The organism is Clostridium sp. JNZ X4-2 (assembly GCF_054889485.1).
Genome location: NZ_CM142685.1, coordinates 460009 through 1382754 on the forward strand (window position 1 = coordinate 460009; position 922746 = coordinate 1382754).

Sequence of the window (922746 nt, forward strand, 5' to 3'; positions counted from 1 at the left end):
ATTCAAAGCAGGTCATAAGCTGCAGCTCAGCTAAAATTATAAATGGACTTATAGCTTCTGGGATGAAATTTACTATTGCTACAGCCAGATCCTATGAAGCCTCAAAAAATATATTGAAACCCCTTGATTTAAAATTACCGGTGATTTTAAACAATGGAGTATTTGTATATGACCCTGTTTCAGATAAAAATATTGTTGAAAATTATCTGGATAGAAGTTCTGTGAAATTTATTCTGGATTATTATGAATCCAACAATATTTCCCCCTTTGTATCAGCTGTGGATTTAGAGGGAAATAAAAAAATATTTTACAGGGGAGCATCAAATCATGGACAGAAGGTATATGTAAATTCAAGAAGGATACAAAAGGACAAAAGACTGACTTTAGTGGATGATTTTTCATATGCCAAAGATTATAATATAATAAATATTTTTGCAATAGAAAAAAAGGGCTGCCTGGACAGTACTTATAGATTGTTTAAAGAAAGTCTGCATGCCAGCTGTCAATATACCGAAGAAATATATTCCAAAGGATTCTTCTGGCTGGAAGTTACAAATCCCCGGGGGAATAAAAGGCAGGCTGCTGAATTCCTAAAAAAATACCTGAAAATTGATAAGCTGATTTGTTTTGGAGACAATTTGAATGATGAACCTCTTTTTAAAATTGCTCAGGAAAAATATGCGGTAGAAAATGCATATGCACAGTTGAAAAATCTAGCTACGGAGATTATTGGCTCAAATGATGAGGACGGGGTAGCCCAATTCCTTAAAAATCATAATCCATTAAAAAATAATAGACAGCGGCAATAACAGTCACTGTCTATGGTTTTAACTTTATCTCAAGGTAGTATAAGAAATTTTTTTACCTTCTCTGCAGCAGACTTTTATTTTATCTTTATCTATAGTAGTATTTAATTCTACAGGGTATTTCCAAAGATCATAAATGTGTTTCAGAGTTTCTTCCGTGTAAGCTGAATTTAATTCTCTTCCTTCGTAAAGATGATTAAGTACAAGGGTACCATCTTTTTTTGATATCTGATCAACTGTGATATTCGGTATCATGTTGGCACCACAGGTATTGCACAAGGTGTTTCTGATCTCAGTCCATCCGCTGTCATCGGAAATTTCTTTTACAACATAATCATTATTCTTCTTTACATATTGAAATAGATTCATTTCACTGCATAAATCTTCGGTTAAATATCTTCTGATAAAGGATTCATCTCTCTCCATGGATCTTACCTGGAATATTTTATCCGATCCATATCTTTTCTCCAGATCCTGAAACATCTTAAAGCCAAGGTAATATGGATTTATTGTACCCATAAGAGGGGAAATAACATCGTTGTGCCTTTTAATAAACTCCAGGTGAAGGGAAGGCGGAAGGTCCAGCTGATTTAAAATTTTATAGTGCCAGTAACTTGCCCATCCTTCATTCATGATTTTTGTTTCAACCTGTGGTATGAAATATTGGGATTCCCTTCTCACCACGTTTAAAATATTTTTCTGCCACTCTTCCAGTTCACCATGATTTATAATAAAGGCCATAATATCCTCTTTGGATTCCTCTTCCGTTTTTCCCATACCAATGGTTCTATTGAATTGAAACCTTATAGCATGAGCTGCGTTTAAAATTTTTTCAACTTCCTCATATCCTATACTTGGATCATTTACGTATTCCCTTACCATATCCGCATGGTTTTTAAACATTTCAATAGTATAGGCCGCCCTGGTTCCTTCCTTGAACAATCTGTTGTTTTTAAAGAAATCATTATGTCCATATACGTGAGCCATAGTGAGAATCTGAAGCAGCAGTGTATTGTCTTTCATTAAATAGGCAAGACACGGACTTGAGTTTATTACCATCTCGTAAGGAAGTCCTGAAATATTGTATTTGTACAGTGAGTCTGCCTTATCATAGGATTTACCAAAGCTCCAGTGAGGATATCTTGAGGGCATTCCTAAATATGCTTCATAACCTATCATATCCTTGTAATCTACAATTTCAAACTCTTGAGGGTAAAAATCAAGACCTAATTTTTTAGCATCATTTTCTATAATATCACACCAGTTTTTTAAATCCGTATTTGTATATTCCAGGGAAATCACCTTCCTTCCAAATCTTTTTGTAATATTTCTCTAAGGGATTTCCATAGATCTTGTTTTTCATTAATAGTGACTACAGTAAAATTACTTTTACTGATTCCACTTTCAAAAATTTCTTTTATATTGCTGCCGTAGGAACTGGGCATAATTTCAGCATAGCTGAAAAGATTACATATCTCACACAATTCCCTGCCGCACTTTAAAGCCCTTTCATTGTCCTCGCTCCAGTTGTCACCATCACTTACATAGAATGTATAAACATTCCAATAAGCAGGATTATAGTTTTCTTCAATTACTTCCAGGGCTTTTTGCAGTCCGCTTGATATATAAGTTCCCCCGGATTCCACCTTGTGGAAGAACTCATTTTCCGTAACCACTTTGGCAGCAGTGGAGTGTGCAATAAACTTTACTTCCACAGTGCTGTACTTCATTTTTACGAACTGATATAAAACGAAGAAAAAGGATCTTGCTAAAAATTTTCTTGTACTGTCCATGGAACCTGAAGTATCCATTACACAAATAACGGCGGCATTTAATTCCCGTTTTGGCTTCTTTTTTACCCTGAAATATCTCAAATCATCCTGTTTAAAGGGAACTCTTGATCTCATGTCCTTATATTGCTGAATTTGATTTTCAGATAATAATTCATCCTTTGTTAATTCATCTTCTGCTTCTTTTAAATCCCTTTTTATATTTTGCTGTCTCTTGAGCTTTTCAACAACAGTTCTTTTTTTAGCAAGTCTCGGGTTTATTCCATTCTTTTGATAACCTGTTTTTTTAAGTGAATTCTTTGACAGTAAATCGGAAAATTTTTTCTTGTCCATTAAAGGCAGTTCCAGATCCTCCAGAAGATAATTTATAAGATCTTCCAGGGTGATTTCAGTTTCATATATATCTTCTCCTTCTTCATTTCCGGCACCTTTGTTGCCGGTACCTTTTTTGTTTCCAGGGGATTTTCCGATTTTGTCTCCTCTTTTTTGTGAACCGTTGCCGCTTCCAATACCGGAATTATTATCTCCATATATAAACTGATATTCTTTAATACCTTTTATGGGAATCTTGATTTTTTTGTTCTTATTTTGTCCTATAATGCTTTCCTCCGATATTATATCCGCCAGATTATCTTTAATTGATTTTTCCACCAATTGTCTATGACGCCGTCTATCTTCTAAGGATCTATCATGATGTCCGCCAGCATCAGAATCTCTGAAAATAGCCATAAAATCAATCCTTCCACAAATTGTTGGAGGCATATTTCAAAATTACATCACAGCAGTGATCACAATATCCATTTGCTTTCATTTCAGCTACCATGGAATTGTATTTTTCATTCTGATCCTTGTCCCTTACTTTGGATTTGGTTATAATTCTGGACAGCTCTTTTACAGATGTAGTGAGCTTTTTTTCAATAGCTTCTTTAAGAGGCTCATAAGAAGTATAGGCAATTTTTCCGCCGTTTCGTATAATATAAAACATATAGGATGTAACGTCTGTCCTAAATCCTTTTGCAGAGCTTTCTGAAATACCAATGTGTTCCTCTATGGATCTCATAAACACTTCATCTGGCTCCAATTCCTCGCCGGTAGATCCATCTTTGATTTTATTTTTATTTACATAAGCTTCAGCATGATCCAGGTAATTGTCAAACAGACTCTCTGCCTGTTCTTTAAAACTGTGAATAAATGCCTTGGTCACTTCTTTTTCAAGTATTTTGTTGTATTCTTTCCTAATAGAGTCTTTTAAAAATGTCAGATATCTTTTTTTATCATCTTCAGCTATATCCAGATCTTTTACTGCTTTTATCAAGCTTTCCATTACACTTAGCGGATTAATGCAATTATATTCTGAATTGGAAAGTGCATCATCCAGGGCTTTTATAATAAATCTTGTGGAAATTCCAGTCATGCCTTCCCGCATGCCGGCTTCTTCCTTCAATTCCGAAAAGTCAATTTTTTTGGTGCTTCCTTTTTCCACTATATCTTCACCGTTATAGATTTTTAATTTTGTTATAGGATCCACCTTATTGGAAGGGGAAAGCCTTGAAAGAATTGCAAATGTTGCTGCGATTTCAATAGTGTGTGGGGCTATATGTGCATTAAACTGACTTTTACCCAGTATCTTTTTATATATTTTAACTTCTTCATTTAATTCCATGCAGTATGGAACCTCAATTTTTACTATTCTATCCAGTATTGCCTCGTTGGTATGATCGGATTTAAACTTGTTCCACTCTGATTCATTGGAATGGGCTAGAATAATTCCATCAAAATAAATCATTGAGCCCTTTCCTGGAGATGGAACAGATTTTTCCTGGGTAGCTGTGATAATGGTATGAAGGTATTCCACGTCATTCTTAAAAACTTCTATAAATTCCACCAGGCCCCTATTTCCCACATTGAATGCACCATTCAATGAAAATATTCTGGGATCATCCTCAGGATACATATCCATCTTTGATATATCAATGGAACCTGTAAGAACTGATGTGTCCTGATTGTTTGGATCAACCGGAGGTACTACCCCGATACCCTTTCTTGAACGAATGGAAAAGTCATTAGTTACCACAGGAAATCTTTCATATTCTCCCTTATATTCATGTTTTAACCTGTATTTGCAGACGGGACATAGATCTCCTTCAATTTCTACACCTAAAATTTTTTCAAAATCATGCTTAAGATGATTTGGTATCAGGTGAAGCGGTTCTTCTCTCATAGGGCAGCCTTTTAGAGCGTAGATGGGTTCAGAAGTTTCCAGTGCCTTTTTAATTGATTCCACCAGAGACGATTTACCTGCTCCCACAGGACCTACTAAGTAAAGCACCTGCCGTGACTCTTCACCATTCATTGCTGCAGAATGAAAGTAATTAACAAGTTTCATTATTACTTTATCAATTCCAAAAAAATCATCCTTAAAGAAATTATACTTCTTGATTGATTCATTGCCGTATAGTTTTTTAATTCTTGGATTTTCTTCAGGTTTTAACACCTTGTAGCCTTTGTTCATTATGATATTGTACATTCTTTTGTGTGCTAATTTTACCAATTGGGGATTGTCTTTTACGATTTGTAAATATTCCAGAAAAGTACCTTCAAACTCCTGCTTTTTTCTAACTTCTCTATCCTTTTCAATTATTTCTTTAAAATCCATGGTCACCTCTCCTCTTTAATTTATATCTACATACTACGCAAGATGAATAGTTATTATGTATATTAAAATCTTAAGGAATATTAAAAAGGAGTATATTTAAATTTTAGAGTATAAAAGTGTAAATCATTAATGTGATAAAGTATTGTTTATTGCATATTATATTGCTTTACTGAAGTTTTGTCAATGATGCTGCAGGGGCAAATAATTACCCCTGCAGCAGTTATCTGAAACTATTTTCAGCTAACAATAAACTAAAATATTTTAGTGTTTCGATAATTTCATCTGCTTTATTTGGGTCTATATTTCTTATGCTGTATGATATACATTGGGAAATAAAAGCTTTCTTTATTCCTATTATATCATTGTTCTTTTTAAAGTCTTCAGAAATAGACAGCTTTACAATTCTTCTATTATTCTTGGGAATTTCTCTGATCACTATGCCCTGATTAACCAGGCGGTTCACTATGCCTGATACGGTGCTTTTTGTCAGCATCAGATGATTGCTCAATTCATTAAGGGTTATGCCGGGCATTTTATATACGTGGAATATAACTGCAAGCTGGGGTGCCGTAAAGCCGTACTGTTTTGCAAATTCCTGAAATTTGCATTTAAGAACACTGCTTATATTTTTAAAAATCTTGATTATCTCATCTGACTGTTTTGCTATTAATTCTTCATTCTGCTGTAATGGATCCTCCTTCATTTTTTTTCAACTCCCTTTTATTATTTACCTTTTTAGGAATTCTTTTATCTTTCATCATCAAGATCAATATTACAGCAAAAATCACTATAATGGAAGTTACAGCAAGAGCGTATGCCATAGCATCTACAGTGGCTTGTCCTTGAATCATTTTAGTCAGTGAAGATAGTGCCGAGATTTTAGCTGTTCCCTGTGATTGACCATCATACATATATGTTTTTGTCAGTATATTTACAGTACTGTTGGAGGCAGTATTGTAAACATTTATCTGTTCAGACAGCTTTAGATAATTGTAATTGGTTTTTCCCTGTATAATCATGGACATTATAGTTATGCTCACAGAACCCATTATCTGCCTTATGGTGTTGGAAAGGGCAGAAGCTTTTCCTATTAGGTTTCCAGGTACAACATTCATTCCTGCAGTATTAATTGGCATCATGGCAAGTCCAATACCAACGGATCTTATGCATAGGGCAATTATCACTGCTGATTTTGAGGAATTCATGTTGATTAAAGTTGAAAGATAATAAGAGCTTATGCCTAATACTGCAACGCCGGGCACTGCAATTGGCTTTGCACCAAATTTATCAAATAAATTTCCGCTTATGGGCATTAAAATTCCCATTACCAGGGCAGCAGGCAGCATTACAAGGCCTGTGTCCATTGACGTATAACCTTTTATATTTTGCAGGAACAGGGGCAGTACATATACTCCTCCCATAAGTGCCAGTGTCAATACGGAAGTTATGATTTGACTGATACTAAAATCAAATAGTTTAAAAATACGCAGATCCAGCAGGGGATTGGGATGGGTGAGTTCATTCACCACAAACAGCACCAGACTTAAACATCCCAGGGTAAGAAGCATGGGGTATCTAATTTCCCCCCAGTCAATGGAAACCCATTCACCCAGTACGTATAATATACTAACTATGCCTATGGTAGAGGATAAAAAACCTATTATATCAAAGGATTTAAAAGCCATTTTTTTTGAGTCCTTCAATAAAATAGCAGCAAGCACTACCCCTATAATACCGAAGGGAACATTTATATTGAAAATAAGCCTCCAGTCCATTTTTTCAATAATATACCCGCCTAGGGTGGGGCCTATGGAAGGTGCTGCCATAGAGGCTATTCCCCAGATCCCAAGAGCCAGACCTATCTTTTCCCTGGGAAATAGTTCATATATTATGGTCATTCCCACGGGCATTATCATGCCTCCGCCAATGGCTTGAATAATACGGAAACATATCATTGAAGTATTATTCCAGGCGAATCCGCACAACATGGATCCCAGGGTGAACATTGACAATGCGAACATATATATTTTTTTAGAACCAAAGATGTCCTGCAGATATCCGGTTAGGGGTATAATTGCCCCCAGGGCCAGGGTATATGCTGTAAGTATCCATTTTGAATCATCCATGGATACTCCAAAAACAGCCATCATTTTGGGAATGGCAATATTTACTATACTACTGTCCAGTATTGACATAAAGGTACCTATTACTACGACAATTAATGCCAGCCAGCTGTAAATGAGTTCATTATTCTTTTCTTCCATTATACATCACCTCATTACTTGATGTGAATCTTTACAACAGCATTGGTACCTGGAAGTATCTTATTATTGAATTTGTCAAGTGAAATTTTTATGGGTATTCTCTGTACTACCTTTGTAAAAGTACCGCTGGTGGTGGATGGAATGATTGACAGTGCAGATTGAGCTGCCTCTCCCACGGATTTAATTTTACCTGTAAATTTTTTTGAACCATATTCATCTATTGTAATGGTCACCGGCTGCCCGATTTTTATTCTTCCAAGTTTGGTCTCCTCTATGTTGGCAGTTATGTAAAGCTTGTTTGGATCTATAACCGTAGCCAGGGTCTGACCTGGAGACCAGATTTCACCTACAGTTCCCTGTTTTTTGATTATAATACCGCTTATAGGAGATCTTATAAGGGATTCGTCTACACCTGAATCCGGAATATTTGTCATTTCCTGACGGGCCAGTATCTGATTTTTTACAACGCTGTCTCCTTCATCTATATCGAGCTCCAACAATTTCCCGCTGATCTGTGGAGTTACATTTACTAAATCAGCATCTACCCTTGCGTCATCCGTTGAAACATAATAGGTATTTTCATACCAATAATAAAGTCCTATACTTCCAAGGGCAGCTATAATGACTATTAGTATAGATATAATTAATCCTTTCCGTTTTCCTTTCATATTTAAAAGTACCTTCTTTCCTTATTTTTTTAACCCGATTTCTGCAAACATCCCGGGCTTCAGCTGTGGATCTTTATCAGTTAGAGTTACCTTCACCAGGATATCCCTGCTCTCAGAACTCAAATTTGAGTTTATAACAGTTATTTTACCTTTAAATTCTTTATCCGGTATTTCAGACACTTTTACAATAACATCTTGTCCCTCTTTAAGCTGGCTTACAATATCAAGAGGAGCATAGGCATTTACATATAAGTTGCCGGAATTTATTATGGAAAGAAGGGTTACACCGGGAGCCACCATGTCACCTACATTGATATTTCTTGCGTTTACTGTTCCGGAAATGGGTGAAGTTATAATAGAATTGCTGAGAGCTGTCTGTGCGGTTTTCAGGGTAGTTTCAGCCTGATTTACTTGAGCCTTGTAAACATCTATACTGGATTGGGTAGGACCATTATTCAGCATATCCAGCTGCTCCTGGGCAGTCTTATATTGTGCATCTGCAGCGGAAAGCTGCTGTTGTGCAGAATCCAGCTCCTGTTCAGTGGATGCCCCTGCGTTCACTAAAGACTGTATACGATCATAATTTTTTTTAACTGTCTGATAACTTTGAGCTGCATTGTTTACAGCAGTCTGAGCCTCTGCTATTTGTTCCGGTCGTGTGCTGTTCTGGGCATTTGTCAAATTTGCATTTGCAGTATTCACAGCTGCCTGAGCCTGGTCCACCTGTCCCTGCAGATCTTTTGTATCCAGTTTAATGACAATATCTCCTTCACTTACCTTTGAACCTAAGTCAACGGATATTTCAGAAACCTTTGCAGAGATCTTTGATGTTATGTCCGCCTGTTCGTTTGTTGCGATTTTCCCGCCCATGAGAAATTGGTCATTGGCATTTGTCTGAATTTTTTTATTGCTGGAATTGCTTGTACTATTAGTAGAAGAACATCCGCTTAAGAGCATTAGTGCAGTTAGACAAAATAAAATAAATCTTTTCATTTTTACCTCCTTGTAAATATAGTTCGTACAGATATAGTTTGTATAGATATAGTTTGCATGGAAACTATATCTATTATATTACTAATTATTTTCATGTTCAAGCATATTATGACAGTTATTTTTAGTATGATAACTGTGTTTTGGCAAAGGTTTTTAAAATATATGGATAATATGATCCGGGGGACTTGACATGAATTCATATTTTAATTAAAATTAACTAAACAAAGTTTTTGAGTAGGAAATACACTTTAAATTGGTCCCGTGAGGCCAGAAAGAGGTATATTGTGGATAAAATTTTTATTATATTAAAAAAAATAAATAATTGTAGGAAATACGGCAATAAAAAAATTGTTTTCAAAAAAATTTTTTTATTGCCTTTTTTGCTTTCTGCAATAAATAAGTGTATTTTTGCTTGTAAAAATACAGGAGGTAATTTATGAAAGCAAAACTTATATTGGAAAACGGCAATACGTTTCAGGGAGAAGCTTTTGGATATTTGAAGGATAGTATAGGGGAGGTTGTGTTTAACACTGGAATGACAGGTTATGGAGAAATACTTACAGATCCGTCATATTATGGTCAGATAGTAACCATGACCTATCCCCTTATAGGAAATTATGGAGTTGATCTAGGTGATCTGGAATCGGATCTGCCCAAAGTAAAAGGTCTTATTGTAAGGGAAATATGTAATTATTCCAGCAATTTCAAGTCGGAAATGGAACTGGATGACTACCTTAAGATAAACAAGATTATAGGACTTTCCGGAATTGACACCAGGGAGCTTACAAAAGTACTCAGATCCAGGGGTACCATGAAGGGAATCATAACTGAAGAAAATTTGGATTTTGATACTGTAAAAAATACAATTGGATCATTTTCCAATAAAAATGCAGTATCTGAAGTAAGCACCAGGGAAAAATATACAGTGGGAAGCGGCAGGAAAAGTATAGCAGTTCTGGATTTTGGCATTAAAAAGAGCATGATAAAGGCATTTGTAGACAGGCAATGTTGTGTGACGGTATTTCCAGCAGGGACTAAAGCAGAGGATGTGCTGGAAATTGATCCGGATTTGATATTTTTATCAAATGGTCCGGGAGATCCTGGTGATTTGGACTATGAAATAGAAAATATAAAAAAGCTTATAGGCAAGAAACCCATTGTGGGCATATGTCTTGGGCATCAGCTTTTGGCATTGGCCATGGGAGGAACTACGGCAAAACTTAAATTTGGACACAGGGGATGTAATCATCCTGTGAAAGATCTGATAAATGGTAAAGTCAGAATAACATCTCAAAACCATGGATATTATGTAAATAAATTACCTGAAGGTATGGAAGTGACCCATGTAAGCTTAAATGACGGAACCATAGAGGGAATGAAACATAAGAGATTCCCTATATTTTCCGTACAATTTCATCCGGAAGCATGCCCGGGACCGGAGGACAACAGCTATATATTTGATGAATTTATAAAATATGCACTTTAATCAGCTAAAAGTTAATAATGAAGAGTTAATAGTTAATAGTGAGTGAAGAGTTGGTGGAGATTTTCGGCAGAGGCTGAAAATCAACTGAATTTAGAATCTGATACAATTTGTTAAGTTAAAAATCAACCATAACTGCCCATTGAGAACTATCAATTGCGAACTGTGAACTGCAAATTGTGCATTGTCAACTGTGCATTGTGAATTGTGCATTGTCAATTGTAAATTAAAAGGAGGGGCCTTATGCCTTTAAATAAAGATATTAAAAAAGTACTTGTAATAGGATCTGGACCAATAATCATAGGACAGGCAGCTGAATTCGATTATTCTGGAACCCAGGCTTGTGAATCCCTGAGAGAAGAAGGAGTGGAGGTAATACTTGTAAACAGCAATCCTGCTACTATAATGACGGACAGGGAAGTGGCGGACAAAGTTTATATAGAACCGCTTACAGTGGAATTTGTGGAAAAAATCATAGAAAAGGAAGGACCTGACAGCCTTTTGGCCAGTATGGGAGGACAGACAGCTTTGAATCTTGCATTGAAACTGCATGAAAGTGGCATACTTAAAAAATATAATGTGAATATAATAGGTACATCTATAGAATCCATAAAAAAAGGTGAAGACAGGGAATTGTTTAAAGAAACAATGAATAAGATAAACCAGCCTGTAGTGGAAAGTGAAATCATAACTGACGTGGAAAGCGGAAAAAAATTTGCAGCCAGAATAGGATATCCGGTAATAGTCAGGCCTGCCTATACCCTTGGCGGCACCGGCGGGGGAATAGCATATACTGAAGAAGAGCTTGAAACCATACTTGAATCGGGACTTGAACTCAGTTCCATAGGACAGATACTTCTGGAAAGAAGTATAAAAGGATGGAAGGAAATAGAGTATGAGGTAATGAGGGACAGTTCGGGGAACTGTATAACTGTGTGTAATATGGAAAATGTAGATCCCGTTGGAATTCACACCGGTGACAGCATAGTAGTGGCTCCCAGCCAGACATTGTCTGATAAGGAATATCAGATGCTCAGGACTGCTTCAATTGAAATAATAAATGAAGTGGAAATAGAAGGCGGGTGTAATGTACAACTGGCGTTGAATCCTGATTCTCTCCAGTATGCAGTTATAGAAATAAACCCCAGGGTCAGCCGTTCATCCGCTCTTGCTTCCAAGGCTACAGGGTATCCTATTGCGAAAGTGGCAGCCAAAATAGCCCTGGGGTATGATCTGGATGAAATAAAAAATGCAGTTACTGAAAAGACCTATGCATGTTTTGAGCCTTCCCTGGACTACGTGGTAATAAAGATTCCAAAATGGCCTTTTGACAAGTTTGAAAATGCCAAAAGAGAACTTGGTACAAAAATGATGGCTACAGGTGAAATAATGGCCATAGGCAGTAATTTTGAAGCTGCTTTCCTGAAGGGTGTAAGATCCCTTGAACTGGGTGCTTATTCACTGGATTATAAAAAGTTTAAGTCATTTACCATAGAAGAGCTCAAGGACAGGATAAGATATCCTGACGACCAGAGAATATTTGCACTGGCAGAACTTTTAAGGCGAAAATACAAAATGGAAAAACTGGCTGAAATCACTGGCATGGATAAATTTTTCATACACAAGTTCAAGTGGATAATAAATGAAGAGGAAAAATTAAAATCCAGCAGTATAGACAATCTGGATAAGCACTGGCTTGAAATACTTAAAAGGAAGGGATTCTCGGACAAGGGAATGGCAGATATGCTTAAAGTTTCTCCGGACGAAATCTACAGGCTGAGAAGGATATGGAACATAACACCCTCCTATAAAATGGTGGATACTTGTGCAGGTGAATTTGAAGCCCTTTCGCCTTATTATTATTCTACTTATGAAAAATATGATGAAGTTCAGGTCTCATCCAATAAAAAAGTTGTTGTAATAGGTTCAGGTCCAATTAGAATAGGCCAGGGTATAGAATTTGACTATGCTTCCGTACACTGTATAAAAATGCTGGGAAAACTCAATATAGAAACTATTATAATAAACAACAACCCTGAAACTGTAAGTACTGACTTTGATATTTCAGATAAACTCTACTTCGAGCCCATAACGGAAGAAGACGTGCTCAGTATATTGGACAAAGAAAAACCCTATGGAGTCATACTTCAATTTGGGGGAGAAACTGCTATAAAACTGGCAGAATTTTTAAAGGAAAAGGGAATAGTCACATTGGGTACAACGGCGGATCAGATTGACATGGCGGAAGACAGGGAAAAATTTGATTCACTGCTGCAAAGGCTGGATATTCAGAGACCAAAGGGAAAAGGTGTATGGTCTGTGGAAGAGGGAATGCAGGAAGCAGAAAGACTGAAATTCCCGGTACTTGTAAGGCCCTCTTATGTGCTGGGAGGACAGGGCATGGAAATAACTTATGATGAAGATGAGCTCACTTATTATCTGTCCATGGCTTTTCAAAAGGACAGGAAAAATCCCATATTGATAGACAAATATCTTATGGGAAGAGAAATAGAAGTAGATGCCATATGTGATGGTGAGGATGTACTTGTGCCTGGAATTATGGAGCATCTGGAAAGAGCAGGGGTGCATTCCGGAGACAGCATAACCATGTATCCCAGTCAAAATATAAGTGATGACATGAAGAAAAAGATACTGGATTATACTGTAAAATTGGCTTTGGGTATAGGTATAAAAGGTATGATAAACATACAATTTATAGAATATGATAAAAATCTCTATGTAATAGAAGTGAATCCCAGAGCTTCAAGGACAGTTCCATATATAAGCAAGGTCAGCGGGGTTCCAATAGTTGATATTGCCACCAGGGTAATGCTGGGGGAAAAGCTTAAGGATATGGAATATGGAGTTGGAATTTCAAGAGAACCTCATATAGTGGCTGTGAAAGTTCCTGTATTCTCCACACAAAAACTTCCCAATGTGGAAGTTTCCCTGGGACCTGAGATGAGATCCACCGGTGAAGTATTGGGAGTGTCAACTACGCTTTCAGGAGCACTTTATAAAGGATTCATAGCAGCAGATATGTTTTCCAATATGAAAAATCAGGTTATACTTGCTACCATAGGAGATCATGATAAAAATGAATTTCTGCCTATAGCAGAGAAAATTCATAAATTGGGTATTAAATTTATAGCTACTAAAAATACGGCAAAGCTTTTGAGAGATAATCATATTGAAGTTAAAGAAGTCAGAAAGATGAACCAAGAAAGACCTAATATAATAGATGTTATAAAGAATGAAGAAGTGGATTTAGTTATAAATACTCCTACAAAAGGAAATGATTCAACAAGGGATGGGTTTCATATAAGAAGAGCAGCTGTAGAGAGGAATATAGAGGTTATAACTTCTCTGGACACTTTTAGGGCCATGATTAATATAATGGTAAAAAATATGGATAATATAAACCTGGAGGTTTTTTCCGAAAGTGACTATTAGATCAATTTTATATAATTTAGGAGGTTTTTATTGTGAACGCAGTAAAAGAAGGAAAAGCAGATGATATAAAGAAGCTGGTACAAAAGTATTATTCTGAAGTAGTGGAATTGAGAAGGTATTTTCATATCCATCCGGAACTCAGTAAAAAAGAATTTAACACTCAAAAGAAGATTATTGAAGTATTGAGCACTTTAAAAGAACTGAATGTGAGAAAAGCCGGTGGAACTGGTGTTATTGCAGATTTAAAAGGTAAAAAATCCGGTACCGGCAGGACTGGGACTATAGCAATTCGTGCTGATATGGATGCCCTGGCTATAGATGACGAGTGCGATAAACCATACAAGTCCCAGAACAAGGGCGCATGTCATGCCTGTGGACATGATGGACATATGGCCATGCTGCTGGGAGTTGTAAAAATTTTATATGAAATCCGTGATGAAATTCATGGCAGTATAAGATTTATATTTCAGCCAAGTGAAGAAGAGGTGGCTGATGGTTCAGGAGCAGATGCCATTATAAAAGACGGGGGACTGGATGGCGTAGATGCCATTATAGGAGCTCATCTGTGGCAGCCTGTTAAAATGGGAACTGTAGGAATATCAGCCGGTCCTATGATGGGGGCAAGTGATGAATTTGAAATAAGCATTCAGGGAAAAGCAGGACATGCCTCAATGCCTCAGCAGGCAGTGGATTCCATATTAACTGCTTCTGAAATAGTAGTTGCATTGAATACAATTGTTGGAAGAGATATAGATCCAATGAAACAGGCAGTCGTATCTGTAGGTGTCTTTAATTCAGGCCGTGTTTACAATGCCATAGCAGGGGAGGCCATATTGAAGGGAACTATCAGGACTCTGGATGAAGAAGTGCGCAAACAGGTTTTTATACACATCAAAAAAATTGTGGAGCATATAAGTGAAATGACAGGGGCTCATTGCAGGATTAAAAAGAATACATGCACTTATGTAGTTGACAATGATCCTAAAGTTGCCAGTATTGTTTTGGAAGCAGGCAGGGAAATGGTGGGACATAAGGCTCATCCTATACCTCCCTTTATGAGCAGTGAGGACTTTTCCTATTACTTACAAAAGATACCGGGATGTTTCATATTTGTAGGTGTGGGCAACCATGCAAAAGGAATTATCTATCCGCAGCATCATCCCAAATATGATATAGATGAAGATGCCATGGTTTATGGCATGGAAGTCATGAGCAATGCAGCTTTAAAATTGCTGGAAAAATTTTGAACGGGGTCAGACCCCCTGACAAAAAATGTCAGGGGGTCTGACCCCGTACCAAAATTTGGAATAACCTCAGGAAAGTTAAAAGATGGCCTTAAAAATTGATCTTAAAAGATGACCTTGAATGTGGATCCTTCACCTAAAGTACTGGATACGCTTATGTCTCCGTTATGTTCTTCAACTATTGATTTACCAATGGAAAGTCCCAGGCCGAAATTACCGCTGTTGCTCCTGGACCTGGATTTATCCACTTTGTAAAATCTCTCAAAGATTTTTTCTAAATGCTCCGGAGCTATTCCCTCTCCTGTATCCGTTACTGTTATCTCAATCCTGCTTTTTATTTTATACAAGCTTATTTCAATGGATTTTTCAGCAGGAGTATGTTTTATGGCATTGTGAATTAAAATTGCCATAAGCTGTTTGATACGCCCTTCATTTCCTGAAAAAGTTATTCCGGGATCAATATGAGAGGTCAGGTGTATTCCATGTTTTATTGCAACTGCCTCAAAAGGTATTATGGATTGGGCAACTGCAGCACTAAGATCAAAATTGGAAAAGGTCAGTGCTTTTTGTGGGGAATCGGATCTGGCAAGAAACAGGAGATCTTCTATGAGTTTAGTCATTCTACTTGTCTCCAATTTAATATTTCCAAGCCATTTATTCTGACTTTCTATAGTTTCACTGCTGTTTCCCAGAACTATATCCAAATTTGTAGTTATAACTGCCAGGGGCGTACGTAATTCGTGAGAAGCATCTGCCACAAATGCCTGCTGTTTTTGCCATGCATTTATAATTGGCCTCAGGGATATGTTGGCAAGAAACAGGCTTATGATAAATACCATCACCAGGCTTATTACACATATGGTCACTGATATGATGATTAAACGATGCAATACCTCATTGTCGGGGGATTTATCAAGAAAAACTATTATAAAGCCATAACTTTTAGGAACCTTGATATATCTAAGATCAAAGTTTCCGTAGGTTATATTGCCTTTTTCCTTTTTATTTTTAAAAGCTTTTTTCAGTATATCTGCAGAAGCTTTATTGGATAAATTATAATTATTGGACACTTCTAATATATTATCTGACCTATCCACCTTTATAAAGAAACTCTCCGAGGAAGTCATATTTTTATTTGGCGGCTGAATAGGGGGGATGTTTTCCATTTCAGCTGTCTTCATCATGTGAATATAGGAAGAATGGTCAAAACTTTTGTCCATCAATATGTATATTCCTGAAAATATGGTGATGAGCACCAGGCTTGTAAGTATCAAATTGATTAAAACCAGTTCCATTTTTAATTTTTTAAACATGATCAAACCTCTTTTAAACAATAACCAATACCCCGGATTGTTTCAATGATTACATTGCAGTTGAGTTCTCTTAACTTTTTTCGCAGGTAGGAAAAGTATACTTCAATATTATTGTTCATTTCCACATTGGAGTCTATGCCCCATACTCTGTCCAGAATCTGATCCTTGGACAATACCTGATTCTTGTTCCGTGCCAGTAATTCCAGAAGCTGGGATTCCTTTGCAGTAAGTTTTATTTTATTTCCATTGCACTGGATTTCACCCTTCATAGGATCAAAAATTAAAGAGGATAATTTGATATTTTCATCCTGGATGAAGTCCAGGCGCCGCCTGCCAAGGGCTCTTATTCTGGCCAGCAGTTCATCTGTGGAAAAAGGTTTTATTAAATAATCGTCTGCTCCATTATCCAGTCCCTCAACTCTGTTATAAACAGAGTCCATGGCTGTCAGTATTATAACCGGAGTTTGAATTTTATTCTTTCTTATATGTTTTAGGACATCCATACCGTCTTTACCAGGTAACATTCTATCCAATATTATCACATCATATATTTGAGTTTCAGCCATTTCTTCACCGCTGACTCCATCATAGACTGCATCTACGCTGTAGTTGTTCTTCTTGAGAATGTATACAAGAGCATCTGAAAGCATGACCTCGTCTTCAATTAAAAGCAATCTCATAATTTCACCTCTTTATTGATTATAGTATGATTATACGCTATGGATAAGGGATTTTAAAGGTATATGATTCAAACAGGTTGCAGTGTTCAAATTTAATTTACATTTATTGTTGTTTTTTTAAGAGTTTTTTAAGGTTAAAACCTCAAAATTATAATTACATCAAATCCTTAAAAATTTGATATTAAATTGAGGTGAGTGAAATGAAGCAAAATATTATTTATTCCGTGGTGGTACCTTTATATAATGAAGAATTGGTTATTGAAGAAAGTTACAGTAGATTGAAAAAAGTTATGGATACCACCCGGGAAGGCTATGAAATTATATTTATAAATGATGGAAGTTCTGACAAAACCCGTGAAAAAGCAGAAAGGATATGCAATGAAGATGATAATATAAAGCTTGTTAATTTTTCAAGAAATTTCGGGCATCAGCCTGCCATAACTGCCGGCATGAGGGTTTCAGAAGGAAAGGCAGTTATTGTAATAGATGCAGATTTGCAGGATCCTCCTGAAATTATGCTTGAGATGATTGAAAAGTGGAAGGAAGGATATGATGTTGTATACGGAAAAAGGGCCAAAAGAGAGGGAGAGTCTTTTTTTAAGAAATTTACAGCAGGGGCCTTTTACAGAATTTTAAAGAGTATGACAAGTATTGATATACCAGTGGATGCCGGAGATTTTAGGCTTATAGACAGGAAGGTATGTGATGCTTTAAACTCTCTGCCGGAAAAAAACAGGTATGTAAGAGGGCTTGTAAGCTGGATTGGATATAAGCAAACTTATGTGGAATTTGTAAGACATGAAAGATTTGCAGGAGATACTAAGTATCCCTTTAAAAAAATGTTTAAATTGGCTTTTGACGGCATAACTTCATTTTCCTATAAACCTCTTATAATTTCAGGATACTTGGGAGCAGTATCATTTTTCGCAGGAATAGTTCTGATTATAATAAATTTTATAAAATGTATATCTCACGGCATGGATGTGGTAAATTTTCAGCTTGTCATATCTATTGATTTCATTATGTTTGGAATTGTGCTTTCCTGCATGGGCATAGCAGGCCAGTATATAGGTCGTATTTTTGATGAAAGCAGGGGAAGACCCAATTATATTATTGAAAACATAATAAATAGAAGAGGTGATGAGAAGGAAAATGAGTCAGTTGATTAAAAGCATGAATTTTATTTTTAATGGAAGACTTAAATTGCTGAGCCGGTTTTCCGCTACAGGTGTATTGAATACGGTAATAGATTTTGCTGTTTTTACCCTGTGTCAGAGTGCAATTGGATTACATTATACCACAAGTCAGATTATAGGTTACAGCTGTGGAGTTGCAAATAGTTTTGTATTTAATAAAAAATGGACTTTTGAATATAAAAACTCGGATAAAAAATATGTTTATGAACTAATACAATTTATTTTAGTCAATGTTGTATCACTTTTTATAACAGTGCTGCTCATGAAATTTTTAGTAAATAATTTTAATTTTAATATATATGTGTCAAAAATAGTTGTAACACTTGCAGCCCAGGCAATAAATTTTTTATTATACAAATTATGGGTGTTTAATTAAGGAGTGAAATTATGAAAAATATAAAATTTACAAAAGAAAAATTTGGACTATCTGTGGTATTGGTTATATCTGCAATATTGAATTTTGCAAATTTAAGTATAGAAGGATATGGAAACGAATATTATGCAGCTGGTGTAAAAAGCATGCTTATGAATTTTAAGAACTTTTTCTTTGTAGCGTCTGATCCGGGGGGCTTTGTATCTATTGACAAGCCTCCTCTGGGTTTCTGGATACAGACCATATCCGCCAGGATATTTGGATTCAAGGGATGGAGCATATTGCTTCCCCAGGCTCTTGCAGGAGTGATATCCGTTGGACTTTTATATTATATAGTTAAAAGATCCTTTGGAAAAACGGCAGCATTTATTTCAGCGCTGTGTCTTGCAATCACGCCTGTTTTCGTAGCAGCCAGCAGGAACAATACCATAGACAACCTTTTGGTTATGACACTGCTTTTTGCCTGTATGTTTTTGTCCAAGGCCGCAGAAAAGGGAAGATTTAAATATCTTTTAATAAGCCTTGTTCTTGTAGGGGTGGGATTCAATATAAAGATGCTTGAGGCATATATGATAATTCCTGCCATATATATAACATATTTGATTTCTTCGGCTGCACCTGTGAAAAAGAGACTAAAGCATCTTGTTATAAGTACAATTGTGCTTGCTGCAGTATCTCTGTCCTGGGCAGTAGCTGTGGACCTGGTTCCTGCCCAAAACAGACCTTTCGTAGGAAGCAGTACAAATAACACTGTTATGGAGCTTATATTCGGACACAATGGATTGGAAAGGCTCAGCAGCAGCAATGGCGGTATGGGCGGCGGCATGGGAAGAGGAAATGGAAACACCCGGGGAGAAGCAAGAGGAAAATGGCAACAGGGACAAATGAATGGCTTCAAAACTGGAAGCTCTTCTGGAACAAAAAATGCCAACATGAGTGGAAGTAGTAAGGGGTCAGGAATGCCTCAGATGCAGGTCCCTGGAGGAACTGGCGGATCCTCTCAGAAAAATGGAGGAAATTCAGGACAGATGTCTTTTGAAAAGAGAATGGGAGGAACACAAAGAGGAGGCTTCGGCGGACCTGGCGGGGCCAACGGGCTTTCAGGAAATTTTGGAGGTCAGACTACAGCAGGCATTACAAGACTGTTCTCTAAAAATATTTTATCGGATCAGATAGTTTGGTTTTTACCACTATCCATATTGGGATTTATTGCTGCAGCAATAGTGGAAAAACTCAGATTTCCTTTTAATAATAGAAAGAAATTGGATTTAATAATGTGGATCCTCTGGCTTGTTCCGGAATTTATATATTTCAGCTATACTAGGGGTCTGTTTCATCAGTACTATTTGACTATGATGGCTCCTCCAATTGCAGCTTTATCGGGTATAGGCCTTACTTCCATGTGGAAGCTGTACAAAGAAGAAAGCATAAGGAAATGGTTGCTTCTGCCTGTATCCCTTATCTTAGAAGGGCTGCTGGATTTGCTCATGTTATCCTATTTTAACACTACTATACCTGCTGTATTTAAAGGTATAATCACAGCAGCTGCAGTGATGTGTCTTGCTTCTTCTGTGCTGCTGATAATTTACAGGATAATAAAGAGAGAAAGCTTAAATCAAGGCAGAAATATAAATTTTGCCAGGGTGCTTGCCAGTCTTGCTTTTATAGGAATACTGATAACGCCTGCTATTGGATCCTCTGCTGCTGTAACTCATGGTGTAAATGGAAGCATGCCTGCTGCAGGATTGGAACTCCTATCCAGCAGCGGATCCGGCAATGCCGGCATGAGGAGTATGGGAGGAAGCAGCAGACTCAGCAATACAAATGAAAAATTAATAAAATTCCTTGACAGCCATGTTAAAAATGAGAGATATGCTCTTGTGGTCTCCAGCTCCAATACTGGTGCCGGCATGATAATTGAAAGCGGTAAAAGCGTGATGCCTCTTGGTGGATTCTCAGGATCCGATAAAATACTTTCCTTAAGTGAATTCAAGCAGCTTGTTAAAAAAGGCGAAATAAGATATGTGCTTACAGGAGGAATGGGAAGAGATTCAGATGATATAATGAGCTGGGTTGAGAAAAACGGTAAAGCTGTTCCGGAAAACCAGTGGAAGAATACCACATCCGGCAGTCAGGAAAATAGAAACATTCAGGGAAACTTCAATAACGCTCAAATGAATAGTCAAATGGGTAATGGCAACAAAGAATCTAATAATGGCAACAAACAATCTAATGAACTCAATGGAGACGCGAATAAAAATGCAGGCACAAATAAAGATGAAAGCGGAAAAGTTCAGAATTCAGGTCAAAATGGATTTGGAGGAATGGGAATGAATTCCCAGACACTGTATGATTTACAAGGCACTGTAAAATAATGGAAGGGGGGTCAGACCCCGTTCCAAATTTTGGTATGGGGTCTGACCCCATTCCATATATTTCCTGAAAACTGTGTCAGAAATATGCACCCTTGCTGATAAATGAGAGTTGATTCTTTCCTTGATAATGTTATAATTAAGATAAAATCTAATAATAAGTGTAGGTTAATTAAAGGGGAATCAGGTAAAAATCCTGAACTATCCTGTAGCTGTATTAGATGAATTTAAGCAATATGGGCCACTTGAGAAACGGAGAAGGCATACTTAAATAATGAATCTTAAGTCAGAAGACCTGTCTATACTTCGCACCGTTAACTCTACAAGTGATAGAGGGGGCTTGATATTGATGAACTATTTTTACAGTAATATGTATTGATTATAAAAATCCTTTTGACACTTTGTTAAAAGGATTTTTTTATTAAACGGGAGTGATGAAAATGGTACAGCTTATTGGAATAAAGAGTGAATGTAATATTGAAATCAGGCAGAGGTTTTCCATTATAGCTTCAAAGCTGGAAGGTAAATTAAAATGTCTCCATGAATTTCTGGAAAATGTCTTAATATTGAGTACCTGTAATAGAACAGAAATATATATGGAATCAAAATTTTCCAGGGAAGATGTAGTGAATATAGTATTTAAAGGATTGGATTGGGACAGCAGACTTATTCCCTATACTTTTTATGCTGAAGACAGTGAGGCCGTTAAACATTTAATAGAGGTCAGCTGTGGTTTCCATTCAAAAATTCTGGGCGAAGATCAAATTTTAGGACAAATCAAGAATGCATATACTGCAGCGGTAAAAGCTAAAACTATAAAAGGCGGTCTTGAAAGGTTGTTTCAAAATGCCATAGCCTGTGGAAAGGAATTCAAAAGTATCTGTGAGATGTATAAAATACCTGTATCGGTTCCGTCCATAGCGGTAAGGGAGGCATTAAATAAAGGCTGCAGAAAGTATATGATAATTGGTTTCGGGGAAATCGGCAAGCTGGTGCTGAAGTATCTGGAAAGTTCCAATGCAGAAATGGTATATATTGTAGTCCGTGACTTGAATAAGATCAAAAATTTATGCTATGATTACAAATGGGTTAAATTTATAACTTTCAAAGAGAGAAAAAATTATTATAATAAGGTAGACTGTATCATAAGCTGTACTTCTGCACCGCATACAATAATTTCAAAAGAGGATATTCCCTGGAAAAAATTACTTGTATTTGATTTGGCGGTGCCCAGAGATGTTGATACAGGTGTCTCGGATTTGCCTCAGATCCAGCTCTATGATATTGACAGCATAAGCAAGATGGATGAAAGAAATAAAATCATGAGAAAAGAAAAGATGCTGAGATACAAATATATTGTGGATGACTATATAAACAAATTTATGGAATGGCAGGCTTTGGATGAACTTTCACCTGAAATACAAAGGATAAAAAAATATGGTAATGAAATCTGCAATAAAAGAATACAGACTTTTAAGAACAAACGATATACAAAAGACAATGAAGCACTTGTAAGCACAATGATAAACAGCACTGCCAGAGTTTATGTAGACAGGGCAATAGAAGTGCTGAAGGAAGAAAAACTTAAGGGAAGAGAAGATGAGTGTCTGAAAATGATAAATAGAATATTTTTTCCTCCTAGCTGTGATAATGATTTAAAGCGGGATTATAATAGTGATTTACAGCAAAATAAAGAATGGAGATGTAAATAGATGATAAGTGATGATATATTCAATGAATCCAAATTATATATGCCTGGGGGAGTAAACAGCCCTGTCAGGGCATTTAAGGATGTACCCTTAAATCCACCTGTAATAAAAAAGGGAAAGGGAGCTTATATTTATGATGAAGATGGCAATGAGTACATAGATTTTGTATGCTCCTGGGGTCCCATGCTTTTAGGACATTGTGACGAAGATGTGGTAAATGCCATAAAAAACACCTGTGAAAATGCCATATCCTTTGGAGCCAATACTAAAGTTGAATTGGATCTGGCTAAACATATATGCACAACTGTGGACAATGTGGAAATGCTCCGAATGGTAAATTCGGGTACAGAAGCTACCATGAGTGCGGTAAAGCTTGCCAGAGGTTATACGGGAAGGAACAAGATCATAAAATTTGCCGGATGTTATCATGGACACTTTGATGATTTCTTGGTTGATGCAGGATCAGGAGTCATGACTGAAGGAATTCCGGGCAGTGCGGGAGTCCCTGAAGACAGCATAAAAAATACTCTTGTGGCTCAATACAATGACTTGAAAAGTGTAGAAAAGCTTTTTGAAAAACAGGGCAGCAGTATTGCAGCTGTTATAATTGAAGCTGTAGCCGGGAATATGGGTGTAATTCCAGGAGATAAAGACTTTTTAAAGGGCATTAGAAAACTTTGTGATAAAAATGGAAGTCTTCTTATCTTTGATGAAGTCATGAGCGGATTCAGAGTGGCTTACAAGGGTGCTCAAAGTATTTATGGCATAAAGCCCGACATCACTACATTTGCAAAGATCATAGGAGGGGGACTTCCCTGTGGTGCCTATGGCGGCAGAAAAGACATAATGGAGAAACTCTCGCCCCTGGGGCCGGTTTATCAAGCTGGAACTATGTCCGGAAACCCTGTGGTAATGGCGGCAGGACTTGCTACATTAAAAAAACTCCACACACACCCGAAGTATTATGTCCATCTTGAAGAATTAGGTAAAAAATTGGAACAGGGAGTAAAGAATATAGTAAAAAAGAAAAAATTACCTGTTGTAATCAACAGGTGCGGAGCCATGTTTGCACTGTTTTTCACGAAAAATTCAGAGGTTAGAAATTATGAGGACGCTAAAAAATGTGACACAGGTATTTTTGCAAAGTATTTTGAACATATGATAAGTAAGGGTATTTATATTGCACCTTCACAATTTGAAGCTGTATTTTTAAATGTAAAACATACTGATCAGGATATTGATAGATTCCTGGAAGCATTTAATACCTTTGAAATTTAAAAATAGAGGTGGATTTGATTTTTACACAAATCCACCTCTATTTTATCAGGTTGTTTAAACAGACTTTTCCCTTATGCCGGCCAGATAATCCATGAGTTCTTCTTTTAAGTCCTGTCTCTTTAAGGCATAGTGTATGTTTGCCTCTAAAAATCCCAATTTATCCCCGGCATCATATCTTTTCCCATGAAAATTATAAGCATACACGGGTTCTGTTTTTGCAAGGAATTTCAATGCATCAGTCAGCTGTATTTCTCCATTTTTATCCGGTCTGGTTTTGTCAAGAATTTCAAATATCTCTGGGGTTATTATATATCTTCCCAGAATGGCAATATTTGAAGGAGCTTTTTCGATTTTGGGCTTTTCCACCAGATCATTCACTCTGTAAACCAGATTTTCAATTTTTGTTCCGCTTACAATACCATATTTGGGAATCATGCTTTCACTTACAGGCTGCACTCCTAAAATGGATCCATTATATTTATCATAACAATCCATCAATTGTTTAAGACAAGGTATTTTGCTGTCAACTATGTCATCCCCCAACATAACTGCAAAGGGTTTGTCTTCTATAAAACTTTTAGCCAGGCTTATGGCATGACCCAATCCCCGTGGTTCCCTCTGCCTTATATAATATATGTTTACCATGTTGGATATGTTTTGAACCAGCTTCAGCAAAGTCACCTTATTGCTTCTTTCAAGTTCATCTTCCAATTCAACAGATTTATCAAAATGATCTTCAATGGCTCTTTTGTTTTTACCTGTAATTATTAATATTTCCTCAATACCGGAAGATACTGCTTCTTCAACTATATATTGAATAGTGGGTTTATCAACTATGGGCAGCATTTCTTTAGGCTGGGCCTTTGTAGCTGGCAAAAACCTTGTTCCCAGGCCAGCTGCGGGAATTATTGCTTTTTTAATACTCATATTTTAGCTTTAATGGAAAGCCGTGCCCCCATTAAATATTCACTCCTCTCTATGTTGACTGTGTAAGTATATATATTAAGATAAAAAACTTCCTTATTAATAATTTTTGCTTTTTAACCTTAAAAGCCCCTTAAAAAATCCATGCTGAATGTAAACTAAGTTTAAATATTGTGTAATGGTTCATTATTGCCTGAAATAGCATAGGTTTTTCCTTTAAAAGCAATATCCATAAGTATCTTTGCCAGATAAAAAAACAGGATTATATTCAACAGGGAAATCCCATCGGTTATCAGGCTGTGTGAATTGGAATTCATACGCCCCAGAGCTCCAAAGAGTACATGGTAAATGTTGCCGTAGATGGTGATGGTATATCCCAATAACAATGTGAGAAATCTTTTATCCTTTAAATAGATGAAAGCCAAAATGCACAGTGCAGCAGCGGGAAATAAATATCTTTCATGCATTCCAGTAGAAAAAGTAAAAACTCCTGAAATCTGAACAAGTGCACAGGAAAAAGCCATTGTTCTGCTCTTCAACTTGGCGTAGATTATCCATGAAAATAGGGTAATTGCAATAATTGCAGCCATTCCCCAGATCTTATAGCTGAATATGAAAAATATGCTTGAATTCTTTTCATAATTTGCTCCTGTTAAATTAAAAAAATTAAGTCCGTTTACAGAAGCATAAGGATATTCGGATATGGTATTTGAATATAATTTAAAAATCCACAGTATATTCTGATTAAAGGAAAATGGAATTATGATTATCAAAGCTGCTGCAAGAGCTGCAGCTATAGATTTTAATAGAAGCTTCAGGCTCTTTTCACGTACCAGTTCAAAGAGAAGCACGGGGAGGAATATAATCCCCTGAGGTTTCATAAGTACTGAGCAGGTAAACAATATGGAAGAAAAAACAGTTTTCTTTTCCGATAATAATAAAAAGGCAAGTACTACAAACAGCGTAAAAAATGAATCCACCTGTCCCCAAAGGGCAGAATCTATAAAAACAGCAGGATTAAAAATATAAAATGCACTCAGAAAAACACTTATCTCTAAAGGAAGATATTTTCGAGCCAATTTATATATCAAGTAGGCAGTAGCCACATCCGCTATTATGGATGGGAGTTTTAGAAGGAGAGTATAGTATGGACTTACTGAACTTATACTTGCTGTCTTGCCGATTAAAAAAAGCACATATATATAAAGGGGCGGGTAGTCGCTGGATTTAGAATTTATGTAAAACTGAGAAAAACTGTTTGCTGCGGAGGAGGCCCAGCTTTTGAACAAACTTACGTCTCCACCGTAGCCTTCCATAAGGGTGGATAATGTAATTCTCAAGAGCAAACCTATTAAAAGCATTGAAAATATAAGCATCTTAGTATCCTTAGCATCTGTTTTCATATTTTTTCGGATAAAAAAATAATAGAACGTGACACACAGCACGAGAAATACTGCCAGATATACAGTGAGAAATGGTGCAAATTTGTTGTTTGAAGAAACAAATCTATTTTCACCTTTTACTCCAGGCCTTGTCATGTTCCCTCCCTTGTTTTGATTTTGTGTATCACCTGAAGGTGCAGTTAGGTTTCCAGCATTCTTAGTCTGATTTTGTGAATTGCCGCCAGATACTTTCTGATCTCCCCTTGTAAAGTTTCCATTATTTTTGTTTTGACCTTGTGAATTGCTGCCGGATATTTTTCTGTCTCTGCCTGCAAAGCTTCCATTATTTCTTTCACCGGTTGAATTCTGGTTTCTGACCTTATCTCCCGTATTGCCGTTAAACTGATTAAATTGTCTTGTCATATTTTGAGATGGTGTATTGAATTTATAATTTTTTATACTGTAAAGGCATAATAATAAAGATAGAAATACCAGAAAAATTAAAATTATTTTGAATAGACCTTTCTTTGAAAGTATTCTTTCCATGTTGTTCCAAGACCCCTTTCATGAAATTTAGTATAGCTGTATAATCGTTATATATATATTTTCCAGGATGAATCTTAAGATAATCTTAAAAAGAGCAGGATTGTAATTACAATTTTTAACACAAGCTCTTGTATGGACATGGGGGTTGGATAGTTGGATAACTTGGTTTTTAGTTTTAATGTAATAATGCCTATATTTATAGTAATTGCACTGGGATATCTTATAAAAGAATTGGGACTGATAGATGAAAAATTTGTAAGTGCCTCTGTTAAATTTAACTTTAGAGTTGGATTATCCACATTACTTTTTGAAAACATATATGTATCTAAATTGAGTGATATAGTCAATGTTAAGCTTATGTTATTTGTATTTTTGTGTATATCCGGATCTGTAGCAGTACTTTGGATTATTGTTCCAGTATTTATAAAGGATAAAAAGAGAGCTTCTGCCATGATTCATACCATATACAGGGGCAATTTTGTGCTTCTCGGAGTTCCAATGGGTATGTACATGCTTGGAAAACAACACATGGGGCCCATTTCTCTTTTACTTCCCATAGCTATTCCCACCTATAATTTCCTTGCTGTTACGGTTTTGGCAGCCTTTGACGAAAGAGGTGGAAAGGGCGGTATAGGAAGTAGAGTTAAATACACTCTTTTTGGCGTAATAAGGAACCCTTTGATTATAGCATCATTTTTAGGTATAGTCATGCAGCTGTTTTCTTTTAAGCTGCCTTTATTTATGGAAAGGGCAGTTTCTGACGTGGCTTCATTGGGTACGCCCCTGGCCCTTATAACCCTGGGTGCCCAGCTTGAATTTAAGAGTGTGAAACAAAATTTGAAATACTCTGTAATAGCTACAGTGGGAAGACTTATAGTAATTCCTTCTGTAGTGGTGACACTTGCATTTTTACTGGGATTTAGGAAATATGATTTAGGAGCCATATTCATATTGTTTTCTGCACCTTCAGCAGTTTCCTGTTATGTAATGGCCAAGGAAATGAATTCTGATTATAAACTTACAGGTGATGTGGTGATTTTAAGCACATTTTTTTCCGTTTTTACAATATTTATAGGTATATACCTGCTTAAAAGTTTCTCCTTTATTTAGAGTTTGAATATTTTCCCTTTAATATGATATAATTTAGGTTAAGTAGGAGTAAAAGGAGGAGCTTTATGGAAAAGATTGCACTTTTAACGGACTCTGCTTGTGACATAGATTATGAAACCATAAAAAAATATAATATAAGTATTTTACCCTTTAGAATTATATATAAAGACAGGGAATATATAGATAAAATTGAGATTACTCCAAAAGAAGTATACGATAATATGAACATTGAAATTCCCAAGTCCTCCCTGCCCTCAATAGAGGATATGGAAAGGGCTTTTGATAAGCTGGAAAAAGAAAATTATACCCATGTGATAGCCGTGGTAATTTCCAGCGGACTTTCAGGTACATACAATGCACTGAAAATGGTAAGCCGAAGGCATAAAAAATTAGTCACATATATTTATGATTCCAAGTCAACTTCCCTGGGAGAGGGAATTATTTTAAAGGAATGCGGAAATCTCATTGAACAGGGTAGGAGCTTTAGTGAAATTGCAGATTATATACCAAAAATAAAAAGTAAAATGCATTTCCTTTTTGTTTTTGGAACACTGGAATATGCCAGAAAGGGAGGACGTATAGGAAGAATATCCGGAACCATAGGTGAAGTATTGGATATAAAACCCATAGTATATTTTGATGATAATCAAGGGATATGTTTTACCCGTGACAAGGTAAGGGGCAGAAAAAAATCCTTAAGTAAAATGATAGATATAGGCAGGCAGTTTTTGGGCAAATCTCCCTGTGATGTATATATAGTTCATGGCAATGCGCAGGAAGATGCAGAAAATGTTTATAATAGAATTTCCAAATTACACAATGTGGAAAATGCATATATGATAGGACAGATAAGCCCTATAGTAGGAGTTTATTCCGGACCCGGAACCGTGGGAATATGTTATAAAGAAAAATCATGGCCATTGACTTAACAAATGTAAATAGTTATAATTAATAAAACCTAAGTTTTGCAGCAAAAACGAATAAAAAATACCCGTTAGGCCAGTAAACATGCTGGTTAGCGGGTATTCTTTTTTGTCAGAGAATCATAGCGTTATAAATCATTTTTTGGTAGATGCTAAAACTTTTTTTATCTCACCTAAACTTCGTATCTTTTTGGAGTAGTCAATGTTAGAAATAACTCCAATTTCATTTAATATATCATTGAAATAATCAAACATGTAATAATTCTGCTGAACATAGCTGCATTCAGCTTTTGACAAAGTTTCTAGTAGTTTTCCAATACTATATTTGTTTCCTGTTTTCATCTCAAGTATCCTTGCAATCACCAGAGCAACGAAACAGATTAAAAAATGTGCTTCTATATGCCCTTGGGTGGATACAAAAACTGGTCTTGCCTCTAAGTCACTTTTAGTTACTCGGAAAGATTCTTCAATCTTCCATAACCCTCGGTACATATCAATGATTTTATCATCAGATTCTTTATATTCACTAGTTACAATGACATAGTAACCATCCAAAGCTTCTTCTTCCTCTAGTTTGTCCATGTCTAATTTTAGAAGTTGTGTTGGTTTCAAGATTTCTCCAGTTTCTTTATCGAAGTTAATGTTTTTTATATATTTAGCTGCACCATAGGAAGTAACCCTTGTATAAGAACCCGGATTTGAGATTAAGTCCTGTGCTTTTGCAAGTGCGGCAGCACGCTCAGCCTTAGCACGTTTATCATATTTTTCGCTGTAGAATACTACCTGTTTTTCATGTACTACTTTTTTTAATTTTTTTCCGTTAGATGATGTTATCTGAATTGTTCTTGGGTATAATCTAGATTTTCTCTTGTATTCTGTGCCTAGCCATTCATATCCTTCTTTTGCTAATACATACTGTTTTAATTCTTTGTCAGAACCGCGAACAGACATACTGAATACATACCCATCTTTTGTAGGAGTATGAGTCGTATACCAAATGTTGTCGCCAGTAGTCATGCCTTTGTCTGCCACCGTTATTACCCTGCCAAGATTATATTCCTTCTTGATACGTGCAAAATTAGGTCGATAGGTAAGGCAGTCATTAGTGTTTCCTGAAAATAGCTCATAGGTAATGGGAAGCCCTTTGTTGTCTATAAATAACCCCATTTGTACAATTGGATTTGGTCGGTGTTCTTTCGATACTCCCTTTTTTCTGAGGTTGTCCATTTTATCAGTTTCAAAGTAGTAGTTGGTTACATCATAGTAAATAAGACTGGTATCTCTTCCATAGAGTTCTTTGATTTTATTGTTGATCCAAAATTGGAGACTCTCTTTATGCTTGTTAAAAAAGGTAAGGCAACGATAAACATCATCAAGAGAATAGTTATCTTTTTCAAAGAACCAATCTTTATTCTCAAAAGTTTTCTTTTTTGAAGCAGGATTCAAAAGCCTTGAATAAACAAGGAGTTTCATGATTGTATCAGCATCATAATTGTCCTTAGTATGACGTTGTCTGTTGGTAAGGAAAGTGTGTATGCCAAGCTCATGATAAATCTTGCTTAACGCAGTATATCCAAAATTTTTACGCAAGGTAACATCTTGCTCGATTGTATCAGCATCATGAAATACAAAAGTGATTGGAGCTCTTTTACATTTCTTTTCTTCCTTTAATTGTTCAACACGTGCAGAGAAGAAAGAGATTGGATCATCATATTCTTTTTCTAATTCGTCGAGAAATCCTAAAGATTCCACAGTTATCTGCCGGGAACATTTTTTAGTTTTATCATAGTAACTATCTACAATGGATAACCGAATTCTGCCATTGCTAGAAGGAGTCTTTTTTAGGTACATAAACAATCATCTCCACACATATAATACTAATTATATCACAATACTACATAGAGCGCTAGTAAAATATGACGAAAAACGAAAATAAAAATCCCCGAATTCGCCAGTAAAATCAATGAATCCAGGTTAAGTTAAGTAAAAAGTTGCTGCAAAACTGTGGGGAATTATTTTAAAGGAATGCGGAAATCTCATTGAACAGGGTAGGAGCTTTAGTGAAATTGCAGATTATATACCAAAAATAAAAAGTAAAATGCATTTCCTTTTTGTTTTTGGAACACTGGAATATGCCAGAAAGGGAGGACGTATAGGAAGAATATCCGGAACCATAGGTGAAGTATTGGATATAAAACCCATAGTATATTTTGATGATAATCAAGGGATATGTTTTACCCGTGACAAGGTAAGGGGCAGAAAAAAATCCTTAAGTAAAATGATAGATATAGGCAGGCAGTTTTTGGGCAAATCTCCCTGTGATGTATATATAGTTCATGGCAATGCGCAGGAAGATGCAGAAAATGTTTATAATAGAATTTCCAAATTACACAATGTGGAAAATGCATATATGATAGGACAGATAAGCCCTATAGTAGGAGTTTATTCCGGACCCGGAACCGTGGGAATATGTTATAAAGAAAAATCATGGCCATTGACTTAACAAATGTAAATAGTTATAATTAATAAAACAATAAATATAAATCTTGAACTTATCAAGAGAGGTGGAGGGAACAGGCCCTTTGAAACCCGGCAACCAGTACATTGTACAGTGGTGCCAAATCCTGCAGCGGGAGCTGAAAGATGAGAATGTATTTTGTAATTTTAAGTCTGAGGTGTTTCCTCGGACTTTTATTTGTTTACGGATATTTATTTCATTCCTATGCTCAAGCTCCGCCTGAATCCAAGAATCACTTTATTTTTATTGTGGAATCAATTGAAAGGAAGGATGCGTTTGTATGCCTGAATTAAGTAAAAAACTAGTTAATTTCACGGACTCAGTTATAAGAAGAATGACCAGAATATCAAATAAATATGGAGCAATCAATTTATCCCAGGGTTTTCCGGACTTTGATCCGCCTAAAGAAATAAGAGAAGCACTTAAAATAGCAGCGGACAAGGGACCTCATCAATATGCAATTACCTGGGGTGCACAAAACCTGAGAGAGGCCCTTGCGGAAAAACAATCTAAATTTATGGGACTTGATATAGATCCAGAAACTCAGATTGCAGTTACCTGTGGAAGCACGGAAGCAATGATGGCCTCTGTTATGACTGTATGCAATCCCGGAGACAAGGTAATAGTATTTTCTCCTTTTTATGAAAATTATGCGGCAGATGCAATATTAAGCGGAGCACAACCTATATATGTACCACTTTACCCGCCGAATTTTTCTTTTAACAGGGAGGAGCTTGAAAATGCATTTAAGCAAAGGCCAAAGGCCCTTATACTGTGTAATCCATCCAACCCATCGGGGAAGGTGTTTACCTATGGGGAATTGAAATTCATAGCCGGCCTGGCAGAAAAATATGATTCCTTTGTAATAACTGACGAAGTATATGAGCATATTGTAATGGATCCATATAAACATGTTTATTTTGCTTCACTTCCAGGCATGTTCAACAGGACTTTAAGCTGCAGCTCTTTTTCCAAGACTTATTCTATAACCGGATGGCGGATAGGTTATGTCATAGGTGATGAGAGAGTCATAGAAAATGTAAGGAAAGTACATGATTTTCTTACGGTGGGGGCGGCGGCACCGCTTCAGGAAGCAGTTGTAGCAGGACTTAAATTACCCATGGAATACTATGATTGGCTGAAAAATCTGTATACTGAAAAGAGGGACTTGTTTCTTCAGGGATTAAGGGAGGCAGGACTTAAATATGTCAAACCCCAGGGAGCCTATTATGTTCTCATAGATGTTTCAGAGTTTAATGTAAAAGATGATTTGAAGTTCTGTGAGTGGCTTGCAAAAGATGTGGGAATAGGGGCAGTCCCCGGTTCAAGCTTCTTTAAGGAGGACATAAATTATTTAATAAGACTGCATTTTGCAAAAAAAGATGACACCCTTTTAAGGTCTATTGAAAAACTGAAAACACTCAGGGAAAAGGCTGAATTTTATAAAGAGGGATAGGCTGCTTATAATGTACAATTGACAATTGACAATGCACAATGCACAATTCACAATGCACGATGCACAATTTACAATGCATAATTTACAATGCATAATTCACAATTCGCAATGCACAATGTACAATGCATAATTCACAATTCACGATGCACAATTGACAGTGTACAATCACAATGCACGATTCGCAATTCAGAGTTTAAAATACAAGTTTAAAGACAATCCGGGGACAGGTTCCTAATTGTCTTTTTTCTTTAAGCTTATTTTTTAAAATATCTGTTACTTGATGGTACATTGATAAGCTGACTTTAAAATAATATATTAAAGATCGTTGCAATATTATTCTATTTGTTATATATTATATATAACAAATAGAATAGGAGGGCAGTTATGATAATTAAAATAGATTTTGATTCGGAAACACCTATATATGAACAGCTTAAAAGGAGCATTATAGAGGGAATGGCAGATGGAAATCTAAAACCGGGAGAAAGTCTTCCTTCCGTAAGGCAAATGGCAGAGGATATAGGGATAAACTTGCATACTGTAAATAAAACCTATAATATATTAAAGTCTGATGGTTACTTGAATATAGACAGAAGGACAGGAGCTGTTATAAATGAAAACTATCCTGAAAATAGTGAAAAATTTAATGAAAAACTGGTGAATGAATTTACTTACTTACTGGCAGAAGCTTATTTAAGACATAATAAATTAGAAGACATTTTGAAATTATGTTCTAATATATATGAAAAATATGATTTATCAAATAAATAAATATAAAGTAGGTGAGATAGTTATGAAGGAAAATTTATTTTTATGTATATATTTATTTCTAATATTTTTAATAGTGCTTGTAATTAATATATTGACGCCGAATTTTACTAGAAAGGAAATTGTATTTGGTTCCAGAATACCTGAAGATAAAATAAATAGTGTTGAAATAAGACAGATAAAAAGACAGTTTATAAGAAATAATTTAGTAATAGGAATTCCATTTATATTATTATTTAGTTTATTAAATTATGAATTTTTAAATGTAGGTATGATTTTATTTACTGTTTTTACCTTTGTTTTTGTGAATTTTTTAATATATATGATATCCAATAGAGCTGTTAAAAATCTTAAACTACAGTACTCATGGTTTAAAGATAAAAAGCAGGCGTTAGTAATAGACACTGATTACTCCAGAGATAAAGGTAAAACTTTGATATCAGCTTGGTTCTTCTTGATTCCTATATTTATAATTGTGATAAATATAATTTTAGGATATGTAAATTATGCACCTTTACCCCATAAAGTATCCACTCACTGGGATTTATCAGGAAATGTGAATGGCTATCAGATTAAATCAAAATTTTTGATCTGGGAAATGCCTCTTATTCAAATGGCATCTACTGCAGTGTTTTTTATAATATACAAGACAATAGGTTGGTCAAAACAGCAGATAGAAATTTCAAACCCTGAAATTTCTGTAAAAAAGGACAGAAGGTTCAGAAGAATATGGTCAATATACATGGTGATTTTTGCTGTGATAATAAATGTTATCTTTACTATGGGAACCATTCAGATATTTAGAATAGTTAAAATGTCTACCACATTTTTTAATATTGTAATGATAGTTTTTGTAATTTTTACAATTTTAATTACTTTAGTATTGTCCATAAGAATCGGACAGGGAGGCAGCAATATAAAAATGGAGAAGGACAGTTTTCAAAGAGAGGAATCTGGGTTTACAAATAAAGATGATGATGATTTCTGGAAACTGGCAAACACTATATATTATAATCCTGAGGATCCCTCCATATTTGTAGAAAAGAGATTTGGTGTAGGCTGGACAGTAAATGCGGGAAGGCCAGCGGGAATGGCAATATATATAGGTATTATTGTATTTACAATGGTAATTATAGGTATTGCGGTTTTTGCTCAAAGCTGAGAATTGTGAGCTGAAGTTTATCTAGGAGTTTATAGTGAATAATAAATTGTAAATGAAAGTTTCCGGCAGCATCTGAAAATCAACCAAAACTATTAATTCATGACTATAAGCTCCTAATTTTGATTAATCCGTAGCTTGTCCATTGTTAACTGTGAATTGTGCATTGAGAGTTGAGTATAGATGTCAATTATGAACTGTTAATTGCAGCCTGTGTATTTGAGCTGCCAACTGTCAATTGTACATCGCAAATTCTTGTGTTAAAATATTTTTATAGCTTCAAATATCAGCTGTGATATTTGGGCTTTAACATCTGAACTTTGTTATTTGAACTTTAAATATAAGGGGGGAAATTCTGTGATATCTGATAAAATGAAAGAATATGTGTCTAAGAGTTCTGTAATAAGGGCCATGTTTGAGGAAGGGAAGAGGCTGTCTTCGATTTATGGGGAGGAAAATGTATTTGATTTTAGTCTTGGCAATCCCAATGTAAAACCACCCGAATCCATAAAAAAAGCTGTAGCTGAAATATTAAGTGAGGAGCCTCCTAATCTGGTCCATGGATATATGAACAATTCTGGTTATGAAGATGTGAGGGCTGAAATTGCAGAACATATCAACAAAAAATACAATTTGAAATTAACTGAAAATAATTTGATAATGACCTGTGGTGCAGCAGGCGGATTGAATATTATTTTAAAAACCCTTTTAAATCCAGGAGATGAGGTTATTACCTTTTCACCGTTTTTCGGCGAATATGAGAACTATGTAAAAAATTTTGACGGAAAACTTGTAATTGTGCCTTCAGATACGGAAACCTTTGAACCTGATCTAAATAAGCTGGAGGACGAAATAAATTCCAATACTAAAGCTGTAATAATAAATTCACCCAATAATCCCACAGGAGTGGTTTATTCAGAAAAGCTTATTAAAGACTTGTCTGAAGTTTTAAACAGAAAACAACAGCAATTAGGCACCAGCATATATCTGATTTCTGACGAACCCTACAGGGAAATAGCATATGATGGGGTAAAAGTGCCTTATATATTGAATTACTATAGAAATTCATTTGTTGGATATTCTTACAGCAAATCACTTTCTCTTCCCGGAGAGAGAATAGGATATGTAGTATGTAATGGTGATGCAGATGATTTCAACGACATAATGCAGTCTTTAAATGTGGCAAATAGAATTTTGGGATTTGTAAATGCACCTTCACTGTTTCAAAGGGTAATTGCAAAATGTCTGGATTCGGAAGTGAACGTAAATATATACAGGAAAAACAGGGATCTTCTATATAATCACCTTGTTGAAATAGGATTTTCCTGTGTTAAACCTGAAGGGGCATTTTATCTGTTTCCTAAATCACTGATACCGGATGATGCTCTATTTGCAAAAGAAGCAAAGAAATTCAATCTGCTTATAGTTCCAGGCTCTTCTTTCAAGTGTCCAGGCTATTTCAGGCTTTCCTACTGTATTTCATATGACAAAATAAAAAAATCCCTGGATAGTTTCGATAAATTGGCTAAAGAGTACTTGTAAAAAATTGTTAAGGGGTCAGACCCCCTGACAATAAATGTCAGGGGGTCTGACCCCTATCCAAAAAAAGGAGATAATTATTGTGAGTAAACAGGATCAGATTTGTGCTTTTATAAATTGCAATATAATAGATGGTAAGTTTGAAAATGAATTGATAAAAAATGGCGTTATATTAGTGGAAAATTCAGATGAAAACGGCAAAATAAAATGCCTGGGAAATAAAGATGAGGTGAGCATACCTGAAAATTGCAGGATAGTTGACCTGAAAGGCAAATATGTACTTCCGGGGCTTATAAATGCTCATGCCCACCTTTTTGGAAACGGAAATCCTTTTGCAGAGGAGGGGGTGAAGAGAACTCCGGATGAAAATTTGGAATTTATGAAATCAGCTCTTGGAAAACACCTTCTTAAACAGGGAATGAAAAAAAATGCCATGGATGCACTTCATGCAGGAGTGACTACTTTTAGAAGTGTTGGAGATCCTTTTTACTATGACCTGGAAGTAAGGGATGAAATAAAAAGTTCCAGGGAAATTGGACCGGATATGCTTTGTGCAGGTCCCATGATATGCATAACAGGCGGGCATGGATATAAATTTGTGTCTGAGGCCAGTGATTCACCCTGGGAAGGAAGAAAAAAAGTAAGAACTCATATTTATAATGGAACAGATTTGATAAAAATAGCCAGCACGGGAGGAGTTACCGATTCCAAGAAAATAGGAGAAGCAGGAAGGGTGCAGATGACCTATGATGAAATTGCAGCCATATGTGATGAGGCTCATAGGGCAGGCTTACTTGTAGCAAGCCACTGTCAGAGCACCAGAGGACTTAAAGAAGCTCTCAGAGCAGGGGTTGATACTATAGAACACGGCGCTTCCATGGATGATGAAATAATACAGCTTTTTAAACACAATCCTAAATCCTTGAGAGGATACAGTGCTCTCATACCTACCTTTGCAGCTGCAGTTTATGTGTCGGAAATCAGCACGGAATACACTAAATTGGATAATGTGCAGCTTACCAATGGCAGAATTATAAGGGATGAAATGACGGAAGGATTTAAAACAGCCGTTAAAGAAGGAATAAGAGTTGGCCTCGGTACTGATGCAGCCATGCCTTTTGTAACCCACTACGGCACTTGGAGGGAATTGCACCTTCAAGTAAAATATGCTGGAGTTTCAAATGCACAGGCCATATCTTTTGCCACTAAATCAAATTCTGAAATTCTGGGAATTGACAGTGAAGTGGGCACATTGGAACCTGGAAAATTTGCAGATTTTATTGTCCTGGAGGGCAATCCCGCTGAAAATTTGAATTACCTTGAAAATCCAGCTATGGTAGTGAAAAGAGGAAATATTATAGAAAATACCCGAGACTGCATTATACCTGAAGTGGAAAAATTTATAAAGGATATTTAAAATAAGGGTCTGATCCTCTGACAGAAAATGTCAGGGGGTCAGACCCTTAGCTTGTCCAGCTTGTTTTCTTAATAATAGGTAAATACCATTTTTCCGTCTCTTAAAGCAATTGGTTTTGACCACAGCCATTTGTTTGTGGTACTGTCATCAAAATAGTAAAGTGCACCTTTTGTGGGATCGCAGCCGTGAAGTGCATCATAGGCCGCATTTCTTGATTCCTGGGTAGCAGGCTTGTTTATCCATCCGTTTTTCACTGGAGTGAACTGGTAGTATCCGCCTGATTTTTCGTATATCACATCTTTTATAGTGGATGGAAATCTTGAGTCATGGACTCTGTTTAAAACTACGGCAGCCACAGCAGCTTTAGCCCTGTAGGACTCACTTTCGGCTTCTGAATTTACCAGCCTTGAAAGCAGATCCAGGTCACTTTCACTGTAGGGCATTATAGCAGGAGAAGCTGCACTGATGCCTTTAAATACAGAACCTGCAGGTATATTCAGTACCTGGCCTGGGTAAATATGCTTGTCCACGTTAGAATTAGCAGCAGTTAATGCATCAACAGATATATTGAATTTTTTTGCTATCAGGAAAAGTGAGTCATTAGCTTGTACACTATAAGTTTTTGAAGTCACATTTAAAATTTCATTTGGATATATTTCAATTCCGCTTAAATTGTTATCCCGTATTAGTGTATCTGCACTGCTTTTAAATAACACACCTATTTTAAATAGAGAATCACCAGGTTTTACTTTGTAATTTGCTGCGTGAACCTGGGTAAAAGATATGGTACAAAGAGATGCTGCAAAAAACAGTGTACTGATTTTTCTGAAATTCATATTATGTTATCCCCCTTAATTTTGCCTGCGAGGTTAGTTGACGGGTTCGGGATTGGGATACCCCTACTTTTTGGCAAAAAGATTCACCCCTGAATATTATCCCCCGTATTTCATCACTGAAATTTAGGCTTGTCTTGGTTGTCATTTTAACAGTATTTCCAGAAAATATCCATATGGAATTGCTGGGATCCATGGCAGGTGTAACCATAAATCCCGCTATATTGTTAAGCTGGAACCTTAAAGTTTGAACTTACCCAGTGTTTTTGCAATATTCTGTGCCAGCATTGCCAGGCTTTGGGATGAATCAGCTATACCTGTGGAGGCCTTGGTAACTTCTTCAATACTGCTTAGTATTTCCTCGGAGCCGGCAGCAGATTCTTCTGCGGTGGAAGCTGTATTTTCAATGGCTGAACTTATATCCACCATCATTTCCTTCATTCGTTTTGAAGAACTATCAATGTGTTCTGACATGGTGTTCATAAAATCAGCATCCTTTTCATAATAAACTCCGGTTTCCATGAGAAGCTTATAATTGGGCTGTACACTATTTGATATATAATCCAGAATTTCATTGCTGCTGGAAGATAAATTTTTAAAAGCTGCTTCTACAGAAAGTACCATCCTGTTTATGCCTTCTACGGTATTGGAGGATTGTTCCGCCAGTTTTCTTATTTCCTCCGCCACTACTGAAAATCCCTTTCCTGCCTCCCCTGCCCTGGCAGATTCAATAGCTGCATTTAGTGCAAGCAAGTTGGTCTGCTCTGCTATACTTCCGATAGTTTCCGACATTACCTTAACCTGTGAAACTGCGTTCCCGTCCTTTATAGCTTGTATAATTTTATTCCTTTTCTCATTGTATAGGGAATCTCCCTCTTTTATATTTTGTAAGGCTTTTTCTTTTATATTTTTGGCGCGCTCTTTTATTTCTGAAGAGGTGTTGGTTGTTTTACCTGCATCATTCAGAAGGTTTTTCACATTTTGTGCTATTTCCTGGGAAGATGTGGTGATTTTCTGTGTAACGCTGCTTAAATTTTGAGCTCCTTCTGCAATATGTCCTGTGGATTCATTTACAGAATTCATCATGGAGGATATTTCTTCAGTGGATGCAGACAGTTCTTCACTGGAGGCGCTCATTTCTTCTATACTGACATTTATTTCACCGATTAGATTTTTTATATTATTTTTTGCCTGATTTGAATTTGTGGCAATATCTCCTATTTCATCTTTGCTTGTGGCTTTCAGGGAATGGCTCAGGTCGCCCTTGCTTATCAAGTCTGTAAAATGAAGTATTTTATTTATTCTTTTTATAATACCATCAGTGATTTTCTTGCCTAAAACTATGGCTGCAATTATTCCAAGTATTGTTATGATGATTATTGTGTAAAAAGAAGATTTGAATATCTTGTTATTATTGACATATTGAGTTTCAGCTTTTTTATTTGTAATTTTAATCAGCTGTTCAGCACTTTCAGTAAGCTTGTCCCTGTAAGAAGCAGCTTCTTTATTTAAAGTCATGGCATCATCATATTTTCCAACTGACATGAGATTTATTATATTATTGCATATTTTGAGCCAGTCAGCCCTTCGCCTGTTTAATTCAGTTAATTGGGTATTTTCCTCTGTAGTTAAATTTGAATTTTCATATGTATTGATTATACTGCTGTTTTGATTTTGTAATTTTTTCATGGCATCAATTGTTTTTTGAGTATTGTTTTTATCTCTGCTTTCAACTAAATTTATTATTTCCAGACGAAGCTTCATGGAGTTGGCATCGAAGGTGTTCAGGTTTTCTACAGTGATTAGATTATTGTTATGCAATTCACTGGAACCTTTGTTTATTTTGTCCAGGCTCACTATTCCAACAGCACCTACTATAATTATGAACAAAGATGTTGTCAGGAATCCCACCAGAAGCTTTCTTCCTATTTTCAGATTTACAAACCATTTCATATGATTATCCTCCTCTTATCAAATCAATTGTAATTGCAAATGAAGGAAAAGTGCTATTCCCTAATAATAATTTACGCTTACAATATTAATAATAATATCCTGTTATCACAAATTTATCACAAATTACTAAAATTTTTTAATTCAAATAAATATAAAATGTCGAATTATATAATATAAAGTAACATAATCTTATAGCTGCAATATTATGTATTAAGCAGGTTTAGCCTGTCCATTATAGATTGGACCTTTGTTTTTGTATTACATAAAAACAAAGGAGGTGTTATTTTGAAAAATCGATGTATCCGTTCCAGAAAAATTCCAGTAAGCTTGAAGCACTGCAGATATCTGGGGGCGGGTCATAGTGGACAAGTATATCTCATGCCAAATGGAAGGGTGTTAAAAATATTTAACAATTCGCAAAGCTGCAGAAATGAATTTTATATACTGAAGACAGTAGAAAAAAGCGGGTATTTTCCAAAAGCCTATGAATTGGGAAGATATTATATTATAAGAGAATATGTAGGCGGCATGAATGTAGGGGATTATCTGAAAAAATATGGATTAAAGAGGGAATTTGTTATAAAGGTGGTAGATTTGATTGATGCCATGAAGATGATGGGATTTAAGAAATTGGAAATCAGATTCCCCCACTTGTTTGTTCAGGAGGATGGATCCCTTATGCTGATAGATCCTAGAAAAAGTTATGAAGAAAATATACCTTATCCAAAGTCCTTTTTAAGGGCATTAAAAAAAATGGGACTTCTGGAGCAGTTCATGCAGGTACTGGCTGAGGAAAGGCCTGATATGGATTGGGGTGAATATATGGAAACAAAAAAGCAGTCAAGATAGATTAAGCTTTGTATGGTATTGGAAATGATAAATGATAGATTTTCGGCCAGCAGCTGAAAACCTATCATTTTTTGATCTTTATCCTCCAAATTGTTCATTTCGGATTAAAAAAGACTTTTTAATGTTGAAATATTTAGACAAAAATACTAATATACTTGTAAGTAATAAAATTATGAGGTGAGGGTGTAAATATGAAAGTAATTTTTATTGTACCGGCAGCAGACATAAGGAGAAATGCCATATATAGATTTGGGGATAAAATTTATGGACATACCAATTCTATTGTGGGACCTTTGATACTGGGGGGAATATTGAAAAATGCAGGGCATGATGCAGAAGTATATGAGGAGATGTATACAGATCTGGATTTTGATAAATTTGAAGATGCAGATTTAATAATGATTTATACCATGACTTCTTCTTCCGCAAGAGCCTATCATATTGCAGACTACTTTAGAAAGGTAAAACACAAAAAAGTGGTGATAGGAGGCATACATGCTTCCAGTGTGCCCGAGGAGGCCCTGCAGCATGCAGATCAGATTGTGGTGGGAGAAGGGGAAAAAGTAATTGTGGACGTAGTCAATGGAAATATTAAGGATAAAATTGTTTATTCAAAATGTGTAGAGAATTTAGATGAGATACCTTTTCCGGATTACAGCATTTTAAAAACTCCCTGCAAGGCTGCAAATGTCATAACCTCCAGGGGATGTCCTTTTAGCTGCTCATTTTGTACTACATCCAGAATGTTTCATCCTTACAGGAAGAGAACTCCTGAAAATGTCATAGAAGAATTGAAGATGTATAAAAGCCAGGGTTTTAAATATGTAAATTTTGAAGATGACAATTTTACCGCAGACAAAGATAGGGCCAAGGAGATACTCAGGAAGATGATTTCAAATAATCTGGTATTCAAAGAAACATTTTTCTTCGGGCGAACAGATATGGCAAAAGATGAAGAACTGCTTCAGCTGCTTCATGATGCACATTTGAACAGGGTACTCATCGGAATTGAATCCCTGAACCAAAAATCTCTGGACAGCATAAATAAAAAACAAAAAATTACTGATATTGAAGAATGCGGCACAATTCTTGCAAAATATAAAATAAAATTGATAGCAAGTCTGGTATTGGGTTTGGATGATGACAGCATGGAAGATATAGAAAGAGGAGAGAAATTCTGTGAAAAAATAAATGCCTATCAATTTCAACCCTCCATTTTAACTCCTTTCCCTAAAACACCTGTTTATAATCAATATAAAAGAGAAAATCGTATATTTAACAATGATTGGCAGTATTATGATATGATGGTTGTAAATTTCAAGCCTAAAAACATGTCACCCTATGAACTGCAAAGTGAATTTTTTAAAGTGGCAAAATTGTTCTACACCTTTAAATCCTCCTTTAGTATGTTCAAAATTTTCGGATTCGCAGCCTGGATTAGAAGAATTGGATTATGGGCTGCAGTGAAATTCGGGGAAGCTTTTTTCAAGAAAAAATCAAATAAAAGGGATGGAAATATATATAACAAAATAAAAGAAGCATCCATTTAAGAGCTTTTTGTCTCCAGAAAAATATTTTTCTGCAAAAGGGTTTATAGTTAATTAAATTTCTGTAAACCCTTTTTTATTTTTCAAGAGAATATATGTCGGAAAATTCTATGTTTATTTTTTCTACATTGGTTTTGAATAATTCATTGTTTTCAGCGGTATTTTCCTCAACCAGTTCTGCAGGCAGCTCTACGAAAAATTTGCTTCCTTTTCCCTCTGTACTTGTAACACTTATTTTACCATGATGCAGATCCACCAGGGATTTCACCAGATACAGTCCTATGCCGCTTCCTTCACAATCTCTTGAAAGAGAACGGTTTGCCTGACCAAAGCGCTCGAATATAAGCCCCAGCTTGTCTTTTGGAATACCCTTGCCGTCATCTTCTACGGTAATCAATACGGTTTTGTCCCTGTCTTCTACATTTACGTATATGTGCCCTTTGGAGTCCGTATATTTAAAAGCATTGGACAGCAGATTTAATATTATACGCTCCAGTTTGCTGTGATCAAAAGCCATGATTTTTTCTTCTGTATCTGTGTCAAATATCAGTTCTATATCCTTGCTGTTTATATAGGAAGCTACGGATTGGGTGATATCTTCAACCACACTTACTATATTGTCATTTTGCCTGGTTATTTTAATAGCACCTGAATCCAGTCTGGTTATGTCCAGCAGATTGTTTATCAGCCTTATTAACCTGAGGCAGTTCTGCTCCATGGTCCTTAAGTAAAATTTGCATTTATCCATATTTTCATCAGAACATTTATTCAAATATATGCTCATGGTTTGAATAGCCACATATATCACATTGATGGGAGTCTTCAGCTCATGGGACATATTTACGAAAAAGTCTGTTATCAGGGTGTTGAATTCTCTGGTTTCATTCAGCAGTTTTAAGTTTTTTTCTGCAGTGCTTTTTAAGTTTTCCATCTGTTTTTCAGGTGCCAGATCCAGTAGTAAGGTCATTACTGCAGCTCTGCCGTTGTAGACGAAAAATGAAGAAGTATTTCTTACAGATATGATATTGCCCCGGCAGTCCAGTATATTTTCTTCCGTAATTATTTTGGACAGCTTTTTATTTATAATATCGGCATATTTTTTCCTGGAATTCATTATACATTCCCTGGAATAGTATGTACACAATAATTTATCATTCAGCTCCAGGGGGTTTGCATACCCTAAAAGTCTTGCAGCACTTTCATTTGCATATACTATTTTACCTCCTTCATGGACTATGATGGAATTTATGGAGTTTTCAAAAAGCATGTCAAAACATACCTTGTTTTTCAGCAGGGAGGATTCCATATCCTCTCTTTTTACATTTTGTTCCCTCAATTTATGACTGAGCAGATTGAGCCTGGAGTCCTTGCTTTTATTGTTTTCAGCTTCTATGTCCACGTAATATCCCAGCACCCAGGATATGAATATGAATATTCCCACCAGTGTCAGATCCCTTTGAAAATAAATATTTATGCCGTTGACAGTGGGGGCATACAGTAAATCCGCTGTAAGTACGAAAAAGGAGCAGAAAAGTGAAGTTATAATTCCGTATTTGGAGCCGTATTGTATTACAGAGGACAGTATCAAAAGCAAAAACAGGTATTTGTATTCACTTTCATAGGAAGTGGATATATATATGGGTATGGAAATAATCAGGGTGAAAAATAAAGTTTCCATAAGCCAGGATTTTTTAAATACATTTGAGGAACGTTCCAGTTTAGTATTGATTATTATCCAAACTAAAAATATTAAACCTATAATTAATATGAGAAAAGCTGCAGTATATAAGTTAAAATCACCATTTTCTTTTATTTTTAAGTTTGCCCAGTAATTTGGCAGATTAATGTAGATTATAATGGCAATAAAAACTATTATGGCTATTTTTATAATGGACAGCATCACAGATATGTTGTTTGCAATACGTTTCATGGATAAATTCCTCCCAGAATAAATATAAAAAATTCAGGTTAAAAAGTAAAAATTACTAATTTTATAAATCAGTAATTTTTACTATAAGGCGGTTTAAATTTTCTGCTTACTTTCTCAGACATTCAGGTTCTTCTGGCTGATAAGAAAACCAATTACATGCTGAAGCTGAAATTGTAAATGCCATAAGTGTGCATACAAGAGCAGATAAGGTGATGAATACTTTTGATATTTTACCCTTCAATTGAATTACCCCCTTTCCGTTATGTTTTTTAAGATTAAGTCAGCTTTTTTAAAAGCTGCTGTTCCCCTGTCCGTTAAGGTCATGGACTGCCATAGAGTGCCAAGGCTTATGCAGCCTATGATTTTTAAATAATATAATTTGTAACTTGAATTATAAAACAGGCACAATATAATTATGATTATGGAAAATATCACTATTGTCATAATGGAATTTTTTTTAAACATCTTCTTCATGTTCTCGTTTGTAATGGGTTTTTGAATGCTGTCCACGGGAGCTTTTAAAAATACTATTATAAAGGCAGCTGCCATACAGAACAAGCTTATACCCATAACGGCTGAAAATGAAAATATATAAAGAAACCTGTCCACTAAAAGACCGGCTGCAGCAGATACAACGGTGCCGAATATAATGCAGCGATTGGGGGAAGAAGCATGTACACCGCCGGAGTATTTTCTCAATAGGCTTGCCGAAGCGGAAAATATTAAAGCTTCATACAGTACCCCCAGAATAAATCCCACAATCACCACCCATAGTATGGAAAATATGGTCTGAAGCAGATTGACTGCCCCGTATACTATGATCTGCTCTTTTTCCCTGTCTGTATTTAAAATGGTTCTGGCCTTTTTCCCCAGAGAAACTGCCAGCCTTTCAGTTAAGTACATTTTTAATTCTCCTCTTGTTTAATAAGTATTTCATTATCATCAGTATAAAAAACATAATTATTAATGATGGGATTCCCAATAGAGATTTTTTTATAGGCTCCATAGAATTTATATTTATACTAATACCAAATAAATTTAACAAAAACATATTTAAAAATTCGCTTAAGGAAAGCATTAAAAACATAAGTAATGTTGCGTATATAGAAACTATCACTGAAATCCCGATGGTCACCATAACACATATAATTAGAACAATTGTGAGCATAGTATGTACTCCGAAGTATATGGGGAGTTCTCTTAAAAAGAAAATAATTATACTCATTATAGTACTCAAAAATATACATTTTTTAAAATTAAAGGTCTTCCCAGCTATAATGTATATTCCCCAAAGTACTAAAAACATTTCGGGAACACCTCTTAAAAAAAGTTCTATCCAGTTAACCCCCAGCATATCCAAGCCTCACTTTTGTCATTTATTGTTTTGAAATTATTCAACATATATATACATTTTATGCATTTATTTCACATCATTTATATGTAATATTCTACGTAAAAAACAAAATTCCTTCTTTAAAATTAAAAAAATCCTGTATAAAATATATTTATGGAGAATAAAATATTATTTGTATGTATTTGAATGTGATTTTTTTATAATGTATTGTATTATTATGACGAATAAAAACAGGATAAGCAATGATGGAAAAGTCAATATGGATTTTTTAATGGGATCCGCATAAGGGATCCCTCTTATATTAAAGAAACGGAGAAACAGCATATTTAAAGATTCTCCTGATATAAGTACTAACAGCATGAGCAGGGTGCTGTATATGGAGGTTATTAATGGAATGCCCTGAATTATCATGATACTTATGATTGTAACTGTTATAATTATGGTGTGAACACCAAAATATATGGGGAGCTCCCTCACGAGAAAGGAGTACAGTCCCATAATGCTGCTTAAAATTATATAATTTCGTTTTTTAAAAGATAATTCAGCAATCACGTAAATACCCCATATTACCAACAACATTTCAGGAATACATCTTAAAAATATCTCTATCCAATGAAGTTTTAACATAATAAATGTCCTTTCCTATAACTACATTATTTAAATATTTTAGTAAAAAATGTACAAAAATGTACATTTAGTTTACGTTAAAAAATTCTACATAAAAGGTAAAAATCCTGCTTGAAAAATTCTTTAATATATAATTAAAAAAAACATTTTTTCACTGTGGAGAAATACATGTTGTTGATGTATAATTTTATTTAAAACTATTATAACCTATGGGAGATAAATAAAAGTGATCTTGATAAGAAAAGACGTATTTAAATTAGCAGTTCCTATTTTAATGGAACAATTGTTTGTAATGTCCCTGGGCATGGTAAATACCATGATGGCAGGACATATTAATAAAGAGGCAGTTTCCGCCATAGGCATGGTGGATTCAATCAATAATATATTCATTGCTTTTTTTTCAGCTCTGGCAGTAGGTGGAACTGTGGTGGTTGCACAATATGCAGGGAAGAAAAAAATAAGGCGGGCAAATGAAGCAGTGAAGCAGGCACTTTATTCTGCAGTATTGATATCCCTTGCAATTACCAGTATCATGTGGATATTTAGAAAGCAGCTTGTAGGCATCTTATATGGATCCGCAGATGTACAAGTTATAAATTATGCATATACTTATCTGAAAATAACTTTGCTGACCTATCCTCTCATTGCCCTGGATCTTGCAGCCAATGGGGTGCTGAGGGGGGCAGGTGATACTAAAACACCTATGAAAATCACCATGCTTATGAACATTATAAATGTAATTTTGGGCTATTGCCTGATTTATGGAATAAATATAAGAAATCTTCATATCCCAAGCCTGGGAGTAGAAGGGGCCGCCATTGCAATTGCTGCATCAAGGACATTGGGGGCAATTATGGTATCCACCGTATTATTAAGAGGTACAACCATTGTAAAATTGACTAAAATAACTAAATTTAAAGTTGACAGGGAGCTGCTGGAACCCATATTTCATGTGGGAATTCCCGCCAGTGTAGAATCATTTTTATTCAATGGGGGAAAACTTATAACCCAGGTGTTTATTGTAAATATGGGTACTGTGTCCATAGCGGCCAATACTATTACCAACTCCATAGCAAATATGCTTAATATACCTGGAACTGCTCTGGGTATTGCAGCCACTGCATTGGTGGGACAGTATATGGGAAGAAGCGACAGCAGCGGGGCGGAAAATTGCTTATCCTATTTAAATAAGGTATCCACAGTATGTCTTATTGTTTTAGCCCTTCTTTCCATACCTGCTGCAGGAGCTTTATCTTCTCTTTATACTACAAATTTCACAATAATACACTTGTGCGTAAATCTGTTGAGAATAAATGCGCTGTTTATTCCATTGTGGTCTATTGCCTTTGTACTGCCGGCGGGATTAAAGGGAGCAGGAGATGCCAGATATACCATGGTGACATCCATTATAGGAATGTGGGTTTTCAGGATAACCATGGGTTATATACTGGGAATACCTTTAAAAATGGGGGTTATAGGAGTTTGGCTTGGAATGTATACGGATTGGCTTGTAAGAGGTATATTATATTATATCAGGTTTAAAAAGGGAAAATGGAAGAACCTTGTACTTATAAAGAACTGATGGGTTATGCTGAAAGGCAGATAGAAAAAATTTCTTGCAGCAGTATAATGGGAGCCATCAGGAAAATTCCAGATTAAAACAATTAATATCAAAACATTTTAAATCAAGGGCAGTCTCTGAAACTTCAGGGTATATGCCCTTGACTTATCTTGTAAATTAAACTCTAACTTTAATCCATATTGTATTCAAATTCATATTTGAAATAACCGGGAATAGCGATTACTGTAAACTTTATACATAATAAATAATAATTGCAAAAATATTCTTATTATAAGGTTTATTTTTAGGAAAAGAGGTGATATAATTACCTTGAAATATATATTATAAATTTAAGTTATATTTGTAATTATACTCTTATATAATATGCAACAAACCTTTTCATAAAGGCTGAACTTCTGAATCTTAATATTACTTAAATTAATTCTTTAAATTAAGAGATGTTTTTTTCTAAACAGTTCATATAATACAATAATTATCAATATAATTTATATGTAGTGCAGTTTTGTGTAATAAAAATATAATTATTAATGATATGGAAATGGGTGTGAGAATATGAATAGTTTTAGTGAACAGAGTAAAGGCAATTATAATGAATTACAAAAATCTTCTGTATTGGATGTTTTTTGCGATATGACTTTGGAAAAACAAGTTCAAAAGCTTAAAAATGATGTGGAAAAAAATGCTGAACTTTTAAATGAAAGTCAGGAGTTCAATAAAAAAATTACAGAATTCATATCTAATGTTTCTCATGAACTGAAAACCCCTCTGAATGTTATCTTTTCTGCAATACAGGTATTGGGACTGTGCAAGGACTATACAGATAAGGAATACGTAGATAAGCAGGATCGGTATCTGAAAATAATGAAACAAAATTGTTACAGACTCATGAGGCTTATAAACAATTTGCTGGATGTAAGCAAGCTGGATTCAGGTTTTATAAAATTAAATCTTCACAACAGGAATATTGTAAGTGTGGTTGAGGATATTACGTCTTCATTGGTTCCATATATGGAAAGCAAGGGAATCAGCTTGATTTTTGACACCAATGTGGAAGAAAAGATAATAGCTGTGGATTCAGATAAAATAGAGAGAATAATTTTAAATTTACTTTCAAATGCAGTAAAGTTTACCCCTGAAAAAGGTGAAGTATATGTAGTTGTTCAGGATGAAGGAGACAATGTGTATATCACAGTGAAGGATACGGGCATAGGAATACCGGAAGACAAACTTCAGGTTATATTTGAAAGATTTGCTCAGGTGGGCAGGGATTATATAAATGACAGCAAAGGCAGCGGTATAGGTCTTTATCTGGTAAAGTCATTTGTAGAGCTTCATGAGGGTGAAATCAGTGTAAAAAGTACCCTGAGTGAAGGCAGTGAATTTACCATAAGGCTTCCCGCAAGGCTTATAAAGGAAAAGTGTTTTGAAGAAGCAGGCTGTAAAAATAGAAAAGAGCAGATTGGTATGGAATTTCCCGATATGTATTCCAAAATTTAATACTACATTCCACCTTTATAAGTGATATAATATTTTGGTAAAGGCGGGGTGATGGCATGAATGAAATTGGAGGAACCGGATGTGAAATATTGGTTCCCTTTAATGATAGAAAACCGTTGAAAGAAATAGAACATAGTATTACTAAAAGGTACAGGACACATATATGGTCAAAATTTGTAAAGGCCATAAATGAGTACCATCTGGTGGAAGAAGGAGATAAGGTTGCAGTTGCAGTGTCCGGGGGCAAGGACAGCCTGCTTATGGCAAAATTATTTCAAGAGCTTAAAAAGCATTGGAAAGTTGATTTTGGGCTGGAGTTTATTTCCATGGATCCCGGCTATCATAAAAGTATTAAAGAACTTTTAATAAGTAATTGTGATTATTTAAATATTCCCATACATGTTTTTGAATCTGATATTTTTCATGTAGTGGATAATATTGCCAGGGATTATCCCTGTTATATGTGTGCTAAAATGCGAAGAGGGGCACTTTATACTAAAGCTCAGGAGCTTGGATGCAATAAGCTTGCATTAGGACACCATTTTAACGATGTAATAGAAACCACACTTTTAAACATCCTTTATTCCGGAAGTTTTAAAACCATGCTGCCAAAATTGAAAGCTAAAAATTTCAGGAACCTGGAACTCATAAGACCCCTTTATTATGTGGAAGAAGCATATATTCAGCGTTTTATACAAAACAGTGGTATATGGCCTCTTAATTGTGCCTGTATGGTTGCAGCAAAGAAGATCGGCAGCAAGCGCTATGAGATCAAGGACATGATAAAAGAATTGAAAAAGAAGTACAAGGATATAGACAGGTCAATCTTTCATGCAGCTGAAAATGTAAATCTGGACGGTGTGCTGGCCTGGCAGAAAAACGGGAAAAAACATTCTTTCCTGGAATCTTATGATAAATCAAGGGATAATTAGTTAACAGTGCAGGGTGCCATAGTTTCGGCGGATTTTCGGAATTAGCCCGAAATGAAATATTAATTAGCTCCCAACCTTCAGCTTTTTACTGTTAACTGTGAATTATGCATTGTGAATCGTGAATTGTGCATCGTGAATTGTGAATTGTGCATTGTGAATCGTGAATTGTGCATCGTGCATTGAAATAAAAGGGAGTACAAATGATAAGAATATGGGGAAAGATAATTAAAAATAATAAAATAGTAAAAGATAGGGTGGTTGAATTTACAGGCAGCGGGAATTATCAGCAGAATTTAAAAAATTCTATTATAGAACTGTGCAGTGAATTTGATATTGAAAAACCATATTGGCTTCCAGCAAATCTGGATGAGTACAACAGGAGAAGCAAAACCACCTTCACCCAGGATAATTTTATGGATGAATTTCCTTTTGATAAATTTGCCATAGAAGAACTTGATTTGGACAGTGCGAAATAAACAGCAGACAAAATTAAACCAAGTCAATTTATTTCACGTTTGAGTAAAAATCAGTCCGCCGCATCAGCATGAAAAATTACGCTGACACGGCAGCGTTTTTTATGCAAAAAACTATCGCACTAATTTTTTTAGTGCGACAGTCTCCTTTTTATGGATTATCAAATATAGCCACAAATTTTATAGAGTATATATCTGCCAGTTCCCTTGCACTTGAACCTTCGTCTCTTATTATTATATAACTTATTCCTACGTTTTCCAGTATACCCGTTCGGTCCTGGAGAGTTCCGGTACCCAGTAAAAATGTAACTCTTACTCTTTTCCCTATTTGAGTTCTTAAGTAGCCTTGAACATAATTTATGTCCTGCTGTATGGGAGAGCCGGGAGCCATTTCAAAACTAGCAGGTGTCTGAGTAATGTGAGGTGTTTGGGAAGGTGTTTGAGTCTGCCTTGCCTCAGTTGTTTCAGCGGAGGGTGCAGTTTCGGACATTTCAATTTCAGGCATTACTTCCGGAGTCATTGGCATAGTCCTAAAATAGTTAGGATAATTTGAAATCATTAAAATACCTCCATATTATATTGGTTATTTAATAGTTAACACTTAACTGTCCATTTCTTACTGCCAATTGTGCATTGTATTATATTGAAGATCTTCTTCCTGTTTTCTGCTCTTTTATCTTTCAGCTAAGTCTGCGCATAAAGTTCCGTTGGATTATAAAAGCAGTGGTTTAATACTCTTATCTGAAAAGATCCTACACCATTAGAGGGGAATATACCTGGACATGGAGCATAAGGATTAAAGTACCATAGTGAGTAGCCTATGTTAAACAACCTATTCCCTGCCAGTGCCCAATCTGCTATATCATAGTGTATTTGATCAGGAGGAGTGGACCAGACATTTTGGTTATTAATTACACCGTTTATTTCCGTACGCATACAGTCGAATTGACCGGCTTGAAAAAGTATCCGTCTCAAATCTCCCTGGCCTATTCTATGATATTCCCCGTAAGGCACTCTAACCCTGTTCATGATGGTGGTAGCTACAGATCTCATTCCAACGTCTCCCTCTCCCCCGGCCTCGCACTTTACGATTCTAGCCAGCAGTTCTCTATCTGAGAAAGCCATGGATTTTCACCTCACACATTTTACTTACAATATTATTTTATTTATAAAAGTTTAAAAAGTTACAACTATTTGCTATTGTTAAAATATTAAAGCTATGGACATAAGGTGTACAGTAAAGTGATTTTAGGGTCCAAGTAAAGTTTGCCTGTGAGTAATGGCAGGCATTGGATAAAGAAATTCCCATATTCACTGTAAAAAAATTGCCCGCTGTTATATAATAACTATATGAATTGATAATGATTGAAAGAGAGGTAAGTTGATGGTGAACGAAAAAAGATTTTTAAGTCCGGTATTGACTGCATTGGTGTTATCCCTGACACTTGGGGCTGTGACTGTACAAGCACAGACAACCAGTGCAAAAGTAACAAGAATAGGACAGGGAGACAGAATAGGTACTGCGGATCAGGTAGCATTGGATTCATTTAAAAGTGCCCAGAATGTAGTGCTTGTAAATGGATACGGCTATGCAGATGCGGTAAGTGCCACTCCCCTTGCAAAACAGCTGGGTGCCCCAATACTTTTAACTCATGGTGATACTTTGGAATCCCAGGTATCTTCAACCATAACCAGTCTTGGAGCAGCAAAAGTATACATAGTAGGAGGTACAGGAGTTGTATCACAATCCATAGAAGATAATTTAAAATCCAAATATGGAGCAGGACAAGTAGAACGTATAGCTGGAACTACTGATACCACAAGGATGGGTACAAATGCAGCAGTTGCGGAAAAAGTTTTAAGTACAAGCAATCAAAAAACAGCAGTGCTTGTAAATGGACAGGATGGATATGCAGATTCCCTTTCAGTTGCTTCCATTGCAGCCCAAAAAGGATATCCGGTTTTATTTGCAAATAAGACAGAGGTACCGGATGCAGTTAAAAATGTAATAACATCAAAGAGTCTGAGTATACAAGCTGTGGGTGGAAGTACGGTTTTGCCCCAGGCGGTAGTAAGTTCAGTAGGCGGAACTAAAGTCACCAGTGATTCCGATACGGCAAACAGATTTGCTACAAATTTGGCCGTGCTTAAATACTTCCAAAATAATGGCGGATTGGATTTCAGCAATATATATGTAGCAGCTGGAGGAGCAGCAGATGATCAATTCGCAGATGCCCTGGTAGCCTCCGCAGCAGCAGCTAAAACCGGTTCACCTGTTGTGCTTACGGGAGTTGGTGCAGGAGATACTCAGATAGAAAATGCTAATGTTTATATATTATCCAATGCCAGTGATAATTCCAACGTAACAATAGTAGGGGGACCAGCTTCTGTTTCACAGGATATACAGTCAACACTTGAAAATGATGACTTTGAAATTATAGGTGTTGAGTAAAAAAGAGCCATAGGCTCTTTTTTTATATCCATTTTTCATAAACATAGTCATTTGCATGGTAAATGATCATGTTTATTTGGAAATGACTATGTTTAAGATCATGAAAAATGTCAATTAATTATTGTCCATTTTGCATTTCTTCCCTTGCCGGTAACGGTTATTTTATTCTCTTCCCTTAATTTGGATAGAACTCTATTTATAGTTGACTCCCCTACATCTGGACATGCCTTTCTAATATCATCTTTAGTAAATGAACCTATAAAGTGATTTATTGAATTTTCTATTCTGTAGCTTTTACTTCCCCTTGTATTTTTTATATCTCCAACTCTGGCTTCAAATTCTTTGTAAGCAGAAATAATAACTCCCAGTAGATACTCTATCCATGGCAGAAGAGTGTGTTCACCACTGTGCCATTTTTGTGAGGATAAATAGAGAGTATTATAATATTCTTCTTTATTTTTTTCTATTATTTTCTCCAGACTTACAAATCTTCCAACCTCATATCCAAATTTATATAGTAATAATAAGGTTAATAGTCTTGACATTCTGCCATTGCCATCATCAAAGGGGTGAATACATAGAAAATCCAAGATAAAGGCAGCTGTCAAAATTAATGGATCTATTTCATTATTTTTTATACTCTCATTGGTGAAATCACATAGTTCTTCCACAGTGTAAGGAGTTTTAAAAGCACTTACAGGTTTAAACCTTACAAATTTACTGCCATCCGGTAATGTTTCCTGAATGAAGTTATCACTGCTCTTCCAGTGACCGCCTTCTGTGGGAACAAACTTGTATAATTCTCCATGTAATTGAAGAATTACATTAGGTTTTAGTGGAATATGCACTGCAGATGTATGTATTAAGCTTAGTACTTCTTTATAGCCCATTATTTCTCCTTCAGATCTATTTTCCAAATTTATAGGCTTTCCTTTATTTATAATATCATGGAGACGCTTATATTCGATTTTGATGCCCTCAATTTCATTAGATGCCTTGGTGCTTTCTATAATTGCAGCCTTTTTAAGACTTTCTAAAATTTGTGGCGACTGCTGGTTGTATAAATCCTGCTTTCCCTTGTATTCATTAATTTTTCCTATGAGACGCACTATGCGCATTGGAACCTCCATATTTAGGAGCCTATTATTTAAAAACGAATTCATGAACTTATTTTCCTTTCTATATATAATTAAATATATTTTTAATATGTCCATTTTCAATAAACATAGTCATTTACATGCCAAATGATCATGTTTATTTGGAAATGACTATGTTTAAGATCATATTTATTATATAATTGTTTCTCAAAAATGGAAAGAATAATTGACTTATATAGTTGATTTTCGGCTGCGGCGGAAAATCTTCATTCTACCTTCCTTTATATAAGGTATATTTAGATAATTTTTAACAGCAAATTTTCAATTCATTAACAATCTAAAAAAGGATTTTTATAGATTTTGTAGAATAATATATCAAAGGTGCAAGTATAATTAACTAGGTTATTAATAAATAACCATATTTTTAGGAATATATTTCTTGTAAAGCCTTAAATTACTAAGGGTTAAGGTATGGAAAAATTAGAAATGTTGTTGTATAATTGAAATATGACTTGACAGTGCTAATTCATAAATTATTTATCATAATATATAAACTATAGAAATTATGGATTTATTATGTTATAATGGGGAATGAATTATTATAAGCAGAATTAAAAATGTAAATATTAAATTTTTATGAAAGATCATGCTAAATTGTACAGGATTACTAGAATGTACAATTTGTATATGATATAATAAATTCTGTTTCAGAAATGTTGACCAAGCAGTATGGGTTTGAAAAGGATAGGATTACAATAGTACATATAGATGAATGGACATATCTATCACACTTGGAGAGACATTTTAAGAAAGTATATATTTAAAATATATATATATATATAAAAGAATTTTAATTAAAATTCACTTAAATCGAGGAGGGTATTACAATATGAGTAAGAAAAGTACAAAGGCACTTGCAAGTGCTGCACTTATGTCCTTGGTTTTAACTACAGCTTTGTCAGCTGGTCCCGTTAAAGCAGCTCAAGGAAAAATAACAAGAACAAGTGGTGCTACCAGATATGCAACAGCTTCTCAGGTTGCTACAACAAACTGGACAAGTGGCAGTGAAAATGTAGTATTAGTATCAGGAGAAGGTTATGCAGATGCAGTAAGTGCTTCAGCATTAGCCAAGAAATTAAATGCACCAATACTTTTGACTACACCTGACACACTCAGCACAGATGCTCAGACAGCACTTACTACATTAAAACCAAAGAACATATATGTTATTGGTGGAACTGCTTCAATTTCACAGAGTATAAGAGATGGACTTAAAGCAAATTATACTTTGACAGAATTAGGCGGAGCTACAAGATACGAAACTAATGCAGCAGTAGCTGATGAATTGGTTAAATTGGGAGTTGATGCCAGCAATGTTATGGTTGTTGGTGGACAGGGATTCTCAGATGCTCTTTCAGTAGCACCAGTAGCAGCTGCAAAAGGACAGATATTATTATTGGCAAACAATGATCAGACAGCAACTAAACCAGTAATTGATTTTATAAATGCAAACAAATCAAAAGTTACAGTTGTTGGAACTTCAAATGTAATAAATGACACTATCTACAATGCTTTAGGAGCAACTACAAGAGTAGATGGCGGAAACAGCAGATTTGATACAAACTTAAAGGTATTGGCTGCATTCAAAGACAGCTTGAAGACCGATAAATTATATATTGCAAATGCAAGTGCAGCAGATCCAGACAACCTGTATGCAGATGCATTAGTAGCATCAGCTGTAGCTGGAAAATATTCAGCACCACTAGTATTAGTGGACAAAGATGGCACAGATGCAACAAACAGTGCTGTAGCTTATATTAAGGATAATACAACAAAGAGCACTGATTTACAGTTAGTTGGTGGAACTGCAGTTGTTTCACAGGCTACTGAAGATGCAATCAACAAGATTTACAATCCAGATGGACCAGTTACAGGAGATAATACTGTTGCAGAAGTTAACCCTGTAAATCTTAATCAATTCGAAGTAGTATTTAATAGCAATATCGATGAAGATACAGCTGAATTGACAAAGAACTATAAAGTAGCAGGAACAGATTTAAATGATGACAATGCACATGTTGAAAAAATAAATGATAATACTGTAAGAGTTACCCTTGTTAGATCAAAGTTTAATAATATAAATCAGGGTGATGAAAAAACTGTTACAATCAAAAAAGGAATTTTAACTGAAGACAAAACTCAGACAATAGAAAAAGCTGATAAAAAAGTAACATTTAAAGATATTGAGGCTCCAACAATAAAGGATGTTTCTATAAAAGGTAATAATAAGCTTGTAATTGAATTTTCAGAAGCTGTTAATATGAAGGATTTAGATGAAGTCGCTAATTTAGTAGAAATAAATGATTCCAATTTACCGAGCTATGACACAGCTGAGGGATTAAGCGAAATAGAAGAAGGTACTAAAGTTGATTCAGAGGGAAATGTTTGGGCAAATAAAGTTCAATTCTATTTTACTTCAAAACTTAAATCCGGTGAGAATACTATAAAAGTTAAAGATGGCAAAAATGGTGTGTTAGTTGATGCAGCAGGCTTTAACTTCAAGGAAACAGAAGAGACAGTTACAGTGGATGATGTAAGCACTAAACCAGAAGTTCAGAGCATAAAGGCTACTGATAATGGAAAAGTTTATATCAAGTTTGATAGGGCAATGGATTCAAAAACTGTAAAAAATAACAATAATTACAGTATAAATGATAAACCTTTGCCAGACAGTGCTGTAGCAGAACTCGATGATGATGATAAGACGGATAGTACTATAAAAATATCACATCTTGGAGATATATTAAAGGATGATTCAAATATAATTGAATTCCAGGATGGTCTTAAAGACGCTTATGGAAATAAAATTGAAGATGAAACCAGAAAGAGTTTTGACAAGGAAAAAGATGAAACTAAACCTACAGTATTAAGTGCATCAGTAATTGACAATACAACTCTTAGAGTTCAGTTCAGTGAAGATGTTAAATATAATTATGCTACAAATAAGGATAATTATGAACTGAAGGACTCTTCTGATGTTGATGTTATGCATACTGACAAGGATAAGATAGATATTGTAGCATCAAATGGTAAAAGTGATGATACAGATACTTATGATATCAAGTTTGATAATACATCAACTAAACTTGATAGTTCAAAATATACTTTAACTGTTAAAAATGTAGTTGATTTGGCAAATGAGCCAAATAAAATGGATGATCAGACTGTTGATGTAGATGGAGATACTAGTGAATCACCAAGTTTAAATGATATCGAAGCATTCCAGAAAAAGGATTCTACTACTGAAGTAGCTATATACTTTGGAAAGGAAATGGATTCATCATCACTTAGAGATTCATCAAATTATTTTTATGTTGATGGAGATGGAGATCAAGAGGAACTTCCAGAGGATGTTGATATAAAAGTAAGTTCCGATAACAAGAGTGTTGTTTTGGACTTTGACGATGCAAATAAGACAATTAATCCAACTGGAACGGGAGATGATGTTGTAACTAAGATAGGAGTTAAAACAGCTAAAGATGCCAATGGAAATGAAGTTTATGTAGGTGCTTTGACTATAGATTCTTCTTCAGCTACTGGTCCAAAACTTAAAGATGACACATTAAAGCTGTCAAAAGATGGTGATGATGTAACAGCAACATTCCAGCTGGATACTCCGCTTGATAAGAAAGATGCATCTGATTTTGAAATTATATCCGCTAAGGATTCTAATGTAACGCCGATAGTAGCAGACAGTATAGATACTAATTCAAAAGAAGTGAAACTTACTTTTGATGAAGGTGTCAAGGCTGATGCAGTTATGGCATTGGGAACTGATGCTGAAATTAAGGTAATAGGTCAAAAATCAGTGGATATTGCTGGGCGTTCAATTCAGCTCAAAGATAAAGATGGAAATGACATTAGCACACAGCAGGTTTACTATTATGGAATAGCTCCGGAAACTGACAGAGACAACTATACTGCAGATATTACTACAGCAGAAGATGGTACTAAGACAGTTAAAGTAAATGTTAAATTGAAGACACCTGTTGATACAAGTTTGTATGAAGCGTACAAGGATGATTTTGACTTTACTTATGATGGAAGAGATCTCGATGTAAAAGGTGTTGAACTTCAGGGGACTACACTGGTATTTACATTGGATCCAGCAGATACTGATGTACAAAAAGTAGAAGCAAAGGGTACTATTGGAGTAAGTGCTGCTGACACTGGTGATATTGATTTGAGAACTGCAAAAGATGGAGACGGAAAATCTGTTAAATGGGTTCCAACAACTGATGATACTAAGATTAAATATATCACTGTAGAAGATGCAAAATAATTAATTATGTTTATAACAGAGACAAAATAGAAGAGGGGAATTCCCTTCTTCTATTTTTTATACAATAAATTTATATAATGTAAAAATATAATTTAAATGTTATAATTATATTAATATAAAAATATGCACTTTAGGAGTGATCGAATATTGAAAAAGGATTTGAAGGCTTATTTCAGTATAGCTTTTTACACTATTTTGAGTATTGTTTTTATAACAGCGGTATGTAACGTACAAGCGAGAGTTAGTGATGCGCAGTATTCTATTATAAATACTAAATATACTTATAATAATATTTATCCATTTTATAATATGCTGGGTAAGGTACAGGAAAATTCGCTTTTTGGTTTTTTGAATGAAGAAGGTGATGTAGTGGTTCAGCCTGAGTATAATTCAATAGGATCTTTTGTAAATGGTGCAGCTATAGTCAAAAGAGGCAGCAAGTATGGATTTGTAGATGAAAATGGTAAAGTCATTGCAGATACTAAATTTAATGAAGCTTATGATTTTACTGAAGATGGTATAGCTAAAGTGGCTGCAGATAATAAATATGGATTCATAGATAAATATGGGGAATTCATATTACAACCTCAATTTGATATTGCAAATGACTTTGTGAATGGATATGCTGTAGTCAGACAAAACTGGAAGTACGGTTTTGTAGATAGAACAGGGCAATTTATTGTAAAGCCTCAATTTGAAAAAGCCTATGATTTTTCAGAAGGAAAGGCTGCTGTCAAGCTTATTAATGGTGATTGCGGTTTAATAGATAAGAGAGGGGAGTTTACTAAGTTTAATTTTGATCAGATTAGATCACCAAAATTAAATTTAATAGCAGTGGAAAAGGCTAATAAGTGGGGATTAGCTAACTTAAACGGGAACATTATTTTAGAACCAAAATATGATGATTTAGAAATTATAAGTTCTAAATTAATTAGAGTTTCCAATAACCATAAATGGGGAGTTTTGAGAACTGATGGTACTAGATTAATTGATATTGATTGTGAAAGCATAGATTGTTTGAATGATGGATTTATAATATTTAATAGAAATGGAAGATATGGACTTTTAGATGATAGTGGAAATATCATTTCACAGCCTCAATATGAAAAAATAAATAAATTTCAGGAAGGAAAAGCTATTGCAGTAAAAAGTGGAAGGTATGGATTTATAGATAAGTTTGGTAAGTTTACCGATAATTTAGGATTTGACACTATATATTCTTTTTCCAATGGACTTGCTAGGGTGAAGATTGATGATAAATATGGATATATAAATACTCTGGGTAATATAGTTATAAAGACAAAATATAATGATGCTGTTGATTTTAAAGAAGGAATTGCAGAAGTTAAAAATGGAGACTATTGGCAGTATATAGATAGGTTGGGTAATACAATAATTGATGAAAAATTTGATGCTGTTACTGCATTTAATAACGGAATTGCTACTGCTGAAAAAGATGGAGAGTACAGTATAATAAAAAATACGGATATTAAAAATATAGCTGCAAAAATTACTAATGATGAGTTTAAGGTATGGAAGATAAAGTTTAACAGACCGGTTAATGATAAAACTGTATTTGATGATGATGATAGTGTAATAAGTGGTATAGACAAAACTATACAGGATAACATAAAAGTTGTAGATGACAAAGGCAATAGTGTAGAAACTTCTTTTCAATTTGAGAGTCCTGACACAGTTCTGATAAATCCGCCTTATGATGGCTATCAAAAGGGCATTAATTATAGGATTATTGTTTTAAATAATATAAGGGACAAGGGCAAGAATATTTTAAAACCATCTATTACAACTATGGAGTTTTCAGTGAAAAAATAATAAAAGTTATTTTAAAAAACTAGCAGCATATCTTTTAAGATACGCTGCCATATTTTTTATTTTTCTGCAGTTAATATTATGCCGCCTAAATCATCTGAAGTAGGGCTGTATACTGAATAATAATCATCATCGTCATCTTCACTTCTTATGCTCAGCGCAGAAGAATCGGAATTTGCCTGGACTTTGATTTTGTCTCCTACATTTACTGAGTTATTGTCGAATTTGTAGGTTATATTTTTATCGTCTACAATTACAGATGCCACATTCAGTTTTTCTCCCGTGGTTTCATCTGTGAATATGAAGTCATCATTGTAAGACTGTTCTATATCTTTATCAATATTTTGATTGAAAACTAAAGTTGAAGAACTTATATATCCACCTCGTGTACTCCAGGATTTCGTCACGGTTTTTGGTGGAATGAGAAGTGTATCTGAGGCAGTTTGTATTTTACGGCCTGCCACATCTACAGAAGTCCTTCCCGATATATTTACCGTAGTGCTTCTTCCAGAATTATTTATGGTATCAATTTTTTCATCATTTTTAATTCCCGATTTAAATATTAAAATGATGTCGTTACCAGATATTGTTCCAGCATCAGGTGTTTTCCCGGCTACTTTAAAATCACCTATATTTAATATATCAAGAGGAGCAGTTAATGATATTTGAACTTTTATATCATTTCCATCATAAGTTAGCTTTCCTGAGTTGTCTACAAGCTTTGGACCATCCGTGTAACTTGTGCTTATTTTATCTGCAAAATATAAACCGATCATGGTGTTTCCATCGGTATCTGTGACATCAGAAACACCCACACTATTTATATAATCTTCATATTTTTCATTTCCTATGGAATAGGAAGATGGAAATTCCAGAGTTACACTTTTATTGTCTGAATTAGAATATATTTTAGTATCTGATGGAATTTTTTGAGATTTTCCATCTCCAGTTTTTATATAGTAATTTGATGAGTCTTCAATTGAAGATTTATCCATAGTTTTGTTAAAAAACACAACTACAGAATGTTCATCATCTGCTTTTTTTACCTCTGAACTGATAGCAGGGGAGCTGCTTGTGGTATTGCTTATTGTTTTTGTAATTGTATCCATAACATTTGGTGGATCATTTCTGTCAACAATATTTTTAATAGTAAGTGTATACTGGGAGTCTATCAAGCGATTTGGGTCTTTAAATTTTAAATAGTAGGTGTTTCTGTATTCACTGCTTGAAGAACTTGCAGAAATAATATCGTCTATTTTATAGCTTATATCATTCCCCGATGAATCCAATAGCTTGTAATTTGATTCATCTGTAGCATAGCTGTTGTTTACATCTTTGTTGAATTTTACACGGATTGTGTTTTTATCTAAAATGGTAACACTGCTGACTTCTGGTTTTGTAGTGTTATTTCCAACATCAAATGTGAGGTTTGTCTCATTTATATTATTTCCATAAGTATCCCTTATATTATCTCTTATAGTAAGGCTGTTTTCACCATTTTCCAGCATATAATTCAATCCTTTGATTTTAACAACTTTATCATCAGAATCATCTTCAAAACTTATATTGTTTGAACTTACGCTTACAGTAGAATTGTTTATCTTGTAATTACTGTCTTCCAGAGCAGTTTGCTTGTCCATAGGTCTGTTGTAGGTTATATATATTGTATCGTTTCCGTCACTTTTAACACCTGTAACTTCAGGCAAACCAGCTATTGAATCAATGGTGAAGTCCAATGAAGATGATTTTACAGAAAAACCTGCTGCATCATCAAATTTTGTACCTACAGTACCATCTGGTATTGAAAAAGTATTGGTACCAATTGGCAATGTTGTATTGAAATATAATTCAGCTGTATCTGACCACTCCCCTGAATTATTATGAAATTCGGATTCAGATGTATTTAAGCTGTAATTTGATATACTCTGTCTGTTAATTTTCATAGATGATAAACTGCTTTTGTCCATTCGTACCGGTTCTGAAAATTTAACTATTAGTTTATTACCACCTACAGGTGTTACAGATTGAAGGGTAGGTGCAGTGATATCCATGATATCAATTTTCTTCTCAAATTTGGATATGGTATTAGTCAGACTTTTATCAAATATTCCGTCTTTAACGGTGACTTTTACAGTACTGTTTTGCTTAAGTGATTTTGAAAGTGTTATAAGTACTGTTTTTTTATTATCCTGAAGAGAAGCAGATGCTGTGGCAGAAGACAAAGAGTTACCGTCAATTTCATAATTTTTTAAAAGTTCTGCAGTGTCTTTATCAAGCTGTGTATTGAATAAGATCTTAATCTGGTTAAGTCCATTATCGCTTATGGAATTTACTGTAGGATCACCAGTTGGAATAGGAGTTGTACCTTTTATCATATCTATAATCGTATCAGGAACTACACTTTTGCCACCTATAATATTTATATCAGTTGAATTATCTATTTTGCTTTTGATATAATCTATGGCACTGCTTGTGGAGGAAGAATCTTCTGTGTCAACCAGCACCAGATTGGAGGATGATTTTCCTGCGAGGGCAGATGCCACTAATGCATCAGCATAGCCATTGCCGCTGGCATTGGCAACAAATATGCTGTTTCCCTTTAAATCATCTTTGAATTCATTTAATACATTTAAGTTGGTTTCAAATCTATTTGATCCGCCATTTATTCTTTTAACTGCATCTAAAGTATTATATATAGTATCATTGATGGAGTAGCTTGTACCAACTACTGTAACTTTGGAGTTATTGAATTTTATAAAATCCAATACTGATTTCATTGAATCTTGATTATTATTTCCCAATAGAAGAATCTGATTTTTAGCAGCAGCTATCGGAGCTACAGATAGTGCATCAGAAAAACCTTCCCCACTTACCAAAAGCACATTATCTGCCTTCATACCCAGTTCAACTAATTTTTTGGCAACTTCTGTATTTGTTTCATATCGATTGTTTCCTTTTAATTCTATCAGATTATAACTTGATTTTTTTAATTCATCTCTTATTGATTGAGAGATGGAGGCATTTCCGCCTATAATGTATATGTTTTTAGGCTTGAGTTTATCAAGTGCATTTTTGGTATCGGAATTTAACTCTGTTGATGTAGATAAAAGTATCGGGGCATCTAGCTGTTTGGCAAGGACTGAGGCACTTACTGAATCCGCATACCCTTCACCAGATACCAATATTACATTTTCAGGATTTTCCCAGTTTGTAGCTGCAACTTTGGAAGCTGTTGCATATCTATTACTTTCACCTATCCTAGTGACTTGTAGTTCCGAAGCTTTAACCGATGCTGCAGGAAGTGAAGATAAGACTAAGGATATAATTAATCCGCTGCCCATAGCTTTGGTATATTCTTTTTTCATTGTATAAATCCCTCCTATACTTGTTAAAAAAGGTAATATAATAATATTATACTATAAATTTTAAAGCATACGCAATATCTGATAAAAATATGGACATATATGGATATGAGATAATATGTTGTAACCATAGAAATAGTTTTCTACTTATGGTAATATTATTTTATAATTGTTATAATGCAAGGATATATTTTAAGTACCACAAGAATTTAACAAGGGAGGAACATCATGAAAAAAATGAAGTTACTTTTTTTTTCAACATTAATTATAATTTGTTTTCAGACATTTTCCAGTACAGTTTTTGCTCAAGGAAATACTCTGGATATAGATAAAGTATTGGATCAAGCAGTGGAAAATTCCTATGAAGTAAAGACCCAGGGTATATCTCTTCAGAAAGCACAAAATTCATATAAAGATGCTTTGGATAATGCACCTAAAATAAATGATCAGATCAATAAAAGTGATGGAACTATAAGTTATGATGAAAAGTTCAAACTTATACAATCCAGGGATAACACTCCTCAGGAAGCTAAGTATTCCATCTATGAGAATACTAATGAAAAAGAAGTTGCTAAAAAAGAAGTTGTATTTTCAGTATATCAGCAATATACTGCGTTGATGGATGCCAAGGATGAATTGGATACTGAACAAAAAAGGTTGGATAATGCAGGTGCTGATTATAAAAAAGCACAAATACAACTTAATTTGGGTATGATAACACAGAGCAGCTTTACGGCATCAGAATATGCATATTATAGTGAAAATGCTAATTTTAATAAGGCTCAAAGGCAGTATGATATTGAAACTATGAAGTTGAACAAGCTTATAGGGGTACCCCTTGAAACTAAATATGAAACACTTTTAAAGGATAAAATTGCAGAAAATATATACATAAGAGACTATAATGCCTATTTGTCAGATGCACTTAAAAATAGGGCAGAGATATTGAATAGTACAGAGTATATTAATTTAATGAATTATGAATTTAAAATCGTTAAAGCTTTTTATCCAGATACAAGGGATCAGGAATATAAAGTTGGTAAATATTATATAACTTCAGCCCAAACTAATTTAGATATGCAGAAAATAAAAGTATCTTTGGAGGTCAATGATTTATATAATGATTTACAAAATAAGACTAAGCAGCTTGATTCACAGAATGATAGCTTGGACTATGCCAGCCAGGATTATAATAAGGCACTGCAAAAGTATAATTTGGGCTTGATAAGTAAAATAGATTTGGATTCTAAATTAATAGCTTTTGAAAATCAACAAAACAGCCTAAAATCTTTAAAGAGAGATATATGGATGGCGCAAGTAAAACTTGAATATGCTTGTAAAATTGGAGCAGATACTTCAAAACTTGTCAGCCAATAAGTAAATAAAACTATGGAGGTAAATACTTATGAATAAAAAACTTATTTTAATAATTGCCCTTGTAATGTCAGTAGGGATGAGCAGTTCCGTTTTGGCGGATTCTCCCAGTATTTCTGTAGGTACTGCAGTAAATTCGAAAGAAGTGTCAGCAACTTCAGATATAGATACGGGAAACCTTACGTTAAACGATGCTTTAAATAGTTTGGAAAAAAGAAATGTATCAATACAATTGATGGATCAAAAAGTAATTTTGCTGAATAAACAATATGATGATGATCATCAAAATTCAATTGATGTTAGTGAAATGATATATAGTGTAAATAAAAATTCAAATGAGTACATTTCATTAAAAGAGCAAGAATTGATTAAACCACAGCAAAGTGCCCAGGATGTAGAAAATGCAAAACATGACAGGGAAGATGCATTGAAAAATTTGAAATCCAATATGGAAAGACAATATATGAGTGTGGTAAATAATAGGGCTCAGATTACAAATATAAATGCCAGCATTGCCAATGTGGATAAACAAATAGATGTAATGAAAATTAAAATATCCCAGGGGGTAGCTACATCAGATGCACTTCAACAGCTAAATGTCCAGAAAAGTCAGTTGATGGCTTCATTAAACACACCAAAATCTAACATAGAACAATCTATTTTGAATATAAAACAAATGCTAAATTTAGATTTAAATAGTGATTTGGTTTTAGTACCGGCTAAAAAGGATTATGTGAAATTTGATGACAGTAATATAGAGGATAGGATTGATAATTCAGTAAAAAATGATTATGACTTGGTCAAAATTAATAAAAATATAGAATTTGCAAAAATGGATGTGGAGTTAAATACTAAATATGGTACAAATAATACTTCAGGACAGGTTACTTCACAGTTAAACCTTCAGAATTTGACCAATAGCTTAAATGACACAACATTAAATTTGAAGATAAATTTATGGACTTCTTATTATAATATGAAAAACAAGGAGGACAGTGTTACAGCTGAAAAAATCAATTTAGACAATGCCCAGCAAAACTATGACAATGCTCTATCAAAATTTAAATTTGGACAAGTAACTCAGCTTGAAGTTGATTCGTCACAGCTTGCCCTGGAAAAAGAACAGCTTATAGTTCAAAATTTGATAAATGATTATATGGTAACTGTAGAAGAATTTCAAGATCAATTAAAGTAAGATAAGTGTCTCCTGATTAAGGTCATATTTTGAATAACTTTCAATAGAAGAGATACTGGAAATGAATTCTAGTACCTAGGAGAATTATAATATATCAGATAATGGGGAAATATAAAGCAGAGAAAATTTTTTATGTCAGGAGAGGATAAAAATGGATGGATGTTTTGTGAAAAATTCAACGGCGCCGCTAAAAAAGGTACTCATGTGTCCGCCTATCTATGCATATTTGAAGAAAAATGTAAGCGGAGATGACGGAGTTGAAATAGATGATGAACTTTGCATTAGGGAACATGAGGAACTTGTGGATGTGTACAGGTCAAACGGGGTGGAAGTAATTATGATGACTCCGAATCACAAGCTTCATGATCAGGTATTTGCCCGGGATTTTGGTGCCTGTATAAAAGAGGGCTACATTCTTGGAAATTTTAGAATACATGACAGAAAAGGTGAAACAAAATCCTATGAGAAGAAGATGGAGGAGCTTGGAATACCCTGTGTTGCAAAATGCAGCAGCGGTCACTTTGAAGGCGGTGACTTCTGGATGCTGGATGATAAAACCATGGCTATAGGAATCCTGGAGCGCACTGATGAAACCGGTATTGATGAAATAAGGCGGCAGGTAGAAAGGTATGGTTATGAAATGATGCCAGTTAGATCCCCGCAGAAATGCCTGCACTTAGATATGTGTTTCAATATAGTGGCGGAAAAACTTGCTGTAATATGCAGTGAAGTTCTGCCCAGTGATTTTTTAAGTCTGCTGAAGGACAGAAACTTCAAACTTATAGAAGTGGATAAGAAATATTTGCTGGAATGTCACTGCAATCTTCAGGCACTGGGAAATGAAAAAGTAGTGTCCTTTAAGAAGAACAGGGAAGTAAACAATGCTATAAGGTCATACGGAATTGAAGTAATAGAAACCCATACAAGTGAAATGTTTAAACACGGCGGCGGAATACACTGCATGACCTTTCCATTAAGCAGGGGGTAATAAGTACCATGCACCTTGTAGATTTGATCCTGCTCCCGATATTTACGCCACCGATGGTAGAATATGAGGTACCATGCACTTTGCAGATTTGATCCTGCTCCTGATATTTACGCCACTGATGGTAGAATATGAGGTACCATGCACCTTGTAGATTTGATCTTGCTCCCGATATTTACGCCACCGATGGTAGAATATGAGGTACCATGCACCTTGCAGATAGCTGATATGTATGACAGCTTGTTTACCGGTATTGAAAGCCTGATTTGATGAATATAGATGACAGCTGCCTGCCAGTAATTGAAGGCTCAATTTCATATTTAAATTCAGTATTATAAATGTTATAATAAAAAGAACAATATGTTTATGGGTGGTGAAAAGTTTGGATAAGGAAACAAAACAGATGTTTGAGCTTGTTCTGCAAAAGCTGGATAATATGGAAAAGAAGCAGGACAGCATGGAAAAGAAGCAGGATAATATGGAAAAGAAGCAGGATGAAATGTATCTGATTCAGAGATCTTTGGAGGAGAATGTTAAAGTGACAAGGGCGGAACAGGACAAAATCACATACATACTTTCAGATATTCAGGGAAAAGTAACAAAATTAACTGAAAGAGTGGATGAACATGAATCAGTAATTGAGCAGATTAGAGCAATCAAGTGATTTCTGAATTCAGATAGGGCCATCGGGACCCAAGTGATTTCCGGGTTCAGGCAAGTGATATCCATAAGAAATACTTTTTCTAAATGAAACTTAGAAAGCTTGCTTATCCAGTGCCACACCAGGTTATAGTGCTGCTCCGCACTTTATAAAGAGAGGCTGTTGCGGCAATGTCAAATGTTGTGACAATGGCAAATGTAAAATAAAATGATTTCGGTATGAGAAACAGGGCTGCAGTATTTACCTGTCCCCTGTGGGATTTTAGCAATGATCAATAATAGCCAACCGATAAAATAATCTTATTATAAAAAACAGCCCGCTAAAAGGCTGTTTTTGTTTATTAAATTTAAATTTTTTCATTTTTTCTAGGAACTATCAGAAAATCATCAATATATACAGTTTATTTTTAAATATAGTGTTTATACTAAATTATATGGCCGTTGCTTTTGATGGCTGATATTTTTAACACAAAACTATATTTTTTAGACTTTGACTTTCTTTGACCTTTATTGTATTATAATAACTGTAATAAGGAATAAGGGTTGCCAGTACAGAAAGTAACCGGAAATAAAAGAATATAAAATATATTTTGATAGCTTACAAGGAGGTTATGTATTATGTTCGATATGATTCCATTTAGAAGAGATAATTCTTTAAGCAGAGGTGATGAATTTGACAGATTCGTAAAATCCTTTTTCAATAATGACTTTTCACCAGTTGGTATAAATGCTTTTGGTAAAGATTTTAAAGTTGACCTTAAAGAAAATGATAATTCTTACGTAGTAGAAGCAGATCTTCCCGGAGTGAATAAAGATGCTGTAAACTTAAGCTTTGAAAATAACTATTTGACTATATCCGCAAAAAGACAGGATTCCAAAGAAGACAAAAAAGAAGATTTTGTAAGACGTGAAAGAAGCTATGGGGAATTTCAAAGAAGTTTTTACATTGACAACGTAGATGATAAAAATATCAGTGCATCTTTTAAAGATGGAGTTCTGAAGGTAGACCTTCCAAAATCTGAAAAGCACAAAAAAGAAAGTAAAAAGATTGACATTAACTAATATATCACAGCACTGTGATTAATCTCACAGTGCTGTTTTTTTATGTTATAATTAAGTATTATAGGATGCTGAATAAAGTGGCTTGATTAGAAAGTTCATTTTTTATTTCCTTTCATAATAAGTACAAGAGGTGATTTTATGAACAATCAATGGGAAATGATACTTAGGTTAGTTCTTTCAGGAGTACTGGGAGCTTTAATAGGCTTTGAGAGAAGAAGCCATTTCAAAGAGGCAGGGCTTAGAACCCATTTTGTTGTAGCAGTGGGAAGTGCACTTATTATGCTGGTATCTAAATATGGGTTTGCAGATTTGGTAAGTACACCTTCAATTTCACTGGATCCAAGCAGGATAGCTGCCCAGGTTGTAAGCGGAATTGGATTTCTTGGAGCCGGAACTATAATAGTAGAGCATCAATTTGTAAGAGGATTGACCACTGCTGCCGGTTTATGGGCTACTGCCGGTATTGGTATAGCAATCGGTGCAGGCATGTATATTCCCGGTATCAGCGCAACTGTGCTTATACTTATAGGACTTGGCATATTTAATAAACTTCAGAAAAATGTAACTTATTCCATTGGCAAGGCGGATCTCTCTGCAGAAGGAATCAACCCTGCACTGGAAACCTTGAAAACTTCAAAAGTAAAAATATCCAATATACAGGTAAACAGACATCATAATAAAATTGACAAGAACGTGGAAGTAAGGCTTACCTTCAAGATATACAGCAGAAATCAGAACGAAATGAAAAAAATTATGGTAAGTCTTTTAAAAATACCCTATGTAAAAAATGTAGATATAGAATAATATAGCAGTATAATAAAAAAACCATAATAATATTATTAAGACCGGGTATTGTCGGTTATATACCGGTCATATAAAGAAGGTGCAGAGTATATGATTATAAATTGTGATAAATTGTTAAAAGAGCACAAAAGGATAAGAACTAAAAAAACAGCAAAAAGAGTAAACTTTATAGGAATATTTAACAAGGATGTGTACAATATAACAGCTCCTTTTTTAAATAATGGCAGGATTGTAATAGCTGGAAGGGTGGAGTCCAAAATGGGCAGGGACTCCATGGTGCTGTTTTTCGAAAAATATGAGAATGCCTGGTGCCACATAGTGGAATCGCCTATTATGGAACTGGAAGATCCTTTTTTTACCAGAATAGGCAATGAAATAGTAGTAGGGGGCGTGGAAATATTTAATAATATAAACAACCCCTATAATCTCATATGGAGAACTATAATGTATAAGGGAAGAGATATTTTTCACCTCAAACTTTTCTTTGTGGGGCCCGACGGTATGAAGGACTTACGTATAGCTGAACTTAAAGATGGGAGCATAGGTGTTTTGACCCGGCCTCAGGGAGCCAAGGGGGGAAGGGGAAAGATAGGGTTTATAAAGATTAGAAGGCTGAATGATTTGAGTATGGGAGTTATCGAGGATGCCCCTATTTTAAATGACTTTTTAAATGATGATGAGTGGGGTGGAATAAACAGCATATATCCCATTGACAAAGACAATATAGGATTGCTTGGACACATAGCTAAAATGGATGACAATGGAATGAAGCATTATTATTCCATGACTTTTGTACTGGATATGAACTCCATGATTTATAAAGATGTAAAGATAATTGCAGCCAGAGAGGATTTTCTGCCCGGACCAAGCAAGGATGAGAGCCTGTATGATGTTGTATTCAGCGGTGGCCTGGAATTTAAAGATAAAAAAGCAGTTTTATATGCAGGCATAAGTGATATTGAAGCTCAGACTATTGAAATAGATAATCCTTTTTACCAGTATATGAATAAAAAAGGGGAAGTGTAGCCATGGATATAAAAAGGCATGAATCCAACCCTATTATAACCTGTGAAGATGTAAATCCCTCCAATAAGGATTTTAAAATCATAGGCGTATTTAATCCCGGAGCGGCTCGGTACAAAGGGGAGACAATACTTGCCATGAGAGTTGCAGAAAGATTTATGGACAGCGGTAATGATCATATAAGGGTTCCTGTTATGGATACACAAAGCGGCCTTTTGAAAATTTTGAATATAGACAGGGGAGATGCCAGATATGATTTCAGTGATTCCAGGGTAATTAAAGAAAAGGGAAGTCCCCATGATTTTCTCTATCTTACGTCTATGTCCCATATAAGGCTTGCCAGAAGCAAAGACGGAGTGAACTTTAAAATAGACAGCAGACCTTTTATATATCCGGAGAATGAATATGAAAGTTTTGGCATGGAGGATCCAAGGATAACTGAAATAGATGGCAGCTACTATATAACCTACAGCGCAGTATCTCCATATGGTATAGTCACCGGCCTGGCTGTAACTTCCGACTTTAAAAACTGTAAAAGACTTGGCAATATTTTTGGAACGGAAAACAAGGATGTGGTGATTTTCCCGGAAAAAATAAATGGCAGGTATTTTGCCATGAACAGGCCGGTATCAAAAAGTACAGGTGATCCTGTAATATGGATATCGGAATCTGACAATCTTATCTATTGGGGAAACCATAAAGTGCTGGCATGTAATAGAAAAGGTTTCTGGGATTCTAAAAAAATAGGGGCGGGAATACCGCCTATAAAAACGGATGAAGGCTGGCTGGAGCTGTATCATGGGGTAGATGAAAGGGATCATTACAGCATGGGTGCACTTTTGCTTGATATGAACTGCCCCTGGAAAATCATTGCCCGCAGTGAAAAACCCCTTCTTATGCCCCGGGAGGATTATGAAACAGAAGGATTTTTTTCCAATGTGGTTTTTCCCTGTGGTGCTGTAGAAATGCAGGAAAAACTGTATATATATTATGGAATATCAGACAATTCCATAGGACTTGCAGTTACAAGTGTAGAGGATATTTTAAATACACTTGTATAATCAGATGAATATTTATCCTTTTAAGTAAAAGGTAAAGCTATAGTTCTGCTATTATATTTCCTGTTTCAGTAAGATCATATCCGCCGATGCCTGAAAGCTCCTGCTTGAATTTACCAGACTGCAGTATTTCAATTATTGATTTAAAAGGAGGGTTATCCATATCCTCTTTTTTTATCACAAGTTCATATCTTTCTTTTTGGAGGGGTATGAAATCTATATTTTCAACCTGCAGTCCGGTTTTTTCATTTCCAAGCCCCACATCTGCAGCTCCTCTGGCTACGGTGCTTGCTACAGCCAGGTGGGAAAGGCACTCATTATTATAACCCCTTATGTCCCTGCCCTTTATTTTAAGCAGCCTTAAATGTTCATCCAGGAGAATTCTGGTACCGCATCCCTTTTCTCTGTTTATCAAGTTGATATCCGGCCTTTTAAAATCCTCCCAGCCTTGAATATTTTTAGGATTTCCCTTTGCCGCATAAAAACCCTGTATTCGGCAGGCCAGGTGAATTACAACAGTGGGGATACCGGGGATGAGTCTTCTTACAAAAGGTATGTTGTATTCACCGGAGTCCCCATCCCATAAATGGGCGGTAGCCACCTGTACATTCCCCATATAAAGTCCCAGTAATCCATTATAACTTCCCACATAGGAACGGAATATTCTGATTCCCGGCCAGTACATCTCTATATAACGGGATAATATATCAAGAAGTACATCCTGCCCGCAAATTACAAAATCGTTTTCCCTATTATTTCCCGGGTAAAAAATATCTGAAGATGAAAAATTGGGGCTTTGGGGTATGCCGGTATGCTGGTTACCCTTATTTTTTTCTCTGTTTTTATATTCCTCCACATCTTTTGTATCCACTCGGATTTTTTTGCCTACTTTATACCCTTTTAATTCTCCTCTTTTTATCAGCTCATATACTGTATTCTTGGTTATTTTCAGCATATCTGCAACTTCCTGCGGAGTCAGGGCAGTATTTTCTATCACAATGTATCACCTCCATATGATTTTAATAATAATTTTAGTACATATCCTTGAAAAACACAACCGCAGTTGGTTTTTCTCTGCAGCTGTTTTCCCCGATGCTTATTTTCTCTGAGGTGCTTACACTATATGATAAAAGTTGCTTTCCCGGAGGTGCTTTCTCCGGTATTTTTTCTCCACCCCAGGTATCTGCATTATTCAGCATTATATTAAAAGTACAGCTGCTTTCCGGGAGGTGCTTTCTCAGGTATTTTTTCTCCACCCCAGGTGTCTGCATTATTCAGCATTATATTAAAAGTGCAGCTGCTTTCCCGGAGGTGCTTTCTCCGGTATTTTTTCTCCACCCCAGGTGTCTGCATTATTCAGCATTATATTAAAAGTGCAGCTGCTTTCACCCCAGGTGATCAGATTTTACCGAATATAATCACTATGTTAAAATGAATAATAAATATGATTTTTGTTTTCAGCTGGAATTTTTACCATCTGTGAGACTTAGAGGGAGGAAAAAAATATGAAAATAGCAGTTATTTCTGATATACATGGAAATATGGAAGCACTTAGAGAGGCTTTTTCCAACATAGAAAAAAGGAAGGCAGATACCATAGTGTGTCTTGGAGATTTAGTGGGATACGGACCTTATCCCAATGAAGTGGTGGAGTTTGTCAGAGAAAAGCACATATTGAATATATTGGGAAACTATGATGCAGCAGTGCTGGAGAGAAAGTTCAATTATATAAGAAATACCAGGACAAATGAATTTTGCATGCCCTGGACTGCAGGCCAGCTTAAAGAGCAGAATGCAAGCTATTTAAAATCACTTCCGAGAGAGATAAATTTTCAATTTGAAGATAAAAAAGTCTGTTTTGTCCATGGAAGCACCAGATCCATAAATGAATATCTCAAGGAAGATTCAAAAGAAGCTGAAGAAGTTATGGAAGCTTTTACGGGAGATGTTCTGGTATGTGCCCATACGCATATACCTTATGAAAGCAAATATGGCTCCAAAATACTTCTGAATGACGGAAGCATAGGAAAACCCAAAATAGGCAGGCCCAATGGAACTTATATAATTATGGATGTAAAAGATGAAAATGTATATGCTGAAATGATAGAATTCACCTATGATTATGAAAAAACTGCAGCTGCCATGGAGAAAAAGGGTATATTGAAAGCCTGCATTGACAACATAAGAACCGGGATTGAACAGAGGTGAAGTTTCCTGGTGCGTTTGCAGGCAGAGTAAGCACCCGGGGTAAAATGCAGTATTTTACAGGGATTGAATAACTGGGGTTCTGTCAGGGCACTTATAAATATTGCAAGTACCCCGGCAGAATATAATATTTCATTGTACATCAATTTTAAAAACAATTGTACGTTAATTTTGAAACTATTGGTTTAAATTGTTTAAAGCATCTGTGAGCCTTGTATATAAACTGTATATTCCATCATTGTCATTCTGGGTATTTGAAATGCTCTGCATTTCCTGGCTCAGGCTTTCCAATTTTGCAGCCTCGGTTTCTATTTTATCTTCATCCAAAGTATCTATTCCCTCCTCAATAGAATTCAGTATCTCTATACAGCTGTTTGCATAGGTTATGGACTGATTTACAGAATTGATTTGGGTATTTATGCTGTCTATATACTGCGTGTTTAAAGTCTCCAGGCCTTCAGGCACTGACAGCTTGGATACATCATCCCTGAATACCGTCAGATTGTTTTTGTAAGTTGACAAATCGGAACTTCCCTGCTGAAGTGTCTGAATCATCTGATCCAGGTACTGGTGCATTTCATCCACACTGCTGGCAGAGTCCAGATTTGACATTGTACTAGCGGCATCATTATAGGTCTGGTTTAACTCATCCAGGGTATTGGAAGTTTCATTTTCATAGGATTCACAGTAGGTTTTCAAACTGCTTACATAATCTTTTTCGGCTTGCGGCACTGCTGAAGGATCCTTCAGCAGATATTCTACAGGCAAATCTATTGAGTTAATTCCTCCAAGGAGGTATATGTTCTTATATGCCTTTTTGTCTATAAATGTTTTTTGATTTGATATATCACTTCCGTCAGTTAAAATTATAGGTGCGTTCAATTTGGAAGCCAGTGCACTTCCTGAAAGTGCATCAGGAAAATTTGTCCCGTTTGCAAGTACTGCACTGCTTGAAGTCAAATTGAAATAGCTGCATATGTCCAGAGAAGTATCATATCTGGTTTGGCCGCCGACTCTTATTATATTGTCGTCAGTTAAAGATGGAAGCTGGGACTTCAGCTGACTTACAGCTGCAGTGGATACAGAAGCTTGTCCTCCAATTACATATACCTTGGATGGATTTATAGATGAAATCAAGTCACTGGTTTCTGCGGGCAGACTGTCAGTGTTTACCATGAATATAGGGTATCCATTTGATGCAGCTATGCTGGATATGCTCAGTGCATCTGCAAATCCCCATCCGTTTGCCAGTACTATTGGAGTTCCGGCTGAAACTTTAAGTGAGTTGATTATATACTTGTTGGTGTCGAATCTGTTGCTGCCGCCCAGTCTTGTGATATTCTGGTATCCTAATTGTTTGATGTAATTTAAAAGATCCTCGCTTATTGATGAATTTCCGCCCAGCACATAGATGTTCCCTGAAGTACTTAAATGGTTCTTTATATAGTTGAAAGCATCTGAATTATCGTCTATGCTGTCATTTAACAATAGTATGGGAGCATTGTATTTTTTTGAAAGAACACTGCCTCCCAGTGCATCCGGAAAATCTCTTCCGCTTGCAAGTATTATGTTTTGAAGACTTCCGCTTTGAAAACTGGCTGCAATTTTTGCAGATGTTTTGTATCTGTCAGTGCCGGCAAGCCTTGTTACATTATATGTAGTTTTGGCATAAGCTGGAACTGAGGTGCAAAGTAACATAGTCAAACCTACGACTAGTCCTAATATTTTTTTCATTATCCGTATTTCCCCCTTTGGAAAGTATATACCTAAATTTTAGCACAAAAGTGGAAAAAACTATATAAGAAAAACCTGGAATTTGCACTGCTTATTGTGTATAGTCATGCCAAATATTTCAATGCAATCTTTCTAGGTAAATTTTTTATGAACAACATAAGGGTCGGATGTTAAATTGCAATAAATATGATAGAATATAACCTGTAGGTAGGGGTTACCCAAACTTTATTAATCGGTTATACAGGGAGAGATAATTGATGATAGGAAAAATTAAATCACTGGGAATTACTGCAATTGTTATGATGCTGATTATATCTTTTACAGCTTGTTCTTTTGGAAATAAATCTGAACAGAAAAATGGTAATTCCAAAAACACAACTCAGCAGACTTCTGAACAAACTAAAAGGTCTAAAATCACTGAAGATGCAAACAAGACTGCACAGCTTAAGAAGGAAAAGCCCATACTCAATGGGAAAGTATATGTGCAAAACAACAGGGCCATAGCAACCATGGTAATTAAAGAGGGTATCAGTGATAAGGAGGCAAAGAATCTGGCACAAAAATATGCCAGGGATTTAAAAAAGAAGTATAAGAATATGCAGGTTAATGTAATGGCAGTAAGAGACAATAAAAACATAGCAGATATAACTGTAAAGTAAAAGTAAAAGGAAAAGGGAACGTGCCAAAAAATTCATCCAACAATCTAGGCACGTTTCCTTTTATGTTAATTCAATATGGAACTGTTTACTGAACCCTTTTTAAACTTTTTAACTGCTTTAAAAATGCGTTTGATTTTATAAAATCGTTATGATATATTAAGTTAAGATAATCGATAGATATGTATGGATAAATGTGCTATTATAAAGAATTTGGAGGTATAATATGGTTAAAAGAACACAAGATGACAAGAAAAATAACGGTGAAGAATATGTTTCAACTGTTCTTTCACTTTTAGACGAAGAGGAAAATGTAGTTTCGGATGTACAAAAGGAAATCTTTATAGATGAGATAAAGGAACTGCCCCCAATAAAAGAAGGAGAACTCAATGTATCAGGCGTATATGCTTATGATGAGGAAGATAAAGTTGAAGTTAAAGTATATATTAGAAACGGACTTTCATATAATTTGAATCTGCAGAAAATACCTTTTTTAATTGTAAATTCCAAGGGAGAAACTCTGGCATCCCAGACTTTTAATCTTTCCTCCTTAGGACAGCTTCCACCTCATTCTGCAAGGCCTGTAAAACTTTATTTTAAAAAGGAAAATCTTAAAGTTGATAAAATACCGGCAGATGACTGGAAAATTGTTTTAAATGGTGAATTCAATGTAACTTCCAAAGTAAGGCCGAGATATGAAGGACTGCCTGATGAAATAACTGTTGAGGACAAGCTTGTTTTTGATAAATTCCTAAATGAACTGCCGGAAATGAATGAGGGAGAATTCAGTATATCCACTTTCAGCGTAGGGCTTCAGACAAATGGAAATATACTTGTAACAGCAGTTATGAGAAATGCTACAAACAAGCCCATTACCATTAATAAAATGCCTATGACGGTACTTGATAAAAACAGAAGAGCTGTTAAGTCGCAAAATTTTATAATGAAGGATTTTACAGTGAACCCCTACAGGGCAAAGGTATGTAATTTTGCCTTTCCAACGGATGTCCATCCAGAAAATGATCAAGCTTTGGATGGCTGGTCGGTGATCTATAAACTGGTGAACATAAATGGCGGCAAAAATATAAAAAGAGTATAGAGTATTATAAAACTATGAAGTTATTTTAATTTATAAAAAGTGATTTCATAGTTTTTTTATCAATTGTTTCCTGGGTGCGGTGCGGTTTTTTCATAATGGAATGATTACCCTGTCTGAATCTCATAAAAATTTATCCAGAAGTTCAGCATTGATTATTGGGCTGTTTTGAAGAAGTTTTGAAGCATTATCAATGGAAGCCGCTGGGTGAATTTCAAATAACCCCTAAAATAAGTTGGAAAATGAACGAATATAAATAATGAGCAATACTTTTATATAAACTGTTGGAAAATAGTGATTTCAATAGTATAATGTAAATATGTCAAAATTGTAAACATGAAATGGTGTATGACGAATAAAATAAAATACTTGCTCATTTTAGGGCTTTATTAAAATATAATTCTGGAGGGATTACATATGCAAAAAAGTAGTAAAAAGGTTTTATCCGCCTGCAGTGTGGCATCTTTATTGATTGCAGGTACCACACTTCCTACGGCTGGCGTGAAGGCAGCAGACTCATCTGATGCCATAAACAGACTTGGAGGACAAAACAGATATGAGACAGCAGCAAAGGTTGCACAGTCTGGCTGGACTTCATCAGATTATGCCATAGTGGCAAATGGAGAAGGTTATGCAGATGCCCTTTGCGCAATACCCCTTGCAAAAGCTAAAGATGCACCGGTACTTTTGACCACAGGCGACAATTTAAATGAAAATGCTTTAAATGAACTGAAAAGTTTAAATGTGAAACATGTAATTGTAGTTGGTGGAACGGGTGTGGTTTCTGAAAATGCTTTAAATGATATAAAAGCACAGGTTTCTGATGTTCAGAGATTAGGTGGACAAGATAGGTATGAAACTTCTGTAAAAATAGCCCAGGCACTTGCCTCCACATCTGCAAAAGCAGTTGTGGCAAGCGGAGAAGGTTATGCAGATGCACTTTCAGCAGGTCCTGCTGCAGCTATAAATGGAATGCCTATACTTCTTACAAGACAAAACAGTCTTCCAGATGCTGAAGCTGATTATTTGAAAGCAACTCCTCAGATAACTTCAACTTATGTTATAGGGGGAACTATGTCAGTAAGCGATTCCACTGCAAATTCACTTCCATCCCCGAAGAGACTTTCGGGAACTGACAGATATGAGACAAATGTGGCGGTATTAAAGGAATTTGCTTCAGACTTTAATTTTGGCAATATTTATGCAGCGCTTGGCAACGGCCCTACCGGCAATGAATTTGCAGATGCCCTCACAGGCGGAGCACTGGCTGCCAAAAACAAAAACCCTCTTATAATAACAGGATACACTTTAAGTTCTGCAACTTCGGATTTCTTGAAGGACAAGGCAAACTCCAATACCAAACTTACAGTACTAGGGGGAACACTCAATATATCTGATTCACTGGCTGACAGCATAAAGGGATCATTTGGAACAGGAACAACACCAGGCGGCGGTGGTGGCGGAGATACTACTGCAACTAATATTACTGCTACATTGAAGGCTAATGATTCTTATAATGAAATTGTTGACAGTATAAATAACAGCCAGTATTTTAAAATTTTAAAAACTGGGGATACGGGCGATGACGCTAATAATATAAATGTTCAATTAAAGAAGAGTGGAATAAATACTCCTGCTGGTATATTTAAAGATGCTGAAACAAGATATAAAAATAATGACGATACTTGGAACGAACAGCAGATAGAGGACGATGTTGCCAAGCTAAATGATAAGTTAACTATAGTGTATGGTAAAAATATTAAAGTAGGAAAAGCAGAAGTCAGCTTGAGTATCTTCATAGGTGGACTTGGATCAAGGTATATTGATTCTGAGGGCAAGCTTAAATCTGACACCATAATAACTGAAATAAAAACTAAGGGATCCGATTATGCTTATAAAGATTTCAGAGATGATGTTAACAATAAAATAGATTATTATTTTGATAATAATTCATCAGCACCTAAAGATTCAATAACTGTTAAAGTTATGGGACTTACAGTAAACAACATTAAAAAGGGAAGCACGCCTTTATTTGATTCTTCTTCAGCACCGAAAGTTGCTGCAGAAAATTTGGTAAATAAAGTATTATTCCCAGATGGGAATTATGATCTTACTGGAACATACACTATTAATGTAGTTGGCAATAGCTATGTACAAATTAATATTAAAAAATAGACTAAAGTAGAACTAAGACCATAAACACAGAACTCAGGCCAACCCCTGGGTTCTGTTACTAAAGAACAAAGTTCAGAGCACAGAGAACAATTTATGGAAGATTTTTCTAAGAAAAATCTACAAATATAGATTTTCTGAAGCGCAGCAGAAGAAAATCATCCATAACTGTGAAATGTGAACTGTGAAATGTGAATTATGAAATGTGAATTGCGAAATGTGAATTATGAATTGAAAAGAAAGGAGTTACCAATGGAAAAAACAAATAAAATAATTTCAGAGCTCATTGCAGGTCTGTTTGTCATATCATCTTCAATTATTGCACTGCCACAAAAAGCTCTTGCAGATGTACCCAGACTTGGAGGGCAGAGCAGGTATGAAACTTCAGCCAAGGTATCCCAGAGCGGATGGGACACTTCGGAATATGTGGTGCTTGCCAGCGGTGAAAATTATCCAGATGCACTTTGTGCAGCACCTCTGGCCAAAAAATATTCAGCTCCCATACTTTTGACTACAAGCAAAACTTTAAATGGGGATATTAAAAATGAAATAACAAGGCTGAAGGCAAAGCATGTAATAGAAATAGGTGGAACAGCATCCATTTCGGAAGGCATAGACAATGAACTCACATCAATGGGAATTGCCACTGAGAGAATAGGCGGACAGGACAGGTTTGAAACGTCAGTGAAGGTGGCAAAATCACTTGACAATGCTGCCGGTGCAGTTGTAACTTCAGCCTATGGTTTTGCAGATGCTCTTTCCATAGCACCCATAGCTGCAAGTGAAAATATGCCTATACTTTTAACAGGAGCAGATTCTCTGCCTGATGCAGTAAAAAATTATATAAATGAAAATACATCCTCTATAAAAAATTCCTATGTAATTGGAGGAAATGCGGTTATAAGTGACAATATAGTATCAGAGCTTCCTTCGGCTGAAAGGATCAGCGGACAAAACAGGTTTGAAACCAATGTGAAGGTTCTTGATTATTTCAAGGGCAGTATAAAATTTGACAACCTGTATGTGGTGAAAGCAGATGGACCTGATGGAAATGAATTTGCAGATGCACTCTCAGCTTCTGCACTGGCGGCAAAGACTTCTTCACCTTTAGTGCTCACCTATAATTCTGTAAATATTAATATGGAAAATTTCCTCAGGGAAAATGCAGAGAAAGCCAAAGTCACTGCCATAGGCGGTACAATGGCTGTTCCTGAAAGTATTGTAAGTTCTCTGCAAAATGTTTTAAACGGCGGTACACCGCAGAATCCTGGAGCAGGCGGCGGTTCGGGTTCCGATTATGATGTTTTCAGTTCCGTTTTTGGAAAGCTGAAAACCATAGATATTTCAGCTACTTCATCACTTAATGATACTCAAAAAGAAATAATATCGGATACAATAACTTCCATGGGCAAATATCTGTCCGATTCAAGTTATGACTACAGCGGGGATGCAGAAAATATAAAAGCTCTTTATAAGGGACTTTCGGAAAATGAGCAGAGCAAACTGAAAAACGTTATAATCAATTCCGGAGTGACTATTTCAGAAGGTATTGAACTTATGAATAAATTTGGCCTTCAGCTTGAAATATAGGAATTTGCTGTTAACTTTAAATTTACATATAAGTTATCTAAAGATGTGTTATAATAAATAATGTATTTTTGGATAACTTATATGTGTTTTACTTGATTTCATTTTTCAAATTTACATAGTTAAATTAGGGCAGTGACTGATATTGCCCCAATATTTTTAAATTTTGGGAGAAAATATATGAAAAATTCGAAGAGAAGTAAAAAACCGATATTCTTAATTGTGATTGTTGTTTTAATTCTGGCAGCAGCTGCTTTAGCAAAACTTGCCTTCTGGCAGTCTTCCTACAGTCCGCCAAAATATAAATTTTCAGTAGGGTTATTTGACAAGATAATCAAAGCCCAGGATACAGGTGGTACTGCAGAACTTACAAAAGATGAAGTGAATCAGATTATATCACTGTATTTTAAAGAATACAGAGGCGGTGACATTACAGTAAAGGCAGTGGAAGCAGATTTCAGCGGTGATAATATGAAATTTTACATACCTGTGAATTATAAAAATTTCAATGTGCTGCTTACCTCTGAGGGAGGTATTTCCAAGGAAAATGACAATATCAAGTACACTCCTCAGTACTTTAAGGTGGGAAAAATCACTTTGCCGAAATCCTATGTAATGGAGAAATTAAAAAGTAAATTGAAAAATTCGGCAGTTGTTGAGGGGGATTCCATAATGGTCAGCACCAAGGGATTTCCGGTGGGTATTACTGCACTGAGTGTTAAAAATGAGAAGCTTTTAATTACGCTGGAGAAAAGGCAGCTGAATATTGAAGACATACTAAAGGGAAAACTTGATTCTATAAGAGATTTAATAAAAAATTATTCCAGTATAAAGAATTTGAATTTACCTACGAAAACTAATGATGAAAACCAGAAAGCAGCCGGAGAAACCAGTACTGGAAATTCTACTGGTGCTTCAGCTTCAAATACCTCATCGGGGAGCAGTTCTGCCTCAAGTGAGAGGCAGCAGGCACTTGGCAGAGTGATAAGCGGACTTAGTGCGGCCTCGGGATCTGTGAGCACAGGCGGTCAAAAAGCAGTTATATCCCAGATGATGTCCGTGGTGGGAAATATGAAAGATCCTTCATACAATCCTTATTCAGCAGAAGGAAGTGTCAGAGCCATGTATGGAAAATTATCCCCCGGTGAAAAAACACAGCTGAAGGCTGCAGTATTTTCAAATGTGGATGCATCTTCTGCAGGCATACTGGCCAATATGATAGGAAAATAAAGCAATTTTACTAAACCTAGGGAGGAATATTCAAGTGGAAGAAGAAACGACACTGGATCTCAGGGACTTTTATAATATATTGAAAAAGAGAATGAAGATTATAATACTTGTAACAGCAGCTTGTACTTTAATAGCTGGAATTTTGAGCTTTTTTATTATAAGACCCACTTATGAGGCCAGCACCACCATAATAGTAGGCAAGCTTACCAGCAGTGAAAAAAGCAATACTCAATACAATGACGTCATGATGTATCAGAACCTTATAAAAACATATGCACAGATTGCAGGCTCCAATGCTGTACTGGAAAGTGCCTCCAACAAATTGAACGGATCCATTGATCCAGCAAGACTTAAAAAGGTGATCTCCATAACACCCCAGCAGGGTACTCAGATTTTACAAATAACAGGACAGAGCAATGATCCGTCCCAGGCTGTGAAGATGGTAAATGCAGTGAGCAGTTCTTTTATATCTGAATCAAAAAAGGTGTTTCCAACAGGCGGGGATATAAATGTGATGGATAAACCACAATTCCCTGATAATCCTGTAAAGCCAAAAAAAGCACTGAATATGCTTATTGCATTTTTCATAGGGCTTATGGCTTCTGTAGGATTTTCTTTTGTACTTGAATATATGGACAATACCATAAAAACAGAAGAAGACGTAAACAGGCAGCTTGGAATTCCGGTGCTGGGTATAATACCAAAAGGTGAAGTCTAATCAATTCACAGTTTATTGTCTGAAATTTACAATTGTACATTGTGAATTGATAATTGTAAGTTGAACAAGGGTGGTGAGGTCATGATAGATATACACAGCCATATACTTCCAGGTATAGATGACGGTTCAAAATCCATGGAAGAAACTATGGAAATGCTTAAACTGACTGAGGCAGACGGCATAGAAAACATAGTGGCAACCTCTCATTTTTACAGAGGCTATTATGATAACAAGTGGATTGACATAAAAAAGCTTACAGGGAAGGTAAAAGCTGCAGCTAAAAAACAAAATATAACATTGAATATTATTTCAAGCCAGGAGGTAATGCTGGATAATCATACTCTTGAAAGCTATAGGAGCAGTGAAATAGGTTGTATTGAAGGAACATCTTATATGCTGGTGGAACTTCCCATGATGACTATGCCGAAGGATGCCATGAATATAATATATGAACTTGAGATTAAGGGTGTACGTCCTATTCTGGCTCATCCTGAAAGATACAGGTATATTATAGATAATCCATACAAAATAAATGAGTTCCTGGATGAAAAATGTCTGATTCAGATAAACACAGGGAGCATAACAGGTATATTCGGGAAAAAAGTTAAAAATACCGCCAGAATTTTGATAAAGAACGGGGTATGCAGTTTTATAGCCTCGGATGCCCATTCAATCGGCGGAAGATGTCCGGGAATCAGCAGGGCTGTGAAAACAGCTTCTCGCATTGACGACCATATATATGGACGCATAGAGGAGAACTGTGAAAAATTGCTGCAAAATCAAATTATAAATCCATGCAGTGAAAGAATAAAAGGGAAAAAGGGAATTTTCAATTTTCTGAGAATATGATTTAAGATATAGATGGAGTGAAGATAATGGAAAAACCAAATATTGTTACTGTGAAAGATCCCAAGGCTCCTATTGCAGAAGCTTACAGAACTTTGAGAACAAATATTCAATTTTCTTCTTTTGATAAAAAGATACAGTCCATAATGCTTACAAGTTCAGGGCCGGGAGAGGGAAAATCCACTACTTGTGCCAATCTGGCAGTGGTTATGGCGGAAACAGGTGCCAGGACCATACTTGTAGATTGTGATCAGAGAAAACCCAGCCTGCACAAAATATTTTTAACTTCCAATGAAAATGGACTTTCAAATGTGCTGGCAGGAAAAATCGAATTTCAAGAGGCTGTTAAAAAGGATGTAGTGGAAAATCTGGATCTTTTGACTTCCGGAACAAGACCTCCAAATCCATCGGAGCTTCTGGCATCTAAAAAAATGGAAAGTTTTTTACAGGGTTTGAAGGAGAAATATGAATACATAATATTGGACACACCTCCTGTAGTGGCAGTGACGGATGCCCAGCTTCTGTCCCGTTATGTGGATGGCTGTCTTCTTGTGATATCATCTTCACAGGTGGAAAAGGAAGCAGCTGTAAAGGCCAGGGATCTTCTTTCAAAGGTAGGGGCCAATATACTGGGAGCTGTGTTAAATAAGCTGGAAGTAAAGGAAAAGGGGTATTACGGATATTACTACCATTATTATTATGGAGATGACGGCAGTAAAATCAGAAAAAAGAAGAAAAAAAACAATTGAGTCCTGAAAAGGCATGAAGATTTTTAGTATGAGAATCATCTTTGTGCCTTTATTTTTTTGCAAAAAATCTTGCCTGTTTTTTAAAAAGGGCATATATACTGTGTGAAAGGAGCTGATGGATATGGCCGTAAAATCAACAATACTGCAGACTTCAGTGGTATTAAGCTATAAAGACGGTCTGGATGCACAGGGAAAAGAGATAATTAAAAAGCAGAGCTTTTCAAATGTGAAGATAAATGCCTCTGCCCAGGATATCTATGATGTTGCCAGGGAAATAGAAAAACTTCTTGGAAAGACTCTGGATGAACTTGTAAGGCATGATGAAAGCGGTATAACAAACGCTTAAACAATGAACAATTAGCAGTGTACAATGCACCATTGTGGAGGATTTTTTTACAAAAAATCTATAATATAGATTTTATGGAGCACAGCTGAAGAAAACCCTCCTTAACTGTGAATTGCCAATTGTGAACTGCCAAATGTTAATTGTGAATTATGAAATGTGAATTGAAAAAGGGGGTGATTGTTATGTCCAAGTCCCTGGTCATGAATTTTTTAACTGAAGAAGGGAAAAAGACTTCTATAAGAGTTGCCAATGTAAAAGAAAATATAACGGATCTGGAAGTGAAAACTGCCATGGAGGCAATTATTGCAAAAAATATATTCACTTCAAAAAGTGGTGATTTGAAATCTATAGACTCGGCTCATATACTGGAGAGCGAAACTACTGAACTTGAAGTGAAATAAACAGGGATAATAAGATGGATTTGGACTGTATGCTGCTGTCTAAATCCATCTGTTTTGTACAAATTACCCATATAATCACCAAAATCTGAATTTATAATACAATATTTAAGACAAGAAATATATACCTGGCAGAAATAGTTAAATTCAGGAAGACTAATGAAAAATTCACAGGCTGTCAAGTGATTCTTAGGTTTAGGATAAATTTAAGATTAGGGAGAGAATAATATGACTTATAAATTCAAACCCGATGCTTATATGGACAAGCATCCTGATGTTAAAGCCAATACAGACTATGATTCACTGAAAACACTTAAATTGGAAGAACTGCTGATAAAAGCTAAAAGTGGTGATAAAACTGCAGCAGGGGAAATTTGTGAAAGGTTTAATGGAATGATTGTAAATTCCGCCAGATCCTTTTATATAAATGGATATACCATGGAGGACATGATGCAGGAGGGAAGGGTTTCTCTTATAAGGGCCATTCAAAAGTATGACCTGGATTCCAGATATCCATTTGCATCCTATGCTGCAGGTGCCGTTAAAAAGAATTTTTACTGCAAAATAAGGGATAATGTTAAAAAATCAAGCTGCTGCAGTCTTCAGAGTATCAACAGCAAGGGCAATGAACTCATGGATATGATAGCCTCAGAGCAGGATATTGAGGAAGACCTTATAAAAAGGCAGGAGAAGATTAATCTCTGGAAGGCCCTAGGGAAACTTCCCCAAGAAGAGAGGAATATAATAATCTGGTATTATGTACAGGACAGAAGCTTAAAGGAATATGGAATAAAAAAAGGAATATCCTACAGAACAGCAGCTTACAGAAAGAGAAAGGCAATAGAGCATTTGAGAAATATAATGCGGTATGTGTAGATACAAGCAGTATATGTGCAACAATATAATATTCGCACCATGACCAGCCAGCCTGATACGTCCATGTGATGTGGAAGTATTGGGCTGGCTGTGTACATTAAGGATCATTTTCAAATCTCAATTTCTCAAAAAAATATTAATAAATTTAAAAAATGAGATATAAATATTTATATAAAAATTATAGGAAAAAATGTAGTAAAAAGTCGTAACTGTATTGGCATTAATTCATAAAGATTAAAATCTGCAGGAGTTCAATGATTTGCAGGAATACTTTATACAAATGCGGCCATTGCCAATAACAGCGCTCTTTTCCTGAAGAGAGTGATAAGCACTGCTGCGCACCTGGACGAGTTTTTTCAACCCTCAAGTAAGGGTATTTTTTAAGCAAACCTGCCTTAACCTGAGAATCACTGGATATAATATATATGTATTTTGACATATTGCGAGATATTATGGAAATTATGTATTTTCCAGATACCGTATATACAATTTTAAAAATATTTAATCTGAGTATAATTTGTATTTTAAAGAGAATTTATAATATTTTTTCAGGCTAAGGCTGTTTAATATGTAAATTTGTAGAGGGTTGTTCCATAATATTCATAGTGTTATAATGAAAATTGTAACGTTTATGTGAATTTTGTTGGTATAAAAGGTGGGGATATGATGACGGAGTTGGAGGATGAGATTGCTGGAATTTCCACAATGACTGAAATTGAGAATAAAAGTATTGAAATACCAGTGGAGAGTGAAAGCGAAAAGGAAGATCAATACGGCAAAAGCTTTAGTTATTATTTTGTAAAAAGAATGATAGACATCTTCTTTTCACTGGCAGGAATTATTGTATTATCTCCTATTATGATTGTAGTGGCAATTGCAATTAAAATGGATTCAAAAGGTCCGGCAGTATTTTCACAGAAAAGAGTAGGCTTAAATGGAAAACTGTTTAGAATGTATAAATTTAGATCCATGGTTGATGATGCAGAAGATCTTTTGGACAAGCTGAAAGATAGGAATGAAATGACAGGACCTATGTTTAAAATGAAAAAGGATCCGCGTGTTACAAAAGTTGGCAGGCTTATAAGAAAGACAAGCCTTGACGAACTTCCGCAATTATTCAATGTTATCAAAGGAGAAATGTCATTAGTAGGTCCAAGACCTAACCTTCCAAGAGAAATTATAAAATTTACAAGACGTCAGAGAATGAAATTACTGGTTAAACCGGGGCTCACCTGTTACTGGCAGGTAATGGGAAGAAGTAATATTGATTTTGAGGACTGGATGGAACTTGATTTAAAATACATAAAAGAAAGAAGTACAGCAGTTGATTTGAAGCTTATATTTAAAACCTTTAGAGTGTTTTTTGGTGATGATGGAGCTGAATGATATTTTATTAAATTTTAGAGTTTCTGGATTTTTGCAGAGATATTTTAAAACATATAGACAGGATGGTTGTTGATATGCTGTGTGCACTTATAATGGCAGGCGGGAAAGGTGAAAGATTCTGGCCGCTTTCAACAGATGAAAAACCAAAGCAGTTTTTAAAACTGTTAGGTAAAAAAACTATGATTCAAATGACTGTGGAAAGGCTCATGCCGCTCATATCTGCAGACAGAATATTTGTAGTCACTGCAAAGAAGTATGTGAAACTTGTAAAAGAACAGCTTCCATATTTGCCTCAAAATAATGTAATAGTGGAGCCTGTGGGAAGAAATACGGCACCCTGCATAGCACTTTCAGCTTTTTATATAAAGAGACAATATAATGATGCAACTATTGTGGTACTTCCTTCAGATCATCTGATAGTAGACGAAAATAATTTTAGAAGTACCGTAGTATTTGGATATGACTTTATAGAAAAAAACGAGGACGCAATAGTTACTCTGGGAATGAGACCTGACAGACCTGAAACAGGCTATGGGTATATAGAATATATTAATAATTTGAATAGAGATAGTGTTTTAAAAGACGAGGCTGCGGTTACAACAGAGGAAGGTTTCAATGTTTTTAAGGTTGAAAGATTTGTAGAAAAGCCAGATGCAGATACGGCAAAGAGATATGTTAAGAAAGGAAACTTCCTCTGGAACGGAGGAATGTTCCTATGGAAATGCAGTACAATATTAGAACTTACAAAAATATATCTTAGTAATACATACAGCATTTTAAAAGGAATATTTAAGGAAAATAATAAAAACTTCAGAAATTTACTTGAAGAAAAATATCCACAGGTGGACAATATTTCCGTAGATTACGGAATAATGGAAAAGTCTAAGAATATTTATGTTATTCCATCGGATTTTGGGTGGGACGATATAGGAACCTGGCATGCAGTTGAGAGGTACAGGAAAAAGGACTGTAATAATAATATATGTGTAGGTGATATAAAAAGCCTTAGAAGTAACAATAATATTGTGTATTCCAAGGATAAGCCTATTGTAGTGGTAGGGCTTGATGATGTATTTGTGGTGGAAAGCGATGATATTATATTTGTAGGGAAAAAAGAGGACATTGAGAGGATTAAAGAGATAAAGAAAAAAATTAATGACTAAGTAGGTATTATTTATGAATAAATTTAGAATGAAATTTCTTAATACATATATAGATAATGTTACATTTAATGAAGCATTGAGTGAAATAAATAGAATGATTAATACCAAAGGATATCATTATGTTGTTACTCCAAATGTTGATCATATAGTTAAATTAGAGAAAGATAATGAATTTAGAAAAGTATATGAAAATGCAGATTTAATTTTAACTGATGGAAAACCACTTATATGGATATCTAAAATTTTAAAAACTCCAATAAAAGAAAAAATATCAGGTTCAGATTTATTCCCTAAAGTTTGTGAATTAGCTGCTAAAAAACATTATACTGTATTTTTATTAGGAGCAGCACCGGGTGTAGCAAAAAAAGCTGCAGAAAATTTAATAATAAAATATAGAGGACTAGATGTTGTAGGAACTTTTTCACCGGATTATGGTTTTGAAAAAGATCCTAAGAAAATAAATGGAGTAATTGATATAGTAGATAACTGTAAACCAGATATTTTAGCAGTTGGTCTTGGGGCACCTAAGCAGGAAAAGTTCATATGTAAGTATAAAAACATTTTTAAGGTTCCATTATCTTTAGCTATAGGAGCATCCATAGATTTTGAGGCTGGAAATGTGAAAAGAGCACCTAAATGGATGCAAAGGTTTGGATTGGAATGGTTTTATAGATTTTTGAAAGAGCCTAAAAGAATGTTTAAGAGATATTTTGTTGATGATATAAAAGTTATTAAATTGGTATGTAAATATAGAAAATTAATATAAATAAAAATAATATTTAATAGGAGTTTTAAAGTGGAAAAAAGGAAGAATAACATTTTGTACTTTACAAGAACTATGAAATTAGGGGGAACGGAAAAAGTAATTTTACAGTTATGTGAAATCATGAAACCGGAAGTCGATAAAATTGTGGTTTGTTCCTGTGGAGGAGTAAATGTTGAAATGTTAAATAAAATGGGTATTAAGCATTATATTATTCCAGACATTGAAAAGAAAGATATTAAAACTATTCTGTCAGTTTTAAGAACAATATCTAGAATAATAAAAATTGAAAATATCAATATTGTTCATACCCACCACAGGATGGCAGCATTTTATACAAAAATTCTAAGTTTTACCCATAACTTTATTTTCATCCACAACAGTCATAATACTTTTTATAATAAAAAAATACTTACGAAATTTGCTTTGAAAAATGCACATATACTTGCTGTTGGAAATAAAGTTAAAGACAATCTTTGTGATTTTTATAGGATTCCTAAATTACATGTTACAGTTATTCATAATTCTGTAGAATCATTTGAAGGATTTATTCAACCGTTAGGAATATTGCAAAAATACAAAAATCAAGGCTATTTTTTAGTCGGAAATATTGGAAGATTATCTGAACAAAAAGGTATGCAATATTTTATAAAGGCTGTACCGTTAGTATTAAAAGAATGTGAGAAAACAAAATTTTTTATTATAGGTGATGGTGAAGAGAAAGAAAAGATTGAAAGACTCATACACGAACTTCATTTAGAGAATGATATTATTTTACTTGGGTATAGAAATGATGTACAAAATGTTATGAGTCAGTTAGATTTAATTGTTTTAAGTTCTCTTTGGGAGGGATTTCCGCTAACTCCAATAGAAGCTTTTTCAGTAGGAAAGACCATTGTTGCTACGTCAATTGAGGGGACAGATGAAATTATTAATGACGGTGTTAATGGAATCCTAGTAGAGACTAAAAAAAGTAATCAAATTGCAAATGCAATTATTAATATAATTCAAAATCCTAAAAAAAGGAGAATATTAGAAAAGAGTGCTTATGATACTTATATGTTAGAATTTAGTTATGAAGATTTTAAAAAAAAATATCTGAATTATTATAAGTGCTTTAATGATTAATGTTACTATCATTAATTAGATAGGAGACTAAAAATTGATAAGAGTTTTATTTTTTCATAATACAGCACCAAATTATAGGATACCTTTTTTTATAAAAGTATCAGAAAAATTAGATATAAAATTTGTTTTTACAGCGATGTATATTAATAAAAAAATATATGGTAATGATATAGATTATGAAAGCATGAGTAAATTAGATTATTTCATATTGTCTAAAGGAATTAAAGGTTTTGTTGAAATTTACAAGGAAGTTTGCTCCATGAAATTTAATGTTGTTGTAATTCCACCATTAGATTCAATTAATGAATATATAAAAGGTTTATTTATTTTCTGTTTATGTAAATATAAAAGAAAAAAGACAGTTTATTTCTGGGAAAAGTGGGAAGCACCTAAAAATAAACAACCTTTAAAACAACGTTTTAAAAATTGCTTAATGAGAAATACTGCAAAAGTAATTTTTAAAAGAGTAGATATGTGTTTATCCCCTGGAAGAAAGAACCGGGAATATTTTATTAAAGCTGGAGTAAAGAATGAAAATATTAGAGAAATTCACAATTCATCTGAAGTACCAAGATGTGATAGTTTTAATATAAAAAAGAAATTTCTTATACCACAAAATTGTAAAATTATTTTATACTATGGAAGAATAATAAGACAAAAAGGTCTTGATATACTTATTAGAGCGTATAGTCAATTACCTAAAGAAATTAAATTAAATACTTATTTACTTGTTATTGGAGATGGAGATTTTAAATTGGAATGTGAAGTCCTAGCAAATAAATTATGTATAGAAAATATTAAATTTATAGGTTATGTAAATCCTCAATATAGGTACATATACTTTTCACAATGTGATGTGTTCGTTCTCCCAGGATGGTTTTATAAAGGAAAAACCGATGTATGGGGTTTGACGATAAATGAAGCATTACAATGTGGAAAGGTTATTATTTCAACTAATGCTGTAGGAAGTGCATATGAACTTATTAATAATAATAATGGGTTAATGATTGAAGAAAATAACGTTAATTCATTAAAAAGTGCATTGATTAGTTTATATGATAATCCATTAGATCATAAAGCTGTCAAAGAAGCTGCTAAATTATTAAAAAAATATAATTATGAAACAATGGCAAGTGATTTTTACAGGGCAATAATAAAAGTAATTTTTGAGGATTAACCTAATATTACTATTGAACTTAGGGTTTTAGTATAGAAAATATATAAGTAATAATTTTGTCACAATATTGATCAATTTGTGAAGATTAAATAAGATAGTGTAAAGTGAGCTATGAAAAAATAGTTTTAAAAAAATATGCTCGTAATAGTTTAGAAAGTTAAAATTTTTTTTCTAAATAAGGGTTTAGCTGATTTAACCGCCACCCTTGACTGCATCACAAATAAATGCTCTGAAATTGGCACCGACGGCGAAGAAACTTAAAAACAGATAGATTTCATCACCGTCTTGTTTACAGCATTTTAGCATTTATTTGTAACGCCATCAAGGGCAAGCCCGAAGGGTGGCTAAGTTATCCTCCGGCTCAAAAATCTAAAAACAGATAGTAGTTAAGCCACTGAATTTTTCTGCATATTTAGAATGGTTTGTTGACCAAGATAAATAAGAAGCTGCCACTTGGCGGGCATATTGCCTGCATTAGTTAAAATGTCCAGCTCATTTAGTGGTTTCCAGTAATTATAAGGATGAGGACGTAGAAAGTTATAATAGGCAACCCAAAGAGAAACGCCATAAAGAGCACCATTTTCACTTCCATAACCACCAGTAACACGGTAGGAAGACTTGAAGGTGCGGTTAAGCCGTTCTACTACTTGCTTTACCCAACGGAATTCAGTGGATACAGCGTCATCATTAGTAAGTCCAATAACTTGAGTAACATCAAAATCCCAGCCATTCATGAGTTTGCATTGTTGGCTGGCAAGAGGGTAAGCGCTGTAACCATCTGCGATAAGCTTTAGGGCTTTATTAGGAAATTCCTTGAACTTTTCAAAAGCCATACGCATAGCTAGAATACAAGGCCCTACAGCACGAGTATCAGACACTTGGTAGCCAAGAATAGACTTTTTACAAGCATCCATGACAATCCAAACATAGTGTTTTATGCCTTTAACCTTTATATAAGTTTCATCAGCAGAAAGAATTTTAGATGGTTTATAGTCAAAAGTATCCGTAAAAGGTTTAATAACTGCGGCAGCAGTCATAGCATAATTAGCAATCATTGTATGTGAAATCTTTATGCCATGTACTTCTGATAAAGCATGAGCAGTTTGCCTGGTAGATAATTTAAGATTTACGTGATAAGTAAGGCATAATCCCATGATATAGGCATTGAACTTCTTATACTTAAAGTTAATAGCATTTTTAGGAAGTCCATGTAAGTCCATCTTAAAAAAATTTACTGTGAATTCACGATAAATATAGTGAAGCTTGTACTTGTGTTTATCAGCAGCATTTAAGTTTTTAGGCAGTTTAGCAAGGTTACTGAGATAGTAAGAGCACTTTGGATTAACACATTTATGTATGCGAAAATGCTTTCGATCTTTTTTTGACGAAAGAGTTTGTCCACAATAGGGGCACACAAACACTATAGGTTTTGCAGCATAATTGCTTTCGTTGAAATTTTGGCCACAAACCTTACACTGAAACTGACCTCTATTACCGTTGTTATCGTAGATATACTGGTGTGGTGCACCACACTTGGGACATACAATATTTTCAGGGATAGACTTTCCATTGCGTCTTTTTACAGGCTTAATTAGTTTATTATATTTATGTTTATAGTAGGCCAAAAGAAGTTGATAATCTACCTTCTCGAAACGAAGGATTTTAGGGAGTTTATCCACTTTGAATTTTTGATATTCAGGACTATGTGAATCCTCAAAAGCCCACTGCTTAAGAGGAATGTATTTAGCAATAAATAAAAGTAATTGAGAAATTAATTTTAAAAGATATTGATTATATAAGAACAAATAAGTTATAATTGAATCCAAGACAATGACACCCTTTCATGTGATTTTTGTTTGGTTGGATATTCAATTATAACATGAAATTAGGGGGTCATTGTTTTTTTATTTAAAAAAACTCTGTAGCCCTTGGTATATAAAGAAAATTTTAAAAAAATAGTGTAAAAAACTTTACACTAACTTAAATAATGAAATGGAGTATATATGAAAAGTATAACAGTATTTATTGCATCTCTCGGAGGAGGTGGTGCTGAGAATGTATGTAAAAATGTATTAAATTACTTAGCAAAAAATAATATAAAAGTTACATTGGTATTGAATAATTGCAGAAATGAAATTTATCTTAATGATATTGATGATAGAGTTGAGATTAAAGTTTTAAATGCATCTTCTATGAAAAAATTACCCCTAAAAATGATATCATTTATAAAAAATAATAATATTAAAACTGTACTAGTGTTTAGCTATGAAATTTCATTAATATTGTTATTTATTAAAAAACTTTACCATAAAAAGTTTAGAATTTTTAGTAGATGTATTAATACTATCACATATGAGAGAAAATATGAAAAAAATTTTTTTAGAAAATATATAGTGCATACTTTAATTAAGTTTTTTTATCATAATGTTGATTATATAATTGCACAATCAAATAAAATGGCAGAGGATTTGAAAAATAATTATTACGTTAAAGAATCACAAATTACTGTAATTAATAATCCACTATCTCAGCAGTATGAAGAAGAATTAGAATATAATTGGGAAATTAAAAAAGAAAATTACATTTTATTTATTGGACGATTAGAAAAACAAAAAGGAATATATATGTTACTTGATGCTTTTAATATGCTAAAAAATGATAAAATAAAACTTGTTATAGTAGGAGAAGGATCTGAAAAAAATAACATCAAAAAAAAGGTTGAATTATTAGGGTTATCTAATCGAGTGCAATTTATTGATTTTACAAAAAGTACTATTGATTATTATCGCAAGGCAAGGGTAACTGTATTAAGCTCTTATTTTGAGGGATTCCCTAATGTTATTATTGAATCATTAGCTTGTGGTACTCCAGTTGTTTCATATGATTGTCCTTCTGGGCCAAGTGAAATAATACAAAATAAAATAAATGGCTATTTAGTTAAATATTTAGATGTCAATGATTTAGCGAAAAAGATAGATAAATCATTAGTTAGACAATGGCAAACAAAATTAATTAAAAATACTGCTATGAAATATAAATGTGAAGTTATAATGAAAAAATATATAAGAAAAATTTTTGGTAACTAACAAACAAGGAGAAAAAATGTTTACTTTTTTTAATTTACTTTTTGAATTTGTAATATTCAGTAATTGTATATTGAGAATTTTTCCTTATTTCACCTATTTTGACGAGATACTTTTTATATTATTAATGATAATTGTGATTATTAAGATAATGAAAAATTTGAATAGAGAGCTTAAAATTAGAATAAAAGAACTAGTGATAATATTGTCAACTTTCTTCTTAGTTACTATAGGAATTGTTTTTGCATTAAAATCAAAAATTCAGATGAATAAATTTGCAATATTTACAAATGGATTTAATTATATAAAAATATTAGTATGTTTTTTATTAATAATTAGAGCAACTAAAGATATAAATAAGGCTAATTTAATAAAAAAAGTATCAAAGCGTGCGGCAATTTATTTAAATATAATTTTTATATTTATGTGGGTTAATATTTTTTGTCAAAATTCTATTTTTACTACAGGAGAATATAGATATGGCATAAGAGATTACAAGTTCTTATTTACTCACCCAACATATATGGTTGCTTCAATTTGTATTTTGTTGGCAGTAATACAGGCTAGTAACTTAAAGAAGAAACCTCTATTAATTGGAGAGAGTTTATGCATTATAGCTGCTTCGTTAAGAAGTAAGGCATTCCTTTTTATAGTATTTTTTCTACTAATTAATTTATTATTAAAGTATAAAAATAAAATTAGAGTGTGGCATGCAATTGTTATTTTAACCATATTGATTATTGCTATATATAAAAAAGCAAATTTTTATATACAATATGGTTATTTAGCTGCAAGGTCTGCCTTAATTCTTATGGGAATAGATCTAGCAAATAATTATTTTCCATTTGGCATAGGATTTGGTGCATTTTCAGGAAAATATTATACGTCAATTTATAGTTTTTATAATGTTGATCATATTCAGGGTCTAAGTGTAGACCAATACAATTATTCAGGAGATATGTTTTGGCCAGTACTTCTTGGAGAAGTGGGCTATATTGGATTAGCTTTTTATTTGGTAGCATTTATAACAATATTAATGATGACTTTAAAACAATATAAGTATAATAAAAATAGTTATCGTGCGTGTATATATTTAATTGGATATTTGTTAATTGCTAGTGCTGCTGAATCGATACTTGGAGATGTACCGGGTATGATGTATATTATTACTATGAATTTATATTTAGGACAAGCAAGTAATTTGTTTATAAAAAAATAGAAGTTGGTGGAAAACATATCATAATGTTAGTATAAATACAAAATAATAGATCTATTAAAAATATATAATAAAATTAAAAAAATGAAATGTCTACAAAAACATCTAAAAGTTATATGAATGGATATAAGAATACTATTATTGTATTTTATAATGATTCCACAAATTAAGATGGTGATAGGATGATATTTGTCTTGAAACTATATAAATTTCATTAGCAAATAGCTAGCTATAGGTGTTTAAAATTCTCCAAAATTCACATACTAGAAGAAATACAATTTTGGAAATGATGATATGGGTAAAAAGCTTGAAGTTAATACTAAATATGCTTCTTATGATATCTATATAGCCCCTTAATAGAATTGGAGAAAAAGTGTTTAAGATGTAAAATAAGAATAAGGGGTTGAATTGATATGAGAAAATCCAAATATGATGATAGCTTTAAAGAAGAAATTTTAAATGAATGCAGGGAAGTTGGAAATGCTTCTATAGTTGCAAGACACCATGATATCTCAAGAGATACTGTCTATGGATGGGTGAAGGCCAGCAAGAAGAGAGGATCAGTAAGTCCACTTCCAAGAAACAAAGACAGCAGGTTGAAAGAAATTGAAAACAGGCTGAAATCCATAAGTACTGAAAATGATAGATTAAAAAAGATTGTTGCGGATAAAGAACTTGAACTTTCGATTCTAAGGGAACTCAGGAGTAAATCAAACCCCAGGTAACCGACAGGGTTTCTATAGCAAAAAAGTGGATAGATGCTGGATATAAAGCAGCCAGAGTCCTTTACTTTGTCGGTTTATCACAGTCCACTTACTATGAATTTATAAAGAGAGAAGACAAGGGATTAAATAAGAGTGATATCCATAAACCTTCAGGAAGACCAGTTCTAGGTTACTCCTATAACAATATCGGTGAGAAAATATCTGATTACCAGATAAAAAAATGGCTCTGTGATTCAATTTGCGGGGATGGATTTCCCTATGAATATAAGAAAGTAACTGTATGCCTGAGAGAAGAGCACAATCTAACTATAAATTCCAAAAAAGTATACAAGCTTTGCCATGAACTTGATATATTAAGACCTCAGAGAGTTGTTTCACAGAGACACCCAAGGCACCTAGCAAGGAGAGAAAATGTTTCAGCTCCAAATGAGCTGTGGGAAATGGATATAAAATATGGTTATATATACGGACAAGATAAATTTTTCTTTCAGCTGACTATCATAGATGTATTTGATAGAACTGCTGTAGACTATTATTTAGGACTTTCCTGTACTGCTGAAAATGCCTGTAATGTACTTAAAAACAGTCTTGAAAAGCGCGGACTTTCAGGAACTAAAAATCTACCTAAAATTAGGACAGATAACGGTCCACAGTTTATAGCACACAAGTTTGAAGAATTATGTGATGCACTAGAAATTATACACCAGAGAATACCCGTTAAGACTCCAAATATGAATGCACACATAGAATCTTTCCATTCAATTTTAGAAGATGAATGTTACAGCAGGAACGAGTTCCATAGTTTTAAGGAAGCTTATACTTGTATTGGACAATACATGGATTATTATAATACCTGACGTATACACGGCAGTATTAAATATATGGCACCTGTTAAATTTTACGAGGCATGATGTTAGTATAAAAGTGTAGACACAAAGAAATAGATTTACTAAAGATCTATAATAAAATTAAGAAGGGAAAGTGTCTACAAGTGGGAAAAGCATTTAAAAGATATACGGATGAATATAAAAATACTATTGTTGAATTATTTAATAGAGGAAAGACGTATAGTGAACTTAACAGCGAATATGGAATACCTAAAACGACAATGAGGCAGTGGGTGCTTAAGGATAAAAACAAAAAAAATGGTACAGAAGCCAAAGAAGAAAATATCAAGGAAGTTCTCAAAAAAAATGCCATACTCCAGGAAGAAAATGAAATATTAAAAAAAGCTTTATCCATATTCGCAAAGGAAAAATAAAAGATATCTATAAGTTCATTGATGAAAACAAGCATTGTTACTGTAAAAAGATCAAAAAATATTTTGGAATAAAAACCATGTGTAGGGTGTTGGGTATAAGCAGAGCCGCCTATTACAGACATTTAAACAGGAAACCATCCAAGTGGGAACGTGAAGATAAAATTTTAGATAAAATGATATATAAAGAATACAAGGATTCAAAATGCAGGTATGGTGCTGTTAAAATATTAAGACAGCTTATGAAAAAGGGATTTAAACCAAGTTTGAAACGGGTTCAGAGACGGATGAAAAAATTGAGTATAAAATCAATTATAGTAAAAAAGTGGAGGCCATACTGTAGTAATAAGGTCAATGCTGCTGGTAAAGAAAATCTTATTGAGGAAGATTTTTCAGCAGATACAATCAATAAAAAATGGCTTACAGACATAACATACATATATACTTTAAAAGACAGGTGGTGCTACCTGGCATCTGTTTTTGACTGCTGCAGTGCAAAAATAGTTGGATGGCATATTTCAAAGGACATGAATGCTGATACAGCATTAAGAGCTATAAAGAATGCCATAGAAATTCAAAAACCTGATTTTAAATCACTAATACTTCACAGCGATTTAGGCTCACAATATACAAGCAATGTAGTTGAAGAATACCTTAAAAGCAAGGGTATAAAACATTCTTACAGTAAAAAGGGATACCCTTATGACAATGCACCGATGGAATCATTTCATGCTTCACTTAAGAAAGAGGAACCAAGGATGAACAAATATATTGATCTCGAAGATGCAAAGATATCAATATTTGAATATATTGAAGGCTGGTACAACAGGAAAAGAATACACAGCAGGATTGGATATATTACTCCACAGGAATGTGAAGATATTGAAAGAAAGAAATCAGCTGCCTGATAAAAGAATCAATTATAGCAGTTAAATTTTCAATCAGCCTTAAGGATAAATATATTCGATCTAAATATATGTCAAGGACAAGCTGTGAGCTTGCTCTGTATATCCTTGATATATATTTGGATTGAATTAAAATAGTTAAAGGCTATTTGAAAATTAAAATATATTCAGTTCAAAAGTTCAAAAAATGTGTCTACTTTATTGACATAGATCCATGCTCTGAGCTTAATGCAATAGAGCATTTGTGGAAAAACGTACGTACAACTGTTACCCACAATACTCTTTTTGACAAATTTACGGAATTACTAAATTAGGTAGATTCTTATCTTAACTCACTGAAAGAAGATAAAGGGAAGTTGCGTAAATTATGCGCATATATACATTAGCTCTTCCCCCTGCTGGAAGTTAGCTACCTGGTATTGTAAATTATATAGCCAATTATAGATAGGAGAAACTTTAATCATGAATAATATTAAACTAAAAATTCACAAATTAATTTCATATTTATGGCATAAACGTTATATACAAGTTTTTATATCGTCATCTGTATACCTTTCGTTAGTTTATAAAAAAAAGATAGGTAAAAAACTCAACTTGAATGATCCAAAAACCTTTAACGAAAAGCTTCAATGGTTAAAGTTATATAACCATAATCCTTTATATACTAATTTAGTGGATAAGTATGAAGTGCGAAAGTATATAACTCAAACATTAGGAAAAGAATACCTTATTCCATTAATAGGGGTATGGAATGAGTTTGAAGATATTGATTTTTCTAAATTGCCTAATCAGTTTGTACTAAAATGTACTCATGACTCTGGGGGACTTGTAATCTGTAAAGATAAAAACAAATTAAATATTAAAGTAGCTAAAAATAAAATAAATAAGTCTTTAAAAAAAAATTATTATTATGAGTGGAGAGAATGGCCGTATAAGAATGTGAAACCAAGAATTATATGTGAAAAGTATATGGTAGATGAATCCGGCACTGAGCTTAAAGATTATAAATTTATGTGCTTTAATGGTAAACCAAAGGTATTATTTGTTGCAACAGATAGAGGTATTGATACAAGATTTGACTTTTACGATATGAAGTTTCAGCATCTTCAACTTATGCAGCATTATAAAAATGGAGTAAAAAGAATTGTTAAGCCAAAAAGATTTGATGAAATGATTAAGATAGCAACAAAATTGTCACAAAATATTCCTTATGTGCGTGTAGATCTTTATAATGCAAATGATAGAGTTTATTTTGGAGAATTAACTTTTTATCATTTTAGTGGAATGGAAAAGTTTGATCCTGAAAAATATGATGAGATTTTTGGTAGTTGGTTGCAATTACCTAATAAATAATTAAATGAATTTTAAGAAAACATATACTAAATTAATTATTAATTAGACATAAAGTTTTGTTGAATTTAAAGTGTTTGAATTGCATTTAGTTAACATAAGAGGAGAAAAGTATATTGAGAAAAGATAATATTGGAAGTAAATTTTTAAATGCAACTAAATGGTCAACGGTTACAGAAATAGTTGCAAAAATAGTAACTCCTATTACAAATATGGTTTTAGCTAGAATTATATCACCAGAAGCTTTTGGTGTAATAGCTACTGTAACTATGATCATGAGTTTTGCAGATATGTTTGCTGATGCAGGATTTGAAAAGTATTTAGTACAGCATGAATTTAAAAATGAAGATGAAAAGTTTAAAAGTGCCAACGTAGCTTTTTGGACTAATTTTGGAGTATCAATTTTTTTATGGATAGTTATTATAGTATTTCGTAGACAAATTGCGTTATCAGTAGGTAACCCTGGATTAGGAAATGTTATTGCAATTGCATGTGCTCAGTTGTTACTGACATCTTTTTCAAGTATACAAATGGCACTGTATAGACGTGACTTTGATTTTAAAACTCTTTTTTTAGTTCGAATAGTAGGGGTTTGCATACCTTTTGGTATAACAATACCATTAGCTTTCTTAGGACTAAGCTATTGGTCACTTATTATTGGAACTATGGTTATGCAATTTTCAAATGCAATTATATTAACTATTAAATCTGAGTGGAAGCCGTATTTATTTTATAAAATGGAAATATTGAAAAAAATGTTGTCATTTAGTATTTGGTCATTATTAGAAGCCATATCAATTTGGTTCACTACATGGGTGGATGTGTTTATTATTGGGAACTTTTTAAATCCGTATTATTTAGGAATATATAAGACATCAACTACCATGGTAAATGCACTCATGTCAGTAATAACTGCATCAATAGTACCTGCACTGTTTTCAGCATTATCACGTTTACAAGATGATAATGAAAAATTTAACAGTATGTATTTAGCTACACAAAGACTTATTTCTGTTTTTATATTTCCACTTGGTATAGGAGTATATTTATATAGTGATTTAGCCACTAAAATAATGCTAGGAGATAAATGGAAAGGAGCTAGTAATGTAATAGGTGTGTGGGCTTTAACTAGTTCTATAATGATAGTTTTTGGATATTTCAATAGTGAGTTATATAGGGCTAAAGGCAGGCCTAAGTTATCATTTTTAGCTCAGTTATTGCATTTAGTTGTTCTTGTGCCTGTTTGCATAATAAGTTCAAAATATGGATTCTGGTCATTGGTTTATGCAAGAGCTTGGATACGTATGGAGTTTGTATTAGTTCATTTTATTATAATGAAGTTTACGATTAGATTTCCAGTAAATAAAACATTTAAAAATGTTATGCCAACGGCAATTTCAGCATTTGTTATGGGAGCATTGGGTTATTTATTACAAAAAATAAGTAGAAACTTATGGTGGAGCTTTATATCAATTATAATATGCTGTTTATTTTATTTTGCAAATTTATATTTATTCCCTGATATGCGTAAAGATATAAATGGAATAATAGAAAGATTAAAATATAAACTAATGGGAAAGAAGCATACTGAGCCTTGTGATTAATATTAGGTTGAATAATTAAATCTCATGTGTAATTAATAAATATTAAAATTTTTGACTAAAGGAAGGTAATAACTATGTATAAAATAGCGGTAGCAGGTACAGGTTATGTGGGACTTGTAGCAGGTGTATGTTTCGCAGAGGTTGGTCACCAGGTTACCTGTGTGGATATTGATGAAAATAAAATAAAAATGATGGAGCAGGGAGTCTCTCCAATTTATGAGGCGGATTTGGAAGAACTTATGAAGAAAAATTATGCAGAAGGCAGGCTTAATTATACAACTGACTATGAATCCGTTTATAGGGATGCAGATGCCATTTTTATTGGTGTGGGAACTCCCGAACAGCCGGATGGCTCTGCGAATCTCAGCTACATAGCTACAGTTGCAAGACAGATAGCTGAAACTGTAGAAAAGGATTGCCTTGTAGTGGTAAAATCCACAGTACCTGTTGGCACTAATGACAAGGTAGAGCAGTTTATAAAGGATTTTCTGCCCCATGATGGTGAAATATGTGTTGGAAATGGTACAGGCTGTAATAGAAAAATAAGAGTGGAAGTGGCCTCTAATCCTGAATTTTTGGCACAGGGTTCAGCAGTGCATGATACTCTCCATGCAGCAAGAATCATAATAGGCACTGAAAGCAAATGGGCAGAAAAAATACTTATGGATATCTATAAACCTTTTAATCTTCCCATAGTATCTGTCAGCAGAAGGTCTGCTGAAATGATAAAATATGCATCAAATGATTTTCTTGCACTTAAAATATCTTACATGAATGATATTGCCAACCTTTGTGAAAGAGTGGGAGCCAATATTCAGGATGTAGCTAAAGGCATGAGTTTTGATGAGCGCATTGGCAGAAAATTTTTAAATGCAGGAATTGGTTATGGGGGTTCCTGTTTCCCTAAGGATACAAAGGCCCTTGAGCATCTGGCAATACAAAATGGATATGAGCTTAGAACTGTGAAAGCGGCTATTGATGTGAATAAAGCTCAAAAGATTATGTTATATAAAAAAGCCTGCAGACGTCTTATCACTTTTAATGGACTTAAGGTGGCAGTCCTTGGACTTACCTTTAAACCTGGAACGGATGATTTGAGGGAAGCACCTTCACTTGACAATGTACCTTTATTGTTGGAGCATGGAGCTCAGGTTTATGCTTATGATCCTGTAGGCAGAGAAAATTTCAAAAGAAGATTTCCAGAAGGTAAAATTGGACAAGGCATTATAAGATACGTTAAAAATATTGAGGAAGCTTTAAAGGATGCCAATGTATGTTTTATTTTTACTGAATGGGGTGAGATTAAAGCAGTTAAACCTCAAGATTATAAAAAGCTTATGAGGACACCTTTAGTATATGATGGAAGAAATTTATATGATATTGGAGAAATGAGAAGATCAGCAGTAGAGTATTATTCTATCGGAAGGCCATTTGTTAAAATTCCTGAAGTTGTTTCTGAAGCTGCAGTAACAGAAGATTAAGGGTTTTGTTATTTTACAATACTCAAGGAATGAAGACACTTATTTTTAAGGAGGTAAACAATTGAAGTATAGATCTTTAGATACAAATAAAACATATCTTATTACAGGCGCAGCAGGTTTTATTGGATCTTATCTGTCTAAAAAGTTATTGGAAAATGGATGCACTGTAATTGGAATTGACAATATAAATGATTATTATGATGTGAATCTTAAATATGCCAGGTTGGAGAAACTTAATCCCTTTCATAAATTTACTTTTATAAAAGGGGATATTTCAGACAAGTTTATGGTTCTGAAAACATTTAAGGAATATAAACCCCAGGTAGTTGTAAATCTGGCTGCCCAGGCTGGAGTAAGATATTCCATAGAAAATCCCGATGTATATATACAGAGTAATATTGTTGGATTTTTTAATATACTTGAAGCATGCAGATATAACCCTGTAGATCATCTCGTATATGCATCCTCAAGTTCTATATATGGGTCAAATAAAAAAGTACCTTTTGGGGAATCGGATTTTGTAGATCACCCAGTATCTCTTTATGCAGCTACTAAAAAATCCAATGAATTGATGGCCTACACTTACAGTCATTTATACAAAATTCCTTCCACAGGCTTGAGATTTTTCACAGTCTATGGTCCCATGGGAAGACCTGATATGGCTTATTTTGGATTTACCAATAAATATTTTGCAGGGGAACCTATCAAGATATTCAACAATGGTGATTTTGAACATGATTTGTATAGGGATTTTACATACATAGATGATATTGTAGAGGGAATTTCAAGACTTCTTGACAATCCCCCTGAAGGTGAAGAACCCAGCAGGGTTTTCAATATAGGCAATAACAAGCCTCAAAAGTTGATGGTGTTTATAGAAACACTGGAAAAAGCCTTGAGTAATGCACTTGGGGAAAAAGTAGTATTTGATAAAATTTTTGAGCCGATGAAACCAGGTGATGTACCTGTAACCTATGCTTCTACTGAATTGCTTCAAAAGGCTGTGAATTTTAAGCCGTCTACTACTATAGCGGAGGGATTGCAGAAATTCGCTGACTGGTATGTAGAATATTATAAAAAGAAAGATATTTAAATAGAGTACATTAGGTCTTTGGGTATATTAAGTGAAAAGTTTATAAAAAAGTGATATATCTGGAATTGCTTATATGAAATTCATATGGGCCGAGATATAAAAATATCAATTTTTGAATATGTTGGAAGCTGGTATAACAGGAAAAGAATACATAGCCGAATCGAATATACAAAAGAAACTCAGATAAATTTCCAATTAATCTTTGGGCAAAACAATATTAATTCTAAATACATGTCAAGGACAAGCCAAATGATTTGCTCCGTGTATCTCTGATATATATTTAAAATGAATTAAAATAAAATCAGTTTAAAAATCCAAAAAATGTGTCTACATTACTAACACAGATTCTTTTAACATTTAGGCAAAGTTCAGGTGAGATGATTAATGAAATAATGGAAAGATTCTTGTGCCTAATATTTTATTAATCCCTTATTTGTATTCATTTAAGTTCCTGAATGCTAAATAAGGAGGGTAGAAAATGAACAATTTTCAAAGGGGTTCCGAGTGGCGGCGTTGGGACTTACATATTCATACACCTGGAACGGTGAAGAATGATCGATATGAAGGAAACTCCCTATCAGAAAAATGGGACAAGTTCTATGAAGACGTAACTGCATATATAGGTGACAGATGTAATCCATCTAAAAACATAGAAGTTATTGGCATAACTGATTATCTCTCAATTGATAACTATAAAAAAGTGATTGCAGATAAACGATTGCCGAATAGTATTTTTATGATTGTGCCGAATGTCGAAATGCGAGTGCAACCCATAGCAAGTGAATCACCAATTAACATCCATTTCATTTTTAATCCGGTGATAATCGATTCTATTGAAGATAGATTTTTTTCCAAGATCTCATTTAAATACGGATTAACAGATTTTTCTGCTGCACATTCAGAATTAATACGACTGGGAAAGACAATTGACAGTTCACTTAACACTGACAGGGCATATCATAAAGGTATTGAGCAATATGTCCCGTCTTTTGATAAAATACAGGAACTCTTTTCCAGTGATCTTGATTTAAGGAGTAATACTGTTATTTTAGTGTCGAACAGTACAAATGACGGAGTTAGCGGTGCTACTAACCATTCTGGTTATTTTGAAGCTGATAGTTGTAACTCTCAACTGAAAGCATTTAGGCAATCAATCTACAAATTTGTAGATGGTATATTTTCTGCAACACCAAGTGATATTGCTTTCTTTTCTGGGAAAAAAGCAAATTGCCCTGAAAAAGTTGTTATTCAGCAATGTGGCTTATTAAAGCCTTGTCTGCATGGTAGTGATGCTCATACGAACAAAAAAATTTTTGAACCTGATGATCATAAGTATTGCTGGATAAAAGCTGATCCGACATTTAATGGGCTGAAGCAGATCATATATGAACCTGTTGAACGGGTTAAAATATCCGAAACTATGCCGGATTATAAGCAATCATATTATGTTATAGACCATGTTGAATTCAAGGATGATGAATTTCAAACTCAACCCATTTTATTTAGCGATAAGTTAACTTGTGTAATTGGGGGAAAATCAACAGGTAAATCTATTTTACTGCATAATCTTGCAATGTCAATAGACAAAAATCAAGTGCTTGAGAAAGAAAAAATATCCATCACAAGTACGAGAGATGTAAGTAACCTGACAACAGTTTGGGCTGATAAAAAGATTGATGAGGAAAGAAAAATTGTTTATGTTCCACAGACGTATTTAAATAGGCTAAGTGATGATAAGGAGGCAGCGACAGAAATAGATAAAATAATCGAAGAAATCGTTCTTCTGAACGCTGATGCTAATAAAGCACATATGGATATGCTGTCTTCTATTAAAACATATAAAGCAAAGCTTAACAAGGCTATTCTTGACTTACTGGAGACCCATAAGGGACTTGATTTTTTTAATGATCAGAAAAAAGAATTGGGTAATAGATCAGGCATTGAATCGGAAATTTCGAGGTTAAATGAAGAGAAAGAAAAGTTGTCAAAAGAATTGGCAATTTCAGATGAAGAGTTAAAATCGTATGACGATACAGCTGTGCAAATAGAGTTACTAAGTAAACAAATTAGCAATATCACCAGCGAATTAGTGTTCTTAGATGACTATCAATCAGTTGTTGAAAAAAAGAATTTAGATTATCCATTCTCAGACGAAACAAAAGCGGCTATTGATGCAGCCATTATTTCAGCAATTAATTCTGCAGATGCAGTTTGGTCTACTGCTAAAAGGGCTATTGTTAAAAAACTTAGAGAGTATCTTTCTGAAGTAAATAGCAAGCTTTCCAAAGCAAAGGACATAGAGGAATCTCTTAGGCCAAAAGTACAGGGTAATAAAGCTATTGCAGATATTTCGGATAAATTAAAAACAGAAAATGAAAATTATACAAAATTCTTAGCATTAGACAAAAGTATTGAGAAAATGAAGATTAAAGAAAAAAGTATTATTGAAACAATAGTCACGTCCATTGACTTTTTTTATAAGCAGCATGGATCATTTGCTAATGTAGTAAATACTAATACAAAACTATCAAGCAGTGAGTTAGATTTCTCAGTTGATGCTCCATTTAGATGTAAAGCATTTATTGATAAAGTAAGTACTTTATTAAATAATCGTTCTGTGGTATTTAAGCAAGTAATAAGCCCAGATAATTTCGATGCAAGTAACTATACGAAAACTAAAATGACTGAAATCATTGAAAAAATTCTTATAGGTGATTTACAACCGAAAGGTGGAAATACCCAGGAAACGATTTTGCGAGAAATTTTTGGTGATTGGTATAATACTAAATATAATGTTAAAATGGATGGCGATGGAATTGATGTTATGTCGCCAGGTAAAAAAGCTCTCGTTTTGCTTAAACTGCTTATAGATTTAGCGGAAAGCAAATGTCCTATACTTATTGATCAACCGGAGGATGACCTTGACAATCGGTCTGTTTTTAATGATCTTATTCCTTTCATTAAGAAAAAGAAAAAAGACAGGCAAATAATTGTTGTTACTCATAATGCTAATGTGGTATTAGGAGCTGATGCCGAGGAAGTCATTGTGGCCAATCAGCAAGGTAATAACTCAAAGAACAAAGAAAAACGCTTTGAATACAGATCGGGGTCGATAGAAAATGATTTACCTATATATAAAGCAGATGGAGTGACTGTTGATGAAGGAATATTGAATAGTCAAGGTATACAACAGCACATATGTGATATCCTTGAAGGCGGCGAAAAAGCCTTCGAATTGCGAAAACATAAGTATCATATATAAATTGCAAGCCTTATTCAATTACCTGTGGAAAATTGTCATGTTTAAAGGACAAAAGCAAATTTCGTTTTACGCTTACAAATTGTTGCTATTGAATTTTTCCATCAACCCAGTACTATAAAGGAAATTAAGATATATAGACTATAGAAGCTCTGTAACAGTAAAAGGATTCTATTGCAGAGCTTTTTTTATATTTTGATGAAAAAGTCCTTGGACAATTCGGCCCTGATGTTGCTTGTCTGTATGGAAATTATGTTAGTATGAATGTGAAGGAAAAGGAATCCGTAGATCCGGAGTAACCAGGGAATTAAAACACCACTCATATTAAAAAGCTGATATCTGAAAGTTATTCTGTTAAGTATGGCAGTATTTTTTATGGTGAAAAGCTTACAAGTGCAATTGATGATGGACTGGTGAAGCAAATATGTTGAGCCTTATAATATATAAAAATCAAGCTCTCTGAGTTTTCGAGAGCGTACCAATGATAAATAAAGGGGAAATTTATTATGAATGCAGCCAATCAAATGCAGGAACAGTTTACACCACAGAGTATGTCGCTAAGTGAAATTTTCACAGATAAGGATCCTATATATCAGATTCCGGATTATCAGCGCCAATACAGCTGGAAGGATGAGCAGGTAACACAGCTCTGGGATGATATTTATGAAGCTTATCAGAATAACAGAGAAGACAGCTCCGTTGATACCAATTATTTTCTTGGCTCGCTGATAGTTATAGCAAAAGGGAATGGTATTGAAGATATAGTGGACGGGCAGCAGAGAGTAACTACGCTTATGATTTTATTATGCATATTGAGAAGGCTGTATCCTAAAATAAACAGTTCTGTTGATCCTGAGAAAAATCCTAGAGTTGTAAAGATAAAAAAGATAGAAAATTGTATATGTGATTCAAATGATATGAAGAGATTGAGATTGCAGTCTGAACCATCCCATGCCAGTGATTTTGCAGAGCTGATTTTTGAAAGGAATGACTTTTCAGATATAAGAAAACCCAGCAAGAAGGAAATTGAATTGGAAGCCAGAAACAGATATATTAATACTGCATATATTTTTAATAATTATTTGACCAGGTTAGGGAAAGATGAATCGGGAAATTTTGTTAACTATCTTCTTAACCAGGTAAAGTTGATAAAAATAACCTGTTATGATGAAGGGTTTGCAATAAAACTTTTCCAGGTGTTAAATGACAGAGGAATGGATTTATCTGCAGCAGATATAATTAAGGGGTATCTGTTGGCACCCATAAACAGAGATGAACATAAGCATGCTGTATTTATGAATGATTGGACAGTTATAGAACAATGGATTTCTGATATGGACAATGTAAATTTAACTGATATGTTTACCTACTATCAATATTATTTATTGGCAAGCAATCCCAAACATTCTTTGGTTGAAGAACTAAAAAGGCAGTTTAAGAATAAAGATTCCAACAGGGTATTGGCGGATTTTAAAAAATTTGTCAGCGAGTATAAAAATATACATGAATCTTCAGATAAGGTCACAAATAGTTTTTGGTATATACCATGGAGTATTTACTGCCTGACATCACTCATTACAGCCCAGCATGTGAAATATGATGAAATGGGTAGATTGAAAATAGTATTGAGACGGTTTTATTATTTGTGCTTGATATCTGGAAAAACTCTTAACGGCATCAAGCAGACCTGTTTTAATATTATAGCTGCAATAAAAAATAAAGAGAGCATTGAAAACATTGAAAAAATCATAAATGAGAAGCTGAAAAAGGATAATATAATAGGAATTGCCATGGAAAAGTTAAACGGAGAGGTTTACTTTGAAAATTGGATTAAGCCCATTCTTTTATTGGTGGAATATAAGCAGAATGACAGTGATGATGTAAATCTTATAAAGATTGATTCAAAATTGCAGCTGGAGCACATTCTGCCCAGGAACTTTTCAAATGCAAGGGGCTGGGAATATTTTGACCAGGAAGCGGGAAACAAATATTTAAATACTCTTGGAAATATGACATTGCTCAGCGGGAAAAAGAACAGACAGGCACAGGATTTTCCTTTTGATGAAAAGATAAAGGTGTATTCCGGACAAGGAAAGAAAGGCAGTAAATCTGAAGGAATTACTAGTTTTAGAATAACCCAAAAAATTGTAGATGACTATAATTCAGCCAAATATCAAAAATCCTGGAATGAAAAGTCAATAATAGACAGGCATCATTGGCTGATTAATCAAATTAAGGAAATACTTGTAATAGGGTCAGACCCCATAACATTTTTTGGAAATAAACGATAGCTTAAAAGCTATTGCGATTTTTAGTGAAAATTTTTTAAAGGTTAATTAAAATGCACTTTCTCAGGGGTGCGTTTTAATTTTTTGAGTTTTTATCTTTGGCAGTTATAGAAATTTCATTTTCAGTTAACTTGCCAATTGAAGATTTACCCTTGATTACTAATTTATCTTTTAATATGTTCCTAAAATCACCATGGCTGTTAAGCATAATGATGTAATACATATAGATATTACTATAATCGCAGTATCACTCATATTGCCACCTCCCCTGCTGTCAATTAACCGCAATGACTCCTTTGTGAGAGATAAAACCTGGAAGATGGCTATCTCTAAAATATTTATGCTTTCTTAGATATTATAGTATAAATGAAAATTTTAGATTTATTTAAATTAATTATTAACCAGAAATATGTATACTTTTGCACCTACATCTAAAGACAGAAAGCTGATAAAAGAGCTGCTGGAAAATGAGGCCATAAATGAAATAGTTTTGCTCCATTTTATGCAATTGTGGGTTTCTGCTTATATTCTTTAAGTTCTGTATCCAGTGATAAAAATAATGGATGTTTTGGGCTGCCTGTTTTGTTGATTTCAAGGCAGTACAATTTATAGCTTTTCAAAAGGCATAAAACATCAGAAGCTCTATTGCAGAAATCACTGCCATTTCCCCAGCCTGCAATTATTTTATCTGCATTTTTTACAGCTTTTAAAATATATTGGTTATTTTTTATACCCACAGGGTCTGAAACATTTTTCAAGGATTTTGCATCAGTGCATCTGTATGCAAAGAGATTTACTATTTCCAGAGAGCCGAAGTTCCAGTGCTTAGCAAAAGATATACATTTTTTTACTGTAGTGTCATCCTCGAAGGTGTCTGCGGTGCTTGGATTTAACAATATAAAAACTACTTTACCTGAATTTTCATTCCATATCCGTGATAGAGTGTATCTGTATTTCCCTGTGAGGTCTATGAAAGCATATTTCTTCATGTGACAACATCCCCTTTAAATTTTTTATTATACATCATCAAGTTGTATATTCTCCAATAGTGTTAAATAATCCTGCCGTAAACTATCTTCCCGGGATCATGAACAAAATATTTTTATCCACAGTGTGGATTATTATAATTTATTTTGATAAAATGAAGATAATGAATATGTGATTCAATGTATAGGAACTTATGTTCTGGTAAATACTAATAATACAGTAATATATTATTAGGAGGAAGATGATATGCCGGAGGATAGAGTTCATCATGAACACGATGTAGGCTACAAGTATATATTTTCCCACAAGGAAACATTTCTGGAGTTATTGAGGGGATTTGTCAAAAAGGATTGGGTTAACTTGATAAAAAGTGAAGATCTAATGCTTGTAGATAAATCTTATATACTTGAAGATTTCAGTGAGGAAGAATCGGATATTGTATACAAGGTAAATATAGAAGGGCAGGAAGTGATATTTTACATCCTTCTGGAATTCCAATCCAGAGTGGATTACAGGATGCCCATGAGGCTGCTGTTTTATATAGTTGAGATATGGAGAGAGATACTGAAAAATACTTCAAAAGATGACAGGCGCAGAAAGGATTTCAAACTGCCTGCAGTTGTTCCCATGGTGCTTTACAACGGTAAAAATAAATGGACTGCTTACAGGAATTTTAGAGATGTATTAAGCGGCAGTGAGTTGTTTGGTGAAAATATAATAGATTTCAGATATATATTGTTTGATATTTACAGATATGATGAAAGCCAGCTTGAGAGTATGGCTAACATGGTATCTACTGTATTTCTGCTGGACAAGGAAATAAGTAAAGAGGATTTGATGAAGAGGCTCAGACTTACGGCATATGTTCTTAAAAAGATAACCCCTGAGCAATTTGACATACTTAAAATCTGGCTGAAGGGTATAATGAAACCCAGGTTGGACAGGGAATCTAAAATAAGGGTAGAGGAAATATTGAAAAAATCCAGTCAAGGGGAGGTGGATTCTATGGTATCTAATTTAGGTAAGACTATAGACAATATTATAAGAGAGGGAAGAGAAACAGGTTTGGAAGAAGGCAGAAAAGAAGGCAGAAAAGAAGGCAGAAAAGATGGATTACTTCAGGGACTGAAAAAATTATTGGGTATTAAGTTTTCTGATACTTCCTATATGAGTAAAATAGAAGGGATAGAGGATGAAAATACTTTGAACTCTGTATTTGAGGATGCGGTTAAGAGTAATTCCATTGAAGAATTTAAAGAAAAGTTGAGACAGAGAAAACTAAATTAATGTATGGGGTCTGACCCCATACAAAAAACGGAAAATATTTTCAAGCTTCAGTAGATTTCCGTTTAAAACTATTCTCTGAAAATAATGAATAAAATAGATATAAATTATATGTTTATAAATGCCATAACGAGGAATATGTTTTTTTGTATACTAAATATAAAATGAGGTGTTTTAGATGAAACCCAGTGTAGATGATGTTTGGAATTTAATAAGTCAATTGACACCACAAGAAAAAAATAATTTATAATAAGCTGCATGAAGACATAAAGCTTAAACTTAATGATATTTTGAATAATGTAAGTAAAAGGACAGAATCGGAAAAAGTTGATTTTAAAGTAATAAACAAAGAAGTTGAATTAGTGAGAGAAAAAAATCATGCAGAAAATTAGAATAGAAATTTTAATTTAGTTCCAGCTATTCATGAAGATTTAATGGATTATAAGATAGCAAACAATAAACTGTTTGCTAATATTGTGGCTGTTAAATATTTACTTCCATATAAAGATTAACTGGAGGAAAAAACCGGAAAGCAGTACTGTATGGAACGATGTTCGTGGCTATTATTTATCTTGTAATAAATTTCTTGGCAAGTGGAATATTGTCTCAAGGTCAGCTTGCAAAATCTACAGCTCTTTTTGCTGAGTGGATGTTATATAATATAGGCATGTAATTATTTATTTAATTTGAGGTGAAAGTATGGAGTATTTAGTTGTAAAAACCACAAAAACGCAAGAGTTTTTAGATATAACAGACCTTTTGAACAAAATAGGTATCTTCATATGGAAGGCAATTCCCATGCTCATATAAAGGCTTCATTGATGGGTTCGACCTGTAGTGTTATTATTGAAAATGGAAAATTAAAAATGGGAACCTGGCAGGGAATATATTTTTGTGAATTTGATGGCCCAAGAAATAGAAAAGTATATATAAAAATAGTTAGAGATTAATTTGATTTTATATATCTATAATTGTAATCAAAGAAGAAAGAGCTAAGGAGCTACTATTAAATTTAAAATATAAAATTGTGCAATGACAATTTAAAGTATGGAATCATCAGAAATGGTGGTTTTTTTTGTTATTGAAAACTTGTAGTGACCTATTTTTTTAATCATTTTATTATGGGCTCAATATCATCAGGGGTCAATTTAATGGCGTTACTCTGGTTAAGTGTAAATAAAAACTTAATATAGAGTTCCTGTGCATATTATACTGAAATTAAAAAAACTTATGGCGAGTTTTGAAAGAATGAATATAAATTAAAAAGAATGTTGTATTATTATATAAAAATATCCATATATATGAAGGATTTTGCAAAAAAAAATAGAATATATTTCTTAATATATAAAGATGATGATTGGAGGGCAAATTGTGGATGAACATAAATTTTATATAGTAAAAATTGACATAGGAAGTAAACAAAAATATATTTTCAGAAGTAATAGATTGAGGGAAATAATAGGGGCATCAAAAATAATAAAGTTTGTTTCAGAAAAACTTGGTGGTGAAGTACTTAAATATATGCAGCTGAGTGATAAGCATTTTGGCAAAAAAGAAGGTTCAGATAATTTAAATGATGGTCATAAATTGTTTGCAGCAGGTGGGAATTCCATGTATATATTTTCAAGTATTAATAGTGCAAAAAGATTTAATGAAATATTCAGTAAATTTGTTATGGAAAAATTTGATGGACTTGAACTTTTATTAATAATAAAAAAATTTGATATTTATAATGAAAAATTAATTGATATATATGATATCATGGAAAAAAAATTAACTGCAAAAAAAGGCAAACTAAAAAATCAGTTTAAAAGAATAGGCTACGGATTGACGGAATTATGTAAAAGTACTAGAAAACCTGCTGTAGAAATATTCCATGAAAAACAGAATGATGAAAAGTTTTATGCATCAAGAGAATCAAATGATAAATTAGATTTTTTTAGTGTAATATATGAAGAACATAATAAAAATAAAATTGACAGAGAGAAAGGATTTCAGGTTAAATTTGAAGAGAATTTTATCAAAAAGTGCGGACTAAATGATGATTATGATATACCAAATGAATTTAAATTTACGGATAAAATTGATGAGATAGGTGGCAGTTCTGATAAGGGAGGCGGATACATAGGGATAACATGTATAGATGGAAATGGAATGGGGAAAAGGATACAGAGTTTTAATAAAAGATTTGATCATGTGTATAGAGAAAATATTTTTGAAGGAAATATTGAATATATAAAAGAATTTAATAAATTAACTGAAGAAATAACTGTATGTTATGAAAATGTTTTTAAAGAGACAATAGCAGAACTTATAGATAATTATGAAAATTATGCAGAGAGCATAGGATATGAGGGAAAGTCTGTAGATAAACAAGCAAGAAATATAATACCTCTAAGGCCTATAATTTCAGCAGGAGATGATATCACTTTTATAACTAATGGAAAACTATCTGTTGATATAACAAAAAAATTTATTAAAAAAATAACAAGTAGAGAAATCGCATTTGAAAGTGAAGAAAACAAAGAAAAACTGACTGTTGGAGCCGGGGTGGCAATAGTAAAAGAAAAACATCCATTTTTTAGAGCTGTAAAAATAGCTGGTGAATTAGAAGAAAATTCGAAGAAAAAATTAAAAGAAATTAAAAATAAGTATGAAATTCATGGGATTGGCAGTTATGATGCTTCCATAATTGACTGGCAGCTTGATAGAGGAAATGTGATGGGTGATCTTTCGTATATCAGGACTGAAAATTCTTTTGATCTTGATCCAGAAGTGCAGGATAAATTGGCAGGTAGACCATATATAATAGATGAAATTGATTATGAGAACAAAAAAATGTTAAATAAAGAATATAAAAATAATAGTGATAAGCTTGAATATTTAAAACCTACTGTAAACTATAATTTTTATTATTTTGAGAAAATATTGAATGCGATCAAGCAGACAAACAGCAGGAGCAATATAAAGGGATTTTTTAGAGCTATGAATTCAAGTAAAGAAGATTTTAAACTGTTTGCATTAAAATATAATCTTCAAAAAACATTGAATTTTTATAATAATAGTAAATTTGATGTTTATGCTTTGAAGCAGCCAATATATGATGCCATTGATATTATGGATCTGTATACTCATGTGAAAGGAGGAAATAGAGATGATTAGATATCCAATCACTGTAGAATTATTATCGGAGACTATATTTGGAAATGGAGAATCCAAAAATGGCATAGTGAATACAGAAATACTTTTGGATGAAAATGGGTTTCCTTATTTTTTGGGAAAAACTTTTAAAGGAAATATGAGAAATTCTGTGGATAAAATCTTAAAACCATATTATAAAGATGACTTTGAAAACATATCAAATTCACTTTTTGGTGTTGGGAGCATGGAAAAAAGTGGGGAAGGCAAATTGAGATTTACTAACTTTTATTTGCATAAAGATATTGTGGATTTATTTTTAGATTATAGAAATGATAAAAATATTATTATGCCATGTCTGACAGATATAAGATATGCAATTAAAATAAATGACAATGGTGTATCGGAAGATAAATCCTTAAGAGCAGCAAGAGTTTTAAAAAAGGGGTTGGTATTTGTTGGATTCATAGAGAGTGATACAGAATTGGATAAGAGTGAAATTGAATTTATTAATATGGCTGTTAATTCCCTTAAAAATTTAGGAGTGCATAAAAGTAGGGGAAAAGGCAGCGTGAAGCTATCTCTACTGGAAAAACAGGAGGTAGATAACTATGAATATAGAGAATTACATGAAGATGAGTTTGATTATATATTTTATGAGTTGGACTTAAAAGAACCGGTAAAGATAGGAGATAGCCAGGCTAAATATGATTATGAAGAAAGTAAATTTTATATAACGGGTTCCTCTGTTAGGGGAGCTTTACTCAATAGATACAGTTATATGCAGCAGGAAAATGATAAAGATTTTGAAGCTGTTCTTAAAAATGTTGGGTTCTATGATGCATATCCAATATGTACTTATAATAATGAAAAGCATTTTTCATTTCCCACTCCAAATCTATTTAGAATAACAAAAGATAGGGATAAATCCAATGATACTGTATATAAAAAAGAAGAATTTTCTATGGTATTTGATGATGACTTAAATTGTGGTACAAATAGAAAAATTAAAAAACTTAAGAAAGGCGTTTTTTCATTTTATTTAAATAACAGATTATATCAATTTAATGTAAAAAAAGATTTTAGATTTCATCACTCAAGACAAAAAGACAAATCTAATATATTCAGATATGAAGCTATTGCAAAAAATCAAAAATTTTACGGAATAATTGATGTCTCTAACATAGAGAAAAAATTGAAAATGTATATTTACAAGGACATTTCAAAAAATAATATTTTTTATTTAGGAGGATCCAGGACAGGCGGATATGGTAAGGTACTCATATCAAATGTGGAGAACATTAAAGATTTTGACAGACTCAAAGAGAAATTACAATATTTTAACACTACTTACTATAATGATGATAAAAGTTTGTATATCTATTTTTTATCCAGCACAGTTTTAAGAGATAAAAATCATCAGATAACTCAACAATTTGAGAGAGACTATCTAAATAAAAAATTAGATTTAAACCTCAGCCAGCAGGAATATAATGAAATAAGCTATGAAATAGAACCTGCAGTCATCACGGGATTTAATACAAAATGGAAGTCCAGTTTACCACAGGTTTATGGAATTGAAAATGGAAGCACTGTAAAAATCAAATGTGAAAATAAAATAAAAAAAGTAAATATAGATAATTTTGTAAAGGAACAGCATGGTGACAGAAAACAGGATGGTTTTGGTAGAGTTATTATAAACCCTGCTTTTCTGAATATTAAATCAATAGGATATATAGATAATATTGATAATGAAAATCATAATGCTGATAATGAGTATTATAGATATTCAAAAGTTGCTGAGAACAATATTGAAATAATTAAAAATAGAATAGATGAAGTAGTCCTTGATGAACGCATAAAGAAATATATAGCTGACAGTAAAAATAAAATTAGCAGCTTGAATAATACACAAGTGAATAATGTTATATCAACTTTGGATTTAATTTTAAATAGTAAAGGAAATTATTTAGATGAACTCAAGAATTATATTGAAAGACTTAAAATTACAACGGAAAATAATTCTAGAAATAAAGCCAATCAAAGTATGTTAAGTCAAGAAATATTTGATGGATATAATTTAAATTCAATTTGTGGTTTATGTGAAAATAAAGAATCAATAAGGAAGGTTTTAAATAAACTTATTGGGAAGGTAAAAGAAAATGATGTGGAAAGAGTTTTCTTAAATTTAATCAGGGATTCAATTTATTATTCCTTAAAGAAAAAGAATGAGGGTGAAAATAGTGAAGCTCAATAAAATAAAACAATATTTGAGTATTGTAAAAAATATATCGCCTATTAGAATAGGAAATGGAGAAGATGAAGGGAATGGACTGCTCTTAATTGACAAACACGCTGTTATCAGTGGTACAACATTAGCAGGGGCATTTAGAAATTTCTTAAATAATAAGGATAGCTCAATATATGATCTTGTATTTGGTGAAGACGGAGATATATCAAGTATATATTTTTATGATTCTTTTTCTATAGAAGAAATTGACATTAAAGATTTAAAATGTAGAGAACATGTGAAAATTGACTATAAAACTTCATCTTCTTTTGAAAAATGTTTGTTTAATGAATATCATATATTGGAAGGCAAAACTTTTAATCTTACCTTTGAAATAAGGGGATTTGAATTATGTGAAGAAAAGTATACTGAATTGTGCAAGATGCTGGAAGAATTCATAGAACTGCTGTCAGACGGAAGGATAGCCATAGGGAGCAATAAAACCTTTGGCTTTGGAAATTTAAAATCAGTTGACGGATATATATATGAGCATGAATTTGATTTATCGGATAAAATAGAACTTTCCAGATACCTTGAAGCAGAACGTATAGAGAAAGAAAAATTAGAAACCAAGAGGATTGAATACTTTGAAAATAACGAGATAAATGTATGTTTTAAAGCATATTGTGAAGATGGGTTTATTGTTAAGGGAAATTTGGAAAGAAGACCAATGAAAAAAGATGGCAGAGATAGAGATGGCAGAGATAGATCTGTAAGCATGCCTTATTATGAAAAAAGTGGGGAGGATAAAATCTATATAATATCATCCTCTACCATTAAAGGAGTTATAAGAAATTATATTGATAAAATATACAGGACATTAGATGCAGATATGAAAGATATAGAGACTATTTTTGGCAAAAGGGTTAATGATAATAGAGAACTGAAGGATAGGGACAATTTACTTGGAAAAGTTATTTTTCATGATGTAAAAGTTAAGGATTTTAAATTACAGACATACAACAGGATAAAAATTGATAGATTTACAGGAGGTGCCATGGGGGGATCTCTTTTTTTAGAAGATCTGCTGACTGTACCCCGATGCAGCCCTGTTAAATTCAACATAACTGTAAAACAGGGAGACAGGAAAGCACTGGCACTTATATTATTGACTTTGAGGGATATAGGCCTTGGTCATCTTCCTATAGGAAGTGGTTCTAATGTTGGTTATGGACGTTTTAAAGGAACAAGTATAACGGTGAAAGACACTGATTACCAAAAGTATACTGTTACATTCAAAGATAAAGGTGAGTTTGATGGGGATTTGTGCAAGTTTGAACAGATCATTTCAGAGGGATTAAGGTGATGGACATGGAAAATTTATGTTTAAACAAAGAGGAAATAAAAAGTGAAATTTTAAAACATGATTTTGAGTTTGCATGGATAAATACCTATAGTGAATTATATTTAAAAAGAACTGATGATATAACTGACTTTGAATTTCTTGATAATTTGATAGAGGCCAAATTTTTTAATAAAGATGAAGAGATGTCAATCATGGAAAATCAGGAGGAAAGGTTTTCTGTAGTTATATTTAATTCAAAGGGAAATGAAGATTATATAGAAGAAGGGCAAATTTTAAAAAAAGGCAGATCTCCTTTCAGGGATGAAAAAAATGGATTTATCTACAAGCTGATAATTAGACATTATTTGAATTATGATTGTGATGGACAAGCTTATGTTGAATATACGAAACTTTATAATATAAAAGAAGAGAAAGATAAGGTGAAGGAATAATGGAGAATAAATATGCATCGGCTCCATATAATTTTATACCATTTCCAGATAAAGTTGTTTATAGGCATTATATTAAAGAATATATGGATAATTTATGTGAAGACGAGTTAGATGATTTAAAAAACAAATCTATAGATGAGCTGCCCTATCATGATAAGTTTTATAAAAATTTAAAATCCGGACATGTAGATTATATGATAAAAACACAGACACCAATGTTTATAGGTGACGGCAGTGGAAATTTTTTTAAGGTTAATGACACTTACACGATTCCAGGAAGTACTGTAAGGGGAAAAGTGAGAAGTAATGCTGAAATTTTATCCTGGTCATATCCTGAATTTATAGAAGATAAGAGATTATGGTATAGAGGAGCTTTTTCAGATGATGTACTTAAAGAAATATATAGAAAGGTACTATTGCCAGAAAAAAATTCAAAAATAAATGATAATGTTAAAGCTGGATATTTAACTAATGAAAATGGACAGTATAAAATAATCCCTGCCAGAGAAGATAAAAACCATAATACTTTTAGAAGCATCCATGAAGGAGAATTGTGCAGGGAATGCGGCAAAATAAAAAAAGGCAGCGGACTGATATCATTTATGTATTTTTTAAATTATAATGAAAATCCCGAGAAGAATTCATGGAATAAATTTAATAAATTGAAAAATGAGAAAAAGTCTTTAGAAAATGAGTTAAAAAAGAAAATAGGTAATAAAGAAGATAAAGAATTAAATATTAGAATTAATAAAATTGAAAGAGAAAAAAAAGATATACTTAAAAATAGTACAAATAGGTATTATAAGCCATATCATTGTAATATTAAATATAAAATAGATAAGGATAATAAGTTGGAAATCACAGATATAAAAAAATTTGATTATGATGAAAATTATGGTATCCTTATGAATTCCAATAAGATAAAAGGAAGCAATAAGCAAAATCATTATATAATATATGCACCTGATTTAAATGGAAAACCTAAAATCATAGATAAAGATTTAAAAGTCAGTTTTGAAACAAATGTTAGGTATAGCATAAAAAATACACCGGATCAATTTAAATTACCGGATAGAGGGAAAACAATACCTGTTTTTTATGTTCTGGGAAAAAACGATAAAATTGATTCATTTGGATTTACGCCATATTTAAAAATACCTTATGAAAAATCTGTATTGGACGGACTTAAAATAAAACAAGAGTATAAGAATCAAGCCTTAGATTATGTTCAAAGCATATTCGGGTTTGCAAACTTTAGTTATAATGGCAATGATGTTTCATATAAAGTAAAACCCGTACTAGACAAACAACTGTCTGCAAAAGACTATAAGGACAATAATGTTTCATATAAGGGAAGAGTGTACTTTACAAATGCAAAATTATGCAATCAGAAAAGTGCTGTTAATTCAATCCTCAAGAGCCTTATGAACCCTAAGATAAATTCTTTTCAGCTTTATTTACAGCAAAACGAGATAAAAGATGAAGGTTTTCAAATGGATAAATCAACTTATAAGAAAAGATTAAAAAAATACAAAATGAATTTAAAAACTTATAGCGGTGATTTTAATCTCAGGGGTCAAAAATTTTATTGGATAAAAGATAAGCCAGATATTAAAAGTGGCTGCAAAAACAAAGCAGATCCGCAAGAAAATCAATTTGCAGAATTGACTCCTATAGAAAGTGAAGCTGAATTTAAAGGAAGGATTTATTTTGAAAATTTATCCAATGATGAGCTGGGTCTATTGCTGATGTCTATAAAGCCCTTTGAGGAAGCTGTTGAAAATATAGGACAGGGTAAACCATATGGATTTGGAAAAGCTAAATTCAATATATTAGATGTTAAAGCAGTGGATTTTACCAATCGGTTTAAAAAATTCAATTGCAGGGAAGAAGAATATGTAAATTTAGATATTGAAAAATGTAAAAAAGCATTTGAAGATTTTATGAAAAACAGCCTTGGGTGTAAATTGAAAGAAACTTATAGATATAAATGTTTTTGCATAAGTAAGTATAAGAATCAAGTTCCTAAAAATGAAGAAATTGAATATATGGAGTTGAAAGAATTTAAAGATAGAAAAGTATTGCGGGATATGAACTATTATGTAGAAAAAAGCTACGAAGATAATGAAAATGAGTCTGGGGATATTAATATGAATGAATTAGTAAAAAAGTTTGGGAGTAAATTTGGATCTGACAAAGTCAGCAGGATAAAAAATAAATAGCTTGAATGTTAGTTGAAAAATATTTAATGAAATTGGGGGAATAGAAATATGGATATAGATAAAAAAGAAGAGAAAACCATTAAAAAAGTCTATGAAAATTATGAAAATATAGAAAAGTCCTTGGTTAATCAATTGTTATTGGAAACTCCCAATCAACAACTTACAATGGGAATATACAGAGAAAGGGTCTGGAGAGATTTATTTGAAGAAATTGTTCCTAAAAAATTTTGTATAGATCAGGGAATATTTGTTATGGATTCACATGGACATATATCAGATGAAGTGGATCTAGCTATATTTGATGAACAATATACTCCGTATATTTTCAATTATGGTAAGATAAAATTTATTCCCATAGAAGCAGTGGCAGTAGTTATACAATGCAAAAGCAAAGAGTTAAATAGTTCTGTACTTGAAAGATGGATTGAAAGTATAGATAAACTTACCACATCATTGAATTCAGTAGCAAGGGTTATGACAGGAGTAATTGACAACAATATTAAAAACACAAAGCCAAAAAAATCTCAGACTTCAACGAGGCCAATAAAAATATTATGTTGTATTGGAGAAAATGAAAAAATAGGAGAAAAAATAAGAAATATGTTTGATATTTGTCTTTATGTCAGTAAAGAAATGAATTCTTTAAAAAAAATAATTGAATATGAAAATTGGACATATTATCAATGGTATGAAGAATTAAATCATTTTAAATTGGAAAGGTTTGGAGGCGAGTCCGAATTATACAATGAAAACAAAAATACAAGTGGACAGGAAATAGATAAAAAACTTTCTGACATTAAAATCATTGATAATAAAGGAAATGAAAATGTCATACTTTCATTGATATTTCAGCTGAATCAACTTCTTATGCTTATTAATAATCCCATGTTGTTTCCACATGAATCCTATGCTAGAATGTTTAATGAAATTGGAGGAAAATTGGATGAAAAAAATGTTTGAATATTTAGCTTTAGTATTTATTGTATCCAACTTATTCTGTGGACAAGTTGTTTATGCGGATACAAATACTGATAATAAAATAATTGAAAATCAAAACAATATAATGGAAAAGTATCTGAATTTAGAGAGTAAATACAATGCACTTAAAGAAGAATGGTCAGATGAAAAAATTCAGCTTGAAGATAAAAAAAGAAATGTTGATTTAAATATGATTAAAATAATTACAATAATTTCAGGAATTATTGTTCTTGGAGGTGTGTTTGGACCTATTGGGATAAGAAAATATATTATGCACAGAGTTAGTGAAACTGTGGACAAAAGAGTGAAAAGTGAAGTTAAAAAAATAGTGGAGAATTATGAAAAAGAAGTATAAATCAAGAAAAATAAACAATTATGTATTATATCCTTTCAGGAAGATGATAATAAAATGATTGCTCCAATATTGGAAAGATTCAGGAATAAAGAATATGTATATGTAAATAACGATGCCAAAGATCACATAAATAAATTACCTCTAGATTCAAAAAAACCAAAAAAAATTGACGCTGTTATTTTTAATAACATAAATAACAATTTGGATAATCTGGATGAGATACATATAAAAAATATTAAATACACCGTAGAAAAAATGAAGTCAAATAATGATTATTTAGTATATTTAGGGCTAAAAAAAGGAAGGTTTGATCTTGGACAATATAGTGTGGGAATAAAAAACGTGAACTATGCTAACTCGGAGATAACGCTGTATGCCAATTTGATGAATGCATTGAAATATCAGGATGATGTTTTATTAAATAAATGGTAAAATTCGTATTTGAAGTTAAAAGTTTATGGTAAAGAGTGAAAAGTAGCAAGTTCGGAAAGGCCTTCACTATGAGGTCGAACATTAATATAAAGATGGGAAATAGTTTAATAAAAAGGCAGAGCTTTTAGCTCTGTTTTCTATATATTAAACGGAATAGGGTATAGCATTCTGCCAACAGATATGTGATAATTATACTGAACGGTAGTTTGTTTCCGCTTTGCCAGTAATGTCAGCTCTTCGTCACGGAAAAAACTTAACCGGATGCCCTCTTTCCTTTGGGGTTCATGGGAACTAATGGAAAAGTTATTTAACCATGACTCATCACCTATAAAAATATGCACTTATAGATAAGTGTATATTTTGAATAATGTAAGTAAAAGGACAGAATCGAAAAAAGTTGATTTTAAAGTAATAACCAAAGAAGTTGAATTAGTGAGAGAAAAAAATCATGCAGAAAATTAGACTGGTTATAGGGTTATAGATAGCAATATTTTTGTAAGTGCATTTTGAGGAAGTAAGAATGCAAAATTTTTAGTTAAAGAAATTTTTAATGATGAGTATGACTTGATTATAAGTGAAGAACAGCTCAGAGAAATAGATGAGGTATTGAGAAGACCTAAATTTACTAAATATATTCTTACATGGGAGATTAAAGAGCTTATAAGCTTATTATCTTTGAAAATTATTGTCCCGGCAATATATGATAAAATTAATGATTGCAGGGATAAAAAAGATAATATGATATTAGAGGAAGCAGTATACGGAAATGCTGAATATATTATTACAGGTGATGAGGATCTGCTTGTATTAAATCCATATAAGTGGATTAAGATTTATACATTGAAAGAATTCTTAATTCAGATGTATGATTTGTAAAATGTTTTTGGAGATGGTGGCAAATCCCACTCTGTAATTTTGGGGGGACTGATTTAAATACAAAGAAATGGAAATTAATTATGCCTGACAGAGCAGTGCTTATGTGTATGTCATAAATATAGAACGGGGCAGTGACCCTGCTCCATTTTATGCAATTATGAGGTTTTGTTTATATCCTTTAAGTTCCGTATTCAGTGATAAAAATAATGGATGTTTTGGAGTGCCTGTTTTGTTGATTTCAAGGCAATATAATTTATAGTCTTTTAAAAGTGATAAAACCTTAGAAGCTCTATTGCAGAAATCACTCCCATTTCCCCAGGCGGCAATTATTTTATCCGCATTTTCTACAGCTTTTAAAATATAAAGGTCATTTTCCCTGCCTACAGGGTCAGAAATACTTTTCAAGTATTTTGTATCAGTGGATCTGTATGCAAAGAGATTTACTATTTCTAATGAGCCAAAGTTCCAGTGCTTTGCAAAAGAGATGCACTTTCTTACAGTGCTGTCATCTTGAAAAGCATCCGCTGTGCTTGGATTCAACAATATAAAAACCACTCTGCCTAAATTTTCATTCCATACCCGGGATAGGGTGTATCTGTATTTACCCGTAAGATCTATAAAAGCATATTTCTTCATGTGACAACATCTCCCTCTAAAAATTTCTTTATAAATACATATTCTTTAGTAATGTTGAATAATCCTGCTGTAAATCACACTCTCAAAATAATGAACAAAATATTTTTATCCACAGTGTGGATTATTATAATTTATTTTGATAAAATGAAGATAATGAATATGTGCTTCAATGTATAGGAACTTATGTTCTGGTAAATACTAATAATACAGTAATATATTATTAGGAGGAAGATGATATGCCGGAGGATAGAGTTCATCATGAACACGACGTAGGCTACAAGTATATATTTTCCCACAAGGAAACATTTCTGGAGTTGTTGAGGGGATTTGTCAAAAAGGATTGGGTTAACTTGATAAAAAGTGAAGATCTAATGCTTGTAGATAAATCTTATATACTTGAAGATTTCAGTGAGGAAGAATCGGATATTGTATACAAGGTAAATATAGAAGGGCAGGAAGTGATATTTTACATCCTTCTTGAATTCCAATCCAGAGTGGATTACAGGATGCCCATGAGGCTGTTGTTTTATATAGTGGAGATATGGAGAGAGATACTGAAGAATACTTCAAAAGATGACAGGCGCAGAAAGGATTTCAGACTGCCTGCAGTTGTTCCCATGGTACTTTACAATGGTAAAAATAAATGGACTGCTTACAGAAATTTTAGGGATGTATTAAGCGGCAGTGAGTTGTTTGGTGAAAATATAATAGATTTCAGATATATATTGTTTGATATTTACAGATATGATGAAAGCCAGCTTGAGAGTATGGCTAACATGGTATCTACTGTATTTCTGCTGGACAAGGAAATAAGTAAAGAGGATTTGATGAAGAGGCTCAGACTGACGGCATATGTTCTTAAAAAGATAACCCCTGAGCAATTTGACATACTTAAAATCTGGCTGAAGGGTATAATGAAACCCAGGTTGGACAGAGAATCTAAAATAAAGGTAGAACAAATATTGGAAAAATCCAGTCAAGGGGAGGTGGATTCTATGGTATCTAATTTAGGTAAGACTATAGACAATATTATAAGAGAGGGCAGAGAAACAGGTTTGGAAGAAGGTAGAAAAACAGGTTTGGAAGAGGGCAGAAAAGAAGGCAGAAAAGAAGGCAGAAAAGAAGGCAGAAAAGATGGATTACTTCAGGGACTGAAAAAATTATTGGGTATTAAGTTTTCTGATACTTCCTATATGAGTAAAATAGAAGGGATAGAGGATGAAAATACTTTGAACTCTGTATTTGAGGATGCAGTTAAGAGTAATTCCATTGAGGAGTTTAAAGAAAAGTTGAGACAAAGAAAATTGAATTAATGTATGGGGACTGACTCTTATACAAAAAAATGGAAACCATGTATGTCCACCGGGTCTGAAGTTATAAGTAAGAAAGAAGTGATATTTTGGATTTTATAAGTAAAAGTGATATGGAGAAAATCAGGAGTGCAGGTGAAAAGCGAAGAGTGAAACTGCCTGATGGTACATTTGTTCCTGCACTGGGCCAGGGAACCTGGTATCTTGGTGAAAATCCTTCAGCAAGAGAAGGTGAGATCAAAACTCTGAGACTTGGAATAGAACTGGGCATGACCCTTGTAGATACTGCGGAAATGTATGGTGACGGTGCCTCTGAGCTTCTGGTGGGTGAGGCAGTAAGGGGAATTAGAGACAGTATATTTCTGGTTTCAAAAGTATATCCCCACAATGCAGGGTTGAAAAATATATTTACTGCCTGTGAGAACAGTTTGAAAAGGCTTGGCACGGATCATATGGATCTTTATCTTCTTCACTGGAGAGGAAGTGTACCTTTTCAGGAAACTATAGACTGCATGGAAAAGCTTAAAAAGCAGGGGAAGATTTTGAGATGGGGGGTATCCAATCTTGACACAGCCGATATAGAAGAACTTATGTCCTGCAGGGGCAGTGAAAACTGTATGGTCAATCAGGTGCTCTACCATCTGGGTTCACGGGGTATTGAATTTGATCTGCTGCCCTGGCAGAGAAAGCGTAATATTCCAGTTATGGCCTATTGTCCAATAGCCAAAGGCGGAAGGCTGAGAAAAGAGCTGCTGGAAGATGAAATTCTAAATGAAATAGCAGTGAAATATAATGCAAAACCCCTTCAGGTGCTTCTGGCATGGGTTATAAGAGAAAATGATGTAATTGCAATTCCCAAGGCTTCCAGTAAAGAGCATGTTATAGAAAATGCACAAGCTGCATCCGTTATTCTGTCAGAGGAGGATGTGGATAAACTTGACGGGGTATTTCCAAAGCCGGATAAAAAAGTAAGACTTGAGATATTATAACGGAGGCGGTGGGAACTGTCCTCACACATGTTCCGTTAAGGACGGCACCATCAGTCAGTCTTTATTTAGAAATAAAGCTGGCTGATGGTCTTGATTTTTTATAAAGATAAATATATCGCTGGAAAAATTTCATGGCATTTTATATTAGTAATATAAATAAGGGCTGCTTCAAAATTATAGTTTATGGCTTGAGAACTGATAATTTGGAATTTCATATACGAGGCAGCTATTGCAGTATATTAAGGCATTGTATATAGAACTGATGGGGTCGGGATACTGCATTTAGGTATTTTTTTCGTATTATGTCTTGTTTTTCCATGGAAATATTTTTATAATATATATGGATGGAAAATTTAATGAAAAGGTTTGAATTGATATTGACAAAAGAATAAATTCCCCGGGGGAATGACAATGGTTTTTCAGCTGCTGAAGGCTTTTTTACAGTAAGGTTTGACTGAGTTGGATGTTGGAGAAATCACTTGTACAAGCTTTTGATGATTATAGCAGTTGGATTAAATATGGTTGGTGTTGATGGAATTAAGATGGAAGATTGTCTGTCTGCAATTATTGCAGCTCCTGTTTTATGCTGGATGGCAGTGATGATGTGAAATATTAAATTCTATAATGGGTTTTTCCCATTGAATTATTGGAATTATTCCTTTAGGGCAGTTAGGATGTAATGCAGCCAGGGATGAACATTATTTTCTGTCAAATGTTACATATGATATTATATGGGGAGAGGATGAGTGGGTGATATGCAGAAATCAAAGTTGGTTAATAATGCGACCCTGATAGTTATCGCTGGTTTTTCCACTGCTTTTATTTACTTCTGCATCAATTATGCACATATATTTTTGCATAATTCTGAATATTTACTTTATAATTTGTTTTATAATCATATATTCTATGTATTGATAGACCATAAAATTATAATATTTCTTATGGAAATATTATGGATGCTTATCCTATATATAATAGTAAAAAAATATGCCAGGGTGAAGTTTTTTTTTGCCATGACGGTTATTGTACTTAATTTGATTTACATAATATGGAGGATAAAATATACTATACCTACAACCAGCAAAATAGGAATGGTTCTTGGTGTTGCACTTATATTATCAGAATTATTGGGTTTTTTTCAATCCACCATATACAGCATATTATTTTATAAACCCTACAAGCCCAAAGAAATGAAAATGGAGGATTTAAATAGACTTCCAACCATTGATGTGCTTATAATGACCTACAATGAACCTACATATGTTTTAAGGAAAACCATTGCAGGATGTCTGAATATTGAATACCCGGATAATCTGTTGAATATTTATATATGTGATGATGGGCATAGAGATGAAATCGAAAAGCTGGCAGGGTTCTTTAAAATACACTATGTAACAAGAGAAAATAATGATTTCGCAAAAGCGGGTAATATAAATAATGCTTTATCCAATTATTGCAGGGGAGAATTATTTTCCGTACTTGATGCGGACATGATCCCAAAGCCCAATTATTTAAAAAAAATGGTAGGCTATTTTAAAGAAAACAATGTAGGGTTTATCCAGTCACCGCAGGTTTTTTATAATCCGGATCCCTTTCAATACAATTTGAATCTGGATGATAAAATTCCAAATGAACAGGATTTTTTTATGAGAGAAGTACAGGCCGGCAGGGCAAGGTACAATGCACTGTTTCATGTGGGAACGAATGCATTATTTAGCAGAAAGGCTATAGATGATATTGGCGGCATACCTACTGGCAGTATAACTGAAGATATGGCAACGGGAATGCTGCTGCAGGCCAGAGGATATAAATCGGTATTTGTCAATGAAATACTGGCAGTGGGATTATCTGCTGAATATTACAAGGATTTTGCAAAGCAGCGCAAGAGATGGTGCAGGGGAAATATACAGGTGTCAAAAAAGTGGAATCCACTGACTATGAAGGGACTGACCTTTATCCAGAGACTGCTGTATTTTAGTGGAATTTTGTATTGGTATTCAGGTGTATCAAAAATGATCTACATTTTGTGCCCTATAATATATCTTATATTTGGCACTCTTATAATAAAAGCCAGTACAATGCAGCTGCTGCAGTTTTTTGTACCTTCATACGTATCTTATATTTTGATGTTTAAATCACATTCATCCCAATATAGATCTTTAATTCTCAATCATATATATGAATGTGCCACATCTCCATTTTTGGCGTTGGCTTCTTTATCGGAACTTATATTTGCAAGGGAATTGAAGTTTAATGTGACGTTAAAAGGCCACATAAAGAGAAATATCTTTGTGAGCTGGGGTTTGCTGGTGCCTCAGTTGGTATTGTTTATAATGACCATACTGGGATTTGGAATAAGCTTAAATAAAAATTTTGCCGTCAATTCAATAGAACTAAAGGAATCCATAACCATCAACATAATATGGGCGGGCTACAACCTTATTGGAATAGTAATGACAATGCTGCTGTCCCTGGAGAAGCCCAGATATAGAAGCTCGGAAAGGAGAATAGTGGATTGTAAAAGTAGTTTGATTCTTTCAGACTCAACAGCGCTTAATTGTAGGATAAATGATATAAGTGATTCGGGAATAGGAATCAGTATCAACAGCAATAAATTAGGCCATCTTGATGTAGGCGATATCATAAAAATAAAAATAGGTGAAGGTGATGCATTCTGCAGGATATTAAGGTGCCGGGAAAATAATTTTGGATGCAGGTTTATCAACTTATCTAGGGAGCAATATCTTAATATCGTAAAATATGAATTTCACAATGAAAATGGATATTACAGTGTTGAAAAGCAGAGTTTTGCCTACAACAAGCTGGAAGGTAAAGATGATAATAAATTAGAACCCATGGATGATGATATATTCAAAAGTAATGTTGTCACTGCTGCTTTTCCCGGGGTGAGCATTAAAGAAGCACCTGAAGCGAATTATATTGCTGCAAAACCAATTGAAAATGAAGTTATCACAGAAAATCAGAATGACATTAAAACCGGATACTATGCAAACCTGCCGGCAGATGTAATTTTAAAAGATATTGCAAAATTAAATGACACCCAGATTACAATAATAAAAATGTATAAAGAAATTACAGATCTAAAGGAACAATTAAAAAACAATCAGAGAGACTGACAAAAAAATGTAAGGGGGTCAGACCTCCTTACATTTTTTTACATTTGGTTTTTATTTGAACATGAGTCCGTTTATTATCTGTTCTGTAATCATGAGAGCTCCCTTCAGTCCCAGGTGGGTTTTGGGTATAACATCCACATATCCCATGGAGGGAAGAGATATTTCAATTCCGCTGAAGATATGACCCTTCAGTTTAAGCATTGCAATTGTATTTCCATTGGCAAATACCAGTTCGCTTTTCGTATCTAATATATCTGACCCCAAGGTATTTTCAAGGTTGAAGCTTTTCAGCAGCTCCTTTGTCTTTTTTTTGAAAAGACTGCTCTGTTCATTCAGTACTGATGCGCTTTCCAGTATCATTCCGAAATATTTTACAATAAATGAAGTATAGGAATATATTTCTGAAAATGTTCCTTCAACTGCAAAATTCACACCTTTAGGAAGACCGGTGAGGGAATTCACCCTGGATACATTCACATAGGCATCAGCTCTGGATTTTTCGCTTTCTATCATAAATGGGGAAGGATCTTTTCTCATTATTCTGCATATGTCCCGGATGAATTTTTCTGTTGCCTTAAATCCTATGGGCGGTCCATCACATATGTAAAATGGAGTCCCATACATCTTTTCCAGGAGTTTGGCCGTATTATATCCGTATTCAGGGTTCATCACGATATTGAGACTTGCCCCAGGAACATTCTCAAGGCTTTCAAGACTGCATTCCGAGCATAAAAAGCAATTGATTTCAATATGGCACATTTTAAACAGCCTCTTTATTTCTGCTATGTCCCCTCTGTAATTTTTGTGAAATATGGAGAGACCCAAAATATTAACCTTTTCAGTTTTTACTTTGCTTTTCGGAAAACAGAGCTGTTTGAATATTTCCATAGCTGCCGTTTCGAAACCCATGCATATGTTGTCCGAAAATCCGGGAGTTTCAACTGTAATATATCTTTTGTTTTTAATAGTTTGGCTGACTATTTCTTTCAGATCATCACCTATAAGAGACGCTCCGGGAGAATTTATCACCGCAAGCAGATCAAAGGATATGTTGTCACGCAGGAATTCAAGAGCCTCTCCCAGCTTTTCCCTGCTGCCATAGACATAATCCCTGCTGTCCAGATAGGTGCAGGGGACCCTGGGCTGGCCGAAATACCACTTTTCAGGGTAGCTTAAAGGGTCGAATTCAAGCTGGTGTATGCTCTGGCTGTCGGATATGGCGCTGTGGTAAAATTTACATCCTGTGGGACCGTTTATGAGAACCACTGTGCGGTCAATTCCTTCCACAGCAAAAATAAGGCCTGAAAAACTATCTGGTGTAATATTTCTTAAATAATTGTTCATCATTTTTCCACTCCCCCCTTAAATCTAATTTTATCAATTTAGCCCAGCGTGCTGCTAAATTCAAGCCTGAATAAAAACCTGCATCCGGACACATGGGAATAGTATCTGATATATAAGTTCCGTATTCAGATGAAAATTCATAATTTGAAAGTACAATATCCGGACGGTATTTTTTTATATCGGGTTCCCTGTTTTCTCTGTTATAATTTTCCTCTACATTAAAATTTATTCCTAGATTGCTCCTGAAGCCTGAATCCTGAGAAAAATTGAGTATACCAATCTTTACAATTTCAATTCCTATGTCAAGAACGGTTTTTAATATCCAGTCAAGGCTGTGATTGTAGGTAATAATCAGCAGTTTTTTCCCTGCCAGTATGGGCTTTAGTTTTTCTATTTCCCGAATATACAGCTTTTCATTACAGTTTATAATTTTAACAGCTTCATCCTTTTTCCCAAAAAATTCGCCTATGCTTTTCAGCCATTTTTTTGTTTCTTCAAAGCCCACAGGGAAGGGTTCATTTAGAAATTTGCAGTTATATTTACTGATAAAAAAATTTTTAAGGATTTTTCCGGTATAGTCATTGTAAGCAAGAATATTGAGGGATGCCGACAGAAAATTTTCAAGCCTGTCATATGTAGTTTGGCACAGGAAGCGGCAGTTTACACTTATGCCCATATCAGATAAAAAGTTTTCAATCACTTTAAAATTACTGTTTGTGTTTTTGGCAACAACTTTTTCAAACACAATATTAACTGTATAGGGGACAACAGCAGCATCTTTTTTTATAATTCTTTCCGCCAGGGTTGTATAGCACATCAGCATGCCCTGAAGATAATCACCTGCTATATTGCCGTCGGCTTTAATTGTGATAATGGGCATATCATCTTCCTGAAGATATTCCACACTGCTTATATCATCACCTATTATGCCGGCGGGACATGAACTTATTATAATGACTGCCTTTGGTTTTTTTTGCTTTATTTCCTTGATTTTATTGGCGAGGACTTCGGTGCCTCCGAAGATCATTTCCGCCTCCTTCATATTGGTGCATTCCAAATTAGGAGAAATGGAAACAGGCAGCAGGGAACCCCTTTCAAATAGTCCCCGTCTTCCCGGAGAGCTGATGGTCTGGTATGATATATATGCGCAGCTTTTTGGAGAATGGGCAAGAACCACTGCATCTTTTATGTGTATGCTCATAGTTACGGCACCGTTGAAAGCACATCCGTGGAGAGGTTCGCTGCATATAATGCTTTTTGATAAATAACGGTTCGGGTTGGTTACATCTGTTGAATCCTCCCTTTTAAAGCTTTTATCACCTGAAGGTGTAATAATGGAGGAAATGGAAACATGGGTATCTGGGGAACAGGTTTTTTCTGTATTCAGCACAACGTGCTCCAGCATTTCATCGGACAGGGGTTTTGATTCATAAAGTGTGCATCCGGCTATGATTTTTTGTGCCAGATGATTGAATATATGTGTGATGTGGGAGTCTTTAAATTTTTCCGCCAGTGTCATGTTGGACTTTTCAGATAGGGCAAACTCATCGCTTCTCGGAATTCTGGCACATATGGGCAGATCTACAGCTTCCGCAAATCTCTTTATCCTGGTGTCTTCATCATAAATATTTCTCTGGTTATATATGATTCCTGCTATTCGTCTTTCCTTATTGTCGTAGTTTAATACGCCCCGCAGTATATTGTTTGCTGCATATAATGACATATATTCTCCGGATGTCACAAGAAATATGGTGTCTGCATATTCTCTTCGGATTGGCACTGCAAATCCGCCGCATACCACATCACCCAGTACATCATAAAGTATCATATCATAATCATTTTTAATTTTGAAACTGTCAAGAAGCTCAAAAGTTGTAATAATACCTCTTCCTGCACATCCTACGCCTGGGGTGGGGCCTCCTGCCTCAACGCATCCTATATTGCAGAAACCATTAAATAATATATCATCTATTTTATAATTGATTGGATTTGTGCTTCTTATGTAATCAAGTGCCGTTGTGATCTTCTTCCCGTGCATAAGAAGTCTGGTTGAATCATGTTTTGGATCACAGCCGATTTGAAGTATCCTTTTACCTGAAAGAGCAATGCAGGCGGATAAATTTGCAGCAATTGTGGATTTCCCGATTCCACCCTTTCCATATATTGCAATTTGTTTCATTGCATGTCACCTCTTTGTAATTTTTAATAAAAGTGCCCAAAGTGAAAATATATTGTATATTCATATTGCTAATAATAATCTATCATATATGCAGCGGAATTGTAAATACTGCATGAGACCTGTTCCAGAGCAGATGCATGCCGGGAGAATGCAGTATAATATCTGTATGGTACAGGTATATTTCAGGGATACTTATGTGGAAATTACAGTTGTTTCTGATTTTTCTATCATGCTGCGGTGTATGTGTCCGGCAAAGTGGATTATGGTGTCCCCCAGTTCAGGATCTATATGTGTGTCTCCCAGACATGAAAAGCCATGCCAGTATTTTGCAGCACTGTCACCGGCCTCCTGCCCCAGTTTTTTCCCTTTCAGATATTTGGGTATATTGTATAAATTGCCACAGGGAGTTGTGTTTAACACTTCTGTTTTCAATATGCTTCCCTGTTTATCTGCAAAAAGCCTCAATCTGGGTTTTCCTATTTTGAATTCATCTATAAATTTATTTATTATGCTGAATTCACCTTTGCCCAGCGCACAAAAAGGTTTGGGAAAAGAATACTGGATTTTGTATTTTTCACACTCCTGTATGACCTTCTGTTTTACCCATTTTGTAAGCCAGTTTTTGTTTTCAAGAGGAACAATGAGGGCTCTGCTTTTGCTCTGGCTTATGAGTCGCGGAAGTTCCATGAGAATATCTTCATGTATTCCGATGGCAATGGTCAGTTGGTGGGTTTCAAATTTTGGAGGAAGATAATTTAATGGATCATCTAAAAACAGCGGGTATTCATTTGGAAGATGAAAAATTTCTATACTGCTGCTGTTTTTGATTTCAGGTTCCAGGTGATTGTCCATGACGTATTTTAGATTTGGTATGAATTTTTTATTTGCAAATATACCGTCTGTCTTTATACAGGATCCTCTTTGGGAAAATTTTTCACTGCCCCGGGAGCAGATAATTTGAATTTTCATGAAAAGTACCTCCTTTTTAAATATATTTACTTTATTATACAATAATTTTATAAGAAACAGTATGGGCTGAATTCCAGCATGAGAGGTATTTGAAAACAAGATTCTGGCTGCTTGATTGAGAGCAGTTTATATGAGCTTGAAAGTCCTGGGGGAAAAGGTGAAGGAAGCTGTTATCTGGCATCAATTTCTAGTTGATTAGTGAAAGGACAGCTTCACCATCCCATAAAGTTTGTGCAGAAAGTTGAAAAAAGTATATTATTCGTTGTAAAATAAAGCTGTTACAAATGGGGAAAATTAATTGAAAGGATTTAACAGCATGATTCACACAGTTTTATCAACACTAATTCAAGTTATTGTTCCATTGTCCATACCTGTAATTGCAGGAGTACTTCTTGTACGTTTTAAAAATCTAGATACAAAGCATTTAGTAACATTGGTCTTATATTATTTAACTCCGGGAATGATTTTTCAGGCTCTAATCACTGCACAGGTTTCCTGGGGAGATGTTTATAAGACTCTTTCATTTAGCATTGTTAATCTTGCACTCATGTGGGCTGCAGCCAATATATTAGGTAAGGTACTAAAATTATCCTCTCCCAATATTGCAGGGCTTACCCTTGTATCAACCATGACAAACAGTATGAATTATGGTCTGCCGCTTGTTTTGCTTGCTTTTGGAAAGCTGGGATTGGATAAGGCATCTATTTACGTAGTTACTCAAATGATTATTGTAAATACAATTGGCGTTTATTTTGCAGCACGCTCCAGTTTTTCTGTAAAAGATGCAGTAAAATCAGTATTCTCGCTTCCAGCTATTTATGCAGCAGTATTGGCTGTTTTACTGCGTGCTCTTAATCTTGATTTACCCGGTGGTATTGGGAAGGGCATCAGTATGATCAGTCAGGCATATTCTCCCATAGTTCTGGCTATATTGGGGGCTCAAATGGCAGGAGTGAAAAATTCTGATCTGAAGCAGGGAGCCCGGGCAGCATTCTGGTCCGGTATGGTATCAAGGATGGTTCTGTCGCCGGTTATAGCATGTTTTTGTTTATACATACTGAATATAAGAGGAATGCTTTATTCAGTTCTCTTCATTTTAGCATCCATGCCGGTGGCGGTTAATTCCGTCATATTAGCGGAAAAATTCCATGCCTCTCCGGGGATTGTTTCAAAGTGTATTTTATGGACAACCCTTGCGTCCTTTATTCTGCTGCCTATTTTTATTGCACTGGTAAAATAATTACAAAAAATGTCAGGGGGTCTGACCCCGATACAAAAAATGTCAGGGGGTCTGACCCCAATACAAAAAATGGAAATTATTACTCCGGTGTCAGGAGGTCAGGCCCCCTGACAAAAAAATGTATGAACAAGATATTTTTATCCACAGTGTGGATTATTATAATTTATTTTGATAGAATTAAGACGATGACAAAGTTTAAACTTGATGATATCTTGGATAATGCAAGTAAAAGAACAGAACCGGGAAAAATTCCTCTTTAAGTAATAACCAGAGAAGTTGAATTAGTGAGAGAGTTTTTTAATTGAGATGCGGGATTTATAAGGAGTATTTTTATAAAATATATAATGTGATATCCAGGAGGATACAACAGGAGGATACAAAATGATAGGCGTAATTGTTAATACCATGGCTGTTATAGCAGGCAGCACTATAGGATTGTTGTTTAAAAAGGGAATCCCTGATAAAATTATTGATCAGGTTATGATCGGAATAGGCTTATGTACTATTTATATTGGAATATCGGGAACATTAAAGGGCAAAAATACCCTGATACTTATAATTTCCATTGTCATAGGTACTGTCATAGGAACATGGATTGATATTGACAGGAGAATAAATGTCCTGGGGGAGTATATTGAGAAACATTTCAAAAAATCTTCTGACAATGCTGTTTCAGTTGCCGAAGGCTTTGTTACAGCCAGCCTTTTATTTTGTATAGGTGCAATGACTATTGTGGGCTCATTGAACGCAGGCCTTACCGGGGATAATACAATGCTTTTTACAAAATCCGTACTTGATTTGATATCTTCTGTAGTACTTTCTGTAAGCCTTGGTGTAGGTGTATTATTTTCTGCCTCTTTTGTTTTCTTATTTCAGGGTGCCATTGTTTTTCTGGCACAGTTTTTGCAGCCGGTTCTAACTGATTCAGCTATTGCAGAAATTACTTGTACAGGCTCTCTGATGATTATAGCACTTGGATTAAATATAATTGGTGTTGCTAAAATTAAGGTGGCAAATTATTTACCTGCAATTATTGTGACTCCGGTTTTATGCTGGATAGCAACACTGATGAAATAAACTCTGTGCTGAAGGGAACCTGATACCTTGAGGGATCTGCAGGGGTCTGACCCCCTGACAAAAAATGTATGGGGGTCAGACCCCGTTACAAAAAATGGAAGAAACAAAGTATCTGGTTTTGGAATGTGCAAAAACCAGATACTTTTTAACAGCTGAAGTGTATACTTATCATACAAATATTGACTTACAAATATTGACTTAATTTTGATTTTCTGCAGTTGGTCTCACTACATTTTACCTTCCATTTTATTTCTGGCTTTAATGATATCATGTTCTTGAAGTCCTGTAATTTCTTTTATCTCTCCCATGCCTATGCCTTTATCCAGCAGATCCTTGGCCTTTTCCATGGCCTTTTCATGTAATCCTTTATTTTTATGCCATTCCACACTTGTTCCTCCCCTTATAATTTTAATTAACTTTTTATGGACTAAAATTATGGTATAAGCTTATAATTGTTTTATACAGATCCTATTGCAAAATACAGCTATAAAATACAGCTATTTAGAAGCTAATCCAGATGTTCTTCCGATGCAGAACCGAATTTTGCTCTTGAGCTTTCAGCTTGAGGGTCATGATTTATATGCTTCTTTTTAAATTTGCTATCTTCTTTTTTATTGTTGTTGTGGTTTGTTTTATTATGCATAAACATATCTCCTTTCCTAACATAGCTTTTCCTCAGGTTCTGTTTTTATGCTGAAGTATAAATGGAAACCAATTTCATGTAATTATGAGCTTATTCTTATATTTTCTAAGTTAGGCATCCAATGCTGAAAATAAATGATGTTTTGGTTTATCGGTTTTAGTAATTTCAGTGTATACTTAGGGCAGTACAATTTATAGTTTTTCAAAAAAGATAAAATTTTTTATCCACAGTGTGGATTATTACAATTTATTTTGATAGAATGAGGTAAATATAATATATGCAGAAAATAAATAGGGTTGTGGAATTGGAGAGGATATACTGCAATGAAAGAATTTATATGTGAAGTTAATAAGGAGCTTATTGATCTGGGTGCGGTGGAAATGGATAAGACTTTGACACAGTTAATACCTGGAAATAGAGATGAAATCAATGTAAAAATTGATGACGGCAATCTGAAATCTTTTAAAATTGATAGAAGTCAAAATATAATAACAGGCAGGGGCATCAAAACATTTTTTAAAAATATAAAAGATAAAAAAGCAATTGTCTCATATGATGAAAGGGAAAATGAACTGATACTGAAAAATTTAAGGGAAATTAATAAGAAGGATGAAATATTTGGTTTTATTAAAAATTCCTCCGGAGCATATGAAAAGATGGTCCGGTTATCAAAATTTAATTTTGATGATGAAAAATGGAGCCAGATTTATGAACTTGCAAAAGACTTTGCGGTTATTCCTGATTTTGATAGTATCTTATCACAAAACGTTATAAGAGATATGAATTTGTTTGATTATCAAGTAAGGACGGTTAAAGAGGTACTCAAAAAATTCAGAGGAAGGGCACTTCTCTGTGATGAAGTGGGACTGGGAAAAACTATAGAAGCCTGTACTGTCATGATGGAATATGTCATAAGGGGATTTGCAAGAAAAATATTGATACTTGTTCCGCCGTCCCTTGTAGATCAGTGGAGCAATGAATTGAAAAGAAAATTCAATCAGGACTTTATAACCAGTGATGATCCTGAATTTAAAAAAATGGGAGATAAGGCATGGGTATATTACCCCAAAGTTATTTCTTCTATAAATCTGGCAAAGAGGAAGCAAAATAGTCAATGTATTCTAAAGATACATTACGATATGGTAATCGTAGATGAGGCACATCACCTGAAGAACAGAAAAACTGTGGCATGGAATTTTGTAAATAAGCTGGATAAAAACTCCATACTGCTTTTAACGGCAACTCCTATTCAAAATAATCTTGAGGAATTATATAATTTGATAACTTTACTGAAACCTGGTCAATTGAGTACATATTCGGATTTTAAAAAGAACTTTGTCAAATCAGGAGAATTGATGGAACCAAAAAATATCGAAAAATTGAGGACATTGGTGTCCGATGTAATGGTGAGAAATAAGAGAAGTGACGTGGACATAAAATTCACTAAAAGATATGCCGACACCATAGAAGTCAATCTGTCTGCAGTGGAAAAGAAATTCTATAATTTAATAAGTGAATTCGTACGTGATAATTACAATCAGGGCGAAAAAGGTATGTCCAGGTTTACTCTCAAAATAATTCAGGAAGAGCTGGGAAGCAGTGTGTACTGTGTTATTCCAACTCTGGAGAGATTATTGAAAAATGAAAATATTTCTATGGAAAACAGAAAGTGCGTGGAAAACTTTATTGATATTGCAGAAAAAATTGAAACAATGAAGTACGAGGAAAATACCAAGGGTAAAAAGCTTATTGATATAATCAATGGTTTCAATGATAAAATTATAGTATTTACAAAATATAAGACCACAATTAAATTCCTGGAAAAATTATTAAAACAAAAGGGATATAAGACTGCCATATTTTATGGAGGAATGACAAGAAAAGAAAAAGAAAATCAAATTGAATATTTCAGGAAAGAAGCCCGGATTCTTTTAAGTACCGAAGCAGGAGGAGAAGGAAGAAATCTTCAGTTCTGCAATGCCATAATAAATTATGATCTGCCCTGGAATCCTATGGCCATAGAGCAGAGAATAGGAAGAATACATAGAGTAGGACAAAAAAGAGATGTACATATCTTTAATCTTGTGGCTAAGGATACTATAGAATCTTATATATTGTATATATTGGATAAAAAGATAAATATGTTCGAACTTGTAGTTGGTGAAGTTGATATGATATTAGGTGATTTAAATGAAGATGATAATGGATTTGATGATGCAATAATGGACATATGGGCTAATTCACGGGACAAGGATGAACTTGAAAGCAGGATAAGTGAATTGGGGGATAAACTATTGGACAAAAAAAATCAATATACAAAGGTGAAAGATGTGGATGAAAAAATATTTGGGAATTTATTTAAAGCGGGGGAAGATAAATGACAAATTTACAGGTATTTGTCATAAAGTTTTTTAATACATTAGGAGCTGTTGTGGAAGAAGTTGAATATTCCCTTATATATGTTGTCATACCTGATGAATATGAGGGTATATTTGGAAGAACTGAATTGAAATTATGTTTTGATTATGAAGTTTATCTTGAAAACCCGGATTATCAATTTGTTACATTTGGGAGTTTTATTCTGGATAAAATTATAAGTTTAAGCTTTGAATGTTTCAGTACAGGTATAAGGTATGTTTTGGCTGATAACTTAAATGTAACAGAACCTGAGAAAAAGATAAAAGATTTTTTGAATGAAGACAGATACAGTATAGAAATTATTGAACAAAGTAAAGTTATAAATTATTTTACAAAGTATGATTTTAAAGTGAATTATATTTTTGACAATATAATAGAAGATTTTGAAGATGCAGTAATTGATATGAGTAATCTATGTGTTTCAGATAGTTTTTCTGAAAGCTTGAACAATGTATTTTATGATACAAAACCACAATATGATTATCCTGTAAATTGTGATGTAGATTTTTTAGAAGGCTTTAAAAAAGCAGTAGAACAGATAAAGATTATCGGCGGTTCTAAAATGAATGATTTCAGTAATATGCCAATTAAGAATAAGGAAGTAAAGAGAATTAATGAATACTATGAATCATTGAAGATAGAAGCTGAAAAGAGGATGAAAAGGAAAAATTTAAGTCAGGAAAAAATAAATGATTATAAGCATAAAATAAATTTATATGATACTGAAAAAAATAGACAGATTAATGAAATTAAAGACAGATATAATGTGAAATTGGAGGTTGTTTTTCAAAATGCTGTAGTTTATGCAGTACCGGTTATATATTTTAAGTATAATTTAGTTCATAGGAACAGATCGGAGGATCAATACGGGGAATGTTATTTTAATAAATTAACTGAAACCTGGCAGAAGCTAATCAGGAACTGACCCACTGACAAAAAATGTATGGGGGTCAGACCCCATTACATAGCTATTGCCTGGAATTGATTTCTAGATAACAGTTTCAAAAAAAAGTTGACATATATAAACGTTTACTATAAAATAAAAATGAGAGGAAGGTAAAACTTCTTCCAGTACTCCTAACTCATAGGAATGCCGAAAAAGTTAGTTTTAAGGATTTGAATAGTTAAAAGGCATTCTATAGTGTAAACTTATGGCAGTGGAAGATTATCTTTAGTGTAATTTGTTATCGGAAATTGCTGTAGGAAAATATCTAAAAAATATGGGTGAACATGCGGCCTTTGAAAAGTGTTCATAAGGAGAAACAGCAGTTGACAAAATCAGCGGCTTGAAAAATATATGATGTTGAGTATCAGGTATTTGATTGAGTATATTTAAAGATAATGATTGATGTTGACGTTGCTAAAACAGGAATATAGTTGAAGGAGATGGTTGTAGAAAGTTAGAGTTATAACTGTATATGATATATCTTTGAAATTGTATGAGTAGGCCATATAAAATAGTAAAATTTTATGGTACGGCGATGTGTTAAAATAATAAGATTCCATGATACGGAAATACTATGGAGAATAATTAGAAAAAGGTGATAGATATTCAGATAGAATCAAATTGTGCGGATGAGTTGGGAGTTACTTGACCATCAATTAGTGTTTTAAATAAAGCTAATTGGTGGTCTTAATTTTTTTATTGAAGGAAATTGTTGTCTGAAAGTAAGTTCCGGCAGCAGCTATTCAAAAGATACGGGTGCAGAAAATTATTTTCTGCACTCCGGGGAACCTGTTTTATGAGGTATGCTTAAAAGTTGTTAAACTTTTGATTATAGCTTCTTCTTGCTTTTGTGTTATTGTTCCATTACTTACAAGAGTATCAAACTTATGTTTGAAAAATACAGTCAGGTTATCAATGTGCTCTTTTCTGCAGGAAATCAGCAGATTTTGTACGGAAGCCTTTTGCTGTTTATTTATGGTACCCTTATTTACCAGATCATCCAAGCCATTATCAAGAGAACTTCTAAAATTTTTTCCCTGACTTCTAGAAGAAGAAAATACTTTCCTTATGGAAGATTCCTGTTCTTTGGTTATAGTTCCATTTTCAACCAGCCTATTCAATTTATTTTTTGAACACTTGTGATTTTTTTTCATAAATTCACGAAAGTCATCGGATTTTATTAAATCCAGTGCAGCATTTTCCTGCTTTTGAGTTATGACTCCATCCTTTACTAGATTATCAAGACGGGATTTATAATCATGATGTTTATTATTGTTGTTTTTTCCCAATGGGGCTTGACTTACTACAGAGATGTCTTCAGCTGATGAAGCATGAACTGTCATGAAGCTGCTAATATTTAATGACGTCAAAACAGTTAAAAGGGCTGTTATTACTTTAATATTTCTTTTTAACATTTTATTTTCCTCCCGAAATAGATTTATTTATAGTTTGCCGATTTATGTGATAATTATTCGAAAAGAGTAACTGTGACTTGTTTCTTTTACTAATAGTTGAACCAATGGTATTTTATAATAATGAGCAGAAGGGCAAAGCATCTGTTTTTGGGGAAAGGGTTATATTTATTATATCAACCATAGTTTGAAACTAATGATAATAGATTGAATTGAAACGAATAAACAGGTAATATCAAAAATATGTAGAATTTAATAATGTACAGGGAATTTTATTTGGGAAATGTTGATAGAAAAGGCCATAGATGATCTCCTGCAAGACAAAAATGATGATTTTTAGTTTGAACTATTAGTTATTTTTAAAATTGGGGGTAATTAAAATGAATGTTTTTTTAGCAAGGCAGCCCATTCTTGACAAATTAGGAGAAATTTTGGGGTATGAAATTCTGTTTAGAGATAATAATATGGATAATAAATACGAGTTGAATGATGGAGATGAGGCCACTATCAAGGTTATGCAGAATATTTTAATCAATATTGGAATGAATAAAATTGTTGGAAATAAAAGAGCTTTCATAAATTTTACAAACAATATTTTAAAGTCAGATTTATATTCTGTTGTTTCACCAGAAAATGTTGTAATAGAAATTTTAGAAAATATCAAGCCGACAAAAGAGGTTATTAATTCATGCAGAGTTTTAAAGAAAAATAGATTTATACTTGCACTGGATGACTTTGTATTTGATGATTCATATACTGAACTCATCAGACTTGCAGACATTATAAAGGTGGATTTTTTTATCACTAAAGGGAGCGAGAGAAAGCATATAATAAATGTGGTAAAAAATATAAATCCCAATTTAAAATTTCTAGCTGAAAAAGTTGAAACCCTGGAAGAATTTAATGAAGCCGTATCTTTAGGATACTCTTATTTTCAGGGATATTATTTTAGTAAACCCCAGATAATAAAGGGACAAAAGATACCGGGAAATAAGGTTGTCTATATAAATCTTATAAAAGAGTTAAATTCAAGGGAGTTTTCCATGGATAATATTGAAAGTTTAATAAAAAAGGATATTTCACTATCATATGAGATACTAAAATTAATAAATTCAGCAAAGTATTCTTTTAAAAATAAAATTGAATCAATTAAACAGGCTGTGGTCTTATTGGGAGAGAAAGAAATAAAGAAGTGGTTATATTTTATATGTATGAAACCGATATGTAGTGATAAACCGCGAATAATTATGATGGAATCTCTGTTGAGAGCAGAATTTTCAGAGCTTCTGACTAAGAAAACCAAATTGTATAAACATTCATTTAATGCATATCTCACAGGTGTTATGTCTCTTATGGATGTTATTTTACAAAAACCACTATCTGAAATATTAGATGAACTGATGATTCCTGAAGATGTAAAATGTGCATTAGAAGGTAAAAAAGAAAATTATTATAGTAAAATACTTGATATAGTTATTTCATATCAAAAGGGAAAATGGAGGAAAAGTGTATATTTAGCATCCTATATCAATCTTGATGGACAGGATCTGGCAAGCTGTTATATTGAAGCTGTTAGATGGCTGGATGATATAATGAGCAGCTGTAACTTGAGGTAATTTTGGAGATAATAGGTACAGCTGCATTGGAAAGACGAAAGCAGTTACACCTGTTGTTATTGTAGTTATTAAGATAACAGGTACAGCTGCCATGGAAAGGCAATGAGTTTCACCTTTATCTGATGCACTGGCATTTGTATCTTAATAAAGTGATTTGGATTTTCACAGAAATACTATGGATAATAGTTAGAAAAAGGTGATAAAAATTTAAATAAAATTAAATAGTGGAGACGGGCCGTAAATATAAAAAACTGTTGACTTGCTTAAACGGTTACTATATAAGAATATTTTCATATTGTAATGAATTGTAGAAGCAGTTATATTATATTCAGAGGCAGCAATGATTATTAAAGAATTTAAAACAAATAAATAAGAATTGAGAACAAAGGGGGATGTTAAAGTGTTACTACTTAATAAAAGCGATATAAAAAAGGTGTTTAATATGAAAGAGGCTGTTGACGCTGCAAAAGAGGCATTATACACATTTTCAGAAGGTAAAAGCGTGGTGCCCTTGAGAACAAATATCGATGTGCCAAAATATGAAGGCCAGAGTTTGTTCATGCCGGCATATGTGGAGGGACTCCACAGTGTTGGTATCAAGATTGTTTCAGTTTTCCCGAAGAATATTGAAAAAGGCATACCTTCAGTACCGGCTAAAATGATATTGCTTGATGGTAGAACCGGAGATGTAATATGCATCATGGATGGTACTTATCTGACTCAACTCAGGACAGGGGCCACATCTGGGGCAGCAACTGATATATTGTCAAGAAAAGATGCAAAAAATGGTGCGCTGTTTGGAACAGGAGGTCAGGCTGCTTCTCAACTGGAAGCAATGCTTACGGTGAGAGAGCTTGATACTGTAAAGGTGTTTGATATTGATAAAAAAAGGGCTGAAGTTTTTGCTGAAAGGATGAGCAAAGAACTTAACCGGTTTTCTGCAAAAATTATTGCCGCCGAGAGTTCAGATGATGCTGTTAAAGATGCTGATATTATCACTACAGTAACTACTTCCAAAGAGGCTGTTTTTAACGGCAGACTTGTAAAAAAAGGTTCCCATATAAATGGAGTTGGATCATATACCCCTGTTATGGAGGAGCTTGATGAGTATATAGTTCAAAATGCTGATAAGATCTACATGGATTCAAAAAGTGCTGTCCTTTCTGAAAGCGGCGATTTTATAATTCCTATAAAAAAAGGACTTATTGATGAAAGCAAAATCAACGGTGAACTGGGAGAAGTAATCTCCAAGAAAATTGAAGGAAGAACTTCGGAAGATGATATAACTATCTATGAAACCGTTGGAATTGCTGTAATGGATGTGGTCACAGCATATAAAATATATGAAAAGGCACTTAAAGCCAAAATAGGTATAAATGTAGAATTATAAAGGCTGCCGGATTTTTTATGTTGTAAATTTTTCACATACACTTCATGACTATATTGTAAATCATACTAATTTGAATATGCTGCAGTTATTTATCACACAATAATTTAGGAAGGAGCTGCCTTTTGCTGATATTGTAATCTTGAAATTATATTTCAAAAAACACTTGACGTATATCCTAAGTTTTGCAGCAAAAACGAATAAAAAACACCCGTTAGGCCAGTAAACATGCTGGTTAGCGGGTATTCTTTTTTGTCAGAGAATCATAGCGTTATAAATCATTTTTTGGTAGATGCTAAAACTTTTTTTATCTCACCTAAACTTCGTATCTTTTTGGAGTAGTCAATGTTAGAAATAACTCCAATTTCATTTAATATATCATTGAAATAATCAAACATGTAATAATTCTGCTGAACATAGCTGCATTCAGCTTTTGACAAAGTTTCTAGTAGTTTTCCAATACTATATTTGTTTCCTGTTTTCATCTCAAGTATCCTTGCAATCACCAGAGCAACGAAACAGATTAAAAAATGTGCTTCTATATGCCCTTGGGTGGATACAAAAACTGGTCTTGCCTCTAAGTCACTTTTAGTTACTCGGAAAGATTCTTCAATCTTCCATAACCCTCGGTACATATCAATGATTTTATCATCAGATTCTTTATATTCACTAGTTACAATGACATAGTAACCATCCAAAGCTTCTTCTTCCTCTAGTTTGTCCATGTCTAATTTTAGAAGTTGTGTTGGTTTCAAGATTTCTCCAGTTTCTTTATCGAAGTTAATGTTTTTTATATATTTAGCTGCACCATAGGAAGTAGCCCTTGTATAAGAACCCGGATTTGAGATTAAGTCCTGTGCTTTTGCAAGTGCGGCAGCACGCTCAGCCTTAGCACGTTTATCATATTTTTCGCTGTAGAATACTACCTGTTTTTCATGTACTACTTTTTTTAATTTTTTTCCGTTAGATGATGTTATCTGAATTGTTCTTGGGTATAATCTAGATTTTCTCTTGTATTCTGTGCCTAGCCATTCATATCCTTCTTTTGCTAATACATACTGTTTTAATTCTTTGTCAGAACCGCGAACAGACATACTGAATACATACCCATCTTTTGTAGGAGTATGAGTCGTATACCAAATGTTGTCGCCAGTAGTCACGCCTTTGTCTGCCACCGTTATTACCCTGCCAAGATTATATTCCTTCTTGATACGTGCAAAATTAGGTCGATAGGTAAGGCAGTCATTAGTGTTTCCTGAAAATAGCTCATAGGTAATGGGGAGCCCTTTGTTGTCTATAAATAACCCCATTTGTACAATTGGATTTGGTCGGTGTTCTTTCGATACTCCCTTTTTTCTGAGGTTGTCCATTTTATCAGTTTCAAAGTAGTAGTTGGTTACATCATAGTAAATAAGACTGGTATCTCTTCCATAGAGTTCTTTGATTTTATTGTTGATCCAAAATTGGAGACTCTCTTTATGCTTGTTAAAAAAGGTAAGGCAACGATAAACATCATCAAGAGAATAGTTATCTTTTTCAAAGAACCAATCTTTATTCTCAAAAGTTTTCTTTTTTGAAGCAGGATTCAAAAGCCTTGAATAAACAAGGAGTTTCATGATTGTATCAGCATCATAATTGTCCTTAGTATGACGTTGTCTGTTGGTAAGGAAAGTGTGTATGCCAAGCTCATGATAAATCTTGCTTAACGCAGTATATCCAAAATTTTTACGCAAGGTAACATCTTGCTCGATTGTATCAGCATCATGAAATACAAAAGTGATTGGAGCTTTTTTACATTTCTTTTCTTCCTTTAATTGTTCAACACGTGCAGAGAAGAAAGAGATTGGATCATCATATTCTTTTTCTAATTCGTCGAGAAATCCTAAAGATTCCACAGTTATCTGCCGGGAACATTTTTTAGTTTTATCATAGTAACTATCTACAATGGATAATCGAATTCTGCCATTGCTAGAAGGAGTCTTTTTTAGGTACATAAACAATCATCTCCACACATATAATACTAATTATATCACAATACTACATAAAGCGCTAGTAAAATATGACGAAAAACGAAAATAAAAATCCCCGAATTCGCCAGTAAAATCAATGAATCCAGGTTAAGTTAAGTAAAAAGTTGCTGCAAAACTGTGGAAAGATTATAATTATCTTTATTTTCTATATATAGAGTAAAAATAAGAATTTACAAAAAATAAAAAATTATATATAAAGTCTATTTACTTTCGGTAATTACTATGATAATATATAAACATAATATAACTTGCATGCAAGTTGAATACGACTTAAATATAAGTTGTATTCAATAAGCTTTATTATAAAAGGAGATATTAAGATGAATGAAAAGTATGAGGCATGTAATGTACTTCTAACTACCTGCTCTAATTGCAAAAAAGATGAGAATATCTTAATTGTAACTGATCCATCAAGTTTTGAAGTGGCTGATAATATATGGAATTCCATGGGTGAATACACAAATAAGTCTCTTATATTGATGGATGAGCGTACAATGCATGGACAAGATCCTAACAAAGTTGTTGCTGCAGCAATGGCTGAGGCTGATGTCATATTTGGATGTACTAAATTTTCATTATTTCATTCCAAGGCAAGAAGAGATGCTGCTGCTTCTGGTGCAAGGTTTGTTAACATGGCGGATTACAGTGTATCAATGCTGAAAAAAGGAGGCCTTTATTGTGACTTCGAATCAATTGGCAAAATTTGTACACAGGTTGCTCAAAAATTAAAGGGTGGGAAGGTATGTCATATATCTACGGCCAGCGGCAGTGATTTTACATGCAGTATCGCTGGCAGAGCTCCCACTCCTCAATATGCCAGAAGCTTGATGCCTGGAGAATCATCTTCACCTCCCGATATTGAATGTGCTACATGTGCGGTGGAAGGTACTGGAGAAGGTGTTGTCTATATAGATGGAAGTATACCTCATCCAGAACTTGGGCTTATTACTGACAAGATTAAGTTGACTATTAAAAAGGGCTTGATTGTGGATATATCCGGAGGAAGCCAGGCAGAAAAATTAAAGAAAATCATGAAAAAGTTTAACGACCTCAATGTATATAACATAGGGGAAATTGGTATTGGATTAAATTCAATGTGTGAATTGAACGGCAGAATGCTTGAAGATGAGGGATGTGGTGGAACCGTTCATTTCGGATGTGGCGATAACAGAGGATTTGGAGGAGTTGTTCAAAGTGCCTACCATCTGGATATGGTATTCAAAAATCCAACACTGACGGTAGACGGGAAAACTATACTTCAAGAAGGTAAAGTTGTTTAAAATTATTAGTTAAAATAATTACAAAATTTAAAATGAAAGGAAAGTTTATTATGATTGATACAAGTATACAAGAAGGAATACTTTTTAGCGATGAATTGCAGAAGGAAGTCAAAGAAAAATTTTGGCATGTTGATAAAGATCCATTAAGGGAAGGCAGAAGAATATACTTTGATAATGCTGGTGGAGCATTTAGGTTAAAAAGCGTAGTAGAATCTATTGCAAGAATTGATGCAATTCCAGACTGCCCTGAAAGAGCACACGCTACGGCCCTGTATCTTCAAAAGATACAAGCTGATGGTGAAAACGATATAAGAATTATTTTAAATGCAAAGGATGGCAGCCTGCTTACCACTCTTACAGCTTCCCAGGCCATGTTTGAAATGGTGGGAGCCGTTGCTGAAAATGTACCGGGTACAAACATTGTATCTACTGTACTGGAACATCCTTCAGCTTATGATGCAGCATTTTATTATACTAAAAAAACTGGAAAAGAATTTAGACCTGTTAAAACAAACCCTGTTACAGGTGGTGTGGATGTTGATGAAATTGTAAGCAAAATTGACTGTAACACTTGTCTTTTGAGTTTTATGTATGCATCCAACATTTCTGGTGCTATTTTTGATGCCGAAGCTATTATTAAGGCTGCAAGAGCAAAAAAACCGGACCTTTACATCATAATTGATTCGGTTCAGCACGCTCCTCATGGTGTTATTGATGTTGAAAAGCTTAAGGTGGATGGAATGAATTTTGCCCCATACAAGTTTTTTGCCAATAGAGGATCAGGTATTGCATATGTTTCGGACAGGCTTTCAAAGCTGCCTCATCATACACTTCTTGCAAAACCCGAAGGTACCTGGGAGTTAGGATCTCCTGCACCAGCTCAATTTATAGCTATAACCGAAATTGTAAATTATGTATGCTGGCTGGGTGCCAAGTTTATAAATAGCACTGATAGAAGAGAATTATTCGTTGAAGGCATGAACAGAATTAAGATGCACGAAAGAGGTCTTATGAATAGAATGCTTAATGGCAGCGATAAAATTGAGGGTCTTAGAAAAATGAAAGGTGTGGATGTTTACCTTGACTACCTTGATATGACAAAGAGAGATTTTATTATTGCTATGGGAATTAAACGTCTGGGATTTACAGAAGCTGTTAGGGAGTATGAAAAGAGAGGCATTATTGTATATGAAAGAATTAATACAAGCCTATACTCAAAGAGAATGCTTGATTCCTTTGGTATGGAAGGATGCATCAGGGTGTCACCATTGCACTGCAACAGTATAGAAGATATTGATGCATTTTTGGAAACTACAAAAGAATTGGCTTAATATTAAATATTTACGGTATTGTACTCCGTGTGAAATCAACGCAGTTTTTGACTTGAATCCTCTATGTAAATGTTTTCCGAAAAATTTACAGAAAGAAATTGCCATACTTTCCATTGCTCTGTATTGTTCACAGGCATGATTGATAAATAGGGTTATTTCTTTGGAAATTTGTCTCATTAAGTTGATCTGATGGTTTTAATTCAAGTGAATGTTTGAGTATGGCAAAATGGACATTTGTCATACTCAAACCACCAGATTAATACAGGATTGTAATAATAAAAATTAGTATATATTTAGGAGGTCATTTCTGTGAGTATAAAAAGTAGTATAGGTCCTAGAATGGATAGATTACCTACATCAAAATGGTTTTACAAAGTTTTTTGGATGATTGGCTGCGGTCTTTTAATAGATGGTTTTGATAATTATTCTGGGGGCGCAATTCTGGCCCAACTGGTAAAAAACGGATGGTCTAACAACTATCTAAATGCTGCTTTTACGTCTACTACAATGATCGGACTTTTTTTTGGTTCCTTGTTTGCAGGATTTTCGGGAGACCGTTGGGGAAGAAAATTTGCTTATCAGGTAAATCTTCTTATATTTGGTCTGGCTACATTAGTAGCAGCGTTTACTCCCAATATGACTGTATTGATTGGCCTAAGAGGAATAATGGGGTTTGGTCTTGGTGCGGAGCTTGTTGTTGGTTTTGGTACATTTGCTGAATTTGTGCCCGCAAAGACTCGTGGAAAATGGACGTCAACATTATCTCTCTTAGCAAATATTGCACCACCTGTAGCAACTTTAATTGGTTTGTTTGTTATGTCTGCATTGGGACCCCAATATGGCTGGCGTGGAATGTTTGTTATTGGTGGAGTCTGTGCATTGATATTGTGGTATATACGTCATGATTTTCCAGAGTCGCCGCGATGGTATGAATCACGTGGTGATGTGGAAAAAGCAGATGAAATACTTACAGAAGTTGAGAAGCAGATTGAAAGAGAAAAAGGAATTAAACTGCCGCAAGTTGAAGAAACGGAAGAAATAAAATTACATGACGAAGTAAAACAGATTCCCTTTTCAAGTTTGTTTAAAGGTAATTTATTGAAGTGTACAATACTTGGCAGCTGCTTGCTTATTGCTATGAATACAGCAGTGTATAGTATTACTACATGGATTCCAACAATATTTGTTAAATCCGGTATCACTGTTACCAGATCTGTATTTATGACTACAATAATTTTATTTGGTGCTCCATTTGGTGTATTTATTGCATCACGAATAATGGACAAATTTCCCCGCAGGCAGATGGGAGTAGTTCTTTTAATTACAATAGCTGTACTTGGATATATTTATTCATTGCAAAAACAGGAAACTGTAATTATTGTAGTCGGATTCATCTTGATTTCCGTTCTTTACATGTATGTTTGCTTTGCCTGTTCTGTATATGCTCCAGAGTTGTGGCCTACTGAAATACGTCTCAGAGGTTTGGGAGTATGTAATGCAATTGGAAGAGCTGTAACAATTTTTACTCCTTATGGAGTAGCAATGATTATGACAAAGTATGGATCCGTTGCAGTTTTCATAGCAATTGGAGTGATACTCGGCCTGGTGGCATTGGTTATACTTATTTTTGGTATAGAAACAAGACAAAAAACAATTGAGGAAATAGGAAAAGAAGCAATGGATAAAAGTTGTGTTTAGTTATGGCAAGGCTGAAATTAAAAATATGAATTGTTACTGGAATAAAAGAGGTACAGCATGTTTTGCACCTTGAACAAAGCGAAGGGAATGATTATGAAAATGAAAATTGTTGTATTGGATGGTTATACTTTAAATCCTGGAGATATCAGTTGGAGTAATGTGGAGAAATTAGGAAAGCTTAAGGTATATGATCGTACTTCATATGATTCCAGCAAAGAGGATTTAATAATAGAGAGAGTGGGAGATGCTGAAGCAGTATTTACAAACAAAACTCCCATTACAAAAAATGCACTTGAGAAAATGCCCAATTTGAAATTTATAGGTGTGCTGGCAACTGGATTTAATGTTGTAGATGTAGACGCTGCAAAAGAAGCGGGAATAGTTGTAACTAATATACCTACATATGGAACGGATTCAGTATCCCAAATGGCTATAGCACTGCTTCTTGAAATATGTCATCATGTAGGAGAACATAGTAATTCAGTGAAATGCGGTGACTGGACGCATAATCCTGACTGGTGCTACTGGAATTATCCATTGATTGAACTTGCTGGAAAAACTATGGGAATAATAGGCTATGGCAGAATCGGGCAGAGGACAGGAAAAATAGCCCAAGCTCTGGGTATGAAAGTACTTGCTTATGACAAATATAAAAACCAACTTCTTGAAAGTGAAACCATGAAATATGTTGAATTTGATGAACTGATAGCTAAATCGGATGTAATTGCTCTGCACTGCCCGTTATTTGATAGTACTAGAGGTATAATAAACAAAAATTCAATATCAAAAATGAAAGATAATGTAATAATAATTAATAATTCCAGAGGACCTCTCATAGTGGAGGAAGACCTTGCTGAGGCATTGAACAGCGGAAAAGTTAAAGCAGCAGCAGTAGATGTAGTTTCCACAGAGCCTGTAAAGATTGACAATCCACTGCTTAAAGCAAAAAATTGCATTATTACACCTCATATTTCCTGGGCTCCTAAAGAAGCCAGAGAGCGGCTCATGAATATTGCAGTGGAAAATCTGAAACAATTTTTATTAGGTACTCCTGTTAATGTTGTGAATAAATGACTTGACTCTTATTGATGATTTTTTTAATGCATATTGACAATAGTTCAGAATTGTTATATTATAACTTTGCCATGGTATTATCTAAATTTCACTTACATGCAACTTGAATTTTAGACTTATTTTACAATTGTCCGAGTAAACTGCTATATGTTAAGGATGAAATTATAATTGCAAAATTAAATTTGCCATTGGGAAAGGGTTAGTTAAATGGAAACAAATAAAGTTGAAAATAATAATTTAAATAGTTTGACTAAAACTGCATATGAAATAATCAAGAAAAAAATAATAATTGGTGAACTTAAACAGGGAGAGGTAATTAGTATATCTGCCATGAGTAAAAAATTAAATATAAGTAGAACTCCCGTTACCTATGCTTGTCAGAGACTTGAATATGATAAATTTCTGACTATTGTGCCTAAGCAGGGAGTAATTATAAATACTATAACCATAAATGATGCTAGAGAAATATACGAGTTAAGGGCTGCAATTGAAACATATGCTGCTAAACACGTTTTTGCTCATATTGACAAAACTGACATTGACTATTTGGAGAATTCTTATAAAAAGCAAATCCAGGCTGTAGAACAAAATGATCCAAAGCTATTTATGTTAGAAGATATTGATTTTCATAAATACATTCTGAAGAAATATGAAAACTCACATTTCTTTTCTATTATAGATAATCTTTTTGATAGAGCATATTTATTAGGTATTGAATCCTGCAAAAATTCAACAAGACTTAGAAAAAGCCTGGAGGAACATAGAAGAATTGTTGATTGCATAACAAACAATGATAAAGATTGTTTTGTGGAAGAAATAGAACAAAATATCTTAAATGGTTACATCAGTCTTACAAGCGACTATATGATTTAATTGTCAAGATAAATGTGAATTAATTAGTTAAAGATACCTGATTAAGATTATTTATTATTAGGTATCCCTTTTTGTAATTTTAAGAGGTGTGAATATGAGGTACAGGAAATAATTTGCTGTACCTCGGGGAATTTGTTTTATGAAGTATGTTTAAAAGTTGTTAAGCTTTTGATTATAGCTTCCTCTTGCTTTTGTGTTATTGTTCCGTTATTTACAAGAGTATCAAATTTATGTTTGAAAAATACGGTCAGGTTATCAATATGCTCTTTTCTGCAGGAAATCAATAGATTTTGTACGGAAGCCTTTTGATTTTTGTTTATGGTACCCTTATTTACCAGATCATCCAAGCCATTGTCAAAAGAGTTTCTAAAATTTTTCCCCTGCTTTTTAGAAGAAGAGAATACTTTTTTTATGGAGGATTCCTGTTCCTTGGTTATGGTTCCATTTTGAACCAGAGTATTCAATTTATTTTTTGAACACTTGTGATTTTTTTTCATAAATTCTCGAAAGTCGTTGGATTTTATTAAATCCAGTGAAGCATTTTCCTGCTTTTGAGTTATGACTTCATCTCTTACCAGCTTATCAAGATGGGATTTATAATCATGATGTTTATGATTGCTATTTTTTTTCAATGCGGTTTGACTTATTGCGGAGATATCCCCAGCTGATGAAGCATGAACCGTCATGAAACTAATATTTAATGATGTCAAAACAGTTAAAGCAGCTATTATTTTAATATTTCTTTTTAACATTTTATTTTCCTCCCAAAATAGATTTATTTATAGTTTGCCGATTTATGTGGTAATTATTCGCAAAAATTGTTTGAAAGTTGACATGTAGAAACGTTTACCATATAATGAAATCGTAAAGTTATTTAATCACTGATTAGTTTGCAGTTGCACAGCTAGTTGGTGATTTTATTTTAAGCTTTTCTATAGTTTTAACTTAATATGGGGGGGAATGATTGTTAGTATGGATAATGATATATTACTGGTAGCTCCATATGATAAGCTTGAGAGGTTGGTACGGGATATAAAGGATAATATAGATATACCATTTTCTATAATTGAGGGAAATTTTATAGGGAAGAAATGTGAAAATATAAGTGATATATATAAAAGTATTGATCATGGTACAAAGATTATAGTTACAAGGGGCGGAACGGCAGCATATTTAGGAACTAAGATGAATATACCTGTGATAGAAATTCCAGTAACTTCCTTTGATATATTGAGATCTATAAGCAGTGTTACCAATAGAGGTTATAAAAAAATTGCAGTTGTTACTATATCCAATATTATCTACAAAAAGAACTATTTTAATAATATATCGGATATCAATGTTGAATTTGAATCCTGTAATGATGTAGATGAGATTCCAGAGGCAGTGGACAAAATTATAAAAAACAATAAAATTGATGCCCTGATAGGAGATGTTATAGCTGTTTTAGAGGCAAAGAAACACGGCATTTACAGTGAGATACTTGAATCAGGCCAGGAAGCTGTTGTACAGGCACTGAATCAGGCTGTGAGAATGATTCAATATAATATTGAAGAAAAAACCAGGGTAAAAGAAATGGAATCCATATTGAATGTAATAGATGAAGGTGTACTCACAGCGGATAAGGATAATAAAATCAGTGTTTATAATAAATCCGCCCAAAAGATACTGGGAAATCCTCAAAGTGAGGTAATAGGCAATAAAATGCAGGACATCTTTCCGGTTCACTGCTTTGAAAAGATTAAAAAGGGCAGCCCCATTGAACTTGGAAAATTGATAACGTTAGGTGACAGGAGAATTGTTTCCAATATAATAAAAATTCTGGTTGACAACAAAATACAGGGAACTGTGGCAATATTTCAGCAGGTGGATGACATTCAAAAACTGGAATTGAATATAAGAAAAAAGCTCAGTGAAAAAGGACTTGTAGCTAAATATAATTTTGATGATATTATAGGAAAAAGTGATAGTATAATGAAAACTAAAAATTTGGCTTTTAAATTTGCCCGTTCTGAAGGTACTATACTTATAGTTGGTGAAAGTGGTACCGGCAAGGAGTTGTTTGCACACAGCATTCATAATGTGAGCAGAAGAAAGAATGGTCCCTTTGTATCAATAAATTGTGCTTCCCTAAATGAAAATCTGCTTGAAAGTGAGTTGTTCGGGTATGAAGAAGGTGCCTTTACAGGTGCTCTAAAAGGTGGCAAAAAGGGACTTTTTGAAATTGCACATGGAGGAACGTTATTTTTAGATGAGATTGGAGAGATATCTCTTAATTTTCAATCCAGACTTTTAAGAGTACTTCAGGAGAGAGAAATAAGGAGAGTGGGAGCAGACAAGATTATACCCATAGATGTGAGAATAATCTGTGCTACAAATAAAAACTTGAGAGATGAAGTAATCAATAAAAGTTTTAGAGAAGATCTATATTATAGAATAAGTGTGCTGGAACTTAGAATTGATCCATTGAGAAATAGAAAAGAAGATATAATACCATTGGTAATATCCCTTATAAAAAAGGAATGTGCAAATGAAAATAGATGTTTGTACTGGAAAAATGAAAATGTATTTAAGCGCCTGCTGGACTACAGCTGGATAGGAAATGTCAGGGAGTTAAAGAACTTTATTGACAAGCTTGTTATATGCAATGAAGGGGAAGAGATTACGGAGAAGTCATTAATGGAAATTCTAAATTATAATTTTAGGGATAGAGACTGTAACAGGGAGATAAAGATAAGGGTGTCCGATAACTTAAAGGAAATGGAAAGTGATATTATATATAATTTACTGAAAGAATATAACGGAGATAAAGACAGATTATGCAGGAAGCTTAACATGAGTAAAACCACTCTATGGAGAAAATTGAATTTCAGAAATGAAAAATAGATTTCATTTCTGAAATGGAAAAAGATATGTATTGGATAAAGGGAAACCACATTACAAAGGTTTCCCTTTATTTTTGCAGAAATTTTAAAATTGGCATGGATATTGCTGTAAAGATTAGTGTAACATTATTTATAAAAATTATTGTACAAGGAGATGAATGAAGATATGTACAGTGGAATTTTTACACCAATGATAACGGTTTTAGATGAGAACAGAGACATTGATTTTAAAGGTAATGGAGAGCTGATTGACTATCTTGTTGGAGGCGGAGTCAATGGAATTTTGATATTGGGAAGTACAGGAGAATTCTTTAGTATACCTCTGGATAAAAAGAAAAAATTTATCAGCTTTGTGATTGAAAAGGTGAATAAAAGGGTTCCGGTTCTGGTTGGAACAGGTGGAACAGACGTAGATGAAGTAGTTGAACTCACAAAGTTTTGTGAAAAAGAAGGAGCAGACGCAGTAGTCGTTGTCTGTCCATATTATTTTAAACTAGGTGAAGACAGCCTGTATAAGTATTACTCTGAGATTGCAGAGAACACTGATATACCAATTATTATGTACAATTTTCCCGATAGAACCTGTGTCAATATGAGTGCAGAGCTTATATTAAAATTAGCTCTTAAATACAAAAATATCGTGGGAATTAAAGATACTGTGGATAATATGAGTCATACCAGGAAAATAATTCAAGTCGTGAAATTACAGCTGAAAGATTTCATGGTGTTTTCAGGATTTGAAGAATACTTTATCCCAAATTTACTTTCCGGTGGAAATGGATTAATCGGAGGCCTTTCAAATTTTGATCCTGAATTATTTTCGGAGATCTTTAGCGCATACAACAAAGAGGATTTTAAAAGGGTAAAAGTATTGCAGAATAAAATAAATAAATTTATGGGACTGTATGATATTGCACAGCCTTTTATACCTACTATTAAGACAGCAGTATCATTAATTAAAAAGGATATAAAACCGGTGAGCTGCAAACCTCTGGGAACTTTAAATGAGGTACAGGCTGCAAAATTAAAAGAAATTCTTAAAAATGAAATCGATTTTTAGAAAGGAAAATAGCTATGAATGATAATATAAATTCTTTAATTGTGGACAAGAAAGATAATGTGGCTGTAGCTATATCGGAGTTAAAAATTGGGGATACAGCTGTGTACAAGATTGGTGATGAATTGAAAAAAGTTTCTATTATAAACAACATACCTGTCTATCATAAATTTTCAATATCCAATATAGAAAAAGGGGAGGAAATTTATAAATACGGTCAGGTAATAGGAAAAGCCATAAAGGATATAAAAACAGGGGAACATGTGCATTTGCACAATTTTATAAGTATAAGAGAAAATATATAGCAAAATAGTGGACGGGAGGATAAGGTTATGAAATTTATGGGATATAGAAGACCTGATGGAAAAGTCGGAATAAGGAATAAAGTTCTTGTACTTCCTACTTGTGCATGTTCAAGTGAAACCTGCAGGATAGTGGCGGAGCAAGTAGAAGGTGCTGTTAATATAGTTAATCAAAATGGATGTGGTCAGGCCAAAGGTGATTTGGATATCACTGTGAAGGTGCTGGTAGGCCTGGCGGCAAACCCCAATGTGTATGGTACAGTCCTCATAGGACTTGGATGTGAAAATGCCCAGCCTGATGAGGTTTCAAAACTAATAGAAGCTGTGACTAATAAGCCTTTAAAAAAATTGGTTATTCAAGAAGAGGGAGGAACAAGTGCTACTATTGCAAAGGGAATTGAATATGCAAGGAAGATGGCACAGGAAGCATCTGAAATCAAAAGGGAAGAAGCTGACATATCCGAGCTCATAGTTGCAACGGAATGTGGAGGATCTGATCCTACTTCCGGGCTGGCGGCCAATCCGGTTCTTGGTGATATGAGTGACAGGCTTGTGGATTTGGGATCAACCTCAATACTATGTGAAACAACTGAATTCATAGGGGCAGAACATTTACTTGCGGCAAGAGGAGCTACTCCGGAAATTAGTGACGAAATCATATCCATAGTTAAAAGATATGAAAACCATTTGAAGACTGCAGGGGAAAACTTGAGGGAAGGTAATCCTTCACCTGGAAATAAAGCAGGTGGTATAAGTACTATTGAAGAAAAATCATTGGGGTGCATACACAAAGGTGGACATAGACCTATAGTGGAAGTGGTGGATTATGCTGATTTCCCCAGTAAAAAGGGATTGGTCATAATGGATACTCCAGGGTTTGATATAGCATCGGTAACCGGACTTGCAGCTGGCGGATGCCAGATAATAGTGTTTACCACAGGAAGGGGAACTCCTACAGGCAATATAGTATCTCCAGTGTTAAAGGTAACCGGCAATAAATATACTTTTGAAAAGATGAAGGGAAATATAGATTTTAATGCAAGTGAAGTTATATCAGGAGAAAAAACCATAGAACAATTAGGTGAGAATCTGTTAAATGAAGTCATCAAGGTAGCAAATGGGAAAGTTACAAAGGCAGAGGCATTGGGTTTCAATGATACTGCAATAAGCAGGTTGTGTAACTATGTATAGATTGTTTGTATAAATGTTGGATCTTTCATGAAAGGTGCAGGTTTAGACTAAATATGGAAACGTTTATTATATGAGGGGGAGTATAAATGCAAAAAAATGTAAATAAAGTAATACCTAGTGGGCGTTGGCTTCATATAATTCCACCCACAATACTGGTTTATATAGTAGCCTTTATGGATCGTACAAATATAGGCTTTGCAATGGCAGGCGGAATGAGTAAGGATCTAGCTATGACGGCCAGTGTTACAGGCCTTGCTGCGGGAATATTCTTTGTAGGATATCTGTTTTTGCAAGTTCCAGGTGGACAAATAGCTGAAAAGGGAAGTGCCAAGAAATTTATAGCATGTTCAATAATGGCCTGGGGAGGACTTGCAGTTATATCCGGATTTGTTCAAAATGTGCCCCAGCTGCTTGCAATTCGTTTTTTACTGGGAGTTGCCGAAGGCGGTGTGTGGCCCGCAATACTAACTATTATAAGCCACTGGTTTCCAAACGAAGAAAGGGGAAGGGCAAATGCATATTTCATAATGAATGTGCCAATAGCTTCCATAATAACTGGTCCGCTTTCCGGATGGATTATAACTGTATACAGCTGGCGTGCTGTTTTTATAATAGAAGGTATAATATCTCTTGCATTAATATTGGTTTGGCTGCCGCTTATAAGTGACAGGCCTGAAGATGCCAAGTGGATATCTGAAGAGGAAAAAGAGTATATTACACGAAAAATAGAAGAGGAGCAGAAAAATGTAAAAGATAAGGAAGGAACTGCTGTATCTCTTAAAGACATATTTTCCAATATAAATATGTGGAAATTAATTGTAATATATTTTTGTTATCAGACCGGAATATACGGGTTTTCACTCTGGCTTCCGACTTTGATAAAAGAACTTACTAAATCAGGAATGAATGGTGTGGGGTGGCTCTCTACACTGCCTTATATTGGTACCATAGTTGGGCTGTATGTGTTCTCTCATTTATCCGATAAGAGTGGTAATAGAAAACTGCATACTGCACTGCCTTTAATTGGATTTTCCATATGTCTGTTATTGTCAGTTCAAACAAAATCCAGCATATGGCTGTCATTTGCTTTTTTAATTGGCTGCGGTGTATTTCTTCAAGCGGCTTCAAGTGTGTTCTGGACAATACCTCCAATATTGTTTAATGCAGAGATGGCAGGAGGTGCCAGGGGAGTTATAAATGCACTCGGAAATTTGGGAGGTTTTCTGGGGCCGTATATAGTTGGGTGGCTGACTATGAAGTACAGCTCGGGTATAGGAACTTATAGTTTAGTAATAATTTTAGCAATTGGATTTTTAGTAACTGTATCATTGCCAAAAGAAACATCTAAAAGTGAAGGACTGTAATGGTGAAATAAATTGTTTTGAGTTTATATAAAATATCATATAAGTGGGAGATGTAAATATGGAGTCTTTGGATTTAACTAAATTTCCGAAAATAGAATTGCCTAGATTCTTAAAAATAAAACAGAATTTCGAGAAGGACAGAGTTGAAAATGTAGAACTTGAAGTGGCAAATAAAGTAAAACAAAGTATAAAAAATATGGATTTGAAAGGCAAGAAGATTGCAATAGGAGTTGGCAGCCGTGGAGTTGCAAATATTGATAAAATGGCAAAGACAGTTGTGAACTGTCTGAAAGAAGCTGGAGCACAGCCTTTTATTATACCTGCAATGGGAAGCCATGGTGGAGCTACACCAGAGGGACAAGCAGCTATTCTGGCCTCCTATGGTATTACAGAGGAAACCATGGGAGTTAAAGTGGATGGATCTGTAGATGTTGAGCCAATTGGAGAATATGAGCCCGGATTGACTGTTTATGTTGCCAAAAGTGCACTTGAAGCAGACGGGGTAATTATAATTCCAAGAATAAAACCCCACACCTGTTTTAGAGGTAAAGTTGAAAGCGGTGCTTGTAAAATGCTTGTTATAGGTCTTGGCAAACAGCGTGGGGCGGATTCAGTCCACAGCAAGGGATTTGAAAGATTTCATGAATTGATACCCGGAGTTGGATGTATGATAGCTGAAAAAATCAAATTGCTTTTTGCTGTATCAACAGTTGAAAATGCCTATGATGATACCTATAAGATAACCATACTTACAAAAGATGAAATACTTGGACTCAAGAAGGAAGCAGCTCTTCTTGAAGAGAGCAGAAAAAGGATGGCTCAAATACTCATACCAAAATTTGACGTACTTATAATAGGAGAGATAGGTAAAAATATAAGTGGAGATGGACAGGATCCAAATGTAACGGGGTTATATTTTACCAAATGCGCCAGCGGAGGGCCTGAATTTAAAAAATGTGTAATACTGGATGTAACGGATGAATCCCATGGAAACACAAATGGAGTTGGAATGGCTGATGTTACAACTAGAAAATTGTTTGATAAAATAGACTTTATCTCAATGTATACAAATTGTTTTACCAGTACGGAAATAGAACCTGCTAAAATACCTATGGTTGCCGCAAACACTGAGGATGCTGTAAGGATAGCGGCTAAATTATGCAATGGAATACAAAAGAAACAGCATAAGATAGTATGGATTAAAAATACCATGGAGCTGGGAAAAATGTGGGTAAGTGAGCCTCTGCTGGATGAGGTTGAAAAAAATCCTAAATTGGAAATCTTAACTGAACCCCAAGAAATGAAATTTGAAAATGGCGAACCTGTAGATATATGGTAGTAATAGTAACTATACCACAGGCGCATATCTATTTCAAAAAAGAGCAAGACCTTAATATATAGGGCTTTGCTCTTTTTTCAGGTTCTGGGAAAATCCATGAGCAGATAAATTGCAGAGACAACTGGAATTATAATGGTGCTTTATTTTATGATTATGATTTCACCCTTATCTACTGCACTGTAGTGTATATGACCTCCGGTGTGGATTATGGTGTCGCCAAGCTCCGGATCTACCTGTGTATCTCCCAGGCATGAAAGACCGTGCCAGTATTTTGCTGCACTGTCACTTGTGTCTTTTCCCAATTTCTTTTTTTCTAGATATTTAGGTATATTGTACAAATTACCACAGGGGGTTGTAATTAATACTTCTGTATTCAATATGACATTGCCTTTATCCACCGCAACTTTTAATTTGGGTTTTCCAATTTTAAATTCATCTATAAATTTATTTATTGTGCTGGACTTGCCTTTGTCAAGTGCGCAGAAAGGTTTGGAGAAAGCATATTGCAGATTGTATTTTTCACATTCTTCTATGGTCTTTTCTTTCACCCATTTTGTAAGCCAGCTTTTATTTTCCAGAGGAACAAGAAGTGCTCTACTTCCACTGTCACTTATGAATTTTGGAAGCTCCATCAAGATATCTTCATGTATTCCTATGGCTATGCTCAAATCATGTTCATCAAACTTTTCAGGAAGGTATTCCAGTGGATCATCTAAAAATAAAGGATATTCATTTGGAAGCTGAAATACATTCACCACGTTATTTGATTTATTTTGAATATGATTGTTCATCATATATCTAAGATTGGGTATAAATCTTTCATTTGCAAATATTCCATCCGTTTTTATAGAGTTTCCTTTTTGGCAAAATCTTTCTGTGCCCTGGGAACAGATGATTTGAATTTTCACGGCAGTATCCCCCTTTTAAATATGTTGTAGTTATTTTATTATACAACAATATTGACAAAAATTTATCATTGCTATATAGTAGTATTAAATGATACTACTAAGTAGATAAGAGGAATGATTATGGATAGAATATTGGAATTGTTAAAAAACTTTGATTTAACGGATGTTGAAGCAAAGGTTTATATAGAATTATTAAAAAATGGGCCGTCTACAGGTTATGAGATAAGTAAAATATCGGCAGTACCCAGATCCAGGGTATACAATGTACTTTCAAAATTGGTGAAAAACGGATTTGTAGTAGCTTCAAAATCTAAAAATCCTACATATTATAATTGCATATCCGTTGATGAATTTATAAACAACAAAAAATTTGAATATAACTCATTATTTTCAGAAATGTCCAGTGAATTGAAGAAAGTTGAACGATCAAATAATATGGATTACATATGGTATATAAATGGTTATAATAATATATTCAACAAGTGCCGAAATATTTTGAAAAAATCAAAGAAAGAAGTATATGTGCAGTTATGGATGGAGGATGCGCCACAAATACATGCAGAATTAAAAACATTGGATAATAGAGATATTCCACTATTGACGGTGCTGTATAGTAGTGAACACAAATATAAATTGGATTTAAAACTGGTATACAGGCATGGCTTTGAAGATGAAAAACATGCAGAATTGGGCGGAAGATTGATTTCCATTGTTTCGGATGATAAAGAAGTGGTCTTCGGACGCATATTTGATAACGAAGAATCAGAAGTCATATGGACTGAAAATCGTTCTCTTGTATTTTTGGTTAAAGAATATGTAAAACATGATGCTTATTGTCTCAAATTGATTGACTCTGTTGAAAAATCAAATTCCAATAAGTTAAATCAATGTATATCAAAAATATAAGAGATATATTTTAAATTAAATATTATAAAAAGTAAAGGAGACAATTTCATATTGTAATGAATTGTAGAAGCAGTTATATTATATTCAGAGGCAGCAATGATTATTAAAGAATTTAAAACAAATAAATAAATGTTTAATATTAGGGAGGATGTTAAGTTATGTTGTTGCTTAATAAAAGCGATATAAAAAAGGTTTTTAATATGAAAGAGGCTATTGACGCCGCAAAAGAAGCATTATCTATATTTTCAGAAGGTAAAAGCATAGTACCCTTGAGAACCAATATTGATGTACCAAAATATGAAGGTCAGAGTTTATTCATGCCGGCATATGTGGAGGGACTTGACAGTGTTGGTATCAAGATTGTTTCAGTTTTTCCGAAGAATATTGAAAAAGGAATACCTTCAGTACCGGCTAAAATGATATTGCTTGATGGTAAAACCGGAGATGTAATATGTATCATGGATGGTACTTATCTTACTCAACTCAGGACAGGTGCTACATCTGGGGCGGCAACTGATATATTATCAAGAAAAGATGTGAAAAATGGTGCACTGTTTGGAACCGGTGGTCAAGCAGGAGCCCAGCTGGAAGCAATGCTTACGGTGAGAAATCTTCACAAGGTAAAGGTATTTGATATTGATAAAAAAAGAGCTGAAGCTTTTGCTGAAAGGATGAGTAAAGAACTCAGCCGCTTTTCTACAAAAATTGTTGCCGCCGAAAGTTCGGATGATGCTGTTAAAGATGCTGATATTATCACTACAGTAACTACTTCTAAAAAAGCTGTTTTCAATGGAAAACTTGTAAAAAAAGGAACCCATATAAATGGAGTTGGATCATACACTCCTGTTATGGAGGAACTTGATGAATATATAGTTCAAAATGCTGATAAGATTTATATGGATTCAAAAAGTGCTGTTCTTTCTGAAAGTGGTGATTTTATAATCCCTATAAAAAAAGGACTTATTGATGAAAGCAAAGTCAACGGTGAATTGGGAGAAGTAATTTCTAAGAAAATCCAGGGAAGGACTTCAGAAGATGATATAACTATCTATGAAACTGTTGGAATTGCTGTAATGGATGTGGTCACAGCATATAAAATCTATGAAAAGGCACTTAAAGCCAAAATCGGTATAAATGTAGAATTTTAAAGTCCACAAGAGAAATTTGAAGATAATTGTGACGTGGGTAAGGTACGGTAAATAAATGACTTAGCAGGAATTTGATTTCCGACAGCTTGAAATATGAAGGCTGCCGGATTTTTTATGTTGTAGATTTTTCACATATTGAGTATAGGCCGTATTTCTTCCAAAGAACCTGTATGCCTGGTCATAAAAAAGGAACTTGCACTTCAAGATTATATTGTAAATCATACTAATTTAAATATATTGCAGTTATTTATCAGACAGCAATTCAGGAGGAAGTTGCCTTTTGCTGATATTGTAAATTTGAAATAATATTAAAAAAACACTTGACATATATAAAAGCCTAACATAAAATGAAATTAAGAAGAAGATGAAACTTCTTCTAGTACTTCTGAACCAGGGAATGCCAACAAATAAATGGCATTCTGCAGTAAAATTTTATGGCAGTGAAAGATAATTTGATGTAATTTATTATCGGAAATTGCTGTAGGAAAATATTTAAAAAATGTGGGTGGACATGCGGCCTATGATGAGTGTTCATCAGTAAAGGCAGCAGCTGACAAAATCAGCGGCCTGAAAAATATATGATGTTTGATATATTTCAGGGAAATAATAACTGTTGGTGCTGCTGAAAGAATAATATAGTTGAAGGAGATGGTTGTAGAAAGTTAGAACTATAACTGTATATGATATATCTTTGAATATTATATGTATGGGTCATGTAAGGTCATAAAATTTTAATTTTATGGTACGGAGATGTTTTAAAGTAATAGGATTCCATGATACGGAAACGTTATGGATAATGGTTAGAAAAAGGTGATACAAATTCAAATAAAATCAAATAGTGCGGATGGTTCAGTAGTTACTTGACTGCCAATTGGTCTTTGAAATAAAGCTGATTGGCAGTCTTAATTTTTTGTAAATCACAAGCTAAAGTTAATATTTTTCTTTTTATTATGTATGATAATTTGCTATAATTAATCATGAATAAAACATTTCCATCTGTTTTTGATTATTGTTTTACAGTAAATTTATTATATCGAACTAATGAACTGTCATTGTTCTATAAAACATTAGAACTGACAAATCCTGCAAAAGCTTTCTTGAAAATAGAGTTACTTCGATTAAACAAGCTATGGTTTTATTGGGAGAAAATAAGAAAATGGCTGTGCTTAATATGTATTAAACCTATATGTAATGATAAATTCCAGGCAGAATATTTTAATAAATAATATTTGATAAAATTAAGGTGGTTATACTGAAAATGTTAAACAGACAAAAAAATTATCCCATATTTGTACCAGATATTTTAAATAAAATGCGAAAAGCTGAAGATATGGATGAACTGTTGAAATATGAAAATATTTTGATAGCAACTTTTATATCTTCTATAGGTGGGGTTGGAAGTGCGGTAAATTTTATTATTGCCTGTATAAGACACAATAACTTTATTTATACATTTATAATTCCCATATTTATAATGATTGGAAGTGTGATTTTATATTGTATACCAAAAAAACATTTAAGTGAGAGAGTAAAGGTGCATATTATAAATGCAATCTGCATTTTTCTCATATGTGCTTTGATACTTCCATATTATTCACAAATAAATGTTTTGAGCTGGTTTATAATTTTTATAATTATTCTGATTGCTCTTATAAGAACAGAGCCTAACATGCTATACCACGTTATTGCTGTATCAGTTGGAATGTATTTTTTTACTGTATACATGAGTTATAATATTAATGCTGGTTACTACAATGTAATTGAATTTATTCTGCTTATGGTCGTTCTTGCCATAAGTTTTGCAGTAAATAAACTTCATGAGAATCTGACTAAAAGTAAATTCAGGCAGATTTATAAAATAACTGAACAGAATCAGAAAATTTCCATGTTATATGAAGAGATACTTGCTTCCGCAGAAGAATTGAAACAGCAGAATAACGAACTTGAAAAATGCAATGAACAGATTAGAAAAGACAGTGAACACTTGAATTATATAGCAAATTATGACAGCCTGACAGGTCTTCCAAACAGGAAGATGTTCATGGATAAATTGGAACTTGACTGTAAGCTGGGTAAAAGGGATGAAGCTGAATTTGCGGTGGTATTTATTGATCTTGACAATTTTAAAAAGATAAATGATACTATGGGTCATTATGTCGGAGATAAATATCTGTGTAAAGTTTCAAAACGACTGATAAAATTGATTGAAAAAAATGATATTATGGGAAGACTTGGCGGAGATGAATTCGGTCTTGTTGTCCATGAATATCATAATAAAGAGAGCTTGATGAAGTATATTAAAGGTTTGAAAAGGAACTTTGAAAATCACTTTTTGGTAGGAAAATATGAACTTCATTCAAGCGCCAGTTTTGGGATTTCAATATATCCACATGATGGGGAGAATGCCATTGATCTTATAAAAGCAGCGGATACAGCCCTTTACAAGGTAAAAGAATCTGGTAAGAATGATATACGTTTTTTTAACAATGGTATGAAAAGAGAGATTATTTTTAATACATATATGGAAAATTCACTTTTTGGGGCTCTTTACAGGAATGAGTTATATCTGGTATACCAACCGGAATTTCAGACTGATTATAACAGCAGTTTAAATGGATTTGAAGCTCTTTTGAGATGGAAGACCCGGGAAAACAGGGTCATAGGCCCAACCTCCTTTATATCTGTGGCAGAAAAGACTGGAATAATTAATGAGATTGGAGAATGGGTCATCAGGCAGGCCTGTAAAAAGATAAACAAGCTCAAATGCAATTATAACAGGAATTTTTTTATTTCAGTGAATGTGTCGCCCGTTCAGATGAAAAATAAAAGATTTGTAGAAAAGGTTAAATGTATTATAGAAGAGGAAAAAGTTGATCCGCATTTGCTGGAGCTTGAAATAACGGAGTCGGTGTTTATAGGTAATATGAACCAGGCAGTTTCAATGATCAAGCAGCTGAAAAAGATGGGACTTCGTATTGCTCTTGATGATTTTGGCACAGGTTATTCTTCACTGAATTATTTGAGGCAGCTGCCCATTGACACTTTGAAAATAGATAAATCATTTATAGATGCTCTTGACAAGGATGAATGTAAAAAGGAAAAAACTATTGTAAATTCGATTATTTCCCTGATGCATGAGATGAAAATATCCGTAGTATCGGAAGGAGTTGAAACCTCAAGACAATTAAGATATCTGAAACAGGCAGATTGTGACAAGGTGCAGGGATTTTTACTTGCCAGGCCGCTTACGGAAGGGTCCCTGGATGATCTGCTGAAAAGTATATATTCATGAATGCATATAATGTGAATAAATATAAAAAATATAATTCATATATGGAGTATTTTGACTTCAATAGAAGACAGACTGTAAAATTAATACTTGCTGAGATGCATATGCAAGTTGAAAGTGTAATAAAGGTTTATTATGTATGGTTTACTATAATGGATCCAAGAATTCAGATAAAAAATGCTTGCTTTTTAGTATAGACACTTTTTTGTTTAAGTAAAATTGGTTTCAAGAATAAAACTAATCTTATTTTGCTCAAAAGCGCAAATAAAATACAAAAAAGTATTGCATTTATATGAACTTGGCGATAACATTTACATATGAAATAAAAGTTTTAGAATACCTGTAAAGGAATTGAAACTTGTGGTTTTGAAATATACGTATTTTAGAATACCTAGAAGGAATAGCTGCTTTTATTTGGAAGGGGGTTATATTTTTTAAAAAGATATAACTATTATTGTGATTTTGAAATATATGTAAAGCATATTAAAACTGAAAACGTTTTTTGAAATAACATATGTTCAAAACTAACAAAAGGAAGTGAAAATTTATTTATGATAGAGGGTATAATTCAAATAGGAAATTCCATGCTTTCTGATGGCGGAGACATGCTTTGCAGCTTGATTAAAGATGTGCCTTCACAAAACAGAAAGGGAAAGCAGACCCATGTGCTGAAAATTTGTTTCAGTACGCAAAAAAATGAATTTAAATTGGATTGTAAAGAAGAAATTGACAGCTCTACAGCTTTGAAATATGCCTTTATAGGTTCTGCAGATGGCCCCGCATCTCCACAGTGGTTTGTAACCAGCAGTTCATATCTGTATCACATAACTGAAACATTATATAATTTGACAAAAGTGGATTTGGGAAGTGAATTAAATGGAAAGTTAAAGACTATATTCAGCACTTATTATGTAGATCTGGGAGATAAATTCAAACCTAAAAATAGATATATTTTAAATTATAAAAAATATGGAATTGGTGAAGAGGATGTTTTAGAGACATTAGACAAAATTGAAAATGAAGAAACTGAAGAAGATGAAAAACGCAGGTATAAAAATGTAACTTCATCCCTAAAAAAAGTTTATTCTAAGAAGTTTGAAAATTACATAAAAACTGAATTCAATATGAAAAAAGATGAAATAGGTCTTTGTACTATTTTAGTGGATGGAGTACCCTTAAGTGATTTTAAAGAATATAGACAGGCAATTCTAAAAAGCAAGCAGAAAAGCAAAGGCAGTAAAAATGTCAAAGGCTGCTGCAGTATGTGTGGAAGCAGTGAAGATTTAACCTCCGATTTATCCAAAATGAAAATAAAGTACTATACTACAAATCAAATTATATTTGCAAGTGAACTTAAAAGCTATGATAAGAATATGCTTTTATGCAGTGAATGCCTCAATAAACTCATGTCAGGTGAAAATTATATACAAAATAAATTGAATACAAGGCTTGTGGGATTTACAGTTTATTTGATTCCTCATTTTGTATTAGGAAACCCTATGAATAAAAAAGACTTGGACAAGATATCTGAAAGTATTCAGCATTCTTTCAATACAGTGAAAAATTTAAGCGGAGTTGAGGATTTTAAATATGAAATTCAAAACATATCAGATATAAAAAATGAAAAGGTATATTTTTTAATAAACATAGTGTTTTATAAAAAATCAAACCAGGCAACCAAGATTCAAAAGCTGATTAAGGATGTAAATCCATCTGTATTTCAAAAGATTATGACTGTATCCTATGATATGGGTAAATTAAGCAGAAAAATCATGGGGATAAATTATAAACTCAATATAGATCTGCAGACCTTTTATTTCATGACACCTATTCGGCTTAAAAATTCAGAGCCTATGAATTATAGAAAACTTCTTCAAATGTATGATGCTATTTTGACGCAGAGAAGTTTAAAGCTGGATGAATTTATAAAAGGAGTTGTTTCCTGTGCCAAAATTGAATTTTTTGATGAAGCAGGTTACAACATAAATGGAAAATCAGGTATATACAACACAATACTTAAAGCTAATTTCTGTATAAAGTTTTTAAAATATATGGGATGTATAGAGGAGGGAGAAAAGATGGACGTTTCCAATTTAAAAGTTAGAGATGATATGAAGGTTTATATCTTAAACATGGGATATGATGAGCAGCAAAGTGCCATGTTTTTACTTGGATGTCTTATAGGTGAGATAGGAAATGCACAGTATAGAAGAATGGGTGAAGACAGAAAGCCAATTTTAAATAAACTTAATTTTGGCGGTGTTGATAAAAATAAAGTTATAAGGCTTGCCAACGAAGTGTTTAATAAACTTATCCAGGAGAAAATAAGAAAATATAATGAAATTACTTTTTCGGAGTGCAAAAGGCTCATGGATGCCAACAAGGATTTGTGGAAATTGAACAAGCACGAAAATTTGTTTTACATTTTATCTGGATATAGCTATGATACCATGAAAGCAATGTTAAATAAGGGAGGAAAAGAAAATGAACAATAGTGAAATTTTGTATCTGTATGATGCAAAGCTTACAAATCCAAATGGAGATCCTGATGAGGAAAACAGGCCTCGTATGGATTACGAAAGAGATATAAATCTTGTTTCTGATTTGAGAATTAAAAGATACATAAGAGACTACCTGCTGGATAAAGGCTATGAATTATTTGTTTCAAAAGTTGATGATAAAGCTGTAACTGCAGAGGGCAGGATAAAAGAACTTGGCAGCAGTGATGTAGATACAATACTGGGTAAACTTATAGATGTAAGGCTTTTTGGGGCTACTATTCCTGTAAAAAATGACAATAAAAATTTTATAGGACCTGTCCAGTTCAACTGGGGGTATTCTCTCAACAAAGTGGAACTCCTGGAAGCCAGCATAACATCCCATTTTGCTTCAGGAGAAGGAAATAAACAGGGTGCTATAGGGAAAGATTACAGAGTTAAATATTCCTTTATTGCCTTCAGCGGGGTTATAAGCGGCAAAAGGGCAGAGCATACAAAATTGAAGGAAGAAGATGTGGAAGTCCTAGATAAAGCTATGAGATATGCTATACCGGAACTTGCCACAAGGAGCAAAATAGGACAGTATCCAAGGTTATATCTGAGGGTCGAATATAAAGATAATGAAACCATACTTGGAGATCTGAGGGACTATTTAAAATTTTCTTCTGAAGATGAAAGTGTAAGAGATATAAAAGAAGTGACTTTGGATATAACAGAACTTGTGAAATTTTTGAATGAAAACAGTGACAGAATTTCTAAACTGCATTATTTTGCAGATGAAAAGCTGAAACTTGTGCTGAGTGGAAATAAAGTTGATTTCAAGGAGGCATTTGGCGGCTTTTCATTAAATGAAGTAAAGTAGGGTGAAAGATATGGATTTATTGATATTAAAGGTTAAAGGGAAATTTGCACATTTTAGAAAATTTTATACAAATTCATCTTCACTTTCCTATTCCGTGCCTCCAAGGACAACTGTGATAGGTCTGCTGGCAGCTGTTCTGGGTTATGAAAGGGACAGCTATTATGAGCTTTTTTCAAAAGATAAATTTAATGTATCTGTAAAAAAAGACAGCTGTATAAGAAAGGTAATGCAGAGTGTAAATTATATTAAAGCTACAAGTCCTAAAAATATATTTCAGCCTAAAGACCATACCCAGATTCCTGTAGAAATTTTAACTGGAGATGACGGGGTTGGGTATACCATTTATATAAACTGTGCTGACAAAAATTTGATGGATGAATTGGAGCTCAGGGTGAAAGATAATAAATATGTCTATTCTCCATATCTGGGGGCTGCACCTTTTGACTGCAGTTTTCAATTTTGCCGCAGGCTTGATATAGAGCCGGAGAAGAACAGTGAACCAATACGGATATCCACTCCTGTGAATTTAAAATATGTTGTTTCGGGGAGTATAGATATATTTGAAGATGACAATTTGAAACTTCTAAAAGAGAGGATGCCTGTGGAATTTTTAAAGGGCAGGGAAGTGGGAAATATGGCTTCCTATATTTATGATGAAAATGGTCACCCCTTGAAATTGAAACTTAATACTGAATTTATAAAACTTGAAGATGAAAATATATTGTTTATGTAGGAGATGATAGCATGAAATTTTATTCTCATCCTGATAAATTAATTTTAACTCATCTTATGGAAGTCAATGAAATATCCCGGAATTATTGTGATAAAAAATACAGCAAGGCAGAGGAAATACTGAGTTTTACCCATGATTTTGGGAAATACACTACTTTTTTTCAAAGATATATTTTAGGCAAAGATAAAACTAAAAATGCCTTAAATAGCCATGGGTTTATATCTGCGCTGTTCGGGGCATTCATTGCCCTTGATTTTTACAATGATGATATTATGTCTGTGCTCATATACAATTGTATACTTCACCATCATGGAAGCATGCAAAATGTTGATATAAATTTGCCTAAAAATTTTAGAAGGCCAGTAATATATGAAGGTAATCTCAGGAAAAAGGTTGATGACACTTATGAACAGCTAGAAGATATAGAAAAGAACAGGAAATTTATAGCAGAGGATTATAAAAAAATTGGATATGAAAAATATTTTGATGAATTCATAACTCAAAAACCTCTTGAAAAGATCCTGACTAAATTAAAAAAACTGCAATTTAAATTTGAATATGACAATGAAAGCGGGGAAACTTATTTTATAAGTCAGATGCTGTACAGTTCACTTATTGCAGCAGACAAGATCAGCGCTTCAAATACAGATCTTCCAGAAATAAAATCTGCAGATTTTGATATTCTAAACAAAACGAAAAATGAGAAATTTAAAGATAGTGCCGGAGATAAAATAAATTTAATTAGAGCTCAGATATTCAATAGTGTACAGAATCGAATTGAGAATGTTTATAAGGAAAATAGAGTATTTTCTATAACAGCTCCTACGGGAACGGGTAAAACTTACTGCGGATTTTTTGCAGCTTTAAAGCTTCAAAAGCTTTTAGGGGGAAATAGGAAGGTAATATATTCCCTTCCATTTACGTCTATAATAAATCAAAACTATTATTCCATATATTCCCTTTTTGAAAATATACCTGATTTTAAGAATGAAAGCAGTGAGTATATAATAAAGCATCACAGCCTTGCGGATGTTGAATACAGCAGTGAACATGAAAATTATACAAAAGTTAAAGCTGAAATGTTAATAGAAAATTGGAACAGCGGAATAATAATTACAACCTTTGTCCAGCTTCTTGAAACTCTAATAGGAAATAAAAATAGAATGCTTAAGAAATTCAATGCACTGAAGAATTCAATAATTATACTAGATGAGGTACAAGCTATAGATATAAAATACTTGAAACTTGTAGAATTTATTCTCGAGTCTGCCAGCATATATCTTGGCTGCAGGATAATAATGATGACTGCAACTAAGCCTCTCATACTTTCAAATGCATCAGAACTTTTGGAGAACAATAAAAAATATTTTGATATGTTCAATAGAACTTCCATTATTCCAAGGCTTGAACCAATTAAAATAGAAAGTTTTATAGAAGAATTTTATGAAAACATGGAGAACAAGTCCTATCTTATAATATGCAATACCATAGCGCAATCCTTGAAGATTTATAGAGAACTTAAAAATAGCGGCAGAAAAGTGTTGTATTTATCTACTAATATTTTACCCTGCCATAGAAAACAAAGAATAGATGAAGTGACAAAGATGCTGAAGAGGGATGAAAAAATAATACTTATTTCAACCCAGGTTGTAGAAGCAGGTGTGGATTTTGATTTTGATGCTGTGATAAGAGATATAGCACCTATTGATTCCATAATACAGTCGGCAGGCAGGTGTAATAGAAATGGGGAGAAAGAAAATGGAAATGTGTATGTTTACTCCATGGTGGATGACAGCGGTACAGCTTATGGCAACAGGGTTTATGGGAAAACTCTGATAAATATAAGCAGGGAACTTTTACAGGATAGAGAATGTATAGAAGAAAAGGAGTATTTTGAACTTATCGGAGATTATTTTAATGAAGTAGATGAAAATAAAAACCAGGAGGATTCCGAGAAGTTCAAAGAATCAATTATAAAGATGTGTTTTAGTGATAAAGACTACAGCCTGGATAAATTCTCACTTATAAAGGAAAATAGCAATTATATAGATGTGTTTTTTAGAATTAATGATGAAGCTGAAAGAGTATATAATGAACTTTTAAAGGTCTTAAGTATTAAAGATATTGAAGCTAAAAGCGAAAAAATGCTTGAAATAAAAAATAAAGTCAGGGAATATACTCTGTCTATTCCAGTTAAATATGTTGACAGGGTAAATAACAAGGATGATATTATATTGAATTTTCCTCAAAGTGCCTGTGAAGTATATTATGATGATATGACAGGATATAAGAGGGAAAAGGAAGAAGATTTTTTTGTTATGTAGGAGTGGATATTATGGAAGCCAATGGAACCATGCTTTGGTACTACAATGTGTGCAAGCGGGAGGTATGGCTTATGTCCAGAGTCATAGTGCCTGATCAGCAGGATGAAAATATAGACATAGGCCGTTTTATACATGAACGTACATATAAGAGAAACAGCAAGGAAATAAGCTTTGGGAACGTTAAATTCGACGTGCTTTTCAGAACCAAAAATCAGATAACAATTGGGGAGACAAAGAAAACTTCTAAATATGCTGAGGCCTCAAAATGGCAGCTTATGTATTATCTAAATCAGTTAAAAGAAGCCGGAATAGAAGCAAAGGGGGTTTTGCTGTATCCGGAGGAGAAAAAGAGGACAGAAGTAAAGCTGACTGATGAATCCCGGGAATGTCTTCAAAAAATGTGTCTGGATATAGAAAGAATATGTGAACTTAAACGTCCTCCTTCTGCTGAGAAGATACGGTTTTGCAGGAATTGTGCTTATAGAGAATATTGTTATTCATAGGAGGCAGAGATGAAAAAGGATATTTACATTTTTAATGATGGGGATTTAAAGAGAAAAGACAATACCGTGTTTTTTGAAACAGGTGGAAAGAAAAAATATTTGCCCGTGGAGGAACTAAATAATATTTGGGTATTTGGTGAAATTAATTTAAATAAGAAGTTTCTTGATTTTGTATCCCAAAAAGAAATATGTATACATTTTTTTAATTATTATGGATATTATACTGGAACTTTCTACCCAAGAGAGCATTTAAACTCCGGATACGTAATATTAAAACAGGCAGAAAATTATCTTGATTATGAAAAAAGGCTTAAAATAGCCAAGATGATAATAGAAACTGCAGTAGAAAATATAATTGTAATTTTAAAATATTATAACAGCAGGGGCGTGGATGTAGAATCAGAACTTAAAGATATAGCAGAAAAGAAAAAATTTATGGAAAATTGTCAGACCATAGAAGAACTCATGGCAGTTGAGGGCAATATTAGGCAGGAATATTATGGATGTTTTTCAAAGATAATAAAGAATTCGGAATTTGCTTTTAAAGTTAGAAGCAAGCGTCCTCCAAGGGACAAGATAAATGCACTTATCAGCTTTGGAAACTCCATGATGTACACTACTGTTTTAGGAGAAATATACCAAACCCAGCTGGATCCAAGGATAGGATACCTTCACTCCACAAATATGAGGCGTTTTTCACTTAATCTTGATATAGCTGAAATATTCAAACCCATAATAGTGGACAGAACTATCTTCACCATTCTCAACAGGAATGAGCTGACGGAAAAAGATTTTGAATCCGATTTTAATGGTATAATGTTGAATGATAAAGGAAGAAAAAAGTTTATAGAGGAGTATAACAATAAACTTTTAACAACAATAAAACACCCTAAAATAGGAACTACTGTCAGCTATAAACGTATAATAAGGCTTGAATTGTATAAGCTTCAAAAATATATAACTGAAGATGAGCCATATAGTGGTTTTGTTGCGAGGTGGTAATTGGTGTTTGTAATACTTGTCTATGATTTTGGAGAAAAGCGCGTAGGCCGTGCTCTTAAAACATGCAGAAAGTATTTAACCTGGGTTCAAAATTCAGTTTTTGAAGGAGATATAAGCATGGCTAATTTAAAAAATTAAAGTGCCAGCTTTCTGACATCATGGTAAGCAGTGAGGATTCGGTGATAATATATACTTTTAAAAGCACTAAATATTCCAATAGAGAGGTTCTTGGAGTGTCCAAAAATCAACAGGATATATTTTTATAAAATGGCCTGCTTAATTTTCAAAAACATTTTAGGATTATCTTAAGTTTTATGTCGTCGACCCTGAATAGAGTAAAAATTACCGTGGGTCGACAATTTTTATGTTTCCAGTTAATTTGCGGGTTAAGATTGATTTTTGAAACTATTGTAGAAATTTTCTTGGATATTGCAATTTTGAATAAGCTGATGTATGCTTTATTTGATGGGATTTTAGATTACCTATGAGGAATTGAAATCAGGCCAGACAGTGTCTAACGGGGCACAGGCGGTATCTGATTTTAGATTACCTATGAGGAATTGAAATTTTCTTATATCCTGTGTGGGTTTATAATCCAGTTTTTCGATTTTAGATTACCTATGAGGAATTGAAATAGGGGATCTTTATAAAACACTGGTTTCTTTAGTTTCGATTTTAGATTACCTATGAGGAATTGAAATCTGGTAATCCATCAGCAATATTATTCTCCAAATCAGATTTTAGATTACCTATGAGGAATTGAAATCTGAAGAACTAATAAATAATAAGATAGATGAAATGTGATTTTAGATTACCTATGAGGAATTGAAATTTGATATTACAGGAAGTTCTGCATTTAGCGGAAATAGGATTTTAGATTACCTATGAGGAATTGAAATTATAACATGTTTGTAAATTCTCATCGCTCTCATGAGGATTTTAGATTACCTATGAGGAATTGAAATTTAAACGAATATGAGAGAATAATTGTGCTTGCACATGAGATTTTAGATTACCTATGAGGAATTGAAATTTCAAAATATCTTCATGTTCAATGATCCACTTCATAGGATTTTAGATTACCTATGAGGAATTGAAATCCCTTTCAGAACTTTCATTTTTAGGACCCTTATAAGATTTTAGATTACCTATGAGGAATTGAAATTCAAACATGGCCTGTAATTGTGTCAAAGGCCCCTGAAGATTTTAGATTACCTATGAGGAATTGAAATCGAATAATGTAGCAGCCTCCGCACCTGCGCAGCCAGGATTTTAGATTACCTATGAGGAATTGAAATTCAACTCCTGCATTTTCTAAAACAATTAGTCTTCCAAGATTTTAGATTACCTATGAGGAATTGAAATCTATCTCTTTTAGTTCTAAACCATCTTCTTTGTTTTGCGATTTTAGATTACCTATGAGGAATTGAAATAAGCAAAGGATAGTTTGGAATATAATAAACATGAAGATTTTAGATTACCTATGAGGAATTGAAATTTAAATAAGTAATCTGTATCTTCAAGCATTTTCCGCGGATTTTAGATTACCTATGAGGAATTGAAATCAATTGATTTGTCAGACGGTTTAATTTTAATTTCTAGATTTTAGATTACCTATGAGGAATTGAAATTTACTTGCTACTGTAGGTTTTCCCATAGAGAATCTGAGATTTTAGATTACCTATGAGGAATTGAAATTGATTATACCGTAGGCAGTAATAACCCAAGTTCTTCCGATTTTAGATTACCTATGAGGAATTGAAATCTAGAAGCTTTAAGTATGCTTGACAAAGATAAAAAAGATTTTAGATTACCTATGAGGAATTGAAATTTTTTCTGTACCGCCAATTTGCATTGTTCTAGTGTAGGATTTTAGATTACCTATGAGGAATTGAAATTACTTTACCTACTGCAACCACTTCTACACTTGGTGGAGATTTTAGATTACCTATGAGGAATTGAAATCTAAATTCATCTTTCTTTTGAAAAATTCTTATATATGATTTTAGATTACCTATGAGGAATTGAAATAAAAATGAAGAATATGGGCCAAGGCTAGACACAATTAAGATTTTAGATTACCTATGAGGAATTGAAATCAATCTAACGATTATGGTATCTAAAAACGGAACAGAGATTTTAGATTACCTATGAGGAATTGAAATCGAAGAGAGAGTACAGGGCAGCCATTTCACTTCAAGATTTTAGATTACCTATGAGGAATTGAAATTTTAGATTCAGATGATAGCAATAAGAAAGCTGATGGATTTTAGATTACCTATGAGGAATTGAAATAACATTTGTTGCAGTCTTTATCTTCTCTATCACATAGATTTTAGATTACCTATGAGGAATTGAAATCCAACGAGGTCGTTAAAACCTACCTGGTTCTTGAAAGATTTTAGATTACCTATGAGGAATTGAAATTGATTTTAGTACCGTTGGGAGTAGTGGCGATCAAGTGATTTTAGATTACCTATGAGGAATTGAAATAACCTAAAATATTTCCTATACCACCAGCTACACCACCGATTTTAGATTACCTATGAGGAATTGAAATTAGATGATATTGGGATTGATGATATAGCTAATGAGCCGATTTTAGATTACCTATGAGGAATTGAAATCGGTTATAGCTGCTTTTTTATTACAAACTTTTAAAGATTTTAGATTACCTATGAGGAATTGAAATTTTTGAATCCTCCAACATCTAAAAGTACTGATTTTAGATTTTAGATTACCTATGAGGAATTGAAATTCACGTGAAAATATATACGGCATATCCATCCATATTGATTTTAGATTACCTATGAGGAATTGAAATTAATCTGCCAATACAAAGCAGTAATAAGAGTGGTTAGATTTTAGATTACCTATGAGGAATTGAAATATAATTCCTAATAATCAACTCACTATACCTGTGTTCGATTTTAGATTACCTATGAGGAATTGAAATCTCATAATCTTCCTCCTATCTCTTCAACTTCACACGGGATTTTAGATTACCTATGAGGAATTGAAATGCTGGTACAGGAAAAGGCCTCTATGATTGGACATTGGATTTTAGATTACCTATGAGGAATTGAAATTTTAAAATAATACTTTAGAACCGCCTTGGCCCTTGGATTTTAGATTACCTATGAGGAATTGAAATACATAATTCTCATAGGCAACTGTCTTTTTAGGAGTAAAGATTTTAGATTACCTATGAGGAATTGAAATCTTGGTCATGGGATTTAAATATCCACCTTCAATTACAGGATTTTAGATTACCTATGAGAAATTGAAATCAATATAATTGTAATATACATATGGGGGAGAAAGTTGGATTTTAGATTACCTATGAGGAATTGAAATTGTAGAGATTTATGAAGGTGACATAGTGTTAGACGGCAGATTTTAGATTACCTATGAGGAATTGAAATCTGAAATTTCAACATCATCCCAAAATCCATGTTTTGCGATTTTAGATTACCTATGAGGAATTGAAATTTCTTGATATAAAAATAAGGGGGATAAAAATGTATGGATTTTAGATTACCTATGAGGAATTGAAATTTTCTAACCCATATATGATCTCCACCGTGTGCTGTAGATTTTAGATTACCTATGAGGAATTGAAATCGCAAAAAGTTGTTGAGGCATTTACCGGGCCAGATGGATTTTAGATTACCTATGAGGAATTGAAATTACGAAACCCGTGGATACGGCAAAACAGGTACAATCAGATTTTAGATTACCTATGAGGAATTGAAATTTAGTTACCGATTTTGCTAGTGGTCAATATAGCACTGATTTTAGATTACCTATGAGGAATTGAAATTAGATGCAAATATAGGGATGCTACGGGATGGAGATAGGATTTTAGATTACCTATGAGGAATTGAAATTTCAGAGCCATAGAGCCACAATTTAATGACATCATTGATTTTAGATTACCTATGAGGAATTGAAATCTCGACTACCTTCCACACTATAATGTACTAAAATATCGATTTTAGATTACCTATGAGGAATTGAAACTATACCTGACCTAATGAAGTATCTGCCACCATGGTATAGTTTTAGATTACCTATGAGGAATTGAAACCATGGAGATTGCAGAAAAAGCAATTAATAAAGCAAGATTTTAGATTACCTATGAGGAATTGAAACATGTACTGGCCATCATGCTGCAGTGACAGCCAGTATGGTTTTAGAATACCTAGTGAGGAATTGAAATAATGCAGATATGGTAGATGGTAAACATGCGAACGATTGTTTTAGAATACCTAGTGAGGAATTGAAATTCCTACACTCTGGAAGTTTCCTTCATTTCCATTAGCAGTTTTAGAATACCTAGTGAGGAATTGAAATTATAGAACATAGGGATAGTACAAGCTGATGCAGTACAGTTTTAGAATACCTAGTGAGGAATTGAAATGATTTGTCAAGAGCCTTTGCAATAGAAGAAGCTTTGGTTTTAGAATACCTAGTGAGGAATTGAAATAATGAATTGAAAGCCGTTCCTAAAAAAGCTTTAGACAGTTTTAGAATACCTAGTGAGGAATTGAAATTTTCATTTTTAGACGCATTAGGGGGCAAAGATAGTAAGTTTTAGAATACCTAGTGAGGAATTGAAATCGGCATCATCTGTACTGTATTCATTTAAGACCTTAGTTTTAGAATACCTAGTGAGGAATTGAAATAATCCAACCGAATAGCAATTTGTTTATTGGATAGTTGGTTTTAGAATACCTAGTGAGGAATTGAAATCTCATAACCTTGGAAGTATCGGAACTATGGATCTCACGTTTTAGAATACCTAGTGAGGAGTGATGTTAGTATAAAAGTGTAGACACAAAGAAATAGATTTACTAAAGATCTATAATAAAATTAAGAAGGGAAAGTGTCTACAAGTGGGAAAAGCATTTAAAAGATATACGGATGAATATAAAAATACTATTGTTGAATTATTTAATAGAGGAAAGACGTATAGTGAACTTAACAGCGAATATGGAATACCTAAAACGACAATGAGGCAGTGGGTGCTTAAGGATAAAAACAAAAAAAATGGTACAGAAGCCAAAGAAGAAAATATCAAGGAAGTTCTCAAAAAAAATGCCATACTCCAGGAAGAAAATGAAATATTAAAAAAAGCTTTATCCATATTCGCAAAGGAAAAATAAAAGATATCTATAAGTTCATTGATGAAAACAAGCATTGTTACTGTAAAAAGATCAAAAAATATTTTGGAATAAAAACCATGTGTAGGGTGTTGGGTATAAGCAGAGCCGCCTATTACAGACATTTAAACAGGAAACCATCCAAGTGGGAACGTGAAGATAAAATTTTAGATAAAATGATATATAAAGAATACAAGGATTCAAAATGCAGGTATGGTGCTGTTAAAATATTAAGACAGCTTATGAAAAAGGGATTTAAACCAAGTTTGAAACGGGTTCAGAGACGGATGAAAAAATTGAGTATAAAATCAATTATAGTAAAAAAGTGGAGGCCATACTGTAGTAATAAGGTCAATGCTGCTGGTAAAGAAAATCTTATTGAGGAAGATTTTTCAGCAGATACAATCAATAAAAAATGGCTTACAGACATAACATACATATATACTTTAAAAGACAGGTGGTGCTACCTGGCATCTGTTTTTGACTGCTGTAGTGCAAAAATAGTTGGATGGCATATTTCAAAGGACATGAATGCTGATACAGCATTAAGAGCTATAAAGAATGCCATAGAAATTCAAAAACCTGATTTTAAATCACTAATACTTCATAGCGATTTAGGCTCACAATATACAAGCAGTACAGTTGAAGAATACCTTAAAAGCAAAGGTATAAAACATTCTTACAGTAAAAAGGGATATCCTTATGACAATGCACCGATGGAATCATTTCATGCTTCACTTAAGAAAGAGGAACCAAGGATGAACAAATATATTGATTTCGAAGATGCAAAGATATCAATATTTGAATATATTGAAGGCTGGTACAACAGGAAAAGAATACACAGCAGGATTGGATATATTACTCCACAGGAATGTGAAGATATTGAAAGAAAGAAATCAGCTGCCTGATAAAAGAATCAATTACAGCAATTAAATTTTCAATCAGCCTTAAGGATAAATATATTCGATCTAAATATATGTCAAGGACAAGCTGTGGGCTTGCTCTGTATATCCTTGATATATATTTAGATCGAATTAAAATAGTTAAGGGCTATTTGAAAATTAAAATATATTCAGTTCAAAAGTTCAAAAAATGTGTCTACTTTATTGACATAGATCCAGAATTGAAATATGAGATTAACACAATAGGTTGACCGTTCCTACCTCGATTTTAGATTACCTATGAGGAATTGAAATTTAGAGAAACTAGGTCAATGATGAAAGAACAAGGATCTGTTTTAGAATACCTAGTGAGGAATTGAAATGGAGATTAGCTATGGATATAAGAAAGCACATCGGAGTTTTTAGATTACCTAGTGAGGAATTGAAATATAAATAATGGTGTAGAAACTATAGTACATTATCCAGGTTTTTAGATTACCTAGTGAGGAATTGAAACCTGACCAGAGTTTTCTTGTGGCTGTAATGGAGGAAGCGTTTTTAGAATACCTAGTGAGGAATTGAAACCTCCATGGAAGATGCATATAAAAATATTTTCTGATGGTTTTAGGATACCTAGTGAGGAATTGAAATAGTGGAAAGGGCATGGCCTAGAGGTTACACCCTTTCGTTTTAGAATACCTAGTGAAGAATTGAAACACTAAAAAACCATTGCCGAGTGTTGATCGGCATAATCCGTTTTAGAATACCTAGTGAGGAATTGAAACTTAGATATCTCCTTTACTGGCCGTTTCTTTAGTTTAGTTTTAGAATACCTAGTGAGGAATTGAAATTCTGATGTAAGGGAACAACTGCATCCTGCTCCTGTTTTATTTTTAGGATACCTATAAGGAAAAAATAAAATGTTTGAAAGGAACTTAGATGAGAAAACGGTATTATTATAAAGGTGAATCAATGGATATGTTACATACAATGGCATTTAAAGAGATGTACCCTGTTATTTCCTGTATAGTAAAATTACCCTCACCAATCAATGTGAATCGTCTTAAGAAAGCTGTCGAACTTACAAGTGTGAAAATTCCTGAAATTTTATGTCATTACCAGCCTGAGAAAAATCGATGGATTTATTCATCAGAGTCGAATCATACAGTGGTTATCCAATTAGGAGAAAATGATGATCTACTCCAGCAGCCCATTGATTTTCTTAAAGATACCCAGCTTAAGGTTTTTATAAAAAATATACCGGAGCCTATAATTTACATGGTAATGAGCCATATATTCACAGATGGTTCAGGTTTTAAACAATTTCTTTATTTACTGGCTAATAATTATAACCATAAGAGATTAGCATCAAATTTTAATAACCAGCGTTCAAGTGAATCCATTATAAAGACATTACTTAGCAATAATAGAGAATATAAATCAAAGATGGATTTACCTGATCACATTTTGAATGTGCCATTTACAAATGAAGCTTCTACTTTGAAAAAATTTGTTGATTATATTGAGGTTTCAAAAGATAAGTTTTTAAAAATTAACCAAAGAGCTAAAAAATATTGCTTAACTATTAATGATGTGATTATGGCTGCTTATATTATTACTTTATCATAAAAAATAAAACTGACAGAAATATTGCTTCCATGTCCAATTGACTTGAGGTAATTTTCACCTTCTGAATCACTGCGCATTGCTAATTTGACAGGAGAATATGGATTGATAATTTCAGTTGAAAACAATGATGATATTTTTGCTATTGCCCAAAAAATTTATAATCAAATAATGAATTTGAAGAGTAAGAAGATATTTTTACAGTCAATTCCGAAGCTGCAGTCAATTTATCACAAACTGCCCGTTTTCCTTGTCTGCTGGATAATTTCGAAACATTATCATGTTCAGTCAGTTTCCTATACTAATTTTGGTATTATGAATCGGCAATTTTATTTTGAAGACAATACAATTTTACATTGCCTGTTAACAGGGAGCTTTAGAAAAGTTCCACAATTTCAGCTGGCCGTTTCTACATATTCTGGAGTATGTACCTTGAGCTTTTGCATGATAGGAAGTCATCTAAATAAAGAAGAAGGACATGATATAATAAAAAATATAGTTACATTACTGGGAAAATGGAGTCAATAATTAGATAAATAGTACACATTTGCTGGATAATGTTACGACTGCCTATAGGCTGAATCTTAAATAGATGTATTTAAACGAGCACTTGCCATTATTGGATTATCTTTAGTATAATGAACTGTACTCGAATTGATGGAGATGTATAAGTTAGATATAATAAATATATGATGGATACAGGAAATATTGATTTCATCCTAGAAGAGAATCTTAAACTTTTGGGTGCTCATTTTCTTGTAAAAAATTTATATATTTGATTTAACAATTGGAGTTGATAAAGTATGAGATTAAATATAAATATAGGCTTTAATGAGAAGTTAAGCCTGCCTATACATTACAACAATATACTTCAGGCAGTTATATTAAACTGGCTCGGAGATGAAAATTATCAAAAATTTATACATGACTGTGGATATAAGCTGGGAAAAAGAAAATATAAACTGTTTACGTTTTCTAAAATATATGGGAAATTTAAAATAAACAGGGAAAGAAAAACTATAGATTTTTTTGATAATGCACATTTTATTGTTTCATCTCTGGAAAATAAGTTTTTAAGTTATCTAGCATTAAATGTTATAGAAAAGGATAATTTTAAGTTTGGAAATAATATAGTGAAAGTGGATTCGATTGAAACCGTAAATAATAGAATTTCTGATAGAGAAGAAGTTTACACAAAGTCTCCCATAGTTATGTACAGTACTTTTAAAAATTATGCAGGAAATAAAACTTATTATTATAATCCTCTAGAACGTGAATTTAGTGAACTTATAAGAAAAAATTTAATACATAAATATGAAGCTTATTATGACAAGCTGCCTATAAAAGATGATTTTTCTATAAGCCCTCTTAACAGAAAAAAGCTAAAGGAAAGAATAGTCATTTATAAGGATTACGTTATAAAAGGATGGGATGGAGAATTTTTAATTGAAGGTTCGAAGGAACTCATGGATATATCTTATAATGCTGGAATAGGCTCAAAAAATTCTCAAGGATTTGGATGCATTGAGATAAAGAAATGAGCTATTCCCCGGACAATTTATTCCCTGAGATTATGAACAGAGCATAAGTAAATTACTATACGTTAGATTTTCTTATGCTTTATGTAATTATCCTGAAAAAATATCATAGACTTATTTCCCAATCTAATTTATAGATGAAGGCAGTAAAAACCATTAGTTTTCAATGCTTTATGCTGCTTTTTTTATATTGATCCCAGAAAACTAAAAATGCCTGGAAAATTTTTAGGAAAACTCTTTATTTATGGGATTTTAAGTCATATAACCTAAGTTTTGCAGCAAAAACGAATAAAAAATACCCGTTAGGCCAGTAAACATGCTGGTTAGCGGGTATTCTTTTTTGTCAGAGAATCATAGCGTTATAAATCATTTTTTGGTAGATGCTAAAACTTTTTTTATCTCACCTAAACTTCGTATCTTTTTGGAGTAGTCAATGTTAGAAATAACTCCAATTTCATTTAATATATCATTGAAATAATCAAACATGTAATAATTCTGCTGAACATAGCTGCATTCAGCTTTTGACAAAGTTTCTAGTAGTTTTCCAATACTATATTTGTTTCCTGTTTTCATCTCAAGTATCCTTGCAATCACCAGAGCAACGAAACAGATTAAAAAATGTGCTTCTATATGCCCTTGGGTGGATACAAAAACTGGTCTTGCCTCTAAGTCACTTTTAGTTACTCGGAAAGATTCTTCAATCTTCCATAACCCTCGGTACATATCAATGATTTTATCATCAGATTCTTTATATTCACTAGTTACAATGACATAGTAACCATCCAAAGCTTCTTCTTCCTCTAGTTTGTCCATGTCTAATTTTAGAAGTTGTGTTGGTTTCAAGATTTCTCCAGTTTCTTTATCGAAGTTAATGTTTTTTATATATTTAGCTGCACCATAGGAAGTAGTGGATCTATGTCAATAAAGTAGACACATTTTTTGAATTTTTGAACTGAATATATTTTAATTTTCAAATAGCCCTTAACTATTTTAATTCGATCTAAATATATATCAAGGATATACAGAGCAAGCCCACAGCTTGTCCTTGACATATATTTAGATCGAATATATTTATCTTTAAGGCTGATTGAAAATTTAATTGCTGTAATTGATTCTTTTATTAGGCAGCTGATTTCTTTCTTTCAATATCTTCACATTCCTGTGGAGTAATATATCCAATCCTGCTGTGTATTCTTTTCCTGTTGTACCAACTTTCAATATATTCAAATATTGATATCTTTGCATCTTCGAGATCAATATATTTGTTCATCCTTGGTTCCTCTTTCTTAAGTGAAGCATGAAATGATTCCATCGGTGCATTGTCATAAGGGTATCCCTTTTTACTGTAAGAATGTTTTATACCCTTGCTTTTAAGGTATTCTTCAACTACATTGCTTGTATATTGTGAGCCTAAATCGCTGTGAAGTATTAGTGACTTAAAATCAGGTTTTTGAATTTCTATGGCATTCTTTACAGCCTTTAATGCTGTATCAGCATTCATGTCCTTTGAAATATACCATCCAACTATTTTTGCACTGTAACAGTCAAAAACAGATGCCAGGTAACACCACCTGTCTTTTAAAGTATATATGTATGTTATGTCTGTAAGCCATTTTTTATTGATTGTATCTGCTGCAAAATCTTCCTTAATAAGATTTTGTTTACCAGCTGCATTGACCTTATTACTACAATATGGTCTCCACTTTTTTACTATAACTGATTTTATATTCAATTTTTTCATCCGTCTCTGGACCCGTTTCAAACTTGGTTTAAATCCTTTTTTTATAAGCTGTCTTAATATTTTAACCGCACCATACCTGCATTTTGAATCTTTATATTCTTTATATATCATTTTATCTAAAATTTTATCTTCACGTTCCCACTTGGATGGTTTCCTGTTTAAATGTCTGTAATAGGCGGCTCTGCTTATGCCCAATACCCTGCACATGGTTTTTATTCCAAAACATTTTTTGATCTTTTTACAGTAACAATGCTTGTTTTCATCAATGAACTTATAGATATCTTTTATTTTTCCTTTGCGAATATGGATAATGCTTTTTTTAATATTTCATTTTCTTCCTGAAGTATGGCGTTTTTTTTGAGAACTTCTTTGATATTTTCTTTTTTGCCTTCTGTACCATCTTTTTTGTTTTTATCTTTAAGCACCCACTGCCTCATTGTCGTTTTAGGTATTCCATATTCGCTGTTAAGTTCACTATATGTCTTTCCTCTGTTAAATAATTCAACAATAGTATTTTTATATTCATCCGTATATCTTTTAAATGCTTTTCCCACTTGTAGACACTTCCCCTTCTTAATTTTATTATAGATCTTTAGTAAATCTATTTCTTTGTGTCTACACTTTTATACTAACATCATAGCCCTTGTATAAGAACCCGGATTTGAGATTAAGTCCTGTGCTTTTGCAAGTGCGGCAGCACGCTCAGCCTTAGCACGTTTATCATATTTTTCGCTGTAGAATACTACCTGTTTTTCATGTACTACTTTTTTTAATTTTTTTCCGTTAGATGATGTTATCTGAATTGTTCTTGGGTATAATCTAGATTTTCTCTTGTATTCTGTGCCTAGCCATTCATATCCTTCTTTTGCTAATACATACTGTTTTAATTCTTTGTCAGAACCGCGAACAGACATACTGAATACATACCCATCTTTTGTAGGAGTATGAGTCGTATACCAAATGTTGTCGCCAGTAGTCATGCCTTTGTCTGCCACCGTTATTACCCTGCCAAGATTATATTCCTTCTTGATACGTGCAAAATTAGGTCGATAGGTAAGGCAGTCATTAGTGTTTCCTGAAAATAGCTCATAGGTAATGGGGAGCCCTTTGTTGTCTATAAATAACCCCATTTGTACAATTGGATTTGGTCGGTGTTCTTTCGATACTCCCTTTTTTCTGAGGTTGTCCATTTTATCAGTTTCAAAGTAGTAGTTGGTTACATCATAGTAAATAAGACTGGTATCTCTTCCATAGAGTTCTTTGATTTTATTGTTGATCCAAAATTGGAGACTCTCTTTATGCTTGTTAAAAAAGGTAAGGCAACGATAAACATCATCAAGAGAATAGTTATCTTTTTCAAAGAACCAATCTTTATTCTCAAAAGTTTTCTTTTTTGAAGCAGGATTCAAAAGCCTTGAATAAACAAGGAGTTTCATGATTGTATCAGCATCATAATTGTCCTTAGTATGACGTTGTCTGTTGGTAAGGAAAGTGTGTATGCCAAGCTCATGATAAATCTTGCTTAACGCAGTATATCCAAAATTTTTACGCAAGGTAACATCTTGCTCGATTGTATCAGCATCATGAAATACAAAAGTGATTGGAGCTTTTTTACATTTCTTTTCTTCCTTTAATTGTTCAACACGTGCAGAGAAGAAAGAGATTGGATCATCATATTCTTTTTCTAATTCGTCGAGAAATCCTAAAGATTCCACAGTTATCTGCCGGGAACATTTTTTAGTTTTATCATAGTAACTATCTACAATGGATAATCGAATTCTGCCATTGCTAGAAGGAGTCTTTTTTAGGTACATAAACAATCATCTCCACACATATAATACTAATTATATCACAATACTACATAAAGCGCTAGTAAAATATGACGAAAAACGAAAATAAAAATCCCCGAATTCGCCAGTAAAATCAATGAATCCAGGTTAAGTTAAGTAAAAAGTTGCTGCAAAACTGTGGAAGGCAGTAAAAACCATTAGTTTTCAATGCTTTATGCTGCTTTTTTTATATTGATCCCAGAAAACTAAAAATGCCTGGAAAATTTTTAGGAAAACTCTTTATTTATGGGATTTTAAGTCATATAATAAAAATAAAGAATGGCTATTTCACACAGGCTGAACCTTAACATGAGATGTATTTAAATAAAAGTATTGATGGATATACAATACAAGTAAATAATGCTGAACCTTAACATGAGATGTATTTAAATATGCAGAGAACCGAAAGGTAGACCAGGCAGTTGAATGCTGAACCTTAACATGAGATGTATTTAAATTTACATACTTCTTGTATGTTACAGGTCTTACATTAGCTGAACCTTAACATGAGATGTATTTAAATAATTTTAGCCTGTGTGCTCAGCTTTTAACTACCCATGCTGAACCTTAACATGAGATGTATTTAAATATACATTATTCAATATTCAGCCCTCCATTCGCTTGCTGAACCTTAACATGAGATGTATTTAAATAATCAATTGTATTATTTTCCAAAACTGTTGGGCTTGGCTGAACCTTAACATGAGATGTATTTAAATATGGTTTTATTATAAAAAGCCTGGTATTCATCATCGCTGAACCTTAACATGAGATGTATTTAAATTACACCTCTCGTTCAATTCTATTTATATATGTATAGGCTGAACCTTAACATGAGATGTATTTAAATATGGCTGATGCTTTTGCGTATATAAGTAACCACACCGCTGAACCTTAACATGAGATGTATTTAAATATCAAACATTTAAGACCTCCAAGTATAGGAAATTTAGCTGAACCTTAACATGAGATGTATTTAAATTATCCGTGAGGAGCAGGACCACCAGCCCAGCACCCTGCTGAACCTTAACATGAGATGTATTTAAATAACCGTATTAAATAATAAAGATAGTATGAACCTTTTGCTGAACCTTAACATGAGATGTATTTAAATTTGTTGTTCCTGCGTAGTAAGATCTCTATGGTTATTGCTGAACCTTAACATGAGATGTATTTAAATTGGATTTATAGAACATTTTTTGGGGTGCTACAACGCTGAACCTTAACATGAGATGTATTTAAATATGTCTCTTCTAAAGATGGCAATGGCAGTGTTGGTAGCTGAACCTAAACATGAGATGCATTTAAATTAGAGGTTCTCAAAATCATAAGTTTTAGGATAAATGCTGAACCTTAATATGAGATTAGTTAAAAATGTTTTAAAGCTTGTATTAAATTTTTTTATCGTCGACCCTGAATAGAGTAAAAATTACCGGGGGTCGACAATTTTTACGTTTCCAGTTAATTTGCGGTCTGGGATTGGTTTTTGAAATTCTTCAAAAGATTTTCCTGGATATTGCAATTTTGTACGAGCTGATGTATTCTATACTCGATGGGATTTTAGATTACCTATGAGGAATTGAAACATTTCATGTAGTTTGACTTCATCAACTGGAACACCCGAGATTTTAGATTACCTATGAGGAATTGAAACTTAGAAGTCCTATGCCTATAGGAGTTGGTTTTGCAGATTTTAGATTACCTATGAGGAATTGAAACTATTTTTCTGGAATTTTATTAACAATATTAGAGAATGATTTTAGATTACCTATGAGGAATTGAAACTACTGTTCTTGCATTTTTAACACCTGCCTTTTAAGATTTTAGATTACCTATGAGGAATTGAAACTTGCCATAACCTCTCAACCTCTCTTTCAATTTTTTCGATTTTAGATTACCTATGAGGAATTGAAACTTTTTTTTATCTAAAATTAATCTAAATCTATTCAAAAGATTTTAGATTACCTATGAGGAATTGAAACTCATTCCGAATGGACTTGCAGCACCTATAGCCTCTTGATTTTAGATTACCTATGAGGAATTGAAACTTATATTCCGTATCATCATAATCTGAAGGATCTCCCGATTTTAGATTACCTATGAGGAATTGAAACAAGAATGCTAGGAGGTAAGATATGGCTGATAAACTTTAGATTTTAGATTACCTATGAGGAATTGAAACTCAACTCACAAAGGAGAAAATGGATATGTATATGTTTCCGATTTTAGATTACCTATGAGGAATTGAAACATAGGTGCAATAATGAATTTTGAAAAAGTCAAGGACGAGATTTTAGATTACCTATGAGGAATTGAAACTCAAAATCAGCAGATAAAAAAGAAGCTGCATCATCGATTTTAGATTACCTATGAGGAATTGAAACTCTGATGAAGCATATAGTACTTTATGTGTTCCAGGAGATTTTAGATTACCTATGAGGAATTGAAACCTAAATCCTGCTGACTGCTATTCATAAGTGTTTTTTCTGATTTTAGATTACCTATGAGGAATTGAAACCCAGTTTCAATTTGGGCTAGAAGTGAAATATCTCCTTGATTTTAGATTACCTATGAGGAATTGAAACTATGAAGAACCCCGGGAGGGAGAGCTTACCGGATGGAGATTTTAGATTACCTATGAGGAATTGAAACCCAGAAAACTGGTAAGGATATACAAGACCTTACTGATGATTTTAGATTACCTATGAGGAATTGAAACTAGATTATTATGAAGATGATTTAATTAAAGATTTTTGATTTTAGATTACCTATGAGGAATTGAAACTCTCATAAATATGCATTTCATTCTCCCTAAAATTTAGATTTTAGATTACCTATGAGGAATTGAAACTTTTTCTTTATCCATACGAATCCTGCTGTTTTATAGATTTTAGATTACCTATGAGGAATTGAAACTCTGTTCCACAAGTGGATCTGGTTGTCTTGTACCTCGATTTTAGATTACCTATGAGGAATTGAAACAAAATAAACACAGGAAGTTTGAATGACAAGGATTGGGATTTTAGATTACCTATGAGGAATTGAAACCTTGATGGAGCTGTGGCAAATAACAATTTAATATTGGATTTTAGATTACCTATGAGGAATTGAAACCTCGTAATGGTAACTTTTCATACTTTGAAAGTCCTGATTTTAGATTACCTATGAGGAATTGAAACTCCAATAAACATAATTGATATTGTCAATCCACGTATTGATTTTAGATTACCTATGAGGAATTGAAACCTTTCCCAATCACATTCTATATTACAAGGCATTTCTCGATTTTAGATTACCTATGAGGAATTGAAACATAAACGTTTGCAGTTGCTAGAAAGCCAAGTATCTGAGATTTTAGATTACCTATGAGGAATTGAAACTAGGGTGCTGTGTTCTGATAGGGCGGTGATAACCGCGATTTTAGATTACCTATGAGGAATTGAAACTATCCTGTACAATAAAGCTCTCATGGTTTTTCTTAACCGATTTTAGATTACCTATGAGGAATTGAAACTAGAACAAGCTAAGCACTGGAACATGAGCAATAGTGCGATTTTAGATTACCTATGAGGAATTGAAACCTGGAATTGGGAAACAGGGAATGCATATCCAAGAAAAAGATTTTAGATTACCTATGAGGAATTGAAACTGATATACTCAGTGGATTTTGGACATGGCACCGGAGATTTTAGATTACCTATGAGGAATTGAAACAAACTCCCTGTGCTATTGTACTTGTTACATTTTCCATGATTTTAGATTACCTATGAGGAATTGAAACTAAATAACTGGATGCCAGATGAAGAATTTGGACTTGCGATTTTAGATTACCTATGAGGAATTGAAACCTCCTTGGTCGCGGAGGGCGACCGCATATGGGTTTATGATTTTAGATTACCTATGAGGAATTGAAACTAAAATTAGCTTTGGATGATGTTCAGGAAGAATTTGGATTTTAGATTACCTATGAGGAATTGAAACCACCTTTCGGTGCATTGGCGGTCGGATTATATTTAAGATTTTAGATTACCTATGAGGAATTGAAACCCTTAGGATAAGTCCCTAAGCTTACAGGTCTTTCAGTGATTTTAGATTACCTATGAGGAATTGAAACTCATATATCCATCCCGTGTCTTGACATATGGAGCATGATTTTAGATTACCTATGAGGAATTGAAACAATTATCTAAAGCTTTTATAGCGGCATCTTTAGCTTGGATTTTAGATTACCTATGAGGAATTGAAACCAGAGTGCGTTAGATGCGAAAGCTCCTATAGCTTCTCGATTTTAGATTACCTATGAGGAATTGAAACATACTTATATGGGAGGCTAGAGATGGAAAATGAAATGATTTTAGATTACCTATGAGGAATTGAAACTGTACTCAATACCCGATATACGATAAATCTCTGACTGGATTTTAGATTACCTATGAGGAATTGAAACTATATCCAAGTGAAATACCTGACATTTTCGCAAGATGATTTTAGATTACCTATGAGGAATTGAAACTTTTTTAATTCTGTATTTTCTTTTGTAGCTGCATCTAGATTTTAGATTACCTATGAGGAATTGAAACATTTCTCCCTCCACTTGTTCGGGTTCAAAGCAATCTCGATTTTAGATTACCTATGAGGAATTGAAACCCTAGCACTTTATATGCAGGAGCATCTTTACCGCCCAAGATTTTAGATTACCTATGAGGAATTGAAACTTTATTTTCTCTTTCAAAGCGTGCATTTTCCTAAAGATTTTAGATTACCTATGAGGAATTGAAACTCTCTAGATACGTTCTGTGCAATGTTCAAGGCGAAGGATTTTAGATTACCTATGAGGAATTGAAACCAAGTATAGGCTCAATGACCTGCATAAGTGCCCACTGGATTTTAGATTACCTATGAGGAATTGAAACAGTAATATGACGTCATAACGGTATGATGCCTTTTTAAGATTTTAGATTACCTATGAGGAATTGAAACTAAAAAGAACAATGTGAGGCCTGTAACATACCAGAAAGATTTTAGATTACCTATGAGGAATTGAAACCCAAAACCTATAAATTTAGGAATTGCTCCATTTGATGATTTTAGATTACCTATGAGGAATTGAAACTGTGGAGTAGTGATGAAGGTAGAGATTGGAGTCAATGATTTTAGATTACCTATGAGGAATTGAAACAACCGAGAGAGTATGACTTTAAGGACTTAGAAAAGAAGATTTTAGATTACCTATGAGGAATTGAAACTGATAAGGGGCATGAATGCTGCAGTTGTTCATTGTGAGATTTTAGATTACCTATGAGGAATTGAAACCTATTTTTTTATAAGTATCCTTTGTTTTCTCGTAATCGATTTTAGATTACCTATGAGGAATTGAAACCAATCTAACGATTATGGTATCTAAAAACGGAACAGAGATTTTAGATTACCTATGAGGAATTGAAACATTACTACTTCATCCCAGTTTGCTTCATGCCATTCTTGATTTTAGATTACCTATGAGGAATTGAAACTATCTTACATAGGCTGATTCACTGTTTAGCATCTCTAAGATTTTAGATTACCTATGAGGAATTGAAACTTGCGCATTTTGGAGTAATTGCTATGCTCCCAAATGCGATTTTAGATTACCTATGAGGAATTGAAACAAATTTAATTGGCACTTATCTTGCCCGTAACACCCTGATTTTAGATTACCTATGAGGAATTGAAACCTTTAATGTTAAATTTAATAATTTCAGGTATCCGCCAGATTTTAGATTACCTATGAGGAATTGAAACTGCCATATGTAGATTCAACTTATTACAAGAACACCTACGATTTTAGATTACCTATGAGGAATTGAAACTGCAGTCCACAACAAACACGGGCATGAATTAGACATGGGATTTTAGATTACCTATGAGGAATTGAAACATTAATCCTCCTCTATTTTAATATCTTCTCTTAGAGATTTTAGATTACCTATGAGGAATTGAAACTAAGTAACTTCGGTATTGTAATCTCCCCAGTCAAGATTTTAGATTACCTATGAGGAATTGAAACTTCAGTACGTTATAAACATAATCCTCTGCACTCTTTGATTTTAGATTACCTATGAGGAATTGAAACTCCATTAAGTCCACAGCAACTATAATAAATACTATTGATTTTAGATTACCTATGAGGAATTGAAACACTCAAGAACAATATGATAAAATTGCTATCCGAGATGATTTTAGATTACCTATGAGGAATTGAAACTTTCAATTATTATACCGATCAAATTAGGAAACTTTATGATTTTAGATTACCTATGAGGAATTGAAACAAAGATAGTTCTAGTACAAAACCCGAAAATACTAAGGATTTTAGATTACCTATGAGGAATTGAAACAAGAATAAAGGTCTTGTAACTATAACTCAGATTGCGATTTTAGATTACCTATGAGGAATTGAAACAAATTAAATGTAAAAATGGAAAGAAAGTGGTAGCGAAAGATTTTAGATTACCTATGAGGAATTGAAACATCTTTTCATACATGCTAACATGAACCATAATAGTTGATTTTAGATTACCTATGAGGAATTGAAACCAAGAAATTGCAATGTATAAGGATGTAGACTGGAAAGGATTTTAGATTACCTATGAGGAATTGAAACCTCCGAGGGACTTGCACTGACACCGAATGATTTTAAGATTTTAGATTACCTATGAGGAATTGAAACCATGTAAATGTTGTACTAAATCATCTTTATGCATCAGAGATTTTAGATTACCTATGAGGAATTGAAACTTATGATATGTATTTAAAAGCAGGTGAGTAAATGGCGATTTTAGATTACCTATGAGGAATTGAAACTATTGTGTCTTTTCCTTGTAGGTGTCCCATTCCTCAGATTTTAGATTACCTATGAGGAATTGAAACCACAGAGTAAAATCTCCAGCAATGCCTATGGTTTCATGATTTTAGATTACCTATGAGGAATTGAAACCGGGATGAGAGGTGACAGCATAATACATCTATTCTGATTTTAGATTACCTATGAGGAATTGAAACATTTATCCTTGGAACTCAATGTTCCTAAATAAACAAGGATTTTAGATTACCTATGAGGAATTGAAACTCATACATGATGCTCCCATATTCATCGTCATTATCGATTTTAGATTACCTATGAGGAATTGAAACAAAGTACAGACTAATATATAAAAATAACTATATATGATTTTAGATTACCTATGAGGAATTGAAACTGTCTTCACCTCTTTCAGCCATTTGTGCAAGCTTAGATTTTAGATTACCTATGAGGAATTGAAACTTATAATGCAGAGGATTTTAACAGAGTAGAGAACAGATTTTAGATTACCTATGAGGAATTGAAACTCACACCTTGGAAATGGGTCGCAATAGAATAAGGAGGGATTTTAGATTACCTATGAGGAATTGAAACCAAATTAAAAGATTATGTTGCACTTACCTTCTCAAGATTTTAGATTACCTATGAGGAATTGAAACTACTTATAAAGGAGATGTTATGTCTCTCCAGCAGTTCAGATTTTAGATTACCTATGAGGAATTGAAACACTCAAGAACAATATGATAAAATTGCTATCCGAGATTGATTTTAGATTACCTATGAGGAATTGAAACTAGCCAAGTTAACAGACAGACTGAAAGCTATGGATGATTTTAGATTACCTATGAGGAATTGAAACCTTAGAAAAAAGGGGCTTTGCATCTGTAGCAACTTAGATTTTAGATTACCTATGAGGAATTGAAACATATAAAAGATGAAGCAAAATATAAAAAGATGGTATCAGATTTTAGATTACCTATGAGGAATTGAAACCCGTCTGCTTTACTACCATTGCTGTAAACATCATCTGATTTTAGATTACCTATGAGGAATTGAAACTCTGCCTTTCCATATACCTTTGTTTTTGCTCTGCCTGATTTTAGATTACCTATGAGGAATTGAAACTAATGTGACCAGGAAGACATACCTGAACCACATTCACCGATTTTAGATTACCTATGAGGAATTGAAACTTTTCAATCCTATATTAAGATTGAATTGAATTAACGTGATTTTAGATTACCTATGAGGAATTGAAACCCATTCCATTTGGATTTTCCATTTTCTTTAGCCTCTGATTTTAGATTACCTATGAGGAATTGAAACATAGCTGCAGAGAAAGAATGCACACAAGAAGTAGCGATTTTAGATTACCTATGAGGAATTGAAACCTTAATAAATTTTATGGAACAAAAGAGGCAGAAAGAAGATTTTAGATTACCTATGAGGAATTGAAACTTTTTAGGTGAGGTCAATAAAGTTTTAGTTATAGCACCGATTTTAGATTACCTATGAGGAATTGAAACTTGGAAATGAATAAGCCGAAAAAAAATGAAGTTAGTGATTTTAGATTACCTATGAGGAATTGAAACCTCAATTGGTACAAAGTAATTGATATATCGGCTGAGATTTTAGATTACCTATGAGGAATTGAAACAGGAATCTAAAAACTTTTTTTAGGTATGTTGAAGAAAGATTTTAGATTACCTATGAGGAATTGAAACTCTATAGGAGATGATTTTATGAGTAGAAATGATTATGGATTTTAGATTACCTATGAGGAATTGAAACATAAGAGTAGCGGAATGTCATATATACATTCTATAGAGATTTTAGATTACCTATGAGGAATTGAAACTGGGAATAGGCGGAGGAACCTCTGGCGGTAAGATAGGATTTTAGATTACCTATGAGGAATTGAAACCCATCTGTGGTATCTGATACATCCCCTTCACCTATACTAGATTTTAGATTACCTATGAGGAATTGAAACCTTCTTGGGATAATATACTTGCTACCAATCAGCTAAGATTTTAGATTACCTATGAGGAATTGAAACTTTTAAGGCTTTTTCTTAAATCACCAGTTACATCTTTAGATTTTAGATTACCTATGAGGAATTGAAACGAATACCGCCGTCATTGTTCCGTGGAGATATAGCAGGATTTTAGATTACCTATGAGGAATTGAAACTGGGTCCTAATACATTAATGATGATACACCATGCGTGATTTTAGATTACCTATGAGGAATTGAAACCTAAGATGCTTGTAAATAAGCAGGGATCGCAGCTTGGATTTTAGATTACCTATGAGGAATTGAAACATTGAATCAGTTCTCATACCAGTGTTCAGACCTTTAGCGATTTTAGATTACCTATGAGGAATTGAAACAATGCTGAAGAAATAGATCCTAAATTTAATGAGTGCAGATTTTAGATTACCTATGAGGAATTGAAACTCCATACCTTCTTTTTCATGTGCTGCCAACAACACGGATTTTAGATTACCTATGAGGAATTGAAACATTCTTCTGCCGTATAAGTTGATTTAATCATCATGGGATTTTAGATTACCTATGAGGAATTGAAACAATATTTTATCTAAATTCAGTTTTCCATCTACACTTAGATTTTAGATTACCTATGAGGAATTGAAACCATCTAGGAGGTGGAATATTTGAAACAGATTAGTATGATTTTAGATTACCTATGAGGAATTGAAACAAATACATAGAAGCTTTTAATAAGATGGAAGCTTTCATGATTTTAGATTACCTATGAGGAATTGAAACTTTTCTCCGATAGTTCTAAATTTCTATTCTTCAGTTCTGATTTTAGATTACCTATGAGGAATTGAAACTAATTTACAATCTATTCCTCCATTTTTAATTTTCTAAGATTTTAGATTACCTATGAGGAATTGAAACTAGACTATGGCCAACCCATATAAAAATAAGAAAATCAGATTTTAGATTACCTATGAGGAATTGAAACTGACTATTGAAGCTATCGGCGGAATAATATGTGTATGATTTTAGATTACCTATGAGGAATTGAAACTGTGTTAGATAAAGACAGTAGTGCAGACACGCAATACCGATTTTAGATTACCTATGAGGAATTGAAACATTACTAATGCACCATATTCTCTGCAATCTTTTTCCGATTTTAGATTACCTATGAGGAATTGAAACCTATCAAAAGGAAACATATTATCATGTACTTCTGTGATTTTAGATTACCTATGAGGAATTGAAACAAGAAATTACTATAGCTTCAAATTGGCTTAAAAAACGATTTTAGATTACCTATGAGGAATTGAAACTCTGTAGTTACTTTGGTATTTGCATCAGTAACTACGATTTTAGATTACCTATGAGGAATTGAAACCACCTTCATGATCCCCCGGGCAATTTGGAAGTACTGCGATTTTAGATTACCTATGAGGAATTGAAACATCTTTCTTTTAACATTCTATATTCCTCCTTATGCGATTTTAGATTACCTATGAGGAATTGAAACACTTGTATTCCTGTTATAAAGCTGTTCTCCAGCTTAGATTTTAGATTACCTATGAGGAATTGAAACTTTCTCCATTTTTGTGGTACTACCGTCACGAGCTTAGATTTTAGATTACCTATGAGGAATTGAAACAAAGAAAATGATACTGTAGTGCTTATTCAAATAGATGATTTTAGATTACCTATGAGGAATTGAAACATTGAACACTGCGGTAAACTTATAGAAAAATATTTTGGATTTTAGATTACCTATGAGGAATTGAAACTTATAATATAGGCTATAATGCTGCCTTTTGCTAAAGAGATTTTAGATTACCTATGAGGAATTGAAACATATACATGAACCCATTTGAGCATATGATAAATAGTGATTTTAGATTACCTATGAGGAATTGAAACTCATTTTCCCAACTAGAAAGAACCTTCTTGTCAATTGATTTTAGATTACCTATGAGGAATTGAAACTTTGTCCAGTAGAATAAGAACCAACTTTTCTTGTTACGATTTTAGATTACCTATGAGGAATTGAAACTTTTATTTTCAAGTCCATCAATTCTATGATGAGCTGACGATTTTAGATTACCTATGAGGAATTGAAACATTTTTCTTCTATTTCATTTTTAACGCTGAGTTTTCGATTTTAGATTACCTATGAGGAATTGAAACCTGGGAATGGACTCTATGACATTTAAAAGTTGTGCGATTTTAGATTACCTATGAGGAATTGAAACTCTGATTCTGCACCAGATCCTCCTGAAGTAGTCAGGATTTTAGATTACCTATGAGGAATTGAAACTTTAAAAATATGCTCCACGTTTCTGGCCTTAGAACGATTTTAGATTACCTATGAGGAATTGAAACCAAGGATTGGTATAATAAATATGTCAAGGGTAATTCTGATTTTAGATTACCTATGAGGAATTGAAACTCTTCTATATGTTCGATATCCATATCACCATTTCGTAGATTTTAGATTACCTATGAGGAATTGAAACTCCAGATAAATTTATTAAATAAAGAGAGGATGATAGGATTTTAGATTACCTATGAGGAATTGAAACCATTAATAGTTTGTTCCGGCAGTATGCTCATGCTGCCAGATTTTAGATTACCTATGAGGAATTGAAACTTTTTTTCATAAATATTTGTAAAACAATTTGAAGCTTCGATTTTAGATTACCTATGAGGAATTGAAACGTACTACTATTCTTGTTAAATTCAATTAGTTGTTTGATTTTAGATTACCTATGAGGAATTGAAACCAGCTAGAGTTAAATCCTTAGGTATCTCATTAGGAGCGATTTTAGATTACCTATGAGGAATTGAAACTAAGTAATTCCTCTGTTTTCATTGTCACCTTCCTGAAGATTTTAGATTACCTATGAGGAATTGAAACATGCTCTTTTTCCATGGAGTAAGACTTGGAGTAGAAAGATTTTAGATTACCTATGAGGAATTGAAACCTAATTGTTGATGGTCATGTGATGAAGGAGGAAATGGATTTTAGATTACCTATGAGGAATTGAAACTTTTTCACCTGCCTTTATATATTATTAATAAAATAAGGATTTTAGATTACCTATGAGGAATTGAAACCATTTTAGAGTTAAGTCTATAGGATACAACAAAAAAAGATTTTAGATTACCTATGAGGAATTGAAACCCGGGGAAGAGTTGCATGGACACTCTAGAAGGTTTGGATTTTAGATTACCTATGAGGAATTGAAACATATTAAAATCATTCCTTTATATTCGGATTTTATATGATTTTAGATTACCTATGAGGAATTGAAACTCCCTAAGATATAGTTAGATACATTTTTCAATTTAAGATTTTAGATTACCTATGAGGAATTGAAACTTACTAAAATTAATTTGCTTTCAAAATGGAGGGTTTGATTTTAGATTACCTATGAGGAATTGAAACACAGTAAAGATCAACGAAAAAATTTATATAGGAACAGATTTTAGATTACCTATGAGGAATTGAAACAAGGATATAAAAGGGAAAGAATTATATGAAGGTGACGATTTTAGATTACCTATGAGGAATTGAAACAAATATATGTGCAATATAATTTATCATTACTCTGTGATTTTAGATTACCTATGAGGAATTGAAACATACTCACTTGCTAATAAAGGAAATTAAGGAGGATAGATTTTAGATTACCTATGAGGAATTGAAACCCTTACCGTCCTCGATATGATAGTAAGAAAGCCGTGATTTTAGATTACCTATGAGGAATTGAAACAAAAAAATCATCCAGAAATGTATTCCTCTAGGGGCAGATTTTAGATTACCTATGAGGAATTGAAACAGGACAATTGTCCTGGGCAGGTTAGCAATGGTCAAACAGATTTTAGATTACCTATGAGGAATTGAAACATTTGAAGCCTGCCAATAACACCAAATCTATGCCCGATTTTAGATTACCTATGAGGAATTGAAACCACCGTGGGCATTTCTTCTTTATATGAGCCTGTCCTTGATTTTAGATTACCTATGAGGAATTGAAACCCATCCAAGTTTATATATCCTTGCTAGAAAAGTTTGATTTTAGATTACCTATGAGGAATTGAAACCCGCGCTGGATGAAAACTATGACGAGATAGAAACAAGATTTTAGATTACCTATGAGGAATTGAAACTTTCCTTTATCCTGCATGAACTCAAAATCATTCACAGATTTTAGATTACCTATGAGGAATTGAAACCCAGACACGATTTTCGTAACATTGTATACCAGATTTAGATTTTAGATTACCTATGAGGAATTGAAACAAACTAATAACGGAATCGCCTGTGGATGGCATACAAAGATTTTAGATTACCTATGAGGAATTGAAACAGAGATGGAGATAAAGAATTCCTAAAGGAAAAGTTTTGATTTTAGATTACCTATGAGGAATTGAAACAAGCATATCTACAAATATCTAGGAAAGCAATATGGATGATTTTAGATTACCTATGAGGAATTGAAACAAGAAACGGCTAAGTATACTGACGTGAAAAGTGATAGATTTTAGATTACCTATGAGGAATTGAAACGCATTTACACCAGAGACTAGCAGAAAGGGTATAGCGATTTTAGATTACCTATGAGGAATTGAAACCGATTAGCCGAGCCATTACCCACACTCCAACTGAACGATTTTAGATTACCTATGAGGAATTGAAACAAAATACAATAGTTCCCTTCTCCATTAAATCTCTTGGATTTTAGATTACCTATGAGGAATTGAAACTTGTTTTAGCTGTCTTTTTTAAAACCTCTATCTTTGATTTTAGATTACCTATGAGGAATTGAAACTATTACTAAAGACATTTCTACTATAGTAGAAAACAGAGATTTTAGATTACCTATGAGGAATTGAAACTCAGAATAATCATTTACTGATTTTATTCCTTCTATAAGATTTTAGATTACCTATGAGGAATTGAAACTTGCAAAAAGCTTTTATATTAGTACTATAATCGTTAGGATTTTAGATTACCTATGAGGAATTGAAACCATAATTAACAAAATCACTACCTCTTGAGCAAAACTCGATTTTAGATTACCTATGAGGAATTGAAACCCGGCCTGTTCTTCATTATCTTAGGATAAGTTCCCAAGATTTTAGATTACCTATGAGGAATTGAAACTTTTTTGGAATTGTACAGCAATACCTTTACCTAGTGCATGATTTTAGATTACCTATGAGGAATTGAAACCGTGTTGAATAAACCGCATAGGCGCATCCTAATCCAGATTTTAGATTACCTATGAGGAATTGAAACACAGTAAAGATCAACGAAAAAATTTATATAGGAACAGATTTTAGATTACCTATGAGGAATTGAAACTGCCCTTTCCATAACGAAAAGACACCTTCCCTTACAGGATTTTAGATTACCTATGAGGAATTGAAACCCGTCAGTTATGGCATTAGTTAAGCCTTGAATTAAATGATTTTAGATTACCTATGAGGAATTGAAACTCTCTTTCTGCTTTAGACACCTCAGCACTGTGTACCGATTTTAGATTACCTATGAGGAATTGAAACGAAAATCAATGTCGTTTTTATTAATTTTGTTGTCTAGATTTTAGATTACCTATGAGGAATTGAAACGCTTCTTCATTAGATATTCCACAATAAGCACAACTGATTTTAGATTACCTATGAGGAATTGAAACCTTCGACATCCGCTAAATGTCAAATTGATAAAAACAGGATTTTAGATTACCTATGAGGAATTGAAACTGGAACCATCAGCATCAATATAATACTCGTCAAACGATTTTAGATTACCTATGAGGAATTGAAACCATGGACTTGATATTGAATAATCCTGAAGAATCTCAGATTTTAGATTACCTATAAGGAATTGAAACCTGCGTTTCAGAGTGATTAATGTACACAACAAAGAAAGATTTTAGATTACCTATAAGGAATTGAAACCAACACAACTGGGGACTATCTACAGATGGTATAATGATTTTAGATTACCTATAAGGAATTGAAACGTGCAAATAACTACGGCGGCACGCTGATTCTCCATGGATTTTAGATTACCTATAAGGAATTGAAACTAAAATATTTTGGGGATTGGTATGGAAGAGGAAAAAAGATTTTAGATTACCTATAAGGAATTGAAATACTCAGGATGAATTTGGGGAAAAGATAGACCTTACAGATTTTAGGATACCTATTAGGAATTGAAACCTATTTACGGTACTTGGAGCATTATTACCTGATGCGGGATTTTAGGATACCTATGAGGAATTAAAACATAGATAAGATGTTGCAGGCATTACAGATTGTTTGGGTGATTTTAGATTACCTATAAGGAATTAAAACTAAGCAGGTAATTGGAGCAATTATACAATCAGATTATGCTTGGTTTGCTGCTCCAGTTTTCATAGCCTGGAACAACGAATGATAAAGTTTTTTAAGTAGTAGTTCAGCAAGCATAAATGAATTTATTACTATTACGTTATCTAGAACCTTTTATATAAATAAAAATCTAATTAGTCCTAATACGAATTACAATTATAGATATGCGAAGATGATAAATTTGAGATTGGGATGATGGTGCCAAAGAATTAGAGATAGCTTTTTTATTGTGCCTTTATTTTATTGTACTAATATGTTAATATGTTTTCCAAAAGGTACAATTGAAAGGCAGATGAAGTTATGGATACTAAAATAGTTCACAAAAGTGGTAAATCAATTGTAATTATTCACAGTAATGATATATTAATAAAAGATGTTCAATCAACTTTGGATTTTATAGCAACTGTTTCATATGAATCAGAATGTTATAGAATTGCTTTAAATAAAGAAGCTATTACGGAAGATTTTTTTAAATTGAGTACCCACCTTGCTGGAGAAATATTGCAAAAGTTTGTTAATTACAATATAAAATTTGCTGTTATTGGTGATTTTACCTGCTATTCAAGTAAATCGTTGAAAGATTTTATATATGAAAGTAATAAAGGGAATCATATATTTTTGTTGCCAATGAAAATGAAGCAGTAAAAAAATTATCTATTAATTAATAGAAGTTAAATTATTAAGAGTTTTGAACAAATCCAGGGTTCTTTTTTAAAATGAAAAAATTTAAGTGACATATGTAACCGATATTCTAGCCATAGGCGGTGCTCTAGTGGGTGTTATTAACTCTATTTTTAGATTGGTGTCATTTTTAAAGAAAATGGATTTGAATATATTATTTTATTATGATAATTTAACATATTCAAACAATGCATACCACGTCAAATTAAAGAAAAAAAGAAATGTAAATAATGGAGTAAATTGATTTTTACCATGAACTATGCATAGAAATATAAATATAACATTTAACAAGAGTACAGCATTACAAAGAATAGGTATATATTTTTCTAACATTTTAATTCTCTTTTCGTGCATAACCAATACCTTCTTAGTTTTATTTTTATGTTTAACTTTTAGTACAATGTGTTATAATATATTTAGAAGAAGCCGCTACGGCTTTTAGTTAATTGTATCTTTAGTATTTAATTAGGATGTGCTTGGCGAGAGCTCATCTTAATTTTTTAGAATCTGAATTTTTATCATTGTTTATATTGATAAAAAATTCTTTATTACTGTTTTTAGAGCTATTCTTGTATTTGAGAATAGCTTTTTCTTTTGAATGTGCAAGTACAGCAAAAATTCCGAATATAATTATTGCTGTACCACATACTATGCCAGTAATTAAGACCTCAGTATTCATATATGTCACCCCCTCTGCTGTCAGATTAACCGCAGCGGCTCCCTGGGAGAGATAAAATCCCGGAGGGTGACTAACTAAAAAACACTTTATTCTCCTAGTAATCATTATAGCATAAATTTTAACCATGAACCCATATCGACAGGGATTTAGCACTAAAATTCCAGTAAAAATTTTGTTTTTACTGGAGTTGTATTATATTACATTTACTTAAAAGGCTGGTAAATCTGTAGGCCGTCAGGTCATAAAAATAGCTAAATCTACCCTTTTCCCCAGAATCCCAGCAAAAAAATTCCCAGTTTTATTTTGAATTTATACCTTTATAAATAGTGGGTTATTCCAATTATCTTCTATAGTAAATCTTTCATCTTTTATATCTTCTATAACATCTATTTGAAGCATATTCTTCTTTCTAAAACCTTTTATACATCTAAAAAAGTATAATTGCATCAAATTAAATGCTATTATTATAAACATTAGAACTGTCTCTATGCCCGCAGGGCTGTGGAGAAAACAATGATCTACATGCCATTCTGTTTTTAATTGATGAAATACGTTATTTTCAATGTCCCATCTTTTATGCATTATTTTCCACAGCATTTCTGCCGTTGTAAATTTATCTGTTGTTATGATCGATCCTTCTTTAATCATTATTTTATCTCCAGTATGAATTTCTTCCACAAATTTTATAAATCTTACTTTTATATTCTTGTCAGACATTTCAAAATTATCATCTTCCCAAGCCTTAATCTTTGTGTAAATATTTGTACTCTTTTTTACAATCCAGTTTTTATCCGCCTCACGGCACTTAAATAAACCTAATGCGTCTTTTACAATGTGAAGACGTTCATCTTTTACTCTAACTACAGCATTCATCCCTATGGAGAGTACTTCATTTATCCATGCAGATTTACAATACAAAGCATCAGCTATAATGATATCCGCAAAGTGATGATATTCTTCATACAGCTTTTTAATTAAACATCTGCCAGCAGTAATTTCTCCTTCATCTTTACCTGAGCTGTCTTTTTTGGGCTCAAGCATTTCCTGATCTAAAACAGTATGTGGATCAGAACCAACCATTGCACAAACTACTGATCTGTGAAAATAATGCAGTATACCATTTTTATCAACCCTTGTAAAGGCAGTTGTCACAACATTTTTTAACACTGTCAAATAGTTCTACACCATCTATGGCGGCCACCTTCAAACCGTCAATAGTACCATTTCTAAATGCCTTATTTTTTATAGTGGATTTTATTATATGCTCGGTAATATCTTTTAAACCATCAAGATCAAAGTTATTCAAACAGCGTCTAATGGCATCAATACCCGGTATTTTATTTTTTTTAGGCAGAACTTTTTTAAATTTATTCTTTTCAATCCAGTGCTTCAATCTATTAAAACTTCCTATTTGAAGCATGAATGCAAATAATACTACAAAAGTAATTATTGAAATTTTTACTGGAGATTTTACTCTTTTATCTTTCAAGGTATTGATTTTTTTACCTGCATCATATACCCTGTTAATATAAGTGAGTAACTGTTTCAAATAACTTTTGCCCATTTTATCAGCATCCTTTTTTGAAAAATTTCTAGCAAAATAATTATAAAAAGGATGCTTTTATTATGCAAATTTTTTCTATGTAATTTACAGTAAAAATGGGAATCTATTAATTCTACTGCAAATACTCATGAAACTTTATAACCCAAAGGACTATCGTCTTAAAAATTTCCCAAGTGCTAAACTTCTGAAGATTTGCTTGCAGAAGATTCTATTTATCAGAGTAGGCTGAATAGAAGGTTAGGCTTTTATCTTGTGGGAAATGGAAAGAATAATTTTACAACTCCAGTAGAAGAAATGTATAAGGATCTTGAGAATTTTTTCAAAAAACCTATCTTTAGCTGCAAAGCCGTGCAACTGAAGATAACCTTGGAACTTTGTAAACATAAATCCTGGAGAAGATTGGCAGTTACTCTAAATATTACTTTTGATAGGCTGCATAAGATTCTGCAGCGGCTGTTTGGCCGGAAGGATTATCATCTTCATGAATTTTATGTTTATCACAGTAAAAGTTTTTGTAGTAAATTGTCTATAAATGATCCTGCATATAATGAGCATTCGTATAATCCTGTCATAAAATTGATTTGTGATGAAGAGGCCTTTGGGTATCCTGATAATATAACTAGGAAACTTGAAACAGGAATAAAATTAATGGAGTATATTCCAGGGTATAAAAATTTAAAATACAATTATGACTTTGGAGATAACTGGGGCATTATATTGAGGTGGAAAAGGTTGTAGATGACTATAATCTTAATTATCCTGTCTGTGTTGACGGCAAGGGGAAAACTCCACCAGAAGATGTGGGCGGAGACATCGGTTATGAAGAATTTCTTGGAATTTTACGTGATAAAAACAACCCTGAATATGACAATATGTTAACCTGGGGAGCAGCTCAGGGGTATGAAGATTTTGATATTGATTCTATAAATGAAAGGATAAGATATTTATAGGATGTATGCAAATTACGAACATAATAATTCAGCAGTATTTCCGTCAGCTTGAGATATGAAAGCTAATCCATTTTTTATTTTCCAAAAGTACTGATTAGGGAAAAGTTAAATTCAATGTGCCAGGGCGGGAATCAGAATTTCTATATGTAAAAAAACAGGCGGTTTGTGGGTCCAACCAAGATATTACAGTTATCCGCTAATAAATTTTCTATGTGTTCTTTGAACTTTCCGGTTTGTTTTTGAAAAATGGCTTTTGCACAAAAAGTGAAGAAATTTGTCTGAAATGCATATATTATAATTATAATGGCAGGGGGAAGGTGATGGTATGTATGACCAGCTGGTTGATTTAATCAGCTCCTTAGGGTTTCCCATAGCAGTCAGCATATACTTGCTTTTTAACTTCAATACAAAACTTGATACTCTCATAAAGTCTGTGCAGGAAGTTGAAAAAAGTATATCAGCCGTTATAAAACACTGTAAGAAGAAATAGATGAAAGTTTTCCTGGATTGGGGGGCATTTTCTCCAAATTCGGGAAAACCTTTATATTTCTGTAGAATTAGAAACCAGATAAATATTTTATGACTGCAGTGGGGGATCTAACGTGAATGGACCCTTGCGTATCTAATAGACAACATCTTTCTTTTGAATTTTCAGTGGGATTTGCGTATTTTTGTAGAAATTATTATAATTATGGAAGATAAATATTAATATTGTAAAACATGAAAAAGGGATATATATTAAAAAAGTCTGAAGAAAGGAAAGTATTTCAAATGGGAAAATTGAAGCATGTCTCTATAATTGCAATTGGTGTGTTTATAGCATCTCAAATCTATTTTAACTGCCTGGTTAAAGATTTTACTATAGCTTTATCGGTAGTTGTATTTTCGGTATTTCTATATACATATACTGAAATAAATCCTATAGTAACAGCCATAATAGCAGGGATATCTTCTACATTATATAAATCAGTAGCATTTTATTTCAGTAATATGGATATTATGAAAACAGTTGAGGCAACAACACCACAAATGGTATTTTTCATAACTTATGGATGTATGGTCTATTTTTTATATTATAGACGAAAGGGAAAAGACCTTTTGAAATTTACCTTTTTGATATTTTTTTGTGATTTTATTTCAAATATGGTGGAAATAACTATTCGGGCTAAAATAGCTGGTGAAACTGGTAATAGTAATATAATCAAAACCCTGTTGGTAGTAGCTTGCGTAAGAACTTTAATTACATTGATTATATTAATAGCAATGAGATGTTATAAATCATTTCTTGTAAGGGAAGAACACGAGGAACGTTATAGAAAATTAATCCTGCTGACATCTTATTTTAAAAGTGAAATTTATTTTATGAACAAAAATGCTTCTGAGGTAGAAGATGTAATGAAAAAATCATTTTCAGCATATGAGATTGTTTCTAAAAATAATTATCCTGAAGAGCTTAAAAATCTTACTCTTGATATTGCCAAGGATGTTCATGAAATAAAGAAAGACTATATGAGAGTTGTGAAAGGACTGGAAAAAGTATCTGATGAAAAAATATCTGATGAATATATGACTATAAAGGATATTATAGATATTTTGAAAATAGATGCTGAAGATTATATAAATACTATGAATTTACATATAGAACTTGACTTTAAACTTGAAAGTAATTTTTATGTTTCCAAACATTTCTATCTGGTGTCAATTATAAGAAACCTTATTTTTAACTCCATAGAAGCTATAAGCAATAGAAAAAGAGGAGCGATTAAATTAAAAATCAAAGAAGTTAAAGATAAATATATTATCACTATATGTGATGATGGTGCAGGTATAAGTGAAAGTAACTTAAATTTTATATTTAATCCCGGTTTTTCTACTAAGTATGATAAAAATACGGGCAACATCTGTAGAGGTATAGGTCTTACTCTGGTAAAAGACTTGGTTAAGGATGTTTTTAAGGGAAGTATATCCGTAGATTCTAAGGAGAATAAGGGTACAACCTTTACGGTAGAAATACCAATAAGTTCATTTGGGAGGTAAATATTGTGCGTTATTATATTATTGATGATGATGTAAATATTGTTAAAATATTATCCAATTTGCTTGAAGAAAATAAGTCTAATGAAGTAATAGGAAGCTCCAATGATGGAGAAACAGCTCTTAATGAAATACTGATTTTGAATCCGGATATTGTATTGATAGATTTACTTTTACCTAAGCTGGACGGCAACAGTTTAGTAAGAAAAGTAAAGTCGTTAAAGTCTAAAATTAGATTTATTATGATTTCCCAAGTATCGGATGTAAAATTAGTGGAAGACTCCTATAATTCGGGAATTGAATTTTTTATCAGCAAACCTATTAATAAAATTGAAGTAGAAAAAGTTACAAGTAAAGTAGCAGAAAAAATTGAAATTGAAAATATGCTTGATGGTATAAAAAAAGTATTTAAGGATGTTAGCCCTCATAAAAAATCACAAGATAATAATATTAAAAAAATAAAGCATATTTTAGGCAAACTAGGTATGCTGGGTAAAAAGGGAACAAATGATATTATTAAAATTTGTATTTATTTATTGAAAACGGGAAAATCATTTGAAGAATGCAATTTTAACCAGATATGCTCTATGCTTGATGATAATCCGAAAACGGTACAGCAGAGACTAAGAAGAACAATCAAAATAGGGCTAAATAATCTTGCATATATAGAAATGGAAGATTACTACAATGAAGTTTTCCATGATTATTCTGTGAGCATGTTTGACTTTGCAAGTGTTAAGGGAGAAATGGATTATATTAAAGGAAATAATAAAACTGGGGGAAAAGTGATAATAAGTAAGTTTTTTGATGGATTATTATTACAGTGTGAGGAATATTAAAAAAGTAAACAGGGCAAATTGATTAATTATGGCAATTTTTAAATTGTGATTTGCATTTCAACTACGGTTAAGATATTTTTAAAATTTAGAATTTTTAAAAGTATCTTTTTTTGCGTGAAGCATTTTGAAGCAATTTGAAGTATCTTGTATTCAGAGCATTATAATCATTATGTAATTACTATTATTAATTTCTAAATATATTGAAATTAACATTTTTATTATATTTTTAGAGGAGGTTGAATATATGGATCTATTAAGCTTTGCTAGAAAAAAGGATGTAGAATCTATTTTAAACAATAATAAAAACAGCTCTTCACAAAGGTCCATGGGTGCATTTGATGTGACATTAATGAGTATTGGAGCAACAATTGGAACTGGAGTAATGGTTTTAACAGGACTTGTGGCAGCAAGAGATGCAGGTCCGGCTGTAGTATTGTCATTTATTTTTTCCGCAATTGCCTGTACCCTTGTGGCTTTATGCTATACTGAATTTGCATCATCAATTCCATCATCTGGCAGTGCATATTCTTATGTTTATGTATCACTGGGTGAATTTATTGCCCATTTAGTGGGGTGGTCACTCTTTATTGGATACACAGTATGTGCATCAACGGTAGCAGGCGGGTGGTCATCATATTTTAACAGTTTGTTAAATGGACTTGGTATTAAACTGCCGTTTGCTTTTATAAATATTCCAAGTCAGGGAGGTTTGGCAAACCTTCCTGCGATTGTTATAGTATTAGCTATTACCTTTCTTTTATCAAGGGGAACCAGTGAAAGTAAAAAGGTAAATAACCTTTTGGTGTTTATAAAGCTGGGTATTATAGTTTTATTTATAGCCGTAGGAGTATTTTTTGTAAAGCCATCAAGGTGGCATCCATTTATGCCCTTTGGTTTTAAGGGTGTATTTGCAGGTGCAGCATCTGTGTTCCTTGCTTATTCAGGTTTTGATGCTGTTTCAACTTCTGCTGAAGAAGTGAAAAACCCCCAGAAAAATCTACCAATAGGCATTATGGCTTCAATGATAGGATGTACAGTTATATATATAGTAGTTAGTTTGGTATTAACAGGAATTGCTGATTATACTAAGCTTAATGTAGGAGATGCCATGGCTTATGCATTAAATCTTATTGGACAAGGTTGGGCAGCTTCCATACTTTCAGTGGGAGCAGTTTTGGGAATTTTAGCAGTTATCATTGCATATATTTATGGAGGATCACACATATTATTTTCAATGAGTCGTGATGGACTGCTGCCAAAAGCATACTCCAGTTTAAATAAGAAAACAAATGTACCTGTGATTTCAACATGGGCAGTAGGGTGTATAAGCGCTTTGTTGGCTGGCGTTGTGGATATAAAACAACTGGCGGATATTTCAAATATGGTTTTCCTGGCAACATTTTCACTTGTAGCATTGTCTGTAATTATATTCAGAAAAACCCATGGAGATATAAAAAGAAATTTTAGGGTGCCGTTGGTACCAATATTACCTTTGATAGCAATATGCTGTTGTTTGTTTCTTATGTTCAGTTTATCAAAAACAACATGGCTGTATTTTGGCATATGGATTATAGTGGGATCAATTGTTTACTTAACATACTCCCATAAAAACAGTTTGATTTGTAATAGAAACAATTATGAAAACGTAGACAAAAGTGCTGGTGCGTGATTTATATTTGGAAGAAGATACTGTAATATAAATGGACCAAAGAGTTTTAATTATCTAGTCATGTTAATATGTGATGAAGGAAGCTGGCACAGGATTTATAGTGTCAGCTTCTTAATATAGTTTTCATATTTCAATGATTAATCCCGATGCCTTTTTTCTGATGGAGAGCTGAATTTTGATTTTGAACTTTCCACTTGAATTTAATATATTTGCTTAAAATATCATATTGATATGTTCCATTACCAGGGAATTTAAAGGTATGTTATAATAGAAACAGGTAAAGTGAATATGGATAGAGATGAAGCCATAGATTACATATAAAATAAATTAGTGTACAAGTAGGTACACTGTATATTATTGAAAGGAAGGGTATTGTGAAAAGCAAAAAAATTTTTAGGCAAACGGGGGAATATGCTCTTTGCATTATTCTGACTATTGGATTTGCACTTGTATTTAGAAGTTATGTTTTTGCCAGGGCAGATGTAATAGGACCTTCCATGCAGCCAACTTTTAATGATAAAGATGTTATATTCATGGAAAAGATAAGTACTGAAACAGGACATATAAATAGAGGAGAAGTTGTTGTTTTTAATTCAAATGATGAAAATGAGGACAACTATATAAAAAGGGTTATAGGAATAGCTGGAGATAAAATTGAGATAAAGTCGGGAATGGTTTATTTAAATGGAAAAGTTCTTACTGAAAATTATCTTCCCAAGGGAGTTGTCACTGAGCCTAATTCCTCTACAGGGGAATATGTTGTACCTGAGGGATATATTTTTGTACTTGGAGATAACAGGGGAAATAGCACCGACAGTAGAATAATCGGACCTGTAAATTTAAGGGATATTAAGGGACATGTGATTTTAAGGGTGTATCCTTTTAAAAATATACACCATTTTAAATAATATAAAAAAATATTGACTTGATTAAACGTTTACTACATAATGAAATTAATAAGAAGGGTAGACTTTCTTCTTATTAATCCTAACTCAGAAGAGTACTTGGAAAAGTATTTTAAAAAATAAAAAGTTAAGTAAAAAAATGATCATGAATAGTTTATTTATAATAATGTTGAAAAAAGAAGGGATAAATAACTTTTGTAAATGCTCTGAAATATACAGGTAAAGTTTTAGAAGTAAGTTATTTATTGAAAGGTAAGCTAGTAATTAAATCTATCCACTAGAAGTGTATATGAAAAATAAATTTTGTAGTGTAACGCTTGTTAGAAGGTAATTGAAAAAAGGTGATAAATATTCAGATAGAATCAGAGTGCTTGGATGAGTTAGGAATTTCTTAACCACCAATTAGTATAATAGCTAATTGGTGGTTTTAACGTTCCTTAAATTCCCCAGATATACAGGAAATTATTTTCTATATATCAGAGGAATTTATATAATAATGTTTCCATATTGCAATGGATTGTAGAAGCAGTTGTATTATATTCAGAAGTAACAATGCTTATTAAAGAATTTAAAACAAATAAATAAGTATTTAGAACAAAGGAGTATGTTAAAATGTTACTACTTAATAAAAGAGACATAAAAAAGGTGTTTAATATGAAAGATGCTGTTGACGCTGCAAAAGAGGTGAATATTTCGCACCATCGGGTTCATCCGTAAAATTCCGTTTTTCTGTATTTCTTCATAAAAGAAAGTGATATAATAGACATATCAAATTTGAAAGTGGTGTATGTTAATGCTTGCCATAAATGCTCTTGAAATAAGCTCATTTTTCCCTAAAGATTCGTTTATCGTAACTGATATAGAAAACAATGATAATGAAATTCTCATCAAGTTGAAATCCAAAGCTAACAGCTGTGAATGTCCTAGATGTCATACAATATCAAATCATTATCATGGAACGTATATAAGGAAAGTCCAGGATCTTCCTATACTTGGGAAGGGTGTTTTATTGGAGATTACATCTCATGATTATTGCTGCGATAATGAAGACTGTGATGTGGTCACTATCGCTGAGACGTATCATGGATTTCTTAATCCATACAGCCGGAAAACAGAGCGGCTGGAAGATTTTATTTGCACATTAGCACTGGAGACAAGTTGTGAAGGGGCTTCTCGCATATGTAAGTTAATAGGTATTGATATCAGTGGAGATACCATCATTCGTCTTCTAATAAATCGTTATGAGCAGCAGCCTGAATTTGAATACGGATCTGTAATTGGTATAGATGATTTTGCATTCAAGAAGAGACATACATACGGGACAATTATAGTTGACGAAAAAAGTCATCGGCCCATTGACATACTGGATGGTAGGGATGGAAAAAGCTTACGGCAATGGCTGAAAAACAATAAAAAAATTAAGACGATTACAAGGGATAGGGCTAGTGCGTATGCAAAGGTCATCGCCGAAGAACTTCCGGATATAATGCAGGTTGCAGATAGATTTCATTTACATCAAAATCTTCTGGAAGCAATCAAAAAAACCCTTAATCGAGAAGTGCCTGCCACTATTGCCATTCCACATGAAAATGAAACTGTATCCACAGGTTTACGGGAAGAAATTACGGATGACAATAAAAAAAACCATATCTGATGTGGATAACTTTCACTCTTTTCATAACAAACGTTATCAACTTATTCTTCAGATACAAAAATTCAGTCAGGAAGGTTGTAGTGGCCGTGAAATAGCACGGCGATTAGGTATTGGCAGAAATACAGTAAGTAAATATAGAACTGGAGATCCTAAGCTGCTTTATCAATATGGAATCCGCCAAAGCAAGTTAGATGTTTATCGTGACTATATTGTACAATGTCTTAATAATGGTTATAGCAAGAGTAAAACTATAAAATCAATATATGAACAAGGTTATGATGGTGGTATGACAAATGCATTTGATTATCTTAAAAAAATGGAACAGGAATCCGGTAAAAACTTTGAGCCACAACCATATGTGAGAACAAAGACGGAAGCTCTAAAATATAAAACAGGTTCTAATTTGGTAAATACATTTTCATGAGCAATTTTAAGCGGAGAGGACTTCCAGATTCCAAACAGAACAAAAGCTACTTGAAATATTATAATTATAAAAGGCTGTATCGAAACCTTGGTTATGAGACTCCAGCTTGAAATATATAAAATTAATTTACAGAGGTGAGATCAATGAATATACCTTTTTTAACAACTTATATAGGTTCAAGTTGTGAAGATGGAAATCAAAATGAATATGGTTCCATAGTTGAGAAGATTAATATAAAAGATGGTGATAATCCATTTGTAGTTTATCTAATATTTAACATTAATGATAACAATATATATTTTGATGTTAAAGAGCCATATACTGAAGAATCATGTTATAAATATTATTACTTCGGAAATAATTCCTCAGCGGCTGCACAATTTTATATGACTAGGAATACAGAAAGTTTACATTATCTTTTGGGAAGTAGTTTTAGTGATTTATATGGCTGTCTTAATAGATATGATATGGGAAAATGTGAACTAGCTGAATTATTAAAACTTCTTGAGAAAAGAAATTTGATTAAAATTGAAAATAAAAAGGGCCAGGGGAGTGTAAACTTAAATAAGATTAAAGGGTATGAGGACAAAGATATTGTCTTAGAACATAAAAATTTATTTGTTGATAAAAAAAAGATAAGCTTTGATAATTTTGTCAGACAATTTATAGATAATAATAATAGAAGAAATAAATTTGTCATGATTGTTCCTACTATTGTTAAAGGTAAAAATGAAATAATTATTTCACAGCATAAAGATTATTTAAGACTTGTTAAAATTGCCTTAAATCTTGAAGATTATGACACAAAGAAAAAAAATAGTAAAAATAGAATCTGCTATATTTGCGGTAAAAATGGAACAGACGTAAATTCTGGATATTTAGGAAAGCTTAAAAGAGTAAACATAAATAAAGTATTTACTATAACTACTAAAAACTATTCTCAGATAAATAAAAATTTTAGCTATGATGATAATTATTCACTTTGTCAGAATTGTTATAGAAAATTGATGTCTGGTGCCCATATTATAAAGCAAAATTTTGTTGGAAAGCTTGCAGGTGAATTTGCATTTATTTTGCCAGAGGGGATAGTTAGTAATTTTGATTATGAAAAGATTTACAAGCTAAAAAATAAGGTGGATTTACTGTTTAACAGTACAGAAACTAATGATTTCATTAAAACTACTAAGGATTCAAGTGTATTTGATGATGTTAAATTTTATAGCGTTAATTTTATAATATATAGAACAGATGGGAAGTCAATTGATGTAATTGAAACTATAGAAGATGTACCAACACTCAGAATCGAAAAGATAATTCGAGCTTTAAGCAATAATTCACTCAGATATGGAGAAAAAACTAATATTATGCATATAAGTGATGTATATAGAATAATTCCTGTACGTGAAGATAAAAAGCATAATCAGATAAATATTGGACGAGTTTTGGACTTGTATAAATCAATCTTGTGCGGTGAGATAATAGACAGCGAAAATATATATTCATATGCAAATGAAGCTATGGAAAAGGGCTGTAAGCAGCTAGATAAGAAATTAATGGATAATTATAGGAATATGAAATTACAGTATTATAAACGAATTGATTCAAAAGATTATTTTATTCAAAATATCACTATGAAGTATATTGCATTTTTTAAATCATTACAGGAATTGAAATTATTAAATAGAGAAGTTTTTAACGGAGAGGAGAGGGATGAAATGGGTACTATAAATACCATGTCAGATGATGTTAATAAATCGATAAATGAAATTGAAGAATTCTTGTCTTCACAAAAGTTTTCAAATGAGGCGAAAGCATTATTTTATTTAGGTATATTGATTAATAAAATAGCCTATGAGCAGTGGAAACGTGAGCATAAGACCAAACCCATACTTAAGAAAATACAATTTCAGGGCATGAAGTGCTCAGAAATTTATAGATTATATAATGATGTTATTGAAAGATTAAACCAGTATAATGCATTAGACATATTTAATGAAGCGTATATGAATAGATTTCATTTATATTCCGGGGTGTTGGATGAAAAAAATTGGGCATTGAGCGATCAGGCCAATGTGTTTTATATTATGGCGGGATATTCTTATATGGTAGGCAATACAAAAAAACAAAATAAAGAATTAAAGAATAATGAAAGCGGGGAGAATTGATTATGATTATTAGTAGTAACAGTGATTTTTTATTTGGATTTGAGGGAATATTTTCCAACTGTAACGGAGATCCTGATCAAGAAAATAAGCCCAGGATGGATTATGAAACAAATACTTTACTTGTGAGTGATGCAAGAAGGAAAAGAGACATTAGAGATTTTCTTAAAAATAAAGGGTTCTCTATATTTATTGATATGATCGATAATAAGAAGGTTGATATGGATAAAATGTTTGGGTATATTAGAGATAAATGGTTCAATGATGATGATAAAATTCGAAGACTCTTCAGGGAAGATGATGAAGTAAAGAAAGCGTGGGATGCTTTAGGGTATCCTGATAAGGATTTTAAAGAAAGTTATAAAAAAGCAGTGAATGATAAAAAGAAAGAATTGTTAGAATTTAATAATATTTTTTTAACAGAGATAGTCAAAAGAGAATTGATTGATATAAGACTTTTTGGAAGTGCTATGGCAGTTAAAAATGTAAATAAGACATACACAGGACCTATTCAGATGAATTGGGGATACTCGCTTCATCCCGTGGAACTTGTTAAATCTAATAGTATAACTTCAATAATGAATAATGATAATTCTACATTTGGAAATAAATATAAGATATATTATGCCCTTGTAGCTCATTATGGTACAGTAAATAAATACAGTGCAAAGAAGACAGGTATGACAGTTGAAGATCTGGACATATTCAGAAAAGCAATTGTTCAGAGCATCATGGCCAATAAAACGGATAGTAAACAGGGTCAATTTCCATTATTTTATTTTGAAGTAGTATACAAACCTGAATTTGATGGGTATCTTGGAGATTTAAGAAGGTTTATAAAGACAACTTATGATGAAAAAAATAGGCCTATAAGATCATTGAATGATTTAAAAGTAGATTTTGGTGGGCTTTCCAATGTAATTGATCTTTTAAAAAGCAGGGGATATGTAGAGAATGTGGTAGGTTGGATTAACCCAATTGCAGATAAAAGTAATTTTATAAATGTTCCCAAATTTGAAGATGTAGATTTATTATCCCCTATAAAGAACGTGGGTGAGTGATGTTATGAAAATATTTTCTTTTTACTTAAAGGGAAAAATGGCTCATTTCAGAAAATATTATTCAAATTCAACTGCTTTATCCTACTGTATACCTCCGAGAACAACTGTAACAGGAATTATAGCAGGTTTGCTTGGCTATGAAAGGGATACTTATTATCAGGATTTTTCTTTAGATAAATGTGATATTGCAATTGCTATCTGCAGCCCGTTGAAAAAAGTTATGCAGAAATTAAATTATCTTATGATTAAAGGAAAAAACGATTTTAATGGAAGTCAAGAGAATCACAGTCAGACAAATCTTGAGTTTATTGTACCTCAAAATATAAGAGATAATTGCTTATGCTATCAAATATGGGTTCATCATAAAGATGATTTCATAATGAAAAAAATAGTAGACATATGCAGATGCAATGAGCCTATATATTTGAGCAAGGGAATATCCTTGGGATTGGGAACTGCTTTTAATCTTGGATGGATAGAGCCCTGCGGCATTTTTGAGGGGGAGCAGCATGGAGAAGGAATAGAAATGATGAATTCAATTATTCCGATGAATAGAAAACTGGAGTTAATAATTGATGATGAAATAGATGAGCCATTGCAGCTGATTAAGGAAAAAATTCCTGCTGAATTTGATAATAACAGGGAGATAACTCAAAATGGGTTGAACGATGTTTTAGTAAATTTAAATGGTACAGCTGTGAAAGTAAAAATAAACCAGTCTATAGAATTAAACAATGGTACTTCAATTGTATGGATAAATTGATTGGAAGTGATAAAGTGGAATACTATGCTCATTATGATAAAAATAAAGATACAAAACAGTTATTAAATGAACATTTGAAATCTGTTGCTGAATTATCGAAATATCAGATACCTCCAACAGTAAATTTTGATGTCATTTCCAATAGCAAAATGAAAAATCTGTGCTATTGGATAGGATATTTGCATGATATGGGAAAGTATACAAACTATTTTCAGGATTATCTTGTTAAGGGTGAAGATTCCAGGTTTAGGAGTCATGCACCTGTTTCCGCCTGTATAATTTATCTTTTTTTAAAAGATAAAGTTTTAGGTAGCAATAATAATTCAACTGAGGAAGAAATTTTAAAATTTTTATGCTATGTTGTGGTCAGACTTCATCATGAAGCTTTAAAAGTTGACAATAGTTTATTTAGCATCAGTCGTGAAAATAGTGTATGGGATAATTTACTGACTGAAAGAGATAATTTGTTTAAAAATAAAATTCAAATATTAAAAGATAGTAATTTGGAGAACGAAATAAAAGATAAACATTTTGAAATTGAAAAATTAAAGAAAGACAGACTGTTTACCAGAATACCTACTCTTGTAAATCAAGGAAGATTTGAGAAGGATTATTTGTTCTTCTTTATAATATATATTTTTTCCGTATTGATTGATAATGACAAAATAAATTCCTCGCAGATTAATATTGATAAAGTTAAGAGGGTTTCTCCTGACAAAGTTGAAAAATATATAAATTCAAAGCCTGCTAATAGAGGTAAAATTGATTTAAATGATAAAAGAAACAAATCAAGAAAAACAATGATTAATGTAATAAATAATCTTTCAGATACTCAAATAGTCAATACAGGATTTTTCTTTATTACTGCACCAACTGGAATAGGTAAAACCTTGTCATCACTTGAATGTGCGCTTATGCTTCAGAAAAGAATAAGTAAGATTATGAATTATAATCCAAGAATTATATCTGCAATTCCATTTATAAATATTATTGAGCAAAATAAAATAGAATATGAGAATGTTTTTAATGATGAACTTAAACTGATTATTCATCATAGACTTTCAGATTTTTCAAATATCAAAAGTGTAAATAATAAAAATATGTCCCTTGATAAAGCATTGCTTGATGTAGAAGCATGGGATGGAGATGTCATACTTACAACATTTGTACAATTTTTTCAATCCATATTTACAGGTAAAAATAGACCGCTTAAAAAGTTAAATAAAATGTCGGGAAGCATTATAATACTTGATGAAATTCAGGCAGTTCCGGAAAAATATATGCCGCTGATTGGGGCGGTTCTTAAAAAGATGAATCAATATTATGGTACAAAATTCATATTGATGACTGCAACTCAGCCTAAGATTCTCGAATTCAGCAAATTAATTTTAAAGGATGAATTTAAAATTGACAATTCAATTCAATTACTCCATGACTATAAGAATTATTTCCAGAATTTGCATAGAACTAAACTTATTCCTTTATTGGATAAAAAATTGACTAATGATGAATTTGTATCTTTGATGTTTCAAAAATGGGACAATGAAAAATCAGTTTTGATTGTTGTAAATACAATAAAAAGAAGTATAGAAGTATATAATGAATTGAAAGAAAAAATTAAGTATCTTGGAGTAAACACAGAAGTATATTATTTGTCCACCAATATTATTCCACAACAAAGAAAAAAAGTTATTGGTTTACTAAAGGAAAAATTAAAAAGTAAAGTTCCTCTTATTTTGGTATCAACACAAACTATAGAAGCAGGTGTCAATTTGGATTTTGATATGGGGTTTAGAGATTTTGCCCCCATATGTTCAATAATACAAACCGCAGGCAGAATAAATAGGGAAAATGAAAAAACAGAATATTGCCCTTTATATATTGTACAGCTTGAGAATGATAATGACTATGTATACCAATTAATGAATTTGAAATTGACAAAAGGTATTTTAAAAAAATATCCTGAAATTCATGAAGATAAGTATGGTGAATTAACAGAAGAATATTATAATATGGAATTAGACGAGGATGGATTTTATAAGGAATCAAAGACTATATGGAATGAAGGAATATTGAGATTAAATTTTGATGTTATTGAAGAATTTAGGCTGATAGATAAACTAGAAGATGTAGTGGATGTATTCGTTGAAAATGATGCAAAAGCTTCTGAAATTGCAGATGCTTATGAGGCAGTTTTAAAGTCTGGTGACAAAATTGATTATGATTTAAGAATTATTGATATAGATGAAAATTTAGCTATTAGATACAGAAAGCATATAAGTTTTTATGAAAAAAAAGCGCTTCTTAAATTGATTAACGGTAAATTGAGCGATTATATTATACAGGTTAGATTAACAAGAATTAAGGATAATAGACCTATTGAATTTAAGGCAAGAGGTGGAGCTGAATCCAATTTATTTTGGATTTCTAGAGATCAAATTGATCAATATTATGATAAAGATACAGGATATAAAAGTGAAAATAATGATGCATATATTTTTTAAAAGAGGTGTTTTTGTATGGTCAATGGAACCATGCTTTGGTACTACAATGTGTGCAAGCGGGAGGTCTGGCTTATGTCAAGGGCCATAGTGCCTGATCAGCAGAATGAAAATATAGACATAGGCCGTTTTATACATGAACGTACATATAAGAGAAACAGCAAGGAAATCAGCTTCGGAAATGTTAAATTCGACGTGCTTTTCAGATCCAAAAATCAGATAACAATTGGGGAGACAAAGAAAACTTCTAAATATGCTGAGGCCTCAAAATGGCAGCTTATGTATTATCTAAATCAGTTAAAAGAAGCCGGAATAGAAGCAAAGGGGGTTTTGCTGTATCCGGAGGAGAAAAAGAGGACAGAAGTGAACCTGACTGATGAATCCCGGGAATGTCTTCAAAAAATGTGTCTGGATATAGAAAGAATATGTGCACTTAAACGTCCTCCTTCTGCTGGGAAGATAAGGTTTTGCAGGAATTGTGCTTATAGGGAATATTGTTATTCATAGGAGGCAGAGATGAAAAAGGATATTTACATTTTTAATGATGGGGATTTGAAGAGAAAAGACAATACCGTGTATTTTGAAACTGGCGGCAGAAAAAAATATTTGCCCGTGGAGGAGCTAAATAATATTTGGGTATTTGGTGAAATCAATTTAAATAAGAAATTTCTTGATTTTGTATCCCAAAAAGAAATATGTATACATTTTTTTAATTATTATGGATATTATACTGGAACTTTCTACCCAAGGGAGCATTTAAACTCCGGATATGTCATATTGAAGCAGGCTGAAAATTATCTTGATTATGAAAAGAGGCTTAAAATAGCCAGGATGATAATAGAGACTGCAGTGGAAAACATAATTGTGATTTTGAAATATTATAACAGCAGGGGTGTGGATGTAGAATCAGAACTTAAAGATATAGCAGAAAAGAAAAAATTTATGGAAAATTGCCGGACCATAGAAGAACTCATGGCAGTTGAGGGCAATATTAGGCAGGAATATTATGGATGTTTTTCAAAGATAATAAAGAATTCGGAATTTGCTTTTAAAGTTAGAAGCAAGCGTCCTCCAAGGGACAAGATAAATGCACTTATCAGCTTTGGAAACTCCATGATGTATACTACTGTTTTAGGAGGAATATACCAAACCCAGCTGGATCCAAGGATAGGATACCTTCACTCCACAAATATGAGGCGTTTTTCACTTAATCTTGATATAGCTGAAATATTCAAGCCCATAATAGTGGACAGAACTATCTTCACCATTCTCAACAGGAATGAGCTGACGGAAAAAGATTTTGAATCTGATTTTAATGGTATAATGTTGAATGATAAAGGAAGAAAAAAGTTTATAGAGGAGTACAACAATAAACTTTTAACCACAATAAAGCACCCTAAAATAGGAACTGCTGTCAGCTACAAACGTATAATAAGGCTTGAATTGTATAAGCTTCAAAAATATATAACTGAGGATGAACCATATAATGGCTTTGTTGCGAGGTGGTAATTGGTGTTTGTAATACTTGTCTATGATTTTGGAGAAAAGCGCGTAGGCCGCGCTCTTAAAATATGCAGAAAGTATTTAACCTGGGTTCAAAATTCAGTTTTTGAAGGAGATATAAGCATGGCTAATTTAAAGAAATTAAAGTGCCAGCTTTCTGACATCATGGTAAGCAGTGAGGATTCGGTGATAATATATACTTTTAAAAGCACTAAATATTCCAATAGAGAGGTTCTTGGAGTGTCGAAAAATCAACAGGATATATTTTTATAAAATGGCCTGCTTAATTTTCAAAAACATTTTAGGATTATCTTAAGTTTTATGTCGTCGACCCTGAATAGAGTAAAAATTACCGTGGGTCGACAATTTTTATGTTTCCAGTTAATTTGCGGGTTAAGATTGATTTTTGAAACTATTGTAGAAATTTTCTTGGATATTGCAATTTTGAATAAGCTGATGTATGCTTTATTTGATGGGATTTTAGATTACCTATGAGGAATTGAAATGTTTGTACTATAGTTGGCGCCGTATGTACTGTACTTGATTTTAGATTACCTATGAGGAATTGAAATCTATAATTGTTTTGAATTGTATTCCTTGAAATAGTAGATTTTAGATTACCTATGAGGAATTGAAATAGCATTTCAATGTTGTCCTGTGATGTCCTTGGACTGGATTTTAGATTACCTATGAGGAATTGAAATTTTGTGCGGCTGTTCCATCTTGTTTTTTAGAAAAATCAGATTTTAGATTACCTATGAGGAATTGAAATTATTCAAAGGGTATTTTTCTTACACGTCTCCATATGCGATTTTAGATTACCTATGAGGAATTGAAATTTAAAGTTGTAGTTTACTTTAGATCTAATTAAATATAGATTTTAGATTACCTATGAGGAATTGAAATAATCTACATAACATTCAGATATTTTATTCCATCCAGCGATTTTAGATTACCTATGAGGAATTGAAATTGGATATAAGAAAACATATCGGCGATAGAATATATGGATTTTAGATTACCTATGAGGAATTGAAATTTAAGGTAGTCTCTAGTGAGATAAAAAGCTTTATCCGATTTTAGATTACCTATGAGGAATTGAAATCTGGTAAAGTGTGTATAGTCAACTTCTATTAGTATGATTTTAGATTACCTATGAGGAATTGAAATTACAATTTTCTTTTCCATCTATGGTGCCATCTTCAAGATTTTAGATTACCTATGAGGAATTGAAATTATCCTGTGTTGGCTTATAATCTAACTTTTCATTCAGATTTTAGATTACCTATGAGGAATTGAAATAATAATTTGTGCCAATCAAAATGTTCCGCTATATCTGATTTTAGATTACCTATGAGGAATTGAAATCAGTAGGAACCGGAGATAAGTTATGCTCTATTGCGGATTTTAGATTACCTATGAGGAATTGAAATTCGGCGGTGGAGCACAAATAAAAATATGTTGGTGAAGATTTTAGATTACCTATGAGGAATTGAAATTTCACCTCAACCGTTCTATTGTCAAAATCGAAATCATTGATTTTAGATTACCTATGAGGAATTGAAATTAACTATATAAATGCTAATGATAACTCCTCTACAGCGGATTTTAGATTACCTATGAGGAATTGAAATTTTTAGCTCTTGTATGCCAGAGACAGACGAAGATTTGATTTTAGATTACCTATGAGGAATTGAAATGTTGACAGTGAATTTAGATGCGTTGATTTATTGATGGATTTTAGATTACCTATGAGGAATTGAAATCTGTTAGAATCCCATGTAGCATATACACCTTGTATTGATTTTAGATTACCTATGAGGAATTGAAATTGATTTTGGGCATGGAACAGGAGAGGATCGTGGTGGATTTTAGATTACCTATGAGGAATTGAAATAAAAATGTTTTGAGGATATTGATATATAAGGAAGGAGGATTTTAGATTACCTATGAGGAATTGAAATCCAGATAGTTGTTATGACTACAGATATGAAGCCCCGGATTTTAGATTACCTATGAGGAATTGAAATCAGATATAGCAACAAAATATCCTAATCCACAAGATGGGATTTTAGATTACCTATGAGGAATTGAAATCCGCTATCTTGCAAGCTACCCACCAATATGCTCGAAAGATTTTAGATTACCTATGAGGAATTGAAATCCATCAAATCGTATAATTAATTGTGCTCCACCCTTGGCAGATTTTAGATTACCTATGAGGAATTGAAATTAGCACTTTTAGGACAAGTTGTATATAGTTATTATTGATTTTAGATTACCTATGAGGAATTGAAATAAAATATTGAAACTGGAGAAGTAATTAAGCAAGGCGGGATTTTAGATTACCTATGAGGAATTGAAATTATAACCGATCTCCAAGAACTCTTCCAATGTCATTATGATTTTAGATTACCTATGAGGAATTGAAATCTTTGAAATTAGAAACACTGTCAAATCTCTTGAGAGATTTTAGATTACCTATGAGGAATTGAAATCTATAAATGATTACTTTGGAAGCGGAACTAAAGTAGATTTTAGATTACCTATGAGGAATTGAAATACGATCCTATAAAGGGTATAACTGCTCTTGGTAGAGTGATTTTAGATTACCTATGAGGAATTGAAATAATCCTGATGATTTTGCACCTTCTGGTTATGGATTAGGATTTTAGATTACCTATGAGGAATTGAAATCATAGATGGTGTGAACAAGGAAAGAGAAAACCACTCTAGATTTTAGATTACCTATGAGGAATTGAAATATGCTATAAGCTTTAAATATTCATTAGGACATTCTTCGATTTTAGATTACCTATGAGGAATTGAAACTCAAGAATGAGTTTGCAAGGGGCCAAAGCATTTTGAATTTTAGAATACCTATAAGAAATTAAAATGTTCTCTTTATTTTGCAATAAAAAGTCCTGATTGAGATGAGATAAATAGAAAAGTAACGACATGAGATGTATTTAAATTGTATTACTTTGTGGTATTCCCTTTTTTCTTCATAAGTGCCGAACGCTTATTTCTATAGTTAGTTGATAAATAAAGGATAACTTAAAATTATTGAGTTAGAAGATATAATATTTGATATTGCCACTAAAAGAATATGAAAAGAGAAAAACTGAATATAATCTATTACTTGAAAAGGAGCAGAAATGTATAGCTGCATTATATGGGGGGATGGAAGGTTGAAAATTAAAGCATGAATTACTACTAGAATAAAAGTGTATGACAAACAAGCCATCCTCTGATGACTTTTTAAAAACTAAATATTTAGCAAGTTAAGGTTAGGTAGCTGACTTGATTTTATAACCTTGGAACTGTGCCATTAAAATAGCCTGCTCTACTGTGATTTCACGTTCAACAGGGATAATGTCTGACTTTCTATAAAGTTCATTATTATAAGTTTCTTTATTTTTTAACATATTGTATAATGCTGTTAGAAGCATTCTTGCTATTGCAATGATTGACTTCTTATGACCGCGACGTTTCTTTATGCGGAGATAGCGATTGCGGATTTCAGGATGCTTTTCACTTTTTACCACAGAATTAGCACATTGTACTAAAAGTGGTTTGATATAGCATCCGGCTTTGGAAACCCGGACAGATTTTTTCTTCCCTGCACTTTCATTGTTGGTAGGTGTAAGACCCGCCCATGAACATAAGTGTTTCGCCGAAGGAAAAGCCTCCATATTTACTCCAATCTCTGAAATAACAGTGATTGCAGAGAAAGGATTCTTAAATGATGGAGCGGTTAGAATTAGGTCGAGTTCTTGCTGATAGGGACTGGCGAGCGCAAGAATCAGTTTTTCTAACTCTGCTTTCCGGGATTCCAAATTTTCCAAATGACTTTTGATAATTTTTAATTTACCAGCCTGTTGGGGTGTAATATAACCATCAACGGCGAGCTCTAATTCTGGAATTTTATTTTTCATAGAGCCATGAATTAAAGGTTCAATGTCAAAAGAAGTATTTGAAGGATTTTCAAGGATCTTATCTAAAATTCTTATAGAACTTTTACCAAAAGTGTCTGAAACAACATTTCCTAATTGAATATTAGAAACTGTAAGGCAATTTTGGAGACGGTTCTTTTCACTTGACATAAAGCAGGTTAGTTTGTAACGATAGCGCATAAGGTCACGCAGCTGACGGATATCAGCAGGGGGCATAAAGCTACCGGCAACAAGATCATGCTTAAACAGGTCAGCAATCCATTTCGCATCTTTCTTGTCAGTTTTTTTACCACGAATAGCCTTAACGTATTTAGGATGTGCGAGTACAATAGAACAGCCTTTTTCCAAGACGTTGTACACGGGAATCCAGTATTTACCTGTAGATTCCATACATACATCCTTACAATTATTATCAAGCAGCCATTGTAACAGCTCTTTCAAACCACTCGTGTAGGTAGAAAAGCGATGGCTCCTGTAGGTAGTAATACCTTGCTTGTTAGTGGAAGCAATACATGCAACCACAAAAGTTTTGTGGACATCAATTCCACAACAGATTTTATACACGATTTTTAAAGCCATAGGGACTCCTCTCTGAACTAAGAAGTTCTAAAAAATTATAGGGAAAAGTGCATTGACTGACAGCCTGGCATTTAAACGAGATTGTTTAAACAAAGATAAGGTTACGTACTCAAAGGTACACTTATTTGTGCTTGAAGAGGCCGTCTACACATATATAAATACGGTTATCTGACAAGTCAGACAGCCCACTCACCCCCCCGTGATTTGTAGTATACCAAAATCCCTATGGTTTAATAATAAAACAAAAACTCGCTTGAAGCCAAGTATTTTCATTACGTTTTGTGCCTTGAGCGAAGCGAAAGGAATGAGTATATAAATGAATAGACAAGATTTAATAAAAAATGCTGGAGATTTTGTGGAGAATTCCGAAGACAATTATATAACAGAGGAAACAGCTATTTCAGAAAATATTATAGGAATGAAGATTTTTGAAAAACCAATTTTAGCATTTGGAAATGCAGATGACAAGTATTTTTCATTATTGAAACAACCATCAGCTATTGGAAAGCATTTTTTGTCTCCAAAAGAATGGCTTTCATCATGCAGAACTGTTATATCATTTTTTTTGCCCTTTAGTAAAGCTGTTAGGCAGGGAAATGGGGAGAATATGTCATGGCCTTCCGCAGGATGGCTGCATGGGCGTATTGAAGGTCAGAAGTTAGTGAATAAACTTTGTATGCATTTAAAGTCACAACTGGTGAATGAAGGATACAATAGTGTTGTACCTTCTTTAGATAAAAGATTCTGGGCGGTAACATCTGGCAGTAACTCTCACCCGGGACTATCATTTACAAGTAATTGGTCTGAAAGACATGCAGCTTTTGTATGTGGAATGGGTACGTTTGGACTTTCTAAGGGACTTATAACACAAAAGGGTATGGCCGGAAGATTTGGAAGTATTCTCACAGAATTATATTTGCCAGCTGATATTAGAGAATACAAAGATATATATGAATACTGCTTAATGTGCGGTAAATGTATAAAAAATTGTCCAGTTAATGCAATATCCATAAAAAACGGGAAAAACCATAATATATGTTCTGAATTCTTGAATGAGACAGCTGAAAAATACAGACCTAGATATGGTTGTGGGAAATGTCAGATAAATGTACCCTGTGAACATAGAATACCTGATAAGTTAAAAATTCTATAGGAGGATTCATGTGAATATAAACTTTAAATTTAGTAAATTTATTTGTGCAATAATTACATTAATTGCAACACCAATTCATGAACTTGGACATTTGGTAGGATACCAGCTAAGTGGAATACCTGCAAAATTTAATTTTATTTATACAGAATCCATAAATGGTTCAGAAAGTTTATTGGGATGCCTTGGAGGGCCTGTAATTAGTTTATTATTAGCATTAGCTGGGTGCATTATAATTTACATTTTTAAAAATAAAAGAAATGCATATGTTTGGATGTACTTTACTATAACAATGTGTTTCACAAGATTGTTACCTTATTTACTATTAATATTTATTAACAACAAGGAAACGTTTGCTATTAATGATGAAGGTCTTGTTGCAAAGTTTTTAAATGTTCCTGTATGGGGGGTATATGTTTTTTTATTACTGTATTTATTTGTATACTGTTGTTCTTAAAATCAATACATAGGGATTATTTTTTTAAATGCTTTAAATATGCTTTTATATTTTATTTCTTAATAATGATAACATTTCAGATCAAGATTTATTAGAATTAAACTTGAATTTATTTGATGGTATCAGTTTCAGCAATGAAAGTTAATAAGTACAATAGCGGTTGCTTTGTGTTATACGTTACAAAATGGTTGCAGCACATTTCTTTTACAGGTGCATCAATAATATGTTTCTTAATATAAGCTGCAGGGGCCAGGGAAAATGGCAGAGAAATTGTAATAAATCATCTAAAAAATAGAGCCTGGCCTTTGCTTATAATTAAGCTGTAATACCTTTCAGCCCAAACTTAGGTTTCATAAAAGGTATTTTTGTTTTTTGATAAACATTTATATCTCCAGTAACTTTTAAATTCTTTAAGACAAACAATTTGACACCCTGGTATTCGTAAACATCATATAGTTCTTTGTCTGACACTTCCGTTTCAAATAAAACCTTGATTTTAAGAGTTTTGACATTGTTATGGATATTTCCACAGTCACAATCTATTGACGTATTTTTAACACATGCTACAAAACATAAATTTTTGCCTTGAACATAATTCAAAGATTTGTTGTCAATTTTTATCATGATTTATTATCACCCACTTAAATAGTTAATAACTTATTATTTATTTAACAAGCTGAACACTAAAATAGTTATTTCCTATTATATAATACACAATTAATATGTAGATTTTATGAAGATACTTGAGTTTTAGTCTCCAGCTTGTTTCTTTTCTCGGGGATCAAAATGCTATTGAGAGAAGACATTGCTTCTATTTTAATTCAACAGTAAATTTTAATTTATCATTTATTTTATAAAAATCATCTAAAGGGGCAGTACCTATTTTATATTTTTTATTCTCGGAAAGTCCTTTGAAATACATTTCGAAATCATGTTGATTGGAGATGCTTTTCTGAGTGCCAAATCTATTTTCAGGTTCTATGAATTTTCCGTTTTCATCAAATAGTAATAGTCCACCAGCTTGAGTTACAGGAATTTTTCCATGGACAGTGTAAGAAATTTTAAGTGTATCCTTGTCCCATGTCATATTAGTAACTACCAGTTTTCCTAAGCTTCCCTGGGATAATTCAAGTGGCAGCTTGGATATATCATATGTTATTGGATTCATCTTGTAGTTATCATTGTGTTGAAAGGGTATAAATGTTAAATATTTTGTATTACTGTTTATTAAGTTGTTAAAATGTATTTCTCCATCAGTGCTGCTAGAGGAAGCTCCTCTGGCTTTTATTTCATTTCCCTTATCATCTAATAGGAAGTATTGGTATTTTTCAATGGAACCATTGATTTGTATAGATGTGGATATGGGAGAGGTACTTATTTTTTTAATAAATATTTTGTCCTTTCCAAGACTTATGCTTTTGTTTATATTATAAATTTTAGTTTCTTTCTGAATATCCTTTTTGTTAACCTTAAGATTAAACTTCCAGTTGCCTTCTAATTTATCTATAGATTTAACATCCATACTTAAATAAAATATGTTTTTAATATTTTCTCTCATTGTATTTATTTCTAAAACACCATCATATCTTTTGTCATTAATAAACCTGCCTTGTCCTCCATCGCTTCCAATTTTTTTACCATTGATATCAAATTCCATAAAACTCATGATAGAAGTTGTATTTTGATTTTTTAGTACTTCTTCAAATTTTTTATCACTAATAATGGAATATGAAATCCATATTTCATTATTATCACTTACTATTTGATTGATTACAAATTTAATACCTCTGTCATAAGAAGATAAGTTAATGTTGCTGGCATACTTTTCATAATCGGCATAATCCCCCCTGAATACTTCTATGGTTTGGATTATTGAGTTGTGTATATTGGATGCAAATGTTGGCTTTGCTATACTGAAAGAAACTAAACTTATTAATAAAATTGCTGCTGCAATATATTTGCTTTTTATTTTACGTATGTTTAATTTTTTATTAATATTATTTCTAATTCGTTTGGAAGTGGTTTTATCTAATTTAAAATTCCCGATATTATAATCTTCTACTTCTGCATAGTTTAAAAGGCTATAGATAATGTCATTGTCATATTTATTTGTTTTACTCAATTTAATTACCTCCCTACGATTTTTTGCCATTTATTTTTTAGTGCTTTTCTACCTCTGGATAATCTATTGTCAATAGAACTTCTAGGCATATCTAGATGTTTGGCAATATCAACTATATTTTCATTTAAGATATAACGTTTAATAAATATATCTCTATCCATTTCATTCATATTCATTATGATTTTATAAAAAGCAGTCATTTCATCATCTCGAATTATCTTATCCTCTATGCTGCATTCTCTTGTATTTATGTCTTTTCCTAATTCTATGGTTTGTTCATATTTACTAAATTTTCTTAAATAATCAATGGCCTTATATTTAGATACTGCTATGAGCCATCTATTAAATGATGTAATATTAGAATCATATTTGGATATATTTTTCCAGATTCCTATAAAAATGTCACTTACACATTCTTCCACATCTTCTCTGGCAGCAGTACCGCTTAAAGTATCAAGTACAATCTTATAAACTAAATTTAAATATTTAGAATAAATATAATTTAACGCCTCCTGATTTTTACATTTTAATTCATCAATAAAATTATTTTCATCTACCTTCACTTTATCTACCTCCTAAAAAGCCTTTCGTTAAATAAATACGAATATTAAATATATTTCTATCATAAAATAAATATATTTCCAGCTAAGGGGTACAGTCTCCCTTGCTTGGCCGATACTGTAAGAATTAGTTTTTACTAAGCAGCGAATAGGTGTGTTTTATGGAATTATTTTTAGTAATCGGCTTTTAACTTAAAAATACCTCAAATTTTGGCACATATGCCATTTTACTTTACTAGAACGTATGTTCTATAATGATATAAAGTACAGTAAGGGGATGGTTTTATGGATGTATTTGATAAACTTAAAATTCTCACTGATGCGGCAAAATATGATGTGGCATGTACCTCAAGCGGGGTGAACAGAAAGGCTGGGCCTGGCGGCATTGGAAGCTCTGAAGCTTGTGGCATATGCCATAGTTTTTCAGCAGACGGAAGATGTATTTCCCTATTAAAGGTTTTAATGACAAATGTCTGTGATTATGATTGTAAATACTGTGTAAACAGGCATTCAAACGATGTGCAGAGAGCTTCTTTTACACCCCGTGAGCTGGCGGAACTGACCATGAATTTTTATAGGCGCAATTATATTGAAGGCCTTTTTTTAAGCTCTGGTGTGATGAAAAGTCCAGATTACACCTGTGAACAGATGATTGAGGTACTGCAAATTTTAAGGCAGGAATATAAATTTTCAGGATATATTCATGCAAAGGCCATTCCTGGAGCAGACAGTATGCTTATTGATCACCTCGGCATGCTGGCAGACAGAATGAGTGTGAACATCGAACTGCCTTCACAGAACAGTCTGAGGCTTCTGGCACCGGATAAGTCAAAACATTCTATTTTAAAACCCATGGCATATATCAAACACCGTATACAGGAAAATTCCACGGATCTGGTGAAATACAGAAGTACACCTAAATTTGTGCCTGCAGGTCAAAGTACCCAGATGATTGTGGGGGCAACGGGAGACACGGATTTTCAGATTTTGAATTTGACTGAAGGTCTTTACAGAAATTACAGGCTGAAAAGAGTTTTCTTTTCTGCTTATGTCCCGGTTTCCCGAAACTCCCTGCTGCCCCAGGTAAATAGGGAGCCTTTACTTTTAAGGGAACATCGGCTTTACCAGGCAGACTGGCTTATGAGGTATTATGGGTTTAAGGCAGGAGAAATTCTGGATGTGAACCACCAGAGATTTAATCCCTATATAGATCCAAAATGTAATTGGGCATTGAACCACAGGGAATTCTTTCCCATAGATGTGAACTGTGCGTCTTATGGGGATTTATTGAGGGTGCCTGGTATTGGTGTGAGAAGTGCAAAGAGAATTGTAATTGCCCGCCGTAATTTATCATTGAATTTTCACAGCCTTAAAAAGCTGGGTGTTGTGCTTAAGAGAGCCCAGTATTTTGTAGTCTGCAGCGGTAAGGCGGCTGAAAACCTGAATATAAGCAGGGATGCCGTACTCAGAGCTCTCATGTCCAAGGTGGCTGCAGACAGATATTATAGGAATTTTGATTCCAGGTATGACTATGAACAGTTGTCCTTTCTTGATAAGTTGGTATTTGCATAGAAAAGAGGAGGTATAAATGTCCGTAAAATCAGATATTATTTATAAATATGATGGAAGCTTTGAGGGGCTCATGTGCTGTGTCTTTGAAAGTTATTACAAAGGGGAAATTCCCGGGGACATTATTTCACCTCTTCAGCTTCAAACCACCTTTTTTCCCACAAGGGAAATTGAGACGGATTTGCGGAAATCCAGCAGGGTGATCGAATCCATACCTAAAAAGATTGATGTTTCAGCACTGGATTTTATAAAATATGCTTTTTTGACCTGTATGCCCCAAAAAGAGATGTATATATTTTTGTTTCTGAGGAAGGGATACTATTATGGATCACCTGTTATGGAGATGCTGGCGGATGATATAGTAAGCAGGCTTTTTAAAGCTGTAAAATACTTAAAAAGAGAAAGTCACCTTATAAAGGGTTTTCTTAGGTTTTCTGTTTTCAAAGAGAGTCTTGTAGCGCAAATCCAGCCTAAAAATTATGTGCTCCCTCTTATTATGAAACATTTTTGTGAGAGATATCCCGGGGAATATTTTTTCATCTACGATAAAACTCATTATATGGCACTTGTGTATAATACTCATAAACCTGCTATTATACCTGTTGATGATTTACAAATGCCGCAGCCTGATGAAAAGGAGAAGTATTATAGGAAATTATGGACACTTTTTTATAATACTGTGGAAATTAAGCAGAGGAGAAATCTTAAATGCCGTATGTCCAATATGCCCAAACGTTACTGGAAGTATATGACGGAGTTTAGTTCTCAATGAATAATTATTGGGTTCTACAGATGTGTAATTATAGTATGAGATTTTAATATTGGTATAAATGTAATGGCTTCATTTGTTTTATAGATGTACAATTCATAGTATAATGAATTCATATGAATTAGGAGGCGGTGAGATGGATTATAGAATGCTTATTTCAAAAGCTTTTCAGGGAAGAAAAAATGCCTATGCCCCTTATTCCGGATTCAAGGTGGGAGCAGCAGTTCTAACTGAAAATGGAAAAGTATATCCGGGATGTAATATAGAAAATGCTTCATATGGTGCAACCAATTGTGCAGAAAGAACTGCCATATTCAAAGCAGTGTCGGAAGGAGGCAGTAGCATAAGAGCCATTGCCATAGTGGGAGCGGAAAATGACTACACTTATCCCTGCGGCATCTGCAGGCAGGTGATATCAGAATTTGCATCAGAAGATACAGAAATAATCCTGGCCAAAAATGAAAATGAATATATAGTTAAAACCTTAGATGAAATTTTGCCGGGAGCTTTTACTAAAAAAGATTTGAAAAAATAGGGGGATTTGTAATGGATATTGCTAAAATTATTGATCATACTGCTTTAAAGCCGGACACAACAAGGAAACAGATACTTCAGTTAATAGAGGAAGCAAAAAAGTATAAATTTGCATCTGTCTGCATAAATCCCGCATGGGTTAAGCTGGCAGGTGAAAAATTGAAGTACAGCGGAGTTAATGTGTGTACTGTTATAGGATTTCCATTGGGAGCCAATACAACTGGGACAAAGATATTTGAAGCAGCAGATGCAGTTAAAAATGGAGCTTCAGAAGTGGATATGGTTATAAATATAGGTGAACTGAAAGACAAGAATGATGCTTATGTAGAACAGGATATTAGAGCTGTAGTTGAAGCGGTAAAGGGAAAAGCACTGGTAAAGGTAATTATTGAAACCTGTCTTTTAACTAAGGAGGAAAAAGTAAGGGCCTGTAAAGCAGCACAAAGAGCCGGAGCGGATTTTGTAAAGACCTCTACTGGTTTTTCAAAGGCCGGAGCTCTGGAGGAAGATGTCCAATTGATGCGCAAGACAGTGGGCAGTGACATGGGGGTTAAGGCTGCCGGTGGTATTCATACTGAAGAAGAAGTCCTGAAAATGGTTGAAGCCGGAGCGGATCGTATTGGAACAAGTTCTGGAACTTCCATTATGTCTGGAATTTGAAGAGATCACAGAAAAGGTGACATGGGAACTGTATTTTTCCAGAGCTGTTTTGGGGAAATTACAGCATATAGAGGAAGAAAGGGCAAAATATCATCATAGTATTGGCAATATGATTTCAGCGGATATTATCAGGTTAATTGTATAATACTTATGAAGGAAGGTATTCAGATGAGAGCATTTAAAAGAATACATATAGTAGTAATGGATTCCGTGGGCATTGGGGAATCACCGGATTCGAATGAATTTGGTGATTCTGGAGTTAATACATTGGCACATATTGCAGAGAAGAAAAATGGCCTCAATATGCCCAATATGTCAGCACTGGGGCTGTCCAATATTTATAAAATCAAAGGAATAAAAAAAGCTGTCCATCCAAAAGCTTATTTTGCAAAGATGCAGGAAGCTTCCCGTGGAAAAGATACTATGACGGGACACTGGGAAATGATGGGCCTGTATATTGATAAGCCATTTCGTGTTTTCCCGGAGGGTTTTCCACAAGAATTAATTGAAAAAATTCAAGCTTTTTCCCATAGAAAAATCATAGGAAATAAGCCTGCCAGTGGAACGGAAATTATAAAAGAACTTGGAGAAAGACAACTTGAAACAGGGGAACTTATTGTGTACACTTCTGCAGATTCTGTGCTTCAAATTGCCGCCCATGAACAGGTTATACCTCTGGATGAGCTGTATAGAATATGTGGTTACTGCCGCAGTATAACAAGGGATGAGCCCTATAAACTGGGAAGAATTATTGCAAGGCCTTTTACGGGTAAGACATCATTAGAATTTAAAAGAACTTCAAACCGCCATGATTATGCTCTGAAACCCTTTGGAGAAACTGTGATGAATTATCTGCAGAAGGCAGGTCTGGATTGTATTGCCATTGGGAAGATTTCGGATATTTTTGACGGCCAGGGAGTTACAAAGGCAATAAGGACAAAATCCAATATGGATGGTATGGATAAATTCAGTTTATTGCTGGATGAAGAATTTCACGGTATTAGTTTTACAAATCTGGTTGAATTTGATTCTGCTTATGGGCATAGAAGGGATCCAATCGGCTATGGTGATGCCCTGGAGCAATTCGACAGTAGATTACCGGAAGTTTTTGAGAAGCTGGGAGAAGATGATCTATTGATTATTACAGCAGATCACGGAAATGATCCGACTTACAGGGGAACGGATCATACAAGAGAATTTGTCCCGCTAATTGCCTATTCAAAGAGATTTAAATCCGGAGAAGATTTGGGCATACGTAAAACATTTTCCGATATAGGGGCTTCGGTTGCAGATAATTTCAAGGTGAAGATGCCGGAGCATGGGGAAAGTTTTCTAAACAGATTGAAATGAGGGGTAATAAAGATGAGGATGGTAGATATAATTTCAAAAAAAAGAGACGGAGTGGAACTCAGCACAGAAGAAATAAACTTTTTTGTGGAAGGTTACACTGAGGGCACCATCCCTGATTATCAGGCAAGTGCTCTTGCAATGGCCATATATTTTCAAAATATGAATGATCGTGAAATGTCGGATCTTACAATGGCAATGGTGAAGTCCGGAGAAACTGTAGATTTATCCCCAATCAACGGTATAAAGGTGGATAAACATTCCACTGGAGGGGTGGGTGATACCACAACACTTGTACTGGCACCTCTTGTTGCATCACTGGGTATACCTGTGGCTAAAATGTCCGGACGGGGCTTGGGGCATACTGGGGGAACCATAGATAAATTGGAATCTGTCAGCGGATTCCATGTGGAAATTACAAAAGATGAATTTATTAATCTAGTGAACCATGATAAAATTGCCATTATGGCCCAGACAGGTAAATTGACTCCTGCAGACAAGAAATTGTATGCCCTTCGTGATGTAACGGGAACTGTGAATTCAATGCCGCTGATTGCCAGCTCCATTATGAGCAAAAAGATTGCAGCAGGAGCCGATGCCATAGTATTGGATGTCAAAACAGGTGCAGGGGCCTTTATGAAGACAGAGGAAGATGCGGAAAAACTGGCTCGTGCCATGGTTAAGATAGGCAAAAGCACAGGAAGGGATACAGCTGCTATAATTTCGGACATGTCACAGCCCCTGGGATTTGCCATAGGCAATGCACTTGAGGTAAAGGAAGCAATTGATACGTTAAAGGGGAAGGGTCCCCAGGATCTGACAGAGCTTGTCTTGACACTTGGAAGTCATATGGTTCTGATGGCTGAAAAAGCAGGTACTCTGGAGGATGCAAGAAAAAAGCTTATAGAGGCAGTAAAAAGCGGCAGGGCTCTGGATAAATTTAAAGTATTTCTCAAAAATCAAGGGGGAGATTCATCAATTGTGGATAATACGGAGAGATTACCACAGGCAAAATATAAAATTGATGTGCCTGCAGGAAAAAGCGGTGTGGTTTCAGATATTGAGGCAGATGAAATTGGTATGGCTGCCATGCTTCTAGGTGCAGGAAGATCCGAAAAGGGAGATATAATTGATCTTGCTGCAGGCCTTGTAATGCATAAAAAGATTGGGGACAGGGTAAAAGAAGGGGATGCTCTTGTGACAATATATTCAAATCGTAAAGATGTAGAGGATGTAAAAACTAAAATTTACGGAAATATTTCTATCAATAGTGAAGTCAAGAAACCAATATTAATTCATAAAATAATTACAGAATGAGTAACTGTAACATATTAAAAAATTATACAGTGTTGCTTTTATGCCGGTGTAATAAATAGTAGGTAATTGCGAAACTCACTGATAAGAATGAATAAAAGGTAATTAAACACTGCGGAAACACTGCTGGAAACTCAAAAACAAATTTTTCTGATTTAAAATGATTATATTGAAAAAAAGGATACAAGAAATAAGTAAGAAAAATAATCAGAAGGGAATTTGTATGGTTGACATCTGTAATGGGTACAAATGTTATTGCCAATAAAAATTCTATTGCATTTTAAAAACATACTATATAGTATTATGATTGGCATTTGACAATGATCATAAATAGGAATATTATATAAGTGGCAAATGCCAATTATAAGTTTAGGAGATGATTTTATGTCAGAATGTAATTCATGCCCGTCAAATGGGGAATGTGATAAGGATAAGCAAAAATGTATGATTGAAAACAATCCTTTAAACAATGTAAAAAAAATTATTGGTGTTATGAGTGGTAAAGGAGGGGTGGGAAAATCCTCAATTTCTGTTCTTATTGCAAAACGCTTAAAACAACTTGGATATAGTACAGGTGTTTTGGATGCAGACATAACAGGACCAAGTGTTCCAAAACTTATTGGATTAAAAGATAAGAAAGTCAATTCAGATGGAAAGTTGATGTATCCCGTAGAAACTGATGAAGGTATAAAGGTTATGTCTTTAAATTTATTAATGGAAAATGAAAACGATCCCGTTATTTGGAGAGGTCCTATGCTTGGAGGTGTAGTTAAACAATTTTGGACAGATGTACTTTGGAAAGATCTTGATTATCTAGTTATTGATATGCCTCCAGGAACAAGTGACGTTGCATTGACAGTTATGCAGTCCATTCCTATAAATGGAATAGTTATGGTATCTGTTCCTCAGGATCTAGTTTCAATGATAGTTTCAAAAGCTGTAAATATGGCAAGGGCAATTAATATTGATGTTTTAGGGGTTATTGAAAATATGAGTTACATAACTTGCCCGGATTGTGGCAAAAAAATAAAACTCTTTAATGGAGGAAGTACAGAAAGATTTTTGGAAGAAATGAATTTGAAGTTTTTAGGAGAACTTCCTGTCTTAAATAGTATAAGTAATTTATCAGATTCTACATATGAAAATGTAGATGAAGATCTTGAACAAATTTTTTATCCTATTGTTGAAAATATAATAAAAAGCTTGTAAAATTGCAGAAAGCAAAGGACAAAGTTCAAGCGGAGGAGCAGGAAAAACTACCATTGCAACAGCACTATCTGAAATTATCCAAGATGTAAAATGAGAATAATAGCTCTGTATGAGCACTTGAATGTTTGAAGTTAAAGAAAAAAAGGAGATTCATGTAATGAAATAATAGAATAGGCCTATGATGTTTTAAAAGAAGATGTTTGGCAAAAACTCTGTATATTTATTTTAAATGTTATAAATGTAATAGTATAATTGATATGTATAGTCAGAATTTAAATTTTGAGTATCTGGAATTAGATAGAAAAATTGAATAGAAAATGATTTAGAAATATATGGTTTTAGTATTATGTTATAGGATTATGAAGTAAATGCAGGGAGGAATTAAAATGTCAAGGCCAACAAAATTTAGGAAGGTAGAGTTTTTCCCAGAGGATACTTATTTTGTACCTTCTGGAAAACCTAAATGTGAAATCAGTGAAATAGTTTTAAAGGTAGAAGAACTTGAGGCTATGAGACTAAAAGATATTGAAGAATTGAATCAAGAAGAGTGTGCAAAAAAAATGTTGGTATCAAGACAAACTTTTCAAAATATTATAGACAGTGCAAGAAAAAAAATAGCCGTTGCCTTAACTGAAGGGAATGCCATAAGGATAGCCGGAGGAAATTATACCACAAATTATTGTAAATTTAAATGTTTCCATTGTGGTAATATATATGAGATAAAATATGAACAGGATAGATATATTTGTCCTGTTTGTGGTTCTGAAAAAGTTATATGTAATAAAAAGGCAGGCTTTTGTAAAAAATGGTGTAAAGGTACCAATGAAGACAATAACGTTTAATTATTGATAAGTATTTCAAATAATAAGAAAAATGTCATAATGAAGATGGCATATGATAAAAATGGAGGGAAAGTTTATGAAAATCGCAATGCCTAATAACGGAAGTATGGTTAACCAGCATTTTGGTATGAGTCAGAGTTTTGTAATTGTAACTGTTGAGAACAATAAAATTGGAAATGTTGAAGAAGTATCTACAGCTCAATTAGCTCATCAACATGAAGGACTGGCAAATTTACTGGTGAAACATAATGTAGATTTGGTTATAACCGGCGGCATAGGTGGAGGAGCCTTAGCGGGATTGCAGCAATGTGGCCTAAAAGTAATAAAAGGGGCATCAGGAAAATACAGAGATGTTGTTCAAAAATATCTTGATGGAGAATTGGAAGATAAAAATGATATTTGTAATCATCACTGTGAACACTAAATATACAAATATTCAAAAGATATGTATTTAGCACATTTTATTAATATATAAGAAATACAGAAAATAAAATCAGCTGTGCTTTTTAATAATATGCACAGGCTGATTTTATTAATGAATATGGAAGAAAAGGATGAATGGAATATGCAATTATATTTTCCGTCAGATAGGCAAGATTAGTTCATATTGACATATACTTCAACCATATTTATATATTTTTAAATAAACAGGAGGCATTGGAAATGTATATTTCAGATGAGCTTATTGACAAATTTATAAAAGAAGATGTTCCTTACATTGATTTAACCACTTTAATTTTAGGAATTGGCAGACAAAAGGGCAAAATGCAATTTTTTTCAAGAGAAAATGCAGTATTATGTGGTACAGAAGAAGCTGAAAAAATATTCAATAAATTAAATATAGATTTGATAAAAATAAAGCCTTCTGGAAGTTCAGTAAAGAAAAATGAAATTTTCCTTGAAGGCAAAGGAAGTGCAAAAGATTTACATATGGCATGGAAAGTATGCCAAAATATTATTGATTACAGTTCTGGAATTGCTACAAAAACAAAAAAATTAGTTGATAAAGCAGCTAATGTAAATTCAAATATTTCCATTATAACTACCAGAAAAAGTATACCAGGGACAAAAGAACTGGCTATAAAAGCAGTTGTTTCAGGAGGAGGATTCCCTCACAGATTAGGACTATCGGAAACTATATTGATTTTTAAACAACATTTGAATTTTTTAGGAGGCATTCATGAATTAGCTAAAATACTTAAAAAGATTAAATGTAAAGCTTGTGAAAAAAAGGTAATAGCTGAAGTGGATTCATTAGATTGTGCAATTGAACTTTGTAAAAACGGTATTGATGGTATTCAATTTGATAAGGTTCCATGTGATAAATTAATGGAAAATGTAAATATACTTAAAAATATCAACCCGTCCATAGTTGTATTAGCTGCTGGCGGAATTAATGAAAAAAACATTGAGGATTATGCCAAAACAGGGGTTGATGCTATTGTAACTACTTGTGTTTATTATGCAAAGCCCATAGATATAGGATGTAAGATAGAACCATTCTATTAATGAGGAGATAGTATGTATTACTGAAAATGATGCCTGTGGAGTTGATGCAGTGCTTATAAATAATCCATACATAGTTACTATTTGTGCATTTTCCTTTTCTATGATAGCTAGCTGCTGTTGTCATTTTAATGATTGCAAAACTTAGATCCCTTTTTAAGGAACCAGAGATGTTTCTGAATATGTGAGAGTTGGAGATTCTCCCAAATCAAGAAAAAATTTAATTAGCCTGTTGTGATAGTTAAATTCACTAGTACAACAGGTTAATTAATCTTATTTTACACAAGCCTTTTATATTTTCTGCTTTTGCAGCAGGGTTCTTACTACATTGATGTTTTGATTTATTTCTTTTATTTCAGCTTCATATTTATTTACAGTAGCGCCGGGAAGGTGAATACCAGTCTGATGCAGTACAAACCTTCTTTCTTCTTCAACTTCTTCAAGATAGTCTTTGAGTTCTGTAAGCTTTTTTTCAAGTTCTGGCATATTCATCTTTTCAAAATCAGCCATTATAAGCTAACCTCCTATATATTTAGTATTGTCTTTATTAGATAAATAGATTAACATTGGAATCTTCGGCCTGACCTAAATAGTAACCAACGCCGCCTATTTTAACACCATCAATAAGTTCTTCCTTTTTAAGTCCCATGACATCCATGGACATTTGGCATGCTACTATCTCTATGCCATTGTCCAGGGCTGATTTAATTAAATCTTCAAGGGAGGTTACATTTTTATTTTTCATAACCTTTCTTATCATTTTGGCACCTATGCCCATCATGTTCATTTTTGACAGCTTTAATTTTCTGCTGCCTCTTGGCATCATAAATCCGAACATGGAATCCATAAAGCCCTTTTTTGCAGGCACCTTTTCATGTTTCCTTAGTATATTCAATCCCCAGAATGTGAAGAACATGGTAACCTTTTTTCCCATTGAAAGGGCTCCGTTTGCTATGATAAAAGAAGCTATGGCCTTGTCTAGATCACCACTGAATACTACCAGGGTTTTGTTGTCTCTTATAGATGAAGTATTTTGAATGTGATTTTCTACTTTAGTGCTGTTTTTTTTTATAAAAGCAGTGACAGTGCTTTTATCTCTATTTAAATCAACAAGTTCATTGTTGGTTCTTTGACACCATGCTTTTATATCTTCATAAAAGCCGGGGTCAGAAGCGGTTGCTTTAAGAATCTGACCTTCTGTTAAATCATCCATATATGCTTTAACCTGCATAAGTGGACCGGGACAGCAAAGTCCGCAGGCATCAAGACTCTTATCATAGTCCAATTTATCCAAGGCTACCTCTGATTTTACAGTCTGTGTATCCTGGCCTAAAATTTGATTTTGAGAAGTGGGGCTATTTTTATCATGCTTTTTAGGAGTAAAGTTTAAAATCGATAGGCTTTTATATCCACCAGTTATATTTTTAACCTTGTATCCATGTTGGGAAAGTATTTTTGATGCAATATACCCTCTGAGACCAACTTGACAGTATGCAATGATTTCCTTGCTTTTGTCCAATTCTCCAAGTCTTTTTCTTAAGTTGTCCAAAGGTATGTTTAATGCTCCTTCAATGTGACCATTACTGAATTCTATTTCCGAACGTACATCTAGAAGAATGGTGTTTTCTCTATTATAATTTAAAAAGTCTTTTGGAGTAATAACATGGGCTTTCCCGGAAATAACATTTTCAGCTACAAAACCTGCCATGTTTACCGGATCTTTTGCTGAAGAAAATGGCGGTGCATAACACAGTTCCAGTTCTGTTAAATCTGACACCGAGCCGCCAAGTCTTATTGCTGCGGCAATAACATCAATCCTTTTATCAACACCGTCATAACCTATAGCCTGAGCACCTAGAATTTTACCTTTATCAGTAAATATAAGTTTTAGTGATAGAGGAAGGGCACCGGGATAATAAGATGCATGGGAAGATGGATGAATATAAATAACTTTGTAAGATATATTAAGTCTTTTTAAAGTTCTTTCATTATTTCCTGTGCTTGCAGCTGTTAAACCGAAAATTTTAATTATCGCAGTACCTTGTGTGCCTTTATAAGTTGAATTCAAGCCTGCTATATTGTCCGCAGCTATTCTCCCTTGTTTATTTGCCGGCCCAGCCAGAGGTATTGCAGTATTTTGATTGTTGATAAAATCAACCACTTCAACGGCATCTCCCACAGCATAAATATTTTCAATATTTGTTTTCATCCTGCTGTCAACTAGTATATGGCCCCTGGATCCAAGATTTATTGCACTATCTTTTATAAAATTAGTATCAGGACTTACTCCAATTGCCAATACAACTAAATCAGCAGTAATTTTTATATTGCTGTTTAAAATAGCTTCAATATTATGTTCACTATCCTTAAAAGATTTTACTCCATCATTTAATATCAAGTTTATACCATTTTCCTCAAGCTCTTTTTCAGCCATGACTGCCATGTCTGAATCGAAGGGTGTGAGAATATGTGGTGCAGCCTCAACTAAAGTAACATGAAGTCCTTTTTCTTTCAGGTTTTCAGCCATTTCAACACCTACATAGCCGCCGCCAATTACTACAGCACTATTTACTTCACTTTTATCAACGGATGACTTTATATCATCTGTGTCTGGTATATTTCTCAAAGTAAAAATTCTAGTGCTGTTTATACCCTCAATTTTTGGTTTAATGGCTTTCGCACCAGGAGATAATATTAAATAGTCATAACTTTCTTCATAGATTCCACTATTTTTGCTTCTTACTTTAATTATATTTTTGTTGGTATCAATACCTAGAACTTCACTGTTGATTCTTACATTAATGTTAAACCTATCATTCATACTTTCAGGTGTCTGAACCAAAAGCCTTTGTCTTTCTTTAATTGTTCCTCCTATGTAATAAGGCAGTCCGCAATTTGCAAAGGATATATATTCATCTCTTTCAAATATTATTATTTCAGCATTTTCATCCAACCTTCTAAGCCTTGCAGCTGCAGATGCTCCGCCTGCAACTCCGCCCACAACCAATACCTTTTTACTCATGTAAATTCCTCCTCATAATATATAGTGTATATTGCTGATGGCAGTTAAACTTTTCATTTTATATAGAGATTAGAATAGAACTTCAAGTAATTTGATAACTATTGGATTACAAATTTTATAGTTGATTTCAAGACCATTTCGTTCACCTTTTATAATTCCTGCAGTTCTTAACTTTTGTATGTGCTGGGATAATGTGGATTGGGGTATTTCAAGACAATGCTGCATGTTGCTGACATTGCAGGTTCCCTTTTCTAACAATCCTTTAACAATGCACAGCCTAACAGGATGTGCCAGTACTTTGAGAATTTCAGCTTTTTCAGTGTATTTCATAAAATCTTTATCCATAATTCTCCTCTTTCAAAATAGATATATTATTATATCTATATATTACAATATAACGATAAATCTTTCAATAGATTCAATAGGAAAATTCATATATTTTTTTGTATTATAAAGGAGCTGCCTCTAAATTTGTTTTGGGGCAGCTCCAGTTACCTTTTTAGATCTTTTCTGTTTCTAAATTCACTTTTAGGCCTTTCTTTTTATTTCTTTTGCTTAAATAAGTTACAAGTATTGGACAGAGAAATGCTGTAATTACCACAGATGCAGATACCTGTATAGTTGCACTCTGGGCAAATTGAGCCAAAGATGGATCTATAGCTGATATTGCCATAGGGGTAGCTGTAGCAATCCCCGCTGTAGTTCCTATGGCTGCGCCAATAGCCCTCTCACCATGAAATATATAAAGGTTTTGCTTTGTTAGTACAACTTTACAGGGGACTGCCCGTCATGTTATAATGAGAATTATTTTTATAAAGGGGGTCAGTGGAAAGTGTACTCCAGAAAATAAAAGAAAGGACAATAGCGGATCTTATGAAAATATTAAAAAAATTTTTGCAATATTACAAGCCTTATAAATTCCTTTTTTATGCTGATATATTTTGCGCACTTATAGTTTCATTGGTGGATTTGGCATTTCCCTTAATTTTAAATTATCTTTCAAAAAATGTTTTTATAAAAGATAAAGCGGCAATACTTAATTCAATAGTGTATATTGCTGTAATTTTGCTTGCAATTTATGTGGTTAAATATTTCTGCCAGTATTTTATTGCCTCATGGGGACATATTATGGGGGCAAGGATGGAAAATAACATGAGAAAAGACTTGTTTTACCACCTTCAGAAAATGTCTTTTTCTTATTATGATGAAAACAATACAGGGCAGATGATGTCAATACTTGTATCGGATTTGTTTGATATATCGGAACTTGCCCATCATGGACCTGAAAATGTGTTTATATCTGCAGTTAAAATAATAGGTTCTTTTGCAATATTGATGCTTATCAATTATAAAATGACTCTTATACTTCTTGCAGTAACTATAGTGATGGTCGTATTTTCAGTCCATGAAAATAAAAAGATGCAGAGTGTATTTTTTGATAACAGAAAAAAAATGGGAAATATAAATTCCTCTGTTCAGGACAGTCTGCTGGGAATAAGGGTCGTAAAGTCTTTTGCAAATGAAGATATTGAAAGGGATAAATTTGATAGAAACAACAATGCATATCGTGTTTCAAGGGAAAAAAGCTATAAAATAATGGGCAGGTTTATAGCGGGAAATACTTTTTTTGAAGGTCTTTTATATATGGTGATACTTGTTACGGGAGCATTTTTTATAGCAGAGGGCTCCTTGAAAATAACTGATCTTGCCGTTTATGCTTTATATATAAACATATTTATAAACCCAATAGATATACTCATAAATTTTGCAGAACAATTCCAGAAAGGATTTGCCGGATTTAAAAGATTTTTGAATATTGTGGATACCAAACCTGAGATAGTGGATAAAAAGGGTGCCATACTTTTAAAGAATGTAAAGGGAAATATAGAATATAAGAATGTTTCTTTCAGTTACAATGAAAAAAAGAAGGTACTTGATGATGTGAATGTTAAAATAGAAGCTGGCAGGAAAATTGCATTTGTGGGACCTTCAGGAGGAGGAAAGACAACAATTTGTTCACTTCTTCCAAGGTTTTATGATGTTTCATCAGGTTCCGTAATGATAGATGGAGTAGATGTAAGGAATGTTACTCTTGAATCACTGAGAAATTCCATTGGAATAGTACAGCAGGATGTGTATTTGTTCTCTGGAACTTTAAAGGATAATATAAAGTACGGGAAGCCTGAGGCCTCTGATGAAGAAATAATAAGGGCAGCTAAAGAAGCCAATATTCATGATTACATAATGAGCCTTGATGACGGCTATGACACTTATGTGGGAGAAAGAGGGGTCAAGCTTTCCGGCGGTCAGAAACAGAGAATTTCAATTGCCAGGGTATTTCTTGAAAATCCACCTATTTTGATATTGGATGAAGCAACATCTGCACTGGACAATGAAAGTGAAAGCTTCATACAAAAGTCTTTGGAAAAACTTGCCAAGAACAGAACCACCATAGTTATTGCCCATAGGCTGAGTACTATAAGAAATGCAGATGAAATAATAGTTATTGATGATGAAGGAATCGAGGAAAGGGGAAGCCATAGTGAGCTTCTTAAAAAAGGAGGAATTTACTCTTATTATTATAATATGCAGTTTGAGGGTCTGGATATAAGGTAATAAAGGGATTATGCTTTAATCGTCAAAAACTCGTCAAAAATAATTTTATAAGACCTCATTTATTACTTTTTTGGCTTTAATTCTAAGACCACATTTTGCAGCAATCATTGATATAAGATGAAGCTTTTTATTCATTATTTTGCTTAATAAACCCTTGACCTGTCTTTTTGTAAGAGTTGTTTTAACTCAGGCCAAAGTTCTTTTAACAAATGAATTGAAAACTATTATAGATTCAAAGATAGATTCTAAAGTATACAGTATGATATTAAAGATTCTTTTATAATTGCTGAACTTAAGTGAAGAATAATCAGAAGTTTCGCCGCTAAATTCCAGTAAAAATTTCATTTTTACTGGAATTGCTAATCCTTACATTTACTTAAAGGACTGGTAATACCGCAGACCGATAAGTCATGATTATGATAAGTTCATCTTTTATATCTTCAATAAAATCTATTTGAAGTAACCGTTTCTTCCTATTTATCTGAACTATCTTTTTTTGGATTCAGCATTTCTTGCCCCATAATAATATGTGGATCGGATCCTACTACAGCACATACAATGGATGTATGAAAATAATGTTTGGTTCCATTTTTATCATTATACTTTTATCTAGTTTCTTCTTATAGGAAGTTGACACTTTTTAGTTGCTTTAAAGGTAGCAAGATACAGTGCTTTAAAGCAGAGCCGTATCACTTTGGATATACACCTTTCTGTTTATGGATATGCGCTGCTTATACTTTCTATTGTGTAGTATATGTAACCTTGCGTACACCAGTTGAAAACTTGAAAATTGGACTTATGGCATCCCCGTTGACTTTCCAGCTTTTCATGGCATTTGGATAATGTCCCTCCCATTTTCCAGCAATCTTCTCCATAAAATGACGCTCTATTTCCTCAGAAAGTGCATGGTATGTTGTTTTTAAATCATTTGCAAATTCCTTTTTATCTTTATAGGATACATACTTCAATATGTTTCTTATCTGGTGTACTATGCACCTCTGTATTCTGTATTCGGAAATGCTGCTTATATTGATGGAGAAAAGGCTGCAAGAAATACTACAGCCAATATAGATATAGCTACAAAAAAAGATAAGCCTGGTATGGATATAATAGTAAAACCCGGTACTAAAGGTGAGAGTGTACATATACCTGTAATTTTAACACAAGAAGGGTTAAATGATGCTGTGTATAACACTTTTGAAATTGGTGAGGGGTCAGATGTACTTATAGTGGCAGGCTGTGGTATACATAATCCAGGTGAGAAGAAATCCCAGCATGATGGAGTCCATGAATTTTTTGTCAGGAAAGGTGCTCGCATAAAATATGTAGAGAGACATTTTGGAGAAGGCAGTGGGAATGGTGAAAGAGTATTGAATCCTAAAACAATAATAGAAGTTGAAGAAGGAGGATTTGCTGAATTAGAGCTAGTCCAAATAAAAGGAGTAAGCAGTACTAAAAGGGATACAGAAATAAAACTTCATAAAAATGCTAGAGTTGCAGTATCAGAGAGACTTCTTACATATAAAAATCAAGATGCAGAGTCGAAAATAAATGTGGAAATGGTAGGAAGAGATTCTTCTGCACGAATAATTTCTCGTTCTGTAGCACGAGATGAGTCAAAACAACTATTTCATTTAAATATGTCTGGATATGAGAGATGCAGAGGTCATATTCAATGTGATTCCATAATAATGGATGAAGCAAGGGTACAGTCTATACCCAAAATATCAGCATTTCATTCAGATTCACAACTTATACATGAAGCTGCTATAGGAAAAATTGCTAGTGATCAGCTTATAAAACTTATGTCATTAGGACTTTCTGAAAAAGAAGCTGAAGATACTATATTAAAAGGATTTCTTAAATAGTTGAAAGATGTAAAAATAGCATGTTAAAAATGTCCTTTTTTAAAGATATTTTTGACATGCCTTATAATTTCACTGGTTACTATGTAGAGTAATTAATCAATTTTGTTTAACACATCAGCTATAAATTTTTTCTTTCCGATTCTATCCATAACTGCTGAAATTCTTTCACCCTTATTGCCGGTTTGTCTATAATATTCCATAATGGTATCGACAATTGATACTATTTCTTCTTCTTTAAATATTTTTCCAAGTGAGTCTCCAATTCTCATTCCTCTTCCAAATCTGCCACCAACAAATATTTCTGCACCTTTTTCTTTAGCAGTAGCAGCATTACTATTGCATACTCGTACACATTCACCACATTCTACACATAAATTTTTATTATGAACTATTTTTTTATCTACTAACTGTAATGCTTTTTGTCGGCAATTTGTTACGCAAAGTCCGCAGCCAACACAATTATCTGAATTAAATTTAGGTACACATCTTCCCATAACTCCGATATCATTTATATTAGCTTTTCCACAGTTATTAGCACACCCAACTATTCCTATTTTACATTTATGTGGAGTATCAGTTCCAAAGTATTTACGGTCTAATTCCCTGCAAATTGCTTGGGTGTCAATATTGCCATGGAGGCATACAGTTCCCTTACAGGAAATTAAAGGTCTTACTTTTTGGCCTGTACCGCCGTGGCGCAGCCCTAAAACTTTAGCTTCTTGAATTACTTTTTCTGCATCTTCATCCTTGATCCATGGAACTTCAATTTGCAGTCTTGTTGTAAGTCCCGAATACCCTCGTCCATATTTTTCTGCAATTTTATTAATGTTGTTTAACTCTTCTACTGTAAAATTGCCGGCTTTACTTAAAAACCTAACTGAATAATGTTCTTTGTCATTTTGTAATAAAAATCCTAATGCTTTCATTTCTTTTTGTCTTTTTGCATTAACCATAGTGATTATACATCTCCTTTAGAATTATCATTCATTTTTAATAAGTTTGCTATAATAATAAGAAATTCCATATTCTGAATAAGAAATGTCTTTAGGTATTTTCAAAGAAATAACCAGTCAGTATGCTAGCATATTTGACTTGTTATTTTCTTTCAAGTGCCTTACCTTTGTGTTTTATTTAGTAGTATTACTTGTTTTCATAATATCACTTGTGACTAAATAAGGAAATACATATTATGTTATAATAATGATAAATAAGATCTAGTATAAATTTAAGAACTTTTTAGTAGTACTACTGACATTTTTTATTGAATAAAGCGTTAATTAATTATTTGAAGTCAAAAAAGAGCAAAAGAATCCTATGAATCAAAATGACACTTCTCTATACAACGTCCACAATTGTTACATATATTGGTATCTATGCTCAGGATGCCATCCACTACTTTGGCAGCTTTCATGGGGCAAGCGTCTTCTACAGAACACTTTTTACATACATTACAACTGTCTTCATCAAAATTAGCTATTCTTTGTCCTATAATTCCTAGATTATTTAAATTGGGTTTTACACAGTTATTTGGACATCCGCCTACTGCAATTTTAAATTTATGAGGTAGTTTTACATCTACATATCCTTCATAAAACTTTTTATGAATTTCTTCTGATAAAGCGTAAGTATCAATGAGACCATATTGACAGGTTGTTCTTTTACAACTTACTATATCCTGTTGAGTATTTTAAATTCAAATAATGTGAATCTTTAAATATTAAAAATGATATTTAATAAGCTGTAATTTGAGAATTGTTAATTTCTCACTGTATTATGTTTTTTTAATTACCAATAAAAACATATGTTATTGTCAAATGCCAATAACATAACTGAGATATGAGTTTATTTTGGAATATAATTCATGTCTACAGCAAAAGTATAATTGAAGATTTGGAGGGATAGTGATGAAAATAGCAATTTCATCAACAGGAAAAAATGCTGAAGATTTACTTGATAGTAGGTTTGGAAGGTGCAAGTACTTTCAAATTCATGACACTGAAAGTGGAGAAATTAAAGTCATAGAAAACAAAGGTCAAAGTTCAAGTGGAGGAGCAGGTATTGCTGCATCTAATCAATTAATAGATGAGAAAGTAAATGCTATTATTACAGGTAATCTTGGTCCTAATGCATTTGAACTTGTTGAAAAATCAGGAATCAAAGCTTATAAGTGCAGTAGTATAGATATAAACTCAGTTCTTCAGAAGTATAAAAATAATGAACTTGAAGAAATAAAGACTTCTGGTCCAGCACACCATTGAAGAATTTATTAAGTTGGAGATGAGTGTATAGTGAATATAGCAGTACTTAGTGGAAAAGGAGGAACAGGAAAAACTACAGTATCTACTAATCTTGCACTTGCTTTAAAGGTAAACTATGTAGATTGTGATGTAGAAGAACCAAATGGTTTTCTGTTCCTAAAACCTAAAGTAGATATAGTAGAATCGGTGAAAGTAGAATATCCAATAATAGATGCCCGTAAGTGTACTGCCTGTGGTGCTTGTGCAAATGCATGTCAATTTAATGCCCTTGCAAAAGTGAAGGATGATCTTTTTCTTTTTCAAAAGTTGTGTCATGGCTGTGGTGCTTGTGAAATTGTATGTAAATACAATGCTGTAACCTATGGTAAAAGAGAAATAGGGAAAATTGAAAAAGGGACATCAAGAGATATAAAATGCAGTAGAGGAATTTTAAATATAAGTGAACCTATGGCAGTACCTGTTATCAAAGAGTTACTTGAGAATTTGTCAGGAGAAGTTAATTTAATTGATTGTCCACCTGGAACTTCCTGTAATGTAATAAATACTTTAAAATATGCTGATGCTGCAATGCTCGTTACGGAACCTTCAGAGTTTGGGCTTCATGATTTAAAAATGGCTGTAGAACTTGTAAAAATGTATAACATACCTTTTGGTATAGTTATAAATAAAGACGATAAAAAGGACAATATAATAAAAAGATATTGTAAAGAAGAAAAGATTATGTTACTAGGTACTATTGACTATAGTAAGGATACAGCAATACTTTATTCTAAGGGCCAAATATTATATGATGATTTATGCCACAAAGCAATATTTGATAAACTCTCACAGAAGATAAGGGAGGTGTTAGCTTGGAATTAGCAGTTGTAAGTGGAAAAGGTGGAACAGGAAAAACTACTATTGCAACAGCATTAGCTGAAATTGAAAAAGATGTAATAAGGATAGATTGTGATGTAAATGCCCCAAATCTTTACATGTTTTATAAAGGAAAAGATATAGAAAAAAAGGTTTTATAGGTGGGAAAAAAGCGTCTATAAATGAATCTATGTGCAAAAAATGTGGAAAATGTGAAACCGTATGCAAATTTAAAGCTATAACAGACTTTAAAGTAGATTTATTTGAGTGTGAAGGCTGTGGTGCATGTACATTAGTATGTCCTCATAATGCTATAGAATTAAAAGATCAAGATGTAGCAAATACTTTCATTACTGAGTTAGATAAAGGAATAATTTCAAGAGCAGAAATGAAAATAGGGAGTGATGGGTCAGGAAAATTAGTAAGTTATTTAAGAAAAAATGGGAAAAAGTTTAATTATGATAATAAGTTGACTATAATAGATGGATCACCTGGTATTGGATGTCCTGTAATATCGTCTGTAACAGGTAGTGATGCTGTGTTGGTTGTTACTGAACCTACAAAATCAGGTCTTGAAGATTTAATGAGAGTAGTAAATTTGTGTAAACATTTTGAAATTTTTATTATGGTATGTATAAATAAATATGATATAAATGAAGAAATGAGTAAAAGAATAGAAAAATTTATCTTCTTGGAAAATTTAGAGTTAGTAGGCAAAATTCCTTATGATCATACTGTTATGAAGTCCATAAATGAATTAAAACCTATAACTTTTTATAAGGAAAGTATGGCAGAAAAAGCAATTGAAAATATGTGGAATACTATAAAGAGCTTTTTCTAAATTTTTAGCGTTAAGTATAAAATTATCAATTAAAATATAAGGAGGAAATTTAAATGAAAATAGCAATTGCAAGTGATGGAAAGTATGTAAGTGGACATTTTGGACATTGTGAAGGGTTTACAATATATGATGTAGAGAATGGAAAGGCATCCCAGGGACAATTTACTGCAAATCCAGGACATAGACCAGGATATCTTCCCGTGTTTTTAAAAGGTTTAAATGTAAATGTAATTATTGCAGGAGGTATGGGAGAAACGGCACAACAGTTATTTAATGAAAATGAAATTGAGGTAATAGTTGGTGCACAAGGTTTATGTGATGATATGGTACAAAAATATATTAAAGGTGAATTAAAATCAACAGGAAGTATTTGTGAGGAACATAAATACGAAGGACATTGTAACGAATAATTTTAAAGGACGATTTCATGAATAATGATTTAATGTCTTTAAAAAAAATTATAGAAAAAAGAGGATATAAATTTACCACAGGCAGAAGAAAAATATTGGAAGCTATCTTAGATAGTAAGACACATTAAATGTAAAAGAAATATGCAAAAAAGTAAAAGAAAAACATATAGGATTTGCTACAGTGTACAGAGCTTTAAAAATATTTAATGAATTAGGGATAGTAAAAGAAATAAACGTTAATGGAATAAGTTATTATGAAATGAAAATATTCAGTAAAAAACCTCTTCATATGCATTTTAAATGTTTTAATTGTAATAGTATAATTGATATAGATAGTCAAAGTTTAAACTTTGACTATCTAAGATTAAATAAAAAATTAGAAGCAGAAAATGACTTAGAAATATACGATTTAAATATTATGTTTATCCGACGACTACCCACTCTAATACTTCCGCGTACTCTGTGAAAGCTACTATAGCCAAATCGAAAATTTGGGATATCTAATTTTCCCTAAGTGGGAGTAAAGAGTGGCTACGTCCCTGGATAACGAGTTCTAAGCATCAGATGGAGTTTAAAACTCCATCTGATGCCAAGAACTCTGTTTATAGGATTATGTAGTAAATGCAGGAAGGAGTTAAAATGCCAAGACCAACAAAATTCAGAAGAGTAGAGTTTTTTCCGGAAAATACTTATTTTGTACCCTGGGGAAAACGTAAGTGTGAAATCGAGGAAATTGTTTTAAAGGTAGAAGAACTGGAGGCAATGAGGTTAAAGGATATTGAAGAATTAAATCAAGAAGAGTGTGCTCAAAGAATGCAGGTATCTAGGCAAACCTTCCAAAATATCATAGATAGTGCAAGAAAAAAAGTAGCTGTTGCTTTAACAGAAGGAAATGCCATAAGAATAAGTGGTGGAGACTATACTACAACCTATTGCAAATTTAAATGTTTGCATTGTGGCAATGTATATGAGATAAAATATGAACAGGATAGATATGCTTGTCCTGATTGCGGTTCAGAAGAAGTTATATGCAATAAAAAGGCCAAATTTTGTAGAAAATGGTGTACAAATATAAAGAACAATAATAATGATTAATTTGGGGAAAGCTATTTATAAAGGTGTTGAAAATAAGAATAAAAATTCTATGATGAAGGCAGCATATGACAAAAAAATAGAGGGGAAGTTTATAAAAATAGCATTACCTAATAACGGAAATATGGTTAACTAGCATTTTGGTATGAATAAGAGTTTTATAATTGTAACTGTTGAGAACAATAAAATTGGAAATGTTGAAGAAGTACAAGCAGCTCAATTAGCTCATCAACATGAGGGACTTGCAAATTTACTAGTAAAACATAATGTTGATTTAGTAATAGCCGGAGGTATAGGTGGAGGAGCTTTAATGGGGTTACAACAGTGCGGTCTTAAAGTAATAAAAGAGGCATCAGGTGAATACAGAGATGTTGTTCAAAGTTATATTGACGGAAAATTAAAAGATAAAAATGAGTCCTGTAATCATCATTGTGAGCACTAGGCCTGTAATTTTGTTTAAACAGCTAAACATTAAAGGAAATTGATATCATAATTAAAAAATAGTCCACGGTGTTTTTATAATAATAGACATTGGTGGGCTATTTTATTATATTAGATAAATATGAATGTGCTCACTAAAATGAGAGTGTGAATTTTTTTCTATAAATAGCTTCCTATGATAATTATTTTTAAAGTATGAAAGTAGATAAAAACCTTCATATCCATTTTTCAGTAACCTTTTCCGTAAACTGACGCTCTATTTCCTTAGAAAGTGCATGTATGTTGCTCTTAAATCATTTGCAAATTCCTTTTTATCTTTATAGGATACATACTTCAATGTGTTTCTTACCTGGTGTACTATGCACCTCCGTATTCTGTATTCGGAAATGCTGCTGATTTTGATTTTATCATAGAAAGCGATATTTTACAGACTTTTTTCTACAGGCTCTTTTTTAAATTATACAGTATAATTGTATCCCGGGAAACCGGGATTTTGTTTTTTACATACCCGTGATTACTTATTTAGCTTCTATTACTATAGGTTATTATCCAGTTCCTTTATCATGCTTTCAACTTCAGGTATAACATATTTATCTGTTTTTTCTATGATATTACCACTTTTAACTACCATATAGGGGTTTCCTAAGTAATCCAAATTCTCAACAGGATTTCCATCAACTGCGATAAAATCTGCATATTTTCCAGGTTCCAGAGTACCCACTTCTTTATCTATACCTAAAATTTCAGCATTTGATTTAGTTGCAATCATTATAGCTTGTTTATTTGTAGCTCCATATTTAACATCAAGTTTTAATTCCTTCCATGTACCGTAATGAGTTACATAAGGCATTGCAGCATCAGTACCAAGTGCTAATTTAATCCCTTCTTTAAGTGCTGTCTTAAATCCTGAAATCATACGTTTTTCTATGATTTTTCCATTGGCAAGCTGAACATCAGTCAGTTTAGTATATTTTGTACTGAGCCCTGCTATATAGTATATAGTAAGGAAAGTAGGTGTAAGAGAACTATATCCTCTTAAAGAATTAGGATTGTGTTTAAACAGGGATATTACTTCATCGTCCATTTCAGCTCCATGTTCTATAGTATCCACTCCGCCTCTCAGGGCTTCTTTTAATCCCTTGGTGCTTTGACAGTGACTTGCTACAAGATAACCTGCCCTGTGTGCTTCATCACATATAGCGGCAATTTCATCATAGGTCATTTCAGCTCTTCCAGCTTCGCCTATTTTTTTGGAATCGGTGACTCCGCCGGTGTTGGCTATCTTTATTAAATCAGTTCCATTGTATATATGATCTCTGACTTCTTTTCTTCCTTCCCAGGGTGAATCTATAGCTTCGGACACGAATTTATATCCATGGCCTCCTGTTATACATATCATGGGTCCTGCACATAACATTGTAGGTCCAACTTCTGCACTGTTTTTTATTTCGTCTCTGACTTCCAGATCATAATAAAAAGGATCCCCTACACTTCTAAAGGTAGTTACTCCTGCATTAAGTGCTGCCATTGCATTTTTTTTCATGGTTTCTTTAATTAAATATTTTCCCAAAGAAGATTTCATATATTTTAAATTTTCATCGGGAGTTCTCTTTACTTCTTCTGGAGAATTAGGTTTTCCATCTCCAAAAAGATGAACATGGGCATTTATAAGCCCTGGAAGTATATATTTCCCCTTTAAATCTACAATTTTACAATCCTTTGGAACACTAACTTCATTTTTGTTTCCCAGAGATTTTATCTTTCCTATACCATCAGAAATTTCTACTAATATCACACCTTCTTTTATAATGTCATTTTCAAATTTACCATCAATTATATTACAGTTGATAAAAGCACAGATATTGTTTTCCTTGTCCATAAAAATCATCCTTTCTTAGTTACATCCTTGAAACTTATAATATTGTCCAGGATTTTTATAACGACTTATTTATATGATATTTTAACACATTAACTTGCAAAAGTTAAATTTTATTTGAGATAAATAAATTATATATTGGTTTAAACATATTTACGAAACAGCAGCGGCCTTGAAGTAAACCAATAAAATAAAACAGGTGTAGAAAAATTAAGATATTTGTGATAAAATTAACTTATGATTGGTAGTACCATAATACCAGTATTTATGTTTGTTTTATTAAACAGTATATACGATTTTACCGAATTGTAGAAAGGAAGATTTAGTTATGCCAATGATAAAATTACCCTATAATAAAAAAATTGTTGAAATTGAAATCGATAATAAAGACCTGGCTGCAGTACTCGAACCAAAAGCATATAATTGTAAAACGGAACTTACGGAATCTGAAATAGTTGAAAAGTCATTAGACAATCCAATAGGATCCCCCAGGCTGGAAGAACTGGTAAAAAATAAGAACAATATGGTTATAATAAGCAGTGATCATACAAGGCCTGTTCCCAGTAAAATTATAATGCCCATATTGTTAAAAAGAATAAGGAAGGCAAATCCTCATATTGATATAAAGATTTTAATTGCTACAGGGTTTCATAGAGCTACAACTAGAGAGGAGCTCATAGGCAAGTTTGGTGAAGAAATAGTTGAAAATGAAAATATAATAGTCCATGACTCCAGAGATGACAGTCAGCTGGTGAAAATAGCCGCATTTCCTTCCGGGTGGGAACTTGTAATCAATAAAACAGCGGCCGAAACAGAACTTTTGATTGCGGAGGGACTTATAAAATCTCACTTTTTTGCAGGATTTTCAGGAGGAAGAAAAAGCATACTTCCTGGAATATCTTCCGCAAAAACTATTATGTCCAATCATTGCTCTGAATTTATAGCAAGTCCTTATGCCAGAACAGGTAATTTGAAAAATAATCCGGCTCACAGGGATATGCTTTGTGCTGCTGAAAAAGCCGGATTGGCTTTTATAACAAATGTAGTCACAGATAAAGATAAAAAAATTATAAATGCCTTTTCAGGTGATTGTAAGCTTGCCCATGAAGAAGGATGCAGATTTCTTACAAAACTGTCCAGGGTTGACAAAGTTGAAGCAGATATTGTTATTTCAACTAATGGAGGATATCCTCTGGATCAAAATATATATCAGTCTGTTAAAGGGATGGTTGCTGCTGAAGCAACCTGCAGAAAAGGCGGTGTAATCATAATGCTGGCTGCCTGCAATGATGGCCACGGAGGCAGGGGTTTCTACGATAATCTGGCAAATGTGAAATCACCTGAAGAATTTTTGAAAAAGGTTTCTAAAGTTTCCAGAAAAAATACTACACCAGATCAGTGGGAATCTCAAATACTTGCCAGAATACTTAGTAAATTTACTGTAATTATGGTTACGGATATGTGTGATCCTGAAATCATAAAGAATCTTCATATGAAACATGCTTATACTGTTAAAAAAGCCCTTGATATGGCTTATGATATTAAGGGAAAAGATGCAAAAGTTACTGTCATACCTGATGGAGCTGCTGTAATTATAAATTAAATAACATTATATCAATTGCTCCTGGGTTCAAGTGGAATTTGTCCATAGTGATGCGGCAGTGGTTACCCTCAACTTTATGAGGCTGGGGGTATTTGTAATGGCAGCTCTTTGCTTGTTACCATTACTCTCTACTAATTTCTTGATTACGTTACACTTTGCATTCTCATTCATTGTTAAAATTACCTTTTTGATTTTGTCCACCTCATTTCTTATTGGCATGAGGGTATATTCTAACATTATTTTTTATTTATTTGGGACATAATCGCAAATGGTATACTAAGACATTATCACAAATCAATCATAAAGTATTAAAAAATATAAAAAAATCAGTTGACATATTTAAACGTTTACTATATAATAAAATCAAGAAGATAAACTTCTTCTTAGCACTCCTAACTCATGAAAAAGATTGAGAAAAGGGTTTTAGACAGTGAGAAAGTTAGGGCATTAGGTAGTGAACACTTATAGTGTGCAGAAGTAAATATGATAGTATATTGACGGAAGTAAACCTTAGGAAAGTATCTACTGAGAGATGCTGGTGAACATTTCAATTATGAAGGTGTTCATGGTTAGTAGTATTTGATGATATGAACTGCAGGAAATGCAGAAGGTCAATGTTTAATTGAATGCATGATCTAAAAGTTGGTATTTGCAGGTACTATAGCATTTAAAGGTAAGATGGAAGAAAATGTTTGTGAAAGAACAATTGTCAATCAATTGTATGTCTCTTGAAAGTTGAATTTAGGTAAATGCAATAAATTTTTATAATGTACTGTACATTATAAAAAGTAATTGGAAAAGGGTGACGAATATTCAAGTAGAATCAGAGTGTTTAGATGAGTTAGGAGTTGTTTGACCACCAGTTAGTCCTATGTAAATGGGCTAGTTGGTGGTTTTGATTTTGTAAAGAGTATATAAACAAATTCATTTTTCCCTTCATAATATCTCCATAACAATATTGTATTATCTAAATAAATAATATAAGTGAGGAGTATTTATTATGAATTGTCATGGAAGTAATAATATGAACAATAAAAGCGGACACAGTGGAATAAGTCACATAATTATGATGGTTGTTTGCTGTGTTATACCGGTAGTGTTACTATCATCTCTGCCATTTTTAGGATTGACGCCAAGGTTCAAAATTATGCTTGCAGCAGCAGCTCCGTTTATATGTCCTATAATGATGATTTTAATGATACCAATGATGTTTATGCATTCTAAAAAAAGTAAGTGTTGTGATGATAGAGAAGATAATAAAAATGTAAATGTAAAAAGGATTAACAGTTAAGCCCGGGTAAGGCTAGAGGGCATAGGTTCATACAAGGGTTAGAATCTATGCCCGTTTTTATATCATTCTGGATCTTTCACGGTGCCGAATTTATAGCCTATCTTCACCACAGTGAGTATATATTTTGGCTCTTTACTGTTGTATTCTATTTTTTTTCTCAAATTCTTGATATGGGCGTCTATAGTTCTGTCGGAACCTTCAAAATCTATACCATATACATTTCTTATGAGCTGTTCCCTGGATAGAACTTTGCCGTTATTCAAAGCAAGAGCATATAGAATATCAAATTCATTTGGGGTGAGAACTACATATTTTCCTCTTACCTGAACATTTCTTCTTTCATTGTCAATTTTAAGTTTTCCGCCGTCATAAGAAAGTATTGTTGTTTTGTCAGAATTTATTCTTCTAAATAATGCATTTACTCTTGCAGTGAGCTCTCTTGGACTCAAGGGCTTGGGGAGGTATTCATCCGCTCCCAGGGTAAGCCCTTTGATTTTATCACTTAATTCTGCTTTTGCAGTGAGCATAAATATGTGTACGTCCGATACTTCCCTTATAATTTTACATATTTCTTCTCCGTCTATATCCGGCAGCATCAAGTCCAATATGACAAGTTGAAAATTTATCTTATTGAACAGCTTGATTCCGTCATAGCCTCTAGTAAAACAATAAACTCTATAACCTGCTCTTTCAAGGTAGGCTTTAATTACTTCCGATACCTTTATTTCATCTTCAATTATTAAAATATTATTCATTATTATTCTCCTTGTTCTTGTTAAAATATAAAATAAATGACGTTCCTTTGCCAAAAGTGCTTTTGACATCAATTGCAGCGGAATGGAGAGTGAGTATTTTTTTTACAATAGTCAATCCTATGCCATTTCCCTCTGTTTTACGGCGGCTCTTGTCTGCCCTGTACAATCTTTCAAAAATGTAGGGGAGATCCTCCTTCTTTATGCCTATGCCGTTATCTCTGATTTTAACTATAATTTTACTGAGATTTGTATAAAGATCAACCCATACGCTTCCTCCAGACGGGGTGAATTTAATGGCATTGGAGAATAAATTTATAAAAACCTGTTTCAATTCGTCTTCATTTCCCAGTATCTCAAATTTTTTATTTTTTTCTATATTTAGAGAAAAATTGATATTTTTCTCTTTAAAATCGATGGAAAGCTTGCTGCTTATGGAAGTAACAAGTTTATCCAGAGATATGATCTCCATCATATTAAGGTCTGATTTTTCATCTTCAAATTGTTTTAAAATATTTAAATTATTTAGCAGCTTGCCAAATCTTATGACCTCCTGATTCAAATAATTCAAGCGTTCTTCAGTTACAGGAAATATTCCGTCAATCATTGCCTCCAGATTATTTTGTAGAATATTCAGGGGAGTTCTTATTTCGTGGGAGATATCTGAAACAAGCCTTTTTCTGAGGAGCTCCTGCTCTTTTAATATTTTACCCAGGGCATTTATGCTTTTAGTCAGATTGTTTAGTTCTTTTATATTAGTTTTTACATTTGAAGTGGAATCGTACATTCCCCTGGAAAGTTTAACAGAAGTATCGGATACGGATTTAATAGGGGATGAAAATTGTTTTGATATTATTATGCTTATTATGACAGCGATAATTATGGCTGCTATAACGCTTATAATAATATCTCTGTTTATAGACATTTTGAAATCTATATCCTGCTGCGTCAGTAAAATTGGAGAATATTGTCCTATTACTACATAGCCTACAATTTTTCCATTATACTTGATCTTGAAGGAATTTGATGTGTAAATCCCCTTGTTGTTATAGACGTTTTGCATCATCTTGTGGGATTTTTCTTTTATATCGTTGGAATCCATACCCCAGATGGTATTTTTATTGGAATCTAAAAGGGTCAGGCAGTAATTACTCATATAAGCTTCGTGCATTATCTCTTCTCCAGAATTTATAGTCCATTTTTTGTCTCTTTTGTATACCTGTTGAAAATAGTCCACAATTCTGTTGTTTCTGCTTTTCTGAGTGTCCATCATATATTTATTAAAAGTATTGTTTACTGTGAATTTTACATACAGTGCCAGTAATATAACTGAAATAATTGAGCAGAAAATAATTGTAATACCCAATCTCTTTCGAATGCTTTGCAAAAATATCACTCCCAAGGATATAATAATGACCTAATTATATTTTACAGATAATTTGATGTATTTACAATTTTAGTATTCACTGTTAACTCAAAATTAGTTTACCAAATTATTATGTTGATTATATGAAGACTTTAGCGATGATTCATAACATCTTCATAGGAAGTTTATATACTTAATTAAATTGACTTTTGTCCAAATTATAAAAATTATGGGAGGATTGAAGGTGTGAAGAGTAGAAAAGAGAAAATTAAAGTCTTTGATATGATCTGTGTATCCTGTGAACTGCGGGTGGAAAAGGCGGTTAAAAGGTTAAATGGTGTAAGAAATGCTCTGGCCAGCTTTAATGATGAATCTGTAATTGTAGAATACAATCCGGATCTATGTAGTCTGGAAAATATTAAAGAAGCTGTAAAGAAAGCCGGGTATGGTACAGAAAATTCAAATAGATACAAAATAGCCGGCATATTTGTGATTGCAGCCGCAATTATATTGATTGGAAATTCATCCAGCGGTGTTGACATTACTTCCAGGCTTAACGGGACCACATAGTACCTTTATGTAAATCTTTTGCATAGTATAATATCGTAAGAAAATTTTATCGGAGGTTTTTATGTATCCATATATACATCCAGAGATGGAAATGATGCCAATGTGCTGCTATTGCAGAATGAACAGTAGAATTATGAATAGGCCTGTAATGCCACGAAAATACAAATCCATGTTCAGAAATGAGGAACCTGAAGAGAATAGAATGGATAATGAAAGTACAGTATCACCTGTGCAGCATATGCCTGATATGGGACAGGGACAGGAAATGCAAGACATGACGAAAAATATATCAGAGGCAGACAGGGAAAGAATACGAACAGATACTCAAGAGATTGTAAAGATGTTTGAGTGTCATCATCCAGAGTTATTAACCACACTGACAAATTGCAGCATGTCAATAACTCAAGCAAGACAATATTTAAGCAGAGTTGTTAGTATGGCACTTATGTATCATATGATCCACAATAGGTAAAAGCCGTTATAAGATAAATACCCTAAAGAACCCTATAGGTTCTTTGGGATATTTTATTTATGGGGTATAATTAGAAAAAGGAGGTGGATTAACAAGAGGATTCTCTTTTATGACAATAGTTTTAAGTGATAAATTATAAGTTTTGAATAAAAAATACTTTTTATGTTTTATGTTCAATATTTTTAAGTTTAGGCATTATTCCGGAAAAGTGGAAATGATTCCGAGAAATAGAACGATTAAATGTAAGAAATGGATAATAGAGAAGCAGGATAGGTCGTTTTATCCTATGGCATATATATTGCTCATATAAAATTATGTAAAATTCATAATAAAGGAGATAAGCATAATTATGTTAGGGTATAAATTTTTAGGTAGGAATGAACGGGGAAATCTATCTATTTCAAACTGTGATTGTGTTGAACTTGCAAAAAAATATGGAACTCCTCTTTATGTAATGGATGAGGATGAGATTAGAAAAAGATGTAAAAATATAAAGTCAAATCATATGGATAAATATAAAGGATTTGCTGTGTATGCAAGTAAGGCATTCTTAAATAAGGAAATGTGTAGAATAATAGAAAGTGAAAAGTTAGGACTTGATGTGGTGTCAGGAGGGGAACTTTATACTGCACATTCAGTAAATTTTCCTATGGAAAAAATAATTTTTCATGGAAATAATAAATCTTATGAAGAACTTGAAATGGCAGTAGATTACGGAGTGGGAACTATTGCATTGGATAACTTTCTTGAGATAAAAAACCTTGAAAATATTTTAGACAATAGAAATAAAAAAATAAATGTAATCATAAGAATAACTCCGGGAATTGACTGTGATACCAATGAGTATATAAAAACAGGTCAGATAGATTCCAAATTTGGATTTTCATTATGTGATGGAAGTGCCTTGAGAGCTGTGGAAAAGGTTATAAATTGTAATAACTTTATTTTTGAAGGACTTAGTGCACATATAGGATCTCAAATTACTGAAAATGGGGTATATGAAAAGGAAGTAAAGGTGCTTGCCAAATTTGCTAATAACATTGGTAAGGAGTTTAATTGTGAAGTAAAGAAGTTAGATGTAGGTGGAGGGTTTGGAATATTTTATAAAGAAGGTGATAAAAGGCATGATATTTCATATTATACTAACTTAATAAATGAAACTGTTATAAAAGAATTTGAAAAGTACAATATGAAAAAGCCTATGGTGATAATTGAACCGGGAAGATGGATAGTTGGGGAAGCAGGAGTTACATTATATACAGTGGGATCTATAAAAGAAATTAAAGGAATAAGGAAATATGTTAATGTTGATGGCGGCATGACCGATAATCCAAGACAGGCATTATATAAAGCCCAATATAATGCAGTTATTGCGAATAAGAAGGAAAACACTAAAAGAGAGACGGTGACTATAGCGGGAAAGTGTTGTGAGTCAGGAGATATTTTAATAAAAAACACTCAACTTCAGATGGTTAATAGCGGCGACATAGTAGCTATTTTAAGTACAGGGGCATACAATTATTCTATGTCAAGCAATTACAATAGAATAAGGAAACCTGCTGTAGTAATGGTTAAGGATAATTCTGATAGATTGATTTTGAAAAGACAAAGTTATGAAGAAATATTAAGGGATGATATATGAGCATTTAATATTACTGTATAATTTTGCTGATTAATAAAATCGGCATCTTACTAAATTAAAGGAGGTATTAAAATGGCAAATAATGATCAAATTGAAGGGGAAAAGGTGGGTTTTAAAAGAGAACTTGGTTTTCCATCGGCTATAGCAATGGTTGTTGGAAGCATGATTGCCTCAGGTATTTTTATGGCACCTCAAAATTTAGCTACCTGCACTAATCCAAAAACTGCAGTTATAGCTTGGGTAATTACAGGGATTGGATCTATTTTTATTGCAGGTACCTTTGCCAACATGGTGGCCAGAATCCCTAAGACAGGTGGGCCGGTTATATATACGAGGGTTGCCTTTGGTGAGTTTCCATCATTTTTAGTGGGATGGGCTTATTGGATAGGTGCATGGACATCCTTAGGAGCATTGATAAACGGATGTATAAGATATCTTGGCAATATAATTCCTGTGGTTAGTGAAAATAGGGTAATTGCTTTTATTACGGCATCTGTTATCTTATGGATGATAATTTATTTTAACATAAAAGGTATTAAGCAAGCAGGCAGTGTTGTTGTATTTACTACCATATGTAAGCTGATTCCATTGGGAGTTTTTGTAGTAATTGGGCTGTTTCATTTTCATCCGGAGTATTTTAATACTGTATCAAGTGCAAAAGTATCAGGGATTAATACTTTGTCTGCAGCTATTGGAGTTACGCTATGGTCTTTCATGGGATTGGAAATGGGTGTGTTTCCTGCGGAGGAAACTAAAAATGCACCTGTATTCATTAAAAAGGCTACAATCTTTGGGACAATCTTTGTAGCAATTATTTATATACTGATTAGTACTGTTTCATTTGGTGTTATGCCTCAGAATCAGCTTGCGGATTCAAAAGCACCAATAGCTGAGATGCTAAATTTAATGACCGGCGGTAGATGGGGCGGCATATTTATTTCTGTTGGTGTTGTTATTTCAACATTAGGAGCGGCAACAGGATGTGCCATAGTTACGGCGAGATGTTCCTATGCCTGTGCAGTTGACAAGACATTTCCGGCTATTTTTAAGAAGATGAATTTCAGATATGGTACACCGGAAATGTCACTGATTATTGCAGGTATATTGACTAATCTTTTATTAATCCTAAATTACGTAAATGGGTTGAATGCAGCGTATCAATTTATAATGCTGTTATCTACTATGTCTACTTTGCCGGCTTATATTGCAACTGCTGGAGCTGAGATACTAATTTGCAAGAAGTACAACCATAACCTGAGTGTGGGTAATTTTATTGGAAAGTCCATTGCTCCTCTTATAGCTTTTGCTTATACTTGTTATGCTGTTTATGGTTGTGGTCAGGAAGCTGTTTTATGGGGATTTATATTGATGCTTTTGGGTATACCGTTTTATTTGTATGTTAAGATTGATGAAAGAAATAAAACGGGAGTTGACTGTGTGGATAGAAAGTTTTTGGATATGTAATTGTTGAGGAGGTAAGTTATGAATTATGAAGTTATTAGAGAAAAAGTAGGGAAGCTTAAAGGCAAAGTTGGATTTTGCTATAAGGATTTGGACAGTGGAGATAGTTTCGGTGTAAATGAAGGGGAACCTTTTATTGCTGCAAGTATAATTAAAATACCTATTTTGATTGAAGCATACAGGCAATTTAGAGAAAAAATTTTATTTAAGGAAGAACTTGTTGAGATTAAAGAATCCGATAGGGTGCCGTCATGTGGAGCTGTTGCTTATATTCATCCAGGAGCAAAGCTTACGTTGAAAGATCTCTGTGTATTGATGATTGTTTTAAGTGATAATATGGCTGCAAATATTTTAATAAAAAAGCTAAAGATGAGCAACATCAATAATACGATGGAACAGCTTGGAATGAAGAAAACAAAGGTAAGTAGAATTCTATTTGATTCAGATGCTGAAAAAGCCGGTAAGCAGAATTATTTTGCACCTGATGAGATTCTCAAATTGTTTGAAATGATGTGGAAAGGAAGCTTAATTTCCCGTCAGGACAGCGAGGATATGATTAAAATATTTAAGCTTCAGCAGATTAATTATAAGATGCCGTATTTGCTGCCAGAAAATATATGCATTGCACATAAGACGGGAGATGATGAAGGAATTACACATGATGCTGGCATTGTATATGCTAAAAAACCATTTATTCTGTGCTTTGCTTCTAATGAAGCCGATGTTAATGAGATGGATGAATTTATTAGAAAGACCACTAGAGAAATATTTGAACAACATTCTTGATGATAATATGAATTCTATAAGTAAAAGGAAAAAATTTAAGAGGCAAAGAATTTTGATATAAAATAGAAATTATAGAGGTGATATCATGATAAAAAGCTCAAATGAGGAAAACTTGCAGATTGTATGTGGATTAGTTGATGTTACGAAAGTAGATTCTACTCTAGTTGTTGATTTAAAATATGCCAAAAAAGATAATTTTTTAAAAAGAAGTGTCTATCCAGTTGAAAAAGCTGTTCTTCAGCTTGAAGTGGCAAAAAAACTTGCGGAGGCCAATGACGAGTTTCGTAAATATGGATTCACTATAAAAATATGGGATGCTTACAGACCATTTTCGGTTCAAAAGATGATGTGGGAAATCATGCCCAATGATGATTTTATTGCAAATCCTTCCCATGGATCTGTACATAATAGAGGGGCTGCTGTGGATGTAACGCTTGTAGATAAAGCAGGAAGGGAAATGGAAATGCCAAGTAGTTTTGATGATTTTACGGAAAAAGCTTTTATCAATTATAGTGGTGCCACGTCTAAGGCAATTGAAAATAGAGAATTTCTGGCAAAAATTATGATGAAGCACGGATTCACACGTCTTGACAGTGAATGGTGGCATTTTTACGGACCTAATGCATATTGTTATCCTATCAGCAGTGTGAAATTGGAGGAATTTTTATAGATTGGAAAATGAATTTTTAGAAGGAAATACTTCATAACTATTTAAGTCTATATTTATGAAGTATAATTAAAGAAAGGGGGAACTTTGTAGTATAATAAAAAAGGAGGTGGTTTATTGATGAATGAAAATTTATGGAATAAATGCGTGGATTTCCATGGACATAGATGTCCTGGATTAGCTATGGGCTTTAGGGCCTGTGAAGCAGCTTCGGAAAATATGAATATAAATTTTTCTAAAGACGAGGAAATAGTATGTGTTACTGAAAACGATTCCTGCGGAGTCGATGCAGTACAGGTTATGACAGGATGTACTTTAGGAAAGGGTAATTTAATATATAGGGGAACGGGAAAGATGGCTTTTTCATTTTTCAACCGGGAAAATGGAGATAGTATAAGAATCCTGTCAAAACCTTCAAAAATAAGGATGGATAAAGAGGAGAGGCAAAAATACATTTTAGAAGCACCAATAGAAGACATTTTTTATATTAAGAAGCCGGATTTTCAAATACCTAAAACTGCAAGAATTTTTAAAACTGTGACATGCGAAATATGCGGTGAGGGAGTATCTGAAAATAAAATAAGAATGGAGGATGGAAAGAAGGTCTGTCTTGACTGTTTTCATGAATATTCAAGAGGATGGTAATAGTTCCCCCCGAGGTCATGGTAAGATTTTATGGCATTTCGGGGGGAATTTAATTAAGGAAGTGATTTTATGAAACCAAGAATTGCAATTATGAGCTATAATAGGCTTACTAAGTCTATCAAGTTAAATGTGGATAATTACACACTAAAAAAGATGTACATAATAAATTCAAAATTTAAAGATACTGTAAATATTGCAAAAAATTTATGGGATAATGATAAAGTTGATGTATTTGTAAGCGGAAGCAGTAATTTGGAAATGCTCAAATACAATATTCCAGATGCTCCTATTGTAGATATAAAAATTTCAGGTTTTAGTATGATGGAGAATCTTGCTGTGGCAAAGAAAAATTCAAATACCGTGGCTATAGTAACTTACAAAAAGCCTATAGTAGATTTTAATTTACATCAAAATATATTCAGCATTAATATAATACAAAAGTGCTTTAACAATTATGAACAATTAAAAAACATATTATATGAATTTAAAAGCAATGGACTAAATACTGTAATAGGTAGCAGTATAGTGTGCGATATCTGTGATGATATGGAGCTGAACTCAATTTTTATTTATTCTAAATACTCTATAGTAAATGCAATAAGTTATGCTATGCAAATACAACAATCTATTGGCAGCCAGAGATATAAGAACATTCAGTTGAATGCAATACTAAATTATGCATATTCTGGAATTATGGCTACTGATGAAAATAACATTATACAGGTATATAATCCAATGGCTGAAAAGATTATGGGAATATCTAAAGACAATGTAATAGGAAAACCTGTTGACAAGACTATAGAAAATACCAGACTGGATAAAATAATAATTACTAAAAATGAAGAGATAAACCAGATTCAAAGGATAAATGGTCAGACAATTCTTACAAACAGGGTTCCACTTGTAATAGGAGGACAATTTAAAGGAGCAGTGGCTACATTTCAAGATATAAAATCCATACAAAATTCGGAACATAAGGTTAGAAGGGAAATTTACACTAAAGGGCTTGTGGCAAAATACACTTTTGATGATATAAAAGGGAAATCCAGGGCTATAAAAGATTGCATAACTCTGGCTGAAAAATATGCCAGAAGTGATTTTACAGTTCTCATTACAGGTGAATCAGGAACGGGAAAAGAATTGTTTGTCAACAGTATTCATAATGAGAGCAGGCGTAAAAATGAAGCATTTGTTGCAGTGAACTGTGCAGCATTACCGGAAAATCTTCTCGAATCGGAATTGTTTGGATATGAAGAGGGAGCTTTTACAGGAGCAAAAAAAGGAGGAAAAATTGGATTATTTGAATTAGCACATAATGGTACTATATTTCTTGATGAAATAGCTGAAATGCCTAGAAGTCTTCAATCAAGATTTTTGCGGGTAATACAGGAAAAAGAAGTTATGAGAATTGGAAGTGACAAAATAATCCCCATAAATGTAAGAATAATCAGTGCTACTAATAAAAATTTATGGGAGGAAGTGTTAAAAAAGAGCTTCAGAGAGGATCTTTATTATAGATTGAGTGTTCTTGAACTTAATATACCTCCACTTAGGGATAGAAGAAAAGATATACCCGAAATTTCAAGGGAGCTTATAACGAAAAGATTTGGAGATCTTTATAAAAGGTATAGGGATAAGTGGGAGAAGATATTCGAAATACTTATGAGTTATGATTTCTTGGGAAATGTGAGAGAATTAAAAAATGTTTTGAAAAGAATATCTGTATTTATTGAAAATGAAGATGATAATTATTTTAGTGCAGAAGAATTAGTAGATAAGTTATATAAAAAAAGGCAATCTATAAGTGTGGAAAATAAAAATAAAGAGGTTGAATATATTTTAAAGGCCCTTTCTGAGTTTAATGGGAACAGGGAAAAAACTGCTAAAAAGCTCAATATGAGCAGAACCACATTATGGCGTAAGATAAAGGAATATGGGATTTTATAGATGTTAAAACAAGCTGTAGGTAAAATTCCCCCGGGGTGATGGTAAAATTTTGCAACCCCAGGGGAATGTACATTTCGGATTAAAGTTTACGGGCAATTTCATTTAGTCTTTCTGACATTGAGGTAATCTCTTCTATACTTGCCGTGATTTCTTCTGTGGCAGCAGCTTGTTCCTGGCTAGAAGACAGTGAACTTTTACTCTTTTCACTGGACTCCTCAACTCTGCTTTTAATATCATCCGTTAATTTTTTGATTTTAGGTACTGTACTTTTAGCTTGATCTGACAGCTTCCTGATTTCATTTGCAACAACTCCAAAACCACTACCTGCCTGCCCTGCTCTAGCTGCTTCGATGGCGGCATTTAATCCCAGCATTTTTGTCTCATCTGAAATACTTGCTATGAAAGAAGTTATTTCATTTATTTCTTCTGATAATTTTATTACTTTGTTAATGTGGTTGTTAAGCTCCTGTTCATTGGTATGAATCTGTGATGCAGATGATGCCAATTCCTCGATAGCAGAAGATATGCCAGTAATATTCTCTGTAAGATTACCGGACATATCCCTCAAGTTTACTGCAACTTCTTTTGGTGTTATTATAGAAAATGTTCCAACAACTTCATTAGTATCTTCATCAATTAATGGGAAACTCACATTTCTTACAGGAATTCCAAATTTTGAAGCATCCAGTTCCTGTTCTTTTTCTTTTCCCACTTTTATAACTTCACTGCTTAAAAAATCACTTTTAAATTTATCTCCAACTTTTATAGAGGGTATGTCAAATTTTTTTGAAGATTGTATTTTTACAAATTTGTTCAAGTCAGTCAAACATAAAAAGACACCTTCTGGAAACATCTGAGATAACATTGGTGCAAATCCGTTAAAAGCTTCAGCTACAGGGTGTAATCGTGGAAACGCCATGGAAAAAGCACCGACAGCCTTATCAGTTTCATCTATAATTGGAATTGAAATTATTTCTAATCTTGTACCGTAAACAGAGCGTGGAACTTTTTGAGTTAATGTCTTTTTTTCACGAATGGCAGTACGAGTGGTACTATTTTCATCTAATTTTTGACCCGCATAAAATACATTTATATCTAAAGATTTAGAATATTTTACCCATTCCATGGTATCTCCATTTATAATTCCATATATAATTCCTCCAGGTACCAAATCAGCCTGGGTTTCTGATAATTTTTTTAAATCTTCCAATGCATTTACTGAAATCATAATATACTTCTCCTTTTCTACAATCATAATTAAAGAATTTTCCTATTATTTTGTATTAATATTAGTGGAATAAACTTTTTTGCGTAAATTTTTATTTTTGACATTAAATTCAACAAATCATATGATTTATTTAGTACATAATAAATATTTTGTTATATTATTGTTAATATAGATTCCTATTATACTATTAACTATAAATATTTGTAACATTTTTTCAGAAAAATATTATATTATTAAAAAAATATTTTTGAAATGTTTTTTTATGTACATATATTATTAAAAAAATACATTTTTAGATAATTTATGGTATAATAAACTAAACAAAATATTTATTATGTAGCATTTTTATATGGAGGAATTTATGAAAAAACAAACTGATATAAAAATAAAGTACTTTACTCAGCAAGAAATGAAGAAAATTTTTATTGCAATTGAAAGTTGTAAGAATAAACACTCTGATAGGGATATAGCTATTTTCCGAGTAGCCTATAGGTGCGGCTTACGCGCATCTGAAATTGCTATGATAAAATTAGATGATTACAATATATCCAAAGGCGAGCTCTATTGTAAAAGACTAAAGGGAAGTAAAAACAACACAATACGTTTAGATTCCAAGGCAAAACTTGTTTTAGATAAGTATTTAAAGAAATACAATATAACAAATAGTTCTGAAAGCATATTTAAAAGTCAAAAGGGAAATCCTATTTCCAGGCATACTCTTGATTATTTAACAAAAAAATACTGCGATATTGCACAGATAGATGATAAATCAAAATGTCATTTTCATTCTATCAAACATACAACAGCAGTTCATTTGGCCGAATCGGATATGGATATTAAAGAACTTCAATGGTGGCTTGGACATAAATCCGTTTCAAATACGGAAATCTATTTTCAATTTACCACAAAACAGCAGGAAAAAATGTATTTAAAACTTAAAGAGAAAAGTGAGATGGTTTAATGTGGTTAATTTAAGTTAATCGTTGTAAAGATTAACTTAAAAATAATGGGATAACTCAAAGTTTACCCTGAGACATCCCATTTATATTTGTTTTTAGTTTATATCTAAATATTAGTGTACTTTTTTTCAGTTTCTCTTATTTTATTTAATTCAACAATTTCATTGAATTCGGGAAAATCTATCATGTCACTTATCTTCCCTTGAGTTGTACCTGTACTTTTAAGTTCTTGCAGAAGAACTTTAACTGCTTTTGTCATAACATATAAGGCTGAGACAGGATATATAGCTATTGCAAATCCTAAATTCTGAAGTTCTTTAGTGGAAAGTACGGGGGTTTTTCCACCTTCTATCATATTGGCGAGTACAGGAGCCTTTACTAATTTAGGTATTTGTTTTAATTTTTCTATATCAGGAGGTGCCTCAACGAATATGACATCTGCCCCTGCTTCCTTGTATAAGTTTCCTCTTCTTATTGCCTCATCAAATCCTATAGGAGCCAGTGCATCAGTTCTTGCTATGATAACTGTATCTTCATCCTGCCTTGCATCTACCGCTGCTTTTATTTTTGCTACCATTTCTTCAGCAGGTATAACTTGCTTGCCATCCATATGGCCGCATCTTTTCGGCCAGGATTGATCTTCTATTTGAATAGCAGCGGCACCTGCTCTTTCGTATTCTTTAACAGTTCTATACATGTTTAATACATTTCCATATCCAGTATCTGCATCGGCAATTATAGGTATATTTACTGATTCGTTCATATATGCCAGATGTTTTGTCATTTCAGATGAGGAAAGCAGTCCTATATCTGGTGAACCCAAGAGATTGGCTGCAACGCCATAGCCTGTCATGTACACGGAATCAAAGCCAACTTGTTCTACTATTTTTGCAGAGATACTATTAAATGCTCCAGGTGAAACCAGCAATTTTCCTTTTTTTATATAATCCTTTATTACTTTTCCTTTACTTATACTCATAATGATTTCCTCCTAAAAATTTATTGATTTATTTTAAATAAGTCATGTAAAAATTAAGACTTAAATTTCGTCTAAAGATTTTTGCTTTGTTTCTACCCCAAATACAGCAATAATAAATGCGGTAAAAACTAAAAGTATTACAAGAGATGTAAATATAGGTTTAGAACCATAATTATTCAATAAAAAGGCAACTCCATAAGGACTGAATATAGTAGCCAATCTTCCTGCAGCATTTGCAAGACCAGTTCCCCTGAGTCTTATTTTTGTTGGAAACAGTTCAGGTACATATACTGCAAGTCCTACTGTTACAAGTATATATATGGCTACTGTCAATAAGAATCCTAGGATCAATATTGTGGACATATTTTTTTGAAGAGGATACGAATATCCTATAATGCCTGCTAAAATCATGAATAGAACTAAACACCATTTACGACCGTATTTGTCTACAATAAAGCTTCCCATTATTGCACCCAATGGTGCACCAATCATCATTATGGTGGTATAACCCAATGATTTTGAAAGGTTTATGCCGCTTTTTAAAAATAGTGTGGGAGCCCAGGTTATAAAGGTGTATATAAGTGTATTTATGGTTATTAAAGTTATACATCCAACTATTGTTCTTGAAAGTATCTTACCTTTAAACAAATCTGAAAATTTGCCCTGAGTAACGGCAACGTTTTCTTTACTCTGATGCACTTTAGATGTATCTATTGGTGAAAGTTTTATATTTTTATCTTTTTCAATACTTTTTTCAAATATTTCTACAGTCTTTTCTGCATCTTCATATCTTCCTTTTGATTCATACCATCTTGGTGATTCAGGCAGCATTTTTCTCAGATACCAAACTATCAATGAAAATACACCTACAAATACAAACATATATCTCCAACCTATAGTTGGTATAATAATTAAACCCATTAATGCAGAAACAGGTACAGCTATATTGGTTATCAAAGACAGCATGGAAACCCAGCGTCCCCTAACTTTTGCAGGGACAAATTCTCCGAGAAGAGCATATCCTGTAACTATTTCAGCTCCAAGACCTATCCCTATAAAGCATCTGCATACTATCAAAAAACTCATATTTGGAGAAATTGCAGCAACTAAAGATGCACCGCCAAAAATTAAAAGGTCAAGTCTATATACAAATTTACGGCCATATTTGTCTCCAAGAAATCCCGTAAGTAAAGCACCTATTAAAAGTCCTACAAATGATGCTGAAATAAAAGTGGCATTTAAAGTGATGGTTGACCAACCACTTTTTAATAAAGAACTTAATACACTGCTTGCTAGGTATATATCAAAACTGTCTAAGAACATCCCAAGCCCTGTTAAACATAGTATTTTATAATGAATTTTTGATACTGGCAAGCGATCCATTCTTTCAGAAATAAAATGATTATTTGCTGTAAGAGAATTAACATTATCCATTTTATGATTACCCCCTATTTTTAAAATACCTTTTGCACAAAACATATTTTACTTTTCATATAGCAGTATCCATACCAATAATGCAAATGTGTAAAATACATAGATTTTCACATATTTGTTTTATTTATGTTTAAACTTGTTTAAATTTAAATGAAACAAGAATACAACGTAAAATTTTTAAGTTAATTTACAGTCTAAACTAATATGAGCAAACTGCCCAAGAATATTTTCTTCAGTGGTATAGACTAAATCTAATTAGCTATAGGTGAGCTTTTGGTATAGATGTTGCTGAAAATGTAATGAGAGTATTTATAATATAGAAATTAAATGATGTTTGTAAAGAAATTTAAAAACTAAATTAGTAGGAGGAGGTTTTAAAATGAAAAAAACGACTAAATTGAAACAACTTATAAAAAAGGATGAAATATTGATAATTCCAGGTGTATATGATGCACTTGGAGCTAAGATAGGTGAAAATGCTGGATTTAAAGCACTTATAATGGGGGGATACCCTACAGCTGCCAGCCTATTGGGTCAACCAGATGTTGGTTATGTTACAATGACAGAAATGGTTGAAAATGCAAAGCACATTGCTAATTCAGTAGATATTTCTCTATTTGTAGATGGTGATACAGGATATGGGAATGCACTTAGTGTAATGAGAACTGTTAAAGAATTTGAACAAGCAGGTGTCTCGGGAATATTCTTTGAAGATCAGCAATGGCCAAAAAGATGCGGCCACATGGATGGTAAAAAGGTAATATCTATGGAGGAGCATTGCAAAAAAATTGAAGCAGCTGTAAAAGCCAAGGAGGATCCTGATCTGGTGATTGTGGCAAGGACAGATGCCAGAGCTGTTAATGGTTTGGATGATGCAGTAAAAAGGGGAAATGCATATGCAGAAGCAGGTGCAGATTTAATTTTTGTTGAAGCGCCTCAATCTATTGATGAATTAAAGATTATAGCAAAATCCATAAAGGCACCTAAACTGGTTAATGTGGTTGAGCATGGAAGGACTCCATCTTTAACAGCAGAAGAATATCATGATATGGGATTTGATGTTGTGATTTTCCCACTGTCCAGTATTTATACTGTGTCTAAGGCATTGCTAGGTTTATTTAAGGAGTTAAAAGAAAAGGGTACCACCAGAGACATTGAAAAAGACATGATTTCTTTTAATGAATTTAATAAGTTAATTGGATTACCTAAGTATAGAAAATTAGAAGAAGAGTTTTTGACCGACTCTGTAATAAAAGATAAATATGGCAATCTGGAAAATCTGGAAGAGGCAATGCGACAAGGCAGATAAATAGTTCCTCCGAGGCATGATTAAATTTTACATAACCTCGGGGGAAATTTAATTCTAATTGTTTACAATGGGATTTTCTACTTTACCCATAAACAGTATAATTCCCGTTTTGTTATCTCTTATAGTAAAAATAAATGGTCTGTTTACTTTAAAATCAACTGGATTTTTAGGAGGTGCAGTGGGAGCGGCAGTAGATGCTACTATTTCTGAAGTAACGGCAGCAGCTTTTGTCCCCTGTTCATTTACATCTATGCAGGCTTTGTGCCGGATGTCGCTTATATATGAAGGACCTTCTATTATTTTAGAGTCTGTGCTGTTTACATCAAATGCCTCATTCATTCCCAAAGCTTTTAATACATCTTTTAGATCAGTGCCATATTCCATTTTGAATTTAGGAATTTTTTGTGCCACATATGTTCTTTTGAAATCATTTGTCCATTTATTGAAATTTTCTGCAGTTATGCTTTGCAAAAAATCATCTGGATTTACGCCTGTATTGGGTAAAAATATATCCATTTCCATGTTGTCATAATAAGGTAATGAAATTGCCTGGAAATTATTACCTTTTACATAATTTACATAGGATGTATTTTCCATATTATTCACATCTATTTTTTTACCATCGGATAATATAAATTGATCTTTTTTTGTATTATCAGGTGAAAATTTATTTAACCATGTGCCCTTAAAGTATATGGAATTAATTAAAACAGCTGCATCATCACTGGATAAGGTATCAATAATATTTTTGATTTGACCTTTAGTAGACTGATCAACCCATAGATTTATCTTGTTTACGGTTTGTGAATCATTAAAGTCTTCAGAATTTATTTGCGAGTTGTAATATTTTTGTGCTGTATTCTTAAAATCATCATTAAAAGATATTCGTTTATTCAACCATATTGAATTTGCAGATTGTAGATCTGTGGATTTTAAATTGTTGTAGTAGCTGAATAGGCTGTAATATTGCAAATTAATATCATTGTCACTTACATTTTCTAATCCTATACAATTTAATATTTCCTGCTTTGCCTTGCCCGATTCCCCGTTTTGAGTCATGGACAGTAAGCTTGATATACTTAGAGGGGAGATAATCATGTTTTCACCTTTATCTTTGTCTGCTAAATTTTTCATTAAATTAAAGCTAAAGGCATTGTTTGATTTGGATATGGGACTATTTTCATCTATATTTACAGCCTCCATATTTGTAGTTGTAAATTTCATCTGTACTGGGTTTTTGAGAAATTTGGTTTTATCTATAAATTTTAAATCCTTGGAAATATTGATGTAATAATTCTGCCCGCTTTCATAACCACCTTCTGGAGGTGATACATAAATGTATTTTCCATCATCACTTGTGGAGAGCTTTGTGTCCAATAAAATTCCATCAGGATCTTTTACAGTAATGAGATTGGAGTTGGATAAACAGTTTTTGTCTACCGGGTCTTTTAATTTTATGGTCCAGCATTTAACTGTACTTACATCTTTTTTGTCTTGAAAAGTCTGTATTTCAGCTTTTTGAGCTGAATATGATGGATCTGCATATACATTTGATGTAAATCCCATGAAAATTGTTATAAATGATACAAACAGAAACATTGAAATGATTTTTTTAAATTCACTTTTGTTCATTAAAATATCACCTTCTATTCAATTAATAATCATAAAATCCTTTACATTAATAATAATAACATGTATTGGATTTCAAAACAATATTTGAACTGTGCTCAGGGAGACTGATATCAAAGAAAAGGGGTCATGTCCACAGCAATTTGAAAAATAGGTAGTGCAGCACAGCACCTTTATGTGGTATATTGATACTAAGGTCATCATATAGGAGGGGGCGATATAATGAATTCAGTTAGGGTAAGAAATAATGATAATCCCTGTAATATTATAGCGAGCATACCTCACAGTTCAAGCAAAATAACTTTAGAAATGAAGGAAAATATGAAAAAGGGTGTAATACTGGCAAATAATGATTGGTTTTTAAATGATTTATACGATTTTTTATGTGAATTAAATATAAATTCAATTTCGGCTAATTACAGCAGATATGTAATAGATGTAAATAGGGATATTAAAAATAAACATGTACATGATGAATATACAAAAGCTCTGATTTATTACAATACAACATTTAATAGGGAAATTTACAGCAAAATACCTGCTGAAGATATAATAGAGGATAGAATAGAAAAAATATATAAACCCTATCATTTAAATCTCTACAAACAGATAAATAAAATTTTAAGAATAAAAGGAAATGTTTATCTGCTGGATTTACACAGTTTTTTTGAACAATCCAAGGCAGATATAATCCTTGGAACCCGTGAAGGGAAAACCTGTTCCAGAGACTTTTTGAATATTGTATATGATTCTTTTTCAGACAGTGGATTTAATGTAAAAGTTGATGAAAAGGGGCTTAGGGGAGGATATATTACATCCCATTACAGTTCTCTAAATGATGTACAAGCTATGCAAATTGAAATAAGATACACCACGTATATAGAAAAAAGGTATTTTGGTGAGGAAGAAGTTAAAGATATAGATTACAGGCTGTTTAATGATGTCAAAGGGCGTTTAAATAAAGCATTTTCACAGATAAAGAGAAAGGTGTGACTTTCCCAAAACAGCGGTAAAGTTTCACATTGGATTAAATAAACTTTAATTAACTGGAGTTATTCAAATCAGATACTCTATACTAGAAATAAAGAAAGCAATACGTCCTAATAAAAGGCTTATTCATGTTGAAACCCCGGGAAATCCAACTACCAAAATAAGCGATATTGCAGAAATAATTAAAATTTCTAAGTCTATTGGGGCATTATTAAGTGTTGACAGTGCTTTTGCATCCCAATATTTACAGCACCCTCTTGAGCTTGGAGCCGATCTTGTGTTACATAGCCTGACAAAATATATAAATGGACATGGTTATGGGTGGGGCAGTAATAAAGAATTAATTTTTATCCGGAAGAATTTAGAGATGGATGTATCATATTCAGTATAGGACTTGAAAATGCGGAGGATATTATTTATGATTTAAAACAGGCACTAGAAAAATGCGGACTATAAGTTGATATTTGAATAATAGTTAAAGGGGTTCAAGAAATTTTGGATCACCATACTGGTTTTCCCATTGTTGTTTTTTTACTGATATAGTAATATTAATATGTAATATTTCAATTAATATATTTATTTACTGTATTTAATTATAAGGCAGTTCCTAAAATTAATGGAACTTTCACTTTATTTTTAGTAGAAGAATAATCAAATAGGAGGAATCATGCTATCTAAAAAAAATATCACTACCTTATTAATTGTTGCAATAATAATATTTCTTAAACCAACAGCAATCAAAGCCGAATCTCAATCAGCAGCTACAACCAGATTATTTGGTGTGGACAGGTATTCAACCAATATGAAAGTGGCTGATTATGGCTGGACTGGTCATTCTGATTATGCCATTATAGTTTCAGGTGAGAATTTTCCGGATGCAGTTTGCTCCGCACCTCTAAGCGTTAAATATAATGCGCCGCTGCTTATGACTGCAGGAAATACTTTAAGTACTGATGTACAAGATAAGCTTACAAATCTTGGCGTTAAGAAGGTATTTTTAATTGGAGGCACAGGTGTTATTTCCAGTGAAGTGGAAAATGAATTGACTCAGAAAAACATAGATGTCCAGAGATTAGGTGGAAGCACCAGAATTGAAACATCTATTGAAATTGCAAAACAAATTGGGGGAAATGAGTTATTCCTTGTTTCATCCGAGGGATTTGCAGATGCATTGTCTATTTCTCCATATGCTTCCAGTAAGGCTGCACCTTTGGTATTGACCACCAGCAGCGGTGTGCCGGAGGCAGTTAAAGATTATGTAGATACTGTAAGGCCTTCAAAAACCTATATAATTGGCGGACAAGGTGTTATACCGGACAATACGGCTTCTTATTTTGGCGAATATGAAAGGCTTGGCGGTCAGGACAGATATGAAACAAATGCAGAGGTCATAAGCAAGCTTTATAATATTTCAAATATACAAAAGATATACATAGCAGCAGGAATAAATTATCCGGATGCATTATCTATTTCCCCTCTGGCTGCAAGAGACAGCTCGCCTGTGGTTTTAGTAGATGACAATATGTCTCAAAATCAGGTAAGGATGATTAGAAGCAGCAGAAACACATTGAAGGAACGTGTAATAGCAGGTGGCGAAAGTGTAGTACCGGATTATCTGATAAATAGGCTTTTTGTGGATTCGGATGACATTACTCCAGCTGATTTTATAAATTCATATAATGGACAAGTTTCTTCCGATGAATTGACTGCCTTTAAAAATATAGTTTTAGGTCTTTCAGTATACCCCAATGACTGCAGTTTAAAATCAGCTTTTGATAATGGAGCATCTCATTTACTGGATACTGCAGTAAAGATTCATAATCAGGGAAATTATGATGCAGCCTTGAATATCTACAATTATCTGCTTCAGTTGCAGGTACCTGAAGAAATAAAAGTCAATGCAACTGTATATAAAAATGTGGCATTATCAAAAAATCCTATAATAAGCAAATATGTTTATAAAGAAAGCTCCGAGGCAATAGTTCAAAATGCCCTTGAAGAATACAGCAAATTTAATTTTAATTTTGACAATCCCATTGAGTATACAGCTATGGGCGAGTATTTAAATTTCTCTGCAAATAATCGGTTTACTACAAATAAGCCTGATTCATTGACTTTTGATGAAAATGGAATTCCCATGGTAACATACAGGGAGTTTGGAATCCAGTATAATTTTGTAACCATATGTCAATATGCACTATATCTGCATGCAAGATATTTACAGGGGGATACTTCAGTAATAAACCAGTTTGTGAAATGTGCTGATTTTCTTGTAAGCCACATGGACAGTGATGGAAGTTTCAGGTATAAATTTCCTTATTATTCATATGAATCCCTTGGAAGCAATTGGACCTCAAGCATGGCTCAAGGTCAAGCACTGAATGTTTTCTCCCGTGCTTATGAAATGACAGGAGATAAGAAATATATAACTGCAGGCAATAAGGCATTTGATTACTTAATAACACCAATAAGCCAGGGCGGCGTTATGGATACTCTTGGAAGTCTGGAGCCCAGGTTTAAGAGTGATATATTTTTTCAGGAGTATGTAAATACAATACCTACATATACACTTAATGGATATATGTTTACATTGCTGGGCATATATGATTGGTCACAGCTTGCAAAACAATTACCTTCTGCTATTAATGGCAGTCAGGCTGATTATTATTTTAGTGAAGGAATAAAATCACTTAAGATAGTACTTCCCTACTATGATATAGGCGGGTTTACAAGCTATGATTTAAGCCATCTTATGACATCCAGAGATGCCAATCCTGCTTTGGATTACCATAAAGTTCATATAGATTTACTGGAGGCAATTTATTCTATAACCAAGGATGAGTATTTTATGAATATTAGGAATCAATGGGTTGATTATATTAAATTTTAAAAATAAGTGACAGTGGTATGTACTGTCACTATTTTTTCCCTCGGGAAAACTAACTTATACATTTGCTGATAAAGGCAGACAGGAAAATATTTGCAGCACCTTGGAGGAAGGGAACATATTTTACTCTATTGCCTTCACCTTTACAATGTTTTCATAAGAGGACAATAGTGGTATTCTAAAACCATAGGTTTTGATTTCATATTTTCTGTTAATTCTAAATCCTCCATATACATCTTCGGAATTAAATTTAAATTCCAATAAACTGTTTGTATTTTTAAATACTCTTGTGTCACCATTTCCTATTTGGGTATAAATTAAATATTCAGTGCTGTTATTTTGTTTTTTTATTTGTTTGCTGGCAATTGTCACTTTATAAGTATTTCTGAAAAAGTGTGGGAAGGATATAAATATACCGGATAGTATAATAATTCCGATTATTATTGCACCAATCTTAAATTTTAAAGATCTTAAAGATTTATTGGATTTAAATCTATGAAAATTATTTTTCCTCATGAGATCTCCTCAATATTAATAAATATAGTCTCTTTTATTAATATTATTTTTTCCTGTATATTATGTCAGATCGGCTGCAATAATGTCTAAACAATTTTTGGTGTCCAAATTTCCTTTTTAGTACAGATAAGTTCCAGGTGATTGATATAATAAATAATAAGGTAGGGGGAATAAAAATGGAGCGATATGTTATTGTATGCACCATAGGAGGTTCTGCATTAAAATTTCATGAAAGACTGACCAGTAGTGTATGCTATAAATTTAATAAAAGGCGAACCAAGCTGCCTGCACATTTTACAATAAAAGCGCCTTTTGAAACTGATAGAATTGAAGATGTAAAAGATGTACTTGAAAAGTTTTCTGCAAATAATAATAAAACAGCTATAAAATTGGAGGGATACGGGAAATTCAGGGAAGACGTAATTTACATGGCTGTAAACATGTCACCTCAGGCAAAAAAAGTTCATGAAGATCTTATATCTCAACTGGACAAAATACCCTGGATGAATTTCAAAAGCAATGAGGGAAAAAACAAAATATTTCATTGCACGGTAGTTTCCAAAAAAATAAAGGATAATTTTAAGGACATATGGAATTATGTACATAAATATACCTGTGATTTTAATGAATACTTTGATAATATATCCCTTTATCATTGGAAAAATAATACATGGGTGTTGTTGAAAAAGTATAAACTTACTTAAAAAATTTTATTGGAGGCATTTATATGGCTAATTGTGTTGAGGGAAAAATTAAAGCTTTTGGTGATATTGAATTATTTTATAAAAAAAATTTAGTAGAAAAGCCCAAAGCTGTATTGGTAATTGTTCATGGATTATGCGAACACCTGGGACGTTATAATTATTTTACGAAGAAATTAAATGATTTTGGTTATAGTGTATATAGATTTGATAATAGAGGACATGGAAAATCAGGTGGAGAAAGAGGTTATGTAGATAATTTTCAGTATTTCTTTGATGATGCAGATTTGTTTGTAGACATGGCCAAAAGTGAAAATAAAGGTATTCCGGTATTTATGTTTGGTCACAGTATGGGAGGATTTATAACTGCCGGCTATGGAATGAAGTATCAGAATAAATTAAAGGGACAGATACTTTCAGGTGCGGCAGTAATAGATTTGCCTGCCTTTGAAGCTATTGGAAGTAAAGGCGATTTTTTTGACAAACATCCTTTTGAAAAAATACCAAACGCCCTTTCCAATCTTATAAGCAGGGATCCAGAAGTTGTAAGGGCTTATGATGAAGATCCTCTTGTACTGAAGGAAACCAATATTAAATTATTAGGTGAAGTTTTTGTAAAAGGGCCAATTTGGATTGAGAATAATGTGAAAAAGTATAATTATCCTTGTCTTATACTCCATGGAGGCAATGATCAAATAGTAATAAATGAAGCTTCAAAATGGCTGTACAAAAATATATCTTCCAAGGATAAATCTTTAAAAATATATCCAAAATGTTATCATGAAATTTTAAATGAGAAGGACGAAAAGGACATTGTTATAGAGGATATTCATAATTGGATTGAAAAGAGAATATAGAAAAAAAGGGTCTGCCGGATTTTAAGGCAGGCTTTTTTTATATAGCTGAAAATCAAGATATCTTCATAAGATCTACACACCTTTTTGATAAAATACTTCTGTACTAGTATAAAATTTTTTGGAGGTTATAAATTATGAATATGACACACTATATGTCTTTGCTGATGAATAACCAGCCATGGAATTTAATTATTTTTATGGCTGTACCGGTAATATGTGCTGAAGCTCTCACTATTACAGAATTTTTTATAATTTACAATAGAATTGAACGAGGGGCTATAAGAACTTTAAATAAAATTGTGGGGATTTTTGATGGGTTTTATTTTACAGGAATATTCATTTACCTTTTTGTAAATGTTGTAATACCCCTTACAAGCGGTGGTGGATGGCATACATGGGTGGATGTAGTTGCAGTGGGTTTTTATTTAAGTGGTGTAGTATTTTTATTACCAATAGCATTGATGGAACTAGGTATAATATTCAGAAATAAAAGCAATGAGGAAAAATTGAAAGTTCACTTTATTCTTGTAGGCGGATTTTTAATAGTTGCACATGTTGCAATGATTTTTGGTATGGTAAATCCCCAGATTATAAGTAACATGCCGGGAATGCACAAAATGTAATATGGATTAATGAAAAGATTTAAAGGGTTTACTTAGCCAGAGTAGATCCTTTTTTTTATAAACAAATTTCACTTGAGTCTAAGAATCATTTGATAATTAAAGGTTATAGCTGAAATTGACTGTAGTGAATATAAAATTGCACGAAATATAATAATGGTGTAAAAAGATTAAAATTACTGATTATATAGCAAATCATAAAAGAGGAGGTTTTAAATTTGGATATAAGTAAAAAATCCATAAAAATAAAGCTCTGTATAATGTTTGTCATATTAATTATTAGCACTATAATAATTTCAGAAGTTTATACAATATTTAGTTTTAAAAAAGTGATACTTGCACAGACCGAAAATGATGGTTTAAAAATTGTAAAAAATATCTTTTTAGGAAAATAATTACGAAACTAAATAGGGATAGTTACATAATCTCAGTGCCTTATAAACAAAGCAATTCTAAAAAAGGGACTGTACTGGTATCAATGTCTACTAAAGAGATGAACAGTAAGTTTGAAAAGGCACTGGTACTTTCCATAATAATCACATTGATTTTAATTGCCATTGCTATTGTCATAATTAATAAAGTCATAGCTAAAATTACCAGCCCCTTAACAGAGCCTGCAGATATTTCCGGGGAAATATCAAAGGGAGATTTGACAAAAGAAGTTAAAATACTGAAAAATGATGATGAGATGGGAAAACTCTCATGAAACTATGGAAAAATGGTGGATAATTTGAAAAGTATAATAACTGATATTAAATATTCTTCTAATAATATTACAAATTCATCTGATGAACTTGCAGCTTTTTCGGAAGAGGTCAGTGTCACAGCAGAAGAAATTACAGGAAGTATACAGTCTTCTAAGAAAAATTCCCAGGTTCAAAATGAAGAAGTGAGTTGTGCAAAAGAAAGTCTTGATAATTTATCTAAAAAGATTGCCCTTATAAATGAGGCAATTGATAATTTAAGAAATTCTTCAAAAATAACCAGTGAATTGACTGTAAGCGGTAAGCAATATTTAGTATCTTTAAATGAGAGTACTAACAACATTGGCAGCTCATCTAAAAATATAAATATTAAAATTGGGAAATTACATGATAAATCTTTTACTCAAATTTCTACAGCAGCGGAAGATCAGAGTTCATCTGAGGAACAATTGGCCAATATAGCTTGAAAATTAAATGATATGTCATTGAAGCTAAAGCAATATACTGATAAGTTCAATATATCAAGTAATTCGTAGGCTCAGGTGAAGATTTGCCCATATGTAGTGCCTTTATACCTGAAATTACAGAAAAGCTTATTTGGCAGCGCAGCAGAGAGCTTATCCCACAATTTACAACACTGGGGGAATGTTTCAGCAATGGCAGGCTTTCGAATAAAAAATCGGTGAATACCTAATAGGACAGACATTGGAAAAGTCTGCTCCATTGGGTGTTTTTGTGTGGTATAATAAAAAACATAAAAATGCAATAGAGAAGTTAAACAGTTAATAATTATTATAGTATGAGATAGGGGTTGTATACATGAAAATTGTTGTATTGGATGGATATATATTAAATCCAGGAGATTTGACCTGGGAGCCATTGGAAAGGTTTGGAGATTTAACTGTTTATGACCGGACTGTATATGATAATAGCAATGATGATTTAATAATTGAAAGGATAGGGGATGCGGAAATTGTATTTACCAATAAGACTCCCTTGTCTGAAAATGTATTTAAAAATGCTCCTAAGCTGAAGTTTTTAGGAGTATTGGCTACGGGATATAATGTGGTGGACGTGGATGCAGCTGGAAAACTTGGTATTACAATAACCAATATTCCCGGTTATGGCACTCGGTCTGTGGCTCAGATGGCTGTGGCATTGTTGCTGGAATTGACCAATCATGTGTGGGTTCACAATGAAGCTGTAAAAAATGGAGAGTGGAACAGAATTAAAGAGTGGTGTTTCTGGAAACAGCCATTGATGGAGCTGGATAATAAAGTGGCCGGAATTATAGGGTATGGAAGAATAGGTCAGGCAACTGCTAAAATAGTACAGTCCATGGGAATGAAGGTAATAGCCTATAACAGGCATGAAAATAAGGAGCTGGAAAGTGAAAATATGAAATATGCCAAATTGGATGATATATTTGAAAAGTCAGATGTGATTTTTTTGCACTGTCCTCTGTCCCATGATAATAGGGGAATGATTAACAGGTCCTCCATAAGAAAAATGAAAGACGGTGTTATAATAATAAATAATGCCAGGGGACCTTTGATTGTGGATCAGGACTTAGCCGATGCCTTAAACAGTGGAAAAATTAGAGGAGCAGCTCTGGATGTTACCTCTGAAGAACCTATAGATAAAGATAATCCGCTGTTAAAGGCAAAGAACTGTATAATTACTCCTCATATATCCTGGGCTGCCAGGGAAACAAGGCAAAGACTAATGAATATTGCGGCAGACAACCTAAAAAATTTTTTAGAGGGAACACCTGTAAATACAGTAAATAAATAGAGTAGTTTACTATGGAATAAACCTGTTAAAAAGAAAGGTACATGAATTTGTGTAAATCAATCCATGTACCTTTCTTTTTTCAGTAAAATCAGATCTTGAATTTTTATTTATATATATAAGTATATGAAATTTCCTCTCCGATAATTATATTAAATTTTTCATATAAAAAAATGTCCTATTTGGATAATTCAACAGATTTTTGAGTGGTTTTTCTTACAGCTGAAATGACTGCATTTCTAAAACCCTTTTCTTCAAGAGCAGCTACACCTTCTATAGTGGTTCCACCAGGAGAGCATACCATGTCTTTTAACACACCGGGATGTTCTTTTGTTTCAAGTACCATTTTTGCAGAACCGAGTACAGCTTGTGCTGCAAATTTATAGGCTTGATTTCTGGGCATTCCGTCCAATACGGCAGCATCTGCCATAGCTTCAATAAACACATATACGAAAGCTGGTGAAGAACCACTGACGGAGGTTACAACATCCATTAACTTTTCGCTTACTATTTCTCCCCTGCCAAAGCTTTCAAAAATATGAAGTATTTCTTCTATTTCCTCTTTGCTTACTTTATCATTAGGGCATATTGCAGCCATTCCCTCTCCTACAAGAGCAGGGGTATTTGGCATCACTCTGACCACTTTTAATTTTCGTCCAAAAGCTTCTTCAGTACTCTTTAGACTTTTTCCTGCAGCAATTGTTACTATTGTAACATTTTCCTTAACAGTATTTTTTATTCCCTTAATAACTATAGGATATAGATTGGGTTTTACGGATAATACGAGAATGTCTGCATTTTCAGCTACTTCATTGTTATCTGTAGTAATTTTGATTCCGTAATTTTGGGCTGCTTTTTCTAAACTTTTTTCATTTAGATCCCCTACAATTATATTTCCCGGAGCTACAAGTTTTGCATTGATTATTCCCCCAATCATTGCCTGCCCCATATTTCCACATCCTATAAATCCTATTATTTTACTCATATATTTTTTCCTCCTAGATAATTTTGATTTTTGTATATTTATTGTAAATTCATTTCTTCAAAAATAAGCAGCATGTTCATAATAACGCAGGCTCAAAATCAGATTCCAATTAATTTATATACCGGTTTTAATTTAATTGTTTTTTAAAAAGATTTGGTGTATGAACTGTAAGTATTTTTACAGTTCTATTTGTATTGTTTGCCCAGTTGTGGTCAAGGTTTGAATTGTAATGGGCACTGTCCCCCGGGAACAATTCATATCTTTTATTGTTTATTAATAAAGTTAAAATTCCCTCCAGCACATATACAAATTCTTCCCCGGCATGAGGATAAAGAGTTATTTCTTCATTGTTGCTGCTTGGCAGAATCTCGAAAATTCGTGGAAGCATATTTTTATTCTCCATGTCATTTGTTAATTGAAATTGTATTATTTTGTTGTTCTCAACTTCAAGTACTTGCCTTTCGTAACTTCTTAGAATAAAATTATCCTTATTTTTTGGTCCGGTGAGAAAATAAGATAATGTAACACCTAAAGCCTCCCCGATATTGGACAATGTGTCAATGGCCACACTTGTGAGACCCCTTTCCAGCTGGGACAGGTAGCCTGTGGACAAATTGGTTTTCTCACTTAAATCATTCAAAGTTAAATTATTTTGAGTTCTTAATTCTTTTATTTTTTTACCAATGTCTGAATTCATATTAAGTCACCTCGTTTTTTTATCTGCTGCAATTTTTTATACTAATCAGTTCATCCTATTTTAAAAATTTTTCAGCTGCAAATAAAATATTTTTAATACCAAAAATTCTATATAAAAAGTAAAACGTTTGGCACCTATTTATGAAATATTTTATATATTTATATTATTTAACAATTTTTATTACTATTATATTATATAAAGGAATTGTTGTCCATGATAATTTTATGTATATGAAAAGTTTTCACATACGTAAAATTATCAGGGACTATAGAAAAGCAGCCGTATACAATATTTATAAAATAATATTTGCTGTTGGATAGCCAATAATCGAAAAGCATTATAAGAATGCCGTATTGGGCTAATTACTGATACGAGTTTTTATGTATATGAAAATTTTTTTGTATATGTATAAAAAAGTAGTAGACAAAATAACAAATGGACTATAAAATATAATTAAGATATTGATATATTTTAAACAATGAATTTGTATGAGTATGTTTTACAAATATAAAACGTTTTCAAATACTAAATAATAACTAATAAACTAAAAACTTAAATTAATTATTTAACAAAACAAATGATTGCGTTTTTATAATAATGAAATTTATTTAACATTTGGAAACTTGGATATCACATTATTGCATTACTTATTGACTAATGATATTGGGAACAAAAAGTTACTGTTGAAACTTTAAAAAATAATTATTTTATAGGGGGTGAATTATTTGGCTGCGGATATAATAATGAATATTCAAAAGTATTCAATTCATGACGGACCTGGAATTCGTACAACAGTTTTTCTAAAAGGATGCCCGCTAAATTGCTGGTGGTGCCATAACCCGGAGAGTCAAAAATCAGGTCTTGAAATTATGTTCTTTAAAGAAAAATGTAAAGGCTGTGGTTTATGTTTAGAAAAGTGTCCTCAAAAAGCAATAGAATTTGTGGATGGATATCCTGTTACTGATGAAAGAAAATGTACTCTTTGTGGGAAGTGCAGTGATTTTTGTACGAGCAATGCCAGAGAGATTGTAGGAAAAGAAATGGCAGTTAAGGACTTGATGAAGGAAATAATTAAAGATGAAGTATTTTATGATGAATCAAATGGCGGAGTTACATTTTCCGGAGGCGAACCTTTGATCCATGCAGATTATTTAAACAATGTTCTTAAGGCCTGTAAAAACAGAGGTATCCATACAACAATTGATACCAGTGGATATGCAGATTGGCAACAATTTGAAAAAATAATTGATAATACGGATCTTTTCTTATTCGATATCAAACATATGAGCAATGAAAAGCATTTCAAATATATGGGTGTTGGAAATACTGTTATTTTGGAAAATTTGAAAAAGCTTTCTGAAAGGGGCAGCAATATTTATGTAAGAATGCCAATAATTGCTGGTGTAAATGATGACGATGAAAATATTGATGCAGCAGTTGATTTTATATCAAAGTTAAATATAATACAGGTAAACTTGCTGCCTTATCATAAGATGGGTATGGATAAATATAGAAGACTTAATAGGAAATATAAGCTGTCAGGTTTGGAAACGCCATGGGATAAAGTTATGAATAAAATTGCAGATAAGTTTAAAAAAGCTGGAATAAAAATTAAAATAGGAGGTTAAGTATTATGATGACTGAAAGAGTAAAAAAGTTAAGGGAGCAAAGCTTAAATGCTGTTCCAAGTCTTTCAATGGAGAGGGCAAAAATTGTAGATGAAGTTACTAAAAAGTATGAAGGGACAGTTTCGGTTCCTGTGCTCAGAGCATTGGTTTTAAAGGAGATTAATTCAAGAAAGAAGCTTTGCATTAATGATGGCGAATTAATTGTTGGCGAAAGAGGAGAAGGACCTGCTACAGCTTGTACCTATCCAGAATTGTGCAGTCATACACTTAAAGATTTTGATGTTATGTCACAACGTGAAAGGATAAATTTTACGGTTGATGATGAAGCAAAAAAGTTGCAGAAGGATGTTATAATTCCATATTGGAAAAATAGATCCATGAGATATAAAATTCTTCAAAATGTATCTCAAGAATGGAAGGATTGCTATGAGGCTGGAATATTTACAGAATTTATGGAGCAGAGAGGACCAGGCCATACTGCAGGTGATGATAAAATATATTATAAAGGATTCCTCGATTTTAAAAAAGATATTCAAGATGCAATAAACAAGCTTGATTTTTGTGAGGATGACGAAGCCCTGGATAAAAAGAATGAGCTTGATGCCATGGCAATATGCTGTGATGCAATAATGATTTTAGGAGAGCGATATGTTGCTTATGCAAGGGAATTGGCAGAAAAAGAAGCTGATCCGATTAAGAAACAGGAACTGCTTGATATAGCAGATGTATGCAGTCAAGTTCCAGCACATGCTCCGAGAACTTTCAGGGAAGCACTTCAAATGTATTGGTTTGTACATTTATGTGTTATTACTGAATTAAATCCATGGGATGCCTTTAATCCTGGCAGATTAGACCAGCATTTAAATCCTTTCTATCAAAAGGAAATTGAAGAAGGAACATTAACCCGTGACAAAGCTATAGAATTGCTTGAATGCTTCTGGGTTAAATTTAATAATCAGCCAGCACCACCCAAGGTTGGTATTACATTAAAAGAAAGTTCAACTTACACGGATTTTGCAAATATTAATGTGGGCGGAGTAACTAAAGAAGGTTTAGACGGGGTTAATGATGTAAGCTATATGTTACTTGACGTAATAGACGAGATGCATCTGCTGCAGCCAAGCTCAAATGTTCAAATAAGCAAAAAGAGTCCGCAGAAATTTGTTAAAAGAGCCTGTGAAATCGCCAGAGAGGGTTGGGGACAGCCATCAATGTTCAATACAGATGAAGTTATTCAGGGACTAATGTTTGCAGGAAAATCTCTTGAAGATGCAAGATGCGGTGGAAACAGCGGCTGTGTTGAGTCAGGTGCTTTTGGAAAGGAAGCATATATACTGACTGGATATTTTAATATGAACAAGGTACTTGAAATTACATTAAATAATGGTATAGATCCAATGACAGGCAAAAAACTCGGGCTTGAAACCGGAGATGCTTCAAAGTTTAAAACTTACGATGAACTGTTTGAAGCATATAAAAAGCAGGCAAAATATTTTATTGATATAAAGATAAAGGGCAACAGAGTAGTAGAAAAATTATTTGCAGACCAAATGCCTGAACCATTCCTTTCTGTAGTAATTTCTGACTGTATTTCAAAGGGCAGGGACTATAATGCAGGAGGTGCAAGATATAACTCAACATTTATTCAATGTGTTGGTATCGGAAATATTACGGATGGTTTGTCGGCGATAAAATATAATATATTTGACAAGAAAAACTTTACTATGGCTGAATTATTAGAAGCCATGAAAGATAATTTCCAGGGACATGATCATATTTATAATTTAGTTAGGAATAAGACTCCAAAGTATGGTAATGATGATGACTATGCAGATGATGTAATGAAAACCATATTTGATTTATACTTTAATATTATAAATGGAAGAAGAAATGGAAGAGGCGGATTCCATAAAATAGAGATGCTCCCAACAACATGTCATGTTTATTTCGGAGATGTTATGGGGGCAAGTCCAGAAGGAAGAAAGGCACATATGCCGGTTTCTGAAGGAATTTCTCCAGCACAGGGAGCAGATAAACATGGACCTACGGCAGTTATTAAATCATGTGCAAAAATGCAGCATATAAAAACTGGCGGAACTCTGCTTAATCAAAAATTCACTCCATCTGTTGTGGCAGGTGAAGTTGGACTTGATAATATGGCGAGCCTGGTTAGGACGTACTTTAAAATGGATGGTCATCACATACAGTTTAATGTTGTAGATAGGAAGACCCTTTTAGATGCTCAAAGAAATCCAGATCAATACAATGATCTTATAGTTCGTGTTGCAGGATACAGTGATTATTTTAATAACCTTGACAGGGCATTGCAGGATGAAATAATCAATAGAACAGAACAGACCTTTGAAGCATGCGGCTGTTAAAAATAGGAGTGATAATATGAATAAGACAATAGGGTTCATTGGGTGCGGTAATATGGGTCAGGCAATGATTGGCGGAATATTAAATGCAAATTTAGTAGAATCCGGCAGCATCATTGTAGCTGCCCTTGAAGAAAAGAACTTTAGAAATGCAGTTATAGCAGCATTGAGAAAAACAACTCAAAAATCTGCTGAATTATCTAAATAAAAGATTTAGCGTAATTGCCAAAGAAGAAACTTCATATCTTTGTTTTTATAAATAGAATAGTATAATTATCATTATATTTTGCTAAAATGACTAATTAGAGGATCCTCACTTAATTTTCAAATATTATATTTTTGGAGGAAATTATATGTTAATTACAGTTCTTTATCTTTTACTGGTGGGTTTTGCAGTTTATTTTGCTTTTGTATTTTTTAAGGATTATATAAAAACTTCAAAAGAAGGAAAGTTGGAATCAGGAAATTTTTGGGCAATAGGAGTAATAGGGCTTGTTATGAATTTCTTTGATACCCTGGGAATTGGTAATTTTGCTACAGAAACTGCTGCTCTAAAAAATTTCAAGCTTACCCATGATAGAACGCTTCCTGGAACCCTGAATGTTGCCAATACTATTCCGGTTATAGTAGAAGCATTAATATTCATAACAGTTATCAAGGTTGAACCTGTTACATTATTTTCAATGTTAGCTGCAGCTGTATTAGGAGCACTGTTGGGAGCTGGGCTTGTTGCCAAGCTTGATGAAAGGAAAGTTGAAATTGGAATGGGTATTGCATTACTTGCAGTTGCTTTCATCATGCTTTGCGGCCGATTAAATCTTATGCCGTCAGGCGGAACTGCAGCTGGACTTACAGGAGTAAAATTAATAGTTGCTGTGGCGGGCAATTTCATTTTAGGAGCATTAATGACGCTGGGTATTGGACTTTATGCTCCGTGTATGGCACTGATTTATGCACTTGGGATGAACCCAAAAGTTGCATTCCCAATCATGATGGCCTCTTGTGCTCTTTTAATGCCGGTTGCTTCGGCCAAATTTGTAAAGGATAACGCTTATGACAGAAAGGTATCAATGTCAATTTCAATATTCGGTATTGTGGGGGTGCTGATTGCGGCATATATTGTCAAATCCCTTCCATTAAATATTTTAATATGGGTAGTAATATTTGTTGTAATCTATACAGCTATAATGATGTTAAGATCTGCTAGTCTTCATAAAGCAAAATAAAAGGACAAAAAATATATATAGCAGGAGCGGAGCAGAGGTACTTGCTTTTTTAGTAAGTACCTCTTTATGATATATCATATTATAAAAGAATACTCAGCTATTGGATCACTTTTCTATTCTTCTTACTTAATGGTCTCTTTAATAGTTTTAGAACAGGCACGGGACTCTGTTTTTTTACTTAAGATAAAAGAAACTGCAATGCTTATAATCATGATTGAAAATATAATTGCTAAAGATGATATTATTGAAACATTTATATGGAAAAAGGTAATTGAAAGCTTGATGCCTGTAAATATCAGTATACATGCAACCCCATATTTGACATAGGCAAAATTATTGTGAAGTTTTTCAAGGAGAAAATACATATTCCTGAGCCCCAATATGGCAAATATATTGGAAGTATATACTATAAAGGGATCCGTAGTTATAGAAAATACAGCAGGAATTGAATCTATGGCAAAAATTATGTCTGAACACTCTATCAATATCAGTATTGCAAATAATGGAGTTGCATAAAGAATTTTATTCTTTTTAATAAAAAACTTTTCTCCTGCCAATTCGTTGGAAACCGGGATTATTTTATTGACAAGTTTAATTATTTTGCTGCTGCTGAAATCATTTGAGTTATCCTTCTTTAAAATCATTTTAATACCGCTTATTATGAGAATAAAGCCGAATATATAGAGCATCCAATGAAATTTGTTGACAACAGTAACTCCTAAAATTACAAATATAAATCTCAATATTATCGCCCCAAAAATTCCATAGGTGAGTACTCTTTTCTGATATTGCGGTTTTATTGAAAAACTTTCAAATATAAGCAGAAATAAGAAAAGATTATCCAGACTGAGGCTTTGTTCAATTACGTACCCGCCCAGAAAAGACAGGGCTTTTTCTTGTCCCATGAAAATGTAGATTCCAATATTGAAAAGTAAAGCTGTTCCTACCCAGAAACAGAGGTGAAGCAGTGATTTTCTTGTGGACATAAATTTACCTCCTAAATTTAGTGATTAATAAAAAAAATAAAGACTCCCAACATAATTCATATTTAAAATAGAATTATGTTAAAAGTCTTATTACCCGTGGGTTTACAAAACCAGATTTAAAATATAAATCGAAATGTTGATTTTGTAATTTTAATTACTCCCTCTTAACTATAAATATTCAGTTTCTATATTTATATAATAATATAAATTTTTAATATTATCAAGTTAATAATATAATATAAAGAGTTGTTTTTAAGATATGGGGAATGAAAGAGTTAATAAAAAAGGAAGGTGTAAGTTATGCAGAAAGTGATTTTCCTTGTGGATATGAATGCTTTTTTTATAAGCTGTGAGGCAACAAGACACCCGGAGATTGCTGACAAACCTGCTGTGGTGGCAGGAGATCCTAAGGATCGAAGAGGAATTATCTTGACTGCAAATTATAAAGCTCGAGAATTCGGAGTTAAAACCACCATGACTTTACGGGAAGCATTAAAGCTTTGCCCTGGTTTGCTTATTATACCTCCTGATAAGGAGTTTTATAAGCAAAAATCCTGTGAGGTCATGGATATACTTTCTTCCTATAGCCCTATTATCCAGCAAAATAGTATTGATGAGGCATGGCTTGACATGACAGGGTGTGAGAGAATATTTGGAAAGCCTATGGAATCAGCAGAACTTATCAGTTACCATATCAAGAATAAACTGGGGCTTGGATGTTCCATAGGCATATCCGAAAATAAATTTCTTTCAAAAATGGCTTCTGAAATGAAGAAGCCGCTGGGAATTACAGAGCTTTGGAGAAAGGATATTGAATTTAAATTATGGCCCATGAGCATTCGGTTCATGTATGGAATCGGGAAGCAGACTTCACGGAAACTGCAGTGTATGGGAATTGGTACTATTGGAGAACTGGCGCTTTATGACAGAACATATCTTATAAAAAGATTTGGAAAGGTTGGGGAAAAAATTCATCATCTCGCCAATGGTATTGATGATTCAGACTTGAAACCACGTCTGCAAAATGATGTAAAATCCATTGGAAAGTCTATTACAGTGCCTCATGATATATTTAATATGGAAGATGCTAAAATTATTTTGATGCAGCTTTCCGATGAAGTGGGAATGACTGCCAGAAAATATAAGAAAAAGGGTCATACCGTACAAATAAGCATTAAATATTCAAATTTCAAGTCTGTTACAAGACAGACAACTGTTGTGCCAACTTGTCTGTCTAAAGAAATTTATTCAGCAGGAATTCAGCTGCTTGAGAAAAGCTGGGATGGGCGGCTGCCAATACGGCTGCTTGGAATAAGCATCAGTGGTTTTGTGGATAACTGCAGAATAAAGCAAATATCCATGTTTGACATGATGAAAAGGGATTGTGAAAAGGAGCATTTAGACAAGGACAATAAAATAGAAGATGTTATTGATGCCATACGCGAAAAATATGGCTCGTCAATAATCAGACGTGCAGCTTTGATAAAAAATAAAAAGAATGGAGGGCAGGCAAATTAAATTTTTGTATATATAATTAAATTTTTCATTTAAATTTAATTATGTAATTATAGCTCTTAATAACTTCATTATGGGGTTAAAATCTATGTATTTTAGACTTTGACTTTCTTTGACCTTAGTTGTATTATAATAACTGTAATAAGGATTACCTCTACAGAAGGTAATCATAACAACATAATGATTTATGAGGAGGTAGAGATTATGTTTGATATGGTTCCATTTAAAAAGAATAATTCATTAACAAGGGGTGATGTATTTGATAGCTTTGTAAATTCATTTTTTAATGATGATTTCTTTGCACCAGTTAATATAAATGGATTTGGCAAGGGATTCAAAGTTGATCTTAAAGAAAATGAAACAAATTATGTAGTTGAGGCCGATCTTCCAGGAATAAATAAAGACGCAATAAATGTTGATTATAGCAACAATTATTTGACTATATCCGCAAAGAGGGAAGATTCCAGGGAAGATAAAAGTGAAAACTTTATAAGACAAGAGAGAAGTTATGGAGAGTTTAAAAGAAGTTTTTATGTTGATAATGTAGATGAAGATAATATTAATGCTTCCTTTAAGGATGGAGTACTGAAGGTAAATCTTCCAAAGTCTGAAAAGGGCAGTGATAATACTAAAAAGATAAATATTAAATAGTTAATACAGATAAAACAGGGTACTGTCAAAATTTACGACAGTACCCTGCTTTATTTTACTATCTGGGTATGTATGATTTTGCCTTCTGCATATTTTACTAGGAGTTTTCTGCAGTAGTCCATATATTCTTCCAGATTTTTATCTCCGTTGAAGGAGACTATGTTCATCAAGAGTCTTTTGGTACCTTCTGTTACCATGGCTCTTATGGAATCGGAGGTGGTGCTTCCAAATTTACCCCTGCCATCCTCAAATACAGGCATATTTGATAAATTCACCTGACCCTTGCCAATACCCTTGTAGGATTCACCTTCGCTTCCTATGGTAAAGCAAATTTCCGAATCTATCTTGTCTAAATCATAGGCACATACTGAATGAAAGGAGTATATGGAAATCAGATTGTTTATATCCACTATGTTGTTGACCTTATAGAGTTTGTTCCCCTTTACTATACGCCGTGTCAAGGATTCAGATGAAACCCTGTATCTGCTGGGATCCTTTCCTAGTTTTTTATATGCATCCCTTGCTGCACATATATTGGGGATCTTTAAAACGTCCGGCAATTTATACTGTGAAGCAATCTTATCCGATAGTGATGATATTTCTTCCGTCAACATGTCATCTGACTCTTTTACCTTGACAGCTGCCTCTATAGAGCCTATGACAATTTTATCATAAAGTATATTTTTTAAGCAGTCGTTAATTTTTATGTTTATCATAAATTATATCTAGTGAAGGATTGTATCTGAAATACAGAGCTTTCACTAAAGTTCGCCTCCTTTTATTATAAAATAAATTGATTTTATAAAATTATTATAACACATAAACAAGGTTGGAATTTTACTGACAGAAGGAATTATGATAAAGTAAAATCAGAGACATGTATATGGAGGAGTGAAAAATTTATGAAAGCTAAGTTTGACAATCTGATAAAGGAAGTATTGAAATTAAAAGTTCACAGTGTTTCCATGGTGGATACTTCAAAAATTAAATTTTCTACAGAGTATAGAAATGCCTGTAAATCAAATGTGTGTGGTATGTATGATACCAATTGGATGGGACCTCCTGCAGTGGGATCTGTTGAAGAATTGATAGATAAGGCAAAACAGCATAGACAGGGAATTTTAATACAGACAGTACATGAACTGTCTGATTTGTATGATACAAAAGCTGTGGAAGAGGCAGAAAAGTCTCATAATGAAGTATTTGCAAAAGTTGTTCAAAAAGTGAAAGATGAATACGGGTTTAAGGATGTTCTTCCTTTAAGTGTAGGCTGCTGCAGGATATGTAAAAGATGTGCCTACCTTGATGGGGAAAAATGCAGAAATCCTGACAAAAGTTTTTCTTCATTGGAGGCCTATGGCATTAATGTGATGGAGCTGGAGGAAAGCTGTGGAATGTCTTATTATAATGGGGAAAACACCATTAGTTACGTAGGGCTTATACTTTTTAATGAAGCTTAAAGAGCTAGATGTGAATATATTTTGTGTCAGGAGATAATTTTGATATATCTCCTGATGATAAGTAAACAAGATGTTAAAAATCCACTCGTAATGTTCTTTATATCTGATTGGTATGTTCATCATAAAAGCATCCTTTTTCACAATAACCATAGGGGAACCATGTGCAGGTGACACAGATTTTTTTGAAGGCTTTCAGGGTTAAATTTTTTCTTATTGAATCCAATAAGGTTCCATATGGATACACATTGTTTACTCTGATTTTCAAAGTTTCTAAAACACTGGTGTCGAAGAAAGAAACTTTATCTTCGCTTTCACAGCAATCATTTTCTAATACATGAGGACATGCTATACAGATGTCATCAATTTTTGATACAACTTTTATTAAAGTGGTGTCTTTAAGAGAGTTCACTACTTTGTCCATGTTTTTTACAAAAGCCCTGCTGTAGCCTTTTCCCAAATATCCTTGAATACACAACAGATGGTGAGCTCTTAAAGTTAGCATTTTATCAGGTTTGCCTTTAAAAGAGATTGTTTGATTTTATGTCCGGCTAAATAGGCAACTATGATTTTTACAGTATCAAGAGGGACAAATGGAACTACACAGAGTAATATTGATTTTTGAATTGGTACATTTGTTATAAAGTGAAATTGAATTGTACCTATAGAATAACAAATTATTAGAGATACTATAAGGCCTAAAATTGACACTATAGGGCTAAGATCCTTTTCTGAAATTTTTCCAATGATGCATGAGATTATTGGATAGCTTATTAAAAATCCTCCGCTTGGTCCAACTATGGTTTGCAGTCCGCCGGTGAAACTTGCAAACACAGGTATTCCAATTGCTCCAAGAAGTAAGTAGATGATCTGAGATAATGTTCCTAAACGACTGCCTAAAATTATAGCTGATATATATACTGCGAATACTTGAAAAGTAATTGGCACAGGCGTAAAGGGCAGCGGTATGGAGATCTGAGCTAATATTGCTGTTATGGCTGTAAAAATGGCGGCAGTACTCATTTCTTTAATTGAAAAATGTAAGTTCATAATAATGGCATCTCCCTGAAATTGATTGTTAACATATAATATAATTACGGTTAACAATTATATTATACTTACAGTATAAGTTTTTGTCAATAAGACATTGTTATAAAATCTGGCTTTTTTGAAGTGGGGCATAAGCGGCACTGTACCCTGGTATAAGTTCTTCCAGAGTTAGGATAGAAAAAACATTTCCTATAAACAAACTCCAGCTGAATTTAAAAACATTTAATATATAAAAATAAGCACCGGTAAGCAGTGCTTATTTTATATATTAAGGTTATTTATATATTATCCTGATCCGTTAAAATAACAGGGCCATTATCCGTTATAGCAATAGTGTGTTCATATTGTGCAGATAAACTCCCGTCGGCAGTACGTGCAGTCCAGTTATTAAGGTCTACAGTAACTTCATAAGTGCCTATGTCTATCATGGGCTCTATGGTAAGTACCATTCCATCTTTTAATTTTAGACCCCTGCCTGGTTTTCCATAATGGGGAACAGCTACATCATCATGCATTACTTTACCTATGCCATGACCTGTATAATCTCTTACCACCGAATAGCCAAGGGGCTCTGCATAAGATTGTATTTCATGACCTATGTCACCTATTCGGTTTCCCACTACTGCCTTTTTAATACCCCTGTAAAGGCATTCCTTTGTAACCTTCATAAGATCCCGGGCTTCTTTTGAAATATTGCCTACTGCGTAGGACCATGCGGAATCTGCCAGCCAGCCATTCAAGTTTACAACCATATCAATGGTTACGATATCCCCTTCCTTTAAGGGCTTTTTATTTGGAAACCCATGGCAGACTTCATCATTTACTGAGGCACAGGTGGCATATGGAAACCCCATATATCCTTTCTGCTCAGGTTTTGCATGGTTTTCTTTCAGGTATTTTTCTACAAAAGAGTCTATTTCCATGGTGGTTATGCCAGGTTTTATCATTTTTCCTATTTCTTTATGGCAGGATGCAAGTATTTTCCCTGCTGCTGCCATATAGCCTATTTCCTTTTTAGTCTTTATATATATCAAAATTATCGCCTCTATTTCAAAAATTATTACATGAACACTTACTATTTTAACATATTCCTTTATAAAAAGAACTGTTAATGAATTTTTTTTGCAGTTCATTGTGATATCAATATAAAATTACAGATTTTTCATTATATTGTCTGCAAAGTTTTTTGCTCTCAGCTCTATATCAGGTATTTTGAATATGGCTTTGGGATCATTGGCGGTTTCCATGATTATTGAATTGGGAGGCAGCCTGAATCCTTTGTTTATATTCAATGATCCTATAAGTTGTTTTGCTACGGAGTCACTTCCTGAATTTCCTGAAATTATTATTCCAAATAAGGCCTTATTGTAAAAACTTATCTTATGGTATAAAACAGTCAGCCTGTTTATAGTGGCAGTTAAATTGGCACCAATGGAATCATTGTAATTTGGACACAGCCATACCACTGCATCTGAAGATTCTATAGAAGGCAGTACATTTTCTATCATGAATCCTCCGTAAAAACAACTGTTCTGTTTGCCATAGTGCAGACAGAGTCTGTAGTGGCAACCTTTGCAGTCAAGTACCTTGCCGTTTTCAATCTGCAGTTCCTCTATGGATATTTTTTTTAAATATTTAGAGGACAAGTGCCACAGATCAAGTGTATTGGATATCTTGTGAGGAGATGAGTATAAAACTGTTATTTTTTTACCCACTGGTTTAGGTTTATATTCTGCCAGCCTTTTCCCAAGTTTGGAACTTAAATTTATACATATTTCATCCAGGGGAAGATGAAGGGATTTCTGCCAGGTTAAAAAGTTTTTAAAATTTGCGGTAGCTTCCACCAGAGGATGGCCTATAAAATTACATCCCATATTATTGGCCATAAAAATTATATCCTGGGCAGCTCTTTTTGTTCCAAGATCAGAACTGCTGTGAATGAGAAGGGCGGCAGTGGAGCCCTGAAAAGTATTTGTGGATTTTAAATCTAAATTGCTGAAAAAATTCAGCATGGGTATATCAAAACAGGTATTGTCCAATTCCAGTAAAAATAATATTTTTTTATTTTTGAAATTGCTGTAATGGACATGAACACTGCTTATATAGTGTATGATGTCAAATTCTTTTATAAAGCTGTCTAACATTTTCTTTAGTTGAGCAGATATCTTGTCATTCGGGCATATAACGTAAAGTTCTTCCACAATTTCACCCCCATAAAGAATGTTATAAGCAGGTTTAGTATTTAAATTTCAATAATTGGTTGTAGGTTTTCTCCAATTTATAAAATAGTGGCTCTTTCATATCTTTATAATATTCCAATTTTGTTCCATAAGGAAGAAGTTTGTTCCTGCATCCCATAAAAGCTCCTCCCAAGAAAGTACTGCTGTAGTTCCACTGGCTTTTTATAGTTTTTATAATGGAAAAAGCACCTGAAGACATAGCAGGGGCAATATAGGGTTTAAAACCTAGAGCACGCATGTCCAGGTTGGCATTTTTGGCTTTTTCCGTTAAATAGTCGGAGGTCTTTTCATCATAATTTTCAATACTGTTTGCAACTACAAGACCTTCACCATGGGGACCAAAGGATCTTCCCTCCTGAAGGAAATTCTCGGCACCAGTGATTTTCCCAGCATAATAGTTGGCCCTTGCATTCATTACACCCAGACCATATCCTCTTATTTGATCAGGTGACAACCCCACGTTAAATGCTGATTTGCACAGTAAGTCCACAGGATCTGAAACTACTGCAAATATACCGGAAAAATTACAATCCCTGGCTTTTTTAGCATAGCTTTTTATTATTTCTGAGTTTCCCTTAAATTGCAGGAGCCTTACATCGGATACTTTTTTACCTATTTCAGGCACACCTGCTGAAACACAAAATATAAACATATGACATTTAAATAAATCATCTTCCTTTTCCAAAGGAAGGATCTCAGGAAATACAGTATGAGGATCTGAATCTGTAATTTGATTGCATTCATATTCCCATCTCTTGATTTTATTTTTATCCCTGTCATATATTGATATGGTATTTATACAGTTTCCCCCTAATATTCTGAGACCTGTAATTAAAGTTCCGCCTACATCACCCAGCCCAGCTAGGGTTAAATCCCATTTACGGAAATTTTTATTGCCGTAGAATACCGGAATAGTATGGTCTAACTTTTCTTCCCAATTTGGGTAAGCTGTGTTTAAACATAGAAGTTTATTTTCCTCAATGGATTTTAAGATCCACTTTGGAAGGTTATAGTTAATCTGATTCCTATGCCATATTAAACCCAGGTTTTCGTATTTTGAAAATATTTGAGAAGGATGGGTTATATAATAACACAGCTTGGATTTGTCCGTGTCTGAATTTATTAGTCTGTAAATATATCCTCTGTAAAGGGAAGCTGCTTTTTCAGTAAGAAGTTTAAAAGGTAAGGAAATATCAGATATAAGTAATTTGTTTTTATAAAGATAATAGTAAAACTGCATTTTAACACCTCATTTTATAAGACTAGCATATGTTTTTACTGAAAATAACTGATTTTGTCTACTCGAAAGCATGATTCATTCTGATTAAAAGCTCCAGATCATTTTTGATATAACTGGATGCAGGTAAATTCAGATTATAACTGATGTTTTCACCCAGATCGGGACATCTCGGTATGGCAAATACCTGACCTAGGGAAGATAAGGTTAAGTTTTTTTCATGCATGATGTGATATTCTTCTTCTATTGTTTCCAATATACTCAAACTATTCTCCAGACAAGTCCTTGATAAATTATATATGTTGGATTTTGGAGTGTCTCTTATAAATGCAGGATATGTGTAAGGTAAAATTAAGTTTATTGAAGGAAGAAGGTTTCTTTCAGGATAGCTTCCTCTAAAAAGTGCATCACCGCCTATAAATGGATATAGGGAGTTCTCATTAAACCATAATTTCAACCTGGGAATAAAATATACACTTTCTACAGATCTGCCCTGCATATCCATGAGATCTTTACCTCTTCCGGATAAAACTCCTACGATAATTTTTTTTACCTCTATGCCTTCATCTTTAAGAATAGGGTCCACTGCTTTTATTCTGTACCCTTTATGGAGTAAATCATCTACTAATATTACAGGGCGCTGAAAAGCTTTTATCATTTTTATCTGTGTACTCAAGTTCAGGTAATGGGGAAATTCACCTATTATGAATTTCCTCATGTCGGGAAAAAATAATTTTTCCGTATGCAGTGCCTTGGTGACGGTATTTGGTATCACATACCGCTCAAGTATATTGCCATAAGGTACACACATGGATTCACCTAGCTTTTTAGGCATTAAATTATCGGTGGGGACCATATTTTCCCTGCAGATTTTTCTTATTAAACATTGATATACAAAATTTACATTAAAGGAAATTATCAGTTCTCCAGGGTATAATTCAGACATACTTCCAATTAATTTTTTACGGCATTGAGTTAAAGTTTCCATAACCTTAGGGTTGCTTCTAAAGGGTTCTTTTATGATATTTTGTATGTCAAAATTAATTATGCAAGGGGTGCTCATGTTAACTGCATATACAGGACTGCTGTCATCACAAAAGGGCACCTCTGTGAATCCATACAGTTTTAGCAGGGGAAAAATATCTTTACCACTCAGTTCTTTGTTAAAAGCATTTCTGTACACAGCATATTCATAATCCCTGGATACATATAGAGAAATAGTTTCTGTGAGAAGAATCTGAGAAAGTTCCTCACTTTTATATGTATCCTTAATGTAAAATCCATCTATTGATATAATTCTGCCTGTACTATTTTCACGTATATATTGAGATACGGTGGTACTTTTAAATTCATCATACAATGTAGAAGAGCGAATCCAATGTAAAATACAAAATCCAAGGATTTCCCCTGTATTGGTATTTTTAAGAAATACAATGCCAAAAGAAGGCTTACGGGATATCTCTTTTATTTTACGTATAAGTTCATTAGTGCAGCCAGAAATGCATTGACTTATTTTAATCAGAATTTCATCATTAAACTCTTCGAAAATTTCACTGTCAAGCCATAGTGAGCTTATGGAATATTTATCTTGTGATTCCCTTTGATAGAATCCATTTGCATATATGTACTGTTCGGCCATAGGGTCTACCAAAGTAGAAATATCCCTGCTGTCGTCAATGGAAGTTCTGATCTGGCTGGAACTTATGCTGGAATACTTTGAAGTCAGGCTCAGTATAATTACATCTCCCTCTATTTTTTTTACAGCCGGTTTTAAGTCATTACCTTTCCCTCTTTCAAATATTATATGAGAAAAGGTGTGAATGGAATTTCCGGTTTTAGAAGCCTTATAACTGGATGCATTCAAAAGAACATCACTGCCTATGCACATGTAAACTTTTGAACCGGGGAAATTTTCTCTCAATGTTTTTAAGTTTGACTGATTGGATATATTTGTAGGATACATGTCAGGATAAACATATATGTTCAATTCACTGGCTATGGACATAGTTACTATACTTCTTCTTAAAAGATTAGGCAGAGTCTTTTTGGACCAGGAAAATTCATCTATGGCCAAATATACTTCAAAACCCAAATCACGAATGTATTTTGCTATTTCCTTGTGGCTTAATGAAAAAGGATCAAAGGTTCCAGGGAAAAAAGCTATTTTTGAAGGAACAGGTATATCTATGTCACCATAAAAGAAATTAAAATCCGATATAAATCTATATATGTGATTTAAGCTGGCGGCTCTGGTTAAAAACAGTATTTCCTCATCGTTTTCATTGTCTGTAATTAATGTGAGTATTTTCTTAGCTATGAGTTTGAATATCAAATTTTTCTTAGTTAAATCCATGAAGGGGGTATCAAAAATTTCCTTGCCTATAACACTAAAGGCGGATTGTTTGACCTGGGGGTTATAGTCACCCAGACCATTCAGCAATATACCCAGCATTTTATTCAATCTTTTTAAATAAGTGCTTTCAGTTTCTTCAAAACGATCACTGTAAAGCTGGTAATGGGATATAATAGTCCCAACGGTTTTAAATATTAGAGATTTCAAATTTGAATTTGAAGTTTTAATTTTGTAAATTGAATCATCTATGAATTCATCCAGTTCTTTTGGCTGAAGCCACAAAGCCGCCTGTCCCGTGTATCTTGGAATGTATTCTGTGAATCTATTCCCCTCTATCTCCAAAGCTCTTAAAAGTTCCACTGCAACTTCATTTCTTTCAGCTAGTGAAAGATAAGGCATAATCTTTAATACAGCAGCTCCAGCTGTATTCCTGACACTTTCTACAGCACTTACTTTTAGCAGGTTGCAAAAATGTATAGCTGTATGGAGACCTATGGATTGGGGATTATCAAGGGCATGATACAGGAGAAGTTCCACTTGATTTTTTTTCCTTATCCAATCTGTATCAGTTTTTAAGTTGCTTAAAAATATATCTGTTACAACTTTCGAGTTTAAATCACAGTAATATTTGAATATATTACTGGTGTCAGCTAAATTCAGCTTTTTATTTATCTTGAACAGGAGAAAATTTTCAGCTGAAGTTTTACTTCTTGTAGTTACGGAATTAAAATAACTCTTTATCTTTTCAGAAATATGACGTTTGTGCAAAAATTTATCTGAAAGTATCAGAATGATTTCCAGAGCTTCCATTCTTATTGTACTGTTTCTCTTCTTCAGCTTGGAAAATATATAGTAAAATAAAATTTCTTCATTTTCTTTGGAGAGATAATTCCAGGGTATATATTTGGAAGTTTCAAGTAAGAAAATTTCATAATTTGCACTTTTATATTTTTCATCTTTATAAAATCTCACAAGCACATCAATGTATTTTACTATAAATGATTCTTTACAATTTGTGAAGAGCGAGTTTATCATAATGCTTATGCTGTAGCTTATATTGAATTTATACGTTGAGATTATCTTGTAGCTGGGCGATAACATAATGTCCATGTATTTTTTAAGCAGACTTGTACTGGATGTAATTGGAGGCGGTATTTTTACATCCTGGGGCAATTCTTTTCTGTAGTCTTCATCAAAAGTGGCTATGAGAGTTCCCATCAATTCCGCACAATGTCTTCTTATATCGTCTTCAGGATGAACAAGGTTTTCATATAAGAATTTTAGGGTTTGAAGTTTTTGCTTTTGGGTAAGATAAGTGGAGTATTCCTGAAATATTCTTATATATTCCCGAAACACTTTCCAGTCATTTTCACTTCGTGTCATTTCCAGTATGGCGTCAAGGGAATATTCATCCCTAAGCTGATACATGAGATTTATATTATGATTTATTGACAGATATTTCAGGTTTTGAACTATGTCATTTCCCTGAAGTAAAGTATAATTTTTGATTTTTGTTTCAATAAGACTGCATTTTTGTTTTGGTTCTGTATCAATTCCCATATCCAGGAGAAAATTTTCAAAATCCTTTAATTTGGCATAAACTCTTTTATATCGTTTACTTTTTTGTAAATTCATATTCTCCAATTTACTTGAAATTATATAAAAAGATTCATCCAGCGAAAACAGCTTCATATAAACTCTGCCATTTCCAAATTCATTTTTTATCCTGAAATCAGAATATATAAGAAGCAGGGACTCTAAAGAAAGATTCTCCAGTTCCAAGTCCCAAACGGAGTGATTTATAGCTATATTTCTTATATAATTTATGCCGCATCTTTTAAACCATTGATCTGTATAGTAATAGTGCAGATGGGGAACTCGTTTGGATTCTGTATATTTACATCCGTACTTGCCTATATCATGACCGGCAGCGGCACCGGATACCCTTCCAAGATCTACGGGAATGTCTATGCTCTTTAACTGTCTTGCTATGTAAAGAGATAAATAATGTACTCCGCATATGTGCTCCAATGTAGTGAAACCGGTTATCTCCCCGTTTATTTTCATCATTTCATAGGTGTATTGTGATGAAAAGGATTTTATAAATTTTTTGTACTCCTCAGGATGCTCCAATTCCGATTCTTCTTTTGAAGTTAAAAATTGAAGAGGATAGAGACTTTCCCAGGTACCGTCCTGAGAATTTTTTTGTATTTCACACAGTACATTAAATATGGCCAGATATAGTTCACAGGGCTCGGTTAGCTGTGGATCCATTTTTATAGTTGTATTTTCTGGAAAATTTTTACGCAGAGTGTATTGGTATAAATATAAGAGCCAATTATCAGGTGATCTATGCTTTGACAGTGCATCCAGCATGGGGTTACATAATTTAATGGTGCTTTTGGCAGAAAAATCTTTATTATTGATTTGATTTTTAAGGGTATCTTTGAATTTGCTGCTTTTTATGTTTTTATCCACAATATATTTATTTATATTATGCTTTTTCAGCCATTTTGTATTTGTGATTTTTCTAAAGACTCTATTATAAGTTTCTATATAAGATATAGGGTTCATAGGTCACCTCCAAATATACTCTTTACAGAAATTATATACTTTTTATAAATTTTTTTCAAAAGAAAAATAAATTACAGCAATTTGGAATTTTTTATTACTAGTATTTGTGGTATAATCACTAATAATAATTGAAGATAAGGTGCTTTTATGACTTGTCATTTGATATTTTAGAATGTGTTACATAGGAGGTAATGTTATATGAAACCAACAAAAAATAAACTTGTAATAGTAGGTACAGGGCATGTAGGCTCTGCAGTATTGAATTGTGCGCTTTCACTTAATTTAATATCTGAAATTGTCACTATTGATAAGATTAAAGAGAAAGCTGCAGGAGAGGCATTGGATTCTACTCATACCACATCTTTTACTTATAGTCCAAATGTAAAAATTCATTCTGGCAGTTATGAAGAATGCAGGGATGCCAAAGTCATAATAATAGCTGCTGGGCCAAGCATAATGCCAAATGATAAATCTGACAGGACAGTTTTGGCAGAGAAGAATGTTGAAACAATGAAAGATGTAATGTCTTCTATAAGCAAATATACAAAGGATGCAGTGATCATAATAATAACCAATCCGTTGGACACCATGGTGTATTATGCTGAGAATTATTTTGAATATCCAAAGAATAAAATATTTGGTACAGGAACCAGCCTTGATTCTTCACGTTTCAGGAGAATTATTGCCAATAAATACAATGTAGATCCTAAAAACGTCCATGGATATATGCTTGGAGAACATGGCAATTCATCTTTTCCAACATGGAGTCTTTTAAATATCGGAGGAGTTCCCTGTGATAGATTGGATGAATATTTTAAACCGGAAGAACCGCTGGATCGTGAAAAAATAGCTGCCAAGGTGGTGGATGTAGCTTATGATGTTCTTCATCTTAAGGGATTTACCAGTGCAGGAATTGCCATGGCAGCTTGTAGGCTTGCAAAGGCGGTTTTATTAAATGAACACAGTATCATGCCTGTTTCAACTACTCTTGAAGGAGAATACGGGTTAAAGAATGTAGCATTAAGTCTTCCTTGCATTATAACTGAAAATGGAGTGGAAAAGAGAATTGAAGTACCGCTTTCGGATGATGAAGTAGTAAAACTAAAAGCCAGTGCAGAAAATATTTTAAAAACAATGAAGGTTGCGGGATTGGCAAAATAGTTTTTATTAATAAGGAGATTTTTTAGTCATTTGGAAATATAGCTGAATCTTCTCAAAGCCAGGCAGAATTTGCAGAAAAGCTCACAGTTATGGTAAATAAATTTAAAATATAAAAGGAAGTAGCATTGTATGAGGAAATTTAAATTTAGAATTTGGGATAATGAAAATAACTGTTTTTATATAAGTGAAAATCCTTATCTTGAAGATGGGACAAAAGAGGAAGAGAGATTTATAACTACAGAGTTTACAGGGTTAAAGGATAAAAGTAGAAGAGATATTTATGAAGGGGATATTATAGGAATAAACAGGGAGCAAACTTCACTGAGATTGCCTGTGAAGTTCGGAAGATATTCTTTTGATAAATTAATAGGTGAGTGCGGTGAAATTAGTGATTCCACAGAATTATATGGTTTTTATGTGGAAAATGAATATCTGTATATTCAGATGCTCAATGGAAATGTAGAAGTTTTGGGTAATACATTTCAGAATAAAAAAGCTTCAGATTAATTTATAAATACCAGATTAAAATAGTACATGAGATATTTTAATCTGGTATTTTTTAAATGTACTTTTTTTCTTCACGGAGAAAAATATTTGTGGTTTTATCGTCATGATTGCACATGACAATGGTTTTTAAATCCACATCATTCTTCCTTAAGAACTCCACTGAAATCTTGAGAAGTATTTCCGCACATTTTTCTTTTGGAAATCCAAATACACCGGAACTTATGGCGGGTATTGATATGGAAGTCAAATTGTAATACTCTGCCAGATTAAGTACGCTGGTTACAGCCTTTGCTAATTTTTTTTCTTCATTTCCTTCTCCCATTATAGGTCCTACAGTGTGTATTATAAATTTACAGCTTAAATTATGACCATATGTTATAACAGCTTTTCCAACAGGTAGAACACCTATTCTTTTTATAAGTTCATCACTGTCTCTTTGTATTTCAATCCCACCTGCTCTCACTATAGCCAGAGCTGCTCCGCCTCCATGATTTAGAGAACTATTTGCAGGGTTTACTATAGCATCACTTTGCTCTTTTGTTATGTCTCCCTTTTTGATTAAGATTTTTTTATTATCTATTTCAATCAAGGTAATCATCTCCCCTTAAAATATTTCAAGTCAGTTAAATAAGGCAGCCCACAGTTAAGGAGTCAATAATGAGTAATCAATAGCCACGGCTGAAATTTTTCAACAAAATTAAAAAATTTCTTCAGCAGCTCTCAACTCTTAACTATAAATGATATAGTTATTGGAATTTATATGAAAGAATTGGCATATGTCATTTATTTCATGGAGAGTTGCATCGTTTATTGGAATTCCATTTTTGATCTTGTCATTATAGGATTCTACTTCTTTTTCACCGTGGGTGTATATTCTGACTGCTCCTTTTGCCTTCTTGGAATTTCTAAGTTCATTTAAGTATTTGGAAAGCCTGTTTTCAATGGATTTTTTATCTCCAAATATTCCATAGTCTATTGCACATAAATAATGGCAGGTACCTGATCCGCCAGAACCATCCAGATGAACATAATTCCCGGTAGAGCCATCTGATAAAATTGCCGTAAATATTTCAACCGCCAGGGCGAAACCATATCCTTTGTGTCCACCTGTTAATTCTTTAGAACCTCCCAGTGGAAGTAATCCTCCACCCAGTTTTTTGGGAACATTGTACAATATATCATAAGGGTCCGTAGTGTCTTCCCCATCTTTGTTTAATGCCAGTCCTAAGGGCAGAGGTTCCTGCTTTTTATTATAAACTTCAATTTTACCCCTTGTAACCACGCTGGTAGCCATGTCCATTAGAAATGGGTAGGGCTCAGATGGCATGGATAAAGCAATGGGATTCGTACCCAGCATAGCTTCCCTGCCAAAAGTAGGAACTATAACGGCTGGTGAATTGGTCATGGATATGCCCATAAGTCCTGCTTCTTCCGCCATTTTGGCATAATATCCTGCAATACCGTAATGATTGGAGTTTCTTACTGAAACCATTCCGATTCCTGAAGTCTTGGCTTTTTGTATAGCAAGATTCATGGCCCTTTTACCTGTCAGCTGTCCCATTCCTGCCTGGCCGTCTATAACCGCTGATATGGGCGTTTCTTTTATGATTTTTGGGCTGGAGTTTACTATTATTAATCCTTGCTTTATTTCACTGTAATATTTCACTAACCTTTGGATGCCGTGAGATTCAATACCAAATAAATCCGATAATAGCAATACATCTGTAATAGTTTTACTATCTTTCTCACTGAACCCAAATTTTTCAAAGACAATATGGCATAGTTTTTTCAATCCTTCATATTTAACTTTTGAATATGACATTTTTAGCCCCCTATATTAATGTATTAAAAATCATGTACATGTATTAAAATTTTAGCATGTAATTACATATTATAATAATATATTTTGCTGTTTAATTCCAGTGGATTTCAGACAAATTTAATTCATGCTTTTTATTAAATTCACCATTTCAATAGCTGACACTGCACAATCATAACCTTTATTGCCTGCTTTTGTACCAGCTCTTTCAATTGCCTGCTCAATATTTTCTGTGGTGAGCACGCCAAAAATAACGGGAATGCCGGAGTTCAACGAAACCTGTGCGATACCTTTGGATGCTTCATTGCACACATAATCATAATGTGATGTAGCTCCTTTTATTACTGCTCCCAGGCAAATAACTGCATCATATTTACCTGACACTGCCATTTTTGATGCTATTACAGGAATTTCAAATGCCCCGGGAACCCATGCAACTTCAATATCATTTTCATTTACGTTGTGTCTTTTAAGTCCGTCTAATGCCCCATCCAGCAGCTTTGAAACGATGAATTCATTGAATCTTGCGGCAGCAATGCCAATCCTAATACCCTCTGATACTAAATTTCCTTCATAAACTTTCATTTGCTCCTTCTCCTTTAACATATTAATAATTTAAAATATGACCCATTTTTTCCTGTTTTGTTTTCAGATAAAAAGTATCGTATTGAGATGCTCTCATCTGAATTGGTACTCTTTTAACAATATCTATGCCATAAGCAGACAGCTGCTTTATTTTATCAGGGTTATTTGTCATTAACCGTATTTGGTTTACCCCCAAATCTTTCAGAATTTGTGCGGCAATACAATAATCTCTTAGATCTTCTTCAAAACCAAGGGCAATATTTGCCTGAACAGTGTCTAAACCTGTATCCTGCAGTGCATAAGCTTTCAATTTGTTGATTAGCCCAATGCCACGTCCCTCCTGGCTCATGTATAAAAGTATGCCCCTTCCTTCTTCTTCAATTTGAGTCATGGCTTTTGCATATTGCTGACCACAGTCGCAGCGCACTGATCCAAAGGTGTCTCCGGTTAAACATTCAGAATGTACTCTGCATAAAACTGACCTGCCGTCCGAAATATCACCCTTCACAAGTGCAATATGGTGCTCTCCGTTAATTTTGTTGATATATCCATAAGCTGTGAATTCACCGTATTTTGTAGGCATTTTTGTATTTACCACTTGTTCAACAAATTTTTCTTTTTGCTTTCTGTAATACTGCAGGTCTTTAATTGTAATAAATTTTAAATCATGTTTTTTAGCAAATTCAATTAGGTCAGCAGTTCTCATCATGGTGCCGTCGTCTTTCATTATTTCACAGCAAAGCCCGCACTCTTTGAGCTTTGCCAATTTCATCAAATCAACAGTAGCTTCCGTATGGCCGTTACGTTCTAGAACACCATAGTCTTTGGCAAGCAGCGGAAACATATGTCCGGGCCTTCGAAAGTCCTCTGGCCTGGAATTATCATCTACACATTTTAAAGCGGTTATGGAGCGCTCTGCTGCTGAGACTCCTGTGGTTGTAGTTATATGGTCAATGGATACAGTAAAAGCTGTTTCATGATTATCTGTATTGTTTGAAACCATTTGTGGAAGATTTAATCTGGAAACCAGTTTACTGCCCATAGGCATACAGATAAGGCCTTTTGCATGGGTTGCCATAAAATTTACATTTTCTTGTGTGGCAAATTCTGCGGCACAAATTAAATCTCCTTCATTTTCCCTGTCCTCATCGTCGGTGACTACTATAATCCTGCCCTGTCTTAGATCCTCTAAAGCTTCTTTAATTGTATTAAATTTAAACATACTTATTATCTCCTTTGATTAAAATCCATTTTTTGTCAAGAAGTTCATGGTAATTTTATCTTGATCAGCCTGCTTTGATTTATCAACAGCTAAAAATCTTTCTATATATTTGCCTATAATATCAACTTCTAAATTCACGGTTTTTCCAATGCTTTTTCCCGTCAAAGTAGTAGAACTTACTGTATGTGGTATGATTGACACTTGAAAACTATCTGAATCTACTTTTACAACGGTTAAACTGATTCCGTCTATTGAAATGGAACCTTTTTCCACAATATATCTCATTATCTTTTCAGAGGTGGTTACTGTAACCCAAAGGGCATTGTCATCTTTTCTTAAATTGCTTATGATACCTGTGCCGTCTATATGCCCAGATACAATGTGACCGCCAAAACGCCCATTTATTGACATTGCCCTCTCAAGATTTACATTGATTCCAGATTTTAAGGCTCCTAATGAACTTCTGCTTAAAGTTTCGCTCATTACATCCGCTGTAAAAACTTTGTTTTGAAAACTGCACACCGTAAGGCATACTCCATTTACCGCAATACTGTCACCTTTTTTTAAATCATTAAATATATTGTCTCCTTGTATGTACAATCTTGAGGATTTTTTTCCCCGCTGAACAGAAACAATTTTTCCTATTTCCTCTATAATCCCTGTAAACATTTATTCACCTCTTTTCACATAAAACTCCAGTAAAATATCTTCACCTATAACAGTAATTTTTTTGTTATCAAGCTTAAAAGCGTCCTTGAGTCTGTGGATGCCAATGCCGCCCACAGGTGTTTTTGCATGTGCACCTCCCAATATTTTAGGGGAAACATATGCCTGAATTTTATTTACAATGCCGCTGCTTAAAGCACTGTAATTTAGTGTAGAACCTCCTTCAAGCAATATGCTGTCTATGTTTTCTCTGCCAAGCTTTATCATTAACGCATTTAAATCCAAATGCCTGTCTTTTTTAGGTGTTTTTATAATAGAACAGCCGCTGTCAACAAGCTGTTGTATTTTCTGTGTATCTTCTGAATCAGTGGCAATATATGTTTGAAATTCTTTTGCCGTTTGAACAATTTTTGATGATAATGGTATTTTCAAATTAGTATCACATATGATACGCTTTGGATTTTTCCCATGAGGCAGCCTGCAGGTAAGCAGTGGATCATCTGCAATGACCGTATTGATTCCAACCATAATGGACGAATATGTGTGTCTTGACATATGAACATGCTCTCTGGCTGCTTCTCCTGTAATCCATTTGGATTCTCCTGTACAGGTAGCAATTTTCCCGTCCAAAGTCATGGCATATTTCATTATCACAAAGGGAGTTTTTGTTTTGATATAGTGGAAGAATACCTGATTTAATTCCATACATTCATTTTGAAGAATACCCGTTTTTATTTTGATGCCCTGTTTTTTTAAAATGTCAATTCCCTTGCCGCTAATCAGGGCATTGGGGTCTTTGGTACCTATTATTACCCTGCTGATTTCATTTTGAATAATGGCCTCAGTACAAGGGGGCGTTCTTCCCCAGTGACAGCAGGGTTCCAGGGTAACATACATGGTTGAACCCTTGGGTGATTTTGTACAGGATGCGATAGCATTCCTTTCTGCATGGAGTTCACCGCACTTTTTATGATAACCAGTGCCGATGATTTCATTATTTTTTACAATGACAGCACCTACCATTGGGTTGGGGTTTACCCATCCACAGCCTTTTTCCGCTAATTCTATTGCAATTTTCATGTAGTTTTCATCTGTCACATATAACAGCTCCTTTTTGAAATAAAATAACGCCCTGAATTTATATTCAAGGCGTTTTAAAATAAAAGAAATATGCAGGTGCATAATAAACTGAAATGATATATGCTGAAATAACAATGGGCTCTGAAATGAAAACATTTCAGAGCCCGAAATTACCAGTATATATGCATACTATAAATATGCGAATATATAATAATCTTCTTTCATCCAGACTGTACTGTCGGCTTCGGAATTTCACCGAAATCATGCCTTGCGGCTCGTGGGCTATACCACCGGTAGGGAATTGCACCCTGCCCTGAAGACTGATATTAATTTTTTTAAATTATAGCATTTAGCAGGGGGATTGTCAATAACAAACAATTTACAGTTTATGTAATTTTATAACTCAAAATGGGGTTTCACAATTGCTATATTTATTTGTATATTCTTTAATGTTTTGTTACAATAAAATTGTTCAAGACAAAATTGGTGAAACATAGGGGAATATATTTTATTTTACTATTTGTATTTATAAAGTAGTAAATAATGGGGGCAAAATTATGAGTAGAATATTGAAAATAGGCAAAAAAAATTTTGAAATTGGCAAAAGAACCTATATTATGGGTATATTGAATGTTACACCGGATTCCTTTTCCGATGGAGGAAAGTTTAATAATATAGATCGGGCCGTAGAACATGCTGAAAAGATGGAAGCTGAAGGTGCGGACATAATAGATGTGGGAGGAGAATCCACAAGACCGGGTCATGTGCCCGTAGGGCAGAATGAAGAGATTGAGAGGGTTATTCCCGTAATAGGTACACTTAAAAAATACATAAAGATACCTGTTTCAGTGGATACATACAAGGGAAAAGTGGCAGAAGAGGCTGTAAAAGCCGGAGCGGATTTGATAAATGATGTATGGGGCTTCAAAAAAGATCCATATATGGCAGAAGTGACAGCTCATTATAAAGTTCCATGTTGTCTTATGCACAATAGAAATAATAGAAATTACGAAAATTTAATGGAAGATCTGTTAAGTGATTTAAAAGAAAGTGTAGATATAGCTTTAAAGGCTGGAGTAGATCCGGAAAATATAATATTGGATCCAGGCATAGGCTTTGCAAAAGATTATGAACAAAATTTAGATGTCATGAATAATTTAGATCAGATTTCAAAGCTGGGATATCCTGTGCTTTTGGGAACTTCCAGAAAGTCCATGATAGGAAATGCATTGAAGCTTCCCACAGATGAAAGAATGGAAGGCACTGTGGCTACAACGGTAATAGGCATAATGAAAAACTGTGATTTTGTAAGAGTTCATGATGTGAAGGAAAATAAAAGAGCTGCAATGATGACAGATGCAATATTGAGAAGATAGGCATTTGAAAGCTGCATTGTGACTTATTTTAGGTTATTTATAGGGGGGGAAAATGTTGAGTAGTTATTACTTAACATGATTAATGATGGATGATGTCAAAATTAAAAAAGCAGTAAAAATGATTATTGAAGCTATAGGAGAGGATCCTGAAAGAGAAGGATTGGTGGAGACACCGGATAGAATTGCCAGGATGTATGAGGAAATATTTTCTGGATTAGGACAAAGTCCTGAAAGGCATTTAAAAAAGGTATTTACAGTGGACAGTGCTGATATAGTACTGGAAAAGGATATTGTGTTTTATTCCATGTGTGAACACCATTTTATGCCTTTTTACGGTAAAGTACATATTGCCTATGTTCCCGATGATAAAGTTGTTGGTTTGAGTAAATTGGCAAGGACTGTGGAGGTTTTTGCAAAAAGACTTCAGCTTCAGGAGAGAATGACCATTCAAATTGCAGATTCAATAATGAAATATTTGAATGCAAGGGGAGTTATGGTAGTTGTAAAGGCGGAACATATGTGCATGACCATGAGGGGAGTTAAGAAGCCAGGCAGTAAAACCGTTACCACTGCCACTAGAGGGATATTCAAGGAAGATCCCAGATATAGGGAAGAAGTATACAGAATGCTCAATATAGAATAAAAGTGTGGTGTTTATTGTGGAAAAGGTCAATGGCATATTGAAAAATCATGATTTTTGCACATATTTATCTCGTATAGATGATATGGAAAGAACCAGGAAGTTTTGCAGGCACGGTATCTGTCATCTTATGGATGTGGCCAGAATTGCATACATAATGGTGCTTGAAAAAAATATAAAGGTGGAAAAGCAGATAATATATGCCGCTGCACTGCTTCATGATATAGGAAGAGGAGAGCAGTATGAAAAAGGTATACCTCATGAAACTGCAGGTGTTGAAATTGCTGAAAATATATTGGAAGAATGCGGGTTTGATGAATATGAAAAAAAACAGGTGCTGAATCTTATAGGAAACCATAGAAAGTCGCATAATGGAAACTTGTTACAGAGGATATTTTATAAAAGTGACAAAATATCCAGGAAATGCTTTATGTGCAGTGCTTTTTCCCACTGCAGCTGGCCGGATGAAAAGAAAAATTATGGTATTGAGTATTGAGAACAGTTGGGAGGTTCCACATGGACATTATATGTATAGAGGATTTGGAGGTTTATGCACATCACGGAGTAAATCAAGCGGAAAAAGATATGGGCCAAAAATTTTTGATATCTTTAAAATTGTATCTTGATTTAAGAAAAGCCGGGAAGAGTGATGATCTCAGCAGTACTATAAATTACGCAGTGCTCTGCAGTGAGGTGGAAGAGGAATTCAAAAAGAAAAAATATGATCTTATTGAAACATCAGCAGAAGTTTTGTCGGAGTTTATATTAAAAAAATATACAAGAGTGAAACGGGTGAAGGTGAAAGTTAAAAAACCCTGGGCACCTATAGGCAAGCCGCTTAAATGGGCGGCAGTGGAAGTGGACAGGCGTTGGCACAGGGCCTATATTTCTGTGGGATCCAATTTGGGAGACAGAGAGCAGAATATAAAAGATGCTGCTGACATTATAAATTCTTCTGATTCCAGCAGAATAGCCAAAATGTCCAAATTATATGAGACAAAGCCTGTAGGATATTTAAAACAGGGCAATTTTTTAAATGGAGCTCTGAAATTGGAAACTTTATTGGAGCCGGAAGAACTTATAGATTTTTTAATGCAGGTGGAAAAGAAATTAAAGAGGGAAAGAAAAATAAAGTGGGGTCCCAGAACTCTGGATCTGGATGTGGTTTTATATGATAACCTGGTTACTGCAGATGAAAAGATAGTCATACCCCATCCCAGAATGCATAAAAGGCTGTTTGTATTAAAACCTCTGTGTGATATTGCACCCTATATTGTACATCCTGTTTTAAATGCCAGAATAATAGATTTGACCACTGAATTGGAAAAAACAGAAAAAATGTGAAGTGATTCAGCCTTTTGAATTTATACTTTTCAAAAGGCTGTTTTTTTATTTGTTCGTGATATTCCGGATAAATTGCTGAAAATCCTGTATAGTGATTTTTCATCTGAATTTATGTATATGGTTTCCTCTTGAAAATTCAATTCAGGTTCAATGTTCAAGTTTCTCAATTCATTGAAGAATGAGCTTATATTCCTTCGTGCAATCTCACATAATTTCTTTATATATTATATAAAAACAAGTGATTTTCTTCAATAGGCGGGGCCTAGGTACATTAAAATCAACATGATCTTTCCCAGGCGTGTCAATATAAGCATAATGGAGAAATAAATATATTCAAAGAGGAAATAAAAGATAAATTGAATTAATAGGGATATTATATAAAGAAAATATGACAAAATATGATAAAATATCAAATGTTGTCGCAAGTAGATATAAGCTTGACAGGCAGATATCTTGGATGTTTTATAAAATTTCAGAGTTGAAAAAACTTAAAGAATTTAAAAAAACATATTGACAAAGAGAAATACAGATGATATACTATAAAAGCTGTCTAAAGAGATGGCAGGTAATTGAAGATGATCCTTGAAAATTAAACAGAATAAAATATAAGGAAAACTTATATAAGAATAAACCAGCAATTCTTTTGAGCTGCAGCAGCAGCAAAGAAAGTAATTTCGTAATATTTTGTATGTTATGTTCAGTAGTAAAGCATCATTTATGATGTTATACATACTTAGCGTAATGTATCTAAAATTAATAATAACGAGCAGTTCCAGGAAAACCTTGAGCCAGGAGCGGAGTTTACTTAAGTAAATGAGCACCGCAGGGTCGGGTTTGACGAAGAAATGCGAAGTTAGTATTAATTTTCTAAAGAGGCAATAAGCCTGAAATTGGCAGTAACGAGTACAGCAAGGAAAAGGCTGAATGAGGAGCAGAGTTTACTTACGTAAATGAGCACCGGAATGAAGCATTTGACGCAGCTGGACGAAGTTAATGGCAATTTTAAACAGAGCCATATAAACTTTTAAATTAAGAGTTTGATCCTGGCTCAGGACGAACGCTGGCGGCGTGCTTAACACATGCAAGTCGAGCGATGAAGCTCCTTCGGGAGTGGATTAGCGGCGGACGGGTGAGTAACACGTGGGTAACCTGCCTCAAAGAGGGGGATAGCCTCCCGAAAGGGAGATTAATACCGCATAACAAGTATGATTCACATGGATGGTACTTTAAAGGAGTAATCCGCTTTGAGATGGACCCGCGGCGCATTAGCTAGTTGGTAGGGCAACGGCCTACCAAGGCAACGATGCGTAGCCGACCTGAGAGGGTGATCGGCCACATTGGAACTGAGAGACGGTCCAGACTCCTACGGGAGGCAGCAGTGGGGAATATTGCACAATGGGCGAAAGCCTGATGCAGCAACGCCGCGTGAGTGAAGAAGGTTTTCGGATTGTAAAGCTCTGTCATCTGGGACGATAATGACGGTACCAGATGAGGAAGCCACGGCTAACTACGTGCCAGCAGCCGCGGTAATACGTAGGTGGCAAGCGTTGTCCGGAATTACTGGGCGTAAAGGGTGCGCAGGCGGACATTTAAGTGAGATGTGAAATACCCGGGCTTAACCCGGGCAGTGCATTTCAAACTGGGTGTCTGGAGTGCAGGAGAGGAGAACGGAATTCCTAGTGTAGCGGTGAAATGCGTAGAGATTAGGAAGAACACCAGTGGCGAAGGCGGTTCTCTGGACTGTAACTGACGCTGAGGCACGAAAGCGTGGGTAGCAAACAGGATTAGATACCCTGGTAGTCCACGCCGTAAACGATGAGTACTAGGTGTAGGAGGTATCGACCCCTTCTGTGCCGCAGTAAACACAATAAGTACTCCGCCTGGGAAGTACGATCGCAAGATTAAAACTCAAAGGAATTGACGGGGGCCCGCACAAGCAGCGGAGCATGTGGTTTAATTCGAAGCAACGCGAAGAACCTTACCTGGACTTGACATCCCCTGAATATCTTAGAGATAAGAGAAGCCCTTCGGGGCAGGGAGACAGGTGGTGCATGGTTGTCGTCAGCTCGTGTCGTGAGATGTTAGGTTAAGTCCTGCAACGAGCGCAACCCCTGTTGTTAGTTGCTAACAGTAAGATGAGCACTCTAACAAGACTGCCGCGGTTAACGCGGAGGAAGGTGGGGATGACGTCAAATCATCATGCCCCTTATGTCCAGGGCAACACACGTGCTACAATGGGTAGGAACAACGAGACGCAAGACCGCAAGGTGGAGCAAACCTCAAAAACTACTCTCAGTTCGGATTGCAGGCTGAAACCCGCCTGCATGAAGCTGGAGTTGCTAGTAATCGCGAATCAGCATGTCGCGGTGAATACGTTCCCGGGCCTTGTACACACCGCCCGTCACACCATGAGAGCTGGCAACACCCGAAGTCCGTAGTCTAACGAAAGAGGACGCGGCCGAAGGTGGGGTTAGTGATTGGGGTGAAGTCGTAACAAGGTAGCCGTAGGAGAACCTGCGGCTGGATCACCTCCTTTCTAGGGAGTCGAAAGATGATTGTAATGATTGTCTTAAAAAAATTGGTAGTAATGAGCAGATCAAGGAAAGGCTTGAGCGAGGAGCAGAGCTTACTAGTGTAAGTGAGCACCACAGTGAAAGACTTGACGAAGAAATGCGAAGTTAATAGCGATTTTTAATGGTTTAATCTATGTAAGGTAATCCGCTTTATTCTGTTTAATTTTGAAGGATCATAAGTCAGTTGACAATTAAGAATTGACAATTGACAATTGAATTCTTTAATTCAATTGTGCAGTGTAAATTATACACTGTGAATTGAAAAAAAATTTGTCCTTTGAAAATTGCACAGTAAATAAGAAATAAAAGAATTGATAGTAACGAGCAGAAATGTGAAGCTAATATCAATTTTAGAAACAAAGCTAAGGTTAGAAATAACCTTTGTAGTATATAAGTATAACTAGTTTATACTTATTTGTAAGTTATGACGTAAGTTATAACTGAGAACCAATGTAATTAAAATTAATAGCAGCGGACAAGACAAGGAAAAACCTGAGTGAGGAGCAGAGTTTACTAATGTAAATGAGCACCGAAGGGAAGGTTTTGACGCAGTATTGTGAAGCTGATAGTAATTTTTAAGAAAATTGATAGTAACGAGTACAGCAAGGAAAATACCGAAGGAGGAACGGAGTTTACTAGTGTAAATGAGTACCGGAGTGAGGTATTTGACGCAGCTGGACGAAGTTAATGGCAATTTTAAAACTAAAGGTCAAGCTACAAAGGGCGCATGGAGGATGCCTTGGCACCAGGAGCCTAAGAAGGACGCGATAAGCTGCGAAAAGCTCTGGGTAGGCGCAAATAGCCAGTGAACCAGAGATATCCAAATGGGGAAACCCACCCAGACAACGCTGGGTACTGCATGTTGAATAAATAGATATGCAGAGGCAGACCCGGGGAACTGAAACATCTAAGTACCCGGAGGAAGAGAAAGAAACATCGATTTTCCAAGTAGCGGCGAGCGAAAGGGAAAGAGCCCAAACCAGAAACTTGTTTCTGGGGTTGAGGTCAGGTCATAAAAGCAGGGAAGACTTAATTGAATACAACTGGAAAGTTGAGCCGCAGAAGGTAACAGCCCTGTAAGTGAAAAGGAAGAACTGCGAGACCTGAACCAGAGTACCACGAGACACGAGAAACCTTGTGGGAAGCAGGGAGGACCACCTCCCAAGGCTAAATACTACCTGGTGACCGATAGAGAAGAAGTACCGTGAGGGAAAGGTGAAAAGAACCCCGGGAGGGGAGTGAAATAGAATCTGAAACCGTGTGTCCACAAATAGTCGAAGTACGATAAAGTACGACGGCGTGCTTTTTGTAGAACGAGCCAGCGAGTTACGATATGCAGCAAGGTTAAGTACTTAAGGTATGGAGCCGGAGGGAAACCGAGTCTGAAGAGGGCGAGAAGTTGTATGTTGTAGACCCGAAACCGGGTGACCTATCCATGGCCAGGTTGAAGCGGAAGTAAAATTTCGTGGAGGACCGAACCACAATGGTGTTGAAAAACCATGGGATGAGCTGTGGATAGCGGAGAAATTCCAATCGAACCCGGAGATAGCTGGTTCTCCTCGAAATAGCTTTAGGGCTAGCGTTGAGAGTGAGTAATGGAGGTAGAGCACTGAATGGGGTAGGGGCTGACAACAGTTACTGAACCTTATCAAACTCCGAATGCCATAAACTTGAATCTCAGCAGTCAGACTGCGAATGATAAGATCCGTGGTCAAAAGGGAAAAAGCCCAGACCACCAGCTAAGGTCCCGAAGTGTAAGTTAAGTGGAAAAGGAAGTGTGATCTCTAAGACAACTAGGATGTTGGCTCAGAAGCAGCCACTCATTTAAAGAGTGCGTAATAGCTCACTAGTCAAGAGGTCATGCGCCGAAGATGTCCGGGGCTAAAACTTACCACCGAAGCTGTGGGCTTGAAAGAGCGGTAGAGGAGCATGCTGTCCAGGGAGAAGCCGTACCGGAAGGAGCGGTGGACAGGACAGGAGAGAGAATGCTGGCATAAGTAGCGAGAAATAAGTGAGAATCTTATTGGTCGAAAACCTAAGGTTTCCTGAGGAAGGTTCGTCCACTCAGGGTAAGTCGGGACCTAAGCCGAGGCCGAAAGGCGTAGGTGATGGACAATCGGTTGAAATTCCGATACCGCATATAGATGAAAAAGACCAGAAGGGATGACGCAGGAGGATAGGATGTGCATACTGTTGGAGGTATGTCTAAGCAGTGAGTGAGAATACAGAGGGAAAACCATGTATTCAATTGCGAGCTGTGAAGGGGAATCCGAAAGGAGAAGTATCTGATATCACACTGCCAAGAAAAGTCTCTATGGAATTTATGTGTGCCCGTACCGCAAACCGACACAGGTAGGTGAGGAGAGAATCCTAAGACCATCGGAAGAATTGTTGTTAAGGAACTCGGCAAATTGACTCCGTAACTTAGGGAGAAGGAGTGCCTCGAAAGAGGCCGCAGAGAAAAGGCTCAAGCAACTGTTTATCAAAAACACAGGTTTCTGCTAAAGCGAAAGCTGAAGTATAGGAGCTGACGCCTGCCCGGTGCTGGAAGGTTAAGGGGAATACTAAGCAGCAATGCGAAGGTAAGAACTTAAGCCCCAGTAAACGGCGGCCGTAACTATAACGGTCCTAAGGTAGCGAAATTCCTTGTCGGGTAAGTTCCGACCCGCACGAATGGCGTAATGATTTGAGCACTGTCTCGACAACAAATCCGGCGAAATTGAAATGCAAGTGAAGATGCTTGCTACCCGCGATTGGACGGAAAGACCCCGTAGAGCTTTACTGTAGCTTATCACTGAATTTCGGTATTGTCTGTACAGGATAGGTGGGAGACATGGAAGGAGTGGCGTCAGCCATTTTGGAGTCGATGTTGGGATACCACCCTGACAGTACTGGAATTCTAACCGGGTGCCATGAAACTGGCAACGGGACAATGTTAGGTGGGCAGTTTGACTGGGGCGGTCGCCTCCAAAAGAGTAACGGAGGCGTACAAAGGTTTCCTCAGAAGGGTTGGAAATTCTTCGGAGAGTGCAAAGGCATAAGGGAGCCTGACTGCGACACATACAGGTGGAGCAGGGACGAAAGTCGGTCTTAGTGATCCGGTGGTACCTCGTGGGAGGGCCATCGCTCAACGGATAAAAGCTACCTCGGGGATAACAGGCTGATCTCCCCCAAGAGTTCACATCGACGGGGAGGTTTGGCACCTCGATGTCGGCTCGTCGCATCCTGGGGCTGAAGTAGGTCCCAAGGGTTGGGCTGTTCGCCCATTAAAGCGGCACGCGAGCTGGGTTCAGAACGTCGTGAGACAGTTCGGTCCCTATCCGTCGCGGGCGCAGGAAATTTGAGAGGAGCTGTCCTTAGTACGAGAGGACCGGGATGGACTGACCTCTGGTGAACCAGTTGTTCCGCCAGGAGCACAGCTGGGTAGCTAAGTCGGGAAGGGATAAACACTGAAAGCATCTAAGTGTGAAGCCCCCCTCAAGACAAGATTTCCCACAGCGAAAGCTGGTAAGACCCCTTGAAGAACACAAGGTGATAGGTCAGAGGTGTAAGCGTGGCAACATGTTAAGCTGACTGATACTAATAGGTCGAGGGCTTGACCAAAACAAAATGAATAAATATTTACTGTGCAATTTTCAGAGGACAACACATATCAAAGTTAAAATAAGATGATATTAGTATGAATCAATTTATTTTGATAAAGTTATATGATAAATAAATTGGTAGTGACGAGCAAGATGAGGAAGAATATGAACGAGGAGTGGAGTTTACTAATGTAAATGAACACCGCAGTGAATGTTTTGACGAAATATTGCGAAGTTAATAGCAATTTATGATAATAATATCTGGTGGCAATAACGTGAAGGCAACACCCCTTACCATTTCGAACAGGAAGGTTAAGCTTCACAGTGCCCATGGTACTGCAGGGGAGGCCCTGTGGGAGAGCAGGTCGCCGCCAGGTAAAATTGTTCCGTGGTAGCTCAATGGTTGAGCATTCGGCTGTTAACCGAAGGGTTGGAGGTTCGAGCCCTCTCCACGGAGCCATTTTTTATTTTTTGAGATATTAATCTGCAGCCCATATAAAATTTTGGGCTGCTTTTTTATTAGCCCCTTAGGTTTGTTTATAGGATAAAACCACTACAGTGCTTACAATACATATTCCGCCTATAACATCAGATGCAGCAAAAGGTATATTTAACCACATTATAGATACAATAGTGGCGGATAAAGGTTCAACACAGGACAGTAAACTTGTTTCTGATGCTTTTATGTATTTTGTACTTGCCGAATACCAATAAAAAGATAAGAGAGTTCCAAATACAATTATAAAGAGTATACCCAGTATTGAGTTGAAATTATATTGGCCTTTGATTTTCCAGACAGGATGTACAAAAGAAAAAGCTAGTCCACCTAAAAGCATCCCCCATCCAATTACAATATCACATCCCCATTTTTTAATTATATAAAAAGGCTGAAGTACATAAAATGCTGCAGCAAAAGCTGATAAGATTCCCCAGAATAAAGCTGAGTTAGAAATAGCCAGAGAATGAATATTACCTTTGGTGACAATAAAAAATGTACCCAGTAAAGCCAGTATAATTGACAAGAATTCTCTTGAACTTGGCAATTTTTTAGAATGAATTACAAGATAAAGTACAATTATTACAGGATTTAAATACTGAAGTATAGTTGCTGTAGCTGCATTTCCATATTTAATGCAGACGAAATACCCATATTGTGTTCCTATTAAACCAAATGTGCTAAATAATATAATATGTCTTCGACCGTATTTGGATTTCCATATATCAAATATTTTTTTACCTTTTTTAAAATATATCAGTATTAAAAAAATAATTCCAGATGATAAAAGCCGGATATCTGTAAGCCATTCAGGACTTATATTTTTATATTGAAAAAGATATTGGGCTATTGGACCGGATATACCCCATAACATTGAAGATATAACTACCAGCAATATCCCTTTGGTTCTGGAATGAAATTTTAGTATAAGTTTGTCATTCATATGTATTCCTCTCAATGTAATATAGACTATTCTTTAGCTATCTTGTTTCCATCACTTGTAAGCAGGATGGATCCATCTACATCAGTTCTATAAATTTGTATGCCTTTCTTTTTAAGCTTATTTATTGTTTTTTTAGTTGGATGTCCATATTTATTATTTTTACCACAGCTTATTACAGCTGCCTTAGGATTGACTTTATTTAAAAACTCATCTGAAGTAGAACTTGAACTTCCATGATGTCCAACTTTTAATACATCTGCTGAAAGATCATAATTTTTATCTATCATCTCTCTTTCGCTTTTATTTTCAGCATCTCCTGTAAATAAAAATTTAGTAGTTCCATAAGTAATTTTTAGAACTACGGAATAATTATTGGTATCTTCATAGTCCGTGTTATTAGGGGCCAACACCTCAGCTGTGGTGTTCTTTCCCAAGTTTAATTCAGTAGCACTAGGAGTTGGAACGTTTATTTTCATATTTTTTCTTTTTAATGCAGTTATCATGCTCTCAAAGGTTCTGGTATTAGATGTTTTCTTTGGAGCGTAAAATTTATTTATATTATATTTTTTTATTACTGAACTCATGCCGCCTATGTGGTCCTCATCCGGGTGAGTTGCAATTACATAATCCAGTTTTTTTATTCCTTGTCCAGATAAATAGGACAGTAACTTATCTTTACTATCATTTGGCCCTGCATCTATTAGAAGGTTTTTCCCATTGACTTGAACGAGTTCACTGTCACCCTGACCTATGTCTATATAATGTACTCTAAGTTGAGGTGATTGAGTTTTTTGGTTTAATACATTGATATCACCAGCACATCCTGAAAATAAAAAAAGCATTGACAGAAATATGCTGATGATATTCAAATATTTCTTTATCAAATTCACAATTTCAGCAACTCCTTTCCCTATCCTCTGATATATTAATTTCCAATATATATTTTTTCAGATATTCTTTGTTTTATAATATAGGATAGGTTTAATATCTCCTCTTTTGAAAGATTATCCGTATATATGGGTTTGCATATGCTCATTTTAACCTGGGCCGGTTTTATTGAATTGTGCCTATTACCTTCTCTTAATTTATAACTTCCATCTATGGCAATGGGAACTATAGGAACCTTGGATTTAAAAGCCAATTTTAAACTTCCCTTTTTAAATTCGCCTATTTTCGGACCTTTACTTCTGGTACCTTCAGGGAATATTACCATACTGTGCCCGCTCTTTAAGATTTTGATACCCTCATTTATGGATTTTATGGATTCACGTATATTTTGTCTATCTATAAAGACACAATTGATTTGTTTCATCCAGTAGGTAATCAATCTAAATTTGGTTATTTCTTTTTTTGCTATAAATCCAACTGTTCTATTAAGTGATGAAATTATTATAGGTATATCAAAAAATCCCTGATGATTGGCAATAAACAGACAGGGAACTTGCGGAATATTTTCTTCTCCCTCTATTTTAATTCTAGCATTTACAAGTCTTAAGATAAAAATTGCCCAATTTTTTACACAGTTGTATATATAATTTTCAATAGCCTCTTTATTGCCTGTTTTTTTTATTCTATCCAGTTGAAATTTTTTTACCCAGGTATTTACCATGTAAAGAATAAAAATTAAATAAAAAAAAATGGTTTTTAACATGAATTAATTCCTCCTTACAAAATTTTATTTATGAGTTCTAAATATTAACGTATCTATTATATCATATTCAATTATCATATATATACTGAATAAGCAATTTGACTTTATAGTGTAAATATTTACATATAAGGTGTAAAATCATATTTTCAAGCATCATAATAATAACAAAGTCAAATATAAAGCCAATGCATATAATAAAAAATCCTATTTAATGGATTAATTGCATATAATGAAGGATTTAATTCAACTATTGCAGCAATAGGAAATATTTATTTGCTAACAACAAATGAAAGTGTTACAATATAAATATATTTATTTTTAAATAGGCTGAATAAACTGTGATTATTAAATAGAACTTTAAAATAATCTATCAAGATAGAAATTACATATGAAATAATTGAATGGAAATAATTCAAAAGTCCATTTAAAATTATAGATCCAATATTTTAAACCAGGGAGATGATTTAGATGAAAAAACGCCCCACAAATTATAAATTAAATAATGTTTCCAATCCCAATCTTTATAAGGATATATTTCCTTATGATGAAATCCCAAAAATAAATTTTGATAAAATACAATTACCCATGGATTTACCGGAGGAAATATACATTACAGATACTACCTTTAGAGATGGACAACAATCAATGCCGCCTTATACCACTAAACAGATAATAAAAATTTTTGATTATCTTCACCAGTTGGACAATGATTCTGGTATAATAAAACAAACGGAATTTTTTTTATATGCTGAAAAGGATAGAAAAGCTGCTCAGATATGTATGGAAAGAGGTTATAAGTTTCCTGAAGTTACTTCATGGATAAGGGCTAATAAGGAAGACTTCAAATTGGTGAAAGAAATGGGAATAAGGGAAACCGGAATGCTTATGTCCTGTTCGGATTACCATATATTCAAGAAGCTTAACATGACCAGACAGGAAGCTATGGATATGTATTTGGATGTGGTAACGGAAGTCTTAAACAATGGGATTCACCCCAGATGCCATTTAGAGGATATTACAAGAGCTGATTTTTATGGATTTGTAGTACCTTTTGTAAATAAATTAATGGAATTGTCAAATCAGGCAAATATTCCTGTAAAGATAAGAGTTTGTGATACTTTGGGATTAGGAGTATCTTACAGTGGTGTGGAGCTTCCAAGAAGTGTTCAGAAACTTATATATGGTCTTAGAAATATTTGTGGAGTACCCTCTAATTGTATAGAATGGCATGGTCATAATGATTTTTATAATGTAGTAAATAATTCTACAACAGCTTGGTTATATGGAGCAGATTCAGTTAATACTTCATTTTTAGGAATCGGAGAAAGAACAGGTAACTGTCCTCTGGAGGCAATGGTATTTGAATATGCCCAGTTAAAAGGAAACACCAAGAACATGAATCTTCATGTCATAACAGAATTGACGGAATATTTTAAGAGAGAAATAAAATATAATGTTCCTACAAGAACTCCTTTTGTGGGAAAAGAATTTAATGCAACTAGAGCGGGAATACATGCAGATGGAATACTAAAGGACGAAGAAATCTATAATGCCTTTGATACAAATAAGATTTTGGGTAAACCAATTGTTATAGCTGTAAATCAGTATTCAGGACATGCTGGAATTGCAGCCTGGATCAATACTTACTATAGATTAAAAGATGATGAAAAAGTTGATAAGAAGGATAAGAGAATTAATGAAATAAAATTATGGGTGGATGAACAGTATAAGATTGGAAGGACTACCATCATAGGAAATAATGAGTTGGAATTACTGGTGAGCAAGTTAATTCCAGAAGTTACGAAAAAAAAAGAAGAAAGAGCTAGTTAGGCAGGAAAATTATAGGTACGGAAATGGAGGATAGAGATTTGGGATTGAATGTAGCACAAAAAATAATAAAAAGCCATATGGTTAAAGGTGAAATGATACCAGGAAAAGAAATAGCAATAAGAATAGATAGGACTCTAACTCAGGATTCTACTGGAACCATGGCTTATCTTCAATTTGAAACACTTGGAATAGATAAGGTTAAAACAAAAAGATCCGTGGCTTATGTAGATCATAATATATTACAATCTGGACCTGAAAATGCAGATGATCACCTTTATATTCAAACTGTAGCCAAAAAGCATGGAATATATTTTTCAAGACCGGGAAATGGAATATGCCATCAGGTAAACCTAGAAAGATTCGGGGTTCCAGGAGATACTCTCCTGGGATCTGACAGCCATACTCCTACAGGTGGAGGAATCGGTATGCTTGCCATTGGTGCAGGTGGATTGGATGTGGCAGTAGCTATGGGGGGAAAAGAATATTATATAAATATGCCCCGTATATTTAAAGTTAACTTGAAAGGAAAATTGAACTCATGGGTCAGCGCAAAAGATATAATTTTGGAAATGCTGAAGAGGCTTACAGTTAAAGGTGGAGTGGGGAGAATTTTTGAGTATACAGGAGAGGGGGTTAAAACACTGTCCGTACCTGAAAGATCTACTATAACAAATATGGGAGCGGAACTGGGTGCTACCACATCCATATTTCCCAGTGATGATGTAGTACATGAATTTTTGAAGGCTCAGGGAAGAGAGAAAGATTTTTCTTATATTCAACCAGATGAGGATGCACTTTATGATGATGAAATGGAAATAGATTTATCTCTGCTTGAACCCATGGTAGCATGTCCACATAGTCCTGACAAAGTTGTTTCTGTTTCAGAACTGGAAGGTGTAAAAGTAAATCAGGTGTGTATAGGAAGCTGTACTAATTCTTCTTATATGGATATGATGAAGGTGGCGAATATTCTAAAGGGGAAAATTGTAGATGAAAATGTATCACTTACTATATCTCCAGGATCAAGGCAGGTTTTAACCATGCTATCTAAAAATGGATCATTGGCGCTTATGATAGAAGCAGGTGCCAGAATACTTGAAAGTGCCTGTGGACCCTGCATAGGCATGGGGCAGTCTCCAGCTACCAATGCTGTGTCTATTAGAACCTTTAATAGAAATTTTGAGGGAAGATCAGGTACAAAATCCGCTAAAATATATTTGGCAAGTCCTGAAATTGCAGCAGCTTCTGCACTGACGGGGTATATTACGGATCCCAGGAAATTAGGAACACCTTCAGAAATAGAAATGCCCTCTAAATTTTTAGTAGATGATAATATGATAATAAAATCTGAAATTGCACAAAAAAAGATTCAGGTAGTAAGAGGCCCTAATATAAAACCTTTTCCTAAGGCAAAACCTCTGGCAGATATTGTGGAAGGAAGGGCACTCACAAAGGTTGGGGATAATATAACAACGGATCATATAATGCCTTCTAATTCAAAGCTTTTGCCTTATAGATCCAACATACATTATTTATCCGATTACTGCTTGATTCCCTGTGATGAGGATTTTCCCAGGAAGGCAAGGGAAAACTCCGGAGGATTTATAATAGCGGGAGATAACTATGGACAAGGTTCTAGCAGAGAACATGCAGCACTTGTTCCGCTTTATTTAGGTATAAAGGCGGTATTTGCCAAGTCATTTGCAAGAATTCACAGGGAGAATCTTATAAACAATGGAATATTGCCCTTGGTATTTGAAAATCCTGAAGATTATGAAGGCATAGAAATCATGGATGAATTGAAAATGGAAAATATGTTAAAACAAGTTGAGAACAATATAATTGTTGTAAAAAATAAAACAAAAGGTGAAGAGTATAATATGTTATTTGATGCTACTCTTAGACAGAGAAATATGATAAAATATGGTGGGCTATTAAATTGGGTAAAGAAAGATACTGAATAAAAATTCAAAAGATTTGAGGTAAATTTTATGAAGCACAGAGTAACTCTTATTCCAGGAGACGGGATAGGGCCAGAAGTCAGTGAAGCGGCAAGAAAAGTTGTAAATGCCAGTGGAGTAGATATAGATTGGGTGGTAGTGGAGGCTGGATCAGCATTTATAAATAAATATGGAACCCCTCTTCCGGACACAGTTATTGAAAGTATAAAAGAAAATAAAGTGGCGTTAAAAGGGCCCATAACCACACCGGTGGGAAAAGGGTTCAGAAGTGTAAATGTAACTTTGAGAAAGAGTTTAAACCTATATGCCAATGTTAGACCGATAAAAAGTTATGCAGGGGTAAAATCCAGATATGAAAATGTTGATTTGGTTATATTTAGGGAAAACACAGAGGATCTTTATGCTGGAATAGAGCATATGATAAATGATGAAATAGCAGAGAGCATAAAAGTAATATCTAAAAATGCCAGCAGAAAAATAGTGAAGGCAGCTTTTGAATATGCAGTTAACAATGGGAGAAAGAAAGTCACTGCCGTGCATAAGGCAAATATAATGAAATTGTCGGATGGACTTTTTTTAAGAACTGCAAAGGAAGTGGCAAAGGATTATAATAGTATAGAATTTGAAAATGTAATAGTAGATGCAATGAGTATGAAGCTGGTATTGAATCCTGAGAAATATGATGTACTTGTAATGCCTAATTTATATGGAGACATATTATCGGATATGGCTTCTGGACTGGTAGGTGGACTGGGATTGGTTCCCGGAGCCAATATAGGAGAAGAAGCGGCGATTTTTGAGCCGGCTCACGGTTCGGCACCGGATATTGCAGGAAAGAATAAGGCAAATCCTACAGCTATTATTTTATCATCAGCTATGATGCTGAAATATCTGGATGAAAGAAAAGCGGCAGATAGAATTGAGAGGTCAGTTGAAATTGTATTAAATGAAGGAAAGCATTTTACTCCTGATTTAGGCGGAAATTCAACTACAGATGAATTCACACAGGCCATAATTTCAAAATTGAAATATATTATATAGAAAAACCCACCAGCTTTACAAACTGGTGGGTATATAAATTTTGGGAGAAAAACTTATATCATGATAAAAACTTATTTCATATAATATTAAGCTTTGGCAAGAGCTTGATCTAAATCGTATATGATATCATCAATATTTTCCACACCTATTGAAAGTCTTATAAGATCCGGAGTTACTCCAGCAGCCTTTTGCTGTTCTTCATTTAACTCTGCATGTGTTGTACTTGCAGGGTGGATTACAAGTGATTTTGCATCTGCCACATTTGCAAGCAGTGAGAACAATTTAACACTGTTTATAAATTTCTTTCCAGCCTCAAGTCCACCTTTTATTCCAAAGGTAAATATGGAACCTGCTCCTTTTGGAAGGTATTTTTTAGCCAGTTCTCTGTATGGACTCCCTTCTAGTTCAGGATAGTTTATCCATGAAACTTTCGGATGCTTGCTTAAGAATTCAACTACTTTTCTTGTATTTTCCACATGCCTTTCTACTCTAAGTGAAAGTGATTCCAATCCCAATAGAAAGTAAAATGCACTCTGTGGGCTCAATGTTGCTCCTGTATTTCTCAAAAGCTGTACTCTGGCTTTTATAGCAAAGGCTACAGGACCTTGATCTGCATATACCAATCCGTTATAACTCTCGTCAGGTGTGGTGAAATCAGGGAATTTACCGCTGGCTCTCCAGTCAAATTTTCCTCCGTCTACTATAATTCCACCTATTGTAGTTCCATGCCCGCCTATAAATTTAGTTGCAGAATGGACAACTACATCTGCTCCGTATTCTATAGGTCTTACAAGGTATGGCGTTCCAAAAGTATTATCTATAATAAGAGGTATTTTATTTTCATGAGCTATGTTTGCCACAGCTTCTATATCCAAAACATTTATCCTTGGATTTCCTATGGTTTCAGCATAAACTGCCTTTGTTTTACCTGTAATTGCTTTTCTGATATTTTCAGGATCATCAGGATCTACGAATGTTACATCAATTCCCAACTTCTTTAAAGTTACTGAAAATAATTCATATGTGCCACCATAAAGTGTGCTGGCGGAAACTATATTATCTCCTGCACTTGCTACGTTTAATATAGAATATAATATTGCTGCAAGCCCTGACGCAGTAGCAAGTCCGGCACTGCCTCCCTCAAGAGCTGCCACCCTCTGCTCAAACACATCTTCTGTAGGATTCATTATTCTTGCATAAACATTTCCTGGCTTTTTAAGCTGGAAAAAGTCAGCAGCTTCATCTGCATCTTTAAAAACAAAGGACGTTGTTTGATAAATTGGCACTGCCCTTGCTCCTGTAGTTGGATCAGGTACCTGACCTGCATGTACCTGTAATGTCTCAAAACTTAATTTTCTTTCTTCACTCATTTTTACTCCTCCTCATATTTCTTTTGATATATTAAATATTCTGGACGAAACTTCTATATAATTTGGCAAAATAAAAAGTCTTCTTGCAGGTGAGATACAAGAAGACTTTTCTTCATGCTCCTCATCTTTCAGGTTATACATATACACCTGCTGGAATTAGCACCGTTGAATGAAAATGATCATTCAGGTTGCCGGGCATCATAGGGCCAGTCCCTCAGCCGCTCTGGATAAGAAGTTCCGTATTCGATTGAGAAAATGATAACAGATAACAGAGTGACTTGTCAATAGAAAAATGAAAAAAATTTAAAATCATGAATAAAAAAATAAAATTACAGAAATATTGACAATTTCTATTTAAAGTATTAATATTAAAATATTCTTATCAAGAGAGATGGAGGGACAGGCCCTATGAAATCCGACAACCGGCAATTATGTATCGGTGTCAATTCCTGCAGAATAAAAGCTCTAATTGTTGAATAGAAAAATTTTTTTCTGGACATTAAAGCTTGTTGTCTGTAATATAGATGCTTTGTACTATTATTTTGGAAAATTTTAGCATTGAGGTGAATATGTTGCAGAGTGAATTCTGAAAGATAAGAAAAGATTAACTTTTTATGAAATTGAAAGTTGCTTTTCTTGTGAAAGGCAGCTTTTTTATATATTTTTATAAAAGTACAACTGATTAAGCAGTATCAGAATGTACTGAAAAAAATTTGTATATATATTAATTTATATATATTATATAAAGAGAGATAAATTAAATTCAAATCTAAAAATATATAATAGAGAGCTTAAATCAGCTAATGTTTATACAATTTTAACAGCTGCTGAAATATAGTGATAATGTAAATTGTATTTGAGAAAGGGTGAAATAAATGAGTTTTAAAAGTTTGTTAAATAAGTTTGATAAAAAATTTATTTTTTTTGATGGAGCTATGGGGACAATGCTTCAAAAATATGGACTTCAAGTGGGTCAGCTGCCAGAAGTGTTTAATGTGACAAATCCTGAAGCAATAAAAAAAATACATAGACAATATCTAGAAGCAGGGTCGCATATTATAACAGCCAATACTTTTGGAGCCAATGAACTTAAATACAATTTTTCCAGTTATACTATAAAAGATGTTATTACAGCTGGAGTAAAAATTGCAAAGGAGGAAGCTGGAGATAAATTGGTAGCTCTTGATATAGGACCTACTGGACAAATTATGGAACCTACAGGAAGCTTGAGCTTTCAGAGTGCATATAATTTGTTTAAAAAACAAGTCATTATAGGTGAAAAAGCCGGAGCGGATATAATTTTAATAGAAACTATGTCTGATTTATATGAGGCAAAAGCAGCTGTTCTTGCAGCAAAGGAAAACAGCTCCCTGCCGATATTTTGTACAATGACCTTTCAAAAGGATGGCAGAACACTTATGGGAACAGATCCTAAAACCATGGTGTTTACGCTTGAAGCTTTAGGAGTGGATGCTCTTGGAGTAAACTGTTCACTGGGTCCAGCAGAACTTCAAGGTATTGTAGATGAAATATTAAAATATGCATCTATACCTGTCATGGTACAGCCTAATGCAGGTTTGCCCAGATATGACGGAAAAAATACAATTTATGATATAACCCCTGAAGAGTTTTCAAAAAATATACTGATTATGGCTAAAAAAGGGGTCAGGATTTTGGGGGGATGCTGTGGTACAAATCCGGAATTTATAAAGACAATTATAGGCCAGCTGAAGGATGTACTTCCTAGGGAAGTGGAGAAAAAAAATTATACTGCAGTTTGTTCATCTACTGATACTGTTTTTCTGGGAAATGAAATAAGAATTATTGGAGAGAGGATAAATCCTACAGGTCAGGAGGCCTATAAAAAAGAATTAAGAGAGGGTAAGGTCAATTATATAAAGAAAGAAGCCATAGCTCAAAAGAGCGAAGGAGCTCATATATTGGGGCTAAATGTAGGGCTTCCTGAAATTGATGAAATTAAGATGATGGAAAAGGCAGTAAAGGCAGTACAACAGGCGGTACAATTGCCTGTTGATATAGATAGTCCTAATTCAAGGGTTTTAGAAGCTGGAGCCAGGATATATAATGGAAAGCCTATAATAAATTCGGTTAATGGAAGAAAAAAATCAATGGAAGAGGTATTTCCCATAGTGAAAAAATATGGGGGATGTGTGGTAGCACTTACTATAGATGAAGAAGGAATACCGGATAGTGCAGAAGGCAGGGTTAAAATTGCGGAAAAGATAATTAAAACTGCGGCCTGCTATGGAATTAGTAAAAAAGATATAATAGTTGACTGTCTTACACTCACTGCATCTGCACAACAAAAAGAAGTTATGGAAACCATAAAAGCTGTAAAACTTGTGAAAGAAAAATTTGGAGTAAAAACTATTCTGGGAGTAAGCAATATATCCTATGGACTTCCCAGAAGGTGTATATTAAATAGAACTTTTCTTGCACTGGCACTTAATGCAGGTCTTGATCTGCCTATAATAAATACACAGGATCAAGGCGTGAAGGATATTATATCAGCTTTTGAGGTTTTAACAAATATAGACTGGGATGGGAAAAATTACATAACAAAATATAGAGATAAATCCAGGAGTGAAAGGGCGAAATGGGGAGATAATATTCTACCTGAAGTGGGAAAAAAAGATAAAAATAATGAAAAAAAATTAAATACTGCAATTATTGAGGGAATGGAAGACCAGGCTGTGGAAATAACATCCCTGCTATTAAAAAGTGAAAAGGAAGAGGACATAGTTAATTTTTATATAATCCCTGCCTTGGATGAAGTAGGCAGGCAGTATGAAGAGGGAGATATATTTCTGCCCCAGCTTATACAATCTGCAGAGGCTGTTAAAAGGTCCTTTGAAATAATAAAGAAAAACATATTAAAAAATGGTGAAAAAAATATAGAAAAGGGAAAAATAGCACTGGCTACAGTAAAGGGAGATATACATGATATAGGAAAAAATATAGTCAAGGTTCTTTTGGAGAATTATGGATTTGAAGTCATAGATTTGGGCAGGGATGTGGATATGGATAAAATAGTAGATGCAGTAAGAAAAAATAATATAAAATTACTTGGATTAAGTGCGCTTATGACAACTACTGTAATCAACATGAAAAAAACCATAGATGCTGTACGGGAAAATAAACTGACCTGTAAAATCATGGTAGGCGGGGCAGTATTAAATCAAAATTATGCAGATATGATAGGGGCGGATTATTATGCAAAGGACGCCAGAGAAGCTGTTAAAATAGCAGAAAAGATATTTTCTGATTGAAAAGATATGTATTAAATTGAGGCTTCCAAAAATTTTTATAGAATATTCCCTCAAATTAATGTAAAATATATGTAAGAAAAATAATAAACTGGTTTGAGGAGATAAAAGATGAGCGAGAAAATTATTAATGAAAAAATTGTAAAGTATGTACCGGAAATAAGAGGAACACTTAGAGATCATATGATAAATCTCCCTGTTGTAATGAGAGAAGCTAGTGGAATAAAGGTTTTTGGCAAAAGAATAAAATCCTTGGCATTTACTACTGATATAGCGGTTATAAAAAATATAAATGCAGATGCAATTTTAGCGGTATATCCATTTACACCACAATCAGTTATAACGGAGGCATTGGTTACTGCTTCTGATGTACCTATATTTTGCGGTGTAGGAGGAGGACTTACTATGGGGAAGAGGGTTATAAACCTGGCCTTGAATGCTGAATTTACTGGAGCAATGGGGGTAGTGGTGAACAGCCCTACATCCAATGAAATCATAGGAGCTGTGAGAGATGCCATTGATATTCCAATTATAGTTACGGTGGTGTCGGAAAGAGATGATATCGAGAAGAGAATAGAAGCGGGAGCTTCAATATTAAATGTGTCTGCAGGTAAAAATAGTGCAGATTTAGTGAGAAAAATAAGAAAAGAGTATAGTGAATTTCCCATAATAGCTACAGGCGGGAAAAATGAAGAGAGTATTAGAGATACTATACGGGCAGGTGCCAATGCCATTTCATATACACCACCTTCAACTGCGGAATTATTTAAGGAAACAATGGAACGATATAGAAAGGCTTGATAAAGGTTGCATTTATATTAAAAAAATATTATTTTAATATAAATGCAACTTTTAAGTTGTCTAAAAAAAATAAAAAAAGTATTGCATAATTATAATAATATATGTATAATTATTATATGCTTAACCTAAGGAGTTAAAGTATTAATTATTTGAAAAGAGGAGAGAGAAATGAAGAAATTAAAAAAATTGATGGTTATAGCCTTGGCAACTATTTGCACAGTGGTTTTATTTGCAGGATGCGGAAGCAGCAGCACTGGAGGAAATGGACAAGACGCACAAAATACTTTGGAAAAAGTAAAAAAGGCAGGCGTTTTAAAGGTAGGCCTAGAGGACTCATTTCCACCAATGGAATTTAGGGATAATCAAAATGTGCTTAAAGGTTTTGATATAGATATGGCAAATGCCATAGCAAAAAAGTTGGGGGTAAAAACTCAATTTGTAGGTACTGAATTTAATGGAATAGTTTTGGCACTTAAATCTGGAAAGTTTGATGTTATAATATCGGGAATGAGTATAACGGATGATAGAAAAAAGCAGATAGATTTTTCAAAGCCATATGTGCAGGACGCACAAATTATAGTTACCAAAGCCGGAAATGATTCTATTAAAACTTCTAAAGATTTAGACGGTAAAAGAGTAGGAGTAGCTCTTGGTACTACCAGTGAAAATGTAGTTAAAGAATTTAAAAGCATAAAAGAAGTTAAAAAATATGATAAAACTACCGAAGAACTCCAAGATCTGCTGATAGGAAGGCTTGATGCAGTTATAGTAGACGAGCCAGTTGGAAGATATTATATATCTGCTGCTGATAAAAAGGGGAAATATACTGTACTCAGTGAAGAGCTTACTAAAGAGCCTATGGGAATAGGGTTTAAAAAGGGAGATAAGGAATTGGAAGCTGCAGTACAAAAAGCAGTAGATGAACTTCAGAAAGATGGAACTATGTCTAAAATTTCTGTGAAGTGGTTTGGAAAAGACATATATAAATAATATATGTAAAAAGGAAGTGGGTATGAACAGTGAATATAGGATTTATTAAGGACATATTACCTATTTTACTTAAAGGTAGTGTAATGACAGTGGAACTTACTGTAATTACTTTAATATTGGGAACTCTCCTTGGAATATTTTTGGCTCTTTTAAAACTGTCTAAAAGTATTATATTAAAGTCATTATCAGGTTTTTATACATGGATATTTAGAGGTACACCTCTACTATTGCAATTATTTTTCTTTTACTATGGATTACCTTTTATAGGAATAGAGCTTACACCTTTTACAGCTGCAATATTAGGGCTGGGATTGAATTGCGGAGCTTATATGGCAGAGATAATAAGAGGAGGAATTCAATCTATAAATAAAGGACAATTTGAAGCTGCAAAAGCGCTGGGATTTAGTTATGGCGAAACTATGAGAAAGATCATATTGCCTCAAACCTGGAAAATAATAATACCACCTGTTGGAAATGAGTTTATATCTATATTAAAAGATACTTCGCTGGTGTCGACTATAGCAATGGTTGAACTCATGAGATCAGCTCAGCAGATATATGCCAGCAGCTTTGATCCCATATCGGTATTTCTTACAGCAGCAGTTCTATATCTTATAATGACCACTGTATTCACCACTGTATTTGGAATATTTGAGCGAAGGTTGGCCATTTACAGTTAATTGGTATAACATTTGAATTCAATTTGGAGGTGTAACCTATGGAAAATGCAATTTTGGATAATAACACAGTTTCGGATAAAAATAAATATATGATAGAAGCTTCACATTTAACTAAAAGCTTTAGCGGTTTAACGGTTTTTAAGGATCTCAGCATAAAAGTTAAAAAAGGTGAGGTTTTAGTGGTAATAGGGGCTTCTGGTTCAGGAAAGAGCACCCTTTTAAGATGTTTAAATCATCTGGAAGAATTGGATAATGGAACTGTGGTTATAGAAGGAGATAAATTAAATCCTAAAGATAAGAAAATGTTGAGAAAAATAACTACAAAGATGGGAATGGTCTTTCAAAACTTTAATCTGTTTCCTCATATGACGGCTATTGAAAATGTTATGGAGGCACCACTGGTAGTTAAAAAAGAAAAAAGATCTCAAGTAAAGGAGAAAGCTAAAAAACTTTTAGCTAAAGTTGGATTAAAGGACAAAGAAGACTTTTATCCTTCAAAACTTTCAGGAGGACAGCAGCAGAGAGTGGCTATTGCGAGAGCTCTTGCAATGAATCCTGATATAATGCTATTTGATGAACCTACATCTGCATTGGATCCAGAGCTTGTAGGAGAAGTTTTAAATGTAATGAAGGATTTGGCAAAGGATGGAATGACCATGATAGTTGTAACTCATGAGATGGGTTTTGCAAAAGAAGTGGCTGACAGGGTGATATTTATGGATGGAGGGAAGATATTAGAGCAGGGTACTCCGGAAGAATTATTTTCTCATCCAAAGGAAATGAGAACTAAGGCATTTTTAGATAAAGTTATCAAGTAAGTTATAATAAAAATTTAATATATTATATATTGGAGGTCAAGTTCATGAAAGATAAAGTAGTATTGGCATATTCAGGAGGATTAGATACATCCATTATTATTCCCTGGTTAAAAGAAAATTATGATTTGGAAGTTATTGCAGCTTGTATAAATGTAGGACAAGATGATGATATGGAAGCAGTGAGAAAAAAGGCCATTAACACAGGAGCTTCCAAAGTATATATTGATGATTTGAAAGAAGAATTTGTAAAAGAGTATCTTTTTAAGGCTGTAAAGGCCAATATAGTGTATGAAAATGCATATTTGCTTGGAACATCGCTTGCAAGACCTCTCATGGCAAAGAGACTTGTGGAGATAGCACATAAAGAAGGGGCTAAATATATATCTCATGGCTGTACTGGTAAAGGAAATGACCAGGTACGTTTTGAAGTGGGAGTGGCAAGTTTTGATCCAGCAATAAAGATAATAGCACCTTGGAGAATATGGGATATAAAATCAAGAGAAGATGCTATAGATTATGCAAATTCCAAGGGAGTAGAAGTAGCTGCAACTAAAGAAAAAATATATTCAAACGACAAAAACATATGGCATGTGAGTCATGAGGGCGGAGATCTGGAAGATCCAAGGAATGAGCATAAAACAAGTATGTATTTTATGACTGATACACCTGAAAAGGCAAAGGATGAAGACACATATATAGAGCTTGATTTTGAACAGGGAGAACCTAAAAAATTAAATGGTAAGGAATTAGATCCTGTTGAAATGATGGAACAGCTTAATAAAATAGGCGGAGAAAATGGAATAGGAATAGTGGATATGGTAGAGAACAGGTTAGTTGGGATGAAATCCAGAGGAGTATATGAAACTCCAGGTGGAACTATATTGTATGCTGCCCACACTGCTCTTGAAAGACTGACTATAGACAAAGATACTTTTCATTATAAACAGTTAGTATCGCAAAAATATGGAGAACTTGTATATGACGGACTTTGGTTTGGAAGCTTGAGGAAGGCATTGGATGCTTTTGTTGAAGCTACTCAGGAAAATGTAACTGGAACAGTGAAATTAAAATTATACAAGGGAAATATAATGACAACATCAATAGATGCCAAGTATCCTCTATTTAATGAAAGTATATCTTCTTTTGGAGCCAGTGACTTTTATGATCAAAAGGATGCAGATGGATTTATCAAGTTATTCAGCCTTCCATATAAAATTAAGGCTGCAGTAAATAAAGAGAAGGAAAATTAATCATGAAGCTTTGGGGTGGAAGATTCAAAAAGTCTGAAAGCAAGATTATGGAGGATTTTAATAGTTCTCTGGGCTTTGATAATCGTCTTTATAAAGAAGATATAGAAGGAAGCATGGCCCATGTGAAGATGCTTTCTAAATGCAATATTTTATCCGAAAAAGAAGGAAAAGATATATTAGAAGGATTAAAATCCATATTGGAGGATATAGAAAGCGGAAGCCTGAAAGTAGAGGGTGACTATGAAGATATACACAGTTTTGTGGAGATAAACTTGTTAAATAGGATAGGACAGGTAGCAAAAAAATTGCATACTGCCAGAAGCAGAAATGATCAAGTGGCAGTGGATCTTAGATTATATGTTAAAAGGGAAGCACTGGAAGTTGTTCAGAGTATAGAAACACTTCAAAATACTATAAAAGATCTAGGTGAACTAAATAATGTGATAATGCCTGGATATACGCATCTTCAGAGAGCTCAGGTAATAACTTTTAAACATTATATAATGGCATATTATTCTATGCTTTCAAGGGATAGGACCAGAATTTTAAACGCTGTTGAAATTATGGATGAGAGTCCTCTCGGATGTTGTGCACTGGCAGGAACAACTTATAATATAGATAGATATTTTACTGCTAAAGAGCTGGGGTTTAGAAAGCCAGTAGATAATTTTTTAGACGGGGTAAGTGATAGAGATTATGTTATAGAAGTGCTATCAGATTTTTCCATAATAATTATGCACTTAAGCCGTCTCAGTGAAGAACTTATATTGTGGAGCAGTAAAGAGTTTGATTTTGTACAAATAGATGATGAATTTTCCACAGGAAGCAGCATAATGCCTCAGAAAAAGAATCCCGACGCTGCTGAACTCATAAGAGGCAAAACTGGGAGAGTATACGGATCACTGATGTCACTGCTTACCACCATGAAGGGCATTCCTCTTGCCTATAATAAGGATATGCAGGAAGATAAAGAACAGTTTTTTAACTCCTTAGATACTATATTAAGCTGTTTGAAAGTGATGAATGGTATACTCTCCACATTAAAAATCAAAAAACACAATACTCTTAATGCTGTTAAAAAAGGTTTTTTAAATGCTACAGAAGCAGCAGATTATTTGGTGGGTAAAGGCATGGCCTTTAGGGATGCTCATAAAGTTATTGGTGAAATTGTACTATACTGTGAGGATAAGAATAAATCCATTGAAGATCTTCCGTTAGATGAACTGAAAAATTTCAGCACCTTATTTTCTGAAGATATATATGAATTTATAGATTATAAAAATACGTTAAACAGAGGAATTAAAAAAAATCTTAAATAAGATGTATTTAAAGTGGAAAGTTGATTTAAAATGCTTTCCACTTTTCGGCATCTAAACTTCTTTTGTGTCTCTGTTCTCCGTTTCTTTTCCAAAAAACGTAAGAGCATATAATCCTCCCAAGCCTACTAGTGCATAAAGTATTCTCGTAAAGGAAGACATAGTACCAAATAGTGATGCTATAAGATCATATCTAAAAAATCCAATCAGGCCCCAATTAAGAGCACCTACTACAACCAGTATCAGTGAAATAATATCTAGCGTCCTCATATTCACATCTCCTTTCTATTTTATATAAATATTATTTGCCAATTTCATAAAATTTATAAGGTAAAATAGAAAGAAGGTGAAAAATTAATTTCCGTTGTTTAATATATCTATATTTATACTTCTATCTACAGGTTGAAATAAGGATATTATGGTATCAGTTCTCTGTATTCCGTCAACAGATTGAATTTTGTTCATGAGCAGATTCTGCAAATCCGTTATATTTTTGCATATTACTTTTATAAAAATAGAGTAAACTCCAGTAGTATAGTGAATTTCCACAATTTCCTTTATATTTTCCAATTGTTCAAGTGTACTTTTGAATGATTTGGCCTTATCTAAATAAATACCAATAAAACCACATACATCATAGCCAATTTTGGAGTTATCTATTAAAAGTTTAGTACCTTTTATTATATTCATATCCTGCATTTTTTTCATTCTAACATGTATAGTTCCGCCGCTTACATGGCAGTTCCTAGCAATTTCTAGAAAAGGAGTTCTAGAATCCTTTAAAAGGATATCAAGAATTTGAAGGTCTAAATCATCTAAACCAGAAACTTTTAAACTCAATTGAATTCCTCCTTTGCAATTTATTTGTATTTCATAGAATCTTAATTATTATATTTTTGATTTTCACTTCCTTCATATAACATTATACCAGAAATTTTTATTAAATTAATAATTCAAAACGTTATCATTGCTTAATAATTTATGAATTATTAAGCAATGGTATGTCTAAGTATGTAATCAATAATAAAGCATAAAATTTATTATTGATATTGCAATATATATAAAAAAGTATTATTATATTGTTAATGAAAAGTAGAGAATAGTAAATGAGTATTAAATTTACATAAAACATTGAGGGGGATCGTATATATGAAAACATATGTATTGAAAGATGAGAGAAAAAGGGAATTAGAGGTTTTAGATAAAACATTAGAGAAAATAGGGAGAAAAGAGCTGCCTTATATACTTCGCGTACAGCAAGCTATATTGAAGGCAGTGGATGAATATATGTATAAAAAAGAAATAACTAGAATAATGCCGATTATGATAGCTCCTATTACGGATACCTTAAATCATGGTGTGGAAAAATGTGAGATAAAATATGAAGGGCAAAAATTTGATATAACAAAATCAATGATATTTCATAAACAAATAATGTTGTCCAGCCCTTATCTTGATAAAATATATATAGTGTCTCCAAATGTGAGACTTGAGCAAGAAGAAGAGGGAGACAAGAGGCATTTGTTTGAATTTACACAAATTGACCTTGAATTCAAAAATGCAGATATGGATGATATATTCAAATTTGAAGAAGGACTTATGAAATATGTGTTTGACTATGTAAAAAAAGAATGTGCAGATGAATTTAAAGCCTTGGGTATTGGAACTTCACATCTTGACATAAATACACCATTTAAAAGATACACTACTCAGGAGCTTAAGGCAAAATATGGGGACGATTTTGAAGAAATTGCTTCAAAAAAGGCAACTCAGCCATTCTGGCTCATCAACCATAAAAGAGAGTTTTATGATGCTGAAGATTTGGAGAATCCCGGCACATATAGAAACTATGATTTGATATGGCCGAGAGGATATATAGAAGGTCTAAGCGGAGGAGAAAGAGAGTACAAGTATGACAGAATACTGACTAGAATGAGAGAGCTTGATGTAGACGAAGGTGCTTTTAGGAATTACATTCAGCTTGCAAAGGAGGGGAAACTTCCCAAGACTGCAGGAGCTGGTTTTGGAGTTGAGAGAATGACCAGATTTGTATGTCAGCAAAAAGAAATTGATGATGTTACTGTATTTACAAGAAAACCAGGGCAAACTTATTTATTTTAATAAAATGCTTTTTAAGCACAGTGATTTTCAAGTACAGTGAAAAGTTAATAGTATATAGTATGGGCTGGGGCTGTTGCACTAAGTAATTAATGTGACAGCTTTTTTATGTGTAATAAAGTGGATAAGATAAGTTAAGAGTGAAAATCCACCATAACTCTTAATTCTCAGCCTTTAACTCTTAACTTTATTTATTATATTATCAAAGGGTATTGATATAAATTGTAAAGTATATGATAATATAAAAGACAGATAAATTTAAGGGAGGGTAATAAAATGCCTTTGTGGTTAAGTGTAATATTACAAATACTGTTTATTGCAGTGATATTTTTAGTAGTATATAATTTTCTGAAGTCTCACGTACTGTATAAATTTCATCCCAATAAATGGCTGATTCTCATATTATCTATAGCATCTTTTATTTTACCATCAGCTATAGCTGCTTATTTTAAATATAATTTGAATGGAACCGTATGGCAGTATGTATCTTCTGCTGCATTCTTGATTTTATTTTTATGGTTTATAGATTTGAAAAGCGGGGCTATATACAGTATGGGGAAAAAGGCTGAGAAAAATATAAAAATAAGACCTAAGGCCAAACCAAACAGGGCGAACCATAAAAAAAGCAGTAACAAGAGAAATAAAAAGTAATTTTACATATAATTTAATAATTCTGATAAAAAAATCATCATTTCATAGGGTGATTTTTTTATATTCCATTTATAGTATTCTGAACGTTTGAAATATTTTTGTGTAATCGTTGACAAACTGCAGGCATATGTATATAATAAAATTAACATATAAATAACTGGTATATACAAGTACTTATTTATTGAAAACATAGAACGGAGGTTTTTAAATGATTATCATTGGAGAAAAGATCAATGGAACAATTCCAAGTGTGAAGAAAGCTATAGAAAACAGAGATGAAGAATTTATCAGAAATAGGGCAGTTAAACAGGCTGAAGCCGGGGCAGATTATATTGATGTATGTGCAGGTACTGCTCCTGAAGCAGAACTTGAAACATTGAAGTGGATTATGGATATTGTTCAAGATGCTGCAGATAAACCTCTATCTATAGACAGCCCTAATCCCAGGACCATTGAAGCTGCTTTTAAATATGCTAAAAGGCCTGGAATAATAAATTCTGTGTCAAAAGAGGGTGATAAATGCAGTATTATATATCCTATGATTAAAGGTACGGAGTGGCAGGTAATTGCACTTACCTGTAATAATAAGGGCATTCCATCTGATGTGAAAACCAAGGTGAATATAGCCAGAGATTTAGTGGAAGAGGCTCAGAAATATGATATAAAACCAGAAAGAATTCACATAGACCCGCTGGTTATGGCTCTTGCTACAGAAAATACTTCTCTGCTTGATTTTATTGAAGCTATGAAATCCATAAAATCTATATATTCTACTATTAAAATTACATCAGGTTTAAGTAACATTTCATTTGGAATGCCGCTGAGAAAATTTGTAAACCAAAATTTCTTGACCATTGCCACTTTTATGGGCATGGATTCTGCCATTATGGATCCCTGCAACAGAGAAATTATGACCACACTTTTTGCAACTGAGGCACTTATGGGAAAAGATAAATACTGCAGGAAATTCTCAAATGCCTATAGGAAAAATAAAATTGGACCATTAAGGGAGAAATAAGTACTTTAAAATATTTTTGATATGTTTAAGTGAGAGGAACCTTTTTAGAAGTATACCAATATCAAAGTTCAGAGTTCAGAATATTTCAGGTTTGGTGGATTTTTCATATCATTCGAAAATTCTCATTAAGTAATATTTGGTCTTTGTACTTTGAACTTTAAAATATAGGGGGTTAGATTATGGATTATAAATTGTTAACACAGGCAGTAGGGGATTTGGATGAAGACAAAGTCTTTGAGATATTGAAAGAATTTGTGAATTCAAATCCGGAGGAGAAAGAGGCTCAGAAAGTTGTAAGTGCATGTCAGGAGGGTATGGGAATAGTAGGTGATCTGTTTGACAAGGGTGAATACTTTGTAGGAGATTTGATTTTTGCAGGAGAACTTCTTACCAATGCCATTGACATATTAAAGCCTGTTATAGGATCCGGAAGCTCCAAGAAAGTGGGAAGTATTGTCTTGGGTACAGTACAGGGAGATCTTCATGATATAGGTAAAAATATATTCAAGAGCATGGCAGAAGCAGCAGGATTTGAAGTTCATGATATAGGCATAGATCAGCCCGCATCATCCTTTATAGATAAAATAAAGGAAGTTAAGCCACAGGTTGTGGGAATGAGCGGAGTGCTTACCCTTGCCATTGACTCTATGAAGAATATAGTGGATGAATTTGAAAAGCAAAATGTAAGGGATAAGGTAAAGATAATAATTGGAGGCAACCCTGTTACGAAGGAAGCCTGTGAACATGTTAGAGCTGATGCCTTCACCACGAATGCTGCAGAAGGCGTAAAAATTTGTCAAAGGTGGGTGAGTTAATATGTCAGATGTAAAAGCTTTGTCAAAGGAGAGGACTCAATTATTTAAAGATTTATTTGATGGAAAGGTTCCCAAGAGAGTACCAATCAATGTAAGTTTTCCTCTTGAATTCTGCATACAGTATGCAGGTGGGGATTTAGCAAAAGCACAATGGGACACTTCCATGCTTGAAGAAATATTTGAAAAAGTATGTGAAAATTTTATTTCTGATGTACTTCCTGCACAGGCCATTAGGTTTCCCTCATACTATAGAATTTTAGGGGCTAGAAATTTTGTAATGAGTTCCAGTGGTTTTTTACAGCATCCGGAAATTAGCGGACTGGAGGCGGAGGAATACGATGAATTCATTGAATCACCCTATAATTGTATTATGGAAAAAATACTGCCTAGGATTTATACTGAGTTAAATACCAGTCCAGTTCAAAGATCTCTTGTAATGGCCAAGGCATTTAAGGCATTTTATGATGAATTTACAAATGCGGGGGTACTTTGTGGAAAGCTGACTGAAAAATATGGTTATTCTTCTATAGGAAATTTTACTGGATTTATCGAAGCACCTTTTGATTTTGTAGCAGATCAGTTGAGGGGATTTAAAGGCATTACTGGAGATATAAGAAGACGTGCCGATAAAGTAGCAGCAGCTTGTGAAGCTGTAACTCCGATAATGGTAAAGGCAGGAATATCTGTAGCTCCTTCAAAATATGGCGGCACTTTTATTCCACTGCATATGGCACCATATATTCGTACTAAAGATTTTGAAAAATTGTATTGGCCGAGTTTTAAAAAGGAAATTGAACAGTTGGCAGCAGCCGGCCAGCCCTCATTGCTGTTTGTTGAAAATGATTGGACACGTTATGTGGATTACCTGTATGAATTACCTGAAAACACCAGAATGTGGTTTGAATATGGAGACCCTAAGCTTATGAAAGAAAAGTTAGGAAAAAAACATATTCTTACAGGCTTTTATCCTATTTCCATATTGAAAACGGGAACAAAGGAGCAGTGCATAGATAAAGCCAGGGAACTTATAGATATTCTTGCACCAGGTGGAAAATATATGTTTGGTTTTGATAAGGCTATTATAACTACAGACAGCGTTAAAATTGAAAATCTACAGGCAGTATTGGAATATGTAGCTGAAAATACTGATTATTAGGAGGGATTTGCTATGAAAACAGAATATTATAAGACGTGGGAAGAATATAAAACAGAACATCCTGAAATTGATGAAAAGCTTGAAGGGAAAATGGCTCCTAAGATGCAGCAGTATGAAGAAATGATGTTTATATTTGTTGTTAATTTATTGATGTAGTATATCAAAGCATATATATTATTAAATTAAAAGCTGCAATTTCAACTTCTAATAGGAAAATTGCAGCTTTTAATTGTATTATATACATTAGTTTTTACATAAAAAGGGGGAAAATAATGTGGTAAAACAAAATACATATTTCAGATGGCTTCAATTTTCTCACCTCTTGTAGTTGGCTGGGCCGTTGATATAACTGCTGTATTCAGAGTTTGCCGATGGACACCTGCAGCAGCTCCTGTTGTTGGATTACTGTTTTTTGTTTATGATAAATGAAAGAGAGAGGGTCAAGGTAATTAATAAAGATATTAAAAGTTAACCACATAATGATATAAGAAGGCTGACAAGCCGTGATATTAGATATATAATAAAGGAAATAAAGAATTAAATGGTTTACTTCTGATATTATGTATTTATGGAGGATAAAATGGATAACCTCAGTGAATTGAAAAAATCAATTATGAAATATGTAGAACAATTGGATGAAGAAAAAGTAATAAACTTGGCCAGTGAAGCCCTGGATAAGGGCATGGATCCTATAATCCTGCTGGAAACTGTCAATACAGGTATGGAGAAAGTCGGGAAATTATACGAAAACAAGGATTACTTTATAGCGGATTTAATACTTTCAGGACTTATTTTTAGAAGAATTTTGGAATTGGATAAAATGAAACAACACTTTCTTCAAAATAAAGATAAAGGTGTAGGAAAAGTAATTCTGGGAACGGTAAAAGGGGATATTCATGACATTGGAAAAGATATTTTTAAAGGTATGCTGGAAGCCAGTGGATTTGAAGTAATCGATTTGGGAGTAGATGTGCCAAAAGAAGAATTTGTGAAGGCAGTTGAGGAAAACAAACCTGATATTGTAGCTATGAGTGCCGCACTTACAAATACCATAGAAACAATGAGAGATGTGGTAAGGGCTTTTTTAAAAGCTGGGATAAGAGATAAAGTTAAGGTTATCGCAGGTGCTAATCATATGAATGCAGATATAAGTAAGTATATTGGAGCAGATGATTTTTCCAATGATGCTTCTACTGGGACTAAAATATGTTTGAAATGGATGCAGGAAGAATAGTAAGGAGTAGCAGATGATGAAGAGTCCAATATATGTTAGAATTGTTGAGGATATACGAAATGAAATTAGCAGCGGCGGGCTGAATCCAGGCGATGCTTTGCCTTCTGAAACGTCTTTGTGTAGTGAATATGACACCAGCCGAATGACAGTGAGGAAGGGACTTTCTATTTTATCAAATGAGGGCTATATATATTCCATTCCCGGGAAGGGTTATTTTGTAAAAAAACCGGATTACAATAAGTATATTTTTGTCTATGATGAAATGAGCAATTTAATTAACGATGTGGATAGAACAAAGCTTTTATCTGTGGATATCATACTTCCTGATGAAAAATTGGCCAGCAGCCTCCAGATCAGCGAGAATAAAAAGGTTGTTATGATCCGAAGATTATTTTATACTGAGGGAGAACCTATGGCTTATGATATAAAATATCTTTTGTATAAAAGAGGGGTACCTATTGTAGAGAATGAAATTGAAAGTGCAACTTTTCCGGAAATGATATCCGATAGAACTTCTCTCTATGATTTAAATAAGGAACTTATAATATATGCAAAGGTTCCGGAAGAAAAAACAAAGAAGCTGCTTCATATACATGACGAAATTGCTCTGCTTGTAGTAGAACAAAAATTATACGATATTGAAGATAAACCTATTGGACTTGGGATAACCTATTTTCGTGGAGATTATATAAAATTGCATGGAGTTAGTAAATAATAGTGAAAATACAGGTAAAAGGGGGATGAGAGTTGAAAATGAATACTCTGATTGTAGCTTGTCGTACTATTGAGGATGAATTAAAAAAAGTAATGAATGAAGTCAAATGTAATTATCCCGTATTGTGGATAGAGTCTGGTCTTCATCTGCAGCCTGATTCTTTAAAGGAGTGTTTGCAACACGAATTAAACCATATATCAAATGTAGATCAAGTTATTTTGGCTTTTGGATATTGCGGAAATTCCATAATTGGACTTAAACCTCCAACTTACCGTATGGTGTTTCCAAGGGTAGATGATTGCATTACTTTGCTTTTAGGATCCAGCAAAAGACGTAATGAATTGGCTGGCGGCAGTGGAACTTATTTTTTAACTAAAGGATGGCTGGAATCTGAAAGAAATATATGGGTTGAATATCAGGATGCGGTGAAGCGTTATGGAAAGAAAAAAGCAGAAAAAATTTACAGTATAATGTTTAAACATTATAATAGATTGGGCGTTATAAAAACTGGAGCCTATGAACTTGAAAATTATTTGGAAAAAACAAAAAAAATAGCAGAAGAATTGAAATTACAATATGAAGTTTTGCCTGGAACACTTGAATATATTAAAAAACTTTTGACAGGTCCCTGGAATGACAAGGAGTTTGTAATTATGAATCCAGGTGAAACGGTTACAATGGAACGTATTTATGATACAGATGAACAGCCTTTAAATAAGGATCAGTGTATAATCAATAATAAAATATAAACAGTTGACAGTGTATATGCTGTCAACTATTTGTTATGTGTTATGAGTTAACCGATTCACACCAAATCGAAGATTTGGGTTCTCTGCTTAGCTGCAGCCTGTGGTGGAACCACAGTCAAGGCAGACCATGCAGGTGCCGTTTCTCACCATTCTGGTACTGGAGCAATTAGGGCAGGTGGAACCATATACCCTTTCTCCATCCGTCTTTTTTGTCCTGATTTCAGTAGTGTTGATTTTTTGAGAATTTAATTCAGTGGAAGAACTGCCTAAAATCAAACTGTCTTTATCATAATTTTCAGGTTTAACCTGACATCTGGAAAAGTCTCCAAGTTCTATATCTATTATCTTACTTACAAGATCAGATATGGAGGACACATATTTTATATAAGGATGTTTTTGAACAAATCCATAGGGCTCATATTTTTGACCCCGCAGCATTCTGGATATATCCTGTGCCGGCACGTGATACTGGAGCATTACGGATATTGCCTTGGAAAGGGAATTCAAAAGTCCCATTATTATAGTTCCCTCCCTATCTGTAGTTATATATATTTCAGATATTTCTCCACTGGAGGATCTGTTCACAGTGGTATATATTTTCACATCATCTATTTGTGCAGGATGGGTTGTTCCCGTGCGGATTCCCACAGGTTTATCCCTCTTGGAATATTTAACTCCCTTTTGCAGATCCCTGGCCTTGTTTAAAAGTTGATTATAGGTTAAGTCTTCCAGCTTTATGTTGTCCGAAGCAGACAGACTTGTATTTAAAGGCTGGGCTGCTTTAGAAGAATCCCTGTATAAAGTAATACCCTTGATTCCAAGTTTCCAGGAGGATAAGATTACATCTTTAAAGTCCTGTGTGGAAGCATTTTTGGGTAAGTTTACAGTTTTAGACACTGAACCTGATATAAGGGGGGTTATAGAGGCTACCATTTTTACGTGTCCCATAGGATCAATATACCTTTCACCGCTGCCGCATTTATTTGAAGTGTCAAATATATTAAGATGTTCATCTTTTAAGTGAGGAGCACCTTCTATTTTACCATCCAGTATTTTTTCGTAAGTAAAATCATTTTCAGTTACAGTTTCTTTTTCAAGTACATAAGATAATATATCTTCTATTTGTTCAGCGGTGTAACCAAGTTTTTTTAAAGCTATAGTTATCACCGGATTTATAATTGTCATAAATCCGCCGCCGGATAATTTTTTATAGACGATATGACTGAAAAATGGTTCTATTGAAGTAGCACCACAGTCCATAGCAAAAGATATAGTGCCAGTAGGTGCTATAACTGTAACTTGAGCATTTCTATAGCCGAATTTGGCACCGCTTTTAAGTGCATCTGTCCAGCAGCTCTTCAATTTATCTCCTATATAGGATAGATTCTGTATTTTCAGAAGTTCAAGATCTACTTTTAGAGGAGTATAATTTAATCCTTCAAATTCATTCGAAAAACTGGAGCCTATGGTCTTTGAAAATGATTCCATATCTACAGAAGCTGCTCTGGCATGATTTCTAAGAACTCTCATCATATAAGGCTTATTTATTTGAAACTTTTCAAAAGCTCCTACCTCTTTTGCCATAAGGGAGGATATATAATAGGACTGACCTGTGAGTATTCCCACCAGTGAAGCTGCCAGCGTTCTGGCTTCATTTGAGTCATAAGGATAGCCCATAACCATAAATAATGATGCTATATTGGATATACCAAGGCCCGTGGTTCTAAAAAGATGAGTTTTCCTTGCAATGTCTGCAGTAGGAAACTGTCCCCAGTGTATAGAGGATTCAAGAATTAGCTGAACCAGGCTGATTATATGCAAATATCCTTTTATATCAAAAATATCTTTATCTGTATCATAAAATTTATATATATTTATAGAAGCAAGATTACAGGAAGTATTATCTAAAAAAGCGTACTCACCGCAGGGGTTTGTGGAGTTAATACTGTTATAAGAAGCATTTACTTTTCCATCTTCTCCAGCAGGGCATGTGTGCCAGGCATTAAAAGTATCACTGAATTGGGGAGCAGGATCTGCACATTTCCAGGCAGATGTATTAAACATATCCCAAATTTTTTTTACTTTTTCTGTTTTTGTCACTTTGGAATCAACTCTGCCTGTAAGATTGATGGTTTCATCGGGATTTGCCTTTAACCTGTCTACTTTACCCATAAAGCTGTTGGAAAATCTTACTGAATTATTGCTGTTTTGACCCGAAACAGTTTCGTAAGCCTCACCATCAATATCCATATCGTATCCCATTTTGCCAAGAGCCCTTACCTTATCCTCTTCTTTTGATTTCCAGGTTATGAAATCCATGATTTCAGGATGATTTACATCCAGACACACCATTTTTGCAGCTCTTCTTGTAGTGCCTCCGGATTTAATGGCACCTGCATTTCTGTCCAATGCTTTTAAAAAACTCATAAGTCCTGAGGATGAGCCGCCTCCAGATAATTTTTCACCTTTTGCTCTTATGGTGGAAAAATTGGTACCGGTTCCTGATCCGCCTTTGAATAACTTTGTTTCTGTTACAAATTGCTGGGATATGGAATGGGGGCCTAAAAGTTTATCTTCAATAGATAATATAAAACAGGCGGAGGCCTGAGTTCTGGTATAACTGTCTTCACATTCCATTACTTTATTAAGGGTATCATCAAAATAGTAGTTTCCCTGTTTTATACCTTTTATGCCATAGGATAATTTAAGACCTGTATTGAACCATTGGGGAGAATTAGGAGCATACATTTGATTTAAAAGCCCATATACACATTCATCATAAAAAATAGAACTTTCCTCTTCTGTTTTTATAAGTCCTTCATCTTTTAAAGATTCACACCAAAAATTTACCATCCTGTGGGCTACTGATTTCATACTGTTTTCATAGCCTAGCTTTCCTGGAACGCCAGCTTTCCTAAAGTATTTAGAGGCTATTATGTCACAGGAATTTTGGGAATACTGCTCCGGGAATTCCAGATCCTTCATATCTACCAGGACTTTATGGGTTTTATGATCTTTTAAAAATACATCTGTTTTTTTCCATTTAAATAAATCATATACTGTTTTATTCTTGTCTTTTTCAAGGGATTTTGTATAATATCTTTTAAACAAGTCTTTTATACTATCCAATTACAATTTACCTCCTTATGTAAGCTATTGTATCAAAACTATGTATTTTGTATTTATATTTAAATAGCTGCTACTATATATAGTATTCATTTGAATGTATAAATACTACATATAGTGCTTATATATTATATTATATATTTTATAAAAGTTCAATTTATATATATGGCGTATTTCACCCTGGTTTTTAAATAGGCTGCTTTTTACAAGTTTATTTACACTTTATGATATATAAACTTATAAAATACTTTCTAATTCAGCTCCAAGTAGTTTATAATTAGTGTTAAAATGTAAATAAATATAAATACGAAGGAGATTAAGTCATATGATAAGAAAATTTCAAAATTACATGCCGGAAGTGGATAAGGATTGTTTTATAGCAGATAATGCAGAAATTATAGGAAAAGTCAAAATTCATGAGAAAGCCAGTATATGGTTTGGGGCTGTACTCAGGGGTGATGTGAATTATATATATGTGGGAAAAGGAAGTAATGTACAGGATAATTGTACCCTGCATACCAGTGGAGGAATGAATCCTGTGGAAATAGGGGAATATGTTACCGTGGGACATAATGCAATAATACATGGAGGTAAAGTTGGAAAGTATTCCTTAATTGGCATGGGATCCATAATTTTAGATAATGCGGAAATTGGGGAACTGACCATTATAGGAGCTGGAAGCCTTGTAACCAAGAATAAAAAGATACCATCTGGAGTGATGTGTATGGGATCACCGGCAAAAGTCGTGAGACAGCTTACGGAAGAGGAAAAAAATTTTCTGAGGAATTCAGCCCAGGGATATATTAAAAAAGCTGAAAATTACAAGCAGTGTGCTGTTAAAAGATAGAATTCACATATTATATAGGGATTGGCTTATGGAATACCTTAGTAAACCTGGATTTGCCATGGAAGTAGGCAGGGGACTAATCCTGTTCCTATAAGTCAATTTGATGAAAAATATGATGAAAATGAAGAAATCTTTCCGCTGGCCTCAGTCATATAATAATTTATTTATATATATCCACTAGAAGACCACTTATATCATCTATGGTAGCGGCCACATCCAAGTTCTTCTTCTGATCATTCATAAGCATTTCAGTAAGATCCTCCAGTCTTTTATCTATGGTGTCCACTGTTATAAAATATTGTGTCTGCCAGAAACTTATATCTTTTTTCACATTGTACATGTATTTTAAAACCGATTCCAGATATTCTTTTATCATCTTTTTATAAAGTTTAACATCTGTGTAACATTTGGTTATAGATAATCTATTTCCTCTCTTTTTAATATTATCAAACATGTTTTTAAGCTGCTCTTCTGATTTTTTTTCCATTTGGGAGTTAAAACTCTGGGAAAAATCTTTTTTTATTTTTATATTTTTATTACTTGAAGAATGAGGAGAGGTTCCACCAATTCTAGAAATTTCCATAATATACCTCCTGGCTTTTTATTAAAATATTGACAAATATATATTATATTCATTATATATAATATTTTAATAAAAACATAGTGAATTGTATTAAAAATATGTATTAAATATTGAACTCAATGACATGGTTAACGATACTATGTTATATAAAATAAATAATTATATGTTGAGTTTTCCTATTCCATATAGTATAATTCTATCATAAGTAATAACCATATATGTAATATATATCTAATAAAGTGATTTTTATCAATGGCGTTTGTAGGATAAACTATAAAATATCTTGAAGATTATTATGTAAAAGTCATAATAAATTATTTAATATGCATAAGATTATAGTATTTTCAAAAAATAAAACATAGGTAGGTGATTTTATGTGGTTTGAAAAAAGCAGCCAGGAGATAATAAAAGAATTTAATACAGATGCTGTAAATGGGTTAAGTTCTGAAGAAGCATTAATCAGAAGGGAGAAATATGGATTAAATAAATTATCTGAAAAAAAGAAGCAGTCAATTTTAAAACTCCTGTTTGAACAGATAAATGATGTATTGATATATATATTATTGGCAGCAGCTGTAATTTCCGCTGCACTTAAGGAAATAAGTGATGCGGTTATTATAGTAATTATAGTTGTATTAAATGCAGTAATAGGGCTAATTCAGGAATCAAGGGCCGAAAAGGCACTGGAAGCTTTAAAAAAGCTTTCTTACCCGAAAGCACTGGTTAAAAGGAATGGACAGATTATGGAAATATCTTCTGAGGATGTAGTGGTAGGAGATATAGTAGTTTTGGAAGCAGGTAAATATATACCCTGTGATTTAAGATTAATTGAGACTGCAAATTTAAAAATAGACGAATCAGCTCTCACTGGGGAGTCCGTACCGTCACAAAAATGTGCGGAGAACATACTGAAAGGTGAAAACATAGCTCTTGGAGATCAACAAAACATGGCATTTATGTCTACCATGGTTACCTATGGAAGGGGTGTAGGTGTTGCCGTGGCTGTGGGCATGGATACTGAAATAGGGAAAATAGCAAGAATGCTTGAGGAAAATGAAAAAAATTTAACGCCTCTTCAGATTAAGCTGGCACAGCTTGGCAAGATGCTGGGGTTTGTAGTTCTTATAATATGTCTCCTTATGTTTGTGGTTGCAGTAATTCAAAAAAGAGATCTGTTTGAAATGTTTTTAACAGCTATAAGTTTAGCTGTGGCGGCCATTCCGGAAGGTCTGCCGGCCATGGTCACTATAGTGCTTGCAGTGGGAGTCCAGAGAATGATAAAAAAGAATGCTATAATAAGGAAACTTCCTGCCATAGAGACACTGGGTTCCGTGAATATAATATGTTCTGACAAGACAGGAACTTTGACTCAAAATAAGATGACAGTCACAAGGTTCTATGCGGATGGTGTTTTAAACCACATTTCATATCTGGATATGAATAACAGGGTACATTCTGCCCTTGTAAAGAATATGGTGCTCTGCAGTGATGCAACTTATTCTGAAGATTCCCAAACCGGAGATCCAACGGAAATTGCACTGCTGGAGTTAGGAGTTAAATTTAATATATATAAAGATAATGAAAATGAATTACATTCCAGAGTTGATGAAATACCTTTTGATTCAGATAGAAAACTTATGACCACTTTAAATAAATTTGGAGATAAATATAATATAATTACAAAAGGTGCCGTGGATAATTTAATTAAAATTTGTAAGTCCATATATGCAAATGGCAGTATGATTCCTTTTACGGAGGAATTAAAGTCAGAAGTTACTGCTGCAGCTGATTCAATGTCAAATGATGCTCTTAGGGTACTGGGTACAGCTCTTAAAGTGGTGGATTCAACTGAAATCCAAATTGATTCCATGGAAAGTGATTTGACGTTTGTGGGTTTGGTGGGGATGATAGATCCTCCCAGGGAGAATGTGGAAAAGTCCATAGAAGAATGCAGAAAATCCGGTATAAGAACAGTTATGATTACGGGAGATCATAAAAATACAGCTTTTGCCATAGCAAAAGAACTTGGTATAGCAGAGGATTCATCTCAAGTTATGCTGGGATATGAATTCAATAAATTATCTGAAGGTGAAATAGAAGATAAAATTGATAATTTAAGGGTTTTTGCCAGAGTATCTCCTGAGCACAAGGTAAATATAGTAAGGGCATTGAAAAAGAAGGGGAATATAGTTTCTATGACTGGAGACGGCGTAAATGATGCACCTTCCCTGAAGGCTGCAGACATAGGTGTGGCTATGGGAATTACAGGAACTGATGTGGCTAAAGGCGCTTCAGATATGATATTGACTGATGACAATTTTTCAACCATTGTGGAAGCAGTAAAAGAGGGAAGAAATATATATAATAATATAAAAAAGTCCATATTATTTCTCCTTTCCTGTAATATAGGAGAAATAATAGCACTATTTATTGGCATAGTGCTTGGCTGGCCGGCAGTATTGAGACCAATTCATCTTTTGTGGGTAAATTTAATAACAGACAGTCTTCCAGCGCTGGCACTTGGAGTGGAACCTGATGATCCGGATATAATGAAAGAAAAACCTCGTGATGCAAAAAAAGGATTGTTTTCAGGAAAAAGTGGGGTATTCTTAATAGGCAACGGTATTTTGATAGGAGCAATTACTCTAACTGCTTTTTATATAGGTACCAGAATATATCCAAATTCACTGATGCATGCACAGACTATGGCATTTGTGGTGCTCAGCGTATCTCAATTGTTTTATACTTTAAGTATCAGGCACAGTGAAAAATCCATATTTGAAATCGGGGTATTTACTAATAAATATTTAATCGGAGCAATAGTTCTTGGAATAGTGCTGGTAAATGTGGTAATTATGATACCATTTCTGGCATCCGTATTTAAAGCATTTAGACTTACGCTAAATGACTGGTTATTTGTATTTTTATTATCTATAATACCTTTTATTTTAAATGAACTTGGGAAACTCATTTATAGAAAGCTGGAGAAAAAATAAAATATCAGTTGTTTTCACCGGGAAATAATTTTTTTAGTTTTCTATACAGGGTCATTCTTGGAATTCCTAAAGTCTTTGCTGTCTTTGATTTGTTAAAATTATTTTTTATCAATGTATCCATTATTAATTTATTTTCAGTTTTATGGATGGAATCTTTTAAAAGTTTATCATTGACATTTTTATTGGGATCCTTTGGATGACAGCTTTTCAATATAAAATCAGGTAAATCATCCATAGTTATAATTTCGTTTTTAGAAGTTACCATTATTCTCCCCAATATATTTGTCAATTCTCTTATGTTTCCAGGCCAATCATAGGAGTATAAGGCCTTTAGTATATCATCGGAAAAAAATCTCTTTATATTATATTTTTTATAGAAGTTATTTTGTATGGATTTTACTAAAACAGCTATATCTCCTTTTCTGTTTCTAAGAGGAGGAATTTCAAGATTTAAAAAATTCAGCCTGTAAAACAGATCTTCCCTAAAAGTGCCCTGGAGCACTTTTTCTTTTAGATTACAGTTGGTTGCAGCTATCACCCTTACATCTATGGTTAATACTTTATTGCTGCCTATACGTTCTATCTCATTTTCCTGCAAGACTCTAAGCAATTTTGCCTGGAGGCACAGTGGAATATCTCCTATTTCATCCAAAAATATGGTTCCGCCATTTGCCAGTTCAAATTTTCCGCATCTGCCTTCTTTAGAAGCTCCAGTAAAAGAGCCGCCATTATATCCAAATAATTCAGATTCTGCAAGATTTTCTGGTATTGCGGCACAATTTACTTTTACGAATGGTTTAAGTCGTCTTTTGCTTTTGTTATGAATGGCATGGGCGAACATTTCCTTCCCAACGCCGCTTTCCCCGGTAATAAGTACGGTGAAATTTGTATCTGCAAATTTTTCTGCTCTTTTTTTACATAATTTTCCTGCATTAGAATTTACTAATATGTGGTTAAAAGTATATTTTGAACGAAATGCTGTATTTGAATTGGCAAATTTATTGAATATATTTGGATTTTCAGGTGACTCAGATGTCAATAAACTCATACCGCCTATTAATTCATCTCTGTAAAAAAGAGGTATGCTGTGAATAATAATCTTTTCTTTATCCTCGGATTTATATATCTTTTCTATTTCAGGGGTTCTTGTTTTAATTACCTCTGGAAGTTTGGAATTGGGAATAACGTCTTCCAGACAACAGCCTTCCAAATCTTTAAATACAACTTGAAAATATTTTGCAAAGGCAGGATTTATGTTTAAAATATTGCACTTAACATCTACAAATACAGTGGGAAGTGAAATATTATGAAATATCATGTTATTTATACTGCATATATAATGTTTTAATTCTGATTTTGAAATTTTATTATCCATGTTTTAATATCACCTTTCATATAAAATAAATACTATCATAATTAGTAAGTGCATCAATATGTTACATTTAAATTGTAACATATTGATGCACTTACTTGCAATCTAAAAAAATAGTAACAGATAAAAAATATTATTGATATAAGTTTTTGACTTATTAAAATTCAATAACTATTATAAATGAATACATAATACCTATATCTTTCAATTATACAATAAAAAAATTAAAAGATTGAAAATTCAAATTTAATGTAATGGTTTTGTAAAGAAAATATATTTGACAAAGGAGAATTATTGTGTCGATTTTATTAAATAAAAATGTCTAATAAAAAATATATATAAATTTATAATTCAATGTTTTATTTATATGAATAATAAACTTCATAACTGTTTTTTGTTAAGCTTATTGGCACGGTAAATGCTTTTACAATAAGATTGCTGAAATGATTTTTTCGTAATTTAAAAAGGGGTGAAGTTTAATGAAATTTACATCTGTGGAGTGTTTCCTTCTGGTAATGTTGTTTTTACTAATAGGGGAAATTGTATCACAAAAGACGAAGGCTTATGTTCCTTCAGTATTTATTTCTGCTGTTTTATTTTTAATAGGGTTCTGGACATTTGTCCCAAAAGACGTAGTTTCACAAGCATCTTTTGGTAAAGAATTTATACAAATTGCAATGGGGCTGCTTCTTGTACATTTAGGAACTCTTATGAGTCTGAGAAAATTAATAGATCAATGGAAAGCAGTAGTAGTTGCAATCTGTGGAGTATGTGGAATCATGCTCTTAACTATGACCATAGGATTATTATTGTTTGACTGGCACACGGTTGTAGCTGCAACACCGCCTCTTACAGGTGGAATAGTGGCAGCACTGCTTATGTCTGAAGGGTTAAAAGCTCAAGGTATTACCACACTTGCGGTACTTCCTATAGCAATGTTTATAACTCATAGTTTCTTTGGATATCCTATTACTTCATGGTGTTTGAAGAAAGAAGGAAAGAGAGTTATAGGAGATTTTAGGAAAAATGGTCCTGATCCCAAGGTGTTAAAGGAAGGAAGTATGTTTCAGTCTGAAGAAGGCGGAAGGAAAAAACTTATACCGGCACTGCCAAAGGCTTATCAAACTGCTCCTATGATACTTTTAAAAGTAATTTTTGTATCAATGATTGCAGGGTGGCTGTCTAATTTAACTGGTGGGGCTGTGAACCAGTATGTAATATGTCTTGTGCTTGGAGTTGTTTTTTGCGAATTAGGATTTTTGGAAGAGCAATCCCTTGTTAAAGCAGGTGTTTTTAACTGGCTCATAGCTGGACTTTTGGCATATGTATTTTCACAGCTGTCCAGTGTTACACCAATACAGCTTTTAAGAATGTTAGGACCAATAGTGGTGCTTATAATATTGGGAATTCTAGGTATGTTCATAATGTCAATGATTGTGGGAAGACCTCTTGGGTTTTCAAAGGAAATGGCTTTTGCCTGTGCACTTACAGCACTTTTTGGCTTCCCGGCAGATTATATTATAACTACAGAAGTTTGTAAATCCGTAGGCAGTACAGAGGAAGAGAAAAATTATCTGGTGGATATATTACTCCCAAGGATGCTGGTAGGTGGCTTTGTAACAGTATCTATTGCATCGGTGGTTATAGCAGGTATATTCCTGAAATTATTATAAATTATTTGTTAAATCATGGTAAGTTATTATATGTACGATGATGTAGTCTGAAAGAAAAAAACTGTATGCAGTTCTAAATGAAATGAACTGCATGCAGTTTTTATTTTTTGATGAGTTTTGTTCCGTCTTTATCCTGTGAAATCAGATTTCTCCTCATAAGTCCACCCAGAGCGTTTTTAAAGTAATTTTTGCTTTCATGAAAAACATTTTTTATGTCTTCAGGAGAACTTTTATCATTATAAGGCATAAATCCATGGTGAGACTTCAAATACTCAAGTATGATATCTTCCATGGACAGCCGTTCGTATTTTGGAGTTTTTCTAGGTGTAAGGCCTAATTTACCATCATCATAAACTTTTTTTATTCTTAAATTCAGTTCATCACCAATTTCCAATTTTGTAAAATATTCATTATTTAATATAATACCCCTATACATGTTGTCTACCGCTACCATGGCACTGTTGTTTGTTTGAAAACCATAGACCGTACCTTTCACTTCTTTGCCCGGGCTATATTTTGCATTTTCTTCTTTAAGTTCCATAAGATATTTGTCTATATCCGTGGTTGCTGCTATTCTGTTTGTTTTATCCAGATAAAGGTAAAACAGATAGGATTTCCCCAAAATCAGTTTGTATTTTTGCTCTGATATTGGAACAAGCACATCTCTTTCCAAACCGATATCTATGAAGCAGCCAAAGCTGACACTGGATACTGTTTTTAACAATGCAATTTCACCAACTGTGGCCAGTGGTGATTTGAGAGTGGCAATTATTCTGTCTTCCGAATCTTTGTATATAAAGGCATTGACCTCGTCTCCTATGGAAAGTTGATTCCCCAGGGTATTTTTGTTTGGAAGAAGTATATCGTTCATGGGAATGCCTGTTTTAGCATCCAAATAATATCCGAATTTTGTTTTTCGAGCTATTTTTAAGAGATTAAATTTTCCTAATAATATCACCTATTTCACTCCTAATATTTTTAAATTTTGTTTCAACGCCTATTATATACCATTATTATCAATGATACCAGTGAATTAATCCCTAAAATTTGTTTTGATGGAAGAGCCTTCTACTGACACATGTATATCCAGCTGAAGTTCACTTTTTTGCAGTATATTGTCTGAGTCCTCTCTGGGGTATCTCCTCTGAAAATCTTCTGTTAAGTGAAATATGTCCAGCCCTTTCTCCTTATATTCTTCAAATATATTTTTACAGGCATAATTTATGTTGCTTTCTGCATTTGTCTGTATTGCCTTTATTGAGCTGCTGTTCAAATTCATCTTGCCCTGTGCTTCGGATATGCTCACTTTTGTATTGATTATTTTTTTTACTACTAATTTTTTACCGTTGTAGTACATTTTTGTTTTTGTATTATTTTTTACTATTTCAAGTCCCACAAATTTAGAGGGAGCATTTGGGTTGGTTACCTCCAGGGAACCTGTTTTTATATTGTCCAGCAGAAAATTATAACCCTGCCCATTTTCCCTTCTCAATGTGTCCACCATTTTATAATTGCTAATTATGGCTCCATCGCTGATTTCTATTTTAGTTTCCGGCTGATCCTGTTTTATCTGTATCATGGGGATTACAGATGTACGGCTTTTGGTATGCATTCCATTTAAAAAGTCATTTAAACTGGTGGTAACCTCTCTGGAGGATGCAGGTATGTTTTCTATTAAGTCATGAACAAAAACTCCTATATATTCCTGTCCTTTTAATTTTACATTGATAAAATTGTCCGGACATCCATTTAGGATAGCTATAGTTGCTCTTAGGACAAATTCCTGATCCCTTTCAAAAAAATCTATAAAATTCTGCATACCCTGTTCAGCGGCTTTTTCAGTAAATATAATTCCCATATTCTGAGTGTAATTTAATTTATAGTTGGCGGATAAGTTTATATCCCTCATGGTTTCAAACATGGTTTTTCTTGAGCCTCTAAAAAGAATTCGCTGGTCACTGCTGGAAGAACCGGTAACAGATCTCTGAGATTTAAAGGCCTCTACATAAATTACAGGGTTACCCTGATTGTCTATATCTATTATACAGGTTGTTGCGAATATGACCTTATCTATGTCGTTGTAGTTAAAACATCCAGTAAGAAAAGATGTACATATTATTAGAAAACAGCAAAGAAAATTTTTCATCTCTTATCATCCTTATTGAAAGTATTGTTGGATATGTTGGTTAATTTTCCCCTATAGAAAGTATCTTTGTATCTTAAATTATCTTTAGTTAATATAGGAGTAATATAGGGATAACCACAGCTGTTCAGGGAAGCTATATCTGATATCAAGATGAATAACCCCATGAGAAATCCCAACATTCCAATTAAAGAACATAAAAGCAGTATTATAAAAGCCCAGATGAGTATAGGACCATATAATTTAGGCGTCAAAAAAGAAGATATAGCGGAAACAGCCACTATTATTACGGTACTTTGGGAGCTTAATCCAGCACTTACTGCGGCCTGACCAAGTATAAGGGCACCTACTATGCTCATGGACTGTCCTATGGGCTGAGGAAGGCGTATTCCGGCTTCCCTTAAAAGCTGGAAAAAAAACAGCATCAGATAAACTTCCAGTATAGTGGGAATGGGTACATCCGCCCTGGAGGATGAAAGCCTAAAAACAAATATAAGAGGTATCAGTGAAAAATGATAGGTGGTAAGGGCTATGTATAATCCCGGCAAAAATACTGAGATGACAAAAGCAATGAGTCTGACTACTCTGATTATGCTGGTGTAATACATATTTAAATAATAGTCATCTGCCATCTGAAAATTTTCTATAAAAAAATAGGGTGCACTTAAGGCAAAGGGGGTTCCATCCACCAGAATGACTACCCGCCCCTGTAATATTTTTGATGCTGCAGTGTCGGCCTTTTCAGTGTAGCCTATGGTATCAAAAAGGGTTCCGGAATTTTTTAATTGCTCTTCTATATAATTTGTATCCAGAAGAAAATCTATATCAATTTTCTCCAATCTATCGTTGATGTATTTTAATACTTTCTGTGGAACTAAATCCTGTATATACAAAAGGGCCACAGTGGTGTTGGAGATGCTGCCCATGATCTTATATTCTATTTTTAACTGGGGGCTCTTTATCCTTCTTCTTATAAGAGCTATATTATCCATTATAGCTTCATTAAAACCTTCTCTGGGGCCTTTTACCACTGTCTCAGTTAAAGGGGAGGATACTGGCCTTTTGCTGAATCCTTTAGCCTCACAGTATATGGCATTGTCATAAAAGTCAGATAGAATTATTACATCACCGGATAAAATATGCAGCAGTGCATCATCCTTGGAATTTATATTCCCTAAGGAATTGCTGTAGAGAACTCTGTTTTTTATTATTTCCGTATCCTTAATTAAATTACTGCTTTTTATTAAAGGAGCTATTATATATTGGCTTATAAATTTTGAATCACATAAATCATCTATGAACAGCAGAGATATAGTACCTTTGGCACATCTTATTTCACGATGTTTCAAATCCGAGTTGCCTTTTAGTTTATCATTTATATAATTTAAATAATCATTCATATTTTCATCACCAGGTATATTATCTGTATTTTCCTGAATAACATTCATGGTTTAGCAGATAATATTTGTATGTAAAATTTAGTGTGAAATGGAGATTATTTATGGGCAAGTTCAGTTTTAAACATATATTTTTCATAATATCTGCCCTGTCAATAGCCAGCTTGAAAACTTATCCTCAAATATTTATGAATATGTCAGGCAGGGACAGCTGGGTTGCTGTTATAATAACCTGCATAATAATGCTGTGGTATTTTGACTATCTGATAAATATATGTGTGAAAAACAATTGTTACAGTGTACATGAAATATTTACCGCTGCCTTTGGAAATCTACTTGGAAATATATTTTTAATTATATTTGCGGTGGGGATTTTTTTATCTCTCATAGAAAGTGCTTCTGTAGAGTCAAATGTAATACATACCAATTTTTTTATAGAAAGTCCTGTATGGTACATACTGTTGTTTATAGTGATACCGGGGTTTTATACGGTAAAAAAGGGCAGGTATTCCGTAATGGCAGTTATTATGATATGTATAGCAATTTCCATATTTAATGGGGTTAATTTAGCTGCCTTAACATCAAAGTTTAAAGATTATGGCAGGTTATTTCCGTTATTTGAACATGGAATAAATGCCGACTTTTTTTTGTCTATTGTAAAATCCATAGGCATGTATTCATCTATTACAATTGCACTGCCTTATTTAAGTCAGCTGGAAATTAAAAAAGGTATTAGAAAATATTCTTTTGTAGGCAACTTGTTTGTAGCTCAAATGATAGTTATTGCCATAGTGGGGGTACTTGCCACTTTCAATGTGGAGAGGGCTAATACCATTGTTTATCCCAAGCTGGTGCAGACCCAGCTCATATCATATTTTGGATTTATAGCAAGCGGTGAATTTTATGTAATATTTCAGGTAACATCCGGTTGGTTTTCAAAATATATAACTACATTTTTTGCACTTATTTTAATGCTTAGAGAGGTTAAATTTGATAAAGTCATAAATCCAAATATATTTTTAATTGCATTTACAGGTGTGATCTATGTATCATCTTATATAATTGCAAAAAATCTGCTTACGCTTTTTAAATTTTTAGACATATATGTGTATGTATGCGTTGCAGCATTATTTTTGCTGCCTTTGGTTACTTTTACAGTATTCAATATAAGATCAGGCAGAAAAGCAAATATCAATTGAATAGATATTATAAATGAAATATATAATTATATGAGAAATAATACCAATGGGATAAAAAAGTATAAATTGCAGATAATATGACCAATGCAAAAATAGATTATATATGGCAGGTGGGATAATGGGCAACATATTTAAAAAATTGACTTCTCTGATTACCTATAAAAATAAAAAAGAGGTACAGAGTTTTTATATACCCGAAGTGAATGAAAGTTCTGGAAATACAGATTATGGTTATGACTCCTTAAGTATAAAAAATGGTTCTAAACAGAATAACCATGATAAAATTCAAGTTGATATTGATTCCAATATAAAATTTATTCAACAGGAATTTCACTATCCTGTAAATAGGGATATTGTAATAAGAAAAATTAAAATTGCAGGAAAATACAATGCATTTATAGCTTATTTAAATGGTGCTGTGGACAATAATCTTGTAAATAATTTTATATTGAGACCTCTTCTAAATTATAAAGTTGGGAATAAGTGCGGGGAAGATGACAATTTATATACAGATGAAAAACAGGAGGAGATAAATTTTATTTTAAATAATGTAGTTGAAATCAATGGCATGAAAGTTGTGAATAAATTTAAAGATGTCATATATCAAATAATTTCGGGAAATACGGCAATGTATATAGACGGATGTAATTATTATGGAGCATACAGCACTAAGGGCTTTCAAAAAAGAGAAGTAACCACACCTCAAACGGAGGGGTCTGTAAAAGGTTCTTATGAAGCTTTTACAGAAGATCTGTCCACTAATGTAACTCTTATAAGAAAGCTTATAAGAAATAAAGATTTGATTACGGAGAAATTGAGGGTGGGGGACAGCAATAACAATGAATGTGCAATTATGTATATAGATGGCATAATAAATCCTGCAATAGTAAAGGAGGTAAAGAGGAGAATCAGCAGTATAAAAACAGACTTTATATCCGGAAGCGGAATGTTGGGAGAGTACATTGAAGATAATACCTGGTCACTGATTCCCACTTTGCTGTCAACGGAAAGAAGTGACAGAACCTGTTACTATATTATGGAGGGAAGGGTGGCGCTGATTTCCAATGGTACCCCCTATGTGCTGATTTTACCAATCACATTTTTTACTTTATTTCATACCTCGGAGGATTATATTTTAAAATGGCAATTTGGATTTTTACTGAGGGCTGTAAGGATATTTGGAATAATCATATCCTTATTGCTGCCGGGAATGTATGTGGCCCTTATAAATTATCATCAGGAGATGATTCCTTCCTCTCTTTTAATTTCCATTGCCAGATCCAGAGAAGAAGTACCTTTTCCCACTATTGTAGAAGTTATATTTATGGAAATTTCTTTTGAACTTATAAGGGAAGCCGGTATAAGGATACCGGGCATTTTAGGAAATACCATAGGAATAGTTGGAGCACTGATAATCGGTCAGGCTGCTGTACAGGCAAGTATAATAAGTCCTATTTTAATTATAGTTATTTCTTTTACAGTGCTGGGGAATTACTCCATACCTGATTTTAGTCTGACTTATGGTACCAGGTTAATTAGATTGTCTTTTATTTTACTTGGCTATATATTGGGGCTTTTCGGTATATGCATAGGAATAGTCAGTTATACTGCCATACTTATCAATTTAAAGTCCTTTGGAGTTCCTTTACTTTCCAATTTTCCTCCTAAGACGAAGAAAAGCAAGGATACTGTTTTAAATTATCCTGTCTGGAAACAGCAATTCAGGCCTGAAGAGTTGCATACCATGGATCCAAAAAGGCAGCCGGCAGTTTCTAGAGGCTGGATTAATGAAGATGCCAACGTTGAAAAAAATGATAAAAATCAGAATGTTTAAGATAGGGGTAAGTTTATGAATGAAGGTAATATAGGAGTATTTAGAGCTGTATGCCTTGTAACTTTAGTTATTATAAATAAAATATTTTACTCCAGCGCAGCATTGGTGGTGCAGAGAGTTGGAACTGCAGCCTGGTATTCTACCCTGGGATCCTGTGCTATCAGCATAATATTTTTTTATATTATATGCATGCTTATGGAGAGATTCCCTGGAATGAATTTAATTCAGATATTTGACGAAGTGGCTGGAAAGTTTTTTGGAAAGATTTTGGGGATGATTTTGTGCATGTATTGTGTTTTTTATGCAGGATCTAATTTGAGGGAATTTGTGGATATGATTAAGATATACAATCTGCCCAAAACCCCTCCAAGCTTCATAATGGGAAGTATTTTATTAGTGGCGATTTTAATTTCCTATTTTGGATTTAAAGGACTTGGGCAATTGTGCGGCATATGTTTTTTACCTGTTATACTAGGTTTTGTTTTAGTATTTTCAATGGCATATCAGGAATATAATTTTAATTATTTAAAGCCTTATCTTGGATATGGAATTCTTAACACTCTATATTCTGAATTTTTGAGAAGTTCTTCTTACAGTGAATTTATTGTTTTATTTGTTGTAATAGACTCTCTGCGCAATCTAAAGGAAATAAAAAAAACAGGTATTATAAGTATAGTATTATCTGGAGTTATATTCTCAATTTGTTTTACGTTTTATTTGGCTTCCTTTAACTATTCCTTTGGGAAAGAAAATATATCAGGCATTTTTGAATTGTCAAAGACAATTTATTTTAACAGATTTGTTCAAAGGGTGGAAACCATATTCCTGGTGACATGGATTATACCTTCCATGATAACCACAGCTGTAGCATTTTATATATGTATAAGTATTTATTGTAAAATATTTAATATAAAAAATCACAGACCTCTTTTAATGCCTTTTGCCTTTTTAGTTTTTATTATAGCAATTATCCCTCAAAATGTATTGGAGCTGACGTCAGTAAATTTATTGTTCACACGTCAATACAGTATGGTTATAAATTATTTTATACCTGCCGCTGTATTAGTTGTATCCATACTATTAAAGAAAAAAGGTGACAGTTCAAATGTACAGAAAGATTAGTTTGTTCCTGGGTATTTTTATATTACTTACTGTGTTGACAGGCTGTTATGATGCGGTGGAAATTGACGATGAAGTTTATCCTGTAATACTGGGGGTAGATCAGGGATATAATAATAAATTTAAAATTACCATACAATACCCTGTATATGGTGCAGGAAACAGAAATCAAAGCGGAACCCAGCAGACACAAGCAAATATAGCCGTTATTGAAGCACCCAGTATAATTGAAGCCATGGAAATGTTTGGACAGGAGATATCCAGGCAAGTTACATTAAAGCACCTAAAAGCTATTGTATTTTCAGAAGAAATTGCAGTACAGGGCATAGGTAATCAGATTTTAGGAATTCAAAGATACAGGGAGATAAGAAGTACTATGGCAATCACTGTGGTAAGAGGGCAGTCCGAAGATTTTATTAAAGAAAATGTATCCATTATAGGGGAGAGCCTTCCGAAGATGGTGGAGTTATTCTTTTCTCAATCTCAACATAATTCCTATTCCATTCGAGAACAATTATTTGATTTTTATCAAGGTATTCTTTCAAATTATGAGCAGCCTACTGCAGCTTATGGCGGCGTAAATAATTATCAAAGTATTGAAGGTAAAAATAACAATAAAAACACTCCTCCAATTACAGGCAAAGGTTATTTACCCGGTGATGTTCCAAGAGAAGGGTCGGCTAAAAGAGAACTTTCAGGTACAGCTGTGTTTAGAGAGGATAAGATGGTGGGAGCTTTGGATAGCTATGAAACCAGATATTTTCTTCTTGTAAAAGGCAAATTCAAAGGTGCCACTATAACCATTAATGACAAGTATAGTCCTGATACTGTCATTGTATCTTATATTAAATTATCCACAAAGCCTAAGATAAAGGCTTATTTCAGAAATGGAAAACCTATAATTGATGTGGATCTGAAATTAGAAGCAGACATAGATTCCATACAGAATAAAATCAAATATGAGGAATTATGTATGGTAAAGGATTTGGATGAACAAATAAGGGCTTTTCTGTTAAAAGGTATAAATGCTACTGTTGAAAAGACTCAAAGGGAATATAAATCTGATATTTTCGGATTCGGGTATTATGTAGCCGGCAACTTTAAAACAATTCAGGAATGGGAAAATTATAACTGGCTGAGTCATTATGACCAGGCAAAGATCAATGTGAATTTAACTGTGAATATAAGAAGAATGGGAATAAAATTTTATACTTCAGATATCTGGAATTCCAGTGGAAAGGGAAAAAAGTGAGATATATTTTGTGCTTTTTAATATTATGTTCAGGGTATTATACGTTTAGCTATGGGTTTTCCATATGGATGAGGGAAAATAACAGACTGGCAGCCTTTGGAGTCTGGCTTCTGGCTTCAGTGTCAACTTTGATTCCCATTGTAATGCTCATAAGTAATGATTAAATCTCCAATAATTCTTAAAATGATTTTCAATTTGATTAAGATTATCTATAATGTATATATAACAAAAAATTGAGAAATTTTTAGGAGGTAAATATAATGGATTTTATAAGGGTATCATCGGCCTGCCCATTAACAAATATAGGGGATATAGAGTTTAATTTGAAGAATATAGAAGCATGTATAGATAAAGCCCTGAGGGAAAAATCAAAGCTTGTGGTATTTCCGGAACTTTCTATAACATCTTATACTTGTGGAGATCTCTTTGAACAGCAGCTGCTTTTGAAAAAGACTGAGGAAGCTTTGAAAAAATTATGTGATTACTTACAAAATAAAGATGTGCTGATAGCAGTGGGAGCACCTGTTGTATACAATAACTGTCTTTATAATTGCGCATGTATAATATTTAAAGGAAATATTTTAGGAATTGTTCCTAAAAGTTATATTCCAAATTATGAAGAATTTTATGAAAAGAGATGGTTTACCGAAGGGCTGCATGTCATAGATGAAAAAGTTGATTTTTATTTCCAGAAAAATATACCTTTTGGAGTAAATCTTATATTTACCTGTGGAATAATGAAATTTGCTTTTGAGATATGTGAGGATTTGTGGGCGGTAATACCTCCCAGCAGTTATCTGAGTCTCATGGGTGCAAATATTTTAGGAAATTTATCTGCCTCCAATGAAATTGTAAGTAAATCTTCTTATAGAAGAAATTTGATATGTTCTCAAAGTGCCAGATGCATGTGCTCTTATATATATGCTTCTTCAGGAGTGTTTGAATCCTCTACGGATTTAGTATTTAGCGGTGATCTGTGTATTTCTGAAAATGGCATCTTATTGAATTCAAATGAGAGGTTTAAAAGGGAAAATGAAATTATAACGTCTATTATAGATTTGGATAAATTGAATAATCAACGTTTAAAAAATGTAAGCTTTAGGGACAATGTAAAGACATTTTCCCAGAAACCATTAAATATAGAATTCCAATTTGAAGATATGGATTATGGAGAGTTTGACAGAAATGTTGATAAACACCCCTTTGTGCCTGATAATAAAAGTGAAAGAGAAACCAGGTGCAGGGAAATATTCAGTATACAAACTGCTGCCCTTGGAAAAAGGATAAGTCATACTAATTTGAAAAAAGCCGTTGTGGGCATATCGGGAGGACTTGATTCTACACTGGCAATGCTGGTTGTGGTTAAGACTTTTGATATTTTAAAGATCCCAAGAAAAAATATAATAACTGTAACTATGCCTGGATTTGGAACCACTGATAGAACTTACAACAATGCAGTAAATTTGTGTAAGAATTTGGGAACGGAATTTAGAGAAATCAATATAGTAAATGCGTGTCTCCAGCATTTTAAAGACATTTCCCATGAGATAGATATACATGATGTAACTTATGAAAATGTCCAGGCAAGGGAAAGAACCCAGATTATAATGGATATAGCAAATAAAGAGGGGGGTCTTGTAATTGGTACAGGGGATCTGTCGGAGCTGGCCCTTGGATGGTGTACATATAACGGAGATCATATGTCCATGTATGGAGTTAATTGTTCCATACCTAAAACCCTGGTGAGATATTTGGTAAGGTATGTAGCGGATAAAGAAGTCTCAAAAAACATATCCGATATTTTGATGGATGTGTTAAATACTCCTGTAAGTCCGGAGCTTTTACCTAAAGATAAAAAAGGGGACATATCTCAGAAGACGGAAGATATAGTAGGACCTTATGAACTTCATGATTTCTTTTTGTATTATTTTGTAAGATTAAACTATTCTCCTGAAAAAATATTGTTTTTGGCCAAACATACATTTAAAGGTGAGTATGACGGTGATGTTATTGAAAAATGGCTTGAGGTATTTATAAAAAGATTTTTTACCCAGCAATTTAAGCGATCTGCAGTCCCTGATGGTCCTAAAGTAGGTACAGTTAGTCTGTCTCCGCGGGGAGACTGGAGAATGCCTTCAGATGCCAGCTTTAAATTATGGATTGATTCCATAGTTAAGTAAAATATTTTTATAGTTAATAATTGATAGTTAATAATTAAGAACTATGGTGGATTTTCAATTTTTACCCAAAATCTTCATTTACTATTCCTTTACATTATTCATTTTACACTTTAATATTTGGACTTTGTTAATTAGGTGTATATAGTGTATCATTATATTATAGAATGATAAAAAGGAGGATTATATGTTTAATCTTATTTTGTGGATTGCAGTTGGATTAATAGCACTATTGATTGATATAACGACCAGCGCATTTTTATTTGTATGGTTTACAATTGGAGCCATTGGGGCAATTATAGCACAGATATTGAATTATTCATTTTTAGTGCAATTTATAGTATTTGTAGCTGTCAGTGTTATACTCATGCTTATATGCTACCCCATAGTGAAAAAGAGTATAAAAGGATCTGTAAAGCCTACACTGCTTAGAGAAAAAACTTATGTGGGCAGGGAAGTTGTGATAGATGAGGAAATGCTGGAGAATAATGGAGTAAAGGTTGATGGAGTTTATTGGAATATAAAAGATACGGAATATGTGCTTAAAAAAGGTGACAGAATAAAAATAGTGGGCATGGAAGGAAATAAACTGGTTATAAAAAAGTTGTAAATTTATTATAGTCTAAAAATTAATATTATATGGATTGGAGATGTAATTATGATAGGTAAAATTCTTGTTTTGATTGTTCTGATAATTATTTTGGCAGCTGTGATATCTTCTATTAAAATTGTAAATACCGGATATGTGACTATTGTAGAAAGACTTGGGCAGTTTCACAGAACTCTAGAACCTGGGTGGCATTTTATAATTCCCTTTGCTGATTTTGTGCGAAGGAAGGTTTCCACCAAGCAGCAGATACTGGATATTGAACCTCAAAGCGTTATAACTCAGGATAATGTAAAAATATCTATAGACAACGTTATTTTTTATAAGGTATTGAGCCCTAAAGATGCAATATACAATATAGAGGATTACAGGGCTGGTATAATTTTTTCAACTATAACCAATATGAGAAATATTGTAGGCAACATGACTTTAGACGAAGTCCTTTCTGGAAGGGATAAAATAAACGGGGAACTTTTGAAAGTGGTGGATGATATAACAGATGCATATGGAATAAAATTATTATCTGTGGAAATCAAAAATATTATGCCCCCTGCTGAAATTCAACAGGCTATGGAAAAACAGATGAGGGCTGAAAGGGACAAGAGAGCTGTAATACTTCAGGCAGAAGGGCAGAAGCAAGGTGATATAGCCAGGGCGGAAGGGGAAAAACAAGCCAAGATACTGCAGGCTGAGGCTGAAAAAGAAGCAAATATCAGAAGGGCAGAAGGTCTTAGACAATCCCAGATGCTGGAAGCAGAAGGTAAGGCAAAGGCCATAGAATCCGTGGCAGCGGCGGAATCCAAAGCTATTGAAATGGTGAACAGGGCTATAATAGATTCCGGTACTGATGAAAAGGTGATAGCATTAAAGCAGGTAGAGGCTTTGAAGGAAATGGCAAAAAATCCTGCAAATAAACTTATACTTCCCAATGAGGCAGTATCTTCCCTGGGAAATATGGCAGCAATAGCCGATATGCTCCAGAGAAAATAATTTAAACAATTCACAGTGCACCATTGACAATTCACAATTTATGAAGATTTTCGATGTAAATCGGAAATCTTTCAATTGTTTAAGTTGAAAGTTAAGTTTGAGTGTAGGCAGGTGTTGGTTTTATGAGTATAAGATTTATATATGGAAGGGCAGGCAGTGGAAAAAGTCATTATTGTCTTAATAGCATAAAAAATGAAATAAAGCAGGGAAATGATAGAAGTCTTATAATTTTAGTTCCTGAACAATTCTCCTTTCAGGCAGAAAAAAACTTAATAAGCACAATTGGGGAAAGAGGAATGTCCAGAGCACAGGTATTGAGTTTTAGAAGAATGGCAGAAAAGGTACTTGACGAAGTAGGAGGAGGAACTAGAAAAAGTATAAATGATGCAGGCAAAAGTGTACTTTTATATAAGATAATAGAGGAAAATAGAAATAAATTAAAGGTATTTGGCAGAGCTTCTAAAAAGCAGGGATTCATAAATTTCATATCGGATTCCATAACTGAATTAAAAAAATACAATATTTCTCCCCTTCTTTTAAAAGACAGTGCGGATAGAATAGAAAGTATCAATTTAAAACACAAACTGGAGGATATTACAATAATATTTTCAGAATTTGAAAATATACTTCATGAGAAATATCTGGATTTGGAGGACACTTTGAATATACTCGGTGAAAATCTGGATAAATCCAAAATGTTTGACAATGCAGAAATATGGGTGGATGAATTTTTCAGTTTTACTCCTCAGGAATATGAAATTTTAAAAAAAATTATGCATAAGGTATTTAGAATGAATGTAACATTATGTATGGACGGAGCAGGGGGGAGTTCATCTGTTGAAAGTATGGATTTATTTTTGCCTACCAGGATTACAGAAAAAAAACTTTTGGAAATAGCTAAAGACAACAATATAGTTTATGACAAGCCTGTTATTCTACAATGCAGTCCATGTTATAGATTTAAGTACAGTGCTGAACTTCAGCATCTTCAACATTATCTATTTTCATATCCCTATAAAGTATATGAAGAGCCAGTTGAAAATATAGGAATATACAAGGCTCTAAACAAATATACTGAAATAGAGCATACTGCCAGGGAAATAGTAAAAGCATGCAGGAACAAAGGTTTTAGGTTTAAGGATATTGCAGTTGTAACAGGGGATTTAGATGGATATGAAAGTTTGATAAAAGCAGTATTTAATGAATATGAAATACCTTATTTTATAGATAAAAAAAGAGAAATTGACAATAACCCAATTATAATTTTGATAGTTTCTGCTGTGGAAATAATATCTAAAAACTGGTCTTATGAATCTGTATTCAGATATTTAAAAACAGGAATTTTGAATTTGAAATTTGATGATATAAATATGCTGGAAAATTATGTACTTGCAAATGGAATAAGGGGAAAAGGCTGGATTCAGGCTGAGCCCTGGAATTTTAGAATAAATTATGATACTTCCCAGGAAGAAATATCAGAGGAAGAGATAGAATATTTAAATGAGATAAATTCTATAAGGGATAAGGTGAGAGAACCTATCCTAAAACTTTCAGCTGCTGTAAAAGGAAAGAAAAGGGGAGCACAAATATGCGAGGGATTATATAATTTTTTATGTGAGCTGGAGATTCCTGAAAAGATAAAACAGATTATAGAAGGATTCAAGGATGATTCCAAATTGGATATGGCAAATGAATATGCTCAGATATGGGATATAGTGGTGGATGTATTGGATCAGATTGTGGATTCAAGGGGAAATGAAGCTTTTGGAGTGGAAACTTTTAATGAAATGCTGACAAATAGTTTTTCTCAATATGAAATAGGAGTGATTCCGCCTTCGCTGGATCAGGTTTTAGTAAGCAGTGTAACCAGGCTGAGAAGTCATGATATAAGGGTGCTTTATATTGTAGGAGTTAATGATGGCATTTTCCCTGCTGCTGTACTTGAAGAAGGAGTTTTTACAGATGATGACAGGGATGTTCTTAGGGAAAAGGGATTGGAGTTGAAGGAAAATACCAGAAGCAGAGCTTTACAGGAACAGTTCCTGGTGTATAGTACACTAACTACGGTGGATAAATGTTTGAAATTGAGCTATTCCATGAGTGATGGAGAGGGAAAGACCAAAAGACCCTCTATTGTTATTTCTATGATAAAGAAGTTATTTCCAGGGCTGGAGGAGGAAAGCAATGTATTAGATGAAGCAGGAGATAAAGAGGATATGGAAGCTGTAAATACGCCCAAATCCACTTTTAATGAATTGATTTTAAATATAAGAAAAAATATAGGGTGCAGTAATTGTATAAATCCTCTCTGGTTAGATGTGTACAGATGGTATAGGAAAAATGATCAATGGAACAAAAGATTAAAAACCGTTTTGAATGGTTTTTCCTATAATAATGAAGTGGAAATTTTAGATACCAGTAAGGTGAGGAAACTTTATGGAAGACATTTAAAGGTAAGTGTTTCAAGGCTGGAGAAATTTGCCCAGTGTCCTTTTGCATATTTTATACAATATGGACTTGGGGCTAAGGACAGGAAAATGTATAATTTGAGTCCGCCTGATTTAGGAAGTTTTATGCACAGCATACTTCAAAAATTTTCTGTGGACTTAAAAGAAAAAAACTTGACCTGGAGGGACATAGATAAAAAATGGTGTGAAGAAAACGTAAATTATATAGTCGGTAAAACTTTGAATAATATGCCAGGTTCCATATTAAACAGCTCTAAAAGATACAGACATCTTACGGATAGTATAAAAAGAACTCTTACAAGATCTCTATGGCTCATAACAGAACATATGAAAAAAGGGGAATTTCAGCCCAAGGCGTATGAACTGTCTTTTGGAGATAAAGGTGATTTACCACCTATTTCAATAAAACTTCATTCCGGTGAAGAAGTTAGCCTTGTGGGAAGAGCTGATAGGGTAGATGTTATGGAAGAAGACAGTGTAACATATATTAGAATAATAGATTATAAGTCCGGCACTAAGGAATTTAAACTTTCAGATATATATTACGGTTTTCAAATGCAGCTTTTAATATACTTGGATGCAATACTTACGGAATTAGATGAAAAAATGAATGCAGATGCTATCCCGGCAGGTATATTATATTTCAAACTGGATGATCCTATAATAAAATCATCAGGAGATATACCGGATGATAAAATAGAGGAGAGGATAGCTAAAAGTTTAAAGATGAATGGACTCTTGCTTAATGATCCGGATTTAGTTAAAAAGATGGATAGAGACATGGAGAAATCTTCAGATATTATACCTGCTTCTGTAAAAAAAGACGGAAGTCTTTCAAAATCAAAATCATCTTTGGCCACTATAGAACAATTTCAGCTTCTTAGAAAATATGTGAGGGATACCATAGAAAATCTATGCGAAAAGATGCTGGAGGGAAATATAGAAGTTACTCCATATAAAAATAAAAATAGAAGTGCCTGCAGTTATTGTATTTATTCAGCAATATGTCAGTTTGATACAGCCATAAGGGGCAACAGATATAAAATAGTCAGAGATAAAAGTGATGAAGAGGTATGGAGAGATATTGAAAATGAGGTTCATAAATGATGGGAGGATGAAATATGAGATTATTACTCACTAATGACGATGGGATAAATGCAGAGGGTCTGCATATCTTAGCCAAGTATTTTGAAAAGGATAATGAAGTTATAATTGCTGCGCCAAATATGCAGAGAAGCGGCAGCGGACATTCAATAACTACCAGCGGAGATTTAACTGCCAGGGAAGTAAAAATTCCAGGAATTTATTCAAAAGCATATAGTATAAATGGTACTCCGGCGGATTGCGTAAGGGTTGGACTGAGCAGAGTCAAAGATAAAAAAATAGATATGGTAATTTCAGGGATAAACAATGGATACAATTTGGGAATAGATGTATTGTACTCTGGAACGGTTTCAGCAGCTATTGAGGCCTCTATATGCAAAGTTCCTTCTATGGCTGTATCCTTGGATACCAAAGGCCCTAATTATGATTATAATACAGCGGCAAAATGTGCACTGAAGGTATTTTCTATAGTTAAAGATAAGTATAAAAAAGATGATGTTGTTTTAAATCTAAATGTTCCCCCTTTGCCTTTAGAAAAGATAAAAGGTATAAAGGTCTGTAATATGGGTTTTAAATATGACAGAGAATGTTCAGAGACAACAGACAGTTATTACAGGCATACGGATGTATATTATGTAAAGGAAGGCTATGCCGCCTTGACTCCGCTGCATTATGATTTGACAAACTATCATATAATCTTCAATTCGTAATTTGGGTGTAGCCCTCCAATCCTGCTATACTAGAGCCAAGGTTGGATCAAGAAGTTTCCTTACTTCTGCGGAACAACCAGCATACAACTGAATAAATTCAATAAAGGAAAATACACCAAAATATTGACCAGAATATATTATAACGGATTTTTGCTTATCTTTTTTATCATGCACAACACAGGCACATAAATCAACATCACTGCTGGATTTATCACTTTGCCACATCAAGCCTAAGTGTTTAACCAGGTGTATTTCTTGAGTTTTTCGTTTTTTATTAGGATGTTTCTGCCATTTGTTTTCGAGGACAGCTATTTTTACAGCTTCTTCGTATATTGTCATGCTCTTTTTTGCAGGTATATATGTATCTACACCTTTTTCGAGTTTTAACGAATTTATAACATCACGTGAAATAAATCCCCTGTCATTTATGAGAATATCACCCTTCTTTAAACATTTACTGTTTAAAAGCATATATCTACAAAGCTCTAAATCATGAGGTTTAATAGAGTCAAAAACTATTTCTTCAATAATGCCTGAATCATCCATGAGTCCCCGCAAAGTTCCAAGTTTGTAACCACGTACAGATTCTCCATCAATTTTTATAACTCCTGAATTTTCATAATTTGCATTATCTAAGTTTACCTTTATTTTAGTACAATCAAGAATATGTATTGAGGGAGATATATTAAGAGATGGAAGTACAACATTTTGAGTGTAGTGATTATAGGATTTTATGAATTCATTTTTTTCAGTAAATCCATATTTGTCAATTAAGTTTCTCATAACGCCTTCGGCAAATAAACCTTCTTCAAGATTTCTATCTGTATCCCACATATTCCATCCAAGTTCTGATAATAATTCACAATCAGTTACAGCAAAAGCAACATCAGTCAAGCTAGTTTTATGTTTCATCTTGGCTGTAATTGCTAATGCAATAAGTATATTAAAAGGAATATGTTTATTTTGCTTTCTTTTATCTTTAAAGCTTTCATCTAACTTGCTTATAAGTCCAATATTTTTCATTTTTAGAATTATTGTATCTATAAGGTTAGGAAAACTTACATCAGCAGCATCGATGTTTTCTGATTTTATGGATTCTAATACTTTGCTTTTATCATTTTTGCTTAATTGTAACATGTAAAATATCTTCTTTAATTATTATTACTTTAGATATTATAATTCTATAAAGGGTTTTAAAATCATTTTTTTTAAGCAAATATTATAGCACTTATTTTTAAATATTTTCATATTACTTATTAAAGTTTTATTACTTCAATTCGTAATTTGGGTGTAGCCCTCCAACCCTGCTATACTAGAGCCAAGGTTGGATCAAGAAGTTTCCTTACTTCTGCGGAACAACCAGCATACAACTGAATAAATTGAATAAAGGAAAATACACCAAAATATTGACCAGAATATATTATAACGGATTTTTGCTTATCTTCTTTATAGTTCTTAATAGCTACTGGGAGGGACTTGCCTGAATACTTACTTCCCTCCTGCATATTTTTAAACACTTGAAAATACATATAGCCAATAAGTGTCATGACTATATGAAAAGTTATAAAATTGTATTTTGTACTCTTAAAGTCTTCTAATTTCCAAAAGTCCTTTATTTGCCTATAATCTTCCTCTATTTCTGGCCTTAATTCATAAATATTTATTATTTGTTTTGCAGTTTTATTTGTGTCTGTAGTTAAAAACACGTAATATTCATCATCTTTTTTATCATGCACAACACAGGCACATAAATCAACATCACTGCTGGATTTATCACTTTGCCACATCAAGCCTAAGTGTTTAACCAGGTGTATTTCTTGAGCTTTTCGTTTTTTATTAGGATGTTTCTGCCATTTATTTTCGAGGACAGCTATTTTTACAGCTTCTTCGTATATTGTCATGCTCTTTTTTGCAGGTATATATGTATCTACACCTTTTTCGAGTTTTAACGAATTTATAACATCACGTGAAATAAATCCCCTGTCATTTATGAGAATATCACCCTTCTTTAAACATTTACTGTTTAAAAGCATATATCTACAAAGCTCTAAATCATGAGGTTTAATAGAGTCAAAAACTATTTCTTCAATAATGCCTGAATCATCCATGAGTCCCCGCAAAGTTCCAAGTTTGTAACCACGTACAGATTCTCCATCAATTTTTATAACTTCTGAATTTTCATAATTTGCATTATCTAAGTTTACCTTTATTTTAGTACAATCAAGAATATGTATTGAGGGAGATATATTAAGAGATGGAAGTACAACATTTTGAGTGTAGTGATTATAGGATTTTATGAATTCATTTTTTTCGGTAGATCCATATTTGTCAATTAAGTTTCTCATAACGCCTTCGGCAAATAAACCTTCTTCAAGATTTCTATCTGTATCCCACATATTCCATCCAAGCTCTGATAATAATTCACAATCAGTTACAGCAAAAGCAACATCAGTCAAGCTAGTTTTAAGTTTCATCTTGGCTGTAATTGCTAATGCAATAAGTATATCAAAAGGAATATGTTTATTTTGCTTTCTTTTATCTTTAAAGCTTTCAGCTAACTTGCTTATAAGTCCAATATTTTTCATTTTTAGAATTATTGTATCTATAAGGTTAGGAAAATTTACATCAGCAGCATCGATGTTTCCTGATTTTATGGCTCCTAATACTTTGCTTTTATCATTTTTGCTTAATTGTAACATGTAAAATATCTCCTTTAATTATTATTACTTCAGATATTATAATTCTATAAAGAGTTTTAAAATCTTTTTTTTAAGCAAATATTATATCACTTATTTTTAAATATTTTCATATTACTTATTGAAGATCATATAATAAAACAAGTTGACAGCTTATTTTCTGAAAATTTCTAATAAAATAGTTATCGTGTAATTGACATAATAAAGTACATGTTGTATAATTACATCAATAAATAAATAAAAGTTCTGAGATATGCGCAAACTTTAGTTTTGAACCTACATTATTTAAACGGAAGTTCGATATTTAGATGAGTACATGTATCCTAGGAAAACTTGGTTGTAGGAGGATGGAAACATCTGTGGGAACATCCACCTGTGGAGACATAGGTGTCAAAATAAAGTTAACGGTATTTTGGATAATATAATCTAGAGGATTATAATTGCAAGAGAGATTAAAAAAATCTCTCTTTTTATATTTTAGTAGTAATCTAATTCATATGGCAGATAAAAGCATTTTTCACCCTTAAAAAGTTTTATTTATGGTGGAAAGTGATCTTGACTTTAAATTCTGAATATTTTAAAATGAATTTATATACTAAATTAATTTACATAGCAGATAAACACATATATCAAAATTATTAATGTTCGAAATGAAATCATAAGTATTTAAGTTTATATTTTTTATAAGGGGGGGGATTAGATATGGATCATAAGGTTTTAACAGTCTGTCCTTATTGTGGTGCTGGGTGTAATTTATATTTATATGTGAAGGACAATAAGATAATTAGAGCAAAACCGGCCAATGGAAGGACCAATGAGGGTTCTATGTGTTTAAAGGGGTATTTTGGCTGGGATTTTCTGAATAACCCGAAAATCCTGACATCACGTTTAACAAAACCTATGATAAGGAAAAATAATAAATTAGAAGAAGTAAGCTGGGAGGAAGCTGTTGATTTTACAGCTTCAAAATTATTGGAGATAAAAGAAAAATATGGGCCGGATTCAATAATGGGAACAGGATGTGCGAGAGGCTCAGGCAATGAGGCAAACTATGTAATGCAAAAGTTCATGAGAGCAGCAGTGGGAACTAACAATGTAGATCACTGTGCAAGGGTTTGACATGCTCCTTCAGTAGCCGGTCTGGCTTACGTTTTAGGAAATGGTGCTATGTCAAATGGTATACATGAGATAGATGATACTGATTTATTGCTTATTTTTGGATACAATGGAGCTGCTTCACATCCTATAGTTGCAAAGAGGATAGTCAGGGCAAAAGAAAAGGGTGCCAGGGTAATAGTTGTAGATCCGCGTATAACTGAGTCAGGGAGAATATCGGATCTTTGGCTGCCTATAAAAAATGGAACCAATATGGTTTTGGTAAATGCTTTTGCAAATGTACTTATAAACAGAGAACTTTATGATAAGGATTATGTAAAAGATCATACTTTGGGTTTTGAAAAATACAAATCTATTGTAGAGAAATACACTCCGCAATATGCAGAAAAAATTACAGGCATATGCGCAAATGATATAGTAAAGGCCATGAAAATGTATTCTGGTGCTAAAAATGCCATGATACTTTATGGTATGGGAGTGTGTCAGTTTGCACAAGCTGTGGATGTAATCAAAGGATTGGCTTCACTGGCACTTTTAACTGGAAATTTTGGAAGACCTAATGTGGGCATAGGTCCTGTAAGGGGACAGAACAATGTACAGGGAGCCTGCGATATGGGTGCACTTCCTAATGTGTATCCAGGGTATCAGAGTGTAACTGATGACAATATTAGAGAAAAATTTGAAAAAGCCTGGAAGGTAAAACTTTCCAATAAAATTGGATGTCATTTAACGGAAGTTCCACGTATGACGCTGAAAGAAGATAAAATAAAAGCTTACTATATAATGGGAGAAGATCCGGTTCAAAGTGATCCTGATTCCGAAGAGATGAGAAGGACACTGGATAAAATGGAGCTTGTTATAGTTCAGGATATTTTTATGAATAAAACTGCACTTTATGCAGATGTAATTTTACCTGCCACATCATGGGGAGAACATGAAGGAGTTTTCACCTGTGCGGATAGAGGATTCCAAAGATTCCGCAAAGCCATAGAACCTAAGGGAGATGTAAAACCAGACTGGCAGATAATTTCAGAAATCTCCTCTGCTATGGGATATCCTATGCATTATAATAATACAGAAGAAATATGGGACGAACTCAGGAATTTGTGTCCGAATTATAAGGGAGTAACTTATGAAAGATTGGATAAGCTAGGAGGAATTCAGTGGCCGTGTCCTTCAGAAGATCATCCAGGTACATCTTATCTATATAAGGGCAGTAAATTTAATACATCAACGGGAAAAGGAAATTTATTTGCCGTAGAATGGAGGCCGCCTGTAGAATCTACAGATGAAGAATATCCGCTGATTCTCTCTACAGTCAGAGAAGCAGGTCACTATTCTGTTAGGACAATGACAGGAAACTGCAGGGCACTTCAGCAGCTGGCAGATGAACCGGGGTATATACAAATTAATCCGGAGGATGCAGATAGATATGGAATAAAAAGTGAACAGCTTATGAGAATAAGCTCCCGCAGAGGATCTGTGGTAGCCAGGGCATTGGTGACGGAGAGGGTTAACAAGGGAGCAGTTTATATGACTTATCAGTGGTGGATAGGAGCATGTAACGAACTTACTTCTAATAATCTGGATCCTGTATCGAAGACTCCAGAATTAAAATATTGTGCAGTTAAAATACAATCAATAGGGGATCAAGAAAAAGCAGAAAGGTTTATAAAAGAAAAATATGAGAAGATAAGAGAAAAGATGAATGCTAATATATAAAACTTAAAAATATATAAGATGCAGATATTAACCAAAGCTTGAGGAGGAATAGACTTTGATAGAAATAGGAAGGGCTTTAGATATAGTATTGAATAATACAAAAGTTCTGGAAAGTGAAAAGGTTTCCCTGATTGAGTGTCTCAATAGGGTATTGGCAGAGAATATAAGCTCAAAAGATGATTTGCCTCCATTTGATAAGTCATCTATGGATGGATATGCATTGAAAAGCAGTGATACCAAAGATGGATTATCCAGATTTAAAATTATTGGATCAATAAAGGCAGGAGATTTTCTGGATGAAGAAATAAAAAGTGGAGAAGCTGTAAAGATAATGACAGGGGCGGCAGTTCCCAAAGGTGCAGATGCAGTTATTCAGATAGAAAAAGTAAAAGCAGAGGGAAATGAACTTCAGGTACTGGAAAAGGTTTATTGTGGAAATAACGTATTAAAAAAAGGGGAAGAAATAAAAAATGGGGACATGGTTTTTGAAAGTGGAAAATTTTTGAGACCTTCAGAAATAGGAATGCTGGCTTCTCTTGGGTATGATAAAGTGTATTGTCATAAGGTACCTAAAATCATACTTATAACCACAGGAGATGAGCTTGTAGACATAGATGAAAAAATAACCCGGGGCAAAGTCAGAAACTGCAATGAATATGCATTGACTGCACTTGTTAAAAATTTAAATGGACAAGTAAAATCCTATGGAATAATTAAAGATAGCAGAGATGAAATTTTTAATGCTATTAAAAATGCTTTTGAAGAAGGTGATATAGTTATAAGCTCTGGTGGAGTATCTGTAGGAGATTATGATTTTATAGAGGAAGTATTGAAAAAAATAGGAGCAGATATAAAATTTACATCTGTACAGATAAAACCTGGTAAGCCAGTTACATTTGCCACTTTTAAAAATAAATTATTCTTTGGTCTTCCAGGCAATCCGCTGTCGGTTGTAAATACTTTTGAAGTTTTTGCAGCTCCGGCTATAAAGAAGATGATGGGAAGAAAAGATATTATAACTAAGGAATTTCCTGTAATTTTAAAAGATGATTTTAAATCTAAAGGGGATAGAGAAAATTACATTTATGTAGATATAAAAGAACGCGGTGGAAATTATTATGCTTATAGTGTGGGATCACAGAGTTCTAATGCGCTTTTTACATTGACTCAATCCAATGGTATTGTAATTGTAAAAAAGGGAACTAAGACTGTAAAGGCTGGAGAGACTTTAACTGGAAAGTTTATATTTAAATAACATAGATGGAATAGCGGATTTTATTGAAAAGAATTTTTAGGGGGACCAGGAAATGGGTAAGACTGTAGAATTCAACGTGGTTAAATATGATGGAAAATATAAAAAAACAATAACTGAATCAACTATTTGCGAATATCCTCTTAATATATTTGTAAATGATCAGCATTTGGCGGTGCTCTTATGTACACCTGAAAAATTAGAAGCGCTGACTGTAGGTTTTCTGGCTTTCCAAGGTATTATAAAATCCTTTGATGAAATAAAATTCTTAGAAGTGGACAAGGAGAATGGAATATCAAAAGTATTATTGAAAGATGACGCTTTTCACAGTTCACTGTATTCAAAACGGATACTGCCTGATAATTTTAATAAAAATAGAGATATGGAGTTTTTTTCACATATTATAAATTCTCTGGGGATAAATACAATAACCAATGAAAATATTCACATTAGATCAGAAGAAATTTATGATCTAATGAGAAGAAGCCTTTCTTATTCCAAAGCTTTCAAGGATACTGGGGGAGCGCATTGTGCAGCTCTTTGTGATGAAAATAATGTAATATCCATTTGTGAAGATGTAGCCAGGCATAATGCTGTAGATAAACTAATAGGTGAGTCCTTCATAAGAGAAATTCCTTTGAGAGATAAGATATTATTTGTAAGCAGCAGGGTTTCTTTTGAAATGGTGCTTAAGATTGCCAGGTTTGGAGTTCCAATAATGATATCTAAATCCGCACCTACCAATCTTTCAATAAGGTTTGCAGAGGCTCTAAATGTCACGTTAATTGGATTTGTGAGGGGACAGAGAATGAATATTTATACAAATCCCCAGCGGATAAGGTAGTGCCTTTTATCCAAATGAGAAAATTACATCCAAATCTAATAATCAGTTGATGCAAAAATGAGTTTTAAAAAGTTATTAAAATTTAAGTTTTAATATAAAATCATAATTAATATTCAAAGGAAGGTGAAATGTTTAATGGCAAATGTAGTGGAACAAAATGTAAAGAATGATAATTTATCTGCCCAGGATGTAATTGAAAAATATCCTAAGGAGCAGAGATTTACTCTTGCTATACTTCAAGATATACAGAGAAAATATAAATATATACCCAGAGAAGCCCTGGAAAACCTGGCTGGATATTTGGACACTCCTATAAGCAGATTATATGGCATGGCTACTTTTTATAAGGCATTGAGTCTTACTCCAAAAGGTGAAAATATAATAACAGTTTGTGATGGAACTGCCTGTCACGTTGGAGGCTCTATGGTTGTAATGGATGAGCTTGAAAAGGTAATAGGAATTAGACCGGGAGGAACTACTGATGATTTGAAATTTTCAATAAATACGGTCAACTGTATAGGCTGCTGTGCTATAGCACCTGTTATGATGATAAATGAAAAGTATTATGGAAATTTGACACCTAAACTGGTTGAAGAAATTCTTAGTGAGTATAGGAGTGAGAATAATGAGTGATAAAAAAACTGTCAATGTATGCTGCGGTACGGGATGCCTGGCCAAAGGCAGTATGGAAGTATACGAAGAATTAAAATCACAAATAGCCGGGTTAAATGCAGGTTCAGATGTAAATGTTGTGCTTAAGGCAACAGGTTGCGATGGGTTATGTGAAAAAGGTCCCGTACTTAAAATATATCCAGATGATATTGCATACTTTAAGGTTAAAGTTGAGGATATAGAAGATGTAGTTAAAAAAACACTGCTTAAAGGTGAAATAATAGATAAATTGCTCTATTTTGAAACTTCTACTAAAAAGAGGCTGAGAAACCACAAGGAAAGTGAATTCTGTAAAAGACAAAATAAAATTGCTCTTAGAAATGTGGGAGAAATAGATCCAACAAGTCTTCAGGATTACATTGAAAGAGGTGGATATAAAGCTTTAAAGAAAGCTATCAGCACTATGAAACCTGAACAGGTTCTTGAGGAAATATCAAAATCAGGACTTAGAGGAAGGGGAGGAGCCGGATTCCCAACGGGACGTAAATGGAAAACTGCTGCTGATATCGATACCACTCCTATATATGTAGTTTGTAATGGTGATGAGGGAGATCCTGGGGCATTTATGGACAGAAGTATAATGGAAGGCGATCCTAACAGCGTTATAGAAGGTATGACTCTTTGTGCTTATACAGTGGGAGGAACCAATGGCTTTGCCTATATAAGAGATGAATATGGACTTGCTGTAGAAAATATGCAAAAGGCAATAGATGAGGCCAGGAAAGAAAATTTGCTGGGGAAAAATATATTGGGAAGTGATTTTTCTTTTGATATACAGATAGTAAGAGGCGGAGGAGCCTTTGTATGTGGTGAGTCCACTGCTCTCATGTCTTCTATAGAAGGTATGGTAGGTGAACCTAGGGCTAAATATATACATACCACGGAAAAGGGACTTTGGGGGCAGCCAACTGTTTTGAACAACGTGGAAACCTGGGCTAATGTACCTGTAATAGTTGAAAAAGGCGGAGATTGGTATCATTCAATAGGTACCATGGAGAAGAGTAAGGGAACAAAAGTATTTTCATTGGTTGGAAAAGTAAAGAATACAGGCCTTGTAGAAGTTCCAATGGGTACTACCTTGAGAGAAATAATATATGATATAGGCGGAGGAGTTTTAAATGACAGAAAGTTCAAGGCTGTTCAAATAGGGGGACCTTCTGGTGGATGTTTACCAGAAAATCATCTGGATCTGCAGGTGGACTATGATACTTTGGTTAAAGCAGACTCTATGATGGGTTCAGGCGGAATGATTGTAATGGATGACAGAACCTGCATGGTTGATGTAACCAGATATTATTTAAGTTTCCTGGCAGAGGAATCCTGTGGGAAATGTGTACCTTGCAGAGAGGGAGTAAAGAGGATGCTGGAGATATTGACAGACATATGTGATGGAAATGGCAGAGAGGGAGATATAGAAGAACTTCTTGAAATATGTTCCATGACCAGTCAGGCATCTCTGTGCAGTCTTGGTAAAAGTGCACCTAATCCAGTAATAGCTTCCATTAGATATTTTAGAGATGAATTTGAAGAGCATATAAGGAATAAGAGATGCAGAGCAGGAGTTTGTAAAAAACTTACAACATTTGGTATAGATAAAGATAAATGTGTAGGATGTGATCTCTGCAGGAAGAACTGTCCAGCCGAGTGTATTACAGGTGAAGTGAAAAAACCTCATGAAATAGATGTGGATAAATGTTTGAGATGCGGCAACTGCATGAATATATGCAGATTTGATGCTGTTAAAGTTTTATAAGGGGGGTGAAAATATGAAAATTACAATAGATGGTAAAGTTTGTGAAGCTGAACGTGGAGAATTTATATTGGAAGTAGCCAGAAGAAATGATATATATATACCTACATTGTGTCATAGTGATGCACTTCCGGGGCTTGCCAGCTGCAGGCTGTGTATAGTGGAGGTTATAGATAGAGGACGCTCAAAAATTGTAACCTCATGTATATTTCCTATAAGTAAAGAAGTACAGGTGGTAACTAATTCTCATAAGATAAATAGAATGAGAAAAAATATAATTATGCTGCTCCAGGCACGATGTCCTGCAAATAAAGAAGTGGCAGAATTGGCCAGGGCTTTTGAAGTTGAACAAAAAAGAGTGAAAAGGTTTAAATTGAATACAGAAGAAAATTGTATTTTATGCGGGCTTTGTGCAAGTGCCTGCAAGGAACTTGGAGCCGGAGCCATATCCACAGTTAATAGGGGCATATATAAGGAAGTATCTACTCCATACAATGAACCCTCACCTGAATGTATAGGCTGTGGCTCTTGTGCCAATGTATGTCCTACAAATGCAATAGAGGTAAAGGACTGGGATGGAGAAAGAGAGATATGGGGTAAAAAGTTTAAGATGGTGAAGTGCGATTTATGTGGGGAATATTTTGCTACAGAAGAGCATATTAAATACGCCTATGGCAGATTGGGAATAGAACAGCCGGAAAAGCTTCTATGCAGTAAATGCAAAAAGAAAATTGCAGCTAAGGATATAAAGGATATGTTTGAAAATGCTTAAGTATATGTTATAAGCATCCTGTTAATAACGTGTTTTTTATAATAATGCATAACTATGGAAGAATTTTACAAATTAAGTTTTAAATAAATGAAAGGCGGGTAAGTTAAATGAAACCAGATCTTAATTCGTTTGTAATAGTAGATCCTGATAAATGCATAGGATGTAGGGCCTGTGAAATTGCCTGTGCTGCAAAGCATAGAGAAAAAAATAATCAAGGACAAACTATTGGGACCATGAATGGTATTGTAACTCCAAGAAGATTTTTGGTACAAAATAAAGGTACTGTTATGCCCATACAATGCAGGCATTGCGAAGATGCACCTTGTGCAAATTCATGTCCTGTAGGTGCCATAGTTGAAAAGAATGGAAGCATAATTGTAAATGAGAAAATGTGTATAGGATGTAAAACCTGCGTATTGGTATGTCCTGTAGGAGCTGTGGATTTACTGCCTAAAATTGAAAGCAGTACCATTACAGGTGGAATTGGAGTTAAAGTCAGAGTGGCAGCTTATAAATGTGATCTATGCAAGGAAGAAGGAGGAACTCCTGCTTGCGTTAAGGAATGTCCGGAAGATGCTTTGAGAGTGGTAGATCCTAGGGAAAACAAGAAGGATCGCAGTGTTAAAGCAGCCCTGGAATTACTTGAAGTCAATGGAAATATTTAATTTATACGCTATAAAAATTAGGGAAAGAAGGGAATGTTAGATATGCTCACGGGTACTCCTATTATAAATATAGATAAAGAATTGTGTACAGGTTGCAGAAGATGTGCAGAAGTTTGTCCGGTAGATGCTATAGAGGGAGAAGAGGGCAAACCACAGTCAATAAATAAAGATAAATGTGTAATGTGCGGTCAGTGTGTTCAAATGTGCAAGGGTTATGAATCCGTATATGATGAAGTCCCTACTCCTATGAGTAAAAGATTGTTTGACAGGGGACTATTAGAGGATGTAAATGAACCTCTTTTTGCGGCATATAATGTAAGTCAGGTAAAAAGAATCAAGGATATATTAAAAAATAGAGATACATTCAAGATAGTACAATGTGCCCCTGCAGTAAGAGTTGCCATAGGAGAAGATTTCGGATTGCCTCTTGGGACTCTTAGTCCCGGAAAAATGGCAGCCGCATTGAGAAGACTTGGATTTGACAGGGTATATGATACTAATTTCGGAGCAGATCTTACTATAATGGAAGAAGGCAGTGAATTATTAAAGAGGGTAACAGAAGGAGGAATACTTCCCATGTTTACTTCCTGCTGTCCTGCCTGGGTAAAATATGTGGAGCAGACTTATCCAGAACTTCTCCCTCATCTTTCAAGTTGTAAATCACCGCAGCAGATGGCTGGAGCTATTTTTAAAACCTATGGGGCCAAGATTGACAGGGTAAATCCAGCTAGAATGTATACAGTATCTGTAATGCCATGTACCTGCAAGGAATTTGAATGTGAAAGGGAAGAAATGCAGGATAGTGGATATAGGGATGTAGATGTGGCTATAACTACAAGGGAATTGGTATATTTAATAAAGGATGCTCATATTGATTTTAACGATCTGAAAGAAGAGGAATTTGATGCTCCACTTGGAACATATACTGGAGCAGGAACCATATTTGGTTCTACCGGCGGAGTTATGGAAGCAGCTCTTAGAACAGGATATGAATTGTATACTAAAAAGCCAATTCCTAAAATAGATCTTACCATGGTGAGAGGCGGAGAAGGCTTTAGAGTTGCACAGGTGGATTTAGGAGATTTCAAATTAAAAGTAGCGGTGGTTTCTGGATTGCAGCATGTAAAAGAAGTTATGGAGAGTATAAAAAATGGCAGGTGTCATATTCATTTTATAGAGGTTATGACATGTCCCCAGGGATGTATAAGCGGCGGAGGTCAGCCAAAAATTATATTTGAATCGGATAAGGAAACAGCCTATGATAATAGAAAAGCAGGATTGTATATGCATGATTCCAATCTAACTTTTAGAAAATCTCATGAAAATCCTGCAATAAGGAAAGTATACAAGGACTTTTTAGAAGAACCTTTGGGTTATAGATCCCATGAGTTATTGCATACAAAATATAAGTCCAGAAAAGAGGAGAGTTAGGAGATGAAAAATTGCTTCGTAGTAGCAAATCCAAATAAGTGTATAGGATGCAGGACTTGTGAAGCAGCTTGTGCTATTGCACATTCCGGTGAAGATTTTTTTAATGTCAATATCTCAAAAGTCAATTTTAATCCCCGTTTAAATGTAATAAAAACTGCAAAGATAAGTGCACCGGTACAATGCAGGCAATGTGAGGATTCTCCTTGTGCAAATGTGTGTCCGGTTAATGCTATTACTAATGAAAAAGGCTATGTATTTGTAGATCAGAATATCTGTATAGGATGTAAAACCTGTTTAATAGCTTGTCCTTATGGAGTTATCGAACTAATCACTGAATACAAAAATGGAGAAAAAATACTTCAAAACAAATTTGAAGTAGTGAGTAATGAAGGAATTTTGGTGGATAAGAAAGAAAAGGTAGTGGCCAATAAATGTGATCTCTGTAAAGATAGAGAAAACGGGCCGGCCTGCATAGAAGTTTGTCCAACAGAAGCCCTTCAATTAGTTATGTATGATGATAATCACAATATTATTAAAAAGAAATCTAAAGATCAGCGTAAAGCCGGTTAAAATTTAGTGAATAATATTAAAGTACAGTGGGCAAGCTGTACTTTAATATTTTACATAGAAATAATCTTAGATTTTTAGGCTTTTAAGTCTAGAACTATTAAAATGCTTTTCAAACGTATATTCAATTATATTAATCAAGCAATTTTCGTACCAGCTTATAAGGGGGCTGTATATGCAGTGAATTTTAAGCAGCAGGTCATAATGATAAAAAACAGTATCAATGTGATAAAATAAAAAAAATAACTATCATATTGATACTGCTTTCCTTTTATTCAATAGTAAAATATGTTATACTTTAAACTAAAGTTATATTTATTATGTCTGAAAGGGGTAAGTCAGTGGAAAATCTGGATTTCATTCAAGAGGAAAGTAATATGTGCAGAATTGACATGGACAGCATATTGGAATATGATATATCTTCCTTTATACTGCAGGCTGTTTTTGACTGCTGCTATGATGGACTTGTAATTACAGATGAAAATCTTTTAATAAAAAAAGTGAATATAACAGCTGTTAAAATATTAGGCGTAAAGGAGGAGGAAATATATACAACTTATTTAAATGAAATATTAAAAGATGATGTACTTAAATCCGTATTGCTTACGGGAGAAAACAAGTTTGCGCAGGATTGTAATTTCTATATAAATGGAATTAGGATAAGATGTATTATAAATTTGGTTCCCGTAAAATTAAGGGGAAGAATAATAGGCTTGGTACTTGCAATTAGGGATACTAAGAATCTTCATAAAATGGTGAATAATGTAGTGGGATACAAGGCATCTTTTACTTTTGATGATGTGATTACAAGAAGTGAAAACGTTAAGACTACTATAAAGCTTGCCAAAAAGGCAGCCAGGACAAATTGCAATATACTTATAGAAGGCAGGAGCGGCACGGGAAAAGAGGTATTTGCACAATCCATTCATAATTACAGCAATAGGAGTAAAGGACCTTTTGTGGCCGTGAATTGTGCAGCAATACCAAGAGAACTGGTGGAAAGTGAATTATTTGGATATGAAAGAGGAGCTTTTACAGGTGCATCAAGAGGAGGTAATCCGGGGAAATTTGAATTGGCAGATGGGGGAACCATATTTTTAGATGAAATAGGGGAACTCCCTCTTGACATTCAATCAAAACTTTTAAGAGTGTTGGATAACCTTAAAATAGTGAGGGTAGGCGGAAATTATGAAAAGCCCATTGATGTCAGGGTAATTGCAGCTACAAACAGAGTACTTGCAGATGAAATAGAGAATAAAAATTTTAGAAGTGATTTGTATTATAGACTAAATGTTATGAATATTCATCTTTTGCCTTTAAATGACAGAAAAGAGGATATAGAGCTTTTAGCACAACATTTTGTAAATAGATTAAACATTAAAAATCCTTCCGAACCCAAGTATATAGATCCCTCATATGTTCAGGGATTAAATAAACATAGTTTTGAAGGCAATACAAGGGAGCTCAGGAACATAGTGGAGAGATCCTATTATCTCTGCGAAGATACCATGATAACTTCAAGATATCTTATGGAAAAAAATTTAAAAAGTGAAATTACAATGAAAAGTGATTTACCTAAGAAAATTCTGCCTTTAGAAATTGTAGAGGAACAATGTATTAAAGACGCACTTCAATATTGCGGGGGAAGTGCCATGAAAGCATCTGAATTGTTGAAAATAGGTAAAGCTACCATATATAGAAAGATAAGCAAATATGGTATAGATTTGAGTATTTATGATAAAAAGCTTTCCAATAGTTGATGATAGGTCTGAATTTAAAAGATTGTAATGACCTGCATGAATCATTACAATCTTTTGAGATACTATAAATTTTGTATAAACTCAATAGAAATGCTTTTAGCAATAAATTCTTCTTGTAGTATTACCTTGCTATTCCCTTTCTGGTTTCCAATGGAATTTTACACTCACAAGGTAATGACAGCTGGCATTTCTCACATAAAAAGTTGTTGCAGGAGCTGTCCTTTTTTTTATTATATCTGCCAATAGCATGGATAGGACACATCTGAATACAATTTCCGCAGGAATTGCAATAATCATAAATTCCGTTATAAATTCTTTTGGTAGTTCCGTAGGGTATACTTACAATTATACTTCCAAGCCTTCCGGCGCATCCTCGTTTGGTTATAAGGCACTTGCTCAAGCTGAAGGTACCCAGACCGGATATAAATGCTATATGTCTTTCTGACCAATTGCTTTTGTAATTTTTTACTGTAAATCTTGAGCTTATGGAAGGAATAATTGAAACTCCTCCCATTTCATCTATTCTTTTTGCTATGAATTTACAGAGCATATTGCTGAAAAATGTGTTCTCAATTTTTTCATAAATCAATTTTTGTGAAGAGCTGGAATTTTTATTTTTAATTAAACTTCTAATATTTGATGAAAAGGGCAGAAAATAAGATATAACTGATTTTGCTTCAGGCATCCACTCTTTAGGGGTTAAGTGGTGGGTACCTATTATTTTGTTATCCTTTAATCTCAAAAATAATGGATCCTGGGCCTGAGCAACTCCTATTAGCGGTGCATCAAAGATTCTTATATTATTTAACTCAGAAATTTTATTATAAGGTGAAGTCAAGGTGAATTCATTTACCTGCCTTATGATATTTTCAATTTTATATACAGGAGATGTCTTTCCTGGTATATCATCTAAATTCATATAGGCTAAATTCACATTTGTACTTTTTTTCAGAGTTCTGTATTTATTAGGAGACAAACCTTCATATTTCATAAAAACCTTGCTGAAATATGCAGGATCTATATATCCCACACTAAGAGCTATACTGCTCATGCTCTTGTCTGTAGTAGTTAAAAGGCGTTTTGATTCTTTTAAACGAATTTTAGATAAATAGTCTATAAAATTTATACCTGTATTATATTTAAAATATCTGCTGAAATACTGGGGACTTAGATGAACCTCTGCAGCAGTGGACTCCAGATTTATGTTTTTATTGAAATTTTTATTTATAAAATCTATGGCAGTATGAATTATATTTTTATCAGATTCTTTTTCTTTTTTAGAATGGGCTAAATTTGAATAAATTTTGTCCCTGCCTTTAAGCAAAAGTAGAATTTTGTCTATGGAATCCTTTAATTCTGAAGGTTTTGCGGGTTTTAGAATATAATCTTTTACCCCAAGCTTAATGGCATTCTGAGCAAAATTAAAGTCATCATAAGCTGTCAAAATAATAGTTTTTACATTTGGAAGAAATTCAGATATTGCCTTCTGAGCTTCAAGTCCATTTTTTTCAGGCATTTTAATGTCCATTATGATTATATGAGGGTTATATTTTTTTGCCAATAATATAGCTTCATTTCCAGTCTTGGCATCTTCAACAATATCCAAATTTTTAAAAGCCCTTTTTAGTATAAGTCTCATGGCCTGTCGTTCTAATGTTTCATCATCCGCAATTAACAATTTATACATTAATATAATCACCTCCAGCAAATTTTAATAAACTAATGGAAGTTTAATATAAACTATTGTTCCTACATTAATGGAACTTTTAATGCCAATTCCATACTGGGAACCAAAATAGTATTTTATTCTATCCTGAACTATTTGAATTCCTATACTTATATTTGAATCATCTTTATTTGAAGAATTCATTTTATCTTTTAGCAATTTTAATTTTTCGGCTTCCATTCCAACTCCATTATCCTGAACTTCAAAAACCAGATATTTTTTAGATAAAATTTTAGAAACTATACGAACTTTTCCAAATTCCTTTTTCGGCTCTATACCGTGTATGACTGCATTTTCTATTATGGGCTGCAGAGTCATGGCAGGAATTTTACAATCCAATACACTGCTTGATACATTTATCTCATAGTCTAGCTTATCCTTAAACCTCACGGACTGAATGAACAGATATTTTTTTATATTATCTATCTCGGTAGATATATTTACCATCTTGTCGGAATTTCTCAAACTGTACCTCAATATGTCCGACAGTGCATATATGAGTTCTACAGTGCTGTTAGAACTTTCTAAAAGTGACATGCTGGCCATGGTATTTAAAGTGTTAAACAAAAAATGAGGGTTTATTTGTGCTTGAATAGATTTTATTTGAATATCTCTGGCTAATTGCTGGAATTTCATTTTTTCTTTTGTCTCCTGCAATAGCTCGGAGTGTGTAATATTGGCAATTCCCATTTTAGCAATAAGGTTGGCAAACATATATAGAAAATCCGCAGCATTTTTTACTTTTTCATACTCCACAATATTTACTTCTTTTAAAGTGTATTTTAATTTATCCAGTGGTAAATACAATTCTCTGGAGAGTTTTTTTAAATCAATTGAATTTTTTGTGGTATATTCTTTTACAGAAACTTGTCCACAAAGCATTGATCCAAGATGAACATTATTCACGATTATAGGAGCAGAAAAATCTGTAAGTCCTGCATGGCAGCGATAGATTATTGGTTTCTTTAGTTTAGAAGATTTCAATCCCCCAACGGCATCACAGTTTATACATCTTTTATAGCCTTCTTTGGAAGTTCGAATAAGAGTGCAGTATTTTGAAAAGTTGCTGGGCTTTATAACAGGAACACCTGCTCTGTCCACGGTTATTGTAGACAGGTTGGTTAATTTAGAGTATTTGTCTTGTATGTCCTGCAGAGAACCTACATCTATAATTTTATCCAGTGTGTATTGCTCTAAATCATACATATTAACACCTCATCAGGAACCACATCTAATGTAAAAGATTAGTTTTATTTGATAATTTGGAATATTTGAATTATGTTGAACTTATTACTTATATATAATTATAACCTGAAATCTAAATTTATCAAACAAAATTCAGATTCAGATGTAAAAAAAGTACATAAATAGATATAAAAAATACAAATTGAAATAGTTAATATAGGTATTAAATTAAGCAATAATTTGCAAAATAAGTAGGTAAAAGTAATATACAATTAAATCAAGAATTAATATTATTTATATGGAGGTGTTCCTATGGGACAGGAAGCATTGGGAATGATAGAAACAAGAGGATTGGTGGGAGCAATAGAAGCCGCTGATTCCATGGTAAAGGCAGCAAATGTTGTACTTATTGGATATGAGAAAATTGGTTCGGGTCTTGTAACCGTTATGGTAAGAGGTGATGTGGGAGCAGTAAAGGCTGCTACAGATGCCGGTGCAGCTTCAGCCAAGAGAGTGGGGGAAGTCATATCGATACATGTTATTCCAAGACCGCATACGGATGTAGAGAAAATATTGCCTAAGATTTCAGAATAATTGATTAGAGGTAGATATGATGGATAATGAGTTAATAGAAAAGGTTTTAGATGAAATCAGAAAAAAAGTAGATCTGAAAAATTTTGATCAGGAACAATTAAATAAAATTATAAAATCGTCATCTGAGGATTTAATACAAAAACAAGATAATAATATTCAGAAAGAGAACAGAATAGATAATAAGAGGGAGGTAGATGTAATGAGTGCGCCATCACCAATAACTGAATTTGTTGGAACAGCAAATTATGGAGATACGGTTGGATTAGTAATTGCAAATGTTGACAGCCTGTTGCACGAAAAAATGGGTATTGACAAGAAATATCGTTCTATAGGAATAATAAGTGACAGGACAGGGGCAGGTCCTCAGATAATGGCTGCAGATGAAGCTGTAAAGGCTACCAATACGGAGGTTGTAAGTATTGAGCTGCCAAGGGATACAAAAGGCGGAGCAGGACACGGCTGCTTGATAATATTGGCTTCAGAAGATGTATCTGATTCAAGGAGGGCAGTAGAAGTGGCCCTTAAAGATACTGACAGAACTTTTGGGGATGTTTATGGATTTGATGCAGGGCATGTAGAACTGCATTATACTGCAAGAGCAAGTCTGGCACTGAATAAGGCATTTGGTGCTCCAATAGGAAAGGCATTTGGAATAATAGTAGGTGCTCCTGCAGGACTGGGAGTGGTAATGGCAGATACGGCACTTAAAACTGCAAATGTTGATCTGGTAACTTATGCAAGTCCTGGAAATGGAGGAACTTCATATACAAACGAGGTTATCATAACTGTAACTGGAGATTCAGGTGCTGTAAGGCAGTCGGTAATTGCCGCCAGGGAAGTAGGATTGTCTATTGCCAGATCCATGGGTCAAAATCCTGTTTCTACTACAGGTACCCCTTATGTTTAATATTTAAAAATTTAAAGGGATTAAATATGTTTAAGGAGGATTTCAATTAATGAAAAGATCTAAGAGGTTTGAAATATTAGAGAAAAGACCGGTTCATCAAGATGGCTATGTTAAAGAATGGCCGGAAGTTGGACTTATAGCAATAGGAAGTCCAAATGATCCAAAGCCAAGCATAAAGCTGGAAAATGGAAAAATAGTTGAAATGGATGGAAAGAAGAGAGAAGATTTTGATTTTATAGATACTTTTCTGGCAGATCACTCAATAAATTTAAAAAATACTGAAAAAGCCATGGCACTGGATTCCACTGATATCGCAAGAATGCTTGTCGATATAAATGTTTCAAGAGATGAAATAATAAAAGTAACAACTGCTCTTACAGCAGCAAAATTGGTAGAAGTAGTTGACAAATTGAATGTAGTTGAAATGATGATGGCTCTTCAAAAGATGAGAGCAAGAAAAACACCTGCCAATCAAGCACATGTAACTAATCTGAGAGATAATCCAGTTCAGATTGCAGCAGATGCAGCAGAAGCTGCATTAAGAGGGTTTGCAGAGATGGAAACAACTGTAGGTATAGTAAGATATGCTCCTTTTAATGCAATTTCAATTTTAGTAGGATCCCAAACAGGAAGACCGGGAATTTTAACGCAGTGCTCCCTGGAAGAAGCTACAGAACTTAAATTGGGAATGCTTGGATTTACAGCTTATGCAGAGACAATATCTGTATACGGCACAGAAAATGTGTTTGTAGATGGCGATGATACTCCATATTCCAAGACTTTCCTTGCATCAGCCTATGCATCAAGAGGACTTAAAATGAGATTTACTTCAGGTACTGGTTCTGAAGTTCAAATGGGATATGCAGAGGGAAAATCCATGCTTTATCTGGAGGCCAGATGCATAATGATGACAAAAGGTGCCGGAGTTCAGGGACTCCAAAATGGATCAGTCAGCTGTATAGGTGTGCCTGCAGCAGTACCGGGAGGTATCAGGGCAGTACTTGGGGAAAACCTTATAACTGAAATGCTTGATCTTGAAGTTGCTTCAAGTAATGACCAGACCTTTACGCATTCACAGATAAGAAAAACTGCCAGAACCATGATGCAATTTTTACCGGGAACCGATTTCATATGTTCAGGTTATAGTTCAACTCCAAATTATGACAATATGTTTGCAGGTTCGAACTGGGATGCAGAAGATTATGATGATTGGCTGGTTCTTCAAAGGGATCTGAAAGTGGATGGAGGTCTTCAGCCAGTAAAGGAAGAAGATGTTATAGCAGTTAGAAATAAAGCGGCTAAAGCAATGCAGGCATTGTTTAGAGAACTGGGATTACCAGCTATAACTGACCAGGAAGTTGAAGCAGCAACTTATGCCCATGGAAGTAAAGATATGCCGGCAAGAAATGTAGTGGAGGATTTGAAGGCAGCTCAGGAATTGCTTACAAGAGGAATGACAGGACTGGATATAGTAAAAGGACTTTATAAAGGTGGATTTACTGATATAGCAGAAAGAGTTCTCAGCATACTTAGGCAGAGAATAGCAGGTGATTATTTACATCCATCTTCAATATTTGATGACAAGTTTAATGTCATAAGTGCTGTAAATGATAAAAATGATTATATGGGACCTGGAACCGGATATAGAGTAGAAGGGGAAAGATGGAATCAATTAAAAGATATAACGTTTGCTCTAGATCCTGAAAAAATGTAAAGGAAAGAGGGATTGGTTATGGTAAATTCAGTATCCAACGAAGAATTAATAGAATCTATAGTGCAGAAGGTTTTAAGTCAGCTGCCAGCTAACACTGATAATAGCAGCACATCTTCAAACAGTGATTCACCTGCTGCAAAAGTAGGAAATATGAGAATTGAAGAAGCAGGACCCGCAGAAAAAGGCAGGAGAAGCGATGAAGTTGTAATAGCATTGGCACCGGCTTTTGGATTATATCAAACAGAAACAATAATTGGAATACCTCATAATGAGGTTTTAAGAGAAATCATGGCAGGAATAGAGGAAGAAGGTATTGCCGCAAGATTTATTAGAGTCTTAAATACTTCAGATGTGGCTTTTATAGCTCATGCAGCAGCAAAATTAAGCGGTTCAGGTGTTGGAATAGGAATACAATCAAAGGGAACTACAGTTATTCATCAAAAAGATTTGGAACCATTGAATAATCTTGAACTGTTTTCACAGGCACCTTTAATAGATAAAAAGACTTTCAGGGCAATAGGAAAAAATGCGGCTAAATATGCTAAAGGCGAATCACCGGATCCGGTTCCAGTTGTAAATGACCAAATGGCAAGACCGAAATACCAGGCAAAAGCAGCAATTCTTCATATAAAAGAAACTCAGCATGTAAATAGAGCTGCTAAGCCTATAGCACTAAAAGTAATTTTTGAATAGGGGTGAAATTATGGATAATAATGATTTGATACAGCAGATAGTCAGTGAAGTTTTGAAGAACATAGATCCCAATAAAAGCAGCAGTACAGAAAAGACAGCAGTAAACAGCTGTGACGGAGAGAGACTAACTAAAGAGGACTATCCTTTAATTCAGAAAAGACCTGATCTTGTAAAAACAAATACAGGTAAAAACATAAAGGATATAAAAATTGAAGATGTTTTGAATGGAAAAATAACTCCGGATGATATAAAGATAACTCCAGAAGTACTTTTATATCAAGCTCAGATAGCAGAGTCAGTTGGCAGAGATCAGTTTGCAGAAAATCTTAAGAGAGCAGCCGAACTCACTAAAGTACCAGATGACAGAGTGCTTGAAATTTACGGAGCTTTAAGGCCACATAGATCTACAAAACAGGAATTACTTGACATAGCAGATGAACTGCAAAATAAATATAATGCAAATATCAATGCTTCACTTGTAAGAGAAGCAGCTGAAGTATATGAAAAAAGAGATATGTTTAGATCTTAGGCAGGTGATATAAGTGAAATTTGTAGCAGGAGTTGATATAGGAAATTCCACTACTGAAGTTGCAATCGCAGATGTAGAGAACAAATTAGAATTTAAAACAAGCAGCATAGTTAAGACTACAGGAATTAAGGGGACTTTGGATAATGTGGTGGGAGTAGTAAAAGCTATAGGGGATGCCTGTGACAATATACATATAAATGTACAGGATCTGAATGTTATATGTATAAATGAGGCAACTCCAGTTATCGGAGATGTAGCTATGGAAACCATAACTGAAACGGTTATTACAGAGTCCACTATGATAGGACACAATCCGGATACTCCCGGAGGTATGGGAGTAGGAGTGGGAAAAACCATATATCTGGATGAATTGGAGAATATGTCAAGCAACGAAGCAGTAATTTGTGTAGTCCCTAGAAAAGTTGATTTTGAAACTGCTGCAAAAAGATTAAATGAAGCCTTTGATAATCATATTAATATAACTGCTGCCATAGTGCAGGGTGATGATGGTGTGATAATAAGCAACAGGTTGAAAAGAAAGATTCCCATTGTAGATGAAGTATCCTATATTGATAAAGTACCTATGGGCATGCTGGCAGCAGTGGAAGTGGCAGCACCGGGTAAAACCATAAGGGCATTGTCCAATCCCTATGGACTGGCTACTGTTTTTAAACTTTCGCCAGAAGAAACTAAACATGTAATTCCCATAGCAAGAGCTTTGATTGGAAATAGATCTGCCGTTGTCATAAGGACTCCTGAGGGAGATGTAAAAGAGCGGGTTATACCTGCAGGAAATCTCATACTTATGGGAGAAAAACAAAAGGGTGAACTTCCAATAGAAAGCGGTTCGGAAGCTATAATGAAGGAATTGGGCAAAGTATGGCCCCTTAAAGATGTAACAGGAGAAGCTGGAACCAATGTAGGCGGAATGTTGGAGAGAGTAAGACAGGTAATGGGGGAGCTTACTAGTCAAAATATAGATGAAGTAAAAATTCAGGACATTCTGGCTGTAGATACATTTATACCTCAAAAAGTTCAAGGGGGAGTAGCTGGCGAATTTTCTCTTGAAAATGCAGTGGCATTGGCAGCTATGGTAAAGACCAGCAAACTTCCAATGGAGAGTATTGCCAAAAGGCTGGAAGATGAAACAAAAGTAAAAGTTATAATAGGCGGTGTTGAAGCAAATGTAGCAGTTAGGGGAGCACTTACTACTCCAGGAACGGATAAGCCGCTGGTAATACTTGATATAGGAGGAGGCTCCACGGATTCAGCCTATATAAGCAGGAATGGAGATATAAGATCCATTCATCATGCAGGAGCAGGACAGATGGTCACAATGCTTATAAATTCAGAGCTGGGATTAAATGATTTAAGCCTTGCGGAAGATATAAAAAGATATCCGCTGGCTAAAGTTGAAAGCCTGTTTAATATAAGATATGAGGGCGGAAATGTTTGTTTTTATCAAAACCAGCTGGATGCTTCCCTATTTGCAAGAAATGTTATTGTGAAAAATGAAGATGAAATGATTCCGATTCCAACTAAACATTCTATAGAGAAAATAAGAATGGTCAGAAGGGAATCCAAGGAGAAGGTATTTGTAACCAATATTAAAAGGGCGTTGAAGGACATAGCTCCAAATCATGACATAAGATCTGTGGATTTTGTAGTGCTTGTAGGAGGATCCGCACTGGATTTTGAAATACCTGAAATGATATCTGATGAATTATCCCATTATGGAGTTATATGTGGAAGTGGTAATATACGAGGATTTATGGGGCCCAGAAATGCAGTAGCTACAGGTCTGGTAATTGCATATTATCAGAGCTTACATCAAGATAACTTATAAAAGAGGTAGTTTAATATGATTGATAATGCAAATATAGATAAACCACATGTGAATATATGCTTGGATAATCCTGCAGAATCTCTTTTAAAAGAGATTCTCGCCGGATTGGAAGAGGAAGGTATTCCATACCAGTTAAAAAATATAAATTTTACCCAGGATAATATAATAAAAATTGCATATGAAGCTTCTGAGGAGTCCAGGATGGGAATAGCTATTGCAATGAAAAATGATAAAGTGGTGCTCCATTATAATAAACTTAAAGAAAATCATCCTCTTATAAATGTCAGACTTGATTATTATGAAAAAGACAAGGCAAGGGTAATTGGCTGCAATGCTGCCAGACTCTATAAAATCATGCCGTTGAAATCTTTTGAAGATACCAGTGAGAATGAGCTGAGGCAGCAGGTTAAATCAGCAGTTATTTCTGTTTTAAAGAACTTTAATTTAAATATTTCTTAAAATTTTATGTATGTACTCCATATGTAACAAGAGGAGGGATTTTTATGAATGGAGAGGCCCTTGGTGTTATTGAGACTATTGGAATGGCTGCAGCAATAGAAGCTGCAGATAGTTGTGTAAAATCAGCAAATGTAACCCTTATAGGTTATGAACTTACCAGAGGGAGCGGTCTTGTAACAATTAAAATAGAAGGAAACGTAGGAGCAGTTAAGGCCGCAATCAGTGCAGCAAAAGTAAGTGCGGGCAGGGTTAACAAGGTGTATTCTACCCTTGTCATACCAAGACCTGCTAAAGATTTAGACAATATTATACAGTCAAAAGAAACAGTGGGACTTGAAAAAACTGATGATAATATTAAAGATGAGAGTATAGTTTCTCATGAAAAGTTGGAACACAATGAGAAGTTGGAAGGTTCTGAGACCAAAGATTCTGATTTAGAAGAACCTGAGCCGGAGGAAAAAAACAAGGATGAACAGGAAGAAATTAATTCATCAGATGAATTAATTGAGGAGGACAAATCTTTTGATGCAGTTGAAGCAACTGCACCTGAAGAAAAACATGTAATTAAGGTTGAAGACATAGATTCTTCCAAAGAAAACACAGAAGATAATAAGGAAGTATGTAATATATGTCATGATCCTGAGTGCCCCAGAAGAAAAGGACAGCCGAGAAACTTATGCATTCATTACAAAAAAACATGGGAAGGCGATAGAGAATAATGGAGATTAATGAAAAATTTGTAGAGGATTTAGTATCACATATTGTAAGGGAAAGCAGAATTAAAAATAAAGAATTTTCTATCCCTATAGGTATATCAAACAGGCATATTCATCTTACTGAGCAGGATTTGGAATATTTATTTGGTAAAGGGTATGAACTTACAGTTAAAAGTCAGGTAAAACAACCGGGACAGTTTGCAGCAAATGAAACTGTGGCTATTGCAGGTCCTAAATCATTTTTTCCTAGGGTGAGAATTCTGGGCCCGGTGAGAAAATACAGCCAGATTGAAATATCCAGAACAGATTCCTATGCTTTGGGTATAAAAGCACCGGTTAGAAGTTCAGGAAATCTTGAAGATTCAGAAACCCTTTCCGTTATAGGACCTAAAGGAAGTTTGGTGTTGAAAAATAAAGTTATATGTGCCAGCAGACATATTCATATGCTTCCCCGGCAGGCTGAATCCTATGGTGTAAAAAATGGAGATTTAGTAGATGTGGAAACCATGGGTTCCAAGGGTGTCATATTCAAAAATGTACTTATACGTGTAAGTAATGCATCTGCACTGGAATTTCATATAGATACAGATGAAGCCAATGCATCAGAAACAAAAGGCAGTGCTTTAATTAGAATATTAGGCTTGAGCAGGTGATGTAAATGGTAAAAAAACCTTTGAAGAATACATTGGAGACAGCTAATTCATTTATTATGGAAATGGAGAAATCTTTTAAAAATCCCAATAACATTGATAAAAATCAGGATTTAAAAGTTGGAGTGGATTTAGGAACTTCCAACATTGTAATAACAGTACTGGATAAAGATAATAAACCTGTGGCTGGAGAATTATATCCTGCCAATGTAGTTAGGGACGGTATAGTTGTTGAGTATTTAAATGCAGTAAATATACTTAGAAGTTTAAAAGAAAAACTGGAGGGTACTTTAAAGAGAAAGCTGGAATATGCAGCTACGGCCATACCGCCGGGAATAGGTTCAGGAAATACAAAAGTAATTGCAAATGTAGTTGAGGCTGCTGATTTTATGGTTACCAATATAATAGATGAACCCACTGCAGCTTCTAATGTTCTAAAAATAAATGAAGGTGCAGTAGTGGATGTAGGTGGAGGAACCACTGGAATATCCATATTAAAACATGGAAAGGTGGTATATTCCGCAGATGAGCCTACAGGAGGTCATCATTTAAGTTTAGTTGTATCCGGAGCACTTCAAATGGATTATGAAAAAGCAGAAAAATATAAAATTGATGAAAAAAATTATAATACAGTATTTCCACTAGTGAGACCCGTAATTGAAAAAATGGCAGATATAGTTAAAAAGAATGTGAAGGGGTATGATGTAAATACTATCTATCTAGTAGGAGGAACGTGTTGTTTAAAAAATATAGAAAGTATATTTGAAAAATATACGGGTATAAAAACTATTAAGCCTTATAATCCTCTCCTTATAACACCTATGGGAATAGCTATGAATGACATTAAAAAATAAGGATACATGAGAATTAAGATAAGTGAGGTAAATAAATGGATATAAAAGATTTATTAAGACCTATAGTTGCTCAAATTGTAAGTATGATAAATAAAAAAGTGCTTTTATTTATATCAGGAGGAGCGGTAAACCTAAAGGAGATATTTGAAATACTGGCTTCCATGAATATTTTACAATATGATATAGTTATGACAGAATCTGCAAAAAAGGTTATCCCGGAAAAATATATCAATAGTCTCAACGGCAGGTTGATAGAGTCTAAGGAGGAACTGACCAAGGCAGTGAGGGAAGATGATTTGGTTTTAATACCGGTGATGACCAGAAATACACTGTCAAAATGTGCAGTGGGCATAGAAGATAATTTAGTGACTACGGGAATAGCAGAAGCTCTTATGATGAATAAAAAAGTCATGGCGGTATCAGATAGTTTTGATCCTGAGAACCCCAGAAACATATGTCTGGGATTTAGCAAAAATCCGGCATACAATAGATTTATATTGAATTACAAAGACAATTTATGCAGCCTGGGAGTTGATTTTATTCAGGGAGATGAACTGAAAAAAGCACTGGAGAGTAAACTTGTCCTTTTAAATAATTATAATGACAGCTTATCCATGACAAATGAAGAAAAGGAAGAAGTAGTAAACATAGAAAGTAAAGATAAAAACAGTATATTATCCGGTGTTATAACTGCAAAGGACATTCTGGCTAATATGGGAAAATCAAAGGAAATCTATATAAAACAAGGTGCATTGATAACTCCTTTGGCAAAAGATTATATGGATAATAACAATATAATTGTAAAATACTGCTGATCACTTAAATTATAAGAAAAGGAGAATAAGTATGTTTTTGGCTAAGGTAGTTGGAAATGTTGTTTCTACTCAAAAAAATGAAAAACTAATAGGAAGTAAGCTGCTTATAATTAAAAAGATAGATGAGGATGAAAACATAATAGGTGAACCTCTGGTTGCTATAGATACAGTAGGTGCGGGAGTTAATGAAATTGTGATTGTAGTTACGGGAAGCGGAGCGAGAAATGCAAATGAGTCAGGCAGCAATATACCTGCAGATGCATCTATTGTAGGAATCGTAGATGAGGTGGAATGGAACAAACACTAATTGTTTGCCTTTAATTGGCATTTAAGGTGGTGATAAATTTATGAAAATATACACTAGAACTGGCGATAAAGGGAATACTAGTTTGGTAGGCGGCGAGAGGACAAATAAATACGACCTTAGGGTATGGGCTTATGGAAGTATAGATGAGGCAAATTCCTCAATTGGTCTGGCAAGGGCATCCATTGAGGATAAGAAATTAAAAGATAAACTCTTAAAAATACAAAAAACTCTCTTTGAAGCTGCAGCAGAACTTGCTTCACTTGGAACTAAGGAATATAAGCCCAGAATAAAGGATGATGAGGTTATATTTCTAGAGGACACCATAGATGAACTGGACAAAATGAGACCGGTACAAAATGGATTTATAGTACCGGGCGGTACTATGGAATCTGCTCATCTTGATGTGGCCAGGACAGATGTAAGAAGGGCAGAGAGGTATATATCTGAACTGAAAAATCATTATGAAGTAAATAATAGTTTACAGAAATATGTAAACAGATTATCCGATGCCGTTTATGCTATAGCCAGGTATTTCGACTACAAGGATATTTTAGAAAAAGCAGAGGAAAAGTTGACTGAGCTAAAGGACAGCGGGGAAATCAACGCAAAGGGTAATTTAAAGGAAAGCTTACTGACAAAATCAGTACTTAACAGGGAAACTGCTGAATATATAACTGAAAAATGTATAGAAAAATCCCGTGAAATAGGAGTACCCATGGTGATCTGTGTTGTGGATTTTGATGGCAATGTCATATTGCTGGAACGGATGGATAACTCTCTTCTAATAAGCATAAAAGTTGCCTTGAAAAAAGCATATACTGCTGCAGCTCTTAAAAGTCCTACAGGAGATCTGTATAAATCATCCCTTCCAGGAGGGGATTTTTATGGACTTAACCATGAAAAAGATATAGTGACTTTCTCAGGAGGATTTCCTTTAAAAATAGGAGATGACATAGTAGGTGCCATAGGAGTAAGCGGAGGTACTATAGATGAAGATACCAGTGTTTCACAGTATGGAGTAGAAGTTTTTGAGGAGGTAGTAAAATATGGAACTAAAAGGTAATGATTTATCTTTAATAATAGAAAGAGTCTTAAAAGAATTAAATGAGAGAGATACAAAAAAAGAAGTCAGTGATGGGGTATTTGATACTATGGATGAAGCCATAGCAGCAGCTTATGAAGCTCAAAAAGTATATCAGGGGTATACTCTTGAACAACGTGAGAAGTTGATAAGTTCTATGAAAAAAGCACTGATGGAGAATGCCATGAGTATAGCTAATCTCTGTGTGAAGGAATCAGGAATGGGCAGAGTTGATCATAAGTATTTAAAATTAAAATTGGTAGCTGAAAAAACCCAGGGAACGGAAATATTAAAAACTGAAGCCTATACAGGTGACAAGGGACTTACATTGGTTGAGCGTGGTGCTTTTGGTGTAATAGGTTCTATAACACCATCCACTAACCCGGCTGCTACAGTTGCCTGCAATGCAATATGCATGCTGGCAGGAGGAAATACAGTGGTATTTTCACCTCATCCAGGTGCATTTAATTCATCCATAACCACTATGAAAGTTTTAAATAAGGCCATAAGAGAAGCAGGAGGCCCGGACAATCTGCTGACAGCAGTTGCAAAACCTTCTTTGGAAAACACCAATATGCTTTTGAATGATGGCAGGATCAGGATGCTGGTTGCTACAGGCGGCCCTGGAATAGTAAGAATGGTATTATCCTCAGGAAAAAAAGCTATAGGTGCTGGTGCGGGAAACCCTCCTGTTGTAGTTGATGAAACTGCAGATATTAGAAAAGCGGCCAGAGATATAATACTTGGATGCAGTTTTGATAACAATTTACCTTGTATAGCTGAAAAAGAAGCGCTGGTAGTTGAAGGGGTATATGAAGAACTGATTAAATATATGAAGGAAAACAGGGCGGTTTATGAAATAAATGATGCTCAAGCAGATAAGCTGGTTAAAACAGTTTTAAATCAGGATAGCAAATCCGGAAAGTATTCCATAAACAAGGAATTTGTGGGAAAAAGTGCCAGGAGCCTGCTTGAAAGTATAGGTGAAAATGCACCGGATGAAGTGGAATGTTTAATTTACAGAACTGAAAATTGTCATCCATTTGTACAGCTGGAATTAATGATGCCTATACTGCCAATAGTTAAGACCAGGGACTTTAAGGAAGCTTTAAAGCTAGCTGTAGAAGATGAACATGGCAACAGGCATACGGCTATAATGCATTCAAAAAATATAGATAACTTAACTGAAATGGCAAGAAAAATAGATACCACTATATTCGTTAAAAATGCACCTTCTTATGCAGGCATAGGTTTTGGAGGAGAAGGTTACACCACATATACCATAGCAGGGCCTACCGGAGAAGGCCTTACAAATGCCGTTTCCTTTACCAGAATTAGAAGATGTACCATGGTTGACTCGTTTAGAATAGTTTAGCCAGGTAATATTGCAGTCTTTGGGGGAAGAGAGGTGTAATATTGGATTTATTAGATAAGATTAAAGAAGCAGGTATTATAGGAGCTGGAGGAGCAGGATTTCCAGCTCATGTAAAACTAAATTGCAAAGTTGAATATTTTATAATAAATGGTCTGGAATGCGAGCCATTATTGCAGTCTGATAAATATTTGATGAGAAATAAAAGTGATGAAATAGTGAGTACAGCGGAGGAAATAGGCAGTGCAATTGAAGCTGAACATATTGTAATAGGCTTGAAAGAGGAGTACTACCATGAAGTACTTGCTCTTAGGGAATCCATAAAAAAGCTGAATTCCAAAGTGGAGCTTCATTTGAGCAGGACCTTCTATCCGGCAGGAGATGAGCAGATACTTGTTTATGAGATAACAGGACGCACAATACCTCCTGGAGGTATTCCATTAAATGTAGGTGCAGTGGTATCAAATGTGGGTACGGTATTTAACATATCCGAGGCTGTACAGCATAAACCGGTTATATATAAATTTGTAACTGTTATAGGAGAGATAGTCAAACCTTCAATTATTAAAGTCCCTATAGGTACTTTGGCTCGAGAGTGCATTGAAAAGTGCGGCGGAACTACTGTAGATGATTATATGGTTATAATGGGCGGACCTATGATGGGAAAATTACTTTCAAAAGAATCATTCGAAAATAGGGTCATTACCAAAACAGATGGTGCAGTTTTTGTAATTCCAGCGGATCACTATTTAGCTCAGAGAGAAAAGATGACTATAAAACATATGAAAAATCAGGCTAAATCAGCTTGTATACAATGCCATTATTGTACCGATATGTGTCCTAGGTTTTTAATTGGACATCCGATTCATCCCCATAAGATAATGAGAGCTGTTGCGTTGAGTGAGGATAATGATAAACTGTTTAAGGAAGCACTCATATGTTGCGAATGTGGTATCTGCGAATTATATGCTTGTCCAATGGGACTGTCCCCTAAACGCATAAATGTATACTTTAAGGGAAAGCTAAGAGAAAAAGGTATAAAGTGGAAAAACACTACAAATATATTTGAAGGAAATATTCTCAGAGATTACAGGAAAGTACCTACAAATAGGCTGATATCAAGATTGGCATTGAACAAATATGTGGATCAGCAAATTGAAGAGGGGGATGAAATAACTCCCGAAGAGGTAAGCATCCCATTAAAGCAGGGAATAGGAGCACCGGCCTCTCCTGTGGTAAAAGCGGGAGATAAGGTTGAAAAAGGACAGCTGATTGGGAAAACAGAAGAGGGTAAAATGGGCTCAAATGTACATGCCAGCGTTGACGGTGAAGTTATTGAAGTAGGTGAAAATGTAGTCATAAAGACTATGCAGGTTGAGGTGATACCATGATAAGAACTATAGGAATGATAGAGTTGAATAGTATAGCCAGGGGAATTCAGACTGCGGATGTAATGATAAAAGCTGCGGAAGTTGATTTGATTTTGGCAAAAACTATCTGCCCGGGTAAATATATCGTCTTGATTACAGGTAATGTAGGGGCGGTAAAGGCTGCGGTTGAAAGCGGCAGGCAGCTGGGAGAAGAGTATGTTGTAGATACACTGCTACTGCCTAGTGTTGAGGAGCAGGTAATTCCTGCAATAAATCAATCTTCGGGCGTTACAAAATTAAAGGATCTTGGAGTCATGGAATTTTTTAGTGTAACGGCAGCTGTTGTTGCAGCAGATGCAGCTGCTAAATCTGCAGATGTGCAACTTATAGAAGTGAGGCTTGGAATGGGAATAGGAGGAAAATCCTTTGTGACTTTAACAGGGGATGTAAGTGCAGTTAAAAATGCTGTTACAGTCGGTACCAATACTGCCCTTAAGAGTGGCATGCTGGTAAATAAGGCAGTTATATCAGGACCGAGCAAAGAACTGCTGCAGTACTTGTTATAAAATATGATGATTTAGTATACTGTAAATTCCAGTAAAACAAAGTGCGCTTTGTTTTATTGGAATTTAATTATTTAATATAGGTTTTCAAATGGATGGTGTATTCAATAAAATATAGGGGGGATAGATATGGTTTTACATCATAGTAAGGCATCATTGGAAGACACAGATAATATAGAAATAGCTAATGTAATTGATTTGGACTTTTTACAAAAATTTCAGGATGATTTTGCCAAAAGTGTTGGAATGGCTGCTATAGCTTCAGATGATAAGGGAAAGCCGGTGGTCAAAGCAAGTGAATTTACAGATTTTTGTATGAAGATGACAAGGGGATCTGAGATTGGAAATAAAAGATGTGAAAGATGTGATAAGGAAGGGGGTTTAGAATCCTATAAAACAGGTAAACCTGCTATTTATTCATGCCATGCCGGACTTACAGATTATGCGGCTCCCATACTTTTAAATGGAAAAGTTATTGGAAATATGCTAGGAGGGCAGGTTTTGACTGAACCGCCTGATGAAGGTAAATTCAGAAAAATAGCTGTGGAAATAGGAGTTGATCCAGATGAGTATATAAAAGCTCTTAGAAAGATAAAAATTATAGGAAAAGATAGAATAGAAGCTGCAGCAAATGTACTTTATATGACTTCAAATACACTTTCAAAACTTGGCTATAATCAGCATAGGTTAAGGAACATGGGTAAAAATGTAAATGAGAGCCTAGATCAGATATCTGCCTCTATGGAGGAACTTTCTTCATCTGCCATGACTGTATCAGAGAACCAACAATCCTTAAATAAAGAAATACAAAATATAAAGGAATTGTCCGAAAAAATATATAAAATTGTAGGAGCTATAAAAAGTATTGCAGATCAGATAAAGATGTTGGGTTTAAATGCAGCTATTGAAGCTGCTAGAGCAGGTGAATATGGGAAAGGTTTTGGTGTAGTATCTGATGAAATAAGAAAGCTTTCAGATAGTTCAAAAGAAACTGCTGTGAAAATTGTAGAACTCACTTCAAATATTCAGGAATCAGTTTCAAAAACTCTTGAAGCTTCAGAGCACACTTCAAGGATAACTGAAAATCAGGCTGCTGCTATTGAACAAATTAATTCCGGCCTGCAGGAAATAGTGTCAATGTCCTCCAAGATGAACGAACTGGCTGAAAGCTTGGAATAAATCAGCATAATTAGTATTGATGTAAAGTACGCAAAAGGCCATCTTTATATTTAAATATAAAGATGGCCTTTTTGCGTTTATACTAATTTAAATGTATATATTTTGTTTATGATTTAATGGTTAATAATAATCCAAATTATTTAAATGTTCGTATAACTAAACAAGATGAAGTATGTACTAAAAAAACAGATAACACATGAAATATTTACAGTTAAACTGTCCAATTCCATTTAAAACAGTCTTAAAATATTAAAAAGGAAGCTGTCATAAAAGTGAATAATAATATATAATCATTCCATACTAAAGTTAAAAGAAAATTTACTTTTAGAGGTGCAAAAAATGGTATCTAAGTTAGGAAGATTACTAATTGGCAGGAGCTTAAAAACAAATGAATTAAAGTCGGAAAAATTCAATGTGTTTTGGGGGTTGCCTGTATTATCCAGTGATGCAATATCATCAGTAGCCTATGCAGGTGAGGAGATACTCTGGGTGCTCATACCTGTTTTAGGTGTTATGTCATATAAATATATGTTCTATTCTGCGCTATGTATTGTATTTCTGATGATTTTGGTCACGCTTTCATATAGACAAACCATAGATGCTTATCCTCAAGGAGGGGGTTCCTATATTGTTGCAAAGGACAATCTTGGAACAATTCCCGGACTTGTAGCAGGAGCATCTTTGACTATTGGCTATGTTTTGACGGTAGCTGTAAGTACATCTGCAGGTACAGCAGCTATAATTTCTGCAGTGCCTGCACTATTACCCTATAGGGTTACTATAACCTTATTGTTTATATTTATTATAACCATAGGTAATTTAAGGGGGATAAGGGAATCTGCAAAGGCATTCGGCACCCCCACTTACTTATTTATGATTGTGATACTGGCTATGATTTTTTTTGGAATATTTAAAGTGAAGGTGCTGGGATATGTACCCAGGCCAATGTATAAAATACCAACGGCAGTTTCTGATATAACTATATTTTTATTTCTCAGGGCTTTTTCTTCAGGCTGTACGGCGCTTACTGGAATAGAAGCGGTGAGCAATGGTATCCCCAGCTTCAAGGAGCCTTCGCAGAAAAATGCCAAAAGGGTTCTGGAACTTCTGGCACTGGTAGTGCTTGTAATATTTGGAGGAGTATCCTACCTGGCAACTCTCTACCATGCAGTACCTAATACAGATGTAACTGTAGTTGCTCAAATTGCCCACCAGGTATTTGGCGGCAACATTATGTTCTATTTGGTCCAAATAACCACTGCCATTATACTTATAATGGCCAGCAATACTGCTTTTGCAGGACTGCCTCTGCTTCTGGCCTTTATAGCCAGGGATGGATTTGCCCCAAGGCAGTTTGCCAAGAGGGGGAAAAGACTTGGATATTCAAATGGAATCATAACGCTTGGGCTGGTTTCAGCCATGCTGGTTGTTATGTTCCAGGGTGATACTCATTATTTGATGCCTCTTTATGCAGTGGGAGTTTTTATATCTTTTACATTATCCCAGGCAGGAATGTTCAAAAGATGGATAAAGCTTAAAAATAAAGGCTGGGTGCGCAAAGCTGTGATAAATGGCATAGGTGCACTTGTGACTTTTGCTACGGCTGTTATATTGGGAATAACCAAATTCACAAGTGGCGCATGGGTTGTATTCATACTTACACCTGCCTTAGTTTACATTATGATGGCTGTTAGGAGGCATTATTCCGAAGTAGCCAGACAATTGAAACTTACGTTAAATGAGAGGCCCAAGGAAAGAGTGGATTTATCTAAACAAAAGAGGTATGTAATAGTACCTATAGATACTTTGAATAAGTCTTTTTTAAAAGCCTTGAATTACGCCAGAACAATATCAGACAATATAATAATTTTTCATGTTTCAGTGGACGATGAAGCCACAAAAAAGCTTTTAAAAAAATGGCATGAGTATAATGTGGATATACCCATAGTGGTAAAAAAATCTCCTTATAGAAGCATATTGGGACCTCTGGTCAAATTTATAGAGTCGGAAGAATATACTGCAGGACCCAAGGATACTGTTACAGTAGTACTTGCACAACTTGTAGTTACAAAATGGTGGGGCAATATACTTCACAATCAGACAGCATTGTTTATAAGGACGATGCTTCTCAGGAGAAGAAATATAGCCATAGTTACAGTTCCATATATAATATTTGAAGATTAAACATAAAAGTGACAAACTGTCACTTTTATATTTTATAGAAAAATTTTTATAAAAATTGTTGATTATTTGTATTAATTGTGGTAATATAATTGATATATTCAAATGAAATACATGTGTATTCTACATGCGAACAAGGACGGGATTTTATGAACACTAAATTTCTTATAATTGATACTAGAATACTTCCTGATGTGTTTGCCAAGGTTGTAAAGGTAAAAGAACTTCTCAGAACTAAGGAAGTAAAAGATATATCAGAAGGAGTAAAACAGGTTGGTATAAGCAGAAGCACTTATTATAAATATAAGGATGCGGTTTTTACACTATCTGAAGGTATAATTGGACATAAAATAACTATGGGATTGGTTTTGGCCCATAGGGCAGGCACTTTGTCCAGGATACTTGATATAATAGCCGAAAAAAAAGGCAATATACTTACTATAAATCAAGATATACCTATCAATAATGCCGCTAGTGTATCCATAACTTTCGATGCCTCCAAATTAGAAGTAGAAGTTAATGAATTATTGGAGGTCATAAGAAATTTAAAAAATGTTATAAAAGTCAATTTGGTGACAGTGGAATAAAAGTGTTTTACTGGTTCATATATATTGGGATAGCAATGCTGTCCTGAAGTTCAGATAAAAAACTATGATAGGGAAGAGTAGATAATAAACTGCTTTTAGAGAGGGGAATTCATTGGCTGAAATATTCCCCAGGCAAGGATTGTTGAAAACCACCTTTGAGTTGTATATTGAAGTTTAGTAGATATTTCCGCAGGTCTGCGTTAAAGGCATGAAGATGACAGTGATTTTTAACAGTTCGGTATAAATTAAGTTGATGTGTTGATTATATTTGCAGCTGTTATTGCAGCATATACGGGGTAATATATGTTCAATGTTATTTTAATATTACTGTTAATTTGGGTGGAAACGCGAAAAAACTCGTCCCATAGAGGGATGAGTTTTTTTGTTAGCATCAATTCAAAATTTTACACTTTAGCAATTTAGAACATTAAATAAAAGGGAGGGCTATTAAATGGTAAATATAGCAATGTTAGGATATGGAGTAGTGGGCAGTGGTGTAGCTGAATTGATATTGAGAAATAAATATAGGTTTAAAGATGAATTAGATGAGGAACTTGTATTGTCAAAAATTTTGGTAAAAGATATTGGAAGACATGCAAACAATAAAAACAGTGGACTTTTAACAGAAGATATAGGTGATATTTTCAAGGAAAAGGTGGATATTATAGTAGAAGCCATGGGAGGACTTGATCCATCCTATGAATATGTGAAAATGGCTTTAAATATGAAGAAACATGTAGTTACTGCCAATAAGGATCTAATTGCGGAATATGGATATGAGCTTCTGCGGCTGGCTAGGAAAAATGGAGTTACTATTCATTTTGAGGCAAGTGTGGGAGGAGGAATACCCATATTGAAATCCATAAATGAATGCCTTATAGGAAATAAAATAAAAAGTATAAAATCAATATTAAACGGAACTACAAATTTTATATTGTCCAAAATGAACCGTAATGGAATGAGCTATGAAAATGCATTAAAGCTTGCACAAGACTTAGGCTTTGCAGAGGCAAACCCTGATTCGGATGTTAAGGGGTATGATGCAGCTAGAAAACTTTCCATTTTGTCTACTATAGCTTATAACAGAAGAGTGAATTGGAAGGACATAAACATTGAAGGAATTATGGAAATTGACAGTGATGATTTTAGATATGCAAAGCTTAAAAAATGTAATATAAAGCTTTTGGGCATGAGTAAAATTTGTAATGAGGATATATATGCATCTGTTATGCCGGTTATGGTGAAAGAGGATTCGGTGCTTGGAAAAATTGAGAATGAGTACAATGCGATTTTAGTAGAAGGTGACGCTGTAGGGGATGTGATGTTTTCAGGAAAAGGAGCAGGAATGTTTCCAACAGCCAGCGCAGTTTTTGGAGATATAGCGGATATAATTGAACACAAAAAAGAAAAATCTATTGTTTTTAGTAAAGAAAAAGCAAGGATAAATGCAAACTGGAGTTTAAAAAGTAAATGGTTTATGAGAATAAAAACAGATGACAGAATAAAAATTATAGAAAGCATACCTTTGAACTTTAAAAGCTGCTATATTTTATCAAATGATTTTTCAGGCAATAAAAATGAGGTGGCAGCTTTTGTAAACTCAGATAATGAAAATGCTGTGAATGATTATATTGAGAAAATAAAGCAAAAAAGATATGTGCAGTCAGTAAAAAGATTATTGGTTTTAGATAAATAAAAAAATAATTTTTATTAAAAAAGATAAAATTTGTATAAATGGGAGGTATACTGGAGATGGCTAAAGTAAAAGTTAGAATACCTGCAACTACTGCAAATATGGGGCCTGGATTTGATACCTTGGGTATGGCTTTAAAATTATATAATGAAATTGAGGTTGAGGAGATAGACACACAGACAGAAATATACAACAATAACTTGAAATCAGAAGAGGATTTTAAAGACAATCTTATATATAAAAGCATAGCTGAGACCATGAATGAACAAAAATATCCCTATAGAGGATTTAAAATAAATGTAATTAAATGTGATATACCTATTTCCAGGGGACTTGGAAGCAGTTCGGCCTGTATAGTTGGAGGAATAGCAGCGGCAAATGAAATTATGGGAAATAAAATGAACCTGGAAGATATGATTGATTTAGCCACAAAAATGGAGGGACACCCGGACAATGTAGTACCAGCTACACTGGGAGGAATGGTAATATCTTTAAAAGTGGGGGAAGAAATAAAATACTCCAAAGTAACTGTTCCGGATAAGTTGAAATTTGTTGCTATGATACCGTCTTTTCAGGTGAACACGGCTCTTTCCAGAAAAGTTTTGCCGGATACCTATTTGAAAGAAGACTGTGTATTTAATATATCAAGGTCGGCTATGCTTATAAGTGCCCTTTATAACGGTGAGTTTGATAAATTAAGGATATGTTTTGGAGATAAGGTTCATCAGCCATATAGAAAAAATTTGATAAAGAATTCCGATGTTGTATTTAAAGAATCAAGAAAACTTGGATCAATAGGTGAATTTATAAGTGGTTCTGGTTCTACTCTTATGGCTGTACTGGATAAAAATGCAGATGAGTTTATGAAATCAATGAAGAAGTTTTTGGATAAACTTGAAGACAACTGGAATATAATACTCCTTGAACCGGATCTGGAAGGGGTTAAAATTGCCAGCTGATGACTTCACTGAAAATCAAAGGGGTAAATTACCTTTTCGTATATTATCTACACTGGTCTTATGGAAGAAATAGTGCCAGACATGAGATGAAATAAAGGAATTTTAGGTGCCTGTATAGAATTCTAAAATTAGTAATTTCAATATACAAAAGAGGTGAAGTTATGCTGGATGTTGAAATAAGACTTAGGGATGTAGAAATCTCTAATGTATATCAGCAAGACTTAATTGGTATAAAAAAATGGATGGAGATGAAAAAAACTTTTGCAGAGGAGGAAAGGAATTTAGATAAGCTGACAGAAAGGTTTCTGGAAAGCTATATAAGTGAATGTGAGTTCTTTTTAAAAATAAAAAAAAGGGAAGAACTGATAGGTATATTAAAGGGAAGAATTGAGTTTAAAAGTCAAAATGAGCTGTGGATATGGTTTTTCTATCTGGATAAAATATACAAGGATTCAGATTTAGGAAATGTCATAATAAAAGAATTGATGGGCTATTTTTCAAAGGAATATGATGCAGCAGTTTTTTTTACAAGAATAATTAAAAATGAAATTGAAAATTTAAACTTTTGGAAGCAGATGGGATTTAGTGTGGTTAGAAGAGTGAAAAATTTTTATAATATTAATAATAGATATATGGATATGATAATTATGAGAAAAGTTGGTGATTAAAAGTAATATTTTTTTTTACACCCTAATAGTATATATAAACATTATAAATTAGGGGTGAAAAAATGAAGTACACACGATATGATTTAAAAAAGGATAAAAGCACCAGAGCTTTCATGATTTTAATATTTATAATACTTTTGTCAGCTTTTGCATTGGGAACTTTTATATTTCAGGTTATAATAAAGGATTCAAGTAACTTGAATTATGGCTCCAGCAGCAGTAAGTCCCAAAATAAGACAGCAGATGCAGCTCAGGGTAGTTCAGTTTTAAAAAATAATTATATGAAATTTATAGCTGTCCAGGGTGGTATGTACAAGGATAAAAATAACGCAGATGAGGAAAAAAAGCTTTTAGCTAAATATGGACTTCCATTTTGCATATCAGAAGAAGATAAGACAAGAGTATTTTTAGGAATTTTTTCAGAAGACAATGCAAACAAGGCTATGAAATCTCTTACAGAACAAAAAATAGAAAATTCAAAGATGGTGTTTACAATAAATGAAGACAGTATATGCAATACTGAAATAGCAGAGATAATAAATGCAGATTTGGAAATACTAACTAAACTTTCAGCCCAAGATGTAAAATCCATACAAACGGAAGAACTAAAAAAATGGTGTTCTTCCTTAGAAAATAAAGAAGAGGAAAATAATAAAAATAAATTGATTCTAAAAGAATTAAAGGAATATATAAATAAACTTCCTAAAGAGATGGTAAAAGAAAACAGTGAGGAAAATTACGTATATTTATTTAATATATTGAAAAAGATGAGTTCCAGTTAAATATCAAGTAATTATAAATGCAATAATTATCAGTAAATGGTTAGTAAAGGTATATGTTGTACCGATACTTGCCATTTTTATATGAAATTTAAAAATTTTTTTTAACAATAATATATATACTTGTTTATGTATTTATTAAATGATAAACTATATAGGATATATTATTAAGGTAGGGGATTTTATATGAAAGGGGCGGAAAAAAGAATAGGGTTTTTATGGTTTTTTATACTTTTGGGAGCCATATGTGGAAGTCTTCTTGGAGATGCTATTGGAAATAGTTTAAGTTTTTTAAGCCTTTTAAAAAATTCTTATTCAGTTGGAATGTCTCAACCCATAGTATTAAATCTTAACGTTATGGTATTGACTTTGGGTATAAATTTTAGAGTAAATATTATGACTATAATAGGAATTATTATGGCTATAATATTATATAGAAGGTATTAGGAAGTGATGACTTGAAAATTGTATTGGCTTCAGCCTCCAGTAGGAGGAAAGAGCTTTTGAAAAGATTGGTGGAAAACTTTCAGGTAATAGTAAGTGATTTTGATGAAAATTCTGTTGTATTTCATAAAGATTGTGCATCCTATGTTATGAAACTAGCTGAGGGCAAAGCAAAAAATGTATGCAGTAAGCTTCCAGATGAAAATTCCATTGTAATAGGATGTGATACGGTAGTGTTCTTTAATGGAAAAATAATAGGAAAACCCAATAATAAGGAAGAAGCTTTTTATATGTTGAAGTCTTTAAGTGGAAATGAGCATCAGGTCTATTCAGGTATATCGGTTATAGATAGAATTTCGGATAGAATTAATAGTGATTTTGCATGCACTACTGTAAAGTTTTCTGAAATAGATGATAGACGGATAGAAGAATATTTAAAAACTGGAGAATATAAAGATAAAGCAGGAGCTTATGGTATACAAGGCCGTGGAGGGGTTTTTGCAGAAGAAATTCATGGATGCTATTATAATGTGGTAGGATTACCTTTAAATAAGTTGTATAATATGTTAGGTAAGATGGGGGTAAATTTGTAACAGGGAGTTTTTAAATGAACAAAATGTTGAAAATTATGGATTTACCAGAAAATGAAAGACCCAGAGAAAGATTATTCAGATATGGATCAGAAGCACTGTCTAATTCGGAACTTTTGGCTATAATACTTGGAACTGGCAGTAAAAATGAAAATATAATATCCTTGAGCAGCAGAATTATAAAGCACAAGGGAGGTCTGAATGGAATTCTCAATTCTACATTGGAGGATTTCATGGATATTTCAGGTATTGGAAAGGCAAAGGCTGCAAAAGTAATGGCTGTGGCAGAATTGTCAAAGAGATTTAGATCTTATAAGGATGGCAGTGATTGTAAAATATGCAGCCCTGAAGATGCAGCAATGCTGGTGATGGAAGAAATGAAAGAATTAAAACAGGAATATCTCAAGGTGATCATGTTGAATACAAAAAATGTAGTTGTAGGAATTAAAAATGTATTTATTGGAGGTTTAAATTCTTCCATAGTTCATCCGAGAGAGGTGTTCTTTTATGCCATAAAAAAGAATAGCGCTTCCATAATAGTGTGTCACAACCATCCGTCGGGGGATCCGTCACCCAGCAGTGAAGATATAAATGTAACTTGCAGATTGAAAAGATGCGGTGAACTTTTAGGAATACAATTAATTGACCATTTGATAATAGGCAGTGGAATATATGTTAGTTTGAAAGAAAAAGGAATTTTAGGTGATTGAAAGGAGAAATATAAATGGGATTTTTTGGAATGTCAAGAGATATGGGAATTGACCTGGGGACAGCTAATACATTGATATATGTTAAAGGGAAGGGAATAGTGCTTAGGGAACCTTCCGTGGTGGCTATAAACAGTGATGTTAAAAAAGTAATGGCAATAGGAAATGAAGCTAAAGATATGATAGGAAGGACGCCGGGGAATATAGTAGCTATAAGACCGCTTAAAGATGGGGTTATTGCTGATTTTGATGTAACGCATACCATGCTTAGAAAATTTATAGAAAAGGTAAGCCCTAAATCAGCATTTACAAGTCCTAGAATATTTGTATGTTTTCCATCAGGAGTTACTGAGGTGGAAAAAAGAGCCATAGAAGAGGCCACAAAACATGCAGGGGCTAGAGACGTACTTCTTATGGAAGAACCTATGGCAGCTGCAATTGGAGCCGGGCTTCCTGTAAATGAGCCCACAGGAAGTATGATTGTAGATATAGGCGGAGGAACTACTGAGGTTGCAATAATATCATTGGGAGGAATTGTAACAAGCAAGTCCTTGAGAATTGCCGGAGATGAATTAGATCAAGCCATAGTAAGCTATATTAAAAAGGAATATAATCTGATGATAGGAGAGAGAACGTCAGAAAATGTAAAAATTGAATTGGGTTCAGCTTTTGATATGGATGAAGACAAATCAATGGAAATAAGAGGAAGAGATCTGATTTCAGGATTACCTAAAGTCATAAATATAACTGAAAGTGAAGTTAGGGAAGCTTTAAAAGAACCTATAATTTCCATAATTGAAGCTATAAAGACTACACTTGAAAAAACACCACCAGAACTTGCATCAGACATAATGGACAAAGGAATTATGCTGGCAGGTGGAGGAGCTATGCTAAAAGGATTGGATCTATTGATAAATCAGGAAACACATATGCCTGTTCATATAGCTGAAGCACCCCTTGATTGTGTTGCCTTAGGTGCAGGAAAAGCTCTAGACACTATTGACAAGATAGTAGCTAGCAGAAAATAGCGGCGGATTATGAGATTCTTAAAAAACAAGTTGATAGTGACAATAATAATACTTTCAATTATATTTTTAATTTTAATTCCTTTTAGCATCAAGGACGGCAGCGGATCAGTTTTAAGAAATGGCATAGGTGTTACTTTTAATTCGGTTCAGGGAGGTCTGTACAGGTTCAATGGCAGGCTTAAGGATTTCCTGAGTTTTATGATAAATTTTTCTACAGTAAAAAGTGAAAATGAAGAATTGAAAAAGGAGAACAGCTTACTGAAGAATAAGCTGGTAGAATATAATACTTTAAAAAATGACAATTCACAGCTTAGAAAAGAACTTGATTTTAAAAAACAAAGGGCGGAGTATAATTACATAGGCTGTGATATAATTGGAAAAAGCAGTGATGGAATTTTAGATGAATTTGCAATAAACAGAGGAAGTGCAGACGGCATAGCAAAGCAGATGGTGGCTGTTACTGCGGGAGGTCTTGTAGGTCAGGTTATTCATGTGGAAAACAATTGGTCCATAGTTCAATGCCTGACCAATGAGAATCTGGCAGTAGGAGGTACTGTGGAGGGTTCAACGGATACAAGTGGAGTAATAAACAGCGGTATTGTAAAAGGCTATAAAGGCAGCGACAGTAAATTTTTAGCTAAGCTTTATTATCTTCCTCAGGAATCCACTGTTAAAAAGGGCGATGTGATTTTAACTTCAGGAATCGACAATTCATATCCCCAGGGAATAAGAATCGGATCTGTCATAAGTGTAGAAGACGATAAGGGAAAGGTAATGAAAAATGCCACAATAAAACCTTATGTGAATTTTGATAAAATTCAGGAATTGCTCATAGTGGTTCCTCAAAATAAAGTAGATATTAAATACTAGGGTGAGGTAAAATGAAAAAAATATTAGTACTGATTCTCCTGTCAATTTTGTTATTTATTTTGGATAATGTATTGATGCCTTTTTTTGCTGTAAAAACATTTTATCCAAGTTTACTGCTGATTTTTATAATTTGTTACTCTATTGTAAATGGAAAATGGGAGGGGCTATGGCTGGGAATATTTGCAGGAATACTTCAGGATATATACTTCTCACAGGGATTTGGAATAAATTCTTTTGCCAATATGATAGTATGTATTATGGCAGGAGTTATAGGAAACAGTATATTTAAGGAAAAGAGGATTATTCCCGTTGTTTCTTGTTTTCTGCTGATTTTATTTAGGGGAATTTTAATGTGGTGCATTCTCTATTTAAGCGGGGTATATATAAATATGGCAAATGTATTTTTCCCCGGTATTTATGACATGATTTTGTGCATTTTTATATATAAACCCGTTTATAGTTTCTGTAAGAAAGATTATATGCGGGTGGAGTGGAAATTTTAAGGGTATGGGAAATTTATAAAAGTGGAGGTGGCACCTTGTGAGGGAAAAAAGGTATCATAATATTACAAGATACACTGCGCTCATAATAGTTATGGTGACTATATTTGCTACTATCGCTGGAAGGCTTCTCTTTCTCCAGGTGGTAAAAGGCCAGGATTATAAGGAACAGTCAAACAATAAGTCCATAAGAGAAATTCCGGATATAGCTCCAAGGGGGAAAATCTTGGACAGCAAGGGCAGTATTTTGGCTACAAGTACCCAAGGATATATGCTGGTATATAACAAGACAGATGAAAGTGATAAAGTTTTTTTCACTACCATGAGCAAGGTATTCAAAATCCTTGATGAAAGCGGTGAAAGTCAGCAGGATGATTTTGAGCTTAAGATAAATCCCTTTAGATTTGAATTCAGAAGCGATGATGAAGCTACCAGAAAGGCACTTGAAATTAAATTTAAAAGGGACAGAGGTTTAAACGATGAAATAGAAAAGGATATTAAAAGCAGGAACAAAAATATATCCGATGATGAACTGAAAAGTCTGGTAAATAAGAAGCTTTTGACAATATCGGCAGAGGATACTTTTAAAAAGCTTGTAAAGCAGTATAATATCAGCAGTGCCTATTCACTGGAACAGCAGAGAAGATTTATGATTGTGAAGGATACCTTGAAGATGCAGAGCTTTTCAGGATATAAACCTGTAACAGTAGCCAGTAATATAAAAAAGGAAACTGCTTTTAAATTTTTGCAGATGTTAAATGAACTTCCGGGAATAGATGTGACCACACAGCCTATAAGATCCTATCCCAATGGAGATCTGGGATCTAATTTTATAGGATATATATCAAAGATATCCTCTGATTATGAAAAGTATACGGAAAAGGGGTATGATGTAAGCAGTGACTATGTAGGCCAGGCGGGAATTGAAGGTGCTCTTGAAGATAGGCTTAAGGGCTCAAAGGGTGGTAAAATAGTAAAACTTAATAAAAATGGAAGAATAACTGAGAATCTTGGCCAAAGAGATCCTTATCCCGGACAGACAGTACAGCTTACAATAGACAAGGATGTGCAAAAGGCAGCGGAAACTTCTCTTGATAATGCGCTTGCAGGTCTTAGAGCCAACCCGTATCAGAGAGGATCCAATACTTCAAATGCTACAAGAGGCACTGCAATTGTAGTCAATGTAAATACCGGAGCAATAGTGGCTCTTGCCCAGGTACCACGGTATGATCCAAATTTGTTTGCCGTGCCTGGAAGGCTTTCATCTGAAATGTATAATGAATATTTCAGCCCGGATTTGGGGCAATTTGGGAAAAATTATATTGAGTCCCGGGGAATTACGGCTAATTACCCGGGGGAAAGTGAAGATGATGTATTGAATACTCTTTTCCCCATTGACAAAAGTATAAAAAACAATACTACAATAAGACAGGATGTATACGACATATATCCAAAACCTTTTTATAATTATGCAACTCAATCACTGATACCTCCTGGTTCTACTTTCAAGCCAATGACAGCCATTGCAGGACTTGAAACTGGAGTTATAACTCCTGGTTTCTCTTTGTATGATAATGGAACCTTTGATCAAGGAGGAAAAACCTTAAATTTTGAGCTGGATGGTCCAAATGGAGTTGTGAATCTTATAACTGCCATAGAGAAGTCCAGTAACCCCTATTTCATGACGGTGGCGGAAAAGCTCAGGAACGCCTTCGGAGATGATATTCTGGCCAAATATGCATGGAAGTTCGGCCTTGGCATAGCTCCCAACAGCAGTGTGAAGCCCGCTACGGGGATAGAGATACCGGAGAAGTTTGGACAAGTATATAATACTGTATCCAATAAAAATACCTATGCAAGTACCTATCTTTGGAAAACCATGTCCGTACTTAAAAGTGGACAGGATGATTACGGGCACAAGGTGGTTGCCATAGATTTATATGATAATAATAATGATTCAAGTCAAGTTAAGGAGACTAAAAATAATATCAAAACATTGATAAAAAATTCCATAAAAGATGGAAGCAGTGCTTTTGACAAGGCAAAATACAGGGAATTGTTTTCGGAACTTGCAAAAGAGGATCCAAATAATAAAAAAGACATCAGTGACAGCCAGATGGATAACTTAATCAATGTAATATACAGCATAACTATTTCAGATGCCAATGCCCAGCTGAAGGTGCCTGCAAACATAGAAAATGCTGCCATAGGCCAGGGATTGAATCAATTTACGCCTCTGCAGATAGTGAATTATGTTTCCACTATTGCCAATGGCGGAACCAGATATAAATTACATTTGGTAGATAAATATCTGGATGCAGATGGAAAGCTTATTGAGAAAGTTAATCCCGAGGTTATAGAAAAAACCGGGGTTAAACCTGAAAATATAGAAGCCGTTAAAGAGGGAATGGGTGCCGTTAATGAAAAAGGTACGGCGGCAGCTGTATTCAGAGGATTTCCAATAAGTACCGCAGGTAAAACAGGTACTGCCCAAAGCCTGGGCAATCAGGAACAGGTGGGAAGGACTGACTATGCGGAGTATGTTGGATTTGCTCCCCTTGATAAACCTCAGATAGCCGTATGCGTGGTCTTGTTTGATGGAGGTCAGGGAGGAATCGGTGCAGCACCTGTAGCCAAGGATATTTATACAGCATATTTTGGATTAAATAGCGGTACTGCCAATACTGCTGGACAAAATAAGTAATGAATGCAATTTGCGGATAGAATATTCTATTCGCAAATTTTATGTCAATAATAATTCAGCATAAACATTTTATTTTAGAAATAAAGATGAAATTCAAGAAGGATTTATACGAAAAATGTTGAAATATTATTAGGAGGTGACTTATGGAGGCGAATATGATAGATAATAACATAATAATTAAAGGTAATAGAGATGGAATAAACTTAATTATAAATATGAATAAGTTCAAGGACTTTGAGGAAATGCTGGAGATTTTAGTTAAAAGGCTTTCAGCTGGCAAGATGTTTTACAAGGGATGTACCATTAGAATAACTACTGAATTAAAATACATAAATGAAAGACAGTTTGCCAAACTTAAAGATATATTGTTTGAAAAATTTTTAGTAAAAGATTGTATATTTGAGGACAGCAATGAAAAACCCAACAAAGTATTTTCTGGAATCTATGAAGGAAGAACAAAATTTTTAAGAAAGACAGTAAGAAGTGGACAAATTATAAATTATTCGGGAAATATAGTTGTAATTGGGGATGTAAATGCCGGTTCTGAAATATATGCAGGCGGTAACATAATAGTTTTCGGATCACTTAGAGGATATGCCCATGCTGGATTTGGGGGCAACTCCAAAGCCATAGTTGCGTCAATTTGCCTTCAGCCGGAAATGCTACAAATTGCAGATATAGTTACCAGATCACCTGAGGACAATATCAAACCTGAATATCCAGAGATAGCCAGGATAAAAGGGAATATAATAATAGTGGAGCCATATCTCCTAAATAAATATGTCTAGAAATATTGGAGTCTTCAATTTAAATCATTTCAAAGTTGAATTTTAATCATTAGTGAAAAATATTGTTTATTATTTTTGAACTGATGATTTTTTGTATTACACAGCCAACACTGTGGCTTTCCTGATTATTGACGCATATGAGATAAGCAGAGATGGACAATCTGAGAATCCCATATGATTGCTGATAAGTACTGTTTATGGTAAATAAGTGCTTATTTTTTTACAATATGTAAAGTTTAATAATATTATGGATTATTTTTACTATGTTTAGTATAATATCTTATAGGTGGTTTTTATTATTTAGTTGTTTACAAAAGGCTGTATTGTTTATATAAAGAAAGTATTTGTGCAATCGAGTATTTAAAGGAGGCAGTGTAATGGGAGAAGCAATTGTGGTAACATCAGGTAAGGGCGGAGTAGGAAAAACTACTACTACAGCTAATATAGGTACTGGATTAGCTGCTTTAGGCAAAAGTGTGGTTGTAGTAGATGGAGATACAGGCCTTAGAAATTTAGATGTACTCATGGGTCTTGAAAATAGAATAGTATTTACTCTACTGGATGTAGTTGAAAATAAATGCAAGTTAAAGCAGGCTCTAATAAAAGACAAGAGACTTGACAGCTTATATCTTTTGCCTACAGCACAGACCAGGGATAAAGAGGATGTAAGCCCCCAGCAGATGATGGATCTAATCTATGAATTAAAAAAGGAATATGATTATGTAATAATAGATTGCCCTGCTGGAATTGAACATGGTTTTGAAAACGCCATAGTAGGAGCAGACAGAGCGCTAATCGTGGTGAATCCAGAGGTGACTTCCGTAAGGGATTCTGATAGGGTCATAGGGAAGCTTGATGCTGCCGGACTGGAAAATCATCAGCTTGTAATAAATAGATTAAACTATAGGATGACTAAAAATGGAGATATGCTGGATGTAAATGATATATTGGATAGTCTGGCTATAAAACTTATAGGTGTAGTGCCGGATGACAGGAATATAACAATTTCCACTAACAGGGGAGAACCAATAGTGCTAAATGATAAAGCTATGGCAGGACAAGCTTTTAGAAATATATCCAGGAGAATTACAGGAGAGAAAATACCTATAATGGATTTAAGTGCCGGGCAAGAAGGATTTTTTTCATCAATAAAAAAATTATTTGGTATTAAATAAGGGGGTAAGAGAATGGACTTGTTCAAGATATTCTCCAGAGCGTCTTCCAAAGATGTAGCTAAGGAAAGGTTAAGATTAATACTAATACATGATAGATGCGATATGTCTGAGGAGTTGCTTGAAAATATAAAAGAAGATATACTCAGAGTACTCTCAAAGTACATGGAGATAGACTGCTCCGAAATAGATGTGAAGATGACAACACCAGAGGAAATAAAGGGAAACTCAGCTGCTCTTGTGGCCAGCATACCTATAAAAAAAGTTAAAAACAATAGATGACTATTGATAATTTATACATAGTTTTTTTATTCCTCTGTGGTATAATCATTATAGTTATATTGGAGGGATATATATAATGCTTAAAAAATTTACTATAAGCAGGAAGCTTTTAAAAGAACTTGATTTTCCCATAATTGTTACTGTTATAATTGTATGTTTATTTGGCAGTTTGAATATTTACAGTGCATCTCATATGAGCTATGGTTCCTATTATTTGAAAGCACAGCTTATTTGGATGGTCATAGGGCTTGTTTTGATGTATTTGATACTTTTAATAGATTATTCCATTATAAAAGATTATGCTCCCATAGTCTATTGGTTTGGCGTATTTTTACTTGTACTTAATTGTATTCCGTATTTTCAGTACACGGTAAATGGAGCTTCCTCATGGATTAAAATAGGTGGTATTTCCATGCAGCCTTCTGAATTTGCCAAGGTGGGAATTATTTTAATGCTGGCAAAGCAGCTGGATGATATGGAAGGAAATATTAACAATGTGAGGAATATTGTTAAACTTACGGTATATGCTCTTATTCCCATGGCTTTAATTGTGAAGCAGCCTGATATGGGAATGACTATGGTATGTTTTTTTGCTGTTCTTGGAATATATTTTATATCAGGATTAAATTTTAAAGTCATATTGGGAGGATTTCTGGGACTTACAGCTCTGGGAACAATTGCCTGGAAGTCATCACTTATAGAATATTATCAAAAGATGAGAATTGTATCTTTGTTCAATCCTGAACAATATGAGGCATCTTATTCACTGCAGGTCACCCAGTCAAAGATAGGAATTGGCTCAGGAGGAATTTTGGGGAAAGGGTTTTTAAAGGGTACCCAGATTTCAGGAGGTTATATTCCAGAATCCCATACTGACTTCATATTTGCGGTGGTAGGGGAAGAATGGGGACTCATAGGGTGTTTGACATTGATAATATTTTATATAGTTATAGTGTACAGGGCTATAAAAATAGCTAAAGAGGCTAAAGATATTTTTGGAACCATGGTATGTGTTGGTATAATATCCACCATGTTATTTTCTATTTTTCAAAATATAGGTATGACTGTGGGTCTGCTGCCTATAACGGGTATTACATTGCCTTTTATGAGTTATGGGGGAAGTTCCATGCTTTCAGCTTTTATAGAATTATCCTTGATTTTGAATATAGGTATGAGAAGAAAGAAGATTAATTTTTAAGGGGATAGATATTATGAGGATTGCTTTTATAGCACATGATAAAAAGAAAGATGATATTGTGGATTTTGCAAAGAGATATAAGAATGTATTTAAAAATCATGAGATATTTGCTACAGGAACTACTGGAAAATTAATAAGTGATATGACCGGCATAAAGATACACAGGTTTCTTTCAGGTCCCATGGGAGGAGATCAGCAAATAGGGGCGAGAGTGGCACAGGGAGATATAGATTTGGTTATATTTTTAAGGGATCCGCTGACGGCTCAGCCTCATGAGCCGGATATTTCTGCCTTGCTCAGAATTTGTGATGTACATTGTGTGCCGCTGGCTACTAATCTGGGATCTGCAGAAATATTTGCAAAGGCCTTGAGGGAGTACAGTGAAGGTTAATTGGTTAAACAAGGGACTTAATGCTGAAATGTTTTAATTTTAGTATTAAGTCCCTTGTTTTATTAAAATTACAGAGGAATTCATAGGCGGATAAAATGGACGCAGTCATAAATGAGGAGATTTTTAAATATATATTAAATATGTATATTATAAAAAAGGAGGTTTCATTAAGGTGGGGCATTATGATTCAGAGTATGAAAAATATTATAATTCCCTAAAGGGAAAAGTAAATCATTCACCTTATTATAATAAATTGTATGATAGAAATAATTCTCATGCTGAAAAGGCAAATTATTTAAGCAGAAGAATTATAAGAGATTTGACTGGAGCTTTAATTTTATTTGCATTTATTGCAGTTTGTAAATTGGTTTCAACCACTGAAAGTAAAAATGTATATAATTATTCCAAAAAAGTTGTAAGTGAAAATTATGATTATAGTAAATTAAAAACTCAGATAAAAAATATAAATATAAAATATATTGGAGACAGGGCTAAAAGTGTAATTGAACAACTTAGAGTAGATGAGAAAAATTAAATTCCAAGAGGTATTTTTGTGATTAGGATGAGTAAATATTTTATTCCCTATGTAATATTTTTAATTGCCATAGGTTATAAAGGACAGCTTATTTGTACGTTTATAGTGGTCTTTTTTCATGAAGTGGTTCACTACCTGGTGGCCAGGCATTATAAGTTCTCTGGGTTTGATATAGAGTTTATAGCAGTTGGAGCTACTATAAAGCTTAAGGATATAGACGAGGCATTTCCAAAAGAAGATTTGGTAATTTCAGCTTCCGGTCCGGCTGCCAATTTGATTTTCAGTATATTTTTTTATTATATATATAGAAGTTTTGACTGGAATCTCTGGTATATGCTCTTTTCCGTAAATTTAGTCATAGGTATGTTTAATTTGATTCCGGCATTTCCACTGGATGGAGGAAGAATACTGAGAAGCATTTTAAATTTAAAAATCACTTACAAAAAAGCTAATAGGATAATGATGATTGTAAGTATATTTATAGGAATAATACTTATGTTTTTTTACATGTTTTTATTTCTCAATGGAAATAGCAGCTTTAATATTGGAATAATAGGAATACTTGTAGTAATGTCATCTTTAAAAGAAAATGAAAGGGTATCGTATATAATCATGGGAGATATTATAAAAAAGAAATGCAAGTTTATAAAAAGGGGCTATATTGAAAACAGGAATTTATCAATATATTATAAACAGGATTTACTTACAGCTATGGGATTGTTTGATAAGAGCAAATACAATATATTTACGGTGCTGGATGAGGAAATGAAGGTAATGGATATACTTTATGAAGAGGAGATAATAGATGCATTAAAGCTGTATGGGAATATAACCATAGAGAAATTTATGAATATAAACAGATAGGGTACAGCAATGATCTTTAAAATAAGATTATTGCTGTACTTTATTTAGTGCAAGCTGTTATTTAAATAAATGAACCTATGTGTTTCAAATTATTTATGGTTATGCTAAAATATAGGGATGATATCTAAGAGGAGGATTTTTAATGAATAGAATTTCTGACAATATATTATTTAAGGTGGAAAAGCCTGCACGTTATATTGGAGGAGAAATGAATTCTTATATAAAAGATAAACATAAAATAGATATTCGAATTGCATTTTGTTTTCCCGATGTTTACGAAGTAGGTATGTCTCATCTTGGTATGAAGATACTATACTACATATTAAATGAAAGAAAAGATACTTATTGTGAAAGAGTTTTTGCACCCTGGCCCGACATGGAAGAACTTATGAGAAAAAATAGTATAGCACTTTATGGGTTGGAAAGCAGGGATCCTATAACAGATTTTGACTTTATAGGTTTTACTCTTCAATACGAGATGAGTTACACTAATATCTTGAATATGCTGAATTTAGCGGGATTGTCTATTAGAGCATCTGAAAGAAGAGAAGATGATCCCATAGTTATATGTGGAGGGCCCTGTGCCTATAATCCTGAACCTCTTTGGGATATAGCGGATTTGTTTACTATAGGGGAAGCAGAAGAACAGATAAATGAAATCATGGATCTTTATAAAATGTATAAAGGGAGAAAAAGAGAATTTTTGAGAAAGGTATGTCATATAAAAGGGGTTTATGTGCCGTCCCTTTATAAGGTAAGCTATAATGAAGATGGTACTATAGAAAAGTTTGAACCTTCTTATGAAGATGTACCGGTTAAGGTTACCAAGAGAATAATAAAAAATTTCAATGAGGTGGCATATCCGGATAAACTTGTGGTGCCATTCACTGATATAGTACATGACAGAATATTTTTGGAAACCTTCAGAGGATGCACAAGAGGCTGCAGGTTTTGTCAGGCCGGCATGATATACAGGCCAGTGAGAGAAAAAAGCACATCTAAATTGTTGACACAGGCAGATAAGCTTATAAAAAGTACAGGGTATTCGGATGTATCTCTCACTTCTCTCAGTATATGCGACTATTCGGATTTGAAAAATTTAGTATATGGTTTTATAGAAAGATATGAGAGGGATAAGGTGGGAGTATCCCTTCCATCTCTCAGAATAGATTCTTTTTCTGTGGAACTTATAAATGAGATACAAAAAGTTAGAAAAACCGGGCTTACCTTTGCCCCAGAAGCAGGAAGCCAGAGAATGAGGGATGTAATAAATAAAGGTGTTACAGAGGAGGATTTAATGGATTCTGTAAGCAGTGCCTTTAAATCAGGATGGTCTACTATAAAGCTGTATTTTATGATAGGACTTCCCTATGAAACTATGGATGATATAAGGGGAATAGCGGATTTATCCGAGAAGGTGGTAAAAGAGTATTATAAGGTACCCAGGGAAATAAGAAAAAAGGGATTGAAGGTAAATGTAAGTACATCCATATTTGTACCTAAGCCCTTTACACCTTTCCAATGGAATGCTCAAATAAGAATGGAAGATGTTAAAGAGGAAATCAAAACAATAAGGGAATCCATAAAGAGCAGGAATATAGTGTACAATTGGCACGATACCCCGCTCAGTTATTTGGAGGCTGTATTTGCAAGAGGTGATAGAAAAGTCTGTGATGTATTAATTAAGGCTTATGAAAAAGGAGCTAAATTTGACAGCTGGTCAGAATATTTTAATTTTGGAATATGGGAAAATGCCTTTAGAGAATGCGGTGTGGACGGGGATTTTTATGCCTTTAGGAATAGAAGTTATGATGAACTGCTTCCCTGGGACTTTATAGATACGGGAGTCAATAAAAGCTTTTTAATAGAGGAAAATGAAAAAGCTAAAAATATTCAAGTAACTCCGGACTGCAGATTGGGATGTAAAAATTGCGGCGTTAATATTAATTTAGGGGGTAAATGCTTTGAGGGAGCAGTATTTAATAAAGTTCAGTAAGGGAGAGAATATAAAATTCATAGGACATTTGGATTTAATGAGGGCTGTACAGAGAATGATAAAAAGATCAAAAATCCCTGCAGAGTATTCTAAAGGATTTAACCCACATATAAACATGTCTATAGCACAGCCTCTTTCAGTAGGAGTTTATTCCTGCGGGGAATATATGGATTTGTATTTGGAACAAAAGGTTTCGGAAGAAGAAATAATGGATAAATTAAATGTCAGTGCACCAGAGGGAATAAGGGTATTAAAGGTGAACAAGGTAAGAAATGCCGAAAACAGAAAAGTATTTAAATCCATGGCAGAAATAAGTGCAGCTGAATATTTAATAAGCATGAAGTATAATGATACTGGCAAATTAAAAGAAAACATGAATGACCTGATGAAAATGGATCACTGGTATGATTTAAAAAAGACTAAAAGAGGAGAGTGTGAAGTGGATATAAAAAGGCTGGTAAAAAATATGGAATATACTGTACATGATGATAAACTGGTTTTAAATATCCTGATTTCCAGTGGAAGTGTAGAAAACCTATCTCCTCGGCTTTTAGTTCACTTCATCCAGGATAAAACTGAAAATGCAGATAAAGAAGATTTTGTTGATATAATGAGGAAAGAAATGTATGGAAAAATAAAAGGCAAGTTAATTCCACTTAATGAATATGTAAATTATATATGACAGAAAATAATTTTCAGGGAAAGGAGATTTATTCTTGAAAGAAATATTTGTTGAAAGAAATACAGGGCTGTTACGAATTGCTATAAAAGAGGGAGAAGTTCTAAAAGAATGTCTTATGGAAGAACAAAATGGAAGTGCCTATCCTGGGGAGATATACAGCGGTGTAGTGAGAAATATAGTTCCTGCTATAAAATGTGCTTTTATAGATATAGGATGTAGTAAAAATGCCTATATGTATATGGACAACAAGTTTAGAAATCTTAATCTAAAAAAAGGAGAAAAAGTTCTGGTTCAAGTGGTTAAGGAAAGCTATGGAAAAAAAGGAGCCAAAGTTGTAAAAAATATAAGCATACCGGGAAAATACTGTGTTCTGGATGATTTTATCAGGAATATACAATTTTCAAAGAAAATAAATGACATTAGTTTCAAAAGGCATACAGCTGATAATATAAAAGTACCTGAAGGTGTGGGACTGATGGTGAGAACCGATGCCCAAAATGTGGATTCAGGTATAATAGCTAATGAGATGAGTAAATTATATGAATGTTATATGGATATAAAAAAGAGAGCACAGTATTCATTAAAGCCGGCATTGATATTTGAAAGCGGAGGAATACTGGGGGAAACTCTTAGAGACAAGCTGAATCATGATAATTTTAAAATATATGTAAATAATAAAAAAGACTATGTATACATAGAGGAGTTTTTAAAGTGCGTAAGTAATGTGGATGTGGAACTGGTTTTGCATAGGGAGAAGGTAAATCTGTTTTCATACTATGATTTGGAAAAGAAAATATTGAGACTGCGAAATAGCAGAGTGGAATTGAATTGTGGCGGATACATAATTATAGACAGAACTGAAGCCATGTTTGTAATAGATGTGAATTCAGGTAAAAATGTAAAAAACAACACTATGGATAAGACAGTGCTTGCTACTAATTTACAGGCTGCAGAAGAAATTGCAAGACAAATAATACTTAGAAATTTAAACGGTATAATTTTGATAGATTTTATAGATATGGATGAAGAAGAGAATAGAGAAAAGGTGTTAAGCAGATTAAAATGTGGTTTTTTAAATGACAAGAATAAAACTGTAATATATGATTTTACACAGCTGAATCTGGTGCAGATAGCCAGAAAGAGAAAGGGAAAACCCATATATGATTATATAGAAGAAAATTGTACATATTGCAGCGGAACAGGCAAAAAAATAAAGCTGTCCTACATGGAACTGCTTATTGGAGATGAGATTTTAAATATAAACAGGGAGGAAAATATAAAAAATATTCATATTCAGATGGGTCTGTGTTATAAAAAAGATGTGGATAAAGATGTGAAGGAATTTGTAAAAAAAATAGGAGCTGAAAATATGGCAGTTTATATTACCTATGATGAAAAATTATCATATAAGCTGGAACCTCTTGTATTTGACAGTCAGCTTCAGGATCTTAAAATGTTTAAAGTCAATTGAAAAAACTTTACAAAGGAAAATATATGTGCTAAAATGACACCTGTAGACCGCTCAAAAAAGGTTTTATAAATTATGTGGAAAATATTTTACATATACCTTTTAGGCGAGACTGGATTGAGGAGGTGTTTTGGATGTATGCAGTTGTAGCAACTGGAGGAAAACAGTATAAGGTTTCAGAGGGAGACGTTATCTACGTTGAGAGACTGGAGGCTGAAGTGGATTCAACAGTTGAACTTGATAAAGTACTTATGGTAAGCAAGGATGACACAGGGTTGGTTATTGGGAAACCTGTGGTTGAAGGAGCTAAAGTAGATGCAAAGGTTCTGGCCCAGGGAAAATCTAAGAAGATTATAGTATTTAAGTATAAAGCCAAGAAGGATTATAGAAGAAAACAGGGACACAGACAGCCTTATACAAAATTGCAAATTGAAAAAATTAATGCATAATTATGATTAGAGCAGTATTTAAAAAGAAAGGCTGTAATTTAGTTTCAGTTTCACTCCAGGGTCATGCGGAGTGGTCAAAACAAGGATATGATTTAGTTTGCAGTGCAGTTTCAGCTGTATCTCAAAGTACTGTAATCGGGATAACGGAAGTATTGAAATTGAATCTCGATTATTCTATAAGAGATGGATTTTTGAATTTTTCATTGGAAGATATGAAAGAGAAAGATATTTTAAAATGTCAGGTACTTGTGGAAACTATGTTATTTGCTTTGAGGAGTATGGAAATTAACTATAGTAAATATATAAATGTAAAAATTGAGGAGGTGTAGTTGTATGTTGATTATGAACCTTCAGTTGTTTGCTCATAAAAAAGGAGTAGGTAGCTCAAGAAACGGTAGAGATAGTGAATCCAAGAGACTTGGAGTTAAATCTGCAGATGGACAATTCGTTTTAGCTGGAAACATATTGGTAAGACAAAGAGGAACTAAAATCCATCCGGGAAATAATGTTGGCAGAGGATCTGATGATACTTTATTTTCAAAAATTGATGGTGTGGTTAGGTATGAGAGAATGGGAAAGGCTAAAAAGAAAGCAAGTGTATACCCTTTAGAGGTAGAAGAGTTAGTAGCTGAATAGTGTTATTAAGGCACCCTGACGAAAGGGTGCCTTTTTAAAGCTTTTATGTTTTTATAACGAAGAATTTATTTGGAGTTACAGCAGTTCTTGAGCTGTCATATTATAAAATTGACAGGTTTAGAAATGCTGGCCATGGGTAAAGATATATACATACAATGGAAGGGAAGTGATTTGAGATGTTTGTAGATACTGCCAAGATATTTGTAAGATCAGGAGATGGCGGTGATGGAGCTGTTTCATTTAGAAGAGAAAAATATGTACCACTGGGAGGACCGGATGGCGGAGATGGCGGAAAAGGCGGAGATGTTATACTTGAAGTAGACAATAATATGACCACACTGCTGGATTTTGCATATAAAAAGAAATATGCCTCTGAAAAAGGCGGAAATGGTTCCGGATCCAGATGTTTTGGGAAAAATGGAGAAGATCTCTATATAAAGGTACCTCTTGGTACAGTTATAAGAGATGTAAGCAGCAACAAGATAATGGCGGACTTGTCTCATCAGGGTGATAGATGTTTAATAGCAAAAGGTGGCAGGGGTGGAAGAGGAAATGTGAGGTTTACCACTTCTGTAAGGCAGGCACCGGATTTTGCTGAGCCTGGAATGCCGGGAGAAGAGAGATATATAAGTCTTGAATTAAAGATATTGGCAGATGTGGGTCTTGTGGGTTTTCCAAATGTAGGCAAGTCCACTCTCTTGTCGGTGGTTACCAAAGCAACACCCAAAATCGCAAATTATCATTTTACAACGTTATCGCCTAATCTGGGAGTGGTTAATGTGCCGGGAATGCAGAGCTTTGTAATGGCAGATATACCGGGTATAATTGAGGGAGCAGCAGAAGGCATAGGCCTTGGAACAGAATTTTTGAGACATATTGAAAGAACCAGGATTTTGATACATGTGGTGGATATATCAGGTATAGAGGGAAGAAATCCTTTTGAGGATTTTGTTAAAATAAATGAAGAGCTGAAGAAGTATGATGTAAAGCTTTGGGATAGGCCTCAGATAATTGCTGCAAATAAATCAGATATGCTGTATGATGACAAATTATTTGAGAATTTTAAAAATGAAGTGGGTAAATTAGGATACCACAAAGTTTTTAAAATATCTGCAGCTACGAAAAAAGGGATAAAGGAACTTATGCAGGAAGCTGCAAAGATGTTGGCTTCAATACCTGTGACAGATATTGAAATAAATGAAGAAGATAGATTTATACCGGAGGAAAAGAAATTTACATATAGTATAAGAAAAGAGGAAAATGTTTATATAGTTGAAGGAAGTTTTGTTGACAGGCTGCTAGGCAGTGTAAATGTAAATGATCCTGATGAATTGAGATATTTTTACAAGGTGTTGAAAAATAAGGGAGTTATTAAGGAATTAATGGATAGTGGAATTAAAGATGGAGATGTAGTCAGGTTGAATGATTTTGAATTTGACTATGTTATGTAATTTATAAATAAATGGGGAGAAACAGATGATTAAAAAAGCTATTTTTGGAGGAACTTTTGATCCAATACACATTGGACATATACACATAGCTTATGGAGCACTGTATGATTTGAAGCTGGATAGTATAGTGTTTATGCCAACAGGTAATCCACCTCATAAATTAAAAGAGAATGTAACAGATGCTTTATTAAGATATGATATGGTACGGAATGCTATTAAATCAGAAAGTAAATTTACTGTAAGTGATTATGAAATAAATAGACCCAATTTAAGTTATACCTATAATACTCTAGAATATTTTAATAAGTTGGAAAAACAAACTCAGTGGTATTTTCTCACTGGGATGGACTGTTTAATGGATGTTGAAAATTGGAATAAAGTAGAAGATATCTTTAAGTTGTGCCAATTTATAGTGTTTAACAGACCGGGATTTCCTACATTTACAATAAAAAATATAAAAGAGCAAAAGAAAAAGATTGAAGAAAGGTATTCTACTAAAATTATATATTTAAATGCACCACTTTTGGACATCTCATCTACTACTATAAGGAACAGTATAAGTGAAGGAAAAAATGTGGATTATCTTTTGCCGGGAAATGTTTCACATATTATTAAGCAGCTTGGTCTTTACAAGTGAAATTTATAATTTTTATTTTGGAGTGATAAATGATGTGGAATGAGGAACAGATTATAGAGTACTTGAAAGAAAAGTTAAAAAAGAATAGATATGAGCATAGCTTAGGTGTAAGGGATACAGCTGTAAAGCTGGCGGAGATTTATAATGATGATGTTAAAAAGGCCAGGACAGCAGGACTTGTTCACGATTGTGCCAAATATATGTCAAATGAAGAAATATTGTCTATAGCAGAAGAAAATCATATCTGTATAGATGAAGTATCCAAAGTAAATCCTCAACTTTTGCACGGTAGTATTGCTGCTGTAATAGCAAAAAATATTATGGGGATTTATGATGAAGAAATATTGAATGCCGTAAGATACCACACTACGGGAAAGAGAAATATGAGCAGTTTAGAGAAAATAATATATATTTCAGATTATATAGAGCCTCTAAGAGACTTTCCAGGGGTAGAAGATCTTAGAAAAAAGGCTTTTACGGATTTAGATGGTGCTATGCTGGATGCCTTTAACAATACCATAAAGGTTGTAATAATGAGAAATCAATTACTTCATGTAAATACAATTCAAGGCAGAAATTATTTAATTTACAGAAGTATGCAGGAATAAATTCATTAATATATTTTTTTATAAAAATATTCAGCATAAAGGGTAAAAATTTGGTATAATAGTGTTGTTGTATACTACTAAGGAGTATCATCTATTAGATTTTAGGAGGTCTTTATTGTGGAAAAAAATATAATAAGTACAAAAAAAGCACCAGGGGCTGTGGGACCGTATTCACAGGCTGTCAGAGCTGGAAACCTTTTATTCACGTCAGGACAAATCCCACTGGATCCGGCAACTGGAGAATTGGTTTCAGGTGATGTTAAAAAAGCAGCAGCCAGATCACTTGAAAATATAAAGGCATTACTTGAAGAAGCAGGTACATCTTTTGATAAAGTTGTTAAGACCACTGTATATGTAAAGAATATGTCAGATTTTGCAGCTGTTAACGAAGTTTATGCAAAATATTTTCAGAAAGATATGCCGGCAAGATCCTGTGTAGAAGTGAAGCTTCCAAAAGATGCATTGGTGGAAGTAGAAGTAATAGCAATAGTAGACTAAATAAAACACAGCTAAAGAGTGAACTTTTAAAAGTTCACTCTTTAGCTGTTAAAATTGATTTTTGTCTTGCAGAAGTATTAATACAGGTGTCTGGGGAAAGGAACATTAGATGGAAGAAAATAAAATAATATTTAAAGTAACACATGAAGAAGAAGGATTAAAGTTAAGGGCATATTTAAAAAAGGTTCAAAGACTTTCCAGCAGACTTATAAAAGGGGCAGCTTTAAGCGGAAGACTGGAAATAGATCATAAGAGGGTGAAGTTAAATCATATAGTAAAAGAAGGAGAAAGTATATCTTTAAATCTTATAAAAGAAGAATCTCAAAATATAGAACCTGAAAAAATGGATATACAAGTGGTATATGAAGATAAGGATATAATAGTTGTAAATAAAAAACCTGGTATAGTAGTTCATCCTACCAGAAGTTATCCCAATGGAACTTTAGCCAATGGTCTTCTTTACTATTTTCGGGAGAAGGGGGAAAATTGCATAGTTAGATTGGTGAGCAGGCTGGATATGGATACCTCGGGTCTTATAATAGTAGGAAAAAATCAATTTGCCCATATGTGTCTGGCAAGGGATATGAAAAGTGAAGATTTTCAAAAAAGTTATATAGCTGTTATTCATGGAAAAATGGATGCTCAGGAGGGAATAATAGATTTACCCATATATAGGGATGGGGAAGCTGGAATAAAAAGGGTTGTAGATGAAAGAGGACAGAGAAGTATAACCCATTACAGGGTGATAGATGATTTTAAGAATGATCAATTGTTAAGGCTTACGCTGGAAACCGGAAGGACTCATCAAATCAGGGTTCACCTAAGTCACCTGGGGCACCCGCTGTATGGAGATACTCTATACGGATTAGAGGATGATAACCAGTATATAAAAAGACAGGCACTTCATGCTTATAGACTTAAATTTCCCCATCCCAGAGGAAATAAAATAATGGAGCTGGAATCTGATATTCCTCAGGATATTATTGAGCTAATAAGAAATATAAGGTGAAGTTTTAGATATTTAAAATATCTAAAACTTTACCTTATTTCTGTATTTATGTCTTTGAAAAATATTCTTGTTTAGAATATATATTTTTTTATGGTAAAAACAGCTATGGCAGTTAAAAATGCTATTACAGCTGGAATTATATATTTGTTTTTTAGTATCATGTTCTCAATGACATCTGAATTCAATATTTGTTTTCCATCGTGGCTAATTCCGCTTAAGAGGTTTAATTTTCCTATATTCTTCCCTTTGAAGTATATGGTGGCCTTATTTACTACATCTCCAGCTTTAAAAAGCTTAAAGGATAGATTTTCATTTTTCAACTTTAAATCGGGAGTGGATTTATCATCTTTTTCCTTTACATAATAGAAGTTGGAACCTGCAATTAAAGGAACGGAAAGCTTATTTTTATTGTAAGTTGTAACTACATCTCCCTTTGAATAAAGTTTTACCAATTGAAAGTTGTTAAATCCGAAGTTAAATAAAGATATTGAATCCGGGAAAAAAGTTTTATTTTTGTCATGAACCAAAGCTACAATAAGTGTTTCACCATTTCTGGTGGCTGCTGCTACATATGAGTGAAGAGATTGAATGGTATAACCCGTCTTGCCACCTTCACATCCGCTATAGTAATACATTGACTGCTTTTGTATAAGCTTATTCTCATTCCATACAGTCCTTGGCTGCGTAGATTTATTAGTAGGCGCAATTGTGTAAGACAAGGTAGTGGCAATCTTTGAATACTCAGGGTTTTTACACAGTTCTCTCATTATAAGAGATAGATCTTTTGCAGAAGTTTTATGGTTTTCATTAAATAAACCAGTTGGATTGATAAAATTTGTATTTTTTGCTCCCAGTTCTTTTGCTCTGGAATTCATTTTTACTGCAAATTTATCCAGTGAGCCGCTGATATGTTCTGCCAATGCTTCTGCACAATCGTTATCAGAGGCCAGCAATAATCCATATAACAGATCTCTTACAGTTAATTCTTCACCGGGGTAGAGACCTAGCCTGGTCCCCTCTACAGCTGGGGGATTTTTTCCAACTACTACTTTGTCATCTAAATTTGTATTTTCCAGTGTTAAAAGTGCAGTCATCACTTTGGTGGTAGATGCTGGAGGATAAGCAGAATCAGGGTTTTTAGCGTATAAAACTTCACCGGTTGCTGCATCCAATATGACTGCGCTGTCAGCTGAAACAGAAGGAGGTGTTTCTTTAGCATAAACATTATATGAGTTGCCTGAACAAATAAGTAAAAGCAGTAATATAAATGTAATTGTTTTTTTCATTTTTTCCTCCTTTGAGGTTATCTTTAAATATTATATCAAAAAATAATATAAGTGACAAAATTTTTTAAAATATGTCAATAATTTAAATTATAACCTTAAATATATTTCATTGCAAATTACAGTTTATATTGAAAGAGGAGATTATGATTGATTTGTGATAATGTCTTAGTATACCATTTGCGATTATGTCCCAAATAAATAAAAAATAATGTTAGAATATACCTCATGACAATAAGAAATGAGGTGGACATAATTAGAAAGGTAGAATTAAGTATGAAAGAAGATTTTAAATATAAGATTATTAAAAAATTAGTAGAAACCAATGGTAATAAGAAAGCTGCTGCTATTCGTCTTGATTGTTCTGTTAGACATGTGAATAGAATGGTAAATGGATATTGTGCTAAGGGCAAGGATTTCTTTGTCCACGGGAATAAAGGCCGCAAGCCTATCAATTGCTTTTCAGAAGAGACTAGACGTAAAATTATTGATTTATATCAAACTAAATATCATGGAGCAAACTTTACACACTACTCTGAGCTTTTAGCTGCTTATGAAGGCATTTCTATTGCTCCTAGCACTATTAACACAATCCTTATGGCTGAACATATCATATCTCCCAAAGCCTGTCGTGTTACGAAAATGAGGGTGAAAATGGAATTACTAGAGAAACAAAAAAGTTCCAATTTATCCACAGACGATAAGTTAGAAATTGATAGATCCATTATTGCTATTGAAGACGCTCATCCGCGCCGACCACGTTGTGCTTACTTTGGTGAAATGATCCAGATGGATGCATCTTTACATCTTTGGTTTGGAAACACTAAATCCCAGCTCCACATAGCCATTGATGATTCAACTGGTGCTATTGTTGGCGGGTACTTTGATGAACAGGAAACCCTGAAAGGATATTACAATGTATTGAATCAGATTCTTGTACAATACGGTATCCCATATATGTTATTCACTGATCGAAGAACTGTATTTGAATACAAACAAAAGAAAGCTCCAACTACAGAGGAGGATACCTTTACACAATTTGGATATGCCTGCAAACAATTAGGTATTGAAATTAAAACTAGTAGTGTCCCTCAAGCAAAGGGTCGTGTAGAACGCCTATTCCAAACATTACAATCACGATTACCCTTAGAACTTGAGCTAGCAGGTGTAACAAGCCTGGAACAGGCAAATGAATTCTTGAATCACTACATAAAAGAATTCAATACCAAATTTGCTCTTGAAATCAATCATACCAAATCTGTGTTTGAAAAACAACCATCTATTGATAAAATTAATTTAACACTTGCTGTTTTAGCAGATCGTAAGATTGATTGTGGACATTGTGTAAAATTCAATAATAAGTATTATAAACTTGTTGATGCCAACAACCATCCTATTTACTTTAGAAAAGGTACTGATGCCTTAGTTATAAAAGCCTTTAATGATGGTTTATACGTCAGTGTAGGCAATAAAATATATGGTTTAGAAGAATTACAGGTTCATGAAACTAAGTCAAAGAATTTTGATTTTGTAGAAGATAACCCTAAAAAACATAAGCGCTACCTGCCACCAATGAGTCACCCTTGGAAGCAAGCATCATTCCAAGCATATCTAGAAAAGCAAGCGCATAGGGCAAGTAAGACTTGCTAATGTTAATTTAAAATAAATAGATTCAAAAACGACCTCTGCATTTTTTTAAAAAAATATCAAGCAGTAGGTATGTTTAGTGTACCTAAAATTAGGACTTAAAATAAGTAGAGCACCAATTGATTATTGGTGCTAATGTTTCACTTATTTTGGGACATTTTCGAAAATGGTTGACAATTACAGTTTATATTGAAAGAGGAGATAGAATGAAAAACAAAAAAAAGATAATAGGGTCAATTGTAATTCTTGCCGTGTTCTCTCTGTTTTTAATAGCGGGGTATATCAATTCCAGACCGGTGGAAATAAGTGAAAATAGCAAGGATATATTCAGTGAACAAGATACCGCTGAAAATCATAAGAGTGCTGAAAACAGCAATTATACCAGGGAAATAACTGTCTATATAAATGGCCAGGTAAAAAATCCAGGAGTGTATAAATTGAAGGACAGCAGCAGGGTGGAGAATTTAGTAAAAGCAGCGGGCGGGTTTACAGGTGAAGCTGACAGCTATAAATTAAATCTAGCCAAGAAATTAAAAGACGAAGATTATATATATGTGGACAGCAAAATATCAAAGGATGAAGTAAGCACTCAGTCCATGTCAGGTTCTTCAGGCAGTCAAACAGAAGGAAATGGTAAGGTGAACATAAACAGGGGCTCTAAAGAAGAACTGAAAACTATACCTGGTGTAGGGGATGTAACTGCACAAAAAATAATAGATTATAGAGAACAAAATGGAGATTTCTCCTCTGTTGAGGATTTAAAAAAGATAGATAGAATAGGAGATAAGACTTTGGATAAGATTAGAGATAAAATAGATATAAGATAGATTGTTTATTCAAAAATGGTGCAGGATATTATATAATTATAGAGAAAGAACGGGGGTGGTATTTATGACATACAAGAAATTAACAGAACTTACCAGAACTTCTGGGTGAGCTGCAAAAATAGAGCCGGGTACTCTTTCGAAAATATTAGATAAATTGCCTAAGATGGAAAATGAAAATTTAATGGTGGGAATAGAAACTTCAGATGATGCAGCAGTTTATAAGTTGAATAATGAAACAGCAGTAATTCAAACCCTGGACTTTTTCACTCCGGTAGTGGATGATCCCTATACTTTTGGACAGATAGCTGCAGCAAATTCCCTCAGTGATATATATGCCATGGGGGGAAAGCCTACAGTGGCACTTAATATAGTTTGTTTTCCCTCCTGTCTTCCAATAGAGGTACTTGGAGAAATACTAAAAGGAGGAGCTGACAAGGTCATTGAAGCAGGGGCAGTAGTAATAGGCGGTCATACAGTTGATGACAATGAGCCTAAATATGGATTGTCTGTTATGGGAATAGTGCACCCTGATAAGGTGCTTAGAAATTACGGCTGTAAAGTAGGAGACAGGGTTATATTGACTAAGCCTCTGGGAACAGGTATAATAAGCACTGCCATAAAAGGCGGCATTGTATCCAAGGGAGCCTATGAACAGGCAGTCAAGGTTATGTCGGCTTTGAATAAATATGCAGGAGAAATAATAACTAAATATAATGTAACTGCTTGTACGGATGTAACTGGTTTTGGAATTATGGGACATGGATATGAAATGGCATCTGCATCCAATGTAACAATAAAATTATATGGGGATAAAATTCCATATATAAGGGAAGCAGAAGAATATGCAAAAATGGGCATTATTCCAGCAGGTGCATATAAAAATAGAAAATATATTGAAGGTAAATACAGTATAAAAGGTATTCCGGAATGGATGGAAGATATATTATTTGATCCTCAAACTTCTGGAGGACTTTTATTCACCTGTTCTAAAGAAGAAACTGAAAAAATTATGAGTGAGTTGTTGCAGCTTGAAATCACACCTTCTGTAATAGGTGAAATTGTACCTTTAAAGGGAGAAAAATATGTAGCAGTTCAGTAATCAATTAAATTGAAGAGGAAGTGTATAATATGGAAAAAAATCAGCTGCTGAGAAAGCTTCCTAAAATGGATGAACTTTTAAATGAACAAGTTGTAAAACTGGAATTGGCTAAAACCATGAGAGTGATTATAATTGAATCACTTAGAGAATCAGTAGATTTTTATAGAGATGCTATTTTAAAGGGCGAAATAAAGGATTTCTCAGAAAGAGAAATACTTGAGGATTTTAAGTGCAGGGTGGAAATAAAAAAACAATCAAATTTTAAAAATGTAATAAATGCTACAGGAGTTATTATACATACTAATTTGGGAAGATCCATTTTAAGTGAAAATGCTCTGGACAATGTAATTAATGTAGCTAATAACTACAGCAATTTGGAATATAATTTGGAAAACGGCAGCAGGGGTTCTAGGTATAAACATGTGGATGAAATACTTAAAAGGGTTACAGGTGCAGAAGCTTCACTGGTTGTAAATAACAATGCTGCTGCAGTTATGCTGGCTTTAAATACACTCTGCAATGGAAAGGAAGCTATAGTATCCCGCGGACAGCTTGTGGAAATCGGGGGTTCTTTTAGAATACCTGAAGTTATGAAGTTTAGCGGAGCCAATCTTGTAGAGGTTGGTTCCACTAACAGAACACATATTGAGGATTATGAAAGAGCAGTAAATGAAAATACAGGAGTATTTCTCAAAGTACATACCTCAAATTTTAAGATAATTGGTTTTTCACAGGAGGTGTCCTCGGAAGAACTGTGCAGGCTTTCAGCAAAAAAAAGAGTTCCTGTGATTGAAGATATAGGAAGCGGAACTCTAATAGATTTTTCCAAGTATGGATTCACCCATGAACCAACTGTACAAGAGAGTATAAAAAGCGGAACAGATGTAGTGACTTTTAGCGGAGATAAAATGCTGGGTGGACCTCAGGCGGGTATAATTGTAGGTAAAAAAAAGTATATAGATGAAATGAAAAAAAATCAGCTTACAAGAGCTCTGAGGGTAGACAAAATGACGCTTGCGGCTCTTGAGGGAACATTAAAATACTATCTGGATGAAAAGGAAGCGGTAAAAAATATACCAACCCTTTATATGCTGCTCAGCAGCAGCAGCCAGCAGAAGAATAGAGCACAGATTCTAAAGGAAAAGCTGGAAAGTAGAATCCGCACCTTTAAATTTACTATAGAAAAGGATTGTTCCATGGTGGGAGGAGGATCTATGCCGGGGGAACAAATACCCACTTATGTAATTAAAGCTAAGAATAATAAAATATCACCGGAAGAAATTGATAAAAAGTTTAGAGAAGCACCTGTACCTATAATTGTGCGTATAGCTAAAGATGAAGTTATAATGGATTTAAGAACCATATTTGACAGGGAGTTTAATATTTTAGTGGATGAATTTGTAAAATTATTCCAATAGGCAAATTCCAGGGCGTTCTAGAATCACTTGAGGGCAGCGAAAATAATTTATTTGTATGGTTAAATTTGGAGGGAATTTTATATGGAGCACGTTGTAATAGGAACAGCAGGACACATAGATCACGGGAAAACTACACTTATAAAAGCTTTAACGGGAAGAGAAACAGATAATTTAAAAGAGGAAAAGGAAAGGGGGATATCCATAGATCTTGGGTTTACGTTTTTTGATTTACCCTCGGGAAAAAGAGCAGGAATTATAGATGTGCCAGGACATGAAAAATTTATAAAAAATATGCTGGCAGGAGTAAGCGGAATAGATCTGGTGCTTATGGTAATTGCAGCTGACGAGGGAATAATGCCTCAAACACGGGAGCATTTTGAGATACTCCAGTTATTAAATGTGAACAAGGGTATTATTGTCATTACAAAAATAGATTTGGTAGATAAAGATTGGCTGGAAATGGTAGTGGAGGATGTAAAAAAGGAATTTAAAGGAACCTTTTTAGAAAATGTTCCTATTCACCAGGTTTCTTCTAAAACCAGGGCGGGACTGGATGCTTTAGTAAAAGATATAGATAAGCTTACTGAAGATGTATCTGCCAGGGATATAAAGGGACATTTCAGGCTGCCTGTAGACAGAGTATTTTCAGTAAGTGGATTTGGAACTGTTGTAACTGGCACTGTAATCAGCGGAAAAATTAAAGAAGGAGAGAATGTACAGATATATCCTTCTAAAACCATCTGTAAAGTTAGAGGAATACAGGTACACGAACAGCAGGTAGTGGAAGCTGAAGCTGGTGAAAGATGTGCAGTAAATATATCCAATGTGAAAACTAACAATATAAAAAGAGGGGATGTTATATCTGCAGAAAATTTTATGGAACCGTCTCTTATGGTAGATTGCAAATTATATTATTTAAAAAGCGCATCCAAACCTTTGGAAAACAGACAGAGGGTAAAGCTGTATCATGGTACAAGCGAAATTATATGCAGGGTGGTAATACTTGATAAAGAGGAGGTAAATCCGGGAGAAGAAGCTTATATTCAGCTTAGACTGGAAAAGCAGCTTACAGCCCAGAAAAATGACAGGTTTGTCATAAGAAGTTATTCTCCCATGCATACCCTGGGTGGAGGAACTATAATAGAACCTGTTGCTCAAAAGGCAAAAAGATTTAATGAACAATATATAAATGAGCTGAGATTAAAAGAAAGTGGAAAAACAGAAGGTATAATTGAAAATACCATTAAAAATTTGAGTGGCAGGTACCCTCAAAAAGAAGAAATATTGAAGGCAATGGGGAAAAATGATAATATACAAAATGAACTGGAAAAGCTAATAGAAAATAAATCTATAGTATTATTGAATAAAGGAGATAAACCTGTATATGTTCATCAGGACTTTTTAGATGATAAAATTAAAATCTTGGAAAATATTCTAAAAGAATTTCATCATAAGAATCCTCTGAAAATGGGAATGTCTAAAGAGGAAATCAAAAATAAAGTATTCGGGAGCAAAATAAAGCAAAAAATATATGATTGTATAATAGAACTTTTAAAAGATGAAAACAGGATAGATGTTTATGGGAACTTTATTTTTCTAAAGAACTTTAAGGTGAAATATAGTGAAGACCAAATTAAAATTAAGGACAATATTCTGAAAAAATTTAGTAACAGTGGATTTATCCCGCCTAAATATTTGGAATTAGAAAGCAGCTGTAATGATAAAAAGGATTTCAAAATGGTGTTTGAGTCTGTTGTGGATAAAGGAGATATAGTAAAAGTTGCTGAAGATTGCTGGTTTTCAGCTGAAGATTATAAAAGAGCAAAAGAGACTGTAATAGATTTTATAAAGAGCAATGGAAGCATATCTCTTGGGGAGTTTAGGGATGAATTAAACACCAGCAGAAAATATGCCATGATATTAATGGAACATTTTGACGGAATAAGACTTACAAAAAGACTTGGAGATAAAAGAGTGCTTTATTAAAGATATATTGTATATAATTGTGATGTGAAGTCAATATTACTAATTAGAAACATGTATACAAAATACTGATAAGTAACATAAATTTATGTTATATGTGATATTATACTAATTTGTTGACATTATAAGTACATTTAACTTATAATATTACATGTGATTTCAATGGGGGTAGATAGGTGCTGGTGTGCCTGCCGGTCTTCAAAACCGTGTTGCCGTGCTAAGACCACGACGGGTGGGTTCGATTCCCACATATTCCCGCCAATAAGAGAGTATATTAGAGGTTGAAAGATTTGTATGTCTTTCAACCTTGTTTATTTTTTGTATAAACTTAAGCATTTCTTGGAGAGTACCTCTTTTCACAGTTTCATAAATCATATTATCTTAATGTTTCAAATGAATATCCCCGAGATTTAAAGTATTCTATAATTTGCGGTAATGCTTGTACAGTAGTAACTTTGGCAGGAGCATCATGCATTAATACAATTAAATGATCATAATTGGCATATCGTTTTACATTACTGACTAATTTGTCAACAGGAACTCTGCTGTATTCAGCATCGCCATTTAAGTCATTCCAATCCACATAGTGGTATCCACCCTTTTCTAGTTCTTGTCTGAAGGGTTCAAGCTTTTTTCCAAAAGAACCTCCTGGAAATCTTACAAGTTTTAAATTATAGTTATTGCCTAAAATTGACTTTAATATCTCATCACATTTATCCACATCTTTTATAAATATTTTTGGATCTGAATATATATAATTCATATCATGAGAATAAGTATGATTACCAACCACATTACCTTCAGCAACTTCTTCTTTTACAAGTTTTTTATTTTGTTCAGCATTCCTGCCAATTAAAAAGAAGGTAGCTTTCACATTAGACTCTTTCAGTATGTTTAATATTTTAGGTGTATTGTTTGCGGAAGGTCCATCATCAAAAGTTAAATATACTACTTTTTTTCCATCAGATTTATAAGGATTAAATGCATTTAAATCTTTTGAATTAATAGGCGGAACCTTATTTTCCCTTTTATTCATATGGTTTTGTGGTTTGGTAGTTTGAGAATTTGAACCTATAACCTTTGATTCTTTAACAGATATTTGTGCACCACTAATAAACCCAATAGAAAATAAGAATATAATTGATACTGTAATTATTATTATATTTTTCTTATTATGTTTTACCATATAATTCCATCTCCCTTATTTACATCAATATATATTATACAACTATAAATTATATGGTTTATTAAGTATTCATAAATTTCTGCAGATAAATTGAAGCAGTGAAATTAAATTGACAATTTTGACTGATGGATAAAACTAGTATTCTTTTTCATTCTACTTTGTAACCACTATGAAGAAAGTACTATATAATACAATAAAGGAAATATAAATCCTTTATTATAGTAATTAGTATTATTCTACTTGTGTAAATATAAAGGCTCCAACTTATTTCTAGGTTGGAGCTGTGTTTTATTTGCTGAGGTTTTTTATGGTGAAAAAAAGTGTATTAACAAAGAAAATAAGATTTACCATTGAAATTACAAGTATTGATGTTATAATTTTTATATTGCTTAAAAAATTGCAGATTTATCTATACATTTACCAATAGTTAGTACATATAAAGAAGGGGAGTGGGTATTTAGTGACTTTGTGAACTTGATATAACACTTTGTTGCTAAAGATAATATATGGAAGCAAAAAAAGTAAGAGGGAATACATTTTGTATTGATACGGGAATGACATACATACCTTTTTATAAAATCAATGATAAAGAAATCATAATGCTGGATACTGGATGGGCCAAAGGTGAAAGAAAGGGAATAGAGGAATTTTTGGAAAAAAACCATTTCAACGTGTCCGGTATAATATGCAGCCATGCCCATGTAGATCATGTGGGAAATAATGCTTATCTGAAAGAGAAATATGGATGCATTATTGCCATGGCTGCATATGAAGCACTTATATGCAGTTCCGCCATGAATTTAAAACTTTATTACAACAGTCAGACACTTTCAGAAATAAAGGAGCATTTTGGGAGTATGATTTGTAAAACCGATATACTGATTTTGGATAATGAAGATAAAGTATCAATGTGCGGCATTGAGTTTAAGATCATCCATACACCGGGACACAGCCCTGCACATATATGTATTGTAACTCCAGATGAGGTTGCATATTTGGGGGATAGTCTTATAAGTTATGAGGTTATGGAAGGGGCCAAAATGCCTTATGCCTATATACTTACAGTGGACTTAGAGAGCAAGAACAAGCTTTATGATTTAAAGTACAGTAAATATATAGTAGCTCATAGAGGGGTATTTGATGATATTTCAAAACTTATAGCTGATAATATATGTTTTTATAAAAACAGGGCAGAAAAGATATGTAGTATTGTAAAAGGATTCATGACCATGGAGGATATAATGAAAGTTGTTATTAAAGATTTCGGGATTCATGTAGGAAACAAATATAAATATGCTCTTATAGAGAGAATGTTAAAGTCTTATGTGGAATATCTCCATGAAATGGGAGCCTTGAGATTGAATATGGATAATGGATTTCTTAAATATTCAAGAAGTATAAAAGTATAATATTATGAAATGCCAAACAAGACCGGGGTAATTTACCTGGAAAATTTTTTTATTCTTATTCCAAAAAATTTTAAATTATCATGTATGAGCTTGGTATTGAATTTCATTGTTTCACTCCCAGCAATTTATTTGAAGGATGGTATGTAACAGGCATACCACCCTTCATTGAATTCACGTTATTTTTTTTGTAAAACCAGTAAATTGTAGCCATCATAATTGGTATCTGTAAAAATTATTTCGTGTCCTTCTTTTTCTGCACTTTGGGGAACATTGTTTATAGGATCTCCGTCATCTAAATAAAATCCCAGCTTTTGTCCGGATTTTATTTTGGAAAGTTCGACTTTTACCTTTACAAAATTTATAGGACATTTTACTCCTCTTAAATTCACAATTTTAAGATTCCCGATTTTATCATGACCGTTGACTCCGCCATTATCTTCATTGTGGGGCTTTGACTGCACATTTTCTTCTTTTGGAAGTGTTATTTCCAATTTCCCGTTTAAAGATTTATACATGGCATCCACTTTGCTGTACAGGTATTCCACTTCTGAAGCTTTGCCGGATATATTGTTTGCAGCGTCTATTTTGTAATCTATGAGATCTTCAAAAAACTTTTTAATTGAAGATTTAACATAGCCCGTCTCTATAAAATTCTTATTGAATTCCTCAAATATCTCTCTGTCTTTGTTTGAATCCACTCCTTTGAGTACCAGAAGGGCCCGGGCTGAAGACAGTGCAGAAGAGTACAAATCGGAATTTTGTTTCGTGTCCTTATACCTTTCAAGGGAAGATCTGGCATTTGACAGATCCAGTCTTATAACATCCATTACACCGGAACTGCATTCTCCAGGTCCTCTGCCCTTTAATGAAAATTTCTCGCAGGCTCCAAAATCAAAGTAGACATCTGTGTCTTCAACAAATTTATCCACATCAGTGTACTTGTTTATTAGAGTTTTTATATCCGATGATTTGTTATCCAGAAAATCATAAAAATCTTCATATCCGGAATTCACTTTTAGTTCTGCAAGTTCATGGATGAACAGGGGAACTTTCTTTGCTGGTACATCTCCGTAAGTATCACCCATTCTGGCTATATTTGATCCCACTTTTCCCCCAAAGGATATGGAGTACATTGGAATCAGGCCGTTTTTTGTTCGCTTAGCTCTGCCGTGAAAACCCAGAGCTCCTTTTTCGTGCTGGGCGCAGGAATTCGGGCAGCCTGATATAAACAGTCTTGGCAGTGCAGCTTTTATTTGAGATGATGCACCCTCAAATTCCTTCTTTATGGCTTTTAATAGATTTTGTGAAAGACATAATCCGAGCTGACAGGTGGAAGCACCCACGCAGGTTACAGAGTTGTCTATGTTGTATAGGGAAGTAAAGCTGCCTGTTATTTCTATAAGAGCTTCAGCATCTTTTTTCTTCAGGTCTCTTATAAAAAAGCCCTGGGTATTTGTTACCCTGATGGATGTTTCATAATCCAAATTTTCTATAAAAGCAAGTACTTTATTCAAGTGGTTGACTTTTAAATTTCCGCTTTGAGGATGAACATAGACGGAATAGTAGTCTTCCTGCTTTTGTGGAAACAGTACATTTTTAAGTTTTTCATCCACTTTTACGTCCTGGACAATTTTGGCATCAGGATGCAGTATAAATTCATTTTCATTCACCTGTATGTTGAAACCGCCTTTTTCCTTTAGTTTGTTTATTTCACCTTCTAGTTCTTCAATAAATTTTTTTTCACCCAGTCTCATGAGGATGAATCTTATTCTGGCTTTGTTTTTATTGGTTCTGTCTCCTTCAGCTTCAAATACATTTTTAAGACCCTGTATATAATATAGTATTTCATCTGCCGGTATGAAATCACTTAATTTTATAGCAACTCTGGGGCTTCCGCCAAATCCTCCGGCTCCATATACCTCAAAGCCCCTTTTGCCGCCTGCTGTTTTTGCAATAAAACCCAGATCCGATATGGTGGCATTGCCTGTATCTTCTGGAGTATTGGAGAAAGCTATCTTGTATTTCCTGGGCATGTTCATGGTGGTTGGATCCTTTATGAGGTAATTGGTGGCTGCTTTTACATAAGGTGTTACGTCAAAGACATCATCTGTGGAAACACCTGAAAGGGGAGAACACTCCACATTTCGAACGGTATTTCCACCGGTGCCTTTTGTTATGATACATACTTCTATAAGGGAATTTATTATTGGATAGACATCTTTTAAATCCACACTTTGAAATTGAATATCCTGTCTGGAGGTGAATTTCAATTTACCTTTTGCATATTTTTCCGCAAGTGCACTTATGCGTTTGAATTGTTCTAAAGTTATAACTCCTCCGGGTATTCTGGTTCTCACCATGTAGGTTTCCTTTTTCCTCTGTTCATATACGCCTATGGAAACTCTAAAAGCCTTGAATCTCACAGGATCTATTGCATTGTTTAAATACTGCTGTGATTTTTCTTTTATGTCTTCTATTGATTTATAGTGATCCTCACTTATATTTATCATAATATCTCACTCCTTTTTAAACTATTTTATACTTGATCTTTTCAACATTTTTATTTTTGTCAATTTTGAACAGATTAAATACTGGTTCCTCTTTTTCAAGAGATAAAATTCCGTATAATATTTTGTCATCAAAAGCAAGTCTTTTATCCTCTTCAGATGGTCTGGAAGGTGAATAAGGATGAGAATGATAATTGCCAATCATGTTGAATTTCTCGCTTCTCATAAGCTTTACAGCTCTGAATTGTTCGGCAGGATCCATGGAAAAATGATCACTGCTGTGATCTGTATTGGTCAGGGAGTATATTTTTTTAATAAAAATGTCTTTTCCAGAATTCAATCCTCCAAGATAACCACAGCATTCATTGGGAAATTCATCCCTGGCCTGTTTTAAGATTTTTTCATATTGCAATTTGTATATATATATCATAATTATCACCTGTTCAATTTGCTGTTTTGAGATCACAAGCTGCCTGTTCGTAATCTATCAGCTTTTTTATTGTGGGGTGCTCACCGCATATGCCGCAGTTCTTGTTTTTGGACACCTTTATTTTTCTGAATTCCATTGTAAGTGAATTGTAGGTCAAAAGATATCCTGCAAGAGTTTCGCCTATTTCAAGTATATACTTGAGAGCTTCTGTTGCCTGAAGAGATCCTATGATTCCCCCCATCACACCCAGAACACCTGCTTCCCTGCAGGTTGGAACAACTCCTGCAGGAGGCGGTGATTGAAAAATACATCTGTAGCAGGGAGTACCGTTGTCAGGTATATAAGTTGTGAGCTGTCCTTGAAATCTTATTATTCCCCCATGTGAAAATGGTTTTTTTGAAAGAACACATGCGTCATTTATCAAGAATTTAGCTGGAAAATTGTCTGTACCGTCTATTATGAAATCATAGTTCTGATCCCTTATGATATCCAGAATATTGCTGGAGCTTACAAGCTCATTATATGTTATTACATTTACATCAGGGTTTAGTTCGTTTATGGTTTCTTTTCCAGATTGGACTTTAGCTTTTCCCACATCTTTTGTCTGATGTATTATCTGTCTTTGAAGATTTGAAAGATCCACTACGTCACCATCTACAAGGCCTATGGTTCCTATTCCTGCAGCAGCCAGATACATGGCGGCGGGTGCTCCAAGGCCGCCTGTACCTATAATGAGGATTTTGGAGTTTAAAAGTTTTTCCTGGCCTTCCACACCTATTTCGGATAGAATTATGTGCCTTGAATATCTTTCTATCTGATCCTCGCTAAAATCCACTGCTTCCACCTCCCATAAAGTACAGGAAATCTATCTTGTCGTTTTCTTTTAGAATAGTACTGCCAAAATTGGCTCTGTCCACGAATTCATCGTTTAGTTGTACGGAAACCATATCCGGCATTTTTACGTCTTCTATTTTTAAAATTTCTGTTACAGTTAATCCCTCCCTTATATCTTTATTTTTCCCATTGATTTCTATGTTCATGATGTCCTCCTTATTATCTAGAATAAAAAATTTATGCCACAAAATGTTTTGACCATTTTGGTAAAAACATTTTATTATTAAAATAAAAGCTCCCTTGCCATAAGTACAAGAAAGCTTTTTCTTCAAGTTTCTCATCTTTCAGGCAAATAATATAACCCGCTGGAATTGGCACCTTTGAAAATAATCAGGTTGCCGGGCATCATAGGGCCAGTCCCTCTGCCTCTCTTGATAAGAATTAAGTATTTAATTGGTTAAATACTAACACAATTAAAATAATCTTGTCAATAATTTTCTTTTTTCAATTACAAAAATTTGAAAGGTTATTTTACTATTGACACATACCTTAATTTAAGGCTATATTTTATTATGAGTATAAAATATACAATAATGGCAAAAGGTATGATAACTATGATAAACAGCTATGAATTGTTTAGGAATTTAAAACCTGAGGAAAAGAAAATATTCAATCTAATACAAAAAAGTGGAATTATGACTAAAAATGAAATTTTATTTAAAACTGGAATGAAGTTGACCACATTAAATCGCATAATGAATCCACTTGAACAAAAATCCATTCTGGTGCGGAAATGTGTTGGAGAGTCTACAGGGGGAAGGAAACCTGTGTTGTATGATGTAAATGTGTGCAGGTTTTATATTGTGGGTATAGGTATATGCAGTACTTATGCACAGGTATCCATAGTGAACCTGAGAATGGAGATTTTTTATAAAAAAAGCTTTTATATTGATTTTAGCAGTTCCTGCAGTGAAGTCATAGAAAAAATTCTTCAGATTATGAAGAGTGTTTATGAGGAATTGAATTTGGAGTTTCTTCAGCTTGTAGGAATTGGACTTGCAATTGAGACCAATCTTTGGAGTGATGAAAATATAGGCAGGATACTTGAAGAAAAAATAGGGTGCAGTGTAATTAGTGAGAATTGTTCGAATTCTGCGGTTACTGCAGAGTATTTGTACGGAGCAGGGAGGCAATTCAAGAGTTTAGCTTATTTTGATTGTGGAGTTGGATTGAAACAGGCAGCAATTGTTCAGGGAAAAATTATAAGATCAGCGGGGGACAATGAATATGCATTTGAACATATGATCGAAAATATAAATGGCAGTATTGATTTTGACAAAGTGTATTTTAGTTATATAAAAAATAGTGTGCTGTCTCAAAAACTTCTTTTGGATGCTGCATCAAAATTGAGTAAAAGTATAGAATCCTATATAAATTTGCTGGATCTTGAATGTATTATATTAAGCGGATCTTTGGTGGATTTCCAAACGTTTTATGAAACATGTACACAGTATATTCCTAAAGGTATTTCAATAAAAAAGCACGGATATTTTAAAGAAAATGCAGTTTCAGTAGGCGCAGCAGCTTTTTTGCTGGAAAAATGTATTAATGATCAATATGATACAGATAATAAAAAATTTGTTGTTGACAAAGCATTTTAAAAGTTATATCATATACATAAATTAAAATTCAATAAATGCAAAATTTCTTATCAAGAGTGATGGAGGGACTGGCCCTATGATATCCGGCAACCTGAATATATTTATTATTCAATGGTGCTAATTCCAGCAGGTATACCCTGAAAGATGAGAGACGAGAGGATATGACTTCCTGTGGTTTCTCCACAGGAAGTTTTTTATTGTATTAATTAATTTGTACCGACTAGAAAACTAGAGGTCAAGTTGAATTTATTATAGGATATATAATCTATCTGTAATAAATTAAATTTGGCCTTTTATTGTTGTATAAATTTTATGAAATACCTCTTATATATAGTTAGATGTACTTTTTACCAAAGTAGGAAAAAGTATAAAATTATTAGCAATTCATTTAAAAATACATTGTAAGATCATACATACACCAAAATAGTAATATAAAATTATGGTAATTATTGATTGGAATAACTATATGGATAATTTTATAAAAGAATACAGCTGGAGTTTAATTTGTAAGAAATAATAACCAGGAGGAACACAGTATGAAGCATGATAGAAAAAAAATAAATCTAAAAAAAGCATCTCGAAATTTAACATCTATTATAGGTTTTTTAGCTATATGGGAAGTCTTGCCCAGAATTGGCATAGTGGACAGTGCATTATTGCCTCCTTTTTCAGAGGTTGTATCTTCACTTTATACTATTATTTTCGTAAAAGGAATACTTCTGGAGCATATAAAAATAAGCATCATACGCTCTCTGGAAGGATTAGGTCTGGCTATAGTGGTTGGTATCTCACTGGGTTTATTTATTGGGAGATTTAAGGTGGTAGAAGTATATATAAATCCTGTACTGCAGCTTTTTAGACAAACTTCTGCACTGGCATTGTTCCCTGTTTTTATAATATTTTTTGGAGTGGGTGAGACTTCCAAAGTACTAATTATATTTTGGGGATGTGTATGGCCTATGCTCATAAATACCATAGACGGTGTGAAAAGTACTCCCATACTGTTGATAAAAGCGGCCAAATCCATGGGATGCTCTTCTCTCCAGATTCTAAAAAAAGTTATATTGCCTGCGGCCTGCCCTTATATATTTACAGGACTAAAACTCAGCGCCAGCACGTCTATCATAATGCTGACTGCAGCAGAAATGCTGGGGGCCAACAAAGGATTGGGGTATTTTATATCATATTCCCAACAGACTTTTCAGATACCTTATGTATATGCCACTATAGCCGTCATATCAATTATAGGACTTATACTTACGTGGATTGTTACTTTGCTTGAAAAATTTATTTATTTCTGGAAGGAAGAAGAAACCACAGAATAGGTAAATTATTTAAATAAATTTCATAAAATCAAAGGAGGAATTAAAATGTTAAAGAAAAAAATTGTTTCACTAGGACTACTATTTGTAATGGCCACAGGACTTTTTACTGCTTGTGGAAATAAGCAGAATGTGTCCCAGAGCAAATCAAACAGCAAGGAATTATTTGAAATCAAGTATCCAAAGTTATTGTTCTCAGATCCTGTGTATATTGCAGATCAAAAGGGATTCTTCAAAGAACAGGGAATAAAAATAACATTTACAGGGACTGTATCCCAGGCTGATATGATTACGTCAGTTGCATCAGGTGCAAATACCTTTGGAGGGACAAGCGCTTCAAGCATCACTTTAGCCATTGCTAAAGGTGTGAAAATCAAGGCAGTTGCTGCTGGATGGGCCTCTACACCTAAAAATCCTTCTGTGGGCTATGTAGTGCGTGCTGATAGTCCCATAAAGAGTATTAAAGATTTAAAAGGCAAAAAAATAGCTACTACTCCTCATTCCTATCAGCTTTTAAATTTATTAGAGAAAGCGGGATTAAAGGAGAGTGATGTTACAGTGGTACCTTTGTCTTTTGACCAGGAAGAAGCTGCTCTCGTTGCAGGCAGTGTAGATGTAATAGAAGTCTTACCGCCATATCTCACTAAGATAGTAAAGACAGGAGTTGGCAGAATACTTATTGATGGAACCCAGGTGTCAGGAGAACAGAAAGGATGGCCCCAGCAGTTTACCAGTGCTGATTTTATAAAAAAGCATCCTGATATAGTGAAAAAATATACTACAGCTATTGCTAAAGCATGTGATTGGGCAAGAGCTAATCCTAAAGAAGCCGGAAAAATATTTGTAAAAGTATTTAACGTTCCGGATGAGTATGCAGATTATTATACCGCAGCGTATCCGGAACATGGACTTGTAAGTGAGAAGGATGCACAATTTTGGATTGACCAGTCCGTAAAATATGGTGATCTTAAGAAGGGCAGGCTTAAAACTTCTGATGTGTATACCAATGAATTTAACCCATATTATAAAAAAAATTAGGAGGATTATAGATGAGCAAAAAAGAAGAAATATTTAAAAAGCTTATAGCTTCCGTTGTTGATGGAGATGAAGAATTGGCAGGTGAGTCCGCTGGTAAAGCCATTGAGATTGGCATTGATCCAACAGAGGCTATAATCAAGGGGCTTGCTGAAGGGATGTCTGTAGTGGGAGATTATTTTGAAAGCCAGGAATATTTTCTTCCTGAAGTTATAATATCCGCTGATGCCTTTAAGGCAGGAGTTGATGTTTTGAAACCACACCTTAATTTGGAGAAAAGTGATAAACCGGCAAAGGTGGTTATAGGAACTGTTCAGGGAGACACCCATGACATCGGCAAAAATATAGTATCCATAATGCTTGGTGCATCAGGTTTTGAAATATATGATGTGGGAAGGGATGTGTCCCCTCAGGTGTTTGTAGATAAAGTTAAAGAGATAAATGCTGACATACTGGCGCTTTCGGCTCTTATGACCTCTTCCATGGTGAATATGAAGAAGGTAATAGAATTATTGAAGAAAGATAAAATAAGGGATAAAGTAAAAGTGATTATAGGAGGAGCCCCAATATCCCAGAGATATTGTGATCAAATTGGAGCAGATGGGTACTCTGTAGATGCAGTGGCAGCTATAAGAAAGGCCAAGAATCTTATAAATCAATAGGGGAGGATAAATATGAGTGAGTTAACTTCAAGGGAAAGGGTTCTGAGAGCTGTAAATTGGAAAGCTGTGGATAGACTTCCTGTATTTAGTGCAACGCTTTTGGCTCCTCAGATTATAAACAGAAATTTCAGTAGAGAGTTTTTGCTGGATTCAGAAGCATTGGCGGAAGTCTATTATAAGCAGTGGGAATATTTTAAATCTGATATAGTCATGCTTTCTGTTGCTACAGGAGAACATGAAGCCCTGGGTGCGGATATGTACTGGCCTAAGAATGACTATCCAATGATCAGAAATCCTATAATTAAGACTCATGCAGATGCAGATAACCTGAAAGTTCCTGATTTGAGAAAAAATGATTTGGTTCAGTCTATTCTAAAAGCAATAAGGATTATAAGAAAAAAAGTGGGAAATCACATTATGATAGGAAGTATAAGCGGAGGACCCTTTAATACTGCAGGCCTGCTTTTTGGAACGGAAAGTCTTATGAGCAATGTGAAAAAGGATCCGGAACTGGTGGATAAAGTGTGCAAAGTTGTGGTGGATGCATCCATACAATATGCCGAACTTCAGGTGGAAGCAGGAGCTGATCTTATATTCATGCCGGATGCAACTTCTTCTCCTTCCTGTCTATCCCCGGCTCAATACAGGGAAAGAGCTCTTCCGCATATAACAAGGTCAGTGCAGGGTTTTAAAAAGGCTGGAGCCATAGCTATGTATCATCCCTGCGGAGGGGAATATCCCATTATTGATCAGGTATCCCAAACAGGTGCAGATATTCTGTATTTCTCGGAATTGGTGGATTTAAGTGTATCCCAGAAAATATTTGTAGGAAGACACTGCGTAGCTGGAGGAGTGGATCCAAGTGGAACTTTGTTCCTTGGAAGTCCTGAAGAAGTAGATGAGAATGTGAGAAAGATAGTAGACAGTTTAAAGTTTAAAACCGGTGCTATAGTGATGCCAGGATGTGGACTGTCTCCCAATATACCTTTTGAAAATGTAAAGGCTATGGTGGATGCAGTAAAAAAATATGGAAAGGGAAAATTAAGGTAAGGAGAACATTTAATGGACAAAATTAAAATTCTATTTGAACCCATAGAAAAAGTAGTTTATGCAGATCCAGGAGAAAATTTGCTTCAGCTAGCTTTAAAAAATAATATTATCATAAATAATCCCTGTAACGGTAAGGGCATCTGTGGAAAATGCAGAGTAAAAATAAAAAGCAGGCATATATTACCTCCTACAGATAATGAAAGAAAATTTATACCTGAGACCTTGCTGGACAATGGTGTAAGATTAGCTTGTGGTATTAGGATATCAGGAGAGCTGGAGGTTGATATATCTAATAGTTATGAGAAGCAGGAAGATATACAGGTTCTTGAAACAGGAATGAAAGTTGACATTGGCATCAATCCATCCATAACAAAAGCTTATACTGAGCTGCCCAGGCCAAAACTTGACGATAACCGTACTTTGTTAAAGCGTTTTTCAGATACCGTGGGATATGACATTGATAAAAATTTTAATTTGGATATAATAAGGAATCTTCCAGAGGCCGTAGAGGAGGAATACAAGTTAACTGCAATATTGTACAATAATCATATAATAGGTGTAGAAACTGGAGATACATCAGGAAAAATCTACGGCGTGGCTGTAGATATAGGAACAACTACGGTGGTGGTTTCCATATTGGATATAAATACAGGAAAAGAAATTGGAACTGCAGCGGCGGCAAATTCGCAGCGTATTTATGGACAAGACGTAATATCCAGAATACAGTATGTGGAGAATGAAGAAAATTTATTCCAGCTCCAGGAACTTATAGTGAATCAGATAAACAACTTAATATTACAGGCGGCAGAAAAATCAGGAATTTCTCCGAAGAAAATATATGAAGTAGTTGTAGCTGCCAACAGCACTATGCTTCATCTGTTTCTTGGAGTCAAACCTCAGTCCATAGCTGTTTCGCCTTATACATCTGTTTTTAGAAAGGGATTTGAAGTGAAGGCTTCTTCTCTCAAGCTTAATAAGATTTCAGATTTCGGTATTGTATATATTATGCCCAGTGTTTCCAGCTATGTGGGAGCGGATATTGTTTCAGGTGTAATTGCTACAAAAATATCTGAAAGTAAAACTCCAAGTCTTTTGGTGGATATAGGAACCAATGGAGAAATAGTATTTGGCTCTAAGGATGGAATGGTGGCATGCTCCTGTGCTGCAGGACCAGCTCTTGAAGGAATGAATATAAGCTGCGGCAGTATAGCCATAGATGGAGCGGTAGAAAAGATTAAAATTGAAAAGGGCAGTATAGATTTAAAAGTCATTGGAGATACATATCCTAAAAGTATATGTGGAAGTGGAATTATAGATGTAATTTCACAATTTATAAAAAACTCCATTATTGAGTTAAATGGGAGATTTTCAAGAAAAATAAGTGAGGAGTATAAATCCAGTTTAAAAGCCAATGGGGAAAAGAGATTTTCTTTAATCAAAGATGACAGTGTGTATATAACACAAAAAGACATAAGACAGGTCCAACTTGCCAAAGGAGCTATTCTGTCTGCAATTCATGTTTTATTTAAAGAAATAAATATAGGATATGAAAAAGTTGATAAAGTGTATATTGCCGGGGCATTCGGGAAGCACCTCAGTTTGAAGAGTATTATACAAATTGGCCTCATGCCGGTGGAATTTGCAGAAAAAGTAGTTTTTGTAGGAAATACATCAAAGATGGGAGCAGTAAAATGTCTTTTAAATAAAGAATATAAGGCTAAAGCTGAGCTTGTTCTGGATAAGACTAAATATTTTGAACTTTCTGTTTATAAAGGATACGATAGACTTTTTATGGAAGATATGGCATTTCCAGCACCGTTGAAGGAGGAGATATAATATGTTTACACCTAAAGAAAGACTTAGGGCTGCAATAAATGGAAAAGAAGTTGACAGGCCTCCGGTTATATGTCCTGGAGGAATGATGAATTCCGCTATTGTGGATGTTATAAAAAACAGTGGAGTGAGTTTGCCGGAAGCCCATTGTGATTCCGAATTGATGGCTGATCTGGCATTTCAAATTCAAAATCAGACAGGATTTGAAAATTTTGGTATACCATTTTGTATGACTGTAGAGGCTGAAAGTAATGGCAGCAAGGTTGATTTTGGAGATATAGAATGTGAACCCAAGATTGTAAAAGAAAGGTTCCCAGACAGTAAAAGTGTAATATTTGAAGACATTGGTGAACTTTTGAAAAGGGGAAGGGTTCCAGTAGTTGTGAAGGCAGCCAGAAAATTATCCCGGGAACATCCTGATATTCCTGTAATAGTTACCCTTACTGGTCCCATAAGTTATGCTTCATCTATAGTTAAGCCCATGGCATTTTTTAAAGATCTCAGGAAAGATTCTGAAAACAGCTGCAAGGTGCTTGAGTATGTAGTAGAATTTTTAAAAGGTTTTATAACTCTTGCTGTTGAAAATGGAGCTGATGTTATTGCCTTTGCGGATCCTACTGCTACAGGTGAGATTCTTGGGCCTAAGATGTTTGAGAAATATGTGGTAAGGTATATGCCACAAGTGGTTTTAAAAGCTCATGATTTAGGTGCAAAGACCATACTTCACATTTGTGGGGATGTAAAACCTGTAAGACATCTTCTACCCGAAATTGGAGCGGATTTAATAAGCACCGATGCGGTGGTAAGTCTTTTCAAGCTGAAAAAGGAGTTTCCGGGAATCAAAACCATGGGTAATCTGAGTACCTTTCTTCTAAATGATGGACCCATTGATAAAATTAAAATTGGGACGAAAAAACTTGTAGAGGATAAAATAGATGTTATCGCTCCAGCCTGCGGCCTCAGTACATCAACCCCGCTAAAAAATATCAGGGCTTTTACTGACAAAATTAAAGAATGAAGATGAGATCCGGCTGGAGACATCATTATATTGGGAGTGAGGTGAGATAGTATGAGTAAAAGAAAAGTAGTGGTTACAAGATGTCCTATTGGGAGCGCCTCGGAGATTGCTCTGCAAAAAGGGTGGTTAAAAAGAGCTTATGATGAGGCTGGCGCAGATTTAGTGCTCCTTCAGAACATGGAGAAAAAAGAACATATAAAGCACTATACTCAGCAAGCACCTCTTGTGTTTAGAGAAGGAGGAAATATACCTCCAATTTGGGCTCAGTCCATTGGAAATAAAACAAAACTGATAGGTATGACATCTATAAATCAATCACATGCGATTTTGGTAAGAAATGACTCTCATATCACAGACGTAAAACAGCTAAAGGGCAAGAAATTATCCATTCCGAATTTCAACGTACAAAGGGTAGATTTTTGGAAAGCAATGGTTCTAAGAGGATATGAGACTGTATTGAATTCCTATGGAATAGACAAGTCAGAGGTAAATTTTATAAATCTTCATATTGAAGAAAAAAATAAGGCCAAAAGCGTTGGAAATGACGGCAAGTTTATTTTTGAGTTCCATAAGCCCAGAAATACTGTACTTCAACACAAGGAGGAGATTGAAGCTTTAAACAAAGGGGAAATTGATGCGTTTTTTGCACATGGAGCTCTAGTATATGAAATTGAGGACAAGGGACTTGCAAGGGTTCTCATAGATATATCAAAGACGAATCTGTTGAAGGTAAACAATGTATACCCTTCTGTAATAACGGTTAATGAAGAATTTAGCGAAAATAACAGAGATCTGGTAGTTATTTATATGAAGGAAATATTGCGTGCAGCTAAATGGGCGAAAAATAACAAAGATGAAGTTGTAGAAATATGTGCTAGAGGACAGTATGGCACAAGTATTGGAGAAATACTTGTAAGCAGGGAGAAAAACTTTAACTATAAATTTGAACCTTGCTTTTCAAAAGAAAATATAGACAATTTAAGATCCCAGAAAGATTTCTTACTCAAAAAAGGATTTATAAAAAAAGATTTCAGTATTGACAAATGGATAGATAAAAGTTTTTTAGAAGAAGCTAAGAAAGATTTATAACCGGTGAATTGCAAAAGTAAAATAGACTTTTTATTAAAATTGCAAAATGTGTTCTATATTTTCAGGATCTGAAAATTCACTCCCGTTGTCTGTCAATATAACAGGAAATAGCTTTTTGAAATATTGGGAACCAACAGAATTGTAAATTATCCTAAAACATTCAGTAACACTTTTTGAATCATTGGCATCTCTGAGCGGCATAATCATAAAAGACGTATCGACAAAATGAATTGTAAGCAAAACTTTTCCTCCTTTTTTACCTTCTACAGTATCCATTTGAACTACAGCTGTATCTTTATTTTCATTTTTAAAATTTACATAAGTAGATTAGACTGATTTGTGGATAAGGGTCTATTTTACTTTTACAATTAAGACTTACAACTGATTGGTCAATACTCGGAAAAGGGCGGTGGAAAACTGTATAAACACGTGTTATAATATTGACAAACAAGAATTTAGCAGCCAGCCGATATACTGAAAATTGTAATAATGGAGGAAATTAACACATGACTGTTTCACAAATTGCAACAAGGATGATTAAATATTCCAACGGAAATCTTCATGACATCAATCATTTTATGAAAGTATATGCTTATGTAAAAAACCATTGGAGAATGTGAGCAGCTGGACAGCAAAACACAAGCCGTGCTTGAAGTGGCCGCTATTATACATGATATTGCCTGCCCACTATGCCGCGAAAAATACGGGAATACCAACGGTAAGTATCAAGAAACGGAAGGTGCAATTTTAGCCAAAGAGTTTCTTAAGGGCTCCGGTTATTCCGATGAATTCATTGAACGTGTAATCTTTTTGGTTGAGCATCATCACACGCTGAAAGATATCGTAGGAATGGATTATCAGATTTTGATAGAAGCTGATTATCTTGTAAATGCGGACGAAAGCAATTATTCGGAAGCAAATATCCGTAATGTGATGGAGCGCATCTTTAGGACTGAAACTGGTATTTCCTTGCTTCAATATTCATCTAACAATTTTTACTGAAACTGTACAGCCTTCTTTTGCTAACATACCATAAATACGACGGTAACCATAGCACCCTTTATTTCCTGTGAATATTTTGCTTATATGGTTACGTAATTGGGCATATTTATCTGGTTTAGATAAGATGTTTTCTTGTTTAGCGTTGGATGCAACTGAACCTTCTTCTAAAGTTTCTGGTTGGATATTTTTATCATTCATCAATGCAATCGTACCTTTCCGAAGATACTTTTTCCGCCAAGCATAAATGCTAGCCCTAGTATAACCAATATCTTCTGATACTGATTTTATACTTTCTCACAATTCAAAGCAACGATGTAATGCATCCATTTTTACTTCAACTGGTGGATTTCGTGGATGAGTTTTAGTATTGGTGAGTTCAAGTATCTTTCTTTGTTTTTTAGGATTGCGCTCATCATGAACCCAGTCGTATAAGGCTTTTTTTGTAGGATACCCTAATGTCTGCACAGTTTTTGTTACAGATCTGCATTGATGATATAGTTTCAATGCGATATTAACTTTTTCTTGAGAATACATCTTTCAGAAGCTCCTTTCGGAACTCTAAGGGAGTCCAACTTTAAGTCTGCACCTCCCTCTCTTCATACTGTAAAATAATTACTTGCTAAGTTGTTAAATGGTCACAGTTTATGAAAATTGCCAATCATACTGACTTTAAATTTCTCTGCAATTTACTCATTTCGAAATAAACCCATTGTTTATTTTTTATCAGAATATCTATTTCTTATCTCCTCATGTATACTATACATTTTTTTATGATCAGTTACAACTGATTCAATATGAGAAATAATGTCACCACTTCCTAATCCAAGCACAGATCAAGTTGTAACTTTCTGTTCCATTACTACAGGTACCCCAACCCTTCATATGTAGAAAATATAAATTACAAAATTGTATTACTATGTCATGTTATGTCATGTTATGTAATTACAAAATTGTACTGTTATGTCATGTTATATGATATAATATAATTACAAAATTGTACTGTTATGGCACGTGATATAATTTAGTACAAAAATATCCTTGTATGTTTATTTTTGTACTAAGTTATATCTTTTAGGGAGGGATACAAATTGAAACAAAAGTAAAAAAGAGAGCATATTTGTCTTTTTAAATTTTTTGTATTTTTGAAACGTGATGCTTTATTTTCAAACCAATTTTTATGTACAAGCTTCTATAGCTGTGATTTGTTGAGAGTTTATCCGATCGCTACCATTGCTAACACCCCCATTGCACACAGCGAAAGCGACTATCATCAAATCAAAGATTTGAGATATCTGCTTTTCTATCAAAGTGGGGGATAAGCACTGCTACGCGCCTGGATAACGATTTCTAAGCATCAGGTGGAGTCAAAACTCCATCTGATGCAAAGAACTCTGTTTATAAATATATCAACGATGGTAGTAATTACAAGATTTTTGTGGCCCAATCAAAATATAATTAATATGTATTTAATTAATAAAGAAATACGTATTGATCTTATAGATTTCGAATGAATTTAATATTATTAATTTATGGTAAATCATAAGAAAAATGGGGGGAAGTCTTATGTGTAAAAGTATTATTCCCAATGTGGGAAGAAACATTAGACGATATAGTGCTCGACTTTTTACATTTCTACTTATATTTGTAATGCTTTTCAGTAATACCGCACAGGTTTGGGCGGATACAGCACCGCCTTATTCATATCCGGATGATACGTCGGTTGTGGGAGGTAGCACTATTAATAATGCATCATTAATAGGTGTTTATTTAAGTGATGCGTCTAATTCTGACTATAGTTCTTCGAGTGGCAATTATAATGCTAGTAGGGAATTGAAAGCAGGAATACCTAATAATGCTTCATATCCTGCTAGTCAATTCAATGGTGCAGACGGAAATGGAGTAGACCTCTTACCTAATTTTCAAATTGCATTCAATGAAAATATCCTTGGTAAGTCAGATCAATATAGCAACTATACTAACAACAAAGGTCTAATAACACTGGTAAAAGTAAATGACGATGCGACAGAAAGCAGTGTAGCTAGTAATGTTACTATGAATAAGAGTCTTAATGGAAGCCTTTTTGTTTCTCCAACAACAAAATTGGAACCTAGCACTTCTTATAAAGTAAAAGTAAGTTCAGGTATCACGGCGGACCAAACACCTGTTACATTAACAACCAATGCGTATGAAATCTTGTTCAAGACTAAAGCATTGGCACCTTCATTAGATACGACCAGCGGTTCTAATGTGGCACCTTCATCAGATATTACAGGCGTCACATTAGATAGGACCAGCGCTTTTATTGATGTCGGTGGCACCAGCCAGCTTACAGCTACGGTAGCTCCGGCGGATACCGCGAATAAAGGTGTCACATGGGCTTCGGACAACACAGCCGTAGCCACAGTTGATGCAACCGGTACTGTCACCGCAATAGCGGCAGGTACAGCAAACATTACTGTCACTACAGCTGACGGGGGATTTACGGCGAATTGCGCCGTCACCGTTCAAGCGGCATCTTCGACACCTTCATCAGATATTACAGGCGTCACATTGGATATGACCAGTACTTCTATTAATGTCGGCGGCACCATCCAGCTTACAGCTACGGTAGCTCCGGCGGATACCGCGAATAAAGGTGTCACATGGGCTTCGGACAACACAGCCGTAGCCACAGTCGATGCAACCGGTACTGTCACCGCAATGGCGGCAGGTACAGCAACCATTACTGTCACTACAGCTGACGGGGGATTTACGGCGAATTGCGCCGTCACCGTTCAAGCGGCATCTTCATGGAGGCTTAGTGTCAAGAATATTAAATCAACTACTCTGACATTAAACTGGCCACAATCGGCTAATCCAGATATAAACACTTATGAAGTGTTTAATGATATTACAAAGATAGCTACTTGCACAAAAACTGACTCGGAGTACAATGTCACTGGTTTAACTGCCGGCACAGATTATACGTTTACCGTCAAGGCTTTGGACATCGATGGTAAAGAATTGGGCAGTATTACTGCGAAAACGAAGACTTTGCCGGCCCCAAACTTTACACTTGCGGTGGTCGGCCCGGATTCCGGTAAAATCGGCGACACGCTTACAGTCGAGGCGACGATCAACTCGGAAGTGGACGCGTACGGCTTTAAGGCAACGTTTAAAGACCCTTCCGGTATCAATACGTCTTACGGCAAGATAATGCCGGATCTAACTGCCACTCAAGACGCAAACAGCGGGATAAGCGGTCTGACGGTGGATACCCCGATAGACGGATATGTGAGTTTTGCCTGTGATCCGGTGGAGCAAACGAAGGTTATCACCGCCGGCACACCGCTTACTCTTATCTTGAAGTTTAAGGTAGTCGGCACGGCGAAGTCGGCGACGGAAGACCTTACTGTCAACGTCGGCAGTTTGGAAAACCAGCTGGTGCTGTTCACGGATCCAGGTGAAACCAGCGCAGAACTTGACACCTATACCAAAATCTGTGACGCAGTAGCGGCGGGCAAGGCCTTGATCGCTTTACTCAGCGGTTCCTCCGCCAATCTGCATACTTTATTTTCCGCCAGCGTGGTGTTTGACACGCCTACCGCCAATGTTGGCGGCAAGGAACAGTCCACTACGGTCACTGCAAAGATTACGGCACCCACCGATAAGGACGTGTACGGATTTGAAACAAGAATCATGTATTATAGCAATAAAAACCTTGCATCGGATTTACAATTGGATCCTGTCGCGACTGAAGCGGCCAACGCCGGAATTTTGGAGGGAAAGTTGAATGTCATCGTTTTGGCTTTAAATAGTCAACCATTTTATGGCGCGACGATATGGGTCGAATCGGACGGAGTGACCCCTATTATTAAAAAGAGTGAGATGCTTGATCTCAAGCTGGTGTTCAAAATACTGCCTTCCGACAGCGAGGGTACGCGTAAGGTCACCGTTTCACCCTGTATGGTGCTGTTCACCGATCCGTCCATATGCGCGAAAGCCACGGGCGATGGTCTGACGACGATAGACGTTGATAACGCTAACATGGTATCAGCTCAGGAAAGCCTCGGGACCATTGCTATCGCTGGATCTACGGACGGAAGTATAACGCTGACGAGGGCAATCACCAGCCTTACCATGTCTTCCGTCTCCGGCAAAGCCGGTTCTTACAACTTAAGCACTCCGGCCGACGTGCTGACGTTTGCGGACGCGGTCAATACTTTGGGCTATACCGCTATCAACGCTACTATAAAAAACGATATTGACATGACAGGAACGGCCTTCGCCGGTATCGGCACGAAGGAGCATCCGTTTGTAGGAACGATTTCAGGCGGGAATCACACGATCAAAATTGCCCGCGTGGTAACGGACGGAGGCTCGGACGTCGGCGGTTTGGTCAACTACTTGGGTAGCGGAGGTGTTCTTACCGGTGTATCGGTGGCAGGTACCATTACCGGCGCCTTCGGAGGCACCAACGTCGGAGGTCTTGTGGGCGTATCCACCGGTAGTAGCATCACCCCGACAATCACAAGCAGCGTGTCGATATCCGGCACAGCCTCTGAGGGAGCGAATATCGGCGGCATCGTCGGATTCTCGAACTATGGCGGTGGCGCTTACAGCAAAACAATATACAATGGCAGTATTTTCGTCACGGCGGCACAAGGCAGTAACGTCAACGTCGGCGGCATCGCGGGCACGTTTGACGGGACGGGTCAGACCACCGACTCTAACCGGCAGATGTACCATTGCTACAATAATGGCAATATCAGCGGCGGAACCAACACAGGGAGTATCGTCGGTTCCATTAAAAACGGCATTATCAAGGAAAGCGGCAACGGCGTCTACGACCCAGTCGGTAAACTATGGAGCGGCGGCGGTGCAGTCAGCGGCGTCGGCAATACCGGCGGCGTCGCCGGGCAGGCCACAGGCACGACGTTCAACACCGTATTCAACACCGGCGCGGTCAGCGGTTCCGGCGGCAGTACCGGCGGCATCGTCGGTGCCATTTACGGCACTGGCACAAGTGTTTTGCAATCGTACAATAACGCCGCGGTCACCGGTTCGGATGCTTCTGCCGGCGGAATTGTCGGCAAAAACGACTCCTCCGACTCGTCCATCGCAGCTAACTTCAATCTCGGCAGCGTCACCGCAGCGGACTCCAAGCTGAATGCAGGAGGGATTGTCGGCAAGGACACAGCGGCTCCGGCGGTTTATACGGGCAATTACTATATTAAGACCGGCTCGATCAATTCGGACATTGGCGATGGGCTAGACAATACGACCTTTACGGATGGTAGCGGGAATTCCAACGCAAACAGTGTCTCCAACCCCGATAGCTTCTCTCTTACGAAAGTAAGTTCAAGTTCGCCCGGTATATACATCTACAATTCGGAGCCGCCTCTTACCGACGCGGACGGGACTTATTTGCTGTCAACGGTGGGCGACATCCTCTGGTTCTCCCAGACCGTAAACAATAATGTCGAATCAGGCACGCAAAACAAGATTAACGGCCGTCTTGTGAACAACATTGATATGTCCAAAGTGCCGTCGGCGCAATTCTCGGGAATAGCAAGAATCGACGGCCCAGTTTATACTTATTACGCCGGCACGTTCGATGGCGCGGGATATACAGTGACTATCAAAAATTCCTCGCTCTTCGGCGGCTGCGAAGGCGCTACGATTAAAAACCTGACTGTTGACGGCTCGCTTAACTTTACTGGGCCTGTCGGCGGCGGAGGTATCGCCAATACAATCAGTAACGGCCTCATCGAAAATTGCCACAACAAAGCGGATATCAACTCAACCGACGGCATGAACGGCGGTATTGCGTATATGGCGACGAACAGTACCATTTCGAACTGCACGAACAGCGGCAATATCACGGGAGGCAAACGTGGCTATATCGGCGGCATTGTCGGCAATATCAACGGCGATTCGGATATTATTAACTGCGTAAACTCAGGCAATATCACCGGCGAATTAACAATCGGCGGCATCGCCGGGGAAACCTCAGGCATGGATGGAACCGTCAACTTCATCAACTGCAGCAACACAGGAAAAGTCATCTCAATAGCTCATACATCGTCGGGTGGGACGGGAATATACAATCCGCCTTATATGAACGCCGCCGGCGGAATACTCGGTGGTGCAATTGACATCACCGTGAATGTCGAAGGCTGTCAAAACTCCGGTGTCGTCACGGGCACGGCGAATAACCTAGGCGGTATCGTCGGCGTTGCAGGCCCCTCATGGAGCATCTATGGCGACACGAGCATAAAGATTACGGACTCCACCAACTCTGGAAAGGTAATCAGCACGGTTGACCCCAATGCCGTGGATGATAGCTATTATGGGATTCCGAGTCCGATTAACCCAGATTATATCAACGTCGGCGGCATTATGGGCAGTGCCGCACAGGGCCTAAGCGGGCTGGACATCTCAGGCAACAACAGTTTCGGCGAAGTCGATAAGGGCATCGCCACAAACGGAAGCCCAATTGTCGGCTCGGGCGACCATGCCGGTATCGGCGACAACAATACTTCTAGCGATAATCCAACTGGTGGTAACAATCCAACTGGAAATGATAATTCAACTGGTGGTAACAATCCAAATGGAAATGATAATTCAACTGGTGGTAACGATTCAACTGGAAATGATAATCCACCTGGTGGTAACAATTCAACTGGAAATGATAATCCAACTGGTGGTAACAATCCAACTGGAAATGATAATCCAACTGGAGACAACAATCCAACAGGTAATAACAATCTAAAGGGCAATAGCAATCCAATTGGAGTAAATCCATCTGTTTCTGGTACGTTAGTAGCATCGAACAGCCCTAATACTGCACCGATAACAGACAAATCGGTTACAGCGTCGAACCCAGCACCCATGCAAACAAACACGGTAAAAAAACCAGCACCTGTAGAAGATGCCAGCAATACCTCGGGCAAATCGACAGCAGTATCCGAAAAAGCAGCGAAACCAATTTCAAAAAGTGAGGCCATTTACGAGGTCGTCAAGGATGCAATCCAAAATAATCCGATCATCATTAGAGTACTACTTCTATTTATTGTTATCCTAGCGGGTCTAGGAGGATTTAGGCGATACAGAAAAAGCCGCCAGCAGTAAACGCTTCGGGAATTGATAAAAATAAGATAAAATGTGCTTAACTTAGCTTTCAACGTGCACCGCTGTTAAACGATACACGTTGAAAAGATATATATTTTCTTAGTCCAGATTAGCACAATTATAGAGTGCCTTAAGCCTTCATAACAAATGCCTTGATTCATGGCACATTTACAAAAAAATTATTAAGGAGTGATAAATAATGAAATTCAATAAACTTTCAAAGTTCGTTTCATCCTTTGCGCTGAGCTTAGTACTAATGCTGGGCTTCGTGACTCCTGCATTTGCGGCGTCCACCGACACCAATTCAACAACAACGCTTAATTTAATGGCAGCTGCCAGCATGCGTTATTCCCTTGGCCAGCGGGCGGACGGAGCGTATCCGAGCGGCACCCTGCTAAGAGCGTTTGAGGACCAGAATGCCAACATAAAGGTTAATGTGACCTATGACAGCTCCGGAAATCTGCTTAATCAGATGATAGCGGATCCCAATCACAGCGCCGATATTTTCATCTCTGCGGACTTGGCGCGAATGAATTCTGCGGTCACTGCAAATATCATACAAGCTGATACGGTATACAATTTGCTTAATAATAAATTGGTGCTCATCGCAAATCCAAACACCGGTCTTACAGAAAACAGCCTTCCATATTCAGACGTATTAGGTTGGTTGAATGATAATCCCGGCAAGACAATTGCCATTGGAGACCCGGCTGTCGTACCGGCAGGAACCTACACAAAGCAGGTATTCGATGCCATCGACAGCACTACATGGGATGACATTTTAACTCATGCAACGCTATATAGCAATGTTACCAATGTGCTGGACGCTGTTACTCGTAATGTGAACCAACTCGGTTCTGTCTATGCAACTGACGCTAAAACTCAACCCCAGCTTACCGTGTTAGCTACCGAAGATGTTAATATCATCTATCCTATCGGCATCACGAATGCTGCCATGGGTGATGATGCCAGATCAACAGCATCCCAAGCACTTGTTGATTTGCTAAAAGCAGATATCGTTAACCCAGACGGTGTTTTCCAAACCGCTGGATTTAGCCCTGCGCAGTAATAGTTAAGAATAGTTAAAAAGGCATTTGTTATAAGGCAATAGGGTATTCTATCATTGTGCTAATCAAACCACAGCGTTTGTCTCACAATAATAAACAAACGCTATCGTTCGGGAATTGATAAAAATAAAAGTTTTACATTTAAGAAAAAAAGGATAGTCGGTTAGCTCTCAAATTGAAACTAACCAACTACCTTATCACGAAAATTTGGAGGTTATTATGATAGGAAATTTTTTAAGAAATATTCTTCACACTTTCGGCCAAGGCATTCTCAACCCTTGTATGGTTGTCCTGCTTATTATGATTGTCATCACAATCTGGCAAATTGGGGATTTCCTAATGGAGTACATCATAGAACGTAGTAAAATGAAAGAAGACATTCCAGAACTGTTAAAGAAGATCAACCGCGTGGGGAAAGAAAGTGCCCTACAAATTATCAAGGACAGCAAACTGCTTAAGCGTCAGAAACAGCTTGCCGTAAAACTAACTGAGGCCGAAAATATGCCAGAAAATTCTCTGGCAGCCTATGCGCAAAAACTAATAAGCATAGAAGACGCTTATTATCGGAAAATTATGGCGCCTACTGATCTAATCGCCAAACTGGGGCCAATGATCGGCCTGCTGGGCACTTTGATTCCATTGGGCCCCGGAATCGTAGCCCTGGGGAAGGGCGATATCAAGACTCTTTCCACCTCTATCGGCGTCGGTTTTGATACGACCATATCCGGAGTATTCGTCGCAGCGATTTGTTTCTCAATTTCCTATTTGAGAGGTCACTGGTATGAGGGTTATATCAGCACCAATGAAGCTATCCTAGAAAGTTTGATGGATAAAATCATTGATGTTCCTGATAAGCTAATCGGCTTAATTGATGAGAAAGGAATGAAAAAAAGCTATGAGAAAAAGATTAATCAAGCCTAGAAGAAAGTATAACCGGCAGGCAATTAGCCCGATGGAAAGCGTGGTCAATTTAATTGACATCATGCTGATTTTCGCCTGCGGCTTAATGGTTTCAATTGCTTCTCTCTGGAATATTAACATGAATGCGAGTAACCAGATTAACAAGACAAAGAGTAATAGTTATCAAGATATGGGACAGGTTTATGAAGATCCGGTGACAAAAAAAATGTATATTATTAAGCCTGCGGAAAGTAAAAGCAAAGATACTTCTAAAACCGGGGCCAAGTAATTTATACAGCAAAAGGAGAAGATTATGTTGAACAGAGGACGACTTCAATCCAAAAGAGCCAGTTACAGGGAAGAGATAAATCCAATGGAAAGCTTGGTAAATCTGGTTGATGTTATGCTTGTTTTTATCTGTGGGCTTTTACTTTCAATTATTATTTTCTGGAATATAAACATGAAAAACCTGGTGATCATTTTAGACCAAAAACAGCTTATAAAGATCAACAATCCGAAAGAATTAACCACGCAGATGAAAGATAAAAGTTCAAGTGGCAGTGTAGGATCTGCCGTTTTGGACCCCAAGACAGGAAAAATTTATATTGAGAAGCCACAGCCACAGAAAAAATAACATTGTGAAAAAATGAATAGGTTTGGATTCAGAAGTTGAGCCGATAAAAACTATCATATTTAAGTATAAGCTCACATGATGATAGTCATTAAAATTGCTCAATTTCTGAAACAAGCTATAGAACGATGCCGCGTTGCAACTACTAGTATATCTTATGTCATATGTTATAAAAGTTGCTTGTTCATTAAGAAAAACTTTATCTTTATTATAAAAAAATGTATAGACATTAAGTTTAGTACACAAAAAATGTCGTCCATAGGTTTGTGTAAAATAGAATAGACAGAATAAAATTTATTTGGAAATTGCTATAGGATTAAGCTCCTGTAGTAATTTTTATTTTTTAGGGAATAACTAATAATAGTGTGTTATAACTTTCTGATAATGTAAACGGTAAACCATATGTACTTACATAAATATAGCCGCCATTTATGGCGGCAGAAAAAACTATTGGTTCTGTTTTTACATTCAAGTGGAAGTTTTTCGAACCACGGAAGAAGGTCATTAAGAAAATCAAGGTTAGTATCTTCCATATGCTTCGAAATTTCTGTAAGAAGCAATTCGAAGTAATTATAAGGTTTTAAATTATTTGATTTTGCTGTTTCTCTGCCGAGAGCCCGCTTAATAAGCCTTCTACTCTATAAATAACGGCTATCTGTTTCAATGAGTCATACGCAAGTGTTCCTTTGGCTTTTTCTTTTCCGAGAGCCTTTACAACATTTGCAAAACGGCGTCTTGCATGACTCTTATCTTATTTCTCGTATAATGACTCCAGCAGCCTGAAATTTTCAAGTCTTCACGTTCTTTCTCCAAACTATGATAAACCTGATATCCATCCGTAACAACTATGCCAGAGTAATTTTTTAAGAATTCACGCAGATGGCTGGTGTTACGTGTCTTCTGATACTCATACAGCACAATTGGAACTGTATTGTGCAGGTACACCCACATATAGCTCTTAGCACCGGCAGCACGTCCATCTTTGCTTACGCAAACTGGAGTTTCATCAGCTTGCAGTACATGGCTATTGTATATCTCTTTATGAAGCCGATCATAAAGAAGCCAAAGGTATCTATCAGCTCACTAAATTGTCCAATTAGCCATGACCTGTCTGCTAAGAATCACATCATTTCTTGAAAATTCCTGTTCCAAGCGGTACAAAGGTATGGCATTGACATATTTGCTGTTCATTATAGCAGCTTCCAATGAAGGTGTAACAATACTATTACACAGAAGATCGGCTGGCCTTTTATAAACTTCATCAAGAATACGTCTCCATTTATTTTCGTTCCTCCAGCTCTTCTTCCGATAATTCGTGGTTGATGACTATGACAGGAAGTTCCCTTAAATCTTCATCACATTTGCCTTTTGCTTTCTTACGTTTATATGGTTTTGGGCAGACTTCTCCCAGTTTAGGTTCTACAACAAATTTATTAAAAATAGTAACTTCAGCTTCATTGAAACACATTTCCAATTGACCATCGTAAACCATCTTCTCTGAGGAACGGCCAAATTGTTTATGTTTAGAAATTTTTAGCTGTTCCAAAATCAAGTCCATATTTTGATTTACCTGTTCCAGTTTATCATTTATAGATTAATTGATATTTATATTTTAATATGGTTATATTTTTATTTCAATTAACATTACAAAGTGTCACCTCGTCTTTCAATTAACCATATTTTAAAAATATATATTTAAAGACAACAAAAGTATATTGAATATCAATAAAAATAGTATTATAATACAATAAACAAATAAATTTTATTAAATGGGGGTTATATATTATGTTTGATAAAAACTTTAGTTCCATTATAACTTTTTTATGTGTACTTCTCAATATTTTTTTTGTAATGGCAATAATAGCATTAATATCAATACCAGGATTTTTATGGCTTGGCATAACAATAAAAAGTCTTGTTTTTGCAGAAATAGATTCTTTAATATGTTTATTAATAGTTTATGAATTAAAAAATGCAATCGGAAGGATTAAAGAGGATAAAGCTTTTGTCATGGATAATGTAAAGGGCTTTACAAAAGTGGGGATTTATATCTTCCTATTGGGTGTTGCATATATGATAAATGATATAATGAATGGAAGTTTGAGAATGATATTTGCATTTAATAAGGATGGATCCCTTAAGTTGGATATTTTTGCGTTTATAATAATGGGATGTGCTTCTATAGTTGTGGCTCAGGTGTTAAAGAAGGCAATCCAAATAAAGAGTGAAAATGATCTAACTGTTTAGGTGGTATGTAGAATGGCTATTATAGTTAATTTGGATGTAATGATGGCAAAAAAGAAAATATCCCTTTCACAGCTTGCAAAAAACATTGGAATTACAAATTCAAATCTGTCTATATTGAAAAATAACAGGGCAAAAGCAATGAGATTTTCCACACTGGAGGCAATCTGCAGGGAGCTTCAATGTCAGCCTGGAGATTTACTGGAATATAAGGACTAAAGATCTTATAGTAAAGATAGTAAAACTTTATGTTGACAATGTGAAAAAAGAAGTATAATATATAAAACAAGTTAATTGTTAAAGCTTATGAGAAGAAAGAGTAAATAGAGGAATTTAGTTTAAGCGAACCTGGGATAGTGTGAGCCAGATACTGTAGCCTGTATTGAATGGGTCTTTGAAGTGCCATGCGAAATTAATAGTAGCAGCAGTCGGTGGTCTACCGTTAAAAGGATAGGGTATCGAGTAAAATCTGTACCTTAATGAGATAGTTTATATTTAGGTGGTATAACGAGATTTTGCATTTCGTCCTTTAGGATGGAGTGTTTTTTTATTTTATAAAATTCTACGGGTATAAACTAACATGGGTGGCACCGCGGTCATTTCGTCCCAATTTAAGGATGAAATGACCTTTTTTGTATTTTGTTTTAAATTAGAACCAAAATTGAGAGAGGCGATAATATGGTAAGTTTATCTGAAAAAGAGTTTTATGATTACAGGAACTTAAAAAAGAAGTTTCCTGTATTTATGAAAATCAATGGAGATGAAATTACTCCAATCGGTATTTACTATAATTTAAATGGAAAAAACAAGTTCTTGCTGGAGAGCATATATTCTGAAAATGAAATAGGAAGGTATTCCTTTGCAGGTGTGGATCCTTATATGAAAATAAAAAGTTATGGAAATAACATATCCGTAGAAGATAAAAATGGATTGAAAAATGTAAATGGAAAAATACTTGATTATGTGAAAAAATATCTGAATATGCCCTATGAAACATTCGGACTTTCCATACCATTTACAGGAGGGGGCGTAGGCTATGTAGGCTATGATGTGATAAGGCAGTATGAGAAATTACCCTTTGAAAACAAAGATGAGCTTGAAACACCAGAATCTTATATAATGTTTTATAAAAAGTTTGTCTGCTATGATCACTTCAAACATGAAATCTATTTGATTTACAATGTTACAGAAGATGAGGACACAAATTATAATGAAGTGCAGGTGCAGTTGGAACAACTGAAAAATGTGATAATGAAAGGTAACGGGATGCACCAGCTTGAAGAAAAAAATTATAAAAAAGATATTACTTCCAATATAACAAGAGAAAAGTACAGAAGTATGGTGGAAAAGGCAAGGGAGTATATAAAGGCAGGTGATATATTTCAGGTGGTTTTATCTCAAAGGCTTAAATTAAAAAACACTTCAAACCCCTTTGATGTATATAGAAGGCTCAGAACAAAAAATCCATCTCCGTACTTATTTTATATTGATTTTGGAGAATTTAAAATAGCCGGTTCATCACCGGAAAGTCTTGTATCGGTAAAAGATGGGAAAGTAGTTACCAACCCCATAGCAGGTACAAGACCAAGGGGTAAAAATGCAGAGGAAGATGCAGAACTTAAAGAGGAATTGCTAAAGGATGAAAAGGAAAGGGCAGAACATGTTATGCTGGTTGATCTGGGTAGAAATGATATAGGTAAAATAAGTGAATTTAGCAGTGTAAAGTTAGACAAGTTTATGGGTGTGGACTTTTATTCACATGTAATGCATATAGTTTCAAAAGTATCAGGGAAACTCAAAAAGAATTTCGGGTGCATAGATGCTCTTGTATCCTGCCTGCCTGTGGGAACAGTATCAGGGGCTCCAAAGATAAGGGCCATGGAAATAATTGACGAACTGGAAAGCAGCAAAAGGGGAATTTATTCTGGAGCTGTAGGATATTTTTCATTTAATGGAAATATGGATACCTGTATTGCCATAAGAACCATATTGTTTAAAGGGGGTTATGCCTATGTTCAATCCGGTGCGGGCATTGTCTATGATTCTGTTGCCGATAGTGAATATGAAGAAACATTAAATAAGGCCAGTGCCATGATAGAGGTGATATGATGATACTTTTGATAGATAATTATGATTCTTTTACCTATAATCTTTACCAGTATATTGGAGAAATATATGAAGATATAAAGGTAATTAGAAACGATGAAATATCTCTGGAAGAAATAAAAAATCTAAATCCTATAGGGATAATATTGTCACCGGGACCGGGTATACCTGAAAATTCGGGCATATGCATAGACACTGTAAAAAAATTTGGGGGACAGATCCCAATACTTGGTATATGTCTGGGCCATCAAGCTATAGGGTGTGCTTATGGTGGCAAGGTGGTAAGGGCGGAGAATATAATGCATGGAAAAACATCCAGAGTGATTTTAAAACAAAATGAGATATTTCAGAATTTAGAAGAGAAGGTAAATGTGATGAGGTATCACTCTCTGGTAATAGAAAAAAACAGCCTGCCGGAAGAACTTGATGTGATTGCGGAAAGTCTTGATGATAAGGAAATAATGGGAGTGAAACATAAGAAGTATGAAGTTTACGGACTTCAATTTCATCCGGAGTCAATTCTAACGGAAAGTGGAAAGATAATTATAAAAAATTTTGTGGAGGGGATTTGCAATGCTTCAGGAAATAATTAAAAAGATAATAGATGAGGAAGATTTAAAAGAGGAAGAAGCCTATAATGCCATGGATGAAATTATGCGTGGAAAGGCAGCCAATTCTCAGATAGGGGGTTTTTTAATAGCTCTTAGAATGAAGGGTGAAACTTCAGAGGAGATAACGGGATTTGCAAAGGCCATGAGAGACAATGCGGTGCCTTTAAAACTTCATTCCCATTATGTTATTGATACCTGTGGAACCGGTGGAGATGGGGGAAGAACTTTTAATATATCAACCACGGCTGCAATAGTGGCAGCCGCTGCAGGAGTAAAGGTTGCAAAACATGGCAACAGGGCTGTGTCAAGTAAAAGCGGCAGTGCGGATGTACTTGAAAAACTGGGATTCAATATAAACTTAAAACCGGAAGACGCCAAAAAATGCATTGATGAAAAGGGAATGGCATTTTTATTTGCACAGAGATATCACAGTGCCATGAAAAATGTAGCCGGTCCCAGGAGGGAACTGGGTACAAGGACAGTGTTCAACCTGCTGGGTCCGCTTACAAATCCCGCCTTTGTAAAAGGACAGGTACTTGGAATATATGATAAAAGTCTTACGCATGTGGTGGCAGAAGTGCTTATGAATTTAGGATGTGAAAGAGCCATGGTGGTTTGTGGAGAAGATGGGCTTGATGAGATAAGCACCACATCCCAAACTTATGTAAGTGAACTTAAAAATGGAGAAATATCGGATTATAAAATAAATCCAGAAGACTTTGAAATGAGTTTTTCTAGTATTTCTGACATAGCAGGTGGTACAGCTTATGAAAATGCACAGTCCATACTTGAAATTCTTCAAGGCAGTAAGGGACCTAAAAGGGATATTGTGCTTATAAACAGCGGTGCGGCCCTTTATGTGGGAAAGGCCTGCGAAAGCATGGCAGAGGGAATAGATATGGCAAAAGAAATTATAGACTCAAAAAAAGCTTATAAAAAGATGAAAGAACTTGTAGATTACAGCAGGAGCACTAACTAAAAATAAAATTGTATGGGGGAGATGGAAGATAAATGATACTGGAGGATATAGTGGCAAAAAAGATATCTCAGATTCAGTTGGAAAAGAGTGACATACCTTTAGAAAAGCTTATGGAAAGCTGCAGAGATGGAGTTACAAGAGATTTTAAAAAATCACTTGATAAAAAGAAAATATCAATTATTGCAGAAATAAAAAAAGCATCCCCTTCAAGAGGAACTATATTAGAAGATTTTGATGCTGTAAAAATAGCAGGAATATATGAAAATATGAATGTAGATGCGGTATCTGTGCTTACTGAAAAAAATTTTTTCAAAGGAAGGGATTCATATATAAAGGAAGTTAAAAAAGTAAATTCAAAACCTGTTTTGAGAAAGGATTTTATAGTTGATCCATACCAGATATATCAGTCAAAAGCCATAGGTGCAGATGCTGTGCTGCTTATAACTGCTGTTTTAAAGAATAAATTGAAGCAATATTATGATCAGGCAAAAAAAATTGAGCTTCAATGTCTGGTGGAAGTGCATAATAGGGAGGAACTTGAGATTGCCCTGGAAGCTGGATGTGATGTTATAGGCATAAATAATAGAAACCTAAAGGATTTTACAGAGAATTTAAAAAATACGGAAAAGCTTATAAAAAATGTGCCTGAGGAGATTACTGTGGTATCTGAAAGTGCAATAAAAAATACGGAAGATGTAAAATATCTGGAAAGCCTTGGTGTAAATGCAGTTCTAATAGGAGAAACATTTATGAGAAATATAACAAATGTGTCCATGTTAAATGGATTTGTAAAAAGTGTAAAAGCATGAAATGTTAGAGGAGGTGCTCTGTGACTTTAGTAAAAGTGTGTGGAATAAGAAGAAGTGAGGATATAGAATTTTTAAATAAATTGCTTCCGGACTATGCAGGTTTTGTGTTCTGTAAAAGTAAAAGAAAGGTAATCCCTGATGAGGCAGGAGATCTTATTAAAAACTTGGACAGCAGAATTAAAAGGGTGGGGGTTTTCAAAGACAACGATGTGGGCGAAGTAATTGATACAGCCAGGCATTTGAAGCTGGATGCAGTTCAGTTACATGGAGCTGAAGATGAAGAATATTTGAATAGTTTAAGTCATTTTAATATCTGGAAAGCAGTTCATGTAGAGGTAAATCAGGTGTCCAAAAGGGATATTCAACAGAGAATACGCAGCACATGTAAGTTAGGTATTAAAGCTGTGCTGCTGGACAGCAGTGTAAAAGGTAAAAGTGGAGGCACTGGCATAAGTTTCAACTGGAATGTGTTAAAGGATTTGGATATAGACAAAAAACTTGTTCTGGCAGGAGGGCTGAATCCGGAAAATATTGCCCGGGCCATAAAAATTGTAAAACCTGATGTGGTGGATGTATCAGGTGGTGTTGAGGACAATGGAATAAAGAACTTTGAAAAGATGAAAAAATTTATAGGAAAAGTGAGGAGTTTATGATGGATGGAAGATTTGGAAAGTTCGGAGGACAGTATGTACCCGAAACTATAATGAATGCAGTTATAGAATTGGACAGGGAATTTAATGAGGCCATAAAAGATGAAAAGTTTATGGAGGAATATAAATATTATCTCAAGGAATATGTGGGAAGAGAAAATCCACTGTATTTTGCTGAAAATATGACAAAAAATCTTGGGGGTGCCAAGATATATCTTAAAAGAGAAGATTTAAATCATACTGGAGCACATAAAATAAACAATGCTTTGGGACAGGTACTTCTTGCCAGGAGAATGGGCAAAAAAAGAGTAATAGCTGAAACAGGTGCAGGACAGCATGGAGTGGCAACTGCAACAGTTGCTGCCATATTCGGCATGAAATGTGAGATATTCATGGGTGAAGAGGATATAAGAAGGCAGGCTCTCAATGTATTCAAGATGAAAATACTGGGGGCCAAAGTCACTTCTGTAACTACAGGAACAGGGACACTAAAAGACGCAGTAAATGAGGCTATGAGAAACTGGGTCTCCAATATAGAAGATACTTTTTATGTAATAGGCTCTGTAATGGGTCCTCATCCATATCCCACAATGGTGAGGGATTTTCAAAGAGTTATTGGAGATGAAGCCAGAAGGCAGATTTTGGAGAAGGAAGGAAGGCTTCCCGACTATATTATAGCTTGTGTAGGCGGAGGGAGTAATTCCATGGGTATTTTTTATCCTTTCGTAGAAGATGATTCCGTAAAGCTGGTTGGAGTGGAAGCTGCAGGAAAAGGCATTGATACAAAGGAGCATGCAGCTACTATAGAAAAGGGATCTGTGGGGGTAATTCATGGAATGATGACCTATGTACTGCAGGATGAAGATGGACAAATACTTCCTGCTTACTCCATATCAGCAGGACTTGATTATCCTGGAGTGGGACCTGAACACGCTTATTACAATGATGTAAAAAGAGCCACTTATGAATCTGCTACAGATAAAGAGGCAGTGGAGGCATTTATCTATTTGTCAAAGCTGGAGGGAATAATTCCAGCTCTCGAAAGTGCCCATGCAGTGGCCTATACCAGGAAATTGGCTCCAAAACTGGACAAAGACAAAATAATCATCGTAAATTTGTCAGGAAGAGGAGACAAGGATATAAATACTATAGCAGCTATAATGGGGGTGGAATTATAATGAACAGGATAGATTTGAAATTTGAACAATTAAAGGAAAAAGGGGAAAAGGCATTGATACCTTTTATAACAGCAGGTGATCCGGACTTGGAAACTACCGTAGAAATTGTACTTGCCATGGAAAAGGCAGGGGCGGATATAATAGAACTTGGAGTGCCTTACTCGGATCCGCTGGCAGATGGTGTTACTATACAGGAATCTTCAAACAGGGCACTTAAAAATGGAGTCAAGATATTTAAAATAATGAATACAGTAGAAAAAATAAGGAAAAAGACACAGGTACCATTGGTATATCTTGTCTATTATAGTTCCATATTCAAATATGGAATGGAGAAGTTTATAAAAGAATGCAGCAGCTGTGGTATAGACGGCCTTATAATACCGGATCTTCCCATAGAGGAGAGAAAAGACATTATAATAATTGGGAAGAAATATGGAGTGTATCTTATTCCACTGGTAGCGCCTACATCAAAGGAAAGAATAGAAAAAATAGTAAGGGGAGGAAGAGGGTTTGTATACTGCGTTTCCGTAAACGGAGTTACAGGTGCAAGGAATGCTATAAATACTGATATAAAAGAATACATGAAAATTGTTTCAAGCTATACTGATATACCCAAGGCACTTGGATTTGGAATATCCTCAGCAGCTATGGCAGCAAAATTCAAACCATATTGTGAAGGGATAATTGTAGGCAGTGCATTGATTGACAGGATAGCAGAAGGCAAAAACAAAGAGGATATACTGGATAGTGTGAAAGCATTTATTGGAGAATTAAAAAATGGCTTGAAACAGTGATTTGATTCGGTGGCTGAAGGAATCTCCCGAATAAAAAGACTTCCTATGATTTTTATTTTACCATAGGAAGCCTTATGTTTTTATAACTGTAAATGAAAAAAACAGATATTAATTCTTCAATATGCTTTAACACTGCTTTAGAGAAGTATAAGAAAAATCCAATATAGTTTCTATAATATAATAGATGCGCAAATTTTTTTATCCTTTGCTAATTTTATTTTTGCATCATATTTTTGCCAAATTTTTTTAGAAGCTAAATTATCTTTTATGATTCTAGCATTTAAATATCTTATTCCCTTTTTTTTAGCGTAGCACAATATTTGTGAAAAAGCTTGACTTGTATATCCTTTTCCCCAATATTCACTTCCAATCCAATAACCAACTTGTGCTTTTTTTTCTTCTGCAATTTGATAGCTTAATGATATCATACCAATTGCATTATCATTTAAAGTAATAGCAAATATTTCTGAGTTTGTGTCTTCAATCCATTTATTATTATGTTCGACAAATTCATCTTTTGATATTATATATTTTTTTGAGCCTAACTTATCTCGTAATATATCATCAGTATTTAATATTTCTATAAGTTGAATTGCATATTTATTGTTAATTTTTTCAATCATTATATTTTTACATTTCACCTCTTTCTCTCTTTTATATGGCCAATACATAAACTATACGGAGAACTGAGCTTTTCTCGAAAAAGTGGACACTCCAAAGTTAGGGATTCTTTCAATATCGCATAATTACTATTGCTATTATTTTTCACAAAATCAACTATGATGTCATTAAAATCTTAAATTCTTTTCTGAGCTGGGATGGTATATTATAATCAATTGCCTGATTTCTTCTCTGGCTATTGGTCAAGAAGCTTAAAAGAAGATGAAGCAAAAGGCTATATTATTTATTGGTCAAGATATGAAGAAATTAAGCTATTTAAGGGAGATAAGTTCAAATCTACTGTAACAAAGATAATAGGAAAAAAGCGTACAGATCTTGTAAAAAGATGGCTTCAAGGTACTCAAATTTTATATAATTATGCTTTAATATGGTATAATATTTACGAGAAAATAAAAGATTTTTAGTTAGCCACCTTCCAGGTTTTATTTCTCACAAAGGAGTCATTGCGGTTAATTGACAGCAGGGGAGGTGGCAATATGAGTGATACTGTGATTATAGTAATATCTATATGTATTACATCATTATGCTTAACAGCTATGGTGATTGTAGGAACATATTTAAAAGATAGGTTAGTAATCAAGGGTAAATCTTCAATTGGTAAGTTAACTCAAAATGAAATTTCTATAACTGCCGAAGATAAAAACTCAAAAAATTAAAATGCACCCAGTCCGATAAGTGCATTTTTTAACTAAAATTTAAAAAACTATAAAAAACCGCAATGGCTTCTTTTAACTATATTATAGCACATTTTTAAAAAAATAAACTCAATTTTAAAATAAATTATCGTAGAGTATGATAATTTATTTTTTTATTTAGAACTTTTTTAACTTAATAATTGGCATTAAGTGTAACCTTTTATATATTAAAAGTGTCTAATTAATGTATGATAAATTGTTTTGAGATTCTATAGATATTGATGTCAAAGAATCATTTAAAAAGCAGTTTACTAAATTTGTTGACCATCTATATGCTGAATTTTATATATCTTTAAGTATAAAGAGAATACAGGAAACTAAAGATATTTTTGATGAGTATTAGAGTAACATGGCAGTATATAGATAATGAAATATTATCTATATTTTTTATAATTTTATCTATTAATGTATTGATCTTAATTGGTAAATAATATAACATATATATTATAAAGGGAAATAGATAGACATATTGTTATTTATTCTTATATAATACTAAATTGTATTTTTTTATAAAACTTAGTATTATAGTATATTAATATAATATCATAGTAATTTAGTATTAGGTGCTACAATTTATTTTAGTAGTTAAAAGGGAAAATGAGAAACATTGCAGCCCCACCGTTACTGTATGGAGGATGAAACCCCATTGGTCACTGGTATTTTTACCGGGAAGACCGGGAAGTAAAATGAATCCAAGCCAGGAAACCTGCCTGATATTTTATAATTCTTTCGGGGGAAAGATAGTAATTAATTTTAATATTTCTTTATTCTGTAATAATTTATATGTTAAAACCAGGATCCTCGAAGTGAGGATCTTTTTGTTTTAAAATTTTACATTGGAAAGTGGATTGAAACAGAATATATTATTTTTAATTTAAGGGGGATAAAAATGATAAGAAAAAAATATCAACACTTGTTTTATGCATTTCATTAGTAGGGGCTAGTTTATCTTTTGGTCCTACAGCTTCTGCAAGTCCCGTAAATTCAAATGCGGCAAATGCTCAAGATGCTAGTTTAACTCAAGTTGACAAATCTGCAATCAGCAGCTCTATTAATGAAGTATTATCTTTAAGTTCTGATGTCTTAAAAAATGGTAAAGCTAAAGATTATAGTAATATTGTCAAAGACCCGGAGTTATTAGAACTGCTTAATAAACAAAGTAAATTTGATGTAGAATGGTTTAAAAAATTTGACGGTAAAATTGATAACTATAAGTCTAATGTGACTATAACTAGAGTAGCTCAAACGGCCATTGATACTTATGCAGTAGATGTACTTTATGATGTGGAATTCAAGTTGTATGGAGCAGAAAAAGTATCAAAATCAAAGGGTGAAAAGTATAGATTTGAAGTTAAATATGAAGATGGCAAATATTATATAACCAAAAAATTAGATCTGGATGAAGATACTGATGTATCTGTGAAACAACAATTAAATGATAAAGAGTCATTAAAGTCAGAAGACACTTATTTTCCTTATTATGATAGTGCAATTGATTCAAAAATAAAAGTCATAGATGATAAGTCAAATAATATTGACAAATATTACGAATACTTTACCCAAATTAATTCTAAAGATGATAATTCTAATATTCGTTTAAACAGTTATCCTGGTTATAATGCTGGCAGTGCCGTATCTTATGCAGAGAGGTATGCATTATCACCAAACTATTCTCAGTATCCAGGTTCTCAATATTATGTTGACAAGATTGAAGATTGTACGGATTTTGTATCTCAATGTGCTTACGCAGGTGGAGTCCCAGCCAGTAGTTATTGGTATGCATATTCAGCACCGTGGATTAATGTAGTTGCTTTTCGTGATTATATGGTTTCAAATGGATACACTTCTGAAAGCTCTTGGACTGATGGAGCGAGAGTTGGTGATATTGTTCAGTTTTATAATCCCGGTATAGGTGAGTGGTCACATTCGGTAATCTTAACTGGCAATTTACAGGGAGTGAAATGGTTTTTCTGTGGACATTCTAAACAAAGATTAGATTATCCTCTGTATGATGCCTATGCGGAAGGTGACTATACCAATATGAGAACTCTAAAATTTTGGCATTAGTTAAATATATTTAATTAAAAAGCAATGTAATAAAGAAAAGATAAAGTTTGATTTTTATATTTAACTTATTACACTGCTTTTTGTTTTGGTATAGATCCAGTTTTAAAATATTATATGATCGTCAATGTATAATTTTAAATTGTAATTTACAATAAATTAATTACATAAATTGAATTTAAGGTTGTTGGAGGAGAAAGAAAATGAGATTTTCAAGAAAGGTTATCATAATTCTGCTGTTTTTTTTAATAATTACTGCAGGATTTATTATAAGCCATGCTACACCGTCGATATCCATTAGGACACATATATTTGCAAGTGGATATCCAGTTGGAGCATTTAAAGTAACTTTACATGTTCATAAAGGTCTATATAACGCGGATAAAAATGCCCTTCATAAAGAAAATGCTATGATTTACTATATTCAAGGTTATAATTTATATGATAGGGCAACAAAAAATCCAATAGGTAATTATAAAGTCAAAAAAATAGGACCTTTATATTTTACTGAAAACTATGGGGAAGGTTAATCATAAAGAAAAATTTTTATATTTAACTTATTACACTGCTTTTTGTTTTGGTATAGATCCAGTTTTAAAATATTATATGATCGTCAATGTATAATTTTAAATTGTAATTTACAATAAATTAATTACATAAATTGAATTTAAGGTTGTTGGAGGAGAAAGAAAATGAGATTTTCAAGGAAGGTTATCATAATTCTGCTGTCTTTTTTAATAATTGCTGCAGGATTTATTATAAGCCATGCTACACCGTCGATATCCATTAGGACACATATATTTGCAAGCGGATATCCAGTGGGAGCATTTAAAGGAACTGTGAAGGTTAATAAAGGTCAATATAATATGGATAAGAGCATTCTTGATAAAGAAAATGCTATGATTTACACTATTGTTGGTTACAATTTATATGATAGGGCAACAGGAAATGTAATAACTAATTATAAAGTTAAAAAAATAGGACCTTTGTATTTTACTAAAGACTACGGTGAATGCTGATTGTAAATAAAAAATTTTTATATCATATAATAATTCAACAAGTATAGTTTAGATATTTCTTGGAGTGTAAACGTTAAGTAAAAAAGTGGTTGGAAAATACTCAAAAAGTATGGCATAATATTCTGAAATAAATTTTAAAGCTTTTCAAGGTAATTTTATGAGGAGATTTTAACCCGGAACAAGATTATCCTCTGTATGCAAGTGACTATTTCACTTGCATAATTGTACAATGTATTGTACAATATAAATGTGGAGGTGATTTTATGATAGCTACAAGTTATTCAGTTGTAAGACAGAATTTTAAAGATTTTTGTGATAAAGCAACAAGTGACTTTGAAACAATTATTATCACTCGTAAACGTGGTGAAAATGTAGTTATGATGTCAGAATCAGAATATAATAACCTATTGGAAAATCTATATGTAAGAAGTAATCCTGAATATTATAATGAACTATTAAAGTCTATTAACCAGCTTAAAACGGGAAAAGGAAAGAAAATGGAGTTACTAGATGAATAAGATTTTTTCAGATATCGCATGGAATCACTATGTATATTGGCAGTCAGAGGATAAAAAAGTTTTGAAGAAGATTAATGAACTGATAAAGGATATAGAGAGAAATGGGAATGAAGGGCTTGGAAAACCTGAAGCATTAAAGCATGAATTGTCAGGATATTGGAGCAGAAGGATAACAGATGTTCATAGACTTATTTATAGTATTGATGATAAAAATATTTATATTGCAAGCTGTAAAGGACATTACAACTAATAAACTTGAATTGAATATTATACTAATACTTTCTAGGGTTATCCCTTATAATAGGTAAACATGGTAAAACTTTAGATAATCCATAGATGATTATCTAAAGTTTTATTGGTTACGGTACAATCAAATCCATAACATCCCGCCGCATGCTCTATGGAACTTCTTTTGCCATATCTAATTGTTATTTCACCATAAATATTGAAGATACAGGCAGCTGGCCTTTTGAATAAGCTGGCTTATTTATAATACCATCTTTATAATACATGGTGGAGGAACTGCCTCCATCCAGGACAGCTGCAGTATAGGCACCCTCCTTAAGTAAAAGCTGCTGCAGTTCAAATAAGGAGATACCTATGGAATTAGTATTTCTTCCGTCTATTACCACCATGATCACTGTTCCATCTTTTTTCTGGGCAATGGCAGTCCTTGAATTTATTCCCGACATTGTATATTTGCCTAATAATGGTTTACCATTTTCAATAAGTGACAGTGAGGAATTTACAGCTTCAGTTACATTCATTTTTTTCAAAGCTTCAACGGAGTACTGTCCTGAAACTAATGTATTTTTGTCAGTAAACCCTGCTATGTTATATTTTGCATTTTTAGGGCTGTCATATATAATATTTCCATTGTGGATTATCAGTCCATCCTGTGAACTGTTGACAAAGGATTTTTTTTCGGATTCAGTTGGAATGAGATTGGCATTTACAGCATAAAGGGCTTTATTTTCTTCAGCAAGTTCACCTGTGGTTTTGTTGTTCTTTAAAAGTTCTTTGGTATAACCTATTTTAATGGTGGATGGATCTTTTATAATCAGCATTTTACCATTGAAATTTTTTCCCTGCACACTGGACTCATTTATGCTGCCCGATAGGTTATTTTTTGTATTTTTTTCAGCTGCAGATGTGTTGTGGATTTTAGGGTCAGTCAGCATTATGCCTCCAATTATAACCAGTATGGCAATGGATAATGCAGTCCATCTGTGTGAATTTTTCTTGAATAATGAAATCATTGTAATCCTCCTCTTAATTTCATACTTGTTATTTATAATAAAGTCCATACCATAAATGGTATTGGATTTTTGATATACTTCTAAAAGCTTTATAATTGTATATCCATATTTTTTATGGCTGCAATAGTTCAGTGCCATTTCATCACAGGCTAGTTCCTTATCCTCCTTCATTTTAGAGAAAGCATACAGTAATAGAGGATTAAACCAGTGTATTATTCTTAATAGGGAGACTATAAAGTTTAAGATTGTATCTTTTCTTTTTAAATGTGATAATTCATGGAAGATAACACAGGATAATTGTTCGCTGTCAATTACATCATTGATATTTGAAGGAAGCAATATTTTAGGATGGATAAATCCAAAAATTCCGGGATTTTTTACAATATCAGTACTTATAATGTCTAGGTGCTTATTTATATGCATTTTTTGTCTGCACCTATTTACAATGTCAATCAGCTTATTATCTTCAGTTGTTTTGATTTTTCGCAATTTGATATAAAACTCTAATGTGGTGAAAGTGGTGAAAGCTATTAAAATAATACATACCCACATCCAAATGAATGCTGACATTTCAAGATAAAATATTTTATTTCTGGAAGAAAGGTTATTTTGGATGAAAGCAGTATTTTCAAATTTTATTGGCTGAGGATTATTTAAAATATCTGATGTTTTATTGGGGAGCTTATTACTGGTCTGTATGTCTTCAGTAAAATTTTTTTCAACACTGTGCTGTACAATTTTGTTATTGAATAAATTATATATGCTAAAAGAAGTTTGCGGAGCAAAGGGAATTAAAAGCCGTAGCACTAGAAAAAGCCATATGAAATTTATCAATTTAATTTGAAGGTTTTTTTTAAATAAAAATCTTAGAATCAGTATTAAAATAGCAAATATACTTCCAATTATTGAGGAGTACAATATAAATTTAAAAACAGATAAAATAAGCATTTTAAATGCACCCTTTAACCTTTCTTTTTATCTAGAATTTGCTTTAACTTGTCAATTTCATCTTCAGATAATTTGCTTTCATTTATAAAATTCTCCAGCATCACATTTAAAGAACCATTGAATACTCGTTTGAGGAAAGAGTTACTTTCTGATCTTATGCAGTCACTTTCTGAAATAAGAGCAAAGTAGTGGTATGTTTTATTGTCCTTTTTGTCTATTTCATAATCCAATATATTTTTTTTCAAAAGTCTGTTTATTAAAGTTCTTGTTGTGTTGGGCTTCCAGTCCATTACCTGTGATATTTTCCTTACTATATCATTTGCAGTGCAGTATTTGTCTGACCATATCACTTTCATAACCTGCCACTCTGCATCTGATATCTTAGGAATTTTCATATTAATCATCTCCTATTACAGTTGTAATGTATAAGTATATATTACAACTGTAATAGAAATTTGTAAAGTGTTTTTTCAAAATCCTCAATTGTAAATCGAATTGCAGACCTTCAGCTGTATTGAGTTATAAAATTTATATTGAAAAGGGATAAAAAATATTGAATTTTAATTTGAGAAATAAATTTTTATTTGGGAGTGTGTGCGTATATTTGCAGATGCTTTACGAATTAAATAAATCCTGGCAGAATAAAACGAATTCATTTAAATTTCACTTGCACCTTACACGACGTAATCCTTTATATTTAAAGTAATAAATTAATATTATTTATTATAGGAGGAGAAAACATGAAGCTGAGAATTCAATACAATTGTATAAATATTAACTGGGATTATGTATCAGAAATATTGAAGAGAGTTGGAATGGCATTGTTTCGCAGCACAAAAAAGATGCAGGTAAAAGGGTTTATTGAATAAAATTTCTGGTAAGGTGTATTCATCTTTATCTAGGACAACTTATTTTAGAGATTCATCCTTTGATAAATATAATAAGGGAGATCAAAATATATATTTTCTAGGAACGGTTCACTCCATGAATTTAGATTCAAAAAATTTTTCCTATTTGAATTTAAAGGCAGTAATTGAAAATTTAAAGCCCGATTTACTTTTAATAGAGAGCAGGCCTGAACAGCTGGCAAATAATAATTTTGCAGATGGCCCGGGAGAAATGCTGTATTCTCATTTGACTGCATTAAATTGTGGAATTCCAGTTAAAGGAGTTGACTGGTGGACTCCATATAGAGGCGAGCCCAATTTAACTAATGCAGAAAGAGATGATCACATAAATCGAAATATACTGAAAGAGATAGGTGGACATAAAAAAATATTGATTTTAATGGGTAAAGCTCATTTAAAAATTGAGCGGCCCAAATTGCAGGCCGCAGGATATAATCTCAGCTCATTTTCTAAAATTGAAAAGGATAATCTGTTTGAAGTTAAAGACAACAGGCTGCTGTATCCAAAAGGAATGAATTACTATATTCAAAAAAGAATATCATATGAAAAGAGCTGTATTGGTACGGTGTATAAAACAGCTATATGGAGGAATCAGGCAAAAATTATAATTAAGGAACTTGAAGAATTCAGCAAGGTTATACAGAAAACAGGAGAAATTCAATAGTAAAATATATTGAGTATCAAATACAGTCTGAACTATAGGATTATGATATAATTATATGGATAAAATGATAGGAGGCTTAAAATGGAAAAAGTACAATATGTCTGCCCCAAGTGCGGCGGTAGAGAATATGAATCCGATCAATTTCAGGCAACAGGAGGAAATTTCGCAAAGATATTTGACGTACAGAATAAGAAGTTTATAACTGTAAGCTGTAAAAGGTGTGGGTATACGGAATTATATAAAGCGCAGTCTTCGGATGGATGGAATATTTTGGATTTGCTCATAGGAAATTAACCTATTAGCTTATACTTACAGTCAGTTATAATGGAGAAAGTTAATATGGAGGATTGAAACATGAAAAGAAATAAAATGCTTGCAATATTAAATTTTGTAATTATATTTTTGACATTTTTTGTAGGATTTCAAATTATAGGTTTAAAAAATAGTTCAATCACTTATATTATACTTGCAATAATAAGCGGGTGCCTGATTTATTTGTGTCCAAAAATGTTACATAAAATTGGCAGGTAGGTAAAAAAGCCTGCTCTTTTGTTATTTAAGATAATTTTAAGTTTTTAATATTGAATATCACTGCCTGCGTAATTGTATTTTTGCCCTTCACATTTGTTAAAGAATATAGTGAGAAAATATCTCAAAGAACTTGCAGGCCCTATAACTAAAAAACTTATTTTCACCATATATTCATATCAGAGTGCTTTTCATTTAATCTTTTCCGTAGTTAGTTCTGAATTTTCATGTGGATTTCATTTTCTATGATAATTTCACCCAAATTTTTTCATGTAATTTGAGTTTTAAGTTATAGTTAATTTTCTGAGTTAGTGGTGTGACTATATATATGGCTCTGTATAATTATAATATGTAGTTAGGTTAAAATTATTAAGAGGGAAAAATAGCAATTGATTATTGAAATCTATAAAATTTTTAAGTTTGGAGGGTATGTGGATATGGAGGTGCTTGGGTTAAATGGCAGTCCAAAGGGAGAAAAAAGCAATACATTCAGGATAACCAGAGCTTTTTTGGAGGGGCTTGAGGAAAGCAGAAATTGCAATGTACATATAGTGAATACTAGTGAAAAAAACATTGAACACTGCAGGGGATGTTTTGTCTGCTGGACTAAAACTCCGGGGAAATGTGTAATAAAGGATGATATGAAAGAGCTTGTAGAAAGGTATGTGACATCGGATGTTGTTATTTGGAGTTTTCCACTCTACTATTTTGGGATGCCTTCAAAAATCAAGGCATTTCTCCATCGTATGCTTCCTACAAATCTGCCCTATATGAATATAAATAAAGATGGAACAAGCGCACATCCTTCCAGGTATGAACTGTCAAATCAAAGATATATTCTTATTTCCACCTGCGGATTTTACAGTACCAAAAACAATTATGATGCTCTCTTTAATGAAATAACATTGATGGGAAGTTCAGGAGACAGAGTCAAAAATTCAGCTTCAAGTGATTTTTGGTATATGTACAGATTGGAAAGACTTAAAAATATTCCAAAATATATAACTGTTATACCATATAAGATGAATTACAATGACAATAGTACTAGCACACAGCCTATATATAAAAACCTAGATGGAGTTTATCCTATTGAACTTAAACAGAGGAATATGGGAGAAATTGTAATTAACAAAATAGAATTAAAAAAAGACAGGACTATTGTAAGGTACAGTGCAAAAGGAAAGGCTCCATTCTTACAGGCAAGAGAACTGTATATACTGGATGACAAAAATAATGAGGTTGAAAGAAAGGATGACAGTGTTAATGTAAAAAGGGATGGAAACAATCCAGATAGCTATGTTTTGGAATTTGTACCTTTAAGTAAAGACAAAAAATATAAAATAGGAACAAATGATCTGGGGTTATATGATGTAAGAAATGATTTAAAATTTAAGATACAACTGGTAGATAAGTGATGAAAATAAAAAAACAGGGAGAGATAAATAATCTCTCCTATTTTAAAATAGGAGTAAAGTGGCAGCTGTGACAGGGACTAAAATCATTGCAGTTTTAAGTATTGGCATTGGAACTCTTCTAGTAAATTTGGCACCTATATAAGAGCCTATCATTGTACCCATTACCACTTCAATAAGTAAATGTATATTTAAATATCCCAAATGATAATATCCGGCTCCGCCGGCTAAGGCTATAGGGATAATTACCATCATGGTAGTACCGGCGGATTCACGTATTGACATTCCAAGTATGAACATGAGTCCAATTTGAATAAATGAAGCAGAACCTATGCCGCATAAGCCTGAAATAATACCGGTAACCAGACCTATTCCACCGGATAATAACCAGAATTTTATTCCGACGGGTAGGGGGTTAGATTGAATACCGTTAGAATGCTGATGTTTAATTATAAACATACGAAGCCACAAAACTGCTGCAGACAGGTATAGCATTCCTGAAGTCAGCCATTTTAAATCACCTGCTGATATAAAATATGAGAAGTTAGAGCTAGTCCATGCACCAATTGCACCAAATAATCCTACTACAATCCCAACCTTTAATATAATATTTCCCTCTCTATAATGGCTGATGGATCCTGACAGAGAAGAGAAGATCATTGCTGCCAGGGCAGTTCCGAGAGATGTATGAATTGGGTAATGAAAAATTACAGTTAAAATGGATATTATGAATCCAGAACCCCCAGCCCCTACAAACCCTAATAACACTCCGGTTATAAACATGACAAGTATAATTTGTATTACCAATTTAAGTTCCTTCTTTCTTATGAGGTATATTTTATGTGATTTATGTAATGATTTAAGGTTCAATAATATTTGCATTATATCATGTTTTAGACATAATATTAAATTATACATTTCTATGGATTTATTGTTTATGTATAAAAAAGCAGGTGTTTTTTAATGATTTTTTAAAGTTAATTTAGCTGAATACGATATTTAAGTAGTGTTCTTTTTTATGGGAGGGTTATAGGTGTATGATTGAATGGTATAAACATCCATGGAGTGAGATAGTAAAGGAACTGAATAGCAATACATATTATGGACTGGATGAAGAACAAATAGAATCACTTAGAGAAAAGTATGGAGAAAATAAAATTGTTATGCCGGATACTAAGGGCCTATTTTATCTTGTATTTATACAGTTTAAGGAACCATGGATATTGCTGCTGATTTTTTGCACAATTTTATTTATATATTTGGGTATATATAGTTATGGAATTATATCCTTGGTTATTGCACTCTTAAATATTTTTTTAATAGCTCTGGAGCAGTACAAAGTGGAGAGAAATATAAAGGAACTGCGAAAATTAAATTTGGGAACGGCAAGGGTTATAAGAGATGGACGGACTTTGAGGATACCATCTGAAGAACTTGTAGTAGGTGACATAGTTATAGTTGGACAGAGTGAAGGAATACCTGCGGACATGAGGGTTATTGAAAGTAATGACTTAAAAATAGATGAATGTTCTGTTACAGGGGAAGATTTTATAGTGGAAAAATATGAATCCAAAATAGACGATAGAGAGCTGTCTCTTTCAGATATGAAAAATATACTTTTCAAGTCGTCTTCAGTGACTGAAGGTGACGGTACAGGTATAGTCATAGCAGTGGGGATGAACACTCAGATATCCAATATAGTAAAACTTCTGCTTAAAGGTGAGAGGAAAAGGGAATCTTTCGGGTTCAGAATTCATAAGGTTGTGAACGCCTTCAGCATTTTTTTGGCTGTTTGTTTTTCAATTATGGGATTTATATTGCATTTTACTTTTCATAAAGGTTTTTATTACAGTTTAAAAACAGGATCCATTATATTTTTGAGCACTATTCCCCAGGCAATGATTATTATAATTTTACTTGTAGGAGTTATTTTACTGAAAAAGTTTAGGAAAGCAAATATAATTTTTAAAGATTTGTCCAGCATAGAGAAATTTTCCAAAGTTTCAGCTGTTTGTACGGATAAAGTGGGGGTCTTTTCTAAAAATAGGATGAAAGTCATGAAAGCTTATGGGAGCAGCGGGCTTATTGATATAAATGAGGAAGCTTTAAAAGATGGTATAAATGAAAGCTTGTATAGAATGATAAATATAGGGCTTTTATGCAGTGATGAAAAATCTGCAAAAACCAATGAAGAAAACTCTGTAAAAAATTTGGTGGAGTCATCTCTGCTGGGATTTGGCGCCCAAAATGGAATTTATAAAAAGGAATTGGATAAAAAATATAATAGAATATTTAAAATCTTATTTGATGGCGAAAGACGTATAATGACTACTGTGAATAAGGTAGACAAGAAATATAGGGCTCATGTAAAAGGGGCGACTGATTCTATTATAAATAGGTGTACCCATATATTGAAAAATGGTTTGGAAGTGGAAATAACGGAAGAAGATATAAAATCCATAAGAGATGCAGATATTAGCATGTCCAATGAATGTCTGTATGTAGTTGGATTTGCCTATAGGAATTTTAATTATGAGCCAAGTATTAAAGAAAATATTGAAAGTAATCTGGTTTTTGTAGGCTTAATTGGTTTTGACAATATGTTAAAGGAAAATGCATCAAATTCTATAAAAAAGGCCCTGGCTCTTTCAATTAAACCTATTATTATTACAGATGACAATAAGCTGGTGGCTTTAGCAATAGGAAAGAAAATAAATATAATATCCAGGCTTCAGCAGATAGTTTCCGGTGTGGAAATGGATAATATGACAGAAGAAGAATTTAGCCGTATTGGAGAAAAAGTCAGCTTTTTTTCTAGAATAAGCTCCCAGCATAAAGTAAAGATAGTAAAGGCATTAAAAAGTTATGGGTACATAACAGCTATAACAGGATGGAAACTTACAGATCTGCCTGCACTTAAAATATCAAATGTAGGAATAACAAACACTAAGAGTAAAATAGTCAGGAAGTTATGTGATATATTTGCTAAAAACATGGATTTTATGAATTTGTTGAATACCATAGAAAATTCCAGAAAAATTATGAACATGATTGAAAAGATAATTGTCTATATTATAAGCTGTTGTGTGGGATTAACAGTATTTTTAATGATGAATGTCCTATTTAATCTAGATATTTCCGGCAATATTATTATAGAATCTATTTGGTTTAACAGTGTTATTATGTTTCTGTCAGCTCTGGCACTAATGTATCAGTATGAAGATGAGGAAGGAGATTATGTGTCATCTGTAATTGATAAAAGCATAATAGTGGAAAATCTGAGTTTTGTTTTATTTGGGGGATTTTTAATGGGAATTTTATCATTTATCTCTCTATATATATCAGATTTGTGGAAAAGTGAATTTCCACTTTTGACTTCTATCTCAATTTTAAATATCTGTGCTGCATTGTTTGTATACAGTTTTTCTGATGAAAAGTTTTTTAAGAATAAATTTTCAACTATAATTATAATTATAAATATTATTATACAATTGATTGCAGTTTTTATTATAAGCAAATTCCTTATTTTATTTAATTTAGGTTATTGGAAGATGTTTTTTGTATGTACTGCATTATGGCTCCTTTTCTGTATATCTTATAAATTCCATAGAAATCAATATGTTTAATATAGTGTTTTTGGGCAAATATAAATAACATGAGACTGGTTTATGTGCAATGAGTGTAACTATATGATTATCCAGGAGGTATTATCCATAGACTATGAAAAGGCCATTGGTGTTTTATTCTATATCTCTATCTTTAGGATGTTTATTTGCCCTGTTATTTTTAGACAACACTGCGGCAGCTATAGCCATAGCTGCTTTTTTTATTATAATATTGTTTTTTACATTGGAAATTAAATTTTTTATGGTGAACGTCCTGTTTTTTCTTTTTGGAGTATTTAGTTTTTATCTGTATTTTAATATAAATGTACAAAGTCCTGCCCAGATCAGGATTTTAGAGAAGAAAAACTATTATTTTATAGGAAATTTTAAAGGAAGGGAAATTATATTAAAAGGGAAAACAGATGGGCTTCAAGAAGGACAGAAAATAAAAGCATATGGAAAATTTCAAAAAGAGTTCAACATAGAAAAGGGGGTCATCGGAAGCTATAATCTAACTGAATATAAATACTGTAAAAAGGATTTCATATATTATTCACATGAATTCAAGAATAATATTTATGAAAAGTTCAGGAAAATAATTGGAGAAGATAAAGCGGCCCTTGTTATGGCCTTATGTTATGGTGAAACTGATTATATTAGTGAAGAGAAGATGAGTGAGTTTCAGAAGCTGGGAATAATTCATGCTGTAAGCGTTTCAGGATTCCATATGGTTATAATCTACGAAGTACTGGAGTATATGGCGGGACTTAAAATAGCTGTAATTGTATCTTTATTTTATGTATTTTTTACAGGCATGGCAGCAGCAACTATGAGATCCTTTATAATGATACTCATATTTAAATTGGCAAAAGTATTTTTTAAAGAATATGACAGTATATCTTCTTTAAGCCTGTCAGCTCTTATTTTAATGGCATTTAAACCTTATTATATAGTGAATTTAGGATTTGATCTCTCCTTTCTGGCAACACTTGGTATAATTTTATATAATAAAAAAATGTATAGAAAGCTGTATAAACTGCCTGAAAAATTAGCCGGCAGTATAAGTCTGACTTTTAGTTCCCAGATCTTTTCACTGCCATACATAGCTTTTACAATCCAAAATTTTAGTTATGGATTCATTTTGGGAAATCTATTTTTGATTCCGTTGTTTTCTGTAATAATTGTACTTGGAAATGCAGCCTTGTGTTCATATCACATAGAAATATTATTTAAATACATATGTGCAATTATTAATCTGGTTTTTACTGTAATAGAAGGGGCAAGTATCATTGCACTGAAATTATGCCCTGAAGTAGTCTATTTAAGCTATAGGGATGGGCTGATGATTATGGCAGTATTTATCAGTTTCGTTATGTATAAGAAGGGATATAAAAAATTTAAATATATCCCGGCTGTGTGTATAATTTTAATATTACTTCAGGGATATTCCTTTTTTACAAGTATAACTTTTGTAAATAAAAATAGTGGAGAAGCCGTTATTGTAAAAAAAGGTTTAAGCAGAATTATGATATGCAGTTATGATTACATGGACACAAATTGGATATCCGATGTAAAAGTGCAGCAGTCAGTAAATAAAATCATAACCAATCCTCATAGCGATTTTGTTTATAATTTAAGGGACAATTCCTATTTAAAAATAAATAAGGACTTGAAAGATTGTATGACCATCATCCTTTACAGGGACAATAAGAGCTTTAAGTTCTCTGGAGATAAAAACAATAATTCTTATGTTATAATATTTAATAGGCTTTTTAAAATAAATTATTGAGATGAAGATGGAAGTGGGTAAAGATTGATAGATATAGTTACTTTTAATAAAGATTTAAAAAATGGACATATAGAAAATTGCTATTTATTCTGCGGCAGTGATGAATTCCTTATAAAAGAAAATATAAAGATATTGATGGGGAAAGTTATAAGGCCGGAGTTTATTGATTTAAATTATGTAAAATTTGATGGGAGTTCTCTGGAAGACTTTAATACTGTAATAAATGCCTGTGAAACGCTTCCTTTTATGAGTAACAAAAAGGTTGTGCTTGTGTACAGAGCATCTTTCATGGCGGAAGGAGATTACAAGAATAAACTTTCAGGTGAATTTAAAAATATACACAGCTATTTAAAGAATGTACCTGAACATTGTGTTTTGATATTTTATTGTTTATTTAAAAGTAAAAGGGATAAACCTGGCAGGAGGATATATAGTCTGGATAAAGACATATGCGTAGTGAAGGCTGATAAAATAAGAGGGTATCAACTGGAAAATAAAGTTCAAGAATTTTTCCATTCCAGAGGAAAGGATATGAAAAAAGTGGATCTCAGGGTATTTTGCAATCTTATGGATGGTAATAACTTGAGTATAATAGAAAATGAAGTGGAAAAATTATGCTGCTATACCTATGGAAGAGATATAAAAAGAGAAGATATGAAAAAAATGTTTTTGGACAACAATGAAGAAGATATTTTTGATGTTGTAAATGCCATATCAAATAAGAATTTAAAAGAGGCAGTTCATTTGTTAAATGAACTCATATATGGCGGTATTAAAATAAATTATATTTTAATCATGATAGAGAGGCAATTCAACATTCTGTTTAAAATTAAACTGCTGTTAGAAGACGGAAAACAAAAAAAGGAAATAATGAAGACATTGAATATAAGATCTGAATATGGATATAAAATCATGGTTCAGCAGAGTAAGAAATTTACTTTGAAGCAGCTTAAAAGATCTATACAATTGTGTTTAAATACAGAAAGAAATATGAAAAGCTTGTCCATAGATGAAAAAACTGAATTGGAACTTTTAATAATAAATACCATTGCATAATAAATAACCGGTCATCACCGGTTATTTATTATGCAGTTAATCCATTTAACTTTAAAGTCAGCTTAGACTTATCTCGCGATGCTTTATTCTTGTGAATTACACCTTTTGATGCGGCCATATCTAAAGCTCTTATAGCTGCAGTAAAATTAACCTTAGCTTCTTCTATATTTCCATTGTCAATGGATGCTGAGAATTTTTTTATAGTGGTCTTTAATGAAGATTTTATTATCCTATTCCTTAAAGTTTTAGTCTGAATAACTTTTATTCTCTTTTTTGCAGATTTTATATTTGCCATGATTTCACCCCCTTATTGTTTTTATAGACTTCAATAGCTTTGGGGAAATTTGCCGTTAAGTCATTATATTTAACAAATGCTATTATAGCATTAAATTTTAACCACATCAAGTGCAAATTATACAGCCCATGGTCATGGACATATAATGCAGTTCACATATTCATTTGAGAGTATATTGTAAAAGATAATAACCAATAATAATAAATAAGGAAATAATATACAAGGAGTGATGGATAGAATGTTTGATGTAAGAACAGACTTAGCAGTAGAGACCAGGGAAAGGTGCCGGAAAGAAAGAGGAGGGGAAGTACCGGGAGTGGAAGTGGAGGAAACTGTAGAAGATGATATAAAGATAACCTGCGTAAAAATAGTAGAAGATATTGGAGAAAAGATTATGGGGAAACCCAAGGGGTCCTACATAACAGTAGATATGCCAAGACTTACCCATTATGATGGAGAAATTAGAGATAAAGTAAGCAAGGTGGTTGGAAAGGTATTATCCAATATGATAGATATAGATAAGAGTATGACGGCATTGGTGGTGGGATTGGGGAATTGGAATATAACTCCGGATTCACTGGGACCTAAAGTGGTATCAAAACTAATGGTGACCAGACATTTAAAGCAGCTGGTGCCTGATAAGATAGATGAAGGCATAAGGCCTGTATGTGTCATATCTCCAGGAGTACTTGGACTTACTGGCATTGAAACCAGTGAAATCATAAAGGGAGTTGTAGATAAAGTAAAACCCAATCTGATAATTTGTATAGATTCTCTGGCGTCAAGGAAAATGGACAGAGTAAATTCTACAGTACAAATAGGAAACAGGGGCATATCACCAGGCTCTGGAGTGGGCAATAGAAGAATGGAATTGAGTGAGAAGACTCTGGGAATACCTGTAATAGCAATAGGAGTGCCTACAGTAGTTGATGCGGCAACCATGGCCAGCGATACCATTGATATGGTTTTGGATGAAATGATAGTACAGGCGAAAAGTGGAGAAAAATTTTATCAGATGCTGAAGTCCATAGATAAAAATGAAAAACAGCAAATGATAAGACAATTGCTGGATCCTTATAAAGAAAACATAATGGTTACACCTAAAGATGTGGATCTGGTGGTGGATTCAATTTCAAAAATCATTGCAAATGCCATAAATATTGCCTTGCAGCCTGCATTGGATCTAAATGACATAAATACCTTCCTGAATTGATGGCATGGGGACAGTAAATTTTACTTCATAATATTATGTATAAAATTTGTAAAAAAGTTCATCCTTTATAATAAGAATTTTATTCTTATCTGGGGGTGACTTTTTTATGAATAGAAAAGCTGTCATAACTGTAGTAGTATTTTGCGGTATAATAATTCTTTCTGGTTTTACAATTATAACCGCAGGACTGCCTAAATTTATAAAGGATAAATCTGACTTTAAAATTAATTATACTCCATCACCTTTTGACTTCAGTGTAGATGTGGGGAATTATTCGCTATCTGTAAATGACAAAATAGGCAATAATTTCAAAAATGGATCTCAAAAAATTATAAACGTCATAGGCGGGAAAATACATTCTGGAACTTCCTATATAATAGATACAACCCAAGGTGCATTTCAAAATATAGAGAATCGGTTTAAGAAATAATGTGCTTTTAACTGCAGGGTGATTATGATATAATTTACTGTAGTTGTTTATTGTGGAGAAATTTCATCAATATTGGAGGAAATAATATGCAGAGTGAAAGACAGAAACATATAAGAAATTTTTCTATAGTTGCTCATATAGATCATGGTAAATCTACCCTTGCAGATAGACTGATTGAAAAAACAGGAACCCTTACTGAAAGGGAAATGAATTCCCAGGTACTGGACAATATGGAGTTGGAAAGAGAACGGGGAATAACTATAAAGTCTCAGGCAGTAAGGCTTATATATAAAAGAACTGACGGAGAAGAATATGTTTTAAATCTTATAGACACACCAGGTCATGTAGATTTTAATTATGAGGTTTCAAGAAGTTTGGCAGCTTGTGAAGGGGCTGTTTTAGTAGTGGATGCAACTCAGGGTATACAAGCCCAGACTTTGGCAAACTGTTATCTGGCCATGGATCATGATTTGGAAATTGTACCTGTAATAAACAAAATAGATTTACCCAGTTCAAGAGCGGAAGAAGTAAAAGAGGAAATAGAGGATGTTATAGGAATAGATGCAGAGGATGCACCATTGGTTTCTGCAAAAACAGGATTGAATATAGATCAGGTTTTAGAAGCCATAGTAAATAAGATACCATCTCCAGAAGGAGATGAAAAGGCACCTTTAAAAGCTCTTATATTCGATTCAAATTATGACAGCTATAGAGGTGTAGTTTGTCATATAAGGGTAAAAGAAGGGTGCATTAAACCAGGAGAAGAAATAAAGCTTATGGCTGCGGGTAAAATTTATGAAGTAGTGGAAACAGGAGTATTTGTTCCGGGTTTTATGCCCAGGGAGGAATTGAAAGCAGGAGATGTGGGATATTTTACCGCCTCCATTAAAAATGTAAGGGATGCCCGTGTAGGAGATACAGTAACTGAAGCTAAAAGGGAGGCTGCGGAACCATTAACGGGATACAGACCTGTAGTTTCTATGGTATACAGTGGCATATATCCTGTAGATGGGGCAAAATACGGTGAATTGAAGGAAGCTTTGGAAAAACTTCAGGTTAATGATGCAGCATTGTGTTTTGAACCGGAAACATCTATAGCTTTGGGATTTGGATTTAGATGTGGATTTTTAGGCCTGCTGCACATGGATGTTATACAGGAAAGAGTGGAAAGGGAGTTCAATTTAGAAATAATAACCACAGCACCCTCCGTTATATACAAGATACATAAGACGGACGGTACCTTGATAGAACTTACCAATCCCACTAATATGCCTGATGTGTCAGAAATAAAATATATGGAAGAACCCATAGTAAAGGCATCTATAATAACTCCTTCAGAATATGTGGGATCCGTTATGGAACTTGCACAGAGCAGAAGAGGAAATTTTAAGGATATGCAGTATATAGAAACCACCAGGGTGTCTTTAAACTATGATATCCCGTTAAATGAGATAATATATGATTTTTTTGACGTACTTAAATCCAGGACAAGAGGATATGCTTCTCTGGATTATGAATTAAAAGGTTATAAAACTGCCGAATTGGTAAAATTGGATATACTTTTAAATGGAGAAACTGTAGATGCCCTGTCCATGGTTGTTCCTCAGGAAAGAGCTTATGAAAGAGGTAGGGGCATAGCTGAAAGGCTGAAGGAAATAATACCAAGACAGCTTTTTGAAATACCAATACAGGCTGCCGTGGGAGGAAAAATTATAGCCAGGGAAACTGTTAAGGCTATGAGAAAAGATGTACTTGCAAAATGTTATGGGGGAGATATATCCAGAAAGAAAAAACTTCTTGAAAAGCAAAAAGAAGGGAAGAAGAGAATGAGGCAGGTAGGTTCTGTAGAAATTCCCCAGGAAGCTTTTATGACCATACTTAAGACGGAAGACTAATTAGGGAAGATACCTATATATTTTTAGGAAGTGTTTTTATGGACAGTGTTGAAAAGACAACTATGGAGGAATCAGCATCTATATATATACATATACCCTTCTGCAAAAAAAAGTGTCTTTATTGTGATTTCCCGTCCTACAGCGGCAAGGAAGAATTTATGTGGAACTATTCAAAAGCATTGGCTAAAGATATAGGTCTTATAGGAGACAGAACTGTAAAGACCATATTTATAGGTGGGGGCACTCCTACCTATTTGTCATTAAAAGCATGGAATAATATATATAAGGCTGTGGAAAAATTAAATGTAGAAGATAATCTGGAATTTACAGTAGAAGGAAATCCAGGTACATTTACAGAAATAAAATTAAGTTTTTTAAAAGAGATGGGAGTCAACAGATTGAGCATAGGGCTTCAGGCCTGGCAGAATTCTATGCTTGAAAGAATAGGCAGAATTCACACTATAGGTGATTTCTTAGAGGGATATGGAATGGCAAGAAAATTAGGATTTTCAAATATAAATGTAGATCTCATGTTCGGGCTTCCGGAGCAGACTTTAAAAGATTGGGAAGATTCCTTGAAAAATGTAGTGAGACTGGGCCCGGAGCATATATCCTGCTACAGCCTTATAGTGGAGAAAGGTACTGCTTTTTACAATATGTACAAAAACAATGAATTGATACTTCCGGGAGAGGAAGAAGAAAGACAGATGTATGATTTTGCGCTGGAGTTTCTCTCTGAAAATGGATACAATCAGTATGAAATATCCAATTTTTCTAAAAACAGCAGTGAGTGCAGGCACAATCTGGTATACTGGAATCTGGAACCTTATATAGGCTGCGGAGTCAGTGCCCATTCTTATGTAGATGGGTATAGATATAGAAATACATGGGATATAGAAGAATATATTTTGGAAGGAATCCAGGGGAAATTCGTAAAATTGGATAAACATAAGAATTCTATTTGTGATGATATGGAAGAATTTATGTTTATGGGTCTTAGAAAGATAAATGGAATTTCCATGAGAAACTTCAAATATAGATTTGACAGAGATATTTATTCAGTGTATGGAAGCATAATAAATAAATATATAAAAAAAGGAATATTGGTAGTGGATGGAGATAGGATGTATCTAAATAAGAGGGGAATAGAAGTATCTAACAGTGTGATGTGTGAATTTATTTTGACCTAATATTAATTATATTAGATATTTTGAGTAAACTTGAGAAAATAATATGAATTTCCGTATAAATCATGTAAACTATACTATTTATTTAAATAATATAGTTTATATGGTGTTGACAAAAAAAATTATGAGTGATATTTTTTAATCATAGCATTAGCACTCAGTAGTAATGAGTGCTAATAAAGAGGTGATATTATGGAAATGGATGAAAGAAAAATAAGAATACTTCAGGCAATAGTAAATAATTATATAAATAGTGCCGAGCCTGTTGGATCCAGAACCATAGCTAAAAAGTATGACTTGGGGGTAAGTTCTGCAACTATAAGAAATGAAATGTCGGATCTTGAAGAAATGGGTTATTTAGAGCAGCTTCATAGTTCTTCAGGGAGGATACCCTCCAATAAAGGTTATAGGTTGTATGTAGATAAACTGATGCAGATACCAAATTTGACTCCAGAAGAAATGCATATAATAAAAAGTCAAATTATAAACAATGCTTTATTTGAAGTTGATAAAATAATAAAGCAGGCTATTTGCCTTCTGTCAGAGCTTACAAGACTTACCTCTATAGTTAGGGCACCTTCTGTAAAAAAAGGTCATATAAGGCATATACAGTTGGTAAATATAGAATCTAACAGCAACATTCTGTTAGTGCTTATAATCGACAGCGGGATTGTAAAGAATAACTTTATAAAAATTAAGAAAGCTATTTCCGATAATACTCTTATTAAACTGAGTAATATATTAAATTCCAGATTAAAAAATTTATGCGCTGATGATATAGACTTAGAAATTGTAAATAATCTTAAGTTGGCTCTAAAAGGATACGAGGATATAGTGGATGAAATAGTTTATGTTTTATATGACAGGCTCAATGATATAGATAATTCAGAAATATATATGCAGGGAGCTACAAATATATTTGATTATCCAGAATACAAGGATATAGAAAAGGCAAGAGAATTTTTATCTATGTTGGATAATAAGGATAAGGTAAGTAGTTTGTTAAACAGTGCTTCAAGTATTTCAGTAAAAATAGGAAGTGAAAATTATATAGCAGGTGCAGAAGACTGCAGTGTAATATCTGCAGTATACAGTTTAAATGAAAAGCCAATAGGAGAAATTGGTGTAATAGGACCTACAAGAATGCCTTACTCCAAGGTTATATCTGTATTGGCAAATGTGGTAAAGGAAATGAATTATATTTTAAGCCACGCCTATTCTGATGGAAAATAAAAAAATTTTTAAAATAAAGCAATGGTTTAACAAAGTTCAGTTTATTTAAATATCAATAAAATGTTGGATTGGAGGAAATGCCTAAATGTTAAAGGATGAGGATATGGATGCACAGGATATTAAAAAAGAATGTGCTGAAAAGGAAAATAGTTGCTGTGGAGAAGATAAAAACTCTGCAGAAGATGAAAAAGTTAATTTAGATGAGGAATTACAAAAATCTGATAAGGAAAAGGTAAATGATGAAACAGAAGTAGATTATGAAGAAAAAACAGAAGGTAAAACGGAAGTAAATGATGATGCAAATGATGAAAAAGCAGATGAACTTAAGGAGAAAAGAATAAATCTGGAGAAAGAATTAAAAAAAGAGAATTTTAAGTTAAAGGATGAAAACAATAAAATTATGAATGAGATTAAAGCCCTTAAGGATAGACTTTCCAGAACCAAAGCAGAGTATGATAATTTTAGAAAAAGAACATCGAAAGAGAAGGAAGGTATTTATTCTGATGCATGTAAAGATATATTGAAGGAAGTTTTACCTGTATTGGATAATTTGGAAAGGGCAGTAAAAGTGGAGGGAAATACAGAGGATTTAAAAAAAGGTGTAGAAATGACAGTGAAACAATTTAACACTGCACTTGAAAAATTGAATGTGGAGGAAATTCCTTCTGAAGGGGAGTTTGATCCTAATGTCCACAACGCAGTTATGCATATACAAGATGACAGTTATGATAAAAATTCCATAGTAGAAGTATTTCAAAAGGGATATAAAAGAGATGACAAAATAATAAGGTACAGCATGGTGAAAGTAGCAAATTAAGTTTAAATAAAGAAAATGTTACTAAGATAATTTCAACCGAGTTAAATTTAGGAGGTAAGTTAACATGTCAAAAATAATAGGTATTGATTTAGGAACAACGAATTCTTGCGTTGCAGTTATGGAAGGTGGAGATCCAGTAGTTATAGCAAATTCTGAAGGTTCGAGAACCACTCCATCAGTAGTGTCCTTCCAGGCAAATGGTGAAAGACTGGTAGGTCAAGTAGCTAAAAGGCAGTCAATAACAAATCCAGATAGAACTATAATGTCAATAAAAAGGCAGATGGGAACAGACCATAAGGTAGATATAGATGGAAAAAAATATACACCACAGGAAATATCATCCATGGTACTTCAAAAAATAAAGTCAGATGCGGAAGCTTATTTAGGAGAACCTGTAACTGAAGCAGTTATAACTGTACCAGCATATTTTAACGATAGTCAAAGGCAGGCAACTAAAGATGCTGGAAAAATAGCAGGACTTAATGTTCGTAGGATAATAAATGAGCCTACAGCTGCATCTCTTGCTTATGGAATGGATAAAATGAACACAAATCAGAAAATATTTGTATATGATCTAGGCGGAGGTACTTTTGATGTATCCATACTAGAACTTGGTGATGGTGTATTTGAGGTTAAAGCCACAAATGGAGATACACATCTTGGCGGAGATGATTTTGACCAAAAGGTAATAGATTATATAGCAGATACTTTTAAAGCTCAAAATGGAATAGATCTGAGAAATGATAAAATGGCACTTCAGAGATTAAAAGAAGCTGCTGAAAAAGCAAAAATCGAGTTATCATCTTCTACACAGACGAATATAAATCTGCCCTTTATTACAGCAGATGCCAATGGGCCAAAGCATATAGACATAAATTTGACCAGGGCAAAATTCAATGAATTAACTGAAGATCTGGTAAAAAGAACTATAGAACCTATGAAGAAGGCATTGAATGATGCCGGAGTAACCATAAATGATATAAATAAAATCATATTAGTAGGAGGATCTACAAGAATACCAGCTGTTCAGGAAGCAGTTAAAAACTTTACCGGCAAGGATCCATCAAAGGGAGTTAATCCGGATGAATGTGTAGCAGTAGGAGCAGCTATTCAGGCAGGAGTATTGACTGGAGATGTAAAAGATGTATTACTTCTTGATGTAACACCACTTACTCTTGGAATTGAAACTTTAGGCGGGGTGGCAACTCCGCTTATCAATAGAAATACTACAATACCGGCTAAGAAGAGCCAGACATTCTCAACTGCGGCAGATAATCAGACTTCTGTTGAAATTCACGTAGTTCAAGGTGAAAGACAGATGGCGGCTGATAATAAGACCCTTGGAAGATTTACTCTTTCAGGCATAGCTCCGGCTCCAAGGGGAATTCCTCAAATTGAAGTTACATTTGATATAGATGCCAATGGTATAGTAAATGTATCAGCTAAAGATAAGGCAACTGGAAAAGAAGCAAATATCACAATTACGGCTTCCACTAATTTAAGTGATGATGAAATAGATAAGGCGGTAAAAGAAGCTGAAAAATTTGAAGAACAGGATAAGAAGAGGAAAGATTCCATAGAAATCAAAAACAATGCGGATCAAATTGTATATCAGACTGAAAAAACATTAAAGGATCTGGGAGATAAAGTTTCAGGCGAGGACAAGAAAAATGTAGAGGAGAAAGCAGAAGCCGTTAAGAAGATAAAAGACGGTGATGACTTGGAAGCAATAAAGAAAGCTACTGAAGATTTGACTCAGGCACTTTATGGAGTTACATCAAAAATATACAGCCAGAATGCTCAAGCAGGTCAGAATCCGGGAGCAGCGCAAAACCCAGGAGCAGGACAAAATCCGGGAACAGGTGCTGGAGCTGAAGGTGGAGCAGAAAATAAAAAAGATGATAATGTAGTTGATGCTGACTATAAAGTAGATGATGATAAATAATATTTTCTCTTCACGATTATATAATAAGTGTGTATAATAGTAATAGTTAAGGGATGAGTTTTTGCTCTTCCCTTAATTTAAGTAAAAAACCAGATTTGAAGTAATAATACTTTTGTTTTAGGTGGTGAAAAATAGAAAAATGGCCAAAAAAGATTATTATGAAATACTCGGCCTTAAAAAGGGTGCCAGCGACGATGACATAAAAAGAGCATTTAGAAAATTAGCACTGAAATATCACCCTGATAGAAATCAAGGCAATAAAGAAGCTGAAGAGAAATTTAAGGAAATAAATGAAGCTTATCAGATATTATCAGATCCACAGAAAAAATCCCAATATGATCAGTTTGGTACCGCTGATTTTAATGGAGGTTCAGGATTTGAAGGTGGATTCGGCGGCTTTGATTTTTCTGATATGGGCGGATTTGGAGATATATTTGATTCTTTCTTTGGAGGAGGATTTTCTTCAGGAAGAAAGAGAAGAAATGGCCCTGAAAAGGGAGCTGATCTTGAATATACTTTAAATTTAACTTTTGAGCAGGCAGTTTTTGGTGTGGAAAAAGAAATATCCATAACTAGAAATGAAAAATGTAGTACATGTAATGGAACGGGTGCCAAAAAGGGAACACATCCCCATACTTGTGACAAATGTGGTGGAACAGGACAGATTAGAACTCAAAGGAACACTCCTCTTGGAAATTTTGTCACTATGAGTACCTGTGACAAATGTGGTGGGAAGGGTACTATTATATCGGATCCATGTCCGGAATGCAAGGGCAGGGGAACTGTGAGAAAACGCAGGAATATAAAAGTAAAAGTTCCCGCAGGTGTGGATAATGGTAACATAATTCCTATAAGAGGACAAGGCGAGCAGGGTAAAAATGGAGGCGGTCCAGGTGATCTTTATATAAATGTAAGGGTGTCATCTCATTCTAAATTTAAAAGAAGCGGATTTGATATTTATTTAGATACTCATGTCAGCTTTGGAAAAGTTACACTTGGAACAAGTATAAAGGTACCAACTATAGATGGAGATGTAAAATATGAAATTCCGGCAGGAACCCAGCCGGGAACTGTATTTAGACTGAGGGGCAAGGGTGTGCCTAAGGTCAATGGAAGAGGCAGAGGGGATCAATATGTAAAGATAATTGTGGATGTGCCTAAGAATCTGAATGAAAGGCAAAAAGAAGCTATTATCATGCTTATGGAAGCAAGTGGAGAGATTCCTGCAGCGGGAACCGGAAGAAAATCATTTATGGATAAATTTAAACATGGATTTAAATGATCTCGATACTGACAGTATTTAATACAGGTGCTGTCAGTATAATTATAATATTTAATATATCATCTGAAATTTTGATAGGGGAGGAAGCATATGAACAAGGAATGGATAGAGGTTGCCATTGTCACCAGCAGTGAGGCGGTAGAAGCAGTTTCAGGAATACTGTATAATACTGGAGTTCAGGGTATATCTATAGAAGATCCGGAAGATATTGAATTTGAAAAGAAACGTCCTGAAGATTGGGATTATTTTGATGAAAGTTTACTTAAAATAAAAGACGGAGCAGTGGTAAAAGGATATTACAAGCAGGACGAAAATCTCAACGGATATTTACAGTACATAAAAGATGGAATAAATAATTTGGATAGTTTTGGAATAAATAAGGGAAAAGGTCTTATTACCGTAGCTAAAATCAATGAAGAAGATTGGGAAAATAACTGGAAGCAATATTACAAGCCATATAGAGCCGGCAATAGAGTTGTGGTAAAGCCCATATGGGAGGAATATGATGCCAAAGAGAATGATGTGGTAGTTCAGCTTGATCCAGGCATGGCTTTTGGAACAGGCACACATGAAACCACAAGAATGTGTATAAAGGCACTGGAAGAATATGTTGGATTGAATTCCAGGGTGTTTGACATAGGTACAGGTTCTGGAATATTGGCTATAACTGCAGCAAAGCTTGGTGCAAAAAAAGTTACAGCTGTGGATTTGAACAGTGTAGCTGTGGAATCAGCTCTAAAAAACAGAGAATATAACAATGTGAAAAATGTAGAGATACTTCAGGGAAACCTTATGGAATCAGTTCATGGAAAAGCAGATATAGTGGTTGCCAATATAATTGCAGATGTTATAATATCTTTAACTGAAGAGGTAAAAGATTTCTTAGCTCCTGAGGGAATATTTGTATCTTCCGGTATAATAAAAGATAGAAAAAAAGATGTGATTGAAAAGTTAAATAATAGTGAATTTGAAATAAAAGAAGTTAATGAAGATGGGGAATGGGTATGCATAGTGGCAAAAAGGATGATATGAAATGAATAAGTTTTTTGTACCAGAACAGGATGTGAACTTTGATACAGTTTTTATTAAGGGTGATGATGTAAAACATATAAATAAAGTCCTCAGGCTTCAATGCGGTGATAAAATAAATATAAATAACTGTAATGGCAGAGAATTTTTGGGGATAATAGATAAAGTAGAAAGGGAAAAGGTTACTGTAAAGATTTTAGAGGAACTTAAAGTGTGCAATGAAAGTCCCGTTGAGATGTATCTGTTTCAAGGATTGCCCAAATCAAGTAAGATGGATTTAATTGTACAAAAAGCTACTGAAATAGGGGCCTGGCAAATAACACCTGTTATTACCAAGAGGGTGGTGGTAAAAGGTGACTTTATCCAATCTAAAAAAGTTGATAGATGGAATAAAATTTCAAGAGAGGCCTGTAAGCAATGCAAAAGAAGTAAAATACCCGTAGTAGATGCTCCTGTTGGTTTTGAAAAACTTTTGCAGGGCTTGAATTCTATGGATTTAATTATAGTTCCTTATGAAAATGAAAAAAATATGGGGATAAGAAAGGTAATTGATTCTATAGAGAATAGGGACCTTATAAAAAAAGTTGCGGTAGTAATTGGACCTGAAGGCGGATTTGAAGAAGAAGAAATAGAACTTCTGAGGGGCCTAAATTCTCATATAGTTACATTGGGCCCCAGAATATTTAGAACTGAAACCGCAGGATTTGTTTCTTTAACACTTCTCATGTATGAATTAGGGGATTTAGGAGGTATTTATTAGGTGAATACAATTGACAGTGAAAAGGTTGATTTATCTCTTGACAATGAAGAGTTTTTTCACATCTACGGTCATAAAAAAACAGTGGGGATGTTTACACTTGGATGCAGGGTAAACCAGTATGAAACTGAAGCTATGTCGGAAAAATTTATAACTGAGGGCTATGACATTGTGAATTTTGATGATTATGCGGATTTATATGTAATAAATACCTGTACTGTAACCAATATGGGGGATAAAAAATCCAGACAGATGATACATAGGGCCAGGAGAAAAAACAATAATGCACTTATAGCTGTAGTAGGATGCTATTCTCAGATTTCACCGGAAAAGGTATCCAGGATAGAAGGGGTAAATGTCATTTTAGGTACTAGAAATAAAGGTGATATAGTATACTGGGTAAAAAAGGCATGCCGTGAGCAGCATAAAATAATGGAAGTCAATGATGTGCTTAAAAATAAAGTATTTGAAGATTTAAATATAGATAAATATCAGCACAGAACAAGAGCTTTCTTGAAAATACAGGATGGATGCAATAGGTTTTGCTCCTACTGCTTAATTCCTTTTGCCAGGGGAGCAGTATGCAGTAAATCACCACATAAAATTATGGAGGAAGTAAAAAAACTTGCACATAATGGTTTCAAGGAAATAACACTCTCAGGTATACATATTGCCTCTTATGGTATGGATATGCAGGAAGATTGGGATCTGGTGAGAGTGCTTGAGGAGATAGACAAGGTAGAAGGCATTGAGAGAATTAGAATTGGATCCATAGAACCTAAATTTTTTACAGAAGATGTTATAGAAAGAATAAAAAAATTAAAAAAATTGTGTCCGCATTTTCATCTTTCTCTTCAAAGCGGATGTAATGAAACTTTAAAAAGAATGAACAGGGACTATACGACTTCAGAATATGAAGAGATAGTTGAAAAGCTTAGAGATGAAATAGAAGATGTATCCATAACTACGGACGTCATAGTGGGATTTCCAGGAGAGACAGAAGAGGAATTTAGTAAAACCTATGATTTTTTGAACAAAATAAGGCTTTCTAAAATTCATGTTTTCAAATACAGCCCCAGAAAGGGAACCAAAGCTGCAAATATGAGAGGACAAATAGATGGCAATATAAAAGAAGAGAGAAGCAATAAAATTATGGAGCTGGATAAAAAATTGGGGAAGCAGTTTATGAATAAGTTTTTAGGGAAGAATATGGATGTGTTTTATGAAGGGAAGTTTGGTGAAAACAATACATGTTATGAAGGATATACTCCAAATTATATAAAAGTAGTATCCACGGCAGACGGTTGCGGGGATTTAGAAGGTGAAATTTTGTGTACTGAACTGGAAAGCATACGAGATGAATATATTTATGGAAAAATAAAAAGTTTTAATTAAGTTGAGAAGGATATTTTATACTAATTATTGAATAACTACTGTTAAGGAGGTGATGACTATGGAAGAATGTATTTTTTGCAAAATAATAAAAGGTGAAATACCAGCTGAAAAAGTATATGAAGATGATGTGGTGTTAAGCTTTAAGGATATAGAACCAGGTGCTCCGGTACATGTGCTTATAATACCCAAGAAGCACATAAGGAGTATAAATGATCTTACTGAAGAAGATTCCAGCATTATTGCTCACATATATTTGGTTGCAAAACAAATTGCAGATAAATTGGGATTGTCAGAAAGAGGATATAGAATTGTAAGCAACTGCGGTGAAGAAGCAGGACAGACAGTTCCTCATATTCATTTCCATTTATTAGGCGGCAGGACATTCAAATGGCCACCAGGTTAGAATTTCCGATAAGAGTCTATATACCATGGTTTTAGTAAGATAATAGCAAATGTAGGCCCAATGAAATTGTTGACAGTGTCCAAAGATTTATTGTATAATATGCTATGTGCTATTTGACCCATGTTAACTGTATTTAATTTTTAAAATTAGATTGAGCTAGCGGAGGGAGGGAGATAATATGTCAGAAATAAAAGTTGGAGAAAATGAAACTATAGAAAGTGCATTGAGAAGATTTAAGAGAAAATGTGCTAGAGCTGGCGTTCTTTCAGAAGTCAGAAAAAGAGAACATTATGAAAAACCAAGTGTAAAGAGAAAGAAAAAATCAGAAGCTGCAAGAAAGAGAAAGTTTAAATAGAATTTTTTGAAAGAGGGTACCAAGTAATATGTCTCTTAAAGAAAAGTTGCAAGAAGACTGGAAGCATGCTTTAAAGTCAGGTGACAAGCTTAAGGCAGGTACTGTAAGTATGGTCAAAGCTGCTATTTTGTTGGTGGAAAAAGCTGATGGAAAAAAACTTGACGATGATGAGAAGATTATAGATATAATATCCAAAGAAGTAAAGCAGAGACGTGAATCTATACTTGAATTTGAAAAAGGCAATAGGCAGGATTTAGTAGATAAAACAAAATCCGAAATAGAGATCTTGTTAAAATACCTTCCTCAGCAGTTAAGTAAAGAGGATATTTCCGAAATTGTTCGGAAGGCAGTTAATGAAGTGGGCGCACAGAGTATAAAAGACATGAAAAAAGTTATGGCCATTGTAATGCCTGAAACCAGAGGCAGGGCAGATGGCAAACTTGTAAGTCAAATAGTAAAACAATATTTAAATAAATAAAAGGTTGAGATTATATCTCAGCCTTTTTTTAATGTCAAAAATTTAAATAGTTCATGGCTTTAAGTAATTTATCATATATGTATTTCATAAATTAGTAGAGGTAGGTTAATAATTATATCTGTGTATTTTTCAATATATGAATTTGTAAAAGGGTATATAAATTCTTAGAGGTGATATTGTGAAAAATAAAATGAACAACACGAAACAAAACATTGCGGATAAACTAGATTTGCCAAGAGATATAATTTTGAATATGCCTCAGATTAAAGTCATGGGAAATAATGAAATAATAATAGAAAATCATAAGGGTATTATATTATTTGAGGATAGTCAGATAAAAATTAATTCAGGTATAGGATTGATATCAATATATGGAAGTAAATTTGAAGTGCTTTTTATAGGTGGGAGCACTATAACTGTAGGAGGAAAGTTTAAATCTATAGTTTATGAGGGAAACTGATAAATTTACATTTAAAAATTATAAGAATGGAATAATTTTAATCGAGATACAATCACTTATACCTGAAAAGTTTATCAATCTTATGTGGAAAAATGATGTTTATATAAAAAATATTAAAAAGAAGAGTATTACCACTATGACTATGGAGATAAATCTGAGAGATTACGGAAAGATAGAAAATATAGCTAAGAAAACTGAAACCAGGATAAGAATAATTAAAAGACGGGGCATTACTTTTTTTATAATCAAACTTAAAAGGAAAATAACTTTAGCAGCAGGAGTAATTTTATTTGTTATAATAATATATTATCTGTCTACATTTATATGGAGTATAAAAATTGACTCTGATGAAGGCATGCCGCCCTATATAATAAGACAGCAGCTTAAATCTTACGGCATAAGGCCTGGTACTAGTAAAGACAAAATAAATGTATATAAAATAGAACAGGATCTTATGAAAAACAATGATGACATAATGTGGGTGAAAGTAAGGCTGCAGGGTTCTGAACTAAATATAAGCGCAGTAGAGAAAAAATCTCCGCCAAACATAGTTAAGGATGACACACCCTGTAATTTAGTGGCTAAAAGAGATGGTAAAGTGCTGAGAGTGTATACCACACTGGGAACACCTATTGTAAAAGCTGGAGATGAGGTAAAAAAAGGTCAAATGCTTGTGAAAGGGGAGCAGGGGCTGGAAGGCTCTGTCTACAGCGTACATGCTACAGGATATGTTATATGCAGGACTATATATGAAAGCAGTGCTGTTGTAAAAATAAATAATGTAAAAAACAGCAGGACAGGTAAAAAAATAGATAATTATTATATTAAATTGGGAGGTAAAAAGCTATACTTAAAAAAAGATAATAATAAATTTAATAAGTATGATAAAATAGAGGAAAGTAAATTTATTTTTGGAAAGGAAACTTATTTTGAAGTTAAAAAGGTTGTAGTGAAGGGGAATGTTCAGGAAATAGTAAAGGATACAGGGGAAAAACTTTATAAAAATATATGCTCTAATTTGGATAAGTCTATAAAGGCTGTAGATAAGAAGGTTACTTATGAAGCTGGTGAATCTTATAAAGTTAAGGTTCAGGTTATAGCAGAAGAAAATATAGCCGTTTCAGATGCAGCTAAAGGTGAAGGGCAGCAGTTAAACTAAGGCAAATTTATAGAGTAGTAAAAACAAAGGGTGATTTTAATTGAAAAAATTGTCATTTAAGAAGATTTTTTTAAAGAAAAAGACTAGTAGAATAATTATTTTTATCATGAGTTTTGTATTCATTTATTCTTTGCTGGCATCAGGACTTACAACTAAAAAGTACAATTTAAAAGAAGGTGATATTGCAAAAGTTGATATAAAGGCACCTAGGGAAATTAAAGATGAATTGTCTACGGAAACAAGGATACAGCAAGCAGTGGATGCTGTCCCAATTCAATATAATAAAAAACCGGAAATTAAAACGGAGAGTATAAATAAGCTAAATGATTTTTTTTCTAAAGTATCTCAGATAAGAGATTCCCAATTGGACGAAAAGGGAAAACTACAGAAATTAAAGAGTGAAAATAACATAGGCTTAAGTGATGATGATTACCTGGCTGTAATAGCACTTAGCAAGGATAACGCAAAACAGCTTCAGGATTTTTTACAAAAAACTATAGCGGACATGTATGACAACAATAATATAAGCGATAACACCCAGAAGGATAATCAAGATGATATTAAGAAAGCTCAGCAAAGTATATTGTTGAAGGTAAGTACTTCAAATCTAGATAAAAATTTAAGGGAATTGGCCACTGATATAGGGTTTTCTCAAATTTCACCTAATTTTTTTTATGACAAGGATAAGACTGATGAGTTGAGAAAAGAAGCAGAAAAAAAAGTTTTGCCTGTCATGATAAAAAAAGATCAGACTGTAGTAAAAGAAGGGGAGCCTGTAACTAAATATCAGATAAAGATATTAAAGGATTTGGGACTTTTAAATAACAGTCCGTATTTTCAATGGCATATCTATTTTCCATTAGCCTTATTGACACTTTTAATACTGGCTATTCAGTGGACTTATTTATATAGATACCACAGGAAGATATATGAAGATGATAAAATGCTTATAATGGTAAATACACTTAGTTTTTTAAGTATACTTTTATCTAGAACCATTGACCTGGCTTCCCCTTTTTTAATACCGCTGGCATTTGGACCAATGATAATGACACTGCTTTTAAATCATAAGGTATCACTGGCTTTAAATGTGCTGAATTGTATTTTTATAAGTGCAGCAGTAGAATTCAGTCCGGATATAACTATATTGGCTCTTCTGAATGCAGTAGTGGGGGCTTCCATACTTAAAAAGATGCAGCAGAGAAACGATATATTGTTTGCCTCTTTGTATATGCTTATTATAAATGTTATACTTACCTTTTCCATGGGCTTTTTACTCAGCAATAATATATTGGATGTAGCTAAAAAGGGAGCCTTTGCGGGAATTGCCAGTATAATTTCAGGAATACTGGTTATAGGATTTCTTCCCTTGTTCGAAAGTGTATTTGGTATAGTTACCACTATAAAACTTTTAGAACTTTCAAATCCCAACAATCCTCTATTAAAAAGACTCTTGATAGAAGCCCCGGGAACCTATCATCATAGTATATTAGTTGGAAATTTGGCGGAAGTAGCGGCAGAAAAGGTTGGAGGAAATCCGCTTTTAGCCAGGGTGGCCGCTTATTACCATGATATTGGAAAAATAAAAAGACCCTATTTCTTCAAGGAAAATCAGCTGGGAAAAGATAACCCTCACAATAAGTTAACCCCTAATCTCAGCACTTTGATAATAATATCACATGTTAAAGATGGGGCTGAAATGGCAGATGAATATAAACTGCCTAAAATAATAAAGGATATTATAGAACAGCATCATGGCACGTCTCTTGTAAAATATTTTTATTTAACTATGAAAAATTCAAGCAGGGATCCGGAAGATGTAAATGAAGAGGAATTTAAATATCCGGGTCCTATACCGGAAACTAAGGAAGCAGGCATAATAATGCTGGCTGACGGTGTGGAAGCTGCTGTAAGATCTATTGGTGAAACTGATAAGGGTAAAATTCAAGGAATGGTAAACAATATAATAAAGGACAGATTAGATACGGGTCAGCTTGATAATTGTGATTTGACTTTAAAAGATATAAATAAGATTAAAAATGCATTTTTTAAGGTTTTGGTTGGAATATATCACCATAGGATAGAGTATCCATCTGATAAATTTTCTGATAAAGTTATGAATAAGTTAAAACAGGAGGATAAAAAGTGATTTTTTTGGATAATAGGCAGGATAAAATAGAAATTACGGAGGAATTAGAAGGGGTTATTAAAAATGTTATAGAATATGCCTTAAAAGATGAAAAGGTGGATTTACCCTGTGAGGTGAGTGTGATTTTTGTAGATAATGACAGTATAAAAGATATAAACAGGGAAAATAGAAGTATAGATAAGGTAACGGACGTGTTGTCTTTTCCAATGCTGGAATATCCAAAGGGCAGGGTGTTTAAAGATGTTTATATGCATCATGAGTTTCAGCCCGGTGATATGGATGATGGAAATTTAGTATTGGGGGATATAGCTGTTTCACTTGAAAAAGCAGAAGAGCAAAGTAGAGAATTTGATCATTCATTTTTAAGAGAGGTATGTTATTTGACGGTGCATTCACTGCTTCATCTTTTGGGATATGATCATATGGAAGAAAATGATAAAAGGGTTATGAGAAAGAGAGAAGAGGAAATATTACAGAAATTTAAGCTTTAAAAGTTTGATTTTAAATTCTGTAAATGGTGATTGTACAATGAAAGTTAAAAAATTGTTAGATAGTTTCAACTATGCCATTGAAGGTATAATATATTCTGTTAGAACCCAGAGAAATATGAAGATACATATGATAGCAGCTGTTTTGGTACTTACTATGTGTTTCTTTTACGATTTAAGCAAAATAGAAATTTTAGCTGTTATAATAGCTACAAGCATGGTTATTATGGCAGAGCTTTTTAATACAGCTGTGGAATTTGCCATAGATGCCACTACAAATTACTATCATCCTCTGGCTAAGATTGCTAAAAATGTAGCAGCAGGCGGAGTGCTTATTGCAGCTGTAAATGCTGTAGTAATAGGCTATATAATATTTTGGGATAAATTGAAATATATAAACTTTATGGTTATAAAAAAGGTTAAAAATACAAATCCCTATACCATATTTATAATACTTGCCATTGTATGTATAACCACTATAATTATAAAAGCTGTTTTTGGAGAAGGTACTCCTCTTAAAGGAGGAATGCCCAGCGGACACAGTGCAGTAGCTTTTTCTATAGCTACAACTATAGCTCTAATAACAGGACAGCTGACAGTGGTTATCTTAAGCTATCTCATGGCTTTCATAGTGGCCCAGAGCAGAGTGGATTCAGAAGCTCATTCTATTACGGAAGTATTTTTTGGAGCGGTATTCGGCATTTTAATAACAGTGTTTTTATTTACGATATTTGGATAAACAAGGAGAAGATTTATGTTTAAATCAGGATTTATTACAATAATAGGAAGGCCTAATGTGGGAAAGTCCACATTGCTCAACAGCATTATGGGAGAAAAATTATCAATTGTCTCCTGCAAACCTCAAACCACTAGAAATAACATAAATACAATTTTAACACAGCATAATTTCCAGTTGATTTTTGTGGATACTCCAGGTATACATAAACCAAAAGATAAGCTGGGAAATTACATGGTTAAATCTGCTGAGAATTCTATTAAGGATGTAGATTTGGTACTTTTTTTAACTACTCCCCAGGTGGAAATTGAAAGCGGAGACAGATATATTCTGGAGAATATTAAGAAAAGCAGCCTACCTGTATTTCTAGTGTTGAATAAAATAGACGAAAATCCTGCCCCTAGGGTAGCGGAAACTTTAAAAAATTATTCTGAGTTTTTTGATTTTAAGGAAATAATACCTATATCTGCATTGAAGGAAAAGAACATACCGGAATTAATAGACCTTATGGTAAAGTATATGCCGGAAGGACCTAAATATTACCCCGATGATGCTATTACCGACAAACAGGAAAAATTTATAGTAGCCGAAATTATAAGAGAAAAGGCACTTAGGCTTCTCTCAAAGGAAGTTCCACATGGTATAGCTATTGAAATAGTTTTTATGAGAAAGGATTCCAAGGGAATATATAATATAGAGGCAAATATACTTTGTGAAAAAGAATCACACAAGGGAATAATAATAGGCAAAAAGGGTTCCATGCTGAAAAAGATATCCACCTATGCAAGAATGGATATTGAAAAATTTCTAGATTCCAAGGTTTACCTGCAGGTCTGGGTGAAAGTCAGAAAAGAGTGGAGGGATAGTGACAGGCTGCTGAAAGAATTAGGATATAAAATATAATAGGGAGATGATTCTCTGGCCATATTTAAAACTAGAGCTGTAATAATAAAAACACAGGATATAAAGGAATCTGACAAATTAGTTTGGCTTTTTACTGAGAAACTTGGCAAAATATCCACTATAGCCAGGGGAGTAAAAAAGGGCAAAAACTCATTATTTTCAACTACCCTTCAGTTCTGTTATGGTGATTACGTGCTGTATAAGGGAAAGAGTTTATATGTGATAAACGAAAGCAGTTTAATAGATTCCTTTCAGGATTTACTGAATGATTTGAATGATTTAACTTATGCCTCCTATTTTTGTGAACTGGTGGATATAGCCATGAATGATGGAGAAAATAGTGAAGAGATGTTCAGATGTCTGGTTGCCTCATTTTATCTTATGAGAAGCCATGCAGTTGACATTGAAACTTTAGCCAGGGCATTTGAGTTGAAGATTTTACAAGCTACCGGCTACGGGCTTAATTTTGACTATTGTATTATGTGCAGAAAAAAGATAACCACATTTAATTATTTGAGTCTTCAGTATTTAGGAGGGGTCTGTGATAAATGCAAAAAAGTAAACGGCCTGCACATAGATTATGCTACAAGCAGTGCACTCAAATATTTATCAAAAACTTCTCTTGAAAATGTATATAAAGTTATATTGTCTGATAAGGTAAAGAAAGAGTTGTATAAGGCTTTGAAATTGATTATTTCTCAAAATTATTTTAGAAGACCTAAAAGTCTTGATATTCTGGAATATCTTATAAATTTTGAAAAAAATAAAATCTAAAAAGGAGAGAAAAATATGAGCGAGATAACATTGGAAAAAATTGATATTATAAGAGAGAGAACAGGAGTGAATTATTCTGAGGCAAAGGAAGCGTTGGAAGTTTGTGAAGGAAATGTAGTTGATGCTCTAATATACATAGAGCAAAATAAAAAATCAGCTAAGGATAATTTGTATACTACAAAAGATGAATTTTTAGAGTGGTTAAAGGATCTGGTTAATAAGGGAAATGTAAATAGACTAAAGATAAAAAAAGGTGAGAGAGTGGTAGTGGATATTCCTGTGAATGCAGGTATTGCAGCAACATTGACAGCACTTATATGGCCGCCGCTTATAGCTATAGGAATACTTACTGCTGTGATTACACAGGTGACTATAGAGATAACTAAGGACGATGGAACTGTAGAAGTGGTAAATAAGATAATAAAAGGCGGAGTGAAGAGCACTGTAAGTGATATGAAGGATAAGGTGTTTGATGCAGCAGCTTCAGTTAAGGATAAATTTAAACATAAAGAGAATGAGCAAAATAAAAACACATATAAATATACTGTAAAATTTGATGATATAGATGACAACGAAAAAGGATATGAGGAAGGTACTGACAAGGATAAAAATTAGAGTTATATAATATAAGCACATTTAAAACACATATATGAATAGTATATAATTTGAAATTTATTCATAATATTGAATAAAATAATATTTGTGTACTATTCATGTATATATATGTGGTATAATAATTTTATGAATTATAACTTGGAAATTAATATTAGATTCCTCTTAGTAAATATGTGTACAATTTATTGATTTACTACAAAGAGAGAGGGTGGACATCATTAAATTATCACCGAGACAAGAGAAAATAATAAAATTAGTAAGGGATCATGCACCAATAACAAGTGAACAGCTTGCATCCAAGCTAAGCGTTACAAGAGCAGCATTGAGGCCGGATCTGGCTATACTCACAATGACTGGCATATTGGAAGCAAAACCTAAAGTAGGGTATATATATTCTAGAAAACCTTCCTATAGTTTAATATATGATTATATAATGAATATAAAAGTAAGTGATATAATGTCAAAACCAGTAGTAGTGGATGAAAATACTACTGTTTATGATGCCATAGTATATTTATTTTTAAATGATGTTGGTACCTTGTTTATAGAGAATAAAGGACTTCTCATAGGTGCTGTTTCCAGAAAGGATTTTCTGAAGATATCTATAGGGAGTACTGATATGCATAAAATACCTGTTGGAATAATAATGACTAGAATGCCGAACATAATATTTGTTGAAAAGGATGACGTTGCTTACATGGCAGCTAAAAAGATAATGGAGCATGAAGTGGATAGCCTTCCGGTTGTAGAAAAATCCCGAGATGAATCAAATAATGAGGTGCTTAAAATTGTGGGCAAAGTTTCAAAAACAAATATAACAAGGCTTTTTGTAAAAATAGGGGAAAATAAATAAGTTAGTGAACGGAATAATTATCCGTTGACATATATAAAAATATGCAAAATTTTTTAAAAGAGGGGATGTGTTCTATATGGAAGATAAGAAGTATGTTTATCTTTTCAATGAGGGAAATGCGGGTATGAGAAACCTATTGGGAGGAAAAGGAGCCAATCTGGCGGAGATGACAAACCTTGGAATACCTGTTCCTGATGGATTTACTATATCTACAGAAGCTTGTACTAAATATTATGAAGATGGTAAAGTAGTATCAAAAAATATTGTAGATGAAATTTATGCTGCACTTAAAAAAATGGAAGAGAAAACAGGCAAGGAATTTGGAAATATAGAAAATCCGCTGCTGGTTTCTGTAAGATCAGGAGCAAGAGTTTCCATGCCGGGAATGATGGATACCATACTTAATTTAGGATTAAACGATGACACTGTGAAAGGATTAAGTAAACTGACAGGAAACGAAAGATTTGCCTATGATTCCTATAGAAGATTTATTCAGATGTTTTCAGATGTAGTTATGGGCATTGAAAAGAGAAAATTTGAAGATATACTGGATGATGCCAAGGATGCCAAGGGTGTTAAATATGATACTGAACTGGGGGCATCCGATTTAAAAGAAATAATCAAAAAATTTAAAAAAATTTACAGCAGGGAAATGGGAAGTGATTTCCCACAGGAACCTAAAGAACAATTAATTAAAGCTGTTACTGCTGTGTTTGGATCCTGGGAAAACCCAAGGGCTATAGTATATAGAAGATTAAATGATATTTCAGGTAAATGGGGTACCGCTGTAAACGTACAATCCATGGTATTTGGCAACATGGGAGAAACTTCAGGCACTGGTGTTGCATTTACTAGAAATCCTGCCACAGGGGAAAAATCCATATTTGGCGAATATCTTATAAACGCACAGGGGGAAGATGTAGTTGCGGGAATAAGAACACCTCAGCCTATAACAAAATTAAAAGAAGATCTTCCGGAATGTTATTCTCAATTTATGGATATAGCCCAGAAACTGGAAAACCATTACAAGGATATGCAGGATATGGAGTTTACTATAGAACAGGGAAAATTATATTTTCTGCAGACCAGAAATGGAAAGAGAACGGCACAATCTGCACTTAAGGTAGCAGTTGATATGGTGGAAGAAGGCCTTATAAATAAAGAAGAGGCAATACTTAAAGTTGAGCCTAAACAATTGGATACACTTCTTCACCCAAATTTTGACAGCAGTGAACTGAAAAAAGCAGCTGTAATAGCAAAGGGTCTTCCGGCATCTCCAGGAGCTGCTTGTGGAAAAATATATTTTACAGCAGAGGACGCTAAAAAGCATCATGATCAGGGGGAAAAGGTAATACTGGTAAGATTGGAAACATCTCCGGAGGATATAGAAGGCATGGCAGCTTCAGAGGGCATACTTACAGTAAGAGGCGGTATGACTTCCCATGCAGCTGTTGTAGCCAGGGGAATGGGAACTTGTTGTGTAGCTGGGTGCGGGGATTTGATTATAAATGAAGACACAAAAAGTTTTCATGGATCAGGCAGGATATACAAAGAGGGGGATTACATATCACTAGATGGCAGTACTGGAAATGTATATGGAGAACCTATAAAGACAGTATCTCCTGAAATATCGGGGTATTTCGGTACATTTATGAAATGGGCCGATGATATAAGAAAATTGGGAGTTAGAACCAATGCTGATACTCCAAGAGATGCCAAACAGGCAGTAGAATTTGGAGCAGAGGGAATAGGGCTCTGCAGAACGGAGCATATGTTCTTTGATGAAGATAGAATACCGGAAATGAGAGAAATGATAGTTTCTAAAACGGAAAGACAGAGAAGAAAGGCACTGGATAAACTTTTACCAAGACAAAGAGAAGACTTTATCGGCATATATGAGGCTATGGAAGGAAGGCCTGTGACAATTAGGTTTCTTGATCCCCCATTACATGAGTTTTTGCCAAGCAATACAGGTGATATACAGGACTTGGCCAAGGAAATGGGAATAGGCTTCCAGGAATTAAAGGATACTATAGAATCTCTTCATGAGTTCAACCCTATGATGGGTCACAGAGGATGCAGATTGACTGTTTCATATCCGGAAATAGCTGAAATGCAGACTAGAGCTATTATAGAAGCTGCTATAGATGTTAAAAAGAGAAAGGGATATAATATAGTACCAGAGATAATGATACCTCTTATAGGAGAGATAAAGGAATTAAAATATGTTAAGGATATAGTTGTGAAGGTGGCAGATGAAATAATAAAAAATAGCGGAATGGAATTAAAATATCAGGTTGGAACCATGATAGAAATTCCCAGGGCTGCCCTTACTGCAGATGAGATAGCAACTGAAGCTGAGTTTTTCTCATTTGGAACCAATGATTTGACTCAAATGACCTTTGGATTTTCAAGGGATGACTCAAGCAAGTTTTTAAATGCATATTATGATAAAAAAATATATGAATTCGATCCATTCCAGAAAATAGATCAGATTGGAGTGGGAAAACTTGTGGAAATGGCTGTGAAGTTAGGTAAGAAAACAAGACCCGACATACATCTTGGAATATGCGGTGAACATGGGGGAGATCCTTCATCAGTAGAATTTTTCCACAATGTGGGACTCCATTATGTCTCTTGTTCCCCATTTAGGGTGCCTGTGGCAAGATTGGCTGCAGCTCAGGCCCAGGTAAAAAATCCAAGACAATAATATAAATTTACAGCCAGAGGATAATAGGCAAAGCTTTACTGTGTTATTAACCGGTCTTTCCGTTTTTATGGAGAGGCCGGTTTTGTAATCATGTAGATATTGATAAAAATTATAAAAAGGTAGTGTGGAACTTTTTTTCTGTGTATTTTCCAAGTCCTATTGCAAATTCAAGCTGATTTATGCAGTTGGCAGAGGATTTTTTTAATAAGTAAAAAAAGGAATTATGATTACATTTTAATATATTATTGTAATAATCTCTGGATATTTTCCAAAATTTCTGAGGAAAAGCCAGGTATGAGATAATATATTTATAGTCATCCAAATTCAACGGAAAAATTTTCTCATATAATTCCAGACAGGATATAGTTGTATCCAGCTTCCAGTTGGTAGTGTTTCTTTTTAAAAATCTTCTTAAAAAATAAGATATATCATGGGCGCAATAGGCCATGCTGCATTTGTCAAAATCAATTACCCAGATGTCATTGCTTTCATCAAATATTATATTTTTATTTACATAATCCAGATGGCACAGGCAGGTGCCAAGTTTTTTGTAATCAATAGTGGAAGATATTCTAGTTGATATTTTAGCCAGTATAGAATTGGTCTCAAAATATTGTAAAAATAACGCAGAGAATTTATCCTTATATTTAAAAGCCAGATTTGAACAGTTTAAAATTTGACTGAAGTGCTTTTCAAAGGATACATATATATTTTCAAAATTTACTCTTTTAAAACTCCCCTCAATTGGAATAAAGCTTTTGCTTGTACTATGCATTCGGGATAAATTGGAGACTGCATGAAATAGATGTGTATTGTTGTCATAATTACATTTTGTGCCAATTATCCAGGGAGTCATTATAAAGAGCATTTCCTTGTATTTTACAAATCGTTCTCTATGTGCCGTAGGTAATATTCTAGGGACTCTGATTTCATTTCGAAAAAGCCATTCTATGGCAGAATATACAAAGAGCAAATTACCTTCATCAAAATATACTTTTTTTAAGCAATAACTTTTATTTAAATAGTCTATTTTATATACAGCTCTTTGTTTATCCGTATCTTTAAATTTAACTCTAGTTATATTTGCATTGACCATATTATAATGAGGCAGGACGTATTTTTTTACGTTTTCCTCAGATAATAAATCCATATAAAGCTCCTTAAAAGTTCTTTCTCTATAATAATATTAAAAGTTTCTTCATATTATACATTTCCCATAAAAAAAGGAGTTTTTAAATATGAAATAGAATAAATTCATGAGGTGAATTATATGAATGTAAGAGAAAAAATAGAAAAAAAGGAAGAGTTGATATTAATACCTCAAGCTGCTTTTTCCATTAAAACAGAGGGAAGAGATGTTAAAGAAAAAAAGGATGATATTAGAACTGATTATATGGTGGACAGGGATAGAATAATACACAGTAAATCATTTAGAAGGCTTAAGCATAAAACTCAGGTGTATATAAAGACACCGGGAGATCATTATAGAACCAGGCTTACTCATACATTGGAGGTAAATCAAATAGGAAAAACAATAGGTAAGGGAATAGGACTGAATGAAGATTTAATAGAGGCTATAGCAATGGGCCATGATATAGGGCATGTAGCTTTTGCCCACAGTGGTGAGGAGCTTCTGGATAAACTTCTGCCGGAAGGGTTCAAACACAATGAAAATAGTGTAAGGGTGCTTACTAAAATAGAAAAGCAGGGAAGAGGACTTAATCTGACAGAAGAAGTATTGAACGGCATATTATATCACAGTGGATTTTCAAGTAAGTCAAAGGCTTCTACCTTGGAAGGACAGGTAGTTAGATATAGTGACAAGATAGCTTATGTGAATCATGATATAGATGATTCTATAAGAGCAGGGTTATTGGATCCAAAAGATATACCTCAGATTTCGGTAAAATTACTTGGAAGCAGTAACAGTGAGAGAATAAATACTTTGGTGAAAGACTGCATTTATACTACTATGGGAAATATTAAAAATGGGTCAAAACAGGTAGCTTTAAGTGATGAAGTATTTAATGCACTTTATATTTTAAGAAATTTTATGTTTGAAAGGATCTATAAGGGAGATATACTTAAATCCGAGAGAAATAAAGCCAAATTTGTGCTGGAGCAGGTGTTTAACCACTTTTTCAAATATCCGGATAAAATGCCGCAATTTTATTTAGGTATTGTAGAAAAAGAGGGACTCTATAGAGGGGTGTCGGATTATATATCCGGAATGAGCGATGATTATTGTCTTATAATGTTTCATAATATATATGTACCTAAATTTGTTATATATTAAAGAATAATTTTCATAATTATATGGGTAAAATACAATTAACAATACAGGAAGATAATAGTATAGAGTAAAAATTAAATATTTATCTTATTGAAGGATATTTAATTTTTGTAAAGAATATATATAATATATTCTACTTCAAAAATAAAAAAATTTATTGTTAAAGAAGGAATATAGTAATTTATGTCGAATATATTTATTCTTGAACATAATAATTTAAGATAGGTGGGATTATTTAGTGATATCGGAAGATGTCATTCAAAAAGTAAAAGATGAAAATGATATAGCAGACGTAATATCTGAAAGTGTAAAACTTAAAAAATCAGGCAGAAATTACTTGGGATTGTGTCCTTTTCACCACGAAAAAACTCCTTCTTTTAGCGTATCCAGAGATAAGCAGATATATAAGTGCTTCGGATGTGGTGAGGCAGGCAATGTGTTCACTTTTGTAATGAAATCTAAAAATTTGAATTTTCCAGAAGCAGTAAAGTTACTGGCGGATAGAGCAAATATAGATATAGATTTTGACGAAGATAAAGATAATACTAGAAAGGATACATTTCAAAAACTTTATAAATTAAATGTAGAAGCTGCAAGATACTTTTTTAATTGTTTGAAAAAAAACAAAAAAGCCAGAGATTATTTGTCGAATCGAGGCATAACTGAAAATACCATAAAAAAATTCGGCCTGGGATATTCTATTGACAGCTGGAATAATATGCTGATCTTTTTAAAGAACAAAGGATTTACAGAACTGGATATGGTTTCTGCTGGACTTATAGTTAAAAGCAAAAAAGAAAATTATTATGACAGATTTAGAAATAGAATAATTTTTCCTGTATTTGACAGGAGAGGAAGAGTGATAGGGTTTGGAGGAAGAGTGCTGGATGACTCAAAGCCTAAATATTTAAATTCACCGGAGACCCCTCTTTTTAAAAAAGGGATAAATCTCTATGGATTGAATTTTGTCATGAAAAATGATTTTTCAAGAGTGATTATAATTGTAGAAGGATACATGGATTGTATAACTCTGCACCAGTGCGGCATAACAAATGCTGTGGCTTCTTTGGGAACAGCTCTTACTGTAAATCAAGCCAGGCTTATGGCAAGATATGCAGATAAAGCAATAATATCCTACGATGCGGATACAGCAGGCCAGATGGCTGCAATTAGGGGAATGGATATACTTAAAGATGCCGGATTGGAAGTTGAAGTTCTGCAGATACCAAAGGGGAAGGATCCGGATGAATTTATCAGAAATAATGGGAGAACAGACTTTCTAAGGCTTGTAGATAAAGCCCTGCCTCTTATAGAATATAGAATTGAAAATGTAAAAAGAAATATAAATTTTAATAATCCTGAAGGTACTATAAAGTATGTAGAGGAAGTACTTAAAGTATTGGTTAAGGTAGATCCTATAGAAAGAGAAATATATTTAAAAAGATTATCAGAAGAAACAGGTATAAGAGATCAGGTGCTTTATGATATGTTAAATAGAAGCAATGTTCAAAAAAATGTAAAAAAAGATGAAAATATGAATATAGATGCAGGTTTTGGACAAAAATTATATTTAGAGCCAGCTTATTTAAAGGCAGAGAGAGCTCTTTTGAAATTAATTATGGAAGATGATATGGCTTTTAAATATTCATTGGATAAAATAAAAGAAGATGATATTATATTGAAAAGTCATAAAAAAATATATCAATATATAGTGGAAAACATGGAATATGATATAGAAAAGAGGAAAAGACGAATTGAAATAAAGTGTAATGATCCTGATACGTCTAAAGAATGGATTGAAATTATGGATACTGAAGTTTTATATGATAATTATGACTACAAGAGCTTACTGGATAATTTTGTAAATAAGATTAAAAAACATAGATTAGAGAAATCTAAAGATTATATCATCAGTAAAATAAAAGAGTATGAATCTGGAGGAAAATTAAAAGAATCTTTAGAATTGGCTCAAAAGTTAATTGAAATACAGAAAAGGATTGGTGGAATGCAGTGATGGTTAAAGGAGGCAAGAAAATGAAGGATAAAAGTTCAAAGATACAGCTGGTCAGAAAACTTATGGAAAAGGGAAAGAAAAATGGTACTTTAACTTATAAGGAAATAATGGACGAATTGGAAGAGGTGGACTTAAGTCCTGAGCAGATAGAGAAAATATATGAAGCACTTGAATCAATAGGAGTGGAAGTAACAGGGGATATGGGTGAGGCGGAAGTAAGTGAGAAAACCCTGGACTTGTCAGTTCCGGAAGGTGTAGCCATAGATGATCCGGTTAGAATGTACTTAAAGGAAATAGGTAAAGTTCCTTTGCTTTTGCCAGAAGAGGAAGTATCTCTTGCAAAGAGAATAGAAAAAGGAGATCAAATTGCTAAAAAGAAGCTGGCAGAGGCTAATTTAAGGCTGGTTGTCAGCATAGCAAAGAGATACGTGGGCAGGGGAATGTTATTTTTGGATTTAATCCAGGAAGGAAATCTAGGTCTTATAAAGGCAGTAGAAAAGTTTGATTATAGAAAGGGCTATAAATTCAGCACATATGCTACCTGGTGGATAAGGCAGGCAATTACAAGGGCAATTGCAGATCAAGCCAGAACCATAAGAATACCTGTTCATATGGTGGAAACCATAAATAAGCTTATCAGGGTTTCAAGACAACTGCTTCAGGAATTAGGAAGGGATCCCCATCCTGAAGAGGTAGCTGAAATAATGGAAATGCCTGTAGATAAAGTTAGGGAGATTATGAAAATAGCACAGGAACCTGTATCACTTGAAACGCCTATTGGGGAAGAAGAAGACAGTCATCTTGGAGATTTTATACCAGATGATGAGGCACCGGCACCGGCAGAAGCAGCAGCTTTTACAATGCTTAAGGAACAACTTATAAATGTGCTGGATACTTTAACACCAAGGGAGGAAAAGGTCTTAAGACTCAGGTTTGGGTTAGATGATGGAAGAGCCAGAACTTTAGAGGAAGTTGGAAAAGAGTTCAATGTAACCAGGGAGAGAATAAGGCAAATAGAGGCCAAGGCACTTAGAAAGCTGAGACATCCAAGCAGAAGCAAAAAATTAAAGGACTATTTAGATTAAAGCACCCATGGAAGGTGCTTTTTACTGCCATGGTTATTATGTATTGAGAATATGGTAAGCTGACATGTGATCTATGCTATAATAATTAATAAAGAAGGTGATAATAGAGTGAAAATTATCTATAAGGCTGCAAGAGGAGTAGGAGTGTATTTTATTATAGGCTTGATGGTTTTATATGACGCTCTATTGATAATTTTAATAAATTTTGCAGACTCTTATGAAATATATAATTTATTAAAATTGGCATTGATATCTCTGAATATATATCAGCTTTATTATATTATTGTCTGTGGAACCCTTAAATACTCAATGGATGAGGATAATTTGTATATAACCAGTGCATTGGGACTTAAAAATGAAAAAATTCCATTTTCCAACATTCAGATGTATCAAAAATCACAGGGTCATGTAAAAGGAGTAAAACTAGCAGGGTATGGTAAAAGCAAATTTGCTATAGGAAGATCATTTATTGATAAAATAGGCAATACTTACATGTTTGTTACTTCAAATAAAAATGTAATATATTTAAAGACAAACACTATGAATTATGGATTGTCTCCAGAAAGTTTTCAGGAATTTGAGGGAGAATTAAAAAAGAGGGAAATAAGTTGTTTTAAGTGGGAAAATAAATTAAATAAGAGCATTCCTATAAACAAGGAACCAAAATTTTTTGCACCATTTATAATTACAACTATAATAGTGATTATGCTTACTTTAAATCCCATAGCCATATACCTTGCCGGGAGATTACCGGATAAAATGCCTATTAGTTTTAATACGGGCTTTATTGCCGTAAAATTTGGTACAGGCAGGCAGTTTGCATTTAAGCAGATGGCTTATGGCCTCTTAAATATGGGAGTATTGTTTTGTATGTATTATGCAGGACATATTTATTCCAAATATGATAAAAAGTCTTCTTACAAATTTATATATATCTCTTTAATAGTAGCGGCATTTTATCTAATTATGCAGACAAAGATACTATATACTTTTAGATAGGAGATGCCATGTTTAAATATTGAAGTCCAGAGCTCAAATATCAAATCAACTTTAATTGTGAACGGTGAATTATGAATTAATTGGAATGGAGAATTTTATGGATATTAGTTTAAGACTTAAAATTGTGGCACAGATGGTGGATAATTGTAACTGTGCAGCGGATATAGGTACAGATCATGGGTATATTCCCATTTATCTGATAAAAAATCATATTTGCAGGAGGATCATAGCATCCGATATAAACGTGGGGCCTATAAAAAGAGCAAAGCTTAATATAAGGCGTGAAAATTTGGAACACAAAATAGATTGCAGGCTTGGAAGCGGACTTTCTACCATAAGCCCAGGTGAAGCTGATGAAGTAATAATTGCAGGTATGGGTGGAAATCTTATACGTGATATAATAGAAAATCACATGGAGGTATTTAAAAAGTCAAGAGCTTTCATACTTCAGCCCATGCAAAATTCAGAAGTACTGAGGGAGTATATTTATAAAAGGGGATTTAAAATAGCAGATGAAGAATTATGTATTGACGAAAATAGATTTTATGAGATAATAAAGATAGAGTATGATAATGTTGTAAAAAAGGTAGACAGCATATTTTATGAAGTGGGAAAAATACTGGTAGAGAAAAGACACAAATATCTCTTTGAATTTATAGAAAACAAAATAAAAAATTACAGCAAGATAATTTTAGCCATAAAAGACAATACAGAATTGGCAAATAAAAGGAAGAAAGATTTAGAAACGAGAATAAAGAGATTGCAGGAGTTGGTATCATGTATCTAAAAATAAGAGATATACATAACATGGTGGAAAGGCACGCACCCTCCATGCTTAAAGAAAGTTATGACAACGTGGGCCTTATGGTAGGCGATATGGAGTGCAGTGTTACTTCTGTGCTGGTTTCTTTGGATTGTACATTGAAAGTAATAGAAGAGGCAAGACAAAATAACTGCAATCTCATATTTACCCATCATCCGCTGTTATTCAAAAGACCGGATACTATAACTGCAGATACCCTCATTGGTGAAAAAATAATAAAATTAATAGAAAATCATATAAACGTTTATTCCTGCCATACCAATCTTGATTCTGCAGAGGGAGGAATAAATGATATAATTATGGAATTGCTTGGTTTAAACTGTAATAATGTGGTGGAACCCTCAAAAAATCAGGGCGAAAGAGAATGTAAAGACGGTATAGGGAGGATCAGTGAACTTGAAGAACCCATTATTTTGAGTGAGCTCTGCAATAGAGTGAAAAAGTGTTTGGGAATACCTTCATTGAGATATGTAGGACATGAATTCAAGCTTATAAAAAAAATAGCGGTTATAAACGGAAGCGGTCAGAATTATATCAATGAAGCCGTATTACAAGGAGCTGATTGTATAATAACAGGGGATACTACTTATCATTATGTAAGTGACTTTCAGGAGCTGGGTATAGCTGTAATTGATAGTGGACACTTTGGAACTGAATGGCCTGCAATGAAAAAGGTGGCAGTACTTTTAGAAAATGAAATAAGATCTCTTGGATTTGAAAATAATGTGGTTTTGTCAAAAGTTAATATGGATCCGTATAAATATAAGTAGAAATGAAGTTGAATTCATTTCTACTTTTTTAATATAGAAAATTTGGATTATAACAGCAAAAATTATTAAAAATACCGTACTGATAAACACATAAGGAGGAAATGAATGTTAGATTTACTTTTGAAAATTCAGCAAAATAGAGAGACCATAAAGAAGATAAAAAAAGTTCTAAAAGAAGAATCAAATAATAATCTTATGAAAAAAATGAAAAGAGAGTTTGAGGGGGAAAAGGCAAAATATAAGATTATAGACTCTAAACTTAAAGATGTTAGGCAAAGTATTGAAAAATTGGATAAAAAACTGGATGATTTAAAAGGGAATATGAAACTAGAGGAAGCTAAGCTTTATGGAAATTTAAAATACGATTTGAAGTTTATAAATACATTGGAGAAATCCGTGAAACTAAAAGAACATGAAATAAAAAGTTTGGAAGAAGAAAGCCTAAATGCATTATATGAAGAAGAAAACTTATTAAAAGAGAAGGAAATCATCAGGAGAAAATTAATAGATATAAAAGATGAGTTTTATAATAATAGGAAAATCATTAATGAGAAAATAATCAAAGCTAAAGAAGATATAAAAATAGCTGAACACCATATATCAAATTGTGAAAGAAAAGTTCCTAAAAAATTATTGGATAAGTTTAATGAATTATGTTCGGCTAAAGGTACCGGAGCTGCAGAATTGTCAAATGGAGTATGCCTTGGATGTAGAATGAAAGTATCTGCTATAACTATAGATGATATTAAAAATAATAAGGACATAGTTTATTGCGACAATTGTGGAAGAATAATATATTATCATCATGGTAGGCCATGTGAATAATGGGAACGTACCTGAATTTGATTTACACAAATCCAGGTACGTTATTTTTTGTATTCTCTCTGAACTGAAGATTTTTATCTAACTAAGTTCTGCATTTTGCCTGTCAGTTTTAAAATCGTATTCATCAGGCAGGATACAGATTGTTATATCTTATACAAGTTTGTGTATTTTTTCCGTGGTATCCCATTGTATGTTATATTTCTTCATTTTATTATATAATGTATTTCTGCTTATTTTTAAAATATTGGCTGTTTGTGAAATGTTACCATCCATTATTTGTAAAGCCTTTCTGATTTCCTTGATTTCAATATTTTCAAGGCTTTCAATTTTGTCCTCATTAGAAGTTCTATTTAATGATATTATTCCATTAAGCGAATTTTTTTGCAGGCCGTTCATTATTCTTTTTTCTCTAATGTTAATAACAAGATCCTTTAATATTATTAAATCGCCCTCGCAGAGATTAGACGCCCTTTCAATGCAATTTTCCAGTTCTCTCACATTACCGGGCCATTCATATGTCATAATATATTCCATAGCTTCTTTTGAAATTCCCTTTATGTTTTTATTCATCTTTGCATTCATTTTATATATAAAATAGTATAACAACTCATTTATATCTTCTTTTCTCTCTCTGAGAGGCGGCAGATAAATATTGAGTACATTTAATCTGTAATACAGATCTTTTCTAAAATTACCAGTATGACATTCAGCAAGCAGTTCCTTATTGGTTGCGCAAATTATTCGGGTATCAATATCTAATACATTGTTCCCGCCTATTCTTGTTATCTGTTTTTCCTGCAGCACACGTAAAAGTTTTGCCTGCATATAAAGGGGCATATCACCTATTTCATCTAAAAAAATAGTTCCGCCATTTGCAAGTTCAAATTTGCCAGGATGTCCTCCTTTTAATGCTCCTGTAAAAGCACCCTCATCGTACCCGAATAACTCACTTTCCATAAGTTCACCTGGTATAGCTGCACAGTTTATTGAAATAAAAGGATTGTTTTTTCTGTCGCTTGCATTGTGAATGGACTCTGCAAACAATTCTTTGCCGGTACCGCTTTCTCCCTGTATCATAACATTGGAATAACTTTTTGCTGAGATTTTAGCAAGTTTTATACTTTTTCTCATAGCGTTGCTTTTTCCTATAATATCATTAAAATTAAATCTTGCACAAGTACCAGCTGTATTTTTAAATTTTTGCTTTTTTTTGTCTATTTTTCTAAAAACATCTACTACCCCTATAATATTGCCTATTTCATCCCTGATTATATTGGCGGATTTTACAAAATGGAGCTTGATCCCATCTTTGTTTTTTACAATAAACTCCTTGTCAATATAACCTTGTTTGTTTTTAAAGACATCTAAAATTACCGGATGAAAGTCCACAACGTTTGTAATAAGTTTGTCTATGGATTTTTCTCTATCTACCTCCAAAATTTTTGCTCCAACATCATTAATATATTTTACAATTCCACTGGCATCTATTGTCATAAGTCCATCTGAAATACACTTTACCAGAGCATTTTCGTAATTGTTTTTAAGTATCAATTCGTTCTTGGTCTGTTCAATTTCTATGCTTGTTTCAATTGCTTTGGCAGTAGATACCACCATACCAAGTGTATGCGTGCTGCTATTAACCTTGTATCCTCTGACACCAATAGCTCCAATAATTTTTCCATGGTTTTTGATTGGTGCAGAAGTGCATGTCCAATCATGATTCATAATACAGTAATGTTCATTTCCTGAAATCTGAACGGGTATACCCTCTCTTAAGCATGTGTTAATGGAATTATTGCCTACATGGATTTCATCCCAAAGGGAACCCTTTGTAAAATTAATCTTGTCTGCAATATTTTCAATTATGTTATCGTCAAACATCAATTCAAGAATACATGCCTTAGAATCACTGAGTACTACTGCAAAACATGTTCCTTTGACGTAAGAGTATAAAGATTCAATATATGGCTTGGCAAAACTTATAAGTTTAATGTTTTTCATGAGAATTTCTTCTAAGGCCTTTCCCTCATATTTCTTAGCACATTTTTTTTGAAAGGGACTTACTCCAAATTCTATACACCTTTTCCATCCTCGTAGCACATAGTCCTTATGATCTGTTATGCTTAACTGGTCTAACAAGTCTGCATTGATATTTCTGTTGACATTACTCCCTTTAATATACATAAATCTCCTCCATTCTGTAATAACTCACTTTTTATAAAAATGAATTATTGCTAATATGTGATACGACTCATTTTTGTTTTCAAATTTTAACTGTCATCATCAAGCATCAAAAGGTGTATATGTTTTTCAAAATAGATATACAGCAATAATACTATAAGCTCAAAGTAATAGAAGAAAGTGAAAATACTATTATATAATTGTTATTTATGATAGTAGAACTAAAAATTGCCACATAAGGTTTTTAATAATAGTTTCATGTAAAACGTTTTCTTAATTGCAATATACCTTTAAATTGCATTTGAAATAAAAGACCATAAAATTATATAATATCATCAATCTAATTATAATAGATATTTTGTTTATAGGGAAGATGTTTTTGCTATCTCTATAAAATATGTTAAGAAAATTAGCAATGCTCAAAAAGTAAACATATAGTGTGAAAGTTTTGAGCATTGCCAATTTTACCATTTTAACTGATGAGATGAGCCTCAACTTAAGATTATTCAATACAGCCAGCTGCATTATAAGATTTTGGCATGGTATATGCTCATATGATATTGTGTAATAAAATAAAGGATAACAAGGAGGTATTATTGTTTTGACAGAGTTGGATAAACATTTAATAATTAACTTTTATAAGACAATGACTAAAATTAGAACTTTTGAAGAGAATATTGAAAGTTTGTCTTTGGCAGGAGAGATACCTGGATTTGTTCACTTGTACATAGGTGAAGAAGCAATAGCTACAGGAGTATGTGCAAATTTAACTGATAAAGACTATATCGAGAGTACTCACCGTGGACATGGACATACAATTGCAAAAGGAGCAGACATCAATAGAATGATGGCTGAAATATTTGGACGTGAAACAGGATTTTGCAGAGGAAAAGGAGGATCCATGCATATTGCAGATTTTAATGTAGGTATGCTGGGAGCAAATGGTGTTGTTGGAGGAGGCTATAACTTAGCAGTGGGTGCGGCTCTTGCTATCAAATACCAGAACAAACAGGATGTTTCCGTAGTTTTTTTCGGAGATGGTGCTTCTAATAGAGGAACTTTTCATGAAGCAGCAAATTTTGCATCTGTTTTTAAACTCCCTGTAATATTTGTCTGTGAAAATAACAAATGGGCTTCCACTACACCATATAAAACAACTACATCTGTGGAAAATATAGCAGATAGGGCTGCAGGTTATAATATGCCTGGTGTCATGGTGGATGGCAATGATGTATTTCAAGTTTACAAAGTGGCACAGGAAGCTATTGAGAGAGCAAGGCATGGTGGCGGACCTACACTTGTAGAAGCTAAAACTTATAGAATCAAAGGCCATTTTGTAGGGGATCCAGAAAAATATAGAACAAAAGAAGAAGTAAAAGAACAGTTTGAAAAAAATGATCCAATTAAAAACTTTGAATCAAAAGTGTTAGAAAAAAAATTAATGACAAGGGAAGAAATGGACGCAATTAAGGCAGAAGCAAAGAAAGGTCTTGAAGAAGCTATAAAATTTGCAAAGGATAGTCCATTCCCGGATCCATCAGAATTGTATGAAGATTTATATGTATAAAAGGGGGATGACATAGATGAGAAATATAACGTTTTCAGAAGCAACACGTGAGGCAATGGAAGAAGAAATGTCCAAAGATGACAAAATATTTATTATGGGTGAAGATATAGCAAGGCAAGGTGGAATTTTTGGACAGTTCAGGGGTCTTCCTCAAAAGTTTGGGAATGAAAGGGTGAAAGATACTCCAATTTCAGAGACAGCAATAATAGGCACTGCTATTGGAGCTGCATTAGCAGGAATGAGACCAGTTGCGGATATGCATTTTGCAGATTTCATGGGAGTTGCAATGGATGAATTTTTTAATCAAATGGCAAAAGTCAGATATATGTTTGGAGGGCAATGCAGGCTTCCATTAGTAGTAAGAGCACCTGATGGACTCTCAATTCAAGGTGCAGCTCAACATTCTCAAAGCATTGAATCATGGTTTATGCATATTCCCGGGCTTAAGGTTGTTATACCGTCAAATCCGGCAGATGCAAAAGGGCTTTTGAAAGCTGCATTAAGAGATGATAATCCAGTAATATATTTTGAAAATAAAATGCTTTATCCACAAAAAGGACCTGTGCCTGAAGGAGAATATATAGCTGAGATTGGGAAAGCCAAGGTAGTTAGAGAAGGTAAAGATGTAACCGTTGTTTCTTATTCCATAAAGATGCAGCAGGCACTTGAAGCAGCTGATATTTTATCAAAAGAAGGAATAAGTGTGGAAGTTATAGATCTTATGACCATATCTCCAATAGATAAAGAGACCATTTTAAATTCTGTAAAAAAGACCAATAGATTTGCAGTGCTTCACGAAGCTGTAAAACAGGGGGGAGTTGGTGCAGAATTATCCTCCATAGTTGCAGAGGAGGCAATGGACTATTTAGATGCACCAATAGTAAGAATTGGAGCACCTTTTACACCAATACCTTTTTCACCGACATTAGAAAACGAATACAGGACAAAAACAAGCGATGTTGTAGATAAAATAAAAGGAATGTTTTCATAGGTAATGTGAACTTTTAAAATTTTGTAAAACAATTTGAAGGAATATAAAAATAGTTATATATTATGGGGGGACTGAAATATCTAAAACTGCACTTCCTCCCGAAAATATTCTATTAAGCGGATTTGATGCAAAAGGAAATATATTAATTAAGAGGAGGATTATAGATTATGACTTTTAATAGTAGCCTTACAAAACGAAAATACTTGAATGTTATTTTACCGCTATTTATGGGTTCTGTGTTAGCTTTCCTTGATCGTCTCAATATATCATATGCTGCTTTAACAATGAATAAGGATCTTGGATTTAGTGCTGAGGTTTTTGGAATGGGTGCAGGTATTTTGTTTTTTGGTTATGTTGTATTTGAAGTACCGGGAACTGTGTTTGCAGAAAAACACAGCCCGAGTAAATGGCTTGTTAGGATTATGCTTACATGGGGTTTGGTTACTAGTCTTATGGCCGTGGTGCACACTCCAATACAGTTTTATATTGTCCGCTTTTTAATAGGAGCTGCAGAAGCAAGTTTTTACCCTGTTTGTTATTCTGTTATCATTCCCCGTTGGTTTAATGGAAAGGAGAGACCTAAGGCAATTTCCATAATGTTGACTTCCTTACTTGTTTCAAATATTATTGGTTCTCCATTGGCGGGGGTGTTATTGGGACTCACATGGTTAAGCCTTGAAGGTTGGCAGATGTTATTTATATTGGAAGGTATTCTTGCAATAATTGTTGGAATTATATTTATTTTCTGGTTAAAAGATTCTCCAGAGGATGTGGATTGGTTGACAGAAGAAGAAAAGAAATCCATCACAGAAGAATATAAAAAGGAAATTAGTGCAAAGGATAATGTAAGAAAATATACTTTATGGCAGGCCATGGGTGACAAACAAGTTATTAAGATGTGCCTTATATACTTTTTATGGATTACTGGTTTCTGGGGGTTTGGATTCTGGCTGCCTACGGTGCTGAAGTCAGTATCAGGGTTAAGCAATTCCAGTGTGAGTTTTCTGATTATTATCCCTATGACCATAGCACTGATTGGTTTTATATTTAATGGAAGTTCTTCCTCCAAGACAGGAGAGAAGAGATGGCATGTGGCTATTCCCATGTTTATTGGAGCCGCCGGCATGGGTCTGGGGATAATTGTGACTAATCCTACTTTAAGTTTTATACTTACTTGTATTACAGCTATTGGGGTATATGTGGGAATGGGAGTTTGGTGGACTTATCCTACTTCATTCTTATCCGGGCCGGCAGCTGCTGGTGCCACAAGTTTGATTAACTCTGTAGGAAATTTAGGAGGGTGGTTTGGCCCTTATCTGGTTGGTTTTGTCAAAACTCATACAGGATCTTATACAGGTGCTTATATCTACTTGACAGTTTCACTATTTCTTGCAGGTATATTTATAGTAACTCTTCATAAGGTTTCATCTGATGAAGTAGAACCGGACAGCAATATGCCGAGCCAACCGACGCTGGATTGATACAGCAATTAATGATAAATTAACTTATTATTTTGAATCAGAGGGGTGTTTAATTTGAATTTTAAAAATAAAGTTGTAGTTGTTACAGGCGGCAGTCAGGGAATAGGAAAAGCTATATGCAAAGGTTTTGCAGGTGCAGGTGCAAAGGTTTCAATCCTTGATATCAAAGAAACAGAAACACAGGAGGTTGTAGATGAAATAAGGGAGAGCAATGGAAACGCTAAATTCTACAAGACAAACGTGATGGACAGCTCCTCCGTCAAAGATAGTTTTGATAAAATATTAAATGAATTTGGGGCTGTAGATATACTTGTTAATAACGCTGGAATTATTAATATAAAACCATATGAAGACGTAACAGAAAATGAGTATGATTTGATTATGGGTGTAAATTTAAAAAGCGTTTTTAATACCACCAAAATAGTGTTCCCTTTAATGAAAGAAAGAAAAAGCGGAAAAATTATAAATATTGCTTCTGTAGCTGGTAAACGGGGTGGTGGAATTTTAGGGAATACAGTATATGCTGCATCAAAGGCTGGAGTGATTGGACTTACAAAAGGATTGGCAAGAGAAGGAGGACCTTATGGAATAAATGTAAATGCAGTTTGTCCAGGACCAACAAACACACCTATGCTGAAAGAATTTAAAGGTGAAAAAAGGGATAACTTTTTAAACACAATACCTTTGAGAAAATTTGGCAAACCAGAAGGCGTTGCAAATATGGTAATGTTTTTGGCATCTGACTTGGCAGAATTTATTACTGGAGAAATTTCTGATGTAGATGGCGGCATAATGTTAGACTGATTTTCATCAAATCCTGGAAGAACTTATCAAGAGGTTCGGCATTGTCTATCATCCTCTTCTTTAGAAAAATGGGGGTGCTGGCAATGTTACCAGCTGGGGGATCAAAAATGAAGGTAACAGGCATAAAAGTGTATATATACTTTTAATACCTGTAATCCTGTAATATACTTGCCGTTTACATAATAACGGTAATTTTAAGAGGGGGAGTATATTTATGAAAGCATTGATGAAAATATCACCAACTCCGGGGTTGGAATTTAGGGAAGTAGAAAAACCCATACCTGAAAAAAATGAAGTTTTAATAAAAGTTAAAGCTGCAGCACTATGTGGTACAGATCTGCATATCATAGATTGGAATCCATGGGCTCAAAATTCGGGAATTAAATTTCCGTTAATTATCGGGCATGAATGCTGCGGTGAAGTTGTGGGAGCAGGAAAAGAAGCTGCGGGTTTTGAAATTAACGATCATGTTGCTGTTGAAACTCATATTCCATGTGGGAGTTGTCTGCAATGTCAGATTGGTGAACAGCATATCTGCAATAATCTTAAAATATTTGGAGTTAATACTAATGGATGTTTTGCAGAGTATGCCGTTGTTCCAGCGGCTTGTGCAGTAAAGATTCCCAAGGAAATTCCTTTTGAATTCGGGGCGGTTTTCGAACCTCTGGGGACTTCCTTTAGGGCTGCTCAAAAATGTGAAGTAGCTGGAAAAAATATAGCTGTTATAGGATGTGGTTCTATAGGGCTATTTGCAGTGGCTTCAGCTTCGTATATGGGAGCTGCCCGGATAATTGCCATGGATATCAGTTCTCCCCGTCTTGAAATTGCTAAAAAGCTTGGAGCTTCTACAGTAATTAATTCATCTACAGAAGATGTGACAAATAAAATTAAGGAAATTACAAAGGGTTATGGAGTAGATGCTATTATTGAATGTTCAGGAAATGTAGGAGCTATAAAACAGGGATTTGAGTTTTTAAGAAAAGGTGGTAAATATGCTCTCATTGGACTTCCAGGAAAAAGTATAAGTCTTGATCTTGGCAGTGAAATAATTTTCAAAGGGGCAACAATATTCGGTATTCATGGAAGGGAAATGTTTTCTACATGGTATGCACTTGAAAATGCTTTAGCTTCTGGAAGGTTTGATATATCACCTGTAATAACACATAAAATGGCACTGGAAAATTTCAAAAAGGGAATTGAGCTTGCAAAAAAAGGTACAGCAAGTAAAGTAGTATTTGTTCTTTAGGATACAGATGATTGATATAGAAAGAAGTGATTACTTTGAGTACAAGGCCCGAATGGTTGAAGATGAAAGCACCCGATAAAGAAGTGCTGGTTAAAATGGAGAATATTACAAGGGGACTTTCACTTCATACAGTTTGTGAAAGTGCAAATTGCCCCAATATAGGACAATGCTTTAAACATGCTACTGCCACTTTTATGGCAATGGGTGATGTTTGTACAAGAAATTGTAGATTTTGTGCCGTAGCCAAAGGGAAGCCATCACCGCTGGATGATGAAGAACCGGGGAGAATAGCTGCTGCAAGTAAAAAATTGAGCCTTAAACATATAGTTGTGACTTCCGTTACCAGAGATGATTTAAAAGATGGCGGAGCAGGACATTTTGCTAAAATCGTAAAAGAGATTAGGAAGGAAAATCCGGAATCAACTGTTGAGCTTTTGATACCGGATTTAAAAGGTAATTGGGAGGCTTTAAAGAAAATAATTGATGCAAAGCCGGATATACTTAATCATAATATTGAAACAATAGAATCTTTATATAAAAAAGTCAGGCCCATGGCAGTTTACGACAGATCCATTGAACTGTTAAGACAAGTGAAAATTTTTGATAAAAATGTATATACGAAATGCGGTATAATGGTTGGCCTGGGAGAAACTAAGGCTCAGGTAATGAAAGTAATGGATGATTTATTGAAGGTAAAATGTGATATATTAACCATAGGCCAGTACCTAAGACCGTCTAAAAATCATATACCTGTTTTTGAATACGTTAATCCTGAGCAATTCCAGGAATATAAGAAAATAGCATTGAAAAAAGGATTTAAATTTGTTGCGTCGGGGCCCTATGTAAGGAGTTCTTATAAAGCTTTTGAAGGTATGGAAGTTTTAAATAAAAATTATAGTTCCAATTTTAATTAAAATGCATAATATGTTATCTAGATTTTAGGGGGGTTTTTAATGAGTTGTATTGAAGTGATGCCGAAACTTGGATTGACCATGACAGAGGGCACCCTGGTAAACTGGCATAAAAACGAAGGAGATAAAATTGAAAAGGGAGAAATTCTCTTTGAGGTTGAAACAGATAAACTTACAAATGAAATAGAGGCGAAAGAAGGAGGAGTACTCAGGAAGATACTTGTTGAAGAAGGTGAAACCGTTAAATGCCTCGTACCTGTTGCCATAATAGCAGGCGAAGGTGAAGACATCTCAGGGCTTTTAAAACAGACAGGCACTAAAGAGGGTGAAGGGGAAAAGAAAGAGGAGGAAAAGCAGCCAGAAGTACGGGCTGAAGTTGAAGCTGCCGGGCCGGTGAAAATGGAAGGCAGGATAAAAATATCCCCTGTGGCCAGAAAACTTGCCCTGCAGAGCGGTGTAAACTATGAACTCATAAAAGGCACGGGCCCCATGGGCAGGATAGTCAGGAAAGATGTGGAGGGGTATATTGAAAATAACCGGATTAAGGTATCTCCTGCTGCTGCAAGGCTGGCAAAGGAACTCAATGTGGATCTTTTAAGCATAAAAAAGGATGGCAGGATAATGAAAGAGGATGTGCTGGAAGCTTCAGAGGCAGCTAAAAACACAGCAGCAGTATCTGAAGGAAAAGCTGAAGAGAAAGTATTGCCGCAGCAGAAAGCAGTAAAAGAAGAGAGCCGCGGTGAAAAGTCAGTGAAGATGTCCGGTATGAGGAAGGTCATTGCAAAAAGAATGAGCGAAAGCGTCAGTGTGTCACCTACTGTTACCTATAATATGACCATGGATATTTCTGAGCTGAAGAGACTTAAAAACAGCATCAAGGATATTTTCAAGGTAACTTATACGGATCTTATTGTAAAAATAGTTTCACAGGTGCTTAGAGAATTTCCACTTGCAAACTGCTCTGTGAAAGGAGACAGCTTCATATTGAAGGACTACGTGAATATGGGAGTGGCAGTTGCCCTGGAGGACGGACTTCTTGTTCCAGTAATAAAGGACAGTGATATAAAAGGGCTGAAAGAAATCAGCACTGAAGTCAGGGAACTTGCGAAGAAGGCCAAAGCAAATCAGCTGGGTCCTGATGAGCTGACAGGAGGTACATTTACCATAACAAATCTGGGCATGTTCGGCATAGATACTTTTTCTCCTATTATAAACCAGCCGGAGGTAGCTATTCTTGGGGTGAATAAGATTGTTGAAACACCAGTAGTGGAAAATGGCGAAATAGTGATAAGACCACTTATGAGTTTGTCGCTTACAGCAGATCACAGAGCCATAGACGGAGCTTACGCAGCCAGATTTTTACAGAAGGTTAAGCAATATGTAGAAAAACCGGGAATGCTTATACTTTGAACTAAGCAGATGTTAATTTAAAAAACATATAGAATCTTGACTTGGGAGGGTATTAAATGAGTTGTTTGGAGATAATGCCGAAACTTGGCCTTACAATGACTGAGGGTATGCTGGCAAAATGGCATAAAAGAGAAGGAGATAAAGTTGAAAAGGGAGAAGTCCTCTTCGAGGTTGAAACAGATAAACTTACAAATGAAGTAGAAGCAAAAGACAGCGGAATTGTAAGAAAGATACTTGTAGAAGAGGGAGAAACGGTAAAATGTCTGGTGCCTGTTGCTGTAATAGCAGCAGAAAATGAAGATATTTCAAACTTGTTAAAAGAAGCAGGTGCAGATGAAGAAGAAACACCGGCTGAAAAATCAGAAAAGCCGGAGGCTCAAGGTGCAGCAGAAGAGGCAGGGATAAAAAATGTGGTGGTTATAGGCGGCGGGCCCGGCGGCTATATAGCTGCCATCCGTGCGGCACAGCTGGGCAATAAGGTAACCCTTGTTGAAAATGGAGAACTTGGCGGAACTTGTTTGAATGTAGGATGCATACCTACAAAAACCCTGCTGCACTCGGCAGATATGTACAGCGAAATAAAAGACAGCAGGAACCTGGGAATTGACGTAGGTGAAGTCAGCATAAACTGGAAAAATGTTCAAAAAAGAAAAAAAAGGATAACAAAACGGCTTGTTGCAGGTGTTAAGGGGCTGCTGTCATACAATAAAGTAGATGTAATCAGGGGATTTGCCAAAATGGAAACTGAAAAATCCATCACAGTTGCAAAAGAGGATGGAGGAACTGAAAAAATTGCTTTTGACAATGCCATAATTTCCACAGGTTCTCTGCCGGTTGTGCCGTTTATACCAGGAATAGGGCTGGAAGGCGTAATTGACAGCACCGGTGCACTGAATTTAAAATCTCTGCCGGAAACAATTGTAATTATAGGTGCAGGGGTAATAGGTATAGAATTTGCCAGTTTGTTCAGTCAGCTTGGAAAGAAAGTGACAATTCTTGAGACACTCCCCTTTATTTTACCCTCTGCAGATAGACAGATTTCAAATTTAATGGCGGATAAATTGTCAAAACAGGGTGCTGAAGTAAATACCGGATGCAGGGTCACTAAAATAGAAAAGACGGAAAATGGGCTTAAGGTGGACTTCCACAAAGAAAATGAGAGCTTTAGCGTGGAAGCTGAAAAGGTACTGGTGACCATAGGAAGAAAGGCCAATACAGAAGGACTTGACCTGGATAAAATAGGAGTAAGAATGGAAAAGGATAATATATGTGTAGATGATCACATGAAAACAAATATAAGCAGTATATATGCCGTGGGAGACTGCACGGGAAAAAATATGCTTGCCCATGTTGCATCCGAACAGGGTGTGGCAGCAGCAGAAAATATATCTGGAAAAGATGTTGAAATGGACTACAAGACGGTACCCTTCTGTGTGTATACAAAACCTGAAATAGCTTTTGCAGGACTTACGGAGGAACAGGCAGTGGAAAGGGGAATTGAATATAAAACAGGGATTTTCCCTATGGGGGCCAATGGGAAGGCAATGATATCCAAGGAAACAGATGGAATAATCAAGATTATCTCGGATAAAAAAACAGAGGAAATTCTTGGTGTGCACATCATGGCACCGGGGGCTACGGATCTTATAACAGAAGGAGCACTGGCACTAAGACTTGAAGCTACCGTGGATGAAATAATCACTACTGTACACGGCCACCCTACCATAGGAGAAGCTTTTAAGGAAGCTGCACTGGCTGTTCAAAAAAGATCCCTTAATTCTGTAAATTAAAAATCAAGTTATTTTAATAATTCTAAGCTTTAATGATTTTTACTATTGTAATATAACATTAACTATGATATTATGAATACCGTAAGTAAATCAGACAATCGCTGCTGTAGAATTACAGGAGAGGAAAGTCCGAGCTTCACAGGGCAGGGTGCTGGGTAATACCCAGTCAGGGTGACTTGAAGGAAAGTGCAACAGAAATATACCGCTGCAGATAACAGGATATTTTGTCTTGTCCTGCAGTAAGGATGGAAAGGCGAGGTAAGAGCTCACCAGCGCAGGGGTGACTTTGCGGCTATGTAAACCCCATCTGAAGCAAGATCGAATAGGAAAGCATAAAAAAAGCGGCCCGCTTTGCTTTCGGGTAGTATCGCTGGAGCCCACTGGCAACAATGGGCCTAGATAGATGATTGTCTAATACAGAACTCGGCTTATAGATTTACTTAACCATTGAAAACACTGGGTTTCAAACTTAGTGTTTTTCATTTTATCATACTTCTAACCATCAATCAATTTTGAAATACTATCCGTGGCCTGTTTTTGCATCTTTTTATTTACGTGGAAATATAATATTTGCGGTATCTCTTCATGTGGAATAATATGTTAAATTGCTAAAGAATTGATACTTTGCTACAATTACTATAGTGTTTTCTATTTTAAATACTAGATAAATTTAAAGAAAGGTTGTAATATTTATGGATCCGATAGCTTTTTCCATCAATGGCTTTGCAATAAGATGGTATGGAATTATGATAGCTTTAGGGGTATTGGCAGCCATCTTATTGGCTGATTTTAACTGCAAGTATAAAAAATATAATTTTGATGTCTTGATAGATGTGTTTTTAGTGTCATTTCCATTTGCAATTATAGGTGCAAGGGCCTATTATGTTATTTTCCAATTTAAATATTATGAAGGCAGTCTAATGGATATGATAAATATAAGACAGGGCGGGCTGGCAATTCACGGTGGGCTCATATTCGGGCTGCTGGCTGCCTATATATTTACCAGATATAAAAAAGTGGACTTCATAAAATTGGTGGATTCCGCAGCACCCTCTATAATACTTGCCCAGGCAATAGGCAGGTGGGGGAATTTTTTTAATGGCGAGGCCCACGGAGGACCGGTAACTTATGAATTCATAAGTAAATTTCCTCTTTTTATACAAAAGGGAATGTACATAAATGGTGCTTATTATCATCCTACATTTTTATATGAATCCATTTGGGATTTGATTGTGTGTGCCATTTTAATATATATTTTTAGGAAAAGACATAAAAGAGGTTCTGTAATAGCAGCTTATATTGGTTTATATTCTTTAGGAAGGTTTTTTATAGAAGGATTGAGGACAGACAGCTTAATGCTGGGAAATATAAGAATTGCCCAGCTAATGAGCTTTGTGGGAATTTTATTAAGTATGGGTTATTTTGTGTACTTGAGGATTAAGAAGGGCAGGGGCTTGTCTTAGCTGTTCAATTTATATATTGTTAAGGTTAATTGTCAGCAAAAAAAAGGCTGATTCAAAACTTATTTTGAATCAGCCTCTGTTTAAAAATATCCTATTCTCTATTCTGTCAGTTTTAGTTCCAGTGTTTTGGTAGTTTCATTTCTGTAAACTACTACTGAAACTACATCACCGGATTTATGTGAAGACTTTATCTGGTTTATCTCATCCACGGTTTTAACTGATTTACCGTCGAATTTTTGTATAATGTCCCCTTCCTTCAGCCCGGCGCTTTCAGCTGCACTGGATTGCTCAACTTCTTTTACATAAACACCCTGGGGTATGTTATATTGACGTGACAGACTTGAATCAATATCTATGCATGCAATTCCAATTTTCAATGCGGGTTTTAAAAGACCGTTTAATTTGGAAGCTACAGTATTTATCGGAATGGCAAAGCCTATTCCTTCAACTCCGTTTCCACCTATTTTAGCGGAATTTATCCCGATTACCTGTCCAAGGGAATTTACAAGAGCTCCTCCGCTATTTCCCGGATTTATAGCTGCATCTGTCTGTAAAAAGCTTTGAGTAGTATTTCCAACACTGATTTGTCTTTTTGTAGCGCTTATAATACCGCTTGTTACAGAACCTAAAAGCTCCTTCCCCAGAGGATTGCCAATGGCAACTACGGAATCACCTACTTGAACATTATCAGAGTTGCCCAGTTCTGCCACTGCAGGCATTTGAGTTTTAGTAGTTACCTGTATTACAGCTAAATCTTGATTTTCATCATAATTTACAATTTTAGCAGCTACTTCTTTTTTGTTGCTCAGTATTACACTTATACTTTGAGCACCCTCTACTACGTGGTAATTGGTAAGTATATATCCATCAGAATTTATTATTATTCCTGAACCCATCCCATCTTCCTCATTATCATTATTGCTGTCCTGATTTCCTGAAAAACCAAATATATCTGATGATTCAGAAATGGATTTTGTAGATACACCTACCACGGCAGGACTTACTTTTTTTGCTATTTCCGTTATAGTAAGACCGTTTTTATTTGAAGTAGATATAGGGGAAGCCTGGGTTTGTGGAGTTTTGGTTTCCGATAAATTCATACTTTCATAAAGAGGCGTATTTTTGAAAAAGTCTGTATTCGGAACTACGTATAAAAAAGCTGCAGCAGATAAAAAACCACCTATTAAACTGGATATCAGTGCCACAGATATATAGGATAAAACTCTTCTGCCTTTAGAATGATTTCTAAATAATTTGTTTTTGCAGCGGGATAGTATGTTTATTCTTGTAGTATCCTGGTTTTTATCATAATTATCCATATTAAAATTCCTCCTTGAAAAGTTTCTAGAACTTATATTATGATTATATAATAGATTTTATTTGTTACAGTTATATGTCAAAACTGTTAACTAGTTATGACAATTCTGTTTAATATATGTTACAAGTGTTCTCAATTCTCCAATTAAAAAAGTGTGTCAACCATTTTCGAAAATGTCCCAAAATAAGTGAAACATTAGCACCAATAATCAATTGGTGCTCTACTTATTTTAAGTCCTAATTTTAGGTACACTAAACATACCTACTGCTTGATATTTTTTTAAAAAAATGCAGAGGTCGTTTTTGAATCTATTTATTTTAAATTAACATTAGCAAGTCTTACTTGCCCTATGCGCTTGCTTTTCTAGATATGCTTGGAATGATGCTTGCTTCCAAGGGTGACTCATTGGTGGCAGGTAGCGCTTATGTTTTTTAGGGTTATCTTCTACAAAATCAAAATTCTTTGACTTAGTTTCATGAACCTGTAATTCTTCTAAACCATATATTTTATTGCCTACACTGACGTATAAACCATCATTAAAGGCTTTTATAACTAAGGCATCAGTACCTTTTCTAAAGTAAATAGGATGGTTGTTGGCATCAACAAGTTTATAATACTTATTATTGAATTTTACACAATGTCCACAATCAATCTTACGATCTGCTAAAACAGCAAGTGTTAAATTAATTTTATCAATAGATGGTTGTTTTTCAAACACAGATTTGGTATGATTGATTTCAAGAGCAAATTTGGTATTGAATTCTTTTATGTAGTGATTCAAGAATTCATTTGCCTGTTCCAGGCTTGTTACACCTGCTAGCTCAAGTTCTAAGGGTAATCGTGATTGTAATGTTTGGAATAGGCGTTCTACACGACCCTTTGCTTGAGGGACACTACTAGTTTTAATTTCAATACCTAATTGTTTGCAGGCATATCCAAATTGTGTAAAGGTATCCTCCTCTGTAGTTGGAGCTTTCTTTTGTTTGTATTCAAATACAGTTCTTCGATCAGTGAATAACATATATGGGATACCGTATTGTACAAGAATCTGATTCAATACATTGTAATATCCTTTCAGGGTTTCCTGTTCATCAAAGTACCCGCCAACAATAGCACCAGTTGAATCATCAATGGCTATGTGGAGCTGGGATTTAGTGTTTCCAAACCAAAGATGTAAAGATGCATCCATCTGGATCATTTCACCAAAGTAAGCACAACGTGGTCGGCGCGGATGAGCGTCTTCAATAGCAATAATGGATCTATCAATTTCTAACTTATCGTCTGTGGATAAATTGGAACTTTTTTGTTTCTCTAGTAATTCCATTTTCACCCTCATTTTCGTAACACGACAGGCTTTGGGAGATATGATATGTTCAGCCATAAGGATTGTGTTAATAGTGCTAGGAGCAATAGAAATGCCTTCATAAGCAGCTAAAAGCTCAGAGTAGTGTGTAAAGTTTGCTCCATGATATTTAGTTTGATATAAATCAATAATTTTACGTCTAGTCTCTTCTGAAAAGCAATTGATAGGCTTGCGGCCTTTATTCCCGTGGACAAAGAAATCCTTGCCCTTAGCACAATATCCATTTACCATTCTATTCACATGTCTAACAGAACAATCAAGACGAATAGCAGCAGCTTTCTTATTACCATTGGTTTCTACTAATTTTTTAATAATCTTATATTTAAAATCTTCTTTCATACTTAATTCTACCTTTCTAATTATGTCCACCTCATTTCTTATTGTCATGAGGTATATTCTAACATTATTTTTTATTTATTTGGGACATAATCGCAAATGGTATACTAAGACATTATCACAAATCAATCATAGTTCTCAATTCTCCAATTAAAAAAGTGTTGACGTTGTTGATTAACTATAGTATAATAATATTTTGTGAAATTAATTAGGAGGCTAAATAAATGGAAGACAAATTAGACTGTGGGGCATGCAGCGGGCTTATGACCCATTGGTTGAGATTGATATATAGGAATATGACAAATCTACATAATACAAAATTGATAAGATATAATTTAACTACATCACAGGTTGGGGTGCTTATACAATTATTGATGGAAGATGGATTAACCCAGAAAAAGATGTCACAGAGACTTCAAATAAGACCGGCTTCGATTACATCACTGGTGAATACCTTGGCTTTAAAAGGATGGGTAAAAAGAAAAGAAGATTCAGGGGATGCCAGAATAAATAGAATTTACATAACAGAAGAAGGCAGGAATATTACCTTTAAATGTATAAAAGTAAATGATGAAGTTGAAAAGGTACTGGACAAAGATTTTTCCAAAACAGAAAAACAGATGATGCTGTATTGGTTGAAAAAACTGTATAAAAATTTATTATAGGAGGTAATGATATTTGGAACGTTCAGTTAAATTAAGGGACAAAAAAGTAAGTAAGTTATTGTTGGAATTTTCCATACCCGCCATAATCGGTATGCTGGTAAACTCCATGTATATTGTAATAGATAGGATTTTTATAGGGAGAGTTGTAGGTGCAATGGCTATATCAGGAGTAAGCTTGACTTTCCCCATTGGAATACTTATAATGGCTTTTGGTATGTTGGTTGGAATTGGTGCTGCTGCAAATATATCTATAAAATTGGGACAGGATAAAAAAGGTGAAGCAGAGCATATATTGGGTAATGCACTTGTGCTTCTTGTTATAGTAGGTATAATAGTTACCATTTCAGGACTTGTATTTGTAGAACCAATGCTTGTGGCCTTTGGAGCCAGCAGCAATACATTGACTTATGCCAAGGAATTTATAATTATAATAATTGCAGGTTCCATATTTCAAATAATAGGCTTTGGACTTAACAATATAATACGTTCAGAAGGAAATCCTAAGAAGGCCATGACCACAATGCTCATAGGTGCCATAACCAATATAATTTTAGATTATATATTTATATATCTGTTTCATTTTGGTATAAGAGGTGCAGCTTCAGCTACTGTGATTTCCCAGGGCATAAATATGATATGGGTGCTTTATTATTTCTTGAAGGGAAATAGCCTGCTTAAAATAAAAAAAGAAAATTTGATTTTAAAAGTGGAAACAATAAAGAATATATTTTCCATAGGTATGTCACCATTTGCCATGCAGCTGGCAGCCAGCCTTGTAAATGTAATATTAAACAAGAGCCTGGCAGTATACGGCGGTGATTTGGCCATAGGAGCCATGGGCATAATAAACGGTATAACAACTATGATATTTATGCCTATATTTGGAATCAACCAGGGTGCTCAACCAATAATAGGATTTAATTATGGAGCAAAATTGTACACCCGTGTGAAAAGTGCACTTAAACTGGCTATTATAGCAGCTACTGCTATAGCCACAATAGGAGCACTGGGTGCCCACATTTTCCCATATGTGCTAGTGGGCCTTTTTAACAAAACAGATGTGAATTTAACTAATATAACAGTAAATGGCATTAGAATATTTATGATTTTATTCCCTATAGTAGGATTTCAGATAGTAAGCTCTAATTTCTTCCAGGCTATAGCAAAAGCAAAGATATCCATGTTTCTGGCACTTTTAAGGCAGGTAATAGTTCTTATACCAATGCTATTGATACTACCTAAAATATTCGGACTAAATGGAGTCTGGATGTCAGGGCCTGTTTCAGATGGTGTATCTTCTGTACTTACAGCCTTATTTCTGGCATTTGAAATTAAAAAGCTGAAATTACAAAAGGAAGCAGTAATTTCTTCTGATTCTGAATTTCCACCAGAATGTGCAAAATAAATTGGGACTTTATTAAAAACAAGGTGATTTTATGATATACGTAATTGGAATTTTGTCAATATTTATATTTGCCGGGGTAAATTTATATATTGGAAGAACTATTTTTGAAACCTTTGAATATTTTATACCATCTATAAATCCGTATATTTACTGGGTTATATTTATATTTATTGTATTATCCTTTTTTATAGGAAGATTTTTAAAAAAATTCATATCTGAATTTATCAGCAGAATATTTTATTTGATAGGCTGCTACTGGCTGGCTGTAATTCTCTATTTTATGATAGCTGCAATAATATTTCAGATTGTCAATTTAATCAATTATTTTTTACCTTTTTTAAATACTGTAAGTCAAGGCAGGACGAAAGCCATATTTTATATTATTTCAATAACAATAATCTGTACTATTTTAATAATTGGTACTTATAATGCCAATACAATAAAGTGGGCAAAATATAACCTGCAGGTTAGAAAGAATATGAATGGCATTGAAAAATTGAATGTGGTAATGGTATCTGACATTCATGCAGGCAGAATAATAGGTGAAAATAAATTGAAAAAATTAGTAAGCGGCATAAATTCCCTGGAACCTGATCTGGTTATTTTGGCAGGGGATGTTATAGACGACGATGTAAATCTAGGAACTCTGGAAAGCATTCTTGCACCGTTAAAAAATATAAATACTGTATATGGTGTATATGCGGTGTTTGGAAACCATGAGTATATAGGTAAAAATACAAAATATATGACAGAAATATATGAGAGATTAAATATAGAACTTTTAGTGGATGAAGTAAAAAATGTAGATGATAGATTTTATATAATAGGCCGAAATGATATGGCCTGTAAAAGTTTTGCAGGTAAAGGCAGAAAAAATATTTTTCAATTGACAGATAAATGCGACAAAACAAAACTATTGATAGCAGTAGATCACAAGCCGGTGGAATTGGAAAATTGCAAAAATGCGGGAATAGATGTTCAGTTTTCCGGTCATACTCATAGAGGTCAGTTTTATCCCTTGAATCTTATAACTAAAAGAGTGTTTAAAATTGATTGGGGATATTTAAGAGACTGCAATTTTAATATTATAGTTTCTTCAGGATTTGGAACCTGGGGCCCTCCCATAAGGGTTCACAGTAAATCTGAGATTGTTCAGGTTGTTATTAAGGGAACTGTGAATTGAAAATTCAATAAAGAGGAGGACAGTTTTTAATGAAGAAGCAGCAGGAACCTGTTGTATTAGGTAAAGTTTATGAAAAATCTATGGATAGGGAAGAAAGAAAAGAAAAGGGAAGTTTTTATACACCTCATTGCATAGTGGATTATATAGTAGAAAATATTATATCTGATTTGGATGTCAAAAAAAATCCTTTTGTGAAGATATTGGATCCTTCCTGCGGCAGCGGATACTTTTTAATAAAAGTATATGAAGTTCTAATGAAAAAATTCAGTGAAAATCTAGAACTTCTTAGATATGATTTTAAAGACGAAAATTACAGGGTTGAAGATGAAAACGGCATTAAATATATAAAGGGCATGGAATACTGGCAGTATTCCAATTTAAGTTATCATATACTTAAAGAATGCATATATGGTGCAGATATAGACGGCTTTGCCGTAAAACTGGCAAAAATAAATTTATACAATAAAAGTGGAATTAATTTAAATCTTAAGCATAATATTGTATGCTGCAACAGTTTGATAAAATGGGAAAGAGGACATGGCGAAAAAGAAGGGAAAGGTTTGGAACCCGAAGATATAGGTGAATTTTGGAGAAAAAAGTATGACTATATACTGGGAAATCCACCCTGGATATCATTGAGCAGAAAATATAAAAAGAATATAAAAGATAAGTTAATGGATTATTATAATAAAAACTATGGTGGAAATACTTATTTGCCTAATTTGTATGAATATTTTATGAAAAGATCCATGGAACTTCTGAAACCACATGGAAGATTTGGATTTATAATACCAGACAGGCTGGCCAGTAATCTTTACTATAAGGACTTCAGAAAAAAACTGCTTGAAAATTATAATATATTGAATCTGGTTTTTGAAATAAAATTTCCAGAGGTGAATGCTGATTCCATGATTATTATAGCTGAAAATAGTTATGAAAGCCACAACAGGGTGAAAATAGACATATGTAAAAAGAGGATCTATACTATAAGTCAGCAGCAGTATTTGAAAAACTTGAATTTCGAGTTTTCATACTGCTATAATATTAAAGGTATGGACATAAAGGAGTGCATTGAAAAACGGAGCAGGGCACTTTCCGACATATGCAGTACCTTTACTGGATTTATAGGATACAGCAGCAAGATGACTTCCAATAAAATTCACCTCAGTCAAGTTAAAGTATTAAAAGGTGAAAATATAAGGAAGTTTGAGATATCAGGCAGCTATTATTATGATTTTATTCCTGAAAATATAAAAGGCGGAACCAAGAATGTAAAAAAACTTGCAGGTAAAAACAAGATACTTATAAGAAAAACAGGGAAAAGTTTAACAGCAGCGCTGGATTCTGAAGGATGTATAATAGAACAGTCCTTATATGGAGTAATAAGTAAAAACAAGGAAGTTTCTGTTTATTATATTTTAGGAATTTTGAATTCAACATTAATACAGTGGTACTATTTGAACTTTTTAATAACAAATCCTCACTCAACCCCTCAGATTAAAAAATATAGTTTAGACCAAATACCTATATATAAATGTAATTTACAAGATATGATGAAGGTGGAAAAGTTAGTATGTAAAATAATGTGTAAAAAACAGGAAAGAACCGTGCTGGCAAAAGAATTAGACGAAATCGTATTTGGCCTGTATAATATTGATTATAGGCACAGGCATATTATAGTCGATGAAGTAGAAAGCAGCAGGAATTGTAAAAAATCAGGCTGGGGGGATGATTTGTGATAACCTTATTTTGTATTTTATTCATAATTTTCATATTGTATCTTGTATTATCCATCATAGGAATTGTAATGCTTCCAATTGTAGGAATAGTAATATTTATAGCTTTTGTCATGGCGGTAATTGGCATTATTTTTAAAATAGTGTTTTCACTGCCTTTTCTCATAATAATTATAATATTAGGAGCACTGTATGTGGGTAAGAATAGATGATAAACTATAACATTCGATATGTAACGAACTATATAGACTGTATGATCCATATAGTCTTAGTATGTAGGAATATTAGTAAACTATTTTAGAGAAACGTGTTGACTTATTATATATATGATGGTAATATAATTACGTAAATTTAATAAGTTTTTCAGAAGAACATTCGTATAATCTTGATAATATGGTTCAAGAGTTTCTACCAGGGGGCCAAAACCTTTGACTATGAGTGAATTCCGGGAAGAAAATATTTTTTAAGTATTTTCTAATTTGGATTATCACATAATTCATATTAGAAATTTTTTATTTTGGAGGTATCGACATGGAAGTTCAAAAATCTAAGTTGGATTCATTTTTTAAGTTAACTGAGAACAACACTAATGTAAAAACAGAAATTCTAGCAGGCATTACCACCTTTATTACCATGGCCTATATAATTTTTGTAAATCCAAGTATACTTATGCAGGCTGGTATGAACAGCAAGAATCTTATGGGAGATGCAGCTGTTAAAGCCGGAATTTCTGCAATTAATGATCCTGTAGTTGCATCAATATTTGTAGCAACTTGTATAGCAGCGGCTATTGGAACTTTTGTCATGGCACTTTATGCAAATCTTCCTTTTGCACAGGCACCTGGTATGGGGTTAAATGCATTCTTTACCTATAGTGTTTGTATAGGAATGGGCTATAGGTGGCAGCAGGCACTGGCAGCAGTTCTTGTTTCAGGAATAATATTTATAATAATTACAGTTACATCTATAAGGGAAAAAATTGTGGATGCTCTTCCTCACAATTTAAAATTGGCCATATCAGGTGGTATAGGTCTTTTTATAGCTCTTATAGGTCTTAAAAATGCAGGAATTGTAATATCCGATCCTGCTACCCTGGTGGCTTTTGGAAAATTGACAACTCCACATGTACTGCTTGCAATCATAGGCATTTTGATTACAGCTGTACTTATGGCAAGAAAGGTCAAGGGCTCAATACTCATTGGAATAATTTTAACTACTATAATCGGAATACCTTTTGGAGTAACCCATACTTCAGGTATACAAGTTATAAGTGCCCCGCCTTCACTTTCACCTACATTTTTTGCTTTTGATTTCAAGGGACTTTTAGGAATAGGAAAAGCTGGTGCGGTAGGTGCCATTACAAGTTTGATCATGGTAATTGTAACTTTTACTTTAGTAGACTTGTTTGATACTATAGGTACTCTTGTGGGAACGGCGGAAAAGGCCGGTATGGTGGATAAGAACGGAAGAGTTAAAAATATGCATAAGGCTCTTTTATCAGATGCCCTGGCAACTACCATAGGATCCTTACTTGGGACAAGCACTGTTAACACATATGTGGAATCTACTGCTGGTGTTACAGCAGGAGGAAGAACCGGACTCACTTCTTTTACTGTAGGAATATTGTTTATACTTTCATTGTTTTTTTCAGGACTAGTTGGCATAGTTCCAACTGAAGCCACAGCTCCAGCTCTTATAATTGTAGGTGCACTTATGATGGGAGTAGTTACTAAAATAAACTTTGATGATTTTACAGAAGCTCTGCCGGCTTTTTTTGCCATAGCTTTTATGCCTTTTAGTTATAGTATAGCAAATGGTATTGCAGCAGCAATAATATTTTACCCTGTAGTTAAAGTGGTTACAGGAAGATACAAGGAAGTTCATCCAATAGTATATGTACTTGCAGCACTTTTTATATTCAGGTTTGCTATGCTTTAATCAATTGCAGCCATGAATAAACTATTAAATATAAGAATATAAGGTTGAAATTCCGTTTCCAATACACTATGATATTGTAGATGATAAGATGATAGGTGGTTTTTGTATGAGCAGGAAATTGAAATTTGTGCTGTGTTTTACCACTATAGCATTTGTAGCTGTTTTGCTGACGGGATTTCAAATAATTTTTTTTGGGGAAAATGCGGAGCCGGAAAAATCAGATTGTATAATTGTACTCGGCTGTAGAGTATACGGTACCACTCCCAGCCCGTTTTTAGTGTGGAGACTGAATAGGGGACTTCAGCTTTATAATAGTGGCTATGGAAAATATATTGTTGTATCTGGAGGAAAGGGTACTGGCGAAAATATATCTGAAGCTGAGGCCATGAAGGGATACTTGGTATCCAGGGGAATAGACAGCTCAAAAATAATAATGGAGGACAAATCCGCATCTACTATGGCGAATCTAATAAACTCCAAAAAAGCAATGGATGAAATGGGACTTAAAAGTGCAGTAATAGTGTCCAATAAGTACCATTTAAAAAGGGCATCTCTCATGGCACAAAGTCAGCATATAGACGGAAGTTATTCAGGAGTGTTCGTATCTTCACATAGAAGGGAAGAAATCAGCGGCTATATTAGAGAAATACCAGCCATGTGGAAATATTATCTTGTTAAATTATTTTAAAAATCAGTTTGCTGAATTATTAAAAATATACCTCATAACTATGTTATGAGGTATATTTTTAATCCACAAAACTGTTCCAGTAATTTGAGTAATCAAGTACTATTGAATCTGACTTTGCATCCTCTATATTATAACAATAAGCTAATTCTTTTATAAAATCTTTTGCTGACAATCCGGATTCAGAAATTAAATCTCCAATCTGTTTTTGTAAATCCTCAGGTATTTTAGAAAAACAGGAAGTAGTATTCATTTTAACAAATCCTCCTATACAATATTAATATATTATATGTTATATAATTTTAATAAGTGATATATAACTCATACTACATTTTAAATGTATCATTTTGTGCATGAAATGTCAATAAAGAGTAGCTTATATATATAAATATTTATACTAAAGATTTAAATAAATTTATTGTGCATTCTGCCATCAATTTATGTCCTAATGGTGAGGGGTGTAAACCGTCTATAAATAAATGATGGGCACTTGTATCCTTCAATTTTTCCAGAAAACAATTATAAAAATCTATGTAGTAAAAATTATTTTCACTGCAGAATTGTATTATCCACTTTCTATAGTCTCCTTGAAGTTGAATTGTTTTTTCATAATCAAGAGTATTATCCCACTTTTTTTCAGCTATAGTTTTATTTACGGCAGGCTCTATTCCTATTATTGGAGTTATTTTTGAAGCTGAGGCTTCTTTTACAATTAAGGTTAAATTATCTGTCACCATCTTTAAGGGCCTGTTGCTCATAAAATCATTGCATCCACCCATGATTATTACATAATCCGGATGATTTTTTATTACATCTTCATAAGAACGCGATAACATTCCGGAAGTGGTATCTCCATTTGCACCTTTATTTAAGACTTCCATTTGGAGGGGCTCTTTTATAAGCCATACCCAGCTGTCATCTTTCACAACACCATATCCGAAAGTTAAACTATCTCCTATGCATACTAATTTCATTTTGAATACCTCCTTAGTTTTATATAGTTCCTGGAATTAAGTGTCTTGAACTTGTCCATTTAATAATAATGTTCGATATGATACGAATATTATTCACATAAATGATGCTACAATTTCAATTTATACGAATATTACAAGATAAATTGAAGTTAATATATTGAATTATATAATTTCATATGTTAATATAATTATATCAGAAACAAATACAAATGGAGCATCCATATAATCCTAATAATCTGGTTTAGGAGTTTCTACAGGAAGCCGTAAATTTCCCGTCTATGGATAAACTTATTTGAGACTGCATATTTTTGTCATGCTGAATTTTAAAAATAAGTTTGCCAATTTCAAGGTTCCCTGTAGATTCATGATTATGGATTTTAGGGATCCTTTTATATTTAGGAAATATAATACAGGCATTATCTATTTTAAGGAGGATACATATGAAGGTAGCAATTATATTTGGAAGCAGTTCTGACATTGATAAGATGAAAGGAGCAGCTAAAGCTTTAAAAGAGTTTGATATTGAATATGAAGCTTATATTTTATCAGCTCATAGAGTTCCGGAAAAACTTTTAGAAACTGTAAAAAAGTTGGAAAATGAAGGCTGTGAGTGTATCATTTCAGGTGCAGGTCTTGCGGCACATCTTCCGGGGGTTATTGCAGCTAATACAACGGTACCTGTTATAGGAGTACCGCTTAATGCAGCTGTTTCAGGGCTTGACTCCCTGTTCTCAATAGTACAGATGCCAAAATCAATACCAGTTGCTACAGTTGGCATAAATAACAGTTACAATGCTGGAATGCTGGCAGTGGAGATTTTGGCACTTAAATATTCTGAAATTAAACAGAAATTAATCAAATATAGAAAAGATATGAAGGAAAAATTTATTAATGAAAATGGAAAAGGAGTGGAATTATAAGATGGAAAAGGGAAAGATGATATATGAGGGAAAAGCAAAGAAGGTATATGAAACTGATGATAAAGACAGGGTTATAATCTATTATAAGGATGATGCTACAGCTTTCAATGGAGAGAAAAAAGGACAGATTTCAGATAAAGGCGTAATGAACAACACAATAACTTCAATGCTTTTTGAGCTTTTAGAGAAACATGGAATAGAAACTCATTTTGAAAAAAAATTAAGTGACAGGGAGCAGCTCTGCAAAAAAGTTGATATAATTCCCCTTGAAGTAATAGTGAGAAACGTAGCAGCAGGAAGCATGGCGAAAAGATTGGGCTTAAAAGAGGGAACTGCACTTAAAACTACAGTTTATGAATTGAGTTATAAAGATGATGATCTGGGAGATCCTCTTATAAATGATTATCACGCAGTCGGAATTGGAGCTGCTACTTTTGATGAACTCAAGGTTATTTATGATATGACGGCAAAGATAAATGATGTTTTGAAAGAGTTCTTTTTAAAGCAGGGAATAAAATTAATAGACTTCAAAATCGAATTTGGAAAATTTAATGGAAAGATACTTTTAGCTGATGAAATATCACCGGATACCTGCAGATTGTGGGATGCGAAAACCAATGAAAAATTAGATAAAGATAGGTTTAGAAGAGATTTGGGCAATGTAAAGGAAGCATACCAGGAAATATTAAAAAGAATAAGCAATAATTAGTTAAAATACTTATTCTATGGGTATAAAAGGAGAGAAGTTTATGTGCACTTTAAATGATAAATTTAACACTTGTTCCTGTATTGATTTGGAGGAGGATAAATTTAAAGATGAATGTGGTGTATTTGGTATATTTTCTAAAAATGATTTGGATATAGCATCTCTCACCTATTATGGACTCTATGCGCTGCAGCATAGAGGACAGGAGAGTGCAGGAATTGTAGTTTCCGATGGAAATGAATTTAAATACCATAAGGGAATGGGACTTGTTTCAGATGTATTTGATAAAAAATTGCTGGATGGACTAAAGGGGAAAAGTGCTATAGGCCATGTGAGATATTCTACGGCGGGATCCAGTACTTTAAATAATGCCCAGCCTCTTATAGTTAAATATAAATTGGGATCTATTGCTATAGCCCATAATGGTAATTTAGTTAATGCAGATGTTATAAGAGCACTTCTAGAAGACGCAGGGTATATTTTTCAAACTTCTGTGGATTCAGAAGTTATTTTAAGCCTTATTGCACGGGAGGCAAAAAGGGATATAGGCAAGGCTGTAGTAGATGCGGTTCAGGCTGTAAAAGGATCTTATGCCATTGTTATTTTGACGGAAAATGAGCTCATAGGTGTCAGGGATCCAAATGGAATAAGACCTCTTTGCATAGGTGAGTTAAATGGAGATTATATACTGTGTTCTGAAAGCTGTGCACTGGATTCAATAGGTGCGAATTTTGTAAGAGATGTGGAGCCGGGAGAAATTGTCATAATAAATGAAGATGGAATTAAATCTATAAACTTTGCAGAAAAGACAAAATGTGAAACCTGTTCTTTCGAGTATATATATTTTGCAAGACCGGACAGCACAATAGACGGTATAAATGTTTATACCTCCAGAATCAAGGCAGGAAAAATACTCTATAGTGAAAGTCCTGCAGAAGCAGATGTGGTAATAGGTGTTCCTGATTCGGGAATACCAGCTGCACTTGGATATTCGGAAGCTTCGGGTATTCCTTATGCCATAGGGCTTATAAAAAATAAATATGTGGGAAGGACATTTATATCCCCTTCCAAGGAACTCAGATCCAAAGCTGTAGCTGTAAAATTAAATCCACTTAAAGTAAATATCCAGGGTAAAAGAGTTGTAATAGTTGATGACTCCATAGTAAGGGGAACCACAAGCAAAAAACTTGTACAGATACTGAGAGGAGCAGGAGCTGCAGAGGTTCATTTTAGAGTCAGCTCTCCTGTAGTGAAATACCCCTGCTATTTTGGAATTGACACTCCCTATAGGAATGGTCTAATAGGTTCCAGTGCAAGGGTGGAAGAGATTAGAGACGAAATAGGAGCGGACAGTTTGGGATATATCAGTATAGACGGAACTTTAAAATCTTTGGAATGTAATGCTGAAAGAGGATACTGCGTAGGGTGTTTTAGCGGAGTTTATCCCATATCTGCACCTATGGAGAAGGACAAAAATTATTTAGAGTAAAGGATGGTTTAGCATGGTAACGTATAAGGATGCTGGTGTTAATATCGAAGAAGGTTATAAATCTGTAAAGCTTATGAAGGAATATTCAGCAAAGACTTTTATTCCAGGTGTCTTGAATGGACTTGGGAGCTTTGCAGGTATGTTTGAAATGGGAAAATACAAAAACCCAGTGCTTGTTTCCGGTACTGACGGAGTTGGAACAAAGTTAAAGATAGCTTTTGAAATGAATATATATGATACAGTGGGAATAGACTGCGTTGCCATGTGTGTAAATGATATTTTATGCCATGGGGCAAAGCCGCTTTTCTTTTTAGATTATTTAGCTTGTTCTAATCTGCAGGCAAAGGTTGCCTCTGATCTGGTGAAAGGGGTAGCGGAAGGATGTATTCAGGCAGGATGTGCCTTGATTGGCGGTGAAACAGCTGAAATGCCCGGATTTTACGCTAAAGGTGACTATGATATGGCGGGCTTCTCCGTGGGAATTGTGGAAAAAGACGATATAATAGACGGGAGTACGGTAAAAGAAGGGGATGAGCTTATAGGAATAGCTTCAAGTGGAGTTCACAGCAACGGATACTCTCTTGTAAGAAGTCTTATAAAAGACTTTGATGATGGCTTTGGTAAAAGCACTATTGGGAAAGTACTTTTAACTCCTACCAAAATATATGTAAAACCTGTTCTGGAGCTTTTGAGAAAATTTAATGTTAAAGCCATGGCTCATATAACCGGCGGAGGCTTCTTTGAAAATGTACCCAGAATGTTTAAAGATAATTTTACTGCAGTAATTGATAAGAAAAGCTATGAAGTGCCGGATATATTTAAATATATAATGGATTTGGGAGTAGATGAAGAGCAGATGTACAATACCTATAATATGGGGATAGGCTTTGTGCTCTGTGTGGATCCTAAAGACTCTGAAAGCATAATTTCCCAACTTGATAAAATGGGTGAAAAAGCATACATAATAGGAAATGTAAAAAGAGGGGAAAAGGAAGTATGTTTAAAATAGCGGTTTTGGCTTCCGGCGGCGGAACGGATTTTCAATCCATAATAGATGGAGTTGAAAAAGGATATCTGAAAAATTGTATTATAGAGTTCTTAATAACAGATCGTCCGGACATATACGCTCTTGAAAGAGCTAAAATGCATAAGGTTAAATATCATGTGGTTGATAGAAAAATTTACAAAGATAAAATATCAGATGAAATATTGAGACTGCTGTATGGAAAAGTGGATTTGATAGTATGTGCAGGATGGCTTTCCATACTTAAAGGGGAGTTGATTTCGAAATTTGAAAATAAAATAATAAATATACACCCTTCTCTGATACCTGCATTTTGCGGGAATGGAATGTATGGTATCAAAGTGCATGAAAATGCAGTGAAAAAGGGTGTTAAAGTATCCGGATGCACTGTGCATTTTGTGGATACGGGTACAGACAGCGGACCTATAATTTTCCAAAAAGCAGTGCCTGTTTATTTTGAGGACACAGCAGAGAAACTTCAAGAGAGAATACTGGAAGAGGAACACAAAGCACTTCCTGAAGTTATCAAACTTATTTCTGAAAATAAAGTTATAGTAAAAAGTGGAAGAGTTAAAATTTGCAGATAAAATAATTGGAGGCGCAAATTATGATAAAACGTGCACTTATAAGTGTTTATAACAAAGAAGGTTTATTGGAACTAGCACAGTTTTTAACAAATAGGAAAGTTGAAATAATATCTACAGGGGGAACTTACAAATATCTAACTGAAAACAACATAAAGGTTACAGAAGTGTCAGAGGTTACAGGATTCGATGAAATATTGGACGGCAGGGTTAAAACACTTCATCCGGTTATACATGCAGGCATACTTGCCAAGAGAGACAATAAGAAACATATGGATACCATAAAGGACAAGGGTATACTTCCCATAGATATGGTGGTTGTAAATTTATATCCTTTTTTCGATAAAGTATGTGACAATATAAGTTTTGAGGATAAGATAGAGTTTATAGATATTGGCGGACCAACTATGATAAGGGCTGCAGCCAAAAACTTTAAAGATGTGATAGTAGTTACTGATGTAAATGATTATTCCGGAATAATTGAAGAAATAAAATCTTCAGGGAATGTAAAATATGAGTTTAGAAAAAAATTGGCAGGAAAGGTGTTCAATTTGATGTCTGCTTATGACGGAGCTATAAGTAATTTCCTGCTGGAAGAGGAATATCCGGAATATTTGAGCTTGTCTTATAAAAAAATGGAGAATTTAAGATATGGGGAGAATCCTCATCAAAGTGCAGCTTATTACACTGAAACTGTAGGAAAAGCTCCTATGAAGGATTTTGAACAATTTAACGGCAAAAAGCTTTCATATAATAATATGAGAGATATGGATATGGCATGGAAGGCAGTAAATGAATTTGATGGTATATGTTGTGTGGCAGTGAAGCATAATACTCCTTGTGGTGTGGCAATTGGGGAGGATCTTCATGAGGCTTATGTAAAGGCATATGAATGTGATCCAACTTCCATTTTTGGAGGAATTATAGCACTGAATAGAAAATTGGATGCAGTAACTGCTGAAGAAATAGTGAAAATTTTTGTGGAAATAGTCATAGCACCGGATTTTGATGAAACTGCAGTTGAAATATTAAAGAAAAAGAAGAATTTAAGAATAATAAAATGTGAGGCAAAACCTACAAATGGATATGAAATAGCAAAATTAGACGGAGGAATACTTGTTCAATCATCTGATGCAAAACTTGTGGATGAAATGAAAGTTGTAACGGAAAAGGCACCTTCAAAAGAGGAAATTGATAATTTGATCTTTGGAATGAAGGTTTGCAAATATGTAAAGTCAAATGCCATTGTGGTGGTTAAGGATCTTATGGCAAAGGGAATTGGGGGAGGACAGGTAAACAGGATATGGCCTGCCTGTCAGGCACTGGACAGGGCAAAGGATGGTGCTGTGCTTGCATCCGATGCTTTCTTCCCTTTTAATGATGTGGTAGCGGAAGCTGTAAAATATGGGATAAAAGCTATAATCCAGCCAGGCGGATCTATAAGGGATAATGATTCCATAGAGGAATGTAATAAAAATGGAATTTCCATGGTGTTTACAGGAATAAGACATTTTAAACATTAATTTGAAATAGAAAAGGGGTAATTATGAGTTGAAGGTATTGGTGATAGGATCAGGTGGAAGAGAACATGCTATTTGCTGGAAGTTGGCTCAAAGTCCCAATGTGGATAAAATATTTTGTGCTCCGGGAAATGACGGAATAGAATTGGAACGCAAGTGCAGCAATGTGAATATAACAAAAATAGATGACCTTATGGATTTTGCATTGAAAAAAAATGTAGATTTAACTGTAGTGGGTCCCGAGATACCACTTACAGATGGTATCGTGGATAAATTTAAAAGTAAGGGTCTTAGCATATTTGGCCCCTCATTAAAAGCTTCCATGCTGGAGGGAAGCAAGATTTACTCGAAAAACTTTATGAAGAAATATGGTATTAAAACAGCAGAATATGAGATTTTTGACAATGTTGATAAAGCTTTGAAATATATTGAAGATTGCAGTTATCCTGTAGTGGTAAAGGCCGATGGGCTGGCAGCTGGAAAAGGGGTATCCATATGTCAGAATTACAGTGAAGCTAAATTGGCACTGGAAGATTTTATGATAAAGGATATATTCAGGGGGGCTGGCAAAAATGTTATTATTGAAGAGTTCCTACAGGGGGTAGAAGCTTCAATACTGACTATAACAGATGGAAATACCATTATTCCTTTTATATCCTCAAAGGATCATAAACAGATTTATGATGGCGGTATAGGACCAAATACTGGAGGAATGGGAGCCATAGCTCCGAATCCATACTGCAGTGAAGAGGTTCTAAAAGATTTTAAAGAAAATATAATGAATCCCACTTTAAGGGGAATACAGCAGGAAAAACTGGATTATACAGGTATAATTTTCTTTGGAATTATGATAACTAAAAAGGGAGTTTACCTTTTGGAGTATAATGTGAGAATGGGAGATCCTGAAACTCAGGCTGTGCTTCCTCTTATGAAAAGCAATTTTATAGATTTGATTCAGGCTGCTCTTTGCGGAAAGCTTCTGGATTTTAATCTGGAATGGAAAAAAGGTGCATGCTGCTGTGTTGTAGCTGCTTCTAAAGGGTATCCTGCAAAATATGACAGTGGATTTGAAATAAAGGGTATAGATAGTGAAAGCAATATTTTTACGGCAGGTGTTAAAAAAGAAAATGGAATTTTTAAAACATCCGGAGGAAGAGTTTTATCGGCTTATGGAATTGCTGATAATTTAAAGGCTGCAGTTGAATGTGCCTATGAAAATTTGAAAAAAATAAGTTTTGAGGGAATGTACTTTAGAAAAGATATAGGGAAATAATTCATATTTAAATTTATCTTAATAAAAGCTGATCTTGTTTAAATGAAAAACAGATCAGTTTTTTAAATTATTGTTACATAACTCTTTTTTACTGGAAATAATTTTAAGATAATAGTAAAATATAAAATAGTTGTTTACTATATGGAGGTTATTTTAATATGGGTAATACGAGAAGAACTAGAAAGAGGAAAAAGAAATTTTCTTTTAAATTGTTTTTCATATTTATAATTTATGAGCTTATAGTGATTACGGTTACTGCCCCTGTGCTTATATTTTACGGACCGTTTAAAAATGTGAGAAATGGAGTGGTGGCAACGGCTATGGCAACTTTTACCCACCAGTATATAGCCACTTTATTTTTGTCAAAAGACAAGATAAATGAAATACTTCAGGAAGGAAAAGATGGTCAGACTACCAGTGCAGAAGCTGAAAATCCCAATGGAGTAAATATAGCTCATGCGGGTGACAAGAGCATAAAGAGATATGACATAGACACTTCAAAATTCAACGGATATATTCTGGAAATAGATGATCCCAAAAGGATACGCATAGGATACACCAGCAAACTGCGTGAAGTGGGAGAGAGAACCAGTGAAATAGCAAAACGGAATGGAGCAGTAGCTGCTATAAATGGAGGAGGATTTTCGGATAAAACCAGCAGTGGGAAGCTTTGGGTAGGAACAGGGGCTTATCCTGAGGGAATTGTAATATCAGGCGGAAAGCTTATATACAGTGATGTAAACCCCAATGAAAAGATAAATGTTACAGCTTTTACTTCAAATGGAAGACTTATAGTAGGGGATCATACACTAAATGAATTATTCTCCCAAGATGTGGTGGAGGCAATTTCCTTTAGAAATTCACTAATAATAAATGGAAAAACTGTGGCAGTACAAAATGAGGGATTAAATCCAAGAACAGCCATAGGGCAAAAAGCAGACGGCACCATAATCATGGTTGTGGTAGATGGAAGAAAGGGACTGAAACTGGGGGCTTCTTTGAAGGATATCCAAAATATACTTTTGCAGCAGGGAGTAATCAATGCAAGCAATTTAGACGGAGGGTCATCCAGCACCATGTATTTAAATGGAGAAGTTATAAACAATCCAAGTGATTGGAACGGGGAGAGAACTGTAGCTACAGTTATATATGTAAAACCTTAGAGGAGAGTGTATAATGAAAAACTTCAAGAGAATAATTATGTGGAGCCTGATACCTGTAGTTATAGAATTGGCAGGCCTTTTCCTTATGGACAAATTTTATTTTTCAGGAAATACAAATTTTAGCATAAAAAAGGTTGATACTTCTTCAACGCAGACCCAGCATAAAATAAAAGTGAAGATACCAGAAGATGCAGAGCAGGTTAAAGTAGCCAGCAGCGGAAATTACATATCCTATTATGATGGTCAGGCGCTGCAGGTGGTTGACACCATCAAAAATGATGTAAAGGAGGTTAATCTTGAGAATGATTTGTCCTATTATACATGGAATTTAGATACGGATACGCTGCTTATAGCAGAAAAGACAACTGCAGGAGGAGATTCCAGCAATTTGAAATTTGAATCATATGATGCAAAACGCGATGAGATTTATCCGTTGAAAAATTTGGACAAAAATCAGGAGCTTTCCATATTACTTCCGGATGATTCTTATGAGGTTAAACATATAGCTTTTTCGGGAGCAAGTAATGTATTTTATGTAACCAGTTCTGGAAATAGGGACACAAACAGCAGAATATACAGAATTGATGTAATGATAAGAATGAATCTGGTGAATTTTGTAAGATGCAGGCTTGGAAATATAGGAGCTGTAAATGGTACAAATGGGGATGAACTCATATATGAAGACAGGACATCCAACAGAATCAGAACTGGAAGGGGTGGAATAATAGCAACTGGAGAAAACGCAATGCACTATCTTTTAAATACGGATGAAAATAATAATATCTATATAGGAAATGGTGAAGATAATAAAGTTAATAAAATATTTGTGACAAATCTTAAAGTAGACAGAAGCAATTGGAAGACATATACTCTTGCTCAATATGTTAATAAGAGCAGCATATATATTACACGAGACAGAAAGATATATGTGGATAATCCAGAAGCAGGTGAAATAAAGGAACTGACTACAGGAAAAATTACAAAATATGATGGAAAGCTGATATCCGTATATGACTATGGAGTAATAAGTCAGAATGGAAATAAAATAGTGAATAGTTTATTCTAACATAGGGATATATTGCAGTGTATAAACAGAAGAATAGTATATTACCAGCAATATATCCTTATTTGCTATTGCAGTAATGCCAGGCTATATTCATAGTTCTGAATATTTATATTATTTATAATTGCGAATAATTTAAAGAATATATTCTATGAATTTTTTATATATTGATAAAATAATAAAAAAATATACACAAAAATAATATAATCATATTTTTTGGAAGAAAATAAACTGCTAAAATACCTGCGGTTATTGAATTTACAAAGGTTAAGACTGAAAACATATTTTTTAGAAAATATTCTGAATATTCTTTATATTAATTCGAGTAAATAATATTATGCTATAATTACACTAGTTTTAAATTTAATTAATATTATTTTTTTGAAGGGAGTGTAAATATGGCTACTAGTAATTCCGTATTTAGGACAAGATCACTTGACTCACTACTAGCTGAAACGAAGGGAAAAAAGGCACTAAAAAAAGTATTAGGACCTTTTGAACTCATGATGCTTGGAATAGGTGCTATAGTGGGGACGGGAATATTTGTATTGACAGGAGTAGCGGCAGCAAATTATTCAGGACCAGCACTAATATTATCTTTTGTATTTTCGGGAATTACCTGTTCTTTTGCTGCATTGTGTTATTCTGAGCTGGCTGCAATGATTCCTGTTGCAGGTAGTGCCTATACCTTTGGTTATGTGGGCCTGGGCGAAATCTGGGCCTGGATGATAGGCTGGGATTTATTGATGGAATATATGGTAGCGGTTTCAGCCGTTGCTGTTGGATGGTCCGGGTATATAGTGGCACTTTTGGAATCAGGGGGAATCAAATTGCCGGCGGCTTTAATCAATCCTCCAGGTTTAAATGGGGGGATGATAAACCTGCCCTCAGTGCTGATTTTATTTGTAATAATGCTTTTCCTTTTTAGAGGGGTTAGTGAAAGTGCCAAACTAAACGACATACTTGTTTTAATAAAAATAGGCGTGGTAGCTTTGTTTATAATTTTGGGAGTAGGACATATAAAACCAGTTAATTATCATCCGTTTTTCCCATATGGTGTTGGTGGTGTATTTAAGGGCGCAGCAGTTATATTTTTTGCCTATATAGGCTTCGATGCTGTTTCCACAGCAGCTGAAGAAGTTAAAAATCCACAAAAGGATTTACCTATAGGCATAATAGGTTCTCTGTTGGTCTGTACTGTTTTATACATTATAGTTTCAGCAGTGCTGACAGGGATATTGCCTTATTATGTCTATAAAGATACTGCAGCTCCAGTGGCATTTGCGCTTCAGCAGATAGGAATTTCCTGGGGATCCGCTTTGGTTTCTGTCGGTGCTGTATGCGGACTTACTTCAGTGCTCCTGGTTATGAGCTATGGTTCAACCCGTATATTATTCTCATTATCAAGAGATGGACTGCTTCCTCAAGTTTTTTCATCAGTACATCCTAAATATGGTACACCCGTAAAGAGTACTGCTCTTGTTGCAATCATAGTAATGTTGCTGTCAGGATTTATTCCTCTGGGAGAACTGGCCACTCTTACAAATATAGGAACTCTGTTTGCCTTCATCATAGTATCTGCGTCCGTTATAGTTCTTAGAAAGAGACAACCAGGATATCACAGGCCATTTAAATGTCCATGGGTGCCTTTTGTACCGATAGTATCTATAATATTCTGTGCTTATTTAATATGGAATCTTCCTCACTTGACCAAAATGGTATTTCTGTTGTGGTTATGTATAGGGCTTGTAATTTATTTCTGTTATAGTAGAAGTCACAGCGTAATGAATAATGAAGACAAGGCTGCTTCTCCAACGGATGGAAAATAAATCAAATGGTTCTTTGAATAAAAAGGAAGGGTAGGGACATGTCCCCTGCCTTCCTTTTTTAAAATTCATTATTTTGAATTGAAATAATATAATTTACCGTCTTCCACAGAATAATCTATAAGTTTATTGTTGTATAAATAGGATATAAAAGCAGATACTCCACTAAAGTTTAGATGATATTCATAAAAATTTAAGGATAAGTTATTTAATATAGTTATATTCTCCAATATGTCTTCCCGGGTTAAAGGCTGCTCCAAGAGATCCAGAATTTCATTTTTGTAGTCATTTATATTGGAAATATTTTTATCCGCTAAAGCCGTTATTTCCTTTTTATCAAGTAATTTTTTTGAATGTCCTATTAAAAAATAGTCTGCATCTATATCCTTTATTTTATTTAATGACAATAAGCTGTCTTCTATATTATATAAATACGGGAAAGAATATTTATCAAGTATGTCACTGCTGAATATGGAATCTCCCAGAAAACATACCTTTTCAGGTGTCACTATGCCTATATGCTCTATAGAATGGCCGGGTAACGGAATAATGATAAATTTTTCTTCATTTAATTTATTTATTCCATAATCTAAAATAAAGTCTACATCTATAGGTTTGTTACTTCTATCAAATGCCCTTGAAGGATAGGAGGATGAAAGCATAGATGAGAAAAACTCTTGATTCTCCATAAATAGTTTTTCATTTTTAGAGGTATAAACCAGGCAGCCCGGATAATTTTTTTTAAAGTACAAATTTCCTCCGCAGTGATCCAGATGACTGTGGGTATTTATTATAAACTTGGGATGAAGGTTATTTTCTGTGAGTAAATTGTCCATTTTTTTAGCCTCACTGTTATTTATACCTGTATCCACAATTAAGCAATTTTTATTTTTAAAGATAAAAATTCCACAATTAGTGGGACCATCTATATAATAAGTATTGCCCTTTATTTTATTCAAATCCATTTAATTACACTTCCTCCTGAAATTCTATAAATATTTTAACATATATAGATGATAACATATTTTATTCTTTAAACAAAGTTAGAAACTAAGTGCAAAATCATCATGCAAATTTTGAAATTTACATGTTATGGTGATATAATTTTTAATAAGTGTCTTTATCCTGAGAAAATATTTAAATATGGAGGTATATTATATGGATTCAACAATGACAGGTCTGCTGACTTTTTTAGGATTTATGGGTATTATTCAAGGACTGGGAATGAAATACAGCAAGTCAGTACGTAAAAAATTCATGCTGGATGCAGAAGGTGTGGATAAGAAATATGTTAATTTTAAAATAAATTTTCTTATTACAGTGGGAGCAGTAATATTAGCCATTGAATTAATTACATATTTCTATCCACAATTAGGCAATAAATTGGAAATACTGCTGTCTGCATTTTTGCTTTTGGCAATTACTTCGGATTTCGTATATAAGAGAAGTAGAAATAGGCGCAATAAAAAACAAAACATAAAAAGAAACTGAAACAGCTATATTATTGTTTAAATTAAAAATTTTTCATATTGCAGAGATCCCTGTTGGGACATGTGGAACAATCATGGTCTTTTTTGCTTAGGGGCAAAGTCTTATCAGCTCCATATATATATGCCATGGAGTGGGTTGAAGAAAGCATATAGCTGTCTGTGACAGTTAAATTTAAAAAATTTTCAGCATCTAATTTATCAAGTATGTATTTTTGATATTGAAGTGGTATTTCTCCATCCCCAGGTGATATTCTGCAGCTTAATCCTAATTTTAATTCTTTGGACTTATTGTAAATATGGCTGAAAAGTTGAGAGCTTGCTTCAAATAGATAGGAAGTGAGCATTGCATCCATTACCATACCTTCTTTTATATTGCCATAAGAAAAAAATTCATTTATTTTTTGGCTGCAGGCATCTCCAATGGTTATAATACAGTATACTATGTAATTACAATTTTTTATAATTTCAAAGTTAAAGTTTTCCTCTCTCTTTTCTATATTGAATATACCTACTGGCTCCGTTGTTTCATATACTATGGGAAGAAGCTTGTTGTATAAGCCTTCCATTTCTTTATCTGTCAGCATTTCACCATAGGATTTTATAGTATGCAGTACCTGAGCCTTATTTAATTTAAAATCGAAATCCAATATTACTTCCATCTTGATTATTCCTCCGCTATTATATAAGATAATTACATTATACAATACATTATGGGATGATTTAAGATAAAAATACTATAAATTATTGTTTTTTAACCAGTTTAGCAACCGTTTCCACATAGAGTGTACCTAAAAATACAGGGTAAAAATCATAAGCAGGAACTTAAAGTGGTTAAAGTATATGAAAGCTGGGTTAAAAAAGCAGCAGTTATAGAACTTTTTTTGGAACTATGTATTTTTCAGAATATGAAGAAGACAATATGACAAACAGTTTAAAGAAGGTGCTGTAAAATATTATATGGATCATAAAGAACTTGGAGTAAGAGGTTGTGCTCAAAACCCTGATATAGGTGAAAGTACCTGTCAAAGTGGATTAGAAATTCTAAGAGCAAAAATGGTATTCAGGTTTGCAGTTTAGGTAATTACTCCAGTGATGAACAGAAGGAGATTGCACGATTAAAACTTGAATTTCATGATACAAATGATGCTTTTGATGTATTAAAAAAGTTATAAGCATTCTGGAAAAGTTACAGAAGCAATTTATCTTGAAGTCCAAAATAAATGGGAAGACATCAAGGAGAAGCGCCGGGGTTCTGTCACAGAAAATTGCTACTTTGTTTCTATTTTGCTAATTCTCGCAACTTCCATAGCAGACTGCACAACAGATTTAAGATGTGTTTTTAAAGTCATCTTACACTTATCAAAATCGTGCTGACGAAGGTAATGAATAATTTTTAGATGTTCATGATAAGAGAGTTCAGCACGATTTTTATTTTTAGCACTAATGTAGCGAATACGCTCTATCTGTGAATTTAAAATATTCATAAAAGCGATTAAACGTTTGCTGAGAGATTTATTAATAATAAGATTATGAAGAGCTCGGTCAGCTTGGTGTAAAGCCTCCCAGTCACCTTCACGGAAAGCAGTTTTGAAATTATGCTCCAAATTGTCAAGTTCTTCCGATGTGATACGGGAGATGCTGCGCTTTAAAGCCCAGCTTTCTAATAATATACGAAGTTCGTAAATCTCTTCAACATCATAGGGTGAAATGGAAGCAACAAAGGAACCATGCCCTGGATAACTAACAATTAATCCTTCCATCTCAAGTTCACGCATAGCCTCTCTAATTGGAGAGCGGCTCATCTTTAATTTTGATGCGATCTCCATTTCTATGATTGGTGTCTCAGGGCGAAATCTATTTGTAATGATTTCATTTTTTAAATATTCATATGCTTGTTTCTTTCTGTTCATGTAAATCCTCCATATGTTTTAGTATAATACTATTTTGTATGCGAGCTGTCGATAAAGCATATATATTATGGTATATAATTAAATAAAGATTGTCAAGAAAAAACATGCTCTATCTCAGGGCAAACGCATGAAAAATAATATTTTATTATTAATGTGGAAACTACAGATATAAATAATATATCTATTAGCTTATGTCTAATTTTTGTTTTCTGTCTCTGATCTGTTATAATTCCAAAATAATCTATCATTTTATTTTTTATCATAGCACCATACCTCATATAAGTTTATATGATTATCATACTATAATGATTAACTTAATGGAAGTTTTAAATCCATAACCCAAGCCATCTTTACAGTTTATTTACTCATGCATTTGCCCTGTGCTCTATCTTCAATTCGTAATATAAAAAATTAGAGTATACTATGGTAAAATATTAAGTTTAAAAGTAAAATTATAAATATATTAATAATTCGGAGGATATTTATAATGTTACAGCTCAGTAAAAATAATAAAAAGAAAGTTCTAGAAAATATAAAATGCAGCAGCATTGATGCTGCTGATGTTAGCTTTCCAAATCTTATAGACAGCATAGTATTAAAGATGAAAAAAATAAACTTTATGGATAAGTTATCAGACAGCTTTAAGGAAACATTTCGGCAGTAAAGGCATTAGGGCCCTCGACAGGGGTTTTGATGATAAAAAATTTTATAGATATTTCATAAATAGTAACGAGCCGTTTGTTATAAGGGCTAAATGTAACAGAAATGTCATCCATAACGGCAAATCTATTAATATATTAAAACTTGCCAATAAATATCATGGAAGATTTTCAACTATAGTAAGGAACAAGGCTGGCAAAGCAAAGAAATGTAAGTTTAGTTTTATACCTATTGCCCTGCCGGACATTCCTTATAAATCACTTACTCTTGTAGTAATAAGAGGTTTTGGAAAAGTTCCTATGATGCTTATAAGCAGTATTAAACCCGATGATAAGAGATTAACGCTCACTATAATCCAGGTCTATCTCAAAAGATGGAGGATAGAAGAGTACTTCAGATTTAAGAAGCAGCAGTTTGATTTTGAAAATATAAGGGTAAGAAGTTTAAATTCTATAAGAACTATGAATTTAGTATTATCCTTAATTGTAGGTTTTATTGCCATGATTTCCAAAAAAAAGGGGAGAAAGTATACTGAGTATATTAATACAAAAGCTTTCCAATCGAATTTATAAAATACCTGAATTTGATTATTATGCAATAGCTGACGGTATTTATGCAATATTAAAAAAGACACTTACTGGAATTAATAATTTTATTAAACCAGTTTTAAAAACTAAGACCCCTCAATAATTATTTATGCCTGAAGCATTAGAATTACAGCCCTAGGTATTTCTAAAATAATTTGTTTTGGGTAAACTCTAATTAAGATACTATTGACAATTCACTTAAGTAATGATAGGATTTCTATTGTAGACAGATTGTCGACAATTAAGTTTTCAAAGCAAATTATAAAAATGAGTATAAAAAAAGGGGGTATAATAATGGTTTTTAGTGTCTTGAAGTAAACAGTTAAACGAATAAATGATTTGTAGCTATGGTTGCCTGAGGAGTATTTCAATTATTTATGCAATAAAAACAAGGTTTGTGTATGTAACTATATTATAAGATATTTGGTATATTGGAATGTTTTGATTTGTATGCAATTTCGAGTACTGAACTAAAATTCTTTATCAAAGAAGAAGTTTATTATATAGCATATTTAATCTTATTTGTGAGATTAAATAATAAACTTAGATGTCGACAAATTGACGACAATAATTAAAATTACAAAAAAAATACGATAATTGTAAATGAGAATAATTTAGTGAGCATTGATATGATATACCAGGCAATAAAGATTACAACTGAAGGATATCCGTAGCGCTATCTGCTGTAGGATATTAACTTAAAAGAAAATTATGAGTATATAGCTATTTTTGAGCATAACAAAAAGACCTCATGAATTGACTATTATGAAAACTTACAATTAAAACAGGGGGAGTTTATCGTGAATAAATCATCACAAATTGAAGATCCAAATCAATTTACGAAAAAAACTAATATAAGATGGTTTGGTGGAAGTTTAGTTATGTGGTTATGTTTTGTCGCATATTTAGATAGATCCGCATTTTCTGTATCAGCAGCGCCTATTATGAATATATTTAAAATTTCACCTATTCAGTTTGGTTTAGCAACTACTGCTTTTTCTATAGGATATTTTATTTTTCAAATTCCAGGAGCTATGCTTGTTGAAAAAAAAGGTTCCCGGACTATGTTAACTATTTCGCTGGTATTTTGGTCCATATTCACAGTGGCAACTGGTTCTGTATGGTCGTTTTTATCACTAATATTTGTTCGCTTTTTCTTTGGCATTGGAGAAGCTCCATTATTTCCCGCTGGAAATAACTTCTTTGCAAATTGGTTTCCTAAAAATGAAAGAGGACGTGCTAATTCTTTGATGAATGGAGGATCATTTTTTGCTAATATTGTAGGGCCTCCGATTATTGTTGCTATTGTAAGTTTATTTGGGTGGAGATCGCCATTTTATGTTATTGGAATTATTGGCATTTTAAGTGCAATTTTTGCTTATAATTTTTTGCGTAATCGTCCCGAAGAGCATCCTCTGGTTGGAAAATTAGAGCTGAGTTATATTCAGAGAAATAATTTTGACAATAAATCTAAAGAAAAAGAAAAACCTAAATCCCAATGGGCAGTATTCCTAAAGCAACGTTCATTTTGGATGATAGCAGTTGGTTATTTTGCAACTTTATGGGTTGTTCAGTTTTTTATGTTTTGGCTACCTTACTATTTGCAAGCAACAAGGAATCTCACATTTAAATCAATGGGGTTTTATACCAGTATTCCATGGATTGCAATTACAATATCTGTTTTTGTTGCAGGTTTAATTAGTGATGATTTATTAAAGCGGGGCTTTTCTCGCTATAAATCAAGAAATTTAATTTGTGCTATAACTCTTGCTATTTCTGGAATCGCTTTATTATTAAGTCGTACAGCAATTACAGCTGTTGGTAATATTTTGTGGATTAGCTTAGCACTTGGTACGGCAGGATTTTCTCAAACTCTTGCGTGGTCTATTGCTACTGATATTGGTCAGAAGTATACGTCGACGGTAGGTGGATGGATGAATATGTGGGGATTTATAGCTGCTAGTATTGTACCTACTGTGGCTCCGGTTGTTGCTAAATTTTGGGGTTGGAATTCTGTGTTATTAGTTAATGCTGGCATCACTTTGTTAGGTATTGTAGGATATCTTATGATTAATACCGATAAACCATTATATACTAGATAAATAATATTTTAGAACTATAAAAACAACTATAAACAGATTTACTAAAAAGCAAAATATGATATTTTGAAAGGAGATTGTATTATAAATGGATATAGCTAGTTTATTTAAAGAAATACCAACTGGTAATATATGTGATTCAAACAATAGAGAAGGGAGTATGGATGCAGAAATCAAACCTCTTCACTATAAATTTGAACTTACGGGTTATGCTATGACAGTAACTTGTGTACCTGGTGACAATCTTACTATACACAAAGCAATTACGGAAGCTAAACCAGGTTCAGTTTTGGTTATTGACTGTAAAGGTTATACTGGAGCAGGTGTATTTGGTGAACTTTTTGCTACTTCCTGTAAAGCTCATGGTATTAAAGGAGTTGTTATTGACGGAGCATGTAGAGACAAAAAGGATATAATAGAAATGAACTTTCCTGTTTTTTCAAGAGGCGTAAATCCGAATGGAACCCTAAAGGAAACTTGTGGAGAGATAAATTCAGTAATTGAATGCGGTGGGCGGATTGTAAAACCTGGCGATATTATAGTGGGAGATGCTGACGGAATAGTTATTATACCACAGGAAAAAGCTAAAAAAGTTTTGGAAAAGTCTCAAGCAAAGAAAACAAAAGAAGATGAATTGAAAGTTCTCTTAGCTCAAGGCAAAACAACAGCAGAGCTTATGGGATTCGATAAAAAATGGAGTAAGTAATCAATATTGAAATGCTATTTATGAGTATTAAAATAGTTTATTCAGAGATCATTTCAATAGTTTATGCAAATATAGTAGAGACTTTATAAAGAGAATTTGTAAATAATAGAGTTAAGAATTTAGAATTATTAACAATTGGTGGACATAAAGATTGATTTTTATGGTAAAAATTATATAAAGAAGTAAGGAGAATATAAGATGGAAATTAAAAGATTACAAAAGGAAATAATTGAGGAATATAAAAAACTGGATACATCCTCTATAACTGATGCACTTGATAAGCAGGGTATTGCAGGAGGGCTGCTTGGAATTAAGGCTGTAGTGGATGGTACCAGATTATGTGGACAGGCATTTACGGTGCACTATATACCATGTGGGACAGTTAAAGGTACAGTTGGAGATTTTTTGGATGATGTTCCAGCAGGAGATGTGGTAGTAATTGATAACAGCGGCAGAGAATATTGTACCGTTTGGGGAGATATAATGTCACAGGTTGCAGAGCAGAAGGAAGTTGCAGGAACGGTTATTGATGGTGTTTGCCGTGATGTAAAAATAATACGTGATGTTAAATATCCTATTTTTACGAAAGGAATTTATATGATGACAGGTAAAGATCGTGTTGAAGTAGATGCTGTAAACATTCCCGTTGGGATTTCAGGAGTCAAGGTATATCCTGGTGATTTAATTGTTGCAGATGAAAATGGAGCTGTTTGTGTCCCAGCATCAGTTGCAGAGGAAACATTAGAAATTGCAAAATTCATAGAGAAAACTGAAGGTCGCATAGTAGATACTGTTAAAGGTGGAAAAACCTTAAGAGAAGCTAGGGCTGAAATGGGGTATCATAAATTACAAACTAAGACTAAATAATTTGTTCAATACTTAATAGTAAAATTGTTTAGTTGGTAAATACTAAGTGAAGAAGCAAAATCCAGAGTAAGAATAGAGATTGGGTACCTGACAGGGAACAGGGATTATTCCAGATGAATCAATAGTGGAGGGTATAGATGGAAAAATAATAAAGGGTGCTATGTATATGTAAGAAAATCTGTTTATAATAAATGATTTTCCTATTATGATACCTAAAGGGTTGATTTCTGAGCTTGTTTAGGGAAAATCATGCTGTAAAAAGGTCTGTAAATTAAAAAACATATGGCTTTCTATGATAAAATAAAAATCATAGGAGGCCTTTATTTACGGTAAGAAAAAAAGATGTTTACCGTGATAATCGTGTCCGGGCTGCGCAATATATGCTTCATTAAGCGCCCGGTCAGTACGCCTGTATTGTTTTTCATTTTGTTTGACCTCCTTTACCGATGATCGCGAGGAAAATCTCCTCCAGTGTCGGCTGTTTTTCGATATATTCTTTTTTGGCGGGCGGGAACAGCTTTTTGAGTTCTTCAAGCGTTCCGTTAGCAATAATTTTGCCCTTGTTCAAGATGGCGATTTTGTCGGCAAGCTGTTCAGCTTCATCCAGATACTGTATTGTGAGCAGAATCGTCACACCGCTACCAGCAAGTTCCTTAACGGTTTTCCAGACCTCAAGCCGCCCCTCCGGGTCAAGTCCGGTTGTCGGCTCATCAAGAAAGATGACGGCAGGCGCTCCCACAAGGCTCATCGCTATATCCAGCCTGCGCTTCATACCCCCGGAATACGTACCCGCCCGTTTGTTTGCCGCCTCAGTAAGTCCAAAGCGCTTGAGCAGACCGTCGGCAAGGTGAACTGGTTTGGGAACACTCCTTAGCTTTGCGATCAATAAAATGTTTTCCCGCCCGGTCAACATCTCGTCCACAGCGGCGAATTGCCCGGTCAGACTGATATTTTCGCGCACCTTTCCCGGCTGACGTGAAACGTCAAAGCCGCAGACGCTCGCGGTCCCTCCGTCAGATTTCAGAAGTGTCGAAAGGATGTTGACCGTCGTAGTCTTGCCCGCGCCGTTAGAGCCGAGCAGGGCGAAAATCTCACCTCGCTTCACTTCAAAATCGACGCCCTTTAGGACTTCTGTATCCTTAAAAGACTTTCGCAGGCCTTTCACTTCAATTGCGTTTTTCATCCCAATATCCCCCCCTTTACTTTGTTTTATCCGTAACCTTTTTTATGGCCTTGTAAACTTCTTGGTCAACAGATTCTTGATAGATGTCAGTGTACGTTTTTGAATCTTTGATTAGATCATCGCAGAAAGCCGCTACGTTACTGCCCGTCACTTCCAGCACGCCTTTCCCCGAGTTCGCACCCTCCTCAAAAAGATCGACTATCCCCGAGAGCAGACCCGTCCCTTCGGTTAGCTCAACAGGGCCAACCTTAAAGAGATATTTTTGAATCTCTTTATAAACAATCTGATAATCCTGTGGCAGCGCTTTGACACGCGCCATGTGCGCCCGCCACTCTTTTTTATTCTCGATTATATCTTGTATTTTCATTTTATCCTCCTATTTACCTAACTTTTTAGCGATATTATTGTTAAGCTGATCGCGCCATTTGTCGCGATATGAATTTGCCCCATCGATGCCGGCCAGCGCTGAACAGAAGCCTTTGATATCGTCACCTAAAACTTCTTGGACACTCTGACCATCCGCTGCCGCCACTTCGAGCAGACCAAGCACACCGTCAAGTATCGGCATAAGGTTACGTCCGGTGAAATCTGAGTGAGGCCAAAGATTTAAACTTATTTTTTCCCAAGCTTTTTGATAATCAGCCGGCAGCTTTTTGGCCCGCACATTAAAAGCTTTTAATTCTTTAGTCATATCGTTTCCTGTGATTTTATCCCAAAAATTCATTACCTTCTCTCCTTTAACTCATTAATTTTTGATGATATGAACTCCCACTTTTCCCAGAATCGCCGCAGTTCTTCTCGCCCTGCATCGTTAAGCGTATAAAACTTACGCGGCGGTCCCATATCGGAAGGTTTTTTTTCTATGTCCACGAGCTTATTTTTCTCAAGTCTCACTAAGATGGTATAGACCGTTCCATCTACTACGTCTGTGAAGCCGAGAGCGTTCAGCCGCCGCGTGATTTCGTAGCCGTAGGTTTCTTGGCGGCTTATAATTTCAAGGACACAGCCCTCAAGCACACCTTTGAGCATTTCCGTAAGGTTCTCCAATGTAACACCTCCTTGCTATTCCGTATAACTTATATTTAGTATTACTTACTACAGCTATATAGTAACACACAATAGCGTGATTGTCTATAGGGTTTTTTTGAAAAAACCAAAATAGCAACATAAATAGTATGTGTAATCATTTGATGTAAACGAATAAGGTTAAAAACAAACGAGGCACTCTACGGAATTAAAACGTAAGGTGTCTCGCTTTCTTTTTATGAGTAGAGCAATATTCAACTTCTCAAAATCCTCTCCATTGGCTTGCCTTTTGCCAATTCGTCCACCAGTTTGTCAAACCATCTGATTTTCTGCATGAGCGGATCTTCGATTTCCTCGACCCCAACGCCGCAAATTACCCCTGTGATTTTGTGGGCATTTGGGTTAATTTGTGGTGCTTCTGCAAAGAACGTCTCATAGTCAACCCTTTTACTAATTTGCTCCTGTAGGCCATACTCGTCATAGTTCAATGCATATCTACTTTTAATTACTTTTAATATAAAGTAAAACGTTCATAGGCTATCTTTTTTCCAGTAGCTGTTTTAAAATTATCATTGATGCATTTTTTTATCTTTTTCTGTTCTTTTTCTTTATCCATAACCGTTAAGTTTTCAAGCAAATCAGCTTCCCATTGTATTTGAAAATCAAGTCCATCAATTTTAGATGGAGTATGATGATTGCCTATTATAAAGCATATTCGATCGATATTTTTTCCATAGCCTACCTTTTGTAATATTTCTCTGGCTACTGCTGGCCCTTCTTTTTCTTGATAGCCACCATCAATAGAACCGTACTTTTTTTGTGCTTCAACCGCACCAATATCATGTAGTATAGCAACAATACTGATTAGTTCTTTTTCTTGATCTCCGATATTTTCACCTTTCATAATATCTTCTGCGTTTTGCAAAACTTTGAGAGTATGATCTATGCCGAAGGGAATTTCCTTGAATACCTCTTTCATCTCTATAATAATTTTTTCTTTAAACATAAATTGCCTCCATTTTTACTTTATAGGTGTTTCAATTTTATCTTTTCTCTTTTTCGTTAGCCGATGCAATTAACATCATTGGGCGGCGCATTTCATCTGACATACCCGGAATGTCTATCATATGGGCGCTTGGCATTGTTTCCTCAACAGTGTTTAGCTGGAATCCGGCTTTTATAAGCCCCATTGGAATTTGCGTTAATGTATGATGTTGTTTGGTGACATCCTGTCCAAGAAAATGGGTAGCTCGCTCTCCGGGATAAAAGTAATCATCCACAGGCCAATACTGAGGCTTGCCGTTTGCATTATAAATCCAGTCCTGGTTCACACCCGCCGTAAAGACAGGGTGTTCGATGTTAAGAAGAAAAATGCCATCTGCCTTTAACGTCAGATATACTTTTCTAAATATTATATCAATGTCTGCAATGTAGTGAAGCACCAGATTGGAAATCACGCAATCGTATGAATTGGCGGAGTAATCATATTCCTCCAATCCGCAAACCTGATAGGTAATTTTAGGATCGGCGTTTTTTTCTTTTGCTTCATGTATCATTTTCTCACTTAAGTCGGTGCCCAGCACCTGCTTTGCACCACATTCCACAGCACATTTGCAGTGCCAGCCATAACCGCACCCAAGGTCGAGTACGTTCTTACCACTTAAATCAGGAAACAAGGCCTTGAACTGATGCCATTCACCCGCTCCGGATAAGCATTGTTGACTACATGACATTTTTGCATACTCATCAAAGAATTTTTTATTATCATAAATGTTGTTCATATACCTACCTCAGTAAATTTTTGTTTATCTAAACGTTGTAGAATAATCTATCATGCCTTATTACAGAAGTTTAGCACTTAAAAATTTTTTGGGACGGTAGTCCTCTGGATTACAAAGTTTATAAGTATTTAGAATAAAATTAATAAATTCCGATTTTTACTGGAAATTATATAGAAAAAATTTGCATAACAAAAGCATCCTTTTTATAATAGTTTTGCTAGAAATTTTTCAAAAAAGGATGCTGATAAAATGAGCAAAAGTTATTTGAAACAGTTACTCACTTATATTAACAGGGTATATGATGTAGGTAAAAAAATCAATACCTTGAAAAATAAAAGAGCAAAATCTCCAGTAAAAATTTCAATAATTACTTTTGTAGTATTATTTAGATTCATGCTTCAAATAAGAAGTTTTAATAGATTGAAGCACTGGATTGAAAAGAATAAATTTAAAAAAGTTCTGCCTAAAAAAAATAAAATACCGGGTATTGATGCCATTAGGCGCTGTTTGAATAACTTTGATCTTTATGGCTTAAAAGATATTAACGAGCATATAATAAAATCCACTATAAAAAATAAGGCATTTAGAAATGGTACTATTGACGGTTTGAAGGTGGCCGCCATAGATGGTGTAGAACTATTTGACAGTGTTAAAAAATGTTGTGACAACTGCCCTTACAAGGGTTGATAAAAATGGTATACTGCATTATTTTCACAGATCAGTAGTTTGTGCAATGGTTGGTTCTGATCCACATACTGTTTTAGATCAGGAAATGCTTGAGCCCAAAAAAGACAGCTCAGGTAAAGATGAAGGAGAAATTACTGCTGGCAGATGTTTAATTAAAAAGCTGTATGAAGAATATCATCACTTTGCGGATATCATTATAGCTGATGCTTTGTATTGTAAATCTACATGGATAAATGAAGTACTCTCCATAGGGATGAATGCTGTAGTTAGAGTAAAAGATGAAAGTCTTCACATTGTAAAAGACGCATTAGGTTTATTTAAGTGCCGTGAGGCGTATAAAAACTGGATTGTAAAAAAAGGCACAAATATTTACACAAAGATTAAGGCTTGGGAAGATGATAATTTTGAAATGTCTGACAAGAATATAAAAGTAAGATTTATAAAATTTATGGAAGAAATTCATACTGGAGATAAAATAATGATTAAAGAAGGATCGATCATAACAACAGATAAATTTACAACGGCAGAAATGCTGTGGAAAATAATGCATAAAATATGGGACATTGAAAATAACGTATTTCATCAATTAAAAACAGAATGGCATGTAGATCATTGTTTTCTCCACAGCCCTGCGGGCATAGAGACAGTTCTAATGTCTATAATACAACTCCAGTAAAAACAAAATTTTTACTGGAATTTAAGTGCTAAATCCCTGGCCTTATTAAGTAATACTTGACATATTCTGAAAAGCTGAAATTTGTTCTTAATCTAAAGAGCTGAAATCTATTGTTCTCTAACGAATATAATTCTTGTAAGTTTTATCAACAAATATCCAAGAGCAATTCCAGTCATATTAAGAATTATATCATCGACATCAAAGCTACCTATTTTGGTAATATACTGAAACACTTCAATACAAAGGTCTACAACAAGCCCAACACCGACAACTTTCCAAAATGAATTGATTTTCTTAAACACCATAGGTAGTAGAAATCCAAAAGGCATAAACGGCACTATATTTCCTAGTAAATTATATCGTGCCCATCCCTCTGATATGCTCTCCAATTGCGCACCTATACTGTGAAAAGGAATCAGATTGTAATTGATAGAATCAGGTAAGCTGTTATTTTCAATTCGACTGATAATTGCTGAAATTGAACCATGAAATTTTATAACAACCAGAAGAAACAGCACCATTATATAAATCCACCAAATTATTCTTAATGTGATTCCACGTTTGACCACCTTTGACATAAAACATTCTCCTCGTTAAATTCAGGTTTCTCAAGCAAAAGCAGTTTATGTTACCCGCTTACATCTAATCTGACTACTCAACCTCGGCTTTTTCAAAAAACATCTAAATCGACCACTTGCCAAGTGCCGACATCTAAATCGCTCTGTCACGCTTAAAATCATGCCTTTGGACTTGTTCCCGCGAAGCAATAATTTCGCGATTTTCACACAGCGTATTTTTTCTTTCAACCCTCGAAGAGCCCTTGTTTACTGGGCTTTCTGTATATTCAGTCTTTTACCCTTGACATCAATACTACCGTCTCAACGTGGGGGGTGTGGGGAAACATATCCATAAGCTTTACTTTATCCAATCTATATCCCGAGGCAGTTAGTGTATTTAAATCCCTAACAAGTGTTTTAGGATTACAGGATACATAAATTATTTCCTGTGCATTGAAATTTATAACCTGTTTCAATGCTTTGGGATGGACTCCGGGTCTTGGTGGATCCAATATTATTAAGTCAGGTTTATCCTTTAAAGTTTCCATTACATGTACTACGTCTCCGGCTGTAAATCTGCAATTTTCTATTCCATTTAATCTTGTATTTTCATTAGCGGATTTTACTGCTTCTTCTATAAGCTCTATACCTATTACTTTTTTTACATGAGGGGATAATATTTGTGCTATGGTTCCAGTCCCGCAGTATAAATCAAAAACTGTTTTTGAAGAGCCATCCTGAAGAAAGTCCAGAATTATACTGTACAGTTTCTCAGTGGCCCTGGAATTGGTCTGAAAAAAAGACTGGGGGTAAATCTTAAACTTAAAGCCTAAAATTTCCTCCGTTATATAGTCATTTCCATATAATATTTCCATTGAGTCAATTTTAACTACATCTGATAAACTGTCATTTGTAGTGTGGAGTACACCCATTAACCTGCCTCTGTAATTTAAGCTTTTTAATATTTCAGTAAGCTGGCTAAAATCAAATTTAGTCTGAGAAGTTGTTACAATATTTATTAGAATTTCTCCTGTGTTTCTGCCTTTTCTAAGCACTAAATTTCTTAAATATCCATTGTGGCTCCGTACCCTGTAATAGGGCAGTTCCTTTTTTCTAAAGTAATTTACAATTTTATCCAGTACCAGTGTAAAATCCTCATCTACTATTTTACAGTTGTCTGCATTTACAATGCCAAATGCTTTTCCCTTTATATGCATACCCAAGTTCAGAATGCCGCCTTTTTGTGCATCTCCAAAGGTGAATTCCATTTTGTTTCTGTACTGAAATTCCTCGGGACTTTTTTCTATACCCATAAATTCAAAACTTTCAAGAGAGGATTCTTTAAACAAATCCAGAACCTGCTGCTTTTTTAGTTCAACTTGTATATTATAAGGTATAAATTGAAAATTACATCCACCGCAGAGATTAAAATGGGGACAAGCAGGATTTATTGCATAACTTACATTTTCAATTATTTCTAGCATTCGGGCTTCTGCATGTTTATTTCTTTTTTTTATGATCTGTGCTTTTATTTTTTGACCGGGAACAGCATTTTTTATCATTACCTTCATTCCATCCTCTTCTGCTATACCCGTAGCTGGAAACTGCAGCTTTTTTATGTAAAATTCATACTCATTTCCCTTTTTCAATTTTTAATCTTCTCCTTTTGATGTCCCAGAAAATTTTTCACCTAATGTTTTTCTCAGCTTGCAGCTTTTCATTATAACAGGATATAAGATCAATACTATTAAAAATACTATTATGAACATGCCTTTCATATCTGCTATATAGCATCCAAACAGTAATCTCAAAATAAGATCAAATAAATATAGACATGCTAATGAAATTGCGGCTGTGACAGCTGTGTCTATAATAGAAGATTTTAAACTGCCAGGTACCAAACTGTTTTTCTTTTTAGAATCAGAATTATTATCAGAGGTTTTTTCATCAGAGCTTTTTTTATCCACCACATCATTTTTATTGCTTTCCTCTTTGATATTGTCAATTTTAGTATTTTCAAGGTGTTCTTCTTCTTTTCCCTCACCGGACTCCTCTGGTTTCTCCTGCTCTTCCGCCTTTTTAAGCTGTTCTTCCTTTTCCTGTTTTTCTTTCCTTTTAATTTCCTCTAAATTTTTCTTTTCTTCCATATTTTTATTTTTAAGTTCTTTTAGAAACTGCTTTTTTGCTTCTTCGTCTACTGAGAGCTCATTTTTATTTTCATCTTTTTCGTCCATTAAACACATACCTCCTTGTTCTTTTTAACCTTTCCATAACAAATATATTATGCTACACTATGGCATTTATGTAAATAGGTATAAAAAAATCTTTCATTATTGTTCACATATTGTTTTACAATTTTGCGGATTAGTTTTATAATTTTAGTGTTATATTAATTCGCATAATCGAGGATATTTAATATGAATAGGATAAACTTATTTTTGCTGAACTTTTTAGATGGAATCTTTTTTGTAATATGTGTAACTTTTAAAATATTAGTATACGGCAGGCATTTGGAAACAGGATATATAAAAACCGAATCACTTTTCATTCCAACTATTGCCTCGGTAATTATTATTGTTTCCATATCCTTTGTTTTTAAAACAAAAGCACGTTCAAGAATTCTCTATATATTGAACATCATAATCAGTTTCTTTATAGTAAGCGACTTGATTTATTTCAGATATTTTAAGGATATTATATCCTTGCCTGTACTTATAAGCGGATTTCAACTGGGTGCAGTAAAATCCAGTGTGGCAGATTTGATGAATTTTAAAGATTTTCTGTACTTTTTTGATGTTATATTTATAGTGCCCTTTATAAATAAATACGTTAGAAGCAGGAAAGCTGATATTTCCATAAGCTACAGGATACCAGCACTTGTAGTACTTATTTTTCTGGGAGTATTGACGGATTTTAAAAGCTTTTATAATCTGTCCAGGGAACAGCCCCGGCTTTTGAGTACAATGTACAATAAGGTGTACATAACCAGAAAATTGGGTATTTTAAATTACCACTGTCTTGATATTTACAATTCAATTTCTGCCAATATAACTAAACTGGCACCTATTTCTAAAGAAAAAGTTGATACCATAGATGATTTTATGGATAAAAACAAATCGGATAATAAAAGCTTAAAGGGATCTGCAAAGGGAAAAAATTTGATAATGATACAGGTGGAGGCTCTTCAGGAATTTGCAATAAATGCCTCTATTAATGGAAATGAAATAACTCCAAATTTAAACAGATGGGTAAAAAGGTCCGAGTATTTTGACAATTTTTATTATCAGGTAGCTGCAGGAGGCACTTCCGATGCAGAGTTCATGACCAATAATTCATTATATCCGGCTCCCGCAGGGGCAGCTTATTTTCTCTATTCTGGAAACAAATTCAGTGCAATGCCCCAAAATTTTAAAAATAACGGTTACAGTACGGCAGCACTTCACGGTTTCAGAGAAAACTTCTGGAACAGGGATATAATGTATAAAAAATTTGGTTTTGATAATTTTTACGGTGAAAAAAGTTATAAAGAAGATGAGTCCATAGGCCTTGGACTCAGTGACAGATCTTTTTTGATACAGTCACTTGTGAAATTACATAATATGAAATCACCTTATTATGCTTTCTTAATAACATTAACAAGTCATTTTCCCTATGATGCCGTGGATAAGTATGGCAGTTTTGATGTGGGAAATTTAAAAGGAAGCCTTATGGGGAATTATCTGCAGGCCATACATTATACAGATGAGCAGCTGGGAATGTTTTTAGATGCATTGGATGAAGAGGGAACACTGAAAAATTCAGTTGTAATGCTTTATGGAGACCATTATGCAATACCCAAGGACAAAGAGCAGCAGCTGTTCAAATTTTTAAATATGAGTTCCACTTCTGATGTGGACTGGGAAAAACTTCAGAAGGTGCCTCTTCTCATACATTTCCCCGATGAATCGGTAAAGGGTGTAAATGATACCTATGGAGGTGAAATGGACATATACCCTACAGTATGTAATTTATTTGATCTTCCTGGAAAAGATATGTTTGGGAAAGATCTTTTCAACCCTAACAGTCAGAGGGTCATATTTAGGAATGGTTCTTTTATAGATAGAAATTATTATTATTCCTCCCAGGATGATGTGTACTACAATGTAAAGACTGGAAAAAGAGTATCTGAAAACAGCAGCCTTAAAAAAGATGAGGAGAATGTTTTGAATCAGCTGGGGTATTCGGACTATATACTTAAACACAATGCAATTGACAAATTAAATAGATAAATTGTGAAAATCATATAAAATGTTTACATTTTTATAAATAAGTGGTACTATAATATTGTAATAAATTTAATATTGTCTTTAGTGTCAGGGGTGCCGGGACGGCTGAGAAAAGTGAAAACTTTAACCCTTTGAACCTGATTCGGGTAACGCCGACGTAGGGAACCGCTTTACATTCGTATCCTGAAGCACTATTTATAAATAGTGCTTTTGTTTTTTGTCAAAGTTTTATAGGGAGATAATTTAAATGTTTGTTGATGCACACAATCATATGGATTTTTATGGCAAGAACTTAAAAAAAGCACTTCACATCATAAAAAAAAATGATATCAAGACTTTGGGATGTTCTATGAATCTGGAAAGCTATATTTTTACAAAAAAGATAAGCGCAGAAAATGAAAATATAGTACCCTGTTTTGGAATACATCCCTGGGAAGCACATAAAAATTGCAGTGACCTGGATAGCTTTGACGACTATGTCAGGGAGTGCAGGGCTGTAGGGGAGATAGGGCTTGATTATTATTGGGTTTTGGAAAGTGAAAAATATCCAAAAATGGACAGGGTATTTGAATACTTTCTGGACAGAGCAAAGCGCTATGACAAGATAGTAAATATTCACACTAAGGGAGCGGAAGAAAAAATACTGGAATATATAAGAAGTTATAAATTGAGGACACCTATAATTCACTGGTACAGCGGGAATGTGGATACTCTTAAAGAACTTTTGAAATTGGGCTGTTATTTTACCATAAGTGTTGATATAGGATATTCCAGACTTACAGATGAAATAGTGAAGATGCTTCCAATGGATAGAATATTGACCGAGACAGACGGCCCCACTTCTCTTGAATGGGTGAATAAGAAGTATGGATACCCCTGTGAAGTTGAAAATATTGTTAAAAAGATCTCCAGTATAAAAGGTATTCAATATGAAGAGGTTAAAGACGAAATATCCAGCAATTTTAGCAGATTTAAATTATGAATTTAAGGTGTTTGGAATGAAAAAATCAGAAAATATTCAAGACAAGATATATCCGGTAGTTACCATAGCAGCAGTTGTGATTTTATGGCAGATAGTAGTGGGTTTTCAGTATATACAGCCCTATATTCTTCCTTCTCCATGGGATATTATAAAAACCCTTGTTTCGGACTTTAAAAATATAATGGAAAATACGGAAACCACCCTTTATGAATCCTTTATAGGATTTTTCATATCCATAGTATTTTCTTTTGTGCTGGCTATAATAATGGACAGTTTTCATGTGGTCAAAAAATCACTTTATCCTATTTTATTAATATCCCAGACAGTTCCCACTATAGCCATAGCGCCGCTTTTTATAATATGGTTCGGATTTGGAGCACTTCCCAAGATAATAGTTGTAATAACCGTATGCTTTTTTCCCATTGTTGTAAGTCTTGTAGATGGTCTTGAAAAAATAGACACAGACTACATAAATTTGTTCCATAATATGAAGGCATCAAAATTGCAGATATTTTACCATCTAAAACTTCCCTATGCTCTGGTGAACTTTTTTTCAGGTTTGAAGATTGCTGCAACTTACATGATAATGGCTGCAATTATAGGCGAATGGCTGGGGGGAGACAGTGGAATAGGCGTATACATGGTGAGGGCAAAAAATGCTTATCAGTTGGACAAGGTATTTGCTTCAATTCTGGTTATTGTTATAGTGAGTATTGCAATAATCTATATGATAGACTTTATAGGCAAAAAAATAATACATTGGAAATAAGGGGGATAAACATGAAAAAAAGCAGATTTATATTTTTGATACTGGCTGTATTTACAAGCGTACTTACATTGTCAGGATGTGGATCAAATGATAAAAAGGAAACATCAAATTCCTTGGACAAGACAACTGTAATATTGGACTGGACTCCCAATACAAATCATACTGGACTGTATGTGGCCTTGAATAAAGGATATTATAAGGATGAAGGACTGGATGTCAAAATAGTTCAGCCTTCCGAGGGAAGCGTCACAAATCTCATAGCAGCTGGGAAAGGTGATTTCGGGGTTAGTTATCAGGAGGACGTCACCTATGCACTTACAAGTGACAATCCTCTTCCTGTAAAGGCCATTGCCACGATAATGCAGCACAATACTTCCGGTTTTGCTGCACCTAAAAGCAAGAACATAAAGACTCCCAAGGATTTTGAAGGAAAAGTATATGGAGGATGGGGTTCACCTTCAGAGGAAGCAGTGCTTAAAGCTGTCATGGAGAAAGACGGGGGAGATTTCAGTAAAGTTAAGATAGTGAATATTGGAAATGACGATTTCTTTGCAGCTACAAAAAAGAATATAGATTTTGCATGGATATTTGAAGGGTGGACGGGTATACAGGCTAAATTAAAGGGAGAACAGCTTGATTACATACCTGTCAAAAATCTCGATCCGGCTCTTGACTACTATACACCTATTCTTATAAGCAGTGACAAGATTATAAGTAAAAATCCGGAAAAGGTAAGAAAATTCCTGGCAGCTACTGCAAAAGGATATGAATACTCTATAAAGCACCCTGAGGAAAGTGCAGATATACTTTTGAAATATGCACCTGAGATAGACAAAAATCTTGCTGTGCAAAGCCAAAAATATATGTCTAAGCAGTATGTGGCGGATGCACCTAGATGGGGAGTTATGAAATCCGAAGTATGGCAGCGTTATGCTAAATTTTTAAAGGACAAGGGTCTTATAAAAAAGGAGTTAAATACGAGTGATGCATTCACAAACGAATTCCTGCCAAAATAACGGTGATGAAGTAATGATTGAACTTGAAAATGTGTGCAAGAACTTTGAAGACAAAACAATACTTCAGGATATATCCCTGTATCTTGAAAAAGGAGAATTTGTCTCCATCCTCGGACCCAGCGGCTGCGGGAAAAGTACACTTTTCAACATAATAACGGGATTTATACATGAAGACTCAGGCAGAGTTTTTGTAAAGGATGATATAGGATACATGCAGCAGAAGGATTTACTTCTGCCCTGGAAGACTGTGCTTTCAAATGTGGTGCTGCCCCTTGACATAAAGGGAAGGGATAAGAAACAATCCAGAAAAAATGCAACAAAATATATTGACATATTTGGGCTGGGGGGATATGAAAATAAATATCCCTATGAACTTTCAGGTGGAATGAGGCAGAGGGCAAGTTTTCTGAGAACTTTTCTATCTTCCAGGGAAGTGATGCTTTTAGATGAGCCCTTTGGCGCCCTTGATTCCATAACCAGAGGAAAGATGCAGAAATGGATTTTAAGCATGAGGGAAAAGCTTGGCAGGAGCATACTATTTGTAACTCATGACATTGAGGAGGCCATTGTGCTTTCAGACAGAATATATGTGCTTTCTTCAAAACCGGGAAGGGTGAAAAAAGAGATAACAGTGGATTTTAACAGAGACGACAGAGAAAACAGACTGTTTTCACAGAATCTTTTGAAGATGAAAGAGGATATTTTGAAATTGCTTTAAACAAGTTGGGGTCAGACCCTCTGACAAATATTGTCAGAGGGTCTGACCCCCTTACATTTTTTACCACAGGGACTGACCCTAGTTTGTCCTGTTTCCTGGGATTTCAAGCCCCAGCTGATATAATTGAAAGCCCGTAACTTCATTTTTGTTATCTGCAGTGAATTTAATCCGGGCATCTGTTACCCTGAGAAAAAATTCATTTTGTGACTGAGGAAACAATTGATATTTTTCGCCGCTGCTGTTCTGTTCAAAATAGAGGGCTTTTCCATCAGTGGTTATGGAAACATCCCCAAGATTTCCCTGAAGCTTGTAATTGCCCACATATTTATCCAGGGTTTTGCTGTCCACGTTAACTACTTTCTTTGCCTTTGGAAGTTCATAGCTTCCGCCAAGGGCTATATCTGCCAGAGTATCGTTTAAGGAATTTATATTGTAGTAGCCTACATTGCTGAGAATAATTATAGTAAGATCCTTGTCCGGATACCTGGCTATATTGCTTGTAAATCCAATTGTATTTCCACCGTGGTATATTTCCTTTCCGTATTTTCCACTTGTCAGCATCCAGCCGTAACCATAGTAGGGGCCGGAGGGTGCCATGGCTATATGATTTGAAAACATATTGTCTAGTGTAGATTTTTTCACTAGCTTTTCCGTATAAAGAGCCCTGTCCCATTTATAAAGGTCTTCCGTACTGGAATACAGGCAGCCTGCACCGTAGGAGCCATTCAATGTCGCTTCATCACTTACGGGATAAACATCCAGATAACCGCTGTAACCTGTGGAGGAATACATTTTTCCAGTGTTCTTGTAACCTAACCCTGTGTTTTTCATATCCAGGGGCTGGAAAATGTTTTTTTCAAGGTAATCTTCATAACTCATTCCACTTGTCTTTGCAACTATATATCCAAGTAAAATATACCCCGAATTGCTGTAGCTGAAATTGGTTCCCGGTGTAAATTCCAGGGGCTTATTTTTAAATAGATCTATTACCTTGTTTATGTCTTTTAAAGAATCCTGACTCATGCTCCAGAATTCAGGGAGATTGGTGCAGTTTACAATCCCGGAACTGTGGGTGAGAAGATTTTCTATTGTTATTGTATTTCCATTTGGGAAATCCGGTATATATTTGGAGACAGGATCCTTTACATTTATCAATCCCTTTTCTACCAGCTGCATTATGGCCATGGCTGTGAACTGTTTGGTCATGGAACCTATTGGAAATGTGGTGTCCGGTGTATTTTGAATGTTTTGCTCAAAATCCGATTTACCATAACCTTTGTCCAGGATTACTTTTCCATTTTGAGCTACGAGTACGCTTCCATGAAAATTATCCGTACTTTGAAGTGCACTCAAATAGGTATCTAATTTTTGTGAAGTATAGGAATATCCTCCTTGATTCAATGCATTTTTTAAAGGAGTGGATATTTTGATTGTCTTTGTGCTGCTGTCCCAGTTTATGGTTCTGTCAAACACCTGACTAAAAAATTCAAGGGGTACAAAAACATAATTATTTTTAATTACAGGAGCTGTGGATAAGTTAATATTTTTGTTATTTACAGATATCCTTTTATTGTTGCTTTCAAGCTTTACAGTATAATCAGGAGCAGTTAACAGAGCGCTGTCACCCTTTACCTCCAGGCTGGCATTTAATTTTAAAGACAACACATTCAGAGAAACCATAACTACTGAATTTGAGTCTTGGTAAGGTTGTACATATTTTGAAGGAATATTGCTTCCGTCCATACTCACTGTGAATTGGACTGTATCAGGTGAAGCTGAAGTAACAACTTCGGCATTTGCTACAGATGTAGTTGAGCATATGAGAAAAATGGATATCAGCATTGAGGAAAATACTTTTTTGAACATTTACACCATCTCCTTTTATAGTAAGATAATACAATCATATCATAAAATATGAGAAATTACTAAATTCAGTGAATTTTTTATAATAAGTGCTGAAAGTTAAATCATATCATAAGGTAGGACTTAAAAATAAAATAGGAAGTGATCTTGTGAAAAAGCAGCAGAAGGCAAGAAAAGTAAGCAGGCAAATTGGATTGGAAACGGCTGTCATGCCGGAAACAAGTTCAGCAGAAAAACCGAAGAGCAGAATATTAAAAGAAATTACGGATAAAAGAGAGAAAAACGTAAAACATTTTTTGAAGGATGATCTGACCTTCGAAGCAGCTGTTTACAATGAGCCGGTGCATTATTTCAGTTAGTCAGCTGGCTTAATGCAGATTATTAGGTTTATGCCTTTAAAAGGCAATTGAATAAAATTAAAGATTCAGTATCTATATGAGTAGTATGAAAATAAAACTGCATGGGACAAATGCCCCATGGAAATAATTCAGCATCTACATGAGTGGTATAGAAAAATTATTAGTATAAAAATACTAATAACAACCTTTGTCTGTATAATTTTTAAATTCTATGATATAATATCAGTAATAAGAAGGTGGATTATGAATTTAGTCTGCTTGATAAATTGTATAAGTTTTAATAATAGATAGTTTGGGAAAAGGGCTATCTATTATTTTTTTAGAATTATTTATGTTTACCTTGATATCGGATGATATTTCATCAGGTTTCAAAGTTATTTTATTTTCGACTTTAATATCTGACTTTTTATCAGACAACGCCACTATACAAATAGCAGTGATTGAAAATAGACTGAAGAATAAAATTAAGGATCCTTCTGACATAAACGTATCACCTCTTCTTCATACGCAGACATTATTAACCATAATCCATCCACAAATAAAGAAGAGGTGCTTATACAATTTTCTTATTACATTTTAGAGTATATCATACAATATAAATGATGAAAACATAAAAGGAGGAACTAAGTGAATTGGAATAAATTAGTCTTTGAAAACAGCAGTGCCGGCAGGATATACTATAATCACAAGCTGTATTGATCAACATAAGGGAAATAATTTAAAGTGGGACAAACTTCTTTTTATAATTTCAGTAAAATGCAGATGTAATAGTAAAAACAAGGTGGCTAAAGGATGTATACTTTTCAGGTTATATCTTTTGTAATTGAAATAGCTTTTGGATTACTGGTTGGAGGTATTATAGCATTTTTCCCTAATATCATATTTAATGTAAATAAAAATTATAGACCCCCTAAATATGAATTCTATGAACCCAAAAACAATAAAAAAAGTAAGAAAAAGATTTTAAAAATTTTGGGCAAAACCATTTGGGTTACAATAGTAATGGGAATTACCATAGCAGGTTTAGAACCATATTTTTTGGACACTCCTAAATTGATAAAAGGAGATCTTTGTTATATTACCGGTAATGTAAGTAGAATAAGAGATGTGAGAAAAGACTATCATAGATATGTTTATATAGAAAATAAACAGCTGATTTTCTTTTTTGCTTCAGATGTTGAAGTGGGGAAAAGATATAAGATAGGGTATTTGCCCAATACTACACGAGCCATTTATGTTGAGATGTTAAAAAACAATGCATCATCAAAAGGAATAAGAATTAAATTTCCATATAAAGAGATTATGCTGTTTATAGGATTAATAGGAGCCGTCATATTGTTGGCTGCACTAGCTCCCTATTTAAAATTTAAACTCCTGATAATAGCCAGTGTAGTTTTCTATCCTGCAAATATACTATTATACATAAAGGAAGGATTAAAATCAGGACTTTGGTTTTCTTTTCATAATGATGGACTTTCTATTTTAACTTTAGGAATTGTGTTTGCTGTTGTGATGTGGGCAAGTTATCTTATAGAGAGGAAGGAAGATCCGGAAATTTTTGGAACATTAATGGCAATTCAAATTATGAGCGCTATTGAAATGGTGGCTTTAATAGAAACATTTGAACGCCTATTCAATGTCTATTAGGAAAAATGAAAGTTTAATTAATACCTGAGATTTCAATGAAACTGTGTTCTAAATTATTTTTAAATTTGTTATAATAAAAGCAGGTGAAGTGAACATGAGTAAAAATCAAGAAGTTAAATTGGATGGAATTTTAAAGGCGCTGTTTTCAACATCGCATCAAGTGCTCATAAAGTTTACAAACAAGATGTTTGATGTGAATTATGATGATAATGATGTAATTATCATCCCGGGTAAAACAAAATTTCCACTGGAAGATTTTGATTATGATTTTATCAAAGCCGATTTGATTTTAAATTTTTCACGTAAGAAGAAAAAGACAATATACCACATTGAATTTTAGACCAAAAATGATACTTCAATGGCCATAAGAATGTTTCAGTACGGGTTTCATATAGCTAAATCGGATAATATATTAAATAGTAATACAAAAGTTGTATATTTTCTAAAACAGCTGATTATCTTTATAGAAGAAAATTCAAAAGTAAAAAATGAGTTGAAGCTTCAGATTATATTTTCTGATGGAAATAAGGTTAATTATAGTGTACCGGTTATGAAATACTGGGAGTATACTGATAAGGAATTAATTGATGAAAAGCTGTATATATTGCTGCCGCTTCAAATATTCAAATTCAGGAAGGTATTTGAGCGTATAAAACATAGAAAAGACAGCAGCAAATCTGAATTTGACAGTACATTGCAGGAAGCTAAAAGCTTGTCATATAAACTTGCAAAAGAAATAGCTGAATTGAATAATAAAAAAGAGGTTATGGATGATGATGCTTAAATCTTTTTATGATCCTGTTGTAGAGCAAAAAGGAATAGAAAAAGGACGTAAACATGGACTATTGCAGGGGCTGGAAAAGTTATTGGGTAGATACTTCTTATATGAGCAAAATAAAAAAAATAGAAGATGAAGATACTTTAAATTCTTTATTTGAAGATGCAGTTAAGAGTAACTCTATTGAAGAATTTAAAGAAAAGTTAAAATTAAGAAAATTAAATTAGAAATAGGACCTGCCATAAGGCAGCCCCCAATAAAGAAGTTTTCTGTTAGTATACGGTGTGGTTAGTTTTGACTATGCCGTTTTGTTGTTTCAAAAACTTAACTTAACATTGCAGTAAGGATGGCAACAAAATTGAAGCTGCGGGAATAAAAGGCAGAAAAGATTCTGCTCAGTTAAGGCCGTGTGTTGCATATCATGCGGGTTATAAAGTGGAGAACTGTATTTGAGCTTTGTCTGGCTGTATGTCTATGAAAAAGCTTCAGTTCGGTTCTGCTGGATATGTAGATATGATTTTATATAGGATAGGTTAAAAGCTGAAAGTGAAAAGTTAATAGTAAATCAAGATTTTTGGTTCATATTGATTTTTACCTATTGGCAAAATTTAAATTTGTGAATAGTATGTAAATGAGAATAATTTAGTGAGTATTTTTTACAATCCAATTATATAGGAGGAAAATTCATGAATAAGAATAAAAGAGTTTTAATTGGGAGTGCTATAAGACAGTCACATGACATATTAGTAAATTTTATAGGTTTTTTGAAAAATATTGTAAATAGAGATATTTTAATAGATTATTTTTTTATAGATGATAATGATGATACTGATTCAAGTGATTTCATTAAAAATTTCTCCCTGGAATCAAAGAATAAAATTATCATTGAAGAAGGAGAGAAAATTGATAATTATATTCGTACGGAAAATACGCATTATTGGAAGGAAAACCTGATTTGGAAAATAGCAGAATACAAAAATAGAATTATAGAATATGCTAAAAAAAATAATTATGATTATTTATTTTTAATAGATTCAGATATAATGCTGCATCCCAAAACACTGATAGCCTTAATAGACAGTAATAAAGATATAATATCTGAAATATTTTGGACCAGATGGCAAAAGGATTTTGTTGAATTACCACAGGTTTGGATGAGTGACGAATATTCATTTGTTATTAAAGGAAGAAATGAGATATTAACTGATGATGAAATTAATAGAAGATATATGGATTTTATACAGAAGTTAAAAAGGCCAGGTGTATATGAGGTGGGGGGACTGGGAGCATGTACCTTAATAAGTAAAAGAGCTATTTATAAAGGAGTTAATTTTAACGAAATTTATAATTTATCATTTTGGGGAGAGGATAGGCACTTTTGTATAAGAGCAGCGGCTTTAGGCTTCAAATTATATGTTGATACTACCTATCCAGCTTATCATATATATAGAAAAGAAAATTTAAAGGGATTAGAGCAATTTAAAAATAAGTGTATATATGATATAGACAATTCTCTGACATAAATAATTTTTATTTATACAATTATAATAATATAAAAGGATTTGAGGCAGATAAATATTTATGTACTTGCTTATGCAGATAAATTTAATAAAAATAAAATCACTATATGGTGTAAATTCGAATTGGAAAATAGCAGCTGCTGAATTTTATCTGCCTTTGCAGCCGGCGGGGAAACCTGCTGGCTGCTTTTCTGGTGCGTAATAATATGGATGAGAGAAGTTAAGAGTAAATGAGTATTTGAAAATAAGAGTGCAGGCAGGATATACTATAGTCATAAGTTATGACTGACAGTTTATGAGAGCATAAGGTAAATCAATATGTAAATTATGATTATATAATAGATCTATTATTTTTAATGAAAGAGGGATAAAAATGAAAATACAGGATATCATGGTGCCCTGGAAGGGGAAAAAAAGAATAAAAGATGGAATAAACAGGAATTGTTGCATATACAGCTCAAGTGTTGCTCATGCCCTGTGGAATAATTCGGTTTATGAAGTAGTAGATGATGATGAAAATAAGGTGGGGGAAATAGACAGAAATTTATTTAGGTACCTTATCAATAGCATAAATACCAGTATAATAAGCAATATTGTAGATAAGTTTCAGGAAGGAGTTGTTGCAATTGATGCAGAAGGAAGGATTTTTTATGTAAATGATTCATATACAAAAATTCTCGGAGTTCCAATAAGTAAAATTATAGGGAGACAGATGCAGCAGGTGGAACCGGGAGCAGAGATATTGAATGTACTTAAAACTAAAACGCCTATAATAAGGCACAAACAAAAGATAAATACATTGGATAAATACGTTTCAGTACACATATATCCCATTGAACAGGAGGGAGAATTGAAGGCAGTTATATCGATTTTTACTGATTCAACTGAAATTGTAAAATTGGGAGAAGAAATGGAAAAGGCAAACAAGGCGGTCATACGATTTAAACAACAGATTGAGTCACAAAACAAATTATCAAAATTTGAGATTGTGGGAAAAAGTCAAAACTTTTTAAAAACTGTTTCACAGGCATTGATTGTGGCAAAAACAGAGGCATCTGTATTGATAGAAGGTGAAAATGGGACTGGAAAGGAAGTGATTGCAAAGCTCATACATTCAAATAGCGAGAGAAAATCTCACCCAATGATAATTGTAAACTGTGCAGCTGTTCCTGAAAGTTTAATTGAAAGTGAACTTTTTGGCTATGAGGAGGGTTCCTTTACAGGTGCAAAATCTGGAGGAAAGATGGGAAAATTTGAATTAGCCAATGGTGGAACTCTGTTTCTTGATGAAATAGGCGACATGCCAATGTCAATGCAGGCAAAACTTTTGAGGGTGCTGCAGGAGGGAGAGATAGAGAAAATTGGAAGACAGAAAAATGTGCCTGTAAATGTCAGGCTGATTGCTGCAACAAACCAACCCCTTGAAAGAATGGTAAGGGAGAAAAAGTTTAGGAGAGATCTTTATTATAGGTTGAATATTGTGGAGATTAAAGTGCCTCCATTGAGAGAACGGGGTGAAGATGTGGGATTGCTGGCAAATCATTTTCTGCAAAAATACAACAAGAAATATGGAAAACAGGTGTTTTTTTCTCAAAGGGTACACTCGTTTTTCTACTCCTACAATTGGCCGGGCAATGTTCGTGAAATGTGCAACTGTATTGAATATGCTGTGATTATGTGTCTGGATGATTGCTTTGATGTAATCTATCTGCCTCCCCACATTAAAGAATCCATGGGAGAAATTATAGAAGAGAAAAACAGACCTGAATACATCCAAGGTACTTTGAAGGAAGCGGTGAAGAGTTTTGAAAAAAAGATGATTACGGACGCCCTTTCAGGAAGTAAAGGTAATAGAAGCAAAGCCATGCGGCTGTTGGGACTCAGCCGCAGAACTTTTTATCGTAAGTTGAAGGAATATGAGATTGATAGTGACTAAAAGTAAACACATGAGACTAAAAGTAAACACTGATCTTTCTGCAAAGTGTGGCAAAACTGGCATTAATGCCTGGAGAAGGTTTTCACAATTAAAGTGAAAACCTTTAATTTATCTCGTTTTTAAGGAAATGAAAACGTTGGCACAATACTTGCTCATTAAATATGGTACAAAGCAGAAGGAGGTATCAGAATGAATAATAAAAAAATACGTATCGGTGGTGGACAGGGATTTTGGGGTGACAGCAATGATGCCGCCATACATATGGTCAAGAGAGGCAATCTTGATTATATGGGGTGTGATTATCTTGCGGAACTAACTCTTTCCATTATGCAAAGACAGAAAAACAAAAACCCAGAAGCAGGATATGCAAGGGATTTTGTGAATTTGATAAGGGAAATTGGCAGAGAGAGCTTTGAAAAAAAAGTCAAAATCATATCTAATGCTGGCGGAATGAATATTCTTGGCTGTGTAAAAAAAATTGAAGAGATTGCAAAAGAACAGAAAATGTCAGGTTATAGGATTGGGTATGTGTTGGGAGATGATCTTAAATCACAAATACCTAAATTGCTTGCCCAGGGTGTTGAATTTAAAAATATGGATAATGGAGGGGATTTTCACGATATTGTAGACAAAATCTTAAATGTAAATGTATATCATGGGCACGAACCCATTGTAGAGTGTCTGGAGCAGGGGGCCGACATAGTGGTTACAGGAAGGGCTGCGGACTCGGCTTTATTTCTATCGCCGCTCATGTATGAATTTGGATGGGCTGAGGATGATTATGACAACCTTGCTAGAGGCATAATGGTTGGGCATTTACTTGAGTGTGGAGGACAAGGCTCTGGGGGTAACTATGACTATGACTGGCGTGGAGTCCCAAGGATGGATGAACTGGGATTTCCTATTGCAGAAATTACAGAGGACAAGCTTCACATAACGAAGGCACCTGACTGTGGAGGCATTGTTTGTGAACAGTCCTGTAAGGAGCAGTTTTTATATGAGGTGCATGATCCTGCCAATTATATTGCTCCGGATGTCACAGTTGATATCAGTCATGCCACACTTACTCAGGACGGTGACAACAGAGTTGAAGTTGCGGGAATAAAAGGCAAAAAACGTCCTGAACAATTAAAGTTGTGTGTTGGATATCATGCAGGCTATAAAGTGGAGACTTATTTGAGTTTTGCCTGGCCGGACGCCTATGAAAAAGCAAAATATGCAGCAGAAATACTTATGAAAAAGATGAAACGCAAAAATTTAAAAGCAGAGGAAATAAGGATAGATTATCTGGGGCTCAATGCACTTCATTTAAATGTTGCAAACATGGATCCTGAACTGGTTAAAAATATGAACGAAGTGGTTTTGAGGATTGCCATACGTACTGTGGATAAATCGGAGGCCTATAAAATAATTCCAGAAATTTCTCCACTGCAGTTAAATGGCCCTCCAGGAGCAAGCTTTTTTGGAGGAAGAGCCAAAGTGAGGGAAGTCATAGGTCTGTGGCCTACATTTGTCCCAAGGGATGCAGTGAAATTGACGTCGAATATTTTGGAGGTGAAGTAAATGGCTCAGGTATATTTGAAAGATCTGGCTCATGGGAGATCCGGGGATAAAGGTGACACAAGCAATGTATGTGTATTTGCCCGTGATCCCAAAGACTATGAGTTTTTGAAAAGGGTGCTGACGGTAGAAAAGGTAAAAGAGCATTTTGGGGATATGGTAAAGGGAGAAATTATAAGGTATGATGTGGACACTCTAAAGGGATTCAATTTTGTGATGAAACATGCACTGGGTGGAGGGGCAACCCTCTCCATAAGGTTGGACTCTCTTGGAAAATCAATGGGTTCTGCTTTTATGAGGATGAAGATTGATACAGAAGAGTAATCTGTGAGCAGAGGGCTGATAAAAGGTAAATAAATTATTATTGGATTTGAAAGGATGGGGAAAATGAAAACAAGTAGTTATTCGGGGTTTTATAAACTTTCACCAGAGGAAAGACTTAAGGAAGTAAGTGAATTTACGGGAATTTCAGAGGAGGAGCAGAAAATTATAAAAGAGCCAGGTGCACTTGATATAGATAAAGCAGATCATATGATTGAAAATGTAATTGGCACTTTTCAGCTTCCCATGGGAGTTGCACTTAATTTTATCATAAATGGCAGGGACTATGTTATACCTATGGTAATTGAAGAACCTTCTGTAGTTGCTGCTGCCAGCAATGCAGCTAAGATGGCCAGGGAAACCGGAGGTTTTTTTGCAAGCAGCACAGGTTCTATTATGATTGCCCAAATTCAGGTTATTGATGTGTCGGATCCAAATTATGCGAAAATGAAGATTTATGAGAACAAAGATAAAATTATTGAGATCTGCAATACCAAGGATCCCGTCTTGGTTAAATTCGGAGGCGGTGTTCAGGATATTGAAGTCAGGGTTATTCAATCCAGTGTAGGGGAAATGCTTGTTGTTCACCTTGAAGTCAACACCCTGGATGCAATGGGTGCAAATGCTGTTAATACAATGGCCGAAACTGTTGCACCTTTTATTGAAGAAATTACAGGAGGTAAAGTATATTTAAGAATTTTATCTAATCTGGCAGTACACAGACTTGTCCGTTCAAGGGCGACAATTAAAAAAGAGACTTTAGGCGGAGAAGAAGTTGTTGACAAGATAATAACCGCATATGCTTTTGCCGCTGCAGATCCCTACAGGGCAGCTACCCATAATAAAGGAGTTATGAATGGAATTATTCCTGTAGTTATAGCTACGGGCAACGATACAAGGGCAATAGAGTCAGGTGCCCATGCTTATGCTTCACGTTCAGGGCGGTATACATCCCTTACAACCTGGGAGAAGAATAAAGATGGAGATCTTGTGGGCACAATTGAAGTTCCCATGGCAGTTGGTCTTGTAGGAGGTGCTACGAAAATTCACCCTACAGCCAAGGTTGCAGTGAAAATGCTGGGAGTTAAAACTGCTGTAGAGCTTGGAGAAATCATTGCTTCAGTGGGATTGGCACAGAATCTTGCAGCTATCAAGGCTTTGGCTACAGAGGGTATTCAAAGAGGACATATGTCCCTTCATGCCAGAAATATAGCTTCCGTTGCAGGTGCAAAGGGTGAAATTCTTGAAAAGATTGTAAAGAAGATGGTTGAGGAAAAGAATGTAAGACTGGAATATGCCCAGGAGCTTATGAAGAAATATTCTAAGTAAAAATATTACTTGATGTAATATATCTCTAGCATTTAAGTTCTTAGCACGTGTTTGCTGAATGTTATCCATCTTGTATAAGTAAATGAATATTTACTTATACAAGAAAATAACATTATCAATTTAATTATGGAGGTTGATTTTATGGAAAAGAAAATTTATGCAGATATATGGGGCGATACAGTAAATGTTAGACATCTCTTTTTTGCAATTATTATTGGCATAGCTATTAGTTTACCGTGTTTTATTTTAAGCCTGAGTTTTATCCAGGTGCATTTTCCGCAAACACCATTGAAACTGTGCAAGGCTTATGCACTGTTGATTGGTATGCTGTCTTCCCTATTAAGTGCATTTATATCGGCTAAATTATTTAAGCCTAAACGTATCCTTCAGGAAAAAAATTTTTCTGAGGAAGAGAGAAATTTGGTGTTAAAAGAGCTTGACATAGATCTGGATAAAGAGAGAGAAGAGTTGAAGACAGTAGAAGATAAGGTTATAGAAGAAATGAAAAGCCTCCAGCTGTATGAACTATTTGCTGGAGAGAAAGAAAATAAATGAAGAAAAGGAGATGATAAACTATGAATGCATTGCTTTTGCACAATGTACTATGGGGTGTTGGAAGTGCACTTCTCGGCAGTGTGATCTTCTCATTTATAGGACTTATATCTGGAACTGATGAAACTGCTACAGTTGCACCAATAACGCTGTTGATCATTTTACTTGGATTTCCGCCTGTGGGCATATTTTCATTTTTTATCGGTGGAGCCGTTTCCAAACATATGACTCATGCCATTCCAACAGCTTTAATGGGTGTGCCTGGGGATACCATGGCCGTTCCACTTTTGGAACATGCAAACATTTTGAGAAGGTTGGGAGTTCCCCATGTTGCCCTCCGTAAGATGATTTCTGGGGCAATTATTGGAGCAATCATTGCACTGCCTATTTCAGTTGGCTTTGCCACATTACTTGCTCCATTTTCCCATATAGTGGAAATCTGGGCACCTATTATCTTTACAATTGCAGCAATTATAATAGCCTACACATCTAAGGGCAAATGGGCCAGTGTATTTGTACTTATACCTTTTGCTGTATTTCTCCAAGGTGTTATTAAATTAGCTAACGCCGGTCATCAAAGTATTTCCATAGGAATTTTTCTTGGAATTGCCATTGGTCCTATGTTTGCCGATATAATTACTCTTTTATCCCCTGTGACACATGGTTCAATTCTCAAAAGTTCACCAAGAGAATTCTGGCTGGCTCCAGAACTGAAGACATGGAAGGGCTATTTTCCTAATCCCCTTAAAATACTCACACGTAGACAAGCTGCATATACCTGTGCAGGAGCCGGCATTTCTGCCCTTACTTTTACATTTAGTCCCGTAGGTATGACAGTAATGATTGGAGAAGTAGTGGCATCCAAGGTAAAGAGTTTATACCAGCGTCTTACAACTTGTCTGAGTGTGATGAATGCTGTAACTGAAGCAACTTATGTAGCTGAGACATTGATCCCTCTAATAGCTTTTGGAATACCACTTAGTCCTGTAGGACTTGGACCGGCAGGTCCACTGTTCAATGCTCCTCCTGTGTTTTCAAGCCAGCCTGTCCACAATTTGCATAATCTGCTGACACCGGGACAATTTGCATTATATGGGCTGATAGGAATTGTAACAGCTTATATCATAGCATATCCATTATCTATGAATTATGCCAGAACGGCCAGTGCGTGGGTTTTAAAAAATGTCAGCCAGGAAGCTATAATATGTATGTTTGTAGGATTGATAACGGTTTTATCATTTTATGAAGCTGGTTTTGTTGGAGTCGGAATTTCAATTACAATCGGCATCTTTGGAGGTATATTAAACAGGTTCTTTGGTGTGCATACTGGAGTGCAGTACATGACTTATTATGCATCCAGCTGGATGGTACTTAAGCTTTTCGGAATTTAATGAAATAACTTTTAGGCTTAAATGAAATTCCTTTAAAAAGATTGCTCATGGAGAAGGCTGCTCAGGGTAAAATTTGAAGCAGTCTTTTTTAAATAAATGTCTCTCGGAGGTTATTTTAATATGAAAAAAATAAGAATAGGTTCGGGTGCTGGATTTGCGGGGGATAGAATAGAACCTGCCCTGGAAATTTTGAAAAAGGGGAATATAGATTATATTATATTTGAGTGTTTAGCGGAGAGAACCATAGCAATTAACCAGCAGCAAAAGTTGTTTAATGGGGATAAAGGTTATAATGAGTTTCTTGAGCATCGTATGAGGAAAATACTACCTTTATGTGTTGAAAAGGGAGTAAAGGTGATAACCAATATGGGCTCTGCAAATCCTGCAGCTGCAATTAAAGTTATAAAAGAGATTGCACTGGATATGGGAATAAGGGGAATGAAAATAGCAGCAGTGCTGGGAGATGATATTTTAGATAGGATAGACAGATATATGAATTGTGAAGTACTTGAAAATGGTAAAAAATTGGACTCCATAAATTCACAAATAGTTTCGGCAAATGCATATACAGGAGTAAAGGGCATAGTGGAAGCTTTAAATAACGGATCGCATATTGTAGTAACTGGAAGGACAGCAGATCCTTCACTGGTTTTGGCGCCGTTGATGTTTGAATTTGGCTGGAGGAAGAATGATTATGAGCTTCTTGGCAAAGGTACTTTAGCTGGACATTTGCTTGAATGTGCAGGCCAGATAACGGGAGGTTATTTTGCAGATCCTGGATACAAGGATGTACCGGAGCTGTGGAATCTAGGATTTCCAATAGCAGAGGTAACTGAAAATGGTAATATAATTATAACAAAGCTTGAGGATTCAGGTGGAATGATTACTGAACATACCTGTAAAGAGCAGATTTTGTATGAGATCCATGATCCATCAAATTATTTCACACCGGATGTAATAGCGGATTTTTCAGAAGTAGCTGTGGAAGAAATTGAAAAAAATAAAGTTTTAGTAAAAGGTGCAAGTGGAAAAGAGAAGAGCGGTTTATTCAAGGTGAGTATAGGTTATAAAGATTGCTATATAGGAGAAGGTGAAATAAGCTATGGGGGATCAGGAGCCTATGACAGAGCCAGATTGGCTGGAGAAATAGTGAGAAAGAGGCTTAAATATATAAATTTGCCTGTAAAAGAATTGAGAATTGATTTTATGGGGGTGAACTCTCTTTACGGAAATAATTTAAGCAGTATATTAAATGACAATAAAGTGGATTTTAAAGAAGTAAGACTCAGGGTGGCAGCGAGAACATTGAATAGAGAAGATGCAGAAACAATAGGAAATGAAGTTGAGGCTCTCTATACCAATGGGCCCTCAGGAGGAGGGGGAGCAAGAAAGTATACAAGGGATGTGGTGTCAATTGCATCTATATTTGTGCCTGACAAAGATATAATAACGAAAGTGATCTATAAGGAGGTATAAAAATGAAATTAAGGGATATTGCACATTCACGGACGGGAGACAAGGGGAATATTTCAAATATATCACTTATAGCCTATAGAGATGATAATTATGAACTGATTAAAAAAACTGTCACTGCTAAAAGAGTAAAAAATTGGTTTAAGGATATAGTAAAAGGAGAAGTTATAAGGTATGAACTGCCCAAAATCTGTGCCTTGAATTTTGTCATGTATGATGCTCTGGGCGGAGGGGTTACAAGAACGCTGTCACTGGATGCCCATGGAAAAAGCTTGAGTTCGGTTTTACTTGACATGGATATATAATTTAGGTGGGATAAGCTGGAAATGAGAAGTGAAAAGTTAAAAATAAGTGAGAACTTTAGGCATTTGCCAAAAATTTAACAAGACTATTAATTCTTAACTCTTCACTTTTCTATAGTTTCATCAATAGGTTAAATTCAAATCCTGAAGCATTTGAAAATCTTTGTTTACTTCCTGTCCCCCTGTAGTTAGATAGTCTCCTATCAGCATGCCGTTTATGCCCGCAATAAATCCCAGGGGCTGAAGACTCTTGAGATTTTTCTCTCTTCCACCGGCGAATCTTATGTTTTTATCAGGCAATATAAATCTCATTATGGCAAAAGTTTTTATTATTTCCATAGGAGAAAGGGGAGCCGCATTTTCAAGTCTTGTACCTTTGACTGGATTCAACACATTTAAAGGTACTGCGTCCACATCCAGTTCCTTTAACAAGAATGCATGTTCTATGCGCTGTTCCATGGTTTCCCCCAAACCTATAATCATTCCGGAGCATACTTCCATACCTGCTTTTTTTGCATAGCGTATGGTGTCAATCCTTTCTTCATATCCGTGAGTTGAAACAATTTTAGGGAAAAAGCTTCTTGCTGTCTCAAGGTTGTGGTTATAGCGTTCAACTCCTGCATCTGCCAGCTGCTCTGCCGCATCCATGGTAAGCGTTCCAAGGCAGGCGCATAATTTCAAATTGGTACTCTCCTTCATCCTTTTGAAGGCATTTAATATGATTTTAAAATTCTTTTCTTTTCCAGTATAACCAAGGCCGCTTGTACAAATATCACAGTGCCTGGCACCTGCTTTTTCACGTCTTATTGCAGTTTCCACGATTTTATCTTCATCCACAAGAGGATAACATTTTGCATCTGTATGATGATGGGCAGACTGAGCACAAAATGCACAATCCTCAGGACAATTGCCTGATTTTGCATTTATTACGGAACATAAATCCACATTATTTCCATTGAATTCTGCTCTTATTTTATTGGCAAAGCTGCACAGCAGAAATATATCACTGTCTTTAGATTTCCCCAGGGTTTCAGCTTCCTTCCTTGTAATGTTTCCTCCGTTTAAGATTTTCTGTCCTGTTTTTAATATTTCATTCCATAATTCATCCATAAAAATACTCCCTATACAATTTATTTATTGTAAACTTAATTTTATATAAAGGTTAACAATATGATTATAACAACATATAAACAATATATCAATACATTTTTATATTGACAAAGCATTAAATATGAAATTATAATAAGTAATTGTAAACTTGTTTTTAATTAAAGGTTGACGATTAATTAAAAAGTGAGTGATCTTGATGAAAACGAAAGATATGGTTTTAGTATCAATTTTTGCTGCATTGACAGCTGTAGGTGCTTTTATAAGGATACCAATACCCTTTGTGCCTTTTACGCTGCAGTGGCTGTTCTGTGCATTGAGCGGAATTCTTCTGGGGGCCAGATTGGGAGCGCTGTCTCAAATATTATATGTGGGAATGGGCCTTATGGGAATCCCCATTTTTACAGAAGGAGGAGGATTATCTTATGTATTCAAGCCTACTTTTGGATATTTGATAGGTTTTATAGTAGCTGCCTACGTAATTGGAAAATTATCAGCTCAAATTAAAAATATTACTTTTATAAAATCCCTGTTATGTGTTCTAAGTGGATTGTTCTTCGTATATCTATTCGGTGTATTACATTTGTATCTAATTTATAATTTATACATGGGTGACAGCAGGACCATTGGATGGGCCATATTTTACGGCTTTATTATATGCGTAGGCGGTGATCTTATGATAAGTGTATCAGTGGCGCTTTTGTCTTTAAAATTAAAGGTCTTGAAAATTGTCTGTAATTGAGTTTTAAAAATAGAAACTGGAGGGTATTTATAAATGACAAAAGGTATTTATGTAGTGGGAACGGATACGGAAATCGGAAAAACACTGGTTACTGGAGCTTTAGTTTATATTCTGTGCAAAAATGGCTGCAAAACAGCTTATTTTAAAGCTGCATTAAGCGGTGCTGAATCCGTAAATGGAAGGATTATACCGGGAGATACTGAATTTGTATGCTCCATTGCCGGTATTCACGAGAAATATGAAGATTTAACACCCTATATTTATGAAACAGCAGTTTCCCCTTATCTGGCTTCAAAAATTGAGAACAAACCCATTGATATAAAAGTGATTGAGGATAAATTAAATAATCTAAAGAAAAAATATGATTATATTATATGTGAAGGAAGCGGAGGTGTAACCTGTCCTATTGCAGATGTCAACAGCCGGATATACACTCTGGACAATCTAATAAAACACATGAACATGGATGTTGTTCTGGTTGCCAGGGCAGGTCTTGGAACTATAAATCATACACTTTTGACAGTGGATTACCTGAAAAATAAAGGTATCTCCATAAAGGGGATTATAATAAACGGATATAAGGACAACATGCTCTGCAGGGATAATATAAAGATGATTGAAAAGATGACAGGTATTCCCGTACTTGGGATTATGCCTTTCATAGATACAAAATTGGAGGAACTCATGGAAGATGTGAAAAGGGCATCTGAAAAGGTATTTGATTCAAGAAAAATAATTGATTGTATGAAAGAAATATAAAATCTTATAGGTTGGTGAAAAATATGGAAGAACTTGAAAAAAAGGATTTAAAGTACATATGGCATCCATGTACTCAGATGAAGGATTGTGAAAAACTGCCCCCTATTATAATAGAAAAAGGCAAGGGGTGTTATTTATATGATATACAGGGCAATTCCTACCTGGACTGTATAAGTTCATGGTGGACAAATATATTTGGGCATAGTAATCCCAGAATTAATAAAGCAATTGAAGGGCAATTAAGCCAAATTGAGCATGTGATTTTTGCACACTTTTCCAATAAGGCCGCTGTTGAATTTGCAGAGAGGCTTGTTGAAATTACTCCAGAAGGATTATCCAAGGTATTCTTTTCGGATAATGGATCCTCTGCAGTGGAAATAGCCTTAAAAATGAGCTTTCAATATTATCAGCAGATTGGAAAACCTAAAAAAATCAGATTTGCAGCTATAACCGGTGCATATCATGGAGAAACCATAGGTGCCTTATCTGTAGGTGATTTGGATCTCTACAGCAAAATCTACAAGCCCCTTCTCATAGATACCCTGAGAGTTCAGGGGCCTGACTGCTATAGGTGTGAATATGGGAAAGAGAGATGCAGCTGCGATGCCCAGTGTTTTGAGCATATGGAAAGATCACTTGCTCTTCATCATGAGGAGCTCTGTGCTGTAATTATAGAACCTATGGTTCAGGGAGCGGCAGGCATGAAAATGTATTCTCCGGTGTATTTGAAAAAACTTAGAAAAGCCTGTGACTACTATGATATTATTTTGATTGCAGATGAAATAGCCGTTGGCTTTGGAAGAACAGGAAAGATGTTCGCATGCAATCATGCAGATATAAGTCCGGACATAATGTGTTTATCCAAGGGCATCAGTGCAGGTTATATGCCTATGTCTGCAGTTGTAACTACAGAAAAAATATACAATGCTTTTTATGATGATTATGTTAAACTGAAGACTTTCATACACAGCCATACCTATGCAGGTAATGCAATGGCCTGTGCTGCAGCCTGCGAAAGTCTCAATATATTTAAAGATGAGAATATAATTGAAAAAAATATTGAAAAATCCAGGCTCATTGGAGAACTGACAGCTAAAAAAGCAAAAAGCCTTGATTGTGTGGGAGATGTCCGCCAGCTTGGAATGATAACAGCCATAGAACTGATTAAAGATAAAAAAAACAAGGAGTGCTTTGACTGGAGAGACAGGGTAGGCTATGGAATATATAAGACAGCTTTAAAAAAGGGACTCCTTCTGAGGCCTATAGGGGATATACTGTATTTTATGCCTCCCTATGTTATAGAAAAAAATGATATGGAATTTATGGTGGACAAATGCTTTGAAAGTATTATTGAATACTTTGGATTACATTGATGAATATCTAATGAAATATTAAGCAAGGGGGCATAATACTGGGGACTTTGTCTCCAGACCCCGGACGTTTATACTATCCCCTAATTATGGATTAGGGGACATTACTCTAATTACATAAAGGTAAAAGTAATGAACTTTCATAAAAAGAACACTTAAGATGTGATATAATTTCTTATGGGAATAAGTTAAAATGGTAAATTAATAGAACAAAATGGAGGGAATTTAATTATGGATGATTTTGAAAATATACCTGACTAGTTATGGGATAAAATACAAAAGGGGTAATAGGATATGATATATTTGATGCATCAATTCGATAATTCCATACTTCAGTTCATACAAAATAACATGTATGGACCTTTTATGGATAAATTTATGATTTTCATTACCCGATTGGGGAACCTGGGAACTATATGGGTTATAATAGCGGTAATTCTCATAATAACTAAAAAGTATAGAAATGCGGGTATTGCAACTTTGTGTGCTGTGATTTTGGGAGCTGTACTGGGCGAAGGCATAATTAAACATCTGGTTCAAAGACCCAGGCCATTTGCAGAATATGGTGCCGCAAATCTTTTGATTTCAAGGCCTCTGTCTTCATCCTTCCCCTCAGGGCATACTACGGCAGCCTTTGCAGCAGCAGGAGTGTTGTCCAGGTATTTTAAAAGATATGCAGCAGGATTTTTTATATTGGCATTTTTGATAGCTTTTTCAAGATTGTATCTGTATGTTCACTATCCTACAGATGTTTTGGCAGGTATGATTTTAGGAATTATCTGCAGTAAAATTGTATTGTGGGGTCTGGCTGCAGGAGGTTTTAGCAGACGATTTCATGGGACAAGTAGTAAAAAGCGACAATGACTGGCTAATTTAAAAACCAGTGCATTTTTAATTCATTTCAATTATAATAAAAGCAGAACAGTCATCAGTATGACTATTGTGTCCAAAAATAATATTTTACAAAAATTGAAAAGGGGATGATAAAATTATGAAAACAAGAAAATTGGTTATAATAGCACTTTTTATAGCCATGAGTTTTATAGGGGCAAATATAAAAATTGCAGGAAGCATAGCCTTTGACTCTATGGCTGGATTTTTAGGTACATTGATACTGGGGCCTTTATATGGAGCACTCATAGGGGCCATTGGACATCTGCTCACAGCAGCTGTAAGCGGGTTCCCCCTTAGTCTGCCCATACATATGATCATTATGGCGGATATGGCACTTACCATGTTTTTATTTGGAATTACATATAAATTTTTTTCAAGGTCAAATGAAATTATATCAATAATTATATCAAGTATAGTTGGAATTTTAATAAACGGTCCATTATCAGTATTTATGCTCATGCCAATAATGGGAAAAGCTGTATTGGCAATGCTTCCGCTTCTGGTACTTGCAGCTGCATTGAATATTTTAATAGCACATGCTGTATATAAGTTTTTACCAAGGAGTATAAAGCTATGGAAGTGAAAAAAATAAGGGATTTAAGTTTAATAACTTTGGATGAAAGCAGAACTATGGTTATAGCTTGTGACAGCTGCGGAGGTGTTGGAAGTAAAAAGGGGGATGCACTTAAGGTACCTCCTTTTTACGTGGGCAGGTTAACGGCCAGAGTGGTATTGTTAGAAGTGATTTGCTCGGGGTCAGAGATCATTACTATTACAAATACCATTTGCAATGAAATGGATAATACAGGTTTAGAGATAATTAGGGGAATAAAAGAGGAGTTGAGAGAGGCAGGTATCAGGGATGTGGTGCTCACAGGCAGTACCGAGGAGAATTTTGAAACCTCTTCTACAGCTCTGGGAGTAACTGCTGTAGGTATAGCAGTTACTAAGAATCTAAAAGTAAACAGCATAAAAGGGGAAGCGGTGATAATAAGTGTAGGCATGCCCAAGGTAGGAGATGAAATAAATCTTGAAGGTGATGAAGAAATAGTGAATTATGAAACAGTATATAAATTGCTGCACAATGATTTTATATATGAAATAGTTCCTGTGGGATCAAGGGGAATAGCCTATGAAGCAGGGCAGCTTGCAGTAAACAATAATTTAAAATTTTATATGGAAGACAGGTGCAGCGTAGATGTTGAAAAGTCAGGGGGACCGGAAACCTCTGTAATTGCAGCAGTGGATTTGGAAGGTATTGGGAGTATACAGACAGATATATCAGGAGTAAATATCATAGGGTATTTAAAACCATAGGAATTTTTAAAATATGCAGATGTTTATGGACAATGGAAAAACCCCATCAGCAGAATTCATTATGCCAAAGGAGCAAACATCCTTAAAATGGATTCCAGAACCTTTTTTAAAAAGCATCTTTTTTCCCAGGCATCTTTTTCTATTTTTCTGCATACACTCATGGTATTTACAAAGTCTTTGTAAATATCATCTATTATGGGAACATCATACATATAGGCTGCACATTCAAAATGCAGGTACAGGCTCCTGTAGTCCATATTTATAGTTCCAACCACGGCACATTCTCCATCGGAAACAAAGGTTTTTCCATGAATAAATCCAGGTGTGTATTCATATATCTTTACCCCTGAATCCAGCAGTCTGTCATAATGGGATCTTGTAAGAACTTGTACTGACTTTTTATCAGGTATAAAGGGAGTTATTATTCTTACATCAACCCCTCTTTGGGCAGCAAGGGAAAGTGCCAGTACCATTTCATACCCTATTATCAAATAGGGAGTTGTAATATAAATGTAATTCTTGGCACTGTTTATAATGCTCAGGTATACATTCTGGGCTATATCGTCATGTTCTTCAGGACTGCTGTTGTACGGAACTACAACACCTGTATATTTTTCAAACTTGGTCTCGAACTGGTATTTTTTAAAAGTTTCTTTTTTCTTTGTTATTGACTGCCACATCCTTAAAAACATGGATGTAAAGCTGTAAACTGCATCTCCTTCCAAATATATTCCCATGTCCTTCCAATAGCCATATTTTCTGTAGGAATTTATATATTCATCACCTATATTCATTCCTCCGGTGAAGGCGACTTTTCCGTCAATTATTGTCATTTTTCTGTGATCCCTGTAATTCAGCATCACATTCAATAATATTTTTATAGGATTGAAAATTTTAAACTTTATATTGTTTTCTCTCAGGGACTTTTCAAAATCTTTTGGAAGGACAAATATCGAACCTATATAATCTACTAAAATTCTCACCTCAACTCCACTGCCTGCCTTCTCTTTTAATATTTCGAAGATTTCATTCCACATCTTGCCTTTTGAAATTATAAAGTATTCCAGGAATATGAACTTATCTGCTTTTTTTAATTCCTCCAAATATTTTTTGTACATACTTTCTCCAGAAGAAAAATAAACCACTTTTGTATTGAAATAAGCACCATATCCGCTTATATTTTTAATAAGCCTTGTTTCATTATATCGGGTTTTATTTTCTTTTTTTAACAGTGACAACATGGATTGATTTTCTTCAGGAAATATTTTTTCACCCAGTTCTATTTTATTTATTTTATTAAAATTACGCTTTATTCCAACCCTGGACAAGATATAAATGATAACCCCTACTATTGGAATCAGTAGTATTAATGCTATCCAGCTGATTTTATAAGATGTGTTTTTGTCCTTATAGTTCAGGTGGATTACAGAAATAGCACTTACAATTTCAAAAAATACGAAATAGTATATAAAAAATATATTGAATATGTTGTATACAAGTGCTATAGCTATAAATTGAAATATCAGCCAGAACATAAACACTATGAATTTTAAAATTGAAACAAATATTTTTCTTTCACCCAATTGTAGCACCTGCTCTTATATTTTTAGTCTACAAATCAGTCAATGATTTGAATTTTAGAAATTTTATGATTTTCCCCTGAAAATAGTTCCACAGTTTTTACAGGTTATGGTTATTTTACCCTTGTGTTTTGGTACTCTCATTTTCTGGGAGCAATTTGGGCATTTGAATATTTTGTAATATCTGTGGTTGTCAATTGAACTTTTATATCCTTTAAACCATCTGGACAGGGGAGAAATAAAATTGTCGTAGGCTTCCAGTTCCTTGTGCCTCCTGTATTTGTTTCTTGAAAGGCATCTCCAGGTAGAATATACTATGCATACTAAGCCAAAGGTGGCACTGTGCCTAAATAAAGAGAATATAAATCCCGCTATATAAAGATGTGTTGAAAGTTTATCAATGCCATAGCTGTTTCTAAAATAGTAGGAAATCTTATCTAAGTATTTATTCAAATTTATCACTCCTGTAAATTAAGCTTTATATTGCTATTATACCAGTATTATATGATATAGTAATATTATATAACATAATTTAGGTTTGATTTATAATAATTTTAAATATATTTGTAATGAAATAAATTTTAGGGGTGCATGTGTTTGGAATATATGAAAAAATATGTGGATAAGTATTGGAAGGGGTTTTTCCTTGCAATAGCATGTCTTACAGTGGAAGCACTGTGTGACTTGATGCAGCCTGCCATAATGTCAAAGATAGTGGATATAGGTGTTGCAGATAAAAATATGGATTATATAATAAAAAAAGGTTTGCTGATGCTGGGAATTACCGCTATAGGGGCTTTTGGTGCCTCGGGCCGGAATATATTATCCGGAACTGTATCACAAAACTTTAGTGCAGAACTGAGGGAGGATCTGTTTAAGAAGGTTCAGAGTTTTTCCTTTGAAAGTATTGATAAATTTGAAAGAAGTTCTCTTATAACCAGACTTACAAATGATGTAACCCAAATTCAGAACTTTGTAAATAGCCTTATGAGAATAGCTGTAAAGGCACCTATAATATGTGTTGGAAGTATTATTATGGCCTCCAGGCTGAATTTGCGGCTCTCATCAATAATTTTTGTTGTAATATCAATCGTGGTTATAATTATATTTTTAAATATGAGTATTGGATATCCGTATTTTATAAAGGTGCAGAAGGCTCTGGACAGGATGAATTCCGTAATGAGGGAATTCTTGTCTGGAGTAAGGGTTGTAAAAGCATTTAACAGATCCGATTATGAGAGTAAAAGGTTTAAGGCCTCCAATGAAGAACTGGGTGTATTATCTGCCAGGGCAATGCAGGTGATGGCCATATTTTCTCCAGGTATAAACCTGGCTGTAAATGCGGGAATAGTATCTGTGCTTTGGATTGGAGGCTTGTATGTCAATGGAGGAGATATGAAAGTGGGACAGATAATTGCATTTACAAATTACATGACCCAGATATTGTATTCAATTATGATTATATCTGCAGTTTTTAATACATTTGTAAGATCCAGGGCTTCAGCAAATAGAATTTCTGAAATATTTAAAGAAAAAGACAGCAGCGATTCGGAGAGAGGTGTTGGGGAATTTAAGGGGAGAGGAAAAATAGAATTTGAAAATGTAAGTTTTTCTTATGCAAATGGTCATAAAGTTATTGAAGATATAAGTTTTACCTGTATGCCTGGAGAAACATTGGGAATTATAGGGGCTACAGGCTCAGGGAAAAGCACTCTGGTAAATTTAATTCCCAGGTTTTATAATGTTGCTTCTGGAATTATAAAAATTGACGGAGTGAATATAAAGGATATGGATGAAAAGGCATTAAGGGATAGGATAGCCCTGGTGCCTCAGGAAACAATACTGTTTACAGGAAGTGTACTGGAGAATATAAGATGGGGAAAAGAGGGCGCTTCTCTGGAAGAGGTCAAAGAAGCTGCTGAAATTGCAGAGGTAGATGAATTTATTTCAAAGTTTCCTGAAAAGTATGATACAAGACTTGGTCAGGGCGGAGTAAATTTTTCAGGAGGTCAGAAACAAAGGGTTTCTATAGCAAGGGCACTTGTTAAAAAACCTGCCCTGTTGATACTGGATGACTGCACCAGTGCCGTAGATGCAGCTACGGAAACTAGAATTAGAAAAAAGCTGAAAAAGTATTCAAATTATCTTACCTGCATAATAATTGCCCAAAAAATATCGTCTGTAATATCTGCAGATAAGATAATTGTTCTCAATGATGGGAAACTGGCAGGCATGGGAGGACATGAGGAGCTTATAAAAAGCTGCCAGGTATATAAAGACATCTTTTTATCCCAGGTTGGAAAGGGGAAAGTATGATATATGGAACAAAGATTTAAAAATAATAGGAGCAGTATAAAGATGCCATTGGGACCAAGAAGGGGTTTAAGAGGCAGGAGAGGTATCAGGCCGGTGGAAAAACCAAGAAATTTTAAGAAAACACTGTTTAGACTGTGGAAATATTTTGGGAGTGAAAGAAAACTTTTAATTATAATTTTTATATTTGTAATACTGGATTCCATAGTGTCGCTTTTAGGACCTTATTTTATAGGAAAATCTATTGATGCCATGTCCAAATTAAAGGGAGGAGTAGACTTTAACCTGCTGTTTACAATGGTAGCACTGCTCTTATTTACATATATACTAGATGGTATACTGACTTTTTTTCAAGGCTGGCTTATGGCAGGAACAGCCCAGAAAATAATTATAGGACTTAGAAAAAATTTATTTGACAAACTTCAGGAACTCCCCATATCTTTTTTTGATAAAAACACCCATGGAGAGATAATGAGCAGGCTTACCAATGATATAGAAAATATAAGTTCTACCATATCACAATCCACTACCCAGCTTATGTCGGCATTAGTTACAGTATTGGGATCTTTTGTGATGATGCTTGTTTTAAGCCCAATTTTAACTTTTGTAAGCCTTATTACAGTTCCCCTGGTATTCCTGCTTACCAAAAGCATAACAAAAAATACAAGTGCATTATTTAAAAATCAGCAAATAGAACTTGGAAAATTAAATGGGCATATAGAAGAAACTATATCCGGGCTTCAAGTAGTGAAGGCCTTTAATCATGAACAAAAAATCATAGAAGAGTTTAGCGGAATAAATCATAAACTATGCAGGGTGGGATTAAAGGCTCAAATTTTATCCGGGTTTTTAATGCCCCTTATGAATGTCATAAATAATATAGGTTTTGCTGCAGTAGCTGGAGTAGGCGGAATTTTAGCCCTGAAGAATATCATAACCGTGGGAATCATAGCTAGTTTTTTAAGCTATTCAAGGCAGTTTACAAGGCCTCTGAACAGTATAGCCAGTATATTTAATACTCTTCAGTCTGCAGTTGCAGGTGCAGAAAGGGTATTTGACATATTGGATGAAAAAGAGGAGTTAGAAGATACAGACCGGGCGAAAATACTTGAAAATGCCAGGGGTCATATTGTCTTTGAAAATGTGTGTTTTGGATATAGAGAGGATGTTGAAATATTAAAAAATATAAGTTTTGAAATAAAGCCAGGTACCAGTGTGGCTTTGGTGGGGCCTACGGGAGCAGGTAAAACCACTATTGTAAATCTTCTCAACAGGTTTTATGATGTGTCCAGCGGAGAGATTTCCATCGATGGCGTGGATATCAGGGATTACACCAGAGACAGCCTTAGAAAATGCTTTGGAATAGTTCTGCAGGATACCTACCTTTTTACAGGAACCATATTTGAAAATATTAGATATGGAAAACTGGATGCAGATTATTTTCAGGTAAAAGAGGCGGCGGAATCAGTAGGTGCGGATCAGTTTATTGAAAAACTTCCTGGAGGATATGATACTGTGGTCCAGGAGGGAGGAAGCAATTTAAGTCAGGGTGAAAGGCAGATTATATCCATAGCACGGGCTGTACTTTCAAATCCCTCCATACTTATTCTGGATGAAGCTACAAGTAATATAGATACAAGGACAGAGCTCAAAATACAGGAGACCATGTTGAAGCTTATGGAAAACAGGACTAGTTTTATTATTGCACACAGGCTTAATACCATTAAATATTCAGATGTTATAATGGTGATAGATGATGGCAGAATAGCGGAAATGGGAAATCATAGGGAATTGATGGATAAAAAAGGTGTGTATTACAATATGTATTACAATCAACTGGTTAAGTTAAACTAATAACAGTTCGGGCAGCACCCTGGAGCTGTCTTATATTTCAAGGGTAGATTTCAGTAATGTTCAGCAACTTTTTTGTTATTTTCAACCAGTGGTAATATTTTAAAATACATAATTTAGGAATATAATATATATATACTATATTATACAAGGAGTGATTTAAATGGATTTTTTACAGCTTAGCAAAAAACGTTATTCTGTTCGTAAATATGAGAATAGGAAAGTAGAAGATGAAAAATTGTCCCGAATACTGGAAGCAGCCAGAGTAGCACCTACAGCTGGAAATATCCAGCCTCAAAGACTTATTGTAGTTAAAACGGAAAGGAATCTTGAAAAACTTAAAAAGGGGGCAAATGTTTATGGAGCCCCATTGGCTATAATTATATGTGTGGATCGTAATCAGTCATGGAAAAGGCCTTTTGACAGTAAAGATATTGGAGATATAGATGCCGGAATAGTAGGTACTCATATGGTACTTCAGGCAGAGGAACTGGGGCTGGGCACTATCTGGGTAGGTTATCTGGATCCCAGGGCAATTAAAGATGAATTCAACATACCGGATAATGTGGAGCCGGTCAGCATCATAGGTGTGGGATATGCAAAAGGGCAGCCTGCGTCACCGGACAGGCACAGTACTGAACGCAGGCCTCTGGAAAAATGGGTATATAATGAGAGCTTCTGATTATGAGCTGAATGTTTTGATTTAATAAAAAACCCTGTGAAGGGGTTTTTTATCTATACACAGTTCATATCAAACTATTTTACAATTCCATAAAATATTTTTACAGCCAGACATAAAGATATGGTTATAAATATTGGTCTTATAAGTTTGGCGCCTTTTAAAAGAGCTGTCTTTGCACCTAATCTAGAACCTATAACCATGGAAATGGCTGCAGGTATTCCAAGTCTATAGTCAATTTGTCCACTAATTAAAAACACCGCTAAAGAGGATATATTGCTTGTAAAGTTTAAAACTTTGGCATTTCCACTGGCACGCACAAAATCAAAATTAAAAATATATATAAGTCCGAATATTAAAAAGGAACCTGTGCCCGGGCCGAAGAAGCCGTCATAAAAACCTAGGCTGAAAGCCAATAAAATACCGAGAAATACAGATTTTTTCTTTAACCCCGTAAATTTATCTTCCATTCCCGCATTTTTGGAAAATATACTATAGGCGCTTACTATAAGCAGCAGTATTAAAACTATGGTGTTTAGATATTTAGCATCAATATTTAACATAGTATGGGCGCCTATTATAGAACCCACCAAGGTAAAGGGAGCTAGAAATCTTAGTATTTTAAAATCCACCTTGCCGGATTGTGCAAACTTCATTGAACTGGTAAAAGAGGCACAGGTTGATGAAAACTTATTTGTGCCCAGTGCCATATGAGGTGAAATGCCTGTCATCAAAAATGCCGGAAGGCTTATTATACCTCCTCCGCCGGCTATGGAATCCACAAATGCAGCAAAGAATGCTGCAATGCACAATAATGTGATTTTTATTACCATCATAACACCACCCATAAAGAATATAAATTATCAATTATAAACACTTTTAAATTATAGGACTCTATACTTTGAAAAGCAACTTAAAAAAATAAAAAGGTGAACAGCTATTAACTGTTCACTGAATTAATGGGATTTTTATTTATAAAAGCTTTAATATTACTGCCTAAAAGTTCTACAAGTCTCTGTCTTGTTTCAATACATTTACAGCCTATGTGTGGGGTCAGGATAACATTTCTCATTGAAAAGAGAGGGTTATTTAAATCAAATGGTTCATGTTCCTGAACGTCAAGAGCTGCACCGGCAATTGTTTTATTATGCAGTGCTTCTATCAGATCTTTTTCCTTTATTATAGAACCCCTTGCGGTGTTTATAATAAAGGAAGAAGGTTTCATAAGCTTTAATTTATCCCTATCTATGAGGTATCTTGTATTTTCTGTAAGAGGACAATGGATTGTTACAAAGTCACTGGCAGCCAGCAGTTCTTCCAGAGTAACAAATTTTACATCTTCAATTGGTTTTAAGCTCCTGTTGTATACTAAAACTTTCATACCAAGATTTAAAGCTGTTTTTATCACCCGCTGACCTATGGCACCGGCGCCAATTACTCCAAGGATTTTGCCTTTTATTTCAGAATGAGATACCTGGAGATCTTTGGTGAAGTTATCAAAATCCTTTTCATTTAACATGACTTGCTGCAGAATAAGAGAGGAACATAAATTCAATATGAAAGTTATGGCAAGCTGGGCTACGGCATCTGTACTGTAACCGGGTACATTGCAGACCATAATGTTTTTTTCACCGGCAGTTTTCGTATCTATGTTGTTATAACCTGTACCGGCTTCACAGATGAGTTCTACAGAAGCCGGGAACCTGGATATTAAGTTTCCCCTTAAAGGAAGCTCTTTAGTTACAACAATATTCTGGTTTTCAACTCTTTTAAGAATTTCATCTTCAGTACTGCTGTTATATAATGTAACTTTAGTAAATTCACTTAACTTTGAAAAGTCAATTTTATTATCAAAGTTTATTTTTTCAGAGTTTAAAAATACTGTGTTTTTCATGCTTATCCTCCATGTTATAAGATATTTTAAATTCAGTATAACTTTTGTAAAAATCCGTGTCAAATTAATAATAGGCCATAATTGTATTTGATAATAAAATAGGAACTATTAATAATTGAAATAATGCACCACTTAGTGATACTATTATAATAGATATTTATATAAAAATATAATTAAAATGGGGTAATTATCATGGAAAATAAAATTTTAACTGTTTGTCCTTACTGTGGTGCTGGATGCAGACTGTATTTGGTTGTTGAAGATGGCAGGATTAAAAGGGCGGAACCCGCATTGGGGAGAACTAATGAAGGGAGCTTGTGCCTTAAAGGCTATTATGGATGGGATTTTTTAAATGATCCCAAAATATTGACTTCACGAATTAAAAAACCTATGATAAGGAAAAATGGGGATTTAGCAGAAGTCAGCTGGGAAGAAGCTATAAAATATACATCTGAAAAACTTATGGAGATAAAAAATAAGTATGGTGCTGATTCTATAATGGGTACAGGCTGTTCCAGAGGTCCGGGCAATGAAGCAAATTATATTATGCAGAAATTTATGAGAGCCGTTATAGGAACAAATAATGTGGATAATTGTGCTAGAGTCTGTCATGCGCCATCTGTAGCAGGGCTTGCCAGCGTACTTGGCAATGGGGCCATGTCCAATAGTATTCCTGAAATTGACAATGCAGATTTGCTTTTTATTTTTGGTTATAATCCGGCGGAGTCCCATCCCATAGTTGCAAGAAGAGTAGTAAAGGCAAGGGAAAAAGGTGCAAAGATAGTTGTTGTTGATCCCAGGATAACGGAAAGTGTAAGAATTTCAGATCTATGGCTTCCGCTAAAGGGCGGTACCAATATGGCTCTTGTAAACGGTTTTGCAAATGTTCTTATAAATGAGGGCTTGTATAATAAAGAGTATGTTGAAAAATATACGGAGGGTTTTGAAGAATACAATAAAGTATTAAAAAAATACACACCTGAATATGTGGAGAAAATATCAAGAATCCCGGCAGAAAAGATAAAAAAGGCCATGAAAATGTATGCTGCCGCTAAAAATCCTATGATACTTTATGGTATGGGGGTATGTCAGTTTGGTCAAGCTGTGGATGTGGTGAAGGGATTGGCTTCGCTTGCTCTGCTAACAGGAAATTATGGAAGACCAAGTGTGGGAATAGGACCTGTAAGAGGTCAAAATAATGTACAGGGTGCCTGTGACATGGGTGCACTTCCCAATGTTTTTCCTGGATATCAAAGTGTAACGGATGAAAATGTGAGGAAGAAATTTGAGAAGGCCTGGGGAGTTGAAAAGCTTCCGGATAAAATAGGATACCATATAACTGAGGTACCTCAATTGGTACTTAAAGATCATAAACTAAAAGCATACTATATAATGGGAGAGGATTCTATTCAAAGCGATCCAAATTCCAATGATCTTAAAAAAGCCTTAGATGAACTGGAATTCTTAGTAGTTCAGGATATATTTATGAATAAAACGACTTTGCATGCAGATGTAATATTACCTGCGACTTCCTGGGGTGAGCATGAAGGTGTATACAGCTGTGCGGACAGGGGGTTTCAGAAATTTAACAGGGCAGTTGAACCAAGTGGCGATGTTAAGCCGGATTGGCAGATAATTTGTGAGATATCTTCAGCCATGGGATATGAAATGCACTACAACAATACAAAGGAAATATGGGATGAGATGAGAAGCCTTTGTCCTAAATTTGCCGGTGCAACTTATAAAAAGGTAGAAAGCCTGGATGGGGTGCTGTGGCCTTGCCCTTCGGAGGATCATCCTGGTACTCCTTATCTATATGAAAATAATGAATTCAGCACTCCAAGTAAAAAAGGCATTTTATTTGCCTCTGAATGGAGGCCTACCCAGGAATCACCGGACAGTGAATACCCGCTCAGCCTATGTACGGTAAGGGAGATCGGTCATTATTCAGTGAGAACCATGACAGGAAACTGCCGTGCACTTCAGCAGCTTGAAGATGAGCCCGGAAAAATACAGATGAGTCCTGAAGATGCAGAAAGCTTGAATATAAAAGATGGACAGCTGGTAAGGGCATCTTCAAGGAGAGGCTCTGTAATTACCAGGGCATATGTTACAGACAGGGTAATGAAGGGAGCAACCTACATGACTTATCAGTGGTGGATAGGTGCATGCAATGAACTTACTGTAGATAATCTGGATCCTATATCAAAAACTCCTGAATACAAATACTGTGCAATAAAGGTGGAATCCATAGAAAATCAGGATAAAGCAGAAGAACAATTAAGAGAAACATATAAAAATCTCCGAAAAAAAATGGGAGCTTTAAATTAATGAGGCATTGAAAAATTAATATGACTTTTGGGGTGGAGAGTCTTTTTAGGGCTTTCCACTCCTGTTTTGGTTAAAAAGGAAATATATTATGGAAAAACACTGTTGGATATTTTATTGATTCTTATATTTACAAATTAAAAGTTAAAAAATATTCATAAATTTGACTTAAAATGTTAATTTGTTTGTAACAGTATTGTGTCATAGTTGTTTTAAATTATGTTGTATAATTGGTTATATATTAAAATTATAGAAAGGACAGATAATTATGAAAAAAATAACTATTGGTGTAGTAGTGGTGGCTATAATCGGAATTTTAGGTATAGTAACTTATAAAAACATTACAGCCAGAGCGGCATCAAAAAGCAAGTCATCACAGTTTTCCAGGTCAAAAGCTTCTATTACAGACATTAAGAGTACTGTTTCAGGATCAGGCAGTGTCTTATCAGCGGAAAGTGATGTTATTAAATCACAGTACAGGGATACTGTAGCTTCTGTGCTTGTCAGCAAGGATCAAGCGGTAAATGCAGGAGATGAACTTGTTACCTTCCAAAATGGAAGTGCTCCTATAACAGCTCCTTATGATGGAATTATCAGTGATGTGTATATAAGTCCAGGAGATAGTATAAATGCAGATCAGCAGCTTTTAAACATGTTTGACAACAAAAATTTCTATACTGTTGTATCTGTAGATGAAACGGATTTACCAAATTTGAAAGTTGGACAGAAAGCGGATATAAAAGTCAATGCATTTCCAGATGTAAAATTCACAGGTACTGTAAAAGATATAAGTCAGCAGGGGGAGTATACAAACGGAGTTTCCAACTTTAATGTAACCATATCTTTTGATGAAATACATGACATAAAAGTGGGAATGTCCACTGAAGCTTCAATAGCAACTGCTTCTAAAGAAAATGTACTGGCAGTACCAATAGAAGCCATAAAAGATTCCGGTGATAAAAAATATGTTATAACAAGTGACGGAAAAGGAAAAACAAAGCTTAAAGAGGTTAAAACAGGTATTAGCAATGGAACAATGGTGGAAATAGTCAGCGGACTTACAGAAGGAGAGCAGGTGCAATTGCCCCAGACTCAAAGTACTGCTCAAAATTCTTCCAATACAAATGGAAGAAATGGATTCCGTATGATGGGAAACACCGGGTCAGGTAAACAGGCCCAGGGAGGAAGACAGTCAAGGTGAGCTTTTATTTAATTCACAATTCACAATTTACAGTTTACAGTTTACAGCGGAGAGGAGAAGTACTATGATAAATATTTGTAATTTGTGCAAATCTTATACTATGGGAGGTACTACCATAAAAGCTCTTGACAATATTAATCTGGATATAGATGAAGGGGAATTTGTGTCAATTGTAGGTCCCTCAGGTTCAGGAAAATCAACTCTTATGAATATACTGGGCTGTCTGGATGTGTGTGATTCCGGAAAGTACATATTTGATGATACGGATATAAGTAAATTGAAGGAATCCGGGCTTACGGAAATCAGAAATAAGGAAATAGGGTTTATATTTCAAAGTTTTAATTTACTTTCAAAATTAAATGCAGTGGAAAATGTGGAGGTTCCCCTCTTATATAGGGGAATGCCTGAGAAAAGAGCCAGAGAACTTTCACTTGAATGCCTAAATAGGGTAGGACTGGAAAATAGGGAATATCACAGGCCAAATCAGCTTTCAGGAGGACAGCAGCAGAGGGTTGCCATTGCCAGGGCGTTAGTGGGAAATCCCAGGGTTATACTGGCAGATGAGCCTACCGGTGCACTTGATAGCAAGACAAGCAGTGAGATTATGCAGATGATAGCGGAAATGAATGATAGCGGACAAACAATTATACTGATAACCCATGATTTGAAAGTTGCGAAGCGGGCTAAGAGAATTATTACCATGGAAGACGGAAAGTTGTATTTTTAAGGAGGGAGATTGAATGAAATTTTTTCAGACAGTGAAGTTGGCTGTAAAAAATATAAAAAGTAATAAATTAAGATCCATTCTCACTATGATAGGAATTATTATAGGAATTTCTTCAGTAATAATACTTGTGGGAATGGGCAGTGGTTCTACAGAGCAAATAACTTCCCAGGTTCAATCTCTTGGAACCAATCTTATTATGGCAAATACTTCTGCAAACGGAAATAAACAGTTCACACTGGATAATGTAAAAAGTATTGAAAAGATTCAAGGGGTAGATAAGGCTGCACCTGTTATTTCCACAAATGCTTCCGTTAAAGTAAACAAACAATCGGAAAATACAGCTGTAACAGGTACTACCTCCAATTTTCTTGATGTGAGAAATATGGATATTTCAGAAGGCAGGTTTATAGCAGATCTGGATGTGGATTACAGGAATAAAGTTGCAGTTTTAGGATCTGATATAGCACAGCAGTTGTATGGGTTTACGGATCCTGTGAAAAAGGATATAGATATAGATGGAAGCACATATAAAGTGGTGGGAGTATTAAAAACTCAGGGAAATTCTATGGGAAACAATACAGATGACATGGTAATTGTTCCAGTTACAGCATCTATAGAACTTGCAGGAACTAGAAATGTTCAGAGCGTCTACATTAAATCTTCAGGAGATGAAAATGTGGATCTTGTAACCAATGAGGTAAATCAATATTTATTAAACTATTTTAAATCCAATACCACCAGTTCAGACAGGGTAACAAGTCAAAAACAACTGCTGGATACTATGAACTCCATAACCCGCACCATGACTTATCTATTAGGGGGCATAGCAGCTATATCCCTGATTGTAGGGGGAATAGGAGTGATGAATGTTATGCTGGTGTCTGTATCGGAACGTACAAAGGAAATAGGTATCAGAAAGGCTCTTGGGGGATCCAGAAAAGATATATTGATTCAATTTTTAATTGAATCACTGGTATTGAGTTCATTGGGAGGTGTAGCAGGCGTATTATTCGGACTTTGTATAGGAAAAATCATTTCAATATCTGGAATGTCGGTAGTTTTTTCACTGCCTGTGATTGCAGTGTCCTTTTCTTTTTCACTGGTAGTGGGAATTGTATTTGGAATATTTCCAGCTTATAAAGCTTCAAACTTAAAACCAATAGATGCCCTGAGATTTGAATAAATTGAGAAAGGTATATATACTTATAGTATTAATGTGTAATATAATTAGTTATTGTATGTTAATCTATAGGAGGTGCTCAAATGATAAGAAAAGGAAAATTAAGCGATCTGGATACAATTGTAGAGTATAATTACAATTTGGCTGAAGAAACGGAAAATTTGGAACTTGATAAAAACATATTAAAAGAGGGTGTGAAAAAGGCTTTACTGGATGATAAAAATGGAGTCTATTTTGTATATGAAAAAGATGGCATGGTAGTTGGACAGATGATGCTTACTAAAGAATGGAGCGACTGGAGAAATGCAAATTATTGGTGGATACAAAGTGTTTATGTAAATAAAAACTATAGGGGACAGGGCATATATAAAAAATTATTCAAGTATGTAAAGTCTGCTGCAGATTCAGATAATAATGTATACAGCTTGAGGCTTTATGTGGAAAAAAACAATGAGAAGGCAAAAAAAACTTATAAAGCATCAGGTATGGATGAAACTTATTATCTGGTGTATGAAATTAAAAAATAGTGATTTTGTGGAGAGATATTATGTCAAAAAAATTAAATAAGATTTTATTAACCCTGCTGACGTTGTTAGTAGTATTCTATGGCAGGAATTGTTATGCAGCAGGAAATTACAAGGTTTGGAATAATGGTATTATTGCCAGTGTGGACAAGAGTAAGACGTGGACTGTTACTTTTAATAGAAATGTAGATGTGAATTTAGCTGAAAATTCTATTAAGGTGTATGAGCAGGACAATAATCAGCCTGTTCAGATTAATATTGTAAATACAGAACCTAATTCAATAAAGGTTTCTCCTCAAAATCCATATGTACCTGGTAAGAATTATGTGTTGGTAGTAGATGATAATTTAAAATCCACCAATGGGCAGCAATTGGGCCAGGGAATAAAATATAATTTTACAATAAGTGAAAATGCTTCTGAAAGTGAAGTTTCAGTGCAAAATTATACGCAGTATTATAATGCTTTGAAAGAAGCTCTTTCAAATTATAAAGATACCTTGGTTTTAAATATAGGCAATTATGATAAAAATACTTATGACCTGAATGTCATAGATGATGTATTAGATGATAATCCTAATCTGCGTGATTGGTATTTAAGTGCGGGGGCAAATCTTCAGGGTACCAATCCCGTAAAGATGAGTATCAATTTCAAATACAGTGATACAAAACAGAACTTGATAAAAAAAGAAAGTGAATTACAGGACAAAGCTTCTGAAATAGTAAATGGCATTACAAATTCCGGGATGAAGGATTATGAAAAAGAACTTGCACTTCACGATTATGTGGTAAATAATGCCAATTATGACAGGAGTGTGAACCTTCCTGATGATTCCTACACAGCCTACGGAGTTTTAATAAATGGAGCTGGCGTTTGTCAGGGTTATGCAGATGCAATGGACAGGCTCCTTACAGCAGCCGGCATAGAGTGTAAGATGGTAATAGGGAAGGCAAATGATGGAGATGGCTGGGTGGATCATGCCTGGAATATAGTAAAAATTCAGGGCAGATATTATGAGCTTGATTCTACCTGGGATGATCCTGTTACAAGTGATGGTTCCCATTTGATCTCTCATTCCTATTTTAATGTAACAGATAATCAGATCGCAAAAAATCATATATGGGATAAATCAAAATATCCTCAGTGCAATAGTACGGATTACAGCTTTGATAATTTAAATGTAGTTGAAAAAGATGCATATGGCAATGATATAAAAGCTGTAAATAATTATAATGATTTTTATAATCTGTTGAAGAATGGTTTAATTAAAAAACAGCAGTACATGAGCATTAAAATATTAAACTATAATTCAAAGATCTATGATGTTCCAAAGGTTTTAAGGCAGATAATAGATCAGTATAAAATTTCAGGGGACTATAATATATCCAATTACTCGGATGAAATTACAGATGCAGAATATTTTACAATTTCAAGAACTTGATAAGAAGGATAATCCCTCTTAAATTACTGTATATAGTATTTTTACAATTTCTATTGAAGCAGCTCTATTTTTTATATTTTAATTTTAAAATTTTATACTTCTTTTATTGATAAATATAGTATATTATATTTAATGATAGACATTTTAATATTTATACCATGGCTGCTGTTGCTGATACTTCCAGCTTTTTTAAAGTTAGGAATGACAGGCAAATGTGACCCTGAATAAATTCTTCCCCTAAAGGATAACGTATTCTAAGTGCTAAAGACACTAAGAATACTGTTAATAAGGTGCGGCACGAAAAACATTTTTTATGGGTAAATTCCACCGTACTTGAGAATCAATTTATAAAACTAATTAAAAAGGAGTTTTAAATTATGAAACTTAAAACAATTTTTAGTAAATTCATAATAATGATTATGGCTCTGAGTTTATTTTCATCTTTTGGCAATACCAGAGTTTATGCAGATGCCTACAAAGTTGTAACTTTAGGTGGGGATCTTACAGAACAGCAAAAAGATGATATGCTTAAATACTTTGGAGTTACCAGGCAGGATGTAAATGTAATAGAAGTTAATATAGATGAGGAGAGAAAATACCTGGGAAATGTTGCAACCAGTGAGCAAATAGGAACTAAATCCATATCCAGCTCATATGTGGAACCAACTTCAAGCGGAGGTTTAAATGTAACTACCAATAATATATACTGGGTAAGCAGCAGTATGATAAAAAATGCACTTATAACAGCAGGCATAAAAAATGCAGATGTAAAAGTGTCAGCCCCTTTCAATGTGTCTGGAACTGCAGCACTTACTGGGATTCTAAAAGGCTTTGAAAGCAGCAGCAGCGGAAATAAAATTGATGAAGATAAAAAGCAGGCTGCCAATGATGAATTGATGACTACAGGAAACCTGGGGGATAAAATAGGGAAGGATAAAGCTGCAGGACTTATAAATGATATAAAAACCCAGGTAGTTAAAGAGAAGCCTAAGACAGAGGAGGGAGTAAGGCAGATAGTTGAGAATGTAACCAATAATTACAATTTAAATTTGAGTACTGGTGATATTGATAAAATAACTTCCCTTATGACAAAAATAAATGGATTGAATCTGAATTTTGGAGATATAAAAGGACAGCTGAGCAGTGTGGCGGATCAATTGAAGGGAAATCTGTCAAGTCAGCAGACACAGGGCTTTTTCACCAAGATAATAAATGCAGTCAAAGAATTTTTTTCAAATCTTTTTTAAAATCTAAATAAAACGAAGGTGGGATTATTTTATGAAAAATAACAAACCAATTATAGGATTTATTGGATTAGGAGTAATGGGAAACAGTATGGCTTCCAACATTTTGAAAGGAGGTTATAATTTACTGGTTTATAACAGGACAAAATCCAAAGGGGATAATCTCGTTGCAAAGGGGGCAGAGTGGAGAGATACACCGGCAGATGTTGCAAGAGAAGCGGATATTGTAATTTCCATAGTGGGATATCCTAAAGATGTAGAAGAAGTTTATCTGGGGAAAGATGGTGTACTTGAGAATATAAGAAAAGATGGAATTATGGTGGATATGACTACATCCAAACCTTCTCTTGCAAAAAAAATATATGATGAAGCCAAAAAGAGAGGGATATATTCTCTAGATGCTCCTGTTTCAGGCGGGGATGTAGGTGCTAAAAATGCTGCCCTCTCCATTATGGTGGGGGGAGACAAGGAAATATTTGAAAAGGTTCTTCCTATTTTTAAGCTTATGGGAAAAAATATAGTATGGCAGGGTAAAGCAGGCTCAGGACAACACACGAAGATGTGCAACCAGATAGCCATAGCCGGAAATATGATGGGAGTGTGTGAAACAATTGCATATGCAGAGAAATCCGGACTGGATCCTGAAAGGGTTCTTAAAAGTATAGAGACAGGAGCTGCCGCCAGCTGGTCTCTAAGCAATCTGGCCCCTAGAATGATAAAGGGGGATTTTGAACCTGGATTTTATGTAAAACATTTTATAAAGGATATGAACATAGCTTTAAGCGAAGCTAAGGATATGAATCTGGAAACCCCGGCACTGAAACTTTCAAAATCGCTGTATGATGAATTGGAGAAGGAAGGTAAAGGTGACTGCGGCACACAGGTGCTTTATAAATTAATAGATAAATAGTATTTATTTGTATTGCTGTAATTCATGGATTGAAACAAAAGCTTGTTCGAATTCTATAATTACAGCAATATTTGTGAAAAAATTGGACATACTAATCAGAGGTGATTGTTGTTGAAATATGAAGTTTTTAAAGTAGAAACGTTTATACCGGAAAATTATGTGGATACCCTGAGGGAAGGTCTAAACTTAATTGGAGCTCTCAGCATTGGAGGAAACTATGATAATTGCATGGCTGTTTCCAAAGTTACAGGTTATTGGCGGCCTTTGAAAGGAGCGGATCCTTTTTTGGGAAATGTGGGAGAAGTGAGCAGGGAGACAGAATGTAAAGTGGAATTTTGCTGTAAAAGTGATTTCATAAAAAAAGCCATGAGAACCATAAGAGAAATACATCCCTATGAAGAACCTGTTATAAATGTAATTCCTCTCAGCAATTTTACCTGTTGATAATATATTTTGTGTATATCATTAACATTTATACATAACTCAGGGTTAATTATGTATTGAATGAGCGAAAATAAGACTTTGATCCAAAATAAATTTTGACGCACACATTCGTCCTGTTGTACTTCATTACAGTTCATGAAAACAACAGGATGTTTTTTATATAGTACAATGCAATCACTGTGGCATACAAGATTATAATAAGCTTCTTTAGTGTGTCATTTTTTGCTGTTATGAATAGCTGATTTTATGAGGAAGTTATTAGAAGTATGACTAGGTATACTAAAAATTGTTGATTTTTAGTATACTGTATGATAATATTTAATTCGTGACAATATTTACTTTATAATAATAAATATTGTATCATATGTGTTATTATAAAGTAGGCCATTATGAAACTCAAATTTACATACGGGGGAATGTATTATGAAAAAAAATACAAAGAGAAACAAAAAGGACTCAAAGCATAATGAGTTAAGTAAAAGCTTTTTTCGATCCTATTTACAGTTTTTTATATTAATTGCCTTTTCTGTAGCTCTTATAGGAACTGTTGCATTTTTTAGCGCAAAAAATGCACTGACTGAATTAGGAGAAACTGCTATAAAAAATAAAATTCAAATGGGACTTGCTATGATGAATACCCTGGAAAACCAGGTACAAAAGAAAAAACTCACAAGACCGGAAGCCCAGGAGATATTTAGAAGCCAGATGCTGAATCCAAAACAAGCTGATGGAAAAACAAGGGGACTTAATTCAAAATTGGAGTTAAACATAGGGGCGTACATGTATGCCATCAACAGCAAAGGCATAGAACAGATGCATCCATATAAGGAAGGGGAAGATATATCAAAAGTTAATGATTCGGACGGGAATAATATAGTGCAGCTTATAATGGATGAAGCCAGAAACCCTAAAGATGGAGGAATAGTGCATTTTAACTGGAAAAACCCGGGTGAAACCCGTGAAAGGCCTAAGGTAAATGCAGTGGCGTATTTTGAACCCTGGGATTGGTACATAAATGTAGGATGTTATAATGAGGATTTTTACAAGTCTATTTATAAAATTTTGTTTATTATCTGTACAATATCTGCAATTATATTATTGATTTCCATATTATTTATAAGGAGACTTATGAATAGGAAGGTGAATCCGCTGAGCCAGATAATAAATTCTATGAGCATGGCAGCAGAAGGCAATATATCATCCGTAAAGGTCAATGTGAACAGCAAAGATGAAATAGGATATATTGGAAGAGTATTTAACAAGATGATAGATGAAATAAGAAGTTTATTGGTAAATATAAAGCAGCTGTCTGCTGTCATAGATGAAAAAGTAGAGCTTATAAATTCATCCACTTCAGCCACATTTGAAAATTCCAATGGAATAAAAGAAGCTATGGAAGAAATATCTTCTGCTATAAACAATTCGGCAAAAGATATGCAAAACAGTGTTGAAAATATGAATATTTTATCGGAAAATGTAGATGAAGTTAAAGCCAATAGTATTAACATGGAAAATGAAGCTTCACAGGCAGATAAATTGAATTCAACTATCATAGACATACTTACGGAACTTGAAAATAAAAATTCGGAAAATATAACTGCGGCCAAGGAAACAAATGACAATATAAAGCAGTTAATAAACAAATCCAATGACATAGTAGGCATAGTAAGTACCATAGAGGAGATCTCAAATGAAATAAATTTACTTTCACTTAATGCTTCTATAGAGTCTGCCAGGGCGGGGGAAGCTGGAAAGGGATTTGCTGTAGTAGCGGATCAAATCAAGAAATTGTCCAATGAGACTTCCAATTCAGTTAAACAGATCAATTCACTTATAAAAGATTTAAGGGAGAGTATAAATGTTTCGGTAAGCAGTGTGGAGGTTTATGGAAAAGCTGCACAGTCTCAGGTAGCTACTATAAACAACACAAAGCAAACTCTGGGCAGGGTGGTTGAATTTATAAAAGGCATGCCTCCTGTTATTGAAAAAAATGTAGATAAAATAAACCAGGTGTATAAAAACAAGGATGTGGTGAATTCATCCATGGATTCAATACTCTCGGTCACTGAAGAAATATCCGCTTCATCAGAAGAGATAACGGCCTCAACCTCCGAGGTAAAAGAAAAAATGGGAGAGGTTAAAGAACTGACCAAAGAATTAGGACAATCTTCCAAAGACTTGAAGGAAAAGTTGAATGAATTTTCTTTATAATTAATTCTAAAACAACAAATTTTAAAATACTATTGACAATAAATTTGAACTATAATATACTTAATAACATATTTATAGTTCATAAAAAACTTGGATAGGGATCAGTAGATATGATGTATGTTTTAAAGAGAGCGGGAGAAGGTGGAAAACCGTAAATATTACATATTGAACTCACCCTGGAGTTGCAGGCTGAAATAATAGTAAGCTGCGCCGGCAGATGTCGTTAATGAATTGAGTAAAAATTGGGTGGTACCGCGAACAGATTTCTCGCCCCATAGAGAAACCTGTTTTTTTATATTAACCCTATGGTAATAATTGTAAGTATTGATTTTTAAAACTACAAATATACAAGCTGTGATAGGGAGCAGTAAATATAATATTTATTTTAAAGAGAACAGGTGATATGCTGAAAGCCTGTAAATAGATATATGTTGAACTCACCCTGGAGCTGTAAGCTGAAATAGCAGTAAGCTTTATCGGTATAAAAACCGTTATTGAATTGAGTAAAAAATTGGGTGGCACCGCGAACAGACTTCTCGCCCCATAGAGGAGTCTGTTTTTTGTGTATTTAAAATTGAAGGAAGAAGTTTTTTAACTGGCCAGTTAAAACTTGTTTATATAAATAAAAATTAAATGAAAACCAGGAAATTATGAAAAATAGAATGGAGGAATATTATTATGACAAATAAAATATATATATTTGATACTACACTGAGGGATGGAGAGCAGACTCCAAAAGTAAGCTTGAATAAGAATGACAAGGTGACTATTGCAAGACAACTTGAAAAATTAAATGTGGATGTCATAGAAGCTGGATTTCCAGCAGCCTCCAATGGTGATTTTGAAGCAGTAAAAGCTATTGCAGAGAATATACAAAATCCTGTTATAGTAGGACTTGCAAGGGCTGTAAATAAGGATATAAGCTGTGCATGGGAAGCTCTGAAATACGCTAAAAAGCCCAGGATCCATGTTTTTATTGCAACTTCGGATCTTCATATGAAATACAAATTGAAAATGGAACCGGAAGAAGTTCTAAAAAAAGCAGTGGATACAGTAAAATATGCTAAAAGTTTATGCCCAAGTGTAGAATTTTCACCGGAAGATGCCACCAGGAGCAATCCGGAATTTTTGTATAAGGTGGTGGAGGCTGCCATAGATGCCGGCGCAGATATAGTAAATATACCAGACACAGTGGGATATTCCACTCCAAGTCAGTTTGGGATGTTTATAAAAGGTATCAGGGATAATGTACCAAATATAGACAGAGCAATTATAAGTGTTCACTGTCATGATGACCTGGGCATGGCCGTGGCAAACTCCCTGGCAGCCATTGAAAATGGTGCGGCTCAAATAGAGTGTGCTGTAAATGGCTTAGGGGAGAGGGCAGGAAATGCTGCTTTAGAGGAAATTGTCATGGCTGTTAAAACCAGATCAAACTATTTTAACTGCCATACGGATATTGTAACGGAGGAAATAATCAAGACAAGCGGGCTTGTAAGCCATATAACAGGGGTTCATGTTCAAAGTAATAAGGCGGTGGTAGGAGTAAATGCCTTTGCCCATGAGTCAGGTATACACCAGCATGGAGTGTTAAATTGCAGGGAAACCTATGAAATCATGACTCCGGAATCAGTAGGATTGAAAAAAAGTATTATAGTACTTGGAAAACATTCAGGAAGACATGCTTTTGTTCAGCATTTGATGGAGCTTGGATATGAAGGCTTGAGCAGTGACAAGACAGATGAGATCTTCAGGAAATTCAAGGATCTGGCGGATAAGAAAAAACAGGTATCGGATGAAGATATAGAAAGTCTTGTGAAAAATGAAATATTCCACGTACCTGAGGTATTTAAACTGGAAAATTATCAGGTTTCCACAGGAAATGCAGTGATGTCAACTTCCACTGTGGAAATAGGATATAATGGAAAGATCATAAGAGAGGCCTCCTGCGGGGATGGACCCGTAGATGCTACTTTTAAGGCCATTGAAAAAGCCACAGGTATAAAAGTTGTCTTGGATGATTACTTTATTAAATCCGTGGGCAGCGGAAAAGATGCATTGGGAGAAGTTACTGTGAAAATTAAAAAAGAGGATAGAATATTTTCATCTAAAGGAGTTAGCACTGATATTATAGAAGCCAGTGCAATAGCTTTTATAAATGCTTTAAATAAGCTGTATTATGCATACCATATGGATTGTTCAGAAAAAAGTGCAGCATATTAATGTTAAGTGATTTTTGGATTCAGGTGGAGATTGCTCATGGGTAATGATTTTCACACCTGAATCCTGGAAAAACTTGTACAGGAAGATAGCAGTGCTTATCCCTGGTGATGTTGGCAGTGGTACATTTTAAATAAAATTTTGATAGGGGTGGTTTTACATGGGAATGACCATGACACAGAAAATACTAGCTTCTCATGCTGGAATGGATACTGTAAAGGCAGGTCAGCTGATTAACTGCAAGCTGGATTTAGTTTTAGGAAATGATATAACAACACCTGTAGCTATAACAGAATTTAATAAAACAGGATTGGATGAGGTTTTTGATAAGAAGAAAATTGCAATTGTACTGGATCATTTTTCACCAGCTAAAGATATAAAATCTGCAGAACAATGCAATTGTGTCAGAAAATTTGCAAGAGCTAAAAATATAGAGAATTATTTTGAAGTAGGACAGATGGGAATTGAACATGCATTACTGCCGGAAAAGGGACTTGTAGTTGCAGGAGAAGCAATTATAGGAGCGGATTCACATACCTGCACTTATGGCGCACTTGGTGCTTTTTCCACAGGAGTGGGAAGTACGGATATGGCAGCCGGTATGGCTACGGGAGAAGCATGGTTCAAGGTACCCGGGGCAATTAAATTTGTATTAGAAGGCAGGCTGTCGCCATGGGTAAGCGGAAAAGACGTTATTCTTCATATTATAGGCAAAATAGGAGTGGATGGAGCTCTTTATAAATCCATGGAGTTTACAGGAGATGGAGTAAGTAACCTGTCAATGGATGATAGGTTCACCATTACCAATATGGCTATTGAAGCTGGAGCTAAAAATGGTATTTTTGAAGTGGATGAAAAGACCATTGAGTATATGAAGGAACATTCAACAAAAAAATATCATATATACACTGCAGATGATGACGCTGTATATGAAAAAACCATAGAAATTGACTTATCTTCTATAAGACCAACAGTTTCTTTCCCTCATCTTCCTGATAATACAAGAACAATTGATGAGGTTGGAGACGTAACTATAGATCAAGTGGTTATAGGTTCCTGTACAAATGGCAGGATAAGTGATTTAAGAATAGCAGCAAAGGTATTGGAGGGCAAAAAGATAAATAAAAACATCAGGGCAATTATAATTCCTGCAACTCAGAATATATATCTCCAGGCAGTGAAAGAAGGACTTGTGGAGATATTTATAAAAGCGGGGGCAGTAGTGAGCACTCCTACTTGCGGCCCATGTCTTGGAGGATATATGGGCATACTTGCCAAAGGAGAGAGGGCGATATCCACTACAAACAGAAATTTTGTAGGAAGAATGGGAGATCCGGAAAGTGAAGTTTATCTGTCTAGTCCGGCAGTAGCTGCAGCATCTGCAATAACTGGAAAAATTTCATCACCAGAGGAGGTGGAATAATGATAGAGGGAAAAGCAATAAAATACAGAGATAATGTAAATACAGACGTTATAATACCGGCCAGATATTTAAATACAAGTGATCCGAAAGAGCTGGCATCTCATTGTATGGAGGATTTGGATAGGGAATTCAGTGAAAAAGCTCAGGAAAAATCCATAATTGTAGCAGAAAAAAATTTTGGATGTGGATCTTCAAGAGAACATGCACCTATAGCCATTAAGGCTGCAGGAATAGGATGTGTAATTGCAGAAAGCTTTGGAAGGATTTTCTTCAGAAATTCTATAAATATAGGCCTTCCAATAATGGAATGCAAGGAAGCATCAGAGAATATAGAAGAGGGGGATAAAATATCTGTAAATGTAACTACAGGTGTCATAAAAAATATTACAAAGGGAAAAACCTATAAGGCTGATCCGTTCCCAGAATTCATGCAAAAAATCATAGATTCAGATGGACTTATAAATTACGTTAAAAAGGAAGTGTCAAACAAGTGAAAATAGCTGTTATACCTGGGGATGGAATTGGAAATGAGATAATTGTACAGGGAAAAAAAGTACTTGAGACTGTTGCTCATAAATATAATTTTGATTTTGAATATGAAGATGTACTTTTAGGGGGAAGTGCATTGGATAGAAAGGGGACTCCGCTGCCAGAAGAAACTGTGGAAATTTGCAAAAACAGTGAGGCAGTACTTTTAGGGGCAGTAGGAGGGCCTAAATGGGATAAGCTACCAAGCAATTTGCGGCCTGAAGCCGGACTTCTGGGTATAAGAAAGGCTCTCGGGGTATTTGCAAATTTAAGACCGGCTATATTATTTCCAGAACTTATATCATCATCAAATTTAAAAGCTGAAGTATTAGGTGGAGGACTTAATATAATGATAGTCAGAGAATTAATAGGGGGAGCTTATTTTGGAGAAAAAAACACAATAGATATAAAAGGGGGTCAAAAAGCCTGGGATACCATAAGCTATTCCAGTTTTGAGATAGATAGAATCGCAAGAAAATCTTTTGAAATCGCAAGAAAGAGGAATAAAAAACTTACGTTGGTAGATAAGGCCAATGTACTTGAAAGTTCTAAACTCTGGAGAAAAGTTGTGGAAAAAATTGCAGCTGAATATGAAGATGTAGAAGTGAATTATATGTATGTGGACAATGCCGCAATGCAGCTCATAAGAGATCCTAAGCAGTTTGACGTTATTTTAACTGAAAATATGTTTGGAGATATTTTAAGTGACGAAGCTTCAATGCTTACAGGATCCCTTGGAATGCTGCCTTCTGCCAGTGTGAGAGGTGATTCCTTCGGACTCTATGAACCAGTTCATGGATCGGCACCGGACATTGCAGGACAGGATAAGGCAAATCCAATTGGAACAATTATGAGTGTGGCCATGATGCTTAAATACAGTTTTAATATGGAAATTCCTGCAGAAAACATAAAAAATGCAATATCAAAAGTTCTCAGAGGGGGCTATAGGACTTTGGATATTGCCGTAGAAGGTGCAAAAATTGTGGGAACAGAGGAAATGGGAAACCTAATAATTAAAAACATATAAAAATTTGCAGGGCTCAAAAGCCCTGCAAATTTATGTCAGGGGGTCTGACTCCTTGACATAAAATGGGAAATAAGTAAATAAACAAGCATGGGGTCTGACCCCGAAGACCCCAAAGAACTGCATTTAAGTTTTAATTAAGTCCTAAACCTTTTCTCTTTGCAAGTATGATTTCCTCCAATTTGTCTGCAGCTTTTATCACATCATCTTCTACTATGAGTCTGCCGCCTGTTAGATTTTCCATATCTTCAGTTAGAACTTTTGTTACAACTTTACTTCCGCCTATAAAAGGAGATATGGCAAGATGAAGGGGAAGTCCTAGTGCAAGCCCGAAACTTCCATCTGCCAGAGCCTGTTCTTCAAGCCATTGAGGTGCGGAAAGTACAAGTGGCAGCTGTGGAATATCTATTTTTAGGTATTCTGCCAGTTCTTTTGCCACAATTTCAAGTCTTCCAATGGCAAGACATGGACCAAAGTTTAATACAGGTGGTATTCCAAGGCTTGTGCACACTTCTTTTAAACTATCTCCTGCAAGTTCTGCAGCGTTAGGGGACATGAGTCCTACATTTTCAAGACCACCACTTGAACAACCTGCAGAAAGAACAATTATATTTCTTTTTATAAGCTCCTTTGTAAGTTCTACCGTAAATACATCATGTCCTTTAGCCGTTAGATTTGAACAACCTACTATTCCAGCTACACCTTTTATTTTGCCTGCGGCAATCAGATCCACCAGTGGTTTCCAGCTTCCACCTAAAAATGATTTCAGTGAAGTCTCACTTACACCGGTTATCACATCGTCAAAGCCGTGATTTTTTGGAATGTTCATTTTAATTTTAGGTCTTCTCTTTTTATAACTTTCAATGGCCTTGTCTATAATGTGATTGCTTATTTTTTCTCTATCTTCAAAGGAATATTCTACATATTCTGCATCGGATTTTTTACTGACATCGTCCAAACATATGGTTTTAACCATGAATTTATCAGCTATTGGTTCAATACCAGGAAGAGTACAGTTGAATTCGGATACTATGGCGTCTATACCTCCTGTAGCTATTAGGGCTTCACTTGTGAAGTTATTTCCCACATGACCTGAAAAAACATCAGAGTAGTATTTGCCTCTCAATTGTAGATCTTGCCCTACGCAAGTGCAGCCTACCAATTTGAAGCCTTTAGCACCAACTGCCTGGGCCTTTTTTACAACCTGGGGTTTTGTAAGCTCTTCCTCAAGATGGGCGATTATGGACTGCTGATGACCTGTTATCATTAAATTTATATAATCAGTATCTATAACTTTAAAACCAACCTTTGCAGGTCTTATAGCAGGTTCGCCTAAAATTATGTCATTTAATAAATTGGTAAGGGTGAGTCCATAAATTCCAGTGGATATTCCAAGTTTCAAACAGTTTAAAAGCATGTCTACAGGGTCACTGTTTAAGTTTGTGGAAGTTTTTACTACACCGTCAAAAACTTCTGATTTTGCACCACCAGGCATTATATTTAGCTTCTTCCAGTTTTCCAGTCTAGGTTCATAGGCAAGTTTATTTACAATTTCCATTTTTTCAAACTTTGGTTTATATAAATCTTTTAATACAATATCAGCCACTAATACAGCCTTTTTGTGTAGATCAGATTCTCTTATACCAAGTTTCTCCGCCAGGCTGTTGAGTGTGTTTATTCCCTTTATTTTTCCATGGGTTTCACCAATGGATCTTAAGTTTCTGGCTGTATTTTCTACTATATGAATATAGCAGCCACTGCCTGCAGCTACAGCTCTTAGAAAATTTCTTGCCACTATAGTATCTGCGGTAGCACCACATACTCCTCTGGGAGATTTCGGGGCAATTCTACAGGGACCGTTGGCACACAATTTACAACATACTCCAAGCTGACCAAAACTACATTTGATTTTCTGGCTATTTACTCTATGGTGGGAAGTTTCCACACCATCTAGAGAACTTATAAAATTTTCAAGTACTTTATCTGCTGATTCACAAATTTTGTTATTTGACATAATTAACCCTCCAAAGTATACTATTTAAGTATACTTTTAAATTATTAAAAATCATTAAATGCAAATAGTATATGATCAATTTAAAATAGTGTGAAATAATTATAATTTATTAGAATAGTTTAGAATTGATCTTTACAATGATTTTAAATAATATTTAAGAATACTTATATAATATTTTTTATTTTTAAGTATATGTAACTTACAAATAATTTTTATCGATTGTTTATAATATAAACCTTTTCAAATTCTTTGTCAATATAATACATGAAAAAATTTAAAAAGTAATAATTTTAATTTGCCTAAAAATTTATTTATATTGATATAATAAGAGAGACAAAGTGAAAAGCTATTAAAAGTTACAAGCAAAATTGCCATCAAAAAAAGTTAGAGTAAAATTACCAGTAAATAAAAAGGAGTAAAAAATACATGACAAAAATTTTGTTTAATGAATTGGGTATAAATGAAAACATAACAGGAGGACTGAAAAAGGAGGGTATTCAATATGCTGCTGAAATACAATGCAAGGCAATACCGGAGGCACTTTCAGGCAAAGACATAGTAGTGGAATCAGAAACAGGAAGTGGAAAAACCTTAGCTTATATTGCACCTATATTTCAAAAAATACACTGTGACAGTAAAGATGTTCAGGCATATATACTTGTTCCTACACATGAACTTGCCATTCAAGTGCATAATGTGATAAAAACCTTGGCTTGTAATTCAGATGTTCCCGTTAGATCTGAAGCTGTAATAGGAAATGTGAATATAAAAAGGCAGGTAGAAAATTTAAAAAGGGAAAAACCTCATATAGTAGTGGGTTCTACAGGAAGAATACTTCAACTTATTAAAATGAAAAAACTGAAATCTCATAATGTTAAAACCATTGTGGTGGATGAAGCGGATAAACTTCTGGATAAAAATAACATAAATGATGTTAAAGCTATAATAAAAACTACATTAAAGGAAAGGCAATTGATGTTTTTTTCAGCCACTATAGATGATAGAACTTTAGATATATCAAGGGATTTGATGAAGGATTACAGTTTTATAAAAAATGAACAAAAAACTTCTATAAATGAAAATATAAAACATATGTGCTTTATATGTGAGAGAAGAGATAAAGTATTGATTTTAAGGAAACTTGTGCATATATTAAATCCTGAAAGAGCTATTGTATTTGTAAATAAACCGGATGAAATAGAAATACTTACGGAAAAATTAAAATACCATAAATTAAAAGCAGAAGCCATATATGGAACTGCAGACAAAGAAGTACGTAAAAAAGCTTTACAGGATTTTAGATCAGGCAAAATCAATTTGTTAGTGGCTTCGGACATAGCAGCCAGAGGGCTGGATATAGAAGATGTAGATTATATTTTCAGCTATGATATACCGGAGGAAGCTGATAATTATTTACATAGATCAGGAAGAACCGCAAGAGCTGGTAAGGAAGGTACCTCCATATGCCTGATCACAAATAAAGAACAGCATCTGCTGAAGAAATATGAAAAGATATTTAATATAAAAATAGGTTTAAAGGATATGTACAAGGGAAAAATAATAGAACGTAGATAGTTAGAAAATTCTTTGATAAAAAGTAATTTTGGTTAAATGATCTCAGTGATAAAAAAGTCACCGGGGTCATTTTTTTTAAAGTTCTTTAGAAAAAGATTGGGAATGCTGATACTTTGATCAGTTTCCAGAGTAAGTTTCTTTGAAACAAAATTTACAGCACTGGAAACAAATTAGAATTAAATAATAGTTGCATATTCTAATTGTTTTATGATACAATAATTGCAGGAGGTAATTATTTGTGAGCGATATAGATAAATCAAAACAATTACGGGAAATGATTAGAACACTTGAAAGAAAGCTGGGAATATTGAGTGAAAGCGAAATTGTGTGTTGTGGAATAACAATGACTCAATGTCATGCCTTAGTAGAGATAGGGCGTGCAGAAAATATCTCATTAAATGAACTGGCTCAATTATTAAATCTTAAAAATAGTACAATGAGCAGAACTGTAAATAACCTTGTTACTAACGAGTTAGTAAAACGAGATATTGATCCGCAGGACAGAAGATATGTAACTATATCTCTTACTGAAAGTGGTATGAAAATTTTTAAAGGTATTGAGGAAGGGATGAATTTATACTTTAAAAAAATTTATAATTTTATACCTGAAAATAAACAAGGACAGGTAATGGAGAGTATAGAAATGCTTGTTGACGCTATTAGCAAAAATGAATGCTGTAAATAATAAAATGAAGGGAGAACGATATAAATGAAATCTGATGTAAAAAATAAGGTAAAAAAATATTATGGTAAAATTGCAAAGAAAGTTAATAGTGGAGTGGGAAATAACTGCTGTTCAACATCTTCCTGTTGTGGTGATATAAGCAAATCTTCACTTATTTATGAAGGGGAAAATTTAAACGATTTGCCAAAAGAAGCAGTGGAAGCATCTTTAGGCTGTGCAAACCCTGTACTATTTGCAGAACTAAAGGAAGGTGAAACTGTACTTGATCTAGGAAGCGGTGGTGGCATTAACGTACTTATGTCCTCAAAATACGTTGGATCAACTGGAAAAGTTTATGGCTTAGATATGACTGATGAAATGCTGGAACTTGCTAATAAAAATAAAGAAAAAATGGGTGTGGAAAATGTTGAGTTTCTAAAAGGTTTTATTGAAGATATACCCCTTCAAAATAAAACCATTGATGTTATTATGTCAAACTGTGTAATTAATTTATCAGATAATAAAGAAAAAGCTTTGTCAGAAGCATACAGGGTCTTGAAAAACGGTGGACGTCTTGCTATTGCAGATATTATTACTATTAAGTATATTCCTTTAGCTCTAAGAGAAAAAGCAGGAATGTGGTGCGGCTGTCTGGGCGGAACTCTTAATATTCAAGAATACGGGAGTATTCTTGAAAAAGTAGGATTTAAGAATGTTGAAGTAAAACCAGTACACATTTACACTAAATCAATTATAGAAGAAACTTTTCTAAAAAACAAATATCTTGATGAAACAGTAAAAGACATTGACTTAGATCTTATTGACGGAGCATTTGCAGGTGCATATGTAAAAGCGCACAAATAAAACTGCAGTAACAGATAAATATCTATTACATAGGCTGTTATATATATGATAGTCTATTTTTTAATAAGTAAAATAATTATATTGACACTATATAGATAATGGTCTATATTGTTTATATAGACCATTATCTATATAAGAGGTGACTTTATGAATTTGGATTATGAACTAAACGCAAAAATATTCAAGGCATTGTCTGATCAAAACAGATTAAGAATTATTGATATACTTTCCTGTGGCGAAAAATGTGCCTGTGATTTACTGGAAAACTTTAATTTTACGCAGCCCACCTTATCGCACCACATGAAAGTGCTGATGGATTGTAAGCTTGTTAAATGCAGAAAAGAAGGAGTATGGAGTCACTATTCATTGGATAATACTAATGCAAATAAGCTGGTGTTGTTTTTAATGAATATCATGACAGATACAGAGGAATGTATCTGCAAATGCCAAAGCACTGGTTTATGTGAAACTGACAATGAAGAATAAATTTGTATTATGGAGGAGAGATTTATATGAAAAAAATGATAATTTTTGATCCGGCAATGTGTTGTTCTACAGGTGTATGTGGACCTTCCATAGATCCGGAATTGCTGAGAGTTTCTACTGTTATTGATAATCTTAACAAAAAAGGTGCTGCAATTGAGAGATATAATTTAACAGGTAATCCGCAGATATTTGTTGACAACAAGATTATTAATGAAATATTAAATAGGGAAGGTACGGATGTGCTGCCGGTAACTATGGTGGACAATGCAATAGTAAAGACAAAAGCATATCCCACAAATAAAGAGTTCTGCAAATTCCTTGATATATCAGAAGACTATTTGAAAACTGGACTGAAAATTAAGTCTAAGGGCTGTGACTGCAGAGGGGGATGCTGTTAATGTTTAAAAAATTTAATCCCGATAATATAAATTTGACTAAGTATTTGTTTTTTACTGGCAAGGGTGGTGTGGGCAAGACTTCAGCTGCCTGCGCCACTGCAGTTGCCCTTGCAGACCAGGGGAAGAAGATAATGCTTATAAGTACGGATCCAGCTTCTAATTTACAGGATGTATTCAGTACAGAGCTTAATAATAAGGGTGTTAAGATTAAAGAGGTACCGAATTTAATAGTTGCAAATCTAAATCCTGAGGAAGCAGCTGCAGAGTACAGGGAAAGTGTAATAGCTCCATATCGTGGCAAACTGCCGGAAGCAGCTGTTAAAAATATGGAAGAACAGCTTTCTGGTTCCTGCACTGTCGAAATAGCTGCTTTTAATGAGTTTTCAAATTTTATCACTGATGAAAATATAGAAAAAGAATTCGATCATATAATATTTGATACAGCACCAACGGGCCATACACTGAGAATGCTTCAGCTGCCTTCAGCCTGGAGTAATTTTATTGGTGAAAGCATTCATGGGGCTTCATGTCTGGGGCAGTTATCAGGACTTGAGGATAAAAAAGAATTGTATAAAAATGCAGTTATAACTTTATCGGATAAAATGGAAACTACTCTAATACTTGTATCACGACCTGAAATCACCCCTTTAAAAGAGGCAGAGAGAGCATCTAAAGAACTTAAGGATATAGGAATAAATAATCAAATACTAATAATCAATGGAGTTCTTGGAATTCATGATGACAATATTTCAGATGCAATTTACTCAAAACAGAGGAATGCTTTGGAGAGTTCACCTAAAAGCTTAAAAGATCTTGAAACCTATGAAATACCACTTAGACCATACAATATAACAGGGCTTAAAAATATAAGGGCATTTTTAAAAGAGGATAATATTGAATACAGCAGTGTAAAGTTAAATGCAAATAAAGTATTTAAGTTAAAGGATATAATTGATGAGTTGTACAATACAGACAAAAAAGTGATATTTACTATGGGAAAAGGCGGAGTAGGCAAGACTACCATTGCAGCTGCCATTGCACTGGGACTTTCTAAAAAAGGTAAAAGAGTTCATTTAACTACCACTGACCCGGCAGCACATCTAAAATTTGTTCTAGATAAAGACTGTGGGATTACATTGAGTCAAATTGACGAAAAAGAAGAGCTGAAAAAGTATAGGGAAGAAGTATTGAGCAAGGTAAGAGAGACCATGAATGAAGATGACATAGCATATATTAAAGAGGATCTTAGGTCCCCCTGCACCCAGGAAATAGCTGTATTCAGAGCTTTTGCAGAAATAGTGGAAAAGTCTAAGGATGAAGTTGTGGTTATAGATACCGCCCCTACAGGGCATACTCTTCTTCTGCTGGATTCCACCCAGAGCTACAATAGGGAAATACAGCGATCCGAAGGCAACACACCCCAATCGGTGAAGGATCTTTTACCAAAGCTTAAAAATTCCCATGACACGGAGGTTATTATTGTGACTTTGGCTGAAGATACTCCAGTTTACGAATCCATGCGTCTTGAAGCAGATCTGAAACGTGCGGGAATTGCAAGTAAATGGTGGGTTATAAATTCAAGTATGTATGCAGCTAATACTACAAATAGTGTACTCAAAGCTAAAGCAAGCAATGAAATACCATGGATAAATAAGATAAGTGAAATTTCCAACGGAAATTTTGCATTAATAGAGTGGAAAGCAGAAGAAGTTAAAGGCAAAAAATTGTTTGATCTATTAAATTAAAGAAAACAGGAGGTATATTATGGAAAGCAAATCATCTAGACTATCATTACTTGATCGTTATTTGACGCTTTGGATATTTCTTGCTATGTTTGCAGGAATTTTACTTGGCTGGGGAGTGCCGGGCATATCAAGAGGACTATCCAGTTTGTCTGTTGGGACTACATCCATTCCAATTGCAATAGGACTTATTGTAATGATGTATCCGCCCCTTGCCAAAGTGAACTATAAAGAACTTGGAAAGGTATTTAGAAATCCCAAGGTATTATCTCTATCACTTATTCAGAACTGGATAATAGGACCTATACTTATGTTTGCACTTGCAGTAATATTTTTACATGCTTATCCTGCATATATGACAGGTCTTATCCTCATTGGAATTGCAAGATGTATTGCCATGGTCATCATATGGAACAGCCTTGCAGATGGCGATACGGAATATGCAGCTGCACTTGTAGCTTTTAACTCTATATTCCAGGTTATATTTTATTCCATATATGCCTATATATTTATAACTGTACTTCCAACCTGGTTCGGACTTACCGGATACAGTGTAGATATTTCCATGGGAAAAATTGCTTCTTCCGTTGCAGTCTACCTTGGAATTCCTTTTGCACTTGGAATGTTAACAAGATTACTGTTGGAGCCTAAGATGGGCACTGAATGGTATACAAAAAAGTTTATACCAAAAATAAGTCCGCTGGCTTTGATAGCATTGTTGTTCACTATTGTTGTGATGTTTACTTTTAAGGGAAAGTATATTATAGAATTACCTTTAGATGTAGTTAGGATTGCCATACCACTTGTAATCTATTTTGCAGTTATGTTCTCAGTTTCATTTTTTATAAGTTATAAATCAGGTATAGACTATAAAAAGACAGCTACACTTTCATTTACTGCTGCGAGCAATAACTTTGAACTTGCCATAGCTGTAGCCGTTGCTGTATTTGGAATAGAGTCAAAGGAAGCTTTTACAGCGGTAATAGGACCATTGATTGAAGTGCCTGTAATGATAGGGCTTGTAAATGTAGCATTGCACTGGAGAAAAAGATGGAAAGGTTGGGGTCTGACCCCTCAGAGGAGGAAAAAATGAGACCAAAAGTGGCTTTTATATGTGTCCATAACTCATGTAGATCACAGATGGCTGAGGCAATAGGAAGATTATATGGAAGTGAAGTATTTGATTCATACTCAGCTGGCACTGAAATTAAATCTGAAATAAATAAAGATGCAATTAGAGTAATTAAAAAATTATATAATATTGATATAAGTGAAATTCAACATGTTAAGTTGATTGATGATTTACCTGAAATAGATATAGTGATAAAAATGGGCTGCAATGTTGCATGTCCATTCTTACCATCTAAATACGAGGAAGACTGGGGAATTGAAGATCCTACGGGAAAGGGTAATGTGGAATTTGATAAAACAGCAAAAATAATTGAGAAAAAGGTAAAAGATTTAGCGAAGAAAATAAAAAATGGAGAAATTAAAATCTAATCCATTTCATCAAGGTGAAGTGTTTATAAAGCATGTGGTTTAGAAAAATGTAATGTAATCACCATATGCTTTATTTTCATTTTAAAAGTATCTTAATCACATCTCCTGACGAAAATTTAATAAGCCGATATGATGATCTTCTATTATAGCAAATTTGCATAATTGGACTTATATATATATAATAATTTTGAAGTTTAAACTTCAGTTATATACCTTCTTTAATAATTTCAGAAGGCTTTTTTGAATTTTAGAGGGAATTGATTTTAAGAAGCAAGAAGGAATTTACTGTTTGTTATTGGAATACTATATGAAAAAGCAAAGGGTAAATTATATGGCATAATTTTGGAGGAAAATAAATGAAAAATATAACTACAAAAAGTGATGTTTATGATGTAAATTCTCTAACCTCCCTGGAAAAACTAGAGCCAGTGCGGATTAGACCCGGTATGTATATAGGTTCTACGGGAAGCAGAGGTCTTCATCATTGTATATGGGAAATATTGGATAATTCCATAGATGAAATTTCAAATGGATTTGGAGATAGAGCTTGCGTAATACTAAATGAAGATGGAAGTGTGTCTGTAATAGATAATGGCAGGGGCATTCCTACAGGTATTCATCCTGTAAAAAAAATAAATGGGGTGGAAATGGTATTTACTCAACTTCATACGGGAGGAAAATTTAATAATGAGGTTTATAAGACCTCTGGAGGGCTTCATGGTGTAGGGGCAGCGGTAGTAAATGCTTTATCCAGATGGATGGAAGTGGAAGTTAAACAAAATGGACATATATATGCACAGAGATTTGAGTATGCTTATGACAAACTGCTTAAAAAAGATATGCCGGGAACGCCTGTAACTGATCTTGAAGTAAAGGGAAACACTAGGGAAACGGGTACTAAGGTGACTTTTATGCCGGATGAAAGGGTATTTTCCACAGTTGATTTCAAACTGGATGTAATAGAGGAAAGACTGAGAGAATTAGCTTTTCAAAATAAAGGCATAACTTTAAAATTCATATGCAATTGGGATGGAAATAAGATACAGAAGGAATATCATTCGGAAAGAGGACTCCTGGATTTTATAGAATATTTAAACGAGAGCAAGACACCTCTTCATAAAAATCCTATATTATTTGAAGGAGAAAGACATATTGGAGATATGGACATGGAGGGGGAGGTGTGTATTCAATTTACTGATTCCACCACTTATCATATAGCAAGTTATGTAAACAATATTCCAACTACAGAATCCGGAACCCATGAAAGTGGATTTAAAACCGGCATGACCAGGGCATTTAAGGAATGGGCGAAAAAGCTGAATTTATTAAAGGAAAAAGACAGGGAATTTGAGGGAGATGATTTGAGGGAAGGAATGACCGCCATAGTTAAAATAAGAATAAATAATCCAATATTTGAGGGGCAGACTAAGACTAAATTGGGAAATACAGAAGCTTATACTATGATGAATGATCTTTCCTATACTAAACTTTCTGAATGGATAGAAGACAATAAGAGCATGGCTTCTGTTATAATAAATAATGCCATTAACGCTGCAGCAAGAAGGGAAAAAATAAAAAAGATAAACGATGCAGAAAAAAAGAAAATAGGAAAAGGGGCTGCACCTCTTGCTGGGAAAATTGCAGTATGTACCCTGAAAGATTCATCAAAATGTGAATTTATAGTAGTGGAAGGTGATTCCGCAGGGGGATCTGCGAAGCAGGCAAGGGACAGGCGCTTTCAGACCATAATGCCGTCTAAGGGTAAAATAATGAATACGGAAAAGCAGAAACTGGAAAATGTACTGGGAAGCGAAGAGTTAAAAATATTCAATACGGCCATCGGTACAGGAATGCTGGAAAATTACAGGGAGGAGGATTTGAGATATAATAAGATTATAATATTAAGTGATGCTGATGTAGACGGGTACCATATAAGGGCGTTGTGGATGACTTATATATATAGGTATATGAGGGAACTTATTTCAAATGCCCACTTGTATATAGCACTTCCACCTCTTTACAAAGTTTATAAGCAGAGCAGGGGAAAGGATGTAACCAGGTATGCTTATAGTGATGGACAGCTTTTAGAAGCAAAAAAAGAAGTGGGTTCTGGTGCACTTATTCAGAGGTACAAAGGTTTAGGCGAGATGAATCCTGATCAGCTTTGGCAAACCACCTTGAACCCTGAGAGCAGGACTCTCCAGCAGATAACTATAGATGATGCTGTTAAGGCGGAAAAAATGATATCTCTGCTTATGGGAGATGTAGTGGCACCTAGAAAAAAGTACATGTATAAGTACGCACAATTTTAGACAATTCACAATTGATAATTCATAATTCACAATTTATGGAAAATTTTCTTTCGCTGAACTTTAGAAAATCTATAATATAGATTTTTTGCAGAAAAATCCTCATTAACTGTGAATTGTACACTGTGCATTGTGAATTAGAAAAGGATTGTCAATTGAAAAAGATTAGGAGTGAATTTACTTGGCAACCAAAGTAGTAATTCCAAAAGACAACAACATAATAAAAATTCCAATAGAAGAAGCTATGCCAGATAATTATCTTCCCTATGCAGTGGAAGTGGCAAAAGACAGGGCACTTCCTGATGTGAGAGATGGGTTAAAACCTGTACACAGAAGAATAATATATGGAAGTTACATGTTAAAGGCATTTCCGGATAAACCCTATTATAAATCTGCCAGAATAGTAGGAGACATATTGGGAAAATATCATCCCCATGGTGATACTTCTGTATATGATGCCATGGTAATATTGGCTCAAAATTTTACCACTAGAATGCCTCTTATAGACGGGCATGGCAATTGGGGAAGCCAGGATGGTGATAGTGCTGCAGCCATGCGTTATACAGAAGCACGTCTTACTCCTATTGCCATGGAAATGATGAAGGATATAGAAAAAGATGTGGTGAATATGGTGGATAATTATTCGGGTTCAGAAAAGGAACCTGAAGTTATTCCAGCAAGATATCCCAATCTGCTTGTAAATGGAGCTTTTGGGATAGCTGTAGGGCTTGCAACTAATATTCCGCCGCATAATTTGAAGGAAGTAATTGGAGCTGCAGCAGCATATATTGATAATCCAAATATAACCACTGAGGATCTTATGGGTTATATTAAAGGTCCAGATCTTCCTACAGGAGGAATAATAATAGGAAAGAAATCTCTTATCTCCGCTTATAAAACAGGTGAAGGAAGAGTTACCTTAAGGGCTAAAACTTCTATAGAAAAGCTGGACAGTGGAAAACTGGCCATAGTTATAACAGAATTTCCCTATAGGAGGAGCAAGGCCAAATTACTTCAGATCATTTCTGAAATGACTGCAGATAAAAAACATGCAAAGGTATTTGAACCCATATCTGATATAAGAGATGAGTCGGATAGAAGAGGTATAAGGGCAGTAATAGAATTTAAAAGGTCAGCTGATGTAAATCTGGTGAAGAAAATTCTAAAATATCTGTTTAAAAAAACGGATTTGCAGTGTAACGTATCATTTAATATGGTGGCCTTGGCTAATGGAAAACCTGAAACCATGGGACTTAAAACTATATTGAATTACTATGTGGATTATCAGAAGGAAATTGTAAGAAGAAGAACTAAAAGAGAACTGGATGCAGCAAATTCCAGATTTCATATTGTAGAAGGATTTATAAAGGCCATAGGCATAATGGATGAAATTATAAAAACCATAAGAAGTTCCAAATCTAAAAAAGATGCTGCTTCAAATCTTATGGAAAAATTTCAATTTACAAGTCCACAGGCACAGGCCATATTGGAACTCATGTTATATAGACTTACAGGACTTGAAATAGTATCTTTTGAGAAAGAACATAAAAATCTTTTAAAAATAATAAAAAGGCTTACAAGGATACTGAGCAGTGAAGCGGAAGTTTTGAAAGTTGTAAAAAAGGAATTAATAGAAATTGGCAAAAAATACGGTGATGATAGAAAAACCTCCATTATAGAAGAAGACGAAAAGGCCAGAATAGATGAAGAAGAGCTTATGCTGGAAGAAGACATAATTATTACCATGTCCAATGAAGCTTTTATAAAAAGAGTTTCCACAAAAAGCTATAGTCGGTCTAATGGGCAAATTGAAGATATAAAATATAGAGAAGGAGATTTTAATAAGTACTTAATAAACTCCAATACAAAAGATACAATTATGTTTTTTACGGATAAGGGTAATGTGTATAACATAAAGGGAGGGGATATTCCTGAATTCAAGTGGAAAGAAAAAGGCGAAAAGCTTGATAATTTAATAAGAAGCCTTGATTTGTCCAAAGAAAATATAATTGCGGTATACAGTATAAAAAATCTAAAGTCAAAACAAGATTTTATATTTTTTACAACTACGGGTGGAATAAAGAAAACAAAAATGGAATCCTTTATTACAAATTATACCAAGCTTATGGCATTGAAATTAAAAAAAGGGGAAGAACTTACAGACGTAAAGCTCATGGATAGAAATTCACAAATAGACTTTATAAATGTGACTACAAAGATAGGTCTTAATTTTAAGTTAAAGGTACCAAAAATAACTACAGAAGATAGAAATATAGTCACTAACGGACTTTTTACATTACCAGAGGGAGATAAAATATCAAAGGTTGAATTGGCAGATTCGGATGAATATAAAAATTTTTACATAAATTTGAATAAATCTGGAATAATTAAAGCTTCAAATGCGGGGAGAGCATATAAAAATGTACTCACAAATGCAAAGTGCACTATACTTATATTTACTGCTGACGGAAAGGTCTTTTCCATGCCTGCCTTTATGCTTCAAAATATAGATAAGTGTGGAATAAACATTACAAAACTTATGGGAGACATAGACGTTGACAGTATACTTAAAGTCATTTCCATAGAGGATTTTAATTCCGGATATATGTACTTTTTTTCTAGATATGGCATGGTGAAAAAGACACTTTTAACGGAATTTAAAGATATAAATTTATGGGATACAGCATATAAATTTAAGGATAAGGGAGATTTTTTAATAAATGTAGAGTACAGTGAAATTGAAAAGCTTCAAATACTATTAATAAGCGATGCCGGCATGGCAATAAAATTTAGGGGAAGTGCTGTGAGCACCATGGGAAAATTGGCCTCAGGAGTAATGGGCATGAATTTAAAGGAAGATAATGAGGTAATATACTCTTTGATCATTGACAGTGAGAATAAAATGAATTGTACTTTAAATTTGATTTCATCAAAGGGAAATAAAGTAAAAATAAAGGTAAGGGATATCTCTCTTCAAAATAGGGCCGGCAAGGGTAAAAATGTCATTTTAATGACTTTGGATGATAAGATTATAGAGGTATGTTAAAAATATTCATTATCAAAAATGACGATAATTTAGAAGCATATTGTAATATTGTTGTTAGTGTATTATAATATATGTATATTAATAAAAGGCAGAGAAAAGAGAGCCGCTTTTAAAGAGTCAATGTATTTGGCTTCTTTTGAGTAGACTCTTTTTCTATACTATAACAGTAATTTTAGGATTAAAATTATCCTCCCCTGGAGTTCAGGCTTAAATTTAGATGTAAAAAAAGTACATAAATAGATATAAAAAATACAAATTTGAATAGTTAATATAGGTATTAAATTAAGCAATAATTTGCAAAATAATAGATAAAAGTAATGTATAATTAAATATATGGTATAAAGGGAAATTGGTTAAAATCCTGTAACCGTTATTGTAAGAGAAAATCAGGAAAAAAGAGGTAGATATAATGAGGGCACTATCACAGAATATATTAATAAAAGGCAGAGAGAGGAGAGCCGCTTTTAAAAAGTCAAAATATTTGGCTTATTTTGAGTAGGCCCTTTTGTGAGTGGGTTTAGGATTTTACACTGTAATCGATTCACTATGCCTTTAGAATTATTAATTTATATTTATATTGATTGTTAATTTAAATTAACATAATTATGAAGTTAGGGGGAATAATATCATGTCACATTTATTAGCAGAATTTGTTGGAACCGCTTTACTGGTTTATCTAGGAGATGCTACTGTTGCTAACTGCACTCTTGGTAAGAGCAAAGCCCAAAACGGTGGTTGGATAGTTATAGCTATTGGTTGGGGTCTCGCAGTTGCGCTTCCAGCATTTGCATTTCAAAATTTCAGCAACCAGTTTAATCCAGCACTTACTATAGCGTTAGCAGCCATTGGTAAGTTTCCGGTAGCACAGGTTCCCGGGTATATTATAGCTCAAATCTTAGGAGGTATAGTAGGCGGTATACTTGTCTGGCTTACTTTCTTGGATCATTGGAAAGAAACGGAGGATAAAGGTGCAAAACTTGGTATATTCTGTACAGCACCAGCTATAAGAAATTATCCTGCAAACTTTTTAACAGAGTTTTTGGCTACAGCTACTTTAGTATTCTTTATAGCTGCAATTGGTACGGTTAAAACTGCAGATGGATTGGGAGCTATTATTGTAGGAGCTCTTATCGTTAGTACAGGTTGCTCACTGGGTGGACCCACCGGATATGCAATGAACCCAGCCAGAGACTTAGGACCTAGAATTGCACATGCCATACTTCCTATAGCAGGAAAAGGTGATTCCGATTGGACTTATGCGTGGATACCAGTATTTGCAACAATAGCAGGGGGAATAGCTGGAGCACTACTATTTGCAGCGTTATTCTTATAGTAACTGTTTAAATTGATTAAAAGGAAGTTTTTTTAATGCTTAGACTCAAAGAAGAATTGATAGAGAATCCAATTGTGGCAGCTATAAGAAATAATGAAGATTTGGAAAAAGCTGTTTTAAGCAGGGCTGCCATAGTGTTTGTACTTTATGGCGATATACTCAATATATCACATATATGTGATATATTGAGAAAAAACAGTAAATTTATATTTATACATGTTGATTTGATAGAAGGATTAAGAGGAGATGCTGCCGGAATAAAGTATATAAAAGAATATGCCAGGCCAGATGGAATAATAAGTACTAAATCCTCTAATATCAAATATGCAAATCAATTGGACTTATATACAATACAGAGGGTGTTTATATTGGATTCACTTTCTCTTAAAACAGGAATAAAAAATATACATGAAACTAATCCTGATGCAGTGGAAGTGCTGCCGGGAATAGCAAGCAAAATAATAAGCGTTTTTGAAAAGGCAATTAAGGTGCCCATAATAGCAGGCGGACTTATAAAAGAAAAGAAAGATGTCATGGATTCTCTATCTACAGGAGCTATAGCTATATCCACAACTACACATAAATTGTGGGATTTATAAATTAAGTAATATAACTATGGAATTTCAAGTTGTGCAAAAACTGCAGGCAATAAGAGTCTTGAAATTCCATGGTTTGTATTGTATAAGATTTTGATTCACCTAAATTATAAAGGAGGATGTAAAATGGCAAAATATATTATGGCATTGGATCAGGGGACAACTAGTTCCAGGTGTATATTATTTAATAAACAGGGACTGCCAGTAAGTGTAGCTCAAAAAGAGTTTAAGCAGATTTATCCGGAAAACGGGTGGGTAGAACATGATCCAACAGAGATATGGGCAACTCAATTTGGAGTGGCAACAGAGGCACTTCTGAGGGAAAATATAAAAGCTGAAGATATTGAAGCTATAGGAATAACTAATCAAAGGGAAACCACTGTAGTATGGGACAAAAGAACAGGACTTCCAATTTATAATGCCATAGTATGGCAGTGCAGGAGAACTGCTGGTATGTGTGATGAAATAAGAGCTAAGGGTCTAGATAAAATGATAAAAGAAAAGACCGGATTGATTTTAGATGCATATTTCTCAGCTACAAAAATAAAATGGATTTTAGATAATGTGCCTGGTGCCAGAAAAGAGGCAGATAAAGGAAATCTCGCTTTTGGAAATGTGGATACCTGGCTTATTTGGAATTTAACTAAAGGCAAGGTTCATGTAACTGATTACACCAATGCATCCAGAACTATGCTTTTTAATATTCATGAGTTAAAGTGGGATAAAGATCTTTTAGATATGCTTAATATACCTGAATCAATGCTGCCGGAAGTAAAACCATCCAGCTGCGTTTACGGTGAGACTGACAAGAGTTTGTTCGGAGTAAATATTCCAATAGCAGGAGATGCAGGAGATCAGCAGGCAGCTCTATTCGGCCAGACTTGTTTTCAACCCGGAACTGCGAAAAATACTTATGGTACAGGATGCTTCCTGCTTATGAATACTGGAGAAAAAGCAGTAGAATCCAAAAATGGACTTTTAACAACTATAGCAGTTGGAATAGATGGCAAGGTTGAATATGCACTTGAAGGAAGTATATTTGTAGGTGGAGCAGCAATACAGTGGATTAGGGATGAGCTTAGAATGATAAAAACAGCCCCGGAATCTGAAAGATACTGCCTGGATGTAGATGATACTGGTGGAGTATATCTGGTTCCAGCATTTGTAGGATTGGGAGCGCCTTACTGGGATGCTTATGCAAGAGGTACTATGGTTGGAATCACCAGGGGAACTAAAAAGGAACATTTCATAAGGGCCACAGTTGAATCCCTTGCATATCAGACTTATGATGTACTAAAGGCTATGGAAGAAGATTCAGGAATTGCTCTTAAAGCTTTAAAAGTAGATGGTGGAGCTTGTGCTAATAATTTCTTGATGAAATTTCAGTCAGACATTTTAAATGTTCAAGTTGACAGACCGGAAGTTATAGAGACAACCGCATTAGGCGCAGCTTATCTGGCCGGTATTGCAGTTGGATATTGGAGTGACAGACAAGAAGTAGCTAAAAATTGGGCTATATCCAGAACATTTCAACCAGATATGCCTGAAGAAAAAAGGACTGAACTTTTAGATGGATGGCATGAAGCTGTAAATAGATCCATGGGATGGGCAAAATAATTACAGAGTCCCAATGTTGAGTTTGTGGAAAATTTGTCTAGGATTACAGAATAGTGACTTAGATATAATATATTTGATTTCAAGATCCTAGGGTGATATTCCTGTTCACTTTAGGATTTTTTTATCAGTATATTTAAAAATTTACAAATTTGCTGTGAGAAGTATTAAGATAAGTGGGCATGGAAAAAATTTATGGTATAATCTATTAGAGGTGGTATATTATGAAAAAGGCAATAGTTTTACTTGCCAGGGGCTTTGAAGAAGTTGAAGCACTTACTTGCGTAGATGTTTTGAGAAGAGGGGGAATACACTGTATAACCTGTTCTATAAATTCCGATAAAGATGTAGCTGGATGCCATGAAATACACATAAAAGCCAATAGTCTGCTTGAAGACACAGATGTAGATAAATATGATGTACTTATAATACCAGGAGGTATGCCCGGTGCGGCAAATCTCAGGGATGATGGTAAAGTCATAAGTCTGGTAAAGAAATTCAATGATGAAAATAAAATAGTGGCAGCCATATGTGCCGGTCCCATAGTATTAAAAAAAGCAGGAATAATTGAAGGCAAAAAGGTAACCTGCTATCCTGGATTTGAATCGGATCTCCAGCCGGTTGATTACAGCAGGGAAATTGTAGTTCAGGATGGAAATATAATAACCAGCAGGGGTCCGGCTACGGCTATATATTTTGCCTTTAAAATTCTGGAAAACCTTACAGATGAAAATACTGTAGAAAATCTAAAAAAAGATATGCTTTTAAATTTGGTAATGTCTTAAAATGTGAACCCGGATGATTCCGGGATCACTTGATGGAAAGAGAGGATAAGACGTGAAAGAATGCATGCTGGATAATGGAATAAAGTTGTTATATCAGTATAGACCGGGGAAAATCACTTCCCTGTGCATTGGATTTAATGCGGGAGCTCTAGAAGAAGGTACACAATTTAATATGGGTACGGCTCATGCTCTGGAGCATGTTATATCTAAAGGAACCAAGATTAGAAATGAAAAGCAGATAAATGATGAATTTGACAGTATATTTGGTTTTGAAAATGCCATGACAAATTATCCTTATACCATATATTATGGAACCTGTTTTTCTGCAGATTGTAAAAGGGCAGTTGAACTCTACAGTGATGTGCTTTTAAATCCAGTGTTCCCGAAGATGGGTTTTAAAGAGGAAATGGATATAATACTTCAAGAGCTCAGGGATTGGGAAGATGATATATATCAGCATTGTGAGGACACACTTTTTAAAAATTCCTTTAATGGAAGAAGGATAAGGGAACTTATAATAGGAAATAAAAGCAGCATAGGGGCAATTACATTAGAGGAAATAAAAAGATTTTATAACACCTTCTATTTTCCCGAAAACTGTACTGTGTGTTTTTGCTCCTCTCTGGATTTTGATAGTATAGCTGCTTTGGTAAAAAAATATTTTGGAAAGTGGGAAAAAAACTCTATAAAAGGTGTTGAAGATAAAACACCATTATATGAAGAAAATAATGCAGCTGTATTTGTAGAAGAAATGACGGGTATAATCGGTGCAAAAATTCAGTACATATTTGATATTCATAATTTGAATTATAGGGAATTTAAAGCGCTTAGCCTGTTTAATACTGCTTTTGGACAGGGAACCGGCAGTATGCTGTTCAGTAAAATAAGAACTGAAGAAGGCATTGCCTATGACGTGGGGAGCAGTATCAGGGATGAAAGGGGTATAAAACTTTTTTCAATAAAGATGAGCACTCTGCCTGAAAATGTAGACAGGGCACTTTATATAATAGATGACATGATAAATAAACTAAAAAATTCAACAGGGTATTTCAGCAGTGACAAAATAAAAAAGCTCAGTTCAAGCCTGAAACTGAAAAAAGAAATTAAAAGGGAAAAATCCATTGAGTTCTGCAAAGAGGTTGTGGAGTGGGAACTTATGTATAATAGATTTAATGATCACTGCAATTCGTATGAAACGGAACAGCTGGATGAAATTCAGGAAGATGATATAATTGAAACCATAAAAAAGGTCATAAAAGATCCTTCTGTACAGATCCTGAAATCATCATAAACTTAAGCTGCAAACTGAAAAATTGTGAACTGTGAACTGAAAAAAGTGAACTGTCAATTATGAATTGTCAATTGTGCATTGAAAAAGGGTGGTGGTTTATTGAGTGCAAAATGGATGCTGAGAAGATGCAGAAAAGATATAAAGGCTATTTCTAAAAAATCAGGAATAAGTGAAATTACAGCACAGATTCTTGCCAACAGAGGAATAACTAATGAGAGGGAAATAGAAAATTTTATAAATCCGTCAATACATAAGCTTTTGAATCCAATGCTTATGAAGGACATGGAAAAGGGCACCGATATAATATGCAGAGCTATAAAGAAAAATAAAAATATAGCGGTATATGGTGATTATGACGTGGATGGAGTAATAAGCACTTATATATTATACTGCGGACTTTTAAGATGCGGTGCAAAAGTAAGGTATCATATCCCCAACAGGATTACCGAAGGATATGGTATAAATATCAGCAGTGTGGAACAATTAAAAGATGAAGGAGTTGAAGTTATAATAACTTGTGATAATGGCATTTCAGCCATAGATCAGGTTAAAAGGGCAAAAGAACTTGAGATGACTGTGGTAGTTACGGATCATCACGATATACCTTTTAGTGATTTGGGAAAAGGTGAGAAAAATTTCTTAATACCCGAAGCAGATGCTGTTATAGATCCAAAACAAAAGGGATGTGCATACGGATTTAAACAGCTCTGTGGTGCAGGAGTAGCTTTTAAATTTATTCAGGTACTTTATAAAAAGTTTGGTATAAGGGAAGAAGAAGCCTGTAGATTTATAGAATTTGCAGCTATAGGAACTATATGTGATGTGGTAGACTTAATAGGAGAAAATAGAATAATAGCCAAAAATGGGCTTGAAATGATCAACAGTACTGAAAATCCCGGTATAAAAGCACTTATAAAGGAGACCCAGCTGGAAGGAAAAATTATAAATTCTTATCATGTAGGTTTTATTATAGGGCCCTGCATAAACGCCACAGGACGATTGGACAGTGCATCTGTTGCATTGGAACTTTTATTGTGCAGGGATTCTGCAAAGGTGGAGAAACTTGCTGAAAAACTTCATGAACTGAACATACAAAGACAGCATATGACCAGTGACAGTTTGAATGCAGTGGTGGATGAAGTGGAAAATTCTGATTTAAAGAAGGATAAAGTACTTGTGGTATATAAAGATAATATACATGAAAGCATAGCAGGCATAGTTGCAGGGAGGCTTAAAGAAAAATACAACGTGCCGTCCATAGTAATAACAAAAAGTGAGAAACAGTCCAAGGGGTCAGGGAGATCTATCCAGGGTTATAATATGTTTGAGGAGCTTTTAAAATGCAAGGAATTAATGAACAATTTTGGAGGACATCCTCTGGCAGCAGGATTGTCCATAGACACTGAAAATATAGACAGACTCAGAAAAAAACTAAATGAAAACTGCAGGCTTACAGATGAAGACATAATACCTAAGATAAGAATAGATAAAAGGCTTCCACTGGAGCATATATCATTTAATATACTAGAGGATATAGAAAAATTACAGCCCTTTGGAAAGGGAAATCCTGCACCTGTTTTTGGTGAAAAGAATATAGATGTATTTAAGGTATATTTTCTAGGGAAGGATAAAAATGTACTAAAATTATTTTGCCGGTTAAAAAATAGTCTGAAAAAAGTTGATGCTGTGGATTTCAACGGAGGTGAAAAATTTAAGAAATTAATATTGGAGACTTATGGGAACAAAGATGGAAATAAAATTTTAAACAATGATTTTCACAACATAAAAATGGACTTTGTATTTTCACCATCCATTAATGAATTCAATGGAAATAAAAATATTCAGATTATAATAAAAGATTTTAGATTGACTTCTATTTTATGTTAAGATGTTGAATTAAAGGTATGAACATAAATTTACAGGGAGGAAATATATTTTGAAGAAAATAATACTGACGGGTGGAGGCTCTGCCGGGCATGTTACACCTAACCTTGCTTTGGTACCTAAACTAAAGGATCTGGGATATGAAATACAATATATAGGAACTAAAAATGGAATTGAGAGAAAAATAATAGAAGATGAAAAAATAAAATATCATGTCATTTCAAGTGGAAAATTGAGAAGGTATTTTGATGTAAAAAACTTCACGGATCCCTTCAGAGTATTGAGGGGAATATTCCAGGCTGTACTCATAATGAAAAAAGAAAGACCGAACATAGTGTTTTCAAAAGGAGGATTTGTGTCAGTACCAGTGGTTATTGCCGCATATTTAAATAAAATACCTGTTATCATCCATGAATCGGATATTACCCCTGGGCTTGCAAACAAATTATCTGCACCTTATTGTACAAAGATTTGTGTTACATTTCCCGAATCCTTGAAAAGCATAAAAGGACATGATGCCGTCCTTACTGGAACTCCCATAAGACAGGAACTTTTGGATGGAAGCAGGATAATGGGAAGAAGATTATGCGGGTTTGAAAATGAAAAGCCAATTCTTCTTATAATAGGTGGAAGCCTTGGTTCTGTATTTATAAACAACACAGTGAGAAATTCTTTAAATGAGCTTTTGAGAGTATTTAATATAGTGCACATATGCGGAAGAGGAAATGTAGATAAAGCTCTGAACATGCGAAAGGGATATATCCAATTTGAATATCTGAACAGGGAGCTTCCCCATATAATGAATGCAGCAGATATAGTTGTGTCCAGGGCAGGTGCAAATGTCATATTTGAATTACTTGCACTTAAAAAGCCAAATTTGCTTATACCGCTTTCCAAAACCTCAAGCAGAGGCGATCAGATTTTAAATGCAGCTTCTTTTGAAAAAAGCGGATACAGTATGGTACTGCAGGAGGAGAAAATGACACAAAAGGTATTTTTAAATAAAATTGAAGAGCTCTACGCATCAAGGAATAAATACATAAACAACATGAAGACAAGTCCCGCCCGTCACGGGGTGAGCAAAATTATAAACCTGATTGAAAAATACGGTAATTAATCAGGCAGTCTTTAGGTTTGAACGAGAGTTTTACACTTTAAATTAATAAAGCACTTTGTGAAAAAAATATTTTTATTTCTATTTTTTAAAAGGAAAAGTGGGGAACATGTAGAAATATACATATATACTGGCACAATACACTGCTGAATAATAATTGAAAGGTGGAGATATTATATGAAAAATGTAGCCGTAATATATTGGAGCAATGGTGGGAATGTAGAAGTTCTGGCAGATAAAATTGCCAAGGGAGCAGAAAGCGAAGGAGCAAAGGTAACAATAAAACATGTACAGGATGCCAGGGTGGAAGATGTAACTTCTGCAGATGCTGTGGCCTTTGGAAGTCCGTCTCTTGACAACAGCAAAATAGAGCAGGATTATATGGCTCCATTTATTAAAGAATTTAAACTTCTTCCTATACAGGGAAAAAAAGCTGTATTATTTGGATCCTATGGCTGGGATGAGGGAGCTTTTTTAAAGGAATGGAAAAAGATTGTAGAAGATTATGGATTCAAGGTGGTAGGAGAACTGGCAGTTAAAGAGGCACCTGGCAATGAACAATTGCAAAAAGCCGGGGAATTAGGTAAATTGCTTGTGAAATAAAAACATATAAAAATGTGATAAGTAAAGGGATCGTCTATTGTTAATAGTAGATGCTCTCTTTTGCTTTATAGGTTCAAAATGCAGCTGTATTTTGAAAAAATTGCATCTGTAGTATAGTTTTTATCACCCCAATTATATGGATCTGAAATAATTATTAGCTTTAAAATTTTTAAAAAATCACTTTATGTATTTAAAATTTTTGTATTTTGAGGTATAGTAAAATTGTAAAACATAATAAATTACAACTAAATATTTTTTGTACTTTTTAATTAAAATTTTTGCCTGCAGTATAATTGCTGTACTAATTGTGATATAATTACTGTATCAATATTAAAAACTAAAAAAAGTACAATCATTTATACTTAAAATTTACAATACTAAAAAGGAGAGGAATTTTTATGAGTAAAAAGAAAACTATGGATGGAAATACAGCAGCAGCTTATATTTCCTACGCATTTACTGATGTGGCAGCTATTTATCCAATAACTCCATCATCTCCAATGGCAGAACATGTAGATGAATGGGTGGCTCAAGGTAAAAAAAATATTTTTGGACAGCAAGTTAAGGTTATGGAAATGCAATCAGAGGCAGGGGCAGCTGGAGCCGTACATGGTTCACTTCAGGCAGGAGCACTTACAACTACTTATACTGCATCTCAGGGACTATTGCTTATGATACCTAATATGTATAAGATTGCAGGTGAATTATTGCCGGGAGTATTCCAGGTAACAGCCAGGGCAGTTGCAGCTAACTCACTTAATATATTTGGTGATCACCAGGATGTCATGGCCGCAAGGCAGACAGGCTTTGCCATGCTTGCAGAGAGTTCAGTACAGCAGGTTATGGATCTTGCTGCAGTAGCACATCTGTCAGCAATAAAGGGAAGAGTTCCATTTGTAAACTTTTTTGATGGATTCAGAACTTCTCATGAAATCCAAAAAATTGAATTGTTGGAATATGACGATTTGGCAAAATTAGTGGATATGGATGCTGTAAATGCTTTTAGAAGAAGAGCTTTAAATCCGGATCATCCAGTAACTCGTGGTACAGCTCAAAATCCAGATATATATTTCCAGGAAAGAGAGGCACCTAATAAATATTATGATGCACTTCCTGAAATAGTTGAAAATTACATGAAGGAAATAAATAAACTTACAGGAAGAGAATATCATCTGTTTAATTATTATGGTGCAAAAGATGCAGATAGAATTATAATAGCTATGGGTTCTGTTTGTGAAACTATAGAAGAAGTAATCGATTATTTAACCGACAAGGGCGAAAAAGTTGGATTGCTTACAGTTCATTTGTACAGACCATTTTCAATAGAGTATTTCTTTAAATATATACCAAAGACTGTTAAGAAGATTGCAGTTTTGGATAGAACAAAAGAACCTGGATCAATTGGAGAACCTCTTTATCTGGATGTTAAAAATGCATTCTACGGCAAAGATGGACAACCAGTTATAGTTGGAGGAAGATATGGATTAGGTTCCAAGGATACGTTACCATCACACATTCTTCCAGTGTTTGAAAACTTAAAGGCAGATGCTCCAAAGAATGGATTTACAATAAGCATAGTTGATGATGTTACAAACACATCTTTAAAAGTAGGAGAAGATATAAATACAACTCCAGCAGGAACTACAGCTTGTAAGTTCTGGGGACTTGGATCCGATGGTACCGTAGGAGCAAACAAGAGTGCTATAAAGATCATAGGAGATCATACGGATATGTATGCCCAGGGATATTTTGCATATGACTCCAAAAAATCCGGAGGTATAACAGTTTCTCATTTAAGATTTGGTAAATCAGCAATAAAATCACCATATCTTATAGACAAAGCTGATTTCATTGCTGTACACAACCAGTCCTATGTTCATAAATACAATGTACTTGAAGGACTTAAAAAAGGTGGTAAATTCTTATTAAATACAATCTGGACTCCAGAAGAACTGGAAAAAGAATTACCAGCATCAATGAAAAAGTATATGGCAAATAATGAAATTGAATTCTATACATTAAATGCTGTTAAAATAGCTCAGGAAATTGGACTTGGCGGAAGAATAAATATGATATGCCAGGCTGCTTTCTTCAAAATTGCAGACATCATACCAGTAGAAGATGCTGTTAAGTATTTAAAAGAAGCAGTTGTAACATCTTATGGCAAAAAAGGACAAAAAGTTGTTGACATGAACAATGCAGCTATAGATAAGGGTGTTCAATCTGTAGTGAAGATAGATATACCAGCTTCATGGAAAAATGCAGAAGAGGAAGCGGCAGCAGTAAAAGATGTTCCTGAATTTATTTCAAAAATAGCCGATCCTATGAACAGACAAGATGGAGACAAACTTCCGGTAAGCACTTTTGCTGGAATGGAAGATGGTACATTCCCGGCAGGAACTGCAGCTTATGAGAAGAGAGGAATAGCTATATCTGTTCCAGAATGGCAAGTGGACAAATGTATACAATGTAATCAGTGTTCCTTTGTATGCCCTCATGCAGCTATAAGACCTGTTCTTACAACTGAAGAAGAACTGGCCAAAGCTCCTGCGGGATTTGAAGCCAAAGATGCAAGCGGAGCAAAGGGACTTAAATTTACAATGGCTGTTTCACCATATGACTGCCAGGGCTGTGGAAATTGTGCCGATGTATGTCCGGCAAAAGAAAAAGCTCTTATCATGAAGCCGCTGGATACTCAATTATATAAATCGGATGCATGGGATTATGCTATGTCAGTATCTCATAAAGATAATCCAATGAATAAATTTAATGTAAAGGGAAGCCAATTCGAGCAGCCGCTGCTTGAGTTCTCAGGAGCCTGTGCAGGATGCGGGGAAACTCCTTATGTTAAACTTGTAACCCAGTTATTTGGTGACAGAATGATGATAGCAAATGCTACAGGATGTTCATCAATTTGGGGAGCTTCAGCACCTACAACTCCATACACAACTAATTACAGAGGACATGGTCCATCCTGGGCTAACTCATTGTTTGAGGATAATGCGGAATATGGACTGGGTATGTTCCTTGGAGTAAAACAGACCAGAGAAAGACTTGAGTTAAGTGTAAAGGAAGCTTTAAAAGGAAAATTAAGCACAGAATTAAAAGCTGCTTTTGAAGATTGGATTGAAAATATAGACAACGGTGAAGGTACAAGAGAAAAAGCTGATAAAATAATAGCTTTACTGGAAAAAGAAAAGGGAAATGACCCTGTATTAAATGAAATTTATGAAAACAAGGATTTCTTAATCAAGAGATCTCATTGGATAGTTGGCGGAGACGGATGGGCTTACGATATAGGATATGGCGGATTAGACCATGTACTGGCATCAGGCGAAGATGTAAATATACTTGTACTTGATACAGAAGTTTATTCAAATACAGGCGGACAGTCTTCAAAATCCACTCCTACAGCAGCTGTGGCTAAGTTTGCAGCAAGTGGTAAAAAGACAAAGAAGAAAGATCTTGGAATGATGGCTATGACTTACGGATATGTATATGTATCCCAGATTTCTATGGGAGCAGATAAGGCTCAGGCTCTTAAGGCAATCAAAGAAGCAGAGGCTTATAAAGGACCATCACTTGTAATAGCTTATGCTCCATGTATAAATCATGGATTAAAAGCTGGAATGGGCAAGAGCCAGAGAGAAGCTAAAAAAGCTGTTGATTGTGGATACTGGGCACTTTACAGATATAATCCGGAATTAAAGGCAGAGGGTAAGAAATCATTTAGCCTGGATTCAAAGGAACCAACTGCAGACTTTAAGGAATTCTTAATGGGTGAGGTTAGATACTCTTCACTTGCTAAACAATTCCCAGAGCAGGCAGATGCTTTATTTGCAAAGACTAAGAGTGATGCATTTACAAGAATTGAAGGATATAAAAAGCTAGCAAATGAACAATAATTGAAATAAAAGTGCCAGGCAGCTCAGCTGCCCGGCATTTTTATTAAGCATTAAAATAAAATTATTTTCAAAAAAGCTTTTATTATATTGGAATTAAGGTTAAAATTAGAACATAACAATAAAAAAAGGAGGTGAATATCCCGGTAGTAGTATGACTAAAAATTATAACCGGATAGATGAAAGTTTTAAGATTAGGTTATAAATTGATAGGATATCCACCTTGAAGGTGAATGCCGGGTATAGGTTATGAATGAAGAAAATTTGAATGGACATAACTGTAATTGCAATGATGAAGTAGAAACTTGTAATTGTGGTGAAAGTGAAATGGTTCATGATTGCGGTTGTGGATGTGACGACTGTGGAGATCATGAAGCATTAATTGTAGATTTAGAAGATGAAAATGGAAACGTAGTTCCATGTGAAGTAGTTGATGGATTTGAATTTAAGGGCAATGAATATGCCATAGTTCAAAATCCACAAAATAAATCCGTATATTTATTTAAAGTAGAGGGCGAAGGAGAAGCAGGGGAACTTGTTATTCCTGAAGAAGGAGAGTTTGAAGAAGTTTCAGCTTATTATGAACAGTTGGAACAAGAGTAAAGTTCAAAGAACAAAGAATAAATATCAAAGAACAAATATCAAAGAACAGATTTGGTAGATTTTCCATAGACACCGAAAAAATTCCAGAGACTGTAGAAAAAAGCCCGTAAAATAAAGCTTTGTTACTATATAAGTGTAAATGCTAAATTGTTATAAAGTTAGCGTTTGCACTTATTTTATTTATAATCAGATGTTGAAATAAAAATAGTCAACTATTATATAAGATACATTATTATTCATTGTTTATTATTTATTATCGGTTCTTTGTTCTTTTCCATCTAATAATCACTTCCAGTTCAGCACCTTGATGTCATGAGTATTTTTTTTCTTGTAATTTATAAGATATGGATTCCCTACAATATTGAACAGAGGAAGATCCGACAGGGAATCAGAGAACATATACGAGTTCTTGAAATCAACTTCTAAACCATCTTTTTTTAAAGACTCCATAAGTCTCCTCACCTTTTCTTCGCCCTTACAGTTCCTGCCTATGATTTTATTGTAGTGTTTTCCATGCTTAATTGAGAATATGGTGCCTATTACTTTATCCACCTCTTTTATTTTGTATAATTCTTTTAGATAAAATTCTGCGGAGGCGGAAATCAGATATACTTTGCAGCCTTCCTCCTTTAATTTTTTCATGGTATCCAAACCATCCCTGTAAAATATTTCACACATTCTTTTCTCATAGAATTCTGCTGTGAGGCATTTCATTTTTTCCTGGCCTATTCCATTTATAAAGGCAATAAAATTTTCCTTGGCTTTTTTTGCAGTAAATAATTTTATTACAAATAAAAAAGCCGAAATAATGCTGAATGGTGCATATACTATGAGCTTAGGATTCTTTTTTACCATGAATATGTAAAATTCCATCAGGGTTTCCCGTCTGGTTAAAGTAAAATCCACATCAAATATGGCAAGTTTTGTCAAATAAATCACCCCATCTGTTCTTTAAGTTTTGAACTTTATTCTTTTCTATAATAATATCATATGAATATCCTTATTGAAAACATAATTGGTGTTATATGAACAAATTACTGTCATGATACAATAAGGAGTTGAAATAATATAGGAAATTATTCTAGATAATGATAAAATATAGTTATTATTAATATTTAATTAAATTTTATTATAGGATTTTAAGAGGGAGATTATAATGAGTGAATTTCTTAATAACTTTTTTTTGTACAATGGTGAAGTGAGAGGAAGAGAAAAATTTAGAGATGATATACTTGAAAATGGAAAATCCTTATATGAAGTGATTCGTATAATAGATGGAAAACCCCTATTTTTAAAGGCACATCTGGATAGACTGGACAATTCCGCTAAAGTAACTGATTTAAAGCTGTGGCTTACCAGAAAAGAGATTTCGGACAGTATACTTAAGTTAATACATATAAATAAAACTTATGGGGGAAATGTAAAACTTGTATTTAATTTTTGCCAGAACAATAATTTTTTGTCCTATTTTGTAAAATATCATTATCCATCTCTAAATGACTATAAAATGGGAGTCCATACTGATTTTTTTCGCATTGAAAGGGAAAATCCAAATGCCAAGGTGGTAAACCAGAAATTTAGAACCCGGCTGGATAAAAAAATAGAAGAAAGCAATATATTTGAAGCAATTCTTGTGGATAACACCGGAAATATAACTGAAGGAAGCAAGTCCAACATATTCATGATAAAGGATGAAAAGGTTATAACGGCACCCCTTAAAGAAGTACTGCCGGGAACTACCAGAAATATTATAATGGGGATCTGCACTGAATTGGGATTAAAGGTGCTGGAGGAAAATGTGAACTACAAAGATATAGGTAAAATTGATGCAGTTTTTATATCCGGTACTTCACCAAAAGTGCTGCCTGTAAAATCGGTGGGAGATATTCAATTTGATTCTTCCAGCAATAAAATCTTGATTAAAATAATGAAGGCATATGACGAAAAGGTAAAAAAGGACATAAAGAATTTTGAAAAAATGTAAACTTCATTATTTGGGGGGGAAAACAATGAAAAAGATATTTCAGGGAATTTCACTGGAAGATTGTTTGAAATCTGCAAGTTATGAGCTGAATAAGCCGGAAGATAAGCTGAAATACAGGATTTTAAAAAAGCAAAAATCGTTTTTTAAAAAGAAAACAGTAATAGAAGTTTTCTGGGAGGATGGCGGGAAAAACCCGGCACCGGTCCCGGATAAAGATAATAACTTAAAAATAAATGAAAACAACGGTACTGTAAAAGTGCTGAAGGGCAGTATAATTGTAAAAGATCCTGCAGCAGGGGGAAAACCTGCAGTGATTTATAAAAGCAATAACATGTCCATTTTTATAGATGGAGTTGAAGTTCAAAATAAATGTGAAGTTTTTGCCGGCAGTGACATAAGAACAGTCTTTGCTGAAAATGATCCGAAAAGGGAATTGAATATATATGTTTCCGATGACAAGATGAAGGTCTATGCAGAAATCAGATATACGCCCAAAAATGAATATGCATTGAGAGATATGGAGGAAAGTGAAAAATTAAGTTTGAAAACTCAAATATTGAAGAGTATATCCCCGGCCAAATATACGGTGGAAGAAATTAAAGAAGAATTATCCAATAATAAAGTAGTTTATGGTATAATAGAAGAAAATTTGAAAAAAGTTGTAGAAATCAGTGAAAAATTACTTGTAGCAAGGGGAAAAGAACCCGTAAATGGACAGGATGATTTAATAGAGTCTAAGTTTAAAACTTTTGCAGATCTTAAGGAAGATCTGGGAGGCAATGTGGACTTTAAAAGCATAGGAGCTGTAAACTCAGTAAAAAAGGGAGATATAATTGCAGTAAGACATGAGGGAACCCAGGGTGAAAGTGGATATGATGTGAATGGCAGAATATTAAAGCATAAAAAGGGAAAACGCCTGAAGCTTAAAGCAGGAGCGGGGTGTACGATTAAAAATGAAAATACAGTGGAAGCAGCCATTGATGGTAAACCTTCCGTAAAGGGAAATACCTTTTATGTTCATCAAGTTCATGAAATCAGCGGTGATGTGGACTTAAGCACAGGAAACATAAGGTTTATGGGAGATATAGTTATACATGGAAGTGTAAAAGAAGGAATGAAGGTAGAATGTGGAAATGATCTTGTTATAAATAAGGAAGTGGAAAGAGCCAGCATAAATGCAGTAGGCAATATATCTGTGGGCGGCAGCGTTGTTGCATCAAGAATATGCGGCGGAGGAAATAATGTAGAGAAGATCAATGCTCTGGAACATCTTGAAAAATTAAACAAAAACCTGGCTAAATTAATTAATGTGATAAAAGAAATAAAAGACTATAATTTGCTTGGCCGTGACAAAAAGGACGGAGAAATAATAAAAGTACTGCTGGAAAGCAAATTCAAGGTTATTTTGAAATTGAGCATAAATGTAATGGCAGATTTAAACATGCAGGACAATGAGAGTCAGGGGAATGAAATAATTGACTTGATAAGGACAAAACTTATGGGAATGGGCCCCATAGGCATAAAAAATTATTTGGAACTAAATGAATTAATAGATAAAGTGAAGGATAAAATAGAAGACTTTAAGAATACACTTGCACTTCCCGTAAATGTAAATATATCTTATTGTCAGGATTCAGATATAAAAAGTTCCGGTGATATAACAATGACGGGAAAGGGAGAGTATATATCAAATATTACAGGCAATGGCATTATTGAATTTTTGAACAGGGGAAGTGTGGCAAGGGGAGGAATTTTGAAATCAAAAACAGGAATCAAGTGCAAGATTGTGGGAAGTACGGCAGGAGTGTCTACAATACTTCAAGTGGGAAGCAATGGACACATATGGGCTGATGTGGCTTATCACAACACTGTATTCAAGGTAGGAAGCAAGGAAATGATTTTAGACTCTCCAGGTAAGAATGTACATGCCTACTTGAAGGAAGGGCTTATAGTAGTAGATAAATTTGTTTTGTAGAAATCTCAATTTAAACTTAGCAGGCTCACACTGTATTAAGTTTATTTGTATTATAATTACGCAATAATAAGGAGGATTTTTAAATGGACAATAAGGAAATAAAAGTATTGATATTTAGCATAGATGGAGAATATTATGCCACGGATATTATGGAGATAGAGAGAATTTTAGGATATGAGGAGACTACAAAGCTGCCTGATTCCCCTGATTTTGTAGAAGGAGTCATAAACTATGAGGGAAATATACTCCCCATAATATCCCTTACTAAAAAATTTGGGCTTGAGTCCAATCAAAAGGAGGATCAGGCTAAAATTATAGTCACAAAGCAGGATGGCAATAAAATAGGTATAATAGTTGATGTTGTATCTGAAGTAAAAGATGTGAAGACCGATAATATAGAAGTACCTCCGGAAATAGTATCGGGGATATCAAAAAGATATATCAAGGGACTTATTAAAATAGATGAAAAGATAATAATATTTTTGAATTTGAACAAAATATTGACGGAAGAAGAAAAGGAACTCATATGATTTTAATTTAAATTGAAAGGTTGCATACTTATGGAGATAAAAGAGATAAAGGTAGGAATAGCAGATATGAATACTGCTAGTTCCCCGGATAAAATTATAACCATTGGGTTGGGTTCCTGCGTGGGTATAGCACTGTATGACAGCAGAATAAACATAGGAGGGCTGGCACATATAATGCTGCCGGACAGTACTCAATTCAGCAGTGCGAAGAATCCCCTGAAATTTGCTGATTTAGCTGTTCCGCTGCTCATAGAAAAATTAGAGAAATTAGGTGTAAACAGGAGAAATTTAAGGGCAAAAATAGCAGGGGGAGCCTCCATGTTCAACTTTTCGGATAAAAGTATGATTATGGATATAGGGAACAGAAACGGTATTGCTGTAAAAAATATATTAAAGAAGTATTCTATTTCAATATTGGCGGAAGATCTGGGAGGCAATAAGGGAAGAACAATGATATTCGACACTTCTGATGGAGGGGTTAAAATAAAAACAGTTGGTATAGGTGTGAAAGAAATTTAAAAATTAATGGAGGGATGGCACTTTGGAGAAAATTAAGGTTTTAGTAGTGGATGATTCTGCACTCATGAGAAAAATAATCTCGGATATGATAGATGATGATCCTTCCATAGAGGTTATAGGTACCGCGAGAAATGGTGAGGATCTTTTAAATAAACTCTCCCTGAATTTCAGGAAAAACATGCCGGATATAATAACTCTGGATGTGGAAATGCCAAGGATGGATGGCATAACAGCCCTGGGTGAATTGAAAAAAAGAGGTATAAACGTACCTGTAATAGTTTTGAGCAGTATTTCCAAGGAAGGTACAAAACTTACTATGGAATGTCTTGAAGCAGGAGCTTTTGATTTTTTGCCCAAGCCTTCTGGCACCATATCTCTGGATATAGACAAAGTGAGAACTGAATTGATAAAAAAAATAAAGGCGGCCTATGGAAATATAATTAAGATGCAGAAGTTCTCCACCATGGTACATAGAAATAAAAGCCGTGAAGAAATTGGTGCTGCCAGTTTGAAGACAAATGCTGAAGAGACGGAAGACTGTAGAATGAACACAAGGAAAAGTATAGATGCTGTGGTAATAGGAGCATCCACAGGGGGACCTAAGGCATTGTATTCAGTCATAACGGAATTCCCTGAAAATATGGGGGTGCCTGTATTTGTAGTACAGCATATGCCGGTAGGATTTACCAGGGCTTTTGCAGAAAGACTTGATTCCAATTCCAGAATAAAAGTAGTAGAGGCACAGGATGGCACGAATATAGAAGATAATACTGTTTACATAGCTCCGGGTGGATTTCACATGGAAGTCTGGAGAGATAAAAAGATACATCTGAATGTGGAACCTGCCATCTGGGGCGTAAGACCTGCGGTGGATAAATTATTCATATCAGCCTCTAGGGTATACGGAGATAATATAATAAGTGCTGTTTTAACCGGCATGGGTAGAGACGGAGCCAATGGAACTGTGGAAATCAAGAAAAACGGAGGTATTACAATATCAGAAGATGAGTCCACCTGCACTATTTATGGCATGCCTAAGGCAGCTTATGCCACCGGCAAAGTGGATATGGTTCTGCCAATAGATAAAATAGCAGGTGAAATATTAAAAATAATAAGGCTTGGCAGGAGGTAGACTTATGGATATGGATTATTTTGAGCACTGGGTTTTAAGGGAATTCAATATAAATTTATCCGCATATAAACCAAATCAGCTGCACAGGCGAATAAACAGCCTCATGTCCAGGGTTGGGGTAAAAAGCATAGAGGAGTATATAGCGCTTTTAAAGGCGGACAGCATGCAGAGACAGAAATTTCTTGATTTTATAACTATAAATGTATCTGAGTTTTTCAGAAATCCTGAAATATTTGAAGAACTTAAAGTCAAACTGAAAGAAGAACTGCTTTCTAAAAATAATTCCTTGAAAATATGGAGTGCAGCTTGTTCAATTGGAGCTGAACCATATTCAGTTGCCATGTATTTAAATGAATTGAGCCCCCTGGGAAGACATAAGATAATAGCAACGGATATAGATAATACTATAATTGAAAGAGCTAAAAAGGGTGAATATGTTTTATCGGAAATAAAAAATGTAAAAAAGGAATATTTAAATAAGTATTTCACCGTAAAAGACGATAAATATATTATAAGTGACAGAATAAAGAATTTGGTTACATTCAAAAAGCATGATTTGATACTGGATAACTATGAAAATAATTTTGACTTGATAATATGCAGGAATGTAGTGATATATTTTAATCAGGATGTAAAAGATAAGATATATAAAAAGTTCAGTGAATCCTTGAAAAAAGGAGGATTATTATTTGTTGGAGCCACTGAAAGCATATACAATTATAAAGATTACGATTTTGAAAAGGCATCTACCTTTATGTACAGAAAGCTATAAGGAGGGAAAGAAATGGATACATCACAATATATGTCTATGTTTCTGGAGGAAGCAATGGATAATTTACAGACATTAAATGATTCACTGCTTCAGCTTGAACAAGAACCGGACAACATAGATAAAGTGAATGAAATTTTCAGAGTTGCACATACCATAAAGGGAATGGCGGCTACTATGGGATTTAACAAGGTAACAGAACTTACCCATAAAATGGAGGATGTATTGTCTGAATTCAGGGATGGACAGCTTAAAGTCACCCAGGATGTAGTTACAGTCCTGTTTAAATGTCTGGATACCCTTGAGCAGATGATAAAAAATATAGAAGATGGAGTAGATGAAGAAGTGCCCATCCAGGGAATCATAGATGAACTGGAAAAGATTTCAGGAAATCCGCAGGAGGAATCTGCTGTACAAAATCATGAGGCTGACAAAGCTGACAAAAAAGATAATGAAGTGAAGGCCAAGGATATAGAGGATTCCTCTGTAGATTTGAATGAATATGATATAAATGTAGTTAAGCAGGCAGAGGATAAAGGATTTAACGCTTATGAAATAAAGATTGATCTCAGTGAAAATACCCTGCTGAAATCAGCCAGAGCTTTTCTCATATTCAAGAATCTTGAAGAAATTGGGGAAATAATAAAGTCAATTCCCAGTGCAGAGGATATAGAAAATGAAAACTTTGAATTTGAAATACAGCTTGTTTTTCTAACTAAAAGTGATGAAAAGAAAGTCTATAATACATTGATTAATGTATCTGAAGTAGAAAAGGTGGATTTAAAAATTGTAGATATAAAATCTGTAAAAGCAAAGAAAATACAGGAAGATGCATCCAATGAAACTGAGATAAAGGCTAAAGTGAAAGGTCAGGCTGAACAAAAAAACAGTGTGAATAATAAACCTGCAGCTTCGGCAGCCGTGAAAAAGAAAGATAAAAATCCGGTAAAGAAAGAAAACCATAAGAAAATTCACCAGTCTGTAAGGGTGGATCTGGAAAGACTGGACAAATTCATGAATATGGTATCCGAGCTGGTCATAAATAGGACAAGGCTTGAGCAGATAAGCAGCAATTACAAATTGACGGAGCTGAATGAAACATTGGAACAAGTTGCAAGAACCACTTCTGATCTTCAGGATTTAGTCATGAAAATCAGAATGCTGCCGCTGGATACAGTGTTTAACAGGTTTCCAAGGATGATAAGGGATTTATCCGTAGAACTGGATAAAGAAATGGAACTTATAATTCAGGGAGCAGATACGGAGCTTGACAGGACAGTAATAGATGAAATAGGCGAGCCCCTGATTCACTTGATTAGAAATGCAGCGGATCATGGCGTAGAATCCAGGGAACAGAGAATTTCAAGGGGAAAAGATCCTGTTGGCAAGATAAAACTTATTGCTTACCAGGAAGGAACCAAGGCAGTAATAAAAGTAGAAGACGACGGCAACGGAATACCTGTAGACAGAGTAAAGGAAAAAGCAGAGGATATGGGTATAAATACTGATGGAATGTCGGATAATGATATAAAAAACCTCATATTCATGCAGGGATTCAGCACTAATAAGGAAGTAACGGACATCTCAGGCAGGGGAGTTGGCATGGATGTAGTGAAGACCAAGATATCCTCTCTTGGAGGCACTGTGGATCTTATAAGCGAAGAGGGCAGGGGTTCCACCTTTATAATAAAACTTCCTCTTACACTGCAGATAATCCAGGTACTGCTTATAGGAGCAGGGAATGAAACCATGGCTATATCTCTGGGATATGTGGACAGGGTTATAGATTACAGCGACGATCTTGTTAAAATAACAAACAACCGTGAAGTTATAATATATAATGGAAATGTGATACCGCTTATTAGATTATACGATAAACTTGGGATTGAAAGATCAGACAACAAGAAAAATTATATAGTTATAGTTAAAGTAGGAGAAAAAACTGTAGGACTCATGGTGGACTCACTTTTGGGACAGAGAGAAATTGTTATAAAGCCTCTTGGAAAAACACTGCAGAATCTAAAAGAATACATGGGGGCAACAATACTTGGTGACGGACTTGTAACGCTTATATTAGATGTTGCTTCCCTGGTATAGGGAGGATAATTATGAATTATAAGGAACTTACTCCTATACAATTGGATGCACTGAAGGAAGTGGGCAATATAGGTACAGGAAATGCCGCCACAGCTCTTTCACAGCTTTTGAATAAAAAGGTGGATATGACAGTGCCTTCCATAAACATAGTGCCTTTTGAGGATATCTTCCAGAGTATAGGCGGAGATGAAATAGTTGTAGGTGTAATAGTCAGAATACTGGGAGATGCACCCGGGAACATACTTTTTATATTTGAAAAAGATACTGCACTGGCTCTCACTTATATGCTTACGGGCCAGAAAAAGGATTATCTGGACGATATGGGAAATTCAGTTGTATGTGAAGTGGGCAATATAATAGCTAGTTCCTATATGAATTCCATGTCTAAATTTACAGGACTGTATGTTGTACCTTCAGTACCTGCAGTCAGCTGCGACATGCTGGGTGCAATACTTTCAACTACATTTATAGAATCAGGACAATTTGATGACTATGTCCTTGATATAGAAACATTGCTTATGCAGAACAACTCCAGGGTGAGCGGACATTTTTACTATATTCCCATGCCCGGCTCTCTTGAAAAGATTTTAAATGCTTTAGGAATAGGATAATAATAGTAGTATATAATTTGGAGGGAAAAAAATGGCTAAAATATTAATTGTGGATGACGCTGCTTTTATGAGAATGATGATAAAGGACATATTAGAAAAAAATGGATTTGAAATAGTAGGAGAAGCAAACAACGGAATAAAAGCTGTGGAATTGTATAAAAAGGAAAAACCTGACGTGGTCACCATGGATATAACGATGCCGGATATGGATGGTATTGAGGCTGTAAAGGCAATAAAAGCCCTGGATCCGGCTGCCAAAATAATAATGTGTTCAGCAATGGGACAGCAGACCATGGTGATGGATGCAATAAAAGCCGGGGCAAGAGACTTTATTGTAAAGCCCTTCCAGCCGGACAGGGTTCTTGAGGCAATAAACAAAGTTGCAAATTCATAATAAAATGAAATCTAGGTTAAAATTTTGCAGCCAATATAAAGGTAATGCAGTTTATAACGAAATATTTAAGTAGTATTGAATTTGTGGTTGAATCTTATTAAAAAGATGCGTAAAACTGTGGCTTTTATATGCAGCTTATAAGTACATGGTTTGTGTACCCGCATGCACGTGGAGGTGTAAATATGCAGGTTGTTATATTTGGATTGAATAATGAGCAATTTGCTGTAGAAACAGCTAAAGTCCAAAGCATAAATGATGCCATGGAGATAACAAAGGTTCCAATGGCACCGTCATATATAAAAGGACTTATAAATTTAAGGGGAAATGTAATATCACTTTTAGACATAAATCTCTTAATGGATATTCCAAAGAGCGGCAAAAGTGAAAGTAATATAATTATACTTGAAATGGAAGATGAACTGGTAGGTATAACTGTAGATCAGGTAGATGAAGTTTTGGATTTAGAAGAAAATATTATTGAAAAGATAAACGATGAGAGAAAAAAAGCCTATATAGAGGGAATAATAAATCTTGAAGACAGAATAGTTACACTGATCGATATAGACAAACTTCTTTCAAATTAGAATTTTCATAAGAAATGAGGGAAGAGAATGGCAGATGTATTATCGCAGAATGAGATAGATGCCCTTTTAGCTGCCTTGTCTGCAGGGGAACTTACTCCTGATGAAGTGCCTAAGGAGGAGGAAAAGCAAAAAGTAAAACCTTATGATTTTAGAAGCCCCCAGAAGTTTTCCAAGGATCATATAAGAACTCTCGAACTTATTCATGACAATTATGCCAGGATAATTTCAAACTACTTGACTGCACAGGTGAGAAGCAATGTGAAAGTGAAATTGGAATCAGTTCAGCAGATAACCTATGAAGAATTTATTCACTCTGTGCCGAATCCTACTGTATTGACCATATTTAAAATGCCGCCTTTAAGTGGTTCAGTACTATTTGAAATAAACCCTCAATTTGTATTCGAAGTTATAGATTTGCTTCTGGGGGGCAGTGGAGCAGGAAAATACAAGATCAGAGAATTTACGGATATAGATAAAAATATTATAAAAGTGGTGAATACAGGACTTATATCAAATTTAAAGCTGGCCTGGGAAGACGTAATGCCAGTGGAAACAGAAGTGGAAGGAATTGAAACAAATCCGGCATTGAACCAGACCCTTGCACCTAACGATCCCGTTGCTCTCATAACTTTTTCTGTAGAAATGGGGAAAAGCAATACTTTCATAAATATATGCATACCTTATTTAAGTATAGAAAAAGTACTGGACAAGCTTGTGGTACAGTACTGGTTTCAAGACAGTGACCAGGAGGTAGTAAACGAATCTAAGGAAAAGCTTAGAAAAAGACTTAATATAGTGGAAATGCAGCTTTCAGCCGTACTTGGAACTGCCAGTCTTACAGTGGAGGAATTTTTGAATTTGAATATAGGCGACGTAGTGACTTTGAATGAAGGCATTAAAAGCCCTGTGAAGTTAATGGTGGAAGATAAGGTATATTGTTACGGCAAGCCTGGCGTAATAGGGAAAAACATGGGCGTTGAGATACTAGATATTATAAGTAAGGATGTGGAAAATTATGAGTAATGGATTTCTTTCACAGGAAGAGATAGATGCACTTTTAAATGGGGGAGAAGATAAAAAAGATGAAACTGATCCAGCGTTAGAAACAGACTCCCAGAATGAAACTGAATTATCAGAGGTACAAAAAGATTTGCTGGGTGAAATAGGAAATATATCTATGGGATCTGCATCCACAGCACTGTCTACAATAATAAACCAGCAGGTGAACATAACTACTCCTGTTGTAACTTTAACCACCCTGAAAAAATTAAAAGATGAATTTGAAGTTCCAAACATTGCACTGGAAGTTAAATATACCAAGGGAATAATAGGCGAAAATCTTCTTGTGATGAAGGTGACGGATGCAGCTGTCATAGCAAGTCTTATGATGGGCGGCGATGGCAAGGGAGAGGATAAAAAGTCCGAACTCAGCGAGATAGAAATAAGTGCAGTATCTGAAGCCATGAATCAGATGATAGGTTCTGCAGCTACTTCCATGGCCACCATGTTTATGAGGGAGGTAAATATATCACCTCCTTCCTCAAAAATATGGAATGATCTTACAAAGCCCCTGTCTGAAGGAATAAGTGAAGAGGATCCTGTGGTTAAAGTATCCTTTTCGCTTAAAATAGGTGAATTGGTGGACAGTCACATAATGCAGCTGTTTCCCATAGAAACTGCAAAAAAGGTGGTTTCCATAATGATGGGCCAGGAAAATGAGGAAGAGGCAGCTGCTGCTGAACCTGAAGTTTCAGAAAACAAGGATGACACAAATTTAGGTCAGTCTGTGCAGCAACCTCAGGCGGCAGCACCGGCAGCATCCCCTTCAGTGACCCAGCAAAATACAGCTGCTGACAGCGGTATATATGAAAAACCTATAGAAACAAGTGCAGGCAAACAGCAGGTACCGGTGCAGAAGGCAGCCTTTCAGCCTCTTGGTAAACCTAAAACTGTGGAGAGTGTGCCTAAAAATATAGATTTGATATTGGATGTACCTCTTGAAATATCAGTTGTACTTGGAAGAACCAAAAAAAATATAAAAGATATATTGAATCTGGGTACAGGATCACTAATAGAACTGGATAAGCTGGCGGAAGAACCGGTGGAGATACTGGTAAATGGAAAGAAGATAGCTTATGGTGAAGTTGTAGTGGTGGATGAAAATTTCGGAGTCAGGATAACGGGCATTGTAAGCAATGAGGATAGAATCAAATCCTTGAGATAAAAGAGACAATGTGGGACAATCTGGGGTCTGGTAAAAAAAGGTAAGGGGTCAGACCCCATGTCAAAAAATGGCATGGGGTCTGACCCCTTGGTAAAAAAAGTAAATTAGACAATCCGGGCTTAGAACCTGGATTGTCTAATTTTTTCATCATATCCTTCTCTAAGAATCTCTTTTAATGAAGAATATAATTAAATTGATATATGCGTTAAAGTGGGAATTTAAGGGGACTTTACCATTAAATTAACCTATTTATCTTTTATTGAAAGTATAAACCTTAGATACATATACCCGATAATACTAATAATAAGAAGGAACATTTGAATCTATTAATTTAAGGGAGTGTATTAATATGAAAATTAATGGGATCAGTTTGAATCAGGTATTGAATATTTACGGAGGGAATAAAAGGGAACATGGAATAAATAAAAATATGGGTATGAAAGATTCCATTGAAATTTCATCTGCGGGAAAAAGCTTAAGCTCTTATTCTCCTGAAGATAAGTTCATAAGTTCTAAGGATAAAATTGAAAACATAAAAAAAGCCGTGGGAAGCGGTACTTATAATGTGGATAAAAAACTGGTAGCCTGTAAAATATTGGATGCCATGAAGGGGAAAATATAATATGTTTCCATATAAATCTATGGAGGTGAAATTCTATGTCACTGCAGTTGATGAATATAATGAATAGTGAGTATTCAGTTTTAAAAGAGCTGCTGCAGGCTTTGAATGAGCAAAACCAGTACCTTCTAAAAAGAGAAGTGTTTAAACTGGACAATATAGTAAAGGTGCTGGAGAAGAAAAGCAAAGCTGTGGCTTTTTGGGAAGTGGAGAGAAGAAAGATAACTAAAAACAGGGCCATGAGGGAAGTTATAGCAGAGACGGAAGATGAAAATATGAAAAACACATATGACCATATAGTGGAACTGCTGGAAAAGGTGCAGTTTCAGAAGGATACAAACCAGGCACTTATAAAACAATGGCTTGGTTTTACCAATCAGATGCTGAGGGCCATCAGCCCTGCAGGCACAGGCTCTGCAAGAACTTACAATGCCTTTGGAAAGAACAGATAGTTTAGCAATGCACAATTGACAGTGGACAATCGATAATTTTAGGTGGAAATTTTTAATTACATTAAAAATTTCTTCATTAATTGTGAACTGTGAATTCTTAATTGTAAATTGAAAAAAGGAGTTGATTAAATGCCGGGATTATTTTCAATATTCAATACAGCAAAAAGCGGGCTTTTTTCACAGCAGACTGCCATAAATGTGACCTCTCACAATATAGCAAATGCAAATACGGAGGGCTATTCCAGGCAGAGAGCGGATATGGTAACCACTACACCTTATACCATGCCCAATATGAGCAATTCTTCTTCAGTGGGACAGCTTGGTACAGGAGTGACAGTAGCTTCCATAGATAGAATAAGGGATACTTTTTTGGACTATCAAGTCAGGATACAGATGGGAGTAAGCGGACAATATACAGCCAAGGATAAATATCTGACCCAGGTGGAAAATGCACTGAACGAACCAACGGATAACGGACTTTCTTCACTTATACAGCAGTTTTTTAATTCATGGCAGGATTTATCCAATTCTCCCCAGAACACAAGTACTGTTGCACAGCAGGCTTATCAGCTGACAAACAGTATAAACAGTACATATTCACAGCTTACAAGTATTAAAAACAATACCAATACCGAGATAAAAAATGTGGTAGTCAGTATAAACAGTATGCTGTCTCAAATATCCAAATTAAATCAGCAGATAAAAGATGTGAAAATATCAGGCCAGAACCCCAATGATCTCATGGACAGCAGGGATTTGCTTTTGGACAATCTCAGCAGCGAGTTTGGAATAAGCATTACACAAAGGAATCTGGATGGAATTGACATAACCACTTCAAATGATGCCTCAGTTGGCAATGACAATGGTGCAGCACCACTTGGAACTGACGGGAAACCACTTAATATAATTCAGTCTGATAATCCAGACAGCATTGATGCAGCCACTTTTTCCTATATAACCAGTATAACTCCATCAGATGTGGATGCAGACGGCAAGGGAGAATATACTGTGGTATATTACAAAAAGGGCAATACCCTTACAGATGACAACAAAGTCAGCCTGACTGTGAACATGACGGCGGATCAGGCAAAGGAGCTGGACGAAAGCAGAGTGCTTTGGGCTGATAATAATGGAACAGCTTATAAGGTGAAGCAGGACGGGGACAATAATAACGCAAATGTAGTTGATGGCAAACTGGAAGCGGACAATACCGTAGAATTTGAACAGCTTGCTCTTTTCAAACCACCTACAGGTGAGCTTAAGGGATATATGTCAGTTCAGCAGAATGTAGATGATTATCAGGATTCACTCAATAAATTTGCGAAGTCACTGGCACTTTCCGTAAATGCCATAATAAGCCAGAGCAGCAGCTGGGTGGCAGACAACAGCGGTTCTCCAGAAGGTGGCATAAATAATTTCTTTGTAAATGCAAAACCTGAATCCTCAACTTATACTGAGGAAGATGAAAATAATATAAACGCACAAAATATAACTATAAATGTAGCTATTTTAAATGATCCTTCCAAGATAAAAACAGCTACCAAATATGATTCAAATGGAAATTCACTGAACGACAGTACTGATGGAAACAGGGCTACAGCTATAGCACAGCTGGCAAACAGTCTTATGAACATACAGAGTGTAAGCACAAGTTCGGACAGAGAAGGTTTAATTGGAAGTTTATTTTCACCAAATAGTAATTTGAACAATGTGTATTCTGTAGGAAGTGCAGCTGGAGGCTCAACTATTGACAACTATTTTGATGATTTGGTGAACAAAGTGGGAATGAATGAGCAGGAAGCAAGACAGCAGGTCAGTACTGAAGCCACACAACTTGCCAGCTATACCCAGTCAAGAGAGTCGGTTTCAGGAGTTTCCATAGATGAAGAGATGACAAATCTCATACAGTTCCAGCATGCCTATCAGGCAAATGCCAAGATGATATCAACTATAGATGACCTGCTGGATGTAGTGATAAATGGACTTAAGAAGTAATGCACAATGCACAAATAACAATGCACAGTTAATGGAATATTTATTTTAAATATGGAGATATTTAAAATAAATATTAATTTAGGAGCTGCATATGAGTTCAAATATAATAGAGGAAAAATCCTTCCAGTTTGCAGTTGACATAGTGAATTTATATAAGGAGTTGTGTAAGAAAAATAGAGAATATATTATATCAAAGCAGCTTATTCGTTCGGGAACAAGCGTTGGAGCAAATGTTAAAGAAGCCTTAAGAGGTCAGTCAAAAAGAGACTTTCTTTCTAAAATGAATATAGCACTAAAAGAAGCAAATGAAACGGAATATTGGATTGAGTTATTGATAGAAACTGGTTATATATCAGAAGAAAATATCATGTTATACAAATGTAAGGAGTTGTGTAAAATATTAAACTCTATAGTCAAAACTACAAAGCAAAACTGTGAACCGTGAATTGTGAATTGAAAAAAGGAGGTAATATCTTGAGAGTAACAAACAAATTGTTGTCAAATAATTTTTTATCGGATATGCAGAGAAATCTTACAAACTTAAGTAAAGTTCAGAAGCAGATGTCTTCAATGAAGAATTTTTCAAAGCCTTCTGATGATCCGATAAATGTTCAGAGGGCAATGCAGCTTCAAAGTTCTATAGATTACAACGATCAATACGCTACAAATATAAAAGCTGCTCAGGGCTGGATGCAGACTACGGATACGGCACTTGTCCAATTGAATACTGTAATTGGGAAGATAAGAAACAATTTGGAGACGAGCGGCAATGCGGCATATACCCAGGATGAAAGGGACAAGATCAATGATGAAGTAAATCAAGAGGTATCACAGCTTGCACAGATTTTAAATACCAATTTCAAGGGAGAATATATATTTGGAGGTACCGCAGGATTGTCAAAACCCGTAAGTACTTCAACTTATGATATAACCCGCAGTACAACTGATTCAGATGGAAATCCGCAAACAGATATATATAATGATTGTATCTCCCTTCAATATTCGGATAAGAATGGAAGTGCAGTGAGTTATCTTCCAGATGTGGTTTCAAGTGGGTTTGATATAGGTAATTGGAGCAGTAAAGCCATAAATTTTACTATAGAAGAGCCGGATCCAGATAACTCCGGCGAAACTATAGAAAAGCCAGTTGAGATAACTGCAATGGACACTTCCGGCAATAAAACCATAGATGATGTAGTGAAGGATTTAAATGATAAAATACAGACATCGGATCTTAAAGACAAAGTAAATGTAGTAAAGACGAATGATGGAAATATAAAATTTATAGCTGTAAACAGCAGCGATGTGATAAAAATAGATTCCAGTGATATATCTGACTTATCAGGAACCATTGGGAAACAGCTTTCAAATATGTCTGTGGAAAATATAGGATCTGAAAAGAATATAGAAGTATCCCAGGGGGTTGTGCTGAGTTACAATGCAACTGCAGTGGATGTGATGAATTACGGAACTGGTGCTGGGGATAATATACCTGCACTTATGGACAGGATAGAACACCATCTGGCAGGACAGGTATGGGATTGTGAACATTCCGACGGATCAGCAGTGGATTCTACAGAATCAGGTGCAGTGGAAGGTGCAGATGGCAAATACTACACATGGGTGGACAATCAGTCTGAGGCTACAAAACAGCTTACAAATAAGGATATGGAAGATATAGATGCAGCTTCAAAACAGATAATGAAAGTTGATTCACAGATAGGTGCCAAGGAAAAGAGAATGGACGGACTGTCAAGTCAAAACTCATCTTCAAAGGTGGACATGACTGATATACTTTCAAAAACGGAGGATATAGATATAACGGAAAAGACTATAGAATATTCTACTATGATAACAATTTATCAGGCCTGCCTTCAGACCGGAGCTAAAATAATGCAGCCTACGCTTATGGACTATATTAAATAATAGTTAATAATGAATAGTTAAGAGTTGAGAGTAAAGGAAGAACTTTTTAATCCCATTAAAAAGTTTCCACCATTACTATAGACTGTATACTATACACTTTTAACTGAATAAAGGGTGAGAGTATGGAATTAAAGACAAAGTATCATGGCGTGAGAAATTATGAGGAAAAAGATATAATAACTTTTAAAAAGGGCATTCCCGGATTGGAACATTTAAAAAAGTACATTATATTTCCCGCAGAGGAAAATGAATTATTTTATATACTCCAATCTATTGAAGATTTAGCTATAGGACTTGTACTGATTTCACCATTTAATGTTGTAAAAGATTATGAATTTAAATTGGATGACAATAAAATCAAAGAGCTTTGTATAAACAGCCAAAAGGATGTGCTTGTGTTAAATACGGTAACTCTCAGTTCAAAAATTAAAAATATAACAGCAAATCTAAAAGCTCCACTGGTTATAAATATAAATAAAAAAATTGGGGAACAAATAATACTGGATAATCAGAAGTATTCAATAAAATACCCGATTTTTAAGGAGGGAGTCTGATTGCTGGTTATAAGCAGAAAAAAAGGGGAATCATTTTTAATTGGCGACAATATAGAAATAACTATTTCAAAAATAGAAGAAGGTACGGTAAAGCTTTCTATATCAGCTCCAAGGAATATAACTATACTGAGAAAAGAACTGTATGATGAGGTGGAAAAAGAGAATAAAAGTGCAGCAGCTTCAGATATGAGTCTGCTTAAAAAGTTGAAAAAATAGATTTATTTATAAATTGAATAAAGAGGTGTTTAGCATGGAAGTTATAGGTATGGGTCAAGGAGGACAGCTGCCTTTGGAATTAAGTACAGGTATATCAGAAACAATTACTGAAGTTTCCGGGGATAAAACTGGTACAGGCAATACAGTTTCAGGGATGTTGCAGGATCAGACAGTACAAAAGGTCAATCAAAAAAATATAACTGTAAAAAGTGCAAAAGATGCAGCAGATGAAGTGAATAAAATAATGGATGAAACTCAAACTCATCTTAAATTTGAAGTTTATGGAAAATTCAACGATATTGTTGTGCAGGTATTAGATGATGATACAAACAAGGTGATAAGAGAAGTCCCACCGAAGAAACTGATAGATATGGTGGAGAAGTTCTGTGAAATGTCAGGATTTTTTATGGATGAAAAAGCTTAGTCAATTCACAGTTAACAGTGTATAATTCACAATTAATGAAGAAATTTTTTAATTGTATTAAAAAATTTCAACTAAAATTGTGAATCGTGAATTGTTAATTGTAAAAAGGGGTGTTATTATGGAATTTCGATTAAATAAAATAGACCCTGAAGTAAGGCAGAGAGTAAAGGAAACTACCAGTGCCAATAAAGTCCATAACAAAAGAGAGATTTTTATAAACAAGGATAATAAGGACAAAGGTAAAAACAGTCAGAAAAGTTTTGACTCGGAACTCAGTAAATACAAGCAGGGAAAAAATAAAAAGAGAATAATGGTACAGGCTACTAAAGTGGAAGAAGTGGAAGTAAAAGCATTTAAAGAAGAAGGGCAAACTATATCAAAGGATGGCAGAAGAGGGACAATACTGGACGTGAAAAAATAATTCACAATTCACAGAGCACAATGTACAATTGAAAAAGTAATTGTGAATTGAGCATTGTCAATTGTGAATTGAAAAAAGGAGGTCAGCATATGTACACGGCTAATGCCTATAATACCTATAAAACCAACAGCGTAAATTATGCATCAAAAGATCAGCTGCTTTTAATGCTGGTGGATGGTGCAGCTAAATTTGCCAAGATAGGTAAACAGGCAATAATAGATAAGAATGTAAAAAAGGCACATGAGAATATAATTAAGACTCAGAACATATTCTACGAGCTCATGGCTACACTGGATGTTTCTAAAGCAGGAAACTGGGGACAGTCTCTTATGAGCGTGTATGATTTCATAATTCGAAGACTTATAGATGCAAATATAAAAAAAGATGCAGCAATAATGGAGGAAGTAATTCCAATTATAGAAAATGTAAAAGACACCTGGGAGCAGGCTTATAAGGTTTCTAAAAGTAAATAATTCACAATTCACAGAGCACAATGCACAATTAATGAAGAAATTTTTTAATAAAATTGTGAATTGAGAATTGTGAAATGGTTAAAGATTGTGAACTGTGAATTGAAAATTGTGCATTGAAAAAAGGAGGAATAAATATGGCAGACAGCACAACCAGCAGCATTCCTGTGGGTACAACCGGTGCCGGCGGTGGAAACATGCTGAGAATTACAGGACTGAATACAGGCCTTGATGTAGATGCAATGGTAAAGAAGATGCTTACAGCAGACCAGACTAAAATAGATCAGGCAAAACAGGCACAGCAGCTTATTCAGTGGAGACAGGAGGCTTACCAGAGCATAATAAAAGATGTAAAAGATATGCAGAGTGCATATTTTGACATAACAAATAGTGCAAATTATCTGTTGTCTTCAAATAGTTATAATAATATGGTGGCAAACAGCTCTGATGCTACTGTAGTTAATGGAAAGGCTGCAGCAAATGCAGCAGCGGGGACTTATAAGATCAAGGTAACAAATCTGGCACAAGAAGCCACTATTACCGGAAATCAATATTTAGTAAGTGACGTATCTAATTGGAATAATGGGAGTATAACTATTAATGGTATTGCTATAACCTTGGATGGTTCACTTGCAAATGAAGGCGATTTGGTAAGTAATATTAATACTAAAATAGCATCATCGGATTTAAATGGGAAAGTAACAGCTTCGCTGGTAACAACTCCTGAAGGAAAAAATTATATAAAATTTACTCCTGTATCGGGGAAGATTAGTGCAATTACGAGTAATATAGAAGACATTAATAATACATCATTGACTTCAAATACTAAATTGACCGACTTAGGAATTGGTATTGATAGTTATTCTTTGAAGTTGAATGGATCAATGGTTGAATTCAATGTAACGGATTCGTCAACCATCCAGGATATTATAGATACAATAAAAAATGGGACAAATGGTAAGGTTACTGCCAGATTTAATGAACTGACAGGACAATTTTCAATTCAAACAGTGGATACAGGAAGCAGTTCTACACTTTCAGTTACTGATGATAAGGATATTTTAAGTAAATTGGGATTGGATGTGAGCAAAACAGCAACAGGTACTGATGCTAAAGTCAGCATAAAGGAACCTGGATCAAGTGATTATATTGATACTACACAGAGTTCAAATAATTTCACTGTAAATGGAGTCACTTATAGTATTACAGATATAACTGACAGCCCTGTAAGCATATCCGTAACCCAGGATACTTCAAAGGTTCATGATTTGATTTCAAATTTCATAGATAAATACAATAATCTGGTGGGAGAAATACAGGACAAGCTTAGCGAAAAAAAAGATTTTGACTATTCACCACTTACAGATACACAGAAAAGCAGTATGAGTGATACAGATATAACAAACTGGGAAGCAAAAGCTAAAGAGGGAATACTAGCAAATGATGATAATCTTGAACAGCTCTTGAGTGATCTTACAAGTGCATTTAGTAGTCCCGTTGTAGATAGTAATAATAAAAATGTGTCTACATTATATTTTGGAAATATAGGTTCAAATTCCATAGGAATAGATACATCAGATGATGTTACTCAGGGAGGAAAGCTTAGTATAGTTGATGATGCTAAATTTACAGATGCACTTACCAATCATGCAGATGAAATAATGAAACTTTTTACAACAACTTCTGATAGTAAAAATTCAACTGATAAATTTAATCAATCGGGGATTTTTCAGAGAATAAGCAATATAATTACAAGTAATGTAGGGGTAATAGGAAGTACGTATAATAGTGGTACACTTACTAAATATGCCAATCTTCAAGATGACTATAGTATTTCAGGTGGTGGTGGTACGGGAACACTGCCGGATCAGATATATCAGCAGCAGCTTCTTATAAGTACATTGACGGATAGAATGAATGACGATCAGACTAAATACTACAACCAGTTTACACAGCTGGAAACAGCCATGGAGCAGTTAAATGCACAGCAGTCTACTCTTTCAATGTACTTGAGCTAAAGTTATTAGAGTTAATAGTTAAGAGTATATAGTGTACAGATTTAAAAAATTTCCACCATAACTATATACTATTAATTCTGCACTCTTAACTAAAGGAGAGGTGGTGCCATGAAAAGAATTGTTGAAGATATATTAACGGATTATAAGAACTGTACGAAAAACATTATAGAGATTCTAAAAAATGATGACTTTGATTCTCTGCAGGATAAAATGAAAATAAGGCAGTGTATTTTAAATGAGATGATTTCTCAGGTTGATAAAAAAGGTGAAGCCAGAAAGATTTATGAAAAACTTCATTTGAGAGAAGTTGAAAGGCAAGCAGGGGAACTTATGAAAAAGAAAGCACTGTTGATAAAAGGAAAGCTTAAAAATATATCCAGAAATAAGACAGCCAGTAGTGCCTATGGGCATATTGGAAATTCAGCAAAAATATTCAGCAAAAAAATATAAAAAGGTATAAAGATTGAGGATATAAAACCGATATGTAATAATAGTTGTTAATAGATAATAATTTAAAATGAAAAAATTAAAAAAAAGTATAAAGTATGATTATAGGTAAGCGATAAATTAAGTATAAGGAACAAGATTCAAATAATAAATATCAAAAAATGATGGCTTTTGGTTAGAACCGGAAATCCACCAAATCTGTTCTTTGATATTTGAACTTTAAAACGATAGTTGGCTGTAAAGCTTAATTATAAATAAAAGGACAAGGATGTCCAATACGAAAATCAAGGAGGAATAAACATGATAATAAATCATAATTTAATGGCAAACAATGCATTAAGAAATATGAATATCAATTCGAATAATGCATCAAAGGCAATGGAAAAACTTTCTTCAGGTCTCAGAATAAACAGGGCTGGAGATGACGCAGCAGGTCTTGCAATATCAGAAAAGATGAGAGGACAGATAAACGGTTTGAATCAGGCATCCAGTAATGCTCAGGATTCAATATCACTTATCCAGACTGCTGAAGGTGCTTTAAATGAAACTCACAGCATACTTCAGAGAATGAGAACACTTGCTGTTCAATCATCCAATGATACTAATACCACAACTGATAGAGGGGCAATTCAAGATGAAATCAATCAGCTTACAGATGAAATAGACAGAATAGCTAATACTACAGAATTTAATACTCAAAAATTATTAGATGGAAGTAAAAAAGGGCTTGTAGATGCTAAAGATGCAGATGGAACAATACAGCTTAATACTTCAGCTGCTATAGAACTTGGAACAGTTGCAACTGGTATTGCTGATAGTTTTACAGTTACAATTACAAGAACAAATGCAGCAAGTGGTACAACTTATACAGCAGGCGAATATAATGCTGATGTTATAGGGGGATCAGGTACTATAGCTCTTGCAAATGCAAAATTAACTTATAGTGGTAAAGATATAAATTTGAGCGGTGGAACTTTAGCAAGTTTGGCTTCAGGTGAAAGCATTACTGTTTCCATAAAGGGTGCAGTTACAGCAAATTCTGATGTAAAGGACGCTTTAAGTATGCAGATAGGTGCAAATAGTGGACAGAATATGCTCATAGGAATTAGTTCAATGAAAGCTACAGATATTGGAGTAAGAGATACTTCAGGCAAAGCTTTGGATATTACATCAGCTTCAAAAGCAAATGGTGCTATTACACAAATTAATAATGCCATAGAGACAGTTTCAACTCAAAGATCAAAACTTGGTGCTTATCAGAACAGATTGGAACATACTATAAATAATCTTGGAACTTCATCAGAGAACTTGACTTCTGCTGAATCAAGAATAAGAGATGTTGATATGGCATCAGAAATGTCTGAGTACTCAAAGAACAACATTCTTTCTCAGGCTGCTCAGGCAATGCTGGCCCAGGCAAATCAACAGCCTCAGCAGGTTCTTCAATTATTAAGATAGTATTTATTAAAGGGATAGGGAAACCTATCCCTTTATATTAATCAATATTATTTTTATAGAGGATTTATATTAGTTTAATTTTGTATAAAGATAATATATGATTTTACAAGGAGAAAGTGCTTATGAAAATATCGGCTTGTATGATATGTAAAAATGAAGAAAAAAATATAGAAAAGTGTATAAATAGTTATAAAGAAGTAGCAGATGAAATAGTAGTTGTTGATACAGGTTCAGAAGATAATACTGGTTATTTAGCTGAAAAATTAGGAGCAAAAGTTTATGACTTTAAATGGATTGATGATTTTGCAGCAGCAAAAAATTATGCTATAGATAAGGCAGAAGGGGATTGGATTATATTTTTAGATGCAGATGAGTATTTTGACAAGGATTCGTCATATAAGATAAAAAATATATTAAAATCAATAAATAACAAAAAATATGATGCTGTCGGCTGTAAATTAATAAATATAGATGACTATGAAAATATAATAGATTCTTTTATGCAGATAAGAATTTTTAGAAATAAATCTTCTATTAGATATAAAAATAATATACATGAAGTTTTATCGAAAAAAAATGGGAAACTGGAATTGATTTCTTATTATGATGAATTGAATATTTATCATACAGGTTATGCTCAAAGTATAAGTAAAAAAAAGGCAATAAGAAATTTGAAACTATTAAAGAAAAAAGAAAATAAATATGGAGTTGATAAGAATGACTTTAGATATTTATGCGATTGTTATTTCATTTTGAAAGACTATGAAAATGCACTAAAATATGGGGAACTTCATATACAAAGTGAAATAAAAATAATTTCATATCAAAGTCATATATTGAAAATAACAATAGCTTGTATGTGGAAGTTGAAAAAACCAAAAAAAGAAATAGAGGATAAGATAAAGTATGGCATAAAAATGTTTCCTAATCATCCTAATTTTTATTGTAGCTATGCATTTTTTCTAATAGATGAAAAGCGATTTGAGGAGGCATTAAATAATTTCTTGCTAACTGTAAAATATAATAGTTCATATAAGGGAATAGAGGTAAACTTAGTTACAGGGATAGTATCCACTGTATATGAAAAAATAGGTTTCATATATAATTTGAAAAATTGTGAGGAAAAGGCTATAGAATATTTCTTTAAAAGTTTAGAATTTAATAAATATAGTAAAGATACTTTTGAGTCATTATATAATTTAATTAAAAAAGAAAAAACTGAGGATATAATTTTATTTTTAAATAGTATATACGATATTAGTAATGAAAAAGATATTAAATTTATTGTAGATCAGCTGATTAAAGTAAAACCAAAAGGAGCATTAGCTTATTATACAAATATATGGTATAAGAAATTTAATCATGAAGATATTTCTATAGTCTTTACGTTTCTTGCTGAAGGTAAATATGATAAATCCTTTAAGTTGTTTTTTAAATCTTACATTGATAAATACGAAAATCCAGATGCGTTGTTTTCTATAATAAGTTTAATGCCTTCGGATAATATAGATAATATTAAATGTTTATCTAATTTGTTAAGACCATCCCTTAAAAGGATACTTAAAAATTATATAGATGAAGAAAATGCTATTTATGAAGAAGATATAAAAGACTATATTTCTATATTAAGAGAATTAATTTTACTTAATAATAGTAACGTATTAAATAAATATTTAAAATTAAGTAATAGATTTAGTATCAATATAGATAACAAAATAGGTTCAGTATTTATGAATAATCTATTATATGACCAAGCTTTGCAGTACTATAAAAGATATAATAACTTTAATGAAAATAAAAACACTTTAATGAATATAGGATACTGTAACTATAAATTGAGAAATTATAAAAAAGCATATATGTATATTCAAAGAGCTATTGAAATGGGATACAATGAAAATGATGCCTTTGAGATTCTAAATTGGATTAAAGTATAAAGAAGTTGAAATTAAATTCGACAAATATAATGAATTTATTTAGAGCAATCTGGTAATATGTCAAGATAGTTTTTAAAAGATTTCGATATGTTTTTCTTAAAAAAGGGTACACAAAATAGACATTCAAATTTTTTTGACAAAAATCGAATATCAGTTCGAGTTGATATGAAGTTCGGTGTCTAATTTTTCACCGGTGTACAGTTGGTTTTTGACCAGCAAACCAAAAACGAGTCGTACGAATTTACGAGATGTCAACGTAAGTGCTCTTTTGTGCTGATGTTTCGGAACTTCGCTGTATTTTTTAGCGTAGTAGTCCCGATACTCAGGAATGTACCTTCTGACACTGTTGGCGGCTTCGCCAAGATAATAACGCAGATAAGTATTACCAGCTTTCTGCATACAAGTGTCTTCTCCATCGAAGTCACCAGACTGATTTTTTGACCAAGTAAGCCCTGCATACTTGGCTAAAGCATCAGATGAATGAAAAATATTTATATCGCCAATTTCAGCAATGATTCCAGCGGCAAACACAGGACTGATACCATTAATTGATTTGAGAATGGTAAGTGCATTCGGATTCATGCCTTTGATTGTTTTTTCAATGGCATCATCAATAGCCTTGATTTCTTTCTTAAAAGTATCAATACAGTTGAAAGAACTTGCCAAAGAGATGTTTAAAGGCTCATAAAGGCATTTGTCAAGGTGATAGGAATCCCTTGCAGCTTTCTTCAAAAGTTCAGTGGTTTTTGAAATATCTGTAATTCTGTGCTTGCTTTTTTTAGCAATGAATGCAAGCAACTCTTCTTCAGAAGCATCCATAATCTCTTGAGGAGATAAATATTCTGTAAGAATAGCAGATGAAGTGGCACCATAAATGTTGGTAAATGGCCGTTTTTCTCCACTAAGGAGCTGTAATTCACTGAATTTGAGATATAAGTTAGAAACCATATATGTCTTCTCTCTGGTAATGCATTCTGTTAGATGCAAGCGATGTCTTGTAAGACGTTTTAAAGCCAAAAACTGGTTTCCACGCCAAGGCTGTGTTTAGATTAAACCAGCTCTTGCAAAATCAGCAATAATAAAGGCATCCAAAGGATCCATTTTAGCCATAGCAGTAAAGGCTTTCCTATAGTTAGCTGTCATCTTTGGATTTAGACAAAAAACATAAGGCTTGAACGGAAGCAATATTTGGCAAGTAGAAAGATGGTTTGCTATGTGAATGTTATAAACAGAAGTAGATTCCATAGCAATCACAATGGTATTCAAATCAGAATGAGCAACCATGCAATCTTTGATTAAAGTAGAGAGTTCATCTGCACCAGGCTGATTGTTGGAGAAAGAAGCCCGTGTATAGTTATTTTTGTAAAAATACATTGCATAAACAACATTGGATTTGGAACTGACATCAATACCGACAAATAAAGTAGACATAAAGTTAATCTTTAACATGATATCACCATCCTTTCCGATTAAGTATTTTTGAAATCTGAAGCAAAAGGTTTATCCCAGGCATCATGTAGTGACCGCAGCCTCGCGTAATCAGCATGTACCCTGCCAGCTTTTTTGCTGGAGCTACGACAGGGGATGAAACATCTGTGTAAGCGGAATATGCCACATGAACCAGGCTGAAGGCTTTAAAAGCAGACACAACAAGCGTTGGCTGAAAGGAGTGAAAGCAGTGCCTTTGGACATCAGACTCTGCTGATATCATACCATAGGATAACCTTTATTGAATATATAAATATTAATTGTATAGATGGAAATAAGATGAGGAAGAATCCCTCAAAGATGTTCTCCTACATCTATACTATAAAAAAGATAAATTTATAACCAGTTTTTCTTGACTATAAACTTATTATACGAGGAGTATATTAATGAAAAATAAATTATTAATGATGTTCACTGATGACATTTTTAAAAATGATAATGAATATTTATCTAAAATAGATGAACAACTTCAGATTTCAATGCAAATTCTAATAAATAGAGGATATGAAATTTTAGTAACTGGAAATAGTGAGAAGTCCACTGAATTTGCTATGAAATTTTCTAATATTTTTTATGATGAAAATATTAAAAATATTGAAATTAGACAGGATTATTCTCAAAAAATTAATCTAATAAATGATAGCAAATATGTGATATGTTTCCGTAAAAATGACTTAATGTTAGTAGAAAAATATAATAAGCCATTTATTTTTATAGATGTTTGTGAGAAAAATGATGCTGAAAATAAAGATATATTAAATAATTCTGGCAGAATTACAGTACAAGGTTTAAATGCTGGGGAAATAGTAAAAAAAGTGGAGGAAGTTCTAAAAGTTGAATTAAAAGTAAATAAAAAAAATAAATCTCAGTCTAAAAATGAATTGGAACAATATAAGAAACAGGTAAAGAAAACTATAGAACAGCTTATAAATGAAAATAAATTAGATGAAGCTAAAAGTATAATAGATGAATATGAAGAAATAGTAAAGAATGATGTAGATATATATTCTATGAAAGCAATTATTGCTATTATAGAAAATAATATAGATGAAGCGTATAATTTTATTAATGCAGGATTAAATATAGAATGCTTAAATTGTGAATTGATGTATAATTTGGCGTATTTATATGAAATAAATAATAAGTATTTAAGCGCATATAAAGTGTATAAAAAATTATGTAAAATTTGTAATGGAAGTTTATTAAATATTGTAAAAAAGAAAATTAAAGAATATGAAAATAATTCATTGATAAAAGAATATAATAAAAGGAAAAAAGTATTAATAATAGCTTATATATATCCACCATTAAGTGGTTCAGGAGTGCAACGAACACTAAAATTCACAAGATATTTGAGGGGTTTTGGATGGGAACCAATAGTTGTTACGGTAAAAAATGCACAATTTCCTTTTAAAGATAACGATATGCTTTCTGAAATACCTAATGATATTGAAATAATTAGAATAGCTCAAAAAGACACCATAAATATAAACGAGCTAATAAATTTATATTCCTTTGTAGTTAATAATTATGATTTAATGAATAATTATATAAATGCATTAAATAAATCTAAAGAAGACTTTAATAAATTGGCAATATTGCCAGATTCATGTATTATTTGGGCAAAAGAAGTAATAAAACAGATAAGTGATAGGATTAATTTTAATAATATAGATTTAATTTATACTACTTCGGGTCCGTATTCTGATCATTTAATTGGATATTATTTAAAAATTAAGTATGAAAAGCCGTGGATAGTTGATTTCAGAGATGAATGGACTAATAATCCTTATATTAATATAGATAAAAAAAGCTTAATATATAAGGTGATGAGAAGTATGGAAGATAGCATAGTTAATTTAGCAAATAAAGTTATAACTGTTACTGAATTATCAACTAAAAATTATGTTAATAATTTTAAATTGGATAATAAAGTTATTACAATAACAAACGGTTATGATGAAAATGATTTTGATGATATAGATATATTAAGTCATAATAATAATGATAAATTTACTATAGTTCACAATGGAATGTTTTATATGATTAGAACCCCTAAAACATTTTTATATGCTGTAAAAAATTTGATAAATAAAAATTTGATAAACAAAAAAGATTTAAATATTATATTTACATATACTGAAAATGATCAATATTGGAAGAATTATACTAAAAAATTAAAACTGAATAATATCGTTAAATTTGCAGGATATTTAAATCATAAAAAAAGCTTAAAGATTGCCTCAAAAGCTAATCTTCTTTTATTAGTGGTTGGAGAAGGTGAACAAAATAAATCTGTATATACAGGTAAAGTGTTTGAGTATTTAAGATTATGTAAACCAATTCTTTCGCTTTCACCAATTGGCAGCTTAGTTGATAAATTAATTAAAGATACAAATAGAGGAAAAAATATTGATTTTAATAATATAGCGGGTATAGAGGAATATTTACTTTATGTCTATAAAAAATGGAAAAATGGAGAAGATTGTTCTTTAAAGATAAATAATGAAATAAAAAAGTATGATCGTATAGAATTAACAAGGCAATTAAGTAATCAATTTAATAATATAATTAATTCTAATAATAGGAAAAATGATTTATTTAAATGTGATGTGGAAGAAAAAAATAATAACTTTTATAATGAGGTTTATAAAAATGGTGGATGGAATCAAACGTATTTTAAGCATTACAGTGAGGCAATATATTTTGAAATGTGGGAAAATGCATTAATTCTTATAAAAAAACACGATAGACCTAACATTATTGATATAGGATGTGGTCCGGGTCAGTTTGCTAATTTTATATTGGATAATGGAATATTACAATATAAGGGTATAGATTTTAGCTCTCAAGCTATAAAAATAGCTAAAATTAGAAATGATAAGTATAGACAATTATTTAAGGTTGATAATGCATTTACATCATCTATTTTTAATGGTGAGTATAATATTGTTATTTTATTTGAAGTATTGGAACATATTGAAGAAGATTTAAAAATATTAAGTAGGATTACAAAGGGAGCTAATGTTATATTTAGTGTTCCAGATTTTTATTCTGTGGGCCATGTAAGATGGTTTAAATCAAAAATAGATATAATAGAAAGATATAAGAAATTAGTTAGAATAAGAAATATATACTCATATAATGTAAGCTTGATTAATAAAATTTATTTGATTGATGGAATTAAGATTTAAATATAATAGATTTGATGCTAGAATAAAAATAATACAAGTGAAATTGAGAAAGTTCCCGACAAGTATTAGAATAAATATAAAAGATGGAGGAACTTAATCATGAGAAAACAACATGACAAACAGTTTAAAGAAGATGCTATAAAATATTATATGGATCATAAAGAACTTGGAATAAGAGGTTGTGCTCAAAACCTTGATATAGGTGGAAGTACCCTGTCAAAGTGGATTAGAGATTCTAAAAGCGAAAATGGTATTCAGGTTCGCGGTTCAGGTAATTACTTCAGTGATGAACAGAAGGAGATTGCACGATTAAAACGTGAACTTCGTGATACAAGCGATGCTCTTGATGTATTAAAAAAAGCTATAAGCATTCTGGGAAAGTGACAGAAGCAATTTATCTTGAAGTCCAAAATAAATGTGAAGACATCAAGGAGAAGCGCCGGGTTTCTGTCAATGGAATGCTTCATATATTAGGCGTTTCACGTTCAGGGTACAATTCATGGCTGCATCGATTACCCTCAAATCAGCAGAAGAGAAAAAAGATTGTACAGAAAAAAATCAGGGAAATCTATGACAAATTACATCAAAACTATGGTGCTCCTAAAATTGCAAAAGAAATACAGAAAGCTGGCGAAAAAATATCTGAACGTACTGTTGGAAAGTATATGAAGGAACTTGGAATTAAAGCTCAATATATAAAACCATATATCATTACTACGAAGAATTCTGATTTCAGCAGTGAACTTGAAAATATCTTAAATGAGCAATTTAATCCATCTGAGCCAAATCCAGTATAGTGCACAGATATTACATATCTATGGACTAATTCAGGTTTTGTATACCTTACAAGTATCATGGATTTATACTCTCGAAAAATTATAGCTTGGACGCTTTCGGAAACTTTAAATGTTTCCTGCGTTACTAATACAATTAATAAAGCTAAGAAAAATAGAGAGCCTGTTAAACCAATTATCATACATAGTGACAGGGGTAGTGAGTATGTGTCAAAAGAATATAGAAAAACTACTTTAAAAATGATACTTAGGCTATTATTGAGCCTGTAGAAAAAAGTCTGTAAAATATAGCTTTCTATGATAAAATCAAAATATCATAGGAGGCATTTTATTATGGGAAGAAAAAGGGAATCAATGAGCGAAGGGAAAAAGAATATTATAGCTGGACTGCTTAACGAGTATGACATTAAATCTGCCGAGGATATTCAAGATGCATTAAAGGAACTCCTTGGAGGAACTATTCAGTCAATGCCTTGAATCGGAGATGGATGAGCATCTGGGATATGAACCCTACGAACGTACAGAAAACAGTAATTCGAGGAACGGCAAAAAGAGCTGTTTATGCTAACATAAGAATAGGATAAGAGAAAATGAAAAATCACGAATTTCTCATTTAATTACTAATACTCCTAAGCATTTAGTATAATATTGAATTAAATAACAGAATTTTGATATGCAAAATGAATAATTTAAGTAATTGATGTAATTATACAAATTTTTTATTAGAGATTATGGTTGTTTGAATCTTAAGGTAATTTTTTTACTGTGAAATCAAAAATAAACGTAAAAACTGTACATTTATTTTTGATTTTGTCTATAATATAGGTATAGGAAGGTGATAAGAATGTTAAGTAAAATAGAAATGGAAAATTTTAAATCCTTCAAGAAGTCTACAACAATAGATTTTAGAAGTACCAATTATAGAATCCTAAAAGATACCAATGTATCTGACAATGGAATATTGAAGGGAAGCATATTTGTAGGAGCTAATGCATCTGGAAAAACAAATATAATACTCTCTCTTAAATTATTATTGGAACTATTATTTGCAGAAAAGATAATAAATATTGGACTTTATAAGTGCTTATTTTCTGAAAGCAATAATATAAAACTTAACTATGAGTTCAAAATTAAAGATAATATCATCAATTACAATATTAACTATGATGTAGAAAATAGACTTATGACGGAAGATTTATTATTGAATGATAAGATTATGTTAAATAGAATTGGTCAAAGTGCAAAATCATATATTACGGATAATAAAGTTTTTACGGATATTGATAAAGAATCACTTCTCTTAAGATCCATATATTTTAACACAAAATTTAATAACTATCCTGTGTTAAAAACCTGGTTTAATTATTTAATAAACTCAGTTTATCTCGATGCTTTTTTAAGAAGAGGTATAAATCCATCACACAGTAAACTTGATTTAGTAGAGTATTTGAAAAATAATGGCGTAGATGATATTAATAATTTCTTTAAAAAGTATAATTTTGGACAGTTGGTAGAGTATTCAAACACAAGTGTTGGAAAATTAATTTCCATAGATACATCTGGAGATAAGAGTATATTTTTTAAAAGAGATGATATTGGAGAACCTATTCCATTTACCATGGAGTCGCTGGGAAATAAAAATCTTTTAAATATGCTGCCTGCTTTTTTCCATGTAATAAAAAATGGAGGAATGTTGATTATAGATGAATTCAGTAGTGCATTTCACAACGATCTTGAAGAACTTCTTATTAGATATTTTATGGGAAAATCTAATAACTCTCAAGTATTTGTGGTTTCACATTCAACTAATTTACTGTCAAATACTATATTTAGACCAGATCAGGAATATGCAGTTGAATTTAGAGGAAGTGATGGGAGTATTATAAATAGATTTTCCAATGAAAAACCAAGAGAAGCTCAAAATATAGAAAAAATGTATGTCAGCGGTGTGTTTGGTGGAAAGCCGGTATACGAAGATGAGTAGAGTTATGTTTGCTGATAATAATAAAAAAATGATGAAAATCTTGTTGGGGATTTAATAAATAGACTTGGTAATTCCAGAGAAAGTAATGATGAATATGATAGGCAGGGGTTACTCCTTCTTAGTTATCCTTCAATTGAAAGTTTTACAGCCTCTAATTATATAAAGGACTCATTTAATTTTGAAATAGAGAAGGGTTCAGAACTTAAGCAGTATTTACATGAACAAAAAATTATGTATCAAGATATAAATAGAGATACTACTGAATTAGCAGTTTTAGAAATGGATACGGCAATAAAGAGTATAGGAATTGAAAGTTATGATTTAGATAATTTTAAAGATACCAATCTACAGATATACAATTATGAAGAAAATCATTATAGAAAAACAAAAAAATACAGGCTACTAAGTCTATTGTGTACAGCACTTCTTGATTTGGGATTAATAGCTATAGAGGAAGATTAATAGTGATATATTATTTATATTCAATGAATTAAAACTATATAGAAACCATCCAAACCATATATGGTACTTACAACTTTACCAGGAGAAGAATCCCAGGTGGATTTTGGCTATATAGCAATGACCAGGAAAAAAAGCTGTATGAAATAATAACGACAAAAACCCCGGACCAATTAGGATTTGGAAACCGCAAAAACTGGAATGCCAACATAGCCCGTAAATGGGTTAGTGACAATTTCCACATTGAATACAGTAATCGAGGGATGCTGCAAGTATTCCACAGATTAAATCTTAATTATACACGACCGACGTATACCCGGGCAAAAGCAGATAAAGAAAAGCAGGAGGCCTTCAAACAAGAATTTGAGGATTTAAAAAAACTTGATTGGCGGAAATATAAACCATATTCTTTTTGAAGACGAATCAATGATCCGGGATTATCAAGCCATTTCCAGAACATGGTTTCCCAAAGGTCAGCAGAGAATTATAGCAACCTACGGAAAACATGAAGGGGTAAAACTCCTGGGGATTATCAATTATGAAACCGGGTCAGTTTATTGTGAGGAACATAGTAAATATGATGCTGAAGTATTCCTTCATACAGTCCCAAAATGAATATAATAGAGGGGCTATGGGGTTGGATGAAAGATGAGGTAATTAATAATGCTTTCTTTTCATCTGTTAAAGAAATTAGAAATGCTGTCCAATGGTTTATTAACTGGGTTAATCAAATCCCGGAAACCGTTATTGACAGGCTTTGTGTCCGTATGTAGTTTTATTTATGCGATATATATAGCATAAACAGAAGATGAACATTGCAATAGAACACGCAGATATGAGGAAATTGCTTGATGGATTGGTTGTCATTGTACAAAAGAATTAAAGTTGTAATTTTATTTAAAGAACAAATGTTTGAATAAGATTAACTTTTTGCGGGGATAATATATGATATAATAAAAATAACAGAGCAGGGTGGTTGATTGGTTTGGCAGATGAAAAGGTAAAATGGCACCCGGCCTTTGCGGCGGCGGTGCAGTTGGAACTCAAGGAATACAGAAAATATCTGGAATTTATAACAGAATATCAGCTCACAGATGAGCCCCTTAGGATAGATGTGCTGGTTGTAAAGAAGCTCAAGGAAATCGAGATAGACAAATCTCTGGGCAGAATATTTAAAAAGTATAATATATTGGAGTACAAATCTCCTACAGACTATATATCAATAGATGATTATTACAAGATAAAGGCATATGCCTATCTCTATAAAGCACTTTCAAGGGAAACAGATAAGATTGGTATAAATGAAATGACCATAACTCTGACTTCCAGCAGGTATCCCAGGAAATTGATTGATTATTTAAAAAATGAGATAAAGGCTGATATAAAAAAAGCTGGCAGTGGCATATATTATATAAAAGATACGGACATAGACACTCAGATTTTAGTGCCAAAACAATTGGATGACGGAGAAGCTGGATATTTAAAACTACTTCAGAATCAGCATCAGGACAGGAACTTGATGAAAAACTGGCTGACAGAATACATAAGTAATGTAAAAAATCCACTTTATGCAGTGATAATGGATGTACTCGCAAAAGTGGATCCCGATGAAATATTGGAGGTGTATAAAGATATGGGAATGCCGAAAATAAGTGAAAGCAACATGGAATTTTTGCTGGATATGATGAAAAAATTTGAAATTGATAAAAAGCTTAAACAGGAAGGTAAAGAAGAAGGTAGAGAAGAAGGTAGAGAAGAAGAAAGAGAAAATGGCAGGAAAGAAAAGGCAGAACTGCTTATTGAGCAGTTGAGAAAAAAGTTCAATGGATTGCCAGAGAATTATGAAGATAGAATAGAAAACCTTTCTAATGATAAAATTAAAGCCATTGGTGTGAGTATATTTGATATAGAAAAGATAGAGGATTTGGAGAGATATTTTTAGAAATTCAGTTAAGAGTTAATAGTGAAAAGTGGGAATGAGTATAGATTTGTGTAAAACCAAATCTATACTCATTACTTTTGTATAATGAAAATAAGCGTCAAGTAGGAAAGTGGATAGAAAGTGTTGAAAAAATGTGAGATAATCTTCTAAAATAAGTTTTAAAGTTGTAATTTCATTAAAAGAACAAATGTTTGAATAAGATTAACTTTTTGTGAGCATAATGTATGATACAATAAAAATAACAGAGCAGGGTGGTTGATTGGTTTGGCGGATGAGAAGGTAAAATGGCACTCGGCCTTTGCGGCGGCGGTGCAGCTGGAACTTAAGGAATACAGAAAATATCTGGAATTTATAACAGAATATCAGTTCACAGATGATCCTCTCAGGATAGATGTGCTGGTTGTAAAGAAGCTCAGGGAAATCGAGATAGACAAATCTCTGGGCAGGAGGGCGTCCACAGATTTGTGTAAATCAAATTCAGGTACGTGCTCTTATATTGTAACAAGTGACTTGTTTGTAGGACTTTGTATCCAATTTCCCTTATAATCATACCGTGAGCCGTGACAAGGACAGTCCCAGGTTAATTCATCAGCATTCCAATGAAGTTCGCATCCTAAATGAGCACATTTGGTTGATACTGTATATATATTTCCATCATTATCTTTGTAAACTCCAACTTTCTGATCTTTATATTTTACCACTCCGCCATGGCCTCTCTGAATATTTTCCAAATTTTCATCAGGAATATTTATTTTCTGTGAAATAAAATTCTTTGCCGTTATTATGAGATCATTAGCAGCATTTTTCATAGATGTTGATATATCAAATCTTTCAGGCGAAAATATTTCCGAGAAGTCATTTTCGTTTTCGAGAATCATATCACTTACTATCATTGCAGCTGTCATTGAACTTGTCATGCCCCATTTTTTAAATCCTGTTTCAACATAAATGTCAGGAGTCCTTGATGAGTAATGACCTATATAAGGTATATTATCTAAAGTCATACAATCCTGTGCTGACCAATGATATTTTTCTATGGAATCTGGATAAAATTCTTTGGCTGCTTTTCTTAATTTATCATAGGCTCCACCTTTTTCATTTTCACCAGTTCTTTGAGCTATGCCCCCAAGTAATAACAAATTTTTATAATTTCTAAATGAATAGGAGTTTTTATCAGCGCCTATATACATTCCATTTACATCTTGAGCATTTTCTAAAGCTATAACATAAGATCTTTCCTGATGCATTTTCATAAAATAATAGCCTGGAGTATTTAAAAATGGATAATGTGTTGCTACCACTATTTTATTTGCTTTAATTTCTATGCCATCTTCTGTAACTACAGAATTTTCTTCAGTGATATCAAGCGCTGTTGTATTTTCGTAAATAGTCAGCTTTTCTGAAATTGGTTTTAAAAATTCAAGCGGATTAAATTGTGCCTGATTCTTAAACTTTAATGCTTTTTTAACCTTAAAAGGTAGATTTACTTCCCCCACTAATTCTGCATCGATGCCTAACTTTTTAGCTGCATTATATTCATCTTCAAGGGTTTGAGTATTGTCTAAACAATACACGTATGCATCTTTGTATTCAAAATTGCAATCAATATTTTCATCATTAATTATTTCTTTGTATTTTCGTATTGCAAGTTCATTGGCCCTGGCATATTGTTGTGCACCTTTTTCACCAAATTCTTTTATTAAATTATCATAAATCAAATCATGTTGAGATGTTATTTTTGCAGTTGTATTTTTTGTAACTCCGCCTGCAGTGCTTTTTGCATCAATGACAACAACTCCTTTTCCATTTTTATTAAGTATATATGCTGTTAGAAGGCCAGCTATTCCAGCTCCTATTATAAGAATATCACAGTTTATATTTCTATTTAGAGCTTCTCTTTTTTTAAATTTGACCTCAGAATTCCATACATTTTCCATTTGAATCACCTCATGTTTAGTATTCCACTTTTTTTATGAAATACTACCTGCTATCTGGTGATTTATATTGAAAGATGAAAATAAATATCTATACTATTTAGAAATGATTATGTAAATATAAAAGGAATATAATTAAATATATAATACTGAAACAGGAGATGTTTATGGAGGAAAAAGGAAAGTTAAAATGCTCCCGGAAATTAAGACTATGGTATCCAAATGCAATGCATCATATAACAACTAGAGGAAATAGAAGAAATGCTATTTACAGGTATAATGAAGATTATCAGGTTTATATAACAATACTGAAAGGAACCATACAATTTTTGGAAAATCAATATGAAATAATAAGTTATTGTCTTATGACAAACCATGTACAGCGGCAAAGAAAAAGAAAAGCTTATTTGTAATAATAGAATACTATCTTATTTTAAAGATAAAAATAGAGAATTATATAAAAAATATGTTAAATCTGCAATTACTATAAATGCATCCTAAAAGCCCCTGGGTGTTATAAACAAATTATGAACAACGTGAAAAATGTTTATTCAGGATTTTATCTTTCAGAAGATTGTTTGTCTACAGGCAGATAATTTGGGGATAAGCTATTTATAGAAGTAATCATCTTAGGGAAAATAGTCAATGGAGTAGTTAATTAGCTGCTCCTCTGTAATTACCTTAAAAAGAACAAATGTTTGAATAAGTCAATCCTTTTATGACCATAATAAAAATATAAATTTTGTTATGGAAAGGGATGAGTGATATGGATTATAATAAGGTAGAGGATGCAGTGCTGAAAAGGGCAATGGAGATATTTCAGCAGAGTGCCGTGAGTTTCTTTAATATAGGTACCAGGATAATAGCACCAGCTGAGACGGAGATAAAAAATATAGAGATAAAGACAGGATATATGGATTATTTATTTTATACAGAAGACGGATCATACCTGCATTTTGAATTTCAGACCACTGACAAAAAAGATGATATCAAGAGATTCCTTTATTATGATGCTTCTCTTTTTTACAGGGAAAAGAGAAAGGTGAGAACTATTGTAGTTTATTCTTCAGACATAGAAGATGTGGAGGAATATATAGATGCAGGAACTATAAAGTACAGAATAGAACCCTTTTATATGAAAAATATGAATGGTGATGAAAGACTGAAATATCTTAAAAACAAAATATATAACAGAGAAAAACTTAATTATAATGACATATTATCCATGACATTTCTGCCACTTATGAGCGGCAGTGGGAACAGGGGTGAGAGGGCAGTTAAAAGTATAGAGCTGGCAAAGAGCATAGGAGATAATGAAACTAAATTGGAATGTACCAGCATGCTCTATGCACTGCTTGATAAATTCGGAGATGAAACAAGTAAGAAAAAATTAAAGGAGATGATAACTATGACTGAGATAGGGAGAATGATAAGGGATGAAGGCAGAGATGAGGGCAGAAAAGAAGGTAAAAAAGAAGGTAAATCGGAACTTATTATTAAACAGTTGATAAAGAAATTCAAGAAGCTGCCTGATGGTTACGCTGATAAAATAAACAGTTTATCGGATGAAACTTTGGATGTTATAGCCACGGATATATTTGATATGGATAAGGTAGAGCAACTGGAAAAATATTTTTAGAGAGTAAGTAATGGATATTAATGTTAGTATTAATTATAAGATAACTAGTGATGATACTGTTCATTTTAAAGAAAAATTTGCGCCATATAAATTTTTACTGTGACTTTGACCAGTAAAATAGTTTTCTAATGAAAACAGACATGTGAGCACAATTATGGTTCATTTTTTCAACTAATACAGATTAGAGTGGCAGATAGTAAAAGTAGTTGAATCAAATGGCTATGGAGAAAACCCCCATAGCCATTTAATTGTTTGATAGAAACTATTTCCACCTTCTAAAAAATTATTTTCATAATGATAATGGTGAAATTTTAAGCATCAATTTTTACTTTTAATACCTGACTGTTTTTATAAAAGTAAATCCAACCAGGAACAGCAAACAAATAATCAGTTGCTTTATCAGAAATTTTTATTATATTACTGCCATCTAGATTCATCCTATAGAGTCCATCATTACTTTTACCTTCCTCATTAAAAGACATAAGCGTATAATATATATAGTCATTAAATACATTTATACTGTAAATTGCATTATTAGTATAATGAAATGCAGCCAATAAAGTGTATTCACTTCCATCATTTTTTATCTTATGAATACCATTGGAATCACTGTAATAAATCCAATTGTCTACAGGTTGAAACCTTGACAAATTATCTTCTTTAATTATCTTTACATCACTTCCATCAAGATTTGCCATTATAAATTCAGGCCTATTAGGAGGAGAAGCAGATATTTTGGTAATATTCATATATACGCGACCATCTTTTATGCAGAAGGGATAACCGTGGCCTACGATATAGGGACCTTCTATATCTAAATTCACATGTTCTTCCCTGGTCCCATCTGTTTTTGTTCTACAAAAATAATATATACCATCTTCATTTCCTGAATCTTTATAGTAATATATCCAATCATCATAGACAAGTATATTATAGGGAGCATTATTGCTGATTTTGATTTTATTGCTACCATTTAAGTCAGATTCATAAATTCCTTTGTCATTAGAAAAATTTTTTACATAGTAAACATTGTTCCCAATTACATTTAAGCTTTTGGCTGAGGTTTCAGCAACTTTTTTATCTAGTGTATTATCCGCACTTAACTGATGATATGTATCATCTTGTGGATTGTAGTAATATGTGTTGCCATTATTGTAGGAAACTAATGATCCATTGATTATATTACCAGTAAAGTCCAGTTCTTTTGTTGTAAGTTGTTTTACAACATCATCGGATATCACAGCTGTTCCACCTAAAATTATCACATTGCTTGTACTGGAATCTTTTCTACAGACATTGTAAACAAGACTTTTTGTTGCACTATTTGGAGAAGTTGGAGTTAGAACTATGAAAGAGGAATCTTTTCCGGCAAGAGCTGCACCGGACAGTGAATCCGGAAAGTTTTCTCCTGAAGCTACATAAATTTTATTTATATCGCCGCTGTTGAAGTGATTTATAATATTTAAATTTGTTTCATATCTATCTATTCCCCAAATTCTTTCTGGTGAAGGATAATTTTTAGCAACATTTTCACTGATGACTCCGGAGCCGCCAATTATATAAGTTTTTATAATACTATTTTTATTTAGAAAGTCTTTACTATTAGCCGAAAAGGTATATTTATCAGTCAATAAGATTGGCATATCTTTTTGAGCTGCAATGGGAGCAACTGATATGGAATCAGCAAAACCTAAACCGGATGTAACTACAATCTCCTTGCTCATATTAAAATTGGAGTACATATAATTGGCCACCGCCATGGAAGTTTCATACCTTGTGATTCCAGATAACCTTACAATATTTACATTGGTTTCTCTCTTTAAAGTATCTTCAACATTTTCCGAGATACTTCCTTCGCCGCCAATGATAAATAGGTTTTCCACATTCAACTGAATTATTTTATTGATTATTTCATTGCTTATTTCTGATTTTGTTGTTAAGAGAACTGGTGCGGACAGCTTCTTGGCCAATGGAACAGAGCACAGTGCATCAGGATAATCTTCACCACTAGTTAGTACAAGATTTTTTGATGTTTCCCATCCGGAATTTAATATTTCCATGCTTGTTTTATATCTGTCATTTCCATAAATCCGAGTAGTTTTAGATGAAGCTAAAACTATATTAATTGGAAGGCATGCAGATGAAATGCCTAGTATTAAAAAGCATAGTATACAGCTTAAAAGTTTAGTCATTTTTAGCATTCTAATGAAATCCCCTTTATAAATTATTTGAACTGTAAAATTGACAGTTAACAGTATATTAACATTTTATTTAAAGTATTTAAATATGGAACATAAGGATTAAGTGGGATATAGTGGAGTCACACAAAAGACTTTGGGGGTGATGAGCAAATTAAGAACAAATGTTTGAATAAGCCAATCCTTTTATGACCATAATAAAAATATAAATTTTGTTATGGAAAGGGATGAGTGATATGGATTATAATAAAGTAGAGGATGCAGTGCTGAAAAGGGCAATGGAGATATTTCAGCAGAGTGCCGTGAGTTTCTTCAATATAGGTACTAGGATAATAGCACCAGCTGAGACGGAGATAAAAAATATAGAGATAAAGACAGGATACATGGATTATTTATTTTATACAGAAGATGGATTATACCTGCATTTTGAATTTCAGACCACTGACAAAAAAGATGATATCAAGAGATTCCTTTATTATGATGCTTCTCTTTTTTACAGGGAAAAGAGAAAGGTGAGAACTATTGTAGTTTATTCCTCAGACATAGAAGATGTGGAGGAATATATAGATGCAGGAACTATAAAGTACAGAATAGAACCCTTTTATATGAAAAATATGAATGGTGATGAAAGACTGAAATATCTTAAAAACAAAATATATAACAGAGAAAAACTTAATTATAATGACATATTATCCATGACATTTCTGCCACTTATGAGCGGCAGCGGGAACAGGGGTGAGAGGGCAGTTAAAAGTATAGAGCTGGCAAAGAGCATAGGAGATAATGAAACTAAATTGGAATGTACCAGCATGCTCTATGCACTGCTTGATAAATTCGGAGATGAAACAAGTAAGAAAAAATTAAAGGAGATGATAACTATGACTGAGATAGGGAGAATGATAAGGGATGAAGGCAGAGATGAGGGCAGAAAAGAAGGTAAAAAAGAAGGTAAAAAAGAAGGTAAATCGGAACTTATTATTAAACAGTTGATAAAGAAATTCAAGAAATTGCCTGATGGTTACGCCTACAAAATAAACAATTTACCGGATGAAACTTTGGATGTTATAGCCACGGATATATTTGATATGGATAAGGTGGAAGAACTGGAAAGGTATTTTTAATTGAAGAAACAAACTTGAAAATAATAATGAAACTTATAGAAGATAATCAAAGGAGATGTGAGTTTGTTGAATATGAGTCAGGAGAATGTAAATAAAATAGTGAAGCTTTTAAATGACAAGGTTAAGCCATATTTAATTTACATTTTTGGATCGAGTGTAAATGGAATTTATAGAGAAAACAGTGATATAGATATAGCTTTTGGCAGTGATAATAAATTTACGCCTTATGAAGTTTTTATGTTGGCTCAAAAACTTGCAGATATATTGAAAAGAGATGTGGATTTAGTTGATTTAAATAAAGCATCTACTGTATTTAAAGTTCAAATAATAGCTAATGGAAGCTGTGTATATTGTAATAATGATATTAGAAGAGCATATTTTGAAATGTATGCATTTAAGGATTATGCTACTTTAAATGAAGAGAGGGAAATAATATTAAATGACATAAAAAAAAGGGGACAAATATATGAATGATGTTGTTTTGAATAAAATATTTGTTATTGAAAGATGTATAAAAAGAATTAAAGAGGAATATGCTGATAACCCTGAAAATTTAAAAAACTATACAAAGCAGGATTCCATAATTTTAAATATTCAAAGGGCATGTGAAGCTTCTATAGATTTAGCAATGCATATAGTTTCCGAAAGAAAACTTGGGATTCCTCAAAACAGCAGAGATGCATTTGAAGTATTGTTTAATAATGAAATAATAGATGAAAAACTTATGAAAGAATTGAAATCTATGGTTGGATTTAGAAATATAGCAGTACATGATTATCAGACTGTAAATCTGTCTATAGTGAAGGCAATAATTGAAAAGCACATATATGATTTGAAAAGATTCGCAGAACATATGCTTCAATTTTACAGTAATTAGAACTGATAAAAAACATAGAAGACAGCCAGACAAAGCTTGATTGCATAAGTATGCTGTATGCACTTTTAAGCAAATTTGGAGATGAAATAGGTAGGAGAAAATTAAGTGAGGTGATTCTTTGAAACTTGAAGAAAAATTGGGGATAAAAAAAGAATTGTTAATACAAATTCAAGGCATATTTTCGAAATCTAAAGGTGTAGAGCGGGCAGTTATTTTTGGTTCAAGGGCAAGAGGGGATTACAAGTATAATTCTGATATAGACATAGCTGTTTCAGGAAGTAATATGACATTTAGAGATTTTAATTTTATTTGTGATGAATTAAATGAACTGAATACAGCTTTTACTTTTGATTTATTAAATATGAAAGATATATCAAAAAAAGAATTGAAAAATAATATAGAGAAAGAGGGAATTGAAATTTATGCTGCCAGATAGAGTTATAGAGAGATTTAGAGACTTTAAAAAAGCTTTTTTTAGGTTGAAAGAAGCAAGTGAATTGGAAGATAACAGTGATATTTTAGTTGATGCAGTTATACAGAGATTTGAATTTACATTTGAACTTAGCTGGAAATTCATGAAATCCTATCTGGAATATGAGGGTATAGAAGGTGCTGCAAGTCCAAGAAGTGCTATAAGGTTGGCATTTAAACAGGGACTTATTACAGATGGGGATGATTGGATAACTATGATGCTTGATAGAAATAGAACTTCTCATGTGTATGATGAAAAACTTGCATTGGAAATATTCAATAATATAAAAACTCGTCATATAAAATTGCTGAATATGCTTGTGGTAAAATTTGAAACAATTTCAGGTTAGAATATTTTGAAAAACCCATTAACCATGGAAAAGGTAAAATGCATGATATTGTTGAGATAGAAAATGAATAAAGTATGGTCTGATGAAGCAATGTAAAAAATCCACTTTATGCAGTGATAATGGATGTACTCGCAAAAGTGGATCCCGATGAAATATTGGAGGTGTATAAAGATATGGGAATGCCGAAAATAAGTGAAAGCAGCATGGAATTTTTGCTGAATATGATGAAAAAATTTGAAATTGATAAAAAGCTTAAACAGGAAGGTAAAGAAGAAGGTAGAGAAGAAGGTAGAGAAGAAGAAAGAGAAAATGGCAGGAAAGAAAAGGCAGAAGTGCTTATTGAGCAGTTGAGAAAAAAGTTCAATGGATTGCCAGAGAATTATGAAGATAGAATAGAAACTCTTTCTAATGACAAAATTAAAGCCATTGGTGTGAATATATTTGACATAGAAAAGATAAAGGATTTGGAGAGATATTTTTAGAAATTCAGTTAAGGGTTAATAGTGAAAAGTGGGAATGAGTACAGATTCGTGTAAAACCAAATCTATACTCATTACTTTTGTATAATGAAAGTAATGAGTATAATTTTAGTAGGCAAAGGTAGTAATAATTACTGGTTAAAATAATAAAGGAGATACAAAAAGGTATCTCCCATGTACATAAAAATCCATTATAATATAAGTTGACAAGACTATATGAAATGGGTGAGATTATGTACGATTATTTTATGCAAATCCAAGCTGGATAACTGATTCAGAAAATTCATAAGTCTCTAAGAAATAAGGAATAAGTACGGATTTCATTTTTACGCTAATTTCCGTACTTATTTATTTAAGAATCCTTGTAGGAACCATAAACATTGGACCCGGTTACAGTATCACCAGGAGCAAGTGGTGGTACTACAGGAATTGAATATGTTTTGTTTATGTTAAGAGGTTTACAAGATGGATTCACGTATTCATCTGAAACATAATATTTGTCTATTGTGCCACTACTTCGAGTTACAATTACTTCTATCATTGCCACAAAGGTGGAGCGGCTGGCAACTGTTCCTGTTACTGTAACCTCTACAAGACTTGAATCTGGAGGAGTTGGAGAAGTGCCTGTATTGCAGTTGTTAATTATTTGTAGTGCCAGATGAAAGTTACAATTACAGTAAGATTTTTTGTTTTCAGGTGGCAGGGTGCACTTTTTATGTTTGGCGTTTATAGTTATAAATGGGACCATCTGCTGTTCCTTTGCAAGTTCTGATCCGAAACTTGCCATACAATTATTCCATATATTATAGATTATTATACCTTTGTTAGATGAGATATTTTCGACCCATGAAGAAACTATATGTGTTATATCTATGATAATTGCTGCCTTTGATGTCATTGGACAGAACTTGGCCTGGCTAAAATTATTGAATGAGGGAATTCTTGAATAGGTGGTGTATATACTGAAATAATCATATATTGGAGAGATTGTAAATTCCACATTTTTGTTATTGTGAAAACCATCACATTTAAATAGTGTTAATTCAGCCTTGTCTACTGTAATATTATTTGGTAATAAAGCAATGTTGAAATAAAGTAAACTATAATATTCAAACTGACCGTCACATCCTACTGATAACTTGTAACTATGAATATTGCCATTTGAAATTTTATCTGTCACTGTAAGGCTGTTACTTGCTGGAATCATAAATGAATACAAATATATCACCCCAAATTAAATAATATAATAGATGACCAAAAGCATTTTCATGCTCTGGCCATCTGGTTTATATTATGCTTCAACTATTTGAGCTTCTAAAGCTCCATAGCTAGTTAATGTTACGGTTTCAGTTGCTTCTAATTTTGGAACTATAGCAAGATTTACAGTATCATTAACTGCTAGTACAGCTGTGCCTGATGAATTGTCATAAACATTTGATATAGAGAAGTATTGATGACTAGAGTCGGCTCTGAGAACGTCTAATTGGATAGCCTCAACGTAGGTTGAACCTACAGGTACAGTTCCAGTTATATTAACCACTTGTCCAGAAGCTGTTTGTGGTGTATCAAAATCCACTGATAATGCAGCCATATATTATGCACTTCCTTTGTCTTTATTTATTATAGATATAATCTTCTGTCCAATAATTATAATATTCGGCACTCGTAAAATTGATACTATCCTTTAAAAACGTAAAAATATGTGAGATGATAATAATCAACAAAATAAAAGTAATATTAAAAAATATATTTTAATATCTGTTAGAAAATATAAAATCATATTTGATATACTTATTTGGTTCAAGTGTGAATGGAATATTTAGAAGAGATAGTGATATTGAACAAAATATCTGTTATTGAAAGATGTATAAATGCTGTATGCACTTTTAAGCAAATTTGGAGATGAAATAGGTAGGAGAAAATTAAGTGGGGTGATTCTTTGAAACTTGAAGAAAAATTGGGGATAAAAAAGTTATTATATTACGCACAAGGATTCTATTATGCGTTAAAAGGTGAATTTTTATTTACAGAAGATTGTGAAGCATGGGTGCATGGTCCAGTATATAATAAAATTTATCTGCGATATAAGGCATTTGGATATGATCCTATAAAAAGTGAATGCATTTATAATTTATCAGAAGAAAAACTTTCAGTATTAGACGGAATACTAAAGGCTTTTGGCTGCTATAACGGAAAGGTATTGGAAAAGTTTACTCATTCTGAAATGCCTTGGAATAAAGCTAGAGTTGGCAAAAAGGATACTGAACTTTCAAATGAAATAATCAGTAAGGATTCTATAGCTGAATATTTTACTAATATCGTTAAAAAATATAGTATCTCTAATGTATATGATATAGATATATATAGTTCCACACTTAAAGATAAAGTCCTGTAGTTTTAATATAAATAAATAAATTAAAATATGGTGGAGGTGCATTTCATGGTAAAAATAAAAAAATAGTCACAGTTAAATCTTATCCTAAATTAGATGGTACAAAAGTAAAATCCTATAGAAGATCTACGCCTAATTAATAAATATAAGGGCCTATATAGCTAGCATGACGGGTTTATTTATTATTTTAGAAGAACAGACTCTTGATAAAATCGCTGATAAAATCTTAAAGTTGATGATAGAGAATTATGAAATAAGGTAGTATTATGCAGAATAGAAATATACAGATAACTTGACATATGATGTATAATAAAAATCGTATATAGTGTTTTCAGGAAGACTTTCTTGACAAAAAATGCACAATGTTCTATGGATTGGAGCTAATGATATGAAATATAACAAATTGGCTTCCCCAATACTTAAATGGGTTGGCGGGAAAAGACAATTGCTGCCTGAAATAAGAAAGTACATACCTAAGAAGATATGGACTTATTATGAGCCATTCCTGGGCGGTGGTGCGGTATTATTTGATATACAACCGCAAAAAGCTATTGTGAACGATGTAAATAGTGAGTTGATAAATCTATATCAAGTTGTAAAAGATGATGTAGAAGCATTGATAAAGGATCTTGCAAAACATAAAAATGACGCAGATTATTTTTATGAAGTAAGGTCATGGGACAGAGACCCAAATGTCTATGGAAAACTAACAAATATTGAACGTGCTTCAAGAATACATTACTTGAATAAGACTTGTTATAATGGACTATTTAGAGTTAATCAGGCAGGGCAGTTTAACTCACCTTTTGGAAGATATAAAAATCCGAATATCAAAAATCCAATTACTTTAAGAGCGGTAAGTAAATATTTCAATGAAGCCAATATTGAGTTTAGAAATACTGACTTTGAAGAAGCGGTAAAGGGAATTGGAAAAGGCGCTTTTGTTTATTTTGACCCACCTTATGATCCTGTTTCAGATAGTTCGAACTTTACAGGGTATGCCAAAGGTGGTTTTGATAGAGAAGAGCAAATAAGGCTGAAAAAATTGTGTGATAAGCTGAATGAAAGAGGATTGAAATTTCTTCTTTCAAATGCTTCAACTGATTTTATTCTTGACCTGTATAAAGACTACAGAATTGAAATCATAAAAGCTAAAAGAGCTATTAATTCGAATAGTGATGCTCGTGGAGAAATAGATGAAGTATTGGTGAGAAATTATGATTGGTAAATCTAAAACCCTCAATGATAAAGTTTGGGAAAAGATGTTTTAAAAGTATAATATATGTATGATATTTCAGGGGATAATGAATATCGTTTAATGTATTTGGGAATAAAAAGATGAGTTCTACATTGAGTAGGATTCATCTTTTTGGTTTAAATGCTGGAAATTTGTATGTATTACAGATAAAGCACTTGAAGTCAGTGATTATTTCCAGGGAAGTTAAAAGCATAGAACTGGCACAGGGTATAGGGGACAATGGGACAAAATTGGAATTACAACAGGCTCCATGAATATGCGTGAGTGTTGTGCTAAAAATAATCTTTAAATAGAAACTGTAGACAATGGTATATATTATATAAAAAACACGGACATGGAAACGCTGGTGGACCATGAATAAATTCTGAACAGAAATATAAATTTTGTTATGGAAAGGGATAGGTGATATGGATTATAATAAAGTATAAGGTGCAGTGCTGAAAAGGACAATGAAACAAAACTGAAATATACCGGTATGTTTTATTCACTTCTCCATAAATTCGAAGATGAAATAAACAGAAAATTTCAATTTATATTTAAGGGTGTAGAAACTATAGACAGCTGTATGGCTATTCAGCATATAGAAAAAGAATCAACTAATATGTAATCCCCAATTGACTAAATGCATTAAAAAGCAGAAACAAATTAGTATTTTTAAAGGCAGTGGTTATAGCTGTTATTTTAATCTGTACCATAATAAAGAAGGTTTAGAAAGAGCTATTGCTTTTTGGAAAAGGGTGGTTTGTATGTGGAATAAATCTGAATGCAAATATTTTATATAAAGGTGGAGAGATATATGATATTGGTAATAGATGTTGGAAACACTAATATAGTTTTTGGTGTATTTTCGGAAAAGGAACTGATTGCAGATTGGAGACTTTCTATGAGCAGTGACAAAACATCAGATGAATATGCTGTAATTATTCAGAAACTTTTTTTATATAACAATCTTGAATTATCAGAAATTGAAGGTGTGATAATTTCATCAGTTGTACCAGATGTTATGTATTCCCTTGAGCATATGGTTAAAAAATGTTTTGAAATTAAACCCATAATAGTAAAACACGGGATTAAAACGGGATTAAACATAAAATATGATAACCCTAGGGAAATGGGAGCAGATAGAATTGTTAATGCAGTGGCTGGCATTGAAAAATACAAGAGATCACTTATAATTATTGATTTCGGAACTGCAACTACATTTTGTGCAATTACCATGTCGGCTGATCATCTTGGGGGTGTAATAGTTCCGGGAATAAAGATTTCACTGGAGGCACTTGTGTCAAGAACGGCCAAGCTTCCTAAAGTTGAGCTTTTAAAAACTAACAGGATAATATGCAGGAATACTGTAAATAGTATTCAGGCAGGTCTGGTATATGGATATGTAGGACAAGTAGAATGTATAATTGCTAAAATGAAAAAGGAAATGATATATATGGGTGAGGAAGAACCATTAGTTGTTGCTACAGGTGGATTATCGAAATTAATTTCGGATGAAACTTCTTATATTGATGTAATTGATCCAATTTTAACATTAGAGGGACTTAGAATATTGTATTATAAAAATAAAATATAGGTATCTTTATTAAAATTATATTTATTGCTTATTATAACCATTGGAATTAAGAACAATGGTTTTTTTATACATAAAATTTTGATGCTGCAGTACTGATAAATCTAAAGATTAATTATAATTTAAAGAATATATGAAAACAAAAAATATAAAATACAGGAAGGGATTTTAAAATATATGTAGAATAAATTATTATAAGAGAAAATAGAATTTAATTCTGCAATATGGAATTAGAATAATATTGGAGGGTTTAAAATGAAAAGAAAAATGACTACCCTGGATTTTCAGAAATACAAGGATGAAGGTAAAAGGTTTACTTATGTTACAGCGTATGATTATACAATAGCTTCTATTGTAAATGACAGTGATTGTGAAGTAATTCTTGTAGGGGATTCTCTTGCAATGGTTATGATGGGCTATTCAAGTACTGCAGGTGTAACTATGGAAGAAATGATTCATCATATTAAAACTGTTGTTAAAGGTGCTCCTAATACTTTTATTGTAGGTGATATGCCTTTTGGTTCCTATAATGTCAGCTGTGAACAGGCTATAATGAATGCAAACCGTTTAATAAAAGAAACCGGTTGTGATTGTATAAAACTAGAAGGCGGAGTAGAAATGTCAGATAAAGTTGAATCAATTGTGAAAGCCGGAATACCTGTGATGGGGCATATCGGATTGACACCACAAACATGCAGTCAATTAGGTGGCTTTAGAGTTCAGGGAGGTACGCCTAAAAGTGCTGCAAAGTTAATTGAAGATGCTGGAAGGATTCAGGAAGCAGGCGCTTTTGCCATAGTAGTGGAATGTGTTCCTAGTTGTGTAGCTAAAGTTTTAACTAAAGAGATAAAGGTTCCAATTCTTGGTATAGGGGCAGGGCCTGATGTTGACTGTCAGGTATTGGTTACTCAAGATTTGCTGGGAATGTATGGTGATTTTAAACCAAAATTTGTGAAGCAGTTTGCACATATCAGAAAGGAAATGGCAGAAGGTCTTAATAAATTTCATAAAGAAAGCTTTCAGGGAAGTTTTCCATCACCTGAATTTAGTTTTAATGTAAAGGTGGAAGGGTATTAGGTATATTTTCCTGTAAACAGTAAATAAAAAATTGTATTGGATGAGGAGGATATTGTAATGAAAATAGCTGTAATAGGTGCAGGGGCAATGGGAAGCTTATATGGTGGATATATTTCAAAAGCTTTTGAAAACGTGTACTTGGTGGATGTCTGGAAAGAACATATAGAGGCTATTAATAAGAAAGGGCTAAATATAGATGAAGAAGACAAAAGTATAGTAATATATCCAAAAGCTGCAACTAATGGAGAAGATATAGGATATGTAGATTTGATTATTGTTTTTGTAAAATCTACCAGTACAGAAGAAGCCTTAAATAAAAATTCAGTTCTTTTAGGTCCTGATACTATTGTACTTAGTTTGCAGAATGGGTATGGGAATATTGCCCAGATAGAAAAGTATGTGGATGCGGATAATATTATTGCAGGAACTACGTCACATGGATCAACAATGCTGGGACCAGGACATATTAAACATGCTGGTATAGGAAAAACATATATCGGTTGGGCATATAAGAAGGAAGATAAAAGAATTAATAAGATAGCTGATATTTTAGTGAGAAGTGGATTTGATACTATCATTTCTAATAATATTATGGAGTCTATATGGTCCAAGCTTATAATAAATGCTGGAATTAATGCACTTACTGCAATTTTAAAAGTGGAAAATGGAGAAATACTTAAATATGAGGAAACAAAACAAATAATAAAAATGGAAGTTGGGGAAGCAGTTAAAATAGCAAGGGCTTCAGGTGTTTTTCTAAATGAAGATGATATGTATAAAAGGGTTATAAAAGTTGCAGGGGATACTTCAAAAAATAAATCTTCCATGCTTCAAGATATATTAAATAAGAAAAAAACTGAAATAGATAATATCAACGGAGCTATTGTAAAAGAAGGAAAAAAATATTCCATTGATACTCCTGTTAATCTTGTACTTACTAATCTTGTTAAATCAATTGAATAAAAAATATATAATATGATTGATAAAGGAAACTGCCATTGTAGGATGAAGATATGGTAGTTTCGCTTTTTCAGCTATGTCTAAATGATGTTAATAAGCTATAGCTTATTTTAGAATTCCATTCAACTATATGGTATAATATAAAATTATAATATAATTTTCATCAGATTGTAATAAGAGGAGGAGCATTGTGCAGCAAAAAAGCGATTATAATATAAATTCCCTGATTAAATCCATGAAGATATTGGAGTACCTGCTGGAAAATGGTGAGATGAGTATATTAGAACTGTCAAATACATCTAATATTGGCAAGAGTACAGTACATAGGATATTGGGAACCTTTAAATCCATTGGTTATGTTGATCAGAATGTGGAAAACAGTAAATATTATGCCACACTAAAAATATTTGAATTGGGAAATAAAGTTGTCAATAGAATACCATTAAAAAAAATAGTAAGACCATATATAGAAGAACTGTATGAAAAATGTCATGAAACTGTAAATTTTGCAGTTATAGATAAAAATGAAATAATATTTCTAGACAAGATAATTACAAGAGAGCCCTTAAGAATAGAATTGGAAGTGGGCAAAAGAGTACCTGCTTATTGTAGTTCCCTTGGTAAAGCAATTTTAGCTTTTAGACCTAATCTTGATATTTCACAATTTAATTTTCATAAGATAACAAATAACACTATAGATTCTCTAGAAAAATTTGAGGATGAGTTAGTTGAGATAAGAGAAAAAGGGTATTCAATGGATAATGAAGAATATATTAATGGATTAATATGTTTGGCGGTACCAATAAAAAATCAATTAAATAATTCAATTGGAGCTATAAGCATTGCTACACCGGCTGTTAGATTGAATGAGGAAAAAAAGGATTTGTTTATCAAGTTACTAAAGAAAACTTCTTTGAAAATAATGGAACACATTAGGTATTAAGATTCAATTCCGGACTATTATTTACTACATTGACAGCTGCAAATATTGGTGCAGGTCCTACCGTTGTATTACAGGTCTGGCATAGGAATCTGGTATATTGTCAGTGTGGATATTACTGGAATATGACAATGGAACTAAGCTGGAATGTACCAGCTTGCTCTATGTATTATTGGATAAATTCGGAGATAAAATAAGCAAAAAAATGTCAGTAGATTTGGTTTTTACACAAATCTACTGACATTCTCTAATGGGTATAGATTTAGTTTTCATATAAATCTATACCCATTAGTATATTTCTAACTATTTTGCAAGTTCATATATTGTATGAGCATATATTTTAGCATTCATTATTAGGTCTTCGATTTCAATATATTCATTAGCCTGATGGTCAAGATCTGGTTTCCCCGGGAATATTGGCCCAAATCCAATTATATTTGGAAGTTCCTTGGCATAAGTCCCTCCGCCTATTCCATAAGCTTTTCCTTCCTTACCTGTCTGCTCAGTATAAACATTGAGAAGAGTTTTAACCAATTTACTGTCTTCCGAGAAATAAAGAGGTTCATCAGCTTCTACTCTTTCTATTTTTGCACCGCATTCCCCAAATTTCTTGGAAAGGGTGTCCATGATTTTTTCACCTTTCACAGTAACAGGATATCTTATATCCAGCCATAGATCTGCCGCCTCTTCATTGATCTCGGCAACTCCTACATTCAGCGACAATTTTCCTGATGGTTTATCTTCACAAGCTATTCCAAGGGAAGTGCCTTCTGTTTCAAATCCAATATATTTATTGAAAAGATTTATATAGTCTGCAAGAGGACAGGATCCCTTTGCAACAGTTCCCAAGAAGTCAAAGGTCTGCATTATTGCATTCTTTCCTAATTCAGGCATACTTCCATGAGCACCTACTCCAAATGTGTGCAGAACTACATCATTCTTTACAACTTCAGCTTTCATATTAAAGCCTTTTTTATCTGAAAATTCCTTTACTGCTTTTATAATGCCTTCAGTATCCTTTGCGGCTATTACAGTTTCACATTTGTCAGGTACCATATTGGGCCTTATTCCACCTTTTAATGATTTAATTGCAATTCCGCAATTACAAGGACTTAATTTTTTAACAACGTGAAATCTTCTTATACCCTTTTCAGCATTTATAAGTGGATACATGGCATCTGGTGTAAATCCAGATACTGGGGCCTTTTCTTTTTTATTATAGACATGCATCTCGGAACTTCCTGTCTCTTCATTTGTTCCAAAAATAACCCTTACTTTTTTTGAAAGAGGTATTTTAAGATCCTTTATGGCCTTTAATCCAAAAAGAGCTGCAATTGTCGGACCCTTATCGTCCAGTGTACCTCTTCCAAAAATCTTGCCCTCATGAATTTCTGCTCCATAAGGCGGGTGAATCCAATTATCTCCTTCCGGTACCACATCCATATGTCCCAAAACTGCTACATAATCTTTTCCCTCACCATATTCTGCATATCCATAATATCCTTCTTTTTCTTTATATGTGCTGAACCCAAGGTTAGCTGCAATTTCAAGAGCTTTGTCCAGTGTTTTTCCAACGCCTTCGCCAAAAGGCATACCTGATTTTCCTTCATCCTGAGTACTTTTAATTTTAACTACTTCCTGAGTTGCCTTAATCAGCTCTTCTTTCATTTCATCAATTTTTTTATTAAGTTCCATTTATATTCCCCCTTGTTTTTGATGGCTTTTTATCAAGTGAAATTTATATTTATTATGATCATTGTATACTTTTTTATATATTTTTTCAATATAAGTGAATTTTTTATTGAATAAACCTGCTTTACATGATAAGCTTTATTCAATTTTCTAAATAAATTCCAGATCAGAACTATATCTGAATGACTATTAAAAAAGTTTCAGCTCATTTGCAATTTGGTCATTTTTATTTTCCATACCACATAAGGGGGAAAATAGAAAAACCACCAGCTTAGCTGATGGAATGTTATTCAAATATCAATTAACTCATGACTATTCCGCCGTCAGTAATATAAGCCTGTCCTGTAATGTAATCTGAATTAGGTGAAGCCAGGAAAGATACTAGATCGGCTACATCTTCAGGTTTTTGGGGTTTTTCCATTGCTATCTGCTTGCAATATTCGGAAAAAGCCTCTCCTTTTTTAACACCAAGATAAGGTGCCAGACTTTCGTCAATTTGTTCCCACATATCTGTGGCTACAATACCAGGACAATATGCATTTACTGTAATTTTAGGAGCTAATTCACGTGCCAGTGCCTGTGTAAAGCCTCTTACGGCAAATTTGGTTCCACCTAATTATATAATGAAAAATATGGAATGTCAAACATTAAATGGAAGAACACAATTAAAAAAAGGAAGTGTCCCGGAAGGAGTTGGAGGCTTTTTTTATTTATATATACTAAAGTATTTTAGATAAGCTGCCGATAAATTAAGAGAATAAATAAAACGAAGGTTAAGTAATGATAATGGCTGTTATTTATATCATGGATTATTTGGAGGAAAAACTGTGATTATAAGAAAAAAATTTATATTTGGTTTTATATTGTCAATTATTCTTGGATTTACCTTATCATACAGGGTTAGTGCCTCTGCTCCCATTACAAAGAGACTGGCAGGTGCAGACAGGTATGAAACCTCTTTAAAAGTTGCACAGGATGGATGGTCTTCCTCCTATTATGCTGTTTTGGCCTGCGGAGAAGATTATCCGGATGCATTGAGTTCCGTGCCTCTGGCAAAAAAATATGATGCACCTGTACTTTTGAGCCATAGAAATTATGTAGATAGTTATATAATTGATGAAATGAAAAAACTTAATGTAGGCAGGGTATTTATAATAGGGGGAACAGCTTCCATAAGTGACAACATAATAAACCAGTTGAGTTCCATTGGAATACAGACGGAGCGGATAGGAGGAACTGACAGATATGATACTTCAGTAAAAATTGCTGAAAAGTTTGGAAAAGTCAATACTCTTATGGCAGCTACAGGGCAGGATTATGCTGATGCTGTGTCCATAGGAACGGCAGCTGCAGCAATGGGTGTTCCTGTGATTTTGCTGCCTAAGGATGTTATGCCCGATAGTACAAAAAAATACATAGAAGCTCTAAACACCACAATAAATGCGGATTATAACAATCCTCAGAAGGGACAAACTTCTGACGGCAGTAATCAGGGACAATTTAGAAACATGAAGGTGTTCGTAGTAGGAGACAACAGCGTGATAAGTGATAACGTGATCAGGGAATTTGAAAATACATTCAGGGATGATGTCAGCGACCAGCAATTTGGAAATGTAGAGAGAATAGGCGGTGCAGACAAATATGAAAGAAATATAAATGTAATAGCAAGGTTTGTTGAAAACTACAATACATCAGGAGATTATACAAGCAGCGGTGATCTTTTCAGCATGAATAATTTGTATATTGCTTCAGGAGATGGATTTGCCGATGCACTGTCTGGTGCAGCTGAAGCTGCAAAAAGCAAATCTCCTGTTATTCTTTCAGCATCGTCAAATTTGGAGCTTATAAAGAATTTTATTTTAACTAAAATACCTGATGACAATGAGGATAATGATGTGCCGGAATATCTTACAATTTTGGGAGGACAGCTGGTGCTGCCGGATACCAGGGTAAATGATATCTTTGGGACTTTGCTTGGAGATGAAAATGTCAGTACGGGAGATTCTTCCGTAACGGATTTTAAAGACAGCAACCTGGAAAAACTTATAAGGAAAAAAGTTGGGAAAACCACAGGTACTCTGAATTATTCTGATTTAAAGAATATTACATCCCTTGATTTAAGCAATGAAGGAATAACTAATATTGCCGGATTGGAAAATTGCACAAATTTAAGCAGCCTGGATTTAAGCTTCAATCAGATAAGCAGTGTGAAACCACTTTTTAGACTGTACAACCTTCAGGATTTGAATTTGAGTCACAATAAAATATCCGATGTATCCTATTTGTCCAATATTACAGGTTTGAAACAGCTGGATTTAAGTGATAATGATATAAGTACATTGTCATATTACAGAAAAGATTCTAGTGATGATGATTCGGATGATGAAGATAAAGTGAGCGGCAGTGTATTCAAATATATGACCGGTTTAACTTCCTTGAATTTAAGTAATTCCAATGTAAGCGGGAGTTACAGCTATAAAAATTCAATAGACAGTTCAGATCTTGACAATTTGAAAGGATTGACAAATCTTGTTTCACTTAATTTAAAGGGGACAAATATAGGAAGCCTTGCCAATCTTGAAAAGATCACATCTTTGAATACTTTGAACTTAAGCAGCAGCAGCGTGTCCAATTTAAATTCGCTGGAAAAACTGACAAATTTGACCTGGCTGGATTTAAGTGATAATGACAGCATAGATGGAGATGATCTGAAACCGCTTCAGGATTTGACAGAACTTAAATATTTGAATTTAAGCGGTAATGATATAAATAAACTTACTTATTTGAACAAACTTTCAAATCTGACCACTTTGTATCTGGAGGATAATCCTATTTTGGATTATACACCTATATTACCTTATGAAAAATCTCTTTACTATAGGGATTTCGACATAAATAACATAAGCGGACAAACTGTGTATTCTTTAGATGATACTATTAATGCCCAAATAAAACAGCAGATAAATGATTTTCAGATTTCCTACAATTACAGCAATTATGACAAACTCAAATTCAGGGTGCTCTATGGTTCTTATGGAACTGGAGCTTATAGCGGAGTTCTTGAGAATCTAAAAAATGAGTCCCAGTGGCTTAATGAAAAAATAACCTATGGAGGATTAAGTGACGAGCAGCTCAGGGATGTAAGACTGGATCTTTCAAATACCCAAAATGAAATTGCAGACATAAGTAAAAAAGATGAAATGAACATGAAGGTAAAGAGTCTGGAAAATCAACTTTCTACATCTTACAATGCTTTAGATATGGAGAGAATCATAAACAGGATCAACTATATATATTCCGATTATAGATATGATTATTACAGGAATTTGGCAGATAGGGCTTCTGAGGATGTACAAAATATAGAGGCACGGATTCAGACTATTGGATTGCAGAGTCCGGGGTACAGCAGCAGCAATATCATTGATGATCTTCAAAATACACTTGAGCAGAGACAAAAGGAGAGAAATTTTGCACAGGAAAAGATAACCATGTACGACAATTATAGAAATTTTTTCAATGCTGTTGGTGAAGTAATTGATGAAAACTGAAGAAGGGAGTATCTTTATAAGTTATGAGCAATTTTAAAATGAAAAAAGTACTTAAAAGCAGAAGACTTGCCTTTTTGGTTGCAGCAGCTGCAGTAGCGGCATTTATGGGTACTGCAAAGGTGTATGCATCTCCGGCAGTTGACAGATATGGCGGTTCAAGCAGATATGAGACAGCGGCAAAGCTCTGTGATGCAGGGTGGAGTACAAACACCGATTATGCAGTGCTGGTAAACGGGGAAAATTATCCGGATGCTCTTTCAGCGGCACCCCTGGCAAAAAAATACAATGCACCAATACTTTTAACCGGCTATAATAATCTGAATCCATACACATCTTCGGAACTTACCAGGCTGAATGTAAAAAATGTATTTGTAATCGGCGGCAAGGCAGTGGTGTCCCAGAGTATAGAGGATTCTCTCAAAGCCAGGGGAATGAAGGTTACTAGAATAGGCGGCAGTGATAGATATGATACGGCATTGAAAATAGCCGCAAAAATTGGGAAAAGCAGTGAAGTGGCTGTAATAAATGGAAATGATTTTAGAGCTGGAATGACAATAGCCTCCATAGCTGCTTTGAAGGGAATGCCTGTAATACTTACTGAAGGAGATTATATGCCTGAAGGAGTGAAAAAGTATCTTGGAAAATCTTCTAAATTTGATCAGATATATGTAATAGGAGATGAAAATACTATAAGCAGCAGTATTTTAGAAGGTATTTCCAATGTGAGAAGAATAGGTTCAGGGAATGCATATGCCAGAAATGTAAGTGTAATAGAGGCTTTTAAAAATGAAGTGAATACAGGAACCCTTTATGTGGCGTCTGCCAGGGATTTTCCTGATTCATTGGGAGCATCTGCACTGGCTCCTCAGACTTCCTCACCGGTACTATTTGTAGACAGCCCGTTGGATCAGGCTACAGCTGATTTTCTCAAAACCCACATAATAAATGATTTGAGAATAATGGGAGGGGAGCTGTCTGTAAGTGATGATCTGGAGAAAGCAGTTATCAGCCTTCCACTGCAGGTGGGAAATACGGACAACATGACGGATACCATATGGCAGAACGAGAAGTATACTCCCAGTGCTACCATGATGATAACGGCTACGGACGGAACCAAAAAGGAGATGGCTGTGGATTGGAACCTGACCCAGGTAAATACAACAAAGCCGGGCATTTATACTTTCAAGGGAACTGTAAAGGGAACTGACAAAATTGTATACACCACTCTTACTGTAAAACCACTTCCTTACAAGATCGATGATTTGGAGGATACGGCAGTGAGCAGGGAAAAATTTGATCTCCCAACTACAATTTCAGCCCAGATGACAGATGGTACTACAAGTCAGGTACCTGTATCCTGGGATTATGGAACACAGTCGGGAAACAAGCCTGGAGTTTACGTGTTTTATGGAACGGTGGATAAATACAGCAAAAAGGTAAAGCTTACACTTACAGTTGCTGACAGCGGTGAAACAGTGAAGACCATAAAGTCCATAGACAATATAAAAGTTACTGTAAGCGACAAATCTTCATATACACTGCCTTCTGAGGTTCCGGCAACAATGAGTGACGGTTCCGTTCAAAGCGTCAGGGTAACCTGGGGGGATGAAAACCAGTATGCAAAAGGTGTCTATACTTATTCCGGAACTGTGGATGGCTACAGCAAGAAGGTAAATCTCATGCTTATAGTTACAGGAGAAGGCGGACAAGATCCTAAAGATCCAAATTATCCGGATAATCCAGGGGACAATGATGCATCAGATCTTGGAGAATTGCAGGCTATAATTCAAGGAGAGGCATATCCTTCTACTGTAGTGGATCCAAAGACCAAAAAGCCTGTGAAGGTGACCTGGACAAAGGCTATTAATATAGATGCAACTTATGTGGATAAAGAAAATGTAGATGATTGTAGAATTTCAGAGGTTACCCTGGAGGGTACCATAGGAAACAACACCAAAGTCAAGGCTACAATAGGAATAATTCCAAGGATACTTGGAATTACAACCAAAAATAATACGAGCAATACTTTAATACCGGTAGTTATACCTATAAGAAATACTGGAATTTACAATATGTCGGAAGCTACAGATGAACTGAGAGCCGTTATAATAGATCCTGTGACTGGAAACAGGGTTCAAAAGAAAGTTACTGTTCTTTTGTGGAATCCTCCTTATGTAAGTGTTGGAAATTCACAAAATTACAATGTTACAGCAACTATAAATAATTATATAAATTCAAAAGGGACCAATACATTGGATGTTACTTTACAGGTTCAACACTAAAAATTTGTTGTAACTGTGCGAATATAGTAATAATTATTAAAAAAACGGGGAGGAATATAATTGAAGAAAACAAAATTGCTGGTTATGACTGCAGCTGTGATGCTTGGGCTAAGTACTGCAGTGTATGCCAAACTGCCGGCAAATTCATTGATAGTTGGAAATAATGTTTATGACATGGGTTATCTAAATAATTCAGCCAATTTGGCCAATATAAACGACCAGCTTATGAATAATCCGGGAAAAATATATTATGTAGGAGGCGACGGTGATGCAAAGGATATATTCAGCAATTCTCCAGAACCTGAGGAAAAAATTGTAGCATATTCAGGTGGTGTATTGACTTATTATAATGCTTCAGGAGTAAAGAAAAAAATTGTCAAGGGTGCAGACGGTAAGTTTGCAGACCCTACTGATGTAAATACAAGCATGTATGCCATAGTGAATGTAACTTATAATCAAATAGCTACAGGATTCAACATATATACGGTAAAGGTGTCGGAAATGTCCGGAGTTAAAAACGCAGCATATTTTAAAGTGGGGGACAGTGCAGTTACACCTCTTACAGATACTGTTACTTATATAGGAAACAATTTACTGGGAAATGGATCCATACTTTCCATATATGACAGTGATGGAATTACGGAACTTGCCAATGGATATATAAATTTTAACCAGGGTACATCTACATCAGGAAGTTTTAATTCTTCTGTAATTCTGGCTGCAACTTCCGCATTGGATCCAACCTATGACACTGTTCACGGCAACACTGCCTCTAATTTGGCCAACACCGGTTTTGCAGCTGTGGATGAAGACGGCCAGTGGATTTATTATGAAAATACTGCAGACAAAAACAAACTTTACAGAAAAAGTGTTACAGGTACTGAAGACAGCGTTATAGGAAATGATGAGGTCCAGTATATAAATGTAGTGGAGGACTGGGTGTATTACAGCAATTACAGCGACAGCGGCAGAATATACAAAATAAGAACTGACGGAACCCAGAGACAGAAGGTTTCCGATGATGAGATGGCTTCCTGCTTGAATGTAGTAGGTGACAAAATCTACTTTATAAATGGTTCTGACAGGGGAAGAATATATGTGCACGATTCCCAGGGCAGCAGACAACTGCTGTCTGATACTGCTGAATGTTTAGGAGTAGGAGATAATTTTTTATTTTATATAAATGCTTCTGACGGAAACAAGCTGTACAGCTACAATTTGATGAACAACTCCAAAACCAGATTAAGCGATGTGGATACGGAATTTATAAGTGTTGCAGGTGATTATCGTATTTTTTACACAGGGAAAGATGGAAAACTCTACACCTCCATGGGGACGTATACCAAGAATCCCACTCCCCTAAGCATAATTACAAATGTTCCCCAAAAAGGAAAGGGAAATACAAATTTAAATGGACAGATTGACAAGGCCACTGTTATACTGGGGCTGGACTATGACAATATATACTATATAAGTTATGTAGACAAGGGTAAAATATACAAGCTTGACAGCACTGGAAACGGCTATAAGGTAGTGGATGACTCCGCAAGCTATATGAACATAGCAGGTGATACCCTGTATTATATGAAATCTGAAAAAGCCTATGTCATATCCAGGGATTCCGATGGAACTGCAAAGGGCACTGCTGTGACAAAGCCACCATTAAGTGAGAAAGTAAAGTATGTATATGAACTTCCTACATATTCTACAGATGATATAGCAAAATTCAGTTTTCCTGAAAGGGTTTCTGCCATGATGAGTGACGGAACCATCCGCCAGCTGGTGGTAAACTGGGATAAGGACAACCCTAAGATACAAAAGGGAGTATATAACTTTTCAGGGACAGTACTTGGCTATGGTACAAAGGTTACTATGAGCGTAGCCCTTGATTCAGGTACGGTAAATGCAAATAATATAACAGCTGTAAACAACATAGGCAAAAATGACAGTGTAACGGTAAATGGTGCAAATACTAATTTAAAACCTGGAGATGTAATAAGTCTATACGGCAGTATGTCCGATACCAAGCCTATGAAGACTGCAGCAGTTAACAGCAGTTACAAAGCTGTTTTGTCAGGCCTTGATCTGGATCCTGAGGGAACAGTCCTATATGTAACTGTAACTTCCAAGGACAGGGCAGAGGGAAGCAAAGTTGCAGTGTATTGTCCTGCTGAGGCACCTTCCGGATTTTATGTTGATGCACAGAATCAGCAGATAAATGGATTGAAGCCGGGCAAAAAATATAAGATCTACATAAACGACGAAAATCCAGATGGAACAACTCCGGCGCTTCCAGAAGATTATGTGGAGGCTGCAGCAGATGAAAAGGGCAGCATAACTGTAAGCAACATGCAGTCCAAGATACTTGGCAGTTCAGACAAAAAACAGATGCTTAGATTGGTGATTGAAGGAAATGTGGACAGCAAACCGTCACAGCCAATAGAAATAAGCAAGGCAGCAGTACCGGATTCTGTATACATAGATCTGGTTTATGGAAGAATCGTAGGAAGTACCCCAGGAATGCAGTACAGGTACAATACAGATGACTGGAAGGATTGTCAGGGAGGAAGTACATCTATTTCAACCACACTGTCCCTGCAGGTTCAGCTGAAGGTAAAGGCGGATGGACCTGTAATGGAAAGTGATGTGGCAACCTATGGCCTTTTCCCTGTACCTGAAATAACAGGAATTGAAAATGGAAAAATCTATTCCACCGGAGAGTATGCCGACGGAAAGAGCACATTCCCTGAGGTAAGCTGGAACAGCGATACGGACAATATAAAATATACTGCTTTACTTGCTAAAAAGGACGGCGCTGTAGTGGATGACAAAGTGACTCCTTCCACTTTGCTGGGAGATTTGAAGTCACAGGGAGATGGAGACTATGTATTAAAAGTAACTGGAACGAAAACAGATCCTAAAATGAATCCGTCTAGTGTTTCAAACAGCAAAACTGTGAATTTCACAGTTAATTCAGCTGCACCTTCAAAGGTGGATATAAGCTTTGCAGAAAAACCGGGGTCGGATGGAATAACTTATTACGAAGCTACTCCTCAGTGGATGGATCTTGGAGGCACATATAGTTCAGTTCAGCTTATTAGGACAAAAGAAGCTGAGGGAACCGCTGGGAATGTAATCTATACTGACATACCAAATCCTGCTACAGTGGCCTTTGTTCCGGGAAATACCATAACCCAGGATGGAGAGTATAAGCTTATTGTAACTACTACCAGCAGAGAAAATGGAGCAGTCAGTACTGCGGAAAAGACATTCAGAGTTGATCCTATTGACAGGGCGGTTTCACCTGATGTAACAGTAGTGTCCAGCGGTGGAATTTATACATCTGCAGTAACGCCTGTAATTACAGATAAAGAAAACTGTACTACAAAGGCAGCTATAATGCTGAATGGAAATTCCATCCCATATACTTCTGGAAGTACTTTGACTGTTAATGGTCAATATGTACTTGTACTTGATACTACAAACAATATAAACGGAAGTACGAAAGAGACAAAGATTCCGTTTACTATAGATGATGCAAATAACAATATGTCTCAGGAGATAGATAGCAGTGATGTTACAGTAAACAACAATCCTTCTGGTGATGATACCTTGGAGGTATCCAATATACCATACGAATCTAAGGTCAATGTATACAATATGGCAGGTAATTTAATAGGTACTGCAACCAATAAGGGATCAACAGGTTCTGTGAATGTGACTGTAACGGGAGGAATATCGGCTGGAGATACCGGTGTATATGTAACCAGGACGGATTCGGGAAAACAGGAGAGCAACAAAGTAAAAATACCTGTAACCTTAGTGCCAAATATAAAATCAATTTCTCCGACAATATTTACTGAAACACCGGATAATGATGGTTCTATTTCTGGAATTGGCACAGATGGTCTGGCAACTCAGATGATAACATTAGAAATACAGAATGGTACAATAAATGAGGGTATAAGAAACTCAGATGTAAATGCAGAAAATCTGCCTGCAGGTCTGGATTATACTGTAGAAAAACTGGATGATACCCATGTGGGAATAAAAATTACAGGGAAAGCTTCCGCAAACAGCAAATCGGACAGTATAAGCAATCTGACATTTACCATAAATTCATCTGGTATGTCTGCTGTAACCGGTGGAACTGTTAAGGATGTTGTTACAACTCCAATTACCATAAATTTTAGTGATTAGTTGGAATAAGTTATACAAAACAGTCCTAGTAATAGGGCTGTTTTTAAAGATAATATTTAGGGAGGTCAAAAATTGAAAATTATAAAACACAAAGCTTTGATTTTTGTTTTAACAGTGTTTTTTTGTACTTTCTGTGGTGCTTCAGGTGCTTTGGCTGCAGAAAATTACAATGACATGGGTACAAAAGTCATAAGTGATTCTAAAAAAATCTGGATATTGAAGTTCAACAGACCTGTGGATATTGACTCCTTGAAAAGCAGTATAACTGTAAAGGATACTACAGATGGAAAAAATATCAGCGTAAGTGTTTCAGCAGGAGATGACGAAAATTCCGCAAAGATAAACCCACCTTCAGCAGGCTATGAAGCCAAGCATAATTATAGTCTTGTTGTAGAGAAAAATGCCAGATCTAAAAGTGGGAAGAACTTGTCCAAGTCCGTGGTGCTTAATTTTGCCCTAAATGCAAACCCAGTGACCCCTGTACAGCCAGGAGGAGGTGCTGCTGGCGGAGGCGGTGCTGCTGGTGGAGGCGGAGGAGGTGCTGGCGGAGGCGGCGGCAGTACTCCTGATGATGCTGAAAAATATACTATTTCCGCCAATGTGGAAGTATCCCCTATTTTAAAAGAAATTAAAAAGATGACTATATCCACAAATTTACCCGGTGTCACCCAATATAAAATAGATGGTAATAGTAAATTTTTTGACATTGGAAAAGAATCGGCTTCAATTGTAGTAAATGATACAGTTCAGATTTATTTATGTGATGAAAATGGGTATCTTCTGGGAACTTGTAATCTTGATGTAAGCTCTACAAAAAATAATATCAGCATTGAGGTAGAGCAGATATAATTTGGAAAAGAGGGTAATCCTCTGGGGAGTGTTAAAACAAGGAGGATAAGGTATGATAGATTCAATTTCATCTATGGATAATGGAAGAGGCATAGTTGGTATGAAAATTGGGAATTCTACTGATTCACAAGTAAAAGCACTGAGAAGTCAGGAATCCTCAGTACAAAAGCAAATAGAAAGTATAAAAAATGGCAGTGCCGATATAAAAACCAAACAGCAGCTAATAGAGCCATTGGAGGAGCAGATACAAAATATTGAGGCACAAATCCAACAGCTGCAAATAGAGAATATGAGTAAGGATGATTCTGTGAATGATAAAGATTCTTCAGTTAAGAGGAATAAACAAGATGTATCAGGTAATATGGGAGGCAGTATTGAACTTTCACGAGATGCTTTATTTTTTAATCTGTCAAATATGTATACACAGATTAAAAGTGCTAATTCTGTGAGAAAAGATATGGAAGGAAAAGCTAGTGAATTGAAGTCTGATGCTAAACTTGATTCTATGACTGGAACTGGAAATGCATATATGGTTAAAAAAGAAAGTCATGAGGCTGCTTCCTTTAAGGGCAAGGCAATTGGCTTGGAGTCCAAAATTGGCAGGGTAAACCATGTTCTGAATGAAAAAATAAAAAGTACGGCGGATAAAATGGAAGAACTGAGCAATAACGGTGTCAATAAAATTAATGATGATAAGAAAAGCACTGATAATAAAATTCCAGACAGCAATCTAAAAGAAGATGATGAAAAACAAGTGGATACATTTGCATAATTATTAGGGCAGCTGTTATTTGAAAAAAATAATCCCCTCGAGGGAAGTTACTACCTGGGAGGAAGTGACCAAAATTGACCATCAGTTAGTGCTGCAGCTAATTGATGGTCTTGATTTTTGCTTAAATTATCCTTCTAATCTATTTTTTTGCAAAGGGTTTTGGAATTTTGCCCTATATCCACAGTGTTCCTATATTCAACTCTTTCAATATTACAATTGGGTCCTATTACAACATTATTTCCTCTTACTATTTTGGAATCCGTATTTTCAAGATAAATATCGTCTCCTTCAATTACATCTGTTATAAGTTTTGCATAATTGGAAAACAAATTTATCATTTTAATAAACAAATTGCTTGATCCTGCTTTTACCTGTATGTTTTCTCCGCCTATTTCTTTGGCTCTGCATTTCCCATACATTTCTACATCTATATCATCTGCATTTAATAATCCACCTATATTAAAATTTCCTCTTACATTAAAATTTTCTGCTTCACAGTCACCATTTATGGATATTGAACCTGATATTTGCACATCTTCAGCATTTAAATTATTTTCTATGTGTGTTGAACCGCTTACCTTAACTTTTTTGGAAATTATATGGCCCAATATGTGGGAGGATCCACTTACAGACAGTTCTTCTGAATCAAGGTTTCCGCATATTTTAGTGCTGCCGCTGATTCCAAATATCCTGGACTTTACATTTCCCTTTGCAGTGGAAGAGCCTGAACATTTATAATAATTACAATTTATATTCCCGTCTATTTTAACTGAACCGCTGATTTTTACTTCATTATAACTTCCACCGTTTATTGATCCTGATCCGGATATTTTTATATCCGATAATTTATTCTCCATTTTAATACTTCCTCTCATTTATAATATCAATTTAGATTTTAATTTTTCCACACATTCTCCAGTATTTATTTTTAATACCAGAACTGCTTCATCTTCAATATATATTTCATTTGGTATCCTCATAAGAAGACATATTCCTATGCCAAGTTTTCTTATAAGAACTACATCAAAATATTTACCATCAAAATTTTCATAGTTTTTTCCCAAAGTATGAAGTACCAATTTAGCTTCTTCCAAACTTGCTTTACCGGACTTTATGAACTTGTCTGCAATAGTCATAAATAAAATCTGATTAAAATAAAATCCGCTTATTTCTTTATGTATACTCTTGTATAAATCTATTGTCTGTTTTGAAACAATGTTCTTTTTCAATATATCTTTTTCTTCCAGAAATGTTTGAAAAAAAGTTGGAGAAAAGATATCAGCAAGTTCATCTAAAGATACATCATCTTTAAAGCTCTTGATTTTTTTTATTCTATCCAGTATTTTATCCCTTGGAAAAAATGTTTCTTGTCCTGTAAAACTTGACCTTTTTATGAACCATTCTTCTGGTATCAACTTTTTTCTTTTCCATCTGTATAGTTGTCCATAGGAAATATCCATTAGTTTCAGCAGATCTTTTTTAGAAATTAGGTTTTCTTCTTTCATGTCTCATTCTCCTCACTAATTTCTTGAATAAAATCAGTGTAACATAACATTGTTACGCAGTCAAGAAAATTTATTGTTGGCTTTATCTATCACAGTCATATAATAATTTAAATAATATATCACTGTGATAGATAAAAATAGAGGTGAAGTTAATTGGCAAAAGTAAATAAGACAAAATATGCTCTTTTGGGAGTTCTAAGTATAATGTCCGGTTCAGGGTATGACATTAAAAAATTTTGTGATTCCTCCATAAGCCATTTTTGGAATGAAAACTATGGACATATGAAAGACAGTAAAGAAATATTAAAAAAAATAACTTCTGCAGGGACTTGAGTTGAAAAATTGTGAAATTTTCTCCACTTAAGTCCTTTAAAGGTTATTCATTATTATACGATAATAAGGTAAATTGTAAAGACAGGGGTGATGCGGCTGAATTTTTAAAGTACAACTAATAAAAACTATAATTAATATTACGGGAGAAAATATCAACAGTCTGTTTGATTTAAGTAAAGAATTATTGGCTTAAGATCCATTTTCATCGTAAAAGTTACAGTAAATAATTTAATCTAAGTTGTAGAAAGACGGGGGTAATAAATATGGAAATTAGAAAAAAAATGCCGTTGTTTATACTGCTTATAGTAGTAATTCCGATAGTTATTATAAGTTCAGCAGTTTATTTCTGGAATTCCAGATCGATGCTTAAAAAAAGTAAAAGCAATATGTCCATAAGTGCAAATCTGGTTTCAAATCATGTAAGTGATATTATAAAAAATGAACAAGATCAGGTATATATGCTGTCACAGGAGAATGAAATTATAGATGCGGCTAAAGAAAGGCAGCAGGGAAGCCGTCAGGATTTTCTGAATGCTTATGGTTATGATAAAAGTCCTGCTGATTTGATATTGGAAAGAAAATTTAAGCGGTTTCAAAATCATGAACATCTTTCTTTAATTGATCCTGATGGTATAGTGATTTGTGACAGTAATCCGGACAATATAAAAGTAGATTTGAGCAATAGAGACTATTTTAAACAGGCAATGTCAGGAAAAGAATATGTAAGTGATACTATACTTTCAAAAATAAATAAAAAATCTGTGGTCGTTTTTACTGCTCCGGTAAAAGATGAAAATGGAAAGGTTATAGGTGTTGTAGGTGACGCTGTTTATACAGACTTCTTTACAAATAGTCTGTCTAAGATAAAATTTGGTTCTACAGGATATGCCTACATGGTGGACAATAAGGGTATAATGTTGTCTCATCCGGATAAAAATAAAATACTAAAACCTGTGGAGAACAGTATTATAAAGCAGGCGGCTGATAAAATAGAAAAAGGGCAAAGTGTTGAAAGTGATGTGCAGCTATATAAATATGATGGAGATGAAAAGTTATCAGGATATGTTGTAATACCGGGTGTCAGATGGATTCTAACCACATCACAGAGCATGAGTGAGGTTAATGAAGACACCAGAAATATCTTATTTATAAACTGCATAATTGGAATAATTACAGTATTGCTGGCTGTTTTAATTGGATTAAAGTTTTCTTCAGGCATTACTGTGTCTCTTGGAAAATTACTGGCTTTAATGGATAGGGCATCTAAAGGGGACATTACTGTAAGATCAGATATATCAAGAAGTGATGAAATAGGAAAGTTAAGTACTGGTTTTAACAAGATGATTCAAAGTTTATCCGATATAATTAAAAATGTGAAAAATAATTCTGCAGATGTAGAAGAACAATCCATTAATTTATCTTCAGTTTCAGAGGAAATGGCATCTTCTTCACAAAATGTGGCAGATTCCATACAGGAGGTAGCTAAGGGAGCTGAATCTCAAGCAGAAGATTTGGTAAAAATCAATTCAATAGTAAATAATTTTGCAGTGGAAATTGAAAATATTGTGGAATCCATAAAGGAAATGTATAAAAATATTGGAGATATAAATGGAATGTCCGTGAATAGTAATGATAAGATGAAAATTGTAAAAGGTTCAATTAACGATGTAAGTAGTTCATTTAAGGATTTTCTGAAAAAAATTGATAACTTGGACAAGGGTATAAAACAGATAAACAGTATTATAGATATTATAAATGATATAGCGGATCAGACCAACCTTCTGGCCTTAAACGCTTCAATAGAATCTGCCAGGGTCGGAGAGGCTGGAAAGGGTTTTGCTGTAGTTGCAAATGAAATAGGAGAATTGGCGGAGCAATCTAAAAAATCCGCTAAAAATATAAGCACTTTAATAGGAAATATATCTGGTGATACAAAATTGATGGTACAATCTACAGGACTGATGAATGAAGAATTAAGTAAACAAATAGATGCCGTTGGAGTTTCTATTGAAGCTTTTAGAGATATTGCAAAGGCTGTGAAGATTGTAAATTCTAAAGTGAATGAGGTTCATAATTCAGCTTCTAAAATTGACAGTGAAAAAAATAAGATAGTTGATAAACTTGAAAGTGCGTCATCTGCGGCAGAACAGATATCAGCTTCAACACAGGAGATATCAGCTACTTCTGAAGAGATGAGCGCATCTACAGAGGAAATTTCATCTTCTGCTGATAAATTAAGCAATATGACAAAGGGTATGGCAGATTCCGTTAAAAAATTTAATATAGCTTAAGTGTGCGTCATGGGGCCGGATACTATTTCTCCTATTAAGCCTAAATGGGGGAGGAGGTGTTAGACCCCATGTATTTTATTTCTCCACTTTTTTTATTTCACTGTTTCTGTCTGCAACTTCCATGTTGTAAAAATATTTGTTATCTGGAAGTTCCATTCTGAAGCAGGAACATTTTTGTATAAGTATATCCGCATTTTTGATTGAAAATTCACTTATATGTCCTCCGGCTTTTTTATCCCTGCTTATAAAGTGAAAATGATATCCCGGAACATTGAGTCCTTCAACAAATGAGGGACATCTAAAACCAACTACATCTCCTTCAATGTCCTTATATTCAAAAACAGGTTGATCTTTAATGGCATCCACCATGGGTTTATAGGGTAATTCCTGCTTTACTACGGTTTTTGTTTTCATATGTTTAAATGTACCCTTCATATAAAAAGCATAAAATATATTTTTACTTTCTATAAGGTCATCAAGTTTTTTCTTTATATCATCATAGCAGCTGCAGCTTTTTATACTGCATATGTCATACTTTTCAAATTCAGTAACCACGGCAAAGGGCACTGATACATTTTTTATACATTTATAAACACTTCCATCGGGCCTGGTTCTGTAAAAATCACCATTTAATAGAGTCAATTCACCATCTAAGCCTTTAAAAGCACCTATTCCAAAGCTGCCCTTTTGAAGAAGTTTATTTAATGAGATGCATCCATCATACAACCCTGAAACCAATGCATTTATTGTGGACATCTGATATATGTGGTTTGGAACCTTTGATTCGTCCATTATACTCACCTCAAGATAATTATATCATATTAAGGAGTCTGAATTTTTAAGAATGAGAGATCCGACAAAAAGTTATTTTAGAAAATGTTCATGCCGAAGAAGCAGGTCCTTACATTTAAATCTTATGAAGAATTTTCAATCCCGCTGCAATTATTCCAGAGGTTATCAGTGGGCCTACGGGAACTCCGCCTAGGAATGCCGCTGCAATTATTGCACCTAATATTAAAGCCGGCATGACTTCACTGTGACCTTGTACAGTGAGATACTGCATCCCCAGGCCGCTTAAATAGGTGGTGAAAAGGGATACTGCAAGAGCAAATATTCCAAGCCATGATGTAAATACGCTTTTAATATTTATGTATTTTATATCTCCATTTGCTATTGGAATTAAGATAGAAGCCACAAGTATGACTATTCCCCAAAAAACACCCTTTTCTTCTAGTGATGGGAATATATATTTATCAATATTTAAAAGTTTTAAAAGTAAGAGTATACAGGTAGCTGTGGCCACAGAATTGGCTTTTCCAATAACTGCAGCTGCCAATATTACAATTAATATAACAGTTGATTCCAATACAATCATCTCCTCAACTAATATATGATCCATGGTATTGTATTATGAGTGAGAATTATGTTAATTTACCTGCTGATTTTACCTTTTATTTTCTATGGTTTGACGAAAATTCTGTAGACAGCCATATGATTTTTGCATTCAATAGCTTTTACAACTAGAACAAACCTGGCAGCTTGTTCATATTTACATAAATAATGCTTTAATATTAGCTAATGATTCTATGCCTGCATAAGAAGTAATTACAATTATAACAATACCAACTTCAGATAACCGATGCTAAAAGATTAAACACATTCATCTCAATAAATAGGGTAAAATAGATATTGATGAATCATATCTATGTTCATTGTAGGAGATATAATAATGTGTAAAAAATTAAAGATAGTCAACAGGGGAATTGATCCGCAAGATTGCAGATGGTTTTCAAAAGAGGCTGTTTTAAAGCTTCAAAAAGCTCAGCAGGAAGTAAAATGGCTTCTTGACAGAGACTATAACGGGCGTTCTGTTTTAGAAATAGTGGGAAATCATTATCAGTTTTCTTCCAGACAGAGAGATGCCCTCAGGCGTTCAACTGCACCGGATAAAAGAGTCAAAATAAGAAAAGAAAAGTGCATCTGTGCGGATTCATTAAAAAACAACTATTTGTATGTAGATGGGTTTAATTTGATTATTACATTGGAAACGGCACTTTCAGGAGCACCTGTGATACTGTGTAATGATGGAGCTTTTAGAGATTTAGCAGGACTTAGAGGCACTTACGGCATTATTGATAAAACTCAGTATGCATTAGATGCAATAGGAAAAGAGCTTGATAAAATTCATGTGTGCAGTGCTGACTTTTTACTTGACAGGGGTGTATCAAATTCCGGAAGATTAAAAAAGTTCATATTGGAGTGCTCTGCAAACTGGAACACTCATGTGGAAGTGAATCTTATGGATGCAGTGGATTCTTTTTTATATAAAAAAGAGAAGATAATAACAAGTGATTCTATAATACTTGATGAGTGTTCTAGCTGGTGTAACCTTGCCAGGCTTATTATAGGGGACTACATACCAGGTGCTTATATAATAAATTTAAGCGGCAAGTATAAAGATATTCATTGAAAATGCTAAAAGCCAGGGTGATTTAATAGAAAATATATCTTCTGTTATTTCAATTTCAAGCTGGGAAGGTGAAATGCCGTATTTTCTATTTTTTCTAAATACAGGGGTGCAATTGACATAGACTAATTTGTATTTTAAGAGTAAGATAATATATTCATAAAGTCTTCAAATTTAAGGAAGTTGCATTTTTGAACAAATTAAAATTTAAGGGAAAGATAATTACAGCATTTTCTATAGTACTGATTTTTACGTTGATATTTTTGACCAGTATAATATTTAAGGCAAGGGTGTAATAACTTATATAATAATTATGTTTATCATACTCATGATTGGAATATTTGTAGTTAGCTTGGTGTGTGTTAAGATTTTGTCGGAAAGTGTTGCTAAACCAATTGGTATAGTCAGCTCTAATTTGAGGAAGTATGCTGAAGGGGACTTTACAGCTGAAATCCCAAAAAAATTCTTAAATAGAAAAGATGAAATTGGAGAACGTGCGGGTTCATTAAATTCTATGAAAAAAAGTTTATCAACTCCTATTAAGGAAGTAGGTAATTGTTCTAATAATTTAAAATATTAAGGATTATTTAATATCACCCGATAATAAAATTAAATAGAAAGGGGAAAAGAGAAAATGATTAACCTTGTTTCAAATGTGATTAGTAAAAATAATATAATGAATATACATGGTAAAAAGAATAATAAATTGGCGGATTTAAATAAAAATCTGCAAAATCGGAATGCATTCAGTTCTGACTATTTTAAAATAGATCAATTGAGATGCCAGTTGAGGAACAGCCAAATAGCAGAGCAGCATATACAGCAGGGCGTATCAATTCTCCAGGAGAAAAACAAGGCCGTAAATGATTTGAGGAGCATGTCTAAAGAATTAAAACAGCTGTCTATAAAATATAATAGTGCTGATTGTACAATAGAAGATAAACAAGCTATGGAAAAAAGGGCAAAAGATATTATAGACAGTATGAATAATATAATGAATACCAGCTTTGGAGATAAGAGTATATTTGCAGGACAGCAGGTCAGAGTGGAAACCAGCCATGGCTCAAATATCATTGTGGACTCTGGACTTCATATAAGTATAGATCTGGATATGAACAAAAGTGATAAAAACAAAAAGAATGACTATAATTGCATACATATAGAAGGGAACTTAAGTATAGAATCCATATTAAAAGGTACCAATGACATAGAGGATAATTTGATAAAACCTCTGGATAAATGTTCGGATGAAATACGCAAACAAATGGTGTCACTTGTAAATGATGCCATGTACCAGGACATGATTTTGGTAATGGCAGCTAAGGGATTATCTTCGTTGGGGGATATTGATGAATATGAAGAAACTGCTATTATAAACAATTCCAGTATTATTCTTGAAAGTGCCGCTGAGGCACTGTATTCCCAAAGCTCAAATTTAGATAAGGACAGGGTTGCACAGTTAATAAAATAGGAATATTAAACAGCTCAAATCATTCCTTTTTTAATATGGAACTGCTTTTATCTAGGGGTAATTCTTCAACGGATCTTAATTTTCTTTCTATAGTTCTGGATTTTCTTGAGGCTGTTTCTATGGTATTGCTTGCTTCTTGAAGTTTTTTCTGAGTTTTTTCAAGAATATCACCGAATTTTGAAAATTGAGTTTTAACAGCACCTAGCAATTCCCAGACTTCACTGGAACGTTTTTCGATTGCCAGAGTTCTGAAGCCCATCTGAAGACTATTTAAAAAAGCTGATATTGTAGATGGTCCGGTTATTATGATTTTAAGATTTTTTTGCAGCTGTTCCATTAAACCGGCTTCTTTTACCACTTCAGAATAAAGGCTTTCCGTAGGAAGAAAAATAATGCCAAAATCAGTTGTATTTGGTGGATCCAAATACTTTTTGTTTACATCCTGAGCTTCAGATTTTATTCTGGTAATCAAGGCTTTTTTGGATTGTTCCACCAATAGCTTGTTTCCTTCTTCCTCAGCATCTAATAATTTTTGATAGTCCTCCTGTGGAAATTTTGAATCTATGGGAAGGTATATATATGAGTTTTTTTCATCTTTTGACGGAATTTTAATGGCAAATTCAACCCTTTCATTACTCCCGCTTTTTGTTGCCACATTTGTTTCATACTGTTCTTTTGTTAAAATGTCATCAAGTATGGAATTCAGCTGAATTTCACCAAATGTCCCCCTTACTTTTATATTTGTAAGAGCCCTTTTCAAATCATTGACGCCATTTGCAAGACTTCCTATTTCACCTAGCTGTTTATAGAGAATTTCAAGTCTCTGACTTATTGAAGAAAAAGAAGTTGTAAGTTTTTTATCAAGAGATTCATTGAGCTTTTCATCAACTAGATTTCTCATCTCATCAAGTTTTTTGCTGTTTTCATTTTGCAGTCCTAAAATTCTCGTTTCAATTGTTTCCCTCATATTGTTCAGCTTTTCTTCATTGGAATTTGTAAGGGATAAAAGCTGTTTGGAAAAACTGTCAAGTTGATTTTTTTGTATATCGGAAATATTTTTAAGAGTATTGGAAAGTTCAATATTAATTTCAGTCCTGGAAGAACTGGTTTCCTGTCTGTTTCTTGAAAATTCGTCCTTTATTGCAGAGGTTATGTTTACAAAAATGTCTTTTATGGATTTATACAAATCTGAAATGTTTTTTGAATCTGCACTGGTATTTTTTTTAAGTATTAATATAGACGTTAATACCAAATTTATAATTATAAGTATTACAGTAATAATTTCCATAAAGCCCCTCCCGTTAATAAACTGTTGTATTTATTATAATATTGTTTCGCTGGAAAATAAATAGATTTCATGGATTTAATATATTACATTTAATAGTGAACCACCATAAATTCCACACCAGCCAAACCCATTGCAGATAATGATAAAATTATTACGAGGATTGCTGCATTAAATTACAAATTGTATATTTTATATGAATTTATAGTATTATATTGTGAATTTTGATAAGATTAATACTAAAGGGTTTTTAGTTCATGTATTAAAGTATTGTGAGGAGGAATTTTTATGAGTGATAGAATTGTGAAATTTAATGATATTAAAAACAAGGCCAGAGAAAAAGATGTAGAAAAATTTGAGGATTATGTATACGGACTTTCCTATGATATGTCCCAAGGAAAGCTTTCCATGGGAGATTTCTATAAAAATATTCAGGAATATATGGAAAAGAACAATATATCCCAGGAAAAATTATTTAATATTCAAAAGGAACTTATGAAAAGATATGGATTTAATATGGAAGACATAGAAAAACAGATGAACAGTATGGGAATTAAGATGCCGCATTTAGACAAGAGTCCTGATTATGAAACCTTGAGAAAAACATTAAGCTTTCAGGAAAAATATAAGGAAGGCATGGGCAGTGCAGGTATGATCACCTATAATGTGAGAAATTCCTTGAATGATCTCAATGTGTTTATAAATGAAGAAAAAGTTATTTTAAAAAGTCAGGGAAAAATAAATCTACAGGATCCAGAGCTGAATGAATTTTTATGCTCCTATAAAAAGGTGGTAAAAGATAAAAAGCTTCAGATATCCCTGTGCGAAAATGCGGGAATTTTTGAATATTGATTATTGCAAGGGCAATAGCCCTGCAGTGATATGTTTTATATGCAGGGTTTTTATATTATTATTTTAAGTATTTACAACATCTTTTCCAGCAGATTTATATCTGTAACAGGCTTTTGGCAGGTAAAGTTTTCACAAATATACACAGTGGTTTTCCCTCTGACAGCAAGGTAATCCTTAATGGATGGAATAATATTTACTAAATTTTCATTTAGATGAGAGTATAAAAGTGAAATGGAAAACGGGTTATACTTTTTGTTTATTATGGATACTGCTTTTTTTGTATCCTCAGTGTTATCACCAACTGATATAATAATCTGCCTGGTGGGATATTTGGAAAACGACAGCCCGCATAGTAAAAAGGAATATGCCATGGGGAAGCCGTTTACTTCATCAGCAAAAATTTTAAATAGCTGCTGAATTTTATCCCCAAATTCGTAACTCGTAGTTAAATATGACAATCTCAGCAAATTTAATAGGGCTGCGGAATTACCGGAGGGAAGGGCACCATCGTATATTTCCTTTGGCCTTATGATTAATTGTTCGCTGTCATTGCCGTACAGGAAAAAACCACCGTTTTTTTCATCCCAGAAAAATTTAAACAGATCTTCATTCAGTTCCAAAGCTTTTTCCAGGTATTCCGGATTATAGGTTGATTCATATAATTCTATCAGTCCCCATATTAAAAAGGAATAGTCATCCAAATAACCGGAAAAAGAGGACTCTCCTTTACAGTAGCGTGCCAGCAAACGCCCTTTTTCCCCAATTAACTTTTTAAATATAAAATCAGCTGCATTTTTTGCCGCCATAATATATTTTTTATTGTTTAAAACTCTTCCTGCTATGGACATGGCTGCAATCATGAGTCCATTCCAGGAAGTTAAAATTTTATCATCTTTATGCGGATGTACTCTGCTTTCCCTATGAGTAAATAATTTTTTCCTACAGCTTTTTATAAATTGTACATCCCCCTCTGGAATGGGAGAGTTAATTAAATTAAGTATGTTTTTACCATTGAAATTGCCTGAAGGAGTTACGTTAAAGTAATGACAGAACTTATCTCCATTTTCTTCCCCCAGTACTTCTTTTATTTCCTTCATGGACCATATATAAAATTTACCTTCTTCACCTTCAGAATCTGCATCTTCTGAAGAGTAAAATCCACCTTCTTTTGAGGTCATGTCTCTTAAAACGTAAGTCAGTATACCTTCTGCAGTCTCAGAGTATATCTTGCTTCCTGTTACCTGAAAGGCTTCCACATAGGCTATGGCAAGAAGTGCATTGTCATACAGCATTTTTTCAAAGTGTGGTACAAGCCATTTTCTATCTACAGAATAGCGGCTGAATCCATAACCTATATGATCGTATATGCCGCCTTTTTGCATGCAGTCCAATGTTTTCTTTACCATTTCAAGTGCAGAATCATCTTTGGTTATGTAGAAATATCTTAGAAGAAAGAGTAAATTATGGGGAGTGGGAAACTTTGGAGAACCGCCAAATCCTCCATATATATTATCAAAATTATGCTTGAATTCAGAGAAAGCTTTTTCCAGTATATCTCCAGAGGGTCCCTTTACAGGAGTTTTATTTGATTCAGCTATTGAATCCATTATGGAATTACCGGCCTGTAAAAGCTGTGTTCTACTGCCTTTCCATGCTTTGGACAGGTATTTTAAGATACTTGTCAGTCCCAAAGTCTCACCTATATCATCTTTGGGGAAATAGGTTCCTGCAAAAAAAGGCTTTTGATCCGAAGTCATGATAATTGTAAGGGGCCATCCACCGCTGCCAGTAAGCAGCTGACAGGCTTTCATGTAGACATTGTCGATATCAGGCCTTTCTTCTCTATCAACTTTTATAGAAACAAAATTACTGTTTAATATTTCAGCGGTATCCTTATCCTCAAAGCTTTCATTGGACATGACATGGCACCAGTGGCAGGCGGAATAGCCTATGCTGAGAAATATAGGCTTATCTTCCGATTTTGCCTTTGTAAATGCTTCCTCATCCCAGGGAAACCAGTTTACAGGATTGTGTGCGTGTTGTAAGAGATATGGGGATTTTTCATTTATTAATCTATTGGGCGTGCTTGTTAGGTTCATAAGACCACCTCCTAAAATTTATTCTTATTATAGGGTTATCTTTTGGGGAAGAAATTATTCAAACAAAAAAGTCCATAAATTTTCAATAATACTTACAGTCAGTGTCATTGTAAATATTGGGAGGTATAAGTGGATTATGAAAGTATGGATAAAGAAATGCTTATTAAAATTTTAAGACAGAAGGATGATATGTTAAAAAAGTATATTTAGAAAAAGAAAAATTGAACTACTATGCAAATACAGATGCAATGACTGCCAGTGATCTGATAAAAAGTGCTGATTTTGAAATGTATAAGAAAAATTAAATAAAAGGAGGAATTTGGCGACAAGTGTATAAATAATATAAATAAGTAAAAATATTTAAAAGAGGTAAAATATTTAGTATGGAAAGATTTAAATCAGACGTATTACTATTTATTTACAATAGTTTGCAAGAAGGAAAAGTAGTTAGAAAGAATGATATAATAAACAAATTTAATATTAATGAAAGAACTTTTGGACAAGTTATGGCAAATAAGCAGTGCAATAAAAGATAAAAAAACACTGGATATGGAATATTACAAGATGGGGAGTTTAGAAAACTGATTCAATTCATGCAAGCAGGAGAATTGGAAAGGGTCAAATCTAGATATACAGGTAGGTTTATAGAAGCAGTTTTAGATAGATTACCTAATGCTGAAGTAAGAAAAGAAAACTATGGGGAATACATAGTAGAAGCAAAGGTATGCCTCATGCTTCAGGCATTTCAGATAAAGTTGGTAAATATGCTGCAGAGATTGCAGATCTTAAGGAACTACTAGACCTAAATTTAAAGAAGTGTTTCTATGAACGTAATAGGTATATAAAAAGTATAAAGGATAGTCAAATGATGGTAAATAGATTCTTAAAAAAAGGGACAACTAGGTTAATTAATTTTATTTTGATATAATAGTTATTGAAAATCTTATCAGTAATACAAGGAGAAAGACGATGAATAGAATAAAAGAACTTATTTTAAGATTCTTATTTTCCGAAGATTATACGATTTATTCTGAACATGAAAAAATTATAGAAGATTTAATTAAAAAAAATAGTGAAAAAATTCATGAGAGAGAATTATTTATAGAATCCTTAGAGAAAGACAAGAAACGGTTGCCACAATATTTTAATAAAGTAATTGAAATTCAAAACCAAGAATAATGTCAAAAATTTATAAAAATGAAACGTCTGGATGGAAGTATATAAAAATTGATGATATCTTAATGGAACACAATAACATAGGAAATGGAACAATTGCTATGAAATATTTTCTTCAAGTTGCAAAGGAATTAGGAGTTGATAAAATCACAGGTTGGTTATCAGATACAGATAAAGATCATTGGGATAGGTCTGTACATTTTTACGAAAAGTTTGGTTTTAAAGTTAAGTTTAATGAAGAATATACTAGTGGTAGTATAGAATTAGAATTTAATAACGAAGAATAAGATTTACTTTATTAAAGCATTAAACAAAACTAAAGTTGTTACCTTTGTTAATTCAACTTATGGTATTATAATATTATATTAAAATATAGATTGAAGCATCTGCTGTAAAAATGATATGCTCCCTTTATGGTAGACAGTTAAAATAATAAAACTGTTGGAGTTGATATAATAAAGTAGACACCGAGATAAGAGAAAAATGTGAAAAGGTGGTCTACTTTATGAGGAGAAGTTATGATAAACAGTTTAAAATTGCAGCTGTTAAACTAGTATTAGAAGATGATATGTCTGTTGCTGGTGTAGCATTATCTATTCATTACAATTCCTTATATCGCTGGATAAGTGAATATGAAGAATATGGAGAGAGCGCTTTTCCTGGTCATGGGACTGCGCTCTCTCCATGTCAGTTTGAAATTAAAAAGCTTAAGCAGGAAAACAATGAATTAAAGAAGAAATTAGAATTATTAAAAAAATACCGGGCCTTCTTGAATCAAAAGAGCAAATAAGATTTCAGTATCTTAAAGAAAACCGGGATAGGTACAACATCAAGAAGACCTGTAAAATATTAAATGTATCACGTGACGTATACTATAAATACTTGAATCGCATAGAAAGTATGTCAGATAAAGAAAATGTTGCAATAATTAAAATTATGATTCAAATCTATTCTGAAGTTCAAGGTATATATGAGTATAGAAGAATGAATTTGAATATAAATAGGATACTTAAAAAGAAGTATAATTATAAGCGAATTTATAGATTAATGAAATCTATTAACATGAAATCTGTAATTCACAGTATATTTAACATTATGTATAGTCCATTGTAATCATCAACCGAGTGGTTTATAATATTTATGCTAGATATGGAGGTATCAATATGAAGACTTTGGATATGATAAAGCAGCTCTGCGGACAGATGGATATCAGCGTTTCCGAACTGGCTGGACGTATCGGCCAGTCACCACAGAATTTCGGTAAGAAATTGAAATGTGAAACGGTGTCCTTAGAGAAACTAAAAAATAGCAGATGTTCTTGGTATCACATACCAACAGTCTTTTATTTTGCCTGATGGCAATGAAATAAAAGCAGGTAATTAGTAGGATAAGCACCTGCAATCTGATTGTAAGTACTAAGGGGGGGGAAAATGAAGTCTATGAGTTTAAGAAATGCATATATAAAGCTTGAGGCAAAGCTTGTTGGTTCAATCGAAGGAAAATTCATTATTCCATCATATCAACGTGGATATCGTTGGGGCAGGGATGAAGTTAACCGCATGCTTGACGACATATATACCAATGGAACAAAGAATTATTGTCTACAGCCAGTGGTCGTAAAAAGAAGAGGAGGTGCCTTTGAATTGATTGATGGCCAGCAAAGGTTAACAACTCTTTTTTTGATATACAAATATATGAACCTTGCCAGTAGAGGTTTTTTAGATGAACCAAGCTTTTCACTGACTTATGAAACAAGAGAAAAATCAGAAGCGTTTCTTTTATCAATTGATCGTTCTTTAAAGGAAGAGAACATTGATTTTTGGTTTATGTGTGATGCTTATGAAACTATTGAAGCATGGTTTGGCAAGAAAGATAAAAAGTCGGTGCTGACAAATATTAATAAATTTTTTGATGAGAATGTAAAGATTATTTGGTATGAGGTTGATGAATCTGAAGATGCGATTGCTCTGTTTGCACGACTTAATATTGGTAAGATCCCTTTGACAAGTGCTGAGCTTGTAAAAGCTATGTTCTTGAGTAAAGACGGCAATTCTAAAATTGACCGGGAAAAGCAAGAAGAAATTTCTTTGCAGTGGGATAATATTGAGAAAGAATTGCATAATGATTCCTTATGGTATTTTATTACTAACTGCTCGAACACGGACTACCAAACACGAATAGACCTTATACTTGACTTGATGTCAGGAAAGCCAGCCGATAGTAAAGAAAAATATTATACCTTCTTTTATTTTGATGGACTTAAACAAAATGAAAATCTGAATGAGATATGGAGTAGGATACAGCACACTTTTTTGATTTTGAAAGATTGGTATGAAAACCATGAGTTATATCATAAAATCGGTTACCTTATAGCATCCCAGACAAAGTCATTACATGATATTTTTGAAGTTTCAAAAGATAAAACAAAAGAACAGTTCAAGATTGACTTGAATGAATACATCAAGGAAAGCATATCCACAACTACAAATTATTCCGAGATGAGCTATGAAAAAACATCAGATGCTGCTAAAATTAGTAAACTGTTACTGCTATTTAATGTTGAATCAGTTCGCCAAAATGGTGAGCACACTCAATGGTTCCCGTTTGACAAGTTTAAATTTAGAACGGATGGAAAAGTTACCTGGAGCTTGGAACATATACATGCACAACAATCTGAAGGTATGCATAAGCAGGAACATTGGAAAGAATGGCTTAGATTGCACATTCCATCAATTAAATCACTCGAAGGTGATAACGGTGATTTAATAGAAACAATGAAAGTTGCTTATGATAAGCAACCCCTGGATCGCCAAGAGTTTGAAGATATTCAACATAAGGTAATACAAATATTATCTTCACAAGGAAATATTGAATACATGCATTCCATTAGCAATTTGGCACTGTTGAATACAAGCGACAATGCTGCACTTAATAATTCAACATTTGATGTAAAGAGAAATGCAATAATTGAAATGGATAAGAAGGGGCAATATATTCCATTTTGTACTAAAATGGTCTTCTTAAAGTACTATACTCCTTCTGCAAGTAACCAGCTCCACTTTTGGGGACAAGCTGATAGAATTGCATATGTAGAAGCTATTAATACAGTCCTTACGGACTATCTTGCAGAAAAAATTTCAATAGAAAAGGAGGAAGAATAAATGGGAACCTCACTTCACAATTTTATTGATATATTCAACTGTAGCTTTCAGATTGGCGAGGAAAACGTAAAATTATCTAGAATAGTCATTCCTATAATTCAACGCGATTATGCTCAAGGTAGGTCCGGGGCAGAAGTTGGAAGAATAAGAACTCGTTTCCTAGATTCTTTGCATCAGAGTATTGTGGGAAGTTCGATAACACTAGATTTTGTCTACGGTGATATAAATGAAAAAGGAGTAATGACGCCGCTTGATGGGCAGCAGCGCTTGACAACGCTGTTTCTTTTGCATTGGTACGCAGCAAAGAAAGAAAAAATAGATACTGCTGAATATGCATTTTTGAACAATTTTAGTTATGAAACCAGATATAGTGCACGTGACTTTTGCTCTTTACTAATCAAGTTTACACCATCATTCGAGAATAAATTATCTGATGAAATTATAGATCAATCATGGTTTCCACTTGACTGGAAAAAGGACCCCACAATTAGTTCTATGTTGGTAATGCTCGATGCCATTTCAGATGTCTTCTCAGACACGCAGGACATTTGGAATCGGTTAAATAACAACGCAATCACTTTTTATTTCTTGCCGATAAAAGATATGGGTCTTACTGATGAATTGTACATAAAGATGAATTCGAGAGGTAAGCCACTAACTCAATTTGAGCATTTTAAGGCAGAGCTGGAACATGAATTACGCAAGGTTGATGAGGAAACAGCAAAACGTATTATTCAGAAAATTGACCGCAACTGGACAGATATGCTATGGCGATATCGCAGCAGTGATAATGTGACTGATGATGAATTTTTGCGTTATTTCAGGTTTATTTGTGATATCATATGTTATCAAAATGGTGATACTCCTCAAGGTAAAAGTAATGACGAGTTTGATCTTTTGAAAGAATATTTTTCAAGCAAAAATGAGAAGGTTAATGATAACATTCTAACACTAGAGAAGTATTTTGACTGCTGGTGTGAATTTTCGGGTGAAAATACTCCAGATAAATTTTTAGAATGTTTCATATCCCATAAGCATGAAGCTGGTAAGATTAAGGTAGAAAACAGATATAGTATTAATATTTTCGAGGATTGTCTACGTAATTATGCTGATATTACCGGTAATGGCAATAGACGTTTCCCTTTAAATAGGATAGTACTGTTATACGCAATCATTTCTTATCTATTGAACAAGGGTACTGTTACGGTCACTCAATTTTCTCGAAGATTGAGGATGGTAAACAACCTTGTTCAAAATTCTGAAGATGAAATCAGCGATAGTGAGCAAAGATCAAGTGGTAACAGAATGCCAACAATTTTGAAACAGGTTGACAGTATCATTAAAACAGGAGAAATTGATAATTCGATAGAAAAAAGTTTTAACTCAGGCCAATTGGTTGAAGAAGGTAAAAAAAATGACTGGTTAAAAGGACATCCTGACTTAGCTGAAGAATTGTTTGAATTAGAAGATCACGATTTGCTTCAAGGCCAGATAGCCATTGTTGGATTAGAACATCCTGAGTATTTTCAACGTTTTAGGTCATTGTTTTTTTGCAACAAGGATGCAATTGATTGTGCACTGATATCTATCGGGGATTACAGCCAGAGAGAACAAAATGGCTGGAGGTACCAGGTAGGTTCCAATTCGCCTAATGCAAAAGCTTGGAAGGTTTTATTTCATAAAAGCGCAAACTCAGAATTTGAAAAGACAAAGGAAATTCTGGCTTATTTGTTGTCGCGTAATGTAACATTTACAGATAATTCTTTGATGGATATAAAGAACTCTTACATAGTGGATTGCGAGAGTAACTCTACCTTTGACTGGAGATACTACTACGTAAAGTATAATATTTTCAGACCAGCAAGTTATGGTAAATACTATTGGGTAAATAAGAGTGAAAAGCCATATGAATTCATTGTCATGCAAACAGAGAAAAAGCTTTCTGAAAACTCATATCAGCCATTTCTTAAAGCTGCAGATGAAAAGGATATTTCTAAAGATCATTATGGAGATAGACTTATTATTGGTGATACTTGCATAATGTGTGAAAACGACTCCTATGTATTTAAGGACAATAAAACTGATGTAGAAACCAATAGAATTAACATTGCCCAAAATGAGCATGGTGTCGATACAGAAGACAGAATAATAAAACTCCAAAATGCATTGATTTCATATCAATAATTATAAAAGAGAAATTATATAGTTGACTTGTTTGTTTTTTATAATTAAAAGTAGGTCATCTTGTTCATTTATGATGTGACCTGATGCTATGTCAAGAAAAAGTACAAATTAAAATGAGAAAGTTCTAAGTAATTTCCACATTTTAACTTGCAATTGACACACTGAGTTCCTTGACTTTTTCATATGTTTTTTCAAACTCATTGGGTGACATATAATTACAATGATTATGAATCCTTATGGTATTATAAAATGTTTCAATGTATTCAAATACAAGAATATATGCATGACGATAATTCTTAATTTTAAAGCGATTTATCCATTCACGTTTAATAATCGCATGAAAGGATTCGATACATGCATTATCCCATGGATAAGCTTTCTTGGAATAGCTAAATATCATTTTGGAGGCAGCTTTTTTACCCCCTGTCACTGTGTATGATAACTGGATTAACAAGCCTTCTGTTTTTTTTAGCTTTATTAATTGTGTCAATAACACAGGAAACCTCCAGACTTTCCGAAAGCGTCCAGGCTATGATTTTTCGAGAGAATAAATCCATTATACTTGTAAGGTATACAAAACCTGCATCAGTCCAGAGATATGTAATATCTGTGCACCATACTACGTTTGGTGCATCAGGATTAAATTGTTCATCTAAGATATTTTTAAGTTCCCTGCTGAAATCAGAATCCTTTGTAGTAACAGTATATGGTTTTACATATTGAGCTTTGATTTCAAGTTCTTTCATGTACTTTCCAACAGTGCGCTCCGATATTTTTTCACCAGTTTTTTGTATTTCTTTTGTAATTTTAGGAGCACCATAATTTTGATGTGACTTATCGTAAATCTTCTTAATTTTTCCCTTTACAAGCTGTTTTCTCTTTTGTTGATTGGAAGGCAGGCGATGCAGCCATGAATTATACCCTGAACGTGAAACGCCTAATATACCGAGCATTCCGCTGGCAGAAACCCGGCGTTTACCCTTAAGATCTTCACATTTATTTTGGACCTCAAGATAGATTGTTTCTGTCACTTTCCCAGAATGCCTATAGCTTTTTTTAATACATCAAGAGCATCCTTTGTATCACGAAGTTCACGTTTTAATCCTGCAATTTCCTTTTGTTCATCACTAGAATAATTACCAGAACCACGAACCTGAATGCCATTTTCATTTTTAGAATCCCTGATCCACTTTGATAAGGTACTGGTACCTATGTCAAGGTTTTGGGCACAGCCTTTTACTCCAAGTTCTTTATGATCCATATAATATTTTACAGCATCTTCTTTAAACTGTTTGTCATGTTGTTTCATCATGATTAAGTTCCCCCATCTCTTATATTAATTTTAATTCTTATTGGGAACTTTCTCAATTTCTCTTGTACTATTTTTATTCTAGCACTATGATATAACACTAACAGTTGAGTGTTCAGTAAAAGATAGAGAAAATATTGCAGATAAAATTGATAACATAAAAGCCTGGCTTTTTGGATCAGGTGAAAGTGATTTGATATTTAGCTTCCAGCCAGATAAAAAGTATATTGCACAGGTAATAAATTCTATTGACTTTAAGCAAGTTTACAGATATTTTAGTGAGTTCCCTATAATATTTAACTGCAGACCATTTAAGTATTCAGTAGAGAATAATATAGTAAATGTAATTAAAACTGGAACTACTATAAATAATCCTGGGACTATTTATAATGAGTCTGTAATAAGTATTTATGATTCTGGTGATATAATTTTTAAAATAAATGGGCAGCAGATAAGTCTTAAAGGTGTATCTGAAAAAATAATAGTAGATTCAGTTATACAAGACTGCTATGATGATGCCGGAAACAATTTAAATGGAAATATGTCAGGTGAATTCTTAAAAATGAAGTCTGGTGAAAATATTATAGAATGGAGTGGGAATGTTACTAAAGTTGAGCTTTTACCAAACTGGCGGTGGTTATAAAAAAATTTACTTTTAATTGAAGTATTGACACTAATGAATTAAAATAGAGGTATAATAAAAAACTAGGAAGGTGAACAAATGAAGCCTACAAACTATGAAGATTTGATTATGAAAAGAGCAATGGATATATTTGCAGAGGAAGGATTAAAATTCTTTGGCATAAACAAGAAAGTTAAGGAATTAGGGCCAACAGAATTAGTAGTTTTAGAAACTAAAAATATGTTCATGGACTACACTTTCCTAATGGAAGATGACACTTTTATACATTTTGAGTTTCAGACGACTAATAAAGGAAAAGCAGATTTAAGAAGGTTTAGAGCCTATGAATCAATGCTGAGTCATCAGACTGGAAAAGATGTGCTTACATATGTTGTTTATTCAGGCAATATAAAAAATCCAGCAAATACTTTAAAAACAGGAATAAATGAATACAAAGTAAATTCTATATCTATGGCTGATAAAGATGGAGACAAAATCTATAATGATATTGTAGAAAAAATAAAATCTGGTAAGGATATTACAAAACAAGATATAATATCTTTGACATTTACTCCTATAATGGGTGGAAAGATAAGTACAGTAGACAGGATAATTAATGCTATAAGTGTAGTAAAAGATATAAACAATGACTATAAATATGATGTGGAATCAATACTATATGCTTTTGCAAATAAATTTTTAAGTGGAAAAGATTTAGAGAGAGTAAAGGAGGAATTGAAAATGACTGAACTCGGTAAAAGCTTAATAAATGAGGGCATGGAAAAAGGAAAAGACGAGGGGAAAAAAGAAAAAACTATAGAGATAGTCAAAAGAGCAATAAAAAAAGGCATGGATAATGAAACAATAAAGGAATTAACAGATTTAGATATTGATGAAATTGAGTTGATAAGGAAAGTGCTAAAATAGGATAATTATAAATACAAAAAATCTTTCACATTAAATTAGCTTATTATGTTAGATAAACAGGATATTGAAGTTATAAAACAGTTATGATGTGCAATCATTAAGGAATGGATATAAAAGAACTTCACAAGGTTAAAAAATGAGTCATGGGTTTGTTGATATAGTATAATAATTTATATAAGACGAGTTTTAAAATGTGGAATATGTTAGGGAAAGGGGATGTTTATATGAAAGAAGGCAGAGAGGACAATTATGAGATCTGCTATGAAAATTTATGCAGGAAATTTGGTGAACGTCATCCAGAAGAAGTGGCTGAAAAAAGCGGAGCACAATATGATTCGGAAAAGGGGGAGTTTATTTTAACTTATTTCAATAGAGAGTATGTTATTTCGTATCCTCAGGGACATATAAATTTAAAAAATGAAGAAGATAATGGATTATCCAAAGATAAGGATGTTTTATTTGATAAGATATTAATTATGAGCTATCTTTGCAGATGCAGCAATAGTAAGCTGTCCAACAAATGGGTGCCTTATAGGGAGATAAAGGGAGTAGGGGATACCTACAGCTTTTTTGCAGACAGGGGTATGAAAAGATTAGCAGAGTTTTTTGGAAACAAGGGTGAACTGTTCTTAAAAGCTGGAATTGATATGGGCGGAGAAAAAGTGGATTTTGGAGATGCGGGGTTACAACTCAACGTATTTCCAAAGGTACCTGTTATCTTGATTTTATGGCTGGCAGATGAGGAGTTTGAGGCTTCAGCTAAGATACTTTTTGACTTTTCTGCATCAGAGCAAGTCCATATAGAGGATTTGGCTTCATTGTGCACCAAGGCAGCTGAAAAATTAATTCAGAGGGCAGAGGAAATGTTAAAATAAACAATATCAATTGAGTCAGCTTCTTAGCCTGTACCCTGCTCCCCAAACTGTTTCTATGTATTGAGGATGGGAGGGGCTTACCTCTATCTTTTCCCTTATTCTTCTTATGTGCACTGTGACGGTAGCGTTGTCCCCCATGGAGTCAAGTCCCCATATATTTTCAAATAATTCCTCCCTGCTAAATACCCTGTTGGGATTTTCAGCCATATAAAGAAGAAGGTCAAACTCCTTCTGGGCTAAAAACATCTCCCTTCCATTTACAAATACCTGTCTGGAATCCCTTAGTATTTCAAGTCCTCCTATGACTATTTTAGGGGACTTTGAATTGAATTTGTTTTTTATTCTCTCATAATTTTGAATATGGGATTTGACTCTCGCCACCAGTTCACTGGGACTGAAGGGTTTTGTAATGTAATCATCAGCACCTAAAGTAAGCCCTTTGATTTTGTCTATTTCCTCTTTCCTGGCAGAAACCAGAAGCACGGGAATGTCCTTTTTATCCTGTATACTGCGCAGGATACTGTATCCGTCCATTTTAGGAAGCATTACATCTAAAATGAGCAAATCAAATTTACTGCTGTTTAAAGTATTTAAACCTTTTATGCCATCTGCACATAAAGTGACTTCAAACCCCTCCAGTTCAAGGTAGTCTCTCTGAAGTTCTGCTATACTCAAATCATCTTCAATTATCAAAATTTTTTTCATAATGACCTCTCTTGTATATCTGTATTATTGATTTTCCCCAGGGATATTATTATGCTGGTACCCTCATTTCCATGGGAAACAGCCCATATTTTGCCCTTATGGCCTTCCACAATCTGTTTTGATATGGCAAGTCCAAGGCCGCTTCCACTGGTATTGCTTCTTGAGGGATCTCCCCTGTAAAATCTGCTGAATATTTTATTTATGTCATCCTGTCTAATTCCACAGCCGTTGTCTTTTATTTCAATTATAATACTCAAGGCTGTTTCTCTTAAAAATATAATTATTTGTCCTTCCTCTTTGTCCATATATTTTCTTGAATTTCCAATGATATTTAATACAACTCTCATAAACCTTTCTCTATCTATCATAACATATTTTGAATTTCTAAGATGATTTTCCAGACTGATTTTTATATTGTATTTTTCAAGTTCCGGTTGGTTTTCTATAATACAATAGCTGAAATAATCCACAATATCTGTTTTTTCATAGTTGAAAGGGATTTGATTCAAGTCCAGCCTGGAGTACAGAAGCAGATCATCTATCATGGAATCAATTTGATTTGCCTTTGAATATATAGTTTTTAAATAATGTTCCAGCTTTTCAGGAGTACCTGCCACACCATCTAAAATTCCCTGGACATAACCTTCTATGGAGGTTATGGGAGTTTTCAAATCATGGGATATACTGGATATAAGTGTTTTTCTGCTGTCCTCATATTTTACCTTCATATGAATTGAATCTTTTAATTTTATCCTCATCTGCTCGAAATCAGCACATAATTCTTTTATTTCTTTATCTCCTTCTGATGCAATTTCAGAATTTAAATTTCCTCTCCATATTTGTGACATTGACTTTCGTAAAGCTGATATGGGATTTAATATTTTCTTTGAAAACATATATGAGACAAAAAAGCTTGTCAGTGCAGATGAAATAAAAAATACGGACAAAATTGTTATTATAAATTTTTTAAAAATATCTGTTTCTCTTCTTACTGGAGTTAAAAATATTACATTCCCCCGGGATTTGTTGCTAAATTCAATAGGAAAGGATTCCACTGAATAATAGGTACTGCCCATGATAATTGGGCTTCTTGAAAATTTATCATGGGATTGTTCTATGGAATTCTCCATGCTGATTTTATCAATGTTTTCTGATGAAAATACCACGTTGTCATTTTTAACTATTATGATTTTACTTCCTATAAGCGACAGCTTTTTATTTAAAAATTTTTCGAAGCCTTCATCTTTTATATGATCTGCCTTCAATTGTGATATATCTTTAACTGTATCCAGCAATTCCGATTTTATAAATGCAGATTTTTTAAACTCATCATAGTTTATAGTGGTATCAAAAAATTTTGAAGAAACAAATATAAATATAATTGCAGTTAAACCTGCAATTATAAATGGAATTATTACAGTCAAAGTATTGGAAAAAATTATACGCTTTTTTATATCCATGTATACACACCTTAAATCTCTTTTTTATCGAACAGATAATATGCTGCCGTAAAAAATATTATAGCATAACTCAGCAGCATCATGAATTGATTTAGTATTTTTAAAAAGGGTATGTTGTCCATAATCCATAGGTTGTACCAGTTCATCATGGATGTAAATAAAATTCCTGAATAGACGGGAAAAAAGGCCCCGGTTATTTTAAATACGATAAATACAAGGGTGGATAGAAAGAATACAGCTATTCCGTTTTTCAGTATATTGGCAAATAAAATAATCATGAGACATAACACTGTCATGGGTATTAAAGTGACAATGTAGGAAATCATTATTTTTAAAATACTTCCCAAAGTAAAGGAATTAGTATTGAATATGAGTCCCGATATTATGGAGAATATCATTACAAGCATCAATGTCATAAATGTAAACAGCATTATTGCCGCTATTTTTGAAATGAGCAGTTTTAATCGGGTAACAGGCTTTGTCAGGGCTATTTTCATGGTGTTCTGGGAAAATTCACCGGAAAAACTGTCTATGGTAATGAGTGCTGTAAAAAGGGGAAGTATTGTGTTTGTCAGCATGGAAAGAACCAACAGTGGGAATTCTGAACTGGAACCCCCCTGAATACCGAAACTTTTTCTCACTATTAAAATAGAAACTTGTCCAAATACAATGAGTATAATGGACAGTATAACGGCTGCCAGAGCTTTTTTATTTTTATGAAGTTTTTCAATTTCATTTATTAAGGTTACCCTAAATTCTGCCATTTCTCTCCACCTCGCTGATAAAATAATTTTCTAGAGAAGCATAATTGCTCAATATGTTTTTAGTGGTATCCACATTGATAAGATTTCCACTGTACAGTACTCCAATTCGTGTGCAGGTCAGTTCGATATCATGAATGAGGTGACTGGAAATAAAAAAGGTGGTGTTGTTTTTTTGTGACATATTTTTTATAATGTTTCTCACGTCAATCATACCTTCCACATCCAGGCCGTTCAAGGGTTCATCCAGAATTACAATCTCAGGATGGCATAAAATTGAAGAGGCAAATCCCAGGCGCTGCTTCATTCCAAGAGAAAACCTTGAGGGTTTTTCATCCCTGTATTTTAGCAGCCCTACCAGGTTAAGCACCTCTTCTATTCTGTTATTATCTACATTTTTGTAGTACCTTGAAAGCTGTCTTAAATTTTCAAAAGCTGTCAGGTATGGATAAGCTTCAGCATTTTCTATAATGCAGCCCACTTTGCAGACAGCTTCTTCAAATTCTTCTGATATGCTGTGACCCATTATTTTAACATCACCTCTGTCTGATTTTACAAGTCCTGTCATGATCTTCATGGCAGTAGTTTTTCCTGCACCGTTTGGACCCAGAAATCCAAAGATGTCACCTCTATATATGTCAAGATTAATATTATGAACACCTCTTCCATTTTTATATGTTTTGGATAAATTATTTATCTCAATGACTTTCTCCATGGTACACCTCCAGTATTTTTGTAGTGGATTTAAAATGAACTGCCGGAATTCCACCGGCAGGTTATTTTAGTCAAATACTTTTTTGTAGGAACCATCTAATATTGTATTTTGGCCTTCATAATTGTCAATGTTAAAATATAATGTAGCCGTATGCGGATCAATGGAAAGGGTTCCCGTTGCTTTTTTATTGGATGCTGTTACACCACTGAATTTTCCATTAAAAGTGTTGGCTTCTTCTCCGAATTTTCCTGTAAATTTAAGATTGTCATTACTGTCTGCATATTGTTCATAACCATTTAAATAATTTTTTTGATAACTGCCGCTTATATTGTTTTTATCAATTTTTTCAACATTTATAACAGCTTCTCCTATTTTCGTAAATTTCTCATTATCTTCTATTATAATATCTGATTTGTATTTACCTAAGTATTTTTCCGGGTTGGATAAATTAGTATAATCTTTTTCTATATTTTTTAATACTTTTTTCCCTGAAAGATCCGGCTTTTTTACAGCAGTTGAATTTATATCTTCTATTTTTACAAGAAGTTGAAAAGTCAAATTGTGATCCTGACCGTTTTTATCTGTACCAGACAGTATCCCTGAACCCAGGGCAGTTTGAATAAAACCATTTTTGTCAGTTGTCATGCTGCCTTTTATATTTTTTACGGATATATTTTTTACAAGCTTTGGAATAGAGGATTTATCATCGTTGTTAAATGAGTTTTTAAACTCAAAAGATGCCAGTGCATTTATAAGTGCCGGAATTTGTGCATCGCTTAGAGAACCGGAGATTTCCCTTATTCCATTCTGTTTTTGGGTAACTGCTACGGAATCCTTTAAGTTCCCCACTAGGGCATCAGCAATTTTTTCAATATCACCGGCCCTGTCTTCAGAAAAGGGATCTTTTAATTTGTACTTGTTATTATCTGCAGTGTTTGCAAATTCAGTTACGTAATAGGTATCCTGCTGTTCATTTTTATCTATATATCCGGTGCTGTCCCTATAGTGATAGTTCTCCCTTTTAACGGAACCATCAAAGGTGCTGTTTGTACTCTCTTCTGAATTCTGTGATATGTCATATTTATTCACTGAGTTTTGTGAATAAATAATATTTCCACTGTCTTTTACTACAAAGGATGAATCCAGGGTGTAGTTTGAAAGAGTACTGGTACAACTTTTAGCAGTGTATTTCAAGGAGTCTTTAAGTTGTTCATAGCCATTTTTGGATGTTACCTCAGCTATAGCTGTGGTGGAAAACATCAATATGCCTACTGTGAAACTTATAAACATAGCTGTTTTTTTCTTGAATTTCATTTTCACGTCTCCTTTTAACATTTTTGTTGGAAGTACTTCCTAATTATATTTTAAAATATATATCTCTATTTTACCTAAACTAATTATAAACAAAATCTAAACTTTATTGTCAGTGGAGTTTTGTATTATAATAAGTTTATCTGATTACTGAAGAAAGAAGGGTTCATCATGGAAAATAAAATTATACAGGGAAAAACTATAAAACAGTGGGAAGAACAGTTCCCATTAATGAATAAGATTGTTTCAACAGAGGAGGTTTTCCGGATAAATCCCCAATATGAAGGATTTGAAGAAGCTGTAAAAAACATTTCACTTAAAGAAGAGGATGTAAAAGATGCAGAAAGAAGGTTTAAAAGATTTGCCCCATACATAGCAAAGGTTTTTCCTGAAACCAAAAAAACAAAGGGGATTATAGAATCTCCATTTGTTATTTGAACTTTGTTCTTTATTGCAACAGTCAGTTGTTATATTACTCTATGCCTTCAATTCTCACATAATATTGTCCTTGAGGTGATTTTACAGCAACACTGTCACCTATGACATGTTTGTATATTGCAGATCCCAGGGGGGATTCTATGCTTATTTCATTATTCATTGGATCTGCTTCTATTGTAGTTACTATTTTAAATTTTTCAGTTTCATCTTCCTGAGGAAATTTCAAATATACTGTTTTGCCAATTCCAACTTGATTTTTTGAAGTGGTATCTTTTATTATTTTTGCAGTCCTTATCATTTTTTCCAGATACCTTATTCTGCTTTCATTATGAGCCCTGTCCCTTTTGGCAGCCTTGTATTCGAAGTTCTCACTTAGATCCCCTTGGGCACGGGCTTCTTTTAAATCGTCATTTATTTTGTGTCTAACTACTACTTTCCTGTGTTGGATTTCTTGTTCTAATTTGTCTATGGCTTCTTCAGTAAGGTAATTGTACATAATCATGCACCTTCTTATAATTATTATATAGATAATAACATTGACAGCATATAATTTCCATATATTATTTGAAAATTATATATGAGCATGAAGATATTATTAGATTTTATTTGTCTTTTGCTGGTTTTGATGGTATTTTATTAATAGAATTGAACTATATAAAGAAAAACGAGGTATGACTTATGAAATTATTGGTAAAGAAAATCAATGAAGAAGCAAAAATTCCATTTTATGCTCATAGCGGGGATGCAGGTCTTGACTTGTTTTCAGTGGAAGAAACACTTATAGGGTCTATGGAAAGAAAGCTTATATCCACTGGAATAGAAATTCAACTTCCTGCAAATACAGAAGCTCAGGTTAGACCAAGAAGTGGACTTGCCTTAAAATACGGTATTACACTTTTGAACTCACCGGGAACTGTAGATGAAGGATACAGAGGAGAAATAAAAGTACTTATGATAAATTTGGGGAATAAACCATTTTTAGTGGAAAAGGGCATGAAAATTGCTCAAATGGTGGTAAAACCTGTAGAGCAGGTCGATATAGAAGAAGTAAATGAATTAAATGATTCAGAAAGAGGTGAGAGAGGGTTCGGATCTACGGGAATGGAATAGAAGATTTGAACTCCGATATTGAACCCTCAGCTTTAAATTCTATATCCACTGTGTTTTACCCCAGGAGATTATTTCAGATAAAGAGTCCCTTAAAGATTTTAAAACTACATTGGCTGCCATTTCACCGATTAAAACGTGTTTTCCGCAATAATCTATTTTTTCACCTGTGCCTGTGAAAACCACGCAGGAGTCTGTTCCTGTTCCAGTAGCGATTTTTTTGCTTACAGAACTTAATATGTTGAAATCCTGCATTATGCAGGTTTTTGCTTCTGTAATAATCATAATGGCTTCTACCATGGCTGCCCTGGACAATTTGGCGTTTGTGCCTAAAATTATATTTATGGTACCGGGCTTGGGACTGTGGGAGTTAAAGCTTTTCCAGTCAGCAGTATCTCCGGCTCTTCGTGCATTGGATACTCCCATGGTAATAAAACTCTGCACAATTACATTGTCATGAACAGCTGAACAGGTTCTAAAAGATTTCATGTTGGCTGCAGTCATCATTCCCACGGATTTCCCCTGCCATTTTTTTGATTTTATATATTCCTTAATGGTAACTTCCGGAGGAAGAAATGTTTTATGACTGTCCACATCTTTATTTTGACGAACTTTCATGTTTACTATATTGCTGGATTCAGTAAAACCACCGTTTAATATGGCAGAGCTCAATATTTCCACTGGTTTTGAAAACCCAATGTGTACATGGTCTTCAGTTACTTCTAACCTGCCCTCATTGAAATCTAAACTTTTATTAATATTTATCATTTTTGCATCTCCTTCTATGTAAAATCAAATGTCTGCCCTCTGTGATTTATAATAAGGCATTTTGATGAGGAATGTTTTGTAAGTTCAGCAAAGTCCCTGCTTATATAGCTGTTGTCCCAAAAATGCATTGGTATGAAAAACACAGGGTGAATTTCATTTATAAAATATTCTCCTCCTAAGGAGCAGTATTCCTCCAACCTTGGATCCACAGGGAAAAATGCAAAATCTATATTTTCTCCCTTTATTTTTTTTATCTCTCTTCTAAAATTTTCCTCAGCCAATTTTTGATCTTCCTTTGAATCCTCTTTCCAGTGCCATAAGTTTAGATCTCCAGCGTGAAATATAGTAATCCCGTCTGCTTTTATTAAAAATGAAACCCCTATGTCTGTGGAGCCATAAGCTTTTATGTATACATTATTTAAATTTAAGCTTTCATAGGGAGACAATTTGTAATAATTTCCAGGAGGATTTTTCAGCTTTATGTCGCTGCTCAAGATATAATTTATATCAGGATTTACCTCCTGCCATTCTAGTATAACCGGGTTGAAATGATCCGGATGTTTATGAGAGCATAAAACCAGCACATTTTTTTTGCCTTTTATAAAATCCTTTGAAATAAAGCCATTTTCAAAAGTGTGTTTGCGGGAGTGGGAGGAGTCCTTGTAGTAATCGAATATCAAAAAATGTGAAGAGGTTTCTATGGCAAAACTGCTGTGGTAGAGATAATGAATTTTAATCTTGTAGTTGTTCATGTATTTCACCTGCCTTATAATTTTAAATTATTTCTATTATATCATAAGAGAAAATAATTTTTACAATTTAGTTAACATATGTGAGAATATAGGATATAATTGTGTAAAGTAATTCTTAAATTCAAGCTGGTCTGGCTCAGATGCTTATTGCTATTCTGCAAAGCTGCCAATGGGTATTAGCAATGACAGCAGCGGGATAAGGATAAAGGACTTGAATTGCAAATGTGAAAGGATGATGATTATGAAATTTGTATTTGACCACAACAATATAAATGTATTAAATTTGGATGAGAGTATAAAATTTTATAAAGAAGCTCTCGGCTTTAGGGAAGTTGAAAGAAAGGAATCAGATGATAAAAGTTTTACACTGGTTTTCATGGGGGATGGAGTAAAAGATTATAAGATAGAACTTACCTGGCTTAAGGATAGAAAGGAACCTTATAATCTGGGGGACAACGAAATTCATATGGCTGTTAGGACGGATGATTTGAAAGCTGCACATGAGCATCATAAAAAAATGGGATGTATATGTTATGAAAATAAAAAGATGGGTCTTTACTTTATAGCTGATCCTGATGGCTACTGGACTGAAATTTTACCTGTTGAATCTTAGAACAATTTATTTCAGGAAGATAGAATTGTTTATCACCTTCTCAGTTTGAAGAAGCTGGGAATAGCGTTTATGAAATAAAATATAAAAAATTATTAAAAATAAGAGTCTATATTGAATAAGACCTTTTTCCAGGGACATAATTACAGAAAAAACTAACAGGGAGGTAAAGGTTTTGAACAGTGTTACTCTTATTGGAAGGTTAACCAGAGATGCAGAAATTATTAAAATGGAAAATGGCGTCAGAAGCGTAATCAAGTTTACTTTGGCCGTTAACAAAGACTTTCTAAACAGCAGCGGAGAGAGAGAAGCGGATTTTATTTCAATTTCCTATTGGACCAACAGAGGAGATAAATTGTATCCATATCTAAAAAAAGGCAGGCTTCTGGGCGTAAATGGGAAAATAAGCAGTAAAAGCTATTTAAAGGATGGAGTAAAAAAGTTTTCAACTATTGTTGATGCAGATAAAATTCAATTTTTAGAATATAAAGAGGAAGCTTTAGCCTGATTTCAAATTAGGTTCATAAACAAGGTGAAACTTGAATAAGTTTCACCTTTGACATTATATTGGTTTAATTGGTAAAATATAAAATAGATAAGTTGTTTAATAAAATGTAATTTAAGAAGGGGTGGGATCTTTATGGCAAGTGACAAGTCAGAAAAAATACTTATTTGTAAGAATTGTATAGATATGTTGATTTCGGGATTAAAAAATATAAAAATAAGTACTAAAGAAAAATTTACAAGAAAAGAAGCGGAGAGAATATTAAATTTTTTACAAGAAGAACTTAATAGAAATAATGTTTCTCTCAAGGAGAGAATACTTGAAAAAATGAAGGAAACCAAAAGTACGGATCCAAGTATGAATGCTAACTTATATATATTATATCGTAATTTAGACAGTGGACAAATAAGTGAGCAACAAGCATTGGAATTGTTTAGAATGTATGTGAAAATAGGACCTTATGACAGAACTATATAATATGAATAATTGATGTGTATTAAAGTTTTTTCTAAAGCATTTTATAGTAAACTTCGATAATAAAGTCAGGGATATGTTTATTTTAGAAATATAAGGCAGCTCTTATACAGGATATTAATGCAAATACGAGGAGTGGTATTTTTATGAGAATAAGCTATAATATGCCGGCCTTGACTATGAATTTACTTCAAAGTCAAGCTTTAAACAGACAAAGTGGAGATTCACTTAGAATATCCAGCGGCTATAAATTAAACAGTGCCAAAGATAATCCCAGTGCAATGGTACAAAGTCAGAATATAAAATTACAGATAGGCGGGCTCCAATCTGCAGCCAGGAATGTTCAAGATGGTGTGAGTATGCTGCAGACTGCAGAAGGTGGACTTCAGGAAATTACCAGCATGATTCAGAGAATAAGACAGCTTACACTGCAGGCTGGAAGTGGAACAACTACTGAATCGGATAGAAATGTAATACAGAATGAAATAGATCAGATGTTGGATGGAATAAGTACTATGGCAGATCAGACAGAATTCAACGGACTAAAACTATTAGGCCAGGTAAGTCCGGACAAAACTTTAAGTATGCCCATAGGAGCCAATGCAGGGGAAAGTGCTGATATACCACAGCTTGATTTGACCAATGGTGCCCATAGTGCAATTTCGGATTTATATTCCATTAAGAGTGGAAATGGAAAAGATATATTGAACGGAAATACAGATGATGCATTAGATGCAATAGATAAAACCCTAAACAAGATTGTTTCATTTAGAAGCAAATATGGTGCACTGGAAAATAGATTTGAAACCAATTATTACAATATACAGGATTTAACCAATCAAATGGCTGATGCGGACAGTAATTTAAGTGATGCTGACATTGCAGAGGAAATAACTAATTATTCAAAAGAAAATATAATTGTACAGGCATCTAATGCTATGATTGCTCAGGCCAATAAACTTCCTCAAGATGTACTGAAGATATTGGAAAATGTGTGAGTATAATTTTTTATAACAAGGTACTGTTTAAAAGTAGAATATATTCTATTTTTAAACAGTACCTTGTTATTTTTTGGTGAAGATAAGATAAAACAAATTTTCATATAAAATAACATAAAAGTAGTAGAAAATAAAGAAATATAGAATAGTATACTATGATGTATAATATTAGATGTATAATATTAAGGATAAAAAGGAGAAATATTCTAAATATTCCTGCGAAGGTTGTATTATACTATCGTAAATTTTGATAATTAATAAAAATTTATATTAATTAGAAAAAATTTCATATAATTATAGCATTAACGTATAATTTTGTGATAATATAGGTATGTTAAAAAATAATTTTTAATTAAAAATAAAATAAGATTAAATAAATTTTCTTTGAGAAAATTTACCAATAGATTTAAGAATAAATAAATAGAAAGGAGAAAAGGGCAAATTGAACATATCTCAGTTACCAAATGATGAATTGGTATACAATTTATTACAGAAAGGTCTGGATGCATCCCAGGCAAGAAGCAGTGCCACGGCTGATAATATAGCTAATATAAATACTGAGGGATATAAGAGGAAATATGTCACTTTTGAGGAATCCTTAAAAAAAAGTATGGATGATTTAGAACTTAAAACAGATAATGAAAAACATATGGAAATAGGCAGTGATTATGGCTCAGTGGATATGAAAACGGATAATAGCACCAGCGTGAGGGAAGATGGAAACAATGTGGACATTGATAATGAAATGGTGAATCAGTCAGCTAATGCTCTCATGTACAATGCGCTTGTAACCCAGATAAACAGTAGATTGTCTATGAAACAATATGTAATAGATGGGAAATAGGGGGATGGATTATGATTCAAGCTTTTAATACTTTGAGGATAAGTTCCAGCGGTCTTTCAGCAGAAAGGCTCAGAATGGATACTATAGCCTCTAATATGGCTAATGCAGAAACTACAAGAGGGGCTGATGGACAGCCATATAGAAGAAAAGTTGCGGTATTTCAGGAAAACCTGAATAATGAGATAAATAAAAATGGACAATATGAACAAGTGCCCATGGGTGTGAAGGCTGTAGGTGTGGTTGAAGATCCTTCTCCATTTAAAAGGGTATATGATCCTACTAATCCGGATGCAGATGCAGATGGATATGTGTCCATGCCTAATGTAAACATATTAAATGAAATGTCAGACATGATGGTGGCTACCAGGTCTTATGAAGCAAATGTAAGTGCCATTGACGCAGAAAAAAGCATGTTTTCAAAAGCCCTGGAAATAGGTAAATAAAGGGAGGAACAATAGGCATGAGGATAAATGAATATGTACCTGACAGCAGCATATTTGATTTTGATAAATCTGTACAGGGAAGTAATGTAAGCGGCAGCAATATAATTGGCAATAATCTAGATAATACTATATCGGATGATGACAAGATAAATAGTAATACAGATCAAAGCAGCAATAACATATCTGATTTTGCATCCATGCTGAAAAATAAGCTGGATGAAGTAAACAGCCAGCAGGTACAGGCAGACAACAGCACTGAAGGACTTATAGAAGGTGATAGAACAGATATACATAATGTTATGCTGGATACAGAACAGGCTAAGATGTCGCTGGAACTGGCAGTACAAATTAGGAATAAACTTGTAGATGCATATCAGGAATTGAATAGAACACAGTTATAGAAGGAGTGCTAATTTATGGGTAAGCTATCACGACTTTTTAAAAATTTAATAAGTAAATGGAAAGAATTGAGCAAAAATAAAAAGATAGCTTTTGGAGTTATAGCTGTAGGAATTGTGGCAGCAATTGTATTTGGGGGAGTATCTCTGGGAAAGAAAAAATATGCAGTCCTTTTTTCCAATATGAACGATACCGATTCAGCAGCAGTGTATAAAAAACTTCAAGCTGATAAAGTAGATGTTAAAGTACAGGGAAATTCAATTCTGGTACCTAAAGATGAAGTGGATAGCGATAGGATGAAAGTGCTTTCAGAAGTGCAGTTGACCAATGGAAGCCAGGGATTTGAATTATTTGATAAAAGCAATCTGGGCACTACGGATGCTGAAATTAAAATAAATTATCAGAGGGCACTCCAGGGAGAATTGGAAAGAACTATAAAGTCCCTTCCAGAGGTGGAAGATGCCAGAGTACATCTTGTACTTCCAGATGATACTGAATTTGTAAAAGACACTCAGCCGGGAAGTGCTTCTGTAACTTTAAAATTAAAGCCAGGACAGCAATTAAGCCAGGATCAGGTAAAGGCATTAGTGGCTCTTGTGTCCGGAGGTGTAAAAAATGTACCCAAAGAAAATATACAAGTTATAGATGACAAGATGAATCTGCTGTCCAAGGATTTATACCAAAATAAAGACGATACTGAAGATAGTACCGTACCTGCTGAAAAACAGCAGCAGCTTCAGCAGCAATATGAAAAAGATATGCAGCAGAGGCTTTTAAGTATGCTGGAGGCTGTATATGGTAAAGATAAAGTTCAGGTAAGGGTAAATGCTGATTTGGATTTTGATGCAGTGCAGCAGGATGCTACAACTTATGATCCTAAAAATGTGGTGGTAAGCGAGCATACGGTAAACAGTACAAATACTGGAGGTACGAATAATGCAGGCAGCAGTCCTGTGGACAATAATATGAGCAATACCACTGCTGATACCGGAAATAATGGAACTTCCACCAGCAATGAGGTTACAAGAAATTATGATGTATCTAAAGTAGAACAAAAAACTGTAAAGGCACCGGGAAGTGTAAAAAGGCTTACTACTTCCGTAGCATTGGATGGAAATGTGGATGATGCCACTATAACTTCTATAAGGAATCTTGCAGTTTCTGCTATAGGTTATGATGCCAATAGAGGAGATACTATAAGTGTAGAGGGTATACCTTTTGATACAACGGCTCAAGATAATGCAAAAAAAGACATGGATGCCATGCAAAAAGCAGAACAACAGGCACAGAGAAACAAGCTATTTGCCATTATAGGAGGCATTGCAGCAGCGGTAATTGCTGTTATAGTTGGAGTGATACTTTGGAGAAGAAAACATGGAGAAGATGAATTGTTTGATGATGAAATTGAGCCTCAGGATATAGATGAAGCTGTAGGTGACAGTACGCAGATTAAAGAAAAACCTAAATTTAATCCTGTAGAGTTTGAAACAGAAAATGAAGATACCCATATGGAAAATGAAATAAAGAAATATGCCAAAAATAAACCTGAGCAGGTTGCAGACATAATAAAATCATGGTTAGCAGAAGATGAGAGGTGATAAGAATGGCTAGAGACAATCAAAAATTAACCGGAGTGCAAAAAGCTGCCATATTATTTATAACTCTTGGGCCAGAAGCATCTGCCGGGATAATTAAAAAATTGCCGGAAGCTGAAATACAAAAGATAACTTATGAAATAGCCAATATCAGTTCGGTAAAATCGGATCAAAAAAAGGACATACTTCAGGAATTCATGCAGATGAATAAGGCAAAGGACTATTTACTGGAAGGCGGCATAGAGTATGCCCGAAATCTTTTGTCAAAGGCCCTTGGAACCCAAAGGGCTGTTGAAATACTGGATAAGGTTACAGAAGCAACCCAGCAGTTCAGACCATTTGCCATAGCCAGAAAGGCGGATGCCCATCAGCTTTTAAATATAATATCAGATGAGCATCCCCAGACCATAGCTCTTATACTTTGTTATCTTCAGCCAGATAAAGCTGGACAGATACTTTCAGCACTTCCTGAAAGTGTACAAGCTGAGGTGTCCTATAGAATTGCAACAATGAGCACTACTTCACATATGGTGGTGAAGGAAATAGAAAAAGTTCTTGATGATAAGCTGTCTTCTGTAGTGAAGTCTGACATGAAGGTAATTGGTGGTGTTCAGACCATCGTAGACATATTGAATCAAGTGGATAGAACTACTGAGAAAAATATTACAGAAGGATTGGAAAAAGAGGATGCTGAACTGGCAGAAAAAGTCAGGGAGTCTATGTTTGTATTTGAAGATATTGTTACATTGGATGATGTATCCATTCAAAGGGTTCTCAGAGAAGTGGATTCAAAAGATCTTTCCCTTGCACTTAAAGGATGTTCTGAGGAGGTTGCTGAGTCCATATTTAGGAATCAATCCAAGAGAGCTTCTTCAGCATTAAAGGAAGATATAGAATTCCTGGGACCGGTTAGACTTATGGATGTAGAAAAAGCTCAGCAGGGTATTGTAAATATTATAAGAAGACTGGATGAATCAGGAGAAATAGTTATGGCGAGAGGTGGAGAAGATGCGATCATCGTATAAAATCATAAAAGGTGACAGCATAAATGAAAGTGGCACCCAAAATATAGTCACGGCATTTAAAAAACATTCTCCTAAAAAAAACAAAGACAGCAGCAATTCATCTATGGGTGATTATGAAAATTTAATACAAACAATGATGGAAGGTGCTGCAAAAGAGAGGGAAAAGATACTTTCCAAAGCCAGTATTGAAGCTAGGGAAATTCAAGAAAAGGTATATAATAGTGCAAGCAAAAAAGGATATGAAGATGGAATAAAAAGCGGGCATGATGAAGGTTTTAAAAGGGCCTATGATGAGGGATATGTAAAGAATGTAGAAAAAGCCAAAATTGAAGGTGAGGATATAAAAAATAAGGCAGATGCTATTTTAAAAGCTTCTGTGGAGGAAAAAAACAGGTACCTTCTGGAAAAAGAAGATGAAATTAAAAAATTTATAATAGATGCCGTGGAAAATATTTTGAAACGGGAAATTAAAGATAAAAGTAGTTTGAACAATATGGTATTTAATGCACTTTCCCAGGTTAAAAATTCTAAAACCTTTATTATAAAGAGCAGAAAAAAGTATTGTGATGAGTTTAGGGAACAAGCTAACATATGGAAGGAACAGCTGCCTTTTAAGGGAGATATATTTATAATACCCGATGAAACTATAGAAGAAGGCAATGTGATTATAGAAAGAGATAACGGAAAAGTTATTTTATCCGTGGATATAGCTGTAAAAAAGTTAAAAGATATATTCAAGGACGTAAAATAATGGATTTCCCCGTTATAAAGGTGATAATTTGATGATAAATTTAAACTTTCAGGAGTTAAGCAGAAAAATAGGTGAGGCTAATTTTACCTATCAGGAGGGAACTGTCAAAAAAGTCATAGGACTTACTATAGAAGTTCAGGGAATAAAAGCTTTTATAGGAGAGGTATGTACTATATATAATGAAGAAAATCATAAAATTACCTGCGAGGCTGTTGGATTTAAAGAAGATGATGTTATACTGATGCCTCTGGGGGAACTTACTGGAATTTCTCCGGGATGCAGGGTGGTACCTGAAAGAAGACATTTAAATGTGGAATGTTCAGAAGAATTATTTGGAAAAGTTTTGGACGGCCTTGGCAATCCCCTTGAAGGAAAACCAATATGCGGCGGCAGCTTTTATGAATTGGATGCAGAGCCGCCGGATCCGTTGAAGAGAAGGAGAATCAGTCATGCCATTTCTACGGGTATACGAGCCATAGATGGTTTTTTAACCTGTGGAGAAGGACAGAGGATTGGCATATTTGCAGGAAGCGGGGTAGGAAAAAGTACAACTCTTGGCATGATTGCAAGATATGCGGAAGCAGATGTGAATGTAATAGCCCTTATAGGTGAAAGAGGAAGAGAAGTAAGGGATTTTATAGAAAAGGATCTGGGAAAAGACGGATTGAAAAAATCAATTATAGTATGTGCTACTTCTGACAAACCTGCGTTAGTCAGGTTAAAGGGAGCCTTTACAGCTACAGCTATTGCAGAATATTTTAGAGATAAAGGCAAAAAAGTCATACTTATGATGGATTCCGTTACCAGGTTTGCCATGGCCCAGAGAGAAATAGGACTTGCTGTTGGAGAGCCTCCGGCAACAAAAGGATATACTCCTTCTGTATTTGCAAAGCTTCCCAGACTTATGGAGAGAGCAGGAATGTCAGATAGGGGATCTATAACTGCTTTTTATACAGTTCTTGTAGACGGTGATGATTTGAATGAGCCCATTGCAGATGCAGTGAGGAGCATATTGGATGGTCATATAGTATTATCCAGGGCGCTGGCCAATAAAAATCACTATCCGGCTATAGATATATTGGCCAGCATAAGCAGGCTCATGCCTGAGGTAACTACGGAAGAACACAGAAAAAGTGCTTCTTTTGCAAGAGATATGTTATCTACCTATAGGAATTCAGAAGATTTAATAAATATAGGTGCTTATGTTGAGGGTAATAATAAAAATGTGGATATGGCTATAAAATATTATGACAATATAACTGAGTATCTGAAACAGAAAATGGATGAATATTCTACATTGCAAAACAGTGTGGATAGGCTTAAAAATATGTTTGATTAGAACAAGAGAGGAGAAGCCGATGAAATACAAGTTTAAATTACAGAAACTTTTGGATATGAGAATTCATAAAGAAGATGAAAGTAAGATAGAATTTCAAAAAGCCCAAAGTGAAAGGCTGGAGATAAAAGAGAAGCTTACCCAGTTAGAAGATAATTACAACAAGTATAAAAACAGGCCTCTTCCTGCATCTGCAATAGAACAGAAGATAACACATATTTACATAAATGCATTGGATTATAATATAAATGAAACTTCCAGGGCTTTAAATAAAAAAGAAAAAATTGTAGAAGAAAAAAGAGAAAAATTAAAACAAAGTCAAATTGACAGGAAAACTGTAGAGATATTAAAAGACAAAGGGTACGGAGCTTTTGTGAAAGAGCAGAACAGGATTGAACAGAAATTAAATGACGAATTTGCTCTTTATGGATTTATTAGAAATTTAGGTGCAAGATAATAATTTCATTATAGATTGTTATTTTGAAATACATATTATTGAAGGGAGGTGAAAATAGTTGGTAAATGTAAACTTTACACCATCAGTCAGCAATGCAGCCAATGTGAACAGCACCATATCCAGGAATTATGACACTAAGTCTCAGCTGGATAATTCCAATGATTTTGAAAATACTTTAAAAAAGTCTTCACAGGACATTACAAAGGCCTCTCAAATCCGGAATTCAGATGAAAATATATCTCAAAGTAAGGTGGCCGGCGGATCAATTAATGATAAAGTTCCTGCTGATGAGAAAAATGAAAATAAAAAGGAAAATTTAGATGAGAAGCTGAAAGAAGATTTAAAAAAGGCAGGATTTAGTGACGAGGATATAAAAAAGCTGGAGGCTAAGGTTTCAGAAGGAGATATAGATGAAAACAGCTTAATATATCTGCTTAATATACTGCTTCCTCATAAAGAAAATTTAAAAGGAACTGATGATGAACTTGTAGATAAAATAAGTGATGAAATAAGCGATAAAATAGGCGATAAAATAGGTAGTAAAATAAGCAGCCAGATTTTAAAGAATCTTCAATCCATAATGGCAGAAGAAAATACAGTACAGAACAAAAATCTGCCTGAGGAAAACATAGTGGATAAAATAGTAAAGAAAAATGCAGGTGAGTTCTCTGATGTTTTACAAAAGCTAGGAGTTAACCAGGAATTCAGTGAAAAATTGACTGAAAAACTCAGCAGCAGTATTTTGTCAAAGCTGTCCAATGGACAAGACTTACAACAGAGTGTATACAATAAGATTAAAAATGAGATAAATTCTGCACTGGCAGGGCAGATGAATTTAAATAATCAAGAAGGAAAGTCCAGTGTCAATTTATCCGGATTCAAGGTGCAGAATATAAATCAGGAAGGCCAGACAAATTTAATCAATACCCTAGTAGTTCCTCAGAATGAAGATATTTCTCAAAATGATTCCGGTAAATCTGGAGATAAGAACAGTGAAGCTTTTACCGGTAATGATGATAAAATATTAAAAAGGATAATGGAAGGCGGAACTGGGGATAAGATCTCCAAAGCTGCTAATTTCATGTCACAATTTACAAGTGTAAACACCGATAATACTGTAGAAAATCTAAAAAATCTGGTCATAAATCAGAATTCCTTGGACTCCGATGTAATAAAAACTTTAAAATACATGGATGTGAATAATATTAAGGAATTAACCGTAAAGGTAAATCCCAAGGAGTTAGGAGAGATCACCATAAATCTGGTGATGGAAGAAGGAAAGCTTAAAGCAGTGATTACAGCTTCCAACAAGGATGCCTACAATCTTTTGAATTCCAATTTGCAGGATTTGTCAAACAAGCTGCAGACAAATGACATAAAAGTCCAGAGTTTCTCATTGAATTTATACAATGAAGATGCTACTTTTTTTAGAGATGAAAGTAAAAAAGGACAGCAGCAGAATAGCAGCGGGCAAAATAAGGAGCTGTCTGTAGACAATATATCGGCAAAAGAAGAAGTAACTGAAGATGATTATTATTATGACAATAATGTAAACATATTGGCTTAACTTAAATTATACAGAAGGAGGCACACAATGCCAGTATCAATTGATAATGGAATAAATCAAAATTATAATTTATATAATCAGTCTAGTAAAGCTTTGGCAGCCAGCGCAGCGGCCAGTGATGAGTCCGGTGTTTCTAATGAAGATGATACAACAGGCTTTTCCAATTCAATTGTATCCTCCCAGGACCCCACCAGGACTACCAATGGTACCAAAATAGTAAGACAAGGGCAGGATATAGATGAAAACATGTTTCTGAAAATACTGTCTGCAGAACTTGCAAATCAGGATCCAACAGACAGCAGTTCCCAAAGTTCTACAGAATATATAAGTCAGCTGGCACAGTTTTCATCACTGCAGCAGATGGCAAATTTGAATAGTTCAAATAAGTTAAATACCGCCAATTCCCTTATAAATAAGTATGTCACTTTTAATGATTTGAATTCAGAGGGTAATTTATCTAATGGACAGGTAATTGGAGTAGTGAAAAATGGCGATGAAATAGATCTGAATGTAGTAGTGGGTAAAGACACTGACAGTGATGAAAATATTACTGATAAGACTCAGCTTTTTAATGTAGATGATGTATCAAGAGTTGATGATTTGGGAGATATATTTGATTCAACTACCAACAATATGATGTTATTAAATGCTACTTCTCTTATAGGCAAAAAAGTCGACATCAATGAAAAAGACGACAGTGGAAATAATTACAGCGGAGTTGTTCAATCTGTATCCAGGGGAACGGGCGGAGTAACTGTGACTATAAAAACAGAAGATGGACAAACTAAGAATTTTTATTTTGATGAAGTTCTGAATGTGGAAAATTCCTAAGAAATGAGTGTGATATCCATGGGATATAGGGTTATTAATGGCAAATTACACTTTGCTGAGGATTTGTCTCAAATATATAATGAAAAAAGCAACAGGACAAATGATACAAAAAATACTTCCGGGGAAATGTCTTTTAAAGATACCCTTAATAATGAAATAGATAAAACCAATGGTTTTATCATATCCAATCATGCGGCAGAAAGACTTAAAAACAGAAATATAAATTTAAATGAAGATGATATGAAAAATATAAATTCTGCCATAAACAGGGCTGGTGACAAGGGTTGCAGTGAGTCGGCACTGCTTTATAAAGATACAGTTTTTATTGCTTCTATAAAAAACAGGACTGTGATTACAGCTCTGGATAAGAATTCAGGAAATAAAAATGTATTTACAAATATAGACAGTATGGTAATAGTGTAAATGTAAAATCGGCTGGACCTTAGTGGAAGCCGTTCTCTGCGGAGCGAAGGAAACAGGGAAAACATGCTAAATAAACATATTAAATTTGAATTGGAGGGTTAAATATATGCTGCCATCATTGTATTCAGGTATTAGCGGACTTAGAGCTAATCAACAGAAATTAAATGTAATAGGAAACAATATAGCGAATTCATCTACCACGGGATTTAAATCCCAGAGTATGAATTTTCAGGATATGATAAGTCAGAATCTTTCAGATCCAAGTGCTCCCAGCAACAATATCGGCGGAGTTAATGGAAAACAGAGCGGACTTGGGGTGAAAGTAGCAGGAATAAGCACGGATTTCAGTACAGGAAGTATGCAGCCTACCACTAGAAATCTTGATTTTGCCATAGATGGTACAGGATATTTCGTAGTGGGAACAGGTGCAGTAGCAGGAAATACATCTGAGGATATTGGAAATACAATAACGGATAATGTACTGGAAGGAGGAAGTATTGACACTGGTTATACAAGAGATGGAGCTTTTTCACTTGATACCCAGGGAAATTTGCTTACGGCAGACGGGCATAGAGTTATGGGATATCAGGTAGGTGACGCCGTCATAAACTATGAGGCTGATCCCAGCAAACAAAACAGTATAGCATTTCAGGATGCCAATGCCGATGATATAGAAGTAAATGGAGACAGGTTGGTTCCACTGTCAATTCCAGATTATATAGACAAAGATGGTGTAAATGTAAAAGTAAAAGCTTTTTCCGTAGGATCAGACGGTTATATAACCGCACAGCTTGCGGACGATACTACGGCTGCATTGGGACAGATTGCCATGGTTTCTTTTCAAAATGAAGGAGGCCTCGTAAAGCAGGGAGGAAATCTTTATAGTGCATCGGCAAACTCGGGTCAGCCTGTGGTGAGAAGTCCAAGAGGAGTTGAGGCAGATCAGGATAACAGCGGCGGCTATGGAAAAATGGCACAGAACATGCTGGAGATGTCAAATGTGGATCTGGCACAGCAGTTTACGGACATGATAATAGCCAGCAGGGCCTTTCAGGCAAATGGTAAGATAATAACTACAGATGATGACATACTTCAGGATTTGATAAACTTGAAGAGATAACAATCAGCTGATTCTAAGGTTCAGGTGGAGTTTGACCATAAAGAATGCTTTTTCATCTGAACCTTATTAACAGATTAGTGTCTTTAGCGATTAAAATACCTTATCCTTTAGGGAAGAACTTATCAAGGGAGGCAGCAGTGCTTATATCCAATCTTAAAAAATTTGGGCATTGGCCGGGGGAAGCCATGGAATATAATTTATAGTATTCTTCTACAAAGATATACTTGTATGCTTTTAATATTTATGACAAATTATATATTGTTCCAAATAATTTTTATGGATTTTTATTGTATCTTATGTCCAATGATGCTAAAATTTATAAAAAGGTGGAGAAAGGTGTTTTACTGAAAATACTGTCTTGATTTTTAAGGAGGTTTCTATGATAAAACTTACAGGATTAAATGACAAAGAATTTGTTATAAATGCGGATCATATAGAAAAATTGACGGAAACTCCTCAAAGTGTCATTACTCTCACAAATGGAAACAAGTATATAGTACAGGAATCCAACGATGAGATAATAAGAAGAGTTATAGATTATAAAAGAAAAATATACAGGCCTGATTTTAAATAACGCTATCCTATATTTTTTACATAAATTTTGAAGGGAGAGAGCATGATGGAAAACAGAGCGGAAAAAAAGAGCGGAATAAATTTCAAAATAGTTTTAACAACTCTTCTGCTTTTGATTGCAATCAGTGCAGGAGCTTATTTTGGATACAACAAGTTTTTAAAAAACAGCAGTAAAAATTCAAGTACAGTTTCGCAAAACAGCAGTTTAGCCCAAACTCAGCAGGTATCAAATCAAGGAGACGGCAATGCAAGCTATCTGCAGCAGGTTGTTTCTGACTATACCTTTGATTTAAGTGATTTTACAGTGAATCTGGCAGATGAGGGTGGAAAAAACTATTTAAAAATCAGTGTGTTTCTTGGATATGATGATAAAAAATTATCTGCGGAGCTTACTGATAAAAAGCCCATAATAAGAGATGCTGTTATTGATATTTTGAGAACTAAAAAGGTATCTGATATAAACCCCAAATACATGGATAATATAAAAATGCAAATTATCCAGAAAATAAACCCCATGCTGGAAAAGGGAAAATTAAATAATGTATACTTTAATGATATATTAACTCAGTAAGAGTATATATAATGAAGTGATCTTATATAAATACCATTGGAAATGGAGAAATTTAAATGGATTTACAATTTTGGTGGATGCTGTTTAAAATAATTATATCACTGCTTTTTATAATTTCTCTAATATATATTTTTGTTAAATATGGAGGAGGAAAGCTTCAAAGTATTCAAGGCAGCAAATATATAAATATACTTGAAAGAACCCAGCTTTCTAAAGAAAATGCCCTATTTGTAGTAAAAATAGGCGAAAAAGGATATGTGGTTTCATCTGCAAATGGCAGAATTGAAATAGTCTGCGAGTTGGCTAAAGAAGAGATAACAAAAATCGAGAGCACAAAAAATGTATATGAATATAAAAATTTAAAGGACTTATATACAAAAAGTGGTCTTGAAAATATATTCAAAAAGGCTAACCACAATTTTTTAGGTAAAAAACTTAAATTAAAAAAGGAAGATAAAGATGAACAATAAACACAGCAAAAGTATTATAACTATTTCAGTTTTGATATTTGCTTTTATTATTTTAAAAGGTTTTAGTGTACAGGCAGCTCCTACTGATTTTCCAATACCAAATGTGAATGTTTCCGTAGATAATGCTTCTACACCACAGCAATATGTAGGTAATATAAAATTGCTTATAGTGCTGACAATACTCACACTGCTTCCTTCGATTATAATGATGATGACAAGCTTTGTAAGAATCATAGTGGTATTTGGATTTTTAAGGAGTGCCATGGGAACCCAGCAGGCTCCTCCAAATCAAGTATTGATAGGACTTGCTCTTTTTCTCACAGTATTTATAATGCTGCCTGTTTACGGGAAGATAAATTCTACAGCCATACAGCCTTATTTGAACAATAAGATAACTGAAGAGCAGGCCATAGAAACGGGAGCAAAACCTTTGAGAAATTTTATGCTGAGACAGACAAGGCAAAAAGATCTCAAATTGTTTGTGGATAATGCCAAGTTGAATTATAAAGTTACAAAAGACAATGCACCTCTTTATGTGGTGATTCCAGCTTATATGATAAGTGAATTGAAGACTGCTTTTCAAATAGGTTTTTTGCTTTACATACCTTTTATGATAATAGATTTGGTAGTGTCAAGTGTACTTATGTCCATGGGAATGTTCATGCTTCCTCCGGTAATGATATCACTGCCCTTTAAGCTGCTTTTATTTGTCATGGTAGATGGGTGGTATTTACTTGTAAAATCCTTGATTATAAGTTTTTCGTGAGGTGAATTTAGATGAGTGAAAATATGGTATTGGGTATTATAAAAGATGCAATACAGACAGGACTTTTAATTTCAACACCTATTCTGATAGTTTCAATACTTGTAGGTCTCATAATAAGTATATTTCAGGCTACCACTCAGATACAGGAGCAGACACTTACTTTTGTGCCCAAACTTATTGCCATTGCTGTAGTGGGTCTTTTTACTGCAACCTGGATGCTTCATCAAATGGTGGGTTTTACTGAAAGAATTTTTACATACATAGCACATATAACTCAGTAATTTATCAGTTAAGAGTTAAGAGTGTATAGTTTATAGTTACGGAGTGGATTAGTTTGATAAATACACTGTATTTTACGGCTTTGGTACTTGTAAGTATTAGGATGTTTTGTTTTTTTATAATGATTCCCATATTTTTTCCCAGCGGTACTCCAGATACGGTTAAAGTAGGATTGACTTTGGTTATGGCTTATATACTTCTGCCGGGTATAGATTATTCTGCTGTAAATACTATAAACAATACCATTCCATTTATATATAATTGTGTAAATGAAGCTGCAGCGGGTCTCACATTGGGGTTTTTGGTGAGTTTATGTTTTACGGCATTTAGAATCGCAGGCAGTTATATGGATTTACAAATAGGGCTTTCTATGATGAGTATGTTTGATCCAAATTCAAATAGCACATCTACACTTTTAGAACGCCTTATGTATTGGTTTGGCATGGTGGTTTTTCTTGCAGTAGATGGCCATCATATGCTTATAAAATCTTTGCTGGAGAGTTTTAGCACCATAAAGCTTGGAACTTTTTTCTTGGGACAGGGATCTATTAACATTATAATAAAAGCTTTTATAACATATTTTTCTATAGCATTAAAAATAGCAGTGCCTGTACTGCTTATAATTTTAATGACGGATTTAACCATGTCCCTTGTTGCAAGAACTGTTCCGCAGCTTAATATAATGATACTGGGGCTTCCTATAAAAATATTGGTGGGTATGGCTTCCTTTTGTTTTGCACTTCCCATATTTCTGCAGATTATGGAAAAAACTTTTTATGCCATACCGGACTCCATAAGAGGATTTTATCATACACTGCCCCTGCTCATAATATTTGCCTCTGATGATAAAACCGAGGAAGCTACCCCTAGAAAAAAAAGTGATGCCAGGAAAAAAGGACAGATTGCCAAAAGTAAAGAAGTAGCTCTTGCACTGACTCTTTTGGCTTCTACGCTGGTTATACTTATAGCGGGGGGGTATGTAGGTTCTCAGATGAAAAATACTATGGTGGCATTTTTTAATAATTATCTCACAACCTCTTTAAATTATGAAAGTGTCCAAAGAATAGCTTTTATAACTATATGGAGATTGGGAATTATATTTTTGCCTATAGCCGTCCCTATATTGCTTATGGGAGTTATATCAAATATGCTTCAGACTAGAGGGATTGTAACCAGCCATCCCCTGAAACCTGACTTATCCAAATTGAATCCTGTAAATGGACTCAAGAGAATGTTTTCCATGAGATCTGTAATGGAGCTTTTTAAAGATACATTTATAGTAATTGTAGTTGGAATTATAGGATATAAATTTATAAAGGACAATTATGTATATATAATGACATTGAGTAATTTGAATTTTGAAAGTGTTGCTAAAGCCATATCAAAACTTACAGTGAACATATTTTTCAGGGTGACCATGATAATGCTCATAATAGCTGTTATAGATTACATATTTCAAAACTTTCAATATAATAAGGATCTCAGAATGTCCAAACAGGAAATAAAAGAAGAATACAAGCAAGACGAAGGAGATCCGCAGATTAAAAACAAGATAAAACAAAAACAGAGAGAAATAGGTATGAGAAGGATGATGCAGCAAGTCCCGAAGGCAACAGTAGTAGTTACAAATCCTACCCATGTGGCTGTGGCTCTTAAATATGAAGACGGCAAAAATGATGCACCTGTAGTGGTGGCAAAAGGATTGGATGCAGTAGCTTTTAGAATAAAAAAAGTAGCTAAGGAAAATGATGTGCCTGTAATTGAAAATCGGCCTCTTGCAAGGCTCCTGTATGATGAGGTGGATATTGACAGGGAAATTCCTGCAGAAATGTATCAGGCAGTAGCAGAGATACTGGCCTTGGTTTACAAGATGAGGTGATATTTTGGAAAGAAGCAGAAAGAGATTTAAATTAAAAGATAATGTGGATATACTTATGGCACTGCTGATTATAATGATAGTATTTATGATTATAATTCCGCTTCCAGCAAAATTACTGGATATATTAATTGCATTTAATATAACATTGTCTATAATTATAATACTTTTGACAATGTTTACTACAGAGGTACTGCAATTTTCGGTGTTTCCCACATTGCTTTTAATAACTACACTTTTTAGATTGGCTCTCAATATTTCTTCTGTAAGACTGATACTCAGGGACGCATATGCAGGAGAAGTTATAAATTCCTTTGGAGAATTTGTAGTTGGTGGAAGCTATGTAGTTGGAATAATAATATTTTTAATAATAATCATCATACAATTTATTGTAATAACAAATGGTGCCAACAGAGTTGCCGAAGTTTCAGCCAGATTTACACTGGATGCAATGCCCGGAAAGCAGATGAGTATTGATGCAGATTTGAATTCTGGATTGATAGATGAAAAAGGAGCCAGAGATAAAAGGTCAAAGCTTCAAAAAGAAGCGGATTTCTACGGAGCTATGGATGGTGCTTCTAAGTTTGTAAAAGGTGATGCCATAGCTGCCCTGGTAATTGTGGTGATAAATATAATAGCCGGAATAATTACGGGTATAGTTGTAAAAGGCATGGATGCTTCAGAAGCTGCCCAGACTTATACCAAATTGACTATAGGAGATGGTCTTGTATCTCAGCTTCCGGCACTTCTTATTTCCACAGCTTCCGGTATACTTGTCACCCGTTCCGGAAGCGATGAAGATTTTGGAACCATGGCCGTAAGGCAGTTATTGGGATTTCCAAAGGTAATAGCTATAGCTGGTGCAGTACTTTTGTTTTTGGCCATGATACCCGGCCTTCCTCATATGGCGTTTTTTATACTTGCAATAGCCTGTATTATAGCAGCATATCTATTGTATAAGGATGAAAAAGAACAAAACATTCAGCATGAAGCAATGCAGAATCAGGAAATGACTGAAATAGAAAACAAAGAGCCTGAAAATGTTATGAATCTCATATCTGTAGAACCTATGGAAATAGAAATAGGATATGGACTCATACCACTGGCGGATGAAAGTTCAGGAGGGGATCTTCTTCAGAGAATAACTTCAGTGAGAAGGCAGTGTGCTATTGAAATGGGAATAGTAGTACAGCCTATTAGGATCAGGGATAATCTGCAGCTTAAAACCAATGATTATGTAATAAAGATAAGGGGTACGGTAGTAGCTAAAGGCGAGCTTATGCCAAATATGCTGTTATGTATGGATCCTACTAATTCCAATAGTGACATTCAAGGTATAAGTACAGTTGAGCCTTCTTTTGGCCTTCCAGCTATCTGGATAAACAAGGATCAAAGGGAAGAAGCAGAAATTAAGGGATTAACGGTGGTGGATCCTACTACGGTTATGGTGACCCATCTTACGGAAACTATTAAGAATCATTCTTATGAACTTCTGGGGAGACAGGAAGTTAAACTTATTGTGGATTCTGTTAAGGAAAAGTATCCTACTGTAGTGGAAGAACTCATACCTGACTTATTGACCATAGGAGAACTCCAAAAGGTGCTGCAAAATCTTTTAAGGGAGAGAGTATCTATAAAAGATATGGTGACTATTATGGAATCTCTTGCGGATAATTCAAGAAGTACAAAGGATATAGAACTATTAACGGAATATGTGCGATTTTCACTGGGAAGAAGCATATGTAATTCCCTTATAGATGATAAGGGAGCAATTACTGTAATCACAATATCTCAGGAGCTGGAAAAATTAATAGGAAGCAATATTCAAAAATCCATGCAGGGTTCTTTTCCTGCTATAGATCCTGATATTACAAGCAAAATATTGAAGTCTCTCAGAAAAATGCTGGACTCGGTTTATTTTTATGAAAACCAGCCTGTAGTTTTGGTTTCACCAAAAATAAGGGCACCTTTCAGAAGGTTGATTGAGATGGTATTCCCATCAGTAAATGTATTATCGCTAAATGAGATACCAAATGATGTGGAGATAAAAACTGAAGGAGTGGTTTCAATATAATGATTATTAAAAGATATAAAGTTAATAGTATGAATGAAGCTGTTACCAGGATCAAATATGAACTTGGCAGTGAGGCTGTCATTATAAGTCAGAGAAAGATTAGAAAAAGAGGGATACTGGGATTTTTTTCTAAAAAGATCCTGGAGGTAACTGCTGCGGTGGATAATAAAAAAAGAGAAGACAATATGAATTATGGTATTAAAACCATAAAGAGAATAGTAAATGATAGTATGAAAAATAATTTATTGGATGTGGATGGAAAAGATACCAGAGCTGAAAATAGTGATTTGAAACAAAGGCCCGTTGAAACAAAAGGACTTTATGAAAATAGCATAGTGGAAAAAAATAATGATGATTTGATAAAAGAAGTACAGCAGATGAAGGGTATGTTAAACAAGATTATGAATAACCCTTATGGGAATATTGGAAAAAGCAAGCTTCAATTAAAACTTGAAAACAGTGATTTAAGCCAGAATGTAATAAAAAGAATATTGGGCAGTATAAATATTATGGAAGATGACAGGAAAGATGAAGAAAAGTTAAAAGAAGTAGTACAAAATATGATAAAGGTGGATAATAGGGAACTTTCCAATGCGGTGGTATTGATAGGACCTACTGGAGTAGGTAAGACCACTACCATTGCAAAGCTTGCAGGGAGGCTTGCCCTTATTGAAAAGAAAAAAATCGGACTTATAACTATAGATACATATAGAATAGGCGCAGTAGAGCAGCTGAGAACTTATGCAGATATAATGAATATACCCTTCAAGGTTGTATTTACTATAAAGGATATGGAAAAAACCGTGCAGGATATGAAAGACTGCGATGTTATTTTGATAGATACCACAGGGAGAAATAGCAAAAATAAAATGCAGATATCAGAACTGAGGGCATTTATAGATAAAATTAAAACGGATAATATACATTTGGTAATAAGCTGTACTACAAAAAACAAAGATATAGATGCAATAATAAATGGGTATAGCTATCTGAATTATAATGATATAATAATTACAAAATTGGATGAAACCTGTACTTATGGTTCTATATTAAATATTCTGCAATCGGCTAAAAAACCTATAAGCTTTGTCACCACGGGACAAAATGTACCTGAGGATATAAAAACTATGAGTTCTGAAGAATTAACAAAGCTTGTACTAGGAGAGGATATTATATGCTAGATCAGGCTGAGAAATTGAGAAAGCTGGTTCTGGAAGATAAAAAGATAAAAAAAGATACTGTACAGTGTGTTGTAAAGCCCAGAATAATAACAGTTACTTCCGGTAAAGGGGGAGTAGGAAAAAGCAATTTTGTGGTTAATACGGCAATAGCACTGCAGAAGATGAAGAAAAAGGTTCTTATAATGGATGCAGATATGGGAATGGGAAACGATCATGTACTTATGGGTTTTTTGCCCAGATACAGTGTGTATGATGTAATTCTTGGAGATAAGGGAATAGATGAAATTCTTGTAACAGGACCATTTGGAGTTAAATTGCTTCCCGGAGGAACGGGAATATCAAAAATTGAGGAAATAACAAAATCCCAAAGAGAGAATTTCATAAAAAAATTATCTCTATTAGGTGATTTTGACTATATAATACTGGATACAGGAGCCGGAATAAACAGGGATGTGCTTGGATTTATTGCCTGCTGTGAAGAAGTTATTGTGATTACCACGCCGGAACCTACATCTCTTACGGATGCATACAGTCTGGTTAAAGCCATAGATTATTTCAAATTGAAGAGTTCAGTAAAAATTGTTATAAATAAAGTCATGAATATTGAAGATGGAAAAAAAACTTTCAGCAAGTTTAACAGTGTGATGAATAGATTTTTAAATATTTATGCTGAATATCTGGGAAGCATGTCAGAGGATAAAAAGCTTATACAGGCAGTTAGAGAGCAAACTCCATTTTTGATAAGCTATCCCAATTCAAAGATTTCCAGAGAGGTGAATTTTATAGCAAATAAACTGAGCGGAGCTAAAACGGATAATAGGGGGAAGGGTGTCCAGGATTTATTTAGGAGAATTTTTGACGTTTTTTCGTAGAAAGAAGGGATAAAGTGAAGTGCAATGTTGAGTTTACAGTGAACAGCAGGATTGAAATAGAAATAGACGGACAAACCTATAAGAGCAATATTCAAGACATTTCAGATGATTGCATAGGCATAAATATACCTGTAAACAACCATAAATATATAGCTTTAAAAAAAGGAGACAAAATACGTGCAATATATTATTCAGGAAAAAACATATATAGTTTTCATACAGTAGTGGTAGGACGAAAAATAGAAAAGATACTTATAATAATGATAAAAAAACCTATGGAGATAGAGATTGTACAGAGAAGAAATTTTGTCAGAGTTCAAATAATTTTTGATGTACTCTGTGCCGTGGTTCCTGAGAAAGGGTATTTAGGCAATTTGAGCGATCAGGTAAGAACATTCAATGCCTATTCTGTAGATATGAGCGGCGGCGGCATGAAAATAGTTGTAAAGGACAAATTGGAATATAAATTGCGGATTGGCGATATTATTATAGTTACTATTCCCATGGAAAACGACAGTTTAACTGTAAAGGGGAAGATAGTAAGGATTGACAGAAACAATGATAATTCAAAACTGATACTTGGGCTGGCTTTTACGGATCTGGATAAAATGAACAGGGAAAGGATTATAAGACTGCTGTTTCAGATAATGAGGGAACATATAAAAAAAGGAGCAAAGGAGGAATAAAATATGGCTTTGGCAAATGAGCTGAATATAAAAGAAGAATTAGTGAAAAAGTATCTTCCTCTTGTAAAATATATTGCTTCTAGAGTTATAATCGGGAAAACCAAATACATCGAGTATGAAGATCTGGTCAGTTATGGCATGTTGGGTTTAATGGATGCAATAAGTAAATTTGATAAAAATAGAGGAATGAAGTTCTCTACTTATGCATCTATAAGAATAAAAGGCTCAATGATAGATGAGCTGAGGAGAAACAGTCCCATCTCCAAGGGATCTATGGATAAGCTTAATAAATATAATGGAGCTGTGGAATCCCTTCAGAAGGAATTGGGCAGAGAGCCCAGAAGTATTGAAATAGCAAATAAACTCCATATGTCCCTGAAGGAAATGATGGAGATTGAAAATTATATAAATTATATATCTATAGTGTCATTGGAGGACTTAATATTTTCGGATGATGACGATATTCCTCTCATGGGCACTATAGAAGATACTAAAAGTCCAAGCCCTGAAAAGAGTTTAGAAGAAAAAGAAAAACTGGAGTATTTGGCCAAAGCTTTAGAAATTTTGAATGAAAAAGATAATTTAGTGCTTACACTGTACTATTATGAAGAATTGACATTAAAGGAAATAGGACACATTTTAAATGTGTCGGAATCCAGGGTATGCCAGCTCCACGGCAGGGCAATTATGCATTTGAGAAAGGCTATGGTTAAATTAAAATATATGTATAAGTAATGTAGTTTTTACAGAAAGGAAATTTTTATGGCTTCAATTATATTAGTTGCAGTGGGGATGATTTTAATAACGTTAAATTTAAATGCCCTATTGAAGGAAAAAAAGTCTTTTAAAGGACAATTGAACGTGAAGCAAAATGAGATGGAAGATTATAAGATAGAAATTGGGAAAATAAGAAAAGAGTTTGCAGAAACAGTATTTGAACTTCAAGGAGAAATTGAGAGCTTGAAAAATGAAAATAAAAATAACATGGATAAGATGATTTTATATGATAGATCGGGAAAGAAAGTAAACAAGGAATCTAATTCTGAAAAACCTGTCTCAGAAATTAATAATGAAGGCAGTTTAAAAGAACATGAAACTGAGAAGGTTAATACTGAAGATGTGAATAATATCAGAATTGATGAAATAAGAAATTTACTTCATAAAAATATATCGGTAGATGAAATCTGCAAAAAAACTGGTATTGGTAAGGGGGAGATTCTATTAATAAAAGAATTATACACAAGGTAAGGGCCTTTTTTGACTTTCTTAGCGATAGAAAGGTATTGCTAGGTATAGGTATAGGTATTTTGTTAGCTACCTTTATTATGAGTGGAGTTAAAATTCAGTATCAAATGAGTAAAAGTCAAATTGAGGATAAGGCTAGATCCATGGGAATGCAGTACCCTGATGAAATGAAAGTAATCAATAACGGAGGTGAAAATAAATGATTAGAAGTTTTTACACAGCGGTATCAGGTATGATAACTCAAGAGGCAAGACAGGACGTAATAACCAATAATCTGGCCAATGTAAATACAGTGGGATTTAAGGAAGATAGCTTGGCTGTAAAACCATTTAATGATGTACTTTTGCAGAATTATGATAAAATATCTGCAGGTAAAAATGTAAGAAATGTAATAGGATCTATAAGTTTGGGAAGTGGAATAGATTCAGTTAATACCGGATTTACTCAGGGAACTATAGAATCTACCGGCATTCCTACGGATTTTGCCATAGATGGAAGAGGATTTTTTACTGTCCAAAGACCTGATGGAAATGAATTTTATACAAGAGATGGGCACTTTCATGTAGATATAAATGGAATGCTGGTAGATGATTCGGGAAACGATGTTATAGGCAGGGATACCCAAAGAGGAAGCCTGGGTCCTATAAATGCAGGTGGTGGAAGTATAACCTCGGATAATTACGGAAATATAAGTATAGATGGGGTTCAGAAATATAAAATTTACACGGTGGATTTTAATAATTATGATACCTTAACTAAAGTTGGAGATAATTTATATACGGGGGCAAACCCTGTGGAATCCAATGCAGTGGTAAGACAGAATTCACTGGAAAAATCCAATGTGAATATAGTAAATGAAATGTCCGATTTACTTACGACTATGAGGAGTTTTGAAACGGATCAAAAGGCAGTACAATCAATTGATGAAACTCTAGACAAACTTATAAATGAAGTTGGAAAAGTATAAAAATTAAAGAACAATTGAGAAGGGTGGTTTTGTAATGCTCAGGGCTATATGGAATAGTAGAAGTGCCATGAATGCAGAACAGGAAAAACTGGATAGTATATCCAACAATATGGCTAATATAAATACCTCTGGATATAAAAGGGAAGATGTGAATTTTCAGGATCTGGTATATGAAACTTTAAACAGGGCAGGGTATCCCACTAATCCAGATGGAACAAATACAATTAATGGAACAGGGGTAAAAACTACAGAATGGATTAGGGATACTTCCCAGGGAAGCATTAGGGAAACTGGATTGAAAACAGATATGGCAATAGATGGGCAGGGCTTTTTCAGGGTTGCTCTTCCAAATGGTACATCAGCTTACGAGAGAGCAGGTAATTTTAATGTGGATGAAGGGGGAAATTTAGTTGATGCAGATGGAAACAGGCTGGAAGTGAATTTAACCGCCCAGGGCACCGCCCTTTTTAATTCAGGTACAGTGTTTAATGACAATAACTTTAAAGTAGATGAAAAAGGGCAGATATACATGAATATAAATGACAGCAGCATATTATATGGTAAAATAAATGTGTACAATGCAGTGGGACAAGACGCTATGAGATCCATTGGGGATAATCTGTATGTACCTGAAAATAATGTTCAAATGAATCTAAATGGAAATGCCAATATAATTCAAGGTTATCTGGAGCAGTCAAATGTAGATTTGGGACAGGAAATGACAGATATGATACTGGCTCAGAGGTCTTTTGAACTTGCATCCAAGGGGATTACAACTTCAGATGAAATGTGGGGACTTATAAATAGTATGAAAAGATAGCTGGGTTTAAACTTTTATGTAAACATATGGGATGTATCTACATATAATGTATAGATGTAATATTTTCAGGAGGAGTTATAATATGTACAGATGTCCCATTATGGATTCCAATGAATATATTGGAGAAGATGATATGTATGATTGGGATGCTGGTTATCCTATACAGGATATGTATCCACCTAATATGTATAGAATGTGCCCAATGATGTTAAATAATTCAAGCCCATGCATGAATTGTATGTATCAAATGGATCCTATGCAATCATCCCCCCCAACATATCCACCACCTTATAATAAACCAGGGGAAATGACGGGGTATTACAGGCCTTATGATGATATGGATGACTTGGATATGGAAGAAGAGGAATCCGTAAATACAGAGCCGGAAGATGAAAATATAAATAAAAAGGAAGAATTTGTGGATAATAGCGAATGCGGAGCTAAGATAAGAACTGTAAATATGTCAGAAATTGAAGATTAAGGATAAAAGATCTGAAGGTATTTCCTCCAGATCTTTTATCCTTTTACAGCAGATTTTTAAAATTCAATTCTATGAAGACAGGGCAGCGGTAAGTGGTGGAATGACCTGCTTCTTTCTTGAAAGAATACCCGGTATGTAAGCACTTCCATCTTTTAGATTTATTCCGAAAGCCTTAGAAACTATATCTTGATGTTCTCCTGCAACAATTAACTCAGATCCGCTCTTCAGTATGTTGGTTACCATAAATATTATGAGATCAAAATTTTCATCCTTACATTTTGATTCCATAGCACTTATCACATCACTTCTTATAGTTTTGAACCCCTCTGCATCCGTGGTGGAAACTTGGCCAACCCCTATTTTTGTTTTGGAAATATTAAAAATTTTAAAGTCCTGATTCAATATTTCATCTGGAGTTTCTCCTTCAAGAGAAGAAGCTGCTTTAAACATCTGTCTGGAAAAAGCTTCAGGATCTATATCTGCTATGGCTGATAATCTTTTTAGTATTAACTTATCCAGATCTGTAGAAGTAGGTGATCTGAACAACAGGGTATCTGAAATTATAGCAGCACATAAAAGACCTGCAATTTTTTGAGAAGGTCTTATTCCATTTTCAAAAAATCGTGAAGCTACTATGGTAGCAGTGCAGCCTACTGGTTCATTTCTGAAATATATAGGGGAACCGGTTTGCACGTCTCCTATTTTGTGATGATCCAATATCTCAAGTATTTCTGCATCCTCAAGACCCCGGACGGATTGAGATCTTTCATTATGATCTACAAGTATCACTTTTTTCTTATTTTGAGATATGAGATGATATCTTGAAATATTTCCTATAACCTTATTTTCAGAGTCAACTACGGGATAACTCCTATACCTGGTTTTAAGCATGACATCCCTTACATCATCTATAAGGTCATAAATTTTAAAAGACAATATGTTATCCTTTTTCATAACATAGCCTACGGGAATACTCTGAGGTATCAGTCTGGAGGCTGTAAATGTATCAAATGGTGTGATTATAACTGAACAGTTTACTTCCTTGGCTTTTTTTATTATACTTTCGTCTACTTCATGATTGCCTGTTATTATCATAAGTGAAGCCCTGGAATTCAATATTACATCCTGTGCATCCAGCCTATCCCCGCAAAGTACTATGTCTTCCTTTTCCAGTATTTCTCCAATGCTTTCCGGCTGCATTGCAGCAACTATGACTTTACCGTTGAATTTAGGGTTTTCTTCAGCAGCATATATGCATTTGGCGGAAAGAGTATCGAGTATGTTTTCAAGAGTAGTACCGCTTTTCTCTATTACATTGGCATCCCATATGTCCATATAACAGGAAGTTATATTGGATTGAGATGCAATACCTATTAATTTATCGTCATCATCTACAACAGGAAGAGTTTTTACACTGTTTTTACTTATCATTGCCCAAGCTGTTTTAAGAGATGTTTCCGGAGATATAGGATTTACACTGTCGATATCCAAATCAGAAATTTGTGCCTTAACATTTTCCACTAGTTTTTGGGGCTTAACCTTAAAATAATCCAGTACAAATTTAGTTTCCTTATTTAAATTTCCTAATCTTATGGGAATTGCATTAACTCCCATTTTGTTTTTGAATTCTGCATAAGCTATTGAAGAACATATGGAATCTGTATCTGGATTTTTATGTCCTGTAATGTATACAACATCATTCATAAATTTTTCCTCCTAAGTATGTGTATAAAACAATATGTGTATATAAAATCATTATCATGGATTAATATAAATATTATAGCAAAATTTAGACCAATTATCCACTAGCTATTAATTATATCCATATATTTAAGTGTATAAACATTAGATTTTTATAAGAAATTGTGAACCGCGCATTGTGAATTGTAAGCTGTGCATTTGATCAAAACTGTCATAATGGAATGCAAAATAGGCATATATTTAATTAACATAGAGAGAATAAATACCTTGGAGGGATAAAATTGATTAATGAAAGAGAGCTGGAAAGTGGTCTCACACAAATTGAAGCAGAGAGAAGGTTAAAAAAGTATGGAACTAATACCATTGAAAAGAAAAAGGGAATATCCCCTGTAAAAATATTTTTTTCTCAGTTCAATGATTTTATAACCTGGATTCTTATAGTAGCCACTGTCATATCTGGATTCATGGGGGAAAAGGCAGATGCAATAACCATACTTATTATTATAATCATGAATGCCATATTGGGTTTTGTACAGGAATTTAAAACCGAAAGATCTTTAGAAACCTTGAAAGAATTGGCTTCCCCTACATCCAGGGTGATTAGAGACGGAAAAATCAAAATTATAAATGCCCAGGAGCTGGTAGTAGGCGATGTAGTATTTTTAGAGTCTGGAGACAAGGTACCTGCAGATTGCATCTTATTATCTAAAGGAAATTTTATGGTGGATGAATCTCTTTTAACCGGGGAATCTGAAGGAGTTGAAAAAAGTAATTTCGGTAAAAATAATTCTGTATATATGGGAACTATAGTTATTAAGGGAAAGGGAAAAGCCAAAGTGGTGCAAACAGGCATGAAGACAGAGATGGGAAAAATAGCAGGTATGCTTCAGAATATTGAAAAAGACAGATCACCACTTAAAGAAAAATTGGCATCCCTGGGAAAAGTACTGGTAGTCATATGTGTTGCCATATGTATCATAGTAACTTTAACTGGTGTCTGGAGGGGACAGGATAAATATGAAATGTTTTTAGTTGGAGTGAGTTTGGCAGTAGCAGCTATTCCGGAGGGACTTGCAGCTATAGTCACTGTTGCGCTGGCTCTTGGGGTATCCAGAATGTTAAAAAGAAATGCCCTTGTCAGAAAATTACCTGCAGTGGAGACATTGGGATGTACTTCTGTAATTTGCAGTGATAAGACAGGCACCCTTACTGAAAACAAGATGACTGTAAAGGCACTGTACTTTAATGGGAAAATATATAAAGTTGACAGAGGGGTTTTCCCTGAAAATATAACTATGAAAAAAGCTTTTACATATTGCAATGATTTTAATTTCGACATAAAAAAAGTTCACATTTCAGAAGCACTTATGGGTGATCCTACGGAAACGGCTTTAATAAAAGCATTTTTCAGGGAGGGAAAGACTCTGAAAAAATTTATGGATGGGGTAGAGAGAATTTATGACATACCTTTTGACTCCGATAGAAAAATGATGTCCGTCATAATGAAAGAAGGTTCTAAAAAGGTATGTTATGTAAAGGGAGCACCTGAAAGGGTGATAAATAGATGTAAGTATATATTGGATAGAGGAGAGGTTAAGCTTCTTACTTCCAGTGAAAAAAACAAGGTTTTAAGGGCAGTGGAAAATATGACTTCTGATGCCTTGAGGTGTATAGCAGGTGCTTATAAGGACAGCGGGGTGACTGCCGGAAAGACATTGGAAAATAATTTGATTTTTATAGGAATAGCCGGAATTATAGATCCCCCTAGAAGAGAAGTAAAGGATGCTGTGTTAAAATGTAAATTGGCGGGTATAAGGCCTGTTATGATAACGGGGGATCATAAAAACACAGCTTTTGCCATTGGGAAAGAATTGGACATATGCAAAACACAATCACAGGTTATAACAGGAGAGGAATTAGACAAGCTAAGTGATAGGGAACTTTCAGCTAAAATACAGCAGGTTTCTATATTTGCAAGGGTTAATCCAGGACATAAGCTTAGAATAGTTAAAGCTTTTAAAACTAAGGGAAATATTGTGGCCATGACGGGAGATGGTGTAAATGATGCTCCAGCAGTAAAAGAAGCGGATATTGGAATCTGTATGGGGATATCAGGTACGGATGTAACTAAAGAGGCATCATCTATGATACTTCTGGATGATAATTTTACCACCATAGTAGCTGCAGTAGAAGAGGGAAGGGTTATTTATGACAATATAAGAAAATTTATAAGATATCTGCTGTCCTGTAATCTGGGAGAGGTTTTAACCATGCTTTTAACCTCCATATTTGCATTGGAAACACCTCTTTTACCTATACAAATACTCATGGTAAATTTAGCTACGGATGGACTGCCTGCTATAGCTCTTGGAGTGGATCCGGCAGAAGGGGATATAATGAGAGGAAAGCCAAGGGCTAAAAGTGAAAGTATATTTGCCAGGGGACTCAGTGAAAAAATCATTGTGAGGGGGGCGCTTATAGGAGTATGTACAGTATTTGCCTTTGTAATAGGATTATATTTGGGATTTGGGCTGAAAACAGCAAGAACTATGGCACTTTGTACCCTTATAATATCTCAGCTCATACATGTATTTGAATGCAGATCAGAAAAACATTCTATATTTGAAATAAATTTATTTACCAACGTATATCTTCTAGCTGCAGTTGCTACGTCTATAACCATGCTGTTATGCACAATCTATATACCATTCCTACAAATGGTATTCCATACTTCACCCCTTATGATTTCACAGTGGGGTATAGTATTGTTCTTTTCCGGTATAATTGCATTTATGAACAGCTTATATTTATATTTCAAATCAAATAATGCTTAAGTCTGGAAGATGATAGGATTTCTAAAAACAATTTTAATTTCAAGTTGTAGAAAAGCTTCATATTTTCATTCTTCAAAATATGAAGCTTTATCTGCAATAAAAATAATCATATTTATAAGATTGTAATTAAAATCTATTGTAAATTGTCATATTGTTATACAGTTAATATAAAATAAAGTATAAAGCTAGGCAAAGATACAAGAATATTGAAAAATCAAATAATTATATGTATTGATTTTTTACCGTTTTTATGTTGAAATATAATTAAGTAATACTATAAAAATATTTACTTAGAATAAACATCTTAAGTTAGGAGGAGATCATAAATATGAGATAGCTTACTTGAAAACATTGAATCTGATGAAGTATTTAAATATTTTAAACAAATCAGAAATACTTCAATAAATTAGGGAGGTACATATTATTCATGAATAAAAAATTATCTAAAGGTGCATATGGCGGCATATCTGGTAAAGATTATGTCCCGTATATTTCCGAGGGTTCTAAATCCGGCGGAAATACTGCTGTATTAATAATCGGTATTATGCTGGCTGTGCTATTTTCAGCATCTACTGCCTATTCAGGTATGAAAGCAGGGCTTACAGTTGCCGCCGGCATACCTGGTTCTATATTAGGTTCCGTATTTATAACTATATTTGCTAAACAAAAAGGTATTCTTGGTAAAAACCTGATTCAAGGTATGTCAAGTGGTGGAGAATCCATTGCCAGCGGTATGATATTTGTTTTGCCGGCAATTCTTTTAATAGGCTCGAAAGTCTCTTTTCTGGAAGGTTTTGTTGTTGGCGTAGGCGGAGCTTTATTTGGTATAGGAATAGCTTCCCTTGTTTACAATTATTTAATAGTTGAAGAACATGGAAAATTAATGTACCCCGAGTCAATGGCTATATCTGAAACTCTTGTTGCTTCAGAAGGTGCCAAAGAATCAATCAAGTACATGGGAATTGGATTTGGGATAGGTGGTGCTATAACTGTTCTAACCAGTTCATTTCTAAATGTGGCTAACAATGTTATAAGTTATGTAAATGAGTCCTTCTATAAATGGAAATTTGAAGTTGAAGTCAATCCCCTGTTAATAGGTATAGGATTTATAGTTGGTATGGAAGTATCTTTGACCATGTTTGCTGGTTCTATATTATCCAATTTTGCTGTTATGCCTTTAATAGGCTATTTTAGTTCTTTAGGACAAGGTGGTCCGTCTGTATGGAACAATCCCCATGTTGCTGTAAATGCCATGCAGGTTAAAGATATAGCAGGCAGTTATGTAAAGTATATCGGCGCAGGTATGATGCTTTCCGGCGGCTTGATAAGTGCTGTAAAACTTATACCAACTATAGGATCTTCTATAAAGGAAACTCTTAATGCCAAGTCTTCAAAAGGCAGCGGCAGTTCATCTGCTGAAAACCTAATATTGATTGGTGGTATAGTGATAGGTTTTGTAGGCGGTTTTCTGGTATCGGGCGGCAACATATTAATGGCAGTAATTGTTTCTATTTTATCACTATTGTTATCCATGTTGTTTGTTATAGTTTCCGGCCGCTTGACTGGTACCATAGGAACTTCAAACCTTCCTGTATCTGGAATGACTATAGCTTCTATAGTTATTGTAACATTATTGTTTGTGGGAATGGGATGGAAAAACATTGGAGATAATAGATCCCTGCTATTGTTTGGTACATTCATAGTTACTGCCATAGCTGCAGCAGGAGGTTACTGTCAATCACAAAAAGTTACTTTTATAGTTGGCGGTGACAAGAATGAAATGCAGAAATATTTTGCCATAGCCAGTGTAGTTGGTGTTGCAGTAGTTACTGGTGTCATATTATTACTTTCAAGTCAGCTTGCAATGACTGGTGATAGCGTACCTTTTGCATTACCTCAGGCTAATTTGATGTCAACATTGACTGCAGGTATAATGTCAAATAAATTGCCATGGGTCATGATAATTGTGGGAGTTGTCATGGGAGCTGTTTTATTCTTGGTAAAACTTCCTGTAATGACAGTTGCTATAGGATTTTATTTGCCTATATCTACTACTTCCATAATATTGATAGGCGCATTCATCCGATTATTTGTAGAAAAAATTTCTAAAACTGAGAAAGAAAAGGAAGCTAAAATTTCCAATGGCGTAAGCTTATCATCCGGACTTGTTGCCGGCGGATCCATAATAGGACTTATTGGTATAATACTTCAGGTATCAGGCGTTATAAAAGGAAATGGCCCAAGTGGATTTGCAGCTACTAATGGAATGGCATTTGTGCTGCTGATAGTCCTTGTAATAGCAACTGTAATACCTATAGTGAAAAGTAAAGTAAAAAATGCCGAGTAACAATGAAGAAGTTTTAAGTATAATATTCAAAATTTCTGATAACATGGAATATGAAGTTGATAAAGAGGGTATTGTGACTATACTTGAAAAACAGGATCACAAGATTCAGAATCTTTTTAGAAAACTTAAATTCAGAATTCCGGAATATAAAAAAATTACTATGGATGAGTACGGAAGTTATGTATTTTTACAAATAGATGGCAATAAAACTGTAAAAGATATTGGAGAGAATCTGGAAGTGAAGTATGGTGATAAAATTCATCCAATCTATGAAAGGTTGCTGCTGTTTTTAAATCATATTGATATTAATTGTCACTATATAGAAAAAATAAATTTGTAATAAAAAAGACGGCACTGCATTGCAGCTGCCATCTTTTTTTGCATTACTTTCAGATGAATTCCCAGTGAATTATTTGAATCGCTGAACTTTTCTCTGTACCTTAGGTATTTTACCTTCAATAGGTATTAGATCCTTTTTAGTAGACATATTCCTTATATTGATAAGTTCTACATATTCTCTGTTTTCCTTTCCTCTTTTGCCTTTAAGACCTTGAATTAAAACCAGGTTTCCCTGATTTACAGGTATAAATTCGGGCTTTTTAAACCACTTTTTTTTCAGGTAGGAACACCTCACTATATTTCTGCTTCTTTCAGGTCTTACTAAAAGGGTCACCGTTAATTTATTAAATATCCATAATATAGTTTTTTTCTTTATCTTAACAGATATTACAGTGCCTTGTACCTGTGTCAGTCTGTCACCATATTTTTTTAAATAAGATTTCGTGTAGTATTGTGCAATTTTTTCCTTAAAACTCATGTATATACTAACTCCTTTATTACTTTATTTTGATATAAGCAAGTGCGAATTTCCTATAGAAATGGTATGAAAAATTTGATTATATTATACCATAGTATATTTGTTTTTAAAATATAAAGTAATTTTTATTATAGTTTGCATATAGGCAATATATATACTTATTTTCAAAATTCGTTCCTAAACATGACTTTAAAGAATACTATTATATTAAGCACTGAAAAGGAGGAGAAATATGAATAGAGAGCTATCTAAAGAGGAAATCATATATAATTTTGAATTGGATGATGTGGATTTTAATTTTGACAATAAGGATGATCTTTATGATGGACTTAATTTTGAGTCCGAATATGGAGAAATATATGAGAAAATTAAAACTGCATTGAATATAAATAAAGAGGGATATAATGTATATATTATAGAAAATTTTTCAAAAAACAGGCTTAAAAATATTATGAGTTTTATAAACAGAATCATAAAAAATAAGAATGATATAAAGGATATATGTTATATAGTAATTAAAGACGGCAGAATGCCAAAAGCATTGTTTTTGCCGGCAGGCAAGGGAAAAAAGTTAAAATATATGCTAAATAAAATACAAAATTCATATTTTAAATTCACCTATGAATTCTATAATGACTCCACAAATAAACAAAAGGAGATTCTGGAGAAGGATCTTCAGGTAAAACGAAGTAATTTGATAAATGAAGTTGTTGAAATGTGCCAGAGTGAAGGGTTTAGTTTAAAAATTACTGAAAGTGGATTTAGCTTTATTCCTCTGAAAGAAGGAGGAAAAGTGATGAATGAAGAAGAATATGATCTACTTAAATTAAAAGATAAGGAAGAAATATTAAATAAAGTAAACTTGTTAAAAAGTAAGGCTGAAAAGGTATTGGAAAAATTAAAAAATATTGAACTGAGCCAGATTGAGAGAATTAAACTTCTTATAGAGGAATATTATGAAAAGGAAACAAAAGAGATTAAAGAAGAATATTTAAAAATGTTTAATGGAGATGAAGAAGCTCTAAAATTTTTAAATCAGGTATGCAATAATATAGAAGATGAAATAAAAAAGATATATTCCATAAGTTATGAGGATGATAAAGAAAATATAATGAAGATAATTTACAGGTATTCAGTAAATGTATTGGTAGACAATAGTGAAAAAGATAAACCTCCTGTAATATTCGAAGAGGATCCCAGCGTAAGTAATTTACTTGGAAATATAGAATATGAAAATAAGAATGGAAATTATATTACAGATGTAAGTCTTATTGCCCCAGGGTCGCTTTTAAAAGCCAACGGGGGATGTTTAATACTTCGGATGAGTGATCTTTTAAATAATAAGGGGGCTTATTATTATTTAAAAAAATCCATTATAAGCGGTAAAGTTGATCTGAATTATAACAGGGGGTATTTAGAGTTATTATCTTTAAGCGGATTGAAACCGGAACCTATAAAATTCAGTGCGAAGATAATACTTATAGGAGATTATGGAACTTATGATTTGCTTTACAATTATGATGAAGATTTTAAGAAGATGTTTAAATTAAGGGGAGAGCATAAATCCCTTTTAAAAATAAATAAAAATACAAAAGCAATATTCCTGGAAAAAGTTTTTTCTATATACAAGAACAATAGTCTGCACCCAGTTAATGAAAAGGCAATAAAAGAGCTGGCAAGGGTTTTATCTAAGAGGGCTGAAGACAGAAATAAATTATTTATGGACGACTATAAACTAGAAAAAATCCTTATGATTTCTGACAACAGAGTTTCTGAAGGAGGAAGGGAAATCATAGATAAAATTGATATTTTAAATGCAGCTTATGAAGAAGAAATGGTGGAAAAACAAATAAACGACATGTATAGGGAAGGCCAGATATTTATAGATGTAAGGGAAAAAGTGATAGGTCAGATAAATGCTCTTTCTGTAATTAGTACAGGGTATTTCAGCCTGGGTAAACCCGTAAAAATAACCTGCTCCTGTTTAAAAGGAAGTGGAAATATTGTAGATATTCAAAAAGAAAGTGATTTAAGCGGCAAAATTCACAATAAATCTGTAAATATTTTAAGAAGCTGTATAAAAAGCTTGATAGGGGGTTATGATAAAATTCCCGTGGATTTTTATCTGAGTTTTGAGCAGACCTATGGGAAAATAGATGGTGACAGTGCTTCTGTAGCAGAAACTATAAGTATTATATCCGCTCTTACTAAAATAGGAGTTAAGCAAAATATAGCAGTAACCGGTTCTATAAATCAATTTGGAGAAGTACAGCCTGTAGGCGGGATAAATGATAAAATAGAAGGCTTTTTCAAGGTGTGTAAAATATTGGACAATACCAAGGAAAAAGGAGTATTGATACCACAGTCAAATACAAATGGATTGGTATTAAATGATGAAGTGGAGCAGGAAATAATAAAAGAAAATTTTCATATTTATTGTATGTGTAATTTGAAAGATGCAGTGGAGACTCTTATGGGAACAGATTATGATACCGTAATTTGTACAGCTAAAAAGGAATTGAAAAAATATTCATCCGACAGGAAGAGAAAAACATCAAGTAATTAATAATAAAATGCAGTAGATTCATTTGTATCAATCTACTGCAGAATTTTAAAAATTTTCATATCAACTTATTATACGTTGAATCTGAAATTGACTACATCCCCGTCCTGCATGACGTAATCCTTGCCCTCAAGTCTATAAAAACCTTTTTCTTTTGCAGCTGCTTCTGAACCACACTCTATGAGTTTGTCATAGGATACAATTTCAGCTCTTATAAAGCCCTTTTGTATATCTGTATGTATTTTACCAGCAGCTTCTGGAGCTTTTGTACCAAGTTTGATAGTCCAAGCTCGTACTTCTTTAACGCCTGCAGTTAAAAAACTCATAAGGCCAAGCAATTTGTAACTGGCATTGATCAATTTATCAAGACCAGCTTCTGTTAAACCATATTCACTTAACATTTCTGATTTCTCATCGTCATCCAAAGCAGAAAGTTCTTCTTCTATTTTAGCGGAAATAACAATTACCTGGGAATTTTCACTTTTTGCATATTCTCTCACTTTTTTTACAAATTTGTTTTCTGAATTGCCTGAAGTCAAATCATCTTCGGAAATATTGGCTACATAAAGCACCGGTTTAGTCGTAAGCAAAAAAAATTCGCTTATAAGTTCATTTTCATCTTCGGTCAATTCCATAGTTCGAACAGGTTTACCCTTTTCCAAATGACTTTTTACTTTTAACATGAAGGCATATTGGGTTTTGGCCTCTTTATCTCCACTTTTAGCTAATTTTGATATTTTTTCTATTCTCCTGTCCATAACCTCTAAATCTGAAAATATAAGTTCCAGATTTACAGTCTCGATATCACGAATAGGATCTACACTGCCATCTACATGAACTACATTTTCATCTTCAAAACATCTCACTACATGAACGATGGCTTCTACTTCCCTTATATGGGATAAAAACTTATTTCCCAGACCTTCTCCCTTACTGGCACCCTTTACCAGGCCTGCTATGTCATAGAATTCAATAGTTGTATATACCTTTTTTTTTGAATTATACATGCGTTCAAGTACATCTAATCTTTTATCTGGTACACTAACTACTCCTATATTTGGTTCTATGGTGCAAAATGGATAATTAGCAGATTCTGCTCCTGCCTTTGTTATTGCATTAAATAGAGTGCTTTTTCCAACATTGGGCAGTCCAACAATTCCAAGTTTCATCTATGTACATTCCCTTCTTAAAATTATAATTAACTAAATATAAAATCCTTTATAAATTATACTCTACAGAAAATATTATTTCAATGAAAGCAATAAATAACGGACTGAATCACTTGATATTTAATAAAATACTTTATGGGGAAATATAGTAGAAAATCGCAAATATTCATATTTTAATAGATTTAAAAAATGTATTAAAAACATTTAAAAAAGAAGGAATTTTTATGTTAATATAGAATAAATAATTAGTGGTTTAAAGTGGTTTAAAGTGGAGTGAAATAACAATAAGAGGTGCTATAATGTTTTTAGGTGAATATGATCATGCTCTGGACAGCAAGAAGAGAATAATTATACCTTCTAAATTCAGGGAAGAATTAGGAGCAAAGTTCATATTGACCAAAGGGCTGGATGGATGTATCTATGCTTTCCCGCTCTGCGAATGGCATGTTTTGGAGGAAAAATTAAAGAATCTCCCATTTACTAATAAGAATGCCAGAGCTTTTGTAAGATTTTTTTTCTCTGGTGCAAATGAAATGGAACCTGATAAACAAGGGAGAGTTGTTATGCCGCAGTCACTTTTGGAATATGCAGGTATAAATAAGGAAATAGTAAGTATAGGGGTATCCAATAGAGTGGAGATATGGAGCAGAGAAGGCTGGCAAAAATACAATAATTCCAATATAGATTTTGACAATATAGCAGAACAGCTGAGTGAACTTGGAATATAACAAAATCGGAGGACATATTTTATGAAATTCAGGCATGTACCTGTACTTTTACAGGAAACTATAGATAGCTTAAATATTAGGAAAAACGGCACATATGTGGATTGTACACTGGGGGGAGGAGGACATTCAAGGGAAATATTAAAAAAATTATCCGGCAGTGGAAGACTTGTGGGAATTGATGAAGATATTTCAGCAATTAATGCAGCAAAGGAAAACTTAAAAGAATTTAAAAATGTGACCTATGTGTGCAGTAATTTTTACTATGTAGAGGAAATTTTAAGGGAGCTTAAAATAGATAAGGTGGACGGCATACTTATGGATCTTGGAGTTTCTTCTTATCAACTTGACAATCCGGACAGGGGTTTTAGCTATATGAAAGATGCCCCGCTGGATATGAGAATGAACAGGGGAGGGTCTCTTTCCGCCCATGAAGTGATAAACAAATATGAAAGGGAAGAACTCTATAGAGTTCTAAAAGACTATGGTGAAGAAAAGTTTGCCAATAGAATAGCAAGTTTTATAGTTAGGGAAAGGGAAAAGAAGCCTATAAATACAACCCTGGAATTAGTGGATATAATAAAAAAAGCAGTGCCTTTAAGGTTCCAAAAAGAGGGTCATCCGGCAAAAAGAACTTTTCAGGGTATACGTATAGAAGTTAATAAAGAACTTAAAATATTGGATAAAGCATTGGAAGATAGCGTGGAAAGATTGAATATGGGTGGAAGAATATCTGTCATAACCTTTCACTCCCTGGAAGACAGGATAATAAAATCAAAGTTTAAAAAACTAGAGAATCCATGTACTTGTCCACCGGATTTTCCAGTTTGTGTATGCAATAAGAAACCAGTTATAAAAATTATAAATAAAAAACCAATAATACCTTCACAAGAAGAAATGGAAAGAAATCCAAGAAGTAAAAGTTCTAAATTGAGAACGGCTGAAAGAATTTAGTTCTAAAGTTTAGGTGGGGTGAATAAAGTGATAGTGATGAATGAAGAAAATATGATAAATGGCAATACTGTCTTACAACCAGAGTACAAGCCTTATGAAAAAACTAATGGAAATATACATAAAAAGAAAAATACAGACAGACAGAATAAGGTAAAAAATAAACTTAAAGTGCTCTTAAATATCTGTGTGTTTTTTATAATTGGATTAACTCTCATATATAGATATTCCGTAATATACAATATGCAAACTGAATTGAATTCAGTGGAAAGCAATATAAGCAATATTAATAGACAAAATGAAAATTTGACAGTAGAATTGGTAAAGTATAATAATCTAGAATATATAGAAAAAAATGCAGAAAGCAAACTTAATATGATAGTACCAGATAAGGGAAATGCGGTTTATGCAAATTTGAATAAACCAATTATAAAAAACAAGATAGACACAGATAAGATAAAAACACAAAAAGGGATATTAAATAAGTTGAAGCAATTAATATGGAGGTAAGTAATTTTGTACAGAAAGGAATATAGAGATAGAGTCATTATCAGAAAAAGAATGATAATTGCTTTTAGTTTCTTATTTTTAGCTTTCTTTTTATTGGTATGTAGAATGGGTTATGTAATGATATATAAATCATCTGAACTTAAATCTATGGCTGTAGCTCAATGGACAAGTGATGTGAAGATTGATGCAAAACGGGGAAAAATTTTAGACAGAAGTGGGAATGAATTAGCTGTAAGTGCAAATGTGTACAGAGTTGATCTGGATATGAATACTTTAAAGCAAACCATGGAAGAAAAAAAAATATCTGAAGATAAATTGTCGGGGGAACTTGCTGGTATTCTTTCCATGGATAAAAATGATGTATCTAAAATATTAAACAAGACCTTGCCGGGAGGGCTTCCAATCGGCTCTGCAACTTTAAAGAGAAGGGTAGAAAAAGATGCAGCGGATAAAGTGAGAAATCTGAACTTGAATGGTATACTGGTATCTTCAGATACCAAGAGGTATTATCCGAACAATAATTTTTTAGCTCAGGTAATGGGGCATACAAATTCAGATGGGGTTGGATTGACCGGAGTTGAACTTTACTACAACAAGGAATTGGCAGGAACCCCCGGCAGCAGAATTGCAGAACTGGATAGAAAGAGCCAGGAATTACCCTATACTATTTCAGAATTTACAAAACCAGTGGATGGAAAAGATGTAGTTCTCACTATAGATGAGATGATTCAGCATTTTGCGGAGAAATCAGCTGAACAGGCCCTTAATGATTATAAGGCAAAGGCAGTTTCTATAGTAGTAATGAATCCTAAAAATGGAGAGATATTGGCTATGGCAAATAAGCCGGATTATAATCCAAATGATCCCTGGATAAAGGGTGAATCCTACGATGAGCTCCAAAAAACATGGAGAAACAGGGCCGTTAGTGATACTTTTGAACCAGGCTCCATATTTAAGGTGGTAACGGCTCAGACTGCACTGGAAACCAATTCTGTAGGACCAAATGACACTTTTTCATGTGATGGAAGTATAACTATAGGAAAAAGGGTCATACACTGCTGGAAAACTTCAGGACACGGGGTTCAAACCTTCGGGGATATATTGAAAAATTCCTGTAATGTGGGATTTGCGGAACTCGGAAAGAAAATAGGAAAAGAAAAGTTAAATGACTATATACACAAATTTGGTTTTGGACAAAAAACCGGTATAGATTTACCAGGGGAGGCAAGAGGAATAGTGAAAAAAACACAGGATATAAGTGATGTAGATCTTGCCACCATTTCATTTGGTCAGGCTAATACGGTGACTGCAGTCCAATATTTAAAAGCTTTTAATGCAGTGGCAAATGGAGGAAGCTTGATTACTCCTCATGTCATGAAAGAAATAGAACATTATGATGAAAACAGCGGTAAAGAAATTGTAGATAAGACATATGATGTTAAAGCCAATACCCAGAAGATATTGGATTCAAGCAAAGCTGCACAGCTTAGAGGATACCTGGAGGTAGTGGTTTCTGACGGAGGAGGAAAAAACGCCTTTATAAATGGCTATCATATAGCAGGTAAAACCGGAACGGCACAAAAAGCCGGGGTGGGAGGATATCAGCCTGGAAAATATGTGGCTTCATTTGCAGGTATGGCGCCGGCAAGTGATCCTAAGGTAACAGTGCTTGTTTCTGTAGATGAGCCGGATCCATCCAATTACTATGCAGCACAGACAGCTGCACCAACTGCAAAACAGGTTTTTACGGATATATTTAATTATCTTGCAATAAAAGGAGATGCAGTACCTCAGGATCCTAATCAAGCCAGCAGCCAGACAAATGTCCAGAATGAATATCAGGATGATTAGATTTTCCTTTACAGGCAGTGTCTTAAAAATTATAATTGAAATTAGTCAGGGCATGCAATATCATAAATTTATGATATTGCATGCCAATACTATGTGTAGGCTGTGTGTATTTTGTACATAATTTGTAACTAGGGAGTTGATATTATGAATTTAAAAAGATTATTGAATAATTTGGAATATGAAATTATCCAGGGAAATGATAATTTAGACATAAGGGAAGTACAATATGATTCAAAAGAAGTGAAAACAGGAGATGTTTTTGTATGTATCCGCGGATATGTTACTGACGGCCACAGGTATATAGATAATGCCTGCCAGAATGGAGCATCAGCAATTGTATTGAGCGAAAGGGTGGAAATCATTCCTGAATGTACTGTAATAAAGGTGAAGGATACGAGAAAGGCATTGGCACTCATTTCATCAAATTATTATGATAATCCTTCTAAAAAGATGAAGATAATAGGTATAACAGGAACCAATGGCAAAACTACCTCCACTTTTATGGTAAAGTCCATATTGGAAACTGCAGGTTACAAGGTAGGACTTATAGGAAGTATAGCCAATTATGTGGGAGACAGGAAAATACCTTCCCATAGAACTACGCCGGAATCCCTGGAGCTTCAGAAGTTATTTAAAGAAATGGCGGATGAAGCTGTGGATTACTGTGTTATGGAAACTTCCTCCCATTCACTGTATTTGGATAGAACATACGGAGTAAAATTTTCCCAGGCGGTATTTACTAATTTAACCAGGGATCATCTGGATTTTCATAAAACCTTTGAAAATTACTACAGGGCTAAACTTATTCTGTTTAGGAACACTTTTAATTCTGTAATAAATATAGATGATAAATATGGGGAGAGAGTATATAAAGATGCGTGGGGAACCAAGGTGACTTATGCCATAGATGGGAAGGCCGATGTGAGAGGAAGCAATTTAAATATGCACTCAAGGGGAATAAATTTTGATATAAGTTATAATGAAAAAACAGAGTCTGTGGGTTTAAATATACCTGGCAAGTATAATGCCATGAATGCTCTTGGAAGTGCAGCAGCCTGCTTATGTGAAGGGGTGGATTTAAGTACTGTAAAAAAGGGTCTTGAATCAATGGAGTCTGTACCTGGAAGGTGTGAAATAGTTACTAAATCATATGATTTGGGATATGAGGTGGTAGTGGATTTTGCACATACTCCTGATGGACTGCAGAATATATTGAAAACCGCCAGGGAATTTACAAAGGGAAAACTTATATGTGTATTTGGATGCGGCGGTGACAGGGACAATACCAAAAGACCCATAATGGGTAAAATAGGCACTGAGTTGTCTGATTTTGCAGTGATAACTTCAGATAATCCAAGGACGGAAGAACCCATGTCAATAATAGATGAAATAGTGGCAGGTGTGGAAACTCATAATTATATGGTCATTGAGAACAGAAGAGAGGCAATAAAAGAGGCCATGAAGATGGCAAATAAGGGTGATGTGGTAGTTGTAGCAGGGAAAGGACATGAAACTTATCAAATCCTTAAAGATAAAACCATACATTTTGATGAAAGGGAAGTAGTAGCAGATATTATAAGGGAATTCACAATTCACAATTAGCAATTTGCAATATAAGAAAATGTACAATTTACAGCTGTTATTTTGCAACTCTTGAATTATACAGATTGTGCATTGTGAACTGTGCATTAAAAAAGGGAGAGTGTTGTTCTTGGAGTATATGAGCTTTAAAGAAATAGTAAATTCAGTAAAAGGTAAAGTTATATTGCCTGGAAAATACAATGGATATGAAAATGTGTGCACGGATACCAGGAAGCTTAAAAAGGGAGATATATTTATTGCTCTAAAGGGAGAAAATTTTAATGGCAATGAATACGCAGGTCAGGCAAGTGAAAAAGGGGCTTCTATCTGCATTGTAGATGAAGTCAGATTTAATAGTGATGAAATAAATGAAGGCACAACTATAGTCCAGGTGGAAAATGGCAACAGGGCTCTTTTAGATCTAGCTGAGTTTTATAAAAGCAGACTTCATGTAAAGATAATAGGAATAACAGGTTCTGCAGGTAAAACTACCACTAAAGATATAATTGCAGCTGTACTTGGTGCTAAATTCAAGGTGTTTAAGACAGAAGGTAATTTTAATAACCAGATAGGTCTGCCTCATATGTTGTTTAAATTGGACAATAGTTATGAAGTGGCAGTTCTGGAGATGGGTATGAACTGCAAAGGAGAAATACATAATATGGCTAAAGCTGCAAGACCGGATATTGCAGTGATAACAAATGTACTAAGGGCACATATAGGAATCCTGGGAAGCAGGGAAAACATATTAGAGGCAAAATTGGAAATAACGGATTTCTTTTCAAAAGATAATATTTTAGTAATAAATTCAGATAATGATTTACTTGAAAAGTTAAAGGATGATAAATTTATTATAAAGAGAGTGGGAGTGGAAAAGCCTGCAGATATTTCTGCATATGATCTGGCGGTAGATGAAGATTCCATTGGATTTAAGGTGTGTGAAAATAAAACTGAAACTGGAGAAAGTTTTGCAGTGAATTTACCGGGAAAATACAATATAGTGAATTCCCTGCTGGCAGTTGCCTGTGGAAGACTTTTAAACATGACTTATGAGGAAATAAGGAGAGGATTTAAAAATATAAAGACTACTGCGCTGAGAATGGAAATATTCAAGGGCAAAAAATTCAATATAATAAATGACAGTTATAATGCCAATCCGGAATCCATGGAAGCTGCAATAGATGTTCTGAAAGACTTTAAATGCAATAGGAGGATAGTGGTGTTTGGAACCATGAGGGAACTGGGGGATGCAGCCTATAAGATGCATGAAGAAGTTGGAAGATATGCGGCAAGGAATAATATAGATCTTTTTATAGCTTTAGGAGATCATGCTGAGGATTTTAAAAGAGGATTTAAATCTATAAACAAAAATGGACAATTTATGATCTTCAATAAACAGGAAGAGGTTCTGGATTTCCTTTTAAGTAAATATATTAAAGTAGGGGATACCGTACTTGTAAAAGCTTCAAGAGTTATGAAGTTTGAAATTATAGCAGAAGCACTAAAGAAAAGCAGCAGTTGTTAGGAGGTGAAGGCCCTATTAATTTAGGGCAAATATAGTATGAATAAATTAATATATTCTGTTCTCATAGCATTTTTAATAGCAATTTTAGAAGGACCTGTTTTGATTCCGATTCTCCATAAGTTCAAATTTGGGCAGAGCATAAGGGAGGATGGTCCAAAGAGCCATCTTAAAAAAGCTGGAACACCAACCATGGGAGGCATAATATTCATATTGGCAACTTTTATAACCATGGCAATCCTGGTAAAAAATCCTTCAGACGAGGCAATGATAGCCTTGTATGCATTTGTGGCATTTGGAGTGATTGGAGCTGTTGATGATATTTTGAAAATAGTGAGAAAAAGAAACTTAGGCCTTAGAGCTTACCAGAAAATGATATTGTTATTGGCCGTATCTGGAATATTTGCCTGTTATTCTGCCAATAATCCTTATATAGGTACATCTATAATAGTACCTTTTGCACATAAGACCTGGGATTTAGGAAGATTTTATATTCCATTTATAATAGTATATTTTGCGGCTACTACAAATGCTGTAAATTTAACAGATGGCCTTGACGGACTGGCTACTTCCGTTACGCTGCTGGTAATGACTTTCCTGGCTTTAGTAAGTTTTGCTATGGGTCACATTACATTAGCTGTTTTTTGTGCAGTTTTAGCAGGAGCACTTTTGGGATTTTTAAGATATAATGCTTTTCCTGCAAGAATTTTCATGGGGGATACAGGTTCCCTGGCATTGGGTGGTGCTGTGGCGGCAGTGGCCATGATATTAAAACTTCCATTATTGGTTATAATAATTGGTGGAATATATGTAATGGAGGCAATATCTGTTATACTTCAGGTGGTTTCCTTCAAACTTACTGGCAAAAGAATTTTTAAAATGGCACCCATACATCATCATTTTGAACTTTCAGGCTGGCATGAGACTAAAGTGGTTTCTATATTTTGTATAGTTACAGTAATATTGTGTTTATTTGGATTTCTATCTCTATAGATGGAAACATCAATAATAAAATGTCAGGAACAGCTTATGCTTTTGTCAGCCTTAGCAGTAATAATCTAGGAGGATTTTTATGAAAATTAGCAAGTCAAAGACTAAAATGGGTTCTATAGACTTTATAATGTTCTCAACTATAATGTTGTTAGTAGCCATTGGAGTGGTAATGGTCTATAGTGCAAGTTCTTACAAGGCGTTTTTTGATAAAAGTACACAAGATAGCATGTTCTATTTAAAGAGACAGGGATTATGGGCAATAATAGGTACATTTTTTATGTTTTTTACCATAAAATTCGATTATAAAAATATAAAAAAATATACAAAGCTGCTTATGATAATATCCGTAATATGTCTACTGGCGGTATTTGCCTTTGAATCCACCAAAGGTGCCCAGAGGTGGATAAGAGTAGGTTCCATTGGATTTCAGCCTTCTGAAATAGCTAAGTATATTGTAGTCTTGTATATGGCTAAAAGTATAGAACTAAAAGGCGGAAGAAAAATAGAAACCATGCTCTATGGAGTTATTCCATATCTTTTAGTTTCCGCCTTTTATGCAGGTCTGGTATTTGCAGAAAAAAACTTAAGTATAGCTGCTGTAATAATGATAGTTACGATGATAGTTCTTTATGTTTCCGGGGCCAGAATTATTCATATGGTTGGTGTGGTGGGATTAGTTGCAATTGGAGGGATAGCAGGAATAATATTTGAGCCCTATAGAATGGCTAGATTTACAAGCTTCTTGAATCCCTGGGCTGATCCTAAAGGCAATGGATACCAGCTGATTCAATCTCTTTTGGCCATGGGTTCAGGAGGAATATGGGGAGTGGGTCTTGGGAGATCAAGACAAAAGTGCTATTACATACCAGAACCCCATAATGATTTTATATTTTCCATTATAGGAGAAGAACTGGGGCTCATAGGGTGTACAATTATTGTTATATTATTTATAGTACTTGTATGGAGAGGAATTGTAGTTGCCATAAAGGCAAAAGACACCTATGGTACACTTCTAGCTACTGGAATAACCTCAGTTATTGCAGTACAGGCCATAATAAATATTGCAGTTGTAACTGGCTCTATGCCGGTAACAGGTGTGCCGTTACCTTTTATAAGTTATGGCGGATCCTCCCTTGTAATCAACATGATAGCAATGGGAGTGCTTCTGAATATATCAAGGCAAAGCGAACATGGATAAAACATAGCATTGCAAAATTTGTAATGCTATGTTAATTTGGAAAAATGTTTTATTAATTAATGTTATTGTAAGAAAAAATATATAAAAAATTAATGATTATTTTAATGAAATTAATTTTATTAAGTGTTAATATATATATATCTTATAGTATTTTACATTCAAATTATAAAGTGAGTTGGTAGGAGATGAGTGGTTTTTCGGTAAAAATAGATAATGATATGATTTTAAAGAGACGAAAAAAAAGAAAAATAAAAAGGGCTCTTATTTTTATGGTGTTTTTATTAGCATTATTTTTTATACTTTGTTTAAAAATGCCTTATTTTAATATACAGCATATTAAAGTATATGGAAATAAAAATGTTTTAAGTACTGATATTATAAATAGATCCAAGATAAATACAGGAAATAATATATTTTATATTAATTTAAAAGATGCAGGTAACAGTATATTAAGTAATCCATATATAAAAGATGTGGTAATAAGCAGAAAACTTCCAACTACTATAAATATAAATGTTAAGGAAAGAGAAGCAGTATTTTACTGTGAAAATAATAATAAGTATTACGTTATAGATGAAAATGGCATTTTACTTCAAAAAATAGATAATATAAATAATATGCATTTAGTTAAACTAGATGGAATTGATTATACTAAAACGGATATAGGTAAAGCTATCGATGATAAAAAGGATGAAAGAAAAATAAAAGCTATAACTGCCTTGGGAAATATAATTCAAAATAATAAATTTCCTGTTGAACTTACTTCTGTGGATGTAGGTGATTCCCTGGATATTAAAGCATACTTTGATAATATGCTTATAAAACTGGGCAGTGAGGAAAATATGGATAAAAAGATGAACAAGGCGTTGAATATATTATTGGAAGAAAAATTAAATGGTGCTAGGGGATATATAGATGTAAGATTCGATGGAAATCCTGTATTTCTTATTGATAAGTAGGAGGATAAAATAAAAATGCGTAAATTTGCCTCACAAATTAGTGTTGCTCTAGTGTGCTGTATACTTGGATTTATGCTTGCCTATCAATTTAGGGTGTTAATGAAACAGGATAATACTTTAAATTTGAGTAATCAAAACAATACAGATGTTACGGTGACAATAGAACAGTATAAAAAAGAAAAGGAAGCTTTGGAAACAAAGGTAAATGAACTCCAAAATAAAGTAAAAGATTATGAAGATGCGGCAGCAAGCAAAAGTGATTCTACAAAAAATGTTTTACAGCAGTTGGAGAATACCAGAATACTTACAGGAGAAGTAGACGTATATGGACCTGGAATAGTCATATACCTTACCCCTAATAACAATCTTTTTGGAAGCAGCAGCAGTATGGATAATCATATAACGGACAAGGATTTAGTTTATCTGGTGAATGAACTTAGGTTTGCAGGAGCTGAAGCTATATCCATAAATGATATAAGGATTGTTTCCAGAACCGGTATAAGAACTGCAGGAAACTATATACTCATAAATGATGAAAAGATATCACCATCCAGCAGAATAACCATACAAGCTATAGGAGATAAAAATTTACTATACAGTGATATGAGCTTCCCGGAGGTTTTTACAGATATAAAAAGCATATGTGATGTTAAATTTCAAAAATCAGATAATATAACTATAAAAAAATACAATAGGGCATATGATTTTGAATATGCCAAACCTGTAAAGAAATAAATTAAAGGTGTGATAAAAAAATGATAGCATTTATTGGTCTTATATTGGGAATAATTATAGGAGTGGTCTGGAATGTTAATATTCCAGATAAATTTTCACCCTATATGTCAGTGGCAATTTTGGCCTGTTTGGATTCTGTATTTGGAGCTATAAGAGCTAGCCTGTCAAAAAGTTTTCAAGCCGATATATTTATATCAGGTTTTTTTGGAAATGCAGTGCTTGCTGCGGGGCTTGCCTATTTGGGAGATAAATTGGGAGTACCTATATATTTGGCGGCAGTTATAGTTTTTGGAGGAAGAATATTTGATAATTTTGCAATTATAAGAAGACTGTTGTTAGAAAAGAACAAGCCACATCGATGAGGTGAATGGAATGAAAAGCAATGAAGCCAATACTTTTGTTTTTATAGCTTCTATAATCATAGGCATACTGATATCTACCAACATGAGTTTTGTAAAGGGAAACACTAGCAAAAGGGTGTTTTTAAGTGCAAAGCAGTATCAGGATGCATATAACTATAAAAATCAGCTTTATAATCAGATATCAGCATTGTCAGAGCAGTACAGGGACAATTACAATAAGCTCAATAAATATAAGGACAATGAGCAGAATCAAACTCAGATTGTAACTGAAATAAATCAGGAATTGAATCAGAATAATATGGAACTGGGAAAGGTAGCTGTAGAAGGACAGGGGATAAACATATTTTTAAATGATGCGGTGATGGAAGATGGACTTGATGCTTTTCAGTATCAAATGAAACTTGTACATAATACTGATGTGATACAGGTAATAAATGATTTGAAAAATGCAGGAGCAGAGGCTATTTCTATAAATGGACACAGGATAGTGGATACTTCTGAAATATATTGCAGTGGACCATTTTTAAGGGTGAACGGAGTAAAAATTGCCTCGCCTTTCTCAATTGATGTCATAGGAAATAAAGATGTACTCTATAATTATATGATATCCAATGAAAATTATCTAAAAATATTGATGACTAGAAAAATAGTGGTGAAAGTGACTAAATCAAATAAGATAGAGATACCAGCCTACAATGGAGATTACAGGATACAATTTATGAAAAATAAAGATTAAATTATTTTTTTACAAATTTTACCATTAAATTATGGTCTATGTATTAAAATAATTAAAAAAAAAATTAATTTTTGAAGGAATTTTAATTTCTATGGAGAATAATATCATTATGCGTGTAATTGTGTTTAACAATAAAGGAGACGGTATTATTGTCAATTAAAGAAAATTTAAATTATATAGAAAAATATTTAAATGGGAAAAAAGTTGTTTTAGTGGCCGTTTCAAAGACTAAGCCTGCAGAAGATATACAAAATGCATATGATGCGGGTATCAGGGATTTTGGGGAAAACAAGGTTCAGGAACTTATGGATAAAGAACCTGTTCTTCCTAAGGATATAAGGTGGCATTTAATAGGGCATCTTCAGAGAAATAAAGTAAAATATATAGTTGGCAAGGTTTATCTCATTCACTCTCTGGACAGCATAAGGCTTTTAAATGAGCTGGAAAAACGCTATAAATCGGAGAAACTAAAGGTGAATACTTTAATTCAGATAAATATAGGCCGTGAGGAGAATAAAACCGGCATATATGTAGAAAACTTGGAAAATTTAATAGAAGCCTGTGAAACTTGTACAAGTATTAGGGTAAAAGGATTAATGGCTGTAATTCCACAAGGTGATGAAAAAAGCTGCAGGTATTATTTTAAAAAGATGAAGTCCATTTTTGATGAATTGAAAAAAAGAAAATTTAATAATATAAGTATGGATATATTATCTATGGGCATGACTCATGATTATAAGATTGCAGTTGAAGAAGGCTCAACTTTAGTAAGAGTTGGAGAAGGAATATTTGGAAAGAGAAATTATAATAAATAGGAGGTATTTTTTATGGCCAGCAAGATGATAAATAAGATGATGGGGTTTTTAGGTCTTGAAGATGATTTGGAAGAAGATGTAGAAGAAGCAGATCAGGAACAGGGCAGAAAAACTATAAATGATTTTGAAGGAGTAGATCCTATTATAAATTCTAAAAGACAGAATAAAGTTGTAAGTATACATACTACTATATCTGCCAAAGTGAAAATAGTTAAACCAACTACTTATGAAGAAGCAGCAGACATATGTGATGAACTTAAAAACAGAAAGATTATAGTTATAAATACCACAGGACTTGAAACCAGGATAGCTCAGAGACTTCTTGATTTTATGGGAGGTGCAAGTTATGCTCTGGGCGGAGATCTGGAAGAGATTGAAAAAGGGGTATATATACTTTCTCCATCTAGTGTAGAAGTTAGCAGTGATTTAAAAAATGAGTTGTCGGGAAAAGGAATATTTGGATGGAAGTAGACAATAATAGAAATATATGATGTTTAAAATAAGTATTTTTGGAGGCAAAAATGATAAGCAATACCTTAGCTGTGGCAATATCTCTTTTGTTTAGATTTTTGGAAGGCGCTATTATATTGGATGTAATTTTATCATGGGTGATGCCGGGAAGAGGTAATGCATTTACAGATCTTTTACATGTATTTACTGAACCACTTATGAAACCTGGAAGGATAATTCAGCAAAAACTTATACCGGGGCTTGCCTTGGATTTTTCTCCTATAATAGCTTTTCTTATAATAGACATAATAAGAGGTGTTGTATTTTCTATACTTTAGGGGATATAAATAAAAAGATGATGAAAAAGAATGATTTTATAAATAAATTTTGTTATTGCAGTGAAAATGATATATTACCTATATATGATAAAATAGTTTTAGCAGTGAAAAGTCATAGGGTTATATATATGCCGGAATTTTATACACCTAATATATGGAGGACATTGGATGATTTAAGTGAAGAAATTGAATTGAATATTTATAATTATGGTATATTTGAAGATGCCGAGAGGAGAATGCTGGCATTTTCAGAGGAACCCATAGAACATTATCCTGTAAAATTAGTAGAAATACAATGTAAATCAAAATTTGCAAGATTAGAGCATAAAGATTATTTGGGAAGTTTGATGTCTCTCGGAATTAAAAGAGAAAAATTTGGAGACTTGATACTTAAAAAAGAGGATTTATGTTATTTATCTATCTGTGAAGATATAAGTGATTATGTAAAGATGAATTTAAAGAGTATAGGAAGATGTCCCTGTGAAGTAAATGAAATGGATATTGCTACAAGTAAAATTCCAAATTACAGTTTTAAAACTTACGGTTTAAGTGTTTCATCTCTTAGAATCGACTGTTTAGTAAGTTCTCTCTGTAATTTATCCAGGAATAAGTCTGATGAAGTAATCAGACAAGGCAGAGTTCTTTTAGACTATCAGCCTGCAGTCAAGAGGGATAAACTTATAAACGACTATTGTGTAATAACCATAAGAGGTTATGGAAAGTTTAAAATTGATGGAAAAACAGGACGGACTGGAAGTGGCAGGTGCAAACTTCTTGTAAAAAAATTTAGTTGATTTGAGGTGCCAAACATGCAGATAAACGCTGAGGAAATAACAAATAAGGAATTTAAAAAAAGTCTTAGAGGATATAATGTAGATGAAGTGGATGAATTTTTGGATAAGGTAGCAGAGGACTATGAGTCACTGAATAAAGAAAATTCTTTCTTAAAGGAAAAACTTCAGTCTGTAGAGGATAAGATAAATCATTATACCAGAATGGAAAATACCATACAAAATACTCTTTTATTAGCTCAGAATGCTTCTGAACAGGCCAAGGAGAATGCTAAAAAAGAAAGTGAGTTTATAATGAGAAATGCAAATGATGCAGCTCAGAAGATAATAGATAAAGCCCACAGTGATGTTATTCAAATTAATGATGAGTTTGAGAGGGTAAAACAGGAATTTGGAAAATTCAGAACCAAGTTTAGAAATTTTATGAAAACCCAATTGGAAATGTTTGATGACATGGAAAAGGATTTTGTAAAAAATTATGACATAGGTTATGAGCTGAATGAGTATTCTTTAGATGATATTTCCCAAAAAGATGTTTCCGTAAGGGAAAAGGAAATAGAAGAGGCAGATCAAAATGATGAAAATACTTCTTTAAAATCAGATAAAAATAATCAGGAAGATGGTAATGAAAAAGATAAGCTGGAAAGCCACAAAGATGACACTTTGGCAGATGAAGATGAGTTGGCTGAAATTAAAAATTTTTTTATTAAGGGATAGAAGAACCACTCTAAAGAGTAGAGTGGGTTTTTTGATTATTTATATAAAAAACCTTAATTGTGAATTGTAAAAGTTGACAATTGTTATGAGTTTATATATGCTATTAATATGCAATATGGGGACATATGTATGATTTTACCAATAGAAGGAGGCAATTCATTATGATTATTGGAATTATTGGAGCTATGGATGAAGAAGTGGAAATACTCCTGTCAAAGCTGGAGCTGAAAAAAGTTGAAGTGAAAGCCAATATGAGATTTAATTCCGGAAAACTTTATGATAGTGAGATAGTGGTAGTAAGAAGCGGAATAGGAAAAGTAAATGCAGCTATTTGTGCACAAATACTCATTGATGATTTTAATGTGGACAATATCATCAATGTAGGTGTGGCAGGAGGCACAGCAGAAGATATATATCCTGGAGATGTGGTTATAGCAAATAGCCTGGTACAACATGATGTGGATACATCTGCTTTTGGAGATAAAATAGGTCAGATACCTAGAATGAACACATATGATTTTAAGTGCGACAGGGATCTTATAGAAAGGGCTCAAATGGCATGTAAAAAAATAGAAAATATAAAAAATTTTACAGGAAGAATTGTCACGGGAGATCAATTTATCTGCAGTACGGAAAAAATAAAGTATTTAAACAGGGAGTTTAATGCACTTGCCTGTGAAATGGAAGGTGGAAGTATTGCTCAAGTGGCTTATTTAAATAATATACCTTTTGTAATAATAAGATCCATATCGGATAATGCAAATAATGGTGCAAGTATGGATTACAAAAAATTTGCACCTATTGCTATAAGAAATTCTACTGAAATAATAAAAAACATGATTATGGGTTTATCACAGTAAAAAAGCTTCATCATATCCAGAAATGACGTGATAATTTGTATAAATTGCAGATTGGGAGGAAACCAATGGAGGTATCTATAATATTGATAGGGCTTCTAATAGATAGAATGGCTAAAATGTGGGCTATTGGAAGTTTAACTCATGTTTCTCAGATCGTTATAATAAAAAATGTATTTTCATTTTTATATTTGGAAAATAGAGGTGCGGCTTTTGGAATTTTACAGGATAAGGTTTATTTTTTAACGTTTATTACAATATTGGTAGTTACAGGCATGATATATTATATGCTGAAATATAAGCCAAGGTCAGCTATGGCTAGAATAAGTTTTTCACTTATAATAAGCGGGGCACTGGGAAACTTAATAGACAGGTTAGTTTATAAATATGTAGTTGATTTTATTTCAATTCATTTTAAGGATATCTATTATTTCCCTATATTCAATATAGCAGATGTCTTAGTTGTGGTGGGAACAATATTGTTGATATTCTATTTGTTAAAGGAAGAAAAGTATGGAGATTAAAGAGTTTTCAGCATGTAATGAGGAAGAAAAAATGCGGTTGGATTTATTTTTATGCAAATATTTCCCGGATAAATCCAGAAATTATATCCAGAATTTAATAGAAGATGAACTGGTGAAAGTGAATGGAAAAGTAAAAAAAAGCAATTATAAAGTTAGAAATAAAGACAATATTATCATAACATTTTCAGAGCCTGTGCAGATGAATGTAAAAGCAGAAGACATACCTATTGATATACTCTATGAGGATAAAGACCTTATTGTAGTAAATAAACCCCAGGGAATGATAGTACACCCTGCAGTGGGAGTATATACCGGTACACTGGTAAATGCCCTTTTAAATCACTGCAGTGATCTATCAGGTATAAATGGAGTGATGAGACCTGGAATAGTTCATAGAATAGATAAAGATACTTCTGGAATACTGGTAGTTGCTAAAAATGACAATTCACACAATAAGCTGGCCGTGCAGCTAAAAGATCATTCTATGACCAGAGAATATGTGGCATTGACAGAAGGAGTTATAAAAGAGGAAAAAGGTACTGTGGATAAGCCCATTGCCAGGCATCCTAAGGATAAAATAAAAATGGCAGTAGTTCATGATGGGAAAAGAGCAATCACCCATTATGAAGTTTTGGAAAGATTTAAGAACAATACTTTAATTAAATGTGTATTGGAAACGGGAAGGACACATCAGATCAGAGTTCATATGTCATATATAGGCCATCCACTAGTAGGGGATCCGGTATATGGGTATAAAAAACAGAGATTTAATTTAAATGGACAGCTGCTTCATGCTAAAAAATTAGGATTTATACATCCTTCAACAGGAAAATACATGGAATTTGAAACAGAAGTACCAGATTATTTTAAAAAAATAATAGAAGTATTGAGAAAAAGATGGGCATAATTTTCATATTAAATCTGGTACTTTGTTGAAATTAAGATTTTATTTCAATCATAATAGGACAGTGATCTGAACCGGTTATTTCAGTTAAGATGGCTGCCTTTTTTACTTTTTCCAGAAGATTGTTTGATACAAAATAGTAGTCTATCCTCCAGCCTGCGTTTCTTTCCCTGGCTTTAAACCTGTAACTCCACCAGGAATATTCTATTTTTTGTGGATTCATATACCTGTAAGTATCGGTATATCCACTTTTTATAAATTTATCTATCCATTGCCTTTCTATAGGAAGAAACCCTGAATTTTTTGCATTGGCTTTGGCGTTTTTTATGTCCATTTCAGTATGTGCAGTATTGTAATCCCCACATATTATGAGCTTTTTATTTTGAGATACAAGAAGATTGCAGTAATCCAGTATTGCATTGTAAAAATCCATCTTATAATCTAATCTTTCCTGGCTCATCTGTCCGTTTGGAAAGTATATGTTAAGCAAGGTGAAGTCCTTAAATTCAACTGTCAAAATCCTGCCCTCCGAGTCAAATTTTGAAATTCCTATTCCATGCTTTATGGATATGGGTTCAAATTTGGTATAAACTGCTACACCGCTGTAACCTTTTTTTTCAGCAAAACTAAAGTAAGAATGATATCCTTCTATATTTTTCAAGTTGTCTTCCAAGGTAGCTTCCTGCAGTTTAGTTTCCTGAATACATAGTATATCAGGGCTTTCACTTTTTATCCATTTAAAAAAGTTCTTTTTTGAAATGGCTCTGAGACCATTTACATTCCAGGAATATATTCTCATAGGCTATTTCCTCCTCTGTTATAAAACATCACCCAATACCTGTATTTAAAAAAAGGCATGGGGTGATATAGTTATCCTATTTTTCTTTCACTTTTATCAATTGAGTTATTTAGCTCTGCTGCACTCTTTTCAGGTAATATCAAATTTAACACTATCCCAATAATAGCTGCAAGGGCAACTCCTGATATCTGCACTGGTGATCCACCTACACTGAAGTTTATGGAAGCACCTCCAATACCTATTACTATTATAACAGAAGAGAGTATTAAATTTCTATTTTTACTGAAATCTATTTTTTCTTCTACCAGTACTCTGAATCCGGAAGAAGCAATTATACCAAAGAGAAGTATACTTACGCCGCCTATTACAGGCATGGGCATATTTTCAATAAGTGCAGCTACTGGACCTATAAAAGATAGTACAATGGCTATTATTGCTGCACCGCCTATAACCCAGACACTGTAGATTTTGGTTATGGCCATAACTCCTATATTTTCTCCGTAAGTTGTAGTTGGAGGGCCGCCTGCAAAACCTGCAAATATTGTAGCCAGTCCATCTCCCAATATGGATCTGTGAAGACCTGGATCCTTTGTAAAGTCACGCCCCACTACGTTATTTGTTACATAAATATGGCCTATGTGTTCCGCTAAAGTTACAAATGAAATTGGAGCCATAAGTATCATGGCATTTATATTGAACTTTGGAAACATAAAAGATGGAAGTTTAAAAAACTGGGTATTCATTATGGATTTTAGAGATTGCTGTGGTATGACTCCCAAGATTATTGCAGATATATACCCGGTTATTATGGCTATCAATATAGGTATTATTCCGAGGAAGCCTTTAAAATACATACTTCCAATTACAGCTACAGCCAATGTGATTCCGGAAACTGTCATCCAGGCCCATCTTGGTATACTTTGCATTTGAGCTGTTGTATAGGCCGGATTAAACCCAGACCAGTTTATAGCCGTGGTGGCCAGCCCCAAGCCTATTACAATTACTATGGATCCTACTACTATAGGAGGAAGAACCCTGTTAAGCCAATTTACTCCGCAAAATTTTATTATGACGGCTACTATTACATATACACATCCTGCGGCTATTACACCGGACAGCATAGCTGATGGGCCATAGCTTTTGGAGGCTATGAGTATAGGGCTTATAAAAGCAAAGGAAGAACCCAGGTAAGCAGGTAGTTTGGCTTTGGTGCATATTATATAAATCAGGGTTCCGATACCACTGCAGAACAATGCTATGGATGGACTCATACCTGTTAATATGGGAACCAGTATGGTGGAACCTACCATGGCAAATAAATGCTGAAAACTGAGAGGTATGGTAGCCCCTATGGGTAATTTATCTTCAACGTCCACGAAATCTTTCATTTACGACACTCCTTTTTTAGTCTCTCAGGACTATTTTAAAAGTTTTACAGTTCATATATTTTCACTGAATCACTTTTATCTATTTCTGAAATTTCTACAGATATTATTTCTTCATGGGAAGTAGGTATATTTTTGCCCACATAGTCAGCCCTTATAGGAAGTTCCCTGTGGCCTCTGTCAATTAAAACTGCCAGTTGTATTAATTTCGGTCTGCCTGAATGTATGATTGCATCTATGGCAGCTCTGGCGGTTCGGCCGGTATAGATTACGTCATCCACCAATATGATTTTTTTGTTTTCTACGTCTTTTATAGTAAATTCTTTTAGTAAGGGCTGTTCTGAAAGAGTGCTTAAATCATCTCTGTAGAGACTTATATCAACGGATTTAACTTCTAGTTTGACTCCTTCAATTTTATAAATATTGTCAGCTATTCTCTTGGCCAGAGGATATCCCCTTCTTTTTATACCTACAAGTATTATATTTTCTATACCTTTATTTTTCTCTATTATTTCATGAGATATTCTAGTTAAAGTTCTGTCCATAGCTTTTTTATCTAAAATAAGTGCCTTTAACTTCAAATGTATCACCTCCTTCTGTTTAATTGATAGTTGTAGTTTTAGATATTATATGGGGGCATGAAAAAAGCCCTTCTCCAAGTGAGAGGGCATAAAATATCTGCCAGTGTTACCTTTCTGATCTCACTGGATCATTTTAAAGGATAAGTATTTTAATTAATTATAAGATAATTTTTATAATATTTCAAGCTTTTTTAAGGCCCCTACTATTCCAGTTGCCTTATAGATGGGTTTGAGGAGTCTACATATAGTGTTTTATTGGTATAATATATTACCATTCCTGGTCTTGAACCATTTGGCTTATGAATATTTTTTATAGCAGTGTAGTCTACAGCTACTTTTGGAGAGCCTTTAGCTTTGCTGTAGTAGGCAGCCAGCATAGCTGCTTCTCCTAAAGTGCTGTCTGGAATTGTGCCAAAATTTTTTATTATTACATGGGAACCAGGTATGTTTTTCGTATGAAGCCATATGTCTCTTTTGTCTGCAAATTTAAGAGTAAGATAATCATTTTGAAGGTTATTTTTCCCTACATATATTTCTATGCCATCACTGGACAGAAATTTCATTGGCTTGGATCTCCTGATTTTATTTTTGGAATTTGTTTTTTTTAACTTGATGTATCCAGCTGACATAAGTTCTCTTTTTATTTCTTCAATATCATCGTAATTATCTGAATTCTTTATATTGGTCATTACTGAATTCAAATATTCCAGTTCCTCAGCTGCCATGGACAATTGTTCCCTGGCAGCTTTTTCTGTCTTTTTTAGCTTGTTGTATTTTTTAAAATAACGCTGAATGTTTTCAGAAGGAGTTTTGTTTTCATCCAATTTTATGTCTATATATTCAACACTGCTGTTGTAATAATTTTGAACCTTTATATGGGAACATCCCTTTTTTATGTTGTAGATATTGGAAGTAAGCAGTTCCCCATAAATTCTGTAAGTATCTTTGCTTTTGGCATCTTCAATATTTCGGTTTAAAATTTTAATTTTTTTGCTGCAGCGATCCAAATTTACATTTACAAGCTTTTGAAGATCAGAACTTCTATTATTTAATCTGTCTGCTTTATCTTTTTCATAGTAGAATTCTTCTATAAGTTTTGAAGGTGAAGTGTAATGTTTTTCAGTGCAATTACTTAGATAAGTCAATTTTTCACAATAAAAATCCTTCATCACCGGGCCTTTTCTATAGGAAACAAAATAAAAATCATGGCTTTTAAGGTGGGTGAAAATTTTGCTGCTGAAAGCATATAAAATAGTAATACTGGTTTCATCAAAAACATTTAAGCTGTCGCAGGAAGTCAGATTATCCAGTCTATAGAATAATTCTTTGGAAAAAGAACTGCTCACACCCGTGAATACTGTAGAAAAGAAATTTTTATCTATGTATTTTATGTGATTTTGTATAAAAACTCTAAATTCATTTTTAGAACAACAAAAGGGATTCAACTTATTTGAAGTTGGTGGAAATATATATTTAATTCCAGGGAATAAAGATCTGACAGTATTGATTTCAGGTGTTATATGTTTTATGCTGTCCATGATTAAATTGTCTCTCTGGCGGATTAGGGTAATATTACTGTGTCTGCCCATTATTTCTACTACTAATGTATAAATACTGTTGAATCCCAATTCATCAGAACTTTCGAAATCCAAAAATACCACTCTGTCCGTATCCAATTGTCGTATGTCAATTAATTTTGAGGAATTCAGGTATTTTCTCAAGACCATACAAAATATAGGAGGCTGCATGGGATTGGATTTATTCCTGTCTGTAATGTGAATTTTAGGATATACGGGACTGGAACTGATTAAAAGTCTATAATTCTTTCTATTGTTTTTTATACTTATTAATATTTCATCCTTTTCAGGCTGATTGACTTTTTCAATGCGGCCTCCCATTAAGCTGTGTTTTAATTCTTCTAAAATACTGTATATAAAAATACCATCTAATGCCATATTATCATCCTTCCTTTAATATCTCCTTTATTGAGTATTAATAAATTATAGCATCTAAAATTTATTAAATAAAGATACTTGGAAAAATTGTTAATATATAATATATAAAATAATAGTAGTTAGTCGATTAGGAAAAATGAAGGCTAAATTTTGCCATAGCCAGTGCATATGCTGTCATGGTATTGGTGGCAGCAGAAATGATAGGAGCTCAATCTGGATTGGGATCTTTAGTTAATAATTCACAGGAAACATTTAATACTCCGCAGATGTATGCGGCAATAGCTTTATTGTCCATGCTTGGAATTGTACTGAATTTTTATTGATAAAAAATTAGTACAGTAGTAAACTTAATTTGAATACGTAAAATTTTACGAAAGGGTGAAATTTTTAAGATGAAGTTTACAAAAATGCAGGGAAGCGGAAATGATTTTATAGTTATTGACGATAGAAAAAATGAATTTTCAGGAAAGGAAAGTAAGCTTGGAGTGAAGCTTTGTAATAGACATTTTGGAATAGGAGGAGATGGTGTATTAATAGTCAGGAAAAGTAAAATTGCACAGATTAAAATGATAATAATTAATTCTGATGGTTCTTATGCATCCATGTGCGGAAATGGCATAAGATGTTTTGCAAAATATGTATGGGATAACCATTTAACAGAGGGTTCCAATATAAGAATAGAAACGGGAGATGGAATAAAAGAAGCTTTCTTAAATATAGATGGGAACAAGGTTAAAGAAGTTACTGTTGATATGGGAAGTCCGTCCTTTGAAGCAGATAAAATTCCAGCTGATTTTAACAGGAAAATCATAGACGAAGAAATAGAAGTTCATGGAAAGATATATAAAATTACATCACTGCTTATGGGAGTGCCCCATACGGTTGTATTTGGCAGACTTGAAAAATATCAGATAGAGGAAGGGGAAGCTTTGGAGAAATATCCTGCATTCCCAAAAGGAACTAATGTAAATTTCTGTGAAGTCACAGACAGAAACAATATTAAAGTAAAGACCTGGGAAAGAGGAGCAGGTCCTACACTGGCTTGCGGCACGGGAAGTTGTGCCTGTGTTGCAGCCTCAAATAAGCTTAATCTTACGGATGAAAAAGTTAAAGTTACAGTACCGGGAGGAAACATTTTTGTGGAGATAAGAGGAAATAATGTATTTATGACAGGTCCTGCAGAAGTTTCTTTTAAAGGGGAATATGATATGTAATGAAAATTTTCATGCGGGTAATATTCTATGCAGCGGCATTTTTAAATATCTTTGCTTTAAGTGGATGCATCAGTACCAAGAATAAATATAAAAGTGAAAATATAGATATGCCAAATTATTCTGATGTTACAGTGATTGAAAGTAAGGATAGCGGAGGAGATATATTCAATATAAAGAATAGCCGATTATTAAAAAAAGGAAGTGCTGATAACATATGGGACATACAATATAATGTACAGGAACCTGTTTATGTCTATCTGGTTGGAATGGATAAAGCTGAACAGCATAAAAATAAAATAGTTATATTATATGAAAATACTAAAAATGAAATTAAGGACTTTTTTACTGCACAGGATATAAAAATAGATCCCTCGGGACATAAGATTGCTTATAGAACTTTTAAAAGTTCTTCTGCTGACAGTGCACAGGGTATGAAAATATATGATATAAAAAACAAAAAATATATTGATTTTAAATCTAAAGTTTTAATTTCGGGAAATTTATATGAATGGCTGGATGACCATAGGATAATATATTATGGAGATATGGAAGGCCGAAAAAATTCTGATAAAATATATTTATATGATTTTAATAAAAATAAAGAGGAGGTATATTTAGATAATACCAGGGGATACTGTATGTATTTTACTTGTATAGGAGGTGATTTGCTATTTTTGTCACGGGATCAGGATGAATTGAACTTATATTATTACAGCCATAAATCTCGGCAATTCCAATTTTTGAGTGATAAATTTCAGCAAATATATGATTCCCAGGTGGATAAAAAAAGAGGAGATGTATTTTTTATTGGAAAAAATGATGAAAACATTGATTCACTTTATAAATTCACACAAAATAGCGGTAAACTCAGTAGGATAACCTATGATTTCCCTGGTCAGATTGCTGTATCTAATGGTATGGCACAGGATAAAAGCGGTAATGTGTATTTTATCGGTACAGGGGATGGGGAAAATAATGAGGATGTATTTATGTATAGCATGAATAAAAAATCTGTAGATATTATATCTGATCATGAAGGAAAATATAATATTTATGGAGAAAATTAAAAAACAGAATTATGATTTTGAACTATTCTCGGAATACCATAAAATTTACAGTTATGAGTAAATTTTATGGTATTTTTTACTTATAATGATTAAAAAATACAATGATAGGATATAATTTTAAATATCAAGTGATTCTTAGGTGTGATAAAGCTTTTCCACAGGGAATGGTTTCCATACCAAACTTCAGAAGAATCAATCCAGAGGTATATCAATGCTTATAATCTCCAACTCAACAATGGGAGACATTAGCAATGGTAGCTTTCGAATAAAAATTTTATAGGGAGAGAAAAACAAGATGTTTCCCATGGATTTAAAGGAAATAAATATTGAAGGCGTTTCATTGAAATCTGATGTGGTGAAAAAGATACCTGAGGAAATAGCCAGGGACAATTGTTTAATTGCACTGCAGCAGGTTAATGAGCAAATAATTATAGCTACGGATAAAATACCAGATATGAATTTGGTGGAAGAGTTAAAGTTCATATTGGGCATTCAATTGAAGTTCTTCAAAGCCAGCAGGAAAAAAATATATGAACTGATAAATAAATATTATTGCAAGCAAAATTTAGATCATGCGTTGAAAGATATAAAGTTGAATAAAAACATTTCACAGTTGGCGGTAGAAAACATTTCAGATAGATATAAACTTCAAAGTTCTCCAGTAGTAAAAGCAGCCAATTATATAATAGATAAAGCTATAGATGAAAGAGCCAGTGATCTGCATATAGAACCTTTTCAGAAAAATGTAACTATACGTATGAGGATAGACGGTATTATACATGAGTATATAAAAGTACCTAAAAATATATATCCTCTCCTATGTACAAGAATAAAAATAATGGCAAATATGGACATAGCCGAGAAAAGAATGCCCCAAGATGGAAAAATAAAATATATCAAGGAAAATTCCAATTATGATCTCAGAGTATCAACCCTCCCAACTATATATGGAGAAAAATTAGTTTTAAGAATTTTATATAGGGATAATAAAATAAAGGACCTCGGTATGCTTGGCTTTTTAAAAAGAGATGAGGGAAAAATAAAAAATATGCTTAATAGTGACCATGGACTTATTTTAATAACAGGACCTACCGGCAGCGGGAAAACCACCACGGTTTATTCCATGATTAATAATATAAACTGCAGGGAAAAAAATATAGTCAGTATAGAAGATCCTGTAGAATACATCCTGGATAATGTAAATCAAGTAAATGTAAATGGAAAAATAGGGCTTGATTTTGCAAGGGGGCTCAGGAGCACGTTAAGACAGGACCCGGATGTTATAATGCTTGGGGAAATAAGAGATGAAGAAACAGCACATATGGCTGTAAGGGCAGCAGTGACGGGGCATCTTGTAATAAGTACCCTGCATACCAATAATTCAGTTGAATCCATAGTAAGACTTAAAGACATGGGGATACCGGAATACTTTATACAGGATGCACTTGTAGGTGTAATATCTCAAAGGCTGGTCAGAAAAATATGCCCCTATTGTAAAACGGAATATCAGGTTTCTTTAGAAGAAATTAAAAAATTAAATTTGTCCACTCAACAGGTTTTGTATAAGGGAAAGGGATGTAGTAAATGCAACTATAAGGCATACAGGGGCAGGACAGTGATATATGAGATTTCCTATAGAAATAATGATGTGAGAGGTCTTTCTGAAAGCAGTAAATTGAGTCTTGAAAATAGTATAAAAGAGTCCACAGGGGTTTCCATGAAGGAAAATTGCATACAACTTGTAAAAGCAGGTGTTACTACTTATGAAGAGTTTCTCAGAGTATGCCTGCAATAAAGAAGGTGAACATTATAATAAAGTACCAGGCAATAAATACCAGCGGTAAAAAAATCAGGGGTAAATGTGAAAAATACAAGTTCAGCCAATTAAAAACCTCTTTAAGAAAAAAACAATATTTCATATATAACAAGGCATATGTAAAAAAATACGATGATATATTCCTAAAAAAACCTAACATGATGGATATAAGCATTTTATGCAGTCAATTAAGTATTATGTTAAGTGCTGGAATATCTGTATCCAGGGCACTTGATGATTTGGAAAAACAGTGCAGTATAAGTTCTCTGAAAAGGGAACTGGGAATTGTAAAAGAAGAAGTGGAAAAAGGAAAAAACCTGCATGAAAGTATGGCGGAATTCAAAAATACATTTCCTGTTTTTATGGTAGAGATGATTAAAATAGGGGAGGAATGTGGAAGAATGGATGAAATATTCAAAAAATTGTCTGAATATTATGAAAAATATTACAGCATTATAAGCTCCATAAAGGCCTCTCTTGTATACCCCGTAGTTACATTCATAATTTCTATATTTGTCATGTTGTTTTTAATGATTGACATAGTGCCTCAGTTTATGAATATTATAATTTCTAATGGAGGAAAGGTACCTGTTTTAACCAGGATTGTCATATATGGCTGTCAATTTTTTAGAGTTCACTGTATACAGATTTCAGCAATTTTCATCTTCATATTACTGATGTTTTATGAATTCCATAAAAGTTATAGCGGCATCAGAATATTGGAAAATATAAAAATTAAAATACCTTACTTTAATAAAATTCACAATGATGTGATGATTTTTAAGATATGTTCATCAATGGCCATACTTATTAAATCCGGAGTTAATATAATTAGATCTCTTAAAATTACCAGTAAGCTTATGGAAAATAAAATCATGTCCACAAAAATAGAAGATTCAATAAAATATATAGAAGGAGGGGAAAGTTTATATGAGGCATTTAGTAGAACAAAAATCAATGATGAATTGTTCTTGTCTTTGATTTCAACGGGAGAAGAGACAGGGGATATGGATAGTATGTTTTTAAAGCTGGAACAATTATTTGAAGATAAATTGGATAGGTGTTTGAAGAAAATGAGCAAGTTTGTGGAGCCTGTTATAATAATATTTTTGTCACTGTTTGTAGGAGTATTTATTATATCAGCGCTTATGCCCATCTTCACTATAATGGATTCCACATTGTAGTTTTCAAATAAAGTTAAAAGAAAGAAGGTAATTAAAACATGAAAAGAACATGCAGATGTAAAATAAAAAAAGGGTTTACTCTTATAGAGCTCATGTTGGTGGTTGCTATAATTCTAGTACTTTTAGGCTTTATGATTCCTAAATTTTCTGCTTATCAAGATAAAGTCAGAACTACCAAGGCCATAAACACGGCCAAACAAATAGAAACGGCAGCTATGGCCAGTTATGGGGACAATGATGGAAAGTTCGATGAAGCTAATGTGAAGGAATGCATATCAACACTGACTTCTGCAGAAAAAACAAATATTTCAGCAGGCAGTGATGATCAGCTTATTAATATAAGCTATGAAAGTGACAATAATACATATACTCTGCAGATCAATGCTGCAGACAATTCTTATACAGTTAAAAAGGGAAATACTCAGATATTCCCTAAAAATGCCTCAAATGAAGAATAAATTTGCCATTTGCAGAATTAAAAGAAAAGGTTTCACATTATTGGAATTACTTCTGGTGATAAGTATATTTTCCATACTTTTAAGCTTCAGTTTAATTAATTTAGGAGCTTTTAGCAAGATTATAAATAAGGCAGAGGTGGATCTAACGGACAATAACATTATAAATTTTATAAATAAATCTAAGGTTTATTGCAGGGACAACAAAAAAGAAGGTGGATATATTTATTTTGATGAAAATAATAAAAGTATAGCTTTTATTATAGGTATGAATGAAATATTTAAAATGAAATTGCCGGATGGGTTCACTTTAAATAAGGTAAGAGATGACAACAGGATAAAAATAGATAACCGTGGAATAACTCAGGATGCTTGTAGCATAAAGTTTAAAGACAGGAAAGGAGAAATCCATTGTATTACAATGTGCGTAGGCACTGCTTATGTGGAGATAAAGTATTGATGCTGAAATTGAGAAGAAATGATATGGATAAAATAATGGTCAATAAAGGGTTTACTTTAATAGAGGTATTGTGCAGTATAACAGTTTTTTCACTGCTGTTCATGACAGCTCTTCTTATACAGCTGAATACTGTTAAAGTAAAAAAATATAATGAAGAGGTAAATAGATATACTTTAATTATGGAGTATGTAAAAAATAATATCATATCTAATTTTAGCCGTGAAGATGTTTTAAATTTATACAAAACCGGCAGGATATATGTAAATTGTAGTGAAATAAAATTTGAAGATATTGAAGAGATGGAAGCCGGCAACTTATTTTCAGATGTGAAACCTATAAAAGAGCCTTATATTGTTTTAAATGTAATGGAGAATAATGTGTTAAAGGTAAATTTACAGCTGTATAGAAAAACATATGGAAAAATCAAGGTGGATGAGTGTGAATTTTATAAGGGAAATTATAAAAAGTGAAATAGGATTAAAAAAGGGTTTTACAATTATAGAAATGCTCATAGTTGTGTCGTTAGTGGCATCTATAACTACCATACAAATAGAGGTCATGGCAAAATATATGAAACTTCATAAGGAGGAAATAAGTTACAGCAGGGAATGGTTTTATGTGGATGAGGCATTTATGATAATAGAGCATCAGGTGAAGAGTGCAAAATATATAGATATAAAAGACAATATGATTATTTTAAAAAGATATGATAATAGTGGATATGATTATATAAAAAAATACAGAAACACTGATATTGTTATTTCCTATGGTTCCATCAGTTCACCCACCTTGAATAATGTATTAAAAGGGATAAAGGATTTTAAAGTACAGAAATATGGAAGAGTATTTTATATATCCATAAGTACAGAGAAAGGTAATGTTTATAAAAGATGTTTTGTAATAGAAAGAAAAAAGCTGAGAGAGGATTTATACTGATATATGTATTGCTTATAGGGTGCATTTGTATTTTTATTTCCCTTGGATGTTACAGCATGGAGATGAATATAAGATCAAATAATTTGAATGATTATAAAAAATGCCTTCAGGTGGATATAACTGAAAAGTACAGAGAATATCTTCTGACTGAATTAGATAAATATATGGGAGAGAATATACCTTATGAAAAAGACAGTTTAAAAGAAAATATGTGTTCTCTGAATAATATTAAGATATATTTTGAAGAATGTTATATCTATTATGATAGTAATATAGACTGTTTTAAGGCAGAGTACATATTTAATGGAGAATTTTACAAAGAAGAAACTTATGAATATAAGATTGAAAAAACTGGATTTGTATATAGCTGTGTAGATTATTCCTTTGATAAGGGAGTGTAGATAAAAATGCATAAAAAGATATTATTAGAAGTAAATAATAAAAATATAATGTATAGAGAAATCCCCAATAAAAATTCCATATTTCATCTGTTTAATAATAATAAAATTAATAAAAATATCATTTCCATAAAAGATATTAAAGTGAAATTGAAAAATAGGAATGTAATTATCTTGGTTCATGGAGAAGAAATATATATAGTACTTATGGAATTGCCAAAAATGAATAGGGAAAATCTTTTTAGAATTATAAAGGAAGAGCTTGAAAATAAATTTAAAAACATGGATAATATAATGTTTTCATACGAAATAATCAGACGTTATAAATATAGGTTAGAGATAATGGTGTTTTGTATGAACTGGCATAACATGAAGATAGCAGAGAAATGTGATGATGTTGGATTCCACATTAAAGGTATAGTGCCAATTCAATTTTATATATGGGAAAATTACAAGAATAAGATAAAAAGTGAAAATTATATATTTATTTTAATGAGAGATAAAATTTCTTATTTTATAGCATGTCATGAGGGTAAAATTATATTTAATAATATATTTAAAAATATAGGCAGAGATGGTTTCACCGATATTTTAGAACAGTTTCAGGTGAAATTAAGTATTTTAATGCCTGATCTAAAATTTTTTCATATATTTTTTGTGGATTTTCCATATAAAGATATAATAAAAAAATTATCTGAAAATTATATATGCAAGGATCTGGCGAAATTCATTATGAAATGATAAATAGGGATAAATGTATTTAATTGGTTAGCATTATAAGAAATATCTGTAAATAGGTATGGAAATATTCAGTTGAGAGGTAGTTTGGTTATGAAAAGTTTATATTTTTTACCTCAGTGGTATATAGAAAAGATAAAAATACAAAATAATAAAAAACTTAAATGTACCATTATATTGTTTTTAATAATAAATTTAATACTGGGGAATATATTCATAATAAATAAAAATAAGCTCAATAAGGTGTCTGATGAATTAAAAAGGTCAACTTTTACGGAAAAGCCTGTTTATTATAAAAGTATTACCTTTGAAAGCTTTCTAAATTTTTATGAGTATATATGGCAGGGAAAAGATATTAAAAATATAAACATTCAAAATAAAGATATAAATTTTAATGTGGAAGATGAGGGAGATTGTTTATCTCTAATTAAAAAAATAGAGAATTCAGATAAATTTATAATAAAAGATCTGAAATGCAAGGATAGTACAGAAGAAAGGAAGAAAATTTGGGAGCTTAATTTAAAGCTGAAATAAACAGGGAATAAATTACTTAAGGAAAGATAAATTTATTTAAGGTGGAATAGTAATAGTGAAAAAAGCAAATAATATATATATAGGTATCGTACTATTCTTAATTTGCAGCAGCATAATTTTCCTATCAGAAAATTATATTCTCATTAAAAATTTAAATGGGAAAAATAATGCGCTTCAATGGCAAAAAAGGCAGTTGGATAAAGAAGAAAAAAAGAAAAGCAAAATAAACTATAGTGATATTCTACAAAAGTTGAATGATATAGAGGGAATACAAATAATGGACTTTACAAGGGATAATGGGAAAAAGATAACTGCACATGTTAAAATATCGGGAGATAAAGCTAGGGTTGTAAATGCTTTAAAAAAAATAAGGGAAAAGAAGAATTTTTACAGTATAGACAATATTAGAATGGAACAGGATAAATATAAAAATATAAAGGCAAGTGCAGATGTTAATTTTATGTCACAATAGATATTTTGAGTTTGCAAATAATCACAAATTTTGATAAAATAACATTGTTTGAGTATAGTGATGTCTAGAATTTTATCAAGATTTTTAAATTTTATAAGTAGAATATATAATTTTCTAAATCCAGTTGTTAACCAAATTGATTTTAGATTTAATAGAGAATAATTATGGTATTGGTATCAGGTGATTTTAAGCACGGCTGTAAATGTTATGCCTTATTTAATGGGGGGAATTGTAGTGTTAAAAAAAAGAATTGCAAAATTAAGAAAATGTATGGATAAAAAAAACCTGGATGCAGTTTTGTTAATTGGAGATCCAAACAGAAACTATTTAAGCGGATTTACAGGTAATGAGAGTTTTTCACTTATAACAGAGGATAAGGCTTTTTTTATAACGGATTCAAGATTTACAGAACAGGCTTCGGCTCAAGTTAAGGATTATGAAGTTTTAGAGTACGGCAAAGGTATTTCTTTTGTAGATTTTTTGTCACATTTGATAAATAAAAATAAAATTAAAAAACTTGGATTTGAGGAAAATATAGTTTCTTACAGCCAGTATGTGGTTTATAACAGTAAATTGGATTGTCAGCTTGTTCCTATGGAAGGAATTATAGAAGAAATAAGAATGGTAAAGGATAAAGATGAATTAAAGTTAATAGAAGATGCAGCTGCGATTGCAGATAAAGCTTTTGGGCATATGCTGAAATTTATAAAAGCCGGGATGACGGAAAGGGAAGTTGGGTTGGAATTAGAATTTCAGATGAAAAAATTAGGTGCCAGTGATTTATCTTTTCCATCTATAGTTGCATCCGGGGTAAGATCCAGTCTCCCTCATGGGCAGGCTACAGAAAAGATAATAAATAAGGGAGAGTTTTTGACCCTGGATTTTGGATGTATTTATAAAGAATACTGTTCTGATATGACTAGAACGGTTGTAATAGGTGAGCCGTCACAAAAAATGCTGGAAATATACAATATAGTTCTGGAAGCCGAACAATTGGCTTTGAAGGAATATAAGCCAGGTGTACCTGCAATGGATGTAGATGCTGCTGCAAGAAGCTATATAGATGAGAAAGGATATGGAAAGAACTTTGGACACAGCCTCGGCCATGGAGTAGGCAGGGAAATTCATGAAGCACCTATAATTGGCTATAAAAATCATAGAAAACTGGATGCAGGCATGGTAGTTAGTGATGAACCTGGAATATACATACCGGGTTTCGGCGGAGTGAGAATAGAAGATTTACTTGTAGTAACTGAACATGGTGGAAAAACTTTATCAAAATCACCTAAAAACTTGATATGTATAAATTAAACAGGTAGTATTACTATGGTTAAATAATATTTAATGATATATAATGTTAAATAGAAAGTTCTATAAAATTGGATAAAAATTAGAATAGGTCTAATAAGAATGAGAAAGGGGTTAAAACCGTTATTCCATTGCTATTTTTAGTATTGGGGTTGTAGGGTGAATTACATCCGAATTTACGTCCCTGGAGTGTGAGACCAAACGAAAATGGCTGTGATTGCTAAACTTCGCACACTATGAATGGGAAAATAAGCTTGAATCTAGTAACACAAGCTTATATAACGGTACGCACAAAATGATATCAGCAGGAGATTTAAGAAAAGGAACTACTTTTGAACAAGATGGACAAGTGTATACAGTATTGGATTTTCTTCATGTAAAACCTGGAAAGGGAGCAGCATTTGTAAGAACAAAGCTTAGAAATGTTATTACAGGATCAGTTACTGATACCACTTTTAATCCAACTGTAAAATTGCAGGAAGCAGTTATAGAAAGAAAAGAAATGCAATATTTGTATTCAGATGGTGAATTATATTATTTTATGGATCAGGAAACTTTTGAACAAATTCCATTGGAATATGAAAAAGTACAGGATGCAATAAAATTTTTAAAGGAAAATATGTTTGCTATAATAAAGTTTTATAAGGGAGAAGCATTTTCCGTAGAAGCTCCGAATTTCGTTGAACTGCAGGTAGCTCATACTGAACCAGGAGTTAAAGGAAATACTGCTACTAATGTTTTGAAACCAGCTACTATGGAAACTGGAGCAATTGTATCAGTACCTATATTTGTAAATGAAGGTGAAACTATAAGAATTGATACGAGAACTGGAGAATACATGGAGAGAGTTTAGGAAATACTAAAGTGAAATAACATTGAGGAAGTGATATTATGGATTCCATTAAATCTAAAGTATCTTATATCAGCGGGCTAATGGATGGATTAAAAATTGATAAAAATACCAATGAGGGAAAAATTCTTTTGGAGGTTTTAGATGTACTTAAGAATATGGCAGAGGAGATAGAAAATATATCCGAGGCTCAAAAACATACGGAAGATTATATGGATGCCATAGATGAAAATCTAGCATATTTACAAGATGATTTATATGATGAAAATTATGAGACATATAAGGATATGGAAGGAAATTTTGAGGAAGTTAAATGTCCCAACTGTGATGATACTGTGTATGTAGACAAAGATATATTGAGTCAGCGGGAAAGCTTGACATGTCCCAATTGCCACAGCAATATATCACTTAAGGATATTTACACTAATGGTGATAAATCAAGTAATTCTTAGATTTGATAAAATGTTCTCACAAAGGATGATTTCCATATCAAATCTAAGAAAACCAATCCGGGAGTGCAGCAGTGATTATCATCTCCACTTTACAACAGCCGGGGTGTTATAGCAGCGGCAGCTTTCAGACAAAAATTAAATTAAATAAAATAAAAATCCCATTAAAGTGTTTTTACTTTAATGGGATTTTTATTTTATTTTTATTTATATGGAATAATTTCTTGAAAGTGAAAATAGGAATTAATATAAAGGAAGGAGATGAGAGAGATATATACTAAAGAGATTTTAAACATTTTGCCTGAAAACTTAAAAACTGCTATGGGGGATTTAATAAAGTCACCTCATTTGCAGGAAATAAGGATAAGATCTGATAGATCATTGATACTCCAATTAGGGACCAAAGAAGTGGTATGTGAGTATGTACCTAGGTTAGAGGATTTAAAAATAATAATTCAGAGAATGAGTAATTATTCAATATATGCCTTTGAAGAGGAAATCAAACAGGGGTATATAACTATTAAAGGCGGTCATAGAGTTGGAATATGCGGAAGATGTATTATTGAAAAAGGTGAAGTTAAAACCATAAAAGATATTGCATCCATAAACATTAGAATATGCAGAGAGATTATGAAGTGCTCGGATTCCATTATGAAGTTTCTGCTAAAAGGAGATGAAATAATAAATACCATAATAATTTCACCTCCTAAAGGCGGAAAAACCACTCTTGTCAGAGATATTGTAAGAAATATCTCTGAAGGTATACAGAGTATAGGTCTTACTGGGAAAAAGGTATGTGTAATAGATGAAAGAAGTGAGATAGGGGCCAGCTTTAATGGGGTACCCCAGATGAATGTTGGAGTTAGAACTGATGTATTGGATGGGTGTCCTAAGAGTCAAGGTATAATTATGGCTATTAGAAGCATGTCGCCGGATGTTATAGTCTGTGATGAAATTGGAACCTATAAAGATATGGAAAGTATTTTAACAGCGTTGAATTCCGGGATAAGTTTAATTGTCACAATTCATGGTTATGGAATAGAGGATCTCTATGGCAGGCCGGTATTCAAGTCCATAGTAGAAAATAAGATATTTAAGAGAGCAATAGTATTGAGCAGTAGAAAGGGTTCCGGCACGGTAGAATATGTGTATGATTTTACGGACAATTCGGTAATATGGAGGGGATAAAATGTTGAAGCTTTTAGGTTGTATTATGATAATATTTGCTTCCACTGGAATGGGATTTATCTATGGGGAAAGTTTTAAAAGAAGAGTGGAACAATTAAAGGAAATACAAAGATGCATTCATCAGCTTCAAAATGAAATCATATATACACATACCCCGCTGCCGGATGCTATCTTTAATACAGCATCAAAAAGCAGGAAACCCATTGGAGATGTCCTTAAAGATATATCATCTATGTTGGAGGAAAACTCTGTTGACAACGTATATGAAGCCTTTAGATATGCATTTAAGGATAAAAGAGATAATCTGAGTTTAAAAAATGAGGATATAAATGCAGTATTGGATTTATCAAAAACACTTGGAGAATCAGATATAGATGGACAAAAAAGGATGTTTTCACTAACTTTAGATAACATAAAAAATCAAATTGAAGTTTCAAAAATTTTAATGAGTAAAAATTTGAAGATGTACAGATGCCTTGGATTTTCACTGGGGGCTGTAATAGTGATAATTTCAATTTAGGTGGCAATATGTGTATTTAAATAAATTTCGTGGAGAAATGAAAAGGGGAGAAAATCAAATGATGGACATAAGTTTAATTTTCAAAATAGCCGGAGTAGGTATAATTGTCATACTTATAAATAAAGTGCTGGAAGCCAGTGGAAAAGGTGATTATGCAGTGTTAACAAATCTGACGGGAATTTTAATTGTACTTATGATGGTGATAAATTTAGTAAGCAGACTATTTAATACTGTTAGAACCATGTTTCAGCTTTAGGAGAAAATTATGGAGATAATTAAGATAGTAGCTTTTGCCTTTACTGCCTTGTTTATAGTTTTGCTGTTTAAAGGAAAAAGAGATGATATAGCAGTTTATATAAGTATAGTTGCGGGAGTCATGATATTTTTATTTATGATAACAAAGATAACGGCTATACTTCAGTTCGTTCAACAATTAGCAGTTAAGGCAGATATAGATTTTGTTTATTTAAATACTGTATTTAAAATACTTGCCATTGCATATTTAGCTTCTTTCTGCAGTGAAATATGCAAAGATGCCGGGCAGGGAAATTTAGGAGCAAAAGTTGAATTTGCAGGTAAAATTTTAATTTTAGTACTTGCAATTCCTATACTTATGGCTGTATTACAGTCAATTTTAAAAATTATGTAGGTGTTAATATGAAAAATATTATAGTGAGTTTACTTGTAGGTTTATCCGTGATTTTATTAGTAGGCTTTAATGTACAAGCTTTTGACACCAGTGACATGGAAACCAATACAGGAAATAGTGTTCAGTGGAAAAATACAGGACAGAATAACGGAGAAAATGATGAAAGTAAGGCTCAAGAACAACAGATAGAAGGTTTTTATGATTATATATCAAATATGAAGACAAAAAATGAACTTCTAAAAGATTTGGATGCAAAAACTTATGTGAAGGATTTTATAAAAAGTGGAGATGGAAAAGTATCTTTAAAAAAAATAATGAATGTGATGGTATCCTATGGAGTCAGAGAAATGGCAGCTTGCTTGAAACTGCTAGTGCTTCTGATAATTATTGCCCTCATATGCACATTGCTCACAAATTTACAAAGGGCTTTTAGCGGAGAAGGTTTATCCAATATAGCATATTTTGCCTGTTACTCACTTATCATAATAATAATGGCAAAGAGCTTTTATATAGGTGTGGATATCGCCAGATCCACTATAAAAGAAATGACGGATTTCATGGTAGCGCTAATACCAGTGCTTATAACTTTAATAGCAGCAGTAGGTGGATTTGTAGAAGCATCTATTATGGATCCAATTATAATAGGTGCAATAACTGTAAGTGCAAATTTATTTATGGATATTATAATACCAATAATATCTATGTCTTTTGTACTTCAGTTTGTAAACAACCTATCTTCAGAATATAAAATAGACAAACTGACCAAGCTTTTAAATCAATGTGCACTGTGGGCTCAGGGAATTATAATGACTGTATTCATAGGCATCATGACCGTAAGAGGCATTACTTCCAAGAGTATTGATGAAGTTACTGCAAAGACGGCTAAATTTGCAGTGGATAATTTTGTGCCGGTAGTGGGCAAAAGCCTTTCAGATGCAATAGCTACTGTAGCAGGGTATTCCTTTTTATTGAAAAATGCGTTGAGCAGTTTGGGACTTGTAATTATCGTAGTAATATTGCTTTTCCCGATAATTAAACTGATTATTATGATAGTTTTGTATAAGCTTGCTGCTGCTCTCATAGAACCTGTAAGTGATGGAAGACTGGTGAATTGTATAAACTCTGCAGGGGATTCTCTTATACTGGTAATGGCTTGTTTAATATGTGTATCCGTAATGTTTTTTATAATGATAGCCATGTTGGCGTCAGCAGGAAAAGTTATGATATGAAGGAAGGTGAAAATGTATGATTCAATCCTTAAGAGAATGGCTCATAAGTGTATGTACTGCTGTATTTTTCATAATAGCAGTAGAGATGATCCTGCCGGATAACAGTATGAAGAAATATTGTAAATTTGTGCTGGGGCTGATTTTGATTACAGTGTTTATCAATCCAATAGTAAAGGTGTTTAATAAAAATTTTAATATGAGCAGCTATACTGAAAAGGTCATAGAAAGTTTTGATGAAGATTTTGGCACCAAAAAATCCTCCAGTGAATTCAATAACTATAAACAGAAAAATATTTCAGATACTATAGAGGCATTTGAAATGAATTTACAAAGCAGCTGTGAAAAAAATCTTAAGGAAAAGTATCCTGAAGAAAAGTATGAAGTCAAGGTAGGAGCAGAGTATGATGAAAAAAATAACATGGTATGTATAAAAGATGTAAATGTAAAAGTTCAAGACGGAGCTGTAGAAAAGATAAAAAAAGTTGATATAAGTGATGAAACTACTTCTGTAAGCAGTACGAATTCTGAAAACAGTGAAGAAGCTTTAAAGATAAAAACTTATTTAAGCCAAGAATTAAATGTACCTGAGAATATTATACATGTAAATTCTTAGTAGGAGGTAAATCTATGAATTTTAAAAAGTGGTTGAACAAAATTGTTAAGGTTAAGAACAATAATCATAAAATTTATACTGATAAAAAAAACATTGTAAATTTAGCTATAGTATTTTTGGTAGGAATACTTATAGTTGCTGCTGCCAGCCTTTTTAAGGATTATGGCAAAAATACGTCCACCACTGATATAAGCAGTGATAATGGCCAAAACAGCAGTAATAGTGAACAATCTAAAGCTCAAAGTCAAGCTTCACAAGATAGCCCTTCTGATGATTATGAAAAATCCACACAGGAAAATTTGAAAAACACTTTAGAACAAATAGATGGAGTGGGAAAGGTAGAAGTTATGATAAGTTTTCAAAGCGGAGAGGAGCAGGTACCGGCAGTTAATATAAATGATTCAACCAATACTACCGAAGAAAAGGACAATACAGGCGGCACAAGAAATTCCACTCAACAAAATAATGGGAGTACAGTGGTTACTACAAATGACGGCAGCAAGTCAGAACCGCTTATATTAAAAACCTATAATCCCAAAGTACTGGGAGTGTGTATTGTAGCTGAAGGAGCTGAAAATAAGATAACTGAACTTAGAATATCCAAGGCCGTAACTGATTTGTTTGGTATATCCGAGGATAAAGTAAATGTATATCCTATGAAAAAATAGTATATAAATATGTTTTAAAGCATATAATTTTTTAGAAGGTAGATAGGGGGAATTAAAAATGAATAAAAAACAAGCTGTTATTATTGTAACTCTTTTAGCACTGATTATATGTGTGGGGGTTGTTGCTACAAAATTAAACAGTCCTATAAATTATGTAAATGGAGTGGATAATGGAAGCGGCAAAAGCACTATATCCCTTAATAACAATGATAGCAAAAACACAACACAAACTCAGTCCAAGTCACAATTTTTTGAGGAAACAAGACTTACCAGGGATCAAAAAAATGCTGAGACTCTTCAAACTCTAAAAAGTCTTATAGATGATAATAATGCATCTAAAGAAAACCGTGCGGATGCTGAGAAAAAGTATACCCAGCTGGCAATGAACACAAATTATGAAATGAAAATAGAAACTACTTTGAAGAGCAAGGGATATGAAGATGCAATATGTTCCATAGAGGATGGCAAAGCAAGGGTAATAGTTAAAGGAAAAGATAAATTGGCGGATAAGGATACAAGGGTGATAAAAGATGTGGTTATGAGTGTATCCCAGATTCAAGATGTGGAAATCGAAATTAAACAGAATTAAAAATTAAGGATAAAAGGGCTTTAAAGGTAATTACATAAAATAAATAATTGTAAAAGAAATGTTCATTTGCTATAATATAATTAATGTGAGTCTTTCGATGATGTAAAAATCTAGGAGGTGCAACGATGGAAGAAAATACAAACAACGAAATTGACATGGGTATTGTGAAGATATCCGATGAAGTTGTAGGTGTAATTGCAGGTCTTGCTACTACTGAAATAAATGGAATAGTTGGAATGAGTGCCAGTCTTGTGGGAGGAATTACTCAAATACTATCAGGTAAAAAAAATTTATCTAAAGGCGTTAAAGTGAATGTGGGAGAAAATAGCGCAGCTATAGATTTATATGTAGTAGTAGAATATGGAGTTAGGATTCCAGATGTAGCTTTAAAGGTTCAGGAAAATGTAAAAAGAGCAGTTGAATCTATGACGGGTCTGGATGTTTCAGCTATAAACATACATGTTCAAAATGTTATGATTCCAAAAACAGAAGAGAGCAATGACGTCATAGAAGAATAAAATAGATAATGCACCCTCTGATTCAGGGGGTGCATTATTTTATGGCTGATACTCCGGGCTTTGTAAAGTGGAGTATGATAGGTCAGTGCTGTGACCCTGGATTGGTTGTCCCAAGTAGGGTAGCAAAGGAATTTCTTATGGAAAAATTCTGCTGTACCTAAGAATTATCTGATAAACTTGAACTAGCATATTAGTTTAAGTATAATTATATCTGAAATGACAATAATTATTTTTATAAACTACATACAAGTAGGAGGAAAACATGAATAGAAAAAAATCTAGAGAATTGACAATGAAATTATTATTTCAAATGACTATAAATAAGGAAGAAGCCAGCAGTGTTATAATGAATTTAAAAGAAAATACTGTGGAAGAAGGGGAAAATTCAATAAATGGTAATCAGGAAGAGTTTTATGGAGAAAAAAGCAAAGATTTAAAAGATGTGGATATAAAATATGTGGTAAGGGTTTTAAATGGCATAGAAGAAAATAAAAGTGTTCTTGATGAGCAAATTGAAAAGTATTTGAGAAAGTGGAAACTAAACAGATTATCCAAGGTGGATGTGGCAATTTTAAGAATCTGCACTTATGAGTTTTTATATGAAGATGATATACCTCAAAAGGTATCTATAAATGAAGCTATAGAACTGGCCAAAAAATACTCCTCGGATAAATCTGCATCTTTTATAAATGGGGTACTTGGGAATATGATAAAGGATAGATGATAAGGTGCAAGGGATAAAAGCATTAAGGGGTTAAATATTATGTATATTAAGACATTGACTGTATCTGATATTAATAAATACGTAAAAAAGACATTTGACAGTGATTTTATACTTGCCAATTGTTCTATTAAAGGAGAAATTTCTAATTTTAAACTTCATAGTAGTGGACATATGTATTTTTCTTTAAAAGATGAGTACAGCAGAATAAGTTGTATTATGTTTAAAAATTCAGCTAAAAGTTTGAATTTTCTGCCTGAAGATGGAATGAAAGTTGTAGTTAAAGGCAGGATATCTGTTTATGAAAAGGAAGGGGTATATCAGCTTTACTGCAGTGAAATGAAGCCAGATGGCATGGGAGAACTATATCTGGCCTTTGAGAAGCTAAAAGCTGAATTGGGTGAAAGAGGACTATTTGATGAGAAGCATAAAAAGGAAATACCATCTTATGCTTTAAAAATAGGGGTTATTACTTCACCTACGGGAGCAGCCATAAGGGATATAATAAATGTTGCTGAAAGAAGGAACCGCAAAGTTCAGCTTTTAATCTATCCTGCATTAGTACAGGGATCAAATGCAAGTGAAGATATAATAAAAGGTATATGTAAATTGAATTCAGTTGAAGAGGTGGAACTTATAATTATAGCCAGAGGAGGGGGTTCCATAGAAGAACTTTGGTGTTTTAATGATAAAAGGTTGGCAGAAGCTATATATAATTCAAAAAAACCAATAATAACTGGAGTTGGACATGAGATTGACTACACCATAGCGGATTTTGTATCGGATAAGAGGGCACCCACTCCTTCTGCTGCCGCCGAAATTGCAGTATTTAATATGAATGAATTTTTGCAGAGATTATTGAATTATAGGAATATGCTGTCTAAGTATATTGAAAACAGAATAAATGGTGAAAAAGATAAACTTTTTCTCATGAAAAAAAGTTTAAAGTCCTATAATCCATTAGTGTATATAACAAATCAATATGAAACCATAGATAAGCTCAGGCAGATTTTGAATTTTAAGATGGACACAAGGCTTCAGGAGAGAAAGGAAAAACTTGTCAAAGTAAATTCCCTGCTTTCAGCACATAACCCGCTGAATGTATTAGACAGAGGGTATTCTGTAATAGAGGATGAACATAAAAACATAATAAGTTCTATAGAAGAACTGGATAAAAAAAATGAAGTGAAAGTTATAATGAAAGATGGAAATGGCAAATTCAAGTTTGTCCGCTTTTAAAAAGGAGGGTATTTATGCCTAAGAAAAAGGAAAGTTATGAAAGTGTGATGCTGGAGTTGGAAAACATAGTCAACTTGATGGATACAGGCGGGCTGTCACTGGAAAAAAGCATGAAGAGCTATGAAGAGGGAGTAAAACTCTGTAATAAATTATATAAAATGTTAAATGAAGCTGAAGGTAAGATAAAAATTCTTAATGAAAGCGGAGAAGAAGATTTTGACAGCAAACTGTAGAGATTTTCCAAACACAAGTAATATGCCAATAGGTGGCAAATAGATGATATGAATGGGGGGAGTTTATTATGAAGTCCAGTAGTATAATTGAAAAATTAAAGGGTGAAATAGATGAATATTTGAAAAATTATATGAGAGGAAAAGGTTCTTATAATAAAAGGATATACCAGGCTATGGAATATAGTTTAAATGCAGGTGGTAAGAGAATACGGCCTCTGTTGTTTCTTTTAACCTATAAACTTTATAAAGATAATTACAGTGAAGTTATGGAGATAGCATCAGCCATAGAAATGATACACACTTATTCTTTAATTCATGATGATTTGCCGGCTATGGACAATGATGATTTAAGGAGGGGCAAAGCAACAAATCACAAAGTATTTGGTGATGCTATTGCCATATTGGCAGGAGACGGCCTTTTAAATGAGGCCATGAATCTGATGTTTAAACACTGCATTGGCAGGGGGCAAAATTCTATAAAGGCCTGCAGTATCATTTCTGAAAGTGCTGGTGTTGAAGGAATGGTAGGGGGTCAGACAGTAGATATTTTAAGCGAAAATACTAAAATACCAATAGATCAGCTTTATTATATGCATAGTAAAAAAACCGGAGCTCTTATAAGGGGTTCTATAGTTTCAGCAGCGGTATGTGCAGCTGCGGATAAACAGGAGATAAGCAAGCTGGATTATTATGGGCAAAAATTAGGATTGGCCTTTCAGATAAAAGATGATATATTGGATATAACAGGAGATACTGCTGTTTTGGGTAAAAAGGCAAAAAGTGATTTGAATAACAATAAAACTACATTTATAACTACTTATGGTTTGAATAAATGCAGGGAAATGTGCAATTCAATTACAAGTGAATGTATAGATGTACTGGAGGAAGTAAAAGGGAACACTTCCCAGCTGAAAGATTTAACTTTGTTTTTATTAAATAGGGAAAAATAAATTTGATGTGTAAAACATTTATAATACAGCTGTATTAATAAAAAGTAAGAAAGCTGTATAAAAAAGGATAGATGAAAATGCTTAGTTTATTGGATAAATATAAAGATATAAACGATATAAAAAAAATGTCCTTAAAGCAGCAGGAGCAGTTTGCTGGAGAAATCAGAGAGTTTTTAGTTGACAAGGTATCTAAAACGGGAGGACATCTGGCTTCCAATTTGGGGGTTGTAGAACTTACATTGAGTTTATTTAATGTATTTGATTTGAATCATGATAAACTTATATGGGATGTAGGACATCAGGCCTATGTTCATAAAATCCTCACGGGAAGAAAAGATAAATTTGACACCTTAAGGCAGTTCGGAGGAATAAGCGGATTTCCTAAAAGATGTGAAAGCATATATGATTTTTTTGAAACCGGACACAGCAGCACTTCAATATCTGCAGCTCTTGGTATGGCAAGAGCAAGGGATCTGTGTCACAAACATTATAATGTTTGTGCAGTTATAGGAGATGGAGCCTTAACAGGAGGAATGGCACTGGAGGCATTAAATGATGTAGGGTACAGGAAAACAAAACTTATAATAATATTAAATGATAATCAGATGTCTATAGGGAAGAATGTGGGAGGAGTATCTAAATATTTAAATAGACTGAGAATAGATCCGAAATATAACAGGTTTAAGGAAGAGGTGGAAAGTAAATTAAAGAGAATACCAAATATCGGCCAGGGAATGGCAAAATATCTTGAAAAGCTTAAGAACGGGATAAAGCAGATGGTGGTTCCTGGAATGTTTTTTGAAGATATGGGGATAAAGTATTTGGGACCTATAGATGGACATAATATAAAAGAGCTTACAGAAGTTCTTAATTCAGCTAAAAAAGTGGATAACCCGGTTATAATACATATAATAACCAAAAAGGGAAAGGGATATGAATTTGCAGAAAAAAATCCTGGTAAATTCCACGGCATAGGTCCGTTTAGGTGTGAGGATGGAGAGCCTATAGGTGATTCAATTGATACATACTCCAAGACCTTTGGAGATGAAATGAGCAGGCTGGCAGAAAAAAATAAAAGGATAGTGGCCATAACAGCTGCAATGAGAGATGGCACGGGGCTTAAAAAGTTTGCAGAAAAGTTTCCAGAAAGATTTTTTGATGTGGGCATAGCAGAACAGCATGCGGTTACATTAGCTGCGGGAATGGCAAGTTCGGGTTTGAAACCGGTTTTTGCGGTTTATTCAACCTTTCTTCAAAGAGCTTATGACCAGCTGCTTCACGATGTCTGCATGCAAAAACTTCCCGTGGTTTTTGCAGTAGACAGGGCTGGAATTGTAGGAGAAGACGGAGAAACACATCAGGGTGTATTTGATCTGTCATACTTGACGGAGATGCCAAATATGACCATTATGTCACCTAAGTGCATAGGTGAATTGCCTTATATGCTGGAATGGGCATTAAAGCAAAATTATCCAGTGGCTATAAGGTATCCCAGGGGAGGAGATGCTATACCGCTTCAGCCGTTAAAAACCTTTAACAGGGGCAAGTGGGAATGTATATCAAATAAAGGTGAAATAGCATTGATAGCCCAGGGTAAAATGGTACAGCATGCAGTTTTAGCAGCACGAAGACTTAAAGATAAAGCTATAGATGTTAAAATTATAAGTGCCTGTTTTGCAAAGCCTCTTGATAAAATTATGCTCAATAAATTAATAGAAAAAGGAGTTACTATTATAACTATTGAGGACAATGTAATAAGGGGAGGATTGGGTTCTTATATATTGGAATATGTAAATGCTGCAGGCGGGAAAGTTAAGGTAATAAACTTAGGATTTGAAGATGAATTTGTACAGCATGGGAAGACGGATATATTATATAAATTATATGGACTGGATGCAAGGGGAATTGAAAATAATGTGCTTAAAACAGTAGAATTGAGTCATACATTTTAAAGGTGCGAGGGAGTTTATTATGTCGGAATCAAAAGAGAGATTAGATGTACTTTTAGTGAGTAAAGGTGTATTTCCTTCCAGAGAAAAAGCTAGAGCCAGTATTATGGCTGGAGAAATATTTGTAGACGGACAGAGAGTTGATAAATGTGGACAAAAAGTAAAAGAGAGCTCCAATGTAGAATTTAAAGGAGAAAAACTACCTTTTGTAAGTCGGGGTGGGTTGAAATTACAAAAATCTGTAGAAAAATTCAATATAGATTTAAAAGATAAGATATGTATGGATATAGGGGCATCTACAGGCGGATTTACTGATTGTATGCTTCAAAATGGAGCTAAAAAGGTGTTTTCTATAGATGTTGGATATGGTCAGTTTGCATGGAAGCTCAGAATAGATAAAAGGGTGGTGTGTATGGAGAGAACTAATATAAGATATGTAACACCCCAGCAAATAGGCGAATATTCAGATTTTGCAAGCATAGATGTTTCTTTTATATCCTTGAAAAAAGTTGTACCGGTGGTTGTGAATTTATTAAAAGATAATGGCAGTATAGTAGCACTTATAAAGCCTCAGTTTGAAGCAGGAAGAGAAAAAGTAGGAAAAAAAGGTGTAGTTAGAGAAAAGTCTACTCATATGGAAGTTATAAGCGGCATTGTAACTTTTTTGAGAGAAAATGACTTGAAAATAATTTCATTAGATTACTCTCCAATAAAAGGTCCACAGGGAAATATAGAATATCTTATATATTTTACTAAGAAGGATTTTAATGAATCATTTAAATATGAGGATATAATTAAGGTTGTAGGATTATCACATGTTAGGCTCAATGGGGAGGAAATATGAGAAATATAGGGATTAATGTTAATACGACAAAGGACTTAAACAAAAAAATGCTGAACTTTATAATAAAAAGTATACACAGTATAGACAAAGGTATAAATATAAAAGTATATGAAGACTGTATTGGACTGGATGAAAATGAATGTAATACATTGGATGTGATTATAGTATTAGGCGGAGACGGCACTATACTGAACACATCTAAAAATATACTCAAATCAAGGACCCCCATATTGGGGATAAATATAGGCCATCTGGGATTTTTAGCCCAGGTGGAAATAAATAGTGTTAAGGAAGCTTTAGAAAGGTTATTTAAGGAAGAATATATAGTTGAAGAAAGGGATATGCTCCAGTGCAGTTATGATGATGGAAATGAAATTAAAAAGTATGATGGATTAAATGATGTGGTGTTGTGCAAGGGAATCAGCTCTAGAATACAAAGGTATGATGTCTATATAAATGAAACTTTCTACAATACATTTAATGGAGATGGAATTATTGTTTGCACGTCTACAGGATCAACCGGATATAATCTATCTGCAGGAGGTCCTATAATACATCCATCCTTGGATGTATTATGTCTCACACCTATGTATTCACAATCTTTAACTGCCAGAACTATTGTATTGGACAGCGGGTCACGTATAAGCATAGCAGCGGAAAAAAATTTTGGAAGTGTATATTTATCCATAGATGGGCAACGATGCATGGAAATAAGCGGATTGGAATCTATAAAAATAAGAAGATCCGAGAATAAACGGAGACTTATTAAATTTGATAATAATGATTATTTTAATACGCTTAAGGAGAAAATTACATTTAAGATAAAGGAATGTGAAGGTGAAGTATATGAAGGTAACTAGACATGCTAAAATACTGGAAATTATTAATTCAAATGACATCGAAACTCAGGAGGAACTTGCAGAAAGACTTAAAAAAGGCGGTATGAATGTGACACAGGCAACTGTATCAAGGGATATAAAAGAATTGAAGCTCATAAAGGTATTGTCTGACAATGGAAGGTATAAATATGCAACCATATCACATACTGAAAATGTTTTGTCAAATAAACTCATAAATATATTTAGTCAAACGGTTATACGTGTTGAAAATGTAGATAATTTTGTGGTGGTAAAAACCATTTCAGGTTCTGCAGCAGCAGCAGCAGAAGCCATTGATTCCTTAAATTTTGTTGGGATAGCAGGAACTTTGGCAGGTGACAATACAATATTTGTAATGGCAAGAGATAATGAAAAGGCTCAAAATATAACTCAAAAGATGAAAAAAATGATTTCTGGGTAGGAGGGTTGCTTATGTTGCTTCAATTGAACATAAAAAATTTTGCACTTATAGAGAAATTGACTATATCTTTTGAATCAGGTTTTAACGTACTTTCGGGAGAAACAGGAGCTGGTAAATCTATACTAATTGATGCTATAAACTATGTTCTTGGAGGAAAATTCAATAAGGATTTAATAAGAACTGGAGAAAATAAGACTTTTGTTGAGGCAGTTTTTACTATAGAAAACCCCAGAACTCTGGAAATTTTAAACAAGGAGGAAATTGACTCCAATGAAAATTTGGTTATAATAAGCAGAGAATCTTTTCAATCTGGCAGGACTGTGGCAAAAATCAATGGAAAGTCTATTTTAATGGTGAATTTAAAGCATATAAGCAGTACTTTAATTGATATACATGGACAACATGATAATCAAAATTTACTTTCAGAGGAAAACCATATACATTACCTGGATTATTATGGGGAAGATTCTATTTTCAATATGTTAAGAGATTATGAAAAAGATTATGAAGGCTTGAGTCATATAAAAAACAGAATATATGAGCTTTCAGGCAAAAGTGAAGACAGAGAGAAGCTTGTTGATTTTTTAAAATATCAGATTGATGAAATTGATTCTGCCAATTTAAGACAAGGTGAAGAAGAAGAATTAAATGAAAGATTTAAGATCCTATCAAATTCTGAAAAAATAAGCAATACGGTAAGTAAGTGCTATATGAATCTTTATGGCGGCGGAGAGGACGATAATTCCATATATGATAATTTGGGGGTGGTTATAGAACAGCTTGCTTCTATAGAGGATACCGCACCTCAGATAAAAAAAATATATACTTCCCTTAAGGATAGTTATTACAATATAGAAGGAATCATAGAGGAAATAAGAGATATAAAAGACAATTTCAGTTTTGACGAAAGGGAATTGGAAGCCATAAACAGCAGGATATACAAAATAAACGGCTTTAAAAAAAAGTATGGAAGCAGTATAAAAGACATATTAGATTATAGGGATAAGGTAAAAAATCAATATAAAGAGATGAAAAACGTTTCCGAGGTAATAGAAAATTTAAATCTGGAAAAACTAAAACTAGAGGATAAAATGAAATTGAAGAGCAAGGATATCCATGAATTCAGATGCAGGATAGCCGTGGATTTGGAAAAAAATATAAAAAATGAACTGGAATTTGTGGGACTTGAGAAATGTATATTTAAAATAGAGGTTAAGCTGGAAGAAAAATTCAACTTGAAAGGTATGGACAAAGTAACTTTTTATATATCAACTAATCCGGGAGAACCATTAAAACCTCTTCAAAAAGTTGTATCTGGAGGAGAATTGTCCAGGATAATGCTGGCATTAAGAACTGTATTTGCGGATAGAGATCACATCCCGTCTATTATTTTTGATGAAATAGATACTGGAATAAGTGGAAGAATAGCGCAGCGGGTGGCTGAAAAAATGTACAATATATCAAAGGAACATCAGGTATTTTGTGTTACCCATCTGCCTCAAATTGCATGTATGTCCGATAACCACTACTGGGTTTCAAAAAAGGTTTTTAAAAATAAAACTTACACTAAAATCAAAAAAATGAATAAGCAGGAAAAACAATATGAAATAGCTAGAATGATAGGAGGAGCTGAAGTTACACCACTAACTTTGGAACATGCTAAAGAACTTGTTAGAATGGCAGATTTAAAAAAAATTGAAAAATAAAAATTATGGAAGTTGCCTCATAGCAAATTAAAGTAAAGTATTTACTTTGGATATGGTTAAAAGGTGACTTTTAACTTTCTGTATAAATTTATATTTAAAAACAATACATTAACTATAGATGCAACTATATGATAGCATAATAACATATTTAAAAGGGCAACTTAATCGTAGAAAAAGCAGTGTAAGACGGGAGGTAAAAGCATGAATAAAAAAATAAAAATCACATTGCGTTGGATGTTAATTCCCATCCTGTTTATGATGTCAGTTGCTTATTATAAAGTTGAAAATATAGATAAAGGTATTAATTTGACTCAGACGTTTAAAACAAAACCTGCATTTAAATCAGTTGCAGCCGGTGGTATAAGAGTATACCCCGGAGGTCAGCCAATTGGAATAAGATTGAATACTAAAGGGGTACTTGTGGTGGCTCTTTCCGATATACAGACTTCCCGGGGGAAAGTTACCAGCCCGGCAGCACTGGCTGGTATACGAATAGGAGATAATATAATTAAAGTAAATGACTGTCTTGTAAAAAATGCAGAGCAAACACAAGCTGAGATAAATAGAACAAAAGGAAAAGATATAAAAATAGTAGTGGAGAGAAATGGAAATGAAATTGAGAAAATAGTAAAGGCTGTAAATGGGTTAGAAGACAATAATTATAGAATAGGACTCTGGATAAGAGATTCTACTGCAGGAATTGGAACTCTAACTTTTTATGATGAAAAAAGCGGAATGTTTGCAGCATTAGGTCATCCTATAGTGGATATAGATACAGGCACAAAATTAAATATAAATTCTGGAGATATAGTTGATTCTTCCATAGTGTCTGTTAAAAAAGGAATAAAGGGAAATCCAGGAGAGTTAAAAGGTATATTTGTAAATGAAGAGCTTAAATTGGGTGAAATAAGTAAGAATACAGAATGTGGAATTTTCGGAAAGGGAAATGCAGAGCTTAAAAATAAAGGCTGCAAACCACTTAAGGTAGGTCTTAGAAATGAAATAAAAGAAGGGCCTGCCAAAATTCTTACCACTATATCCGGAGAGACACCAGAGTACTATGATATAGAAATAGAAAAATTATTAGTTCAGGATTTGCCCGGACCTAAAAGTATGGTTATAAAGGTTACAGACAGCAGACTGCTGGATAAAACCGGTGGAATAGTTCAGGGTATGAGCGGAAGTCCTATAATTCAAAATAACAAGTTGGTGGGAGCTGTGACTCATGTACTTATAAACAGACCAGAAGTAGGATATGGTATTTATATAGACTGGATGCTGACAGATGCCAATATTTTATCAAGATAAAAAATATAAAGAATTAGCAATAAAATAATATAAAATATAGAAAAACTTAAAAAAGTATATAAAATATGTTAAAATAAGATTATGCAGTTATAAAGATAGCATTTTATATGCTATCTTTATAACTGCATAAAAAAGCCCAAACCCTTCATTTTAAGATAATCCGCGAATAGATGTATAAAGTATAAAACTTTTTAAGAAAAAAAGAAGGAATTAAAATTCCTTTGTCGAATTTATTATTTGTTAAGATATGGGAATTAATTAAGAAAAGGGGAGTAAAATATGGAGGATTCAAAAATAAGTGTAATTATAGCAGATGATAATAAAGAATTTTGTAACATTCTAAATGATTATCTTCTAAACCAAAAAGATATATTGGTTACAGGTATTGCTAAAGACGGAGTGGAAGCTCTTAATTTAATTGAAGAGAAAAAACCGGATTTAGTAGTACTGGATATAATAATGCCTCATCTTGATGGACTGGGAGTTTTGGAGAGATTAAACAGTATGAATATGAATCCAATGCCCAGAATAATAGTTCTATCTGCAGTTGGACAGGATAAGATAACTCAAAGAGCTATAACTTTGGGTGCGGATTATTATGTAATAAAACCTTTTGATATAAATGTGCTTACAAGAAGAATCAGACAAATGTTCAACAACACCATCATCAGCGGAGATGAAATTAAAAAAACCATGTCATTTATAGATAATGATGAAACAAGGTTTTCCAAGGATAATCCCATTGATTTAAAACAGGAGATAACAAATATAATTCATGAAATAGGTGTCCCTGCACATATAAAGGGTTACATGTATTTAAGAGAAGCAATAACTATGGTTGTAAATAATATGGAACTTTTATCCGCAGTTACAAAAGAATTGTACCCTTCTATAGCTAAACAATACAATACTACTGCCAGCAGAGTTGAAAGAGCTATAAGACATGCAATTGAAGTTGCCTGGTCAAGAGGTCAGGTAGAAACTATAAATAAGATTTTTGGATATACTATACATAACGATAAGGGCAAACCAACAAATTCCGAATTTATTGCAATGGTTGCCGATAAACTCAGGCTTAAAAATAAGGTTAGTTAAACTTAAAGGCTTCCGTTCATTCTAAATGAATGGAAGTTTTTGTAAGGAGGCTATATTAATATGAAAATAGAGTTAGAATTAGAAGAAATAAAAAATATACAAAATTTAATTATAAGCAGAGTAAATGAACTTAGGGAAAATATATCAAATGACCTGGACAGGGAAGAAGAATTAAAATCAATTATAAGATATTATAAAAGGCTGGTGGAAAAGATAGAAAGTCAGCTGTAATTGACAATTATGGTTGTAAAGTATAAAATTGAAACCAATAATTGGTTTGTATTAGGAGTGTATGAATATGGATCTTTCTGAAAAAACTATAAAAAAAGATACAATATACAGTGGTAAAATTATTGAAGTGAATTTGCATACAGTTAAGCTGCCCAATGGCAGAGAGGGTAAAAGGGAAATAGTAAATCATCCGGGAGGAGTGGCAATACTTGCCTATAAAGATAGTGATACATTGTTTATGGTAGAACAATTTAGAAAACCTATAGAGAAGAGTATTCTTGAGATACCTGCGGGTAAAATTGAAAAAAATGAAGATATAAAAGTCTGCGGCATGAGAGAACTGGAGGAAGAAACAGGGTATAAAGCCGGTAAATTTGAATATATGGGCAAAATAGTTACAAGTCCGGGATTTTGTGATGAGTATATATATTTTTTCAAAGCCGAAGAGCTATACAAGGGGAGAAATGATATAGGCGATGAAGATGAATTTATAAATGTTAAAGAAGTTAAAGCAAGCAGAATTAAAGATATGATAAAAAAGGGAGAAATAGTAGATGCCAAGACCATATGTGCTTTTATGATGATATAAATATAGTCATATAACTCTTTTGTGAATCATAGATTATTTAGAGAAGATGATTAACAAAAGGGGGATGAAATTGTGTTGGAAAATAAAGTCTCAGGCTTGATAAATAAACATATTAAAAATAATTTCTGGCTGTATGTTATAAGTTTACTATGCCTTTTTACAGGTATAGTGCTGGGGATATACAGTGTTAGATATATGGGAGGATTTGAAAAAAGCGATCTGGTAAATTATCTTAAGAATTTTACAACTACAATAGATTCCGGAAGTGTAAATTATAAGTCCATTTTGTTTCAAACCTTAAAGAATAATATCCCTGTAATTTTGGCCATATGGTTTTTAGGACTTACAATGATAGGAATACCAATAATACTTGTAATAGATATAGTAAAAGGATTTACTATAGGATTTTCCATGAGTTTTATAATAAGCCAGATGGGGATAAAAGGAATATGGATTTCTCTGCTGGGTATACTGCCTCAGAACATAATATACATACCTTGTATAATACTTTCATCTGTATTTGCCATGGAATTTTCACTGATGATATTTAAAGATAGATCCAAGGTCCAATGGAAATCACATATTTTGGTCAGCATTACATCATATTCCATATATTTTTTAATAGTGGCAATGATAATGTGCATGGGTTTTTTTATGGAAGCTTATTTAACTCCAAATATGATAAAGCTTGTTGCAGCAGGTTTTGAAGGAATACTGCTATGATCTTCAATGAAGAAAAATCAAGTTTTATCATAGGAGTATTAAAATGTTTTTTCATATTGATGTTTTTCGGAATATTTCTGCCTAAATTTATAGATGTTATTTTATATAATTTTATTATCAAATACCATTCATATGACAACAGCATATTGGTAAATGGCATATTCAGTAAAAATATAGAACTGATATATAATTATATCATTGTCTTTAATCAGTTTTTAAAATTTTGAATTCTAACACTAAAGAGCAGGTGATAATTTTGAATGGCCTTTTATTGGGTTATACAAAAGAATTGGAAAAGAAACATATGAGTAAAAATACTATGGATGCATATGTAAGGGATATAGATAAATTTTATAACTTTATAAAGGATAGGAAGGAAAACATTGAGGAAGTAGAAATTATATCTATAATGGCATATGTACAATATCTTCAAAAGGCAGGCAAAGCTATTTCTTCAATAGTGAGAAATATTGTGTCTCTTAGAAATTTTTATAAATATCTGATGCTTAAGGGAATTGTAAATGAAAATCCGATTTTGTATTATCAAATTCCAAAAGTAGAACACAATGTGCCTGAAGTACTGACTATAGAAGAAGTAGACAAACTTCTTGATTCCCCAAGCTTAAGTACTGACAAAGGAATAAGGGATAAGGCCATGCTGGAGGTAATGTATGCTGCCGGAATGAAGGTAATGGAACTTTTAAGTTTGACTATATATGATATAGATTTAAAGCTGTCATATATAAAATGTAATAATTCCAGAAATAAAGAAAGAATAGTGCCTATAGGTTCTGTAGCTGTAAAATATTTAAAAAATTACTTAAATATAAGACCGGAATTAAATGTATACAATTTGGATATTTTATTTCTAAACTTAAAGGGAGTAAAAATGAGCCGTCAGGGGTTCTGGAAAATAGTAAAATATTATGCAAAAGAGTCTAAAATAGATAAAAATATAAATGCTTTTACCTTAAGGCATTCTTTTGCAGTACACTTGCTTCAAAATGGAGCTGATATTAAATCTGTACAGGAGCTTTTAGGGCATAAGGATTTATCTGCCACCCAGGTATATTCATCGGTTCTAAAAAGAAATAAAATTGCTGAGGTCTATAAAAAATCTCATCCCAGAGCATAGTGAAAACAGGGAAAAATACATCAGTATTAAATTTTTTTAATACTGATGTATTTTTTTATTGCATTTGTGTGATAATATTACTAATTTCGGGAAAAATATATTTTGAAGGAAGGAGAAAGGTAAAATGAAAAGAAAACAGAGGATTTCAATTTTAACAAGCATAATATTGAGTTCATTTCTTATAATGGATGTGTGTAACATATCTGTTAAAGCTGAACCTTTAACTAAATCAGATAAAGCAGAGATTAAGGCTATAAAATCGGATTTGAATGTGGATGCTAAGTCCGCATTGCTTATAGAACCCACAAGTGGTAAGGTAATATTTGAAAAAAATTCCCATGAAAAGCTGGAGCCAGCGTCTGTCACTAAAATAATGACTATGCTTTTAAGTATGGAAGCCGTGGATTCCGGAAAAATATCCCTGTCAGATAAAGTAACTGTCAGCGAAAATGCAAAAAAAATGGGTGGAAGCTCTATGCTGCTGGATACAGGGGAAGTTAGGACTGTAGAAGATTTGTTAAAGGGAATAGGAATAGCATCGGGAAATGACGCAGCAGTTGCTATGGCAGAATATTTAGGAGGCAGTGAAGAGGCATTTGCAGATCTTATGAATAAAAGGGCAGCACAGTTGGGAATGAAGGATACGGAATTTAAAAATTGTACGGGATTAAGTGAAGAAGGACATTATACTACTGCTTATGATATAGGAATTATGTCCAGGGAATTGTTAAAACATCCTACCATATTAAAGTATACGGGAACTTATATGGAAACCATATCCCAGGGTAGAAAAAGTCCTATAGAGTTGGTAAACCACAATAAGCTGGTCAGGTTTTTTAATGGCTGTGATGGATTGAAGACCGGGTTCACCAGTTCAGCAAAGTATTGTATATCGGCCACTTCCGTTAGAGATGGAGTGAGAATGCTTGCAATAGTGATGGGATCACCCACCTATAAAGTGAGAAATAAAGATGCAAGTATGCTTATGAACTATGGATTTTCAAAGTATTCTTCCAAAAATGTTTTTAAAAAGGAAAAAGATGTGGAAAGGGTTAATCTAAACAAAAAGGGAGATAGGTTTTTTATTGCTAAAGCCTCATCTGATTTAACCGTTGTAACTGAAAAGGGAAAGGACAATAAAATTACTTATAAATGTGTAATAGACAAGAGCAGAAAGAAATATGAAAGGGGAGAAAAAGTTGGGTATTGTGATGTATATGTAAATGGAGAACTTGCAGGCAAAGTTGATTTGCACAGTGATAGAAATGTGAAAAAACCAGGAATATTCGGGAATCTAAAAGATAATATCAGAAATGTTTTACCTCAGGGAATATAATGTATATGCTTTTAGTACAGGTAATATATAGTATAATAAAGGCAGAAAATTCAATTTGGGTTTTCTGCTTATTATATAAAAATTGTAGGAGAAAAATAAGATATGGATATTTTAAAGGCATTTACTTATAATGAGTTAGAGATTATAAACTCAATAAGAGATTTGTGCAGTTATAAGGGGATAAAGTGTTACATAGTTGGCGGTGCCGTTAGAGATGCTATTTTAGGGTACCGGATAAAAGATATTGACATATGTATGGATGGAAGTCCCGATAATATTTTAAATCAATTACAGGGATTAAAATATTGCCAGTATCATAGTAAGTTTCAAACAGCTTCACTGGTATTTAAAAATGGAGTCAGTATAGATTTAATAAGATGCAGGAAAGAATGCTATTCTAGAAATGGGGCACTGCCTACCATTTCACCCTCATATATACATGAGGATTTATATAGAAGGGATTTTACTGTAAATGCATTGGCCTATGATATTGAGAGGGAAGATATAATAGATATATATGGAGGTATGAAGGACTTAGAAAATAAGGTATTGAAAAAAATACATGCTAATAGTTACAGAGAGGATCCTACTAGGATATTTAGGGCTGTAAAATATGCTGTCAGATATGATTTTAAGTTGGAAGATAGATATGAGATAGAAAAATGTATTGATAAGGGTATATTTAATATCATAAGTAGTGATAGAATAATAAAAGAAATATATCTTTTGTGTGGTGAAGAGAAGTGGATAAAAAACATTTATCTGTGTAATGATTTGAAAATATTTAATATAGATAAACGTCCTTTGGAAAATAGAGATATGAATGGCATTGAAGGTAAAACATATAATTGTACAAGTATAGATATAAGAATTCTTAGGTTGTTTTACTCTCTGCGAGATGAAAAGTATACTCGAATATTAATTGAAAACTCAATTTTAGATAGGAAATTGAGAAGTACTATGAAATGTTTTAGTGAAAATTCTTATAAATTAGTTAATTTGCTGACAAATACAATGGAAAATTATAAATTATATACCATATTGGGAAAGGTAAATGATTATGGACTTATATTTTTAAGCTGGAACCCTAAATTGGAATATAAGATATATAATTACATTGACAATTTACGTAATTATAAGACTTCTTTAAATGGGGCTCACATAGTCTCTCAGGGAATAAAAGATGGAAAATCCATAGGAAGAATTTTAAAGCATATAATGAAAATTGAATTAAATGCTGGAATAAAATATGGACAAAAATATTTAGCTGAAAATTTAGGGGAGAATATCTAGATGTCTTTAAATATAAAAATAGAAAATTTTGAAGGTCCTTTTGATGTGCTGCTTCATCTTATAAAAAAAAATAAAATGAACATATATGATATAAAAATCTATGAAATTACAGAACAGTACCTAAAATATATAAATGATATGAGAGACATGGATTTGAACATAACATCTGAGTTCATAGTTATTGCAGCTTCACTTATAGAAATAAAGTCAAAAACTCTTCTCCCAAAAGTAAGCTTAGATGAAACTGATGAAAATGAGAAAGAAGATCCTAGAAAGGAATTAGTAGACAAGCTTCTTCAATATAAAAAATTTAAGATGGCAGCTGAATTTTTGAAAGGACGATGTAAAAATATAGGCAGAATGTATGGAAAAAAGCCAGAGATAATTGAGGTGAAGGGAAAAGATATATCAGAGATTTTAAAGGGAATAACTATGTTGGATATGTATGAGAATTATACAAGGCTGATGAAAGAATATGCAAGTAAATTTAATAATGAAACTGTATTGTATAAAAAGATACCTATGGATAAGTTTAAATTAGAAGATAAGATAATTTATATAAAGAATATTGTACGTAAAAAGAAAAAAGTCGAATTTTCAGCTATTATGAAAAATTGTCCTTTTAAAATAGAAAAGATAATTACATTTCTTGCACTTCTGGAACTCATAAAGCTTAAAATAATATTTGTAGTGCAAAGTGAAAATTTTAGTGAAATTTATATAGAAAGGGTAATTGAAAATGAAAAACAAAGATGATAAAAATACTTATGAAATTTTGGAGAAGAAGGTATTGTCAAGAAGCAGATATTTTTCCATAATAGAATCACTATTATTCGTTTCTGGAGAGGCTCTTCCTGTTAAGCAAATTGCACTAATAATAAAATGTAATGTAGAATTCACGAGAAATTTACTTAGTGAAATGATAGATTCATATAAAGAAGGCTGCAGAGGTATAAAAATTTTAAAAGATAATGACAGATATAGTCTGGTAACAAAATCTGAAAACAGCAGTTATGTTGAAAATCTGTTGGGAAATAACTCAAAACAATCTTTATCTCAAGCATCATTGGAAACTTTAACTATTATTGCATATAAACAGCCTATAACCAGAATAGATATAGATGAGATAAGAGGTGTAAAAAGTGATAAAGCTATATCCACTTTGATTGAAAAGAGACTTATAAAAGAAAATGGAAAGTTGAATGTTCCTGGAAGACCCATATTGTATGGTACTACAGAAGAATTTTTAAGGTATTTTGGACTTGAAAATGTAGACAATATTCCAAGTTTAGATTCTTTAATTGTATAACATTGGTTCAAGTATGAAGTAGCTCTAAAGTTAAGATGGCGTCTACTCATAGGGAATGTTCATATATCTGAATCTTGAAAGAGCTTATTCAACGTGGAAGCCATTGTCCCAGGGATATTTTAATCAATAGCAGCCTTGTAATAAAGTGATATTAAAACATAATTTTAATAAGTATGTTTTAATATCACTAAAAAATACGTCAGATATAGCAAGTTGTTTTAGGAAGGGTTGTCTTCGCTGTGATCTTTTTCCTCTTCATTTTCACTTTTTGTCCTGTGATAGGAGTCCTCCTTGTTTTTTTTACACTTGGAAGGCATCATTCCATGAAGTAAATCCATTATTTGAGGAATGGAATCCACTATTTTTTCACAGGTGTTATTTTGATTTAAAGACAGGAGTCTTACAGACTCGCCTTTTGTAACTAAAAAAGCTACAGGTTTTACTGTTACTCCCGCCCCTGAACCCCCGCCAAAAGGATAGTCGGGTTTAGATATGTCATCGTGCTGCAGATCAAACTCACTTCCACCGGATGCAAATCCAAAGGATACTTTTGAAATGGGTATTACGAGAGAGCCATCTTTTGATTCTACTGCATCTCCAACTATGGTGTTTACATCTATCATTTCCTTTAAATTTTCCATTGTGCTTTTTAATAAATTTTCTATAGGATGATTATCCACAAAAACTCCTCCTTATAAGTCTTAAATTAGTACTGTGCAGAATTTCCTGACATTGATTTGTTTAATTTTTTAAATTGGTTCTTATAACTAGATAATTTTATATATACATAGATAATTTTGACTAAACTCATATAAATTATACTGTTTACTTCTAGTTTAAAATAAAAATTATTAAAATCAGGTTTTATATGGAGATTATATTGTTTTACAAGAAATATTTTATTCAGCTTATTAAAGAGAAATGCTTTTAAGGATGACATGACACCGTACATCAATGCTGTATATGCAGCATCATTAAGACCATAGGCAAATTTTATATCCACTTTAATGGGGAACTTCATTTTTATCTCTTTGAAATTTTGCGATTTAAGTTTATTTATAAAAGAAAACAATCCATTATTTTTTGTGGAATTATTGGAAGAAGCTTCATCTTTATTTAAATTAAATTTATGTTTAATGTTTAAATTGTAAATTTTAATAGTAAATTTTTTATCGGCATATCTTATTTTTATTTTTAAAGGTATTGGAAGAAATAAAATAACAATAAATATTAAAATAAGTGATATAACCATGAATTTATTCCTCCAGTTTACAAGTATTCCAATCTCTAATAAGTATTACCTTAATAGCAAATTATATGCTGATTTAGAATAAGTTTTAATAGTAATATATTTATTTAAGGAAAAAATATTCATAATAGCTTATTCACTAGAGAAAGGGGTAATTTATAATAATTATGAGAACAAGAAAAATTTTTGTATATAGTATAATATTTTTTATTATTTTTAATATGTTTCCCAATAAAGTATTGTCTCAGGATGAAGATAAATCTTTTCAAAAACCTAATATAGATGCCAGGTGTGCTGTAGCAGTGGACAGCAATTCCAAAATACTGCTATATGAGAAAAATGCCTACGAGTTGGTTCCAATGGCAAGTACTACTAAAGTAATGACTACATTGGTGGCATTAAAATACGGAAGACTAGATAAAAAAATAAAAATTTCTACTAAAGCTGCAGGTGTAAAGGGATCCACGGCAGGCTACAAAAGTGGAGAAGAAATAACTCTAAGAGAACTTTTATATGGACTCATGCTGAGATCCGGCAATGATGCAGCTGTGGCCATTGCAGAGGAAATAGGAGGCAGCATAGAAGGCTTTGCCAAACTTATGAATGAGTATGCCGGTGAAATTGGAATATTAAATACCCACTTTGAAACTCCCCACGGACTTGACAGGGAAGAACACTATTCCACCGCCTATGATCTGGCTGTGGCCACTTCTGTAGCCAAGAAGAATCCCATATTCAGTGAAATTGTGAATTCAAGAGAGGTAGATGGAAAAGAAAAGGGATTTACCAGAAGTTATCACAATATAAATAAAATTCTCTGGGAAATTCCAGATGCAAATGGGGTTAAGACAGGGTATACGGGAAAGGCCGGAAAATGCCTGATAACTTCTGCACCTGTTCAGGGAAATGATGTTATAATAGTAGTTTTGAATTGTCCCAGGAGATGGAAAGAAACTGGCAGAATATATGAATATATAGATAAAAATTATGATTTTAAAAAATTATTTTCAAAGGGTGATATTGCTGCAGAGCTGAAAGTAAATAAAAAAGATTTAAAACTGAAATATGAAAATGATGTTATAATTCCCACAAAGAAAGAGAGCAAATATGTAACGAAAATTATAAAACCTAAGAAGATAAATTATACAGTAAATAAGGGGGAGCGGATAGGTATGATCTGCATATATGAAAATGGAAAAATAATATATAAAAATTCATTAATAGCCTCTGATACTGTAAAGATAAGAAGGTTTTTGGACTGGACTTTTTAAAAACAGCCATTAATTTGAACACAGCTCCATTAGACATACAGGGCATATTTCTGAGTTAATATTATGAAATATGTCCTTGTTTATCTATAGGTTAGAATAAATGGACAAACTGTTAATAAAATGTTACAATGTGTTTAAAAATTCTACATAGATTAGAGGCGGCAAAATAATGAGCAAGAAAAACATAATAAATTTATTTTTAGATTTTAGTATAATAGGAATTTTTATCTTAATGCCAATTTTAGGGAATACATCAATAAGCAGAGGAGGTGAAGTTAAAGCTTCCAGTATATATGATGATCTTGGGTTAAAGCCCACACTTCCACCTTTGGACACCCCCACGGGAAAAGTTACAAGTGATATAAAATATCCGGATAAATTGGAGACGGAATCCAATTTAGACAACCTGCTGAAATCTTCAGATTTAGTAAATTTAGATACCACCAGCAATGCGGATTTATTGGAGCGTGAATATTATAATGAAACTCAATACACCAACGAGTATTCAGTATATAATATAGATGTATCCAAATTGAATCTTGACGGGAAGATATATCATTACAGGTATAATTTTTCTCCCTATAAGATAGACGATGGTGAGAACCATGTGATAGATGAATTTGTTCAGGTAGTATGTATGTATATTGATGAAAATGGCCAAGTTGTTAGAGTATTTGACCAATTGTACTTTCAGGATGGCAGCAGAGCTGCAGCGGTATTAAGACAGGAAGATTCATATCAGGAGGATTTGAAACCATATTTAAGGCAGTATGTAACCAATAAGTTTACTTTGGATGAACCAATAGCCTATTTCCCTTCTGATGAGGATGTATATGAAAAGCTGGGTTCCTATATGATATCCAATAAGAGGCTGGCAGGTGATAATAGACTGGATACTTCCCTTAAAATAGCAAGTGAGTATGCACAAGCACAAGGTGGTGAATTTAATAATGCGGTTATATCCTATGGGTATAATTTTGCAGATGCACTGGCGGGCAGCACATTGGCCAAGAAACTGGACTGCCCTGTATTTTTGGTAAAGGACATGCAGGATAGTTTATTAACTTTAGATACAATAAGGGATAATATGTTAAAAGAAGGACATGTTTATATTCTGGGAGGCAGTGCAGTAGTACCTGATGAGTTTAAAGACTGGCTTGTCAAAAATGGCATAGATGCAACTCATATTATCCGTTATGGCGGTGCAAACAGAGAGGAAACGGCATCCAAAATAGCAGATGCAGTAAAGGCTCCAGAGGGTACACCTGTGGTTATTGCATCGGAAGAAAATTTTCCAGATGCATTATCCATATCACCTATTGCCGCATCAAAGGGATATCCTATACTCTTAACAAGACATGATGTCCTTCCAGAATATATTAAAGAGTATATTGTTAAACATAAACCCTCTAAAATTTATATTGCAGGTGGTACTGCTTCCGTTTCTGAGGATGTAGTTGATGAAGTTAAATCAACTTGTGGTTTGGAGGGTGATAGTATAAAGCGTCTGGCGGGAAGTGACAGATACGGAACATCTTTAGCCATAGCCAATGAATTTAAAGGTGAATTTACTAATGCAACTGTAGTCAGCGGCAATGATTATCCGGATGCCATTTCAGGCAGTGTACTTTCAGCAAAAAATAAATCTCCAATACTTTTGGTAAATGATGATTACAATCTTGAAACATATATTGATAGAGCACTTTTTGAAGGTGATTTAAATACATCTGTTATACATGATAATGATGTAAATATAGCACATATACAAAATTTTATTGCGGACAATAAAATTAAAAATATATATTTTTTAGGGGGAAAAGCTGTTTTATCACAATATACTGTGAATAAAATAGCGCTTCCTGAAGAATATGCCAGAGATTATCCTAAAATAATGAGAGTGGAAGGACTTGAATATTGCACACAGTGGGATGGTATGCCACTTGGAATTATGCCTCCAGGATTTTAATCCTTGTTTAATTAATGAATTTTACAGCAGAGGGAACAATTGATGAAGATCAAGTGTTCCCTAATTTTATTTTATTGTACATTTAACCGCAGTAAAATAAATTTTCTTTTTTTGAATCTTCAATTAAGGTGAATCTTTTAACAGGTTCAAAATTATTATTCTTTATGTTCTCAAGGGTATTTTTCAAAAACTTATCTCTGAATTTAAATTGGGAATTCAAAGTTAATTCTCCATGAATTATATAATCCATGTGCTCAGGAACACTGCTCAATACATAAGTGGGGAACAGATGGCTTATAGCTTTGTTTGTAAGAGCATATTCGTATATGGAGGCATCTACTATAATACCGTTGCAGATATTAAAACAATGGGCAAAACTTCTGCTGTAAGTCTCATTTATTCGTATATGTATTAACCCGTGCATTGCAGGAACATCCATATCCACATATCTGCACAATTGACGTATGAAAGAGGCGATTAGGGGTCCGTTGTTTAAGATCATGTATTTACCTATACAATATTCACATATGCTTTTTAAAAAGGTTTTTTCAAAGTTTTTCATCCATCTATTTTGTATAATGAATAACGCAGAGTTTTACATTATACTTTTTCCTTTCTGAATATTTTTGAATAATTTTTTAGAGGTTGTATTTCATAAATATATTATAATGTCTTTTTAAAATGAATGCTACATTGCTGCACTGGTGAAAATTATAAATAATGCAGCTCATATATTTTGCTCAAAATTAGTACAGTTATAAAAAAATTAATAATACAGGGCAAAATTTGTGATTTTTATGGTATAATATTATAAACGAAATAATGGGGGATAGACATTGTGAAAACGCTAACAAGCGGGTAAGGAGATGTCAAAAATGAAAAAAGTATCAGAAGGTGTTGTAATTGAAATAGAACAAGATTTTGCTAGGATCAGGGCAAGCAAACATGGAGATTGTAAAAGTTGTGGTTTGTGTGCAGGCGAGAATGCAACCATAGTTGATGCAAAAAATCCTGTTGGGGCCAAGCCAGGGCAGCATGTTATCTTTGAAGTAAAAGAGAAAAATATGCTGAAAGCTGCTTTTATTGTATATATTTTACCTCTTATTGCAATCTTTATAGGCGCATTATTGGGAACATGGATAGGGAATCGTATTGGACATTCAGAAAGAGCACTTCAAATAGGAGGTGGGGCAGTACTTTTTATTATATCATTATTGTATATAAAAATATTTGACAAATCTACAAGTAGAAATGATGCCATGAAACCTGTTATTAAACGTGTTTTATTTTAATAGTATTTGATTTTTAATATATTTGCTGGAGCATAAAATTATATAGCAGATTATGGAGTATAAAATTCGTAATTTGCTATATAAGCTATTTTTATATTTATTTTTTATCTATAAATAATATTTTTAAATTAAAAAATATTGAAAGAGGTGTTAGAGAGTGTTAAAAAGTTTTCGAGGTGGAGTGCATCCTAATGATAGTAAAAAGTATACAGCCAATAAGCCTATAGAAAAAGCACCTGTACCTGACAAGGTGTATATACCTGTAAGGCAGCATATTGGGGCACCTACATCTCCTATAGTAAAAAAGGGAGATGAAGTAAAAAAGGGGCAGCTTATTGCAAAAAGTGATGCTTTTGTTTCAGCCAATGTACATTCATCTGTTTCTGGAAAAGTTGTAGATGTGGCTGAATATCCACATCCGTCTTTTGGAAAATGTTTATCCATAGTCATTGAAAATGATGGAAAGGATGAATGGGTGGAAGGTATACCAGTTTCACGTAACTGGAGTGAGTTAACTGAAAAAGACATAATAGGCATAATAAGAGAAGCAGGTATTGTAGGAATGGGAGGAGCAACTTTCCCAGTCCATGTAAAGCTTTCACCACCGCCAAATAAGAATATAGATGTTTTCATTTTGAATGGGGCTGAATGTGAACCTTATTTAACCTCTGACTACAGATCAATGCTGGAATATGCTGATAGAATAGTATCAGGTGTTAAAATTATTATGAAGGTTTTGAAAGTGGAAAAAGGATTTATAGGTATTGAGGATAATAAAAAAGATGCTGTTGAAAATATGAAAAAGGCTTTTCAGGGAACTAATGTACAAGTTGTTGGTCTTCCAACTAAATACCCTCAAGGTGCTGAAAAAATGCTTATAAATGTTTTAACAGGCAGGGAAGTACCATCAGGAGGTCTTCCTATGGATGTAGGAGCAGTTGTTCAAAATGCAGGTACATGTATTGCAGTAAGTGATGCTGTAGAAAGGGGTATTCCTCTTATACAGAGAATTACAACTGTAAGCGGGGGTGCAATAAAGGAACCTAAAAACCTGCTGGTAAGAGTGGGGACCACATTTAAAGACGTTATTGATTTTTGCGGGGGCTTTACGGAAACTCCTGTCAAAGTACTTTCAGGGGGACCTATGATGGGAATGGCTGAGTCAAATCTTGATGTGCCTATAATAAAGGGAGTTTCAGGCATACTTGCATTGACTAAGAATGATGTAAATACCGGAGTGGAATCAGCCTGTATAAGATGCGGCCGATGTTTAAAAGCTTGTCCTATGGGATTGAATCCTAGTATGCTCAGTATTCTTGGACAAAATAATTTATATGAAGAAGCCAAAGAAGACTATAATCTTTTGGACTGTGTAGAATGTGGAAGCTGTGTATACACATGTCCTGCTAAGCGAAATATTGTACAATATATTAAATACCTAAAATCTGAAAATGCAGCTGCAGCAGCCAGGGAAAAGGCTAAGGCAGCTAAAGAGAAAGAGAAAGAAAAAGTTGTAAAATAATAAGGGAGTGATTTAAGGATGGCGGAAACACAAATAAAGAAAGATGTTTTTACAGTTTCAGCATCACCGCATATTCGCTGTGATGAATCTATTTCTAAAATAATGTGGAGTGTTAATTTAGCTTTGACTCCAGCTGCAATTTTTGGCATATATCATTTTGGACTACCGGCTTTAAAGGTAATTTTAACGGGAATAGTTTCTGCTGTAGTTACAGAATACTTTGTCCAGAAGGTTAGAAAAAAACCTGTGACTATTTCAGATGGAAGTGCCTTTTTAACAGGATTTTTGTTGGCCATGTGCCTGCCACCAGATATTCCACCTTATATGGTGGCTATAGGATCCTTTGTAGCAGTAGCAATAGCTAAACATTCCATGGGAGGTCTTGGTTACAACATATTCAACCCTGCCCATATTGGAAGGGCGGTACTTATGGCTTCATGGCCTGTAGCCATGACTACCTGGTCAAAATTGACTGCCAGCGGTGTAGATGCAGTAACCACTGCCACACCTCTTGGAATTTTAAAATTGGAAGGCTATTCAAAGCTGGTTGAAACTTTTGGCGGTACGGGAGCACTTTATAAAGCACTATTTTTGGGTACACGTAATGGCAGTATAGGTGAAACTTCTACTATATTACTTGTTTTGGGAGGAATTTTTCTTATATACAAACGATATATAAATTGGGAGATTCCCATAGTGATGATAGGTACTGTAGGAATACTTACATGGGCTTTTGGAGGAAATGCAGGATTTTTTACAGGAGATCCTATTTTTCACATGATGGCAGGGGGACTTGTAATTGGAGCCTTTTTTATGGCAACGGATATGGTAACTGTTCCTATGACCAATAAAGGGCAGATTATTTTTGCCCTAGGTGCAGGGGCGCTTACTTCGCTTATAAGGCTAAAAGGCGGATACCCCGAAGGAGTATGTTATTCCATATTGCTTATGAATGCAGTTACTCCTCTAATAGATAAATTTACACAACCTGTTAAATTTGGCGCAAGGAGGTAGGTTTTTATGGCTAAGGATAAAGATAAAGGTAGTATTTTTGCAATTACTAAGAATTTGACTATTACATGTTTTATATCTGGAATTATATTGGCTGGTATTTATTATGTGACAGCACCGGTAGCGGCACAAAAACAGATTCAAATAAAAAATGATACCATGAAGGTTTTAGTTAGTAATGCAGATGACTTTAAGACTGTAAACGGCAAGAAAGATTGGTATTCGGCTCAAAAGGGCAATAAGACAATTGCCTATGTAGTACCGGCTGTAACAAAAGGATATGGTGGAGATATAAATATGCTGGTAGCAGTTACTCCGGATGGAAAGGTCATAGACTTTAATATCATATCCCACAATGAAACCCCGGGACTTGGAGCTAATGCTTCCCAGGATTCCTTTAGAGGACAGTTTAAAGATAAAAAATCTGATAATTTGACAGTTACAAAAGATAAATCAAATAAGAAAAACATCCAGGCTATGACTGGAGCTACAATTACCTCAAGAGCTGTAACTAAAGGAGTTAAAGAAGCAGTTCAACAGGTTACTACGTTTACGGGAGGTAAGTAGATATGAAGGTATGGAATGTATTTAAAAAAGGATTAATTGCAGAAAATCCTATATTTGTTCTAGCCCTTAGTTTATGTCCGGCACTGGCTACTACCAGTACGGCTTTGAACGGACTTACAATGGGACTTTGTGTTTTATTTGTTATAACCTGTAATAACACTGTAGTGTCTGTAATTAAAAATGTTGTAAATCCTAAGGTCCGTGTACCTGTGTACATTACCTGTATAGCAACAATAGTTACAGCAGTTGAGCTTATAATGCAGGCCTATGCACCCTTACTCTATAAACAGCTTGGCATTTATCTGGCACTTGTAGTTGTATTTGCCATAATACTTGCTCGTGCAGAAGTATTTGCATCTAAGAATCCAGTAATACCGTCTTTCTTTGATGGACTTGGAATGGGATGTGGTTTTACACTGGCACTGCTTTTAATAGGTATAATACGTGAGTTGTTTGGTTCAGGTACTATATTTGGTATACATGTGATGTGGGCTTCCTATAATCCCATGATGATTATGATCCTTCCTCCGGGAGCATTTATACTCATAGGCTATTTGGTTGCTGTAGTAAAAGTTTATAACCAGCATGTAGAAGAAATTAAAATGGCCAAACTAGAAAAGGCAAATGGAGGTGAAGTATAATGGCTGCTTATTTTACTCTTTTTATAAGTGCGGTAATTGTAAATAATTATGTTTTGACAAGATTTTTGGGCCTTTGTATATTCTTTGGAGTTTCTAAAAACTTAAATGCTTCAGTGGGTATGGGTATGGCCGTTACTTCTGTTATAACATTGAGTTCAATGCTTGCATGGGTAGTATATCATTTTGTGCTTGTACCTTTTAATTTGACCTTTTTAAAAACAGTGGTATTTGTACTTCTTATAGCAAGCTTTGTACAACTTTTGGAAACTATTATTAAAAAGCAGGCTCCTGCACTGTATAATATGTGGGGAATATACCTCCTTTTAATAGCAACAAATTGTATTGTACTTGCTGTACCTCTTTTAAATGCTGATTCCAACTTTAACTTTTTGGAAAGTGTAGTTAATTCTATAGGCTCTGGATTAGGATTTGCCATGGCTATAATTTTAATGGCAAGCCTTAGGGAAAAATTGAGATTAGCAGATGTGCCTAAACCCCTGGAAGGGCTTGGAGTAGCTTTTATACTGGCGGGAATGTTAGCCCTGTCATTCTTGGGCTTTTCAGGTATGATTTCTCTATAGAAAGGAGATTATGATATATGTATACTGCAATTATGGTCGTAATCGTAATGACTATTATAGGTTGTGTGTTTGGAATTGTGTTAGCTTACGTAAACAAGAGGTTTGCTATGGAAGTAAATCCGCTTGTAGAACTTGTAGAAGATATACTTCCCAAGGGACAATGTGGAGGCTGCGGATTTGCAGGGTGCAAAGCTTATGCAGAAGCAGTTGTGCTGGATGAGAGCGTTCCTCCAAATCTTTGCGTCCCGGGTAAAGCAGCAGTTGCAGAACAGGTGGCAAAGCTAACTGGTAAATCTGCTCCGGCTATTGAACCTAGAGTTGCCCATGTAAGATGTGGCGGTGACTGTACAAAATCAGTTAGAAAATATGAATATAAAGGAATAAAAGACTGTACTGCAGCAAATTTGCTGCAGGGAGGGCCTAAAGCCTGTCAGTATGGATGCCTGGGTTTTGGAACTTGTGTAAAGAGTTGTCCTTTTGGTGCTATGGCCATGGGATCAAAAGGTCTGCCAATAATTGATATGGAAAAATGTACAGGTTGTGGAACTTGTGCCAGCGCATGTCCAAAACAAGTAATTGGATTCAGACCTGTGGGTTCAAAGGTTATGGTTAACTGTAATTCCAAGGATAAGGGTGGAGTTGTACGTAAATCATGCAGTGTAGGATGTCTTGGCTGCGGCCTGTGTGTAAAAAATTGTCCACATGGAGCCCTTAAAGTTGAGAACAATTTAGCAGCAGTAATAGATCATCATATTTGCATAGAAAAATGTACTGAAGCTACTTGTCTGGCTAAATGTCCTACAGGGGCTATTAAGTCTGTTGTAAGCGGCATAGATTTACAGGAACAGAGCAAAAAAGAAGCTGCAGCGAATGCATAATATTATTTATGAAAAAAGTTAAACTATAAAAGAGGCTGTCTCAAAATAAATTTTGAGACAGCCTCTTTTATAGTTAAGAACTGACAGCGGACAGTTAATGAGGATTTTCGGATTTCTAATTATAGGTATGTACAAATCTAATCGTTTAAATTTTTGAACATAGGGATTTTATACAAGTTGCTAACTAAGAACCTGGTACACCATCCTATAAAATATCCAGTGATTATGGCGGAGATCAAAAGCACAGGAAGATAAACGTATATTCTAAAATCCTGGATTATAATGGAGGCCACCAGTAATTGTCCAATATTGTGAAATATTGATCCGCATATACTTATGGTAGATAGGCTGAGGAAGTTTCTGAAATATTTGTATAAGATAATCATAACTATGTTGCTTAAAATTCCTCCTGCTATACTGAACATAAAAGCTGACATTGTTCCACCGAATATTGAACCCAGGAGTGTTCTCAAAAGCATTACTGTCAGGGCTTCTTTCCAGCCGAGAAGTATTAATGCGGCCAGAGAAACTGCATTTGCAAGCCCAAGCTTTATTCCTGGGAATAAAACAGGGATTTGAGACTCTATTATATATATAACTAAAGCTATGCCAGTTAGAAAACTTAAAAAGACCATTTTTTTTACTTTACCCATACCTGCACCTTTGCTTCTAAATCCATATGGATTTTAACTTGAAAGTTCATCATATTTTGAATTGTTTCCCTGTATATTAATTATAAGTTTATGAGGAAGACATACAATGTTTTCACCGGGTTTCGATATCCAGCCGGTTTTTACGCAGATTTTGTCAGGACAATCTGCATCTGCTATTCGTATTTTCCCTTTTTCAACTTCTACTAAATTAAAATGAGAGGTATTGTACTTTATTCTAAACTGTTGTTTGTCCTTTACTTTATCTAAATCTATGGTTTTTATGATTTTACCATCTTGTTTTATTACTGCTGTTTTATGAGAACCTTTAACATATAGCTTGTATGAAAAAACTCCAATGAAACTTGATATTATTAAAATCAATATTGCTATTGCAGCTATTTTATCACCCTTTTTCATTTCATTTCTCCCTGTATTTATATAATTATATTAGATTAACATAACAATCTCCTTATGATTTTACTATAATAAAAGACTATTTACAATGTTTTTGAAGTGGAAATTTCAAGACAACATAAGGTGACTAGTCAGGACTTTATGGTATAATATATATTGGTGATGTGAAAATTTAGGAGTAAAATCCTATTTGAATTTTAATATATAGGGGGTATTATTATGGATGAAAATTTAAAATGGGTAACTGATCAGAAAATCAAGAGAACCATGGAAAATTTAGAAAAAAACAATATGGAAGCTTATTTTGCAGATAGCAGGAAAGAAGTTATAGACAAGCTTAGTGAAATCCTAAAGGAAGGGGATACGGTTTCTGTAGGAGGTTCCATGTCTCTTTTTGAAACAGGTATAATTGATTTTTTAAGGAAGGGGAATTATAAATTTTTAGACAGGTATGCTGAAAATTTAAAACCTGAAGATATTAAGGATGTTTTCAGAAAGAGTTTTTTTGCAGATGATTATATAGTGAGTACAAATGCACTGACTGAAGATGGAGAACTCTATAATATAGATGGAAATGGAAATAGAGTGGCTGCAATGCTGTATGGTCCTGATAAGGTAATAGTTATTGCAGGAATAAATAAAATTGTGCTGAATTTAGATGAAGCCATAGACAGGGTTAAATATTGCGCGGCTCCAGCAAACGTGAAAAGATTGAATTTGGACAATCCCTGTACTAAATTGGGATATTGCGTGGATTGCAGCAGCAGAGGCAGAATATGCAATGAATATACATTGATAAAAAGACAGAACCACAAAGGAAGAATAAAAGTTATAATAGTAAATCAGGAATTGGGGTATTGATTTTATTGCAGGGACCTGTATTTTAAACAGGCCCTTTTAAAAGTGAAATGTTTTATATGAAGTTAAAATTCAAGATAACTGTTTCCGTCAAGGGGAATCAATACCTGAATTTCAGGAGGGCCTGACAAGTTACCCACCGAATATATGCTGTAAAATCTGTTAGGAGCCAATTGCACATTAGGTATATGGAGAACCCTGTTATGAGAATCGGAAGTGCTGATTTCCAGAGTATATACTCCGGGAGTCATAGGTATATATTGAGTGACTTCCTTATAAGATACATTTGGGAAAAGTATATTTCCATTGGATAATCCCAGATCCAGACTGGAGGAATCAGAAGTCAGGTTTACAAATCTTATAAGTGCCCTATTGGGAATTTTAGGACGGCGTATATCTTCTATAGGCAGTAGGTTTATATTGGGGTAATTGTCTACAGCAGCAATAGTAAATATTTTTTCAGCTGGTATGAATAAGTTTTTGTCTATAATTGGATTTTCAGTACTTCCTGTTGGGAAAACTCTTATGTTGTAAGTCCCATGGGGTATATCTACATAATCGGAAAAGGATTTATAGGCTAGATTTCTAAATAATAGACGCTCATTTAAATATACATCCACTGCAGGAGAATTGGGGCTGGCGTTTAAAAACCTTATATAGGAAACAGGGTTGATTTCAGGCATTCTATAAGAGCATCTATATGCAAAATAAGGACAAATGAACATTTTGCTCACCTTTCATTACATTTATACATTTATAATATATGTATATTGATACAGCTGTGATACAATAATATAAAATTAAAAAATAATAGGTTTAATAATTCTTAAAGATGTATTTACCCAGGTAGTATAGGTTTAAAGATATTGGAATTTTACTCATATCTATATAGTCCATGGGATAATTCCCATCCCAGGGATAAATGGACAGATATCTTTCATTATATACGTTAATAATAAGCTTTTCCTTATTAAAAGTAAAAGTAATTTTATAGGCAGTTTTATTGGGAAGATCTCTTGGCCTGTCTATGAAATTATTTTTTTTAAGAATTTTCAACATGCTTTTTATATCTGAAATATTTTTTTCCTTTAAGTCTGTTTCATCATGAAAATTACTTTCCTCTATAATACATTTTTTAGGGGAAGATAGGGTTAAATTCTGGGCAAGCAAATTTGTATAATAAAAATTATTTGGTTTATTGTAAGAAAGTATTGAATTATCTAATTTATAATTACATGCTATAAAAGAAAAGATAATAATTAATATGGTACTTAAAAGCAGAAAAAGTTTTTTCATCATATCACCTTCTATAGAGTACTATAAATAAAATTTATGTTTTTAATTTGAAGTTTATACCTTGCAGCAGGATAATTATTTAATGCAGTATATGAGCTGCAAAAATTAAGTATAAAATTGGAGTGTTACATATGAATTATAAAATTATTGCCATGGATATGGACGGTACGCTGTTGAATGATAAAAAATTTATATCTGCATATAATAAAGAGATGATAAGCAGGGCAGGCAAGTTAGGTGTAAAACTTGTAATGTCCACGGGAAGATTGCCTGAATCATTGAAGTTTTATTCTCACCAATTGTTTGAAAATCAACCTATGATATGCTGTAATGGGGCTCTTATATTGGATCAAAATAAAGAGATTATTAAGTCCATACCCATGGATAAAAGTGAAGTTTTAAAAGTTATAGATATTTTAAGAGAAGAAAAAGATACTTATTATCATTTTTATGATAACAATGTACTTTACTGTGAACAATTTAAATATTCCACAGAGAGGTTTTATGAATTTAATAGAAAAATAGATAAAAAATTTAGAATGGAGATAAGAATAATACCGGATTCTAAAAGGTTTATAAAAGATAATGGGGAAAATATAAACAAGCTGGTAGTTGTGGATCCCGATGTAAATTATCTGACAAGATTGAGAAGGAAAATAGATGGTATTCCTAAAATAGGCACCACAAAATCAAGTATTAACAATATTGAAATAATTAATAAAGAAGTTTCCAAGGGAAATGGATTGAAAATTTTAGCAGATTACTATAAAGTATCTGCCAGTGAATGTATAGCTGTGGGAAATGATGAAAATGATGAAAGCATGATTAAAGCTGCAGGACTTGGAGTAGCTGTAAACAACGCACGTCAAATATTGAAAGCAGCTGCAGATTATATTACAGAAAATGATAATAATCATGGTGCCATAGGAGAAATTATAAAAAAATTTATTTTATAGTATATGGCTTAAATTGGTTTATGTTTAAAGAGTTTCCTGTTAAAAAGCACAGAGACTTTGAATACTGAGGATATGAAAAATATGCCTATTGCTATGGAGCCTGCAATAGCTAGTGTCTTAAAGGCAATGGAAAGAGACTGGTTTATATTGCCCTGTACGTACTGCAGCATGGCGTTGTACATACTTCCTCCCGGAACCAATGGTATAATTGCACCTATGATAAAGGTGGTAACCGGAGTTTTTAGAACCCGGGCCATTATTTCAGAATAAGTGGATGCAAATACTGAAGCTATAAAAAAGCATAGTATGCTGGAGGAACCTATATAGAGGGAAGAAACTAGATACAAAAACCATGTCATGCCGCCCCCTAAGGCTGAAAATATCAAATTTTTTCCACGTACGTTGCCGATTATTCCAAAACATAAAGTTGCAATTAAAATATAGATAGAATTTATTATCATAATTAATTTCCCCCCAGAACGATCCATAACCGCATTATAACTCCCGTGCCTACTGCAATGGCAATGGCTACTAAAAATGCTTCAATTCCCCTTGAAATGCCGGATATCAAATCACCGGCTATGGTATCTCTTATGGCATTAGTTATTGAAAGACCAGGAACCAAAAGCATAATGGAACTTATTATTATAGTATCAGTATGAGAACCTATGTTAAAATGAACACTTATCAGTGCTATTAAAGTGGTAAGGGCACCGCATACTATATTTATAAAAAAATCATTTGCCTGAAGAAAGCTTAAGGATTTAGATGTAAGGCTCAGGAGGCATCCTATGGCAAATGACACTGCAAAGTCTCTTAGATTGCCTCCGAATACAAGAGAAAAGAAAGCTGCAGCTATTCCGGAAAACAATATAACTATCTTTGTGTCATATGGTCTGGAATATTGTATTTTGGATAATTTATTTTCCATTTCATCCAAAGTATAGGCCTCATCCCTTATATGTCTTGAAATATTATTCACCTGAGATATTTTTTCCAAGTTTAAAGTTCTCTGTTTCACCCTTTTTATAACTGATATGGTTTGACCATATTCGTCTGAAGCAGAGATTATAATTATGTTTAAAGTTACAAATGCATCTATGCTGGCTATATTATAATTATTGCTCATTCTAATTATGGTTTCTTCCACCCTGTATATTTCAGCACCGCTTTCCAGCATTATTTTTCCTGCATAGGCAGCTAAATTCACTATCCTGTTAATATCCATATTCCATCTCCATATATCAAAATAGTCCACTAAATTATTATATCATACACATTTGCCCCAGGAAATATTAAAAATATTTTAATATGATTGTGTAAATTAAAGTTATAAAGTAATATATTATTGAAGTCAACGGATTAAGTACAGCTTATTAAAAAATACCAGGTACAAATTAAACTGTCCACATATTTGTGGACAGTATTTTTTTAAGATGATGATATTTCAAGGTTCTTATGCATACAATTTATTAAAAATATAGCGAGGTTGGTTTTGTATGATAAAAAAAGGAAGTTTAATTGAAGTGGAAAACATGTGTTTTTTCAATGACAAAAAAACAGTGAAGATATTTTTAAGAGGCATTAATTTAAAAGATTGTGAACAAGGGGATGAGACGAAAATCATCATGAGCACGGGACATATAGTCAGCGGAACAGTTCCGGAAAGAAAATATTCTTATAACAGCTCCCGGATGTTAGGCAAAAATGTAAAGGAAATACTCTATATCAAGTGATTCCTGGGTGTACTGGAGTTCTGACTGTAAAGAAAATGCTTCTCATACCGCATCTGCATCTTAGAAAAACTTGTCCAGGAGCTGCAGCAGTGCTTGTCATCCCCACTTTATAAAGTGGGGATGACAGCAATAATAGCACAGACAGTCATAGGTATAGAAAGCAAATGACATTGAGTTTTATATATATTATTCACAAAGGCATATATCTGTGGTATAATATCTACGAATAATTTTTATAAAAACGCTATAAATGTTCGAAAAAATAAGAAACAAGGGGAGAGTACAATGAGTGTTAGAAGGCTGTTTGCAGAGAAAAAAAGAGGATTTGACATAGAAGCCCAGGGACTTTTTAAAGATCTTAAAGAAAGTCTTAATATTCACGGATTGGAGAACATAAGAATAGTAAACCGTTATGATATGGAAGGTATGGATGACGGGGAATATGAAAAATCAAAATACATAATATTTTCCGAAAAAACTGTAGATAAAATATATGAAGAAGATTTACCTGTGGATGATAATACAAGAGTTTTTGCCGTAGAATACCTTCCGGGACAATATGATCAGCGGGCTGACTCTGCATCCCAGTGTATTCAAATATTAACCCAGAGTGATAAAATACGTGTTATATCTTCAAAAGTATATATTATCTATGGTGATATATCCAATGAAGAATTTTTGAGAATAAAAAATTATTGTATAAACCCGGTGGATTCAAGGGAAGCTTCTCTTGAAAAAGTAAATTGTCTAAATAAAAAATTGGATGTACCAGATAGTGTGGAAGTACTGGATGAATTTACAGGAATGAGCAGAAGTGATTTGAAGAAATTCATAAATTTAAGGGGCCTTGCCATGAGCCTGGAGGATTTGATTTTTTGCCAGAGGTATTTTAAAGAAGAAGAGAGAAGAAACCCCACTATAACTGAAATCAAAGTCATAGATACCTACTGGTCTGATCATTGCAGGCATACTACTTTTACCACGGAGTTAAATACTGTATCCATTGAAGAAGGAAAACTTTCCTTCCCTATAAAAAAAGCTTATGAATACTATTTAACATCCAGGGATGAAATATACAAGAAAACCAAAAAACCAAAGTGTCTTATGGACATAGCCACCATCGGAATGAAGATGCTTAAGAAAAGCGGGAAATTAAAGGATTTAGATGAATCAGAAGAGATAAATGCCTGCAGTATAGTTGTAGATGCAGATATAAATGGTAAAACTGAAAAATGGCTGGTGATGTTTAAAAATGAGACACACAACCACCCCACTGAGATTGAACCTTTTGGTGGAGCAGCAACTTGTCTTGGAGGGGCAATACGTGATCCACTGTCAGGCAGGTCTTATGTTTATCAGGCAATGAGAGTTACAGGAAGCGGAGATCCAAGAGTTAGAGTAGAAAATACTTTAAAGGGGAAACTGCCTCAGAAAAAGATAACTATAGGGGCAGCACAGGGATATAGCTCCTATGGAAATCAAATAGGTCTTGCAACGGGAATGGTTTCTGAAATATACGATGAAAATTATGTGGCAAAGAGAATGGAGATAGGAGCTGTTATAGGAGCAGCACCTCTTGAAAATGTAAAGAGGGAAGAACCGGATGCATCTGATGTAATAATACTTTTAGGAGGAAGGACTGGAAGAGACGGATGCGGCGGAGCAACGGGATCTTCTAAAAAACATACGGAAACTTCAATATTGACTTCAGGAGCTGAGGTTCAGAAAGGTAATCCGGTTACTGAAAGAAAGATACAAAGATTGTTTAGAAAAGAAAAGGTCAGTAAGATTATTAAAAGATGTAATGATTTTGGAGCTGGAGGTGTTTCTGTAGCTATAGGAGAGCTTACTGAAGGGCTTGAAATAAACCTGGATTTAGTTCCCAGAAAGTATGAGGGACTGGACGGAACTGAACTTGCAATATCCGAGTCTCAGGAACGTATGGCAGTGGTTGTATCAAAGGAAGATGAGGAAAGTTTTATAAAATATGCAGGAGAAGAAAATTTAGAAGCCACTAAGGTAGCAGATGTTACAGAAGACAAAAGATTGAGGATGTTATGGAAGAAAAACTGTATTGTGGATCTAAGCAGAAAATTTTTAGATACCAACGGAGTGAGGGCAAAAATAGATGTTAAGGTGAAATGCCCGGAGGACAATGGCTATTTTAAAAGCAATGGAGAAGACAGAAGCATGGATGGTGAACATATTGTAAAGTCATGGATTGAAATGCTGCAGGACTTGAATGTATGCAGCCAGAAAGGATTGGCGGAGAGATTTGACAGTACAATAGGTGCTTCCACTGTATTTATGCCCTTTGGAGGAAAATATCAGGATACACCTATAGAATCCATGGCTGCGAAATTACCAGTTTTGAATGGGGATACCAACACAGCTACAGTGATGAGTTTTGGATATAATCCGGGTATAGCAAAATGGAGTCCTTTTCACGGCGCAGTATATGCAGTATTGGAATCTGTATCTAAAATTGCAGCTTCAGGTGGAGAACTGGATAATATAAAACTGACTTTTCAAGAGTATTTTGAAAGACTGGAAAAGGATCCTTTAAAATGGGGCAAACCTTTATCAGCATTACTCGGTGCGTTATATGCTCAGGAAAAACTTCAGGTAGCAGCCATAGGCGGAAAAGACAGCATGTCCGGAAGCTTTAAGGATATGAATGTACCGCCGGCACTGGTTTCATTTGCAGTTACCACAGGAGAAGCAGATAAACTCATATCCCCCGAATTTAAGGGATATGGAAATCATGTAATACTTATACCGGCACTTAGAAATAATTTTCAACTCCCGGATTTTCCAAGGATAAAGAAAAATTACAGAGTTATAAATTGTATGATAAAAGAGGGTAAAATATTGTCTGCCCATACTGTAGGAAAGGGTGGAATATGTGAAGCCGTAAGTAAAATGAGTTTTGGAAATAGAATTGGTTTAAAATTTGTAGATGACATAAGCAAATTAAATCTGTTTTCACCAGATTATGGTTCTATAATAGTAGAAGTGGATTCCCAGGAGGATTTTAAGGAATATTTCAAGGAAATTGATTACGTGGTTATGGGAACTACTCAAAAAGAAGAATCTATAGATATAGCCGGAGTCAGAATAGCTATTTCAGATATGGAAAACTCATGGAAGGAAAGCCTGGAGAATGTTTTCCCAACTCGATCTTATGTGGAAGATAAAAAAATAAAATTGAATTATTTCAATAAGAAGTCTAAAATTTCTCCAATTGTAAAAACTGTTTCTCCAAAAGTAATTATTCCTGTGTTTCCGGGAACTAATTGTGAATATGATTCGGCAAGAGCTTTTAAGAAGGCAGGGGCAGAAGTGGAAACTGTCATAATTAGAAATTTAAGACGGAATGAGATAGAAGAGTCTGTAGATGCTGTGGTAAATGGTATAAATTCATCTCAAATAATTATGATACCTGGGGGATTCAGCGCAGGGGATGAGCCGGATGGTTCTGGAAAATTTATTGCTGCATTTTTTAGAAATCCCAAAATAGAAGATGCTGTAATGAAATTTTTAAATAACAGGGACGGATTGATACTTGGAATATGCAATGGGTTCCAGGCACTTATAAAATTGGGACTTCTGCCTTTTGGAGAAATAAGGGATATAGAGGAAAACTACCCAACTCTTACCTACAATAAAATAGGAAGACATGTGTCACGTATAGTGAATACTAAAATAATTTCCAATTTGTCTCCTTGGCTGAATAATGTGTCTGTGGGAGACATACATTCTATAGCAGTTTCTCATGGAGAAGGGAGATTCATGGCAGGTGATGCTGTAATGGAAGAGTTGAAAAACAAAGGCCAGATAGCAACCCAGTATGTAGATTTTAATGGAGAACCATCCTATGATATAAGATTTAATCCCAACGGTTCCTATTATGCTGTAGAGGGAATAACCAGTCCGGATGGAAGGATACTTGGTAAAATGGCTCATTCAGAAAGAATTGGAAAGAATATCATGAAGAATATTCCAGGCAGCAAGGATCAGAAATTATTTAGTGCAGGAGTTGATTATTTTAAAATTTAGAAGGTTTCAGTGTATTTATTGCAATCCCCCTGTTAAGTATGGCAAATAAATGGTATTTTTGTTATAATAACAGTAAGGTATTTATGCTATTATTTGTTTATAATATATTAATTCATGAAATTAACAAGGTATTGTGTAATATTTGCTATAGTGCTTAAAATTAATCCTATTTTACGTTGGGGGAGATGCTCATGACAAAACCTATAATTATGACTGATGCAGGATGTGATTTGCCGGCAAGTTTTATATTTGAAAATAATATTCCATTTTTGGGTTTGATATGTCACTTTAAAGGTAAAGATTATGAAGATGATTTTGGAAAGTCCTTGAGCTACAAAGAATTTTACAGCGGTTTAAGAAATGGAGAAATGCCATATACATCCCAGATAAATGAATATAGATTTACTGAAAAATTTAAAAAATTATTAAAGGAAAAAAGACCTATAATATATATTGGAATGTCTTCAGCTGTAAGCGGTACATTTAACAGTTCAAAACTGGCAAGAGAGGCAGTAATCAATGAATTTAAGGATGCAGATATAACCGTAATAGACAGCAGGGATGCTTCTATAGGGCTTGGACTTTTAGTGTATTCTGCTTATAAAATGGCACAAGAAGGCCGAAGTAGAGATGAAATTGTCAAGTGGCTGGATGAGAACAAATTAAAGGTAAACCATTGGTTTATGGTGGAAGATTTAAAGCATTTAAAAAGAGGCGGGAGAATATCTTCATCCAAGGCAGTTATAGGAACTCTTTTAGATATAAAGCCAATTATATATATTTCCCAGGATGGATCCCTTAAAAATATAGCTAATGTGAGGGGAAGAAGAAAGGGTATTAAATATTTGGTGGATAGATTCAGGGAAAGGGCGGTAAATACTGAAAATCAGGTAATAGGTATTTCTCACGGTGATTGTTTGGAAGATGCAAATTTATTGAAAAAAATAATGGAAAAAGAATTTCACAATAATAAGTTTATTATAAATACCTTAGGGCTTGGAATGGCCACTCATTGTGGAAATGGAATGCTTGCACTCTGCTTTTTAGGGAATGAAAGATAGTTGCTTGATTAAACGGATAATATAAACCTGTTATGTTGGCGGATATCTTGTTTATGATGAAATGAAAAACTGTCAAATAAAAAACACCAGTTCCAATTTAGCTGGTGTTTTTTTGAATTTATATTAATTATGTTTATCATTCCACATCTTTTTTAATAAAACAGCTAGGGTAGTTACTGCAAATAAAAGTAATAGTCCAATTACTAAAGTTTTAACTGTACCTGTCAGCATTCCTCCTATATAAGAATAGATAATGGTAGCAGGAAGTTGTCCTAATCCAGTTGCTATAAAAAAAGGCCAAAATCCCATAGAAGTCAAACCAGCTGCATAACTGACTATGTCAAAGGATATAAAGGGCAATAATCTGGCAATTAATATAGCATATTTACCATAATTTTTGAAAAATTCATCTACTTTTTCTATAGCAGTTTTAGATGTAAGCTTCTCAACTATATCTCTGCCTAAAAATCTGGCTATGTAAAAACAAAGAGCTGACCCTGCCATAGCGCTTGACCAGGATAAAATAGCACCTTTTATCCACCCAAATAATCCTGCATTGGCAAAGGTTATTATAAATGCAGGCAGAGGGGCAATTATTGATTGAAGTATCATTAAAAAGAATGATATTATTGGTGCAAGTACACCAAAACTTAAAATATAATTTTTAACTGAACCCACATCTATATTTTTTAATACATCAATGGATTTATTAATTCCCTGTCTTAAATGGGGTATGAATAAATACAAGCATACTATTATTAAAATTAATAGTATTTTTCCCTTAGCTCCCTTAAGTAATCTTTTTATGAAAATTCACTCCTTCCCTTAAATAAATGAATTATTATAGTATAAATATAATATATATGTATACTATCTTCAAGCAAAATAGAAAAACAAAATGCTGCATGTCTATAATATAGATATGATTAATAGGATAAAATAAACCTATAAGTTTTTTCTATATATTTTTTATTTGGGTTGCTATTTTATAAATTAACTGTTAAAATAACAATAATAATTAATTTATCACTGCATTGAATTAAAACATTAGCATAATAAAATAAGGAAGTGACTTCTGTGACAAATTGGAAAAAATATATACCTGACGGAACAAAGGACATTTTATTTGAGGAATGCAGAAAAAAAGTAGATATAGAAAATATTTTGAGAAAAGCTTATGTCTGCAGTGGATTTATGGAGGTAAAATCTCCAACTCTGGAGTTTTATGATACATTTAATGGGAAAAATTCAATATTGCCTCAGGAAAAAATATATAAATTAATTGACAATCAAGGAAGAATTTTAGCATTGAGAGCTGATATGACTACGCCCATTGCCAGAATTGCAGGTACAAAATTAAAAGAGGCTGTTCATCCACTTAGATTATGCTATACCTCAAATGTGTACAGGGCAAATGAGAGGTTAAATGGGAAGAATAGTGAGATAACCCAGTCGGGTATTGAAGTTATAGGATCAGATAACATCACTGCAGATGCAGAAGTTATAATAACTGGAATAATATCGCTGTTAAATTGTGGACTTAAAAATTTTAAGATAGAAATTGGTCATGCCAAATTATTTAAAGCACTGGTAGATGATTTGGATATAAACCTTGAGGAAAAGGAAAAACTAAGGAAAAGTATAGACAGTAAAAATTTTACGGCATTAAATGAAATATTATATATAAACAAGAACAAACTCAATGATAATTCATTTAATATTTTAAATGAGCTGCCCAAGTTGTTCGGAGGAATTGAGGTAATTGAAAAAGCATCTTCCCTTACAAATAATAAAAGCGCTTTAGGATATTTGGATAATATCAGGGAAGTATATGAAATTGTAAAAAGTATAGGTCTTCAGGATTATTTATCTGTAGATCTGGGTATGGTTTATCATATAGATTATTATACTGGAATAATATTCAGGGGATACACCCACGGTTTTGGAGGAAACATACTAAGCGGGGGAAGATATGACAACTTAGTGGGTCAATTTGGGGATGAACAGCCGGCTACAGGGTTTGCTATAGATGTAGATGGAATAATTGTTGCCCTTAAATATAGTGAGGGATTTTATGGAAGTAAAGGTGAAAAAGTACTTTTATATTATGATAAGAAAAATTTTGCGGAAGCTTATAAAAAAGCACAAATTCTCAGAAATGGTGGAATAATTGCGGAAATGAGTATTTCTGATAGCGAAAAGGAAGCAAGAGAATATGCCCATAAAAAAAATATGAAATTTATTAAAATAGGAGAATGGAGAAATTCAGATGGTAAATGTGAAGAAAGTAAGGATAGCTTTAACTAAAGGAAGAATTGAAAAGGAAGCAGTTAACATATTTCAGAGAGCACATATAGATTGCAGTGAAATTGTAAATAAAGGCAGAAAGCTTATATTTCATAATTTGAAAGATAATATAGATTTTGTACTGGTGAAGGCTCCGGATGTACTTACTTATGTTGAGCATGGAGTAGTGGATATAGGAATAGTGGGAAAGGATACCCTCCTTGAACAAAATAAAAACTTTTATGAGGTTTTGGATTTGGGATTTGGATGCTGTAAATTTTCACTGGCGGGACCTGAAAATTCTGATTTTTACTCCGGTTATAATAGAAAAAAGATTGCAACAAAATATCCCAATGTAGCCAGAGATTATTTTAGAAAATTAGGACAAGATGTTGAAATCATAAAAATAGAAGGCTCTGTGGAACTGGCACCTATACTGGGACTGGCAGATGCCATAGTGGATATAGTTGAAACGGGCAATACGCTAAAAGAGAATGGGCTTGTTATTTATAAGGATATATGCAATATAAGTGCTAGAATGGTAGTTAATGTAGCAAGTATGAAGATGAAAAAAAATGAAATAGAAACAATAATAGATAAGGTTCAAATGCAGATTAATGAAAAGGAAAAAGTTGTAAGCTAGGAGGAATAACATGAAAAGTGAAATTATAAATACAATAATTGCAAATACGGAAGCAGGAAAGATATACTTGAATAATTTTAGGAATAAAGGGGAAAAAACTCAGCAGGATGTAATTGTAAAAGTAAATAGTATATTGGAGAATATAAGAAAAAATGGAGATAAAGCTCTTATAAGATACACTAATGAATTTGACAGCAAAAAGGTAGATGAGGGAAATATCTTGGTGACAGACCAGGAAATAGAAGATGCCTATAAAATGGCGGATAATGAATTTATAGAGGCTTTGAAAACAGCTGCTGAAAATATAATTTTTTTCCATGAAAAACAAAAGAGAAATTCATGGATGGTTACGAGGGAAGAAGGTGTAATACTGGGTCAGCAGATCAGACCCTTAGAAAAAGTTGGCATATATGTGCCAGGAGGTACTGCAGCTTATCCTTCTTCTGTACTGATGAACACCCTGCCTGCCAAAGTGGCAGGAGTTAAGAATATAACCATGGTTACACCGCCTTTAAAGGATGGAACTATAGACCCCAAGATTCTGGTAGCTGCAGATTTGGCTGGAGTGGATAAAATTTATAAAGCAGGAGGGGCTCAGGCTGTAGGTGCTTTAGCTTTCGGTACTGAAACAATTCATAAAGTGGATAAGGTAGTGGGTCCTGGAAATATATATGTAGCCATGGCTAAAAAAAGTGTATATGGTTTTGTAGATATAGATATGATAGCAGGGCCAAGTGAAATATTGATAATTGCAGATGAAAGAGCCAATCCATCCTATCTGGCCGCAGATTTGATGTCTCAGGCAGAACATGATGTACTTGCTTCAGCAGTATTGGCTGTTACCTCGAAAAAATTAGCCCAGCAGGTAAAAGAGGAACTTGAAAAACAGATAGTATCATTGAAAAGAAAAGATATTATACTGAAATCTTTAAAGAATCAAGGAGCTATATTTATAGTGGACAGTGTAGAAAAAGGTATAGATTTGGCCAATAAAATAGCACCTGAGCACCTAGAATTATGTGTAAAGGATCCATTTTCAATATTGGGAAAAGTGAAAAATGCAGGCTCGGTATTCATGGGGGATTTTTCACCGGAACCTTTAGGAGATTATATGGCAGGTCCCAACCATGTGCTTCCTACAAGTGGAACTGCCAGATTTTTTTCACCGCTGTCTGTAGATGATTTTATAAAAAAATTCAGTTTTACACGTTATTCAAAGCAGTCACTTTTGAAAGTGGAGGGTAAAATTGTGACCCTGGCAGAGGCGGAGGGACTTACAGCCCATGCCAATTCAATAAAAGTAAGAATGAAATGATAAATAGAAAAATTGAAGAGGGTGTTTTTATATGAGAACAGCAAAATTTTCCAGAAAGACTTATGAAACTGATATACAGGTTAAAATGAATTTGGATGGAAATGGAAAATACAAGATAGATACGGGCATAGGTTTTTTAAATCATATGCTCTGTATGGTGGCAAAGCATGGAATGACAGATTTAGATATACTGGCAAAAGGTGATTTGGATGTGGATTTCCATCATACCATGGAGGATATAGGAATTGTCATGGGGAAATGTATAAAAACTGCTCTGGGTGATAAAAAAAACATAAGAAGATATGGCACTTTTTTTGTACCTATGGATGAAAGTCTGTCTATGGTATCTATAGATTTAAGCGGAAGGCCTTATCTTGTGTTTGATGCTCATTTTAATAGGGAAAAAGTTGGACAAATGGATACGGAGCTTATAGAGGAATTTTTTAGGGCATTGGCATTTAATGCAGAAATGACACTTCATATAAAAGTACTATATGGCAAAAACACCCACCATATTATAGAAGGTATATTCAAGGCTTTTAGTCATGCGTTTAAAGAAGCAGTGTCCATAGATGACAGCATAAACGGTATAATGTCTACAAAAGGCAGTATATAATATGGAATTTTCTATTTAGAAGAGAGGTGTATAAATTGATTTGCATTGTAGATTATGGTATGGGAAATTTAAAAAGTGTTCAAAAAGCACTTAAATATATAGGGAGGGACAGTAAGATAACTTCAGATGAACATGAAATAGAGAAGTGCAGCGGAATTATACTTCCAGGAGTAGGTGCTTTTCCCGAAGCCATGAAGAACTTGAAAAAGAGAAATCTGGATAGGATTTTAAGAAAAGAGGCAGAAAGCGGAAAGCCAATTATAGGCATATGCCTTGGAATGCAGCTTCTGTTTGATATGGGGGAAGAAATGGAAGAATGCGAAGGACTTGGACTTATACCCGGTAAAATAGTGAAATTATATGGAAACATAAAAATACCTCATATGGGATGGAATAATTTAATCATTGAAAAACAGTGCGGAATTTTAAAAGATGTGCCTGAAAACAGTTATGTCTATTTTGTGCATTCTTTTTACGGGAAATTAAAATCAAAGGAGAATTTAAATGCGTACAGCACTTATGGAGATATAGATGTACCGGCTGTTGTAAATAAAGGCAACATTTATGGAACTCAATTTCATCCGGAAAAAAGCGGCGATGTAGGTATCAAGATGTTAAAGAATTTCGTAGGTATGACAGTTTGATTGAAGGATTTAAGGAGGCACTTTAATGTTAATACTTCCAGCAATAGATTTAAGAGATGGAAAATGTGTGAGATTATATCAGGGAAAATTTGAAAAATCTGAAATAGTAGGTGAAGATCCGGTAAAAGTAGCATTGAGTTTTAAAGAAAAGGGTGCGGAGTATATTCACATGGTGGATTTAGACGGGGCTCTTTATGGAAAAATGAAAAATGCTGAAATCATATCAAAGGTGGTAAAAGCAGCTGAAATTCCAGTGGAATTGGGTGGAGGCATAAGAAATTTAAATTCCGTGGAGCAGATTTTGAAATTGGGAATATCAAGAGTAATACTTGGGACCTCGGCTTTACAAAATCCGGACTTTGTAAAAAGGGCAGTTAAGGAATATGGAGAAAAAATAGCTGTGGGAATAGATGCAAAGGAGGGAAAAGTTGCAGTAAACGGATGGGTTGATGTAAGCACTGTAGAGTATACAGATTTTGCGAGACAAGTGGAAGATATGGGAGTCAGAACTATTATATTTACAGATATAAGTAAGGATGGAACCTTGAAAGGGCCTAATTTAGAACAGCTTTTTAAAATTAAAAATGCTGTCAGCTGTAACTGCAATATAATAGCTTCAGGAGGAATTAAAAATATAGATGATTTAAAAGATATAGATAAAATAGGTTTATATGGTGCTATTACAGGTAAAGCCATATATACCGGAAATATAGACCTGAAAAAAGCCATAGAATTGTGCAAATAAAATTAGTAGAAGGTGATAAGTAATGAGTAAGTACTGGAGTGAAATCACAAGAAGTGTAGAGCCTTATGTATGTGGTGAACAGCCTAAGGATAAAAAATATATAAAATTAAATACCAATGAAAGCCCTTATGCACCCTCACCTAAGGTATTAAATGCCATAAAAAATGCAGCAGAAGGCAATATTAGATTATATCCGGATCCCGGCTGCGATAAATTGAGGGAAACTATTTCTAACTACTATGGTTTGAATAAGGATCAGATCTTTGTGGGAAATGGTTCTGATGAAGTTTTAGCCATGTCTTTTTTAACGTTTTTCAACAGGGATGATACCATAGTTTTCCCGGATATCAGCTATAGTTTTTATCCGGTGTATGCCAATTTATACAATATAAAATACAGACTTGCAAAATTAAATGAGGATTTTTCAATTCCAGTTGAAGAATTTTTGGCACCCAGTGGGGGAATAGTAATTCCAAATCCCAATGCTCCTACTGGAAGGTGTCTGGAAACTGAAAAAATCAGGAAAATCCTAGAAAACAACAGGGACAGGGTAGTTATAATAGACGAGGCCTATGTGGATTTTGGAGGAAATTCTGTAATTGAACTTATAAAAGATTATCCCAATCTCCTGGTAGTACAGACTTTATCCAAATCCCGTTCCCTGGCTGGTCTTCGTGTAGGATTTGCATTAGGGCAGGAAGAACTTATAGATGGATTAAACAGAATAAAAAATTCATTTAATTCATACACCGTGAACAGAGTTTCCAATGCAGCAGCCGTAGCAGCCATGGAGGACGAGGATTATTTTGAGGAATGTGTAAAAAAAGTAATAAATACAAGAGAGTCAACTGTGAAAAGACTGGAGGAACTGGGCTTTGAAGTTATACCTTCAAAATCCAATTTTATATTTATAACCCACCCCGTATATGCTGCCAGAGAACTTTTTGCCGGATTAAGGGAAAAAGGTGTTCTTGTAAGATATTTTGACAAAGAAAGAATAGATAATTATATAAGAGTAAGCATAGGTTCAGATGAAGATATGGATATTTTTATAGAAAAGGTTAAAGAAATTATTGGGAGGGAAGTGTAAGGTTTGCTTACCAAAAGAATAATACCTTGTCTGGATGTGAATATGGGTAAAGTTGTTAAGGGAATAAATTTTGTCGATCTGCAGGATGTAGGAGATCCGGTAGAAATAGCGGAACATTATAACAGGCAGGGAGCGGATGAGATAGTATTTTTGGATATTACGGCTACACATGAAAAGAGAAAAACCATAATAGAATTGGTGGAAAGAACTGCGGAAAAGGTATTTATTCCACTTACTGTGGGGGGAGGGATATGCGGTATAGATGATTTTAAGAACATACTTAGGGCAGGGGCGGACAAAATTTCAATAAATTCCTCGGCTGTAAAAAATCCTGATTTAATATATGAAGCAGCAGATAAGTTTGGTTCTCAGTGTGTTGTGGTGGCAGTAGATGCAAAAAAAAGAGATTCTAAAGACGGATGGGATGTATTCGTAGAGGGCGGAAGAAAAAATACGGGAATAGATGCTGTAAAATGGATTAAAAAGGCAGAAAATTTGGGAGCTGGAGAAATACTCCTGACAAGCATGGATGCAGATGGTACTGAAAATGGTTATGATATAGAACTGACTAAAACCATTTGTGAACTTGTAAATATTCCGGTAATAGCTTCAGGCGGATGTGGATCCTTAAATGATTTTTATGATGTATTTAATGATGCAGGTGCGGATGCAGCACTGGCAGCCTCACTGTTCCATTATGGAGAACTTACTGTAGGAGAAGTTAAACAATATCTAAAAACTAAAGATATTCCGGTGAGATTATAAAATATATGTAAAGGTGATAAAAAAATGGATACAGAAATTTTACAAAAGATAGATTTCCAAAAGGGAAAGGGACTTATCCCTGCTGTAATCCAGGATTTTCAAAATGGAGAGGTGCTGATGCTGGCATATATGACCAAAGAATCCCTGGAGAAAACCATTGAAACGGGAAAAACCTGGTTTTGGAGCAGGACTAGAAATGAACTTTGGAATAAAGGTGCTACATCAGGTCATTATCAATATGTAAATAGTATAAACTTAGATTGTGATTGTGATACTATTTTGATAAAAGTAAATCAAATAGGAGCAGCTTGTCATACAGGCCATAGAAGCTGTTTTTATAAAAAGTTATATTAAAAGGGGTGTATTTTTTATGGAACTGCAAAAAATATTAGAAGAATTATGCGGCGTTATAGAGGACAGAAAGATAAATCCTATAGAGGGTTCCTATACCAGTTATCTATTTAAAGAGGGAATTGACAAGATACTGAAAAAGGTAGGAGAGGAAAGTTCAGAGGTAATAATTGCAAGCAAGAATAATAATAAGGAAGAAGAAGTCTATGAAATATGTGATTTGATATACCATCTCCTGGTTCTAATGTCAAATCAAAAGGTGAACTTGGAAGATATAACTGAAGAACTTGAAAAGAGAAGACAAAAAATATGTAATAAGAAAACTAGCAGAAAGATTATGGAAGGAATACATTAACGGATTATTATATACACTGAGAAAATCCGGAAAGTTTTAAAATGGGGTCATCTCAAAATTTTGAGATGGCCTTTTTGTTTTTATATTACAGGGGAAATATCAGCTGACAGTGAATAATGATACCGAAAGTCAACGGAACATTCCAATATCAATTCATAACTTTATACAGATTTTAAATATTTAAGAAATAATTAAGAATTTAAACAGTAAATAATTAAGAAATTTTTTTTATAATAAAGATTAGGGAATGTTATAAAGGACGGTGATGTATTGAAAAATATAAAAGCAAATTTTTTACCGCTGAGTTTGATGCTTATCATACCTGTTATCAATATAATGTATGGAAAATTAAATAATTCAGTTAATGGATGCTATAATCTAGTTACTGATTTTGACAGGAATATTCCCTTTATAAAGGAGTTTATAATTCCTTATTGGATGTGGTATCCATTTATAATTTTAACTATTGCATATATTTGTTTTCATTGCAGAAATGCCTATTATAAAACTATGATAACTATAGTTTTTGGGATGCTTTCATGCTATATAATTTATTTTTTCTTTCAGACTACAGTTCCCAGACCTGTTATTCAGGGAAATGATATTTTTTCACATATAATAAAGCTGACATATAAATGGGATAAACCTTTTAATTGCTTTCCAAGCATACATGTTTTGACGTGTTATGCCGTGGCCAGAGGGGCAGGAGAAACAAAAAAAACTTATAATAAATTTATAATAAATTTTATGGCAATAATTATAATGGTATCCACACAGCTTGTAAAACAGCATGTGATTTTAGATTTAATTTTTGCTATACTGTTGGCAGAGGTTATATACAGATTTTTTGCTGTTTTCATTTTAGAGAGGAGTATAATATGGGGAAAGAAATTATATTGGTGGTGGACGATGAAGAAGAAATTAGAAATTTAGTGGAAATATATTTAGTAAATGAAGGATATAAAGTATGTAAAGCTTCTAATGGGTTAGAAGCTTTACATACTTTAAAGAACAATGAGGATATAGAACTGGTGATTTTAGATATAATGATGCCTGAAATGGATGGAATTGACACCTGCATAAAAATGAGAAAAATTAAGAATATGCCTATTATAATGCTGTCTGCCAAGGGTGAGGATTTAGATAAAATACTGGGACTTACCACAGGTGCGGATGACTATATGACAAAACCTTTTAACCCTCTGGAACTTGTGGCTAGAGTGAAATCCCAGCTGAGAAGATATAAAAGATTAAATCTCCCCGAAAAGGCCCAAAATGGGATAATTGAAGTGGATGATTTGGTTATAAATACTAAAACTCATGAAATAAAAGTGGGAGACAGGGATGTAAAACTTACTCCAAGAGAATTTGAGATATTAAAGCTGCTGTCTTTAAATAGAGGAGTGGTATTCAGTATAGAAAAGATCTATGAAAAGGTGTGGAAAGAGGATTTCTTTGAGTCCGACAATACAGTAATGGTTCATATAAGAAAAATAAGAGAGAAAATAGAGGAAAATCCCAGAAAGCCTCGGTTTATAAAGACCGTTTGGGGGGTAGGATATAAAATTGAAAATTAAATTTGGCAACATTTCAAAGATATCATTAATACAGGTTCACAAATCTGTCTGGAAAAAAATGAAAAGCAGTATAAGATTTGAAATCATAATTACATTTGCCCTATGCTTTATAGCAGCTTTTGCCATTGGTAAAGTTACAGGCATTATTTTTCAAAACAGAAATATGTCTGCTAGAGTGGATTACAGCAAGGGAATAGACAAAATATCGGTTAATGCCAATATCATAGCGGAAAAAATGAGAAGTATGAATATCAGCGTAAATAATAAGGATAAAATTCAAAAAATAATAGATGACTATAATAGATCGGATACGGAAAAGATAATGATTACAAATTTGGATGGAAAGGTTTTATACAAATCCAATAATACAGATGAAACTCAAATAGATGTATATACTACAATAAAAAATTCAATAAAAAGTTCTCTGGAGATAATGAAAAACATTCAAAATGTATATGGAGATAAAGATGACAGTATAAACGAAAATAGAGAATATATCAGCTTTTATCCTATAGATTTCAATGATAGTAAAGCTTATTTGGTGTTAAAAGCTATGCCTGAATACGAAATAACCTATGAAAAAAGCTATAACCCTATTCCAGGTACCATTGCAGCATTCATATCCTTTCTTACATTATTTTATTTTGCCACTAATAAAAAAATGAAATATATAGAAAATATATCCAAGGGACTTGTTGAAATGTCAAAGGGAAACTTGAATTATAGAATAAAAAGCCAGGGGGAGGATGAACTGGCATCCTTGTCAGATAATATAAATTTTATGGCGGAAGAACTGAATAATAAGATAGAAAGGGAGCGAGAGGTAGAGCGTATGAAAAATGAGCTCATAACCAACGTATCTCATGATCTGAGAACACCACTTACTTCCATTAAAGGATATCTTGGACTCATTAGGGATAAAAAATATGAAAATGAATCCCAGCTGGAGAAATATATAAGTATAGCTTATAATAAATCCGAGAAATTGCAAATCTTAATAAATGATTTATTTGAGTACACTAAACTCACCAATCATGCAGTGGCCTTAAACAAACATCTTATATCCTTAAATGGCTTATTGGAGCAGCTTATAGAAGAAATAGTTCCAATTTGCGAGGAAAACTCAATTACCATTGATGAGGATTTTCCCAAAGACAGGCTTCTTGTAAATCTGGATCCTAATAAAACTGTGAGGATATTTGAAAATTTATTTATAAACGCCATAAGGTACAGTGCAAAGCCAGGCAGCGTAAAAGTTTCATTAAAAAAAGAGGGAAACTGCATTATAACTTCTATAAAAAATAAATGCTCTTCCATAAGCAGTAAGGAAATCAACAAGCTGTTTGACAGGTTTTACAGGTTGGATAAATCAAGAGCCTCGGATAGGGGAGGAAGTGGATTGGGGCTTGCTATTGCTAAAAGCATGGCAGAACTTCAAGGCGGTAAAATAAAAGCAGATTATTCCCAAGGGTGTATAGTATTTAGGGTGATCTTTGAGAACTCAGAGTGCTGAATAGGGAGAATTTATGTTTTTATCCAATATCCATGAATAAACTGCATTCAAATTTTTCACATAATGGATTATAATATAAGGGTACATTTGAATATTATATTGAATTTTAAATTTTCAATAATGGTATGTATTATATTTAGGAGGGTGTAAAATGGATAATTTTGAATTGTTGTCTGAATTGGTGGAAGTGTCTGCCAAGCCCATATTAAAAGCAAAAAATTACTGGCACGAGAGTATATTTAACACTTTGAGGATAAAAAGAAAATCAGCAGAAAATAACCAGGGTTATGCTTTGGTGCTAAAGGCAGATATTATATCCATAAGAAGGCTTTGGCAGAAACAGTTAGAGGTTATAGAAAATTGGGCAAAAGAAGGAAAACTGCCTGAAACAGAAGAAATTGATAATATAATAACAGATATTGAAAATGAATCTAAAACGGAGGTATTAGGTAAAAAAGTAGTTTTTAAAAATGGAGATTTGCTAAACAAAGAGGATTTGAATTTTATAGAAAGATATAATTCCATAGTAAATTTAAATGAAAGAATAGCATCCATGGAAGAGGATTATTTATACTGCAGAATAAGAGATTATATAATTTTGAATTTATATCAGTTTCTGGCTGAAAACAGAGAAATGGCACTTAATATATTGAAAGGTGATGCTGCTAAAAAAATAAAAGAAATCTCTGATTTGATTTCCAAGTATGCAGACAGCTGCATGTATATGGATCTGGAGGAAGAGTAATATACATATAAGTTTTGACTTTCAGTGGAACAGAATTAGGGGGAACATTGTTGAACGTTAAGGTAATAAATGAAGTAATAATATTGTCACTTATGATGATGGTGGGTGTTTTTGCAAGAAAAAAAGATATAATAACCAAAGAGACGGAGGAAAGTCTGTCGGATTTTCTGTTGAAAATAACTCTGCCGGCTATGCTGCTTACTTCTTTTAACTATAACTATTCAGAGAAAATGGTAGAAAATGCAGAAACCATATTCATATATTCTGCAATTCTTCAAGCAGGTCTTATACTTTTCAGCATAGTATTGACTTTGAAAAACAGGAATGAGGTAAAAAAGGTACTGAGATTTATAATCATATTTTCCAACAGCGGGTTTATGGGGTATCCTGTTCTAGAGGGCATATTCGGTAAAATAGGTATATTTTATGGAGCCATATTCAATATACCTTATAACATTTTTATGTTCAGTATTGGAATAATGATATATACAGGAAAAAGCGACTTGGGAACAATAAAAAAAGTGATTTTGAATCCGGCTATAATTGCAACGGTAATTGGTTTTATAATGTTTATGTTTTCTGTAAAAATGCCATATACGGTGTATACTGCAGCAAGTACGGTAGGCTCCATGACCACACCTCTTTCCATGATTATAGTTGGGACAATGCTGGCCGAGGTAAAATTCAAAGATATTTTTTCTGGATTTATGGTGTATTATGGATGTTTTTTGAGGTTGATATTGGCACCGGTTTTTACTGTTATAATATTGAAAATATTGCATGTAGACAATTTGATAATACAAATATGTGCTATAATTGAAGCAATGCCTGCAGCAGTTGTAGCTTCAGTATTTGCACAGAAGTACAGGGCAGATACACAGCTTGCAGCCAGGATTATATTTATGAGCACAATAATATCCATGTTTACTATTCCCTTGGTGACAGTGATTTTAAAGTATATAGTTTAAAGTTTGACAGGAGGCGGTATATTGTTTGATACACATGTACATACTATTTTTTCCACGGATTCAGATATGAAAATAGAAAGTGCTAAAAAATCTGCTGAAGAAAATGGTCTGTCCTTTATAATAACAGAACATATGGATATTAATTTTCCCAAAGATAATTTATTTTGTTTTGATGTGGATAAATACTATGATGAATATTCTAAATGGAGAAATGATAACTTGCTTTTGGGAATAGAACTTGGCATGAAAGAAGATTGTGTAAAAGAGAGCAAAAAACTCATAGAAAATAATTCATTTGATTATGTAATAGGTTCTATACATTTAGTGGAAAATAAGGATCTATATTATCCTGATTACTATGAAGGGAAAACCAAAGATGAAGCTTATTTCAAGTATTTTCAAGTAATGCTGAATAATTTGGGGTATTTTGATTTTATAGATAGTTTGGGACATATTGATTATATAGCTAGATATGCCAAATTTAAAAATAATGAATTATATTACAGTGAATTCTCGGATATAATAGATCAGATATTAAAAAAACTTATAGAAAAAGATAAGTGTCTGGAATTGAATACTAGAAGACTTCATAGTGACAGTTCGGTGAAAAATATACTTGATATATATAAAAGATTTAATGAATTAGGGGGAAAGTGTATAACTGTTGGATCTGATGCTCATGATCCTTCGGCCATAGGGGCAAACTTTAAAACTGCAGGGGAAATTGCCCAACTTTGTAATTTAAAAGTTGTATACTTTAAAAACAGGAAAAAAGAATACGATAAAGATTTTTAGGAGGTATTATTATGGAATTTACAGAAAATATGGATCAGACTATTAAAAACATAAATAAAGGAAGGGCTTTTTTAACTAGTAAGTACAATGGAAAAGTAAATACCATGACTATAGGATGGGGAAGTATTGGTGTTATATGGAGAAAACCCGTTTTTACCGTGCTTGTAAGGGAATCAAGATATACCAGAGAGTTTATAGAAGACAGCGGTGAATTTACTGTAAGTGTACGTTTTGATGATGATATGAAAAAAGCTTTTTCAATATGCGGAACTAAATCCGGAAGGAATATTGACAAGTTTAAAGAGTGTGGTTTGAAAATACTGCCTGGCAAAAGCCTGAATAGTCCAGTAATAGATGGCTGTAATATGTACTATGAGTGTAAAATCATATATAAGAGAAACATGGATAAAAAGCTTTTATCGGAAGAAGTGGATTCAGATTGTTATGGCGGTTCTAATGAAGGGGATTATCATACAATATATTATGGAGAAATAGTAAACTGCTATCAGGGATAGAATTCAGAAGCTGTAAAAGCTTTTGAAAAGGTAAATCCAGTGATTGTTCAAGTGAGAGATTTAATCATATATTTGATGAAAGCGGTAAGTGGTACACAAAAGTGCTTTTAGGTATTTTTGTGTACCACTTTACCTTTGCATCTGACTTAAAGCCCACAGATAAGCTTGCAGATTTTAAATCATTTTCGTATATTGATTCAAGGCGCGCTTTAAACTGTCAATCTGAGGTTCTTTGTCTCCGTTACGAAGTGCATCTAGAACACAGTGTTCCAGATGATCTTCCAATACAATCTGACTTATTTTTTGCAGTGCTGCTTTTGCAGAATTAAGCTGAATAATAATTTCGTCGCAAGGTTTATCACCTTCCAGCATTTTGCAAATACCTTTTAGCTGACCTTGAATTCTATTGATTCTCTGAGAAAGTTTAGCTACATCATGATGCTGATAAGTTGACATGAAATCACTCTCCTTAAATTATAATTATACAACAAGGATATAAAGCAGTGCTAGGCAGCAGCTTCATTTTGTTCTTTGTATGTAAGCAGAAGAGCAGAATTAACCACTACGAATACTGATCCGCAATTATGAACAAGTGCTGCTGTCACAGGATTTAAAATACCAAAGCCTGCAAGTATAATAGCGCAAAAGTTAATAAACATGGAAATTGTAATATTGAAAATAATGCGTTTTTTAGTCTTGCGGCAGATTCTAATCAAAAAGGGAAGCTTGCTTATATCATCACTCATCAAGGCAATATCTGCTGCCTCAATAGCTACATCCGAACCAATGGCACCCATGACAATACCCACGGAAGCTGTGGCTAGAGCCGGAGCATCATTTACTCCGTCACCTATCATGCCTACTGAATATCCCTGTTTTGTTAATTTTTTTATTGAACCGGCCTTGTCTGCTGGAAGCTGGGAAGCAAATATGTCAGTGATATTTATTGCTTTTCCAATAGAATGGGCAACTGCTGGATTATCACCTGTCAGCATGACCATACGTGATAATCCAGCTTTCCTTAACTCTGATATTGTGTTCTTGGTTTCGCTGCGGAGAGCGTCTGCAATGGATATAATCCCAATGATTTTTCCATCTAAAGCAACGGGTAAAACGGTTTTGCCGCATTTTTGGGTTTCCTCCATGAGATTTAGGGCTTCTGGAGAATTATTTATGAGTTCTTGTCCAATAATTTTTATGCCGATTAAGATTTCATGACCGTCAACAGCTGCTGCAACACCTTTCCCCGCCTGCATTGCAAATGACTCAGGATCTTTTGCAATAATACCCTGGCTTTCACTATATAGTAGAACTGCTTTTGCCAGGGGGTGTTCGGAAAATTTTTCCGCACTGGCAATTAGTTTTAAAAAATATGCCTTGTCTATATTTTTATCTAATATGCTGATATTTTCAACCTGAAGTTTACCATAGGTTAGGGTTCCTGTTTTGTCCATTACAAGGGTATCGATTTTTGCAGCTGCTTCTACTGCGGAACCGGATTTTATCAGTATTCCCTTTTTTGTGGCATTTCCAATTGCAGCCATCATGGCCGTAGGAGTAGCAAGTATCAGTGAACAAGGGCAGAAAACAACCAGTGCTGTAACTGCTCTGTAAATATTTTTTGTGAGAAGCCATATTATAAGGGAACAACCCAGGGCAACAGGCACAAGAATACGGGCCCATTTATCCGCAATGCCAACAATGGGTGCTTTGTTTTCTTCGGCATTTCTGACCAATCGAATCATTTTTTTAAGGGAAGAATCATCACCAAGGTTGGTGGCTTCAATTTTGATAACGCCCTGTTGATTTATGGTTCCCTGATAAACCTGGTCTCCAATCATCCGGTCAACGGGAATGGATTCACCGGTCATAATGGATTGGTCAATTGAAGTGGTTCCACTGAGAATTTTTCCATCCACTGGAATAGCTTCACCGGGACGAATTAAAAGAATATCACCTGTTTTAACTTCTGAGGCCAATATTTCTCTGTCACCATCTGCAGTTTGGAGACAGGCTTTTTCAGGGGTGAGTTTTATAAGTGCCTGTAAGCTTTTATGGGATTTTTCTGCTGTAACATCTTCTAATACTGTTCCCAGCTGCATGATGAAAGCAACTTCTCCAGCGGCAAAATATTGTTCTATGATAATTGCTGCAATTAGTGCAATTGCCACTAATACGTCAGCAGTAACATCAAATTCTGTTATTAATCCCTTAACAGCTCCGAAAACAATGGGAATACCGCTTATAACAATAGCTATCCAAGCTGCATCAAAGGGAAGTCCGGGAATCCATCTAAAAAAGCTTCCCAATAGGAATACACCCGATAGTATGGTTAAAGATAATGTACGAAATTCCTCTTCTTCTCGAAATTTATTAATGATATTCATAATGGAACACTGCCTTTCTATATTATAATAAATATGCCATATGCCCCCACCTGGCATATATTTATATTAAAAAAAATTAGCTTATTTGTCAACTTTATTAAATGGCAGTAAATTCGGTGGGAGGATTACATTCATGAAAATTCAAATATTGGTGTTATAAAGGTATTTATGTATCAAATTTATAGTTGACAATTTTACTCTGATTTGATAATATAAAAGCTATAATAGTGAAACGATCTAAAGTATAGATGGGAAGTGATTAATTGAAGCTGTCCACAAAAGGAAGATATGGTGTAAAAGCTATGGTGGATTTAGCTATCCATTACAGCCATGAGCCTTCATCTATAAAAAGTATATCGGAAAGACAAAACATATCAGAATATTATTTGGAACAGTTATTTTCCAGCTTGAGGAAATCCAATTTAATTAAGAGCATAAGGGGAGCGCAGGGGGGATATATTTTAAACAGGGAACCTAAGGATATAACTATAGCAGATATAATGGAAGTATTGGAGGGCCCTATAGAAATTTCAGATTGTATAGATGAAAATAATGAAAGTCCCTGCAGCAAGGTGGATTGTTGTGCTACCAGACTTTTATGGAGTAAGATAAAAGACAGTATGGATCAAGTTATGAAATTTACTACTCTACAGGATATGGTAGATGATTACAATAAAATGATGCAAATCAAGGTTAAAAGAGATAAATAAATAGTTTTTTAAAATATAACTTGTCAGAGTTATATTTTTTTTATTTTTTGGATAAAATAAAAATATTATTTTCAAATTAAAGGTGATATTTTGTATAGGACAATGGATTTTATATTTAAAGATGTTATAGATATTTCTGGAAATTCACTGGGATTTATAAGTGATATAATATTGAATTTCAACAATAAAAAAATAGAGGGATTCGTAATAACTCCCAATAATATATTTAAAAAGGCATTAAATGTTCATATAAATGATGTGGTAAATTTTACATCTGTAATAATAGCCACTGCAGTGAAAAGAGGTGAGTATCTTCAATTTGAACATATAAAAAATATGAATGTAGTGGATAAAAAAGCTGATCTCATTGGTGTAGTTGAGGATATGTTATTTGATAAAAAAGAGTTTTCAATAAAAGCTTTTATATTGTCTACTGGATTTATAAATAATTTTATAAGCGGCAAGAAAATATTGCTTGTAGATGATTTGATACTGGGAGATAAAAATTTACTCTACAGAGGGAAAAAACAAAATTTTAAGTTCTTTAATTCAGCTCATAAACTATTAAAAAAAGAGGAATGTTAAGGCTTTTAAATTTGACTAAAATTATGGAAGATGATATCTATGAATATTCATAAAAAAAGCAATATCAGATACTTGACAGTGATAGTAATCACTGCCGCAGTCATTGTATTTATCATAATGAGCTCCCTGCTGAGAGAAATAATATATTTGGTTTTTATATCTTTTTTAATAGCATATACACTAAAACCAATATATAATTCAATTCTAAACAAGGGAATAAACAAAAGGATAAGCGCCTTTTTTTTGATAAGTTTACTGATACTGCTAGTAATAAGTACATTTGCAATCCTCATACCATCTCTATTTAAGGAGAGTTTGAGTTTAAAGGCTGCTGCAGGCAGCATACAAAGCATGGTGGATAATTTTTATATGAAATTAAAGCCGGTTCAAGATAATAGGACCATTTATGCACTGACTGTAAATTTAAACAATAAAATTGACAGTGAAATTATGAATATATGTGCCAAAATATTTGATTCACTGATGTATATAGGACAAAACTTTTTATCCATAATAGTCATACCCATAATAACCTATTATCTACTGGCAGATGGAGAATGTATAAACGGAAAAATACTTTCTGTATTTCCAATGAGCAGTAGAAATATAATTGAAAAAGTATGCTGCCATGCAGATAAAATATTGGGCAGGTATATAATGAGCCAGCTGATTTTAAGTGCCCTGGTAGGTATAGCTACACTTTTTATCTTAATAGTTTTAAAAGTGGATTTTCCCATAATATTATCTGTTTTAAATGCATTCTTTAATATAATCCCATATTTCGGACCTATATTCGGTGCCCTGCCGGCTATATTTATAGCTATTGTAAAATCCCCTAGAGCGGCACTGTGGACTGCAATATGGCTTTATATATTGCAGCAGGTAGAGGGCAATATACTGTCTCCAAAGGTTACAGGTGATAGTATTAGTATGCATCCTCTGGTAATAATACTTCTTTTGATAATTGGGGGAAAAGCAGCAGGTTTTATTGGAATGATACTGGCAGTGCCCATGGGAGTTATAATTAAAATATTGTATGAAGACTTAAATTATTATTTATTTTGATTTACCTGGAGATAAATATTGACATAGGTGTGCATTTAACTTATAATTTGTATATTAATTGAATGATAAAGTGATGAATGGAAGGAGTAAATATTTTCTCATATATAAAGAGAGGAAGTGGAAGGTGCAAACTTCTTGTGAGATATGTTGAAGCTGTCTGTGAACTTGTATTATACTATTTAAGAGATACGGATTTTATTTTAAATATCTGTATAATTAGGGTGGTACCGCGAAAAAAATCTTTCGTCCCTTGTGGGAGTGAAGGGTTTTTATTTATTTAAGCAAAAGTTAAATCTATGATGACTGATATGCGAATGATTTAAACGATATAAAGGAGAGATGTATATGGAAAAATTAGGGCTAAACCAAATTAGAGAGCTGTATTTGAGTTTTTTTGAAAGTAAAGGGCATTTGAGACTGCATAGTTTTTCTTTGGTTCCAAAAAATGATAAGAGTTTACTTTTGATAAATGCTGGAATGGCACCTCTTAAGCCATATTTTACAGGACTTAAGATTCCGCCTCGAAGCAGAGTGACTACCTGTCAGAAGTGCATAAGGACAGGAGATATCGAGAATGTGGGGAAAACCTCAAGGCATGGTACTTTTTTTGAAATGCTTGGAAATTTTTCTTTTGGAGACTATTTTAAAAAGGAAGCAATTCCCTGGGCATGGGAATTTACCACTCAAGTTTTGAAACTGCCAAAGGATAAATTGTATGTTACAATATATTTAGATGATGATGAGGCCTATGATATATGGGTAAAGGATACGGATATAGATAGTTCAAGAATTTTTAGACTGGGAAAGGAAGATAATTTTTGGGAACATGGGGTAGGTCCCTGCGGGCCTTGTTCTGAAATTCACTATGATAAAGGAGAAGGTAAAATAGACACAGTAGAAGAATTTATAAAAGCAGGGGATAATGATAGAATATTGGAGTTTTGGAATCTGGTTTTTACTCAATTTGACAGGGATGAACAGGGGAATTATAACAGACTGCCAAAACCTAATATAGATACGGGTATGGGGCTTGAAAGAATGGCTGTTATAATGCAGGGCAAGGAAAACATATTTGAAGTTGATACTATAAAGGCCATATTAAAAGAAGTAAGTAATATGTCCTGCAGTCCTTATGGCAAGGATAAAAATAGCGATGTATCCATTAGGATAATAACGGATCACATAAGAAGTATTATATTTATGATAAGTGATGGAATACTTCCATCTAATGAAGGACGTGGATATGTACTGAGAAGGCTCTTGAGAAGGGCAGCAAAACACGGAAAATCTCTTGGAATAAAAGGAGCTTTCTTATATAAAATTTCTAAGGCAGTTATAGATAATTCCTGTGAAAGTTATCCCGAATTGAGAGAAAGGGAAGACTACATAAAAAAGATCATAAAAATTGAAGAGGAAAGATTTGCTGTAACAATAGATAGTGGAATTCAGATTTTGAATGAATTTATAACCCAGTTAAAGAGGGATAATAGTTCCATATTACAAGGAGATAAGGTATTTAAACTGTATGATACCTATGGATTTCCCGTGGAGCTTACTGAAGAGATATTAGAAGAAAAAAATATGACCGCGGATCTGGAGGGCTTCAATAAGAATATGAAAAATCAAAGAAATATGGCAAGAGCTGCCAGAGTGGAGACAAATTATATGGGTGCAGAAGATACTCCGTTAAATAAAATTCCTCTGGAAGTGAATACTATATTTGAAGGTTATGATAGGTTAAAATCAAATTCCAGGGTTAAGCTCATGTTGAAGGATGAAGAATTTGTTTCCATTTTAGGCCAAGGGGAAGAGGGAGTTATTGTAGTTGAAAATACACCTTTTTATGCTGAAATGGGCGGTCAGGTAGGAGACAGCGGAACTGTATATAATGAAAATTTCAGAGGTGAAGTTTCAGACTGCAAGAATAATGTGGCAGGTAAAATACTTCATTTTATAAAGGTAATTTCAGGTACCTTAAGTCTGGGTGATGATGTGGTTTTAAGTGTAGATGAAAATAGAAGAAACAGTATAAAGAAAAATCATACTGCAACTCATATCTTAGATGAAACACTGCGAAGAGTTCTGGGGGAACATGTACATCAAGCTGGTTCCTATGTAGATGAATACAGACTGAGATTTGATTTTAATTATTTCGAACCTTTAAACCGTGAAAGGCTGGAGGAAATTGAAGATATAGTGAATAAAAATATAATGGCGGTTCAATCCGTAAAAACTGAAGTGATGTCTTTGGAAAAAGCCAGGGAAAGCGGTGCAATAGCACTTTTTGACAGCAAATATAAAGATAAGGTAAGAGTGGTATCTATAGGAGATTTCAGCAAAGAACTTTGTGGGGGAACACATGTAAACAACTCTGGTGAAATAGGATTGTTTAAAATAATTTCTGAAACCGGCATAGCTTCTGGCATAAGAAGAATAGAAGCTGTTACAGGGGAAAGTGCAATGAAATACTTAAATTCAAAAAATGATATGTTAAAAGAAATATCAAGTAAATTGAAATGCTCTGAAAAGGAAGTAATTCATAAACTGGATTTGCAATTTAATGAATTAAAGGCATCTGAAAGAGAAATTCAGCAGTTAAAATTGAAATTAGCAGGAAATGCAGAAACTGATATTTTAAATGGAGTGAAAGTGGTTGGAGGCACAAGCCTTTTTACAGGCGTACTAAAAGAAGCTGATGCCAATGCCCTTAGAGAATTGGGGGATAAAATAAGAAGTAAATATAAAAATTGTCTGGTGGTATTGGGAAGCAGTGTAAATGGAAGAGTCCAACTTGTAGCCATGGCAACTAAGGAAGCAGTAAAAAATGGTATTCATTGTGGGAAAATCATAAGGGAAATTGCATCCATAACTGGAGGAAGTGGAGGTGGAAGACCGGATATGGCTCAGGCTGGAGGAAAGTTACCTGAAAAATTAGGAGAGGCCATAGAAAAATGCAGTATGATTATGGAAAAAAAAGTTAGATAGTATACATTTTATGAAATATGTTTTATAATAGACTTATTAGAACGTTAGCGGGGTGATATATATGAGCAACGACAATACTATTCAGTTTGACATTTCTGAAAGCAAGAAAGCACTGACAAAAGAAATATTAACTGAAGTTTATGATTCGCTAATTAAAAAAGGGTATAATCCGGTAAATCAGTTGGTGGGATACTTGATTTCAGGTGATCCAACTTATATAACAAATTACAATGGAGCAAGGTCATTGGTTAGAAAACTTGAGAGAGATGAAATACTTGAGGAAGTCTTGAAAGCCTATTTAGGCATAAAATAAAAATGTCCTTTTAGGGCATTTTTATTTTAAATATGAGCATAATAATTGAGGAGAGTGAAAATGTGAGAATACTGGGACTGGATATAGGCGATAGGACTATAGGTGTTGCACTAAGTGATCCATTGGGATTTACAGCACAGGGAATTACCACTATAAGGAGAAGAAACGAGGAAAAGGATATTGATGAGCTGAAAGCTGTCTGCAAAAAGTATAATGTAGAACTGATTGTTTCCGGGCTTCCTAAAAATATGAACGGAACACTGGGACCCCAGAGTGAAAAGGTAATAAAATTTTGTAAAACCATAGAAGAATTTATAAAGCTGCCCCTAAAGATGTGGGACGAAAGGTTAACCACTGTTGCAGCCAATAGGGCTATGCTGGAAGGAGACTTATCCAGGGCAAAGAGAAAAAAGATAGTGGATAAAATGGCAGCTACATATATTTTACAGGGGTATTTAGACAGTATTTCAAAATAATTGCTTTTGTAAAGCGGATTTTTAATTTAAGAGGAGTAAAACTTATATGGAAAATAATATTCAAAATTTAGTGCTGGAAGATGAAGATGGGAAAAAAGTTCAATTTGAGGTTGTTACTAAATTGGATATAGAAGACAGGGAATATGTTATTGCAATGCCTGAAGAATGTAAAGAATCAGAGGAAGCCATAGTACTTAAAATAATAGAAGATGAAAATGGAGAAGAAATTTTTGCAACGGTGGAAGATGAAGATGAATTTAATGAGGTTTCAGAAGTATATGAAACTTTATTTCAATAACTGTCCCATTAATATTAAAATTAGGAGCTTCATAAAGTGAAACTTTTAATTTTAATATTAATTGATTTTCAATTGACAATAGTTTTATACTATATTAGACTTATAATATAGAAGTTCTGGAGATATTTTAAATTTAAGTTGAAATGGGGGTATAGTGATGTCAAAGCTTTCCTCTTCAGAAATAGAGAGATTAAAAAATAGCTTAAAGGAAAAGGGGTATAAACTTACACCCCAGAGAAGAGCTGTAGTTGATATTATAATAAGAAATGAGGGTCAGCACTTGACAACGGAAGAGATATATGATCAAGTTAGAGGTGAATGCCCTGAAATTGGCTTAGCTACGGTTTATAGAACAGTACAGCTTCTGGATGATATAGGAGTCATATGCAAATTGGATTTAGATGACGGGTGTAACAGATATGAAATAATACACAAGGAGGAAAACCACCAGCATCATCATTTGATATGCACTAAATGTTCAAAGATAATAGAGGTAACGGATGATCTTTTGGAGCCTTTGGAAAGAAAAATAGAAAAAAAATATGATTTTAAAATTTTAAATCACAGTTTAAAATTTTATGGAATATGCAGCGACTGTAAAAAGTCAGGCAAATATAAATAATAACTGCAATTTGTAATTTGTATATCTATGGAGAACTATTTAGCAGAAAATGTGGGTTCGGTGTATTTTGAAATTTAATATTCATACTGCTTTATGAATTGTTTATTCGTAAGTTACGTATTACTAGTTGTGAAAATAACAAAATAAATTGAATAAGGAGGAAAGATTTTTTGCGAAAGGAAAAAGATAAAGTAAAAATTATTCCATTAGGTGGACTAAGCGAGATAGGAAAGAATATTACAGTGATAGAATATAAAGATGAGATAATAGTGATTGATTGTGGCTTGAAATTCCCAGATGAAGAAATGCTGGGGATTGACATAGTCATACCTGATATCACCTATCTTAAAAAGAATGTAGATAAGGTAAAGGGTATATTTTTAACTCATGGTCATGAAGATCACATAGGAGCATTACCCTATGTGTTAAGGGAGATTAATGTACCGGTATATGGCACTAAATTGACGTTGGGTATTGTTGAATCCAAATTAAAGGAACATAATTTGAATGACGTAGTGGATTTAAAATGCGTAAAGGCAAAAGATGTGATTAAATTAGATAATATGTCCGTGGAATTTATAAGAACCAGCCACAGTATAGCTGATTCCATGGCCATTGCAGTTTTTACCCCTGTGGGGATCATACTGCATACCGGAGATTTTAAAGTGGATTACACTCCTATTGATGGCAGTGTGATTGACTTAGCCAGATTTGCAGAACTTGGTAAAAGAGGAGTAACTGTCATGCTGGCAGATAGTACCAATGTAGAGAGACCTGGATATACTATGTCCGAGAGGACTGTAGGACAGACCTTTCAAAAGTTTTTTGCTGTGGCAAAAAGCAGGATAATAGTTGCAACTTTTGCATCGAATATTCACAGAATACAACAGGTGATTACAGCCGCTGAGAAATATGACAGAAAGGTGGCAATTTCCGGAAGAAGTATGGAAAATATAATGGAAGTAGCCATGAATTTGGGATATATAGACATTAAGAAAAACACACTTATCAATATAGACAATATAAATAAATACCCTGGGAATAAAATAGCTATAATAACTACAGGGAGTCAGGGAGAACCAATGTCGGCACTTTCCAGAATGGCAGCTTCCGAGCATAAAAAGGTAAATATTATTCCAGGAGATACAATAATAATTTCAGCAAACCCTATACCTGGAAATGAAAAATTAGTTTCCGGAGTGATAAATCAATTATTTAAAAAGGGAGCGGAGGTAATATATGAAGCATTGGCAGATGTTCATGTATCCGGACATGCATGTCAGGAAGAATTAAAACTGATGCACACTCTTGTGAAACCTAAGTTTTTTATGCCAGTACACGGAGAATACAGGCATTTAAAGCAGCATGCGGACTTGGCAATGAATCTTGGGCTAAATCCCAATAATGTGGTTATAGCAGACAATGGTGATGTTATAGAGGTTTCCAGAGATTCCATAAGAAAAACTGGAACGGTGGTATCCGGTCAGGTTTTTGTAGATGGACTTGGAGTTGGAGATGTGGGGAATATAGTTTTAAGGGACAGAAGACATCTTTCTCAAGATGGGATACTTACAGTTGTAATTACAATTGAAAAGGAAACGGGTACTGTTATTGCGGGACCTGATATAATATCCAGAGGTTTTGTTTATGTTCGGGAATCAGAGGATTTGATGGAAGAAGCAAGAGAACTTGTACGTGGTGCTTTGAAGAATTGCCAGGAAAAACATATTACAGAATGGTCAAGTATAAAATCCAATGTAAAAGAAGTACTTAGATCATTTCTCTATGAAAAGACAAAGAGAAAACCTATGATATTGCCAATAATTATGGAAATATAATATTGTATTAAATGGGAGAATATTCACAATGAGCATATATGATAAAGCAAGGGAACTTGCAGAAGAACTTAAGAAAACTGATGAGGTGCTGACACTTCAAAAATCCAGTAAAAAAATAGAGGACAATGAGGATTATAAAACAATGCTGGGTGATTTTAGAAAAATTCAGATGGAAGCATATTCAGAACAGGTTCAAAATGGAAGAGTTTCAGATGAGGTTATGAAAAAATTCAAAAGCATGGGAGCTGTAATTTCAGCTAACACCTATGTAAATGAGTATATACAGGCAGAACAAAAATTTAGTATCATGTGGCAGGATATACTGAAGATATTAAATGATGCCATAGGAATAGATTTTTCATTTGAAGAAGATAAAAATAAAGGTAGTATACAGTGAAAACCGTTAACTGATGCTTTATAAAGTTGACTTTTTAATGTTATGATATTAAAATAAATGTGGCAGCTCTAAGATTGGATACAAAAAAGGTATCCAATTTTTTTGAGCGTTTATCGTGTATTTTAATATATTCGATAGGTTAAGTATAAATTGGAGGAGTAAGAATGAATTTATTTACAAGAAATGATATAAGAAATGTGGCAATAATCGCCCATGTAGATCATGGCAAAACTACATTAGTAGATGCACTATTAAGACAGAGCAATATATTTAGGGCAAATGAAAAAGTTGAAGAAAGAGTTATGGATTCAAATGCAATTGAAAAAGAGAGAGGAATTACCATACTTTCAAAGAATACTTCAGTGACCCACAAGGGAATTAAGATCAATATTGTAGATACGCCGGGCCATGCGGATTTTGGCGGAGAGGTAGAGCGTGTACTTGAAATGGTAGATAGTGTTCTATTGGTGGTAGATGCAGCTGAAGGACCAATGCCGCAGACAAAATTTGTTTTAAAAAAGGCATTGGAGTTAAAACTAAAACCAATAGTTGTAATAAATAAAATAGATAAACCAGATGCAAGACCATCTGAAGTTTTAGACGAGGTATTTGATCTGTTTGTAGAATTAGGAGCTAGTGATGAACAGTTGGATTTCAGTGTAGTATACTGTTCGGCAAAGGCAGGATTCGCCAAAAAAGAAATGGAGGATAAATCCACTACTATGGAACCTCTTTTTGATACCATAATAAAAAATGTTTCCGCACCCCAGGGTTATTTGGATATGCCCCTGCAGCTTCTCATAACAACTATAGATCACAATGAATATGTAGGCAGGATAGGTGTGGGTAAAATAACAAGAGGAAGTATAAAGAAAAATGAGCCAGTTGTACTCATAAGAAAAGGAAATAAAGTAGAAAACGTGAAGGTATCCAATCTTTATTTGTATAATGGTTTGAAAAAAGAAGAGGTAAATAGCGCAAAATTAGGTGATATAGTGGCAGTTTCAGGAATCCCTGATATAAATATAGGTGAAACCATAGCTGATGCTTCAAAACCGGAAGCTCTTCCCTTTGTAGCTATAGATGAACCTACGCTAACCATGAACTTTATGGTGAATGATTCACCATTTGCAGGGAAAGAAGGAGATTTTGTAACTTCAAGGCATCTGAGAGATAGGCTGAAGAAAGAACTGGAAACCAATGTGGCACTTAAAGTAGAGGAAACTGATTTAGCGGATTGTTTCAAAGTAAGCGGAAGAGGAGAACTTCATCTTTCGGTTTTAATAGAAACTATGAGAAGAGAAGGCTATGAATTTCAGGTTTCCAAGCCAACAGTTATATTTAAAGAAAAAAATGGGAAAAAATTGGAGCCAATTGAATACCTTACTATAGATGTACCTGAAGAATTCATGGGTGTGGTTATGGAAAAGCTTGGACCAAGAAAAGCTGAAATGGTGAATATGACTTCGGCCATAAACGGATATACCAGATTGGAATTTAGAATACCTTCCAGAGGACTTATTGGATTTAGAAATGAATTTATGACTGATACCAAGGGCAATGGTATAATGAATCATGTACTGGATGGATATGAAGATTACAAGGGAGAAATACCAGGAAGAACAAGGGGTTCACTTGTAGTGTTCGAACCAGGGGTATCTATAACCTATGGACTTTTTAATGCTCAGGAAAGAGGAATTTTATTTATAGGACCAGGCGTGGAAGTATATGAGGGAATGATAGCTGGTGAATGTTCAAGGGCAGATGATATAGAAGTAAATGTATGCAAGAAAAAACATCTGTCCAATACAAGATCATCAGGAGCTGATGATTCATTAAAATTAGTGCCTGTAACTGAAATGAGCCTGGAAAAATCATTGGAATTTATAGCTTCAGATGAATTGGTGGAGATTACTCCCAAAAGTATAAGAATGAGAAAAAAAATATTGAATACAGATTTGAGGAAAAAGGCCATAAGAAGAAAATAGAAAGGGTTGTTGGCGGTGAAAAGAGACTTAAAAAAAAGTATTTTTTTACTCTGCAGTTTGGCTTTAATTATATTAATTGGTGGTATCTTATATTTCTGCTTGCAAAATATAAGATACCCACTTAAATTCAATGAAAAAGAAATAAGTTTTCATGTAAAACAAAAGGAAAGTTTAGATGAAGTTATAGATGACTTAAATGCTGACAAATTTATAAAAAGTCCACTTATGCTAAAATGGTATGCAGATAAACACTTTGGCAGTACCAAGGTAAAGCCTGGAATATATTCTTTTTCAAAAGATATAAACTTGGATGACTTTGTAACCTACTTGGAAAAGGGAATTAAGGATGACAGGCCTGTAAAGGTAATAATACCTGAAGGATATGATATAGAACAAATAGGAAATGTATTAGAAAAAAGGGGAGTAATAACCAGCTCGGATTTTATAAAAAGCTGCAAAGAATACAAACTTCCGGATTTTATAAAAAAGGATTCACAGAGAAGGTATGCCCTGGAAGGGTACCTGTTTCCAGATACATATGATTTTTTAAAGGGAAGCAGTGGGGAGTATATAATTCAGGTAATGTTAAATAGGTTTTCTCAGGTTATAGGTGAAATACAGAAAGATACTGGGAAGCAGTTAAAAGGCCAGGATATGGACAGGGTTATAATAATGGCTTCCATAGTGGAAAAAGAAGTGAAAAGACCTGAGGAAAGAGGAAAGGCAGCTTCTGTATTTTATAACAGGTTAAATAAGGATATGAAGCTTCAATCCTGTGCTACGGTATTGTATGCATTGGGTGTACACAAGAATAAGGTGTATTATAAAGACTTGCAGGTAAGTTCTCCTTATAATACCTATAAAGTGAATGGACTCCCTGAAGGGCCTATATCCAATCCGGGAAAAGGATGTATTATGGCAGCTGTAAATCCAGAAAAAACTAATTATCTTTATTTTGTTTCTAAAAATGACGGAACTCATTTTTTTACAGACAGCAATGAAAAGTTTTTAGATGTTAAAAAAATTACCCAGGGAGAATAACTTTTTTGGAGGTAAAAATGAGCGGTGTTGAGCATGAATATATAAAAGAATATATAACGTCCCTATTGTATGATCATCAGGGAATATTAGGAGAGATGGAAGAGTATGCACTTAAAAATTCCATACCCATAGTGCAAAGAGAAACAGCAGGATTTTTGGAGCTTATGATAAATATAAAAAAACCGCTAAGGGTTCTTGAATTGGGTACTGCTATTGGATACTCTGCTATTTTAATGAGTTTGAGTTCTAATAAAAAAAATCATATAACTACTGTTGAAAGAGATAGAAATATGGTGGAAATTGCTAGAAAGAATATAAAAAAATATAAATTTCAGCAGTGTATAGATATTGTTGAAGGAGATTGTCTGGAGGTACTTGAAAATATAGAGGGACAATTTGATTTTATATTTATAGATGCAGGAAAAGCACATTATAATCATTTTTTACCTTATTGTTTAAAACTTTTAGATGAAGAAGGTATAATAGTGGCAGATAACACATTGTTTAGGGGAATGGTTGCATCAGATGAGCTGGTGGAGAAAAGAAAAATAACTATAGTAAAGAGAATGAGGGAATACTTGAATATCATATCTGACCATAATAAATTTATAACTTCAATTATACCTATAGGAGATGGCATATCTGTTACTATGAGGAGGAATTGAAATGAAAAAACCAGAGCTATTGGCACCTGCAGGCAACCTGGAGAAGTTAAAGACTGCTGTGAACTTTGGAGCAGATGCAGTCTATCTGGGAGGAAGCAGGCTTAACTTAAGAGCATTTGCAGATAATTTTACAGATTATGAACTTATAGAAGGAATAAGGTATGTTCATGAAAGAGAAAAAAAAGTATTTGTAACTGTAAATGTATTTCCGCATAATGATGATTTGGAAGGGCTGGAAGAGTATTTAAAAAAATTATATAAATTAGGCGTGGATGGGATAATTGTGTCGGATCCAGGGATAATAATGACTGCAAGGAAAGTTGTGCCGGATCTGGAATTGCATTTAAGCACTCAAAGCAATAATGTAAACTGGATGTCTGCTATATTCTGGTATAAGCAGGGCATAAAGAGAATAGTTCTTGCAAGAGAACTTTCACTTGAAGAGATAAAACAGATAAGGCATCATTTGCCGGAGGATTGTGAAATAGAAGCTTTTGTTCATGGAGCAATGTGTATGTCCTATTCAGGAAGGTGTATGCTTTCAAACTATATGACAGGAAGAGATTCCAATAGGGGTCAGTGTGCCCAGCCCTGTCGATACAAGTACTATTTAATGGAAGAAAAAAGACCGGGAGAGTATTTCCCTGTGTTTGAAGATGGAGACGGGGATTATATATTAAATTCCAAGGATCTCTGCATGATAGAGCATATTCCGGAATTAATAGAGTCGGGTATAAATTCTTTTAAGATAGAAGGAAGGATGAAAAGTGCATATTATGTGGCTACTGTAGTTAAGGCTTATAGAAGGGCAATGGATTCCTATTTTGAAAATCCTGAGGCATATGTATTTGAAAAGAAATGGTTGGAGGATTTGATGAAGGCAAGTCACAGGACTTATTTTACAGGATTTTATTTCGGAGATACCAATAGTCAGATTTATGACAGTTCCTCTTATATAAGAGATTATGATATAGTTGGCATAGTGAAAAATTATGATGATACTACGGGTACAGTGGTTGTGGAACAGAGAAATAAAGTGTTTAGCGGAGATATGGTAGAGGTAGTTAGTCCAAAGGGAGACAATTTTAACGTATATCTCAGCAATATGAAAAATGAAGAGGGAGAATACATAGAATCTGCTCCTGTGGCCCAAATGATATTTACTGCTGCAGTAAACAGGGGGTTAAAAAAAGGTGATATGCTGATAAAACCTAAAAATATATGAACAAAAACAATAAAATTATAACTCGCTGAATAAAATGCCTTATTTTGGATAGAAATTAGTCTAGATGAGGTGTTTTTTATGTTAAAGATAAACAGAAATGTAATAAAGAAGAGGCAGTATATCCTATTCTGCGTAATTATTTTAGTATTTTCCATATTGTGCTTCAGAATAATAAAATTACAGTATTTTGGAAGTGATAAATTAAGTGTAATGGCAGATTCCCAGTATTCTTATAAAGAGGACTTGACTGATGCAAACTATATTTTATATGACTGCAGCGGAAAACAACTTATAAACTATGATAAAAAATATTATGTGGTAATAGCACCCAGTGTATTTTTAAAAGACAATGAAAATGTGGATTCAGAAAAGATGCTTACTTTAATTTATACTCTTAGAAATTATAACAGTGATTATGATTTATCTAAAGTTGGAGCATTAAATAGCAGTGAAAAACTATATTATGAAGTAGATGTCAGTACTTATAATAAGTTGAAGGATATAACTGGAGTAAATGGGGTTTATACATATATATATTCTCCTATGAGCAAGACAGGAGTATGGAGTATAGAAAATCTTCTTGCAAATTCCAGGAAAACTGAGAATAATCAAATGAAGAATAAAAACTCTTTGGAAATGCAGATATATGAAAAGACAAAGGATAATGAGAAACCTCAGGTTGTGTTTGAAAGAGATGTAGATGGGAAGATAATAGATAAAAGGGTAAATTATCCTGAGAATAATGTGAATGTAAGATTGACTGTGAATAAAAATATACAGGACAAGATAAAAGATATATTAAATAACAGTGAAAATAAGAAGTTTAGTCAAATAGGTGTAGTTTTGATGGAGGCAGATACAGGTAAAATAAAGGCTCTTGTGCAGAAAGATGACAGTAAACCCAATGTAAATATGGGAATTGCAACTAATCATGGCTTTTTTCCAGGCTCCATATTTAAAGTTATAGTAGAGGAAGCAGGTCTTGATAAGGGGAGCATAAGTGTAAATGATAAGTTTACCTGCAAAGGGCTGTATGAGGAAAAAAATGAATCTCATGGTACTTTGACACCAGAGGAAGCATTGACCATATCCTGCAATGATGTATTTGCCCAAATAGGAAATAAAGTGGGATTTAACAATTTTTATGATAATGCGAGAAAACAGGGACTGTTTCAAACAGCTTTGAATTTAGACAGTGAGAAGGCAGGGATGTTTGAGGTGAAAAACCCCAGTTATGCTGACGGAAGCTTATCTCTTGCAGCTATAGGGCAGAATATTAGGATAACTCCAATGGAAGCTATCAGTATACCAAATACGGTGATAAATGATGGAGTATATGTAAAACCATATATATTGGATGCCTATGTAGATGATAAAAACAGTACCATAGAGAAATTTGATACCATAAGTAATTCTGTAATGAAAAAATCTACGGCTCAGGAAATGAAAAAGCAGATGATGAATGTGGTAAAAGATGGTACCGGAAAAACTGCTTATATAGCTGGGATGGAAATTGGGGGAAAAACCGGAAGCACCCAGAGGATAGAATTGACAGGCAAAAATAAATCTGCAGAAGAGCATTCTGATGGATGGTTTGTAGGATTTTTCAAATCAGGCGGGAAGTATTATTCCATGGTTGTATTTGTTAAGGATATAGATAAAGATAGTGAAAGCGGGGGAAATACTGCGGCTCCGATTTTTAAAGATATAGTTTTAAATATACAGCAATACTTGAATTAAAATTGTCTGTTGTTTATGAAAAGTTAATTAAATTTATTTATATATGCACTTTTTGAAAAAGCTGCTCATAGTATATTAATAAGCACTATTAGGAGGAGCAGCCCGTGTTTATAACAAGTTACTTATTAGATATTATTGGGAATGTAGTATTCATGACAGCTTATGTCACAAATAATAACTCATTTCCCCAACCTCTAAGTGATGAAGAAGAAGCATATTATTTAAGAAAATTAAAAGAAGGAGATCTACTTGCTAAAAGTATTTTAGTGGAGAGAAATTTGAGACTGGTAGCACATATTGTGAAAAAGTATTCATATCCTGGAAAAGAAGTGGATGATTTAATTTCTATTGGAACCGTGGGACTAATCAAGGCAATAGACTCTTTTGACGGCTCCAAAGGGACTAGGTTGGCAACATATGCGGCAAAATGTATAGAAAATGAAATACTAATGCTTATAAGAAATAATAAAAAAATTAGAAATGAAGTGTATCTTCAGGATCCCATAGGTGTGGATAAAGAGGGAAATGAAATATCTTTAATGGATGTCCTGAGCAGCGATGAGGATTCCATAATTGAAATCGTAGAACAAAAAATACAGGTGAAAAAATTGTATTCTAAAATAAATACGTGTTTGTCCCAGAGAGAAAAGAGTGTTGTAGAAATGAGATATGGGCTTTTAGAGGGAAAGCCTAGAACTCAAAGGGAAATAGCAAAAATACTTGGGATATCCAGATCCTATGTATCAAGGATTGAGAAAAAGGCATTGAAGAAGTTATATAAAGAGTTAAATTACTGGGCAAAATAATTTTAGCGGAAAATACAAACATAAAACTTTTAATAAATTCCATGGTATATGTCATCGTATTTTGATTTATAAAAGACTCTGGTAAATTTATAAATGGTATGTACATGGAATTTATAATATCTTTCCATTCCATAATTTTTAGTTTTATAATGGGGTTCTGAATTTATTAAATAATTTTTATGTAAATAAAAAAATATATAAAAAATAAAAGGTAGATGACGAATATAGATAAAGAGAGCTTTACATAGAAAGCTTTATTTCTGATTTAAATTGAAATGGTAAATCTTGTTTGAGAGCAGGATTTATTTGGAAACGAATACCTGAGAAAGGGGATCTTAAAATGGTAGTACTTCAAGATCTATTAAAAGAAACTATTAAAGAAAATGCATCGGATTTACATCTAACAGTTGGGACACCTCCAGTTATAAGAATAAATGGTGAGCTTAAGAGACTGGGAAAGGAAAAACTTCAGCCGGCGGATACTGAAAAATTTTCCAGGGAGATATTGAAAGAGGATTATGAAAGATACAATAAGAAGGGAGAGGCCGATATATCTTTTTCAATACCGGGACTTGGAAGATTCAGAGTAAACTTATTTAAACAAAGGGGAAGCTGTGCTGTTGCAATAAGGGTTATAGGTTTAAAAATACCTACTTTAAATGAACTTAAGCTTCCAGATGTAGTAAAAAAACTTTTAGATTGTAAAAGGGGATTAATTTTAGTAACAGGAGCCACAGGCTCAGGAAAAAGCACTACCTTGGCAGCTATGATAAATGAGATTAATTTTACTAGAGCTGCAAATATAATAACTCTTGAAGATCCAATAGAATATTTACATAAACACAATAAATCTATAATAAGTCAAAGGGAAATAGGCAGGGACTCTCTAAGCTATGCCAATGCATTAAAATCAGTGCTTAGGGAAGATCCAGACGTGATTTTGGTGGGAGAAATGAGGGATCTTGAAACCATAGCTATTACCATTACTGCAGCTGAAACAGGGCATTTAGTGTTTTCCACTTTACACACCACAGGCACTGCTAAGACTATAGAGAGGATTGTAGATGTATTTCCACCGTATCAACAGCAGCAGATAAAAATACAGCTGGCAGCGGTACTAAAGGGTGTAATATGCCAGCAGCTCATACCTAAGCTGGATGGCAAGGGCAGAATACCGGCAATTGAGGTT

Annotated in this window: 834 protein-coding genes, 2 tRNA genes, 3 rRNA genes, 2 other RNA genes, 19 pseudogenes, 4 CRISPR repeat arrays, 12 riboswitches and 4 other annotated features (2 of these 880 cut by a window edge); of the genes and pseudogenes, 676 read left to right on the top strand and 184 right to left on the bottom strand. The window is 33.9% G+C overall.

The annotated features are described in order from the left end of the window. Positions 1–809, top strand: the 3' portion of a protein-coding gene (locus ACYUJ6_RS02375; protein ID WP_461844282.1) for an HAD family hydrolase. The gene continues 40 nt to the left of window position 1, outside the view; only the last 809 of its 849 coding nucleotides appear in the window; its start codon lies off the left edge, out of view; the stop codon is at positions 807–809. Positions 810–833: 24 nt separating this feature from the next. Here the strand turns inward: ACYUJ6_RS02375 and ACYUJ6_RS02380 are convergent, their stop codons facing one another. The 7 genes from ACYUJ6_RS02380 to ACYUJ6_RS02410 form a co-directional block, all read right to left on the bottom strand. Beyond that, a complete protein-coding gene (locus ACYUJ6_RS02380) occupies positions 834–2099 on the bottom strand; it encodes a SpoVR family protein (protein WP_461845415.1) in 1266 nt (421 codons plus the stop codon). A 5-nt stretch (positions 2100–2104) separates the two neighbouring features. Next, on the bottom strand, positions 2105–3325 hold the full coding sequence (gene yhbH / locus ACYUJ6_RS02385; RefSeq protein ID WP_461844283.1) for a sporulation protein YhbH: 1221 nt from the start codon (positions 3323–3325) through the stop codon (positions 2105–2107). Between the two features lie 4 nt (positions 3326–3329). Continuing rightward, a complete protein-coding gene (locus ACYUJ6_RS02390) occupies positions 3330–5252 on the bottom strand; it encodes a PrkA family serine protein kinase (protein WP_461844284.1) in 1923 nt (640 codons plus the stop codon). 220 nt (positions 5253–5472) lie between these two features. Further along, positions 5473–5955, bottom strand: coding sequence for a MarR family winged helix-turn-helix transcriptional regulator (locus tag ACYUJ6_RS02395; RefSeq protein ID WP_461844285.1), 483 nt, complete (start codon positions 5953–5955; stop codon positions 5473–5475). Then, positions 5927–7516, bottom strand: a complete 1590-nt coding sequence (locus tag ACYUJ6_RS02400) for a DHA2 family efflux MFS transporter permease subunit (protein WP_461844286.1) — start codon at positions 7514–7516, stop codon at positions 5927–5929. The genes ACYUJ6_RS02395 and ACYUJ6_RS02400 overlap by 29 nt, the downstream gene beginning before the upstream one ends. Positions 7517–7530: 14 nt before the next feature. Beyond that, the gene (locus tag ACYUJ6_RS02405) at positions 7531–8184 is read right to left on the bottom strand and encodes an HlyD family secretion protein (RefSeq protein WP_461844287.1); all 654 of its coding nucleotides are present in this window, start codon (positions 8182–8184) and stop codon (positions 7531–7533) included. A 21-nt stretch (positions 8185–8205) separates the two neighbouring features. Continuing rightward, positions 8206–9177 carry an HlyD family secretion protein gene (locus ACYUJ6_RS02410; protein ID WP_461844288.1) on the bottom strand — a complete coding sequence of 324 codons (972 nt, stop codon included), beginning with the start codon at positions 9175–9177 and terminating at the stop codon, positions 8206–8208. 436 nt (positions 9178–9613) lie between these two features. Here ACYUJ6_RS02410 and ACYUJ6_RS02415 point away from each other — a divergent pair, with 436 nt between their 5' ends. The 3 genes from ACYUJ6_RS02415 (at position 9614) to ACYUJ6_RS02425 (ending at position 15360) form a co-directional block, all read left to right on the top strand. Next, on the top strand, positions 9614–10663 hold the full coding sequence (locus ACYUJ6_RS02415; RefSeq protein ID WP_461844289.1) for a carbamoyl phosphate synthase small subunit: 1050 nt from the start codon (positions 9614–9616) through the stop codon (positions 10661–10663). 240 nt (positions 10664–10903) lie between these two features. Further along, the gene (carB, locus tag ACYUJ6_RS02420; RefSeq protein ID WP_461844290.1) at positions 10904–14113 is read left to right on the top strand and encodes a carbamoyl-phosphate synthase large subunit; all 3210 of its coding nucleotides are present in this window, start codon (positions 10904–10906) and stop codon (positions 14111–14113) included. Between the two features lie 32 nt (positions 14114–14145). Beyond that, positions 14146–15360: a M20 metallopeptidase family protein gene (locus tag ACYUJ6_RS02425; protein ID WP_461844291.1), complete on the top strand. Its 1215-nt coding sequence runs from the start codon at positions 14146–14148 to the stop codon at positions 15358–15360. A 101-nt stretch (positions 15361–15461) separates the two neighbouring features. On the opposite strand, the gene ACYUJ6_RS02430 is transcribed toward ACYUJ6_RS02425, so the two are convergent. Both ACYUJ6_RS02430 and ACYUJ6_RS02435 read right to left on the bottom strand, forming a co-directional pair. Next, positions 15462–16670 (bottom strand): sensor histidine kinase, encoded by a 1209-nt coding sequence (locus ACYUJ6_RS02430; protein ID WP_461844292.1) that lies wholly within the window; start codon positions 16668–16670, stop codon positions 15462–15464. A 2-nt stretch (positions 16671–16672) separates the two neighbouring features. Beyond that, positions 16673–17350 (bottom strand): response regulator transcription factor, encoded by a 678-nt coding sequence (locus ACYUJ6_RS02435; RefSeq protein WP_461844293.1) that lies wholly within the window; start codon positions 17348–17350, stop codon positions 16673–16675. A 200-nt stretch (positions 17351–17550) separates the two neighbouring features. On the opposite strand from ACYUJ6_RS02435, the gene ACYUJ6_RS02440 reads away from it, so the two are divergent. From ACYUJ6_RS02440 to hemL, 5 genes are all read left to right on the top strand, one after another. Then, positions 17551–18519 carry a glycosyltransferase family 2 protein gene (locus tag ACYUJ6_RS02440; protein WP_461844294.1) on the top strand — a complete coding sequence of 323 codons (969 nt, stop codon included), beginning with the start codon at positions 17551–17553 and terminating at the stop codon, positions 18517–18519. Beyond that, the gene (locus ACYUJ6_RS02445) at positions 18503–18922 is read left to right on the top strand and encodes a GtrA family protein (RefSeq protein ID WP_461844295.1); all 420 of its coding nucleotides are present in this window, start codon (positions 18503–18505) and stop codon (positions 18920–18922) included. The genes ACYUJ6_RS02440 and ACYUJ6_RS02445 overlap by 17 nt, the downstream gene beginning before the upstream one ends. Positions 18923–18933: 11 nt before the next feature. Next, positions 18934–21294 carry a glycosyltransferase family 39 protein gene (locus ACYUJ6_RS02450; protein ID WP_461844296.1) on the top strand — a complete coding sequence of 787 codons (2361 nt, stop codon included), beginning with the start codon at positions 18934–18936 and terminating at the stop codon, positions 21292–21294. Between the two features lie 145 nt (positions 21295–21439). Beyond that, positions 21440–21608: riboswitch (cobalamin riboswitch) on the top strand. A 123-nt stretch (positions 21609–21731) separates the two neighbouring features. After that, positions 21732–23003, top strand: coding sequence for a glutamyl-tRNA reductase (gene hemA / locus ACYUJ6_RS02455; protein WP_461844297.1), 1272 nt, complete (start codon positions 21732–21734; stop codon positions 23001–23003). Continuing rightward, complete coding sequence (gene hemL, locus ACYUJ6_RS02460) at positions 23004–24278, top strand: glutamate-1-semialdehyde 2,1-aminomutase (protein WP_461844298.1); 1275 nt, start codon at positions 23004–23006, stop codon at positions 24276–24278. 54 nt (positions 24279–24332) lie between these two features. Here the strand turns inward: hemL and galU are convergent, their stop codons facing one another. Continuing rightward, entirely contained in the window at positions 24333–25205 is an 873-nt protein-coding gene (gene galU, locus ACYUJ6_RS02465; protein WP_461844299.1) for a UTP--glucose-1-phosphate uridylyltransferase GalU, read from the bottom strand. A gap of 161 nt (positions 25206–25366) precedes the next feature. Further along, complete coding sequence (locus ACYUJ6_RS02470; RefSeq protein ID WP_461844300.1) at positions 25367–27130, bottom strand: glycosyltransferase family 39 protein; 1764 nt, start codon at positions 27128–27130, stop codon at positions 25367–25369. Between the two features lie 153 nt (positions 27131–27283). Here ACYUJ6_RS02470 and ACYUJ6_RS02475 point away from each other — a divergent pair, with 153 nt between their 5' ends. Both ACYUJ6_RS02475 and ACYUJ6_RS02480 read left to right on the top strand, forming a co-directional pair. Next, positions 27284–28240 (top strand): AEC family transporter, encoded by a 957-nt coding sequence (locus tag ACYUJ6_RS02475; RefSeq protein ID WP_461844301.1) that lies wholly within the window; start codon positions 27284–27286, stop codon positions 28238–28240. A gap of 65 nt (positions 28241–28305) precedes the next feature. Then, on the top strand, positions 28306–29169 hold the full coding sequence (locus ACYUJ6_RS02480; RefSeq protein ID WP_461844302.1) for a DegV family protein: 864 nt from the start codon (positions 28306–28308) through the stop codon (positions 29167–29169). A gap of 129 nt (positions 29170–29298) precedes the next feature. Here ACYUJ6_RS02480 and ACYUJ6_RS02485 read toward each other — a convergent pair whose 3' ends face one another. Further along, positions 29299–31014, bottom strand: a complete 1716-nt coding sequence (locus ACYUJ6_RS02485) for an IS1634 family transposase (protein ID WP_461844303.1) — start codon at positions 31012–31014, stop codon at positions 29299–29301. Between the two features lie 163 nt (positions 31015–31177). On the opposite strand from ACYUJ6_RS02485, the gene ACYUJ6_RS02490 reads away from it, so the two are divergent. From ACYUJ6_RS02490 to ACYUJ6_RS02515, 6 genes are all read left to right on the top strand, one after another. After that, on the top strand, positions 31178–31666 hold the full coding sequence (locus tag ACYUJ6_RS02490; protein ID WP_461845416.1) for a DegV family protein: 489 nt from the start codon (positions 31178–31180) through the stop codon (positions 31664–31666). A 46-nt stretch (positions 31667–31712) separates the two neighbouring features. Beyond that, positions 31713–31813, top strand: a riboswitch (SAM riboswitch). 148 nt (positions 31814–31961) lie between these two features. Continuing rightward, the gene (locus tag ACYUJ6_RS02495; protein ID WP_461844304.1) at positions 31962–33137 is read left to right on the top strand and encodes a pyridoxal phosphate-dependent aminotransferase; all 1176 of its coding nucleotides are present in this window, start codon (positions 31962–31964) and stop codon (positions 33135–33137) included. A gap of 384 nt (positions 33138–33521) precedes the next feature. Continuing rightward, the gene (locus tag ACYUJ6_RS02500) at positions 33522–33908 is read left to right on the top strand and encodes a GntR family transcriptional regulator (RefSeq protein WP_461844305.1); all 387 of its coding nucleotides are present in this window, start codon (positions 33522–33524) and stop codon (positions 33906–33908) included. 22 nt (positions 33909–33930) lie between these two features. Continuing rightward, on the top strand, positions 33931–35067 hold the full coding sequence (locus tag ACYUJ6_RS02505; protein ID WP_461844306.1) for a DUF1648 domain-containing protein: 1137 nt from the start codon (positions 33931–33933) through the stop codon (positions 35065–35067). Between the two features lie 354 nt (positions 35068–35421). Continuing rightward, positions 35422–36606 (top strand): pyridoxal phosphate-dependent aminotransferase, encoded by a 1185-nt coding sequence (locus tag ACYUJ6_RS02510; protein WP_461844307.1) that lies wholly within the window; start codon positions 35422–35424, stop codon positions 36604–36606. 79 nt (positions 36607–36685) lie between these two features. Beyond that, on the top strand, positions 36686–38020 hold the full coding sequence (locus ACYUJ6_RS02515) for an amidohydrolase family protein (RefSeq protein ID WP_461844308.1): 1335 nt from the start codon (positions 36686–36688) through the stop codon (positions 38018–38020). A gap of 68 nt (positions 38021–38088) precedes the next feature. Here the strand turns inward: ACYUJ6_RS02515 and ACYUJ6_RS02520 are convergent, their stop codons facing one another. After that, positions 38089–38856 (bottom strand): cell wall hydrolase, encoded by a 768-nt coding sequence (locus tag ACYUJ6_RS02520; protein ID WP_461844309.1) that lies wholly within the window; start codon positions 38854–38856, stop codon positions 38089–38091. A 7-nt stretch (positions 38857–38863) separates the two neighbouring features. Continuing rightward, a riboswitch (cyclic di-AMP (ydaO/yuaA leader) is annotated at positions 38864–38996 on the bottom strand. Between the two features lie 97 nt (positions 38997–39093). Next, a complete protein-coding gene (locus ACYUJ6_RS02525; RefSeq protein ID WP_461844310.1) occupies positions 39094–40806 on the bottom strand; it encodes a methyl-accepting chemotaxis protein in 1713 nt (570 codons plus the stop codon). A 285-nt stretch (positions 40807–41091) separates the two neighbouring features. On the opposite strand from ACYUJ6_RS02525, the gene ACYUJ6_RS02530 reads away from it, so the two are divergent. After that, positions 41092–41655, top strand: a complete 564-nt coding sequence (locus tag ACYUJ6_RS02530; RefSeq protein WP_461844311.1) for a protein kinase — start codon at positions 41092–41094, stop codon at positions 41653–41655. 191 nt (positions 41656–41846) lie between these two features. Beyond that, positions 41847–43205, top strand: coding sequence for a B12-binding domain-containing radical SAM protein (locus ACYUJ6_RS02535; protein WP_461844312.1), 1359 nt, complete (start codon positions 41847–41849; stop codon positions 43203–43205). Between the two features lie 73 nt (positions 43206–43278). On the opposite strand, the gene ACYUJ6_RS02540 is transcribed toward ACYUJ6_RS02535, so the two are convergent. The 3 genes from ACYUJ6_RS02540 to ACYUJ6_RS02550 all read right to left on the bottom strand — a co-directional run bounded on the left by ACYUJ6_RS02540 (position 43279) and on the right by ACYUJ6_RS02550 (position 46035). Further along, positions 43279–45132, bottom strand: a complete 1854-nt coding sequence (locus ACYUJ6_RS02540; RefSeq protein WP_461844313.1) for a PAS domain-containing sensor histidine kinase — start codon at positions 45130–45132, stop codon at positions 43279–43281. A gap of 106 nt (positions 45133–45238) precedes the next feature. Beyond that, a complete protein-coding gene (locus ACYUJ6_RS02545; protein WP_461844314.1) occupies positions 45239–45373 on the bottom strand; it encodes a cyclic lactone autoinducer peptide in 135 nt (44 codons plus the stop codon). Between the two features lie 5 nt (positions 45374–45378). Next, positions 45379–46035, bottom strand: a complete 657-nt coding sequence (locus ACYUJ6_RS02550) for an accessory gene regulator ArgB-like protein (protein WP_461844315.1) — start codon at positions 46033–46035, stop codon at positions 45379–45381. 1304 nt (positions 46036–47339) lie between these two features. On the opposite strand from ACYUJ6_RS02550, the gene ACYUJ6_RS02555 reads away from it, so the two are divergent. The 4 genes from ACYUJ6_RS02555 (at position 47340) to ACYUJ6_RS02570 (ending at position 51600) form a co-directional block, all read left to right on the top strand. Further along, positions 47340–48695 (top strand): MATE family efflux transporter, encoded by a 1356-nt coding sequence (locus tag ACYUJ6_RS02555; protein WP_461844316.1) that lies wholly within the window; start codon positions 47340–47342, stop codon positions 48693–48695. A gap of 552 nt (positions 48696–49247) precedes the next feature. Further along, complete coding sequence (locus tag ACYUJ6_RS02560; protein WP_461844317.1) at positions 49248–50192, top strand: sensor histidine kinase; 945 nt, start codon at positions 49248–49250, stop codon at positions 50190–50192. Between the two features lie 56 nt (positions 50193–50248). Beyond that, a complete protein-coding gene (locus ACYUJ6_RS02565) occupies positions 50249–51124 on the top strand; it encodes a tRNA 2-thiocytidine biosynthesis TtcA family protein (RefSeq protein WP_461844318.1) in 876 nt (291 codons plus the stop codon). A 200-nt stretch (positions 51125–51324) separates the two neighbouring features. Continuing rightward, a complete protein-coding gene (locus ACYUJ6_RS02570; protein ID WP_461844319.1) occupies positions 51325–51600 on the top strand; it encodes a hypothetical protein in 276 nt (91 codons plus the stop codon). A 148-nt stretch (positions 51601–51748) separates the two neighbouring features. Here ACYUJ6_RS02570 and ACYUJ6_RS02575 read toward each other — a convergent pair whose 3' ends face one another. Then, the gene (locus ACYUJ6_RS02575) at positions 51749–52156 is read right to left on the bottom strand and encodes a hypothetical protein (RefSeq protein ID WP_461844320.1); all 408 of its coding nucleotides are present in this window, start codon (positions 52154–52156) and stop codon (positions 51749–51751) included. Positions 52157–52281: 125 nt separating this feature from the next. Continuing rightward, entirely contained in the window at positions 52282–52722 is a 441-nt protein-coding gene (locus tag ACYUJ6_RS02580; protein ID WP_461844321.1) for a cell wall hydrolase, read from the bottom strand. Positions 52723–52981: 259 nt separating this feature from the next. Here ACYUJ6_RS02580 and ACYUJ6_RS02585 point away from each other — a divergent pair, with 259 nt between their 5' ends. Continuing rightward, positions 52982–54049: a cell wall-binding repeat-containing protein gene (locus ACYUJ6_RS02585; protein WP_461844322.1), complete on the top strand. Its 1068-nt coding sequence runs from the start codon at positions 52982–52984 to the stop codon at positions 54047–54049. 110 nt (positions 54050–54159) lie between these two features. Here the strand turns inward: ACYUJ6_RS02585 and ACYUJ6_RS02590 are convergent, their stop codons facing one another. Beyond that, on the bottom strand, positions 54160–55167 hold the full coding sequence (locus ACYUJ6_RS02590; protein ID WP_461844323.1) for a Fic family protein: 1008 nt from the start codon (positions 55165–55167) through the stop codon (positions 54160–54162). Positions 55168–56035: 868 nt separating this feature from the next. Between ACYUJ6_RS02590 and ACYUJ6_RS02595 the strand changes: the two genes are divergently transcribed. Further along, positions 56036–59488, top strand: a complete 3453-nt coding sequence (locus tag ACYUJ6_RS02595; protein ID WP_461844324.1) for a cell wall-binding repeat-containing protein — start codon at positions 56036–56038, stop codon at positions 59486–59488. Positions 59489–59635: 147 nt separating this feature from the next. Beyond that, positions 59636–61321, top strand: coding sequence for a WG repeat-containing protein (locus ACYUJ6_RS02600; protein WP_461844325.1), 1686 nt, complete (start codon positions 59636–59638; stop codon positions 61319–61321). Between the two features lie 56 nt (positions 61322–61377). On the opposite strand, the gene ACYUJ6_RS02605 is transcribed toward ACYUJ6_RS02600, so the two are convergent. Then, on the bottom strand, positions 61378–64683 hold the full coding sequence (locus tag ACYUJ6_RS02605; RefSeq protein WP_461844326.1) for a cell wall-binding repeat-containing protein: 3306 nt from the start codon (positions 64681–64683) through the stop codon (positions 61378–61380). A gap of 225 nt (positions 64684–64908) precedes the next feature. Between ACYUJ6_RS02605 and ACYUJ6_RS02610 the strand changes: the two genes are divergently transcribed. The 8 genes from ACYUJ6_RS02610 (at position 64909) to ACYUJ6_RS02645 (ending at position 72844) form a co-directional block, all read left to right on the top strand. Beyond that, positions 64909–66057 carry a TolC family protein gene (locus tag ACYUJ6_RS02610; RefSeq protein WP_461844327.1) on the top strand — a complete coding sequence of 383 codons (1149 nt, stop codon included), beginning with the start codon at positions 64909–64911 and terminating at the stop codon, positions 66055–66057. 28 nt (positions 66058–66085) lie between these two features. Further along, positions 66086–67249, top strand: coding sequence for a TolC family protein (locus tag ACYUJ6_RS02615; protein WP_461844328.1), 1164 nt, complete (start codon positions 66086–66088; stop codon positions 67247–67249). A gap of 151 nt (positions 67250–67400) precedes the next feature. Beyond that, positions 67401–68237, top strand: a complete 837-nt coding sequence (locus ACYUJ6_RS02620; protein WP_461844329.1) for a dimethylarginine dimethylaminohydrolase family protein — start codon at positions 67401–67403, stop codon at positions 68235–68237. A gap of 370 nt (positions 68238–68607) precedes the next feature. After that, a complete protein-coding gene (locus ACYUJ6_RS02625; RefSeq protein WP_461844330.1) occupies positions 68608–68898 on the top strand; it encodes a hypothetical protein in 291 nt (96 codons plus the stop codon). Positions 68899–69512: 614 nt separating this feature from the next. Then, positions 69513–69956 (top strand): heat shock protein Hsp18, encoded by a 444-nt coding sequence (gene hsp18 / locus ACYUJ6_RS02630; RefSeq protein WP_461844331.1) that lies wholly within the window; start codon positions 69513–69515, stop codon positions 69954–69956. A 138-nt stretch (positions 69957–70094) separates the two neighbouring features. Beyond that, on the top strand, positions 70095–70760 hold the full coding sequence (locus ACYUJ6_RS02635) for an MgtC/SapB family protein (RefSeq protein ID WP_461844332.1): 666 nt from the start codon (positions 70095–70097) through the stop codon (positions 70758–70760). 90 nt (positions 70761–70850) lie between these two features. Continuing rightward, complete coding sequence (locus tag ACYUJ6_RS02640) at positions 70851–71786, top strand: DUF1861 family protein (protein ID WP_461844333.1); 936 nt, start codon at positions 70851–70853, stop codon at positions 71784–71786. A 2-nt stretch (positions 71787–71788) separates the two neighbouring features. Next, complete coding sequence (locus ACYUJ6_RS02645; protein ID WP_461844334.1) at positions 71789–72844, top strand: glycoside hydrolase family 130 protein; 1056 nt, start codon at positions 71789–71791, stop codon at positions 72842–72844. A 37-nt stretch (positions 72845–72881) separates the two neighbouring features. On the opposite strand, the gene ACYUJ6_RS02650 is transcribed toward ACYUJ6_RS02645, so the two are convergent. Next, positions 72882–73838: a substrate-binding domain-containing protein gene (locus ACYUJ6_RS02650; protein WP_461844335.1), complete on the bottom strand. Its 957-nt coding sequence runs from the start codon at positions 73836–73838 to the stop codon at positions 72882–72884. 34 nt (positions 73839–73872) lie between these two features. Further along, a complete protein-coding gene (locus ACYUJ6_RS02655) occupies positions 73873–74097 on the bottom strand; it encodes a hypothetical protein (protein ID WP_461844336.1) in 225 nt (74 codons plus the stop codon). 249 nt (positions 74098–74346) lie between these two features. Here ACYUJ6_RS02655 and ACYUJ6_RS02660 point away from each other — a divergent pair, with 249 nt between their 5' ends. Next, on the top strand, positions 74347–75048 hold the full coding sequence (locus ACYUJ6_RS02660; RefSeq protein ID WP_461844337.1) for a metallophosphoesterase family protein: 702 nt from the start codon (positions 74347–74349) through the stop codon (positions 75046–75048). Positions 75049–75222: 174 nt separating this feature from the next. On the opposite strand, the gene ACYUJ6_RS02665 is transcribed toward ACYUJ6_RS02660, so the two are convergent. Further along, a complete protein-coding gene (locus ACYUJ6_RS02665) occupies positions 75223–76779 on the bottom strand; it encodes a cell wall-binding repeat-containing protein (protein WP_461844338.1) in 1557 nt (518 codons plus the stop codon). Between the two features lie 257 nt (positions 76780–77036). On the opposite strand from ACYUJ6_RS02665, the gene ACYUJ6_RS02670 reads away from it, so the two are divergent. The 16 genes from ACYUJ6_RS02670 (at position 77037) to ACYUJ6_RS02745 (ending at position 93070) form a co-directional block, all read left to right on the top strand. After that, a complete protein-coding gene (locus ACYUJ6_RS02670; RefSeq protein WP_461844339.1) occupies positions 77037–77438 on the top strand; it encodes a hypothetical protein in 402 nt (133 codons plus the stop codon). A 223-nt stretch (positions 77439–77661) separates the two neighbouring features. After that, positions 77662–78534, top strand: a complete 873-nt coding sequence (locus ACYUJ6_RS02675) for an SLAP domain-containing protein (RefSeq protein WP_461844340.1) — start codon at positions 77662–77664, stop codon at positions 78532–78534. Between the two features lie 414 nt (positions 78535–78948). Then, positions 78949–80706 carry a cell wall-binding repeat-containing protein gene (locus tag ACYUJ6_RS02680; RefSeq protein WP_461844341.1) on the top strand — a complete coding sequence of 586 codons (1758 nt, stop codon included), beginning with the start codon at positions 78949–78951 and terminating at the stop codon, positions 80704–80706. A gap of 249 nt (positions 80707–80955) precedes the next feature. Further along, positions 80956–82293, top strand: a complete 1338-nt coding sequence (locus ACYUJ6_RS02685; protein ID WP_461844342.1) for a cell wall-binding repeat-containing protein — start codon at positions 80956–80958, stop codon at positions 82291–82293. A 177-nt stretch (positions 82294–82470) separates the two neighbouring features. Continuing rightward, on the top strand, positions 82471–83520 hold the full coding sequence (locus ACYUJ6_RS02690; protein ID WP_461844343.1) for a DUF2140 domain-containing protein: 1050 nt from the start codon (positions 82471–82473) through the stop codon (positions 83518–83520). A gap of 34 nt (positions 83521–83554) precedes the next feature. Further along, positions 83555–84238 carry a YveK family protein gene (locus ACYUJ6_RS02695; RefSeq protein WP_461844344.1) on the top strand — a complete coding sequence of 228 codons (684 nt, stop codon included), beginning with the start codon at positions 83555–83557 and terminating at the stop codon, positions 84236–84238. Positions 84239–84319: 81 nt separating this feature from the next. After that, entirely contained in the window at positions 84320–85087 is a 768-nt protein-coding gene (locus tag ACYUJ6_RS02700) for a tyrosine-protein phosphatase (protein WP_461844345.1), read from the top strand. 26 nt (positions 85088–85113) lie between these two features. Beyond that, positions 85114–85833, top strand: coding sequence for a CpsD/CapB family tyrosine-protein kinase (locus ACYUJ6_RS02705; protein WP_461844346.1), 720 nt, complete (start codon positions 85114–85116; stop codon positions 85831–85833). Between the two features lie 121 nt (positions 85834–85954). After that, on the top strand, positions 85955–86179 hold the full coding sequence (locus tag ACYUJ6_RS02710) for a DUF1659 domain-containing protein (RefSeq protein ID WP_461844347.1): 225 nt from the start codon (positions 85955–85957) through the stop codon (positions 86177–86179). Positions 86180–86361: 182 nt separating this feature from the next. Then, the gene (locus tag ACYUJ6_RS02715; RefSeq protein WP_461844348.1) at positions 86362–86580 is read left to right on the top strand and encodes a DUF2922 domain-containing protein; all 219 of its coding nucleotides are present in this window, start codon (positions 86362–86364) and stop codon (positions 86578–86580) included. A 225-nt stretch (positions 86581–86805) separates the two neighbouring features. Next, a complete protein-coding gene (locus ACYUJ6_RS02720) occupies positions 86806–87453 on the top strand; it encodes a sigma-70 family RNA polymerase sigma factor (RefSeq protein ID WP_461844349.1) in 648 nt (215 codons plus the stop codon). Positions 87454–88158: 705 nt separating this feature from the next. Then, on the top strand, positions 88159–88839 hold the full coding sequence (locus ACYUJ6_RS02725) for a sugar transferase (protein ID WP_461845417.1): 681 nt from the start codon (positions 88159–88161) through the stop codon (positions 88837–88839). Between the two features lie 74 nt (positions 88840–88913). Further along, positions 88914–90002 carry a mannose-1-phosphate guanylyltransferase gene (locus ACYUJ6_RS02730; protein ID WP_461844350.1) on the top strand — a complete coding sequence of 363 codons (1089 nt, stop codon included), beginning with the start codon at positions 88914–88916 and terminating at the stop codon, positions 90000–90002. A gap of 13 nt (positions 90003–90015) precedes the next feature. Continuing rightward, positions 90016–90768, top strand: a complete 753-nt coding sequence (locus ACYUJ6_RS02735; protein ID WP_461844351.1) for a WecB/TagA/CpsF family glycosyltransferase — start codon at positions 90016–90018, stop codon at positions 90766–90768. Positions 90769–90798: 30 nt separating this feature from the next. Then, on the top strand, positions 90799–91893 hold the full coding sequence (locus ACYUJ6_RS02740) for a glycosyltransferase (protein WP_461844352.1): 1095 nt from the start codon (positions 90799–90801) through the stop codon (positions 91891–91893). A 34-nt stretch (positions 91894–91927) separates the two neighbouring features. Continuing rightward, positions 91928–93070, top strand: a complete 1143-nt coding sequence (locus tag ACYUJ6_RS02745) for a glycosyltransferase family 4 protein (protein ID WP_461844353.1) — start codon at positions 91928–91930, stop codon at positions 93068–93070. Between the two features lie 386 nt (positions 93071–93456). Here ACYUJ6_RS02745 and ACYUJ6_RS02750 read toward each other — a convergent pair whose 3' ends face one another. Further along, on the bottom strand, positions 93457–94896 hold the full coding sequence (locus ACYUJ6_RS02750) for an IS6 family transposase (RefSeq protein ID WP_461844354.1): 1440 nt from the start codon (positions 94894–94896) through the stop codon (positions 93457–93459). A gap of 177 nt (positions 94897–95073) precedes the next feature. On the opposite strand from ACYUJ6_RS02750, the gene ACYUJ6_RS02755 reads away from it, so the two are divergent. The 11 genes and pseudogenes from ACYUJ6_RS02755 to ACYUJ6_RS02805 all read left to right on the top strand — a co-directional run bounded on the left by ACYUJ6_RS02755 (position 95074) and on the right by ACYUJ6_RS02805 (position 111335). Then, entirely contained in the window at positions 95074–96156 is a 1083-nt protein-coding gene (locus ACYUJ6_RS02755) for a glycosyltransferase (protein ID WP_461844355.1), read from the top strand. Positions 96157–96172: 16 nt separating this feature from the next. Beyond that, positions 96173–97372, top strand: a complete 1200-nt coding sequence (locus ACYUJ6_RS02760; RefSeq protein ID WP_461844356.1) for a hypothetical protein — start codon at positions 96173–96175, stop codon at positions 97370–97372. Positions 97373–97782: 410 nt separating this feature from the next. Next, a pseudogene (locus tag ACYUJ6_RS02765) lies at positions 97783–98948 on the top strand (IS3 family transposase); the annotation flags it as partial. A gap of 137 nt (positions 98949–99085) precedes the next feature. Further along, positions 99086–99355 (top strand): transposase, encoded by a 270-nt coding sequence (locus ACYUJ6_RS02770; RefSeq protein WP_461844357.1) that lies wholly within the window; start codon positions 99086–99088, stop codon positions 99353–99355. Between the two features lie 17 nt (positions 99356–99372). Further along, entirely contained in the window at positions 99373–100260 is an 888-nt protein-coding gene (locus ACYUJ6_RS02775; protein ID WP_461845418.1) for an IS3 family transposase, read from the top strand. 459 nt (positions 100261–100719) lie between these two features. Continuing rightward, positions 100720–101610, top strand: coding sequence for an ATP-grasp fold amidoligase family protein (locus ACYUJ6_RS02780; protein ID WP_461844358.1), 891 nt, complete (start codon positions 100720–100722; stop codon positions 101608–101610). Between the two features lie 113 nt (positions 101611–101723). Further along, positions 101724–103211 (top strand): lipopolysaccharide biosynthesis protein, encoded by a 1488-nt coding sequence (locus ACYUJ6_RS02785; RefSeq protein ID WP_461844359.1) that lies wholly within the window; start codon positions 101724–101726, stop codon positions 103209–103211. A gap of 74 nt (positions 103212–103285) precedes the next feature. Next, positions 103286–104692 carry a UDP-glucose dehydrogenase family protein gene (locus ACYUJ6_RS02790; RefSeq protein WP_461844360.1) on the top strand — a complete coding sequence of 469 codons (1407 nt, stop codon included), beginning with the start codon at positions 103286–103288 and terminating at the stop codon, positions 104690–104692. 61 nt (positions 104693–104753) lie between these two features. Further along, positions 104754–105785, top strand: a complete 1032-nt coding sequence (locus ACYUJ6_RS02795) for an NAD-dependent epimerase/dehydratase family protein (protein WP_461844361.1) — start codon at positions 104754–104756, stop codon at positions 105783–105785. 478 nt (positions 105786–106263) lie between these two features. Next, positions 106264–109047, top strand: coding sequence for a TrlF family AAA-like ATPase (locus ACYUJ6_RS02800; RefSeq protein WP_461844362.1), 2784 nt, complete (start codon positions 106264–106266; stop codon positions 109045–109047). A gap of 503 nt (positions 109048–109550) precedes the next feature. Continuing rightward, positions 109551–111335, top strand: a complete 1785-nt coding sequence (locus tag ACYUJ6_RS02805; protein ID WP_461844363.1) for a DUF262 domain-containing protein — start codon at positions 109551–109553, stop codon at positions 111333–111335. A 497-nt stretch (positions 111336–111832) separates the two neighbouring features. Here the strand turns inward: ACYUJ6_RS02805 and ACYUJ6_RS02810 are convergent, their stop codons facing one another. Further along, positions 111833–112321, bottom strand: a complete 489-nt coding sequence (locus tag ACYUJ6_RS02810; protein WP_461844364.1) for a DUF1643 domain-containing protein — start codon at positions 112319–112321, stop codon at positions 111833–111835. A gap of 244 nt (positions 112322–112565) precedes the next feature. Here ACYUJ6_RS02810 and ACYUJ6_RS02815 point away from each other — a divergent pair, with 244 nt between their 5' ends. The 11 genes and pseudogenes from ACYUJ6_RS02815 to ACYUJ6_RS02865 form a co-directional block, all read left to right on the top strand. Then, positions 112566–113606 carry an Rpn family recombination-promoting nuclease/putative transposase gene (locus ACYUJ6_RS02815; RefSeq protein ID WP_461844365.1) on the top strand — a complete coding sequence of 347 codons (1041 nt, stop codon included), beginning with the start codon at positions 112566–112568 and terminating at the stop codon, positions 113604–113606. A gap of 746 nt (positions 113607–114352) precedes the next feature. After that, positions 114353–114553: pseudogene (locus tag ACYUJ6_RS02820) on the top strand (secondary thiamine-phosphate synthase enzyme YjbQ); the annotation flags it as partial. Positions 114554–114974: 421 nt separating this feature from the next. Beyond that, positions 114975–116765, top strand: coding sequence for a Cas10/Cmr2 second palm domain-containing protein (locus tag ACYUJ6_RS02825; protein WP_461844366.1), 1791 nt, complete (start codon positions 114975–114977; stop codon positions 116763–116765). After that, a complete protein-coding gene (locus tag ACYUJ6_RS02830; protein ID WP_461844367.1) occupies positions 116758–118998 on the top strand; it encodes an RAMP superfamily CRISPR-associated protein in 2241 nt (746 codons plus the stop codon). Before ACYUJ6_RS02825 ends, ACYUJ6_RS02830 begins: the two co-directional genes overlap by 8 nt. After that, complete coding sequence (locus ACYUJ6_RS02835; RefSeq protein ID WP_461844368.1) at positions 118985–120337, top strand: RAMP superfamily CRISPR-associated protein; 1353 nt, start codon at positions 118985–118987, stop codon at positions 120335–120337. The genes ACYUJ6_RS02830 and ACYUJ6_RS02835 overlap by 14 nt, the downstream gene beginning before the upstream one ends. Next, a complete protein-coding gene (locus ACYUJ6_RS02840) occupies positions 120337–120768 on the top strand; it encodes a hypothetical protein (protein WP_461844369.1) in 432 nt (143 codons plus the stop codon). The genes ACYUJ6_RS02835 and ACYUJ6_RS02840 overlap by 1 nt, the downstream gene beginning before the upstream one ends. Next, positions 120768–122990, top strand: coding sequence for a TIGR03986 family type III CRISPR-associated RAMP protein (locus ACYUJ6_RS02845; protein ID WP_461844370.1), 2223 nt, complete (start codon positions 120768–120770; stop codon positions 122988–122990). Before ACYUJ6_RS02840 ends, ACYUJ6_RS02845 begins: the two co-directional genes overlap by 1 nt. Before the next feature lie 48 nt (positions 122991–123038). Continuing rightward, the gene (locus ACYUJ6_RS02850; RefSeq protein ID WP_461844371.1) at positions 123039–123950 is read left to right on the top strand and encodes a DUF6602 domain-containing protein; all 912 of its coding nucleotides are present in this window, start codon (positions 123039–123041) and stop codon (positions 123948–123950) included. Next, positions 123934–124323 carry a hypothetical protein gene (locus tag ACYUJ6_RS02855; RefSeq protein WP_461844372.1) on the top strand — a complete coding sequence of 130 codons (390 nt, stop codon included), beginning with the start codon at positions 123934–123936 and terminating at the stop codon, positions 124321–124323. Before ACYUJ6_RS02850 ends, ACYUJ6_RS02855 begins: the two co-directional genes overlap by 17 nt. Then, positions 124324–124755 (top strand): NARF domain-containing protein, encoded by a 432-nt coding sequence (locus ACYUJ6_RS02860; RefSeq protein ID WP_461845419.1) that lies wholly within the window; start codon positions 124324–124326, stop codon positions 124753–124755. Between the two features lie 531 nt (positions 124756–125286). After that, positions 125287–125631: pseudogene (locus tag ACYUJ6_RS02865) on the top strand (putative toxin-antitoxin system toxin component, PIN family); the annotation flags it as partial. 147 nt (positions 125632–125778) lie between these two features. Here the strand turns inward: ACYUJ6_RS02865 and ACYUJ6_RS02870 are convergent. Then, a complete protein-coding gene (locus ACYUJ6_RS02870; protein ID WP_461844373.1) occupies positions 125779–126267 on the bottom strand; it encodes a DUF1643 domain-containing protein in 489 nt (162 codons plus the stop codon). A gap of 236 nt (positions 126268–126503) precedes the next feature. Between ACYUJ6_RS02870 and ACYUJ6_RS02875 the strand changes: the two genes are divergently transcribed. The 4 genes from ACYUJ6_RS02875 to ACYUJ6_RS02890 all read left to right on the top strand — a co-directional run bounded on the left by ACYUJ6_RS02875 (position 126504) and on the right by ACYUJ6_RS02890 (position 131703). Then, positions 126504–127580 (top strand): Rpn family recombination-promoting nuclease/putative transposase, encoded by a 1077-nt coding sequence (locus ACYUJ6_RS02875; protein WP_461844374.1) that lies wholly within the window; start codon positions 126504–126506, stop codon positions 127578–127580. A gap of 110 nt (positions 127581–127690) precedes the next feature. Beyond that, positions 127691–128566, top strand: a complete 876-nt coding sequence (locus ACYUJ6_RS02880) for an aldo/keto reductase (RefSeq protein WP_461845420.1) — start codon at positions 127691–127693, stop codon at positions 128564–128566. A gap of 479 nt (positions 128567–129045) precedes the next feature. Further along, complete coding sequence (locus ACYUJ6_RS02885) at positions 129046–129174, top strand: hypothetical protein (RefSeq protein WP_461844375.1); 129 nt, start codon at positions 129046–129048, stop codon at positions 129172–129174. A 348-nt stretch (positions 129175–129522) separates the two neighbouring features. Then, positions 129523–131703 carry a glycosyltransferase family 2 protein gene (locus ACYUJ6_RS02890; protein WP_461844376.1) on the top strand — a complete coding sequence of 727 codons (2181 nt, stop codon included), beginning with the start codon at positions 129523–129525 and terminating at the stop codon, positions 131701–131703. A 51-nt stretch (positions 131704–131754) separates the two neighbouring features. Here ACYUJ6_RS02890 and ACYUJ6_RS02895 read toward each other — a convergent pair whose 3' ends face one another. The 3 genes from ACYUJ6_RS02895 to ACYUJ6_RS02905 all read right to left on the bottom strand — a co-directional run bounded on the left by ACYUJ6_RS02895 (position 131755) and on the right by ACYUJ6_RS02905 (position 136195). Continuing rightward, the gene (locus ACYUJ6_RS02895; protein WP_461844377.1) at positions 131755–133050 is read right to left on the bottom strand and encodes a nitrogenase component 1; all 1296 of its coding nucleotides are present in this window, start codon (positions 133048–133050) and stop codon (positions 131755–131757) included. Beyond that, a complete protein-coding gene (locus ACYUJ6_RS02900; RefSeq protein WP_461844378.1) occupies positions 133013–135226 on the bottom strand; it encodes a nitrogenase component 1 in 2214 nt (737 codons plus the stop codon). The genes ACYUJ6_RS02895 and ACYUJ6_RS02900 overlap by 38 nt, the downstream gene beginning before the upstream one ends. Before the next feature lie 192 nt (positions 135227–135418). Further along, positions 135419–136195, bottom strand: coding sequence for a DUF166 domain-containing protein (locus ACYUJ6_RS02905; RefSeq protein ID WP_461844379.1), 777 nt, complete (start codon positions 136193–136195; stop codon positions 135419–135421). A gap of 298 nt (positions 136196–136493) precedes the next feature. Between ACYUJ6_RS02905 and ACYUJ6_RS02910 the strand changes: the two genes are divergently transcribed. Together ACYUJ6_RS02910 and ACYUJ6_RS02915 are read left to right on the top strand one after the other, a co-directional pair. Beyond that, on the top strand, positions 136494–137435 hold the full coding sequence (locus ACYUJ6_RS02910; protein ID WP_461844380.1) for an AEC family transporter: 942 nt from the start codon (positions 136494–136496) through the stop codon (positions 137433–137435). 381 nt (positions 137436–137816) lie between these two features. Continuing rightward, the gene (locus ACYUJ6_RS02915) at positions 137817–138512 is read left to right on the top strand and encodes a DUF554 domain-containing protein (RefSeq protein WP_461844381.1); all 696 of its coding nucleotides are present in this window, start codon (positions 137817–137819) and stop codon (positions 138510–138512) included. Positions 138513–138739: 227 nt separating this feature from the next. Here the strand turns inward: ACYUJ6_RS02915 and ACYUJ6_RS02920 are convergent, their stop codons facing one another. Further along, complete coding sequence (locus tag ACYUJ6_RS02920; RefSeq protein WP_461844382.1) at positions 138740–138898, bottom strand: hypothetical protein; 159 nt, start codon at positions 138896–138898, stop codon at positions 138740–138742. Positions 138899–139020: 122 nt separating this feature from the next. Next, positions 139021–139155: a CPC_1213 family protein gene (locus ACYUJ6_RS02925; protein WP_461844383.1), complete on the bottom strand. Its 135-nt coding sequence runs from the start codon at positions 139153–139155 to the stop codon at positions 139021–139023. 323 nt (positions 139156–139478) lie between these two features. Between ACYUJ6_RS02925 and ACYUJ6_RS02930 the strand changes: the two genes are divergently transcribed. Beyond that, on the top strand, positions 139479–141536 hold the full coding sequence (locus ACYUJ6_RS02930) for a DEAD/DEAH box helicase (RefSeq protein WP_461844384.1): 2058 nt from the start codon (positions 139479–139481) through the stop codon (positions 141534–141536). Beyond that, the gene (locus tag ACYUJ6_RS02935) at positions 141533–142498 is read left to right on the top strand and encodes a hypothetical protein (RefSeq protein WP_461844385.1); all 966 of its coding nucleotides are present in this window, start codon (positions 141533–141535) and stop codon (positions 142496–142498) included. Before ACYUJ6_RS02930 ends, ACYUJ6_RS02935 begins: the two co-directional genes overlap by 4 nt. 815 nt (positions 142499–143313) lie before the next feature. On the opposite strand, the gene ACYUJ6_RS02940 is transcribed toward ACYUJ6_RS02935, so the two are convergent. Next, the gene (locus tag ACYUJ6_RS02940) at positions 143314–143934 is read right to left on the bottom strand and encodes a hypothetical protein (RefSeq protein WP_461844386.1); all 621 of its coding nucleotides are present in this window, start codon (positions 143932–143934) and stop codon (positions 143314–143316) included. 377 nt (positions 143935–144311) lie between these two features. Here ACYUJ6_RS02940 and ACYUJ6_RS02945 point away from each other — a divergent pair, with 377 nt between their 5' ends. Both ACYUJ6_RS02945 and ACYUJ6_RS02950 read left to right on the top strand, forming a co-directional pair. Then, positions 144312–145547 (top strand): EAL and HDOD domain-containing protein, encoded by a 1236-nt coding sequence (locus ACYUJ6_RS02945; RefSeq protein ID WP_461844387.1) that lies wholly within the window; start codon positions 144312–144314, stop codon positions 145545–145547. Positions 145548–145947: 400 nt separating this feature from the next. Further along, positions 145948–146937, top strand: coding sequence for an ornithine cyclodeaminase family protein (locus ACYUJ6_RS02950; protein ID WP_461844388.1), 990 nt, complete (start codon positions 145948–145950; stop codon positions 146935–146937). A gap of 275 nt (positions 146938–147212) precedes the next feature. Here ACYUJ6_RS02950 and ACYUJ6_RS02955 read toward each other — a convergent pair whose 3' ends face one another. Beyond that, positions 147213–148928, bottom strand: a complete 1716-nt coding sequence (locus ACYUJ6_RS02955) for an IS1634 family transposase (protein ID WP_461844389.1) — start codon at positions 148926–148928, stop codon at positions 147213–147215. 356 nt (positions 148929–149284) lie between these two features. On the opposite strand from ACYUJ6_RS02955, the gene ACYUJ6_RS02960 reads away from it, so the two are divergent. The 5 genes from ACYUJ6_RS02960 (at position 149285) to ACYUJ6_RS02980 (ending at position 155220) form a co-directional block, all read left to right on the top strand. Next, entirely contained in the window at positions 149285–150244 is a 960-nt protein-coding gene (locus tag ACYUJ6_RS02960; protein ID WP_461844390.1) for an aminopeptidase, read from the top strand. Between the two features lie 50 nt (positions 150245–150294). Beyond that, positions 150295–151575, top strand: coding sequence for an aminotransferase class V-fold PLP-dependent enzyme (locus ACYUJ6_RS02965; protein ID WP_461844391.1), 1281 nt, complete (start codon positions 150295–150297; stop codon positions 151573–151575). A 309-nt stretch (positions 151576–151884) separates the two neighbouring features. Continuing rightward, positions 151885–153273 (top strand): MFS transporter, encoded by a 1389-nt coding sequence (locus ACYUJ6_RS02970; RefSeq protein WP_461844392.1) that lies wholly within the window; start codon positions 151885–151887, stop codon positions 153271–153273. A gap of 99 nt (positions 153274–153372) precedes the next feature. Further along, on the top strand, positions 153373–154347 hold the full coding sequence (locus tag ACYUJ6_RS02975; RefSeq protein WP_461845421.1) for a D-2-hydroxyacid dehydrogenase: 975 nt from the start codon (positions 153373–153375) through the stop codon (positions 154345–154347). A 207-nt stretch (positions 154348–154554) separates the two neighbouring features. Further along, positions 154555–155220 carry a GntR family transcriptional regulator gene (locus ACYUJ6_RS02980; protein ID WP_461844393.1) on the top strand — a complete coding sequence of 222 codons (666 nt, stop codon included), beginning with the start codon at positions 154555–154557 and terminating at the stop codon, positions 155218–155220. 137 nt (positions 155221–155357) lie between these two features. On the opposite strand, the gene ACYUJ6_RS02985 is transcribed toward ACYUJ6_RS02980, so the two are convergent. Continuing rightward, a complete protein-coding gene (locus ACYUJ6_RS02985; RefSeq protein ID WP_461844394.1) occupies positions 155358–155972 on the bottom strand; it encodes a hypothetical protein in 615 nt (204 codons plus the stop codon). Between the two features lie 220 nt (positions 155973–156192). Here ACYUJ6_RS02985 and ACYUJ6_RS02990 point away from each other — a divergent pair, with 220 nt between their 5' ends. From ACYUJ6_RS02990 to ACYUJ6_RS03015, 6 genes are all read left to right on the top strand, one after another. Continuing rightward, positions 156193–158106 (top strand): sigma 54-interacting transcriptional regulator, encoded by a 1914-nt coding sequence (locus ACYUJ6_RS02990; protein ID WP_461844395.1) that lies wholly within the window; start codon positions 156193–156195, stop codon positions 158104–158106. A 165-nt stretch (positions 158107–158271) separates the two neighbouring features. Beyond that, complete coding sequence (dapA, locus tag ACYUJ6_RS02995; RefSeq protein WP_461844396.1) at positions 158272–159165, top strand: 4-hydroxy-tetrahydrodipicolinate synthase; 894 nt, start codon at positions 158272–158274, stop codon at positions 159163–159165. A 14-nt stretch (positions 159166–159179) separates the two neighbouring features. After that, the gene (locus ACYUJ6_RS03000) at positions 159180–159467 is read left to right on the top strand and encodes a UxaA family hydrolase (RefSeq protein WP_461844397.1); all 288 of its coding nucleotides are present in this window, start codon (positions 159180–159182) and stop codon (positions 159465–159467) included. A 27-nt stretch (positions 159468–159494) separates the two neighbouring features. Further along, a complete protein-coding gene (locus ACYUJ6_RS03005; protein ID WP_461844398.1) occupies positions 159495–160655 on the top strand; it encodes a UxaA family hydrolase in 1161 nt (386 codons plus the stop codon). Positions 160656–160741: 86 nt separating this feature from the next. After that, positions 160742–162019 carry an MFS transporter gene (locus ACYUJ6_RS03010; protein ID WP_461844399.1) on the top strand — a complete coding sequence of 426 codons (1278 nt, stop codon included), beginning with the start codon at positions 160742–160744 and terminating at the stop codon, positions 162017–162019. 58 nt (positions 162020–162077) lie between these two features. Next, the gene (locus ACYUJ6_RS03015) at positions 162078–163358 is read left to right on the top strand and encodes a nickel pincer cofactor-dependent isomerase, group 22 (RefSeq protein WP_461844400.1); all 1281 of its coding nucleotides are present in this window, start codon (positions 162078–162080) and stop codon (positions 163356–163358) included. Positions 163359–163498: 140 nt separating this feature from the next. Here ACYUJ6_RS03015 and ACYUJ6_RS03020 read toward each other — a convergent pair whose 3' ends face one another. Beyond that, complete coding sequence (locus ACYUJ6_RS03020; protein WP_461844401.1) at positions 163499–164266, bottom strand: DUF166 domain-containing protein; 768 nt, start codon at positions 164264–164266, stop codon at positions 163499–163501. A gap of 120 nt (positions 164267–164386) precedes the next feature. Between ACYUJ6_RS03020 and ACYUJ6_RS03025 the strand changes: the two genes are divergently transcribed. The 16 genes and pseudogenes from ACYUJ6_RS03025 to cas6 all read left to right on the top strand — a co-directional run bounded on the left by ACYUJ6_RS03025 (position 164387) and on the right by cas6 (position 186744). Beyond that, on the top strand, positions 164387–165172 hold the full coding sequence (locus tag ACYUJ6_RS03025; protein ID WP_461844402.1) for a TrmB family transcriptional regulator: 786 nt from the start codon (positions 164387–164389) through the stop codon (positions 165170–165172). A 158-nt stretch (positions 165173–165330) separates the two neighbouring features. Continuing rightward, positions 165331–166320 carry an ornithine cyclodeaminase family protein gene (locus ACYUJ6_RS03030; protein ID WP_461844403.1) on the top strand — a complete coding sequence of 330 codons (990 nt, stop codon included), beginning with the start codon at positions 165331–165333 and terminating at the stop codon, positions 166318–166320. Between the two features lie 1258 nt (positions 166321–167578). Next, positions 167579–169612: a putative bifunctional diguanylate cyclase/phosphodiesterase gene (locus tag ACYUJ6_RS03035; RefSeq protein WP_461844404.1), complete on the top strand. Its 2034-nt coding sequence runs from the start codon at positions 167579–167581 to the stop codon at positions 169610–169612. Positions 169613–169623: 11 nt separating this feature from the next. Further along, positions 169624–169806 carry a hypothetical protein gene (locus ACYUJ6_RS03040; protein ID WP_461844405.1) on the top strand — a complete coding sequence of 61 codons (183 nt, stop codon included), beginning with the start codon at positions 169624–169626 and terminating at the stop codon, positions 169804–169806. 354 nt (positions 169807–170160) lie between these two features. Next, positions 170161–172104 (top strand): TIGR02556 family CRISPR-associated protein, encoded by a 1944-nt coding sequence (locus tag ACYUJ6_RS03045; protein WP_461844406.1) that lies wholly within the window; start codon positions 170161–170163, stop codon positions 172102–172104. Further along, positions 172094–172969: a type I-B CRISPR-associated protein Cas7/Csh2 gene (gene cas7b, locus ACYUJ6_RS03050; protein ID WP_461844407.1), complete on the top strand. Its 876-nt coding sequence runs from the start codon at positions 172094–172096 to the stop codon at positions 172967–172969. The genes ACYUJ6_RS03045 and cas7b overlap by 11 nt, the downstream gene beginning before the upstream one ends. Positions 172970–172979: 10 nt before the next feature. Beyond that, positions 172980–173702: a type I-B CRISPR-associated protein Cas5b gene (gene cas5b / locus ACYUJ6_RS03055; RefSeq protein ID WP_461844408.1), complete on the top strand. Its 723-nt coding sequence runs from the start codon at positions 172980–172982 to the stop codon at positions 173700–173702. Positions 173703–173713: 11 nt separating this feature from the next. Next, entirely contained in the window at positions 173714–176026 is a 2313-nt protein-coding gene (gene cas3, locus ACYUJ6_RS03060) for a CRISPR-associated helicase Cas3' (protein WP_461844409.1), read from the top strand. A gap of 11 nt (positions 176027–176037) precedes the next feature. Continuing rightward, positions 176038–176529, top strand: a complete 492-nt coding sequence (gene cas4 / locus ACYUJ6_RS03065) for a CRISPR-associated protein Cas4 (protein ID WP_461844410.1) — start codon at positions 176038–176040, stop codon at positions 176527–176529. Between the two features lie 9 nt (positions 176530–176538). Then, a complete protein-coding gene (gene cas1b / locus ACYUJ6_RS03070) occupies positions 176539–177531 on the top strand; it encodes a type I-B CRISPR-associated endonuclease Cas1b (protein ID WP_461844411.1) in 993 nt (330 codons plus the stop codon). Between the two features lie 3 nt (positions 177532–177534). Further along, a pseudogene (gene cas2, locus ACYUJ6_RS03075) lies at positions 177535–177797 on the top strand (CRISPR-associated endonuclease Cas2). A 203-nt stretch (positions 177798–178000) separates the two neighbouring features. Further along, positions 178001–181686: direct repeats of the CRISPR family, unit length 30 nt; unit sequence GATTTTAGATTACCTATGAGGAATTGAAAT. A 743-nt stretch (positions 181687–182429) separates the two neighbouring features. Then, entirely contained in the window at positions 182430–182699 is a 270-nt protein-coding gene (locus ACYUJ6_RS03080) for a transposase (RefSeq protein ID WP_461844357.1), read from the top strand. A 17-nt stretch (positions 182700–182716) separates the two neighbouring features. After that, positions 182717–183604, top strand: coding sequence for an IS3 family transposase (locus tag ACYUJ6_RS03085; RefSeq protein WP_461845422.1), 888 nt, complete (start codon positions 182717–182719; stop codon positions 183602–183604). A 326-nt stretch (positions 183605–183930) separates the two neighbouring features. Further along, positions 183931–184427: a CRISPR direct-repeat array (repeat unit 29 nt; unit sequence GTTTTAGAATACCTAGTGAGGAATTGAAA). A gap of 89 nt (positions 184428–184516) precedes the next feature. Then, on the top strand, positions 184517–185206 hold the full coding sequence (locus ACYUJ6_RS03090) for a hypothetical protein (RefSeq protein WP_461844412.1): 690 nt from the start codon (positions 184517–184519) through the stop codon (positions 185204–185206). A gap of 102 nt (positions 185207–185308) precedes the next feature. Continuing rightward, complete coding sequence (locus ACYUJ6_RS03095; RefSeq protein ID WP_461844413.1) at positions 185309–185731, top strand: hypothetical protein; 423 nt, start codon at positions 185309–185311, stop codon at positions 185729–185731. Between the two features lie 275 nt (positions 185732–186006). Next, positions 186007–186744 (top strand): CRISPR-associated endoribonuclease Cas6, encoded by a 738-nt coding sequence (gene cas6, locus ACYUJ6_RS03100; protein ID WP_461844414.1) that lies wholly within the window; start codon positions 186007–186009, stop codon positions 186742–186744. A 363-nt stretch (positions 186745–187107) separates the two neighbouring features. Here cas6 and ACYUJ6_RS03105 read toward each other — a convergent pair. The 4 genes and pseudogenes from ACYUJ6_RS03105 to ACYUJ6_RS03120 form a co-directional block, all read right to left on the bottom strand. Continuing rightward, positions 187108–187647: pseudogene (locus ACYUJ6_RS03105) on the bottom strand (IS1634 family transposase); the annotation flags it as partial. Positions 187648–187861: 214 nt separating this feature from the next. Continuing rightward, on the bottom strand, positions 187862–188806 hold the full coding sequence (locus ACYUJ6_RS03110) for an IS3 family transposase (protein WP_461845423.1): 945 nt from the start codon (positions 188804–188806) through the stop codon (positions 187862–187864). Then, positions 188767–189036: a transposase gene (locus ACYUJ6_RS03115; RefSeq protein WP_461844415.1), complete on the bottom strand. Its 270-nt coding sequence runs from the start codon at positions 189034–189036 to the stop codon at positions 188767–188769. The genes ACYUJ6_RS03110 and ACYUJ6_RS03115 overlap by 40 nt, the downstream gene beginning before the upstream one ends. An 84-nt stretch (positions 189037–189120) precedes the next feature. Continuing rightward, positions 189121–190296, bottom strand: a pseudogene (locus ACYUJ6_RS03120) (IS1634 family transposase); the annotation flags it as partial. Positions 190297–191867: 1571 nt separating this feature from the next. Next, a CRISPR array of direct repeats spans positions 191868–205519; the repeat unit is 30 nt; unit sequence GATTTTAGATTACCTATGAGGAATTGAAAC. A gap of 336 nt (positions 205520–205855) precedes the next feature. Between ACYUJ6_RS03120 and ACYUJ6_RS03125 the strand changes: the two are divergent. After that, positions 205856–206200 carry a DUF4180 domain-containing protein gene (locus ACYUJ6_RS03125; RefSeq protein WP_461844416.1) on the top strand — a complete coding sequence of 115 codons (345 nt, stop codon included), beginning with the start codon at positions 205856–205858 and terminating at the stop codon, positions 206198–206200. A 523-nt stretch (positions 206201–206723) separates the two neighbouring features. Here ACYUJ6_RS03125 and ACYUJ6_RS03130 read toward each other — a convergent pair. The 3 genes from ACYUJ6_RS03130 to ACYUJ6_RS03140 all read right to left on the bottom strand — a co-directional run bounded on the left by ACYUJ6_RS03130 (position 206724) and on the right by ACYUJ6_RS03140 (position 208479). Next, complete coding sequence (locus ACYUJ6_RS03130) at positions 206724–206915, bottom strand: hypothetical protein (protein ID WP_461844417.1); 192 nt, start codon at positions 206913–206915, stop codon at positions 206724–206726. Positions 206916–207224: 309 nt separating this feature from the next. Further along, the gene (locus ACYUJ6_RS03135) at positions 207225–208082 is read right to left on the bottom strand and encodes a transposase (RefSeq protein ID WP_461845424.1); all 858 of its coding nucleotides are present in this window, start codon (positions 208080–208082) and stop codon (positions 207225–207227) included. Next, positions 208042–208479, bottom strand: a complete 438-nt coding sequence (locus ACYUJ6_RS03140) for a hypothetical protein (RefSeq protein WP_461844418.1) — start codon at positions 208477–208479, stop codon at positions 208042–208044. The genes ACYUJ6_RS03135 and ACYUJ6_RS03140 overlap by 41 nt, the downstream gene beginning before the upstream one ends. Positions 208480–208773: 294 nt before the next feature. Between ACYUJ6_RS03140 and ACYUJ6_RS03145 the strand changes: the two are divergent. The 15 genes and pseudogenes from ACYUJ6_RS03145 to cas2 (ACYUJ6_RS03215) all read left to right on the top strand — a co-directional run bounded on the left by ACYUJ6_RS03145 (position 208774) and on the right by cas2 (ACYUJ6_RS03215) (position 225217). After that, positions 208774–209429 (top strand): annotated as a pseudogene (locus ACYUJ6_RS03145) (plasmid pRiA4b ORF-3 family protein). A 325-nt stretch (positions 209430–209754) separates the two neighbouring features. Beyond that, positions 209755–209919: a YvrJ family protein gene (locus ACYUJ6_RS03150; RefSeq protein ID WP_461844419.1), complete on the top strand. Its 165-nt coding sequence runs from the start codon at positions 209755–209757 to the stop codon at positions 209917–209919. Between the two features lie 281 nt (positions 209920–210200). Beyond that, a complete protein-coding gene (locus ACYUJ6_RS03155) occupies positions 210201–211466 on the top strand; it encodes a sensor histidine kinase (protein ID WP_461844420.1) in 1266 nt (421 codons plus the stop codon). Between the two features lie 5 nt (positions 211467–211471). Continuing rightward, a complete protein-coding gene (locus ACYUJ6_RS03160; protein WP_461844421.1) occupies positions 211472–212302 on the top strand; it encodes a DNA-binding domain-containing protein in 831 nt (276 codons plus the stop codon). 244 nt (positions 212303–212546) lie between these two features. After that, positions 212547–213971, top strand: coding sequence for an amino acid permease (locus tag ACYUJ6_RS03165; RefSeq protein WP_461844422.1), 1425 nt, complete (start codon positions 212547–212549; stop codon positions 213969–213971). Positions 213972–214345: 374 nt separating this feature from the next. After that, positions 214346–214879, top strand: coding sequence for a signal peptidase I (gene lepB / locus ACYUJ6_RS03170; RefSeq protein WP_461844423.1), 534 nt, complete (start codon positions 214346–214348; stop codon positions 214877–214879). Positions 214880–215669: 790 nt separating this feature from the next. After that, positions 215670–216530 (top strand): transposase, encoded by an 861-nt coding sequence (locus ACYUJ6_RS03175; protein WP_461844424.1) that lies wholly within the window; start codon positions 215670–215672, stop codon positions 216528–216530. Next, positions 216505–216954, top strand: coding sequence for a hypothetical protein (locus ACYUJ6_RS03180; RefSeq protein ID WP_461844425.1), 450 nt, complete (start codon positions 216505–216507; stop codon positions 216952–216954). Before ACYUJ6_RS03175 ends, ACYUJ6_RS03180 begins: the two co-directional genes overlap by 26 nt. Positions 216955–217097: 143 nt before the next feature. Further along, entirely contained in the window at positions 217098–219119 is a 2022-nt protein-coding gene (locus ACYUJ6_RS03185) for a TM1802 family CRISPR-associated protein (RefSeq protein WP_461844426.1), read from the top strand. Between the two features lie 2 nt (positions 219120–219121). After that, positions 219122–220177 (top strand): CRISPR-associated protein, encoded by a 1056-nt coding sequence (locus ACYUJ6_RS03190; protein ID WP_461844427.1) that lies wholly within the window; start codon positions 219122–219124, stop codon positions 220175–220177. 4 nt (positions 220178–220181) lie between these two features. Further along, positions 220182–220940 (top strand): CRISPR-associated protein Cas5, encoded by a 759-nt coding sequence (gene cas5 / locus ACYUJ6_RS03195; protein WP_461844428.1) that lies wholly within the window; start codon positions 220182–220184, stop codon positions 220938–220940. Continuing rightward, positions 220928–223444, top strand: coding sequence for a CRISPR-associated helicase Cas3' (cas3, locus tag ACYUJ6_RS03200; RefSeq protein WP_461844429.1), 2517 nt, complete (start codon positions 220928–220930; stop codon positions 223442–223444). Before cas5 ends, cas3 (ACYUJ6_RS03200) begins: the two co-directional genes overlap by 13 nt. Positions 223445–223474: 30 nt before the next feature. Next, on the top strand, positions 223475–223948 hold the full coding sequence (gene cas4 / locus ACYUJ6_RS03205) for a CRISPR-associated protein Cas4 (RefSeq protein WP_461845425.1): 474 nt from the start codon (positions 223475–223477) through the stop codon (positions 223946–223948). Positions 223949–223957: 9 nt separating this feature from the next. Next, the gene (gene cas1b / locus ACYUJ6_RS03210; RefSeq protein WP_461844430.1) at positions 223958–224950 is read left to right on the top strand and encodes a type I-B CRISPR-associated endonuclease Cas1b; all 993 of its coding nucleotides are present in this window, start codon (positions 223958–223960) and stop codon (positions 224948–224950) included. A 3-nt stretch (positions 224951–224953) separates the two neighbouring features. Then, on the top strand, positions 224954–225217 hold the full coding sequence (gene cas2, locus ACYUJ6_RS03215) for a CRISPR-associated endonuclease Cas2 (RefSeq protein WP_461844431.1): 264 nt from the start codon (positions 224954–224956) through the stop codon (positions 225215–225217). A gap of 203 nt (positions 225218–225420) precedes the next feature. Beyond that, a CRISPR array of direct repeats spans positions 225421–227841; the repeat unit is 30 nt; unit sequence GATTTTAGATTACCTATGAGGAATTGAAAT. 393 nt (positions 227842–228234) lie between these two features. On the opposite strand, the gene ACYUJ6_RS03220 is transcribed toward cas2 (ACYUJ6_RS03215), so the two are convergent. After that, positions 228235–229479 carry an IS110 family RNA-guided transposase gene (locus tag ACYUJ6_RS03220; protein WP_461844432.1) on the bottom strand — a complete coding sequence of 415 codons (1245 nt, stop codon included), beginning with the start codon at positions 229477–229479 and terminating at the stop codon, positions 228235–228237. A 316-nt stretch (positions 229480–229795) separates the two neighbouring features. Between ACYUJ6_RS03220 and ACYUJ6_RS03225 the strand changes: the two genes are divergently transcribed. Then, positions 229796–230632 (top strand): 4Fe-4S binding protein, encoded by an 837-nt coding sequence (locus tag ACYUJ6_RS03225; protein ID WP_461844433.1) that lies wholly within the window; start codon positions 229796–229798, stop codon positions 230630–230632. A 10-nt stretch (positions 230633–230642) separates the two neighbouring features. Next, positions 230643–231086 (top strand): hypothetical protein, encoded by a 444-nt coding sequence (locus ACYUJ6_RS03230; protein WP_461844434.1) that lies wholly within the window; start codon positions 230643–230645, stop codon positions 231084–231086. A gap of 315 nt (positions 231087–231401) precedes the next feature. On the opposite strand, the gene ACYUJ6_RS03235 is transcribed toward ACYUJ6_RS03230, so the two are convergent. The 3 genes from ACYUJ6_RS03235 to ACYUJ6_RS03245 form a co-directional block, all read right to left on the bottom strand. Next, positions 231402–231710 carry a hypothetical protein gene (locus tag ACYUJ6_RS03235; protein WP_461844435.1) on the bottom strand — a complete coding sequence of 103 codons (309 nt, stop codon included), beginning with the start codon at positions 231708–231710 and terminating at the stop codon, positions 231402–231404. Positions 231711–231897: 187 nt separating this feature from the next. Beyond that, positions 231898–233208 (bottom strand): DUF4179 domain-containing protein, encoded by a 1311-nt coding sequence (locus tag ACYUJ6_RS03240; protein ID WP_461844436.1) that lies wholly within the window; start codon positions 233206–233208, stop codon positions 231898–231900. A 5-nt stretch (positions 233209–233213) separates the two neighbouring features. Beyond that, positions 233214–233771: a sigma-70 family RNA polymerase sigma factor gene (locus ACYUJ6_RS03245; protein ID WP_461844437.1), complete on the bottom strand. Its 558-nt coding sequence runs from the start codon at positions 233769–233771 to the stop codon at positions 233214–233216. 282 nt (positions 233772–234053) lie between these two features. On the opposite strand from ACYUJ6_RS03245, the gene ACYUJ6_RS03250 reads away from it, so the two are divergent. The 11 genes from ACYUJ6_RS03250 (at position 234054) to modD (ending at position 243521) form a co-directional block, all read left to right on the top strand. Further along, complete coding sequence (locus ACYUJ6_RS03250) at positions 234054–235340, top strand: putative DNA modification/repair radical SAM protein (RefSeq protein ID WP_461844438.1); 1287 nt, start codon at positions 234054–234056, stop codon at positions 235338–235340. A 16-nt stretch (positions 235341–235356) separates the two neighbouring features. Then, positions 235357–236109 (top strand): TIGR03915 family putative DNA repair protein, encoded by a 753-nt coding sequence (locus tag ACYUJ6_RS03255; protein ID WP_461844439.1) that lies wholly within the window; start codon positions 235357–235359, stop codon positions 236107–236109. 133 nt (positions 236110–236242) lie between these two features. After that, positions 236243–236641, top strand: a complete 399-nt coding sequence (locus tag ACYUJ6_RS03260; protein ID WP_461844440.1) for a cytidine deaminase — start codon at positions 236243–236245, stop codon at positions 236639–236641. 11 nt (positions 236642–236652) lie between these two features. After that, on the top strand, positions 236653–237300 hold the full coding sequence (gene deoC, locus ACYUJ6_RS03265; protein ID WP_461844441.1) for a deoxyribose-phosphate aldolase: 648 nt from the start codon (positions 236653–236655) through the stop codon (positions 237298–237300). Then, positions 237260–237445 carry a hypothetical protein gene (locus ACYUJ6_RS03270; protein ID WP_461844442.1) on the top strand — a complete coding sequence of 62 codons (186 nt, stop codon included), beginning with the start codon at positions 237260–237262 and terminating at the stop codon, positions 237443–237445. Before deoC ends, ACYUJ6_RS03270 begins: the two co-directional genes overlap by 41 nt. Positions 237446–237468: 23 nt before the next feature. Next, positions 237469–238650: a phosphopentomutase gene (deoB, locus tag ACYUJ6_RS03275; RefSeq protein WP_461844443.1), complete on the top strand. Its 1182-nt coding sequence runs from the start codon at positions 237469–237471 to the stop codon at positions 238648–238650. Between the two features lie 12 nt (positions 238651–238662). Further along, positions 238663–239964: a pyrimidine-nucleoside phosphorylase gene (locus ACYUJ6_RS03280; RefSeq protein WP_461844444.1), complete on the top strand. Its 1302-nt coding sequence runs from the start codon at positions 238663–238665 to the stop codon at positions 239962–239964. Between the two features lie 381 nt (positions 239965–240345). Next, the gene (locus ACYUJ6_RS03285; protein ID WP_461844445.1) at positions 240346–241170 is read left to right on the top strand and encodes an Mrp/NBP35 family ATP-binding protein; all 825 of its coding nucleotides are present in this window, start codon (positions 240346–240348) and stop codon (positions 241168–241170) included. Positions 241171–241556: 386 nt separating this feature from the next. After that, on the top strand, positions 241557–242012 hold the full coding sequence (locus ACYUJ6_RS03290; RefSeq protein WP_461844446.1) for a DUF134 domain-containing protein: 456 nt from the start codon (positions 241557–241559) through the stop codon (positions 242010–242012). A 76-nt stretch (positions 242013–242088) separates the two neighbouring features. Next, entirely contained in the window at positions 242089–242436 is a 348-nt protein-coding gene (locus ACYUJ6_RS03295) for a NifB/NifX family molybdenum-iron cluster-binding protein (protein WP_461844447.1), read from the top strand. 239 nt (positions 242437–242675) lie between these two features. Next, entirely contained in the window at positions 242676–243521 is an 846-nt protein-coding gene (modD, locus tag ACYUJ6_RS03300) for a ModD protein (protein WP_461844448.1), read from the top strand. A gap of 288 nt (positions 243522–243809) precedes the next feature. Here the strand turns inward: modD and ACYUJ6_RS03305 are convergent, their stop codons facing one another. From ACYUJ6_RS03305 to ACYUJ6_RS03320, 4 genes are all read right to left on the bottom strand, one after another. Further along, positions 243810–244028 carry a hypothetical protein gene (locus tag ACYUJ6_RS03305; protein ID WP_461844449.1) on the bottom strand — a complete coding sequence of 73 codons (219 nt, stop codon included), beginning with the start codon at positions 244026–244028 and terminating at the stop codon, positions 243810–243812. Between the two features lie 37 nt (positions 244029–244065). Next, entirely contained in the window at positions 244066–246540 is a 2475-nt protein-coding gene (locus ACYUJ6_RS03310; protein ID WP_461844450.1) for a CoA-disulfide reductase, read from the bottom strand. A gap of 69 nt (positions 246541–246609) precedes the next feature. Next, positions 246610–246885: an ArsR/SmtB family transcription factor gene (locus ACYUJ6_RS03315; RefSeq protein ID WP_461844451.1), complete on the bottom strand. Its 276-nt coding sequence runs from the start codon at positions 246883–246885 to the stop codon at positions 246610–246612. 154 nt (positions 246886–247039) lie between these two features. Further along, a complete protein-coding gene (locus tag ACYUJ6_RS03320) occupies positions 247040–247282 on the bottom strand; it encodes a 2-keto-3-deoxygluconate permease (RefSeq protein ID WP_461845426.1) in 243 nt (80 codons plus the stop codon). 131 nt (positions 247283–247413) lie between these two features. Here ACYUJ6_RS03320 and ACYUJ6_RS03325 point away from each other — a divergent pair, with 131 nt between their 5' ends. Next, positions 247414–249156 (top strand): ABC transporter ATP-binding protein, encoded by a 1743-nt coding sequence (locus tag ACYUJ6_RS03325; protein WP_461845427.1) that lies wholly within the window; start codon positions 247414–247416, stop codon positions 249154–249156. A 609-nt stretch (positions 249157–249765) separates the two neighbouring features. Here ACYUJ6_RS03325 and ACYUJ6_RS03330 read toward each other — a convergent pair. Continuing rightward, positions 249766–250180 (bottom strand): annotated as a pseudogene (locus tag ACYUJ6_RS03330) (transposase); the annotation flags it as partial. A 4-nt stretch (positions 250181–250184) separates the two neighbouring features. On the opposite strand from ACYUJ6_RS03330, the gene ACYUJ6_RS03335 reads away from it, so the two are divergent. Beyond that, on the top strand, positions 250185–251024 hold the full coding sequence (locus ACYUJ6_RS03335) for a SufB/SufD family protein (protein ID WP_461845428.1): 840 nt from the start codon (positions 250185–250187) through the stop codon (positions 251022–251024). Positions 251025–251116: 92 nt separating this feature from the next. On the opposite strand, the gene ACYUJ6_RS03340 is transcribed toward ACYUJ6_RS03335, so the two are convergent. Together ACYUJ6_RS03340 and ACYUJ6_RS03345 are read right to left on the bottom strand one after the other, a co-directional pair. Continuing rightward, positions 251117–251977 carry a 4Fe-4S binding protein gene (locus ACYUJ6_RS03340; protein ID WP_461844452.1) on the bottom strand — a complete coding sequence of 287 codons (861 nt, stop codon included), beginning with the start codon at positions 251975–251977 and terminating at the stop codon, positions 251117–251119. Between the two features lie 359 nt (positions 251978–252336). Then, positions 252337–252696: a 4Fe-4S dicluster domain-containing protein gene (locus ACYUJ6_RS03345; RefSeq protein ID WP_461845429.1), complete on the bottom strand. Its 360-nt coding sequence runs from the start codon at positions 252694–252696 to the stop codon at positions 252337–252339. 232 nt (positions 252697–252928) lie between these two features. Between ACYUJ6_RS03345 and ACYUJ6_RS03350 the strand changes: the two genes are divergently transcribed. The 7 genes and pseudogenes from ACYUJ6_RS03350 (at position 252929) to ACYUJ6_RS03380 (ending at position 256922) form a co-directional block, all read left to right on the top strand. Beyond that, a complete protein-coding gene (locus tag ACYUJ6_RS03350; protein ID WP_461844453.1) occupies positions 252929–253282 on the top strand; it encodes a NifB/NifX family molybdenum-iron cluster-binding protein in 354 nt (117 codons plus the stop codon). A 30-nt stretch (positions 253283–253312) separates the two neighbouring features. Further along, the gene (locus tag ACYUJ6_RS03355) at positions 253313–254143 is read left to right on the top strand and encodes a P-loop NTPase (protein ID WP_461844454.1); all 831 of its coding nucleotides are present in this window, start codon (positions 253313–253315) and stop codon (positions 254141–254143) included. Beyond that, positions 254134–254978, top strand: a pseudogene (locus tag ACYUJ6_RS03360) (ATP-binding protein). The gene ACYUJ6_RS03355 and the pseudogene ACYUJ6_RS03360 overlap by 10 nt, the downstream one beginning before the upstream one ends. 53 nt (positions 254979–255031) lie before the next feature. Next, positions 255032–255388 (top strand): NifB/NifX family molybdenum-iron cluster-binding protein, encoded by a 357-nt coding sequence (locus tag ACYUJ6_RS03365; protein ID WP_461844455.1) that lies wholly within the window; start codon positions 255032–255034, stop codon positions 255386–255388. A gap of 181 nt (positions 255389–255569) precedes the next feature. Continuing rightward, positions 255570–255854 carry a transcriptional repressor gene (locus ACYUJ6_RS03370; RefSeq protein ID WP_461844456.1) on the top strand — a complete coding sequence of 95 codons (285 nt, stop codon included), beginning with the start codon at positions 255570–255572 and terminating at the stop codon, positions 255852–255854. 173 nt (positions 255855–256027) lie between these two features. Then, positions 256028–256483: a DUF134 domain-containing protein gene (locus tag ACYUJ6_RS03375; RefSeq protein WP_461844457.1), complete on the top strand. Its 456-nt coding sequence runs from the start codon at positions 256028–256030 to the stop codon at positions 256481–256483. 142 nt (positions 256484–256625) lie between these two features. Then, positions 256626–256922, top strand: coding sequence for a NifB/NifX family molybdenum-iron cluster-binding protein (locus ACYUJ6_RS03380; protein ID WP_461844458.1), 297 nt, complete (start codon positions 256626–256628; stop codon positions 256920–256922). A gap of 276 nt (positions 256923–257198) precedes the next feature. Here ACYUJ6_RS03380 and ACYUJ6_RS03385 read toward each other — a convergent pair. Beyond that, positions 257199–257353: pseudogene (locus ACYUJ6_RS03385) on the bottom strand (transposase); the annotation flags it as partial. Between the two features lie 103 nt (positions 257354–257456). After that, positions 257457–258800 carry an amidohydrolase family protein gene (locus ACYUJ6_RS03390; RefSeq protein ID WP_461844459.1) on the bottom strand — a complete coding sequence of 448 codons (1344 nt, stop codon included), beginning with the start codon at positions 258798–258800 and terminating at the stop codon, positions 257457–257459. Between the two features lie 325 nt (positions 258801–259125). On the opposite strand from ACYUJ6_RS03390, the gene larA reads away from it, so the two are divergent. Together larA and ACYUJ6_RS03400 are read left to right on the top strand one after the other, a co-directional pair. Next, positions 259126–260400: a nickel-dependent lactate racemase gene (gene larA, locus ACYUJ6_RS03395; RefSeq protein ID WP_461844460.1), complete on the top strand. Its 1275-nt coding sequence runs from the start codon at positions 259126–259128 to the stop codon at positions 260398–260400. A gap of 1000 nt (positions 260401–261400) precedes the next feature. Continuing rightward, a complete protein-coding gene (locus ACYUJ6_RS03400) occupies positions 261401–261691 on the top strand; it encodes a hypothetical protein (protein ID WP_461844461.1) in 291 nt (96 codons plus the stop codon). 62 nt (positions 261692–261753) lie between these two features. Here ACYUJ6_RS03400 and ACYUJ6_RS03405 read toward each other — a convergent pair whose 3' ends face one another. Further along, positions 261754–262446, bottom strand: a complete 693-nt coding sequence (locus tag ACYUJ6_RS03405) for a response regulator transcription factor (RefSeq protein WP_461844462.1) — start codon at positions 262444–262446, stop codon at positions 261754–261756. Beyond that, complete coding sequence (locus ACYUJ6_RS03410) at positions 262439–263830, bottom strand: sensor histidine kinase (protein ID WP_461844463.1); 1392 nt, start codon at positions 263828–263830, stop codon at positions 262439–262441. Before ACYUJ6_RS03410 ends, ACYUJ6_RS03405 begins: the two co-directional genes overlap by 8 nt. Positions 263831–264055: 225 nt before the next feature. Between ACYUJ6_RS03410 and ACYUJ6_RS03415 the strand changes: the two genes are divergently transcribed. The 8 genes from ACYUJ6_RS03415 to ACYUJ6_RS03450 all read left to right on the top strand — a co-directional run bounded on the left by ACYUJ6_RS03415 (position 264056) and on the right by ACYUJ6_RS03450 (position 271999). Beyond that, on the top strand, positions 264056–264379 hold the full coding sequence (locus tag ACYUJ6_RS03415) for a heavy-metal-associated domain-containing protein (RefSeq protein ID WP_461844464.1): 324 nt from the start codon (positions 264056–264058) through the stop codon (positions 264377–264379). A gap of 61 nt (positions 264380–264440) precedes the next feature. Beyond that, entirely contained in the window at positions 264441–264851 is a 411-nt protein-coding gene (locus ACYUJ6_RS03420) for a hypothetical protein (protein ID WP_461844465.1), read from the top strand. A gap of 349 nt (positions 264852–265200) precedes the next feature. Then, positions 265201–266493 (top strand): diaminopimelate decarboxylase, encoded by a 1293-nt coding sequence (gene lysA, locus ACYUJ6_RS03425; RefSeq protein WP_461844466.1) that lies wholly within the window; start codon positions 265201–265203, stop codon positions 266491–266493. A 72-nt stretch (positions 266494–266565) separates the two neighbouring features. Further along, positions 266566–267957, top strand: a complete 1392-nt coding sequence (locus ACYUJ6_RS03430) for an amino acid permease (RefSeq protein WP_461844467.1) — start codon at positions 266566–266568, stop codon at positions 267955–267957. 18 nt (positions 267958–267975) lie between these two features. After that, positions 267976–268740, top strand: a complete 765-nt coding sequence (locus ACYUJ6_RS03435; RefSeq protein ID WP_461844468.1) for a serine hydrolase — start codon at positions 267976–267978, stop codon at positions 268738–268740. Between the two features lie 85 nt (positions 268741–268825). Continuing rightward, positions 268826–269410, top strand: coding sequence for a M15 family metallopeptidase (locus ACYUJ6_RS03440; protein WP_461844469.1), 585 nt, complete (start codon positions 268826–268828; stop codon positions 269408–269410). A gap of 117 nt (positions 269411–269527) precedes the next feature. Then, entirely contained in the window at positions 269528–270052 is a 525-nt protein-coding gene (locus tag ACYUJ6_RS03445) for an FmdE family protein (RefSeq protein WP_461844470.1), read from the top strand. A 69-nt stretch (positions 270053–270121) separates the two neighbouring features. Then, positions 270122–271999, top strand: a complete 1878-nt coding sequence (locus ACYUJ6_RS03450; protein ID WP_461844471.1) for a sigma 54-interacting transcriptional regulator — start codon at positions 270122–270124, stop codon at positions 271997–271999. Between the two features lie 79 nt (positions 272000–272078). On the opposite strand, the gene ACYUJ6_RS03455 is transcribed toward ACYUJ6_RS03450, so the two are convergent. Then, positions 272079–273227: a methyl-accepting chemotaxis protein gene (locus ACYUJ6_RS03455; RefSeq protein ID WP_461844472.1), complete on the bottom strand. Its 1149-nt coding sequence runs from the start codon at positions 273225–273227 to the stop codon at positions 272079–272081. 361 nt (positions 273228–273588) lie between these two features. Between ACYUJ6_RS03455 and ACYUJ6_RS03460 the strand changes: the two genes are divergently transcribed. After that, the gene (locus tag ACYUJ6_RS03460) at positions 273589–274188 is read left to right on the top strand and encodes a tyrosine-type recombinase/integrase (protein WP_461844473.1); all 600 of its coding nucleotides are present in this window, start codon (positions 273589–273591) and stop codon (positions 274186–274188) included. Positions 274189–274292: 104 nt separating this feature from the next. Here the strand turns inward: ACYUJ6_RS03460 and ACYUJ6_RS03465 are convergent, their stop codons facing one another. Further along, the gene (locus ACYUJ6_RS03465) at positions 274293–275165 is read right to left on the bottom strand and encodes an isocitrate lyase/PEP mutase family protein (RefSeq protein WP_461844474.1); all 873 of its coding nucleotides are present in this window, start codon (positions 275163–275165) and stop codon (positions 274293–274295) included. A gap of 60 nt (positions 275166–275225) precedes the next feature. Continuing rightward, the gene (locus ACYUJ6_RS03470; protein ID WP_461844475.1) at positions 275226–276599 is read right to left on the bottom strand and encodes an MFS transporter; all 1374 of its coding nucleotides are present in this window, start codon (positions 276597–276599) and stop codon (positions 275226–275228) included. Positions 276600–276978: 379 nt separating this feature from the next. On the opposite strand from ACYUJ6_RS03470, the gene ACYUJ6_RS03475 reads away from it, so the two are divergent. After that, entirely contained in the window at positions 276979–277908 is a 930-nt protein-coding gene (locus tag ACYUJ6_RS03475; protein WP_461844476.1) for an isocitrate lyase/PEP mutase family protein, read from the top strand. Positions 277909–277962: 54 nt separating this feature from the next. Here ACYUJ6_RS03475 and ACYUJ6_RS03480 read toward each other — a convergent pair whose 3' ends face one another. Next, complete coding sequence (locus ACYUJ6_RS03480; protein ID WP_461844477.1) at positions 277963–279540, bottom strand: serpin family protein; 1578 nt, start codon at positions 279538–279540, stop codon at positions 277963–277965. A gap of 219 nt (positions 279541–279759) precedes the next feature. Between ACYUJ6_RS03480 and ACYUJ6_RS03485 the strand changes: the two genes are divergently transcribed. The 3 genes and pseudogenes from ACYUJ6_RS03485 (at position 279760) to ACYUJ6_RS03495 (ending at position 283417) form a co-directional block, all read left to right on the top strand. Then, entirely contained in the window at positions 279760–280530 is a 771-nt protein-coding gene (locus ACYUJ6_RS03485; RefSeq protein ID WP_461844478.1) for an N-formylglutamate amidohydrolase, read from the top strand. An 85-nt stretch (positions 280531–280615) separates the two neighbouring features. Further along, positions 280616–280873: pseudogene (locus ACYUJ6_RS03490) on the top strand (aminotransferase class V-fold PLP-dependent enzyme); the annotation flags it as partial. Positions 280874–281194: 321 nt separating this feature from the next. Beyond that, positions 281195–283417 (top strand): cell wall-binding repeat-containing protein, encoded by a 2223-nt coding sequence (locus tag ACYUJ6_RS03495; RefSeq protein ID WP_461844479.1) that lies wholly within the window; start codon positions 281195–281197, stop codon positions 283415–283417. A 120-nt stretch (positions 283418–283537) separates the two neighbouring features. Here ACYUJ6_RS03495 and ACYUJ6_RS03500 read toward each other — a convergent pair whose 3' ends face one another. Continuing rightward, positions 283538–283930 carry a DUF1523 family protein gene (locus ACYUJ6_RS03500; protein WP_461844480.1) on the bottom strand — a complete coding sequence of 131 codons (393 nt, stop codon included), beginning with the start codon at positions 283928–283930 and terminating at the stop codon, positions 283538–283540. Positions 283931–284106: 176 nt separating this feature from the next. On the opposite strand from ACYUJ6_RS03500, the gene ACYUJ6_RS03505 reads away from it, so the two are divergent. The 7 genes from ACYUJ6_RS03505 (at position 284107) to ACYUJ6_RS03535 (ending at position 288606) form a co-directional block, all read left to right on the top strand. After that, entirely contained in the window at positions 284107–284634 is a 528-nt protein-coding gene (locus ACYUJ6_RS03505; protein ID WP_461844481.1) for a 2'-5' RNA ligase family protein, read from the top strand. A gap of 23 nt (positions 284635–284657) precedes the next feature. Then, a complete protein-coding gene (locus tag ACYUJ6_RS03510) occupies positions 284658–285488 on the top strand; it encodes a lysophospholipase (RefSeq protein WP_461844482.1) in 831 nt (276 codons plus the stop codon). Between the two features lie 134 nt (positions 285489–285622). Beyond that, positions 285623–286111, top strand: coding sequence for a DUF6803 family protein (locus ACYUJ6_RS03515; RefSeq protein WP_369704428.1), 489 nt, complete (start codon positions 285623–285625; stop codon positions 286109–286111). A 215-nt stretch (positions 286112–286326) separates the two neighbouring features. Next, a complete protein-coding gene (locus tag ACYUJ6_RS03520; protein WP_461844483.1) occupies positions 286327–286503 on the top strand; it encodes a hypothetical protein in 177 nt (58 codons plus the stop codon). 35 nt (positions 286504–286538) lie between these two features. Continuing rightward, the gene (locus tag ACYUJ6_RS03525; protein WP_461844484.1) at positions 286539–286814 is read left to right on the top strand and encodes a HAMP domain-containing protein; all 276 of its coding nucleotides are present in this window, start codon (positions 286539–286541) and stop codon (positions 286812–286814) included. A gap of 24 nt (positions 286815–286838) precedes the next feature. Beyond that, positions 286839–287279 (top strand): hypothetical protein, encoded by a 441-nt coding sequence (locus ACYUJ6_RS03530; protein ID WP_461844485.1) that lies wholly within the window; start codon positions 286839–286841, stop codon positions 287277–287279. Positions 287280–287631: 352 nt separating this feature from the next. Then, positions 287632–288606, top strand: coding sequence for a D-2-hydroxyacid dehydrogenase (locus tag ACYUJ6_RS03535; RefSeq protein WP_461844486.1), 975 nt, complete (start codon positions 287632–287634; stop codon positions 288604–288606). A gap of 175 nt (positions 288607–288781) precedes the next feature. Here ACYUJ6_RS03535 and proC read toward each other — a convergent pair whose 3' ends face one another. Further along, complete coding sequence (gene proC / locus ACYUJ6_RS03540; RefSeq protein WP_461844487.1) at positions 288782–289588, bottom strand: pyrroline-5-carboxylate reductase; 807 nt, start codon at positions 289586–289588, stop codon at positions 288782–288784. 127 nt (positions 289589–289715) lie between these two features. Continuing rightward, positions 289716–290285, bottom strand: a complete 570-nt coding sequence (locus ACYUJ6_RS03545; RefSeq protein WP_461844488.1) for a helix-turn-helix domain-containing protein — start codon at positions 290283–290285, stop codon at positions 289716–289718. 743 nt (positions 290286–291028) lie between these two features. On the opposite strand from ACYUJ6_RS03545, the gene ACYUJ6_RS03550 reads away from it, so the two are divergent. The 4 genes from ACYUJ6_RS03550 (at position 291029) to ACYUJ6_RS03565 (ending at position 295517) form a co-directional block, all read left to right on the top strand. Next, positions 291029–291913 (top strand): trans-4-hydroxy-L-proline dehydratase activase, encoded by an 885-nt coding sequence (locus ACYUJ6_RS03550; protein WP_461845430.1) that lies wholly within the window; start codon positions 291029–291031, stop codon positions 291911–291913. 5 nt (positions 291914–291918) lie between these two features. Further along, positions 291919–294294, top strand: coding sequence for a trans-4-hydroxy-L-proline dehydratase (hypD, locus tag ACYUJ6_RS03555; RefSeq protein ID WP_461844489.1), 2376 nt, complete (start codon positions 291919–291921; stop codon positions 294292–294294). 16 nt (positions 294295–294310) lie between these two features. Then, positions 294311–294499, top strand: a complete 189-nt coding sequence (locus ACYUJ6_RS03560) for an NAD(P)-binding domain-containing protein (RefSeq protein WP_461844490.1) — start codon at positions 294311–294313, stop codon at positions 294497–294499. Between the two features lie 145 nt (positions 294500–294644). Further along, positions 294645–295517, top strand: a complete 873-nt coding sequence (locus ACYUJ6_RS03565; protein ID WP_461844491.1) for a TSUP family transporter — start codon at positions 294645–294647, stop codon at positions 295515–295517. A gap of 122 nt (positions 295518–295639) precedes the next feature. Here the strand turns inward: ACYUJ6_RS03565 and ACYUJ6_RS03570 are convergent, their stop codons facing one another. After that, positions 295640–296503 (bottom strand): TerC/Alx family metal homeostasis membrane protein, encoded by an 864-nt coding sequence (locus ACYUJ6_RS03570; protein WP_461844492.1) that lies wholly within the window; start codon positions 296501–296503, stop codon positions 295640–295642. 300 nt (positions 296504–296803) lie between these two features. On the opposite strand from ACYUJ6_RS03570, the gene dinB reads away from it, so the two are divergent. Both dinB and hsp18 (ACYUJ6_RS03580) read left to right on the top strand, forming a co-directional pair. Further along, complete coding sequence (dinB, locus tag ACYUJ6_RS03575) at positions 296804–298021, top strand: DNA polymerase IV (RefSeq protein ID WP_461844493.1); 1218 nt, start codon at positions 296804–296806, stop codon at positions 298019–298021. 201 nt (positions 298022–298222) lie between these two features. Beyond that, positions 298223–298669, top strand: a complete 447-nt coding sequence (gene hsp18 / locus ACYUJ6_RS03580) for a heat shock protein Hsp18 (protein ID WP_461844494.1) — start codon at positions 298223–298225, stop codon at positions 298667–298669. Positions 298670–298719: 50 nt separating this feature from the next. On the opposite strand, the gene ACYUJ6_RS03585 is transcribed toward hsp18 (ACYUJ6_RS03580), so the two are convergent. Then, the gene (locus tag ACYUJ6_RS03585) at positions 298720–299385 is read right to left on the bottom strand and encodes a B3/B4 domain-containing protein (RefSeq protein WP_461844495.1); all 666 of its coding nucleotides are present in this window, start codon (positions 299383–299385) and stop codon (positions 298720–298722) included. 186 nt (positions 299386–299571) lie between these two features. Here ACYUJ6_RS03585 and ACYUJ6_RS03590 point away from each other — a divergent pair, with 186 nt between their 5' ends. Further along, entirely contained in the window at positions 299572–300129 is a 558-nt protein-coding gene (locus ACYUJ6_RS03590) for a DUF2284 domain-containing protein (protein WP_461844496.1), read from the top strand. Positions 300130–300226: 97 nt separating this feature from the next. Here the strand turns inward: ACYUJ6_RS03590 and ACYUJ6_RS03595 are convergent, their stop codons facing one another. From ACYUJ6_RS03595 to ACYUJ6_RS03620, 6 genes are all read right to left on the bottom strand, one after another. Then, entirely contained in the window at positions 300227–300631 is a 405-nt protein-coding gene (locus ACYUJ6_RS03595; RefSeq protein ID WP_461844497.1) for a DUF1284 domain-containing protein, read from the bottom strand. Then, positions 300625–301176, bottom strand: a complete 552-nt coding sequence (locus ACYUJ6_RS03600; protein WP_461844498.1) for a biotin transporter BioY — start codon at positions 301174–301176, stop codon at positions 300625–300627. The genes ACYUJ6_RS03595 and ACYUJ6_RS03600 overlap by 7 nt, the downstream gene beginning before the upstream one ends. A gap of 278 nt (positions 301177–301454) precedes the next feature. Further along, entirely contained in the window at positions 301455–302210 is a 756-nt protein-coding gene (gene map / locus ACYUJ6_RS03605; protein ID WP_461844499.1) for a type I methionyl aminopeptidase, read from the bottom strand. Positions 302211–302327: 117 nt separating this feature from the next. Next, on the bottom strand, positions 302328–303377 hold the full coding sequence (locus ACYUJ6_RS03610; protein ID WP_461844500.1) for a flavodoxin family protein: 1050 nt from the start codon (positions 303375–303377) through the stop codon (positions 302328–302330). Positions 303378–303411: 34 nt separating this feature from the next. Beyond that, positions 303412–304656, bottom strand: coding sequence for a Rossmann-fold NAD(P)-binding domain-containing protein (locus tag ACYUJ6_RS03615; RefSeq protein WP_461844501.1), 1245 nt, complete (start codon positions 304654–304656; stop codon positions 303412–303414). A 58-nt stretch (positions 304657–304714) separates the two neighbouring features. Beyond that, complete coding sequence (locus ACYUJ6_RS03620) at positions 304715–309580, bottom strand: cytidyltransferase (RefSeq protein WP_461844502.1); 4866 nt, start codon at positions 309578–309580, stop codon at positions 304715–304717. A gap of 198 nt (positions 309581–309778) precedes the next feature. Between ACYUJ6_RS03620 and ACYUJ6_RS03625 the strand changes: the two genes are divergently transcribed. Together ACYUJ6_RS03625 and ACYUJ6_RS03630 are read left to right on the top strand one after the other, a co-directional pair. Next, entirely contained in the window at positions 309779–310741 is a 963-nt protein-coding gene (locus tag ACYUJ6_RS03625; protein WP_461844503.1) for an L-lactate dehydrogenase, read from the top strand. A 129-nt stretch (positions 310742–310870) separates the two neighbouring features. Next, entirely contained in the window at positions 310871–311248 is a 378-nt protein-coding gene (locus ACYUJ6_RS03630) for a YopX family protein (protein WP_461844504.1), read from the top strand. Between the two features lie 52 nt (positions 311249–311300). On the opposite strand, the gene ACYUJ6_RS03635 is transcribed toward ACYUJ6_RS03630, so the two are convergent. The 6 genes from ACYUJ6_RS03635 to ribD all read right to left on the bottom strand — a co-directional run bounded on the left by ACYUJ6_RS03635 (position 311301) and on the right by ribD (position 316638). Then, positions 311301–311837 carry a macro domain-containing protein gene (locus ACYUJ6_RS03635; protein ID WP_461844505.1) on the bottom strand — a complete coding sequence of 179 codons (537 nt, stop codon included), beginning with the start codon at positions 311835–311837 and terminating at the stop codon, positions 311301–311303. 138 nt (positions 311838–311975) lie between these two features. After that, positions 311976–313070: an Ldh family oxidoreductase gene (locus ACYUJ6_RS03640; protein ID WP_461844506.1), complete on the bottom strand. Its 1095-nt coding sequence runs from the start codon at positions 313068–313070 to the stop codon at positions 311976–311978. A 117-nt stretch (positions 313071–313187) separates the two neighbouring features. After that, positions 313188–313652: a 6,7-dimethyl-8-ribityllumazine synthase gene (gene ribH / locus ACYUJ6_RS03645; protein ID WP_461844507.1), complete on the bottom strand. Its 465-nt coding sequence runs from the start codon at positions 313650–313652 to the stop codon at positions 313188–313190. Positions 313653–313674: 22 nt separating this feature from the next. Beyond that, entirely contained in the window at positions 313675–314874 is a 1200-nt protein-coding gene (locus ACYUJ6_RS03650; protein ID WP_461844508.1) for a bifunctional 3,4-dihydroxy-2-butanone-4-phosphate synthase/GTP cyclohydrolase II, read from the bottom strand. A gap of 18 nt (positions 314875–314892) precedes the next feature. Next, positions 314893–315543 carry a riboflavin synthase gene (locus ACYUJ6_RS03655; protein WP_461844509.1) on the bottom strand — a complete coding sequence of 217 codons (651 nt, stop codon included), beginning with the start codon at positions 315541–315543 and terminating at the stop codon, positions 314893–314895. Further along, the gene (gene ribD / locus ACYUJ6_RS03660) at positions 315544–316638 is read right to left on the bottom strand and encodes a bifunctional diaminohydroxyphosphoribosylaminopyrimidine deaminase/5-amino-6-(5-phosphoribosylamino)uracil reductase RibD (protein WP_461844510.1); all 1095 of its coding nucleotides are present in this window, start codon (positions 316636–316638) and stop codon (positions 315544–315546) included. A 191-nt stretch (positions 316639–316829) separates the two neighbouring features. Further along, a riboswitch (FMN riboswitch) is annotated at positions 316830–316945 on the bottom strand. A gap of 244 nt (positions 316946–317189) precedes the next feature. Here ribD and folP point away from each other — a divergent pair. The 8 genes from folP to ACYUJ6_RS03700 all read left to right on the top strand — a co-directional run bounded on the left by folP (position 317190) and on the right by ACYUJ6_RS03700 (position 326597). Further along, on the top strand, positions 317190–317996 hold the full coding sequence (folP, locus tag ACYUJ6_RS03665) for a dihydropteroate synthase (RefSeq protein WP_461845431.1): 807 nt from the start codon (positions 317190–317192) through the stop codon (positions 317994–317996). 85 nt (positions 317997–318081) lie between these two features. Continuing rightward, a complete protein-coding gene (folE, locus tag ACYUJ6_RS03670) occupies positions 318082–318639 on the top strand; it encodes a GTP cyclohydrolase I FolE (RefSeq protein ID WP_461844511.1) in 558 nt (185 codons plus the stop codon). Between the two features lie 16 nt (positions 318640–318655). After that, positions 318656–319132, top strand: a complete 477-nt coding sequence (locus ACYUJ6_RS03675) for an HD domain-containing protein (protein ID WP_461844512.1) — start codon at positions 318656–318658, stop codon at positions 319130–319132. 20 nt (positions 319133–319152) lie between these two features. Then, the gene (folK, locus tag ACYUJ6_RS03680; protein WP_461844513.1) at positions 319153–319980 is read left to right on the top strand and encodes a 2-amino-4-hydroxy-6-hydroxymethyldihydropteridine diphosphokinase; all 828 of its coding nucleotides are present in this window, start codon (positions 319153–319155) and stop codon (positions 319978–319980) included. Between the two features lie 1025 nt (positions 319981–321005). After that, positions 321006–322516, top strand: a 16S ribosomal RNA gene (locus ACYUJ6_RS03685). Positions 322517–323260: 744 nt separating this feature from the next. Continuing rightward, positions 323261–326156 (top strand): 23S ribosomal RNA (locus ACYUJ6_RS03690). 241 nt (positions 326157–326397) lie between these two features. Continuing rightward, positions 326398–326514 (top strand): 5S ribosomal RNA (gene rrf / locus ACYUJ6_RS03695). The 16S, 23S and 5S rRNA genes sit together here with 1 tRNA gene alongside, the layout of an rRNA operon. Positions 326515–326522: 8 nt before the next feature. Further along, positions 326523–326597, top strand: a tRNA-Asn gene (locus tag ACYUJ6_RS03700). 67 nt (positions 326598–326664) lie between these two features. Here the strand turns inward: ACYUJ6_RS03700 and ACYUJ6_RS03705 are convergent. Genes ACYUJ6_RS03705 through ACYUJ6_RS03715 form a run of 3 tightly spaced genes read right to left on the bottom strand, consistent with a single transcriptional unit; the run spans position 326665 to position 329227 of the window. Next, a complete protein-coding gene (locus ACYUJ6_RS03705; protein WP_461844514.1) occupies positions 326665–327576 on the bottom strand; it encodes a DMT family transporter in 912 nt (303 codons plus the stop codon). Between the two features lie 26 nt (positions 327577–327602). Continuing rightward, the gene (locus tag ACYUJ6_RS03710) at positions 327603–328466 is read right to left on the bottom strand and encodes a ComEC/Rec2 family competence protein (RefSeq protein WP_461844515.1); all 864 of its coding nucleotides are present in this window, start codon (positions 328464–328466) and stop codon (positions 327603–327605) included. 35 nt (positions 328467–328501) lie between these two features. After that, positions 328502–329227, bottom strand: a complete 726-nt coding sequence (locus ACYUJ6_RS03715; RefSeq protein ID WP_461844516.1) for a lysophospholipid acyltransferase family protein — start codon at positions 329225–329227, stop codon at positions 328502–328504. Between the two features lie 468 nt (positions 329228–329695). Between ACYUJ6_RS03715 and ACYUJ6_RS03720 the strand changes: the two genes are divergently transcribed. From ACYUJ6_RS03720 to ACYUJ6_RS03730, 3 genes are read left to right on the top strand one after another with little or no spacing between them, the layout of a single operon-like run. Further along, a complete protein-coding gene (locus ACYUJ6_RS03720) occupies positions 329696–331057 on the top strand; it encodes a 2-isopropylmalate synthase (RefSeq protein ID WP_461844517.1) in 1362 nt (453 codons plus the stop codon). Positions 331058–331080: 23 nt separating this feature from the next. After that, the gene (locus ACYUJ6_RS03725) at positions 331081–333021 is read left to right on the top strand and encodes an aconitate hydratase (protein WP_461844518.1); all 1941 of its coding nucleotides are present in this window, start codon (positions 331081–331083) and stop codon (positions 333019–333021) included. A gap of 27 nt (positions 333022–333048) precedes the next feature. Continuing rightward, positions 333049–334059, top strand: a complete 1011-nt coding sequence (locus ACYUJ6_RS03730) for an isocitrate dehydrogenase (NAD(+)) (protein WP_461844519.1) — start codon at positions 333049–333051, stop codon at positions 334057–334059. Positions 334060–334145: 86 nt separating this feature from the next. Here the strand turns inward: ACYUJ6_RS03730 and ACYUJ6_RS03735 are convergent, their stop codons facing one another. Beyond that, positions 334146–335429, bottom strand: coding sequence for an O-acetylhomoserine aminocarboxypropyltransferase/cysteine synthase family protein (locus tag ACYUJ6_RS03735; RefSeq protein ID WP_461844520.1), 1284 nt, complete (start codon positions 335427–335429; stop codon positions 334146–334148). Positions 335430–335441: 12 nt separating this feature from the next. Next, positions 335442–335570 (bottom strand): hypothetical protein, encoded by a 129-nt coding sequence (locus ACYUJ6_RS03740; RefSeq protein ID WP_461844521.1) that lies wholly within the window; start codon positions 335568–335570, stop codon positions 335442–335444. After that, positions 335548–335663, bottom strand: a riboswitch (SAM riboswitch). Its footprint overlaps the gene before it by 23 nt. 142 nt (positions 335664–335805) lie before the next feature. Further along, a riboswitch (SAM riboswitch) is annotated at positions 335806–335908 on the top strand. 396 nt (positions 335909–336304) lie between these two features. Between ACYUJ6_RS03740 and ACYUJ6_RS03745 the strand changes: the two genes are divergently transcribed. The 7 genes from ACYUJ6_RS03745 (at position 336305) to argH (ending at position 344574) form a co-directional block, all read left to right on the top strand. Continuing rightward, positions 336305–338719 (top strand): homocysteine S-methyltransferase family protein, encoded by a 2415-nt coding sequence (locus ACYUJ6_RS03745; protein WP_461844522.1) that lies wholly within the window; start codon positions 336305–336307, stop codon positions 338717–338719. 108 nt (positions 338720–338827) lie between these two features. Continuing rightward, positions 338828–339517, top strand: a complete 690-nt coding sequence (locus ACYUJ6_RS03750; protein WP_461844523.1) for a beta/alpha barrel domain-containing protein — start codon at positions 338828–338830, stop codon at positions 339515–339517. A 168-nt stretch (positions 339518–339685) separates the two neighbouring features. Beyond that, positions 339686–340507: an ABC transporter substrate-binding protein gene (locus ACYUJ6_RS03755; protein ID WP_461844524.1), complete on the top strand. Its 822-nt coding sequence runs from the start codon at positions 339686–339688 to the stop codon at positions 340505–340507. Between the two features lie 29 nt (positions 340508–340536). Further along, on the top strand, positions 340537–341187 hold the full coding sequence (ehuC, locus tag ACYUJ6_RS03760) for an ectoine/hydroxyectoine ABC transporter permease subunit EhuC (protein WP_461844525.1): 651 nt from the start codon (positions 340537–340539) through the stop codon (positions 341185–341187). A gap of 38 nt (positions 341188–341225) precedes the next feature. Then, entirely contained in the window at positions 341226–342005 is a 780-nt protein-coding gene (locus tag ACYUJ6_RS03765) for an amino acid ABC transporter ATP-binding protein (protein WP_461844526.1), read from the top strand. A 44-nt stretch (positions 342006–342049) separates the two neighbouring features. Further along, positions 342050–343255, top strand: a complete 1206-nt coding sequence (locus tag ACYUJ6_RS03770) for an argininosuccinate synthase (protein WP_461844527.1) — start codon at positions 342050–342052, stop codon at positions 343253–343255. A gap of 2 nt (positions 343256–343257) precedes the next feature. Then, entirely contained in the window at positions 343258–344574 is a 1317-nt protein-coding gene (gene argH / locus ACYUJ6_RS03775) for an argininosuccinate lyase (protein ID WP_461844528.1), read from the top strand. A gap of 51 nt (positions 344575–344625) precedes the next feature. Here argH and ACYUJ6_RS03780 read toward each other — a convergent pair whose 3' ends face one another. Further along, the gene (locus ACYUJ6_RS03780; RefSeq protein WP_369702981.1) at positions 344626–344841 is read right to left on the bottom strand and encodes a DUF378 domain-containing protein; all 216 of its coding nucleotides are present in this window, start codon (positions 344839–344841) and stop codon (positions 344626–344628) included. A gap of 84 nt (positions 344842–344925) precedes the next feature. Beyond that, positions 344926–345411, bottom strand: coding sequence for an Lrp/AsnC ligand binding domain-containing protein (locus ACYUJ6_RS03785; RefSeq protein WP_461844529.1), 486 nt, complete (start codon positions 345409–345411; stop codon positions 344926–344928). Positions 345412–345720: 309 nt separating this feature from the next. Here ACYUJ6_RS03785 and ACYUJ6_RS03790 point away from each other — a divergent pair, with 309 nt between their 5' ends. From ACYUJ6_RS03790 to ACYUJ6_RS03830, 9 genes are all read left to right on the top strand, one after another. After that, the gene (locus ACYUJ6_RS03790) at positions 345721–346692 is read left to right on the top strand and encodes an asparagine synthetase A (RefSeq protein ID WP_461844530.1); all 972 of its coding nucleotides are present in this window, start codon (positions 345721–345723) and stop codon (positions 346690–346692) included. Between the two features lie 273 nt (positions 346693–346965). Continuing rightward, positions 346966–347340, top strand: a complete 375-nt coding sequence (locus ACYUJ6_RS03795) for a hypothetical protein (RefSeq protein ID WP_461844531.1) — start codon at positions 346966–346968, stop codon at positions 347338–347340. Between the two features lie 208 nt (positions 347341–347548). Then, entirely contained in the window at positions 347549–348358 is an 810-nt protein-coding gene (locus tag ACYUJ6_RS03800; RefSeq protein WP_461844532.1) for a methyltetrahydrofolate cobalamin methyltransferase, read from the top strand. A gap of 176 nt (positions 348359–348534) precedes the next feature. Further along, positions 348535–349173, top strand: coding sequence for a cobalamin B12-binding domain-containing protein (locus ACYUJ6_RS03805; protein ID WP_461845432.1), 639 nt, complete (start codon positions 348535–348537; stop codon positions 349171–349173). A gap of 1 nt (position 349174) precedes the next feature. Further along, positions 349175–350329 (top strand): uroporphyrinogen decarboxylase family protein, encoded by a 1155-nt coding sequence (locus tag ACYUJ6_RS03810; protein WP_461844533.1) that lies wholly within the window; start codon positions 349175–349177, stop codon positions 350327–350329. Between the two features lie 12 nt (positions 350330–350341). Next, on the top strand, positions 350342–350485 hold the full coding sequence (locus ACYUJ6_RS03815; protein ID WP_461844534.1) for a hypothetical protein: 144 nt from the start codon (positions 350342–350344) through the stop codon (positions 350483–350485). Positions 350486–350909: 424 nt separating this feature from the next. Further along, positions 350910–351563, top strand: a complete 654-nt coding sequence (locus ACYUJ6_RS03820) for a cobalamin B12-binding domain-containing protein (protein WP_461844535.1) — start codon at positions 350910–350912, stop codon at positions 351561–351563. A gap of 16 nt (positions 351564–351579) precedes the next feature. Further along, the gene (locus tag ACYUJ6_RS03825; protein ID WP_461844536.1) at positions 351580–352278 is read left to right on the top strand and encodes a GntR family transcriptional regulator; all 699 of its coding nucleotides are present in this window, start codon (positions 351580–351582) and stop codon (positions 352276–352278) included. Positions 352279–352316: 38 nt separating this feature from the next. Next, positions 352317–353027 carry a DUF1638 domain-containing protein gene (locus ACYUJ6_RS03830; protein ID WP_461845433.1) on the top strand — a complete coding sequence of 237 codons (711 nt, stop codon included), beginning with the start codon at positions 352317–352319 and terminating at the stop codon, positions 353025–353027. 87 nt (positions 353028–353114) lie between these two features. Here the strand turns inward: ACYUJ6_RS03830 and ACYUJ6_RS03835 are convergent, their stop codons facing one another. Then, the gene (locus tag ACYUJ6_RS03835) at positions 353115–356156 is read right to left on the bottom strand and encodes a vitamin B12-dependent ribonucleotide reductase (protein WP_461844537.1); all 3042 of its coding nucleotides are present in this window, start codon (positions 356154–356156) and stop codon (positions 353115–353117) included. A 322-nt stretch (positions 356157–356478) separates the two neighbouring features. Between ACYUJ6_RS03835 and ACYUJ6_RS03840 the strand changes: the two genes are divergently transcribed. Next, positions 356479–357000: a gamma carbonic anhydrase family protein gene (locus ACYUJ6_RS03840; protein ID WP_461844538.1), complete on the top strand. Its 522-nt coding sequence runs from the start codon at positions 356479–356481 to the stop codon at positions 356998–357000. Between the two features lie 160 nt (positions 357001–357160). On the opposite strand, the gene ACYUJ6_RS03845 is transcribed toward ACYUJ6_RS03840, so the two are convergent. Next, entirely contained in the window at positions 357161–357583 is a 423-nt protein-coding gene (locus ACYUJ6_RS03845) for a YaaR family protein (RefSeq protein WP_461844539.1), read from the bottom strand. A 374-nt stretch (positions 357584–357957) separates the two neighbouring features. On the opposite strand from ACYUJ6_RS03845, the gene ACYUJ6_RS03850 reads away from it, so the two are divergent. Further along, a complete protein-coding gene (locus tag ACYUJ6_RS03850) occupies positions 357958–360579 on the top strand; it encodes a calcium-translocating P-type ATPase, PMCA-type (RefSeq protein ID WP_461844540.1) in 2622 nt (873 codons plus the stop codon). Between the two features lie 4 nt (positions 360580–360583). On the opposite strand, the gene ACYUJ6_RS03855 is transcribed toward ACYUJ6_RS03850, so the two are convergent. Further along, positions 360584–361954, bottom strand: a complete 1371-nt coding sequence (locus ACYUJ6_RS03855; protein WP_461844541.1) for a sigma-54 interaction domain-containing protein — start codon at positions 361952–361954, stop codon at positions 360584–360586. A gap of 476 nt (positions 361955–362430) precedes the next feature. Here ACYUJ6_RS03855 and ACYUJ6_RS03860 point away from each other — a divergent pair, with 476 nt between their 5' ends. Beyond that, positions 362431–363624 (top strand): hypothetical protein, encoded by a 1194-nt coding sequence (locus ACYUJ6_RS03860; protein WP_461844542.1) that lies wholly within the window; start codon positions 362431–362433, stop codon positions 363622–363624. Positions 363625–363724: 100 nt separating this feature from the next. Here ACYUJ6_RS03860 and ACYUJ6_RS03865 read toward each other — a convergent pair whose 3' ends face one another. The 3 genes from ACYUJ6_RS03865 to ACYUJ6_RS03875 all read right to left on the bottom strand — a co-directional run bounded on the left by ACYUJ6_RS03865 (position 363725) and on the right by ACYUJ6_RS03875 (position 367167). Continuing rightward, positions 363725–364582, bottom strand: coding sequence for a CvfB family protein (locus tag ACYUJ6_RS03865; RefSeq protein WP_461844543.1), 858 nt, complete (start codon positions 364580–364582; stop codon positions 363725–363727). A gap of 75 nt (positions 364583–364657) precedes the next feature. Next, a complete protein-coding gene (locus ACYUJ6_RS03870; protein ID WP_461844544.1) occupies positions 364658–365770 on the bottom strand; it encodes a Ger(x)C family spore germination protein in 1113 nt (370 codons plus the stop codon). Beyond that, the gene (locus ACYUJ6_RS03875; RefSeq protein ID WP_461844545.1) at positions 365767–367167 is read right to left on the bottom strand and encodes a spore germination protein; all 1401 of its coding nucleotides are present in this window, start codon (positions 367165–367167) and stop codon (positions 365767–365769) included. Before ACYUJ6_RS03875 ends, ACYUJ6_RS03870 begins: the two co-directional genes overlap by 4 nt. Before the next feature lie 101 nt (positions 367168–367268). On the opposite strand from ACYUJ6_RS03875, the gene ACYUJ6_RS03880 reads away from it, so the two are divergent. The 10 genes from ACYUJ6_RS03880 (at position 367269) to surE (ending at position 380624) form a co-directional block, all read left to right on the top strand. Continuing rightward, complete coding sequence (locus tag ACYUJ6_RS03880; RefSeq protein WP_461844546.1) at positions 367269–368363, top strand: endospore germination permease; 1095 nt, start codon at positions 367269–367271, stop codon at positions 368361–368363. Positions 368364–368481: 118 nt separating this feature from the next. Further along, positions 368482–370197: a spore germination protein gene (locus ACYUJ6_RS03885; RefSeq protein WP_461844547.1), complete on the top strand. Its 1716-nt coding sequence runs from the start codon at positions 368482–368484 to the stop codon at positions 370195–370197. A gap of 15 nt (positions 370198–370212) precedes the next feature. Then, a complete protein-coding gene (locus ACYUJ6_RS03890) occupies positions 370213–371319 on the top strand; it encodes a GerAB/ArcD/ProY family transporter (RefSeq protein WP_461844548.1) in 1107 nt (368 codons plus the stop codon). Then, positions 371303–372568, top strand: coding sequence for a Ger(x)C family spore germination protein (locus ACYUJ6_RS03895; RefSeq protein ID WP_461844549.1), 1266 nt, complete (start codon positions 371303–371305; stop codon positions 372566–372568). Before ACYUJ6_RS03890 ends, ACYUJ6_RS03895 begins: the two co-directional genes overlap by 17 nt. After that, entirely contained in the window at positions 372565–372732 is a 168-nt protein-coding gene (locus ACYUJ6_RS03900) for a hypothetical protein (protein ID WP_461844550.1), read from the top strand. The genes ACYUJ6_RS03895 and ACYUJ6_RS03900 overlap by 4 nt, the downstream gene beginning before the upstream one ends. Positions 372733–372828: 96 nt before the next feature. Further along, on the top strand, positions 372829–374748 hold the full coding sequence (locus ACYUJ6_RS03905) for an NAD(+) synthase (protein ID WP_461844551.1): 1920 nt from the start codon (positions 372829–372831) through the stop codon (positions 374746–374748). Positions 374749–374932: 184 nt separating this feature from the next. After that, positions 374933–375355, top strand: coding sequence for an NfeD family protein (locus tag ACYUJ6_RS03910; protein WP_461844552.1), 423 nt, complete (start codon positions 374933–374935; stop codon positions 375353–375355). 48 nt (positions 375356–375403) lie between these two features. Continuing rightward, complete coding sequence (locus tag ACYUJ6_RS03915; protein WP_461844553.1) at positions 375404–376342, top strand: SPFH domain-containing protein; 939 nt, start codon at positions 375404–375406, stop codon at positions 376340–376342. Between the two features lie 122 nt (positions 376343–376464). Next, entirely contained in the window at positions 376465–379917 is a 3453-nt protein-coding gene (addB, locus tag ACYUJ6_RS03920) for a helicase-exonuclease AddAB subunit AddB (RefSeq protein ID WP_461844554.1), read from the top strand. A gap of 14 nt (positions 379918–379931) precedes the next feature. Next, complete coding sequence (gene surE / locus ACYUJ6_RS03925; protein ID WP_461844555.1) at positions 379932–380624, top strand: 5'/3'-nucleotidase SurE; 693 nt, start codon at positions 379932–379934, stop codon at positions 380622–380624. A 24-nt stretch (positions 380625–380648) separates the two neighbouring features. Here surE and ACYUJ6_RS03930 read toward each other — a convergent pair whose 3' ends face one another. Beyond that, positions 380649–381761: a hypothetical protein gene (locus tag ACYUJ6_RS03930; protein WP_461843916.1), complete on the bottom strand. Its 1113-nt coding sequence runs from the start codon at positions 381759–381761 to the stop codon at positions 380649–380651. 170 nt (positions 381762–381931) lie between these two features. Further along, entirely contained in the window at positions 381932–383323 is a 1392-nt protein-coding gene (locus ACYUJ6_RS03935) for a transposase (protein ID WP_461843917.1), read from the bottom strand. A 237-nt stretch (positions 383324–383560) separates the two neighbouring features. Here ACYUJ6_RS03935 and ssrS point away from each other — a divergent pair. The 11 genes from ssrS to ACYUJ6_RS03990 all read left to right on the top strand — a co-directional run bounded on the left by ssrS (position 383561) and on the right by ACYUJ6_RS03990 (position 395871). Then, positions 383561–383743, top strand: a non-coding RNA gene (gene ssrS, locus ACYUJ6_RS03940) — 6S RNA. A 279-nt stretch (positions 383744–384022) separates the two neighbouring features. Further along, entirely contained in the window at positions 384023–386158 is a 2136-nt protein-coding gene (gene fdhF, locus ACYUJ6_RS03945) for a formate dehydrogenase subunit alpha (RefSeq protein ID WP_461844556.1), read from the top strand. A 55-nt stretch (positions 386159–386213) separates the two neighbouring features. After that, a complete protein-coding gene (locus tag ACYUJ6_RS03950) occupies positions 386214–387413 on the top strand; it encodes a molybdopterin molybdotransferase MoeA (protein ID WP_461844557.1) in 1200 nt (399 codons plus the stop codon). Positions 387414–387465: 52 nt separating this feature from the next. Next, on the top strand, positions 387466–388254 hold the full coding sequence (gene fdhD, locus ACYUJ6_RS03955; protein WP_461844558.1) for a formate dehydrogenase accessory sulfurtransferase FdhD: 789 nt from the start codon (positions 387466–387468) through the stop codon (positions 388252–388254). A 135-nt stretch (positions 388255–388389) separates the two neighbouring features. Further along, the gene (nuoE, locus tag ACYUJ6_RS03960) at positions 388390–388887 is read left to right on the top strand and encodes an NADH-quinone oxidoreductase subunit NuoE (protein ID WP_461844559.1); all 498 of its coding nucleotides are present in this window, start codon (positions 388390–388392) and stop codon (positions 388885–388887) included. Next, the gene (locus tag ACYUJ6_RS03965) at positions 388880–390679 is read left to right on the top strand and encodes an NADH-ubiquinone oxidoreductase-F iron-sulfur binding region domain-containing protein (RefSeq protein ID WP_461844560.1); all 1800 of its coding nucleotides are present in this window, start codon (positions 388880–388882) and stop codon (positions 390677–390679) included. The genes nuoE and ACYUJ6_RS03965 overlap by 8 nt, the downstream gene beginning before the upstream one ends. A gap of 13 nt (positions 390680–390692) precedes the next feature. Then, positions 390693–391448, top strand: coding sequence for a 2Fe-2S iron-sulfur cluster-binding protein (locus ACYUJ6_RS03970; protein ID WP_461844561.1), 756 nt, complete (start codon positions 390693–390695; stop codon positions 391446–391448). Positions 391449–391555: 107 nt separating this feature from the next. After that, entirely contained in the window at positions 391556–392113 is a 558-nt protein-coding gene (locus tag ACYUJ6_RS03975; RefSeq protein WP_461844562.1) for a 4Fe-4S dicluster domain-containing protein, read from the top strand. 33 nt (positions 392114–392146) lie between these two features. Then, positions 392147–393544, top strand: a complete 1398-nt coding sequence (locus tag ACYUJ6_RS03980; protein ID WP_461844563.1) for a [FeFe] hydrogenase, group A — start codon at positions 392147–392149, stop codon at positions 393542–393544. 3 nt (positions 393545–393547) lie between these two features. Continuing rightward, on the top strand, positions 393548–394114 hold the full coding sequence (locus ACYUJ6_RS03985) for a 4Fe-4S dicluster domain-containing protein (protein WP_461844564.1): 567 nt from the start codon (positions 393548–393550) through the stop codon (positions 394112–394114). 338 nt (positions 394115–394452) lie between these two features. Further along, a complete protein-coding gene (locus tag ACYUJ6_RS03990; protein ID WP_461844565.1) occupies positions 394453–395871 on the top strand; it encodes a sigma-54 interaction domain-containing protein in 1419 nt (472 codons plus the stop codon). 121 nt (positions 395872–395992) lie between these two features. Here ACYUJ6_RS03990 and ACYUJ6_RS03995 read toward each other — a convergent pair whose 3' ends face one another. Next, complete coding sequence (locus ACYUJ6_RS03995) at positions 395993–397558, bottom strand: response regulator (RefSeq protein WP_461844566.1); 1566 nt, start codon at positions 397556–397558, stop codon at positions 395993–395995. Between the two features lie 24 nt (positions 397559–397582). Further along, entirely contained in the window at positions 397583–398803 is a 1221-nt protein-coding gene (locus ACYUJ6_RS04000; protein WP_461844567.1) for a sensor histidine kinase, read from the bottom strand. Positions 398804–399094: 291 nt separating this feature from the next. Between ACYUJ6_RS04000 and pduA the strand changes: the two genes are divergently transcribed. From pduA to ACYUJ6_RS04240, 48 genes are all read left to right on the top strand, one after another. Continuing rightward, positions 399095–399376 carry a propanediol utilization microcompartment protein PduA gene (gene pduA, locus ACYUJ6_RS04005; protein WP_369702935.1) on the top strand — a complete coding sequence of 94 codons (282 nt, stop codon included), beginning with the start codon at positions 399095–399097 and terminating at the stop codon, positions 399374–399376. Positions 399377–399395: 19 nt separating this feature from the next. Continuing rightward, positions 399396–400283, top strand: coding sequence for a propanediol utilization microcompartment protein PduB (gene pduB / locus ACYUJ6_RS04010; protein ID WP_461844568.1), 888 nt, complete (start codon positions 399396–399398; stop codon positions 400281–400283). A gap of 49 nt (positions 400284–400332) precedes the next feature. After that, complete coding sequence (locus ACYUJ6_RS04015) at positions 400333–401997, top strand: propanediol/glycerol family dehydratase large subunit (protein ID WP_461844569.1); 1665 nt, start codon at positions 400333–400335, stop codon at positions 401995–401997. 18 nt (positions 401998–402015) lie between these two features. Further along, positions 402016–402690 carry a propanediol/glycerol family dehydratase medium subunit gene (locus tag ACYUJ6_RS04020; protein WP_461844570.1) on the top strand — a complete coding sequence of 225 codons (675 nt, stop codon included), beginning with the start codon at positions 402016–402018 and terminating at the stop codon, positions 402688–402690. A gap of 10 nt (positions 402691–402700) precedes the next feature. Then, positions 402701–403219, top strand: a complete 519-nt coding sequence (locus tag ACYUJ6_RS04025; protein WP_461844571.1) for a diol dehydratase small subunit — start codon at positions 402701–402703, stop codon at positions 403217–403219. 13 nt (positions 403220–403232) lie between these two features. After that, positions 403233–405065: a diol dehydratase reactivase subunit alpha gene (locus ACYUJ6_RS04030; protein WP_461844572.1), complete on the top strand. Its 1833-nt coding sequence runs from the start codon at positions 403233–403235 to the stop codon at positions 405063–405065. A 15-nt stretch (positions 405066–405080) separates the two neighbouring features. Further along, a complete protein-coding gene (locus tag ACYUJ6_RS04035; RefSeq protein ID WP_461844573.1) occupies positions 405081–405524 on the top strand; it encodes a glycerol dehydratase reactivase beta/small subunit family protein in 444 nt (147 codons plus the stop codon). 44 nt (positions 405525–405568) lie between these two features. Continuing rightward, positions 405569–406243: a BMC domain-containing protein gene (locus ACYUJ6_RS04040; protein WP_461844574.1), complete on the top strand. Its 675-nt coding sequence runs from the start codon at positions 405569–405571 to the stop codon at positions 406241–406243. Next, positions 406240–406893, top strand: a complete 654-nt coding sequence (locus ACYUJ6_RS04045) for a phosphate propanoyltransferase (protein WP_461845434.1) — start codon at positions 406240–406242, stop codon at positions 406891–406893. The genes ACYUJ6_RS04040 and ACYUJ6_RS04045 overlap by 4 nt, the downstream gene beginning before the upstream one ends. A 5-nt stretch (positions 406894–406898) precedes the next feature. Further along, a complete protein-coding gene (gene eutJ / locus ACYUJ6_RS04050) occupies positions 406899–407744 on the top strand; it encodes an ethanolamine utilization protein EutJ (RefSeq protein WP_461844575.1) in 846 nt (281 codons plus the stop codon). A gap of 35 nt (positions 407745–407779) precedes the next feature. Continuing rightward, positions 407780–408559 carry a flavoprotein gene (locus ACYUJ6_RS04055; protein WP_461844576.1) on the top strand — a complete coding sequence of 260 codons (780 nt, stop codon included), beginning with the start codon at positions 407780–407782 and terminating at the stop codon, positions 408557–408559. A 31-nt stretch (positions 408560–408590) separates the two neighbouring features. After that, on the top strand, positions 408591–408866 hold the full coding sequence (locus tag ACYUJ6_RS04060) for a EutN/CcmL family microcompartment protein (protein ID WP_369702925.1): 276 nt from the start codon (positions 408591–408593) through the stop codon (positions 408864–408866). A gap of 40 nt (positions 408867–408906) precedes the next feature. Next, positions 408907–409929: a cob(I)yrinic acid a,c-diamide adenosyltransferase gene (locus ACYUJ6_RS04065; RefSeq protein ID WP_461844577.1), complete on the top strand. Its 1023-nt coding sequence runs from the start codon at positions 408907–408909 to the stop codon at positions 409927–409929. After that, positions 409913–411322: an aldehyde dehydrogenase family protein gene (locus ACYUJ6_RS04070; RefSeq protein WP_461844578.1), complete on the top strand. Its 1410-nt coding sequence runs from the start codon at positions 409913–409915 to the stop codon at positions 411320–411322. The genes ACYUJ6_RS04065 and ACYUJ6_RS04070 overlap by 17 nt, the downstream gene beginning before the upstream one ends. 41 nt (positions 411323–411363) lie before the next feature. Then, on the top strand, positions 411364–412710 hold the full coding sequence (locus tag ACYUJ6_RS04075; protein ID WP_461844579.1) for a 4Fe-4S dicluster domain-containing protein: 1347 nt from the start codon (positions 411364–411366) through the stop codon (positions 412708–412710). Further along, entirely contained in the window at positions 412707–413255 is a 549-nt protein-coding gene (locus tag ACYUJ6_RS04080; protein ID WP_461844580.1) for a BMC domain-containing protein, read from the top strand. The genes ACYUJ6_RS04075 and ACYUJ6_RS04080 overlap by 4 nt, the downstream gene beginning before the upstream one ends. A 126-nt stretch (positions 413256–413381) precedes the next feature. Next, entirely contained in the window at positions 413382–414431 is a 1050-nt protein-coding gene (locus ACYUJ6_RS04085) for a PocR ligand-binding domain-containing protein (RefSeq protein ID WP_461844581.1), read from the top strand. 339 nt (positions 414432–414770) lie between these two features. After that, a complete protein-coding gene (locus ACYUJ6_RS04090; RefSeq protein WP_461844582.1) occupies positions 414771–416615 on the top strand; it encodes an APC family permease in 1845 nt (614 codons plus the stop codon). Positions 416616–416761: 146 nt separating this feature from the next. After that, positions 416762–417199: an ACT domain-containing protein gene (locus ACYUJ6_RS04095; protein ID WP_461844583.1), complete on the top strand. Its 438-nt coding sequence runs from the start codon at positions 416762–416764 to the stop codon at positions 417197–417199. A 55-nt stretch (positions 417200–417254) separates the two neighbouring features. Continuing rightward, positions 417255–417567 (top strand) — a binding site (T-box leader). An 83-nt stretch (positions 417568–417650) separates the two neighbouring features. Beyond that, positions 417651–418895 carry a homoserine dehydrogenase gene (locus ACYUJ6_RS04100; RefSeq protein WP_461844584.1) on the top strand — a complete coding sequence of 415 codons (1245 nt, stop codon included), beginning with the start codon at positions 417651–417653 and terminating at the stop codon, positions 418893–418895. A gap of 56 nt (positions 418896–418951) precedes the next feature. After that, on the top strand, positions 418952–419851 hold the full coding sequence (gene thrB, locus ACYUJ6_RS04105) for a homoserine kinase (protein WP_461844585.1): 900 nt from the start codon (positions 418952–418954) through the stop codon (positions 419849–419851). Positions 419852–420012: 161 nt separating this feature from the next. Then, positions 420013–420519 carry a GNAT family N-acetyltransferase gene (locus ACYUJ6_RS04110; RefSeq protein WP_461844586.1) on the top strand — a complete coding sequence of 169 codons (507 nt, stop codon included), beginning with the start codon at positions 420013–420015 and terminating at the stop codon, positions 420517–420519. A 62-nt stretch (positions 420520–420581) separates the two neighbouring features. After that, positions 420582–421301, top strand: coding sequence for a hypothetical protein (locus ACYUJ6_RS04115; protein WP_461844587.1), 720 nt, complete (start codon positions 420582–420584; stop codon positions 421299–421301). 183 nt (positions 421302–421484) lie between these two features. Continuing rightward, positions 421485–421745, top strand: a complete 261-nt coding sequence (locus ACYUJ6_RS04120; RefSeq protein WP_461844588.1) for a DUF4321 domain-containing protein — start codon at positions 421485–421487, stop codon at positions 421743–421745. A gap of 11 nt (positions 421746–421756) precedes the next feature. Next, a complete protein-coding gene (locus tag ACYUJ6_RS04125; protein ID WP_461844589.1) occupies positions 421757–422335 on the top strand; it encodes a Maf-like protein in 579 nt (192 codons plus the stop codon). Positions 422336–422349: 14 nt separating this feature from the next. Beyond that, on the top strand, positions 422350–423042 hold the full coding sequence (gene radC / locus ACYUJ6_RS04130; protein WP_461844590.1) for a RadC family protein: 693 nt from the start codon (positions 422350–422352) through the stop codon (positions 423040–423042). A 14-nt stretch (positions 423043–423056) separates the two neighbouring features. Then, positions 423057–424067: a rod shape-determining protein gene (locus ACYUJ6_RS04135; RefSeq protein ID WP_461844591.1), complete on the top strand. Its 1011-nt coding sequence runs from the start codon at positions 423057–423059 to the stop codon at positions 424065–424067. Between the two features lie 9 nt (positions 424068–424076). Next, positions 424077–424937: a rod shape-determining protein MreC gene (gene mreC, locus ACYUJ6_RS04140; RefSeq protein ID WP_461844592.1), complete on the top strand. Its 861-nt coding sequence runs from the start codon at positions 424077–424079 to the stop codon at positions 424935–424937. An 11-nt stretch (positions 424938–424948) separates the two neighbouring features. Next, entirely contained in the window at positions 424949–425440 is a 492-nt protein-coding gene (mreD, locus tag ACYUJ6_RS04145; RefSeq protein WP_461844593.1) for a rod shape-determining protein MreD, read from the top strand. A 91-nt stretch (positions 425441–425531) separates the two neighbouring features. Continuing rightward, positions 425532–428141, top strand: coding sequence for a penicillin-binding transpeptidase domain-containing protein (locus ACYUJ6_RS04150; RefSeq protein WP_461845435.1), 2610 nt, complete (start codon positions 425532–425534; stop codon positions 428139–428141). A gap of 155 nt (positions 428142–428296) precedes the next feature. Continuing rightward, a complete protein-coding gene (minC, locus tag ACYUJ6_RS04155) occupies positions 428297–428929 on the top strand; it encodes a septum site-determining protein MinC (protein WP_461845436.1) in 633 nt (210 codons plus the stop codon). A gap of 377 nt (positions 428930–429306) precedes the next feature. Beyond that, positions 429307–430104, top strand: a complete 798-nt coding sequence (gene minD, locus ACYUJ6_RS04160) for a septum site-determining protein MinD (protein ID WP_461844594.1) — start codon at positions 429307–429309, stop codon at positions 430102–430104. Between the two features lie 12 nt (positions 430105–430116). Then, complete coding sequence (gene minE / locus ACYUJ6_RS04165) at positions 430117–430383, top strand: cell division topological specificity factor MinE (protein WP_461844595.1); 267 nt, start codon at positions 430117–430119, stop codon at positions 430381–430383. Between the two features lie 76 nt (positions 430384–430459). After that, a complete protein-coding gene (gene rodA / locus ACYUJ6_RS04170) occupies positions 430460–431581 on the top strand; it encodes a rod shape-determining protein RodA (protein ID WP_461844596.1) in 1122 nt (373 codons plus the stop codon). 13 nt (positions 431582–431594) lie between these two features. Further along, positions 431595–431972 carry a methylglyoxal synthase gene (gene mgsA / locus ACYUJ6_RS04175; protein WP_461844597.1) on the top strand — a complete coding sequence of 126 codons (378 nt, stop codon included), beginning with the start codon at positions 431595–431597 and terminating at the stop codon, positions 431970–431972. Between the two features lie 172 nt (positions 431973–432144). Further along, on the top strand, positions 432145–432507 hold the full coding sequence (locus ACYUJ6_RS04180) for an endopeptidase (protein ID WP_461844598.1): 363 nt from the start codon (positions 432145–432147) through the stop codon (positions 432505–432507). An 18-nt stretch (positions 432508–432525) separates the two neighbouring features. Beyond that, the gene (locus ACYUJ6_RS04185) at positions 432526–433371 is read left to right on the top strand and encodes a M50 family metallopeptidase (RefSeq protein WP_461844599.1); all 846 of its coding nucleotides are present in this window, start codon (positions 432526–432528) and stop codon (positions 433369–433371) included. A gap of 142 nt (positions 433372–433513) precedes the next feature. After that, complete coding sequence (locus tag ACYUJ6_RS04190; protein ID WP_461844600.1) at positions 433514–435367, top strand: TIGR03960 family B12-binding radical SAM protein; 1854 nt, start codon at positions 433514–433516, stop codon at positions 435365–435367. Then, positions 435336–436049 (top strand): TIGR03936 family radical SAM-associated protein, encoded by a 714-nt coding sequence (locus ACYUJ6_RS04195; protein ID WP_461844602.1) that lies wholly within the window; start codon positions 435336–435338, stop codon positions 436047–436049. The genes ACYUJ6_RS04190 and ACYUJ6_RS04195 overlap by 32 nt, the downstream gene beginning before the upstream one ends. A 34-nt stretch (positions 436050–436083) precedes the next feature. After that, the gene (locus ACYUJ6_RS04200) at positions 436084–437520 is read left to right on the top strand and encodes an Rne/Rng family ribonuclease (RefSeq protein WP_461844603.1); all 1437 of its coding nucleotides are present in this window, start codon (positions 436084–436086) and stop codon (positions 437518–437520) included. Positions 437521–437651: 131 nt separating this feature from the next. After that, positions 437652–437966: a 50S ribosomal protein L21 gene (rplU, locus tag ACYUJ6_RS04205; protein ID WP_461844604.1), complete on the top strand. Its 315-nt coding sequence runs from the start codon at positions 437652–437654 to the stop codon at positions 437964–437966. A gap of 2 nt (positions 437967–437968) precedes the next feature. Continuing rightward, positions 437969–438295, top strand: a complete 327-nt coding sequence (locus ACYUJ6_RS04210) for a ribosomal-processing cysteine protease Prp (protein ID WP_461844605.1) — start codon at positions 437969–437971, stop codon at positions 438293–438295. Positions 438296–438299: 4 nt separating this feature from the next. After that, complete coding sequence (rpmA, locus tag ACYUJ6_RS04215) at positions 438300–438602, top strand: 50S ribosomal protein L27 (RefSeq protein ID WP_461844606.1); 303 nt, start codon at positions 438300–438302, stop codon at positions 438600–438602. Positions 438603–438778: 176 nt separating this feature from the next. Beyond that, a complete protein-coding gene (gene obgE, locus ACYUJ6_RS04220; protein ID WP_461844607.1) occupies positions 438779–440053 on the top strand; it encodes a GTPase ObgE in 1275 nt (424 codons plus the stop codon). 25 nt (positions 440054–440078) lie between these two features. Then, positions 440079–440690: a nicotinate-nucleotide adenylyltransferase gene (gene nadD / locus ACYUJ6_RS04225; RefSeq protein WP_461844608.1), complete on the top strand. Its 612-nt coding sequence runs from the start codon at positions 440079–440081 to the stop codon at positions 440688–440690. 32 nt (positions 440691–440722) lie between these two features. Continuing rightward, positions 440723–441298, top strand: a complete 576-nt coding sequence (gene yqeK, locus ACYUJ6_RS04230; protein WP_461844609.1) for a bis(5'-nucleosyl)-tetraphosphatase (symmetrical) YqeK — start codon at positions 440723–440725, stop codon at positions 441296–441298. A 117-nt stretch (positions 441299–441415) separates the two neighbouring features. Beyond that, complete coding sequence (locus ACYUJ6_RS04235) at positions 441416–441796, top strand: RidA family protein (protein WP_461844610.1); 381 nt, start codon at positions 441416–441418, stop codon at positions 441794–441796. Positions 441797–441905: 109 nt separating this feature from the next. After that, a complete protein-coding gene (locus tag ACYUJ6_RS04240; RefSeq protein ID WP_461844611.1) occupies positions 441906–442805 on the top strand; it encodes an RluA family pseudouridine synthase in 900 nt (299 codons plus the stop codon). Between the two features lie 71 nt (positions 442806–442876). Here ACYUJ6_RS04240 and ACYUJ6_RS04245 read toward each other — a convergent pair whose 3' ends face one another. Beyond that, positions 442877–444091: a serine hydrolase gene (locus ACYUJ6_RS04245; protein ID WP_461844612.1), complete on the bottom strand. Its 1215-nt coding sequence runs from the start codon at positions 444089–444091 to the stop codon at positions 442877–442879. 273 nt (positions 444092–444364) lie between these two features. Between ACYUJ6_RS04245 and ACYUJ6_RS04250 the strand changes: the two genes are divergently transcribed. From ACYUJ6_RS04250 to ACYUJ6_RS04275, 6 genes are all read left to right on the top strand, one after another. Beyond that, on the top strand, positions 444365–445738 hold the full coding sequence (locus ACYUJ6_RS04250; protein WP_461843530.1) for an ISNCY family transposase: 1374 nt from the start codon (positions 444365–444367) through the stop codon (positions 445736–445738). Positions 445739–445941: 203 nt separating this feature from the next. Beyond that, positions 445942–446562 carry a helix-hairpin-helix domain-containing protein gene (locus tag ACYUJ6_RS04255; RefSeq protein WP_461844613.1) on the top strand — a complete coding sequence of 207 codons (621 nt, stop codon included), beginning with the start codon at positions 445942–445944 and terminating at the stop codon, positions 446560–446562. A 64-nt stretch (positions 446563–446626) separates the two neighbouring features. Then, complete coding sequence (gene selD / locus ACYUJ6_RS04260; protein WP_461844614.1) at positions 446627–447661, top strand: selenide, water dikinase SelD; 1035 nt, start codon at positions 446627–446629, stop codon at positions 447659–447661. A 29-nt stretch (positions 447662–447690) separates the two neighbouring features. Next, positions 447691–449079: an L-seryl-tRNA(Sec) selenium transferase gene (gene selA, locus ACYUJ6_RS04265; protein WP_461844615.1), complete on the top strand. Its 1389-nt coding sequence runs from the start codon at positions 447691–447693 to the stop codon at positions 449077–449079. Positions 449080–449160: 81 nt separating this feature from the next. Then, a complete protein-coding gene (gene selB, locus ACYUJ6_RS04270; RefSeq protein WP_461844616.1) occupies positions 449161–451065 on the top strand; it encodes a selenocysteine-specific translation elongation factor in 1905 nt (634 codons plus the stop codon). A 161-nt stretch (positions 451066–451226) separates the two neighbouring features. Continuing rightward, positions 451227–451323 (top strand) — tRNA-Sec (locus ACYUJ6_RS04275). A 115-nt stretch (positions 451324–451438) separates the two neighbouring features. Here ACYUJ6_RS04275 and ACYUJ6_RS04280 read toward each other — a convergent pair. Continuing rightward, positions 451439–452248 (bottom strand): polysaccharide deacetylase family protein, encoded by an 810-nt coding sequence (locus ACYUJ6_RS04280; protein WP_461844617.1) that lies wholly within the window; start codon positions 452246–452248, stop codon positions 451439–451441. Positions 452249–452754: 506 nt separating this feature from the next. Between ACYUJ6_RS04280 and ACYUJ6_RS04285 the strand changes: the two genes are divergently transcribed. Beyond that, positions 452755–453657, top strand: a complete 903-nt coding sequence (locus ACYUJ6_RS04285) for an MBL fold metallo-hydrolase (RefSeq protein WP_461844618.1) — start codon at positions 452755–452757, stop codon at positions 453655–453657. A 176-nt stretch (positions 453658–453833) separates the two neighbouring features. Here ACYUJ6_RS04285 and ACYUJ6_RS04290 read toward each other — a convergent pair whose 3' ends face one another. The 4 genes from ACYUJ6_RS04290 to thiS are packed head-to-tail and all read right to left on the bottom strand — an operon-like array spanning position 453834 to position 457634. Continuing rightward, the gene (locus ACYUJ6_RS04290; protein WP_461844619.1) at positions 453834–456167 is read right to left on the bottom strand and encodes a sulfurtransferase TusA family protein; all 2334 of its coding nucleotides are present in this window, start codon (positions 456165–456167) and stop codon (positions 453834–453836) included. Between the two features lie 16 nt (positions 456168–456183). Further along, complete coding sequence (locus ACYUJ6_RS04295) at positions 456184–456594, bottom strand: M67 family metallopeptidase (protein ID WP_461844620.1); 411 nt, start codon at positions 456592–456594, stop codon at positions 456184–456186. Between the two features lie 13 nt (positions 456595–456607). After that, positions 456608–457429 (bottom strand): HesA/MoeB/ThiF family protein, encoded by an 822-nt coding sequence (locus ACYUJ6_RS04300; RefSeq protein ID WP_461844621.1) that lies wholly within the window; start codon positions 457427–457429, stop codon positions 456608–456610. Continuing rightward, on the bottom strand, positions 457419–457634 hold the full coding sequence (gene thiS / locus ACYUJ6_RS04305) for a sulfur carrier protein ThiS (RefSeq protein ID WP_461844622.1): 216 nt from the start codon (positions 457632–457634) through the stop codon (positions 457419–457421). Before thiS ends, ACYUJ6_RS04300 begins: the two co-directional genes overlap by 11 nt. Positions 457635–457762: 128 nt before the next feature. Further along, positions 457763–457869, bottom strand: a riboswitch (SAM riboswitch). A 131-nt stretch (positions 457870–458000) separates the two neighbouring features. Between thiS and ACYUJ6_RS04310 the strand changes: the two genes are divergently transcribed. The 8 genes from ACYUJ6_RS04310 to ACYUJ6_RS04345 all read left to right on the top strand — a co-directional run bounded on the left by ACYUJ6_RS04310 (position 458001) and on the right by ACYUJ6_RS04345 (position 467098). Continuing rightward, positions 458001–459089 carry a transcriptional regulator gene (locus ACYUJ6_RS04310; RefSeq protein WP_461844623.1) on the top strand — a complete coding sequence of 363 codons (1089 nt, stop codon included), beginning with the start codon at positions 458001–458003 and terminating at the stop codon, positions 459087–459089. Positions 459090–459133: 44 nt separating this feature from the next. Further along, positions 459134–459240: riboswitch (SAM riboswitch) on the top strand. Between the two features lie 385 nt (positions 459241–459625). Then, positions 459626–460414: an ABC transporter permease gene (locus ACYUJ6_RS04315; RefSeq protein WP_461844624.1), complete on the top strand. Its 789-nt coding sequence runs from the start codon at positions 459626–459628 to the stop codon at positions 460412–460414. A 45-nt stretch (positions 460415–460459) separates the two neighbouring features. Further along, on the top strand, positions 460460–461449 hold the full coding sequence (locus ACYUJ6_RS04320; protein ID WP_461844625.1) for an ABC transporter substrate-binding protein: 990 nt from the start codon (positions 460460–460462) through the stop codon (positions 461447–461449). A gap of 11 nt (positions 461450–461460) precedes the next feature. Next, the gene (locus ACYUJ6_RS04325) at positions 461461–462108 is read left to right on the top strand and encodes a corrinoid protein (RefSeq protein WP_461844626.1); all 648 of its coding nucleotides are present in this window, start codon (positions 461461–461463) and stop codon (positions 462106–462108) included. Positions 462109–462120: 12 nt separating this feature from the next. After that, positions 462121–463158: a uroporphyrinogen decarboxylase family protein gene (locus tag ACYUJ6_RS04330; protein ID WP_461844627.1), complete on the top strand. Its 1038-nt coding sequence runs from the start codon at positions 462121–462123 to the stop codon at positions 463156–463158. A gap of 12 nt (positions 463159–463170) precedes the next feature. After that, positions 463171–464994, top strand: a complete 1824-nt coding sequence (locus tag ACYUJ6_RS04335) for an ASKHA domain-containing protein (protein WP_461844628.1) — start codon at positions 463171–463173, stop codon at positions 464992–464994. Position 464995: 1 nt separating this feature from the next. Next, positions 464996–466009 carry an MtaA/CmuA family methyltransferase gene (locus tag ACYUJ6_RS04340; RefSeq protein ID WP_461844629.1) on the top strand — a complete coding sequence of 338 codons (1014 nt, stop codon included), beginning with the start codon at positions 464996–464998 and terminating at the stop codon, positions 466007–466009. 51 nt (positions 466010–466060) lie between these two features. Further along, positions 466061–467098, top strand: coding sequence for an ABC transporter substrate-binding protein (locus tag ACYUJ6_RS04345; RefSeq protein WP_461844630.1), 1038 nt, complete (start codon positions 466061–466063; stop codon positions 467096–467098). Positions 467099–467146: 48 nt separating this feature from the next. Here the strand turns inward: ACYUJ6_RS04345 and ACYUJ6_RS04350 are convergent. Next, positions 467147–467410: pseudogene (locus ACYUJ6_RS04350) on the bottom strand (IS30 family transposase); the annotation flags it as partial. A 333-nt stretch (positions 467411–467743) separates the two neighbouring features. Between ACYUJ6_RS04350 and ACYUJ6_RS04355 the strand changes: the two are divergent. Then, positions 467744–468100 (top strand): HD domain-containing protein, encoded by a 357-nt coding sequence (locus ACYUJ6_RS04355; protein WP_461844631.1) that lies wholly within the window; start codon positions 467744–467746, stop codon positions 468098–468100. Here ACYUJ6_RS04355 and ACYUJ6_RS04360 read toward each other — a convergent pair. Next, entirely contained in the window at positions 468080–468298 is a 219-nt protein-coding gene (locus tag ACYUJ6_RS04360) for an IS3 family transposase (RefSeq protein WP_461844632.1), read from the bottom strand. The two genes, ACYUJ6_RS04355 and ACYUJ6_RS04360, sit on opposite strands and share 21 nt — an antisense overlap. Before the next feature lie 96 nt (positions 468299–468394). Then, complete coding sequence (locus ACYUJ6_RS04365; protein ID WP_461844633.1) at positions 468395–468634, bottom strand: hypothetical protein; 240 nt, start codon at positions 468632–468634, stop codon at positions 468395–468397. A gap of 1029 nt (positions 468635–469663) precedes the next feature. On the opposite strand from ACYUJ6_RS04365, the gene ACYUJ6_RS04370 reads away from it, so the two are divergent. The 5 genes from ACYUJ6_RS04370 to ACYUJ6_RS04390 all read left to right on the top strand — a co-directional run bounded on the left by ACYUJ6_RS04370 (position 469664) and on the right by ACYUJ6_RS04390 (position 477814). After that, the gene (locus tag ACYUJ6_RS04370) at positions 469664–475213 is read left to right on the top strand and encodes a beta strand repeat-containing protein (RefSeq protein ID WP_461844634.1); all 5550 of its coding nucleotides are present in this window, start codon (positions 469664–469666) and stop codon (positions 475211–475213) included. A 199-nt stretch (positions 475214–475412) separates the two neighbouring features. Beyond that, positions 475413–476282, top strand: coding sequence for a molybdate ABC transporter substrate-binding protein (gene modA / locus ACYUJ6_RS04375; protein WP_461844635.1), 870 nt, complete (start codon positions 475413–475415; stop codon positions 476280–476282). A 217-nt stretch (positions 476283–476499) separates the two neighbouring features. After that, positions 476500–477201: a MotA/TolQ/ExbB proton channel family protein gene (locus ACYUJ6_RS04380; protein ID WP_461844636.1), complete on the top strand. Its 702-nt coding sequence runs from the start codon at positions 476500–476502 to the stop codon at positions 477199–477201. 31 nt (positions 477202–477232) lie between these two features. Then, positions 477233–477469, top strand: a complete 237-nt coding sequence (locus tag ACYUJ6_RS04385) for a DUF2149 domain-containing protein (protein WP_369705038.1) — start codon at positions 477233–477235, stop codon at positions 477467–477469. A 24-nt stretch (positions 477470–477493) separates the two neighbouring features. Next, positions 477494–477814, top strand: coding sequence for a DUF2149 domain-containing protein (locus ACYUJ6_RS04390; protein WP_461844637.1), 321 nt, complete (start codon positions 477494–477496; stop codon positions 477812–477814). A 365-nt stretch (positions 477815–478179) separates the two neighbouring features. Here the strand turns inward: ACYUJ6_RS04390 and ACYUJ6_RS04395 are convergent, their stop codons facing one another. The 3 genes and pseudogenes from ACYUJ6_RS04395 to ACYUJ6_RS04405 all read right to left on the bottom strand — a co-directional run bounded on the left by ACYUJ6_RS04395 (position 478180) and on the right by ACYUJ6_RS04405 (position 479369). Further along, entirely contained in the window at positions 478180–478371 is a 192-nt protein-coding gene (locus tag ACYUJ6_RS04395) for a hypothetical protein (protein ID WP_461844638.1), read from the bottom strand. 151 nt (positions 478372–478522) lie between these two features. Next, positions 478523–479002: pseudogene (locus ACYUJ6_RS04400) on the bottom strand (IS66 family transposase). 88 nt (positions 479003–479090) lie between these two features. Further along, entirely contained in the window at positions 479091–479369 is a 279-nt protein-coding gene (locus tag ACYUJ6_RS04405) for a transposase domain-containing protein (RefSeq protein WP_461844639.1), read from the bottom strand. Positions 479370–479596: 227 nt separating this feature from the next. Here ACYUJ6_RS04405 and ACYUJ6_RS04410 point away from each other — a divergent pair, with 227 nt between their 5' ends. The 9 genes from ACYUJ6_RS04410 (at position 479597) to trpA (ending at position 487182) form a co-directional block, all read left to right on the top strand. Then, on the top strand, positions 479597–480058 hold the full coding sequence (locus ACYUJ6_RS04410) for a DUF2975 domain-containing protein (RefSeq protein ID WP_461844640.1): 462 nt from the start codon (positions 479597–479599) through the stop codon (positions 480056–480058). 12 nt (positions 480059–480070) lie between these two features. Beyond that, positions 480071–480274 (top strand): helix-turn-helix domain-containing protein, encoded by a 204-nt coding sequence (locus ACYUJ6_RS04415; protein ID WP_461844641.1) that lies wholly within the window; start codon positions 480071–480073, stop codon positions 480272–480274. 459 nt (positions 480275–480733) lie between these two features. Further along, entirely contained in the window at positions 480734–482164 is a 1431-nt protein-coding gene (gene trpE, locus ACYUJ6_RS04420) for an anthranilate synthase component I (protein ID WP_461844642.1), read from the top strand. Continuing rightward, complete coding sequence (locus tag ACYUJ6_RS04425) at positions 482164–482754, top strand: anthranilate synthase component II (RefSeq protein ID WP_461844643.1); 591 nt, start codon at positions 482164–482166, stop codon at positions 482752–482754. Before trpE ends, ACYUJ6_RS04425 begins: the two co-directional genes overlap by 1 nt. Beyond that, positions 482735–483751: an anthranilate phosphoribosyltransferase gene (gene trpD, locus ACYUJ6_RS04430; RefSeq protein ID WP_461844644.1), complete on the top strand. Its 1017-nt coding sequence runs from the start codon at positions 482735–482737 to the stop codon at positions 483749–483751. The genes ACYUJ6_RS04425 and trpD overlap by 20 nt, the downstream gene beginning before the upstream one ends. A 32-nt stretch (positions 483752–483783) precedes the next feature. After that, positions 483784–484560 carry an indole-3-glycerol phosphate synthase TrpC gene (trpC, locus tag ACYUJ6_RS04435; protein WP_461844645.1) on the top strand — a complete coding sequence of 259 codons (777 nt, stop codon included), beginning with the start codon at positions 483784–483786 and terminating at the stop codon, positions 484558–484560. Positions 484561–484580: 20 nt separating this feature from the next. Continuing rightward, positions 484581–485213: a phosphoribosylanthranilate isomerase gene (locus ACYUJ6_RS04440; protein WP_461844646.1), complete on the top strand. Its 633-nt coding sequence runs from the start codon at positions 484581–484583 to the stop codon at positions 485211–485213. Next, complete coding sequence (trpB, locus tag ACYUJ6_RS04445; protein WP_461845437.1) at positions 485213–486388, top strand: tryptophan synthase subunit beta; 1176 nt, start codon at positions 485213–485215, stop codon at positions 486386–486388. Before ACYUJ6_RS04440 ends, trpB begins: the two co-directional genes overlap by 1 nt. Then, on the top strand, positions 486388–487182 hold the full coding sequence (trpA, locus tag ACYUJ6_RS04450) for a tryptophan synthase subunit alpha (protein ID WP_461844647.1): 795 nt from the start codon (positions 486388–486390) through the stop codon (positions 487180–487182). The genes trpB and trpA overlap by 1 nt, the downstream gene beginning before the upstream one ends. Before the next feature lie 170 nt (positions 487183–487352). Here the strand turns inward: trpA and ACYUJ6_RS04455 are convergent, their stop codons facing one another. Beyond that, a complete protein-coding gene (locus ACYUJ6_RS04455; RefSeq protein ID WP_461844648.1) occupies positions 487353–487823 on the bottom strand; it encodes a GNAT family N-acetyltransferase in 471 nt (156 codons plus the stop codon). Between the two features lie 177 nt (positions 487824–488000). Here ACYUJ6_RS04455 and ACYUJ6_RS04460 point away from each other — a divergent pair, with 177 nt between their 5' ends. From ACYUJ6_RS04460 to ACYUJ6_RS04490, 7 genes are all read left to right on the top strand, one after another. Next, entirely contained in the window at positions 488001–488267 is a 267-nt protein-coding gene (locus tag ACYUJ6_RS04460; protein WP_461844649.1) for a TIGR04540 family protein, read from the top strand. A 72-nt stretch (positions 488268–488339) separates the two neighbouring features. Then, positions 488340–488519: a hypothetical protein gene (locus ACYUJ6_RS04465; RefSeq protein WP_461844650.1), complete on the top strand. Its 180-nt coding sequence runs from the start codon at positions 488340–488342 to the stop codon at positions 488517–488519. 583 nt (positions 488520–489102) lie between these two features. After that, a riboswitch (cobalamin riboswitch) is annotated at positions 489103–489286 on the top strand. 493 nt (positions 489287–489779) lie between these two features. Further along, positions 489780–490625 (top strand): amidase domain-containing protein, encoded by an 846-nt coding sequence (locus ACYUJ6_RS04470; RefSeq protein ID WP_461844651.1) that lies wholly within the window; start codon positions 489780–489782, stop codon positions 490623–490625. A gap of 200 nt (positions 490626–490825) precedes the next feature. Next, complete coding sequence (locus ACYUJ6_RS04475; protein WP_461844652.1) at positions 490826–491152, top strand: hypothetical protein; 327 nt, start codon at positions 490826–490828, stop codon at positions 491150–491152. 162 nt (positions 491153–491314) lie between these two features. Next, entirely contained in the window at positions 491315–491641 is a 327-nt protein-coding gene (locus ACYUJ6_RS04480) for a hypothetical protein (protein ID WP_461844653.1), read from the top strand. 263 nt (positions 491642–491904) lie between these two features. Beyond that, positions 491905–492159: a type II toxin-antitoxin system Phd/YefM family antitoxin gene (locus tag ACYUJ6_RS04485; RefSeq protein ID WP_461844654.1), complete on the top strand. Its 255-nt coding sequence runs from the start codon at positions 491905–491907 to the stop codon at positions 492157–492159. After that, positions 492152–492409 carry a Txe/YoeB family addiction module toxin gene (locus ACYUJ6_RS04490; RefSeq protein ID WP_461844655.1) on the top strand — a complete coding sequence of 86 codons (258 nt, stop codon included), beginning with the start codon at positions 492152–492154 and terminating at the stop codon, positions 492407–492409. Before ACYUJ6_RS04485 ends, ACYUJ6_RS04490 begins: the two co-directional genes overlap by 8 nt. A gap of 178 nt (positions 492410–492587) precedes the next feature. On the opposite strand, the gene ACYUJ6_RS04495 is transcribed toward ACYUJ6_RS04490, so the two are convergent. Further along, positions 492588–494366: a M56 family metallopeptidase gene (locus tag ACYUJ6_RS04495; RefSeq protein ID WP_461844656.1), complete on the bottom strand. Its 1779-nt coding sequence runs from the start codon at positions 494364–494366 to the stop codon at positions 492588–492590. Positions 494367–494380: 14 nt separating this feature from the next. Next, complete coding sequence (locus tag ACYUJ6_RS04500) at positions 494381–494761, bottom strand: BlaI/MecI/CopY family transcriptional regulator (protein ID WP_461844657.1); 381 nt, start codon at positions 494759–494761, stop codon at positions 494381–494383. 345 nt (positions 494762–495106) lie between these two features. Between ACYUJ6_RS04500 and ACYUJ6_RS04505 the strand changes: the two genes are divergently transcribed. From ACYUJ6_RS04505 to ACYUJ6_RS04525, 5 genes are all read left to right on the top strand, one after another. After that, positions 495107–495235 (top strand): hypothetical protein, encoded by a 129-nt coding sequence (locus ACYUJ6_RS04505; RefSeq protein ID WP_461844658.1) that lies wholly within the window; start codon positions 495107–495109, stop codon positions 495233–495235. Next, entirely contained in the window at positions 495228–495938 is a 711-nt protein-coding gene (locus ACYUJ6_RS04510) for a hypothetical protein (RefSeq protein WP_461844659.1), read from the top strand. The genes ACYUJ6_RS04505 and ACYUJ6_RS04510 overlap by 8 nt, the downstream gene beginning before the upstream one ends. Positions 495939–496019: 81 nt before the next feature. Then, complete coding sequence (locus tag ACYUJ6_RS04515) at positions 496020–496232, top strand: zinc ribbon domain-containing protein (RefSeq protein WP_461844660.1); 213 nt, start codon at positions 496020–496022, stop codon at positions 496230–496232. Positions 496233–496292: 60 nt separating this feature from the next. After that, a complete protein-coding gene (locus tag ACYUJ6_RS04520) occupies positions 496293–496469 on the top strand; it encodes a hypothetical protein (RefSeq protein WP_461844661.1) in 177 nt (58 codons plus the stop codon). A gap of 434 nt (positions 496470–496903) precedes the next feature. Continuing rightward, a complete protein-coding gene (locus ACYUJ6_RS04525) occupies positions 496904–497881 on the top strand; it encodes a flavodoxin family protein (protein ID WP_461844662.1) in 978 nt (325 codons plus the stop codon). 42 nt (positions 497882–497923) lie between these two features. Here the strand turns inward: ACYUJ6_RS04525 and ACYUJ6_RS04530 are convergent, their stop codons facing one another. Continuing rightward, on the bottom strand, positions 497924–498685 hold the full coding sequence (locus ACYUJ6_RS04530) for a sulfite exporter TauE/SafE family protein (protein WP_461844663.1): 762 nt from the start codon (positions 498683–498685) through the stop codon (positions 497924–497926). Positions 498686–498915: 230 nt separating this feature from the next. Here ACYUJ6_RS04530 and ACYUJ6_RS04535 point away from each other — a divergent pair, with 230 nt between their 5' ends. The 3 genes from ACYUJ6_RS04535 (at position 498916) to holA (ending at position 504328) form a co-directional block, all read left to right on the top strand. Next, entirely contained in the window at positions 498916–501504 is a 2589-nt protein-coding gene (locus tag ACYUJ6_RS04535; RefSeq protein WP_461844664.1) for a cation-translocating P-type ATPase, read from the top strand. 94 nt (positions 501505–501598) lie between these two features. Continuing rightward, a complete protein-coding gene (locus tag ACYUJ6_RS04540) occupies positions 501599–503272 on the top strand; it encodes a ComEC/Rec2 family competence protein (RefSeq protein WP_461844665.1) in 1674 nt (557 codons plus the stop codon). A gap of 24 nt (positions 503273–503296) precedes the next feature. Then, positions 503297–504328: a DNA polymerase III subunit delta gene (holA, locus tag ACYUJ6_RS04545; RefSeq protein ID WP_461844666.1), complete on the top strand. Its 1032-nt coding sequence runs from the start codon at positions 503297–503299 to the stop codon at positions 504326–504328. Positions 504329–504356: 28 nt separating this feature from the next. On the opposite strand, the gene rpsT is transcribed toward holA, so the two are convergent. Next, positions 504357–504623 (bottom strand): 30S ribosomal protein S20, encoded by a 267-nt coding sequence (gene rpsT / locus ACYUJ6_RS04550; protein ID WP_461844667.1) that lies wholly within the window; start codon positions 504621–504623, stop codon positions 504357–504359. A gap of 238 nt (positions 504624–504861) precedes the next feature. Here rpsT and gpr point away from each other — a divergent pair, with 238 nt between their 5' ends. The 24 genes from gpr (at position 504862) to ppdK (ending at position 529889) form a co-directional block, all read left to right on the top strand. Beyond that, positions 504862–505836 carry a GPR endopeptidase gene (gpr, locus tag ACYUJ6_RS04555; protein ID WP_461844668.1) on the top strand — a complete coding sequence of 325 codons (975 nt, stop codon included), beginning with the start codon at positions 504862–504864 and terminating at the stop codon, positions 505834–505836. Between the two features lie 106 nt (positions 505837–505942). Beyond that, positions 505943–506266 carry a hypothetical protein gene (locus tag ACYUJ6_RS04560; RefSeq protein WP_461844669.1) on the top strand — a complete coding sequence of 108 codons (324 nt, stop codon included), beginning with the start codon at positions 505943–505945 and terminating at the stop codon, positions 506264–506266. A gap of 86 nt (positions 506267–506352) precedes the next feature. Further along, positions 506353–508161 carry a translation elongation factor 4 gene (lepA, locus tag ACYUJ6_RS04565; protein ID WP_461844670.1) on the top strand — a complete coding sequence of 603 codons (1809 nt, stop codon included), beginning with the start codon at positions 506353–506355 and terminating at the stop codon, positions 508159–508161. Positions 508162–508223: 62 nt separating this feature from the next. Then, a complete protein-coding gene (gene hemW / locus ACYUJ6_RS04570; protein ID WP_461845438.1) occupies positions 508224–509351 on the top strand; it encodes a radical SAM family heme chaperone HemW in 1128 nt (375 codons plus the stop codon). A 189-nt stretch (positions 509352–509540) separates the two neighbouring features. Then, on the top strand, positions 509541–510581 hold the full coding sequence (gene hrcA, locus ACYUJ6_RS04575) for a heat-inducible transcriptional repressor HrcA (RefSeq protein WP_461844671.1): 1041 nt from the start codon (positions 509541–509543) through the stop codon (positions 510579–510581). 85 nt (positions 510582–510666) lie between these two features. Further along, positions 510667–511398 carry a nucleotide exchange factor GrpE gene (grpE, locus tag ACYUJ6_RS04580; protein ID WP_461844672.1) on the top strand — a complete coding sequence of 244 codons (732 nt, stop codon included), beginning with the start codon at positions 510667–510669 and terminating at the stop codon, positions 511396–511398. A 64-nt stretch (positions 511399–511462) separates the two neighbouring features. After that, entirely contained in the window at positions 511463–513343 is a 1881-nt protein-coding gene (dnaK, locus tag ACYUJ6_RS04585; RefSeq protein WP_461844673.1) for a molecular chaperone DnaK, read from the top strand. A 139-nt stretch (positions 513344–513482) separates the two neighbouring features. Next, on the top strand, positions 513483–514625 hold the full coding sequence (dnaJ, locus tag ACYUJ6_RS04590; RefSeq protein WP_461844674.1) for a molecular chaperone DnaJ: 1143 nt from the start codon (positions 513483–513485) through the stop codon (positions 514623–514625). 90 nt (positions 514626–514715) lie between these two features. Next, positions 514716–515657, top strand: a complete 942-nt coding sequence (prmA, locus tag ACYUJ6_RS04595; protein WP_461844675.1) for a 50S ribosomal protein L11 methyltransferase — start codon at positions 514716–514718, stop codon at positions 515655–515657. Between the two features lies 1 nt (position 515658). Further along, complete coding sequence (locus tag ACYUJ6_RS04600) at positions 515659–516414, top strand: 16S rRNA (uracil(1498)-N(3))-methyltransferase (protein ID WP_461844676.1); 756 nt, start codon at positions 515659–515661, stop codon at positions 516412–516414. 87 nt (positions 516415–516501) lie between these two features. After that, a complete protein-coding gene (gene mtaB, locus ACYUJ6_RS04605; RefSeq protein WP_461845439.1) occupies positions 516502–517806 on the top strand; it encodes a tRNA (N(6)-L-threonylcarbamoyladenosine(37)-C(2))-methylthiotransferase MtaB in 1305 nt (434 codons plus the stop codon). Positions 517807–517864: 58 nt separating this feature from the next. Beyond that, positions 517865–518209 (top strand): histidine triad nucleotide-binding protein, encoded by a 345-nt coding sequence (locus tag ACYUJ6_RS04610; protein WP_461844677.1) that lies wholly within the window; start codon positions 517865–517867, stop codon positions 518207–518209. Between the two features lie 178 nt (positions 518210–518387). Then, on the top strand, positions 518388–518564 hold the full coding sequence (gene rpsU, locus ACYUJ6_RS04615; RefSeq protein WP_007061146.1) for a 30S ribosomal protein S21: 177 nt from the start codon (positions 518388–518390) through the stop codon (positions 518562–518564). A gap of 28 nt (positions 518565–518592) precedes the next feature. Beyond that, on the top strand, positions 518593–519042 hold the full coding sequence (locus ACYUJ6_RS04620; RefSeq protein WP_461844678.1) for a GatB/YqeY domain-containing protein: 450 nt from the start codon (positions 518593–518595) through the stop codon (positions 519040–519042). Positions 519043–519232: 190 nt separating this feature from the next. Continuing rightward, a complete protein-coding gene (gene yqfC / locus ACYUJ6_RS04625; RefSeq protein WP_461845440.1) occupies positions 519233–519502 on the top strand; it encodes a sporulation protein YqfC in 270 nt (89 codons plus the stop codon). After that, positions 519489–520661, top strand: coding sequence for a sporulation protein YqfD (yqfD, locus tag ACYUJ6_RS04630; RefSeq protein WP_461844679.1), 1173 nt, complete (start codon positions 519489–519491; stop codon positions 520659–520661). Before yqfC ends, yqfD begins: the two co-directional genes overlap by 14 nt. A 40-nt stretch (positions 520662–520701) precedes the next feature. Beyond that, complete coding sequence (locus tag ACYUJ6_RS04635) at positions 520702–522810, top strand: HD family phosphohydrolase (RefSeq protein WP_461844680.1); 2109 nt, start codon at positions 520702–520704, stop codon at positions 522808–522810. Beyond that, positions 522807–523301 (top strand): rRNA maturation RNase YbeY, encoded by a 495-nt coding sequence (gene ybeY, locus ACYUJ6_RS04640; RefSeq protein ID WP_461844681.1) that lies wholly within the window; start codon positions 522807–522809, stop codon positions 523299–523301. Before ACYUJ6_RS04635 ends, ybeY begins: the two co-directional genes overlap by 4 nt. Positions 523302–523338: 37 nt before the next feature. After that, positions 523339–524037 (top strand): diacylglycerol kinase, encoded by a 699-nt coding sequence (locus tag ACYUJ6_RS04645; protein ID WP_461844682.1) that lies wholly within the window; start codon positions 523339–523341, stop codon positions 524035–524037. A 15-nt stretch (positions 524038–524052) separates the two neighbouring features. After that, a complete protein-coding gene (gene era / locus ACYUJ6_RS04650; RefSeq protein WP_461844683.1) occupies positions 524053–524937 on the top strand; it encodes a GTPase Era in 885 nt (294 codons plus the stop codon). Between the two features lie 15 nt (positions 524938–524952). Then, positions 524953–525711 (top strand): DNA repair protein RecO, encoded by a 759-nt coding sequence (gene recO, locus ACYUJ6_RS04655; RefSeq protein WP_461845441.1) that lies wholly within the window; start codon positions 524953–524955, stop codon positions 525709–525711. A 15-nt stretch (positions 525712–525726) separates the two neighbouring features. After that, a complete protein-coding gene (locus ACYUJ6_RS04660; protein WP_461844684.1) occupies positions 525727–526326 on the top strand; it encodes a DUF4342 domain-containing protein in 600 nt (199 codons plus the stop codon). A gap of 208 nt (positions 526327–526534) precedes the next feature. Then, positions 526535–527179 (top strand): helix-turn-helix transcriptional regulator, encoded by a 645-nt coding sequence (locus ACYUJ6_RS04665; RefSeq protein WP_461844685.1) that lies wholly within the window; start codon positions 526535–526537, stop codon positions 527177–527179. Between the two features lie 76 nt (positions 527180–527255). Beyond that, entirely contained in the window at positions 527256–529889 is a 2634-nt protein-coding gene (gene ppdK, locus ACYUJ6_RS04670) for a pyruvate, phosphate dikinase (protein WP_461844686.1), read from the top strand. A gap of 109 nt (positions 529890–529998) precedes the next feature. Here ppdK and ACYUJ6_RS04675 read toward each other — a convergent pair whose 3' ends face one another. Continuing rightward, positions 529999–531039, bottom strand: coding sequence for a CotS family spore coat protein (locus tag ACYUJ6_RS04675; RefSeq protein WP_461844687.1), 1041 nt, complete (start codon positions 531037–531039; stop codon positions 529999–530001). A 120-nt stretch (positions 531040–531159) separates the two neighbouring features. Here ACYUJ6_RS04675 and ACYUJ6_RS04680 point away from each other — a divergent pair, with 120 nt between their 5' ends. The 7 genes from ACYUJ6_RS04680 (at position 531160) to ACYUJ6_RS04710 (ending at position 538698) form a co-directional block, all read left to right on the top strand. After that, positions 531160–532185 (top strand): deoxyguanosinetriphosphate triphosphohydrolase, encoded by a 1026-nt coding sequence (locus tag ACYUJ6_RS04680; protein WP_461844688.1) that lies wholly within the window; start codon positions 531160–531162, stop codon positions 532183–532185. Positions 532186–532420: 235 nt separating this feature from the next. Next, a complete protein-coding gene (gene dnaG, locus ACYUJ6_RS04685) occupies positions 532421–534196 on the top strand; it encodes a DNA primase (RefSeq protein WP_461844689.1) in 1776 nt (591 codons plus the stop codon). Next, positions 534196–535281 (top strand): RNA polymerase sigma factor RpoD, encoded by a 1086-nt coding sequence (gene rpoD / locus ACYUJ6_RS04690; RefSeq protein ID WP_461845442.1) that lies wholly within the window; start codon positions 534196–534198, stop codon positions 535279–535281. The genes dnaG and rpoD overlap by 1 nt, the downstream gene beginning before the upstream one ends. 108 nt (positions 535282–535389) lie before the next feature. Further along, entirely contained in the window at positions 535390–536280 is an 891-nt protein-coding gene (locus tag ACYUJ6_RS04695; protein WP_461844690.1) for a PH domain-containing protein, read from the top strand. A 97-nt stretch (positions 536281–536377) separates the two neighbouring features. Next, a complete protein-coding gene (locus ACYUJ6_RS04700) occupies positions 536378–537067 on the top strand; it encodes a tRNA (adenine(22)-N(1))-methyltransferase (RefSeq protein ID WP_461844691.1) in 690 nt (229 codons plus the stop codon). Next, positions 537058–537873 (top strand): Nif3-like dinuclear metal center hexameric protein, encoded by an 816-nt coding sequence (locus tag ACYUJ6_RS04705; protein ID WP_461844692.1) that lies wholly within the window; start codon positions 537058–537060, stop codon positions 537871–537873. The genes ACYUJ6_RS04700 and ACYUJ6_RS04705 overlap by 10 nt, the downstream gene beginning before the upstream one ends. A 105-nt stretch (positions 537874–537978) precedes the next feature. Beyond that, positions 537979–538698 carry a zinc ribbon domain-containing protein gene (locus tag ACYUJ6_RS04710; protein ID WP_461844693.1) on the top strand — a complete coding sequence of 240 codons (720 nt, stop codon included), beginning with the start codon at positions 537979–537981 and terminating at the stop codon, positions 538696–538698. A 150-nt stretch (positions 538699–538848) separates the two neighbouring features. On the opposite strand, the gene ACYUJ6_RS04715 is transcribed toward ACYUJ6_RS04710, so the two are convergent. Further along, positions 538849–540882 (bottom strand): sigma-54-dependent Fis family transcriptional regulator, encoded by a 2034-nt coding sequence (locus ACYUJ6_RS04715; RefSeq protein ID WP_461844694.1) that lies wholly within the window; start codon positions 540880–540882, stop codon positions 538849–538851. Positions 540883–541480: 598 nt separating this feature from the next. Between ACYUJ6_RS04715 and ACYUJ6_RS04720 the strand changes: the two genes are divergently transcribed. From ACYUJ6_RS04720 to lgt, 10 genes are all read left to right on the top strand, one after another. Then, positions 541481–542446 carry a thiamine pyrophosphate-dependent dehydrogenase E1 component subunit alpha gene (locus ACYUJ6_RS04720; protein ID WP_461844695.1) on the top strand — a complete coding sequence of 322 codons (966 nt, stop codon included), beginning with the start codon at positions 541481–541483 and terminating at the stop codon, positions 542444–542446. A 16-nt stretch (positions 542447–542462) separates the two neighbouring features. Beyond that, positions 542463–543437 carry an alpha-ketoacid dehydrogenase subunit beta gene (locus tag ACYUJ6_RS04725; protein ID WP_461844696.1) on the top strand — a complete coding sequence of 325 codons (975 nt, stop codon included), beginning with the start codon at positions 542463–542465 and terminating at the stop codon, positions 543435–543437. A 167-nt stretch (positions 543438–543604) separates the two neighbouring features. Then, entirely contained in the window at positions 543605–544918 is a 1314-nt protein-coding gene (locus ACYUJ6_RS04730; RefSeq protein WP_461844697.1) for an MFS transporter, read from the top strand. A gap of 54 nt (positions 544919–544972) precedes the next feature. Further along, positions 544973–545722 carry an SDR family NAD(P)-dependent oxidoreductase gene (locus ACYUJ6_RS04735; RefSeq protein ID WP_461844698.1) on the top strand — a complete coding sequence of 250 codons (750 nt, stop codon included), beginning with the start codon at positions 544973–544975 and terminating at the stop codon, positions 545720–545722. 214 nt (positions 545723–545936) lie between these two features. Further along, entirely contained in the window at positions 545937–546968 is a 1032-nt protein-coding gene (tdh, locus tag ACYUJ6_RS04740; protein ID WP_461844699.1) for an L-threonine 3-dehydrogenase, read from the top strand. A 35-nt stretch (positions 546969–547003) separates the two neighbouring features. Then, on the top strand, positions 547004–547882 hold the full coding sequence (gene lipA / locus ACYUJ6_RS04745; RefSeq protein ID WP_461844700.1) for a lipoyl synthase: 879 nt from the start codon (positions 547004–547006) through the stop codon (positions 547880–547882). A 39-nt stretch (positions 547883–547921) separates the two neighbouring features. Continuing rightward, positions 547922–549289: a 2-oxo acid dehydrogenase subunit E2 gene (locus ACYUJ6_RS04750; protein WP_461844701.1), complete on the top strand. Its 1368-nt coding sequence runs from the start codon at positions 547922–547924 to the stop codon at positions 549287–549289. 56 nt (positions 549290–549345) lie between these two features. Next, complete coding sequence (gene lpdA / locus ACYUJ6_RS04755; protein WP_461844702.1) at positions 549346–551079, top strand: dihydrolipoyl dehydrogenase; 1734 nt, start codon at positions 549346–549348, stop codon at positions 551077–551079. Positions 551080–551161: 82 nt separating this feature from the next. Continuing rightward, an RNA gene (gene rnpB / locus ACYUJ6_RS04760) (RNase P RNA component class A) lies at positions 551162–551526 on the top strand. Positions 551527–551771: 245 nt separating this feature from the next. After that, positions 551772–552542 carry a prolipoprotein diacylglyceryl transferase gene (gene lgt, locus ACYUJ6_RS04765; RefSeq protein WP_461844703.1) on the top strand — a complete coding sequence of 257 codons (771 nt, stop codon included), beginning with the start codon at positions 551772–551774 and terminating at the stop codon, positions 552540–552542. A 98-nt stretch (positions 552543–552640) separates the two neighbouring features. On the opposite strand, the gene ACYUJ6_RS04770 is transcribed toward lgt, so the two are convergent. Together ACYUJ6_RS04770 and ACYUJ6_RS04775 are read right to left on the bottom strand one after the other, a co-directional pair. After that, positions 552641–553861, bottom strand: a complete 1221-nt coding sequence (locus ACYUJ6_RS04770) for a S1C family serine protease (RefSeq protein WP_461844704.1) — start codon at positions 553859–553861, stop codon at positions 552641–552643. A gap of 327 nt (positions 553862–554188) precedes the next feature. Further along, the gene (locus ACYUJ6_RS04775; RefSeq protein ID WP_461843530.1) at positions 554189–555562 is read right to left on the bottom strand and encodes an ISNCY family transposase; all 1374 of its coding nucleotides are present in this window, start codon (positions 555560–555562) and stop codon (positions 554189–554191) included. A gap of 221 nt (positions 555563–555783) precedes the next feature. Between ACYUJ6_RS04775 and ACYUJ6_RS04780 the strand changes: the two genes are divergently transcribed. From ACYUJ6_RS04780 to ACYUJ6_RS04810, 7 genes are all read left to right on the top strand, one after another. Beyond that, positions 555784–556224 carry a MarR family winged helix-turn-helix transcriptional regulator gene (locus ACYUJ6_RS04780; RefSeq protein ID WP_461844705.1) on the top strand — a complete coding sequence of 147 codons (441 nt, stop codon included), beginning with the start codon at positions 555784–555786 and terminating at the stop codon, positions 556222–556224. Positions 556225–556237: 13 nt separating this feature from the next. Next, on the top strand, positions 556238–557629 hold the full coding sequence (locus ACYUJ6_RS04785; protein ID WP_461844706.1) for an MATE family efflux transporter: 1392 nt from the start codon (positions 556238–556240) through the stop codon (positions 557627–557629). A 31-nt stretch (positions 557630–557660) separates the two neighbouring features. Beyond that, positions 557661–558812 (top strand): metallophosphoesterase, encoded by a 1152-nt coding sequence (locus ACYUJ6_RS04790; protein ID WP_461844707.1) that lies wholly within the window; start codon positions 557661–557663, stop codon positions 558810–558812. A 29-nt stretch (positions 558813–558841) separates the two neighbouring features. Next, entirely contained in the window at positions 558842–560551 is a 1710-nt protein-coding gene (locus tag ACYUJ6_RS04795) for a TaqI-like C-terminal specificity domain-containing protein (protein WP_461844708.1), read from the top strand. Next, a complete protein-coding gene (locus tag ACYUJ6_RS04800) occupies positions 560548–560760 on the top strand; it encodes a hypothetical protein (RefSeq protein ID WP_461844709.1) in 213 nt (70 codons plus the stop codon). The genes ACYUJ6_RS04795 and ACYUJ6_RS04800 overlap by 4 nt, the downstream gene beginning before the upstream one ends. Positions 560761–560903: 143 nt before the next feature. After that, positions 560904–561003: riboswitch (purine riboswitch) on the top strand. A gap of 76 nt (positions 561004–561079) precedes the next feature. After that, positions 561080–562486 carry an NCS2 family permease gene (locus ACYUJ6_RS04805; protein ID WP_461844710.1) on the top strand — a complete coding sequence of 469 codons (1407 nt, stop codon included), beginning with the start codon at positions 561080–561082 and terminating at the stop codon, positions 562484–562486. Between the two features lie 106 nt (positions 562487–562592). Beyond that, entirely contained in the window at positions 562593–563174 is a 582-nt protein-coding gene (locus tag ACYUJ6_RS04810; RefSeq protein ID WP_461844711.1) for a YdcF family protein, read from the top strand. A 58-nt stretch (positions 563175–563232) separates the two neighbouring features. Here ACYUJ6_RS04810 and ACYUJ6_RS04815 read toward each other — a convergent pair whose 3' ends face one another. Further along, positions 563233–563424: a hydrolase gene (locus tag ACYUJ6_RS04815; protein WP_461844712.1), complete on the bottom strand. Its 192-nt coding sequence runs from the start codon at positions 563422–563424 to the stop codon at positions 563233–563235. A gap of 139 nt (positions 563425–563563) precedes the next feature. Then, positions 563564–564145 (bottom strand): GDSL-type esterase/lipase family protein, encoded by a 582-nt coding sequence (locus ACYUJ6_RS04820; protein WP_461844713.1) that lies wholly within the window; start codon positions 564143–564145, stop codon positions 563564–563566. 198 nt (positions 564146–564343) lie between these two features. Then, a riboswitch (purine riboswitch) is annotated at positions 564344–564444 on the top strand. Between the two features lie 141 nt (positions 564445–564585). Here ACYUJ6_RS04820 and purE point away from each other — a divergent pair. The 10 genes from purE (at position 564586) to ACYUJ6_RS04870 (ending at position 575716) form a co-directional block, all read left to right on the top strand. After that, positions 564586–565065: a 5-(carboxyamino)imidazole ribonucleotide mutase gene (gene purE, locus ACYUJ6_RS04825; RefSeq protein WP_461844714.1), complete on the top strand. Its 480-nt coding sequence runs from the start codon at positions 564586–564588 to the stop codon at positions 565063–565065. 1 nt (position 565066) lies between these two features. Then, positions 565067–565774 (top strand): phosphoribosylaminoimidazolesuccinocarboxamide synthase, encoded by a 708-nt coding sequence (gene purC / locus ACYUJ6_RS04830; protein WP_461845443.1) that lies wholly within the window; start codon positions 565067–565069, stop codon positions 565772–565774. 40 nt (positions 565775–565814) lie between these two features. Further along, positions 565815–567260 carry an amidophosphoribosyltransferase gene (gene purF, locus ACYUJ6_RS04835; RefSeq protein WP_461844715.1) on the top strand — a complete coding sequence of 482 codons (1446 nt, stop codon included), beginning with the start codon at positions 565815–565817 and terminating at the stop codon, positions 567258–567260. 13 nt (positions 567261–567273) lie between these two features. Beyond that, on the top strand, positions 567274–568269 hold the full coding sequence (purM, locus tag ACYUJ6_RS04840) for a phosphoribosylformylglycinamidine cyclo-ligase (RefSeq protein ID WP_461844716.1): 996 nt from the start codon (positions 567274–567276) through the stop codon (positions 568267–568269). Then, on the top strand, positions 568257–568871 hold the full coding sequence (gene purN / locus ACYUJ6_RS04845) for a phosphoribosylglycinamide formyltransferase (protein ID WP_461844717.1): 615 nt from the start codon (positions 568257–568259) through the stop codon (positions 568869–568871). Before purM ends, purN begins: the two co-directional genes overlap by 13 nt. A gap of 20 nt (positions 568872–568891) precedes the next feature. After that, entirely contained in the window at positions 568892–570391 is a 1500-nt protein-coding gene (gene purH, locus ACYUJ6_RS04850; protein WP_461844718.1) for a bifunctional phosphoribosylaminoimidazolecarboxamide formyltransferase/IMP cyclohydrolase, read from the top strand. A gap of 28 nt (positions 570392–570419) precedes the next feature. After that, complete coding sequence (gene purD / locus ACYUJ6_RS04855) at positions 570420–571661, top strand: phosphoribosylamine--glycine ligase (protein WP_461844719.1); 1242 nt, start codon at positions 570420–570422, stop codon at positions 571659–571661. A 158-nt stretch (positions 571662–571819) separates the two neighbouring features. Next, the gene (locus tag ACYUJ6_RS04860) at positions 571820–572824 is read left to right on the top strand and encodes a phosphodiester glycosidase family protein (protein WP_461844720.1); all 1005 of its coding nucleotides are present in this window, start codon (positions 571820–571822) and stop codon (positions 572822–572824) included. Positions 572825–572837: 13 nt separating this feature from the next. Then, positions 572838–573890 carry a hypothetical protein gene (locus tag ACYUJ6_RS04865; RefSeq protein WP_461844721.1) on the top strand — a complete coding sequence of 351 codons (1053 nt, stop codon included), beginning with the start codon at positions 572838–572840 and terminating at the stop codon, positions 573888–573890. 395 nt (positions 573891–574285) lie between these two features. After that, positions 574286–575716: an amino acid permease gene (locus ACYUJ6_RS04870; RefSeq protein ID WP_461844722.1), complete on the top strand. Its 1431-nt coding sequence runs from the start codon at positions 574286–574288 to the stop codon at positions 575714–575716. Between the two features lie 68 nt (positions 575717–575784). Here ACYUJ6_RS04870 and ACYUJ6_RS04875 read toward each other — a convergent pair whose 3' ends face one another. After that, on the bottom strand, positions 575785–576678 hold the full coding sequence (locus ACYUJ6_RS04875) for an MBL fold metallo-hydrolase (RefSeq protein ID WP_461844723.1): 894 nt from the start codon (positions 576676–576678) through the stop codon (positions 575785–575787). Between the two features lie 193 nt (positions 576679–576871). On the opposite strand from ACYUJ6_RS04875, the gene ACYUJ6_RS04880 reads away from it, so the two are divergent. Then, on the top strand, positions 576872–577204 hold the full coding sequence (locus tag ACYUJ6_RS04880) for a hypothetical protein (protein ID WP_461844724.1): 333 nt from the start codon (positions 576872–576874) through the stop codon (positions 577202–577204). Between the two features lie 22 nt (positions 577205–577226). On the opposite strand, the gene ACYUJ6_RS04885 is transcribed toward ACYUJ6_RS04880, so the two are convergent. Both ACYUJ6_RS04885 and ACYUJ6_RS04890 read right to left on the bottom strand, forming a co-directional pair. Further along, on the bottom strand, positions 577227–577862 hold the full coding sequence (locus ACYUJ6_RS04885; RefSeq protein ID WP_461844725.1) for a 5-methyltetrahydrofolate--homocysteine methyltransferase: 636 nt from the start codon (positions 577860–577862) through the stop codon (positions 577227–577229). Positions 577863–578471: 609 nt separating this feature from the next. Next, the gene (locus tag ACYUJ6_RS04890) at positions 578472–579113 is read right to left on the bottom strand and encodes a GntR family transcriptional regulator (RefSeq protein WP_461844726.1); all 642 of its coding nucleotides are present in this window, start codon (positions 579111–579113) and stop codon (positions 578472–578474) included. A gap of 487 nt (positions 579114–579600) precedes the next feature. Between ACYUJ6_RS04890 and ACYUJ6_RS04895 the strand changes: the two genes are divergently transcribed. The 5 genes from ACYUJ6_RS04895 to ACYUJ6_RS04915 all read left to right on the top strand — a co-directional run bounded on the left by ACYUJ6_RS04895 (position 579601) and on the right by ACYUJ6_RS04915 (position 584032). After that, on the top strand, positions 579601–579777 hold the full coding sequence (locus ACYUJ6_RS04895) for a hypothetical protein (protein ID WP_461844727.1): 177 nt from the start codon (positions 579601–579603) through the stop codon (positions 579775–579777). Between the two features lie 4 nt (positions 579778–579781). Then, positions 579782–580345, top strand: a complete 564-nt coding sequence (locus tag ACYUJ6_RS04900; protein WP_461845444.1) for a transposase — start codon at positions 579782–579784, stop codon at positions 580343–580345. Between the two features lie 815 nt (positions 580346–581160). Further along, positions 581161–582462 (top strand): MFS transporter, encoded by a 1302-nt coding sequence (locus ACYUJ6_RS04905; protein ID WP_461844728.1) that lies wholly within the window; start codon positions 581161–581163, stop codon positions 582460–582462. Positions 582463–582547: 85 nt separating this feature from the next. Further along, entirely contained in the window at positions 582548–583165 is a 618-nt protein-coding gene (locus ACYUJ6_RS04910) for a 4-carboxy-4-hydroxy-2-oxoadipate aldolase/oxaloacetate decarboxylase (protein WP_461844729.1), read from the top strand. Between the two features lie 198 nt (positions 583166–583363). After that, entirely contained in the window at positions 583364–584032 is a 669-nt protein-coding gene (locus ACYUJ6_RS04915) for an RraA family protein (protein WP_461844730.1), read from the top strand. Positions 584033–584453: 421 nt separating this feature from the next. On the opposite strand, the gene ACYUJ6_RS04920 is transcribed toward ACYUJ6_RS04915, so the two are convergent. From ACYUJ6_RS04920 to ACYUJ6_RS04950, 7 genes and pseudogenes are all read right to left on the bottom strand, one after another. Then, positions 584454–585215 (bottom strand): ABC transporter ATP-binding protein, encoded by a 762-nt coding sequence (locus tag ACYUJ6_RS04920; protein WP_461844731.1) that lies wholly within the window; start codon positions 585213–585215, stop codon positions 584454–584456. A gap of 16 nt (positions 585216–585231) precedes the next feature. Beyond that, positions 585232–585582 carry a DUF1048 domain-containing protein gene (locus ACYUJ6_RS04925; protein WP_461844732.1) on the bottom strand — a complete coding sequence of 117 codons (351 nt, stop codon included), beginning with the start codon at positions 585580–585582 and terminating at the stop codon, positions 585232–585234. Between the two features lie 9 nt (positions 585583–585591). Next, positions 585592–585939 carry a DUF1048 domain-containing protein gene (locus ACYUJ6_RS04930; protein WP_461844733.1) on the bottom strand — a complete coding sequence of 116 codons (348 nt, stop codon included), beginning with the start codon at positions 585937–585939 and terminating at the stop codon, positions 585592–585594. Then, positions 585939–586244, bottom strand: a complete 306-nt coding sequence (locus ACYUJ6_RS04935) for a PadR family transcriptional regulator (RefSeq protein WP_461845445.1) — start codon at positions 586242–586244, stop codon at positions 585939–585941. Before ACYUJ6_RS04935 ends, ACYUJ6_RS04930 begins: the two co-directional genes overlap by 1 nt. 251 nt (positions 586245–586495) lie before the next feature. Further along, positions 586496–586723, bottom strand: a pseudogene (locus ACYUJ6_RS04940) (DUF2200 family protein); the annotation flags it as partial. 29 nt (positions 586724–586752) lie between these two features. Continuing rightward, positions 586753–587247 carry an HD domain-containing protein gene (locus ACYUJ6_RS04945; RefSeq protein ID WP_461844734.1) on the bottom strand — a complete coding sequence of 165 codons (495 nt, stop codon included), beginning with the start codon at positions 587245–587247 and terminating at the stop codon, positions 586753–586755. Positions 587248–587284: 37 nt separating this feature from the next. Further along, positions 587285–588022, bottom strand: a complete 738-nt coding sequence (locus ACYUJ6_RS04950; protein ID WP_461844735.1) for a class I SAM-dependent methyltransferase — start codon at positions 588020–588022, stop codon at positions 587285–587287. A 249-nt stretch (positions 588023–588271) separates the two neighbouring features. Between ACYUJ6_RS04950 and ACYUJ6_RS04955 the strand changes: the two genes are divergently transcribed. Continuing rightward, positions 588272–588709, top strand: coding sequence for a hypothetical protein (locus tag ACYUJ6_RS04955; protein ID WP_461844736.1), 438 nt, complete (start codon positions 588272–588274; stop codon positions 588707–588709). After that, on the top strand, positions 588669–589385 hold the full coding sequence (locus ACYUJ6_RS04960) for a transposase (protein WP_461845446.1): 717 nt from the start codon (positions 588669–588671) through the stop codon (positions 589383–589385). Before ACYUJ6_RS04955 ends, ACYUJ6_RS04960 begins: the two co-directional genes overlap by 41 nt. A gap of 107 nt (positions 589386–589492) precedes the next feature. Here ACYUJ6_RS04960 and ACYUJ6_RS04965 read toward each other — a convergent pair whose 3' ends face one another. The 3 genes from ACYUJ6_RS04965 to ACYUJ6_RS04975 form a co-directional block, all read right to left on the bottom strand. Then, a complete protein-coding gene (locus ACYUJ6_RS04965; protein WP_461844737.1) occupies positions 589493–589963 on the bottom strand; it encodes a VanZ family protein in 471 nt (156 codons plus the stop codon). A gap of 266 nt (positions 589964–590229) precedes the next feature. Continuing rightward, positions 590230–591591 carry a 23S rRNA (uracil(1939)-C(5))-methyltransferase RlmD gene (gene rlmD / locus ACYUJ6_RS04970; RefSeq protein WP_461844738.1) on the bottom strand — a complete coding sequence of 454 codons (1362 nt, stop codon included), beginning with the start codon at positions 591589–591591 and terminating at the stop codon, positions 590230–590232. Positions 591592–591594: 3 nt separating this feature from the next. Then, positions 591595–592176 (bottom strand): RDD family protein, encoded by a 582-nt coding sequence (locus ACYUJ6_RS04975; RefSeq protein ID WP_461844739.1) that lies wholly within the window; start codon positions 592174–592176, stop codon positions 591595–591597. Between the two features lie 183 nt (positions 592177–592359). On the opposite strand from ACYUJ6_RS04975, the gene ACYUJ6_RS04980 reads away from it, so the two are divergent. The 5 genes from ACYUJ6_RS04980 (at position 592360) to ACYUJ6_RS05000 (ending at position 597692) form a co-directional block, all read left to right on the top strand. Further along, entirely contained in the window at positions 592360–594210 is a 1851-nt protein-coding gene (locus ACYUJ6_RS04980; RefSeq protein ID WP_461844740.1) for an LTA synthase family protein, read from the top strand. Positions 594211–594286: 76 nt separating this feature from the next. After that, positions 594287–594388: riboswitch (TPP riboswitch) on the top strand. Positions 594389–594454: 66 nt separating this feature from the next. Beyond that, positions 594455–595189, top strand: a complete 735-nt coding sequence (locus ACYUJ6_RS04985; RefSeq protein WP_461844741.1) for a TatD family hydrolase — start codon at positions 594455–594457, stop codon at positions 595187–595189. Next, positions 595137–595958 (top strand): ABC transporter permease, encoded by an 822-nt coding sequence (locus ACYUJ6_RS04990; protein ID WP_461844742.1) that lies wholly within the window; start codon positions 595137–595139, stop codon positions 595956–595958. The genes ACYUJ6_RS04985 and ACYUJ6_RS04990 overlap by 53 nt, the downstream gene beginning before the upstream one ends. A gap of 11 nt (positions 595959–595969) precedes the next feature. Further along, complete coding sequence (locus tag ACYUJ6_RS04995) at positions 595970–596974, top strand: ABC transporter substrate-binding protein (protein WP_461844743.1); 1005 nt, start codon at positions 595970–595972, stop codon at positions 596972–596974. Then, the gene (locus ACYUJ6_RS05000) at positions 596943–597692 is read left to right on the top strand and encodes an ABC transporter ATP-binding protein (protein WP_461844744.1); all 750 of its coding nucleotides are present in this window, start codon (positions 596943–596945) and stop codon (positions 597690–597692) included. Before ACYUJ6_RS04995 ends, ACYUJ6_RS05000 begins: the two co-directional genes overlap by 32 nt. A gap of 78 nt (positions 597693–597770) precedes the next feature. On the opposite strand, the gene ACYUJ6_RS05005 is transcribed toward ACYUJ6_RS05000, so the two are convergent. Beyond that, the gene (locus ACYUJ6_RS05005) at positions 597771–599558 is read right to left on the bottom strand and encodes a serine hydrolase (RefSeq protein ID WP_461844745.1); all 1788 of its coding nucleotides are present in this window, start codon (positions 599556–599558) and stop codon (positions 597771–597773) included. A 146-nt stretch (positions 599559–599704) separates the two neighbouring features. Between ACYUJ6_RS05005 and ACYUJ6_RS05010 the strand changes: the two genes are divergently transcribed. Next, positions 599705–599914 carry a hypothetical protein gene (locus tag ACYUJ6_RS05010; protein WP_461844746.1) on the top strand — a complete coding sequence of 70 codons (210 nt, stop codon included), beginning with the start codon at positions 599705–599707 and terminating at the stop codon, positions 599912–599914. 249 nt (positions 599915–600163) lie between these two features. On the opposite strand, the gene ACYUJ6_RS05015 is transcribed toward ACYUJ6_RS05010, so the two are convergent. Further along, positions 600164–600397: a hypothetical protein gene (locus tag ACYUJ6_RS05015; RefSeq protein ID WP_461844747.1), complete on the bottom strand. Its 234-nt coding sequence runs from the start codon at positions 600395–600397 to the stop codon at positions 600164–600166. A gap of 309 nt (positions 600398–600706) precedes the next feature. Between ACYUJ6_RS05015 and ACYUJ6_RS05020 the strand changes: the two genes are divergently transcribed. The 14 genes from ACYUJ6_RS05020 (at position 600707) to ACYUJ6_RS05085 (ending at position 612726) form a co-directional block, all read left to right on the top strand. Further along, complete coding sequence (locus ACYUJ6_RS05020; RefSeq protein WP_461844748.1) at positions 600707–601561, top strand: hypothetical protein; 855 nt, start codon at positions 600707–600709, stop codon at positions 601559–601561. 94 nt (positions 601562–601655) lie between these two features. Beyond that, a complete protein-coding gene (locus ACYUJ6_RS05025) occupies positions 601656–601901 on the top strand; it encodes a hypothetical protein (protein ID WP_461844749.1) in 246 nt (81 codons plus the stop codon). Positions 601902–601919: 18 nt separating this feature from the next. Next, complete coding sequence (locus ACYUJ6_RS05030) at positions 601920–602345, top strand: hypothetical protein (protein WP_461844750.1); 426 nt, start codon at positions 601920–601922, stop codon at positions 602343–602345. 53 nt (positions 602346–602398) lie between these two features. Continuing rightward, complete coding sequence (locus tag ACYUJ6_RS05035) at positions 602399–602566, top strand: hypothetical protein (RefSeq protein ID WP_461844751.1); 168 nt, start codon at positions 602399–602401, stop codon at positions 602564–602566. Between the two features lie 459 nt (positions 602567–603025). Then, complete coding sequence (locus tag ACYUJ6_RS05040; RefSeq protein WP_461844752.1) at positions 603026–603862, top strand: glycosyltransferase family 2 protein; 837 nt, start codon at positions 603026–603028, stop codon at positions 603860–603862. A 58-nt stretch (positions 603863–603920) separates the two neighbouring features. Further along, complete coding sequence (locus ACYUJ6_RS05045; protein WP_461844753.1) at positions 603921–604061, top strand: hypothetical protein; 141 nt, start codon at positions 603921–603923, stop codon at positions 604059–604061. Positions 604062–604232: 171 nt separating this feature from the next. Further along, positions 604233–605795, top strand: a complete 1563-nt coding sequence (locus tag ACYUJ6_RS05050; protein ID WP_461844754.1) for a sigma-54 interaction domain-containing protein — start codon at positions 604233–604235, stop codon at positions 605793–605795. A 189-nt stretch (positions 605796–605984) separates the two neighbouring features. Beyond that, positions 605985–607358 carry an acyclic terpene utilization AtuA family protein gene (locus ACYUJ6_RS05055; protein WP_461844755.1) on the top strand — a complete coding sequence of 458 codons (1374 nt, stop codon included), beginning with the start codon at positions 605985–605987 and terminating at the stop codon, positions 607356–607358. Next, positions 607359–607679: an AtuA-related protein gene (locus ACYUJ6_RS05060; RefSeq protein ID WP_461844756.1), complete on the top strand. Its 321-nt coding sequence runs from the start codon at positions 607359–607361 to the stop codon at positions 607677–607679. 63 nt (positions 607680–607742) lie between these two features. Continuing rightward, a complete protein-coding gene (locus ACYUJ6_RS05065) occupies positions 607743–609005 on the top strand; it encodes a hydroxymethylglutaryl-CoA reductase, degradative (RefSeq protein WP_461844757.1) in 1263 nt (420 codons plus the stop codon). 141 nt (positions 609006–609146) lie between these two features. Beyond that, positions 609147–609560, top strand: coding sequence for a hypothetical protein (locus ACYUJ6_RS05070; RefSeq protein WP_461844758.1), 414 nt, complete (start codon positions 609147–609149; stop codon positions 609558–609560). A 20-nt stretch (positions 609561–609580) separates the two neighbouring features. Next, on the top strand, positions 609581–610948 hold the full coding sequence (locus ACYUJ6_RS05075; RefSeq protein WP_461844759.1) for a tripartite tricarboxylate transporter permease: 1368 nt from the start codon (positions 609581–609583) through the stop codon (positions 610946–610948). Between the two features lie 120 nt (positions 610949–611068). Further along, the gene (locus tag ACYUJ6_RS05080) at positions 611069–612424 is read left to right on the top strand and encodes an acyclic terpene utilization AtuA family protein (protein WP_461844760.1); all 1356 of its coding nucleotides are present in this window, start codon (positions 611069–611071) and stop codon (positions 612422–612424) included. Positions 612425–612426: 2 nt separating this feature from the next. Beyond that, complete coding sequence (locus ACYUJ6_RS05085) at positions 612427–612726, top strand: AtuA-related protein (protein WP_461844761.1); 300 nt, start codon at positions 612427–612429, stop codon at positions 612724–612726. Positions 612727–612846: 120 nt separating this feature from the next. On the opposite strand, the gene bioB is transcribed toward ACYUJ6_RS05085, so the two are convergent. Then, positions 612847–613833: a biotin synthase BioB gene (gene bioB, locus ACYUJ6_RS05090; protein WP_461844762.1), complete on the bottom strand. Its 987-nt coding sequence runs from the start codon at positions 613831–613833 to the stop codon at positions 612847–612849. Positions 613834–614029: 196 nt separating this feature from the next. On the opposite strand from bioB, the gene ACYUJ6_RS05095 reads away from it, so the two are divergent. The 6 genes from ACYUJ6_RS05095 to ACYUJ6_RS05120 all read left to right on the top strand — a co-directional run bounded on the left by ACYUJ6_RS05095 (position 614030) and on the right by ACYUJ6_RS05120 (position 618912). Continuing rightward, positions 614030–614572 carry a biotin transporter BioY gene (locus tag ACYUJ6_RS05095; protein WP_461844763.1) on the top strand — a complete coding sequence of 181 codons (543 nt, stop codon included), beginning with the start codon at positions 614030–614032 and terminating at the stop codon, positions 614570–614572. Positions 614573–614605: 33 nt separating this feature from the next. After that, the gene (gene bioD / locus ACYUJ6_RS05100; RefSeq protein ID WP_461844764.1) at positions 614606–615331 is read left to right on the top strand and encodes a dethiobiotin synthase; all 726 of its coding nucleotides are present in this window, start codon (positions 614606–614608) and stop codon (positions 615329–615331) included. A 23-nt stretch (positions 615332–615354) separates the two neighbouring features. Beyond that, positions 615355–616704, top strand: a complete 1350-nt coding sequence (gene bioA, locus ACYUJ6_RS05105) for an adenosylmethionine--8-amino-7-oxononanoate transaminase (RefSeq protein WP_461844765.1) — start codon at positions 615355–615357, stop codon at positions 616702–616704. Between the two features lie 291 nt (positions 616705–616995). Then, the gene (locus ACYUJ6_RS05110) at positions 616996–617565 is read left to right on the top strand and encodes a phosphatase PAP2 family protein (protein WP_461844766.1); all 570 of its coding nucleotides are present in this window, start codon (positions 616996–616998) and stop codon (positions 617563–617565) included. Positions 617566–617692: 127 nt separating this feature from the next. Further along, entirely contained in the window at positions 617693–618178 is a 486-nt protein-coding gene (locus ACYUJ6_RS05115) for an ECF transporter S component (protein ID WP_461844767.1), read from the top strand. After that, a complete protein-coding gene (locus tag ACYUJ6_RS05120; protein WP_461844768.1) occupies positions 618169–618912 on the top strand; it encodes an AIR synthase related protein in 744 nt (247 codons plus the stop codon). Before ACYUJ6_RS05115 ends, ACYUJ6_RS05120 begins: the two co-directional genes overlap by 10 nt. A 59-nt stretch (positions 618913–618971) precedes the next feature. On the opposite strand, the gene cls is transcribed toward ACYUJ6_RS05120, so the two are convergent. Continuing rightward, positions 618972–620495 (bottom strand): cardiolipin synthase, encoded by a 1524-nt coding sequence (cls, locus tag ACYUJ6_RS05125; protein ID WP_461844769.1) that lies wholly within the window; start codon positions 620493–620495, stop codon positions 618972–618974. 63 nt (positions 620496–620558) lie between these two features. Next, entirely contained in the window at positions 620559–620954 is a 396-nt protein-coding gene (locus tag ACYUJ6_RS05130) for a hypothetical protein (protein WP_461844770.1), read from the bottom strand. Between the two features lie 129 nt (positions 620955–621083). Here ACYUJ6_RS05130 and ACYUJ6_RS05135 point away from each other — a divergent pair, with 129 nt between their 5' ends. The 3 genes from ACYUJ6_RS05135 (at position 621084) to ACYUJ6_RS05145 (ending at position 625338) form a co-directional block, all read left to right on the top strand. Continuing rightward, positions 621084–622808 (top strand): ABC transporter ATP-binding protein, encoded by a 1725-nt coding sequence (locus ACYUJ6_RS05135; protein ID WP_461844771.1) that lies wholly within the window; start codon positions 621084–621086, stop codon positions 622806–622808. Between the two features lie 3 nt (positions 622809–622811). Continuing rightward, complete coding sequence (locus ACYUJ6_RS05140) at positions 622812–624659, top strand: ABC transporter ATP-binding protein (RefSeq protein WP_461844772.1); 1848 nt, start codon at positions 622812–622814, stop codon at positions 624657–624659. Positions 624660–624819: 160 nt separating this feature from the next. Further along, positions 624820–625338 (top strand): nitroreductase family protein, encoded by a 519-nt coding sequence (locus ACYUJ6_RS05145; protein WP_461844773.1) that lies wholly within the window; start codon positions 624820–624822, stop codon positions 625336–625338. A 74-nt stretch (positions 625339–625412) separates the two neighbouring features. Here the strand turns inward: ACYUJ6_RS05145 and ACYUJ6_RS05150 are convergent, their stop codons facing one another. After that, a complete protein-coding gene (locus tag ACYUJ6_RS05150) occupies positions 625413–626168 on the bottom strand; it encodes a TSUP family transporter (RefSeq protein WP_461844774.1) in 756 nt (251 codons plus the stop codon). Between the two features lie 107 nt (positions 626169–626275). Next, positions 626276–627229 carry an NAD(P)-dependent oxidoreductase gene (locus tag ACYUJ6_RS05155; RefSeq protein WP_461844775.1) on the bottom strand — a complete coding sequence of 318 codons (954 nt, stop codon included), beginning with the start codon at positions 627227–627229 and terminating at the stop codon, positions 626276–626278. 192 nt (positions 627230–627421) lie between these two features. Between ACYUJ6_RS05155 and fdhF (ACYUJ6_RS05160) the strand changes: the two genes are divergently transcribed. From fdhF (ACYUJ6_RS05160) to leuB, 14 genes are all read left to right on the top strand, one after another. Next, positions 627422–629560, top strand: a complete 2139-nt coding sequence (fdhF, locus tag ACYUJ6_RS05160) for a formate dehydrogenase subunit alpha (RefSeq protein ID WP_461844776.1) — start codon at positions 627422–627424, stop codon at positions 629558–629560. A gap of 265 nt (positions 629561–629825) precedes the next feature. Continuing rightward, complete coding sequence (locus ACYUJ6_RS05165) at positions 629826–630758, top strand: efflux RND transporter periplasmic adaptor subunit (RefSeq protein ID WP_461844777.1); 933 nt, start codon at positions 629826–629828, stop codon at positions 630756–630758. A 64-nt stretch (positions 630759–630822) separates the two neighbouring features. After that, positions 630823–631485 (top strand): ABC transporter ATP-binding protein, encoded by a 663-nt coding sequence (locus tag ACYUJ6_RS05170; RefSeq protein ID WP_461844778.1) that lies wholly within the window; start codon positions 630823–630825, stop codon positions 631483–631485. A gap of 13 nt (positions 631486–631498) precedes the next feature. Beyond that, positions 631499–632668, top strand: coding sequence for an ABC transporter permease (locus ACYUJ6_RS05175; protein WP_461844779.1), 1170 nt, complete (start codon positions 631499–631501; stop codon positions 632666–632668). A gap of 80 nt (positions 632669–632748) precedes the next feature. Beyond that, a complete protein-coding gene (locus ACYUJ6_RS05180) occupies positions 632749–633192 on the top strand; it encodes a GNAT family N-acetyltransferase (protein WP_461844780.1) in 444 nt (147 codons plus the stop codon). Positions 633193–633212: 20 nt separating this feature from the next. Continuing rightward, positions 633213–634628, top strand: a complete 1416-nt coding sequence (locus ACYUJ6_RS05185; protein WP_461844781.1) for a transglutaminase domain-containing protein — start codon at positions 633213–633215, stop codon at positions 634626–634628. A gap of 377 nt (positions 634629–635005) precedes the next feature. Next, positions 635006–635875 carry a DUF1002 domain-containing protein gene (locus ACYUJ6_RS05190; RefSeq protein ID WP_461844782.1) on the top strand — a complete coding sequence of 290 codons (870 nt, stop codon included), beginning with the start codon at positions 635006–635008 and terminating at the stop codon, positions 635873–635875. Between the two features lie 31 nt (positions 635876–635906). Further along, on the top strand, positions 635907–636782 hold the full coding sequence (locus ACYUJ6_RS05195) for an NAD(P)-dependent oxidoreductase (RefSeq protein WP_461844783.1): 876 nt from the start codon (positions 635907–635909) through the stop codon (positions 636780–636782). Positions 636783–636893: 111 nt separating this feature from the next. After that, positions 636894–637226 carry a divalent cation tolerance protein CutA gene (cutA, locus tag ACYUJ6_RS05200; protein WP_461844784.1) on the top strand — a complete coding sequence of 111 codons (333 nt, stop codon included), beginning with the start codon at positions 636894–636896 and terminating at the stop codon, positions 637224–637226. A gap of 423 nt (positions 637227–637649) precedes the next feature. Beyond that, entirely contained in the window at positions 637650–639437 is a 1788-nt protein-coding gene (locus ACYUJ6_RS05205) for a methyl-accepting chemotaxis protein (protein ID WP_461844785.1), read from the top strand. An 82-nt stretch (positions 639438–639519) separates the two neighbouring features. Next, positions 639520–639715, top strand: a binding site (T-box leader). Positions 639716–639782: 67 nt separating this feature from the next. Continuing rightward, positions 639783–639984, top strand: a binding site (T-box leader). Between the two features lie 131 nt (positions 639985–640115). Continuing rightward, positions 640116–641660 (top strand): 2-isopropylmalate synthase, encoded by a 1545-nt coding sequence (locus ACYUJ6_RS05210; RefSeq protein ID WP_461844786.1) that lies wholly within the window; start codon positions 640116–640118, stop codon positions 641658–641660. Between the two features lie 157 nt (positions 641661–641817). Continuing rightward, positions 641818–643080 carry a 3-isopropylmalate dehydratase large subunit gene (leuC, locus tag ACYUJ6_RS05215; RefSeq protein ID WP_461844787.1) on the top strand — a complete coding sequence of 421 codons (1263 nt, stop codon included), beginning with the start codon at positions 641818–641820 and terminating at the stop codon, positions 643078–643080. Further along, positions 643080–643574 carry a 3-isopropylmalate dehydratase small subunit gene (gene leuD, locus ACYUJ6_RS05220; RefSeq protein ID WP_461844788.1) on the top strand — a complete coding sequence of 165 codons (495 nt, stop codon included), beginning with the start codon at positions 643080–643082 and terminating at the stop codon, positions 643572–643574. Before leuC ends, leuD begins: the two co-directional genes overlap by 1 nt. Continuing rightward, a complete protein-coding gene (leuB, locus tag ACYUJ6_RS05225) occupies positions 643571–644635 on the top strand; it encodes a 3-isopropylmalate dehydrogenase (protein WP_461844789.1) in 1065 nt (354 codons plus the stop codon). The genes leuD and leuB overlap by 4 nt, the downstream gene beginning before the upstream one ends. Positions 644636–644765: 130 nt before the next feature. On the opposite strand, the gene cooS is transcribed toward leuB, so the two are convergent. Then, positions 644766–646646, bottom strand: a complete 1881-nt coding sequence (gene cooS / locus ACYUJ6_RS05230) for an anaerobic carbon-monoxide dehydrogenase catalytic subunit (protein ID WP_461844790.1) — start codon at positions 646644–646646, stop codon at positions 644766–644768. Positions 646647–647072: 426 nt separating this feature from the next. On the opposite strand from cooS, the gene ACYUJ6_RS05235 reads away from it, so the two are divergent. The 20 genes from ACYUJ6_RS05235 to ACYUJ6_RS05330 all read left to right on the top strand — a co-directional run bounded on the left by ACYUJ6_RS05235 (position 647073) and on the right by ACYUJ6_RS05330 (position 672955). After that, complete coding sequence (locus tag ACYUJ6_RS05235) at positions 647073–648221, top strand: DEAD/DEAH box helicase (protein WP_461844791.1); 1149 nt, start codon at positions 647073–647075, stop codon at positions 648219–648221. 274 nt (positions 648222–648495) lie between these two features. Then, complete coding sequence (locus ACYUJ6_RS05240) at positions 648496–648906, top strand: MarR family winged helix-turn-helix transcriptional regulator (RefSeq protein ID WP_461845447.1); 411 nt, start codon at positions 648496–648498, stop codon at positions 648904–648906. A 24-nt stretch (positions 648907–648930) separates the two neighbouring features. Further along, on the top strand, positions 648931–649749 hold the full coding sequence (gene arsM / locus ACYUJ6_RS05245; RefSeq protein ID WP_461844792.1) for an arsenite methyltransferase: 819 nt from the start codon (positions 648931–648933) through the stop codon (positions 649747–649749). A 147-nt stretch (positions 649750–649896) separates the two neighbouring features. Continuing rightward, the gene (locus tag ACYUJ6_RS05250; RefSeq protein ID WP_369702738.1) at positions 649897–650235 is read left to right on the top strand and encodes an ArsR/SmtB family transcription factor; all 339 of its coding nucleotides are present in this window, start codon (positions 649897–649899) and stop codon (positions 650233–650235) included. A 26-nt stretch (positions 650236–650261) separates the two neighbouring features. Beyond that, positions 650262–650633, top strand: coding sequence for an arsenite efflux transporter metallochaperone ArsD (gene arsD / locus ACYUJ6_RS05255; protein WP_461844793.1), 372 nt, complete (start codon positions 650262–650264; stop codon positions 650631–650633). Continuing rightward, positions 650633–652378 carry an arsenical pump-driving ATPase gene (gene arsA, locus ACYUJ6_RS05260; protein ID WP_461844794.1) on the top strand — a complete coding sequence of 582 codons (1746 nt, stop codon included), beginning with the start codon at positions 650633–650635 and terminating at the stop codon, positions 652376–652378. Before arsD ends, arsA begins: the two co-directional genes overlap by 1 nt. A 19-nt stretch (positions 652379–652397) precedes the next feature. Continuing rightward, positions 652398–653468: an ACR3 family arsenite efflux transporter gene (gene arsB / locus ACYUJ6_RS05265; protein WP_461844795.1), complete on the top strand. Its 1071-nt coding sequence runs from the start codon at positions 652398–652400 to the stop codon at positions 653466–653468. Next, entirely contained in the window at positions 653465–653875 is a 411-nt protein-coding gene (locus tag ACYUJ6_RS05270; RefSeq protein WP_461844796.1) for an arsenate reductase ArsC, read from the top strand. The genes arsB and ACYUJ6_RS05270 overlap by 4 nt, the downstream gene beginning before the upstream one ends. A gap of 356 nt (positions 653876–654231) precedes the next feature. Next, positions 654232–656187 carry a DNA gyrase/topoisomerase IV subunit B gene (locus tag ACYUJ6_RS05275; RefSeq protein WP_461844797.1) on the top strand — a complete coding sequence of 652 codons (1956 nt, stop codon included), beginning with the start codon at positions 654232–654234 and terminating at the stop codon, positions 656185–656187. Positions 656188–656365: 178 nt separating this feature from the next. Beyond that, positions 656366–659230 (top strand): DNA topoisomerase IV subunit A, encoded by a 2865-nt coding sequence (locus ACYUJ6_RS05280; RefSeq protein WP_461844798.1) that lies wholly within the window; start codon positions 656366–656368, stop codon positions 659228–659230. A 628-nt stretch (positions 659231–659858) separates the two neighbouring features. Further along, positions 659859–660563, top strand: a complete 705-nt coding sequence (locus tag ACYUJ6_RS05285) for an MIP/aquaporin family protein (RefSeq protein WP_461844799.1) — start codon at positions 659859–659861, stop codon at positions 660561–660563. 35 nt (positions 660564–660598) lie between these two features. Further along, positions 660599–661162 carry a glycerol-3-phosphate responsive antiterminator gene (locus ACYUJ6_RS05290; RefSeq protein ID WP_369702725.1) on the top strand — a complete coding sequence of 188 codons (564 nt, stop codon included), beginning with the start codon at positions 660599–660601 and terminating at the stop codon, positions 661160–661162. Between the two features lie 123 nt (positions 661163–661285). Next, on the top strand, positions 661286–662776 hold the full coding sequence (gene glpK, locus ACYUJ6_RS05295) for a glycerol kinase GlpK (protein ID WP_461844800.1): 1491 nt from the start codon (positions 661286–661288) through the stop codon (positions 662774–662776). A 221-nt stretch (positions 662777–662997) separates the two neighbouring features. Then, positions 662998–663558, top strand: a complete 561-nt coding sequence (locus tag ACYUJ6_RS05300; RefSeq protein ID WP_461844801.1) for a DJ-1 family glyoxalase III — start codon at positions 662998–663000, stop codon at positions 663556–663558. 52 nt (positions 663559–663610) lie between these two features. Next, positions 663611–664849, top strand: coding sequence for a M16 family metallopeptidase (locus ACYUJ6_RS05305; protein ID WP_461844802.1), 1239 nt, complete (start codon positions 663611–663613; stop codon positions 664847–664849). 99 nt (positions 664850–664948) lie between these two features. Then, complete coding sequence (recJ, locus tag ACYUJ6_RS05310; RefSeq protein WP_461844803.1) at positions 664949–666736, top strand: single-stranded-DNA-specific exonuclease RecJ; 1788 nt, start codon at positions 664949–664951, stop codon at positions 666734–666736. Positions 666737–666785: 49 nt separating this feature from the next. Continuing rightward, positions 666786–667850 (top strand): undecaprenyldiphospho-muramoylpentapeptide beta-N-acetylglucosaminyltransferase, encoded by a 1065-nt coding sequence (locus ACYUJ6_RS05315; protein ID WP_461844804.1) that lies wholly within the window; start codon positions 666786–666788, stop codon positions 667848–667850. A gap of 174 nt (positions 667851–668024) precedes the next feature. Next, on the top strand, positions 668025–668450 hold the full coding sequence (locus ACYUJ6_RS05320; protein WP_461844805.1) for a flavodoxin: 426 nt from the start codon (positions 668025–668027) through the stop codon (positions 668448–668450). 398 nt (positions 668451–668848) lie between these two features. Then, positions 668849–672355 (top strand): pyruvate:ferredoxin (flavodoxin) oxidoreductase, encoded by a 3507-nt coding sequence (gene nifJ, locus ACYUJ6_RS05325; RefSeq protein WP_461844806.1) that lies wholly within the window; start codon positions 668849–668851, stop codon positions 672353–672355. Between the two features lie 246 nt (positions 672356–672601). After that, entirely contained in the window at positions 672602–672955 is a 354-nt protein-coding gene (locus ACYUJ6_RS05330) for a DUF1292 domain-containing protein (protein ID WP_461844807.1), read from the top strand. 285 nt (positions 672956–673240) lie between these two features. Here the strand turns inward: ACYUJ6_RS05330 and ACYUJ6_RS05335 are convergent, their stop codons facing one another. Further along, a complete protein-coding gene (locus tag ACYUJ6_RS05335) occupies positions 673241–673885 on the bottom strand; it encodes an HAD-IB family hydrolase (RefSeq protein WP_461844808.1) in 645 nt (214 codons plus the stop codon). 226 nt (positions 673886–674111) lie between these two features. Between ACYUJ6_RS05335 and ACYUJ6_RS05340 the strand changes: the two genes are divergently transcribed. From ACYUJ6_RS05340 to ACYUJ6_RS05465, 26 genes are all read left to right on the top strand, one after another. Beyond that, positions 674112–674939: an aminotransferase class IV gene (locus ACYUJ6_RS05340; RefSeq protein WP_461844809.1), complete on the top strand. Its 828-nt coding sequence runs from the start codon at positions 674112–674114 to the stop codon at positions 674937–674939. Between the two features lie 25 nt (positions 674940–674964). Further along, positions 674965–676914, top strand: a complete 1950-nt coding sequence (locus ACYUJ6_RS05345) for a DUF342 domain-containing protein (RefSeq protein ID WP_461844810.1) — start codon at positions 674965–674967, stop codon at positions 676912–676914. A gap of 83 nt (positions 676915–676997) precedes the next feature. Beyond that, positions 676998–677444, top strand: a complete 447-nt coding sequence (locus tag ACYUJ6_RS05350) for a chemotaxis protein CheW (protein ID WP_461844811.1) — start codon at positions 676998–677000, stop codon at positions 677442–677444. A 30-nt stretch (positions 677445–677474) separates the two neighbouring features. After that, a complete protein-coding gene (locus ACYUJ6_RS05355; RefSeq protein ID WP_461844812.1) occupies positions 677475–677963 on the top strand; it encodes a chemotaxis protein CheD in 489 nt (162 codons plus the stop codon). Between the two features lie 22 nt (positions 677964–677985). Further along, positions 677986–679095 carry a protein-glutamate methylesterase/protein-glutamine glutaminase gene (locus ACYUJ6_RS05360; RefSeq protein ID WP_461844813.1) on the top strand — a complete coding sequence of 370 codons (1110 nt, stop codon included), beginning with the start codon at positions 677986–677988 and terminating at the stop codon, positions 679093–679095. Between the two features lie 4 nt (positions 679096–679099). After that, positions 679100–679867, top strand: coding sequence for a CheR family methyltransferase (locus tag ACYUJ6_RS05365; protein ID WP_461844814.1), 768 nt, complete (start codon positions 679100–679102; stop codon positions 679865–679867). Positions 679868–679879: 12 nt separating this feature from the next. Further along, on the top strand, positions 679880–681961 hold the full coding sequence (locus tag ACYUJ6_RS05370) for a chemotaxis protein CheW (RefSeq protein ID WP_461844815.1): 2082 nt from the start codon (positions 679880–679882) through the stop codon (positions 681959–681961). Between the two features lie 11 nt (positions 681962–681972). Then, the gene (locus ACYUJ6_RS05375) at positions 681973–682572 is read left to right on the top strand and encodes a chemotaxis protein CheC (RefSeq protein WP_461844816.1); all 600 of its coding nucleotides are present in this window, start codon (positions 681973–681975) and stop codon (positions 682570–682572) included. 31 nt (positions 682573–682603) lie between these two features. Beyond that, on the top strand, positions 682604–682966 hold the full coding sequence (locus ACYUJ6_RS05380) for a response regulator (protein WP_461844817.1): 363 nt from the start codon (positions 682604–682606) through the stop codon (positions 682964–682966). A 182-nt stretch (positions 682967–683148) separates the two neighbouring features. Beyond that, positions 683149–683550 (top strand): chemotaxis protein CheW, encoded by a 402-nt coding sequence (locus ACYUJ6_RS05385; protein ID WP_461844818.1) that lies wholly within the window; start codon positions 683149–683151, stop codon positions 683548–683550. A gap of 27 nt (positions 683551–683577) precedes the next feature. Further along, positions 683578–684573, top strand: coding sequence for a flagellar motor switch protein FliM (fliM, locus tag ACYUJ6_RS05390; RefSeq protein WP_461844819.1), 996 nt, complete (start codon positions 683578–683580; stop codon positions 684571–684573). Further along, on the top strand, positions 684566–685774 hold the full coding sequence (gene fliY, locus ACYUJ6_RS05395) for a flagellar motor switch phosphatase FliY (RefSeq protein WP_461844820.1): 1209 nt from the start codon (positions 684566–684568) through the stop codon (positions 685772–685774). The genes fliM and fliY overlap by 8 nt, the downstream gene beginning before the upstream one ends. A 349-nt stretch (positions 685775–686123) precedes the next feature. Next, entirely contained in the window at positions 686124–686396 is a 273-nt protein-coding gene (locus ACYUJ6_RS05400; protein WP_461844821.1) for a flagellar biosynthesis anti-sigma factor FlgM, read from the top strand. A 35-nt stretch (positions 686397–686431) separates the two neighbouring features. Continuing rightward, positions 686432–686845, top strand: coding sequence for a flagellar protein FlgN (locus tag ACYUJ6_RS05405; protein WP_461844822.1), 414 nt, complete (start codon positions 686432–686434; stop codon positions 686843–686845). Positions 686846–686974: 129 nt separating this feature from the next. Then, complete coding sequence (gene flgK / locus ACYUJ6_RS05410) at positions 686975–688840, top strand: flagellar hook-associated protein FlgK (RefSeq protein ID WP_461844823.1); 1866 nt, start codon at positions 686975–686977, stop codon at positions 688838–688840. A 91-nt stretch (positions 688841–688931) separates the two neighbouring features. Continuing rightward, positions 688932–689285, top strand: coding sequence for a four helix bundle protein (locus ACYUJ6_RS05415; RefSeq protein WP_461844824.1), 354 nt, complete (start codon positions 688932–688934; stop codon positions 689283–689285). Between the two features lie 29 nt (positions 689286–689314). Then, the gene (gene flgL / locus ACYUJ6_RS05420; protein WP_461844825.1) at positions 689315–690766 is read left to right on the top strand and encodes a flagellar hook-associated protein FlgL; all 1452 of its coding nucleotides are present in this window, start codon (positions 689315–689317) and stop codon (positions 690764–690766) included. 122 nt (positions 690767–690888) lie between these two features. Further along, a complete protein-coding gene (gene fliW, locus ACYUJ6_RS05425) occupies positions 690889–691320 on the top strand; it encodes a flagellar assembly protein FliW (protein WP_461844826.1) in 432 nt (143 codons plus the stop codon). After that, positions 691321–691536: a carbon storage regulator CsrA gene (gene csrA, locus ACYUJ6_RS05430; RefSeq protein ID WP_461844827.1), complete on the top strand. Its 216-nt coding sequence runs from the start codon at positions 691321–691323 to the stop codon at positions 691534–691536. It begins immediately after the preceding gene. A 34-nt stretch (positions 691537–691570) separates the two neighbouring features. Continuing rightward, positions 691571–691960, top strand: a complete 390-nt coding sequence (locus ACYUJ6_RS05435) for a flagellar protein FlaG (RefSeq protein WP_461844828.1) — start codon at positions 691571–691573, stop codon at positions 691958–691960. Between the two features lie 118 nt (positions 691961–692078). Beyond that, positions 692079–692381, top strand: a complete 303-nt coding sequence (locus ACYUJ6_RS05440; protein WP_461844829.1) for a hypothetical protein — start codon at positions 692079–692081, stop codon at positions 692379–692381. Positions 692382–692470: 89 nt separating this feature from the next. Further along, complete coding sequence (fliS, locus tag ACYUJ6_RS05445) at positions 692471–692854, top strand: flagellar export chaperone FliS (RefSeq protein WP_461844830.1); 384 nt, start codon at positions 692471–692473, stop codon at positions 692852–692854. A 134-nt stretch (positions 692855–692988) separates the two neighbouring features. Then, positions 692989–694869, top strand: a complete 1881-nt coding sequence (gene fliD / locus ACYUJ6_RS05450; protein ID WP_461844831.1) for a flagellar filament capping protein FliD — start codon at positions 692989–692991, stop codon at positions 694867–694869. A 108-nt stretch (positions 694870–694977) separates the two neighbouring features. After that, on the top strand, positions 694978–695319 hold the full coding sequence (locus ACYUJ6_RS05455) for a hypothetical protein (RefSeq protein ID WP_461844832.1): 342 nt from the start codon (positions 694978–694980) through the stop codon (positions 695317–695319). A 297-nt stretch (positions 695320–695616) separates the two neighbouring features. Beyond that, on the top strand, positions 695617–696774 hold the full coding sequence (locus ACYUJ6_RS05460) for a flagellin N-terminal helical domain-containing protein (protein WP_461844833.1): 1158 nt from the start codon (positions 695617–695619) through the stop codon (positions 696772–696774). A gap of 122 nt (positions 696775–696896) precedes the next feature. Next, positions 696897–698711, top strand: coding sequence for a glycosyltransferase family 2 protein (locus ACYUJ6_RS05465; RefSeq protein ID WP_461844834.1), 1815 nt, complete (start codon positions 696897–696899; stop codon positions 698709–698711). Positions 698712–698861: 150 nt separating this feature from the next. On the opposite strand, the pseudogene ACYUJ6_RS05470 reads toward ACYUJ6_RS05465, so the two are convergent. Then, positions 698862–700160, bottom strand: a pseudogene (locus ACYUJ6_RS05470) (IS110 family RNA-guided transposase). Between the two features lie 425 nt (positions 700161–700585). Between ACYUJ6_RS05470 and ACYUJ6_RS05475 the strand changes: the two are divergent. The 11 genes and pseudogenes from ACYUJ6_RS05475 (at position 700586) to ACYUJ6_RS05525 (ending at position 709118) form a co-directional block, all read left to right on the top strand. Next, positions 700586–703393 (top strand): methyltransferase domain-containing protein, encoded by a 2808-nt coding sequence (locus ACYUJ6_RS05475; RefSeq protein WP_461844835.1) that lies wholly within the window; start codon positions 700586–700588, stop codon positions 703391–703393. A 99-nt stretch (positions 703394–703492) separates the two neighbouring features. Then, positions 703493–703777: a transposase gene (locus ACYUJ6_RS05480; RefSeq protein ID WP_461844836.1), complete on the top strand. Its 285-nt coding sequence runs from the start codon at positions 703493–703495 to the stop codon at positions 703775–703777. Next, positions 703774–704190, top strand: coding sequence for an IS3 family transposase (locus tag ACYUJ6_RS05485; RefSeq protein ID WP_461844837.1), 417 nt, complete (start codon positions 703774–703776; stop codon positions 704188–704190). The genes ACYUJ6_RS05480 and ACYUJ6_RS05485 overlap by 4 nt, the downstream gene beginning before the upstream one ends. Before the next feature lie 9 nt (positions 704191–704199). After that, entirely contained in the window at positions 704200–704457 is a 258-nt protein-coding gene (locus tag ACYUJ6_RS05490) for a DDE-type integrase/transposase/recombinase (protein WP_461845448.1), read from the top strand. 84 nt (positions 704458–704541) lie between these two features. Next, positions 704542–704740, top strand: a pseudogene (locus ACYUJ6_RS05495) (transposase); the annotation flags it as partial. A gap of 291 nt (positions 704741–705031) precedes the next feature. Next, entirely contained in the window at positions 705032–706171 is a 1140-nt protein-coding gene (locus ACYUJ6_RS05500; RefSeq protein WP_461844838.1) for an AAA family ATPase, read from the top strand. 231 nt (positions 706172–706402) lie between these two features. Further along, a complete protein-coding gene (locus ACYUJ6_RS05505) occupies positions 706403–706633 on the top strand; it encodes a hypothetical protein (protein WP_461844839.1) in 231 nt (76 codons plus the stop codon). Between the two features lie 146 nt (positions 706634–706779). Beyond that, entirely contained in the window at positions 706780–707046 is a 267-nt protein-coding gene (locus ACYUJ6_RS05510; RefSeq protein WP_461845449.1) for a helix-turn-helix domain-containing protein, read from the top strand. Between the two features lie 10 nt (positions 707047–707056). Further along, positions 707057–707403 (top strand): annotated as a pseudogene (locus tag ACYUJ6_RS05515) (transposase). A gap of 212 nt (positions 707404–707615) precedes the next feature. Next, positions 707616–708572, top strand: a complete 957-nt coding sequence (locus ACYUJ6_RS05520; protein WP_461844840.1) for a DUF4351 domain-containing protein — start codon at positions 707616–707618, stop codon at positions 708570–708572. 264 nt (positions 708573–708836) lie between these two features. Continuing rightward, complete coding sequence (locus tag ACYUJ6_RS05525) at positions 708837–709118, top strand: hypothetical protein (RefSeq protein ID WP_461844841.1); 282 nt, start codon at positions 708837–708839, stop codon at positions 709116–709118. Here ACYUJ6_RS05525 and ACYUJ6_RS05530 read toward each other — a convergent pair. Further along, on the bottom strand, positions 709064–710509 hold the full coding sequence (locus ACYUJ6_RS05530; protein WP_461844842.1) for an FAD-dependent oxidoreductase: 1446 nt from the start codon (positions 710507–710509) through the stop codon (positions 709064–709066). The two genes, ACYUJ6_RS05525 and ACYUJ6_RS05530, sit on opposite strands and share 55 nt — an antisense overlap. A gap of 164 nt (positions 710510–710673) precedes the next feature. On the opposite strand from ACYUJ6_RS05530, the gene ACYUJ6_RS05535 reads away from it, so the two are divergent. Together ACYUJ6_RS05535 and ACYUJ6_RS05540 are read left to right on the top strand one after the other, a co-directional pair. Beyond that, positions 710674–710919 carry a transposase gene (locus ACYUJ6_RS05535; protein ID WP_461844843.1) on the top strand — a complete coding sequence of 82 codons (246 nt, stop codon included), beginning with the start codon at positions 710674–710676 and terminating at the stop codon, positions 710917–710919. A 353-nt stretch (positions 710920–711272) separates the two neighbouring features. Next, on the top strand, positions 711273–712145 hold the full coding sequence (locus tag ACYUJ6_RS05540) for a DUF4351 domain-containing protein (protein ID WP_461844844.1): 873 nt from the start codon (positions 711273–711275) through the stop codon (positions 712143–712145). A gap of 311 nt (positions 712146–712456) precedes the next feature. On the opposite strand, the gene ACYUJ6_RS05545 is transcribed toward ACYUJ6_RS05540, so the two are convergent. After that, positions 712457–714346: a cell wall-binding repeat-containing protein gene (locus ACYUJ6_RS05545; RefSeq protein ID WP_461844845.1), complete on the bottom strand. Its 1890-nt coding sequence runs from the start codon at positions 714344–714346 to the stop codon at positions 712457–712459. 233 nt (positions 714347–714579) lie between these two features. Between ACYUJ6_RS05545 and ACYUJ6_RS05550 the strand changes: the two genes are divergently transcribed. From ACYUJ6_RS05550 to ACYUJ6_RS05575, 6 genes are all read left to right on the top strand, one after another. Beyond that, on the top strand, positions 714580–715464 hold the full coding sequence (locus ACYUJ6_RS05550; protein WP_461844846.1) for a DUF4351 domain-containing protein: 885 nt from the start codon (positions 714580–714582) through the stop codon (positions 715462–715464). Between the two features lie 72 nt (positions 715465–715536). Continuing rightward, positions 715537–715938 (top strand): type VII toxin-antitoxin system MntA family adenylyltransferase antitoxin, encoded by a 402-nt coding sequence (gene mntA, locus ACYUJ6_RS05555; RefSeq protein ID WP_461845450.1) that lies wholly within the window; start codon positions 715537–715539, stop codon positions 715936–715938. Beyond that, on the top strand, positions 715931–716341 hold the full coding sequence (hepT, locus tag ACYUJ6_RS05560) for a type VII toxin-antitoxin system HepT family RNase toxin (RefSeq protein ID WP_461844847.1): 411 nt from the start codon (positions 715931–715933) through the stop codon (positions 716339–716341). Before mntA ends, hepT begins: the two co-directional genes overlap by 8 nt. Before the next feature lie 118 nt (positions 716342–716459). After that, positions 716460–716777, top strand: a complete 318-nt coding sequence (locus tag ACYUJ6_RS05565; protein WP_461844848.1) for a nucleotidyltransferase family protein — start codon at positions 716460–716462, stop codon at positions 716775–716777. After that, positions 716764–717162 (top strand): nucleotidyltransferase substrate binding protein, encoded by a 399-nt coding sequence (locus ACYUJ6_RS05570; RefSeq protein WP_461844849.1) that lies wholly within the window; start codon positions 716764–716766, stop codon positions 717160–717162. Before ACYUJ6_RS05565 ends, ACYUJ6_RS05570 begins: the two co-directional genes overlap by 14 nt. A 119-nt stretch (positions 717163–717281) precedes the next feature. Further along, positions 717282–717644 carry a DUF4351 domain-containing protein gene (locus tag ACYUJ6_RS05575; protein ID WP_461844850.1) on the top strand — a complete coding sequence of 121 codons (363 nt, stop codon included), beginning with the start codon at positions 717282–717284 and terminating at the stop codon, positions 717642–717644. Between the two features lie 349 nt (positions 717645–717993). Here the strand turns inward: ACYUJ6_RS05575 and ACYUJ6_RS05580 are convergent, their stop codons facing one another. Beyond that, entirely contained in the window at positions 717994–718860 is an 867-nt protein-coding gene (locus tag ACYUJ6_RS05580; protein WP_461844851.1) for a DNRLRE domain-containing protein, read from the bottom strand. A 72-nt stretch (positions 718861–718932) separates the two neighbouring features. Continuing rightward, the gene (locus ACYUJ6_RS05585; RefSeq protein WP_461844852.1) at positions 718933–719232 is read right to left on the bottom strand and encodes a hypothetical protein; all 300 of its coding nucleotides are present in this window, start codon (positions 719230–719232) and stop codon (positions 718933–718935) included. A gap of 348 nt (positions 719233–719580) precedes the next feature. Between ACYUJ6_RS05585 and ACYUJ6_RS05590 the strand changes: the two genes are divergently transcribed. The 7 genes from ACYUJ6_RS05590 to ACYUJ6_RS05620 all read left to right on the top strand — a co-directional run bounded on the left by ACYUJ6_RS05590 (position 719581) and on the right by ACYUJ6_RS05620 (position 725844). Then, entirely contained in the window at positions 719581–720036 is a 456-nt protein-coding gene (locus tag ACYUJ6_RS05590; protein ID WP_461844853.1) for a Panacea domain-containing protein, read from the top strand. 385 nt (positions 720037–720421) lie between these two features. After that, on the top strand, positions 720422–721261 hold the full coding sequence (locus tag ACYUJ6_RS05595; protein ID WP_461844854.1) for a DNA adenine methylase: 840 nt from the start codon (positions 720422–720424) through the stop codon (positions 721259–721261). Between the two features lie 110 nt (positions 721262–721371). Further along, positions 721372–721545 carry a hypothetical protein gene (locus tag ACYUJ6_RS05600; protein WP_461844855.1) on the top strand — a complete coding sequence of 58 codons (174 nt, stop codon included), beginning with the start codon at positions 721372–721374 and terminating at the stop codon, positions 721543–721545. Between the two features lie 542 nt (positions 721546–722087). Continuing rightward, positions 722088–722867 (top strand): type III pantothenate kinase, encoded by a 780-nt coding sequence (locus ACYUJ6_RS05605; RefSeq protein WP_461844856.1) that lies wholly within the window; start codon positions 722088–722090, stop codon positions 722865–722867. Between the two features lie 252 nt (positions 722868–723119). After that, positions 723120–723941 carry a 3-methyl-2-oxobutanoate hydroxymethyltransferase gene (gene panB, locus ACYUJ6_RS05610; RefSeq protein ID WP_461844857.1) on the top strand — a complete coding sequence of 274 codons (822 nt, stop codon included), beginning with the start codon at positions 723120–723122 and terminating at the stop codon, positions 723939–723941. A 57-nt stretch (positions 723942–723998) separates the two neighbouring features. Next, a complete protein-coding gene (locus tag ACYUJ6_RS05615; RefSeq protein WP_461844858.1) occupies positions 723999–724904 on the top strand; it encodes a ketopantoate reductase family protein in 906 nt (301 codons plus the stop codon). Between the two features lie 187 nt (positions 724905–725091). After that, on the top strand, positions 725092–725844 hold the full coding sequence (locus ACYUJ6_RS05620; protein ID WP_461844859.1) for an IclR family transcriptional regulator: 753 nt from the start codon (positions 725092–725094) through the stop codon (positions 725842–725844). Positions 725845–726144: 300 nt separating this feature from the next. On the opposite strand, the gene pepV is transcribed toward ACYUJ6_RS05620, so the two are convergent. Beyond that, on the bottom strand, positions 726145–727536 hold the full coding sequence (gene pepV / locus ACYUJ6_RS05625) for a dipeptidase PepV (protein WP_461844860.1): 1392 nt from the start codon (positions 727534–727536) through the stop codon (positions 726145–726147). A gap of 298 nt (positions 727537–727834) precedes the next feature. Then, positions 727835–728131, bottom strand: a pseudogene (locus ACYUJ6_RS05630) (SDR family oxidoreductase); the annotation flags it as partial. Between the two features lie 229 nt (positions 728132–728360). Here ACYUJ6_RS05630 and ACYUJ6_RS05635 point away from each other — a divergent pair. The 5 genes from ACYUJ6_RS05635 (at position 728361) to ACYUJ6_RS05655 (ending at position 739184) form a co-directional block, all read left to right on the top strand. Then, a complete protein-coding gene (locus tag ACYUJ6_RS05635) occupies positions 728361–731081 on the top strand; it encodes a cell wall-binding repeat-containing protein (protein WP_461844861.1) in 2721 nt (906 codons plus the stop codon). 23 nt (positions 731082–731104) lie between these two features. Next, positions 731105–733363 carry a cell wall-binding repeat-containing protein gene (locus ACYUJ6_RS05640; RefSeq protein ID WP_461844862.1) on the top strand — a complete coding sequence of 753 codons (2259 nt, stop codon included), beginning with the start codon at positions 731105–731107 and terminating at the stop codon, positions 733361–733363. A 60-nt stretch (positions 733364–733423) separates the two neighbouring features. Further along, positions 733424–737563 carry a DUF5050 domain-containing protein gene (locus ACYUJ6_RS05645; protein WP_461844863.1) on the top strand — a complete coding sequence of 1380 codons (4140 nt, stop codon included), beginning with the start codon at positions 733424–733426 and terminating at the stop codon, positions 737561–737563. 72 nt (positions 737564–737635) lie between these two features. Further along, entirely contained in the window at positions 737636–738412 is a 777-nt protein-coding gene (locus ACYUJ6_RS05650) for an Ig-like domain-containing domain (RefSeq protein WP_461844864.1), read from the top strand. A gap of 52 nt (positions 738413–738464) precedes the next feature. Beyond that, entirely contained in the window at positions 738465–739184 is a 720-nt protein-coding gene (locus tag ACYUJ6_RS05655; protein WP_461844865.1) for a FlxA-like family protein, read from the top strand. Between the two features lie 134 nt (positions 739185–739318). Here ACYUJ6_RS05655 and ACYUJ6_RS05660 read toward each other — a convergent pair whose 3' ends face one another. Next, a complete protein-coding gene (locus tag ACYUJ6_RS05660; RefSeq protein WP_461844866.1) occupies positions 739319–740041 on the bottom strand; it encodes a polymer-forming cytoskeletal protein in 723 nt (240 codons plus the stop codon). Positions 740042–740059: 18 nt separating this feature from the next. Further along, positions 740060–740689 (bottom strand): YhbD family protein, encoded by a 630-nt coding sequence (locus ACYUJ6_RS05665; protein WP_461844867.1) that lies wholly within the window; start codon positions 740687–740689, stop codon positions 740060–740062. Positions 740690–740842: 153 nt separating this feature from the next. On the opposite strand from ACYUJ6_RS05665, the pseudogene ACYUJ6_RS05670 reads away from it, so the two are divergent. Next, positions 740843–740974, top strand: a pseudogene (locus ACYUJ6_RS05670) (PadR family transcriptional regulator); the annotation flags it as partial. A gap of 311 nt (positions 740975–741285) precedes the next feature. Next, positions 741286–743313 carry a methyl-accepting chemotaxis protein gene (locus ACYUJ6_RS05675; RefSeq protein WP_461844868.1) on the top strand — a complete coding sequence of 676 codons (2028 nt, stop codon included), beginning with the start codon at positions 741286–741288 and terminating at the stop codon, positions 743311–743313. Between the two features lie 75 nt (positions 743314–743388). On the opposite strand, the gene budA is transcribed toward ACYUJ6_RS05675, so the two are convergent. Then, positions 743389–744105, bottom strand: coding sequence for an acetolactate decarboxylase (budA, locus tag ACYUJ6_RS05680; RefSeq protein WP_461844869.1), 717 nt, complete (start codon positions 744103–744105; stop codon positions 743389–743391). 115 nt (positions 744106–744220) lie between these two features. After that, a complete protein-coding gene (locus ACYUJ6_RS05685) occupies positions 744221–744679 on the bottom strand; it encodes a DUF441 domain-containing protein (RefSeq protein WP_461844870.1) in 459 nt (152 codons plus the stop codon). A gap of 363 nt (positions 744680–745042) precedes the next feature. Here ACYUJ6_RS05685 and ACYUJ6_RS05690 point away from each other — a divergent pair, with 363 nt between their 5' ends. The 3 genes from ACYUJ6_RS05690 to ACYUJ6_RS05700 all read left to right on the top strand — a co-directional run bounded on the left by ACYUJ6_RS05690 (position 745043) and on the right by ACYUJ6_RS05700 (position 747251). Next, positions 745043–745783, top strand: a complete 741-nt coding sequence (locus ACYUJ6_RS05690; RefSeq protein WP_461844871.1) for a DUF434 domain-containing protein — start codon at positions 745043–745045, stop codon at positions 745781–745783. Between the two features lie 367 nt (positions 745784–746150). Further along, a complete protein-coding gene (locus ACYUJ6_RS05695; RefSeq protein ID WP_461844872.1) occupies positions 746151–746360 on the top strand; it encodes a hypothetical protein in 210 nt (69 codons plus the stop codon). Positions 746361–746414: 54 nt separating this feature from the next. After that, positions 746415–747251, top strand: a complete 837-nt coding sequence (locus ACYUJ6_RS05700; protein ID WP_461844873.1) for a hypothetical protein — start codon at positions 746415–746417, stop codon at positions 747249–747251. Between the two features lie 19 nt (positions 747252–747270). Here the strand turns inward: ACYUJ6_RS05700 and ACYUJ6_RS05705 are convergent, their stop codons facing one another. Next, complete coding sequence (locus tag ACYUJ6_RS05705; protein WP_461844874.1) at positions 747271–748539, bottom strand: DNA recombination protein RmuC; 1269 nt, start codon at positions 748537–748539, stop codon at positions 747271–747273. A gap of 285 nt (positions 748540–748824) precedes the next feature. On the opposite strand from ACYUJ6_RS05705, the gene ACYUJ6_RS05710 reads away from it, so the two are divergent. Next, positions 748825–749388, top strand: coding sequence for a DUF3867 domain-containing protein (locus ACYUJ6_RS05710; RefSeq protein WP_461844875.1), 564 nt, complete (start codon positions 748825–748827; stop codon positions 749386–749388). 71 nt (positions 749389–749459) lie between these two features. Here ACYUJ6_RS05710 and ACYUJ6_RS05715 read toward each other — a convergent pair whose 3' ends face one another. Then, positions 749460–751487, bottom strand: a complete 2028-nt coding sequence (locus ACYUJ6_RS05715) for a thioredoxin domain-containing protein (protein WP_461844876.1) — start codon at positions 751485–751487, stop codon at positions 749460–749462. Positions 751488–751870: 383 nt separating this feature from the next. On the opposite strand from ACYUJ6_RS05715, the gene ACYUJ6_RS05720 reads away from it, so the two are divergent. The 9 genes from ACYUJ6_RS05720 (at position 751871) to ACYUJ6_RS05760 (ending at position 758008) form a co-directional block, all read left to right on the top strand. Further along, positions 751871–752023: a hypothetical protein gene (locus ACYUJ6_RS05720; RefSeq protein ID WP_461844877.1), complete on the top strand. Its 153-nt coding sequence runs from the start codon at positions 751871–751873 to the stop codon at positions 752021–752023. Positions 752024–752095: 72 nt separating this feature from the next. Then, positions 752096–752287 carry a hypothetical protein gene (locus ACYUJ6_RS05725; protein ID WP_461844878.1) on the top strand — a complete coding sequence of 64 codons (192 nt, stop codon included), beginning with the start codon at positions 752096–752098 and terminating at the stop codon, positions 752285–752287. A gap of 169 nt (positions 752288–752456) precedes the next feature. Beyond that, entirely contained in the window at positions 752457–752666 is a 210-nt protein-coding gene (locus ACYUJ6_RS05730; protein WP_461844879.1) for a hypothetical protein, read from the top strand. After that, positions 752666–752950, top strand: a complete 285-nt coding sequence (locus tag ACYUJ6_RS05735) for a GNAT family N-acetyltransferase (protein ID WP_461844880.1) — start codon at positions 752666–752668, stop codon at positions 752948–752950. The genes ACYUJ6_RS05730 and ACYUJ6_RS05735 overlap by 1 nt, the downstream gene beginning before the upstream one ends. A gap of 218 nt (positions 752951–753168) precedes the next feature. After that, entirely contained in the window at positions 753169–753453 is a 285-nt protein-coding gene (locus ACYUJ6_RS05740) for a transposase (RefSeq protein ID WP_461844881.1), read from the top strand. A 110-nt stretch (positions 753454–753563) separates the two neighbouring features. Further along, positions 753564–753776 (top strand): transposase, encoded by a 213-nt coding sequence (locus tag ACYUJ6_RS05745; RefSeq protein WP_461844882.1) that lies wholly within the window; start codon positions 753564–753566, stop codon positions 753774–753776. A gap of 50 nt (positions 753777–753826) precedes the next feature. Then, entirely contained in the window at positions 753827–754018 is a 192-nt protein-coding gene (locus ACYUJ6_RS05750; protein ID WP_461844883.1) for a helix-turn-helix domain-containing protein, read from the top strand. 75 nt (positions 754019–754093) lie between these two features. Beyond that, the gene (locus ACYUJ6_RS05755; RefSeq protein WP_461844884.1) at positions 754094–755824 is read left to right on the top strand and encodes a DUF262 domain-containing protein; all 1731 of its coding nucleotides are present in this window, start codon (positions 754094–754096) and stop codon (positions 755822–755824) included. Next, positions 755825–758008 (top strand): DUF262 domain-containing protein, encoded by a 2184-nt coding sequence (locus tag ACYUJ6_RS05760; protein WP_461844885.1) that lies wholly within the window; start codon positions 755825–755827, stop codon positions 758006–758008. A 142-nt stretch (positions 758009–758150) separates the two neighbouring features. Here the strand turns inward: ACYUJ6_RS05760 and ACYUJ6_RS05765 are convergent, their stop codons facing one another. Genes ACYUJ6_RS05765 through ACYUJ6_RS05775 form a run of 3 tightly spaced genes read right to left on the bottom strand, consistent with a single transcriptional unit; the run spans position 758151 to position 759320 of the window. Then, the gene (locus ACYUJ6_RS05765; RefSeq protein WP_461845451.1) at positions 758151–758408 is read right to left on the bottom strand and encodes an integrase core domain-containing protein; all 258 of its coding nucleotides are present in this window, start codon (positions 758406–758408) and stop codon (positions 758151–758153) included. A gap of 16 nt (positions 758409–758424) precedes the next feature. Then, entirely contained in the window at positions 758425–759039 is a 615-nt protein-coding gene (locus tag ACYUJ6_RS05770) for an IS3 family transposase (protein WP_461844886.1), read from the bottom strand. Next, positions 759036–759320 carry a transposase gene (locus ACYUJ6_RS05775; RefSeq protein ID WP_461844887.1) on the bottom strand — a complete coding sequence of 95 codons (285 nt, stop codon included), beginning with the start codon at positions 759318–759320 and terminating at the stop codon, positions 759036–759038. The genes ACYUJ6_RS05770 and ACYUJ6_RS05775 overlap by 4 nt, the downstream gene beginning before the upstream one ends. A 91-nt stretch (positions 759321–759411) precedes the next feature. Between ACYUJ6_RS05775 and ACYUJ6_RS05780 the strand changes: the two genes are divergently transcribed. From ACYUJ6_RS05780 to ACYUJ6_RS05790, 3 genes are all read left to right on the top strand, one after another. Beyond that, a complete protein-coding gene (locus ACYUJ6_RS05780; protein ID WP_461845452.1) occupies positions 759412–759960 on the top strand; it encodes a distal tail protein Dit in 549 nt (182 codons plus the stop codon). A gap of 78 nt (positions 759961–760038) precedes the next feature. Beyond that, positions 760039–760866 (top strand): nuclease/transposase family protein, encoded by an 828-nt coding sequence (locus tag ACYUJ6_RS05785; protein WP_461844888.1) that lies wholly within the window; start codon positions 760039–760041, stop codon positions 760864–760866. 224 nt (positions 760867–761090) lie between these two features. Then, a complete protein-coding gene (locus ACYUJ6_RS05790) occupies positions 761091–761741 on the top strand; it encodes a DUF3786 domain-containing protein (RefSeq protein ID WP_461844889.1) in 651 nt (216 codons plus the stop codon). Positions 761742–761756: 15 nt separating this feature from the next. On the opposite strand, the gene ACYUJ6_RS05795 is transcribed toward ACYUJ6_RS05790, so the two are convergent. From ACYUJ6_RS05795 to ACYUJ6_RS05815, 5 genes are all read right to left on the bottom strand, one after another. Then, positions 761757–762446 carry a response regulator transcription factor gene (locus ACYUJ6_RS05795; RefSeq protein ID WP_461844890.1) on the bottom strand — a complete coding sequence of 230 codons (690 nt, stop codon included), beginning with the start codon at positions 762444–762446 and terminating at the stop codon, positions 761757–761759. After that, on the bottom strand, positions 762443–763906 hold the full coding sequence (locus ACYUJ6_RS05800; protein ID WP_461844891.1) for a sensor histidine kinase: 1464 nt from the start codon (positions 763904–763906) through the stop codon (positions 762443–762445). The genes ACYUJ6_RS05795 and ACYUJ6_RS05800 overlap by 4 nt, the downstream gene beginning before the upstream one ends. An 11-nt stretch (positions 763907–763917) precedes the next feature. After that, positions 763918–764670, bottom strand: coding sequence for an ABC transporter permease (locus tag ACYUJ6_RS05805; RefSeq protein ID WP_461844892.1), 753 nt, complete (start codon positions 764668–764670; stop codon positions 763918–763920). Then, entirely contained in the window at positions 764657–765382 is a 726-nt protein-coding gene (locus ACYUJ6_RS05810; RefSeq protein WP_461844893.1) for an ABC transporter ATP-binding protein, read from the bottom strand. The genes ACYUJ6_RS05805 and ACYUJ6_RS05810 overlap by 14 nt, the downstream gene beginning before the upstream one ends. Positions 765383–765448: 66 nt before the next feature. Continuing rightward, positions 765449–766696, bottom strand: a complete 1248-nt coding sequence (locus ACYUJ6_RS05815; RefSeq protein WP_461844894.1) for a hypothetical protein — start codon at positions 766694–766696, stop codon at positions 765449–765451. A 168-nt stretch (positions 766697–766864) separates the two neighbouring features. Here ACYUJ6_RS05815 and ACYUJ6_RS05820 point away from each other — a divergent pair, with 168 nt between their 5' ends. Then, a complete protein-coding gene (locus ACYUJ6_RS05820; protein ID WP_461844895.1) occupies positions 766865–767131 on the top strand; it encodes a hypothetical protein in 267 nt (88 codons plus the stop codon). Positions 767132–767165: 34 nt separating this feature from the next. Here the strand turns inward: ACYUJ6_RS05820 and greA are convergent, their stop codons facing one another. After that, positions 767166–767627 (bottom strand): transcription elongation factor GreA, encoded by a 462-nt coding sequence (greA, locus tag ACYUJ6_RS05825; RefSeq protein ID WP_461844896.1) that lies wholly within the window; start codon positions 767625–767627, stop codon positions 767166–767168. Between the two features lie 182 nt (positions 767628–767809). Here greA and dut point away from each other — a divergent pair, with 182 nt between their 5' ends. Next, positions 767810–768241: a dUTP diphosphatase gene (dut, locus tag ACYUJ6_RS05830; RefSeq protein ID WP_461844897.1), complete on the top strand. Its 432-nt coding sequence runs from the start codon at positions 767810–767812 to the stop codon at positions 768239–768241. A gap of 39 nt (positions 768242–768280) precedes the next feature. Here dut and ACYUJ6_RS05835 read toward each other — a convergent pair whose 3' ends face one another. Both ACYUJ6_RS05835 and ACYUJ6_RS05840 read right to left on the bottom strand, forming a co-directional pair. Then, on the bottom strand, positions 768281–769006 hold the full coding sequence (locus ACYUJ6_RS05835) for an adenosylcobinamide amidohydrolase (protein WP_461844898.1): 726 nt from the start codon (positions 769004–769006) through the stop codon (positions 768281–768283). Positions 769007–769020: 14 nt separating this feature from the next. Beyond that, entirely contained in the window at positions 769021–769758 is a 738-nt protein-coding gene (locus tag ACYUJ6_RS05840; RefSeq protein ID WP_461844899.1) for an MBL fold metallo-hydrolase, read from the bottom strand. Between the two features lie 241 nt (positions 769759–769999). Here ACYUJ6_RS05840 and ACYUJ6_RS05845 point away from each other — a divergent pair, with 241 nt between their 5' ends. The 31 genes from ACYUJ6_RS05845 (at position 770000) to ACYUJ6_RS05995 (ending at position 795997) form a co-directional block, all read left to right on the top strand. Then, complete coding sequence (locus ACYUJ6_RS05845) at positions 770000–770371, top strand: VOC family protein (protein ID WP_461845453.1); 372 nt, start codon at positions 770000–770002, stop codon at positions 770369–770371. A gap of 172 nt (positions 770372–770543) precedes the next feature. Next, entirely contained in the window at positions 770544–770876 is a 333-nt protein-coding gene (locus tag ACYUJ6_RS05850) for a single-stranded DNA-binding protein (protein WP_461844900.1), read from the top strand. 132 nt (positions 770877–771008) lie between these two features. Then, on the top strand, positions 771009–771350 hold the full coding sequence (locus ACYUJ6_RS05855; protein ID WP_461844901.1) for a hypothetical protein: 342 nt from the start codon (positions 771009–771011) through the stop codon (positions 771348–771350). A 143-nt stretch (positions 771351–771493) separates the two neighbouring features. Beyond that, positions 771494–772345: a flagellin N-terminal helical domain-containing protein gene (locus ACYUJ6_RS05860; RefSeq protein ID WP_461844902.1), complete on the top strand. Its 852-nt coding sequence runs from the start codon at positions 771494–771496 to the stop codon at positions 772343–772345. A gap of 442 nt (positions 772346–772787) precedes the next feature. Next, the gene (flgB, locus tag ACYUJ6_RS05865) at positions 772788–773189 is read left to right on the top strand and encodes a flagellar basal body rod protein FlgB (RefSeq protein ID WP_461844903.1); all 402 of its coding nucleotides are present in this window, start codon (positions 772788–772790) and stop codon (positions 773187–773189) included. An 11-nt stretch (positions 773190–773200) separates the two neighbouring features. Continuing rightward, a complete protein-coding gene (flgC, locus tag ACYUJ6_RS05870) occupies positions 773201–773632 on the top strand; it encodes a flagellar basal body rod protein FlgC (protein WP_461844904.1) in 432 nt (143 codons plus the stop codon). A gap of 17 nt (positions 773633–773649) precedes the next feature. Continuing rightward, the gene (gene fliE / locus ACYUJ6_RS05875; protein WP_461844905.1) at positions 773650–774033 is read left to right on the top strand and encodes a flagellar hook-basal body complex protein FliE; all 384 of its coding nucleotides are present in this window, start codon (positions 773650–773652) and stop codon (positions 774031–774033) included. Between the two features lie 15 nt (positions 774034–774048). After that, positions 774049–775629 carry a flagellar basal-body MS-ring/collar protein FliF gene (gene fliF, locus ACYUJ6_RS05880; protein ID WP_461844906.1) on the top strand — a complete coding sequence of 527 codons (1581 nt, stop codon included), beginning with the start codon at positions 774049–774051 and terminating at the stop codon, positions 775627–775629. Between the two features lie 5 nt (positions 775630–775634). Further along, positions 775635–776651, top strand: a complete 1017-nt coding sequence (gene fliG, locus ACYUJ6_RS05885) for a flagellar motor switch protein FliG (RefSeq protein ID WP_461844907.1) — start codon at positions 775635–775637, stop codon at positions 776649–776651. Then, positions 776635–777402: a FliH/SctL family protein gene (locus ACYUJ6_RS05890; RefSeq protein WP_461844908.1), complete on the top strand. Its 768-nt coding sequence runs from the start codon at positions 776635–776637 to the stop codon at positions 777400–777402. The genes fliG and ACYUJ6_RS05890 overlap by 17 nt, the downstream gene beginning before the upstream one ends. Positions 777403–777433: 31 nt before the next feature. Then, positions 777434–778741, top strand: coding sequence for a flagellar protein export ATPase FliI (gene fliI / locus ACYUJ6_RS05895; RefSeq protein WP_461844909.1), 1308 nt, complete (start codon positions 777434–777436; stop codon positions 778739–778741). Between the two features lie 19 nt (positions 778742–778760). After that, positions 778761–779195: a flagellar export protein FliJ gene (fliJ, locus tag ACYUJ6_RS05900; RefSeq protein ID WP_461844910.1), complete on the top strand. Its 435-nt coding sequence runs from the start codon at positions 778761–778763 to the stop codon at positions 779193–779195. 58 nt (positions 779196–779253) lie between these two features. Then, on the top strand, positions 779254–780762 hold the full coding sequence (locus ACYUJ6_RS05905; RefSeq protein ID WP_461844911.1) for a flagellar hook-length control protein FliK: 1509 nt from the start codon (positions 779254–779256) through the stop codon (positions 780760–780762). Positions 780763–780789: 27 nt separating this feature from the next. Next, the gene (locus ACYUJ6_RS05910) at positions 780790–781593 is read left to right on the top strand and encodes a flagellar hook capping FlgD N-terminal domain-containing protein (RefSeq protein ID WP_461844912.1); all 804 of its coding nucleotides are present in this window, start codon (positions 780790–780792) and stop codon (positions 781591–781593) included. A gap of 18 nt (positions 781594–781611) precedes the next feature. Beyond that, a complete protein-coding gene (locus ACYUJ6_RS05915) occupies positions 781612–782016 on the top strand; it encodes a TIGR02530 family flagellar biosynthesis protein (RefSeq protein WP_461844913.1) in 405 nt (134 codons plus the stop codon). A 106-nt stretch (positions 782017–782122) separates the two neighbouring features. Continuing rightward, complete coding sequence (locus ACYUJ6_RS05920) at positions 782123–783136, top strand: flagellar hook-basal body complex protein (protein WP_461844914.1); 1014 nt, start codon at positions 782123–782125, stop codon at positions 783134–783136. A 379-nt stretch (positions 783137–783515) separates the two neighbouring features. After that, positions 783516–783710 carry a flagellar FlbD family protein gene (locus ACYUJ6_RS05925; protein ID WP_461844915.1) on the top strand — a complete coding sequence of 65 codons (195 nt, stop codon included), beginning with the start codon at positions 783516–783518 and terminating at the stop codon, positions 783708–783710. 45 nt (positions 783711–783755) lie between these two features. Next, entirely contained in the window at positions 783756–784280 is a 525-nt protein-coding gene (locus tag ACYUJ6_RS05930) for a flagellar basal body-associated FliL family protein (RefSeq protein WP_461844916.1), read from the top strand. 56 nt (positions 784281–784336) lie between these two features. Further along, complete coding sequence (locus tag ACYUJ6_RS05935) at positions 784337–784750, top strand: flagellar biosynthetic protein FliO (protein ID WP_461844917.1); 414 nt, start codon at positions 784337–784339, stop codon at positions 784748–784750. Then, positions 784740–785516: a flagellar type III secretion system pore protein FliP gene (gene fliP / locus ACYUJ6_RS05940; RefSeq protein ID WP_461844918.1), complete on the top strand. Its 777-nt coding sequence runs from the start codon at positions 784740–784742 to the stop codon at positions 785514–785516. Before ACYUJ6_RS05935 ends, fliP begins: the two co-directional genes overlap by 11 nt. An 11-nt stretch (positions 785517–785527) precedes the next feature. Then, a complete protein-coding gene (fliQ, locus tag ACYUJ6_RS05945; protein WP_461844919.1) occupies positions 785528–785797 on the top strand; it encodes a flagellar biosynthesis protein FliQ in 270 nt (89 codons plus the stop codon). Positions 785798–785850: 53 nt separating this feature from the next. Further along, positions 785851–787674 (top strand): fused FliR family export protein/FlhB family type III secretion system protein, encoded by a 1824-nt coding sequence (locus tag ACYUJ6_RS05950; protein WP_461844920.1) that lies wholly within the window; start codon positions 785851–785853, stop codon positions 787672–787674. 55 nt (positions 787675–787729) lie between these two features. Beyond that, positions 787730–789745: a flagellar biosynthesis protein FlhA gene (flhA, locus tag ACYUJ6_RS05955; protein ID WP_461845454.1), complete on the top strand. Its 2016-nt coding sequence runs from the start codon at positions 787730–787732 to the stop codon at positions 789743–789745. After that, positions 789745–790926 (top strand): flagellar biosynthesis protein FlhF, encoded by a 1182-nt coding sequence (gene flhF / locus ACYUJ6_RS05960; protein ID WP_461844921.1) that lies wholly within the window; start codon positions 789745–789747, stop codon positions 790924–790926. Before flhA ends, flhF begins: the two co-directional genes overlap by 1 nt. After that, a complete protein-coding gene (locus ACYUJ6_RS05965; protein ID WP_461844922.1) occupies positions 790920–791798 on the top strand; it encodes a MinD/ParA family protein in 879 nt (292 codons plus the stop codon). Before flhF ends, ACYUJ6_RS05965 begins: the two co-directional genes overlap by 7 nt. A gap of 14 nt (positions 791799–791812) precedes the next feature. Further along, the gene (locus ACYUJ6_RS05970) at positions 791813–792484 is read left to right on the top strand and encodes a flagellar brake protein (RefSeq protein WP_461844923.1); all 672 of its coding nucleotides are present in this window, start codon (positions 791813–791815) and stop codon (positions 792482–792484) included. 3 nt (positions 792485–792487) lie between these two features. Then, the gene (locus ACYUJ6_RS05975) at positions 792488–793219 is read left to right on the top strand and encodes a FliA/WhiG family RNA polymerase sigma factor (RefSeq protein WP_461844924.1); all 732 of its coding nucleotides are present in this window, start codon (positions 792488–792490) and stop codon (positions 793217–793219) included. Positions 793220–793246: 27 nt separating this feature from the next. Continuing rightward, positions 793247–793732, top strand: a complete 486-nt coding sequence (locus tag ACYUJ6_RS05980; protein ID WP_461844925.1) for a hypothetical protein — start codon at positions 793247–793249, stop codon at positions 793730–793732. Positions 793733–793928: 196 nt separating this feature from the next. Beyond that, complete coding sequence (locus ACYUJ6_RS05985; protein ID WP_461844926.1) at positions 793929–794696, top strand: flagellar basal-body rod protein FlgG; 768 nt, start codon at positions 793929–793931, stop codon at positions 794694–794696. A 34-nt stretch (positions 794697–794730) separates the two neighbouring features. After that, entirely contained in the window at positions 794731–795516 is a 786-nt protein-coding gene (locus ACYUJ6_RS05990; RefSeq protein ID WP_461844927.1) for a flagellar basal-body rod protein FlgG, read from the top strand. A gap of 82 nt (positions 795517–795598) precedes the next feature. Then, on the top strand, positions 795599–795997 hold the full coding sequence (locus ACYUJ6_RS05995) for a hypothetical protein (RefSeq protein ID WP_461844928.1): 399 nt from the start codon (positions 795599–795601) through the stop codon (positions 795995–795997). Positions 795998–796066: 69 nt separating this feature from the next. Here the strand turns inward: ACYUJ6_RS05995 and ACYUJ6_RS06000 are convergent, their stop codons facing one another. Continuing rightward, entirely contained in the window at positions 796067–797701 is a 1635-nt protein-coding gene (locus tag ACYUJ6_RS06000; RefSeq protein WP_461844929.1) for a putative manganese-dependent inorganic diphosphatase, read from the bottom strand. Positions 797702–797982: 281 nt separating this feature from the next. Here ACYUJ6_RS06000 and ACYUJ6_RS06005 point away from each other — a divergent pair, with 281 nt between their 5' ends. From ACYUJ6_RS06005 to ACYUJ6_RS06015, 3 genes are all read left to right on the top strand, one after another. Continuing rightward, the gene (locus ACYUJ6_RS06005; RefSeq protein WP_461845455.1) at positions 797983–800532 is read left to right on the top strand and encodes a calcium-translocating P-type ATPase, PMCA-type; all 2550 of its coding nucleotides are present in this window, start codon (positions 797983–797985) and stop codon (positions 800530–800532) included. A 427-nt stretch (positions 800533–800959) separates the two neighbouring features. Further along, entirely contained in the window at positions 800960–802879 is a 1920-nt protein-coding gene (locus tag ACYUJ6_RS06010; protein WP_461844930.1) for an OPT family oligopeptide transporter, read from the top strand. Further along, positions 802869–803219: a PqqD family peptide modification chaperone gene (locus ACYUJ6_RS06015; protein WP_461844931.1), complete on the top strand. Its 351-nt coding sequence runs from the start codon at positions 802869–802871 to the stop codon at positions 803217–803219. The genes ACYUJ6_RS06010 and ACYUJ6_RS06015 overlap by 11 nt, the downstream gene beginning before the upstream one ends. Before the next feature lie 69 nt (positions 803220–803288). Here the strand turns inward: ACYUJ6_RS06015 and ACYUJ6_RS06020 are convergent, their stop codons facing one another. Continuing rightward, on the bottom strand, positions 803289–803696 hold the full coding sequence (locus ACYUJ6_RS06020; RefSeq protein ID WP_461844932.1) for a hypothetical protein: 408 nt from the start codon (positions 803694–803696) through the stop codon (positions 803289–803291). A 232-nt stretch (positions 803697–803928) separates the two neighbouring features. Here ACYUJ6_RS06020 and ACYUJ6_RS06025 point away from each other — a divergent pair, with 232 nt between their 5' ends. Continuing rightward, positions 803929–806262 (top strand): AAA family ATPase, encoded by a 2334-nt coding sequence (locus ACYUJ6_RS06025; protein ID WP_461844933.1) that lies wholly within the window; start codon positions 803929–803931, stop codon positions 806260–806262. Between the two features lie 68 nt (positions 806263–806330). Here the strand turns inward: ACYUJ6_RS06025 and ychF are convergent, their stop codons facing one another. Continuing rightward, the gene (gene ychF, locus ACYUJ6_RS06030) at positions 806331–807428 is read right to left on the bottom strand and encodes a redox-regulated ATPase YchF (protein ID WP_461844934.1); all 1098 of its coding nucleotides are present in this window, start codon (positions 807426–807428) and stop codon (positions 806331–806333) included. Positions 807429–807727: 299 nt separating this feature from the next. On the opposite strand from ychF, the gene mraZ reads away from it, so the two are divergent. The 20 genes from mraZ (at position 807728) to ACYUJ6_RS06130 (ending at position 824950) form a co-directional block, all read left to right on the top strand. Continuing rightward, positions 807728–808156, top strand: coding sequence for a division/cell wall cluster transcriptional repressor MraZ (gene mraZ / locus ACYUJ6_RS06035; RefSeq protein ID WP_461844935.1), 429 nt, complete (start codon positions 807728–807730; stop codon positions 808154–808156). Between the two features lie 21 nt (positions 808157–808177). Then, positions 808178–809107 carry a 16S rRNA (cytosine(1402)-N(4))-methyltransferase RsmH gene (gene rsmH / locus ACYUJ6_RS06040; protein ID WP_461844936.1) on the top strand — a complete coding sequence of 310 codons (930 nt, stop codon included), beginning with the start codon at positions 808178–808180 and terminating at the stop codon, positions 809105–809107. Positions 809108–809143: 36 nt separating this feature from the next. After that, complete coding sequence (locus ACYUJ6_RS06045) at positions 809144–809614, top strand: septum formation initiator family protein (RefSeq protein ID WP_461845456.1); 471 nt, start codon at positions 809144–809146, stop codon at positions 809612–809614. Between the two features lie 51 nt (positions 809615–809665). Next, on the top strand, positions 809666–811465 hold the full coding sequence (locus ACYUJ6_RS06050; RefSeq protein ID WP_461845457.1) for a stage V sporulation protein D: 1800 nt from the start codon (positions 809666–809668) through the stop codon (positions 811463–811465). 144 nt (positions 811466–811609) lie between these two features. After that, positions 811610–813067, top strand: a complete 1458-nt coding sequence (locus ACYUJ6_RS06055; RefSeq protein ID WP_461844937.1) for a UDP-N-acetylmuramoyl-L-alanyl-D-glutamate--2,6-diaminopimelate ligase — start codon at positions 811610–811612, stop codon at positions 813065–813067. A gap of 109 nt (positions 813068–813176) precedes the next feature. Then, positions 813177–814571, top strand: a complete 1395-nt coding sequence (locus ACYUJ6_RS06060; protein WP_461844938.1) for a UDP-N-acetylmuramoyl-tripeptide--D-alanyl-D-alanine ligase — start codon at positions 813177–813179, stop codon at positions 814569–814571. A 36-nt stretch (positions 814572–814607) separates the two neighbouring features. Then, on the top strand, positions 814608–815561 hold the full coding sequence (gene mraY, locus ACYUJ6_RS06065) for a phospho-N-acetylmuramoyl-pentapeptide-transferase (RefSeq protein WP_461844939.1): 954 nt from the start codon (positions 814608–814610) through the stop codon (positions 815559–815561). Between the two features lie 85 nt (positions 815562–815646). Next, on the top strand, positions 815647–816759 hold the full coding sequence (gene spoVE / locus ACYUJ6_RS06070) for a stage V sporulation protein E (RefSeq protein WP_461845458.1): 1113 nt from the start codon (positions 815647–815649) through the stop codon (positions 816757–816759). Positions 816760–816944: 185 nt separating this feature from the next. Beyond that, on the top strand, positions 816945–817718 hold the full coding sequence (locus tag ACYUJ6_RS06075; protein ID WP_461844940.1) for a cell division protein FtsQ/DivIB: 774 nt from the start codon (positions 816945–816947) through the stop codon (positions 817716–817718). Between the two features lie 15 nt (positions 817719–817733). Then, entirely contained in the window at positions 817734–818453 is a 720-nt protein-coding gene (locus ACYUJ6_RS06080) for a DUF881 domain-containing protein (RefSeq protein WP_461844941.1), read from the top strand. Positions 818454–818473: 20 nt separating this feature from the next. Further along, complete coding sequence (locus tag ACYUJ6_RS06085) at positions 818474–818815, top strand: small basic family protein (protein WP_369702572.1); 342 nt, start codon at positions 818474–818476, stop codon at positions 818813–818815. Positions 818816–818825: 10 nt separating this feature from the next. Next, positions 818826–819551, top strand: coding sequence for a DUF881 domain-containing protein (locus ACYUJ6_RS06090; RefSeq protein WP_461844942.1), 726 nt, complete (start codon positions 818826–818828; stop codon positions 819549–819551). 149 nt (positions 819552–819700) lie between these two features. Further along, a complete protein-coding gene (locus tag ACYUJ6_RS06095) occupies positions 819701–820366 on the top strand; it encodes a YggS family pyridoxal phosphate-dependent enzyme (RefSeq protein ID WP_461844943.1) in 666 nt (221 codons plus the stop codon). Positions 820367–820378: 12 nt separating this feature from the next. Then, positions 820379–820837 carry a cell division protein SepF gene (locus ACYUJ6_RS06100; protein ID WP_461844944.1) on the top strand — a complete coding sequence of 153 codons (459 nt, stop codon included), beginning with the start codon at positions 820379–820381 and terminating at the stop codon, positions 820835–820837. 50 nt (positions 820838–820887) lie between these two features. Further along, positions 820888–821154, top strand: coding sequence for a YggT family protein (locus ACYUJ6_RS06105; RefSeq protein ID WP_461844945.1), 267 nt, complete (start codon positions 820888–820890; stop codon positions 821152–821154). A gap of 17 nt (positions 821155–821171) precedes the next feature. Continuing rightward, positions 821172–821948, top strand: coding sequence for a YlmH family RNA-binding protein (locus tag ACYUJ6_RS06110; RefSeq protein ID WP_461844946.1), 777 nt, complete (start codon positions 821172–821174; stop codon positions 821946–821948). 15 nt (positions 821949–821963) lie between these two features. Further along, complete coding sequence (locus ACYUJ6_RS06115) at positions 821964–822662, top strand: DivIVA domain-containing protein (protein WP_461844947.1); 699 nt, start codon at positions 821964–821966, stop codon at positions 822660–822662. A gap of 161 nt (positions 822663–822823) precedes the next feature. Then, positions 822824–823522 (top strand): 5'-methylthioadenosine/adenosylhomocysteine nucleosidase, encoded by a 699-nt coding sequence (locus ACYUJ6_RS06120; protein ID WP_461844948.1) that lies wholly within the window; start codon positions 822824–822826, stop codon positions 823520–823522. Between the two features lie 65 nt (positions 823523–823587). Continuing rightward, positions 823588–824043 (top strand): signal peptidase II, encoded by a 456-nt coding sequence (gene lspA / locus ACYUJ6_RS06125; protein ID WP_461844949.1) that lies wholly within the window; start codon positions 823588–823590, stop codon positions 824041–824043. Then, positions 824033–824950, top strand: coding sequence for an RluA family pseudouridine synthase (locus tag ACYUJ6_RS06130; protein ID WP_461844950.1), 918 nt, complete (start codon positions 824033–824035; stop codon positions 824948–824950). The genes lspA and ACYUJ6_RS06130 overlap by 11 nt, the downstream gene beginning before the upstream one ends. 31 nt (positions 824951–824981) lie before the next feature. On the opposite strand, the gene ACYUJ6_RS06135 is transcribed toward ACYUJ6_RS06130, so the two are convergent. From ACYUJ6_RS06135 to ACYUJ6_RS06150, 4 genes are all read right to left on the bottom strand, one after another. Further along, positions 824982–825746 carry an exodeoxyribonuclease III gene (locus tag ACYUJ6_RS06135; protein WP_461844951.1) on the bottom strand — a complete coding sequence of 255 codons (765 nt, stop codon included), beginning with the start codon at positions 825744–825746 and terminating at the stop codon, positions 824982–824984. Between the two features lie 71 nt (positions 825747–825817). Beyond that, entirely contained in the window at positions 825818–827134 is a 1317-nt protein-coding gene (gene uraA / locus ACYUJ6_RS06140) for a uracil permease (RefSeq protein WP_461844952.1), read from the bottom strand. 44 nt (positions 827135–827178) lie between these two features. Continuing rightward, entirely contained in the window at positions 827179–827712 is a 534-nt protein-coding gene (pyrR, locus tag ACYUJ6_RS06145) for a bifunctional pyr operon transcriptional regulator/uracil phosphoribosyltransferase PyrR (RefSeq protein WP_461844953.1), read from the bottom strand. 203 nt (positions 827713–827915) lie between these two features. After that, positions 827916–829667 carry an Rqc2 family fibronectin-binding protein gene (locus ACYUJ6_RS06150; protein ID WP_461844954.1) on the bottom strand — a complete coding sequence of 584 codons (1752 nt, stop codon included), beginning with the start codon at positions 829665–829667 and terminating at the stop codon, positions 827916–827918. A 197-nt stretch (positions 829668–829864) separates the two neighbouring features. Between ACYUJ6_RS06150 and ACYUJ6_RS06155 the strand changes: the two genes are divergently transcribed. From ACYUJ6_RS06155 to scpB, 44 genes are all read left to right on the top strand, one after another. Beyond that, positions 829865–829990, top strand: coding sequence for a hypothetical protein (locus ACYUJ6_RS06155; RefSeq protein ID WP_461844955.1), 126 nt, complete (start codon positions 829865–829867; stop codon positions 829988–829990). Between the two features lie 69 nt (positions 829991–830059). Beyond that, positions 830060–830881, top strand: coding sequence for a diaminopimelate epimerase (dapF, locus tag ACYUJ6_RS06160; RefSeq protein ID WP_461844956.1), 822 nt, complete (start codon positions 830060–830062; stop codon positions 830879–830881). After that, positions 830881–831948 carry a beta-propeller domain-containing protein gene (locus ACYUJ6_RS06165; protein WP_461844957.1) on the top strand — a complete coding sequence of 356 codons (1068 nt, stop codon included), beginning with the start codon at positions 830881–830883 and terminating at the stop codon, positions 831946–831948. Before dapF ends, ACYUJ6_RS06165 begins: the two co-directional genes overlap by 1 nt. A 295-nt stretch (positions 831949–832243) precedes the next feature. Then, a complete protein-coding gene (locus tag ACYUJ6_RS06170) occupies positions 832244–833743 on the top strand; it encodes a GspE/PulE family protein (RefSeq protein WP_461844958.1) in 1500 nt (499 codons plus the stop codon). Further along, entirely contained in the window at positions 833731–834948 is a 1218-nt protein-coding gene (locus tag ACYUJ6_RS06175; protein ID WP_461844959.1) for a type II secretion system F family protein, read from the top strand. The genes ACYUJ6_RS06170 and ACYUJ6_RS06175 overlap by 13 nt, the downstream gene beginning before the upstream one ends. A 38-nt stretch (positions 834949–834986) precedes the next feature. Then, positions 834987–835406 carry a type II secretion system protein gene (locus tag ACYUJ6_RS06180; RefSeq protein WP_461844960.1) on the top strand — a complete coding sequence of 140 codons (420 nt, stop codon included), beginning with the start codon at positions 834987–834989 and terminating at the stop codon, positions 835404–835406. After that, on the top strand, positions 835396–835863 hold the full coding sequence (locus tag ACYUJ6_RS06185) for a prepilin-type N-terminal cleavage/methylation domain-containing protein (RefSeq protein ID WP_461844961.1): 468 nt from the start codon (positions 835396–835398) through the stop codon (positions 835861–835863). Before ACYUJ6_RS06180 ends, ACYUJ6_RS06185 begins: the two co-directional genes overlap by 11 nt. Then, positions 835863–836333: a type II secretion system protein gene (locus ACYUJ6_RS06190; protein ID WP_461844962.1), complete on the top strand. Its 471-nt coding sequence runs from the start codon at positions 835863–835865 to the stop codon at positions 836331–836333. The genes ACYUJ6_RS06185 and ACYUJ6_RS06190 overlap by 1 nt, the downstream gene beginning before the upstream one ends. Then, positions 836296–836799, top strand: coding sequence for a pilus assembly FimT family protein (locus ACYUJ6_RS06195; protein WP_461844963.1), 504 nt, complete (start codon positions 836296–836298; stop codon positions 836797–836799). The genes ACYUJ6_RS06190 and ACYUJ6_RS06195 overlap by 38 nt, the downstream gene beginning before the upstream one ends. Before the next feature lie 56 nt (positions 836800–836855). Continuing rightward, entirely contained in the window at positions 836856–837200 is a 345-nt protein-coding gene (locus ACYUJ6_RS06200; protein WP_461844964.1) for a hypothetical protein, read from the top strand. A gap of 6 nt (positions 837201–837206) precedes the next feature. After that, positions 837207–837938: a hypothetical protein gene (locus tag ACYUJ6_RS06205; RefSeq protein ID WP_461844965.1), complete on the top strand. Its 732-nt coding sequence runs from the start codon at positions 837207–837209 to the stop codon at positions 837936–837938. A 90-nt stretch (positions 837939–838028) separates the two neighbouring features. Continuing rightward, positions 838029–838469 carry a hypothetical protein gene (locus tag ACYUJ6_RS06210; RefSeq protein ID WP_461844966.1) on the top strand — a complete coding sequence of 147 codons (441 nt, stop codon included), beginning with the start codon at positions 838029–838031 and terminating at the stop codon, positions 838467–838469. A gap of 55 nt (positions 838470–838524) precedes the next feature. Further along, complete coding sequence (locus ACYUJ6_RS06215; RefSeq protein WP_461844967.1) at positions 838525–838941, top strand: hypothetical protein; 417 nt, start codon at positions 838525–838527, stop codon at positions 838939–838941. A gap of 234 nt (positions 838942–839175) precedes the next feature. Further along, positions 839176–840252 carry a M24 family metallopeptidase gene (locus tag ACYUJ6_RS06220; RefSeq protein WP_461844968.1) on the top strand — a complete coding sequence of 359 codons (1077 nt, stop codon included), beginning with the start codon at positions 839176–839178 and terminating at the stop codon, positions 840250–840252. Positions 840253–840544: 292 nt separating this feature from the next. Further along, positions 840545–841102, top strand: coding sequence for an elongation factor P (gene efp, locus ACYUJ6_RS06225; RefSeq protein ID WP_461844969.1), 558 nt, complete (start codon positions 840545–840547; stop codon positions 841100–841102). A 38-nt stretch (positions 841103–841140) separates the two neighbouring features. Further along, positions 841141–841551 (top strand): CD1247 N-terminal domain-containing protein, encoded by a 411-nt coding sequence (locus ACYUJ6_RS06230; RefSeq protein ID WP_461844970.1) that lies wholly within the window; start codon positions 841141–841143, stop codon positions 841549–841551. A 267-nt stretch (positions 841552–841818) separates the two neighbouring features. After that, positions 841819–842736, top strand: a complete 918-nt coding sequence (gene spoIIIAA / locus ACYUJ6_RS06235) for a stage III sporulation protein AA (protein ID WP_461845459.1) — start codon at positions 841819–841821, stop codon at positions 842734–842736. Position 842737: 1 nt separating this feature from the next. Further along, positions 842738–843256, top strand: coding sequence for a stage III sporulation protein SpoIIIAB (gene spoIIIAB / locus ACYUJ6_RS06240; RefSeq protein ID WP_461844971.1), 519 nt, complete (start codon positions 842738–842740; stop codon positions 843254–843256). Between the two features lie 58 nt (positions 843257–843314). Beyond that, the gene (gene spoIIIAC / locus ACYUJ6_RS06245; protein ID WP_294181305.1) at positions 843315–843512 is read left to right on the top strand and encodes a stage III sporulation protein AC; all 198 of its coding nucleotides are present in this window, start codon (positions 843315–843317) and stop codon (positions 843510–843512) included. 9 nt (positions 843513–843521) lie between these two features. Then, on the top strand, positions 843522–843905 hold the full coding sequence (gene spoIIIAD / locus ACYUJ6_RS06250) for a stage III sporulation protein AD (RefSeq protein ID WP_461844972.1): 384 nt from the start codon (positions 843522–843524) through the stop codon (positions 843903–843905). An 8-nt stretch (positions 843906–843913) separates the two neighbouring features. Beyond that, the gene (spoIIIAE, locus tag ACYUJ6_RS06255; protein WP_461844973.1) at positions 843914–845134 is read left to right on the top strand and encodes a stage III sporulation protein AE; all 1221 of its coding nucleotides are present in this window, start codon (positions 843914–843916) and stop codon (positions 845132–845134) included. A gap of 16 nt (positions 845135–845150) precedes the next feature. Continuing rightward, positions 845151–845747, top strand: coding sequence for a stage III sporulation protein AF (gene spoIIIAF / locus ACYUJ6_RS06260; protein ID WP_461844974.1), 597 nt, complete (start codon positions 845151–845153; stop codon positions 845745–845747). Between the two features lie 14 nt (positions 845748–845761). Next, complete coding sequence (spoIIIAG, locus tag ACYUJ6_RS06265) at positions 845762–846415, top strand: stage III sporulation protein AG (protein WP_461844975.1); 654 nt, start codon at positions 845762–845764, stop codon at positions 846413–846415. Positions 846416–846473: 58 nt separating this feature from the next. Next, positions 846474–847004: a SpoIIIAH-like family protein gene (locus ACYUJ6_RS06270; protein WP_461844976.1), complete on the top strand. Its 531-nt coding sequence runs from the start codon at positions 846474–846476 to the stop codon at positions 847002–847004. A gap of 125 nt (positions 847005–847129) precedes the next feature. Next, positions 847130–847522 carry an Asp23/Gls24 family envelope stress response protein gene (locus tag ACYUJ6_RS06275; RefSeq protein ID WP_461844977.1) on the top strand — a complete coding sequence of 131 codons (393 nt, stop codon included), beginning with the start codon at positions 847130–847132 and terminating at the stop codon, positions 847520–847522. Positions 847523–847784: 262 nt separating this feature from the next. Then, positions 847785–848246 carry a transcription antitermination factor NusB gene (nusB, locus tag ACYUJ6_RS06280; RefSeq protein WP_461844978.1) on the top strand — a complete coding sequence of 154 codons (462 nt, stop codon included), beginning with the start codon at positions 847785–847787 and terminating at the stop codon, positions 848244–848246. A 39-nt stretch (positions 848247–848285) separates the two neighbouring features. Next, a complete protein-coding gene (gene xseA, locus ACYUJ6_RS06285) occupies positions 848286–849482 on the top strand; it encodes an exodeoxyribonuclease VII large subunit (RefSeq protein ID WP_461844979.1) in 1197 nt (398 codons plus the stop codon). A gap of 14 nt (positions 849483–849496) precedes the next feature. Next, positions 849497–849715, top strand: a complete 219-nt coding sequence (locus ACYUJ6_RS06290; protein ID WP_461844980.1) for an exodeoxyribonuclease VII small subunit — start codon at positions 849497–849499, stop codon at positions 849713–849715. A 68-nt stretch (positions 849716–849783) separates the two neighbouring features. Then, complete coding sequence (locus ACYUJ6_RS06295; RefSeq protein WP_461844981.1) at positions 849784–850665, top strand: polyprenyl synthetase family protein; 882 nt, start codon at positions 849784–849786, stop codon at positions 850663–850665. 77 nt (positions 850666–850742) lie between these two features. Further along, entirely contained in the window at positions 850743–852617 is a 1875-nt protein-coding gene (gene dxs / locus ACYUJ6_RS06300) for a 1-deoxy-D-xylulose-5-phosphate synthase (RefSeq protein WP_461844982.1), read from the top strand. Between the two features lie 19 nt (positions 852618–852636). Further along, positions 852637–853458, top strand: a complete 822-nt coding sequence (locus ACYUJ6_RS06305) for a TlyA family RNA methyltransferase (RefSeq protein ID WP_461844983.1) — start codon at positions 852637–852639, stop codon at positions 853456–853458. Continuing rightward, the gene (locus tag ACYUJ6_RS06310) at positions 853455–854318 is read left to right on the top strand and encodes an NAD(+)/NADH kinase (RefSeq protein WP_461844984.1); all 864 of its coding nucleotides are present in this window, start codon (positions 853455–853457) and stop codon (positions 854316–854318) included. The genes ACYUJ6_RS06305 and ACYUJ6_RS06310 overlap by 4 nt, the downstream gene beginning before the upstream one ends. Continuing rightward, positions 854305–854757: an arginine repressor gene (locus tag ACYUJ6_RS06315; RefSeq protein ID WP_461844985.1), complete on the top strand. Its 453-nt coding sequence runs from the start codon at positions 854305–854307 to the stop codon at positions 854755–854757. The genes ACYUJ6_RS06310 and ACYUJ6_RS06315 overlap by 14 nt, the downstream gene beginning before the upstream one ends. Positions 854758–854768: 11 nt before the next feature. Continuing rightward, positions 854769–856463: a DNA repair protein RecN gene (recN, locus tag ACYUJ6_RS06320; RefSeq protein WP_461844986.1), complete on the top strand. Its 1695-nt coding sequence runs from the start codon at positions 854769–854771 to the stop codon at positions 856461–856463. A 201-nt stretch (positions 856464–856664) separates the two neighbouring features. Then, positions 856665–857771, top strand: a complete 1107-nt coding sequence (spoIVB, locus tag ACYUJ6_RS06325) for a SpoIVB peptidase (RefSeq protein WP_461844987.1) — start codon at positions 856665–856667, stop codon at positions 857769–857771. Between the two features lie 279 nt (positions 857772–858050). After that, positions 858051–858866, top strand: a complete 816-nt coding sequence (gene spo0A, locus ACYUJ6_RS06330) for a sporulation transcription factor Spo0A (protein WP_461844988.1) — start codon at positions 858051–858053, stop codon at positions 858864–858866. A gap of 60 nt (positions 858867–858926) precedes the next feature. Next, on the top strand, positions 858927–859097 hold the full coding sequence (locus ACYUJ6_RS06335) for a hypothetical protein (protein ID WP_461844989.1): 171 nt from the start codon (positions 858927–858929) through the stop codon (positions 859095–859097). Between the two features lie 67 nt (positions 859098–859164). Next, a complete protein-coding gene (locus ACYUJ6_RS06340) occupies positions 859165–859686 on the top strand; it encodes an NUDIX hydrolase (protein ID WP_461844990.1) in 522 nt (173 codons plus the stop codon). Positions 859687–859761: 75 nt separating this feature from the next. Then, entirely contained in the window at positions 859762–860409 is a 648-nt protein-coding gene (spoIIM, locus tag ACYUJ6_RS06345) for a stage II sporulation protein M (protein WP_461845460.1), read from the top strand. Positions 860410–860665: 256 nt separating this feature from the next. Then, positions 860666–861544, top strand: a complete 879-nt coding sequence (gene xerD / locus ACYUJ6_RS06350; RefSeq protein WP_461844991.1) for a site-specific tyrosine recombinase XerD — start codon at positions 860666–860668, stop codon at positions 861542–861544. Between the two features lie 124 nt (positions 861545–861668). Further along, on the top strand, positions 861669–862880 hold the full coding sequence (locus tag ACYUJ6_RS06355; RefSeq protein WP_461844992.1) for a D-alanyl-D-alanine carboxypeptidase family protein: 1212 nt from the start codon (positions 861669–861671) through the stop codon (positions 862878–862880). 102 nt (positions 862881–862982) lie between these two features. After that, positions 862983–864173, top strand: coding sequence for a tRNA nucleotidyltransferase/poly(A) polymerase family protein (locus ACYUJ6_RS06360; protein ID WP_461844993.1), 1191 nt, complete (start codon positions 862983–862985; stop codon positions 864171–864173). Next, positions 864174–864929, top strand: a complete 756-nt coding sequence (locus tag ACYUJ6_RS06365; RefSeq protein ID WP_461844994.1) for a segregation/condensation protein A — start codon at positions 864174–864176, stop codon at positions 864927–864929. Then, positions 864913–865482 carry an SMC-Scp complex subunit ScpB gene (scpB, locus tag ACYUJ6_RS06370; protein ID WP_461844995.1) on the top strand — a complete coding sequence of 190 codons (570 nt, stop codon included), beginning with the start codon at positions 864913–864915 and terminating at the stop codon, positions 865480–865482. The genes ACYUJ6_RS06365 and scpB overlap by 17 nt, the downstream gene beginning before the upstream one ends. A gap of 218 nt (positions 865483–865700) precedes the next feature. Here the strand turns inward: scpB and ytfJ are convergent, their stop codons facing one another. Continuing rightward, positions 865701–866162, bottom strand: a complete 462-nt coding sequence (ytfJ, locus tag ACYUJ6_RS06375) for a GerW family sporulation protein (RefSeq protein WP_461844996.1) — start codon at positions 866160–866162, stop codon at positions 865701–865703. 26 nt (positions 866163–866188) lie between these two features. Next, on the bottom strand, positions 866189–866734 hold the full coding sequence (locus tag ACYUJ6_RS06380; RefSeq protein ID WP_461844997.1) for a DUF2953 domain-containing protein: 546 nt from the start codon (positions 866732–866734) through the stop codon (positions 866189–866191). Between the two features lie 164 nt (positions 866735–866898). Between ACYUJ6_RS06380 and ACYUJ6_RS06385 the strand changes: the two genes are divergently transcribed. Then, the gene (locus ACYUJ6_RS06385; protein ID WP_461844998.1) at positions 866899–868002 is read left to right on the top strand and encodes a D-alanyl-D-alanine carboxypeptidase family protein; all 1104 of its coding nucleotides are present in this window, start codon (positions 866899–866901) and stop codon (positions 868000–868002) included. A gap of 169 nt (positions 868003–868171) precedes the next feature. Beyond that, positions 868172–869968: a cell wall-binding repeat-containing protein gene (locus ACYUJ6_RS06390; RefSeq protein WP_461844999.1), complete on the top strand. Its 1797-nt coding sequence runs from the start codon at positions 868172–868174 to the stop codon at positions 869966–869968. 82 nt (positions 869969–870050) lie between these two features. Here the strand turns inward: ACYUJ6_RS06390 and ACYUJ6_RS06395 are convergent, their stop codons facing one another. Continuing rightward, the gene (locus ACYUJ6_RS06395; RefSeq protein ID WP_461845000.1) at positions 870051–870530 is read right to left on the bottom strand and encodes a hypothetical protein; all 480 of its coding nucleotides are present in this window, start codon (positions 870528–870530) and stop codon (positions 870051–870053) included. A gap of 313 nt (positions 870531–870843) precedes the next feature. Between ACYUJ6_RS06395 and ACYUJ6_RS06400 the strand changes: the two genes are divergently transcribed. From ACYUJ6_RS06400 to rnfB, 7 genes are all read left to right on the top strand, one after another. After that, positions 870844–871260 (top strand): SoxR reducing system RseC family protein, encoded by a 417-nt coding sequence (locus tag ACYUJ6_RS06400; RefSeq protein WP_461845001.1) that lies wholly within the window; start codon positions 870844–870846, stop codon positions 871258–871260. A gap of 157 nt (positions 871261–871417) precedes the next feature. Then, positions 871418–872782 (top strand): electron transport complex subunit RsxC, encoded by a 1365-nt coding sequence (rsxC, locus tag ACYUJ6_RS06405; RefSeq protein WP_461845002.1) that lies wholly within the window; start codon positions 871418–871420, stop codon positions 872780–872782. An 18-nt stretch (positions 872783–872800) separates the two neighbouring features. Next, positions 872801–873796 carry an RnfABCDGE type electron transport complex subunit D gene (locus ACYUJ6_RS06410; protein ID WP_461845003.1) on the top strand — a complete coding sequence of 332 codons (996 nt, stop codon included), beginning with the start codon at positions 872801–872803 and terminating at the stop codon, positions 873794–873796. Positions 873797–873802: 6 nt separating this feature from the next. Next, on the top strand, positions 873803–874360 hold the full coding sequence (locus ACYUJ6_RS06415) for an RnfABCDGE type electron transport complex subunit G (protein ID WP_461845004.1): 558 nt from the start codon (positions 873803–873805) through the stop codon (positions 874358–874360). Positions 874361–874362: 2 nt separating this feature from the next. Then, the gene (rsxE, locus tag ACYUJ6_RS06420) at positions 874363–875001 is read left to right on the top strand and encodes an electron transport complex subunit RsxE (protein ID WP_461845005.1); all 639 of its coding nucleotides are present in this window, start codon (positions 874363–874365) and stop codon (positions 874999–875001) included. Then, positions 875001–875582, top strand: coding sequence for an electron transport complex protein RnfA (locus ACYUJ6_RS06425; RefSeq protein WP_461845006.1), 582 nt, complete (start codon positions 875001–875003; stop codon positions 875580–875582). Before rsxE ends, ACYUJ6_RS06425 begins: the two co-directional genes overlap by 1 nt. A 17-nt stretch (positions 875583–875599) precedes the next feature. Then, the gene (gene rnfB / locus ACYUJ6_RS06430) at positions 875600–876460 is read left to right on the top strand and encodes an RnfABCDGE type electron transport complex subunit B (protein WP_461845007.1); all 861 of its coding nucleotides are present in this window, start codon (positions 875600–875602) and stop codon (positions 876458–876460) included. Between the two features lie 137 nt (positions 876461–876597). Here the strand turns inward: rnfB and ACYUJ6_RS06435 are convergent, their stop codons facing one another. Continuing rightward, positions 876598–877113, bottom strand: coding sequence for a Gx transporter family protein (locus ACYUJ6_RS06435; protein ID WP_461845008.1), 516 nt, complete (start codon positions 877111–877113; stop codon positions 876598–876600). A 33-nt stretch (positions 877114–877146) separates the two neighbouring features. Next, complete coding sequence (locus tag ACYUJ6_RS06440) at positions 877147–877530, bottom strand: NusG domain II-containing protein (protein WP_461845009.1); 384 nt, start codon at positions 877528–877530, stop codon at positions 877147–877149. 216 nt (positions 877531–877746) lie between these two features. Here ACYUJ6_RS06440 and ACYUJ6_RS06445 point away from each other — a divergent pair, with 216 nt between their 5' ends. Further along, entirely contained in the window at positions 877747–878388 is a 642-nt protein-coding gene (locus tag ACYUJ6_RS06445; protein WP_461845010.1) for a lactate utilization protein, read from the top strand. A gap of 62 nt (positions 878389–878450) precedes the next feature. Here the strand turns inward: ACYUJ6_RS06445 and ACYUJ6_RS06450 are convergent, their stop codons facing one another. Beyond that, a complete protein-coding gene (locus tag ACYUJ6_RS06450) occupies positions 878451–879110 on the bottom strand; it encodes a DUF4397 domain-containing protein (RefSeq protein WP_461845011.1) in 660 nt (219 codons plus the stop codon). A 91-nt stretch (positions 879111–879201) separates the two neighbouring features. Continuing rightward, a complete protein-coding gene (locus ACYUJ6_RS06455; protein WP_461845012.1) occupies positions 879202–879681 on the bottom strand; it encodes a DUF4883 family protein in 480 nt (159 codons plus the stop codon). Positions 879682–879812: 131 nt separating this feature from the next. Here ACYUJ6_RS06455 and ACYUJ6_RS06460 point away from each other — a divergent pair, with 131 nt between their 5' ends. After that, positions 879813–880637 carry a Cof-type HAD-IIB family hydrolase gene (locus ACYUJ6_RS06460; RefSeq protein WP_461845013.1) on the top strand — a complete coding sequence of 275 codons (825 nt, stop codon included), beginning with the start codon at positions 879813–879815 and terminating at the stop codon, positions 880635–880637. 8 nt (positions 880638–880645) lie between these two features. Here the strand turns inward: ACYUJ6_RS06460 and ACYUJ6_RS06465 are convergent, their stop codons facing one another. Together ACYUJ6_RS06465 and ACYUJ6_RS06470 are read right to left on the bottom strand one after the other, a co-directional pair. Next, positions 880646–881098: a threonine/serine exporter family protein gene (locus ACYUJ6_RS06465; protein WP_461845014.1), complete on the bottom strand. Its 453-nt coding sequence runs from the start codon at positions 881096–881098 to the stop codon at positions 880646–880648. A 2-nt stretch (positions 881099–881100) separates the two neighbouring features. Beyond that, the gene (locus tag ACYUJ6_RS06470) at positions 881101–881865 is read right to left on the bottom strand and encodes a threonine/serine exporter family protein (RefSeq protein ID WP_461845015.1); all 765 of its coding nucleotides are present in this window, start codon (positions 881863–881865) and stop codon (positions 881101–881103) included. Positions 881866–882136: 271 nt separating this feature from the next. Between ACYUJ6_RS06470 and ACYUJ6_RS06475 the strand changes: the two genes are divergently transcribed. The 3 genes from ACYUJ6_RS06475 to ACYUJ6_RS06485 all read left to right on the top strand — a co-directional run bounded on the left by ACYUJ6_RS06475 (position 882137) and on the right by ACYUJ6_RS06485 (position 887493). After that, the gene (locus ACYUJ6_RS06475; RefSeq protein ID WP_461845016.1) at positions 882137–882373 is read left to right on the top strand and encodes a hypothetical protein; all 237 of its coding nucleotides are present in this window, start codon (positions 882137–882139) and stop codon (positions 882371–882373) included. Between the two features lie 285 nt (positions 882374–882658). Further along, the gene (locus ACYUJ6_RS06480) at positions 882659–886432 is read left to right on the top strand and encodes a phosphoribosylformylglycinamidine synthase (protein WP_461845017.1); all 3774 of its coding nucleotides are present in this window, start codon (positions 882659–882661) and stop codon (positions 886430–886432) included. Between the two features lie 191 nt (positions 886433–886623). Continuing rightward, complete coding sequence (locus tag ACYUJ6_RS06485; protein ID WP_461845018.1) at positions 886624–887493, top strand: DegV family protein; 870 nt, start codon at positions 886624–886626, stop codon at positions 887491–887493. 123 nt (positions 887494–887616) lie between these two features. Here ACYUJ6_RS06485 and ACYUJ6_RS06490 read toward each other — a convergent pair whose 3' ends face one another. Continuing rightward, on the bottom strand, positions 887617–888240 hold the full coding sequence (locus tag ACYUJ6_RS06490; RefSeq protein WP_461845019.1) for a TVP38/TMEM64 family protein: 624 nt from the start codon (positions 888238–888240) through the stop codon (positions 887617–887619). A 330-nt stretch (positions 888241–888570) separates the two neighbouring features. Between ACYUJ6_RS06490 and ACYUJ6_RS06495 the strand changes: the two genes are divergently transcribed. From ACYUJ6_RS06495 to ACYUJ6_RS06575, 17 genes are all read left to right on the top strand, one after another. Next, positions 888571–889800: an ATP phosphoribosyltransferase regulatory subunit gene (locus ACYUJ6_RS06495; protein ID WP_461845020.1), complete on the top strand. Its 1230-nt coding sequence runs from the start codon at positions 888571–888573 to the stop codon at positions 889798–889800. Then, positions 889763–890422 (top strand): ATP phosphoribosyltransferase, encoded by a 660-nt coding sequence (hisG, locus tag ACYUJ6_RS06500; protein WP_461845021.1) that lies wholly within the window; start codon positions 889763–889765, stop codon positions 890420–890422. Before ACYUJ6_RS06495 ends, hisG begins: the two co-directional genes overlap by 38 nt. Before the next feature lie 22 nt (positions 890423–890444). Next, a complete protein-coding gene (hisD, locus tag ACYUJ6_RS06505) occupies positions 890445–891737 on the top strand; it encodes a histidinol dehydrogenase (RefSeq protein WP_461845461.1) in 1293 nt (430 codons plus the stop codon). Between the two features lie 31 nt (positions 891738–891768). Then, positions 891769–892353 (top strand): imidazoleglycerol-phosphate dehydratase HisB, encoded by a 585-nt coding sequence (hisB, locus tag ACYUJ6_RS06510; protein ID WP_461845022.1) that lies wholly within the window; start codon positions 891769–891771, stop codon positions 892351–892353. Positions 892354–892379: 26 nt separating this feature from the next. Beyond that, the gene (hisH, locus tag ACYUJ6_RS06515; protein ID WP_461845023.1) at positions 892380–892997 is read left to right on the top strand and encodes an imidazole glycerol phosphate synthase subunit HisH; all 618 of its coding nucleotides are present in this window, start codon (positions 892380–892382) and stop codon (positions 892995–892997) included. A gap of 25 nt (positions 892998–893022) precedes the next feature. Further along, on the top strand, positions 893023–893742 hold the full coding sequence (gene hisA / locus ACYUJ6_RS06520) for a 1-(5-phosphoribosyl)-5-[(5-phosphoribosylamino)methylideneamino]imidazole-4-carboxamide isomerase (RefSeq protein ID WP_461845024.1): 720 nt from the start codon (positions 893023–893025) through the stop codon (positions 893740–893742). Between the two features lie 22 nt (positions 893743–893764). Next, the gene (gene hisC / locus ACYUJ6_RS06525; RefSeq protein ID WP_461845025.1) at positions 893765–894832 is read left to right on the top strand and encodes a histidinol-phosphate transaminase; all 1068 of its coding nucleotides are present in this window, start codon (positions 893765–893767) and stop codon (positions 894830–894832) included. A 3-nt stretch (positions 894833–894835) separates the two neighbouring features. After that, positions 894836–895597: an imidazole glycerol phosphate synthase subunit HisF gene (gene hisF / locus ACYUJ6_RS06530; RefSeq protein ID WP_461845026.1), complete on the top strand. Its 762-nt coding sequence runs from the start codon at positions 894836–894838 to the stop codon at positions 895595–895597. A 24-nt stretch (positions 895598–895621) separates the two neighbouring features. After that, the gene (hisI, locus tag ACYUJ6_RS06535; protein WP_461845027.1) at positions 895622–895951 is read left to right on the top strand and encodes a phosphoribosyl-AMP cyclohydrolase; all 330 of its coding nucleotides are present in this window, start codon (positions 895622–895624) and stop codon (positions 895949–895951) included. 16 nt (positions 895952–895967) lie between these two features. Beyond that, the gene (gene hisE / locus ACYUJ6_RS06540) at positions 895968–896303 is read left to right on the top strand and encodes a phosphoribosyl-ATP diphosphatase (RefSeq protein ID WP_461845028.1); all 336 of its coding nucleotides are present in this window, start codon (positions 895968–895970) and stop codon (positions 896301–896303) included. Between the two features lie 270 nt (positions 896304–896573). Then, positions 896574–897236, top strand: a complete 663-nt coding sequence (locus ACYUJ6_RS06545) for a phosphatase PAP2 family protein (RefSeq protein WP_461845029.1) — start codon at positions 896574–896576, stop codon at positions 897234–897236. Continuing rightward, the gene (locus tag ACYUJ6_RS06550; RefSeq protein ID WP_461845030.1) at positions 897182–897880 is read left to right on the top strand and encodes a response regulator transcription factor; all 699 of its coding nucleotides are present in this window, start codon (positions 897182–897184) and stop codon (positions 897878–897880) included. The genes ACYUJ6_RS06545 and ACYUJ6_RS06550 overlap by 55 nt, the downstream gene beginning before the upstream one ends. Beyond that, complete coding sequence (locus ACYUJ6_RS06555) at positions 897870–899393, top strand: sensor histidine kinase (protein ID WP_461845031.1); 1524 nt, start codon at positions 897870–897872, stop codon at positions 899391–899393. Before ACYUJ6_RS06550 ends, ACYUJ6_RS06555 begins: the two co-directional genes overlap by 11 nt. A 151-nt stretch (positions 899394–899544) precedes the next feature. Beyond that, complete coding sequence (locus ACYUJ6_RS06560) at positions 899545–900138, top strand: hypothetical protein (protein ID WP_461845032.1); 594 nt, start codon at positions 899545–899547, stop codon at positions 900136–900138. 50 nt (positions 900139–900188) lie between these two features. Further along, positions 900189–901106 carry an AEC family transporter gene (locus ACYUJ6_RS06565; RefSeq protein ID WP_461845033.1) on the top strand — a complete coding sequence of 306 codons (918 nt, stop codon included), beginning with the start codon at positions 900189–900191 and terminating at the stop codon, positions 901104–901106. Positions 901107–901127: 21 nt separating this feature from the next. Beyond that, positions 901128–901901: a histidinol phosphate phosphatase gene (locus ACYUJ6_RS06570; RefSeq protein ID WP_461845034.1), complete on the top strand. Its 774-nt coding sequence runs from the start codon at positions 901128–901130 to the stop codon at positions 901899–901901. A gap of 11 nt (positions 901902–901912) precedes the next feature. Beyond that, a complete protein-coding gene (locus ACYUJ6_RS06575) occupies positions 901913–902416 on the top strand; it encodes a flavin reductase family protein (RefSeq protein WP_461845035.1) in 504 nt (167 codons plus the stop codon). 174 nt (positions 902417–902590) lie between these two features. Here the strand turns inward: ACYUJ6_RS06575 and ACYUJ6_RS06580 are convergent, their stop codons facing one another. Both ACYUJ6_RS06580 and ACYUJ6_RS06585 read right to left on the bottom strand, forming a co-directional pair. Continuing rightward, positions 902591–902872, bottom strand: coding sequence for a metal-sensitive transcriptional regulator (locus ACYUJ6_RS06580; protein WP_461845036.1), 282 nt, complete (start codon positions 902870–902872; stop codon positions 902591–902593). 50 nt (positions 902873–902922) lie between these two features. After that, positions 902923–904803, bottom strand: a complete 1881-nt coding sequence (locus ACYUJ6_RS06585; protein ID WP_461845037.1) for a heavy metal translocating P-type ATPase — start codon at positions 904801–904803, stop codon at positions 902923–902925. A 263-nt stretch (positions 904804–905066) separates the two neighbouring features. Here ACYUJ6_RS06585 and ACYUJ6_RS06590 point away from each other — a divergent pair, with 263 nt between their 5' ends. From ACYUJ6_RS06590 to ACYUJ6_RS06670, 17 genes are all read left to right on the top strand, one after another. Continuing rightward, on the top strand, positions 905067–905513 hold the full coding sequence (locus ACYUJ6_RS06590; protein WP_461845038.1) for an RrF2 family transcriptional regulator: 447 nt from the start codon (positions 905067–905069) through the stop codon (positions 905511–905513). 90 nt (positions 905514–905603) lie between these two features. Next, positions 905604–906098, top strand: coding sequence for a PRC-barrel domain-containing protein (locus ACYUJ6_RS06595; RefSeq protein ID WP_461845039.1), 495 nt, complete (start codon positions 905604–905606; stop codon positions 906096–906098). A gap of 39 nt (positions 906099–906137) precedes the next feature. Next, positions 906138–907163 carry an AI-2E family transporter gene (locus tag ACYUJ6_RS06600; RefSeq protein WP_461845040.1) on the top strand — a complete coding sequence of 342 codons (1026 nt, stop codon included), beginning with the start codon at positions 906138–906140 and terminating at the stop codon, positions 907161–907163. A 64-nt stretch (positions 907164–907227) separates the two neighbouring features. Next, positions 907228–907417: a binding site (T-box leader), on the top strand. 91 nt (positions 907418–907508) lie between these two features. After that, complete coding sequence (gene alaS, locus ACYUJ6_RS06605; protein WP_461845041.1) at positions 907509–910148, top strand: alanine--tRNA ligase; 2640 nt, start codon at positions 907509–907511, stop codon at positions 910146–910148. Between the two features lie 61 nt (positions 910149–910209). Next, on the top strand, positions 910210–910461 hold the full coding sequence (locus tag ACYUJ6_RS06610) for an IreB family regulatory phosphoprotein (RefSeq protein ID WP_369703408.1): 252 nt from the start codon (positions 910210–910212) through the stop codon (positions 910459–910461). Between the two features lie 62 nt (positions 910462–910523). Beyond that, complete coding sequence (gene ruvX, locus ACYUJ6_RS06615) at positions 910524–910937, top strand: Holliday junction resolvase RuvX (protein WP_461845042.1); 414 nt, start codon at positions 910524–910526, stop codon at positions 910935–910937. A 46-nt stretch (positions 910938–910983) separates the two neighbouring features. Next, a complete protein-coding gene (locus ACYUJ6_RS06620; RefSeq protein WP_461845043.1) occupies positions 910984–911235 on the top strand; it encodes a DUF1292 domain-containing protein in 252 nt (83 codons plus the stop codon). Between the two features lie 157 nt (positions 911236–911392). Beyond that, on the top strand, positions 911393–911857 hold the full coding sequence (locus ACYUJ6_RS06625; RefSeq protein ID WP_369703410.1) for a Fur family transcriptional regulator: 465 nt from the start codon (positions 911393–911395) through the stop codon (positions 911855–911857). Positions 911858–912027: 170 nt separating this feature from the next. Continuing rightward, positions 912028–913695, top strand: a complete 1668-nt coding sequence (locus ACYUJ6_RS06630) for a ribonuclease J (protein ID WP_461845044.1) — start codon at positions 912028–912030, stop codon at positions 913693–913695. Between the two features lie 28 nt (positions 913696–913723). Beyond that, on the top strand, positions 913724–914092 hold the full coding sequence (locus tag ACYUJ6_RS06635; RefSeq protein ID WP_461845045.1) for a YlbF family regulator: 369 nt from the start codon (positions 913724–913726) through the stop codon (positions 914090–914092). A 164-nt stretch (positions 914093–914256) separates the two neighbouring features. Beyond that, positions 914257–916080 (top strand): translational GTPase TypA, encoded by a 1824-nt coding sequence (gene typA, locus ACYUJ6_RS06640; RefSeq protein ID WP_461845046.1) that lies wholly within the window; start codon positions 914257–914259, stop codon positions 916078–916080. A gap of 15 nt (positions 916081–916095) precedes the next feature. Next, on the top strand, positions 916096–917121 hold the full coding sequence (gene mltG, locus ACYUJ6_RS06645) for an endolytic transglycosylase MltG (RefSeq protein ID WP_461845047.1): 1026 nt from the start codon (positions 916096–916098) through the stop codon (positions 917119–917121). A 17-nt stretch (positions 917122–917138) separates the two neighbouring features. Then, positions 917139–917786 (top strand): O-methyltransferase, encoded by a 648-nt coding sequence (locus ACYUJ6_RS06650; RefSeq protein ID WP_461845462.1) that lies wholly within the window; start codon positions 917139–917141, stop codon positions 917784–917786. A 1-nt stretch (position 917787) separates the two neighbouring features. Further along, complete coding sequence (locus tag ACYUJ6_RS06655; protein ID WP_461845048.1) at positions 917788–919011, top strand: peptidase U32 family protein; 1224 nt, start codon at positions 917788–917790, stop codon at positions 919009–919011. 78 nt (positions 919012–919089) lie between these two features. Further along, positions 919090–920751 (top strand): penicillin-binding transpeptidase domain-containing protein, encoded by a 1662-nt coding sequence (locus ACYUJ6_RS06660; RefSeq protein ID WP_461845049.1) that lies wholly within the window; start codon positions 919090–919092, stop codon positions 920749–920751. A gap of 104 nt (positions 920752–920855) precedes the next feature. Beyond that, on the top strand, positions 920856–921557 hold the full coding sequence (gene sigK / locus ACYUJ6_RS06665; RefSeq protein WP_461845050.1) for an RNA polymerase sporulation sigma factor SigK: 702 nt from the start codon (positions 920856–920858) through the stop codon (positions 921555–921557). Between the two features lie 340 nt (positions 921558–921897). Next, positions 921898–922746 carry the 5' portion of a type IV pilus twitching motility protein PilT gene (locus ACYUJ6_RS06670; protein WP_461845051.1) on the top strand. It continues 207 nt past the right edge of the window, so the window shows 849 of its 1056 coding nt (coding positions 1–849); it begins with the start codon at positions 921898–921900; the stop codon falls past the right edge of the window.

Bases quoted from the DNA above. Each gene is read 5' to 3' on its own strand.
- spoIIIAE (WP_461844973.1), top strand. From the start codon at position 843,914: ATGAAAAATATTATAGTGAGTTTACTTGTAGGTTTATCCGTGATTTTA.
- ACYUJ6_RS02395 (WP_461844285.1), bottom strand. From the start codon at position 5,955: ATGAAGGAGGATCCATTACAGCAGAATGAAGAATTAATAGCAAAACAG.
- ACYUJ6_RS05975 (WP_461844924.1), top strand. From the start codon at position 792,488: ATGGCTTTGGCAAATGAGCTGAATATAAAAGAAGAATTAGTGAAAAAG.
- ACYUJ6_RS04385 (WP_369705038.1), top strand. From the start codon at position 477,233: ATGGAAAGCGTGGTCAATTTAATTGACATCATGCTGATTTTCGCCTGC.
- ACYUJ6_RS02675 (WP_461844340.1), top strand. From the start codon at position 77,662: ATGGTTAAAAGAACACAAGATGACAAGAAAAATAACGGTGAAGAATAT.
- fliW (WP_461844826.1), top strand. From the start codon at position 690,889: ATGGAATTAAAGACAAAGTATCATGGCGTGAGAAATTATGAGGAAAAA.
- ACYUJ6_RS06635 (WP_461845045.1), top strand. From the start codon at position 913,724: ATGAGCATATATGATAAAGCAAGGGAACTTGCAGAAGAACTTAAGAAA.
- ACYUJ6_RS04875 (WP_461844723.1), bottom strand. From the start codon at position 576,678: ATGGATTTGAATAAAATAAAGGGCAATACTTATTATATAGATGGTCCC.
- ACYUJ6_RS03995 (WP_461844566.1), bottom strand. From the start codon at position 397,558: ATGTATAAATTGTTAATTGCGGATGATGAAACATTAGAACGACAGGCC.
- ACYUJ6_RS02480 (WP_461844302.1), top strand. From the start codon at position 28,306: ATGGAAAAGATTGCACTTTTAACGGACTCTGCTTGTGACATAGATTAT.
- ACYUJ6_RS02895 (WP_461844377.1), bottom strand. From the start codon at position 133,050: ATGATGAACAATTATTTAAGAAATATTACACCAGATAGTTTTTCAGGC.
- ACYUJ6_RS04995 (WP_461844743.1), top strand. From the start codon at position 595,970: ATGAAAAAAAGCAGATTTATATTTTTGATACTGGCTGTATTTACAAGC.
- ACYUJ6_RS05205 (WP_461844785.1), top strand. From the start codon at position 637,650: ATGAAAAAAAATACAAAGAGAAACAAAAAGGACTCAAAGCATAATGAG.
- ACYUJ6_RS03975 (WP_461844562.1), top strand. From the start codon at position 391,556: ATGAAACCAGATCTTAATTCGTTTGTAATAGTAGATCCTGATAAATGC.
- hrcA (WP_461844671.1), top strand. From the start codon at position 509,541: ATGGAAATGGATGAAAGAAAAATAAGAATACTTCAGGCAATAGTAAAT.
- ACYUJ6_RS05795 (WP_461844890.1), bottom strand. From the start codon at position 762,446: ATGAAAAAAATTTTGATAATTGAAGATGATTTGAGTATAGCAGAACTT.
- ACYUJ6_RS04025 (WP_461844571.1), top strand. From the start codon at position 402,701: ATGGATAATAATGATTTGATACAGCAGATAGTCAGTGAAGTTTTGAAG.
- ACYUJ6_RS06110 (WP_461844946.1), top strand. From the start codon at position 821,172: ATGATGAAAAAGAATGATTTTATAAATAAATTTTGTTATTGCAGTGAA.
- ACYUJ6_RS04505 (WP_461844658.1), top strand. From the start codon at position 495,107: ATGAAGCTGAGAATTCAATACAATTGTATAAATATTAACTGGGATTAT.
- fliD (WP_461844831.1), top strand. From the start codon at position 692,989: ATGGCAGACAGCACAACCAGCAGCATTCCTGTGGGTACAACCGGTGCC.
- ACYUJ6_RS04680 (WP_461844688.1), top strand. From the start codon at position 531,160: ATGAATGTAAGAGAAAAAATAGAAAAAAAGGAAGAGTTGATATTAATA.
- ACYUJ6_RS03500 (WP_461844480.1), bottom strand. From the start codon at position 283,930: ATGAGGAAAAATAATTTTCATAGATTTAAATCCAATAAATCTTTAAGA.
- leuC (WP_461844787.1), top strand. From the start codon at position 641,818: ATGGGAATGACCATGACACAGAAAATACTAGCTTCTCATGCTGGAATG.
- ACYUJ6_RS04600 (WP_461844676.1), top strand. From the start codon at position 515,659: ATGAATAAGTTTTTTGTACCAGAACAGGATGTGAACTTTGATACAGTT.
- ACYUJ6_RS03400 (WP_461844461.1), top strand. From the start codon at position 261,401: ATGAATTGTCATGGAAGTAATAATATGAACAATAAAAGCGGACACAGT.
- eutJ (WP_461844575.1), top strand. From the start codon at position 406,899: ATGGTAAAAAAACCTTTGAAGAATACATTGGAGACAGCTAATTCATTT.
- ACYUJ6_RS04750 (WP_461844701.1), top strand. From the start codon at position 547,922: ATGAGTTGTATTGAAGTGATGCCGAAACTTGGATTGACCATGACAGAG.
- ACYUJ6_RS03765 (WP_461844526.1), top strand. From the start codon at position 341,226: ATGGAAAATGCAATTTTGGATAATAACACAGTTTCGGATAAAAATAAA.
- ACYUJ6_RS03515 (WP_369704428.1), top strand. From the start codon at position 285,623: ATGAATATGACACACTATATGTCTTTGCTGATGAATAACCAGCCATGG.
- ACYUJ6_RS05340 (WP_461844809.1), top strand. From the start codon at position 674,112: ATGAGTGAATTTCTTAATAACTTTTTTTTGTACAATGGTGAAGTGAGA.
- ACYUJ6_RS05855 (WP_461844901.1), top strand. From the start codon at position 771,009: ATGGCAAGTGACAAGTCAGAAAAAATACTTATTTGTAAGAATTGTATA.
- ACYUJ6_RS04810 (WP_461844711.1), top strand. From the start codon at position 562,593: ATGAGCAGGAAATTGAAATTTGTGCTGTGTTTTACCACTATAGCATTT.
- ACYUJ6_RS04890 (WP_461844726.1), bottom strand. From the start codon at position 579,113: ATGAACAGAAAGAAACAAGCATATGAATATTTAAAAAATGAAATCATT.
- ACYUJ6_RS06400 (WP_461845001.1), top strand. From the start codon at position 870,844: ATGAAAAAAGTATCAGAAGGTGTTGTAATTGAAATAGAACAAGATTTT.
- ACYUJ6_RS02605 (WP_461844326.1), bottom strand. From the start codon at position 64,683: ATGAAAAAAGAATATACCAAAGCTATGGGCAGCGGATTAATTATATCC.
- ACYUJ6_RS05860 (WP_461844902.1), top strand. From the start codon at position 771,494: ATGAGAATAAGCTATAATATGCCGGCCTTGACTATGAATTTACTTCAA.
- ACYUJ6_RS03405 (WP_461844462.1), bottom strand. From the start codon at position 262,446: ATGAATAATATTTTAATAATTGAAGATGAAATAAAGGTATCGGAAGTA.
- ACYUJ6_RS06155 (WP_461844955.1), top strand. From the start codon at position 829,865: ATGATAGGAGCTCAATCTGGATTGGGATCTTTAGTTAATAATTCACAG.
- ACYUJ6_RS05475 (WP_461844835.1), top strand. From the start codon at position 700,586: ATGAAAAATAAATTATTAATGATGTTCACTGATGACATTTTTAAAAAT.
- trpC (WP_461844645.1), top strand. From the start codon at position 483,784: ATGATACTGGAGGATATAGTGGCAAAAAAGATATCTCAGATTCAGTTG.
- mreD (WP_461844593.1), top strand. From the start codon at position 424,949: ATGAAAAAAATATTAGTACTGATTCTCCTGTCAATTTTGTTATTTATT.
- ACYUJ6_RS06115 (WP_461844947.1), top strand. From the start codon at position 821,964: ATGCAGATAAACGCTGAGGAAATAACAAATAAGGAATTTAAAAAAAGT.
- ACYUJ6_RS02730 (WP_461844350.1), top strand. From the start codon at position 88,914: ATGCTGTGTGCACTTATAATGGCAGGCGGGAAAGGTGAAAGATTCTGG.
- ACYUJ6_RS03485 (WP_461844478.1), top strand. From the start codon at position 279,760: ATGAATTCAGTTAGGGTAAGAAATAATGATAATCCCTGTAATATTATA.
- spoIIIAG (WP_461844975.1), top strand. From the start codon at position 845,762: ATGAATTTTAAAAAGTGGTTGAACAAAATTGTTAAGGTTAAGAACAAT.
- ppdK (WP_461844686.1), top strand. From the start codon at position 527,256: ATGGAAGATAAGAAGTATGTTTATCTTTTCAATGAGGGAAATGCGGGT.
- ACYUJ6_RS03045 (WP_461844406.1), top strand. From the start codon at position 170,161: ATGATAGAGGGTATAATTCAAATAGGAAATTCCATGCTTTCTGATGGC.
- ACYUJ6_RS05715 (WP_461844876.1), bottom strand. From the start codon at position 751,487: ATGAACCTAACAAGCACGCCCAATAGATTAATAAATGAAAAATCCCCA.
- ACYUJ6_RS02525 (WP_461844310.1), bottom strand. From the start codon at position 40,806: ATGAAATGGTTTGTAAATCTGAAAATAGGAAGAAAGCTTCTGGTGGGA.
- ACYUJ6_RS03315 (WP_461844451.1), bottom strand. From the start codon at position 246,885: ATGGATAAAGATTTTATGAAATACACTGAAAAAGCTGAAATTCTCAAA.
- ACYUJ6_RS02955 (WP_461844389.1), bottom strand. From the start codon at position 148,928: ATGTACCTAAAAAAGACTCCTTCTAGCAATGGCAGAATTCGATTATCC.
- ACYUJ6_RS04405 (WP_461844639.1), bottom strand. From the start codon at position 479,369: ATGGACTTGATTTTGGAACAGCTAAAAATTTCTAAACATAAACAATTT.
- ACYUJ6_RS05550 (WP_461844846.1), top strand. From the start codon at position 714,580: ATGGATTATAATAAAGTAGAGGATGCAGTGCTGAAAAGGGCAATGGAG.
- ACYUJ6_RS05085 (WP_461844761.1), top strand. From the start codon at position 612,427: ATGAAATTAAGGGATATTGCACATTCACGGACGGGAGACAAGGGGAAT.
- ACYUJ6_RS05355 (WP_461844812.1), top strand. From the start codon at position 677,475: ATGGAGATAAAAGAGATAAAGGTAGGAATAGCAGATATGAATACTGCT.
- ACYUJ6_RS05615 (WP_461844858.1), top strand. From the start codon at position 723,999: ATGAAAATAGCTGTAATAGGTGCAGGGGCAATGGGAAGCTTATATGGT.
- ACYUJ6_RS04500 (WP_461844657.1), bottom strand. From the start codon at position 494,761: ATGAAAATTCCTAAGATATCAGATGCAGAGTGGCAGGTTATGAAAGTG.
- fliI (WP_461844909.1), top strand. From the start codon at position 777,434: ATGATAAATTTAAACTTTCAGGAGTTAAGCAGAAAAATAGGTGAGGCT.
- ACYUJ6_RS06000 (WP_461844929.1), bottom strand. From the start codon at position 797,701: ATGAATGATGTTGTATACATTACAGGACATAAAAATCCAGATACAGAT.
- ACYUJ6_RS05065 (WP_461844757.1), top strand. From the start codon at position 607,743: ATGAAAACAAGTAGTTATTCGGGGTTTTATAAACTTTCACCAGAGGAA.
- ACYUJ6_RS05070 (WP_461844758.1), top strand. From the start codon at position 609,147: ATGGAAAAGAAAATTTATGCAGATATATGGGGCGATACAGTAAATGTT.
- ACYUJ6_RS06305 (WP_461844983.1), top strand. From the start codon at position 852,637: ATGTCGGAATCAAAAGAGAGATTAGATGTACTTTTAGTGAGTAAAGGT.
- ACYUJ6_RS04935 (WP_461845445.1), bottom strand. From the start codon at position 586,244: ATGCTCAAAGGTGTGCTTGAGGGCTGTGTCCTTGAAATTATAAGCCGC.
- ACYUJ6_RS06080 (WP_461844941.1), top strand. From the start codon at position 817,734: ATGCGTAAATTTGCCTCACAAATTAGTGTTGCTCTAGTGTGCTGTATA.
- ACYUJ6_RS03235 (WP_461844435.1), bottom strand. From the start codon at position 231,710: ATGATAAAAATTGACAACAAATCTTTGAATTATGTTCAAGGCAAAAAT.
- ACYUJ6_RS02760 (WP_461844356.1), top strand. From the start codon at position 96,173: ATGTTTACTTTTTTTAATTTACTTTTTGAATTTGTAATATTCAGTAAT.
- ACYUJ6_RS03915 (WP_461844553.1), top strand. From the start codon at position 375,404: ATGATAGGTAAAATTCTTGTTTTGATTGTTCTGATAATTATTTTGGCA.
- ACYUJ6_RS03325 (WP_461845427.1), top strand. From the start codon at position 247,414: ATGAAAATATTAAAAAAATTTTTGCAATATTACAAGCCTTATAAATTC.
- deoC (WP_461844441.1), top strand. From the start codon at position 236,653: ATGGATATTGCTAAAATTATTGATCATACTGCTTTAAAGCCGGACACA.
- ACYUJ6_RS02615 (WP_461844328.1), top strand. From the start codon at position 66,086: ATGAATAAAAAACTTATTTTAATAATTGCCCTTGTAATGTCAGTAGGG.
- ACYUJ6_RS05400 (WP_461844821.1), top strand. From the start codon at position 686,124: ATGAAAATTAATGGGATCAGTTTGAATCAGGTATTGAATATTTACGGA.
- ACYUJ6_RS05595 (WP_461844854.1), top strand. From the start codon at position 720,422: ATGAAATATAACAAATTGGCTTCCCCAATACTTAAATGGGTTGGCGGG.
- ACYUJ6_RS04715 (WP_461844694.1), bottom strand. From the start codon at position 540,882: ATGTATATTAAAGGGAGTAATGTCAACAGAAATATCAATGCAGACTTG.
- ACYUJ6_RS04700 (WP_461844691.1), top strand. From the start codon at position 536,378: ATGGATATTAGTTTAAGACTTAAAATTGTGGCACAGATGGTGGATAAT.
- typA (WP_461845046.1), top strand. From the start codon at position 914,257: ATGAATTTATTTACAAGAAATGATATAAGAAATGTGGCAATAATCGCC.
- hemW (WP_461845438.1), top strand. From the start codon at position 508,224: ATGGAGGAATCAGCATCTATATATATACATATACCCTTCTGCAAAAAA.
- selA (WP_461844615.1), top strand. From the start codon at position 447,691: ATGGAAAAAAATCAGCTGCTGAGAAAGCTTCCTAAAATGGATGAACTT.
- ACYUJ6_RS02890 (WP_461844376.1), top strand. From the start codon at position 129,523: ATGCTTATCCTATATATAATAGTAAAAAAATATGCCAGGGTGAAGTTT.
- ACYUJ6_RS04560 (WP_461844669.1), top strand. From the start codon at position 505,943: ATGAATAGAAAAGCTGTCATAACTGTAGTAGTATTTTGCGGTATAATA.
- ACYUJ6_RS05840 (WP_461844899.1), bottom strand. From the start codon at position 769,758: ATGAACAACTACAAGATTAAAATTCATTATCTCTACCACAGCAGTTTT.
- ACYUJ6_RS03810 (WP_461844533.1), top strand. From the start codon at position 349,175: ATGTCAGATGTAAAAGCTTTGTCAAAGGAGAGGACTCAATTATTTAAA.
- ACYUJ6_RS02875 (WP_461844374.1), top strand. From the start codon at position 126,504: ATGCCGGAGGATAGAGTTCATCATGAACACGACGTAGGCTACAAGTAT.
- yhbH (WP_461844283.1), bottom strand. From the start codon at position 3,325: ATGGCTATTTTCAGAGATTCTGATGCTGGCGGACATCATGATAGATCC.
- ACYUJ6_RS05050 (WP_461844754.1), top strand. From the start codon at position 604,233: ATGAAAATACAGGATATCATGGTGCCCTGGAAGGGGAAAAAAAGAATA.
- ACYUJ6_RS04425 (WP_461844643.1), top strand. From the start codon at position 482,164: ATGATACTTTTGATAGATAATTATGATTCTTTTACCTATAATCTTTAC.
- minD (WP_461844594.1), top strand. From the start codon at position 429,307: ATGGGAGAAGCAATTGTGGTAACATCAGGTAAGGGCGGAGTAGGAAAA.
- ACYUJ6_RS05190 (WP_461844782.1), top strand. From the start codon at position 635,006: ATGAAACTTAAAACAATTTTTAGTAAATTCATAATAATGATTATGGCT.
- ACYUJ6_RS05150 (WP_461844774.1), bottom strand. From the start codon at position 626,168: ATGGTAATAAAAATCACATTATTGTGCATTGCAGCATTCTTTGCTGCA.
- purF (WP_461844715.1), top strand. From the start codon at position 565,815: ATGTGCACTTTAAATGATAAATTTAACACTTGTTCCTGTATTGATTTG.
- alaS (WP_461845041.1), top strand. From the start codon at position 907,509: ATGGAAAAATTAGGGCTAAACCAAATTAGAGAGCTGTATTTGAGTTTT.
- ACYUJ6_RS02805 (WP_461844363.1), top strand. From the start codon at position 109,551: ATGAATGCAGCCAATCAAATGCAGGAACAGTTTACACCACAGAGTATG.
- cas1b (WP_461844430.1), top strand. From the start codon at position 223,958: ATGAAAAAGGATATTTACATTTTTAATGATGGGGATTTGAAGAGAAAA.
- ACYUJ6_RS03720 (WP_461844517.1), top strand. From the start codon at position 329,696: ATGAAAAAACGCCCCACAAATTATAAATTAAATAATGTTTCCAATCCC.
- ychF (WP_461844934.1), bottom strand. From the start codon at position 807,428: ATGAAACTTGGAATTGTTGGACTGCCCAATGTTGGAAAAAGCACTCTA.
- cas4 (WP_461844410.1), top strand. From the start codon at position 176,038: ATGGAAGCCAATGGAACCATGCTTTGGTACTACAATGTGTGCAAGCGG.
- ACYUJ6_RS03715 (WP_461844516.1), bottom strand. From the start codon at position 329,227: ATGTTAAAAACCATTTTTTTTTATTTAATTTTTATTCTTTACATGGTA.
- ACYUJ6_RS04460 (WP_461844649.1), top strand. From the start codon at position 488,001: ATGGTATATTATAATCAATTGCCTGATTTCTTCTCTGGCTATTGGTCA.
- greA (WP_461844896.1), bottom strand. From the start codon at position 767,627: ATGTACAATTACCTTACTGAAGAAGCCATAGACAAATTAGAACAAGAA.
- ACYUJ6_RS02880 (WP_461845420.1), top strand. From the start codon at position 127,691: ATGGAGAAAATCAGGAGTGCAGGTGAAAAGCGAAGAGTGAAACTGCCT.
- ACYUJ6_RS06470 (WP_461845015.1), bottom strand. From the start codon at position 881,865: ATGGATATTAACAGGATAGTGAATTTAGCTGCCTATGCAGGAAAAATA.
- ACYUJ6_RS02735 (WP_461844351.1), top strand. From the start codon at position 90,016: ATGAATAAATTTAGAATGAAATTTCTTAATACATATATAGATAATGTT.
- ACYUJ6_RS03250 (WP_461844438.1), top strand. From the start codon at position 234,054: ATGGATGTATTTGATAAACTTAAAATTCTCACTGATGCGGCAAAATAT.
- ACYUJ6_RS02985 (WP_461844394.1), bottom strand. From the start codon at position 155,972: ATGTTAAAAAGAAATATTAAAATAATAGCTGCTTTAACTGTTTTGACA.
- ACYUJ6_RS02830 (WP_461844367.1), top strand. From the start codon at position 116,758: ATGATTAGATATCCAATCACTGTAGAATTATTATCGGAGACTATATTT.
- ACYUJ6_RS05920 (WP_461844914.1), top strand. From the start codon at position 782,123: ATGCTGCCATCATTGTATTCAGGTATTAGCGGACTTAGAGCTAATCAA.
- ACYUJ6_RS03590 (WP_461844496.1), top strand. From the start codon at position 299,572: ATGAAAGCTAAGTTTGACAATCTGATAAAGGAAGTATTGAAATTAAAA.
- ACYUJ6_RS03780 (WP_369702981.1), bottom strand. From the start codon at position 344,841: ATGAGGACGCTAGATATTATTTCACTGATACTGGTTGTAGTAGGTGCT.
- ACYUJ6_RS06455 (WP_461845012.1), bottom strand. From the start codon at position 879,681: ATGAAAAAACTTTTTCTGCTTTTAAGTACCATATTAATTATTATCTTT.
- ACYUJ6_RS06210 (WP_461844966.1), top strand. From the start codon at position 838,029: ATGAAAAGTTTATATTTTTTACCTCAGTGGTATATAGAAAAGATAAAA.
- hsp18 (WP_461844494.1), top strand. From the start codon at position 298,223: ATGTTTGATATGGTTCCATTTAAAAAGAATAATTCATTAACAAGGGGT.
- ACYUJ6_RS06480 (WP_461845017.1), top strand. From the start codon at position 882,659: ATGAGTGTTAGAAGGCTGTTTGCAGAGAAAAAAAGAGGATTTGACATA.
- ACYUJ6_RS06165 (WP_461844957.1), top strand. From the start codon at position 830,881: ATGAAAATTTTCATGCGGGTAATATTCTATGCAGCGGCATTTTTAAAT.
- proC (WP_461844487.1), bottom strand. From the start codon at position 289,588: ATGAGTAAAATAATAGGATTTATAGGATGTGGAAATATGGGGCAGGCA.
- ACYUJ6_RS03365 (WP_461844455.1), top strand. From the start codon at position 255,032: ATGAAAATAGCAATTGCAAGTGATGGAAAGTATGTAAGTGGACATTTT.
- ACYUJ6_RS06295 (WP_461844981.1), top strand. From the start codon at position 849,784: ATGAAGTCCAGTAGTATAATTGAAAAATTAAAGGGTGAAATAGATGAA.
- ACYUJ6_RS06650 (WP_461845462.1), top strand. From the start codon at position 917,139: ATGAGCGGTGTTGAGCATGAATATATAAAAGAATATATAACGTCCCTA.
- ACYUJ6_RS04870 (WP_461844722.1), top strand. From the start codon at position 574,286: ATGGCTACTAGTAATTCCGTATTTAGGACAAGATCACTTGACTCACTA.
- ACYUJ6_RS06395 (WP_461845000.1), bottom strand. From the start codon at position 870,530: ATGAAAAACTTTGAAAAAACCTTTTTAAAAAGCATATGTGAATATTGT.
- ACYUJ6_RS05250 (WP_369702738.1), top strand. From the start codon at position 649,897: ATGAATTTGGATTATGAACTAAACGCAAAAATATTCAAGGCATTGTCT.
- ACYUJ6_RS03570 (WP_461844492.1), bottom strand. From the start codon at position 296,503: ATGTCCACAAGAAAATCACTGCTTCACCTCTGTTTCTGGGTAGGAACA.
- ACYUJ6_RS03730 (WP_461844519.1), top strand. From the start codon at position 333,049: ATGAAGCACAGAGTAACTCTTATTCCAGGAGACGGGATAGGGCCAGAA.
- ACYUJ6_RS02935 (WP_461844385.1), top strand. From the start codon at position 141,533: ATGACAAATTTACAGGTATTTGTCATAAAGTTTTTTAATACATTAGGA.
- ACYUJ6_RS04775 (WP_461843530.1), bottom strand. From the start codon at position 555,562: ATGAAAGAAGATTTTAAATATAAGATTATTAAAAAATTAGTAGAAACC.
- ACYUJ6_RS05575 (WP_461844850.1), top strand. From the start codon at position 717,282: ATGGATGTACTCGCAAAAGTGGATCCCGATGAAATATTGGAGGTGTAT.
- ACYUJ6_RS02705 (WP_461844346.1), top strand. From the start codon at position 85,114: ATGGAAAAACCAAATATTGTTACTGTGAAAGATCCCAAGGCTCCTATT.
- ACYUJ6_RS05925 (WP_461844915.1), top strand. From the start codon at position 783,516: ATGATAAAACTTACAGGATTAAATGACAAAGAATTTGTTATAAATGCG.
- ACYUJ6_RS05890 (WP_461844908.1), top strand. From the start codon at position 776,635: ATGCGATCATCGTATAAAATCATAAAAGGTGACAGCATAAATGAAAGT.
- ACYUJ6_RS05180 (WP_461844780.1), top strand. From the start codon at position 632,749: ATGATAAGAAAAGGAAAATTAAGCGATCTGGATACAATTGTAGAGTAT.
- purM (WP_461844716.1), top strand. From the start codon at position 567,274: ATGGTAACGTATAAGGATGCTGGTGTTAATATCGAAGAAGGTTATAAA.
- arsD (WP_461844793.1), top strand. From the start codon at position 650,262: ATGAAAAAAATGATAATTTTTGATCCGGCAATGTGTTGTTCTACAGGT.
- ACYUJ6_RS03420 (WP_461844465.1), top strand. From the start codon at position 264,441: ATGTATCCATATATACATCCAGAGATGGAAATGATGCCAATGTGCTGC.
- ACYUJ6_RS02450 (WP_461844296.1), top strand. From the start codon at position 18,934: ATGAAAAATATAAAATTTACAAAAGAAAAATTTGGACTATCTGTGGTA.
- ACYUJ6_RS05080 (WP_461844760.1), top strand. From the start codon at position 611,069: ATGAAAAAAATAAGAATAGGTTCGGGTGCTGGATTTGCGGGGGATAGA.
- cas6 (WP_461844414.1), top strand. From the start codon at position 186,007: ATGAGATTAAATATAAATATAGGCTTTAATGAGAAGTTAAGCCTGCCT.
- radC (WP_461844590.1), top strand. From the start codon at position 422,350: ATGAACAAAATGTTGAAAATTATGGATTTACCAGAAAATGAAAGACCC.
- ACYUJ6_RS06090 (WP_461844942.1), top strand. From the start codon at position 818,826: ATGAAAAGCAATGAAGCCAATACTTTTGTTTTTATAGCTTCTATAATC.
- prmA (WP_461844675.1), top strand. From the start codon at position 514,716: ATGAACAAGGAATGGATAGAGGTTGCCATTGTCACCAGCAGTGAGGCG.
- ACYUJ6_RS04645 (WP_461844682.1), top strand. From the start codon at position 523,339: ATGAAAGTTAAAAAATTGTTAGATAGTTTCAACTATGCCATTGAAGGT.
- ACYUJ6_RS03390 (WP_461844459.1), bottom strand. From the start codon at position 258,800: ATGGACAAGGAAAACAATATCTGTGCTTTTATCAACTGTAATATAATT.
- yqfC (WP_461845440.1), top strand. From the start codon at position 519,233: ATGAACAACACGAAACAAAACATTGCGGATAAACTAGATTTGCCAAGA.
- selB (WP_461844616.1), top strand. From the start codon at position 449,161: ATGGAGCACGTTGTAATAGGAACAGCAGGACACATAGATCACGGGAAA.
- ACYUJ6_RS06585 (WP_461845037.1), bottom strand. From the start codon at position 904,803: ATGAATATCATTAATAAATTTCGAGAAGAAGAGGAATTTCGTACATTA.
- ACYUJ6_RS02560 (WP_461844317.1), top strand. From the start codon at position 49,248: ATGAATAGTTTTAGTGAACAGAGTAAAGGCAATTATAATGAATTACAA.
- ACYUJ6_RS05135 (WP_461844771.1), top strand. From the start codon at position 621,084: ATGTGTTTGGAATATATGAAAAAATATGTGGATAAGTATTGGAAGGGG.
- ACYUJ6_RS05030 (WP_461844750.1), top strand. From the start codon at position 601,920: ATGGCCATAAGAATGTTTCAGTACGGGTTTCATATAGCTAAATCGGAT.
- ACYUJ6_RS03885 (WP_461844547.1), top strand. From the start codon at position 368,482: ATGGGCAACATATTTAAAAAATTGACTTCTCTGATTACCTATAAAAAT.
- cas5 (WP_461844428.1), top strand. From the start codon at position 220,182: ATGAAAATATTTTCTTTTTACTTAAAGGGAAAAATGGCTCATTTCAGA.
- ACYUJ6_RS04000 (WP_461844567.1), bottom strand. From the start codon at position 398,803: ATGTATGATTTAGAGCAATACACACTGGATAAAATTATAGATGTAGGT.
- ACYUJ6_RS04525 (WP_461844662.1), top strand. From the start codon at position 496,904: ATGGAGGTGCTTGGGTTAAATGGCAGTCCAAAGGGAGAAAAAAGCAAT.
- ACYUJ6_RS05660 (WP_461844866.1), bottom strand. From the start codon at position 740,041: ATGGAGAATAAATTATCGGATATAAAAATATCCGGATCAGGATCAATA.
- fdhF (WP_461844776.1), top strand. From the start codon at position 627,422: ATGGAAAATAAAATTTTAACTGTTTGTCCTTACTGTGGTGCTGGATGC.
- ACYUJ6_RS04480 (WP_461844653.1), top strand. From the start codon at position 491,315: ATGAGATTTTCAAGGAAGGTTATCATAATTCTGCTGTCTTTTTTAATA.
- hisC (WP_461845025.1), top strand. From the start codon at position 893,765: ATGAGTAAGTACTGGAGTGAAATCACAAGAAGTGTAGAGCCTTATGTA.
- ACYUJ6_RS03450 (WP_461844471.1), top strand. From the start codon at position 270,122: ATGAAACCAAGAATTGCAATTATGAGCTATAATAGGCTTACTAAGTCT.
- hisA (WP_461845024.1), top strand. From the start codon at position 893,023: ATGTTAATACTTCCAGCAATAGATTTAAGAGATGGAAAATGTGTGAGA.
- ACYUJ6_RS03745 (WP_461844522.1), top strand. From the start codon at position 336,305: ATGAGTTTTAAAAGTTTGTTAAATAAGTTTGATAAAAAATTTATTTTT.
- ACYUJ6_RS02550 (WP_461844315.1), bottom strand. From the start codon at position 46,035: ATGTACTTAACTGAAAGGCTGGCAGTTTCTCTGGGGAAAAAGGCCAGA.
- ACYUJ6_RS05235 (WP_461844791.1), top strand. From the start codon at position 647,073: ATGACAAAAATTTTGTTTAATGAATTGGGTATAAATGAAAACATAACA.
- ACYUJ6_RS02940 (WP_461844386.1), bottom strand. From the start codon at position 143,934: ATGTTAAAAAGAAATATTAAAGTAATAACAGCCCTTTTAACTGTTTTG.
- ACYUJ6_RS03860 (WP_461844542.1), top strand. From the start codon at position 362,431: ATGAAATTTACATCTGTGGAGTGTTTCCTTCTGGTAATGTTGTTTTTA.
- ACYUJ6_RS05675 (WP_461844868.1), top strand. From the start codon at position 741,286: ATGGAAATTAGAAAAAAAATGCCGTTGTTTATACTGCTTATAGTAGTA.
- ACYUJ6_RS04415 (WP_461844641.1), top strand. From the start codon at position 480,071: ATGGCTATTATAGTTAATTTGGATGTAATGATGGCAAAAAAGAAAATA.
- cas1b (WP_461844411.1), top strand. From the start codon at position 176,539: ATGAAAAAGGATATTTACATTTTTAATGATGGGGATTTAAAGAGAAAA.
- spoIIIAB (WP_461844971.1), top strand. From the start codon at position 842,738: ATGTTGAAGCTTTTAGGTTGTATTATGATAATATTTGCTTCCACTGGA.
- dxs (WP_461844982.1), top strand. From the start codon at position 850,743: ATGCTTAGTTTATTGGATAAATATAAAGATATAAACGATATAAAAAAA.
- ACYUJ6_RS03725 (WP_461844518.1), top strand. From the start codon at position 331,081: ATGGAGGATAGAGATTTGGGATTGAATGTAGCACAAAAAATAATAAAA.
- hypD (WP_461844489.1), top strand. From the start codon at position 291,919: ATGATGACTGAAAGAGTAAAAAAGTTAAGGGAGCAAAGCTTAAATGCT.
- ACYUJ6_RS03260 (WP_461844440.1), top strand. From the start codon at position 236,243: ATGGATTATAGAATGCTTATTTCAAAAGCTTTTCAGGGAAGAAAAAAT.
- ACYUJ6_RS05075 (WP_461844759.1), top strand. From the start codon at position 609,581: ATGAATGCATTGCTTTTGCACAATGTACTATGGGGTGTTGGAAGTGCA.
- ACYUJ6_RS04780 (WP_461844705.1), top strand. From the start codon at position 555,784: ATGGAAGACAAATTAGACTGTGGGGCATGCAGCGGGCTTATGACCCAT.
- lgt (WP_461844703.1), top strand. From the start codon at position 551,772: ATGGATCCGATAGCTTTTTCCATCAATGGCTTTGCAATAAGATGGTAT.
- ACYUJ6_RS06130 (WP_461844950.1), top strand. From the start codon at position 824,033: ATGGAGATTAAAGAGTTTTCAGCATGTAATGAGGAAGAAAAAATGCGG.
- ACYUJ6_RS02405 (WP_461844287.1), bottom strand. From the start codon at position 8,184: ATGAAAGGAAAACGGAAAGGATTAATTATATCTATACTAATAGTCATT.
- bioB (WP_461844762.1), bottom strand. From the start codon at position 613,833: ATGGATGAATTATGGAATGAAATATTAAAAACAGGACAGAAAATCTTA.
- ACYUJ6_RS05455 (WP_461844832.1), top strand. From the start codon at position 694,978: ATGAAAAGAATTGTTGAAGATATATTAACGGATTATAAGAACTGTACG.
- minE (WP_461844595.1), top strand. From the start codon at position 430,117: ATGGACTTGTTCAAGATATTCTCCAGAGCGTCTTCCAAAGATGTAGCT.
- ACYUJ6_RS05385 (WP_461844818.1), top strand. From the start codon at position 683,149: ATGCAGGTTGTTATATTTGGATTGAATAATGAGCAATTTGCTGTAGAA.
- ACYUJ6_RS03740 (WP_461844521.1), bottom strand. From the start codon at position 335,570: ATGTATAACCTGAAAGATGAGGAGCATGAAGAAAAGTCTTCTTGTATC.
- ACYUJ6_RS03460 (WP_461844473.1), top strand. From the start codon at position 273,589: ATGAAAAAACAAACTGATATAAAAATAAAGTACTTTACTCAGCAAGAA.
- ACYUJ6_RS04790 (WP_461844707.1), top strand. From the start codon at position 557,661: ATGATATACGTAATTGGAATTTTGTCAATATTTATATTTGCCGGGGTA.
- ACYUJ6_RS02800 (WP_461844362.1), top strand. From the start codon at position 106,264: ATGAACAATTTTCAAAGGGGTTCCGAGTGGCGGCGTTGGGACTTACAT.
- ACYUJ6_RS02660 (WP_461844337.1), top strand. From the start codon at position 74,347: ATGAAAATAGCAGTTATTTCTGATATACATGGAAATATGGAAGCACTT.
- dnaJ (WP_461844674.1), top strand. From the start codon at position 513,483: ATGGCCAAAAAAGATTATTATGAAATACTCGGCCTTAAAAAGGGTGCC.
- ACYUJ6_RS04150 (WP_461845435.1), top strand. From the start codon at position 425,532: ATGGTGACTATATTTGCTACTATCGCTGGAAGGCTTCTCTTTCTCCAG.
- deoB (WP_461844443.1), top strand. From the start codon at position 237,469: ATGAGAGCATTTAAAAGAATACATATAGTAGTAATGGATTCCGTGGGC.
- ACYUJ6_RS04860 (WP_461844720.1), top strand. From the start codon at position 571,820: ATGGGTAATACGAGAAGAACTAGAAAGAGGAAAAAGAAATTTTCTTTT.
- ACYUJ6_RS04285 (WP_461844618.1), top strand. From the start codon at position 452,755: ATGGAAGCAAAAAAAGTAAGAGGGAATACATTTTGTATTGATACGGGA.
- ACYUJ6_RS05275 (WP_461844797.1), top strand. From the start codon at position 654,232: ATGAAAAATATAACTACAAAAAGTGATGTTTATGATGTAAATTCTCTA.
- ACYUJ6_RS03845 (WP_461844539.1), bottom strand. From the start codon at position 357,583: ATGGAAATTTCTAGAATTGGTGGAACCTCTCCTCATTCTTCAAGTAAT.
- ACYUJ6_RS05655 (WP_461844865.1), top strand. From the start codon at position 738,465: ATGATAGATTCAATTTCATCTATGGATAATGGAAGAGGCATAGTTGGT.
- ACYUJ6_RS02645 (WP_461844334.1), top strand. From the start codon at position 71,789: ATGGATATAAAAAGGCATGAATCCAACCCTATTATAACCTGTGAAGAT.
- fliF (WP_461844906.1), top strand. From the start codon at position 774,049: ATGGGTAAGCTATCACGACTTTTTAAAAATTTAATAAGTAAATGGAAA.
- ACYUJ6_RS03705 (WP_461844514.1), bottom strand. From the start codon at position 327,576: ATGAATGACAAACTTATACTAAAATTTCATTCCAGAACCAAAGGGATA.
- ACYUJ6_RS05585 (WP_461844852.1), bottom strand. From the start codon at position 719,232: ATGGCTGCATTATCAGTGGATTTTGATACACCACAAACAGCTTCTGGA.
- ACYUJ6_RS03350 (WP_461844453.1), top strand. From the start codon at position 252,929: ATGAAAATAGCAATTTCATCAACAGGAAAAAATGCTGAAGATTTACTT.
- hepT (WP_461844847.1), top strand. From the start codon at position 715,931: ATGAATGATGTTGTTTTGAATAAAATATTTGTTATTGAAAGATGTATA.
- ACYUJ6_RS04540 (WP_461844665.1), top strand. From the start codon at position 501,599: ATGAAAAGGCCATTGGTGTTTTATTCTATATCTCTATCTTTAGGATGT.
- yqeK (WP_461844609.1), top strand. From the start codon at position 440,723: ATGTGGAATGAGGAACAGATTATAGAGTACTTGAAAGAAAAGTTAAAA.
- ACYUJ6_RS05285 (WP_461844799.1), top strand. From the start codon at position 659,859: ATGTCACATTTATTAGCAGAATTTGTTGGAACCGCTTTACTGGTTTAT.
- ACYUJ6_RS04820 (WP_461844713.1), bottom strand. From the start codon at position 564,145: ATGAAATTAGTATGCATAGGAGATAGTTTAACTTTCGGATATGGTGTT.
- leuD (WP_461844788.1), top strand. From the start codon at position 643,080: ATGATAGAGGGAAAAGCAATAAAATACAGAGATAATGTAAATACAGAC.
- ACYUJ6_RS03305 (WP_461844449.1), bottom strand. From the start codon at position 244,028: ATGGCTGATTTTGAAAAGATGAATATGCCAGAACTTGAAAAAAAGCTT.
- ACYUJ6_RS05290 (WP_369702725.1), top strand. From the start codon at position 660,599: ATGCTTAGACTCAAAGAAGAATTGATAGAGAATCCAATTGTGGCAGCT.
- ACYUJ6_RS02685 (WP_461844342.1), top strand. From the start codon at position 80,956: ATGGAAAAAACAAATAAAATAATTTCAGAGCTCATTGCAGGTCTGTTT.
- obgE (WP_461844607.1), top strand. From the start codon at position 438,779: ATGTTTGTAGATACTGCCAAGATATTTGTAAGATCAGGAGATGGCGGT.
- ACYUJ6_RS04360 (WP_461844632.1), bottom strand. From the start codon at position 468,298: ATGAATGATAAAAATATCCAACCAGAAACTTTAGAAGAAGGTTCAGTT.
- ACYUJ6_RS05175 (WP_461844779.1), top strand. From the start codon at position 631,499: ATGAAATTTTTTCAGACAGTGAAGTTGGCTGTAAAAAATATAAAAAGT.
- lysA (WP_461844466.1), top strand. From the start codon at position 265,201: ATGTTAGGGTATAAATTTTTAGGTAGGAATGAACGGGGAAATCTATCT.
- ACYUJ6_RS05015 (WP_461844747.1), bottom strand. From the start codon at position 600,397: ATGTCAGAAGGATCCTTAATTTTATTCTTCAGTCTATTTTCAATCACT.
- ACYUJ6_RS02635 (WP_461844332.1), top strand. From the start codon at position 70,095: ATGAACAATCAATGGGAAATGATACTTAGGTTAGTTCTTTCAGGAGTA.
- hisG (WP_461845021.1), top strand. From the start codon at position 889,763: ATGGTAAATGTGAAGAAAGTAAGGATAGCTTTAACTAAAGGAAGAATT.
- ACYUJ6_RS03510 (WP_461844482.1), top strand. From the start codon at position 284,658: ATGGCTAATTGTGTTGAGGGAAAAATTAAAGCTTTTGGTGATATTGAA.
- ACYUJ6_RS04975 (WP_461844739.1), bottom strand. From the start codon at position 592,176: ATGGACGAAAAAGATGAAAATAAAAATGAGCTCTCAGTAGACGAAGAA.
- ACYUJ6_RS02700 (WP_461844345.1), top strand. From the start codon at position 84,320: ATGATAGATATACACAGCCATATACTTCCAGGTATAGATGACGGTTCA.
- ACYUJ6_RS04985 (WP_461844741.1), top strand. From the start codon at position 594,455: ATGTTTGTTGATGCACACAATCATATGGATTTTTATGGCAAGAACTTA.
- ACYUJ6_RS05300 (WP_461844801.1), top strand. From the start codon at position 662,998: ATGAAAAAGGCAATAGTTTTACTTGCCAGGGGCTTTGAAGAAGTTGAA.
- ACYUJ6_RS03750 (WP_461844523.1), top strand. From the start codon at position 338,828: ATGAGCGAGAAAATTATTAATGAAAAAATTGTAAAGTATGTACCGGAA.
- dapF (WP_461844956.1), top strand. From the start codon at position 830,060: ATGAAGTTTACAAAAATGCAGGGAAGCGGAAATGATTTTATAGTTATT.
- ACYUJ6_RS05990 (WP_461844927.1), top strand. From the start codon at position 794,731: ATGCTCAGGGCTATATGGAATAGTAGAAGTGCCATGAATGCAGAACAG.
- ACYUJ6_RS04965 (WP_461844737.1), bottom strand. From the start codon at position 589,963: ATGTCAAAGGTGGTCAAACGTGGAATCACATTAAGAATAATTTGGTGG.
- ACYUJ6_RS02580 (WP_461844321.1), bottom strand. From the start codon at position 52,722: ATGGCTTTCTCAGATAGAGAACTGCTGGCTAGAATCGTAAAGTGCGAG.
- ACYUJ6_RS03180 (WP_461844425.1), top strand. From the start codon at position 216,505: ATGACAATAAAAAAAACCATATCTGATGTGGATAACTTTCACTCTTTT.
- ACYUJ6_RS05415 (WP_461844824.1), top strand. From the start codon at position 688,932: ATGAGTTCAAATATAATAGAGGAAAAATCCTTCCAGTTTGCAGTTGAC.
- ACYUJ6_RS05095 (WP_461844763.1), top strand. From the start codon at position 614,030: ATGAAAACGAAAGATATGGTTTTAGTATCAATTTTTGCTGCATTGACA.
- rplU (WP_461844604.1), top strand. From the start codon at position 437,652: ATGTATGCAGTTGTAGCAACTGGAGGAAAACAGTATAAGGTTTCAGAG.
- ACYUJ6_RS04055 (WP_461844576.1), top strand. From the start codon at position 407,780: ATGGATATAAAAGATTTATTAAGACCTATAGTTGCTCAAATTGTAAGT.
- ACYUJ6_RS05915 (WP_461844913.1), top strand. From the start codon at position 781,612: ATGGGATATAGGGTTATTAATGGCAAATTACACTTTGCTGAGGATTTG.
- ACYUJ6_RS03340 (WP_461844452.1), bottom strand. From the start codon at position 251,977: ATGGTTAATGCAAAAAGACAAAAAGAAATGAAAGCATTAGGATTTTTA.
- ACYUJ6_RS03125 (WP_461844416.1), top strand. From the start codon at position 205,856: ATGGATACTAAAATAGTTCACAAAAGTGGTAAATCAATTGTAATTATT.
- ACYUJ6_RS05720 (WP_461844877.1), top strand. From the start codon at position 751,871: ATGGAAAGATTTAAATCAGACGTATTACTATTTATTTACAATAGTTTG.
- ACYUJ6_RS02965 (WP_461844391.1), top strand. From the start codon at position 150,295: ATGATTGATACAAGTATACAAGAAGGAATACTTTTTAGCGATGAATTG.
- ACYUJ6_RS03495 (WP_461844479.1), top strand. From the start codon at position 281,195: ATGCTATCTAAAAAAAATATCACTACCTTATTAATTGTTGCAATAATA.
- ACYUJ6_RS05545 (WP_461844845.1), bottom strand. From the start codon at position 714,346: ATGCTAAAAATGACTAAACTTTTAAGCTGTATACTATGCTTTTTAATA.
- ACYUJ6_RS02845 (WP_461844370.1), top strand. From the start codon at position 120,768: ATGGAGAATAAATATGCATCGGCTCCATATAATTTTATACCATTTCCA.
- ACYUJ6_RS02595 (WP_461844324.1), top strand. From the start codon at position 56,036: ATGAGTAAGAAAAGTACAAAGGCACTTGCAAGTGCTGCACTTATGTCC.
- ACYUJ6_RS03455 (WP_461844472.1), bottom strand. From the start codon at position 273,227: ATGATTTCAGTAAATGCATTGGAAGATTTAAAAAAATTATCAGAAACC.
- ACYUJ6_RS05210 (WP_461844786.1), top strand. From the start codon at position 640,116: ATGACAAATAAAATATATATATTTGATACTACACTGAGGGATGGAGAG.
- ACYUJ6_RS04805 (WP_461844710.1), top strand. From the start codon at position 561,080: ATGGAAGTTCAAAAATCTAAGTTGGATTCATTTTTTAAGTTAACTGAG.
- nuoE (WP_461844559.1), top strand. From the start codon at position 388,390: ATGGCAAATGTAGTGGAACAAAATGTAAAGAATGATAATTTATCTGCC.
- ACYUJ6_RS05690 (WP_461844871.1), top strand. From the start codon at position 745,043: ATGTGTAAAAAATTAAAGATAGTCAACAGGGGAATTGATCCGCAAGAT.
- ACYUJ6_RS04495 (WP_461844656.1), bottom strand. From the start codon at position 494,366: ATGCTTATTTTATCTGTTTTTAAATTTATATTGTACTCCTCAATAATT.
- ACYUJ6_RS03890 (WP_461844548.1), top strand. From the start codon at position 370,213: ATGAATGAAGGTAATATAGGAGTATTTAGAGCTGTATGCCTTGTAACT.
- ACYUJ6_RS02755 (WP_461844355.1), top strand. From the start codon at position 95,074: ATGAAAAGTATAACAGTATTTATTGCATCTCTCGGAGGAGGTGGTGCT.
- ACYUJ6_RS03475 (WP_461844476.1), top strand. From the start codon at position 276,979: ATGAAAAAAACGACTAAATTGAAACAACTTATAAAAAAGGATGAAATA.
- ACYUJ6_RS06230 (WP_461844970.1), top strand. From the start codon at position 841,141: ATGGATTCCATTAAATCTAAAGTATCTTATATCAGCGGGCTAATGGAT.
- flhA (WP_461845454.1), top strand. From the start codon at position 787,730: ATGGCACTGCTGATTATAATGATAGTATTTATGATTATAATTCCGCTT.
- ACYUJ6_RS06475 (WP_461845016.1), top strand. From the start codon at position 882,137: ATGATAAAAAAAGGAAGTTTAATTGAAGTGGAAAACATGTGTTTTTTC.
- ACYUJ6_RS05735 (WP_461844880.1), top strand. From the start codon at position 752,666: ATGTCAAAAATTTATAAAAATGAAACGTCTGGATGGAAGTATATAAAA.
- ACYUJ6_RS06360 (WP_461844993.1), top strand. From the start codon at position 862,983: ATGGATATTTTAAAGGCATTTACTTATAATGAGTTAGAGATTATAAAC.
- rodA (WP_461844596.1), top strand. From the start codon at position 430,460: ATGCTTAAAAAATTTACTATAAGCAGGAAGCTTTTAAAAGAACTTGAT.
- ACYUJ6_RS04020 (WP_461844570.1), top strand. From the start codon at position 402,016: ATGGTAAATTCAGTATCCAACGAAGAATTAATAGAATCTATAGTGCAG.
- ACYUJ6_RS04370 (WP_461844634.1), top strand. From the start codon at position 469,664: ATGTGTAAAAGTATTATTCCCAATGTGGGAAGAAACATTAGACGATAT.
- thiS (WP_461844622.1), bottom strand. From the start codon at position 457,634: ATGAACATAGAAATCAATGGGAAAAATAAAGATATAAGGGAGGGATTA.
- ACYUJ6_RS05365 (WP_461844814.1), top strand. From the start codon at position 679,100: ATGGATATGGATTATTTTGAGCACTGGGTTTTAAGGGAATTCAATATA.
- ACYUJ6_RS03985 (WP_461844564.1), top strand. From the start codon at position 393,548: ATGAAAAATTGCTTCGTAGTAGCAAATCCAAATAAGTGTATAGGATGC.
- ACYUJ6_RS03375 (WP_461844457.1), top strand. From the start codon at position 256,028: ATGCCAAGACCAACAAAATTCAGAAGAGTAGAGTTTTTTCCGGAAAAT.
- nadD (WP_461844608.1), top strand. From the start codon at position 440,079: ATGATTAAAAAAGCTATTTTTGGAGGAACTTTTGATCCAATACACATT.
- ACYUJ6_RS06195 (WP_461844963.1), top strand. From the start codon at position 836,296: ATGAGTGTGAATTTTATAAGGGAAATTATAAAAAGTGAAATAGGATTA.
- ACYUJ6_RS06550 (WP_461845030.1), top strand. From the start codon at position 897,182: ATGGGGAAAGAAATTATATTGGTGGTGGACGATGAAGAAGAAATTAGA.
- mtaB (WP_461845439.1), top strand. From the start codon at position 516,502: ATGTTTACACTTGGATGCAGGGTAAACCAGTATGAAACTGAAGCTATG.
- ACYUJ6_RS05270 (WP_461844796.1), top strand. From the start codon at position 653,465: ATGAGACCAAAAGTGGCTTTTATATGTGTCCATAACTCATGTAGATCA.
- ACYUJ6_RS02640 (WP_461844333.1), top strand. From the start codon at position 70,851: ATGATTATAAATTGTGATAAATTGTTAAAAGAGCACAAAAGGATAAGA.
- ACYUJ6_RS02590 (WP_461844323.1), bottom strand. From the start codon at position 55,167: ATGCGCATAGTGCGTCTCATAGGAAAAATTAATGAATACAAGGGAAAG.
- cas3 (WP_461844409.1), top strand. From the start codon at position 173,714: ATGAAATTTTATTCTCATCCTGATAAATTAATTTTAACTCATCTTATG.
- ACYUJ6_RS04770 (WP_461844704.1), bottom strand. From the start codon at position 553,861: ATGGATAATTATGATAAAAACCAGGATACTACAAGAATAAACATACTA.
- ACYUJ6_RS04660 (WP_461844684.1), top strand. From the start codon at position 525,727: ATGAGCGAGATAACATTGGAAAAAATTGATATTATAAGAGAGAGAACA.
- purN (WP_461844717.1), top strand. From the start codon at position 568,257: ATGTTTAAAATAGCGGTTTTGGCTTCCGGCGGCGGAACGGATTTTCAA.
- ACYUJ6_RS03025 (WP_461844402.1), top strand. From the start codon at position 164,387: ATGGATAGAATATTGGAATTGTTAAAAAACTTTGATTTAACGGATGTT.
- trpD (WP_461844644.1), top strand. From the start codon at position 482,735: ATGCTTCAGGAAATAATTAAAAAGATAATAGATGAGGAAGATTTAAAA.
- ACYUJ6_RS03820 (WP_461844535.1), top strand. From the start codon at position 350,910: ATGGATAACCTCAGTGAATTGAAAAAATCAATTATGAAATATGTAGAA.
- trpE (WP_461844642.1), top strand. From the start codon at position 480,734: ATGGTAAGTTTATCTGAAAAAGAGTTTTATGATTACAGGAACTTAAAA.
- ACYUJ6_RS05605 (WP_461844856.1), top strand. From the start codon at position 722,088: ATGATATTGGTAATAGATGTTGGAAACACTAATATAGTTTTTGGTGTA.
- ACYUJ6_RS04255 (WP_461844613.1), top strand. From the start codon at position 445,942: ATGAAAAACAAAAAAAAGATAATAGGGTCAATTGTAATTCTTGCCGTG.
- ACYUJ6_RS02670 (WP_461844339.1), top strand. From the start codon at position 77,037: ATGATAGGAAAAATTAAATCACTGGGAATTACTGCAATTGTTATGATG.
- xseA (WP_461844979.1), top strand. From the start codon at position 848,286: ATGTATATTAAGACATTGACTGTATCTGATATTAATAAATACGTAAAA.
- ACYUJ6_RS04315 (WP_461844624.1), top strand. From the start codon at position 459,626: ATGAAGCATGATAGAAAAAAAATAAATCTAAAAAAAGCATCTCGAAAT.
- ACYUJ6_RS05370 (WP_461844815.1), top strand. From the start codon at position 679,880: ATGGATACATCACAATATATGTCTATGTTTCTGGAGGAAGCAATGGAT.
- mntA (WP_461845450.1), top strand. From the start codon at position 715,537: ATGAGTCAGGAGAATGTAAATAAAATAGTGAAGCTTTTAAATGACAAG.
- ACYUJ6_RS03150 (WP_461844419.1), top strand. From the start codon at position 209,755: ATGTATGACCAGCTGGTTGATTTAATCAGCTCCTTAGGGTTTCCCATA.
- ACYUJ6_RS06185 (WP_461844961.1), top strand. From the start codon at position 835,396: ATGAAGAATAAATTTGCCATTTGCAGAATTAAAAGAAAAGGTTTCACA.
- ACYUJ6_RS04490 (WP_461844655.1), top strand. From the start codon at position 492,152: ATGAATAAGATTTTTTCAGATATCGCATGGAATCACTATGTATATTGG.
- ACYUJ6_RS06025 (WP_461844933.1), top strand. From the start codon at position 803,929: ATGAATAGAGAGCTATCTAAAGAGGAAATCATATATAATTTTGAATTG.
- ACYUJ6_RS04730 (WP_461844697.1), top strand. From the start codon at position 543,605: ATGACTTTTAATAGTAGCCTTACAAAACGAAAATACTTGAATGTTATT.
- ACYUJ6_RS03140 (WP_461844418.1), bottom strand. From the start codon at position 208,479: ATGGGCAAAAGTTATTTGAAACAGTTACTCACTTATATTAACAGGGTA.
- ACYUJ6_RS05170 (WP_461844778.1), top strand. From the start codon at position 630,823: ATGATAAATATTTGTAATTTGTGCAAATCTTATACTATGGGAGGTACT.
- fliG (WP_461844907.1), top strand. From the start codon at position 775,635: ATGGCTAGAGACAATCAAAAATTAACCGGAGTGCAAAAAGCTGCCATA.
- ACYUJ6_RS02900 (WP_461844378.1), bottom strand. From the start codon at position 135,226: ATGAAACAAATTGCAATATATGGAAAGGGTGGAATCGGGAAATCCACA.
- ACYUJ6_RS04485 (WP_461844654.1), top strand. From the start codon at position 491,905: ATGATAGCTACAAGTTATTCAGTTGTAAGACAGAATTTTAAAGATTTT.
- ACYUJ6_RS02565 (WP_461844318.1), top strand. From the start codon at position 50,249: ATGAATGAAATTGGAGGAACCGGATGTGAAATATTGGTTCCCTTTAAT.
- ACYUJ6_RS06100 (WP_461844944.1), top strand. From the start codon at position 820,379: ATGGCCAGCAAGATGATAAATAAGATGATGGGGTTTTTAGGTCTTGAA.
- pduA (WP_369702935.1), top strand. From the start codon at position 399,095: ATGGGACAGGAAGCATTGGGAATGATAGAAACAAGAGGATTGGTGGGA.
- ACYUJ6_RS05435 (WP_461844828.1), top strand. From the start codon at position 691,571: ATGGAAGTTATAGGTATGGGTCAAGGAGGACAGCTGCCTTTGGAATTA.
- ACYUJ6_RS05465 (WP_461844834.1), top strand. From the start codon at position 696,897: ATGAAAATATCGGCTTGTATGATATGTAAAAATGAAGAAAAAAATATA.
- ACYUJ6_RS03650 (WP_461844508.1), bottom strand. From the start codon at position 314,874: ATGTTTAAATTTAATACAATTAAAGAAGCTTTAGAGGATCTAAGACAG.
- ACYUJ6_RS04990 (WP_461844742.1), top strand. From the start codon at position 595,137: ATGAAGAGGTTAAAGACGAAATATCCAGCAATTTTAGCAGATTTAAAT.
- ACYUJ6_RS06170 (WP_461844958.1), top strand. From the start codon at position 832,244: ATGTTTCCCATGGATTTAAAGGAAATAAATATTGAAGGCGTTTCATTG.
- ACYUJ6_RS03130 (WP_461844417.1), bottom strand. From the start codon at position 206,915: ATGAATACTGAGGTCTTAATTACTGGCATAGTATGTGGTACAGCAATA.
- ACYUJ6_RS06275 (WP_461844977.1), top strand. From the start codon at position 847,130: ATGGAAGAAAATACAAACAACGAAATTGACATGGGTATTGTGAAGATA.
- ACYUJ6_RS04310 (WP_461844623.1), top strand. From the start codon at position 458,001: ATGAGTATAAAATATACAATAATGGCAAAAGGTATGATAACTATGATA.
- ACYUJ6_RS04080 (WP_461844580.1), top strand. From the start codon at position 412,707: ATGATAAGAACTATAGGAATGATAGAGTTGAATAGTATAGCCAGGGGA.
- minC (WP_461845436.1), top strand. From the start codon at position 428,297: ATGATAGATAATAACATAATAATTAAAGGTAATAGAGATGGAATAAAC.
- ACYUJ6_RS05140 (WP_461844772.1), top strand. From the start codon at position 622,812: ATGGAACAAAGATTTAAAAATAATAGGAGCAGTATAAAGATGCCATTG.
- spoIIIAC (WP_294181305.1), top strand. From the start codon at position 843,315: ATGATGGACATAAGTTTAATTTTCAAAATAGCCGGAGTAGGTATAATT.
- ACYUJ6_RS04895 (WP_461844727.1), top strand. From the start codon at position 579,601: ATGTTACAGCTCAGTAAAAATAATAAAAAGAAAGTTCTAGAAAATATA.
- spoIIIAD (WP_461844972.1), top strand. From the start codon at position 843,522: ATGGAGATAATTAAGATAGTAGCTTTTGCCTTTACTGCCTTGTTTATA.
- ACYUJ6_RS03285 (WP_461844445.1), top strand. From the start codon at position 240,346: ATGTCAGAATGTAATTCATGCCCGTCAAATGGGGAATGTGATAAGGAT.
- ACYUJ6_RS05760 (WP_461844885.1), top strand. From the start codon at position 755,825: ATGGGAACCTCACTTCACAATTTTATTGATATATTCAACTGTAGCTTT.
- cas5b (WP_461844408.1), top strand. From the start codon at position 172,980: ATGGATTTATTGATATTAAAGGTTAAAGGGAAATTTGCACATTTTAGA.
- ACYUJ6_RS03825 (WP_461844536.1), top strand. From the start codon at position 351,580: ATGAAGAGTCCAATATATGTTAGAATTGTTGAGGATATACGAAATGAA.
- ACYUJ6_RS05020 (WP_461844748.1), top strand. From the start codon at position 600,707: ATGTATACTTTTCAGGTTATATCTTTTGTAATTGAAATAGCTTTTGGA.
- ACYUJ6_RS04920 (WP_461844731.1), bottom strand. From the start codon at position 585,215: ATGAAAAACGCAATTGAAGTGAAAGGCCTGCGAAAGTCTTTTAAGGAT.
- ACYUJ6_RS04950 (WP_461844735.1), bottom strand. From the start codon at position 588,022: ATGAACAACATTTATGATAATAAAAAATTCTTTGATGAGTATGCAAAA.
- ACYUJ6_RS03190 (WP_461844427.1), top strand. From the start codon at position 219,122: ATGATTATTAGTAGTAACAGTGATTTTTTATTTGGATTTGAGGGAATA.
- ACYUJ6_RS05380 (WP_461844817.1), top strand. From the start codon at position 682,604: ATGGCTAAAATATTAATTGTGGATGACGCTGCTTTTATGAGAATGATG.
- ACYUJ6_RS03280 (WP_461844444.1), top strand. From the start codon at position 238,663: ATGAGGATGGTAGATATAATTTCAAAAAAAAGAGACGGAGTGGAACTC.
- ACYUJ6_RS03310 (WP_461844450.1), bottom strand. From the start codon at position 246,540: ATGAGTAAAAAGGTATTGGTTGTGGGCGGAGTTGCAGGCGGAGCATCT.
- ACYUJ6_RS04190 (WP_461844600.1), top strand. From the start codon at position 433,514: ATGAATAGAATTTCTGACAATATATTATTTAAGGTGGAAAAGCCTGCA.
- ACYUJ6_RS03755 (WP_461844524.1), top strand. From the start codon at position 339,686: ATGAAGAAATTAAAAAAATTGATGGTTATAGCCTTGGCAACTATTTGC.
- spo0A (WP_461844988.1), top strand. From the start codon at position 858,051: ATGGAGGATTCAAAAATAAGTGTAATTATAGCAGATGATAATAAAGAA.
- modA (WP_461844635.1), top strand. From the start codon at position 475,413: ATGAAATTCAATAAACTTTCAAAGTTCGTTTCATCCTTTGCGCTGAGC.
- ACYUJ6_RS03505 (WP_461844481.1), top strand. From the start codon at position 284,107: ATGGAGCGATATGTTATTGTATGCACCATAGGAGGTTCTGCATTAAAA.
- ACYUJ6_RS05005 (WP_461844745.1), bottom strand. From the start codon at position 599,558: ATGTTCAAAAAAGTATTTTCCTCAATGCTGATATCCATTTTTCTCATA.
- cas3 (WP_461844429.1), top strand. From the start codon at position 220,928: ATGGATAAATTGATTGGAAGTGATAAAGTGGAATACTATGCTCATTAT.
- ACYUJ6_RS05040 (WP_461844752.1), top strand. From the start codon at position 603,026: ATGAATAAGAATAAAAGAGTTTTAATTGGGAGTGCTATAAGACAGTCA.
- arsB (WP_461844795.1), top strand. From the start codon at position 652,398: ATGGAAAGCAAATCATCTAGACTATCATTACTTGATCGTTATTTGACG.
- ACYUJ6_RS04725 (WP_461844696.1), top strand. From the start codon at position 542,463: ATGAGAAATATAACGTTTTCAGAAGCAACACGTGAGGCAATGGAAGAA.
- ACYUJ6_RS06190 (WP_461844962.1), top strand. From the start codon at position 835,863: ATGCTGAAATTGAGAAGAAATGATATGGATAAAATAATGGTCAATAAA.
- ACYUJ6_RS02500 (WP_461844305.1), top strand. From the start codon at position 33,522: ATGATAATTAAAATAGATTTTGATTCGGAAACACCTATATATGAACAG.
- tdh (WP_461844699.1), top strand. From the start codon at position 545,937: ATGAAAGCATTGATGAAAATATCACCAACTCCGGGGTTGGAATTTAGG.
- ACYUJ6_RS04245 (WP_461844612.1), bottom strand. From the start codon at position 444,091: ATGAAAAAAACAATTACATTTATATTACTGCTTTTACTTATTTGTTCA.
- ACYUJ6_RS06450 (WP_461845011.1), bottom strand. From the start codon at position 879,110: ATGTTCATTTGTCCTTATTTTGCATATAGATGCTCTTATAGAATGCCT.
- dut (WP_461844897.1), top strand. From the start codon at position 767,810: ATGAAATTATTGGTAAAGAAAATCAATGAAGAAGCAAAAATTCCATTT.
- spoIIIAF (WP_461844974.1), top strand. From the start codon at position 845,151: ATGATTCAATCCTTAAGAGAATGGCTCATAAGTGTATGTACTGCTGTA.
- ACYUJ6_RS04925 (WP_461844732.1), bottom strand. From the start codon at position 585,582: ATGAAAATACAAGATATAATCGAGAATAAAAAAGAGTGGCGGGCGCAC.
- ACYUJ6_RS03175 (WP_461844424.1), top strand. From the start codon at position 215,670: ATGCTTGCCATAAATGCTCTTGAAATAAGCTCATTTTTCCCTAAAGAT.
- ACYUJ6_RS06560 (WP_461845032.1), top strand. From the start codon at position 899,545: ATGGATAATTTTGAATTGTTGTCTGAATTGGTGGAAGTGTCTGCCAAG.
- era (WP_461844683.1), top strand. From the start codon at position 524,053: ATGTTTAAATCAGGATTTATTACAATAATAGGAAGGCCTAATGTGGGA.
- ACYUJ6_RS06440 (WP_461845009.1), bottom strand. From the start codon at position 877,530: ATGAAAAAGGGTGATAAAATAGCTGCAATAGCAATATTGATTTTAATA.
- grpE (WP_461844672.1), top strand. From the start codon at position 510,667: ATGTTAAAGGATGAGGATATGGATGCACAGGATATTAAAAAAGAATGT.
- ACYUJ6_RS06580 (WP_461845036.1), bottom strand. From the start codon at position 902,872: ATGTCAACTTATCAGCATCATGATGTAGCTAAACTTTCTCAGAGAATC.
- ACYUJ6_RS06390 (WP_461844999.1), top strand. From the start codon at position 868,172: ATGAGCAAGAAAAACATAATAAATTTATTTTTAGATTTTAGTATAATA.
- ACYUJ6_RS04335 (WP_461844628.1), top strand. From the start codon at position 463,171: ATGGACAAAATTAAAATTCTATTTGAACCCATAGAAAAAGTAGTTTAT.
- ACYUJ6_RS02840 (WP_461844369.1), top strand. From the start codon at position 120,337: ATGGACATGGAAAATTTATGTTTAAACAAAGAGGAAATAAAAAGTGAA.
- ACYUJ6_RS03465 (WP_461844474.1), bottom strand. From the start codon at position 275,165: ATGAGTATAAGTAAAGGAAAAGTAATAAAGGATTATATAAAAAAAGGA.
- ACYUJ6_RS03470 (WP_461844475.1), bottom strand. From the start codon at position 276,599: ATGGATAATGTTAATTCTCTTACAGCAAATAATCATTTTATTTCTGAA.
- ACYUJ6_RS04065 (WP_461844577.1), top strand. From the start codon at position 408,907: ATGAAAATATACACTAGAACTGGCGATAAAGGGAATACTAGTTTGGTA.
- ACYUJ6_RS04515 (WP_461844660.1), top strand. From the start codon at position 496,020: ATGGAAAAAGTACAATATGTCTGCCCCAAGTGCGGCGGTAGAGAATAT.
- ACYUJ6_RS06410 (WP_461845003.1), top strand. From the start codon at position 872,801: ATGGCGGAAACACAAATAAAGAAAGATGTTTTTACAGTTTCAGCATCA.
- ACYUJ6_RS05375 (WP_461844816.1), top strand. From the start codon at position 681,973: ATGAATTATAAGGAACTTACTCCTATACAATTGGATGCACTGAAGGAA.
- ACYUJ6_RS03005 (WP_461844398.1), top strand. From the start codon at position 159,495: ATGAAATTTATGGGATATAGAAGACCTGATGGAAAAGTCGGAATAAGG.
- ACYUJ6_RS04945 (WP_461844734.1), bottom strand. From the start codon at position 587,247: ATGTTTAAAGAAAAAATTATTATAGAGATGAAAGAGGTATTCAAGGAA.
- ACYUJ6_RS04295 (WP_461844620.1), bottom strand. From the start codon at position 456,594: ATGATATATATATACAAATTGCAATATGAAAAAATCTTAAAACAGGCC.
- ACYUJ6_RS05700 (WP_461844873.1), top strand. From the start codon at position 746,415: ATGATTAACCTTGTTTCAAATGTGATTAGTAAAAATAATATAATGAAT.
- recN (WP_461844986.1), top strand. From the start codon at position 854,769: ATGTTGCTTCAATTGAACATAAAAAATTTTGCACTTATAGAGAAATTG.
- ACYUJ6_RS02680 (WP_461844341.1), top strand. From the start codon at position 78,949: ATGCAAAAAAGTAGTAAAAAGGTTTTATCCGCCTGCAGTGTGGCATCT.
- lspA (WP_461844949.1), top strand. From the start codon at position 823,588: ATGGAGGTATCTATAATATTGATAGGGCTTCTAATAGATAGAATGGCT.
- ACYUJ6_RS03935 (WP_461843917.1), bottom strand. From the start codon at position 383,323: ATGTTACAATTAAGCAAAAATGATAAAAGCAAAGTATTAGGAGCCATA.
- ACYUJ6_RS03905 (WP_461844551.1), top strand. From the start codon at position 372,829: ATGGATTTTATAAGGGTATCATCGGCCTGCCCATTAACAAATATAGGG.
- ACYUJ6_RS03445 (WP_461844470.1), top strand. From the start codon at position 269,528: ATGAATGAAAATTTATGGAATAAATGCGTGGATTTCCATGGACATAGA.
- uraA (WP_461844952.1), bottom strand. From the start codon at position 827,134: ATGAAAGATTTCGTGGACGTTGAAGATAAATTACCCATAGGGGCTACC.
- ACYUJ6_RS03550 (WP_461845430.1), top strand. From the start codon at position 291,029: ATGAATATTCAAAAGTATTCAATTCATGACGGACCTGGAATTCGTACA.
- lepA (WP_461844670.1), top strand. From the start codon at position 506,353: ATGCAGAGTGAAAGACAGAAACATATAAGAAATTTTTCTATAGTTGCT.
- ACYUJ6_RS04610 (WP_461844677.1), top strand. From the start codon at position 517,865: ATGGAAGAATGTATTTTTTGCAAAATAATAAAAGGTGAAATACCAGCT.
- argH (WP_461844528.1), top strand. From the start codon at position 343,258: ATGAAGCTTTGGGGTGGAAGATTCAAAAAGTCTGAAAGCAAGATTATG.
- ACYUJ6_RS03545 (WP_461844488.1), bottom strand. From the start codon at position 290,285: ATGAATTCAGACATTGGTAAAAAAATAAAAGAATTAAGAACTCAAAAT.
- ACYUJ6_RS05320 (WP_461844805.1), top strand. From the start codon at position 668,025: ATGAAAAATGTAGCCGTAATATATTGGAGCAATGGTGGGAATGTAGAA.
- ACYUJ6_RS06355 (WP_461844992.1), top strand. From the start codon at position 861,669: ATGAAAAGAAAACAGAGGATTTCAATTTTAACAAGCATAATATTGAGT.
- carB (WP_461844290.1), top strand. From the start codon at position 10,904: ATGCCTTTAAATAAAGATATTAAAAAAGTACTTGTAATAGGATCTGGA.
- ACYUJ6_RS05775 (WP_461844887.1), bottom strand. From the start codon at position 759,320: ATGATGAAACAACATGACAAACAGTTTAAAGAAGATGCTGTAAAATAT.
- ACYUJ6_RS06290 (WP_461844980.1), top strand. From the start codon at position 849,497: ATGCCTAAGAAAAAGGAAAGTTATGAAAGTGTGATGCTGGAGTTGGAA.
- ACYUJ6_RS03790 (WP_461844530.1), top strand. From the start codon at position 345,721: ATGAAAACATATGTATTGAAAGATGAGAGAAAAAGGGAATTAGAGGTT.
- surE (WP_461844555.1), top strand. From the start codon at position 379,932: ATGAGATTATTACTCACTAATGACGATGGGATAAATGCAGAGGGTCTG.
- ACYUJ6_RS03970 (WP_461844561.1), top strand. From the start codon at position 390,693: ATGAAAATTACAATAGATGGTAAAGTTTGTGAAGCTGAACGTGGAGAA.
- ACYUJ6_RS02610 (WP_461844327.1), top strand. From the start codon at position 64,909: ATGAAAAAAATGAAGTTACTTTTTTTTTCAACATTAATTATAATTTGT.
- ACYUJ6_RS05145 (WP_461844773.1), top strand. From the start codon at position 624,820: ATGGATTTTTTACAGCTTAGCAAAAAACGTTATTCTGTTCGTAAATAT.
- ACYUJ6_RS04115 (WP_461844587.1), top strand. From the start codon at position 420,582: ATGAAGTACACACGATATGATTTAAAAAAGGATAAAAGCACCAGAGCT.
- ACYUJ6_RS04380 (WP_461844636.1), top strand. From the start codon at position 476,500: ATGATAGGAAATTTTTTAAGAAATATTCTTCACACTTTCGGCCAAGGC.
- ACYUJ6_RS05195 (WP_461844783.1), top strand. From the start codon at position 635,907: ATGAAAAATAACAAACCAATTATAGGATTTATTGGATTAGGAGTAATG.
- rpmA (WP_461844606.1), top strand. From the start codon at position 438,300: ATGTTGATTATGAACCTTCAGTTGTTTGCTCATAAAAAAGGAGTAGGT.
- ACYUJ6_RS04210 (WP_461844605.1), top strand. From the start codon at position 437,969: ATGATTAGAGCAGTATTTAAAAAGAAAGGCTGTAATTTAGTTTCAGTT.
- ACYUJ6_RS04815 (WP_461844712.1), bottom strand. From the start codon at position 563,424: ATGAATACTACTTCCTGTTTTTCTAAAATACCTGAGGATTTACAAAAA.
- ACYUJ6_RS06315 (WP_461844985.1), top strand. From the start codon at position 854,305: ATGAAGGTAACTAGACATGCTAAAATACTGGAAATTATTAATTCAAAT.
- ACYUJ6_RS05505 (WP_461844839.1), top strand. From the start codon at position 706,403: ATGTATCAAGATATAAATAGAGATACTACTGAATTAGCAGTTTTAGAA.
- ACYUJ6_RS03535 (WP_461844486.1), top strand. From the start codon at position 287,632: ATGAAAATTGTTGTATTGGATGGATATATATTAAATCCAGGAGATTTG.
- ACYUJ6_RS06020 (WP_461844932.1), bottom strand. From the start codon at position 803,696: ATGAGTTTTAAGGAAAAAATTGCACAATACTACACGAAATCTTATTTA.
- rsxE (WP_461845005.1), top strand. From the start codon at position 874,363: ATGAAGGTATGGAATGTATTTAAAAAAGGATTAATTGCAGAAAATCCT.
- ACYUJ6_RS04095 (WP_461844583.1), top strand. From the start codon at position 416,762: ATGAACACTAAATTTCTTATAATTGATACTAGAATACTTCCTGATGTG.
- ACYUJ6_RS05750 (WP_461844883.1), top strand. From the start codon at position 753,827: ATGAAGACTTTGGATATGATAAAGCAGCTCTGCGGACAGATGGATATC.
- ACYUJ6_RS06015 (WP_461844931.1), top strand. From the start codon at position 802,869: ATGCCGAGTAACAATGAAGAAGTTTTAAGTATAATATTCAAAATTTCT.
- ACYUJ6_RS02585 (WP_461844322.1), top strand. From the start codon at position 52,982: ATGGTGAACGAAAAAAGATTTTTAAGTCCGGTATTGACTGCATTGGTG.
- ACYUJ6_RS02815 (WP_461844365.1), top strand. From the start codon at position 112,566: ATGCCGGAGGATAGAGTTCATCATGAACACGATGTAGGCTACAAGTAT.
- ACYUJ6_RS03600 (WP_461844498.1), bottom strand. From the start codon at position 301,176: ATGAACTTACATTTTTCAATTAAAGAAATGAGTACTGCCGCCATTTTT.
- ACYUJ6_RS04035 (WP_461844573.1), top strand. From the start codon at position 405,081: ATGATTGATAATGCAAATATAGATAAACCACATGTGAATATATGCTTG.
- flhF (WP_461844921.1), top strand. From the start codon at position 789,745: ATGATTATTAAAAGATATAAAGTTAATAGTATGAATGAAGCTGTTACC.
- ACYUJ6_RS06465 (WP_461845014.1), bottom strand. From the start codon at position 881,098: ATGATAATAAATTCTATCTATATTTTAATTGCAACTTTATGTTTTGGA.
- trpA (WP_461844647.1), top strand. From the start codon at position 486,388: ATGAACAGGATAGATTTGAAATTTGAACAATTAAAGGAAAAAGGGGAA.
- ACYUJ6_RS05785 (WP_461844888.1), top strand. From the start codon at position 760,039: ATGAAGCCTACAAACTATGAAGATTTGATTATGAAAAGAGCAATGGAT.
- ACYUJ6_RS03595 (WP_461844497.1), bottom strand. From the start codon at position 300,631: ATGCTAACTTTAAGAGCTCACCATCTGTTGTGTATTCAAGGATATTTG.
- ACYUJ6_RS03655 (WP_461844509.1), bottom strand. From the start codon at position 315,543: ATGTTTACAGGGATTATAGAGGAAATAGGAAAAATTGTTTCTGTTCAG.
- ACYUJ6_RS05805 (WP_461844892.1), bottom strand. From the start codon at position 764,670: ATGGCAGAATTTAGGGTAACCTTAATAAATGAAATTGAAAAACTTCAT.
- ACYUJ6_RS03855 (WP_461844541.1), bottom strand. From the start codon at position 361,954: ATGGATAATAAAATTTCAAAATCAGAATTAAAACATTATATATGCAGT.
- ACYUJ6_RS05710 (WP_461844875.1), top strand. From the start codon at position 748,825: ATGAGTGATAGAATTGTGAAATTTAATGATATTAAAAACAAGGCCAGA.
- ACYUJ6_RS03630 (WP_461844504.1), top strand. From the start codon at position 310,871: ATGAGGAAATTTAAATTTAGAATTTGGGATAATGAAAATAACTGTTTT.
- ACYUJ6_RS04520 (WP_461844661.1), top strand. From the start codon at position 496,293: ATGAAAAGAAATAAAATGCTTGCAATATTAAATTTTGTAATTATATTT.
- ACYUJ6_RS02725 (WP_461845417.1), top strand. From the start codon at position 88,159: ATGACTGAAATTGAGAATAAAAGTATTGAAATACCAGTGGAGAGTGAA.
- ACYUJ6_RS03850 (WP_461844540.1), top strand. From the start codon at position 357,958: ATGTGGTTTGAAAAAAGCAGCCAGGAGATAATAAAAGAATTTAATACA.
- cas7b (WP_461844407.1), top strand. From the start codon at position 172,094: ATGAACAATAGTGAAATTTTGTATCTGTATGATGCAAAGCTTACAAAT.
- ACYUJ6_RS04410 (WP_461844640.1), top strand. From the start codon at position 479,597: ATGTTTGATAAAAACTTTAGTTCCATTATAACTTTTTTATGTGTACTT.
- ACYUJ6_RS06385 (WP_461844998.1), top strand. From the start codon at position 866,899: ATGAGAACAAGAAAAATTTTTGTATATAGTATAATATTTTTTATTATT.
- ACYUJ6_RS06610 (WP_369703408.1), top strand. From the start codon at position 910,210: ATGAGCAACGACAATACTATTCAGTTTGACATTTCTGAAAGCAAGAAA.
- ACYUJ6_RS04705 (WP_461844692.1), top strand. From the start codon at position 537,058: ATGTATCTAAAAATAAGAGATATACATAACATGGTGGAAAGGCACGCA.
- cooS (WP_461844790.1), bottom strand. From the start codon at position 646,646: ATGTCAAATAACAAAATTTGTGAATCAGCAGATAAAGTACTTGAAAAT.
- ACYUJ6_RS06485 (WP_461845018.1), top strand. From the start codon at position 886,624: ATGACAAAACCTATAATTATGACTGATGCAGGATGTGATTTGCCGGCA.
- ACYUJ6_RS05115 (WP_461844767.1), top strand. From the start codon at position 617,693: ATGAAAACAAGAAAATTGGTTATAATAGCACTTTTTATAGCCATGAGT.
- scpB (WP_461844995.1), top strand. From the start codon at position 864,913: ATGAAAAACAAAGATGATAAAAATACTTATGAAATTTTGGAGAAGAAG.
- fliM (WP_461844819.1), top strand. From the start codon at position 683,578: ATGGCAGATGTATTATCGCAGAATGAGATAGATGCCCTTTTAGCTGCC.
- cas4 (WP_461845425.1), top strand. From the start codon at position 223,475: ATGCTTTGGTACTACAATGTGTGCAAGCGGGAGGTCTGGCTTATGTCA.
- ACYUJ6_RS06205 (WP_461844965.1), top strand. From the start codon at position 837,207: ATGCATAAAAAGATATTATTAGAAGTAAATAATAAAAATATAATGTAT.
- fliE (WP_461844905.1), top strand. From the start codon at position 773,650: ATGAGGATAAATGAATATGTACCTGACAGCAGCATATTTGATTTTGAT.
- yqfD (WP_461844679.1), top strand. From the start codon at position 519,489: ATGAGGGAAACTGATAAATTTACATTTAAAAATTATAAGAATGGAATA.
- fliS (WP_461844830.1), top strand. From the start codon at position 692,471: ATGTACACGGCTAATGCCTATAATACCTATAAAACCAACAGCGTAAAT.
- ACYUJ6_RS06425 (WP_461845006.1), top strand. From the start codon at position 875,001: ATGGCTGCTTATTTTACTCTTTTTATAAGTGCGGTAATTGTAAATAAT.
- ACYUJ6_RS04090 (WP_461844582.1), top strand. From the start codon at position 414,771: ATGGTATCTAAGTTAGGAAGATTACTAATTGGCAGGAGCTTAAAAACA.
- galU (WP_461844299.1), bottom strand. From the start codon at position 25,205: ATGAGTATTAAAAAAGCAATAATTCCCGCAGCTGGCCTGGGAACAAGG.
- ACYUJ6_RS03800 (WP_461844532.1), top strand. From the start codon at position 347,549: ATGATTATCATTGGAGAAAAGATCAATGGAACAATTCCAAGTGTGAAG.
- ACYUJ6_RS02945 (WP_461844387.1), top strand. From the start codon at position 144,312: ATGAATGTTTTTTTAGCAAGGCAGCCCATTCTTGACAAATTAGGAGAA.
- ACYUJ6_RS02915 (WP_461844381.1), top strand. From the start codon at position 137,817: ATGATAGGCGTAATTGTTAATACCATGGCTGTTATAGCAGGCAGCACT.
- ACYUJ6_RS03430 (WP_461844467.1), top strand. From the start codon at position 266,566: ATGGCAAATAATGATCAAATTGAAGGGGAAAAGGTGGGTTTTAAAAGA.
- ACYUJ6_RS03965 (WP_461844560.1), top strand. From the start codon at position 388,880: ATGAGTGATAAAAAAACTGTCAATGTATGCTGCGGTACGGGATGCCTG.
- ACYUJ6_RS05810 (WP_461844893.1), bottom strand. From the start codon at position 765,382: ATGGAGAAAGTCATTGAGATAAATAATTTATCCAAAACATATAAAAAT.
- ACYUJ6_RS05500 (WP_461844838.1), top strand. From the start codon at position 705,032: ATGTTAAGTAAAATAGAAATGGAAAATTTTAAATCCTTCAAGAAGTCT.
- ACYUJ6_RS03220 (WP_461844432.1), bottom strand. From the start codon at position 229,479: ATGGCTTTAAAAATCGTGTATAAAATCTGTTGTGGAATTGATGTCCAC.
- hemA (WP_461844297.1), top strand. From the start codon at position 21,732: ATGGTACAGCTTATTGGAATAAAGAGTGAATGTAATATTGAAATCAGG.
- addB (WP_461844554.1), top strand. From the start codon at position 376,465: ATGAGTATAAGATTTATATATGGAAGGGCAGGCAGTGGAAAAAGTCAT.
- ACYUJ6_RS02690 (WP_461844343.1), top strand. From the start codon at position 82,471: ATGAAAAATTCGAAGAGAAGTAAAAAACCGATATTCTTAATTGTGATT.
- fliJ (WP_461844910.1), top strand. From the start codon at position 778,761: ATGAAATACAAGTTTAAATTACAGAAACTTTTGGATATGAGAATTCAT.
- ACYUJ6_RS06460 (WP_461845013.1), top strand. From the start codon at position 879,813: ATGAATTATAAAATTATTGCCATGGATATGGACGGTACGCTGTTGAAT.
- ACYUJ6_RS05540 (WP_461844844.1), top strand. From the start codon at position 711,273: ATGGATTATAATAAGGTAGAGGATGCAGTGCTGAAAAGGGCAATGGAG.
- folK (WP_461844513.1), top strand. From the start codon at position 319,153: ATGGACATTATATGTATAGAGGATTTGGAGGTTTATGCACATCACGGA.
- ACYUJ6_RS02390 (WP_461844284.1), bottom strand. From the start codon at position 5,252: ATGGATTTTAAAGAAATAATTGAAAAGGATAGAGAAGTTAGAAAAAAG.
- ACYUJ6_RS05570 (WP_461844849.1), top strand. From the start codon at position 716,764: ATGCTGCCAGATAGAGTTATAGAGAGATTTAGAGACTTTAAAAAAGCT.
- ACYUJ6_RS04325 (WP_461844626.1), top strand. From the start codon at position 461,461: ATGAGCAAAAAAGAAGAAATATTTAAAAAGCTTATAGCTTCCGTTGTT.
- ACYUJ6_RS06105 (WP_461844945.1), top strand. From the start codon at position 820,888: ATGATAAGCAATACCTTAGCTGTGGCAATATCTCTTTTGTTTAGATTT.
- ACYUJ6_RS04910 (WP_461844729.1), top strand. From the start codon at position 582,548: ATGGATATAGCTAGTTTATTTAAAGAAATACCAACTGGTAATATATGT.
- ACYUJ6_RS02980 (WP_461844393.1), top strand. From the start codon at position 154,555: ATGGAAACAAATAAAGTTGAAAATAATAATTTAAATAGTTTGACTAAA.
- ACYUJ6_RS03295 (WP_461844447.1), top strand. From the start codon at position 242,089: ATGAAAATCGCAATGCCTAATAACGGAAGTATGGTTAACCAGCATTTT.
- ACYUJ6_RS05765 (WP_461845451.1), bottom strand. From the start codon at position 758,408: ATGATATTTAGCTATTCCAAGAAAGCTTATCCATGGGATAATGCATGT.
- fliP (WP_461844918.1), top strand. From the start codon at position 784,740: ATGAACAATAAACACAGCAAAAGTATTATAACTATTTCAGTTTTGATA.
- ACYUJ6_RS03930 (WP_461843916.1), bottom strand. From the start codon at position 381,761: ATGTTACAATTAAGCAAAAATGATAAAAGCAAAGTATTAGAATCCATA.
- fliQ (WP_461844919.1), top strand. From the start codon at position 785,528: ATGAGTGAAAATATGGTATTGGGTATTATAAAAGATGCAATACAGACA.
- ACYUJ6_RS06600 (WP_461845040.1), top strand. From the start codon at position 906,138: ATGAATATTCATAAAAAAAGCAATATCAGATACTTGACAGTGATAGTA.
- ACYUJ6_RS05820 (WP_461844895.1), top strand. From the start codon at position 766,865: ATGGAAAATAAAATTATACAGGGAAAAACTATAAAACAGTGGGAAGAA.
- bioA (WP_461844765.1), top strand. From the start codon at position 615,355: ATGGAAGAACTTGAAAAAAAGGATTTAAAGTACATATGGCATCCATGT.
- ACYUJ6_RS03910 (WP_461844552.1), top strand. From the start codon at position 374,933: ATGTTTAATCTTATTTTGTGGATTGCAGTTGGATTAATAGCACTATTG.
- ACYUJ6_RS04915 (WP_461844730.1), top strand. From the start codon at position 583,364: ATGGAAATTAAAAGATTACAAAAGGAAATAATTGAGGAATATAAAAAA.
- ACYUJ6_RS05240 (WP_461845447.1), top strand. From the start codon at position 648,496: ATGATTAGAACACTTGAAAGAAAGCTGGGAATATTGAGTGAAAGCGAA.
- hisB (WP_461845022.1), top strand. From the start codon at position 891,769: ATGAGAACAGCAAAATTTTCCAGAAAGACTTATGAAACTGATATACAG.
- ACYUJ6_RS05995 (WP_461844928.1), top strand. From the start codon at position 795,599: ATGTACAGATGTCCCATTATGGATTCCAATGAATATATTGGAGAAGAT.
- ACYUJ6_RS04320 (WP_461844625.1), top strand. From the start codon at position 460,460: ATGTTAAAGAAAAAAATTGTTTCACTAGGACTACTATTTGTAATGGCC.
- ACYUJ6_RS02720 (WP_461844349.1), top strand. From the start codon at position 86,806: ATGACTTATAAATTCAAACCCGATGCTTATATGGACAAGCATCCTGAT.
- ACYUJ6_RS04345 (WP_461844630.1), top strand. From the start codon at position 466,061: ATGAGTAAAAGAAAAGTAGTGGTTACAAGATGTCCTATTGGGAGCGCC.
- modD (WP_461844448.1), top strand. From the start codon at position 242,676: ATGTATATTTCAGATGAGCTTATTGACAAATTTATAAAAGAAGATGTT.
- flgK (WP_461844823.1), top strand. From the start codon at position 686,975: ATGCCGGGATTATTTTCAATATTCAATACAGCAAAAAGCGGGCTTTTT.
- dnaK (WP_461844673.1), top strand. From the start codon at position 511,463: ATGTCAAAAATAATAGGTATTGATTTAGGAACAACGAATTCTTGCGTT.
- ACYUJ6_RS06655 (WP_461845048.1), top strand. From the start codon at position 917,788: ATGAAAAAACCAGAGCTATTGGCACCTGCAGGCAACCTGGAGAAGTTA.
- ACYUJ6_RS03090 (WP_461844412.1), top strand. From the start codon at position 184,517: ATGAGAAAACGGTATTATTATAAAGGTGAATCAATGGATATGTTACAT.
- arsA (WP_461844794.1), top strand. From the start codon at position 650,633: ATGTTTAAAAAATTTAATCCCGATAATATAAATTTGACTAAGTATTTG.
- ACYUJ6_RS03255 (WP_461844439.1), top strand. From the start codon at position 235,357: ATGTCCGTAAAATCAGATATTATTTATAAATATGATGGAAGCTTTGAG.
- rnfB (WP_461845007.1), top strand. From the start codon at position 875,600: ATGTATACTGCAATTATGGTCGTAATCGTAATGACTATTATAGGTTGT.
- ACYUJ6_RS05185 (WP_461844781.1), top strand. From the start codon at position 633,213: ATGTCAAAAAAATTAAATAAGATTTTATTAACCCTGCTGACGTTGTTA.
- ACYUJ6_RS02960 (WP_461844390.1), top strand. From the start codon at position 149,285: ATGAATGAAAAGTATGAGGCATGTAATGTACTTCTAACTACCTGCTCT.
- ACYUJ6_RS06050 (WP_461845457.1), top strand. From the start codon at position 809,666: ATGATAATTGCTTTTAGTTTCTTATTTTTAGCTTTCTTTTTATTGGTA.
- ACYUJ6_RS03185 (WP_461844426.1), top strand. From the start codon at position 217,098: ATGAATATACCTTTTTTAACAACTTATATAGGTTCAAGTTGTGAAGAT.
- ACYUJ6_RS06135 (WP_461844951.1), bottom strand. From the start codon at position 825,746: ATGAGAATATATTCCTGGAATGTAAATGGTCTCAGAGCCATTTCAAAA.
- ACYUJ6_RS05815 (WP_461844894.1), bottom strand. From the start codon at position 766,696: ATGAAATTCAAGAAAAAAACAGCTATGTTTATAAGTTTCACAGTAGGC.
- ACYUJ6_RS02540 (WP_461844313.1), bottom strand. From the start codon at position 45,132: ATGAAACGTATTGCAAACAACATATCTGTGATGCTGTCCATTATAAAA.
- ACYUJ6_RS06625 (WP_369703410.1), top strand. From the start codon at position 911,393: ATGTCAAAGCTTTCCTCTTCAGAAATAGAGAGATTAAAAAATAGCTTA.
- ACYUJ6_RS06365 (WP_461844994.1), top strand. From the start codon at position 864,174: ATGTCTTTAAATATAAAAATAGAAAATTTTGAAGGTCCTTTTGATGTG.
- ACYUJ6_RS06435 (WP_461845008.1), bottom strand. From the start codon at position 877,113: ATGGGTAAAGTAAAAAAAATGGTCTTTTTAAGTTTTCTAACTGGCATA.
- ACYUJ6_RS06340 (WP_461844990.1), top strand. From the start codon at position 859,165: ATGGATCTTTCTGAAAAAACTATAAAAAAAGATACAATATACAGTGGT.
- ACYUJ6_RS05530 (WP_461844842.1), bottom strand. From the start codon at position 710,509: ATGGAAAATGTATGGAATTCTGAGGTCAAATTTAAAAAAAGAGAAGCT.
- ACYUJ6_RS05055 (WP_461844755.1), top strand. From the start codon at position 605,985: ATGAATAATAAAAAAATACGTATCGGTGGTGGACAGGGATTTTGGGGT.
- ACYUJ6_RS06380 (WP_461844997.1), bottom strand. From the start codon at position 866,734: ATGGTTATATCACTTATTTTAATATTTATTGTTATTTTATTTCTTCCA.
- larA (WP_461844460.1), top strand. From the start codon at position 259,126: ATGCCAATGATAAAATTACCCTATAATAAAAAAATTGTTGAAATTGAA.
- ACYUJ6_RS02415 (WP_461844289.1), top strand. From the start codon at position 9,614: ATGAAAGCAAAACTTATATTGGAAAACGGCAATACGTTTCAGGGAGAA.
- nifJ (WP_461844806.1), top strand. From the start codon at position 668,849: ATGAGTAAAAAGAAAACTATGGATGGAAATACAGCAGCAGCTTATATT.
- ACYUJ6_RS02570 (WP_461844319.1), top strand. From the start codon at position 51,325: ATGATAAGAATATGGGGAAAGATAATTAAAAATAATAAAATAGTAAAA.
- ACYUJ6_RS05060 (WP_461844756.1), top strand. From the start codon at position 607,359: ATGGCTCAGGTATATTTGAAAGATCTGGCTCATGGGAGATCCGGGGAT.
- ACYUJ6_RS05535 (WP_461844843.1), top strand. From the start codon at position 710,674: ATGGAGGAAAAAGGAAAGTTAAAATGCTCCCGGAAATTAAGACTATGG.
- ACYUJ6_RS05440 (WP_461844829.1), top strand. From the start codon at position 692,079: ATGGAATTTCGATTAAATAAAATAGACCCTGAAGTAAGGCAGAGAGTA.
- ribH (WP_461844507.1), bottom strand. From the start codon at position 313,652: ATGAAAGTTTATGAAGGAAATTTAGTATCAGAGGGTATTAGGATTGGC.
- ACYUJ6_RS06620 (WP_461845043.1), top strand. From the start codon at position 910,984: ATGGAAAATAATATTCAAAATTTAGTGCTGGAAGATGAAGATGGGAAA.
- ACYUJ6_RS04390 (WP_461844637.1), top strand. From the start codon at position 477,494: ATGTTGAACAGAGGACGACTTCAATCCAAAAGAGCCAGTTACAGGGAA.
- ACYUJ6_RS06085 (WP_369702572.1), top strand. From the start codon at position 818,474: ATGATAGCATTTATTGGTCTTATATTGGGAATAATTATAGGAGTGGTC.
- folE (WP_461844511.1), top strand. From the start codon at position 318,082: ATGGATGATGTCAAAATTAAAAAAGCAGTAAAAATGATTATTGAAGCT.
- ACYUJ6_RS05640 (WP_461844862.1), top strand. From the start codon at position 731,105: ATGAGCAATTTTAAAATGAAAAAAGTACTTAAAAGCAGAAGACTTGCC.
- ACYUJ6_RS05155 (WP_461844775.1), bottom strand. From the start codon at position 627,229: ATGAAAAACACAGTATTTTTAAACTCTGAAAAAATAAACTTTGATAAT.
- ACYUJ6_RS05755 (WP_461844884.1), top strand. From the start codon at position 754,094: ATGAAGTCTATGAGTTTAAGAAATGCATATATAAAGCTTGAGGCAAAG.
- ACYUJ6_RS03880 (WP_461844546.1), top strand. From the start codon at position 367,269: ATGGGCAAGTTCAGTTTTAAACATATATTTTTCATAATATCTGCCCTG.
- ACYUJ6_RS05730 (WP_461844879.1), top strand. From the start codon at position 752,457: ATGAATAGAATAAAAGAACTTATTTTAAGATTCTTATTTTCCGAAGAT.
- ACYUJ6_RS02780 (WP_461844358.1), top strand. From the start codon at position 100,720: ATGAATAATATTAAACTAAAAATTCACAAATTAATTTCATATTTATGG.
- ACYUJ6_RS02435 (WP_461844293.1), bottom strand. From the start codon at position 17,350: ATGAGATTGCTTTTAATTGAAGACGAGGTCATGCTTTCAGATGCTCTT.
- ACYUJ6_RS06335 (WP_461844989.1), top strand. From the start codon at position 858,927: ATGAAAATAGAGTTAGAATTAGAAGAAATAAAAAATATACAAAATTTA.
- dapA (WP_461844396.1), top strand. From the start codon at position 158,272: ATGTACAGTGGAATTTTTACACCAATGATAACGGTTTTAGATGAGAAC.
- ACYUJ6_RS04070 (WP_461844578.1), top strand. From the start codon at position 409,913: ATGGAACTAAAAGGTAATGATTTATCTTTAATAATAGAAAGAGTCTTA.
- ACYUJ6_RS04535 (WP_461844664.1), top strand. From the start codon at position 498,916: ATGATTGAATGGTATAAACATCCATGGAGTGAGATAGTAAAGGAACTG.
- ACYUJ6_RS04865 (WP_461844721.1), top strand. From the start codon at position 572,838: ATGAAAAACTTCAAGAGAATAATTATGTGGAGCCTGATACCTGTAGTT.
- ACYUJ6_RS04060 (WP_369702925.1), top strand. From the start codon at position 408,591: ATGTTTTTGGCTAAGGTAGTTGGAAATGTTGTTTCTACTCAAAAAAAT.
- ACYUJ6_RS04365 (WP_461844633.1), bottom strand. From the start codon at position 468,634: ATGTATTCTCAAGAAAAAGTTAATATCGCATTGAAACTATATCATCAA.
- ACYUJ6_RS06415 (WP_461845004.1), top strand. From the start codon at position 873,803: ATGGCTAAGGATAAAGATAAAGGTAGTATTTTTGCAATTACTAAGAAT.
- lpdA (WP_461844702.1), top strand. From the start codon at position 549,346: ATGAGTTGTTTGGAGATAATGCCGAAACTTGGCCTTACAATGACTGAG.
- hsp18 (WP_461844331.1), top strand. From the start codon at position 69,513: ATGTTCGATATGATTCCATTTAGAAGAGATAATTCTTTAAGCAGAGGT.
- ACYUJ6_RS06660 (WP_461845049.1), top strand. From the start codon at position 919,090: ATGTTAAAGATAAACAGAAATGTAATAAAGAAGAGGCAGTATATCCTA.
- ACYUJ6_RS02855 (WP_461844372.1), top strand. From the start codon at position 123,934: ATGAAAAAAATGTTTGAATATTTAGCTTTAGTATTTATTGTATCCAAC.
- ACYUJ6_RS03290 (WP_461844446.1), top strand. From the start codon at position 241,557: ATGTCAAGGCCAACAAAATTTAGGAAGGTAGAGTTTTTCCCAGAGGAT.
- ACYUJ6_RS04135 (WP_461844591.1), top strand. From the start codon at position 423,057: ATGGGATTTTTTGGAATGTCAAGAGATATGGGAATTGACCTGGGGACA.
- purH (WP_461844718.1), top strand. From the start codon at position 568,892: ATGATAAAACGTGCACTTATAAGTGTTTATAACAAAGAAGGTTTATTG.
- mgsA (WP_461844597.1), top strand. From the start codon at position 431,595: ATGAGGATTGCTTTTATAGCACATGATAAAAAGAAAGATGATATTGTG.
- ACYUJ6_RS04620 (WP_461844678.1), top strand. From the start codon at position 518,593: ATGTCTCTTAAAGAAAAGTTGCAAGAAGACTGGAAGCATGCTTTAAAG.
- ACYUJ6_RS02410 (WP_461844288.1), bottom strand. From the start codon at position 9,177: ATGAAAAGATTTATTTTATTTTGTCTAACTGCACTAATGCTCTTAAGC.
- ACYUJ6_RS04675 (WP_461844687.1), bottom strand. From the start codon at position 531,039: ATGGATTTATTATCTGAGGAAAACGTAAAAAAATACGTCCTGCCTCAT.
- ACYUJ6_RS06150 (WP_461844954.1), bottom strand. From the start codon at position 829,667: ATGGCATTAGATGGTATTTTTATATACAGTATTTTAGAAGAATTAAAA.
- ACYUJ6_RS06075 (WP_461844940.1), top strand. From the start codon at position 816,945: ATGAGTGGTTTTTCGGTAAAAATAGATAATGATATGATTTTAAAGAGA.
- ACYUJ6_RS03000 (WP_461844397.1), top strand. From the start codon at position 159,180: ATGAATGATAATATAAATTCTTTAATTGTGGACAAGAAAGATAATGTG.
- ACYUJ6_RS05935 (WP_461844917.1), top strand. From the start codon at position 784,337: ATGGATTTACAATTTTGGTGGATGCTGTTTAAAATAATTATATCACTG.
- ACYUJ6_RS05165 (WP_461844777.1), top strand. From the start codon at position 629,826: ATGAAAAAAATAACTATTGGTGTAGTAGTGGTGGCTATAATCGGAATT.
- ACYUJ6_RS03870 (WP_461844544.1), bottom strand. From the start codon at position 365,770: ATGAAAAATTTTCTTTGCTGTTTTCTAATAATATGTACATCTTTTCTT.
- pepV (WP_461844860.1), bottom strand. From the start codon at position 727,536: ATGGAACTTAATAAAAAAATTGATGAAATGAAAGAAGAGCTGATTAAG.
- ACYUJ6_RS03640 (WP_461844506.1), bottom strand. From the start codon at position 313,070: ATGTCATATTCAAAAGTTAAATATGAAGGATTGAAAAAACTATGCCAT.
- ACYUJ6_RS03015 (WP_461844400.1), top strand. From the start codon at position 162,078: ATGGAGTCTTTGGATTTAACTAAATTTCCGAAAATAGAATTGCCTAGA.
- ACYUJ6_RS02620 (WP_461844329.1), top strand. From the start codon at position 67,401: ATGGATGGATGTTTTGTGAAAAATTCAACGGCGCCGCTAAAAAAGGTA.
- ACYUJ6_RS05480 (WP_461844836.1), top strand. From the start codon at position 703,493: ATGAGAAAACAACATGACAAACAGTTTAAAGAAGATGCTATAAAATAT.
- ACYUJ6_RS04885 (WP_461844725.1), bottom strand. From the start codon at position 577,862: ATGGAAGTAATATTGGATTTCGATTTTAAATTAAATAAGGCTCAGGTA.
- ACYUJ6_RS05120 (WP_461844768.1), top strand. From the start codon at position 618,169: ATGGAAGTGAAAAAAATAAGGGATTTAAGTTTAATAACTTTGGATGAA.
- ACYUJ6_RS05930 (WP_461844916.1), top strand. From the start codon at position 783,756: ATGGAAAACAGAGCGGAAAAAAAGAGCGGAATAAATTTCAAAATAGTT.
- ACYUJ6_RS02870 (WP_461844373.1), bottom strand. From the start codon at position 126,267: ATGAAGAAATATGCTTTTATAGATCTTACGGGTAAATACAGATACACC.
- ACYUJ6_RS05600 (WP_461844855.1), top strand. From the start codon at position 721,372: ATGAGTTCTACATTGAGTAGGATTCATCTTTTTGGTTTAAATGCTGGA.
- ACYUJ6_RS02535 (WP_461844312.1), top strand. From the start codon at position 41,847: ATGAAAGTAATTTTTATTGTACCGGCAGCAGACATAAGGAGAAATGCC.
- ACYUJ6_RS02505 (WP_461844306.1), top strand. From the start codon at position 33,931: ATGAAGGAAAATTTATTTTTATGTATATATTTATTTCTAATATTTTTA.
- rpsU (WP_007061146.1), top strand. From the start codon at position 518,388: ATGTCAGAAATAAAAGTTGGAGAAAATGAAACTATAGAAAGTGCATTG.
- ACYUJ6_RS06045 (WP_461845456.1), top strand. From the start codon at position 809,144: ATGAATGAAGAAAATATGATAAATGGCAATACTGTCTTACAACCAGAG.
- ACYUJ6_RS04250 (WP_461843530.1), top strand. From the start codon at position 444,365: ATGAAAGAAGATTTTAAATATAAGATTATTAAAAAATTAGTAGAAACC.
- ACYUJ6_RS03565 (WP_461844491.1), top strand. From the start codon at position 294,645: ATGTTAATTACAGTTCTTTATCTTTTACTGGTGGGTTTTGCAGTTTAT.
- ACYUJ6_RS06175 (WP_461844959.1), top strand. From the start codon at position 833,731: ATGCCTGCAATAAAGAAGGTGAACATTATAATAAAGTACCAGGCAATA.
- spoIVB (WP_461844987.1), top strand. From the start codon at position 856,665: ATGAATAAAAAAATAAAAATCACATTGCGTTGGATGTTAATTCCCATC.
- ACYUJ6_RS05035 (WP_461844751.1), top strand. From the start codon at position 602,399: ATGGACTATTGCAGGGGCTGGAAAAGTTATTGGGTAGATACTTCTTAT.
- rpoD (WP_461845442.1), top strand. From the start codon at position 534,196: ATGGTTAAAGGAGGCAAGAAAATGAAGGATAAAAGTTCAAAGATACAG.
- ACYUJ6_RS02485 (WP_461844303.1), bottom strand. From the start codon at position 31,014: ATGTACCTAAAAAAGACTCCTTCTAGCAATGGCAGAATTCGGTTATCC.
- mreC (WP_461844592.1), top strand. From the start codon at position 424,077: ATGAGATTCTTAAAAAACAAGTTGATAGTGACAATAATAATACTTTCA.
- ACYUJ6_RS02575 (WP_461844320.1), bottom strand. From the start codon at position 52,156: ATGATTTCAAATTATCCTAACTATTTTAGGACTATGCCAATGACTCCG.
- ACYUJ6_RS06180 (WP_461844960.1), top strand. From the start codon at position 834,987: ATGAAAAGAACATGCAGATGTAAAATAAAAAAAGGGTTTACTCTTATA.
- ACYUJ6_RS03815 (WP_461844534.1), top strand. From the start codon at position 350,342: ATGAAAACAGAATATTATAAGACGTGGGAAGAATATAAAACAGAACAT.
- ACYUJ6_RS04340 (WP_461844629.1), top strand. From the start codon at position 464,996: ATGTTTACACCTAAAGAAAGACTTAGGGCTGCAATAAATGGAAAAGAA.
- ACYUJ6_RS03480 (WP_461844477.1), bottom strand. From the start codon at position 279,540: ATGAACAAAAGTGAATTTAAAAAAATCATTTCAATGTTTCTGTTTGTA.
- ACYUJ6_RS05350 (WP_461844811.1), top strand. From the start codon at position 676,998: ATGGACAATAAGGAAATAAAAGTATTGATATTTAGCATAGATGGAGAA.
- mraY (WP_461844939.1), top strand. From the start codon at position 814,608: ATGAATAAATTAATATATTCTGTTCTCATAGCATTTTTAATAGCAATT.
- ACYUJ6_RS05330 (WP_461844807.1), top strand. From the start codon at position 672,602: ATGAATGAAGAAAATTTGAATGGACATAACTGTAATTGCAATGATGAA.
- ACYUJ6_RS03030 (WP_461844403.1), top strand. From the start codon at position 165,331: ATGTTGTTGCTTAATAAAAGCGATATAAAAAAGGTTTTTAATATGAAA.
- ACYUJ6_RS05405 (WP_461844822.1), top strand. From the start codon at position 686,432: ATGTCACTGCAGTTGATGAATATAATGAATAGTGAGTATTCAGTTTTA.
- ACYUJ6_RS05025 (WP_461844749.1), top strand. From the start codon at position 601,656: ATGAGTAAAAATCAAGAAGTTAAATTGGATGGAATTTTAAAGGCGCTG.
- ACYUJ6_RS05740 (WP_461844881.1), top strand. From the start codon at position 753,169: ATGAGGAGAAGTTATGATAAACAGTTTAAAATTGCAGCTGTTAAACTA.
- pduB (WP_461844568.1), top strand. From the start codon at position 399,396: ATGGATAATGAGTTAATAGAAAAGGTTTTAGATGAAATCAGAAAAAAA.
- ACYUJ6_RS04240 (WP_461844611.1), top strand. From the start codon at position 441,906: ATGGAAGAAAATAAAATAATATTTAAAGTAACACATGAAGAAGAAGGA.
- ACYUJ6_RS04465 (WP_461844650.1), top strand. From the start codon at position 488,340: ATGAGTGATACTGTGATTATAGTAATATCTATATGTATTACATCATTA.
- ACYUJ6_RS06120 (WP_461844948.1), top strand. From the start codon at position 822,824: ATGATTATTGGAATTATTGGAGCTATGGATGAAGAAGTGGAAATACTC.
- ACYUJ6_RS02975 (WP_461845421.1), top strand. From the start codon at position 153,373: ATGAAAATTGTTGTATTGGATGGTTATACTTTAAATCCTGGAGATATC.
- ACYUJ6_RS02495 (WP_461844304.1), top strand. From the start codon at position 31,962: ATGCCTGAATTAAGTAAAAAACTAGTTAATTTCACGGACTCAGTTATA.
- ACYUJ6_RS02990 (WP_461844395.1), top strand. From the start codon at position 156,193: ATGGATAATGATATATTACTGGTAGCTCCATATGATAAGCTTGAGAGG.
- panB (WP_461844857.1), top strand. From the start codon at position 723,120: ATGAAAAGAAAAATGACTACCCTGGATTTTCAGAAATACAAGGATGAA.
- purE (WP_461844714.1), top strand. From the start codon at position 564,586: ATGAAGGTAGCAATTATATTTGGAAGCAGTTCTGACATTGATAAGATG.
- ACYUJ6_RS05665 (WP_461844867.1), bottom strand. From the start codon at position 740,689: ATGAAAGAAGAAAACCTAATTTCTAAAAAAGATCTGCTGAAACTAATG.
- ACYUJ6_RS06055 (WP_461844937.1), top strand. From the start codon at position 811,610: ATGAATTTAAAAAGATTATTGAATAATTTGGAATATGAAATTATCCAG.
- ACYUJ6_RS05845 (WP_461845453.1), top strand. From the start codon at position 770,000: ATGAAATTTGTATTTGACCACAACAATATAAATGTATTAAATTTGGAT.
- ACYUJ6_RS05000 (WP_461844744.1), top strand. From the start codon at position 596,943: ATGCATTCACAAACGAATTCCTGCCAAAATAACGGTGATGAAGTAATG.
- ACYUJ6_RS02710 (WP_461844347.1), top strand. From the start codon at position 85,955: ATGGCCGTAAAATCAACAATACTGCAGACTTCAGTGGTATTAAGCTAT.
- fliY (WP_461844820.1), top strand. From the start codon at position 684,566: ATGAGTAATGGATTTCTTTCACAGGAAGAGATAGATGCACTTTTAAAT.
- ACYUJ6_RS06010 (WP_461844930.1), top strand. From the start codon at position 800,960: ATGAATAAAAAATTATCTAAAGGTGCATATGGCGGCATATCTGGTAAA.
- ACYUJ6_RS05790 (WP_461844889.1), top strand. From the start codon at position 761,091: ATGAAAGAAGGCAGAGAGGACAATTATGAGATCTGCTATGAAAATTTA.
- ACYUJ6_RS05110 (WP_461844766.1), top strand. From the start codon at position 616,996: ATGATATATTTGATGCATCAATTCGATAATTCCATACTTCAGTTCATA.
- mraZ (WP_461844935.1), top strand. From the start codon at position 807,728: ATGTTTTTAGGTGAATATGATCATGCTCTGGACAGCAAGAAGAGAATA.
- ACYUJ6_RS03895 (WP_461844549.1), top strand. From the start codon at position 371,303: ATGTACAGAAAGATTAGTTTGTTCCTGGGTATTTTTATATTACTTACT.
- fdhD (WP_461844558.1), top strand. From the start codon at position 387,466: ATGGGTAAGACTGTAGAATTCAACGTGGTTAAATATGATGGAAAATAT.
- ACYUJ6_RS04100 (WP_461844584.1), top strand. From the start codon at position 417,651: ATGGTAAATATAGCAATGTTAGGATATGGAGTAGTGGGCAGTGGTGTA.
- ACYUJ6_RS04955 (WP_461844736.1), top strand. From the start codon at position 588,272: ATGAGCAAAAGTTATTTGAAACAGTTACTCACTTATATTAACAGGGTA.
- hisE (WP_461845028.1), top strand. From the start codon at position 895,968: ATGGAACTGCAAAAAATATTAGAAGAATTATGCGGCGTTATAGAGGAC.
- ACYUJ6_RS03155 (WP_461844420.1), top strand. From the start codon at position 210,201: ATGGGAAAATTGAAGCATGTCTCTATAATTGCAATTGGTGTGTTTATA.
- trpB (WP_461845437.1), top strand. From the start codon at position 485,213: ATGGATGGAAGATTTGGAAAGTTCGGAGGACAGTATGTACCCGAAACT.
- ACYUJ6_RS05345 (WP_461844810.1), top strand. From the start codon at position 674,965: ATGAAAAAGATATTTCAGGGAATTTCACTGGAAGATTGTTTGAAATCT.
- ACYUJ6_RS05800 (WP_461844891.1), bottom strand. From the start codon at position 763,906: ATGGATATAAAAAAGCGTATAATTTTTTCCAATACTTTGACTGTAATA.
- ACYUJ6_RS05910 (WP_461844912.1), top strand. From the start codon at position 780,790: ATGCCAGTATCAATTGATAATGGAATAAATCAAAATTATAATTTATAT.
- ACYUJ6_RS02430 (WP_461844292.1), bottom strand. From the start codon at position 16,670: ATGTTTAAAAAATTAAAAATGGAACTGGTTTTAATCAATTTGATACTT.
- ACYUJ6_RS06310 (WP_461844984.1), top strand. From the start codon at position 853,455: ATGAGAAATATAGGGATTAATGTTAATACGACAAAGGACTTAAACAAA.
- ACYUJ6_RS03795 (WP_461844531.1), top strand. From the start codon at position 346,966: ATGCCTTTGTGGTTAAGTGTAATATTACAAATACTGTTTATTGCAGTG.
- efp (WP_461844969.1), top strand. From the start codon at position 840,545: ATGATATCAGCAGGAGATTTAAGAAAAGGAACTACTTTTGAACAAGAT.
- ACYUJ6_RS04110 (WP_461844586.1), top strand. From the start codon at position 420,013: ATGCTGGATGTTGAAATAAGACTTAGGGATGTAGAAATCTCTAATGTA.
- rsmH (WP_461844936.1), top strand. From the start codon at position 808,178: ATGAAATTCAGGCATGTACCTGTACTTTTACAGGAAACTATAGATAGC.
- ACYUJ6_RS04475 (WP_461844652.1), top strand. From the start codon at position 490,826: ATGAGATTTTCAAGAAAGGTTATCATAATTCTGCTGTTTTTTTTAATA.
- ACYUJ6_RS03615 (WP_461844501.1), bottom strand. From the start codon at position 304,656: ATGCAGTTTTACTATTATCTTTATAAAAACAAATTACTTATATCTGAT.
- ACYUJ6_RS06270 (WP_461844976.1), top strand. From the start codon at position 846,474: ATGAATAAAAAACAAGCTGTTATTATTGTAACTCTTTTAGCACTGATT.
- ACYUJ6_RS03585 (WP_461844495.1), bottom strand. From the start codon at position 299,385: ATGATAAACATAAAAATTAACGACTGCTTAAAAAATATACTTTATGAT.
- ACYUJ6_RS05980 (WP_461844925.1), top strand. From the start codon at position 793,247: ATGGCTTCAATTATATTAGTTGCAGTGGGGATGATTTTAATAACGTTA.
- ACYUJ6_RS03010 (WP_461844399.1), top strand. From the start codon at position 160,742: ATGCAAAAAAATGTAAATAAAGTAATACCTAGTGGGCGTTGGCTTCAT.
- ACYUJ6_RS02810 (WP_461844364.1), bottom strand. From the start codon at position 112,321: ATGAAGAAATATGCTTTCATAGACCTCACAGGGAAATACAGATACACT.
- ACYUJ6_RS04290 (WP_461844619.1), bottom strand. From the start codon at position 456,167: ATGATAAATATAAGTGAGGATCACTATAAATCAATAGAAGACATAAAA.
- ACYUJ6_RS05985 (WP_461844926.1), top strand. From the start codon at position 793,929: ATGATTAGAAGTTTTTACACAGCGGTATCAGGTATGATAACTCAAGAG.
- ACYUJ6_RS04085 (WP_461844581.1), top strand. From the start codon at position 413,382: ATGGTTTTACATCATAGTAAGGCATCATTGGAAGACACAGATAATATA.
- ACYUJ6_RS03770 (WP_461844527.1), top strand. From the start codon at position 342,050: ATGAAAGATAAAGTAGTATTGGCATATTCAGGAGGATTAGATACATCC.
- ACYUJ6_RS03035 (WP_461844404.1), top strand. From the start codon at position 167,579: ATGTTAAACAGACAAAAAAATTATCCCATATTTGTACCAGATATTTTA.
- ACYUJ6_RS05835 (WP_461844898.1), bottom strand. From the start codon at position 769,006: ATGATAAATATTAATAAAAGTTTAGATTTCAATGAGGGCAGGTTAGAA.
- ACYUJ6_RS02520 (WP_461844309.1), bottom strand. From the start codon at position 38,856: ATGAATTTCAGAAAAATCAGTACACTGTTTTTTGCAGCATCTCTTTGT.
- ACYUJ6_RS06445 (WP_461845010.1), top strand. From the start codon at position 877,747: ATGGATGAAAATTTAAAATGGGTAACTGATCAGAAAATCAAGAGAACC.
- arsM (WP_461844792.1), top strand. From the start codon at position 648,931: ATGAAATCTGATGTAAAAAATAAGGTAAAAAAATATTATGGTAAAATT.
- ACYUJ6_RS04710 (WP_461844693.1), top strand. From the start codon at position 537,979: ATGTTAGATTTACTTTTGAAAATTCAGCAAAATAGAGAGACCATAAAG.
- purC (WP_461845443.1), top strand. From the start codon at position 565,067: ATGGAAAAGGGAAAGATGATATATGAGGGAAAAGCAAAGAAGGTATAT.
- hisI (WP_461845027.1), top strand. From the start codon at position 895,622: ATGGATACAGAAATTTTACAAAAGATAGATTTCCAAAAGGGAAAGGGA.
- rpsT (WP_461844667.1), bottom strand. From the start codon at position 504,623: ATGGCAAATATAAAATCTGCAAAAAAGAGAATAAAAGTTATTCAGACT.
- ACYUJ6_RS05045 (WP_461844753.1), top strand. From the start codon at position 603,921: ATGTACTTGCTTATGCAGATAAATTTAATAAAAATAAAATCACTATAT.
- ACYUJ6_RS03620 (WP_461844502.1), bottom strand. From the start codon at position 309,580: ATGAACCCTATATCTTATATAGAAACTTATAATAGAGTCTTTAGAAAA.
- ACYUJ6_RS03875 (WP_461844545.1), bottom strand. From the start codon at position 367,167: ATGAATGATTATTTAAATTATATAAATGATAAACTAAAAGGCAACTCG.
- ACYUJ6_RS03735 (WP_461844520.1), bottom strand. From the start codon at position 335,429: ATGAGTGAAGAAAGAAAATTAAGTTTTGAGACATTACAGGTACATGCA.
- budA (WP_461844869.1), bottom strand. From the start codon at position 744,105: ATGGACGAATCAAAGGTTCCAAACCACATATATCAGATGTCCACAATA.
- ACYUJ6_RS03830 (WP_461845433.1), top strand. From the start codon at position 352,317: ATGAATACTCTGATTGTAGCTTGTCGTACTATTGAGGATGAATTAAAA.
- ACYUJ6_RS06200 (WP_461844964.1), top strand. From the start codon at position 836,856: ATGGAGATGAATATAAGATCAAATAATTTGAATGATTATAAAAAATGC.
- glpK (WP_461844800.1), top strand. From the start codon at position 661,286: ATGGCAAAATATATTATGGCATTGGATCAGGGGACAACTAGTTCCAGG.
- ACYUJ6_RS04120 (WP_461844588.1), top strand. From the start codon at position 421,485: ATGAAAGGGGCGGAAAAAAGAATAGGGTTTTTATGGTTTTTTATACTT.
- ACYUJ6_RS04330 (WP_461844627.1), top strand. From the start codon at position 462,121: ATGAGTGAGTTAACTTCAAGGGAAAGGGTTCTGAGAGCTGTAAATTGG.
- ACYUJ6_RS03380 (WP_461844458.1), top strand. From the start codon at position 256,626: ATGAATAAGAGTTTTATAATTGTAACTGTTGAGAACAATAAAATTGGA.
- ACYUJ6_RS04040 (WP_461844574.1), top strand. From the start codon at position 405,569: ATGAATGGAGAGGCCCTTGGTGTTATTGAGACTATTGGAATGGCTGCA.
- flgC (WP_461844904.1), top strand. From the start codon at position 773,201: ATGATTCAAGCTTTTAATACTTTGAGGATAAGTTCCAGCGGTCTTTCA.
- ACYUJ6_RS04880 (WP_461844724.1), top strand. From the start codon at position 576,872: ATGGATTCAACAATGACAGGTCTGCTGACTTTTTTAGGATTTATGGGT.
- ACYUJ6_RS06575 (WP_461845035.1), top strand. From the start codon at position 901,913: ATGGAATTTACAGAAAATATGGATCAGACTATTAAAAACATAAATAAA.
- ACYUJ6_RS02470 (WP_461844300.1), bottom strand. From the start codon at position 27,130: ATGGAAAGAATACTTTCAAAGAAAGGTCTATTCAAAATAATTTTAATT.
- ACYUJ6_RS04930 (WP_461844733.1), bottom strand. From the start codon at position 585,939: ATGAATTTTTGGGATAAAATCACAGGAAACGATATGACTAAAGAATTA.
- ACYUJ6_RS02925 (WP_461844383.1), bottom strand. From the start codon at position 139,155: ATGCATAATAAAACAAACCACAACAACAATAAAAAAGAAGATAGCAAA.
- ACYUJ6_RS04280 (WP_461844617.1), bottom strand. From the start codon at position 452,248: ATGGTAAAACATAATAAGAAAAATATAATAATAATTACAGTATCAATT.
- ACYUJ6_RS03560 (WP_461844490.1), top strand. From the start codon at position 294,311: ATGAATAAGACAATAGGGTTCATTGGGTGCGGTAATATGGGTCAGGCA.
- ACYUJ6_RS03625 (WP_461844503.1), top strand. From the start codon at position 309,779: ATGAAACCAACAAAAAATAAACTTGTAATAGTAGGTACAGGGCATGTA.
- ACYUJ6_RS03435 (WP_461844468.1), top strand. From the start codon at position 267,976: ATGAATTATGAAGTTATTAGAGAAAAAGTAGGGAAGCTTAAAGGCAAA.
- ACYUJ6_RS05460 (WP_461844833.1), top strand. From the start codon at position 695,617: ATGATAATAAATCATAATTTAATGGCAAACAATGCATTAAGAAATATG.
- dinB (WP_461844493.1), top strand. From the start codon at position 296,804: ATGCAGAAAGTGATTTTCCTTGTGGATATGAATGCTTTTTTTATAAGC.
- hemL (WP_461844298.1), top strand. From the start codon at position 23,004: ATGATAAGTGATGATATATTCAATGAATCCAAATTATATATGCCTGGG.
- bioD (WP_461844764.1), top strand. From the start codon at position 614,606: ATGACAAAAGGTATTTATGTAGTGGGAACGGATACGGAAATCGGAAAA.
- ACYUJ6_RS02715 (WP_461844348.1), top strand. From the start codon at position 86,362: ATGTCCAAGTCCCTGGTCATGAATTTTTTAACTGAAGAAGGGAAAAAG.
- ACYUJ6_RS05965 (WP_461844922.1), top strand. From the start codon at position 790,920: ATGCTAGATCAGGCTGAGAAATTGAGAAAGCTGGTTCTGGAAGATAAA.
- ACYUJ6_RS02930 (WP_461844384.1), top strand. From the start codon at position 139,479: ATGAAAGAATTTATATGTGAAGTTAATAAGGAGCTTATTGATCTGGGT.
- ACYUJ6_RS05745 (WP_461844882.1), top strand. From the start codon at position 753,564: ATGTCAGATAAAGAAAATGTTGCAATAATTAAAATTATGATTCAAATC.
- ACYUJ6_RS04795 (WP_461844708.1), top strand. From the start codon at position 558,842: ATGAAGAAGCAGCAGGAACCTGTTGTATTAGGTAAAGTTTATGAAAAA.
- ACYUJ6_RS02445 (WP_461844295.1), top strand. From the start codon at position 18,503: ATGAGTCAGTTGATTAAAAGCATGAATTTTATTTTTAATGGAAGACTT.
- thrB (WP_461844585.1), top strand. From the start codon at position 418,952: ATGGCTAAAGTAAAAGTTAGAATACCTGCAACTACTGCAAATATGGGG.
- ACYUJ6_RS02905 (WP_461844379.1), bottom strand. From the start codon at position 136,195: ATGAAAATTCAAATTATCTGCTCCCGGGGCAGTGAAAAATTTTCCCAA.
- ACYUJ6_RS03980 (WP_461844563.1), top strand. From the start codon at position 392,147: ATGTTAGATATGCTCACGGGTACTCCTATTATAAATATAGATAAAGAA.
- ACYUJ6_RS04980 (WP_461844740.1), top strand. From the start codon at position 592,360: ATGAATAGGATAAACTTATTTTTGCTGAACTTTTTAGATGGAATCTTT.
- gpr (WP_461844668.1), top strand. From the start codon at position 504,862: ATGTTTGATGTAAGAACAGACTTAGCAGTAGAGACCAGGGAAAGGTGC.
- ACYUJ6_RS03840 (WP_461844538.1), top strand. From the start codon at position 356,479: ATGATAAGAAAATTTCAAAATTACATGCCGGAAGTGGATAAGGATTGT.
- ACYUJ6_RS03440 (WP_461844469.1), top strand. From the start codon at position 268,826: ATGATAAAAAGCTCAAATGAGGAAAACTTGCAGATTGTATGTGGATTA.
- ACYUJ6_RS02440 (WP_461844294.1), top strand. From the start codon at position 17,551: ATGAAGCAAAATATTATTTATTCCGTGGTGGTACCTTTATATAATGAA.
- ACYUJ6_RS02850 (WP_461844371.1), top strand. From the start codon at position 123,039: ATGGATATAGATAAAAAAGAAGAGAAAACCATTAAAAAAGTCTATGAA.
- ACYUJ6_RS05705 (WP_461844874.1), bottom strand. From the start codon at position 748,539: ATGGAAATTATTACTGTAATACTTATAATTATAAATTTGGTATTAACG.
- ACYUJ6_RS02400 (WP_461844286.1), bottom strand. From the start codon at position 7,516: ATGGAAGAAAAGAATAATGAACTCATTTACAGCTGGCTGGCATTAATT.
- ACYUJ6_RS03165 (WP_461844422.1), top strand. From the start codon at position 212,547: ATGGATCTATTAAGCTTTGCTAGAAAAAAGGATGTAGAATCTATTTTA.
- nusB (WP_461844978.1), top strand. From the start codon at position 847,785: ATGAATAGAAAAAAATCTAGAGAATTGACAATGAAATTATTATTTCAA.
- ACYUJ6_RS04015 (WP_461844569.1), top strand. From the start codon at position 400,333: ATGAAAAGATCTAAGAGGTTTGAAATATTAGAGAAAAGACCGGTTCAT.
- ACYUJ6_RS02665 (WP_461844338.1), bottom strand. From the start codon at position 76,779: ATGAAAAAAATATTAGGACTAGTCGTAGGTTTGACTATGTTACTTTGC.
- ACYUJ6_RS03225 (WP_461844433.1), top strand. From the start codon at position 229,796: ATGAATAGACAAGATTTAATAAAAAATGCTGGAGATTTTGTGGAGAAT.
- ACYUJ6_RS02790 (WP_461844360.1), top strand. From the start codon at position 103,286: ATGTATAAAATAGCGGTAGCAGGTACAGGTTATGTGGGACTTGTAGCA.